Source organism: Serratia sp. X3, assembly GCF_014982455.1.
GTDB classification, from domain to species: domain Bacteria; phylum Pseudomonadota; class Gammaproteobacteria; order Enterobacterales; family Enterobacteriaceae; genus Serratia; species Serratia ureilytica.
Genome location: NZ_JADCNB010000001.1, coordinates 282,786 through 1,203,189, shown reverse-complemented (window position 1 = coordinate 1,203,189; position 920,404 = coordinate 282,786). Strand labels below are relative to the sequence as shown.

Here is a 920,404-nt window from a genome sequence, read left to right as displayed (position 1 = left end):
GGGGAGGCGCGGTCGCCGCGCACCAGGTTGAAGGCGGTTGGGATCGAGGCGGCAAAGGGCCAAGCATCGCCGACGTGCTGTCCGGCGGTTCGCACGGCGTGGATCGCGTGATGACCGACGGCGTGCTCGACGGCTATCGTTATCCCAACCACGAAGCGGTGGACTTCTACGGCCGCTACAAGCAGGACGTGGCGCTGTTCGCCGAGATGGGCTTCAAGTGTTTTCGCACCTCGATCGCCTGGACGCGCATTTTCCCGAACGGCGACGAAGCAACGCCGAACGAAGCCGGCCTGCAGTTTTACGACGACCTGTTCGACGAATTGCTGAAATACGGCATCCAGCCGGTGATCACCCTGTCCCACTTCGAAATGCCTTACCATTTGGTAAAAGCCTACGGCGGCTGGAAAAATCGCCGGGTGGTGGAGTTCTTCGTGCGCTTTAGCGAAGTGGTGATGCACCGCTACCGCGAAAAAGTGAAGTACTGGATGACCTTCAACGAAATCAATAACCAGAGCAACTACCGCTACCCGCTGTTCGGCTACTGCTGTTCCGGCGTGGACTACACCCAGGAAGACAACCCCGAGCAGACGTTGTACCAGGTGTTGCACCACCAGTTCGTCGCCAGCGCGCAGGTGGTCAAACTCGGCCATCAGATCAACCCGGAATTCAAGATCGGCTGCATGCTGGCCTGCGTGCCGTTCTACCCTTATTCCTGCAAACCGGACGACGTGATGTACGCCGTGGAAGCGATGCACCAACGCTATCTGTATACCGACGTGCAAATGCGCGGCTACTACCCCAGCTACCTGCTGCGTGACTGGGAACGCAAAGGGCTGAAGATCGAGATGCAGCCGCAGGACGCGCAGATCCTGCGCGAGGGCTGCACCGATTACATCGGCTTCAGCTATTACATGAGCAATGCGCTGCAGGCCAACGCGGTGGACGGCAGCGACGGCATGTTCGGCTTCCCGGGCAACGTGCCGAATCCGCACGTCAAAGCCTCCGACTGGGGTTGGCAGATCGATCCGGTCGGGCTGCGCTATTCGCTGAACGTGCTGTATGAACGTTACCAGAAGCCGCTGTTTATCGTGGAAAACGGCTTCGGCGCCTTCGACAAGGTGGAAGCAGATGGCCAGATCAACGATGACTATCGCATCGACTATCTGCGCGCCCATATCGAAGAGATGAAAAAGGCAGTGATTGAAGACGGCGTAGATCTGATCGGCTATACGCCGTGGGGCTGCATCGACTGCGTGTCGTTCACTACCGGCGAGTACAGCAAGCGCTACGGTTTCATCTACGTCGATAAACACGACGACGGCACCGGCACGCTGGAACGGTCGCGCAAGAAAAGCTTCGACTGGTATCGTCGGGTGATCGCCAGCAACGGCGAACAGCTGTAACCGCCGCAGCTCAGAGGCGGTGACGCCCCTTCTCGCCCATGCCGAACGGCATGGGCGTTTTCGCTTATATCGCCGGGAATGGCGCCCCGACATAATTTTCCGCCAGCATCGTCATAGCGCTGCGCGATTTCACCGTGTACTGCAGCTCTGAGAGTTGCAGCCGGTGTTCGAAAGGCGTGTCTTCCCGCCGGGTATGCAGCATGTGGGTCATCCACCAGGAAAAATGCTCGGCGCGCCAGACCCGCTGCAAGGCGGTGTCGCTGTAATCGTCCAGTCGTTGCCAGTCGCCTCGCCGGTAAAACGTCTCCAGCGCCTGGGACAACAGGCAAACATCGGCCATGGCCAGGTTCAACCCTTTGGCCCCGGTCGGCGGCACGATATGCGCCGCGTCGCCCGCCAACAGCAGGCGCCGGTAGCGCATCGGTTCGGTAACGAAGCTGCGCATGCCGACCACGTTTTTCTGAAATATGCGGCCCTTTTTCAGCGTCCAGCCTTCATGGTTTTCCAGCCGCTGCTCCAACTCGCGCCAGATACGATCGTCCGACCATTGATCGACCTGTTCCGCAGGATCGCACTGAAAATACATGCGCTGCACGCCGGGCGAACGGGTGCTGATCAACGCAAAACCGCGCGGATGGCAGGCGTAGATCAGCTCTTCGCTGGACGGCGGCGCTTCGACCAGAATGCCGAACCAGCCGAACGGATAGGTGCGGGTGTAATCCTGCCGCAGCCCGCCGGGCATCGCCGCGCGGCTGATGCCGTGGAATCCGTCGCAGCCGATGACAAAGTCGCCGCGGAGCCGGCGCGGCTGGTCGCCATGACGGTAGTGAACCTCGGGCTGCGCGTTGTCCAGCGCCTTCAATTCAACCTGCTCCACCTCGAAAAACAGATGGCCCTGCGCCGCCAGACGCGCGGCGATCAGGTCTTTCAAGACTTCATGCTGGGCATAAACGGTGACGGCGCGCTCGGTCAATCCGGCCAGATCGATGCGGTGCTGCCGGCCGCCGAACGCCAAGCGGATCCCCTGATGCCGCGCCCCTTCCCGCCGCATCCGCTCCCCCAATCCGGTCTGCTCGAGCAGATCGACGGTCCCCTGTTCGAGCACCCCGGCGCGAATGGTCGATTCCACCGCCTCCCGGCTGCGCGTTTCCAACACCACCGATTCCACACCTTGCAGGTGCAGCAGATGGGACAACATCAAGCCGGCCGGACCGGCGCCGATGATCACAACCTGTGTGCGCATAGCATGACTCCCTCATAGCATTTTGTTGAGCGGCGCCGGCAGCGCCGGGTAGCCGCCGGAAAGGTGTTTGGCGAGCAGCGCCAGCGCCGCGATCAGCGCCGGGATGGCCAACAGCGTGAAAATGGTGCTGAACGACAGCTGCATCTGCATCAGCACGCCACCGCTCATCGCCCCCAGAATGCCGCCAAAACGCCCGAGACCGAGCATCCAGGCTACGCCGGTCGCCCGGCTCTGGGTGGGATAGAACCCGGCCGCCAGGGCCGGCATGGATGACTGGGCGCCGTTCATGCAGGTGCCGGCGATGAACACCGTGAGCGCCATCAGCAGCGGAGAGATATAGACATAGCCGATGATGCCGACGAACAAACCGGTCAGCAAATAGCCGACGGCCACCACCTTGTGCGGGTTCATGCGATCCATCAACCAACCGATAATCAATACGCCGAGCCCCCCGCCGAGCGGAAACAGCGCGGTGATCAGCGAAGCCTGCGTAACGGAGGCGCCGGTTTCACGGATCAGCAGCGGCAGCCAACTGGTCAGCAGATAGAAGATCATCAATCCCATGAAGTAAGTCAGACACAGCATCAACGTGCCCAGCAGATAGCGACGCGAAAAGATCATGCCCAGCGGCGACGCTGCCTTTACCTGCCCCTCTTCCTGCAACATGAAGCGCGGCGGCGGCGTCATGCGGATCGGTGCAATGCGTTTCAGCACCCTGGCGATGCGCTCTGCGGCATAGCCGCGCGCGACCATGAAGCGCACGGATTCAGGCAAGGCGCCGATCAGGACCAGCGCCAGCAGCAACGGCATAACGCCGCCCAGCACCATCACGCTCTGCCAGCCGAAATGCGGGATCAGCCAGGCGGAAGAAAAACCGCCCAGCGACGAACCGAGAGGGAAACCGCAAAACATCAGATTCACCATCAGGGCTCGGCAGCGCTGAGGCGCATATTCCGACATCAGCGTGGCGGCGTTCGGCATGGCCGCCCCTAACCCCAGCCCGGTCAGAAAGCGCAGCAGCGTCAGCGTCGAAAGCGAGCCGGCGAAGGCAGTCAGCAGGCTGAAGCCGCCGAACAGCAGCAGCGAAATCACCAGCACTTTCTTGCGGCCGATGCGATCCGCCAACGGGCCGGCGGCCAACGCGCCTACCGCCAGACCGACCAGCGCGGCGCTCATTACCGGCCCCAGCGCGGTTTTGTCTATTCCCCACTCCTGCACCAGCGACGTGGCGATGAAGCCGATAATGGCGGTATCGAAACCGTCCAGCGCGACCGCCAAAAAACACAAAACCAGTATCAACCACTGGTAGCGAGAAAATGGCTGGTTATCGATAAACCCTCGAATTTCTACGTTGTTATCATGCGGCATGGCGTGCTCCTCAGAGAGTGCGGCAAACCTCACCGCACGGAACAGCCGGCTGCGAGCCGGCGAGAGGGTTAATTTGTGCGATTATCGGAATATAGTTCGTTAATCGACAATCAAATCAAACCACCCCACGGCGAATGCTTCAATATTGTTAAAAAAATAAGCGTGCGATAAACGAACATCAGAAAACGGTAAATAAAATAATCTTATTTACTATTAATTGGATATGGAGATTTAAGCCGTGACTGGGGCGTGGGGAGTTGTGATTTTGTTAACATTTTAAAAACATCATGAGCGCCCGGTCTGACGTTGACCCTGGGCCGGAGGGAACCGGCGCTTGTCAAACCGCGCTCGCCGCCTAAAAACAGGAAGCGAGCGCAAGCCTCGGCGCTATTGGCTCACGGCGCCGTTTGCGCGGCCGCGAGGTATTTCGCCATTTCTGCCGTCGGCACCATGCCGCCGCCGGTCGCCCATACCAGATGCGTCGCCTGGGCCAGGTGCTCGGCGCTTATGCCCTGCTCGCTGAGCTCTCCCGCATGGGCGGCAACGCGCCACGGCCCGGCCATGCCCGCCAGGGCGGAGGGTTCCAGCTGGATATGCTCGTGCCTGTCCAACAACCCGAGCAACGCGAACATCTCTTCGTCGCTCAGGGTGTAAAACGCGCTCAGCAGGCGCTCCATCGCCCGGCCGACAAAGCCGGAGGCGCGCCCCACCGCCAACCCGTCCGCCGCCGTGCGGTTGTCGATGCCGAGATCTTGCACCGCAATGCCGTCATGCAACCCGCTGTAGACGCCGAGCAACATGCAAGGGGAATGGGTCGGTTCGGCAAAAATGCAGTGAACATGATCGCCGAACGCCAGCTTGAGGCCAAAGGCGACGCCGCCCGGCCCGCCGCCGACGCCGCACGGCAGATAAACGAACAGCGGATGCTGCGCGTCCACCACGATGCCCTGTTCGGCAAACTGCCGCTTCAGGCGGCCGCCGGCCACCGCGTAGCCGAGGAACAGGGTTTGCGAGTTTTCATCATCGATAAAGAAGCAACTCGGATCGTTCGCCGCCTGTTTGCGCCCTTGTTCGACCGCCACGCCGTAATCGTCGGCGTACTCCACCACCGTCACGCCATTGTCGCGCAGCTTCTGTTTTTTCCACGCCCGCGCGTCCGCCGACATGTGCACGCTGACGTCAAACCCCAACCGGGCGCTGATGATGCCGATGGATAATCCCAGATTGCCGGTCGAACCGACGGCGATGCGGTACTGGCTGAAGAATTGACGGAACTCATCGGAAAACAGCCGGGCGTAGTCGTCGCCGGTGTGCAGCAGCCCCGCTTCCAGCGCCAGCTTTTCAGCGTGCGTCAGCACCTCATAGATACCGCCGCGCGCCTTGATTGAGCCGGAAATCGGCAGATGGCTGTCCTTTTTCAACAGCAGGCGTCCGCCCAATGTCTGCCCATAGCGCCGATCCAACGCAAGCTGCATGGCCGGGATCGCCACCAGCTCGGATTCGATGATCCCCTTTGTCGGTTGGGTTTCCGGGAAGGCCGCAGCGAGATAAGGCGCGAAACGCGCCAGGCGCTGCTCCGCGTCGGCGACGTCGGCGGCGGTCAAACCGACGTGGGGCAAGCCAGCGGCCAGCGTTGTCGCGCGCGGATTGAACCAGGTGATCGGCTCTAGCGCGACCATGCGTTGCAACAGCGGATGCTGGGCGACCCACGATAGGATCTGTGATTTCTGCATAAGTGTCCCTGACTGATGTTGGCGTTGCCGTCACCTTGCCGCGAACGCCGGCGGCTGACAAATGATAAATTCTGAGCTTGAGGTGCAATAGATTGATGCAAGCGCGACGTTAGCCGGCCGTCACGCCAAACAGCAGGCCGACGCCGGAAGAAACCGCCATCGCCAGTGCGCTCCAGATGAGGATGCGCGCCACGCCCGGCAAGATCGGCGCGCCGCCGGTTTTCGCGGCGATGCCGCCGAGAACGCCGAGGGAAATCAGCGCCGACGCCACCAGCGCCGGCCGCGTCCAGGCGACCGGCACCCACATCGCCACCAGCAGCGGCAACAGCGCGCCGAGGGAGAAACTCAGGGCCGACGCCAACGCAGCCTGCAGCGGCCGGGCGCGGGTGGTGGAGGAAATGCCCAGTTCGTCGCGCGCATGCGCCTCCAGCGCATCATGCGCCATCAGCTTTTCCGCCACCTGCCGGGCCAGCGCCGGATCCAGACCGCGATGCACGTAGATTGACGTCAGTTCGCGAAACTCCCCCGGATAGTCTTCAAGCAGCTCCGCCTGCTCTTCCGCCAGCGCGGCCTTTTCGGTATCCGCCTGCGACGAGACCGACACATACTCGCCGGTGGCCATCGACATCGCGCCGGCCACCCACCCGGCGACGCCGGCGATCATCAGCGCGGAATGCGAGGCGCTGGCCGCCGCGACGCCCAGCAGCAGGCTGGCCGTTGAAACGATGCCGTCGTTGGCGCCGAGCACCGCCGCCCGCAGCCAGCCGATGCGTTCAATACTGTGCCGTTCTCGGTGCATCCGTTTTCTCCCTCTGTGACTGTTGCGCTACTCGCGCGCCGCCGCTTCCAGCCCGGCGATGTCGATTTTGCCCATCAGCAGCATCGCTTCCGTTACCCGCCGCACGCGGGCGGCGTCGGGATCGTTCATCAACTCCGTCAGGCGCCGCGGCACAATTTGCCAGCACAGCCCCCAGCGATCGCGCAGCCAGCCGCACTGCTCCGCCTCGCCGCCCTCGCTCAACGCATCCCACAGCCTGTCGACTTCCGCCTGATCGTCACATTCCACCATCACGGAGAAACTGTGATTGAACGGATCCAGCGGCCCGGCTTCGATCGCCGCGTAGCGCTGGTCCCCCAGCGTGAAGGCGGCCAGCTTCACGCTGCCGGCCGGGCCGCTCGGCGTATCCGCCGGCAGGTCGGAAAACCAGTTCACGGACGATCCGGGGATCAGCGAGACATAGCAATTCAGCGCCGCTTCCATGTCTTTTTCAAACCACAGATGTTGCGTAATTCTGGCCATCTGCGCCTCCTTTACGCATCGAGGATCGGCGCGAAACCGCCGAAGATCATGCGTTTGCCGTCGAACGGCATCTCGCCCAGCGCTTTCATGCGCGGATCGTTCATCATTTTCTCATTGGCGGCGTCGCGCACCGCTTTGGAGGGGTACTCTATCCAGCTGAACACCACCACTTCGTCTTCCTGGGCTTTCACCGCGCCGCGAAAGTCGGTGAGCTTGCCATCGGGCACGTCATCGCCCCAGCACTCCACGATGCGCGTGGCGCCAAACTCTTTGAACAGCGGCGCTGCCGCCGCCGCCAACCGGTGATAAGCCTCCTTATTGGCGGCCGGCACCGCCACCACAAACCCGTCTACGTATTTCATTCTGGCATCCTCTTGTCTGATTAAGGACAGTCGGTTCGGCGCAGGCGGAAATGCCCGCGTCCCTTACCAGTTTAGACCGCCGGCACGCAGCGCGGATCGGAAGTTCAGCGGCCGTGACAGGCCGGCGGAGACGATTCCGGTGTGGCGACCCGGTTGCGGCCGGCGTTTTTCGCTTTGTACACCGCCAGATCCGCCAGCTTCAGCAGATCCGCCAGGCTTTGGCCGGAACCGCCCGGGCAGGTCACCATGCCGATGCTGACGGTGATCTGCAGCGGATGCCCGGCCGGCATCAGGATAGACTCCGTTTCGATGCGTTGCCGCAGGCGTTCGGCCAATTGCCATCCCTGCTGCGGCTGGCCGAGCGTCGAAACGATGGCGAACTCTTCGCCCCCCATGCGGCCGAACAGGTCACCGACGCTCAGATCGGCGGCGATCGCGCGGGTAAAGGCCATCAGCGCCTGATCGCCGCCGGCATGGCCGAAACGGTCATTAATCGATTTGAAATAGTCGATATCAAGCATCATGACGCACATCAGCTCGCCCTTTTGGTCTATCAATCGTTCGCCGCGCTGCATAAACGCATTGCGCGTCAGTACGTGCGTCAACGCATCGTGATTCGCCACGTGCTCCAGCGTGCGCAGCAGCGCATTGCGCGCATAGTTCATGCTGGCCACGGCGATGGGGCCCAGCGCCAGCAGCGCGATGCCCAAACGCATCGATACTGCGTTTTGCAACACCTTCATGTCGAGCGTCGAACTCAACAGCCCGAAATCGATAGCCAGATGGCACCAAAGCACATAGATCAGCACCGCAATCATGGTGCAGAACAGTGAGAAGGACATCGCCAGCCACAGCAGCACCGGCATGGGAAAGATCACCGCCCCGGGGCCGCCGATCAGCACGCTGCACACCGCCGCCAGCAACAGCAGCGCCAACACCGTGAGTTTTCGCCCCGCCCGCGGCCATTGGCTGCGCTGGGTGAACATGGCGCCGGCCGCCGCAAGGCGACGTCGCCAATCGCCGGGAAACGCCAGAATAAACGGCATCAGCGTGACGTAATTGGTGAACTCGGACGAGAACCACAGCGCCAGCGAGGTCAGATAGGGTCTGCCGAACAGCCACTGCGAAGTTGCGGCGCCCACCGCGCCGGTCGCGGCGGCGGCGGCCAGGCAGATGCCGAACAGGTACATGCTGGACGTGCCGCGTTGCAACATGCGCGCCGGCGGCGACAGCCGCATGAACAACAGATACCCCACCACGACGCCGGTCAGATTGGCGACGTTCAGCAGCAGCGTCTTTTGCAGCGAACTGCCGGTCAACAGATCCGCCGCCAGATAGCCCAGCACCGCCATGCCCCAGCCGGCCCGCGTAGCCCACTGTGGCCGACGCACCAAAACGGCCAGCAGTACGGCGTTCACCGGCCAGAATATCGCCAGAAAGCTGCCGGGACGACTCACGATGCCCAGCAGACACAGGGTGAACACCAACAAAAAAATGATGAGCGCGGGCCAGATTTTCCGGGTATCAGACAACGAGGTGATTTGCATCTTGGATCCAGAGACTTCCGCTAGCATAAAGTGACAGTCTGTTCGCGTCACAACCGTCGGCGGTGAGGCGAAGATAAACGGCCGACCCGCCTATTATTGCCAGTTTTGCCTGCCTGGACACCTGTTTATTCATCAAGGGAAAATATATTTGTGTATCAATATATTGACAGGAATCACCCTTCCGGCGAACAAACTGCCGCGCCCCTCCCGTCACTGCTATCGTTATTGCCATTCATCCGACTTTTTGCCGGCAAAATCGCCGTCTTTTTCCCTAATGACAAAATTAAATCGTGCAATTAAGGGATACCGGCATTCCCCTCTATTCAAAACCAATAAATGATAATTATAATGATAATCGTTACTATTTATTATTTTTTCATGGAATTATATGCACCAGTCAGTTCTTCGCCACCCCACTAAAAGAAATAAAAATCACGTTCTTCGCACGCTGCCCCTGATTGCCGGTTTGTTCCCCGCGCTGGCGATCGCCGCCACACCCGGCGCAAAAACGGAGGAATCCATTACGGTGACCGCCGCGGCCCAGCCTTCCGGCAGCTATAGCGCCGACACCGCCTCGACCGCCGGCAAGACCGCCGCGCCGATCGCCGAGGTGCCGCAATCGGTCAGCGTCGTCACCTCTCAGGTCATTGACGACTTCCAGGTCAAAAGCGTCAATGATGCGATGATGTTCGTCAGCGGCGTCACCCAGGGCAACACGCTCGGCGGCACGGAGGATGGCTTCGTCAAACGCGGGTTCGGGGTTAACTCCGACGGCTCGGTCTTCATCGACGGCGTGCGCAGCAACCAAGGGCTGAGCATGGACGCCACCACCGATCGCGTCGAGGTCCTGAAAGGTTCCGCTTCGCTGCTGTATGGCATCCTCAGCCCCGGCGGCGTCATCAATCTGATCAGCAAAAAACCGCAGTATGACTGGAACACCCGCATCAGCGGCGCCACCAACAGTTTTGGCGGCGGCAGCGGCAGCGTCGATGTGACCGGCCCGCTGGGCGGCGGCTTCGCCTTTCGCCTGATCGCCGAACGCCAGCACACAGATTACTGGCGCAATTTCGGCAGCGACGAACACACGCTGATCGCCCCCTCACTCAGTTGGTTCGGCGACCAGGCTTCCTTTAACATCGCCTACAGCGAATACAAGTACGACATTCCTTACGATCGCGGCACCGCCTTTATCGACGGCAAACCGGTCGATGTGCCCTATGACCGCCGCTTGGATGACTACGCGAACCATGCCTGGGGCAAGAACAAACGTCTGAACGCCCATTATGAGTACGCGCTCGATCCTGTCTGGACGACCCGCTTCAACTACGCCTGGCTGCAACGCCGTTACGACAGCAACGAAGTGCGCGCCACCGCGGTCGACACCACGACCGGCATCGTCTCGCGCCGCGCCGACGCCAACCGCGGTTTCAATCATCAAACCCACTATTACTCCTGGGATCTGACCGGTTCGCCGCAGCTGTTCGGCATGCAGCACGACCTGCTGCTGGGCGTGGACTACGAGAAAAATCAGACCTACAAGGCCTATTCCTACCGCGGCAAGGTCTCGAAGACCTTCAACATGTACGACCCGGTGTATGGCGAAACGCCGATCACCGACAGCACCACCTACAGCGACGCGTCAAGCAACCTGCGCGCCACGCTGTTCAGCCGTTCCCTGTACGCCAAGGACAGCATTCATCTCACCGATCAATGGATCGCGGTGCTGGGCGCGCGCTATCAGTCGTATTACCAGAACAACAGCAACGGTTTCCAGAAACCGAAAAATACGCTCAATGACAAAGACGACCAGTTTTTGCCACAGGCGGGGTTGGTGTATAAGCTGACGCCGAGCCTGTCGCTGTACGGCAATTACAGCCGTTCGTTCACGCCGTCCACCGCCATCGACGACAATGGCGACGTCGCCACGCCGGAAACCGGCACCACCTATGAGGTGGGCGGAAAATGGCAGATCACCCCGGCGTTTGACGCCACGCTGGCGCTCTATCGCATTGATGAAAGCAACATGTCGATCTTTATTAACGGCGTGACCCGCAGCATCCCCAAAGCGCGCTCCACCGGCGTCGAACTGGAGTTGAACGGGGAAGTGGCGCGCAACTGGGATCTCACCGCCAACTACAGCTACGACAAGACCGAAATTGTCGAAGACAACCTCAACCCGGATAACGTCGGCAATCGGCTGGTCAACGCCCCAACCAACATGGGCGGCCTGTACCTCAGCCGCCGCATGACATTGCCGGTGGTGCCCGGCGAGGTGCGCATTGGCGGCGGCGCGCGCTACGTCGGTCGCCGCGCCGGCGATCCGGAGAACAGTTTCACCATGCCGGCCTATACCGTGGCGGATGCCTTTGTCGCCTGGGACAGCAAGCTGCTTGGGAAACATACCCAGCTGAAACTGAATGTGAAAAACCTGTTCAACCGCGAGTACTATGCCTCCAGCGCCGGTAATTTACGCGTGATTGAGGGTGAACCGCGCAGCCTGAGCCTGCAGGCGACGGTCGATTTCTAACCTGTCATGCCTTGGGCGCCGTTTGGCGCCCGTTTTCTTTGCGCCGGCTGCGGCACATCACATCGGCGAGGAAATCCAGCAGCGCGCTATAGATCGCACTGGCGGGCGGTAGCGTTCGCTTTCCCGACATATACTTAAAGGAGGAATCGCAATGGAGGACGGAGAGATGAAAAAGATAACGCTGGTGCTTTTGACGTTGTTGCTGAGCGGCTGTATCGGCGGCGGCGGTCCGTCGAATGTGCCGCCGGCGTCGCCGAATGAGCCCTACACCTGCAGCAACTCCGGCGCCAACAGCGACTGTTCGCAGTCCGTGGAGCCGTCGATGTACTAGCCGCGTTCGGCGGGCCGTTGATAAACGACCCGCCGCCTCATGGCAGAACTAGGAAGAGTGTTCCTCTTCGTTAGCCTGATATCGCGTCGCCTGCTGCTTCATGAACACCACCTCCTGCGGGCTGGACAGGCTCACTTCCTGAGCGCGCAATAGCTTGAGGATGTTAAACAGCAGTTCACTCTTGGTGGCGCCGACCATGCGCGGGCTCGGCACATAGCCGGTCACGCTCAGGATAATGCCGTCCGGCCCCAACTGGCTGAAGCGCACATAAGGCGCCGGCGTCTCCAGAATGGTTTCGTACTCGTTGTAAGCGCTCAGCAGGATATTGCGCACCTGCTCGGGATCGATCGAGGTCGGGAACGTCAGCGCAATGGTCACCACGCCTTGCGCGTTGCCCATGGTGGCGTTACGCACGTTCTGTGAGATCAGCTGCGAGTTCGGTACGATCATGGTGGAGCGGTCGCTGAGCTGAATTTCGGTGGCGCGTACGTTGATGCGCCGCACGTCGCCTTCCACGCCGCCGATGCCGATCATATCCCCGACCTTCACCGGGCGTTCAGTCAGCAGGATCAGGCCGGAAATAAAGTTCTTCACGATCTCCTGTAAGCCGAAACCGATACCGACCGACAGAGCGCTGACAATCCACGCCAGGTTGCTCCACTGGATGCCCAGCGCCGCCAGGGTGATCAGAATGACCAGCACATAGCCGATATTGCTGAACAGCGTCACCAGCGAGGCGCGAATGCCGACGTCCGAAATGGTCTTCGGCAGCAGCTCAGACCCCAGCCAGCGCCGCACCGCGCGCAGGATGTAGATGCCGATCGCCAGGCAGATCACGGCGTTGAGCAGGTTGCCGGGCACGATGTTGAAGCGCTGCAAGCCTTCGCCGGTCAGGATCGAGACGATTTTCTCCATCAGCGATCCCGGCGTGGTGCTGCCAAACGAGCCGTTGAACAACGCGATAATCATCAACAGCAACAGTGAACATTTGGCCAGCGCGGTGGTGATGATCGCCACCTGCTCCAGGTGGCGGTCCTTGAAGCTGAGCGTTTTCTTCAGCATCTTGCCGCTGACGGTCTGCGGCGAAAACAACGCGGCGCACAGGTCAGTGGCGAACAGCACCATGAAGTAGAACGCCATCAGCACCAGCACCACCCAGATCAGCTGGTAGGTCAGGAAGCGGGCGAAAGCGATATAGCCCACGAGCAGTGAAAGCAGGATCACCACCGAACACACCAGGGTGACGATATGCACCAGCCCGCCGACCAGCGTGCGTTTTTCCAGGTGCGCGCCCTGCTGCTCCAGACGGCGACGAATGCGCTGGCCGCGCAGCGGCGCCGCCAGCAGCACCATGCCGATCAGCCCCGCCACCAGGCCGTTGCCGAAGATGGTGGTGGCCAATGAGGCGCTGACGACGTTGTTGATCAGCTCCACAGTGCCGAACGCCAGCGCCAGGCCGGCCAGCAGCGGCGAGAAGTAACGCAGCCCGGCGGCCACGTCATTGTCCAGCGAAGCCAAACGCCAGGACGGGCGATTCAGCGACAGCGCCGCACGCCCCAGCCCGGCGATCAGCGCGCAGAAAATCCCCAGACGGTTAAAGCCTTCGGCAAAGTCTTCCAGCATGACCGGCAGCGGCTGCACGCGGATAAAGACGTAATACAGCAGGTTCAGCGCGATCGAGGTGGTGATCACCGTCACCGCCACGGTGATGATGGCCATAAAGCTGCGGCGCAGGCGCCCGTCCGGCAGGAAGCGAATGCTGACCCAGGCGAGGAAACGCTCGGACAAATAGCGCCCCCAGGACCAGACGATCACCGCCAGCGCCAGCAACGCCAGCGTGCCGTACCGCCATTCGTCCTGCCAACTGGCGTCCCAGGCCGCTTTCATCTCGGCGTTGAACTGGTCCAGCCGCTGCACGTCATCCGCTGACGGCTGCACGACCGGCGTCCAGAATTTGACGCCCAAAATGCTGCCGGTGTTCAGCGCCAGCTGGGTTTTGAACGCCACCCGGCGCAGATCGCTGATCTGCTGGCCCAGGTCGAAGGCGCTGGTCTTGATGGCCTGCGCGCGTTTTACCGCATCGTCCAACTGCTTCTTGCTGCTGTTCAGCGCATTGCGCTGCTGGGCGACGGCCGGGGTTTCCGGCAGCGCACCGGCCGCCGGGGCCGGCCCCAGCACGTCCAGCTGCGCCTGCAGTTTTTCCTGCACCGGCTGCAGATCGGCGGACAATTTATCCATGCTGGCGACCAGATCGTCCGTCGCCAACCGCAGCTTGCTGAGCTGGGTGTCGGTCGTCGCTTTGGAAACCAGCTGCTTCATGCTGTCCAACTGCTTTTGCGCGGCTTTCAACTGCGTAGCGGGATCGGGCGCGCTTTCGGCGGCGGGATCATCCTGGGTGGCGGCGACGGCGCCGAACGGCGTCAGTTGCATACCCAACAGCAATAATAACAACAGCAGGAACGGGCGAGGCTTTAACATAAATTCAGTGCTCAGCATCATTATCTGATAGACAGACGAACAGGCGGCGGATGAACCGTCGCTTAACCATAAACGCTAATTATAATAGCTGCTTAATGTCGGCCGAAATACAGTAATTATTCCCATTGTGCGCCACGCGCCCGCGCTTTCCTTAGCTTGCTGATTATTCAGGCGCTTTTACACTGGCGATACGGCATGAAGCGCTCTATAATCCAGCCACCGATTAACCTGCAACCAATAAAAGGAGACTTACTATGCTGACGTGTGAATTGGTTTTTCACTCACACTTCTTTGGTAATCGTCGCCGCTCAAGCATTACCGGTATCGCGCTGCGATAACCCAGCTTGAGCGAAGCTTACTAAAATCCAGGATCTTCCCTCCGGCTTACCGGGTTATCGTCAGCAATGTTTGACGATAGGCATTGTCATGCCTGTAACTCTTGAGTAAGCAATGAGCACATTACTGTCTGCACAATCTGTCGGTTACGACAACGCGTTCGGCGTCCTGCTGAGCGAGATTTCCTTCAGCCTGAAGAAAGGCGACCGCATCGGTTTGATCGGCGATAACGGCTGCGGCAAAAGCACCCTGCTGCAAATTCTCAGCGGCGACCTGCCTGCGCACACCGGAACGGTGACATTGTCACATCAATGTCTGATGGCGCGCATCGAGCAGCACCTGCCGCCGGAACTGCACACCAGCACCCTGCTGGATGCGGTTCTGGCGCGGCTGCCTGCGGGCCAACACCTCAGCGAACGCTGGCGCTGCGAAGCGCTACTGGCCGAGCTGGGGTTTGAACCGGCGAGCTGGACGCTGACCGCCGGCACCCTCAGCGGCGGCCAGCATACGCGGCTGCTGTTGGCGCGCGCGCTGATCCGCCAACCCGATCTGCTGCTGCTCGACGAACCCAGCAACCACCTGGACCTGCCCACGCTGCTGTGGCTGGAACAGTTCTTGCGTAACTGGAACGGCAGTTTCGTGCTGGTGTCGCACGATCGCTACCTGCTCGACCAGGTAACCAACTGCACCTGGATCCTGCGCGACAAAACGCTGCAGTTCTTCCGTTTGCCCTGCTCTGTAGCGCGCACCGCGCTGGCGGAACAGGACGCCGCGGACGAACAGCGGCGACAGGCCGAGCAAAAGGAAATCGACCGGGTGGAAAAAAGCGCCAAGCGCCTGGCGACCTGGGGCAAGGTCTACGACAACGAAGATCTGGCGCGCAAGGCCAAGCAAATGGAGAAGCGCGTCGATCGGTTGAAGGAAGAACAGACCACTCTGACCACCGGCAGTCCATGGCGGCTGCGGCTGCAGGGAGAAGCGCTGGACGCCGATCGCCTGCTGGCGCTGCCGCACTGGGCGGTGCGCCCGGCGCCGGATGCGCCGGTGCTGTTCAGCCTGGAACATCTGCGCGTGAAAAGCGGCGATCGCATCGCCATCGTCGGGCGCAACGGCTGCGGAAAATCGTCGCTGTTGCGCCTGCTGTGGCGCGAATATCAGCAACAAACGCAGCGCCCGGCGCTGTTCCATCCGCGCGTGCGCATCGGCTATTACGATCAGAGCCTGCAACAGCTGCGCGATGAAGACACGTTGAGCGATGCGCTGGCGCAGTTTGCGCCGCTGACCGAGGAACAGCGGAAAATGGCGCTGATCGGCGCCGGGTTCCCTTACCTGCGCCACCATCAGCAGATCCGTTCGCTGAGCGGCGGCGAGCGTTCACGGTTGCTGTTTGTCGGCCTGACGCTGGCCAACCATTCGTTGCTGCTGCTGGACGAGCCCACCAACCACCTGGATATGGCCGGCAAAGAGGAGCTGGCGGAAACGCTGTGTCAGTTCCCCGGCGCCGTCATGCTGGTCACCCACGATCGGATGCTGATCGAACAGAGCTGCAACCGCTTTTGGCTGATAGACCAACAAAAACTGGAGGAGTGGCACGATCTGGCGCCGGTGTACCAGCGTCTGGCGGGTGAAACGCCGGCGCTGGCGACGGCGCACGAGGCCAACGCAGACGCCCCGACGCCAAACCCGCAGTTGGAAGGCGAAGAGGCGTTGCTGACCGCCCTGTTTGCCCTCGAAAACAAACTGGAGGCCGACCTGGCGCGTAAACCGAAGCATCAAAAACCGGAGCTTCAGGCGCGCTGGCGCCGCGAGATTGCCGACATCACCGCCCGGTTGAGTCTGGGCTAACCTTGACAGGCCGCCATCCGGCGGCCTGTTTTTTGACGGAGTGCGACATGGCATTTTCCCTTGAGCAAGCCTCACTCGCGCAGCGCCCGCTGCTGGCGGCCATGCTGTCCGATTGTCTTCGCGAGCTGGGCGTCGATGGGGATTACCCCTATTTGCCGCTCTACTGGCGCGAGGCCGGCCGCTACCCCTATTTGATGTTGAGCGATCGGCAAACGGCCGGGTTCGCGTTGGTCAGGCGTCTCGATAGCGCCACCGTCGAAATGGCGGAGTTCTACATCAAGCCCGAATGGCGACGCAACGGGCTGGGACAACAGGCTGTCCGCGCCTTGTTCGCGCAGCATCCCGGCGGTTGGTCGCTGTCGGTCAGCCAGGATAATCCGCGCGGGCTGGCGTTTTGGCGGGCGGCGATACCAGCCGAGGCTCTACATATGCAACAAAGCACCAGGCTCACGTTCTCTTTCGTTATTCGGTAATGGCAGACGGCGAATATTGCCAGGCCAAAAGAAACGCGGTGATAGCCGCTTCGGTCATGTGTTGCAATTGTTCCGGCGTCGGCCACTGGTCGGATAGCAAAACCGCGGGCAACGGATACCCCATAACCGCGCCCAGAAATGCCATCGCCTGCGGCTGCGCATGGACAAATTGGATTTGCCCATGCTGCCGCGCCTGTTCCAATATCCTCGCTAACGCCTGAAGCACTCGCCCGGCATTGCGTTCGCGCAACGTGGCGTACAACTCAGGTTTCTGCAACAGCAGTTGCACCAGCAACCGCTGAAAATGCACGTTCTCAACGCTGAAAAAATGCGCCTGAACCACCGAGGCGAAACGTGCCAACACCTGCGGTAAATCCACACTCTCCTGTGTCAGAATGGTGGCAATTGGCGGCTGCATCTTTTCGATAAGATGGTTGAACGTCTCCAACACCAAGGCATCCTTGCTCGGGAAATGATTATATAAGGTTTGACGGGTGGTTCCCGCCTCGTTGGCTATCTCGTCCAAAGAGATGTCCAAGCCCTGCTGCAAAAACAGAACGCTGGCGGTTTCCAGTATCCGTGGCCTGGCCTTCATCGGCCTTCCCGGTTGACGGTTAATCATATTATCTCCCCTGCCCAGAGGCTCATTTTCGCGCTTTAAGTCGTGCCAACCCTTGTTTAGTCAGAACAAAAAACAGCGGTACGAACAATAATGTCAGCAGTGTGCCAGAAATCATGCCGCCTATCACAGCAATACCGATTTCGCGCCGGCTGGCGGCCCCGGCACCGACAGAAAGCGCCAGCGGGATTACACCAGCGACAAACGCCAATGAAGTCATCACGATGGGCCGCAGACGCAATCGCGCCCCTTCCAATGTCGCCTGCAACAAAGCGGATCCCGTTTTTAGCTGTGTTTCAACAAACTCGACGATCAGGATCGCGTTTTTCGCCGCCAGACCAATCGTCGTCAACATTCCCACCTGGAAGTAAATATTGTTTTCATACCCCGCAAGGCGTGCGGCAACAACGGCTCCGATAATCCCGAGGGGAATGATCAGCATCACAGACAACGGAATAGACCAACTCTCATACAGCGCGGCAAGACAGAGGAAAATGAACAACACCGAAGCTAGATACACCACCAGTGTTTGCCCGGCGGCCAATTGCTCCTGATATGAGAGCCCACTCCACTCAAGGCGGTAGCCGTCTATATCGCCGATGATACTCTGCATACGCGCCATCGCGGTGCCGGAGCTTTCTCCCCCGGCTGCCGCCCCCTGTAACTGCGTGGCCGACAGCCCGTTAAAGCGCTGAAGCATTTGTGGGCCTGAGAGCCAACGCGTAGTCGCGAAGCTGGCAAAGGACGCCATGCTGCCGCTTTCACCACGTACAAACCAACTATCGATATCATCCGGCGCCGAGCGCCAGGCCGCATCCCCCTGCATGTAGACCCGCTTCACGCGGCCGCGATCGATAAAATCGTTAATATAAGCGCCTCCCCATGCGGCAGAAAGCGTGTTGGTGATGTCAGCCTGCTGCAGCCCTTGTGCGCTAGCTTTTTGCTGGTCGATATCGACCTGCAATTGCGCTTTATCTTCGAGGCCGTTTATGCGCACCGCCGTTAACAACGGATCTTCGGTAGCGGCAGCGAGCACCTGCCTCTGAGCAGCTTGCAGCGCGTCATGCCCGACGCCGTTTTGATCTTGTAACCACAATTCAAATCCACTGGACTGCCCCAACCCGCGCACCGCCGGCGGCGACAACACATTGATCTGCGCGTCACGATAGCTTTTGAAATGGCGATTGGCGCGGCTAATAATCGCCTGCGCGTTATTTTCATCACCGCTGCGTAGCGACCAATGTTTCAGTTCGGCAAACGCCATACCGACATTCTGACCACTGCCGGCGTTATTGCGCCCGACAACCATGAAGATTACATTCAGGTTGTCCCGCTCGGCGGTCATGAAATAGTCGGCGATAGCGTCAGCAGTCTGTTGCGTTCTGGCCATCGGGGCACCTGGCGGCAGAGAAAACTGGACCATTACCGAGCCCTGATCCTCAACCGGGAGAAAACCGGTAGGCATACGCAGATATTGCCAGATCATGAAACTAACCAGCAGCAGCGCCAACAGGCAAAAACGCCCCTTGCGCGCCATCACATGGTTCAATCCCAGTCCATAACGCCGCTGCCCGTATTCCACCAGGCGGTTAAAGCCGCGAAAAAAACGGCTGCGCGGTCGGTGCACCGGCGGTTTCAGCAAACCGGCACACAGTGCCGGCGTCAAGGTCAACGCAACTAAAACCGACAGCACCATAGCCGCGACCAGCGTGATGGAAAACTGTCGGTAGATCATCCCGGTTGAACCGCCGAAAAATGCCATTGGAATAAATACCGCCGAAAGTACCAGCGCGATGCCGATCAGAGCGCCATTGATCTCCCGCATCGAAAGCAACGTCGCCTCGCGCGGTGGCAATTGCGCTTCCTCCATCACGCGCTCAACATTTTCAACCACCACAATCGCGTCATCTACCAACAGGCCGATCGCGAGCACCATGGCGAACAGTGTCAAGGTGTTTACGCTGTAACCCAACAGCGCCAAAACACCGAAAGTGCCGAGCAACACTACGGGTACCGTAATGGTGGGGATCAACGTGGCGCGCCAATTTTGCAAAAACAGATACATCACCACAATCACTAGCGCGATCGCTTCCAACAGCGTTTGTACGACGCCTTCAATGGAAACCAGTACGAACGGCGTGCTGTCTCGTGGATAAGCCACCTGCAACCCCGGTGGAAACTGCGGGGCCCTGCGATTCACTTCGGCCCGTACCCGCTCTGCCACCTCCAGCGCATTGGCGCCGGAAGCCAACTGAATCGAAATACCCGCCGCCGGGTGACCATTGAGGCGCGTTTGGTTTTGATAGTTTTCCGCCCCGATCTCAACACGAGCAACATCGCGCAAATACACCGCCGAACCGTCGGTATTGGTACGCAGAATAATATCCTCAAACTGTTCCGGCGTTTCCAGCCGCGATTGTGCGGTCACGGTCGCGTTCAACGACTGGCCTTCTATCGTAGGCAAGGCTCCGATCTCACCGCTGGTGACCTGGGCATTTTGCGCTTCTATGGCGACCTGCACGTCAGACGGCATCAAACCATAGCCGCTCAGTTTGATCGGATTGAGCCAAATGCGCATAGCATATTGGGCACCAAACACCGTCGTCTCCCCGACGCCATCCACCCGGCTCAGCGGATCTTGCAGCGAACTGACCAGAAAATCATTGATATCAACGCTGTCCATACGGCCTTGCGTGTCGTACAAGGCAACCACCATTAGGCTATCACCCTGCGATTTAGTCACAGTGATGCCTTGCTGCTGCACTTCTTGCGGCAATCGCGACGTTGCTTGATTGACCGCATTTTGCACTTGAACCTGAGCAATGTCCGGATCGGTTTGTTGTTCGAAGCTAAGGCTGATGCGAGCCTGGCCCGCCGAACTGCTGGTTGATGAGAAATACAACAGGCCATCGATGCCTTTAATTTGTTGTTCGATAATCTGAGTCACGCTGTCCTCTACCGTTTTGGCCGAAGCACCGGGGTAATTGGCTGTCACCGTGACACCAGGCGGCGCGATGTCGGGATATTGCTCAATCGGCAATGTCCAGAGCGCCAGAGCACCCGCTGCCATAATGCAGATGGCCAGCACGGCCGCAAACACCGGTCGAAAGATGAAAAAATGCGCTAGCATGCCTGATCCCTCTGATTATCTTGCTGACGGATGCTTTGATGGTACGTTTAATAATTAAATTTACTTTACAGTAAAGTAAATAAAATCAAGCCTGAAATCAAGCAGGAATAGACACCGTATTGTCATCTGACTATGGCACCCTGCACACTAAACTTTGTTTGGAATACTGCCTGCCATGACGTTACTTTCCCCACGGGACATCGAGGCGCGCTACCGCTTCGCGCGTGAGATCGCCCGCGCCGCCGCCGATCTCGCCTTCAGCTTTTATCAACGCCGGTAGAGTCTGGCCGTCGAGTTTAAACAGGGCCTGCAGGACGTGGTCAGCGAAGCCGATCGCCGCGTCGAGGCACTGATCCGCCGTATGATCAACCGCCGATTTCCCCAGGACGGGTTTCTCGGCGAAGAGAGCGGCAGCAGCGGCGATAACACCGCCTGCGTTTGGGTGGTCGATCCGATTGACGGCACCGCCTGCTTCCTGAACGGGTTACATACCTGGTGTATCGCGATAGGCGTGGTGATCGACGGTGAACCGACGATCGGCGTGGTCTACGATCCCAATCACCGCGAGATGTTCCGCGCCTGCCGCGGCCAAGGCGCCTTCCTCAACGGGGAACCGATCGGCGTGCATGCCGGGCGCAGCGTCGCGGATGGCGTGATGGGCGTCGGGATTTCACCGCGCGCTTCGGCGGCGAAATTCAGCGGTTTTCTCTGTCGCCTGCTGCAGGCGGGAGGAATGTTTGTGCGCAGCGGATCCGGCGCGTTGATGACCGCCCAGGTGGCCGCCGGTCGGCTGCTGGGCTATTACGAACCGCACATGAATGCCTGGGACAGCCTGCCTGGACTGGTGCTGACGCGCGAAGCCGGCGGCGTGGCGAATGACTTTATGCACAATGACGGGCTGCGACGCGGCAACCCGCTGCTGCTGGCCAACGCGGCGCTCTATCCGCAATTGGCCGAGCTGATTCAAACGCCGGGCTTGATCGGCTCGACGTGCCCTATCGCGCGTGAGATGGCCGGATAAAGCGCGCGCAGCCGCCGCTCGACCCGATCGACCGCATCGTGCGCGGCGGCGATGGTTACCGCCGGCGACACCCGGCAGTGGAAGTTGACGATGATGCCGCCGTCGGTTCTGCGCGCCCGGATGTTGTGCACGTCTTGCACCTTATCCCCCTGCTCCAGCGCCGACTGCAAAATCAGCCGGATATCGGCCAGCTCGGCGGCGGAAACATCCTCGCTGGCCAGCCAGTGCGGCGTCTGAGGCTCCAGATGGGTCTCTATCTCGGTGTCCTCGCCGATCGCCTGACGCAGGATCCCTTCTATCTCCGTGGCGATATCATGCGCCTGCGCCACGCTGGCGTTGGCCGGCACCGCCAGATCCATGCCGATCGCCATGTGCGTCGGCAACTGCTGCAAGGTGACGTTCTGCACCTGCGCGCCGTGATTGGCGGCGATCGCCCGAATGCGCGTCGCCATGTCTTCGTCGCTGCGGGTTTGCGGCACCGCGATGACGGTAAACTCCGCCTTGGCATACTGCTGCCGCAGCCGTTCGACGATTTCTCGCTTCAACGCATCGATGCGCTCCAGCGGCAAGGTGCGGCACACCGCCACCGTGATCTCGACAAACAGTACGGCGCCGGCGTTGCGAATACGCACGCTGTCGCAGGCCAGCACCGCCGGGAAGCTGTCCAGCGTGGCGCGAATCGCCTCGGTGGCCCCGGCGGGCGCGGCATCCATCAGCGAGTCGAAGGAACGTTTCCCCAGTTTGATTGCCGCGACAAAGATAAAACCGGCGACGATCAGCGCGGCGATGGCGTCCGCACGGCCAAACCCCAACAGCACAAACACCATGCCCAGCAGTACCACGCCGGACGAAAGCATGTCGGAGAAGAAATGCAGCGCATCCGCCTCCAGCGCCGCGCTGTCGGTCGCCTTGGCAACGCGGTTGAGCGCCCGCACGCGGAAAAAATCGACGCAGATGGAAATCAGCAGCACCGCGATCACCGCCGGTGCAGCGACTATCTCATGCGGTTGTCCGAGCAGGCTGCTGCCCGCCTCGTAGACGATCCAACCGGCGGCGCCGAGCAACAGCAATACCTCGAACAGCGCCGCCAGGTTTTCCACCTTGCCGTGGCCGAAGTGGTGATCGTCATCGGCGGGTTTATCGCTGATGCGCACCGCCAGCCAGGTGATGCTGGTGGCGATAAAATCGGTGAAAGAGTGGATCCCTTCGGATATCAGGCCAATACTGCCGGTAAAAATGCCGGCGACGAATTTGCCCGTGGCCAGCAACCCGCTGGCGATCATCGAGTTTCTGGCCACGGCCTGTTTTTCATTTTGCATTATGCTGCTCACATTCGGACGGTGATTTATTTTTTTACTTTAGAGGATAATTGCCAGACAAAGGCGATCAACAGCATACTGCCAGAGAAAGTCAGCATGAGGCTAGTAAGAAAATTGGATTTTCCGGTGGAATAAAAATAAATCTCATTCACCCCCACCGAAATCATTAAAATGGCGTAGAGCAATCCTAGAATAAGAATCGTCATTATTATCAACTCCCGTATCAGGCCACGCGTTCAGCGCGCCGCTAAATCCTCCCCATAATAAATAGCGGTTACGGGGAGGACGCATCTAGGCGGATCTTTAGCGTTCATCAATCATCCCATTTGGTGCTCATATAGGCCGCCAACAGGCCCAGTGAGCTGATCATTGCCAGGAATCCCATAAAAATAGTCATGTTTCCCATTGTTTTGTCCTCAGGTTAAATGTTATCGATAAAATCCCCTTGCGTTAAATATCGGGGTTGGTCGGTATCCATGGTTTTTTAACGTCCTCCTCTTTTTTGCAACATTCCCGCGCTTTCAAGCGCGGGACCCGTTTAAATTCCCAGGACGTGCTGGGCAATTTTGAAATAGATAATCAGGCCGGTGCCGTCGATAAAGGTGGCGATAAACGGCGCCGACACCACCGCCGGATCGATACCGAGCCGTTTGAGCAGCATCGGGATGATCGACGAAACAATGGCGCTCCACACGGTGATCGCCACCAGCGACAGGCTGACCACCAGCGTCACCTCCATGCCGACGCCCATGATCCAGGCGCGCACCCAGGCCGCCAGACCAATGGTGACGGCGATCAGCAGCGAGGTCGTGACCTCTTTGCGGATCACCGCGCCCAGATTGCGCAGGCTGACTTCGCCCAGCGCCATGGCGCGCACCAGCGTCGAGGTGATCTGGGTGCCGCTGTTGCCGCCGGTGCCGATCAGCAGCGGGATGAAGAACGCCAGCGCAATCGCCGCTTCGAGCTGATCTTCAAACGCTTTCAGCACGTTGCCGGTGTAAGCTTCGGCCACGAACAGCATCAGCAGCCACACCGAGCGTTTGCGCCACAGCGCCCACGGGCTGGTCTCCAGATAAGGCTTGTCCAGCGGCAAGCTCGCGCCCTGACGCTGCGCGTCTTCGGTGTTTTCATCTTCGACCAACCGAGCGATCTCGCGCTCGCCCAGCACGCCGACCAGCGTGTTGTTCGCCACGACCGGCACCACGTCCAAACCGCCTTTGCCCAGCAGATGCGCCACGTCGTTGCGATCGTCGTCGGGTGACACCTGGAAATAGCTGTAATCCATCATTACGCCGACCGCTTTATCCTGTTCTTCGCACTGCAGCAGTTTTTTCACCGACAGCGTGCCGCGCAAATGATAATCGTCCGCGGTAATAAAGACCCGGGTGGGAATTTCGTCCGTTTTTAGCTGTGAAAGTAAATATTCCCGGGCATGCGTGACCGTCATCGTCGCGGGAACGGTAATAAAATCGGCGTTCATATAACCGGCGACCGAAGTTTCATCGAGAGTTTCAGTCGCGCGCAGCGCCGGAGAAGAAGAGTATTGATGTGACTTGATCATTTTGTCAGTCCCTATTTCTGTTGTGAACTTCAACAGCGAATCGCATAGGGGCGTAACCACAGAGGGAGTGCAGACTGCCTATCTCCGCGTCCAGGTTTTAGCACTATACAACGTATCCGAATTGTTGCTCGGAAGTTACTTTGGGCTGAACCTTAATCCGATAAAGCCTGTCTTAACCTTGGGCATCTCTCGATGTCGTCAGATCAGTAACCTGTGTTTGTATAGGAGCCTCGCCAAACGAGATACTGCATATAAACTACCGGCGCAGTATAGGCGTTGTTTTATCCGGCGGGAAGAAAAGATTGCCCGTCGTTTATGGAGTATTTAGGATATTTTTATTAAACGTGAATCTATAAAAACGGCTGATATAAATCAGCCGTTTTTTTATTTATCAGTGCGCGAGAATGTAGACGTTTTTATCGTATAGGGCGCCCTGTCGGGTGAAGTCGATCCCCTTGACGTAGGGTTTGATGAGCGTGGCGTTGGCTTCGTAGTACACCGGCGCGACCGGCGTATCTACGGCCAGCACCGCCTCGGCCTGCTGGAAATACTGCTGCACCTGCTGCGGTGTCGGCGCCGCCGTCGCCTGATGCAGAATGCGATCGTATTCCGGGTTGCGGTATTTGGGGCTGTTCTCGCTGCTGTCGGCGCGGAACACATTCAGGAAGGTAGAAGGATCGTCGTAATCCGCCAGCCAGCGGGTAAAGGCTACGCTGTACTGGCCGCGGTTGATATTATCCAGCGTCACTTTGCGCTCCTGGCTTTGCAAGCCGGCCTCCACCCCGAGGTTCTTTTTCCACATGGCGGCGGCGGCGATGACGATCTTCTTGATGGTGGCGTCATTGCTGTACAACACGGTAAAGCGCAGCGGATTCTCGGCGTTGAAACCGGCCTCCGCCAACAACTTTTTCGCCTGGGCGTGGCGTTGTTCCGGCGTCAAACCGGCCGCTGCGCCGGCCTGCAGGCGATAGCCGCCCGCCCCCGTTGGGGTAAAGGTCCAGGCCGGCTGCTGGCCGTATCCCAACACCTTGCCGGCGATAATCTCTTTGTCCAGCGCCAGGTTCAGCGCCTGGCGCACCCGCACGTCGTTAAACGGCGTCTGCCGGTTATTGAAGGCGAAATAGCTGGTGGAGAGCAGCGGATAGGTCACCAGCTGTTGATCCCCGAGCGTTTTTTTCAGCTGCTGATACAGTTCCGGCGGCGTGGTATAGCCCAACTCCACCTCGCCGGCGCGGAAACGCGCCACCTCCGGGAACCCCTGGATCGGCAGGAAGGTCACCTTGTTGAGCACGGTGTTGGCGTTATCCCAATACAGCGGATTGCGTTCCACCACCACTTTTTCGTTCACCACCCACTCGCTGAGGCGAAACGCGCCGTTGCCAACAAAATGCGCCGGTTGAGTCCAGTTTTTGCCGTATTGCTCAACCACCTTGCGGTTGACCGGCAGAACCGGAAAATGCACCAGTTGTTTAAGCAGGTAGGCGTTGGGCTCAGACAGCGTCACCTGCAAGGTGTGCGCGTCCAGCGCTTTAACGCCCAGCTCGCTCGGCGGTTTGCTGCCGGCGTTGATCGCCGCCGCATTCAGCACATAGGCCGAGGCCAGATAGCTGCCGTAAGGCGACGCGGTTTTCGGATCGGTGAGGCGCCGCCAGCTGTAAACGAAATCGTCGGCGGTCACCGGATCGCCGTTCGACCATTTGGCCTGCGGCCGCAGATGGAAAGTCCAGACGTTGCCCTGGTGCTCCCATTTCTGCGCCAGCGCTGGGATCACTTCGCCCTCTTTTCCGACTCGCAGCAGACCTTCGAAGAGATCGTTGAAGATGTAGAACTCCACATTGCTCTCGGCCAGGTTCGGATCCAGAGTCGCCGGTTCATACCCGTTGGCGCGCACCAATTCCTGTACCGGCGCCAGTTTAGCGCCCGCCGGCACCTCCGCCGCCTGAGCGATCGTAGCGTTTAAAGCCAGGAAGATTAAACCAGCCAGTTTCTTGCCATTGAATGAATATTTCACGTCGATATCCCTGATGAGTGTTTTATCGCGTTCAATATGCAATGTGGCAGTGGAATAAATTAAATCATTAATTGCTATGAGTCATAACCAAAAACGGTGTTGAATTTCTTTCATTATCAAAGAAGTACTGGATAAAGGATGGCGATAAACAACAGAGCGGGCGCAAGGGCCGGCATGGCCGAACCAACATCTTGAAAGCAGGGAGAGAAATAATGCGGGCAATCATTCCAGATTATTCCAGCCGAAGCTTAACGTATCCTTAGGGCAATTCATTTTGTGAGCGATCGTCAAAAATAATTTAATACGAATCGTTTTCACTATCATTATGGATGTTCTTGGCTAAAATCGGGCTGCTTGCGCTTGCCAGGCGATATTCGTTTTCCTCATTCGAACGCTAAAAAGGATAACTGCATGAAGCTGCGTATTTCATCTCTCGGCCCGGTGGCCCTGCTCGCCTCCTCGATGATGCTGGCCTTCGGCGCTCAGGCGGCCTCCGCCGACCAGGGCATCGTTATTTACAACGCCCAGCACGAAAATCTGGTGAAATCCTGGGTCGACGGTTTCACCAAAGACACCGGCATCAAAGTCACGCTGCGCAACGGCGGCGACAGCGAGCTGGGCAATCAGCTGGTGCAGGAAGGCAGCGCCTCGCCTGCCGACGTGTTCCTGACGGAAAACTCCCCGGCGATGGTGTTGGTGGATAACGCCAAGCTGTTCGCCCCGCTCGACGCCGCCACGCTGGCCCAGGTAGAGCCGCAATATCGCCCAAGCCACGGCCGGTGGATCGGCATCGCCGCCCGCTCTACCGTATTCGTCTATAACCCGGCCAAGCTGACCGACGCGCAGTTGCCGAAGTCGCTGCTGGATCTGGCCAAGCCGGAATGGAAAGGCCGCTGGGCCGCTTCGCCATCGGGCGCCGATTTCCAGGCGATCGTCAGCGCGCTGCTGGCGCTGAAAGGCGAGAAAGCAACGCTGGACTGGCTGAAAGCGATGAAAACCAACTTTACCGCCTATAAAGGCAACAGCACGGTGATGAAAGCGGTCAATGCCGGCCAGATCGACAGCGGCGTGATCTATCATTACTACCCGTTCGTCGACGGCGCTAAAACCGGCGAGAACAGCAAAAACATCAAGCTGTATTACTTCAAACATCAGGATCCGGGCGCATTCGTCAGCATCTCCGGCGGCGGCGTGCTGGCTTCCAGCAAGCATCAGCAGCAGGCGCAGGCGTTCATCAAGTGGATCACCGGCAAACAGGGCCAGGAGATCCTGCGCACCAACAACGCCTTCGAATACGCCGTCGGCGTCGGTGCGGCCTCCAACCCGAAACTGGTGCCGTTGAAAGATCTGGACGCGCCAAAGGTAGACGCCGCGCAGTTGAACAGTAAGAAAGTTGTCGAACTGATGACCGAGGCCGGCCTGCTGTAAGGTCCGCCGGCAAACCGAGAGTTTTTGATCGTTATGTCAAACCTGAGTACCCACGCCGCGCAGACCGCGCGGCGTTATTCCGCTATTCCTCGTCACCCGCGGCCGGGGCCGATCGTGGTGGCCTGCGCCGTGTTGCTGTCGTTGCTGGCGCTGCTGCCGCTGGGATTCGTTATCGGCGTGGCGTTTGAAACCGGCTGGCAAACGGTCAAAGCCCTGGTTTTCCGCCCGCGCGTGGCGGAACTGCTGTTGAATACCCTGCTGTTGGTGGTGCTGACGCTGCCGATCTGCGCCGTGCTGGGGGTGGCCCTGGCCTGGTTGACCGAACGCACCACGCTGCCGGGCCGCCGTCTCTGGGCGGTATTGGCGACCGCGCCGCTGGCGGTGCCGGCCTTTGTGCAAAGCTATGCCTGGATCAGTCTGGTGCCGTCGATGCACGGCCTGGGCGCCGGCGTTTTCATCTCGGTGCTCGCCTATTTTCCATTTATCTACCTGCCGGCCGCCGCGGTCTTGCGCCGTCTGGATCCCGGTATCGAAGACGTCGCCACCTCGCTCGGCTCCCGGCCGCCGGCGGTGTTTTTCCGCGTGGTGTTGCCGCAGCTGAAGCTGGCGGTCTGGGGCGGTTCGCTGCTGATCGCGCTGCACCTGCTGGCGGAGTACGGCCTGTACGCCATGATCCGTTTCGATACCTTCACCACCGCGATCTTCGATCAGTTCCAGTCAACCTTCAACGGCCCGGCGGCGAACATGCTGGCCGGCGTATTGGTGCTGTGCTGCCTGGGGCTGCTGTTGCTTGAGGCGATAAGCCGCGGCCGCGCGCGCTATGCCCGCGTCGGTTCCGGCAGCGCCCGCAGCCAAACGCCGCGTCGCCTGTCAGCGCCGCTCGCCGCGCTGGCGCTGCTGCTGCCGATCGCGCTGACCGCGCTGGCGCTGGGCGTGCCTTTCATCACTCTGGTCCGCTGGCTGTGGCTGGGTGGCCTCGACGTCTGGCGCAACGCCGATCTGTGGCCCGCGCTGTGGCAAACGCTGTCGCTGTCCGCCTCTGGCGCGCTGCTGATTACGCTGTGCGCCATTCCGATGGCCTGGCTGTCGGTGCGCTATCCGGCCCGCCTGTACCGGGTGCTGGAAGGCTGCAACTACGTGACCAGTTCGCTGCCCGGCATCGTGGTGGCGCTGGCGCTGGTGACCATCACCATTCACAGCTTCCGGCCGATTTACCAAACCGAGATCACCCTGCTGCTGGCGTATCTGCTGATGTTTATGCCGCGGGCGTTGATCAACCTGCGCGCCGGCATCGCGCAGGCGCCGGTGGAATTGGAAAACGTGGCGCGCAGCCTGGGCAAATCGCCGGCGCAGGCGCTGTGGAGCACCACGTTGCGGCTGGCGGCGCCGGGCGCCGCCGCGGGCGCCGCGCTGGTGTTCCTGGCGATCGCCAATGAGTTGACCGCCACGCTGCTATTGGCGCCGAACGGCACCCGTACGCTGGCCACCGGTTTCTGGGCGCTGACCAGCGAGATAGACTATGTCGCCGCCGCGCCTTATGCGCTGATTATGGTGGCGCTGTCGCTGCCGCTCACCTGGCTTCTTTACTCTCAATCTAAACGTACGGCGGGACTATGAGCACGCTCGAACTGCACGGTATCGGAAAATCTTACAATGCCATTAGGGTGCTGGAACACATCGACCTGCAGGTTGCCGCCGGCAGCCGCACGGCGATCGTCGGCCCTTCCGGCTCCGGCAAAACCACCCTGCTGCGCATTATCGCCGGTTTTGAAATCCCCGACGGCGGACAAATTCTGCTGCAGGGGCAAGCGATGGGCAACGGCGGCGGCTGGGTACCGGCGCACCTGCGCGGCATCGGCTTCGTCCCGCAGGATGGCGCGCTGTTCCCGCACTTTACCGTCGCCGGCAACATCGGTTTTGGCCTCAAAGGCAGCAAGCGCGAGAAACAGCGTCGCATCGAGGCGCTGATGGAGATGGTGGCGCTGGATCGTCGCCTGGCCGCCCTGTGGCCGCACGAGCTGTCCGGCGGACAGCAACAGCGGGTCGCATTGGCGCGCGCCTTGTCACAGCAACCGCGGCTGATGTTGCTGGATGAGCCGTTCTCGGCGCTGGATACCGGCCTGCGCGCCGCCACCCGCAAAGCGGTGGCCGAACTCCTGACGGAGGCCAAAGTCGCGTCGATCCTGGTCACCCACGATCAGAGCGAGGCGCTGTCGTTCGCCGATCAGGTGGCGGTCATGCGCAACGGTCGGCTGGCGCAGGTGGGCGCGCCGCAGGATCTTTATCTGCGCCCGGTCGATGAACCGACCGCCAGTTTCCTTGGCGAAACGCTGGTGCTGACCGCCGAGCTGGCGCACGGCTGGGCCGACTGCGCATTGGGGCGCATCGCCGTCGACGATCGCCAACGCAGCGGTTCGGCGCGCATCATGCTGCGTCCGGAGCAGATTCAAATCGGTTTGTCCGATCCGACGCAGCGCGGTCAGGCGGTGATCACCGGCATCGATTTCGCCGGCTTCGTCTCCACCCTCAATCTGCAAATGGCCGCCGACGGCGCGCAGCTCGAGATCAAAACCGTCAGCCGCGAAGGCCTGCGGCCCGGGGCGCAGGTCAGTCTCAACGTGATGGGGCAAGCGCATATTTTCACCGGCTGAGAGTGTGGGGAGCGAGGCTTGAAGGCCGGGCCAACGCCCGGCTTCCTCAGCGGCAAACCTTGTCGCGGCGCGGCTTTTTCGGCGCCAGCAGATACTCCACCACGCTTTCGTCGACGCAGCTGTCGATGCCGTTCAGCGCCAACGTATGTCCGTCGCGTTCGCGGGTGATCAGCGGGCTTTTAAAGGCCGAGGCCATCACCTGAGCATTACGGTACGGCGTGGTTGGATCGTAGCGCTGGGCGACGAACAGCAGCGGCGGCAGCGCGGCGGACGCCACCGGCATGTGCGGCCGATCTTTGCCGCGGTACGGCCACAGATCGCACATTTCCAGCGGATACTCGTGCAGCGGCAGATAGTGGGCATATAAAGCGGCGGTATTGATCTCCTGCCGCTGCCTGCGCAACAGCTGCGGATCGGCCGTTGGGTTGGCGACGTCGGCGCAGGTGATGACGTTCAGGGCATCATCGGCATCCGGAGAATAGCTTTCGTCGATCAGATCGGCAACCTGTTGCCCGGCGATGCCGGCATCGAGCTGGCGCAGTAAGGTGGCCAGTTCATGCCAGCGCTCCGGCCACAACAGCAGCGAACGCGTCACCGTCAGCACATCGTCGGCGGAGATTTCATAGCCCGCCGCAGTGACGAACGGCTGCTCATGCAGCTTGCGCAGCAAAGCGTGATAACGCTGAAGCGCCTGATTGGCGCCGCCGCCAAGCTGGCAGCTGTCGGTTTTTCCGCAATAGGCGGCGAAACGCAGGAAACTTTGCTGGAAGCCTCGCTCCTGATTCATGCGCTGGGTGAAATCGTCCTCCGCCAGATCCACCACCCCGTCCAGCACCAGCGCGCGCGTTTTCTTCGGAAAACGTTCGGCATACAGCGCCGCCACCTTGGTACCGTAAGAGTACGCCACCGCCGTCAGCCCCGGTTCGCCCAGCGCGTGGCGGATCGCGTTCAGATCGTTGACCGCCTCGTCGGTGCCGATGTGTTGTAGCACGTCCGCGCCGGTCTGTTTGATGCAGGCGGCGATCAGGGTGCGCGTCTGGTTCTCCGCGCCGGCCACGTCGTTGTCGTCCGGCGTCGGGGTTTCGTCACCTTCGGCCAGCTGGCAGGAAATTTTTGGCGTCGATTGACCTACGCCGCGCGGATCGTAACCGATGATGTCGTAGGATTTACGCAGTTTGGCGACGTGGGCGTCGTTGCCGAGATAAGGATTGATCCCCGGCAGGCCCGGCCCGCCGCTGATCACCACGACGCTGCCCTTTTTCGGCCCGGTCGCGGGCAGCAGGGTCAGCGCCAGACGCACGGTCGGCTCCCCCGCCTGCGCCGAATGGGCGGGAGGCGTGGCGTAAGCCAACGGCACGTCGAGGTAGCCGCAGCGCAGCCCCGCCGGCGGCGCTTCATCGAACCAACGCTGAAAGCCGCTGTTGAGACAAGATTGCCAACGAACGCCGTTCTCGGGCGCCGCGCCGTGAGCCGCAGGTTTGGCCTGGGCGGGCAACGCGGCGGCGGTCGCGGCGAGCAGCGCCAGAATACGCAGTACTGACATGGGGAGTCCTTTCAACTCAACGAATCGGTCAAAGGGTAACGATATTCGGTTAAACCGCTAGCCAATAGAACATAAAAAAACGCGCGGGTGAAGCCGACGCCGGGCGTATGGAAAGACTTTTCTTTGCTCGGATTGATCTTATAACGCACAGAATGCTGCAAAAAACGCCGTTCACCTGCTAGGCTTAGAGTTCGTTAACCCACAAGGAACAGGAGAGCAGCATGTTTGGTAAAGCGGAAGACAAAGCCAATGAAGCCGCAGGCGCGGTAGAAGAAGCGTTCGGTAAAGCCGTCGATTCGCCGGAGCATCAGGTGCGCGGCGCGGCGCGCAAGTACGCCTCCCAGGCCAGCTATGCCGCCCGTGACGCAGCGGACAGCGTAAGAACGCAGGTGGAAGCCAACCCGCTGGCCGGCGTGGCCGTTGCGGCGGCGGTCGGCATCGTTTTCGGCTTCCTGCTGGGACGCAAATAAGCGGCGAATGCGCCCTACGACAATAGGCCCGTTACGGGCCTTTTTTTCGCCCTTTTCTGCGCCGGCGCCGTTGTGCGTGCAAATTTTCATCTATCATAACCATCGCTTAAAAAAACCAACGCCTTCAACTACGATTAGTTTGTGACCAGAGCAAGGCTCTGCGATCCGGCGGATAACCCTATGAGGATTATCATCATTATCCATGCTGTTTAAGCCGCTCTCTTTCACGCGGCTAAGAAAGGTTGATTATGGCTCGCACCACCCCTATCGAACGTTACCGCAATATCGGCATCTCCGCGCATATCGATGCCGGCAAGACCACCACCACCGAGCGGATTCTGTTTTACACCGGGGTCAGCCACAAGCTGGGCGAAGTGCATGACGGCGCGGCGACCATGGACTGGATGGCGCAGGAACAAGAGCGCGGCATCACCATCACCTCGGCGGCCACCACCTGCTTCTGGAACGGCATGCAGCATAATTATCCGCAGCACCGCATCAATATCATCGACACTCCCGGGCACGTCGATTTCACCATTGAAGTGGAGCGATCGATGCGCGTGCTGGACGGCGCCGTCATGGTCTATGACTCGGTGGGCGGCGTGCAGCCGCAGTCGGAAACCGTCTGGCGCCAGGCCAACAAATACAAAGTGCCGCGGCTGGCGTTCGTCAACAAGATGGACCGCATCGGCGCGGATTTTTTCCGCGTGCGCAAAATGATGATCGAGCGCCTCAAAGCCAACCCGGTGCCGATCGTTATTCCTATCGGCGCCGAAGACCGCTTCAGCGGCGTGGTGGATCTGGTGCGGATGAAAGCCATTCTGTGGGACGAAGCCTCGCAGGGCATGAACTTCAGTTTCGAAGAAATCCCGGCCGACCTGCGCGAATCGGCGCAGGAGTGGCGTGAAAACATGATTGAGGCGGCCGCCGAAGCGTCGGAAGAACTGATGGAGAAATACCTCAATCAGGTACCGCTGAGCGAAGAGGAGATCGTTCACGGGCTGCGGGTGCGCACCGTCGCCGGCGAAATCCAGCCGATGCTGTGCGGATCGGCGTTCCGCAACAAAGGCGTGCAGCGCATGCTGGACGCGGTGATCGAGCTGATGCCCTCGCCGCTCGACGTGCCGCCGATGGAGGGCCACGGCGAACACGATGAAATCATCACTCGCAAAGCCGACGACAACGAAAAATTCTCGGCGCTGGCGTTTAAGCTGATGACCGACCCGTTCGTCGGCCAACTCACCTTCGTGCGCGTCTATTCCGGGGTGCTGGCCAAAGGCAGCAGCGTTTATAACCCAATCAAGGGCAAAAAGGAGCGCATCGGCCGCATCGTGCAAATGCATGCCAACGATCGTAAGGACATCGACGAGCTGCACGCCGGCGACATCGCCGCCTGCGTCGGCCTGAAGGATGTCACCACCGGCGATACGCTGTGCGATCCCGGCGCCATCATCACGCTGGAGCGCATGACCTTCCCCGAGCCGGTGATCGCCCAGGCGATCGAGCCTAAAACCAAGGGCGACCAGGAGAAAATGGGCATCGCGCTGCAGCGCCTCTCTTCGGAAGATCCGTCGTTCCGGGTGCGCACCGATGAAGAATCCGGCCAGACCATTATCTACGGCATGGGCGAGCTGCACCTGGAGATTATCGTCGATCGCATGCGCCGTGAGTTCGGGGTGGAGACCACCACCGGCAAGCCGCAGGTGTCGTACCGCGAAACCATCCGCAAACGGGTGGCCGACGTGGAAGGCAAGTTCGTGCGCCAGTCCGGCGGTAAAGGGCAATACGGCCACGTGGTGCTGACCGTCGAGCCGAACGAACCCGGCAAAGGCTTCGAATTCTTCGATGAGATCAAGGGCGGCGTCATTCCCGGCGAGTTTATCCCGGCGGTGAAAAAAGGCGTGCTCGAGGCGCTGAATAACGGCGTGCTGGCCGGTTATCAGGTGGTGGACGTCAAGGTGCACCTGACCTTCGGGTCTTACCATGACGTCGACTCGTCGGAACAGGCGTTCCGCATGGCGGCGATCTTCGGCTTCAAGGACGCTTGCCGCCTGGCGGATCCGGTGATCCTTGAGCCGATCATGTCGGTGGAAGTGGAAACGCCGGAGGATTACGCCGGCAACGTGATGGGCGATCTCTCCTCACGTCGCGGTCTGGTGCAGGGCATGGAAGAGATCCCGGGCGGCGGCGGCAAGGAAATTCGCGCCAAGGTGCCGCTGTCCGAGATGTTCGGCTACTCGACCACCCTGCGTTCGATGTCGCAGGGCCGTGCCACCTACACCATGGAATTCAGCCACTACGCCGAAGCGCCGCGCAACGTGGCTGAAGAAATCATTCACCACAGCAAGCGTTAACCCTCACGCCCGCCGCCACGGCGGGCGTCACCCCTGCTTTTCCTCCAGCGCCACCACCACGGGCTGCGGTTTGATGCGCATGGCGTACACCACGCCGGCGATCAGACAGACGATGCCCGCCAGCGTCAGCAGCGGCGGCCAGGTCTGGCGCAACAGAAAGGTATACGCCAGCCCCGCCAGAATTTCGAACACGATGAGCGGCCCCACCAACACCGTCGGCAGCCGCTGGCTGGCTTCGTTCCAGCACAGCGCCCCCAGCCAGGAACAGAACACGCCGATGATCAGCATCAGCGGGATAAACACCTCAGGGCGCGGGCCGAACGGCAAGGCGAACGCCGGCTCGCTCAGCGCCAACTGACCGCAGACCGCCAGATAGCCCAGCAGCGCCAGCGGCAGCGTCACCAGCCCTTGGGCCGTGGCCCAGGTGGCCGGACGCTGCGTCGGATTCTCCCGCAGCCAGCGTGAATTGCGCAGCGGGAACCAGGTCCAGCACGCCACCGCCAACACGGCCAGCCCAAGACCGCTGAGATAGTGCCAGCCGTCGATCGGCACCGCATTGCCGCGCAGCTCGGCGACGTTCACGCACGCCAATCCACCGACGATCAACAGCAGCGCCGGCGCCAGTTTGCCCCAGGCCAGGCGCCCGTCGTGCCGGCCGTAAAACAGATTGGCGCAAATGGCGATCACTACCGGCAAGGTGCCGATGATCATGGTCGACACCGGCGCACCGGTGCGCTGAATGGCGCTGGCCAGGCACAGGTAGTACAGCAGATTGCCGATAGCCGTCAGCTTGAGCGCTTCCCACCAATCCTGGCGCCGCAGCTTGCGCAGGCGGCGGCGATCGAACCACGCCAGCGGCAAGGCGATCAGCCCGAAGGCCAGATAGCGCCCGGTGGACTGCAGCGCAGCGGGATAGTCCGGTACCAGCAACGGACCGACGAAAATCAATCCCCACATCAGCCCGGCGGCCAGGGCAAACACAACGCCAATGAACATAACGACTCCGACAAACGGCCGGTGCGGCCAACCCGCCCGACAAGACAGCGGCAGAGTAACGAAAACGCGGGGAGGAATTATTGTAGCAGGTTGCTGTTTTAGCCCAATTTCACCTGTTTCTGGAAACGCACTGGCGTGACGCCGTAACGGTTGGCGAAGGCGCGCGTCAGGTGCGCCTGATCGGTCAGCCCCGCCGCCGCCGCCACCTGTGCGGCGGGCATGCCGCGCTCCAGCATGCGTTTGGCCTGCGACAGCCGGATCGCCATCAGCATCTGCTGCGGCGAGACGTGATATTCGGCCTTAAACTTGCGCAGGAAATGGTACGGGCTGAGCGATACCAGCTCGGCCAGTTGGTTGAGCGTTATGGCCTCGGCGAAGTTATCGTGCAGGTAGCTTTTCACCACCTCGAAACGGTGCGCCGCCTCGGCTTTCTCCCGGCGCCCTGTGCGGATGTGCGGTTGCAGCAACGCCACCGCTTCCAACAGCAGGCCGTCGAGCGTAAGCGGATCGTCGGTTTGCCACAGCGCGGCGAGAATGGCGGACAGGCGCTGCGCCGCCCGCGGATCGTGGCGCACCGCATCGGTGAACCACTGGCTCCGATCGCCGGACAGCTGCTCCAGCGCCTCGGGGGCCAGATAGAGCATGCGATAACACCAACCGCCCGGCGTTTCGGCTTCGCCGGTATGCAGCTCGTCAGGATTCATCAGCACCAGCGCGCCCGGCGCCGCCAGGTGCTGCGCCCCGCGATAGCGAAAACGCTCGGCCCCGGTGTCCACGGTACCGATGGCGAAGGCGTCGTGGGTATGCGGCTCGAAGGCATAGCGTTCGATATGCGCCTGATAGAGTTCGACGCCGGGCAGATGCGACAAATGCCGGAACTGCGCGCAGTCCTTCTCGAACGGAAACTGTTGTGGAACCCCTTGCACCCGACCTCCTCATCCGTGCTGACAATCTGCTCAGCATAGCCAAAACATCGCCGGTTGAGTAGCCGCCCTGGTCCTTTCGTGCCCCTCGCCTGGACGATCGGCGCCATTCGGCGTAGGGTTAAGGTCCCTGTCCCTTTCAGACGGGCCGCATCGCGAAGCTCATCGGCCCCTGACACTCCGCAAACAAGAGGCAACAATGTATCCGGATACTCAACTGTATATCGATGGACAATGGCGCAGCGCGCTGGCCGGAAAAACCCTGCCGGTCTCCAACCCCGCTACCGACGAGATCATCGGTCAAGTGGCGCACGCCGCCGCAGAGGATCTCGATCTGGCGCTGGCCGCCACCGAACGCGGGTTTAACGTTTGGCGAAACACCGCCGCACACCAGCGCGCCAACCTGATGCGCAAAGCCGCTGCGCTGCTGCGCGAACGCGCCGACGCCATCGCCGCCATCATGACGCAGGAACAGGGTAAGCCGGTGGCGCAGGCCAAAATCGAAATTCTCAACGCCGCCGACGTGATCGACTGGTTCGCCGGCGAAGCCACCCGCACCTACGGGCAGATTATTCCGTCCCGCGCTCGCGACGTGCAGCAGCAAACCCTGAAACTGCCGGTCGGCCCGGTGGCCGCCTTCACGCCGTGGAACTTCCCGATCAACCAGATCGTGCGCAAGCTGTCCGCCGCGCTGGCGGCGGGTTGTTCAATCATCGTCAAAGGTCCGGAAGAAACGCCGGCCTCACCGGCTGAGCTGATCAAAGCCTTCGCCGACGCCGGCATTCCGGCCGGGGTGATCGCGCTGGTGTACGGCACCCCGGCGGAAATCTCGGAATACCTGATCCCGCATCCGACCATTCGCAAGATCTCCTTCACCGGCTCCACCCGCGTGGGCAAGCATCTGGCTGCGCTGGCCGGCCAGCATATGAAAAAGGCCACCATGGAGCTGGGCGGCCACGCGCCGGTGCTGATCTTCGACGACGCCGATCTCGACGCGGCGGCCAAAGAGCTGGCGCAATCCAAGTTCCGCAACGCCGGCCAGGTCTGTATCGCCCCGACCCGCTTCCTGATCCAGCAAGGCGTTTATGAAGCCTTCGTGGAGAAATTCACCGCCGCGGTGCGTGAACTCAAGCTCGGCAACGGGCTGGAAGACGGCGTGACGATGGGGCCGATGGTGCTGGGCCGCAGCGTCGACAATATCGAGGCGCTGGTGCAGGACGCTATCGCCCACGGGGCGAAGGCCAGCACCGGCGGCAAACGCGTGGCGGGCAAAGGCAACTTCTTCGAGCCGACGGTGCTGCGCGACGTGCCGCTGAGCGCGCGCGCCATGTCGGAAGAGCCGTTTGGCCCGGTCGCCCTGCTGCGCCCGTTCGCCACCTACGACGAGGCGATCGCCGAAGCCAACCGCCTGCCGTACGGGCTGGCCGCGTACGCCTACAGCCGCAACATCGCCACCGTCAATGCGCTGGGGCGCGACGTGGAGAGCGGCATGCTGAGCATCAACCACATCGGTTTCGGCCTGCCGGAAACGCCGTTTGGCGGCGTGAAGGACTCCGGCCACGGCACCGAAGGCGGCAGCGAAGCGATCGAATCCTACCTGGAAACGCGCTTTGTCACCGTCGCCGGCCGTTAATCGCACCTCGGATGAATAGCCAGAAGCCCCGCAATGCGGGGCTTTTTTTTTACTCACCGGCCAGCTCGAACAGGCGCCGCGCCGCCGGGGTCAGCCCCAACATGTGAATGCAGGCATGCACCATGCCCGGCAACCGTTCACAGCGTACCGACACGCCCGCCTCGCGCAGCCGCTGCGCATACTCCTCGGCCTCATCGCGCAGCGGATCATATTCGCAGCTCAGAATGGTGGCCGGCGGTAACCCGCGCAGCGTGGCGGCGTGCAGCGGTTCGCCGTAGGGTTCGCGCCGCTGAGCCAGATACTGCTGCCAACAAAATACCATCGCGTCGCGCGTCAGAAAGTGCCCCTCGGCAAACTCGCGATAGCTCCTCGTCGCCATTTCGCGGCTGAGCGCCGGATACAGCAGCAGCTGACGCTCGATATGCGGGCCGCCGCGATCCCGCGCCAGCAGCGCGACCGCCGCCGCCAGATTGCCCCCGGCGCTGTCGCCCCCCACCGCCAAGCGCTGCGCGTCGATCCCCAACTGCGGCGCCTGTTGCACCACCCAGCAGAGCGCCTGATAGACATCTTCCAGCGGCTGCGGAAACGGATACTCTGGCGCCAGACGATAGTCGACCGACAGGATCACCCGGCCGGTTGCGTTAGCCAGCGCCTGGCAGGGCTGGTCATACAGCGACAGCGAACCGAGGCACCAGCCGCCGCCGTGGGCGAACAGCATCGCCGGTTGTGCGGCAGCGCGCCTTTCCCCCGCCGGTAGATAAGCGCGCAGCGCAATCCGGTGCCCATCGGCGGCGACCAGCGTAAAATCCCTGACGCCGCCGCTCGGTGCCGCTTCGCCCTGCAGCAGACGCAAACCGCTTTCCGTGGCCGTGCGCATTTCCGCCAGCGACGCGGGTGGCAGTGCGTCGACCGATGCCGTCAAAAAGGCGGCGATGCGTTCATCAAGCGGCATGTTGTTCTCCCGCCAAGAACGGCGTAATCAGTGCGATAAACGCCTCATGACACTCCTCGGTGATGAAATGGCCGCAGCCGGCGACCGTTTCGCCCCGCAGATCGCGCGCATTGCCCCGTAGCGTCGTCAGCGGCGCGTCGCCGGTGGCGTGCTCCGCTCCCACCGTCAACACCGGCATCGTCAACGGCGTGGCGGCGCGCAGCCGGTTCTGGCGAACGGTCTCCGGGATCGCCCGGTAATAGTCGAATCCGGCGCGCAGGCCGCCCGGCGCCGAATAGGCGGCGATATAGACCTCAGCCGCCACCCGATCGCGCCGATAAGACCAGCGGTTGAAGATATAGCCAAGATACTCCCGCTCGCGCCCCTGGGTCAGGGTCTCCGGCAAATCCGCCAATTGGTTGAACATGAAATGCCACAGGAAGATATTCTCCTCCGGCGCGACGAAAATCGGCGGCGGCGGCGCCAGCCCGGGGATCACCGCCTCCGTCAGCACCAGACGCTCCACCGCCTGCGGGAAATCGCTCGCCATGGCATAACCGATCCACATGCCGATGTCGTGGCCGACCAGTTGGTAACGTTCGTGGCCCAGTTGCGCCATCATCGCGTGCAACGCCGCGCCGACGCTGCCGGTGTCATAGCCGCCAGCGGACTTGTCAGAGTCGCCGATGCCCGGCGGATCGACGGCGATCGCCTGAAAACCGGCCGCCGCCAAGGCGCGCATCACATGGCGCCAGGTGTACCAGGTTTGCGGCCAGCCGGGGATCAGCAACACCGGCCGCCCTTCACCGGCTATCACGCAGTGGATACGTTGGCCATTGACCTGGGTATAGACGTGTTCCGCCCCGAGATCCTGCAACAGGATCTCGTTTTGACTGTGTTTCATGGGGTTAACTCCCTGTGGGGTCAGGCTCAGCGAATGCCGAGCAACGCATTGATCTGCTGTGGGTTGACCGGCGCACCGGCGAAGTCATCAAACACTTTGTCGGTGACACGGATAATGCGATCGCGAATGAAGGCCGCGCCTTCGCGCGCGCCGTCCTGCGGGTTTTTCAGGCAGCACTCCCACTCCAGCGTCGCCCACCCCTGATAGCCATACTGCGTCAGCCGGGAAAATATACCGTTGAAATCGACCTGGCCGTCGCCCAGCGAGCGGAAGCGGCCGGCGCGATCGGTCCAGGATTGATAGCCGCCGTAAATGCCCTGCCGACCGGTCGGATTGAACTCGGCGTCCTTAACGTGGAACATGCCGATAACGTCCTTATAAATATCGATAAACTCCAGATAGTTCAGCTGTTGCAACACCATGTGGCTCGGATCGAACAGCACCCGGCAACGTGGGTGGTGGCCGACGCGTTCCAGAAACATCTCGTAGGTCACGCCGTCATGCAGATCTTCACTCGGGTGAATTTCGTAGCACAGGTTGATGCCCTGCTCGTCGCAGGCGTTGAGCACCGGCAGCCAGCGTTTGGCCAGCTCGCCGAACGCGGTGTCGATCAGCCCGGCCGGGCGCTGCGGGAACGGGAACAGATAGGGCCAGGCCAGCGAACCGGAAAAGGTGCCCAGTTCGCTGAGCCCCAGCCGCGCCGACGCCTTCACCGCCAAAAGCATTTGCTGCAGCGCCCACTCGCTGCGGGCCTTGGGATCGCCCTGCAGCGCCGGCGGCGCAAAGCTGTCGCACAGCGCATCGTAAGCCGGGTGCACCGCCATCAGCTGGCCGAAGATATGGCTGGTCAGTTCGCTGACCACCAACCCCTGCTCCGCCAACATGCCGGTCAAATCGTCGCAGTAAGTTTGGCTTTCCGCAGCGGTGGCCACGTCGAATAAACGCCGATCCCAGGCCGGGATCTGCAAGGCGGTAAAACCAGTTCGCGCCGCCCACTCGGCAATGGCGGGCAAGCTGTTGAACGGCGCCGCGTCATCGCTGAATTGTGCGAGATGCAGGCTTGGACCTTTGAGGGTTTTCATTGTAAACTCCTATTGATTGTCGATTGACAAACAATAGGAGCAAAGCGCGGCGACCGCAAGCGAAATTTATAAAGGCATTGGTATTCCCGTCGATTTAAGCGATCCTATGTCGCTGAATGGCAGGTAAATTGGAGCAGCGAATGGCAGGCAGACCGCGCGAGTTCGATCGCGAACAGGCGCTATTGAAGGCGCGAAACTTATTCTGGCGGCAAGGTTACGAAGGCACTTCGATGTCGGATCTGGTGGCGGAGTTGGGCATCGCTTCCGCACGCATCTACAAAGCGTTCGGCTCCAAAGAGCAGCTGTTCCGCGAGGCGATCGCCAGTTACGAAACCGCAGAAGGCGGCTTTGCCGATCGCGCCTTCGCGCAGGAAAGCGGCATTCGGCCGGCGATCAAACGCCTGCTGGAAGACGCCGTACGGCTCTATAGTCGGCCCGATCTGCCGCAAGGCTGCATGGTGGTCTCCGCCGCCGCCAGCGTCAGCGCAGAAAACGACGGGCTAAAAGCCTGGCTGGCAGAGCATCGGCTGCAGCGCACGCAGCAGATCGTCGAACGGCTGCGGCAGGCGGTGCAAACCGGCGAATTGCCGGCCGACACCGACGCCGACAGCCTGGGTGACTATTTCGCCGTCTTCCTGCACGGCCTGTCGATTCAGGCGCGTGACGGCGTCACGCAAGCGCGGTTGTTGGCCGCGGTCACGGTGGCGCTTACGGCTTTGGATAGCCGTGTTTGATCGATCCTCAGGCGCGCCTTCTATGTGGGCACGAATGGCGGTGAAGGAACCGCGTTTGTGACAAAATCTGCGACGTGAGGATTAGTATTTTCCGGCTTATGAATCAAAGCAACCTGATACGGGATCTGTTCTCCACTAAGCCGACAAAAAGAAACGTTTGCCCAGCCGCTTTTTTGCATGAATTCAGGGACCAGGCTAACTCCTAATCCCGAAGCAACAAGGCCGACTATCGTTTCCATCTGCACGGCTCGCTGAACAACCTCAGGAGCAAATCCTGCCTTTTCGCAGGCCTCAATGATAGCGCGATAGAGACCTGGCCCTTCTTGCTCAGGAAACAATACCCACGGCTCCCTGGCCAGGGCAGAAAGCGAAAGAACGCCGCTTGTTCCGGCAGGATGTTTACTCGGCAAAACGGCAATCAGCGGGCAGCTAAAAAATGGATGGCAAGACAGTTTCGGTATGGCGTATTCAGGAACAGGTAAAACCGCAATGCCAATATCAAGCGTGTCTTCCAAAAGGCTCACAACCTGTCGCGCCGTCGTCATTTCTTTCAATTCAAGAACAACCTGCGGACAGGAAAAGTGAAAACGAGCGACCATTTCGGGAAGCAGATGTCTGACGGCGGAAGCGACAAAACCGATGCGCAACCCCCCCGTCATTCCCTGGCCGGCGCGTCGTGTCAGTAACATCGACCGTTCCATCTGCATGAGCGTCGTAACCGCTTCCTTCTGCAACACTGCCCCTGCGGGAGTCAATGCCGTTATTCGATTGGTTCGCTCAAAAAGCCGGGTGCCCAAAACCTCTTCCATTTGACGGATCGCTTTTGTCAGCGGGGGTTGAGCCATATGCAAACGCTCGGCCGCTTTCCGGACATTCATTGTTTCCGCAACCACAAGAAATTGGCGGAGCTGACGCAGAGTAAGCATATCGTGATACCTTAAATGTATTAAGAAAGCGCCACAATAGTATTAGACACATCAAGGGGAGCACATGAAGATGCTTCCTGTATATATTCGTGGAGCAGAAATAACAATGAACATACTCAGATCGTTGTCACTGACTTATCGAAATCTAAATACGTTGCTAGCCCTCCTTATCATGTCAGCGTCGTCAACGCTGGCTGCATCAAAAGAAAATGAAATCCCCACACCGGTAAATCGAACAGACAGATACATTTTGCTTGCGGGCGGAGAGCAACTGCACGTCAGGGAAGTCAGCCTGAAATCTGAGGGCAAACCTGTACTGCTGATTCATGGCGCACGGGTTCCCGGCCTGGCCTCTTTTGATTTGCCCGTCAAGGGCGGCTCTTTGGCGGCAGATCTGGCATTAGCCGGTTTTCGGGTATATATCCTCGATCTGCGGGGATACGGGTTATCCAGCCGGCCGGCCGCGATGGACAGCCCTCCTAACCAGTCAGCGCCGTTGATCCGCACTGCGGACGCCATAACCGATATCGATCGCGCCGTGCAGGCTATTCAGGCATGGAGTCGAGCGCCCCGCATTAATATCCTGGGATGGGCGACGGGAGGACACTGGGCGGGCGCTTATGCAGCCCAATATCCACAGAATGTGGAACGGCTGGTGCTCTATAACACGCTTTATGGCGGAACCGCTCACCACCCGCTGCTGGGCCAGGGATCGCCGCTGGACGATCCTCAAAATCCCGGGCACTTCAACGCCGCCAAATTTGGCGGCTGGAGCCTCAACACGCGAGACAGTCTGTTTGTCGCCTGGGATAACAGCATTCCCGTGGCGGATAAAACACAGTGGCGTGATGAAACAGTTAAACGCGCTTACGGTGATGCCGCACTGGCATCGGACAACACCTCGCAGCGCAGAACGCCACACAGCTTCCGCGCACCGACCGGTGCAATGGCTGACAGCTTTGAACTGGCGATGGGCAGAAAACAGTGGTCGGCAACCGCCTTAACCACCGTTCCCGTATTGGTTGTTCGCTCGGAGCGGGATTTCTGGAGCCGGCCCGAGGATGTTGACGCCATCATGAAAGATGCCCCTTCAGCCGAAAAGCTGGTCATTCCTGAAGCGACACATTTTGTCCATCTCGATAGAGATAACGCCGGCAGACAACGCTTTCTCCAGGGCGTTGTCAGATTTCTGGCGCAGCCTCAGCCCAACGACGGCACTTGATCTTCCGGCAAATCGACAATCACCAGCGTGCCTTCGCTGCCCGGCAACACGCGGTGCGGCACGCCGGCCGCGGCCTGATACAGCTGACCAGCCCGCACCACCACTTCTTCCCCCGCCACCTGCAGCCGCAGGTGGCCGCTGATCACCAGCAACCCTTCGCTGTAATCATGCACTTCATCCGCAATGCTGCGCGCGTCCATACGCAGCACTTTGATATTGGCCGCACTGACGCGGCCCAGCACGGCAGAGCGCCAGGCCTCAGGCAGTTCGGCCGCCTGCTGGTTTAAATCGAACAGCATCAGAATCCCCCAGGTGCATGAAAAAACGCACTCTAGCCTGATTCTGCGCCGCAGGGAAAGACGCTTTGGTTGCAGGTTATGACCGTTGGTTCTGAGGCGCGACGCGCCGGATGAACGCTTAAGGCAGCAGCGCCGCGGCCTCCCGATCGGCGATAATCAACAGGTCCGGATGCAGCATCAAAATGCTGGCGGGCACCCCGCTCTCCACCGGCCCGCTGACAATGCGCCGCAAAATGTCCGCTTTGTGCGAACCGTTGACGAGCAGCACCAGCTTTTTGGCGGCCATCACGCTTGCAGGCCCCAGGGTGACGTAATGATCGGGCAGCCATTCAGTGCGGCCGCCCACCTCTTTGAGCAAAATGTCCGCCATATCCGGCCTGGCGGAAACCGGCACCCGACAGGTGCGGTCTTCGAAGGCGGTGGTGCCCGGCAGATTGCCGCAGAAATGCCCGTCCGCCCCGACGCCCATCACGATCGCATCCAGCCCGCCATCCTCGGCGATACGCCGATCGTGCTGCAGGTAGTTGTCCGAATTCAAGACGTGCAGTTGCCGCTCGGGGATCGCCGCCGGGCCGAAGAACATACGGTGCAGATTCTCCATGGTGACGCCATAGCCCGATCGGCCGGCGTAAGGAATTTCATCGAAATTATAGTAATGCGCGTTGGCGAATTCCGCGTGGCCCTTGACGCGCGGAGCCAACAACTCATACATCCGTTTAGGCGTCGAGCCGGCGGTGATAGCCAGATTGACGCGCTGCGGGCGCAGCATGTAACTCAACAACAGGCTGGCGGCCAGCTCACTCATTTCCTGGTAGTCATTAGCGACGACAAGTTTCATTCCCTTCTCCTTTTTGCAAAAAAAAACCTAACCGCCCATCCGGCCATGTTCGATGCCGGGAGAGAAGTTAGGTTTTGCCTGATCGCGTCAGTAACAATCCGTTTCTTGTCAGGTTATGGCGGCCAGCAATGAAATGCAAACCGCGTTGTGTGATGCAAGCCGCAATTGCGGCGATGCCTTTTCGCGCCCTACACCGGCACGCGGCGGCTAATCTCCACTACCTGATCGCTGGGCAGGTAGTAATAATCCGTGACGTGCATGCCGTTGCGCACCATCAGCGCGAACAGGTTGCGCTGCCAGGATGGCAACCGGTCGTTCGCTTCGCGGCGCACCACGGTCTCGTGGCCGAGATAGTAGGTCGCCTCGTCGAAGTTCAGACCGGATTTCTGCGCCTCGACGTGCTGCAACAGCTGCGGGATGTTAGGCCGCTCCATAAAGCCATAGCTGGCCACGCCGCACCAAAAGCCCGGCGACAGCTCGCGCATCACCAACCGTTCAGCATTCGAGACCCGCGGCTCATTGACGATGGCAATGGTGAGCGCCAGCACGTTGGCGTGCAGCGAACCGTTACGCTTGACCTGCCATTTCATCACCGGCGGCGTCCCCTGCAGGCTGCGAGTCAGGAATACCGCGGTGCCCGGCACGCGCGGCACGGATTCGCGGCGGATTTTCTCCAGGAAATCCGCTACCGGCACTGTCGTTTCACCGAGGGTGCGCGCGGCCGCCAGCACCCCGCGATGCCAGACCAGCATCACGGTATAGACCGCGGCGGCCAACAGCAGCGGGATATAACCGCCCTGCAGCACTTTAGTCATGTTGGCCGTCAGGAAGCTCAAATCGACCACGAAGAAACCGCCCGCCACCAACAGGCTGGCGATCGGCCCCCAGCGCCACACCTCGCGCATGGCGACGAACAGCAGGCCGGTGGTCATGATCATGGTCAACGAGACGGCGATGCCGTAGGCGGCGGCCAGATTGTCCGACGATTTAAAGAACACGGTCAGGAACAGCGTCACTACCATCAGCAGCCAGTTGATGGCGCCAATGTAGATCTGCCCGTAACTTTCCTCGGTGGTTTGCTTGACCCGCAGCCGCGGCAGCCACCCCAGTTGGATCGCCTGTCGGGTCATGGAAAACGCACCGCTGATGATCGCCTGGCTGGCGATAATCGTCGCCAGCGTGGCCAGGATCACCAGCGGGATCAGCAGCGCCGGCGGGCATAAACGGAAGAAGATGTTCTGCGTGACATCGGCGCCGCTCAGGATCAGCGCGGCCTGACCGGCGTAGTTAAGCAACAGGCTGGGAAAAACGATGCCGAACCAGGCCAGCCAAATCGGCCGTTTGCCGAAATGCCCCATGTCGGCATACAGCGCTTCGGCGCCGGTGACGCACAAAAACACGCCGCCCAGCACCAGGAAGCTGGTCAGTCCGTTGGAGAACAGAAAGTGAATGCCGTAGAGCGGGTTCAGCGCCAGCAAAACCGCCGGATGCTGGATGATACCCCACACGCCCAACGCAGCGATCGACAGGAACCACAGCGCCATGATCGGCCCGAACACGCGGCCGATGCGCGCGGTACCCAGCGGCTGAATGGCGAACAGACTGAGCAAAATCACCGCCGCCGCAGGCAGAATATAGGGCTGCGACGCCGGCAGCACGATGTTCAGCCCTTCGAGGGCCGAGAGCACCGAGATGGCCGGCGTGATGGCGCCGTCGCCGTAAATGAGCGCGGCGCCGAACAGGCCGGCGAACAGCACCAGCGGCCGGGATTTTCGCTTGCTGACCAGCAGCGACATCAGCGCCATGATGCCGCCCTCGCCGCGGTTGCCGATGCGCATGGCGAACATGGCGTATTTGAGAGACGTGACGATCACCAGCGTCCAGAAGATGAGCGACAGCAGGCCCAGGATCACCGGCGCCGAAGGCGCGTCGCCGGAGAGAAACAGCACGGTTTTCAGGGTGTACAGCGGGCTGGTGCCGATATCGCCGAACACCACGCCCAATGCGCCCAACGCCAGCGGCGCCAGCCCCGTCTTATTCACGGTTTCCGTATCATTGCCGACAGACATCTGCTCGCTCCTTGACGTTGCGCTGAGAGTGGGAATTATTGTCACTTTATGGCCGTCGCGCCACGTGATCGGCAAGTTAAGCATAGCCGCCATCTTCGCCAGTGACAGTATCGCGCGTTGAAGCTTCAGCAATCATCGCCGGTGAGCAACGGTTTAAAAACGCCCCCCGAAGGGTCTATCACTTTCCTGTTGGCGTGGCGCGCGTCGCGGGAAAAATGAACGTCCGGCTCCCCCTGTTTCCACCCGGCGTTACGCGAGCCTGCTCTCATCGGCTTCGCGGCGCAGCCACTGCCGCAGATTTTCGCCTTCCTGCGACAGTTCGCTATCCAGTCGAGCGCACAGGTAATAATCGCGGCCGTCGTCGATCGGCAGATCGAACATTTTGATCAACTCACCGCTTTCAAGGTACTGGGCGATTAACGGTTCACGCATCAACGCGCACCCTAGCCCCGCCTGCACCGCCGCCAACGTCAACAATCCGTCCTCAAACATCGGGCCGATACTGCGCAGCGGGCGCTTGACGCCGGCCTGCTGAAACCATTGCATCCAGGTATTGCGCTCCTCGTCGTGCAGCAGCGGCAGCGTCGCCAGCTGCTCCGGCGTATCGAGCAAACCATGCAGTTTACTGAATGCCCGGCTGCACACCGGCACCATTTTGCCGGACATCAGCTTCTCGCTGCGATAGCCGGTCCACTGCCCGACCCCGAAGCGGATCGACAGATCGGCGGCGTCGCTCAGGTAATTGCGGTGGTTGGCGTAGACCACATTGATGTCGATATCCGGATTTTCGCGCAGAAAACCGCGCAGCCGCGGAATGAACCAACCCATGCCGAACAGCGGGATCAGGCTGATGGTCACCTGCCGCGACGCGGATTGCTCGCGCACGTGTTCGGTCGCCTGGCGCAGCACGTTGAACGCCGAGCGAATCGAACGGTAATACTCCCGCCCCTCGCTGCGCAGCACCAGGTTACGCCCCTGCCGTTCGGTCAACGGCATCTGCAAAAATGCCTCCAGCGTTTTGAGTTGATGACTGACCGCCGAAGGCGAAATCATCAGCTCGTTAGCCGCCGCGCTGATGCCACCCAGGCGCGCGATGGCTTCGAACGCCCGCACGGCGCGCAGCGGCGGATCGTTCGGCAGCATCGGCAATGGCTCATCGTACTGTTCTGTTTTTTTCATATATTGACTGTTTTTGGGAAATCGACGCTGAAGGAATGGATTCAATATACATAAAAATCAACGTATTAAAATCACTCGTTTTTTGTATAAGAAAGTATTTTTCCGTATTTTACAATTTTTTTAAATTCTCTACTGTGACCCTCCTGACTCATTATCTCCGGACTCTCTCTATGGATACGCTGGTACAGCAAACCGTCAACGGTTTGATGCTCGGCAGCATCTATGCGCTGATCGCGCTCGGTTACACCATGGTGTACGGCATCCTGCGCATCATCAATTTCGCGCACGGCGACGTGCTGATGGTCGGTGCGCTGAGCGCGCTGTCGGCGATAAGCCTGTTGCAACACCACTTTCCCGCGTTACCGCCGTATGCCACGCTGCTGCTGGCGGCCCTGTTCGCCATGGCGGTCTGCGCCATCACCTCGATGGCGATCGAGCGTCTTGCCTACCGCCGGTTGCGCAATGCACCGCGCCTGGCCCCGCTGATCAGCGGTATCGGCGTCTCGCTGCTGCTGCAAACCCTGGCGATGCTGATCTGGTCACGCAATCCCCTGATGTTTCCGCAGCTGCTGCCAATGACCCCCATCACCCTGACCGCAGGCAGCGGCGGGCATGCGCCGGCGGTGATCACCGGCACGGCGATCGTCACGCTGGCGGTGGCCGTCGCGGTCATGGCCGGCTTATGGCTGCTGGTCGAACACAGCCGTTTCGGCCGCGCCATGCGCGCCACGGCGGAAAACCCGCAGGTCGCCGGCCTGATGGGCATCAGTCCTGACCGCATCATCGTTCTGACCTTCGCGCTCGGCGGCGCGCTGGCGGCGGTGGCCGGCATCATGATGGCCAGCAACTACGGCAACGCCGGTTTCTCGATGGGCTTTCTGCCGGGCATCAAGGCGTTTACCGCCGCCGTGCTCGGCGGCATCGGCAACCTGCGCGGCGCGATGCTCGGCGGATTGCTGCTGGGCCTGTTCGAATCGCTGGGCACCGGCTATCTCGGCGAACTGACCGGCGGCGTGTTCGGCAGTAACTACCAGGACGTGTTCGCGTTTCTGGTGCTGATCGCCGTGCTGGTCTTCCGCCCCTCCGGGCTCTTGGGCGAACGCATCGCCACGCGCGCATAAGGACATCACCATGACCGTTTTGACTCCCCCCGTTCCTCTGGCCACGCCGCGTCGCGCCAGGCTGGGGCTGACGCTGTTCATTCTCGCGCTGCTGCTGGCACCCTGGGTGGCGGGCGCCGCCGGCGGCAACTACTGGGTGCGGGTCGTCGACTTCGCCCTGCTGTACCTGATGCTGGCGCTCGGGCTGAACATCGTGGTGGGCATGACCGGGTTGCTGGACATGGGCTTTATCGCCTTTTACGCCGTCGGCGCCTATTTGGCCGCGCTGCTGTCGTCACCGCATCTGACACAGCAATTCCCGCTGCTGCTGCAGTGGTTTCCCGACGGACTGCACCTGTCGATGCTGGGTCTGATCCCGCTGGCGGCGCTGCTGGCGGCGGCGTGCGGCATCCTGCTCGGCGCGCCGACGCTGCGGCTGCGCGGCGATTATCTGGCGATCGTCACGCTCGGTTTCGGCGAAATCGTGCGCATTCTGATGCGCAATCTGGATCGCCCGGTCAACCTCACCAACGGCCCCAAAGGCATTTCCGGCATTGACCCGGTCAGCCTGTTCGGCCTGAAGTTTTCCGGCATGCATGAATGGTTCGGCGTGCGTTTTTCCGGCCTGTACCTGTATTACTACCTGTTCGCCGCCCTGCTGCTGGCGATCCTGTTTATCAGCCTGCGGCTGCAAAACTCGCGCATCGGCCGCGCGTGGACGGCGATCCGCGAAGACGAGGATGCCGCGCGGGCGATGGGCATCAACACCCGCAACTTCAAGCTGCTGGCCTTCGCCATCGGCGCCACCTTTGGCGGCGTGGCCGGCGCGCTGTTCGCCGCGTTCCAGGGCTTCGTGTCGCCGGAATCGTTCACCCTGCAAGAGTCGATCGCCGTATTGGCGATGGTGGTACTCGGCGGCATGGGGCACATCCCCGGCGTGATCCTGGGCGCGCTGCTGCTGGCCGCTCTGCCGGAGCTGCTGCGCAGCAGCATGGGGCCGCTGCAGCAGGCGCTGTTCGGCCAGGTGCTGATCGACCCGGAAATCATCCGCCAACTGTTTTACGGCCTGGCGCTGATCCTGGTGATGCTGTATCGCCCGGCGGGCCTGTGGCCGGCCCGCCACGCACGGGGGAACGCCGCATGACGCCGCTGCTCGCTTTACACCATATCAGCAAACGCTTCGGCGGCCTGACGGCGGTGGATGACGTCAGCATGAGCATCCGCCAGGGGGAAATCTACGGCCTGATCGGGCCGAACGGCGCCGGTAAGACCACCTGCTTCAACCTGATCACCGGCCTGTATCGCGCCGACGCGGGCGAGTTCCGCCTGGCGGGCCAGCGCTATAAGCCCGAGGCGATCGACAAAGTGGCGCAGGCCGGCATTGCCCGCACCTTCCAAAACCTGCGGTTGTTCAATGAAATGAGCGTGCTGGAAAACGTGATGGTCGGCTGCCACGTGCGCACCCGCAACGGCCTGTGGGCGGCGATCGCCCGCCACCGGCGCGCGAAAGAGGAGGAACAGGCGGTGCGCGATAAATCTCATGCGCTGCTGGAGTACGTCGGCATCAGCCAATTCGCCCATTACCTCGCCGGCGATCTCGCCTACGGCCATCAGCGGCGGCTGGAGATTGCCCGCGCGCTGGCGACCGAGCCCCGGTTGCTGGCGCTGGACGAACCGGCGGCCGGCATGAACGCCGGAGAAAAAGTGGCGCTGCGCGAACTGCTGCTGCGCATCCGCGACAGCGGCAAAACGCTGCTGCTGATCGAACACGACGTCAAGCTGGTGATGGGCCTGTGCGATCGGCTGACGGTGCTGGATTACGGCAAAGCGATCGCCGAAGGCGAACCGGCTCAGGTGCGGCGCGAACCGGCGGTCATTCAAGCCTATCTGGGAGGCGGCGCGCATGTCTGAAGCCCTGCTGAGCGTTAAACGACTCAAAGTGTCTTATGGCGGCATTCATGCGGTCAAAGGCATCGATTTCTCGGTGAACGCCGGCGAACAGGTGACGCTGATCGGCGCCAATGGCGCGGGCAAAACCTCGAGCCTGCGGGCGCTGACCGGCCTGCAGCCGTTTGAGGGCGACATCCTGTTCGACGGCCGTTCGATTCGCGGCATGCCGCCGCACCGCTTGCTGCAACAAGGGCTGGTGATGGTGCCGGAGGGACGCGGCATTTTCACCCGCCTGACGGTGCGAGAAAACCTGCAGCTGGGCGCCTATGCGCGGCGTGACGCATCGGCGGTGCGGCAAGATTTCGAACGCGTGTGCGCCACCTTCCCACGGCTGAGCGAGCGCCTGCATCAACCGGCCGGGCTGCTTTCCGGCGGTGAACAACAGATGGTAGCGATGGGCCGCGCGCTGCTCAGCCGCCCGCGGCTGCTGATATTGGACGAACCGTCGATGGGGCTGGCGCCGATTGTGGTGGAGGCCATTTTCTCGGTCATCAAGCAGCTAGCCCGTGACGGCGTCACGCTGCTGTTGGTCGAGCAGAACGCCCGCCTGGCGCTGGCGTCCACCGATCGCGCCTACGTATTGGACAGCGGCAGCCTGAGCCACAGCGGCCGCTCCGCCGACATGCTGGACGATGAAAAAATCAAACGGATCTATTTGGGTGAATAACCGTTGTTACCTTTAACCGCACCAGGAGTATGACATGCAGCAGAACATTCGCATCAAGCCGTTGGCGCTGGCCGCCATGACGATGATCCTGAGCCTCCCGGCGCTGGCGGACGACACCGTGTTGATCGGTCTTGCCGGGCCGCTGACCGGCCCTTCCGCGCGCATCGGCAAAGATCTTGAAAACGGCGCACGGCTGGCGATCGCCGACGCTAACGCACAGAAACCGACGCTGAACGGCAAACCGGTCACCTTCAAGCTGGTGTCCGAGGACGATCAGTCCGACCCGCGCACCGCCGTGGCCGTGGCGCAGCGTTTGGTCGACGAAGGCGTCGCCGGCGTGGTCGGCCACTGGAACACCGGCACCAGCATCCCGGCGGCGCGCATTTATCACGACGCCGGCATCGCTCAGGTGGCACCGGTGGCGACCGGTCACGGCTACACGCAGCAAGGTTTTGACACCAGCTTTCGCGTGATGGGCCACGACGACGACGGCGGCAACTACGCCGGGCAATATGCGGTGAAGACGCTGAAAGCCAAGCGCATCGCAGTGATAGACGATCGCACCGCTTTCGGCCAGGGGCTGGCGGACGAGTTTATCAAATCGCTGCAGGCCCAGGGCGTGCAGCCGGTCACCCGCGAGTATGTGGATGACAAGACCGTCGATTTCAGCGCCGTGCTGACCACCGTGCGCAGTAAAAACGCCGATCTGATCTTCTTCGGCGGCGTGGATTCGCAGGCGGCGCCGCTGGCGCGCAAACTGAAACAGCTGGGCATGAACGCGCAGCTGATGGGCGCCGGCGGCTTCGTCAGCCAAACCTTCCTGACGCTGGCGCAGCGGGAAGGCGAAGGCGTCGTCGCGCTGGAGCCGGGGCTGCCGCTGGAACAGATGCCGGGCGGCAAGGCATTTGAACAAGCCTACCGCGATCGTTATCACACCCACATCGAACTGCATGCGCCCTTCGCCTACGACGCCACCCGGGTGCTGATCGCCGCCATTGAGCAAGCCGATTCGGCCAATCCGGCCGATTATCTGCCGAAACTGCGCGCCATACATTACCAGGGCGTCACCGGCGACATCGCCTTCGATGCGCAAGGCAACCTGCAACAGCCGAGCTTCACCCTGTACCGGGTGGTTGACGGCAAATGGCAGCCGCAAACCGTGTTGGGCGGCGCCAAATCACAATAAATCAAGAGGAGCAAGGCGATGAGCTGTGCAAAAAACGAATTGGGCATTTTGGCCCGCAGAAAGATCGAGGCGGAGATCATCAAGCCGATCTACCAGATTCTGGTGCGTGAAATCGGCAAGGCGCGCGCTCAGGCGGTGATCGGCGAAGCCATCGAGAATGCCGCCATCGAGGCGGGCAAACAGTTCGCCGCCCAGGAACCGAACGGCGCGGATCTGCGCAGCTTCGCCGCCTTGCAGTACCTGTGGGAAAAAGACGATGCGCTGCGCGTCGAAGTGATCAATCAGGACGCGCAGCACTTCGACTATAACGTCACCCGCTGCCGCTACGCCGAGATGTATCACGAGATGGGGCTGGGGGAGATCGGCCACCTGCTCTCCTGCGCTCGCGACAGTCAGTTTATCGTTGGCTATGCCCCTGACGTCGACCTGCAGCGCAGCCAGACCATCATGTCCGGCGCCCCCTGCTGCGATTTCCGCTACACCGCTAAAACGCCGGGAGAACATCAATGACGTATCGAGTCAACGGCGAGCGCCTGTGGCAAAGCCTGCAGACGATGGCGCAGTTCGGCGCCATTGCCAATAACGGCGTCACCCGGCTGGCGCTGAGTGAAGAAGATCGGCAAGCGCGCGATCAGCTGCGCGCCTGGGCGCTGGAGGCGGGTTGCACCGTACGCGTCGACAAAATGGGCAACATGTTCCTGCGGCGTGAAGGCGCTCGCCCCGAGCTGGCGCCGGTCGTCACCGGCTCGCACGGTGATTCGCAGCCCCGCGGCGGCCGTTTCGACGGCATCTACGGCGTGCTGGCCGGATTAGAAGTTATTCGTACCCTTAACGATCGGCAGATCGTCACCGAACGCGCGATCGAAGTGATCAACTGGACCAACGAAGAAGGCGCGCGCTTCGCGCCGGCGATGATCGCCTCGGGCGTGTTCGCCGGGGTATTCGACCTGGAATACGGCCTGACGCGCCGCGACGAGCACGGCGTCAGCCTCGGCGACGCGCTGGAGCGCATCGGCTACGCCGGCGAATATCCGGTGGGCGGCACGCCGATCCACGCCGCCTTCGAGTTGCACATCGAACAGGGGCCGATTCTGGAAGCGGAGCATCTCGACATCGGCGTAGTCACTGCCGCACAAGGGCAGCGCTGGTATGAACTGGAGGTCATCGGCTTCAGCGCCCATGCCGGCACCACGCCGATGGATCGGCGCCGCGACGCCCTGCTCGGCTTTGCGGCGCTGGTCACGGCGGTCAACCGCATCGGTTGGGATTTCGCGCCCGACGCGCGCGCCACGGTGGGCATGGCGCAAATCACCCCCAATTCGCGTAACGTGGTGCCGGGGCGCGTCTTTTTCAGCGTCGAATTCCGCCATCCGCAAGAGGCTATTCTGGCGCAGATGGAGCAGCGCCTGCTGACAGCGGTAAACGAGGTCAACGGCGGCGGCCTGGCCGCCCGGGCCGAGCGCATCTTCCAGTATCCCCCGATCGCCTTCGATTCGGGGTGTATTGGCAGCGTGCGTCACGCCGCGCAGGCATTGGGCTATCGCCATCGCGACATGATTTCCGGCGCCGGCCACGACGCCTGTTACCTTAACCGCGTCGCCCCGACCGCCATGATTTTCATTCCCTGCGTGGACGGCATCAGCCACAACGAGCGGGAAGATATCACCCCCGCCTGGGCCGCCGCCGGCGCCGACGTGTTGCTCAACGCCCTGCTGGCGCACGCCGACGCCTGATCCTCGCCCCGGTTTGGCGCCGGGGCAAAAAATATTCAACAAAACGGTTGAATATTAGCCCGCCTGATCTATATTCAACCATATGGTTGAATTATCTTCCTCACAGCTGGACGCCATTTTTCATGCGCTGGCCGACCCGACCCGCCGCTCGATGTTACGCGCGCTGGCCGGCGGTGAGCGCAGCATCGGCGAACTGGCCGCGCCGTTGCAGATGTCGTTCGCCGGCGCCTCCAAGCACGTGAAAGCACTGGAACATGCGGGCCTGGTGCAACGCACCGTGCAAGGAAGAAACCATATCTGCCGGCTCGAACCCGAGCCTATGGCGCAGGCCATGCACTGGCTGCAAACCTATGAACATTTCTGGACTGAACGGCTGGATGCGCTCGAACAGGCGCTGCTGCAGCCCGAACAGCTTCTTCCCAAGGAGTGAACCATGAATGATTACGGCATGATTATCGAACCCGGCACGCTGCGTATCCAGCGGCTGCTGCCCGGCCCCATCGAGCGGGTGTGGGCTTACCTGACCGAATCCGACAAGCGCGCCACCTGGCTGGCGGCCGGCGCCATGAAGTTGGAAAACGGCGCGGCGCTGGAGCTGGAGTTTCGCAACTCCGATCTGGCGGGCGAGCACGAACCGCCGCCGGCCAAATACAAACAGCATGGCGGCTGCGTCAGCAACCGCGGCCACATCACCTGCCTGTTCCCGCCGCGCCTGCTGAGCTTTACCTGGGCCGAACAGGATCAGGGCCGCCCTTCCGAGGTGACATTCGAATTGACGGAACAGGGAAATGCGGTGCTGCTGACGGTCACCCACCGGCGCCTGGCTAACCGCGACGAGATGCTCAGCGTCGCCGGCGGCTGGCATACTCATCTGGATATTCTGCTGGATCGCCTGCACGATCGTGCTCCGCAGCCGTTCTGGAGCACCCATGCCCGGCGGGAAGAAGAGTACCGCGCCCGCTTGTAATTACGACTCGTCCCTGCGCCTGAACGCCAGATAACCGGCGATCAGCGTGAAACTGCCGACCAGCAACACCAGCAGGATAAAACCGTGGTGATTGCTGGCCAGCGGTATCCCTCCGACGTTCATGCCGAAAAAACCGGCGACGATGTTGATCGGCAACGCCAGCACGGTGATCACCGTCAGGGTGTAAAGCGTGCGGTTATTCTGCTCCATCAGCTTGGCGCCCAGCTCTTCCTGCAGCAGCCGAATGCGTTCGGTCAGGCTGGCGAGATCGTTCAACACTACGGTGAACTCTTCGGTAAACTGCCGCAGATCCTGCACCACCTCACGGCTCAGCCAGCTCGGCGGCCGGTTCAACAGGCGAAACAGCGCGGCCGGCTCCGGCGCCAACAGGCGCTGAAAGCGCAACAGCATGCGGCGCATGCGCCCCAGCTCGGCGCGGTTGCGTTTGACGCGGCGGGTCAGCAGGCGATCCTCGATGGTATCGACATACTGGTTGGCCTGCCGCACCACCTGTTCCAGCACCTCCTCCTGCTCTTCCAGCAGGTGCGCCAGCAGTTCGGTGGACGACGCCAGCTGCAGCGCCGTCAGGCGGCCCAGCAGCCGCTCGATCAGCCGCACCGGTTTATGGCGCACGGTCACCACCAGCCCACGGCGGCAATACAGCCACAGCGTCGCCGTTTCCGGGTTGTTGTCTTCAGGGTGGAAGATCACGTCGTTGAGCACGGCGAACAGATCGTCGCCCTGCCGCTCGATGCGCGTAGTGTGGGAACCGTGGCGAATTTCGTGAAAGAAAAAATCGGAAATGGCGAAATGGTTTTTCAGCCACTTCTCCGCCGCCGCGTGGTTGAGATTGAGGTGCAGCCAGATAAAACCGTCGCCGGGCGACAACGTTTGGTAAGCCTGGCAAACCTGCTGCGAGTTCAGGCGCGCCGGCGGCTCGCCGGAGCGAAATGCATGGCCGTAGATCAGCCCGGTCACTTCATCATCAAAATCCAGCTTGTGCATCTTTTCCGCTGCCCTTTGCACCATAACGCCTTATCCTGCCTATGGCCGTTAGCCCAGATCGTCCACGCTGTTATAACAATCTTTATCGCTCGGCGTTAATGATTTTCAACGCTCTTGCTCATTAATATTTTCGTCATAAAAACGTCATTTCATTTTAAAAGTTTTCATCCCCAGCCCGTTCAGCAACCGCACAAACGTGGCCGCATTCGCGGTCGCTTTATCAGCTAAAGAATGGGCTATTCAATAAATCCCAGTTTGAACTGCGCCTTGCCCGCCAGCGACATCAGGCTCGCATCTTCAGGATAGGTCTCCAGCAGCGGGAAAAAGACTGCGCCGCCGATAATGCTGCGGCGCTTTGAATCTGCCGGGCGCAGCCCCCAGATATTCTGGTACGTCATCGGTACAACCTGGCCGTCAACGAGCGCATTGCCGATATACAGCATGATATGGCCCGGAATGTAAACCAGCGTGGTGAAGGGTTTGCCGTGATCTTTGAGATAGCGTAGCCGTTCACGGGTGTTCGCTTGAGCAAGATCAACCACCCGGGTGGCCGCCTGTATCTGCGCGGCGGAATTTCTGGGAAGAAAGAGGCCAAAAGGCATCAACAGACTGCGCAGTTCGGCGGAGCAGTCATTATTGAAGTTATAGTTCCCCCAGCCATAAGGCCTGCCGCTCATTGACCGCATCAGTACGGCAAAATGTTCGGGCGTCATTTTCCACGGCATGGCGGCAAATTCCCCCATCTTGACAACGACCCGGCGCATCTGTGCGCGGCCATCCTCTCGGCGTACCGGCACGGCGACCACAAAAAGACCCTGTCGGTGACGGTAAAATGGCAGGATCGTGCCGTGGCGCGCCGTAAAATAAAATTGGCCGCCGGCTTGCACCGAGACCGGCTGTTTAATGAATGCCCCCAGATTTTTCTCCGCCAGCGCCAGCCATTCGGTGACAAACTGCCGATCCACCGCCGCGATGTCTTCGCTATGCACCCATCCGATCACCGTTGGCGACGCGACGTAGTTCCAGCGTTTATCGCGGCTTTGCGTAATAACGTATACAGGCGTACCGGGACGGATAGATGAATCCTGTAAATTATCAAACGGATAACCCTGTCCAGCCAGGCGAGGATCGTCATAAGCCGGATCGGCCGTCGGCAGGATCCTGACCAGCGTTTCCCTGACTGCAATGCCCCTGCCCGCAGGATGGAACGCCTTATCCATGTCGGTCGACGCGTTATCTCTGACTTGCTGTTTCCAGCGGTCAGTGTGAGTCCTGAAGTTTTCCCCCCAGGAGACACTTTCACTTCCCAGGTATTTATCCATTGCGGCATCACGGCGGCTTTGCGCTTCACGGTTCAGGACGGAAGCGATGTAATGCGGATTCCAGGGGGATTGATCATTCGGCCCCATGCCCAAATAGTGGGATTTGAGGGCGGAGAAATGGCGCTGCTGCGCGGCGGCATCCATCACGGGCACCCGCCGTTGCGGGCCATAGGGGATCCATTTATCGACAGATTGCGAGTAGTTACCCAGCGGGAATAGCGATTTGGTCGCATCGATAGGGGTTGTCGCTACGGCGTCTTGAGGTGGCTCTCTGACCGGCGCACTATGGCAGGCCGACAGCAACAGAAGCATCATCAATACAAAGGGTTTTATTCCATTAGGCATTTTTTATCATCTCCGTGACAGGTGAAAATTTCTTCTTCATCCTGACCAGAAGTGATTGCAAATGATACTCAATAACACTATCGATTGACGCCCGGTTGAGGAACAAAACGCAAAAGCAAGCCCGCCCGCTTGCTCCTGCGCCCTCACATTCTCACCACGCCAACAGACGTTCCAGCGCCGCCGCCGGCCCTTTACGGCCGATAAGCGCCGCCCGATGCCAGATAGAGCCGCTGTCGCTCACCCACTGCTCGCTTACCCACTGGCGCCGGGCCAGGCTGCGCAGTGCCTGGATGCTGTCGACGGTGTTATACACCAGCCAGGCGCCGAACAATACGCCGGCCAAGGCGATCCACAGATTGACCGTTGCCGCCAGCTGCGCGATCAACAACAGCAACAGCGCCATCTGCAGTAAGGTTTTAGCGGTGAAAGCGCACAGAAAGAAGGTCCGCATTCGGTTTTCCAGCGCAAAACAGGGGTTGGTTAACACCTGGCGGGTTTCCTGTACCGGAATGCCTTGCACATAGACCATCCATTGCGAAGCCCGTCGGGGATTCATCGCCACGCCCTTTTCCGCCAGCTGGTGTAACCGCATCGAAACGGCGACCGGCCAGACGAGCGCGAGCAGCAGGCAATAGAAGAACGCCGCACTGACGCCGCACACGCCCAATCCGATCGCGGCCAGCACCGCCAGCAGAGCCTTGCCGGAGTAAAACCAAAACGGCACCACTTGGTAATTCATAAAGTTCCCTTTTAAGTCCATTAACCAGTCCGATAGATTACTCCCTTATCAAGGCGTTAAACGCGAGGGAACAAAAAATTTTTGCTGTTACGCAGAACGCGATCGGCCCCTCTATCCTGCGCCGCCAAACCTGCTAACCTGCGCATTTTGATTTTTGACAGGAGTCCTTCATGCGCCAACGCATCATTGTCTGCCCGCTGATTGAAAACGATAACGCCTTCCTGCTGTGCAAAATGGCCGCGCACAAGGGCGTATTTCCCGGCCAGTGGGCGCTGTCCGGCGGCGGCGTCGAGCCGGGTGAGCAGATAGAGCAAGCGCTGCGGCGCGAAGTGCGCGAAGAGCTGGGCCCCGCGCTGATCCTCGAGCGCATCACGCCCTGGACCTTCCGCGACGACGTGCGCGTCAAAACTTACGCCGACGGCAGCCAGGAGCAAATCTACATGATTTACCTGATTTTCGACTGCCATGCCGCCAACCGCGACGTGACGATCAACGACGAGTTCGATGACTACGCCTGGGTGCCGCGCGAGCGCCTCGCGGACTACGATTTGAACGAGGCCACCCGCTTCACCCTGCGGCAAAAGGGATTGTTGTAACAGTTTGAGCGATTATCGCCCTATTTCCTTCACATTTGCCGGGCAGACTCTTTTGATATTTTTTAATCACTTAGGGTCACTATTGCCGCCGTTATGCTTTTATCTCACGCTTTTCTCCGTCTGCCTGTCCGGCGCTTCGGCGCCGCCCTGCTGTTCAGCCTGCTGTTCGTTTTGGCGCCCGTGCATGCCGCTGCACCGCCGCTGGTGCTGAATGCCAAATCGGTGCTGGTCGTCAATCAACGCACCGGAAAGACCCTTTATCAGAAGCAGCCGAACCGCGTGCTGCCGATCGCCTCGCTCACCAAACTGATGACCGCCATGGTCGCCCTGGACAGCAAACGCCCGATGGGCAGCAAGCTCAAAGTCACCGCCGCCGATCGCGATCTGCTGAAGAAAACCCATTCGCGGCTGACTATCGGCTCGGTGCTCAGCCGCCGCGACATGCTGCACATCGCCCTGATGTCTTCGGAGAACCGCGCCGCCGCCGCGCTGAGCCGCAGTTATCCCGGCGGGCGCAAGGCCTTCGTGGCGAAAATGAATCAGAAAGCGCGCGCCATCGGCATGAAACGCGCCCGCTTCTACGATCCGACCGGGCTGACGCCGCGCAATGTGGCGACCGCCAACGATCTGCTGAAGATGGTCAATCACGCCTATCGCTATCAGTCGATTCGCCGCTTCAGCACCGACAAGCAGCAGATCGTGCGCCCCGGCCGCGGCCAGTTGGTCTACCGCAGCTCCAACGGCCTGATCAACAACCCCGCCTGGAAGATCCAGCTGCAAAAAACCGGCTTTACCGACGAGGCCGGTCACTGCCTGGTGATGCGCACCACCATCAAAGGGCAGCCGGTGGTGATGATCCTGCTCGGCGCGCAGCCGCGCTACGGCCACTACCATGACGCCATTCGTCTGAAGGCCTGGCTCGAGCGGTAACATCGCGGCGCTTTACCGTTCTGCGCATATCCAAATCCGTTTTGGATCAATGGAATATCCTATCGCCAATCAGTATTAAGCCGTGCGCCGCCCGCATGGTATTTGTCAGGCATATCTGATGAGGAAAGGAGCGGGAAAAATGGCTTATGCCTTGAGCATATTGGAAAAAAGTCCGATCGCCGACGGGGAAAGCGCCGCGCAGGCGCTGGCGCGCACGCTGCAGCTGGCGCAACGGGCGGAACGCTGGGGGTATCGGCGTTTCTGGCTGGCCGAGCACCACAATACGCCGCAGCTCGCCTGCCCGTCGCCGGAAGTGCTGATCGGCTATCTGCTCGGCCAAACGTCGCGCATTCGCATCGGCTCCGGCGGCGTGATGCTGCAGCACTACAGCGCCTACAAGGTGGCCGAAAACTTCAACCTGCTGGCGGCGCTGGCGCCAGGGCGCGTCGATCTCGGGGTGGGCAAAGCGCCCGGCGGGCTGCCGCTCGCAACCCAGGCGCTGCAGGCCGCCCACGATCGGCAACGCAAGCCGGACTTTCCTCAGCAGCTGTCGCAGTTGACCGCCTATCTGAACGACGACGCCGAGCCCGGCCTGAGCGCCACACCGCTGCCGCCGCAGGGCGCGCAGCGTTTTCTGCTCGGTGCCAGTAAAGAAAGCGCGACGCTGGCGGCCGAGTCCGGCTGGGCCTTCGTGTTCGCCGCGCATTTGAATGGTAATCCACAGGATATCCGCGACGCGCTGGAGCACTACGCCGCACACAGCGGCGGCCGCAAGGCGCTGCTGGCAGTGGCGGCGATCGTGGCCCCCAGCGAGGAACAGGCCGCGGCATTGGCGGCCGACATTCGGCAATACCGCGTGCACGTTGCCGGTGAGCAGAGTGTGACCGTCGGCAGCCTGGCGCAGGCCGAGAGCTTCGTGCAGCAGGCCAGCGCCACCGACTACCGCATCGAGCCGCGGGAAAGCCATATTCTGCTAGGCACCGCGCAGCAGGTGCATCAGCAACTGGCGCAGCTGCAGCAACAGTACGGCGTGGAAGAGTTCATCATCGACACGCCAATCGCCGAACCGGCCGCCCGGTTAGCCTCGCTGCAGTTACTGGCAAAGGAGAGTTTGACGCCGGCTTAGTTGATCGCCGCCGCCGTCCGCATGGCTTCGGACAGATCCTGCGCCAGCGGCGCCAACTGCGCCGGCGTGACGTTCGCCAGGCTGACGCGGAGCGCCGGACCGCACTTCAGGCGGAAAGGTTCACCGCCCTGCACCAGCCATCCCCGCTGCGCCATCAGCTGCGCGGCGGCGGTTTCCGAGCGCACCGGCAACCACAGATGCAGCCCTTCACCTACCGCCAGCGCCGTGTGATTCAACGCATTGAGCCGCTGGACCAGCTCGTCCCGCCTGGCCTGATACGCCTGTTGCGCCCGCTGCAATTGCCCTTCCTGCAAGGCTTGTTCCCACAGTCTGGCGGCGATCTGCTGCAAGATATGGCTGACCCAGCGTTCGCTGATGTACTGATCGGCGCGCATCGCCTGCAGCAAGGTCGGGCTGCCGCAGGCCAACGCGATGCGCAGATCCGGGCTGAGAAACTTGCTGAGCGACAGCACGTACAGGCCGCGATCGCCGTCGAACGGCAGATGCAGCGGCTGTTGCGACAACGGCCCCCAGAAATCGTCGACGATCGCCAGACACTGCGGATGGCCGCGCAGAAAACCTCGCCACTGCTGCGCACGTTGCGCTGAAAGCGAAGCGCCGGTCGGATTATGGGCGCGCGGCGTCAGGATCACCGCGTCAGCCGCGCCGCTCTCCGGCAGCCGACAGCCCTGTTCATCCACCGCCAGCGGCAGCGGCCGCAGGCGCAGGTGACGCAGCAGCGTCAATAGCGGCGGCCAGCAGGGATCTTCCACCCACACCGCCGCCCCAGGCTGCGCATGGCAGCGCAGCGCCTTTTCCATCGCGTCCAACGCGCCGGAAAACACCGCCGGTTCCCCCAGGGCCACGCCCTGGCGCCCGAGCCACTCACGCCCGAGACCGGTCAATACCGGCAGGTCGCCGCTGATGTCATAGCCGTTTTGCTGCGGGAACACCTCCGCCGCGCCAAGCCTCAGCGCCGGCAGCAAAGCGGCATCCAGGTTGCCGCTGGCCAGATCGCACATCCCCGCCGGCACCTGGCGCGGCGCATAGGCCTCACTCACCGCCGCCAGCGGCGGATCCAGCACCACCGTGCCCGCTCGTCCGCGCGTCGCCACCAGGCCGGCATCGCGCAATCTGGCGTATGCGCTGGCCACGGTATTCGGATTGACCTCCAGCTCCGCCGCCAGCTGTCGTACCGGCGGCAACAGCTCGCCCGGCCGCAGCACGCCGTTTTTGATGCGTGCGGCGATCTGCTCGGCAATCTGGACAGCGCCGCCGCCTTTTGCATACAATGAAGTCATACATAAATCCTTTTGTACTAGTTCAAAAAAGATTAGCAGCTTCTGCGGCCAAAAGTAAGGGGTTCCATGGATAAACATTACGTGCTCGACATTCAGTATGCAGGAAAAGCCTTTGCCCGCCTGCAGCTGTTCACCCCGTGGGCAGCCGATCAGCTGGAGCAGGCCTGCGCGCTGTTCCCGGCCGCACGGGGTTATCAGGTGCAGCTCAGCCAGGTCAGCGAACGCCGCATCGTCTACCAGAGCGGCGCGCAGGGCATCACGGTGCTGGGCGAGTCGCTGGCGCTGATCCCCTTCACTCACGCTAGCGAGGTTAAACAATGAAAAAAGCCGTCGCCATTCGGCACGTCAACTTTGAGAACCTGGGTATTCTCGGTTCCCTGCTCTCGCTGCGCGGCTATCAGATCGATTATTACGATGCCGGCCGCGATGATATTCGTGCTATCAATAATGAAGAGACCGATCTGTTGGTGGTGCTCGGCGGGCCGATCAGCGCCGCTCAGCACTTTTCCGGCGAGCAGCGCTATGATTTTCTCGACCATGAATTCGCGCTGGTCAAACAGCGCCTGGCGCAGCGGCGGCCAACCCTCGGGGTTTGCCTCGGCGCGCAAGTGATCGCCCAGGCGCTGGGCGCTGAGGTTATTTCGCTCGGCGTGAAAGAGATAGGCTTCGCCCCGCTGACCACGCCGCCGGCGGAAGAGGAGTCGGTGCTGGCGCCGCTGGCCGACACGCCGGTACTGCACTGGCACGGGGATATGTTCACTATCCCGGACGGCGCCCGCTGCCTGGCCGGCACGGCGGTATGCCCGCATCAGGCCTTCGACTATCAGGGGTTTGCGCTCGGCCTGCAGTTCCACTTGGAGGCGGATCATCGCGATATCGAACGCTGGCTGATTGGCCATGCCTGCGAGCTGGAACTGGCCGGCATCGCGCCCCAGACCCTGCGCGACCAGGCCGCACGCCACGGCGCGCAGCTGGAACAGCGCGCGCGGCAGGTGTTCGCGCGCTGGCTGGATAACAACGAACCAAGGAAGTAACTCATGCAACAGGCTTCACCTTTGCGGTCACCGTCCATCGACGTGATCAGCATTCAATCTCAGGTGGTCTACGGCAGCGTCGGCAACGGCATCGCCTACCGCGCTCTGCTGAAAAAGGGACTGGAGGCGCTGCAGGTGCCCAGCGTGCTGTTCGGCTGCCCGCCCTATTACGGCAAACCGCACGGCGGCGTCATCTCCGGCGATTGGTTCGGCGGTTTTCTCGACGACCTGATCGCCCGCGGCGTCATGAAGCGCGCGCGGGCGGTGATCGTCGGCTATCTGGGCGACGTGATGCAGTGCCATATTCTGGCCAACTGGCTGCAGCGGGTGCGCTCGCTCAATCCGCAGATAAAAATCTATATCGATCCGGTGATGGGCGATTACGGTGAAGGGATCTACGTGGATGAGCGCATCGTCAACTGCTATCGCTCGCCGTTCCTGCGGCTGGCCAACGGCCTGACGCCGAACGGTTTCGAACTGGAGCAGCTGTGCGGCCGGCAACTGAGCAGCCGCGAGCAGACGCAACACGCCGCGCAGGCGCTGTTGAACGACACCACCGAATGGGTGTTGGTCACCAGCGCACCGGGCGTAGCGCAACACGAAGACGAAGTGGGATTGATGCTGGTCACCCGGCAGGAAACGCAGTGCTTTACTCATCCGAAGGTCAAATCGGCGGTCAAAGGCACCGGTGATCTGTTCACCGCGTTGCTGGTCAGCCATCTGCTGCAGGGCGCTGCGCTCGACGCGGCAGTGGTTGCCGCCGGCGATGAAGTGTGCGGCGTACTGGCCGAAGCGGCGCATTTCGGTTGGGAAGAGATCGGCAGCCTGCGGGCGTTAACCTAAACCCTGACCTGGGGCAGCCTGCTGCCCCGCCTCTCCCGCCTTGATTGTTTACCGTGGCAATCATTCCGCTGTGAATTTTATTTATTACTCCGTCAATGATGCGCACAGTAATGATAAATTAATTCACTATATATAAAAGATTAAACAACTAATGATTAGAGCTATTTAAAACCATAACCACACTCAACACATTGATTTATTAAAATTAAAGCCAATAAGAAAATAGAAACCGCAAAAAACATTCTGTTTTTTTGATTTCTTAAACTATTCCTCTTCTTTTACAACGCCGTGATTTTATTGATTATCTGTTATGCAAGAATAAACACTTAATTTATTTTTATGTATGTGTTGCTTTTTCAAGCGCCATTGCTATTGTTGAATGTGAGTAAAACGCGGCGACAAAGCGATTCACCACCTCATTTTTATACCATCATGCGTATAAGGATCTGACTATGCCTATTAAAAAGTATGTCATTCTTGATAGCGCGCCCAAAGCTGTCGGTAATTCTGATTTTATTCTATTAGGGTTAAAGAGCGAAGGTTTTGCCAGAGGTTGTCCGATGTTATTTGGCGGCACCGCCGACGCTAAAGATGGCCCGGTCGATGGAAAAAACTTTGCGTTGAATGTAATAAAAAGAGAAACATGGGAAGAAACCAATCAGAATATCGGCGTGGAACAGGTGGTAAGATATCAGGTTTACCCCAATGACATCAGCGTTTATACCAGTAAAGACTTCACTTTCACCGGAAAAGTGGCCATTGGCGGTGAGTTTGCCTGGATTCGAAAAGTGAGCAAGGGAAAAATAAAAACTTATTTTAAAAACAAACCCACTGCCACTAAAGACATGTTTGCTCAAGAGCTTTACGCAATGACGCTGGATGTCGATATTGAACCCACTGATGCGGAGTTCGAACAGTATTTATCTTCAGATTGCCTGAGCGCCATTTACGCTTACTGTAAAGAAACCTGCAAATAACGTCTGTTAAAACGATGGGCACGCCATGATGATGGCGTGCATCTCTGGCAATGCCATTAATTTATTGGTGCCGATATTATGCTCGCAAAAGATTATACGTCAGATGAGAAACGCATCGTAAAAAACGTTATCGATCGATACGAGAACAGCGGCGTATTTCTTATCGAGCCAGACGATCCGGTTTTAACCGAATTTTATGATATTCAATTAAAACTGGCCGGCGTCACCGCAGCCGCCGCACCGCAATTCAGCCAACTTTGGCAGCAGACGAAACGCGTCAAACGGGTCGCGGGCCGGATGAGCGAGGCCAACACCAGCGGCGCTCAGCCGGTGTACAGCATCGTCAGGCTGGATTCCACCGACGGTAAACGTTATCAAACCGACGCCATCGGCTCTCTGCCGGTTCAGGCGACCAATGTGACGCAAACCCTCGGCCTGTTCGACGGCGGCGCCGATAACGTCGGCAAGGTGGAATACAAAAGCGACTACGTTTACACGGCGGACTGCACCATCGGTGCCAGCGGTGACTATCCGCAAAGCCAGACCGGCGGCAGCTTTCCGGTTACGGTGATCTATACCTTCGCGCAAACGGTCGGCCAGCAAACCGTTTACGGCGCCGAAATCGTCACGACGCAAAGCTACCCGAAAGAAATGATCAATGATTCCCCCAGGAATCTGTATAACCAGCGCATGATCAAGATTTGCCTGACGCGTGACGATGGCGACTGTGATTATCGCACCGGCTACGATCAGGACGGCACGGTTAAAGTGCCGATAAAAGGCAATATCACCTATTTTGGCAATATTGATCTCAGCAATGGCAAGCCGGTCAACGCCAGCAATACCATTTATCTTATCCGCACTCGCGCCGGCGGCGATCCGATCACTCCTTACGGCGGCTATAATATTTTTAATTCTAGCGCAACCCGAATCAGCGGGAATAACATCACCTGGGATCTTGACTGGCTGAAATTCAACCGCGTCGATTTTGAATCCGGCGAGATGGTTTATTACGTTTTTAAAATTACGCTTGATGTCGAAGGCCGCAGTATCGCCGCCTTTATTACTAACGCCCCCAAAGAAAGCGATCCGGATCGCCGTCTGCTCAATACCGTACAAATCAAACCGATGCAGATTATTTATGGCTGCCTGGCAGAGGGTACGTTGATTTTAATGCAGGATGGGACAGAAAAGCCGATCAATGCTCTCACGGCGGATGAATTCGTTATTTGCGGCAATAACCACCCCAGACGCATTGAGAATATCACTACGGGGCAGGAGCAGCATTACATTGACATTACCGCCCGCGACCTGGCGGCACGTGAATATCGTATAAAAGCCAGCCTGGGGCACCCTTTCGTCACCGCAAACGGTATTTTTCTCGCCCGTGAATTGACCTCAGGCATGTGTCTTAAAACCCGGCACGGTGAGTGCGAGATTACCGCCCTCTCTCTCCAGTCCGGTGAATTAACCGTTTATAACCTGCAACTCAGCGCTGACTCTCCGCTGCAAAAAAACCAATGTGCCCTCAGTACTTTTTATGCTAACGGCGTGTTGGTCGGTGACGCGCTGATTCAACACCTCTATGAAGACGAATATCACCAACGCCCAAAAAACGTGCTGAAAACGCTACCCGCCGAGTGGCACCAGGATTACCACAATATGATCAAGGCAGCGGACGAATAATATCATGTATGAAGGCTATCCCGACTTCCAGCGCATTATTATCTGCGATGATCAACGTTTCGTCGCCGCATATCGGCAAAACGACGCCTATTATTTATATCCGCAGGCGCTCAGCATTCTGGCGGCCGACCCTTTGGCTTTCTCGCTGGATATCGTGCGTAGCTACAGTACCGAAAGCCTCTACGGCTGGCTGAATTTCACCACGCAATTGCAGTTCGCCGGTGAACAAAGCCTGCAAGTATTTAAGCAACAGTATCCGGATTGCGCGGTGAAGGCGCTGCCGGTCTTGCCGGACAGCCTGGGATTCGACGTGCCCATCGATTACCACAGCGATCTGTACGGCCGGCACTACGACACCACCTGGTATTCAGCACAGTGCAGTCAATTCATCATTCTGCTCAATGCGACAAGCACTCAGTTGATCGAGCGCACCCTGCTCGATGAGACGATAGGCTTCAACGCGCGTCTTGACGGTTTCGTCGAAGGCGTATCACCGCGTCTGGCCTACCGGATGGAATTTGATGCCCGTGCGCTGATCCTGGCCCTGGCCGCCGGCGTGGAGGGCGCCCATGCCGTGGGCGATAGCGGGATTGTCTTTCCCTACGACGGGCTGACCCTCTACCTCAGCCGCAACCTCACCCGCTTGCCGCTCGACATCGACCCACCGCCGCCGGCGAACGATCCGGCCGGCGATCTGCTGCTCAGTCAGGCTTTACTCGATCGGCTATACAACCTGTACGGTGCGCCATCTGTCGGTCCCGCCGCCGGCAATATGGCACAGATCCTTCTGACGCCGCCCCCGCATGCGGGCCGGACCCGGTGCGATCTGGCCAATGTCGCGCTGACTCAGCGGCCGCTTTGCTTCACGCTGGATCCGTTCGCCGCCGCGCAGCAGATCGCCAAAGTTTCGCCCGATACCATTATCCATCGCAGCACCGCACCGCCGCTGCCGGCGGGAGAGCGAGAGATCAACGTCTTTTACGCCTACCCGCTGGGGTTGCAATCCGGTGTTTCGATCGATATTCAGCTGACAGTACCGCCCGGCAATATCTACCCGATCGAGCAAACGCAAACGCTGGCGCTGCGACCCGACCGCTCCTGGTTAACCTTCAAGTTTCATAACAGTGCGCTGGATGCACAGCCGTTTTTCTACCAGATCCGCGTGAATTACCCGCAAGACGGCGTTTACCGCACGTTGCCAGGCGAACAACGTCGCTACGACGAGGATAACCTGGTACTGGATTACGCCGCGCTGCCTTGCCGATTCCTGACTCTATATCTCGACCCAACGTTCGCCCAACAAAGCCGACTTGGCGGCCTCTATCACTCCGCCGACTGGCGCCAAACGTGGGCGCTCAGCGCATCGGTGCCCTATTTCAGCGCACCGATCTTGGGCGATCCTACTTTTGCCGAAGCGACCGCCTACTCACTTTCCGGCGGCGGCGCCGTACCGTTACCCGCCCCGATCGTGCAAAACGCCACCATCGGCGCCTACAGTTTTCCGCAGTTCGGCGCACAACAGGCGACGATCACCGTTCGGCTGCCGCCGCAGTTGCTCAGCGCCGTATTGAGTTTTCAGCCGCAGGACAGCGAGCGCACCAGCGAGCGCACTTTTACGCATTCGCAGCCGAGCTTCGTCTACAAATGGAACGTCACCTCCATTTTCGCCGCCGGCTTCCGCTACAAGACTCCCACTGGCCCCTGGTCGCCTTATGTCACCGGCGACCAAACGATCGATATCAAGGGTGATACACCATGACCGACGAATTGGATCCACAACGTACGTTGCAAAACTTCTTTCTTCTTGATCGCGCGCTGGCGTTTCACGACCAAACGCGCCCCAGCGGCTGTTACACCTACGGCAGCTATACGCCGCAGGTGGTGCAGGAAACGCCGGCCGGCAAGATCAGCTCGTTGCATTTGCTGACCAGCCCCGGCGGTGGCCTGGCGACCTTCATTGCACCGAAGCTGCCGGTCGACAGGACTGCGATCGAGGACTATATCCGCCGCCATTTCGTTCCCGCTCCGGAAACCATCACCCTGGAGCAGGAGGAGATCCAGCAATCGCTGTGGCTGCACTTCGCGCAACGGCCGGCGACTGCCGCCTACAGCGTCGAATTTGAACAGTCCAAAATGGCGTTGACCCATGAGGAGTCTGGCCGGCTGGCGGGCGCGATCCAGGGAACAAAAGACCAGGTCTATTTTCTCACTCGCAACCGATTCAGCGTCGACAGCCGCGTCAATGCCCGTTTGCAGGCCGATTGGGTCGCGTTTGTCACCCTGGTCTTCAACGAGCAGGCACGGCAACCGGAAGCGATCGCCAGGCTGCTGAACCAACAAATCGACGCCGGCGTCGTCATTGTGCAAGCGCAGTTCGACAATGCGCCTTCAGAGCAGACGAAAGCTCGCGTTCGCCAGGCGTTGGTAAACACCGCCTCACTGCTGATCGCCAACACGCTACGCAACATCTCGTCGCCAGAACAAATCCCCAACAAGCTGAATTACCAAATCGAATACGACGACACCGTGCCCCAGCGCTATCTGCTGGAGCAGCAACGTGACATTGCCGAACTGCTCAATCGGCTGCCGGCCGACGGCATCATCTCCTTTACCGCGACGCCCCTGCCGGAACCCAGCAGGCCGGATAAGCCGATCGAGCCTCAACGCTGCACCGTCAGCCTGGGATTTGATCCAAAAGGCTTCAATATCATGGCGATAGAGCTGCACTGGGCAGATCAACAGATGCCGATGGCGTGGCCCAGCTTCCCGCCAGTGACGCTGGAAACGACAGCGGCGGTGAGCGATATCGCACTCAAGGTGACCTTCGCCGATTACACCCGCTTCGAGAGCCGGCTGGCGTGGCAGAACGCCATCGCGCTGACGCCGCAGGATGTGGGTTTCTATAGCCTGCTGTTCGACGCCGAGTCTCTGAAGGCCGAATTCAAAACGATCTCCGGCAGCGCCAGCTATCTCCCGGCGGGCCAGGGCAAGAAACAAAGCTTCACCTTCGCCTTTTCCGCCGCGCAGTGGCAGGCCACCTGGTGGATCAACGCCCATGCCGCCGGCCTCAACGGCCGGGTGGACTATCGCTGGCAAGGGAAAACGGCGGCGCTATTCCCCAAAAACTACGACTCCGGCCCCCTGCAGGCCACCACCGGCCCCATCAAACTGCAATACCACAAGTGACATAAACAAGAGGACCGCCCTATGTTAACCACCGCTTTGCAGCAATCGATAAAAATCGACGTCAACGAGTATTTGGGCGTCAAGGAATACGCGTATACCTGCTACGGCGACAGCGACAGCAAGGATACCTTCTATGTGGTGCCGGAGATCCCGGTGTTTGCCAAACGGGATACCAATACGCCGAGCTTCATGTTTTACAAATACCGCAGCGAAGATACGCAAGGCGGCTACGCGCAATTCACCGTGCAGCTGCCGCAGCCGAATGCGGAAATGAAAGACCGCATCCGCCTGCAGCTGTATAACGGCCTTGGCAGAAAAGGCGGCCCTCTGGATAAAAAATCCAAACTCATTGTCGACTACATCAAGGCGAAACAGGCCTATGAGGCGGACCCGGAAAACAACACCAAGAAGACCGCGATGGACCAGGCGCAGAAGAATACCGGCCTGAGCGATGAACAGCTCAACCGGTTTGTCGCGCTCTACGACGGCAACAAGGGCGACGACCAATTCCTCAGCGAACTGATGCCGGCGGACGCTGCGAAAATCGAACTGATGCAACCGCGCTACACCTCGGCGCAGGCCATGCTGATCCTCGACGGCAACGATAAGTTCTATCGCCAGATCCCAACGCCGCTGTCCCCCTCCGGTCTCGGCGACAACAATACCGTGTTCAGTCTGTCGCTGACCGGGGAAGGCGCCACGCTGTTTGAACAGGTACTGAAAGGCACCGATAAAAACGCCAGCGTCGGCGTGCGCTTCGATCTCTCCCTGGATGCCTCCATGTCGGCGGCCAAAGTGATCGTCACCTACAACAGCGAGCAGGCCAAGTCCGTAGCGCAAACCATCAACTACCACACCTGGTCGGCCGACGAGAAAAAGATCGAGCAGGAGTTTTACGCCAAGGAAGCGATCAAGGTGGACGTGCGGATCGGGTTGACGGCGCAAGAGATGGGCATGGAACCCGGCGCCTATGATAAATGGAAGGAAAGTCTGCGGAACTGGGGACAACAGCAGGTCGAGCAGATCCTGAGCAGCCAAACCGGCATCGATATGAGTCTCAATTTGCTGAACGACGCCGGCAGCTTTGAAAAATTCCAGTCCAAAATCTCGCAAACTCAGAGCTTCACCCGCGAATATGAAGAGAACGCCGTGGTGTCCTCCACCATTTACCCGCAAACTCAGCTGCCGTCGATACGCTCAATCGTCGGCGAAGCCGAGTTGGATCAGTACTTCAAAGAGTACGATCTCCACGACCCGTTCTATCAGTACATCCAGCCGGAGTTCTTCGTCACCGAAGACATGGCCAAGTATGATATCGCCAATATCGTGGTCACCGCAGTGTACGACGACAATCTCAAGAGCACGCTGACCTTTACGCCGAAGGATCCGGGGCCGAAGAAAACCGACAAGTGGTTTATCAAACCCGAGCTCGGCCGCGCCTACCGTTATCACTACACCGTCAACTTCACCGGCATGCAGGCCAAGCCTTACCTGTCTGGGGACATCCAGGTCAAAGACGATCTGGTGGTCACTATCAACGCGGCGCAAAGCGGCATCGTTTATGCGGATATCGCCACCCTGCTCAATCCGCTAGGCTGGGAGGTTTTCAGTCAGGTCGTGGTCACGACCCTGTACGAAGACAAAGAACATCACGTGTCGCCCAAGCAACACACCCAGGTGATTAGAGTCGATAACCCGCCGGTGCCGTTTATTTATCCGATCGGCACCAACGTGGAAAAGCCGCTTTATTATTCGGCCGACTACTATGCGCTGGACGGCGACAGCCTGACCTACCTCCCGCCGGGCGTGGAAAGCAACCCTCAACTGCCCGGCTATGGCGAAACGCGCGGCAATCAGATCCTGATCGCCAACGCCCTGCCGAAGCAGCAGAAATACACCATCATCTTCAAACCATCGCAAAAAGACGTTTCGTTGATCACCTTCGAGATGACGGTGAACTACCCGAAATGGGACTTCTCGCAAACGCAACCCATTGCGTTAACCGAGTTCGACACCAAGTCGCTCACGCAGTACCTGACATTCAACCTGATGCAGCAAGAGAAAGGCAACGAGCCGCAGATCAGCTACACCGCCACGGTCTATTACGGCGATAACCAGGAGAAAACCGTCACCAAGCCGATCACGGGCACCAGCACCATCGTGGTCGTGACCTTCTGACGGCCGGTCTCCGCCGGAGCAAGCACACCTTGCTCCGGCTCCCTCTCCGATGACGTGGGGTTGCCGCTATGCGCGATCAGGTAATCATGCAAGACATCTGTTTTATTCGAGCGGACCCGGATCGGCCCGTGTATTACTACTGTGCCGCCGCGCCGAGCGTGCAGGTCGCCGCAGGCAATCAACCCGATGTCCAACTGCAAATTTTCAGAAACCTCAACCAACCGGACGATCTTTACTACGCCACGCTGTCGTTGCAGACCCAGCTGGCCAGTTCGCCCGAAGCGGCACAACGCGCCGCCGCCGCCAGCCCGGACATACCGCGCGGTGCGATCTTATTGCCGCTGCAGGCGATCGCCTGCAGCGCGACGCTGAATATCCCCGATCTTATCCCCGGGCAGACCAGCAAAACCTCGCTGAGCGACCAGCAATATTGCTACCTGTCCGCCAAACTGGACGATGACGACGATATCCTGCTGCTGGCGAGCCTGATGCGCACGCCGGCCTCGACGCCTATCGCCGTCAGTTACAAAATCGACTACCTGCAGCAGCTGCCGCCAGCCACCTTCGAGCTGGAAGCCAACTGGGACCAGGTTTACCGTTACCTGCAGCGCTCGATAGGCTTTAACCTGCTGATCTTTAGCGTCGGTATCGAGCAGACATCCGCCCAGTTGATCAGCGAGAAAATCGTCACCGTCAAAGTCAGGGACACCGACCCCGACGGCCATATGGCGCAGGCGGCCGCCGAACTGACGCAGATCCTCACCAGCCAGTTCTTCACACCGGTTATCGCCAACGAACCGCAGCAGACAAGCCCCAAAGCCGGCTTTTATCTGCAACAGGTCTCGGTTGAAAACATCGACCAGCGTCGCCTGAGCGGCAAGATCAGCGAAACCACCGTCGTGCAGCGTTCGCTCTATCCGCAGGCCCTGTTCGCCCAGTTGGTCAACGGCACGGACTATCAGGCCGATCGCGCGATCGTCAAACGCGATCTGCAGGATGACTTTTTCGCCTATCGCGAGGTGCGAGTCAGCCTGCTGTCGGATGCGCTTGACGCCAATATCCTGCTGGTGACGGCCCGGTTGCGCTATGGCTCAAACAGCCGACAGCTGAAATTCACCCGCGACGACTTCGGGCCCAAACCGTTTAAGGAACCCAGCCTGATCGACCCGAAAACGGGAAAAATGCTGTGGCCGGTCGAGTATGACTTCACCGTGTACTTCAACCAGTCGATAGGCGGCGTAACTTCGGTCAGCTCCGGTAGCCTGCAAACGGAGATGAGCGAGGTCTTTCTGGACGTCGAGTCGCTCTACGGCCGCTATGATTTCGCGATCGAAGCGGCGCAACAGTTTGACTGGCAGCGCTATCAATCCGTGCTGGTCACGCTACGCTATCGCCACCGGCAACAGCCGAACAGCAGCGTGTCGCGCAGCTTCCAAATTGACCAGGCCAGCCCGCGGGCCCACTACCCGGTCATGCTGCCGGAGCCGGACGAATACCAATTCGACGTCAACAAAACCTACAGCGCCGCCGTCAACTCACCGCATATTTCCGCCGAGCAGCAAGAACCGACCGGCCAAGACGTCTACCTGTTCTCGACCCTGTATCGTCAGCGCGTGCTGACGCTGTCGGCCGACATGGACTGGCGCCGGGTGGAAATGGTCATCGTTTCCGCCAGCTACGCCTGCACGCCGGCGGAAACGCTGCAGCAGGTGTTTCAATTCACCGAATCCGACGCCGCCCCGCGCTGTTTCAGCGCCGATCAGCTTGATCCGGAGCAGATGACCATCGATCTGGATATCTGGTTTACCTATCAACCCGGAGAAGGCGGCGATCGGCCCGAAAACGTGCAGTGCTCGACCGACGCCAACGCTCTCGATCTCGCCACCCTCAGTTAACTAAGGAAACGCCATGTTATTACTCAGAGCCAAAACCGCCACCATCAACAACATCACCTTCTTCGCCGACGATTCAGACGATAATCAGTTCTGGTATCTGCCCGGCGATATCCACATTGCGCAAAAGTCGGGCGAACCGGTGTTTTCGTTGATCAAATACACCGGCGACGCCAGCGACCCACAAGGGGGATACATCAACTTCGAGGTCAATACGGCGATCGACGAAGCGGTGTTGAACCGTGCCTTCAACGACTATCTGCGCAAACTGAACGTTGATCCCAAGAACGCCCGCAAGGCCCAGGTACCGTATGATAAAGGCACGGTGAACTTCTTCGTGCTCGACGCGGGCGCCACCAACGGTGAGCTGATCAGCGCCCCTTGCCCAAGCCTGTTCGGCAACAACAGCGCCATTTTCAGCGCCAAGCTGACGCCGTCCCAGGCGGTGATCCTCGAAGCCGCGTTCACCCAGGCCAAGGCGCCGGCCGCCGTCGCCTATAATCTCAGCTTCACCGGCATCACGCCGGCGCTGAAGGTCGAAGTGACCGCACAGTTCGAAAGCATCTACAAAGAGTTCGATCTGAAATTCGGCGCCAACATTCCCATCCCGGTTGAGACGCCGGCCAGCTTCTGGCTGGGCTTCGACAGCGTCATCAAAAAACTGCAGCAGGATCAGAAACTGGTGATCAAGGTCACCGAAAGCATGCCGGGCGATGAAGAGGCCAAAGAGAAAGAGTGGGCGCTGCAGTTCGTCAAGGAAGAGATCCTGAAAAGCTTTTTCAGCGCCACGCTCAAACCTAACGACGACAGCAACCCGCAGGCGAAATCCGCCAGCGACGCCATTCTGGATTCGCTGATCGCCAGCGACAAGAAAGAAGGCGAAGAAGCCGGCAAAGGCGGCCTGTTCCCCAGCGCTTCGCTGGAGATCAAGCTGGTGCGGATCGAGGAAACCAAAAGCCTGAACTTCAACTACACCTCTTCGAAGGCCCTCAGCCAGTCCGCCGTGCCGCAAAACTTCATCGGCAGCGATATTCTGCATGCTCAGAAAACTGCGCCCTACTTTATTCAGGTCAACGTCAACGATCCGTTCTTCCAGCAGCTGGATTTGACCGTGCTCGGGCCGGACAGCTTCGAAGAGTATGGGATCAAGGCCGCCAGCTTCAACATCCGTTACAACAACCAGGTTTATACCGGCGCGCCTTTCACCAACGATGACGGTACCTGGACCAAGCGCATCGCCCGCAGCAGCGATAAGAACGAGCTGTTCCATATCACCAGCGAATTCGCTTTCAAATCCGCAGCCTCCTCGGGCTGGGAAGGCAGCAGCAACTATCAGTCGCTGTCCGAATCGGCCTCGACGCTGCTGAACATGGATCCCGGCTCAGTGCTGTCGTTCAACGAGATCAGTATCTTCCTCGATCGCAAATTCTCGTGGGAAAACTGTAACCAGGTCATGGTGGAGCTGAGCTATCAGGATGACAAAGGAAGCCGCAAGATCAAGAAATATACCTTTAACCAAGACGCGCACGAGAGCCAAACGTTCAAATACCGCTGTCTGACGGAGAAGCCCTGGGCGGTCAATTACACACTGATCTACTTCTTGGTAGGCGGGGAAACCGTCGAACGCAGCGGCAGCGAAAACCCGCCGGCGATCGTTATCCCCAATCTGGTTTAGGTGTGCGCCATGACCGATCGCAACGCAGTGTTACCCGCGGCATGGAACGCCCTGGTCAGCGCCCTGTGCAGGGAAGCGCCCCATTTGCAAAACACGCTGGCCCCGGACGTCGCCCGTTTCAGCCGTACGAAAGCGACGCCCGGCGGTTTGTCCGCCGCGTTTACCACCAGCCTGCTCGGTTATAACGGCAGCCCGTTGGAGTTCAGCGTCTCGTCGGCCAAACCGCAGGGGCTCGCCTGCACGCTGGATCCCTTTTTGCCGCGCTATGCGCAGCGGCGCAGCGCCGGCGCCTTTGCCCGACACTGTCAGGCGATCACCGCGGCCCCGCTCGCCGATCCCGCCAACAGCCTGGAGGCGGTGCGACGCATGCAATGTGCAAGCGTTCAGCCGTTGCGATTCGGCGTCTGGCTGGGGCGAAAATACGGCCCGGACGCGATCAAAACCAAGGTCTACATTGAAACCCCCGCTGACATGGCGGCCGCGCCCGATGAATTGCAAGGGCCGCTCGCCGCCGAGGCCCGCCGCGCGGCGGGATTGACGCTGCTGATGGTGGGGTATTACCCGGAGTCTGCCGACTCTCCGCGCGAATATTACTACCAGTGGCACAGTGCGCGGATCACGCGTGACGATATCCTCGCCGTCATGCGGCTGTTCGAGGGAGAAAGCCGTTTTTCCGCCCTAATGCCGCTGCTGGACCGCGCGCTGCAGCAGCAGGACAGACGGGACTTCCCCCCGACCACCTACGGGTTCAGTCTGGGATACGCGCCGGACGGCAATTTGGAGAGTTTTACGCTGTTCGCCATGGCGGCAAGTTTTTTCGGCGACAACCGCCGCGTTTTTGACAGCATCACCGCGTTGCTGGCGCCTGATGGCCAAACCCTGCCGCTGCTTAACCGCGCGGTGAGCGAGCAGGTTCCGTTGCAGTACAACGTCGTCGGTTTTTCCTGCGATCGCCAGGGCAATCACAGCGTCAGCTGCACGTTCAGCCCGCAAAACGCGCATTTCGAAATCCTGCCATGCAAAGCGCGCGCAACGGCACCGCTTGTGCCATTGCCGTTGGCGGAGCTGCTGGCGCAGCAGTGTGCCAGCGGCGCCTTTCCCTCTCATGTCAGAACGCCGGATGGCCGCTGGCACAAGGATGAAAATGCTTTTGTCACCGCCCAGGTGCTCCGTACGCTGGATTATAGCGCCCAGACCGCGCCCCATATCGAGCTGGCGCTCGACTTCTTGCTCGGTTGCGAGAGCCGCCCGCACCACTTCCATTTTTGGCCTGCCGGCAAGCACCCCACCTGGATGGCGGGCCAGCGGATCGACGCTGACATCGACGATACCGCCATTATCACTGAGCTCTTGTATCGATTTCATCGGCGCTCGTTGGCCCAAGCCAGACAGACGCTGGCGCACATGCAGGCCTACCAGGTACAGCGCGTCGAACGGCGGTTAACGACGACGCAGCACCAATGGGCGGAGTGTTACGCCTTTCACACCTGGATGAAAGACGACGGTGATATCACGCAGCTGGACTGCTGCGTGAATACCAACGCGCTGATTTTAATCCATGCGTTGACCTCCGCTCACGGCAGCCCGCCGCCGGCCTATTCGCGCATTATCCAAATGCTGAATCAGGCGGTGAGCTGGAGCGACGGCGATTACAACCGCCTCAACGCGTTAACGCCCTATTATGCCCACCCGCATGAGTGGCTGAGTACGCTGGAATACGCCAGGCGGCAAGGGGTGCCGCAGCTTTCACCGGCGATCGATGCGCTGGCCGCCTGGCGCTTGCCGGCGACCAATGACGAAAGCCCGCTCTATCGCCGTCACGACGGTCATTTTCTTTGGACTTCCGCCTGCCTGAACCAGTTCAGACATCTGGCACGCCTTTCTTCTCTGGAGGATCGCTATGAACATCTTTCTCAATGATCTGGTGACGCTGAACAAGGTCATTTTGGACAACGCGCGCGAACAGTTTCCCGACGCCGAAGCCCCCCGTCTGCGCTACCGCGCCGCGCCCGCGCAGGTGGCCGACGAACTGCAGGCCGATGTTTGTACCGAAGTCGTCTCGGGAGAGACGCGCTATCGCATCGCTACCACCAGTGACGGTACACGCTGGCATATGACGGTGGATTTTGCGCTCAGCCGCGCCGTTCAGCAGGTGCCCTACGTGGTGCTGACCTTCAGCACGTTCGACAAGGTTGAAGAAATGATCTTCGAACAGGTTTTGCTGGACGCCCCGCCGACCCGCTACCGCGCCCAGCTCGACCTGGACCGCCTGGAACAGCGTGACGCGCTGCTGCGAGCGCTGTCGGATTATGACTCGCAAACTACGCTGGTGGTCGCCATCGTCACCGATAACGGGCTCCTCAACACCATCACCTCGCCGAAAGTCTTCTACTTCGCCGAGAACTACTATCCCTATATCTATCAGGGCATCCTGCCGCCGCCGCCGCGCCTGCAGCTGATCCTCACGCCGCTGGCCTTCGGGCATCTGTGGTACAACTACTATCAGGACTATGTACGAAAAAACTATCTTTATTACCTGCCGGATACTTTCCTGCTCGCGACCAACGCCGCCGAGGACGACAAACCGATGCTGTCTATCTCGTTTTCTGCAGCGCCGCACGCGACCTCGCTCAACGATGTCGAAGTGACGTTCGACTATTTCCTGTCGCCCAAGGTCAATCAGGCGCGCATCGGCGACGCCACCGCACAGTTCACGCAGATGCAACCGGACGGCAAGCTGGCACCGTTCGCCAACGCGGACACCCTGACGCTGCAGCTGGGGCTGCCGGACGGAAAAACGGAGGAAAAAAACGCGCTGATCAATCTGCAGAGCGGCATCGTGGATTCATTCACGCTGCCCGCCAGCCAATTTGGATTGATTTGGGACGCCTTCTTCGATCGGTCTGCGCAAAACCTGCTGCTCAAGGGGTATCTGGCGGTGCAGTTCACCGGCTTCAACCCGGATAATCTGCCCGTAGCGCTGGCGCTGGACGCCAAATACCAGAACAGGCTGCCGGATTTCATCAAGCAATCCGCACCGGCGGACATCAATAAGACCGTGGAATTCCGCAGCGACGCCGGCGCCTACGATCCTGCCGGACCGCGACCAATCAAGCGCATGCTGGTCAGCATCGACAACCAAACCATTGAGCTGGACAAGGAACACCCCGTTCAATCGGTTAACGTGAAGATTTCCGTGCTGGAACTTATCCTGCATCCGGACAAGAAGCTGGTGTATCACTACGATTTGCAGATTATCTACGTCGACGGCGGCAAAAAGTCCTCCTACGACAATACGTCCAGCTTCGAGATTATTTACGTCCCCTGAACGGGGAAAGAATGGCGGCGCGGCCAGGCTGCATCGAGCCCGGCGCGCCGGAACAGAGGATCAACGTTTTTTCTTTTTGTTAAAATCCAGCTCGAAGGCGAACACGGCGCTCTGAATTTTGCGCTCCATCGCCAGCCCAAGCTTAAGAAAGCGGCATGACAGGCGCGAGAAGTGCACCACCTGGTCGTTATCGTCGGTTTCCTGATCGTCGTTGACCACCACCAGCTCCATATTGACCTTGAAGCTGCCGTAGCTGCCCAGATCCAGCTCCGCTTTCTTGAACTGCAAGCCTGGCTGGAAGAAATCCGGCAGCGGGCCGTCGAAGCGTAAACCGACGCCGCCGGCGGAGAGATCGTGGATCCGCAGCTCGTACGGCGTTCCGTCCGGGTATTCGCCGGTACAAAAGAATTGGCGCCAGTGCGGCGTAGTGATGCGGAATTGACGGCGACGCTGGATATAGACCAGCTCCTGCGGCAGCCGGGTCGAACAGGCCTGTACGCCCTGATGTTCGGTCAGCTCCGCCTGGGGGACGGAAAACTCGATTTTGGCGTCGTTGCTTTCAATCACGATGGTGCAAGCACCGTCAATGGCGCTCGAGGCTTCCTCACCGCTAAACACGATATTGTCCGGCCCGACGCTCAATAACAGACTTTGAAACCGGTGCTGCTGATTTTCTACGCGCAGCGGCGTGCGTTGTTTGCAAATTTCTCGCAGAATCGCCAGAACTTCAAAACGCTCCCGTTTGATAAACAGTCCGTTATCGCTGTGCTCCACACGTGTCTCCTGACTTTTTTCTAATGACGTCTTACGTATTCCTTACGGTTATCATCTCTGGGAATATTCCTAAAGTCAAATTTGCCAGCGTTGCCAGGCCTGCGGCAGCAGGCGTGCGAAACGTTTCGCCCATGCCTGTTGCCCGCGTTCGTCAGCGACCAAATCCTGGCGAATTTCGATGCCGACGTAAGGCAAACCGCGGCGCTCCGCGTGTACCGGCAACGTGTAATCGGTGGCGTCCGTCATCGCATAAGGTTCGTTAATACCCACCTGCAGATCCCCCTCTTCACGCAGCAGTTCAGCCAACAGCAGCGCAAATTCCGGGTAGCGGTTAAACAGCAGCCCCACCTGCCAGGGGCGCGATTGGCCCTTGAACACCGGCGTGAAGCTGTGCATGGCGATCACCGCCGTCGGCAGTTCGCGCAGTTGGCGTTGCCCCAGATGCTCGTCGATGGCGTGGTGATACGGTAAAAATACCTCGCGCTCACGCGCCAGCGCGTGTTCGGCGTTGATGCCGATATTGCCGGGGATGGGCGTCAGTTCAGACAAATGCGGGATCGAACTGGCGATGCCGGGCGCCCGGTTGCAGTCGATCACCAACCGTGAGTAACGCTGATGAATCAGCGTGGCGTCAAGTTGGCGGCTCAGATGGCGCGATACGCCCAGCGCGCCGATATCCCAGCCGATGTGGCGCTCGATCTCCCCCGGCGGTAAGCCGAGATCACCGAGGGATTGCGGTATCGCCTTGCCGGCGTGATCGCACAGCAGCAAAAATGGCGCTTTGCCGCGCGGGGTTTCAACGACGGCGGCGGGCGGTTCATCGGCGGACAATAACGGCGGGATAAACGAATGAGGCATGAAAGGCTCCGGCGGTGGAAAGCAAAACGTTTATCGTAGCGCTATCCCGTCGCCGGCCCCAAGGTCGTGCTTAGATCAAAAAGGCATGAGTCAGACGCCGATCATGCCGTCTCGGCTTCCTGCGGCTGATGCACCGCAATATAACGTTGATAACGCGACGGCTTGAGCCGCGAGGTATCCACCAGCACCAGGCCGTCGATGCAGTTGTTGAAGGCAGGATCGGTGCCAAAGTCGATAAACTGCACCCCGCCCGGTTCGCACAGCTCGGTGTACTGTTTGTACAGCGTCGGGATCGAGCAGCCGATGTTGCTGAGCAGGCTCTTCAGCCGCACCAGATCTTCCTGGTAGTTATCCCCGGCAAACTGCGCCAGCACCTGCGGCAACGACGCTGGATAAGGACGACGCGACTGCGCGAAGGCGTGATCCGGCGAGAAATAGAGCCGATAGAAGGCGATCAACAGATCGCGCGCCGCCAGCGGCATGCCGCCGGAAATGGATACCGGGCCGAACAGATAGCGATACTGCGGGTATTTCGACAGATAGGCGCCGATGCCCAGCCACAAATAGTCCAGCCCGCGCTTGCCCCAATAAGCCGGCTGAATGAAGCTGCGCCCCAGTTCGATGCCCTGCGCCAGGATCGGTTCCATATCGCGGTCATAGTGGAACAGGCTGTTGCTGTAGATGCTCTCCAGGCCCTTACGCGCGATTTGTTCGGCGGTGGGGATAAAACGATAGGCGCCGACGATCTCCAGCTCCTCTTCATCCCACAGCACCAGGTGATAATAATCGTCGTCGTAGCTGTCCAGATCGCGGCGGCGGCCGGATCCTTCCCCCACAGCGCGGAAAGCGATCTCGCGCAGGCGCCCCAACTCGCGCAGGATCGGCGTGCGCGCTTCATCGTGACGGCGATAGAGGTAGATGGTTTTGCCGTCCGGCGTCACCCCCAGTCGTTCGCAGTTCGCCAGCGCCTTTTTCAGCTCCAGACGATCTTCCGGCAGCGCGATCGGCGATTCGCTGGCGAACAGCCCCGGCTTGCCCTGGCCCAGGCGATACACGTGGCGGCGAAAACGCTCCGCCAGATCCTTGGCGCTGGTGTGGCCGTCGTGCCAGTTGGCGAACGGCACGCGGCCGCCGATGCGGATCCTGATGCGCCCGCCCCGCTGCTGGAACATTTCACGCACCAGCAGCAGCGTCGACAGCGGACGGTAGACCAGAGAGGTAAAGTAGAACAGGTTGCTGTTGCGCGCGCTGATATGAATCGGCACGATCGGCGCGCGCGCCTTGGCGGCCAAGCGCAAAAAACCGGTATGCCAGTGGCCGTCGCGGATGCCTTTTGGGCTCATGCGCGACACTTCGCCGGCCGGGAAAAGGATCAGCGCGCCCTGATTGTCCAACTGCTGCTGCATGCCTTCAATCTGTTTGCGACTGGTTTTATAAGCGACGTTATCCACCGGCACGAACAGGTTGCGCAGCGGTTCGATGTAGGTCAGCAGCTGGCTGGCCACCACTTTCACATCCGGACGCACCGCCGCAACGGCGCGCAGCAGCACCAGGCCGTCGAGCGAGCCGATCGGATGGTTGGCTACGAGCACCACCGGCCCCTGACTGGGGATGTTTTCCAGATCGCCGTCCACCAGCTCGCAGCTGAGGTTAAAGTAGTCCACCACCTGCTCGATCAGATCGAGCCCTTTCAGGTGGGGATAGTCGGCGGCGAACTGTTTGAATTCTTTTTCGAAGAGAAGGGTTCTTAGCAGGCTGCGCTGCCAGGCAGGGGTATTGCGGTGTGGAAATGCATCTTGCAACAGAGAATCCAGGCTGAACATCGCGTTATCTCCTGACGTAGTCGCTGCAAACTTAAGCCAGAGCCATGACTCTGACATGTCAGTCACATGACAATAAAATGAATCCATCGACTATCAGGTATAGCAAAGTAATGGCGATTTGGGAGCGAAAGACGCATTTTCGCCCCACTTCCCCTCACATCGGCGCCAGCAACGCTTCAATGCGGCGGTTCACCGCTTCACGCAGGCGCAGCAGCGGCCCCGCCTGATGCGGATAACGCTTGAAGGTGATGCGCATGCCCAGCTCGCGTTCGATCAGCGCCTCCACCGCCGCCCGATCGCTCAAACTCTCCAACAGCTGCAGCGCGCGCATGTCCTGCAGCCCCTGATGCAGCACCCGCAGGCGCAGCGACTCCACCGGCTGCAGATCGTCGCCCGGATACACCACGAACGGGTCGCCGGAAGGAAACGCATGGCCGCTGTCGGTCACCGCGTACGGATTGATGCGCTCGCGCGAATGGGCGCTGTTATAGAAGTTGAATCCCCAGTGCAGGAAGCCGGCGATGCGGTACAGATACAGCTGCACGCCCAATATGCGGTTGCGCGCCGAAGGCTGAGCGAAGAAGCGATTGGCGACCTCGGTCTTCTGCACGCAGCAATAATAGGCCCACAGCCCGGGCACCCGGTGTTCGATAAAGGGTTCGATATGGTCGGTCGCCGCCACCGGGGTCTCCACCAGGCCTTGCTGATAGAACGCGAAATCCGACAGCGCGTCGAAGGTGCGAAAACCGCCCAGCAACGGCCGCAGCGCGGCGCTGGCACGCTGGTAGGCCGCCAGGTTGTCCAGCGTCGGTTCATCGGAAATGTGGAACCACACCTGCCGTTCCAGCCCCCGTTCGCGAAACCAGGCGGTTAACGCCGGCAGCAGCGCGTGCAGGAAACGCTGATACGCTTCGCCCTGCGCATCGGTGTGCCAGCCGAACAGCGGCAGCATCTCGCCCTGATCTTCTACCACTATCTTCGGCGCATGCGCCGCGCCCCATTGGGTAAACAGCGGCGCGATCTCGAAATGCTCGATGCCCTCTTCCTGTGCCAGCGCCACCCATTGCGCCAGACGGCTGAAATCGAAGCCGAACCCCTGCGCCGAACGCGTCACTTTCACCAGCTGCACCGTGGTGCGTTCACCGCCGACGGCGGTATCCAGCGGCGGCGTAAACAGCGGCGTCAGCAGCATATTGACGCCGGCCTGCACCGCACAGCGCACAAAGTTGCGCACCGCGCGCCAGTACGCCGGGCTGAACACCGCCAGACGGTAGTAATCCGCCAGACAGTCGGTGTGCAGCCACTCGGTATGCAACAGGGTTTGCGGCGGCAACGCCGCCGGCACCAAGTGCAGCGTCAGTGCGGCTTCGGCCAGCGTCTCGCCGCTTTGCGCATCCAGCAGGCGCAGGGTCAACGGGACATCGCCGGCCAGTGTCATGGCGGCCGGCGGCGTCAGGGTGAGCCATAAGCTGCCGTAATAACCGCAGGCGGCGAAAAAACGCCGTTGCGGCAGCGGCATCAGCGGATCGGGAAATAATCCCGGTTCGGTGGTCAGGTAATTTTCATCGCTCTCGCGATAACAGGGAAATCCGCTCGGCACCGATCGCACCTGACGCACGCTGATATAATCCGCCAGCGGCCCGTCAAGTTGATAACACAGCTCATGGCGGGTCTCGTTACCGGGCGTTTGCAAACAGTATACCGCCTGCCAGGAAAGCACCTCGTTATTCAGCCCGCTCAGCCGATTTTCTACGGAAATGGATGGCATGCTGCGGCGATGAAATACTTTTTCCAGACTATGGGTAAATACCAGAGACAGGCGCATAATAATCAGCCCTCTTTATTTCTCATGAATAATCGGTGTAAAAATCAGGCTAGCGTCTTTTATCGCCACAAACAATAGTCAGTAATAAAAAACGTTCCAGCCATCTCTTCTGACGGCGGTGGGAAGATTTTTTTGTTTATTTGCATCACAAAAATGAAAGAAGCTGGAGCTTGCACAATAAAAATGTTTTTAATCCCCATTGTGGTGCAAGGGTTATCAGTTATTCCTATGCCTGCGAAGACCGCTAAATGCCGCACTACCGGGGAAAAACCCCGCCACGAGGTTAATGAAATGTGAACGGATCGACCTTTCACTTAGTCGTAAAAGCCTTTCGATTTTAACAACAATGAAACATACATGCCCCATTTTTGGGCGTTCGGGGGTGTATTGACACATTGAAAGTTAAGGGATAGAAAGAATTTACGTTGCGAAAAACGTTATTCGTCGCTCACCGAGGGGAAAGCAATGTCACCGATAAAAAATACCGGCCGCCTGCTGGCGCACTCCATTCTTGCCAGCGCATTATTATTACCCACCCTGCTCCATGCAGCAGATAAAATAACATTACGCTATGCCGTTTGGGACAGGAATCAATTACCCGCCGAACAGGAGATCGCCAAGCGATTTGAACAGGCCAATCCGGATATAAAAATAGAAATAGAATTAACCCCTTCGGCGCAATATTTCGTTAAATTAGATTCCGCTGCCGCCGGCGGCGTAGCGCCGGATATATTCTGGATTAATATGCCTTATTTTGTGCAGTACGCCAAAAACGGCATTATGGAGCCGCTGGCGCCTTATATTAAGGAGAGCGGCCTTAAGCTGGACGACGTGGTCGCCAGCTCGGTGAAAGCCTACCAGTACGACGGTCAACAGATGGCCATCCCGCGCGACGTCGATTCCATCGCCGTGTGGTACAACAAAAAACTGTTCGATCAGGCCGGCGTCAGCTACCCCACCAACGACTGGAGCTGGGACGATCTGAAGAGCAAGGCCGCCGCCCTGAAAAACGGGTTGAAAGGCGCCGCCTTCCCGCTGGTAATGGACCTCAGCATCGACGGCCAGGACAGCTACATGAACCTGCTGTTCCAAAACGGCAATCACATCGTGCCCAAGGATGGCCAGCCTACCGACATCGCCAACGACAAGTCCATCTGGGTCTATCAGCAACTGCAGGGCATGATGAAAGACGGCCTGATGCCGAGCGCCCAGCAGATGAGCGAAGTCAAAACCGAGAACATCTTCCAGTCCAACCGCGCCGCGATGGTCTATGCCGGCTCCTGGCTGGCGGCGCCGTTCGCCAATAACCCGCTGATCAACGATCACATCGGCGTGGTGATGATGCCGAAAATTGAACGTCAGTCCGGCGTGGCACACAGCCTGGCCTTCGCCATGTCGGCCAAAAGCGCCCACAAACAGGCCGCCTGGAAATATATCGCCTTCATGAGCAGCGAAGCCTCGCAGGCGGAGCTGGCCAAGGTGGTGATCCCGGCCAACAAGACGGCGGCCAAAGTTTGGGCGCAGCAGATCCAAAAGGTCGACGTCACGCCTTACATCCAGACCCTGGAAGTGACCCAGGCTTATCCCACCGCCGGCACCAATACGCCGAAATGGCAGAACATGTGGATCGCCAGCCTGAAGAAGATCTTTATGGGCGCGGACGCCAAACAGGAAATGGACAAATCGGTCAAGAAGATCGCGCGCGTCATGGAGCAGTAATCGCCCCGCCGCGGCGCGCTGCCCCGAGCGCGCGCCGCGGTGGACCCACGCTGAACGTCATAGGTGAGGAATGGCAACATGTCGCTGGCAGAAACGGCTACGGTCACCCTGAAACCATCCCGGCGCACCGCCCGCCCCGCGCTCAATCGGCTCGAACGCGCCGAACGCTTCTGGGGCTGGGTGATGATCCTGCCGCTGCTGATGGGGGTGACGGTGTTTTACCTGATCCCCTTTTTGCAAAACATCTTTTACAGCTTTACCGATCTCAACCAATTCATGCGCTGGAGCAGCATCAGCGTCGATAACTATCTCAACCTGTTCGAAGACGACGACTTTTACACCGCCGCCGCCAACACCCTGTTTTACGTGGTGGTCTGCGTGCCGATCAGCCTGAGTCTGTCGTTGCTGCTGGCGATTGGCCTCAACCAGAATATCCGCGGCAAAGGCCTGCTGCGCACCCTGCTGTTCCTGCCGGCGGTTACCATGCCCGCGGCGGTGGCCATGGTGTGGCAATGGCTGTTCAATAAGGATTTCGGTCTGATCAACCAGGCGCTGAGCCTGTTGCACATCGCGCCGGTCGCCTGGCTGTCCGATCCGGACGTGGTGCGCATCAGCGTGTCCATCATCATCATCTGGTCGTCGCTGGCGCTGAAGATCATCATTTTGCTGGCCGGGCTGCAAAGCATTCCGCGCCAGCTATACGAAGCGGCGGATCTCGACGGTATCGGCACCCTGCGCCGCTTCTTCTGCATCACGCTGCCGATGATGGTGCCGACGCTGTTCTTCGTGTCGGTGATGAGCTTTATCGAGATCCTGCAAATCTTTGACGTGGTGTTCCTGATGTTCGACCGCGCACTGGTGGAGAACGACGTGATGACCGTCACCAACCTGTTCTACAAGTACGCGTTTTACCTGCAGGAAAAAGGTTACGCCTCCGCCATCACCGTGGTGCTGTTCGCCGTCACGCTGGTGATCACCCTGATTCAAATGGCGATCGGCAAGCGCCTGAAAGTCAGCTGAGGAGCTGCACATGAACGCAAGCAAGAAAACGCTGGTGTACCTGTTTATGGGGCTGGCGGCGCTGGCCTCGGTGGTGCCTTTTATCTGGATGCTGGTGACCTCGCTGAAAACCCAGGCCGAGAGCATTCAGATCCCGCTGACGCTGCTGCCGGCGCATCCCAGCCTGCAGGCCTACGGTCGGGTGATGCACGAAATCCCGTTCGCCGGCTTTTATCTCAACTCGCTGCTGGCGACCTTCTTCACCGTCACCTTGCAGATGGCGATCGCCACCATGGCCGCCTACGGCTTCTCACGCCTGCATTTTCGCGGCCGGGATGCGGTGTTTCTGGTGTGCGTATCGGTCCTGATGGTGCCTGGTCAGGCGTTTCTGATCCCGCAATTCCTGGTGGTGCAGAAGCTGGGGTTGGTCAACAGCATCACCGGGTTGGTGCTGCCGGGCATTTTCAGCGTTTACGCCACCTTTCTGCTGCGCCAGTTCTTTCTGGCGGTGCCGAAGGAAATGGAAGAAGCGGCCTTGATCGACGGTTACAGCTACTTCGCCATCTTCTGGCGCATCATGCTGCCGCTGATCCGGCCGGGCATTATCGCCTGCATCATCATCAACGGCCTGTGGAGCTGGAACAACCTGATGTGGCCGCTGATCGTCAATACCACCACCGAGAAGCTGACGCTGCCGGTTGGGCTGGCCTCGCTCTCCAGCCGCGCCGGGGTGGAATATCCATTGCTGATGGCCGGGGCGCTGATGGCGGTGATTCCGATGCTGATGCTGTTCATTATTTTCCAACGCTATTTCATCCAGGGCATCGCCAGCGCCGGGGTGAAAGGCTAACGCGCAGACAAGGTAAACGACATGGCCGGAATTCAGTTAAACAGCGTTAAAAAAGTCTATCCCAACGGTTTCCACGCGCTGCACGGCGTCGATTTGGACATCGAGGACGGGGAATTTATGGTGTTCGTCGGCCCGTCAGGCTGCGCCAAATCCACCCTGCTACGGATGATCGCCGGGCTGGAGAGCGTCAGCGAGGGGCAGATCTTGATCCACGATCGCTGCGTCAACGACAGCATGCCGAAGGATCGCGGCATCGCCATGGTGTTCCAGAACTATGCGCTGTACCCGCACATGACGGTGTACAAGAACATGGCGTTCGGCCTGATCGGCAAAGAAAGCAAGGCCGAGATCGACCGCCGGGTGCGCGACGCGGCGGAAAAACTGGAGATCACCAACCTGCTGCAGCGCAAGCCAGGCCAGCTCTCTGGCGGCCAATGTCAGCGGGTGGCGGTCGGCCGCGCCATCGTGCGTAAACCCAAGGTGTTTCTGTTTGACGAGCCGCTGTCCAACCTCGACGCCAAGCTGCGGGTGTCGATGCGCGTGCAACTGATCGAACTGCACAATCAACTGAAGCAGGAAGGTGCCGCTGCCACCATGGTGTACGTCACCCACGATCAGGTCGAAGCGATGACCATGGGCGATCGCATTTGCGTGATGAACCGCGGCGCCATCATGCAGGTGGATAAACCGATCAACCTGTATCACCACCCCGCCAACCGTTTCGTCGCCGAGTTTATCGGCAGCCCGTCGATGAACCTGCACGATCTGGCGATCGTGCGCGACGGCCAAACGGTGCGGCTGCGCATCGGCCTGCAGCATCAGCTCGATCTGCCGCCCGCGCTGCAACGGCAATTGGCGGACTACCCGCATGCGCGGGTGTGCCTCGGCATCCGGCCGGAGTCCCTGCGGCTGTGCGCGCCCGGCAGCGCAAACTGTTTCCCGGCGCAGATCGTCACTATCGAGCGCATGGGCAACGAAGAGCTGTTGCACTGCGAACTGGCCGACCTGCGCTTCGTGCTGCGCATGGCGTCGCTGCCGGATTGGGAACCGCGCCTCGGCGAAAATATTCATCTGGCATTCGATCTGACGCGCGCGCATTTGTTCGACGAGCTCAGCGGCCAAAACCTCAAATAACAACAGCGGAGTATCCAGCAATGTCGTCAACACAACCCAACAGCTTTGCCCATCGCCCGGTGCGGGTGCTGGTGGTCGGCGCCGGGGCGCGCGGCGAAATCTACTCGCGCTATGCGCTGGCGCATCCCGATTTGATGCAGGTGGTGGCGGTAGCGGAACCGCGTGACGCCTACCGCGAGCAGCTCGTGGCGCAGCATGCCATCGCGCCGGAAAACGTCTTCACCGACTGGCGCCTGGCCGCCGACGCCGGCAAGCTGGCCGACGCGGTGCTGATCTGCACCCAGGATCAGATGCATCTGGAGCCGGCGCTGGCCTTCGCACGCCAGGGCTACGCCATGCTGCTGGAAAAACCGCTGTCGCCGGACGCCGACGAGTGCCGCGCCATCGTCGCCGAGGTGGTACGCCAAAAGCTGATCTTCTCGGTCGGCCACGTGCTGCGCTATACCCGCTATACCCAAAAGCTCAAGCAGCTGCTGCGCGACGGCGCGATCGGCGATATCGTCAGCCTGCAGCACTTGGAACCGGTCGGCTACTGGCACCAGGCGCACTCTTTCGTGCGCGGCAACTGGCGCAACGATCAACAGGCCGCTTTTATGCTGCTGCAGAAATCCTGCCACGATATCGACTGGATCCGCTACGTGATGGAGCAACCCTGTGAGCTGGTCAGCTCCTTCGGCAACCTGCGCCATTTCCGCCGGGAAAACCAACCGGCCGGCGCGGCGGACAACTGCCTGGATTGCGCGGTAGAGGCGTCCTGCCCCTATTCCGCCAAGCGGATCTATCTGGGCGACGACCACAAGGCTACACCCGGTTTTCTGCGGGTGCTGACGCCGGAACCCGACCAGACGACGCTGCGGGCGGCGCTGCGCGACGGTCCTTACGGCCGCTGCGTCTACCGCTGCGACAATAATGTGGTCGACCATCAGGTGGTCAACATGCAGTTCGCCGGCGGCCGCACCGCGTCGTTCACCATGACAGCCTTTACCCGCCACGAAGATCGCCATACCCGCATCTTCGGTAGCCGTGGCTGCCTGGAGGGCGACGGCCGCCATATTCGCATCACCTCGTTCCTCGACGACGGCGAAACGCATTACGACACCGACGCCGGCCAGGATCTGCACGCCATGGCCGGGCACGGCGGCGGCGACTACTACCTGATGCAGCACTTTATCGCGGCCATTCGCGCCAACGATCCGAGCCAGGTGCTGGCCGGCCCGACGGAAGCGCTGGAGAGCCATCTGATGGTGTTCGCCGCCGAACGCGCGCGCCGCGAAGCGGCGGTGATCGCCCTGAACGGAGCCTGAAGCATGGCGTTGAGAGAGATGCATTACGGCTTCGACATCGGCGGCACCAAGATCGAAATGGCCGCCTACGATCGCCGGCTCAATCAGGTGATGATCCAACGGGTGCGCACCCCAACCGGCGATTACGGCGAGTTCGTGGCCTGTATCGCCGGGCTGGTTGACCAGGCGGATCGCGAGCTGCATACGCGCGGCAGCATCGGCATCGGTTTACCGGGGATCACCGATCCCGTCAGCCGCCGCCAGTTAGCGGTCAACGTGCCCTGCCTGACCGGCAATTGCCTGGCGGATGACCTGACGCAGGCGTTGGCGCGACCTATCGCCATCGAGAACGACTGCCGCTGCTTCGCGCTGTCGGAAGCCAGCACGCCGCAAACCGCGCACCTGCCGTTGGTGTTCGGCGCCATCATCGGCACCGGCGCTGGCGGCGGCCTGGTGGTGAACCGGCAACTGCACAAAGGGCGTAACGGCGTGGCGGGCGAATGGGGCCATATGCCGATATCGGCCCAGCTGGCGCAACGTTACGATCTGCCGCTGTTCAGCTGCAACTGCGGGCTGACCGGCTGCTTTGAACGCTACGTCTCCGGCAACGGGCTGCTGGCGCTGAGCCGCCATTTTGCCCATCCGGCCGCCGACGTGCCGTCGCTGGTCGCCAGCTACCGCGCCGGTGATCCGCTCGCGCAGCGGCTGATGGCCCTCTACGTCGATATTCTGGCCAGCGCGCTGGCCGGCTTACAGCTGCTGTTGGACGTCGATGCCTTCGTGCTTGGCGGCGGGCTGTCGAACGTCGGTGAGCTGTACCGGCTACTGCCGCCGGCGATGCGGTGCTGGCTGCTGCCGGGCGTGGAACCCGCGGCGGTGTTCCCGCCGGTGCACGGTGACAGCAGCGGCGTGCGCGGCGCGGCGCTTTTGCACGCTGCAGCATAAAAAAACAGTGAAAGCCCGGCGGCTGCCGAACGATCGCTGCGGCTTTCGTCATCGGCGGAGCGAATGAATAACCGCCGGGAATTGTCGACTGAAAAATAACGAATTTGCCGTTTTCACTTTGCGTTAACCCCGCTTTCGGTTAGTGCTCAATCGAAAGCAAAATAAAATATAACCAACTGATAGATATAGATATTTTAAAATTAATCGATTGCATTTCAGTGTTTCGTTTGCTGTAATTCGCCACGAACAACTGAAAGCGCTCCGGTCGGCATCGCTGCGGCTTATTAAGCCGCGGACGGGCACGGCTACAGGTAAATCAGGAGTCTGCGTTAATGATCAATACCGCAAAACGCCGGGAATTAATTATCGACCAGCTGTGCCGCGAGGGCTCGGTGCGTGTGGAGCAGCTCAGCCAGCAGTTTTCGGTGTCCAGCGTCACCATCCGCAGCGATCTGCGTCAGCTGGAACAGCACGGCTGTGCGGTGCGCGCCTACGGCGGCGCCATGTTGAACAAACAGTTCGCCTTCGACCGCCCGCTGCAGGACAAGGGCCGCATCAACCGCGACGTGAAACACGCCATCGCCTGCGCGGCGGCGGCGCTGATCGAAGACGGCGACGCCGTCATCCTCGACTCCGGCTCCACCACCAGCCAGATGGCGCCACAGCTGGCGGGGAAAAAGGATCTGGTGGTGATGACCAACGCGCTGAATATCGCCTTCGAACTGGCCAACAACGAGCAGATCGATCTGATGGTGGTCGGCGGCAGCGTACGCCGCAAAGCCTGGTCGTTGTACGGCCCCGCCGCCGAACAGCAGCTGCGCCAGTACCGCTTCGACAAACTGTTTCTCGGCGTCGACGGTTTCGATCTGGCGGGCGGCATCACTACACCGGATCCGGGCGAAGCGCAGCTCAACCGGGTGATGTGTGAAGTGGCGCGCGAAGTGATCGCCATCGCCGACGCCAGCAAATTCGGCCGCACCAGCTTTTGCATGATCCGCGAAGTCGGCCAGATCCACCGCCTGGTCACCGACAGCCGTATTCCGGCGCACTACCTGCAGGCGCTGCACCATTTAGGGATCGACGTGATTATCGCCGACCGTTAACCGAGGCTTTTAAGGAGTTGTCATCATGAATGCGTATTTCTCTTACGAGGCGGATTGGCTGAAGCAGCGCAACGCCTGGCACACCGCCGCAGAGATTTGGCAGCAGCCGGACCTGTGGGCGGCGCTGCACCGGCAGCTGCAGGATCAACAGGCACAGTGGCAGCCGTTCCTCGCGCCGCTGTTGGCCAATCCTCGGCTGCAAATCGTGCTGTGCGGCGCCGGCAGTTCGGCGTTCGCCGGCCGGGCTCTGGCGCCCTGGCTGCGCGAACGCACCGGCCGCGACGTAGTGGCCTACGGCACCACCGATATCGTCGCCAACCCGCTGCAGTTCCTCGACCCTGAACGGCCGACGCTGCTGGTGTCCTTCGCCCGCTCGGGCAACAGCCCGGAAAGCGTGGCGACGGTGGAACTGGCCGATCAGCTGCTGCCGGAAAGCTATCACCTGATGCTGGTGTGCAACCCGGACAGCCGGCTGGCGCAGTATGCTCATCAGCGCGATAACGTCTGTTCGCTGGTGATGCCACTGGGCGCCAACGATCAGAGCTTCGCCATGACCTCCAGCTTCAGCTGCATGATGCTGAGCGCCGCGCTGCTGCTCGGCCCAATGTCGCTTGAGGCCGCCCAGGCGCCGCTGCACGCCATGGTGCAGCGCTGCCGTGAACTGCGCGAAATGCTGCAGCCGCAGGTAAAGGCACTGGCCGCCAGCGGCTTCCGCCGCTACATCACCCTCGGCGGCAGCTGTTTCACCGGCCTGGCCGAAGAGGCCTCGCTCAAGATGCTGGAGCTCACCGCCGGGCGAATCGTGACACGCTACGACTCACCGCTCGGTCTGCGCCACGGCCCTAAATTTATGGTCGACGGCCAGACATTGGTGGTGCTGATGTTCTCCCACGACGACTACGCCCGTCAGTATGACCGCGACCTGTGGAACGAACTGCAGCGCGACGGGCTGGCGATGCAGTTGGTCGGCTTGACCGGCGAGCGCCATCCCCTCACCGATGCCCTGCTGCATATGCACAACGCGGCAGACGATATCTGGCTGCTGTTCCCGTATCTGCTGTTCACCCAGATGCTGGCCTTCGAGAGTTCGCTGGCGTTGGGGTTCACCCCGGACAACCCGTGCCCGACCGGTGAAGTCAACCGGGTGGTGAAAGGCGTGACGATTTACCGTTTTCCCTCCCCTGAGCTGTAAGGAGATCCCATGTATCTGATAGCCAACCGAGAAATGCTGCTCAAGGCGCAGCGCCAGGGTTACGCCGTGCCGGCGTTTAACGTCCACAATCTGGAAACCGTGCAGGTGGTGGCGGAGACCGCCGCCGAACTGCGCTCGCCGGTAATCATGGCCGGCACGCCCGGCACCTTCAGCTATGCCGGCACCGACTACCTGATCGGCATCTGCCAATCGGCCGCGCACCGCTACGATCTGCCGCTGGCGCTGCATCTGGATCATCATGAAGAGCTGGACGACATTGAGCACAAGGTAAAAAGCGGCATTCGCTCGGTGATGATCGACGGCTCCCACTTGCCGTTCGAACAGAACATCGCCAAGGTAGCCGCCGCAGTGGCCCTGTGCCATCGCTACGGCGCCAGCGTGGAGGCGGAGCTGGGCCGCCTGGGCGGGCAAGAGGACGATTTGATCGTCGATACGGCGGACAGCTTCTATACCGATCCGGCCGCCGCGCGCGAGTTTGTCGCCGCCACCGGCATCGATTCGCTGGCGGTGGCGATCGGTTCCGCCCACGGCCTGTATCACGGCGAACCGAAGCTGGACTTCGAACGCCTGGCGCTGATCCGCGAACAGGTGGACGTGCCGTTGGTGCTGCACGGCGCCTCCGGCATTCCGGAAGCGATGGTCAAGCGCGCGATCTCGCTCGGCGTTTGCAAGGTCAACGTCGCCACCGAACTGAAAATCGCCTTCGCCGATGCTGTGAAAAGCTACTTTTCACAGCACCCGGATGCCAACGATCCGCGCAAATACATCGTCCCTGGCAAACTGGCGATGAAAGAAGTGGTGGCGGAAAAGATCCGCATCTGCGGCAGCAGCGGCATGCTGTAACCCCGCTCTCGCCCCCGTTGCTGCAGCCGCGCAACGGGGACGAAAACGGCCCGCCCTTGCCCGACTTTCCTGAGAGAACGATCACAGCCTGTTATCCCGCCGGCGCCGGAAATCATTAACCGGTCTTCACTATGATCCAAATCATGGTTTTACTCATCCTGCCTCCCTATTATCAAATTCATTGAATGCGGGTAGTAGGATTTTTGCCCATTCGTTTTTATTTCGCCAGGCGAAATAGCTTATTTGATGAAAACAAGCGCGCTTGTTTTTTAATTGGCAGTGTTTTTACTCTGAAAGGAACAGCGTATGAACCATTACTTAGCCGTATTAAGCGCATTGGTCATTCTGCCCTTCGCTCTGCAAGCAAAACCGCTTTCCGGCAGCCAGGTCGCCTCTGGCGTCGTCCGCTTCACCGGCGCCATTACCACGCCGGCATGCACCGTCAAACATCAGGATGAAAAGCTTATCTCCAGCTGCTTCGGTAAAGTGACGGAATATCAGAACGCGTATATATCCTCTTCGTTAAAAGAGATGCCAAAAGAATTAGTTTCTGCCGTCAGCAGTGAGATGGTGAATAACGATCCCCATTTAAAGCGCGTGACCATCAGCTATAAGTAACCACAAAGCGTTACTGCCTGCTGAAATAATAAACAAGACACAACTTGTCTTGATGAATTATAAATTTATTTTATAAATTTATCGCACAATAACTCCCCGCCTTACCGTAAGCCGGCTATTCGGGCGACCCTGCGGTCGCCCATCAACATGTCCGAAATCCGCCATCGCTCCCTTGCGTTTCATGCGATAATCGCCCTACCAAACCGAGGAGTGATCCAGATGCAGACTTTTTTGATTGATCGTACCGCCACGCCGGTGGGAGAACTGGTGCTGATTGCCGATGAACAGGGGCGCCTGCGGGCGATTGACTGGACCGATCACGAAGCGCGCCTGATGAAGCTGCTGAATACCCACTACCGCGCCGATCGGTTCACCCTGCGCGAACAGCGCGATCCCAGCGGGCTGACCGACGCCATGCAGCGCTATTTCGCCGGTGAACTGAGCATTATCGATCGGCTGCCGGTGATGACCGCCGGCACCGAGTTCCAACGCACCGTGTGGCAACAGCTGCGCCAAATCCCCTGCGGCGAGATACTGACCTACGGCCAGCTCGCGCAACGTATCGGCCGTCCGACCGCTTCGCGCGCGGTCGGCATGGCCAACGGTTCCAATCCGATCAGCATCGTCGTGCCCTGCCACCGAGTGATCGGTTCGCAAGGCGCGCTGACCGGCTATGCCGGCGGTGTACAGCGCAAACAGTGGCTGCTGCAGCACGAAGGCTACCTGCCTAAAAGCCTGCTGTAGCCGCGCCAGGCGATTATCCGGCGCCATTGTTTGGCGCCGCTTAATAAAGCCCATTGCTCAACGCCACGCTCGCAGGCCGCTGGGCCCTATGAATAACTTGTGTGAATAAAACGCATAAGTCACAAATAATACTCATAACTTCAGTCCGATACAGAATAATCGGCGGTATGTGTGCGCAAAATTCGCACACAATACCCCTATTCATGCTAATGCCACCCTTATCAGCTGCAGCAAAAGATGTTAAAATTGACTCATATCAATTATTGAATGAGCGTAATCTATGATCCCGGAAAAACGCGTGATTCGTCGTATCCAGTCTGGTGGTTGTGCGATCCATTGCCAGGACTGCAGCATCAGCCAGCTGTGCATTCCTTTCACCCTCAATGCTCACGAGCTGGACCAGCTCGACAACATTATCGAGAGGAAGAAGCCCATCCAGAAAGGCCAGACCTTGTTCAAGGCCGGCGACGAGCTGAAATCGCTGTACGCGATCCGTTCCGGGACCATCAAAAGCTACACCATCACCGAGCAAGGTGATGAGCAGATCACCGGCTTCCACCTGGCGGGCGACCTGGTAGGCTTCGACGCCATCGGCGGCCTGAAGCACCCGAGCTTCGCTCAGGCGCTGGAAACCTCGATGGTGTGCGAGATCCCGTTCGAGACCCTCGACGATCTGTCCGGCAAAATGCCGAACCTACGTCAGCAAATCATGCGGTTGATGAGCGGCGAGATCAAAGGCGACCAGGACATGATCCTGCTGCTGTCGAAGAAAAACGCCGAAGAGCGCCTGGCGGCGTTCGTTTACAACCTGTCGCGCCGCTTTGCGGAGCGCGGCTTCTCACCGCGTGAGTTCCGGTTGACCATGACCCGCGGCGACATCGGCAACTACCTTGGGCTGACGGTGGAAACCATCAGCCGCCTGCTGGGCCGCTTCCAGAAAAGCGAAATCCTCAGCGTGAAAGGCAAATACATCACCATCGAAAACGCCGACGCGCTGTCGGTGCTGGCCGGTACGCCGCGCATCAACGTGACCGTCAACGCCTGATCCCCCCGCCGGATCAACATTTCACCGAAATTGTTGATCCGGCACGCTTCCGTTGTTGTTCTGTTTTTCAATGTTGGGTTACTCTGTAAATTAACAGACTGTTGATTTCAGCTGTAAGGAGGCCCTATGGCGAAGTATCAGAATCTTCTGGTGGCTATTGACCCCAATCAGGACGATCAGCCGGCATTGCGCCGCGCCGTGTACCTGGTAAAACGGAACGGCGGGCGCATTAAGGCCTTCCTGCCCATCTATGACTTCTCTTACGAAATGACGACCCTGCTCTCCCCGGATGAAAGAACGGCGATGCGGCAAGGTGTGATCAGCCAACGCGCCGCCTGGATCAACGAGCAGTGCCGCTTCTATCTCAACGACGGCGTGCCGATCGAAATCAAAGTGGTCTGGCATAACCGCCCCTTCGAAGCCATCATTCAGGAAGTGCTTTCCGGTCAACATGACCTGCTGCTGAAAATGGCGCACCAACACGACCGGTTGGAGTCAGTGATCTTTACCCCCACCGACTGGCACCTGCTGCGCAAATGCCCTTGCCCGGTGTGGATGGTGAAAGACCAGCCCTGGCCGGAAGGCGGCAAGGCGCTGGTGGCGGTCAATCTGGCCAGCGAAGAACCCTATCACGACCCGCTCAATATCAAACTGGTGCAAGAAACCGTCGAACTGGCGCAAAATGTCAACCAGACCGAGGTTCACCTGGTCGGCGCCTATCCCGTTACCCCGATCAACATCGCCATAGAATTGCCCGACTTCGACCCGAGCGTCTACAACGACGCCATCCGCGGCCAGCATCTGATCGCCATGAAGGCGCTGCGGCAAAAATTCTGCATTAAGGAAGAGTTCACCCACGTGGAAAAAGGCCTGCCGGAAGAGGTGATCCCCGATCTGGCCGAACATCTGCAGGCCGGCGTGGTGGTGCTGGGCACCCTGGGCCGCACCGGCATTTCAGCCGCCTTTATCGGCAACACCGCGGAACATGTGATCGATCATCTGAAATGCGACCTGCTGGTGATTAAACCGGAAAACTTCAACTGCCCGATCGAGGCGGATGAAGACGACGAACACGACGACGAAGATTAAGCTTCGCGCATAAAGAAACGGGCCGCTGAAAAGCGGCCCGTTTTTCTTTGGTTGCCCAATTTTACTTCTGCAACGCCCGCAAAATCGCTTCCACGCTGTCTTTGGCGTCGCCAAACAGCATTTGGGTGTTCTCCTTGAAGAACAGCGGATTCTGCACGCCGGCGTAGCCGGTGTTCATCGATCGTTTGAACGCGATCACGTTCTGCGCTTTCCACACTTCCAATACCGGCATGCCGGCGATCGGGCTGCGTGGATCTTCCAGCGCCGCCGGGTTCACCGTATCGTTGGCGCCGATCACCAGCACGGTGTCGGTATCCGGGAAATCGTCGTTGATTTCATCCATCTCCAACACCACGTCGTACGGCACCTTCGCTTCCGCCAGCAGCACGTTCATGTGCCCCGGCAAGCGCCCCGCGACCGGGTGAATGCCGAAGCGCACCTTCACGCCGCGCGCCCGCAGTTTTTCGGTGATTTCCGCCACCGGATACTGCGCCTGCGCCACCGCCATGCCGTAGCCCGGGGTGATGATCACCGAGGTGGAGTTCTTCAACTGCTCGGCCACCTCTTCCGCCGTGGTTTCACGGTATTCGCCCATCTCTTCGGCATCGCCGGTGGACGAACCGTCGCTGCCGAAACCGCCGGCGATCACGCTGATAAACGAGCGGTTCATCGCCTTACACATGATGTAAGACAGGATCGCACCCGAAGAGCCCACCAGCGCGCCGGTGACGATCAGCAGATCGTTGCTCAGCATGAAGCCCGCTGCGGCCGCCGCCCACCCCGAGTAGGAGTTGAGCATCGACACCACCACCGGCATGTCAGCACCGCCGATCGAGGCGACCAGATGCCAGCCGAACGCCAGCGCGATCGCCGTCATCAGCAGCAGCGTCACCACCTGCCAGCCCACGCTGTCGGTGCGCACGAACGCCACCAGCAGCAGGAACGAGACCGCCAGCGCCGCCAGGTTTAGCTTATGGCGATTCGGCAGCATCAACGGCTTGGAAGAAATGATGCCGCGCAGCTTGCCGAAGGCGACGATCGACCCGGTGAAGGTCACCGCGCCGATAAAGATGCCGAGGAACACTTCGGTCAGATGGATATTCGCCATCACCGGCTCCATCGGCGCACCGTGATCCAGATAACTGTTGAAACCGACCAGCACCGCGGCCAAGCCAACGAAGCTGTGCAGCACCGCCACCAGTTCCGGCATTTCGGTCATCTCGACCTTCTTCGCCAGATAGACGCCGATCGAGCCGCCGATGATCATGGCGATGATGATCCAACCGACGTTGCCGGAATCCGGCCCCAGAATGGTCGCGATCAGCGCGATCGCCATGCCGGCGACGCCGAACAGGTTGCCCTGCTTCGACGTTTCGTGGCGCGACAGGCCCGCCAGGCTGAAAATAAACAAAATAGCGGCAACAATGTATGCAGCTGTAACCAATCCTCCAGACATTTGTTACCCCTTAGTTCTTGCGGAACATCTTCAGCATGCGCTGAGTGACGGTGAACCCACCGAAAATATTGATGCTGGCGATCAGCACGGCGATAAAGGAGAGGAAACTCACCCAGCCGCCGTGGCCAATTTGCAGCAGCGCACCGACCACGATAATCCCCGAGATCGCGTTGGTGACCGACATCAGCGGGGTATGCAACGCATGGCTGACGTTCCAGACCACGTAGTAACCGACCACGCAGGCCAGCGCAAACACGGTAAAGTGCGACAGGAACTCTTTCGGGGCTGCGTCCGCCAGCCAGCCGAACAACAGGATCGCCAGAGCCATCAGGCCGTACTTCAGCCACGGCGAGGTCGGCTTGGCTTCAGGTTTAGCGACCGGCGCGGCGGCGGGCGCCGCTTTCGGCTGGGCGGAAACCTGGATCGGCGGCGCCGGCCAGGTGATTTCACCGCTGCGCACCACGGTAACGCCGCGGATCACCGTATCGTCGAAATCGATGTCGATCTCGCCGTTCTTCTCTTTCGACAGCAGCTTAAGCAGGTTGACCAGGTTGGTGCCGTACAGCTGCGAAGATTGTGTCGGCAAGCGGCTCGGCAGATCGGTATAGCCGATGATTTTCACGCCGTTGTCGGTCACGGTAATGGTATCGGCCACGGTCAGTTCGCAGTTGCCGCCGGTTTGCGCCGCCAGATCGACGATCACGCTGCCCGGCTTCATCGACGCCACCATCTCTTTGGTGATCAGCTTCGGCGCCGGTTTGCCCGGGATCAGCGCGGTGGTCACGATGATGTCAACCTCCGCCGCCTGTGCGGCGAACAGCGCCATCTCGGCCTTGATAAAGGCTTCGGACATCACTTTGGCGTAACCGTCGCCGCTGCCCGCTTCCTCTTCAAAATCCAGCTCGAGGAATTCCGCGCCCATGCTCTGCACCTGCTCTTTCACTTCCGGGCGGGTGTCGAAGGCTCGCACGATGGCGCCGAGGCTGCCCGCAGCGCCGATCGCCGCCAGGCCGGCCACGCCGGCGCCGATGATCATCACCTTGGCCGGCGGCACTTTGCCGGCGGCGGTGATCTGGCCGGTGAAGAAGCGGCCGAATTCATGCGCCGCTTCGACGATGGCGCGGTAGCCGGCGATGTTGGCCATCGAGCTCAGCGCATCCATCGACTGGGCGCGCGAGATGCGCGGCACCGAGTCCATCGCCAGCGCGGTGACGTTGCGCGCCGCCAGCTTGGCCATCAGCTCGGGGTTTTGCGCCGGCCAGATAAAGCTGACCAGCGTGCTGCCTTCGCGCATCAAGGCGATCTCGTCGTCTTGCGGCGCGTTGACTTTCAGGATCAGATCCGACTGCCACACTTCGTTTTCGTCGACCAGCGCCGCGCCGGCGGCTTCGTAGGCGACGTCGTCAAAACTGGCCAGTTTGCCCGCCCCGCGTTCAATCGCGACGGTAAAACCCAGCTTCAGCAGTTGTTCCACCGTTTTCGGCGTGGCTGCGACCCGGGCTTCATTGGCCAACCGCTCTCTTGGTACACCAATACGCATAATGTTCCCTTCTCACCTATCTTGGATGATGTTTATTATTTTCCTGCCCATAGAACGGCGCCACCGGCGAGCGTTGCGTCAACTTGCCCGCACTGATTTCAGACGCCAACTATAACCTACTGAAAATAAGGTCGATGATCCATAATTGCTTACGCATTCAGCCCTGTTTTTACATAAAAACGCCGGGCGCGATATGACAAATCGCAATTTACAGTGAAAAAATGCATACAGAACAGCACATTCTGCATGGTTAGAGGTTTTCGCCCGGCGTAACGATTTATCGCCATGCGGGACGGATAAGCATAAAAGTTATCATTTTGTGAATAATTAACACTAATGACACCAAAGCCTTTATTATGGAAACTTATGGCGGCGGCGCCATCCGTGCGACCCGCGTCACCGTCGGCGATTTGTCGCACGGGATAACATAAAATGCTGAGACAGTTTTCAGAATTACATGTAATAATCGACGGCTGAATTACACTTAAACAGTTCAGTACGTTATAAACGTTAATGCGCTAGGCGAAAGGATTTTTTATGAAGCTGAAGACCACGATCATCGCGTCAGCCTTGTTATCACTCACCGCGCTGTCTGCTCAAGCTGCGCAAGAGTTAACTCCTGAGAAAGCAGCGGCGCTGAAGCCGTTTGATCGCATCACGATTACCGGCCGCTTCAATGCGATCAATGAAGCCGTCGACGCCGTATCCCGCCGTGCAGACAAACTGGGTGCCGATTCCTTCTATATCCAGGACAGCAACAACAGCAACAACGGCGGCAACTGGCGCGTCACCGCAGACCTTTATCATAAAGATGCGCCAGAAGTGAGCAAAACACCAAAATACCGCGTATTTAACGGCGTGAATGAACTGCCTAAAGAGGAAGCCTACCTGCTGGAGCCTTACGATACCGTGAGCGTCAGCGGTTTCTACCGCAGCCAGCCGGACATTAACGACGCCATCTCCAAAGAAGCGCAGAAAAAAGGCGCCGCCTCGTTCTTCATCGTGCGCCAGGTTGACGCCAACTCCGGCGGCAACCAGTTCGTCACCGCCTACATCTATAAGGCCGATGCGCCGAAACGCCGCGTGCAGAGCCCGGACGCCATCCCGGCCGATTCTGACGCCGGCCGCGCCGCGCTGGCCGCCGGCGGCGCCGCAGCCGCGAAAGTCGAAATTCCTGGCGTCGCGTCTTCCGGTTCACCAAGCCGCGAAGTGGGCCGTTTCTTCGAAACCCAGTCCTCTACCGGCCAACGCTATACCGTCACGCTGCCTAACGGCACCAAGATTCAGGAAGTGAACAACGTGACCGCCGCGCAGATGGTGCCGTTCGATTCCGTCACCTTCACCGGCCACTTCAACAGCATGACCGACGTGTCCACCGAAGTGGCGAAACGCGCGGCCGAGAAAGGCGCCAAGTACTACCACGTCACTCGCCAGTGGCAGAACAAGAGCGGCGGCAACCTGACCGTCAGCGCCGATCTGTTCAAATAAAACCCGCTTTTCGGTTTACCATCGGGCAGCCCTTGAGCTGCCCGTTTTTATTGCCGCTCTTTTCGCCGCTCGTTGAATAGTTTTTTGTAAATTCCGCATATTCAATCATTGCATCTCTAATCATCCCTCCGTAGAATTTGCGCCAATTTTTAGGGCTATTGTCTATTAGCGCAGTGGTTGTTAACACATTGTTGCCGCCAAGCAGTTCCCTTCCAGTTGTTTATTCTGCGTTCAGGATCCGTCATTGGAAAAAAAACTCGGTCTTACCGCGCTAACCGCTTTGGTGCTCAGCTCAATGCTGGGCGCCGGCGTGTTCAGTCTGCCGCAAAACATGGCGCAGGTCGCCAGCCCCGCCGCGCTGCTGCTGGGTTGGGGGATCACCGGCGTCGGCATTCTGTTTTTGGCGTTCGCTATGCTGTTGCTTACGCGTCTGCGCCCGGATCTGGACGGCGGCATCTTCACCTACGCCAAAGAGGGATTCGGCGAGCTGATGGGCTTCTGCTCCGCCTGGGGTTACTGGCTGTGCGCCGTGATCGCCAACGTCTCGTATCTGGTGATCGTGTTCGCGGCGTTGAGCATTTTCACCGATCGCGGCGGCAACGTTATTCTCGGTGACGGCAATACCTGGCAGGCGCTGATCGCCGAATCCGCCCTGCTGTGGATCGTGCACGCGCTGGTGCTGCGCGGCGTGCAAACCGCCGCCAGCATCAATCTTGCGGCCACCCTCGCCAAGCTGCTGCCGCTGGGGATGTTCGCCGTTCTGGCGGCGATCGCCTTTAAAATGGACGTGTTCACGCTGGACTTCCAGGGGATCGCCCTCGGCAAGCCGGTGTGGGAACAGGTCAAGGACACCATGCTGATCACCCTGTGGGTGTTTATCGGCGTGGAAGGCGCCGTGGTGGTTTCCGCGCGCGCGCGCAATAAGAAGGACGTGGGCCGCGCGACCATGTTGGCGGTGCTGTCGGCGCTGGCGGTGTATCTGATGGTCACCTTGCTGTCGCTGGGGGTGGTGCCGCGCAGTGAACTGGCCGACATGCGCAACCCGTCGATGGCAGTGCTGATGGTGGAACTGATTGGCCCGTGGGGAGACGTGATCATCGCCGCCGGTCTTATCATTTCCGTGTGCGGCGCCTACCTCAGCTGGACCATCATGGCGGCGGAAGTCCCCCTGCTGGCCGCACAGCACGGCGCATTTCCACGCGTGTTCGGCAAACAGAACCGCCATCACGCCCCATCGTCTTCGCTGTGGCTGACCAACATCGCGGTGCAGCTGGCGTTGGTGCTGATCTGGTTGACCGGCAGCAACTACAACTCGCTGTTGACCATCGCGTCGGAAATGATCCTGGTGCCTTACTTCCTGGTCGGCGCATTTCTGTTCAAGGTGGCTTACCGCCGCCGCGACAAGCGCCTGATCTTCGCCGCCACCGGCGCCTGCGTTTATGGTTTATGGCTGCTGTACGCTTCCGGGTTAATGCACCTGCTGATGTCGGTGCTGCTTTATGCGCCGGGCCTGTTGGTGTTCATGTACGCCCGCCGCGGCCATCAGGATATCAATCTGCTGAATCGCCTGGAAAAAGGCAGCATCTTACTGCTGCTGGTGGCCACGCTGCCCGCCGGCTGGTTTATGCTGCACTAACGTGTCCCGTCAATGCGGCTGCCCGTCAGCCGCATTTTGCTTTCTCTTTTTCCCCTGCTACCGCGTTTTCCCTCTTTGTACAGTCAGCCATCCGCCACGCTTGCGATCTCAAATGCAATTAATTATCATTATCATTTATTGGTTAGTGGTAAGACGCGAGTGCCCCTGGCGAGAGGCGTCAGGCGGCGGATGAAGACAGGCTGAAAATGGAAGACATTTCATGGCTGAGAAACTGCTGCACGCATTACCTTTGTTTACCGCCTGGGAGGCGCTGATCGCCGAGGGCAACACGGCGTTTAATCAGCGGAACGATCGCCGGGCGATGGCGCGCTATCAACAGGCGCTGGAGGGGGCTCAGGCGATCATCGCCGAGAAGCCCTGGCTGAATGCGGACTATACCGCCAGATTTGAAGCGCTGAATATTTTCGAGTCTGCCCTTGCCGCGCTGATCGTCACGTTCAACAACATTACCCATCTGCGCCTGCGGCAGAAGCCTCTGCGCGGCGTCGAGCTGCATGTTCATCAGGCCCGAGTCGCTATCGAGCAACTCTTGGCCGATTCGTCGCTGTGCGAACAGATGCAGCAGATCGCCGAACGGCACCTGCTGCGTTTCAGGATTGAAACCCTGCACTTGCTGCGCGAACACCGGCTGCCGGAAACCAGCGTCTGCGCGCCGGCGGCCAACGCTTCCGCTACCTTGCATTAAAAGTGACACACCAATCTGAGGGTCATCTGTAATGAATGAATTGAATGACGAGATGAAGAAGATGCTGGCTAAACAGCTGCCTGTGCAGGCGACCAGCAGCCCGAACGGCGTTCCCGATATCGGCCCCAAGCGATCTTTGCGCCTCTATGATGACCGTACGCTGATTTATAACGAAAATACCGGAGGCCAAACGCTGAAAAACATCAAGGCCGGCTCGAAAATGGCCGTTGTGGTCATCGATCGCGAGGCGCTGGACGGTTACCGCTTCGTTGGCACGCCCGAACTGTTTCTGGCGGGCAAGCCGTTTGACGATGCGTTTACGTTTGCGGAAAAAAACGGGATGAAGCCGCCGAAGTACGCGGTGTTAATTCATATAGACAGTATTTATACCCTGCGCTCCGGCCCGAATGCCGGGACCCAGCTCTAGACGCCGGCCGTCATGCGGCGTGAGACATCACGTTCAGGGTTAGGCCATCGCGACGAGTCAATTGCCTAACCATGAACGGGCGGCCGGGTTGACACCCGGTCAGCTTTTGGGAGGGATCGCGACGGTCATGCGTTCACCCACCAGAGTAATCGCAATGCCTTCCGCACACTCTTTCTGAATGGCCGCCAGTTGTTGAGCCTCCAGCGCATAAGGCAACTGAATATCAAACACCGCCAGGCCCTGCTGCTGCGCCAGGTCTATCAGGCGCACGATGTTGGTTTCATCGCTGACCTGCGTCGACACCACCTGCAGCGCCAACTCTTTTAACTGCTCTTTGCGCGTTTGCGACGTGGTCACGCGCGATTTCAACACCATGCCGAAGATCGGCATCACACCATAAATAGCATCAACAAAGCGCCAGTGCTTCCTGCACGATGCGGACAGAAAATCCATATAGTCGAAACAGATTTTCTCACTGCGCGCGATGGATGCAAGGTGATTGCTGTTCATCCCCTCATTCCTCTCATGGCCAGTGTTAACCCGTGGTCTTTCAAGCCGCCGCCGGGGGCAACCTGAAATGCATTGGGGATCTTATATCCAGAAATGGATAATCATGCGAAGCTTTAACGACTTTCCGCCGTATGATGGCATAATTCCCCTATTGTTTGCCAGTCTGTCCAGGAGCTTTAATCAATGGAACACCACAACTCCGCCCCGGTGCTGATTACCGGCGGCGCACGGCGCATAGGGCTGGCGCTCGCCAGAGCGTTTCTCCAGCGCGGCGTTCCGGTCATCATCGCCTACCGCAGCGAATATCCGGCGATGGCCGAGTTGAAAGCCTTGGGCGCCTGCTGCATTCAGGGCGATTTTTCCACCCATGAAGGCATTTATCGTTTCGCCGATCAGGTGCGGCAGGCCGCGCCCAAGCTGCGTGCGGTGATCCACAACGCCAGCGCCTGGCAGGCGGAGTCGCCGGAGGTGCCGCCGGAGCAGGTCATGGCGGCGATGCTGCAAATTCACGTCTACACGCCCTATTTGCTCAATCAACTGCTCGAGTCCTGCCTGACCGGCCAGGGCCAGGCCGGCGCCGACATTATCCACCTGACCGACTATGTGGTGGAAAAAGGCAGCGACAAGCATATCGCCTACGCCGCCAGCAAAGCCGCGCTGGACAACATGACCCGGTCGTTCGCCCGCAAGCTGGCGCCCGAAGTCAAAGTCAACGCGATCGCGCCGGCGCTGATCATCTTCAATCCGGGCGATGATGAAGCTTATCGCCGGCAGGCGCTGGCGAAGTCGCTGATGAAGGTCGCGCCGGGCGAGAGCGAAGTGGTCAATCTGGTGAACTACCTGCTGGAGAGCCGCTACGTCACCGGCCGCACCCACGGCGTCGACGGCGGGCGGCCGCTGCGCTGACGCAAAGATCCGCTTGGCGCAACCTCGCGAGCCGCGCTATGCTGAAATCCGCTTTTCTTATTAAAACACGGGCATATGCATAAAATTGTTTTTGTGGAAGACGATCCTGAAGTCGGCAAACTGATCGCCGCCTATTTGGGCAAACACGACATCGAGGTGCTGATCGAACCGCGCGGCGACAGCGCGCAGGCACGCATCGAGCGCGAGCAACCCGATCTGGTGCTGCTGGATATCATGTTGCCCGGCAAAGACGGCATGACGCTGTGCCGCGATCTGCGCCCCACCTTCCCCGGCCCGATCGTGCTGCTGACCTCGCTCGACAGCGACATGAACCATATCTTGTCGCTGGAGATGGGCGCCAACGACTATATCCTGAAAACCACGCCGCCGGCGGTGTTGCTGGCGCGCCTGCGTTTGCATCTGCGTCAACACAGCCAGCAGCCGAAGGAAGAGTCGGTTCAGCCGCTTACCCAGCATAACGCGCTGCATTTCGGGCTGCTGTGCATCGATCCGGTCAACCGTCAGGTTACGCTGGGCGAGGAAACCATCACCCTGTCCACCTCGGATTTCGATCTGCTGTGGGAGCTGGCGACCCACGCCGGGCAGATCATGGATCGCGAGGCGCTGCTGCAAAACCTGCGCGGCGTGAGCTACGACGGCATGGACCGCAGCATCGACGTGGCGATCTCCCGCCTGCGCCGCAAACTGTACGACAACGCGCTGGAGCCTTTCCGTATCAAGACGGTGCGCAACAAGGGCTATCTGTTCGCCCCTAACGCCTGGGCATCGGTGCAACAATGAGAAAACTTTTCGTCCAGTTCTTCCTGTTGCTGTTCGTCTGTTTTCTGGTGATGGCGATGCTGGTCGGCCTGGTGTACAAGGTGACCGCCGAGCGCGCCGGCCGCCAGTCGATGGACGATTTGATGAAAAGCTCGCTGTACCTGATGCGCAGCGAGCTGCGCGAAATCCCGCTGAAGGACTGGAACAAAACCATCGCCACGCTGGATCTCAATCTGTCGTTCAAGCTTCATATCGAACCGCTCGGCAAACAGGAGCTGAGCGAGGATCTGAAAAAGCGGCTGCGGCTGGGGGAGATCATCGCCCTCGACGATCAGTACACCTTTATGCAACGCATTCCGCGCAGCCACTATGTCTTGGTGGTCGGCCCCATTCCTTATCTGTTCTATCTGCACCAGATGCGTCTGCTGGATCTGGTGTTGCTGGTGTTTATCGGCATGTCGCTGGCGCTGCCGGTGTTTCTGTGGATGCGGCCGCACTGGCAAGACCTGCTCAAACTGGAAAACGCCGCCCAGCGGCTCGGCGCCGGGCATCTGGATGAACGCACCCACTTCGATCCCACTTCCAGCCTGAGCCGGCTCGGCGTGGCGTTCAACCAAATGGCCGACAACGTCAACACCCTGATCGCCAGCAAGAAACAGCTGATCGATGGCATCGCCCACGAGCTGCGCACGCCGCTGGTGCGCCTGCGCTATCGGCTCGAGATGAGCGATAACCTGTCCGAAGGCGAGCAGCAAGCGCTGAACCGCGATATCGGCCAACTGGAGTCGCTGATCGACGAGCTGCTGACCTATGCCCGCCTGGATCGGCCGCAGGTTGCGTTAAACATTGAACCCATCGATCTGCCAAAGTGGCTGGAGGACAAGGTCGATGATATCCGCCTTATCCATCAGGAACGCGACATCCAGCTCGACATCCCGCACGTCGGCGACTTCGGCGGCGTCGATCTGCGCCTGATGGAGCGCGTGCTCGATAACCTGGTCAACAACGCGCTGCGCTATTCCGAGCAGCGCCTGCGCGTTGGGCTGTGGTTCGACGGCGATCTCGCCTGTTTGCAGGTCGAAGATGACGGGCCGGGTATCCCGCCGGAAGAGCGTGAGCGGGTGTTCGAGCCTTTCGTTCGCCTCGATCCCAGCCGCGATCGCGCCACCGGCGGCTGCGGGCTGGGACTGGCCATCGTTCATTCCATCGCCGTCGCCTACCAGGGACAGGTGTTCGTCGAAGGCAGTTCGCTCGGCGGCGCCAGCTTCCGTTTCTGCTGGCCGGTGAAGCCGACATTCAATTTAAAAGCCGATCTGGCGTAACACCGCCGGACCCTTCTCATTGGAGCCGAATAATAATGACATCTGCACATTCCAACACGTCTGCTTACGATCACCTGCGCGCGCTTTTTAGCCGGCTGTCGCGTTTCGGCCATCTGTCCGCCATCGCCGGTTGGGACATGCAAACCATGATGCCGCCGGGCGGCAGCAAGGCGCGCTCCGAAGCCCTGGCCGAATTGAGCGTGCTGCAGCACCAGCTTTTAACGGCACAAAGCACCGGCGTGCTGTTGGATCGCGCGCAGCAAGAGACGCTGGACGAGCTCGACCGCGCCAACCTGCGCGAAATGCGCCGCCAGTATGAAGACGCGGTGCTGCTGCCGGCGTCGCTGGTCGAAGCCAAATCTCTGGCCGGCGCCCGCTGTGAACATGCCTGGCGCGCCCAACGCCCGGCCAACGACTGGGATGGCTTCGCGGAGAATCTGCGCGACGTGGTCAAACTCAGCCGGGAAGAGGCGCAGATCCGCGCGCAGGCGGCCGGCACCAGCCGTTACGATGCCCTGCTCAACCTGTATGAGCCGGGCATGCGCAGCAGCGATCTCGATCGCATCTTCGGCGATTTGAAAACCTGGCTGCCGGATTTGCTGCAGCGCGTGGTGGCCAAACAGGCCAATGAACCCTGCCTGGCGCCGCAGGGCCCGTTCAATGTGGACACCCAGCGCCAGCTAAGCCTGAGCGTGATGAAGCTGCTCGGTTTCAACTTCGACAACGGCCGCGTCGACGTCAGCGCCCACCCGTTCTGCGGCGGCGTGCCGGAAGATGTCCGCATCACCACGCGTTACAACGAGAAAGAGTTTCTGACCGCGCTGCTCGGGATCGTACACGAGACTGGCCACGCCCGTTACGAACAGAACCTGCCGCGCGATCTGCTCGGCCAACCGGTCGCCCTGGCCCGCTCCACCGCCATCCACGAATCGCAGAGCCTGCTGTTCGAAATGCAGCTGGCGCGCGGTAATGAATTCCTGAAAATCTTGCGTCCGCTGGTTACCGCGCAGTTTGGCGAACAGCCGGCGCTGGAAGAAGCCAACTTCATTCGCCTCAACCAGCGGGTGAAACCGGGCCTGATCCGCGTCGACGCCGACGAGGTGAGCTATCCTGCTCACGTCATCCTGCGCTACGAAATTGAAAAAGCGCTGATCGAAGGCGAGATCGAAGTGGAAGACATTCCGGCGCTGTGGAATGAAAAGATGCACGCTTACCTGGGCCTCGATACCATCGGCAACTACCGCAACGGCTGCATGCAGGATATCCACTGGACCGACGGCGCCTTCGGCTACTTCCCGACTTATACCCTTGGCGCGATGTACGCCGCGCAGCTGTTCCACAGCGTGCGTCAGGCCCTGCCTTCGCTGAACGAGGACATCGCCGCCGGCAATCTGCAGCCGTTGTTCCACTGGTTGCAGCATAATATCTGGCGCCACGGCAGCCGTTACCCGACCGAGACGCTGATCGCCAACGCGACCGGCGAAGCGCTCAACCCGCGCTACTTCCGTCAGCATTTGGAAAACCGCTACCTCTAATCTCTCCCCGGGCGCGGCCGTGGCCGCGCCCTTTTTTCCCTGCTTGACCTAATAATGTTACATAGCGCGCTTTCCTTGCCGGCAACGCCTTGGCTACAGGGTGGCGGGTTGCTACCAACCAATAGTATGTTGTAACTAAAATCATAAACAACAGCGCCCCTATCAGCCTCTTATCCCAGCGCATGACGGGCGATCATCGCCGCCAGTTGTGGTCTCAACGCGGCGGGCAGGTCATGCCCCATGCCCGGCATAATCTGCAATCTGGCGTTGGCGACGGCCCGAGCGATCGCCACCCCGCCGGCCTTGCGCACCAGCCGATCGCGATCGCCGTGAATCACCAGCGTCGGCGCGGCGATGCGCCGACTGTAACGCCGCAGATCGCCGCTGCCGAGCAGCGCGGAAAGTTGCCGCTGCATGCCCTCCGGATCCACGCCCCGCTTCAGCAACCGCTTCACCAGGGCATCCAGCTCCGCCTCCTCCGGCGGATAAGTCGCGGTGCCAAGCGCGCGCAGAAAGGCCTTCATCCCTTCCTGGCGCTGCTGCAGCGTCATATCGGCGGCAGGTCGGCGCACCAGCAACCACAGCAGCGAAGGCGCCGGCGGCGGCAACAGCGGTTGATTGGTGCTGGAAAACAAGATGCATAACGAGGCGACGCGCTGCGGATATTCGGCGGCCAACACCTGGGCGATCATCCCCCCCATCGAGGCGCCAAGGACATGAGCCTGAGGAATGCGTAAATGATCGAGCAGATGCGCCGCGTCCGTCGCCATATCCGCCAGGGTATAAGGCACCGGCGTTTGCCAGCCGAGCTGGGCACGCAACATCAACAGCCACAGCGGCGTCTTGCGCTGCGCCCGCGTTTTACCGGAAAGGCCGACGTCGCGGTTGTCGTAGCGGATCACCCGAAATCCCTTGGCGACCAGAGCGCGGCAGAAATCGTCTGGCCACAGCAAAAGCTGCGCGCCGATGCCCATGATTAACAACAGCGGCGGATGCGTCTCATCGCCCCAGTCTTCATAGGCCAGCGGCACCTCGCCCTGTTCGGTCACGCCACAACGAACCGTTATCTCGTTCATTTTAAATCCCTTTTATCGAGCCTGACGGTCATTATAGCAGCAATCCCTTCTGCCGCCGCCGCCCTGTACATTAGGTTACAAGCCGAAACCAATCACTCACGGAAAGCCGGACGCCGTTTGCCTACTATCATCTCAACGGCCCCGCAGTGGGGTTGATACCCAAAAGTCATGTTGAGGATTCTGCGATGAAAAAAGTATTAGCTCTGGTTGTTGCCGCTGCAATGGGTCTGTCTTCCGTGGCTTTCGCTGCCGAGGCTGCCACCACTACCGCACCTGCGGCTACCGCAACCACCGCCACCGCTGCGCCGGCTAAAGCTCAGGTGAAACACCACGGCAAGAAAGCCCCGGTACAGAAAGCTCAGGCGGCCAAAAAGCATCACAAGAAAGCCGGCAAAAAAGCCCCGGCGCAAAAAGCCCAGGCGGCTAAAAAGCACCACAAGAAAGCCAGCCACAAAAAAGCGTAATGACGTGAGGGTCCCCTCATCGCTTCAGGTTTGACGTGTACGACACCCGGTTCGCCGGGTGTTTTTTCATCGGGGGGTTCTCATTGATGCTGCGCCGCTACCTGTTCGAGATCATTCTGACCGCCCTGATCCTTTGTGGACTGATCGCCGTCTTTTTTTATCTGTAGCCTGTCGCCTCGCGGCGGGAAATTATTGAAAAATCAGTTATTGCCCATCCACATGGCTGCTAAATCAGTCTATAGTTAGCATTCAGTGTGTTTATGGATGATCCGTATTTGTCAGGCAAGAGATCTATGCGCATATCCGTTTTACTGTTGCTGTGCTCACTCCCGTTCGTTGCCTCTCAGGCGGCACGCGCCGACGGCCCGTCCAAGGCCGAGCAAACGCGCCTGTTTTTCGGCAAAGATGAACGAATCAAGGTCACGGATACCGCCGCCCAGCCGTGGCAGGCCATCGGCCAGGTCGAAACCGCCAGCGGCAATCTGTGTACCGCCACGCTGATCTCCCCACACCTGGCGCTGACCGCCGGCCATTGCGTGCTGGTGCCGCCGGGACAATTGGATAAAGCCGTCGCCCTGCGCTTCGTGGCAGGCGATAAATCATGGCAGTATCAAACCGACAATATTGAAACCCTGGTCGACAGCAAACTGGGCAAAAAGCTGAAACCGGACGGCGACGGCTGGATCGTGCCGCCCGCCGCCGCCGCTTATGACTTTGCGCTGATCCGGCTGAAAGACAAAACGCCGCTGCCGATCGCCCCGCTGCCGCTGTGGCAAGGCGACAGCAAAGCGCTGACCCAGGCGCTGAAACAGGCCAAACGGCTGATCACCCAGGCAGGCTACCCGGAAGATCATCTGGATGATCTCTACAGCCACCAAAACTGCAAGGTGACCGGCTGGGCCCAGCAAGGCGTGCTGTCGCACCAGTGCGATACCCTGCCGGGCGACAGCGGCTCACCGCTGCTGCTGAAAACCGCCGACGGCTGGCAACTTATCGCCATCCAGAGTTCGGCGCCGGCGGCGAAAGATCGCTACCGCGCCGATAACCGCGCTCTGGCGGTGCCCGGCATCCGCGAGGCGCTGGACGCCCTGGCGGCAGGCAAGTAGCTCTCGCAACGGCGCATCAAGCGCCGTTGCTGTTTCTCTGTTCCCTGAATTTCAACTTGCGCTGCGCCGGCCGTTTGCCGGCCGGCCGCGCCTGAGCTTAGCCCGAAAGCTGTTCGATGGTTTGCAGAATGCGCTTGTCGGAGATCGGGTAAGGTGTGCCCAGCTGCTGCGCGAACAGGCTGACGCGCAGCTCTTCAATCATCCAGCGCACCGCTTTCACCTCTTCCTCCTGCTGTCGCTTCGGCGGCAGCTTGTTCAGCCACTGCTGCCACGCCTGCTGCACCTGCTCCACCCGCAGCATCTGCGCGCGATCGCGGTGCGGATCGATAGCCAGTTTCTCCAGCCGGCGCTCGATCGCCTGCAGGTAGCGCAGCGTGTCCGGCAGGCGTTTCCATCCGTTGCCGGTGACGAAGCCACGGTAGACCAGCCCGCCGAGCTGGGTCTTGATGTCCGACAGCGCCAGCGCCAACGACATGTCCACCCGGCCTTTCAGCCGTTTGTTGATGTTGAAGACCGCCGTCAGGATCTGTTCAACCTGCTTGGCCACCTCGACCACCGTGTCGTTCAGCTCGGCGCGGATCTGCTCCTGTAACCGTGCAAAGTCTTCCTCCTGCCAAACCGGGCCGCCGTGTTCGGCGATCAGTTTGTCAATGCCGCACGAAATGCAGTCGTCGATCAGCTCCAGTACCTTGCCGTACGGGTTGAAATAAAGCCCCAGCTTGGCCTTGTTCGGCAGCTTTTCATGCAGATATTTGATCGGCGAAGGAATATTCAACAACAGCAGGCGGCGCGTGCCCTGCCACATCGCCTGTTGCTGTTCGCTTTCGCTGTCGAACAGGCGGATCGCCACGCTGTCCTTTTCATCCACCAGCGCCGGATAGGCCTTCATCGAATAGCCGCCGCGCTTCTGCTCGTAGAACGCCGGCAATTGGCCAAAGCTCCAGACATGCAGGTTGCTCTGCTCCAGTCCGTCATCGGCCACCGCCGACAGCGTCTCCTGCACCTTCTCTTTCAACTGCAGGCGCAGGGCGGCCAAATCTTTGCCTTCACGCAGCGTCTGGTTTTTCTCGCCCACCACGCGGAAAGTCATTTTCAGGTGATCGGGCACCTGATCCCACTGCCAGTCATCACGTGACACGGTCATGCCAGTCATGCGCCGCAGCTCGCGCTCCAGCGCGTCCAGCAGCGGCAATTCGAGCGCCGTTACGCGGCCAAGGAACGCTTCGGCGTAGTTCGGCGCCGGCACGAAGTTGCGACGCACCGGTTTCGGCAACGATTTGATCAGCGCGATCACCAGTTCACGGCGGATGCCGGGGATCTGCCATTCGAAACCCTGCTCCTCCACCTGATTGAGGATCGGCAGCGGGATGTGCACCGTCACGCCGTCGGCGTCGGTGCCGGGTTCGAACTGGTAGCTCAACCGCAGCTTGAGGTTGCCCTGATGCCAGAAGTTCGGGTAATCCAGCGCGCTGATCTTGTTGGCGCCATCCTTGATCAGCATCTCTTTTTCGAAGTTCAGCAGATCCGGCTGCTGTTTGGCGGCGGTCTTCCACCAGCTGTCGAAATGACGGCCGGACACCACGTCGTTGGGGAGACGGCGATCGTAGAAGCCGAACAGCGTTTCGTCGTCCACCAGAATGTCGCGGCGACGCGATTTATGCTCCAGCTCTTCCACTTCGGCGCGCAGCTTTTGGTTTTCGCGGAAGAAAGCATGGCGCGTCTGCCAGTCGCCCTCCACCAACGCATGGCGGATAAACAGCTCGCGGCACAGCAGCGGATCGATGGCGCCGTAATTGACCTGGCGCGCCGCGACGATCGGCAGACCGAACAACGTGACCTTTTCGCTGGCCATTACCGCCCCCTGCGACTTCGACCAGTGCGGTTCGCTGTAGCTGTGTTTCACCAGGTGCTGAGCCAGCGGCTCGATCCATTCCGGTTCGATGCGCGCGGCGATGCGCCCCCACAGGCGGCTGGTTTCCACCAGTTCGGCCACCATGGTCCACTTCGGCGGCTTCTTGAACAGGCCGGAGCCGGGGAAGATCGAGAAGCGGGCGTTGCGCGCGCCGGTGTATTCCTGCTTGTCCGCATCCTTCTGGCCGATGTGCGACAGCAGGCCGGTCAGCAGCGCGGTGTGGACGCTGCGGTAGTCGGAAGGCGTGCTGTTGATCGGCAGCCCCAGCTCTTTCACCACCTGGCGCAGCTGGGTATAGATATCCTGCCACTCGCGCACCCGCAGGTAGTTGAGAAAATCGTTGCGGCACAGCCGGCGGAACTGGCTGGAGGAGTTCGCCTTTTGCTGCTCCTGCAGATAATCCCACAGGTTGACGAACGCCAGGAAGTCCGAGTCTTTGTCGGCGAAGCGGCGGTGTTTTTCATCCGAGGTCTGCTGCTTGTCCATCGGGCGCTCACGCGGATCCTGAATCGACAGCGCGGCGGTGATGATCATCACCTCGCGTACGCTGCCGCTCTTCTGCGCTTCCAGCACCATGCGCGCCAGACGCGGGTCGATCGGCAACTGCGCCAACTGCCGGCCCTGCGGCGTCAGCTGATAGTGGCCGTTATCGGCGGTGGTGATCGCCCCCAGCTCTTCCAGCAGGCGCACGCCATCTTGAATGTTGCGCTTGTCCGGCGCCTCGACGAACGGAAACGCGGCGATGTCGCCCAGCCCCAGCGAGGTCATCTGCAAAATGACCGACGCCAGGTTGGTGCGCAGAATTTCCGGATCGGTAAACGCCGGCCGCGAGAGGAAATCCTGTTCGGAGTACAGACGGATGCACACCCCCTCCGACACGCGGCCGCAGCGCCCTTTACGCTGATTGGCGGAGGCCTGTGACACCGGCTCGATCGGCAGGCGCTGCACCTTGGTGCGGAAGCTGTAGCGGCTGATGCGCGCGGTGCCCGGATCGATGACGTATTTGATGCCCGGCACCGTCAGTGAGGTTTCCGCCACGTTGGTGGCCAGCACGATGCGGCGGCCGTGGTGCGACTGGAACACCCGGTTCTGCTCGCTGTTCGACAGGCGCGCATACAGCGGCAACACCTCGGTGTGCGGCAAATTGAGGCGGTTCAAAGCGTCGGCGGTATCGCGGATCTCGCGCTCGCCGCTCATGAAGATCAGAATGTCGCCCGGCCCTTCGCGCCCAAGCTCATCTACCGCATCGAAAATCGCCTGTAGCTGGTCGCGATCGGTATCGTCGCCGTCGTCGACCACCGGGCGGTAGCGCACCTCCACCGGGTAGGTGCGGCCGGAAACCTCGATGATCGGCGCATTGTTGAAGTGGCGCGAGAAACGCTGCGGATCGATGGTCGCCGAGGTGATGATCACCTTGAGATCCGGCCGTTTCGGCAGCAGTTCGCGCAGGTAACCGAGAATAAAGTCGATATTCAGGCTACGCTCGTGCGCTTCATCGATGATCAACGTGTCGTACTGCATCAGCAGGCGATCCTGCTGAATCTCCGCCAGCAAAATGCCGTCGGTCATCAGCTTGACCAGGGTGTTTTCCCCCACCTGATCGTTGAAGCGCACCTTGTAGCCCACGCTGCCGCCGAGCGGGGTTTCCAGCTCGTCGGCAATGCGGTTGGCGACGGTGCGCGCCGCCAGGCGGCGCGGCTGGGTATGGCCGATCAGCCCTTTCACCCCACGCCCCAGCTCCAGACAGATCTTCGGCAACTGGGTGGTTTTCCCCGAGCCGGTCTCCCCGGCGACGATCACCACCTGGTGGTCGCGGACAGCGTTTAAGATGTCCTGCTTTTTCTGGCTGACCGGCAGGCTTTCCGGATAGGTAATGCGCGGGCAAGACGCGGCGCGCGCCTGCACTTTCTGCCGCGCCGCCGCGATGTCGCTTTCGACTTCAGCGGCGACCGCCAGCTGGGCATCGGGATTTTTGATTTTTCGTGCGCCCTGCAGGCGACGACGCAGGCGTTGTTGATCGCGGAGCATCAGCTCGCCCAGTTGGGCCGGCAGTGCCTCGAGCGGAGATTTCACGTTCGGTGTTCCTTGTTTCATCGCGGCCAAGACCAGGCTTAGCAACGGTTTAATGTTTTTTTAGCGATTTTTTTGCTTTAGCCGCACAGCCTATCACAAACGGCTTTTCCGCCCTACTTCCGCGAACAAAGCCGCGGCATGTCATTCAATAAAATCGAACGAAGATCTCGAAATATTGCGCTATCACTGTCGGAGGAATGTGAATAGCATGTACTCCATGCAAGGGACGCTGAGTCCTGATGTCACTGTCACAACGTAAGGAATTATCGATGAGCAACGTATTGGTTCTGAAATCAAGCATCCTGGCGACCTACTCTCAGTCTAACCAACTGGCCGATTTCTTCGTAGAGCAATGGAGCAACGCCCACAGCGGCGACACCATCACCGTGCGCGATCTGGCCGCACAGCCAATCCCGGTGCTGGACGGCGAGCTGGTTGGCGCGCTGCGTCCTTCCGATGCTCCGTTGACTCCGCGTCAACAAGAAGCGCTGGCCCTGTCGGACGAACTGATCGCCGAGCTGCAGGCCAATGACGTCATCGTGATTGCCGCACCGATGTACAACTTCAACATCCCGACCCAGCTGAAAAACTATTTCGATCTGGTTGCCCGCGCCGGCGTGACCTTCCGCTACACCGAGAACGGTCCGGAAGGCCTGGTGAAAAACAAACGCGCCGTGATCCTGACCAGCCGTGGCGGCATCCATAAAGGCACCCCAACCGACCTGGTAGAACCTTACCTGCGTCTGTTCCTGGGCTTCATCGGCATCACCGACGTGGAGTTCGTCTTCGCGGAAGGCATCGCCTACGGCCCGGAAGTGGCCACCAAAGCACAGGAAGACGCCAAAGCGGCCCTGTCTCAGGTGATTGCCGCCTAAGCCCCCGCGCAGGGGCGCCATGCCCCTGCCGGACAAGACGTCAGTCCTGTCAAACCTGCACTACCCTCATAATAATCATCTATCCGTATCATTCAGCGCGCCAGACGGCGCGCTTTTTTTATTTCTTCAGCCACTGGCCGTTGATGCCGCGCACATACTCGCCGCTCTGCGCGCGCGTCACCAGCTTCTGCCCGGCCATGCGCGCCACTTCGTCGACGGCGATATGGTTGCCATCCGCCACTTCCTGATACTTCTCGGCGCGGCCGGCGTTGATGCGCTTCACCAGCGCCAAAGTTTCGGCGTCCTGCTGCACCGGCGCAATATAGCCGCTCAGGGTTTCGCCCACCCGCCCTTGCTGCTTCGCCTCATCCAGCGTCAGCGCCATCGCCAGGCCGCTGAACAGCCAGGCGGCGCCGGCCAGCCACACATAACGTTTTTTCATGTCGGCTCCTAGAACAGACCGCTTTGGGTTTTCAGCAGGTTTTCGACGTCCTTATCCACCTTGATATGAATCTCATGCTCGATCTTGACGTTCATATTGATGGTGATCGGATCCTTCGGCGTCGCCACCTCGATGCGCGGCACGCAGCCGCTCAGCAGCGAAACGCACAGCACCGCTGCCAGCGCCGACACACTCATGATTTTCATTGTTGCTCCCCAGGTTGTGAGAGGGCCTGCTCCAGCCACTCCTGTAAATTGTCGCCGAAGCGCAAACTGCGCCACAGCTGAAACACGTTTTCCTGATGGCGATAGTTCAGGATCACCTCGCGCTTGGCGCTTTTCTGCGGGTTGATGCCGTCGATGCGCGCGCTCAGCGTCAGCTCGCCCAGGTTGTCGAGATCGACCCTGGCGTGCGAACGATTGATTTCCATGTAGCGCAGCCAGTCGATCGCCGCGCCGGTCGCCAGATTGTTGCTGCCGATGGCGTCGGCCATGTCTTTGTCCAGGCGCAGCGTCAACGTGCCGGCGTTAGCGATCCAGCCGTTTTGCACCAGCCACTTCGGATGGTTCAGGAACAGCGGCAACTCGCCGTCGACGCGGCCGGACATGGCGAACTGCTTCGGTTTCAGGGCGGTAAACAGCGCGCTAAGATCGACCTTGTCCAGCTTCAGCACCGCGGCGTCATGCTGCGGCAACCGCAGCGCCGACAGGCTGATATGCCCGTTGAGCATGTCCACGCCGACGTTGCTCAACGTCAGCGGCTGTCCTTCGCTATAAGGATAGGTGCCCTGCAAATCGGCGGAAATGTTCTGCATCTCGAACAGGTTGGTGAAAGACTTGATGCGCAGCGATACCGGCTGTTTAGCTCCCAATTGCCAGTGATGCTGCTTGAACCGGTACGACAGGATGAAATCCAGGCCGCTCATCTCCCCGTCCTTCAGCCACATGCCGCCGTTTTTCACCACCCAGTGGCCACCGGCCTCGAACCCTTGTTCGCGGGCGGCGGAAAACGCCGACTGCGCGTAAAACTCGCCGTCGCGCAGCGTGAGATTGAGATCCGGCGACAGCAGCGGTTGGAAGACCTTCAGCGACTGTTTCGGCCACCAGCCTTCGCCCCGCAGACGTTCGCCGTCCCAACGGCCGCGCAGCGCGATCGGCCCGATCTGTTGCGCCTGCAGCTTGCCCTGCATCTGGAAGCTGTCCGGCGAACGGCCGTTCACCTGCAGCGCCAGCACCGGCGCCGGCAGATAGCCGCCATCGCTGAAGCTGACCTTATTCGCCGCCAGCTGCAGCTCACCGTTGAACTGCGGGCTTTGTTCATCACGCCGCCAGCGCAGCGGCTGGTTGAGGCTCAAGCGCGGCGCGGCGACCGTCACCAGGCCGTACTTCAACTTATCGAAGCCGGTGGAGAGTTTATCGAGCACCAACTCGCTGTCGCGCCAGCTGCCGCTGCCGGCCACGTCCCAGGCGGCCTGCAGCGGCGGCAAACGGCCATTGCCCCAGTAACGCCATTGCCAGTCGCCCTTGTCCGGCCAGAAATCCTGCGCCTGGCCATCCAGGTGCAGCTTGAAACGCCCCCAATAACTGTCGCTGGCGCTCAAAATCGCCTGCAGGCGGCCGGTAATACCGGCGGCGGTCACTTTCACCCCCGCCAGCGGCAACCGCGCCTCGTCCAGCTTCATTTCCGGGGACACTTTGCCCCACAGACGCAGCAGCGAGCCCGGCTGCAGCACCAGCGTCGGGTTGAGAATGCTGCCGCCGATCACACCCGGGATCGACGCTGTGGTGGAGAAGTCGGCCAGATTGGCCTGGCCGGTCAGTTGGAAACGCAGATCGCTGTCAGTCAAGCCTACCTTGCCCGGCCCGAGGGTCAGCACCGCATTGCCCTTGCCGTTGTGGCCGGCGGTGATCACGTTCAGCCGCGCGCTGATCTCCGTTTCATCAAGCCCTTTGCTCCAGTCGTGCAGCGCGATGCTGAGGCCGCCGTTCAACGGTTGTCCGCTGTACGGCCAACGCCACTCGCCCTGCTTGATGCTAACCCGCTGCGGGGTCACTTCCCACGGCAGCACCGCCAGCGGCCGATCGTCGCCTTTCTCGCTCACCGTCAACACGCCCTGCTGCTGTTGCCAGCGCATGTCCAGCAACACCGGTTTTTCCAGATAGGCCGTCTGCATTTCACCCTGCAGCGCGCCCTGCGTCGGCAGGCTGGCCAGATCCAGCGGGATGGTTATCTTGCCCGCGAGGCGCAGCGGTTGCGCGCTGTTGGGCGGAATGACGGTCAGGCTGTGCAACGTCAGCTGCTGTTTTTCATCCAGCTGCGCCTCGGCGCTGAGATTCGGCCCCCGATAATGCAGGCGTTGCCCGTCAGAGCCGGAGGAAAGCTGCAGCTTCCCGGCATAACGCTGCCAGGGAATGAGCGTGAGATCATGAATGGTGAGATCCAGCGGCGGCAGCTGCCGCTGCAGTTGGTCGAGCGCAAGCGGCGGGCTGTTGGCGTCGCCGCCCGGCAGTTTTGACAAACAGGCGCTGTCGACGCTGACCTTATCGCTCGACAGCTGCCAGCGGTCTTGCCAATAGGCCAGCCGCGTCGGCCCGACGCTGGCCAGCAGACAATCTTGCGCGGTGAAACGCGCCCCCGCCAACGTCAGGCCGCCCTGGCGCCAATGTAATTTGCCCTGCAACTCCAGTCGGCTTCCCGCCGGCAACCAATGCGATAACACCCCCGGCAGCCAGCGCGGCAAGGTTTGCCACAACGCCAGCACCAGGATTGCGCAGCCTGCCACCGTCCCTATGAATACTTTCAATCGCCTGGTCATTAAATGATTGCTTCGTTCCTGTGTTAGGCATTGGTTAAGTCTATGCCTGAATTGACAATAATGATGGCACGAATTTGACATAGGGTGAAGCTGAGCGCGGTCGCAGAGGCGATTTGCACCCTTTTGGCGCAGGCGTGCGCGGAGTTGTAGATTTTCGTTACATATACATCACATAAATAGGACAGTTTTCAGACTTTTGTTATTGTTGTTACCATTGATGATTAATAGTCTTGCAAGCATTCTAATAAAAGTTTAGCTGCTAGCTAACTGTGTACTAGAGAAGCCATTCCCCACACCCCCGTGGGGATTTTTTTGTCGCTCGCCTCACCGTCGCCTTCCCTTCACCGTCGCCAACCCACAGCAGCCCTGCAGCGTGGCTAACCAATTGTCGAATTTACTAAAATCTGTTAAATTGATCACAAAATCACGGTGGAGAAACCACGATGAAATTGGCGATATACAGCACTAAACAGTATGACCGTAAATATCTCGAACTGGTGAATCAGCAGTTTGGCTATGAGCTGGAATTCTTCGACTTTTTACTCAGTAAAAAAACCGCCAAAACCGCCGCCGGTTGCAAGGCGGTGTGTATCTTCGTCAACGACGACGGTAGCCGTGAAGTGCTCGAAGAACTGGCGGCGCTGGGCGTCGAAATTCTCGCCCTGCGCTGCGCCGGTTTTAATAACGTCGATCTGGACGCCGCCAAAGCGCTGGGCATCAAGGTGGTGCGCGTGCCGGCCTACTCGCCGGAAGCCGTGGCGGAACACGCGGTAGGCATGATGATGTGCCTGAACCGCCGTATTCACCGCGCATATCAACGCACCCGCGACGCCAATTTCTCTCTCGAAGGGCTGATCGGCTTTAACATGCACAATCGCACTGCCGGCGTGATCGGTACCGGTAAAATCGGCGTGGCGACGATGCGTATTCTCAAAGGCTTCGGCATGAAGCTGCTGGCTTACGATCCGTTCCCCAGCGAACAGGCGCTGGAACTGGGCGCAGAGTATGTCGACCTGAAAACGCTGTACGCGCAATCCGACGTAATCACCCTGCACTGCCCGCTGACGCCGGAAAACCACCATCTGCTGAATGCCGACGCCTTCTCGATGATGAAAAACGGCGTAATGGTGATCAACACCAGCCGCGGCGCGCTGATCGACTCTACCGCCGCCATTGACGCGTTGAAGCAGCAAAAAATCGGCGCGCTCGGGATGGACGTCTACGAGAACGAACGGGATCTGTTCTTTGAAGACAAGTCTAACGACGTGATTCAGGATGACGTATTCCGCCGCCTGTCGGCCTGCCACAACGTGCTGTTCACCGGCCATCAGGCTTTCCTGACCGAAGAGGCGCTGACCAGCATTTCGCAAACCACGCTGCAGAACATCAGCCAATTGGATCGCGGCGAAGCCTGCCCGAACCAGTTGAACGCGTGAACGGCATCTCGGGGCGCCCCTTGCGGCGCCCTGTTTATTTAGGAGCGCGACGATGAGAACAACGATGGTCGCCCTGGCGGGGCTGGTCTTGGGGGGATGCAGCATGAAACCACACGCGACCGTTACGCCCGGCGATCTGATGCATCATAATTTCGTGTTGCAGAGCGTCGATGGCGAAGCGGCAAAAGCCCCAACGGGCAGCGGCCTGCTCAATCTGGAGTTCGGCGAGAACCTGCATGTGTCCGGCGCGATGTGCAACCGCTTTTTCGGCCAGGGGCAATTACGTGACGGCGTACTGACGGTAAAACCGTTGGCCTCGACGCGCAGGCTGTGCCCTGATGAGCAGCGCAATCGCTGGGATCGGGTGATCGGCACCGTGCTGGAAAACGGCGCCGAAGTGACGCTGAGCGCGCAGCAGCTGACGCTCAACGGCAGCGGCCACACGCTGGTTTATGCCCTGCGCGACTGGGTATATTGATTCTGGACGCCAGGCCTGGCGCCGTGGGCTTACCCGGCGCAGCTGCCCAGGCCCAGCGTGCGTTCCTCACACTGTTTGCCGTTCGGCATCTGGCACATGCGCAGCGCTTCACCGTTCAAGTTGTGCGCGATGGTGGTGACGCCGCCGACCGCCGCGCAACCGGCGCTGGTCTGCAACGTGTTGATTCTGGCACTGTTGCCCTGCTGTACTGGCTCTTCGTTGTTGCTGCTGCAGGCGGCTAAAAGCAGCACGGCGCTGGCAAGCAGCCATTTTGATGTCGTCATTATCCCACTCCTGAACCCGGAACTGCGCTGTGTAAAATCGCCATTGCCGATAACGCGCGTCACTTGGCGGACACGTTTCGCTATCTTTGATGCAAACTTGTTTAATCTAGCTCGATATATAAATAATGAAAATATATTCCGGCCATTATTTGTGGTTTTTTTGCGCCGGCCGGACATTTATTTTGTTTGCAGAATATTTCCGCCCCCATTGCGGGAGGTTAAACGTGACAGCGGCACCCACCGCCCGCCCCGGCCGCAGAGAGAAAGTGATAACGTCACCGTTGCCGGCGACGGGGTTTCTTCGCATGATATCGATATTAATTAACCCCGCGTGCTTTCGGCGTGACGGCGCATTTTTTGCTACCGGAGAGGATGATATTTGCGTCTATGCTGACGGCGCTAACTAATTAGCATTCCACTATTTTCAGTGAATGATGGCTGAATTCTTCAACCGGCGCGACTTGCTGTCACGCCGGCTTTTTTTACATCAAAATAACATTCAGTGCACCGAGGCTTTCGACAGTAAATTAATTACCAGCACGCCGGCAATAATTAATCCCATGCCGACAATCGCCGGCCAATCCAATTTTTGCTGATAAACGAATACCGCCGCGACCGACACCAGCACGATCCCCATGCCCGACCAAATCGCATACACAATGCCCAGCGGCATGCTCTTGACCACCATCGACAGCCCCCAAAACGCCACGCCGTAGCCCAGCACCACCAGCAGCGACGGCCACAGACGGGTAAAGCCCTCGGAGGCTTTCAACATGGTGGTGGCGATCACTTCCGCGACTATCGCCATCGTCAAATACATAAATCCGCTCATGGTTTTCTTCTGTCAGTTTACCGATGCGTAATTATGACGCGCCGGAAATAAATTGTCTTTAAACGGCGAAAACAATTTATTGAAGGACCTCAACCGGCAATGCAAATAGCGATGCCCGATACGCTTGCCGATTTATCGCCCGCCACACAAACGCGATAAAGCCGCGTTCAAACCCCTGTTAGACTTTTTTCCATTACTGCGAAAGTGCGCTTTCGCGGCTTTGTGAGCAATGAAAAGGTAATGTCGATGATAACTACAGATGGTAATAATGCAGTCGCTTCCGTGGCCTATCGCACCAACGAAGTGATTGCCATCTACCCTATCACGCCAAGTTCAACCATGGCGGAGCAGGCGGACGCCTGGTCCGGCGATGGCCGGCAAAACATCTGGGGTGATATCCCGCGAGTGGTGGAAATGCAGTCGGAGGGCGGCGCGATCGCTACCGTGCACGGCGCCTTGCAGACCGGCGCGCTGTCCACCTCGTTCACCTCATCGCAGGGTCTGCTGCTGATGATCCCGACGCTGTACAAACTGGCCGGCGAGCTGACGCCGTTTGTGCTGCATGTCGCCGCGCGCACCGTGGCCACGCACGCGCTGTCAATTTTCGGCGATCACTCTGACGTGATGGCGGTGCGCCAGACCGGCTGCGCCATGCTGTGCGCCAGCAGCGTGCAGGAAGCGCAGGACTTCGCATTGATCTCGCAGACCGCCACCCTCAACGCGCGCGTGCCGTTTATTCATTTCTTCGATGGGTTCCGCACCTCGCACGAAATCAACAAGATCGTGCCGCTGAGCGACGATACGCTGCGGCACATGCTGCCGCAGGAAGCGATCGACGCTCACCGCCGCCGGGCGCTGTCGCCGGATCATCCGGTGGTGCGCGGCACTTCCGCCAACCCTGACACCTATTTCCAGTCGCGCGAGGCCACCAACCCTTGGTATGACGCCACCGACCAGCACGTGATCGACGCCATGGAGGCCTTCGCCGCCCTCACTGGCCGCCACTACCGGCCGTTCGACTATTACGGCCACCCGCAGGCCGAACGCGTGGTGGTGGTGATGGGCTCCGCCGCCGGCACCTGCGAAGAAGTGATCGACACCCTGCTGACCCGCGGCGAAAAAGTCGGCGTGCTGAAAGTGCGACTGTTCCGGCCGTTCTCCGCCAAACACCTGCTCGGCGCGCTGCCGGACAGCGTGCGCAGCGTCGCGGTGCTCGATCGCACCAAAGAGCCGGGCGCGCTGGCCGAGCCGCTGTATCTGGACGTGATGACCGCGCTGGCGGAAGCCTACAGCCGGGGCGAGCGCGCCACGCTGCCGCGAGTGATCGGCGGCCGTTACGGCCTGTCGTCGAAGGAGTTCGGCCCGGACTGCGCGCTGGCGGTGTTTCGCGAGCTGGCCCAGCCGCAACCGCGCCCGCGCTTCACCGTCGGCATCTTCGATGACGTCACCGGCCTTTCGCTGCCGCTGAGCGACGAAATCCTGCCGCAGCGCGCCTCGCTGGAAGCGCTATTCTACGGTTTGGGCAGCGACGGCTCGGTCTCGGCCACCAAGAACAACATCAAAATCATCGGCAACGCCACGCCGCTGTATGCGCAGGGCTATTTCGTCTACGACTCCAAAAAGGCCGGCGGCCTGACGGTCTCGCATCTGCGCGTCAGCGAGCAGCCGATCAATTCGGCCTATCTGGTCAGCCAGGCGGATTTCGTCGGCTGCCACCAGCTGCAGTTTATCGATAAGTACCAGATGGTTGAGCGCCTCAAACCCGGCGGCACCTTCCTGCTCAATACCCCTTACGGCGCCGACGAAGTCTGGTCGCGCCTGCCGCAGGAAGTTCAGGCGCTGCTGCACCAACGCCAGGCGCGTTTCTATATCATCAACGCCGCCAAGCTGGCGCGTGAATGCCGGCTCGGCGCACGCATCAACACCGTGATGCAGATGGCGTTTTTCCATCTGACGCAGATCCTGCCGAGCGACGTGGCGCTGCAACAGCTGCAGGACGCCATCGCCCGCAGCTACAGCAGCAAAGGCCAGGAGATCGTCGAGCGCAACTGGCAGGCGCTGGGCGCCACCCGCGGCGCGCTGATTGAAATCCCGCTGCAGCCGGTCGACGACAGCAGCCCGATGCGCCCGCCGGTGGTCTCGGACGCCGCGCCGGACTTCGTCAAAACCGTTACCGCGGCGATGCTGGCCGGACTGGGCGATGCGCTGCCGGTTTCCGCCTTCCCGCCGGACGGCACCTGGCCGGTGGGCACCACCCAGTGGGAAAAACGCAACATCGCCGAAGCGATCCCGGTCTGGCAGCCCGACCTGTGCACCCAGTGCAACCATTGCGTCGCCGCCTGTCCGCACTCCGCCATTCGCGCCAAGGTCGTGCAGCCGGTGGAGATGGAACACGCCCCCGCCTCCCTGCAGTCGCTGGATGTCAAAGCGCGCGATATGCGCGGGCAGAAATACGTGCTGCAAGTGGCGCCGGAGGATTGCACCGGCTGTAACCTGTGCGTCGAGGTCTGCCCGGCGAAAGATCGCCAGAACCCAGAGATCAAGGCCATCAATATGGCCTCACGCCTCGATAATCTGACGGCGGAAAAAGACAACTACGATTTCTTCCTGCAGCTGCCGGAAATCGATACGGCGCAGCTGGAACGCATCGACATTCGCACCTCGCAGCTGATCACGCCGCTGTTCGAGTACTCCGGCGCCTGCTCCGGCTGCGGAGAAACGCCGTACATCAAGCTGTTGACCCAGCTCTATGGCGACCGTTTGCTGATCGCCAACGCCACCGGCTGTTCGTCGATCTACGGCGGCAACCTGCCGACCACGCCGTACACCACCAACGCCGAAGGGCGCGGGCCGGCATGGGCAAACTCGCTGTTCGAAGACAACGCCGAATTCGGCCTGGGCTTCCGTTTGACGGTCGATCAACATCGCGCGCGGGTGCTGCGCCTGCTGAATTCGCTGGCGCCGCAGTTGCCTGAGCAATTGGTCAATGCCCTGCAGATGGAAGACGTGGCGCCGGAGCCGCGCCGCAAGCAAATCGCCGAACTGCGCGCGCTGCTGGCGAGTATAGAGGGTGAAGATGCGCGCCAGCTGGCGACCGACGCCGACTATCTGGTGGATAAATCCATCTGGCTGATCGGCGGTGACGGCTGGGCCTACGACATCGGCTTCGGCGGTTTGGATCACGTTCTCAGCCTGACGGAGAACGTCAACGTGCTGGTGCTCGACACCCAGTGCTATTCCAACACCGGCGGCCAGCAGTCGAAGGCCACGCCGCTCGGCGCGGTGACCAAGTTCGGCGAGCACGGCAAGCGCAAGGCGCGCAAGGATCTGGGCGTCAGCATGATGATGTACGGCCATGTTTACGTTGCGCAGATCTCGCTGGGGGCGCAGCTCAACCAGACGGTGAAGGCAATTCAGGAGGCCGAGGCCTATCCGGGGCCGTCGCTGATCATCGCCTACAGCCCGTGCGAAGAGCACGGCTACGATCTGGCGCTCAGCCACGATCAGATGAAACAGCTGACCGCCACCGGCTTCTGGCCGCTGTACCGCTTCGATCCGCGCCGCAGCGCCGAGGGCAAGGCCGCATTGGCGTTGGATTCGCGGCCGCCGAACAGCAACCTGTCGGAAACGCTGCTGAAAGAACAGCGTTTCCGCCGCCTGAACGCGCAGCAGCCGGAGGTGGCCAGCGCGCTGTATCAGGCCGCCGAGAAAGAGCTGAAGGAGAAATACGATTTCCTCAGCCTGCTGGCCGGCAAGGCGGAAAAGTCCGCCGCAGAGTAACCTCCCTCAGGGCGCGAGCGATCCGCGCCCTGATCTTTTATCGTTGACGTAAGGCGTAGCAATAAAACCTGCTGGCATTCCTGCGCGCAATCCGTACCATACAGGCCTCGCGTCGGGCGCGTGGAAGCTGGATGATGAATAATGATCAAAATCGGCCGGTTGAATGGTAAACTCGCGGTCTACAACGCCATGCCCCTAGTGCCCCCCATTGAGAATGAGCACGATTTAAATGTCAGAAAAGCAATCCGTTAGCCAAAAAGAGCAGTACAACCTGAACAAATTGCAAAAGCGCCTGCGCCGCAACGTGGGCGAAGCGATCGCCGATTTCAATATGATTGAAGAAGGCGACCGCATCATGGTCTGTCTGTCCGGCGGCAAAGACAGCTACACCATGCTGGAGATCCTGCGCAATCTGCAGCAGAGCGCGCCGGTCAACTTCTCGCTGGTGGCGGTGAACCTCGACCAGAAACAGCCCGGCTTCCCGGAGCATATTCTGCCCGCCTATCTGGAAAGCCTGGGGGTGGAGTACAAGATCGTCGAAGAAAACACCTACAGCATCGTTAAAGACAAGATCCCGGAAGGCAAAACCACCTGTTCACTGTGCTCGCGCCTGCGCCGCGGCATTCTGTATCGCACCGCCACCGAACTGGGCGCCACCAAGATCGCGCTGGGCCACCACCGCGACGATATTCTGCAGACGCTGTTCCTCAACATGTTCTACGGCGGCAAGATGAAAGGCATGCCGCCCAAACTGATGAGTGACGACGGTAAGCACGTGGTCATTCGTCCGCTGGCCTATTGCCGCGAGAAAGACATCGAGCGTTTCTCGATCGCCAAAGCGTTCCCGATCATTCCATGCAATCTGTGCGGCTCTCAGCCTAATCTGCAGCGCCAGGTGATCGGCGACATGCTGCGCGACTGGGACAAACGTTACCCAGGCCGGCTGGAAACCATGTTCAGCGCCATGCAAAACGTGGTGCCTTCGCACCTGAGCGATATCAATCTGTTCGATTTCAAAGGCATTCACCACGGCAGCGCGGTGGTGGACGGCGGCGATTTGGCCTTCGATCGCGAAGACATTCCGATGCAGCCGGTCGGCTGGCAGCCGGAAGATTCGGACGACGCGGCGCCTGCGCCGGCGCGTTTGGACGTGCTGGAAATCAAATAAGCCCCCTCGCCGCTTGCCACCCTGCGAGCGGCGACCTTTTCCCTCTCTCGACGATCTCGATCCTGTTCACAGTTTGCGCAAAATTTGCTGGGCGATGCCGTTTATATCTTATACTGTTCATTTATACAGTCATATGGAGATCGCGCAATGAATATCACCCCCTGCCTGTCCCACGTCTCGCTGGGCTCGAACGATTTCGTCGCCGCCGCGGCCTTTTACGATCGCACGCTGGCCGCCTTGGGCTGCCGACGGGTGCTGGAACATCCCGGCGCGATCGGTTATGGCCGCGACTACCCGGAGTTCTGGCTGCAGGTGCCGATCGACGGCCAGCCCGCTTCACCCGGCAACGGCACGCACGTCGGTTTTTTCGCGACCAGCAAGCAACAGGTGGATGAATTCCATCGCCAGGCGCTGCTGGCCGGCGCCGTCGATGAAGGCGCGCCCGGTTCGCGGCCGCACTACGGTGAGGCTTACTACGGCTGCTTTGTCCGTGATTTGGATGGGCACAAGATTGAAGCCAGCTTCTGGGATGAAAGTGCGGCCTGAGGAAGAGAGAAATCGAATAAAAAAATGCCGGTGATTAAACCGGCATTGTACGAATCAAATGTGCTATGCAGTAATTCAAAAATAAGAAAGTAAGACAATTATGGAGCGCAACGCCCATCGCTTGACGTTGCATTCACCTGCGAGAGAGATCATGCCCCATTTCCCCCGGCTAAATGTTGATTTTGCTCAATGTTAACCGGGTTTTCGTCATTTTCGCCTACAGCCAGCGGCTGCGCTTCAGCCACCAGGCGACGCCAAGCACCAACCCGACCAGCATCAGGCAAAATGCCGCGAAACCGAAGGGGTTGCCGCCGCCCGGTATGCCGCCAAGGTTGACGCCAAACAGCCCGGTCAGGAAGGTGGTCGGCAGAAATACCATCGCCAACAATGACATGGTATAAGTGCGGCGGTTCATCGCGTCGGCCATCACCGTGGTAATTTCGTCGGACAAGATGGCGGTACGCGCGATGCTGCCGTCCAGATCGTCCAACCCGCGCCCCAGGCGATCCGCGATGTCCTGCATGCGGCGGCGATCGTCGTCGCTCATCCACGGCAGGCGATCGCTGGCCAGCCGTGCGAAAACGTCACGCTGCGGCGCCATATAACGGCGCAGTACGATAAGCTGTTTACGGATCAACGCCAGCTGGCCACGCTCCGGCACCTGCTGTTCCAGCAAGGCGTCCTCCAGATCGATAATCTTGTCGTGCAGATCCTCAATGAATTCGCTGGTGTGATCGGTCAACGCATCGGAAATCTCCACCAGCCAGTTGCCGCTGTTGGTCGGCCCGGCGCCGCTTTGCAAATCGTTCACCACCTGATCGATGGAATACACCTTGCGGTGCCGCGTGGAGATAATCAGTTTATCGGTGATGTACACGCGAATGGTGACCAACTGGTCTGGCCGTGAGTTGGCGTTAAAGTTGATGCTGCGCAGCGTGATCATGGTGCCTTCGCCCTGGCGGCTGACGCGCGGCCGTGAGCTTTCGCCGGAGAGCGCTTCGCGCACCGAGTCCGGCAGCAGCGGCGTGGTGCTCAGCCATTCGGCGCTGGCCGGGTGCGCGTAATCAAGATGCAGCCAGCAAGGCGCGTCGCAGGTGATCTTGTCATCCCGCTCGATCGGCGTGACGCCGCCCTTGCCATCCAGCTGGTAGGCGTAAACCGCGTCGGCGACCTGCAGCTCGCTCCCCTCAATCACATCCATTCATTTATCCCCTCAGTCTTGCTTATGTTGCTGAGTCTAGCGTTAACGCCTTGGAGATCAAAGACCAAGCTGTAACGCCAGTTTTCATGTTGTCCCATAAGCGTGGTCTATACTTCTGCTGCCAGGAACGCAAGACAGCCCGAGAGGAAACTCGCATGTTACAAATCAGCACCGCAGATATCTTGAAAATCGTCCTACCGACCGTCATTACGCTGTTTATCGCCGTGGTCAAAACGCCTTTTCGCATCCGGCGGGAAAACCACGATAAGCTGTTAAACCTGCTCGAATCCGTCGAGAAGCCCCAAAGCGCCCCCATACGTCTGTTGCGGTTTCGCGACTATATCGGCAACCGCAGCGCCGGCCTTGTTGCGCTGCAGCTGCTGCTGGCATTGCCGGATAGCGTAGCGGCGCTGGAACGCTATCGTTTCACCGGTGGCCGTCAGCAAATCTTGCGTGCCACGCCCGCAGGCTTCGTTTTGCGGCCAAGCGCCAATAACGCGTTCAAGCGTTTCTTGCTTTCCTGTCGCTATTTCTTGCTGTATTTGGTGTTCGTTACGTTGCTGGTGCTGTTCCCTGCGTTGACTCAATGGGGACTGCAGCAGTTAGGGGTCTTGATTACGCCCTATTCACTCCACTATCTGCCTAATGCGCGCATCACCGACGGCTGGCAGCTGCTGTTCCCCGGTTTATTATTTATTATCATTATGTTCAGCCTGGCATACCTGACCTTCAGGCAGCTGGCACGCGCGGGCAACCTCAGTTCGGAACGCGCCTTTTATCGCTACTATCAACGCGCGCGTGAGGAACAACGATGCCGGGAAGTCCTGAGACAACTGCGCGCTACGCTGCGCCGAACCTGACGAGAATGCGCCGCCTGCGCTGCATCGCAATGGCCGCCCTGCTGCTGTTCGGCCAATCGGCTCGTGCAGAGCCGGTGTTAGAACGCCTCGCCACGCCCTATCACGCGCCGACGGCGGCGGGTTCACTGCCTTATTTTGTCGCTCACGCTCACTCCCGCCAACCGCGCACCGCGCTGGTGGTGATGCACGGCCACCCGCGCGATGTCGCCAAGACATTGCAAGCGGCGATCGACGCCGCGCAGGGAGCGGGGGACAACAGCTTGCTGGTCGCCCCGCTGTTCCAGGTGCCGGAGACGCTCGCCGCACGCTGCCGTTCCGCAGGGCTACCGGCGCCGCAAGAGGGTGACGCCCTGTGGCGCTGCGACTCCTGGATCGAAGGCGGTTTGGATAATGGCGAGAAAACCGGCTCGTTCAACGCCATGGATAACCTGCTGGCCGATCTGAAACGGCGCTGGCCGTCGTTGCAGTCGATCACCGTCGCCGGTTTCTCCGCCGGTGCCCAATTCGTGCAGCATTATGTCGGCTTCGCCAACCCGCCGGACGGAGTGCGTCTGCGCTATGTCGTCGCCGATCCGGGCAGCTGGCTCTATTATGACAACCTGCGTCCCCAGCCCCTTCACCCGGAGCGCTGTGGCAGTGAAAAAACCTGTCGCTTCCGCTGGCAAACGCTGGACGCCGGCCAGTGCCCGCAGGCTAACCAGTGGAAATATGGTCCGGAAGCGCTTCCCGCTCATCTGCAGCGCACCGCCGACACAGCCCGCCGGCGCTATGCGGCGGCGGATATCTCCTATCTGGCCGCAGACGGTGATACCGGCACCGCGCCGGGCGCCTACTATCGGATACTCGACAAATCCTGCGCCGCCCAGCTGCAGGGCCCCTACCGGTTGCAGCGCGCCCTGGCCTATGCCGACTATGACCGGCGCTATCTGGCGCCGGAGAAGCCGCATCGGTTAACCCTCGTTCCCGGCTGTGGACACAACGTCGCCTGCGTCTTTCCCGCGCCGGCGGCCAGGCAAGCGCTGTTCCCCATTAATGCAGACTAATAATAACGGCATTGAAATAAACCATTGCCGATAAATCAGACAATATCGCCGATAAAGCGCTGGCAATGCCGTTATTATTATGACTTAACATATTGCTATCAATTTTAATTCAAAATGATAATAATAAATCAACACAAAGCTGTTTCAGCGCAAATTTTAGGGGCATATACTTTTCTCACTACGAGGAGGTAGTTATGTTACGCGACCATTTAAAAATAAACGCCAGCGATACGCTGGAAAAAATCAGCAATATCCATTTGCAAAACCAGGGCCAAGAAGAGATCAGTGAGTTTGTGGTGAAAAACGCCGCCGGCCTGCAGATTGGCAAGGTCTCTGTCCACGATCGTTTCAGTACCCGTCGTTCTTATCCCACCAGCTACCGCATTACTCAGACCGATATGAGCGGCCGCGTAGTGGTGGACGCCATGCGGGACTGTCTGTAAGCGTAACCGCTCTCTGAAATAGACAATATTAATGTGATGATGGCAACCCTGTTTATTATTAAACGGGGTTTATCGCGTGGGAAAATTAATTAGCCTCGCGGTTTCACCGCCGAGAAAAAATAACGCCCCCGCATTGCGCGGGGGCGATAAATAAGCCCACTCAGTGTTTGATGATATACATCGTTTGGCTATAGGCCACGTCTTCCGGATTGGTGATCGGGTAGCCTTTTACCCACGGCTTGATCAGGCGGCCGTTGGTGTATTGGTATATCGGCGCGATCGGCGCCTGGTCGGCAATGATCTGTTCCATCTTGTTGTAATCGGCGGTCACCGCCGCCGGGTTGGTTTCCCGCCCCGCCTGCGCCAGCAGCTTGTCGTAGTCCGCGTTCTTGAACTTGGCGATATTGCCGCTGTGGGTGGAGGTGAGCAGCGACAGGAAGGTCGACGCCTCGTTATAGTCACCCACCCAGGAGGCGCGGATCACATCGAAATTGCCGGTATTGCGGCTGTCGATGTAGGTTTTCCACTCCTGGTTTTGCAACTTGACGTCAATCCCCAGCTTTTTCTTCCACATCGAGGCCACGGCGATGGCGATCTTCTGGTGGCTCTCCGAGGTGTTATACAGCAGCGTCAGCTTCAGCGGGTTGTTCGGGCCGTAACCGGCCGCCTGCAGCAATGCCTTGGCCTGCGCGTCCAGCTCCGCCTGCGGCTGCTGTTGCAGCAAACTCGCCTCGGGTTTGAACCCGGCGGTGACGTCCGGCGTGAAGTGATAAGCCGGTTTTTCACCGGTGCCCAACACTTTCTCCGCGATAATCTTGCGATCGATGGCGTAGGACAAGGCCTGACGCACCCGCACGTCGTTGGTCGGCGCACGCTGGGTGTTGAACGCGTAATAATAGGTGCCGAGCTGATCCGGAGTGTACACCTGCCCCGGAATGTCTTTCAGCAGCTTCTGATACATGTTTTTCGGGAAGGATTCGGTAATATCGATGTCACCCGCCAGGTAACGCTTGGTGGCGTTGGATTCCTGGTTGATCGGCACGAAGGTCACTTTGGTCAGCACGGTATGCGCATGATCCCAGTAATGGTCGTTAGGCGTCAGCACCAGCTTCTCGTTCACCACCCGCTCCTGCAGTTTGAACGCGCCGTTGCCCACCAGATTGCCGACCTTGGTCCAGTCGTTGCCGTATTTTTCCACCACCGCCTTGTTCACCGGGAACAGGCTGAAGTTGGCCGTCAGGCTGACGAAGTACGGCACCGGCTTGTCCAACTGCACCTTGAGTGTGTAGTCATCCGGCGCCGATACGCCCAAGCGATCGGCCGGCAGTTTGCCGCTGATGATCTGCTCGGCGTTCTGGATCCCCGCCAGCTGCGCGAACCAGGCGAAAGGCGACAGATTTTTCGGTTCTACCAGCCGCTGCCAGCTGTAGACGAAGTCTTTTGCCGTGACAGGGTCACCGTTTGACCAACGCGCGTCTTTACGCAGATGGAAAATATAAGTCTGGTTGTCGCTGGTCTGCCAACGGGTGGCGACGCCGGGGATCACCTTGCCGTTGGCGTCCTGATTGACCAGCCCTTCGAACAGATCGCGCGCCAGCTGAGCCTCCGGCAAGCCAACCGCTTTGATCGGATCGAGCGAGGCCGGTTCGTCTTTAATGTGACGCACGATTTCCTGTTTGTCCGCCAGCGCGGTGCCCGGGGGAACCTGCGCCGCCATGGCGCTGCTCATACAGGCGCCGATCGCCGCCGCGCAGAGCGCCAAACGAAAACCCCGTTGCATTTTTTTTCCCGTCATTATGATTTGCCCCCGTTAACCATCTGAATTTTTTATCATATAGCACAAGATCCATCCGGCCTAGAGCCCGCGGGCAAGAAGTTGCAAAAAGTGCGATTCAGGCGATAAAAAACCCGTGCGGCGCAGGGCGGCACGGGTGGGATTGCGGCAGCGACCGTCAGTCGTACAGGTGGATGCTGTTGATGCGATAGCTGAACTCTTCACCCTCTTCTTCATCGAACACGGTGAAGAAGCCTTTCTCAGCCAGCGGACGAGCCGAGATATCGGTTTTTTGCAGCTGACGCGCATCCGCGTCGTCGTAGCCGTAGTCGAGATAGAAGGCATCTTTCTGGTAATCGATATGCAGGGTGAACGGATAGTTCGATTCGTCCCCGCGCCCGTCGTCATTTTTCACCACGCCGAACCATTCCCCCTGACGGATCTGGTTTTCAGCGTCTACGCCGCACAGCAGCGTGATGGTGTCATTTTCATTTTCGCTATAGCTGGCGATGATTCTGGCTACTGGCATGTTAAATCCTCTTGCGGGTGATTGGCTTAACTCTGCCGTTAGTATAACAATAGCCTCAGGTCAGGTGCGGTTTAATTGGCGTTTTCGCCGCTACCGCATCACAGATCGCGCAAACGCCGCACAATTGCGATGGGAAAGAAGTCTTAAAGCGTAATACACTGAATAAAATGACAATGACTCTCGGCCTTTAACTCAGGGACAACACCATGACCGAACATCGACCGCGCAGTGAACGTGGCCAGTTGGCCGTCGCAGGAGAGAACTACGGCAGCTCGCTGCTGGGCGCGCCGCTGCTCTATTTCCCGGCGGCGGTCAGCGGCCCGGAAACCGGGCTGATCATCGCCGGCACCCACGGCGATGAGAGCGCCGCCATCGTAACCCTGTCCTGCGCGCTGCGCAGCATCGCCCCCGAACAGTTGCGCCACCACGTGGTGCTGGCGGTCAACCCCGACGGCTGTCAGCTGGGGCTGCGCGCCAATGCCAACGGCGTCGATCTGAACCGCAACTTCCCGGCCGCCAACTGGCGCTCCGGCGACACCGTCTATCGCTGGAACAGCGCGGCGCCGGTGCGCGACGTCAGGCTCTCCACCGGCGGGCGCCCCGGCTCCGAACCGGAAACCCAGGCGCTGTGTCATCTGATCCATCGCCTGAAGCCGCATTGGGTGGTGTCGTTCCATGAGCCGCTGGCCTGCATCGAAGATCCCGCCAGCTCGCGGCTCGGCGTTTGGCTGTCGCACAAGTTCGAACTCCCGCTGGTGACCAGCGTCGGCTATGAAACGCCCGGTTCGTTCGGCAGTTGGTGCGCGGATCTGTCGCTGCCGTGCATCACCGCCGAATTCCCGCCGATCTCCGCCGATGCCGCCAGTGAGCGTTACATCGACGCCATGACCGAACTGCTGACCTACCCGAATTAATCCCTACGGGGCGAGATCGACGATCGCCCCGCATTCGAACGCCAGACCCGGTTCGACGTCCCGCGCCAGCCAGGTCGGGCCGTCCAGATCGACGAAGCGCGCCGCCGGCGCCAGCGGCAAGGCGGCGGATATCGCCCGCGACGTGCACAACATGCAGCCGAGCATGATGGTGAATCCCTGTTCGCGCGCGGCCTGCGCCAGCGCCAGCGCCTCGGTCAAGCCGCCGGTTTTGTCCAGTTTGATGTTGACCATCTGATAGCGTTGCGCCAGCCGCGGCAGATCGGCGCGGGTGTGGCAGCTCTCATCGGCGCAGATCGGCAGCGGATGAATAAAGTGTTCCAATGCGGCGTCGTCACCGGCCGGCAGCGGCTGCTCCAGCATCGCCACGCCGAGATCGGCCAACAGCTGGCAGCGCGCCGCCAGCCCTTCCGCCTGCCAGGATTCATTGGCGTCGACAATCAGCGTCGCCTGCGGCACCGCGGCGCGGATCGCCACCAGCCGCTCGCTGATATAGTGATCGTCGAGTTTGATCTTCAGCAGCGTAGCGCCCTGCCGCTCCAGCTCACGCGCGGCGAAGGCCATCGCTTCCGGCGTACCGATGCTGACGGTCTGCGCCATGCGGATCTGCGCCGGCGCCGTCACGCCGCTGCGCTGCCACAGGGTCTGCCCGTGCAGACGACACTCCAGATCCCACAGCGCCGAGTCCAGCGCGTTGCGGGCCGCGCCCGCCGGCATCTGCGTCAGTAGCTGCTCGCGGGTGATGCCCTGCGCGATCGCCGGCGCCATCTCAGCCAGCTGCGCCATCACCGATTCCTCGCTCTCGCCATAGCGCGGATACGGCGTGCATTCGCCGACGCCGCGCATGCCCTGCTGTTCGATTTCGACCACCACCACCCGGGCTTCGGTGCGGCTGCCGCGCGCGATCACGAAGGCGGTGTGCAGCGGCCAGGCTTCCGGGTAAAAACGCATGTCTCTCATAACGGCTCCTGAGCGAAAACTGCGCATCCAGGCAGGCTGATGCGCCGGTGATGTTTTATAGAACAGCCTAATATATACAACTATTTAGCAAACTTTGATATCCAATCCGCCCCGCTTGTCATAAACTGGCGTCAGGGTGTGAACCTGATGTTAACAGCCGTCGCCGGCGCGCCGTTCCATCAGGTTCATACCCTTTGTATAAACACCTGTAAAAGGAATCTAGCAATGACTCAGACAGTACATTTTCAAGGCAATCCGGTCAGCGTAGCGGGCAAACTGCCACAGCAGGGCGAACAGGCCAAGGCCTTCTCGCTGGTTGCCAAAGACCTGTCAGACGTAGCGCTGAGCAGCTTCGCGGGTAAACGCAAAGTCCTGAACATCTTCCCAAGCATCGATACCGGCGTCTGCGCGACGTCGGTGCGTAAATTCAACCAATTGGCCAGCGGCCTGGATAACACCGTGGTGCTGTGCATCTCCGCCGATCTGCCGTTCGCCCAGTCTCGTTTCTGCGGCGCGGAAGGCCTGAGCAACGTGGTCACGCTGTCCACCCTGCGCGGCGCCGAGTTCAAACAGGCGTACGGCGTTGAAATCGCCGAAGGTCCATTGGCGGGCCTGACCGCGCGTGCGGTCGTGGTGCTGGATGGCCAGGACAACGTGCTGTACAGCGAGCTGGTGAACGAAATCACCACCGAGCCGGATTACGACGCGGCGCTGGCAGCGCTGAAATAATAAAGCCGGCGAACGCCGGCTTTAGATACACGGGAAGGCGCCGCAAGGCGCCTTTTTTATTCTTCGCCCTCAGCGCCGCCTTTGCGGCTGCTCAGGCCATACTCGCGCAGCTTGTTGGCGATGGCGGTATGGGAAACGCCCAACCGCTTCGCCAGCTTGCGGGTGCTGGGATAGGTGCGATACAGGCGCGTCAGCACCGAGCGCTCGAAACGCTTGCTGATGTCGTCCAGCGAACCGTCCAGCACCTCGTCGCCCAGCGACATCTCCACCTCGAACTCCGGCAACACGATATCCTGCGGCCGCAGTTCGTAGCCTTCGGTTTGCGTCAGCGCGCGGTAGATGGCGTTTTTCAGCTGGCGCACGTTGCCCGGCCAGCCGTATTTGCTGAGGAAACCGCCCAGATCGTTCGCCAGCTTGGGCCGCGCCACGCCCTGCTCATCGGCGAAGCGCGCCACGAACAGCTCGGTCAGCGGCATGATGTCCTGCGGACGTTCGCGCAGCGGCGGAATGGTGATGGTCAGCACGTTGAGGCGATAATAGAGGTCTTCGCGGAATTCGCCGCGCTGCACCAGCTCGGTCAGGTTCTTCTGGGTGGCGCAGATCACGCGCACGTCAACGTGCACCTCATGCTCTTCGCCGACCCGGCGGAACGTGCCGTCATTGAGAAAGCGCAACAGTTTGGTCTGCATGCGCGGCGACATTTCGCCAATCTCATCCAGCAGCACCGAACCGCCGTTGGCCTGCTCGAAGAAGCCCTTTTTACCTTCCAGCGCGTTAGGATAAGCGCCCGGCGCATGGCCGAACAGCTCGCTCTCCACCACGTCATCCGGCAGCGCGGCGCAGTTCAGCGCCAGGAACGGCTGTTTGCCGCGCGGGCTGCGCAGGTGGCAGGCGCGAGCCAGAATATCCTTGCCGGTGCCGGTATCGCCCACGATCAGCAGCGGCGCATCGAGCATCGCCAGTTTGCGCGCCTGCTCCAGCACGTGACGCATCTTGGCGCTCACCGCGACGATGTGATCGAATTCGGTATCGTCGTTCACCGACAGATTTTGCAGTTGGCGGCCCATGCGCGCGGTGGACTTCAACATCACCACCGCGCCGACCGCAGCCGGCTGTTGCTGTTCGTCCTCCAGATAGATAGGCGTAATGTCCATCAGGAAGTCCTGGCTGCGGATCACCACCCGTTCTGAGTGCGGCGCCGTATGCTCACTCTCCAGCCAGCGGCTGAAGTTATAGCCGCCGATCAGCGCCCCGGCGGTCTGGTTGCGGATCTTGTCTTCGTTCAGGCTGAACAACGCCAGCGCCGCCGGATTGGCCAGCTCGACCTTGCCCTTCATGTCGATAGAGAACACCGGCTCCGGCATCGACTCCAGCAGCGCACGCAGCGCGCGATGCTCGCGTTCGGAAGGCATAAAGCTGACGGTGCGCACGTCGGTCACGCCGGCGATGCGGCGGATCTCCGCCATCAGCGCGCGGAAAGTATCGAAGTCCAGCTGGGAGAAATTGAGGTAAATGCGGCCGATGGGATCGATCTCGATGCCACGTAAGTCAATGCTGCGCGATACCAAAAGATCGAGTAATTCTCGAGTGAGACCGAGGCGGTCTTCGCAAAATACTTCCAAACGCATCAGTGTTGGCCTTATCTCTGCAGGTGCGGGGATCGTTAGCGATGATGATACTCCCTCGCACCGGGCGGTAGAAGCGATCTGTCAGCAAAAGTTGACAGAACTCTGATTTATTGCCGTGGTTGCTGATTTTAAACGCAAGCGAATAACAGCATCGGCGTCATTTTAGCCCACAAACAGAGAGTTATCACAAACAGAATTAATTTCGCAGATATTTATCACGCAAGCATAGGGGGATCGACTATCGTCAAGTCTCGATTACGTCCGGCGTTGGCGCCGGTGAAATAACGGCGCTGCCAGGAGCGCCGTCGCGGGGTTATTTGGCCTTGCCGTCGCTCTTTTTCAGCGTGTCTTTCAACTGGCCGATCAGCTGGCTGCGGAAATCGCCAAGCTTCGGTTTCTCCCCTTCCAGCCACGGCAGCGGGCGACACAGTTCCATCGCCTTGATGCCCAGCCGCGCGGTCAACAACCCGGCGCCGATGCCCTGCGCCGCGCGCGCCGACAGCCGCGCCGCCAGATCCTGCGACATCCAATCCATGCCCACTTCGCGCACCAGTTCGGAGGCGCCGGCGAAGGCGATGTTGAGCAGCACCAGCCGGAACAAACGAATGCGGCTGAAGTAGCCCAGTTCAATGCCGTACAGCGCGGCGATGCGGTTAATCAAACGGATGTTGCGCCAGGCGATAAACGCCATATCCACCAGCGCCAACGGGCTGACGGCAATCATCAGCGTCGATTCGGCGGCGGAGCGGCTGATTTCGCGCCGCGCCTGATTGTCGAGCACCGGCTGCACCAGTTTGGCGTACAGCTCCACCACTTCACGATCATTTTGGGTTTCATGCAGCGAGGCCTGCCAACGCTGCAGCGCCGGATGCCCCTGATCCAGCCCGGCCTGGCGCGCCAGCTTCTCGCAGAATTCGCGCCCTTGCCCCAGTCCGTGGCTGTGCAACAGTTCGCGCGCCACGTCGCGCTCTTCCGCGCGCTGGCGCAGCCGATACAAACGCCGCCACTCGGTGACCACCGAACCGACGCCGGCAAACACGATCAGGCCGCCGGCCACCCCGCCGCCCATAGCGATCCAGTCCTGCTGCACCCAGGCGGTATGCACCCACTGCACGCCCTGCGCCACCACGCTGACGCCGAACAGCGCCAGCCCGGCGGTGACCATTTTGCGCCACAGGCTGCGTTTTGGCTTCAGCGCAGCGTTGATGATGCCCTCGGCGCGCCCTTCTTCCTCCTCCTGCTGCAGCTCCGGCGCCGCCGGAAAGAAGCTCTCCGCCTGCTCGGCGTCGAAAGCGACGCCGGCGCGCAACGTCGGTTCCTGCGGCGGCTGCAACGGCTCGTCAAAATCGATACGCGGTTTGATCGGCTCGCTCATCGCAATTTGTCTCCCAGTAAAAATTCCATCACCGCATCCAGACGGATATGCGGCAACGGGCTGTCCACGCTCATGGCGCGCGGGCGAAACTCATCGAAGTGGAATCCCTGGCTCTGCCAGAACGCCGGCCCCGGCAAACGGGCCGGCACTTCGCCGGGGAACACCGTCAGCGGCGCGCCGTCGCTGAGGCGATTGCCCTTCAGCGCCGGAATACGCTGCCCCTGATGATCGACAATGCCGCTCTCGGTCGCCTGCACCGAGGCCAGGCCAACGCAATCCATGCTGATGCCTTCGAACGCCGCGTTCTGCCACGCCTCTTGCACCAGCTGCTGCAGCAACGACACCAGATTGGCGTGCTGATCGGCGGTGATGTGATCCGCCTTGGTGGCAGCGAACATCAGTTTGTCGATGGTCGGCGAAAACAAGCGGCGAAACAGCGTGCGCTTGCCGTAATGGAAGCTCTGCATCAGTTGGGTCAGCGCCAGGCGCATGTCGTTGAACGCCTGCGGGCCGCTGTTGAGCGGCTGCAGGCAGTCGACCAGCACGATTTGCCGATCGAAACGGACGAAATGCTCTTTATAGAAGTTTTTGACGATCGACTGGCAGTAATAATTGAAGCGAGCGCGCAGCATGCCGATATTGGTGTGTTTGTCGGCCTGCGCCAGTTTCGATTCGCCCACCGCGGCAACATCGGGCCACGGGAAAAACTGCAGCGCCGGCGCGCCGGCCATGTCGCCCGGCAGCACGAAACGGCCCGGCTGAATGAAGTGCAGACCTTCGCTTTTGCAGCGCAACAGATAATCGGTGTAGGCCTGGGCGATCGCCGCCAGGCGATTTTCGTCGGCCGGGGCCAGCGGATCGCAGGTTTTACACAGCTCAAGCCAGGGCTTGGCCCATTCGGCGCGTTCACCCTGCAGCAGCCCGGTCATCTGCCGCGACCAGGCCAGGTAATCCTGCTCGAGCATCGGCAGATCCAGCAACCATTCGCCCGGATAATCGACGATCTCCAGGTACAGCGTCGAGGTGTCTTTGAAGTGGCGCAGCAGCGAGTCGTTGGAGCGGTAACGCAGCGCCAGACGAATTTCGCTGACGCCGCGCGTCGGCGTCGGCCAGGACGGCGGCGCGCCGTACAGCTGCGCCAGCCCTTCGTCGTAGGTGAAACGTTGGATGCCGAGATCGCGCTGCGGGATGCGCTTGACGCCCAGCAGGCGTTCTTCGCGCACAGGTGAAAACAGTGGCATGCGCGCGCCGCTGTGCACATGCAGCAGTTGATTGACGAAGGCGGTAATAAAGGCGGTTTTGCCGCTGCGGCTCAGGCCGGTCACCGCCAGGCGCAGATGGCGATCCATTCCGCGGTTGACCAGCGAGGTTAACTCATTTTGCAGTCGTTTCATTGCTCTCCTTGACGTAACGCCCGAATGCCTTGTTCAGGCCTTTACGGAACAGCGGTTCCAGCACCAGCGCCAGCACGAAGCGCACCGGTTTGCGGCCGACGGTCTTCAACAGCCAGCCGGCGGCGCCCGCCGGGCCATAGTTCAATAACGCTATGATGATGACTTTAGCCAATGTCTTCAACATTGCCGCCGCTCCTCGTTTAAATCCACCCGTTCTGGCGGTGTTCGCGACATCGATTTTATTCATGACAATGCCCTCCGGCACAAGACGATTAAGGTTATATTCAACGGGATGACGGCGGCGAAGATACCCGGCCTGCACAGGCCGGATATCGCAAGAAGAGTTACAGCTTGCGGAAGCGGCTCTGAACGCCGAAGGTGTCGGACGTTACGTAACGCTCGACCTGACGCAGCTGCTGTTCACCGCTGCCCAGCTCATATTCCAGCTGATCGAGCAACTGGCGCGGCGTCTTCTGATGCTCGCCCTCGAAACGGCTGGCCGGCGCTTCGTCCAACACGAACACCAGCGCGATATAGGCCACCAGCGTGAAGAAGAACAGCCCAAAGAACAGCGACAGCACCACCATCACGCGGATCAGGCGCACCGGCACGTCGAAATAGTGGGCCAAACCGGCGCAGACGCCTTTTACCATGCCTTCTTCGGGTACGCGATAAAGCTTTTTACTGCCCAGCGTCATGCTCATCAGGACTGTCTCCAGTTCGGGTGTTCCGCATCGAGGATCTCTTCCAGCGCCTGAATGCGTTCACGCATGCGTTTGGCGTCTTCCGCCAGCTGCGCCAGGCGCTGCATTTCTTGCTGACTCAGCTGGATGCCGGTCTGTTGCCGATTGCTGTAATGCAGCCAAAGCCAAATCGGCGCGACAAACAGCACGAAAATTGTCAGCGGAATGGCAAGTAATAAAGCACTCATTGTTATTCCTTCTTATCGGATCCTGGATAGGCGGCCACCTCCGGCGTGTGGCCGCGGTTCGCCTTACTCGGAGCGGTTCATCTTGGCTTTCAGCGCCGCCAGTTGCTCACTGATGGCGTCGTCGGCTTTCAGCTCGGCAAACTCCTGGTCCAGCGACTTCTTTTTACCGATGCTGATGCTTTCCGCTTCGGCTTCCATATGGTCGATGCGACGTTCGAACTGTTCGAAACGCGCCATCGCCTCATCCAGCTTGCCGCTGTCGAGCTGACGGCGCACCTCGCGCGAGGAAGATGCGGCCTGATGACGCAGCGCCAGGGCCTGCTGCCGCGCGCGGGTTTCGGTCAGCTTGTTTTCCAGCTCACCGATTTCGCTCTTCATGCGCGCCAGCGTTTCTTCTACGGTCGCCACTTCCTGCGTCAGCGTGGCGATCAGGTCGGCAACCTTTTGTTTTTCGATCAGCGCCGCGCGGGCCAAGTCTTCTTTATCTTTGCGCAGTGCCAGCTCGGCTTTTTCCTGCCAGTCGCTTACCTGGCTTTCACCCTGCTCGATGCGACGCAGCAACTGCTTTTTCTCCGCCAGCGCGCGCGCCGACGTAGAACGGACTTCAACCAGCGTGTCCTCCATCTCTTGGATCATCAACCGCACCAGCTTCTGCGGATCTTCCGCCTTGTCCAGCAGGGTGTTGATGTTGGCGTTCACGATGTCGGCAAAACGAGAAAAAATACCCATAATTCACTTCCTCTTGGTTCTGATGGCGTCTGAAGCGCCGCGTTAAGTCGTACAGCTTGCCCAAAGAGATAATCAAAACCCGTGCCAACTTTTATCCAATTGAAAAACAACAACTCTTTATTTTTGACTCTCTGCGCGCTTGCTGTAGAGTGATTATTTTCACCAAACATTGGCGAATTTCATCATGAACGAACAGCCAGAGAATTTGTTGGGCGAAGCAAACGCCTTTGTCGAAGTATTGGAGCAAGTCTCCCAGGTGGCAAAGCTAAACAAACCGGTGCTGGTGATCGGCGAGCGCGGCACCGGCAAAGAGCTGATCGCCCATCGTCTGCACTACCTCTCCAACCGTTGGCAAGGGCCGTTCATCTCGCTCAACTGTGCGGCGCTGAATGAAAACCTGCTGGACTCCGAGCTGTTCGGCCACGAGGCTGGCGCCTTTACCGGTGCGCAGAAACGTCATCTGGGCCGCTTCGAGCGCGCCGACGGCGGCACGCTGTTCCTCGATGAGCTGGCGACCGCGCCAATGCTGGTGCAGGAGAAATTGCTGCGGGTGATCGAATACGGCCAACTGGAACGCGTGGGCGGCAGCCAGCCGCTGCGGGTAGATGTGCGCCTGGTGTGCGCCACCAACGACGATCTGCCGGCGCTGGCGGCGGCGGGCAAGTTCCGCGCCGATCTGCTGGATCGGCTGGCGTTCGACGTGGTGCAGCTGCCGCCGCTGCGCCAACGCCGGCCCGACATCATGCTGCTGGCCGAGCACTTCGCCATTCAAATGTGCCGTGAGCTGGCGCTGCCGCTGTTTCCCGGCTTTACCGAACACGCCAGGCAGACGTTGCTCAACTACGGCTGGCCGGGCAACGTGCGCGAACTGAAAAACGTGGTGGAACGTTCGGTCTATCGTCACGGCGACAGCGACAACCCGCTGGATGAGATCGTCATCAACCCGTTTGCGCCACGCGAGGCCACGCCGCTTACGCCTGCCCCTGAAGGCGCCGGCGCGTTGCCGGCGCTGCCGCTCGAGCTGAAAAACTGGCAGTTGGAGCAAGAGAAGGCGCTGATCGAAGCAGCGCTGCAGCAAGGCCGGTTCAACCAGCGCAAGGCGGCGCAGCTGCTGGGGCTCACCTACCATCAGCTACGCGGTATGCTGAAAAAGCATGCGCTGCTGCAAAACGGCGAGCAAGACGAGGAATAACAGACAAAAAAAAAGCCAGCACCCGAGCTGGCTTAAAAAACACTGGAAGCAATGTGAGCAATGTCGTGCCTTCCACATCAGAGCCGCAAACTGTGGCCTTCCGTGAACTGCCAGGCGATGATAATAGTTATCAGTATCGTCTGTAAAGCACTTTGTTGAGAATTTTTCTCATTACCACACGAAGATTGCGCAATTACCACTCAGGGAACGGGTCTGCCATCTCCAGCCAATAGTCCACGCCGGCGGCCATTTCGTCGTCGCTCAGCAGGCAGTCGTCCAGCAGACGCACGATCGCCGCCTGTTGCAAGTGCTGGCCGATAAACACCAGCTCCTGGCGCATGTCGCCGAACGGCTCCATCCATTTCTCCTGTATATGCGCCCGCGTTTGCGGATCTTGCGGCCAATTGTCTTGCGGGATCGCGCGCCAAAAGGTGCCCGCCAGGCCGTAATGGGCGATGCCGCCGGCCTGGCTCCACTGCCCGGCCTGCCGCGGCCGCGTCGCCAGCCAGAAGAAGCCTTTCGAACGCAACAGCTTGCCGCCGCCCCAGTCGCCGTTGATCACGCGGTAGAACTTGTCCGGCGCAAACGGCCGCCGCGCCTGATAGACAAAGCTGCTGATGCCGTAGCTTTCCGTTTCCGGCACGTGTTCGCCGCGCAGCTCTTTCAACCAGCCGGGCGCCTGCTGGGCCTTTTCGAAACTGAAACTGCCGGTATTCAGCACCGCCTCCAGCGGCAGTTTGCCCGGCGCGATCGGCACAATGCGGGCGTCGGGATTCAGGCTGGCCAGCAGCGCCATCACTTCGCCCTGTTGCGTTGGCGTCAACAGATCGGTCTTGCTGACCAGGATCACGTCGCAGAATTCAATTTGCTCAATCAACAGGTCCGCCACGCTGCGCAGATCGTCCTCGCCCAGGCTTTGGCCGGCCTCCTGCAGGCTTTGCGCCTGTTGATACTGCTGGATAAAATTCACCCCGTCGACCACCGTCACCAGGGTATCCAGCCGGGCGAACTGCGACAGGCTTTCCCCTTGTTCATCCTCAAAGGTAAAGGTTTCCGCCACCGGCAGCGGTTCGGAGATGCCGCTCGATTCGATCAACAGATAATCGAAGCGCCCGTCCTGCGCCAGCTCGCGCACCGACACCAGCAGGTCTTCGCGCAGCGTGCAGCAGATGCAGCCGTTGCTCATCTCCACCAGCTTCTCCTGCTGGCGATCGAGGCGCACTTCATTCTCCACCAGCGCGGCGTCGATATTCACCTCGCTCATGTCGTTGACGATCACCGCCACGCGCATGCCCTGCCGGTTGTTCAGAATATGGTTCAGCACCGTGGTCTTGCCGGCGCCGAGAAAGCCGGAAAGCACGGTCACGGGAAGTTGTTTCATGGGGACCTCATTAAAATTCATTGCGTAATGCCTGGTAACCGCGCACCAGTTCGACGTTGGTGGCGGCCACTTCTTCCGAAAACTGCAGCGCGCCGCGATCGACCTGGCGATAGCGCGACAAATCGCTGTCCGGCCCCACGCGTTCGGTCGACGGGATATAGCGGTTTTCCGGCAGCGTTACGCCGTCCACGACCGCGTTGTATCGCACCACGCAGCCGGACTGAACGTGGCAGTTGAACAGCACGCTGTTGAACCCGATAAACACCCGATCGTCGATGCGGCACGGGCCGTGCACAATGGCGCGGTGGGCGATCGAGCTGTAACGGCCAATTGTCACCGCCGCCCCGCTCTTGGAATGGATCACCACGCCGTCCTGAATATTGGAGTGCGAGCCGATGACGATCGGCTCCATGTCGCCGACGGCGTTCAACTCGTCGGCGCGAATTACCGCATAAGGGCCGACGTAAACGAAATCTTCAACGATCACCCGGCCGCAAATAATGGCGGTGGGATCGATGTAGGCCAGCGGCGAGACCTGCGGCAGATGGCCGCTGGGATTTTTACGCAGCATGGTGTTCTCCCCGCCAGCTCAGCTCCGCCACCGCATTGTGGGCATGCAGGCTCTCCTGATGCTCGACGCGCAGCGAAAAAGCGCGGTAGTCGCACTGGCTGCGCAGCATGCGATACAGACGGCGCGCCGCGTCCTCGCAAAACATCAGGTTCTGACCGTTGGCCAATGCGAAGGCCTGTTCGTCGCTGCGTTTCACCAGCGTTTGCACCGGCGTGCCCAGCGCGTGTTCGATGCGGTCAATCAGTTTCACCGGCTCAAACGCCCGTTCATTCCCGGGCGTCACGGTGATCCAGGCCCAGCTGCGCTGGCTGTGGGGGGTGGCCGGCATCCCTTGCTCCAGCAGCCATTCGCTCACCTGCCGTTGGCTCACCCGCTCCTCCGCCTGTTCAAAATCAAACTGAAACTGTTGCTGCGCCAGCTGACGGCTGAGCGCCGCCGAACTCGGGCAGGTGGAGGAATAAGGCACGCCGACGGTCAGCGCCAGCGTCAGCGTATCCGTCAGGGTGGCCTCGATGCGCAGCGGATAGGCTTTCCAGCCGCGCTGCGGCGACAGCAGCGCCGGGCGTGACAGCAACAGCTCGCCGCCGATCGACAAGCTGGCGCGATCGCTGTGTTCCGGCTGCGAAGCCAAAAAGGCCTGCAACGTTCGGCCGATGCGCTGCGGCGTCAGCTCGCCCTGCGTCAACTCGTCCAGCGCCAGATACAGCCGCGACATGTGAATGCCGCGCTCGCCCGCCGCTTCGGCGCGCAGGTTGATACCGGCGTCGACCTTCGCCATCAATGGCTTGCCGGCCAGCTCCAGCGGCAGCGCGATCCCTTGCATCCCGACCCAATCGAGCCCGACATCACTCATTTCGCCGCGCCATGCCTGAGCATCCGGCAGCGAACGGCGTGGTGGAAGTGCAACTTCGTTCATACATCCCCTTGCGTTATTGTGACTTTGCCGGGGAACGGTAACATGATTTTGTTATATTATAACATAACATGAAAAACTTTTTTCTTGCCGCTGAACGGGCTGAGCAATCAAGTCGCAGAAAACTCAGCGATTTTGCTCAATGGATTGGGCTGCTGGTCAGAGTGCGATACACTAACGCTATTGCTGATTAACCCATGAGCCTCTATGCGTGGTTTACCCTTTTGGATACTGTCGTTGTGCCTGACGGGCTCTGCCCTGGCCGCGACAACACCGCCCGCGCCCAGCGCGGCGCCGCTGCCGGACATTCGCCAGAGCGGCTTTGTTTATTGCGTCAGCGGCATACTGAATACTTTCAACCCGCAAATGGCCAGCAGCGGCCTGACGGTGGATACCCTGGCCGCCCAGCTGTACGATCGCCTGCTGGACGTCGACCCCTACACCTATCGCCTGATCCCCGAGCTGGCGCAGAGCTGGGAGGTGCTGGACAACGGCGCCACCTACCGCTTCCATCTGCGCAAGGACGTGCCGTTTCAGACCACCGCCTGGTTCACGCCCACCCGCAAGATGAACGCCGACGACGTGGTATTCAGTTTCGCCCGCGTATTCGATCAGAAACACCCGTATCACGACGTGAACGGCGGCGAATACCCCTATTTCGACAGCCTGCAGTTCGGCGATTCGGTGCAGAGCGTGAGAAAGCTCGACGACTATAAGGTGGAGATTCGCCTGCAGTCGCCGGACGCCTCGTTCCTGTGGCACCTGGCGACCCACTACGCGCCGGTGCTGTCCGCCGAGTACGCCGATCTGCTGACGCGTGAGGGCCATCAGGAGCTGATCGACCGCGAGCCGGTCGGCAGCGGCCCGTTCCTGCTCAACGAATACCGCTCGGGGCAATATATTCGCCTGGCGCGCAACGCCGCCTACTGGAAAGGGCTGCCGCGCATGCCGCAGGTGGTGATCGATCTGGGCGCCGGCGGCACCGGCCGCCTCTCCAAACTGCTGACCGGCGAATGCGACGTGCTGGCTTATCCGGCGGCCAGCCAGCTGTCTATCCTGCGCGACGATCCACGCCTGCGCCTGACGCTGCGTCCGGGGATGAACATCGCCTATCTGGCGTTCAACACCCGCAAACCGCCGCTCGACAACCTCAATGTGCGCCAGGCGATCTCGCTGGCGATCAACAACCAGCGGTTGATGCAGTCGATCTATTACGGCACGGCGGAAACCGCCGCCTCGATCTTGCCGCGCGCCTCCTGGGCCTATGACAACGACGCGCACGTCACCGAGTACGATCCGGCCAAATCTCGCGAGATGCTGCGGCAGGCCGGCGTCGGCCAGTTGAACCTGAAGCTGTGGGTGCCGACCGCCTCGCAGTCTTACAACCCGAGCCCGCTGAAAACCGCCGAGCTGATCCAGGCCGACCTCGGCCAGGTAGGCATCAACGTCACCATCGTGCCGGTGGAGGGCCGCTTCCAGGAAGCGCGCCTGATGGAGATGAACCACGATCTGACCCTGACCGGCTGGGCCACCGACAGCAACGATCCGGACAGCTTCTTCCGGCCGCTGCTGAGCTGCGCGGCAATCCGTTCGCAAACCAACTATGCTCACTGGTGTGACCCGAGCTTCGACGAAGTGCTGCAGAACGCGCTGCTGTCGCAGCAGCTGTCTCAGCGCATCGACAACTACCGCAAGGCGCAGAAAATCCTCGAGCAGCAGTTGCCGGTGCTGCCGCTGGCGTCTTCCCTGCGCCTGCAGGCCTATCGTTACGACATCAAGGGATTGGTGCTGAGCCCATTCGGCAACGCTTCGTTCGCCGGGGTGTACCGTGAATCCGCGCCGGAGGTGAAAAAGTGATTATCTTTACCCTGCGCCGCATTCTGCTGCTGCTGATCACGCTGTTCTTCCTGACGCTGGTCAGCTTCAGCCTGAGCTATTTCACGCCGCGCGCGCCGCTGAACGGCGCCGCCCTGCTGGACGCCTATCAGTTCTACTTCGTCAGCCTGCTGCACTGGGACTTCGGCGTCTCCAGCATCAACGGCCAGGCGATCAGCGAACAGCTGCGCGAAGTGTTCCCGGCCACCATGGAACTGTGCCTGCTGGCCTTCGCCCTGGCGCTGTTTATCGGCATTCCGCTGGGCATCATCGCCGGCGTGCTGCGCGGCAAGTGGCAGGACACCGCCATCAGCACCTTCGCGCTGCTGGGCTTTTCGATGCCGGTGTTCTGGCTGGCGCTGCTGCTGATGCTGTTCTTCTCGCTGCATCTCGGCTGGCTGCCGGTTTCCGGCCGTTTCGATCTGCTGTATCAGGTGAAACCCATCACCGGTTTCGCGCTGATCGACGCCTGGCTGTCGGACTCGCCGTATCGCGCCGAGATGATCGGCAGCGCCCTGCGCCACATGATCCTGCCGATCGCCGCGCTGGCGGTGGCGCCCACCACCGAAGTGGTGCGGCTGATGCGCATCAGTACCGATGACGTGCTGAGCCAAAACTACATCAAGGCCGCCGCCACCCGCGGCCTGTCGCGCTTTACCATTATTCGTCGCCACGTGTTGCACAACGCGCTGCCGCCGATCGTGCCCAAACTCGGGCTGCAGTTCTCCACCATGCTCACGCTGGCAATGATCACCGAAGTGGTGTTCAGCTGGCCGGGTCTCGGCCGCTGGCTGATCAACGCCATTCGCCAACAGGACTATGCGGCGATCTCCGCCGGCGTGATGGTGGTCGGCACGCTGGTGATCACCATTAACGTGCTGGCCGACATTCTGGGTGCGGCAACCAACCCGCTGAAACATAAGGAATGGTATGCCCTTCGATAACGTATACCGCGAGAAAAAGATGCCGAGCCCGCTGCGCTACACCTGGCGGATTTTCTACGGCGACGCGCTGGCGATGATCGGTTTTTACGGCGTGATCGCCCTGCTGCTGCTGTCGCTGTTCGGCAGCCTGCTGGCGCCCTACGCGCTGGATCAGCAGTTCCTCGGCTATCAACTGCTGCCGCCGTCCTGGTCGCGCTACGGCAACGTGTCGTTCTTCCTAGGCACCGACGATCTCGGGCGCGACATCCTCAGCCGCCTGTTAACCGGCACCGCCGCCACCTTCGGTTCCGCGCTGGCGGTGACGCTGGCCGCGGCGTTCTGCGGGGTGATCCTCGGCGTGTTCGCTGGCGTCACCCACGGGCTGCGCTCGGCGGTGCTCAACCACATCCTCGATACCCTGCTGTCGATTCCGTCGCTGCTGCTGGCGATCGTGGTGGTGGCGTTTATCGGCCCCAAACTTGAACACGCCATGCTGGCGGTGTGGCTCGCCTTGTTGCCGCGCATGGTGCGCACCATCTACAGCGCGGTGCACGACGAACTGGAGAAAGAGTACGTGGTGGCGGCCCGGCTTGACGGCGCCTCCACGCTGCAGATCCTGTGGTACGCGGTCATGCCGAACATCGCGGCGGTGCTGGTGACCGAGTTCACCCGCGCGCTGTCGATGGCCATTTTGGATATCGCCGCACTCGGCTTCCTCGATCTCGGCGCGCAGTTGCCTTCGCCGGAATGGGGAGCGATGCTCGGCGATTCGCTTGAGCTGGTGTACGTCGCGCCCTGGACGGTGATGCTGCCCGGCGCGGCCATTCTCGTCAGCGTGCTGCTGGTTAACCTGTTAGGCGACGGTATGCGCCGCGCAATCAATGCCGGGGTGGAATAATGCCGTTACTCGATATCCGCAATTTGACGATTGAATTTATGACCGCCGAAGGGCCGGTCAAGGCGGTCGATCGCGTCAGCATGACGCTGACCGAGGGCGAGGTGCGCGGACTGGTGGGCGAATCGGGCTCCGGCAAGAGCCTGATCGCCAAGGCCATCTGCGGCGTAACCAAAGATAACTGGCGCGTCACCGCCGATCGCTTTCGTTTCGACGACATCGATCTGCTGCAGCTGAGCCCGCGCGAGCGGCGCAGGCTGGTGGGCCACAACGTCTCAATGATCTTCCAGGAGCCGCAGTCCTGTCTCGACCCTTCCGAAAGCATCGGCCGCCAGCTGGCGCAGGCCATCCCGGGCTGGACCTACAAGGGCCACTGGTGGCAGCGCTTCAACTGGCGCAAACGCCGCGCCATCGAATTGCTGCACCGCGTCGGCATCAAGGATCATGACGACATCATGGGCAGCTTCCCGTACGAGCTGACGGAAGGCGAGTGCCAGAAAGTGATGATCGCCATCGCGCTGGCCAACCAACCGCGCCTGCTGATCGCCGATGAGCCGACCAACGCCATGGAACCGACCACGCAGGCGCAGATTTTCCGTCTGTTGGCGCGCCTCAACCAGAACAACAACACCACCATTCTGCTGATCAGCCACGACCTGCAGATGATGAGCAAGTGGGCCGATCGGGTGAACGTGCTGTACTGCGGGCAAACGGTGGAGAGCGCCCAGTGCGAAGAGTTGCTGGCGGCGCCGCACCACCCGTACACCCAGGCGCTGATCCGCGCCATGCCAGACTTCGGCCGCTCGCTGCCGCACAAAAGCCGGTTGAATACGCTGCCGGGCGCCATTCCTTCGCTGGAACACCTGCCGATCGGCTGCCGTCTGGGGCCGCGTTGCCCTTACGCGCAGAAGAAGTGCATCGAAACGCCGCGCCTGCGCCCGGTCAAGAACCACTTCTTCGCCTGCCACTTCCCGCTGAACATGGAGGAGCAATAACATGGAAACGCTGTTGGAAGTGCGCAACCTGAGCAAAACCTACCGCTACCGCACCGGGCTGTTCCGCCGCCAGCACGTCGAGGCGGTGAAATCGGTCAGCTTTACCCTGCGCGAAGGCCAGACGCTGGCGGTGATCGGCGAGAACGGCTCCGGCAAATCCACGCTGGCGAAGATGCTCTCCGGCATGGTGGAACCCACCGCCGGCGAGCTGCTGATCGACGATCATCCGCTGGCATTCGGCGATTATCGTTACCGCAGCCAGCGCATTCGCATGATTTTTCAGGATCCGAGCACCTCGCTCAACCCGCGCCAGCGCATCGGCCAGCTGCTGGATGCGCCGCTGCGGCTGAACACCGATCTTGAGCCCGCCGAACGCGAACAGCGCATCAACCAAACGCTGCGCCAGGTCGGCATGCTGCCGGATCACGCCTATTACTATCCGCACATGCTGGCCTCCGGGCAAAAACAGCGCGTCGCGCTGGCCCGTGCGCTGATCCTGCAACCGAAAGTGATCGTCGCCGATGAGGCGCTGGCGTCGCTGGACATGTCGATGCGCTCGCAAATCATCAATCTGATGCTGGAACTGCAGGAAAAACACGGCATTTCCTATATCTACGTCACCCAGCACCTCGGCATGATGAAACATATCAGCGACCAGGTGCTGGTGATGCACGAAGGGGAAATCGTCGAACGCGGCAGCACCGCCGAGGTGTTGGCGGCGCCGCTGCACGAATTGACCAAACGCCTTATCGCCAGCCACTTCGGCGAAGCGCTGACCGCCGATGCCTGGCGGCGCGACGGCGGCCGCTTCTGAGTCACGCCTTCACCTCCAAACCCGCTGCGGCGGGTTTTTTATCGCCTTGCGCGCCTGCCGCTTAGCAAGAAAGCGCACATGCAAATTACATTCTTGTTATATATCCTTATATTTTATTCCTTTCAGTTATTGATTAGTCCGTAACATTATTTTATCTCGCCAGGGCGATCGGTGAGGATATCCCCTACGTTGCACTTCTCATACGACAGGATATCGCACTGATGAACAGCATTCGCCATCGCCGCCTTACGCAGTTTCTGCTCACGCTGGCAGCCGGTTTTTCTGTTTACGGCCACGCCCTCTGCTGTGATGAGCTGCGCTAAAACCGCCTTTCGCCCCGCCTGCGGGCATGTTGCCTCTTTGTCCAGCCGACGCTGCCGCGCGCAGCGGCGGCTGTTGATCATGATTAAGGATTGACCCTATGGAACGACTCCGTCGACAACATAATGCCCAGTGGTATCACGAAACCCAAAGCAGCGTGCGGGGCGATGCGCCGCTGGAACCCCAGGCGGCCACCCTTCGCGATCGCTTTCTGCTGGGGCTGGGCGCCTTCGCCGATGAAGCCTTAAACAATGCGCTCAGCGCTCGCGCCGGCGTGTTCAGCGCCTCGTTGGCCGGTTACCACGCGCTGTTTCCCGACCAGGTGCCGCTGTCACGATACGTGACATTGTCACCCTACGATCGCCTCAGCACCGCGTTGACCGTCGCTCAGGTGACGGGCGTGCAATCGCTTTGTAGCCACTACGCCGCCCGCCTCGCCCCGCTGCACAGCCCGGACGCCTCCCGGGAAAGCAATATCCGCCTTGCTCAGATCACCCAATATGCCCGCCAGCTTGCCAGCCAGCCCACGCTGATTTGCCGCAAGGCGCTGCAACAGCTCGCCGAAGTCGGGCTGAGCCCGGCGGATATTGTCACCTTTTCGCAGGTGATCGGTTTTGTCAGCTATCAGGCGCGCGTGGTCGCCGGCGTCGCGGCATTGGCCGGCCGGCCGGCGGTGGTGGTGCCCGGCTTTCCTAACGTCGAAGACGCCGATGGCATCGCTTTCAGCGCCGACGAACTGAATTGGTCCGCCCGCCTGCCGCCGATCGACGCGGAAACCGCCGCCGCCGAACAGCTTGATGTGTTGGATCAAAGTCACCCGCAGGCGCGCGCCGAATCTTATTATTTGCTGTTGGCCCACGACGCCGCCACCCTGCGCGAGCGCAACGGGGTGTTCAACGGCATCAATGCCGAAGGATATGGGTTATCGAGTCGCCTCAAGGCGTTGGCGACGCTGACGGTCTCGCGCATCAACGGCAGCCGTTACTGCGCGGCCACCGTCGCGCAAGAATTGCAGGATGAGGGATTGGTTCAGGCGCTGTTCGCCGGGCTGCCTCAGGGGCTGGCGTATACCGAAGATTCGGTAAAACTCGCGGTGATGCGCACCGCCGCCGAGCTGACTCGCGCACCTGAGAAGTTCACCCCGCAGAGCGTGCAGCCGCTGTTCAACAGCGGCCTGGATCAGGCGCAGGCGCTGGAGGTGCTCCTCACCGTCGCGCTCTACGCCTGGGAAAACCGCCTGCGCCAAACGCTGGGCGATGCGGAATCTTTCAGCGCTACCGACTGAATACCACTACGCGGCTAATTACTGGCAGCAATACATTCTTCCTTCAGATATTTTGCCGCCGCAGCCACTCGCTGGCGGCGTCGAAGAATTTTTGCGCCAACGGCGTGGCGCGCTCCGACATATCGACCACCACCGCCGCATGACGCGGCATGGCGGCGATGGCCACCGGACGCCGCTGCAATGCCGGCATCAGCGGCGATTGCAGTTGGCCGCGCGGGAACAACCCGCAGCCCAACCCGACGAAAATCCCCTCCAGCAGTTGGAAGATAGAGGTAGTTTCCAGCCGCGGGTGCAGCGTCAATCCAGCGTCGCGGAAATGCTGATCGAGATAGCGGCGGAAATAACGCGTCGGCTCGGCCAGACACAGCGGCAAGGCGGCCACTGCCTCCAGCGGCAACGGTGTGTCGCCCACCAGCTTAGGGAAGTGTTGCGGATGAAATACCAGCTCAACGCCGGTTTCCACCAGCGGCTGCGATTGGAAATGCAGTTCTTTCAAGGTCGACAGCTCGAAAAAGCCGATGCCGATATCTACGGTGTGCGCCGTCAGCGCCTCCAGCAGCTGATCGGCGCTCAGCACCGCCAACCGATAATCAAGATGGGGATAACGCTCGCTGACCGCCTTGAGCATTTCCGCCACCGAGATGCTGCACTGCGGCACCACACCGAGGCGCAACGTGCCGTGCAAGCCGTGCTTGAGCGACTCCACCTCCAGTTTCAGCCCTTGGTAGACCGAGACGATCTCGCGCGCCCACGCCAACACCCGTTCGCCCTCGGCGGTAAAGCCGCCGAAATGGTTGCCGCGGTTAATCAGCGAAACGCCCAGTTCTTTTTCCAGATTTTTCAATCGCATGGACAGCGTCGGCTGGCTAACGAAGCTGGCTTCCGCCGCCCGGCCGAAGTGGCGCTCCCGTTCTAAATTACACAGATAAATCAGTTGTTTAATATCCATAGCGCGGCTCAGTGATCGGCATTCGCACCAGTATACCACCGGGCGCCGTCGCCCGCCCGATGAGTCAGAGTTTGAGCTTCACGTAATCCGCCAGGCGGGAGAACACGCCTCCTTGCGGCACCGCCTGCAGCGCCACCAGCGGCAGGGTTTTCACCACCTGGCCATTGTCGCTGATGCGGATCTCGCCAACGGTTTGTCCTTTGTTGACCGGCGCTTCCAGCCGCGCAACGTTGAGCACGTACTGCGCCTTCAGCTTGTCCGCCTCGCTTTTCGGCAGGCTGAGCGACTGGTCCTGCGCGCTGCCGACCGGCAAACGGTGGCTTGCACCATACCAGACCGGCTCTTCCCCCAGGCTCTGGCCGGCGCTGAACAGGTGTACCGTGCTAAAGTCGCGCAGCCCCCAGCTCAGTAGCTTACGCGCCTGTTCCTCGCGGCCTTTGGAACTTTTGCCGCCCATCACCACGGCGATCAGGCGGCGATCTCCTTCGGTGGCGGAAGCGATGATGTTGAAGCCGGCCGAGGCGGTGTGTCCGGTTTTCAGGCCGTCGACGTGCAGGGTCTTATCCCACAGCAGGCCGTTGCGGTTCTGCTGCGTGATGCCGTTCCAGGTCAGCGATTTCTCGCTGTACATATGGTATTCCGCCGGCTCGCTCATGATGATGGCGCGCGCAATCACCGCCAGATCGCCGGCGGTGGTGAACTGGCCCGGCGCATCCAGCCCGTGCACCGTTTCAAAATGGGTGTTTTGCAGGCCCAGCTGGGCGCTCTTCTCGTTCATCAGCTTGACGAAGTTGACCTGGCTGCCCGCCACATAGTCCGCCATCGCCACGCAGGCGTCGTTGCCGGAATCGATGATGATGCCGCGGCTGAGATCGCGTACCGTGACCCTGTCACCAGGCTTCAGGAACATCAGCGAGGATCCTTTGAACACCGGGTTGCCCTGCGCCCAGGCGTCCTTACCCACCGTAACGACATCATCGAGGCCAATCTTATGCTCATCGAGCGCATGATCGATCACCAAACCGGTCATCAGTTTGGTCAGGCTGGCCGGATTGCGCCGCTCGTCGGCATTGCCGGCAGCCAGCACCTGGCCGGTGGTGGAATCCATCAATACGTAAGAGGCGGCGTCTATCGCCGGCGGGGTCATGGTGGGAAAATGGGACGCCGTTTCCGCCGCCTGCGCCGCTAAAGGCAGTAAGATACAGCCGATCACCACTGATACTGAACGCTTCACGCTGTGTTCCTCAGGCCCGCAGGCTAAATAAAATGCCAATATAATCCGCGAGATAGACTGCATGAATTCACTTTCAGGCGAAACCATTACTCTTTTGCAGCGGGTGTCTTTATGCAACCATTTGTTTAGGTCAGCGTCCGCCTGCGATAGATATGCTCTATGCCGCCATTGCCCCATTCGATTAGACGCCTGCCTGCCGCGCCCCTAAACTTGTGACATAAATACGCAAGACGCATAAAAAAGCGTTTACTTTTTAGCTACAACCACCTGCGAAGTGTCACCATGAAATTCAAACCGTCAATCAAGCCTTATACCGGCCCAGCGGGCGGCTGGGGTTCGCTTGAAGCCACCACCCGCTTTGTCCTCGACAGTAAACAAACCCTAAAAAACATGCGCAACCTGATGCGCGTCAACAAGGCGCGCGGCTTCGACTGCCCCGGTTGCGCCTGGGGCGACGACAACCACAGCACCTTCAGCTTCTGTGAAAACGGCGCCAAGGCGGTCAGTTGGGAAGCGACGCGCAGCGCCGTCGAGCCTGAGTTCTTCGCCGCGCACAGCGTCAGCACCCTGCAGCAGCAGAGCGACTATTTCCTCGAATATCAGGGGCGCCTCACGCATCCGATGCGCTACAACGCCGAAACCGACCACTATGAGCCTATTCATTGGCCGGACGCGCTGGCGCTGATCGCCAGGCACATCAACGCAATGGACAACCCGAACCAAATCGAGCTGTATACCTCGGGCCGCGCCAGCAACGAAGCGTCGTACCTTTATCAACTGTTCGGCCGCATGCTCGGCACCAGCAATTTCCCCGACTGCTCCAACATGTGTCACGAGGCGAGCGGCGTCGGGCTGAAGCAAAGCATCGGCGTCGGCAAAGGCACCATCCGCATCGATGACTTCGAAAAAGCCGACGCCATCTTCGTGTTCGGTCAAAACCCCGGCACCAACCACCCGCGCATGCTGCACAGCCTGAAAAACGCCGCCCGACGCGGCGCGCGCATCGTCAGTTTCAACACCCTGCGCGAGCGCGGGCTGGAAAGATTCGCCGATCCGCAGGATCCGGTGCAGATGCTGACGCCAAAATCCTCGCCGATCAGTTCCTCCTATTACCAACCGAATCTGGGCGGCGATATGGCGGCGGTGCGCGGCATGGTGAAAGCCCTGCTGGAAACCCACCGTCAGCGCCTCGCCGCCGGTGAGCCCCCCCTGTTTGACCTGGCGTTTATCGAACGGCACAGCGTCGGCGTGGAGGCTTATCTGGCGCAGGTGGACGCCACCGAGTGGCAGACCATCACCGCACAATCGGGCCTGAGCGAAGCGCAATTGCGTCAGGCGGCGGCCACCTACCAGGGTGCTGAACGGGTGATCTGCACCTGGGCGATGGGCGTGACTCAGCATAAGCACTCGATTGCGACGGTGCGTGAAATCACCAACCTGCAGCTGTTGTTCGGGCAACTGGGCAAACCAGGCGCCGGTCTGTGTCCGGTGCGCGGCCACAGCAACGTTCAGGGCAACCGCACCATGGGGATCGATGAGAAGTCGCCGAAGGCGCTGCTCGACAGCCTGGAACGTCACTTTAACTTCACCGCCAATCGCGCGGTGGGCCACAACACGGTGGAAGCGATCGAAGCGATGTTGCGCGGCGAAGTGAAAGTGCTGATCGCGCTGGGCGGCAATCTGGCCGCCGCGGCGCCGGACACCGAGCGCACCGCCCGCGCCCTGCGCAACTGCGATTTGACGGTGCACATCAGCACCAAACTTAACCGCAGCCACCTGGTGACCGGCAAAGACGCGCTGATCCTGCCGACGCTGGGCCGCACCGAACTGGACATGCAGGCCAGCGGCTCGCAGTACATCACGGTCGAAGATTCTTTCAGCATGGTTCACGCTTCGGAAGGCATCGGCAAACCGTTGGCGGATACGCAACGTTCGGAAACGGCGATCGTCTGCGGCATCGCCGACGCGGTGCTGGGCACGCAGCAGCTGGACTGGTTGGAGTTAGCCGACGACTACTCGCTGATCCGCGATCATATCGCCGCCACCATTCCCGGCTTCGAGGATTTCAACCGGCGCTGCGACCAGCCCGGCGGGTTCTACCTGGGCAACGCCGCCGCCGAACTGCGCTTCGCCACGCCGAGCGGCAAGGCGGAATTCAGCGCCGCCGCGCTGCCGGCGAACCTGTTCCCGCAGCTGGGCGACGAGCAAGCGCCGTTTACCCTGCAAACCCTGCGTTCGCACGATCAGTACAACACCACCATCTATGGCCTGGATGACCGTTACCGCGGCGTATACGGCCAACGCGAAGTGTTGTTCATTCATCCGGAAGATCTGGCGGCGCTGGGCCTGCAGGATGGCGAACGGGTAGAGATAGAGACCCTGTGGAACGACGGCGTGGTGCGCAAGGTGGACGGCTTCAAGCTGGTGAGTTACGACATTCCGCGTGGCAACCTGGCGGCCTACTACCCGGAAACCAACCCGCTGGTGCCGCTGGCCAGCTTCGGCGACGGCACCGGCACCCCGACGTCGAAGTCGATCCCGGTGGCGATTCGCCGCAGCGAACAGCAACCCTCGCTGCGCATTGCCTGAAAACGCGCGCCCGGTTCACGCCGGGCGCTTCAATATCGCCAGGATGGTCTGTAATTCGTCGGACAGCTGGTGCCGTCGCCAGACGAAGTACAGATCGCTCGCGCCCTCCTCACCCATTTCCACCACCTTCAGCCCCGGAGCGGGCAAAATCTGCGGCAGCAAAGAACCCGGCACGCAGGCGACGCCGCAACCTGCCTGCACGCAGGCCGCCATCGCGGCATAAGACTCCATTTCCAGCGTCATGCGCGGTTTCAGCCCGCGTGAGGCCAGCCAGTGATCCACCTTCAGGCGGAACGAGCATTCTCGGCTGAAGGTGTAAAACTCCAGCGCCGCCAGCGTGGCGGCCTCGGGCTGCCCGGCATCGGCCGGCATCAGCATCACCAGCCGTTCGTCAAACGCCTTTTGGCTGGCCAGCAACGGATGTTCAATTGGGCCGTCGGTAATCGCCAGATCGAGGTCGCTGTCGATCAGCATGCGCTCCAGCACCAATGAATCGCGGCTGAGCACGTTGATCTGCAGATGGGGTTGTAAGCGGCGCAGCCGGGCGATACGCGCCGGCAAATGGCTGACCAGCGAGAAATCCAGCGCCCCGAGGTTCAGCAGCCCATGCTGGTGCTCGTCGGCAAACAGCTGCTTGCTGCGCTCCGCCTGCGCCACGATGTCGCGCGCCTGCTGGTAGAACAACCGGCCTTTGGGATTGACGTACAGCCGGTTCTTGTCGCGAAAAAACAGTTCGCCGCCCAACGACTCCTCCAGCTCGCGCAGCCGCAGCGTGACGTTGGACGGCACGCAGTGCAGCTCACGGGCGGCGGCGGCGATGGTTTTGTGTTCCACCACGGTGCAGAAAAACTTCAGTTGGCTCAGCTTCATGTTTCATTCACTTTTAGTAAGTGTTTTAGTTAAAAACAATCACTTTAGATTAGCATCGATTTCACCTACAGTCTGTCGACACCCTGAGGAGGATCACTGATGCCACTGAATGATTTACTGTCGCTGCCCGGCGTGGCGGCCCAACCGGACGCGGTAACCGACGGTTACGTGTTCAACCACACCATGATCCGCGTGAAAGACCTGACCAAAGCGCTGGATTTCTACACTCGCGTACTGGGTTTTACCCCGGTCTATCTGGAAGAGTTCAAAGAGGCCGCCTTCACCATCTGCTACCTGACGCGCAGCCCGCGCGAGCAGATCCCGCAGGATGACGACGAACGCAAACGCTGGGCGCTGAGCCAACCGGGCATTCTCGAGCTGACCCATAACCACGGCACCGAAAATCAGGCGGATTTCCATTACCACAACGGCAACGGCGAGCCGCGCGGCTTTGGCCACCTGTGCGTCACGGTGCCGGACGTGCGCGCCGCCTGCGAACGTTTTGAGCGCCTGGGCGTCACCTTCCAGAAACGCCTGCATGAAGGCCGCATGAACTACGTCGCGTTCATTCGCGATCCGGACGATTACTGGATTGAAATCCTGCAGCCGACGCCGCTGCAGGACTGATTGCCCCCTCCTTCACCCCGGCCTGCGCGCCGGGATTTTTCTTCGTTCGCCCTTCGATTGACCAATCTTGCGCAAAATCGCGCGGCAACGCGGGGTTCCGTGACGTTAGGCTTGCTCGCAGCGGGTGATTCGCGTAAAACTGTCAGCCGCAAATCTTGCCACTCACAACCCATTCACTGGACGATATGTTTCAAGATAACCCGCTGCTGGCGCAGCTAAAACAGCAACTTCACTCTCAGACCCCGCGCGTTGAAGGCGTCGTAAAAGGGACTGAGAAAGGCTTTGGCTTTCTTGAAGTAGACGGTCAAAAAAGCTACTTCATTCCGCCGCCGTACATGAAGAAAGTCATGCACGGGGATCGCATTATCGCCACCCTGCACACCGAGAAAGAGCGCGAAATCGCCGAGCCGGAAACCCTGGTCGAGCCGTTCCTGTCGCGCTTTGTCGGCCGCGTGCAAAAGCGCGACGATCGCCTGTCCATCGTGCCCGATCATCCGTTGCTGAAAGACGCGATTCCGTGCCGCCCGGTGCGTGAACTGACCCACAATTTCCAGGCCGGCGACTGGGCGGTGGCGGAAATGCGCCGCCATCCGCTGAAAGGCGATCGCGGCTTCAACGCCGACCTGACCCAGTTTATCACCGACGGTGAAGACCATTTCGCCCCGTGGTGGGTGACGCTGGCGCGTCACAACCTGGAAAAAGAGGCGCCGGAGATGCAGGCCCTCAGCGAGCCGGACGCGGCGCTGGTGCGTGAAGATCTGACCGCGCTCGAATTCGTCACCATCGACAGCGCCAGCACCGAAGACATGGACGATGCGCTGTACGTGACCGACAACGGTGACGGTTCGCTGCAGTTGACCATTGCCATCGCCGATCCTACTGCCTACGTAGAACAAGGCAGCAAGCTGGACGATATCGCCCGCGTGCGCGCCTTCACCAACTATCTGCCGGGCTTCAACATCCCGATGCTGCCGCGCGATCTGTCGGACAACCTGTGCTCGCTGCGCCCTAACGAGCGCCGTCAGGTGCTGGCTTGCCGCGTGACCATCGCCGCCGACGGCGCGCTGGGCGACGATATTCAGTTCTTCGCCGCCGAGATCGAATCCAAAGCCAAACTGGTGTACGACGAAGTCTCCGACTGGCTGGAAGGCATTGCCGGCTGGCAGCCGCCGAGCGACGCCATCGCGCAACAGATCACCCTGCTGAAACGCGTTTGTGACGCGCGCAACGCCTGGCGCCACCAGCATGCGCTGGTATTCAAAGATCGCCCGGACTACCGCTTCGTGCTGGGTGAAAAAGGCGACGTGCTGGAGATCGTCACCGAGCAGCGCCGCAGCGCCAACCGCATCGTTGAAGAATGCATGATCGCCGCCAACGTCTGCGCCGCCATCGTGCTGCGCGATCGCCTGGGCTTCGGCGTGTACAACGTGCACACCGGTTTCGATCCTGCGCTGGTCGAGCAAGCGGTCACCGTGCTGCAGGCTAACGGCGTGGAAGCCGAAGCCGAGAAGCTGCTGACCCTCGACGGTTTCTGCGAACTGCGCCGCCATCTGGATGCGCAGCCGACCCAGTTCCTCGACAGCCGCATCCGCCGCTTCCAGACCTTCGCCGAGATCAGCACTACGCCGGGGCCACACTTCGGTCTGGGGCTGGAGGCTTACGCCACCTGGACATCGCCGATCCGTAAATACGGCGATATGGTCAACCATCGCCTGCTGAAGGCGATCATCAACCAGCAGCCGGCGGAAAAACCGCAGGATGACGTGACGGTGCAGCTGGCGGAACGCCGCCGCCTGAACCGCATGGCGGAACGCGACGTCGGCGATTGGCTGTACGCGCGCTTCCTGCAGGACAAGGCCGGTACCGATACCCGCTTCAACGCCGAGATTATCGACGTGACACGCGGCGGCCTGCGCGTGCGCCTGCTGGACAACGGCGCGGTTGCCTTCATCCCAGCGCCGTTCATTCATGCGGTGCGTGACGAGATGCAATGCAGCCAGGAAACCGGCACCGTGCAGATCAAAGGTGAAGTGGTTTACCGCCAGAGCGACACCTTGCAGGTCACCATCGCCGAAGTGCGCATGGAAACCCGCAGCGTGATCGCCCGCCCTGCGGTCTGACGGTAGGATAGCGTGCGGTAACAAGCGTCAAGCGCCGGCGGTGAAAACCGCCGGCGCTTTTTTGCCCCGCGTCTGCTAGCGCAGCGGATCGCCGCCGGTTTCACGCAACAGCGGCAACGCGGCCAGCGAGATCAGCGTCGCCAGCATCAGATAGCCGGCGGGCGCTAACAATGAACCGCTGAGCACGATCGACTGTGAAGCGATGTATTGGGCAAAACCACCGAAAATTGCGACGCCGAGGCTATAAACCAGCGCAAACCCCAGCGCGCGCACCCGCTGCGGAAACAGCTCGGAAATCATCAACAACGTCGGAACAGAACCTAACGTTGTCAGCGCAACCATCAACGCCACCACGCTCAGCAACACCGCCGGATGCGGCGCCACCGTCAACAGCCAGAAAACCGGCAACGCCAGCAACAAAATGGCGATCCGCGCCCAGCGGATCAGCGGCAGACGGCCATAACGATCGCACCAATGCCCGACCAGCAGGCTGCCGACGAAGGTGATAATCCCGGCCAGCAGCATCGCCGCATACCCGTAGGTCTGCGCCATCCCCAGGTACTTAACCGCAAAGGTGCCCAGATAGTACATCGAGATATAGGTCGCGACGGTGGCGCCGATGGTCAACATCACGCCGAGCATCACCGCCCGGGAATGTTTGCGCAGCGGTACAGGCGCCTCATGGGTACGCTCCGCCGGCGGCCGGTCGCTTTCCAGCCCGAGACGCAGCCAGCAACCGAGCGGCGCCAGCGCCACGCCGATAAAGAAAGGAATGCGCCAGCCCCATTCAGCCATCGCGTTCGGTTCGCCCGAAAGCAGCGGCAGCGCGGCGCTCAACCCCAGCGCTGTCACACCGCCAATCACGCTGGCAATGCCCTGCGTCGCCAGTGACCAGCTGGAATAGAAGCCGCGCCGATTGGGCGGCGCCGACTCCACCAGCAACGACATTGACGCCCCCACCTCTCCGCCCGCCGCCACGCCCTGGATCAGGCGCGCCACCACCAGCGTGATGGTCCCCCAATAGCCGGCGCTGGCGTAGGTCGGCGCAAAACCGATCATCGCCGTACCCAGGCTCATCAGTGAAATCGTCAGGATCATCGCCGGTTTGCGTCCGCGGCGATCGGCATAAGCGCCGATCAAAATACCGCCCAAAGGCCGCATAATAAAACTGACGCCGAACGTGGCGAACGCCAGCAGCAACGCCAGATTAGGATCGCTCGACGGCGGAAAGAACAGCACACTAATATAAATGACGAAGAAGTTATAAATGCCGAAGTCGAAAAATTCCAGTGCATTACCGAAGGAGGCGGCAAATATCACTTTCTTGCCACCCGTCTTCGACGGCGCATTTATTTCTGATTGCGTCACCGCCGTATTTTCACTCATTATGACCTTCCCTGTTATTATTCTTTTAGTTTATTTTAAATAGGCTTCCACCAGCGCTCCCCAATAATGGCTGCCCGCCGCCAGGCATTCATCGTTAAAGTCATATCCCGGGTTATGCACCATACAGCTTCCTTCACCGTCGCCATTACCGATCAGCAGATAACAACCCTGCGGCTGCGCCTCGAGCATGAAGGTGAAATCTTCACTGCCCATCAGCGGCTTGGCGCCGTAGTGCGCGCGCGCGGCGCCGAACTGCTGCTGCGCCACCTGATGCGCGAAGCGCGTCATGGCCTCATCGTTAACCAATACCGGAGCGCCGTTGATGTGGTTCACGATTGCCGTGGCACCGAAGCTTTGCGCCTGCGCCTGAATCAGCGCAGGAATGCGCGTTAACAGCTCGGTTCGCCACTCGCGCCCCAGCGATCGCACGCTAAGCCGCATTTCCGCGCTGTCCGGGATAACATTGGCCGCCTCACCGGCCTTAATGCTGCCGACGGTGATCACCGCCGCCTCCAGCGGATCGGTATTACGCGAGACGATGCTTTGCAGCGCGACGACGATATGCGAGGCCACCAGCACCGGATCGACGGTCAGATGCGGCATAGCGCCGTGCCCACCGCAGCCTTGCACGGTAACGACGAATTGGTCCGTCGAAGCCATAAAGGCGCCGTGACGGAAGAAAAACTCGCCCACCGGCAGACCCGGCATGTTGTGCATGGCGAAGATGGCGTCACAGGGAAAGCGTTCGAATAACCCTTGCTCCACCATCAACGCGCCGCCGCCCAGCGTCTCTTCCGCCGGCTGAAAAATCAGATGCAGCGTGCCATTGAAGCGGCGGGTTTGCGCCAGGTAACGCGCAGCGCCGAGCAACATGGTGGTATGGCCGTCGTGGCCGCAACCGTGCATGCGGTTGGGCACGCTGCTGCTCCAGGATTTGCCGTTGTTTTCTTCGATCGGCAGCGCATCCATATCGGCGCGCAGCCCGAGACGCTTCGCACCGGCGCCCGCTCGCAGCGTACCGACGACGCCGGTGCCCGCCAATCCGCGGTGCACCTCATACCCCCACGAACTCAGATAATCCGCCACCAAATCGCTGGTACGAAACTCCTCGAAGCCAAGCTCCGGGTGCTGATGAATATCATGACGAATGGCCGTTAGCTGCGGTAAATAACCTGCAATGACTTTATCTATCATTATTAATTCCTTTTATTGACTTTATTATTTGTGAAATAAATGAATGGCGCTTCGAGCGCGAGCCAAGATATATCACGCAAAACGTTTATTAGTACCCCTTGTGTCGGCAATACAGAAAAATAATGCCAAAGGGATCGCGCAAGCGATGGGTTTAGATATTATCCGCCAGATAAAAATTAAAAATGCAGCAGGAAACGCTGCCGGGCCACATTGCGACGACAGCCTGCACCAATGGGGTTTCATCACGTTGTTTTTACACTAAAACCCCACTTGCTTCACATTTCTCATCCGACCTGCCACGGTTCAGCGGCAAAACTTCTACTGTTAAAACGTCATCCCTAATAACAACGTCAATTTCTACCTCTGTACGCCAAGGAGTTGTTTCATGAAAAACATCAGGTCCGGACTTATCTGGCTGCTGGTGGCGTTGGTCGGCGCTTTCGCCTTCGCCATGCTGGCGCTCAGCCGCGGCGAGCACGTCAACGCCGTCTGGCTGGTGGTCGCCGCCGTCGCCTGCTACAGCATCGCCTACCGCTTCTACAGCCGGTTCATCGCCGACAAGGTCTTTGAACTGGATGACCGCCGTCTGACCCCGGCCGAACGCCACAACGACGGCCTGGACTATGTGCCCACCAACAAATGGGTGCTGTTCGGCCACCACTTCGCCGCCATCGCCGGCGCCGGGCCGCTGGTGGGGCCGATCCTGGCCGCGCAGATGGGCTTCCTGCCGGGAACCATCTGGATCCTGGTCGGCGTTATGTTGGCCGGCGCAGTGCAGGATTTTCTGGTGCTGTTCATCTCCACCCGCCGCGACGGACGTTCGCTGGGGGAGATGGCCAAGCAAGAGCTGGGGGCGTTCGCCGGGGTGATCACCATGCTCGGCGCGCTGGGGGTGATGATCATCATCCTGTCGGCGCTGGCGCTGGTGGTGGTGAAGGCGCTGGCCGACAGCCCGTGGGGGCTGTTCACCATCGCCGCCACCATCCCGATCGCCCTGTTCATGGGCGTCTACATGCGTTTTATTCGCCCAGGTAAGATCGCTGAAATCTCGGTAATCGGCTTCGTGCTGATGCTGCTGGCGATCGTTTACGGCGGCAACGTGGCGCAAGATCCGTACTGGGGGCCGTTCTTCACGCTGCACGGCACCACCCTGACCTGGGTGCTGGTGATCTACGGCTTCGTCGCCTCGGTGCTGCCGGTGTGGCTACTGCTGGCGCCGCGCGATTACCTTTCGACCTTTATGAAGATCGGCGTCATCATCGGTCTGGCCATCGGCATCGTCTTCGCCATGCCGGAGATGAAAATGCCGGCGGTTTCGCGCTTTATCGACGGCAGCGGCCCGGTGTTCGCTGGCGCCCTGTTCCCATTCCTGTTCATCACCATCGCCTGCGGCGCCATTTCCGGCTTCCACGCGCTGGTTTCCAGCGGCACCACGCCCAAACTGGTGGAGCGCGAAAGCCACATTCGCTTTATCGGTTACGGCGCCATGCTGATGGAGTCTTTCGTCGCCATCATGGCGCTGATCTGCGCCTCGGTGCTGGATCCGGGCGTTTACTTCGCCATGAACTCGCCGGCGGCGCTGATCGGCACCACGGTGGAAAATGCTTCGCAGGTCATTAACAGCTGGGGCTTTATCGTCACGCCGGAGACGCTGGCGCTGATCGCCAAAGAGGTGGGCGAGAACTCCATCCTGTCGCGCGCCGGCGGCGCCCCGACCTTCGCCGTGGGCATGGCGCACATCATCAGTGAGGTGTTCAACAGCCGGGCGATGATGGCGTTCTGGTACCACTTCGCCATTCTGTTCGAAGCGCTGTTCATCCTGACCGCCGTCGACGCCGGCACCCGCGCCTGCCGCTTTATGGTGCAGGATCTGGTGGGCGTGGCGGTGCCGCAGCTGGCCAACAACCGCTCCTGGCTCGGCAACCTGGCGGGCACCACGGTGGCGGTGGCCGGTTGGGGCTTCTTCGTGTATCAGGGGGTGGTCGATCCGCTCGGCGGCATCAATACCCTGTGGCCGCTGTTCGGCATCGGCAACCAGATGCTGGCATCGATGGCGCTAATCCTCGGCACCGTGGTGCTGTTCAAGATGAAGAAGCAGCGCTACGCCTGGGTGACTATTCTGCCGACCGCCTGGCTGTTCGTCACCTCCATGACCGCCGGCTGGCAGAAGATCTTCCACGAAAAACCGAGCATCGGCTTCCTGGCGCAGGCGAAGAAGTTCTCCACCGGCATCGAGCAAGGTACGATCATTGCGCCGGCCAAGTCGTTAAAAGACATGGAGACCATCGTGTTCAGCAACCAAATCAACGCCGCGCTGTGCGGGTTCTTTATGCTGGTGGCGGTGACCATGCTGATCGCCGCTTTCTTCGCCATCCGCCGGGCGCTGCGTTCCGAACAACCGACGGCGCACGAGGTCAGCGCCGCACTGCGAGAGGAGATCGGCCGCGGCTAAGTCCGAGGTCAAGATAAACGGCCGGCCTCTCGAGCAATGCGCTGCTCGAGGGGTTGGGTCGTTACCGCGCCGGTGGGCAATATTGCGTTTACGGCGGCATCCGCCTCCGCCTCACCGATCTACGGACTGCTGCAGCTGTTTTATTTCTTGCCTGCCTAGGCTATTTCTATTTTTTGCTTTCGCTCAGTTGCGTATGGCACGACTGGCACCCGGCCATGCCGTTCGCCTGACGCTAGACCACAACGTGCAGTAAAGACACGAGATAGGAGATAGGAGATAGGAGATAGGAGATAGGAGATAGGAGATAGGAGATAGGAGATAGGAGATTTTCAGCGACTACTCGGGAACATACATACCAGAAGCTTCGGTGCAATGGGCATTTACCGAAGTGCAAAGAAACTGAAGTATCACAAGGGTATCATTGCTGATCTTCCATTATCGTTATGTTATATTTCAGATTGTTTTAAAACGTAACATAAGGAAATGATTATGAAAAAGAGACATATGGCATGCTTGCTCTATATATTGATGGGAATTGCAGAATACGCAAACGCTAACTCAACAATTCAAGCACTCGCAAACTGCGATGCATCATTTTTTAAAGAAATACAGAATGATGGGAATTTAAAGTCGCTCATCCCTTCGTTAGATATATCCATGTTAAAAACCACCGGAAAATTATCGTCCCCGACCACATTTACATCCCCGGAAGGCATTGAGGTTAATAGTTTTATTGTTACTTATACCGACTTTGATAAATACAAAGAAATTAGCACATTTGATGTGAAAGGCCAATTCTACTATTGGGGGTTTGAGTCCCTTCAATCCTTTAATGAGATTGTGAAAATTCTATCCCAGAAAATCAACCTAGTTAAAATTGGAAATATTTACACCTACAACCCAATGATACGAAACACCGTTGATGGCCAATGGATGGCTAATAACTCAGCCGTTGACGGTGTAGCACCAGAAGAGAACTCAGCAGAAAAATTGTTTATAATAGAAGACAATAAAGAGAAAGGTGTTGTGAGTATCATGTGTACATTACAAGGGAAAATTACTGACAAAGACTTATATCTTACTGGGTTATTGAAAAAATGAAAAAATACAACCAATTGATCATCACACTCTTAGGTTTCGCACTCATATCAGGTTGTAGCAGCGAAAAATCAAAAGACACATCTCCACCACCAGGGTATACCAAATTATTCCAGGGAAGCGACTCGATTACCTACCTGAAGAAAATGGACTCGTGGCATTACCAGGGCAATAGCGACATTATTCAATTTGAGATGATTATTTCATTCTTTAAAGAGGATACGGTAGTTGGTAAAAAGTTTCAATCCATAAAAGAAAAAATACTTTATGATTGCAATACCGAAAATAAGTACACAAAACTCCCCATTGGCTTCTTCTCTGACAAATATGCAACGGGAAAAGCGATTGTTCCCTACCCACTCAGTTCGAGCAGGTGGCTTATCGCAGAAAATAACAGTCTTGACGCTATGGGATGGCAAAATTATTGCGTGAAATATAAGAAGGCCATCGACGCACAAAGTTGACAATCCACTTTAATAAAAGAGGCTTATTTCGAGCCTCTTTTATGACATATATCAAACACACTAATCCTTCTCCTTGTTGAATATCGGGCTGATGCTGCCGTCGTTGGCATGTTCGGTATCCCGGTTTAGCTGCGCCACATCCTGCTGCTGTTTGTCGGTGTCACGGACTATCAGCGTTCCCTCACTGACCCCGGCTTTTGTCGTGCCCTCGGCGTGCCCGCTGTGGTTAGCGCCCGACAGCATGCCGCCGGCCGTGTTGGTCAACAGCTCCTTGCCCACCGGCCCGCCGGTGCTGAAGCTGCCGCCGCTGTGCGTCGCGCTGTAGTCCGCCTGGTTGTGGATGTCCTTCCAACCCAGCGTGCCGGTATCGAGGCGGTTGTTCTCTTTGTCTGCCGTGCTGGCTATCACCGCGCCGTCGAGCTGGGTATGCTCTTTGACCTTGACGTCATACCCGCCTTTGCCGGCAAACAGCCCGGTCTGTTCTTTTACCGAGTCGAAGTTGCTGTGCAGCTTGTCCTTGCTGGCACTTACGTTGGCGGAGCCGGTCATCGAACCGAAGGTGAAACTGCCGCCCACGCTGGCGTTTTGCTGTTTGGCATCATAGCGGTCGCTATCCTGTTCACTTTGCAGCGTCAGGTCACGGCCCACGTCGACGGTAACCTTTTCGCCGCTGGCCTGCGCGCCAGTAAGCGTGGTGTCGCGGCCGCTGGTCAGGCTGAGATGGCTGCCCGCATCCAGGGTGGTTTCGGTATGGGTCAGGCCGTTGCCGCTCTCATGCCCCTCGCCGGCATTGACGCCGGCCGAGACGATTCAGCATCCCACACTCAAGATCACTGTCGTCACTAACGAAGCCAGCCAGGAAAAACTCTGCGAGACCAGCCAAGATAGGCAGGATTTAGTAGCCTATTGGGCGCGGGAGAACGGCGAACTAATTATCGGCGATGACTGGCTCACCGAGTCCGACATTACCGATGCGGAACAACTGGAAGTCACCGCTGCGCCTGGTGTGCTCCGGTTACAGCGGCAGGAAGTGGACGTTTTTAGGGTATAAAAGCTAAAATCCCGGCCAACCGGCCGGGATTTATAAGACTATCGTTAACCACTTTGTAAAAGTAAAGCTAATTGGATCTGTTGTTTTTTTTCCTAACTTGGTGTTCTTGTATCTTGATTTTAATCCAAATAGCCGTCCCCAAGACGCCCCCTCCTATGTATCCTGTCTGCAAGAATGAGGAAAAAATATCTTTCCAGTTGAACAAGAAAACTCCCGTTTTAAAATAAACCAACAACGACGCGAGCAGTACAGAAGCGGCATCAAAGAAAAAAAATAAAACAAGACACATTAGTACGAGACTAACTAGCCGAAAAAAGTCATTTTTTAACATTGTTTTTATCTATTTCCTCAAGTGTATCTTTTACCAAGTTTCCAGTTTTTTCACTGATATAACTTCCCCCTACTGCACCAGTCAGGTCAGATATACTTTCTTTAGCAACCGTTGAAGTTGAACCTTTTATTATCGCTCCTCCGACACTACCAAGAACAGAACCAACTCCTGCACCAATTGTAGAATTAGTAGGGTCCTCACCTTTTACAGCACTACCCAAAGCTGCTCCGCCCATATTGATTCCAGCAGATACACCTATGCCTTTACCTGTAGTAGCTGCGGCAGTAACACCGGCAAGTATCGCATCAACGTAGTTAAAGGGATCTTTACCACCAAGTTGAACGGCTGTATTAACACCAACGCCTATCGCCGCATTGCCTAGCATCCCTGCCTTGATTGAGTTCCCCAGCGGCCCCAGACCATACAGAACCACAGGGTCCCCAATACTCGCATTGGATTTATGGTAGCCCCAGGTATTCATGATGGTTTGCGCTTTTTGCTGGGCTTCAGTCTGCGGGGCTGATTTCAGATAATCCTGCCCTGTCAGCATTCCAGTAATGAGTTCTTTAGTGACTGCCTCACCGTACTGAGCCTGCATTTCGGCAGCGTAGACCATCAGATAACTGGTCAACTCAGCGCGTTCTCCCGATGTCATCCCTGTCGGATCTTTGTTGAATTTGGCGACCAGTGCATCACTACGTTGATCGGCATTTTCCAACTGTAAAAACTCTTTTGCGGTTTGCAGTGTTTTATCACCTTGCAGCACTTTCTCTGCCAACTCATCCCGTTTCGTTGAAGATGTCGTACTGAGGAAGTTATTCTCCACCGCCGTCTTCCCTGCCTGCCCGCCAGTCACCGCTCCCGCAGTATCCCCCGTCGCCAGGCCGCCTGCAAGCCCTGCAGCCAACTGGCTCAGCGCGCTGACCTGTTGTTTCTCGCTTTCGCTCAGCTGCTGCGCCGTTTTGCCCGGGTACAGCTGGCCGGCAATGTAGCGCGCCGCCAGTTCCCCGCCACCCGCGCCCAGTCCTCCTGCTGCGGCTGACTGGTTGTTCAGCTGCGCCGTCACCGCACCAAGCACTGCGTGTGCCATCGCGTTGGCGGCGATATTATCCTCACCGACCCGTTTCTTGATTTCCGTCGCCAGGTACGGCGAAGCACCGCTCGCCAGTGCGCCCGCCAGGTTATTGCCCGCCAGCGCCGTCAGCGCTCCCGTCACCGCCTGCGCCGCCTTCTGCAGATCGCTGCCGGTACCGTATTGCCGCATTGCGTTGTCGTACGCCTGCTTCATCACCGCCGCATCGTTCGTCGGTTTGCCGCTCTTCTCAAGCTGCTCCCTGGCCTGCGCCAGCGCCGCCGGGTCTTTCTGTGCCTTCAGCCCGGCAATCTCGCCCTGCGTGCGGATGACGTCCATCGTCTGGCCGCCAATCTCGCCGATAAGCTGCGCCTGCTTCAGCCGGTTCTGCTCCTTCTCCTTGTTGAATATCGGGCTGATGCTGCCGTCGTTGGCATGTTCGGTATCCCGGTTTAGCTGCGCCACATCCTGTTGCTGTTTGTCGGTGTCACGGACTATCAGCGTTCCCTCACTGACCCCGGCTTTTGTCGTGCCCTCGGCGTGCCCGCTGTTGTTGGCGCCCGACAGCATGCCGCCGGCCGTGTTGGTCAACAGCTCTTTGCCCACCGGCCCGCCGGTGCTGAAGCTGCCGCCGCTGTGCGTCGCGCTGTAGTCCGCCTGGTTGTGAATGTCCTTCCAACCCAGCGTGCCGGTATTGAGGCGGTTGTTCTCTTTGTCTGCCGTGCTGGCTATCACCGCGCCGTCGAGCTGGGTATGCTCTTTGACCTTGACGTCATACCCGCCTTTGCCGGCAAACAGCCCGGTCTGTTCTTTTACCGAGTCGAAGTTGCTGTGCAGCTTGTCCTTGCTGGCACTTACGTTGGCGGAGCCGGTCATCGAACCGAAGGTGAGACTGCCGCCCACGCTGGCGTTTTGCTGTTTGGCATCATAGCGGTCGCTATCCTGTTCACTTTGCAGCGTCAGGTCACGGCCCACGTCGACGGTAACCTTTTCGCCGCTGGCCTGCGCGCCTTTCAATTTGGTGTCGCGGCCGCTGGTCAGGCTGAGATGGCTGCCCGCATCCAGGGTAGTTTCGGTATGGGTCAGGCCGTTGCCGCTCTCATGCCCCTTGCCGGCATTGACGCCGGCCGAGACGCTGATGCCATAACCACCCGAGCCGGCGCCGATACCGACGCCAACGTTGCCGCCTTTGCTGCTGTTCTTGCCAACGGTGCTTTCGCTGTTCTGCGCAGACTGCAGGCTGATGTCCCGCGCCGCATCGAGCGACAGGTCTTTGCCCGCTTTCAGCTGGCTGCCGGCGATGGCGATATCGCCACTCTGTGCGCTGTGGTTATTGCCCTGCGCCGTTATCGACAGGTTTTGCCCGGCGGTGAGCGTGCTGCCTTGCGACTGGCGGCTGTCGGTGCGGGTTTCGCTCTTCGACGACTGACTGCCGTAGGAGGCGCTGATGCCCACCGTGTTGGTGGCGCCTTTCCCTGCATCTGTATTGAGTTTGTCGAGCTCAACGGCTTGCGCCGCCTGCACGCCGGACAGCGCCGCCTTGGTGTTTTGCAGCGCGTTCAGGCGCCCATCGCCTTCCTTTCTCGCCTGCTGCGCAGTGCTGACGGCGGTGTTGAGCGCGCCGCCCACGGTGCCCGACAGCGCCACGCTCAGGCCGCTCTGCTTTTGCTCGAAGGTTTCTTTGCGCGTGCGTTGATCGTAGCCGGGATCGATAGTCACGCTGTCGCCGGTCAGGGCCAGATCCTTGCCCGCCACCAGGTCGGCACCGCCAATGTGCAGTTGGTTGCCCGCCGAGATATTGACGCTGCCCTGGCTGCTGCCGACGGTACTGACGCTTTGGCTCTGGGTGGTGGCTTTCTCGTCGATTTCGTGTTTGCTCGACTGCTTGCCTATCGTGAAGCCGATGCCGCCGCTACCCAGCAGGCCGCTCTTTTTCTTCTCTTCCAGCAGGTAATGCGTGTCGGTCTCGGTGGCCGCACCGATATCGACATTACGGCCGGCCTGCAGGTTCACGTCCCGGTCGGCGGCAATGGCCGAGCCGGTGACCGTCAGATCATTACCGGCGCTGACGCTGACGCTGTCGCCGCTCAGCAGCGTGCCTTTCTCACGCGTGGTGGCATCGCGCGCTACGCTGTGGCTGCTGCTTTTTTTGAGGAAGCCTTTTTTCTCCGAACGCTCCTCACTGTAGCGCGACTCTCGCTCGGTAGCCGTATTGAGGGTGACATCGTTTTTCGCCTGCAGGGCGATGGCGCCCTGGTCGCTGTGCAGGGTGCTGCCGGTAATGGTGACGTCGCCCTCTCGCCCGACTACCGTCACGCCGTCGCGCCCGCTGAAGGTGCTGCCGGTGCTGATTTCGCGCTCGGTTTGTTCGATGCGATGGCTTTTGGTTTTGCCCTCACGTTTGTTTTCGCTGTCCAGATCTTGCGTGCGGCTGCGCGCGTCTTTAATGGTCACGTCCTGCGCGCTGATGCCGATACGCCCTTCTTTACTGTCAACCTGCGCGCCTTCGGCCAGCAGTTGGTTGCCCGCCACCAGGGTGACGCCCTGGTCGCCGCCGAGTGCACTTAATGTCAGGCGCTCTTCCTGGCGATCGTTGCTGACTGATGACGTACGGCTGTTGGCGGCCAGATGCGTGGTATTGGTGGTGTTCTCGGCCCTGATAGCGATATCGCCGCCGGCCTGTACGCGGGTGCTGCCGCCGGCCTTGGCCTGGCTGCCAGCGAACGTAACGTCCCGGCCGGCCGAAAGGTTAAGGTTGCCGCCGGCGTTAAGCTCACTCCCCTGTGTTTGCTGCCATTCGCCGTTCACGCGCGCCATCCGGGAGCCTGCCGCTTCCGTGCCGCCACGGGTGCGGTTACCCATTGCCCCCGAGATAACCTCAAGGTCGGCGATATGGCTGCTTTTGGCGGTTGTGATGGTCAGGTCGTTGCGCGCGCTCAGGCTGAGCGTGTCGGTCGCATCGAGTTTCGCCCCCGAGAGGGTGATATCGGCGCCGCTGAGACGAATATCGCCGGCGTTCATCGTCGCCTGGCGCAGCGCCTCCTGCAGATTAGTGCTCAGGGTCAGACTGTCGGCCCGCACGTCAATGCTGCCGGCCTTGATATCACCGCCCTGGTGCAGGAACTGCCCGGCATCAACGGTTAGCGCCTTATCGGCAAACAGATTGCCGGCATTGGTGACACTGCTTGCCGAGAGCTGCAGGCTACCGCCGCCAATCACCGCACCATCGCCGGTCAGGCGCAACGTGGTCTGCGCCAGATACACCTTCGGCACCCACACCGTTTGCGGGCCTTCGGCGGTTTGCACCGTCTCGCTCACCAGCCAGACAATATCCTGCTGCAGCGCCGCAATCTGTTCCGGCGTCAAAGCCACGCCCGGCACCAGATGGAAGTCCTGCGCCACCTTCGCCCCGTTGTTCATCAGTTGCTGGTACTGCGCCATCGCATCTTCACCTCTGATAGACGGCTTGCCAGTCAGCGCCAGCACCTGCTCGCGCACCAGCCGCTGTTCGTAAAAACCGTCTCCAAGGCGTTTATGAACCTGCGCAGGATCATAGCCCACACGCTCAAGCATATAGTCGCTGCTGATGAAGTTCTCGCGGCGGGTAAAGCGTTCGTCGGTCACCACCAGGAACGGGCTGCCGGCCGCCGTAGGTTGGCTGAACAGCGCGTTATTGGGGATCGCGGTAGCCACATTGCCCAGATGCTGTAACTGCGTTAGCGCCAGCTCAGACGGCAACAGCGGACGCCCCAGCGGCGAAGACGGCATGGCGCCCGGTCTTGTCATTTGCTCGCCCGGAGCAAGCGCCGTGTCACCATTCTGGATACCAGCGCCCTCTACCGCAAAGCCCAGCGGATTGCGCTCCAGTTCGGCGCGTTCGGCATCCACGGCGTTTAATGCCGCTTCAAGTTGGCTGATTTGCGCCTGATTGACCGTGGTGTTAGTGATGCGAGCCCCATTGATGGTGACCGTGCCACTGCCGGTGATCACGCCGTCAACGGTCGCCAGCGCCGTGGTCTCGTCTCGGTTGAACGTCGGATACCAGTGATGCGTGTCCTTGTCATAGTGGTCGACGATAACCGCCTGGCGCCGTTCGTTAACCGAGTAACCGCGGTTGTCCAGGCTGCCGCCGCCGTCCTGCGTCAGGTTGCCGTTGGCGGTAATGACGCTGGCGTCATTAAGCAGTTGCCCGGTGATGCGCAGCACCATATTGCCGCCCGCCAGAATACGCGCGCCGATGCCCTCGGAGACCAGCCTGTCGCGCGTCAGCGTGCCGGTCTCGGTACGTTCGCGGAAGTTGTTGTAATCGGTGACGAACGGCGCACTGTCAATATCGACATGCTTCTCGGGATCCCACGTCATCACCTGCGTCCAGTCATGCTCCCAATGGAAGCCGTTTTGATAAGGCGTCGGGATGGTTGCCAGCTGATTTCCCCCACGCGTTTCGTAGAACGTCATGGCATAGCTGCCGTCGGCATTCGGCTTGAGCGCCAGGTAGTTAACCCACAGGTCGGTAAGTGTGCCCTTATTGTCCTTGACCCGCACCTGTGCGCGTTTGCCCGCCGCATCAATAGCCAGCAGGGTGCCGTAGCGATTGTTCTGGGCCGCCACGTCATCCTGGAAGCTCAGCTGTTGGGTGGTTGGCGCCATGGTGCTTTTATCGGGGTTGACCGCCGAACCATAGGAGCGCCAGTAGTAGTTGTAGCGATGCCATTTGTAATCGCTCTTCTCGGCGTCACGCTCAATCACCAGCCCTTCGCGCAGGTTATCAAGACGCCGAGCCTCGACGGTGGCATCACCGTCAGCTTCGATAAAGCTCGCCCGGTTTTCAATCAGGTCATCACTGTGCAGCTGCAGACGGTCTGCACTGTAGATCAGTGCCCCATCCCGGTTAGTCAGGCGTTCACCGGCCTGCACCGTCAGGCTTTGGGTCGCCGCCATCACCGCAGGTTGACCGTGGTTGTCGATGACACACCCACGCACGGTGATAGCGTCCCCCATCAGCGCCGCGGCGTTGTCCAGGGTATCGACGTTCAGCGTCATGCTGTCAGCCTCAATACGCCCGGTGTTTTGCAACGCCCCGGCCGTCAGCTGTAGCGTCTTGCCCACCAGCGATGCCGGATTGGCGATGCTGGCCGCATTGAGCACCAGATTGCCCGGCAGCAACCAGTCCACCAGGTTGATAAAGGCGCCGTTCAGGGAGAACGTCACCGTGCCGTTACTGCTGATGTTTTCGCCGGCCTGGCGGGTGTAGTCCTGCTGCGCAGACAGGTTCAGCGCCTGCAATCCCACCAAGTTGCCGTGTTGATTATCCAGCGTGCGCGCATGCAGGGTAAGTTGGCCGGCGCTCTCCAGCCGCCCGCCCTGGTTAAGCAATACCAGCGGCGAATCGGCCGGCGACAGGCCGGCGTTAATGCCAAGATCGCCGTTGGCGAGGAGTTGCCCCTGGCGGTTGTCCAGCGAGGCCACGTTCGTGAGCGTGAGCGGACCGACGCTCTGAAGCCGCCCAGCCGTGTTGTCGATGTCGCGCGCGGCGATGTCGGTCTGGGCAGAGCCGAGGATCAGGCCGCCGTCGCGGTTGTTCAGGCGCTCAGCCTGCACCTCCAACGCCGCCTGGCTGCTCAGCGCCCCTTGAGCGCTGTTGTCTATCTCTGCAGCTCTGAGCGTCAACCGCTGGGTCGAAACCAGCTGCCCACCCTGATTATTCACCTGGGCGCCGTCGAGCGTGAGCGCCCCACCGCTGTGCACCTTGCCCTGTTGGTTGTTGAGCGTACCGATGCGGTAGGCGCCCGTTCCCTGGCTGATGAGCGTGCCGCCGGTATTGTCCAGCCGCGCCGTGGCCAGATCAAGGCCGCTCCGGCTGCTGAATATGCCCTGACGGTTCACAATGCCAGCCGCCGACACCTGCTGTTCACCATTGCTGCGCACCGCGCCGCCGGTATTATCAAACATGCCGAGAATACGCAGCGCCACCTGTTGCTGGCCCTCGATCTGACCGCCGACATTGTTCAGCGTTTGCGCGTCGAGTTGAAGCGCCTCGCCACTTTGCATTTTCCCATCGCGGTTGTTCAGCGCGTCGCTCAGCGCAAGGCGTTGTTGTTTCTGGCTGTAGAGCAGCCCGCCCTGCGTATTGTCGAGTGCACGGGCGGCGATACTCAGCCCCTCGCCAGCCAGCCACTGACCACCTGCGTTATTGATGGCGCCGGCGTGTTCGCCGTCTTTGGCCCCCATAACAGCAAGCGCCCCCTGCGCCGAGACCTTACCGCCACGGTTATCGACATCCTGCGCAACGCGCAGCACCAAATCCGCCGCCGACTGCAGCCCCCCTTTGGCATTGTTCAGCCAGCCCGCCGACAGCTGCGCATCCAGCTGGCTTTGTACGCTGCCTTGCGCGTTGTCAAAACCGCCGCTGACGGCGTGCCAGCCGCCCTGGCTGCCCATCCAGCCCTCGGCGTTGTACATGTCCTGCGCCGTGAGGGCCTGGGATAACGTGCTGAAAATCCTGCCCCGGCGGTTATCCAGCGCGCCGGTGAATTGCATATCCAGGCTGTCCAGCGCATTGATCGCCCCCTGGGCATTGTTCAGGCCGGCGGCGCGTACCTCGGTGCGCCCATTGCCGGTAAACGTGCCCCCCTGGTTATCCCAGCCGCCGGCCAGGTTAAGGGCAAGCCCTTGCTCGCTGAAGACCACCCCCGCAGCGCGGTTGGTCAACTGGCCACCCTGCAGCGACAGATCGCCGCCGCTTTGCAACGACCCGCCGTCGTTGTCAAACAGGCTGGCGGCGCCGCCATTAACCGCCAACGATCGCTGTGCGGTCAGCTTACCGGTTTGATTGCGGACATCGCCTGCGGCATCCAAACGGAGATCGCCGCCGGACTGCAGGCTGCCGCCGGTATTGTCGAGAGTGCGCACCGAGGCAGCAACCTGCCGGCCGCCTTGCGCGCCGCCGCCGCGGTTATCCCAGTCACCGCCGGCCTGCACGACGAGGGCGTTGCCGGCCTCAAGCCAGCCGGCCGCGTTGTTCAGTTCCCGTTGCGTCGTCAGTTCCAGCCCCTGACGAGCCACCACTTTGCCCTGGCCGTTATCCACCTGCTGTGCCGCCAGCGTGAGCGATTCCCCGCTGATTTCGCCCTCGCGGTTCACCAACTCTGCCGCACTGTTCAGCACCAGTTGTTGCCCGCCCAGCACCTTTCCGGCCTCGTTGTGCACACTCCCAGCCGCTATGTGGGTTTGCCCGTGCCCCGAGATCGTGCCGTGGCGGTTATTCAGCGCGCCATCGGTGCGCACGGTCAATGTCTGGCCGGCACCCAGCAGCCCCTGGGCATTGTCCAATCCCTGGCGAGCGTGCAGCTCAAGCCGCTGCAAGCCAATCACCTTGCCCTGCGTATTATCGAGCCGGCCGGTGCTCACCGTCAGCCCCGCGCCACTGATTTCACCCGCGCGGTTAGTCGCCGGCCCCATGGTGTTCAGAATTAACGCTTGGCCGGACAGCAGCTTGCCACCGTCGTTGCTGAGGGTAGTTGCCGTTGCCGTAACGGCCGTTTCACCTTGCACCGTACCGCCGCGGTTGTCCCAGTCACCGGCGTGAAGATCCAGTTTCTCTCCTGCGCCGATAAGACCGCCCCGGTTGCCCACGCGGCCGGCGGTCAGATCGAGATTGCGCTGGCTGACGAGCTTGCCTTGCGCGTTATTCAGATGCTGCGCCGTCAGCCGCACCCGGCTGCCTTCCACCGTTCCGGACTGGTTGTTCAGTTCGCCGCCCGCTTCGAGCTCCAGAGCCTGGCCGGCGAACAGGCCGCCGCCGGCGTTGTTGATCGCACCGCCCGCCTGAACCACCAACTGACCCGGCGTTGTTATCTTGCCGCCCTGGTTATCAAGCCTGCCGGCATCCAGCCGCAGATCGCCGTTGCCGCCCAATTCACCGTCGCTGTTGTCGAGCAGGCCGCCGATCCGCCAGTGCTGCGCCGCGTCGCCCAGCGCCACCAGACGGCCGCGCTGGTTGATCAACGCCGCCGCCTTGAGATCAAGCTGGCGGCTCTCAATGGTGCCGTCGCTATTATTCAGCTCACCGCCCAGGCTGAAACGACTTTCGCCACCGCCGGTTTGGGACCAGACGGCCCCCTGGCCAAACACATTGTTGGCATCAACCTGCCAGCGCCCGGTTTTGATCTGAGCCTGCCGGGCGTCCACATCACCCGGGGTGTTCACGGTAAACTCACCGCTATCGACGGTCGATTGGCGCAACGCCACGCCGCCCTGCCGGGCCGCCAGCGAGGCATGGGCCGCCGCCACCTGCGCACCGCTGAGATCAACGCGGCGCCCGCTGGCGCTAACCGCCTTTTTGCTCAGTAAGCTGCCGCTGGCACGAATGTCGCCCTGGCTGTCAAGGCGCAGGCTCGCGTCGCGCACAATCCGGCTGTCGACATCGCTGCCCGCCAGCAGATGGCCGCTGCTTTGAATGCCGTGCGCGGCGTCAAGCCGCACATCCCCGGCCGCCGCCAGCGTGCCGGACTGCGTCAGCGTCCCCTCCCGGCTCTGCACGGCCAGCTGACCGCCGCTGTGCAATTTGCCGCGATACTCGATGTCGCCTTTCGCCGCCAGTTTGGTGTCGCCGCCGGACTGCGTGGCGGCATCCGGTGCATCAGACCGCCAACTGAGCTTGCCTTCGCTGCTGACGGTGAGCGTTTTACCTGCCTGCACTTGCCCATTCTGGTTGCGCACGCCGACGCCAGCCTCGGTGCCGATCATGCGAATGCTGCCGCTGTACATGCCCCCCATCTGACCCATGTCTATTGCCAGCGCCGGTCTGGCGCCGCCGTCATCCGCCAGCGCCGTCACCGTTTTGCCGTCTGCGCTCACCCGGTTGCGGCCGCCCACCACCGACACGCTCTCCTTGGCCCACACGCCGGCGTTGATCTCGACCGCGCGTGCCATAATGTCTACATATTCGGTATCGTGACGGGCATCGCCGTTGAGGCCGCCGCCCTCAACGCGCACTACGCCGCGTTCGATCTGATAACCTGCCATGCTGCCGTCGGCGTTCATCTGCGGTTTGCCGGTCGTCAGCGTCATGCGCCCGGCGTTGATCGTACCGCAACCGTTGCACACGATCCCCGCCGGGTTAGCCACGATCACCTGCGCCTTGCCGCCGGCCACTTCCAAAAAGCCGCGCAGCTGGCTGGGGTTATTGCTATTGACTTCGTTGAGGATCACTCTGGCCGGCGCGGCGTTGGGGGTGAGGTTCGGGTTGCCCTGGATCATCCCGGCCACCTGGGTCGATGTCATCACCGCCGAGTTATTGAGGATGGCGCCTTTGGCGTCAACATCGAACTGTTGATATTGGTTATGTGATATCCCTGCCTGATTGGGGGCCGTGATATTGACCTGCGACAGCCCATTTTGCGTGGCGATAATCTCCGGCCGCAGGGAAGGATTGGCGGCACCGTCCGCCACAATGCCGTCAGCCATCGCCGGCCCGGCGAACAAGGCCAGCCCCAGCATCCACACTGAGCGCCGCACCGTCACCCACAGGCGGGGAGCGCCCGCACTGCGGCTTTGCCCCGATTCGGTGCTGCAGCTGCGGGCCAGTTCGGAAACCACCCGCAGTTCCCCGTGAGTGCGACTGAAAATAAGGCGATAGCAATGTTTATTCATGGGTCACATCCGTGATCAATATCAATCCGTTACGGTCAACGTCAGGCAAGCCGCCACTAATGCTTGGCCCGCGTTCAGATTTCCAGGTTAACGCTGAAGCCGGCCGTGGCATCCGAGGTGTGGAAACCCGCAGGCTTGTACAAAGGAATGCCGGCAAACAGGTCATAGCTGAGTCGCCCCCATAAGGCGCCGCGCACCCCAAGCGCGCTGCCCGCCAATTGCCGCCCCGGCAAGCCTCGCGTATTCGGGCCGTCCACCCGCCCGTAGTCGGCGGCCAGATAGAGTTCGTGACCGCGGGCAAACACATTCCAGGCGATATCGTTACGCCAGACCAGGCCTTTTTCGCCAGACAGCATCTGCTCGCCGTCAAAACCGCGCACCGTGTAGCGCCCGGCAATGGCCATCCGCTCCTGCGGCGTCAGCGCGTTCGAGCTCCACTGGCCGCGCACGCTGGTATACAGCCGCCACGGCTGCTCGCCCCAGGAGAACGGTATGTTGAACCCCGCATCCCCGAGCAGGATGCCGGTACGCGCCGAACCGTTGTGATTGGCTTCCTCCGGCGCGCGCAGCGCTCCCAGGGCGCCGGTGCCGCGCCGCCAAGCTAGCGACGCATCCAGCGTATTGCGCCCGAGGTAACTGCGCTGGTTCAGTCCAATCTCCCAGCCCGCTGTCCGCCTCTTTTGCTGGGCCATTTCGATGTCTTCCACATAGTTGGTCGAGTGCTTGCGATAGCCGCGCAGGTTGAGCGTGGTCTTGTGCGATTGGTCGCGGTACAGCAACCGGGAAACGGTCAACTGAAAGTTGTCGCTCTTGCCGCTGTAGCGCAGCACCTCATTGGCGTTGGGGATGTTCTGATGGTAGGTGTAGTCGTTATAGTTGGCCGAGAAGGCCCAATATCCCACCGGGAAGAAATAGTTCAGCGTATGCGAACGGTTGCCGAACGGCCCGTGTTGGAATAAATCCTTGCCGATGTTGGCGTAGAACAGGTCATTTTGCGCAAACGGGGCATCAATAGCCAGGGTGGCCGAGCCAAGATAGCGCCCGGTGCTTTTGGAGCCGCTGTCGTCCAATCCCAGACTGAGCCGCACCGGGCGCCCCTCGTGCCAGTTGACCTGCAGATCGCTGGTGCCCTCCTGGGCGCCGGGCACGATTTTAATATCGGCATTGGCGCTGGGCACCCGCCTGAAGTTCTCCAGCCCCTGTTCGATATCGCGCAGGTTAAGAAGATCGCCGCGCGAGGCCGGAACGGCGTTCCACAGCCGTCCACGCCAGGAAACCGGCTCATCAAAGCGGACGGCGCCAATGCGCCCGGGTTGCAACGTAAGTGTCAACGTGCCCTGAGTCAGATCCTGCTCCTGCGCCATCACCCGAGTTGTGACGTAGCCTTTGGCCAAAATGGCATTTTGCACCTTGTTGATAGCGAGCACGATCCCCCGCCCGCCCAGGCAACGGCCTTTGGCATCGTTGGCGGCCGCAAGCGCCCACTGAACGCGTTCGGCCGACTCGCCGACGAGTACCAACCGGTTGATGGTAAAACAGGGTTTTTCGTGAGGAGGGTAATCGGGCAGCACCCGCTCAGGGGCAGCCACGCGCGCATCGGCCTGAGGGGTGTTTTGGTTCTGCAGGGCGCGTTCTCGCTCTTGCTGACGCAGCTGTTCACGGGCATCAATAGCCGCCGCGCCCTGGCTGAAAGCCTCAGCCGCAGAGGCGGAGGCGGAAAAAAACGGCACGGCGCCGAGTAACAATCCCGACAGACCATAGCGAATAAAACAAGGCACAGCACGAACGTAATTTGAGCGCATCCTTGGCTCTCCATCATTATTATTTCAATAAATTTATGAGTGCAATATTATAAATAATTTAAATAATTGTAATGACACTGCTTTATTGACGAATTATGAGCCTATAAGGGCGAAAATCAATCGATTTTTCCCGAAAGAGAGATCGTGCGAAAAATAAATAGTTCAGCGGCAATGAAGTGAAAGGAAAGCCGATAATGGATAATGAAAGGAGGATGGCGCGTAGCCGCCATCCTTTAGCGATAATATAGTGTGAGCACCGAGGAATAGACGCAGGCCATCAGTTCAGCAGGCTGCTGCCGAACGCCCCCTGCCAATCCTGCTCGAACTTCTCGACCGCGGCCTGTACGGCCGGCGCATTCAGAAACTGCTCCGCCACGTCCACCGGCAGCGTGATGGCCTGACAGCCCGCGAGCAGGCACTCCAGCGCCTGGCGCGCCGTTTTGAAGCTGGCGGCCAGCACCTGCGCCGAGGGCGCATGCAGGCTCAACAGCTGCTGCAGCTCGTGCACCATTTCGATGCCGTCGCCGCCCTGCGCATCCACGCGGTTGATATAAGGCGCCACATATTCCGCCCCTGCCAAGGCCGCCAACAGCCCCTGCCCGGCGCCGTACACCGCAGTGCCCAGCGTCGGGATGGACATCGTTTTGAGTTTCTTGATCGCCGCCAGCCCTTCGGCGGTCGCCGGGATCTTCACCACCAGCCCCGGTACCCGCTGGCTGAGCAGCGCCGCCTCCGCCACCATACGTTCCGCATCGGTCGCCATCACCTGCGCGAACAGCTTGCCGGTGCCGCCGAGGGCGTCGCGCAGCGCGGGCAGCACTTCCCAGATCGGCTTGCCTTCCTTCGCCACGATGCTCGGGTTGGTGGTGACGCCGTGCAGCGGCAGAATGCGCGCCAGGCGTTTTACCGCGGTCACATCGGCGGTATCGAGATAAAGCTCCATCACGGACTCCTGTGTCATGTTCTGTGGGCGGATTCAAACTCTGATCATCATAGGGCAAAAACCGCGCTAACTTTTGATCAAAATCAACTCAACTTTCATTCGAAACACCTTTAATGGCGAAAGATACAGCAACGCCAAACGGGTGACTCATGATCTTCAATCTGCAGCGCTACTCGACCCATGACGGCCCAGGCATCCGCAGCGTGGTCTTTTTAAAAGGCTGCCCGCTGAGCTGCAGGTGGTGTCAGAACCCGGAAAGCCGCTCGCGCCAAGCAGACCTGCTGTTTGACGAACGCCTGTGCCTGAGCGGCTGCACGCTGTGCGCCGAGCGTTGTCCGCAAGGGCTGCAACGCACCGACGGGCCGCTGACGCTGCAACGCGAGCTGATTAGCGCAGACGATTATGCCGCCCTGGCCGCCGTCTGCCCGACCGGCGCGCTCAGCCTGTGCGGCAGCTCGATCAACCCCGACGATATCATGGCCGAGGTGTTGCGGGATAAGCCTTTCTACCTGCGCAGCGGCGGCGGTTTAACGCTGTCCGGCGGCGAACCCTTTATGCAGCCGGACATCGCGGCGGACCTGCTGCGGCGCGGTCGCGAGGCCGGCATCCACACCGCCGTCGAGTCCTGCCTGCACGTTCCATGGCGTTATATCGCCCCTTCGCTGCCGTGGCTGGATCTGCTGCTGGCCGATCTCAAACACACCGACGAAGCGCGCTTCAGAGCCTGGACCGGCGGTTCCGCCCGCCGGGTGATGAGCAATTTTCGTCGGCTGGCAGCGCACGGCGTGCAGATGACCGTACGCGTGCCGCTGATCCCCGATTTCAACGCCGATCGCCGCTCTGTCCGTGCGATCGTCGACTTCGCCGCCGACGAGATCGGCGTGTCGGAGATCCACTTTCTGCCGTACCACACGCTCGGCATCAACAAGTACCACCTGCTCGGCGAACCCTACCGTGCCGCCCGCACGCCACTGGACGCTCCCGACCTGCTGGCCTTCGCCGAAGGCTATGCCGGCGCCAAGGGCCTGACCGCCATTTTGCGAGGATAACACCATGACCACGTTGGATTTGACCACCCTAAGCGCCCGCATCCAGGCGCACAAGAACGCGCTGATTCACATCGTCAAACCGCCGGTGTGCACCGAGCGTGCGCAGCACTATACCGAAGCCTATCAACAGCATCAGGATCGGCCACTGCCGGTGCGTCGCGCGCTGGCGCTGGCCAACCATCTGGCGAAACGCACCATCTGGATCGCCAACGACGAGCTGATCGTCGGCAACCAGGCCAGCGAGCTGCGCGCCGCACCGATCTTCCCCGAATACACCGTCGGCTGGATAGAAAGCGAAATAGACCAGCTAGCCGACCGGCCGGGCGCCGGTTTTTCGGTCAGCGAAGAGAACAAGGCGATTTTGCATCGCCTGTGCCCCTGGTGGCGCGGCCAAACGGTGCAGGATCGCTGCTACGGCATGTTCACCGACGAACAAAAGGCGCTGCTGGCCACCGGCATCATCAAGGCCGAGGGCAATATGACCTCTGGCGACGCCCATCTGGCGGTTAACTTCCCGCTGCTGCTGGAGAAAGGTCTCGACGGCCTGCGTGAAAAAGTGAACGCGCGCCGCAGCCGCCTGCACCTGACCGAGTGGGAAGATTTGCACAAAGCGCAGTTTCTCAACGCCATCGACATCGTGCTGGCAGCGCTGAGCGAGCACATCCTGCGCTTCGCCCGCCTGGCGCGCGACATGGCGCAAAACGAAGCCCGCGACTGGCGGCGCGCCGAGCTGCTGACCCTCGCGGACAACTGCGACCGGATCGCCCATCGCCCGCCGCAAACCTTCTGGCAGGCACTGCAGCTGTGCTATTTCATCCAACTGACGCTGCAGATCGAATCTAACGGCCATTCGGTTTCCTTCGGCCGCCTCGATCAATACCTCTACCCCTGGTATCGGCGTGACGTGGAGCTGGAGCAAAAGCTGGCGCGGGAAGACGCCATCGAGCTGTTGCACAGCTGCTGGCTGAAGCTGCTGGAGGTCAACAAGATCCGCTCCGGCTCGCATTCCAAGGCTTCCGCCGGCAGCCCGCTGTACCAGAACGTCACCATCGGCGGGCAAAAACTGATCGACGGCCGGCCGTGCGATGCGGTCAACCCGCTGTCCTATGCCATTCTCGAATCCTGCGGCCGCCTGCGTTCCACCCAGCCTAACCTCAGCGTGCGTTACCACGCCGGGATGAGCGCCGACTTCCTCGACGCCTGCGTGCAGGTGATCCGTTGCGGTTTCGGCATGCCGGCATTCAATAACGACGAAATCGTCATTCCTGAATTCATCAAGTTGGGGGTCGAACCGCAAGACGCTTACGACTACGCCGCCATCGGCTGTATCGAGACCGCCGTCGGCGGAAAATGGGGCTATCGCTGCACCGGCATGAGCTTCATCAACTTCGCCCGCGTGCTGCTGGCGGCGCTGGAGCAGGGCCGCGACGCCACGTCCGGGCAGATCTTCCTGCCACAGGAACAGGCGCTGTCCAAAGGAAACTTCGCCGATTTCGAGCAGGTATTAACCGCCTGGGATCGGCAAATCCGCTACTACACCCGCAAGTCGATCGAGATCGAGTGCGTGGTGGACAGCGTGCTGGAGGAGAACGCCCACGATATCCTCTGCTCCGCGCTGGTGGATGACTGCATTGAACGCGGCAAAAGCATCAAACAAGGCGGCGCCAAATACGATTGGGTTTCCGGCCTGCAGGTCGGCATCGCCAACCTGGGCAACAGCCTCGCGGCGGTGCGCAAACTGGTGTTCGACCAAGGGGCGATCGGCCAGCAGCAGTTGGCGACGGCGCTGGCCGACGACTTCGCCGGGCTGGATGGCGAGCAGCTGCGTCAGCGGCTGCTTAACGCTGCGCCCAAATACGGCAACGATGTGGACGAGGTCGATCGGCTGCTGGTGCGCGCCTACCAAACCTACATCGAAGAACTGAAGCAGTATCGCAACACCCGCTTCGGCCGTGGGCCGATCGGCGGCGGCTATTACGCCGGCACCTCGTCGATCTCGGCCAACGTGCCCTTCGGCGCGGCCACCCTGGCCACGCCGGATGGCCGCAAGGCGCACGCCCCCCTTGCGGAAGGCGCCAGCCCGGCGTCCGGCACCGACCACCTGGGGCCGACGGCGGTGTTCAATTCGCTCGCCAAGTTGCCGACCGAGGCGATCCTCGGCGGCGTGCTGCTCAACCAAAAGCTGAACCCGGCGACGCTGGACAACCCGCGCGATCGGGAAAAGCTGATGCTGATGTTGCGCACCTTCTTCGAGAGCTACCGCGGCTGGCATGTGCAGTACAACATCGTGTCGCGCGAAACGCTGCTGGCGGCGAAGCAACACCCTGACCAATATCGTGATTTAGTGGTTCGCGTAGCTGGCTATTCCGCCTTCTTTACCGCATTATCCCCTGAGGCGCAGGATGATATTATTGCGCGCACAGAACATACTCTTTAAACCTTTGACTCTTAGCGGCCGCGCCTTGGCGGCCGCATCATCAGGCCGATATGAATTTACGACAACAGACCATATTGCAGTTGGTTAACGATCGCCGCCGGATCAGCGTCAATGAGCTGGCGCGCGCCTCGGGCGTCTCGGAAGTCACCATCCGGCAGGATCTCAACCTGCTGGAAAAGCGCAGTTATCTGAAGCGGGTGCACGGCTCCGCCGTGGCGTTGGAAAGCGACGACGTCGACGCCCGCATGATGTCCAATTTCACCCTCAAGCAGCGGTTGGCGCAGTACGCCGCCGCGCAGGTCAATGACGGCGAGACGATCTTTATCGAGAGCGGCAGCGCCAATGCCCTGCTGGCGCGCTACATCGCCGAACGCAAGCGCATTACGCTTATCACCGTCAGCCATTACATCGCCAACCTGCTCAAAGAAACCGACTGCGACGTCATCGTGCTGGGCGGCATGTATCAGAAGAAAAGCGAGACCGTGGTCGGCCCGCTCACGCGGCTGTGCATTCAGCAGGTGCATTTCAACAAAGCGTTTATCGGCATTGACGGCTTTCAGGCCGAAACCGGCTTTACCGGCCGCGACATGATGCGCGCCGATGTGGTCAGCGCAGTGCTGGCCAAGGGCGTAGAGAATATCGTGCTGACGGATTCCAGCAAATTCGGCCAGATCCAGCCTAACCCGCTGGCGCAGCCGCGGCAAATCAGCCGGGTGATCACCGATTCACGTTTGGCGCTGGAGTATCAGCATCAGCTGAAACGTCAGGGCGTACAGGTGGAGCTGGTCAACGAATAACGCGCCGCGCGGGCCACGCCGCCCGCCGTTTCCCTTGCGCAGCGGGATTTTAAGACTATTTACCTGTTTATCCTTCCCGAGAAACCTATACTCAGCTTCGGTAACTTTTGGGCCGTAACCCGCTAATTATTCGGCCGTTAACAAAAAATGCCATTTTTTATATCGATACCGTATGGGAATCAACAGCAGGCCTGATTTATGGTTAACGCCTATACTTATAGGGCACTTCCATATAGCCAATGCTAAGGAGAAGTCATTATGATGATTATCAATAAACGTTTCGCTACCGCCGCTCTGGCTCTGACTCTGGCGTTTTCACTGAGCGCCTGTTCCAACATGTCCAAACGCGATCGCAACACCGCTATCGGCGCCGGCGCCGGTGCAGTCGGCGGCGCAGTGCTGACCAACGGCAGCGCTTTGGGCACGCTGGGTGGGGCAGCGGTGGGCGGCATCATCGGTCACCAGGTTGGCAAATAACCTGCCCGATGTTCCTCCGCCGACAGGCGGGCAAAAGCGCCTTGGCGCTTTGACGTATTAACCAATAACGATGATTTCAGGTCTGTTTTACTTTAAGTCTATGGTTCTTTCGCCGTTAACGGGTTAACCCCCGGCAGCAACAACCTCTAGCCATGCCGCAGCATTGCACTGCGGCATGGCGATTCGCCTCAACCGCCCGCCAGTTTGACCTTCATGCCTTTGGCTTCCAGCAGCTGTTTGAGCAGATCGCGTTTATCGCCCTGGATCTCGATGACTCCCTCTTTCACCGAGCCGCCGCAGCCGCATTTCTTTTTCAGTTCGGCCGCCAGTTTGTCGAGCGCGGCATCATCCAGATCGACGCCGGTAATCAGGCACACGCCCTTCCCCTTGCGGCCGCTGGTCTGGCGCTGGATGCGCACGACTCCATCGCCCTTGGCGCGTTGCGGTTTAACCTCTTCCTGCTTGATGCGACCGGTGTCCGTGGAATACACCAGACGGCTGTTATCGTCATTCATCATCGCTTCCTCAGGCCAAAGAGGCGCGGATCGCGCGCAGCGTCGCGGCCGGATCCGCAGATTGGGTGATCGGACGCCCAATCACCATATAGTCCACACCGGCGGCCTGTGCCTGCACCGGCGTCATAATACGACGCTGATCGCCCGCCGCGCTGCCTTCAGGGCGGATCCCCGGCGTCACCAGTTGGAAAGCCTGCCCGCAGGCGGCCTTCAGGCGCTGCGCTTCGTGTGCCGAACACACCACACCGTCCAGCCCGCAGTCGCGGGTCAGGCGCGCCAGGCGCTCGGCGTGTTCTGCCGGACTCGCCTCGATGCCGATGCCGCGAAGGTCTTCCGCTTCCATGCTGGTCAGCACCGTGACGGCGATCAGCAGCGGCGCATCCGCCCCGTATGACACCAGCGCTTCTTTAGCGGCGGTCATCATGCGCGCGCCGCCGCTGGCATGCACATTGACCATCCAAACGCCCAGCTCGGCCGCTGCGGCTACCGCATGCGCCGTGGTATTGGGAATATCGTGGAATTTCAGGTCAAGAAATACGTCGAAGCCGCGCCCGTGCAGATCGCGCACCAGCTGCGGCCCAAACAGCGTGAACATTTCCTTGCCCACTTTCAGCCGGCAGTCTTGCGGATCGATACGGTCGGCGAACGCCAGCGCAGCGTTCTTATCGGCGTAATCCAACGCCACAACGATTGGAGATGATTTTAAGTCATTGTTATTAGTTTTATTTTCAGACTTCATTTCTTCTACCTTCTGTAAAATGGAGATAATCAGGGACTCACCCGCGAAACTGACCGCCGCATTCTACATGCCAGGGGCCAGAAATCCCAGCCGCAGCGCGCACCGGCGCTCTGTCATGTTACCTTGCGTCTTTGTCATGGCGCGTCAACGTAAGCGCGTCAGCAATAAACCACGCAGCGTAAAACGCCGTAAAGATGCGTAAATTATCAATCAAATATTTTGAACTACTTGCTCAGCATTATCAGATTTTCAATCGGCCCAGATGCTTTATTATTCACCACATCGGAAGCGAATGGCTTCCTTCCTAAATAAACAGACTGGAGTCACCCATGAAAACCATCAAATATTTTGCAGCCGCTGCCGCTATCGCACTGACCTCTTTCGCCACTTTGGCCGCTGAGCCGATTAACAGCCAGCAGGCCGATAGCCTGACCGCGGCCGGCGTCGTTTCCGCAGGTCACGCAACGACCCTCAGCAGCCTGGAGAAAAAACTGGCCGCTAAAGCCGATGCCCAGGGCGCCAGCAGCTACCGCATCATCTCCGCCGGCGGTAACAACATGTTGAGCGGCACCGCGATCATCTACAAATAATGTTTCCGGTACAGGGCCCGAACGTTCGGGCCCTGCCTCTGTTTGCCGCCTGAAAAAACCGCATTTTCCTCGCCCCGCTTTGTTACAGAAATATTAAATTTTTATTACACACTAGACACCCGATCGTCAGTGGCTTAGCTTGAAGGCATCTTCCTGCAGAAAGGCTTTCAAAATGAGCGAGATATCGACACTTACCATTAAAATTCCTCTGGCACTGAAGGAAAAAATCCGCGCCGCCGCCGCTGAAAACGAATTTTCGTTGAGCGTAGAAGTGTGCCAACGCCTGGAAAGCAGCTTCAGCGCGCCCGCCGCCAAGGCTGAAAAAACCACCAAGAAAGCGGATGAGCTGCACCACGGCGAGATCGACAATCAAAGCACCGAAGAAGAGATTGAACAGCCGCTGAGCCAGAAAGAGCTGAAGAAACTGCGTCAGCTGTTGAAAACCGGCGCCAAAGGCGGCAAGAAAAAATAAGCGATGAACATAGAAAAACGGGGCGATCAATCGCCCCGTTTTATTTTTATTGTCCGTCCAGACCGCGGATCGGCTTAACCGATGACCAGGCGCGACACGACGGACAATGCCAATAGAGCGAGTGCGCGGTGAAGCCACATTTGTGGCAGCGGTAACGTGGCTTGGTGCGAATTTGCTCGCCGACCATGTCGCGCAACAGCAGCAGACTCTCTTTCGCACGGCCGTCTTCGGCGTCCGCCAGGTGGTAATCCATCAGCCGATAGAACACCCGCATGGTGGGATGGCGCTGCAGCTGACGGTTGATATAGACCTGCACCACGTCGCGCCCTTCGTGCTGCTCGATGATTTCGGCCAGCATCAGATCGGCGGTGGCGCCGGTGTTCTCTTCTACGCAGCGCTTAAGGAAATCCGCCCAGTTGTGCTGCTGTTCCGGCAGATGCGTGTAGCATTCCTGCAGCATCGGCAGCGTCTCGCTGACCAGCTCTTTATCCTGGCTCAATACGCGCTGCAGCGATTCCGCCGCTTTGGCGTAGTCGTTTTGCGCCATGTAAATGCGCCCGAACATGATGGACACGCGCGCGCACTGTTTATCGGCCGCGTCCGCACGCTTGAGCAGGCTCATCGCCCGATCGAGATCGTCGCTGCCCATCGCCTGCAGCGCCAGTTCACAATAAAAGTGCGCGATCTCGACGCGTTGTTTCTCTTTGCCCAGCTTGACCAACTTTTCCGCCACGTCGATCGCTTTCTGCCAGTCGCTGGTCGCCTGATGGATCACCAGCAGTTGCTGCAGCGCCGAGACGCGAAAATCCGCTTCGTCAGTCAACTGGCTGAACATGTCTTCCGCGCGGTCGTAAAGCCCGGCGGCCATATAGTCACGGCCCAGCTGCTGCACCGCCAATAGGCGCTGCTCAAAGGTCAGGGAAGCGCTTTCCATCAAGGCCTGATGGATACGGATAGCGCGGTCGACTTCGCCGCGCGAGCGGAACAGGTTGCCCAACGTCAGGTGGGCTTCAACGGTGTTGCTGTCCTCTTTCAACATGTCGAGGAACAGATCGACCGCCTTATCCTGCTGGTTTGAAAGCAGAAAGTTCACCCCTGCCACGTATTCACGCGACAGGCGGTTGGCTTCTTGCTGTTTATCCTGCTGAGCGCTTCTGCGCCCCATGTACCAACCGTACGCGGCAGCCACGGGCAGCAACAGAAACAGCAGTTCTAACATAGAGGGTTATTCCTTGCTGACAACGGCCTGAGCCGCCGGTTCAGCGGGCTGCTCAAGCTGCAGCTCCAGCCTTTTGATCTTGCGCTCGGCGCGGCCCAGCGCAATGCGCGTACGCAGATAGAACAAACCGCAAATGATCCAGCCGAGAATGAAACCGGCGCCAAACAGCGTGGCTAACAGGGTCGATACGCGATAATCGCCCTGCGCAACCAGATAGTTAAAATTGACCACCTGATCGTTATGCGCACCCAAGGTGACGGAAATCACGAAGATCACCAGAACCAACAAAAAAATCAGCAAATATTTCACATTCTTTCCCGCGATGCCGAGTGAATCGGATGAACGATGCCAAAACGTGGCGTCCCTAACCCTTAAGTTAGCATTTCCCGTTGCGGCAGGGAAACCCTGCGGCACGATAAAACCACATATCTGCTGGCATATTCGGCAGTAAACGGCTTTAACGAACAAATTGATGAGAAAGCTTCTCAAAACGTCGAATTTATAAGGATATGGGGGCGACGGCGCGGATTGCAATGGCGGGAAAATGTAAGCGGTTAATGCGGCGCCGATCTGGCGCCGCTTTGTTTGTGACATTGTCACGTTATGACATGATTAACCCGCCATCCACATTGATGGTTTGGCCGGTGATATAATCGGCATCGTCCGAAGCAAGGAAGGCCACAAGACCCGCCACATCCTCGGGTTGACCGGCACGCTTGAGCGGAATGCCCGCCACCCACTCGGCCATCAACTCCCCTTTGCCGTAAGTTTTTTCCGGACCGCTGAGAATTTCTCCCCAAACGCGGTCGTTATATTCCCACATCTCGCTTTCAATGATGCCGGGGCAGAATGCATTGACCGTGATGCCATGTGGCGCCAGCTCAAGCGCTAAACTCTGCGTAATGCCGATCACCCCCATTTTGCTGGCGGCGTAATGCGGCGTATAAATAAACCCGTTACGTCCCTGACCGGAAGAGGTGTTGATCAGGCGCCCCTTGCGCTGGCCGACCATATATTTAGCTGCCTCCAGGCAGCAGAGCCAGACCGCCGTGGTATTTACCGCCAGCACTTTCTCAAAATCGCTTTTGGGCATCTGGTCAAAACGATCGATAGTGATCACCCCGGCGTTCTGAATGGAAACGTCGATCGCGCCAAATCGCTCCCAGACCTGACGATAAAAATCAACCACTTGTGCTTCATCGGTGACGTCGAGGATGACCGGCAGCACCTCACCCCGATAACGCTGGCGCAGCGTTTCCGCCGTGGTCAGAATGCGCTCCGCATTCGACGCAATCACCAAATTGGCGCCCAAACTGGCGAAACGCTCGGCGATACCGGCCCCAATGCCGCGGCATGCGCCGGTAATCACCACGGTTTTCCCCGTGAAGTCACGATTCATGATTGTTCTCCTGTCATCAATGAGGCCGTCTGCGGCCGCCATAAGGTGCGCTGTACCGCCTGCCGCCACGCGCTGTAGTTTTCCTGCAGCTGCCGGTGGCGCTGCATATCGGGTTTAAACTCATCATGTTGAGGCAACAGTGCCGCCAGTTGCCGATCGGTAGCTCCCCACAGGCTGCGCATCGCCATCAACGCCGCCCCCAGGGCCGACAGTTCCGCCGTGTCACTGCGCCACACCGGGCAACCCAGCAGATCGGCCTGAAACTGCATCAGCCAGTCATTGCGGCTGGGGCCGCCGTCTGCCATCAGCCCCTGCAGCGCAAAACCCGGTTGTTGCCGCAGTACGCCGATCACATCGGCGATTTGATAAGCCACCGATTCAAAAGCGGCCCGCACCAAATGTTCTCGCCGCGTGCCGCGGCTGAGCCCGCAAATCACGCCGCGCGCTTGCTCATCCCACCAGGGTGCGCCGGCACCGGTCAGCGCCGGTACAAAATAGACGCCACAGCTGTCGGGCACGCGAACAGGCAGTTCACTCAACGGCGCTTCGCCCTCCGACGGTATGGCGGCGATATCCAGCATCCAGGCGATAGCGTCGCCGGTGTGGGGAATATTGCCCTCCAGTGCGTACTGCATGCGCCCACCGTCATGCCAGGCGATGGTCGTTGCCAGAGCGCTCGTGTCGCATTGCGCGTCGGCGATTGGCGCCATCACCGATGATCCGGTGCCATAGGTGGCTTTGACCTGCCCAGCCTGACCCAGCGCATGGCCATAAAGCGCCGCATGGGAATCCCCTACCATCGCAGCAATTGGAATGCCGTCGGCAATGCCCTCCAATCCCAACGTCGTGCCGAACAGATGGCTGGAGGAATGGATCGTCGGCAGCGCCTGACGGGGAATATTGAACAGCGCCAGCATCTGTTCGTCCCACTCCCCGGAAGCGAGATTCAGCAGTTGAGTTCGGGCGGCATTGGAGACATCACAACCGAATGCTCGCCCCCCGCTCAACTGCCACAACAGCCAGGCATCGATGGTGCCCAGGCACAGTTCGCCGTTCTCCGCCAACCGCTGTCCCTCTTCGCAGTGATCGAGCAACCAGCGCATTTTCGACGCCGAGAACAACGGTGAAAGCGGCAAACCGGTGGCGCGGCGCACCGCTTCCTCCTGCCGATCGCGCCGCAGCCGTTCGCAGAAATCGGTGGAACGCGCGCATTGCCAGGTCAGAGCCGGGCCGATCGGTTGGCCGTCAGCGCGACGCCAGCCGATGGCGGTTTCACGCTGGTTGCTGATGGCGATACCGGCAATGCGGGATGCGCCAGCCAACGCAATAGCCTCCCGCAATACCGCCAGAGAGGCCGCCAGCAAGGTCTCGCCCCGTTGCTCCACCCAACCGGGCTGCGGCGTCTGCAATGTCAGTGGCCTGCTGGCCCTGGCGACGATCGTACCCTGCGCATCCACCACCACGGCCTTGGCGTTGCTGGTGCCCTCGTCCAACGCGACAATGCAATCCGCTTTAACCATGGCTCACCTCAGCCAGCGGCTGCACCGCTTTTTTTTCCTGGCGCTGCATCAGAATAACCTTGCTCTGCAAACGCTGCTGGAACTGGTCAATCACCACGGCGGTGACGATCACCAGCCCTTTAATCACCATTTGCCAGAACTCGCTGACGCCCATCATCACCAAGCCGTCCGCCAGAAAAACGATCACAAAGGCGCCGATGATCGAACCGAATACCCTGCCGCGACCACCGCTCAGCGCCGTACCGCCCAGCACCGTCGCGCCGATGGCGTCCATTTCGAACATATTGCCGGTCATCGGGTGCGCGGTTTGCAATTGAGAAGCGATGACCAGCCCCACCAGCGCCGCACACAGCCCGGAAAACGCATAGACGAACATTTTCACTTTGACAATCGGCACCCCCGACAGCCGCGCCGCCGGCTCATTGCCGCCAATGGCATAGATATAACGGCCCAGCGGCGTTTTCTTGGTGAGATAGATCCCCAACAACACGATGGCCAGCATCAGCCAAATCGGGTTGTAAATTCCCAGGAAGGTGCCGGACCCCAGGGCCGTGAAACCGGTGTTGCCCAGCGCTTCCATGCCCACCAGATTAGGGTAGGTTTTGCCGTCCGCCGTCAGCAACGCCGCCCCACGCGCCACGTACATCGCTCCCAGGGTGCAGATGAATGGCGCAACGCCGAGCCGCGTGATCAGCGTGCCGTTGATCAAACCCAACAACACGCCCACCAGCGCCACCGCGCCGATCACTTCAAAAACGTTGAGAAACAGCCGATTGCCATCCCACAGCGGGATACCGACGGTCAATAGCGCACCGGCAATCATCCCGCACAAGCCCGCCACCGCGCCGACCGACAAGTCGATGCCGCCGGTGAGGATCACCAGCGTCATGCCAACCGCCAGCAGCCCGGTAATCGCCACGTGCTGCGTCATGATCAGCAGATTAGAGACGGTCAGAAAATTCGGCACCATGCTGCTGAAGAACAGCACCACCAGCAACAGGGCGATGAACGTACGCGCCTGCAACAAATACATATACAACCGATACTTGGTTTGCATTGCCTTATCCTTATGCATGAGGGGTTGAGGCGCGGATCAGCGTTTCGCGATCGGCCCGTTCGCGCGGCAGATCGGCTGTCAGCTGCCCGTCCGCCATCACCATCACCCGGTCGGCCAGCGAGACCACCTCATCCAGCTCCGACGAAGAGAACATCACCGCCAGCCCCTGACGTGCCATCGCGCCAATCAGGTGGTAAACGTCCGTTTTGGCACCGACGTCAATTCCGCGCGTCGGCTCATCAAGAAACACCACCTGCGGCCCGGTCAGCAGCGCCTTGCCCAACACCACTTTCTGCTGATTGCCGCCGCTCAGGCTGGTGATTGGCAGCTCCCGGTCACTGACCTTGATCGCCAGTTTTTCGATCATGCCATCGACCAACGTACACTCCCCGGCCGACGCCAACGGCCGTAGCGCATTACGTCCCAGGCTGGCCAGGGTCATGTTGGCCTTGATCGACATCATCTGCACCAACCCCTCCGCCTGCCTGTCTTCCGGCACCAACGCCATGCCCAACGCCATGCGTTGACGGAATCCCAGCCGCTCCACGCTTTTCCCGTTGAGCAAAATGCGACCTGCCGTCTGGCGCATCACGCCGTTGAGCACTTTGAACAGTTCGGTACGGCCGGCCCCCAACAGGCCATAAATGCCGATCACTTCCCCTTTGCGCAGTGAAAAACTGACGTCGTTAAGGCAATAGCCGCCGTTTTCACGCGGCAGCGTCAGCTGTTCGACCTTCAGCACTTCATCCCCTTGTTCTGCCGCGCAATAATCAAAGTGCTTGCTCTTTTCACCCACCATCTTTTCGATGATCCACGGAATGCTGACGTTACTGACCGGTTCGGCGGCAACAAAACGCCCGTCGCGAAACACCGTGATGCGATCGCCAATCTCCATCAGCTCCTCCAGTCGGTGAGAAATGTAGATGATGGTGACACCGCGTTTTTTCAGATCGGCGATCACCCGAAACAGCGTGCGCACTTCGGCCTGACTCAGCGCCGACGTCGGCTCATCCATGATCAGCACCCGGGTGTCCTTCGCCAGGGCACGGGCAATTTCAACCAGTTGCTGATGACCGATACCGAGGCTGCCCAACGGCGTATGCGGATCGATATCCAACTCCAGCCGCTGCAGCAAGGATTTGGCCAACTGATACTGATAGTCCACATTGATACGGCCGCGCTGGAAGAACTCGTTGGCCATAAAAATGTTGTCCATGACCGACATGTTGGGGAACAGGTTCAGCTCCTGAAAAATAATGCTGATCCCGAGCCGCTCCGCCTGCTGCGTAGAGGTTAACGTCACCGCTTTCCCCTCCAGCTCGATGGTGCCGGAGGACGGGGTTTCCACCCCCGCCAACAGCTTCATCATGGTCGACTTGCCGGCGCCGTTTTCACCAATCAGTACGTTGACCTGGTTGCGAAACACTTGATAGCTCACGCTATCCAACGCGGTGACGCCCGGATAGAGACGCGAAACGTTGCGCGTTTGAATAATGATCGGATCGCTCATCACGCCCCCTTAAGGTTGAATGCGCACCGGCGTGATCAACAGCGGCTCGGCGGGCGCCTGCCAGCTGCTGAATACGCCATACACGGTAATGTGGTCACCCACCTTGGGCTGGGATCCGGCCAGTTCGTCGATCGAAGCCTGGTTAATCGCCCTGGCAAAATCGCCGAACAGCGCTTGGTCATTGAAATCGCTGTAGCTCAGGCCGCGATAGCTGTCGCGTAACGCTGTCCCGCGGTAGACCGGCCCGATCTGCACCTCCACGCTGCTGAGCGGCGCATCGGTCAGTTTGAGCGTTAATTTTCTGCTGCGTGAACGGGTGTTGACCGCCGCGACTTCACCGCTGACCTTAACGTTGAAGTAACAAGGAAACTCCGGTTGAGCACGGTACCCAAGCAGGCCGCAAGCGCTGTTGAAATCCTTGGCCTGGTCGATCCGAGCGATCAGCTCGCCCAGCGGCTGCGCCGTTTTGACCGCTTGCGGGGCGATTTGACTGCGGTAAATCTCCGCCGCCTGCGCCACATGCGCATTCACCGGGGAGCGAAGCTCCGCCAGCTTTTTCTCCGAGACGATACGGCAACCGCTCAACGCCAGGACGACGATGACGGTCAACGCAATACGCATCGACATAACAACACCTCCGATCGCCCCCCGCCGCCAGGACGGGGTGGTGAAAGACGCCGCTCAGCGCGGATTACGGTTTAAAGTTGAAGTCATTGACTCGCTGCGCATTGTCTTTGCCGATCAGGATGCCGCGGAACATCACGCGCTCCTTGCCGGTATAGCTGCCGGATTGGAAGTAGCCATCCAGGATCTCGACGCCCTGCGCGGCAATCGCCTGCGCCTGCAGCATCACGCTGGCGTAGAGGCTGCCGTTGAGAATGGCATCGCGCTCATCATTGCTGCCGTCGATGCCCACCACGGTGACATCCTTTCTGCCGGCGGCCTTCAGCGCCGCCACTGCGCCCAGCGCGACCGGACCATTGCCGCAGATCACGCCTTTGATGTCCGGATGCGCCTGCAGGATGCTGTCCATAATGCGCTTCCCTTCCAGCAGATTGCCCTTGGCGTCTTGGCGCGCCACGCTGACCATCTCCGGGTATTGGTCAATCACGTTATGGAACGATTGCGAACGTGTGACGCAGTTATTGTCCGCCAGGTTGCAGGTCAGTTCGGCGTATTTACCGGTCTCCCCCATTTTTTCCACAAACTGATTGGCGACGTCCGATCCGGCCTGGAAGTTGTTATGGGTGATCTGCGCCAGCGCTACGCCATCGACCGGGATTTCACGGTTGATCAGCACCACCGGAATGCCGGCGTTTTTCGCCTGCTGCACGGCGGCGACGCTGGCCTGGGAATCGGCGTTATCCAAAATGATGCCCTGAACCTTGCGGCCGATAACCAGGCTGATGAGCTCCCCCTGGCGTTTGACGTCTTCGCCGTGCGACAGCACCAGCGTCTGGTAGCCGAGAGACTTGGCTTTGGCCTCGGCTCCCTTGGCTTCCGCGGAGTAATAAGGGTTGTCCAGCGAGTTGACGAGAATGGCGATTGTGCCCTTTTCCGCCGCCATGGCAGTGGCGCAGGCAAAACCGGTAAGCAGAGTGAGGTAAGTGGCTATTTTTTTCATGATGGTGTTCTCTTATCGTTGTGTTGAACATCGTCTGGTGTTGGCGATCGCCGCGGTTGCCGCTTACCAAATGGTAAAACCGCCGTCGATCATCAGGTCCGCGCCGGTAATCATGTCGCTGCCATTGCTGGCAAAAAACAGGATCGCCGCCGCGATTTCATCGGTATAAGCAAAACGCCCCAGTGGGATCAGCTTTTTCATCGCCTCGCCCTTTTCGCCTCGCCAGGCTATCTCTCCCATAGGCGTCAGCACCACGGTGGGCGATAACGTGTTGACCGTAATGCCATGCGGCGCCCATTCTTTGGCCATCACCTTGGTCATGCCCAGCAGCCCCGCCTTGGCGGAGGTATAGGCACAGTGTTCGTCAATGGCGATAGAGGCCGCCTGCGACGCGATGTTGATGATTTTCCCGCCGTGACCGGCGGCTATCGCGCGACGCGCCAACGCCTGCGAGCATAGAAAAGGTCCGGTGAGGTTGACCGCCAAATGACGCTGCCACTCCTCGAGCGTGACCTCCGTCGCCGGCTGCAGATTGACGTAGCCAGCGCAGTTGACCAAAATATCGAGGCGGCCAAAGCGCCGTTGAGCCGCAGTGAAAGCGGTGGCCACCGAGTCAGGATCCGTCACGTCGCAAACCTGGCAAAGTACCTGCTCTTCACCTAATTCCCGCAGCGCCGCCGCAGCCTTGTCTTGTTCAAAAGCCGGGTACATCAACACCAAACGCGCGCCTTTTTCCAACAGCAAGCGATTGGCGGCCATCGCGATGCCGCCCAAACCGCCGGTAATCACCGCAACCTTCCCCGTCAGCGACAGTCCGCTATCTACTCCGTAGCGTAAATTAACGTCATACTCGTTCCGCTCCATCGCTTCCCCCTATTGAGTTAACTGAGCATGCAATCCTGCCGCGTCGATGGCATATTGCCGCCGCAGCGCCGCCCGGCTGCTGCTGTGGGTAAATTCGTAAGCCGGCACGCCCAGCGCGGTAAACGGCCGCGGCAGCTGATGCCGCAGCAACAGTTCACCGATGATGGTGCCTAAACCGCCGCTGAGCGCATGCTCCTCCATAGTCAGCACCCGACGGTGCGAGCGCATCAACGCCACCACCGCCTCCTCATTGAGCGGCCAGAGCGAAGGGAGAGAGACAATGGTCGGGTTACCGCCCAATGCCAGTACCTTCATCGCCTCATGAGCCACCGTGCCCAAACAGAACACCAGGCTATCTTCCCCTTGGTGCAACACCTCCGGCTCTCCGGGACGGAATTGGTAATCCGCGTTCAATACCGGCAGCTTGTCGCTGTCCATGCGAATATAGGCCGGGCCGGGTTGCGCGATGACATGACGGACAATCTCTGCCGCTTGCCGCGCATCCGCCGGCGCATAGACGCTGAGATTGCCCAGCGTACGGGCGATGGCGATATCGTTCATGCAGTGGTGCGTCGCCCCCAGTGGCCCGTAACCAAATCCGGCATTCAGGCCGAGCATTTTCACGTTGGTCTCCGTGTAGCAAACATCGTTTTTCATCTGTTCGTTTGAACGAGCGAACAGGAAAGGTGCCGCGTTGGCGGTAAAGACCGTACGGCCGCTGAGCGCCATGCCGGCAGCCATGCCGACCATGTTCTGTTCGGCGATACCGACGTTCACTACCCGCTCCGGATAAGCCTGCTCAAAGGGCGCGATTTTTGACGTGGACGTGGAATCCGCCACCATCACGCTCAGATCTGCACCCGCCCGTTGCTGTTCGATCAACGCCGTCACCACCGCATCGCGTAAATCCTGCATGTTTACCCCTCCAGTTCCACCAGCGCCTGCGCCAGCTGTTGTTCGTCCGGTACCGCGTGATGCCAGGCGGCAACGTTAGCCATAAACGACACGCCGTGCCCCTTTTCGGTATTGGCCAAAATCACTCGCGGCTTGTCCTGGCTCGGAAGTTGGATCGCCGCCACCAACGCCGCCGGATCGTGCCCGTCACACTCGACGGTTTCGAAACCGAACGCGCGCCATTTTTCCGCCAGCGGTTCCAGCGGCATGATCTCCTCCGTCTTGCCCGCCAGCTGCAGCCGGTTACGATCGACGATGGCGATCAGGTTATCCAGCTTGAATTTGCTGGCCGCCATTGCCGCCTCCCAGTTGGATCCCTCCGCCAGCTCACCGTCGCCCAGCAGGACGAAAGCGCGGCGATGCCCACGCCCTGCCAGCTTATTGCCCAGCGCCAACCCCACGGCGATCGGCAGCCCATGCCCCAAACCGCCGGAATTAATCTCCACCAGCTCCGGCAACTTCTGCCGCACCGGATGCCCGGCCAACAAGGTGTCGTCGCCCATGAACTGATCGAGCACCGCCGGATCGAGCAAGCCCATCGCCGCACAGCTGCAGTAAAAACCGCCGGCGCCGTGCCCTTTAGACAAAATGAACCGATCCTGATCGGGCCGGGCATTGCTGCGATCCATCACTGCCATATACAAAGTGCAGATGATGTCGATTTCCGACAGATCGGCGCCGGTATGACCCTTGCCTGCCTTATGGTTCATGGTCACCACATGTCGGCGCGCCTGGCGTGCCGTGTTTTTAATCGCCTGAAAGTCCATCGTCACCTCTGCTTAAGCGCCTTGATTATCGTTATCGCATCAAAACGATCCGTTAACTCACCATTGATTTTCGAATGGAAATCATATGCAGCAAAAACGATAATTAATGTGGGCAAGATCAAATTTCAAACAAAAGCGCTTACCCGACAACACCCACACCGAAAAAAACCAATAAATAACAACATGATGAAAATCACCCGGCTGCTTTAATTGAGTTTTTTATCGTTGATTTCATCGGATGCCAATGATTTTCGAATAAAAATCAATGCTACTTAACCGGGTTTATCCGTGGCTTTATCAATAATCGCGAGCTAAAATTCAGCGCATCAATATGGAGTGGCCGTGGCAAACCGCGCGGCGGGAACTGACAGGTGCAGGAGTCTTTCGATTGAAAAGCAAAAGCGAACAGTTGGCGGAAATGCAGCAACGGCGCGAAAAGATCCTCGACATGATCCGCGAAGACGGCTCGGCGACGGTCAAAATGCTTACCGATACCTTCAAGCTGACCGAGGCGACCATTCGCACCGATCTGCGCGTCCTGCAGCAGCAAGGCTATGTGCAGCGCTTCCACGGCGGTGCAACCCTGGTTGATGGCAAGCAAAATACGCATGCCATGCTGCTGGAACGCCAGGTTAACCTGACCGCCAAAGATCGCATCGGCAAACTCGCCGCCGGTTTTATCGAACCCGGCGACACCATCATTCTTGATTCGGGCACCACCACCACGGCTATCGCCAATCACCTGAATCACATAAAGAAACTGTCCGTTATCACCACCGGCGTCAATATTGCGCTGCAGCTGGGCGGCGAACCGGGCGTGAATATTTTGCTGACCGGGGGCTCATTCAAATTTCCGACGCTCTCCACCTCCGGGGACAAAGCCGCCAATTTCTTCGAAAACGTGCTGGCGCAAAAACTGTTCCTCGCGACGGCCTGCATCTCGCCCCGCCACGGGCTCAGTTTCCCAAGCGAAACCGACATCAAACTGAAAATGGCAATGATCAATGCAGCCAACACGGTGTATGTGGTGGCCGACTCCAGCAAGATCGATAAAGTTTCAATGTTTGCGCTGCCTTGTGACTGGCAGCATATCGACTATTTGATTACCGACAACGGAATTGGCGATGCCGCCATGCAGGCATTTGAAAAGGTTGGCGTTAAGGTCTTGGTGGCAGGCGCCTGAACGGCGCCTATGAAAGAAGTGATTATTCCGGCTTGCGCGCCGCGATTTCCTGTTGCTCTTGCGGCGGCGGCGTCAGAGGACCGAACCAGCGCTGCGCCAGCCAGCAGGTGACCACCACCAGCAGCCAGCTGATCAACGTGGCCATCGCCAGATCGCGCGGCCAGTGCATGCCCAGCAGCAAGCGGCTGCCCATTACCCCAGCCGCCCACACCATCAGGATCGCAACGGTTTTGTAATGGCGGCGCGGCCACAGCAGCCCTACGCCCAATAGCGCCCAGGTGGCGGCGAACATGGTGTGCCCCGACGGAAAAGCAAAGCCGGTTTCAAACTGCCAGTGCTTGCGCAGCCAGCTCGGCACCAGCGTCTGGTCTTGCAGTTGCTCGCGCACCAGCGCGCTGCGCTCTTTGCGCTGCAGCGAGTAGAAATACTTGCCGTCCACGCCGTGGGTTTGCTCCAACCACACCACGAAAGGACGCGGCTCTTGCACCCGATCCTTGATCAACGACTTCACGCCCTGCCCAATCAACAGTGCGGCGAAAAGCAGCATCGCCAGACCGATGGCCGGCTTCAGCCGAAAGCGCAGGCACCACAAAAACCAACCGCAGAGGATCGCGCTGGTCAGAATGCCCCACGGCGAGGTCACGGTTTCGGTCACCCAGTACAGCGCTTTCAGCAGCCGGTCATTGCCGCCGGGTTGCCAGTGCCAGCCGGATACCCAGACCGCCAGCGGCATCAACAGCAGCAGCAACGCGCCGCCCGCCGTGCGTTTTGCTATCTCATACATTCCCGTTTTCCTCTGCGTGAATCAGGCTGCAGTGTAACAAGAGTGCAATCTTGATAACACGCGAAAAATTAAACAGATAGACAACCTATCGCAATAATAGGTGGCCAGAAAACGCCATCTGCTGGTTTGCTGAGCACCGCCCGGCAAGAAGTTGTGGCAAAATAGCCGATAATTAACGAAATAGAGATCGGCGTAGCACGTTTTAGTCTTGGTCAATGCACTGACCGGACTTAGGATGCGCGACAATGATTGAATCGTAGGTTTTTGTGGAGAGTGACATGCAGCTTAAACGGGTGGCAGAGGCTAAACTGCCGACACCTTGGGGCGATTTCCTGATGGTAGGATTCGAAGAACTGGCGACCGGACACGATCATCTGGCGCTGGTATTCGGTGATATTTCCGGTGAAGCGCCGGTGCTCGCACGCGTGCATTCCGAATGTCTGACCGGCGACGCGTTGTTCAGCCTGCGCTGCGACTGCGGTTTTCAGCTGGAAGCCGCACTGGAGCAGATCGCCGAAGAAGGCCGCGGCATCCTGCTTTATCATCGCCAGGAGGGCCGCAATATCGGCCTGTTGAACAAGATCCGCGCCTATGCCCTGCAGGATAAGGGCGCAGACACCGTGGAAGCCAACCATCAGCTCGGCTTCGCCGCCGACGAACGCGACTTCACCCTGTGCGCCGACATGTTCAAACTGCTGGGCGTCGACGCGGTGCGTTTGCTGACCAACAACCCGAAAAAGGTCGAGATTCTGACCGAAGCCGGTATCAATATCAGCGAGCGCGTGCCGCTGATCGTCGGCCGCAATCCGAAGAACGAACACTATCTGGCCACCAAGGCCGCCAAAATGGGCCATTTGCTCGACCAGAAGTGACCGCCACCACGGTGAAAACAATCAGGGCGCCTTGCGGCGCCCTTTTTATTGATTAATTACAGCATTTTCCTGATTACGTAGTGCAGGATGCCGTCGTTTTCGTAGTAGGTCAGCTCATTGCCGGTATCGATGCGGCAACGGGTGTCAATCACCTCCTTGCGCCCGTCGGCATAGGTGATATGTACCGGCACCGTCTGGCCCGGCTGCAGCTGTTGCAGGCCGCCGACGCTGATCTGCTCGTCCCCGGTCAGCCCCAGCGTTTTGCGCGTCACGCCCTGCGGGAACTCCAGCGGCAAAATGCCCATACCGATCAGGTTGGAGCGGTGAATGCGCTCGAAGGATTCGGCGATCACCACCCGCACGCCCAGCAGGCGCGGCCCTTTCGCCGCCCAGTCGCGGCTGGAGCCGGAACCGTACTCTTTACCGGCGATCACCGCCAGCGGCACTTTCTCCTGCTGGTACTGCATGGCGGCGTCGTAGATAGACAGTTGCTGCTGCGACGGAATATGGCGGGTATAGCCCCCCTCCACGCCCGGCACCATTTCGTTGCGGATGCGGATGTTGGCAAAGGTGCCGCGCATCATCACTTCATGGTTTCCGCGGCGCGAACCGTAGGAGTTAAAATCCTGCGGCGCCACGCCGTGCTCGCTCAGGTAACGCCCCGCCGGGCTGTCGCGCTTGATATTCCCCGCCGGCGAGATGTGGTCGGTGGTCACCGAATCGGCCAGAATCGCCAGAATGCGCGCATCCTTGATGTCTTGCACCGGATCCGGCTTCACCTTCATGGTGCTGAAGAACGGCGGATGGCGGATATAGGTCGAGTCTTCCTGCCACTGATAGGTCGCCGAACCGGTCACCTGGATCGCCTGCCAGTTGGCGTCGCCGTCGAACACTTCGCCGTATTCCTTGTGGAACATCTCGGTGCGCACCTCTTCCACCGCCTGAGCGATGTCCTGGCTGCTCGGCCAGATGTCCTTCAGGTAGACCGGTTGACCGTCATTGCCCTCGCCCAGCGGCTCTTTGGTCAGATCGATCTTCATGCTGCCCGCCAGCGCATACGCCACAACCAGCGGCGGTGAGGCCAGCCAGTTGGTTTTCACCAGCGGGTGGATGCGCCCTTCGAAGTTACGGTTGCCCGACAGCACCGCGCCCACGGTCAGATCGCCCTCTTTGATCGCCTGCTCGATAGGATCCGGCAGCGGCCCGGAGTTGCCGATACAGGTGGTACAGCCATATCCCACCAGGTTGAACCCCAGTTCTTCCAGATAAGCGGTAAGTTTGGCGCTGTCGAAGTAGTCGGTCACCACTTTGGAACCCGGCGCCAGCGAGGTTTTTACCCAGGGTTTGCTACGCAGCCCTTTCTTGACGGCGTTTTTCGCCAGCAGGCCGGCCGCCATCATCACGCTCGGGTTGGAGGTGTTGGTGCAGGAGGTGATCGCCGCGATCACCACCGCGCCGTCGTGCAGCTCGTGCTGCTGCCCATCCAGCGTAAAGGATTTGCTGTCTGCCTTGGTCTTGTGGCCGCCGATATCCAACTCGGTAGCGGCCCTGAACGCCTGCGGCACATTCGGCAGCGCGACGCGATCCTGCGGGCGTTTCGGCCCGGCGAGGCTGGCCTCGACCGTCGACATATCCAGCGCCAGCGTGCTGGTGAATACCGGCTCATCCCCCGGGTTGCGCCACATGCCCTGCGCCTTGGCGTAAGCTTCCACCAGCGCGATTTGTTCGGCGCTGCGGCCGCTGAGTTTCATGTAGCCGAGCGTGACGTCATCTACCGGGAAGAAACCGCAGGTGGCGCCGAACTCCGGCGACATGTTGGCGATGGTCGCCCGGTCCGCCAACGGCAGATCGGCCAGGCCGTCGCCGTAAAACTCGACGAACTTGCCAACAACGCCGTGCTTACGCAGCATTTGGGTGACGGTCAGCACCAGGTCGGTGGCGGTAATGCCCTCGCGGAGCTTGCCGGTCAGCTTAAAGCCGACGACGTCCGGGATCAGCATCGATACCGGCTGGCCCAGCATCGCCGCTTCCGCTTCGATACCGCCGACGCCCCAGCCGAGAATGCCCAGGCCGTTGATCATGGTGGTGTGAGAATCGGTGCCCACCAGCGTATCCGGATAGGCCACGCGGCGACCGCTTTCGTCGCTGTGCCACACCGTTTGGCCGAGGTATTCGAGGTTGACCTGGTGGCAGATGCCGGTGCCCGGCGGCACCACGCGGAAACGGTTGAAGGCTTTCTGCCCCCAGCGCAGGAAGGTGTAGCGCTCGTGGTTGCGCTGCATTTCGATACGCACGTTGTCTTCGAAGGCGTTGTCATCGCCGAATTCATCGACGGTAACCGAGTGGTCAATCACCAGATCCACCGGTGACAGCGGGTTCACCTGGTCGACATTGCCGCCCAGCCGCCGCACCGCTTCACGCATCGCCGCCAGATCCACCACCGCCGGAACGCCGGTAAAATCCTGCATCAGCACGCGCGCCGGACGGTAGGCTATCTCACGGTCAGCATGGCCGGTTTGCAACCAGGCGACGATGGCCTTGAGGTCGTCAACCTGCACGGTATCGCCATCCACATGGCGCAGCAGGTTCTCCAACAGCACTTTCATTGATTTCGGCAACCGGTCGATATCACCCAGCTGCTTCGCCGCCAGCGGCAGACTGTAGTAGTAATATTCGCTATTTAGCGCAACCAGCTTATCCAGACTTGTTTCACGAAGATCGGACGACATAGCTCCTCCATTTCTTATTGTGATTAAAACAGGGTAATCAGTGAGGTCTTGTTTAAAGATACCACAAAGATAAGTTAACGTTTTGATAACAACACGATTTGATCACAGCGATAGGTGAGAACAATCAAGAAGAAGGAAGTGCGAGCGCAGCCAAGGGGTTAGGCCACGCGTCAACGAAAACGCCGCAACGAGGCGGCGTTTTGGCAGGGAAAATCTCGCGGTTTTAGCGGGGTTTGCGCACCAGGCGACGACATACTGTGAGCACAACTGCCGCAATGATGGCAGAGACACCCAATTTAATGGCAATGACAGCCGAGTCGAAATTATTCATCCCTATTTCACCATCACCGCTAATTTCTATGTTGTTGGAAAAGAAGCTGTCGAAAGGACGACGGCTTTTCAGGATGATCCTGAGAAACAAGGAAGGTACGGGTTTCCGGGCTAAAAAAACCCGGTTTGACAGGCGCCTAACCGGGTTTGATTTGATATCGTCAACGATTACTTGATCGGCAGCTTGATGTCCTTGAACATCGCTTCAATCTCTTCGTTGGAGCGCAGCGCCACAGCGCTGTCGACCACGTCGCGCGTCAGGTGCGGCGCGAAGCGCTGAATGAAGTCGTACATGTAACTGCGCAGGAAAGTGCTGCGGCGGAAGCCGATCTTGGTGGTGCTGTAGGTGAAGATATCGCGCGCATCCACCGTCACCAGATCCGGATCCTGCACCGGATCCACCGCCATGCTGGCGATCACCCCTACCCCCAATCCCAAACGCACATAGGTTTTAATCACGTCGGCGTCAGTGGCGGTAAAGACGATGCGCGGCGTCAGGCCGGCGCGGTTGAAGGCGGTGTCCAGCTCCGAGCGGCCGGTGAAGCCGAAGGTGTAAGTGACGATCGGGTAAGCCGCCAGTTCTTCAATGCTGATGCTGCTTTTGCCCGCCAAAGGATGATCGGGCTTCACCACCACCGCACGGTTCCAGTGGTAGCACGGCAGCATGATAAGATCGTCATACAGGTGCAGCGCTTCGGTGGCGATGGCGAAATCGGCGGTGCCTTTGGAGACCGCTTCGGCGATCTGCGTCGGCGAGCCCTGATGCATGTGCAGCGAGACACGCGGGTAACGCTCGATAAAGCCCTTGATCACGTTGGGCAAGGCGTAGCGAGCCTGGGTATGCGTGGTGGCGACGTACAGCGAGCCTTTGTCCGGGTAGGTGTGTTCACCGGCGACGGCCTTGATGGCGTCTACCTTGGACAGCACTTCACGCGCGATGCGAATGATTTCCTGGCCGGCCGGGGTGACCTGGGTCAGGTGCTTGCCGCTGCGGGCGAAAATCTGGATGCCCAGCTCATCTTCGAGCATGCGCACCTGTTTGCTGATGCCGGGTTGAGAGGTATAGAGCCCTTCTGCCGTCGAGGAGACATTCAGGTTGTGGTTAACCACTTCCACAATGTAACGAAGCTGCTGCAATTTCATATCTTATACCATCCTAGGTTAAACACTGCGGCTTACCCGCAGCCAGGTATATCGGTGTCGCCCCGGTATGCTGAAACTCACAAGCCATAAACCCCGTGTTCTACCCTGATGGTGAAGAAAGCGCCGTTGTTAATAAGCTTTAATAATAAAAAAACTTTTTATATAACCACTATACCACGATGCAGCTTCAAGTATAGATCCGCGTCACACTATGATAACGATTATTTTGCATGGGTATCAACGTGAAACGGCGGTGTCAGAGGGATAAAAACAGCAAAGGATAGATCCGTTTGCCCCTTTTCACCAATAAAAAAACCAGCCACCAGGGCTGGTTTTTCATCTTGCGGGCAGGACATCGGCCTTACTTCTTGCCTTCGACCCACTTGCCGTCCACGTAGAACGCGGACCAACCGGTCGCCTTGCCGTCTTTTTCAGAGGAGACGTACTGCTGCTTGGTTTTACGGCTGAAACGCACCAGGGTTTTGTTGCCTTCGGCATCCGCCACCGGCGCATCGGCCAGGTAGCGCAGTTTCTCCGGCAGACGATCCTTGAAGCGAGCCAGTTCTTCCACCAACGGCGCGCGGGTCTCGCGCGATTTAGGGAAGGTGTTGGCCGCCAGGAACACGCCGGCAGCGCCGTCACGCAGCACGAAATAGGCGTCGGACTTCTCGCACGGCAGCTCCGGCAACGGCACCGGATCTTCCTTCGGCGGCGCGACATCGCCGTTACGCAGGATCTTGCGGGTGTTTTTGCAGTTCTCGTTGGTGCAGCCCATGTACTTGCCGAAACGCCCCATTTTCAGGTGCATTTCCGAGCCGCACTTGTCGCACTCCACCACCGGGCCATCATAGCCTTTCAGACGGAACTCGCCCTCTTCGATCTCATAGCCGTCACACGCCGGGTTGTTACCGCAGACGTGCAGCTTGCGCTGGTTGTCGATCAGATAGCTGTCCATCGCCGTACCGCATTTCTGGCAGCGGCGGCGGGCGCGCAGCGCGTTGGTTTCCGCGTCGTCGCCTTCGAGGATGTTGAGCACTTCCGCTTCCGGCACCAGGTTGATGGTGGTTTTGCAACGTTCCTTCGGCGGCAGCGCGTAGCCGGAACAGCCGAGGAAGACCCCGGTGCTGGCGGTACGGATACCCATCTTGCGGCCGCAGGTCGGACAGTCGATGCTGGTCATCACCATCTGGTTAGGCCGCATGCCGCCTTCTTCCGGGTCCTTCTCCGCCGTTTCCAGCTGCTCGCTGAAATCGACGAAGAATTCGTCCAGCACCGCTTTCCACTCGGCCTGGTTGTTGGCGACCTCATCGAGGCCGTCTTCCATGCGAGCAGTGAAATCATAGTTCATCAGCTCGCGGAAGTTCTCTTCCAGACGATCGGTGACGATCTCACCCATTTTCTCGGCATAGAAGCGGCGGCTTTCCACCCGCACGTAACCGCGATCCTGAATGGTCGAGATGATGGAGGCGTAGGTGGACGGGCGGCCGATGCCGCGTTTTTCCAGCTCTTTCACCAGCGAGGCTTCGCTGTAGCGCGCCGGCGGCTTGGTGAAGTGCTGGCTTGGGATCAGTTTCTGCAGATCCAGCTCGCTGCCTATTTCGACGAACGGCAACGTGCGATCTTCATCGCCTTTGCGCAGGGCCGGCATTACCTTGGTCCAGCCGTCAAAGCGCAGCGTACGGCCCTTGGCGCGCAGCTGATAATCGCCGGCTTTCACCGTCAGCGTGGTGGAATCGTATTGCGCCGGCGTCATCTGACAGGCGACGAACTGACGCCAGATCAGCTGGTACAGCTTCTGCGCGTCCGCTTCCATGTCTTTGAGCTGCTCGGCGAGCACGTTCACGTCCGAAGGACGGATCGCTTCGTGCGCTTCCTGCGAATTCTCTTTGCTGCTGTACTGATTCGGCGCCTTAGGCAGGTATTTATCGCCGAAGTTGTCGCCGATGTAGCCACGCACCATGTTGAGCGCATCCTGGCTCAGGTTGGTGGAGTCGGTACGCATATAGGTGATGTGACCGGCTTCATACAGCCGTTGCGCCATCATCATGGTTTTCTTCACGCCGAAGCTCAGGCGGGTGCTGGCGGCCTGTTGCAGCGTGGAGGTAATGAAAGGCGCGCCCGGCTTGCTGCTGGTCGGTTTGTCTTCGCGATCCAGCACCGTGTAGCGGGCTTTTTCCAGCAGCTTGACCGCGGCGTGCGTCTGCTCGCGGCTGACCGGCTTGAACGGTTTGTCGTGTGCGTGGGTCACTTCCATCTGCAGCGCGGTTTCACCCTTCGCCAGCAGATCGGCATGCAGCTCCCAGTACTCTTCCGGCACGAACGCCTTGATGTCGCGTTCGCGTTCTACCACCAGACGCACCGCCACCGACTGCACGCGGCCGGCGGACAGGCCGCGGGCGATTTTCTTCCACAGCAGCGGCGAGACCATATAGCCCACCACACGGTCCATAAACCGGCGCGCCTGCTGCGCGTTGACGCGGTCAATGTTCAGCTCGCCCGGCTGTTTGAACGCCTGTTGGATCGCGTTTTTGGTGATTTCGTTAAACACCACGCGGCTAAAGCGTTTGTCATCCCCACCGATCACTTCCCGCAGGTGCCAGGCGATGGCTTCCCCTTCGCGGTCAAGGTCGGTTGCGAGATAAATGTGGTCGGCATTTTCCGCCAACGATTTTAACTCGGCGACCACTTTTTCTTTACCCGGCAGGATTTCATAATGCGCTTTCCAGCCGTGGTAAGGGTCGACGCCCATGCGATTTACCAGCGCCGCCTTCTCATCTTTTTTAACTTTTTTCTTGGCTTTGTCTTCGGTTGAGTCAGCGCTCTTTTTGCTGGCTGAGCCACTGGTCGGCAAATCACGGATATGACCGACGCTGGACTTCACCACGTAGTCACTTCCTAAATATTTATTAATAGTTTTGGCTTTTGCCGGGGACTCAACTATTACGAGAGCTTTACCCATATTTACCTTTACCTAATTTATTTCTTCTAAAAAGAAGTCTTTTATCTCGCCGTGCCGCGGCAATTCGTGTCTCTTTTTTTATATTGCGGCAGTCTGGCAAGAGATCAACAGATTTTTTTCTTTTGGTTGCCCAACTGCTCAACCTGAACGCAAGTTGTTGATCCTGCCTGCTATTCACCCATGCCCCAGAAGTATGGCTGCGTGATTTTTATTCATGGCGTAAACAAAACCTTCCACCCGACGCCGCAAAATCCCACACTGTACCTGATAAAAAGCGTCACGCAACCTAATTAGCACGGAAAGGCAGATTTCGCCAACCGGCCGCCGCCCATGGCCATCCAGACGGCAAATAAACCTTAGTCGGTTTGCGGATAAAAGCGAACCGGCGTTAGAATATGCGCAGCGTTTTTTGTTTGGAGTCTAATAAATGCACAAGAATACTGCACCTATCGGCCGCGAGGCCCTGCTGGCGGAAGCAAATAACATCATCCGCCAACACGAAGATTATCTGCACGGCATGATCGCCACCGACGTTGAACAAAAAAGCGGCGTTTTAGTTTTTCGCGGCGAATACTTTTTAGATGCCGATGGATTGCCCACCGCCAAAACCACCGCCGTATTTAATATGTTTAAACATTTGGCTCACCTGCTTTCGGAAAAATACCATTTGGTCGATTGAGAAAACAAAACGGGGGCGCCAGGCCCCCGTTGATTCCTGCTCTTCTCGTCTTACAACAACGGCTTTTCCCCGCGCTGCCACCAGCGCAACAGCAAACGATCGACGCTTTCCGCCGCGCTGCCGGTGAAACGATCCATCAAACGTTTACGACGTGCATAGCGCACGGCGATCACTTCATGGTTATCCAACTCGGCGATCAACAAATCGTCGCTGGTGCCGATGGCGTCGATAAGGCCTTTCTCTTTAGCCTGGGTCCCGAACCAGTGCTCACCGGTGGCGACGCTATCGATGTCCAGCGACGGGCGCTGCTCGTGCACGAAGCGTTTGAACAGCTCGTGCGTTTCGTTCAGATCTTCGCGGAACTTCTCGCGCCCCTGCTCGGTGTTTTCACCGAACAGCGTCAGCGTACGTTTAAACTGCCCGGCGGTATGCAGCTCCACGTCGATGTCGTTCTTCTTCAGCAGGCGGTGGAAATTCGGGATCTGCGCCACCACGCCGATGGAACCGATGATGGCGAACGGCGCCGCCACGATGCGATCCGCGACGCAGGCCATCATGTAGCCGCCGCTGGCCGCCACTTTATCCACCGCCACCGTCAGGCGGATGCCGCCTTTGCGCAAACGCTCCAGCTGCGAAGCCGCCAGGCCGTAGCCGTGCACCACCCCGCCCGGGCTTTCCAGACGCAGCAGGACTTCATCCTGCGCCGAGGCCACCGCCAGCACCGCGGAGATCTCTTCGCGCAGCGACGTCACCTCGTGCGCATCCATGCTGCCCTTGAAGTCCAACACGTACAGGCACGGCTTGGTCACTTCCACCGCGCCGGATTTGGCGCGCTGCTTCTTCAATTTGTCATCAGATTTGGTCTGCTTCTTGAACTGTTTCAGCCAAACCTTTTGCTCGGCAGTATCCATACGCGCCAGGCGCATATCGCGCTGCATCTCGCGATACTGTTCACCGAGATCGGTCAGCTGCAGCTCCCCTTTCTGGCGGCTCTTGCGTTGCCCCAGACTGACCGCCAGTATGGCCAACGCGGCGATGGCGAGCACCACCGTGGCGACCTTGGCCAGAAACAGGCCATAAACAGATATAAACTCCACAGATTCCGCCTTTATTTACAGGTTGTTAGTATGACTCTTTCCATTTTAGCCAACCGCAGCGCCTGCTGTCGCGGCTAAATGAAAATTCATTGCGTTCTGCACGTCACTATGGGGACGATTCAAGGCCGAACCAAGCCGCCGCCGCGCCGCTTTCGTGACAAAAGAATGCCATTTCAGCCTGCTACGCATTGAAAATGCGTACGGATTAAGGCATATAACACCCATTATTCATCAATATGATGAGACAGATTCGCTGCGCGGCCCGCAGAAGGTCGAGCTCTCGCTCCCGCCCTGGCCGCGCGTTTCACCCTTGCTCCCCACGATACGCGGGAGAACAGCCACCCAGGCGAGGATTTATCGTGCATTACCAACCCAAACAAGATCTGCTCGAACAACGCATTATTTTGGTCACCGGCGCCGGAGACGGCATCGGCCGCGAAGCGGCGCTGACCTACGCTCGCTTCGGCGCCCAGTTAGTGCTGCTGGGACGCACCGAGAGCAAACTGCTGGCGGTACAGCAAGAGATCGCGGCCCAGGGCGGCGCCCCGGCCCTGGTGGTCACGCTCGACTTGCTGCACGCCACGCCGGAGCAATGCCGGCAGATAGCCGACGATCTGGCGCGCCAAATCCCGCGCCTGGACGGCGTGCTGCACAACGCCGGCCTGCTGGGCGACATTGCGCCGATGGCCGACCTGTCGATAACCATGTGGCAAGAGGTGATGCAGGTTAACGTCAACGCCACCTTTATGCTGACTCAGGCGCTGCTGCCGCTGCTGCTGAAATCCCACGCCGGGTCACTGGTGTTCACCAGTTCCAGCGTCGGGCGCACCGGCCGCGCCGACTGGGGCGCTTATGCGGTGTCGAAGTTCGCCACCGAAGGCATGATGCAGGTATTGGCCGATGAATACAAAAATCGTAATTTGCGGGTAAACTGCATCAATCCGGGCGGAACTCGCACCAAAATGCGCGCATCCGCCTTCCCGCACGAAGACAAAAACAAGCTGAAAACCCCGGCTGACATCATGCCGCTGTACCTGTATCTGATGGGCGAGGACAGCCGGCGCAAAACCGGCATGAGCTTCGACGCCCAGCCGAACCGCAAACCCGGCGCGGCCGAATAATAAGGAGCGTTTCATGGCGGAAGATCGTCATCAACAGCGCCAGCAGCGCCTGAAAGAACAGGTCGATGCACGCATCGCCGCGGCGCAGGACACCCGCGGCCTGCTGCTGGTGTTTACCGGCAACGGCAAAGGCAAAACCACCGCCGCCTTCGGCACCGTCACCCGCGCGGTCGGTCACGGCATGCGCGCCGGGGTGATCCAGTTCATCAAGGGCGAGTGGCCCAATGGCGAAAAGAATATGCTGCAGCAACATGGCGTTGAATTTCAGGTGATGGCCACCGGCTTTACCTGGGAGACGCAGAACAAGGCCAGCGACACCGCCGCCTGCCAGGCAGTGTGGCAGCACGGCAAACGCATGCTGGCCGACAGCAGTCTGGATCTGGTACTGCTGGACGAAGTGACCTACATGTTGACCTACGGCTATCTGGAGCTGGAAGAGCTCAAAGAAGCGCTGCGGCAGCGCCCTGCGCACCAAACGGTGATACTGACCGGGCGCGGTTGCCATCGCGATCTGCTGGAAATGGCGGATACGGTTACGGAGATGCGGCCGGTGAAACACGCGTTCGACGCGGGCATCAAGGCGCAACAGGGGATCGATTGGTAACAAAACGTTCTGGCCCCGAACGGGGCCAGAATGGCGGGATCAGCTGCGTTTGCTCGGTTTGCCCGATTTACTCGGTTTGCTGCCCGGCGCACTGCGACGGCCGCTGCCGGCCACCTGCGAGTGACGCTTAACCGCGCGACGGATCTGGTTAGCCTTCACGCGGCGGCGCTCACGCTCCACCGGCATCTTGCTGACCGTTTCCGGTTTCAATTCAACCAACTCGCGCAGGTAGTTGATCGCCGGCAGATCCAGTTCGGCCCAACCGCCGCGCGGCAGGCCTTTCGGCAGATCGATATCGCCGTAACGCACGCGGATCAGGCGGCTCACCTGCACGCCCACCGCTTCCCACAGGCGACGCACTTCACGGTTGCGGCCTTCGGTCAGGGTCACGTTGTACCACTGGTTGAGGCCTTCACCGCCCTGGAAGCTGATAGTGCGGAACGCGGCCGGGCCGTCTTCCAATTGCACGCCTTTGCTCAGCTGCTTCACTTTCGCATCGTCAACCTGGCCGAACACACGCACCGCGTACTCGCGTTCCACTTCACGGCTTGGGTGCATCAGACGGTTGGCCAGTTCACCATCGGTGGTGAACAGCAGCAGACCAGAAGTGTTGACGTCCAGTCGCCCTACCGCCACCCAGCGCGAACCGCGCAGCTTCGGTAAGCGATCGAACACCGTCGGGCGGCCTTCAGGATCGCTGCGGGTACACAGCTCACCTTCCGGTTTGTAGTAAGCCAGCACGCGGCAGACCACGTCTTCGGACTCTTTGATCGACAAGACATGACCATCCAGGCGAATTTTCATCGCCGGGGTCACTTCAACGCGATCGCCCAGCTTGGCGACCTTGCCGTCGACGCTGACGCGCCCGGCTTCAATCATGGTTTCGATTTCACGACGCGAGCCGTGCCCGGCGCGCGCTAATACTTTCTGTAACTTTTCGCTCATTGAGCAACCTCTAATGTCGCCTTCACAGGCGTCGGGGGGATAACCGCCGCGGCCAATCGCCGCAACGGTAATAATACGTTTATCAGGATCGAACCGCGCATTATACAGGCTTTCTAAGGTGTTGAAACCCACTTTATCGGCGGTGACCCTAAGCGGCGTTCACGGCGCCAAGAAGTCATCCACCGCCCTCAGCACCGCGTCGGGCCGTTCCAGAATGCCGAGGTGAGTGCGGGCTTCTTCTAAACGCGCCACGGAGAAAAACGGCCGCTCGGCGGCAAATGCCTGCTGCTGCCGCAGATAGTCATCGCGGCGATCCAGCGAGTAAATATGCCGGCACGGCGGCGGCGCGCTCATCCCCGCCAGGCGTTGCAGCGGCGAACCGAATTGCCGGTAGGCCTGTTCGATGGCCACGCCGGCGGCGCGCCAGAGCCGGTCATCCTCCTGCGCCATCTCGACCTCCAGATGACGTTTGACCCGACCGTGGCGGATGCCGCCCTGCCAGAAGTCGAACAAGGCGTCGCGCGCCGCCAGCCACTGCTGCGGCCGTTGCATGCGGCTCACCGCCGCAAAGAACGCCGGCTCCGGCTGCGTCATGATCCAATCGAGAAACACTATGCCCCGCACCTGCTGCGGCAACGCCTCGGCCAACGCCACCGCTAACCAGCTGGCGTGCGCCACCGACAGGGTGATCACGTTGTCCAAACGCAGCGCCGTCAGCAGTTGGCGCACATCCTCCAGCAAATCGTCCGCCGTCAGCGACATCTCCGCCGCTTTTGACGACAGGCCGTGGCCGCGCCAATCGATGCTGATCGTCCGATAACGGTCGGCCGCCAGCGCGATGAACGGCTCAAACACGGTTTTCGGTTCGCACCAGCCGGGCAGCAACACCAACGTGAGCGGCCCTGAGCCGATATCCTGATAATCGAGCGTCATGTTGGCACTGTGAAATGCGGTCATATTACCTCCTGCGCGTCTCTCCCCGACCCGTTCGGGAAATACCGACGGGGATAAGGTGACAGCGCAGCAGGCATTGATCTATTGAAGTTCGTGCGGAAAAGACCCGAGCGCACCTTATGAAAAAATGCGCACTAATTGGAATGGGAACTTAATGGCGCACGCAGGGATAGGCGGCGCTTAACGCCAGCATGATCACCGACGGTGCGGAATAATGCAGTTGCTCAGGGTGCTCGTTCAAATACTGCATCACCGCGTCGGCGGCTACGCCGATGCTCATTCCGGCCTCTGGGCAGATATTGCGATTGCCCTGCATGGAATAAGTATCGAATACGCCGGCGACGTATCCCATAAACATGCCGCCATTCAGCGCTTCGGCCACGGTAGCCTCACCGCTTTTATTTTTTACGTAACCGCCGGATTCCGCCAGCAAACCGCTGCCCGAATAAAAACCCGCATTTGCCATTGAGGAAAATAATAAGGCCGCTAAAAAAGAAACCTGTTTAATCATTGCTGCGCATCCTGCCCATTATCAATTCTGAAGTCTTCAGAATAGCGGCTTTCACGCGAAATAGCGTCGCTTCAGCCGTTTTTCAGACAATAGGCAAGGTGGCAATATTTTACATCAGCGGAAAGGCGCCGCGTCACCGGCGCCTTCGCGCACCACTTCCGGCGAGGATTCGGTCAGATCGATCACCGTGGTCGGCTGTTGGCCGAGGAAGCCGCCGTGGATCACCAGATCGACCACTTTGCCCAAATGATCGCTGATCTCTTCCGGATCGGACTCGGCGAAATCATTGCCCGGCAGCATCAGCGTGGTGGACATCATCGGTTCGTTCAACGCCTCCAACAGCGCCAGCGCGATCGGGTTCGACGGCACGCGCAGGCCGATGGTTTTGCGCTTTTCGTTCATCAGGCGGCGCGGCACTTCTTTGGTCGCTTTCAGAATGAACGTGTAGTTGCCCGGCGTATTGTTTTTGATCAGACGGAACGCCGTATTATCGACGTGAGCATAGGTCGACAACTCGGACAGATCGCGGCACATCAGGGTAAAGTTGTGGTTGCCGTCCAGCTGACGGATGCGGCAAATGCGCTCCATCGCCGCCTTCTCTTCCAGCATGCAGCCCAGCGCGTAGCCGGAATCGGTGGGATAGACGATCACCCCCCCTTTGCGCAGCACCTCTACCGCCTGGTTGATCAGGCGCGGCTGCGGGTTGTCCGGGTGAATATAAAAAAGCTGACTCATGACTTGCTCCTAAAATAATGCCCGCGCGCGTTGCCACGCGCGTAAAATCAGACCGCCTGGCCCGGCTGCGGCCAATCGCGCCACACCGGCTCGACACCGCCCGGCAGCCACAGCTTGCGCCCCAGTTCGATCCACGAGCAAGGTTGATGGAAATCAGAGCCTTGCGAGGCCAACAGGCGGTAGTCTTGCGCGTATTTCGCCAGCTGAGTGCGCTCATGCGGCGCCTGCTGACACTGCGCCACCTCCATGGCGTCGCCGCCGTGTTCGGCGAAATGCGCCAGCAAGCGTTTCAGCCATTTCGCGGTCAAATCGTAACGGCCCGGGTGCGCCATCACCGCCTGGCCGCCCGATTGATGAATCGCATCAATGGCTTGTTCTATTGTACACCACTGCGGCGGTACATAGCCGGTTTTCCCCTTGGCCAGGTATTTCTTGAACACCTGAGCCATATTGTCCGCCACGCCGATCTCCACCAGGTAACGGGCGAAATGGCCGCGGGTCACCGCGCCGGCTCCGGCCAGGCGCTGGGCGCCGGCATAGGCGTCGGGAATACGCGCCTTGCCCAGCCGCACGCCGATCTCCTGCGCCCGCCGGTTGCGGCGTTCGGTTTGTTCCGCCAACAGCGCCACCAGCGCCGGATGCGCGACGTCCATGCCCAACCCAACAATATGGATTTCATGATTTTCCCACAGCGTCGAGATTTCCACGCCATTGACCAACCGCAACGGCAACGCCTGCTCCGCGATGGCGGCGGCGGCCTCGGCCAGCCCGGCGGTCGTGTCGTGATCGGTGATCGCCAACACCCCCACGCGCATCTCTACCGCCCGCTGCACCAGCTGCGTCGGCGTCAGGTAGCCGTCGGAGGCGGTCGTATGGCTGTGGAGATCGTACAGGGTAAAAGCGGTGGATTGAGGGTTACTGTCTGTCAAAACGGCTATCCGGCAATGGCTTGGTTTTCTATCATACCTGCGATCGGCGGCCGGACGGAAATCTATTCTGCCCCGGCTGGGAGCGCGGGCGGGATGATGAACAGAATTCACGCTGACCGCTAAAACATTGTACAAAAAGGGGGTTGACTTTGCCCTCGCGAACCAGTTAACTAGTACACAAGTTCACGGCAACGGCCGTGTCGGATGAGAGTTAACAAAGCGAGTCTGCAAATGAACACATACATTTCTCTTCACGGTTGGTGGCATACCTCCCTCTTGCGGGCGGTGTAATCGCGCATAGCTGTCATCTGACAATGCAGATTTCCTGAGCCCGCACCTGATGCGGGCTTTTTTATGGACAGAATTCACTGGAACCACCGATGATGAACATCAAACCACAATTGACATTACTGAAGGCGCAGGCCAGTTACCGGGGCGATCCCACCACCCTTTTCCACCAGCTGTGCGGCGCCCGGCCGGCCACCCTGCTGCTGGAATCGGCGGAAATCAACAGCAAACAGAATCTGCAGAGCCTGCTGGTGATCGACAGCGCGCTGCGCATCACCGCGCTGGGTCACACCGTCAGCGTGCAGGCGCTCACCGCCAATGGCGCGGCGCTGCTGCCGCTGCTGGACGAAGCGCTGCCGCCCGAGGTCAGCATTCAGGCGCGCCCAAACGGCCGCGAGCTGACCTTCCCGGCGATCGACGAGGTGCAGGACGAAGACGCGCGCCTGCGCTCCCTGTCGGTGTTCGACGCACTACGCACGCTGCTGACTCTGGTCGACTCCCCGGCGGACGAGCGTGAAGCCGTGATGCTGGGCGGCCTGTTCGCCTACGATCTGGTCGCCGGTTTCGAAAACCTGCCGGCGCTGCGCCAGGATCAACGTTGCCCGGACTTCTGCTTCTATCTGGCAGAAACCCTGCTGGTGCTGGATCACCAACGCGGTTCCGCCCGATTGCAGGCCAGCGTCTTCAGCGAGCAAGCGAGTGAAATACAACGCCTGCAGCAGCGTCTGGCACAATTGCAGACCGAATTGAAACAAACCCCGCAGCCGATCCCGCACCAAAAGCTGGAGAACATGCAGTTGAGCTGCAACCAGAGCGACGAAGAGTACGGCGCGGTGGTCAGCGGGCTGCAGGAAGCGATCCGTCACGGCGAGATTTTCCAGGTGGTGCCGTCGCGCCGCTTCTCCTTGCCGTGCCCAGCGCCGCTGGCGGCCTACCAGACGTTGAAAGATAACAACCCCAGCCCGTACATGTTCTTCATGCAAGATGACGAGTTCACCCTGTTCGGCGCTTCGCCGGAGAGCGCGTTAAAATACGACGCGGGCAATCGCCAAATTGAAATCTACCCGATCGCCGGCACCCGCCCGCGCGGCCGCCGAGCCGATGGTTCACTGGATCTGGATCTCGACAGCCGCATCGAGCTGGAAATGCGCACCGACCACAAAGAGCTGGCCGAGCACCTGATGCTGGTCGATCTGGCGCGCAACGATCTGGCGCGCATCTGCCAGGCCGGCAGCCGCTACGTGGCCGACCTGACCAAGGTGGATCGCTATTCGTTCGTCATGCACCTGGTTTCCCGCGTGGTGGGCACCCTGCGCGCCGATCTCGACGTGCTGCACGCCTACCAGGCCTGCATGAATATGGGCACCCTGAGCGGCGCGCCAAAAGTGCGGGCGATGCAGCTGATCGCCGCCTCCGAAGGCACGCGCCGCGGCAGCTACGGCGGCGCGGTAGGCTACTTTACCGCCACCGGCGATCTGGATACCTGCATCGTCATTCGCTCCGCCTACGTCGAAGACGGCATCGCCACCGTGCAGGCCGGCGCCGGCGTGGTGCTGGACTCCATCCCGCAGGCGGAAGCCGACGAAACCCGTAATAAAGCCCGTGCCGTGCTGCGCGCCATCGCCACTGCGCACCATGCCAAGGAGGTGTTCTGATGGCCGATATCCTGCTGCTCGACAACGTCGACTCCTTTACCTACAACCTGGTCGATCAGCTGCGCGCCAGCGGCCACCAGGTGGTGATTTACCGTAACCAGATCGCCGCAGAGGTGATCATCGAGCGTCTGGCGCAGATGGAACAGCCGGTGCTGATGCTGTCGCCCGGCCCCGGCGCCCCTTCCGAAGCGGGCTGCATGCCGGAACTACTGCAACGCCTGCGCGGCCGGCTGCCGATCATCGGCATCTGCCTCGGCCACCAGGCGATCGTCGAAGCCTATGGCGGCCAGGTCGGCCAGGCGGGGGAAATCCTGCACGGCAAAGCCTCGGCGATCGTTCACGACGGTGAAGGCATGTTCGCCGGCATGGCCAACCCGCTGCCGGTGGCGCGTTACCACTCGCTGGTCGGCAGCAACATCCCGGCCGATCTGACCGTCAACGCCCGGTTCGGCGAGATGGTGATGGCGGTACGCGACGATCGCCGCCGCGTATGCGGCTTCCAGTTCCACCCGGAATCGATTCTGACCACCCATGGCGCGCGCCTGCTTGAGCAGACCCTGGCCTGGGCGCTGGCGAAGTCATAAAAGGAACACGACGATGCAACCTATCCTTGAGAAACTGTACCGCGCTGAATCGATGAGCCAGCAGGAAAGCCAACAGCTGTTCAGCGCCATCGTGCGCGGCGAACTGGAGCCGAGCCAGCTGGCTGCGGCGCTGATCAGCATGAAAGTCCGCGGCGAGCGCCCGGAAGAGATCGCCGGCGCCGCCAAAGCGCTGCTGGAAGATGCTCAACCGTTCCCGCGCCCTGACTACCCGTTCGCCGATATCGTCGGCACCGGCGGCGACGGCACCAACAGCATCAATATTTCGACCGCCAGCGCCTTTGTAGCGGCGGCGTGCGGCGCGAAAATCGCCAAACACGGCAACCGCAGCGTCTCCAGCCGCTCCGGCTCTTCGGATCTGCTGGCGGCGTTCGGCATCCGCCTGGATCTGCCGGCGGAAGAAGCGCGCAAGGCGCTGGACGATCTTGGCGTGTGCTTCCTGTTCGCGCCGCAGTACCACACCGGCTTCCGTCACGCCATGCCGGTGCGCCAGCAGTTGAAGACCCGCACGCTGTTCAACGTGCTGGGCCCGCTGATCAACCCGGCGCGTCCGCCGCTGGCGCTGATCGGCGTTTACAGCCCGGAACTGGTGCTGCCGATCGCCGAAACCCTGCGCGTGCTGGGCTATCAGCGCGCGGCGGTGGTTCACGGCGGCGGCATGGACGAGGTGGCGATCCACGCCCCGACGCACGTGGCGGAATTGACCAACGGCGAAATCTGCAGTTATCAGCTCACGCCGCAGTCCTTCGGATTGGAAACCTATCCGCTGGAGGCCTTGCTGGGCGGTACGCCGGAAGAAAACCGTGACATTTTGGCGCGGCTGTTACAAGGTAAAGGCGAGCTGGCGCACGCTGCGGCGGTCGCGGCCAACGTCGCGTTGCTTCTGAAGTTATTCGGACATGAAGACCTGCGCCAAAATGCGCGGCAGGCACTGGATATGATCAACAGCGGGCAGGCCTATGAGCGTGTCATCGCACTGGCGGCAAGAGGATAAATGATGCAGGAAACCGTGCTACACAAGATTGTCCGCGACAAAGCGCAATGGATCGCGGCGCGACAACAGCAACAGCCCCTGGCCGGCTTTCAGAATGACATCGTACCGAGCGAACGCAGCTTCTACCACGCGCTGCAGGGCACCCGTACGGCTTTCATTCTCGAATGCAAGAAGGCCTCGCCTTCCAAGGGGCTGATTCGCGAGAACTTTGATCCGGTGGAGATCGCCACGGTCTATAAAGATTTCGCCTCGGCGATCTCGGTGCTGACCGACGAGAAATACTTCCAGGGCAGCTTTGATTTCCTGCCGCTGGTGAGCAAAACCGTCAGCCAACCGGTGTTGTGCAAAGACTTTATCATCGACCCGTATCAGATTTACCTGGCGCGCTACTATCAGGCCGACGCTATCCTGCTGATGCTGTCGGTGTTGACCGACGAGCAGTACCGCCAGCTGGCGGCGGTGGCTCACAGCCTGAACATGGGCGTGCTGACCGAAGTGATCAGTGAAGAAGAGCTGCAGCGGGCGATCGCGCTGGAAGCCCGCGTGGTCGGCATCAATAACCGCGATCTGCGCGATCTGAGCATCGACCTGAACCGCACCCGTGAGCTGGCGCCGCGCGTGCCGCATGGGGTGACGGTGATCAGCGAGTCGGGCATCAACAACTACGGGCAGATCCGCGAGCTCAGCCACTACGCCAACGGTTTCCTTATCGGCAGCGCGCTGATGTCGGAACCCGATCTGCGCGCCGCCGTGCGCCGCGTGATCCTGGGCGACAATAAAGTGTGCGGCCTGACTCGCCCGCAGGACGCCGCCGCCGCGTATCAGGCCGGCGCCATCTACGGCGGATTGATTTTCGTCGGCCGCTCGCCGCGCTATGTGGATATCGTCCGCGCCCACGAAGTCATTTCCGGCGCGCCGCTGAAGTACGTCGGCGTCTTCTGCGACGCCCAGCTCGATACTGTGGCATTGACCGTGGAGCGCCTCGGTCTGCAGGCGGTGCAACTGCACGGCGCGGAGGACCAGGCCTATATCAGCGCCCTGCGCGCCCGCTTGCCGGCCGATTGCCGCATCTGGAAAGCGCTGAGCGTGAAAGAACGGGTGCCGGCGCGCGATCTGCAGCATGTCGATCGCTATCTGCTGGACAACGGCGCAGGCGGCACCGGCCAACGCTTCGACTGGTCGGTATTGCAAGGCGAAGATCTGACCAACGTCATGCTGGCGGGCGGTCTGCGCGCCGACAACTGCGTCGAAGCGGCCAAGCTCGGCTGCGCCGGTCTGGACTTCAATTCCGGCGTGGAAAGCGAACCGGGCATCAAGGATCCCGCGCGCCTGGCCTCGGTCTTCCAAACCCTGCGCGCTTACTGAATACGGCTCTACATTAATAACGGATAATGACGGGAACTCTCATGACGCTGCTTAACCCCTACTTCGGCGAATTTGGTGGTCAATACGTGCCGCAAATTCTGATGCCGGCCCTGAAACAACTCGAAGAAGCCTTTGTCAGCGCTCAGCGCGATCCGGCGTTTCAGGCGGAATTCATCGATCTGTTGAAGAACTACGCGGGCCGCCCGACGGCGCTGACGCTGTGCAAAAATCTCACCGCCGGCAGCAACACCAAGCTCTATCTGAAGCGGGAAGATCTGCTGCACGGCGGCGCGCACAAGACCAACCAGGTGCTGGGCCAGGCCCTGCTGGCCAAGCGCATGGGCAAAACCGAGATCATCGCGGAAACCGGCGCCGGCCAACACGGCGTCGCTTCGGCGCTGGCCTGCGCGCTGCTCGGCCTGAAATGCCGTATCTATATGGGCGCCAAAGACGTTGAGCGCCAGTCGCCGAATGTGTTCCGCATGCGGCTGATGGGCGCGGAAGTGATCCCGGTGCACAGCGGCTCCGCCACCCTGAAAGACGCCTGCAACGAAGCGTTGCGCGACTGGTCCGGCAGTTATGAAACCGCGCACTATATGCTCGGCACCGCGGCCGGCCCGCACCCGTACCCCACCATCGTGCGTGAATTCCAGCGCATGATCGGCGAAGAGACCAAAGCGCAGGTGCTGGAGCGCGAAGGCCGCCTGCCGGATGCGGTCATCGCCTGCGTCGGCGGCGGCTCCAACGCCATCGGCATGTTCGCCGATTTTATCGATGACGCCGACGTTGGGCTGATCGGCGTGGAACCCGCCGGTCTGGGCATCGAAACCGGTCAGCACGGCGCGCCGCTCAAGCATGGCCACGTCGGCATCTATTTCGGCATGAAGGCGCCGATGATGCAGACCGCCGAAGGCCAGATTGAAGAATCCTATTCGATCTCCGCCGGGCTGGACTTCCCGTCCGTCGGGCCGCAGCACGCCTACCTGAACAGCACCGGCCGCGCCGAATACGTGTCGATCACCGACGACGAAGCGCTGGAGGCGTTCAAGGCGCTGTCGCGCCATGAAGGCATCATCCCGGCGCTGGAATCTTCACACGCCCTGGCGCACGCGCTGAAAATGATCCGTGAAACGCCGCAGAAAGAGCAAATCCTGGTGGTCAACCTGTCCGGCCGCGGCGACAAAGACATATTTACCGTTCACGACATTTTGAAAGCACGGGGAGAAATCTGATGGAACGTTATCAGCAACTGTTCACGCGTCTGGAAAGCAGCAAGGAAGGCGCCTTCGTCCCGTTCGTGACGCTGGGCGATCCTAATCCGGCGCTGTCGCTGCAGATTATCGACACCCTGATCGAAGCCGGTGCGGACGCGCTGGAGCTGGGCATCCCCTTCTCCGACCCGTTGGCGGATGGCCCAACCATCCAGAGCGCGACGCTGCGCGCCTTCGCCGCCGGCGTCACGCCGACGCAGTGTTTCGAGCTGCTGGCGGCCATTCGTCAGAAGCACCCGACCATTCCCATCGGCCTGCTGATGTACGCCAATTTGGTGTTCCATAAGGGCATCGATGCCTTTTACCAACGCTGTGCGGAAGTGGGCGTGGATTCGGTGCTGGTCGCCGACGTGCCGTTTGAAGAATCGGCGCCGTTCCGCGCCGCGGCCGTGCGCCACGGTATCGCGCCCATCTTCATTTGCCCACCGAACGCCGACGACGATCTGCTGCGTGAGATCGCTTCACACGGTCGCGGCTACACCTACCTGCTGTCGCGTTCCGGCGTCACCGGCACCGAAAGCCGGGCGCAGTTGCCGCTGCATCACCTGGTGAACAAGCTGCGCGAGTATCACGCCGCGCCGCCGCTGCAGGGCTTCGGCATCTCCGAGCCCGAGCAGGTGAAGGCTGCGCTGCAGGCCGGCGCCGCCGGCGCCATCTCCGGCTCGGCAATCGTCAAAATCATCGAACGGCACCATGCCAACCCGGCGGAAATGCTGACCAAGCTGGCGACCTTCGTCAGTGCGATGAAGCACGCGACCCGCGCGTGATCCCCTTCGGCGAGCGCCCTTCCGGCGCTCGCTTTAACAGCTTGTTTCCCCTCAAAGTTTGTTCTATTTATTTACAGCAAAAATTTGAACAAACCCACGTCTTGTCTCACAATAAACATTGTTCGCTATGCATTTCTTCGTTTGATTTGGGGAATGCGCTCGCTGCGGCGAAAAAACCGTATCGAATTTCAACCATAACATTGCATGGAGAGTAATTTATGAAGCTGTTTAAAACCCTTTCGGCCTTGTGCATGGCAGCCGTTGTGGCGGTCGCGGTGAGCGCTTGCGCACCGACGGCGAAATCAGAGGGAACAGGCGGTTATATCGATGACACCGTAATTACCACCAAAGTGAAATCGGCGCTGCTGGCGGATAAAAACATCAAGTCGCGCGAAATCAGCGTGGAAACCTTTAAAGGACGCGTGCAGTTGAGCGGCTTCGTGACGTCAAGCGATGACGCCAACCGTGCGGTGCAGGTCACACGCGGCGTGGCCGGCGTGAAATCTGTTGAGAACGTCATGCAGGTTAAATAATACCGACACAGGGAGGCGCAATGCCTCCCTGTTTGCGGCCTTCATCAGAAGCGGTAACCCGCCCCAAACATAAACACCCACGGATCCAATCGCGTATCGAAGCTGTGGTGCCCACCGTTCGCGTCGTTGAAACGCGTTTTGGTTTCGATGTTCATCCACCACACCGACATGTTCAGCATCCAGTGCTCATCCAGGTTGTAATCCAGACCGGCCTGCGCCGCCACGCCCCAGGAGTCTTTCAGATCGAGATTGCTCAACCCGGCGCTTTTGCCGTAGTCGTTGAACTTCTCGTCGAAGAAAGTGGTGTAGTTAACGCCGACGCCCAGATAAGGACGCAGTTTGTCCTGCTTGTCGCCGAAGTAGTATTGCGCCATCAGCGTAGGCGGCAGTTGATGAACGGTCGCCAGATCGGTGCCGCCCAGGGTAACCTTGTGGCGGAACGGTGTCGCGGCCAACAACTCAACGCCGATGTTGTCCGTCACCATATAACCGAAGGTCAAACCGAGCTGGGTATTGTTTTTCGCATCCAGCGATCCCAAACCCAATACGTTGTCCGAGCCCGCATTTGGACGCACCGTCGCGGTGCCCGCACGGAACAGGAAATCACCGGCCTGATGCGCACTTGCCAACATAGGCGCCATCATCGTCGCCAATACCACCAGAGTTGTCTTTTTCATTATCCATTCCATTTGTGTGGTTAATCTCTCGAGGGGGAATATACCTACTTTCGGGTATTTGTGATCCCATCGAGATCACATCTTATGTGTAAAATTTTAAAATCCCACCAAAAACAAGGTTACCTAACCGCTTAATAAATCGAGGATTGATCTGCATCAAAAAAACGATTTTGTTGCAAATTATCTACATGTTCAAATTTCAGTTGCGGAAAAAAATGCGGCTGAGGTAATTTCATCTTCCGTGTTGGTTTTGGTTGGTGCCGTGAGGAGTCGGCGGGCAATCAAGATGAGCGAAATCCTTAATCCCTGTGTCAGCTGCGGCGCATGCTGCGGTTATTTTCGAGTGTCATTCTATTGGGCCGAAGCCGAAGACGGCGGCGGCACCGTTCCCCTTTCCCTGACGGAGCCTCTGACCCCGTTCCTGCGCTGCATGCAGGGGACCAACAGCAAGTCTCCGCGCTGCACCGCGCTGGACGGCGAGATTGGCAAAGCCGTGTCGTGCTCGATTTATCTCAATCGGCCCAGCCCGTGCAGAGAGTTCGATCAGTCCGGTGAAAACGGCCTGCGCAACGAAGCCTGCGATCGCGCTCGCGAACGCTACGGCCTGCCCCCCTTGCCGGTGCCCTTGCCGCTGTCGTTGCCTGAGACGACGATCGTTGAAGAAATAGACGTAGTGCAATTCGCGGGGTGCCACAGCGGCGTGGAACAGGGTACAATCACCCACTGATTTATCTCTGTTTTCTCGACGCCAAGGAGTCTGCATGCCTATCACGGCCAACGCTTTGTACCGTGACAGTTTTAACTTTTTACGCAATCAACTGGCCAGCATCCTGATGCTGGCGCTGTTGACGGCGTTTATCTCGGTGCTGCTGAACCAAGCTTTCAGCCCCGATGCCGAACAGTTGGCGACGCTGGCCGCCTCCACCAGCGATTTCGCGTCGTCGACCGGCATGGGCATTCAGGACGTGATCCAGCAGATGACGCCGGAACAGCAGATGGTGTTGCTGAAAGTGTCGGCCGCCGCCACGTTCTCCGCTCTGGTCGGCAACGTGCTGCTGGTCGGAGGGATGCTGACGTTGATCCGCTTGGTGTCTCAGGGGCAACGCACCAGCGCCCTGCGCGCGCTCGGCGCCTCGGCGCCCGATCTGCCGCGCCTGCTGCTGCTGCTGTTTATCTGCACCTTGCTGATCCAGCTCGGCCTGACGCTGTTCGTGGTGCCGGGCGTGATCATGGCTATCGCCTTCGCGTTGGCGCCGGTGATCGCCTCCGTCGACAAGAAAGGCGTCTTCGCTTCGCTCAAGCTGAGCAGCAAATTGGCCTTCGCCAATGCGCGCGTGATTGTGCCGGCGATGATGCTGTGGTTGGCGGCCAAGCTGCTGGTGCTGTTTTTAGTGAGCCATCTGTCGGTGCTGACGCCGAACGTGGCCAGCGTCGTGCTGACCGCGTTAAGCAACCTGGTCTCCGCCCTGCTGCTGATCTATCTGTTCCGTTTGTATATGCTGCTGCGCGGCTGACGCCGGCGCAACAAATGCCCAGGGGCACGCTTCGGCGCGCCCCTTTTTGTTTACCCCACCGCGGCGGCTTCCGCCTGTTCCTTACTCTGAATCAGCTTCAGCGCCAAATAGAGATCCGGCACCAAAATCAGCTCCTTGTCCCGCCCCAACCGATTGATGCGGAACCAGCGCGTCAGTTCAGTGCGGCGCCCGGCCAGCACCAGTTTGACGTTACGCTGCAACAGATCGCGTTTCAGTTCGTCGATGGCCGCCAGCACGCTGATATCGGCATGGGTAAAGCTGGCCACCGCGTCCACCACCACCCAGCGCGGCTGGAATGGCGTACTGTCGACCAAATTGAGAATGCGGCGTTTGAAGTAGGCCACGTTGAAGTAGGTCAGCGGCGAATTGAAGCGATACATCATGACGCCGGGCACCGCCTTCACCCCATTGTTGTTGCCCATGGAATGGATCATGCCTTCGTCGTTAACGCCCAGCAGCTGTTCCGTCGGCCGAAAGACGGTGTGCAGAAACTGCATCAGCCCCAGCAACACCGCCAGCCCGATACCGCTGATCACCCCGACCAACAAGACGCTGAGGAAGGTAAACAGCGCCAGGCGGAAAGCCTGCGCGTTGCGGCGGCGCAAGATCCAGATGCCGCGAAAATCCAGCAGCGACCAGGCCGCATACATCAGCACCACGCCCAATCCCGCCACCGGAATAAACTGCAGCGGCGCCATCAGGAACAGCAAGACGAAAGCGATCACCGCGGCGGCGATGATCGACACGAGCTGGCTCTTGCCGCCGTTGGCGTCATTCACCGCGGTGCGCGAATCCGCCCCGCTGATGGCGAAGCCTTGCGACAATGCGGAGACGATATTCACCATCCCCAGCGCGCGAAACTCAGCGTCAGCGTTGACCTCATAGCCGTTTTTGGCCGCGAAACTGCGGGCGGTCAGCATCATGCTGACAAAGCTCACAACCGCCAGGTTGAGCGCCGGGATCACCATGTCGCGCAGCAGCCCGGGCTGAAAGTCCGGCCACTGGACGATCGGCAGCACGCCGCTGAAACCGCCCACCGTCACCACGCCATACTGCTGCAATCCGCCTGCCCAGGTGACGAACGCCGCCAGCACGATGGCGAACAGCGGCGCCGGCCAGTTAGGCCGCCATTTTTTAAATCCGAGCAGCGTCACCAGCGTCAACAAGGACACCGCCATCGTCAGCCAGTCGCTGTGCAACAGGTTGGCCGGCAGCGCGTAGATGCGCTCGATCAGCTGCGCCGGGCGCACCGTGAACCCCAACACCTTGCCGATCTGATCGACGATGATGGTCAGCGCCACCCCGTTCAGCAGCCCGCTGAGGATCGGCCGCGACAGCAGATCCGCCAGCGCCCCCAGCTTGAACCGGCTGGCCAACAGGCACCAGCCGCCCATCATCGCGGTCATCATGATGGTCAACTGCCAATGGCGTTCCATATTGCCCGCCGCCAGCGGCGTCACCACCGCGGCGATCACCGCACAGGTGGCGGCATCGGGGCCGACGATCAGCTGGCGTGACGAACCGAACAGCGCATAGGCCACCATCGGCAAAATACAGGAATAAAGCCCCACCACCGGGCTAACCCCGGCCAGTTCGGCGTAGGCGATGGCCACCGGCAAGGCGACGGCGGCGACGGAAAGACCGGCGCGCAAATCCGGTTTGAGCCAACTGCGTTGATAGCCCAATAAATGCGTCAAACCAGGCGTCAGGGCCTGGAGAGATTTCCACTGCATGCTGTTTTCCGCGGTAAATTATCTGGTTATTATGGCACTTACTATGCGATCTGCGGCCAGCGCTGGCAATGCGCCCGTGCTTTCTTGCGTAAGTTTATGCAAATTCCTGCTTTCGCGGCAGAAATCCGCCGGCCAAACGCCGATAATCGGCAGCGCCCGGCGGTACACAGAACTCGCCGAATCCGGTATAGTCGGCCGATGAACAGATGATGGATTGATTTATGAAGCAGTTTCTTGATTTCCTCCCGTTAATTGTCTTTTTCGCTTTTTACAAGCTGTACGACATTTACGTCGCTTCCGGCGCATTGATCGTCGCCACCGCGCTGGCGCTGGTGTTCACCTGGGTGAAATACCGCAAGGTCGAGAAGATGACGCTGATCACCTTCCTGATGGTGCTGGTGTTCGGCACCCTGACGCTGGTGTTCCACAACGATTTATTCATCAAGTGGAAAGTGACGGTGATTTACGCGCTGTTCGCGCTGGCGCTGCTGATCAGCCAGTGGGTGCTCAAAAAGCCGCTGGTTCAGCGCATGCTGGGCAAAGAGCTGACGCTGCCGGACAAAGTGTGGAGCAACCTCAACCTGGCCTGGGCGTTCTTCTTCCTGGCCTGCGGCCTGGCGAACATCTATGTCGCCTTCTGGCTGCCGCAAAGCGTCTGGGTCAATTTCAAAGTCTTTGGCCTGACGGTGCTGACGCTGGTATTCACCCTGCTCAGCGGCATCTATATTTACCGGCACATGCCGGCAGAACAGAAAAAATAGTTACAAATTTGTTAATGCCTGCGGCGCTTGCCGCAGGCAGTATGATGTGATTCCCTCCTTTTAAAAGCAGACTGCTATGACACAACAACGACCTTTACCCAGCGGCGAGCTGGTGCTGCGCACGCTGGCGATGCCGGCCGATACCAATGCCAACGGCGATATTTTCGGCGGCTGGCTGATGTCGCAAATGGACATCGGCGGCGCCATCCAGGCAAAAGAGATCGCCGAGGGGCGCGTAGTAACGGTACGCGTAGACGGCATGACCTTCCTGAAACCGGTGGCGGTAGGCGACGTGGTTTGCTGCTATGCGCACTGCATCCGCACCGGGCGCAGCTCGATCACCATCAATATCGAAGTGTGGGTAAAGAAAGTCTCCTCCGCCCCAATCGGCCAGCGCTACCGGGCGACCGAAGCGGTGTTCACCTACGTGGCGGTCGATGCGGAAGGCAACTCGCGCGCGCTGCCTGAGGGTAAAATGAATTTCCGCGTCGGCTTCGAAGAGTAAGCCCGCGGCTGCGCCGCAAATGCAAAAAGGGTCGCCGAAGCGACCCTTTTTTTCTTGGCGCAAACCGAAATCAGTTCATTTCGGTGGTGCCGTTCAGCTTGAAACGAATATTGACGATAAGATCCTTCGCTTCTTTGGCTTGATACCGCCATTTGCGCAGCGCCTGTTTCACTTCACGCTCGAACATGTTGCGCGGCTCAGCCGACAAGATGCGCACGTTGGTCACGCGGCCATCGCTGTCGACATCGAACTGCACCCGCACGTTGCCTTCGATCTGCAAGGCTCTGGCGCGCGGCGGATAAATCGGTTCCGCACGGCTGATCGGTTTTGGCCCGACCTCGCGCGAGTTGCCCTGTACCGGCGCGGCGGGCGCTTGTTTCACCGGCGCTTTTTCGATCGGTTTGGCCGGCGAGTCGTTATTGAACGGCGAAGGCTCGCGCGGCTCGACCTTCTTCGGCTCCGGTTTCACCGGTTTTTCTACCTTCGGCTTTGGCTTGGGCTTCGGTTTCGGCTTAACCGGCTCCGGTTTCACAATCGCCTTCGGCGGCGGCTCCACAATAGGTTCTGGTTCAGGTTCCGGCTCAGGTTCCACCTGCGGCGGCTCCGGTTCTGCCGGAGCAGGCGGCGGCGGTTCAGCCATCGCGGCGGTGTTGACCATCATGACGCTGATCGGCGCCTCTTCAGGCTTTGGCAGCTCAACCACTTCTTTTACCGAAGCGTAAAGCAGTCCCGCCACCAGGGCGCTGTGTAGGCCTACGGACAAGACGAAAGGCACGGATATACGGCGATTAAGGAACATCTTTTTTAGCGGCATAATGATTCTGTTTCCTCTGGTTCGCCAAGTTTAAATGCAAATAGCAATCATATTCAATAACGAAAGGCAAACTATCGCTTTAATCGTCAGTCTCCGCGGCGAAAACCAGCAAACTCATAAGGATATTAACCTGAACGTTGCTTTTTTACCGCCGAATCAACACGCTTCGTTAACGTTCAGACGGCGCTAAAAAATAAAAAACCCGCCGTAGCGGGTGGATTGCGGTGATTAAGCGTTATTCTTCATCACCATAGTAGAGCACGCCCAGTTTGATCAGCGGCCGCCCTTGCGCTTTGCGGTGCAGGTTGGTGTCGCGCAGCGAATAGACGCAGCCGCAGTATTCCTGCTGATAGAAGCGTTCGCGCTTGCTGATCTCTATCATGCGGGCCGCGCCGCCCTTCTTGCGCCAGTTGTAATCCCAATACACCAGATCGGGATACTTTTCCGCCGCCCGAATGCCGCAGTCGGTAATCTGCTGCATGTTCTTCCAGCGCGAGATGCCGAGCGAGCTGGAGATGGTGTCGTAACCGTGCTCATGCGCATACAGCGCCGTGCGCTCAAAACGCATGTCGAAGCACATGGTGCAACGAATGCCGCGCTCCGGCTCATGCTCCATGCCCTTGGCACGTTCGAACCAGTTGTCGGTGTCATAATCGGCATCGATGATCGGCACCCCGTGCTTTTCGGCGAAACGGATGTTCTCTTCCTTACGCAGCAAATACTCTTTTTGCGGGTGAATGTTGGGGTTATAGAAGAAAATAGCGTACTCGATGCCGGACGCCTGGATCGCTTCCATCACCTCGCCGGAACAGGGCGCACAGCAAGAATGCAGCAGCAGTTTGCTTTTGCCCGCAGGCAAATCGAGTTTTTCCCTTACCAGTTCCGTCATGTCCTCACCTCAATGGCATATCTGTTTAAGCGCGCCGCACTATACGAATAAAAAGTAGCGGCTTCAAGGCATAAGCGCCAATCCCCCCCATAAATTCACCGCGCGCCGTTCCCCTGCCGCGCCTTTTGCGCTACCTTGGGAGCACCGTTTTATAACCATGATTTTACAGGTGAAATATGCTTTATCTGATCTACGCGCAAGACGTCCCCAACTCACTGGAAAACCGTCTGGCGGTGCGCCCGGCACATCTGGCGCGCCTGCAGGCACTGCGTGACGCCGGCCGTCTGGTGGTCGCCGGCCCCAACCCGGCCATCGACAGCAACGATCCCGGCGCCGCCGGCTTCACCGGTTCTACGGTGATCGCCGAGTTCGCCTCACTGGCGGAAGCTCAGGCCTGGGCGCAGCAAGATCCGTACGTCGCCGCCGGCGTCTACGCCAACGTGACGGTGAAGCCGTTCAAGCAGGTGTTCTGATCCGCGACAGGTTTCAATCCCGGGAACGCCCCGCTATACAGCGTTTCCGGCGCTAGCCACACCTCTGCTTGACCGTCGCGCTCGGGTCGTCTTCCCCGCGCGGTCGATATTCATGTTCCGCCCCGGAAATACTCACCGATAACGCTTTCCAGCATCGCCACCGCCAATTGACCGGCGGCAGTGGCAGAGCGCAGCAGTTGCACTTCGTGCGGAGCGACCGACGGCAATTCCTCGAGGATCCGCATCGCCGCAGTCACGCGTGCGCGGTCGAGCAGCGTGACGGCCAATCCTGCCTCGACGGCGGCGGCCACCACGCTGGCCGAAGGGCTGCTCACAACCACTCGCCAATGCCTTCCCGCCCCGCTCAATGCATCGATCATAGCCTCTCGGTAAGGGCAATCGGCGGCATGCAACGCTAATGGTATCGGTTGAGCCATATCCAGCGCCAACCGGCGGCCGCCAACCCAAACCGGCGCAGTCACCGCAAGCGGCATCTGGCGCAGTCCCCCCATCGGCAACACCGCCAACGCCAGCTGTAGCCGATTGCGTCCAATCTGTTCAACCAACGCCTGGCTGGCGGCCGTAGAAACCTCCAGCATCACCGCAGGAAAACGGGTGGCAAACGCCGGCAGCACATCGCGCATGACATGTGATGCGTATTCATCAGGCACTCCCAGCTTGATATGCCCACTCAGCGGTGCGCCCTGCAGCTCACGCAGAATATCGTCGTGGGCATTCAACAGCCCGAGCGTCGAGGCCAGCAGTTTGTCGCCTAAGGGGGTCAACACGACGGACTGATTGTCGCGCTCCAGCAAACGGCCGCCCACGACCTGTTCCAGACGCTGAATATGAACGCTCACCGCGGCTGGGCTGCGATGAACAAAGGCCGCCGCCGCACGAAATTGCCCCAAACGGGCAATGGCGTGAAAAGTGCGCAAAAGATTAATGTCCAGGGTTGGCCGCATGGTTTAACTCTATTAAACAACTGAACGAAAATTATTCGATTTATTAAATTATAGCGGCTCACTACCCTTGGTGAAAAAGGAGAAGATCACCATGCCCCTGTCAGAATTTCGTCCACCTTCCTGCTGCGATAAGGTGGGCGATAAGGTGGGCGACAAAGCCGCCATCTGGTTGCCGGCCGCGGAAGTCCTGCTGATCGTCGCCTGGAGCTCGGGCTTTGTCGGCATCCGTTTCGCCGCCGATTACGCGCCGGTGTTGCTGGTAGCGTTCTGGCGCTGTGTCGTGGTCGCTTTACTGCTGATGCCGTTTAGCCTTCGCGCCATCAGGCGCGCCTCGCCGCAGTCGGTAGCCGCTCACGCCGGGATCGGCCTGCTCGCCATGACCGGATACCTGACCGGCGTCAGTAAAGGCATCGAGTACGGCGTGCCGACCGGCTTGGCCGCGCTCATCGCCGATTTGCTCCCTCTCGGCACCGCACTCTTGAACATGCTGTTTCAACGCCGGCTGCCCGATGGCCGCGTCTGGCTCGGCCTGGCATTAGGCTCTCTCGGGGTGATATTGGCGACGGGCGGCGCTATTTCCTGGGGAAGTGCGCCATTGTGGAGCTACCTGTTGCCGCTGGCGGGGATGCTGTCACTGGCACTGGCCACACTGTGGCAGCAACGGCTGCCGCAGGCGCAAGCGGTGAGCCTGCCTGCCAGGTTGGGGATACAAAGCGCGATTGCAGCGCTGGCTTTTGCCCCACTGGCAGGCGCAGAAAGCCCGCTGCTGCCAACCATGACGACAGGGTTGGTTATCGGCGTGCTTTGGACCGCGCTTTTGGCCACCCTGGCCGATTACGGTTTGTATTGGTTCTGCCTAAGGCATACCTCTGCATTGCGTGTGACGAGCCTGCTGTTCCTCAGCCCCTTCGTCACCTTCTGCTGGGCATGGTTAATGTTCGATGAGCCCCTTTCCTGGCCCATGCTGCTGGGCGCAGTAACGGCAGGGAGCGGCTTGTGGCTGCTTATCCGCCCCCCGATGAGGGGCCGGATTGAACGCGCTGAAATGAATAATGGCAGATAAGGTTAACGGAGATGTCGGCTACACGTTGCCGGCGCCGTTACGCGACGAGTTTTCCCCGCACCACCACCTTGCCCGGTTTTATCTCGGGATCGGCAATACGGCGGATCGCCAGATTCAACGCTTGCCAGGCGATCTCTTGCAAGTCGTGTGACACGCAGGGGAAATGGAAACCGTAGATCTCGGCATGTGAAACCTCATCAATGCTGAACAGCGACACGTCCTGCATCAACGGCAGCCGATGTTCGATACAGGCCTTGATGATGCCCAGCGAGATCTGGTTATTGCAGCCGACGAAAAAATCGGGGACGGGGTTATTGGCCAGCCAGCGGCTCGTCTCTTGCCAGGCGACATCCATAAAGAAATCGGCATACCGCACGTCGAGCGAAGCCACCTTCCCTTGCAATGCCGCCTGCAAGCCAGTGACCCTGTCACGCGCAACGTTGGAATTCTCCGGCCCGGAGATCACCACCACCCGCTGCGCCTGCTGTTCCAGAAGCCAACGCCCCGCCTGGAGGCCGCAATCCAGATTATCAATATACACCCCGCTGCAGTGGTGACTCTCCAATTCCCGATCGATCAACACCACCGGTATATTGAGCGTTTCCAGACGCTTGAGGTAGGAAGGCCGGTACAGATGATCGTTGGAAATGACCGAGAGAATGATCGCATCGACGTTGTAGCCAATGAGTTTGTCGATGATCCTGTCTTCGCTTTCCTGAGACTCATAGGAGTCGAACACCAGCGTGTCGTACCCCATCTTTTGCGCTTCAAGCGTCATCAGGCGCGTCAGGCCGCCAAAGAATGGGTTGGCCATGTCAGGGTTGACGATGCCAATGGTTCTGCTGCTTTTCGCCCGCAGATTGCGCGCCGCGGCATTGACCACGTAACCGAGTTCGGCGGCGGTCTCCCGAATTCTCCTCAACGTTTCCGGATGGACCTTGTCCGGCTGTGAAAATGCCCGCGAAGCGGTTATTTTGCTGACGTTCGCCTGTGCGGCGACGCTAGCCAACGTCGCTTTCCGTCCTCGACCCACGGCCAAATGCAGCTCCTTAGCTTGAAGATATCATTTTGTATCATTCCCGGCATCATGACAGAACTTTGTTCGTGGCGCTAATGGTTTACGCCGGCAAGACGGTTAATTCGCGGATCGGTAAAAATATCCAGCTCATCACGGCTCTCGGAAGAGAACTCGGACACCACCGCGCCCTGCTTCCCCGCCTGAAACCAGTGACGGGTATTGGGCGCAATGGTGTATTGTTCCCCCGGCCGCAAGAGGATATAGCGATGACAGGTATACCACTGCTCCGCGCCCTCCGGCACCCGGCATACCGGTTCGCCGCCGCGATCGTTGGGCGTCAGGTTTTCATCATCGACAAACAAAAACACCTCTCCCCAACGGCAACGGAACGTCTCTTGCTTGCCGGGCGTGCCGGCAAAGGGAGGGTGTAAATGTTCCGGGCAAGTCTGCCCAGGAAACAGCACCAGCTCTTTCGCGCAATACCGAGGTGAGTTGACGTAGGTCAGCAGCTGCAACCCGGACGCGGGATAGTCGGCCAGACCAAACGTCGCAATTTCAATGCGTTGCTGTTCTTCTTCGGTCAAGATAATGTCCGCCTGGCGCAAATACTCCAGCGTAGCGGCTCTGGCGCTTTGTTGTTTGTTCATCATTCCCCCGGCAAAGTAACGGTATCGATATCAACAGGCCGATATTAAAACCGTCATTGCCACGCTGATTTTGTGACCACCGTCGCTATATTGAATAACAACCAACCAGCAAAATTAACTCTCGTCGAGTAATTCCAACATTGATCACAGTTTAACCACCCGCATTGGCTCACTATCGCCGCATTGAAATGATACCGTTACCATAAAAATGATTCACCAGGAGGCAATATGAGAGCATTAGTGCTGGCCAAAGCGGGGGAAATCGCTATCGAGGACGTCCAACTGGCCGAAACGCTGGGGCCCGACGATGTACAGATAAAAATTCATTCCGTGGGCATCTGCGGCAGCGATGTGCACTATTACCAGCATGGCCGCATTGGCCCGTTTGTGGTCAAAGCCCCGATGGTGCTCGGCCATGAGGCCGCCGGCGTGGTGCTCGCGACAGGTGAAAACGTCACTCACCTCAGCGTCGGCGATCGCGTTTGCATGGAACCCGGCATTCCCGATCTCAACTCGGCGCAGACGCGCGCCGGGATTTACAACCTGGACCCCGCCGTTCGCTTCTGGGCGACGCCGCCGGTGCACGGCTGTTTGCGCGAAACCGTCATCCACCCCGCCGCATTCACGTTCAAACTGCCGGACAACGTCAGTTTCGCTGAAGGCGCCATGGTTGAACCCCTGGCCATCGGCATGCAAGCGGCCACCAAAGCCGGGATCAAACCCGGCGATATCGCGCTGGTGATCGGCGCTGGGCCGATCGGCGTGGTCACCGCCCTCGCGGCGCTGGCGGGCGGCTGCTCGGACGTCATTATCTGCGACCTGTTTGACGAGAAACTCGCCGTGGCGGCCAGCTATGAAGGGCTGCACGCCGTCAATATCAAAACCGGCGACCTGGCGGGGAAAGTGGCCGCGCTCACCAGCGGCAATGGCGTCGATATCGTGTTTGAATGCAGCGGTGCAAAACCGGCTATCGCTACGTTGGCCGAACATGCGGCGCCAGGGGCGACCGCCGTGCTGGTCGGCATGCCGATCGACGCTGCGCCGATGGATATCGTCGCCGCGCAGGCCAAGGAAATCACCTTCAAGACCATTTTCCGCTACGCCAACATGTACCCGCGCACGCTGCGGCTGTTGAGCAGCGGCAAATTGCGCGTCCAGCCGTTGATAAGCCAAACCTACAAGTTCTCCGACAGCGTGGCCGCCTTCGAGCGCGCGGCGGCGGGACATGCCTCGGACATCAAAATCATGCTGGAAATGGAGTGATTTTATGGCGCTCTATGCTGGCATAGACTGCGGTACGCAAGGCACGAAAGTCGTGATTGTCGACAGCTCGCAGGGCGTGATCCTCGGTGAGGGCAGCGCCCCTCACCGCCTCATCAGCCAAGCCAATGGCCGACGAGAACAAGAGGCCGACTGGTGGATTGAGGCGTTGGTCACCGCGTTTCGCCAAGCCGTGACTAACGCAGGTATTGATGCCGGGGAAATTAACGCTCTGGGGGTCTCGGGCCAACAGCATGGATTTGTGCCGCTGGACGCAGACGGCAACGTGCTGCACAGCGTCAAGCTGTGGTGCGATACCGAAACCGCGGAGGAAAACGAACTGTTGCTGCAGCGGCTCGGCGGCGCCAAGGGGTCGCTGGACAAGCTCGGCCTGCGGATCGCCACCGGTTATACCGCGTCAAAAATCCTTTGGTTCAAGACGCACCATCCGGCGCTCTGGGCAAAACTGCACACCGTGCTGCTGCCGCATGATTATTTGAACTTCTGGCTGACCGGGGAGCGTGTAGCGGAATATGGCGACGCTTCCGGCACCGGGCTGTTCGATGTGCGCGCCCGCCGCTGGAGCCAAGCCGCCGTCAATCTTATCGATGACAGCGGCCGTTTATGGCATGCCCTGCCGCCGCTCAAAAGCGCGGAATGCTGCATCGGCACGGTGCGCCCCTTCGCGGCGGAAAAGCTCGGCCTCGGCCCGGCAGTTCGGGTCTCGACCGGCGGCGGCGACAACATGATGGCGGCCATCGGTTCCGGCAACATCGAGGCCGGCACCGTTACCCTAAGCCTGGGCACCTCCGGCACGCTATTCGCCTGGTCCGCCGCGCCCGTCGTGGCGGAATCCGACATGATTGCCGGTTTCTGCTCCAGCACCAACGGGTGGCTGCCCTTGATATGCACCATGAATGTCACCTCGGCCACCACGGCCATGCAGACGCTGCTGGACGAAGATCTTGACGGCTTTAACCGCTTATTGGCGCAGGCGGCGCCGGGTGCCGGCGGCGTCGAGATGCTGCCGTTCTTCAACGGCGAACGCGTTCCCCCGCTGCCCCACGCGCGCGCCAGTCTGCATAACCTCGATAGCGACAATTTTACTCGCGCCAATCTCTGCCTGGCGGTGGTTGAAAGCGCCACCTACGGCCTGCGCTATGGCATTGAGCTCTTTCGCCGCCAGGGCATCGAAACGCGCGAAATCCGCCTCACCGGCGGCGGCGCCCGCAGCGCCGCCTGGCGACAAATCGTCGCGGACGTGATGGGGTGCCCGGTGGTCTGCCTGAACGTCAAAGAGACCGCCGCGCTGGGCGGCGCCATTCAAGCGATGTGGGCGACGTCGTTGGCCGATCGCCCGCGCCAGAACGCCGCCGGGCTCTTGGCTGAACTGTGCCAACGCTTCGTTTCACTGGATGAAGCCACGCGCACGACGCCAAACGCCGACAGGCAAACGCAATACGAGACGCTTTATCAACGGTACCTGCAGCGTTTGCAGCGGACATACCCGGAGGTTCAATCGTGACGCGAGATCCCCATACGCAAGCCCCTGCCTACCTGCTGGAAGTCAGCGGCGTCAGGAAAGCCTTTGGCCCGGTCGTGGCGCTCAAGAACGCCGAGTTTTGCCTGCGGCGCGGATCCATCCATGCCCTGTGCGGCGGCAACGGCGCGGGGAAATCCACCTTTCTCAGCATTCTGATGGGCTTTATTCAACCCGATGGCGGCGACATTTTTATCAATGGCCAACGCTGTGAATTTCATCATCCCCGGGAAGCCCTCAATGCCGGCATCGCCATCGTGCAGCAGGAGCTGAGCGCGATCCCGGACCTGACGGTAGCCGAAAACATTTGGCTGGGCCGCGAGCCGAGACGCCTGGGTTTCGTCGACTTTGCGACGCTCAACCAACGCACCACCCGTCTGCTCAAGGAACTTGATTTCAAGATCGACGCCCGAGAAAAAATGCGCAACCTGAGCGTCGCCGAGCAGCAGCTGGTCGAGATCGCCAAGGCGCTGTCGCACGCCAATGCCGACATTATCATCATGGATGAACCCACCTCGGCGATTGGCGAAGAAGATGCGCAGAAAATCTTTCAGACGCTTCAGCAACTGGCGGCGAAAGGCAAAGGCATTATCTACGTCTCCCACCGCTTGTCCGAGATATTCCAAATCGCGGACAGCTACACCATTTTCCGCGACGGCGCCTATATCCATGAAGGCTATATCGCCGACATTACCCGTGAGCAGTTGATCGAACACATTATCGGCGGCGAGTACGACAGCGAGTTCGCCAAGTTCAATCAACCCGGTGAAGAGGTCTTGCTGGAGGTCAACGGCCTGTGTTGGCGCAGCAAGATAAAGGATATCAGCCTGCAGCTTAAGCACGGCGAGATCCTGGGCATCTACGGCCTGGTGGGATCGGGCCGCAGCGAGTTTCTCGATCTTATCTTCGGCATTCAGCATGCCGACGCCGGCACGATTCGCTTGGGCGACAAGACGCTGAACCGCCATTCCCCGCGAGAGGCCATCGATAGCGGCATTGCCTACGTGACGGAAGATCGCAAGGAAACCGGCCTGGTGCTGTGCCGTTCCGTCAGTGAGAACATCAATATCGCCTCTTTTGCCGGCATCAGCCGCATGGGGTTCGTCAGCGAGAAACGGGAGCAGGCGCGAACCCGCGACATGATCCAGCGCTTTAACGTTAAAACCCACGATGGCGAACAGCCCGTGGGCAACCTGAGCGGCGGCAACCAGCAAAAAGTGGTGCTGGGCCGCTGGGCGCTGTTGGATCCGGAGGTTTTGCTGCTCGACGAGCCGACGCGCGGTATCGACGTCGGCGCCAAGAAAGAGATCTATCGATTTATGTCGGAGTTCGCCTTGCAAAACAAAGGGATCATCATGGTTTCTTCCGAACTTTCGGAAATTATCGGCATGAGCGATCGCATCCTGGTGTTTCGTGACGGGCAGTTGGCCGGCGAGCTTTCGGCAGCCCATGCGACTCAGGCAGCACTGATGAAACTTGCGGTTTAACAGAGAGAGAAAAACAAATGAGCAGCGCCCACTCCTTATCACCAGGAATGTCATTTTTCACCCGCAATAAGCGCCGTATGCACAAATACGGCATTATCATCGCCTTTTTCGCGCTGTGCCTGATCGTGGCGCTGATTGGCGAATATCAGGTCGCCCAGGGGTCCTGGAGCAGCAATTATTTTCTCAGCAATGAAAACACCCTGATCGTCCTGCGCCAGGTCTCGATCAACGGCATTCTGGCGATAGGCATGACCTTCGTCATCATCACCGCAGGCGTCGATCTCTCCGTCGGCTCGGTGCTGGCGTTAAGCGGCATCGTCGCCGCCCGCTTCGCCACCAACAATAGCGGATTGGCTATCGGCGATACCGCGACCGCCGTCATGGCGCCGCTGATCGTGGCGCTGGGGATCGGCATCGTCTGCGGCCTGGTGAACGGCACCGTGTTGGCTCGCTACCGGCTGCAGCCGTTTATCGTCACCATGGGCATGCTCTCCGCGGCGCGCGGGTTAACCATGTTGACCACCAACGGCAATCCGGTATCGCAATTGAACAGCGATTTCCGCTGGTTAGGCAATGGCTACCTCGGCGGCGTTCCGGTGCCGGTCATCATCTTCATCGTGCTGTTCGCCCTCGCCTGGCTGGTGCTGAATAAAACCCTCTTCGGGCGCTACATCTACGCCGTCGGCGGCAACCCGAAAAGCGCGCGCACCTCGGGGATTAACGTCACGCGCATCAAAATACTGGTGTATACGCTGTGCGGCGCGCTGGCCGGCATCGCCGGCCTGATCCTCACCGCACGCACCGGTTCGGCGCAAACCAACGCCGGCGCAGGCTATGAGCTGGACGCCATCGCGGCGGTGGTGATCGGCGGCACCAGCATGGCCGGCGGCGTCGGTACGCTGGTCGGCACCTTCTTCGGCGTGCTGATTATCGGGGTGATGAATAACGGCCTCGATCTGCTCGGCGTGCAATCGTACTACCAACAAATTATCAAAGGCGCATTGATCGTTCTTGCCGTCTTGCTCGACCCATCGCGTAAGCAACAGCGCGATTAATAACATCAGACCCAACTCTACCAGGAGAAAACCATGAATAAGACCAAGATAGCGTTGTTTGCCTCTGCCATGCTGTTCGGCAGCCTGTCGGCTGCTCAGGCCGCCCCGGTTAAAATCGCGGTATTGATGTACGGCAACAAAGCCGAGTTCGTGCAATTGATGGAACGGTTCGGGAAAGAACACCCGGCGGTGAAAAGCGGCGAAGCCGTGCTGACCTTCTACGATGGGCGTTATGATGCCTCAGTGCAAAACGATCAGGCCGCCACCGCTATCCAGACGCGCGCCGATGCCATTATCGTCAACCCAATGGATTTTGAGGCCAATATCGATATCGTCACCCATGCCAACGAAGCCAAAATCCCGGTGGTGGTCACCAACGCGCGCCTGAACACGGACGCGATGACGTCTGAAGTGGTGTCTAATGACGAGCTGGGCGGGTATCTGGAAGCCAAAGCCGTACTGGACAAACTCGACTGCAAGAACCAGAAGGTGAACGTGGTGATTATCGAAGGCCCGAAAGGCGGCAGCGGCGAGATCCAGCGCGGCAAGGGCAATGACAAAGCGATTGCCGAGTGCGGCGCCGGCCAGGTGACCGTGCTTGAACGTAAAACGGCCAACTGGTCACGCGCTGAAGCGCAGCCGCTGATGGAAAACTGGCTGCAGAAACACCGGGGCAAAATCAACGGCGTGATTGGCCAGAACGACGAGATGGCGCTGGGCGCTATCGAGGCGATCAAAGGCGCCGGTCTGAACGTGAAAGACTTTGCCATTGCGGGCGTCGACGGCGTTTCCGACGCGATTCATGCGGTGCAGGCCGGTGAAATGGTCTCTATCCTGCAAGACGCCAAAGGCCAGATGCAGGGTTCCATCGACGTCGCGCTGCGCGCCGTGAAAGGGGAAAGTTATCAACCGCAGTCGGATATCTGGAAACAGTACGCCAAGGATCTGAAATGGGAAGGCGGCACGCAGAAGCATTACTACATTCCGTGGACCATCGTCACCGCAGAGAATGCCCAGCAACTGTTGGACGCGCGCAAGTAATGTCCGGCGCCCCCTGTACTCAGGGGGCCTTTGCTCCGAAGCTTGCCGCAGGCAAAAAAAAGCCAGCACGGAGGGGCTGGCTAAAAAGTTCTTCGAGGGAATATCTTGTGCGATAAACATACGCCTTTCGCCGCACGCTTTACTAGCTATCAGTGCGATAGGCGCTGCCCGTTAAAATCAACGCCTGCATATCGGCGAACATCGTTTCCCATTCCGCCTGGCCGATATCCATCAAACCGAAATAACGCAGCATAAAGGCGCCTTCGGTGGCCAGAAACGCCAGCCGCGCGCGCTTGCCCTCTTCAGTAGTCAAATCCAGCCCGGCGATGCGGCTGCGGTACCATTCGCGCGTGCTCGCCAGATGCTCCGGCGTTTGAATCAGCGTCGCCATCAATCCGGCGGCCTTGGCGCTGGCGGTCTGATCCGAACTTTGGGTAGCCAACATATGTGCCCGCACGCCGGTCTGCGGCGAAGGATCGTCGCCGGCGATCTCCGCGAACAGCGTTTCATAGGCGCTGCCCCAGCGATCGAACATGGCGTCGATCAGGGCGTCTTTGCTGCCGAAGCAATACTGCACCCCGCCCTTGGAGATCCCCATCGCTTTGGCGACGGCGTCGATGGTCAAACCGGCGGCGCCCTGGGTGGCGACGATCTCTTCGGCGGTGTCCAAAACCTTGTCGCGATCGATGCTGCGTTGACGTCCCATTAAGAAACCCTTCTTTTCAATACGAACGTATGGATATATATTATCAACCAGTATACCACCCGGCGCCGCCGGAGGGTTACCGCAATGGCGGCGCCTTCGCGCCGCCCACGTAAACTGGATTATGACTTATGTACGCCAAGAACCGCTGGTTGATCCTGACGATGGTCGCCAGCGCCCTTTTCCTGATTGTTATCGACATGACGGTGCTCTATACCGCGCTGCCACGTTTAACCCAGGCGCTGGACGCCAGCGCCTCGCAGAAACTGTGGATCGTCAACGCCTACCCGCTGGTGGTCGCCGGGCTGCTGCCCGGCGCCGGCATGCTGAGCGACCGCGTCGGCCATAAGCGGCTGTTTCTCACCGGGCTGCCGGTGTTTGCCGTCGCTTCGCTGTGCGCCGCCTTTTCGCCCACCGCCGAATGGCTGATCGCCGCACGGGTGTTCCTCGCCGTTGGCGCGGCAATGATGATGCCCGCCACGCTGTCCATCGTGCGCCACGTCTTTACCGACGAACGCGAACGCGCGCTGGCGATCGGCATCTGGGCCTCGGTGGCCTCGGGCGGCGCGGCCATCGGCCCGGTGGTCGGCGGCCTGCTGCTGGAGTATTTCTGGTGGGGATCGGTGTTCCTGATCAACGTACCGGTGGTGTTGCTGGTCTGGCCGCTGGCGTGGAAACTGATCCCCCGCTGCGGCGGCGATAACCCGCGCCCCGCCGATATCGTCGGCTCGGTGCAGATCATGATCGGTCTGGTCGGCGCTATCTATGCGCTGAAGGAACTGAGTAAGCCGGCGCCTGACGTCAGCGCGTTGCTCGCAGCGGCCCTGATCGGCATCCTGTTCCTGGTGCTGTTCGTGCGTCGCCAGCAGCGCAGCGCCCACCCGATGATCGATTTCTCCCTGTTCCGCAACCGGCTGTTCGCCGGCGGCATCGGCGTGGCGCTGCTGTCGATGGTGGCCCTGATCGGCGTCGAGCTGGTGCTCAGCCAACGCCTGCAGCTGGTGCTCGGCCTCAGCCCGCTGCAGGCGGCGCTGTTCATCTTGCCGATCCCGCTGGCCTCGGCGCTGGCGGGGCCGATGGCCGGTTTACTGTTGCCGCGCTATGGCGAACGCAGCATCATCCTCGGCGGTTTCGCCCTGACCGCCTTCGGCATCGCCGCCCTCGCCCTGCTGTATCAGAGCGGCATAGCGCTGCAGCTGGTGAGCCTGGCGCTGGTGGGCTTCGGCCTCGGCGGCGTGATTACCGCGGCCTCTACCGCCATCATGCTGAACGCGCCGGAGGAGAAGTCCGGCATGGCGGCGTCGATCGAGGACGTTTCCTACGAACTGGGCGGCGTACTGGGCGTGACGTTGCTCGGCGGGCTGATGACGGCGGTCTACAGCCATAGTCTGGCGCTGCCGGCGGAGCTGCCGGTCAGCGAGTTGGCCTACGACAGCATCGACGAGGCGTTGCGCCTGGCGGCCGGGATGGCGGCCGATCGCGCACAGCAGTTGACGCAGTTGGCGCGTTTGGCCTTCGATCGCGCGTTTATCATGGTGCTGACCGCCGCCGCGCTGTTAATGGCGCTGGGCGCCGGCGTGGTAAAACTGGCGCTGCGCAAGTAACCGATAAAAGCGGCTTTTTTCGCCTGCGGATCCTGCGTAAACTGATTCGGCAATTTGCTCGACGGATTTATCGTCATCGGTTTGAGCGATGACAATGATGCCTGTTATCGTGTTTAACCCTGCGATAAATCCGGTTACTGTAACAGCTATGGAAATTGATTCTGTCTACCCTTGGAACGAATAATCAGGAGAAGATTATTATGGCAACGGCGAAGAAAGCAGCGAAAACCCATATCGGCCTCGACAGTAAACAATCGGCAAAACTCGCCGAAGCGCTAAACGCGCTGTTGGCGAATTATCAGGTGCTGTATATGAACGTGCGCGGCTATCACTGGAATATTACCGGCCCGCAATTCTTTGAGCTGCACGCGAAATTCGAAGAAACTTACAACGATCTGCTGACCAAGGTGGATGAGCTGGCGGAACGTATTCTGACGCTGGGCTCGCAGCCGCGCCACGCTTACAGCGACTATCTGAAAACCGCCGATATCAAGGAACACACCAATGTGACCGATGATAAGGGCACGCTGCGCGGCCTGTTGGAAGGGTATTCAATCTTGCTGCAACAGCAGCGTGAACTGCTGACGGTCGCGGCGGACGCCGGCGACGAAGGCACCGCGTCGCTGATGAGCGATTACATCAAAGAGCAGGAAAAACAGGTCTGGATGCTCAACGCCTACCTCGGCAAATAAACCCAGGCGCCATAACAAAACAGTCCCTCACGGGACTGTTTTCGTTTTACCACTCGCAGGATACCGCAAACAGCAGCGCGCGCCGATGCTGATCGTCCAGGCGACGGCGCACCCGGATAATATGGCGATTGCTGCAAGACTGGCGCTCCAGCCAACGATGCCGACGGCGTTGGCTCTGCCGCAACATTCGCCAACGGCCCACTTCATTTCTACTGCGTCTCATAATTCCGTCACTCGTTCGTCTAATGCCAACCGCGGGCATTATAGCCCTTTCAGCCCGCGATCCAAGTCGCCGTTATCGGCGACATCGCAGGCGCCGCGCCGCTAAAAGCCGCCCTTTCGATTTCGGCAAGTGCCTTAACTTCATCATATTTATGTAACATAAGCGCCGATAAAAGGTTTCGCCTTGACCGATCTGTGCGTACACTCATCATTGGTGGTTTGCGAACGGGATTTTTCGCCTTTATGACAACATTTTATACCGTAATCAGTTGGCTCATGGTGTTCGGCTACTGGCTGCTGATCGCCGGCGTGACGATGCGCATTTTAATGAAACGCCGTGCGGTTCCCTCTGCCATGGCCTGGTTGCTGGTTATCTATATTCTGCCGCTGTTCGGCATCGTCGCCTATTTATCGTTCGGCGAGCTGCATCTGGGCAAGCGCCGGGCCGAGCGCGCCAAGGCCATGTGGCCGTCGACCGCGCGCTGGCTGAAAGAGCTGAAAGAGAGCCGCCGCATCTTCGCCACCGAATACAGTAAAGTCGCCGAACCCCTGTTCCAGCTGTGCAACCGCCGCCAGGGCATCGATGGCGTCAAGGGCAACCAACTGCAGCTGCTCACCACCACCGACGACACGCTGAAAGCGCTGATCCGCGACATCGAGTTGGCGCGCCACAACATCGAAATGGTGTTCTATATCTGGCAGCCCGGCGGCCTGGTCGATCAGGTGGCCGAATCGCTGATGGCCGCCGCGCGGCGCGGCGTACACTGCCGTCTGATGCTGGACTCCGCCGGCAGTCTGCAATTTTTCCGCAGCCCCTACCCGGCGATGATGCGCAACGCCGGCATCGAAGTGGTCGAAGCGCTGAAGGTCAACCTGCTGCGCGTATTCCTGCGCCGCATGGATCTGCGTCAGCACCGCAAGGTGGTGCTGATCGACAACTACATCGCCTATACCGGCAGCATGAACATGGTCGATCCACGCTATTTCAAACAGGATGCGGGCGTCGGTCAATGGATCGATCTGATGGCGCGCATGGAAGGCCCGGTGGCCACCACCATGGGCATCGTCTACGCCTGCGACTGGGAAATTGAAACCGGCAAGCGCATTCTGCCGCCGCCGCCGGACGTCAACATCATGCCGTTCGAGCAGGAAAGCGGCCACACCATTCAGGTGATCGCCTCCGGCCCCGGCTTCCCCGAGGAAATGATCCACCAGGCGCTGCTGACCGCGGTTTATTCCGCGCGCGAACAGCTGATCATGACCACGCCGTACTTCGTGCCGAGCGACGATCTGCTGCACGCCATCTGCACCGCCGCTCTGCGCGGCGTCGAGGTCAGCATCATCGTGCCGCGCGACAACGATTCGATGATGGTGCGCTGGGCCAGCCGGGCGTTCTTCTCCGAGCTGCTGGAAGCCGGCGTGAAAATCTATCAGTTCGAAGGCGGCCTGCTGCACACCAAGAGCGTGCTGGTCGACGGCCAGCTCAGCCTGGTCGGCACCGTCAATCTGGATATGCGCAGCCTGTGGCTGAATTTCGAAATCACCCTGGTGATCGACGATGACGGCTTCGGCAGCGATCTGGCCTGCGTGCAGGAAGATTACATCGCTCGCTCCAAGCTGCTGAACGCCAAAGAGTGGCTGAAGCGGCCGTTCTGGCACCGCCTGGTCGAGCGCCTGTTCTACTTTTTCAGCCCGTTGCTGTAAAAGCCGCGGCGAGCGTGCTTTAATAGCGCCAAATCATTTGTTATCAGGATTTTTTTATGGATTTGAATAACCGCCTTACCGAAGACGAAACGCTGGAACAGGCCTACGACATCTTCCTCGAATTGGCCGGCGACAATCTGGATCCGGCGGATATTCTGCTGTTCAATCTGCAGTTTGAAGAGCGCGGCGGCGCAGAACTGTACGATCCCTCCGAAGACTGGAGCGAGCACGTGGATTACGACCTGAACCCGGACTTCTTCGCCGAAGTGGTGATCGGTCTGGCGGACAGCGACGGCGAGCCGATCAATGACGTGTTCGCCCGCGTGCTGATCTGCCGCGAGAAAGACCACAAGCTGTGCCACATTCTGTGGAAAGAGTGATTCGCCGCTGGCGTCTCGGATAAAAAAAGCCCCGCTCAGTCAGCGGGGCTTTTTGTTGCCGGCTTAGCGGCGCATTACAGCGGATCGACCTTCAGGCAGGAAACCGCGTGGCGGAAACTGCCCTCCAGCAGCGGACGCGTTTTGGCGCACTCCGGCCCGGCGATCGGGCAGCGGGTACGGAACACGCAGCCGGACGGCGGGTTGATCGGCGAAGGCAGCTCCCCTTCCAACAGCTGGATCTGCTTTTCCTTCTCCTTGTCCGGATCCGGAATCGGCACCGCCGACATCAGCGCCTTGGTGTAAGGGTGCTGCGGATTGTGGTACACCTCGTCATAGGTGCCCAGCTCCACCGCATGGCCCAGATACATCACCAGCACGCGATCGGAAATGTGCTTCACCACCGCCAAATCGTGGGCGATAAAGATCAATGACAGCCCCATTTCGCGCTGCAGCTGCTGCAGCAAGTTCACCACCTGCGCCTGAATCGACACGTCCAACGCGGAGACCGGCTCGTCGCAGATCACCAGCTTCGGTTCGAGGATCAGCGCGCGCGCGATGCCGATACGCTGGCACTGGCCGCCGGAGAACTCGTGCGGATAACGGTTGATCAGATTAGGCAGCAGGCCAACCTTCAGCATCATCGCCTTGACCTTGTCCTTCACTTCCTGACGCGGCATTTTCGGGTAGTAGGTGCGCAGCGGCTCGGCGATGATTTCGCCGATGGTCATGCGCGGGTTGAGTGAAGCCAGCGGATCCTGGAAGATCATCTGGATATCGCTGCGAGTTTTGCGCCAGTCGGCGTCGCTCATGCCCAGCAGATCTTTACCCAGCCAGGCGACGCGCCCGCTGGTGGCCTTCACCAGGCCGATGATGGCGCGCGCGAAGGTGGATTTGCCGCAGCCGGATTCGCCGACCACGCCCAGGGTTTCCCCTTCGAACAGCCGCAGCGTAACGCCGTCGACCGCCTTCAGGGTTTTCGGCGGCTGCCAGAACCACTGCTTGTCGTCATGAATGTCGAAGTGCACTTTCAGATCGGCCACTTCGAGCAGCACTTTCTTGTCGGTTACCGCTGTCATACCAACGCCTCCACCGGTTTAAAGCAGGCGCGCAGGCGCCCTTCCCCAAATTGCTCCAACGGCGGAGCGCTCGCGCACTGTTCCATGGCGTACGGGCAGCGCGGCTGGAACGGGCAGCCTTTCGGCAACCGCAGCAGGTTCGGCGGGTTGCCGGGAATGGTCAGCAACGCCTCGCCTTCGGCGTCGAGACGCGGCACCGCGTTCAACAGACCGATGGAATACGGGTGGCTCGGCTGGTAGAACACCTCGCGCGCGCTGCCGTATTCCATGGTGCGGCCGGCGTACATCACCAGCACCTTGTTGCAGATGCCGGCCACCACGCCCAGATCGTGGGTGATCATGATGATGGCGGTGTTGAACTCGCGTTTCAGCTCGTTGAGCAACGTCATGATCTGCGCCTGGACGGTCACGTCCAGCGCGGTGGTCGGCTCATCGGCGATCAGCAGCTTCGGCCGGCACAGCAGCGCCATGGCGATCATCACGCGCTGGCGCATGCCGCCGGAAAACTCGTGCGGGTACATGCGCATGCGCTTGCGCGCTTCCGGCATTTTCACCGCGTCGAGCATGCGTACCGACTCGTCGAAGGCTTCGCTTTTACTCATTTTCTTATGCAGCATCAGCACTTCCATCAGCTGTTCGCCAACGCGCATATAAGGGTTCAGCGAGGTCATCGGGTCCTGGAAGATCATCGAGATTTCCTCGGCCCGCAGCTTGTTGAGCTGATTTTCCGGCAGGTTGAGGATTTCACGGCCGTTGAATTTGGCCGAGCCGCCGATGCGGCCATTGCTGGCCAGCAGCCCCATCAGGGCGAACGCGGTCTGCGATTTGCCGGAGCCTGATTCACCGACGATGCCCAGCGTTTCACCGGCGCGCAGATCGAAGTTCAGATCGTTCACCGCCGTCACGTCGCCGTCCGGAGTGGAAAACGTGACGCGCAGGTCTTTCACGTCCAGCAGCGGCGACGCTTTGACGCCGGCGGCGGTTTGCAGCTCAGGATGTTCAATGGTGCTCATGGTTGCACTCCTTAACGATCTTTCGGGTCGAGGGCGTCACGCAGGCCATCGCCGATAAAGTTGAAACAGAACAGAGTGACCACCAGGAAACCCGCCGGGAACAGCAGCAACCACGGTGAAACTTCCATTGAGTTGGCGCCGTCGCTGAGCAATGCGCCCCAGCTGCTCAACGGTTCCTGCGTGCCCAGCCCCAGGAAGCTGAGGAAGGATTCGAACAGGATCATGCTCGGCACCAGCAGCGAGGCATACACCACCACCACGCCGAGCACGTTAGGCACGATATGCCGCAGCACGATGTTGCGCGTGGAGACGCCGCACACCAGCGCCGCTTCAATGAACTCCTTGCGCTTCAGGCCAAGGGTTTGCCCGCGCACGATACGCGCCATATCCAGCCACGACACCATGCCGATCGCCACGAAGATCAGCAGGATATTCTGACCAAAGAAGGTCACCAGCAGGATAACGAAGAACATGAACGGGAAGGAGTTGAGGATCTCCAGCAGGCGCATCATCACCGAGTCGACCTTACCGCCCAGATAGCCGGACATCGCGCCATACAGGGTACCCACCACTACCGCCACCAGCGCGGCGGCTACGCCGACCATCAGCGAGATGCGCCCGCCGATCGCCACGCGCACCAGCAGATCACGCCCGGAGGAGTCGGTGCCGAAGTAGTGCCCCGATTCCATGCTCGGCGCGGCGGACATCATCGCCCAATCCGTATCGTCGTAAGCAAATTGCGACAGCATCGGCGCCAGCACCACAAACAGCGTGATCAGCGCCAGAATAAACAGGCTGCCGACCGCCGCGCGGTTGTGCATAAAGCGCCGACGCGCGTCTTGCCACAGGCTGCGCCCTTCCACTTCCAGCTTCTCGCTGAAGTGCTCCAGAGCTTCGCTGTTCTTTTTAGTCAACATCATTCGCGTGCTCCAGATTAATAACGGATTTTCGGATCGATGACCGCATACAGCACATCGACTATCGCGTTGAACAGAATGGTCAGAGCGCCCACCAGAATGGTCAGGCTCAACACCAGGGAGTAGTCGCGGTTCAGCGCGCCGTTAACGAACAGCTGGCCGATCCCCGGCAGACCGTAGATGGTTTCGATCACCATCGAGCCGGTGATGATCCCGACGAACGCCGGGCCCATGTAGGACAGTACCGGCAGCAGCGCCGGCTTCAGCGCGTGGCGGAAAATGATGCGGCGCATCGGCAAACCTTTGGCGCGCGCGGTGCGAATGAAGTTGGAGTGCAGCACTTCAATCATCGAGCCGCGCGTGATACGGGCGATGCTGGCGATATAGGCCAGCGACAGCGCCACCATCGGCAAGATGATGAACTTAGGCGCGCCGCCGTTCCAGCCGCCGCCCGGCAGCCATTTCAACGTAATCGCGAAGATCAGCACCAACAGCGGCGCCACCACGAAACTGGGTATCACCACCCCGGTCATGGCGAACCCCATGACCGTATAGTCCCATTTGGTGTTTTGATTCAACGCCGCGATCACGCCGGCGCTAACGCCCAGCACCACCGCCAACAGAAACGCGGCCAGGCCGAGCTTGGCGGACACCGGGAAAGAACTGGCCACCAAATCGTTGACCGAATAGTCCTTGTATTTAAAGGACGGGCCGAAGTCTCCCTGCGCAAGCTGCGCCAGATAATGACCGTACTGTTTCCAGATCGGGTCGTTCAAATGGTATTTGGCTTCGATATTCGCCATGACTTCCGGCGGCAATGCGCGTTCCCCGGTAAATGGACTGCCGGGCGCGAGGCGCATCATGAAGAATGAGATGGTAATAAGGATAAATAGTGTCGGGATCGCTTCCAACAAGCGACGAAGTATAAATTTCAGCATTGCCCTAACCCTGTGCGACAGCCTGATGACGGCTTATTATTCTCAACATGGGCCGGCGGCTGCGCCGCCGGCTCTTACCGTATCAATGCTTGATGATGTACAGGTTTTTGTCGTACACGTTATCAAGCGGGTCTTTGCCGGTGTAGCCACCGACGTAAGGTTTCACCAAACGGGCGTTCACATAGTAATACAGCGGAACGATGGCGGAATCTTTATCCAGCTGCACTTCCGCTTTCTGATACAGATCGGCGCGCTCGTCTTTGGTCTTCGCGGTCAACACGTTGGCCATCAGCTTGTCGAACTCGGCGCTCTTGTAGTGCGGGGTGTTACTGCTGCTGTCGGACAGCATCATGTTCAGGAACGAGCTCGGCTCGTTGTAATCGGCACACCAGCCGGCGCGCGCCACGTCATAGGTCCCCTGATGGCGGGTATCCAGGAAGGTTTTCCACTCCTGGTTCACCAGCTTCACGTCCACGCCCAGGTTTTTCTTCCAGATGGAGGCGGCGGCGATCGCCAGCTTCTTGTGCAAGTCGGAGGTGTTGTACAGCAGGGAGAAGGTCAGCGGTTTACCCGGGCCGTAGCCGGCGTCCGCCAGCAGTTTCTTCGCCACTTCGTTGCGTTTTTCCTGCGTCCAGCCGAACCATTCCGGCGGGGTCAGCTTGGCGCCGTCGGTGTATGGCGGCGTAAAGCTGTAGGCCGGCAGATCGCCCTGGTTTTTCACCTTGTTGACGATAATGTCGCGGTCCATGCCCAGCTTCAGCGCTTCACGCACGCGCGCATCGGTGAACGGCGCCTTCTGGTTGTTGATTTCGTAGTAGTAGGTGCACAGATAAGGATCGACGTGCACCTCTTTCGGGATCTCTTTCTTCAACTTCTGGAACAGTTCGATCGGCATGTTGTTGTAGGTCATGTCGATTTCACCGGTGCGGTAGCGGTTAACGTCGGTCACTTCCGACGAAATAGGCAGGAACGTCACTTTATTGATGATGGTTTTGGCGTTATCCCAATATTCCGGGTTACGTTCCAGTACGATACGTTCGTTGACAATCCAGTCTTTCAGTTTGTAAGCGCCGTTGCTGACATAGTTGGCCGGCAGCGTCCACTTCTCGCCAAACTTCTCTACCGCGTCCTTATAGACCGGTTTCATGGCGTAGTGCGGGGTCATTTCAACCAGATAAGGCACCGGCTCGCTCAGGGTCACCTGGAAGGTGTGGTCGTCGATAGCCTTCACGCCCAGCGTCGACTTGTCTTTTTTACCGGCGATGATGTCATCGACGTTTTCTACGTGGGCGTACTGCAGGTAGCTGGCGTAAGGCGACGCGGTTTTCGGATCCACCACGCGCTGCCAACTGTATACGAAATCTTGCGCCGTCACCGGCTTGCCGTTGGACCATTTGGCGTCTTTACGCAGGTGGAAGGTCCAGACTTTGAAATCCTTGTTATCCCAGCTTTCCGCGACGCCCGGCACGATGGAACCGTCCGGGCTGTTGTTCGCCAGGCCTTCCATCAGATCGCGGGTCACGTTGTTTTCCGGCACGCCCTCGATTTTATGCGGGTCAAGCGACTGCACTTCGGAACCGTTGTTTTTGACGATTTCTTGCTTGTCGGCCAGTTGCACGCCTGCAGGAACGTCGGCCGCGAAGGCGGAGGTGGTTGCTGTGATGCCGAGTGCGGCGATGACGCCGGCGGCAATGAGGGTTTTCTTCGTGATGTTGGTCATACTTATCGACTCCAGTTTTTTATTATCACAGGCTCTTCGTGGAACCTGCGTTGCCCGTAAGCGGACTCTGTTTTCCCGCCGCTGCGGAACGAATGCGGCGGCGGGCCTTCCCCATATTCCCCTGCGGTTCAGCGTGAGGAATACCCCTTTTACTGCTTGATGATGTACAGATTTTTAACGTCGGTATAGTCCAGCGGATCTTTGCCGGTGAACCCGCCTACCGTCGGTTTGATCAAACGCGCACTGACGCGGTAATACACCGGAATCAATGCGGAGTCTTTGTCCAACTGCGTTTCCGCCTGTTGGTAGAGCGCGGCGCGCGCGGCTTCATCCGGCGCCTTCAGCGTGGCGGCCATGATGGCGTCGAACGCCGGGCTCTTGTAAAACACGGTGTTGATGCTGCTGTTGGACAGCACCAGGTTCAGGAAGGCGCTCGGCTCGTTGTAATCCCCGCACCAGGTGGCGCGCGCCACGTCGTACTGCCCCTGATGGCGGCTTTCCAGCGAGGTCTTCCACTCCTGGTTGCGCAGCGTGACGTCGGCGCCGAGGTTCTTCTTCCACATCGATGCGGCGGCGATCGCCTGCTGTTTGTTTTGATCGGAGGTGTTGTACAGCAGCGAGAACTTCAGCGGCTTGGCGGCGCTGTACCCCGCTTCCGCCAGCAGTTTTTTGGCTTCGGCGTTGCGCTGTTCCTGGCTCCAGCCGGCCCACGCGGGCTGCGTGAAGTTGGCGCCTTCGGTGAAGGTCGGCGTGAAGCTGTAGGCCGGGATCTGCCCCTGGCCCATGATTTTGTTGGCGATAATGTCGCGATCCAGCGTCATCTTCACCGCCGCACGCACCCGCGGATCGGTGAACGGCGCCCGCTGGTTATTGAGTTCGTAATAGAAAGTGCACAGATAAGGGTTAACGTGCAGTTGATCGGGCACTTCGCGCTTCATTTTGACGTACAGGTACGGCGGAATGGCGCTGTTGGTGATATCGATCTCGCCGCTGCGGAAGCGATTGACGTCGCTGACTTCAGAAGCGATCGGCAGGAAGGTCGCCTGGTTGATCACCGTCTGCTTGTTATTCCAGTAGCTCGGGCTGCGCTCCAGCACAATGCGCTCGTTCACCACCCACTCTTTCAGGCGGTAAGCGCCGTTGCCGACATAGTTAGCGGGCAGCGTCCATTTGTCGCCGAATTTCTCCACCACCGCGCGTTTGACCGGTTTGAGCGACGTGTGGCTCAGCATGCTGATGAAATACGGCACCGGTTCGCTCAGGGTCACCTGCAGCGTTTGATCGTCCAGCGCCTTGACGCCGAGCGTTTGCGGGCTCTTTTTGCCGGTCAGGATGTCGTCGATATTCTCGACTTTGGTGTACTGCAGGTAACTGGCGTAGGGCGAAGCGATTTTCGGATCGGCCAGGCGCTGCCAACTGTAGACGAAGTCTTGCGCGGTGACCGGGCTGCCGTCGCTCCACACCGCGCCGGGGCGCAGGTGGAAGGTCCACTGCCGATAATCCTGGTTTTCCCAGCTCGCCGCCGCCGCCGGTACCACATGCCCGTTGGCGTCGGTGCTCACCAGCCCTTCCAGCAGGTTAAGAATGATATTGCTTTCGGGTACGCCCTCGACCTTATGCGGATCCAATGAAGCCACTTCGCTGCCGTTGTTGATGACAATATTCTGCTGCTGCGCCAATTGGACGCCGGCCGGAACCTCCGCCGCCAAACTGCTATTTACGGCAATGACGCTCAACGCGCCGCTAATCAACAAGGTCAAAGAAGTGCGCTTCAGGGTTTGCTGCATAATCGAGGCTCCTTTTCACCGACAAGCATCGCTTATCGAAGTTTGTGAAGTGTTTATAAGAATTCTAAATAAACGGATACCAGCAAAAATCATTCCCGTTTTTATGGCGCATTTCAGTTAATTGACCACGGGAAAGTTGCTCGGAAATTAGCAGAAGCCAAATTCCATAGCCAATAAATTTTACAAAAATGTTAAGCAATTCTCTTTTATCGCACCAATCCCGATCCAGCCCTTGTGATGAAGGGCAAGGGAAAACATAAAAATAACCTTGATTTTAAAGGAGAAAACTCAAAATTAGTTTCATTTGAAACTGTCGACGCAATCCCATTGCCGCACAAAGAAACATTCAGTTAACAAACCAGCCATTCAAAGAACAAACACCTGCCTACAGGCGGTTAATCACTAATAACACCTGGATGAAAGTGAGACAAGCCCCACAGAATGATGTGATTAATTTAACAACAGCTTTACCGTTTAACGAGGAGAAAACGCGCGGAAATGGGGAAAGAAAAGTGTCTGAAATAACGCTTAGCGTTTTTTTTAAGCAGCAACATGAGATTTATGCAACATAAGAGTGCAATGGCATAAATTTTATTCATCTTGTGCACTATAATAATGCGAACCAATAAATAATTTAACTTTTAAAATTAATTTTAGCCGCGCTCAAGGACAGAGGCGCGGCCAAGCGAGAGCGATTACAACAGGCCGGGGAATATCGCCTTAATGCCGGTAACGATAAATTCGATCCCGAGCGCCATCAGCAACAGGCCCATGATACGGGTGATGACGTTGATGCCGGTCTGCCCAAGCAAACGCACCAACAGCGGCGCGGCGCGGAACAATAACCAGCAGCAAAAAGCGAATAAGGCGATCGCCACCGTAAAGCCGAGCAGGCTTTGCCAATTGTGATAACGGGAACTCCACACGATGGTGGAACTGATCGCCCCCGGCCCCGCCATCAACGGCAGCGCTAACGGCACCACGCCGATGCTTTCGCGGATCGCGCTCTCCGATTTCTCCTGTTTGTTCTGCTTATCTTCACCCAGCTTGCCGCTGATCATCGACATGGCGATGGTCACCACCAAAATACCGCCAGCGATGCGGAACGAATCGATGGAGATGCCGAACATCCGCAAGATCCCTTCACCCAGGAACAGCGATGTCCATAGAATGATGGCAACCGACAGGTTGGCGGTCAGGTTGGTTTTATTGCGCCCCGCTTCCGCCTGGTAACTGGTCATGCTGATAAACACCGGCAAGATGCCCACCGGGTTGACCAGCGCAAACAGACCGACAAAGAACTTGATAAAGCCGGAAAGATCCAACAGAGATTGGCCCACAGATGGCTCCGCGTTAATTGCTGTAAAGGTGTGCTTACTACGCGCGCTAATGTAATGGAATTGCCGCAGGTAATCCATCCGGCCAGAGCAGCATTTTTGACTACCAGCAAGTTAGGCAACAAAACAAATGCCCTTTGTTAAAGTGATGTATGGCCTTTTGATTTTTTATGTTGAAAAAAGAGTCACCGATCACAGTTATTGAGAATCACTCTCAAAAACACCAAGCTGAAAGGTGTCAGCTTGCACTTTTCATGATTTAGATCACAAATCAACTACTCAACAGTGGGTAAGCTCTTAGTCGTAGTCAGGGAGTAGAACAAAGTAGGCTGCAGCATCGCCGGTTCCGTTCTCCTCACTGCCTGCCCCTCCGGTTGGCGTAGGGTAAAGCTCTTTAAGCAAATCAGCAGCATGCGAAGAAATAACGCGGGAAGACCCCGGTATTCTCATCACCGCTTATCCCCGTTACGACTATACTAGTGGCTCGCACGGCTTATTTACTGAAAGAGTTTAACATTATCAGGAGAGCATTATGGCTGTAACGAATGTCGCTGAACTGAACGAGCTTGTCGCACGTGTCAAAAAAGCCCAGCGCGAATATGCCAACTTCACTCAAGAGCAAGTGGATAAAATCTTCCGCGCTGCCGCCCTCGCCGCTGCTGATGCCCGTATCCCGTTGGCCAAAATGGCCGTCGAAGAATCCGGAATGGGTATCGTCGAAGACAAAGTGATCAAAAACCACTTCGCTTCCGAGTACATCTACAACGCCTATAAAGATGAAAAAACCTGTGGCATCCTGTCTGAAGATGACACTTTCGGTACCATCACCATCGCCGAACCTATCGGCCTGATTTGCGGTATCGTTCCTACCACCAACCCAACTTCTACCGCGATCTTCAAAGCGCTGATCAGCCTGAAAACCCGCAACGGCATCATCTTCTCGCCGCACCCGCGTGCGAAGAATGCCACCAACAAAGCCGCCGACATCGTGCTGCAAGCCGCTATCGCCGCCGGCGCGCCGAAAGACATCATCGGTTGGATCGACCAACCTACCGTCGAGCTGTCCAACCAGCTGATGCACCACCCTGACATCAACCTGATCCTGGCCACCGGTGGCCCGGGCATGGTGAAAGCCGCCTACAGCTCCGGCAAACCGGCAATCGGCGTAGGCGCCGGTAACACGCCGGTCGTGGTGGACGAGACCGCAGACATCAAACGCGTGGTCGCCTCTATCCTGATGTCCAAAACCTTCGACAGCGGCGTTATCTGCGCTTCCGAACAGTCGGTCATCGTCGTTGACGCTATCTATGATGCGGTACGCGAGCGCTTCGCTTCCCACGGCGGCTATCTGCTGCAGGGCAAAGAACTGAAGGCGGTGCAGGACATCATCCTGAAAAACGGCGGCCTGAACGCGGCCATCGTCGGGCAATCCGCGCCGAAAATCGCCGAGATGGCGGGCATTAAAGTGCCGGCCAACACCAAAGTGCTGATCGGCGAAGTGAAGCTGGTCGACGAGTCCGAACCTTTCGCCCATGAAAAACTGTCGCCAACGCTGGCGATGTACCGCGCCAAAGACTTCGAAGACGCCGTCGCCAAAGCCGAAAAACTGGTCGCCATGGGCGGTATCGGCCATACCTCCTGCCTGTACACCGACCAGGATAACCAAACGGCTCGCATCGCCTACTTCGGCGATAAAATGAAAACGGCTCGCATCCTGATCAACACCCCGGCGTCTCAGGGCGGTATCGGCGACCTGTACAACTTTAAACTCGCGCCTTCGCTGACGCTGGGTTGCGGTTCCTGGGGTGGTAACTCCATCTCTGAAAACGTCGGACCTAAGCACCTGATCAACAAGAAAACTGTAGCGAAGCGAGCAGAAAACATGTTGTGGCATAAACTTCCGAAATCGATCTACTTCCGCCGTGGCTCGCTGCCAATCGCGCTGGAAGAAGTGGCGACCGACGGGGCGAAACGCGCCTTCATCGTGACCGACCGTTTCCTGTTCAACAACGGCTATGCTGACCAGATCACCAAGGTTCTCAAGTCGCACGGCATCGAAACCGAAGTGTTCTTCGAAGTGGAAGCCGATCCGACGCTGAGCATCGTGCGTAAAGGCGCCGAGCAGATGAACTCCTTCAAACCGGACGTCATCATCGCGCTGGGCGGCGGTTCGCCGATGGACGCCGCGAAAATCATGTGGGTGCTGTACGAACATCCTGAAACCCACTTCGAGGATCTGGCGCTGCGCTTCATGGACATCCGCAAGCGTATCTACAAATTCCCGAAAATGGGCGTGAAAGCGAAGATGATCGCTATCACCACGACGTCAGGCACCGGTTCGGAAGTCACACCATTCGCCGTCGTGACCGACGACGCCACCGGGCAGAAATACCCGCTGGCCGACTATGCGCTGACCCCGGACATGGCGATTGTCGACGCCAACCTGGTGATGAACATGCCGAAATCCCTGTGCGCCTTCGGCGGCCTGGATGCGGTGACCCACGCGCTGGAAGCCTACGTGTCGGTGCTGGCGAACGAATACTCTGACGGCCAGGCGCTACAAGCGTTGAAACTGTTGAAAGAGTATCTGCCGGCCAGCTATAAAGAAGGCGCGAAGAACCCGGTTGCCCGTGAACGCGTGCACAACGCCGCCACCATCGCCGGTATCGCTTTCGCCAACGCCTTCCTCGGGGTTTGTCACTCTATGGCACACAAACTGGGTTCGGAGTTCCACATTCCGCACGGCCTGGCTAACGCGATGCTGATTTCCAACGTCATTCGTTACAACGCGAACGACAACCCGACCAAGCAGACGGCCTTCAGCCAGTACGACCGCCCTCAGGCGCGCCGCCGCTACGCTGAAATCGCCGACCACCTCGGCCTGAGCGCGCCGGGCGACCGCACCGCGCAGAAGATTGAGAAGTTGCTGGCCTGGCTGGACGAGCTGAAAACCGAGTTGGGCATCCCAGCCTCCATCCGTGAGGCGGGTGTGCAGGAAGCCGACTTCCTGGCGAAAGTCGACAAGCTGTCGGAAGACGCTTTCGACGACCAATGCACCGGCGCCAACCCACGCTATCCGCTGATTGCCGAACTCAAGCAAATCATGCTGGATACCTTCTATGGCCGCGAATTCAGCGAAACGGTGGAAGAGGAAGCAGCTGCACCGGTCGCAGCCAAAACCGCGGTAAAGAAGTCCAAGAAATAACGGTTCCGTGAACCGATGAAAAAACCCGCCGAATGGCGGGTTTTTTATTGCGCCTGGCGCGCGTTTTTTCTTATCCCGCCGCCAAAACGCCTCAGCGGGCGCTGGCGGCATTTTCGCCCCTACTCCAGGGAGTGAATCGCCTCTTTATAATGCTTGCGACAGACGGAGACATAGCTCTCGTTACCGCCAATCACCACCTGCTCGCCAGCGTGCATCGCCTTGCCATTCTCATCCAACCGCAACACCATGTTGGCTTTACGCCCGCAGTGACAGATGGTTTTCAATTCCACCAGCTTATCGGCCCAGGCCAGCAAATATTGGCTGCCGGTAAACAACTCGCCGAGAAAATCGGTACGCAAGCCGTAACACAATACGGGAATGTCCAGTTGGTCCACCACATCGCATAATTGCTCAACCTGCGCTTTGGTCAGGAATTGGCTTTCATCCAGCAGCACACAATGCACCGGTTGCTGTTGATGCTCTTGCTGGATCATGGCGTACAGCATCGAGTCGTTGTTATAGAGCTGGGCCTGCGAGGATAAACCAATGCGCGAACTGACTTTGCCTACGCCAAAGCGGTGATCAATCTCCGCGGTGAACACCAGCGTGCGCATACCGCGCTCTTGATAGTTATATGAAGACTGTAGCAGCGCGGTGGACTTGCCGGCATTCATCGCAGAGTAATAAAAATAAAGTTGAGCCATGGCCCCGCAACTCCGATGGTATAAGAAATATTCAAAATGTTGATTAGGACGGTAAGTGTACCATAACCCGCCCCCCGGCTCAGCCCAAAGCGAACGAATATTGCGTTCGCCGTAATAATGCGCTTTCAAGCGAAACATATCGTTCTGTCGGCCCGTTCTTTTTACAGCTATTTACAGGATAATGTATGCCTGTCATCACTATTAATTCTTGCTAATGGTTAAGCCCGGTGATTTGCCCATTAATGCCGACTTGCCCATTCCCTGTCGCTGGCGCTGCAGCCGCGGCGGAGCCCCCGTCTATTATACACGAGCCCAATTCCGGGCATTTAATCACCTGCGCCGACGCGCCAAGGTTAACTGACGCAATCTTTACCTATATACCCCTATTGTTTACAATGTCTGACCTGCCGTGGCGTGATTAAGCCCACAGAACTCATTGTAATATTGATATAAATTACTACGATAACTTATCGATGAAAGCCTTGTGATACGCGCCTTTTAAAGCCTTTCTGCTGAAATTTTGACTTAAGCGTGCCAAGGGTAATAGTTAACAGCCCTTCCTATTATTAGTCGGACTGATCCGATTAACGGTTTTTTTAAAGGTAAATTTGAGTATTCAAGCCAATTTGGCTATTGCAGAAAAGAAAAGAGCACTCTATTATTATCGAGACGCCCCCCACCAATATAATTTGAGACTAGGACAATGAGCGAAGCATTAAAGATTTTGAACAACATCCGCACTCTGCGCGCCCAGGCAAGAGAATGCACACTGGAAACGCTGGAAGAAATGCTCGAGAAACTGGAAGTTGTTGTGAACGAACGTCGCGAAGAAGACAGCCAGGCTCAAGCAGAAATCGAAGAACGCACTCGTAAACTGCAGCAATACCGCGAAATGCTGATTGCTGACGGTATCGATCCAAATGAACTGCTGCAAACCATGGCTGCCAACAAGGCTGCCGGCAAAGCAAAACGTGCAGCACGTCCAGCTAAATACCAATATAAAGACGAAAACGGCGAACTGAAAACCTGGACCGGCCAAGGCCGTACTCCTGCGGTGATTAAGAAAGCAATCGAAGAGCAAGGTAAATCTCTGGATGATTTCCTGCTGTAATAGCGATTCAGTCCGTATCTGAAAGGCCCCCTGCGGGGGGCCTTTTCATTTTTAGAGCGTATAACCCTGCTCCCGTCATTCCTCTCTCCTTTTAGTAAATATCCTAATTCGTTTTTGCGCCGTACATGAGATCGCAGCGAAAAAAAGGGACCCAAAGGCCCCTTCTATCGCATTTATCCGCGTTCAATTATTGAACCTGATAGAATGCCTTATACCAGTCAACAAAGCGCTTCACGCCCTCTTCAACGCTGGTTTCCGGTTTAAAGCCAATGTCACGATAAAGCTCTTCCGTATCCGCGCTGGTATCCATCACATCGCCCGGTTGCATCGGCAGCATATTCTTACGGGCCGTCACCCCCAATGCCTGCTCCAGAGCGCTGATATATTCCATCAGTTTAACGGGGGTGTTATTGCCGATATTATAAACGTGATACGGCGCTGAACTGGTTGCCGGCGATCCTTGTTCAACGGTCCATGACGGATCCGCCTGCGGAATAACCGCCTGCAACCGCACTATCGCCTCGGCGATGTCATCGATGTAAGTAAAATCTCGGTGCATTTCACCGTGGTTATATACGTCGATGCTCTCCCCGGCCAATATGGCTTTGGTAAACTTGAACAGCGCCATATCCGGGCGCCCCCAGGGACCATATACCGTAAAGAACCGCAGTCCGGTCGTCGGGAGACCGTATAAATGGGAATAGCTGTGTGACATCAGCTCGTTGGCTTTTTTAGTCGCCGCATACAGTGACACCGGATGATCGACAGAATCTTCGGTGGCGAACGGCAGCTTGCGATTCAGGCCATATACCGAGCTGGAGGAGGCGTAAAGTAAATGCTCAACCTTATTATGGCGGCAGCCTTCCAAAACGTTTAAATGACCGATCAGGTTGGCATCTGCATAAGCCAACGGATTGACCAGCGAATAACGTACGCCGGCTTGAGCCCCCAAATGAATGACTCGTTGGAACTGATGCTCGGCAAACAATGCCGCCATGCCTTCACGATCGGCCAAATCCAGCTTGATAAAGCGGAATCCCGGCTTATCCGCCAGTCGATCCAGACGGGCCATTTTCAGGCCCACGTCATAATAATCATTCAGGTTATCAATGCCGACAACCTGATGACCGGCGGTCAACAAACGCTCTGCAACGTGATAGCCAATAAACCCTGCGGCGCCTGTAACCAGGAATTTCATGCTCACTCCTTAAATAACCGGTTTAATCGAGGCGCCGCGGCCAATTGCGTAATAGGTAAAGCCGCGATTTTCCAAACGCTCCGGATCGTACAGGTTACGGCCATCGAAGATCACCGGCTGCTTCAACGCGCCCTTGATCACATCGAAGTCCGGCGCGCGGAAGTTCTGCCATTCGGTGCAGATCACCAACGCATCGGCGCCGTGCAATGCAGCCTCTTTGGTGCCCACCAGCTTCAAATCGTCACGCTGTCCATAGATGCGCTGAACTTCGTTCATCGCCTCCGGATCGTAGGCTTGAACGGTGGCGCCGGCGGCCCACAGCTGTTCCATCAGCACGCGGCTGGAAGCTTCACGCATGTCATCGGTATTCGGCTTGAACGCCAGTCCCCACAGCGCGAAGGTTTTGCCCTTCAGATCGCCGCCGAAGTAGTCGTTGATAAAGCTGTTCAGCTTGTCTTTCTGCTGATAGTTGACCTGCTCTACCGCCTGCAACAGCTTCGGTTGGTAACCGATCTGCTCCGCCGTACGGATCAGCGCCTGGACATCTTTCGGGAAGCAAGAGCCGCCGTAGCCGCAACCCGGGTAGATGAAGTGATAGCCGATGCGTGAGTCGGAACCGATGCCCTGACGTACTTTCTCAATGTCCGCGCCCAGCATTTCCGCCAGGTTGGACATTTCGTTCATAAAGCTGATCTTGGTCGCCAGCATGCAGTTAGCGGCATATTTGGTCAGCTCCGCGCTGCGGATATCCATCATGATCATACGATCGTGATTGCGGTTAAACGGTTCGTACAGCTCGCGAATAGGCTCGATCACATCTTTATTGTCGGTACCGATCACGATGCGCTCAGGACGCATGCAGTCTGCCACCGCCGCGCCTTCCTTCAGGAATTCCGGATTGGATACCACGTCAAACGGCACGTTGCTGCCGCGTTTCGCCAGCGTTTCAGCCATCACCTGACGCACCTTGTCCGCCGTACCGACCGGTACGGTGGATTTGTCGATCACCACTTTGCGATCGGTCATGTGCTCGGCGATAGTGCGCGCCACCGCGGTGACATACTTCAGGTCGGCGGAACCGTCTTCATCCGGCGGCGTGCCGACGGCAATGAACTGGATAGTCCCGTGCGCCACGCCCGCTTTGGCATCGGTGGTGAAATGCAGACGGCCGGCCTCATAGTTTTGCTGCACCAGCGGCGTCAGACCCGGTTCGAAAATCGGGATATTCCCTTTTTTCAGGTTTTCGACTTTTCGCTCATCGACGTCAATACACATAACGTCATGGCCTACTTCAGCCAGTACGGCGGCCTGCACCAGCCCCACATAACCAATACCAAAAACTGTTACTTTCATGTGAAAATCCTAGTTTTTCAAATTAAGACGAAAGATCACTCAATCACTTCTTGTCAGCGGCAACAACCTGTTGCAGCCACTGAGAAAATTCTTTGCCCAGGCTGGCATGGCGCATACCGTATTCCACGAAGGCCTGCATGTAACCCAGTTTGTTACCGCAGTCATGGCTCACGCCTTTCAGGTGATACGCTTCCACCGTTTCCTGCTGCATCAGCATTTCGATGCTGTCAGTCAGCTGAATTTCGTCGCCGGCGCCCGGAGGCGTTTTCGCCAACAGCGGCCAGATATCGGCGGACAGCACATAACGACCGACAATCGCCAGGTTGGAAGGCGCTTTCTCCGGCGACGGCTTCTCGACCACGCTGACCATCGGCGCGCTTTCGCCCGGATGCAATTCGACGCCCTTACAGTCGGCTACGCCGTAGTTGCCAACATCTTTATGCGGCACAGGTTCAACCATGATCTGGCTGATGCCGGTGGTTTCGAAGCGCTGCAGCATGTCGTGCAAGTTGTCTTTTTTCGGATCGGCGCTGTATTCGTCAAGGATCACATCCGGCAACACCACCGCGACCGGCTCATCACCCACCATCGGGTAGGCGCACATAATCGCGTGCCCCAAGCCTTTGGCATTCCCCTGGCGGACTTGCATCACGGTAACGCCCTTCGGGCAGATTGACTGCACTTCATCGAGCAGTTGACGCTTGACGCGTTTTTCCAGCATCGCTTCCAGTTCGAAACTGGTATCAAAATGGTTTTCGATCGAGTTCTTGGAGGAGTGGGTGACCAGCACAATCTCGTTAATCCCTGCCGCAATGCACTCATTGACGACGTATTGGATCAGCGGTTTATCAACCAGCGGCAACATTTCTTTCGGAATGGCTTTGGTGGCCGGCAACATCCGCGTACCCAAGCCTGCAACCGGGATCACGGCTTTTCTGACTTTGCGATTTACAGCAGGCATTATTTCCTCTCTTAAAGCTGAAGCGCTCATTTTATGAGCTTGGGATCGATATAAAAAAAACCTTCGGAGTATACCAGCTTATGCGCGCCTGGCATTAACCAGAACACAAATAGAAAACATTTAGGACTATTACCCGTTCTGATAATCGGGAGAAAAAATAAACGGTTTAATTACCGATAAGTGAATAGCTTAAGATATCGCCGATCAACGTCCATTATTCGGCGCTGAGCATCAGCCGCAATCGGCCGCCGCTGCCCCATACCTGACATTGCCAGGCCGTACAGCGTTGACTGATCTGGTTCATGTAGGTGGCGCCCAGCGTGCCCAACGGCACGCCGTTGCTCAGCTGAATTTGATTGTCGCCGGTATTGACGTTGGCATGCAGCCCGGCGGAAACCAGAATCAGGTTTTTATTTTCGGCATGATAATATCCCAGCAACAGCGGGAATTGGCCGTCTAATTTCCCCTGCCGCAATAATTGATTAACCTGCTTTAACAATGCCGACATTTGCGGCAGGCGATGTTGTTGATTAGCCAGATGGTCTTGCAGCAACCCATTAAATAATGCGCGCAACAGCAGCGCCGCCAATACGCCATTATCACCGGCGCGCGTGACGTCCAGGCAATAGAACGCCAGGTCTTTTTCTGACAATGCCGCGATATCCAGCACCAGCCCGGGATTTTCGCCCGTGGTTAACTGGCGATAGTTGATCCGGCAATGCGCAATGGTTTGCTGCACCGGCGGCTGCAATTGCTTAAGCAGTTTGACGGCTTCGGAAGGATTCTTGCTCAGCGCGTCCCAATCCTGAAACAGCTCAACCTCTTCAATCGCCTGGGAGGTGAACATATTGGGGTATAAACACGCCAGCACCGCCTCACGCAGGCGATTGAGATCGGTCAGCGGCTTCAGCAGCACATCCTGTACGCCCAAACGCAGCACCTTGGCGATGTCCGCCATCTTGTCGGTAGCCGAGATCACCAGCACCGGGATCTGCAGCCCCTGCAGACGCAGGTGTTCAACGAATTCGATGCCGCCCATTTCCGGCATTGCGAGATCGCACAGAATCAGATCCGGCTTGAAGTCATCGACGGCACTCAGCGCCTGTAAACCGTTGGTCGCCTCGCCGGTTTCAGCGCCCAGCGAGGTCAGATAACCGACCAGCACGGAACGAAAAACCTGTTCGTCCTCAACGATCAAGATACGCTTGTGAGTGAGTGGTAATGCCATCAGCCGAGCCTCGTCCCTTTCCATAGTGTAATAGTGGCTCAAAAAGGTCACTTATGCTCGTCTGAAACAGACCAACCGCGCATTGCCAACCAAGAACCGAGAATTATCTATTTTTTATCAACGGCAACAACCGATCCAGTTGTTTTTCAACCGCCAGCAACCCCGCCGCGATCGCTTCATCGGCGCGGTGGAAATCCAGCGTTGAGATTTGCGGGCAAAAAGGCTGGATCAAAACGTCCGGCGGATCGCTCGCCATCCGGTTGCGCTTCAGGCGATTTTCCAGCATTTGAATCGATGCGCTCATAATCTCCATCGCCGTCGGCGCCGTCGTCGGTTTGCGCTTGCGCATTCTGCCGACACGCTCCCGCAGGCGCCCGCGCCAGGTCTCCGCAGGCGTATCGTCCAGGCTTTCGTCCTCGCCGCGTATCGAGAACAGATCCTGCTGCATCAGATGCGCGTCATGCTGCAGATCGACCGCAATGACAATATCGGCGCCCAGGGCCCGGCAGAGCGACACCGGTACCGGATTGACCACCGCGCCGTCCACCAGCCAATAGCCGTCGGCCCACACTGGCGCCAATAGGCCTGGCATGCTGCAAGAAGCGCGCACCGCCTGATGAATATCGCCTTCGGTCAGCCACAGTTCGCGGCCGGTGCTGAGATTGGTCGTCACGGCGCCGAACTTCAGCGCACATTCGGCAATATCATTGATCTTCAACAGTTGCCCGACGGCATTGAACACCCGATCGCCGCGCAACAAACCGCCGCGCTGCCAGGAAAAATCCATCAGACGAATGACGTCCCAATAGCTGAACGACCGCACCCACTGCTCCATCACCGGCAAACGGTGACTGGCGAATGCCGCCCCCACCAACGCGCCGACAGAGCAGCCGGCAACGATATCGACCTCAATCCCCAGTTTCTTTAACGCATTGATCACGCCGATGTGCGCCCAGCCTTTAGCCGAGCCCGCTCCCAGCGCCAGTCCGATCTTGATTTGCCGCATAGCGCCATCCTCTCGGTAAAAGGTGTTCTCTGCTTTCAGGGTAGATTGTCACTGACGAATATTGTTAGGTAACATATGCGCTAAATTCATTTTCAGCCTCGTTTTCTCAGGAGTTATTTTGCCCGAATCATGCCCATGCGGCAGCGGACTGGCGTATAACGCGTGCTGCGCCCCTTTTATCAGCGGCAGTCAGCCGGCGCCGACGCCCGGCCAACTGATGCGTTCACGCTTCACCGCCTACGTGAATCATAACGTCGACTATCTGATCGCCACCTGGCACCCCGACTGCGGCGCCGAAGCATGGCGCACTGCGATCGTCGACAGTTTCAAAAACACCGAATGGCTGGGCTTGACGATCGTCGAGGAGCAAACCGGCCATGAGCCGGACGAAGGCTTCGTCGAATTCATCGCCCGCTTCACCGATGGCGAAAGCGGCGAGCCCCAGGCGATGCATGAGCGCTCACGCTTCCTTCGTCGCGATCAACGTTGGTATTATATCGACGGCAGCAAACCCCAGCCCGGCCGAAATGCGATATGTCCCTGCGGCTCCGGGAAAAAATATAAGAAGTGCTGCGGGCGCTAACCGGCCGCGCTTCACGTTAACGCCTGCGCAGACAGGCCGTTCAGTATCAGACAGGATCCTCAAACCCATGCCACACCAAAATGTACAACGAAAAGTGTTACGCACCATCTGCCCGGACGCCAAAGGGCTGATCGCCAAGATCACCAACATCTGTTACAAGCACGAGCTCAATATCGTCCAGAATAATGAGTTCGTCGATCACCGCACCGGGCGTTTCTTCATGCGCACCGAGCTGGAAGGCATTTTCAACGACAACACGCTGCTGGCCGATCTGGACAGCGCCCTGCCGGAAGGTTCGCTGCGTGAACTGCACAGCACCGGGCGCCGTCGCATCGTGGTGCTGGTCACCAAAGAGGCGCACTGCCTGGGCGATCTGTTGATGAAAAGCGCCTATGGCGGCCTCGACGTTGAGATCGCCGCCGTAATCGGCAACCACGACACGCTGCAAACGCTGGTGGAGCGTTTCGATATTCCTTTCCATCTGGTGAGCCACGAAGGATTGACGCGCGAACAGCACGACCGCGAAATGACGGCCAAGATCGATCAATATCAGCCGGATTACGTGGTGTTGGCCAAATATATGCGCGTGCTGACGCCGGCCTTCGTGCAACATTATCCGAATCAGGTGATCAACATTCACCATTCGTTCCTGCCGGCGTTTATCGGTGCGCGGCCTTATCACCAGGCCTACGAACGCGGAGTGAAAATCATCGGCGCCACGGCTCACTACGTTAACGACAATCTCGACGAAGGCCCGATCATCATGCAGGACGTGATCCACGTCGATCACACCTATTCCGCCGAGGATATGATGCGCGCCGGCCGCGATGTAGAGAAAAACGTGCTCAGCCGAGCCCTGTATCAGGTGTTGGCGCAGCGCGTCTTCGTCTACGGCAATCGCACCGTTATTCTGTAATCGTTCAATAAATCGGTGCATTTCGTTCAGGGATGCACCGCCAAGAATAAAAAAACGGCAAACGATTCATTTTCTGCATTTCAATGCTTTACACATCCGCTTCATTTGATATGATGCGCCCCGCTTACCGAGACAGCGCTCTCGCAAGCAAGGCCAGTTAAATAGCCATGTATATGGTGGGGTTCCCGAGCGGCCAAAGGGAGCAGACTGTAAATCTGCCGTCACTGACTTCGAAGGTTCGAATCCTTCCCCCACCACCATCTTCTCTCTGTTGATGAACTTGAAGCGAAAGCTGAAATATCATTAGACGCCGAGGGGGAGGATGAGAAGCTTCGACAAGGTTCGAGCCGAGCGCAGCGAGACAACGCGCTTTAGCGCGGTAATCCTTAGAAGCGCACAATAGGAATTTAGCCCTTTCCTTAAAAAATCAGAAAACCCATGAATACCATGGTGGGGTTCCCGAGCGGCCAAAGGGAGCAGACTGTAAATCTGCCGTCACTGACTTCGAAGGTTCGAATCCTTCCCCCACCACCATCTCTTGCAGAAAATCCCAAAACTGAGTTAAAAGCACATCGCCTCCTTAATGCTCCGCACAGGGGAAGGATGAGAAGCTTCGACAAGGTTCGAGTCTCACGCAGTGAGACAACGCGCTTCAGCGCGGCCCGCAGGGTGAGTCGCGCAGCGACGAATCATCCTTCCCCCACCACCATCTCTTGCAGAAAATCCCAAAACTGAGTTAAAAGCACATCGCCTCCATAATGCTCCGCACAGGGGAAGGATGAGAAGCTTCGACAAGGTTCGAGTCTCACGCAGTGAGACAACGCGCTTCAGCGCGGCCCGCAGGGTGAGTCGCGCAGCGACGAATCATCCTTCCCCCACCACCATCCCTTGCAGAAAAATCCAAACCCTACTTAAAACACGTTGTATCCAATGTTCTCGTATCAATAAATCAAGTTATCTCCCCTTATTAACCGCTTTCATCCAGACGTTTTATTTCTCTCCTACGCCCGTAACTTGAACTCCGGCCGACAATTCGCTATACCACTGGCTTCTTTAGTGCAGTAAGGAACAGGTGGATGCGAAACAATATTTGCGTTTTTTGTGGCGCCAGCGAAGGTGTCAATCCCGCTTATGCCGAGCAGGCTCGCCAACTGGGGCAATTGCTGGCCGCACAGGGGCGCCGTTTAATCTACGGCGGCGGCAAAAAAGGACTGATGGGGATTGTGGCGGACGCGGTGTTGGCGGCGGGCGGTGAAGCTGTCGGCATTATCCCCGAGCGCCTGGTTGAAGCGGAAACGGCGCATCGCGGCCTGACTGAATTGGAAGTGGTGCCAGACATGCATACGCGCAAAGCCCGTATGGCGGCGCTGGCGGACAGTTTTATCGCCCTGCCCGGCGGCATCGGCACGCTGGAAGAGCTGTTTGAAATCTGGACCTGGGGGCAAATCGGGTATCACAACAAACCGGTCGGCCTGCTGAACGTCAACGGTTTCTACCGCCCACTGAGCCAGTTCCTCGAACACGTCGCCGATCAGGGCTTCATGCGCCACGACTATCTCGGTACGCTGCACATCAGCGAATCGGCGCAAACGCTGCTGCAACAGTTTGACGACTATCAACCCAAAAATTACGACCGCTGGGCGAAATAAGGCCGGCTGCGCAGTCAGCGGGCTCGCCGCTGTCTGCGTTACATTTCCCGCCAAACTCTGCTACTATCACAGCACATTTTTCTCGTGAAAACGGCACCGCTCATGAAGTTTGTCTCTTTTAATATCAATGGACTGCGCGCGCGTCCGCATCAGCTGGCGGCAATTATCGAACAGCACCAGCCCGACGTGATCGGTCTGCAGGAAACCAAAGTTCACGATGACATGTTCCCATTGGAAGAAGTCAGCCAGCACGGCTATCACGTGTTCTATCACGGGCAAAAAGGCCATTACGGCGTGGCGCTGCTGACCAAAGCGGAGCCCCTGGCCGTGCGCCGCGGTTTCCCGACCGATGAAGAAGACGCGCAGCGTCGCATCATCATGGCCGATCTGGCTACGCCGCAGGGCACGCTGACGGTGATCAACGGCTACTTCCCGCAAGGTGAAAGCCGCGACCACCCGATCAAATTCCCGGCTAAAACACGCTTTTATCAGGATCTGCAAAACTACCTGGAGCAGCAGCTATCGGCGGAATCCCCGGTGCTGATCATGGGCGACATGAATATCAGCCCCAGCGATTACGATATCGGCATCGGCGAAGAGAACCGCAAACGCTGGCTGCGCACCGGTAAATGCTCCTTCCTGCCGGAAGAGCGTGAATGGATGGACCGCCTGCTGAACTGGGGCCTGGTCGATACCTACCGCCACGCCAACCCGGGGCGCAACGACGAGTTCTCATGGTTCGACTACCGTTCCAAAGGGTTCGACGACAACCGCGGCCTGCGTATCGATCTGCTGCTGGCCAGCACCCCACTGGCTTCGCGCTGCATCGCCACCGGCATCGATTACCAAACCCGCGGCATGGAGAAACCTTCCGACCATGCGCCGGTCTGGGCGGAATTTACGCTGTAATCCCATCCCCCCGGCGCCCGCCGGGGTTTTACTCAGTGAAGCCAATGAAAATTATCGACGTGGTAGCCGCCATTCTGGAACAAAATGGGCGTATTTTGCTGGCCCAGCGTGGCGCAGGCAGCGATCAGGCCGGTCTGTGGGAGTTTCCCGGCGGCAAAGTTGAGCCGGGTGAAAGCCAACCGCAGGCGCTGGCACGCGAACTGGATGAAGAATTGGGGATTTGCGCCCGTATCGGCGACTATGTGGGCAGCAATCAGTGGCAGCAAGGCGAACGCCTCATCCGGCTGCACGCCTGGCGAGTCGCAAAGTTCTCCGGTGAACTGCAACAGCGCTTTCACTCAGCGCTGGTGTGGGTCACGCCGCAACAGGCGCAGGAATATACCCTGGCCCCGGCCGACATTCCACTGCTGGCCGACTATATCGCCGCGCTAGGCGATGCGCGCTGAGCGCGGCGATAGTTACATAGTCACTTCTTCAATCGCACCCAAATCAAGGGGTTGGTGCCGATAGTGTTAGGCTCACGCACGCACTGCAGCACTTCTCCTTCGACTTTGAGCACCGCGCCTTCGGAATAGTTTTGATTCTGGTAGACGCAACAGCGGTTGCAGGGTTGCGGCGAATTGGCGCCGCTTTTGGCCGTCCCCCAGATCTCCGGCGAAACCGGCAACACCACGTCCACATCGCCCCGGTTGGCGGCCGCCAGGCCGCAGTAAGCCAGGGCAGCGGCAGCCAGCACCCCATTGAGTCCACGCTTCATTCACTCTTCTCCTGCGCCTTGCCGGCGCTTTTCCTGCGTTTTTTGCCTCCGCTGGAAGGCGGCGGCGGCAACCCACGAAACGCCATGCTCGCCCGGCTCTGCTTGGCCTGATAAATCAGCTCTTGCAGCGTGCCGACCAACGGCTGCATAAAGTCCTGATAACGGCAGGATTTCTCGCTGATTTGCGTCAGCGTTGCCTCCCAGTTGGCCGTCATATCAGGACGCGCAGCAAGATCCGGCAGCGAGTGAATCAACGCGCGCCCGGTTTCGCTGGAGTGAATATAGCGTCCCTTCTTGTACAGAAACGCCCGTTTGAACAGCAATTCGATGATCCCCGCTCGCGTCGCTTCCGTACCTAAACCATCGGTCGCCCGCAGGATTTTCTTTAGCGCTTTATCTTGTACGAAGCGCGCGATGCCGGTCATAGCCGACAACAGACTGGCGTCGGTAAACGGCCTCGGGGGCTGCGTCTGGCGCTCCACCACCTCACCACGCTCACACAGCAGCTCATCATCTTTAGCCACCACCGGCAGCGGTGCGCCTTCGTTTTCCTCGTCGCGCTCCTTGCTGCCCAGCAGCGTACGCCAACCGGCTTCCGCCAGGAAACGCGCCTTGGCGATAAATTTGCCGCCGGCGATATCCAGCTCAATCACGCATTTGCGGAATACCGCATCCGGACAAAACTGCATCAGATACTGGCGCGCCACCAGCCCATACACGTTCCGCTCATCCTGCGTCAGGTTGACCTTGCCAGCACGGGCGGTGGGAATAATGGCGTGGTGCGCATCGACTTTTTTATCGTCCCAGCAGCGGTTGCGGCGATCGCTGTCGATCACCGGCTGCGGATACAACTCAGGCTGGTGCACGCTGATGGCGTTCAGCACCGCGTGACGGCCGGCGAAATGCTCTTCCGGCAGATAGCGACAGTCGGAACGCGGATAGGTGATCAATTTATGGGTTTCGTACAACCGCTGGCAAACGTCCAGCACCTGTTGGGCGCTGAGGTTATAACGCCGGGCCGCTTCGATCTGCAGCGTGGAGAGCGAAAACGGCAGCGGCGCGGTATCTGATTCCCGTTTATCGTTATAAGACGTGACCAGCGCCGGCTGGCCTTCGATGCGCTTGACCACATGCTCCGCCAACGGCCGGTGCAGCAAACGCCCCTCTTCGTCCTGATAAGGCTCGCACGACTCGCTGGGCTGCCACAGCGCCACGAAACGCTCTTCTTTCGGCGTGACGATGTGCGCCTTGACCTCAAAGAAGTCTTTCGGCACGAAGTTTTCGATCTCTTCATCGCGCCGCACCACCAACCCCAGCACCGGCGTCTGCACCCTGCCCACCGACAACACGCCGTCATAACCGGCGTTGCGGCCCAGCAGCGTATAAGCGCGGGTCATATTGATGCCGTACAGCCAGTCGGCGCGTGAGCGCGCAAGGGCGGACACGCACAATGGGATGAAGTCACGGTTGTCGCGCAGGCGTTCAACCGCGCGCTCCACCGCCTGCGGGTTGAGGTCGTTGATCAGACAGCGGCGCACGTTCTGGCGTTTTTCCGGTGTCAGATCCAGGTAGTCCAGCACCTCATCCACCAGCAACTGCCCTTCGCGATCCGGGTCGCCGGCGTGAACCACTTCATCGGCTTCAAGCAGCAACTTTTTAATCGCGTTGAGCTGTTTACTGACCGAAGGCCGCGGCTGCAACCGCCATTTTTCGGGAATGATCGGCAGATCCGCCAACGACCAGCGCGCATAGCGGCTGTCATAAGCGTCAGGCTGAGCCTGCTCCAGCAGGTGGCCGACGCACCAGGTCACCACATCATTGTTGCCGCAGGCGATATACCCGTCGCCGCGGCGATGCGGCTTGGGCAAGACGTCGGCAATGGCGCGCGCCAAACTCGGTTTCTCGGCTATGAACAGTCGCATTATTCACCGTTTTTCTGGCTGAACGTCATCAAGAATTCTCTTACTTCTGCATAGTTCCCACGGAAGACAATCCGCTGGGCTTTCTTTTCCAACTGATAGCAATACATCGGATCGTAGTACTGCTGCAACAGGGGCGCCAGCCACTCGCGGTGCGCCTCGCCCTGGCCGCTGAGCCGCTGTGCCCGCAGCGCCGCTTCCAGCCGCTGCGTCAGCTGCTGGAAGCGTTCCAACCCCAGGCGGCGGCGTATGGCGAACAGGCCGTGGTGCAGATAGTCGTCGTACTGTCGCCAGCCCTCTTCCATACCATAGGCCTGTTCGAACTGTGCGCGCATGCCGTCGATATATTCCGCCTGCAAACGCGCCAGGCGAATGTCGAACGGATCGTCGATCACCGCCACCGGCGCCTGCTGCATCCCATTGAACAACGGCAACGGCAGATTGTTGCTGCCGATGATCCGCCCTTCGTCTTCCAGCACCCAACGGCGGCTGCCACCATGCTGTTTTTTCAGCAATAACACAGCCAGACGATTCTCAAAATCGATCTGCGAGCTCTGGCCCGCCAGCGTTCGACCAAAAGATGAACCGCGATGGCGCGCCGCGCCTTCTAGATCGACGCCGTCGGCCAGTTCGTTGACCAGCAACGTCTTGCCGCTGCCGGTATTGCCGCCCACCAGGGCCATCGGCAATGCCGCGCTTTGCGCCAGCACGCCAAGCAAATAATTGCGCAGCGCCTTATAACCGCCAATGATACGCGGGTACTCGACGCCGGCCTCATGCAGCCATTGCTGCACCAGCTGTGAGCGCAGACCGCCGCGGAAGCAATAGAGATAGCCTTCGGGCCGCTGCGCACAGGCCGCCAGCCAGGCGGCGGTGCGCTGTTCGCGCAGTTTGCCGTTCACCAGACTGTGGCCGAGCGCGATCGCCGCTTGCTGCCCATGCTGTTTATAGCAAGTGCCCACCGCCTGCCGCTCGCTGTCGATCATCAGCGGCAGGTTCAGCGCCTGAGCGAAGGCGCCCTGCTGAAACTCGATCGGCGCGCGCACGTCAATCAGCGGCACGTCCTGCAGGAAAATGCGTTGGTAATCGTCGCTGTCCGGCCTTCCTTGCATGTTGGACACTACACGACCTCGATCAGCGGCTTATCGGCCGATGCCACATGCAGCTCGCCGATGGCGTTGAGCGTAATGCCATGCTGTTCGGCAATCGCCAGCACCTGCGCTTCCGCCTCCGGCAATACCGCCAACAGCAAACCGCCGGAGGTCTGAGGATCGCACAGCAACTGGCGCTGCAGATCGCTCATCTCGCCCACCAGATGGCCATAGCTGTCGAAGTTGCGCCCGGTACCGCCCGGCACGCAGCCCTCGGCAATATACGCCTCAACGTGCGGCAGCTTCGGCACCCGATCGAACCAGACCGTCGCCTGCAGGCCGGAGCCCTGGCATACCTCGCTCAGGTGGCCCAGCAGGCCAAAGCCGGTGATGTCGGTCATCGCCGTGACGCCCGCCACCTCGGCAAAGTCGGCGCCCGGTTTGTTCAGGCGGCACATCACGTCCGTCGCCAGCCCCTGATGCTCGGGGCGCAGCTTGCTTTGCTTCTCGGCGGTCGTCAGCACGCCGATGCCCAGCGGCTTGGTCAGATAGAGTTTAGCCCCGGCCCGCGCGGCGCTGTTCTTCTTCACCCGCTCGGTATTGACCACGCCGGTGACCGCCAGGCCGAAGATAGGTTCAGGCGCATCGATGGAGTGGCCGCCGGCCAGCGCGATCCCCGCCTGCTGGCAGGCGAAACGCCCACCGTCGATCACCTGCTGCGCCACCTCCGGCGGCAGTTTGGCGATCGGCCAGCCGAGAATGGCGATCGCCATGATCGGTTTGCCGCCCATGGCGTACACGTCGCTGATGGCGTTGGCGGCGGCGATGCGGCCGAAATCGAACGGATCGTCGACGATCGGCATGAAGAAGTCGGTGGTGCTGATAATGCCGACGCCGTTGCCGATGTCATATACCGCCGCGTCGTCGCGGGTTTCATTGCCGACCAGCAGACGCGGATCGACAAATTTCTCCCGCTCGCTGTGCAGGATGGTTTCGAGAACTTTCGGTGAGATTTTGCAGCCGCAGCCAGCGCCATGGCTGTACTGGGTTAAACGGATCGCTGGCGATGTCATAGTCCACTCCCTTCGATAACGGCACTCAAGATAACATAGGGTAGCGCTTGCCGAGGGGATTGATAAGAGCATGCCGCCGATAAGCGAACGGCCTGCTCAGAAACCATGCAATTTTGCGGGGTTTGGCGCATTTTCGCCGCGCCCCGTCGGATAATACTTAGAAATAGCTGACGAAAGGCGTGCTGTCCGGTGGCGTCACTTTAGTGGCGGCCTTCAGCTGCGGCGTGCCCAGATAGAGGAAACCGACGATCTCGTCCTGCTCGCGGCAACCGAAGGCTTCACGCACCAGCGCATGCTCGGTCCAGGCGCCGGTGCGCCAGATGCCGTTAAAGCCCTGCGCCAGCGCCGCCATCTGCATCGCCTGCACGGCGCAACCGGCGGAAACTACCTGCTCCCAGCGCGGCACCTTGGTCTCTTCAGTGCAATGCGCGATGACGGTGATGATCAGCGGTGCGCGGAACGGCGCCTTGGTGGCTTTTTCGATCGCCGCCTCATCCAACTGATCCTGCTTCGCCGCCGCCTGCAGCAGCTGACTGAAGCGCTCCAGGCCCTGATTCTCGATCATCACGAAACGCCACGGCTGCAGCGCGCCGTGATCGGGCGCACGCAGGCCCGCGTTGATGATGTTTTGGCGCACTTCCCCCGCCGGCGCCGGTTCCGCCAGGCGCGAAGCCGAGCGACGATTCAATAAAAGATCCAGAGCATCCATCGTAAACTCCTGATAACAATTTTCATTCCGGCCACGTTAACATAGCTAAACGGCGAGTTACAGCCTCGGCGATAGCGTCTGTGTGCCACGATTTAAAGCTGACATTTACCCGGCCGCTCATTAGGATAGCGGAACATTCTCGACTCTTGTTGGAGAGCACATGCGCACATTGTGGCAAATTATTGCCGGCATTTTCCGGTGGACATGGCGTCTGCTGAATTTTATCAGGGAACTGATCCTTAACCTGTTCCTGGTCCTGCTGATCCTGGTTGGGGTCGGCATCTATCTGTCCTTCCAAAGTTCCTCCACCTCGACGGCCCCGGCGCGCGGCGCGCTGTTGGTCGATTTAAGCGGCGTGGTAGTCGATCAGCCTTCGGTAAACAACCGGGTGCGGCAATGGGGGCGTGAACTGTTGGGCGCCTCCAGCAGCCGCCTGCAGGAGAACTCGCTGTTCGACGTGGTGGACAGCATCCGCAAGGCCAAAGACGACAAAAACATTACCGGCATGGTGTTGCAGCTGAATGACTTCGCCGGCGCCGATCAGCCCTCGCTGCGCTATATCGGCAAAGCGCTGCGCGAGTTCCGCGACAGCGGCAAACCGATCTTCGCCATCGGCGACAGTTACAATCAAACGCAATACTACCTGGCCAGCTACGCCAACAAGGTCTACCTGTCGCCGCAGGGCGCGGTCGATCTGCACGGTTTCGCCACCAACAACCTGTATTACAAGTCGTTGCTGGACATGCTCAAGGTCACCACCAATATCTTCCGCGTCGGCACCTATAAATCGGCGGTCGAACCGCTGATCCGCGACGACATGTCACCGGCGGCGCGCGAAGCGGACAGCCGCTGGATTGGCGGTCTGTGGCAGAACTATCTGGAAACCGTGGCGGCCAACCGGCAGCTGACGCCGCAGCAGCTATTCCCCGGCGCCGCCGGCGTGCTGAGCGGCCTGCAGGCGGCAGGCGGCGACACCGCCCGCTATGCGCTGGACAATAAGCTGGTGGACGAGCTGGCGTCGCGCACCGCGATCGAAAATCAGCTGGTCAAAACCTTCGGCTGGGACAAACAGGCGAACGATTTCAACGCCATCAGCATCTACGACTACCAGCCGAAGCCGGACGCCAACCAGGGCGGCAAGATCGCCGTGGTGTTCGCCAACGGCGCCATCATGGACGGCCCGCAGACGCCGGGCAACGTCGGGGGCGACACCACCGCCGCCGAGCTGCGTCAGGCCCGTCTGGATCCGGCCGTCAAAGCCGTGGTGTTCCGCGTCAACAGCCCTGGCGGCAGCGTCAGCGCGTCCGAAGTGATCCGCTCCGAGCTGGCCGCCGTGCGCGCCGCCGGCAAACCGGTGGTGGTGTCGATGGGCGGCATGGCCGCGTCGGGTGGCTATTGGGTCTCGACGCCGGCCGATTACATCATCGCCAGCCCGAGCACGCTCACCGGCTCCATCGGCATTTTCGGCATCATCAATACCTACGAGAAAACCCTGGATACGCTGGGCGTACACACCGACGGCGTGGCGACATCGCCACTGGCCGATATCGCGGTCACCAAGGCGTTGCCGCAGGAGTTCTCGCAGATGATGCAGTTGAATATCGAAAACGGGTATAAGAACTTCCTCGATCTGGTCGCCAAATCACGCAAAATGACTCCGCAGCAGGTTGACCAAATCGCGCAGGGCCACGTGTGGCTCGGCAGCGATGCCAAGGCCAACGGCCTGGTCGATCAGTTGGGCGATTTCGACGATGCGGTGAAGAAAGCCGCTGAGCTGGCGAAACTGCAACAATGGCAGCTCGACTGGTTCGTCGACACCCCGAGCCTGAGCGATATGGTGCTCAGCCAGTTCGGCGTTTCCATTCACGCCATGCTGCCGGCGGCGATTCAGGCCATGCTGCCTGCCCCGCTGGCCTCGGTCGCCAATGCGGTGAAAGAGCAGCCGGGCTTGTTCAATAACCTGAACGATCCGCAGAACCGTTACGCGATCTGTCTGACCTGCGGAGAAGTCCGCTAACAAATAATTCTGCAGCCCGGCCTCCGCCGGGCTTTTTTTCTGCCGCCATGTCCCTATAATTCAGCCCATCTTATCTTTGTTAAAATCATAACCATGCAAAAGAAATCCATTTACGTCGCCTACACCGGCGGCACCATCGGCATGCAGCGTTCCGAGCACGGCTATATTCCGGTTTCCGGCCACCTGCAGCGTCAGCTGGCGCTGATGCCGGAATTCCATCGGCCGGAGATGCCGGATTTCACCATTCATGAATACGCGCCGCTCATCGATTCCTCGGATATGACGCCGGAAGACTGGCAGCACATCGCCGACGACATCAAGCAGAACTACGATCGCTACGACGGCTTCGTGATCCTGCACGGCACCGATACCATGGCGTTCACCGCCTCGGCGCTCTCCTTCATGCTGGAGAATCTGGCCAAACCGGTGATCGTCACCGGCTCGCAGATTCCGCTGGCGGAGCTGCGCTCCGATGGCCAAACCAATCTGCTGAATGCACTGTACCTGGCGGCCAACCATCCGGTGAACGAAGTCAGCCTGTTCTTCAACAACAAGCTGTTCCGCGGCAACCGCACCACCAAAGCGCACGCCGACGGCTTCGACGCTTTCGCTTCACCCAACCTGCCGCCGCTGCTGGAAGCCGGTATCCACATTCGTCGCCAGCACGGCATCGACAGCCCGGTTTGCAACGGCGCGCTGCAGGTACATGACATCACGCCGCAACCGATCGGCGTCGTCACCATCTATCCGGGCATTTCCGGCGCGGTGGTGCGCAACTTCCTGCTGCAGCCGGTCAAGGCGCTGATCTTACGCTCCTACGGCGTCGGCAACGCACCTCAGAAGGCCGAGCTGATCGACGAGTTGCGCGCGGCTTCCGAACGCGGCATCGTAGTGGTCAACCTGACGCAGTGCATCTCCGGGCGCGTCAATATGGAAGGCTACGCCACCGGCAACGCGCTGGCGCACGCCGGGGTGATCAGCGGTTTCGACATGACGGTGGAAGCCGCTCTGACCAAGCTGCACTATCTGTTGAGCCAGCCGCTGACGCCGGAACAAATCCGCGCCCTGATGCAGCAAGATCTGCGCGGCGAGCTGAGCATCAACGGTTAACCTACCGATCTTTGGAGCGGCGATGAAAAAGGCCCTGTTGTTGATCGATCTGCAAAATGATTTCTGCCCCGGCGGCGCGCTGGCGGTCACGGAGGGCGACGCCGTCATCCCGGTCGCCAATCAGGCGATCGCCGCCTGCCTGGCGCGCGGCGAACCGGTGGTGGCCAGCCAGGACTGGCATCCCGCCAATCACCGCAGCTTTGCGGTGAACTCCGATGCGCAAGTCGGCACCTTCGGTGAGCTGGAAGGCTTGCCGCAGGTGTGGTGGCCGGTGCACTGCGTGCAAGGGAGCCTCGGCGCCGATTTTCATCCTCAACTGCAGCGGCAACACATCAATGCCGTCTTTCGCAAAGGGCAGGATACGGACATCGACAGCTATAGCGCGTTCTTCGATAACGGCCACCGGGCACAGACCGAACTGCACGGCTGGCTGCAATCGCAGGGCATTCAGCAGCTGGCGATCATGGGCCTGGCGACCGACTATTGCGTGAAGTTCAGCGTGCTGGATGCGCTGGCTGCCGGCTATCCGACGCAGGTGATCGTCGACGGCTGCCGCGGCGTGAATCTGCAGCCGGACGACAGTGAGCGGGCGCTGCAGGAGATGGCGCGCGCCGGCGCCCAACTGGTTACCCTGTCACAATTTCTCGCCAATTAACTCCTGACGGGCGCTATCGGCGCCTTCTTTGGGCGGCGGCGAAAACATCAAAAGCCAGGGATTGGGCGGTGCGATGTTCTGGGAATACGGCGCAGATGACAACAACCGGCTGGCGCAGCAGCTGGCGGAATCGCTGGGCATAAAGGGCGAGAAACGTTGAATCGACGGGGCGATGGCGACATCGCCCCGCTTTAGGGGTGGAGCCTTACTGTGGCTTGAGTTTCACCAGCGGCTCGGCAACGAACTGCTGCTTCAGCTCTTGTTTGCTCTTCATCACGATCTGCCCGTCGGTGCCGATGCTCATATGCTGCGGATCGACGTTGTTCATCGACTGCCACAGCATCACCGCCTGCAGGCTGTTTTCCTTTTGCTCCGGCGTCAGCGCCACGCCATCCGGCCATTTGCCCAGTTCAACCGCCTGCACCAGGCGTTGGTATATCTCGGGCGTCATCGCCGCAATCAGATCTTTCACGTCCATCAGGGCCCTTCTCGCTTACGGAAGAATAATTAGCTGAATCGATTTTGTTGGTTAAATTACCACTTAACCGGCCGTTTGATCGCCATTTTCGCCATCGGTGAAACTCAGCGAGGCGGAATTGACGCAGTAACGGTCACCGGTCGGCTGCGGGCCATCGGGGAATACATGCCCCAGGTGCGCGTCGCAGTGGCCGCAGCGGATTTCAACACGATGCATATTATGTGAATTATCATCAAGATAACGGATTGCATCGGCGGAAACCGGCTCGTAAAAGCTGGGCCAGCCGCAGCCGGAATCGTATTTGGTTTCGGAATAAAACAGCGGCTGATTACAGCACAGACAATGGTACACGCCCTCACGCTTGTTGTGCAGCAATTTGCCGCTAAACGGCGCTTCGGTGCCACGCTGTTGCGTGACATAACGTTGGATTTCATTCAGTTCCGTGACCGGATGAGCGGGGGTTGTCTCTTTAGCCATTTGTGCTTATCTCTGAATGTGGATAATGTCAACGAAAACAATGATTAATAATAACAAAAAATTAACACCGCTGCAGGGGTTTTTGGCCTAAACTGTAGCCCATAAAGGCCACGTCACGATGATATGTGATAGCGATCACACATCTTGCGTATGCTGACTTTATACTTGGCGGCTTGTCCCCATATAACGGATGAGGCCGAGCGCAAATGGACTGTGCAATAAGCGTGCAAAACCACCCTTCCGGTTTGACTTGCCGCAAGTATTGACACGATTCCGCTTGACGCTGGGTAAGGTTTTTGTAATTTTACAACCAACCTTTTATTCACTAACAAATAGCTGGTGGAATATATGACTATCAAAGTAGGTATCAACGGTTTTGGCCGTATCGGTCGCATTGTTTTCCGTGCTGCTCAAGAGCGTTCTGACATCGAGATCGTTGCAATCAACGACCTGTTGGACGCAGAGTACATGGCTTACATGCTGAAGTATGACTCTACTCACGGCCGTTTCAACGGTACGGTAGAAGTTAAAGACGGCCACCTGGTTGTTAACGGCAAAACCATCCGTGTTACCGCAGAGAAAGACCCGGCTAACCTGAAGTGGAACGAAGTGGGCGTTGACGTGGTTGCTGAAGCGACCGGTATCTTCCTGACCGACGAAACCGCACGTAAACACATCACCGCTGGCGCTAAGAAAGTCGTTCTGACTGGCCCATCCAAAGATGCGACCCCAATGTTCGTGCGCGGCGCTAACTTTGACAAATATGCCGGCCAGGACATCGTGTCCAACGCCTCCTGCACCACCAACTGCCTGGCGCCGTTGGCTAAAGTCATCAACGACAACTTCGGTATCGTTGAAGGCCTGATGACCACCGTTCACGCGACCACCGCTACTCAGAAAACCGTTGATGGCCCGTCCCACAAAGACTGGCGCGGCGGCCGCGGCGCATCCCAGAACATCATCCCTTCTTCTACCGGCGCAGCGAAAGCGGTTGGCGTGGTTCTGCCAGAGCTGAAAGGCAAACTGACCGGTATGGCGTTCCGCGTACCAACTCCTAACGTATCCGTTGTTGACCTGACCGTGCGTCTGGAAAAAGCGGCTACCTACGAAGAAATCAAGAAAGCCATCAAAGACGCCGCTGAAGGCTCGATGAAAGGCGTTCTGGGCTATGTTGAAGACGACGTGGTTTCCACCGACTTCAACGGCGAAGTGCTGACTTCCGTATTCGATGCCAAAGCCGGTATCGCACTGAACGACAACTTCGTGAAACTGGTTTCCTGGTACGACAACGAAACCGGTTATTCCAACAAGGTTCTGGATCTGATCGCTCACATCTCCAAGTAATGGCATGATGTTAAGCTGATAATAAGGGCGACATTTTTGTCGCCCTTTTTTATTTGTCTCTCCGGCAAACAATAAGGTAATGAAATGAACGAGAAAATTTTCACCCTGCCCGTTTCCGAACAGATTTCTCCTTATATCAGCCAGCGCCAACTCGATGAGCTGGGCGTGGTGGTCGTGTCGCACCCGAAAGTGCGCGCGGCGGTCGCGCTGCAGGGCGCGCATTTGCTGGCCTGGCAGCCTAGCGGTGAGCAGCCGGTGATTTGGCTCAGCAACAACACGCCTTTCGCCAAAGGCAAGGCCATCCGCGGCGGCGTGCCGATCTGTTGGCCCTGGTTCGGCCCGGTGGCGCAGCCCTCCCACGGCTTTGCCCGCAACCAGCCCTGGAGCCTGACGGCGCACGATGAAGATGACAACGGCGTCATCCTGACCTTTACGCTGAAAGACAATGAGCAGACCCGCAAACTGTGGCCGCACGCCTTCACGCTGATCGCTCGCTTCAAGCTGGGTGAAGAGTGCGAGATCGAACTGGAGTCGCACGGCGATTATCAAGCCACGGCGGCGCTGCACAGCTACTTCCAGGTTGGCGATATCGATCGGGTCAGCGTAGCGGGCTTGGGCGAGCCGTATATCGATAAGGTGGCGGGCGGCGCCGAAGCGCGTCAGACCGGCGAAGTGACCTTCGTCGGCCAAACCGACCGCGTCTATACCTGCCCCGAGGCCTTCAGCCTGATCCGCGATCCGGCGCTCGCTCGCACCATCGAGGTTCACCACCACCATATGAGCGACGTTATCGCCTGGAACCCCGGCGTAGAGCTCTCTTGCAGCATGGGGGACATGCCGAACGACGGTTACAAGACCATGGTTTGCGTAGAGACCGGGCGCGTCAGCAAACCGCTGATCGCCGCCGGCGAACAACCTGCTCGATTGGGCGTCACCTTCCGCAGCCGCAAGAAGGCCTAATACACTGAGCGCGGCGGCGCACTACAGATGTGCAAAAGGGGCGCCAGCGCCCCTTTTTGATGCACGCCATGCACGATAATCGTGCAATGCGTGATTAGAAGGTGTAGCTCACGCCCGTCATCAACAAACCGGTGTAAGATTTATCCACCATCGGGCTGTCTTTCACTTCATCCGACAACTTCACATAGCGGCCGACGAAGAAGGCGTTCCAGCTCTTGTTGATCTGGTAATTGGCGCTCAGCTCGAGGTACGGCGCCCAGCTATCGCCCGGGGTGTAGCTGTCAAGGCCGCTGCGACGCGATTCATTGGCGCTGACGCCGTAGTAATATTTGTTCTGGTTCTTGCTGTTCCACATCACGCCTACGCCCGGTACCAGCGTCAGCGCGTCCAGATCAAACTTGTACAGATAGGCCACGTCGCCCACCAGCCCGTTGCTGTTGTTCAGCGTGTCGCCGGTAAAGGTAGTGCGAATGGTGCCCCACTCGGCGTTGTGTGAATAGGCCAGGCCGGCCATCAGCGTGCCACGGCGCTTGTCGAGACGCTTCATGCGATCGTCGTCGCTGTCGCCCGGACGGTAACCCCATGGCGTGTAGTAGCCCATGATGCTCAGCTGGTTTTCCTGATCTTTCCACAGGTAGTAACCGGCGGTCAGAGTACGGAAGTAGAAGTCGTCACCTTCATAGTCGATGACGGGCACCGGATAAACGCGGTCCTGATAACCACGATACGCGTCCGGGCTAACCAGCGCGGCAGCGCCGAGTGACCAGGTTCCCGCCTGAGCACTTTGCGCACAAACCATTGCGGAAGCGATAATTGCTAGCGTTTTGAGTTTTGAAATCTTCACTGGTTCTTTTTCCATAAATTACAGGGTTAATAGCCGCAATAGTTTATGTGAAAATTTAGTTACGCGCCTAATCTTTACAATAGAAAACGACCAAGATCGAATAACTTATAGCGGAATTATGAATTAATCATGGCGGAACGATGACGATTCATGCCGCAGGCCGCGCCAGACAAGGCATTTGGTTATCCCGGCAATAACTGAGTCATTGATATGACTTAAAAAAAGCTTTTTCTACGGCAGGAAATTTTCCGGCAAGCAAACTAAGCTTAAATCAGAAGGTGAATTTATCCTGAGCCCAGTGGCATACAGCGCAACTCGCGATAATAAGCGCACCAAGTTGGCATACGGGTTGCTGTACTTAGGCGTATTCTCATCTTTCGGGAGCCAGAACACTATCACACGCTCTCTTTAACCTGTGCTAATAACGAAAGGACGGGCATCATGAACATATTTGACCACTATCGCCAGCGCTACGAAGCTGCCAAGGACGAAGAGTTCACACTGCAGGAATTTCTTACCATTTGCCGGCAAGATCGCAGTGCCTATGCCAACGCGGCCGAACGTCTGCTGATGGCTATCGGTGAACCTGTGATGGTCGACACTGCGCTGGAATCACGCCTGTCGCGCCTGTTCTCCAACCGCGTGATCGCACGCTATCCGGCCTTCGAAGAGTTCTACGGCATGGAAGAGGCCATCGAACAGATCGTCTCTTACCTGAAACACGCCGCTCAAGGCCTGGAAGAGAAGAAACAGATCCTTTACCTGCTGGGCCCGGTGGGCGGCGGCAAGTCCTCGCTGGCGGAACGTCTGAAAGCGCTGATGCAACGCGTGCCCATCTACACCCTCAGCGCCAACGGCGAACGCAGCCCGGTCAACGATCATCCGCTGTGCCTGTTCAATCCGCAGGAAGATGCCACGATCCTGGAAAAAGAGTTCAATATACCAAGTCGCTATCTCGGCACCATCATGTCGCCGTGGGCGGCGAAGCGCCTGCATGAGTTCGGTGGCGATATCACCAAGTTTAAAGTGGTGAAAGTGCGCCCTTCCATTCTGGAACAGATCGCCATCGCCAAAACTGAGCCGGGCGATGAGAACAACCAGGACATCTCGGCGCTGGTCGGTAAAGTGGACATCCGTAAACTGGAGAACCACGCGCAGAACGACCCGGACGCCTACGGCTATTCCGGCGCCCTGTGCCGCGCCAACCAGGGGATTATGGAATTCGTCGAGATGTTCAAAGCGCCGATCAAAGTGCTGCATCCGCTGCTGACCGCAACCCAGGAAGGCAACTACAACGGCACCGAAGGCATCTCCGCCCTGCCGTTCAGCGGCATTATTCTGGCGCACTCCAACGAATCCGAGTGGGTGACCTTCCGTAACAACAAGAACAACGAAGCGTTCCTCGACCGCGTGTATATCGTCAAGGTGCCTTACTGCCTGCGCGTGTCGGAAGAGATCAAAATTTACGACAAGCTTCTGGATCACAGTGAGCTGACCCATGCGCCATGCGCGCCGGGCACGCTGGAAACGCTGGCGCGCTTTAGCGTGCTGTCGCGGCTGAAAGAGCCCGAAAACTCGAGCATCTACTCGAAGATGCGCGTGTATGACGGCGAAAGCCTCAAAGATACCGACCCGAAAGCCAAGTCCTATCAGGAATACCGCGACTACGCCGGGGTTGACGAAGGCATGAACGGTCTCTCCACCCGTTTCGCCTTTAAAATCCTCTCGCGGGTATTCAACTTCGATCACGCCGAGGTGGCAGCCAACCCGGTGCACCTGTTCTATGTGCTGGAACAGCAGATCGAGCGCGAACAGTTCCCGCAGGATTTGGCGGAGAAATACCTGGAGCACCTGAAAGGCTATCTGATCCCGAAATACGCCGAGTTTATCGGCAAAGAGATCCAGACCGCCTATCTGGAATCCTACTCGGAATACGGACAGAACATTTTTGACCGCTACGTCACCTATGCCGACTTCTGGATCCAGGATCAGGAGTATCGCGATCCCGACACCGGCCAGCTGTTCGACCGCGAGTCCCTGAACGCCGAACTGGAGAAAATTGAAAAACCGGCCGGCATCAGCAACCCGAAAGATTTCCGCAACGAAATCGTGAACTTCGTGCTGCGCGCCCGCGCTAACAACAACGGCCGCAACCCGAACTGGACCAGCTACGAGAAGCTGCGCACCGTGATTGAGAAAAAGATGTTCTCCAATACCGAAGAACTGTTGCCGGTGATTTCGTTCAACGCCAAAACATCGACGGACGAGCAGAAAAAACACGACGACTTCGTCGATCGCATGATGGAGAAAGGCTATACCCGCAAGCAGGTGCGCCTGCTGTGTGAATGGTATCTGCGGGTCAGAAAATCCTCATAACGCCTCAGGTAAGCGGCATTATCAGGGCCATGTCCACAGTCATGGACGTTGCAGCGCAGCCCACGGAGGGGCTGGCACCTTGCGCTGCCGCGGCCGGGACATGAAGAGTTGGCAACGTCGTTTGGGGGAAGTATGGCCTATTTCATTGACCGGCGGCTGAACGGCAAAAACAAGAGCACGGTGAACCGCCAGCGCTTCTTGCGCCGTTACAAGTCGCAAATCAAACAGTCGATTGCCGAAGCCATCAACAAGCGTTCGGTCACCGACGTAGACAGCGGGGAGTCAGTCTCTATCCCCACTGACGATATCAACGAACCGATGTTCCATCAGGGGCGCGGCGGCACGCGCCATCGCGTTCACCCGGGCAATGACCACTTCGTGCAGAACGATCGCGTCGAACGGCCTCAAGGCGGCGCAGGCGGTGGCGGCGGCCAGGGCAACGCCAGCCAGGACGGTGAAGGCCAGGATGAGTTCGTCTTCCAGATATCCAAAGACGAGTACCTCGATCTTTTGTTCGAGGATCTCGCCCTGCCCAACCTGAAAAAGAATCAGTACAAGCAGCTGACCGAGTTCAAAACCCACCGCGCCGGCTATACCGCCAACGGCGTGCCGGCCAACATCAGCGTCGTGCGTTCGCTGCAAAACTCGCTGGCGCGGCGTACTGCCATGACCGCCGGTAAAAGGCGCGCGTTGCACGAACTGGAAGACGCGCTGACCCAGTTGGAAAACACCGAGCCGGTGCAACTGCTGGAAGAAGAGCGGCTGCGCAAAGAGATTGCTGAACTGCGCAAGAAGATCGAAAGCGTGCCGTTTATCGACACCTTCGATCTGCGTTACAAAAACTACGAGCGCCGGCCGGAGCCCTCCAGCCAGGCGGTGATGTTCTGCCTGATGGACGTATCCGGTTCGATGGATCAGGCCACCAAAGACATGGCCAAACGTTTTTACATTCTGCTTTATCTGTTCCTGAGCCGAACCTACAAAAACGTCGAGGTAGTCTATATTCGCCATCACACCCAGGCGAAAGAGGTGGACGAGCAGGAGTTCTTCTATTCGCAGGAAACCGGCGGCACCATCGTCTCCAGCGCATTGAAACTGATGAACGACGTGGTCGAAGAGCGTTACGATCCGGCGCAGTGGAATATCTACGCCGCGCAGGCGTCTGACGGGGACAACTGGGCAGACGATTCACCGCTGTGCCATGAGCTGTTGGCGAAGAAGCTCCTGCCGATGGTGCGTTACTACAGCTACATCGAAATCACTCGCCGCGCTCACCAAACGCTGTGGCGCGAATACGAAGATCTGCAAGCGAAATTCGACAACTTCGCCATGCAGCATATCCGCGAACCGGACGATATCTATCCGGTATTCCGCGAACTGTTCCGCAAACAGACCGCATAATCATAAAAACGGCCGGAGAATATCTGCCCGGCCGTTTTTATTCTCAACGAATTCAAATGCTATTTCTGCGGGATGCATCCGCATCCGGCGTCAATCATAGAACCAACTCACCTGAATACAACACGGGGCCGGTCGGTTGCATGCTCGGTGAGCCGCCTAATGGCTCCAGGCTAATGGCAATCGTTGTTCCTTTAACTAAATCTGCATCTGCCAAATAAAACTGGCTCACGCCTTTCACGTTCACGAGTCCAATTGAAACGGGCTTATGCCCAACGGGAATCAGCCACAGCTCAAGACTTTTCCCATCCGGAATAGCGGCCAAGCCTAAGGGGGTTATACGTACAATTTTTCTTTGACCGTCTGAACTAACGACCCACGTCCCTTGATGCGTTCCGTTCAGGACCACTAACGGTTTCAGCTCTGGCGCACGCCAATAAAACCACGAGCTCAGGCTCAATGCGCCCAATCCCGCAGCAAGCCCCCATGCAATATAGTTTCGCACGCGCCGTCGGGGCGAAGCGTATTGAGGCAGATTTAATTCAATTTTTTTCCAAACGCTTTCAGGGGGCGGTATTGGCGTTATATCGATATCCAACCCCGACAACATATTTTGCCACTTTCCAACCTGGGTCGCCAAAATGTTGTCCGTTTTCAGACGGCGCTCAAAATGCAGCCGAGCATTCCCTCTGAGCGTGCCAAGAGCATATTCTGCAGCCAACATGTCATCACTTTCGCGTCTGTTCATAGGCCCAGGCAATCCTTTAGATGTGCTAGCGCCCTGCGGACCCAGCTTTTTACCGTACCAAGCGGTTGCTGCAACCAATCAGCGATATCCGCGTGCGACATCCCTTGATAATATGCCAAAGCAATACTTTGCCGTTGTTCAGACGTCAGATGCTTCAAACAGTCATTTAACTTTTTAGCCAGCTCCCCCTCATCACCCTGGCTTTCATTTTCCGACTGAGGGATTTGATCGCTATATTCTTCTTCCAGTCCGATATGGCGTCCGTGCCGGCTACGCAATCCATCTATACATCGGTTCCTTATAATGTGAGTAAGCCATGTCATAGGCGAACTCAAGGTCGGATCATAATCTCCGGCACGCTGCCACACGGTAAGAAAGCCGTCGACCAGAACCTCTTCCGCCCACTGGCGATTACGTAACATGCGTAGCGCAATGGCGAATAAACTTGCGGATGTCGATCTGTACAAGCGTTCAAATGCTCGGCGATCGCCATTAGCGATCGCCTTTAAGCACATTACCTGGTTTTCTTTCAACGAGTGATCCATACCATCCCTAAAGCGGTTAAGCTTTGCCCATTCCGAGTATAGGCCTTACTTGGGCATTAGCACGGTATCAATAACGTCGATTACACCGTTTTGCTGCCGCACATCATAGGTGCTGATGTTGGCGACGTCGCCTTTAGCATCTTTGATCTGAATATTATGCGGGCCATTATTCATAAACCATAGCGACTGACCGTTGACGGTTTTGAGTTCCGCCCGTCCGCCGCCCTGCTCAATTTTTCTTTCCAGCGCCCGCATGTCGTAGTTGCCAGCCACAACGTGGTAGGTTAATACACTGCTTAACAGCGCTTTATTTTCGGGTTTTAACAGATTTTCAACGGTGCCGGCCGGTAATTTGGCGAATGCGGCATTCGTGGGCGCAAAAACAGTATAAGGACCTTTGCCTTGTAAAGTATCCACCAAGCCGGCGGCCTTAACGGCCGCGACCAGCGTTGTGTGATCTTTTGAGTTCAGCGCATTTTGCACAATGTTTTTTGAGGGGTACATCGCCGCGCCGCCAACCATTACGGATGACGTGTCCCCACTCGCCGCGTAAGTGGCGACGCCGAAAAGTAATGAGCCGGTAACCAGAGTAACGATAAGTGTTTTCATGATGAAGTCCTCTCCGTAAGCTGAGCGTAAGTGTTGCTCATTCCTGATATACGTATGAGGTTCTCCAAGTGGATGCACGGGTCGAAAAAAATAATGTAGAGAGAACGAACGCTTTGACAGACAAATAAGAACGCCGTGATGGCCGCCCGTTTCCGCTCTTTCTTCTGAGGTTATTCCTAAACCTTCATATCCTCCCTCATGCGTCTTGATGGGAATATTCCCATTCAGTTATCGTTAACACACGCATCGGGTTCTACCCTAAGCGAAATTTGACTCATTTTATTTTCTATGGCTTCTCAGCCCGCTTCGGCGGGCAATTTACCTGTCAGCAGGTTAGACACCATGATCGATTACACCCTCTATGGCCTCAACAAGAATGATGTTGATGAATACCATAAGCAAATCTGCTGTCTGCTCGGCAAAAGCGTGCTGCTGGTGCTCATCGCCAACAAACCGATCACCAAACAGAATCTGCTGGCCAGTCTTATTCAGGAAGTTGAACAACAGCACGACGAGTATTTTCAAAAATTGCATCGCGCGGCAATAGAAATGATCGGCGTTAACGGGCGCTAGATCGATATGCGCAAGGCGGAAATCTACGCCATTATTGCCGCCGTCGTGGTGTTGATTATGCTGTTAATAATAAACTCCGGCAGCGATATCAGCGCTTATCCCTAATGTGAAGCGAAGCACTCCGTTGCCGCAAAGTGCCTCTTTTTTGGCCCGAAGCGCGTTTCTGCCCGGGTTTTATTTTGAACCGGCCGCTTCGTCAATCAATCCCGCCACGTCATCGGCATGGGAAACCAGCGAGGCATGACTGGCCTTCAGCACCATCACTTTCTTAGCCTGCAGCCGCTGCGCCATACGCCGTTGGTTCTCCGGCGCTATCATGCGGTCGTCGCTGGAGAGTTGATACCACGACGGTTTATGTTTCCAGGCGGGCTCACCGAGGGGATTGCCGAAGGTATCGGCCAATGGCGCCTTCTGCGTCGCCGCCATCACCAGAGCCTCGTCGGCGGTAAGATCCTGGCAAAAGCTTTCGTGAAACTTGTCATTCTTAATCCACAGATAACCGTCGCTGTCCGGAATCAGATTCGCGACTGCCGCAGGAGGATGCGCTTGCGTAATGCCACCGGGGCTTTCACCGGCATCCGGCGCAAACGCGGCAATGTAGACCAGGCCGACCACGTTAGGCTGGTTGCCCATTTCCGTGATCACCGCGCCACCGTAAGAGTGCCCCACCAACAATACCGGTCCCGCTTGCTGCGCGACCATCTTGCGCGCCCGTTCCGCATCCTCAGCCAGTGAGGTCAGCGGCATTTCCACCGCGTGAATCGCCGAATAGCCCCTGCGCGACAACTCGATAATCACCTTACTCCAGTGCGCGGCGCCGCCCCAGAATCCGTGCACCAGCACGATGGTTGGTTTTGTGCTCATTGCCGACCTCTTAATCTCATTTGGAGGCGCTGTAGACAGATCAACAGCCGCCCAACAGGGACGCGCCTTGCAGCCGGCGACGTCGCGCGATCTCCATTTATATAGTTAGCACTGCGGCATTCGGCAATAGCTACGACGGGTTAAGGCACTCGATTTACAGGCGTCGTCATGACTTGCCGAGGCGGCGTACGCCGTAGCGGCAGTGCAAAAAACGGGATTAAAACTAGGATTTTTACCTATACCGATCTAAAATCCCACGCAAAAACAAAGACAAGTAAATTTGGTTCACCGGGAAAAGGAATGAAGTTGTGAAGGAAATGATCTCCATCGTATTGATGACATGCCTGCTGGCGCTGCTGTTTTCGTGGCTGTTCGTCTACGGTCTTAACATTCATTAAACCTACAGCAACACCATCCCCCCTTCCTGGCTGACCGGCAGCGCATCCGGACGATGCGCTAAAAACCCCTCTCCCCGCATGTTTCTATCCCATCATTCGCCCGCCGACAGCTAAAAAGAACCCAAAGCTCGCCGTCGCAACGCGATCTCGCCTTCGTCTGCTCGCCCACTAAAACATCAATAAACTTTATGAGTTATAACCTCATCGCGTTTCCGGACGCTTGAATGACTATTTTCCTTCTTCACACCGTTCCCGCCTGAAATCAGGCTGACAATCTTAAAATGTTACCGGTAACTATGTTGTTGATTTCTTTTCGTAATAAACATAAAGCCGTTAATAACCTTACATTCTTTATAGAAATAAATTATGCATTCTTATGGATAAAGGCATGAATTAACGGCCTTCGGTCATTGATTATCGCCCGCCAAGCTCCTAAAATTCGCGCGTAAAAATACAACTGGGATCGAGTTTCATGTCGTCGCTGTGGGTTGCAACGCAATACTGTTATTTTATTGGTCTGTTAGTTTCAATGATTTTCACCTACCTGGTAAGCAGGGACACCGTCAAAATTCGTTGCATCAGCGCGCTGACCATCGGGTTAACCTGGCCGTTGAGTCTGCCGGTCGTCTTGCTGTTTTCGCTGTTCTAACGCCCTAACAGGCTGTGCCGCCACGGATGCTTTTAAACAGCCGTGCTAATGGAATGGGTCAGCCGACGACGCTGCCCCCTCACCGGCGAAACAAGTGACGATACGGCGCATTGTTAAATGAAAGGCCATTTCTCCGCGTAACGTTTTACTTGGGGTGGACTATTCGCCGCGCAGCGATCGCCAACGGCGGTACAGCCGCCCCGCGCCCCATACCATCAGCCACAGTAAAATATTCCCCCCCAACCAAAGCATCAGCAGGTAGAGGAAAGTCTGATAACCGGGTATGCCCCGATCGGCGAAGAACGGATTAAAGTGCAAGAATTTGACGATCGCGAAGGGATTAAGATTGAAACGGGTGAAGACGCAGGCGGTCAGCACAGGCGGCAACAGGATGTAAAACGCCAGGGTGAATATCATCAGCAGCCTGGTGCCATGCGTGTTTTTATAATCTTTCATATCAGCGTATTGCTTGCTTCATCTCAGTGCGAGAATCGCCTGGCGATCGCTCGCCAATCGACCCTGCGGGCCAAAAATAGTTCCGCGCAAACGCGGGAATAAAGCCGGTTCAGCGTTTAATTCTCATTTAGCGCTCGGGTGATATATACCCTGTGGATTATAAATTACGATGCCGACGCACCGCCTTCAACTGCAGCGTTTGCGTGGCGTCATCAGGAGGCACTAATGAAACCGGACGCACTCTCCCAGCCGCCGAGCGCCAAAAAACTCAAAGTGATCTACGGCTGGTATATTTACGTGATCTATATCCTGCTGGTTTTCAACATTTACATGGCGGTCTACAACGTCTGCGTTCGGCATCCGATCGAAGCCCCGCTGCTATCGCTGTTTCACAGCCTGTTTCTCGCGCTGATGTTGCAACAGGTGCTCAAGAAAAACGTCGTTTTCGCCTGGATCTTGTTGGGCTATTTTATTCTGATGCGCCTGTATTACGCCAATGTGCTGCACATTGAGTTCACGCTGGTGAGCCGTGGCCTGGTGCTGCTGATTCTGACGCTGCTGCTGACCGGCACCGTGGCCGTCGGGCAGCTGGCCACGCCGCCACAGCGGCATGACTGGCTGGCTCGCCTAGGCTGGCGGCAATGGACGACGTTCGCGGCGCTGGCGGCGATCCTGACCCCGCTGATCACCACCGATTACCTCGGCTAAACGCGGTGCTATCTGGGGATATGGGGCTCTGAAATGTCTACGATGCGGCATATTTTGGTGTAGTTGCCCGCCTTCTCACAGATCTTGTCCGTGACGAACACGCTAAGGTAGCCCAGCAGCAGCAAGTAGCCAACCATGCACAAAATAAAGATAAGCGTTCTCACCGATAGCGACCAACCTGACAAGAGTATCTCCAGCATCATAACCTGAACGAGGCGCTTTAAAAGGATTTCATGTGCGCACTGGCCGCATCGGCGCACGTTCTGTAGTAACATTAAGCCACCACGCCAACCACCGGAAACGCCGATGCACCATCTGATGTTAGACATTGAAACCCTGGATATAAAACCCAGCGCCGTGATTTTGGTGGTCGCGGCGGTGTTTTTCGATCCCCGCACCGGGGAACTTGGCGCCGAATTCGAGGCCGCCGTCAGCAGCCAGAAAGATCAGCCGGGGCGAACCATAAGCCTGGACACGGTTGCCTGGTGGGCGAAACAATCCGATGAAGCGCGCAAGCTCGCCTTCGGCGGCACAGAGAGCCTCAAGCGCGTGCTGAGCAGTCTCAGCCGTTTTATCCATATGAACAGCACCGATACGGTAAAGGTCTGGGGCAACGGTAAAGAGTTCGACTGCGCGATCCTCGAACACGCCTTCCAGCAGTTGGAGATGCCCTGTCCGTGGAAATTTTGGGATACCCAGGATGTGCGCACGGTGATCACGCTGGCGGAACTGCACGGCTTTAACCCGAAAAAGACCCGTCCGTTCGAAGGCATGCCGCATCGCGCGTTGGATGATGCTCGCCATCAGGCCCGTTATGTGGCCGATACCGTCTCGGCGCTTTATCTCCGCCCGGGAGCGCAGCGCTGACCCGCTTTGCCCCTTTTCATTTGCCGCCAGAATCTCTACTCTAGCCCTCTTTGTCACTCGGACGTGCCTTTCCTGCTATGCAAAAGTTCCTGTTTCTGCTTCTCAGCCTGGTGCTGCTCGGCCCATTGGGCATCGATCTCTATCTGCCCACCATTCCCGCCATCGCCGTCGGCCTGGGCAGCAGTGAAGCGCTGATCCAATCCACCATTTCGCTGTTTATTCTGGTGCTCGGCCTCGGTCAAATCATCGCCGGTCCGTTGGTGGATAACTATGGCCGCAAACCGGTGGCGCTGGCCGGCATTATTCTCTACACGATCGGCGCGGCAATGGCAGCGCTGGCCACCAGCCCGACGGTCTTCATCGCGTCGCGCCTGTTGCAAGGGGTTGCGGTCTGTTGCACCGCCGTCGTCGCCTTCAGCGGCGTGCGCGATCGGCTGAATGGCGACGACGCCGCCCGCGCCTTCGGCTTTCTCAACGGCACGCTGAACATCATCCCGGCATTGGCGCCGCTGCTCGGCGGCCTGCTCGCCGAAGCCTTCGGCTGGCGCGCGCCCTTTTGGTTCCTGGCCAGTTACGCGCTGCTGGTGTTGGTGCTCATCGCGCTGCGTCTGCCGGAAACTCGCCCCGCCGACACCGTGCCAGTCAAAGGGCTGCCGGTGCGCCAATACGCGCGCATCCTCAGCGAACGGCGTTTCCTCGCTTTTGCGGTGGTGAACTCCGGGGCGATGGGCATGGCGCTGACCTACGTTTCTCTGGCGCCTAACGTGCTGATGGGCACCGCGGGCCTGACTCCGCTGCAATTCTCGTTGGTGTTCGGCGCCAACGGCTTCTGGATCATGTTGGTCAGCTTCTTCGCTAACCGCATCATCCACAAGGTCGGCCGCCCGGTTTGTCTGGCGACCGGCGGCATTTTGATGGGGCTGGGTTGCCTGGGCCTGCTGCTGGGCGTCATGTGGCTTCCCGCGGCGGCGCAAGCGCACTGGCTGGCGTATATGCTGCCGGTCGCCAGCGCCTGCGCCGGGTTGGCGTTCGTGATGGGCCCGGCCACCAGCTATGCGCTGGAACCGTACTCCAATGAAGCCGGGGTCGCGTCCGCGCTGGTCGGTTTCGTACAGATGGCCGGCGGCGCCGCGCTGGGACTGCTGGCGATGGCGTTGCCGCTGCAACCGAAGCTGTCGCTGGCCTTGGTCATGCTGGCGGGCTGCCTGCTGGCGCTGCACGCGCGGCGGCTCAGCAAGCAGATTAAAGGACAGATCAGAAAAGTCGCCTGAGCCGCGGCTCAGGCTTCGGTAACGACCGGCACCCGTGCCGCCAATGCCGACAACAGTTCATAGCCTAACGTCCCTGCCGCCGTGGCCACCTCGTCCACCGGCAGGCGTTTTCCCCACAGCTCCACCTCGGCGCCCAGTTCAACGTGCGGACAGGGCGTCAAATCCACCGCCAGCATATCCATCGATACCGTTCCCAGGGTGCGCGTCAACACGCCATCGACCCATACCGGCGTTCCGGTCGGCGCATGACGCGGATAGCCGTCGGCATAACCGCAGGCCACCACGCCGATACGCTGCGCGCCGGCGGCGCTATAACGGCCACCGTAGCCCACGCGATCGCCAGACTTCAGCTGCTGAATGCCGATGATCTCGCTGCTCAGCGTCATCGCCGGCTGCAACCCCGTCGATGCGATATCGTTCCAGCACCCGCTCGGCGAAGCGCCATAGAGAATGATCCCAGGGCGCACCCAGCTGCCGTGGGTCGCAGGATGCCACAGCGTAGCGGCCGAGTTAGCCAGGCAACGCGGCAGCGGTACATCGGCAGCCGCCGCCTCGATGGTGGCCATCTGTTGAGTTACGCCTTCCGGCCCGTCGGCGGTGGCGAAGTGACTCATCAGCGTAAGCTCGGCAATATTGGCGACAGCCTGCGCCCTGCGCCACACCTCATGCAGGCGCTCGGGCGCAAACCCCAGCCGATTCATGCCGCTGTTCACTTTCAGATAGACATCAAGCGGCGCACTCAGCTTCGCGTCGGCGATCGCCGCCAGTTGCCAGTCGCTGTGCACCGCCGTCGTCAGGCGATAACGATCGAGCAAGGCCAGATCCTGCCGCTGGAAAAAGCCTTCCAACAACAGGATCGGCCCCTGCCAACCGGACTCGCGCAGCAACACCGCTTCGGCCAGATCCAGCATGGCGAAGCCGTCGGTTTGCGCCATGCTGCGCCAAACGTGTTTGATGCCGTGGCCATAGGCGTTGGCCTTGACCACCGCCCAGACTTTGGCGCCGGGGGCGAAACGGCGCACCACCTGCAGGTTGTTTTCAATTGCGCCGAGATGCATCGTGGCGGTTATCGGACGGGGCATCGCTTCTCCTTGGGGCAACGTACAGCGGCCACGCGCGCCTGCGCGTGGCCGAAAAAGTCTATGACAGCGTCGACGATTAACGTGCGGGATGCACGTCGTTCAGCGGAACCGCGTGTTGCTGGCGAAATCCGGCGCTGTAACGCGCCACCGCCAGGTCATCGGAAGGGATCGCCGGCGTAATGCCGGACATCAGATCGGACAACAACTGCCCGGAACCGCAGGCCATGGTCCAGCCGAGCGTGCCATGCCCGGTGTTGAGGTACAGGTTTTTCAACGAGGTGCGGCCGACGATCGGCGTGCCGTCCGGCGTCATCGGGCGCAGCCCGGTCCAGAACGTCGCGTCTTCCACTCTGCCGCCGTTCGGGTAGAGATCGCGTACCACCATCTCCAGCGTTTCTCGCCGCTTTTGCTCCAGCTGAGTATTGAAACCGACGATCTCCGCCATGCCGCCGACGCGAATGCGCTGGTCGAAGCGCGTGATGGCGATTTTATACGTCTCATCCAGTACCGTAGAGAATGGCGCCGCCGCCTCATCGACGATAGGGATCGTCAGCGAATAGCCCTTCAGCGGGTAAACCGGAATAGACACCAGGCCGCGCAGCAGCGCCGTGGAGTACGAACCGAACGCCACCACGTAGCTATCGGCCTTGAACACTTCATCGCCGCACTGTACGCCGGCGATCTTGTCCCCCTCCACCAACAGACGGTCGACGCTGCGGTTGAACAGGAAGGTCACGCCCGCCTGCTCAGCCATCTTCGCCAACTGTTGCGTAAACAGTTGGCAATCGCCGGTTTCGTCGTTCGGCAACTGCAGGCCGCCGGTCAGCTTGTGCGCCACCTGCGCCAGCGCCGGCTCAACGCTGCCGAGTTGGCCGGCCTCCAGCAATCGATAAGGCACCCCGGCATCTTCCAATACCGCAATATCTTTCGCAGCGTTTTCGAACTGTTGTTGGGTGCGGAACAGCTGCAGCGTGCCGCCCTGACGGCCTTCGTACTGGATGCCGGTTTCCTGCCGCAGCGCCTTAATGCAGTCGCGGCTGTATTCCGCCAGGCGCACCATGCGGCCTTTGTTGGTCATGTAGTGTTCGGTGTTGCAGTTTTTCAGCATCTGCCACATCCAGTTCAGCTGGAAGCTGCTGCCGTCGAGACGGATCGCCAGCGGCGCATGGCGCTGGAACATCCATTTGATGGCCTTCAGCGGCACGCCCGGCGCCGCCCAGGGAGCGGCATAGCCCGGTGAAATCTGCCCGGCGTTCGCCGCGCTGGTTTCCAGTGCCGGGCCGGGCTGACGATCGATCACCGTCACCTCATGCCCCGCTTTCGCCAAATACCAGGCACTGGCTACGCCCACCACTCCACTACCTAAAATTACCACTCGCATCGCTGACTCCAGCCCAAGGCTTCACAAAGCACAATCTTCTGCTAACAGGAAATTAACTCAGTGAAAAAATCCGTCCAACAACTTCGTCATCAAACGTGACAATATTCACAATTAATTTATCGTCGATGGCCCGCGCATTTGCAATAGCCGCCAGAAAATAGCGATAAGATACGGTTTAAGGGGGTTTATGGTGCGAGGTCACCTCTGATTCGCTAGCATTGCCATCATTGATAGCATGGAAAATTGGCGTGATAAGCAACATAGGTTTAACAGAATATAAAAATATCAGCCAACCCATAAATAGAATAAAAAACCACAAAATCAAAAAATACCAAAACAACTGACAAATAACGGCGCCACCCGCTGCAGCAGAAAAATCGCGTAAATTTTCAGCCCTTAATAGCCTTGTTTTTACTGCTGGAATAAAGCGACGCTCACTGTAGCGCCAGCTTGTTTTCGCTGCAGCACGATATGAACGTTCAAGCCCTCAGCCGCACCCAGAGTTCATACTGTCGCTATTCAGGAGAACCTCGCATGTTCATCGCTCTCTATCAGTTCTCAGTCAAAACCGAACACGAACACGCTTTTCGCCAGGCCTGGCTTGAATTGACACAGGGCATCTATCAGCAACGCGGCAGCCTGGGCTCGCGCCTGCATCGGGAGATGAACGGCAAATATATCGGCTATGCGCAGTGGCCAAGCCGCTCGGCATGGGAAAACGCCGGTGATATTCAGTTGGATGAACGGTACCGAGCGGCTCGGGATCGCATGCGCGCCACTTTATTGGCGGATGAAACGCTATTTGAAATGGACGTCACGGACGATTGCCTGCAAAGCAGTCCGTTCGACTGACCACAAGCCCACGCGTGCGGGCTTGTGGTTGCAGAAGGGAGAAGCATCAATGATGCAGCATCTCGTCCACGACTTCTTTGGTCTGCAGCTGGAACGGGTAGTAGGTCGGCCAGTTATCCATCTCTTTCAGCAACGCCTCCTGCGACGTGTTGCCCATAAAGATATGGAAATGCGCCGATTTGCGCGGCCCGATAATGTGATCGCTGAACTGTACGAATTTCGGCGCCTGGCTGTCGGCATCCTGGCACTCGAACAGATAACGCACGCCTTTCTTACCGGAGACATACGTCAGGATCTTATGCCCGGCGTACTTGTACTGACAGGCGCTGGATTGGTCGCCACGGTGAAATTCCATGACACCGTTCTCAATGCCAATGGTATCCACATCGGTGGCGTAACCTTTGCGGTAATACGCCTTCACCTCTGCGAAGGTTTTGCTCTTATCCTGTGCCGCTTTCTTCTTGAACACCGGGTCAAGATCCCCATTGATCAGATACGGATACACGGATTGCCATACGCCCTCCCAATCAGCCAGGTCGCGATCTTTGACGTCCTTATCGTCGAACACGCCTCCCTCCGCCTTTTTTTCCACTTCCGTCAGCGGCTTGCCATGTGAATGATGCCCGTGAGCCAACGTTTGCCCACTGATGAACAACGCCGCCAGCGCCACTGCCAATTTGCCCAAATGCCTCGTCAAAACGCGCTCCTTGTCCGTTATTGAGAAAAATGAAAAGTTACAATATAACATAACAATTATCAATCCCTGTCGCACAGCAGGCAATGTGTTGCACGCCCCTGCCGCAGGGCTATACTCGGAGAAGATGCGCGGTGTTGCACCGCCTTCTGCCGGGACGGGCGCCGGATCGACCGCCGTTCGCCCCTTTGCGTACCGGCATTTTTATTTCACTGATTTGCAATGGTTAATTATGACTTGAACTATGCTTGTTACAGGGCCTGCCGTTTGAGCAAGGCCCGTGAATAATGAGGGTGCGCTGATGACTACTTCAACACATGACAAGGTTAAGGATGATAAACGTCTGAGCGATGGACCGGACTGGACGTTCGAACTGCTGCAGGTGTATTTGGAGCAGATCGATCGCATCGCCAAGCATTACCGGCTCGACACCTACCCCCATCAGATCGAGGTGATCACCTCAGAACAGATGATGGACGCCTATTCGAGCGTCGGCATGCCAATCAACTATACCCATTGGTCCTTCGGCAAAAAATTCATCGAAACCGAGCAGCGCTACAAACAGGGCCAGCAAGGGCTGGCGTATGAAATCGTCATCAACTCCAATCCCTGCATCGCCTACCTGATGGAGGAGAACACCATCACCATGCAGGCGCTGGTGATGGCGCACGCCTGCTATGGCCACAACTCGTTCTTCAAGAATAACTACCTGTTCCGCAGTTGGACCGACGCCAGCTCCATCGTCGATTACCTGCTGTTTGCTCGCCACTACATCAGCCAGTGCGAAGAACGCTATGGCGTCGAAGAAGTGGAACGGCTACTGGACTCCTGCCATGCACTGATGAACTACGGGGTCGACAGGTACAAACGCCCGCAAAAAATCTCTTTGGTGGAAGAAAAAGCGCGCCAGAAAAGCCGCGAAGAGTATCTGCAAAGCCAGGTGAATACGCTGTGGAAGACCCTGCCACGCGTCGAGCGCGAAGAGTCGCCTGAACAGGCGCGCCGATATCCGAGCGAACCGCAGGAAAATATCCTCTATTTTATCGAGAAGAATGCACCGCTGCTGGAACCGTGGCAGCGCGAGGTGCTGCGCATCGTGCGCAAAATCAGTCAATATTTCTACCCGCAAAAACAGACCCAGGTAATGAACGAGGGGTGGGCGACCTTCTGGCACTACACCATCCTTAACCATCTTTACGACGAAGGCCGGGTGACCGAGCGGTTCATGCTGGAGTTTTTGCACAGCCACACCAACGTGGTTTATCAGCCGCCGTACAACAGCCCGTACTATAACGGCATCAACCCGTACGCGCTGGGCTTCGCCATGTTCCAGGACATCAAGCGCATCTGCCAATCGCCGACCGAGGAAGATCGCTACTGGTTCCCGGACATCGCCGGTAAAGACTGGTTGGACACGTTGCACTTCGCCATGCGCGACTTTAAGGATGAGAGCTTTATCAGCCAGTTCCTGTCGCCCAAAGTGATGCGCGACTTCCGCTTGTTTACCGTGCTGGACGACGATCGCAACAACTACCTGGAAATTGCCGCGATCCATAACGAAGCGGGCTACCGGGCAATCCGCCAGGAGCTGTCGGCTCAATACAATCTGAGCAACCACGAGCCGAACATTCAGATCTGGAACGTAGACCTGCGCGGCGACCGTTCGCTGACGCTGCGCTACATCCCGCAGGAGCGCGCGCCGCTTGATAAGAGCCGCCGCGACGTGTTGAAGCACCTGCATCGCCTATGGGGCTTCGACGTGATCCTCGAGCAGCAAAACGAAGACGGCAGCGTGGAATTGCTCGACCGCTGCCCGCCGCGGCCTACACCGCTGTAACCGCCATAACGACAAAGGGCGCCAACACGGCGCCCTTACTATATCATTCGCACGGCATCAGCGGCGCGCTTCGGTCAGATCGCTCGGCATGGTGCCCTGCATGCTCTGCCAAATCGCCCCGCTCTCTTTACCGTAGTTGCGCACGGTGTCCATCACCTGGTCGTACAGCTTCTCATGGCAAAGCGTAGACAGCTTGCTGTAGAAGGTCAGCGCCAGCTTGCGCGCTTCCGGGTTGGAGAAGTAGTAACGGCCCACGCGGGTGTACAGCCCTTTCAGGCCGTTGAAAATCAGGCCATAGATCGGGTTGCCGGAAGCGAACGCCAGACCACGGAAGATCTCATAGTCCAGGACATTGAAGGCATCCGCCTGATCTTCCACCTCGGCGGCTTTCGCCAGCACTTCCTGCGCCTGATCAGGATGATTGCGCACCGCAGCGCGAATAAAGATCGACGCGATATTGGTACGCACGGACAACAGGTTATCGATCAGCTGCGGGACGCTTTTGTGATCGAGACGAGCCACGGTCTCAAGGATATTGAGGCCGGACGTTTCCCAGAAATTGTTCACTTTGGTCGGTTTACCATGCTGAATGGTCAACCAGCCATCGCGGGCAAGACGTTGCAACACTTCACGTAACGTGGTGCGCGTGACGCCAATCAACTCCGAAAGCTCACGCTCCGCGGGCAAAATAGAGCCAGGGGGGAAGCGATTATTCCAAATACTCTCAATAATGTACTCTTCCGCGAAACCGGCAGGACTCTGCGCCTTTATGACCATGTGTTTGACGTTCCGTTGCGACGATAAAATCAGTAAAAGTAATCAGCTCATCATACCAGATCACACAGACATGACATAGCGTGAGCGAAAAACAATAAACGAAAGTGTGCATAAAGTGGCAAAAAACGCGCAAAAACACCGGCCCTGAGAAATTTGCCGCCGTAAAACAAGCTCCGGTTGCGCCCGCCCCCGCCGCATTGTTAGGGTACGTGCTACGACTGATTTAAGGATGCATAAAGGACAATGGAAACAACCCTGCGCAGCGCCCTGCTCAAAAACTTCCTGGGGCAATCTCCCGACTGGTACAAACTGACCATTCTCATTTTCCTGGCGATCAACCCGCTGGTGTTCTTTTTCGCCAGCCCGTTTCTCGCGGGTTGGCTGTTGGTGATCGAGTTCATCTTTACTTTGGCGATGGCGTTGAAGTGCTACCCGTTGCTGCCGGGCGGCCTGCTGGCGTTGGAGGCCGTGGCCATCGGCATGACCAGCCCGACGCAGGTTTCGCAGGAAATCGAACATAATCTGGAAGTGCTGCTTTTGCTGGTCTTTATGGTGGCCGGCATCTATTTTATGAAGCAACTGCTGCTGTTCGTGTTCACCAAGCTGCTGCTCAATATCCGCTCGAAAACGCTGCTGTCGCTGGCGTTCTGCCTGGCGGCCGCCTTCCTTTCCGCCTTCCTCGATGCGCTGACGGTCGTGGCGGTGGTGATCAGCGTCGCCACGGGGTTCTATTCCATCTATCACAATGTGACGTCGAACCGCTCCGACGGCGACATCGGCGATGACAGCGATTTCACCGGCGAAGAGCGCAAGCAAACGCTGGAGCAATTCCGCGCCTTTCTGCGCAGCCTGCTGATGCACGCCGGCGTCGGTACCGCGCTCGGCGGAGTCATGACCATGGTGGGCGAGCCGCAGAACCTGATCATCGCCAAAAGCGCGGACTGGGGCTTTATCGACTTCTTCCTGCGGATGGCGCCGGTCACTTTGCCGGTGCTGGCATGCGGCCTGCTGGTCTGCTGGCTGGTAGAGCGTTTTCGCTTGTTTGGCTACGGCACGCCACTGCCGGAAGCGGTGCGTGGGGTGCTAAAAGAGTATGATCGCAAGGCCACCGCAGGCCGCAGCAAGCAAGAACGCCTCAAGCTGGTGATGCAGGCGCTGATCGGCGTTTGGCTGGTGCTGGCGCTGGCCTTCCACCTGGCGGAAGTTGGGCTGATCGGCCTGTCGGTCATCATTCTCGCCACATCGCTGTGCGGCGTGAACGACGAACACGCCATCGGCAAAGCGTTCCAGGAGGCGCTGCCGTTCACCGCCCTGCTGACGGTATTTTTCACCGTGGTGGCCGTGATCATCGAACAGCACCTGTTCAGCCCGGTGATCCAGTTTGTACTGCGCGCCGAGCCCGCTTCTCAGCTTTCGCTGTTCTACCTGTTCAACGGTCTGCTGTCGTCGGTTTCCGACAACGTATTCGTCGGCACGGTTTACATCAACGAAGCGCGCACCGCGCTGGAAACCGGCGCCATTGCGCTGAAACAGTTCGAACTGCTGGCGGTCGCCATCAATACCGGCACCAACCTGCCTTCGGTCGCCACCCCTAACGGCCAGGCGGCGTTCCTGTTCCTTTTGACGTCGGCCTTGGCGCCGCTGGTGCGTCTGTCGTATGGCCGCATGGTGTGGATGGCACTGCCTTATACGATCGTCTTGACCGTGGTCGGCCTGCTGTGCGTACAGTTCACGCTGGAACCGGCGACCGAACTGTTGACACAGTGGCACTGGCTGACGCTACCGCCTGTCGACGCCATCGGCCACTGATGCGGCGCCGGCAGGGTAAACCGACTATTTTTACGCTGAAACCGGCCCAGGTGGCTGGCAGCGAGGGGGAATTGGTTTACACTGCCGGTTCAATTGCTTACTGCATGGAAGAATCTAGATATGTTGCAATTCTTTAACCGCTGTTCACAAGGACGCGGCGCCTGGCTGCTGATGGCCCTGACAGCGTTGGTGTTGGAACTGGTCGCGCTCTATTTCCAGCACGTCATGCTGCTGCAGCCCTGCGTCATGTGCATTTACGAGCGTTGCGCGCTGTTCGGCATCCTCGGCGCCTCGCTGGTGGGCGCTATCGCGCCGAAAACCCCGCTGCGCTACGCGGCGATCTTGCTGTGGATCTACAGCGCCTGGGAAGGCGTACAGCTGGCGTGGAAGCACACCATGATCCAACTGCACCCCTCGCCGTTCAATACCTGCGATTTCTTCGTCAGCTTCCCGTCCTGGCTGCCGCTGGATAAATGGCTGCCGGCGGTGTTCCACGCTTCCGGTGACTGTTCCGTGCGTCAATGGCAGTTCCTGACCCTGGAAATGCCACAGTGGCTGGTGGGCATCTTCGGCGCCTATCTGCTGGTGGCGCTGATTGTGCTGATCGCGCAATTTGTTCGCCCACGCCGCCGCGATTTGTTCGGCCGCTGATAGGCCAACAAACAAAAAACGGCGCCTCAGGGCGCCGTTTTTTTAGGGTATTACTGTCAAATTCAGAGATGACCCCATTTCAGGTATGTGTAAGGAAGTAAACGAGCACGATCAGTGCCCCAGCTACGGCAAACAGACGGACCATTTTCATTGTTATGCTCTCGAACTTGCGGGAGAGCGGCCAAATTACCCAACTTATCGTTTAAAAAGAAGCATCCTGGCTCGATTACGCGCGTAATTTACATAACATTAAACTTCTGTGATACCGGCAGGCAAAAACAGGCGATGTCGGCGCAATCCTCTCGGCTTTCGGGCGACAATAAATTACCGTTATTTATGAACGACTGCGCCTTTGTCACATTCAGAGCACAATATTTTGGTGAACTTTGCCCATAAAATCCTTATAGTATCGGCAAAGTGAGTACTACCGATTTCCCTGGTGTTGTTGTGTGTCTTGCCCCTCATCTTTGCAGGGGCTTTTTTCCTTCCCCCCCAACCGTCTGCCCCCGCTGCCTTTAAATAAATCATTCAAATTTAACTCTGCACGGTATCACTCATCGGCCACCGTTCGCGCACTAATGATTAAAATCTTTCGTGATTCTTTCCTTATGCTGAATGCAGTAGGCCAATGACATCAAGGACACGATTTATGCCGGATAGCACCTTTCCCACCACGTCTCAGCGCCCGTTCCTGCGGCGCATGCTGCTCAAAGCAGGGAAAAAATTCCTGCGCTGGAACGGCGAATTTCAGACTCGCCATTCGCTCATCTCCACCACGCCGCGGATCGGTAATCATGAATTTAATTGGGTGACGGCGCTGGAAGCCCGTTGGCCAGCCATTCGCCAGGAGTTGGATCGGTTACTGGAGCACCCGGAGGACATCCCCGCGTTCCACCAAATATCACCGGATCAGAAACGCATCTCCAAAGGGGATAATTGGAAAACCTTCGGACTATTTGTCTACGGGCAGCGCGTTGATGAGAACTGCGCCATTTGCCCGCACACCGCACAGGCGGTCAGCGAGATCCCCGGCATGCGCACCGCCATGTTTTCGATCCTTAAGCCGCACTATCACATCGTCCCCCACAAAGGCCCGACTCGTGCCGTGGTGCGCGCGCATTTGGGATTGATCGTGCCAAAGGATCGGGAAAAGCTCTGGATCCGCGTCGACGATCAGATCCTGCATTGGGATGAAGGCAAGGTCATTTTGTTTGATGACTCTTATGAACACGAGGTGCGCAATGATACCGACGAACTGCGTGCGGTGCTGTTTCTCGATATCGACCGGCCGATGGACAAAGTGGGAACGGCGGTAAATAAACTGCTGTTCAGCCTGATTAAAGCCAGCCCTTACGTGAAGCAGCCGCTGAAAAATCTGGCCAACTGGCGCCGCCGTGACAAAAAAGAGTGAAGTGACGGCTTATGCCATAACCTCACGCCTGTCGGTTAGCGCAATTGCAGAGGACGGCCTGTCCTGACACGCCGCCCTCTTGCATGAAAACGCGTCTTGCTGCGCAAGGGTCCGGCGTTATCTGGCCCAGTCCGGCTTGTTGAGGATATGGTCCTGCCAGTCCACCACTTCGCTCTCGCGCACCGCGATATGCCGCACCGTGATGCGTTCACCGTGCATCGCCGCCTTGGAGCCGCTCAGCAACGGATGCCAAGGGAACAGCGGCTTGCCCTCACCGATCAGACGATAGGCGCAGGTTGGCGGCAACCAATCGAAGGTGGTGAGGTTTTCACGCGTCAATTTGATGCAGTCCTCTTCCAGCTCGAAGCGCCGCTCGTAGTTACGGCATTGGCAGGATTTGATGTTGAGCTGGTTGCAGGCTACGTTGGTAAAATAAATCTCGTCGGTATCTTCGTCGATCAGCTTATTCAAACAGCATTGCCCGCACCCGTCGCACAGCGATTCCCACTCTTGTTCTGACATTTCCGCCAGCGTTTTCTGTTGCCAAAAAGCGAGTTGTGACATGTTAGCGTCCGGTTTCGGTAAATGGATAACTCACCTGCGCACAGGTTCGAGGGGGGACTATATAGACATTTTAGCCGCGAGATGCAAGTTTTGCCGCCGACGATGCCGGCGGCGAACAGCGATCAGATCACCCGGGTGCTGAGCGCTTTACCGTTCAGACTGATTTTCAGCATGTCGCCGGAGGCCATCGGGCCCACGCCCTGCGGCGTGCCGGTCAGGATAATGTCGCCGGCGCGCAGCGTGAAGAAACGGCTCATGTAGCTGATAAGCGGCAGGATCGGCGTGATCATGTCGCGCGTATTGCCCTGCTGGCGCAGCTGGTCGTTAACGGTCAACGACAGCTCGGCGTTTTGCGGATCGCCGAATTCCGCCACCGGGATAAACCCCGACATCGGGCAAGAACCGTCGAAGGCCTTGGCCTTTTCCCACGGCTGACCGGCCTTTTTAAAACCGGCTTGCAGATCGCGCAGCGTCAGATCGAGCGCCACGCCGTAACCGGCGATCGCCCGCGCCACACGGTCTTCGTTGGCCTGTTTCAGCGGCGTGCCGATCAGTACCGCCAGCTCGACCTCATGGTGTACTGAACCAAACTCTTTAGGGATGGCCACCGGCTGGCGGATATCGCACAGCGCCGTTTCCGGTTTGATAAACACCACCGGCTCGACGGACACCGCGCTGCCCATTTCCTTGATGTGATCGGCGTAGTTGCTGCCGACGCAGACCACCTTGTTCACCGGGAAATCGAGCAACGAACCCTGCCAGTCTCTATGTTGATACATACCGCTTCTCCCAAACTGTAGAGGCTTGGCGCGCCAAGCCGATTATTGGTGCCGAATCAATGTCCGATCGCGTCCGCCATCATACCCACGGCGATAGCGAAATAGTAAGAGCGATTCCAGTGCATCAGGGTGCGGAAATTATCATAGACCAGGAACGTCCGCCCCTGCAGATCATCCGGCGCGATGATCCAGCCGCGCTGCACGGCGTGCGGCAACGCGCGGCCATCCGCACGGCGCACGCCGCGTTTCTGCCAGTCGTTGACGCTGCGCGCCTGCACGTCTTTCAGACCCAGTTCGGCCCGATTGAAGCCGGCGGGCAGTTTGACCTCGCGCCCCCAACCGATGCCGGGCTGCCAGCCCTCTTTGGACAGGTAGCTGGCCGTGGACGCGAAAACATCGTCAATGTTATTCCAGATATCGATGCGCCCGTCACCGTCACCATCCGCCGCATAACGCAGGAACGAGCTTGGCATAAACTGACATTGCCCCATTGCGCCGGCCCAGGACCCTTTGAGCGGCGTATCGCCAACGTGCCCCTGTTCGACTATCTGCAACGCCGCCAGCAGCTCCTGACTGAAAAAGGCCTCGCGGCGCCCTTCGAACGCCAGCGTCGCCAGCGCGGACACCACGTCCTCCCGTCCCTGGATCTTGCCATAGGCGCTCTCCATGCCCCACAGCGCGATGATATAGCGCCCCGGCACCCGATAGCGTTCGCTGGCCCGCAGCCATTGCGCATGGCGCAGCCGGTACAGTTCACGCCCCTGCCGCACCTTGGCGGGCGACATCACCCGCCGCAGGTAATCGTCCAGGGTTACCTTCTGCTCCGGCTGATTGCGATCGGCCTTGATCACCCGATCGACGAAGTGGATTTGCGCAAAAGCCCGGTCAAGGGTGGCCTGACTGATGCCCTGTTCCCGCGCCCGGCGCTTCAGTTGCTCGACATACGCCGGGAACTGCGCCGGATCGCGCCCGCTGGTCGCCAGCGTCGTCTCCTGCGCCGCCTGCGGTGCGCCCGGCACCATCGCCCCGCCCAGCGCCAGCCAAACGGCCAACGCGGTACTTCTCGCCGAACGTGTCATCATGCCTCCCCTGACCGTGGCGGCGGTCTCAGGCCTTGTCGCCCGCCAAATGCTGATTGAGCAGGTTTTCCACCGGCGGCGGGAACTGCAGGTAATAACCTTCGTCTTTCAGCGCCTGTTTCACCTTTTCGATATCCGCCGAGGCCAATTTCTTGCGTTCATCGAGTGAAAGCATCATGGCGAATTGCGGCACGCCGAAACTTTTCATCAGTTCTTCCGGCACACGAGAGAAATCGTCTTTTTTTTCGACATAAAGATAAGTTTGATCGCGTTTCGGGCTTCTATAGATCACACAAAGCATTTTTTTAACTCTATTTAATTGAGGGAGCGTCTTGCCTGGATATAACTCTGACTATAACATGCTTATAGTACATCGGAATATCGCACCCCGAGTGGTATTCCGGGGATTTAAAGTTGCTGAGACTGAGTCAGGATAGATGTCACAATCGCCAATTGAGCTAAAAGGCAGCAGTTTTACCCTATCGGTTGTTCATTTGCATAATTCGCAGCCCGAGGTAATACGCCAGGCGTTACAGGAAAAAGTTGAGCAAGCGCCCGCTTTTTTGAAAAACGCCCCTGTTGTTATCAACGTCGCAACGCTGGATGGCGATGCGAACTGGAAAGAACTTCAACAGGCTGTCGCGGCAGCAGGTCTGCGCGTTGTGGGTATCAGCGGTTGCAGAGATGAGCGTCAAAAGCGCGCGATAGCCCGTGCCGGGCTGCCGTTGCTGAGCGAAGGCAGAGGCCAGAAAATGGCGGCGCCGGAGCCTGCACCTGCGCCCGTGGTGGCGGATAACGCCCCCGCCAAAACGCGTATCATCAGCACCCCTGTCCGTTCCGGCCAACAGATTTACGCCCGCAACTGCGATCTTATCGTGACCAGCAGCGTCAGCGCCGGCGCCGAACTGATTGCCGACGGCAACATTCATGTCTACGGCATGATGCGCGGTCGCGCGCTGGCAGGCGCGTCAGGCGACACGCAATGTCAGATTTTTTGCACCCACCTGGCGGCTGAGCTAGTCTCTATCGCAGGGCAGTACTGGTTGAGCGACCAAATCCCGTCCGATTACGTCGGGCAGGCCGTACGACTCAGCCTGTTGGATAACGCTTTAACCATACAACCTTTAAATTAAGCCCTTTTGACAAGGAATCCATTTCATGGCACGCATTATTGTTGTTACATCGGGTAAAGGGGGCGTTGGCAAGACCACTTCGAGCGCGGCCATCGCTACCGGCCTGGCCCAGAAAGGCAAGAAAACCGTCGTGATCGATTTCGATATCGGCCTGCGTAATCTTGACCTGATCATGGGCTGCGAACGTCGGGTAGTTTATGATTTCGTGAACGTGATTCAGGGCGACGCCACGCTGAATCAGGCGTTGATCAAAGACAAACGCACTGAAAACCTCTATATCCTGCCGGCTTCGCAGACACGCGACAAAGACGCGTTAACCCGTGAAGGCGTTGAAAAAGTCCTCAACGATCTCGGCGAGATGGATTTTGACTTCGTGGTGTGCGACTCACCGGCCGGTATCGAAACCGGTGCGCTGATGGCGCTGTATTTCGCCGACGAAGCTATCATCACCACCAACCCGGAAGTCTCTTCGGTACGCGACTCCGACCGTATCCTGGGCATCCTTTCCTCCAAATCGCGCCGCGCCGAGAAAGGCGAATCGCCTATCAAGGAACACCTGCTGCTGACCCGTTACAACCCGGGCCGCGTCAGCCGTGGCGACATGCTGAGCATGGAAGACGTGCTGGAAATCCTGCGCATCCCACTGGTGGGTGTGATCCCGGAAGATCAGTCCGTACTGCGTGCTTCCAACCAGGGTGAGCCTGTCATTCTGGATGCCGAGTCAGACGCCGGTAAGGCGTATGACGATACCGTTTGCCGCTTGTTGGGGGAAGAACGCCCATTCCGCTTCATTGAAGAAGAGAAGAAGGGTTTCCTGAAACGCCTTTTTGGGGGATAAACCATGGCCTTATTAGACTTCTTTCTGTCCCGCAAAAAACAGACAGCCAATATAGCCAAGGAACGGCTGCAGATTATCGTCGCAGAGCGTCGTCGCGGGGACAGTGAGCCCCCGTATCTACCTGATTTGAAACGCGATATTCTGGCGGTTATTTGCAAATACATTCAGATCGATCCTGAAATGCTGCATGTGCAGTTCGAGCAGAAAGGGGACGATATTTCGGTACTTGAACTTAACGTGACATTACCGGAATCGGAAGAAGCAGCTAAATGATTGCGACGCATTAATTACCCCCTGTATATTTTATGCAGGGGGTAACTGTATGTGCATCCAGTTATTAAGCATTATCGGCAGCAAAAAATCGATTTTTCCCTTTGGGACAATTCCCAATTAACTTTGCCGCCACCTCGTTTAAAGTAAATTCTGGCCAGATTTACCTTCAACGCATTATTTCCTGCCTATATTCACCCGAGCAGAGTTTCCCTACCCTGCCCTGGTGATAACCAGCGATTAATAATCTTTCAGGATCTCCTGCAACGGCGCCATTAATAAATCGCCGCGCCAGCCGCTGATTAATTCAGGGCGACTCTCGCCGTCCTTCAGTTTCCAATGCCAGTTCAACAATTGGTTAATTTGGCGACGGGATGCCAGCAGCTCGCTGCTCAACCCGCTTTGCTCGCTGACGGTGGCGATAGCGGCCTTGATGTCCTTAAACACCTTCTTGTAGCCCGGCTGATCGATAAGGTTAGCCAACGGCGCCGGCAACTCGGACTCCTCCAGCGCTTCGGCTTCGGCCACCAGCGCCAACAGCGTTTTGCCGTGATAACGGATCTCCGGCCCGCTCAGGCCCAGCGAATCCAGTTCTCCCAGCGAAGACGGCATAAAGCGCGCCACCTGCCACAGGTTCTCCTCGCGAACCACGAAGTTCACCGCCAGATCGCGCTCGCGCGCCTGGCGCAGCCGCCATTCCGCCAGCTTCTGCAGACACCCCAGCTGGCGCGGTCGCAGCTGCCAGGCATTGCTGATTTCGCGATAGGCCACTTCCGGCGCCAGCGCCTCGCTACGGCGTTGGCACAGCAGCAAGCACTCGTTATTGGCCGCAGCGGTCCAGCCGGCCTCTTCGGTCTCCTGCACCAGCTGTTTGGCCATCGGCAGCAGGTAGAACACGTCGGCGGCCGCATACACGCACTGTCTTTCGGTCAGCGGGCGCGCCAGCCAGTCGGTGCGCGACTCGCTTTTGTCCAGCTCAACCTTCATGTACTCCGCCACCAGCGTCGCAAAGCCGCAGGAGAGCGGCCGGCCGGTAAAGGCCGCCAGGATCTGGGTGTCGATCATCGGCGTCGGCAGCGTTTTAAAGGCGTTGAGAAACACTTCAAGATCTTCGCTGCCGGCATGCAGGAATTTCACCACGGCGGTGTCGGCCAGCAGGTCGACAAACGGCTGCCAGTGCTTGATCGGCAAAGGATCGATAAGGGAGAGTTGTTCACCGTCGTAGAGCTGGATCAGGCCCAGCTGCGGATAGTAGGTGCGCGTTCTGACAAACTCGGTGTCCAGCGCTATCTGGGCATGCTTTCTCGCCTGCTCGCAGACCTGCTGCAATCCGGCATCGGTAGTGATCAACTGATAATTCAAAACATCATTCTCTTGTAGGATTCAAACACAACAACGCCGGCATTCACCGGCGTTGTTGATAGGCTGACGCGAGAGCGAAACCTAAGCGGCATCGGCCGGCTTAGGTGCTTTTTGCTCATCGCGCAATTCTCGCCGCAAAATCTTGCCGACGTTCGACTTCGGCAGTTCATCGCGGAACTCAACAATTTTAGGCACTTTATACCCGGTCAGGTGGCGTCGGCAATGGGTCAACAGCTCTTCCTTGGTCAGCGAGGCGTCTTTCTTCACCACGCAGATCTTCACCGTTTCGCCGGAGGCCTCGCTGGGCACGCCGATTGCCGCACATTCCAGCACTTTCGGGTGCTGGCTGACCACATCTTCAATCTCGTTCGGATACACGTTGAAACCCGAGACCAGGATCATGTCTTTCTTGCGGTCGACGATGCGCACAAATCCCTGATCGTCCACGGTCACCACATCACCGGTCGCCAGCCAGCCGTCTTTCAGCACTTCGTCGGTGGCATCCGGGCGCTGCCAATAGCCTAACATAACTTGCGGCCCTTTGACCCATAGTTCGCCCGGCTCGCCCGGCGGCACGTCATGGCCGTTGTCGTCCACCAACCGAATGTCCGTCGACGGCACCGGCAGACCGATGCTGCCGCTGTAGTGTTTAAGATCGTAAGGGTTGCCGGCCACCAGTGGCGCGCACTCCGTCAGGCCGTAACCTTCCAGCAGGTGTTTGCCGGTGGTTTTCTCCCACTTCTCGGCCACCGATTTTTGCACCGACATGCCGCCGCCGACCGAGAAACGCAGCGTAGAGAAATCGAGCTTGTGGAAGTCTTCGTTGTTCAGCAATGCATTGAACAGCGTATTCACCCCGCTCATGGCGGTGAACGGGTATTTGCCCAATTCTTTCACCAACCCCGGAATGTCACGCGGGTTGGTGATCAGCAAATTGCGCCCGCCCAGATCGATAAACAGCAGGCAGTTCACCGTCAGCGCGAAAATGTGATACAGCGGCAGCGCCGTCACCACCAGCTCCTGCCCTTCACGGAACAGCGGCGAATAGGCGGCCTTGGCCTGCTCAAGGTTGGCCTGCATGTTGCGGTGCGTCAGCATCGCCCCCTTCGCCACCCCGGTGGTGCCGCCGGTGTATTGCAGGAAAGCCAGATCGGCATTAATGATGTCCGGTTTTACATATTGCAAACGGCGGCCGCGCTGCAGCGCGCTGCGGAAGGAAATGGCGTCCGGCAGGTTGTATTTTGGCACCAGACGCTTAACGTATTTGACCACGAAGTTGACCAACGTGCCCTTGGCGGCCGACAGCTGATCGCCCATGCGCGTCAGGATCACGTGTTTGACCTGGGTGTTGAACACCACTTTTTCCAGCGTATGGGCAAAGTTGGAGACGATGACGATGGCACTGGCGCCGCTGTCATTCAACTGGTGCTCCAGCTCGCGCGGGGTATACAGCGGGTTGACGTTGACCACCACCATACCGGCGCGCAGAATGCCGAACAGGGCAATGGGGTATTGCAACAGGTTAGGCATCATCAGCGCGACGCGGTCGCCCTTCTTCAGGCCCAGCTCATTTTGCAGGTAAGCCGCGAAAGCCCGGCTGCGTTCTTCCAGTTTGCGGAAGGTCATCACCTCGCCCATATTGATAAAGGCGGGCTGATCGGCATAGCGCTGCACGGCATGCTCAAACATTTCGATCAACGACGAATAGCGATCGGCATCAATCTCTGCGGGCACATCTGCCGGATACCGTTTTAACCAGACCTTATCCAAGGTATTACTCCTGAAATCATTACTAATTATCATCGCAGCCCTCAAACTCGCAGCCTAACCATAACAATATTTTAACTCAGCAGACCAGTTCGGGTTTTAAACATTACTCAGGTTGCGATGTACGTCACTAATTGTCGGATATTCCTTATCCCAAAAAACAAAAGGGCGGCCTGAGCCGCCCTGTCAAATTTGTTCACATCAAGCGTATGTTACTCGGTTACGATGGTTTGCACCTGTGCCGGGCCGGGGTTGTACCAGCCATAGCCTGCGCCCCAGCCGGGTCCCCACGGGCCACCGCGCCAGCCCCAAGGGCCCATCGGCGCAGGCGGCATCACCACCTGCTGTACCAGATGCCAGCGCTTGAAACCGGTCACGTTCATCGTTACGAAGCGATATGGCGTCATGCCGATCCGCCCCTCTTTCAGGCCGGTGATAGGGCCGACGACGGTCACCAGTTGGCCTTTGAAATCGACCGGTTCGAGGAAGCCATTCACCGTGGCCAGCAAGCGGCCGTTCGACGGTTCACCCAGTATCGGCCGCGCACCGCTGTCGAGCGGCACCGCCGCGATCTCCAGCAGCGTGCGCCCTTGTTCGTTGGCGACGTTCACCACGGTGCCGCCGAAGCGGGCTTCCGCGCCGGTAAACAGGTTCGGTGCATTTTGTACCGAGGAAAGCTGAGTCACCGGCGAAGGGCTGGAGCCTTTGATCGCATCCGGTACGGTGACGCACCCGGTCAGAACCAGCGCGCCGCAGGCGACGGCCAGCAGCGACAGCTTTTTACTTGCAGTGCGGATTAACATGGTCGCAATCTCCTGAAATGCCTGTAACTTTGACCGCGTTTCAGCGTTCAAGTTGCAGGCCTTCATCGCCCGGCATCAACATCAGCACAATAACGCCCGATTACTCGCGGCCCGGCAGTTTTTTCCAGGTCACTTCATTGCGCAGGTAGGTCGGCTCGGCGTTTTCCACCGCCACCGCCAGCCCCTGTTGCCAGGCGTGCAGCGCCAGCGGCAGCATGTCTTCCGCCTGCGGCAACAGCATCTGGCCGTCGCGCACGCTCAGCGTGGAACCGTTGGCCAGATCGGGGTAGGTTTGCCAGCCGGTGCCGACGTGGGCCCACTCGCCCTGCAGGCGCTGTGCGCGCTCGAGCGCCTGCGCCGGCGACAGCACCGCCTCGCCTTCGCTTTCCAACCAACGGCCGTCGGCCTGACGTTCGAACTGCCCCCAGTAGACCTCGCCCATGCGCGCATCGATCGCCGCCAGCACACGCTCCGCGCCGCTGACGCGCCAGGCGCCCTGCGCCATGGTTTGCAGCGTGGAGACGCCAATCATCGGCAGATCGGCGCCCAGCGCCAGGCCCTGAGCGATGCCGATGCCGATGCGCACCCCGGTAAAACTGCCGGGGCCGCGGCCGAAGGCCAGCGCATCGAGCTGGTTGAGCGCCAGGCCAGATTCCGCCAGCACCTGCTGCACCATAGGTAAAATACGTTGCGTATGCTCGCGTGGGCACAGCTCAAACAGGGCGTGGATTTCGCCTTGATTCCAGACGGCGACGGAACAGGCTTCCGTCGCGGTATCGATCGCTAAAATTCGCGTGGACATGCCAACCTCTGGCGGGAATAAAACTGGGTTTTTCATACAGGGCGCGCATTGTAGCACAGCCCCGTAAGCCCTTCATCTTTCACGTGGCCGACGTATCAGCGGCCTGCAGGAAGGCGATCGCCTGCTTCAGATCGCGGGTGCGCGGCGTGGGCGGCAGGCTGTTGAGGAACACCTCGCCATAAGGACGCATCACCAGACGGTTATCGCAGATCACCAGCACGCCGCGATCGTCGGTATCGCGGATCAAACGGCCCACCCCCTGTTTCAGGGTGATGACCGCATCCGGCAACTGCACGTCATTGAACGGATCGCCGCCGCGCAGGCGACAATCTTCAATGCGCGCCTTCAGCAGCGGATCGTCCGGTGAGGTAAACGGCAGCTTATCGATGATCACGCACGACAGCGCATCGCCACGCACGTCCACCCCTTCCCAGAAGCTGCTGGTCGCCACCAACAGCGCGTTACCGGCGGCGACGAACTGCGCCAGCAGTTGCCCTTTGCTGGTTTCCCCTTGCAATAAGACCGGCAGCGTCATCGTGGCGCGGAACTCTTCCGCCAGCTCGCGCATCATCTGGTGCGACGTGCACAAGAAGAAGCAGCGGCCGTTGTTGGCTTCAATTAATGGGCGCAGCATGCGCGCCAGCTGGCGCGCCCCGCCGGGCTGATTCGGCGAAGGCAAAAAGCGCGGCACGCACAGCAACGCCTGTTTGGCATAGTCGAACGGGCTCGGCAACAGCAGCGTTTTGGCCTTGGTCAGCCCCAGCCGTTCTGTGAAGTGACCCAACTGATCGTTGACCGACAGCGTGGCCGAGGTAAAGATCCAACTGCCCGGCTTCTCGTCCAGCATTTCGCGGAAACGGTCGGCCACCGTCAGCGGCGTCAACGCCAACACGAAGTGGCGCGAATTGCACTCATACCAATAGCTGTAGCCCGGTTCCGTCACCGCCTTGAGGCGTTTGAGACGCGCGCGGTACAGCGTGGCGCGCTCAAAGGCGGCATCCAGCAGCGCCGAACGCCCCAGCGACAATTTCATGACGTCATAACACAGCTCCAGCGCGTCATCGAGCAGCAACAAAGCGCGCTGCACGTTCGGTTCGCCGAGCACATCCCGCAGGTTGCCGCGAAAACCCGGCTCCCCCAGATTCAGACGGAAATCTTGCGTGCTCAGGCTGAGACGGTCGGCGCTTTTTTGCAGTTGGGCGGCATCGCGCACCTCGGTGCGGTAGGCGATGGTGATGTCCTTCGCCAGATCCAGCAGTTGGCGGCTGGTGAGCTGCTGGCCGAAATACTGGCTGGCGATGTCGGGAATTTGGTGCGCCTCATCGAAAATCATCACCTCGGCTTCCGGGATCAACTCGGCGAAACCGCCCTCTTTCACCACCATATCCGCCAGGAACAGGTGATGGTTCACCACCACCACATCCGCATCCATCGCGCGGCGGCGCGCTTTGACCACGAAGCAATCCTGATACAGCGGGCAGTCGCTGCCGAGACAGTTATCATTGGTGCTGGTCACCAATGGCCAGACGAAGCTGTCTTCCGCCACTTCGCTGCAGGTGCTGATATCGCCCTCTTTGGTCTGCGACGACCACTTGCGCAGTTGCACCAGATCGATCAACGTCTGCCCCGCCAGCTCCCCGCCGGCCATCGACTGTTGCTCAAGACGCTCCAGACACAGGTAGTTGGAGCGCCCCTTCAGCAGCGCCAGCTTGCCTTTGTACTTTAGCGCCTTGGCGACGGTGGGCAGATCGCGCGCATACAGCTGATCCTGCAGCGCTTTCGAACCGGTGGAGATGATCACTTTGCGATCGGCACGCAGCGCCGGCGCCAGATAAGCGAAGGTTTTGCCGGTGCCGGTGCCGGCTTCCACCACCAGTTCCTGCTTGAAATTGATCGCTTCGGTAACGGCTTGCGCCATCTGCCGCTGCGGCTCACGCGGTTTGAATCCCTTGATAGCCTGCGCCAATGCGCCGTCTGTTGCAAAATCGTCTGTCACGCTGTCTCTCTGCCGGTGTCATTCAGCGGTGATTATGCCAAGCCTGCCGCCCGGCTACCACCCACTTTATCGCCGCGCTTTTTCATCACCGGCTGTGCTACCCTTAGCGGGACTATGATATGGAGATAAGCAAATGAATATCGAAAGAATTGATCCCGATCAGCGCTGGTCCGAAGCCGTGGTGCACAACGAGACCGTTTACTACACCAGCGTGCCGGAAAATCTGGACGATGACGCGACCGCACAGACCGCCAACGCCCTTGCCGCCATCGACGTGCTGCTGGAACGCGTAGGATCGGATAAGAGCCGTATTCTGGATGCCACCATCTTCCTGGCCAATACCGCCGACTTCGCCGCGATGAACGCCGCCTGGGACGCCTGGGTGGTCGCCGGCAGCGCGCCGGTGCGCTGCACCGTGCAGGCTCAGCTGATGAATCCGAAGTACAAGGTGGAAATCAAAATCATCGCCGCGCTGTAAGCCACGCGCAGACGAAAAAAAACCGCAGACGGCAACGCCTGCGGTTTTTTATTGCCCGCTATCAGGACAGTTTGAGGATCACCATCCCCGTCAACAGCAGCGCCAGACCAATCCAGCCTTTGGCGTTCAACCGCTGGCCGAACATGATCCAGCCTGCGGCGATGGTGGCGGCGATACCGAAACCGCCCCATAACGCGTAAGCGATTGACAGATCGATGCCCTTCACCGCTTGCGCCAGGGCGCTGAACGCACCGAGTACCGACAGCAGCGACAGCAATCCCAGCCAAATTTTACGGAAACCGTCCGACATCTTCAGGAAGATGTTGGCGATGATTTCCAGCACGATGGCCAATCCCAGGAACCCAATGTGGTACAACTCAAACTGTTGCATGGTTGTCACCTCGCGGGCTGACCTGTTTTCGCTCTTTGCGGGTACCGGATTTCACCAGCATGATACCGGCGATCAGCGTAGCCAGACCCAGTACCTTCAGCGCGGAAATGGGCTCGTCGAACCACAGCACGCTGAACAGGGTAATGAACAGAATGCCGATACCTTCCCACAGCGCATAGGCCACGCCCAACGCCACGCGTTTTACCGCGACTGACAGCAACACATAAGACGCGGTGATCATCACGTACATCACGATATGCCCAATCATGCCGCCATTGACGCTGGCGTATTTCATCGACAAGGTGCCGATGATTTCGGTCATGATGGCCAAACCTAAAAAGATCCAATAAATCATAATTTTTCTCCCAAACGGCGAATAACGCGCGCCAAGGCATATTTATCCCGATTTATCTCGTCGAACGGCCGCAGCACGGCGCGCAAGACGCAGAGATCCCTGGGGATAAACTGACCCAAACGCAAAAAGAATGTTTGTCCGGCTGAACGGTAGAGCGAAGGCGCAAGCCCGCTACCAGCACCGGTTAAGGGAGAAAGACGCTATAGCTCGCTGCACCAGTGATGCTCACTGGCAAGGATCGCAGACAGGAAGAGTTGGCACGTAGAGGTTCTGAGGGTAGTTCCGTTAATAGTCATCATAATAGTTCTCTATTATCAGCCGCACACCGTGCGATTTGCCCAATATCCTCATAAAAGTAAAATTTTCAACTGAGATATTTTTACCACAGCCAAAATAAGAAAGCAAACTGCCGTTTTCATAAAAAAGCAGAAAAAAACGGGTTAAAAATAAGAAAGTTAATCGCAATAAAAATTAAAAAAGGCCCAACAATGCGTTGAGCCTTGCGATATCCGCGGGTGAGCAAATAAGCGCCAACCCCAGGCTTGGCGCGGGTTACAACGCGGCGCCGCTGACGGCGCTGCGCGCCAGTTCAGTGATGCGCGCGTAGTCGCCGCTTTCGAGCGCATCGGCCGGCACCAGCCAGGAGCCGCCGATGCACAGCACGCTTTTTAGCGCCAGATAATCGCGGTAATTGTTCGGCGTAATGCCGCCGGTCGGGCAAAAGCGCACCTGCGGGAACGGGCCGCCGATCGCCTGCAGCGCCTTCACGCCGCCGTTGGCTTCCGCCGGGAAGAATTTAAATTCGCGCAGGCCGTAATCCATGCCCAGCATCAGTTCAGATACGGTGCTGATGCCCGGAATAAGCGGGATTGAGCCCGCCGTCGCCGCCTGCAGCAAAGCGTCGGTCAGCCCCGGGCTGATGGCGAACTGCGCCCCGGCCTCGGTCACCTCCCGCAGCTGCTGTGGATTGATCACCGTACCGGCGCCGATGATCGCCTCCGGCACCTCTTTGGCGATAGCGCGGATAGCCTCCAGCGCACAGGCGGTGCGCAGCGTCACCTCCAGTACCCGCACACCGCCGGCAACCAACGCTTTCGCCAGCGGCACCGCCTGTTCCAGCGTGTTGATCACGATAACAGGCACCACCGGCCCCGCCGTCAGGATCTGTTCAGCGCTGGTTTTCCAGTTTTTCATCATTCTTTCTCCATTACTCGCGGTTAACAATGGCACGCCCCTGCCACAGGGCTCCGCGCAAACGCGCGAACGTCCGGCCGTACCGTAAGTGATGTGGCCCACGCGCAGATCGCAGGCAAAAAAAAGCCGGCAGACGGGCTGCCGGCATTGCGCATTACTCGAACTCGTTCCAGGAACGGCCGTCGCGGGTGATCATCGCCACCGAGGCCACCGGCCCCCAGGTGCCCGCCTGATAAGGCTTAGGCGCTTCGTTGTCGGCTTTCCACGCGTCCATGATGGAGTCGACCCACTTCCAGGCCTCTTCCACTTCGTCACGGCGCACGAACAGCGCCTGAATGCCGCGCATGGTCTCCAGCAACAGGCGCTCATAGGCGTCCGCCACGTGCTCCTGATTGAAGGTTTCCGAGAAGCTCAGATCCAGCTTGGTAGTCTGCAGGCGGTGCTTGTGATCCAGCCCCGGCACCTTGTTCAATACCTGAATTTCGATGCCTTCGTCCGGTTGCAAACGAATGGTCAGCTTGTTTTGCGGCAGCTGCTGATAAGAATCGCTGAACAGGTTAAGCGGCGGATTCTTGAAGTACACCACCACTTCCGAGCATTTGGTCGGCAGACGTTTACCGGTACGCAGATAGAACGGCACCCCGGCCCATTGCCAGTTGTCGATGTCCACGCGGATGGAAACGAAGGTCTCGGTGCTGCTGCTCTTGTTCGCCCCCTCTTCTTCCAGATACCCCGGCACTTTCTTGCCCTGAACGAAACCGGCGGTGTACTGACCGCGCACGGTGGTTTCCCGTACATTGGTCTGATCGATGCGGCGCAGCGAACGCAGCACCTTCACCTTCTCATCGCGGATGCGGTCGGTGGTCAGATCCGCCGGCGGCGACATGGCGATCATGGTCAGGATCTGCAGCAGGTGGTTCTGGATCATGTCGCGCATTTGGCCGGCCTGATCGAAGTAGCCCCAGCGCCCTTCGATGCCCACCTCTTCCGCCACGGTGATCTGCACCGAATCGATGGTGCGGTTGTCCCAGTTGGACGCGAACAGCGAGTTGGCGAAACGAAGCGCCAACAGGTTCAACACCGTCTCTTTGCCGAGGTAGTGGTCGATGCGATAGACCTGGGACTCGTTGAAGAACTCCGCCACCTGATCGTTGATCACGCGGGAAGACGCCAGATCGGTGCCCAACGGTTTCTCCATCACCACGCGCGCCGGCTCATGGTTCAGCTTGGCTTCGCCCAACCCTTTGCAGATGGCGCCGAAGGTGCTTGGCGGCATGGCGAAGTAGTTGATGGTGGTGCGGTGCTTCTGATCCAGCATTTTACCCAGTTTGGTAAAGTTCTTACTGTCGTTGACGTCCAGGTTGCAAAAGTCCAGGCGCGCGCTCAACGTGGCCCAGAGTTCGTCATCCAGTTTTTCCTTCATGAAGGTGCCAAGCGCTTCCTTGACCACTTCGGTATAGGCTTTTTTATCCCACTCCGCGCGGCCGACGCCGATGATCCGCGTATCCGGGTGGATGTGTCCGGCTTTCTCTAACTGGTACAGGGAAGGCAGCAGCTTACGGCGCGCCAAATCACCTTTCGCGCCGAAAATAACCAGGTCACACGCCTGGGCTGTAGAGGTTACCGCCATGTTCATCTCCTCGTTGCAGGATATTTGTAATTTTCTTACATTACTAATGTACTCTGTTTGACTACGGCCAGCAAACCCAGCGCAGAAGCAGAAAAAAGACGTTAAGATCTCAGTGGTAGCGCCACTGCGCGCCGGCGCCCTCACAGGCGGGCAAAACTGTAATTTTTCGTCTTTTTTGACGCTCTGTTACCATTATGAAAGTTAGACACAGGTCATATTCTGGTGAAAAAAGCCTGCATACGCCCTGTCGAGACTGCCAACGGTTACCAGCACGTAGTATATTTTCACTAAACCGGCATTGATTTCTCCTTTGTTTGCAATCGACATACCCTATCGATTTCAGGTTACAGCCGCTCGTTTGGCGTCTGCTTGCACGGCGAACACGGGCGAAATTCGGCGCTGTTGCTTGAAAGCCACAGGGATAAAACCATGAGTGACTCTCGTTATATGAATACGCTGGACAAAATCCAGAGCCATCTGGAGCTCCTGAGCAAATCTGAAAGGAAAGTCGCCGAGGTGATCCTGGCCTCCCCGCAGACCGCCATTCACTCCAGCATCGCCACGCTGGCGCGCATGGCCGACGTCAGCGAACCCACCGTTAACCGTTTTTGCCGTCGCCTTGATACCAAAGGCTTTCCCGACTTCAAACTGCATCTCGCCCAAAGCCTGGCTAACGGCACGCCCTACGTGAACCGCAACGTCGAGGAAGATGACAGCGTCGATTCCTACACCAGCAAGATCTTCGAATCGGTGATGGCCAGCCTGGATACAGTAAAGGCAAATTTGGATATTGCCGCAATCAATCGTGCGGTTGACCTGCTCACCCAGGCAAAAAAGATCTCTTTCTTCGGTCTGGGCGCCTCCGCCGCCGTGGCCCACGACGCGATGAACAAATTTTTCCGCTTCAATATTCCGGTGGTCTACTTCGATGACATCGTCATGCAGCGCATGAGCTGCATGAACTCCGGCGAGGGCGACGTAGTGGTGTTGATCTCTCACACCGGCCGCACCAAGAACCTGGTGGAGATGGCCCACCTGGCGCGAGAAAACGACGCCACGGTACTGGCTGTCACCTCGCGCGATACCCCGCTCGCCCAAGCGGCAAGCCTCGCGTTGCTGCTCGACGTGCCTGAAGACACCGACGTTTACATGCCGATGGTGTCGCGGATCGCGCAATTAACGCTCATTGACGTGCTCGCCACCGGATTTACCTTGCGCAGAGGGGCTAAATTCAGAGATAACTTGAAGCGGGTCAAAGAAGCGCTCAAAGAATCGCGCTTTGATAAAGGCGTAGTCATTCCCAACAGTTTTGACTCGTAACCCGACGAAGAAAAAAGTCGCCGTTCAACAGACATTTGAATGGCGACATCAGAGGCTGTACCCTGTTAATACGCTCATGCGGGTAACCCGGGTGAAATATCAGTGTTGTAAAATTACATTTCACGCCTGGTTTCGTTATCCGACGTTATCGCGACACCAATATTTGCTTCACCAGTCAACGGAGTAATACATGTCCAGACGGCTCAGAAGAACCAAAATCGTTACCACCCTGGGTCCGGCTACAGACCGCGACAATAATCTGGAAAAGATCATTGCCGCCGGCGCCAACGTAGTTCGGCTTAACTTCTCCCACGGCAGCCCGGAAGATCACCAGGCTCGCGCAGACAAAGTTCGCGAAATCGCCGCTAAACTGGGACGTCACGTCGCTATCCTCGGCGATCTGCAAGGGCCGAAAATCCGCGTTTCCACCTTCAAGGAAGGCAAAATCTTCCTCAACGTGGGCGATAAATTCCTGCTGGACGCCAACCTGTCAAAAGGCGAAGGCGATAAAGAAAAAGTCGGTATCGACTATAAAGGCCTGCCTGCCGACGTCGTGCCGGGCGACGTCTTGCTGCTCGACGACGGCCGCGTTCAGCTGAAAGTGCTCGAAGTTCAGGGCATGAAAGTGTTTACCGAAGTCACCGTTGGCGGCCCGTTGTCCAACAACAAGGGCATCAACAAACTCGGCGGCGGCCTGTCGGCCGAAGCGCTGACCGAAAAAGACAAGGCGGACATCGTCACCGCCGCCAAGATCGGCGTCGACTACCTGGCGGTCTCCTTCCCGCGCACCGGTGAAGACCTGAACTATGCTCGCCGCCTGGCACGCGACGCAGGCTGCAACGCCAAGATCGTGTCCAAGGTTGAGCGCGCCGAAGCGGTCTGCAGCGACGAAGCGATGGACGACATCATTCTCGCCTCCGACGTGGTGATGGTCGCCCGTGGCGATCTGGGCGTCGAAATCGGCGATCCGGAGCTGGTCGGGATCCAGAAGAAACTGATCCGCCGCGCCCGTACTCTGAACCGCGCGGTGATCACCGCGACTCAGATGATGGAGTCGATGATCACCAACCCGATGCCGACCCGCGCCGAAGTCATGGACGTGGCCAACGCCGTGCTGGACGGCACCGACGCCGTCATGCTGTCGGCGGAAACCGCTGCCGGCCAATACCCGGCGGAAACCGTGGCGGCGATGGCGCGCGTTTGTCTGGGCGCCGAGAAGATCCCGAGCATCAACGTTTCCAAACACCGTCTGGACGTGCAGTTCGACAATATCGAAGAGGCGATCGCCATGTCTTCGATGTATGCGGCCAACCACCTGAAAGGCGTCACCGCGCTGATCGCCATGACCGAGTCCGGCCGCACCGCGCTGATGATGTCACGCATCAGCTCCGGCCTGCCGATCTTCGCCATGTCGCGGCATGAGCACACGCTTAACCTGACCGCACTGTATCGCGGCGTGACGCCGGTGTATTTCGACAGCCATAAAGATGGCGTGATCGCCGCCAACGAAGCCGTCAATCGCCTGCGCGACAAAGGCTTCCTGGTCTCCGGCGATCTGGTGATCGTCACCCAGGGCGACGTGATGGAAACCGTCGGCACCACCAATACCAGCCGTATCCTGCGCGTCGAGTAATTCACGCCGCAGACGAAATGCCGGCCGGCCCACACAGGCCGGCATTTTTTTTGCTCTGACACTGCCATTACGACGGAGAACGCCATGCTCCACCAGCACAATCCCGCCTCGACCTGCGATGAGCTCGAGCTCGATGGACGCGGCCTGACGCAGCTCGACGAATCGCTGTTTGCCGGCCACGCGCTGCGCAAGGTAAGCCTGTACGACAATCGGCTGACGGTCTTCCCTACTTCCCTATTCCGGCATCGCAACCTGCAGGTGCTGAACATCTCTTGCAATCAGCTCGAGCATCTGCCCCCGGAGATAGGTCAGTTGCAACAGCTCGAGATGTTCGATTTTGGTCACAACCGCGCGAGCGAACTGCCCGAAACGTTGGGGCAACTGCACCGGCTGAAATACCTCTATCTGAGCGATAACGGCTTTAGCGACCTGCCGCGTGCGCTGGCGCAGCTGCAGCAGTTGGTTTACCTCAACGCGACCGATAACCGGCTGACCGCCTTGCCGCAGGCAATACCGAGGCTGGCGGCATTGCAGGAGCTGCGTTTATACAACAATCGCATCCGCAGCCTGCCGGCCGAAATCGGGCAGCTGCGCGCGCTGCGCGAGTTGCATATCATGAAAAATGCCCTGACCACGCTGCCGGCGGAAATGGCTCTGCTCGGCGAGCTTGAGATACTCGATGCGGCCAACAATGCCATCACCGAACTGCCGGCAGCCTTCTGCCGCCTGCCGCGATTGAGCGAGCTGAACCTGCGTTTTAATCAGCTGACGCGCCTGCCGGAAAATATCGGTGAGCTCACGGCGCTGAGAAGTCTGGATCTGCGCGCCAACCGACTGAGCGATCTGCCGGAAAGCCTCGGCGAACTGAGCCGGCTGCGCAAGCTGGATCTGCGCTGGAATGATTTCACCCACACGCCCAACGTCATTGACATCCTGCGGGCGCGCGGCTGTATGGTGCACATCTGAAGTGACGCCGGTCGGGTGAGACCCGGCCGGCGTTAGCGGTAGATAGGATTAGCGATACAGATCGTCGCGCGAGTAGGGTTCAATCTCCCCTTCCTTGCGCGTCTTCAACAGTTTGAGGATCCAGGTGTACTGCTCCGGGTTCGGGCCCACCAGATTCTCCACCTCTTCGTTCATGCGGCGGGCAATGCGCGGATCGTCCGCTTCGGCCAGATCGTCCATCGGCTCGCGAATATAAATATCCAGCATGCTGGTTTTGCCGTCGTACACCGGGAACAACGGCACGATCGCCGCACGACACACTTTCATCAACCGCCCGACCGCCGGCAACGTCGCCTTATAGGTGGCGAAGAAGTCGACAAACTCACTGTGCTCAGCGCCGTGATCCTGGTCGGGCAGATAGTAACCCCAATATCCCTGGCGAACCGAACTGATAAACGGTTTGATGCCATCATTGCGCGCGTGCATGCGACCGCCGAATTTACGACGCACGGCATTCCACAGGTAGTCGATCAGCTGATTGCGCTGATTGTGGAACATCGCCGCCATCGGTTGACCGCGCGCGGCCATCAACATCGCCGGCACATCCACCGCCCAGCCATGTGGCACCAGGAAAATCACGTTGCGCCCTTCCGCGCGGATCTTGTCCAACACCTCTTCACCGTGCCAACGCACGCGCTTGAGCACTTTTTCCGGTTTGGTGCAGGCCAGTTCCGCCATCAGCACCATCGACTGCGGCGCACAGGCGAACATCTGGTCGATAATGTGCTCACGCTCGCTTTCCGGCAGTTCCGGCAAGCAATACAGCAGGTTGATGCGGGCACGACGACGCGCCCCTTTCGCCAGCTTGCCGGCCAGTGTGCCGATCGCTCCCAGCACCGGATCGCGCAGGCGCGCAGGCACCAGCGAAACGCCGGCCATCAGGCCGGTTCCCAGCCACACGCCCCAGTAGCGCGGGTATAAAAAGGCTTTTTGAAACTGCGGGATGAACTCTACGTTCGATTTCTTCTCGTTTTGCATGCACATGCTCTTCGCTTAGCAATTCGGCTAATCATAATTGCCATCACCAATTTTGCAATTAACAACCGCGAACCGCCCAGATAAAACAGCATCGGCCCGCAATCAGGCCGATGAAATTAACGGCGCCGGAGCGCCGGAATAAGGGGGACGTTAATCCAGTTGCAGCTGAGGAACCACTTCCTTCACCTGCGCCAGATAATCGCTGCGGTCTTTGCCGCTCAGGCCTTCGGAACGCGGCAGCTTGGCCGTCAGCGGGTTCACCGCCTGTTGACCGGTCCACAGTTCAAAGTGCAGGTGCGGCCCGGTGGAACGGCCGGTGTTGCCGGAGAGCGCTATGCGATCGCCACGCTTCACCTTCTGGCCCGGTTTCACCAGCAGCTTTTTCAGGTGCATGTAGCGCGTGGTGTATTGGCGACCGTGGCGGATCGCCACATAGTTGCCCGCTGCGCCGCTGCGCTTGGCGATCACCACCTCGCCGTCGCCGACCGCCAGCACCGGCGTGCCGACCGGCATGGCGAAATCGACGCCCTTGTGCGGCGCCACGCGGCCGGTCACCGGGTTAACCCGGCGCGGGTTGAAGTTGGAGGAGATGCGGAACTGTTTCATGGTTGGGAAACGCATGAAGCCGCGCGCCAGGCCAGAGCCCTGGCGATCGTAGAACTTGCCGTCCTCGGCGCGGATCGCATAGTAATCTTTGCCGCCCGTGCGCAGACGCACGCCCAACAGTTGGCTTTGCGATTTCTTGCCGTCGAAATGTTCGCGCGACATCAGCACGGAGAACTGGTCGCCCTTGCGCAGCTTGCGGAAATCGAGCTGCCATTGCAGCGCCTTGATCACCGCATTGATTTCGTTACGGCTCAACCCGGCGTCGCCGGCGCTGCTGACGAAGCTGCCGTTAACGCGGCCGCTGATCACGTTGTTGCGCCATTCGCCCTGCTGCGCCTCTTTCGACTCTTTGAAGCTGTTGCCGACGCGATCGTAGGTGCGGGTTTCGCGACGAGAAACCTCCCAGGTCAACTGCTGCAGATCGCCCGCTTCATTTACGGTCCACGACAGCTGTTGGCCGATCTTCAGGTTGCGCAGATCGCGGTTTTGCGAAGCCAGCAGCGTGACATCCGACATATCGATGCCGTACTGCGTCAGAATGCTGCCGAGGGTATCGCCGGTGGAAACCACATATTCATGCACGCCATCATCGCCGGCATCCTTCTGATCCAGCTCATCCTGCGGGATTTCGTCATCGGGGGTGGGTTGGTCGGCATCTATCGGTTCACTGGCTTCGGGGAGCAATGACCGCATCTGGCTGGATTCTAACTCGACGCTCTTGGCGATGGGATTGTGTTCTGGGTGGTAAACAAAAGGCCGCCAAACAGCGACGGCCAATGTGACGACTGTCAGCGACCCCAGCATGACGCGGTGGGGCCGTGGCAGGTTGTTATACGCCAGAGCGATAGTTCGGACTATCTGCTGCACTCGATATTATCCTCATAAGCTTACTTCAGGCAGCTCACGTACTGGCTTGACAGCTGTGTCAGGAATTTCCCGTAGCTGTCCTTCCCCAGCGCGATGCCGATGCCCAGCGGGTCCAGCGTTCCGGAACGCACAGTGGTACCCTTGGCGACGGCATTGATTACGGCCGGCCTGAATTGTGGCTCAGCAAAAACGCATACCGCTTTCTGCTCAACCAACTGTGTTCGAATTTGGTGTAGGCGCTGTGCTCCAGGCTGAATTTCGGGATTGACGGTGAAATGGCCCAGCGGACTCAAACCGTAGTGTTTCTCAAAGTAGCCGTAAGCATCATGAAAAACAAAATAACCCTTACCTTGCACAGGCGTAAGCATGTTACCAACATTTTTGTCAGTTTGCGTCAGCAGATTCTCGAACTGGCGCAGGTTCGCGTCTAATTTGTCCTTATTTTGCGGCATAAGTTCCAACAATCTGTCGTGAATCGCGATCGCGGTCACTTTTGCCACCTCCGGCGACAGCCAAACGTGCATATTGTACTCGCCGTGATGATGCCCATGATCGTCATCAGCATGGTTATGCGCCTCGCCTGCATGATCATGATCGTCGTCATCTTCGCCTTTCATCAGCAGCGGCTTCACCGCGGGCAGTTCGCTGATGGCGAGTTTGCGGGTTGCCGAGATAGGCACCAGCGCCTTGGTCAGGAACGCTTCCATGTCCGGTCCGACCCACAGCACCAGGTCGGCAGAACGCAAACGCTGAATATCGGAAGGCCGCAGCGCGAAGTCGTGCGGCGAAGCGCCATCCGGCAGCAGCACCTCGGTCGGCGTCACGCCGTCGGCGATAGCCGAAGCGATAAAGCCCAGCGGACGAATCGTCGTCACCACCGCCGCGGAAGCGCTGCTCAGCGGACCGGCCATCAAGAATGCGCTGGCCAGCAGCGTGCGCTGCAGCCATTTATTTTTCTGTGCCATCATCAGTAATCCCATCGTTTTCATCAACAAGGCGTGATATTATAACATTCGCTTCGTTCTGCAACCTGTAATCTCGAGATGTCTACACTGATAACGCTAAAAAATATCTCCGTCGCCTTCGGCAGCCGCAAGGTGCTGTCGAATATTTCCCTCAGCCTGCAGCCCGGCCGTATTCTCACCCTGCTGGGCCCGAACGGCGCGGGTAAATCCACGCTGGTGCGCGTTGTGCTGGGGTTGGTAAAACCGACCGCCGGCACGCTGGAGCGTGAGCCCGATCTGCGCATCGGCTACGTGCCGCAAAAGCTGCACCTCGACGCTACCCTGCCATTGACCGTCAGCCGCTTTATGCGCCTGAAGCCGGGCGTAAAGAAAGCCGATATTCTGCCGGCGCTCAAACGCGTGCACGCCGCCCACCTGCTCGACCAGCCCATGCAAAAACTCTCCGGCGGTGAAAACCAACGCGTGCTGCTGGCGCGAGCGCTGCTGAATAAACCGCAACTGCTGGTGCTGGACGAACCCACGCAAGGGGTGGACGTCAATGGCCAACTGGCGCTGTACGATCTTATCGATCAGCTGCGCAAGGAGCTGGGGTGCGCCGTGCTGATGGTCTCGCACGATCTGCATCTGGTGATGGCGAAAACCGACGAGGTGTTGTGCCTCAATCAGCACATCTGCTGCTCCGGCGCGCCGGAGGTGGTCTCGATGCATCCCGAATTCATCGCCATGTTCGGCAACCGCGGCGCAGAGCAGCTGGCCGTGTATCGCCACCATCACAACCACCGTCACGACCTGCAGGGAAGGATTGTCTTGAAGAAAACCGGGAGCCGCGAAGCATGATTGAACTGTTACTTCCCGGCTGGCTGGCCGGGGTGTTGTTGGCCGGCGCCGCCGGGCCGCTGGGCTCTTTTGTGGTCTGGCGCCGGATGTCCTACTTCGGCGATACCCTGGCGCACGCCTCGCTACTCGGCGTCGCCTTCGGTCTGCTGCTGGACATCAATCCTTTCTATGCGGTGATCGCCATTACGCTGCTGCTGGCCCTGGCCCTGGTGTGGCTGGAGCGCCGCCCGCAGCTCTCGGTGGATACGCTGCTCGGCATTCTGGCCCACAGCGCGCTGTCGCTGGGGCTGGTGGTGGTGGCGCTGATGTCCAACGTGCGGGTCGATCTGATGGCCTACCTGTTCGGCGATCTGCTGTCGGTCACGCTGAGCGACATCGTGATGATCGCCGGCGGCGTCGCCGTGGTGCTGTTGGTGCTGTGGTGGCAGTGGCGCGATCTGCTGTCGATGACCATCAGCCCTGAGCTGGCGCACGTCGACGGCGTCAATCTGGCGCGGGCGCGCACCGTGCTGATGCTGGTCACCGCCTTGACCATCGGTCTGGCGATGAAATTCGTCGGCGCGCTGATCATCACCTCGCTGCTGATCATTCCGGCGGCCACCGCTCGCCGCTTCGCGCGCACGCCGGAGCAGATGGCGGGCATTGCGGTGCTGCTCGGGATGGTGGCGGTTACCGGTGGCCTGACCTTCTCGGCGTTTTACGATACGCCGGCCGGCCCTTCGGTGGTGCTCTGCGCCGCCGTGCTGTTCACGCTGAGCCTGTTTAAAAAACAGCAGGCTTGATTAAAGCCGGGATATGACAAGGGCCGCATCTGCGGCCCTTTCTTATTGGCGGATTAAAAACTTACTCTTCGCGTTCGAGACCAAAGTGCCGGTAGGCGTGCTGCGTCGCCAAACGGCCGCGCGGCGTGCGCTGGATAAAGCCTTGCTGGATCAGGAACGGTTCGATCACGTCTTCGATGGTCTCGCGCTCCTCGCCGATCGCCGCAGCCAGGTTATCCAACCCGACCGGGCCGCCGGTAAACTTGTCGATAATCGCCAACAGCAGTTTGCGATCCATATAGTCGAAGCCTTCGGCATCGACGTTGAGCATATCGAGCGCCTGCGCCGCCACCGCGCCGCTGATCACGCCGTTGGCGCGCACTTCGGCGAAGTCGCGCACACGGCGCAACAGACGGTTGGCGATGCGCGGCGTGCCGCGCGCGCGACGAGCCACCTCATGGGCCCCCTCGTCGGACAGCTCCAGCCCCAGACAGCCGGCGCTGCGCGAGACGATGTGCTGCAGATCGGCCACCTGATAAAACTCCAGCCGCTGGACAATGCCAAAGCGATCGCGCAGCGGTGACGTCAGCGAACCGGCGCGGGTGGTTGCCCCCACCAAGGTAAACGGCGGCAGATCGAGCTTAATCGAACGCGCCGCCGGCCCTTCGCCGATCATGATATCCAGCTGATAGTCTTCCATCGCCGGATACAGCACCTCTTCCACCACCGGTGACAGACGGTGAATCTCATCGATGAACAACACGTCATGCGGTTCAAGGTTGGTCAGCATCGCCGCCAGATCGCCGGCCTTCTCCAGCACCGGGCCGGAGGTGGTACGCAAATTCACGCCCATTTCGTTGGCCACGATGTTGGCCAGGGTGGTTTTCCCCAGCCCCGGCGGACCGAAGATCAGCAGGTGGTCGAGCGCGTCGCCGCGCTGCTTGGCCGCCTGGATGAAAATCTCCATCTGCTCGCGTACGTGCGGCTGGCCCACGTATTCGGTCAACAGCTTGGGACGAATGGCGCGATCGAGGACGTCTTCCTCGTTGAGCGGTTCGGCGGAGATCAGGCGATCGGCTTCAATCATTATCTACCTCTTAGCGGCCTTACAAAGCAGCGCGCAACGCGTCGCGGATCAGGGTCTCGCAGTCGGCACCCGGTTTGGCAATTTTGCTGACCATGCGGCTGGCTTCCTGCGGCTTATAGCCCAGCGCCACCAATGCCGAGACCGCTTCGGCCTCCGCATCCGCCTCAGGCGCTTTCTCAGCGGCGGACGGCAAGCTGATCTCGCTGCTGTTGAACAGATCGCCGTTGAGCCCTTTGAAGCGGTCTTTCATCTCTACCACCAGGCGTTCGGCGGTTTTCTTGCCCACCCCCGGCAGCTTGACCAGCGCGGTGATCTCTTCACGCTCCACCGCGCTGACGAACTGCTGCGCGGACATGCCGGACAGGATGGCGAGCGCCAGTTTCGGCCCGACGCCGTTGACCTTGATCAGCTCGCGGAACAGCGCGCGCTCTTGCTTATCGTTGAAACCGTACAGCAGCTGCGCGTCTTCGCGCACCACGAAGTGGGTAAACACGATGGCCTCTTGCCCCAGTTCCGGCAGCTCGTAAAAGCAGGTCATCGGCATGTGCACTTCATAGCCCACGCCGTTCGCCTCCAATAACACCAGCGGCGGCTGCTTTTCCAGAATATTTCCTCTGAGACGACCTATCATTTACCCTCCTGCAAAATGACCGGGCATGGCGCCCTGCCATGCCGTTGCTGGTAAAGCTTATAACATAAAAAAGGCTGGATGAATATCCAGCCTGAGCAATCATCGCTTCGCGTCAGCGCAAACGCCCGCGCGCCAGGTTAAGCCGCCCTTCGCTCATCCGCAGCACGTTCTGGCTGAGGTGGCAGTGGGTGATGGCGATGGCCAGGGCGTCGGCGGCGTCCGCCTGCGGATTGGCCGAGAGTTTGAGCAGCGAGCGCACCATGTGCTGCACCTGCGCCTTTTCGGCTGCGCCGGTGCCGACCACGGTTTGTTTGACCTGCCGCGCCGCATACTCGAACACTTCCAGATTCTGATTCACCGCCGCGACGATCGCGACACCGCGCGCCTGGCCGAGCTTGAGCGCCGAATCCGGGTTCTTGGCCATAAACACCTGTTCGATGGCGAAGAAGTCGGGCTGAAACTGGGTGATGATCTCGCTGACGCCGGCGTAAATCAGCTTCAGCCGCGTCGGCATGTCGTCCACCACCGTGCGGATGCAGCCGCTGGCGATATAGCTCAACTGGCGCCCCTGCTGGCGGATAAGGCCATAGCCGGTGACGCGTGAGCCGGGATCGATACCGAGTATGATCGCCATATCTACATCCACCTTGCATGCACGGCGCCGCCTGACGGCGGCGCCCGTTTTACCGGATTACAGCGTCGCCGCCACTTCGTCGGAGATCTCACCGTTATGGTAAACTTCCTGCACGTCGTCGCAGTCTTCCAGCATATCGATCAGGCGCAGCAGCTTAGGCGCGGTTTCCGCATCCATGTCGGCCTTGGTCGATGGGATCATCGACACTTCCGCCGCTTCGGCTTCGAAGCCCGCCGCGGTCAGCGCGTCTTTCACCGCGCCCAGACTTTCCCAGGCGGTGAACACGTCGATGGCGCCATCGTCATAGGTCACGATGTCTTCCGCACCGGCTTCCAGCGCCGCTTCCATCACGCTGTCTTCATCCAGGCCCGGTGCGTAAGTGATCACGCCCTTCTTGGTGAACAGGTAAGCCACGGAACCGTCGGTACCCAGATTGCCGCCGCATTTGGTGAAGGCGTGACGCACTTCCGCCACGGTGCGGTTACGGTTGTCGCTCAGGCATTCGATCATGACGGCGGTGCCACCAGGGCCGTAGCCTTCGTAGATGATGGTTTCCATGTTGGTATCATCATCGCCGCCCACGCCGCGCGCGATCGCCCGGTTCATGGTGTCGCGCGTCATGTTGTTCGACAGCGCCTTGTCCATCGCCGCGCGCAGACGCGGGTTGGAATCCGGATCGCCGCCGCCCAGCTTCGCGGCGGTGACCAGCTCACGAATAATCTTGGTGAAAATTTTACCGCGCTTGGCGTCCTGCGCCGCTTTACGGTGCTTTGTGTTGGCCCACTTACTATGACCTGCCATAAAAAATCTCCGAAAAAAACTACTGGACTGAATTGATCACGAACTCTTCAATCGCCTGCTGATTGCTCCACGACTTGGTCAACTTCACGGCCTCGGCCGCCTCAAGCCATTGGTAAGCGTGATGCTCGGTAATCACCGGATCGCGCTCCTCGGGCAACGCCAGACAGAACCAGTGCTCTTTATTGCGCGTGGTTCCCGGCGCATAGCGATGTCGCAAATGGACAAAGAGTTCAAACTCCACGCAGCGTTGGCAATCGAACAACGGCAGGTGCTCTGCTTCGATATCGATGCCGACTTCTTCCATGACCTCACGCCGCGCGGCATGCGGCGGCGACTCATCCTGCTCCAGACTGCCGGTGACCGACTGCCAGAACTCGGTATCGTCGCGCCGCTGTAACATCAGCACCCGACCACTGGATTTCGCGTAAATCACTACCAGGATAGATTCAGGGCGCTTATAACTCATCACTCGCTCTCTTGTTCCGCACCGGCTTTCTTTACCACGCTGATCGCCAGCTCCTGCAGCGACGCCGGGTTGGCGAAGCTCGGGGCGTCGGTCATCAGACAGGCCGCCGCGGTGGTTTTCGGGAAGGCAATCACGTCGCGGATATTGTCGGTGCCGGTCAGCAGCATCACCAGACGGTCCAGGCCGAAGGCCAGGCCGGCGTGCGGCGGCGTGCCGTACTTCAGCGCGTCCAGCAGGAAGCCGAACTTCTCGCGCTGTTCGTGTTCGTCGATGCCCAGAATGCTGAATACCGTCTGCTGCATTTCGCTGCGGTGAATACGCACCGAACCGCCGCCCACTTCGTAACCGTTGATGACCATGTCATAAGCGTTGGCGATAGCGTTGACCGGCGCTGCGGCCAGCTCTTCCGGGCTCATGTCGCGCGGCGAGGTGAACGGGTGGTGCATCGCCGCCAGGCCGCCCTCTTCGTCTTCTTCGAACATCGGGAAGTCGACCACCCACAGCGGCGCCCAGCTGTCGAGTTGGGTCAGCCCCAGATCGCGCCCCAGCTTCAGGCGCAGCGCGCCCATCGCATCGGTGACAATCTTGAAGCTGTCTGCGCCGAAGAACAGGATGTCGCCGGTCTGCGCGTCGGTACGCGCCAGAACAGCTTCCAGCACTTCCGCGCTGAGGAATTTGGCGATCGGGCTCTGCACGCCTTCCATGCCGGCGGCGCGGTCGTTGACCTTCAGCCAGGCCAGGCCTTTCGCGCCGTAGATGTTGACGAAAGCGCCGTACTCATCGATCTGCTTGCGGGTCAGCTGTGCGCCGCCTGGTACGCGGATCGCCGCCACGCGGCCTTTGACGTCGTTGGCCGGGCCGGAGAATACTTTGAACTCGACGTCCTTGACCAGGTCAGCCACGTCCACCAGCTCCAGCGGGTTACGCAGGTCCGGCTTATCGGAACCAAAGCGACGCATCGCTTCGGCGAAGGTCATGACCGGGAAATCGCCCAGATCCACGCCCTTCACGTCCAGCCACAGTTCACGCGCCAGTTTCTCCATCACTTCACGCACCTGGTCGGCGGTCATGAAGGAAGTTTCGACGTCGATCTGGGTAAATTCAGGCTGACGGTCCGCACGCAGGTCTTCGTCACGGAAGCATTTGACGATCTGATAGTAACGATCGAAGCCGGACATCATCAGCAGCTGTTTAAACAGCTGCGGAGACTGCGGCAGCGCGTAGAATTTGCCCTTGTGCACGCGGCTCGGCACCAGGTAATCGCGGGCGCCTTCCGGCGTCGCTTTGGTCAGCATCGGCGTTTCGATGTCGAGGAAGCCGTGGCTGTCCATGAAGCGGCGCACGAAGCTGGTGATTTTGGCGCGGGTCTTCAGACGCTCGGCCATTTCCGGGCGACGCAGATCCAGGTAGCGGTATTTCAGGCGCGCTTCTTCGCTGTTGACCTGATTGGAGTCCAGCGGCAGCGGCTCGGAGCGGTTGATGATCTCGAGCGCGTGGGCAAACACTTCCACTTCGCCGGTGGCCATATCTTTATTGATCTGGCTGTCCGGACGCGCACGCACGGTGCCGACGATCTGGATGCAGAACTCATTGCGCAGGTCGTAGGCCTTGTCGAACGCCACTTTCTCGTCCGGATCGAAGAACACCTGCACGATGCCTTCGCGGTCGCGCATATCAATAAAGATCAGGCCGCCGAGATCGCGACGACGATTGACCCAACCACACAGAGTGACTTCCTGGCCCACGTGGGACAGATTCAACTGCCCGCAATATTCAGTACGCATACGCTATCCTTTTACACAGCCGATGCCGCGCCGGGCTAGTGCGCCCCTGTCGCGCGGCTGTTATCTGATAAATTCTACTTGTTACCCGGTTTAAAATCCGTCGCATACCAGCCGGTGCCCTTAAGCTGGAAACCGGAAGATGAAATCAACTTGGTCAACGCGGGCTGCCCACACGCCGGGCAGTCTGCCAGCGGCGCATCGGAAAATTTTTGCAATTTCTCTAACCGATGGTTGCAAGCACCACATGCATATTCATAAATCGGCATAGGTCGTTGGATTAAAGAGTGTTGAAAAAAGGGAGTCATTATAAAGGAAATTCATCCGCCCGATAAGTGCGAACACAGCATTGTTACTGCACTAAATGGCGCGTTTTTGTTCGAATCAACACATCGGTTAACAAATTTCCCATTAACCTGCGACAGTTTTTTCACGTAGCCTGATTCTCCCCCGGTTTTGCGCCGAACGCAGCTCGCCCGACGCGCCGAACAGTTTTTATCCACTTCGCAACGAGATGAAATCCATGCTGAAACTTGACGCCCAAACCACCGCTCTGGTGCTGATCGATTTGCAAAACGGCATTCTGCCCTACGCCGGCGGCCCGCACGGCGCCGACCAGGTGGTGGCGAACGCCGCCCTGCTGGCCGCGCGTTTTCGCATGCTGAGCGCGCCGGTGCTGTTGGTGCGCGTCGGTTGGTCAGACTCCTTCGCCGAGGCGCTGAAACAACCGGTGGATAAACCGGCTCCCGCGCCCGCCGGCGGTTTGCCGGCCACCTGGTGGGAGTTCCCCGCGCCGCTGGCGGTCTGCGACAGCGATATTCTGATCACCAAGCGCCAATGGGGCGCCTTCTACGGCACCGATCTGGACTTGCAGCTGCGCCGTCGCGGCATCAAATCCGTAGTCTTGGGCGGCATATCCACCAATATCGGCGTGGAATCCACCGCCCGCGCCGCCTGGGAACACGGCTATGAGCTGGTGATCGCCGAAGACGTCTGCAGCGCGCAGAACGCAGAAATGCACCGTTTCGCGTTCGAACACATCTTCCCGCGTTTGGCGCGGGTGCGCGACACCGGCGAAATTCTTGCCGCGCTCGACCGGTAACGTTAAGTTGTAGCCTGATAAGCCAAGCACAAGTAAAGGAAGACGATGCCGTGATCTACATCGGATTGCCACAGTGGCAACATGCAGCCTGGAACCGAATCGGGCTGCGCGACTTGGCGGATTACAGCCGCTATTTCAACTGCGTGGAGGGCAACACCACCTTCTATGCGCTGCCGAAGCTGGAAATCGTGCAGCGCTGGCGCGACATGACCGGCGACGATTTTCGCTTTTGCTTCAAATTCCCGTCGGACATCAGCCACAAAGCCGCCCTGCGCAACTGCGCCGCCGAGCTGCAGGCGTTTTACCACTGCCTGAGCCCGGTGCATCAACGCATCGGGCAATTGTGGCTGCAGTTGCCCGCCGCCTTCGGCCCCGATGAGCTGCCGCGCATGTGGCAGTTCTTCGAAAGCCTGCCGCAGGAGTTCACTTACGGCGTCGAAGTGCGTCATCCGGCATTTTTCGCCAAAGGCGAAGAAGAGCGCGCGTTGAATCAGGGGCTGCATCAGCGCGGCATCAATCGGGTGCTCCTCGACAGTCGCCCGGTGCATCACGCCGCCCCCAATACCGCCGCCGTGCGCGATGCCCAGCAGAAAAAACCGAAGCTGCCGGTGCACGCGCTGATCACCGCCGGCCAACCGCTGGTGCGCTTTATCGGCGGCGACCAATTGGCCGACAACCTGCGGTGGTTCGAAGCCTGGCAGCAAAAACTGCCGCTGTGGCAGCAACAGCATCAACCGTATCTGTTTATTCATACGCCGGACAACGGCGATTCGCCCCAGCAAGCGCAAAAAATTTGGCAGCAGCTGCGCCTGGCGATCCCCGATTTGCCTGCGCCGCCAGACTGGCCGGAACAGGATGCACTGTTTTGACCTATTAATCTGACCAATAACATCAAATATTTCCCCGCGACAGTGAATACAATGACGGCTATGATGCTGGCTGCCAGTTTTGGTTAGGGAACGGAGTGAAAAATGGTAAGCGCGCTTTATGTGGTGCTCGGCGCATTGTTGTTGATCAAACTCTCTTATGACGTAGTCAGATTAAGGATGCAGTACCGCGTAGCCTACGGCGACGGCGGTTTTTACGAATTACAGACCGCCATCCGCGTACATGGCAACGCCGTTGAATACATTCCTATCGCTGCCGTATTGCTGGTGATTATGGAGATGAACGGCGCGGAAATCTGGATGATTCACCTCTGCGGCCTGATGCTGATGGCCGGGCGTCTGGTGCATTACTACGGTTTGCGCAACCGCGAGGTTCGCTGGCGCCGTTCGGGCATGGCCGCGACCTATATCTCTTTGTTGTTGATGGTGCTGGCAAATATCTTCTATCTGCCCTGGGATCTGATTTTCAGCCTGCATTGATCCCGTTTTATCATCAGGCGGCCGCGCCGCCTGCTTCCGCTCCGCTTTTTTGCGCTTTTCTGTTAGACTACGCAGCTTCGAATTCTGAACTGATTTGCCGCTATGCCAAACCGCGATACTCTTTTCTCCGCCCCCATCGCCAAATTGGGCGACTGGACCTTTGACGAACGCGTCGCCGAAGTGTTCCCCGACATGATCCAACGCTCCGTTCCCGGCTATTCCAACATCATCTCGATGATCGGCATGCTGGCCGAACGTTTTGTGCAACCCGACAGCCGGGTGTATGACCTGGGCTGCTCGCTGGGCGCGGCGACGCTGTCGATGCGGCGGAATATCAGAGTGCCCGGCTGCACTATCGTCGCCGTCGACAATTCGCCGGCGATGGTGGAACGCTGCCGCCGCCATATTGACGCCTTCCGCGCCGACACGCCGGTTGACGTCATCGAAGCCGATATTCGCGACATCGATATCGAAAACGCCTCGATGGTGGTGCTGAACTTTACGCTGCAGTTCCTCGAACCGGCCGATCGCCTGCGCCTGTTGGAGAAAATCTATCGCGGCCTGCGCCCGGGCGGTGCGCTGGTGTTGTCGGAAAAATTCAGCTTTGAAGACGCCGAAGTCGGCGAACTGCTGTTCAACATGCACCACGATTTCAAACGCGCCAATGGATACAGCGAGCTGGAGATCAGCCAAAAACGCAGCATGCTGGAAAACGTGATGCTGACCGACTCGGTGGAGGTGCACAAGGCGCGTCTGCAACAGGCTGGGTTCGAGCATGCCGAAGTGTGGTTCCAGTGCTTCAACTTCGGTTCGCTGATCGCCCTGAAAGCGGGGGATGCGCAATGATCGAGTTTGGTGACTTCTATCAGCGCATTGCCAAGAGCCCCCTCAGCCATTGGCTGGATACGCTGCCCGCTCAGCTGAGCGCCTGGCAGCGCGAATCGCTGCACGGCAAATTCAAGCAGTGGTTCAACTCGGTAGAGCATTTGCCGACGCTGACTCCCACCCGTCTCGATCTGCTGCACGGCGTGCGCGCCGAGATGGAGCCGGGGCTGTCGCCGGGCCAGCTTGAAGGCATCGAGAAAATGCTGCGCACCCTGATGCCGTGGCGCAAAGGGCCCTTCTCGCTGTATGGCATCGATATCGATACCGAATGGCATTCTGATTGGAAATGGGATCGCGTACTGCCGCACATTTCTCCGCTGGCCGGCCGCACCATTCTCGACGTCGGCTGCGGCAGCGGCTATCACCTGTGGCGCATGATCGGCGCCGGCGCACACTTCGCCGTAGGCATCGATCCGATGCAGCTGTTCCTGTGCCAGTTTGAAGCGGTGCGCAAACTGTTGGGCGGCGATCAGCGCGCCCATCTGCTGCCGCTCGGTATTGAGCAGTTGCCGGATCTGGCGGCGTTCGACACCGTGTTCTCGATGGGGGTGCTGTATCATCGCCGCTCGCCGCTCGATCACCTGTACCAACTGAAAAATCAGCTGGTGCCTGAAGGTGAGCTGGTGCTGGAAACGCTGGTGGTGGAAGGCGACCGTCACCAGGTGCTGGTGCCGGGCGATCGTTATGCACAGATGCGCAACGTGTATTTCATCCCTTCCGCCGAAGCGCTGAAATGCTGGCTGGAGAAGTGTGGCTTCATCGACGTGAAGATCGCCGATATGTGCGTCACCAGCCTCGAAGAGCAGCGCCGCACCGACTGGATGACCAGCGAGTCGTTGGCCGAATTCCTCGATCCGAACGATCGCAGCAAAACGATCGAAGGCTATCCGGCGCCGCTGCGCGCTGTGCTGACCGCCAAAAAACCCTAGCGCTCGCTAATCGGGCCGGCCTGTGCCGGCCCCAATTTAGCCGTTGCTGACATCGACAATCCGCAGCTCATACACCATCGTCGCGTTCGGTGGGATCTGCGGCGCATACCCTGTTTCACCGTACGCCAACGCCGGCGGCACCACCATCGTCAGCGAACCGTGATTTTTCAGATGCCCGATCGCCTCACGGAACAGCGGCGGATAAGCGGAGAGCGGCTGGGACATCACCTTCCCACTGCGATCCATATCCTGAATCACGCGACCGTCGGTTAAACTTTCTTTCACCACGATATCCACCCGCGCGTTTTCCGTAATGGCTTCATCACCCGCATAATCGATGCGATACCAGAAACCGGAAGGCGACTTCCGCGTGCCCTTCTTCTTTTTAAACTCGGCGACGAACGCCTCACCCTTGCTGGTCTGCGTCTTCGCAGCCTGGCTTCTAGCCTCGTTCACCGCTTTTTCCGACTCCTCCAGTGCGCTGGTCAACTGCGCATCGCTCAACTGGTAATGGCCGTTGAAGGTATCGATCACGCCCGCCAGCAGCACGGTTTTATCAGGTGTGATGCCCCAATTTTTACGCTCCGCCAGCATCGTTTGAATATCGCGCCCCAAAGCGACACCGGCGGCGTAGCTCTGTTGCTCCGGTTTTTTCTTCAGCGCTTGCCTATCCGGCAGCCATTTGGCCCGCGCTCTCAGCCCGTCCAGTTCCTCACGCAAGGCTTGCTGCGCCTGATGCGCGGCCGCCAGCTCCATCGCCGCTTTATCAGCCTGTTGCGACGCGGTATCCCGTTGCTGCACTGCCTGCGCGCTTTCCGCCGTCAGCGCCGCCAGACGCTGTTCCAGCGCCTTAGCCTGCTCGGTTTGCGTTTTGTTTTTTTCCTGCAGCGTTGCCAACTGCCGCTGAAGCTCGCCCGTCGCTTTGGCGGCGTCTATCGCCTGCTTTGCCAACGCCGCCTGCAGGCTTTTCTCTTGTTGTTCGGCCTGTTGGCGTTGGTCATCACGCTCTTTTTGCAGCGCTGCCAGCTGCTGCTGAAGCTCGCCCGTCGCTTTAGCGGCCTCGGTCTTTTGCTGCTCCAGCGCCATCTTCAGGTTTTTCTCTTGCTGCCCGGCCTGTTGGCGTTGGCTTTCACGCTCTTTTTGCAGCGCTGCCAGCTGCTGCTGAAGTTCCCCCGTCGCTTTGGCGGCCGCGGTCTTTTGCTGCTCCAGCGCCATCTTCAGTTTTTTCTCTTGCTGCTCGGCCTGCTGGCGTTGGCTTTCACGCTCTTTTTGCAGCGTTGCCAGCTGCTGCTGAAGTTCCTCTGTCGCTTTGGCGGCCTCGGTCTTTTGCTGCTCCAGCGCCGTCTTCAGGCTTTTCTCCTGTTGCCCACCCTGCTGCCGTTTGCTTTCCTGCTCTTTTTGCAACTGCGCCAGCTGCTGTTGCAGCGCCCCGAGCGCCTTGGCGGCTTCAGCCTTCTGCTGTTCCAGTTCAGCGGCGGCCGCTTTTTTGTCCTGCTCATAACGCTGGCGCGCTTTATCGTTGGCGGCCTGCGCCGCCGCCAGTTTCTCCTGCCAGATCTGTTGCCGCGCGTTATCGCCCTGTTTTGGCAATGCCGCCAGCCGTTGCTCCAGCAAGGCGATGCGCCGATCTCGCTCCTCGGTTTGCTGTTTTTGCCGCGCTAACGCCGCTTGCGCCTCGGCGATTTGTGCCTGAACCTTACGCTCTTGCGGCGTCAGGTTGAGCGCCTGCCGCACGCCGCTGGCAAAGTCGCTCAACGCGCTCAGATCGGGCGCCGGCACCGGTTTATCGGCAGCCGCCAGGGAGGACGCAACGCGCAACGCGGTCAGTTCCCGCTGCAGTGATTGAATGGAAGCCTGCTGTTGCTCCAGTCGGGCATCTTTCTCGCGCAGCGCCTTTTGCCACTGCGCCAGCTGCTTCTTCTGCGCCGTCGCCTCACGCGTTTGAACCGGCCGGGATGCCGACTTCTGGGGAGCCTGGGGTTGCGTGACGGCGGCATCAGCCTCCGCTGCCGGTGCATCCTGCCGCTGGTAGCGCTCGGCAAACTGCAATAACGCCGGCACATCGTCATCCGCAGCGGCCACCGCCGGCGCAAACGCCAACGGTATCATCAGGCTCAGTAACGCCTTTCTCGCACGCGGGGTCATTGGGTGCGCTCTCCACGCTCAGCCAGACCGGTCATCATGGCAGAACTGATGTCTGCGCACAGACGGCTGGTGCGATAACGATACAGGGCGTCAACGGTTTCCTGCGTTCCCGTGTTGACCCGTTGGCGTACCCCGGCATATTGCGCGGCGCCGCCCATCAAGGTATCGAATTCGCGTTTGAATTTTTGGTATTTTTCGTTATCCATGCCGCGCATGGCATCCAGCTCGCGCTGGCACTGCTGCATGCGTTCGGCCTCACGTTGCCGTTTGTCTTGCTCCGCAATTTCTTCTGCGCTGGGGGGCTTACTTAAGGTAGAAACAGGCCGCTTGGTGGTCTGGCAGCCGGTCAGGGCCAAGGTCAGCAAAAGCGCAGCGGTCAAACAGTGTGCCGTTCGGGTCATTATCGTTATCTCCTTGTAAAGTCCGCCGTCGACGTGCTCTGTGGCTGCGCCGACGGCTCTCCTCATTGGTGCTGTGATGTTCCGGCCATCAGCCAGGCTGTGTTCGGACATGAAAACGCAGACGCAGCGTTGAGAGGCATGACGCCAATAATTCACCGCATCAATACATACAAAAAAAATCATTTAATATTATGATATTTAAAGGATTTTAACTCACAAACTTATCAGCAGGGCATGACGAGCGCAAGAAGAGATGGGGCCTGTTCGGCTGCAAAACGTCGTTGAAACCGGCAGGGGGTCTTTGCAAGACACAAAAAAACTTCCGCTCTTAAGATATGCTCAAGGTTGCGAACACGCTTGCATCGCCGGGCACCTGCGTTATCGGTTGCACTGAACGGTCATGAGACGCGGTAACGCATATCAGGACGCCGACACGCCATCTTCGATGTACTTTTAAGAGCGCAGAATCCACACAACAGTGCTATTGCAATTACTTTCACTGGAATCTCACGGTCATAAACCCAAAGCGCAACCACGTCACACCGCCGAGATTCACAACCAGACAAGGGCTACAGTCTCGAATGGAAGCCTGGCTGCTTCTGCTTCCTCCGAGTGACGACTTTCGCGTCTCGTACCCGCTTAGATCAGAGGCAACTACTTCAAAGGAAGCATTTCACTCTTTGCCAACCTTTGGGCGAGTGGAGTCTCTGCCGTGCAAAAATGCCAAAGAGGCACCGTTGGCAGGTTCGGGCTGAGGTTGGCAGCCATTCTTTGGCAGATTTCCTGTCGGCGACCACCACGCATCAGCAGGCGATCCAACACATACCGCCACCCCCGGACTCCGGTCACCACGACGAGTACATACCGGCTGAATCCACCGTCGATACGCGACTGCTTTTTGACCAGCCATTTCTGCTCGGCGTAGTGGGAAATGGCTCTCAGATCCCGTTCTACCTGACGAATGCGGTACAAGGGCAGCCCATGGTGCGCGAGATCATCGCCTTCATAAACCGTGCCAAACTCCGTGTCGATGTCCTTCTGGAGCCTGGCGGCGGCATCGGCGCGCAGGCGATGCCGTGCTGCGGTCAGCATGTCGCCACGCGCCAGGCTCAGGCGCGTCAACGCGCGCGAGCAGCGCAGCGTTTCCATCGGATCCTGCTCAATCGCCTGCTGCAGATATTCAGCGGCCACCTCAAGCCGGCCCTGTTCCTGACGCGCCAGGCCGATAGCATAGAGCACATCGGGATTGTCGGGCGCCAGCGCATGCGCCTGTTGCAACTCTTCCACCCAAGAGTGAGCACCCAACCGTCTGCTCTTGTCCGACATGGCCAGCCAGTCCCTGGCCGACAAGCGCTGGGTTGTGGCCCGTAAGCGCAGGGATTCATACGCAGCAACAGTTTCTTTCCAGTCTTGGTGGTGGTGTGCCCAGTCCGGCTCCGCATTCTTCAACCATTGCGCATCCATCTTCGCCGCCGCATCCTGTAGGAATGGCTCGGAAAACAACTGATGAGGAACGCCACCAATAAGAGAGCAGCCTCTCAAGGTTCTAGTATTTGCGCCCAGTCGGGACACTCGATCGTGCAACGACGGATGCGTATCTTCCTCGCCGGTGGGCGCACGCAAGGCGTGATAAATCCATTCCGTGGCCTGTTCCGGCCCCAAGTCGCCGATGCCTTTCCCCGAGGTGAGTTGAGAAAAAGGGGCTCCGCATGGCATGGACGAGTATCTGGCTTCGGCCCATAGAAGAGGCCAAAATTCCTGGTGCAGATAGCATCCGGCTAACTCCAGCGAATATAGCGCCTGAATGATGGTCCGCCCGCCACGCCAACGGGTAGCCACCTGATCGGCCACATACTCGCCTGCCCGCTGGACGGCGAATGACCTGGCGTCGAGGCGAGGAACATACCAACGCAGAAATAGATGCAGGCAAGAACAGGAAACTCGATGAAACCAACGCCAATAGAGCGATGAAGACTCGCCGAACTCAGCAAGATTTTCCTCAAGTCGGATCAGTAGCTGACGCAAGTCTTGAATGCGCTTATTGAGCAATCCATGTTTTCCCATCAGATGGCCGAACTCATGAGCGATGATCGCGCCGACCTGCCCGACAGGCAGCAGACACAACAGAGGCAGCCCGATTTCCATCGTCTGCTGAGTCTTACCTAACCAAGGAAAAGACGCGCGCTGCGAGATACTCGCGTTCAATCGTTTGGACAGGATTACCCTGCTCAGCTTCGGGCCGCCAATACAATCGCGAACCGAATCTATCAGGGCATACAACCCAGGAGCATCCTGTTTTCGCAGCGCCAGCGCTTCTTCTAAGCCATATTCAGCGGGCCGCTGCAGCGCCCGAAAGAACGCGATGCCATAGAAAATGACCACCAAGATCAATAGCGCCATTGCAGCCCCTTGCAACCATGGGAACACGTACAGGGCCAATCCCAGCAAAGCCAGGATGGGAAGCAGCGCCAGTCCAGCAATGGCTACATATCCGATGGCCAACCAACACCAAACGCGCAAGCGCTCTCGCCAATGTGTCAATTCAAGCGATTTGGTAAGCGACGGCGAGCTATCTGCGCCATTCCCCAGGGACTTATCAGGCAAAATCAAGCTCTCCTCTGCCGAAGGTCAAATGACGTACACGGTCATCGATGCGCCCACGATCCCTGCGAAAATCGAGTGCAGCCCGCCAGGCGCCGAGGAAAGTGCCGCGCCGATAGATATTGTCCGCCAGGCTGAGATAGCGCTCATCATCGGGAGAAATCGCCAAGGCGCGATCAATCCAGATTTTCGCCAGGTATCGATTCGGTGCACAGCCCCTGCCCTCCAAAAAAGCAATTGCATAGCTGTGCGCAGCTACACGCTGGTCGTGCTCATCGTCTTCAGCCCACATCCAGGCAAGGACCTTATCCAGACTAGCACGGCGATCCTCTTCGATATCGCCATACATCATCAACCTGGCAAGGTTCACCGCCGCCGCAGATTCAAGCCGGGAGCCCCGCGCAGAGTTCTCCCAGACATCTTCAATCCATTCTTTGCACTGCGCATACTGCGCAGCGTTCAATGGTTGGTCATCGGCGGTAAGCTTATACACCAGATTGCAGCGGGCGATGTGATGCCCCGCCTCGGCGGCCTGACGCAACCACTGGAATGAGAGTGCTTCGTCGATGGGAGTGAATGCAGGGTCTATCTTGCCGGCATACAGCTCGCTCATGCCCATGTAACCATCGCCATTACCACGCGCGATACACTCCTGCCACAGGAACATCACGGCTTCTTGAGGAACATAATCCCAAAGATTAGAGCCGAGTTGGGTGATGTTGATCATCGACTCTGTTGACGCCAACGCCCGATCGATAAGCTCGGTATGGTCATAAGCACCCGGCTCGATACCGAAAAGCCCGAACCGACTGCCGATGGCGGCGAGCAGTTGGGCCTCGCAGTCGTTGCCCCAGCGAACGGCACGATCCAGGACTTGCCTCAAAAGGTCCTGAGTATCGGGCATGCGGTTGAACCATAGGCAGGCCTGCAGGATATACAGCGTGTTCGGGTAGGCCGCCTCGGTGAGGTCAACTGCGGCGGGAACGGATGCCATGGCCTCGGTGAGCAGGTCGTAGGCACGTTGCAGCCGGGCTCGATCCCAAGACACCTCACCGCCATCTTCGCTGCGAGCCAGCGAGCAATGAAAATCAGCATACTTACACAGCGCTCGCCCCCGGCTCAACGGCGAAAGATCAAGTTGTATGCAGCGCTCGAACTCCTCGGCGAATGCGTTGAGACGCTCGGTGTCGTCTGTATCCGGGTACGCCCGGGAGCCGAGATAGTCTAACGCCTGGTCGAAACGCAACTCGTCGCGCTCCCGCTCGCTCAAACTGGCGCAGACAGGACCTTCGATAAAGGCGTCCATTTCGGCATGGCTTCCCCCCCAACGCGGGTAGAGAAAGTACAGATAATCTCCCAACACATCGCTGTCGCCGGGGCGAGCCGCCAGCGCAAGGCGAAGCCAGTAAGTCTTGCCGTCCTCCAGTTCCCCCGGCGCACGCGGCGGCAAGCCTGGCGGAAGCGCTTCTGGAATGTCCGCCAGGCCGTCACCATACTCTCTGAACAGTGCCAGGCCATCTTCCCAGGTTTTTGGATGCCATTGCGCCTGAAACGCGGCATGGCCAATCGGAACCAAGCCTTGCGCGAGGTCGAGAAGCCATCTCGGCTCTCCCAGATAGGCGCACAAACGCATCATGCGATGCAGTGCCATGGCCGGTCTTGGATGCAGGGCGATGGCCCGTAGGTAGGCCGCCAGCCCGTGGTCGCGCGCCATCTGCGCGCCAGCCCATTGGGCCTGCTCCACATAGTCTGCACAATATGTCGTACGTATCTTTTCGGCCGCACACTCCCAGGCTTGGCCGTAGAGCAGGTGCGCATGATATGACGCCGGCGAACTCTCGCACCATGCCTGCAACTGAGCCAGCATATCCGGCAACGGCAACGGCAACGACAACGGCCCCTCGATAAAGCGCGTCATATACCAGCCGTAACCATAGGCGCGACGCGGGGTATCCAGCCACTCAGCAGCGGCATCGTCGAAAAATGCCTCCAGCGGGCTAAATTGTCCTGTCGCCAGCTGCTGGCGCAGGGTTTTAAACTGCATATGCAGTGATTCGATAGAAAGAGAGTTGGAAAGCATGTTTAGATATCCATATTTGCACAAATTTACCAGATTCAGAAACCCAACTTATCGCAGAAAGCAATGTATCGCCTTCCCGTCCCGGGAGGCGTTCATCTTGTCGCCGGTTTTATATGGAGCTACAAAGATTTCAGAAATACTATTTTTGACTTACCCAATACTGAGTGAGGAAGCACTTATTAATTTTAATGCCTCGAACGCCCGGCGCGTTTATTCAAAATCTAATTACCCCAATGAAAAAACACAAGCGCAAACGATGGTTTTTAGCAATTATTTTGCACGCAATCAAAATTATGTAAAACGCCAAACCCACATAAACCTGCAACATGAAGTTTTCATTCGGCTATAGGTGTGCCTATGGAATCTATCAGATGTTTTTTCTAAAAATAGCAAGCTCATTGGGTTTATTGACTAATTTATTGGATTGAATTCACAGATAAACAGATTCTAATGCTGATATACGCTTCTATATACTTTATACAGGAAAATTAATGTTTACTTAATATTATGGGCTTTTCATACTCCGAACGCACCTGACAGAACACTTCATCGATGGTTGTGGTGATGAGTACGTTTATCTGGGGGAAAAAGCCCGTGAAATATCTATACCCTTACGAATCAGCCCTGGTTCAGTCTGAGACGAACATCTCTTCATCGCCCATAAAACCATTTAGCTGACACCGCAATTAATATTAACAATTGATTTTACGAATGAACCAATGCCGTCTTGAATACAGATAATCTTGAGTATTTCGATGAGTTCCTGGCCCGTATTCGAAAACATCACCCTTCCACCGACACCGCAGGCGAATTCAAGTTTCACGAGACCAAAGCAGCGCGGATTATCATCACGGCGCAAATATTTCCCTTACAATGCGTTTTCCGAACGCCGTATGAGAACATACACGAAATGAAGCAGAGTCATATTTCGTAATGCACGGTACATGATGAATTAACCTAATCAATTCATAAACAAATCGTATAGACTCTTTACGTAATGCGCGAACTACCGTCTGGCATCAGTGTGAAATAAAAAAAGCCCCGGCAAAACGCCGGGGCCTGGTACTTGCGTGATCGCCGAAGGCTCAGCGACACGCAAAGGGGTCTTACGGCCCGGAAACCGGTTATCAAACGCGGTTAGCTGCGTGTTTATGCGCTTTGCGCCAAGGGGTCAACCAAGGCCAGCGCGTTTTTCATCGCCTCCACCATTTCGCCATCCACGCAATAATGGCTAAATTCATCAAACTCATTATCGGAACACATGGTGACCCCCGCCTTGCGGTAACGCATGGTCGATGGCACCAGATGGCCGGAAGAGCTGTGCAATTCATCCAGGCCGATATCGACAAACTTGTGCAAATTGCTCAGACGCACGCCAGCGCCCGCCATGATCACCGGGCCCTGGCTGGCCTGACGCAAATCACGCAGCAGCGGCAGGCCCAGTTCCGCGCTCTGCTGTTGACCGGAAGTCAGAATGCGCGCCACGCCCAGGTCGGTCAGTTGCTCCAGCGCCACCATCGGGTTTTGGCACATGTCGAATGCGCGATGGAAAGTGACGGCCATCCCCTCGCACAACGTCATTACCTCGCGCATGCGCGGCAGATCGATATGCCCTTCTTCGTCCAGCATGCCGACGACCACGCCGGGGAATCCCAACTCGCGGATCTGGCGGATATCCTGCTTGATCACTTCGAAATCCACCGCGCCATAACAGAAATCACCACCGCGAGGGCGTACGATCGGATGAACCGGAATCGAAACCCGTTCCCGCGCCAAACGCAGCGTGCCATAACTCGGCGTCAATCCGCCCTCGCTCTGGCTGGCGCATAACTCGATACGATCGGCGCCCGCCCGTTCGGCCGTTAGCGCGCAGTCGACGCTAAAGCAACAAACTTCCAGTTTTATCATTGTCACCCCCAGATAACGGCCAACATACGGCGGCAATTGTTCATTTCTTCATTTCTCACGTAGGCTCATGCTTAGGCATAAACCGGCTCAGGGTTGTAACTATGGCATTCAATTTTGATCAATGGGTAGACCGCAGTCACAGTGACAGCGTTAAGTGGGATAAATATCGCGACCGCGACATCATTCCGCTGTGGGTCGCCGACAGCGACTTCGCCTCCCCGCCGGCGGTCATCGAAGCCTTGCAGCGGCGCGTGGCGCACGGCGTGTTCGGCTACACGCACCCATCCCCCGATCTTCTTGAGGTTTTTACCCGCCGCATGGTAGAGCGCTACCGCTGGCACATCAAGCCTGAATGGATCCTTTTCCTGCCCGGCCTGGTGTGCGGCTTGAACCTGTGCGTACGCGCCTTCACCGAACAACATCAGAGCACGCTCGCGCCCAGCCCCATTTATCCGCCATTTCGCAAAGCGGCCAAATTCGCCGGGCGCAAGCACCTCTCGGTACCGCTGGCGGCAACAGGCCAACGTTGGGTGCTGGATTTTTCCGCGCTGCATGGGCAGCTCAGCGGCAATGAGAAGCTCCTGCTGCTGTGCAACCCGCAAAATCCCGGTGGCACCGTTTATCGTCGAGAAGAGCTGTCGCAGCACCATCAGTTCGCCCGCGAGCACGATTTAATCGTCTGTTCGGATGAAGTCCACTGCGAATTGCTGCTTGAACCCGGCGCACGGCATATTCCTTTCGCCACTCTGAACGAAGACGCGGCCCAGCGCAGCGTGACGCTGATGTCGCCGTCAAAGGCGTTTAATCTCGCCGGGCTGGGCGCCTCGATGGCGATCGTCCCTAATGAGGCGCTGCGACAAAAGCTGAAACGCGCGCGCAGCGGCATCGTGCCGGAGGTCAATCTGCTGGCGCTGGTTGCTGCCCAAGCGGCCTATCAATACGGGCAACCCTGGCTGGACGAGCAGTTGATTTATCTGCGCGCCAATCGCGATCGGGTGACAGAGCGCATCAACGCCATGCCGGGATTGAAGTTGTTGCCGATTGAAGCCACCTATTTGGCCTGGATCGACTGCGGCGCATTGCCGGTAGACAATCCGCATCAGTTCTTCGAACGCGCGGGCGTTGGATTAAGCGCCGGTTTGGATTTCGGCGATCGGCGCTTTGTACGACTGAACTTCGGTTGCCGGCGGGCGCTGCTCGATGAAGCGCTCGATCGCATGGCGCGGGCCTGCGCCACGCTGTTCGACTAGCCTTGCTCGCTGGCGACAATGTCCCGAATGGAGTAAGGATGAAACTTGATCGTGACCGTTCCATCGGTGATGGCCAGCGTCGGGTTCGGCAACCGCTCGCCCTCGCCTTTTGGCGAGCTTTGCTTCAGTTTGATCCCCGGCGCCAGCAACGCTTCATCAGCAAGATGGCTCAACGCGCGGGCGTGCAACGTCTGCGGATCGCCGCTCAGCACTAGCTCGACATGTTCCCACCCTTCATGCGGATACCGTTTCTCCCCGGGATACGGCAGCTCGACGCAATCTATCCGCCACGGCCCCACGGCCAGCGGCTGCTGTAAATCAAACAGGCAGATAGGCCGCCCGTTGATCATCGATTCGGACAATAGTGTCCCGCACTGCATCAATCCCTGGCGCCAGCGTTCGGCGGTAGCGTTCTGGTGACAGCGCAGGGAAATGTGATCGGCGGTAAACGAGGACAGGTCAAGCTGCAGTCTGGCGGCGAATTGTTGCAACGCCTGCTCGAAACGCGGCAGGTCGAGCCTCAGATCGTCAAGCTCGGCAATGGCCTGCAAGGGATTGGTCATAGAAACCTCAAAACAACGAGCGCAAAGTTAAACGCCGTAATTTACACGGTGGCGACGGCGCTCGCCAGAGTGGCGAGCTTTTTCAGCGGCAGTACAGCATAATTTTCGGTTCTGGATGGAGGACGAAAAAACCAGCGCTTATTAAGATGGCAGCTCATTAATTCGGCAACCAAGTAAAAATAGGATTTTTCGCAGACCATCATATCATTTCCTTATGACAGTAAGATTTAAGTTATTTTGCACAAAGCCCTCCTCTACCTGCGGGCTAAGTCGATTGATTTTTTTCGCTTAATCAAACCTCGCCCACTTATATAAATCACACAAAGCCAGAAGCTTAACCAATTGTAAACAAAGAGAATTCCGTACAAAAAACGATGAAAAAGTAAGGATTATCTTAATTTAATGCCGGGCAATTGATTCACCCACTCAACTCGGCTACTTTGGAGGAAATTTAAATTAGAGATGAACATTATGTTATTGCTGACGATATCCTTGGTGTTGATAATTATCGCCGTATACGCCATCTACCGTCATTTTAAATCTCGCAGCACCAATACGCTGGATTCCGGTCGCCGCAATAAAAAACGCTAGCCCCTCATTTTTTCCACCGTATATCTTCTCTCGGCTGTCCATCTTTTACCCCCACGGCAATAACGCGCGCCTCCGCAACTGTTTCATCGCTGCGGTCGCGCCAACTGCTGACGGGCTCCCTCAGATCGGTTACAATTGCAGGCTGTTTTGTGGAGGTCGCCGCCGCCCGCGCGCCGTTGGCCACCACCGTTGAATCCCTCGGGGGCTGGTTTCGGCCCCTCGTTCGTCATTAAGGTAACCCGGTGAATATTCAGGTTCTTCTTTCAGATAAAGTCAGCCAGGCGCTGATCGCCGCTGGCGCGCCAGCCGATTGCGAAGCGCAGGTCCGCCCATCCGCCAAGGCGCAGTTTGGTGATTACCAGGCCAACGGCGTGATGTCAGTCGCCAAAAAGCTGGGCATGCCGCCCCGTCAGCTGGCGGAAAAAGTGGTGCAACTGCTGGATCTCGGCGACGTCGCCAGTAAAGTGGAAATCGCCGGCCCCGGCTTTATCAATATCTTCCTGAACAGCGACTGGGTCGCCCGCCAGGCCGACCAGGTGCTGAACGCACCGAAATTGGGCATTGCGCCGGTTGAACCGCAAACCATCGTTATCGACTATTCCGCGCCGAACGTGGCGAAAGAAATGCACGTCGGCCACCTGCGCTCCACCATCATCGGCGACGCCGCCGCGCGTACTCAGGAGTTTCTGGGCCATAAAGTGATCCGCGCCAACCACGTCGGCGACTGGGGCACCCAGTTCGGCATGCTGATTGCCTACCTGGAAAAAATGCAGAATGAAAACGCCAGCGATATGGGCTTGTCCGATCTCGAGCAGTTCTACCGCGAAGCCAAGAAGCATTACGATGAAAACGCCGAGTTCGCCGAGCGCGCACGCGCTTACGTCGTGAAGCTGCAGGGCGGCGATCAATACTGCCTGAAAATGTGGCGCAAGCTGGTCGACATCACCATGGCGCAAAACCAGCTGACCTATAACCGCCTGAACGTCACGCTGACCGAAGACGACGTGATGGGCGAAAGCCTGTATAACGCGATGCTGCCGGGCATCGTCGCCGATCTGAAAGCCAAAGGGCTGGCGGTGGAAAGCGAAGGCGCCACCGTGGTGTTCCTCGACGAATACCAGAACAAGGACGGCGACCCGATGGGCGTCATCATCCAGAAAAAGGATGGCGGCTACCTCTACACCACCACCGATATCGCCTGCGCCAAGTATCGCTACGAGACCCTGGGTGCCAATCGCGTGCTGTATTACATCGATTCCCGCCAGCATCAGCACCTGATGCAGGCCTGGACCATCGTGCGCAAAGCCGGTTATGTGCCGGAGTCCGTCTCGCTGGAACATCACATGTTCGGCATGATGCTGGGCAAAGACGGCAAGCCGTTCAAAACCCGCTCAGGCGGCACCGTGAAGCTCTCCGATCTGCTGGATGAAGCCATCGAACGCGCCGAACAGCTGATCGCCGGCAAAAATCCGGACATGCCGGAAGACGAAATGAAGGCCATCGCTCGCGTGGTCGGTATCGGCGCGGTGAAATACGCCGATCTGTCGAAAAGCCGCACCACCGACTATGTTTTCGACTGGGATAACATGCTGGCCTTCGAAGGCAATACCGCGCCTTATATGCAATACGCCTATACCCGTGTGGCCTCGGTATTCAAACGCGCCGGAATTGACGAAAGCAGCCTGACGCTGCCGCTGACCCTGACCGAAGAGCGTGAAATTGCGCTGGCCACTCGCCTGCTGCAGTTCGAAGAGGTGCTCACCGCCGTCGCGCGTGAAGGCACGCCGCACGTCATGTGCAGCTACCTGTACGATCTGGCCGGCTTGTTCTCCGGCTTCTACGAGCACTGCCAGATCCTCAACGCCGACAGCGAAGAAGCCCGTCAGAGCCGCCTGAAGCTGGCGCTGCTGACCGCCAAAACGCTGAAAACCGGCCTGGATACGCTGGGCATCGAAACCGTCGAGCGCATGTAAACCGCGCCGCGCGGAAAAGCAAAAAGGTCGCCGTGGCGACCTTTTTTTTACGCTTTCACTCGGCTCAGACGACCCGGCGCGCGAAATCACGCGGGCGGAAACCCAACCCGGCCAGCACGCCGAAGTAGGCTACCACACCGGCCACCACCACCGCCGCCAGGCGCAGCAAACGCTCCAGCATGTTGCCCTGATCCCAGGCCGGCATCAGCCACATCGCGCCAATCAATACCGCCGACATCACCAGCACCGCGATGACCAGCTTGGTGAGGAACAGCGCCCAACCCGGCTGTGGCTGGAAGATTTTCTGCTTGCGCAGCTGCCAATACAGCAGCGCGGCGTTCAGGCAGGCCGCCAAACCGATCGACAGCGCCAGGCCGGCATGCTTCAGCGGACCGATAAACGCCAGGTTCATCACCTGCGTCATGATCAGCGTAATGATGGCGATCTTGACCGGCGTTTTGATGTCCTGGCGCGAATAAAAGCCCGGCGCCAGCACCTTAACCACGATAAGCCCCATCAGCCCCACCGAGTAAGCCACCAGCGCGCGTTGCGTCATCGCCGCGTCAAAGGCGCTGAACTTGCCGTACTGGAACAGCGAGACGGTCAACGGTTTGGCCAAAATACCCAGCGCGATGGCGCTCGGCAGCGCCAGCAGAAAGCACAGGCGCAGCCCCCAATCCATCAGGCGCGAATATTCGTCGTGGTTGCCGCTCGAGAAGCTTTTGGCCAGCGACGGCAGCAGGATGGTGCCCAATGCCACGCCCAGCACGCCGGAAGGAAACTCCATCAGGCGGTCGGCATAGTACATCCAGGACACCGAGCCGGACACCAGGAACGATGCGAAGATCGTGTTGATGATCAGCGAGATTTGGCTGACCGACACCCCAAGGATCGCCGGCCCCATCTGGCGCATCACCCGCCAGACCCCGGCGTCGCCCAATTTGATGCGCGGCAGCACCAGCATGCCGATCTTGCGCAGGTGCGGCAGCTGATAGCCCAGTTGCAGCACGCCGCCGACCACCACCGCCCACGCCAGCGCCAGCACCGGCGGGTGGAAATACGGCGCGGCGAACAGCGCGAAGCCAATCATGCTGACGTTAAGCAGCGTTGGCGCAAAGGCCGGGATCGAGAAACGGTTCCAGGTATTGAGGATCGCCCCCACCAGCGAGGCCAGCGAAATCAATAGAATATAGGGGAAGGTAATGCGCAGCAGCGCCGACGTCAGCGCAAACTTGTCGGGCGTATCGGTAAAGCCCGGCGCAGTGATATAGATCACCCAGGGCGCGGCCAGCATCCCCAGCACCGTCACCACCGCCAGCACCAACGTCAACAGCCCGGAGACATAGGCGATAAAGGTGCGCGTCGCTTCCTCGCCCTGCTGGCTCTTATATTCCGCCAGGATCGGCACGAAAGCCTGCGAAAATGCGCCTTCGGCAAAGATACGACGCAGCAGGTTAGGAAGTTTGAACGCCACGAAGAAGGCGTCCGTTGCCATGCCGGCCCCGAACACGCGCGCGACGATCGCATCGCGGGCAAAGCCCAACACCCGCGAAAACATCGTCATCGAGCTGACAGCAGCCAAGGATTTGAGTAGGTTCATGTGGTTGTCTGATAGGTACCGTAAATATCAACGCCTGCAACAGCAGGCGTCAGTGAAACAATCGGCTCAGTTTACGCATCCGGAAAAGAATAGCTACCGCCATATGTTACATAGAGTTATCGCGTAATAAACGCTCGACCAACCGCTGGGCCACCAGCGCCTGCTCGCCGCCGGTTTCCGGCGCGCTCTGATTGGCGACGGCGCTGAGGAAATGCCGCACCGCCCCGTCGAAACCGCGTTGCACCAGCGTGCTTTGCCACCCCGGCACCGGCTGCTCCAGCTCGCCCTGCACATCTTCACGCAGCCAGTGACGCATATCTGTCAACTGATACAACGCGCCGTCGGTCACCGCCTGCACGCTTTCGCGCTGGCTGCCGCCGCGGCGATGCATGCTGGTCGTCACCTGCGTGTCTCCGCAGGCGAAGTGGTGTTCGGCATACAGCATTTCGCCTGCGGCGTTAACGCGCAAGCTGCCGCTCAGCAGTTGCTCACGCCCGCCAGCCAGCCACAGAGCAGTATCCACCACATGCAGGTAATCATCCAACAGGGTAAAACGCAGGTCTTGAGGGCCGACGCTGTCCGCCCGGTGTTTATCCATGCGAATGGAAGCAGGATGGTTCATTTGCTGCTTGAGCTGCTGATAAAGCGGCGCGAAACGGCGGTTGAATCCCACCATCAGCGTTTTGCCCCGCCGCTCGGCCAGCTCGAGCAACTGCTCGCCCTGCTCCAGCGTTTCCGCCAACGGTTTATCGACGTAAACATGCACGCCACGGTTGAGCAGCTCGCCAATCACCGAAAAATGGCTGGCGGTGCTGCTGTGGACAAAGACCGCGTCGCACTGTTCGGCCAGGCTGTCCAGACGAGGGAAACAGGCCATGCGATAGCTGTCACATATCGGCTGCGCCTTTTGTTGATTGGGAGAAAAGCCGCCCACCAGCGTCCAGTCCGCCGCCTGCCCAAGGATCGGCAGATACGCTTTCTGCGCGATGCCGCCCAATCCCACTACACCCACACGCAATTTAGTCATTCGTCTCTCTCGCCAACAGTTGCTGCATTTGCCGTTTCAACTCCGCCACTTCAGTTTCCAGCGCGCTGACCCTGGCGCTCAATTCGTCGTCGGCCTCCGGCTCGAGCGCCGGCGGCGCCTCATCAACCTGACCGCTGAACAGATGCATGAAGCGACTTTCGCGCTTGCCGGGCTCACGCGCCAGGCGCACCACAAACGGGCCATCTTCCCGGGTGGCCAGCTGCTGCAGCACCTGTTCAACCTCGCTGACATCGCTAAACTCGTGCATTCGGTTGGTGCGCGTGCGCAACTCGCCCGGCGTTTGCGCGCCGCGCAGCAGTAAGGTGGCGATCACCGCCAGTTCGGCGGGAGAGAGCTTCAGCTGGCCAAATTCGGAATTGCAAAACCGCTGCTCGTATTTCACAACCCGATTGCCGAACCCGCTGAGGGTGCGCAGGAAATGTTTGCGCAGCAACAGATCGAGGAGTTGCTGCACCTCGCTTTCGCTCAGATCCATCACCGGCTCGCGGTTGGTCTTTTGATTACAGGCCAGGGTAATGGCGTTAAGCGAAAGCGGGTATTGGTCCGGCGTCGTCACCTGTTTTTCCAACAGGCAGCCGATGACCCGGGCCTCTTTGGCGTTCAATTCATATTTCATCGTTGGGCCTCAACGTGGGGGTAGCCACTCTTTATTGGTGTATGCCGTCAAAACGTGGTCTTGCCACTTGCCGTCGATCAACAGGTAATCTTTGGCGTAACCTTCGCGTTCGAATCCCAGACGCGTCAGCAATGCGCCGCTGCGCTGGTTATGCGGCATATAGTTGGCCATGATGCGGTGCATGCGCTGTTGGCGCAGCATATAGCGGATGGCGGACTGCAAGGCTTCGAACATCAACCCCTGCCCCTGCCATTTCTCCCCCAGCGAATAACCGAGGAAACAGGCGTGAAACGAACCGCGCAACACGTTGCTGAAGTTCGCCACGCCGCGGACTTCCTGCTCTTCCGGATCGAGCAGGATAAAATAGTAGGCGCTGCCCTGCTTTTGCATTTCAGCGATCATCCCCAGGCGCGCCTGCCAGCCGGACGGATAACAATGGCTTTCATCGCGCACCGGCTCCCAGGGTTTGAGAAAGGTCCGGTTCTCGGCATAATAGTCCGCCAGACGATAGGCGTCCCGTTCATGCACTAAACGGACCACCATCCGGTCGGTAGTAAGACGTACTTTTGGCGATGCAGAGCGGTAGCCGAACATCATTTCCCCCGCGGTCAAAACGGTTCGATAAGAAGTATTTATTAGGAAGCGTCGTGGATAATTATCCGACGCCGATCTGAGGCCATGACTTTATGTTGCCAATAGCGCCTCAGAACCGCGCTCCCTTGCATTCAATATAACCGTAGGCCGCCCCCGAGGTAAAATACCGGCCGCTCAGTAAATCGCCGAATACGCGTTTTACCGCGTTTTTCCGCCAATTTTGCAGTTCAGGTAACACCTTGACGATAAAAAAATATTATCTACTCCGCCCCTGTCGCCGTCCGGCAATTGGGTAGAGAATGGTGGGGTTGCCTTCCCCCTCTCTCTTAATTGCTCATGGTGATGCATGTCTCTGGTGTCGCAAGCGCGCAGCTTGGGTAAATATTTTCTGTTGCTCGACAACCTGCTGGTGGTTTTAGGCTTCTTTGTCGTGTTCCCGCTTATTTCGATCCGCTTCGTCGATCAGCTGGGATGGGCGGCGTTGATCGTCGGCATCGCGCTGGGTTTGCGTCAGTTGCTGCAACAAGGGCTCGGCATCTTTGGCGGCGCGATCGCCGATCGCTTTGGCGCCAAGCCGATGATCGTCACCGGCATGCTGCTGCGCGCCGCCGGTTTCGCCACCATGGCGATGGCCGATGCGCCGTGGATCCTGTGGTTCTCCTGCGCGCTGTCCGCCCTCGGCGGCACGCTGTTCGATCCGCCGCGCACCGCTTTGGTGATCAAACTGACCCGTCCGCACGAACGCGGCCGCTTTTTCTCGCTGTTGATGATGCAGGACAGCGCCGGCGCGGTAGTCGGCGCGCTGATCGGCAGTTGGCTGCTGCAATACGATTTCCACTTTGTCTGCTGGGTCGGGGCGGCGATCTTCGTGCTGGCCGCCGGCTGGAACGCCTGGTTACTGCCGGCTTATCGCATCTCCACCGTGCGCGTGCCGATGAAAGAAGGCATGTTGCGGGTCATGCGCGATCGCCGCTTCCTCACCTATGTCCTGACGCTGACCGGCTACTATATGCTGGCGGTACAGGTGATGCTGATGCTGCCGATCGTGGTCAATGAAATTGCCGGCTCACCGGCGGCGGTGAAATGGATGTACGCGATCGAAGCGGCGCTGTCGCTGTCGCTGCTCTATCCGCTGGCGCGTTGGGGTGAAAAACATTTTCGGCTTGAACAACGCCTGATGGCGGGCCTGCTGCTGATGACGCTCAGCCTGCTGCCGATCGGCCTTGCCAGCAGCCTGCAAGGCGTGTTCACGCTGATCTGCTGTTTCTATCTGGGTTCGATCATCGCCGAGCCGGCGCGCGAAACGCTCAGCGCGTCGCTGGCCGATCCGCGGGCGCGCGGCAGCTACATGGGCTTCAGCCGCCTCGGGCTGGCGTTGGGCGGTGCGTTGGGATATACCGGCGGCGGTTGGATGTACGATACCGGGCGGATGATGAACATGCCGGAGCTGCCCTGGCTGCTGCTCGGCGCCGTCGGCTTCGCCACGCTGCTGGCGCTGTACTGGCAATTCAGCCCGCGGCGCAACGCGTCGGTGATACTGCGCGGCGGCTAACGCCATAGAAATCCGGCCGAATCGGCAACAGCTGCTATCCTGTTAGTAAAAACACCCACAGGAGCCCGTCGGCATGAGCGAAGAAGCCAAATTACCGCAACTACTCGAACATATGATACTGAACTTGCGCATGATTTATGCGCGCTCCACCCTGGTGGAAAAGGCGCTGGCGCATATCCTCGCCAGCGACGCCGGCCTGAAAAACGATATTATCAAACAGCTGCAGGTCGTCACCGCTGCCAACGAACGCGATCAGATCGATTTGGAACAAGCCCGCATTCACCTGATCGATGTGCTCAACTCGGTACCGGTCAAGAAATAGCCCCCTCGCCCGCGCCTGTTGCGCGGGCAATATCGCAATAACGCACCATCCAACACACGCGTTTCAAGACAGCCTCGATAAGCTGTGGTAACTATTGCTGTTAAAACCTGACAACCCGGAGCAAGCATGAAACTGTTCATTTACGATCATTGCCCATTCTGCGTTAAAGCCCGCATGATTTTCGGCCTGAAACATCTGCCGATTCGCCTGGTCACGCTGCTCAACGACGATGAGACGACCCCGTTCAATCTGATCGGCAAAAAAATGGTGCCGATCCTGATCAAAGACGACGGCGAAGCGATGCCGGAAAGCCTGGATATCGTGCGCTATGTCGATGGCCTGGACGGCAAACCGGTGCTGACCGGCCGCACCAACCCGGCCATCGCCGAGTGGTTGCGCCGGGTCGACAGTTACGCGGCCAAATTGCTGTTGCCGCGTATTGCGCATGCCGATTTCGAAGAATTTGCCACCGAAAGCGCCCGCCGTTACTTTATCGATAAAAAGCAGGCGTCAATCGGTGATTTCGCCGAGCATCTCGCCAACAGCGCCGATCTGATCGCCGAACTGGAGGCCGACCTGCAAACGCTGTCATCGCTGATCGTCTCCGCCGACGCCGTGAACGGCGAGCTTTCTGAGGACGATATTCATCTGTTCCCGCTGCTGCGCTCATTGTCGATCGTCGCCGGGGTTGCCCTGCCGGACAACGTGGAAGCCTACCGCAACCGCATGGCGCTGCGCTGCGAAGTGCCGTTGCTGCTGGATATGGAACAATAACGTTCGACTGTCACAAAAAGGATATGGCGTACTGATGCTGAAAATGGTGCTCGCCACCGCTCGCGATCGGGCGCGGCTGAAGGAAATTACTTCCGTTCTAATTCGTTATGGTTTGCAAGACGTTCTGCGCCTGCTGGGCCTGGGGGCGTTGCTGCGTGGCGCCCGCGGTGAGCCCGCTCGGCAGGACGCGCAGCCCCTTCCTCAGCGGCTGCGCGAAGCGCTCGAGGCGCTCGGCCCAACCTTCGTCAAATTCGGCCAGATCCTGGCCACGCGTTCTGACCTGTTGGATCCGGCCTGGACCGACGAACTGGATCGCCTGCACAGCCAGGCGGCGGTGTTGCCATGGGAAATGCTGGCGCCGCAGATCGTTGCCGATCTCGGCGCTGATCCCGAGCAGCTGTTTGCCGAATTCGATCGCACACCGCTGGCCGCGGCGTCGATGGCGCAAATTTACCGCGCACGCCTGCACAGCGGCGAACAGGTGGTGGTGAAAGTGCTGCGCCCCGGCCTGGCAAAAACCATTCACGCCGATCTGCGGCTGCTGGCCTCGCTGGCGGAAACCGTGGAGCAGCAGAGTCAGGCGCTGGCGCGCTATCGACCACGGCAGATGGTCAGAGCGCTGGCGACGGCGCTCAATCATGAACTGGATTTGACCCATGAAGGGCATAACTGCGATCGCGTCGCCGGCATGTTTGCGCATGAACCTGACGTGGTCGTGCCGAAAATCTATTGGCAATGGTCTTCCCCGCGTCTGTTAGTGCAGGAATACTTGCCCGGCACCGCGCCGGAGAACCCCCGGCAGTTGGCGGAAGCGGGATTTGACGGCCCGCTGCTGGCGCGGCGCGGCGCCCGCGCCTTTATGAGCATGGTGCTGGAGCACCGGCTGTATCACGCCGATCCGCACCCCGGCAACGTGATGGCGCTGAGCGGCGATCGCGTCGGCTTCATCGACTTCGGCATGGTGGGTCAGTTGTCCGAACGGCGGCGCAACCAGTTGCTCCTGCTGCTGCAGGCCATCGCCGATCGTCAGTCCGAAGGCATCGTCAACACGCTGATCGCCTGGTCGGACAGCGAACCGCTGGATCTGATGGACCTGGAGCTGGCGGCGCAAAACTTTCTCGACAAACAGGCCGCCGCCACCCTGACGCTCGGCAAAGCCCTCACTGACCTGTTGGTGATGGCGCGTGAGCACCAGCTGGCGCTGCCGCCGGATCTGGTGCTGCTGTTCAAGGCCTTAATCACCGCCGACGGCGTGCTGCACCGGCTGGATCCGGCCTTTGACATCGTCGCCACGCTCAAACCGATGCTGCAACAAACGGTGCTGCAACGTTATGCCCCTGACGCCGTGCGCCAACGGCTCTTGGCCCTGGGCGGGGAAGCGCTCGACGCCGGAGAGGAGCTGCCGCAAACCCTGCGGCTGTTGGTGCGCCGCCTGAAACGCGGGCAGCTCAATGCCGACATTAACGTCAAGAACCTCGGTCAGTTGAGCAAAGCGCTGGAGCGCAGCGCCGTCACCCTGGCCATCGCCATCGTCACCGCCGCTTTTGCCCTGGGGTTGGCGCCTTATCTGATGCATTCGTCGCTGCGGCTGTGGGGCATTCCGCTGTTCCCGCTGTTGGGAGGCGCAGCCTGCCTGGCCGGCGTGATCCTCTTGGCGCTGCGATTACGGCGCTGACGCTTTCGGCGTTATCCGATAGGTCTCGCCCTGTTTTACGCGCACTATTCCCGCCATACCGCCGCCTGCCGTTTTCACGCGCAGGCGGAGCGTTTATAATGATTAATCAATTATCTGCAGCACTTTTCGCCAGCAGTCGCAATGAGGCATTAATGAAGAAGATCCTGATGGGCGCAGCCGCCCTGCTGTTCGCCGGCGTATTGGCCGGTTGCAATCAACTGACCCAGTACACCCTGAGCGAGCAGGAAGTGAATGATTACCTGCAGAAACATAACGACTATCAGAAGCAGATCGGCGTGCCCGGCCTGCTGGACGCCAACATCGTGCTGACTCAGTTGCAAAGCCAGATCGGCCGCAGCGAACCGGGTAAAGTCACCCTTTCCGGCGACGCCAAGGTCAACATCACGTCGATTCTCGGCCCGCAGACCGCGGATCTGAAGCTGACGCTGAAGGCGCAGCCGGTTTATGACCGGGCGCAGGGCGCCATTTTCCTGAAGGACATGGAGCTGACCGATTACAGCGTGCAGCCGGAAAAAATGCAGACGGTGATGAAAGCGCTGACGCCGTATCTGAACCAGTCGCTGAAATCCTACTTCGACCAAAAGCCGGCTTATGTGCTGAATCCTGACAACAGCAAAACCGAAGCGCTGGCGAAAAAACTGGCGAAAGGGTTGGAAGTGAAACCGGGTGAATTGGTGATCCCGTTCAGCGACTGACGCCGCCTGAGAACATCAAGCCCGCCGCTCGGCGGGCTTTTTACTGCCGGGAAAGCCTTACTGCGGGGCGCTGTAGGCGATTTCGCCGGTGTTGCAGTTGAGCGTCACGTTGTAGGTTTTATCTGCCTTGGTGCCACGCACCGTCAACGGCACCTGCCATACCTGATCCTTGCCGCTGATGGCATCCGGGCTAACCCAGGCAATCGGCGTTGCGGTACCCAGCAGCTTTTTGTCCGACTCCCAGCGCGTAATGCGGTTCTGCAAGAAGTCGCGCTTGACCTGGGCGGCGATATCCGCCGGCTGCAGGCCCGCACACTGCCCCACCTTGGCGGCGCGCTGTTCGTGATCCTGCGCCCACAACGCCGTCGATGCTCCCATCATGGCCAACAAGGCGATAGCCAAACCCGTTTTTTTCATATGTCCTCCCGTTGTGATTAGCGCTATCCGGGCGCCCATCCCTGGCTCACAACAGGGCTTCGGCAAAGGGTTACCGTTTGACGAACTCAATGACAAACAGCGCATCCAGGCCCGGATAGATTTCCTTGATCACCTGCTTCAGTTCGCCGAGCGACATGTTCTCCTGCTGTGCGTGGCGTTCGGTCAGCGCATCCAGGCGCACCGGCGTTACCGACAGCACTTCGATAAAGCAGAAAAATACGCCGTCCTCATTGCGGCTGACGCGCAATACCTCGCCCGGTTCAAAATGCGATTCACTGGCATCCCGAATGGTGATGGTTTTACGCCCGGCCAGAATGTCTTGCTCAAAGCGGCTGAAGAAAGTTATTTCACGGCTCATTTTAGATCCTTTTTCATCACAACACCGCAACATAAGTCATTATGCCGCCTGCTTTTCTGACGCAGATCCCTCTTTTGGGGTAGAGGCCGCTTTTTTCGCTTTGCTTTCCGCCGGTTTCTTGAGGGTTTCCGCCGGCGATGCGCCGCGCAGAATCAGACCCAGCGCATCCTTGTTTTCCGCCAGGAAGAAGCTCAGCCCTTCGCGCTGTTCGTCATCCAGGTTCAGCGGCGCCTGCTGCAGCCACTCCCCAAGGTTGTCCGCCAGATCCAGCATTTTGTCGTAGGCGTCGGCTTCTTTCTTGCTCGCGAAAGTCATTTTTTCCTCACCGTTTCTCACCACCACATATTTAACTTCAACCGCCATGCGTGCGTCCTCAAATACTCAAATTACTGTTATTATATACAGTATAAATAGATCGTGGCGGGAAGGCAAACCGCCGCCCGCCTGCGGCTTATTTCAGCAGCCGCACCTTGCAGCTTTTGCCTTTGATTTTGCCCTGCTGCAACTGTTGCAGCGCCTTGCGCGCGCTGGCTTTGCGGATCGCGACATAGGCATGCACCGGGAACATATCGATCTTGCCCACTTCCGCCGCCGTCAGCCCGGCATCACCGGTCAGCGCCCCGAGAATATCGCCGGGACGGATCTTCGCCTTGCGGCCGCCGTCGATACACAGCGTCACCATTTCCGCCTCCAGCGAGCCGTTGGCCGCCCCGCTCAGCTCGGACACCGGCGACCAGTCGACGCTCATCTGCAGATAGTCTTCAATCGCGTGCGCACGCGCCATTTCCTGCGGCGTGCACAGGCTGATCGCCAACCCGCTCATGCCGGCGCGGCCGGTACGGCCAATACGGTGCACATGCACTTCGGGATCGAACGCCAGCTCGTAGTTGACCACCAGCTCCAGCTCTTTAATATCCAGCCCGCGTGCAGCGACGTCGGTCGCCACCAATACCCGGCAACTTCGGTTGGCGAAACGCACCAACACCTGGTCGCGGTCGCGCTGTTCCAGATCGCCATGCAGCGCCAGCGCGCTGATGCCGCGGGCTTCCAGGGCCTCAAGCACCGTCTGACAGTCGCGTTTGGTATTGCAAAACACCACGCAGGACGCGGGTTGATGATAGCGAATGGCCGACACCAGCAGCGCCGGGCGCTGATCGCGCGTGGTCTCATAAAAGCGTTGTTCGATGGAGGTCTGCGCTTCGCCATCGTCCACCTCGACGCTCAGCGGCTGGCGTTGCACGCGCGCGCTGATGCGCTCGATGCCTGCCGGGTACGTGGCGGAAAACAGCAGCGTCTGACGTTGCGGCGGCGTATAGCTGATCACATCGTCGATGTCGTCGGCGAACCCCATGTCCAGCATGCGATCGGCCTCATCCAGCACCAGCACCTTCAGCTCGTCCAGCTGCAGCGTTTTCTTGCGCAGGTGTTCCTGGATACGGCCCGGCGTCCCCACCACGATGTGCGGCGCATGCACCAGCGAATCGAGCTGCGGCCCCATCGGCTGGCCGCCGCACAGCGTCAGGATCTTGATGTTTTGCGTAAAACGCGCCAGGCGACGCAGCTCTTTGCTCACCTGATCGGCCAGCTCACGGGTGGGACAGAGCACCAGCGCCTGCGTGGCGACCTGACCGACGACGATACGGTTTAGCAGACCAATGCCGAAGGCCGCCGTTTTACCGCTGCCGGTTTTCGCCTTGGCGCGCACGTCTCGCCCTTGCAGGATGGCGGGCAATGCGGCGGCCTGTACCGGCGTCATTTCGGCGTACCCCAGTTCGTTGAGGTTGGCCAACTGTTCGGCTGGCAGCGGCAGGGAAGAAAAAGAAACTGTGCTCACGGCGATAACTCTTATATGACGAATGGAATGGCGGCGCGCCCGCAGGTAAGCGCCGAATCAGCGGTAAATGATAACAGAGATGGGCGGCGTTACGGGGTGCGGGCATAAAAAAACCCGCCGGCGGCGGGTTTCTTGGCAACGCAGTCGTTAAATCGCAACGACGTTGGCTGCGGCTGGGCCACGTTGGCTGTCCTGGATGGAGAACTCAACCTGCTGGCCTTCAGCCAGGGTCTTGAAACCATCGCTGACGATAGCGGAGAAATGAACGAAAACGTCTTTAGAGCCGTCGGCAGGGGTAATAAAGCCGAAGCCTTTGCTTTCGTTGAACCATTTAACGTGACCAGTAATCTTGCTCATTTGTGTTTCCTTTACTTGATAAACCTGCCTTGACGGCACGAGACGCGAAAACCTTTCAATAAGTAGGCCTTCTTTCGCCGTCGGTTATTAACGCACAATCGCTCATACAGGGCAAATATTTCTGTTTGTTATAAAAACAGCCAGTTAGCAACAAAACCGGCGCGGCGGCTGCGCGCGCAATCGTTTTCGTATATACTGCCCGCCGATCATCAATCCGCTTACTTTCACCGATCCAGGTACGAAACTATGTTAACGATTGGAACCGCCCTGCGCCCTTCCGCCACCCGCGTCATGTTGCTCGGCTCCGGCGAGCTGGGTAAAGAAGTCGCCATTGAATGCCAGCGCCTCGGTCTGGAGGTGATCGCCGTCGATCGCTACGCCGATGCGCCGGCCATGCATGTGGCGCACCGCAGCCACGTCATCAATATGCTGGACGGTGACGCGTTGAAAGCCGTCATCGAACACGAGCGGCCGGACTATATCGTTCCCGAAATCGAAGCGATCGCCACCGCCATGCTGGTCGAGCTTGAACGCCAGGGCCACCGCGTAGTGCCCTGCGCCGAAGCCACACGTCTGACCATGAACCGTGAAGGCATCCGCCGTCTGGCGGCGGAAGAGCTCGGTCTTCCTACCTCCAGCTACCGCTTTGCCGACAGTGAAATCGCCTTCCGCCAGGCGGTTGAGCATATCGGCTACCCGTGCATCGTCAAACCGGTGATGAGTTCTTCCGGCAAAGGCCAGAGCCTGATCCGCACGCCCGAACAGCTGCAAAGCGCCTGGAATTACGCCCAACAGGGCGGCCGTGCCGGCGGTGGCCGGGTGATCGTCGAAGGGCTGGTAAGATTTGATTTTGAAATTACGCTGCTGACCATCAGCGCCGTGGATGGCGTGCATTTCTGCGAGCCGATCGGGCACCGTCAGGAGGATGGGGATTACCGCGAATCCTGGCAGCCGCAACGCATGTCGGCTACGGCGCGGAGCCGGGCCCAGGCTATCGCCGAGAAAGTGGTGAAGGCCCTGAGGGGCTTCGGGCTGTTCGGCGTGGAGCTGTTCGTCTGTGGCGACGACGTGATCTTCAGCGAAGTGTCGCCACGCCCGCACGATACCGGCATGGTCACGTTGATTTCACAGGATCAGTCTGAGTTCGCCCTGCACGTGCGCGCGTTTCTCGGTTTGCCGATCGGCGCTATCCGCCAGTTCGGCCCTTCCGCTTCGGCGGTGATCCTGCCACAGCTCACCAGCACCGATGTGCGCTTCAGCGGATTGGAAAACGCGCTGCGCGGGCACAACCAGCTGCGTCTGTTCGGCAAGCCGGAAATCGACGGCCAGCGCCGCCTGGGTGTAGCGCTGGCGACGGCGGACACCACGGAACTCGCGGTGGAACTGGCGAAACAGGCCGCCGCCGCCGTGGCGGTCAACCGCTAAAACTGACGGGGCCGCTTGCGCGGCCCCGATAACATCAATAGTCTTCGTCTTCTTCAGCATCGTCATCCCGCGACGCCTCCGGCGCGGCATCTTGCTGCTCGTCTTCGTCATCGAACAGCACCGCGACATGAGCGCCCTGATGCTTCTCACGAATTTCCTGCGCAACGCGAGCAATGGCTTCACCGCTGCTCATGCCCTGTTCCATCAGCTGATGGATGCGATCCGCCGCTTCCTGCTGCTCCGCGTGGCTCAGTAATGGCATACCTGCATGCATGTGTCGTTCTCTCCGGCAAAAGGGAGAAGGAGTATACGCGCTAACGCGGCGGATCCCAACGTCTTGTGCCTCAGGCCGGCTGTGAACAGCCGTTATCGTTGCGCCACTGCTTTAAACGGTGCCGCCACAGCATGACATGCCACCCCTGCTTCACGCCGCGCGCATTGGCGAGCATCGCTCTGTCGATGCCGCGTTGATAGAACTCTTCGGTAATCTGATTCTGAGCGGCCGGATCCGGCTCACGGCGAATGCTGTGGCAAATCCCCAGCGCTTCACGGGTGATCTGCCAATGAAACGCCGGCCGAATGGCGATGGTGCTCGCATAGCGCAGGTTGAGCCGCTCCAGCATTTCGACGATTTTCATATAGTGGCGCTGATAATCCACGTTAGCCTTGCCGGTGCGGCGGCGATTGCTGATCGACTTGTCGTGCACCCGTTGGCGATACAGCGGCGTGCTTAAATATTTGACCCGCTTGGCATTAAACATGACCTCCGTCGTCCAGGGAATATCCTGATGATGTAAGCCCGGTTCAAAATAGAGCCGATGCTGGCGGATAAAATCGAGACGATATATTGCCAACCACACAACGTGAATAAACTTTCGCGATTTCAACGCGCGTTCGAACCATTGAACGCCAGTGATAACATCAGTGGTGCGTAAACGCTCCTGAGGAAAAATCGGCTGCAATTCGTCCTGGCTGGCAAAATAGCGTTCGCCATTGCATTGCATCACGTCTAATTGGTGCCGTTCGGCCTGCTCCAGCAGCGTGGAATACATTTCCGGCGCCAACAGATCGTCAGCGTCGGGAAACGCCACGTATTTTCCTCGGGCAACGGCGAGCCCGGCATTACGCGCATTGGAAACGCCGGCGTTCGCCTGATCGATAACCCGAATATGCGGATGCGCCGCCGCATAGCGGTGGGCGACCTCCCCCGAGCCGTCGGTGGAACCATCGTTAACGATGATCACCTCCAGCCGCTGTTCTCGTTGGGCAAGCAACGAAGCCAGGAAAGGCTCTAACAGTTCTCCCGCATTGTGCATCGGGACGATGACGCTCAGCATTAACGACATAGGCAGCTCTTCAATAATAATGTAACAAAATGATAATTTTATTTTTTTAAAAAATAGAAATCGCTTCAGCGGCCGAGCGAAATATGACGCGAACATTCACATTTTCGCCGCAGGCTAAATAAGATTCATCTTGTTTGTCTTTTCATGCTTTCGGCAAGAAAAGCGTTCCATAACAAGGAATAGCTTTCACAAGACGGCCACCTTAAAAAACACAGGCAAAACCGTTTCGCATCGCCCGCTTAATAACGGCGAGCAACAATAAAAGTGTGAAATTAACGAGTTGTCTTTATATTTCTCGGGTCTTGCGCCCTCGATGAAAAATGCTTCCAGTTATTTTGACGTTAAATTTTTAACATAGAGAAGTAAGATGAATGGCGCAAAAAATGCCTTATTTCAGGTTTATTGAACTGCCGTTTATGTGAGGTGTGCTGCATGTCTCGCATGGCAAAACATGCATGCCATGCCCGTCTATGGCACACTAGCCGCCAGATATTGCCGTCTTCACAGCCAGGTTTATTGACGTTCATGAGCGTAACCGCCCCAAACATAAAGTCTTTGCCCTACCATCGCAGCGCCCTGATGACGCTTTTTGCCCCGCTTTCATCGCAGCCTTGGGCGATGCTGTTGCATTCGGGCTTTGCCGACCATTCGCACAACCGCTTCGATATTCTGGTCGCGCAGCCGCGCATTACTCTCACGACTCATGGCGCCACCACGGAAGTCATAAGTGACGACGTAACAATACGCTCGCAACAAGATCCGTTTGAGTTGCTGCAACAGCAGATGGTGGCGCAAGATTGGCAACCGGCCTTTAATCCGGATCTGCCGTTTCAGGGCGGCGCCCTGGGGCTGTTCGGCTACGATCTTGGGCGGCGGGTGGAAAGCTTGCCGCAGTTGGCCGAAGCCGACCTCGCCTTGCCGGACATGGCGGTGGGCATTTATGACTGGGCGCTGATCGCCGACCACCGGCTGCAAACGCTGACGCTGCTCAGCTATGGCGACGTGGAACAGCGCTGGCGCTGGCTCAATAGCCAAACCGCGCCTGCAGCACGCCCTTTCACGCTGCTGAGCGACTGGCGCGCCAATATGAGCCGGCAGCAGTACGGCGAGAAGTTCCAACGCATTCAGCACTACCTGCGCAGCGGCGACTGCTACCAAATCAATCTGGCGCAGCGATTCTCCGCAGACTATCAGGGAGATGAATGGCAGGCGTTTTGCCGATTGAGCGCCAGCAACCGCGCGCCGTTCTCCGCGTTCTTGCGTCTGCCGCACAACAGCGTGTTGAGCGTTTCTCCCGAGCGCTTCCTGTGGCTGGAGCAGCAGCGCATCCAAACCCGCCCGATCAAGGGCACGCTGCCGCGGCTGGCGGACGCGGAACAAGACGCCGCACAGGCTCGTCGTTTGGCCGAGTCGCCCAAAGATCGCGCTGAGAATCTGATGATTGTCGATCTGCTGCGCAACGATATCGGCCGCGTCGCCCAGCCCGGCAGCGTGCGCGTGCCGGAGCTGTTCGTCGTGGAGCCGTTCCCGGCGGTGCACCACCTGGTGAGCACCATCACCGCAACCCTGCCGGACACCGCCTCGGCGACCGAACTGCTGCGCGCCTGCTTCCCCGGCGGCTCGATCACCGGCGCGCCCAAGGTGCGGGCGATGGAAATCATCGAAGAACTGGAGCCGCAGCGTCGCAACGCCTATTGCGGCAGCATCGGTTACCTGAGCGCCTGCGGCACCATGGACACCAACATCACTATTCGCACGCTCGTCACCGAAAACGGCCGCATCTATTGCTCCGCCGGCGGCGGCATCGTGGCGGACAGCCAGGAACAGGCGGAATATCAGGAGACCTTCGACAAGGTTGGCCGCATTCTGCCGCAGCTCGGGGAGTGCGCCCAGTCGTGATCCCACCAAATGCACCGGCCTCACTGCACGCCTTTATCAGCCGTTTCCAACTGCAGCTGCCGCAGGCGGCGCAGATCTCGCACAATGTGCGCCCGGCCGCGGTGCTGATCCCGATCGTCTGCCGCGCCGAGCCGACGCTGCTGTTGACCCGCCGCGCCGACTCGCTGCGCAAACATGCCGGCCAGGTGGCCTTCCCCGGCGGCAAAACCGACGCCGAAGACGGGTCGGCGATCGTGACGGCGCTGCGAGAAGCGCAGGAAGAAGTGGCGATACCGCCGCAGGCGGTTACCATACTCGGCCAAATGGCGCCGCTCGACAGCAGCACCGGATTTCAGGTCACGCCTATCGTCGGCCTGGTCTCGCCGGACGTGCAGTTCCGCGCCAACGAAGGCGAAGTGGCTGACGTGTTTGAAATGCCTTTGCGGGAGGCGCTGACCCTGTCGCGTTACTACCCGCTGGACATTCATCGCGCCGGCCATACGCACCGGATTTACCTTTCCTGGTACCACAGCCAGTTTATCTGGGGGCTGACCGCCGCCATCATTCGCCGTCTGGCGCAGCAAGTCAGTATTTAGCCGGCATTGCGTGATCTGACTCGTAATATGGCACGGTTACCGGCCTCCGCTGCGGGTAAAGCGATCGAAATCACTTCATTTGATCGCTTTTTCAACTACCGTTCCGGTTGAATGGTTTTAAAAAAACTGTAAATCCTCTCTTAAACCTTACGAAATACCTGTAAAATACCACCGTCCGAGATAAACCACTGTAGAAACAGGGATTAAGCCGGCGGCGTTCAGCAAGGAAAGCTGGCGCGATTACCGTTAATGGAGCTTGGGCGAAAGCGGATACCCCGCACAAGGGTTCGCCCCGGGTAATCAGTAAAAAAAGCGACACCACGGATTATTTAATTTCATGCGAAAAAGGCAGCCGAACCCGCGCGGCCCTTTTACAATATCGCTGTTCCCTGCGCGGTTTTTAACCGCCGCAGCCATAACAATACGTCTCTTTAAGGAGTTTTAGCGTGATTAGCGTTTTCGACATGTTTAAGATCGGCATCGGCCCGTCCAGCTCTCATACGGTTGGACCGATGAAAGCCGGCAAACAGTTTGTCGACGATCTGGTAAATAAAGGCCTGATGCCTTCTATCACGCGTGTTGCCGTAGACGTTTACGGCTCACTCTCATTGACCGGCAAAGGTCACCATACCGATATCGCTATCATTCTCGGCCTGGCCGGCAACATGCCGGACACCGTCGATATCGATAGCATTCCGGGTTTTATTCGCGATGTAGAACAACGTCAACGCCTGATGCTGGCCAACGGCCTGCATGAAGTCGATTTCCCGCGCGACGGCGGCATGGTCTTCCGCAGCGACAACCTGCCGCTGCACGAAAACGGCATGCAGGTCCACGCCTTCGCCGGCGATAAAGAAGTGTACAGCAAGACCTATTACTCTATCGGCGGCGGCTTCATCGTCGATGAAGAGAACTTCGGCAAGGCCGCCGAGCAAGAACTGCAAATGCCTTATCCGTTCAATTCCGCGCGCGAAATGCTCGACCACTGTCGCGATACCGGGCTGTCGCTGTCCGGCATGGTGATGCAGAACGAACTGGCGCTGCACAGCAAGCAAGAGATCGACACCTACTTCGGTAACGTCTGGCAAACCATGCGCGCCTGTATCGATCGCGGTCTGAACACCGAAGGCGTGCTGCCGGGCCCGCTGCGCGTGCCGCGCCGTGCCTCCGCGCTGCGCCGCATGCTGGTGGCGTCGGACAAGCTGTCCAACGATCCGATGAACGTGATCGACTGGGTCAACATGTTCGCGCTGGCGGTTAACGAAGAAAACGCCGCCGGCGGCCGCGTCGTCACCGCGCCGACCAACGGCGCCTGCGGCATCGTGCCTGCCGTGCTGGCTTACTACGATCACTTCATCGAGTCCGTCAGCCCGGACATCTATATCCGCTACTTTATGGCGGCGGGCGCCATCGGCGCGCTGTACAAGATGAACGCCTCCATTTCCGGCGCCGAAGTCGGCTGTCAGGGTGAAGTCGGCGTTGCCTGCTCCATGGCGGCGGCCGGCCTGGCCGAACTGCTGGGCGGCAGCCCTGAGCAGGTATGCGTGGCGGCGGAAATCGGCATGGAACACAACCTGGGTCTGACCTGCGATCCGGTCGCCGGCCAGGTACAGGTGCCGTGCATCGAGCGCAACGCCATCGCCTCGGTCAAGGCGATCAATGCCGCACGCATGGCTCTGCGCCGCACCAGCGAACCGCGCGTTTCGCTGGATAAGGTGATCGAGACCATGTATGAAACCGGCAAAGACATGAACGCCAAGTATCGAGAAACATCACGCGGCGGCCTGGCTATCAAGGTGCAATGCGACTGACCGACAACCCCGCCATCCGGCGGGGTTTTTTATGGGTAATCAATTCATTGAACGTTTTTGTGACAATGTCACCAGAAAAAATCCTGCATTTTTCTCATCGATCCGGCGGTTAGCCTGCAAATTGACCTTCTGTTTTGCCAAATCGAAATAATTTACTGAGTTACCATCAATCTTGTATAACCTCAGGCTAGAATTAGCCGAGCGCAACTTAAGGATCTATAGCCTGACCGTGACTCGGAGCTGGATTACCGAACAAGGATTTACCGGATGTTGATGACCCACCTCGCCGCGTCCCAATATCGTTACTACCGTTGGCTGCTGGCCGGAGCGGTGGGCGTGGCTATTCTGTTGGTATCGCTGTATACCCGTTACTATCAAGAGGTCAAAAGCATCGAGCAGAGCCAGCAAACGTTGGCCACCCGCACCGTCGGCAAGATTGACCAACTGCTGTCCCCCGCGCAGCTGCAGGCGGAACGCAGTATGGACATGCTGGAACAACCCTGCGAGAACGTCTCATCGACCCTGCGCTTTCGCGCCGCGCAAAATCAGGCGCTGCGCGCCATGCTGCTGGTAAAAAATGGCATCATCTACTGCTCCAGCCTGTTTGGCGCCCGTCATTATCAGTTGGCCGCCGTGCTGCCGATTTTCGTCAACAGCAACGTCAAGCTGGCGCTGCGCCCTTCGTTGGCGGTGAGCAAAGGACTGCCCACGTTGGTGATGTGGACACCCTCCCCCGGCGATAGAACCAGCGGCGTGCTGCATGTCTTCAATATCGAGCTGTTATCGAACTTTTTACTCGAACCGCAGGAGCCTTATGTTCAGCGAATGGTGCTGAACGTAGCCGACAGCAGCCTGGAATACGGACGCCGTGAAATCCTGCGCCGTGACACCCTGACCAACGATCTGCGTTACACCGCCGGTTCCGAGCGATACCCGTTCTCGATTTCGCTGTTCGGCCCGCAGGTCGGCATGCTGGCGTTTTCCGCACTGCCGCGCCATATTCCTCTGGCGCTGTTGATCAGCCTGCTGGCGGCCTATGTGGTCTACCTGCTCACCGCTAACCGCATGAGCCTGTCTTATCACATCGGTCATGCCATTACCCACCGGGAGTTCCGCGTTTACTGCCAACCGATCATTCACAGCGATACCGGCCGCTGCGCCGGCGTCGAGATGCTGCTGCGTTGGAAAAAGAAACGGCAGGGGTGGATTTCGCCCGACGTGTTTATCCCGCTGGCCGAGCAGCATGAGCTGATCATTCCGCTGACCCGCTATCTGATGAACACCGTGACGGAAAATCTGCAGCTGTTCCCGCCGCGGCCGTCGTTCTACATCAGCATCAACGTCGCGGCCGAACATTTTAAAACGCTCAACATCATCGACGATATCCGCCAGATTTGGCTGCCGGCGCACCCGATGCCGTCACTGATGCTGGAGCTGACCGAACGCACCGCGCTGTCGGCCATCCAGCATGACCAGATCCGGACGCTGAAAGACATGGGTATCATGCTGGCCATCGACGATTTCGGCACCGGCCACAGTTCGCTGAGCTACCTGAAAAACCTCAGCCCGGACGTGTTGAAGATCGACCGCGGGTTTACCGCAGCCATCGGCACCGACGCGGTAAACGCCACGGTGACCGACACCATCATTACGCTGGCGCAGCGGCTGAAGCTGAAGTTGGTGGCTGAAGGGGTAGAAACGGCGGAACAGGCTGACTACCTGCGCTCACGCGAGGTCAATGCCCTGCAGGGGTATTATTTCGCCAAACCGATGCCGATCCACGTTTTCCCGTTGTGGTTGCAGCAGTACGAATCACGCGTCAGGCATGCACAAGAGGATCCGCCGGAGGCCTGAGCCTCCGGCGAACGGGTTACGACTGCGTCGGCTCGTCAACGACGACGCGGGTGACACGCACCAGTTCGATGCGGTATTCGGAGACGTCGACGATATCGAAACGCAGGTGGTTCAGCTCGATAGTATCCCCCACCACCGGCATCTGGCCGTAGTGGGCCAACAGCAGCCCCGCCAGGGTGGCGTAGTCCGCGGTTGGGCTCACCAGGTCATCGCAGGCCAGCGCCTGTTCCAGCGAGTGCAGGTCGGTCCCGCCCTTCACCAGCCAGCCGTCGCCTTCCGCCACGATGTCCGGGGTTTCATCTTCGTCCGGGAATTCACCGGCAATCGCTTCCAGCACGTCCAGCGGCGTCACCAGCCCCTGCACGACGCCGAACTCGTTGGTGACCACCACCAGACGCCCTTTGGCGCGACGCAGCACCGCCAACAGCTTGATGACGTCCATGGTTTCCGGCACCACGATCGGCGGCGTGCGGGCGGCGAACTCGGCGATATCTTCACCCTGCTCCAGCGCCACCAGCAGATCCTTGGCGCGCACCACGCCGACAATCTCATCCACCGAATCGCGGCACACCGGGAACAGACTGTGCGGCGTGTCCAGCAACTGTTCGCGCACCTCTTCGCGAGAGCGCTCGCAATCGACCCAGGAAATCTCGGTGCGCGGCGTCATCACGCTGCGCAATGAGCGCGAGGCCAGCGTCAGCACGCCGCTGATCATATAACGCTCTTCCTCCGCAAAGGTTTCATCCCGCGGCAAGGCGACCGCATCGTCCGTCTGCTGCGCGCGCTGCTGCCCCATCAGGCGCATGATCGCTTCCGCGGTGCGCTCGCGCATCGGGCGACGCGCCTGATGCTTGATGAAGTTGCGACGCGCGATCTGGTTGAACAATTCAATCAGGATCGAGAAGCCGATCGCGGCGTACAGATAGCCTTTAGGAATATGCAAGCCGAAGCCTTCGGCGATCAGGCTCAGGCCGATCATCAGCAGGAAGCTCAGGCACAGCACCACAATGGTCGGATGCGCGTTAACGAAGTTAGTCAACGGTTTGGACGCCAACAGCATCACCGCCATCGCGATCACCACCGCCGCCATCATCACCGGCAGATCGTTCACCATGCCCACGGCGGTAATCACCGCATCGAGCGAGAACACCGCGTCGAGGATGACGATCTGCACCACCACCGCCCAGAACTTGGCGTAACCGCGGTTGGCGCCGTCCTGGTGCGTCTGCCCTTCCAGCCGTTCATGCAGCTCCATGGTGGCTTTGAACAACAGGAACACCCCGCCGAACAGCAGGATAAGATCGCGGCCCGAGAAGCTGAAATCGCCGACGCTGAACAGCGGCGTGGTCAGCGTCACCATCCAGGAGATCACCGACAACAGGCCCAAACGCATCAGCAGTGCCAGCGACAGGCCGATGATGCGCGCTTTATCACGCTGCTTCGGCGGCAGCTTGTCGGCCAAAATGGCAATGAACACCAGGTTGTCGATGCCCAGCACGATTTCCAGCACTACCAGCGTAAGCAACCCCGCCCAAATAGAGGGGTCCATTAAAAATTCCATATCAGACTCCAGAGAAAAGTGGGAATGAGCGCAGGAGGCTCAGACGTGACGATGCCGCCGCTGCATGGGCGCAGTCGACAATAGCAAGGTGACGGGATGGGATTACCGGGTGGTGGCCGAGCGGCCGAACAGCATATGTAACGCCAGCAGGTGGCGGGTGAAACCTGGAAAAACAGTAACTTCGGTGACAGTCCATAGGGAGGGCTGAGGCCCTTCACTCCTTAGTGATGAAAGAGGAAATTACTGTATCAGGATTTTTCTGGCGGACAAAGCGGCTTTTTCAACGGCGGTTTAAGGTTGCGCCCTGTCATCTCGCCCACGACCGTTAAGATTTATCCGAGCATTCAATAGCGGAGCAGCGTCACAAAAAATATTTTTTCACTCACTAAAATAAATGACGCGTTCGTGAAGTATCGCGCACAGGCATTTGAAACTGCGTGAGAAATGTTAGGCGTGCGTTTCTTTTTTTCTACCATAATGTATCTGAACCGCGGAAGTGACTGCCAAGACGGCACGGAAGAACGATACACACCGTGCCTGGAGTTCAACGAGGAGGTAGCGAGTGGCAATAGCTATTATCATCGGCACACACGGGGCTGCAGCGGAACAACTGCTGAAAACGGCGGAGATGCTATTGGGCGAGCAGGACAACGTCGCCTTTATAGACTTCGTTCCCGGTGAGAATGCCGAAACGTTAATCGTCAAGTACAACGAAAAAATCAGTGGATTGGATACCAGCGGCGGCGTGCTGTTCCTGGTGGATACCTGGGGCGGCAGCCCGTTCAACGCCGCCAGCCGCATTGCGGTCGATAAAGACAACTATGAGGTCGTCACCGGGGTCAACATTCCGATGCTGGTGGAAACCTTCATGGCGCGGGACGATAACCCCGCTTTCGATGAACTGGTGGCGCTGGCGTTGGAAACCGGCCGTGAAGGCGTGAAAGCGCTGAAAAAACCGCAAGAAGAACCCGCAAAACCCGCAGCACCCGCCCCGAAAGCCGCTGCTCCTCAGGCGCCGTTGGGGCCGAACGATCACATGAAAATCGGCCTGGCGCGTATCGACGATCGCTTAATCCACGGCCAGGTCGCCACCCGCTGGACCAAAGAGACCAACGTCAGCCGCATCATCGTCGTCAGCGATGAGGTCGCCGCCGACCATGTGCGCAAGACCTTGTTGACCCAGGTTGCCCCGCCGGGCGTCACCGCTCACGTGGTGGACGTGGCGAAGGCCATCCGCGTCTGGAACAACCCGAAATACGCCAACGATCGCGTGATGCTGTTATTCACCAACCCGACCGACGTTTGGCGTCTGGTGGAAGGCGGCGTGGAGATTAAATCCGTCAATATCGGCGGCATGGCGTTCCGTCAGGGAAAAACCCAGGTGAACAACGCCGTTTCCGTCGATGAAAAAGATATCGAAGCGTTTAAGAAGCTGAACGACCGCGGTATCGAGCTGGAGGTGCGTAAGGTCTCGTCCGACAGCCGGCTAAAAATGATGGACCTGATTAACAAACTCAATTAGTGGCGCCAGCCGCTGATTATTTTACTCAGAGCTTTTTTGGTCATAGGAGAAGTGCAATGGAGATCACCACTCTTCAGATTGTGCTGATATTTATCGTTGCCTGTATCGCCGGGATGGGTTCCGTCCTCGACGAGTTCCAGTTCCACCGCCCGCTGGTCGCCTGTACCCTTATCGGCTTCATCCTCGGCGACATGAAAACCGGCATCATCATCGGCGGTACGCTGGAAATGATCGCCCTCGGCTGGATGAACATCGGTGCGGCGGTCGCGCCGGATGCTGCCCTGGCGTCCATCATCTCGACCATTTTGGTCATCGCCGGTGGGCAGAGCGTCGGCGCCGGTATCGCGCTGGCCATTCCGCTGGCGGCGGCCGGCCAGGTGCTGACCATCATCGTGCGCACCCTCACCGTGGCCTTCCAGCACGCGGCGGACAGCGCGGCGGAGCGCGGCAGCCTGCGCGCCATCACCTGGATCCATATCGGCGCCCTGCTGCTGCAGGCGATGCGTATCGCCATCCCTGCGGTCATCGTCGCCATTTCGGTCGGCACCGCCGGGGTACACGCCCTGCTCAACTCGATCCCGGAAGTGGTCACCAGCGGCCTGAACATCGCCGGCGGCATGATCGTCGTGGTCGGTTACGCAATGGTGATTAACATGATGCGCGCCGGCTACCTGATGCCGTTCTTCTATCTCGGTTTCGTTACCGCCGCCTTCACCAACTTCAACCTGGTGGCGCTCGGCGTCATCGGCGTGGTGATGGCCGTGCTGTATATCCAGCTCAGCCCGAAATACAACAAATCTCAGGTTGTCCAGGCCGGCCCGGCTAACGCGAACGATCTCGATAACGAACTCGACTAGGAATAGGTGAGAGAAATGGTTGATACAACTGCTCAAAAGAAACTCACGCCGGCCGACATTCGCGGCGTATTCCTGCGCTCTAACCTGTTCCAGGGGTCATGGAACTTCGAACGCATGCAGGCGCTGGGTTTTTGCTTCTCGATGGTGCCGGTGATCCGTCGCCTGTATCCGGAAAACAATGACGATCGCAAACAGGCGATCAAACGCCATCTCGAGTTCTTCAACACGCACCCTTACGTGGCGGCGCCGGTACTCGGCGTGACCATGGCGATGGAAGAGCAACGCGCCAACGGCGCACCGATCGACGACGGCGCGATCAACGGCATCAAGGTCGGTTTGATGGGGCCGCTGGCAGGCGTCGGTGACCCGATCTTCTGGGGCACCGTGCGGCCGGTGTTCGCCGCGCTCGGCGCCGGCATCGCCATGAGCGGCAGCCTGCTCGGACCGATCCTGTTCTTCGTGCTGTTCAACCTGGTGCGCCTACTGACCCGCTACTACGGCGTGGCCTACGGTTACCGTAAAGGGGTGGATATCGTCAACGACATGGGCGGCGGCTTCCTGCAAAAACTGACGGAAGGAGCGTCCATTCTCGGCCTGTTTGTGATGGGGGCGCTGGTCAACAAGTGGACGCACGTGAATATCCCGCTGGTGGTGTCCAAGATAACCGACCAGACCGGGCATACCAACGTCACCACGGTGCAGACTATCCTCGACCAGCTGATGCCGGGCCTGGTGCCGCTGCTGTTGACCTTCGCCTGCATGTGGCTGCTGCGCAAGAAAGTCAACGCGCTGTGGATCATCATCGGCTTCTTCGTCATCGGTATCTTTGGCTATTGGATTGGCCTGCTGGGCCTGTAATCGTTCGGAACGGCCGGGGGGCAACCCCCGGTTTTTTTATGTGTGGAGCAAGAGATGTCACTGACCGACGGCGTACTGATGCTGTTCATCGCCCTGCTGTTGCTGTATTCGCTGTACGACGAATTCGGCATGGATCTGCTGAAAGGCAAAACGCGGCTCAAAGTGCCGCTTAAACGCCGAAACCGGCTCGACAGCCTGATTTTCGTCGGCCTGATCGCCATTCTGATTTACCGCAACGTCACCACCAACGGCGCGGCATTAACCACTTACCTGCTTATTTCTTTGGCGCTGCTCGCCATCTATATCGCTTATATTCGCTCGCCCAAGATGGTGTTTAAAGCGCACGGTTTTTTCTTCGCCAATGTGTTTGTCGAATATAACCGCATTAAAGCCATGAATTTATCGGAGGATGGCATTCTGGCCATCGACCTGGAACAGCGCCGGCTGTTGGTTCAGGTAACTCACCTGGACGACCTGGAGAGGATTTATCACTTTTTCGTTGATAATCAATGAATAAAAAATAAACCCATTCCGTTATCGCTCAAACCCCGCGCTGCTTATGGACAATTAATCGGCAGCGCCAATTCCTTTCTGACTATTATTTCCGCAACATTGTTACCCCCGGCTACATTATATTCCCGCATGAACTCAGATTAATGAAAACAAGTCTCAATTAAGAACCGATATTGGCAAAAAATAAGGTTGTCGATGGCTGAAATAATATGGTATGGTTGCGCCGTCATTGGGGAGTAGCCGGTTTCTGGAGAATAAATACCAGGAACGCCCGTATCAACATACTCGTTTCGCCGTATGAAACGTGGTGCGGGCAGCCAGGTAAGGTTGGCGAGACCATAGACACGTAACTCCGTCGTTTGGTTGGGGGTGGGTTACGTGTATATGGAGCCACCCGGCCGAGGCTATTTCACATGAACCTTTCAGCAACGCTTATTCTCGCTTTCGGCATGTCCATGGATGCTTTCGCCGCTTCGATCGGCAAAGGCGCCAGCCTGCATCAACCCCGTTTTCGCGAAGCGATCCGCACCGGCCTGATCTTCGGCGTGGTGGAAGCGATCACCCCGCTCATCGGGTGGGCCATCGGCCTGTTCGCCAGCCAATACATCATGGAATGGGACCACTGGGTCGCCTTCTCGCTGCTGTTGATTCTCGGCATGCGCATGATCGTCGAAGGGGTGCGCAACAGGCCCGACGAAGAAGAGAAGGTCAAACGCCATGGTTTCTGGTTATTGGTCGCCACCGCCATCGCCACCAGCCTCGACGCCATGGCGATCGGCGTCGGCCTGGCCTTCCTGCAGGTGAATATCGTGCACACCGCGATGGCCATCGGCTGCGCCACCATGATCATGGCGACGCTGGGCATGATGATCGGCCGCTTTATCGGCCCGCTGCTCGGCAAACGCGCCGAGATCCTCGGCGGCGTGGTGCTGATAGGTATCGGCGTCAACATCCTGCTGGAACACCTCGGCTACCTGGCCTGAGGCGACCGAACTGCAAAAAAACCTGCCGCGGCAGGTTTTTTTGTTTCTGGACGCCGCGCTTTTTAAGCGCGACGTCGGTACAGCGCCAGGACGAAATCCGTCTCGCACACAAACTCCCCGCCCTCGACCAACCGCTGTTGCACCTCCGGCGTGGCGCGCCAGGCGAACGGCGTCATCTGCAGCAGGTTGGCGGCCTGCGCGCCCGGCAAGGTCATCGTATAGGCCAGCGCCTCTTTGCGCTCGCAGTCGAACCCATCGAACTGTTCGTCCTGTTCGGCATGCAGCTGCACCTGCTGGTACACCCGCTCTTTCAGCTGGTACAGATGACGCGGGCCCGGCGAAACCGTCACCACCACGCCGCCCGGCTTCACCACCCGCGCCAGCTCCTGCGCCTTGCAAGGGGCGTAGATGCGCAAGACCGCATCCAGCGCCCCGTCGGCGAACGGCAAACGGTGGCTGGAGGCGACGCAGAACGAGACCGCCGGATAACGTTTGGCGGCATAGCGGATCGCCACCTTCGCGACGTCCAGCCCGTAGACCGCCATATTGCGCCCCTGGGCCAGCCGTGAGGCCACGGCGGCGGTGTAATACCCTTCCCCACAGCCTATGTCCAATAACGCGCCAGCATCGGCCGCCAGCGCCACATCCAGCCACTCGGCCACCTGCGCTTGCAGCGGCTGATAATACCCACCGTCGAGAAACGCGCGCCGCGCCTGCATCATTTCCGCGCTGTCTCCCGGCTGTTTCGATCGCTTGTGCTGTACCGGCAGCAGATTGACGTAGCCCTCTTTGGCCTGATCGAACTGATGATTGCTGTCGCAACGCCATTGTTGAGATGAAAAATGCAGCGGCTGATGACACAGGGGACATTGATAAGACATGAATGGGCTTCCAGAGAGACAGGGCGCGGCTAGTCTAAAGAAGGCGCCGGTTTGATGCAAGGCGCATCCCCGCTCGCTTTCATCGCCAACAACACCTGGCCAAGCGGGGAAAAAGCTGGCTACACTGAGAGTCTGTTTTCTCACGCAGGTGAAAATAATTTATGAGCGATCGTTCCGCGCTGCTCGATGCGGTGCCCCACATTCAGCACGGCTTCGGCAGTAAACTCGCGCTGCTGCCAGGGCATCTGCTGCCCTACAGCGCCACATTGCCGGAAAAGAAGCAGGTGCATGGCACCCGCATCGTCGATGTGCTGCAACCGGCTCAGGCGTGCGGTGAAGCCGATGGCTTCTACACGCGCCAGCCCGGCATTCTGCTCAGCGTGCTGACGGCGGATTGCCTGCCGGTGCTGTTCAGCCGTCGTGACGGCGGCGCCATCGCGGCGGTACACGCCGGCTGGCGCGGGTTGCTGGACGGTATTCTGGAACAGATGGCGGCCCGCATTCGCCAGGACGGCGACACCGCCGATTGGGTGGCCTCCATCGGCCCCGCCGCCGGCCCGTGCTGTTACGAAGTTGACGAAGCGCTGGTGGAAAACTTTAAACAGCTTCTGCCGCTGCCCGCTACGCTGATCAGCCCGCACTATCGGCATCTGGATCTGGCCGCGATCGCCGAATACAAGCTGACGACGCTCGGCTTCGCCGCCGTTGACCGCTCAGGCAGTTGCACTATCTGCACGCCGGACGTCGATCCGCAGCGGCCGCAGCGCTTCAAATACACCAGCTATCGCCGCAACAGCCATCGGCGCGCACAGGATCCGACGCATCCGGGCATTAAAGGCCGCAACCAGTACGCCGGCATCGTCATCGTCGCCGAATGACGGAAACGAAAAAGCCCGCGCGAAGGCGGGCTTTTTGTACAGCTGACGCTGATTAGATAGCAGTAACGTTTACTGCAGATGGGCCTTTCTGGCCATCTTGGATTTCGAACTCAACGTTCTGGCCTTCAGCCAGGGTTTTGAAGCCGTTACCCTGGATTGCAGAGAAGTGTACGAACACGTCTTTGCTGCCGTCAGCCGGGGTGATGAAACCGAAACCTTTAGACTCGTTGAACCACTTAACTTGACCTTTGATCTTTGCCATCTTGAGTATTTCCTTTGGATTGTTTAAACCGCCCGTAGGCGTTACATAGACAAACTAGAGTCGTTACTGCTTGAGGCACTAAGATAAGGATCGGCAGAGAAGCGGTATTCAACGCTAACGTCTTTACTCAGAACTTCTTTACTGAAAATGCCACACATATACAGAACTGTACCTCGTTTTACCCAGATGCGTTATCACATACTCTGTATGCGATGGCAAGCCATTTTTAATCACTGAACGACATGTCGCACATATTTGAAACGGTCGAGAGCCACATTTGCTTAAATAGGCCAAAAGATGTTGAAGCATCGGCTATTTTCTGCTTGCCGAAATCACTGCGCCAGACCCCGCATTCTGCTGGCATTTTAACAAAACTTTCATCGTATTGACGCCTATCTGTCTCGTCATTTCCGCTTTTTTGCCGCTTATAGCGTTAAAAAATTTGAATCTTTATGGAATTTGATATGCAACATTTGAATATCGATGAACGGGGGCCAATTTATTCATCGCTCCTCCGACCATTTACCGCCGGAAAGCCCATTCATCATCGGCTTTCAGCCCTGCCGCCAAACGGCGCGGGCGAGCACGGCGCACGGGCCAGCGGTGACGCATCCGCTCTGCACAACGGATGCATAAACATGCAAAGCGCCGGCACCTCTCCCGCTTGCCGGTGGGTTCATCATAAATAATCCGAATATCATTAACCTCAATAGCCGGAATAGTCTTATCAATAACGAAAGTTCAACGTTGAATTAAATCCTGAAAACAAGGGGGTTATTTGAATCACCACCCGCGCTTATCAATTCGGCTAATTACAGCCGCGCTTTCAAACCGTTGGTTTTATTCATCCCGCAGCGCCGCCGGATGATGAGGTAACGCAGACGGTGAGTCCTGCAACGCGATGCGCTCGCCAATCTTCAGCGGATGGAATTGATGCTGCTCCAGCCCCGCCTCACTCAACGCCAGGTTCAACTGCTGCGGCGGCTCGTCCAGCGATTCATCCGCCAATTCGAACACCCCCCAATGAATGGGAATGGCGCGCGGCTGATTCAGTTGACGGTACAGCGTCACCGACTGCTGCGGATCCATATGCTGCTCCTGCATAAACCAGCGCGGCGCATAGGCGCCGATGGGCAGCGCCGCCACGTCGAACGGCCCCAGCCGTTGACCGATCTCCGCCAGCCGTTCCGAATAGCCGCTGTCGCCGGAAAAATAAAACCGCAGCGCCGGATGGTGGATCACCCAGCCGCACCACAGCGAGCGATTGCGATCCCACAGCGTGCGCATGCTCCAGTGCCGCGCCGGCGTGGCGTAGACCGTCAGCTCGCCCAACGGCAGACTCTGCCACCAGTCCAGCTCATGCACCTTCAGCCGATAACGGCGGAACCAGCGCTTCAAGCCGAGCGGCACGATGAACTCGGCCTGAGGGAAACGCCGCGCCAATTGCCGCACCGTGCGCCTGTCAAGGTGGTCATAATGGTTATGGGAGATCAGCACCGCATCCACCGCCGGCAGTTGCTCCACCGTCAGCGGCGGCGGCGTTCTGCGCTTCGGGCCGTAAAAGCTCAGCGGCGATGCGCGTTCGGACAACGCCGGATCGATCAGAATATAGCGCCCGCTCAACCGCAGCAGCATCGAGGCATGCCCCAACCACCAGACGCTGTCGCCACTGCCGCTGAGATCGGCCGGCTGCCACCAGCGTTCGGTAAATTGCGCGTAGCCCTGCTGCGGCGGCTTGGGCAACCCCTGGCGCTTGCGCTCATCTTGCCAACGTTGAAGATCCCCCTCCTGACGCCGCGAAGGTTCCGGGTTGCGAAATCCCTCCGGCGTGTGATGCGCCTTGGCCGCGTCGTAATAACGGTTGATTCTTTTCATCCAGCGTCTTCTCCCGACCCTCAGCGCCCTGCACGGGCATGACTTTCAGTGTAACAAACCCGATGAAGCTCGCACTTCGTCAGCCGTGCGCTGCATTGAGGGAGCTTTTGCCGTATGCTGTTGTCTCACTTCGGTGAGACAGCCAGGGCCGCCAAGAGCCCGTTAAGACTCTCTTAAGAACTTTGTGATTGACTTGTAGGGCATACAGAAAAGGAGAAGTTATGAGTCGTTCGACATCCCGCAAATCAGGCGCAGGCCTGGGGCGCCGTATTCGCAGCGCGCTGCTGGCGCAGAAGCAATACTGGAAAATGTATTTCGCCATGAAGCTGCGCCGCGTGCGCGTGCCTGCACCGCTGGTGCTGCTTGGCGGTTCGCTGCTCGGGTTCTTCATGCTGACCCTGCTGATGCTCAGCGTGGTGACCATCGACGTCATCAGCACCCTGCTGCTGCTGTGCCGGAAACTGCTGGGACGGGGTGACGGTGAGGGGCGCGCCTTTATGCCGCGCAGCTGACGAGAAGAGCGCGGAGGCGCAATACGCCTCCGCGCGCAGATTAACGCTTGGCGCCTTTGCGGCGCGTCAGCATGAACCCGCCCCACAGCACTGCAACCCACACCGGCATCAGCAACACCGAAATGCGGATCCCTTCGCTGAAATACATAATCACCAAAATCAGGCCGAGGAACGCCAGGCACAGATAGTTGCCGAACGGATACCACAGCGCCTTAAAGCTTGGAATGACGCCCTGACGGTTCTTCGCCGCACGGAATTTCAGGTGCGCCAGGCAGATCATTACCCAGTTGATCACCAGGGTGGACACCACCAGCGCCATCAGCAGCTCAAACGCCTTGCCGGGCATCAGATAGTTGATCAGCACGCCGATCGAGGTAATCAGCGCCGACAGTGCGATGGACAGCACCGGCACGCCGCGCTTGTTGACGCGCGTCAGCGCTTTCGGCGCATTGCCCTGGCTGGCCAGCCCGAACAACATGCGGCTGTTGGCGTAAACGCCGCTGTTGTAGACCGACAATGCGGCGGTCAGCACCACCACGTTGAGCACCGTCGCCACCAGATTGCTGTTCAGCGCATGGAAGATCAGCACGAACGGGCTACCGCCCTCCACCACTTGCCCCCACGGATAAAGCGAGAGCAGTACGGTCAGCGAACCGATATAGAAAATCAGAATACGGTACACCACCTGATTGGTCGCTTTAGGAATGCTGCGACGCGGATCGGCGGCTTCCGCCGCGGTGATGCCCACCATCTCCAGCCCGCCGAACGAGAACATGATCACCGCCATCGCCATCACCAGCCCCGAGAAGCCGTGCGGCATAAAGCCGCCCTGCTGCCACAGGTTGGTGATGCTGGCCTGCGGCCCGCCGTTGCCGCTGGCCAACAGCCAGGCGCCAAACACGATCATGCCGACAATCGCCACCACCTTGATGATGGCGAACCAAAACTCGGTTTCGCCGTACAGGCGCACGTTCACCAGGTTGATCAGATTGATCAACACAAAGAACAGCGCGGCGGACGCCCAGGTGGGGATCTCTGGCCACCAGTACTGAATGTAGATGCCGACGGCGGTCAATTCCGCCATGCCGACCAGAATGAACATCGCCCAGTAGTTCCAGCCGGAAAGGAAGCCGGCGAAATCACCCCAATATTTATAGGCAAAGTGACTGAAAGATCCGGCGACCGGCTCCTCCACCACCATTTCGCCCAGCTGGCGCATGATCAAAAACGCGATAAAACCGCCGATGGCGTAGCCCAACAGCACGGCGGGGCCGGCCATTTTAATGGTTTGCGCAATGCCGAGAAATAAACCGGTGCCGATGGCGCCCCCGAGGGCAATAAGCTGTATGTGTCTGTTTTTTAATCCGCGTTTTAGCGGGGTATCCTGATGCTGACCGCCCATCTTATCCTCATATGGCGTACCTCCTTGCCGTTATCGGCCAAGATTTCACCAATCAATAAATGTATCTGCGGGCGGCTTTTTAACACTTAACCCCGTGAGCATCAAGGAATAGCGCCCCGAGACGGCAGACCGGAGCGCGATTTTTTACTGCGCGGGAGCGGGTAACGGCGGCGTTCAGCCAGGCATACCGCACAGTTTGGTCAGGTTGCGCGCGCCGATCATCAGCGTGGCGACATAAGATTGGCGACGCGTAACCACTTCCACCGCCACGCGATCGTTTTGATATTTTATCAGATAGGTCGAGGGCCAGCCCTGACGGCGCTGGCCGAAGCTTTCGGCATGACGATCGATCGCCGCATGGGCAATCACCAGATGAGACAAGTTTTTATCACCTTTGATAATGCGCTTCATAAACAGCCTCCGCCAACGACAGCTCTGTTATTAGAAAAAGGAGAAACTCTTACCAATCACCGGTATTTTTGCGAATCAGTTAGCCTGTCGGCTCATCAGAAAACAGATCATCGCCGCGCGCAGCGGGCTGGCGCTGTCGGCCTGCCATTCACCGCCCTGGGTGCTCATGCGCGCCTGCCACTGTGGGCTGTCGCTGTGGTTGTCGGGGTTCAGACTGATTTTGTTGGCGCAAATGATCGGCCAGGCGTCGGAGGGATTCTTGCAGTAATCTTTACCTTTTACGCCGCCGTAGGGATACCACTTGTCCGGGTTCTCCCCGGTCAGCAGCGCAATGCTGCGGTTCACTTCGGCATCGCTTTCTTCGTACCATTTAATCATCGGCTTTATCCATCTTTTGTAAGGTTCGCGCTACATTACGATGTCTGTAAGACAGTTTTATGACAGCGTCGCCGGTTTTCACATTATCTGCACTAATGTTTCGCCCCCTTTAACTTTTCTCCCCTTCTGCGTACACTTTTCGTCTGTTTAGCGCCCAGGAAACGCACGCATGTTGACCGGCCTCAACCACCTGACGCTCGCCGTCAGCGATCTCGATCGCAGCTTCGATTTTTACCGCCATCTGTTGGGGTTCACCCCTCACGCCCGCTGGCAAGGCGGCGCCTATCTGTCGTTGGGGGCGTTGTGGCTGTGCCTGTCGTTGGATGAGGCGCGCACGCCACCACGGGCGCGTGATTACACCCATTACGCCTTCAGCGTCGCGCCGGAACACATTGAACGGGTCAGCGAGCGGCTGCGCCAGAGCGGCGCAGAAGAGTGGAAAAGCAATCGCAGCGAGGGCGAGTCGCTCTATTTTCTCGATCCTGATGGGCATCAGTTGGAGATCCATGCCGGCGATCTGGCCAGCCGCCTGGCGGCATGCCGGGAAAAACCGTATCAGGGCATGGTGTTTTACTGAAGCGCCCCGGCGGCGCAGCGCCGGCCGGGGCATAGTGTTCAACGTTCGGGGATAAAACCTTTGAAATCCAGCGCGGGGCTGAGATCGTCGTCATCAGCCTCGCCGCCGTCGGCGCGAGCGCTGTGCGCCAAACGCTTCAACAGCGCCGTTTGTTGCCGTTGCTGCTCGGCAATTTCCTGCAGCAGGCGAATCTGCTCGTTGGCGCGCACGCTGGCGCGGTTCACCAGGAACCAAACCCAGAGCCCCACCAGCAACGCCACGGCGGCGAGAGCCAACGACAACAGGCCGTTCTGGCCAAAACCTAAATCGTACATGGACAACCCTATCTACTGCGAAATTCAGGCCGCCATCTTAACACTCGCAGCGGCCGGGCGAACATCCCCGCCAAAAATTGCTTACCAGGGTACGAAGCGCGTCACCGAACAGATGCCCAGCGCAAAATTTCCACCATCGTCGCAATAGCTGTCCAGCGCCAACAGGTAGAAAAACAGGCAGGCAGCGACGGCCGTCATTATCACGAGGATTTTTTTTCGCAACAAATTTAGCAGCCTCATTGTTATCAGGATGGTCTATCGCGCATGTTATCACAGCAAAGTTAAACGAAGTTTAACTTGTCGTTTAGATTTCTGGCTATCGCCCGGTTTTCAGACTGTTACCCTTGCCCTCGCGCTGGCGCCGTGGCTAGATGAACCCTCAGGGATAACGAGGAAACGCAATGAGCAGACTGATTAAGTGGGTACTGGTATTGGCGGTCATTTACGGCGGCTTTTTGATCTCGGGCTACGGCGTGCTGATCGGCAGCAATAAGAACGTCGGCGGATTGGGATTGCAGTGCAAATACCTGACGGCGCGCAACGTGGCGATCGCCCAGTACGTCAATGGCGACAACGGTTTCATCGGCGTGGCCGACTGCCCGCTGTTCAAGAAAATCGAAACGGTGGTGGATTAACCGCCACCGCCCGACGCCGTCGCTCTGCGGCGGCTCCGCCTCAATTGCGGGTAAACTTCAACTCGATCAGTGCAATCGCCTTGTCAATCGCTCTGCGGGTCACCGGATCGGCGCCGGCGGGATGCGTGGAGAAATCGATGCTTTTGAGCTGGCCCGCCATCTTGTCGCGCACTTCGGTCGGCGCAATCACGTCGATAACGTCCAGAATCTGTTTAATGACCAGTTGGCAAGCGACCAGATCGGAAGCCAATTCCTGCTCGTTGCTCAGCATGTCAGACATAATAACTTTCCCTTTTGATTCAAACGCCGCACAGAATAGCATGCCGCCTGCGCCATTGCCCGCCCTCCCCGCCTTTTTCCCCGTTCTGCGCACCGCCGGGCAAAAGCCCGCGGCAGATTAGCCTATACTTGCAGCATGACGGTGATAAAAACATCCGTAACCTAAGCCACAACCAACAGGAGATAGTTATGGCGAATCACAATGTGAAATCCTGGGCAACAGTGCGTGAAACTTCGGTGGAAATTGCCGAAGCTATTTTTGAACTGGCAGGCAACGATGAAGTGTTGGCGCAGAAGATCTGGGAAGAAGGCAGCGATGAAGCGCTGGAAATGGCTTTTGCCAAAACCACCGCCGACCAGCTTTATTGGGGAGAGGAAACCGTCGAGCGTAAAAACGTTTAAGCCGCCAGGCAACAAAAAGCCCGGGTTTCTGGCCCAGGCTTTCCCGATTAGCGCTCACCCCGCTCTGCGGCGTGCATCTCTGCTTGCTCTCACGGTTCTTCACCTCCCACACCTTCCGCATTTTTCATGCTCATCACCGGCGTCGCCATAAAAGCGCCGACGCCCACGATTACAACCAGAGTAATAATCACTGTCATTAACATGCGATCACCCCATCAACGTTGAGTTGTTACGGCTGACTCTGTTTTGGCGGTTCTTGCTGCGGTCTTCTCCGCGTCACCCACCGCGGCGGCGACAGTCTCAGATTAGCCGTTTTTCCTTTCGGCTGACAAGCGGCGGTTCAACGGTTTTTCCGAATCATGCCCCGTCATCGGCGGCGTTTTTTGTCCGCGGCGGCAAGTTGTGTATACTTCACCGCTATGTAGATCTCACACTGACGCACTGATGATACAAGAACACCATCTCTCATTGGTCTGCGCCCTCAGCAAATGGGTCGAAACTCACCTCGGACGAGTGATCCATCTCGAAGAGCTGGCCGAGTACTCCGGCTACTCGCTGTGGCATATGCAGAAGCTGTTCAAAGAAGCGACAGGGATTTCGCTGGGCAAATACATTCGTGAACGCCGTCTGGCCGGCGCGGTCTATCAACTGCGCAGCAGTGAAGCGTCGATTTTCGATATCGCCCTGGACTTTGGCTTCGGCTCACAGTCCCACTTCACCTACATGTTCAGAAAGCGTTTTAATATCACGCCTTACGATTTCCGCCAGGATCTGAGCGTCGATCTGCACATCGATCCGCCGCTGCACGTCATTCACCAAAAATCCGCCTGATTTTCGCCCGCCGTCAACCGGCGGGTTAACGCGCGCCCCAGACCGCCAGCAGCGCTATCGCGGCCGGCAACGCCTGCACCCACAGGATCTTGCGGCTGGCGGTCAGCCCGCCGAACACGCCGGCCGCCAGCACGCAGCCGAGAAAGAACAGCTGCAGCGCCACATCCTCACGCCAATAGCCCCATACCAGGCCCAGCGCCAGAAAACCGTTGTACAGCCCCTGGTTGGCGGCCAAGACCCGCGTGGCCGCGGCGAACTCCGCCGTCGTCCCGAATGCTCGCCTGCCGATCGGCGCGCGCCACAGGAACATTTCCAATACCAGGATATAAAGGTGGAGCGCCGCGATAAGCAGCAGAACAATGTCGGCAAAGAGCTTCATGATTATCCAAATAGCGAAATGGGAATGCCGTCAAGTATAAGTGATGGATGAATATCGCTCAGCATCTAAGATAAAAAAACCCGCCGAAGCGGGTTTATGCAGGAGTCATTTTTTGAGGTTAGTGTAATACGGCAACCAACAATGCCGCGACAGAGACCCAAAACAGCGCCGTGGCAACCACGACATGGGACAGTCTTGCACGATAAAGAACTTGGCTCATAATGACCTCACTGACATCAGACTAACGGGAGACAACCTGACTTCCTGAGGATTATCCTAATCTTCTTCCGTTTATCATTATATGCGTCAGATCACTATTTCGTTGAGAAACTTTATATTGTCGTGAAGCTGGAGCCGCGATCACATTTATTGCGCGTTATTAGAGCGAAATAAGTCGAATAATCTCGGCGATTATATCCTAACGCTATCAAACTTCGCTCCACGGCAGGCGTGGCGCGGCCATGCGCTCACCGGAATAACCGCTGACCGCCGGAAAACGATCCGTTTCCTGCTCCCAATCGCGCTGAGCCTGAATAATTTCCGCTTTGGTATGGCCAACGAAGTTCCACCAGATAAGGATCTCTTCATTTAACGGCGCTCCACCGATTAATAATCCCCGGCCGCCCTTCTCTGCATTTAACTCAATAGAGTTATTACCCATGCCTAAATAGGCGAATGCGTCAGGTGAAAATGTTTCACCATTAAGTTCAAATGCACCAATTAGGGGCAAAAAGCCGATTTCATAATCAGCGCGCAGCGGCAATTGCGCCGTCGCCGCCTCTTGCCATTCCATATCAATGGCGATTAATGGCGAAAGAGTAAACACCGGTGAACGATAAGCGCCAAATTCCCCGACCAGTAAACGGTGATTCACGCCGTTATTCCGCCACTGCGGCAAATCGGGATAATGATCGAATCGCGGCGCCATGTCGGCATATTCAGCCGGCAACGCAATCCACAATTGTGCGGCGTGCAGACGTCGTTCCTCGCCTACCGACTGTTCCGTATGCGCGATGCCGCGCCCTGCGGTCATCAGATTGACCTGCCCCGGACGGATCAACTGTTCGCTGCCGAGGCTATCGCGGTGCAGCACCTCACCCTCGATCATCCAGGTAAAGGTTTGCAGACCGGTGTGCGGATGCGGCCCTACGTCCATGCCGGGCGCGGTGCCGTTGAATACCGTCGGGCCGGCGTGATCGAGAAAACACCAGGCGCCGACGGTGCGCCGTTCCCGGGTTGGCAACGCACGGTTGATAGGAATGCCGCCCACTTCGGCATTGCGCACGGCAATGCGCTGGATCTGGCGCGCGCCGTCAACGACAGGGCACTCGCGTGAGGGTGAAAAGCGCGTAGGACGGGACTGACTCATCGCAAAGACCTCCTGAATGGCGCCGATTCGCCAAGGATAATCGCCCCAGCTTAGCACAGGACAACGCCCCCTGGAGAGCGACGACGCTCAGCCGCGCTCACGCGGATTAAGGTGTTTTGATGTAGCAGCTTTTAATATCGATATCGTCGTGGGCATGCCTGAGATCGGAGAAATAAGTCACTCCGAAGAGAATCGACACGACCAGCAGTACAGAAACCAACAGGCCGATAATCGCCAACAGTTTGGTTTCATCGTGGAGATTGGGCTCCATTTTCTCTCCCCTAGTTAATGACGTCAGGTCAGCCACAGCGTGACCGCCAACGTAAAAATGATCAGTGAGCAGGACGCAATCGCCAAAACGACGATCGCAAATTGCGCATCACCCAAGGTTTCTCTGTAGTTTTTATCCGTCAAGGCGTTACGCTGCTGTTTCACTAAATCGGCTTTCACTCGTTCAACTGCTGCATTGCTGTTTGATGGGGCAAGACACCCCCTCAGAATGGAGGAGCGAAATCCCCCTTCGGCTGCTCAGTCCGCAACCGGGCCATGACGCTACCAACTTTCCCCCCCAGGGTCAACACCGCCGCCGCGGGCCGGCGAGCGCAGGCACACGGTATGTGTAACTTTTATTTAGAGGGAAGGGAAATAAGAGATGCTTATAGCGGAGGCAAAAAAAAGCCCGGCACATCGCCGGGCCAGGGGAGACAGAGGCGTTATTGCGGGATACGCAGCACCTGTCCCGGATAGATCTTGTCCGGGCTCGACAGCATCGGCTTGTTGGCTTCGAAAATTTTGTTGTAGAGATTGGCGTTACCGTACATCTCTTTGGAGATTGCGCTCAGCGTATCGCCCTTCTTCACGGTATAGAAGCGGCTCTCGGCGTCGGATTGCGCTACCGCCACCTTGTCTTCCACACCGCTGATGCCCGCTACGTTGCCAATCGCCACCAGAATCTTCTCTTTCAGCTCCTGGCTGACGGCATCGCCGGTCACCACCGCTTTCCCATCGACCACCTGCACATCGACTTTGTCGGTGCCCGGCAGGCCGCTCTTATCGAGATGCTCCTTGAGTTTGGCGCTTTGATCTTCGGCGGAGGCATTGCCGGTGACTGTGTCCCACAGTTTTTCGCCCGCTTCTTTGACAAAGTTAAACAAGCCCATATTCACTCCTTTTGATGGTTGCACTAATGCGTTGATGTAAGGCTTGTTAAGCTTAGCATCGTCAAAAGGATCTGCCATCCGCTCTCGCCCCCAGAAACGGCTGGAGAATTCCGAAAGTGCCGTCTGCGGCGCCTCATTGGCGTTTTATCGCGCAATGATGCTGAAAAATCGCGCTTTTTTACCTACACTGTTGCAGACAAGGCGGCTCGACGAAGGAGGCTGCAAGATGTACGCATTGGTGATGTTTGTCTGTTATCTGGATGGCGGCTGCAGTGAAATGGTGGTGGACATATTGCGCGACGAACCGCAATGCCTGGTGGCAATGAAGGAACAGAACCTGCGTCACGCCGGCTGTTATCCCATGGAAGAATTTATTGACGGTTTCTGGTTGCCGGCCAGCGAATACTCGGATTTTTGATCCCCCCGCCTGATGCTGAGGAATTTCTGATTTCATCGGAAACGGCGTCTTCCTCCAAGGCATAAGGCCGCTGTTTTGTTAAATTGCGGCTCCCGAAGAAGAAAGACAGAGAAAGGTCATGTCAGCATCGGCTCATTCCAACGAGCAATATGAAATTCTGCTGCGCAACGTCAGCCTGGCGTTAGGCGACGCAGTGTTGCAGTTAATCAAAAACCATAAAAAGGTATCCGGCGGCAATATTCTTTCGCAGCTGGTGACAGAGATAGAGCGAGAGCAGGATCAGCAGCGGTTTGCCGCGTTGCGTTCAGCCATCGAGCTGGTGGGGTTGGCGCCAAAAGGCTGAGCGCGCGATACAAACGAAGGCAGGGCTTGCGCCCTGCCTGATTACCGATCCCGACACAGGATGAGGGTAATGGAATTGCAGCTTAGAAGCGGTAGGTCAGGTTGACGGCAACGATGTCGTCGGTGTTCAGCTTCAGTTTGTTGTCGTCGTTCAACTGGTTGATCTTGTAGTCGACGTAAGTGTACATGTTCTTGTTGAAGTAGTAAGTCGCGCCCACTTCTACGTATTTCACCAGATCGACGTCGCCAATCCCTTCAATATCCTTGCCTTTCGACTGCACGTAGGCCAGAGACGGACGCAGACCGTTTTCGAACTGGTACTGGGCCACAACTTCGAAGTTCTGCGTTTTGTTGGCGAAGCCGGAAGTGCCATTGACGCTGATCGGCGTCATGTTGCGGGTATCGGCATACATGGCCGCCAGATAGACCTGGTTGGCGTCATATTTGATTGCGGTGGTCCAGGCGGTGGCCTTGTCGCCTTTACCGTACTGCAACGCTTTCTGATCGCCGGTGCGGCTGGAGTCGGAGAACGCCGCCGCAACGCCGATGCCGGTGCCGCCGATGTCCTGATAGTCCAGAGACATGCCGTAACCGTCGCCGTTTTGCTTGGTTACGCTGCGCTTGTCTTCGTTGTTTTTGCCCTGATACTGCAACGCCAGGTTCAGGCCTTCCACCAAACCGAAGAAGTCACGGTTGCGGTAGGTCGCCAGGCCGTTGGAGCGCGCAGTCATGAAGTTGTCGGTATAGCTGTAGGAGTCGCCGCCGAATTCCGGCAGCATGTCAGTATAAGCTTCAGCGTCGTACACCACACCGTAGTTACGGCCGTAGTCGAACGAGCCATAGTTGGCGAACTTCAGGCCGGCGAAGCCCAGACGGGTTTTGGTGCCGGTGGTGCCCTGCGCTTCATCGTGGTTGGCCTGAACGTTGTATTCCCACTGGCCGTAACCGGTCAACTGATCGTTGATCTGGGTTTCGCCTTTAAAGCCCAGACGAACATACGTTTTATCTCCGTCTTCACTTTTATCTTTACTGAAAACGTGTTTGGCCGAAACGCGGCCGTACAGGTCGAGTTTATTGCCATCTTTATTGTAGATTTCAGCCGCGTTGGCGAAGGAGGTGACCGCCCCGAGGGCGACAGCTAAGGCTAATACACTGCGTTTCATCATTTATTTTCCTAGATATTATAATTAGAACCCTGCCCGTCACGCCCAATTTATAATTTGGGCTATGATTTTATCTTTTGGTATTTTATGAGCACCCCTAATGCTGGGGTGATGTGACATTAGCATCATGAATCAAAACTTAAAATCAAAAAGTTCATGAAACAACGAGGAGAAAGCATGTTTATTTGTAACAATATATTTCAAAAAAGAGAATACATAACCCATTGAATATAAGAATTTTTTATCACATAACTTATAACCAAAACGGTGCAATGCACCAATTTAGTGCATTTTGGTTTCGTTTTGCGTGCTTTCTGCACGATTCAAAAGTAACAACAAGATTAGCATGGTTATTAAAAACGTTACTTATTTCACATTTTTATCTTAACAAAGTCACCAGGCAATTAAGGCTTTCCGATAACGGCTGAATACGGCCTTTATTCATTCACGTAAAGAAATCCCTATGGGACGAATAAAATTCGATGTATGGCCATTTAAATAGCGGGAAATAGCAGATTAAAATAATGAAAGGAATAAACGGCAGCGCGCTGACGGCGCCGCCGAGGATAAATCAATACAACGTAGAACGGGAAACTTCGCTTAACAGCATGCCAGCGCGCAGGCCCAGCGCCACAGTGGGGTTAGGAAACAGTATCCACGCACCCTCTTGGCCAACGCGATACTCCTCCTGCGGCTGCTCGCACAGCAACATCCCCGGTTTCAACTCGGTGAAGTTGGCGGTGTCATCATCCAGATGCAGCTTGAAATCCTCGCTGTGTTTGATCAACGAGTGCATCACACGGAATACCCGGATCGCCTCGCCCGCGCGCTGCGGCAACGGCCCCTCGCTGACCGCCGCCCGCAGAGCGCGATCGATGGCGGCGAACTGCTGCAGATCGTTGCTGCCGAACGGCCGCGCCTTGCCCAGCTCGAGCGTACAGCTCGCCGCATTGAGATGCTCGCTGGAATAGTGGCTGAAAGTCCCGCCCGGCGCGCTGTGTACCACCAGCGCATCCAGATCGGCGGCATCCAGCAGCTTTAGCATCGGTTCACTGTACGGATGCTTCTGGAAGGGCAAAATGCCAAAGCGCGGCAAATGCGACTCGCGAATGGCGGTGTGCAGATCGTAATGGAAACGCGCCGCCTGTTCGCCATCAAAAAAGGCGGCGAGCGTGCGCTCCAACTGCTGGGCGCGCGCGGTTTCCCCGCTGGCGGCGAAGTTGCGGTAGCGGCCGCCGAACATACGGTTCATGTCGCTGTGCAGATAGCGCTTGCCCGCCCGCATCGCCGCCGGGTTGCCCAGTACCACCAACAGCCGCACCGCCAGCGGCAAGCGGCCGCTCAACAGATCGGCGATTAACTGATTGAGCAGTTCAATCGGCGCGGTTTCGTTGCCGTGTACGCCCGCCGACACCACCAACGCCTGGCGATAACGCTGCCGCGGCGTGAGCTCCAACACCCCTTCCCCCAGCCAACGCCAGCGCAGCTGCGGCGTTTCGCCCTGCCATTCGGCGGGTTCTTTCCCCTCCAGCGTCAGGGGCAGTAGATCGATCATGCAGCCTCCCTTAACGTTGGAACGGATAGATGGACCCGAGACCGAGGATCGACGTCAGCGAATCCAACGCCTCGCGCCCTTCGCGCAGCAGCAGTGGATCGGCCAGGTCATCCTGCGTCAGGCGATCGCGGTAATGACGATCCACCCACTCGTTCAACGTCGCGAACAGCCGATCGTTCATCATGACGCGCGGGTTCACCGCCCGCAGCTCTTGATCGTTGAGCGCCACCCGCAACCTCAGGCAGGCCGGGCCGCCGCCGTTGCGCATGCTTTCGCGCAGATCGAACACGCGGATTTCATCGATCGGGCCGCCGCTGCCGACCATCTCGTTCAGATAACGCCACACGCCGGCATGCTGGCGCGACTCTTCCGGCACCACGATCATCATCTTGCCGTTCGGCTTGGTGAGAATTTGGCTGTTGAACAGATAAGTCGCCACCGCGTCCGCCACCGAGACGCGCTCCGTCGGCACTTCGATCGCCACCAGCTCGCTGTCCAGCGTCGCCATCTTGCGGCGCACTTCATCCAGCGCCTGTTGCTGGCGGTAAAACGCCTGCTGGTGGTGGAACAGCACGTTCTGGTTGCTGACCGCAATCACGTCGTTATGGAACACGCCCTGGTCGATCACCGCCGGGTTTTGCTGCACGAAGACCGTATGCTGCTCGTCCAATTGGTGCAGGCGAGCGATCGCCTCACCGGCTTCGCGCGTCTGGCGCGCAGGATAACGCGCCGGCGCCGTTTCGCCGCCAAACTCCTGGCGACCGTAAACGAACACCTGCACGCTGCGCCTGGCATAATCGCCGCCCAGCCGGTTATGGTTGGCCGCCCCTTCGTCTCCGAACAACGCCACCTGCGGCAGCGCTTCATGGTGGGCGAAATGCCGGTCGTCGTTAAACATCGCCCGCAAAACGTCGGTGGTCGTTTCCGCTTCAATGGCGCGGTGGAATTTATTGTTCAGGTTGGCGGCGGTGAAATGCACCTTGCCGTCTGCGCTGTCCGCCGAGGGGGACACCGTGGCCGCATTGGCGGTCCACATGCAGGACGCCGAGCTGAGCGCTGACAGCAATCGCGGCGATTGACGCATCGCCTGCGCCAGCACCGCCTCATCACTGCCGCTGAAACCCAGGCGACGCAGCATCGGCAAATGTGGCCGCTCCTGCGGCGGCAATACCCCTTGCTGGAAACCGAGATCGGCCAGCGCCTTCATTTTCAGCAGACCCTGCTTCGCCGCCAGCTGCGGGTTCGATACGCTGTTTTGATGCTGCGTAGAGGCCTCGTTACCGAACGACAGCCCGGCATAGTGGTGCGTCGGCCCCACCAAACCGTCGAAATTGACTTCATATCCTGACATGGCTATCCCCTGGGGATGGCCTGCGGCGACGCCATAACGCCGCCGCAGACGATTAACGGAACGACAAGCCCGGCGAGAGCGTCGCCGGCAGCGACAGGCTTTCGCTTTCCAGCGACGCCATCGGCCAGGCGCAATAGTCCGCCGCATAGAAGGCGCTTGGGCGATGGTTGCCGGAAGCCCCCACGCCGCCGAACGGCGCCGCGCTGGACGCTCCGGTCAACGGCTTGTTCCAGTTGACGATGCCGGCACGCGCTTCCAACAGCAACCTCTCGAACAGCTCGCGCTGCGGCGAGACCAATCCCACCGACAGGCCGTAGCGCGTCTGGTTGGCGAGCCGCAGGGCCTCGTCGAAATCGCGGTAACGCACGATCGTGGTCAACGGCCCGAAATACTCTTCGTCCGGCACGCCGGCCACGCCGGTCAGCTCGATGATGCCCGGGCTGAGCAGCGAACTGCCCGGCTCCAGCAGACGCATGGCCAGCAGCGATTTTCCGCCCAGCGCCAGCAAGCGCTGCTGCGCTTTCAGCATGTTTTCCGCCGCGGCCGCCGACACTACGCCGCCCATGAACGGCTGCGGTTCGGCATCCCAACGGCCGACGCGCAGCTCGCCCGCCACCTGAACCAAACGCGCGATAAAGGCGTCGCCTTCCGCCCCCTGCTTCACCAAAATGCGGCGTGAACAGGTGCAGCGTTGGCCGGCGGAGATAAACGCCGACTGGATAGCCAGGTTGACCGCCGCGTCGAGATCCTCGAAACCATCGACGATCAGCGCGTTGTTGCCGCCCATCTCCAGCGCCAGGATCTTCTCCGGCTGCCCCGCCAATTGGCGATGCAGGTGGTAACCGGTGCCGGCGCTGCCGGTGAACAACAGGCCGTCGATATCCGCACTGGCGGCCAGCGCCTCGCCGGTTTCCCGGCCGCCCTGCACCAGATTGATCACCCCGTCCGGCAGACCGGCCTTCAGCCACAGCTTCAGGGTCTCCTCGGCGGTCAGCGGCGTCAGTTCGCTCGGCTTGAACACCACGCAGTTTCCGGCCAGCAGCGCCGGCACGATATGGCCGTTCGGCAGATGGCCGGGGAAGTTGTAAGGCCCAAACACCGCCAGCACGCCGTGCGGGCGATGGCGCAGCACCGAAGCGCCGTCGGCCATCGCCGTCTGGCTAAAACCGGTGCGCGCCTGATAGGCCTGCAGTGAAATGCCCACCTTGCCGATCATCGCCTGAATTTCGGTCAGGGTTTCCCAGCGCGGTTTGCCGGTCTCGCGGCTGATGGTTTCCGCCAGCGACTGTTTATGTTCTTCCAGCAAAGCGGCGAAGCGTTTCACCAACTGTTCACGCTGCTCGAACGGCGTACGCGCCCAGCCGGTGAATGCGGCGCGCGCGGCTTCGCAGGCGGCGGCGACGTCATCGGCGTCGGCGGCGTTGGCGCGCCACAGCGGCTGATTGCCGACCGGATCGGCCTTGCCGAACTCCGCGCCGCGGCCCTGCCGCCAGACGCCGTTAATCAACAGTGCAGGATGGGACATCATGCTTTCTCCTGTGCAATAAGGGGGAGTACCCGCACCGGGCTGCCCTGCTCGACGCCCAGCGCCGCCGCGGTGGCGGCGTTGATATGCAGGCGATCGTCATACAGATCGGCATTGACCAACAGTGCGCGATAATTCTGATAGTTGTCGTTGGCGACCAGATGGACCGGCGCATCGGCGCGCATCGGCGTGTCATCCAGCACCACTTTGACCAGGCGGCTCTGCTTCACCGCACGGATGTGGTCGATCTCGGCTTCCAGCGTCGGGCCACCGTCGAAGATATCGACGTAGCCCTGATAGCTCAGGCCTTCCGCCTCCAGCAGGCGGCGCGCCGGCAGGGTTTGCGGGTGCACTTCACCGATCACCTTCTGCGCGTCTTCGGCCAGGAAATCGACATACAGCGGATGTTTCGGCATCAGTTCGGCGATAAACGCCTTTTGTCCGGTGCCGCTCAGGTAGTCCGCCTTGGCGAACTCGATGGAGAAGAAACGGTGGCCGACGCTCTCCCAGAACGGCGAACGGCCGTTTTCATCGGAGAAACCGCGCATCTCGGCGATCAGACGGCGGGAGAAGCGTTCACGGAACGCGGCGATAAACAGGAAACGCACCTTCGACAGCAGCTTGCCGTTCTCGCCGTGACGATAGTCCGGATCGAGGAACAGCGTGCACAGTTCCGAATGCCCGGTATGGTCGTTGCTGAGGAACAGCGTCGGCACCGATTTATAGACGTTCAGCTGTTTGGACGCGTGCACCTGCGTGCCGACGCGGAAGCTGTACCAGGGTTCCGCCAGGCCGACGGCCACTTCGATCGCGCAGACCCCCACCGCCTGCCGGCGCTCGCTGTCTTCCAATACGAACAAATAACACTGGTCACTTTGCGGAAGTTCGCCTTGCCAGGTTTTTAACGCCCGCTCAATGCGTGCCGACAGGGTATCTTCATTTTGCGGCAGCGACGTGAGACCGATACCGGATTTGCCGGCAAGCGTCAGCAAATCCGCCAAATCGCGGCGCTCTATAGGGCGAATAATCATCATAATGCGAACCTCTTCTGAATCAGGCTGCGCCGATGAAGGCGCAGCCCGCTGATTAGCTGCAAATGCGCGCCACGGCGCGCGCGAATCGCGCCAGCCCCTCTTTCACATCCTGCTCAGGGATGATCAGCGACGGCGTGAAACGCACCACGTCCGGGCCGGCGATCAGCGCGATAACACCTTCTTCGTTGGCCAATTGGGTGATCTGCTTCGCTTTGCCGGCATAGTCTTTCTTCAGTTGGCAGCCGATCAGCAAACCGCCGCCGCGAATCTCGGCGAAGATCGGATACTGACGGTTGATGTCGTTCAACCCGTCGATGAACCACTGGTGGCGCTGTTTGACGCCTTCCAGCACTTCCGGGGTATTGATGATGGAGAACACTTCCCCCGCCACCGCCGTCGCCAGCGGGTTGCCGCCGTAGGTGGTGCCGTGAGTGCCGACGCCCAGCGTTTTCGCCAGCGCATCGGTGGTCAGCATGGCGCCGATCGGGAAGCCGCCGCCCAGCGCTTTGGCGGTGGTCAGCACGTCCGGCACCACGCCGTACTGCATATAGGCATACAGGTGGCCGGTGCGGCCGACGCCGGTCTGCACTTCGTCGAAGATCAGCAGCGCGTTATGGCGATCGCACAGTTCACGCAGCCCCTGCAGGAAACTGGCTTCCGCCGGCAGCACACCGCCTTCGCCCTGGATAGGCTCGACGATCACCGCGCAGGTGCGATCGTTGATAAGCTCGGCCGCCGCGGCCAGATCGTTATACGGCGTATGGGTGATGCCGCCCGGCAGCGGCGCAAAGTCCTGCGAATATTTTGGCTGGCCGCCGGCGGACACGGTAAACAGCGTACGGCCGTGGAACGCGTTGTTGAACGCCACAATCTGATCTTTACCGGCGCCGTGCTGGTCGTGCGCATGTTTGCGCGCCAGTTTCAGCGCCGCTTCGTTGGCTTCTGCGCCCGAGTTACAGAAAAACACCTTGTCGGCGAACGTGGCGTCGATCAGTTTTTTGGCCAGGCGCAGCACCGGTTCGTTGGTATAGCCATTGCCCAGATGCCACAGTTTGCCCGCCTGCTCCACCAGCGCCGCCTTGACCGCCGGGTGCGCATGGCCCAACGCGTTAACCGCGATGCCGCCGGCAAAATCGATGTAAGACTTACCCTGTTGATCCCACACCTGCGATCCTTCCCCCCGCACCAGAATAAAATCGGCAGGGGCATAAACCGGGACCATCCAGTCATCGAAAGACTGGCGGGTAACTGCGATTGGCTGTTCCATAGTGACCTCATAATCTCAGCAAAGGCTGAATTTTGACTGTAAGGACCGCGCAAGCCCGGCTAGGCCGCCACAATGCAAAAAAACCGCTGTTCAAAACCGACTTTCCCGGCGGAGAAAATGCTGTCTCTCACCGCTGATTTAGAAACAAATCTGTTACATAAAATCGGTTTTTCACTATTTATGGCGCTTATCCGGTCCCTGAGCGGGGAGTAAATGTTAACGAGCAGTTAAAATACATGTCGTTTGATAAAGAGTGTAGAGCAGCTATCGTGCCAAAACGGGATTTTTGCCGGATTTTGCTATTTTTTACGTTAAAACAACGGCTTATAATGCATATTTATTCATTTTATATGCATTTGCAATGCATAAATTAAAAAATAAGGCCTAAAATCATCATTGCTCGCGAAATCCTATTCAATTGCGAAAAACTTCAGGATTTCTGATCGCGCTCGCAAAAATAATTTCATCCGATTTGCTCGCCATCACACTTTTTGCCCCAATGCGGTGCAGCGCTGCGCCAGGATCGGGCAATGCGGCGACGAAGCGCCGATTCCATCGGCAGCGCCCCGGAAAACAAACCGCGCCGATCGCCGCCGGCCGCGGCTCCCGCTTTATGCGCCAACGACTACACTGTGATCCTGACCGCCCCTTCTCTTCTACGCACAAGGAGCCACCATGCCCAAGAAAACCGTCGATCTCAGCCAGCCGCACGCCCAACACGACATCCGCGCGTTTCTCGAGACGCTGAATGCCGCCGGCGGTAAACCCATGGAGCAGATGAAGCCCAAAGAGGCGCGCAGAGTTTTGGAAGCGGCGCAGCGCAGCGTAGACGTGCCGCTGCGCGAGGTGGAGATCAGCGAGAAAACCATTCACGTAGAAGGCCAGGATATTCTGCTGCAGCTGGTGCGACCGCCCAGGGTTAAGGAGACATTGCCGGTATTCATGTTCTTTCACGGCGGCGGCTGGGTGCTGGGCGATTTTCCCACCCATGAACGGCTGGTGCGCGATCTGGTTTACAGCTCCGGCGCGGCGGCGGTGTTCGTCAACTACCCCCGCTCACCGGAAGCGCACTATCCGCAGGCGATCAATCTGGCTTACGCCGCCACGGAATGGGTGGCCGAATATGGCGAAAAAATCAACGTCGACGGTTCACGGCTGGCGGTGGTCGGCAACAGCGTCGGCGGCAATATGGCGGCGGTGGTCAGCCTGATGGCCAAAGAGAAAGGCCTACCGGCATTGCGTTGCCAGATCCTGCTGTGGCCCGTTACGCACGCCCATTTTGATACCGATTCCTATCATCAATTCGCCGAAGGCCATTTCCTGACCCGCAATATGATGAAGTGGTTTTGGGACAGCTATGCGCCCGATAAGGCGCAGCGCAAAGACATCTACGCCTCGCCGCTCAACGCTACGCCGGAACAGCTGCGGGGCTTGCCGCCGGCGCTGGTGCAGACCGCCGAGCTGGACGTGCTGCGCGATGAGGGCGAAGCCTACGCGCGTCTGCTCGACGCCGCCGGCGTCGAGGTCACCACTACCCGCTACAACGGGCTAATCCACGACTACGGCCTGTTGAACCCGCTCACCCACGTCCCGGCGGTGCATTCGGCGATCCACCAGGCCGGGCGCGCGTTGAAACACTACCTGTCCTGACGCTAACCGACCAGGTGGCAAGCCACCTGATGACCGGGCGCCACGCTGCGCAGCTGCGGCGCCTGTTCGCGGCACTGCGCCGTGGCCAGCGGGCAGCGAGGATGGAAACGGCAGCCGCGCGGCGGGTTAGCGGGGTTCGGTGGCTCGCCGCCGGCCACCCACGCCGGCGCGCGTTGCGCATCCAGCGTCGGCACCGCCGCCAACAAGGCCTGCGTGTAGGGATGCAGCGGTTGGCGGAACAGCGCATCGCGATCGGCGCTCTCAACGATCTGCCCCAAATACATCACCGCCACATCCTGGCACAGATGCTCCACCACGCCGAGATCGTGCGAGATAAACAGCAGCGTCACCCCCTGCCGCTCCTGTAAATCGGAAAACAGATTGATGATCTGCGCCTGAATCGACACGTCGAGCGCCGATATCGGCTCATCGGCGACGATAAATTCCGGTTGCAGGATCAACGCGCGCGCAATGCCGATACGCTGCCGCTGGCCGCCGGAAAACTCATGCGGAAACCGCCCGTAATGCTGTGAGGACAACCCGCAGATCGCCAGGGTATCGAGCACCCGTTCGCGCAGTTCCGCCTTGCTCGCCAGGCCGTGTTGCAACAGCGCTTCCCCAATGGCGTCGCCCACGCGCAGACGCGGATTCAGCGAGCTGTAAGGATCCTGAAACACCAGCTGCATTTTCGGCCGCAGGGCGCGCAACTCGTCCTTGCTCAGGCCGTCCAACGCCTGACCTTTGAACAGCACCTCGCCGGCGGTTTTGTCGTGCAGGCCGAGCAGCGTGCGGCCAACGGTGGTTTTGCCGCTGCCGGACTCGCCCACCAGCCCGAAAATGCGGCCCTTGCGAATGCTGAAGCTGACATCATCCACCGCCTTCAGTTGGCCGGTGGTGCGCCCGAACAACCCGTCGCGCAGCGGGAAATATTTCTTTAACCCCTTCACCTCCACCAAAGGTTCAGTCGACATACGGATGCCCTCCGGCATTGAGAAAACAGGCGGACTGACGCTGACGGGAGCCGTACAGCGGCGGAATGCCGTCGCGGCAGCGCGCGGTAGCCTGCGCGCAGCGCTCGGCGAAAGCACAATGCTCCGGCAGCCGCGCCAGATCCGGCACCTGACCGGGAATGGAGTACAAGCGGCGTCGCCGCTGCCCCGACACCGGCCGCGAGGCGATCAGCCCCTGCGTATAGGGATGCCTCGGCTCGTCCAGCACTTCCCGGGTCATTCCCTGCTCGACGACGCGCCCGGCGTACATCACCGCCAGCCGATCGGCCATCTGGGCGATCACCCCGAGATCGTGGGTGATCAAGATCATCGCCATGTTGTGTCGCCGGCTCTGCTCGCGCAGCAACGCCAGGATCTGCGCCTGCACCGTAACGTCGAGCGCCGTAGTCGGTTCGTCGGCGATCAGCAGCGCCGGCCGGCATCCGATCGCCATGGCGATCATCACGCGCTGCAGCATACCGCCGGAAAGCTGATGCGGGTAGCAGCGCATCAGCGCCTCCGCGCGCGCCAACCCCACTTCCGTCAAGCTTTGAATTGCCTGACGCCAGGCCGCTTTCGGCGACAGAAGCAAGTGCCTGATCAGCGGCTCCACCAGCTGTTCGCCGAGGGTCAACACCGGATTCAGCGCGCTCATCGGCTCTTGAAAGATCATCGCCAGCCGGTTGCCGCGCAGATCCGCCATCTTGGATGCCCGCAGCGACAGCAGGTTTTGCCCTTCAAAGCGAATCTCACCGCCGTCTACCTGCGCCAGCGGCTGCGGCAACAGCCCCATCAGCGCCATGGCGGTCACGCTTTTGCCGCAGCCCGATTCGCCGACGATCCCCAGCGTTTGCCCGGCCTGCAGTTCAAGGCTGACCTGCTGCACCGCCCGCACCGGCCCCTGCTCGCCATGAAACGACACCGACAGTCGGTCGAACGCCACCAGCGGTTGACTCATCGTTTTACCCCGCTCATTTTCGGATCGAGCGCATCCCGCAGGCCGTCGCCCAAGATATTGATCGCCACCACGGTGACGAAGATCGCCAGCCCCGGCGGCATCCACAGCCAGGGGCGGCGCTGAAAGTCGATCAGGCTATTGGCGGCGTCCATCATGTTGCCCCACGACGGCGTCGGCGGCACCACGCCCAGCCCGAGGTAGCTCAACGCCGACTCGCTGAGGATGGCGTTGGCCACCGCCATGGTGGCGACCACCACCAAAATCGGCACGGTATTAGGCAACAGATGGCCGAAGAGGCGCCGCCGAATGGAGAGCCCCAGCACTTCGGTGGCCAGCATGAAATCCCGCTCGCGCAGCGACAGGATCTGGCCGCGCACCAGCCGCGCCAGCGACGGCCAGCCCAGCAGGCTCAGCATGATCATCACCATGTAGATACGGTAGTCCGGCGACACGTCGAGTTCGGTCAGCATCGCCCCCATGACGATCAGTAGCGGCAGGCCGGGAATGGTCATCAACAGATCGGCGAAACGCATGATCAGCCGATCCGCCACGCCCCCCAGATAACCGGCGAACGCCCCCAGCACGTAGCCCAGCGCCACCGACAGCAGCATCGACACCAGGCCGATGGTCAGCGATATTCGCCCCGCCAGCAGCAGCCGGGTGCAAATATCGCGGCCGAGAAAGTCGGTGCCCAACCAGTGCGCGCCGCTCGGCGCCTGATTGATATTCAGCATATCGCCGGCGTCGTCGCGCCACGGCGACAGCGCCGGCCCAATCAGGCACAGCAACGCCAGCAGCACCAGCAACGCCAGCGAGATCATCGCCGGCCGGTGGCGGCGCAGACGGCGCCAGGCCTGCGCGGCGGGCGGCGGCGACAGCTGCGCCAGCGCCGGCAGCTGCGCCTCGCGCCAGCGGCGACGGCGGCCGAAAAACAGCGTAACCCACATCGTATTACCTCAAGCGAATGCGTGGATCGGCATAGGCGTACAGAATGTCCGCCAGCAGATTGCCGAGAATGGTCAGCGCCGCCAGAAACAGCGTGAACCCCATCAATACCGGATAATCGCGCGCCGCCAGCGAATCGATATGGATATGCCCGGCGCCCGGCCAGTTGAAGATTTTTTCGGTGATCAGCGCGCCGGAGAACAATCCCGGCAGCTCGAACCCCAGCAGGGTGATGATCGGCAACAGCGCATTGCGCAGCGCGTGTTTGAAGATCACCGTTTTTTCCCTGAGCCCTTTGGCGCGCGCGGTGCGGATATAGTCCATGCGGATCACCTCCAGCATGCTGGCGCGAAAATAGCGCGTCAGGCTGCCGGCCTGCAGCATCACCAGCGCCAGCACCGGCAGCAGCAGGTGCGCCGCCACCTCCAGCGCCCAGGCCAACCCGCTCGCCTCACTGCCGGTGCGCAGCATGCCGCCCGCCGGCAACCAGTGCAGATCGACGGCGAACCATTTGATCAGCAACAGGCAAAGGAAAAACGTGGGAAACGACATGGCGGCGAACACCGCCACGGTGATCAGATGATCGAACAGCGAATAGGGTTTCATCGCCGAGATCACCCCCACCGCCAGCGCGATGCCCCAATACAGCACCATCGCCACCGCCGCCAGCAGGAACGAGTTCCAGATGTATTGGTTCAGCAGCGTGCTGACCGGGATCTGATACTGCAGCGAGAAGCCGAGATCGCCCTGCAACAGCCGGCAAAGCCAATGCAGATAACGGCTGAACAAGGGCTGATCCAACCCGTACAGCGCCCGCAGCTCGGCGGCGCGTTGCGCGGTCAGGTTGATATTGCCGTCGATAAAGTCGCCGGGCGCCAGGGCGAAGATGCAAAAAATCAGCAATGAAGCCAGCAACAGCATCGGGATCGTCTGCAACAAACGGCGCAGGATAAAATTTCTCATCGCGAATTCCATCGCCGCCGCCCGGAATGGTGCGGCGGCATCGGGGCGTTACGGCGCCGGTTTGACGTTCGGCAGGCTGCCGACCAGTCCGTTGTAGATATCCGGTTTAAAGCCGGTGACGCGCGCGCTGCTGGCGCTCAAGATTTCGCGGTTGCCGAGCAGGATCACCGGCGGATCGTCCGCCAGCACCTGATACAGCTGATGGTACAGCGGCTTACGCTGCGCGATATCCAGCGTGGCATTGGCTTTGGCGATTAGCGCATCCACCTGCGGGTTGTGATAGCCGGTCTCGCTCTCGCGGCTGATGAAGTCGCGTACGCCGTCGTGCGGATCGTTCAGCGTGCTGGTGCTGAGAGACGCCAGGTCGTAATTGCCCGCCTTGCGCTGCGCCAGCAGCGCGTTGAAATCCAATACCTGCGGTTTCAGCACCACGCCGAGCTGGCGGTAGTTATCCTTGGCGATCGGCACCAGCGCGTCGTTGATCAGTTTTTTGGTCACCAGCAGCGTCAGCTCCAGCTTTTTACCGTCTTTCTGCCGGATGCCGTCAGCGCCCACCTGCCAGCCCGCCTCGTCCAACAGCTTTTTGGCCTTATCGAGATCGTAAGCGTAAGGATTGATGCCGTTGGCGTCGTAAGCCCAGGAGATCGGCGAAATCGGCTGGTTGGCGACCTTGCCGTACCCCTGGTACACCACGGCGATCAGTTTTTGTCGATCGAGGCCGTAGATCAGCGCCTGACGCACCCGCTTGTCCTGCAGCGCCGGGCGTCTGAGGTTGAAATCAACCCGGCTGTAATCACTCGAGCTGTAAAGGTTGATATTGGCGAAGCCGAGCAGCTTGAGCTGTTCGATATCGTCCGGCTTGGCGGTAAAGGCGTCGTAGTCGGTCTCACCGGTCTGGAACAGCTGGAAGTTGGTGGCCGGGTTGGTGACGCGATAGATAAAGCGCGCCATCGGCGGCGGGCCGAGGTAGAAGTTCGGGTTGGCGTGGAAGCGGATTTCCTGCCCCGGCACGTACTTGTCGTAAATGTAGGGGCCGTTGCCGAGCGGCTTGCCGTTCAAGGCGCGCACGCCGTCGAGCTTGCCGCGCTGATAGTCTTTGCCGTAGTAAGCCCGCGACAATACCGGCCCGCCAATCAGTTGCAACGTAGTCGCGCCCGGTTGGGTGGTGACGATCTGAATGGTGCGATCGTCGATCACCTTCAGCCCGCTGATGCCGGCCGCGGTGCCGTTTTTATACTCGGCGCCGCCCTGAATGTGCGCCGGCGTGATATCGGTATCGCCGTCATAGGCCGGGTCGTGCAGCAGCGTCAGGGTAAAGGCGATATCGTCGGCCTTCAGCGGCGAGCCGTCGCTGTAGACCAGATTCGGCCGCAGCTTGATGGTGTAGGTCAGATTATCGGGGCTGACCTGCCAGGACTCCGCCAGGCGCCCTTCCGGTTTGCCCTGGCTGTCCAGGCCGATCAGCCGGCTGAAGATCACGTCGGTCACGTTCTCGTCCCAGCCGTTGGTGAACAGATATGGGTTGAAAATTCCCTGCGGCTCCGAGATGCCCGCCACGACGGTATCTTTGCGCAGTTTGGCGGCGGCCGGCACCCGAGCGGCATCGCTGGCCGGCGTAATGCCTTCGGCCAGCGTTTCCGCCTGCGCGGCGGCGCTCAATCCCAGCGCGCAGACCAACGCCAGCGGCGTCAGCCGATAGCGCAACAGTTTGTTTAGCTTATTTTTTATTCCACTCACCCACAGCCCCTCGTCTACCCGTTGATAAAAATGTGACAAAATTTATCGCAGAGTAATGGGCGGCTGGAGGGCTGTCTAACAACGAAACCGGCATTCCATTGCCGAAAAAAGCATTATGAATTTTTCTGGGGCGAAGCGTTGAACAAAGTGCGGTTCAGCCTGCCGATGTCAGCCCCCGGATAAGTTTGGCTAAGGTTTTTATCGCCTCTTCAAAGCGGTCATTCCATTCAAACGAGGCGTTGAGACGGAAGCAGTGGTTGAAATGGTCGCCGGTGGTGAACATGCGCCCCGGCGCGATGCTGATGCCCCGTGCGAGTGCGCGCCGGTACAGCTCCATCGACGACAGCGCCGGATCGAGTTCCAGCCACAGGAAATACCCACCGTCAGGCTGACTGACTTTCACCGTCGGCGGGAAATGGTGGGCGATCGCCTGACGCATTGCGCTTTGGCGCTGGGCCAGCAGGCGGCGCAGGCGCCGCAGATGGGTGTCGTAGCCGCCGTGCAACAGATAATCCGCCAGCGCCATCTGGGTCGGCACGCTGGTGGAAACGGTGCTCATCAGCTGCAAACGCTGGATCTGTTGCGCATAACGCCCCGCCGCCACCCAGCCGACGCGAAAGCCCGGCGCCAGACATTTGGAAAATGACGAGCAGTGCAGGATCTGGCCGCCGCTGTCGAGTGCCTTCGCCGGCAGCGGCCGTTCGGCGCTGAAGTACAGCTCGCCGTAGACGTCGTCTTCGATCAGCGAGATCTGCCGTTCGCGCAGCAGCGCCACCAGACGCTGCTTGTTGGCCTCCGGCAGGGTGGCGCCCTGCGGGTTCTGGAAGTGGGTCATCAGCCAGCAGGCTTTGATCGGATACTGCTCCACCGCCTGCTGCAACGCGTCCAGATCGATGCCGTCCTGCGGATGCGTGGCGATCGCCACCGCCTTCAGCCGCAGCCGTTCCAGCGCCTGCAGCGCGCCGTAAAACGCCGGCGACTCGATCGCCACATAGTCGCCCGGTTGGGTCACCGCCTGCAGGCTGAGGCTGAGCGACTCCATCGCCCCGGCGGTGATGACGATCTCGTCCGGCGCGACCTGCATGCCGCTCAGCGCATAACGTTGGGCAATGTGCCGCCGCAGCGCGTCGTTGCCCGGCGGCAAGTTGACCAGCGAACTGTGCGGCGTGAACTTGCGCGCTACGCTGCTCAGCGCCCGCGCCAGCTTCGGCTGGGCGAACAGCGTGGCGTCGGGAAATGCCGAACCGAAAGGCACGATGTCCGGATCCTTGCAGGCCTGCAGCACGTCGAAAATAAAGGCGTTGATGTCCACCTGCTCGCTCAGCAGCAGTTTCTCGCCGCGCGAAGGCTGCGGCAGCGGCTGCGGACGCGCCGCCACATAGTAGCCCGACTGCGGCCGGGCGACGATCCACCCCTGGCTCTCCAGCAGTTGATAAGACTGCACCACCGTCATCAGGCTCAATCCGGCGCGTTTGCCGCTCTCGCGCAGCGAAGGCAGCTTGTCGCCCGCCCGCCACACCCGGTTCTGGATCTGTTCTCTAATCTGCTGCGCAAGCTGCTCGTATCGGGTCATAACCATTAACTGTTATATGAAAAAGTAAAATAACTGTCACTATTATAGGTACTGTACTCCGTGCTTAACTTAACGCCAAGTATTTCACATAAAAATGACAGCTATACTCAAGAGGTTAATTTATGTTCAACCCTAGGAGGCGCCATGCTGGGTCTTGATGCACTGGAACTCGCCAGAATACAGTTCGCCTTCACCGTGTCTTTCCATATCATTTTCCCCGCCATCACCATCGGTTTAGCCAGCTACCTGGCGGTGCTGGAAGGATTATGGTTGAAAACGCACAATGAAGCCTATCGTGAGCTTTATCATTTCTGGTCAAAGATTTTCGCCGTTAACTTCGGCATGGGCGTGGTATCCGGGCTGGTGATGGCTTACCAGTTCGGCACCAACTGGAGCTTCTTCTCCGAGTTCGCCGGCAGCATTACCGGGCCGCTGCTGACTTATGAAGTGCTGACCGCCTTCTTCCTCGAAGCCGGTTTCCTCGGCGTGATGCTGTTCGGCTGGAACCGCGTCGGCCCAGGGCTGCACTTCTTCGCCACCTGCATGGTGGCGCTCGGCACGCTGATCTCCACCTTCTGGATCCTGGCCTCCAACAGCTGGATGCAGACGCCGCAGGGGCATGAAATCATCAATGGCCAGGTGGTGCCGGTCGACTGGCTGAAGGTGATCTTCAACCCGTCCTTCCCGTACCGCCTGTTGCACATGTCCACCGCCGCCTTCCTCTCCTCGGCGTTCTTCGTCGGCGCGTCCGCCGCCTGGCACTTGCTGCGCGGCCGCGATACGCCGGCGATGCGCAAGATGCTGTCGATGGCGATGTGGATGGCGCTGATCGTCGCGCCGGTGCAGGCGCTGATCGGCGATGCGCACGGCCTGAATACGCTAAAACATCAGCCGGCGAAGATCGCCGCCATCGAAGGCCACTGGGAAAACCCGCCGGGCGAAGCCACGCCGCTGATCCTGGTCGGTTGGCCGGACATGCAGCGTGAAGAGACCCGCTTCAAGCTGGAGGTGCCCTACCTCGGCAGCCTGATCCTGACGCACAGCCTGACCGAGCAGGTGCCGGCGCTCAAATCGTTCCCGCCGGAAGATCGCCCCAACTCCACCGTGGTGTTCTGGTCGTTCCGCATCATGGTCGGGCTGGGCATGCTGATGATCCTGGCCGGGGTCTGGAGCCTGTGGCTGCGCTGGCGCGGCGGGCTCTATCAGTCGCGTCCGTTCCTGTACTTCATCCTGTGGATGGGTCCTTCCGGGCTGCTGGCGCTGCTGGCGGGCTGGTTCACCACCGAGATCGGCCGCCAGCCGTGGGTGGTGTACGGCCTGCTGCGCACCAAGGATGCGGTATCCGCGCATGGCGATCTGCACATGAGCATCAGCCTGCTGGCGTTTATCATCGTCTACTGCTCGGTGTTCGGCGTGGGCTACTCCTACATGATGCGCCTGATCCGCAAAGGGCCGCAGCCGCATGAACACCAAGAAGACAATACCGAGGGCCGCCCGGCGCGTCCGCTGTCCGCGGTCAACGACACTCTGGACGACAGGAGCTGAACATGGGCATCGATCTTCCGCTGATTTGGTTTGTCATCATCGTGTTCAGCACCATGATGTACGTGGTGATGGACGGTTTCGATTTGGGCATCGGCATCCTGTTTCCGTGGGTGAAAGCAAGCGACGACCGCGATCTGATGATGAACACCGTCGCCCCGGTGTGGGACGGCAATGAGACCTGGCTGGTGCTGGGCGGCGCGGCGCTGTTTGGCGCCTTCCCGCTGGCCTACTCGGTGATCCTCGACGCGCTGGCGATCCCGCTGACGTTGATGCTGATCGGGCTGATTTTCCGCGGCGTGGCCTTCGAGTTTCGCTTCAAGGCCACGCCGGAGAAGCGCCATATCTGGGACAAGGCGTTCATCTGGGGCTCTCTCTTCGCCACCTTCAGCCAGGGTGTGGTGGTGGGCGCCGTGATCAACGGCTTCCCGGTCGAAGGCCGCACCTACGCCGGCGGCGCACTGGACTGGCTGACGCCGTTCGCGCTGTTCTGCGGGCTGGGGCTGGTGGTGACCTACGCCCTGCTCGGCTGTACCTGGCTGGTGATGAAAACCGCCGGTGACCTGCAGGCGCGCATGTATCACCTGGCGACGCCGCTGCTGGCCATCCTGCTGCTGGTGCTGGCTGCGGTCAGCATCTGGACGCCGATCGCGCACCCCGAAATCGCCGCGCGCTGGTTTACGCTGCCGAACCTGTTCTGGCTGCTGCCGGTGCCGGTGCTGGTGCTGCTCAGCGCCTGGGGGATCCGGCGCGGGGTGAAACGCGGCGCGCACTACTCGCCGTTCATGCTGACGCTGCTGCTGGTGTTCCTCGGCCTGAGCGGGCTCGGCATCAGCATCTGGCCGCACCTGATCCCGCCGGCCATCAGCCTGTGGGACGCCGCCGCGCCGCCGCAGAGCCTCGGCTTTATGCTGGTCGGCGCGCTGTTCATCATCCCAATCATTCTGGTCTACACCTTCTGGAGCTACTACGTGTTCCGCGGCAAGATCAGCCATGAACACGGCTATCACTGAGGAAGGAGGACGCTATGCAAGATAAAACGGCAGCCGCCGCTCCGGCGCCCTGGTGGAAACGCATCGGTTGGCTGGTGATCATCTGGAGCGCCAGCGTGCTGGGGCTGTTCGTGGTTGCCTCGCTGTTCCGCCTGCTGATGACCGCGGCGGGCATGAAGTCACATTGACGTGACGCCTTATCTGGACGCGCTGTTGGGAAAGTAAAAAGAGACCACCAGCGTGGCCAGCGGCAAGGCGCCGATCTTCACCAGCTCGAACACTTGACCGAGCGCTTCGTTTTTGTCCCAATACGCGTGGGCGGCGAATACGCCCACGCTGACCGCGAATATCCCGCACAGTACCTGGCGCGCCAGGCGCAACCGCTCCATTTCGTCGAAGACCAACGACGGATCCAAATACAACCTTTCAGCATCGAGCTGCGGGCGCTCATTTTGCGGCTTCATGGAAAGATCCCCACCACCACGGCGACCGCCTCCAGCCCCTCGTCGCTTTCACGCACGATACCGAGGCGGGAACCATCCTGTTTCATCCACTCACGGTCGGCAATCGTCATTAAAGCAAACGCCAGGCGTATGACGTCGGTTTTGGCCATCCCGTGACGCCGGGCGATATCGTTCAGACTGTCGTCGATTTCATTGGATAACCGAATAGGTAAACTCCGCATGCTCCACCTCCTGTGGTCGTTGATTCACCGAGGGAAAGTCTACTGGAACGCCAAATGTCGTTCAATTAGTGAACTGCGTAACGCCTCGCACAATTCGCATGCAACGCTAGTGCGGCTTGCGGCCCATCGCGCTGAGGAAGCGTTGCTGCAGACGCAACAGCTCCTCCAGCTCCAGCAGGCGATAGTCGATGCCGAAACGCGGCGCCACCTCGCCGATAATGCGGCTCAACGCCGGGTAATGGCGGTGGCTCCAGTGCGGAAACAGATGATGCGTCAAATGCAGATTCGCCCCGCCCAGCCAATAACCCAGCCAGCGCGGCCGAGTCTGCCAGTCGAACGTGGTGGCGAACACGTGGTGATACCAACCGTGCGGCATCGCGCCCTGCGCCGGTGCCTGATAAAAGTTGGCCTTGGCCCAGTGGGTGCCGATGATCAACATCACGAACAGCAATGAAGAAAGCATCTGGCTCAGTAAATAGACCAGCAGAATTTGCCCGATGCCGATCGCCGGCGGCAACAGCCAACATGGGATCGCCAGCGCCAGCAGCAGGTGCGCCGCCTTCCCCGCCAGAAACCCGATCCAGCCGCGTACGCCCTGCTGCGCCATGCGCGCCGCCACGCGGGTGCGGCCCGCCCTGTCCAACCAATCGAACAGCCAGATGTAGTACGGAAAAGTCAGCGCCGCCACCAACGGCCAATAGTAACGCTGCGCGCGCATAAAGGGCCGCCAGCGCTGGAACGGCGTTTGCCGCAGCACGCCGTTGGCGTCTATATCGGGATCGTAATGTTCGATGTTGTTATGGGCATGGTGGAACAACACATGCCGCACGCGCCAACAGTCGGGATCCAGCCCCAGCGGCACGCTCACCAGTGCGTTCAGCCAGCGGTTGGCCCAGGGGCGGCGGAAAAACGCGTTGTGCGAGGCGTCGTGCACCACGTTCACCGTCAGGAACATGCCGATAAAGATAAAACCGAAGTAGCAGGCGAAAAACGCCCAGCCGTTATGCTGCTGCAGGCTCAGCCCGTAACACAGGCCGCACAGCGCCAGCAGCAGCGCGACCTTCGCCAGCATGCCGCCGTCGGCGAAACGGTGATCGCCGTGGGTCGCCAGATAATGCTGGGCGGCCTGCATCAGCGCGCGATGCAACCCGCTGTCGTCGCGCCGATAGGCTAACGGACGCAGCGGTTTCATGGCTGTCCCATCCGGCGCAAGAAGCGCTGTTGTTGCGCCAGCAGTTCGCGATAGCCGATGCAGCGGTACGCCATGCCGTGCCGCTGCGCCACTTCCGCCACCGCGGCGGCCAGCGCTGGGTAATGCCGGTGATTCCAGCCGGGAAACAGGTGATGCGTCAGGTGATAGTTCAGCCCGCCGGTCAGATGCTCCAGCCAGCGCGGTTCGGGCTGCCAGTCGCAGGCGGTGGCGAAGTTGTGCCGATACCAGCCGTGCGGCATGCTGTCGCCCGTCGGCGCCGGGTAAAACTCGGCCTGCGCCCAATGGGTGCCCAACAGCAAAAACACCACCAGCAGCGAGGCGCACATCTGGCTGAGCGCGTAAGCCAGCAACACCCAGCCCCAGCCGATGCCGTGCAAGTGGCCCACGACCAGCGGCACCACCAGCACCAGCGCCAGATGCGCGAGCTTGCACAGCACGAACAGCGCCCAACCGCCGCGCCCCGCCAGCACGCGTTTTTCCCGCAGCGGCGTTTTATCGAGCCGATCGGACCAATCGAAAATCCAGGCGATATAGGGCAGCGAGAGCGCGGCGATCAGCGGCCAGTACAGATGCTGATAGCGCATATGGGGCCGCCAGCGCTGAAACGGCGTCTGGCGGAAAAAGCCGTTCTCTTCGGTATCCAGATCGTAGTGTTCGACGTTGGCGTAAACGTGGTGGTAATCCACATGCCGCGTGCGCCAGTAGTCCGGATCGACGCCCAGCGGCAGCGTCACCAACCGCCCCACCAGCCGATTGGCCCAGGGCGCACGCAGGAAAGCGTTATGCGAAGCATCGTGGTTGACGTTGACATTGAGCAGCATGCCCATGGTCACGAACAGGAAATAGCAGAGGAAAAACGCCCAGGGCTGATGCTGCAGCAGGCTCAGCGCGTAAAACCCGACGCACAACGCCAGCAACAGCGCGGCCTTGGCCAATCGCGCGGCATCGGCATAGCGATGATCGCCCGCCAGACAGGCGTGGGCCGCGCGCTTAAGATCGCGGTGGAAGGCCTGTTCGCCATCGGCGGGAAAACGCAGCGGCGGCAATGATTCAGCCATGCGGTTCCTCCACGGCGGCCGGTGCGGCTACTCTTCCCCAGCCCAACGCGACGCACAGGGCATGCAACGCCACGGCGGCCATGGCGATATGCCAATAGCGCTGCGGCCAACCGAGATAGCCGATAAACAGCAGCGGCATGCCCAGCGCGATCAGCAGCCAAACGGCACTCGCCCACCGCCGCCCTTCCGTCATGCCGCCCAGCGCCACCGATCCCAACGCCAGCAGCGCCAACAGCGCCATTTGCGGCCAGCTGATGTCGCTATAGCCGTAACCGTATTGATAGACGTAACCGACCACCAGCGAGAACAACAGCATGGCGCCGCTGAAGACGCTGAGCGCCGAACGGCGCTCGCGTGGCCGGCCCGGCGCCGGGCGCCATGCCAGGCGCAAATAGCGCAGGAACGGCAGATTGCTCGCCCAGAACGGGTTGGCGGACGGCCTGTCGCCGCCGACGCCATAGCTGAACGGCGTGCTCGGCAATGCCGGGCAAAAGGTGCCGAACAGCTTGTCCCAGAAGATAAAGCTGCCGCCGAAGTTCTTATTGGAATACGCCATGTCCTTGACGTGATGCACCCGATGATGCGCCGGCGTGACCAGGATTTTTTCCAGCACGCCGAGCTTCGGCGTCAGCGCATTGTGGTTAAACAGCTGAATGCTGTAATGAAAAATAGAGACCACAACGAACACCGACAGCGGTACCCCCGCCAGCGCCAGCAGCAAAAAGAACGGGATCGACGTCAGCGACGAATACCAGGAGTTGCGCACCCCCAGCGACAGATTAAAGTGCTCGCCCTGATGGTGCACCACGTGCACCGCCCACAGCAGGCGGAAACGATGGTGCAGACGGTGCAGCCAGTAGAAACCGAAGTCCCACGCCAGCAGGGCGAACAGCCACATCAGCAGCGGCGGCCAGGCATCCAGCAACCCCAGGCTGAAATGCGCGGCCACGTAGCCGTAGCAGGTGATCTCCAACCCGCGGAACAACCACAGCATGATATGGCCGGAATTCAGGTTGAACACCAGATCGTGCCAGTTGACCGGCTCGCGACGCCCCCACTGCAGCGCCACCGCCTCGGCCACCACGATGAACAGCATGAACACTATCGGCAATGCCAGATCGCTCATCCCATTTCTCCTTTAACGACGCGCCGGCGCAGGGTTTTCATGCGCAGGGCCAGCCAGCCGGCGAACAGCGCCAGCAGCGCGCCGCCGGCCAAATCGATAAACAAATGCCGACGCAGTTGCAGAATCGAGAACGCGATCGCCACGCCCCACAGCATCCACAGCGCCGTGCGCACTTTGCATTCGCCGTCGCTCAGCGCCCACACCGCCAGCACCGTCAGCGCCATATGCAACGAAGGCAGGCAGTTTTGCGGTGAGTCCACCCGGGTTAACGCCGCCAGCAGTTGCGCGCTGATCCCGACGCCATCGTTCTGCGGATAGGCCATGGTGGTCGGCCACAGCAGATAAACCGCCCCGGCGCCCAGCGCGGTAAGCTGCATCGCCAGCGTCAGCCATTTGATGCGCGGCAGCGGCGCCAGCAGATAGCCCGCCGGGACGATGAGGAAGAACGACAGATAGAGCCAGATGGCCGTGGGGCTGAACGGGATCGCCCGATCAAGCGCCGACGGCGGCAACAGGGTACCCGCCCCCTGCAGGCGATCGGTCAGGCTATACACCACGCCGACCGTGCCCCACCCCAGCAGCATGTGCCATAGCCTGAACAGTGCGCTTTTCATGACTCCTCCGCCCGGCGCACGATGCGCCGCCGCTTGCGATCGAACTGCGGCAGCACCGCTTGCGCCGTCAACCGCCATTCGAGGCGATCGGTGGCGATGCCCTGACGAGCGAACAGCGCCATCAGCTGCGCCTGACAGTGCGCCAACGCCGCCGGGCTGCAATCGGCAATCAGCTCCAACCGCCGTTCGCCATGCTGGATCAGGCGGTAATCGCTGGTCAGCGGCAACGCATTGGCGATCGTTCGGCTGCAGGCATCGGCGAACACCGCCTGCGGTTGCCGCTGCGCATCGGGCAGCATCAGCTGATCGTCGCGCCGCCCCTCGATACGGGCGATCGCCCGCGTCGGTTGCCCGCATGGGCAGGGTTCCTTGCGCAGCACCAATACATCGTCCAGCCGATAGCGCACGATCGGCTGCGTACTGCGGGTGAAGTCGGTGATCAGCGGCGTGAAGCGCAGTTCGTCGATCCACTGCGGCTCGATATGCAAAAACTCCTCGTTCAGGTGCAAGGTGCCGTGCGCGCAGGTGGCGGCGAGGAACCCCTCGGTAGCCTGATACACTTCGCCGACCGCCGGAAACACCTGCAGCAGCAGGCGGCGATCCTGTTCTTCAAGCACCTCGGCGACCGAGATCACTTTTTTGACCGGCAGCGTCACCTGCCCGGCCAGCACCGCCAACGCCAATGCGCGCAGCACCTGCGCCGGGGCCACGATGATGCTGGGCGCCTGCCGTTCCAATGCCGGCAAGTGGCCGCTGAACGGCGCCAGCAGATCGTAAAACGCCAGGCTCAGCCAACGGTTGTTCACGCTGTGATAGAGATTATTATCCGCGCGCAGAAACAGCGCGACGCGCTCGCCCGCCGACAGCCCGTCCGGCAGCATTTTCGCCAGCATGCCGCCGGCCCACACCTGCTGTTCGCGCGGGCTGACGACAAACACGCCGCGCTGCCCGGAAGTGCCGGACGACAATCCGACGCTGTAGCGCCCGATCTTCGGCGTGAAATCGCGATCCGCCTCGCTGCGCTGCGCGCAGGCCAGCACCGCATCGCGCCGCAGCCCGGCGGTGTTCATGCGGTCGAACTGCGCCATCATCAGCGCCTTGTCCATCTGCGGCCATTCGGCGAACGGCCGGCGGCTGAAGCCTTGAAAATAGGGACTCTTGCTCAGCACCCGGCGGGCAAAACCCTCAAGCTGTCGGGCCTGATGCGCCTCCAGCGCCGCACGATCGCCAAAGCGCAGGCGCCGGGCGCGGAAATAGTGCCAAAGGGTCATGAAGGGGATCACAGGTCCCCCTCATGGCACAGCAAAATGTTGACCTGGCCGCCCGCCCACAGCTGGTTGAGCCGCTCCAGGGTGCGGGTGTAAGCCGTCGCGTCGTCCATCACCAGATTGGCCAGGCGCGAAGGCCCGCGCAGCGTCTGATAACTCTGCGGCGACCAGGCGGCGTCGCTGGCCAGCAGCGTCCAGCCTGCGTCGGTGAGGATAAAGGCACCTATATGGCCGGCCGCATGCCCCGGCAACGGCACCAGCACGATCTGCCCTTCACTGCCCGGCAGCGCGTAACCGCGATCGAACGGCGCCAACAGCGCGGGCAACGCCACCGCAGGAAAAGACTCCATAAACTGCAGACGGCTCTCGAAATCCGCCGGGATCAGGCCGGGAATAAAGGCGCGCTTCAGCGCCGCGAAACCGCGCAGCCCACGGGTTTGCTGCCAGCCCTCGCCGGAGCAAATAAAGTCGAGTTGGCTGAAATCCTGCAGCCCGGCGATGTGATCGGCGTGAAAATGCGAGACGATCAGCGCCTGAATATCCCCCTCGGCGTAACCGGCTTCGCGCAGTTGATGCGCCAACGACTCGGTCGGATCGAAATAGACCGGCGTCATGCGGCGGTAAAGGCTGAACAGCCCCGACTGCGTGTGCTGCTGAAAATAACGCGCGTAGCCGGTATCCCACAGCCAGCGGCGCTCCCCCACCTCCAGCAGATAGGCGCGCGCCGGGAATTTGCACACCCGGAATCCGGCGCCGCGCAGCGCCATGCAGCCGATATGCGTACAATAGCCCACTTCAAAAACGGTGACCTTAGCCATGCTGCCCGCCTCCTTGCCGCCGCAGCCACTCGCCGGTCAGACGAATGCCCTCTTCCATCGAATAACGCGGCCGGTAACCCAACTCTTCGATCGCACGGGTCTGGCTCAGCGTCATGTCAAAATGCACCGCCGCCACACTGTAGCGCGTCAACAGCGGTTCCTTGCCGCTCAGCGCCGCCCACAGCTCCATGCCGCCGGCCAGCGTATGCAGCAGCGGATAGGACACGGCCTGCAGCCGGTAACTCAGCCCCAGTTCCTGACGCAGCAACGCATCCAGCATCTCCACCAGCCGCTGCGGTTGGTGGTTGGTGATGTTGTACACGGCACCGGACGGCAATCCGCGTTGCCGGCTGGCCAGATCCATCGCATGCACCACGTTGGGGGCGAAGGTCAGATCCAGCAGCGCCTGTCCGCCGCCGGGCAAACGCAATACCCCGCGGTCGCGTTCGAGCTGCTGTAATAGCCGCGGCACGATCACCCGATCGTGCGGGCCAAACAGGCCGCGCGGCCGCAGCATAATGTAGGTGGTTTGCGGATAGATCTTCGCCTGCGCCAACAGGCGCTGCTCGGCCGCATACTTGCTGGCGGCATAGTGATTGGCGAAGCGCCGGGCGCGGTAACTCTCGTCAAGATCGTAATGCGGCTGAAAATCGAAGTAGATTGCCGGTGTGGAGATATGCACGAAGCGCCGCACGCCGCAGCGCCCGGCCGCCTCCGCCAGCTTCTCCGTCGCCGCGGCGTTGATGTGGTGAAACTCCGCTTTGCCGCCCCAGGGCGAAGACTTGGCCGCGCAGTGCCAGACCCACTCGCAGTCGGTCACCAGCTCCCGACACTGCTGCGGCGTGGCCTGCGCCAGATCGAGCGCGCAAAACTCGGCGCCCAGCTGACGCAGCGTTGCGCCGGCCCGTTCATCACGGCCGGTGGCGCGCACCTGATGTCCGGCCTCCAGCAACCACTGCGCCGCGTTGCGGCCCAGCCCGCTGGTCGCCCCGGTGACCAGCACCCTCATGGCAGCAACACCATGCCGGCCAGCGCCAGCCCGGCGGCGGTGCCGATCAGCATCACCGGCTGACCGGGATTGATGCGCCCGGTGGTCACGGCGGCATGCAGCGCCGTCGGGATAGACGCCGCCACCTGATTGCCATGATGGCGGTAGATATCGACCAGCGCCTCGCTGGAGACGTGCAGCCGTTTGCGCATATGTTCGAGCGACAGATGGCTAGCCTGATGCGGCACCACGGTGGCGATCTGCGCCAGGGTCAGGCCGCTGGCGCTCAACAGCCGATCGAGGTAACCCTCAATCAGCGCCGAGGCCTGGCGAAACAGCGGCTTGCCCTGCATATGAAACAGGAAGTCTTGCTCACACATGCCGGCGCGCGGGTTGCGACGCGTGCCGCCGGCGCGGATCTCGCACAGTTCGCTGCCGGCGGGGTAGGTTTCCACCAGGCTGGCGAGGATGCCGCTGGCGCCGTCGCCGCGCTCCACGATGGCGCAGGCCGCGCCGTCGCCGAAGATCAGCGACGACTCTTCGTGCTGCCAGTCGATGCCGCGTGAAGCGAGATCCGCCGAGACGATGGCGATGCGTCGATACGTTCCGGCGTTCAGCAGCCCCGCCGCCACCTGCAGCGCAGAGATAAAGCTGACGCAGCTGCTGTTGATGTCGAAGCCCGGCGTGCCCGGCGCCAGCCCCGCCACCTTGAGAATGTGCGCGGCAGTGCACGGCAGCGCCTGCACCGAAATCGCCGAGGCGGAGATCAGCAGATCGATCGAGTCCGCCGGAATGGCGCGGCGAGCCAGCGCATCTTGCAGCGCGGCAGCGGCGAGTTCAGCCTGGCTGGCATCGTCGGCGGCGTGATAGCGGTAAACGATGCCCGAGCGTTTTTCAACGTAGCCGGCCGGTTTCCCCAGCCGAGCGTCGAGCGCAGAGGACGCCACGCGGTTAGGCGGCAACGCGGCCCCGGTGGCGATGATTTTCAGAGGCAGCAGCTCGGGTGAGCGTAATTGTGTGGTCATTATTGTTATTGATTAACCTGACTATCCATAAAGCGATTCTCCCGTACGGCGCGAAGGCCACACGGATCATCCCCGGTTTTTATGTCCCAAAATGCCTTTCATCAAGGCGGTATCTCTTGTTATCGGCTACCACAGGCCGACGTCCGTCGGCGGAAGCATAAACGTAACATAACTGAGATAGTGAGTTTACGACAAGGCGACGAGAATGGGCAGACGGCGGGGGAATTATCGGAATAGCGCCGCCGCTGGCGATCGGCGGCGGCGGGGTCAGGCTCAGCGGCGGTTGCGCACCAGCTGGTAACGGCGGGTCAGGTACTCTACCGGCGCACTCCAGATATGCACCAGGCGGCAGAACGGAAACAGCACGAACAGCGTCATGCCCAGCACCATATGCAGCTTGAAGATCAGCGCCACGCCTTCCAGGTGCGCAGAAGCGCCGGCGTGGAAGGTCACGACCGCCTGCGCCCAGGCCACCAGCTTCATCATTTCGCTGCCGTCCATATGCTGGGCGGAGAACGGAATGGTCAGCAACCCCAGGCACACCTGCACCACCAGCAATGTCAGGATCAGGATGTCGGCGACGCTGCTGGTGGCGCGCACCCGCGGGTTGGTCAACCGGCGCTTCAGCAGCAGCGCGCCGCCGATCAGCGTCATCAGGCCGCAGGTGCCGCCGGCGATCATCGCCAGCTTCTGCTTCACGTCGATCGGCAGGAAGGCCTCATACATCCAGTGCGGCGTCAGCATGCCGAGGAAGTGGCCCGCGAAGATGCCGATAATGCCGATGTGGAACAGGTTGGACGCCAGCCGCATGCCCTTTTTATCCAGCATCTGGCTGGAGCCGGCGCGCCAGCTGTACTGCCCGTAGTCGTAGCGCAGCCAGCTGCCGATCAGGAACACCGCGCCGGCCAGATAAGGGTAGATGTCGAAGAAGAACTGATTCAAAAATTGCATGATTAGCGTCCTTTGGTTCCGGTTAACGCATCCGTCAGGTCCAGATACTGTGGCGCCACCGCGCCGGCGAAGCGCCGCTGGTGCGCCGTCTGCTGGGCGGAGGCACAGCCCTGCTCGCCGAGAAACTTGACCTGCTCCTCTTCCCACACCGCATCCAGCGCCTGCGGCGTATCGTCGCGCGCCTCTTGCGCCACCTGCGTCTTCAGCGCCTGCGCCTGCGCATCGCTGCCGGACAGCGCCAACAGCAGATCGAACAGCACCGCATACGGGCTTTCGCGCTGCTGCAAGCGCGCGCCCAACAGCGCCAGGATCGGCGCAATGTCCTGCAGCCCTTCCCGCGCCTGCGCCGCGCTGCGGCTGGCCAGATACTCCAGATACAGCGGCAGGAAATCCGGCAGCTCGCGGCTGGCGATCTCCAGCCCGGCGGCGCGGTACTGCGCCATCAGGTCAACCATCGCCTGGCCGCGATCGCGCGACTCGCCGTGCACGTGCTCAAACAGCAGCAGCGAGGTGGCGCGGCCGCGATCGAACAGCTCGCAATAGTCGGCCTGCGCGTCCAGCAACGGGCGCGCGCACAGGCGACGGATAAACAGAATCAGCAGCGCGCTGTGGTGCAGATCCAGCTCGCTGGCCGGTTCCAGCGCTTCAATCAGCGCCTGCTGATGGCCAAACAGCGCCTGCTCCGGGTAATCCAGCAGGCGGGCGATCACTTTCAGACTGATCATGAGGCATCCTCCGGCCGCGCAGTTTTCGCGGTCACGTCAATGGCATCGATACGACGGCTGTTGAACAGATTGAACTTGCCGTCGCTGCCGTGGCAGCCGTCGCCGAAGCTGAAACCGCAGCCTTTGCTTTCCGGGAAGGCTTCGCGCGCCAGTTCGCGGTGGCTCGACGGCACCACAAAGCGATCTTCATAGTTGGCGATCGCCAGGTAGCGATACATCTCCTGCGCCTGCGCTTCGCTCAGACCGACCTGCTCCAGCGCGCTGATGTCCACCACGCCGTCGACGGTTTCCGCCCGTTTGTAGTGGCGCATCGCCAGCATGCGTTTCAGCGCCAGCAGCACCGGCTCGGTATCGCCGGCGGTCAGCAGGTTCGCCAGATACTGCACCGGAATGCGCAGGCTCTCGACGTCCGGCAATACGCCGCTGTGCGCCAGCTCGCCGGCGTCGGCGGCCGACTGAATCGGCGACAACGGCGGCACGTACCACACCATCGGCAGCGTGCGGTATTCCGGGTGCAGCGGCAGCGCCAGTTTCCAGTCCATCGCCATTTTGTACACCGGCGACTGCTGAGCGGCTTCAATGACGCCCTGCGGCACGCCGTCCGCCAGCGCCTGAGCAATCACCTTCGGGTCATGCGGATCGAGGAAAATATCGAGCTGGCTCTGGTACAGATCCTTGTCGTTTTCCACCGCCGCCGCCTGCTCGATGCGATCGGCGTCGTACAACAGCACGCCGAGATAGCGGATGCGGCCGACGCAGGTTTCCGAACAGACGGTCGGCTGCCCGGCTTCGATGCGCGGGTAGCAGAAGATGCACTTCTCGGACTTGCCGCTCTTCCAGTTGAAGTAGATTTTCTTGTACGGGCAGCCGGTCAGACACATGCGCCAACCGCGACACTTGTCCTGATCGATCAGCACGATGCCGTCTTCGCCGCGCTTGTAGATCGCCCCGCTCGGGCAGGTGGCGACGCAGGCCGGGTTGAGGCAGTGCTCGCACAGGCGCGGCAAATACATCATGAAGGTGTTTTCGAACTGGCCGTACATCGCCTTCTGCAGGTTATCGAAGTTCTTGTCCTGCGAGCGCTTTTCAAATTCCCCGCCGAGGATCTCTTCCCAGTTCGGGCCGCTTTCGATCTTGTTCATGCGCTGGCCGGTGATCACCGAGCGCGGGCGCGCCACCGGCTGGTGTTTGCCCTGTTTGGCGGTGTGCAGATGCTGGTAGTCGTAATCGAACGGCTCGTAGTAGTCGTCCAGCGCCGGCACATCCGGGTTGGCGAAGATTTTCGCCAGCACGCCGACGCGGCTGCCCATACGCGGCTCCAGCTTACCGTTGATTTTACGGATCCAACCGCCCTTCCACTTCTCCTGATCTTCCCAGGCGTGCGGATAGCCGACGCCGGGTTTGCTTTCCACGTTGTTGAACCAGGCGTATTCCATGCCTTCGCGGCTGGTCCAGACGTTCTTGCAGGTGACCGAACAGGTGTGGCAACCGATGCACTTGTCCAGATTCAGCACCATGCCGACTTGCGAACGAATTTTCATTTGTTGTTCTCCTGCTGACTGCCCTGCGCGTAGTCGTTGCCTTCATCGTCCAACCAATCAATACGGTTCATCTTGCGCACCACCACGAACTCGTCGCGGTTGGAGCCGACGGTGCCGTAGTAGTTGAAGCCGTAGGCCAGCTGCGCATAGCCGCCGATCATGTGGGTCGGCTTCGGACAGGCGCGGGTCACCGAGTTGTGGATGCCGCCGCGTTGGCTGGTGATCTCCGAGCCAGGCAGATTCACGATGCGCTCCTGCGCGTGGTACATCATGGTCATCCCCGCCGGGATACGCTGGCTGACCACCGCGCGCGCCGTCAGCGCGCCGTTGGCGTTGAAGGCCTCGATCCAGTCGTTGTCCGCGATGCCCAGATCTTTGGCGTCGTCTTCGCTCAGCCAGACGATCGGGCCGCCGCGCGACAGCGTCAGCATCAGCAGGTTGTCGCTGTAGGTGGAGTGGATGCCCCACTTCTGGTGCGGCGTCAGGAAGTTCAGCGCCTTCTCCTTGTTGCCGTTCGGTTTGCTGTTGAGCAGCGGCTGCGCGGCGCGGGTGTCGATCGGCGGCCTGTACGCCAGCAGGCTTTCGCCGAAGGCGCGCATCCACTCGTGATCCTGATACAGCTGCTGACGGCCGCTGAGAGTGCGCCACGGGATCAGCTCGTGCACGTTGGTGTAGCAGGCGTTATAGGAGACATGTTCGTCTTCCAGGCCGGACCAGGTTGGGCTGGAGATGATTTTGCGCGGCTGCGCCTGAATGTCGCGGAAACGAATTTTCTCGTCTTCCTTGTTCAGCGCCAGATGCCGATGATCGCGGCCGGTGACGTTGCTCAGCGCTTCCCAGGCTTTCACCGCCACCTGGCCGTTGGTTTCCGGCGCCAGCGACAGGATCACTTCCGCCGCGTCTATCGCGCTCTCGATCTTCGGCCGCCCCGCCGCCGGGCCGTCGGCCTTGACGTAGTTAAGCTGCTTGAGGAAATCGACCTCGGTCTGGGTGTTCCAGCTGATGCCTTTGCCGCCGTTGCCCAGTTTGTCCATCAACGGCCCCAGGGAGGTAAAGCGCTCGTAGGTGGCCGGATAATCGCGCTCCACCGCGATGATGTGCGGCGCGGTTTTGCCGGGGATCAGTTCGCACTCGCCTTTCTTCCAGTCCTGCACGCCGTAAGGCTGCGCCAGCTCGGCGGCGGAGTCGTGCTGAATAGGCAAGGTCACCACGTCGGTTTCCTGGCCCAGATGGCCGACGCACACCTCGGAGAAGGCTTTGGCGATGCCCTTGTAGATTTCCCAGTCGCTCTTCGAATCCCAGGCCGGATCGACCGCCGCCGACAGCGGATGAATGAACGGGTGCATGTCGGAGGTGTTCATGTCGTCTTTTTCGTACCAGGTGGCGGTCGGCAGCACCACGTCGGAATACAGGCAGGTGCTCGACATGCGGAAATCGAGCGTCACCACCAGATCCAGTTTGCCTTCGCCGCCCTGTTCGCGCCATTCCACTTCCTGCGGCTTCACGCCGCCCTGCTGGCCGAGATCTTTCCCCTGGATACCGTTCTCGGTGCCCAACAGGTATTTGAGCATGTATTCATGGCCCTTGCCGGAAGAGCCCAGCAGGTTGGAGCGCCAGACGAACAGGTTGCGCGGGAAATTCTGCGGATTGTCCGGCTGCTCGGCGGCAAAGCCCAGCGCGCCGCTCTTCAGGCTGTCAACGGTGAACTCGACCGGCGACTGGCCGGCGGCACGGGCCTGCTCCGCCAGGCGCAGCGGGTTAGCGCCCAGCTGCGGCGCCGACGGCAGCCAGCCCATGCGCTCCGCGCGCACGTTGAAGTCGATCAGGCTGCCGCCGAAGCGCGATTTGTCCGCCAGCGGCGACAGCAGCTCATCGGTGCTGACGGTTTCATAGCGCCATTGGCTGGAATGGTTGTAGAAGAACGAGGTGCTGTTCATGTGGCGCGGCGGCCGTTGCCAGTCAAGGCCGAACGCCAGCGGCAGCCAGCCGGTTTGCGGCCGCAGTTTTTCCTGGCCGACGTAGTGCGCCCAGCCGCCGCCGCTCTGGCCGACGCAACCGCAGAAGATCAGCATATTGATCAGGCCGCGGTAGGTCATGTCCATGTGATACCAGTGGTTGACGCCGGCGCCGACGATGATCATCGAACGGCCGTGGGTCTTCTCGGCGTTTTGCGCGAACTCGCGGGCAATGCGGATGATGTTGTGGCGCGACACGCCGGTGATCTGCTCGGCCCAGGCCGGGCTGTAAGCCTTGACCTCGTCATAGTCGGCGGCGCAGTTGGCGTCGCCCAGCCCGCGCTCGAGGCCGTAGTTGGCAAGCAGCAGGTCATACACGCTGGTCACCAATGCTTCGCTGCCGTCCGCCAGCCGCAGGCGTTTCACCGGCAGCTTGTGCAGCAGGATCTCGTCCAGCGCCACGCTGTTGAAATGCTCGCTGTCGGCGCCGCCGAAGTACGGGAAGCCCACCTCGGCAACCTCGTCATGCATGCCCAACAGGCTGAGCTGCAGCTCGACTTCCTGTTGCGACTTGCCTTCGCGCTGCTCCAGGTTCCACTTGCCCTTCTCGCCCCAGCGGAAACCGATGGAGCCCTGCGGCGCCACCAGATCGCCGCTGCGGCCGTCGATAGCAACGGTTTTCCACTCGGGATTGTTTTCCTGGCCCAATCCGTCCACCAGATCGGCGGCGCGCAGCAGGCGACCGGCGGCGTAATGGCCGCCTTCACGCGGTTCCAGCAGCACCAGCATCGGCATGTCGGTATAGCGGCGCACGTAGTCGCGGAAGTAGCCGACTTCGCGATCGAGATGGAACTCTTTCAGCATCACGTGGCCCATCGCCAGCGCCATCGCGCTGTCGGTGCCCTGCTTAGGATTCAGCCAATGGTCGCACAGCTTGGCGACTTCGGCGTAGTCCGGCGTCACCGCCACGGTTTTGGTGCCCTTGTAGCGCACTTCGGTAAAGAAGTGCGCGTCCGGGGTGCGCGTCTGCGGCACGTTGGAGCCCCAGGCGATGATGTAGGAGGAGTTATACCAGTCGGCGGACTCCGGCACGTCGGTCTGCTCGCCCCAGGTCATCGGCGAAGCCGGCGGCAAATCGCAATACCAGTCGTAGAAGCTCAGGCAGGCGCCGCCGATCAGCGACAGGTAACGGGCGCCGGCGGCGTAGGACACCATCGACATCGCCGGGATCGGCGAGAAGCCGATGATACGGTCCGGGCCGAAGGTTTTGGCGGTATAGACGTTGGCGGCGGCGATCAGTTCATTGACCTCTTGCCAGCTGGAGCGGACGAAGCCGCCGCGGCCGCGCGCCACCTTGTAGCTTTTGGCTTTTTCCGCATCGCCGACGATCGATCCCCAGGCCGCGACCGGATCGCTGTGCTGCGCTTTCGCCTCGCGCCACAGTTTGAGCAGCCGCTTGCGCATCAGCGGGTATTTCAGCCGGTTGGCGCTGTACAGATACCAGGAGTAGCTGGCGCCGCGCGGGCAGCCGCGCGGTTCATGGTTGGGCAGATCGGGGCGGGTGCGCGGATAGTCGGTTTGCTGGGTTTCCCAGGTCACCAGACCATTCTTCACGTAGATCTTCCAACTGCAGGAACCGGTACAGTTCACGCCGTGGGTGGAACGCACCACTTTGTCATGCTGCCAACGGCTGCGGTAGCCGTCTTCCCAGTCGCGGTTGGTGTTCAAGGTCTGGCCGTGATCGCCAGAAAAAGGCTCCGCCAACTGCTTGAAATAGCGGAAACGGTCTAAAAATTTGCTCATCCGGAATGCTCCTGAAGGCTCTTGTCGTTATAAGAAGACATGCTCAATCTGCCGCCAGCCTACTGACGGCCAACCGACGGCAAATTGATTGCGATCAAGAGAAAGCGGGCGGCGACGCGCGCGCCGGGCGGGAAATACCACCAAAGTATAGGGGTGAGAAATAGGATTAATTGATTGAATTAAAACGAATAAATCAGAATTTCAAGATAAAGGCGAACGGGCGGGAGGCAAGACGGGGTATTTGGGGGTAGGACGCGGGGGAAAACCCCGCGTCAGGTTTCAGAAAGGGACGCCGCGGAAGAAGACGTTGCGCAGAATATTCTTCATGTAAACGCCGGCCATCACCCCGCTGTTGACGTAGATGATGCCCTTCATGCCGTGCAGCACGCCGCCGAGACGGCTTCGGCTGTCGGTGATGATGCGCGACGTGATGCAGGTGTGGCGCAGCCGCATCACCTTGCGCGCCCGCGGCGAAATCTGCGGCATCAACCGGCGCTCGAACTGCATTTTGTTGTGATAGCCGATGATGCCTTTCGGGCTGGAGGTAATACGCGCACCGTCGTGATCGTTATGCACCGCCAGGCGCTCGTGCAACGTGCCGATGCGCATGCCCGCCGCCAGCAGGCGATAAATGAATATATGATCCTGATAACGCGGGGTATTGAAGAACCCGCGCACCGCGATCGCCGCCTCGCGGCGCAGCATGATCATCGGCGTGTAAGCGACGCCGGCCAGCATGAAGTCCTCCAGGCCGTCGCAGCGGGCGCGGTAATAGCGCTCGGCGCTGATTTGGCCGTCCTGCAGAATATCCATATCGCACAGGCTGACGGGGTAATCGCCGCGCTGCATAAAGGCCAGCTGACGGGCGATCTTCTCCGGGTGGTAGTAATCGTCGTCGTCCAGAAAAGTGAGGTATTCCCCGGTGGCGCGCAGGATGCCGCTGTTGCGCGCCCGCGCCCCGCCGCCGTTGCGCGCGCGCGGGCAATAGACGATCTGCCCGGCGGCAATATAGCCGGCCAGCCGTTCGCGGGTGGCCTGGCGCTGCGGATGGTCCGGCGGATTATCGTCCACCACCACGATCTCTACCGGCTGATGGGTTTGCGCCAGGACGCTGTCGATGGCGCGCGCCAGCAGTTCGCTGCGGCCATAGGTCGGAATAATGACGCTGACTTTGATACTCATAATGGGTTTCCACGCGGGTTTATCGTCGTTCGGGCACGGTCAGATTCACCCGAAACGGTTGTAGAGACTGGCCATCAGGTAGTAGACCAGCGGACTGCGGTAGAACAGGCGGTTCTTGCGGCTGAGCATTTGCCGCTCCTCCGCCCGCAGCCGGGCATAACGCCGTTTCAGCTCGGCGGTTTCCCGCAGCGCGTCGCGCAGGCCGAAGAAATCCAGCCCGACCAGCAGGCGCGCCTTCAGCGTGGTGACGAACAGCACCGAGTGGAATCCCTTCCCCCCCTCGCGGCGACGCCCGCTGTCAGCGCGCTCGATGGCGTAATCGAGATCGTCCAAATCCCGCCGCTTCGGCGCGCGCGTGATGCCGTTGGGGTTAGCGCGGTATCCTATCAACGGCGTGTCGCACACCACGATGCGGTTCGCTTTCAGATACAGCTGCGGGATCAGCTGGATATCCTCGAAGTTGCGCCCCGCCGGAAACGCGGCGTCGTTGAACAGCGAACGGTGATAAATCCGCGCCCAGGCGTACCACAGGCTGCGGTTAAAACTGTCCGCCAGCAGCGCCATATGCGGCTCGCGCTCCTGTGGCGCGGCGTTGCCGGGCACGATCGCCATCAGGCCATCCGGTTCTATCTTGCCGTTTTTCAGCCGCGAGAAGCGCTGGGCGTTGAACGCCACGATCTCCACCTGCGGGTTATCCGCCAGCAGGCGCCCCAAAATGCTGAAATAGCCCGGCAACAGCACGTCGTCGGAGTCAAGAAAACCGAGATATTCGCCTTCGGCATGGGCGATCCCGGCGTTGCGCGCGGCGCTCAACCCCTGGTTATCCTGGCGCAGGATGCTAACCTGCGTTTTCAACGCCGGATAACGGCACAGCACCTCTTGCGCGACGGCGATGGAGCCGTCCGGGCTGCCGTCATCGACGAGGATCACTTCCGCCCAGTCGGGCAATTGACTCAGCACCGAATCCAGGCACGCTTCGATGTAGGCTTCCACCTTATACACCGGGACGATCAGGCTTAGCGTGATAGTCATGAACGGGTATCCTTATTGATTAGTGTCTCGTTGCACCCACAGCGCGCTGCTGCCCACCGCGGGCAATTTGGCGTCGATCTGCGGCTGCCCCTGCCAGCGCCAGCCGGGCGGCAGGTCAAAACGGGCGGCCATCGGCCGATAGTACGGGTTGGCGATCAGCACCAGGCCGCGCTCGCCGTCGATAAACAGCCGCGCCGGTACGGCGGTGTTGTTGCCGGACAACGTCGCGCTTTCGCCCGAGAGCAGGTACGGCGTGAAGCTGTCGATCTGTTGCGCCACGCGGGCAACCCCTTGCCAGATACCGTCGAATTCCTGTTGGTTGAAATCGCCGCTGCGGCGCTTGTAGAACAGGTCGGTATAGGAGTAGAACAGCAGCCCTTTGACGCCGCCGATCAGCCCCAGCCAGGCCTGGTTGCGGATCTCCGCTTCGCTCGGCTGGCGCGGTTTGCGGTGCGGCTCATAGGCGGCGTGATCCATGATCTGCATCACCAGCCAGGCGCCCTTCGCCTGACGCGCCACCTGCACCGTCAGGCGTGAGTATTCCAGCGTGCGCGTCATATCGGCATCGCGTCCGACCGGATAAGGATCGCTGGCCAACACGTCGGAACTGTTGAAATAGGCGTTGAGCGCGCCGGTCTGATTCAGCGCCTGAAAGGTCAGATGGTCAGGGTCTTGTTGCTTCACCTGCAGATGCATCTGCTCTATCTGCGGCGCGTACTTCGGCGCCAGCTCATCGTTGATGTACCAGGCGAGCAGGTTCGGCTGAGTTTTAAACTTCTCCACATAAGACGCCGTCAGCTGCGGGTAGCTCAGGCGCGTTTTCGGCGCAGAGTCGAGGCCGGGGTAGAAATCCTTCAGCGAGAAAATCACCTGCAGCCCGTACTGCTGCGTTTTGCGGAAATAGGCGTACGGGTCGCGCCCTGCGCCGTAGTTGTAATTCAGCACGGTGTTGAAACCGGCGTCGCGGATGCGCGCCAGATGTTCATCGGTCGCCATGTTGCCGTACATGTAGATGCCCAGCGGAAAGAAGCGCTTGCCCTGCCGCAGCGTATAGCCCTGCTCGTCCAGCGCCACTTTCGGCGGCGCCTCGCCGATGCTGACCGGCATTTCGCTGCTCCGGCTGTGCTTCGACGCCACGTCCGTCACCTGCTGCTGCAGGCGGTACTCGCCGGCGGCCAGGTTGGCCGGCAGCGAGAACTCTACGCGCTGACGCTCGGCGACATGGTAGCGGCGGCTCTCCTGCCGCACGGCGGTGCGTTGGCTATCGAGCAGCGTACTTTCCACCTGCACTTCCTGAGGCTGCTGCACTTCGATCAGGCTGGAGGCCGATTGCCCACCGGCGCGCATCTGATACAACGCCGGCGCCGTCGGCTGGCTGCAGACGTAAGCATCGTCGAACCAGGCGTTGCCGGCAGTGCCCTTGCGCATATACAGCCCCAGTACGGTGGTGGTGGCCTCTGCCGGCACGGTGAAGCTGCCCTCCACCGGCTGCCAACCGCTGCTGCCCAGCAGGCCTTGCGGGTAGCTGCCGGCCAGGTGGCGCCCCTTGGCGTCATAGCTTTCGACGTACACCCCGGCGCCCGGTTGATCGCCTTTGCCGCGCAGGTTATCGCCGCGCACCCACACGCCGAACGCGATCGTCTGCCCTGCTTTCACCTGCAGCGTTTGCAGCATCTGGTGATACTCCGCCGGGTCAGGATTGCTGTAGTACAGGCTGGCGCGGCCGCTGCGGCCGCCGGGGACCACCTTGGCCGGCGGCAGCGACCAGCCCGTCTGTCCCTGCTCAAAGCCGGGGTTGGTCAGCAGATTGGTCTCGCAGCCCGCCGCCCCGGCCTGAGCCGCCAGCCCGCATCCGATCAGCACGCAGGCTGCGTTCAAGATTTTGCTGGTCATTGTCTTTTCATCACCGCGCTGTACAGGTAGGAGAAGAACAGGTAGCAGGATTTTTGATAAGAGAGCCCCAGATGACGACGGTAGATCTGCCACTGCCAGTCCGCCGCGCGGATCTTGTTGCCGGACAGCGAATTGGCGGACAGCCGGTAAAACGCCAGCGGCTCCGGAATGCAGTACGCCAGGCGATTGCGCGCGCGCTCCAGAATAGACAGCCACATCACGTAGTCTTCATGCCCGACCTTGCGCTGGTAGACCTTGCCGACCCGGCGCTGGTTGTACATGCCGGTCAGGTTGCCGATCCAGTTGCTTTTCAACATGTCGCGGTAGGCGATGATCTCCCCGGCGCCGCGGTAATTTTTCACCTGCGCCAGGTCATTCTCAAAGGTGTAATAGTGCGAGCAGACCACGTCGTAACGCTGGGTTTTAAGGATGCCGACCTGGCGGGCCAGCTTATTCGGGTGCCAAACATCGTCGCTGTCGCAAAACGCGATGTAGTCGCCGCGCGCCGCCTCAATGGCGATGTTGCGCGTTTCGGCCACCCCCTGATTGACGTTGTTGCGGATGTAGGTCAGCCGATCGTGAATGAACGGCTTGACCACCTCGGCGGTGTTGTCGGTGGAGGCGTCGTCAATCACATACAGGTGGTAGTCCTGATAAGTTTGATTCAATACGCCAAGGATCGACTCGCGGATAAAACCGGCGGCGTTATAAGCCGGCATAATGACGGACACTTTTTCCATGATGATTACCTCAGACGATAAGCTCTTGCCACTGGGGGTAAATACGTTCAGGCACAAACCGCTGCGCCTTTTCCAACGCACGGTGGGAGAAGCGGCGACGCAGTTCGCCGTCGCCGATCAGCGCCAGGACGCGCTGACTGAAGGTGTCGACGTCGCCGTCCGCCACCAGATAACCGTTTTCGCGATCGTCGATCAGCTCCGCCGGGCCGGTCAGACAGTCGAAAGCCACCAGCGGCAGGCCGAAGCTCATGGCTTCGATCAGCACCATCGGCAGGCCTTCGTAGCGAGAGGTCATCAGCAACAGGCTCGCCTGCCGGTAATGCCCGGCGATATCGGCGGTGGCCGGCAGCAGCTGCACCCGATCGTCGAGCCCGTAATCGGCGATCTGCCGTTGCAATGCCGCCCGATCCGGGCCATCGCCGACGATGTGCAGCCGCCACTCCGGCGCCTGCTGCGCCACCTGTCGCCAGGCGGCGATCAGCCGGTCGAAGCCTTTCTGGTGGCACAGTCGGCCGACCGCCAGCGCCACCGGCCGTTGCTGTTCCGGATGCGGCGCCCGCAGCGGAAACGGCGACACGTTCTCAATCACCCGACATTTGCGGGCGGGCACCCAGCGGCCGATATTCGCCAGATCTTTTTGCGTCAGCAGCACGGTGCGATCGCCCAGCCGGTAGATCAGCACCTTCAGCCACTTCATCGGCCACGGATACTGGTGGAAACTGACATGTTCACTCAGCACCAACCGGCTGCCGGGACATAACAGCCGCAGGTAAGGCACCATGATCACCGAGAGTTTCCCCATCGAGACGGTGATGATGGCGTCATAGCGGCCGCGGCGTAAGGACAGCGCCAGGCGCCACGGCCAGAGCAGCGTCTTGCCGCGCATGAAGCGCAGCGTCACCGCCGTCTCCAGCGGATAGAACGCCCGATCCCCGCAGATGGATATCAGTTCGACCTGGTGGCCGAAGCGGGTGGTCAGCGCATTGGCCAGGCTGCTGGCCACCCGTTCGGTGCCGCCTTTGCCGCCGATGTCTTCGATTACAATTGCGATTTTCCGCGGTTGCATGTCACCTCCGTAATCCCTCGCGGGCCGTGCGCAGCAGCCTCCCCCCCAATGGAAACAGTCCCAGCCTGGCCAGACAGTCGCCATACAGCTTGATCGCCTTGAATTTGCCGCTCAGGGTGTGGCGCTCCATGCGCGATGAGTAGTAGTTGAAAGCCTGCAGATCTTCGCTGTACAGCGAAGCCAGCAGGTGTTTACTGGCAAAGCCGCTGATATAGCGGCCGCTGGCCTGCAGATAGGTGTCGATAAAGCGTTCGCTGGCGTCGATGTTCAATCGGCAGCGGTTCAGATCCTCATCGCCGCAGCGGATGAACACCCCACCGCCCTGATCGTGAACCACCCGTGCGCCCAGGTTGGTGGCGTTGACCAAAAACCCCCAGTCCTGGTAACGGGCCAGAAACTCCGGAAATAAAAAACGCCGGTCTTGTTTCTTGCGTACGCTGATGGTCGAGGTGCGAATATCTCCCATCTCGATAAATAAGAAATCTTCCCCGGCCACGCCCTCTTGATAATTAAACACGTAGCTGCGCACGTTCTTGTCGTTGACCGTGGTGTAATTGCCGAACACGATATCGATCCGCGTGTCCTCATGCCGTCTCAAGCGCCGGATGATATAATTGGTGCCAAACATATCTTCCGGTTCCAGAAAAAAAACCACCTCAGAACGCGCCAGGCGAAAACCGATATTGCAGGCGATGGCGATATTGCCGCGCACCCGGCTTTCATGCAGCCGGGCGCGATGATTCGCCGCCAACAGTCCGTGTATCTTTTCCGACTCACCGGCTTCCGATGAATAATCGACCACGATGATTTCATAATCAAAACCGGCGCAATAATGGGTCATGCGCGCCAGCGTGGCGGCGAGATGATTTGAATTATTAAAAGCGGGAATAACAATTGATAAGTCCATTTAATACCTCAAAAGCTATTATCAACTGGCGAGTACAGCCTGATGCCAGAGAAAAAGTTTGTTATCGCAGCATATCCCTGCCCGGTTATCCCCCCGCCTCGGGTCGAGTACGCGCAGCCAACGGCCTGTTTCAGCTACGTATGAAAATACCCTCCCCATTCTTGTTCAATTGTTTCTGGCATCAGCCGTTGTAATCCGGCCCCCGGGGTGAAAGTCAGCTCGCCAAAATAAATGCGATCCTGCACCTGATAAAAATCGACGCGTACGTACGAGAATTGTTCCGCCACCTGGCGCGCCAGCCGCAGCATCTCCTTGAGCCCGCTGGGGCGCGGCATCGGCACGTCGCTGTTCGGCACGCCCATGCGGATCTCGGTGCGGTTCCAGTCCGCATCAAAGAAATCGCGGCGATGATCGATAAAGCGCTGATAATCGATCTGAATAAAGAAGCGCACCTCACCGTCAAGATTAAAACAGTGGATCTTGATGTCGTTCGGTATTTGCCCTTCGTCGATCAGCATTCTTTCCACCATGATGCAAGGTGGAATATCTTTATAATGCCGCTCGCGATAAACCTGATAAAAACTTTGCCGCAGCCAACTGTTGGTCAACACCCGCAGTTCGTTATAACCGGTTTGGCTTTTATCAAATACCAACTTGTTATACCCACTGCCATGGTTGGCTTTAATCACAAACGACTCGGGCAACTGCTGATACATCTCTTCCGTAAACTCTTTGCCGTGCGCGTAAAGATCGATCAAATACTCTTTACCCCATAGCTGTTCGATATACTCTCTCACCCGATATTTATCGGATAGCTGCGTATATATCGCCAGTGGATAAACTTTCCTACGCATCAGTTTTTCGCTGTACCCAACCGGATGAGCCAGATGCGGCACCTTGCGGAAAAACATTGCGTATTTTAACTGATGATATATTGCATCGGGCATACGTCGGTATAACCCTTTCACCAGATTATTTAACATATATTTCTCGTACCTTCCCTATTAATTGCGGAAAACACCGATAGCAAGTCACCTGCAAACGCGTAATTTTTCCTCCTCTGAAAAAACTGTTGAGCACAAAGAATGAAATAAACTCCGTGATCAGCGTCGATATCGCCGCGCCCATGATCCCGTAACGCGGGATCAGGATGAAATTCATCACCACGTTGGCCAACGCCGCCAGCGGCATTTTGATGGCGATGAACCGATAGCCGCTGAACAGCACGATGGCGCGGTAAGACACCGTTCCCATCACCGAGAACAGCGATGTCACCGAGCACAGCGCCAAAATGGTCGCCGTTTGCCGGTAACTTTCGCCGAACATCAGCGCGACTATCTGCTGCGGAAACAGCGACAGTACCGCGATCACTGGCATCGAAAGCACCAGCACCATCAGATACAGCTGGCGAATGCGCGCCTCTTGTTCCTGCTCCGAACCGGCATTCGCCACGCCTGGCATCATCGACATGATCAGCGCGATGGGCACGAATACCCACCCCTGGCTCAGCGTGATGGCAGCGCTGTAAAGCCCGACGCTGTGTTCTCCCAAATAGTTGCCCAGCATGATCTGATCGATGCGCGTATAAATGACGATCGACAGGCTGGAGATCGCCAGCGGCAAGCCGACGCTGAACAGGTAGCGGCCGTAGCGCCGTTTGTGTCTGCCGCTGATCGCCGGCATCTGCGCCTGCTCGCGACGGAACAGCACCCAGCGCACCGCATAAGGCAGCAGGCTGCTCAGCACATAGGGCAGCGCAAACCACACCAGCGGCAATTGCGCGTACACCAGGCCGAGCCGCATCACGATCGACAGCAACAGCGCGACGTTGTTGATCAACGTGTTCAACTTCGACTTCAGCAGCGCGTCGTAATAGATTTTGTAGACGTCCTGCACGGAGAAATACGCGCTGATCAACATCAGCAGCATCATGATTTGGTTGGTGCGATCCTGCGTCAACAGCGTCCAGGCCATCAGCGGCAGCGCGATCAGCGCAAACAGCTGGCGGCGGATGCGCATCGAAGCCAGCATCAGCCGCATGCCGCTCCGGCGCCGTTTGGCGACGCGGTTGAACAGCACCGCGTCCGCCCCCAGCTGCACCAGCGGCACGGCGATGGCGATCACCGACAGCAAGTAGTTAATCAAACCGTATTGCGCCGGCCCGAGATAGCGCGCGACGTACACCGAAACGAAAATCCCCGACAGACTCAGCGATACCCGCTCCAGCATTAACCACAAAGAGTTCATCAGCATCGCTTTCATGCGCTTACGGCACCTTTTCTTCCTGATGGCTCGGATAGGCGAAGGCGTAGTAACCCGCATCAGCGGCGGATTTTTTCACCATGCCGTTGAGAATCACGCCTTTGATCGCCACCCCATTCTGTTCGAAACGGCGCATGCTGGTTTCGATCTGCTTGACGGTGTTCACTTCAAAACGCACCACCAGCAGCGAGGTGCCGGCGTGATGACCGACGATCGCCGCATCCGTCACCGCCAGAATCGGCGGCGTATCGATCAGCACCAGATCGTAGTTTTGCCCGGCCCAGCGCAGGAAGTCGGCGAAGCGGCGATGCATCAGCAGTTCGGACGGATTCGGCGGCACCTGGCCGCGCGGCACGAAGTCCAGGTTGGCGATGGCGGTTTTTCGCACCGCCTGTTCCGCCATCACGTCGCCCACCAGCATGTCGGACAAACCGCGATGTCCATCCTCGGCCAGCCAGCGATGCAGAAAGCCTTTGCGCATATCCGCGTCGATCAGCAACACCCGCTGCCCGGCCTGCGCCACTACCACCGCCAGGTTGGTACTGGTGAAGCTCTTGCCGCTTTCCGGGCTGGCGCCGGAGACCATCAGAATATTGTTTTTGGCTTCCAGCATGGCGAAATGCAGGCTGGTGCGCAGGCTGCGGATTGCCTCCACCGACAGATCCGTCGGCTCGGCCACCGCCAGGATCGGCAGGCGCCGGCCGCCGGATTTGGGCAACAGATGACGCTGCTCGCGGTTGCGCTTCACCTGCCACGGCGACAGCGGCACGGTGGCGTAGACGTTGATGCCCCGCTTCTCCAGCGTATCGATATCATTGATGCCGCGGTGGAAGGCCGCACGCAACAGCACCACCGCGGCGGCGCCCCCGGCGCCCAGCAGCAGCGCCAACAGCACGATCAGCATCTTTTGCGGCTGGATCGGCCGAATGGCGGTTTCCGCTTCATCGATGATGCGCACGTTGCCTACCGTACCGGCCTTGCTAATGCTCAGCTCCTGCTGCTTGTTCATCAGCTGCATGTAAACCTGCTGATCCACCTGCACATCTCGGGTGAGACGCAGGATCTCCTGCTGCATTTTCGGCAGCGTCTGCACCTGTTTGCCCAGCCGCGCCTTTTCCGCTTCCAGCGTGGCGCGCTTTTCCAGCAGCGCCCGGTAAGCCGGGTGCGCACGGGTATAGAGTTTGGAGATCTCCGCTTCCTTGAAGGTCAGTTCATTGAGCTGCGCTTCGAGCTGCACCTGCGTGTCCAACACCGATTTGGCTTCCAGCGACAGATCCACCGAGTCGTTTTGCTGACGGAACTGATTGAGCTGGGTTTCGGCGTTGTTAAGCGAGGTTTGCGTTTGCGGCAGTTGCTCTTGCAGGAACGCCAGCATTCGCTGCGCCTCTTCCGTTTTGCGATCCACGTTCTGCTGCAGGTAGTTGTCGGTGATGTTCTTTAGCACCGCCTCGGCGCGCAGCGGATCTTCGCTCGGCAGCGTAAAGGTCATGATGCCGCTGTCTTTACCGCCCGGCACCACGTCAAGGTTTTTGCGCAGATCGTCTACCGCTTTTTGACGCGCGACTTTGACCACCGTGAAGCTGGCGCCCGGCGCCGCGTCCAGCGCCGAGACGGCCATGTTCCATCCGCCCTGCGCCACCGGCTGCCCGACCGCGCCGCTGAACAATTTGGCGCCGTCATGGCTCAGCTCGTAATGCTGCCCATCGCGCACCGTCAGCGTCAGCGCTTCGCCCTCCATTTCCGGCGGCGTCGTCAACGTGGTGATGTCCAGCACCGGCGCCTTTTCGCCGCTCAGTCGGGCAAAACCTTTACCGAATACCGGGAAATAGTCCGGCTCGACGCGCACCGTCAGACCAAGGGCATCCACCGTTTTACCGAGCACGTAGCGCGACTTGGCCAGCGTCACTTCATCCTGCGTCGCCGAATTCTGCCCCATAGAGCTGTCCAGCGTTTCGCGCAGCAGCGAGTCGCCGGACAGCTGTTTCTCCACCTGCACCACCGCCGTGGCCTGATACACCGGGGTCGCCAACAGGGCATAGGCGACACCCAGCGCGCCGGCCACGCCGGTCACGACGGCGATCCGCCAGCGGTTATCCCAAAGCGGCCCTACCAGACGCTCCCACTCCAGCTTTTCATCTTGTTCGGCCACCATCACGGACAGCGCATTGTTCTTCATCTTCTGTTCCTTATTCATCCTGCGGATTTACCAGTTGCGCACGCGCAAGGTAGCCTCGCTGAGATCGTTAAAGCTGCTGATGGTCGGCACCAGCTGGCTGATCAAACGGTTCCAGCGCGCGACCGGCGCCGCAGTGACGTACACGACGTCGTAAGGTTGCAGCTGAAATTCAGCGCCCATCGCCAGCGCGCTGGCGTCGGAAAGATCGAACTGATACAGCGTCGCCAGCCGCTGCGGCGTTTTGCCGCCGCTCGGCCGGATCACGAATACCCCGGTCGCATCCGCGACCGTCTGGCTGATCCCTTCGGAAGAGCCGAGGGCCTCGGTCAACGTCATGCCGCTGCGATCCATCTTCAGCGTCGCTTGCTTGCCCACTTCGCCCATCACGAACACTTTCAGTTCGTCATTGCGCGGGACGTAAAGGATGTCACCCGGCTGCAGCAACGCGTTCTGACTGATGTCGCCGCGCTGCATCAGCGCCTGCAGCGAGATAGCCCGATCCTTGCCCTGATGGGTCAACACCACGTTGCGCCAGTCGGCGTTCTCCGTCAGGCCGCCGGCGGCGTTGATCGCATCCAGAATGGTCAGCGGCACGTTGGTGATCGCCTGCTGGCCGGAGGTTTTCACCTCACCGGTCACATAAGCCTTCTGCGAACGGAAAGCGGCGATGCTGACATCCACCTGCGGACTTTCCACATACTGCGCCAGACGGCCGGCGATCAGGCTGCGCACTTCGGTGACGGTTTTGCCCACCACCGCCACTCGCCCGATATAGGGATAAAAAATCGTGCCATCGGCATGGACCCAGTTACCGGTGTCGCTGGCGCTGCGGTACTGCCCGGCCGGCGTAGTCAGCTCAGGGTGATCCCAGACGGTGACGTTCAACACGTCGCCGACGCCGATACGGTATTGATAGTTCTGCAGCCGCTGATCCAGCGCCGGGTTCGGCCGGGCGACCGGTTCTACGCGCCGCATTTTCTGCAGCAACATCGGCGACATGCGGTAGACCTGTACCTGATTATTCAAATCGAAACCGTCGTCTTGCTGCACGACGACGGCTTTTCCGCTGGTAGGTAAATGTGAGCCGGGAATCACCGTACACCCGCTCAACAGCACGGAGGTAAAGGCCAACGGCATCAAAAGAGGCAAATGAAAATTCATGGAAGTACCGTGATAAACGGGCTGCCGCCGCAGCCCGTAAGGGGATTAACGGCCGACGGTCGGATTATCGCTGAACACCGTCGCCTGACGGGGCTCGCGCAACAGGGCAAAATAGCCGCAAAAACAGAGCAGAAACGCCACCAGCATCAAACTCTCTTGCAGTTTCAGCACTTCGCTGCAGATGCCGATGCAGGCCAGCGTCACCGCCAGCATGGTGCTCATCGCCAGCGCCTGGCGCGCATTCAGTCCGCGACGCATCAGAATATGGTGCAAATGATCGCGCCCCGCTTTGAATGGGCTTTGGCGGCGCAGCAGGCGGCGCACCATCACCGTCACCATGTCCATCAGAGGAATGGCGATCAGCCACAGCGCGGTAACCGGGCGCATCACCGCCTGCGGTCCCTGGGTCGCCAGCAACACCAGCCACAGCACGCTGAAGCCGATCACCATGCTGCCGGCGTCCCCCATAAAGATCTTGCTGCGCGCACCGAACAGACTCAGGTTGAACAGCAGATAAGCCGCCAGAGCGGCGATCAGGCCCAGACACCACAGCGCCAGGTCTTCCCGGCCGCCCAGCCCGAACACGATGGCCAGCGCGACGAAGGTGACGCAGGACAAAGCGCCCAACTGCCCGTCGATGCCATCCACCATGTTGTAGGCATTGATCGCTCCCCATACCGCCAGCGGCGTGAGCAGCAACGCACCATAGCCGAGCATCACTTCCTGATGCCCCCAGACATAACCCAGCGAGGAGAGTTGCATCCCTGCCGCCAGCATCATCGCCAGCGCGATCCCTCCCTGCACCATGACGCGCGGCGCCACGGGCAGATCAAAGCGGTCATCCAGCACGCCCAACACCACCAGCGCCGTTATGCACAGCAGGTAGATCGTGCTTTCGGGCAGCCAGGCGGGTTGCCACAGCGTCATCAGCATCAGCGTCAGGTACACGGCGATGCCGCCGACCAGCGGAATATGCCCCAGATGTTGCTTGCGCGCATTGGGCTTATCCACTAACCCCACCACCAAGGCGGCGCGGCGGGCAATAAGCACCCACGCCACCGCCAGCACAAATATCACGCTCAGTTGATATAACATCGTTCCTCCAGCGAATAAGCACGCTACCGCCCTTGAGTTACAGCTCCCAATGCGCTATTAACAAAAACAAAATTGATCCGGCCAGGATATAAGTCAGCATGCACTAATCCTGAAAATGCAGATTTATCCGCTTGTCAGCGAAAATATCGAAATAACGTCAGCGTGCGATTAAGTTATCTATCAGAAAACTCATGTTTAATGGTTCTTTCGATTGCCAAATCAAGTTCGACCGGCGCCACGAAATTATTCTGCACATTGCTTTTAAATTGCGTTCTGGCGCAGAATTTCTGCACTCTGACGCGACTGATTGGGAATTTCTTGCGACTTATTTTACTCACGACATCCAATGCGGTTGCGCCGCATATTCCCAAGGCGTAAGGAATGCGAATCGTCTTATTTTCTCTGCCCAATGAAGAGGAAATAACGTCGACCAGCTGATTCATCGTAAAGTCCGGTTTATCGACATAGTTGCTGACCTGATAACTGGACTGCTGATCCAACGCATGCTCCAGCCGTGCAGCAATATTCTCGACGTAAGCCATCGACTTCATATTATTGCCGCTGCCAATCATCACGAAACGGCCGCTGGCGATCTGGCGGAACAGGTTATACACGTTGCCGCGGTTGCCTTCGCCGAACACCACCGTCGGACGGATGATGGTCAATTTATTTGCGGCGTCTGCCTTGCGCCAGGCCTCATAAACATATTCCGCCTCGAGCTTGGACTTGCCGTAATGGTTGAAAGGTTCGAAACGCCCTTCTTCGCCGGTTTCCTGCTTGACGAACCCGTAAACGGCGACCGAGGAGGTGAAAATGATTTGGCGGATATTCAATGCAGAGGCGGTCATGCAGACATGACGTGCGCCTTCGACATTGACCTGATAATAGAGCGAAATGGGATCGACATTGTCCTGATGCTCCGCCGCCAGATTAATGATGGCGTCACAACCCGCCAGCGGTCCTTGCAACGTCTGGGGTTGAGTCACATCGCCATACTGATAAAGGGATGGAAAATGTGCACTGGGTTGCTTATCGACGATGACCAATGTCAGATCATCGCGCTTACTGAGACGTTTCGCCAGGCGTGTTCCGATAAAACCGGAACCCCCGATAATAGCTACTTTACGCTTATCCATAATTTGTCACTCAGCAGGTTCTCATTATTCCCGTCACCCGATTGGGACAGGCGCTAATACGCGTTAGGTAATGAGTTCCAGACTGGACAAATCGAACCTGGCTTTCAAATAACAAATAATGAAATAAAAGATTTCATCAAATGTAAAATTATCGCTATAGATAAAACCTCATTCAGCGCTAATTTTTAACATCGTAAGCAACTTGATATTGCAAGGTTTTATTCGGCAATATGAGATTAATCCGACCTTTACCGGTGGAGGAAGAGGTCTCATATTTTACCGGCAATTTCAGCTGGCCTTGCTTAGGATCGACACATTCGATGGTGGCCTGATCCATGTTCTCTCCCTGGTACAGACAGAACAAAGTTTGCGGGCTGTTGGTATGGGGATTATTCAGCGTCAGCGTCAACACCACGCGCGTGTTGTTCTGAATATCATTGATCACCGGCGGACGGGTTTGGTTGCCCAGGACATATGAAAAATGTGAAATAACCAGTAACGAGGCGAACACCGTCAGGTATTTCACCACGCGACTGGCAGGCACGCTGAAAAAGCGGCGCACGGATACCGACTTCTTTTCATGTGCCGGATCTTGAGAGGAATCCATCGCCGCAACAGGCGCAGAAACGAGGGTCGATTTGCGCGGCTTAACTATTTTCTCGTCGTTGGCTACAGGCGATTCATTTTCACTTTCAGAAAGTTCCGCTTGAATATCAACGTCAATATCATCGTTTCCGTTTAATATATCATCATCGGCGTAGTCTTCATCTTCAGATATAAAGTGAAAAGCCGCTTGATTTTCCACCTTGTAACCCAAGCGTGGAATGGTTCTGATAAGCGTGTGTTCCGAATCGCTAATTTTCTGACGAATGGATTTAATTGTTTGATTTATCGTCGAATCTGAACAATAGGTTCCTTTCCAGATATTTTCTATAATTTCCGTTCGGGTAACCAGCTCGGGGGATCTGGCGACAAGCAGCGAAAGAATTTGATACTCCTTCCAACGCAGACGGAATTTCTCCCCGGCAGGAGTCAGAACATCGAGATTCCTAATCTTTATTCTTTTATCAAGATTCACTTTTAATTTCCTTAGCGTGCCTGTCCTGCACACTTTGTATAGAAATATCAAAAAATGTTCAAGAAATTAAATGTAAACTCAACAGGTTGCATTCATCGGATATTGGCTTTTATAAAAATTTTCTGATTTCATTTTTTACATTAAGCCTTATTCAGGATGTTCCGTTTATCCAAACGACTCTATTTCCCTGTTGGCAACATGGATTTCTTTCCTGGCTACCGTAAAATTCAAACTAGCACCTCTTTGATTTAGAAAGAAAAAACTAACGGCGTTGCTTGATTGTTAATCGAATGAAATTGTGAAATTTCATTCCGCGCCCTGAATTCATTCTGTTTTTCCACCTAATCTGAACGTCAGATAGACTACAAAAAGACGGAAAAAACAGAATGAGAGTTATCTGATTTAACTCCGGCTTTCATTCCATCCAACGGGCGCAGCATCTAAGACAAAACCCTATTGCTGATTTTATAATACGCACATCAATTAGGTATTCTCCTAAGCAATTTCATTTAAACGCTGGAAAAAGCATTAATTGTTTAATAGTAAGAACACGCTCAACAAAACGAAAAAACCGCGTGAATAATATAAACCTTTTGTGAGAAAGGATTCATACATTGAGAGATATAACTATAAAAAAAGAAAAAAACGGCAAGCGGGGGTGAGAATTTTACCTAAAGGCAGAAAATTTCACTGAGGAGGAGAAGAGAGAACTTTCGGTATGAACGAAATATCCCTCCCCTGTCGGGAGGGATAGAGAAAGTCGTTTGACACTCAGGCTTTTTTCTTGCGGCCATACACCGCCCAGGTGATCACGACGCACAAAATGTAAAACACCAGGAACACTTTCATCGCGCCCGCAGGTGAACCGGTCAGCGCCAGTGAGGTGCCAAAGGCCTGCGGAATGAAGAAGCCGCCGGCGGCGCCAATCGCCGAGATAAAGCCCAACGCGGCGGCGGAATCGGTTACCGCCTCACGCTGCGCGCTTTCATCGCTGCCGCCGGCCGCTTTAACGCGATCGACGGTAATTTTGCGGAAAATAACGGCGATCATTTGGAAAGTCGATCCGCTACCCAGCCCCGCAGTGAGGAACAGCACCATAAAGATACCGTAGAAGGCGATGAACGACCCGCCCTCGCCCGCACTCGGCAAGGTCAGGAACAACAGCGCGGCAAAAACGGCCATGACCACAAAGTTGATCAACGTTACCCGCACACCGCCGAAACGGTCAGACAACGCGCCGCCGACCGGCCGCGCCAGCGCCCCCAGGAACGGCCCGAAAAACGCGTAATGCAGGATCACCACGTCGGGGAATTGCGTCTTCGACAGCATGGCGAAGCCGGCGGAGAAACCGATGAAAGATCCAAAGGTCGCGAGATACAGCAGGCTCAGCATCCACAGATGCCCACGCTTGAGCACCGGCAGTTGCTGACGCAGCGATGCCTTGGCCGCCGCCAGATCGTTCATGCCGAACCAGGCCGCCAACGTGCCGACCAGCAGGAACGGCACCCAGATCCAGGCAGCGTTTTCCAGCCACAGCTGGCCCCCCTCCACCTGGTTTTGCGCCGTGCCGCCAAACAGGCCGAACAGGCTGAAGGAAATCGCCAGCGGCGCGACCAGCTGCATGACGCTGACGCCCAGATTGCCCAACCCGCCGTTGAGCCCCAACGCCCCGCCCTGACGCGCTTTCGGGAAGAAGAAGCTGATGTTGGCCATGCTGGAGGCAAAGTTGGCGCCGGCGAAACCGCACAGCAGGGAAATAATGACGAACACGCTGTACGGCGTACTGCTGTCCTGCACCGCAAACCCGAGCCACAGGCAGGGCACCAGCAGGAAACAGGTGCTGATGGCGGTCCAGCGACGGCCGCCAAACAGCGGGATCACGAAGGAATACGGTACGCGCAAAATGGCGCCCGAGACCGACGGCAGCGCCGTCAGAAGAAACAGCTGGTCGGTGGTAAAATTGAAGCCGACCTTGTTCAGGTTAACCGCAACGGCGCTGAACAGCATCCAGACGCAGAAGGCCAGCAGCAGACAGGGAATGGAAATCCACAGGTTGCGGGTGGCGATGCGCTGGCCACGCTGCTGCCAAAAAGCGCTGTCTTCAGGGCGCCAGTCCTGAATCAGCGTACCGGTTTTCTTTGATGAAGGCGTTGCAAGTTGCGACATAAAAACCTCAGACACGGGGGATCATTCCGCACACCCTAGGGGGCGGCCCCGACGGCAAAGTTGATGTATATCAACCCGCATGCAAGTAGTTGGCGGCGGAAATGGCGCCCTCATCCCCTTAGGGGTACGCCCTAACCAAAAATTAAATCTATTTAAATCAACAAACTAATCACTATCACTTTTGTTTTCTTGCCGTCTCAACGCCCCCCTGGAAACTAATGGGTACTTCATTCGAGGTATGGGGTTATGCGCAGGGATAATCAAAAATACGGCTGAATCGTGACTTGTTTAGCCCCATCGCCGCCTTCGCCCCTGAGCTTCAGCGGCGCCAAACGCCAGGAATCCGCACTTATGAAACGCCTGTTGGCCCCGCTTTCGATCGTGAATCAGGTCGCCCTGCTGATGTTGCTGTCGGGCATGCTGGGCGTGGCCGGCATGGGGATTTCCGCCTGGATGTCGCAAAGCATTCAGGGCAACGCGCACGCCATCAACAAGGCCGGCTCGCTGCGCATGCAAAGCTACCGGCTGCTGGCGCAGGTGCCGCTGGATGAACGGCACGAAGCGCTGATCCGGGAACTGGAGCGCGACGAAAACAGCCCCGACCTGCAGCGTTCGGTGGAGCAGGAAGGGTTGACGCAGCCTTTCAACGCCCTGCGCGACTATTGGCAACAGACGCTGCAACCTCGCCTGCGCAGCGCGCAGCAGCCGGCCGACGCCTCGCCCCAGGTCGCGCACTTCGTGCGGTTGTTGGATAAGCTGGTGTCGGATATCGACAGGCAAACCGAACGCCGCCTGCTGATGGTGACGCTGGTGCAGGCCGGTTTTATCGCGCTGACGCTGCTGCTGTTGATCGGCACCACCTACTACCTGCGGCGCCGGTTGCTGCATCCCTGGCGGCAACTGGTGGAGATGGCCTTGGCGGTAGGCCGCGGCGATTTTAGCCGCCGCTTTGCGCAGCGCGGCCATCAGGATGAAATGGCGTCGCTCGGCGGCGCGTTGAACACCATGTCCGACGAGCTGTCGGCCACCTACAGCGGGCTGGAGCAGCGCGTGGCCGAGAAGACCGCCGACCTGCAGCAGAAAAATCAGGTGCTGAGCTTCCTCTATCGCGCCAGCCGCCAGCTGCACGCCAACGAGCCGCTGTGCAGTCGCCTGACGCCGCTGCTCAACCAATTGCAAACCCTGACGCCGCTGCGCGCCATTCAGGTACGGCTGTATGAAAACGACAGCCGGGAACCGCTGCTGCAGCTGAGCGGCAACCAACCGCTAAGGCCGGAGCATTGCCATAACCCGGTGTGCAGCGCCTGCCTGAACGACAGTGACCGCCAGCATCCCAACAATCCGTCGCTGAGCTGGAGCCTGAGCGACAAGCTCGGCGACTACGGCGTGATCGTAGCGCAACATGCGCCGCAGCAACCGCTGAACGATGAACATCGCCAACTGATCAATACCCTGGTGGAACAGCTGACCAGCGTGCTGGCCATCGAACGTCAGGTCGACCACCAGCAGCAGCTGATGCTGATGGAGGAGCGGGCGGCGATCGCCCGCGAGCTGCACGACTCCATCGCCCAATCGCTCTCGTGCCTGAAAATGCAGATCGCCTGTCTGCAGATGCAGGGGGAAACGCTCTCTTCCGCCAGCCAGGCGCTGGTGCAACAGATGCGTGAAGAGCTGAACGGCGCTTATCGCCAACTGCGCGAACTGCTGACCACCTTCCGGCTGCAGTTGACCGAACCGGGTCTGCTGGCGGCGCTGCAATCGACGGTGGCGGAGTTCAACCCCAAACTGGGCCTGACCATCAGCCTCGATTATCAGCTGGGGCCGCGCACGGTGCCGGCCTATCAGGCCATACACCTGCTGCAGATCGCCCGCGAGGCGCTCAGCAACATCCTTAAGCATGCCGCTGCCAGCGAGGTAAGCATTCAGGTCATCAATAAACGCGGCGAAGTGACCCTGAGCGTATGCGACAACGGACGCGGCCTGCCGGCCGAGACCTCTCGCCCCGACCATTACGGCTTGATCATCATGCGCGATCGCGCCAAGAGCCTGCACGGCCGCTGCGACATTTTACCGCGCAGCGGCGGCGGCACCGAGGTGCGGGTCAGCTTCACGCCGGATAACCACGCCATCGACTAACGGAGACATCATGACGACAGAAACCGCCGCCACCATCTTACTGATTGACGACCACCCCATGCTGCGCAACGGCGTAAAACAGCTGATCGGCATGGACGCTCGCCTGCAGGTCATCGCCGAGGCCAGCAACGGTGAACAAGGGGTCGCGCTGGCGGAGCAGCACGATCCGGATCTGATCCTGCTCGACCTGAACATGCCCGGCATCAACGGGCTGGAAACGCTGGATCGCCTGCGCCAGACCGACCTGTCGGGGCGCATCGTGGTATTCAGCGTATCCAACCATGAAGACGACGTCGTCAGCGCGCTCAAGCGCGGCGCCGACGGCTATCTGCTGAAAGACATGGAGCCGGAGGATCTGCTGAAGGCGCTGCATCAGGCGGCGGCCGGACAGATGGTGCTCAGCGAAACGCTGACGCCGATCCTCGCCGCCAGCCTGCGGGAAAACCGCCCAAGCGCCGAGCGCGATATTCAGCAACTGACGCCGCGCGAACGGGATATCCTGAAGCTGATCGCCCAGGGGCTGCCGAACAAGCTTATCGCCCGCCGCCTGACCATCACTGAAAGCACCGTCAAGGTACACGTCAAACACCTGCTGAAAAAGATGAAGCTTAAATCCCGCGTCGAGGCCGCCGTGTGGGTGCTGCAGGGTAAAAACGGTTAATCGTCGCCGTACAGCGGCCCGGTTTGCGCCGGGATCGGCGGCGGCGTCAGGGTTTGGATCGGCAGCTGATCCGCTTCATCACCGGCGGTCGCCGTCAGCGGCGGCGCCACTTTCAGTTCTATCCAGTTGGACGTCACGCGCTGCTGTTTGTCGTCCTCCAGCGTGACCGACAGCCGATAGCTGTTGGCGGCGCCCGGGGTGTCATCCCACGGCGGCACGATCGCCGTCCAGCCCTGCGGGTCGTTGGCATTGTGCGGCGGCGTCAGGCTCAGCGCCTGCGTATCCCCCTGCCAGCTGACGTGAGAAATCCCGTGCAACGCCTTGATTTCCAACACCAGCGGCACGGTTTCCCCCGCCTGCAGGCTCCACGGCGGTGTGGCCAGGAACACCTGCAGCGTCTTGCGCTGGCGGAACTCCAGCACCGGCACGTTTTTACGTTCGACAGGATCGTAGCGGCTGCCGCGCAGCGACTTGGCCTGCGCCACATACTCCGGCGAAATCTGCTTGACCAGCGGCACCCCGAGCCGGTAGCTCAGCGCCAATTCCACCTGATCCTGGCTCTGCCCGCCCGCACCAATCTTATGCAACGCCTTCATCGTCACCAGCGGCACCGGGGTATAGTTGAGCCCCAGCTGCATCGCGCGCGGATCGTTCTGTTTTTTGCCGCTGCCGAACAGATCGACATTCTCGCCCAGGTACTGTTCATAGCTGAGCGAACCGCCGATTTGGCGATAGAACGGCAAATAGCCCTGCGTCGTGATGTCGTAACCGCGCGCCGGACGGCTGAAAAATACGCCATCGCCGGGCTGTTGCGACAGCGCCGACAGCGGATAGTAATAGTTGGTGGAGAAACGCAGGTAGTCCCCCCAGGCTTCCGCCCCCACGCTGCCGCGATTGCGTTGCCGGGCGAAATCGCTGTCGAGCGCCGTGTTGTAACCCAGCAGCCAGTCACCGGCGATCCAGCGTTGCCCCAGTGCGACATTGCCGAGCGCCCCAGCGCTTTGCTGCAGCCAGCCGATTTGGCTGTAGGTCAACAACCCGTCGACGTCGTACAACGGACTGAAGAGCTGGCCGTTGCTGCCGGTAAAATCGCCCTCACCGTTCATCTTCAGCGACAGCCGGGCGGTTCCCAACGGAGACAACAGTTCTTGCGCCTGTTGCTGCAGCGCGTCGGTCGCCTGGCCCAGCAAATAATCTTCAGCGCGGCTGCGCATCTGCTGACGTGAAACGTTGTTCAGATCTTTTTCGCCGAGCTGTTTGGCCATCTCGGCCCACTGCTTCTCGCGTGCGGCGTCGTCGGGCGCACCGCCCAGTTCGGGCAAGTTCGCCGCCGGATCTGCGCCGGCCTGTTCGGAAGAGATAACGCTGTCCGGCGCCGGTGGGGATTCGGCACACGCGGGCGCCGCGCCGGCCAGCCACACCAGCGGCCCGGCCAGCCACGCCGTCTGGCGTCGGCGCCAGGATCGTTTTTTAGTCTTGATGAGTACTGCCTGAATGACGTCTTTCATGACACCGTTGGCTTCCCTCCTTCCTGGAGCACGCCAACCCACTGCTTTGCCGCCGCCATTCCCGCGACAGCGCTGAAAAACCTCACGCCCCCAGCCCGGCGGGGGCGCCTATATCCTCATAGCCTAACGGCTTGACGAGCAGAAACAATAGGATAAACCCCAATCACGCCTGAGTGACGCCGTCACCGAATGCCGTTTACTGCCCCATTCCGGTCGCCCGCTGAATTCACGCCATTTTAGCGCCGATTTTGCCGATAAAAAGCGCAGCGGCCACTGCTGCGCGCCACCGCGCAGGGCATTGTATACCCCTGCAATACGCAGCTTGGCGATGCGAACGCCTGCGCATTCCTCACAACCAACTGCGTTTTCTCCTGATGAAATCAGCATTTTGCCGTTATTTTAGCCGTCTGTTTTACGCCTGACGGAGTCTGGATGTTGCTTTCTTTACTGTGGCACGCGCTGTTTTTCACCGCGCTGCTGTCGGCGGGCCTGATTGCCTTCGCGCTCATCACGTGGCTGGAACGCGTGGAGGGCGTCAACGGCCGCCCGCAGAGGTTGCGCCTTCAGGGGCCCCTGCTGACGGCCCTGGGGCTGGCGTTGACGACGCTGCCCCTGAGCCTGGCGGCAGCGCCTCGATGGGGGTTAGCGCCGGCCACAGCGATCCTGATCGCCCTGGCCTGGCTGGACTGGCGCCACCGGTGGCTGCCGGATCGACTGACTCAGCCGCTGCTGTGGGGCGGGCTGCTGTGCAATCTTGACGCTCGCTGGGCGCCGCTGGAAGACGCCGTGCTGGGTGCCATCGCCGGTTACGGCGCGTTATGGCTGCTCAATGCGCTCTACCGGCTGACGCGGCGGCGTAACGGCATCGGCCAGGGCGATTTCAAACTGCTGGCGGCGCTGGGCGCCTGGCTCGGCTGGACGATGTTGCCGCTGCTGGTCTTTCTGGCGGCGGCGTTCGGATTGGGCGTCGCGTTGGCACGTGGCCTGCACAACCGCCGTGCCTGGCGAACGCCGCAACCGTTCGGTATCGGGTTAGCGGCGGCCGGCTGGCTATGCCTGCTGACCGGTCCCGGTTCACCTGGCCCGCAGTGGAATTTCATTTATTTCACAGCATCAACCCCATATGAAATCGAGGCAGAACGCGGTTCTGCGCGTTTCGCACCGTTTTTACCCAGCCTCGCCGACGGCCATTTTTCCGCTGCCGGCAAGGGATGATAACCCGGTGAAATTTTGCCTATTTCACCAAAACTCACTGTGTCCCTTTAGACCCCGGTGTTATGTTCCCCAGCTGGATCACGCCATGGAGCATCCCATGCAAAACCCGGTCAGGCCACTCGCCGCCCTTCCCGACAGCGAACAGGCGCATTCTTCCGTGCAATGGCTGCTGCTGGGCGCCGTCGCCATCACAGGCGTTTGGTTCGCCCCCTATTTATCGTTGGTGATTTGCAGCGGCTTGATCGCCGCCTTTATGCTGCTGCGCCAGCAACCCGATCGCGTGCTGAGTCTCACCGCCTTCCTGCTGCTGACCGTGATATCCGCGGTGCCGCTGGCGACGAAGAACCTCGAGCCGGTGATGAACGACAAGGTGAACTACTACCTTGAGATGCAGCAGTACAGCGGCTACGGCCTGATGGACTGGCTGGCGCAGTTTTCCGGCACCGACTTTGTCTCGCACCTGTTGTTTAAACTGACTGCCATCTGGTTTGGCGTCGGTAATGGCGCATTCGCCGCCTTCTTCCTTATCAGCTTTTCGCTGCTGGCGCTGGGCGTTTACCGCCTGTCGCGCACTTACTTTGCCGTGATCCTGTTTTTGTTCTGCTGCCAGTACAATTTCCAGGGGCTGTACGGCAACCTGTTGCGGCAGGGGCTGGCGCTCTCTTTCCTGGTGCTGGCCGTGTCGGAACAGCACCGCGGCCGCATGCTGCTCTGGATCGTGATGGCGTCCTTCAGCCATTTTTCCGCTTTCCTGTTTCTGCCCTATCTGCTGCTGCCCGCGCGCTGGCGCACCGTGGGCACCCTGCCGGTGCTGGCGCTGTTCGCCGCCTGTTACCTCGGCGGCGCGGTGCTGATGCCTAAACTGATCGCCGTCGTCGGCAACGACTTTGTGGCCTCGCGCGCCGAAGCCTACGTCAGCGGCGACTTCGGTAATAACCCGGTGCGCAAAATCCAAATCACGCTGCTGTACGTCGGCGTGGTGGAGGCGCTGTATCAATTCGCCCGCTACAAGTTCCGCACGCCATCGCCTCAGTTTGTACAAGCCGCCTATGCCGTGCGCCTGATGTTCCTTTATAACTGCGCGGTGTTCTTCGCCACCATCAGCTTTGAAGAGGTGGCCAACCGCTATTCATTCAACATGATGATCTTCGTGCTGATCTTTATGGTGATGGTATGCGGCAATCTGAAAGACGCGGTAAGCCGGGTGCTGCTAACGTTGCTATGCTTCTCGCTGGGCATCGCGTCCTATCTGTATATCAACCAGGTCGGCGTGCAGCAGTTTTGGTACGGCGATCTGCAGGCGCTGGTGACCGACAGCCTGCCGACAATCCTCAATAAGCTGAATCTCGCCGGCACGCCGTGGTGAGCTCGCCGCGTTAACACCGGCCAGGCCCCCTCTTCTCTCGGCGGCGAGGGGGCATTTTTCGTTCACGGCTGCGTTTTATTCACCCGATCCAGATACAGCATGCTGTTGGCGATATCCACCCGGGCATCTTCAACATTGTCCCGTAATGCCACCAGCGTTTGCCCCTGCAGCGCCAGCACATAAGGCGAACTAGCCTGCAGTTGCCGTTGCAGCGCGGCGTAACGTGCGCTGCGCGCTGCGCTGTCGCCTTCCGCAGCCGCCGCACGCGTTTCCGCGCTGATGGCGGGAATGCTCCACTGGGTGCGCCAGGCCAGGGTCTTCGGCCCGCCCGGCACATTGTAGGCAAAGGCGCTGGCGTTGGTGTTCGGATCCAGATAGTCGGCGCCCCAATAGGTGAAGATCGCCTGGAAATCGCGGCCGCGCATCTTGCCCCACAGGTCGCTCTCCACCACCGGATGAATGTCCAGCCGCAGCCCAGCCTGCGCAAAGCTGGCCTGCAGCGCCTGCGCGATGTCGGTATACGGCGGCTGGTTGATGACGATCAGGCTGATGCTTGTGCCCTCAGCGATGCCGGCATCGCGCAGGATCTGTTTGGCCTTGTCCACATCGAGCTTAAACGGCCGCTCGTTGAGCGCACCGTCCAATCCCTGCGGCAAGAAGGCCTGATGCACGCGATATTGCCCTTTCAGCAACCGTTCGGCGATGCTCTGATAATCCACCAGCCAGCGCGCCGCCTGCCACAGCGCCGGATTGCCCAGCGCCGGGTTGTCTTTGCTGCCGGTATTGAAACCGAGGTAATACACCTTGGGCGCATCGGCTTGCTCAATGTGCACGCCCGGCGCCTTGCGCAGCGAGTCGAACTGGTCGGCGCCCAGATCGTAGGCCACGTCGGCATCCCCCTTCAGCAACAGTAAACGGCGGGTGCCGGCGTCGCTGACGTTCTTGAATAACACCGTTTTCAACCGGGCCGGCGACGGCGCGTAGTCGTTGCGGCCAAACAGCAGCGCCTCATGCGGCACATAGTTATTCACCCGATACGGGCCGCCGCCGGCCGAATGGTTGCGCAACCAGGCGTTCCCAAAGTCCCCCTGCTGCGCGTGTTCGCTCAACAGCTTCTCATCCACGATCGAAGCCACGTTCGCCGTCAGCAGCCGCAGCGCCAGCTCGCTGCCGATGTTGGCCGACCAACTGAGCTGCACCTGGTTATCCCCGATCTTCTTCAGCTGCTGCTCGACGTTATCCGGCGTCCAGCCAAACTCGGCGAGAATAAAGGACGGCGCCTTGTTCAGCTTCACCGCACGCACCAGTGAGTAAATCACGTCCTCGGGACGCAGCGGATTGCCGGAGGCGAAACGTTGTTGCGGCTTCAGGGTAAAGGTCAGACTGCGCCCATCGGCGCCCGTTTGCCAACGGGCGGCGGCGTCCGGCGCCAACTTTTGCGGCGCACCGCGATCCGGCGCCACCAGGCGCTGATAGAGATTGACCAGATTGGCCGAGCTGACGGTTTCAAAGCTCTCCGCCGGATCGAGGCTGATGATGCCCTCCAGCGAACTGACCACCACCAGGGTATCCGGCGGGGTGGCGGCCTGGGCGCCGAAAGCGGTCGCCAGCGCGCCATACAATAAGGTTGGGATTAACCGTTTCATCGATACACTCTCCACAATCACGCGGTTGCGTTGTTTTGCGAGTGTAGGGGGTAAGAATTAACAGAAGAACGACGATAAATTGCTTTATTTATTACCAAGATGGATATGCCCGCCGCGTTGGCGGGCACAGGTTTAAATGATGATACGGCCGTGCGCCATCGCTACCGCGCGATCGCACATGTGATCGATGACGTCCGCATCGTGGCTGACCAGCACCAGAGTCAGATCGCCCGCCTGCTTCAGCTCGTTGAGCAGGTTGAGGATCTCCGCCTGTACCGACATATCCAACGCCGAGGTCGGCTCATCCAGCAGCAGCAGCTTCGGCCGCAACAGCAAGGCGCGCACGATCGCCACGCGCTGCCGTTGGCCGCCCGACAGTTGGTGCGGATAGCGATCCAGCAGGCGCGGATCCAATCCTACCTGGCGAAAGCCCGCGCTGATTTTGCGTTCGATGTCGCTTTCCTGCAGCAGGTTGAGCGGTTCCGACAACGTGCGCAACAGCCGGTGCTTGGGGTGAAGCGAAGCATAAGGATCCTGAAACACCATCTGCACTTCACGCCGCAGTTCGCCGGTAAACGCCTGCCCCGGCTGCAGCCGCCGCCCGAGCAGTTCAAAACCGCCGCGCCAGCTGTCGTTCAGCCCGGCCAATACCCACAGCAGCGAGGACTTGCCGCAGCCGGAAGGCCCCACCAGGCCGAAGCACTCGCCCGGTTCGATACGCAGGTTAACGTCGTGCACCACGGTGCGCTGTTCATAGCCCTGGCGATGGCTGACGCTGAGGTTCTCCAGTGCAATCACGCTCATTTCAATGTCTCCAGCAACGCGCGATCCAGCACCGGCAGCGGCTTGCCGCGCGTCTCGCGGCTCGGCCGACACGCCCACAGCGTGCGGGTATAGGGGTGCGTGGCCTGCGCCAGCTCTGCTGCCGGCAGCTGATCCAACAGCTCGCCTTTGTACATCACCAGTACCCGCTCGCAGTGGTGCGCCACCTGCTGCAGATCGTGGCTGATCAGGATCAGCCCCATATTACGTTGCGCCACCAGATTTTCTATCAGCTGCAGCACCTGATCGCGCATCTGGTGATCCAGCGCCGAGGTGGGTTCGTCGGCAATCAGCAGCTGCGGATCGTTGATCAGGGCGATGGCCAGCATCACCCGCTGCCCCATCCCGCCGGAGAGCTGATGCGGATAGCGGCGACACAGCGCCACCGGATCGGGCAAGCCCACCGCCGCCAGCATCTCCAGCACTTTCTCACGCCGCTCGGCGCGGCTCAGCTTGGCATGCAACACCAGCGGCTCCTCCACCTGACGGCCTATCGGCTGATTGGGATTCAACGCATGCTTGGGATCTTGCATCACCATCGCCACCCGGTCGCCGCGCAGGCGGCTCCACTGGCGCTCGCTCAGGCGCGTCAAGTCTTCGTCGCCCAGCGTCAGGCGCTGCGCCCGCAGCTGCAACGGCAGCGGCAATAGCCCCATCAACGCACGCGCGGTCAACGATTTGCCGGAGCCGGACTCACCGACCAGCGCCAACCGCTCCCGCCCCATGCAGAACGAAATATTCTTCACCAGCGCCGCCGGCTGCGGCCCCGGCACGCCGATCGCCAAACGTTCAACGGTCAATAAGGTGTTATCAGTGCCCATGACGAGGATCCATTTTATCGCGCAGGCCATCGCCCAGCAGGTTAAAAGCCAGGCTGGCGAACAGGATCGCCCCGCCCGGTGCGGCGGCGACCCACCATTGATCGAAAATCACTTTACTGCCTTCGGCCACCATCGAGCCCCATTCGGCGGTCGGCGGCGCGACGCCCATGCCGAGAAACCCGAGGCCGGCGGCGGACAGGATGATGCCACCCAGGCTCAGCGCCGCGCGCACCACCGCGCTTGGCAGGCATAAAGGTAAAATGTGGCCGACCATCAGCCGCAGCCCGTTGATGCCCTGCATGCGCGCCGCCGCCAGATAATCGCTGCGGCGCAGCGCCAGCGTTTCGGCCCGCGCCTGGCGGGCAAAGGCCGGCCAGCTGGTCAGTGCCAGCGCCAGCGCGCCGTTCATCAGCCCCGGCCCCATCACCGCCACGAACGCCAGCGCGATCACCAGGCTCGGCAACGACAGGAAAATATCGGTCAGACGCATCAAAATGCGTTCTGCCCAGCCGCCGAGATAACCGGCGCAGATGCCCACCAGCAGACCGATAGGAATGGTCAGCACCAGAATCAGCGACACCAGAATCAGCGTCGGCCGCGCGCCGTAAATCACGCGGGAGAGCAAGTCGCGGCCGAAACCGTCGGTGCCCAACCAATGCGTGGCGGAAGGCGGCAGCAGCCGCAGCTCGATATGCTGCAAATTGGGATCGAAAGGCGCCAGCCACGGGGCCAGCAGTGCGGTGACGATCAGGATCGCCACCAGCGCCGCGCCGAGCGTCAGCGTGGTCAGCCGCTGACCGGTGCGATAGCCGACGGCCGGCTCGCTTTGCGGTTCGTGTTCAGAGAGATATTGGCTCATCGGGTTCGCGGATCCACTAGATAGGTCAAGGCATCGGCCAGGGTATTCAACAGCACGAAACAGGTGCCGATCAGCAGCGTGGCGCCGAGGATCGCCGGGGTGTCGGCGGCAAACAGCGCCGAGGTCAGATAGCGCCCGACGCCGGGCCAGGCGAACACCGTTTCGGTCAATACCGCGCCCTCCAGCAGGCTGGCATAGGAGAGAGACAGTACGGTGATCAGCGTCCCCAGCACGTTGGGAAACACGTGGCGCAGCAGAATGCGCAGGCGGCCGGCGCCTTTGGAGCGCGCCAGCGTCACGTATTCCTTGTTGCACTCTTCCAGCATCGCCGCGCGCAGCAGCCGGGTGATGCCCGCCATCGACAGCAGCGCCAGCGCCACGACCGGCAGCCACAGGTGGCTGATGGCGTTGTAGAACATCTCGCGATCGCCGGACAGCCAGCTGTCAATCAACACGAAACCCGTACGCGGCTCCATGCTGTACAAGTAAATGTCATCCAGGCGCCCCGGCCCCGCCGACCAGTGCAGCGTGGCGTAGAACAGCAGCAGCCCCAGCAGGCTCAACCAGAAAATCGGCACCGAATAACCCACCAGCGACAGCAACCGCGCCGCATTATCCAGCCAGCTCCCCGGTTTGAGCACCGCCAGAAACGCCAGCGTAATGCCGCCTAACGCGCCGAGAATAATGGCGCAGGTGGCCAGTTCCACCGTCGCCGGGAAGGTACGCAACAGATCGCTCAGCACCGGCTGGGCGGTAATGCGCGAAATGCCCAGATCGCCGTGCGCCAGGTGCACCAGATAGCGCCAAAATTGCACCGGCAGCGGCTGATCCAGCCCCAGGTCATGACGCACCTGCGCATAGGTGGCTTCGCTGGCGTGATCGCCCGCCACCTGCAGCGCCGGATCGATCGGCGCCAGGTGCGACAGCATAAAGGTGAACAGCAGCAGGCCGAGCAGCGTTAACGCCAGCGACAGCACGCCGCCGAGCAGCCGCCCGCCCCAGCGCCAATACCGCCGGGCTAGCCCGGCGGAGGCGGAGAGTTCAGCGGCCATTACTTGCTGACCTTGCTGTAGAACACCATGTCAGGGTTGATGCCCTGCACATAGCCCTTGAGGTTGTCACGCACCGCGATCAGGCTGCGCGCCTGCAGGCCGATGACAAACGGCGAGCTTTGCTGCACCTGTTTTTGCAGTTGCTGATAGTCGGCCACCCGTTTGGCGGTGTCGTTTTCCGCTGTGGCGGCCAGCGTCAACTTGCTCAGCGCCGGGATCTGCCAGTTGGCTCGCCAGGCCAGCGTCTTGCTGCCGTCCTCCGGGTTGTAGGCAAAGGCGGCCGCGTTGGTGTTGGGATCGAAGTAATCCGGCCCCCAGGAGGTCAGCGTCGCATCGTAGTTAAGCGCTTTCACCTTGGTGGAGACCTGCGAGCTGATGCCCGGCACCAGTTCGACCTTCACGCCGCCCTGAGCAAAACTGGCCTGCAGCGCCTGGGCGATATCCAGGTACGGCGGCTGGTTGTTGACGTCCAGACGGAAACTGACGTTGCTCAGCCCCGCCTTGGCCAGTATTTCTTTGGCTTTCTGCGGATTGAAGCTGTATGGCTGCTCCTTGAGCGCCCCCAGATAACCGTCCGGCAGGAATGCCTGATGGCTCTGGAACTGCCCTTTCAGCAGATCGTCGGCGATGCCTTGGTAATCGAACAGCCAGCGCGCCGCCTCCCAAAACGCCGGGTTGCCGAGCGCCGGCGACGCCTTGGCGTTGAACTGCAGGAAATAAAGCGAGGCGTAAGGAATGGCCAACGGTTTGACGCCCGCCTTGCCCTTCAGGGCCGCCATCTGGTCCGCCCCCAGGTTGCGGGCGATATCGGCATCGCCCTGCTCGATCAGCAAACGGCGCGCGGCCGGATCGGGCACGTTTTTGATCAGGATGGTTTTCAACGTCGGCGCCCCTTCCGGCGAGCCGGGGTTCGCGTCCAACACCACCACTTCGTGCGGCACGTAGGTGCGGATTTTGTAAGGGCCGCTGCCGGCGGAGTGGCTGTTCAGCCATTGGTGCCCCAGATCGTCGCCCTGCTGGTGCGCCAGCGCCTCTTTGGCGTCGACGATCGAGGATACCGGTGCCGACAGCAGGCTGAGCACGAAGGCCGGGCTGACGTTTTCATCCCAGCTGATTTTTACCGTATGGTCATCCACCTTGGTCAGGTGTTGATCCACGTTCTTCGCGTTCCAGCCCAGCTGCGTCAGGATAAACGACGGTTCGAGATTGAGTTTCACCACCCGTGAAAGCGAAAAGATCACGTCCTCCGGCCGCAGCGGGTTGCCGCTGGCGAATTTGGCGTCCGGGCGCAGGCTGAAGGTCAGGCTGCGGTTATCGGCGCCGGCCTGCCAACGGCTGGCCAGGGTCGGTTTGAGATCGACGGGATTGTGCGGATCGGGCTGGATCAGACGTTGATACAGGCTGTTGAACGACTGCACCGTGGTTAACTCAAATCCCTGAGCCGGGTCAAAGCTGACCACGTCATCGATAGACTGCGCGATCACCAACGTGTTGGCCGGCGTCGCCGCCTGTACGTCAACGCTGGCCGCCACGGCCAAAAACAGCAAAGAAGGAACGAGCGCTTTCATCTGAAACTCTCCAAGCGGATGGAATTTATAATAATTTCGCGAGTGTATGCGAGCGCGATCGGCAGCTGAAGGTACTTAAATCACTATAGATATTCTTTTTATGTATATAGATGGGGTTTTGATTATTAGAGCGAGGATTGCGCGGCCGATCGCACTCTCTCGGCACCTCACAGCAATTGCCCATTGTCTTTGCGGCGCGATTCGCAGCGATGAAAGTCGAGGTTTGAGTCTGTTTCATCGGGTGATTAACGTGAGCTCGGTCACCCAAAGGACGGGCAAATGGAAAACCATCCATCAGAAAATGGCTTCTCACTCCGACATGAGAGAGCGATAGAGCAAACATTGGCAGATATGAACAGCGTGCTGCTTGAGTCGGATCTCTTTATGACTCGTCTGACGGTACAAGACCGGCGCTGGCAAAAAGGCAGAAAAAACGGCCATACGTTAAATTGGCGCTCTCTCTTTAAATATCATGCTCAAATGCCCATAAGTTTCGCTTTTGTCTACCGGCGAATAACCAGCCCGCTGAGCCGTGCAGGCTTTTGTCTGTGCCGTTATCTCCAGGCGGAGAACGTTATCGAACTTGTCGCGCTGGAGAATTTCTCCTTGCGCGAAACGCAACATCCACTGAAAGGCAATATGCTGCGCAACTGCTTGCAGGCTCTGTATCTGTATGGCCTGAACCTGCAAGAGCAGGGGCTGACGCCGGCGTCTCCGCCGGACATGCTGATCAGCCACGCCATTAATCACCGCGTGTTGGCGCTGTATACCCGTCAGGCAGCCTTTGAAGTGATACCCGGTACCATGACATGTAAAACCAGCTTCAACGCACTAAAAAAGTACATACAATCGCTGGAAAAATACGCTGCCAAATGTGATAAGGTGCGTACAAATAACGAGCAAAAAGGAAGCGAAAATGAAAAATAAGGATCTGACCGACCCGACGCTCTCCATTCAAGAGCAAAAACGCATCGCCATAGAGATTTTACGTCAGTACCATCGCTGGGAGATGGCCAACCCTCGTCCACCCGAAGAACTACCGGAATGGGAAGCCATCGGCCCGTTCAGAAAAAGTAAACGTCATCTGATCGAACGTACCGACGACTGATCCCGCATTAGCTCAAAAACAATCCGAGCCGGCAGAGCAATGACGCGCTGTTAGATCTGGTAATCAATCACCGCGTCCAGCTGCGACGAGAAGACCTTGTCTTTTATTTCGGTCAGCGACAGCGTCGGGTTGCACAGTTGGATAAAGCGCCAGGCATAGTTGCGCTGTAGCTGGCTGCGTTTCAGGCCCAGCCATACCGTATTAGGCTCAAACAAATGCTCGGCGTTGAGACTGACCAACCCGCGATCGCGCTCTTTTTCATACGACATGTCCGCCAGCACGCCCACGCCTAACCCCAGCTCGACGTAGGTTTTAATCACGTCGGAGTCCTGCGCGCTGAGCGCGATGTCCGGCGTCAGGCCCGCCGCTTTGAACGCCGCATCCAGCTTCGCGCGCCCGGTAATGCCCTGGCGGTAAGTGATCAGCGGCAAGGTGCTGAGCATCTCCAGCGTCACCTGCGGCTGACGCGTCAACTCGTGCCCTTCCGGCACCAGAATGGTGTGATGCCAGCGGTAGTAAGGGAACGCCGCCAGCGATTCGTCACTCATCAGCCGTTCGCTGGCGATGCCGATATCGGCTTCTCCGGCGGCCAACATCGAGACGATCTCCTCAGGGCTGCCCTGATTGAGCACCACCCGCACCCGCGGATAAAGCGCGCGAAACTCTTTGATCACTCCCGGCAGACTGTAACGCGCCTGAGTGTGCGTCGTTGCGATATGCAGCTGCCCCGAGTCGTTGCTGCTGAAAACGTCCGCCAGGCGACGGATGTTGTTGGCGTCGTTGAGAATGCGCTCCGCCACCACCAGCAGCTCTTTGCCGGGTTCGGTCATGCCCAGCAGCCGTTTGCCGCGGCGAATGAATATTTCGATGCCCAGCTCTTCTTCCAGCTCGCGAATATGCCGACTGACGCCGGACTGCGAAGTAAATAACGTATTGGCGACCTCAGTCAGGTTGTAGTTGCAGCGCGCCGATTCACGAATAATTTTTAATTGTTGAAAGTTCATCCCCGTCTCCCTGTTTCTTCCAGTAGCGTTAGCCATATTGATACGGAGTCCGACGGGTCTGAACAAATAAGAAATAACCTTTACTTATGCAATTTAATACTAAGTCGATCATTCCGCTTCGCAGGTGAGGTGGGTAACTGACAAAAAACGGCTAATGACTTTAAAAATAACGAGATAGATAACCACAATAAAAACATGCCTTCAATCGCTGTGGAAATTAAAGTTATTAAATATAGGCATTAGATATAAAAAAGGGCTCAGCATGCTGAGCCCCTCACCGTTCGCATTCCCGCAGCAGCCTCAGGCGGTGGCCTCACTGCCGATGCCGCCGGTGCGGTTCTGCTGCAGCCATTGCTGTACGCAGCGCACCAGATCGCCGATGCAATCATCCTGCATGCCGTGATGTTTCAACTCGTTATCCAGCGCAAACAGATATTGCGCGTTGGTGCCCAGCGGGCCGCTGGCGCTGGCGATCAATGGCGCGATCACCTGGTAGCTGGTGTCTTCTTCAAACAGCGGATGCTGCGGGTTCATCACGAACACCAACGCAGTAACCTTCTCACCGCCATCCAACTGCAGCTCGCACCAGGTGGGCACGTAACAATCGGTCACCATTTCGCGCTTCCAAAGCAGCTCCAACTCTTCACGCAGCTTGCTTTCCGGCAAACGAAACGCCAGCCCCGTGGTGTGGCCGCCGGCTTTCAACGCCAGCATGCGCCCCGGCTGATGCAGCGTGCCGCGCCCGGCGGTCAAGCGCATGCAGAACGCCCGGTGCCAGCCCTGCAGCGTGGCCGGCCGCACTTCTTCCGATTCGAAAACCGGGTTCCACATCAGCGAACCGTAACCGAATATCCATACGGGGCTGTGATCCGGCCGGCGCGATAAGGTGCAATCCAACGAGGCTGCACGCTGTTCAGGCGTCAGCAACAACGACTCCTCAATAGCGCCGAATGCAGTTTTGCAATCCGCTTTTTGCAGAAAATCTCGCGTTAACACTGATATTACCTCCCGGGAATACGATTTCTCGCCTTCCCTCGCCACTGCTGAACCTTTGATGTTTTATTTTCGGCTGCGGATTTTTATTAATTCAATCACCGCGCCTTATAAGAATGACCTTATTCTTTTCCTGACGTGCAATCAAGTTACAAAGCGGCGTTAAAGTGAAAAAGTATTTGTACTGAGCAGCAATAATATTAATTGCCGGGCTCCACATAATGTCTGCGCGATTTTACTGCGTGATAATTCGTTACTTTTTATGCCAGCGTTCGTCGTCGCCCTTGCGATAGCTTTGCTTGACCGCCGCCCAGGCCACCTTATGCGCCGTCTCTTCCCGGCTGTCATCACCGCGCCGCTCATCGGGATCCCGGTATTGTTGCCAGGCGCTGTTGAACGCTTCTTTATAGATCGCCTGTGCATGTTCCGGCAACACATGCTTAACGTTGTCCGGCAAGTCGTTCGTGCTGTGATAGGGCATACGGCCTCCCCTTTCAGGATGAGTGAACCTTAAGCCTAGCCCACATGCGGTTTCGTCTCAATTAGCAAACAATTCTCATTATCAAACGACATGTTATACTCACCGCCAAACGAACTATAAGGAGAATCCCGTGACTACCGAAGCCCCTCGCTCACGCGCCCCCTACCTGATCGCCGTCAGCCGCGTACAGGACATTACGCCGCACCTGCGCCGCATTACCTTTAGCGCTCCCGATCTGCGCTACTACCCGGCCAATGCCGCCGCTGCACACATCAAAGTCTTTTTGCCGCTCGCCGGCCAGACGCAGCCGGACCTGCCGACGCTGACTGAAAACGGCCCGCGTTGGGCTGCGGACGCCGTGCGCCCGATCGTGCGCACCTATTCCATCCGCGCCGTGCGCCCGGAACTGGCGGAAGTAGACATCGAGTTCGCCATTCATGACCATCAGGGCCCGGCGGTGGACTTTGCACGCCAGGCGAAGGCCGGCGATAAAATCGGCATCAGCAACCCGGGCGGCCCCAAGCCGATGCTGCCGGTCGCCGACTTCTACGGCCTGGCGGGCGATCCTTCCTCACTGCCTGCGCTGGCCGCACTGCTGGAAAACCTGCCGCCACACAGCGCCGGACGCGCTTTCATCCGCGTCGACAGCAACGCTGACGTCATTGACCTGAAGAAACCCGTCGACGTTGAGGTCAATTGGGTCGTCGGCGGCACGGAGAAGACCGACGAGTTGGTCGCTCGGTTCCGCGCGCAGTCCCTGCCGCAGGGCGAAACCCACTTCTGGCTCGCCGGTGAAGATCGCCTGGTGGTGGAGCTGCGCCGCTACCTGCGTCGCGAACGTCAATGCGATCGTAATCGTCTTTATGCCGTGCCTTACTGGCGTGAGGGGCTAAATGAAGAGGGTTACCACAATAAACGGCATGAAATCATGGATAACATTGACGACTGACGGTCTCATTTTCCTTGATTAACCACGTACTAAATAAGTAAACACGACTTTTCTCAAATCTAACGCTAAAAATTGGCGTTATTGCGTAAAAGTAAGTAAATAAAACCGCACCCCGTGCGGTTTTTTTGCTACCCTGATCACATAAGCAAGCAATTGCTTTCTCAGATAAAACAACATCACACCGGCGCCGCGGGTGTATCCTAATATAAAATACCTACTGGAAACGCAACGTTGCCGTATCACGGCGACCGGCGCTGACGGGCTACGCTGTTTGAGAAGGAGTGCCACCCTCATGAAGTCGCAACACGATCCTGGCCGATCCACCAAATCTCGCCACACCGAATACTCGCTGATCTTCCCTATCGCCGCGCTGGTGGTGTTAAATCTATGGGGCAGCACCGATAACTTTCCGCTGATCGTCGGCATCAATATTCTCGCGCTGGTGGGGATCCTCAGCAGCGCCTTCAGCGTGGTGCGCCACGCCGACGTGCTGGCTCACCGATTGGGCGAACCCTACGGCTCGCTGATCCTCAGTTTGTCCGTCGTGATCCTCGAAGTCAGCCTGATTTCCGCACTGATGGCCACCGGCGACGCCGCGCCGGCGCTGATGCGCGACACGCTGTACTCCATCATCATGATCGTTTCCGCCGGCCTGGTCGGCTTTGCGCTGCTGCTCGGCGGGCGCAAGTTCGCCACCCAGTACGTCAACCTGGGCGGCATCAAACAGTATCTGATGGCGATTTTCCCGCTGGCGGTGATCGTGCTGGTGTTCCCGAGCGCGCTGCCAGGCGGCAACTTCAGCACCGGGCAAGCGCTGCTGGTGGCGTTGATCTCCGCCGCCATGTATGGCGTGTTCCTGGTGATCCAGACCAAAACCCACCAGAGCCTGTTCGTGTACGAGCATGAAGACGACGATGGCGACCCGCACCACGGCAAGCCCTCTTCGCACAGCAGCGCCTGGCACGCCGCCTGGCTCATCGTGCACCTGATCGCGGTTATCGCCGTCACCAAGTTCAACGCCAATCCGCTGGAAGGCCTGCTGACCAAGATGAATGCACCGGCGCAGTTCACCGGTTTCCTGGTGGCGCTGTTGATCCTGTCGCCGGAAGGGTTGGGCGCGCTGCGCGCCGTGTTGAACAATCAGGTGCAACGCGCCATGAACCTGTTCTTCGGTTCGGTGCTGGCGACCATCTCCCTGACGGTGCCGGCGGTGACCATCATCGCTACCCTGACCGGGCAGACGCTGATCTTCGGCCTGCAAACGCCGCATATCGTGGTGATGTTGACGGTGTTGCTGCTGTGCCAGCTGTCGTTCTCGACCGGCCGCACCAACGTGCTGAACGGCACCGCCCACCTGGCGCTGTTCGCCGCCTACATGATGACTATCTTCGCCTGATCAAAAAGGGGCGCACTCTGTGCGCCCCTGCCTTCGTTATACCGAGAAGAATATCGCCGCGGCGATCCCCCCGAACAAAATCCACTTGATGATGTAATAACCGGTGCGGTTCCAGGCCTTCAGGCGTTTCCCCACCCGGCGTATCGCATAGATGTATTTGAACATCTTGTTGACGCCGCCGGTGCGATCGCCCTCTTCATTCGGCGCGGTGGCGGCGCTCATCAGGTTGCGCCCCAGCCAGTGATTCACCGCCTGTGCCCAGCGGTAGCGCATCGGCCGTTCGATGTCGCAGAACAGGATCAGACGATTCTGCCCGCTCTGGTTTTCCGCGTAGTGCAGATAGGTTTCATCGAACATCACCCCTTCACCGTCGCGCCAGCTGTAGCGCTCACCGTCCACCTCAATGAAGCAGCGGTCATCGTTGGGGGTAATCAACCCCAGGTGATAACGCAGCGAACCGGCGTAAGGGTCGCGGTGACGCGGCAAACGGCTGCCGTCCGGCAGTTCGGCGAACATCGCCGCCTTGACCGAAGGCAGGCTGCGCAGCAGTTCCGTGGTCTGCGGGCACAGGGTCATGGCGGAAGGATGGCTGTCTTCATACCATTTCAGATAAAAGCGTTTCCAACCGGTCTTGAAGAACGAGTTGAAACCGGCATCGTTGAATTGATCGGACGCTTTGATCTGCTGGATCTCCATCAGCTTCTGTCCTTCGTCGCGGATGGTTTCCCAGTTCTCCCGCAGTACCGCCAGCTCAGGGAACTGCTCCGGCTTCAGGTACGGCGTAGTCGGCACGCGAGAAAACAGATACATGAAGACGTTCAGCGGTGCGGTAAAGGTGGAATGGTCAGACAGCTGCCGCCACACGTTGTAGCGCACCCGCCCGCGGTAATGCACATAGACGACGCATAAAATAAGCAAAATCAGAATGATATATTTCATGTTTGAATCGCAGCAAGGAACCCACACTCAATGCGCCACGCGGCGCACACCCCAGAAAATGTCCTTTTGGCGGCGCACGCAAACTGCGCGCCAATCTGGAACCCATTAATCATTAACGCTAACTCAACGAAAATCTATACAGAAAACCACAATAATTTACACAAAGGTTAAACGAGAGGGGAAATGGGGGGCGATAAAAAAGGCCGCCGAAGCGGCCTTTCCATTAGCGGATAGGTTAACTGTAAGCGTTGAGCGTGCGCTGGCACAAAGCGGAGCGTACGCAGTCCTGTTTTTCAAAGCGGATGACGCCGATCATCTCGTCCTCTTCGAAGCGCTCCAGGGCATCGCTGAGGCCGGATTTTACGCCGCGCGGCAGGTCGCACTGGGTCACGTCGCCATTAACGATAACCGTCACGTTTTCTCCCAGGCGGGTCAGGAACATTTTCATCTGGCTGGCGGTCACGTTCTGGGCTTCATCCAGGATAACGACCGCATTTTCGAAGGTGCGTCCGCGCATATAAGCGAACGGCGCAATCTCTACCTTGCCGATTTCCGGCCGCAGGCAGTACTGCATAAAGGAAGAGCCCAAACGGCGCACCAGAATGTCATACACCGGGCGGAAATAAGGGGCGAACTTCTCGGAGATATCCCCCGGCAAGAAACCGAGGTCTTCATCCGCCTGCAAAACAGGACGGGTAACGATAATCCGATCCACCTCTTTATGGATCAGCGCCTCCGCCGCCTTGGCGGCGCTGATAAATGTTTTGCCGCAGCCGGCTTCGCCGGTGGCGAAGATCAGCTGCTTATTCTCTATGGCTGATAAGTAATGACCCTGAGCTTCGGTTCTAGCCTCGATGGGTGAGCTATCGCGCTTGTCTCGCGCCATGCCGATAGACTCGACTCCCCCCATTTGCACCAGCGAGGTCACAGACTCTTCTTCCAGCTGGCGATGACTACGAGCGTCACGACGAATAACGCGTTTCGCTTCACGACGTGCTTTGATCACTGCTTTCTGTCTACCCATAGTGGCACCTTACAGTTTGTTTCACCTACCGCAACGGCCAGGCCGCGCGATTATGTTTCACACACGTATTAGGTTTTGGCCTCCTCCGAGCCAATAAGAGCCAAGGGACAATGTGAATTGACGGCAACGTTTAAGCGCCGTTGCTTCACGGGACAACGCGGACTGCATCAATAAACGTGGAGTAAAAAGTGGTGAGATTCGGTAGCGATAAGAGTGCGGAGTTGCCGGTAAAAGAGAGTCGGAGAGAGAACCCTCGTTACAACGAGAAATCAGGGGAGATGTGTTATTTTTTCTTTCCAGCCCAACCAAGGACTTTACCATTAGCGATCCCCGCAGTGATATTTACAGCTTCAAGCTGTGCACCGTGTGAAAACTACCGCCAGATGATTACAGTATAATGACATTCAATCCTGTCGCGTTACTAAAATGTAAAAAAATTTTATATGTTTTGTTTTTAGTTATCGCTAAAACACTATATCACGTGCGACACGTCATTCCATAAAAAATTTTAACATATAAATTTCAATGAGTTACAATTAAAAACCGCGAATGACACTTTGGTTTCCTGATTAAATTTTGCACAACCCAAAATCGCGGGCGGTACGCACTTTTTAATCCATAGGCCAGGTGTCGAATTGACTTTTGACGCTCAATCTTCCGTACGGCAGGCAAAACAAAGTAAAACGAGGCAGGCGAACCTGCCTCGTCATTTCGGGTTCAGGCCTTGAGCAAGCCGCTGGCCAAATAATCGCCGCGTTCTTTCACGCCCGGCAGCACGAAGAAATACCCGCCGCCAATCGGCTTGATGTATTCCTCCAGCGCTTCGCCGTTCAGTCTTTTTTGTACCGTCAGGAAGCCTTTCTCCAGATCGGCCTGATAGCAGACGAACAGCAGCCCCATTTCCAGCTGGCCGGCATTGGAGACGCCAAGCGAATAGCTGTAGCCGCGTCGCAGCATCAGATTGCTTTGGCTTTCCGGCGTGCGTGGGTTAGCCAAGCGAATGTGCGCGTCCATCGGGATCACCTTGCCGTCGGGATCGTTCGCGTAATTCGGCTCGTCATGTTCATGCTTCATGCCCAGCGGCGCCCCGCTGTGCTTCTCGCGGCCGAAAATGGTTTCCTGCTCCTGCAGCGGCGTGCGATCCCAAAACTCGACGCGGAAACGAATAATGCGCGCGGCCTGATAGCTGCCGCCCGCCGTCCACGCCGGCTCGCCGACGTTGTCACCGACCCATACCACCTTATCCATCAGCGGCTTGTCGTCGGTTTTCGGGTTAGCGGTGCCGTCTTTGAAGCCCAACAGGTTAATCGGCGTCTCTTTGCCTTTGCTGCGCGCCGCATGCGCGGAGATAAACCCTTCCCGTTTCCAGCGCACGCTGAGCAGATCCGGCGAATGCTTGATGACGTCGCGCAGTGCGTGAATCACCGTTTCATTGGTGTTGGCGCAGATCTGCAGCAGCAGATCACCATGGCACAGCCCGGCGTCCAACGCATCGTTGGGGAAGCGTGTCATCTTCTGCAACCGCAGCGGCTTGTGCGCCTGCAGGCCAAAGCGCTCGTCGAACAGCGAGGCACCGACCGAGACGGTGACGGTCAGATTGTCCGGGTAAATCTCCGGCCCCATGATGCCGGAATCGAGCGGCGGTAGCTTGGCATCCACCTCCGGCGCCTTGCCGCCATGGGTCAGGAAAGCGATGCGATCGGTCAGCAGCCTAAACAGACGCTCCAGATCCGCTTTGCTGGTCGCCAGCACGTCGAACGCCACCAGCATCATCGCCGCCTGTTGCGGGGTCAGCACCCCAGCCTGATGGCGGCCATAAAACGGCTGTTTCTGCCAGCGCTCATCCTGCGGCATCGCCAACGGCTCCGCCGCGTTACCCGCCGCCTGCGCCAGGCGGCTGCCGCCCAGTGCCAGCGCGCCCAGCCCCAACCCTTGCAGCAAACGGCGCCGCGAAGGCGATGCCGCCCCCTGCGATTGCGGATGCGGCCCGTTATTCGGGCCTGCCTTGTTGCTCATAACCGTATGCCTCAGTCCAGACCCAATACGCCACGCAGTTGGGAAAGATCTTCCGCCAGCGTGGTGATCGGCCCTTTCAACGCATTGCGATCGGCATCGGTCAGCTTCTCATAGGACTCATAACCCTCTTTGGTTTGGTACTTCGCCAAAATGGTGTCCACGGTTTTGAAGTTGGCGTCAATTTTGTCCAACAGCGGTTTATTGGCCTTAACCAGCAGCGGGCGCAGCAGATTGACTATCTTTTGCGCGCCGTCGACGTTGGCCTGGAAGTCCCACAAATCGGTGCGGCTGTAACGGTCTTCTTCACCGCTGATCTTGCTGGCCGCCACCTCTTCGATCAGCCCAGCTGCGCCACCCACCACCTTGCTCGGCGGGAAGGTCAGTTCACTCACGCGCTTTTGCAGCTCTACGGTATCGTGGTACAGGCGATCGGCGTAGGCACCCATGTCTTTGGTGGAATTGTCGGCAAACAGCGCCTTCTCCAGACGGTGGAAGCCGGTGAAGTTCGGATCCGCCGATTTCTTCTCGTAGTCGTCTTCGCGGGCGTCGATGCTGCCGTCCAGATCGGAGAACAGCTCGGCGATCGGCTCGATGCGCTCATAGTGCTGGCGGGTCGGCGCATACAGCTTGCGCGCTTGTTCCACGTTGCCGGCCTTCACCGCGTCGGTGAACAGCTTGGTCTGTTTCACCAACCCATCGACCTCTTTGGTGACGTAGACCTTGTATTCGGCGATCGGGCCGACCAGGTCCAGCGCGTTCGGCTTGCCGTCGGTGGCGCCGCCGGCCGCTGCGGTGACAGTCAGTTTGCCTTTCGGATTGCTCAGCAGCCCGCAGGTCATGTCATATTCGCCCGCTTCCAGCGTGGCGGTCATTTTCTGGGTAAAGCCCGGCGCGATGTTCTCGCGCTCTTCCACCACCATCACCCCTTTCAGGATTTCCCATTCGACGTTTTTCTGGCTGGTGTTGTGCACCACAAACTGCGTTTTGCCGGCCGGCACCGTCAGCTGCATCGGTTCGCACTGCTTGTCGTTGACCGTGACCTTGACCTGCGGCACCTCCGCCGCCAAGGCGTCGATGCTCAGCGCAAACGCCGGGATAGCCAGTAATGCTGCGTGCAACGCCTTGCGGCGAAATAACGGAGTAGACATACGAGATTCCCTATTAAACATTAATGATTGATTTTACGTTGCGCCGGGGCCGCTGCCGGCGCCGCGCGCTGCGGCAGAAAGAAGAAAATCAGCGCCGGGATCAAATACAGGAAGTAGACCGCCACTTCGCTGACCGTCGGCGCTTCCTGATAACCGAGAATGCCTTCCAGCAGGGTGCCGAACAGCGAATGGGTCGACAGGGTGCTGCTGAAATCGAAGGCGATGTCCTGAAAGTGGTTCCACAGACCGGCTTCGTGGAAGGCGCGGATCGCCCCGGCGGCCAGCCCGGCGGCGACGAACAGAATGAACAGGCTGGTCCATTTGAAGAATTTGGCCAGATGCAGCTTCACCCCGCCCCAGTAAATCATCATGCCCAGCACAATGGCGGCGACCAGGCCAAGCACCGCGCCGATCGGCGCTGCGGCGCCCACGTCTTGCTGAAACGCCGCCAGCAGGAAGAACACCGACTCCAGCCCTTCGCGCGCCACGGCGAAGAACACCATCGCCACCAGCGCCCAACCCTGTCCTTTACCGGCGCTGAGCGCCTGATCGATCGCCCCTTCCAGATGCACCTTGACCGACCTGGAGACTTTGCGCATCCAGAACACCATATAGGTGAGGATCAGCACCGCCACCCCCGCCACGATGCCTTCGAACAGCTCCTGCTGTTTCTGCGGGAACTCGCCGGTGGTCTCATTGATGAAGATGCCGAGCGCCAGACACAGCGCCGCCGCGACAATCACGCCGATCCACACCGCGCCCAACCATTGGCTGCGCTGCGTGCGCTTTAGGTAGCTGGCGATCAGGCTGACGATCAGCGCGGCCTCCAGCCCCTCACGGAACATGATAAGAAAGGGAACGAACATGAATAATCACCCCTGAAAAGACCGCGGCGACAGAGAAAACCGGCTCACAATGAGCCGCCGCGAGTATGTAAAGAAACGTAAAATACAACGAGAGTGATTATCATTCTGCCAAGAAGAAATACAAGAGGCGCAAGCGTGATTTTTTCTAATCAAATGTCGCCAGGTGTTACAGCTGAATGACAGTGACGAACAGGCAAAAAGAAGGGGCGCTCTGCGCGCCCCTTGCTGACTGACATTGAACGGCGTTATACCGTTTTGTACTCGGCTTCCGCCTGATCGAAACGTTCGGTCATGGTGGCGGAAGGCTGACGACCCATCAGGCTCACCACCACGATGGCCAGACAGCCCAGGATGAAGCCCGGGATGATTTCGTACAGGCCCAGCCATGCGTACTGTTTCCAGACGATAACCGTCACCGCGCCGACCAACATGCCGGCCAGCGCGCCGTTGCGGGTCATGCGCGACCACATCACCGAGATCAGCACTACCGGGCCGAAGGCGGCGCCGAAACCGGCCCAGGCGTAGCTCACCAGGCCCAGCACGCGGTTCTCCGGGTTGGCCGCCAGCGCGATGGCGACCAACGCCACCACCAGCACCATGACGCGGCCGACCCACACCAGTTCACGCTGGCTGGCGCCTTTGCGCAGGAACGCTTTATACAGATCTTCGGTGATTGCGCTGGAACAGACCAGCAGCTGGCAGCTCAGGGTACTCATAACCGCCGCCAAAATCGCCGACAGCAGCACGCCCGCCACCCATGGGTTGAACAGCAGCATCGCCAGCTCGATGAATACGCGCTCGCCGTTCTGCGACACGTTGCCGGCCTGATCCGGGTTATTGGCAAAGTAAGCGATACCGAAGAAACCGACGGCGATGGTGCCGGCCAGGCACAGGATCATCCAGGTCATGCTGATGCGGCGCGCGCTGCGGATGGTGCGGTGAGAATCCGCCGCCATGAAACGCGCCAGGATGTGCGGCTGGCCGAAGTAGCCCAGGCCCCAACCCAGCAGCGACAGGATGGCGACGAAGTTCAGCCCCTTCAGCATGTCGAGATTGGCCGGGTTCTGCGCCTGGATCACCAGCATCGAGGTATCGATGCCGCCGACGGCGAAGATCACGATCACCGGGGTCAGGATCAGCGCGAAAATCATCAGGCTGGCCTGCACGGTGTCGGTCCAGCTCACCGCCAGGAAACCGCCGATGAAGGTATACAGGATGGTCGCCGCGGCGCCGGCCCACAGGGCAGTTTCGTAGCTCATGCCGAAGGTGCTTTCGAACAGACGCGCGCCGGCCACGATGCCGGAGGCGCAGTAAATGGTGAAGAACACCAGGATGACGATGGCCGAGATCACCCGCAGCAGCTTGCTGTTGTCTTCAAAACGGCTGGTGAAATAATCCGGCAGCGTCAGGGCATTGTTGTTGGCTTCGGTATGCACGCGCAGCCTTCCTGCTACCAGCTTCCAGTTCAGGTAAGCGCCGACGGTCAGGCCGATGGCGATCCAGCTTTCGGAGATGCCGGAGAGGAAGATGGCGCCCGGCAGGCCCATCAGCAGCCAGCCGCTCATGTCGGAAGCGCCGGCGGACAGCGCGGTCACCACGCTGCCCAGACTGCGGCCGCCGAGAATATAGTCATCAAAGTTATTGGTTGCCCGGTAGGCAAGCAGGCCGATCAGCACCATCCCGAAAATGTATACCAGGAAGGTCACCAGCATAGGTGTGCTCATTGTCATTTAATTCTCCACTTTCATTATTATTCGCGTTTCGCTCCGGCCAAGCCGGCGCCGGTAAACCCACGCGCAATGCATTTCACTGGCCGCCGCGCCGGAACGTGGCGCAGCCTGCGAGCAAGTGCAGGTAAAATAGTTTCTGCCCGTAATTGTTGACCGTCGGTTATCCTAGATGAGCCTTTCATCAACCAACAAGATATTTAACAACAAAGTTACACAAAGTTTACCCTGCGTCACATTTACCGGGCTCAAAGGTTGCACTCACGACAAGCAAAATGAGTTGCACCCTGCCATTACCCTTATATACCGCAAGGTAAAGCGTCTGCGGCATCATTAACCCCGCCGCGTTCGCTCAATAACGCAACATTCGTGCCAACTGCCCGTGTTAAAAAATCGATGAAACTCACACTTCGCTCATCCGCCTGATTTAACAAGGTTGCACAAAGTTGCAACATGCAGGATATTGTCTGCATTCTTAACACCACACATCTCACGAACCTATCCCAACAGGCTTTCCGGCCTGCTGTTTGTCTAGCCTGATGGGATAGGTTCTAAACACAGGAGTTGGACAGGCATGGGCACTACCACAATGGGCGTGAAACTCGACGAGGCAACACGCGACCGGATCAAGAGCGCCGCGCAGCGCATCGATCGCACGCCGCACTGGCTCATCAAGCAGGCCATCTTTAATTACCTCGAGCGTCTCGAGAGCGGTACCGATATTCCTGAAATTCCAGCGCTGGCCGCAGCGAGCCAGCCTGAAGCGGACGACATTATGCCGCAAGCGCAGGAAGAGTCACACCAGCCATTCCTCGATTTCGCCGAACAAATTCTGCCGCAGTCGGTGACCCGCGCCGCCATCACCGCCGCGTATCGCCGCCCGGAGACCGAAGCGGTGCCGATGTTGCTCGAACAGGCGCGATTACCCGCCGATCTTGCACAGGCTACTCACAAAATGGCCTATGGCATTGCCGAGAAGTTGCGTAACCAAAAAAGTGCAAACGGCCGCGCCGGCATGGTGCAAGGCCTGCTGCAAGAGTTCTCCCTCTCCTCGCAGGAAGGCGTGGCGCTGATGTGCCTGGCGGAAGCGCTGCTGCGCATTCCGGACAAACCGACCCGCGATGCCCTGATCCGCGACAAGATCAGCAACGGCAACTGGCACTCGCACCTGGGGCGCAGCCCGTCGCTGTTCGTCAACGCCGCCACCTGGGGCCTGCTGTTCACCGGCAAGCTGGTGTCGACCCATAACGAAGCCAATCTGTCCCGCTCGCTGAACCGCATTATCAGCAAGAGCGGCGAGCCGCTGATCCGCAAAGGCGTGGACATGGCGATGCGCCTGATGGGCGAACAGTTCGTGACCGGCGAAACCATCGCCGAGGCGCTGGCCAACGCGCGCAAGCTGGAAGAAAAAGGCTTCCGCTACTCCTACGACATGCTGGGGGAAGCCGCCCTGACCGAAGCCGACGCCCAGGCCTACCTGGTTTCCTATCAGCAGGCGATCCACGCCATCGGCAAAGCCTCCAACGGCCGCGGCATCTATGAAGGCCCCGGCATCTCCATCAAGCTATCCGCCCTGCACCCGCGCTACAGCCGCGCGCAGTACGAACGCGTGATGGAAGAGCTTTACCCGCGCCTGCTGTCGCTGACCCTGCAGGCACGCCAGTACGATATCGGCATCAATATCGACGCCGAAGAGGCCGACCGTCTGGAGATCTCGCTCGATCTGCTCGAGAAGCTGTGCTTCGAACCGCAGTTGGCCGGCTGGAACGGTATCGGCTTCGTGATTCAGGCCTACCAGAAACGTTGTCCGTTCGCCATCGACGCAGTGATCGACATGGCGCAACGCAGCCGCCGTCGCCTGATGATACGTCTGGTGAAAGGCGCCTACTGGGACAGCGAAATCAAACGCGCCCAGATGGACGGCCTGGAAGGCTACCCGGTATACACCCGCAAGGTGTACACCGACGTTTCCTATCTGGCCTGCGCCCGCAAGCTGCTGTCGGTGCCGAACCTGATCTATCCGCAGTTCGCGACCCACAACGCCCATACGCTGAGCGCCATTTATCACCTGGCCGGCAACAACTACTACCCTGGTCAGTATGAGTTCCAGTGCCTGCACGGCATGGGTGAACCGCTGTACGAACAGGTGGTGGGCAAAGTGGCCGACGGCAAACTGAACCGCCCTTGCCGCATCTACGCGCCGGTCGGCACCCATGAAACGCTGCTGGCTTACCTGGTGCGCCGCCTGTTGGAAAACGGCGCCAATACCTCGTTCGTCAACCGCATCGCCGACGCCACCCTGCCACTCGACGAGCTGGTGGCCGATCCGGTCAGCGCCGTGGAAGCGCTGGCGGCCAGCGAAGGTCAAATTGGCCTGCCGCATCCGCGCATCCCGCTGCCGCGCGAGCTGTACGGCGAGAAGCGCACCAACTCCAGCGGTCTGGATCTGTCCAACGAACAGCGTCTGGCTTCGCTGTCCAGCGCCCTGCTCACCAGCGCCAGCCATCCATGGCGCGCGGAACCGATCATCGACGCCGAGTTGGATCAGGGCGTCGAACAGCCGGTGATTAACCCGGCCGAGCCGGGCGATGTGGTCGGCTACGTGCGTGAAGCCACCGAAGGCGAAGTCAGCCGCGCGCTCGACGCCGCCGCGGCCGCCGGCCCAATCTGGTTCGCGACACCGCCGACGGAGCGCGCCGCGATCCTCGAACGCGCCGCCGAGCTAATGGAAAGCCAGCTGCAAAGCCTGCTGGGCATTCTGGTGCGCGAAGCGGGTAAAACCTTCAACAACGCCATCGCCGAAGTGCGTGAAGCGGTCGATTTCCTGCACTACTACGCCGGCCAGGTGCGCGACGATTTCGCCAACGACAGCCACCGCCCGCTGGGCCCGGTGGTCTGCATCAGCCCGTGGAACTTCCCGCTGGCGATCTTCACCGGCCAAATCGCCGCCGCGCTGGCGGCGGGCAACAGCGTGCTGGCCAAACCGGCTGAGCAAACGCCGCTGGTGGCCGCGCAGGCGGTGCGTATCCTGCTGGAAGCCGGCATTCCACAAGGCGTGCTGCAGCTGCTGCCGGGCCAGGGTGAAACCGTCGGCTCAACGCTGGTTAACGACGCCCGCGTCCGCGGCGTGATGTTTACCGGCTCCACCGACGTCGCCGGCATTCTGCAGCGCAGCATCGCCGGCCGTCTGGATCCGCAAGGCCGTCCGACGCCACTGATCGCCGAAACCGGCGGCCTGAACGCCATGATCGTCGACTCCTCCGCCCTGACCGAACAGGTGGTGACCGACGTGGTGGCCTCCGCCTTCGACAGCGCCGGGCAGCGTTGCTCCGCGCTGCGTATCCTGTGCATTCAGGAAGACGTGGCCGAGCACACGCTGCAAATGCTCCGCGGCGCGATGGCCGAATGCCGCATGGGCAACCCGGAACGCCTGTCCACCGACGTGGGCCCGGTGATCGACGCCGAAGCTAAAACCGGCATCGAACGCCACATCCAGGCGATGCGCGCCAAAGGCCGCAAGGTGTACCAGGCCGCCAAAGGCAGCGCGCAGGATGAAAAAGAGTGGGCGCGCGGCACCTTCATCAAGCCGACGCTGATCGAGCTCGACAGCTTCGACGAGCTGCAGAAAGAGATCTTCGGCCCGGTGCTGCACGTGGTGCGCTTCCAGCGCAACAATCTGGACGCGCTGGTCGATCAGATCAACGCCGCCGGTTATGGCCTGACGCTGGGCATTCACACCCGTATCGATGAAACCATCGCCCGGGTGACCGAACGCGCCAAGGTCGGCAACCTGTACGTCAACCGCAACATGGTCGGCGCAGTGGTCGGCGTACAGCCGTTCGGCGGCGAAGGCCTGTCGGGCACCGGCCCGAAAGCCGGCGGCCCGCTGTACCTGTACCGTCTGCTGGCCAACCGTCCGGACGACGCGCTGCAACGTACGCTGCACCGTCAGGACGAAGAGCGCCCGATGGAAGCCACCGCGCGGCCGCAGCTGCTGGGCGCGCTGCAATCGCTGGAGAAGTGGGCGGTCACCAGCCAACAAGGCGAACTGGCGGCATTGGCGCAACGCTATGCGGAACTGGGCCAGGGCGGCACCGTACGTCCGCTGCCGGGCCCGACCGGCGAGCGCAATACCTATGCCCTGCTGCCGCGTGAACGCGTGCTGTGCCTGGCGGATAACGAAACCGACGCGCTGATCCAACTGGCCGCCGTGCTGGCGGTTGGCAGCTGCGCGCTGTGGCCGGAAGCGGAACTGCAACGTAATCTGTTCCGCCGCTTGCCGAACGATGTGCAGGCGCGCATCGCCTTCAGCAAAGACTGGCAGCAGGACAAGGTCGAGTTCGACGCCGCCATCTACCACGGCGATGCCGACCAGCTGCGCACCCTGTGCGAGCAGATCGCCCAGCGCGGCGGCGCCATCGTCTCGGTACAGGGCTTCGCCCACGGTGAAACCAACATCTTGTTGGAACGCCTGCTGATCGAACGTTCCCTGAGCGTCAACACCGCCGCCGCCGGCGGTAACGCCAGCCTGATGACCATCGGTTAACGCATCCTCAAGGCTGCACGCGTTGCAGCCTGATAGGCTTACCGCTACGCAAACCCTGCACGAGTGCAGGGTTTTTTATTGTCCGCAGCCCGCTCAACCGGTAGCGTCTTGTTATCCTTGCATAAGGATGTGTCGCCTCATGGACGATAACAACACAGACGGATTACTCTGCTTGAAGGCCGCATCAAAGCGCTACGAGACGCATTGACTCTCGGGTTCGGCACTATCCGGGATACGGCAGCCGCAGCGGATTTCTCGCCGCCGCAGCGCGAAACGAATGGTTGAAAGCGGAGTGAATGCGGTCGGGGGAAACGCCCCCGCCGCCTTATTGATTCCGGAACTTGTCGAGGAATTGCTGGGTACGCTGATGCTGCGGATTGGCGAACAGCGCTTTGGCCGGGCCCTGTTCGACGATGCGGCCGTGATCCATAAAGATAACTCGATCGGCCACGTCGCGAGCGAAGCTCATCTCATGGGTGACGATCACCATGGTGCGTTTCTCTTCCGCCAGTGAGCGCATGGTATTGAGCACTTCCCCCACCAGCTCGGGATCGAGCGCCGACGTAGGCTCGTCGAACAAAATCACCTCCGGCTGCATCGCCAGCGCGCGCGCGATAGCCACCCGCTGCTGCTGCCCGCCGGACAGCCGACGCGGATAAGCCGCCTCTTTGCCGCTCAGGCCCACTTTGGCCAGCAACGCGCGAGCGCGCTGTTCGGCGCTGGCTTTCGCCTCGCCTTTAACGATAACCGGCCCTTCAATGATGTTTTCCAGCACCGAACGGTGTGGGAACAGGTTGAAATTCTGGAACACGAAGCCGACCTGCTGACGCAGCGCGCGCACCTGATTCTTCTGTTTGCTCAGCGGCTTGCTGCCGTCGATCAGGATATCGCCGACGCGGATGGTGCCGGAATCCGGCTCCTCCAGCAGGTTGATGCAGCGCAACAAGGTGGTTTTCCCCGAACCGCTCGGCCCGATGATCGCCACCACTTCGCCGGCGTCCACCGCCAGATCGATTCCATGCAGCACCGTCTGACCCTTGAACTGCTTGGTCAATTGTTTAACTTCAATGGCACTCATGCGCTACTCCTGATCCTGGCGATTAACGTGGGCTTCCAGACGGTTTTGCAGTGCGGAAAGCAGGGTCGCCATCACCCAGTAAATCAGCGATGCCGCCAGGTACATGGTGAACACTTCCAGCGTGCGCGAGGTGATCAGCTGCGCCTGGCGGAACAATTCCGGCACCTGAATGGTGGCGGCCAGCGAAGTGTCTTTCACCAGGCCGATAAAACTGTTGCCCAGCGGCGGCAAGGCGGTGCGCGCCGCCTGCGGCAAGATCACCCGGCGCAGGGTTTGCCAACGGGTCATGCCGATGCTGGCGGCGGCTTCCCACTGACCTTTATCGATCGACGAAATCGCCGCGCGCAGCGTTTCTGAGGTGTAAGCGGCGGTATTGAGCGACAGGCCAATCAGCGCCGCCGGGAAAGGATCGAATTCAACGCCGAACTGCGGCAGACCGTAATAGATCATAAACAGCTGGGCGATCAGCGGCGTGCCGCGGAACAGCGATACGTAAATGCGCGACAGCCACGACAGCGGCCAAAGCGGCGAAAGACGCATCAGCGCCAGCAGAAAACCCAGCAACAGGCCGAACGCCATACCGCCCAGGCTGAGCTGGAGCGTCAATATTGCGCCCTTCAATAAAAATGGCGCTGAATCCAGCGCCAGTTGAATACTTTCGTGCATTATTTAGTTACGTCCGCGCCAAACCATTTCTCGGAGATCTTCGCCAGCGTGCCGTCTTTTTGCATCTCGGCGATCGCCTGGTCAATCGCGGCCAGCAGCTCTGGGTTATTCTTGCGCAGCGCCACGCCGGACTCCTGGCGGGAGAATGCCGGGCCGGCCACCGCCAGCGTATCGCCGGTTTTCTTCACCAGATCCAGCGCCGCCAGGCGGTCCACCAGAATGGCGTTGATACGGCCGACGCGCAGATCCTGATACTTGGTCGGATCATCGTCGTAAGTGCGCACGTCTACACCCTGCACGTTCGCACGCAGCCATTGCTCATAGTTGGTGCCCAGGCCAACGCCGACCTTCTTGCCCTTCAGGTCTTCCGGCTTGGTGATCGTGCCTTCGTTGCCCTTTTTCACCAGCGCCTGAATGCCGGAAACGGTATAAGGGGTGGAGAAGTCATATTTCTTCTTGCGCTCATCGGAGATTGTCACCTGGTTGATCACCACGTCGATGCGTTTTGACTCCAGCGACGCCAGCATGCCGTCCCACTTGGTCGGGTTCAGCTTGGCTTTCACGCCCAGATGTTGCGCCAACGCGTTGGCGAAATCCACTTCGAAACCGGTCAATTTGCCGTCTTCACCCTGGAAGCTGAACGGCGGATAGGTGCCTTCCAGCCCAACGATCAGCGTGCCGCGCTGTTTCACCTGCTGCAGCAGGTTATCGGCGGCGTAGGTTTGCGTCGTCACACCGGCGGCCAACGCAATACCCACCACGCCCAACAACCATTGACGACGAACTTTCGCAAACATCATAAACACCCCTGTATGTTATTTATCTTTTTTGATATCAGCACTTTAACAGTGCGACCGCCCGCATAAAGGAATATAACTTTATAAATATAGTTCAAAATGGAATAACAAGCGGCATTTACACCTGCGGATGGTAGGCGAACAGCGCCGGCGCACCGCCGGTGTGAACGAACAGGATGGGCCCTTCGTCGCGGAAACGCCGCTGGGCGATGCCGTCGATCAAACCGGCCATCGCTTTGCCGGTATATACCGGATCCAGCAATACCCCCTCTTGCTGCGCCAGCAGCTGCACCGCCGCCATGCCTTCTTCATTCGGCATGCCGTACTGCGGTGCGAAGTAATCGTCCCACAGCGCGATCGGCGCCAGTTCGTCGATATTCAGCGAACAGGCCAGGGCTTTCTGGATTTGTTCCACCTTCGGCAACTGATCGATCACGGTGCGTGAGACCGTCACGCCGATCAACTCGGTGTCGGGCAGCAGCTGTTGCAGCCCCACCGCCAGCCCGGCGTGGGTGCCTGCGCTGCCGGATGCCACCACCACCGAACTGAACGCCACGTTGCTACGTTGGCTCTGTTCGGCGATTTCCAATGCGCACTGTACGTATCCCAGCGCGCCCAGCGCATTGGAGCCGCCCACCGGCACCACGTAAGGCCGGAAGCCCTGCGCCTCAAGGCGCGTCGCCAGCTCCGCCAGCTGCTGCTGCGGATCGTGCAGCGCTTCGCACATCACCACTTCGGCGTTGAACAAGCCGAGCAACAGGCGGTTGCCGTTGGTCAGGTAGTTTTCCGCGCGGGTATCGATAGGGTTTTCCAGCAGCGCGACACAGTGCAGGCCCAGTTTCGCCGCCACCGCCGCCGTCTGGCGCACGTGGTTGGATTGAATGGCGCCGGCGGTAACCAGCGTATCGGCGCCTTGCCTCAGCGCATCGGCAGCCAGAAACTCAAGCTTTCTCAGCTTGTTGCCGCCCATGGCCATAGGGGTGACATCGTCACGTTTAAGGTAGATTTCACGGCCGAGATAATCGGAGAGACGGGACAGTTTTTCCAGCGGCGTGGCGACGCCAACCAGATCCAGACGCGGAAATTGCGCCAGTTGTTGTTGCAGGTTCACTACTTCCCCCCAGGGAATCGAGTATCAACATCTGATAACCGATAGATTTAGCAGATGTGAACTGAATAATCATCCTTTATCACGGGGGGATCCGCAGACCCCGGCCCAGCGGCCGGGGAAAATCTCAGTAGCTGCGCTGCCAGGCGAGATACTGATCGTATTTGCGCAGCGCAATGCGGTAGTTGTTGTGCGCCGCGGTAGGCAGATCGTCGATAATGCGCTGATGGCTGGCGCAGTTGGCGAACTTGTCCGCCGGGTAATTACGCGCCACCAGCATTTCGTCCAGCCGGCGCAGCCGCACCACATACTCGCGAATGGTGCTGTGGCTCATCTCGGTCTGTTCGAACAGATACTGCTTGAACGCCATGATGTCGAAATAGCTCGGGTGGCTGTTGCAGGAAATCTCGCTGCAAAAGCGGCACAGCGCGGTCAGCTCATGCTGCACGTTTTGCCAGACCGCATCGTCGATCGGCTGATCCATGCGCGCGATGGCTTCTTTATTAATTATCTTGCCGCGAAACACCAGCGCCATGCGGTCCAACAATTTACCGCACTGGGAGCAATGGGTCTGGCTGTGCTTGTAATCTTTCAGGTAACGGCTAAGCGGCCGTTTCTTCAACAGTATTCCTGGCATAAGGGGCAGTCCGATTGTCGCATGAGTCTTCGAGTTGAGGGGCGGCGAGCCGCCGTCAGGTATCGTTCGCCAGCCGCGCGCGCAGCCGTTTGATCGCCTGACTGTGCAGTTGACTGACGCGGGATTCCCCGACGTCCAGCACGGCGCCGATCTCCTTGAGGTTCAACTCTTCCTGGTAATACAGCGTCAGCACCATTTTTTCGCGCTCCGGCAACGCCTCGATGGCGTCGATCACTCGCTGGCGCAGGCTGCCTTCCAACAGGTGATGCAGCGGGTTGGCCTCTTCATGCCCTTCCAGCATCGGTTCCGCGTTCTCGCCATGCTCCTCGCGCCATTCGTCGTAGGAGAAAAGCTGGCTGTTATTGGTGTCCAACAGAATTTGACGGTACTCATCCAGCGAGATATTCAGCGTCTGCGCCACTTCCGTCTCGCTCGCCGGCCGGCCATAACGCTGTTCCAGTTGCCGCATCACCTGCGCGACCTCGCGTGCATGGCGCCGCACGCTGCGCGGCACCCAGTCACGGCTGCGCAGCTCGTCGAGCATAGCGCCGCGAATGCGCTGCACCGCATAGGTGGTAAAGGCGGTTCCCTGTAGGGCGTCATAACGCTCAACGGCGTTCAATAACCCGATTCCCCCAGCCTGCAGCAAATCGTCGAGCTCCACGCTGGCGGGCAACCTGACCTGCAGGCGCAGCGCCTCGTGGCGCACTAACGGGACGTAGCGCAGCCAGAGAGAATTTTTGTCCATCACGCCTTCGGCGGTATACAGATCGCTCACTATGTCTTAAACCTGCGGATAAGAGAGTCAGCGCTATTATGCTTAGGGGGCGAAATGCCAATCGGCTGAACAGTCGCACAAAACAGGCTTTATTTGCGCCATGTAATAACCGCGCGGTGCGCGAGCATAAAAAAACCCCGCCGAAGCGGGGTTTCTTTGCGACAGTTAATCGGGAGAGACGATTAACGCAGCAGGGACAGAACGTTCTGAGTAGACTGGTTAGCCTGTGCCAGAACAGAGGTGCCAGCCTGTTGCAGGATGTTGGCACGGCTCATGTTGGACACTTCGGTCGCGTAGTCAGCATCCTGAATACGGGACTGAGAAGCGGCCAGGTTGTTCACGGTGCTGTTCAGGTTGTTGATAACAGAATCGAAACGGTTCTGTACCGCACCCAGAGAAGAACGCAGGCCGTCAACCTGTGCCAGCGCTTTGTCCAGGGTATCCAGTGGGTTTTTGATGGTAACGTCAGCGCCTTCGGTCACTTTACCGTCATCGGCGATTTTTGCTTCTTTGTAGGTTTTAGCGCCGTCAGCAGCGGTAGTCTGCACGTAGTTTACTGCTTTACCGTCTTTATCTTTACCGGTAACCAGCTCTTTGCCTGCAGCCAGAGTGGATTTAGCTGGGTCATAAGTCACGTCCGCGCCGCTGTCAGCTTTAATTACGGTGCCGTTAGCGACTGCTGCGCCAACAGATGGACCTTTGTCGGTCACGTTGAAGGTGTCCAGACCCAGTTGCTTAGCGTCGATTTTTTTCAGGTCGATATCGATAGTTTCACCGTCGTTAGCGCCAACCTGGATGGTCAGTTTCTGATCGCTGCTCAGCACTTTCACGCCGTTGAAGTCAGTCTGCTCGGAGATACGGTTGATTTCAGACAGACGCTGAGTGATTTCGTCCTGGATGGATTTCAGGTCGCTGGTGGAGTTGGAACCGTTCTGCGCCTGTACGGTCAGACGACGGATGTTCTGCAGGTTGTCGTTAACTTCGTTCAGTGCGCCTTCAGTGGTCTGCGCCAGAGAGATACCGTCGTTGGCGTTACGAGAAGCCTGAGTCAGGCCTTTGATGTTAGCGGTGAAACGGTTGGAGATAGCCTGACCCGCAGCATCGTCTTTCGCGCTGTTGATACGCAGACCGGAAGACAGACGCTCAATCGCAGTGCCCAGAGAAGACTGAGATTTGTTCAGGTTGTTCTGCGCCATCAGAGACAGGCTGTTAGTGTTGATTACTTGTGCCATTGTTTGCTTTCCTTACGAGTCAGTTGCGTTCTTCGCAACACGGTTAAAAGGTTCGGGCTTGTTTGCCCACGGCGTCAACCACCGTCCCCTCAGGTATCGGCCCTCCCCTAACAACCTTTAGCAATTTTTTAAAATTTTTTGCGCCCGTTGCAATGGCGGAAATAACGCGCTTTTTCCCTCCTCTATTGCGCCATCGTTTTTTTGTTTTTTTCGGTAAACTTTTTCACCACTGGGCCGATAACGCGTAAAGCGAATAAAGTCATAATCAAGGAGAATTACTCATGGCAACGATCAGTTCATTAGGTCTCGGCTCAGGACTCGACCTCAATGGCTTGCTGGATAAGCTGACCAAAGCGGAACAACAGCGTCTGACCCCTTACACCACCAAGCAATCCAGCTACAACGCCCAGCTGACCGGTTACGGTACGCTGAAGGGCGCGCTGGAAAAATTCGACAATCTCAGCAAAGAGATGGCGAAAGAGGACTTCTTCAAGGCCACCACCGCCACCGAACACGACGCCTTCAAGATCACCACCAACGCCAAGGCGGTGCCGGGCAACTACGTGGTGGAAGTGAACAAACTGGCGCAGGCGCAAACCCTGACCACGCAGGCGAAAGTCAGCGACCAGGGCGCTAAGTTAGGCGCTGAAGGCGTGTCAGACCGCTCCCTGACCATCACCGCCGGCAACCCGCCGAAAGCCACCAAAATCCCGCTGAGCGACGATCAAACCTCGCTGGTTGAGCTGCGCGACGCCATCAACGGCGCCAAAGCCGGCGTCACCGCCAGCATCATGCGCGTCGGCGACAACGACTACCAGCTGGCGATCAGCTCTTCCACCACCGGCGAAAACAACAAGATCTCCCTCCAGGTCGACAATGACGACCAACTGGGGGATATCCTGAACTACAACGCCACCCGCGGCACCACCACCGCCATGAAGCAGACGGTCGCGCCGCAGGATGCGGAGCTGATGGTGAACGGCACGGCCATCAAACGCAGCACCAACTCGATCAGCGATGCTCTGCAGGGCGTCACCATCGATCTGAAAACCAAAACCAAAACCGATGAACCGCAACACCTGGTGATCAGCACCAACACCGCCGGCACCACCGACAAGATCAAAGAGTGGGTCGACAGCTATAACTCGCTGCTGGACACCTTCAACGCATTGTCCAAGTTCACCCCGGTGAAAACCGGCGAAGCGCCAAACCCAACCAACGGCCCGCTGCTGGGCGACAACACCCTGCGCGGCATTCAGTCGTCGATCAAAAGCGCGCTGAGCGCCGCCCAGGACAATCCGGAATTAAAAGGTCTGGGCAACCTCGGCATCTCTACCAACACCAAAACCGGCAAGCTGGAAATCGACAGCGCCAAGCTGAAGAAAGCGATGGATGAAAAGCCGGATCAGGTCAGCAACTTCTTCGTCGGTAACGGCAAAGACACCGGCATGGCCACCGAGATCCACAACGAGATCCAGAGCTACATCAAATCCGGCGGCATCATCGAGAACTCGACCAAAAGCATCAACACTAACCTCGATCGCCTGAACAGCCAGATCACCACGGTCACGGCCAGCATTCAAAACACCATCGATCGTTATAAACAACAGTTCGTTCAGCTGGATACCATGATGTCGAAAATGAACGGCACCAGTAACTATTTGGCTCAACAGTTCAAATAACCCTTTAACAAGGCAAAGAAAACAGCATGTATAACCGTAGCGGCACTCAGGCCTATGCACAGGTCAGTCTGGAAAGCGGCGCCATGAGCGCCAGCCCGCACCAGTTAATCGTGATGTTGTTCGACGGGGCGCTCAGCGCCCTGCTTCGCGCACGCATCCTGATGAACCAGGGCGATATCGCCGGCAAGGGCATGGCGCTGTCCAAAGCCATCAACATCATCGACAACGGCCTGAAAAGCGGCCTCGATCCTCAGCAGGGCGGCGAGATCGCCGAAAATCTGGCGGCGTTATACGACTATATGAAGCGTCGCCTGATGCAGGCCAATCTGCACAACGACGAAGCGGCGATTGCCGAGGTGGTCAAACTGCTGGAAAACATCGCCGACGCCTGGCGCCAGATCGGCCCTAACTACCAACCTTCGCAGGACGCCGTGTAATGGAACGTCAACAGCAGCTGTTAGCCGCTTATCAACAAATTTACACCCTGAGCAGCCAGATGATCGCGCTGGCGCAAACCGGGCGCTGGGAAGAGCTCGTCGAGCTTGAATTCGCCTACGTGACGGCGGTGGAAAAAACCGCCGCCTTTACCGGGCAAGCCGGCCCGTCCATGGCGTTGCAGGAGATGTTGCGCAATAAGCTGCAACAGATCCTCGACAACGAAACCGAGCTCAAACGTCTGTTGCAGCAACGGATGGATGAGCTGAAAACGCTTATTGAACAGTCAACGCGCCAAAACGTGGTCAACAACACCTACGGCCAGTTTCATGACCGCGCGCTGCTGCTGGGAGAGCCACAGGTCCGATAAGATCGACAATACTGACGAAAATGGATTAAATAGCACTATGCGCTATTACCCTCGGGTTACGTTAGGATATTAATCTATGGCATTTGAATTATTCAGTTTATGGGTAATTGGTAAAATGCGCGCTTCGAGCCTGGCTCTCACTTTAATGGATAAACATCATCCCGACACGGACGTTTTCTGTTCATCAGGAAATTGATTTTTGATAGATAAAACTCGCCGCTGTGTTTCACGGCCCATGGAAAAATGTTGCTCCAGCGCGGATCAAAGCGTAAAGATATTCCCAGATAATGGCTGCGAAATGAATATCGATGGAACGTACAATTAATCTCTGTCCTGGAATTGGCGCCTCAGCGCACATCATTCAGTATACTGAATTATTATTCCCTTCAGTCTATTTTGAGCAACCACATCTGTATCTGATACAACAAGGCCATAAGCGCGTACGCTGGCAACAACACGAAGTGGTCGCTCATCCCGGCGAGCTGTTGATTATCGACGGCGGGCAAACGGTGGACATTATTAACGGCCCGTCCGAAGACGGCGTATTCAGTTGCCAACTGCTGACCTGCGATCCCCTGTTGCTCACCGTCCAACCTCCGGCCGAGGAAACGCCGGCGGCGATGCCGTTCGATGCCGTCCTGGCGCTGCGCAACCTGCCCTGCGCCCTAAAGCACAGTTTTGAAACCACCGGCCTGGCGCTGACGCTGCGGCAACGCTTTCCCACCATCATCGTGCGGCACAAAATGCTGGAAATTCTGCTGTGGCTGGCCCAATTCGGCATTCGCTTTATTCACAACGAAGCCAAGGATCTGACGCAACGCGTGCGTCGCTGCCTGGCGACCGATCCGCACAGCATTTGGACGGCGGCCAAAGTCGCGGAGAGCCTGTCGATGAGTGAAGTGATGTTGCGCCGCAAGCTGTCGATGGAAAACACCGCGTTGCGCAACCTGATGATCGACGTCCGGATGAGCAGCGCGCTGGCCCTGCTGCAATCGACCGACTGGCCGATTTCCGCCATCGCGCAGCATGTGGGTTATGAAAGCGCGTCGCGTTTCGCCGAACGTTTTCGCAAACGCTTCGGTTTTGCGCCTACCGCCATTCGCGGCCACCAAAGGATTATGGAACCCGGCTCTCAGGGCGTTGAGACGATGGTCGCCGGAGAAACATAAATAGACGCGCAACAAAATGGCTTTATTTAACACAAGTCCATAACGGTTGTAACAACGCTGAGATACGCTAAGCCACGTCCATCCGCCGAAAGCGAATTAAACGATGCGCAATGAAAAGCGATTATTTTCTCTGGCAATAATGTTGTTGGGGCTGTGGCTGCTAGCCTTACTGTATGAAGAAGACATGATGCGTTTACTGGCCGCACAATAAAACGGCCAGGTTTTTTATCGCCTGGTCAGACTTCAATCCAGTTTGACCAACACGCCAATTAACGTGGCTAAAACCACCAGCATTAAAATACTGATCAGACGCCATCTGGATTCGCTTTTACTGCTCATTGACCTGCCTCGAATAATAACCCTACTAATAAGGCCATAATAAACGCTCACCGGCACATTCAATAAGCCTGACAGCACAATGTTCGCCCCTCTATTCGGAACATTGCTCCCATTTCCTGTCGGTTGCGACGCGGCGATTACCGCTGCGATAACGGCGGTGGCACAAGCGCCAATTTTGCGGGCAGCTCAGCCACCAGTTTGTCCACCGCCAGCCGCACCTTGAGCGGCTGGTAAGGCATATAGGGCCACACCACGTTGACCGGGAAACTGAGGTTGGACTCACCGCGCATGATCTCCACCAACGTTCCCGCCATCAGCCGCTCGCGCACCAGCCACTCCGGCAGCCAGGCAATGCCGGCGCCGGCGGATATCGCATCGACGATCCCCTGCATATCATCCATCATCATCTTGGTCGGGGGGCTGAACGATTGCAGCTCACCGTTTTCGCCACGCAGCTGCCACGGCAGCACGGCGCCGGCGTGCAGATACCCCACCGCCTGATGCCGGCTTAACGCTTCCGCCGTGCTCGGCTCGCCGCAGCGCCGCACGTAGTCGGGCGACGCGCACAGGAGCATGCCATGTTCGCCCAAACGTCGGGCAACCAAACTGCCGCTGTCCGCCAGTTCGCCGATGCGCACCGCCAGATCGAATCCCTCGTCGACGAGATCGATCCTGCGGTCGCTGAATGAGATTTCCAGCGTCAATAACGGATGCTCATTCGCCAGCGCCGTCAACAAGGGCGCAATGCACAGGTGGCCGAACAGCACCGGCACCGAGACTCTGAGCCGGCCGCTGACCTGCATCTTGCCGCTGTCGAGCTGGTTTTCCGCCGCCTGAACGTTCGCCAATGCCTGTCGACAGTGTTCATAGTACAGCGCGCCTTCGTCCGTCAGGCTCAGGCTGCGCGTGGTGCGCATAAACAGCATCACGCCCAGCCGCGCCTCCAGACGCGACACGATTTTGCTGACCGCAGAACGCGTCAGATGCAGTTTCTCTGCGGCGGCGGCGAAACTGCCGCCTTCCGCTACGGCAACAAAGGCCGGCAGCGCACTCAGATCGCTTTTCATCTTAATGTTGCCAATATGGAATCAATTAGGTGAAAACCTATCACCACTGGTGAACCTTAAGCAATGATAACCTGCAGTCATTCCGGAGTCCCCGGTGAAAACCACAGATTACCGTCAGAGGACAACAGCATGAAAAAAATACTGGCACTCAAATCCAGCATTATGGGAAATGACTCGCAGACCAATAACCTGATTGACCGCTATCTGGCGGCGCGCAAAGCGAAAGGATACGACGATCGGATCGTCGAACACGATCTGACGGCGCTGGATCTGCCGGTGTTGGACGGCGAGCTGTTCAGCGCGCTGCGCGGCGCGGAAAATGTCAGCCCGCGCGCCAAAGCCACGGTAGCGCTCTCCGATCAACTGATTGCCGAACTGAAAGAGAGCGACCTGTTACTGATCGGGGCGCCGATGTACAACCTCAACGTGCCGACTCAGCTGAAAAACTGGTTCGATCTGGTGGCCCGCGCCCGGATGACCTTCAACTATACCGCCACCTACCCGGTGGGGCTGATGGAAGGCGTCAATGCGGTGGTCTTCAGTTCACGCGGCGGTATGCACGCCGGGCATCCGACCGACGCCGTAACGCCCTACCTGCGCTCGGTGCTGGGGCTGATGGGGATCGGCGACGTGCAATTCATCTATGCCGAAGGGCTGGACATGAAACCGCACGGCCGCGACCAGGGGCTGGCAAGCGCCCACCAGCGCATCGTGGCGTTAGCGGGCTGAGGCAAACGCACGGCAGCATTGATTTGTTATAACATAACAAATATGATGTTCGCGTTGACGCACCTCGAACGTGCGTCGGCGCTCCTACATCACATAAATGTTTTATCGCACCTTCAGCCAGCTATTTCGATAGCTGGCTTTTTTTGTCCATCGACTGGCGTCACGGCTTCAGTATTGCCGGGCGGCGCGTTTCATTTCACGCTCACAGGGCGACTGTGTCTTCACCGACAGCGGCGCGACAAACGCCTTCCACTCTTTGCCGGCATCCTGATGAGGCGCCGTTTTTTGCGCCGAAGAATAGTCATCATTCTGGCCGGCGCATCCAGACAACGCCATCATGGCCAGAGCAAGGCACAGCGATTTACACATTATCCTATCCCTCCTATAACCATCGCCATAGGCTAACAGCGCCGAGCGAAATTTCACTGAAAAATGGACGGTACGTTCATCACACCGGCATATTCATGATGTCCTGGTAGGCCGCCACCAGCTTGTTGCGCACCTGGACGCCCAGTTGCAAAGACACCGACGATTTCTGCAGATCGACCATCACATCGTTCAGGCTGATGCCCGGCACGCCCAGCTCAAAGTCCTGCGCCTGTTTGCGCGCCGTCTGCTGGGTATCGCTGATCTTGCCGAGCGCCGCAGTCAGTTCGCTGGCGAAGCTGACGCCCTGCGGCGCCACATTTTGCCCCATCTTGCCGGCCTGAACCGCCATGGTCTGCATCTGCTGCAGAACCCCTTCAATGCCCTGAATCGCCATCTGGTCCTCAATCCTCTCGTCTCGCCGGGTGACGTTTTCACCCTGTACTTCTCCAATGATGCACACCCTAGCACAGCGTTTTCGGACCTAAAGCGGTTAATTAACTGCAAAAAACCCGGCTTATCGGGCAATCGGAATTGTCTGATAAGGCGAATAATGGCCTGCCCAGAAATGGGAGCGCCGCTATTTAGAAGATATGTGTATCAGGGAGTCTGTTTTGTCACACAACGCTAACCATACCGTTCATCAGCCTGGCAGGGAGCTGCTCAGCGGCCCGTACGGGATCGTGAGCGCCATTGAAGGACGAGACCTAAAATGAGTGCTTCGATAACCGCCGGCGAAAGCCGCGACAACGGCCTGCAGGCCATCTGGAACCGTCTGCGCGCCAACCCGAAAATTCCGTTGCTGGTCGCCGCTTCCGCCGCGATCGCGATCGTCGTCGCACTGCTGTTGTGGGTGAAAAGCCCCGACTACCGCGTGCTGTACAGCAATCTGAACGACCGCGACGGTGGCGCCATCGTCACCCAGCTGACGCAGATGAATATCCCTTATCGCTTCGCCGAGAATGGCGCAGCGCTGCTGATCCCGGCGGAAAAGGTGCATGAAACCCGTTTGCGCCTCGCGCAGCAGGGGCTGCCGAAAGGCGGTGCCGTCGGCTTCGAACTGCTGGATCAGGAAAAATTCGGCATCAGCCAGTTCAGCGAGCAGATTAACTATCAGCGCGCCCTCGAGGGCGAGCTGTCGCGCACTATCGAGTCGTTGGGGCCGGTGCAAAACGCCCGCGTTCACCTGGCGCTGCCTAAACCTTCACTGTTCGTGCGCGAACAAAAATCCCCTTCCGCCTCGGTAACGCTGACCCTGCAACCCGGCCGTGCGCTGGACGACGGCCAGATCAACGCCATCGTTTATATGGTGTCGAGCAGCGTCGCCGGTCTGCCGCCGGGCAACGTGACCGTGGTCGATCAGGCTGGCCGCCTGCTGACCCAGTCCGACGGCACCGGGCGCGATCTCAACGCTTCGCAGCTGAAATACGCCAACGAAGTCGAAAACGGCTTCCAGCGCCGCATCGAAGCGATCCTCGCCCCGGTGGTCGGCAGCGCCAACGTGCGTGCGCAGGTCACGGCGCAGATCGACTTCGCCACGCGCGAACAAACCGATGAACAGTACCAACCTAACCAGCAGCCGGATAAAGCCGCCATCCGCTCACAGCAAACCAGCCTGAGCGAGCAGATCGGCGGGCCGCAGGTCGGCGGCGTGCCGGGCGCGCTGTCCAACCAACCGAGCGCTCCGCCTACGGCGCCGATTGAAACCGCCAAGCCGGCGGCGGGCAATAACGCCAACGCCACCGCGCAAAACGCCGCGACCACCCGCAGCGCGGCGGCCAGCGGCGTGCCGCAAAATACCCGTCGCGACGCGACCACCAACTACGAGCTCGATCGCACCATCCGTCATACCCAGCAAAAAGCCGGCACCGTGCAGCGTCTGTCGGTCGCCGTGGTGGTCAACTACCTCGGCGCGGATAAAGACGGCAAACCGCAGCCGATGAGCAAAGAACAGCTGGCGCAGATCGAAGCGCTGGTGCGTGAAGCGATGGGCTACTCCAGCAGCCGTGGCGATACCCTGAACGTGGTCAACACGCCGTTCACCGACACTCAGGTGACCGGTGGCGAACTGCCGTTCTGGCAAAGCCAGTCGTTTATCGATCGCCTGATCGACGCCGGCCGTTATCTGCTGGTGCTGCTGGTTGCCTGGCTGCTGTGGCGCAAACTGGTGCGGCCGCAGCTGCAACAGCGCCAGGCGGCGCAACAGGCCGCCATCGCCGCCGCCAACGCGCCTGCCGCCAAAGCGGTCGACAGCAGCAAACCGAGCAACGAGGAGCTGGCGCAGCGTCGTAAATCGCAGCAGCGCGTCAGCGCAGAAGTCCAGAGCCAACGGATCCGCGATCTGGCTGACAAAGACCCGCGCGTGGTCGCTCTGGTAATCCGCCAATGGATGAGTAACGAGATATGAGCCTGACCGGAACCGACAAAAGCGCCATCTTGCTGATGACGCTGGGTGAAGATCGCGCGGCGGAGGTGTTCAAACACCTCTCCTCGCGCGAAGTACAGCTGCTGAGCGGCACCATGGCAGGCATGAGCCAGGTGTCGCACAAACAGCTCGGCGAAATACTGACCGAGTTTGAAGACGACGCCGAGCAATACGCGGCGCTGAGCGTCAACGCCAGCGACTATCTGCGTTCGGTGCTGGTCAAGGCGCTGGGCGAAGAGCGCGCCGCCAGCCTGTTGGAAGACATTCTCGAATCGCGCGAGACCACCACCGGCATGGAAACGCTCAACTTTATGGAGCCGCAGAGCGCCGCCGATCTGATCCGCGACGAACACCCGCAGATCATCGCCACCATTCTGGTGCACCTCAAACGCGGCCAGGCGGCGGATATTCTGGCCCTGTTCGACGAACGCCTGCGCAACGACGTGATGCTGCGTATCGCCACCTTCGGCGGCGTGCAGCCGGCGGCGTTGGCGGAGCTGACCGAGGTGCTGAACAACCTGCTCGACGGCCAGAACCTCAAACGCAGCAAAATGGGCGGGGTGCGCACCGCCGCCGAGATCATCAACCTGATGAAAACCCAGCAGGAAGAAGCGGTCATCGATGCGATGCGCGAATACGACGGCGAGCTGGCGCAGAAGATCATCGACGAGATGTTCCTGTTCGAAAACCTGGTGGAAGTCGACGATCGCAGCATCCAGCGCCTGCTGCAGGAAGTGGAAGGCGAGTCGCTGCTGATCGCGCTGAAAGGCGCCGAACAGCCGCTGCGCGAGAAGTTCCTCAAGAACATGTCGCAACGTGCCGCCGACATCCTGCGCGACGATCTGGCCAACCGTGGCCCGGTGCGCATGTCGCAGGTGGAGAACGAGCAGAAAGCCATCCTGTTGGTGGTGAGACGCCTGGCGGAAACCGGCGAAATGATCATCGGCGGCGGCGAGGACACCTATGTCTGATCGCATTAACACCCTGCCCTGGCAGCCCTGGTCGCTCAACGATTTGGGCGAACAGAAACCGGCGTTCGAACTGCCGCCGCTGCCGGATCTCGAACACAGCGATCCGTCGCCGGACGCGCAGGCCGAATTGCAACAGCAGTTGGCGACGCTGCGGCTGCAGGCCGAGCAACAGGGCCAGCAGCTGGGCTATGCCGACGGCCAGCAAAAAGGCTATGAGGCCGGTTTTCAGTCCGGTCTGGAAGAAGGCCGTCAACAAGGGCTGCTGGAAGCGCAGCAGCAGCAACAGCCGCTGACCGCCCACTGGCAGCAGTTGGTCACCGAATTCCAGCACACGTTGGACGCGCTCGACAGCGTGATCGCTTCGCGGCTGATGCAGCTGGCGTTGACCGCCGCCAAACAGGTGCTGGGCCAGCCGCCGGTGTGCGACGGCACCGCCCTGCTCGCGCAGATCCAACAGCTGATTCAGCAGGAGCCGATGTTCAACGGCAAGCCGCAGCTGCGGGTCCACCCGGACGACTACCAACGCGTCGAGCAGCAGCTGGGGGTCACCCTCAGTCTGCACGGCTGGCGCCTGCTGGCGGACGGCGAACTGCACCCGGGCGGCTGCAAGGTCAGCGCCGAAGAAGGCGATCTCGACGCCAGCCTGGCGACGCGCTGGCATGAACTGTGTCGCCTGGCGGCACCGGGAGAAGTCTGATGACCGCGCGTCTCGGCCGCTGGCTGAGCTCTCTGGATACGCTGGAAAAGCGCATCGCCCGCGCGCCGACGGTACGCCGCTACGGCCGCCTGACCCGTGCCACCGGGCTGGTGCTGGAAGCCACCGGGCTGCAGTTGCCGCTCGGCGCGACCTGCCTCATCGAACGGCACGACGCCGGTGAGGTGCAGGAAGTGGAAAGCGAAGTGGTCGGTTTCAACGGCCAGCGGCTGTTCCTGATGCCGTTGGAAGAAGTGGAAGGCATCGTGCCGGGCGCGCGGGTTTACGCCCGCATTGCGCCGGAAGGCCAAAGCGCCGGCAAACAGCTGCCGCTCGGCCCGGCGCTGCTGGGGCGCGTGCTGGACGGCAGCGCCAAACCGCTCGACGGCCTGCCCTCCCCGGAAACCGGTTACCGCGCGCCGCTGATCACCGCGCCGTTCAACCCCTTGCAGCGCACGCCGATCGAGCAGGTGCTGGACGTGGGAGTGCGCACCATCAACGGTCTGCTGACCGTCGGTCGCGGCCAGCGCATGGGCCTGTTCGCCGGTTCCGGCGTCGGCAAGAGCGTGCTGCTCGGCATGATGGCCCGTTACACCCAGGCGGATGTGATCGTCGTTGGCCTGATCGGCGAACGTGGTCGCGAGGTCAAAGACTTTATCGAGAACATTCTCGGCGCCGAAGGCCGGGCGCGCTCGGTGGTGATCGCCGCGCCGGCGGACGTATCGCCGCTGCTGCGCATGCAGGGGGCGGCCTACGCCACCCGCATCGCCGAAGATTTCCGCGATCGCGGGCAGCACGTGTTGCTGATCATGGATTCCCTCACCCGCTACGCCATGGCGCAGCGTGAGATAGCCCTGGCCATCGGCGAACCGCCGGCGACCAAAGGTTATCCGCCTTCGGTCTTCGCCAAACTGCCTGCGCTGGTGGAACGCGCGGGCAACGGCATCAGCGGCGGCGGTTCCATCACCGCCTTCTACACCGTGTTGACCGAGGGGGACGATCAGCAAGACCCGATCGCCGACTCGGCGCGCGCCATCCTCGATGGCCACGTGGTGCTGTCCCGACGCCTGGCGGAGGCCGGCCACTACCCGGCTATCGACATCGAAGCGTCAATCAGCCGCGCCATGACGTCGCTGATCGACGAAGAGCATTATCGCCGGGTTCGCACCTTCAAACAGATGCTGGCCAGCTATCAGCGCAACCGCGATCTGATCAGCGTCGGCGCCTACGCGGCCGGCAGCGATCCGTTGCTGGACAAAGCGATGACGCTGTACCCGCAGATGGAGGCGTACCTGCAACAGGGCATCTTTGAACGCAGCGGCTATGATGAAGCCTGTCAACAGCTGCAGCAGTTGATTGTTTAACGTCACAGAGGCGCAGAGCGATGAAATCACAGTCACCCCTGATTACCCTGCGCGATCTGGCGCAGGACGCGGTGGAACAAGCCGCGCAACAGCTGGGCCAGGTTCGGCAGGCGCAGCAGGCGGCGGAGCAACAGCTGTCGATGCTGCTCAACTATCAGGACGAATACCGCCAGAAGCTGAATCATACGCTCTGCGACGGCATGGACAGCTCACGCTGGCAAAATTACCAGCAGTTTATCGGCACGCTGGAACAGGCCATCGACCAGCACCGCCAGCAGCTGCTGCAGTGGGGGCAGAAAGTGGATCATGCGGTGAAGCAATGGCAAGACAAACAACAGCGGCTGAACGCCTTCGAGACCCTGCATACCCGCGCCTTAAATGCGGAGCAGCAGCAGGAGAATAAACGGGATCAAAAACTGATGGATGAGTTCGCTCAACGCAGTGCACAAAGGAATATCAACCCATGAATCTGAACGCCCTGCCCGGCCTGACCTTACCCGGCGATGCCGGCGGCCTGGCCGAACTGACGTCGGCGCTGGATGAGAGCCAACTGTCGACGGCATTCGCTCAGCTGCTCGGCGCGCGTTTCGCGCCCGCAGCCGATGGCAAACAGCCGCCGGTCGCACTGAGCGCGGACGATGAACGCGCCCCGGCCCTGAGCCGCAACCAGCTCAATCAACTGCTGGCCGCCTTCGGCGAGCGCGGCGGCCTGCTGCAGAACCCGGCAATCTCAGCCGATGCGCTTTCATCTGAACGCCCCGAGGCCGACGCGCCCGTCCCCGTCGCCGGCGATAAACCGGCGCAGCCGCCGATCGCCGCGGCCAAAGAGCTGGATGCCGCGACGCTGCAGGCGCTGTACGCCATGCTGCCGGCCGCGATCGTCGCCCAGACTCTACCGGCCGACGGCCAGCGGCCGCTGCCGGTGGAAAACGCTGACGATGCGACTGCGCTGCAGCACGGCAACGGCCTGCTGAACATCGCGGCAGCCGGCGATAAAACCGCCGCGCGCTCGTCGGCGTCAGCCGCCACGACGGTGACCAACGCTAAAACCCCGGCTCCGGACGGCGATACCGCCACGGCGGCGCTCCCGCAGCCGACCGGCGGCGAGCGCGCCAGTGCCGCTCAACCGCTGCCGGCGAGCGATACGCAGCAACCGACGACGCTCAATCACGCCGTCGCCCTGGCCGCCGCCAGCCCAACGCAAACGGCCGCCCCGGCCGGCGCGCTGGTGACAGCGCCGCCCGCGCCGCAGCTCAACGCGCAGCTGGGCAGCCCGGAATGGCAGCAGGCGTTGAACCAACAGGTGCTGATGTTCCACCGCAACGGCCAGCAAAGCGCCGAGCTGCGCCTGCACCCGCAGGAGCTGGGCGCTTTGCAGATCACGTTGAAACTGGACGATCAGCAGGCGCAATTGCACATTGCCTCCGCCCACGGTCAGGTGCGCGCGGCGGTGGAAGCGGCGATGCCGCAGCTGCGTCACGCGCTGGCCGAGAGCGGCATCAACCTGGGGCAGAGCAGCGTGGGGGGCGAGTCCACCCCGCAATGGCAACAGGCGCAGCAGCAGGCTTCCAATGGCCAGGGGCGTTCCAGCTATGCTGAACATCATGGCGGCGAGGCTGCGGCCGCCGACGGCGTCAGCGCGCCGGTGGCGTTGCAGCGCATGGCCAGCGCGGTCAACGGCGTCGATATTTTCGCCTGAGCCGCTGCAAACGCCCAAGCTGGCACCCATTTGCGCGTTTATTCAGGCTATTGCACGCCGTAATAGACGCGATAATACCTTTACATGTCATGCGTGCGGCTTTGCCGCGCGCTATGCCCGCCGCCTCGCAGGCCTCGGGTGGAACAACAGGAATTAGATTTGGCTATGTCTCAGAACTCCCTTCCGGCAGCACCGAAACGCCCCCTTCTGGTCATCCTGCTGGTATTGATCAGCATCGTCGCCTGTGGCGCCGCGGGTTACAGCTGGTGGCTGCTGCAACAGCATAAAAACGGCGCCGAACCGGCCGCCGTCAAAGAACAACCGCCGGCGGCGCCGGTGTTCATGCCGCTCGACACCTTTACCGTCAATCTGGTGACGCCGGACAACAATCCGGATCGCGTGCTGTACATCGGCCTCACGCTGCGTCTGCCGGACGAAAGTACCCGCCGTCAGCTGAACGATTTTCTGCCGGAAGTGCGCAGCCGTCTGCTGATGCTGCTTTCCCGCCAGGAAGCGAGCCAGCTGGCCAATGAACAAGGGAAGCAACAGTTGGTGGCGCAGATTAAGGATGTGCTCAGCCCGCCGCTGGTTAAGGGACAACCGAAGCAGGTGGTCAGCGACGTGCTGTTCACCGCCTTCATACTGCGGTAATCACTATGGGCGATAGCATTCTTTCACAGGCAGAGATCGACGCCTTGCTCAACGGCGACAGCGCGGGTGACGAACCCGAAGCGGTGGTCGGCAAAGAGAGCGAGGTCAAGCCTTACGATCCGAACACCCAGCGCCGCGTGGTGCGCGAGCGTCTGCACGCGCTGGAAATCATCAACGAACGTTTTGCCCGGCAGTTCCGCATGGGGTTGTTCAACCTGCTGCGCCGCAGCCCGGACATTACCGTCGGCCCGATCAAAATCCAGCCGTATCACGAGTTCGCCCGCAACCTGCCGGTGCCGACCAACCTGAACCTGGTGCATCTGAACCCGCTGCGCGGCACCGCCCTATTCGTGTTCGCGCCGAGCCTGGTGTTCATCGCCGTCGACAACCTGTTCGGCGGCGACGGCCGCTTCCCGACCAAGGTCGAAGGCCGCGAGTTCACTCCGACCGAACAGCGGGTGATCAAGCGCATGCTGCGCCTGGCGCTGGACGCCTACGGCGACGCCTGGAGCGCCATCTACAAGATCGACGTGGAGTACGTGCGCGCAGAAATGCAGGTGAAGTTCACCAACATCACCACCTCGCCGAACGACATCGTGGTCACCACGCCGTTCCAGGTGGAGATCGGCGCGCTGACCGGCGAGTTCAACATCTGCATTCCATTCGCGATGATCGAACCGCTGCGCGAGCTGTTGACCAACCCGCCGCTGGAAAATTCGCGGCAGGAAGACAGCCACTGGCGCGAAACGCTGGTGAAGCAGGTGCAGCACTCCGAACTGGAGCTGATCGCCAACTTCGTCGATATCCCGATGCGACTGTCGAAAGTCCTGAAGCTGCAACCGGGCGATGTATTACCGATAGACAAGCCGGAACGCCTGATCGCCCATGTGGACGGCGTACCGGTTCTGACCAGCCAATACGGCACGTTAAACGGGCAATACGCCCTGCGTGTTGAACATTTGATTAACCCTATTTTGAATGCTCTGAGTGAGGAACAGCCCAATGAGTGATCCTAAGCAACCGTCTGGCGAAGGAAAGGAATCCGTAGACGATCTGTGGGCTGATGCGTTTAACGAGCAGCAGTCTTCAGAGAAATCCGGCGCGAGCACCGAAGGGGTGTTCAAGTCGCTGGAAGCTCAGGATGCGCTCGGCAGCCTGCAGGATATCGACCTGATCCTGGATATTCCGGTCAAGCTGACCGTGGAACTGGGGCGCACCAAGATGACCATCAAAGAGCTGCTGCGCCTGTCGCAAGGCTCGGTGGTGGCGCTGGACGGCCTGGCCGGCGAACCGCTGGATATCCTGATCAACGGTTACCTGATCGCGCAAGGTGAAGTGGTGGTGGTGGCCGACAAGTTCGGCGTGCGCATCACCGACATCATCACCCCATCCGAACGCATGCGTCGACTGAGCCGCTGATGACCGCCGCGGCGCCCGTTACCGTCCAAAGCACCCAACCGCCCGCCGCGCCGGCCCTGCCGGCCGGTTCGGTGTTGATGCAGGTCAGCAGCGCGCTCGGCGGCATTCTGCTGCTGATCCTGCTGGCCGGTTGGCTGTTCCGTCGGCTGGGTTTCGCCCCGCAGGCGCGCAACAACAAACTGCTTAACCTGCGCGCCAGTTGCCAGGTCGGACAGCGCGAGCGCGTGGTGGTGGTGGAAGTCGACGACACCCTGCTGGTATTGGGCGTCACCGCCCAGCAGATCACCCCGCTGCACACCCTGCCCGCTCCGCCGAAAGACGCAGGCGAAGCCGACGCGGCGACGCCGGCGGACTTCCGCCAACTGATGCAAAAAGTTCTGAAACGCCCGGAAAAATCGGCATGACCTCGACTCTTCATACCCTCGTCCGCCGCCCGGCGGTTTGGCTCCCTGCCGCCCTGCTGTTCATCAGCCCGGCGGCTTTCGCGCAACTGCCGGGGCTGATCAGCCAGCCGCTGGCCAACGGCGGCCAGAGCTGGTCGCTGCCGGTGCAGACGCTGGTGCTGTTGACCTCGCTGACCTTCCTGCCGGCCATGCTGCTGATGATGACCAGCTTCACCCGCATCATCATCGTGCTCGGCCTGCTGCGCAACGCGCTGGGCACGCCGTCGGCGCCGCCGAACCAGGTGATGCTGGGGCTGGCGCTGTTCCTGACCTTCTTCATCATGTCGCCGGTGTTCGACAAGGTTTATCAGGATGCCTATCTGCCGTTCAGCCAGGACAAAATCGGGCTGGAAGTCGCGCTGGATAAAGGCGCGCAGCCGCTGCGCGAATTCATGCTGCGGCAAACGCGCGAAACCGATCTCGCGCTGTACGCCAGACTGGCCAATCAGCCGCCGCTGGCCGGCCCGGAAGCGGTGCCGATGCGCATCCTGCTGCCCGCCTACGTCACCAGCGAACTGAAAACCGCCTTCCAGATCGGCTTTACGGTGTTCATTCCGTTCCTGATTATCGACCTGGTGGTCGCCAGCGTGCTGATGGCGCTGGGGATGATGATGGTGCCGCCCGCCACCATCTCGCTGCCGTTCAAGCTGATGCTGTTCGTGCTGGTCGATGGCTGGCAGCTGCTGCTCGGCTCGCTGGCGCAGAGCTTCTATTCGTAACCCCTGACCGGAGAAAGCGAGATGACACCTGAATCGGTTATGGCGCTCGGCACCGAAGCGATGAAAGTCGCGCTGGCGCTGGCCGCCCCGCTGCTGCTGGCGGCGCTGATCAGCGGCCTGGTCGTCAGCCTGCTGCAGGCCGCCACCCAGATCAACGAAATGACGCTGTCGTTCATCCCTAAAATTCTGGCGGTGGTGGCCACCATCATCATCGCCGGTCCCTGGATGTTGAATCTGTTGCTGGACTATATGCGCACCCTGTTCAGCAACCTGCCTACCCTGATCGGCTGACCGTGCTCACCTTCGACAGCGCCCAGCTCACCGTCTGGCTCAGCCACTACTTTTGGCCGCTGCTGCGCATTCTGGCGCTGATCAGCACCGCGCCGATATTCAGCGAAAAGCAAATCAGCAAAAAGGTCAAAATCGGCCTTGGCGGGCTGATCGTCATCCTGATTGCGCCGACGCTGCCCGCCAGCAATATCCCCATCTTCTCCGCCGCCGGCCTGTGGCTGGCGATTCAGCAGATTCTGATCGGCGTGGCGCTGGGGTTAACCATGCAGTTCGCCTTCGCGGCGGTGCGCCTGGCGGGGGAAGTGATCGGCATGCAGATGGGACTGTCGTTCGCCACCTTCTTCGATCCCAGCGGCGGCCCGAACATGCCAGTGCTGGCGCGCCTGCTCAACCTGCTGGCGATGTTGCTGTTCCTCAGCTTTGACGGCCATCTGTGGCTGATTTCGCTGCTGGCGGACAGCTTCCACACCCTGCCTATCCAAACGCAGCCGCTGAACGGCAACGGCTTCCTGGTGTTGACTCAGGTCGGCTCGCTGATCTTCATCAATGGCATGATGCTGGCGCTGCCGCTGATCTGCCTGCTGTTAACGCTCAACATGGCGCTCGGCCTGCTCAACCGCATGACGCCGCAGCTGTCGGTCTTCGTGATCGGTTTCCCGGTCACCATGACCTTCGGCATCATGACGCTGGGCATGATGATGCCGATGTTGGCGCCATTCTGTGAGCACCTGTTCGGTGAGATATTCGATCGTCTGGCGGCGGTGATCGGCGGCATGACCTTCTGAGCCCCTGTGCGGCCCCTTCCTTCCCCCCTCTTCCGCCTGAGACAAAATGGCAATAAAACCGTTTTATTGGGACAAAAGCCTGAGAAACGCCTTTTATCCGGATTAAGGTTCAAATGTCTCCGGCGGCTTGAATAAATAAAACCCCGACCTAAAATAGACCCGGTAGAAAAAATATCGCCAGCACCCCGTCAGTCACCCATGGCGATAATATAAACTTATTGATTAGAGAAAAATAAAATAACGCAGCCACGCAGAGTCAAATGCGCGGCAGATAACTTACACCCTGAATAAATGCGTCCGGCAGCCTGCCGGCTGCAGGGCGCAGCATCGACCTTTGCTAACTACAGGAGCGACATCATGATTAAAGCAAAAAGCAACCGCAAGGCACGCCGATTATTCGGTTTGACCCACTGGAAAAGCAACAAGTTTAGAGTTTCCTTCACCGAGACCAGCGATGGCGGAAAATGGAAAGTGGTGAAGAAAAAGAAATAATCGCGCAGGACCTGTAGCAAAAATTCCGGGTTGCCCCCTATCCGGCTTCTGCAACGTCATTCGACGCGGCGCCGCATCGGCAGCCCGGGACCCACACTCATCACTCGCCGGCAAACCGTGCCGGTGTACTTTATTCTTAGGAAGGAAATAACGCGCCACATCACCCTGACTGCCGCGTTAAATTTAAAAACAATGTATTAATGATTTAATTTACTCACACCCCTTATTTATTCACTGACAAGAAAAATCGATTTCTCACCTTACTCCCCCAGCGTTATATTGGAAGAAACCTTGCAGACAGCACGCTGCAAGCCTCGCTCAAATATAATCGGTGTAAATATGAAGATAAAATTCCAGCTGAGTGATTTATTCATCAGCGGCATCGCCCTTTTGATCATGAGCACTATTTTAAATACGCTGGGCTTTTCCTGGGGATTATTTGTTCTTCCGCCTGGCGTCGATAGTTTCGTCATCATCCCGTTTACTTTATTTGGCTCATGGAAGTTGGCCGAGTGCCTCTATACGCCAATACGGTGGCTGTTCAATGAGAGCCGCAAGCCTCAAATCGAAAACAACAGCCCTAAAAATAACGCCAAGTCGCGTTAACAGGAGATCGACCTATGTTGAGAGAACTGGCCAGAGCAGAAATGCAACGGATGAGCGGCGCCGGCCTCAGCCTTCGTCAACATAGGCAGTCAATGCACTAAAGGGTCCGGCAACGATCGCGGCGTGCCTTTCCGCTAAGGCTTAAGGTGAATGGGGAACACGCAGACAAAAAAAGGCGCGTCACTCAGTCAGTAGTGGGAGAACGAGCGACGCGCCAAACGAGTGCGCCCGGTTTCAAGAAGCCTCCCTCCCCGCGGGGCGGAGAAGGCGTTTTCTAAGCGCACTAAAGGGAAACCCGTCGCGGTCAGGCAACGGGGTATTGCTCTTAACGATTCATCTGGAACAGCGACATGCCCTGCATATCGCTGAAGGTTTTATACGACGCCTGCAGCGCCGCCTGCTGCATGAAGTAGGACGAGATAGACTCGGCCAGATCGGCATCCGTCAGCGCGCTCATCTGGATCTGATTGGTCATGTCACGCTCTTTACCGATGCTGTCCAACTGATCCATCTCCTGCAGCTGGCTGCCCAGCTCGGCGCGCACACTCAGCACGTTGTTGTAGGAGTTGTCCAGACCGCGGTTGGCTTTCGCCAGCGCATCGTTCACCTGCTGCTTGGTGGCCTCGTCGGCGCCCTGCAGCGGGGTTTTCAGCGCGTTCAGCGCAATATCGATGCTCTCGAATATGTTGCTGACCGGCGCGCTGCCGTCCGGCTCGGGCTTCGGATTGCTGGTCAACGACATGAACACCGCGTTGCCGGTATGGCCGATGGTCATGGTGCGGTTAGCGTCCACTTTCTGCTCAACCGTCTTGTCGCCGCCCTGGTAACTGACGGTGCCGCCATTGTCGACGAACGGCGCCTTGTCGTTCACATACCCGCCGAACATATAGCGGCCGTTGCCGTCGGTGCTGTTGGCCTGGTTCAGCAGCTGATCTTTCAACCCCTGCAGCTGGGTGGCCAGCGACTGGCGATCGTTATCGCTTTCGGTGCCGCCGGCGTTGACGATCAACGCCTTCATGTCCGCGATGGTGGAGGTCGCGCCGGCCAATACCGTTTCTTCCATCGACACGTTCTGACGGGCGAAGGTGCGCGCCAGCGTGTATTGACTGTTTTCCGCCTGCGACTGCGACAGCATCACCGCGCGCGACGCCGCCAAGGGATCGTCGGACGGGTTGATCACTCGCTTGCCGGAGGAAAGCTGCTCGGCGGCCTTCATGAACAGCGACTGGTTGCCCGTGATGCCGTTCATGTTTTGTTGGTACATCATGCCGGTACTCATGCGCATGCTGTGGGTTCCTTACTCTGAGCGACCGGCGCCGTTATCGGCGCCGATTAACAATGAAATCAACGAATGTTCAGCAGCGCGTCGAACAGCGAGCTGGCGGTCTGAATCACCTGCGCGTTGGCCATGTAGTACTGCTGGAAACGCAGCAGTTCACCGTACTCTTCGTCAAGGTTGACGCCGGACATCGACTGCTGTTGCGCGCCCAGTTGGGTGACGATTTTGGCCTGCGACGTGGCGATGGCCTTGGCGGCGGCGGTCTGGTTGCCGACGCCGCTGACGATGCCGGCGTAAGCGCCGCTCAGGGTCGCTTTGCCGTCCACCAGGTTTTTGGTTTGCAGATCCAGCAGTTTCTTGGCGTTCTCGTTATCGCCGCGGCCGCTGTCGTCTTTACCGGCGGCGGCGATCTTGGACGAATCGGTGATGGCCACTTTCAGGTTGCCCGCCACGTCGCTGACCGGTTTCACGGTGAAGCTGTCTTTGGCCTGCGCATTGCCGTCAATGCTCACTTCCAACCCGTCGAAGTTCAGCGTCGGTTTACCGTCGGCGCTGGTGCCCGGCGTCGCGTTGACTTTCACGTTGTCCGGCAGACGGCTGACCTGCCAGTTGCTGCCGTCGAACTCGACGCGATAATCGTTGGCCTTCACCTTGCCGGTATCGGTGTAAGAGACCGACAGCGACGCGTCGCCGGTGTTGCGGGTGTTATCCACCACCCGGCCGCCGCTGAAGCTGAAGAAGTCGCCGCCCGCGTCACCGTTCAGATCGAAGCCGGCGCGATGCTGTTGGTTAAAGCTGTCCGCCATCGCCAGCGCCAACTGGCCCAGCTGATTGCGCACGCCGTCCAGCGTTTCGCTGCGGAATTTCAGCACGCCGCTCAGCGTGCCGCTGGTGATCTGGCCTTCCGGCACTTCGCTGGCGCCGTTGCCGCGGTTATAGCCGATGGTCAGACGGGAAGGATCGCTGCTGGAAGGCACGGCTTCCACCTGATACGTATTGCTGCCTTGCACCAGGGTCAACCCGTTGGCGAAGGAAACGGTATAGGCGTCGCCGTCCTGTTGCGTGACCTGTACGCCCACCAGCTGGTTCAATTCGGTGACCAGCTGATCGCGCTGATCCAGCAACGCATTCGGTTCGCCGCCGGCGCTGCCGCGCAAACGGGTGATCTCGTCGTTCAGCTTGGCGATCTGTTGGCCGTAGCTGTTGATCTGCTGCGCCGTATCGCTGATCTGCTGATTGACGCCGTTGTCCATGTCGCGCAGGAATTTGTCGGTGTTGTTGAACTGGTTCACCAGGCCGTTGGCCTTGCCCAGCACCGTCTGGCGCGCGGCGTCGTCACCGGCGTTGCTCACCAGGTTCTGCAGGTTGGTGAAGAAATCCTGCATGTTGGTCGACAGCGGGTTGGTCTTGCTCGCCAACAGGTTGTCGATCTGCGAAATCTTCTCGTAATAGGCGTTTTGCGCCCCGAACGCGCTTTGCGCGCCGCGCAGCTGGTTGGTGATGAACTGGTTGTATTCGCGGTTGACGCTGGTGACGGTCACGCCGTTGCCGATAAAGCCGCTCATGGTGGCCATGCCGCCGTTCTGCGCCAGGATCGCGGTCTGACGGTTGTAGCCCGCCACGTTGTAGTTGGAGATGTTGTTGCTGACGGTACTGAGCGCCACCTGAGCCGCATTCAGCCCGCTCATCGCGGTATTGATTAAGCTATTGGACATCGGAATTCCTTATGCTGCGGCGCCGGTGGCCCACAGGGTTCTTAATTGAGCTGCTGAGCCTGTTCGCTCAGCCTGTTTCGGTTATCGGCAAAAATGAGAAGAACTTGAGGAAAAAAAGCGGTAACGCGGTCAGCATCCAGCGAGCCTTCATTACCGCCTATCCCCTAAATAATTGGCGCCGCAGCGGCGTCAAGAATGACGGGGATTTAGAACAAATCTTTCAGATCGTGGGTGTAAGCTTTCACCGCCTGCTCCCCCGCGCTCTTCATCTGCTGAATCACGCTGACCAACTTGCTGGCGTACTGGGGATCGGTGGCGTACCCGGCGCGCTGCAGCGCATGCGCCGCCTGCTCCGGGCTGCGCGCGGCGGCCACGTCGGCGTAGCGCGGGTTGTTGGTCAGCAGTTTGACGTAATCGGCGATCGCTTCGACGTACGAGCCGTAGACGCGGAACTTCGCCTTCACCTTCTTCGCCGCGCCCTGTTCGAACTCGGTGGTGGTGATCTCCGTCACCGGCCCGCTCCAGCTGCCGCCGGCCTTGATGCCGAACAGGTTGTAGCTCGGCGTGCCGTCTGAGGTTGGGATCTCGCGCTGCCCCCAGCCGGATTCCAGCGCCGCCTGCGCGACGATCAGCTGATGCGGAATGCCGCTCTGCTGGCTGGCGACCTTCGCCGGTATCGACAGACGAGCGACGAAGTTGCCGTTGTTGAGCGACAGCGGCGCGGCGGCCGGCGGGGCTTTCGGCATCGCCCGGCGCACCATCTGCTCCAGCGCCTGGTTCGGCAGCGTTTGCAGCACCTCGTTGTCCAGCGCCATCGGCGACAAGCCCGCGGTTTCGCTCGGCACCGTATTGGCGTTGCTCATCTGCTTGACCATCATGTCGGCCAGCCCCAGCCCTTTTTGCGACATCTGCTGGGCGATTTGCTGATCGTACATCGAGGTATAGAGCCGCGTTTGATCGCTGCTCAACACCCCGTCCTGCGGCAAGGCGGAACGCATGCTTTTCAGCATCATCTGCACGAACATGCCTTCCACCTGCTGCGCCACCTGCTTGAGGTTGCCCTGCGGGTCGGCCGCCGCGTCGCGCTTCAGGCCGTTCAGCGCCTGGGCGTCATAGGCCGCGCCCGACATCGCCATCAGATCGCCCGCCATCAGATGATTTCCAGCTTGGCGCGCAGGCAGCCGGCGCTCTGCATCGCCTGCAGGATCGACATCAGATCGATCGGCGTGGCGCCCAGCGCGTTCAACGCGCGAATGACGTTGTTCAGGTTGGCGCTGGCGTTCACCTTCTGCAGCGACCCGCCCTGCTGTTGCACCGAGATCTGGGTGTTTGGCGTCACCACCGTCTGGCCGCCGCCGAACGGCGTCGTCGGTTGGCTGACGGTGTTCTGCCGATCGACCACCACCGACAGGTTGCCCTGGGCGACGGCGCAGGAATCGAGGATCACATCGCGGTTCATCACCACCGACCCGGTGCGCGAGTTGATGATCACCTTGGCGTCCATCGCGCCGACGTTGACGGTGATGTTCTGAATCTCCGCCAGGAAACGCACCTGAGAGCTGTTGCCCTGCGGCACCAGCACCTGAATGGTGCGGGCGTCGAGCGGCGTCGCGGTGCCGCCGCCGCGTTGGCGGTTGATGGCGTCGCTGATCTGCTGCGCCAGCGTGAAGTCTTCGTCGTTCAGCTGCAGGTTGAGTACGCCGCCGCTGCCGAAGGTGGTCGGCAGCTCGCGCTCGATGGTGGCGCCGTTGCTGATGCGCCCCCCCGCCAACTGGTTGACCTGCACGCTGCTGCCGCCGGCCGCCGCGCCCGCGCCGCCGACCAGCACGTTGCCCTGCGCCAGCGCATAGACCTGGTTATCCACGCCTTTCAGCGGCGTCATCAGCAAGGTGCCGCCGCGCAGGCTCTTGGCGTTGCCCATTGATGAGACCACCACGTCGATGTTCTGCCCGGCGCGCGAGAACGGCGGCAGTTTGGCGGTCACCATCACCGCCGCCACGTTTTTCAGCTGCATGTTGGTGCCCGGCGGCACGGTGATGCCCAGCTGCGACAGCATATTGCTCAGGCTTTGGGTGGTGAACGGCGTCTGCATGGTCTGGTCGCCGGAGCCATCCAGCCCTACCACCAGGCCGTAGCCGATCAGGGCGTTGTCTCGCACGCCCTGCACCGTCACCAGATCGCGGATGCGCTCCGCCGCCGCCGGCAAGCACACCAGCCCGACGCACAGCGCGATAAACCATTTTTTCAGCATCAGTCAATCCTTAGAACGGTGAAACATTTAAGAAGAAGCGCTGCAGCCAGCCCATGGTCTGCGCCTCGTTGATATAGCCATTGCCGACGTATTCGATCCGCGCGTCCGCCACCTGCGTTGAGGTGACCGAGTTGTTGCCGCTGATGGTGCGCGGGTTGACGACGCCGGAGAAACGAATGAATTCGGTGCCCTGGTTGATGGCGATCTGCTTTTCCCCCACCACGTGCAGGTTGCCGTTGGCCAGCACCTGGTTGACCGTCACCGTAATGGTGCCGTTGAAGGTGTTGTTGGCGTTGGCGCCGCCCTTGCCGCCGAAGGTGCTGTCGCCGGAAATGTCCATATCGGCGCGCGCATTGCCCAACAGGCCGTCAAGGTAACGCGGCGAGGTGGCGACGCCGAACTTGCTGGCGCCGTTGCGGCTGGCATTGGCGGAGGAGCTCTTGCTGGCGCTGACGTTTTCCTGCAGCACGATGGTCAGGGTGTCGCCGACGTTGCGCGGACGGCGGTCTTCGAACAGCGGCTGATAGCCGTAGTTCATCGGCTGCACCGTCTGGAAGATCGAGCCGTTCGGCATCGGCGCGCTGGCCGGCGCGGGCTGCGCCGTGGTCGCACCGTCCACCAGCGGTTTATGCGGAATATAAGCGCAGCCGCTCAGCGTCAGCATCACCATTCCCGCCAGCCAGCGTTGTCCCTGCCGCGGCAGGATTGCCATCGAATATGTGGTTACCACGGGTATCGCCTTTGTTTCACGAAAGAGAATGACGGGCGCGGCAAGCCGGGCCCGTCAATGACAGATTACAGTTGCGTCAGCTTTTGCAGCATCTGATCGGAAGTCGATACCGCTTTGCTGTTGATCTCGTAAGCGCGCTGAGTCTGGATCATGTTGACCAGCTCTTCCGCCACGTTAACGTTGGAGGTCTCCACGTAGCCCTGATACAGCAGACCGGCGCCGTTCAGCCCCGGCGTGCTCTCGTTCGGCGCGCCCGAGCTTTCGGTTTCCTGATACAGGTTCTCGCCCACGCTCTCCAGACCGCTGTCGTTGACAAAGGTCGTCAGCGTCAGTTGCCCCACCTGCTGGGCGGCGGTTTGCCCTTGCTGGGTGACGCTGACGATGCCGTCGCGGCCGACGGTAATGGACAGCGCGTTAGCCGGGATGGTGATCGCCGGCTGCACCTGGAAACCGCTGGAGGTGACCAGCTGGCCGTTCTGATCGATCTGGAACGAGCCGTCGCGCGTGTAGGCTTGGGTGCCGTCCGGCAGCATCACCTGGAAGAACCCCTGTCCCTTGATGGCGACGTCTTTGCTGTTGTTGGTCTGCGACAGGTTGCCCTGGCTGTGCAGACGTTCGGTCGCCACCGGACGCACGCCGGTGCCGATCTGCAGACCGGAAGGCAGCGTGGTTTGCTCGGAGGACTGCGCCCCCGGCTGACGCATGGTCTGGTACAGGAGATCTTCAAATACCGCACGCTGGCGTTTGAAGCCGTTGGTGCTGACGTTCGCCAGGTTGTTGGCGATCACGTCCATGTTGGTCTGCTGCGCGTCCAGACCGGTTTTGGCAATCCATAAGGATGGAATCATCGGTTATTTCCTTGCTGCTTAGCTCACTGAGAGCAGTGAGTTGGCACGCTGTTCGTTTTCATCCACGCTGTGGATGACCTTCATTTGCATTTCAAAACGGCGGGCGTTGGCGATCATGTCGACCATGGTCTCCATCGGCTTGACGTTGCTGCCTTCCAGCACCCCGGGCATCACCCGCACCTGCGGATCGTTTTGCAACTGATTGCCGCGCAGCTGTTGGGTTTCCGGCGTCAGGCGGAACAGCCCGTCGTCACCGCGCATCACTTCGCGCGCGTCGGCTTTCACCAGCTTCAGGCGGCCGATCTGCGCGATGGTGTTCGGCGGATCGCCGGCATTCAGCGCCGAAATGGTGCCGTCGGCGGCGATGGTGATCTCCGCCGACGGCGGCACCTCGATCGGCCCCCCGTCGCCCATCACCGGCAGCCCCTGCACCGTCAACTGCCCGGTGGAGGAGATCTGGATGTTGCCGTTGCGGGTATAGGCTTCACCACCGCCCGGCAGGCTCACCGCCAGGAAACCGTCCTGCTGCAGCGCCACGTCCAGCGGGCGCGCCGTATAGTTCAGCGCCCCCTGGCTCATGTCAGCGCCCGGCGTCGAGGCAGTCACCAACGTGCGCGTCGCCAGGCTCGGGCCGTCAACCGGCACCGCGCGCAGCGCGGCGAGCTGGGCGCGAAAGCCCGGCGTCGACGCGTTGGCCAGGTTGTTGGCGGTAATGGACTGCTGCTCCAGCGTTTGGCGCGCCGCGCCCATCGCGGTATAAATCGCGTGATCCATAACTCGACCCTATTAGCGCAGGCTAACCAACGTCTGCAAAATGGAGTCCTGCGTCTTGATGGTCTGGGCGTTGGACTGGTAGTTACGCTGTGCGACGATCATGTTCACCAGCTCCTGGCTCAGATCGACGTTGGAAGATTCCAGCGCGCCGCTGGTCAGCTTGCCGAAGCCGCCGCCGCCCGACAGACCGACGCGCGGCTGGCCGGACGCGCCGGTTTCCTGCCAAACGTTATCACCCTGCGACGCCAGCCCTTCCGGGTTGGAGAAGTTGGCCATGACGATCTGGCCCAGCACCTGGGTCTGCTGGTTGGAGTAGATCCCAACGACGGTGCCGTCGTTGTTGATTTGGAAGTTGGTGTATTCACCGGCGGCATAGCCGTCCTGCGCCACCTTGCTCACCGAGTCGCTGCCCACGTTCTGCTGCATGCTGCCGGCGAAGCTCAGGGTGAAGTTTTGCGCCGGCGCGCCGTCTTTGGCGGTCATCGGGATCACCATGCTGAACTCGCCCGGCGCGCCGTTGGTGCTGGTGGTTTTCACCAGGTTGCCGCTGGTGCTGAACTCCATGGTGCCGGCGTCAACCGGCGCGGCGCTGCCGTCCTGGGTGTAGACCTGCCACTTGTTGTCTTCGGTCTTCACAAAGTAAGCATTGATGTTGTGCGCGTTACCCAGCGAGTCGTAGGCGGTGATGGTGTTGACGTAGTTGTAGCTGTCCTGCTTGGTCGGATCGAACGTCTTGTTTTCCGGCACTTTATGGGTCGACTTCAGGTTAGTCACCATCTCGCCGGAGGTGGACGCCTTGGCGTTCATCATGCCTTCAGGAATACTCAGCGGCACCGGATTGGCGCCCTGCTGAATGGTCGGCGGGGAGCCGGCCGCCGGGTAGCCGGTCAGCTGCAGACCCTGCATGTTGGTCAGGTTGCGGTTCTCGTCCAGTTTGAACTGGCCGTTGCGGGTATAGAATATGCCGCCATCTTTATCCTGCATGCGGAAGAAACCGTTGCCGTTGATGGCGATATCCAGCGCGCGGCTGGTGCTGGTGGTGGTGCCGCCCTTGAAGTTCTGGGTGATGCCGGACACCTTAACGCCCAGACCGACCTGTGAACCGGCGAACATGTCGGCAAAGGAGACGCTGCCGGATTTGAAGCCCGCGGTCGCGGAGTTGGCGATGTTGTTACCGATCACGTCCAGGTTGGTTGCTGCCGCGTTCAAGCCGCTGACTGCCTGAGAAAAAGCCATGTTATTCTCCGAATAGTGGTCAGGCTATCGTCCGATTGAGCCTGATGCTTAGGGTTATAAGATCTGTCGCACGTCTTCCAGGGTGGCGTTGCCCGCCAGACCGAGATCCAGCTTGGCGCCGTTGCCATCGCGGATCACGCCGTTCACCAGGCCGAAGTGCAGGCTGCGCGCCACCAACTGCTCGCCGTTGCCTTTGGCGTTAATCGCCACTTTGTAGGCGCCGTCGGGGGCGGTGGAGCCGTCATCCAGCGAACCGTCCCAGGTGAAGGCATGTACGCCGGCGGTCAGACCGCCGATTTCGATGGTGCGCACCACCTGCCCACTGGCGTTGGTGATGGTGGCGGTCACCTGATCGGCGGCGCGCTCCAGTTCCACGCCGAACGGCGTGGTGCTGACTTTGCCGTCTTTGCTGCCGACCAGAATGTTGCTGCCCGGCACCATCACGCCGTGGCCGATCAGCGCGGTGGCCTGCAGCGACTGATTGCTGTTGATCTGGCCGGAGATCGACCCCAGCGTGGTGTTGAGTTTTTCGATGCCCTGAACGGTGTTGATCTGCGCCAGCTGCGAGGTCAGTTCGTTGTTCTGCATCGGATTGGTCGGATCCTGGTTTTTCAACTGCGCCACCAGCAGCGTCAGGAAGCTGTTGTGCAGATCCTGGCTGTTGGTATTTTTGCTGTTGTTACCGATGACGGTGTTGTCCAACGACTCGTTCGTGGTTGCGGCGATAGCCATGGGAACCTCCGGTTACTGACCCAGCGTCAGGGTTTTCATCATCATCGACTTGGTGGTATTGAGCACCTCGACGTTGGCCTGATAGCTGCGGGAAGCGGAGATGGTGTTGACCATTTCCCCCACTACGTCGACGTTCGGCATGCGCACATACCCCTTGGCGTCCGCCAGCGGGTTGCCCGGCTGATACACCAGGCGCTCGGGCGCCGGATCGTCCACCACCTGGGCGACGCGCACACCGCCGGTCGGCTGTCCCGGCGCCGCCGCGACCTGGAATACCACCTGCTTGGCGCGGTAAGGTTCACCGTCCGGGCCGGTCACGCTGTCGGCGTTGGCCATGTTGCTGGCGCTGACGTTCATGCGCTGAGACTGCGCCGATAACGCCGAGCCGGAGATATCAAAAATATTCAGTAAAGACATGCGCCTTATCCTTGTTGCAGTACGGACATCATCCCTTTGATCTGACCGTTGAGCAGCGTCAGGTCGGTCTGATATTTCAGGCTGTTATCGGCAAAGTTGGTGCGTTCGCGATCCATGTCCACCGTGTTGCCGTCCATCGACGGCTGATCCGGCACCCGGAACAGCAGATCGAGCTGCGGCGGCTGCAGGGTCTGCGCCGGGATATGGCGCGCCGCCGTCAGGTTGAGCGCCATGCCGTTACCGCTGACGCGCCCCTGCTCCATCACTTTGTTCAATTGGCTGGCGAAATCGATATCCCGCGCCTGATAACCCGGTGTGTCTGCGTTGGCGATGTTGGCGGCCAGAATTTCCTGCCGCTGGGCGCGCAAGTTCAGCGCCTCTTGGCCAAAGCGCAGAGCCGCGTCCAGTTTGTCGAGCATGCTCCCTCCGCGAGGTTAGAATTTGGAGTCGACAGCATAAACGCCCTCCGCGCTACCCTATCGCGGGAATAAACGCAAAATGGGGCGCTATTTATCTGCTTAGCCTGCGCGCGCTGCGGGTACACTTACGCGTATCCCGATGAAGCTTGAGAAGATGACGATGAAAGGTAAAATGCTGCTGCTTATCGGCCTGCTGTGCAGTCTGAACGCGCGCGCCGGCGATCTGGTGACGCAAATCGAAAGCTTCATCCAAGGCAAGTTCAGCGGCGAACCGGTACAGGTAAAAGTGCGGGTGCGCACGCCGCCGAACCAATGGCCCGCTTGCGAACTGCCGCAGCTGTCGCTGCCGCCCAACGCGCGGATCGGCGGCAACGTCAGCATTTCGGCGCGCTGTGGCCAGGAGCGGCGCTTTATCCAGACGCAGGTGCAGGTGTTCGGCCGCTATCTCGTTTCGGCGCGCGGCATCAACGCCGGCAGCCGGTTGACGGCGGCGGACCTGACGTTGAAAGAAGGTCGGCTCGATACCCTGCCGCCGCGCGCGCTGACCGAAGCGGGCAAAGCGTTAGGCGCCGTCAGCCTGCGCAACATCAGCCCCGGCCAGCCGCTGACCCTCGCCATGCTGCGCCGGGCTTGGATTATCAAGGCCGGGCAATCGGTGCAGGTCAATGCACAGGGCGAAGGATTCAGCATCAGCGGCGCGGGTAAGGCGATGAACAACGCCGCCGCCGAAGACAGCGTGCGCGTGCGCATGGCGTCCGGGCAAATCGTCAGCGGCGTGGTCGGAAACGACGGCGCGATTCGCATTACGTTATAAAAAAGTAAAGGTTCCGCAAACCTTGCCGATAAGACAAATCAAGCAGCATTTTATTGGCCACCAGGGCCGCAACACTTTCATTGCAGCGTCGTCGCCGAGAGCGGTCACGGCGTAAACGGAGATGGACCATGAGTATCGATCGCACCCAGCGGTTACAGCCGGTTTCCACTGTGCAACCGCGTGAAACCCCGGCCGACAACCCGCTCCAGCCGCGTAAGGCCGCCGTGGCCGAAACCGCCGTCAGCGGCACGCAGGTCAAACTGAGCGAGGCGCAGGCGCGCCTGATGCAGCCAGGCACCCAGGATATCGATATGGGCCGGGTCGAGGCCATCAAACAGGCGATCCGCAACGGTGAACTGAAGATGGACGCCGGCAAAATCGCCGACGCACTGCTGCAAGACGCGCAGAGCGATGTTCAATGGATCGCCGGACGCGACTGACAACGCGGCGGCGGGTAGCGGTAAAGGATAAGTCATCACTATGGAAAAGCTGGCACAACTGCTGGACAAACTGTTGGAAACGCTGCAGACGCTCAATGGCGTGCTGGAAGAAGAGCACGATCTGTTATGCTCCGGCCAGCTGCCGGGCGTGGCCTTGCAGCGCGTAACCGATGCCAAAAGCCAACTGCTGGCGACGGTCGCCTACCTCGAGCAACAGCGCCTGGGGCAGGAAAAAAACTGCGGGCAACGCGCGCCCTATGCCAGCCACACCCCTCTGGCCGATCGTTGGCAGCGCGTTCAATTGCTAAGCCAAACGCTGCGCGAAAAGAACCAGCACAACGGCCTGCTGCTCAATCAGCAGATCGACCATAACGCTCAGGCGCTGGCCATCCTCAGCAAAAACAACAAATCGCTGTATGGCCCGGACGGCCAGTCGCACGCCGGCAGCCTGCTCGGCAGAAAAATCGGCGTTTGACCTGACTCATTTCGCCCGGTGAGCCTATCACCGGGCATGCGTTAACCGGCTTCTGCGCATCCCGTCGCATTTTATCCCTATCACACTTTGAATTCACTTAAGGCTTTGCGCCAGGCTGCGCATGGCGTGAATTTGGCTGTTTCTTTCCCTTTGGCCGCTTGTCACCCTGTGGTTATTTTTAAATCACTTGAAATATACCCTTAGAGGGTATAGATTCGCAGGGAGAGCGAATGGCCGACATTTATCTCACCAAAACCTTTCAAGGTTTTGCCGCACGCGAGCGCATTAGCGACGCCACGATAGTGAAAGCTGCGCGAGAGATGCAACATCAGCTGTACGACGCCAATCTTGGCGGTTGCGTATACAAAAAGCGCATCGCTCGGGCTGGTGCGGGCAAACGTGGCGGCTATCGGGTACTGATCGTTTTTCGCGATGAAGACCGCCTGTTTTTTATGCGCGGCTTTGCCAAAAGTGAGAGAGAAAACATCAGTACGGATGAGTTACGGGGATTGAAACATCTGGCTGCGCTGTATCTGGATTATTCGCCATTCAGACTCTACCAGCTGGTCAACAACAGGGAGTTACGGAGGCTAAGCGATGAGTAAAATTCTTGCCGAGATCCACCAGGAAGTTCAGGGCCTGCATCACGCCGGTTTCGTCGATGACGTGACCATGCGCACCTTCGACATGCTGTGCCTGCGGCCGGTGAAGCAGTTCGGGCCGGCCGAGATCCGCGCGCTGCGCGAACGGGAAAACGTCAGTCAGCCGGTGTTTGCGCTGTATCTCAACGTCAGCAAAAAGGCGGTGCAGAAATGGGAGCGCGGCGAAGCACAACCGAACTCCGCCGCGATGAAACTGCTGACGCTGGTGGAACGCAACGGCCTGCAAATTCTGGCCTGATCTTACTGATAATTGACGATCACCTGATTGCCAATCACCCGCAGCGGCGGATTCAGCCCGCCTTGCGACTGCACGTAATAGACAAAGCGCAATTCCGCATTGGCCGGCTCGCCCTGCAGACCGATGCTGCTGCCGCTGCCGCCGCCGAGCGGAATGCAGCGGTTTACCGTGCAAAGCTGGGCCTGCAGCCCCACGGGCTCCGGCCCCAGCAAACGGTAGCGCCAGCTGACGCTGGTGATACGCGCATTGGCATCCGGCAGCGCGTTCGGCGGCCGCAAACCGGCGGATTCATCGCGCATCCCGCCCTGTTCCAGCGTGACCCCCGCCCCTTCAGCCACCCAGGAGCCGGACACCGCGCCGGCGGCTAGCGGCGCCAGCAAACACAACAAGGACAGACAGCGTTTCATCAGGCGGCTCCAATGGTCGAGGTCATGCGAATCTGGCGATCGTCGTTGATCTCCAGGTTGGACAGCACCACGAGCTGCGGCAGGCTGCGACGCAGGAAGCGCGCCAGTAAAGGACGCAGCGCATGGTTAACCAACAGTACCGGCGGCGCGCTGAGCATCTCTTGCCGTTGCAGCGCCTGACGCGCCTGCTCCAGCAGACGGTCAGCCAGCCCCGGCTCCAGACCGCCGCCGCCCTGCAACGCCTGCAGCAACAGGCGCTCCAGCTGGGTATCTAGCCCGATAACCTGAATCTCGCCGTTGCCCGGGAACCACTGCTGCGTGATCGCCCGGCCCAGCGCCACCCGCACCACGGTGGTCAATTCATAAGGATCGCTCTGCGCCGGGGCATGTTCCGCCAGCGTTTCGACGATGGTGCGCATATCGCGAATGGACACGCGCTCGGCCAGCAGATTTTGCAACACCTTGTGCAACGTCGTCAGTGACACCACGCCCGGCACGAAGTCTTCGGTCAGCTTCGGCATTTCCTGCGACACGCGATCCAACAGCTGTTGGGTCTCCTGGCGGCCAAACAGCTCGCTGGCGAACTGGCCTATCAGGTGATTGAGGTGCGTCGCCACCACGGTGCTGGCTTCCACCACGGTAAAGCCCTGGATTTGCGCCTGCTCGCGCAAGGCGCTGTCGATCCACACCGCTTCCAGCCCGAAGGCGGGATCGACGGTTTTGTCTCCCGCCAGCTCGCCCACGGCATTGCCGGGGTTGATCGCCAGCCAGCGGCCCGGCTGCGCTTCACCGCTGCCGATCTCGACGCCTTTCATCAGGATGCGGTAGCTGGCAGGCGGCAGTTCCAGGTTGTCGCGAATGTGCACCACCGGCGGCAGATAACCCATGTCCTGGGCGAATTTCTTGCGGATGCCGCGAATACGCCCAAGCAGCTCGCCGTTCTGTTGAAAGTCAACCATCGGAATCAACCGGTAGCCCACTTCCATGCCCAGCGGATCTTCCAACTGCACGTCGGCCCAGCTGGCTTCGGCGGCCTGCGGATTCTCCGGCATCACCGGCGCCTCTACCGTCTTCGGCGCCTGTTGTTCACGGCCGCGCAGCCACCAGGCCAGGCCCAGCAAAGCGGCGGTAAACAGCAGGAACACCAGGTTCGGCATGCCCGGCACCAGGCCCAACAGTCCCAGCACCCCGGCGCTCAGCAACATCACGCGCGGATTGTTGAACAGCTGGCCCACCATCTGCTCGCCGACGTCCTGATCGGTCGCGACGCGGGTGACGATAACGCCGGCGGCGGTGGAGATCACCAACGCCGGGATCTGCGCCACCAGGCCGTCACCGATGGTCAGCAGCGTATAGCTTTCCGCCGCCGCCCCCAGCTCCATGCCGTGTTGCACCACGCCGACCAACAGGCCGCCGACCACGTTCAGTACCATGATCATCAGGCCGGCGATGGCGTCGCCGCGCACGAATTTACTGGCGCCGTCCATCGAGCCGTAAAAATCGGCCTCCTGGGTCACTTCGGCGCGGCGTTTCTTCGCTTCGTCTTCGCCAATCAATCCGGCGTTCAAATCGGCGTCAATCGCCATCTGTTTACCCGGCATGCCGTCCAGCACGAAGCGCGCGCCCACTTCGGCGATACGCCCTGCACCTTTGGTGATGACCATAAAGTTGATCAGCACCAGGATGATGAACACCACGATGCCGATGGCGAAGTTGCCGCCCACCAGGAAGTGGCCGAAGGCTTCCACCACGCGCCCGGCGGCGGCGGAACCGGTATGGCCTTCCAGCAAGATGATGCGCGTCGAGGCGACGTTGAGCGACAAACGCAGCAATGTGGAAAACAGCAGGATGGTCGGGAAAGCGGCGAACTCGAGCGTGCGCTGGGTGAACATCGCCACCAGCAACACCATGATCGACAGCGCGATGTTGAAGGTAAACAGCAGGTCGAGGATAAACGCCGGCAGCGGCAACACCATCATCGACAAAATCAGCAGGATCAGCACCGGGCCGGCCAGCACCTGCCACTGCGTATCTTTAAAATTGCCCGGCAAACGAAGCAGGGAGGCCAAATTAGCCATCAGAGTCACTCTCTCTCGCAAAATCCAGTGCTTCCGGCACCGGTAAACGTTCAGGTTTTTTCGGGATCAGGCCGCCCTCGCGCCGCCAGCGGCGCAGTTGGTACACCCAGGCCAGCACTTCGGCGACCGCGGCATACAGGGTGGCCGGAATATGTTGTCCGATCTCGCTGTGCCGATACAGCGCGCGCGCCAGCGGCGGCGCCTCCAGCATCGGGATGCGGTGTTCCGCACCGAGTTCGCGAATGCGCAAGGCGATTTCGCCGGCCCCTTTGGCCAGCACTTTCGGCGCGCTCATTTTTTTGTCGTTGTACTGCAACGCGACGGCGTAGTGCGTCGGGTTGGTGACGATCACGTCCGCCTTGGGCACATCGGCCATCATGCGGCGCCGGGCGATCGCCCGCTGCTGCTGACGAATGCGCCCCTTCACATGCGGGTCCCCTTCCTGGTCTTTGAACTCGTCGCGAATATCCTGCTTGGTCATCTTCAGCTTTTTGAAGTGGCTCCACAGCTGATAAAACACGTCGAACGCCACCATCGGCGTCAATCCCAGCACCACCAGAAAGCCGCAGAACAGAATCATCTGCAGCGCGTTGCCCAGCGCATCGAGCGGCTGCTGAGTCATCAGATGCAGCATCGCCGCCCAGTTGTGCCACAGATAGAGGCCGGTCACCCAACCGACCAGCGTCGCTTTCAGGATCCCTTTCAGCAGCTCGGCCAGCACCTGGGTAGAAAAGATGCGCTTCAACCCGGATAGCGGGTTCAGCCGCTTCATATCGAACTTGATCGACTTGCCGCTGAACAAAATGCCCCCCAGCAACATCGGTGCGGCGAGCGCCACCAGCACCAGCCCCGCCATGATCGGCAGCAGCGCCAGCACCGCCTGGCGCAGCAACATGCCCAATTGGCGCAGCATCTGTTTATCGTTGCTGACCATGCCGTGATCGAAGTTCAGACCTTGCGTGAGCATCGCCGCCAGCTGTTGCGCCATGTTGCTGCCGGACATCAGGATAATCGCGAGGCCCGAGAGCAGCATCAGTACCGAGGTCAGCTCGCGCGAGCGCGGGATCTGGCCGTCTTCACGCGCCTTCTCCAGCCTGTGGGGCGTGGGGGCCTCGCTTTTTTCCAGATCGCTGTCTTCAGCCACGAAACGCCGTTCCTGTGTCGGGAGGGTAAAGAATGGCGGTCAGCATGCCAAAAAATTGGCGATGTCATTGGGGGAACAACGGGGAAAAAGGCGGGTTATTTAGGGGATGAGACCATCAGGGAGACGTTACAACCAATTTTCCAGCCGCAACCCCTCAACGCGCTCAAATTCGCGTCGATTATTGGTCACCAGGATCAATCCTTCGCTGCGCGCATGCCCGGCGATATGCAGATCGTTTACGCCAATAGGCGTTCCCTGGCGTTCCAGCGCAGCCCGAATGTTGCCGTAGTGCGAAGCCGCTTTGGCGCCGTAATCGAGAATGTCCAATCGGGAGACAAAATCCTCAACCACTCTGGCGTTCACCGCCGGACGCGAGCTTTTCTCCACTCCGTGAACCAATTCGCCATAGGTGACCGACGAAATGACCATTTTGCCCGCATAGCAATTGAACACCTCCAGCACTTCCAGAGGCCGGCGCTTGATGACATAGATAACAATATTGGTGTCCAGCATATGGCTGAACATCAAAACGCTTCCCGCTCACGCTGGTGTTGCCCGGCACGTTCATTGAGGAAGTCATCGCTCACCTCATTTTCCGCGCAGAAGAAACTGTCCCAGGTATTCTCCACCGGCGCAAGAATGCGCTCTTTGCCCACCACGCGGACGGTCACTTTAGAAACGGTATCGGGGAAACGCACCTCTGCAGGCAAGCGCACGGCCTGCGTCCGATTATTGGTAAAGACAGAACCTAACGTCATGGCGACCTCCTTTAACTGGAGTACAAATTATAATCGCCACAGTGTATATAGCAACGCTATATACTCAAATCTTTGCGCGACGCTGCGCAACTTTCGGGGCGCGCCGTCGCGCGCCCCGAAAGGCCTCAGAAACCGAGGCTGTCGAGCAGATCGTCGACCTGCGCCTGATTGGCGATCACGCCGACGCCGTTCTGGTCGAGCTGCGGGCCGTTCAGCAGGCTGTCGTTCGGCCGTTTTTCCTTCACCGGCTGCTCCGGCATGTTTTCCATCAGTACCATCAGCAGCTGCTTTTCGATCTCCTGCACCACGTCCATCATGCGCTTGATTACCTGACCGGTCAGATCCTGGAAATCTTGCGCCATCATGATCTCCAGCAGCTGGGCGTTGGTGAAGGCCGTATGACCCGGCACCTGATCCAGATACTGGCGCGTGTCGTTGACCAGAGAACGCGCGTCGTCCAGTTCGATGGGATTGGCGAACCACTCGTCCCAGCGCCCTTTCAACGCGTTGGCGCCGGATTCCAGCTCCGCCTGGCGCGGTTGCGCCGCCTCCACGCAGTTCAACGCCCGTTCCGCCGCCTGCGCCGTCATGGTTACGACATAGTCAAGACGGTCGCGCGCATCCGGGATCGCCTCTGCCGCCTGGGCGATCGCCTGATCGAGCCCCAGTTCGCGCATGCTGTCGCGCAGCATTCGGGTCAGTTGGCCGATGCGGGAGATGATCTCTCCCGCGGTCGCTGCATCGCTGGCAGGCATTGGAATGTCTCTCATCGCCCTCTCCTTACATGCCCAATTTTTCAAAAATCTTGTTGAGCTTTTCTTCCAGCGTCGCCGCCGTAAATGGTTTCACTACATAACCGCTGGCGCCGGCCTGCGCCGCCGCGATGATATTTTCTTTCTTGGCTTCCGCCGTCACCATCAGTACCGGCATCGCGGCCAGCGCGCTGTCGGCGCGGATGGTTTGCAACAGCTCAAGCCCGTCCATGTTCGGCATGTTCCAGTCGGACACCACGAAGTCGAAACCGCCGGCGCGCAGCTTGTTCAGCGCATCCGCACCGTCTTCAGCTTCTTCGACGTTGTTGAAGCCCAGCTCTTTCAGCAAATTTCTGACGATGCGACGCATGGTGGAGAAGTCGTCCACAACCAGAAATCTGAGGTTCTTGTCTGCCATTGTTACTCCTGAAATAGTTAACCGTTTAATGATGCAAAACCGCAGGCCGCCGCGCGGCGGCCGTGGGTCATATCGCCGCCGGGTAACCCCGGCGGACTAAAATCAAATACGCAATGCCTGGCCGCCGGCAATCTGCGCCAGCATGCGCTGGCTCATTCTGTCCAGCTCGACCACTTCGCTGACGCCGCCGCTGGCGATCGCCTCGCGCGGCATGCCGAACACCACGCAGCTCGCCTCGTTCTGCGCCAGGGTATAGGCCCCGGCGCGGTGCATCTCCAGCATCCCCGCCGCCCCGTCGTTGCCCATGCCGGTGAGGATCACCCCCACCGCATTGCGGCCGGCGTATTGCGCCACCGAGCGGAACAGCACGTCGACCGACGGTCGATGGCGGTTGACCGCCGGGCCGTCATGCAGCTTCACCTGATAGTTGGCGCCGCTGCGCGCCAGCTCCAGATGGCGGTCCCCCGGGGCGATGTAGGCGTGGCCCGGCAGCACGCGCTCGCCGTCCTCCGCTTCTTTCACCGTGATCTGACACAGTTTGTTCAGCCGTTCGGCGAACGAACGGGTGAATCCCGGCGGCATGTGCTGGGTGATCAGCAGCGCCGGACTGGTGGCCGGCAGCGGCTGCAACACCTGGCGGATCGCTTCGGTGCCGCCGGTGGAGGCGCCGATGGCGATCAGTTTTTCACTGCTCAACAGCGGCGCATGGCTGAGGATCGCCGGCGCAGGGCTGCTGGATCGCTGCGGCAGGCGCGCTCTGGCGGCGGTGCGGATCTTCTCGGCAATCAGTTCGCTGTAGGCCAACATGCCCTCGCGAATGCCGAGCTGCGGTTTGGTGACGAAATCCACCGCGCCCAGCTCCAGCGCACGCAGCGTGATCTCCGAGCCTTTACCGGTCAGCGAAGAGACCATCACTACCGGCATCGGCCGCAGGCGCATCAACTTCTCGAGGAAATCCAGCCCGTCCATGCGCGGCATCTCGACGTCCAGCGTCAGCACCTGAGGATTAAATTTTTTGATCAGATCGCGCGCCACCAGCGGATCCGGCGCGGTCGCCACCATTTCCATATCGGGATGGCCGTTCACGATTTCCGTCATCAGCTGGCGCATCAGTGCCGAATCGTCTACGCATAACACTCTGATTTTACTCATTACCTCTCCTTGGTCAGCCCATACACGGTCTGCCCACGCAAGTAGAAATCCCGGCTGATCTGGCTGAAATTCTCGGAGTGGCCGGCGAACATCAGCCCCCCCGGCTTAAGCAAGGGAACGAAGCGGCGCAGGATGCGCTCCTGCGTCGCCTTATCGAAATAGATCATGACGTTGCGGCAAAAAATGGCGTCAAATTGCCCCGGCAGCGCCCATTCCGGCGCCAGCAGGTTCAACGGCTGGAAGTTCACCCGCGCCGCCAGTTCCGGCCGCACGCGCACCAGCCCCTGATGCGGCCCGGTGCCGCGCAGAAAATAGCGCTGCATTTGGGTCGGCGTCAGGGTGCGCAGATCTTCCTGGCGGTAAACGCCCGCTTCCGCTTTTTCCAACACCTGCGTGTCGATGTCGCTGGCCCAGACCTGGCAACTGCCGGCCCGCTGCCCCAGGGCATCGCTCAGCGTGATGGCGATCGAATATGGCTCTTCGCCGGTCGAGGCCGCGGTGCTCCAGACGCTGTAGCCGTTCGGCCGCGAGCGCGCATGCTCCGCCAGGATCGGGAAGTGATGCGCCTCGCGGAAAAATGCCGTCAGGTTGGTGGTCAATGCGTTGATGAACGCCTGCCACTCCGCGCTGTTCGGATCGCTTTCCAGCAGCGCCAGGTAGGCGCCGAAATCGTGCAATCCCAGCAGCCGCAACCGGCGCACCAGGCGGTTGTAAACCATCTCGCGCTTATGCTCCGCCAGCACGATGCCGGCGCGTTGATATATCAACTGGCTGATACGGCGAAAATGCACGTCCGACAGCGGCAGGCGCTGCACCATTTGCGTCAACATCGACGCAGTATCCCGGTTAGAAGTTGACGGCGCCTGTTTCATGCCGCCTCACCGGAGAAAAACGTGCTGTTTATGCGGGTTAACAATCTTGGGCTTCCTTTACCACGGGTGAAACTGCATTGTTGCTGTTACCTGGCGCGACAAAGTTATCGTCCGCCAGACGGAATACCGCGACCGCGTCGGCCAGGGTAATGGCCTGCTCTTCCAGCGCGGTGGCGGCAGAGGCGGACTCTTCCACCAGCGCGGCGTTCTGCTGGGTAACCTGGTCCATCTGGGTCACCGCCTGCGTCACCTGCTCGATGCCACGGCTCTGTTCATCCGAAGCCGACGCGATCTCGCCCATGATGTCAGTCACGCGAGTCACCGAACGCACAATGTCCTGCATGGTGGCGCCGGAATTCTCCACCAGCACCGAGCCGTGTTTGACGCGGCTGACCGATTCGTCGATCAGCACCTTGATCTCTTTCGCGGCCTGCGCGCTGCGGCTCGCCAGATTGCGCACTTCACCGGCGACCACGGCGAAACCGCGCCCTTGTTCGCCGGCGCGCGCCGCTTCCACCGCCGCATTGAGCGCCAGAATGTTGGTCTGGAAGGCGATGCCGTCGATCACGCTGGTGATGGCGCCGATTTTCTGTGAACTGTTGGCGATATCGTGCATGGTGGTCACCACGTCGCCGGCCAGTTCGCCGCCCTTGGCCGCGGTGGCCGAAGCGTCGCGCGCCAGTTGCGACGCCTGTCGCGCATTGTCGGCGTTCTGCTTCACCGTCGCGGTCAGCTGTTCCATGCTGGCGGCGGTTTCTTCCAGCGACGCGGCCTGCTGCTCGGTGCGGGAAGAGAGATCGTTGTTGCCTTCGGCGATCTCCTGCAGGCCGATCAGAATCGACTCCGCCCCGTCGCGCACCGCACCGACGGTGCCGATCAGCGACTGCTGCGTGCGTTGCAGGCTGGCGAACAGCATGCTGATTTCATTGCGGCCGTACACCTGAATCGGCGTCGCCAGATCGCCGGCGGCGATGCGTTCGAAGTGGCCGCGGATTTGGTTCAGCGGCTGTATCAGCATGGTGCGCAACCACCACATGGCGCTGCCGGTCACCACGATCAGCATCAATACCGCCCCCGCCAGCATCAGGCCCGCCAGCGTGAAGGAAAACTGATTGGCGTCTCTGGCCTCGCTGATGTCACCATTGACCAACTGCAGGTACTGCACGAAGTCGGCCTCGAACAGATCCTGGGTTTTCTGCGTCGGCTGATCCATAAACGCCTGCAGCTCGCCCTTTTCCAGGAAACCGATCAGCTCGCGCAGCGCGCCGCGCAGCCGCTCGTAGCTGGCCTTGGTAGTGGCCGTCTGCTGGTTCTGCTGTTCACTGCTGCGTTCAACCGCCATAAACTGATTGAAATAGAGATCGGCCTTCTGCAGCGAACTGCGGGCGTTGCTCATCAGCTCGTTCACCTGCTCCTGCGGCAGCTTCAGCGCCGCGCGGGTGCCGGCGCGGTTCAGCGTATTGCGCGCCTGCAACAGCGACACCCAGCTCAAGCTGAGCGAATCGCGCTGCTGGCTGCCGAGGGTGATAATGTCGAGGTTGTGGTTATCGGAGCGAAACGCGGAATACGACAGGCCGCTGCTGGCCAACTGCAGAACGCAGAAGGTCATCAACAACAGGAATAAGCTGGTAGAGATACGGATTCGGTTAAACACTTGAACCTCCTTGCAGCCGGCCGGCGACCGGCCTACGTAGGGAAAAGGGCCTCTGCGAGAGAGGCCCGATACCGGTCAGAACGTTTCCCAGTTATCCTGCAGATCGCTGGCGTTCATTTTCTTATGATTGATTACCGGTGTTACCTGCGCCTTGCTGGTGACAGGCGCTTTAAACTCTTCCTGGCCTTCCGACCTCAGGCGGAATACCGCCACCGACTGGGTCAGCATGCTGGCCTGTTCTTCCAGCGCCGCCGCCGCCGAGGCGGACTCTTCCACCAACGAGGCGTTCTGCTGGGTGACGCGGTCCATTTCCGCCACCGCCTGGCCAACCTGATCGATGCCGCGGCTCTGCTCGTCCGACGCCGAGGCGATTTCGCCCATGATGTCGGTCACGCGAGTGACGGCGTTGACGATGTCGCCCATGGTTTCGCCGGCGCTCTCGACCAAGACGGAACCCATATCGACGCGGCTGACCGAGTCTTCAATCAGGCCTTTGATCTCTTTCGCCGCCTGCGCGCTGCGCTGCGCCAGGTTGCGCACTTCACCGGCCACCACCGCAAAGCCGCGGCCCTGTTCGCCGGCGCGCGCCGCTTCCACCGCGGCGTTCAACGCCAGGATGTTGGTCTGGAAAGCGATGCCGTCGATCACGCCGGTAATATCGGCGATCTTCTGTGAGCTGCCGGCGATGTCGTGCATGGTCTGCACCACGTTAGCCACGACCTTGCCGCCTTTCTGCGCGGTTTCTGAGGCGCTCAGCGCCAGCTGAGATGCCTGACGGGCGTTTTCGGCGTTCTGTTTCACCGTCGCGGTCAACTGCTCCATGCTGGCGGCGGTCTCTTCCAGCGAAGCGGCCTGCTGCTCGGTGCGGGAGGAGAGATCGTTGTTGCCTGCGGCGATTTCAGACGCGCCGCTGTAGATGGCGTCTGCGCCCTGACGCACGCCGCTGACGGTTTCGATCAGCTCGCTTTGCATGTGTTTCAGGCTGGCCGCCAGCACGCCCATTTCGTTGCGGCTGGTGACGACGATCTGTTGAGTCAGGTCGCCGGCGGCGATCTGTTTGATGTGATCAATCATGCGATTCAGCGGGCGCACCAGGATGTGATGGATACCGGTCCAGGCCAGTACGATCACTGCCAGCACCACCACCAGCACCACGATCAGCGTCCAAATGGCCGAGTTGTAGGAGCTGTTGCTGCCGTCGACCGCGATTTGGTACAGCTTGCCGTTTTGCTCCAGGTAAGTGTTGTAGCTCTGCTCAAAGTTGTCCTGGTAGCTCTGCGTAGGCTGATCGAAGAAGGCGTTGATCTTGCCTTCGCCCAGCAGTTGGATCAGTTCGGAAAGCGCACCGTACAGAATGTCGTATTGCTGCTTAACGCGCTCTGCCGACTGAGGATCCTGGCGCGGATCCTGAGGGATTTTCTCGTACGCGGCGTAGTGTCTTTCCGCCTCGGCCAGCTCTTCTTTCGCCTTGGCCAGCAGTTCATCAATGGTGGCGCCGCTGCCGATCTTATTGGTATCCATCATGTAACGAATACCGGCGCGGTTCAGCGAGTTGCGCGCCTGCAGCAGGTCAACGCGGCTTTCACTCAGCTGCAACTGCTGCTGACGGATAGTTTGCAGGACGGTAAAGTTTTCCTTATCGCTTTTCAGCGAGGAGAAAAAGAGTCCGCCCGAAATCAACTGCAAGGCGCCAAACAGCACCAACACCAGCAACAGGCTGGTGACCACCTTCATACGATTTAACATGATTTCCCTTGTTGAAGCCCGCGCAGACAGGCTTTGATGACGTTGAATGTGTGAGTTATCGGCGCAGCGCGGCAAAACTTTATGCGGGAAAGTAACTATTTTTAGTGGGGGTTCAGGACACGGCCTACGACGTTGCGGCAAGTCATGGAAAGTGAAGGTTATAGGGGGCAGCACCCTGCCCCCTTCGGTCTTGAATTAGACGCTTTTCGCCACGCTGTCGACCAGCGACATCTCTTCACTGCTCAGCAGCTTTTCGATATCCACCAGGATCAGCATGCGCTCGCCCAGCGAACCGAGGCCGGTGAGGTATTCAGTCGCCAGCGTCACCGCAAACTCCGGCGCCGGGCGGATCTGATCGGCGGTCAGCGACAGCACGTCGGAAACGCCGTCGACCACGATGCCCACCACGCGCTGGCCAAAGTTCAGCACGATCACCACGGTGTTCTCATCGTAAGAAACGCTCTGCTGCGAGAACTTCACCCGCAGATCGATGATCGGCACGATCACGCCGCGCAAGTTAGTGACGCCCTTGATGAACGCCGGGGTGTTGGCGATGCGGGTCACCTGATCGTAGCCGCGAATTTCCTGCACCTTGAGGATATCGATGCCGTACTCCTCGTTGCCCAGGGTAAAAATCAGAAACTCTTGCCCTACCGTTTCGCCAGCCAATTTGCTGACGGCTGCCAATCCTGCCATATCATTCACCTTTTAAATCAATAAACTCATTATTATGCGGCGGCGTCCGTCAGACGCTTTTCACGGTTCAAGGTTTGCAACGCCGAGACATCAACGATCAAGGCCACGCTGCCGTCGCCCAAAATGGTCGCGGCGGAAATGCCCGGCACTTTGCGGTAGTTGCTTTCCAGATTCTTCACCACCACCTGATGCTGGCCAATCAGCTGATCCACCAGCAACGCATAGCGGCGGCCGGCGCTTTGCAAGATCACCACAATGCCCTGAGTGGCGTCGGTTTTGGCGCCTTCCACTTCAAATACCCGATACAGTTCCACCAGCGGCAGGTACTCGCCGCGCACCTGCAGCACGCGCTCGCCGCCGGCCAACGGATGCAAATCCTCCACCTGCGGCTGCAGCGATTCCATCACCGCGTTCAACGGCAGAATAAAGACTTCGTCGTTCACCTTGACCGACATGCCGTCGAGGATCGCCAGCGTCAACGGCAGCAGAATGCGGATGGTGGTGCCTTTACCGGCCTGCGAACGGATCTCGACGTGGCCGCCCATCTCCTGAATATTCCGTTTCACCACGTCCATGCCGACGCCGCGGCCGGAAACGTCGGTCACCTGCTCGGCGGTGGAGAAGCCCGGCGCGAAGATCAGCATGCCGACCTCTTCGTCGCTCATGCTGTCGCTCACCGCCAACCCTTGCGAAGCGGCCTTGGCGAGAATTTTTTCGCGGTTCAGCCCGGCGCCGTCGTCGATGACCTCAATGCAGATGTTGCCGCCCTGATGTTCGGCCGACAGCACCAGATTGCCCACCGCCGACTTGCCGGCGGCGATGCGGGTGGCCGGCTCTTCGATGCCGTGATCGAGGCTGTTGCGCACCAGGTGCGTCAACGGGTCGATAATGCGTTCGATCAGGCTCTTGTCCAGTTCGGTCGAGCTGCCCTGCAGCGTCAGCTCCACCTGTTTGTTCAGCTTGCCGGCCAGATCGCGCACCAGACGCGGGTAGCGGCTGAAGACGTATTCCATCGGCATCATGCGGATCGACATCACCGACTCCTGGAGATCGCGTGCGTTACGCTCCAGCTGGCTCATGCTGTTCAGCAGATCGCCGTGGTTCACCGGATCCAGCGTGCCGGAGCGTTGCGCCAGCATCGACTGGGTGATCACCAGCTCGCCCACCAGGTTGATCAGCTGATCCACCTTTTCCACCGCTACGCGAATGCTGGTGGATTCGCTCGCCTTGGCGCGCGCTTTCGGCGCTTCCGCCGCTGCGGCCGCCGGTTTGGCGGCAGGCGGCGCAGCGCTGGCGATCGGCGCTGGCGCCGGTTCCGGCGCAGCGACCGTCTCCGGCAAGTTCGCCTCCGCGACGGCCGGCGCGCTTTGCGTCGGCGTCGAGAAGCTGATTTGTTCCGGTTCCAGCACAAAGCACAGCACGGCGCTGATGTCGTCTTCGCTGGCGGAGGTGAGCAACGTCACGTCCAGGCTGTGTTCCGTCTGATGCGGGTCTTTAACTTCGCCGAGGTTGCCCAGCTCTTCCAACATCAACGGGATTTCACTGGCTTTCAGCCCGTTCAGGCTGATGCGCATGCCGCCTTCGATCGCCGCCGGCGCGGCCGATGGCTGAGCGACCGGCTGCTGAACGGCGGGTTGAGCCGCAGGCGCCTCCTGCTGCTGTTGCGCTTCCAACGCCAGCTGACGCAGCGCCTGGCAAATGTATTCAAAGCTTTCAGCGTCAGGCTGTTGCGAGGTTTTATAGGCGTCCAGTTGCTCCTGCATAATGTCTTTGGTTTCCAGAAACAGGTTGATAATCTCGGTGCTCAGGCTCATTTCCTGGCGTCTTGCACCGTCCAGCAGGTTCTCCAGCAGGTGGGTGGTTTCCTGCAGCACCGAAAAACCAAAGGTCGCCGCGCCGCCCTTGATCGAATGCGCCGCGCGGAAGATGGCGTTCAACGGCTCGATATCGGGGGCCAACGGATCCAGCTCCAGCAGGTGTTGCTCCATGTCGGCCAGCAACTCGTCCGCCTCATCAAAGAAGGTCTGATAAAAATCGCTAATGTCCATGCTCACGGGGTCACCTCTGGCTGTGAGTCGCGGTTAGTCGGTGCGGGTGCGGCCGCCGGTGGTTCCGACGCCTGGTCGGCCGGGGCTATCGCCGGGGACGCCTGCGGTGGAGCGTTCGGCGTTGGCGCCGCGGGTTCCGGGGCTGTCGTCGAAGATTCCGGCGTTTGGCTGGCCGGCGCGGTCGCCGACGGCGCCAGCTGCTTTAGGCTGTCCGGCTGGGCAATATCCAGCGCGTTGCTTTCGGCATTTTCGTGCTCGATGCCCTCTTGCGTTTGCTTGTTCAACACCAGTACGGTGATGCGGCGGTTAATCGCATCATCGGCGCCATGCTGTTTCAGGCTCATGGTGGCCGCCATGCCTACCACCCGCAGCACTTTGCCTTCCGCCAGGCCGCCGGCGATCAGCTCGCGTCGCGACGCGTTGGCGCGATCGGCCGACAGTTCCCAGTTGCTGTAGCCGCGTTCGCCGGTGGCGTAAGGGATGTCATCGGTGTGGCCGGACAGGCTGATTTTGTTCGGCAAGTCGTTAAGGATCGGCGCTATCGCCCGCAGAATATCGCGCATGTAGCTCTCGACCTGCGCGCTGCCGGTTTTGAACATCGGCCGGTTCTGGCTATCGATAATCTGGATGCGCAGCCCTTCGTCCATCATGTTGATCAACAGATGCGGACGCAGCGCCTTCAGGCGCGGATCGGACTCAATCAACTCATCCAGCTTTTCGCGCAGCTTGTTCAGGCGCAGCTCTTCGGCGCGCGAGTCCGGCGAATCGACCTGTTTTTTCACCAGGCCATGCTGTTGCGTTGGATCGTCGCCGCCGCCAGGAATGGGGCTGCTTTCGGAACTGCTCTTGTCGCCGCTGGTCAGGGCAACCTTGAGCGGCGTGCGGAAGTATTCGGCGATTTGCGTCAGCTCCTGCGGGCTGGCGATCGCCAGCAGCCACATCACCAGGAAGAACGCCATCATCGCCGTCATAAAGTCGGCATAAGCGATCTTCCAGGAGCCGCCGTGATGGGCGGCATGATGCGACTTGCGCTTTCTGACCAAAACGACCGGATGATTCTGTTTCATGCTTCTTCTTCTTCCGTCGCCTGCTGCGCCGGCGCTTTCACGCGGCGCACGTGTTCTTCCAGCTCAACGAAAGAAGGACGTTCGGTGGTATACAGCGTTTTACGGCCGAACTCGACCGCGATCTGCGGCGCGTAACCGTTCAGGCTCGACAACAGCGTGACTTTGATGCACTGCATCATCTTGACGTTTTCGGCACTCTTCTGACGCAGCAACGTCGCCAGCGGCGAGATGAAGCCGTAGGCCAGCAAAATGCCGAGGAAAGTACCGACCATGGCGTTAGCGATCAACGCGCCCAGTTCAGCGGCCGGACGGTCAGCCGAAGCCAGGGCGTGCACCACCCCCATCACCGCCGCGACGATGCCGAACGCCGGCAAGGAGTCGCCCACCATCGCCAGACTGCCGGCGGGCACTTCGCTTTCCTGCTCGTAGGTTTCGATCTCTTCGTCCATCAGCGCTTCGATCTCGAACGCATTCATATTGCCGCTCACCATCAGCCGTAAATAGTCGGTAATGAACTCCACCAGGGTGTTATCGGCAAGGATGCGCGGATAATTAGAGAAAATTTCACTTTCTTGCGGATTATCGATATCGAACTCGAGCGACAGCATGCCCTGCTGACGCGATTTGGCCAGCAGACGGAACAGCAACGCCATCAGATCCATATACAGATCTTTGTTGTATTTGGAGCGCCGCATCAGGCGTGGCAGGGCGCGCAGCGTCGCTTTGATCGCCTTGCCGTTGTTGCCGACGATGAAAGCGCCGACCCCCGCCCCGCCGATAATCAGAAACTCCGCCGGCTGATAGAGCGCACCGAGATGACCGCCCACGATCAGGTAGCCGCCAAACACCGCACCCAATACCACGAGATAACCCAAAATAACTAGCACACGCATTCCTTAAATTAACAATGTGGATGGAAGGTGGGGCAAACGCGCCCTGGCGCGACAGACCAGGCTGCATGTCTGGGGGCGGCATGCCGCCCCTGCGTATCACACGTCGGTATTCATTGCCGAGAGCCGGCAACGTGGCGGCTCAAATGGCGCGTTTGACCTGCTCGTCCAGCAGTTGAGGAATAATATCGGCCAGTTGCGGCGAAAGTTTACGTCTTTTTACAGCGCGGGATGGGGGTTGGCATAAACTGCAGATGAAACCGTTCAGCGGCTGGTGCGCGTGGGTGATAAATGCGCCGCCGCAGCAGCTGCAGGCGGAGAGCTGCAACATGCCGCTGTCGACGAAGCGCACCAGCGTCCAGGCGCGGGTCAACGCCAGCAACGGCGCCTCGCCGGCCTGCTGCGGGCACTGCTCCAGGTAGAGGCGATAGGCTTTGATCACCGCTTCCACCCCGCTGCACTGTCCGCTTTTCATCAGGAACAGGTAGGCGTTATAAAACATCGAGGAATGAATATTCTGTTCCCAGGTCATAAACCAGTCGGTTGAGAACGGCAACATTCCTTTTGGCGGCGGGCTGCCGCGCAACTCCTTGTAAAGTTTAATCAAGCGCCCGCGGCTGAGCTGGGTTTCACTCTCCAGCATCTGCAAACGGGCCCCCAGCGAAATCAGCTCCATGGCGAGCTGAATGTCCTTGGCTTCTTGAACAATGCTTTTCTCAACCATCATCAGGCTCTTTTCTTCGTCGGGCTAGCGTCTTTACTCGATAGCTCTTGCAGTAAATGGCTTGATAGCAAAATGCCGGTATGGATTTGTTGCAGATCGTCGACGCGCGACTCTTTTGTCAGGCGTTCGATGGTCTGGCTTTCGTTAAAGCGGAAGTGGCAAACCAGCTGGTTGGTCTCGGCCAGTTTGACCATTTGCGGCAAAGTCAGCTGCGCCAACGCATCGGCCATGGTCTCATCAATACCAAGGCGGAACATCGCGGACGCTTTTTCATCGTTGATCAAACGCTGTGCTAAAAGTAAATATGACAAATTGATGTCATAAATATGCTTAAGTAATTCAGACGTACCCATATTCCCCATCCCGACAGACTATGTTTAAAAACATACGCTGGGTGATAAATTTTATCGCCCGTGACCTGGGTTGTTTCCCAAAGTTGGCAAATTAATCTCTCAAAAACGACTGCTATAATTTTCGCCAATCGCTAAATTCGACCACTGTTCAGTATTTGCTACGAGCGTAAACCAACGTGTATGGATGTACAGCATTCTGCTTCGATAGTGTTTAGTCACCATGAAACTATTTTTACAAATTTAATAAGATTATTCCTAAAGCAGCGCAACTCTACCCCCGAACCATTAGCACACACAATGTAAGTGAGAGGCAATTTTAAATACAATGTGACATAGATCACAAAAATAAAAAATAATTAAGCCAAATACCCCTAAATTCGCACATTTTATGACCCGCATTTTGCTCACAAAATCGCCTTAGGTAAAAAAACGTCTTAAAAACAATGTTTATCAGCCAAAAAATTATCTTTTTTAGATCAATTCGAACAAAACCATCACCAAACCAAAATAACAGAACAAAAATCTGCATATAGGCAACAATCTCAGTATAAATAACCATTTGAGCCGCTAAAAAATATCCGAGGTGAAAAATAACCTATGTAAACTATAAGGTTATTAGCTATCGGATTTGACTTAAACCCTCCGCAGAGGGTTGTTCTAATTTTCAACATCAGGTGATTATGGCTTATCAATGATTCGCTGGCGTAGTGAACAAGCCAATAGACGTAACGATATGTTTCCGTATTAGCGCGGCGCAAGAATGGTTTTTTAACGTTAAATTGACCCAAAACGACATATCGGCAGCACATCCTAAAGCTTTAGCATTTTTTTATTTCTTTTTTGCCGGCGCATTAATTACCACGCCGTTCCAGACGTTATTAAAATTCCCGCGCCCCATCGTTTCATTGCAATAAAATAAAACGCAGTTTTGTTTTACTTGCCATAATCGCGCAGGCCAAACAGGCGCAGTTTCAATGCCGACAGCGGCAACATACATCGCTTCGTGCTGCGACCGCCCTCCGGGCAGGTGAAAAAAACGCCGCCAAAGGGGAGCGAGCGCGGCTTCGCGCGCTTGCACGCAGCGGAAACGTCGACGCTTAAGCTTCTCGTTCGTGACGCATCGCCCTGAGACTTTCCCTATTTCTTCATTTATCAGCAGGATGAGATTGCTGATGCCGCACTTGCATATTATGATTTATCCCAGCGCCGCCACGGGCGGCGTCACATTATTACCCAGTGCAATTTATTCACTTGAAATGATTTTTGTCAGGTCGTACATCGCTGCCTCGACGGCGTCGCCGTGAGCCACTATGTGTTATTCACCCGGCTTTAACTATTAACAGGCTATATTTTAATCATGACCGATACGCTCGAATATCTGCTGACATTCCGTAAATGCTCCTCTTTGGACAGCCTGGAGAAGGTGTACGACAAACTGAACTATTCCATTGAAAACGATACAGAAATGAGCAATATGTACCGCGCTGCCGACCACCGTCGCGCCGAGCTGGTTGCCGGTAAATTGTTCGATCTGGGCAAGGTGCCGAAAACGCTGTGGGCGCAGGTGCTTTAATTCAGTGAAATTACGTGCGGCAACGGTTTTATCTTTTATTGCTATATAACCGGAGCAAACTCAGCTTTTATTGCCGCGCGTGATACGAAACACATTTATTCCCCCCGCCAGGTTCTACCCTTTATCCGAGCGCAGCATTTCATCAAAGGCCCCGACGCGGCAGCCTGAAACACGACGGATGCAACAAGGAGTGGAATATGGGATATCAAAACGTTCTGGTTACCGTCGCCGTTGCGCCTGACAGCCATCGCCTGGTGGCAAAGGCCGTCTCTATCGTCCGCCCCTACGGCGGCAACATCACCCTGTTAAGCACTCTCGCCAATCCGGAAATGTACAATAATTTCGCCGGGCCGATGCTGGCCGATTTGCGCACGCTGATGGAAGAGGAAACCCGGCTGTTTATGGAGGAACTGCGCCAACGCGCCGGCTATCCGATCGCCGATACCCTTATCGTGCATGGCGAGCTTGGCGACAGCCTGGAATTCGCCAGCCGCCGTCAGCCGTTCGACCTGCTGCTCTGCGGCAATCACCGCGACAGCATGATGAACAAAGTATCCTGTTCCGCCGCCCGCTTCATCAACATCAGCCATATCGACGTGCTGATCGTTCCGCTCTGAGGCTAAGCACATTCGGTAACGTTGCCTTGGCGCCCCTGGACTAGGCTTAACGAACCTTGTTTGTCGCAACACAAAGGAGCTTTCGATGTCCCCTTCTCAACAGAACCGCCGCTTTCTGCTGGCCTCGCGTCCGCACGGCGAACCGACGGCGGCGAATTTCCGCCTCGACACGGTCGCCGTGCCACAACCCGAGGCCGGCCAGCTGCTGCTGCGCACCGTATATCTGTCGTTGGATCCTTATATGCGCGGACGCATGAGCGATGCTCCCTCCTACGCGCCGCCGGTGGAGATCGGTCAGGTCATGGTAGGCGGAACGGTATCTCGCGTGGCGGCCTCACAGCATCCCGATTTCAACGTCGGCGATTGGGTATTGGGCTATGACGGTTGGCAGGATTACGCGCTGTCCGACGGCAGCGGCCTGCGCAATCTCGGCCCACACTTGCCGCACCCTTCCCGCCTGCTCGGCGTGCTGGGCATGCCCGGTTTTACCGCTTACATGGGGTTGCTCGATATCGGCCAACCGCAGGCGGGTGAAACGCTGGTGGTCGCCGCCGCCAGCGGCGCAGTCGGTTCAGTGGTCGGCCAAATCGGCAAACTGAAAGGCTGCCGCGTCGTCGGCGTTGCCGGCGGTGCGGACAAATGCCGCTATGTGGTGGAAGAGTTGGGTTTCGATGCCTGTATCGATCACCGCGCCCCCGACTTTGCCGAACAGCTGGCCGCCGCCTGCCCGCAGGGCATCGACATCTATTATGAGAACGTCGGCGGCGTCGTATTTGACGCCGTGTTGCCGCTGTTGAACGCTAAAGCGCGCATTCCGGTCTGCGGCATCATCGCCCATTACAATGCCACCGGGTTACCCGCCGGGCCGGATCGCTTACCGTTGCTGGAAGGGCTGATCTTGCGTAAACGTATCCGCATGCAGGGCTTTATCATCTTCGACGATTACGGTTCACGCTTTGATGAATTCCTGCAACAGATGAGCAGCTGGGTCGAGCAAGGAAAGATCAAGTTCCGCGAGGACATCGTCGATGGGCTGGAGCAGGCGCCACAGGCCTTTATCGGCCTGCTGCAGGGCAAAAACTTCGGCAAACTGGTGATCCGCGTCGCTGACGAATAACGCGCATCAGGGCGTGGCGCGCCACGCCCTGCTTGTCAATGCACGGCACCGTCGCCAAATTGCACATCCTCCTCTACCGTGAGCGTCACCTGTACGAGAGTGCGCACCGCTTCCACCATCGTCGCCAGCGCCATACTCGGCTTGCCCGGATGCGCCGCCGCCAGTTCATGGCTGTACGGAATGTGCACGAATCCGCCCCTGGCCCGCGAATGCCGCGTCTCCAGATAGTGACGCAGACCATAAAAAATATGGTTGCAGTTATAGGTGCCCGCCGTGTAAGAAACGCCCGCCGGGATCCCCTGCCGGCGCAGTTGCTGCACCGCGGCCTTGACGGGTAGCGTACTGAAATAGCCCACCGGCCCGCCGGCAACCACCGGCACGTCAATCGGCTGTTTACCGGCATTGTCGGGAATGCGGGCATCGATCAAATTGATGGCTACCCGTTCCAGGGATATTTCGGCCCGGCCGCCGGCCAGCCCCAGACAGATCACCGCCAGCGGCTGCAATGCCTCAATCGCCACGATCAACTGCTGGTTGGCCACGCCCAATACGCACGGCAACTCGAGCACCGCGATCTCCGCGCCGGCGATACGCTCTCCGGCCAATGCCTGCGCGACCTGCCAGGAAGGGTTCACCGCGTCACCGTCGAACGGCTCAATGCCGGTGATTAACACTTTGTTCATCATTTCCCCTGATTGAAGGCTAAATTCGTGTGCTACCAGCCTAGGGAACGCTGTAAGATTCTGGAAATGGATTATCTGTATATAGAGTATTCATAAAATGAATTTAGCCAACGTCGATCTCAATTTACTGGTGGTGTTTGAAGCGCTGTATCAGACGCGTAACGTCACCGCCGCAGGCCAGCGTCTTAACCGCGCGCAACCTTCCGTCAGCAATGCATTGGCGCGACTGCGCATTCTGCTCAACGATCCGCTGTTTGTCCGCAGCGGCGGCGGCATGGCGCCCACGCCGCGCGCCCACCAGCTTATGCCGCAGATACAGCGGGTGCTTGAGCAAATCCATCTGGCGTTAGCCCCGCCGACCCGTTTCGATCCGGCCACCGCCGGGCAACGGCGTTTTACGCTGGCCGCCGGCGACTATGCCGATATCTTGCTGCTGCCCGCCATCATCAGCCGTTTGCGCCAGGCGGCACCCGGCATCGATATTCGCGTTTCGCGTCTGGATCGCCGCAATATTTACCGTCAGTTGGATAGCGGGGAGGTGGATGTCGCGCTGGGAGGGCATCTTTCCGGGGCGGAAAGCCACTATGTGCGCACGTTGTTTGAAGAGCATCTGGTCTGTATCGCCAGCCGTTCACACCCGCAATTGGCGGATGGCCGCTGGGATCTGGCCCGCTACCTCAGCCTGCCGCACGGGCTGTACGCGCCGGCTGACGACGGCTCCGCCAGAGGCTTGGTCGACCGCCGCCTGGCGGAAATCGGCGGCCAGCGGCGCGTCGCCGTGACCTTTTCACACATTGTCGCCCTGCCGGCGGTGGTCGCCGACAGCGATCTGATCGCCACCCTGGCCGCCAGCGTGGCCCGGCGTTTTTCCGATCCGCAACGCGTACGCATTCTCCCGCTGCCTGAGGAGTTGGCCATCGCGCCTTTCCCCATTGAGCTGATCGCCGGCCGACAGGCGCAACGCGACCCGGCCTTAACCTGGCTCTGTGACCTGATAAGCCGACTTTCCCTCGATCCCCTTCCGCGCTAACCGCATCAATTGCTGCTTTATCAACCATTCAGACTCACCGTCGGAGGCCCGCACCGCGGGCTTTTCACGCCCGCCAAATAGGAATCATCCGAATTAACATTCGTTAAATTTATATATTTGATCATCTTTAACTAACGAATGGTAAGGATAAAAAATACTCAGTGACTTTTTTCACGGAAAAAAAGAGTTGTTTTATAAACACGTTGACTTAAGTGTTACAGATTTATTATTTGGTATTACCATTTTCCCAATAATTTGGGATAAAAAAAGATCTGCTCGTATCTATATGTTTTAGATAATAAAAAAGCAGATCGTGAGCGAGTTAACGAATTGAGCATTGATCCACAAGGCTATTTTGCAAATGCAGAGCTCTATTGTAGACTGCACAAATCGTGCCTTTGTGTAAACTTTGTTAAATCTTTCGTCAGCCCCTGTCTCAATTCGTGACAGATACGCCATCGGGATCGCGCGTCAAATCTCGTGCGGTAGCTATGCCTAAACCGGGGATATAGTATGGATCGCCTTATCATTGCGCACACGCCTTTGCCCGCCCATCAGCTGTTGTTCAGAAGCCTTTCCGGTGAGGAAAGACTGGCCGGGCTGTTCGAGTTCGACGTCGAGCTGCTCAGCCCTGACAATCGCCTCGATCTGAAATCGCTGCTGGGACAAAAAATCACGCTGGAGCTGCGGGGCAACCCGATGGCCCCGCGTTATCTCAACGGCAATATCACGCGTATGACCCTCTCCGGACGAGAAGCCGGCGGCAACCGCTACTATATCTACCGCGCCGTGCTGCGCCCCACGCTGTGGTACCTGACGCAAAACCGCGATTTTCGCATCTATCAGGAAAAGACCGTTCCCGACATCCTGACCCAGGTGCTGGGGCAGTATCAGGTGAAGATCGATAACCGTCTGAGTTACGACTACCGCATCTGGGGGTACTGCGTGCAGTACCAGGAGAGCGATTTCGATTTCATCAGTCGTCTGATGGAACATGAGGGCATCTATTACTATTTCACGCACCAGCAGGACGGCCATACGCTGGTGCTGGCCGACGCGCCGGCGGCGCATCAGGAACTCGCCGGCTATGCCAGCATCCCCTATCAGCTCGCGGAAGGCGGCCTGGTGGAAAACAAGGACAGCATCAACAGCTGGAGCGTCTCGGACGCCATCACGCCCAGCCTGTATAGCCTGGATGACTACGATTTTCGTAAACCGCGCGCACGGTTGCTGGAGGCCCGGCAGAATCCTGCCTCGTTCGCACAGGACAAAGCCGAAGTGTTCGACTGGCCCGGGCGTTATACCGATCACGCCCACGGCCAGTTTTACGTCAAGGTGCGCCAACAGGAGTTCGAAGCGCAGCATGAGCAGATGAGCGGCGAAGGCAGTTCGCAGGGCATTGCGCCCGGCTACCGTTTTCAGCTGATCCAGGCGCCGCGCATGGAAGACAACCGCGCCTATCTGGTGGTCAGCGCGCGTTACTTCATGCAGGAAAACAGCTACGCCAGCAACGATAACGACGTTGGCGAGCAACATACCGAATTTCAGGTGGTGCCGGCGGACATCAACTGGCGCCCGGCGCGCACCACACCCTGGCCGAAAACCCATGGCCCGCAGACCGCCGAAGTGGTTGGCCCGGAAGGCGAAAGCATCTGGACCGATAAATATGGCCGGGTGAAACTCAAGTTCCGTTGGGATCGCCACGGCAGCGGCAATGAAACCAGCTCCTGCTGGGTGCGCGTCTCCAGCGCCTGGGCCGGCTGGAAATACGGCGGGATCCAAATCCCGCGCGTGGGTGAGGAGGTGGTGGTCGACTTTATCAACGGCGATCCGGATCGCCCCATCATCACCGGCCGCGTTTACAACGAAGACAGCATGCCGCCTTGGGATCTGCCCGGCGACGCCACCAAAATGGGCTTTATGAGCCGCAGCAAAGGCGGCGGCGTCGACAACGCCAGCTTCCTGTTCCTGGAAGACTCGCCCGGCAACGAATCTTTCGACATGCACGCCGAACGCAACATGAACATGACGGTGGAAAACGACAAGAACGTCAATATTGACGGCAGTCGCACCACCACCATCGGTCGCCAGCAGAACGATACCGTCACCGGCGACGCCACGTTCCTGTACAAAGCGAAACGCACCACCACCGTCGATGGGCTGGAAACCGCCAACCTGAACGCTCACCAGACGGTGAACATCAAAGGCGGCCGCGCCCTGACGATTATCGACGGCGGCGATAAGATCGACATCACCGGCAATCAGTCCTTCAAGCTTGACGGCGCGCAGACGCAAAACATTACGCAAACCCAGCATGTCACGGTGAAGGGCGACCAGACCCTCGACATTACCGAGGGGCAACAGACCAACACCATCAACAAGGGGCAGACGGTCAACATCACCTCCGGCGGGCAGCACACCACCATCACCGCCGGCGGGCAAACCACTACCGTCACCGCAGGCGGTCAGACGCTGACGGTGGAGGCCGGCGGCCAGACCACCGACATCACGGGGAATGTCAAAGAAACCTACAAAAACGATCAGCAAACGACCATTAGCGGTTCGCTGACCATCACGGCAAAAACCATCAGCATTACCAGCGAGGACGGCGTGTCTATTTCGGCGCCCACCTGGAAAGATAACTGCCACGGCTATAAGTGGACCGCGATAGGCGCCAACCTTGCCTTAACGGGGCTGAGCGTCAAGCACACGATGTTCGATGTTTCCCATAACCCGCTTTCGATCAGCAAAACCAATTTCAAGCTAAGCAACGATCCCATGACGTTCACGCAGCTTGGGGCCTTAATAACCAACGGTTCTTTGCGATTGAGCAGCAAGGCGCTGGCGATCTTTTTATAAGTAGGGATGCCCATGTCCAAAGCCAAAAATATCTTCACCGTAATCGGTTTGATTTTATTGGCCCCTATTCTCAGCCTGGTGGGTTTTTTCAAATTCATCACGGTCGATATCTGGGGCTATTTCAAACACATCGGTTCTTCTCTCAGCGTGATGGAGAACGGAGTTTCCGCCTCCGGGCAAATCGTCAGCATCCGCCAGACCAACCTGTGGGACGGGAATCGGCCGGTCTGCGAAGTGGAAGTCAAGTACATCGCCCAAGACGGAAAAAACCATACGGCCGTAGCGAAAGGCCCGATCAGCGTCGTTGATCTGCCGCGTTATCAGCCGGGTCATTTCACCGCGATAAAGTACGATCCCAAGAACCCCAAAAAAGCGGTGATCGAAGAGTTATCCCGACTTTGAGCGAAAAGAACCTTTTCAATCAACGCGATCCGATTTCAACGTTGTGAAAACGACTTGTCGTCCATCAGTTCGCTAAATCACCTTGCATAAGGAAGTGTCACGATGGGCGCGTTTATTGCCTTTTCGACGCAGGACAGCCTCTGGGGACAAATCCTGTTTACCTTCTTAGGCATCCTGGTTGGCGGCGTATTGATCGCCGCTATTTGCAAGACCGTCTTACCCGCGGGCAGAACGGCGGCATTGTCCGTCCGGTTGCTGATCTTTGTCGCACTGATGCTAGCAATCTTGAAGTACAACCAGCAGGTGATGTCTGCGGTGAACGCGCCCGCGGAGCTGATCGGGTTCCTGATTTTGCCCGGTTTTTTGATGGGTTATCTGGGTGCGGCGGCCCCCGGCAGACTGGCGCTGGCGATAGAACTGTGCTGTTTTGCCCCGCTCGCCGCGCTGCTGATTCTGGGCACCGCCGGCGTCGGCTTTTTTGCCCCCTATCATCTGGAGAGTGCAGGCCAATTTACCGCCAAGGCGATCGCCGCGGCATTGTCCGTCGCCGTCGTACTGCTGGCTCGTAAAATAAGCGGGAAGGACAACGCACTGTCCTCTTGATAATCCCTTTGACGCGAGGAAACGCTCCCCGCATTCGCGATCGGCTCTGGACGCCGCATCGTTTTCTTCATCTGTTGTGACATAGCCTGATATCTATTAAACCGAAAAACGGATTGTTTTTGAGCAAGCAGCCTGGCTGCCGGCTGATATCCACAGGAAGCTTTACACACACAATGAAAGTCGTAAAACCTCTGCGCCTCAGCGCGCTTCATCGCCCCTTCTCTTGGCAAGGGCAAAATCATCTGGGCGTTTCCATTTTGGCCTTGGCCGACATGGGGGCTTCCCCGCGCCTGCGCCCCGAACCGGAGCTGTGGCAATTGGCCGCCGACGAACTTACGCTGAGCGGCGGCGTGCTCGATTTGGCTATTCCGAAAGCCTGTGCGGAGTTTCTCGCCACCGGCAACGCCTACACCCACCATCAACAAGACAAAACCGCCTGCGCCGTGAAGATCCAGCTTGATTCGCTGGAGAAAACGCTGGTGGTTTTCGGCGATCGTCATTGGATCAACGATCGCCCCTCCTCTCCTCTCCCTTTTGCAGAAATGCGTCTGGACTGGCGCCGGGCTTACGGCGGGGCTCAGTTCGCCGATAATCCGCACGGCATCGGCGCCACTCCAGAAACATTTCCGCAGGGCCGCATTCATCGCCTACCCAATGTTGAACCGCTGCAGGAGCGCCTCGCGTCTCCTCGGCAAAGCGCGCAGCCGGCAAGCTTTGACGCGTTGGATATCACCTGGCCGCGCCGCTTCTCACGTATCGGTAAAAACTACGACGCCGACTGGTTGAAACACGGTTTTCCCGGCTTTGCCAACGATATCGACTGGCGCCTGTTCAACATGGCGGAAAGCGATCAGCAGTTTCCCCAACGCGACAGCTTGCCGCTTCAGGCCGCCTACCGGATATGGAACATGCACCCTTCAGAGCCGGTTCAGCAAGGCCGTTTGCCGCCGTGGCGCGCACGCTGCTTCATTAACCGGCTGCGCGGCGGCGAAGCGCATTTCGGGGAAGTCGCGATGCGCCACACCACCGTGTGGTTCTTTCCTCATCGCGAACAAATGCTGTTGATCTACCAGGGCAGCCTTCCCATCAATGAAGACGATGCCGCAGACGTCATGCAGCTCATGCCGGCGCTGGAAATTGAGGGTAAAAGCCGCACCGTCGCGCATTATCGGCAGGTGCTCGATCGGCGGCTTGATAAAGAGCATGGCGCTCTACACGCTTTTCGTGAAAAAGATTTGCTGCCGGAGTGCTGTATTGGCCCCTGGCTCGATACGGAAACGCCAACGCAGCAAAGCCCGATGGTGGAAAACATCGCCGCCTACGAGCATCACCAACGCGAACAACACCGCCAACGTCTGCAGCGCGAAGGCCGAGACATCGACGACATGTTTGCCGCGCCGCCAGCTGAACCGATGCCCTCTTTGGATCAGCTGGCCGAGTTTGTCGACGGCATGGAACAGCGCGCTGAAGCGCATTATCGTGAAATCCGCGATGACGCGCAGGCAAACGGCATTGATATTGACGGCCCTGGCCCCGCCGACCTTTCCGGCGCGGAAAGCTACCAACAGCAGCGCGACCAGCTGTTTCAACAGGCGCGTCAACGCCCCGACGCGTTTAGCGACAAGCAGTTGGGGGAAAGCGAGCGCGCGCTGCACCAAATGTATTTAATGTCGGCACAGGCGCAAAGCCCGGCGCTGCGCTTAAGCGGCGATCTGGCACAGATCATTCGCCAACGCGTCACCGCGGCCATGCAGCGCGATAAAGATCTCAGCGGCCTGGACCTCACCGGCGCCGATCTGTCCGGCATGGACCTCAGCCATGCCACCTTGCGCGGCACGTTGCTGGAAAACGCCAATCTGCGCCAAGCCCGGTTGGTGGGCTGTGACCTTCGCGAGGCGATGTTGGCGCGCACCGATCTCTGCGGTGCCGTCTTGCAGCAGGCGGATCTGAGCCACGCCTCTTTGGCCCTGGCGAAATGCGAAGCGACGGATTTCGGCGGCGCGCAGCTGCATGAAACCAATATTCAACAAACGTTGTTTCAACGCTGCGACTTCACGATGGCGTCTTTACGCGATTTGCTGGGGTACGAAACCTTGCTCGGACAGTGTGATTTCAGCCGCGCCACGTTGGCCAACATTACGCTGATGGAGCTGCAGCTGGAGCAACTGACATTCAGTCACGCCCGGCTCGACAAAGTCAGCTTCATCAAATGCCGGCTGCTGGCGGTGAAATTCGAGCAGGCACGGCTGGAAAGCTGCGCCTGGGTTGATACCGAAACGCAAAACCTTAGCTTCCGCGCCGCGCGCCTGACGGCCTGTGCCTTTGCGGCAAAGACGCTGTTGCCCCAGGTGGATTTCAGCGACGCGACGCTGAACCAGTGCAATTTGCGTCAGATGCCGTTGCAGCGGGCGAGTTTCAGCCGCGCGCGCCTCAACAATTGCGATCTGTCGGAAACGCGGCTGAACGAGGCCGACTTCAATCAGGCCAACGGCAGCGGCAGCCTGTTCATTCGCAGCGATCTGACGCGCGCCAACCTGCGCGACGCCAACTTTATTGCGGCGATCCTGCAAAAGTGCGTGCTGTCAGGCGCCGACCTGCAGGGCGCCAATCTGTTCCGGGCCGATCTGTCGCAGTCGAAAGTGGACAAGGCGACCCGGCTCGACGATGCCTATACCGCCAGAGTGAAAACATTGCCTCGCCACAACGGGAAAGAAGTATGACCTCAACGCCAGAGCAGATACGCCAGCGTGTAAAACGCGGCGAACCGATTTCCGGTGAGGATTTGCACGGCCTGTCATTCGCGGGTATGGATTTGGCCGGCGCGATGTTCAACGCGCTGAACCTGAACGGCGTGGACTTCTCCGATTGCGATCTGCGCGACAGCGTATTCAGCGATTGCCGGCTCGAGCACGCTCTGTTTACTCAGGCTAACCTCAAGCAAACGGCCTTCAATCAGTGCGCCATGTCGGCCAGCCGCTTCAGCGAGAGTCATATCGAGCTGACGATGTTCAACGATTGCCGGCTTGAACAGGGTGATTTCAGCCGTCTGCCGCTCACCCAAAGCCACTGGATGTCATGCCAATTGGCCGGTGCGAACTTTTCCGCCACTCAGCACGATCGCACCACGTTTTACGAAAGCCCGCTCGACGGCGCCACGTTGGAGCATGCGCGACTTTCTCTTGTCACGTTTTTTCGCTTAACCCTCTGTAACACAGAATTTGCAGGGGCAGATTTCGACCGCGTCACGTTTTTCGAATGCGACCACCGCGGCAAAAGTTACGCCGGGCAGCGCCTGATCGCCTGCCAGTTTACCGATAACCAATTGGACGACGTCGACTTCAGCCAGGCGACGCTGCGCCAAAGCAATTTCAAGGGCGCTTCGCTGCGGCGCGCCAACCTGACGGGCGTGCAGGCGCAGCAGTCGCTGTGGATGGAGGCCAACCTGACTCAGGCGCAGTGCCGCGGCGGGCAGTTCGATCAGGCGATTTTCAGCGAAGCGACGCTGGACGCCGCCAACTTCAACCAGGCGCGTCTGTATCAGGGCGTGTTCCAGCACAGCCGCGCAGCGCGCTGTGATTTCAGCGACAGCGACCTGACCTACGCCGATTTTTGTTATGCCGACATCGGCGCCGCCGATTTCCGGCATGCGCGCTTCATGCGCACCCGCATGCACCGCGCCCACCAGCAGCAAACGCGCTGGGGCGACCGCAGCGGCATTCTCGAGCGCGACGAAGAGCTGTACGCCGCCGAAATCTGGAGCGCACAGCGCCAGAGCCGCATTTGAACGTATTGACCACTTCACGAGGGGATCACCATGAGCGTTGTCAACACTACTCGCGCCGTCAACATCGCGCCGCCCCAGCAGGCCGCCGGCCAGGTCGTCAACCTGTTGCCGGACGGCAGCCTGGTGGTGGAATGTGAAGGCCGCGGCTGGCATTGCCGCCGTGCGGCCAGCTGCCTGCTGACGCCGGCCCTCGGCGATAGCGTACTGGTCGCCGGTTGCGGCCACCAGCTGTGGGCGATCGCCGTCCTCGAGCGCGTGGAACCGCAAAATGCGGCGCGGCTGAGCGTCGAAGGCGATCTGCACATTGAAACGCTGCACGGCTCGCTGTCGCTGCACGGCGCGCAGGCGCTGAACCTGAGCGGCGACGCCATGACCCTGCAAGCGAACAGCGGCGACTGCCACGTCGACAAGATGAAATACAGCGGCGAAGAACTCTCGGCTTTCGTCAGCATCAGCCGTCTGGTCGGCAAACGCTGCGAGTCACTGTGGCATTCGGTCAGCCAGATCAGCCACTCGCTGTTTCGCAAAGTGCGCCAGACCGAGCACGTGCGCGCCGGTCAGCTGGATTATCAGGCGGAAGATTACGCCCGTATTCATGCTCGCAACACGCTGATTACCTCGAAAGACATCACCAAGCTGGATTCGGAACAGATCCACGTCGGATAACCTTGCGGAGGCCTTTTATGTTTGCCAACAGCCAAATGATCGGCGTAGACCTGGCGTTTCCCGACGTCTGTCTGACGCCAAGCCCGGCGCCGGTGCCCATTCCCTACCCGGATATCGCCCTGGCGCCGACCGCCATCCCGAACGCGTTCAACATTCTGTTCGTCGGCACCCCGGCGCACAACATGGCGACGGTGACGCCCCTGACCAATGGCGACAACCCCGGCGTGGCCACCGGCGTCGCTTCCGGCACGGTGATGGGGCCGTCCCGCCACCTGACCGGCGCCTTTACCGTGCTGCTCAAAGGCACCCCGGCCACCCGGCTGACCAGCCTCAGCCTGCAGAACTCCACCAACGCGCTCGGCATGCGCATCGTGCCGAGCCAATTAAAAGTGTTGCTGCTTGCGCCCTGATGACGGCGCCTTATTACACAGCCATTCAATCAAGAAAAAGAGGACATTGTGAAAACACGGATTACCCTGACGCTGTTGACCGCCCTGACGCTTGCCGGTTGCTCCACCCCACCGCCACCGCCGCCGGCGCTCAATAACGACGCCATCGTCAGCAGTGAAGTCAACGGCGTCACGCTAAAACACCGCGCCGCGGTGAGCGCGCCGAAACAGTTCAAACCGATCGGTGAGGAGTACCGCAGCCTGTACGCCGCCAGCATCATGAGCAGCCCGAATTATACCGGCACCGCCGTCGGCAGCCTGGACAACGCCGCCGCGTTCTACGCGCTGGGCGAAGTGGAAAACAACTGGCTGGCGATCTCCGCCATCCGCGGCGGCGATCTGGTGGGGTATATCCAGGCCAACGCCGGCGTGCCGGAAGCACGCTACAAAGCGACGCTGCGCAAAGATCTGCCGCGCCGCGCGCGCGCCGCCAAGCAGGACTGCGTTAAAGTCGGCGGCGACAGCAAGGCGTGCAAAAACGCCGGCTCAGCCACCTGGATCCTCCAGTAGTCAGCACGCCTGCGGGCGACGAGATTCCCATGACGACGACCCCTATCGCTTCCCGCTGGTGCGGGATGCTGTTTCTGCTGCTGGGCGCGCTGGCGCTCGGCGGCTGCATGTCTTCCGCGAAAAGCGTGCCGGCGCGTTACAGCCTGGTCTTCGACGCTGACCGCCAGGTCAACGCCGCCGCCGGCGCTCAACCGGCGCCGATCAAAATTCGCGTGCTGCTGCTGCGCTCGGATGCGGAATTCATGGAAGCCGACTTTTTCAGTCTGCAAAACGACGCCAAAAGCGTGCTCGGCAACAGCCTGCTGGACAGCGATCAGTTCTTCCTGACGCCGGGCCAGACCGGCAAAAAGCTCGGTGGGCAAAGCACATTGGACGCACGTTATATCGGCGTGATCGCCGAATATCAAAATCTGGACGGCAAGACCTGGCGCATTTCACTGCCGCTGCCGGAACCCACCGAAACCAATTTCTACAAGGTATGGCAATTCTCGCCGGATGAGCTGGAAGCGCATATCGTCGCGGGCGTGAGTGGCCTGCGCCCCGTAAAAAAGGTCGACTGACCTACCGCTGCGCTGAAGCGAAGTAACTATAGGTGTGATGATGAAAGATGCTCATAAGGTTGTCTGGACTGAGGGAATGTTTTTGCGCCCTCACCATTTCCAGCAGGCGGAAAACTATCTCGAAGGCTATATGCGCAACTGGGGCCAGGCCCACAGCGGCTGTTTCTGGGGATTTCTCACCCTGGATCTGGACCAAACGCTGCTGCGCCAGGGCAAGATCGCGCTCAACGCCGCCAGCGGCATCATGCCCGACGGCACGCCGTTTCGCTTCTCCGGCGCCCAGCAGGCGCCCGCGCCGCTGGCCATCGCCGACAACAAGACCGGTGAAAACGTGGTGCTGGCTCTGCCGACCTATCGCGCGGGGCGTGAAGACGTGATCTTTCAGGAAAGCCCGGAAGCGCTGGCGCGCTATCTGGCTTACGAGACCGAAGTCGACGATCTCAACGCCGTCTCGGTGGGCAGCGCGGCGCTGCAATTCGGTCGCCTGCGCCTGCGGCTGATGCTGGAGAGCGAGCTGAACGCCGAATGGACGGCGCTCGGCGTGACCCGCGTGCTGGAAAAGCGCGGCGACAACAGCCTGCGTCTCGATACGGCGCAAATCCCGCCGATGCTGAACTGTCAGGGCAACCCGGTACTGAAGACCTTCATCAACGATCTGCAGGGTCTGCTGCAACAGCGCAGCCAGCAGATGAGTCAACGCCTGCTGCAACCGGGCCGCGGCGGCAGTTCCGAAATGGTCGATTTCATGCTGCTGCAGCTGATCAACCGCCATCTCGGTCAGGTGAGCCATGCCTACCACCTCGACCATCTGCACCCGGAGCGCCTGTTCGCCGATTGGCTGCAGTTCGCCACCGAACTCGCCAGCTTCTCGGCGCAGCGCACCCCGGAAGGCCGCCTGCCGGTGTATGACCACGACAACCTGGCGCTGTGCTTCGGCAAGCTGATGCTGTTGCTGCGGCAAGGGCTGTCGGTGGTGCTGGAGGACAACGCCATTCAGCTGACGCTGGTCGAGCGCTCCCACGGCCTGAACGTCGCCACCGTGCAAGACGCCAAAATGATGCGCGACTTCGGCTTCGTCTTGGCAGTGCGCGCCGACGTGGCCGCCGAGGTATTGCTGACCCACTTCCCGGCGCAGATGAAGATCGCCCCGGTCACGCGCATCCGCGATCTGGTGCAGCTGCAGCTGCCAGGCATCGGTCTGCGCACCATGCCCGTTGCGCCGCGTCAGATCCCTTATCACGCCGGCTACACCTATTTCGAGCTGGAAAAAGGCGGCGACCTGTGGAAACAGATGGAAAAATCCAGCGCCTTCGCCCTGCACCTGGCCGGCGAATTCCCGGGGCTGGACATGGAATTTTGGGCGATTCGCAGCCATACGGACCGGTAACCTATGACTCAGGAAAATAGCATGGCGCCGGCGGCCAACCCGCTGGTGGACGCCGCCAACCCGCTGCTGAACGCCATTTCGCAGATCCGCCAATCGGCCACGCACGCCAACCCGGCGCAGCTGCGCCAACAGCTGATCGACGAAATGCGCCGCTTCGAGATCCGCGGCCAACGCGCCAACCTGCCGTACGAAGTGATCATCGGCGCGCGTTATTGTCTGTGCACCGCGCTGGATGAAGCGGCGGCGCTAACCCCGTGGGGCAGCAACAGCGTGTGGTCCGGCAGCGGGCTGCTGGTGACCTTCCATAACGAAACCTGGGGCGGCGAGAAGTTCTTCCAGCTGCTGGCCAAGCTGTCGCAGAGCCCGCGCGAGCACATCAATCTGCTGGAACTGATCAATTATTGCCTGCTGCTGGGCTTTGAAGGCCGCTACCGGGTGATGGAAAACGGCCGCTCGCAGTTGGAAACCATGAAGCAGCGCCTGCTGCAGCTGATTCGGTCGGTGCGCGGCGGCTACGCCCCACCCCTGTCGCCTCATGCGTTGGATCTGCCGGTACAACAGAAACTGTGGCGTCCGCTGGTGCCGCTGTGGGCCTGCGTGGCGCTGACCGGCTTCCTGGCTTCGCTGCTGTTTATCGCCCTCAACTGGCGGCTGGGTGACAACACCAGCCCGGTGCTGGCGGCGATTTACCAAACCAATCTGCCGCAGGTGGCGATCGGTAACCCGGCGCCGGCCGCGCCACCGACGCTGAGCCTGAAAAGTTTCCTGCGCAAGGAGATCGCCGAAGGATTGGTGGTGGTGCGCGACGAAGCGCAGCAAAGCGTGGTGATCCTCAAAGGCGACGGGCTGTTCGACTCCGCCGCCACCACGGTGCGCGCCAACTATATCCCGGTCATCGACCGCATCGCCGCCGCCATGAACGGCGTCAGCGGCAAAATCCTGGTCACCGGCTACAGCGACAACCTGCCGATCCGCAGCGCCCGCTTCGCCTCCAACTGGGAGCTGTCGCTGGCGCGCGCCGAAGCGGTCAGCGCCCGCTTGCAAAAACACCTCGCCAACCCGCAGCGGGTCAAGGCCGAGGGCCGCGGCGAGAGCAACCCCGTCGCGCCGAACGATAACAAAGTGAACCGCGCGTTGAACCGCCGGGTAGAAATTACGCTGTTGGTCGCCCCGGAAAACACCCAGGCGGAAATCAACGGCTTGCCGCAAGGAACCGGAAAGTAATGCTCAGTACGTTATTCTCCATCATCACCAGCCGCCTGCTATGGGGCTTTGTCGGCATCACCGCGCTGGCGTTCATCATCTGGACGATCGGCCCGCTGGTCGCCATCGGTGACTATCGCCCGCTGGAGCCGGAACTCAACCGCCAGATCGCCATCGGCGCTATCTACCTGATTTGGTTCCTGTGCCGCCTGATCCCGCGCCTCTACAGTGCCTGGTTCAACAGCCGCCTGCTGAGCAACCTGCGCACCGCCGAAGCCGTGCCGGCGGAAGACGGCAAGCCCGAGATCAAACCAGACGATCCGCTGGCCCAGCGTTTCGACGAAGCGGCGCAGCTGTTAAAAAAGGCGCGCTTCGCCCCGGGCCAGGGCGATGGCAAACATCGCTGGATGACCCGCTTCAGCCGCCAATATCTGTATCAGCTGCCGTGGTATGTGATCATCGGCGCGCCCGGCGCCGGTAAAACCACCGCGCTGGTCAACTCCGGCCTGCATTTTCCGCTGGCGGATCGCTTCGGCAAGTCCGCGCTGCGCGGCGTGGGCGGCACCCGCAACTGCGACTGGTGGTTTACCAACGACGCGGTGCTGCTCGACACCGCCGGCCGCTACACCACCCAGGAAAGCCAGCGTGAAGAAGACGCCGGCGAATGGCAAAGCTTCGTCGCGCTGCTGAAAAAATATCGCACCCGCCAGCCGATCAACGGCGTGATGGTCACCATCAGCGTCGCCGATCTGCTGAGCGACAGTGCGGAAGCGCGCGCCGCGCAGGCCAGCGCGCTGCGCAAACGCCTGATAGAACTGCACGAACAGCTGGGCATTCACTTCCCGGTCTATGTGCTGGTGACCAAAACCGACCTGCTCAACGGCTTTATGGCCTATTTCGGCAGCTTCGACAAAGCCCAGCGCGACCAGATCTGGGGATTCACCTTCCCTTACGAGCGCTCGCGGCAGCCGGACTTCAACCTGAACGCCGCCTTCGAACAACAATACGCCCTGCTGCAACAACGGCTGGATGCGGCGCTGCCGGATACGCTGCTGATGGAGCACGACGCGCGCCAACGCGCCGAAAGCTATCTATTCCCGCAGGAATTCGCCGCGCTGCGCCCGCTGCTCGGCCACTATCTGGAACAGGTGTTCGCCACCTCCAGTTTTGAAACCCGCTTTACCCCGCGCGGCATCTACTTCACCAGCGGCACTCAGGAAGGTCTGCCGTTTGACCGGGTGATGGGCGAACTGAACCGCTATCTGCAGCTGCCGACGGCCAGCTCAGGGGCGCAGGCCAACGCGGCCTGGGACAGCGTGGGCCAGGAAACGCCGATCCCGGCAGCCAAAGGCCAGAGCTTCTTCCTGAAAGAGACGCTGGAATCGGTGATCTTCCAGGAGTCCGGGCTGGCGGGCAGCAACCGCTGGTGGGAATACCGCAACCGCGCCCTGCACTGGGCAGGGTACATCGCGCTGGCGGTGATCCTGGCGGTGCTGGCGATGTTGTGGTTCACCAGCTACGGCAACAACAAGGCCTATCTGGCGGAAGTGGCCGCCAAGGTGCCCGGCGTCGAGCGCCAGGGGCAAAGCCTGACCCAGTTGGGCAACGGCGATATGTTCTCGCTGCTGCCGTTCCTCAACAGCCTGCTGCATCTGCCGGACAGCCAGAACTTTTCGCTGGACGATCCGCCGTTCACCTATCGCATGGGATTGTTCCGCGGCGATCAGGTCGGCGACGCCGGCAATGCCCTGTACCAAAAAGCGCTGAAAGAACTTCTGCTGCCGCAGGTGGCGCAACAGATCGCCGCCACGCTGCGCAACGATAACCACGGCGACGCGGACTTCAGCTATGAAGCGCTGAAAGCCTACCAGATGCTGTATCTGCCGAAGCAGTACGACGGCAAATTCCTGCGCGCCTGGGTGATGCTCAACCTGCAACGCAGCCTGCCGCAGGGCAGCACCCAAAAACAGCTGCAGCAGATCGAATGGCACCTGAGCCAACTGCTGGATACGCAGATCCAGGCCTCGCCTTACGCCAAAGACGAGCCGTTGGTGGCGCAGGCGCAGGCCGCGCTCAATCGGGCACCGCTGTCGCAACGCGTCTACGGCCGCCTTAAGCGTCTGCTGCTGAAACAGACCGACATCAAGCCGGTCAGCCTGGTCGATTTGGCCGGTCCGCAGACCGAACTGGCGTTCAGCCGCAAAAGCGGCAAACCGGTGACCGACGGCGTGCCGGGCCTGTTCACCTCGCAGGGGTATTGGAAAGCGTTCAACGACAACATCGATCCGGTGACCGATACCCTGCGCCAGGAAGACGTCTGGGTGTTGAACAGCCAGACGCCGGAGCAGAAAAGCGCCGATCTGACCAAGACCATCCGCCAGCTGTACATGCAGGACTTTATCAGCGCCTGGGATGAGCTGCTGGGCGATATCCAACTGGCCAACATCGGCAACCTGACCCAGCGCATCAGCAGCGCGCGCCTGCTGTCCGGCAATCCGTCGCCGATGCGCAATCTGCTGGTTAACGTCAGCAAAAACGTCACCCTGCGCGACGAGAAAAGCGACGCCGATTCCCGCTCGCTGCTGGCCAAAACCGAAGACAAGCTGAATCAAAACGCCAACCGCACGCTGGAGGCGCTGTTCACCAACCGGCCGGCCAACGCCGACGGCGACGTGTCGGCCCAGCCGGAACAGCTGGTGATGGCGCACTTCGCGCCGCTGCTTGAACTGGCGCAAAGCCAGGGCGAAGGCAATAAGGCGATCCCTTTCGACAGCGTGCTGAAACAGGTCGATGAGCTGTACAGCTACCTGACCGCGGTGCAAGGCGCGGCCAACAGCGGCATGTCGGCGCCGCCGAGCGACATCATCCCGCGCCTGCAGGCCGAATCCGGCCGCTTGCCGGTGCCGTTCAAACAGATGCTGCTGTCGCTGGCGATCGGCGCCAGCAGCGACACCCAGCGCAAAGAGATGGAGAACGTGAAAAAGCGCATCAGCTTCGAGGTCGGCAGCTTCTGCCGCCAGGCGATCGCCGGGCGTTATCCGTTGGTGGCCCGGGCGCGCCAGGAAGTGACGCCGGATGATTTGGCGCGCATGTTCGCGCCGAACAGCGGGCTGATGGACAGCTTCTTCCGCGACAACCTGCAGGGCAAGGTCGATACCACCCGCGCCAACTGGCGTTTCACGCCCGGCGTGGACGGCAAGACGCTGCCCGGCGGTGAAGGCATCCTGCGGTCGTTCCAGCAGGCGCAGCGCATCCGCGACGCCTTTTTCGCCAACGGCACGGCGACGCCCTCTTACCGCGTGACCGTGCGGCCGGTGCGGATGGATAACGACATCCTCAACCTGACGCTGGATATCGACGGGCAGCTGTTCAAATACAGCCACGGCCCGCAGGTGCCGCTGGTGGTCAGCTGGCCGGGCACCCGCAATACCAACCAGGTGCATCTGCAGCTGGCGCTGGCCAACGGCACCACCGCCAGTTTGGTGACCAGCGGGCCGTGGGCGTTGAACCGCCTGGTGGATATGGCGCAGTCTTCGGGCACCGGCGGCCTCGGCCGTCAGGCGACGTTCAATCTCGACGGCCACCGCGTCACGCTGGAGTTCACGCCCAACAGCATTCGCAATCCGTTCCAACTGCCGGCCTTCTCGTGCCCGTAGCCCCGAAAGGACATGACCATGAGCACTGATTCAAGCGCCCCGACGAGCATCGGCTGGTACGGCAAACTTCCTTCCGCCGGTGATTTCCTGCAACGCCGTTTGCCTGACCCGGTGGTCAACAACTGGGCCCACTGGTTCCATAACGGGCTGGTGAATTTGCAGCGCGACGCGCAGGGGCCAAACGATCACCCGTTCAGCAACGCGCCGGTGTGGAACTTCGTGATCCCCGCCACGCTCGGCAGCCAGTACGTGCAGATGGGCTGCCTGTTGCCGGCGCGCGACCGCGTCGGGCGGCGTTACCCCATCTGCGCGCTGCGCCTGTTCAGCCAACAGGATTGGCGCCCGCAACAGCTGAACATGGCGGCGAGCTGGTACCAACAGCTCGGCCATACCCTGCTGAACGGCGTGCGCAACGGCTTCTCCGCCGAACAGATCGACCGCACGCTGCAGGCGATCCCGGCGCTGCCCAGCCCGCCGGCGGAAGCGGACTCCGAGATATTGTCGATTATCGGTTTCCAGCATCCGGGCGTACCTGGCCTCGGCTGGCAGCAGGCCGCCGACTGTTTCGATCCGGCGCAGTACACCAGCTTTTGGTGGACCAATCAGGCCGATGGGCACCCGCTCTATACCCACGTGCACAGCGGCAACCTCACCGTGCAGCTGTTTTCATTGCTGTTCGAACCCAACGGCTGGGCGCGCCCCGGCCGCGGCGGCCAGTACCCGCAAATGTTTGATTAACATCGCTCGTTGAAGGAAATCTTATGGCTATCGACACCGATACCCTGCTGGCCCCGGTTGACGCGGATACGCCCTGCGGCGACAACCTGGAATACGACGCCGACTTTCTGGCCATGGCGCGCGCCGCCACCGGCAAAGCCGAACAGCAATTCGGCAGCACCATCATTCCGGAAGAAGCGCCGGATTGGGTGCAGGTCGAGCGTCTCGCAAGCTCGCTGCTGGCGCGCACCAAAGACCTGCGCGTCATGCTGTATCTCACCCGCGCCTGGACCCAGCTGCGCGGATTGCCGGGCTATGCCGACGGGCTGACGCTGATCCACCAGGCGATACTCCGCTACTGGGACGCCCTGCAGCCGCCGCTGGAGTTCGACGGCGAGGCCGACCCGCTGTTTCGCATCAACGCGCTGGCCGACCTTGGCGACAAGGCCGCGCTGGCCGCCAGCGTGCGCGCCGCGCCGCTGCTGAAAAGCGCCGCCGGTGAAATCTCGCTGCGCGATGCCGGCGCCCTGCTCGACGGCAGCAAGCAAGAGTGCCCCAACTTTCCCGGCGGCCGCGCACGGCTGCAGGATGAGCTGGCGCAACAGGATCGCCCCGAAGGCGCGCTGGTGATGCACATCGCCAACACCCTGGCCGCCATACGCAGCGAAGTCACCCGCCATCTGGGTGAAAGCGCGCTGCCGGAAATGAGCGCGCTGACCAAGGTCTTTTCGCTGGTGGCGCTTGCCGGCCAGAGCGAGGCCCCGGCCGCCACCGAAGCGGACGCCACACAGGAAACCGCCGCTGAGCAACCACCGGCCGCCGTGCAGAGCGCCTCTGCCCCACTCAACTGGCGCAGCGCGCAGATCCAGTCGCGCGACGACGCCCAGCTGATGCTGGACAAGGTGAAAAACTATTTTCGTCTTCATGAGCCAAGCCACCCGGCGCCACTGATGATCGATCGAGTACAGCGACTGATTACGCTGGACTTTATGCAAATCGTCCGCGATTTGGCGCCCGATGGGCTTAACCAACTGGAGACCATTCTCGGTCGCCCCGACAACGAGGAGAACAGCTAGCCGCCGACTTTTGTTCTCTTGACGACACCCGATACCGTCTGCCCCTGCGCAGACCCGAATCAGAACCTGACTCTCCCAGCCGGACGAGGCGCGTTCCCAATCGCCATTAGATGGAGTAAATCATGTCAAACTCGAAATCCCGCAGCGGGCAGAAATTCATCGCCCGCAACCGCGCGCCGCGCGTACAGATTGAATACGATGTCGAAATTTATGGCGCAGAGCGCAAAATCCAGCTGCCGTTCGTGATGGGCGTGATGGCGGATCTGGTGGGGAAAACAGTCGATCCGCAAGCCAGCGTGGAGGAGCGCAAGTTCATGGAAATCGACGTCGACAACTTCGACGAGCGCATGAAATCGCTGAAACCGCGCGTCGCTTATCAGGTTGACAATACCCTGACCGGCGAAGGCAAGCTGAACATCGATCTGACCTTCGAAAGCATGGAAGACTTCTCCCCCGCCGCTATCGCCCGCAAGGTCGACGCGCTGGACAATCTGCTGGACGCCCGCACCCAGCTTTCCAACCTGCTGTCCTACATGGACGGTAAAAACGGCGCCGAGGAGCTGATCTCCAAGATCCTGCAAAACCCCGCGCTGCTGAAATCCCTGACCGACGCGCCGAAGCCGGCGGTTAACGATGACAACAACGAGCGTGAGGATTAATCGATGAGCAACTCGCCTCAGCAACAGAATGCGTTGCAAACCACCGAGACTTTTTCCAGCGATGAGTTCAGCGCGCTGTTGAACAAAGAGTTCCGGCCGAAGACCGATCAGGCCAAAGAAGCGGTCGAGAACGCGGTGAAAACTCTGGCGCAGCAGGCGCTGGAAAATACCGTCACCGTCTCTTCCGACGCCTACCGCACCATCCAGGCGCTGATCGCGGAAATCGACGAAAAGCTGTCGCAGCAGATCAACCAGATCATTCACCACGACGATTTCCAGAAGCTGGAAGGCGCGTGGCACGGCCTGCACTACCTGGTCAACAACTCTGAAACCGACGAGATGCTGAAGATCCGTTTCATGAGCATTTCCAAGCAGGAGCTGGGCCGCACGCTGAAGCGTTATAAAGGCGTGGGCTGGGATCAGAGCCCGATCTTCAAGAAAATCTACGAAGAAGAGTATGGCCAGTTCGGCGGCGAGCCGTTCGGCTGCCTGGTGGGCGACTACTACTTCGATCACAGCCCGCAGGACGTGGAGCTGCTGGGCGAAATGGCCAAGATCGGCGCCGCCTCGCACTGCCCGTTCATCGCCGGCACCGCGCCAAGCGTGATGCAGATGGAGTCCTGGCAGGAGCTCTCCAACCCGCGCGATCTGACCAAGATTTTCCAGAACACCGAATACGCCGCCTGGCGCAGCCTGCGCGAATCGGAAGATGCGCGCTACCTGGGCCTGGTGATGCCGCGCTTCCTGGCGCGCCTGCCGTATGGCATCCGCACCAATCCGGTGGACGAGTTTGACTTCGAAGAAGATACCGACGGCGCGACCCACGGCAACTACACCTGGACCAACGCCGCCTACGCCATGGCCGCCAACATCAACCGTTCGTTCAAAGAGTTCGGTTGGTGCACCGCCATTCGCGGGGTGGAATCCGGCGGCGCGGTGGAGAACCTGCCGTGCCATACCTTCCCGAGCGACGACGGCGGCGTGGACATGAAATGCCCGACCGAGATCGCCATCAGCGATCGTCGCGAAGCCGAGCTGGCCAAAAACGGCTTTATGCCGCTGGTGCACCGCAAAAACTCCGACTTCGCCGCCTTTATCGGCGCGCAGTCGCTGCAGAAGCCGGCGGAATACTACGACGCCGACGCCTCCGCCAACGCCCAGCTTTCCGCGCGCCTGCCATACCTGTTCGCCTGCTGCCGCTTCGCGCACTATCTGAAGTGCATCGTGCGCGACAAAATTGGCTCCTTCCGCGAGCGCGACGACATGGAGCGCTGGCTGAACGACTGGATCATGAACTACGTGGACGGCGATCCGGCCAACTCATCGCAGGAAACCAAGTCGCGCAAACCGCTGGCCGCGGCGGAAGTGCAGGTGGAAGAGATCGAAGACAACCCGGGCTACTACAGCGCCAAGTTCTTCCTGCGCCCGCACTACCAGCTGGAAGGCCTGACCGTCTCCCTGCGCCTGGTGTCGAAGCTGCCTTCGCTGAAACAAAACGACGCGTCCTGATGGACTGAAGTCAGGCCGCGATCGCGCGGCCTGGCTGATGTATTAACCTCATCGTCAGCCTATCGCAGAAAACCCGGATCGCATGTGGAACCAAGATAACGCGAAATAATTAAGCATTGAGCCATTAGCACTTAATAGTGGCTCGGTAACCCGTACCGATAGTTTTCGGTATTTAAGAAGGTGCATGGCACAAGGATATAAATTGGTAATGCATTACCACACTTGCAATTCCTGCTGCTATTACCTGAGTTTTTCAACGTAACGTTAATACTACTGTTAACCCTTAATAAAGAGTGAAGAAACTATGGCTATTGATATGTTCCTGAAAGTTGAAGGTGCCAGCGGCGAATCCAAAGATTCGAATCACAAAGGCTGGACCGACATTACTTCTTTCTCCTGGGGCGCCTCTCAACCAGGCAATATGGGCGTTGGCGGCGGCGGTGGCGCCGGCAAAGTGTGCTTCAACGATCTGCACGTCAACGCGCTGATCGACAAGTCAACCCCGGCCTTGCTGAAACACTGCTCAAGCGGCAAACACCTGACCAAGATTGAGCTGTCGGTTTGCAAGGCGGGCGGCACCCAGGTTGAATACGCAAAAATCACCCTGGAAGACGTGCTGGTCACCGCCGTGCAGTACACCGGTGCAGGCGGCGAAGACACCGTGGGCGTCACCTACTCCTTCCAGGCGGCGAAAGTGAAACAGCAGTACTGGGAGCAGAGCGATAAAGGCGGCAAAGGCGCCGAAAGCAGCGCAGGTTGGAACATCAAGGAAAACCGCGAAGCTTAATTTGTCTGCCCCCGGCTACGGCCGGGGGTTCATAACATGGATACAATGGAGAGTCAGGATGAAAAAACCTCTATTTGGACCCGCATGGATTCGTTTTTCTGAAGTCAATATCAATGTAAAAAAAGTGGGTGCATTGATTGGTGGAAAAGTAGAAAGCAATATTGAAAACGGTATTTTTGAAAATGCTTGTCCTATACGAATGAGTTATGTACTCAACTATACAGGCATACCAATTCCCTCTAACTCCGGTTATGCGACTGTGTCTGGTAAAGATAAAAAAATGGTATCTTTATCGTGTTAACGATATGATTCTCTTTTTAGAAAAGAACTTCGGCAAGCCTGATATCACGGTGAAATCCCCTACCCCAGCTAAATTCTCAGGTAAAAAAGGGATAATGGTTATACAAGGAAATGGCTGGCGAAATGCCAGAGGACATGTCACATTATGGAACGGTGACATTTGCTCTGACTCTTGTCATTTCATGGGGGATCCTGAGAATGGATCTTTTGTTCCTGAAGTCGCATCACTTTGGATATTAAAATGAAGACTACCCACATCGCCCTTGCTCTTCTTCTCGTTTCTCCTATGTTGCTGGCGGAAGATATAAAAATAGAAAACTTACCTCAAAGCGAAATTTATGAAAATTGGCTGATTAGCCGCTGTATTGGGAAATCTACTGACTCAGAAAAAACCAAGCAAGATGCCTTCCGTTCCGCTTCCGCCTATTTAGAATTCAGTAAACTCCCCATGGATGCATTCGAACAAGGCGAAAAACTGGCTGAACAGTACGCAAATAAAAATAGTCAAGGCTCAGTTAAAGGAAGTTATCATACTTTAGATTGTCTTTCGCTGCAGAGTTCCAGTGAGGCTAAAGCCATCTTCGAACGTTACTCTAATTAATAATTAATATTGTAAGTTGCAATTTTATAAAACCATCAACTTAAGAAAATTAGAGTTTTATTAATTATTTTTACTGGGTATTCGCCATCAAGCATTGAGATACTCATGCGCTGGTTATGTATTACTCTGCACAAACCATACGGATTTTGGAGTGTTGAGATGAAAAAAATCCTTATCTCCTTTTTTTGTCTATATGCCACTTGTGCTATAGCGCAGAAAAATCAAGAAGAGTCGATTGAAAATTGGCCGCCGCAAGCGGCATACAGAAGCTATTTGCAAAACTACAAGGATATTGCTCTAACCTACTGCATTTCCGTCGCTTATAAGACATCACCAGAGGCTAGCAAAGATGCAATTGCCTCATCGAATGGTATCGATGCTTGGTCATACTATGCAATTCGTGATGAAGAATCCCCTATCATCAAGCTGACAAAGCAGTATTTGCAAAAGAATTACAATGCTAAGGATGGGAAAAGCCGCTTAGACTTAATGAAGTGCATGGATATGTACCATAGTGAAGAGCTTGATAAACTTGCGAAAGATTATGTACAGCGCCCTAATGATAATTGGGTGAAAGACAATCCGGACAGAGTAAATGAAAATCCTCCTCGGAAATAATCAGTGAAAAAAATCTCACTGACTGTGGCCATCGCCGCAACGTTGAACGTCAATGCAGCGACAGAAATTGACTATTCCCCTGCCGAGTACCTCAAAAACTACGCGCTTAGCGTTTGTATCGCCGAGGGGTACTCAGCCAAAGAAGTCAAAAACGATGCCGCCGCCGCCGCTCGGGGTTACATGGAGTTCGGCGATTATTCTCTGGAGGCGCATACCGCCGTCAGGGCGCTGGCAAAAGAATTTCTGGCAAAGCCCTATGACAGCATGTCTGGGGAGCCGATGACGATGGCCAAGTACATCGATCTTGTACATAGCCAAGCGTTACAAGCCATCATCAAGAAGTACCAAGGGAAAGACGACAACTGATAATAAATACGCATCCTTACATATAATAAATGTTAGTTTAGAAAATAGGAAAGGAATCCTGATGCAATACAAAACAAAAGCAGATCTGGATAGATCTGTCGATGAACTCAAAAAACTATCAAGAACGTTTTCACGACAGTATCTATACACCAACGAATCAAGAGCTAATTTCTCACTGGAAATAGACCAACTTATTCAGTTTGCACAAAGGGATATCAGTATACACTGCACATCCTACTCTGGAGCAATCAGTATAATTGAAGAGGAAATCAACAACCTCAAACAACAAGAATTCAACATTAATACAGGTAAAGCCAAGCTCTTTGTCGCAATAAAAAAAGAAAAAAGAGAAAGATTTTCAAACCTGGTGATGAAACAAGTTGGTTTTGTCAGCGGCGGCTCTCAGATATTTGCCGGAATCGGAACCTGTGCACTTTCTGCAGGCATGGCCTGCGGGGGCGTTGGCGTACCGTTAATGGCTCAAGGAGCAAATAATGTTTACGAAAGTGGCTATTATTTACTTTTCAGAAAAGATAAGATTGGCAGTATAAGAGAGGCATACCACTACGCGGCTAACTATCTAGGTTATAATAAAAATGAAGCTGACATCGTTTATAGTTCCGTTGACATCTCACTATCCGGGTACGGTATATTTAGCAAGTCATTAAGACCTGACTCTTGGCGGTTGTTTAAACACATAAATAGCGATTATATTATTGGATGGAAAAAGCTTGGCACGTTTCCATTAGGCGCAGAGGTTTTTTCCAATGCCATAACTGGCTATGGGATTTACAAATTAATCGATGAGGAAACAAAACAGTGATCGATGACGTCACGCTTTCCACCTACTCTTACTCATTTGTGTTTTTATACTTTTTCCTGTCAGTCTTAGTATTTGTCGGGCTTTATCACCTAAAACAAAAAACCAACAATAAAAAATCCTATTCCCTTTTTGTAATGGCTACCATAGTAAATTTATTTGCAAGCATCATCCAAGGTTTAGTATTTAACTATGGTTCTGAGATACTAGATCCAATTCTCAATATAAAATTTCAAGACTATGATGAGGTGTGGTACGCCAGTATTATATTCGCCCTTACTTACCTGTCTCAATTACCAACTAACCTCTATTACAAAAGAAAGACTAAGAATAATGCAAATAATAGCAAAGACATCACCTGACATATACAGCCTCACGTTATTACATTGAAGTTTTCGATCATATAATGCGTTAACCCCAAAAATTAGTCACTCACATTCAAAGATCTCTCTTAGGAAAGAAATTAAGTCAAACTCATCCAGTTATCTAGTTCCACTGTCTGGCCATAAGATCTAATCAGCAGGAATGCCTTATGCGATTTTCCATTGTAAAAAATAAAAGCGGCCAGGTTCCGCCGCAGAGCAGTTGCGATTTTCTGCCGCCGGGCGGCACCATCGGCCGCAGCGTGGACAACAACCTGGTGCTGCCGGACGAAGAGCGCGCCATTTCCCGCCTGCAGGCTATCGTGCACATTTCCTCTGACGGCGAATGCCGCATCACCAATCGCGGCAACGTCACCCGCGTGCTGCTTAACGATATTCCGCTGGAACGAGGCCGCCAGGTTGAACTGCAGGATGGCGACGTGCTCGGCATCGACGATTACCAGATTGAAGTCAGCGCGCTGCAACAGCACGCCGCGCCGCAGGCTCAACCGGTGGCCAAGGCCGTTGCCGCTGCTGCGGCCCCTGCAGCCGCCGCCAAAGAAAAATCCGCCGCGCCGATCCCCAACGAAATCTGGGACAGCCTGGTGGAAGAATTTACGCCGAACGCGCCGGCCGCCGTCACACCGCCGCCGATCGCCAATCCGGACAATCATCCGCTGCTGGATACCCCCGCTCGCGAGCTGAACCCGGCCGATCCGCTGGCGCAGCTGGCGGGCGATGTCGATCTGCGCCAATTGCAGCAACAGCAAACCGATCCGGCCGCCTTATTCAACACCGACTCCACTTTTGAGCGTGAGCATATCCTGGCCGATACCACCCCCAGCGCGCTGCTGGCGGAGCAGGCTGCGCCGCCGCGCCCGGCCCCCGCCGTCCAGAATGCGCAGCAACCGGAACAAGAGCTGGATCCGCTGGCGCTGTTCGGCGGCTCATCCGCGCCCGCTTCGCCAGAGACGCTGAACAGCAACGATCCGCTGGGGCTGTTGATGGGCGGCGCCGTGCCGCTGGCTCAGCCGGAAGAATCGCCACAACCGCCGTCCCCACCACCGGCGCCGATCGCCGCGCAACCGCAAGCGCCGCGCCCTCAACCGACGCCGCCGCCCGAGCAGAGACCCGAGCCGCAACCCCAACCCGCGCCGCAGTTCAGCCAGCAGGAACCGCCTGCGCAACCTCCGCGTCCGCGCCAGGGCAACCGCCTGGGCATCGATCCGGTCGCCTACCAGTCTGCCCAGCGGCAGCACGCCGCCGCGCCGAATGGCGACACCTTGGAGGGGCCGCTGCTGACGGCGCTGTTGCAAGGCATCGGTCTCGACGATCTGCAGCCGCAGCCGCATTTCGACGAACAACAGATCCGCCAGGCCGGCCGCCTGCTGAGCCTGTTCTCGCAGGGCACCGTCGCCCTGCTTTCATCCCGCTCGATCCTCAAGCGCGGCGTGAAGGCGGAGATGACCATGATCCTCGACGAGGCCAACAACCCGTTCAAGCTGCTGCCTTCGGGCAAAACGGTGCTGATGCAGATGTTCGGCAGCCAGATGCCGGGCTTTATGCCGCCGGAGCAGGCGGTGCGCGACGCGCTGATAGACCTACAGGCGCACCAACTGGGGATGATCGCCGGCATTCGCGCCATCATCGCCGCCATGCTGCAATCCTTCAACCCGGAGCGCCTCGAAGAGGAAGCGCGCAAGGAAGGCGTGGCGCCGCGTCTGTCGCTGCCCGCCAACCGCAAGGCCGCGCTGTGGGACTACTTTGTGAAGAACTATCAGCAAACCTCCGGCGAGATCGAGGACGATTTCCACACCCTGTTCGGCGAAGCCTTCCTGCACGCCTATGACGTTGAAGTGAATCAATACAAAGACTCACAGACCAAACCGGACGCGTAATGAATATCACCATAGCCTCTACCTCCAATCAGGGCGGCCGCGCCTCCAACCAGGATCAGACCGGCGAGGTGCTCGGCAACCGCGCCGCCTGCTTCGTGGTGTGCGACGGCATCGCCGGTTTTCCGGGCGGCGATATCGCCGCCAAACTGGCGCGCGACACCATTTTGCAAAACTTCGACGGCGAAAAGCACCTGAACGCCCAGAGCATTCGTCAGCACATTACGCGCGCCAATGCCGCCATCCACCAGCAGCAGCGGCAGTCGGACGAATACAGCAAGATGGGCACCACGCTGGTCAGTCTGTTTATCGATCGCGATTACCAGCTGGCCTATTGGGCGCACGCCGGCGACAGCCGCCTGTACCTGTTCCGCCGCGGCTACCTGCATGCCGTCACCACCGACCACAGCCTGATCCAACAGATGCAGGACGCCGGCTATCAGACCAACGGCATCAACAGCAACCTGCTGTATTTCGCGCTGGGGCTCAACGAAGAGCGCGACGCCACCTACAGCGACGTGCTGCAGTTGGAAGACGGCGACGTTTTCCTGCTGTGCACCGACGGCTTCTGGCACAGCTTCAGCCAGGCCGAACTGGAACAGTCGCTGCACATGGTCAACTCCCCCAGCGAGTGGATCGCCCTGATGCAGCAGGCATGGAAGAAAAACAATAACAGCGATAACTACAGCGCTATCGCCGTCTGGATTGGCTCACCGCAGGAAACCACCCTGCTGCATTCGCTGGCGGATGCGGAACGGTTTCTCATCCGCGACTGAGTCGGCGCACATTCACAGCAAGGTTCACTATGAAATACTGGATGCCGGGGCTCGTCGCCCTGATGGCGGTACCGACCGCGCAGGCGATGAACTATCGCCTGGTTTACTCCCCCAGCCAGAAGCTGGAAGTGTTTATCGATGACGTCAAGAACAGCAATCCGGAAAGCTGGTGCGGCAAAAGCATCCCACTGCGCATCGTCTCGGCGCAAGGCAAAGATCCGGCCGTGTTGAACGACTTCCTGCCCCGCGTCGGCAATCTGCTGGAAAAGCAGTGCCCAAAAGCCGGTCATCTGCCCTGGACGCTGACCGACAAGCGCGGTGAGAAGCTGGCGACCGGCGAAGCCGCCAAAGCGCGCGGCTGGAAACCGGTGGTCAAGCAAGAGACCGCCGAGCAGCCGCAAACCCCGCCGCCGCCGACCATTCCTGCGGCGGTGGCCGTCACCTCTGCGCAGGCGGACACCGCGCCGCCACAGCGTTTCAGCCTGCCGCAGGGCTGCCACTTCCGCACCTTCTGGGGTGACGACGCCACCGGCGGCGCGCTGTTCATTCCCGCCGGCGAGGCGCTGCGCTGCGGCGAGGACGGCTGGCTGCAAGGCAGCGGCGCGGTCACGCTGCAACACGGCGGGCAAACCCTCTCGCCGACGCTGTGGTTCCTGCAAGGTTACCCGCTGGCGAAGATCAACGGCGGCGATCGTGCGCTGACCGTCGTCAGCGCCAACGCCCAACGGCTCATTTTGGGCGGCAACCCGCAGGCGCCGGGCAGCTTCCTGCTGCTGACCTTCGAACCGCAGTTGCACGCCTGGGCGTTCAACGGTGAAGCGATCGTTGAAATGCCGCGTGTCGACGCCGCCGACGAGACCAAGATCACACAGCGCGTGCAGCAGGCGCAAACCGCCTGGCAGCCGCTGCTGAGCGCCTCCGCCCCGCTGACCTTCAAGCTGGTGGAACAGTTGGCCGCAGACCGGGTCGATCCCGCCAGCGGCAGCTACCTGTCGGTCAACGGCGCCACTCACTGATTATAAGGAAAGCCTGTGAAATCATTAGCAAGCATGCTGCAAGGCCAGTCGATCGCCGCGGCCATCACCGCCGTCGAAAACGATATCAAGGCGAAACCGGCGGATGCCGACCTGCGCGCCGCGCTGGTGCAACTGCTGTGTCTGAGCGGCAACTGGACGCGCGCCAACGCGCAGTTGAAATCCTGGCAGGCGCTGAAACCGATCGCCCAACCAACCACCTTGCTGCTGATGCAGTCGGTCAACGCCGAGTTGCAACGCCAGGCGGTATTTGCCGGCACGGCCGCGCCGACGCTGCTGCGGCAGGCGCATCCCTGGCTGAAACTGATGGTGCAGGCGCTGCATCAGGATGCGCAAGGGGCAGCCGAGCAGGCCCAGACGCTGCGCGATGAGGCGCTGGAGGCCGCCCCGGCCGGCGCCGGGCGGTTAATGCTGGCCGAAGGCGACCAAGAGCGGCAACTGAGTTTCGACTGGCTGACCGACGGTGACGGCCGCCTCGGGCCGGTGTGCGAGCTGGCGCTCAACGGCGTTTACTACTGGGTGCCGTTTGCCGACATCGCCGCGATCCAGTTCCAGGCGCCGCAGAGCGCCATCGATCTGGTGTGGAGCCATGCGCTGGTGCGCCTGACCGACGGCCGCGAACAGGTATGCCAACTGCCCGCCCGTTACCCGCTGCCCGAAGACAGCGACGACGCGCTGCTGCTCGGCAAACGCACCGAATGGCAACCGCTGGGCGACGGCGCCCACTATGCGGGGCTGGGCCTGAAGACCTGGCTCAGCGAAAGCGACGAATTCCCGCTGCACAGCCTGCGGCAGTTGAGCTTCGACACGAGCGCCTGACCATGAACGACAAGCGCCCACCCCACTATGACGGCGGCGATCTGCGCCGCCAGGGCTATCGCTATCGTCAGGACAGCGATAGCCTGACTTCACGCGACAAAATGCAGCCGGTGCTGCTCGACATGCTGACCGACGACGAACCGCAGAAAAAGCAGGAGGCGCAGGTGCGCAACCTGGTGTCGCACAGCGAGCTGCGCCGCCGGGTATTGCGCGATTTGCAGTGGCTGTTCAACTGCGTCAACAGCGAATCCAATCTGGATCTCGGCGATTTTCCGCAGGTGCGGCGTTCCACCCTGAATTACGGCATCGCCTCGCTGGCGGGCAAGCGCATGTCGGACATCGAATGGCTCGACATTCAGCGCGCGCTGACCGATTCCATCCTCCATTTCGAGCCGCGCATTCTGCCCGACGGGCTGCAGGTGCGCTGCATTTCGGACACCGGCTCGCTGGAGCTGCACAACGTGCTGTCGATCGAAATCAAGGGCCGCCTGTGGTGCGTGCCCTATCCGCTGGAGTTTCTGTTCCGTACCGACGTGGATCTGGAAAACGGCCACTTCGATCTGAAAGACATAGGGTAAGGCGATGGACAGTAAACTGTTAGATTATTACAACCGCGAGCTGGCCTATCTGCGTGAGATGGGCGCCGAGTTCGCCGAACAGTACCCGAAGGTCGCGGGCCGTCTCGGCATGCGCGGCATCGACGTAGCGGACCCTTATATCGAGCGTCTGATGGAGGGCTTCGCCTTCCTCACCTCGCGTGTGCAGCTGAAAATGGACGCCGAGTTCCCGCGCTTTTCTCAGCGCTTGCTGGAGATCATCTACCCCAACTACCTGTCGCCGACGCCGTCGATGGCGATCGCCGAGCTGCAGCCGGACAGCAGTAAAGGCGATATCAGCAACGGCTTCGTGGTGCCGCGCGGCACCATGATGGACAGCCAGACGCTGAAGAAAAGCGGCATCACCTGCAGTTACACCACGGCGCATGACGTCACGCTGCAGCCGGTGCGCATCGCCGGCGTCGAGCTGGGCGGCATTCCGGCCGATATTCCGCTGGCCTCGCTGGGGCTGCAGCACAGCGGCTGCGTCAGCGCGCTGCGCATTCGGCTCGAGTGCTACGAAAGCGTGACGCTCAACAACCTGCAGCTGGACCAATTGATGTTTTACCTGGCCGGGCCGGACATGCAGGCGCAGCAGCTGCTGGAGTTGCTGATGCAGCACAGCGTCGGGCTTGTCTGCCAAACGGTGGAAGCGCAGCCGCAGCGGCGGGCGCTGGCGTTGGACGGGCTGCGACAGGAAGGCTTCGCCGCCGATCAGGCGCTGCTGCCCAACGACCTGCGCAACTTCGAAGGCTACCGGCTGCTGCAAGAATATTTCGCCTTCCCGGCGCGCTTCCAGTTCTTCAGCGTCAACGGCCTGCGCCCGCTGCTGCAAAGCGTGCGCGAAGGGAAAAAGGCGCTGCGCCAGTTCGAAATCGTGGTGCTGCTCGATAGGCACGATGCCGCGCTGGAACGAGTGGTCGACGTTGCCCATTTGGCGCTGCACTGCACGCCGGTGATCAACCTGTTCCCGAAAGTGGCCGAACGCATCGCGATCAACGAAAAGAACCACGAATACCATCTGGTGGTCGATAATATCCGGCCGCTGGATTACGAAGTGTTTTCGGTGCAGCGGCTCGGCGGCAGCGCCAGCGAAAAACGCTACGAGCAAGAGTTTCGGCCGTTTTACAGCACCCTGAGCGCGGACGACGGCAACTATGGCGCCTACTTCTCGCTGCGGCGCGAACAGCGCACCCTGTCGGAACACGCCCGCCGCTACGGCACCCGCACCGGCTATGCCGGTTCGGAAGTGTTCGTATCGCTGGTGGACGAACGGCAGTCGCCGTGGCACAGCGATCTGAAATACCTCACCGCCGACGTGCTGTGCACCAGCCGCGACCTGCCGTTGATGCTGTTGCAGCAGGATCAGGGCAATTTTGTGATGCCCGATTCAATCCCGATCAAGCAGGTCTCGCTGCGCAAAGGCCCTACGCCGCCGCGTCCGGCGCTGGCCGAAGGCATGATCACCTGGCGGTTGATCAGTCAGCTGCAGCTGAATTACCTCAGCATGATGGACGGCGATCCGGAACAGGGCGCCGCCAGCCTGCGCCAGCTGCTGGGGCTGTACGGCAACCTGAGCGAGCCGGCGATCGCCAAACAGATCCAGGGCGTGCGCCACTGCAACCTGCGGCCGGTCTATCGGCGAGTGCCTGAACCCGGCCCCATCGTGTTCGCGCGCGGCATCGCCATCGATCTGACGGTCGATGAGCAGGCGTTCTCCGGCAACAGCCCTTACCTGCTCGGCAGCGTGCTGGAGCGCCTGTTCTCGCGCCTGGTGGCGATGAACACCTTCACCGAGATGACGCTCTCCAGCCAGCAGCGCGGCGAGATCGCCCACTGGCAGGCGCGCATGGGCAAAAGGACGCTGATATGAACGCGGAGATGATCGCCACCGAACTGGCGCCGCCGCAGATCAACGCGCTGTATCGCCTGCCGGACGACTTCTGGCCGCGGCTGCGCAGCGCGCCTTACAAGCACGATCTGTTTCAACTGCTGCGGCGCATCGACGCCCAGGGCGGCCAACCCTACCTGCTGGGGCGCGCGCCGCTGCCGCGCCACGAGATGCTGCGCCTGGGCCAGGAACCTTCGCTGTCGTTCGCGCCGTCCACGCTGGCGCAGGTGACGCCGCGCGCCAACAGCCCGCTGCACGACGTTTCGATCTTCAGTTTCGGCCTGTTCGGCCCCAACGGGCCGCTACCGCTGCACCTGACCGAATACGTGCGCGAACGGGTGTATCACCATCAGGACACCACCCTGCTGGCGTTCACCAATCTGTTCCATCACCGGCTGACGCTGCTGTTTTACCGCGCCTGGGCCGACGCGCAACCGACGGTATCGCTGGATCGCCCGGACAACCGGCGCTTCGACGAGTACCTGTCGAGCCTGATCGGCCTCGGCCAGCCGGCGCAGCAAGAGCGCGACAGCATCAACGCCCACGCCAAGCATTTTATGGCCGGTCATCTGATTCGCCACAGCCGCGATCCGGAAGGCCTGAGCAAGATTTTGCAGCAGTATTTCAAGGTGCCGGTGCGCATCGTCGAAAACGTGCCGCACTGGCTGCGGGTGGATCCGCGCGAACAGGCGCGGCTCAAGGCCGGGCGCGGTGCGCCGCGGCTCGGCGAGTCGGCCTTTCTCGGCATCGCGGTGCGGGATATCCAGCACAAGTTCCGCATCGAGCTGGGGCCGATGCCGCAGCAGGACTATGACCGCTTCCTGCCCGGCGCCGAGCTGTGCCGGCAACTGCGCGACTGGGTGCGCCAATACCTGGGCATCGAGTTCGTCTGGGAAGTGCGCCTGATCCTGGCGAAGGAACAGGCGCACGGCATCCAGCTCGGCGGCACGCAGCGCTTGGGCCTGAGCAGTTGGCTGGCCGACTATCGGCGACAGCGCGATCTCGACGATCTGATCTTCAGCCCTGAACCGCTGGAAAACCCGTTCTGACCCTATTTCGGCCGACGCCCGGCGGCGTCAGGCCACTCTGAGACCTGAGGAAAACCATGTCTGAAATCAGCCGCTCGGTATTATTCGGCAAACTGGATAGCCTGTTATTCACCTCTCTGGAAAGTGCGACGGCGTTTTGCAAGCTGCGCGGTAACCCCTACGTCGAATTGGCGCACTGGCTGCATCAGCTGATGCAATCGCCGGACGGCGATCTGCAGCAGATCGTTCGCCACTTCGCGCTGGACGAGGCGCAGCTGGCGCGCGACATCGTCGAGGCGCTCGATCGCCTGCCGCGCGGCGCCAGCGCCATCTCCGATCTGTCCGAGCACATCGACAGCGCGGTAGAACGCGCCTGGGTCTATGGCTCATTGAAGTTCGGCGCGTCGCGCATCCGCGGCGGCCACCTGCTGCTCGGCATTCTGAAAACCTACAGCCTGCGCCACCTGCTGAAGGCCATTTCTCCGCAGTTCGAGCGCATCAACGCCGATCTGCTGATGGAACAGTTCGCCGCCATTACCGCTCACTCGGCGGAAAACGCCCAGGACGCGGCGGCACAAAGCAGCGCCGAGCCCCTGCCCGGCGCGGCGCGCAGCGGTGAAAGCGTGCTGGCGCAGTATGCCCAGGATCTGACCGCCAGAGCGCGTAACGGCGAGATCGATCCGGTGGCCGGCCGCGATGAAGAGATCCGGCAAATCGTCGATATTCTGATGCGCCGCCGCCAGAACAACCCGCTGCTGACCGGCGAGGCCGGCGTCGGCAAAACCGCCGTGGTGGAAGGCCTGGCGCTGCGCATCGTGGCCGGCGACGTGCCGCCGCAGCTGCGCGACGTGAAACTGTGCCTGCTGGACATCGGCATGCTGCAGGCCGGCGCCGGCGTCAAGGGCGAGTTTGAAAAACGGCTGCAGGCGGTGATCGACGAAGTGCAATCCAGCCCGACGCCGATCATCCTGTTTATCGACGAAATTCACACCCTGATCGGCGCCGGCGGCGCCCAGGGCACCGGCGACGCCGCCAACCTGCTGAAACCGGCATTGGCGCGCGGCCAACTGCGCACCATCGGCGCCACCACCTGGGCGGAATACAAGAAATACATCGAGAAGGATCCCGCGCTCACCCGCCGTTTCCAGGTGGTGCAGGTGCACGAACCGAGCGAAGACAAAGCGCTGCTGATGCTGCGCAGCACCGTCAGCCCGCTGGAGCAACACCACCGCGTGCTGCTGCTGGATGAAGCGGTGGACGCCGCGGTGCGGCTGTCCCATCGCTATATTCCGGCCCGCCAGTTGCCGGACAAGGCGGTGGCGCTGCTGGATACCGCCTGCGCGCGCGTGGCGGTCAGCCAACATGCCGAGCCCGCCCAGGTCGAAGACTGCCGCCACCGCATCGATGCGCTGCAGATAGAGTTGGATATCGCCTGCCGCGAGGCCAAGGTCGGCATCGGCGATCCCCTGCGCCCGCAGGAGATTGAGGCCCAATTGACCGCGCTGCGCCAGGAACTCGAGCAGTTGACCGAACGTTGGCAGCAGGAGCTGGCGCTGATCCAGCAGATCATCACACTGCGCGCCCAACTGCACGCCCAAGAAGAGGCGAGCACCGACGAAGAGACGCAAACGCGCCCTGATGCCGACGCGCTGCGCGCCCAACTGGGCGAACTGCAGCAGCAGCTGAGCGCGCTGCAGGGCGAAGCGCCGCTGATCTTCGCCGCCGTCGACGCCAACATCGTGGCGGCGGTGGTGGCCGACTGGACCGGCATCCCGCTGGGCCGCATGGTGAAAAACGAGATTGAAGCGGTGCTGCAGCTCTCCGACACCCTGAACCAGCGCGTCATCGGCCAACGCCATGCGCTGGATCTGATCGCCCGCCGGGTGCGCACCTCACGGGCGCGGCTGGACGATCCGAACAAACCGGTCGGGGTATTCCTGCTGGCCGGGCCCTCCGGCGTCGGCAAAACCGAAACCGCACTGGCGCTGGCGGAAACCCTGTACGGCGGCGAGCAGAACGTCATCACCATCAACATGAGCGAATTCCAGGAGTCGCACACCGTTTCGACGCTGAAAGGCGCGCCACCCGGCTATGTCGGCTACGGCGAGGGCGGCGTGTTGACCGAGGCGGTGCGCCGCCGTCCTTACAGCGTGGTGCTGTTGGACGAGATCGAAAAGGCGCACCCGGACGTCCATGAAATCTTCTTCCAGGTGTTCGACAAGGGCTGGATGGAGGACGGCGAAGGCCGTCATATCGATTTCCGCAACACCATCATCATCCTGACCTCCAACGTCGGCACCGATCTGATCGCCGGGTTGTGCAGCGATCCGGAGCTGCTGCCGGAGCCGGAGGCGCTGAGCGGCGCGCTGCGCCAACCGCTGCTGTCGGTGTTCCCGGCCGCCTTGCTCGGCCGCCTGCTGGTGGTGCCGTATTACCCGCTGACCGACGCCACGCTGGGCAACATCGTGCGCCTGCAATTGGGCCGCATTCAGCGTCGCCTGGCGGAGAATCACGACATCGTCTGCACCTTCGACGACGCGGTCATCGAGCAGATCGTCAGCCGCTGCACCGAGGTGGAGTCCGGCGGCCGCATGGTCGACGCCATCCTGACCAACACCCTGCTGCCGCAGATCAGTCACACCCTGCTGACCGGCAGCGCCAACGACCAGCGCTATCGCCAGCTGCATATCGCGCTGCAGAACAACGAATTCATTTGTCAATTTCAGGCATAACGCCGCGGCCGCCGAGACGGCGGCCCTTTGAACACAGAGAGTCATCACTATGTCGGGAACCGGGATAACCAAACCGAATTCGAACAGCCTGCCGAGCGGCTATCGATTCAATGAATTCGAGATCCAGGAAGCGATCGGCGAAGGCGGCTTCGGCATCGTCTACCGCGCCTACGATCACCAACTGGAACGCACCATCGCCATCAAGGAGTACATGCCAACCTCGCTGGCGAAACGCAACGACGATCTCAGCATCGGGCTGCGCGGCGAACGCTTCGGCAAAACTTTCCAGGCCGGGCTGAACAGCTTTATTCAGGAGGCGCGTCTGCTGGCGCGCTTCTCGCATCCCGGTCTGCTGCACGTGTTGCGCTTCTGGGAAGAGAACGGCACCGCCTATATGGGCACCCAGTTTTACAGCGGCACCACGCTGAAAAACCTGCAGGCGCAGCAGCCGGAGAAGATCGACGAGGCGTGGATCCGTCGGCTGCTGCCGCCGCTGTTCAGCGCCATCAACACCATCCATCAGGAAGGCTATCTGCACCGCGACATTTCGCTGGATAACATCCAGATCCAGGAGAGCCAGCTGCCGGTACTGCTGGACTTCGGGTCGGCGCGCAAAGAGATCGGCAACCTGTCGGACGAAACGGAGATCATGCTCAAACCGGGCTTCGCGCCGATCGAGCAGTACACCGAGAACAGCGACGGCGAACAAGGGCCGTGGACCGATATCTACGCGCTCGGCGCCGTGCTGCACACGCTGATCGTCGGTTCGCCGCCGCCGGTCAGCGTAGTGCGCAGCATCGAAGACAGCTACCAGCCGCTGACCGAGCGCCGCCCCGCCGGCTACTCGCCGGAGCTGCTGCGCACCGTCGATCGCGCGCTGGCGCTGAAGCCGGAAGACCGCCCGCAGACCATCGACGAAATGGCAGAGCTATTGCACCTGCCGATCGCCGATGAAAACGAAATCATCAGCACCCCGGCCGCCGCGCCGGAGAACTTGCTGGTCGCCGCCAACCCGGCCGCCGCTGCGGCCGCAGCCGGCACCGTTACCGCGCGCGGCACCCAATTCTCGCGCCCGATGATGGCCGGCGCCGGGGTCGCCGCGCTGCTGGTGATCGGCGCGATCGCCTGGCTGAGCGGCGGCAAGGACGATGCCCAGGCCGTCGCTCAAAACAGCGAAGCGTCACCGGCGCAGAAAACCCTGACGCAGCAGCCGAGCGCACCGCAAACCGCGCAGCCTGCGGCGGCGGAACCTGAAAAAGCGGCGCCGCCGGCGCAACCGGTGGCGTTGGTGTACTTTAAACTGCAACCGGGTGAGCAGGTCAGCCTCGACGGCAAGCCGCAGCAGGTGACGCCGGGCGAAAACGGCTTTGCCAGCCTGAACCTGGCGCCGGGCCGCTATCAGCTGGAGATCCGTCACAACGATCGGCTCCGCCGCCAGCAGCTCAGCATCGACACCGCCGGCACCTGGCTGGTCAACCCGGCCACTGCCGGCTAATCCCGTTCTGAAACTCCGCCTCGGCGGGGTTTCCCCTATTTCATGAGACTGACGAGCAACTGCCCCCTCATTGGCCGCGCGGCAAGGCCGCTGCAACGCCGGAGTATGCAGGGCATGACGTCAATCACAGAGGACGTTCTCATGTTGGATCGCATTATTGCGCACACGCCGCTGGGCCAGGAGCAACTGCTGTTTCGCTCGCTGGACGGTATCGAAGCGCTTTCCACTCCTTTCGACTTCTCTATTGAATTGCTGAGCACCGACGCGCGCCTCGATCGCAAAGCGCTGCTCGGCCAACCGCTGACGCTGGAAATTCCGACCCAGGGCTTTCTCAGCGCCCCGCGTTACCTGAACGGTAAGATCACCGCCATCGCCGTCAGCAGCGAAGAGATCGGCGGCACGCGCTACGCGGTGTACAACCTGCACGTGCAGCCGGATCTGTGGCCGATGACCAAAGACCGCAATTTCCGCATCTTCCAGGAACAGACGGTGCCGCAGATCGTCAAGACCCTGCTGGCGGAGCACAACGTGCAGCTGGAAGATCAGCTGACCGGCGACTATCGCCTGTGGGGCTACTGCGTGCAGTACAACGAAAGCAGCTTCAACTTCATCAGCCGCCTGATGGAGCAGGAGGGCATCTATTACTATTTCAAACACGAAATGGGCAAACATACGCTGGTGCTCGGGGACGCCCCCCACCATCACCAGCCCTATCCCGGCTATGAGATGATCCCCTACCACCTGACGCCGTCGGGCGGCAGCACCAGCGAGGAAGGCATCAGCCAGTGGACGTTGTCCGATCGCGTCACGCCGGGCATCTACAGCCTGGACGACTACGATTTCCGCAAACCGAACGCCTGGCTGTTCCAGGCGCGGCAAAACCCGGTCTCGCCGACGCCGGGGCAAATCGACGTTTACGACTGGCCAGGCCGCTATACCGAGCATCAGCAGGGGGAGTTCTACGCCCGCGTGCGCCAGGAAGCCTGGCAGGCCGAACATCAGCAGATCCGAGGCACCGCCACCGCCATGGGCATCGCTCCCGGCAGTACCTTCACGCTGTATAACGCCCCGCATGCCGACGACAATCGCGAATATCTGACGCTGCAGGCCAGCTACCATCTGAAAGAGAATCGCTACGCCAGCGGCGACGATCAGAGCAGCGAACACCGCATCGACTTCATCGTCCTGCCGGCGGACGTGCCCTGGCACCCGCCGCAGCAGGCAACCTGGCCGAAAACCCACGGTCCGCAGACCGCCCGGGTGGTCGGCCCGGCCGGCGAATCGATTTGGACCGACAAATATGGCCGCATCAAGGTGAAGTTCCACTGGGATCGCTTCGGGCCGAAAGACGACGGCAGCTCCTGCTGGGTGCGCGTCTCCAGCGCCTGGGCCGGCCAGGGCTACGGCGGCGTGCAGATCCCGCGCGTGAACGACGAAGTGGTGGTGGACTTTATCAACGGCGATCCGGATCGGCCGATCGTCACCGGGCGCGTCTATAACGAAGCCAGCATGCCGCCGTGGGCGCTGCCGGCCGCCGCCACCCAGATGGGCTTTATGAGCCGTTCCAAAAATGGTACACCTGATAATGCCAACGCTCTTAGGTTTGAGGATAAAATGGGCAAAGAGCAGGTTTGGATTCAGGCAGAACGCAATCTAGATGTTAATGTCAAGAACGATGCCAGTCGAACCATTGCAAACAATCATACTCACTATGTCGGTGCTGACGAGTTGTACCGTGTTGAAACAAATCGAGTTCAAGGAACCAAAAGTGAAGAGCATTTATTGACCGGTAAAGGAAAAAGTGACTCTGTCGTTGAGGACTATATTATTGCTTCAGGGACCCGCTTGCGCCTCGAATGTGGAGAAAGCGCTATTGAACTTACTGCCGATGGACAAATTAATATTGTCGGTAAAAATTTTAACTTCCATGTAGAAAGTGATGGTTTTATCAACACGGGCGGTAAGCTTAACCTTAACGATGGAACGGGTGCCGCGATCGTCGCTCCTGGTTCGGGTCATAAAGAAGATATTAACAAAGCGGTAATCGAGCTGTTTCCCCCGAAAGAAGAGGGAAATTCAGCTTTGCCCCCGAGAGGGCCAAATGTGACTAAGTCAAACTCTTCTACAGCAACACCAGAAAAAACACCTTTGTTAAATTCAAACAGAGAAAAACCAGATAAAGCTACATTTGTCAAAGAGGTTCATGAAGCCGCAAAAATTGAGGAGCAAAAGACAGGTGTCCCTGCCGCCGTCACAACTGCGCAGGCAATACTAGAAACGGGCTATGGTAAATCCGTTCCCACTGATGTCAACTCAGGAAAATATAGTCATAATCTCTTTGGCATAAAGGCTCATGGCAATCCTAATTATGTTGAAGTTTGGACACATGAAAATTTGAATGGTAAAAGAGTAAAGATCCTCGACAAGTTCGCTTCATATGACTCTTTCGAAGATAGTATTGCTGGCAGAACAGAGTTTCTGACAAAAAACAAAAGATATCGTGATCTATTTAAGAGCACAGACCCTAAGGAATGGGCTCAAGGGTTGCAGGATAAAGGTTACGCAACGGATCCTGACTACGCTAAGAAACTTATTAGCATAATGAACTCACAAGGACTTCTTTAATGAAAAAATTATCAGTTCTACTTTTCCTGCTATCATTCAGCTCAATCGCCGATGTTAATTGTGATATTCTGGGCAAAAAAGCCCAAGACAATGCAGTACGTTTTGAAAATTCAAATAATGGCTTTTCTGTTATCGGCAAAGGGCGTTTATATTTTCACTCCGCTCCCGACTTAAGATGTAAAGAAAGCAAAGTCTTTATTATACCTAACGATAAGGTCAATGCTTACCTCGACTACCACGGTTACTATTACGTCATGTACTTCAATAATAAAGGAGAACAAGTTGAAGGATGGGTAGATAGCAACCGACTAAAGGAAAACAATACAGGTATAGGTCCGATAGAAAAATAAATTTACACTCTCGCTCGTCTGCTCACAACGCTTAAACCAAGCGGAATGACAATCACAGGCTGAATCGGCACATACTATCGATTCAGCCTTCTTTATCATTTCCCCTTCACCACTTCTTCACCGTCTGGTAAATCTCGAGGTCGAAATAGCCGTCGGCCTCGCAGTCGTTGAGATAGTGTTCATAGCTCACCCCCTCAACCGGCTGATAGCCGCTGGCCGGCAGCAGCTTCTGGTAAAACTCGCCCCATACCCGTTCAAAATCGCCATCGCTGATGCGTACGCGGTAGACCGCGTACTGCCCGGCGGGCAGCGTCTGCACGGTCACGCCCTCGCTGCCCGTCGGCAGCGCGAAATCGTCCGCCACGCTCATCACCACGTCGGCGCGCAGCTTTTCCGGCACCACTTCCGCCGGATCGTCCCAGTACAACACCAGCCATTTGCCGAACGGCACGTCGTGACGCTGCCGCCATGCCAGCAGTTGCTGCGAGCCCTGCGGGATGGTCTGCGGATACGGCCCCACCACTCTTACCCCCACCACCTTCTCCGCCGCCTTATCGATAATCCTCACGCTCATCGCCCTTCCCCCTCATATTGTCTCAGGCACCGATTTCGGTACGCACGTCCAGCAGTTCGGGGAAAAAGGTCAGGTCCAACGCCTTTTTCAGGAAACTGACGCCGCTGGAACCGCCGGTGCCCGACTTAAAGCCGATGATCCGCTCCACCGTTTTCATATGGCGGAAGCGCCACAGATGGAAACTCTCTTCGATATCCACCAGCTTCTCCGCCATTTCATACGCTTCCCAATAGGTCTGCGGGTTGTCGTAGATCACTTTGAACGCCGGCAGCAGATCCGGGTTGCGCTGATAGGGTTGCGTCCAGTCGCGCTTGAGGCACTCCGGCGGGATCGGCAAACCGTGGCGCGCCAGGTACAGCAAGTATTCGTCGTACAGGCTCGGCGCTTCGAGGATCGCCTTCAGCGCCGCGTGTTTTTCCGCATCGCTGCTGAACACCGCCAGCATGGCGGCATTCTTGTTGCCGAGCAGAAACTCGATCGACCGGTACTGATGCGACTGGAAACCCGAGGAACTGCCCAACACATCGCGAAACTCGACGTATTCCGACGGCGTCAGCGTTTCCAGCACCGCCCACTGTTCGAACAGTAACCGCTGGATCTGTTTGACGCGCGCGAGGATTTTGAAACAGTGGCTGAGTTTGTCCTGCTGCACCAGCCGCAGCGCCGCCTGCAGCTCGTGAAGCATCAGTTTCATCCACAGTTCGGAGGTTTGGTGCTGTATCACGAACAGCATTTCGTCATGATGCGGCGGATTGGAGAGCGGGTGCTGGCAGTCCAGCAGTTGGTCCAGGCACAGGTAGTCGCCATAGCTCATGCGTTTGGAAAAATCGGTGACAATCGCGCTTTCTAATTCCCGTTTGTTCATCTGTGATCTCCGTTGCGCCCAGCGCCCCATCGGCCTGGAACGTGCCGCAAAGAGAAAACAATAGTACAGAACCCGCCGCCCCGAAGGGCGATAAACGAGAGATGCTTCGCAGTTCTCACTCATCCGCGTCACCCCATGGCCGCCGCCCTTAGCTGTTTAGTAAACAACCGGCCCTGCGCCTGACGACTCTCACAAATGCGCGATCCCGTGCGGGTTTCGCCCCGGTTGCGGCTTGCCTGCGCCCGCCTTCCCTTATAGATTGCAGGCTAACGGCAGGCAGCAAGGGATCGGCAAATGGCAAATATACGAGATGTCGCGCGGTTGGCCGGCGTGTCCATCAGCAGCGTGTCGAACCTGCTGAATAATCGCAGCCACCAGATGAGCGCACAGACCCGTCAGCGCATCGAACAGGCGATGGACACCCTGGGCTATCGTCCGGCGCGCACCGCAGTGAACCTCGCGCCACAGGCGAAGATCATCGGCCTGCTGCTGCCGTCGATCGTTAACCCGAGTTTTTCGGCGCTGGCGCACGCCGTCGACAGCGCGGCGCGCGCTCACCGCTACCGCGTCTTGCTCGGCAACGCCTACCGGCAGGAGCAGGAGGAAGCCGCGTTTATCGACGATATGTTTCTGCATGGCGTGCGCGGCATCATCGTGGCGGCGAGCGACATCCGCCAGACCCATTTTGTCCGAGCGGCCGAGCGGGGCATGAAGATCGTCAGCTATGACAGCCCGTTCGCCGAGCCGATGGCCGCCGACAGCCGGTTGTTCGACAGCGTGTCGATGGACAATCTCGCCGCCGGGCGTCTGGCCGCGCAGCACCTGCTCGAACGCGGCTGCCGACATATCGTGTTCGCCACCGAAGCGGCGCTGACCGTGGGGCGCAGCCACAAGATCGACGGTTTTCTGAGTGCGCTGGGGCACAACTTGAGCGAACGCCAACGGGTGATCGAAGGCAAAGCCACCAGCGCCTACGGCGACACGGAGATGTTCGAATTGGGGCTGACGCTGGCATCCCGCATCCTCGCGCTGACGCCGCGCCCGGACGGCATCGTGGCGATTAACGATGCGCTGGGCATCGGGCTGATGGTGGGGCTGCGCGCCGCCGGCGTCCAGGTGCCAGCAGAGATTTCGGTGGTCGGCATCGACAATATCGCGCTTGCCGGCCTGGCCGAACCGGGGTTGACATCGATCGGCCCGCCGCTGGCCGAGATGGCGCAGCTGATGGTCGAACGCCTGATCGGCCGCATCAACCATGATTCGCAACCGCCCGGCGAGTTTCTCTTCCCGCCGACGGTCATCAGCCGGCGCTCCGTCAAAACCGCCGGTTAATACGGTAAAAACGGCTTACCCAGACGATGCGCAGCCGGCATCGTCCGGATCGGCGCAGCCAAAATCAGATAAAACAGCGTCGTCGCACTAAATAAACGGCGCGACACTTTATGCACGCAACGTCGTTATTCAGCACGCCGCTCATGACTTTGGGCCGGGCCGCTATTATTCCGATTAACCACATGGGGAAAAACCATGATGAAAAAAACAATGCCAAAGGATATTGAACGCAGCGCCATCAGGAAATTGACGCTGCATATTGTCCCCCTCATGATCTTGTTGTATTTCCTGGCCTTTCTCGACCGCAACAATATGGCCTACGCCGCCAAAGCGTTGGAAGATAATCTGGGATTGACCGCCTCGGCTTTCGGCTTCGCTTCCGGAATTTTCTTTATCGGCTATTTCCTGTTTGAAATACCCAGCAACGCCGGCACCATTAAATTCGGCCCGCGCATCTGGTTCGCCAGAATATTAATTTCCTGGGCATCTTCGCGACCCTGCTCGGTTTTGTGCGCACGCCGCTGGAGCTCTATATTTGCCGTTTTATGCTGGGCGTGTGCGAAGCCGGTTTCTTTCCCTCGGTGGTGTATTACTTCACGGTCTTCTTCCCGGAAAAATACCGCACCAAAATTCTCGGCATGTTCATCATCGTCCAACCGCTGTCCAACGCGGTCGGCTCGCCGATTTCCGGCTTTATTCTCAATATTCAGCATGACTGGTTCGGCTTCGCCCCCTGGCAGCTGCTGTTCATCCTCGAAGGGCTGCCGCCGATCGTCATCGGCCTGCTGATCCCCTTCCTGATCAAGAACTCGCCCAAGGACGTCGGTTATCTGAACGTGGAGGAAAAAGCCTGGCTGATGAGCAACGCCGGCCGCTCCAAATCCGGCTCAAAAATCACGCTGGGCGACTTCCTCAAGGGCATTAAAAACAGAAAGTACCTGCTCTACGCGCTGCTCAACTTCGGCATGGTATGCGGCATTTACGGCTTCGGCACCTGGCTGCCGTCGATCATCAGCGCCATTTCCGGCAGCGATATCTTTCGCGTCAGCCTGCTGGCGCTCATTCCCTACGGCCTGGCCGCGCTGCTGGTCTATCCGTGGAGCCTGTGGGCCAGCAAAACCAAAAAGCTCGGCGTGTTCGCCGGCCTCAGCATGGTGATCGCCGCCATCGGCCTGATGGGCGCGGTGACGTTTTTTAAATACGACCCGTTCGTCGCGCTGTCGTTCCTGTGCATCGCCGCCATCGGCATCTATACCGCCGTGCCGCCGTTCTTATCCATGCCCGCCAATATCTCCACCGGCGCGGCCGCGGCCGCCGGGCTGGCGGTGGTGAGCTGCATCGGCAATATCGGCGGTTTCGTCGCCCCCTATGCGGTGGGCGTGCTGAACGATCTGACCGGCAGCAGCGCGCCGGGGCTGTTTTTCCTGGCCTCGTGCCTGCTGGCGACCGGTTTGATCTGCATTTTCTACTGCGCCAAACAGCGTGAAGGCGTCATCAATTCTTAACGAACCAATAAGGAGTCAATCATGGGCGATCTTGCGGGCAAAAAGGTCTTTATCACCGGGGCGGAACAGGGCATCGGCCGCGCCACCGCAGAGCGGCTGATCAAGGCCGGGTGCGACATCTATTTTCACTACCACAGCGACGAAAGCGGCCCCAAGGCGCTGGTGGCGCTGGCCCATTCACTCGGACAAAAGGCCGCCTACGGCTACGCCGATCTCATCGACACCGACGAAACGCTGCGCTGCGTCTCGGCCGGCGCCGAGTTTCTCGGCGGCATCGATATTCTGATCAATAACGTCGGCGGCATCGTCGGGCGCAAATGGCTGGGCGAGATCGATCGCGCCTTCTGGCAAACCGTGATCGACGTAAACATGACCACCATGCTGAACGTAACCCAGAGCGCGCTGCCGCACCTGAAGGCGGCGCCGAACGGCGCCAGCATCATCAACCTGGCCTCGCTGGCCGGCCGCGCCGGCGGGCACGCCGGCTCGCTGGTCTATTCCGCCACCAAGGGGGCGGTGCTCACCTGGACGCGCTCGCTGGCGGCGGAGCTGGGCGAGCACGGCATCCGGGTGAACGCGGTGGCGCCCGGCCTGATCCTCGGCACCCGCTTTCATAATCGCCACACCACCCAGGCATCGGCGGAGGAAACCGTTCGCGCCATCCCGCTGGGCCGCGCAGGCACGCCGGACGACGTGGCCCGCGCCATCGCCTTCCTGGCGGCGGAATACGACGGCTTCATCTCCGGCGCCACTCTCGACATCAACGGCGGCATCTTCCGCATGTAGTTCAGCTGCGGGCGGCACGGCCGCCCCCCTATTCAGGAATCGCTTTATGATCAAATCCGCCATCACTCACCCGCCGCTGCTCGCCGCGCTGGCGCAATGCGGGCATAAAACCCAGGTGCTGATCGCCGACGGCAATTACGCCTGCGTGACGCACGCGCCGAAAGACGCCACCGTGGTCTATCTGAACCTGGCGCCCGGCACGCTCGCCGCCCCGCCAATCCTGGAAAAACTGCTGGCCTGCATCAACGTGGAAAGCGCGGCGCTGATGGCCTGCCCGCCGGACTTCACCAACACTGTCGAAGCCGAATACCGGCAACTGCTGCCAGAACATTGCCCGCTCGAGCACCTGCCGCGCGAGGCTTTTTACGCCGCGGTCAAATCGGATCGGACGCTGCTGGTGATCGCCTCCGGCGAACGGCGCCGCTTCGCCAATCTGCTGCTGACGGTAGCGCCGGTGGTGTGAAAGAGGTAGAGGGTGTGAGGGGTAAAATGAGGGGGCTAGCCCCCTCATGCCGTTACAGGTCAGCGACCCACTTCTCCAGCTCCCCCGCACGTTCCGCATCGATATAGCTGGTGGCCCAACCAAACAGGTAAGCGAAGGCGAAAATGCCCACCGTCGACGACACCAGCGTCGGCGCGAAAAACGCGGCGATAGCGGAAAGCGTATACCCTGCGCCGATCGACAACCCGAGCGCTTCGAGCTGGTTGCGGAACGCTTTCCAGTTGCCGGTTGAGAAACCTTCAATCGCGGCGTTTACCAGATCCGCGCCCTTGATCGCCCAATCCACCCCGGTGAAGACCTTGCCCAATACCCGCGCATTGCGGGCATACTGTTCCGCATCGATCATTTTCAGCCAGGCGACAATCGCCGCTTTGTCCTGCGCCTTGAGCTTTTTGTTCAGGCCCTTCGTCAATTGCTCGTAGGTTTTCTCCGCATCTTGCACGTTGCGGATATATTTTCCTTGAATTCCCGCCTCCAAATCCTTGGCGAGTTTGGCGTATTTCGCGCCGATCTTTTCCGCGATATCTTTATTGATACCTGCGGCCAGGCTGACGCCATCCTTGATGGCTTTTAATTCCGCATTTTGATATTCGACGAATTCCTTAACGACCGTTTTTACCGAGCCAGGCGATTTTACCGGCTTGCCGTTGGCATATTTCACCTCCATGGCATTCAGGTTATCCCCTCTCACCACGGCGATAAACGCGGGCCGGTTCTTATTGGCCTTATAGTAGAGGCTGTAGGTCGCCACTCCGTCTTGCTTTTCCACCTTCAAATGATGAAAACCGTAGTAACTCCCGGTCGTGCGGGTCGTCGAGAATTCGCCGGTTTTGCCGTTGCCATGCCAGCCGCTGACGGGCCGGTCGCGATGCGAGTCTGTCACGAAATTGCCTAACGAAGAGGCGCCGATCTGCCCGGCATTCAGGCCATTGTTGCCGCCTTTGCCTGGGGGGGAGGGCTTGCGCGCATGGCCGGTTTCGATATCCCCGATCGCCACTGTCACCCCCTTGGCGTTGATCCCCATCACCAGCCCCCCCAGGCCAATGTGCTTCGCCTGATCGGCCGTCAAACCGGTGGCGGAAAGGCTCAGCGTGCCGGATGGGCTGACGCTTTCAATATGCAATTTCGCATCCGGATTAATTCTGCGCGCCGCCTTAATCACCGCCTCCAGCTTCATGCGCAGCGCCGGATCGTTTTGGATCGCCGCTATCTGTTGCTGTTCCGGGCTGTTGCCAACGCCGGCGCCGCCGCGATCGCGATCGCCGGAATGGCCTTTATCACCGCCCCCCGGCTCAGGGCCCGTACCGCGTTCAGAACTCCAGTTAGTTCCATCTCCTTTACCACCATAATTAAATCCAGGCATATGCTTTCATCCTTATTTCGTTTTATTTTTAAGATGCCGATATTCTCGTTTAACGCGGATTGACACGCGCATTATCCCTATCGGCAAACCGTTTTTAGCTGCCCGTCATTTATAAAAAACCGCAGAAATAAGGACAACGGATGGCGGCTGTCTGGTCGGTGAAACAATCAACGAGCCAACGCATGCGCGCCCTTTGCAATACAGGCGTTAGAGACTGAAATATCCAAGGAACCTATGTGATCAGATGGCGCAAAACGGTGAATGGCGAATAAAGAGAGGTCATAAGCGCCCTGCCGCCAGGCAGCCAGCGACGCATCCGGGTTCTGAACTCGGGGGGGGGGGGGGGGGGGGGGGACCCGGTGAAGATCGTTGGCGCCCAGATCATGCCATGCTTACCCTGCCTTATTATCGCCTATTCCCTTAGGTCTCGACGGATTGGGCCGCACAGCAGCCCGTGGGGCATCACGCGGCTCCCGCTCCCCTAGCCGCACCAGCGGGATATCCGCCAGCCGGGTGGTGTAAGCCGGCGACAACATTTCGCGCTTCATTTGCCACGGTTTGACGATCCCCTGCCCGGCGAACCATACGCGCCCGCGCCCTTCCTGATTCAGGCGATCGAGGGTCGCCATCAGGCGCTCGCTGTTGCGGCGCGGCGGGCAGTCGTCGAACAGGTCGATCTGCGCCATGGCGGCGGCGCTGAAATCCCCCAGCATCACGCCGCCCTTCAGATAACGCCGCCCCTCCTGCCAAATGCTCTCCAGCGCGCGCACCGCCATGGCGATGATGTCGCGGCTGTCGTTGCTCGGCGTTTGCAGCCGGGCGGTACCCATATTGCTGTAATAGCCTTCGCCCGCCGAATGCGGGCTGGTTTTGATAAACACCGACACGTTGCGGCAATAGCGCTTTTCCTGTCGCAGCTTTTCGGCGGCGCGTTCGGCATAGCTGCAGATCGCCTCGCGCATGTGCGGGTAGTGCGTCAACCGCTGGCCGAACGAGCGGGAACAGATGATCTGCTCTTTCGCCGCCGCCTCATCCTCCCATTGCAGGCATGACTCGCCGCGCAGCTCACGTATCGTGCGCTCCAGCACCACGCTGAAGGTTTTACGCGCCAGTCGGGTATCGCAGTCCGCCAGCTGCAGCGCGGTGTGAATGCCCATCGCCTGCAGCTGGCGCGTCAGGCGGCGGCCCACGCCCCACACTTCTTCCACCGGGAGCAACGCCAGCAGTTTGCGCTGGCGCGCCGGATCGGATAAATCCACCACGCCGCCGGTGCCGCGCCATTTCTTGGCCGCGAAGTTGGCCAGCTTGGCCAGCGTTTTGCTCGGCGCAATGCCGACCCCGACGGTCAAATGCAGCTCGCGCCGGATGCGATCGCGCACCCGCTGGCCGAACGGTTCCAGCGCCTCGCAGCGCGCCACGCCGTCCAGCCGCAGAAAGGCTTCGTCCAGTGAATAGACCTCCACCGCCGGCGCCATCTCCTCCAGCGTGTCCATCACCCGGCGGGACATATCGGCGTACAGCGCGTAGTTGGAGGAGAACACCGCGACGTTGCGACGGCGCATCTCCTCTTTGATCTTGAAATAAGGCGCGCCCATCGGCACGCCCAGCGCCTTCGCCTCGGCGCTGCGGGCGATCACGCAGCCGTCGTTGTTGGACAACACAATCACCGGCCGCCCCCGCAGGTCGGGCCGGAAGATGGTCTCGCAGGAAGCGTAGAAGCTGTTGACGTCTACCAGGGCGAACATGGTTACAGCGCCGCGTAGACGATAAAGGTCACCACGCCGAAGATCTCCAGCTGCGCTTCGTCGTCGAACACGATGGGCGCGTAGGCGGGATTCATCGGCAACAGCCGCACGTCGGGGTGGCGCTGCAGCTTTTTGACGGTGAATTCACCGTCCACCGCAGCGATCACGATATTGCCGTGCTCCGGCGTCAGGGCGCTGTCGACAATCAACAGATCGCCATCCTGAATATTGCCGTCGATCATCGACTCGCCGCTGGCGCGCACGAAGTAGGTGGCGTTGGGGTGCCGCACCAGCAGTTTGCCGATATCCAGCCGGCTCTCGACATAGTCCTGCGCCGGGGAGGGAAAACCGCAGGCCACGCGATCGGCAAACAGCGGTAACGTCAGGGGCTCACCTGGTGAAAAAGCATACAACCTTAAAGTACTCAGCATAATCATAACCAAACTGTATATTTATACAGTAAAGCATAAACAAAACGCGAACGCGTGCAACCCCCTACCCCCCGACGGATCGCGCTTTGCCGCGTAATATAATAATTTTCTGAGCGATTTTTTTTACGCCTGCTAACGGTTTCACGCTGCCTTGCGCACACGTTATCCACCAAAACTGTGGATAATGCGACACTCAGACCGTTGGCGTATCGATGGGCAGGATGAGTGAGGGATTGTCATTGCGAACGGCGCCGACGGCGGGCGACATCGGTTGCCAGACGAAATCCTCTGCCTGCAGGCTGTACACGTCAGCCTGCATTTGACCATAGGGCGGGACTAAGCGGGTGTCGAGCCAGTCGCGCGCGGCCGTCGGTCTCTGCTGCGTACAGCGCCGCAAAGAACAGCGGCAGGCCTTGCCTCAGCAAGAGCCCACGGGAGGAACGGCGGACGGCCTTACAAAATGACGCCAATAAAGTTGCGACTGGCAATGGCATCAATGGGACGGCCAGAGACGAAAGTCAGTACGTTATGCCAGGAGCTTGGGATAACCCGACAAACGCTGTACCGCCACATTTCCCCTGATGGTCCACTGCGAGCTGACGGTATAAAGCTGCTCAACCGGGGATAATTTTAGCGGACGGAAAAATCTGGGGTTCCGGCGTAGCCCCCCGAATAAGGAATAATCCTTAATTCATTTCAGGATTATTAATTCCATCTAAAACCTCTCGGCAATATTCTTTTTTATAGGCTTCATCATTACTTAATGACTTAACCAAAAAATCAGCATTTTTCCAACCATTATCCCAATGCGTATCGAATCCTGACTGTTCATACTTTAATGTTCTAGTTAATGAGTCTTTTATTTGTTTTTTATATTTATCAATTTTCTCATTGGTTGCCCCACAAACATCATGTGCAACACGAGCATTTGAGCCAGAAAAACCTATTGCTGAAATTGCCATCGCTTCATTTGATTTGTCGAAATCATTCGCATATGCCACAGCATTAGATAAAGCGAATATGACAAGAGCAGATATGGTTTTTTTGTATGAAATCATCTTTCACCTCTCACTCATTGATTGTTCATGGGGTCAGTTTGGATATCGAAAATTATTGTACATTAAGGCTGCTTTTTAATCAGTCTCAACTTCTTTATAGAAGGCCTGCGCACGAAATAAGTGGCATTAGGATGCCGCACCAACAACTTGCCGATATCCAGCCGACTCTCGACATAGTCCTGCGCCGGGGAGGGAAAACCGCAGGCCACGCGATCGGCAAACAGCGGTAACGTCAGGGGCTCGCCTGGTGAAAAAGCATACAACCTTAAAGTACTCAGCATAATCATAAGCAAACTGTATATTTATACAGTAAAGCATAAACAAAACGCGAACGCGTGCAACCCCCTATTCCCCGACGGATCGCGCTTTGCCGCGTAATATAATAATTTTCTGAGCGATTTTTTTTTACGCCTGCTAACGGTTTCACGCTGCCTTGCACACACGTTATCCACTAAAACTGTGGATAACCTGCAGGGCGTGATTCCCTACGCGAGCGGGATCAGAATCCTGTATAATCCCCACACCTGCTCAATAAGCATTCATCCCCGTCGGCGCCTCGTCACCGACGGTCACGAGAACGTTATGAACAAGCACCTACTCCTCGCAGAAACCGACGACATCGAACAGGCCTGCCTGTCTCGCCATGCGGTCTGGCAGCGCACCGATCTGGCTCAGGCGCAGCCGGATTGGCTGGCGGAAGAAGTGCCGGTCGCCCTGGTGTACAACGGCATTTCCCACGTGGTGATGATGGCGACGCCAAAAGATCTGGCGGCCTTCGCCATCGGTTTTTCGCTGTCCGAAGGCATCATCGCCTCCCCCGACGATATCTACGACATCCGTCAACAACCGGCCTGCAACGGCATTGAAGTGCATGTAGAGCTCTCGAGCCGCCGCTTTATGCAGCTGAAAGAGAAGCGCCGCAGCCTGGCCGGCCGCACCGGCTGCGGCGTCTGCGGGGTCGAGCAGCTGCAGGAGGTTGCTCAACCCATCGCGCCGCTGCCCTTCACCCAACGTTTCGATTTGGCCCAGCTCGACCGGGCATTGGCTCAACTGCAGGAAGTGCAAACGGTGGGAAAACTGACCGGCTGCACCCATGCGGCGGCCTGGATCCAACCGGACGGCGCGCTCAGCGGCGGATGTGAAGACGTTGGCCGCCATGTGGCGCTCGACAAACTGCTGGGTTACCGCAGCCAACAGGCCTGGTCGCAAGGGGCGGCGCTGGTCTCGAGCCGCGCCAGCTATGAAATGGTGCAAAAGTCCGCCATGTGCGGCGTCGAGATCCTGTTCGCCGTCTCCGCCGCCACCCGTCTGGCGGTGGAAGTGGCCGAGCGCAGCAACCTGACGCTGGTGGGCTTCAGCAAACCGGGGCGCGCCACCGTCTATACGCACCCGCAACGGCTCTGGCAATCGACAACGGTGGCATAGCGCCGCCGGATAAGAATCGACTATTCTCAATAGCAGGACACCTGGAAGCACCCACGTTATGATAATTCGCCCGCACCAGAACTGGTTTTTTCGCCTGTTCGCCTGGCACGGTTCCGTGCTGTCAAAAATTACCTTTCGCCTGTCACTGAACGTGCTGATGTCGATAGTGGCGGTGATCAGCTACCAATGGTACGAACAGCTCGGCGTGCATTTGACCATCGCGCCGTTCAGCCTGCTGGGCATCGCCATCGCCATTTTTCTCGGCTTTCGCAATAACGCCGGCTACAGCCGCTTTGTCGAAGCGCGCAACCTGTGGGGCTCGCTGCTGATTACCGAACGCACCCTGCTGCGCCAGATAAAAAGCCTGCTGCCGGACGAACCGGCGGTGCAGCAAAAGGTCGCCAAGCTGCTGATCGCCTTTAGCTGGAGCCTGAAGCATCAGCTGCGCGGCACCGACCCCACCGCCGATCTGTACCACAATCTCACCGGCAACGAGCTGGCAGAGGTGATCGCCAGCCCGATGCCGACCAACCGCATCCTGCTGATGCTGGGCCAGGAAATCGGCAAATTGCGCCGTCAGGGCCTGCTGAGCGACATCACCTTCGGGCTGATCGACGATAAGCTGAGCGAACTGTCTCACACCCTCGGCGGCTGCGAACGGCTCGCCAGCACCCCGGTGCCGTTCGCCTATACCCTGATCCTGCAGCGCACCGTTTACCTGTTCTGCAGCCTGTTGCCTTTTGCCCTGGTGACCGATCTGCATTACATGACACCGTTTGTTTCGGTGTTCATTTCCTATACCTTCTTATCCTGGGACTCACTGGCCGAAGAGCTGGAGGATCCGTTCGGCGTGTCGGCCAACCATCTGCCGTTAAACGCCATTTGCAACACCATCGAGCGCAACCTGCTGGAAATGAACGACCAAAGCCCGCTGCCACCGCCGATGAAACCCGACGAGCACTTTAATTTGATCTGATCTATTTCACCCGAACACACTGGAGCCGAATGCAATGAATGCAAATAACACCCCGCCGCAAGCCGTATTCACGCCGGTGACGCGCCATGCCATTTTCATCGTCGCCACCCTGTCGCCCGTTCCCGCCCATCTGGCGGCGGTGCGCGCCTGGTGCGGCGATATCGCCGCCGTGGTGCGTTCGGTCGGCAAACGCGCGCCGGCGGGCAATCTCACCTGCGTCTGCGGCTTCGGCTCCGAGGCCTGGGATACGCTGTTCGGCGCGCCGCGCCCTCGCCAGCTGCATCCGTTCAGCCCGATCGGCAGCGGGGAGCGCGTTGCGGTCGCCACGCCCGGCGATATCCTGCTGCATATCCGCGCCGATGAAATGGATCTGTGTTTTGAACTGGCCTCTCAGTTGACCGCCAAGCTCGGCGACGCCGTGACGGTGATCGAGGAGGTGCACGGCTTCCGTTATTTCGATCAGCGCGCCATGATCGGCTTCGTCGACGGTACGGAGAACCCGGAGGGGCACGAAGCCTTCGACTACACGGTGATCGGCGACGAAGACGCGGCGTTCAGCGGCGGCAGCTATGTGCTGGTGCAGAAATACCTGCACGACATGCAGGGCTGGAATTCGCTCAGCGTGGAAACGCAGGAGAAGATCATCGGCCGCCACAAACAGTCCAATATCGAGCTGGATGAAGCGGTCAAGCCATCGTCATCACACAGTTCGCTGACTACCATCACCGACGAACAAGGCAACGAGGTGAAAATTCTGCGCGACAACATGCCGTTCGGCCGCCCCGGCCTGCGCGAGTTCGGCACCTACTTTATCGGCTATGCGCGCTCCCCGCAGCCGATCGAGCAGATGCTGGAAAACATGTTTATCGGCCGCCCGGCCGGCAACTACGATCGGCTGCTCGATTTTAGCCACGCGGTGACCGGCACCCTGTTCTTCGTGCCTTCCGCCCCGCTGCTGGAAGCGCTGGCCGATCGCAGCGGCGCCGAACTGCACTGATTGGATGAAATGCGGGGCCGCAGCGATTAGCCGTTGGTTATCCTGTGGCCCTGCGCATCAATCACCGGCTCCCCGTCCTCTTTGCTGAAGGCGCCGCGCTGCGGATCCGGCAGAATCTCCAACACCGCCTCCGACGGACGGCACAAACGCGTGCCGAGCGGGGTCACCACAATGGGGCGGTTGATCAGGATCGGCTGTTGCAGCATGAAGTCGATCAGTTGATCATCGCGCCAGCCGGCTTCGTCCAGTTTCAGCTCGGCGTAAGGCTCGACGTTTTTGCGCAGCAATGCGCGCGGCGTCATGCCCATTTCGGCCAGCAACGCAATCAATCGTTCGCGGCTTGGCGGCGTTTCCAGATACAAAATCACCTCCGGCTCAACGCCGCTGTTGCGGATCAACGCCAACGTATTGCGCGACGTGCCGCAGGCCGGGTTATGGTAAATCTTGATGTCGCTCATGACGGTTTCTCCGGTCAGGACAAAACGGACAGCCGCAATGCCAGCGCGGCCAGGGTGACAAACAAAATCGGCAACGTCATCACCAGCCCCACGCGGAAATAATAGCCCCAGGTAATGACGATGTTCTTTTGTGCCAACACATGCAGCCACAGTAACGTCGCCAGGCTGCCAATCGGGGTAATTTTGGGGCCGAGATCGCTGCCGATAACGTTAGCGTAAATCATCGCCTGTTTGATGACGCCTTCCGCACTGCTGCCGTCGATAGACAACGCCCCCACCAATACCGTCGGCATGTTATTCATGATGGAAGAGAGAAATGCGCTCAGGAAACCGGTGCCGAACGTCGCCGCCCACAGCCCCTGCCGTGCCAACGCGTCCAGCACACCGGAAAGCCAATCGGTCAAACCGGCGTTGCGCAGCCCGTAGATCACCAGATACATGCCCAATGAGAAAATGACGATCTGCCAGGGCGCCCCGCGCAACACTTTACCGGTATCGATCGCTCGCCCGCGTTTCGCCACCGCCAGCAAAACCAGGGCGCCGCAAGCGGCGACCAAACTGACGGGCACGCCGAGCGGCTCCAGGGCGAAAAAACCCATCAACAGCAGCGCCAATACGGCCCAGCCGGTCCGAAACGTCGCGCGATCGCGAATCGCTTCCCGCGGCACCGGTAAACGCGTCAATGCATAGCGCTGCGGAATATCCTTGCGGAAGAACAGATGCAACATCACCAGCGTCGCCGCGACGGCGGCAAGGTTGACCGGCACCATCACCGCCGCATACTCGGTAAAGCCCAGACGGAAGAAATCCGCTGAAACGATATTTACCAGGTTGGACACCACCAGCGGCAGACTGGCAGTATCGGCGATAAAGCCCGCCGCCATGACGAACGCCAGCACGGCAGCAGGACGAAAACCGAGCGCCGACAGCATGGCGATCACGATCGGCGTCAGAATCAACGCAGCGCCGTCGTTCGCGAACAGCGCCGCCACTACGGCTCCCAGCAGCAACATGTAGGTAAACAACCATCGACCTTTGCCGTTGCCCCAACGTGCGACATGCAAGGCGGCCCAGGTGAAGAAGCCGCTTTCATCCAACAGCAGGCTAATGATAATGACGGCGATGAAGGTCGCGGTCGCATTCCAGACTATCTGCCACACCACGGGAATATCACCGACATGCACCACGCCGCTCACTAATGCCAATCCCGCCCCGATCGACGCACTCCAACCGATGCCCAGCCCTTTCGGTTGCCAAATCACCAAAATCAACGTCAGAATAAAGATTGTTCCTGCCACTATCATCGCCGCCTCGCTGCTTCTTCAGGTTTACATATATGTATTTTCGAATGTGTTTGGGCAAATTTTTTTATCGTTACGGGCAACCTTTCGCCGCACGTTGCGCCAATTCCGTCATCTGTTCTGATCGGCACTGATAAGCCTGCTCAATAATAGCCGCCGCCCAGGCCGGCATATGCGGCGACAGGCGATAATGTATCCACTTGCCATCGCGCCGATCGAGCAACAGCCCGCTTTCACGCAGCATCGCCAGATGTCTTGATATTTTGGGCTGCGGCAGCGCCAGTGCGCCCGACAGCTCACATACGCACAGCTCGCCGGCGTGGCGCAGCACCAGCACCAGCGTCAGACGCGTCTCGTCCGACAAGTTTTTAAACAGCTTCAGCGGCGTCAATGACGTCATGTCGCACTCCCGTTAACCTTTATCTGCTCCACAAATCGGTCGTGAAAATACCATCTTCATATTCGAAAAATCAAATATAAAACGCAAGGCGTTATCCCCTGCCCAACAACTTATACTTATCTTACGCTGTTTTTATGGGAAGGAGGCGCCATGCCGCTCACATTCAAACCGTCGGAAAGACTCTCCATCGGCACCGAAATAGAGCTGCAGCTGGTCGATGACGAGCACTACGATCTTACGGATCGGGCTGACCGGGTGGTCAGCGCGGTCGGCGACCGCCGGCGCGTCAAACATGAGCTCACCAAGTCAATGGTGGAACTGAACAGCTCGGTGCACCGCGATCTCGATGTGCTGCACGCCGAGCTGCGCGCCCTGACCGATACCGTCCGGCGCAGCGCACGGCGCCTGGGCTGTGACGTCTGCGGCGGCGGCCGCCACCTGAGCAACGACTGGCGCAAGCAGGTCATCAGCGACAACGCGCGCTACAGGCAGCTGGCCAGCCGCTTTGGCTATCTCTCCAAGCTGGCCTGCGTATTCGGCCAACACATCCACCTCGGCGTCAACGACGGAGACGAGGCGATGTACCTGTGCCATGCGCTGACGCCCTATTTTCCGCAGCTGATCGCGCTCAGCGCTTCGTCACCGCTGTACCAGGGCGTCGATACGCGCTTTGCCAGCTCCCGTTTCAGCGCACAGAATTCTTTCCCCAATTACGGCTGCCTGGAACACATCTACAGCTGGCGCGAATTCAACGCCTACTATGACCGGCTGCATGCCGCCGGCGTCATCGACAGCGTCAAGGATATTTACTGGGATGCGCGGCCGAAACCGGAGCTGGGCACGGTAGAGATTCGCATCTGCGATACGCCGCTGCGCCTCGCGCACGCCACGCTGCTGGTCGGCTACTGCCGTCTGCTGGCCGATTTTCTGTTGCAACACCGCACGCCGATCGCGCCGGAGTACGATGCCTTCACCAACTACAACAAGATCAACGCCTATCGCAGCGGTTTCGCCGCCGAATACGTCGATCCCGTCACGCTGCGCCGCTGCAGCCTGACCGCACATATCCTGCACACCCTCGACACGCTGAGCGGCTTCGCCGAGCGGCAGGTGGATCGGGCCGTGCTGCAGGCGGTCGAGCGCCATGTACGCCGGGGCATCAGCGATTCGGAGCATATCCGCCAGATGTTGCACAACGGCCTGCCGCAAAACCAGGTCATCAAACGCCTGTGCGATGAGCTGTTGCAACCGGCAAGTTAAGTTTCGGCTATCGATTCCATACGCCAAAGCGGCTGTTCATTATGTGCTCTTTCGCTACAATCGTGAGCACTGACATTCACCGTATCGAGGACGCTATGTACAATTTCTCCCGCTATCAGGCAAAAGAACTGGCGCTGGCTTACATGAGCGGCAAAAAGCACGATCTGTCGCCGCAAGAGTTTTTGCAGCAGCTGAAAAGCAGCGAAAGATCGTTTGAGCACCTGCTGAAACACGGCAGTGAAATGCCGCGTGACGTGCTGGTCAAAAGCTTCTGAACGGCCGGTCGCCGGCCTCTTTCCGTCTACGCCGCCGGTGGCGGGCCTGACAGGTCCGCGCATTCCCGGCCGTCTCTTCCTTTCTCTTCGCCCCCGACGTTTCACCTCCACCGACCAACACCCGGAAAATTCGCCTTTAGAGACGAATTATTGACATATTCGTATTCAGGTGCGAATTTATAGTCATCCCCCATCCACAACGGATCACGCCATGCCGACGCCAATCAGCGTAATCAGCGGCGATCTGGTCGATTCTCGCCGGTCAGACACCGTCAACTACCTCAACGGGCTGCACAGCCTGCTCGATCGGCTGCAGCGCGACGGGCGGCTGCGCCAGGTGGAAATTTTTCGCGGCGATGCCTTCCAGGCGCAGGCCGCGCCGGAGGACGGGCTGTTGCTGGCGGTGTATATTCGCACTGCGCTGCGGGCGATGGGCGCCGCGCACTGGGATGCGCGCATCGCCGTCGGGCTGGGTAGCCAACGGCCGGACGCCGCCGGTTACGGCAGTGCCTTTATCAACTCCGGCAGCGCGCTGGACGCCATGACGAAAAATTGCCGCCTGGCTCTGAAAACCGACAACGATCGGACAAACGCCATTGTCAGCGATCTGCTGCCGATGTTAGATCATGTCATTGGCCGCCTGTCGCAGACCGAAGCGCGCATCGTCCAGGCGAGAATGTTCGCCGACAGCGGCGCGGCGGTAGCCGAGCAGCTGCAAAAAGCCGCTTCCACGGTCTCCGCCACGCTCAAACGCGCGGCCTATGAGGAGATCATGCGGTTTATTCACGCCATTAACAGGATCGTCTGACTATGGATCTGACCTATGCGCCTTTACTGGCCTGGCTGTTGATCGTCCATCTGCTGGCGGATTTTCCGCTGCAGCCGCTGAGTTGGGTGGAAGATAAAATCCAACATCGCGCACGTTCGCGTTTTCTGCTGTTGCACGCGTTGCTGCACGGGGTGCTGGCCGCCTGGGTGGTGGCCGGTTTCGGCCTGCTGCATGGCGGACTGTCTTCACTGCAGGTACTGGTCAGCCTGCTGGTTATCGCCGTCAGCCACTACCTGATCGATTTGCTGAAAGTCACCGCCATGATCCGCCTGAGCCCGGCCCGCAGCTTTCTGCTCGATCAGGGATTTCATCTGGCGGTGATCGCCTTGCTGTGGCTGGGGCTGACGCCGAATGCCGGTGAACTGCTCGCGGCGTTGGGACGGCAACTGGGGAGTTGGCAAACCGGCCTGGTGCTGGTGGCCTACAGCCTGATTTATCTGCCGATGAGCCTGCTGATTGGGCAACTGCTGGCGCGCTGGACGCCGCAAATGCCGCCTTCGGCCAAGGCCGACAACGATTCGCTGCTGCGCGCGGGCAAACAGATTGGCTATCTGGAAAGAACGCTGATCCTGACCTTTGTGCTGCTGGGGCAAATTCCGGCGATCGGTTTTTTGCTGGCGGCCAAATCTATCTTCCGTTTCGGCGATCTGCGCCAAAGTGACGATAAGATGCGTACCGAGTATGTGCTGCTCGGCACGCTGTTTTCCTTCACGCTGACCATCATGCTCGGCCTGCTGGTCAACAAACTGCTGTAGCGGTGCGGGGGCGACGAATTTCGCCCCCGAAGTGAACGCCGAGGCGGCTTAGAGCCACTCGCCGAAGCGGCGGATATAGAAACGCTTCATCAACTGTGCGACCACGCAGTAGCTGACCAGCGTTGCGGCCAACCACGGGAAGTATTCCCACGGCAGCGGCTGCAGGCCAACCAGGGCGCCGAGCGGCGAGAACGGAATGTAGATGCCGAGCGCCATCACCAACCCGGTGGTCAGCAAGACCGGCAACGCCGCCGTGCTCTGAATGAACGGGATCTTCTGGGTGCGCAGCATATGCACCACCAGCGTTTGCGACAGCAGCCCCTCAATGAACCAGCCGGACTGGAACAGCGCCTGGTGTTCCACGCTGTTGGCGGCGAACACGTACCACATCAGCGCATACGTCGTGATATCGAAGATTGACGAGGTCGGCCCAATCCACAGCATAAAGCGCCCGATGTTTTTGGAGTCCCACTTGCGCGGTTTGCGCAGAAACTCTTTGTCCATCTTGTCCCACGGCAGAGACAGCTGAGAAATGTCGTACATCAGGTTCTGAATCAACAGGTGGATCGCCAGCATCGGCAGGAACGGGATGAAGGCGCTGGCCACCAGCACCGAGAACACGTTGCCGAAGTTGGAGCTGGCGGTCATGTTCAGGTACTTGATGATATTGCCGAAGGTCTCGCGCCCTTTGATCACCCCCTCTTCCAGCACCATCAGGTTCTTTTCCAACAGGATGATGTCCGCCGACTCCTTGGCGATATCGGTACCGGTGTCGACCGAGATGCCGACGTCGGCGTCGCGCAGCGCAGGCGCATCGTTGATGCCGTCGCCGAGGAAGCCGACGGTATGGCCGTTGGCCTGCAGCATTTTCAGCACCCGCGATTTTTGCAGCGGCGTCAGCTTGGTGAAGACCGTGCGCTGTTCCACTTCGCGCGCCAGTTCTTCGTCATCCATCTGTTCAATCCGCAGCCCGGAGAGCGGCTCGCCCGGCTCCAGCCCGACGTCCCGGCAAATTTTGCAGGTGATCACCGGGTTGTCGCCGGTCAGCACCTTCACCGTCACGCCATTTTCCTGCAGCGCGGCGATCGCCTGCTGAGCGCTCTCCTTCGGCGGATCGAGGAAGGTCAGCAGCCCTTGCACCACCATATCGCGTTCGTCGGCCACGCTCAGCGGTTCGGCCGGACGCTGCGCATCCAGCTCGCGCGTCGCCAGCACCAGCACGCGGAAACCGTCTTCGTTATATTCTCGGGCCAGCGCCTGCAACGCCGCACGGCGCGCGTCGTCCAGCACCAGCGTCTGATCGCCTTCGCGCACGTGGGTGGCGATCTCCAGCATCTCCTCCACCGCGCCCTTACAGATCAGCTGCTGGCGGCCATTCTCATCCGCCACCACGATCGACAAACGGCGGCGCACGAAATCGAACGGCAGCTCATCCACCTTGCTGAAACGCCCCAGGGCTTCAATCCCCGGTTTGCCGCGGCCAAAGCGGATCACCGCCTGATCCATCAGGTTCTTCATGCCGCTCTGATGGAAGCTGTTCAACCAGGCCAGGTGCAGCACCTCGTTATCTCTGGCACCGTTGACGTCGATGTGGTGCTCGAGAATGATGCGGTCCTGGGTCAGCGTGCCGGTCTTGTCGGTGCAAAGCACGTCCATGGCGCCGAAGTTCTGAATGGCGTTCAGACGCTTCACCACCACCTTGCGACGCGACATGGCGATCGCCCCTTTCGCCAGGTTGGAGCTGACGATCATCGGCAGCATTTCCGGCGTCAGGCCGACCGCCACCGCCAGCGCGAACAGCGCCGCTTCGCTCCAGTCGCCTTTGGTGAAGCCGTTGATCAGCAACACCACCGGCACCATCACCAGCATGAAGCGAATCAACAGCCAGCTGACGCTGTTCACCCCGCGATCGAACGCAGTCTGCGCCCGTGTCCCGACGATCGACTTGGCGAGCGAGCCGAAGTAGGTGCGCCCGCCGGTCGCCACCACCACCGCCGTAGCGGTACCGCTGGCGACGTTGGTGCCCATCAGGCAGATGTTGGACAGCTCAAGCAGCGCGTTCTCGCTGGACACTTCCCCTTCGCTCGACTTCTGCGCCACGTTGCCCATCGCATCGTATTTCTCGATAGGGATTGCCTCGCCGGTCAAAATCGCCTGGCTGATGAACAGATCGCGCGAGGCGATAAGACGCACGTCGGCCGGCACCATGTCACCGGCGGAGAGCTGGATGATATCCCCCGGCACCAGTTCGCGGATCGGCACTTCCAGCGTCAGCGGATGCGCGCTGTAGCTGCTGCGGCGCAGCACCGTGGCGGTAGTGCGCACCATCGATTTCAGCGCTTCCGCCGCTTTGTTGGTGCGGTATTCCTGCCAGAAACGCAGCAGCCCGCTCAGCGTGACCATGGTCAGGATGATAATGACGCCGGTGAGTTCAGTTTCTTCACCGCTCTGGAGCGGCAGCCAATAATCGGTAAAGAAACTGATCGCAGCCAGCACCATCAGCACGAAGATAAACGGGTTGTTGAAGGCCTTGATCAGCTGGATCAGGGCATGCGGCGCCTTGTCATGGGCGACCTGGTTGGCGCCGAACTGCTCCAGCCGCTCATCGGCGTCGTCCTGGGTCAAGCCGTTGCGGTTGCACTTCAGGTTCGCCAGCGTTTGAGCGATGCTGTTGGTGGCCTCTTGCGCAATGGCGTAGGTCACCGCGTCTTTATCACGGCGACGCGTTCTTTCATTAATCTGAGTCATAACGCTATTCTCTTATTTTAGTTCTGCGCACAGCGAAGCCCCGCCCGATAAACAGGTGACTATGCGCAGCTTGGAATTTTTTATTAGCGTGACTAAATGGCTGAATTACCCTGTCAGCCACGCTGGAATCATTTTCCTTCCGGGGTCATCGTCCATAACGCCTCCTTAATGCTCAGCGTTATTCAAGGCGTGCATGAATAAACCTGAACATATAATCAAGTTAATCAATATTTATATCATTAATCAGACCGGTAATTCGGACGCGACGCGCCAGCGAACGGCACTCACGCTTTTTTCCAGACTGACGCGGCAGACAATACCTTCGATTTCTTTTTGCGCGGCCGGCGTAGCGGTAATTTCCGCGCACACTTCCAATTGCCCCGGGCTGGAAATATCGGCGCTGCGCAAGGATTGCAGCCGCAAGGCGACGCCGTTCAGCGCCTGCAGGATCAGGGTGCGCACCAGAATTTCGTCCTGTTCGCCGCAGGTCACCTGAATGCGATAGCACAGTTCCAGATCGGTCGCCTGCTGTTGCGGCTGCAGATTGATGCGCTGCGCGGCTTCGCGCAGCAGGATATTAGCGCACAGGATCACCAGCGTAGCGACCACCGCATCCCAATGCTGGCCCAGGCCGCACAGTACGCCGATCCCCGCCGAACACCACAGCGTGGCGGCGGTGTTGAGGCCACGAATATTAAGCCCTTCACGCATGATCACGCCGGCGCCGAGGAAGCCGATACCGGATACGATCTGCGCCGCCACGCGGCCGGCGCTGGCCGGATCGGTGGACATGGAGCTGAGAATAAAGACCGCCGCGCCGGTCGCCACCAGCGCATTGGTGCGCAGGCCGGCCATGCGTTGGCGCCACTGGCGTTCGGCGCCAATGACCGCGCCCAGGCACATCGCCAGCAATAAATTCAAAACGAAAGGAGTCATAGCCATGACTGTCCCCTTAATTAACCGCAGGAGATAAAATCATGTGCTGTTTAGCACACGCGAAATCGCGCTGAAAATAAATCAGCGAATCAGCGTGTCGCGCCTGGAGGGAAAAGGCTGTGGCTGCAGAATACCATAATAACGTCCAACTCAATTCACCTGAAACCGTCAGGCATCAGGAAACGTTTCTTATTCGGGTATGCACAGCTCAGAAATAACTGGAGAGGGGTGCTGCCCGCCGATAACGGCAAGCAACAAATCAGAAGAGAATTGGTCAGCTTGCCTTATTTGTTTGATTACAACTACAACTGTCCAATTGGGTTTCTCCACTGAAATTTTGGCTGAGTATAGTGACGTCGGGTAATGAAGTAAAGGCTAATTTATTAAACGAAAAATAAACTGGAATACGGCGTTTATATTTCGATGTCACAAATAGAAGATGGCGACATTGGGCGACAGTGCGCTTATCGGTAAACTGCCCTCTTTCATCTTCCAAGGACGCCCCGATGAAACAACGGCTTTCCGCGCTCGCGCTGGCGCTGCTCATCAGTTTTCCCGCCGATGCCTTACTGCTGCAGCAAGGCGACGTGCAATTTGAACTCGACCCTGCCACGCTGCATATCGCCGCAGGCCCGGTGCCGATCAATCTGGCGCAGCCTGCGCAGCAGGTAACGGATCTTACCGCAACGCCACGACGCGCCAGCTGGCGATGGCCGCAACGCGCAATCAACGTCAGCGCCCGTCTGGAAGGCGGCGATCTGCGCCTGAGCTTCAGCAGCGATCGGCCGCAAACCCTGAACTGGTATCGTATGCCACAGGGGGAAACGTTGCTGTTGCCGATCGGCGAAGGCAGCCGCATCCCGCTGGACAACGCGGTCTGGCGTCATTACCTGACGACGGAAATGACGCCGCTGGATACCAACTGGGATCTGAAACTGCCGCTGTGGAGCCTGCAACACCAGGGTAAGGTCTACAGCTGGCTGATGTTGACGCCGTTCAGTAACCAGATAGCCTTCGCCGCCGCGCAGGAAAAGCTGGCGATGCGCGCCAGCCACCAATTCAATCGCTTCAATCAACAACAGGCATTCGAGGTGCTGCTGCACGTCGGCAACGCCCCGCTGTCCGGCGCCCGCCGTTACCGCGACTATCTGCAACAAAACGGCCGGTTCAGCAGCCTGCGCGAGAAGATCAAGCAGGCGCCCGAAGGCGAAAAACTGATCGGCGCTACCCATATCTATCTGTGGGGCGACCAATTGCTGGCGGCGGAAGATGTCAAGGATTGGCCGGGATTACTGCACTACCTCGCCTCTCCCGCCGCCGAAGCGCTGCGGCAGAAGATGGACGCCGAGAGCAGAAGCTTGCTGCTGCGGCTGGCGGGAAAAACGCCGGAGGGCTGGCAACAACAACCCCTGATGGACGGCATCAACCGGGCGTTGACGGCGCAGTTCGCGCTAGGCGCAACGCCGGATGACGCCGACTTTCTGCAGGCGCAGCAGCGCCAGGCCGCCGCAGTGCGGGCGCTGGCGCAACGGGAGCTGGGACGCTGGTTAACCCCAGCGGACGGTTGGGGGCAAGGGTTGGCCAAACCGGTGATCGACGCGCTGCGCCAGGCCGGTTTGCCGCGCCTGTGGTTGGGCACCGATAACTGGACCGCCGCCTTCCTGCACCCGCAAGCGGTAGCCGCCGCCAAAGCGGCCGGTTATCTGATCGCCAGCTACGACTCCTACGATACCGCCATCGCGCGCGGCGTCAACGACAGCTGGCTCACCGCGCAGTTGCCGACGACGCTCCGGGAATCCTGCGCCATCGTGCGCGCAGACGGCAGCAGGAAACCCGGCTTCGGTAAACAGGGTTATTACCTCAATCCAGGCTGTGTCCTGCCCTATTCTCAACAGCGCATGCGCGAACTGGTGCAATTGGCCGGATTGAATAGCCTGTTTCTCGATGTGGACGGCACCGGCATGGTGTCCGACGACTATCAGCCCGACCACCCAACCGGCGCGGCGCAGATGGCCGAAGCCCGCAACGCCCGGCTCGCCTGGTTCAGCGCCACCCTTAAGTTGCCGCTGGGCTCAGAGGATGGCAACGCAGTGACCGCGCGCAGCCTGATGTTCGCCCACGGCATGGAAACCTGGGGATTCGGCTGGGGAGATAAACAGATGAATCAGGATAAATCCTCGCCCTATTATCTCGGCGCTTGGTGGCCCAACGCCCAACCGGCGTTTTTCTTCCGCCCCGCCAAAGTGAAACAGCCCTACCGTACCGTCGAATTCGATCCGCGTTACCGCCTGCCGCTGTACCAGGCCGTTTTCCACGATGCTATCGTCAGCAGCCACCACTGGAATTACGACAATCTGAAGTTCAGCGACGTTCAGACCACCCGCAGCCTGCTCAGCCAGCTGTACAACACCGCACCGATGTTCCACCTGAGCCGCGCCACTCTGGCGGCGCGCTTACCGGCGATAAAACGCGCCGACGCCGCCTTCCGGCCGCTGCATCAGGCCTTGTGGGACAAAGCGTTAACCGACTTCCGCTGGCTCGATCGGGACGGCTGGGTGCAACAGACGACGTTCAGCGACGGATCGACCCTGACCGCCAATTTCAGCGCGCAGCCTTTCGGCGGCGTGGCGCCCCACAGCGTACGCGCCAAACTGGCCGACGGTCGCACTCTCGATATCGCACCTTAGCAAGGCCGCCGGCAGTGGGCTACGCTAGGCTATATTTTCGTTTACCCACAAGGAGCGGCCGATGACTCCCCTGATCCACACTCTGCTCGACGAGATTTGGCAAAGCCTCGGGCAATGCCCCGCCCCCGCCGATCGCCTCACCGTAAGCGGCACCGGCGCATTGCCTTCGGCTTTTCCCGTGACCGAATTAGCCACCGCAGCCTGGAGCGCCGCAGGTTTAGCCTGCGCCGAGCTGCTGCGGCGCGAGGGCGCCGCCGCGCAGCAGGTTTGGGTCGATCAACGCCTGGCCTCGCTTTGGTTCGGCTGGACGCTGCGCCCGCTGGGTTGGACGCTGCCCGCAGCCTGGGACGCGCTGGCCGGCGATTACGCCACGGCGGACGGCTGGATACGCCTGCATACCAATGCGCCGCACCATCGGCGAGCGGTGGAACAGGTTCTGGGCCCGGCATCGAAGAAAGGCGCGCTGGCGGAACGTGTGCTGGCCTGGAAAAAAAGCGAGCTGGAGGAAGCGGTGATCGCGGCCGGCGGCTGCGCAGCCCAAATGCGTTCGGCGGCCGCGTGGCGGCAACATATTCAGGGTAAAAGCGTGGCGCTCGAACCGCTGATCCACACCGCATTGCAGCCGGAAGCGCCATCGCCCGGCTGGACGCTGCCCGTCGCCCGGCCGCTGCACGGCGTGCGGGTGCTGGACCTGACGCGCATTCTCGCCGGGCCGATCGCCACCCGTTTTCTCGCCGGCTTGGGCGCCGACGTGCTGCGTATCGATCCTTACGGGTGGGATGAGCCCGGGGTCGAACACGAAGTGATGTTGGGCAAGCGCAGCGCGCGCCTCAATCTGACCAATGCGCGCGATCGCCATACGTTTGAGCACTTGCTGAGAAACGCCGACGTCATCGTGCACGGCTACCGCGCCGGCGCGCTGGAGAAACTGGGCTATGGCGCGGAGGAAAGGCACGCGCTGGCGCCGGGCCTGATCGACGTCTGCCTGAATGCCTACGGCTGGAGCGGGCCGTGGCGCACCCGGCGCGGTTTCGACAGTCTGGTGCAGATGAGCTGCGGGCTGGCGGAGGCGGGCATGGTTTGGCGCAGCGCCAGTTTGCCGGTGCCGCTGCCGGTACAGGCGCTGGATCATGCCACCGGCTATTTGATGGCGGCGGCGGTGTTGACCGGTATGACGCAGCGTCTGAGCCGCGGCACCGGCTATCGCGCGCGCTTGTCGCTGGCGCGGACGGCGCAGCTGCTGCTGGCGCATCCCTACCCGACGCATTATCGGCCGGAACCGCTGACACCGGCCGGAAGCGCCGACGAGAACCCTGAAACGGAACTGACTTACTGGGGGGCCGCGCAACGCCTGCGCGCGCCGTTGAGTCTGCAGGGCACGGCGCTGCAATGGGCGCTGCCGGCGACCACGCTCGGCACCTCGCAACCGGAATGGCTACGCCGCTAAATCGCCGCCAACTGCTGCTGAAGCCACTGCAGCAAGCGGGTGACCGCCGGCGTCAACCCGGCGGTCTGCGGCCATGCCAGATAAACGTCGTCATCACTCAGGCGACAGGGCGCGGCCAAGGCCACCAGCCTCCCCGCGTCGAGGGCATCCTGCACCAGCAGCTTTTTCGCCAACGCGATGCCAAACCCTTGCTCCGCTGCGCGAATCAATAATCCGGCATCGTTGAACAACGCCTGTTGCCGCCCGCATAACGGGCGCCCCTGCGCGTTGAACCAGTCGCGCCAGGGACTGACGTCGTGCTCGAGCAACGGAATATCGCCACCGTTCTCGAAAGCCGCCCCCCATTCTCGCGCCATATCCGGCGAAGCGACAGGCAACACGTCCCCCGAGGCGATGCGCTGCGCCTGCAGCCCCGCCCATTGACCGCTGCCGATGCGGATCGCCGCATCGAACCCCCGCTGCGACAGATCCTGCAGCGCCAACGACGCATCGATATCCAGCGCAATATCGGCGCAGGCCTCATGAAAAGCCGACAGACGCGGCAGCAGCCAGTAATGGGCAAAAGACGGCAACACGCTGATGCGCAGCGTCTGGCTTGCCGCCGCTCGCCGGGCGCGGGCGACGCCCTGCTGCAGCGCCTGCAGCGCCGGCTCTACCGCCGCCAGCAACTCTCGCCCGGCGGCATTCAGGCGCACGCCGCGCCCGCGCCGTTCAAACAGCGGATAGCCGACCGCCTGCTCCAGCAGTTGAATTTGCTGGCTGACCGCGCCGTGCGTCAAATGCACCTGTTGCGCCGCAGCGCGCAAATTTTCCAACCTGGCGGCGATCGCAAAGGTCGGCAAGACATGCAAGGGAATGCGTTCACTCATCATTGGTTAACCAGGCTATCCAAAAAGGTTATTTTTCATCGATTTTGACCGGCAGGCAAATGTTCTATGTTTACCCCATCATCCCTGACGCTTTCGGAGCCGCCATGCACCCACGTTTACAACAGGACCTCGCACAGTTTCCGCAGATCCTCGATCGCACCCGCCAACTGGCGGAAGATTTCCTGGCTGGGCTGCAGCAACGCTCGGTCTGCCCACCGCTCGAGCATCAGCAGCTGCAACCGGGCGACGATCGGCTCGACGAAAACGGCGAAGGCGCCCTGGCGGCGCTGGAGCGCTTTTGGCAACGTTATCAGGCCGGCATTTCCGCCAGCGCCGGCCCGCGTTATTTCGGCTTCGTCACCGGCGGCGGCACCCCGGCGGCGGTCGCAGCGGACTGGCTGGTTAGCGTGACAGACCAAAATAGCCTGCTCAGCCATGATACCATCGCAGCCACGATCGAGCTGGCGGCCGTGACGCAGTTGAAATCCCTGTTGGGCCTGCCGGAAACGTTCAGCGGCAGCCTGGTCAGCGGCGCGACCATGGCCAATTTCACCGGGCTGGCCATTGGTCGCCAATGGCTGGGGCAACAGCGCGGCGTGGATATCGCCCAACAAGGCCTGGCGGCGCTGGGCCCGATCCGGATTCTGGGAGCCAATCCGCATTCCAGCAGCGTGAAGGCGCTCAGCATGCTCGGTATCGGCCGCGAGGCGTTGACGATCGTCGCCAGCCTGCCGGAGTCTGAAGCCATGGATATGGCGGCGCTGGAGCGGCAGCTCGCCGCCGGCGCTGGCCAGCCAACGTTGGTACTGGCCAGTGCCGGCACGGTCAATACCGTCGCTTTCGACGACCTGCCGCAACTGCTGGCGCTGCGAGAGCGTTATCCATTTTGGCTGCATGTCGATGCGGCATTCGGCGGCGTGGCGGCCTGCTCGCCGCTCTACGCCCCAAGGCTCGAGGGCTGGCAGCATGCCGATTCCATCACCGTCGATGCGCACAAATGGCTGAACGTGCCTTATGACAGCGCGATCCAATTTACCCGCCATCTGGATCTGCAGATGCAGGTATTTCAGAACCATTCGGCCTACCTGGAAGCACCGACGCTGCGACCAGACAACTATCTGCATCTGACGCCGGAAAATTCGCGCCGCTTCCGCGCCCTGCCGCTTTGGCTGACGCTGGAAGCCTATGGCCGCAGCGGCATACGAGATATCGTCGAGCGCAATGTCGAACTGGCGCAGGCGCTGGGAGCGGCGTTAGCGGCCGAGGACGGTTTCCATCTGTTGGCGCCCGTGAATCTGAACGTGGTGTGCTTTGCCCTCAGTCATCCACAGGGCGACAGCGAAGCGGCGCGCGATCGCTTTCTCGAACGCCTTAGCCGGCATGGGGTGGTGCGTTGCACCCCTACGCGTTATAACGGCCAGCCGGGGATCCGCGCCGCGCTGGTCAACTGGATGACGGAGGAACAGGACATTCACCTGACGCTGGACTCGCTGCGCCATTGCCTGGCGGAGACGGCCTAAACGCCTGGCGCGTCACCCGGGCTGAAAGGCCTGCAAACGCCGTTCTTGCCGCCCGTCGTCGCCGATGTTATCCGGCGACAGCCAGGCGGCAAACGCCGAGCGCAGCGCCGGCCATTCTCCATCGATGATCGACAGCCAGTCGGTGTCGCGCGTGCGTCCTTTGACGACGACCGCCTGACGGAAGGTGCCCTCATAGCGAAAACCAAAACGCTCGGCGGCCTGACGCGAAGGCAGATTGAGGCTATCGCATTTCCATTCGCAGCGCCGGTAACCCAGATCGTCAAACAAATGGCGCAGCATCAGGAAAATGGCCTCGCTGCCGAGCGCACTGCGCTTCATCAGCGGGGACCAGTTGATGGTGCCCAGTTCAGCCGCACCGTTGGCGGGATCGATGCGCAAAAAAGCGCAGGTTCCTACCGCGCGCCCGTTCGCCTGATCGATCACCACCATCGTGCGCCTGTCGGCGCCGGACGCCAGGGCCTGCAGGTAATGCTGAAAATCCTCGCGCGTCTGCGGCCGCGCGCAAAACAGATAGGTCCAGTCGCGGTCGTCCTCGGCGGTTTGATAAGCCCGATAAAGCTCGTCGCCCCAGCGTTCGAGGTTCAGCGGTTCCAGGCGGCAAAACCGCCCTGACAGTAACGCTTGCCCGGGCATGCCTGCCGGCTGCCAATGAGGGAGGGCATCGCCTATCGGCTGCCCATATTGATTTTGTCTCACCGCGACATCCTGTTTTTGAAAGGTGCAAAAGCAAATTAAAACCGGCGCGGGTCAGAAACAACTGCGACCTGCCGCCGCCCCTGCCGACCGGCTGGCAAGACGATAGTTTAGAAAAATCACTCAATCACCGATAAACATTCACACAAATGATTTCATGTGAAATAAATATCCACATAACCTATTGTAAAATGGTGATTTATAGCAACAATTAAGCTACACATTCCAGCAATAATGTTAACTTTTGTTTGTTGTTATGATAAAAACAGAAGCGCTTATCATTAGCGAAAGGTGCCAAGACAATCATAAGGCAATGATTTTTATGATTAAAAACAAAAGAACCCAGGGGTGAGCACTTTTTGAACATTTAAAAAGCACGCTAAAAGACTTCAAAAAAACGACACATGAATTTTTTTTAAGACTTTTCCTAGCAAACTAAAATTTTTTTTCGTGACATGATGAACAGATTATCAGCAGACAATGCCGGCAGGCGCGGGCGCCAAGCGCGAATCAGGCCCATCATGCCGACGCCGGGCGGGTAGCGGATCGCTCTGACTTAAGCCAAACTTATAGATTCATGCGATTAATAAGTTTAGTATGAAAATATCATTGAGTGCCGTCGTGTTTATTGATAGAACACTCGCTACACTGAATTATTGTTCCATTTTGCCTTTCGGCTTTTTAGGCTTTTTCTCATATTACCGCAGTAAAACGGATTTAAGTGGGGGTGCGATATGCCAACGATTATCATGGATTCATGTAGCTATACCAGATTGGGGTTAACCGACTATCTGACTTCGCATGGCGTGAAGAAGCGCCATATTAATGCCATCGAGGACATTGACAGCCTGCATGAAAAATGCAGTAAGTTGAATCCTAGCCTGGTGTTTATTAACGAGGACTGCTTCATCCATGAAGCAAACGCCACGGAGCGAATAAAACGGGTGATTTCACTGCACCCGGATACGTTATTCTTCATCTTCATGGCTATTACCAATGTACATTTCGACGATTATTTATATGTTCGCAAGAACGTCATCATATCGTCAAAATCCATCAAACCAGAGACTATGAATCAGCTACTTAGTCATTATCTCGAGAAAAAATCCCTACGGGTGGAGAAATCTTCTCTGGATCAAACGCCGGTGACGCTGAGCCAAACTGAATCGAACATGTTACGCATGTGGATGTCCGGGCAAGGCACCATCCAGATATCAGACCAGATGCAAATAAAGGCCAAAACGGTCTCTTCCCACAAGGGAAACATCAAGCGGAAAATAAAAACGCACAACAAGCAGATCATTTACCACGTTGTCCGTTTGACCGACACATTGACTAGTGGAATATTCGTCAATAGCCGCTGAACCGTAGAGAACGCCCCCACTTTGTTTACCCATCGTTAAATATCCGGTGATAACGTAATCCGGTTCTCAAACGCTGGGATAACCAAAAGAATACCTGCTGCGTTATCCCCCGCTAGCGCAACGGGTATTTTTATGTCGTCGATAAAAAAATTCTTACCGCATTGAAATAATCTCAAAATAGACAGTTTCGTTAGCAAATTAATGAGATTGTTCGAAGTTACTGCCCGGGCGCGCGGCAAGGCTCCACAAAAGTGCCGTCACGGCTGTCGATTTCATTAAAAAACCACACGCCCGCCGGGTAGTCCTCAAGAGACACCAGATACATGGTACCTTCGTTGAAGACCTCTACGGCCAGAATGACGCCTTCGCGCCGTGGGCCGCCATCTGTTTTTACCGTCACTCGATCGTTAACCTGCATACCCTTCCCCATTCTTTGCGATTGGCATCAGTGTATTACAAAACCCCGGGTGAAGGACACCGCCCCAGCCCTGCCGGTCTCTGCTATCAGCGTAGCAGCCGCCTGGATTTTCACTTTCTTAACGGTTTGACCGCAGAATCTTAAGCCGGCCTCGCGTAACCTGTCTTCAGGCGTTTCCCCCCCAGAGAAGCGCTTGCAAATGAAGAAGTAACAAGGAACTTTTGCCCGCAGACTTGCGGGCTTTTTTTTATGCGCCGTCAAATTGCAGGCATAAAAAAACCCGCCTCGGCGGGTTTTATTCAATCAGCGGTAGACGCCAATTAGATAGCGGTAACGTTAGCCGCAGATGGACCTTTCGCGCCGTTCTCGATAGAGAACTGTACGTTCTGGCCTTCAGCCAGGGTCTTGAAGCCTTGATCCTGGATAGCAGAGAAGTGTACGAATACGTCTTTGCTGCCGTCTGCTGGGGTGATGAAACCAAAACCTTTAGCTTCGTTGAACCACTTCACTTGACCTTTGATCATGTTGGACATGTCTAATTTCCTTCAATAATAATGTTAGCCGCCATGGGCGAGATAGCCGGTCATCAGTTACTTATGGAGGCACTGGAAAGGAAATTCGTCAGAGAAGGGCTATCCGGGATAACGCTTTAAATTTGAACTACTTTACTCAAAATGTCGTGCATAAATAGGTCTGTACCACAGGCCGACATCATTAACTCACGAGCGAGCGGCAATAGCAACCTTTTTCGCCGTGCAGGGGCGTTAATCTCGGCTAAACGCACAGGATTTGACCCCGTCTGCCTACGGGATCGCCAGCTGAATCCCCATTACGCCGCAGGCAAATGATAGTAATTCTCGTTTTACTGTTTTATAGTTGCCCGGCGTAATCATCCAGGGAGATCCACCATGCCGAGATGGCTCACATTACCGGCCGCCAGCGCCGCCGCCCTGCTGGCCTTTGCCGCTTACAGCGCCCCGCTTGGCGCGCTGGAGCTGAATTATCAAGCCCCCGATCCCAGCGTCGCCCCCGCGCCCAAGCCGCCGGCGTCGCCTGGGCCCGCGCCCAAGGCCGAGAAACCACCGATCACTTGGGCAGAGGCGCGAGATAAAAACGGTTTTCGCGTCGACATCGAGTGCGATCATCCGGGCTGCAGCAAGCCACGCACCAAACCTTATCCCGCGTATGACGGCCCGGTGAAGAAAACCGATCGCCGCCGCCAATCCGATCCTTATTCCACCAACCAGGATCCCGATTACAACATTCAGTTAGGCTATGAGTGGTAATGACGCTTTCGGAGTAATGCCTATACCTCCCGCAATCACGGCCGCTTAGAATGGCGTCAGTTCACCACTCCTCCTGGTGTTGAACATGACAAGCTGTGTTGCAAATCTTTATGCGCCTCCCTATAGGCGCTTTTTTTTGCCCTTCTCGCATCACGCCCTTCCGATTACAGATTGGTCTCATTGCCCTGCAAAGTGATGAATGTCACAAATACGCCTCCTTGCCATTCTTATTCGGAGGTGATGTTCATGGCCACAGGATCTCTTGCCCTCCTGGCCGTCTTGGCCGGCATTGCGGGCTATGCGCTCTATAAACACTTCAAATCTCAGAAGAAAAGCGCATTCGTCCGCCCGCACGATCGGTAACCGACAACGCATTTTCACCGCAAAGGCGCGGCACGCCGCACGCCGCGCCTGCGGTTACCGTCATCCTTTCATCACAAAACTGTCACAATATGGCCATATGATGATTAGCGATTATCCGTTCTGGCTTAACACCAAGGATTTCGCCCATGACCATAATTAAAGCTGCAAACCACCAGGAAGCAGAAAAGCTCATCCGCGCCGGCACAGCCAAGAAAATCGAACTGGCTTACGACATCGGCAGCGACGATTTCTTCCAGCTTGCCAGCCTGTGGTGCGATAAAGGCGCCAAGATCTCCAAAGGAAAAGAACACTTTATCGTTTCATTGAAAGGGTTCCGCATCCCCCCTAACGATTGATGCCCAGCCGCCCATCGCGGCGGCGTCTCCTCCTCTTCCTCGCAAAACCGCTCTATTCGACCACGCGCACCTCATTCGATTTCGCTAAGCTAACAGCAGACTTTATTGTGGACGCGCCACCTGATAACCGCGTCCGCCACGATGAGGAGAGTAACCATGTCAACGAATGCACCGCTGCCCGACACGATGAAAGCGATTGAGATCAGCCAACCCGGCGCCCCCGAGGTTCTGGTCGTCGCCGAACGTCCGGTGCCGGTTCCGCAAGCGGGCCAACTTCTGGTGAAAATCGCCGCCGCCGGCGTTAACCGCCCCGACGTGCTGCAACGTCAGGGGAACTATGCGCCACCGCCCGGCGCCTCGGATATTCCCGGCCTCGAAATTGCCGGCGAAGTGGTGGCCATCGGTGAAGGCGTGACCCGCTTCGCGATCGGCGATCGGGTTTGCGCCCTCATCGCCGGCGGTGGCTATGCGCAATACTGCGCCGTGCATGAAAGCAATGCGCTGCCGGTTCCGGCGGGCCTGAGCCTGACCGAGGCCGCCGCGCTGCCGGAAACCTTCTTTACCGTCTGGGTCAACGTGTTCCAGCGCGGTCACCTCAAAGCCGGCGAGACCGTGTTGATCCACGGCGGTACCTCGGGTATCGGCACGGTCGCCACCATGCTGGCGAAAGCCTTCTGCGCCCAGGTGATCACCACCGTCGGTTCAGAAGAGAAGCGTCAGGCGAGCCTGGCGCTGGGCGCCGACGTGGCGATTAATTACCGCAACGAAGACTTTGTCGCCCGCACCAAAGACGCCACAAACGGCAAAGGCGCCGACGTGATCGTCGATCTGATCGCCGGCGACTATGTGGCCAAGAACTATCAGGCCGCAGCGATGGAAGGCCGTATCGTGCAAATCGGCACGCAAAACGGCGTGGTAAAAGAGCTCAACCTGATGCCGCTGCTCTTGAAACGCTTGACCCATACCGGTTCGACGCTGCGTTCGCGCAGCGTCGCGGACAAAGCGCAGATTGCCGCCGAGTTGCACGAGAAAGTTTGGCCGCTGCTGGAGCGCGGCGTGCTGAAACCGCAAATCTTTAAAACCTTCCCGCTTGAGCAGGCGGCCGCCGCGCATGCGCTGATGGAATCCAGCGAGCACATCGGCAAAATCATGCTGACGTTCTGAGACCTTTCCCCGCAGCGGGGCTGCGGGGAAATTTATGCCGCATTCAGGGAATGATGCGGCGACGGCGGAATGCATCGAACAGCGAGAAAAACATGGCTTCGGTTTCGACAAACTGATGGAAACCGAAACGCCGCGCCTTGCTGCCGTCCGCGAACATGTCGTAGTCCCAGGAAAAGACGAAATCGGCGAAACGCCAGCCGGCCACCGCCCGATAATCGGGCTCGGTCAAGGAGTGCCGTTGCGCCAGCTCGCGCCACAGCGGCGCTTTGTCCGCCATCATGTTTTCCAGCGTCATCGGCAACGGCGGCGCACATTCCAGCCCGAAGTACGCGGCGATTTTCGGCCACATTTCGCTCCAGCGAAACAGATCGCCGTTGTTGATGTTAAACGCCTGATTGGCTGCCGCAGGTTCGGTCGCCGCCCAGAGCGTGGCGCGCGCCAGCAGTCCGGCGTCGGTCATTTCCAAAAGGCTGTGGTAAGCGCCCGGCTTCCCGGGAAAGCGCAGCGGCAGCCCGAGCGCTTTACTGATCGAGGCGTAAACCGCGATGCTTAACGCCAGATTCATCGGGTTGCCGAGCGAGAAGCCCCCCACGACGCTCGGGCGAATGGCGCTCCAACGCCAGCGCTTGCCTGTTTGGCGCTGCTCCAGATACTGCTGCTGCGCCACGTTAAACTCCGGCGGCATATGCCCGGCATCGCTTTCACGCGCCGGCGTTTTAAACGGCCCCAAATGCGCGCCATAAACTTTATAGCCCTGCATCAGGCTGATATGTTCCAACGCCGGCGCAATCGGCTCCAGCCCTTCGACAACGTGTTGCAACATTTGCAGGTTCGGCGCCACCAGCCCCGCCCAATCCGGAGCATCCTGATAGGCGGCATAGAAAACGTGGCTAATCGCGCTCAGCGGCCGCAGCGCGTCCCGCGTCGTCGCCGCATCCAGCAGGTCAACCTGCAGGTGGCGCACCCCTGACGCCGGTTCGCCGCCCCGGCGCGAGACGCCCACCACTTGCCAACCTTGGTCAATCAGCTCCTCAATCAATCGGCGCCCAATCACGCCATTGGCGCCGATCACTAGCGCCTGTCGCTTTGCGTTCATTTTGTCACCCCTCGGATTATCGATACCCTGAGTGTTATTGATTAGCGATACTTGCGGTAGATGAGGGTTTCCACTAACACTAATAAGAAATATCTATAGGCAAAATCGACATGGATAAGCTGAACGCAATGAAAACCTTTATGCGGGTGGCGGAGCTGGGCAGCCTGTCGGCCGCCGCGCGCGATCTGCGTTTGACGCAGCCGGCGGTCAGTCAGCAAATCGCCGGTCTGGAACAGCATTTGGGGGCGCAGCTGCTGTTTCGCAGCACGCGGGCGGTCACCCTGACGGAGGCCGGCAATGATTACTATCAGCGCCTCAAACCGATTATGGCGGCGGTCGACGAAGCGGAAGAGGCGTTGCACGGCCAGCACCACCAGCTGCAGGGCAATTTGCGCCTGCATGCGCCGACCGGATTCGGGCAACGGCATATCACCCCTTTGGCCATCGCGTTCCAAAAGCGTCACCCGGATCTCACCATCGAGCTGCTGCTGGACGATCGCCGCGCCGACGTCATCGGCGAAGGTATCGACGTGGCGCTGCGCTTCGGTGAATTGCACGCGCCCGGCATGGTGGCGAAACGGTTGGGTGAGCTGCAACGCCTGCTGGTCGCGTCGCCGGCCTATCTGACCAGGCATGGCGCCCCTCGTTCGCCGGCGGATCTGGTGAAACATGCGCACATTCGCTACAGCGGCCTAAACGATGGCGATACGCTCACCCTGCTCGGCCCCCACGGCGCCGAGATGGTCGCGCTGCGGCCCACGTTTCGCGCCAATAATACCTTATCGCTGCTGGCGGCCATCGAGGCCGGAGCCGGCATCGGTGGCGCGCAGCGGCCGTTGATCGGCGAACAGCTGGCGACGGGGGCGCTGGTTCCCGTCTTGCCGGAATACCGCTACCCGCCCATGGCGCTGCATGCGGTCTATCCCGCTTTACGTTTTATTCCGCAGAAAGTGCGCGCCTGGGTGGCGCATTTGCAACAGGCGTTGACGGCGATCGAGGGAATTAGCGGAGTGAATGCCCCCGGCCAGACGCCGGGAGCATAATCATTATTTGAACAGTTTGCCGACCATGTCGCCCAGTTCATTGCTGTCTTGCTGCACTTCACCGTTTGGCGAAGCGGCATCCGCTACCGTCGGCAAGAACTGTGCAATGGTGCTGGACGCCTGGGCCGGATCGACGCCCAGCTTTTCAGCCAGTTGATTGATCGCATCGCTGCCCAACGCCTGCTGCACGTGATCGCCGGTAATCGGCTGGTTTTCGCCATTGCCGAGCCAGGAACCGACGATGTCGCCGAACTGCCCCTGGCGGAACTTGTCCAAAATAGCCTGCAGGCCGCCTTGTTGCTCGACCCACTGCATAATGGCGATGTAGTCGATGCCTTTGCCGTTGGCGCCGCCGCCCAGAATGTTACCCAATACGCTATCGAACAGACCCATGATATTCCCCTTTCAGCCGCTGCGGCCCGCGCCGCACAGCCGGATTGATTTCACGAAAAAGGGCCGCCGCGGCGACCCTGTTGAGCAACGGCTGCTTAGCCTTTGATCTTCCTGTAGACAAAAAGCACCACCAGGGCACCGATGACCGCCACCACGAAGCTGCCCAGGTTAAAACCATCAACGCGCCCCATACCGAAGAAGGTGCTGATATAGCCGCCGACCACGGCGCCCACGACCCCCAGTACCACGGTCATAATAAATCCGCCGCCGTCTTTGCCCGGCATAATCCATTTAGCCAGGATACCGGCGATTAAACCAAAAATGATCCAGGAAATGATGCCCATCTTTACTCTCCCTCTTACCTTTTGCCTAACAGAAACCCTATTACCAGGCCCACGACGGCGCCGGCGCCTACCCCTGCCCAAGGGTTATCCTTGATGCAGGCACATGATTGCTCGAGCGCTGCCTTTACGCCGCTGCGCACTTCGCAGGCGGTGGTTTTAACGTAGTCGCTCGGTTGCTCAACACCGCTTAGATCGTCATTTTCATATGACATGTCAAATCCTTACAGACCCGCCCTCTGAGAACTTCGTCACCTGTTTCACGTCCGGCGCCGCCCGTTCCGCGATCTTGCTCGGGACACTCTGCCCACAGCCGTTCAAGACGCAGCGTGCGGCGACAAACGCACAACATCACACTATGACTATAGTAAAAAATCAGCGGTTTACCCATTTCCGTCCGTCTGAATTTCACCGCTTCAAAAGCGATCGCATTTCATCCCATTGTCATCTGGGCAGACTAAACTTTAAACACAGCCTCCTGGAGGAAACGCCGATGTTCAATGCCCCTTTTGTCCTGATTCTCGCGCTGCTGTATGCGCTGGCTGCCGTTTGGGACGGTTCCGCCGCGTTGCTGTTTCACTAAGGTTACATAGCAGTTGTCACTTTTGCGATGCGCTGAATTGTGTCCTTATTTTTCAATATCGCCAGCCGGTTGAAATAGCGGTGAATATCCGCACTTCCCTCGGTAAAAATCTCATTTCGTTCCGTTTTCCGTCTGCGCTTAAATAAAGCGTAAAAAAAAGCATGAATGGAAAACCCGGCCTCACAAAAAATGCTCTATCATTTCGCACATAACAATTTGGGTTAAGGTCCCATTGCGAAACTAAAGGAAGAACAGAAAAAATGATTTCAAACCAACGCTTTGAGCGCGAATTCTTGCGCCCTCGTTATTGGTTGCTGTGGATAGGGCTAGGAATACTCTATCTATTGGTGTTATTGCCCTACCCGCTCATTTATCGGCTTGGACACGGCCTTGGCAGAATCGCCATGCCCCTGATGAAACGCCGGGTAAAAATAGCGCGCCGTAATTTACAACTCTGTTTCCCTGAGATGCCCGCCGCCGAACGAGAGGCGCTGATTGTCAAAAATTTTGAGTCCGTCGGCATGGGCCTGTTCGAAGTCGGCATGGCCTGGTTCTGGCCTGACTGGCGCATCGCCCGTTGGTTTAAGGTGAGCGGCATGGAAAACATGCAGTTGGCGCGTCAGGACGGGAAAGGCGTGCTGCTGATCGGCCTGCATTTCCTCACTCTGGAGCTGGGCGCGCGCATCTTCGGCATGCAAAACCCCGGCATCGGCGTACACCGCCCGCACAATAACAAGCTGATGGAATGGGTGCAGACCTGGGGCCGGCTGCGCTCGAATAAATTCATGATCGATCGTAAAGATATCAAAGGCATGATCCGCAACCTGAAGCAGGGTGAAATCCTGTGGTACGCGCCGGACCACGATTACGGCCCGCAAAGCAGCGTGTTCGCGCCGTTCTTCGCCGTGGAAAACGCCGCCACGACGACCGGCACCTATATCCTGGCGCGCATGGGGCGGCCGTCGATCGTGCCATTCGTGCCGCGCCGCCTGCCGAATGCCCGCGGCTACGAGCTGATCGTGCAGCCGCCGCTGACGGACTTCCCGCTGGACGATGAAACGCGCGCGGCGGCCATGATGAACCGCGTGGTGGAAGAACAGGTGCTGCTGGCGCCCGATCAATACATGTGGCTACACCGCCGCTTTAAAACCCGCCCACCCGGCGAACCTTCGCTGTATTAATCGCCTTCGCGCCTTCGCCCGCCCTGCCGGCGGCGAAGGCGCTCACCTCGCACGAGCATTCTACGTCAGGGGGACTACACTAATAAGTCACCGACGGCAATTATTGCCGCCAGCAATCATTTCTTCCCGCCCGAGGGCCGGTCGTTGCCTGTCGGGCCACAACCGAGGTCAATGTCATGCTGGTACAACCCTATTTGTTCTTCAGCGGTAACTGTGAGCAAGCGATTAACTTCTATGTACAGCAGTTGAATGCCAAAATTGAAATGGTCATGCGCTTCAAAGACATGCCCGAAGAAGCCCGCCAAGGCGGGCCGCAGGACGTCAATCCTGAAGCGATCATGCATGCGCGTCTGCTGATTGGCGACGGCGTGCTGATGGCCTCCGACGGCTGTCCGCAGGATGACAGCGGCGGCGCTTCCCACAAAGGCTTCTCGCTGTCGCTGAACCCCAGCGACGCGGAACAAGGACGCAAACTGTTCGATAATCTGGTGCAGGGCGGCCAGGTGACGATGCCTTATCAAGCCACCTTCTGGGCCAAAGGCTTCGGCATGCTGACCGACAAATTCGGCGTCAACTGGATGATCAACGTCGAATAACCCCGCATGGCGCCGCTAGCTGTAGCGGTGCCAGTCATACGCCGCTTTGGCGAACAGCGCGAACAACACCGTCAACAGCGCCAGCCCCAACCGCCAGTAAGGCGACCGGCGCCGCCGCCAGGCGAAGAACATCATCACCGCCAGCGCCCCCAGCGTGAGGGGGTAATACACCGCCAGCGTCAGTAAAGCGATAATGATGTAATCCGACATGGCTCCGTTACTCCTTCGCGCTCACGCCGCCGCAAAGGCGGGGTGTGATGCGCCTTTCTCCCTCTCACCACGTTAAGGGCTAGAGGTCTGGCGCATTTATGCATAAAATATAAGATTGCTCTTAACTCAAATTGAATAGTAATCAAACCACAAGGGTGACATGACTCAGCAGCAACCCATACAGGATGCCGTGCCGCCGCGCAGCGTTAAAAGCTCCCCATTATTATTTCAGGCCGGCGTGTTTGTCATCATCGTTGCCGCCACGCTGATCCTCTTTAACAGCTGGCAAATCTGGAACGCGCACCAGCGCGATCTGCGCAGCGCCGAGCATGAATCCGCCAACCTCGCCCGTTCGCTGGCGCAGCATGCCGACGATACCTTCATGCAGGTAGACGGCAATCTGCTCGATCTGACCGAACGTCTCCAGAATGACGGACTGGGGCCCTCGCAATTGACCCGGCTGCAACGGGTGATGCAAACGCAAGTCGGCAACCTGCCGCAGCTGCATGGGATGTTTATCTACGATGCGAGCGGCCGCTGGCTGGCGACGTCCTCGGGCAAATTCATCAAGAACGCCAACAACGCCGATCGCGATTACTTCAAATATCACCAAAACCGCGATGGCGGCGGTCTGTACATCGGCGAGGTGATCCGCAGCCGCACCACCGGCGATCTGATCATCCCCGTTTCGCGGCGCTTCAACAACCCGGACGGCAGCTTTGGCGGCGTGGTGCTGGCGACGCTGTACGTCGATTATTTTCGCCAGTTTTACGACAGTTTCGCCCTCAACACCGACGCCTCGCTAAATCTGCTGCTGGCGGACGGCACCATCCTCTACCGCCGCCCTTACTCGGCGGCCTCGATCGGTAAAAATATCGCCAAAGGCGTGTTGTTCAGCGAAATATTGCCGCATTCGGAATTCGGCAACGCCACCATCACCTCGCTGTACGACAAAGTGGAGCGCATCTACGGCTATTCGCGGGTCAACCGCTTTCCGCTGGTGATCGCCGCCGGGCTGTCGAAACGCGACGCGCTGGCGGACTGGCGCACCGACGCCGGCCTGTTCGCCGCCGGCGGCCTCTCTCTGCTGATGATCCTGCTGGCGATGGGCGCGGTGCTGCTGCGGCAAATCAAACACAGCATGCAAACCGAAGCCGAGCTGATGCGCACCCGCGATCAGCTGACCAGCATCAACCAAATGCTGGAAGAACTGGCGCTGCTGGACAGCCTGACCGGCCTGGCCAACCGCCGCCAGTTTGATATCGCGCTGAAGAACGAGCTGGCGCGCGCCTCGCGCAACTACCGCAGCGTAGCGCTGCTGATGCTGGATATCGACTACTTCAAGCAGTACAACGACAGCTACGGCCACGTCGCCGGCGACCAGTGCCTGCAGCAGATCGGCCAGACGCTGAAAGGGTTGGCGTGCCGCAGCAACGATATTCTGGCGCGCTACGGCGGCGAAGAGATGGGGATTATCCTGCCGGATACCGACGTGCAGGGCGCGCTGATTTTCGCCGAACGCGTCATCCAGGCGGTGCGCGATCTGAAGATCCCGCATCAGGGCAACCCGCACGGCATCGTCACCATCAGCATCGGCATCTGCGCCAAAGTGCCGCATATGTATAACGATACGCCGATCAGCTTTATCAATGAGGCGGACAGCGCGCTGTATCAGGCCAAGAAAAAAGGCAAAAACTGCATTTACGGCGCTTAATCACTCATCGGGCCACCAAAATTGGGCGGCCCGATTTATTCCCACGACAAAAATGAAATAATTTCCCGCCGAAACATTATTTCCCCAATTTGCCCCGCTCTCGGAATGAAATAACGCCAATAAATAAGCAGCATATTTATTTCTATTACAATTCAATAAGATAAAAAATGCGCTATTCAGCGGACAATTCGTGCCATTTTTGATTATTCGTGCCTACGCCGAGCCTCGTTTAGCCTCCGTTTACTTTTCATTGGCATTGCCGGTGATACCCTTATCAGGACTATTCTCTATATCAGGAAGCCATCGCACGCTTCGGCGCACTGCGCCCTGCTGATACATCCATAATAGAACCCATAAATTTCACGTTGCATTTGGGCGACCGACGCAAAGACTTTTGGCGTCGCTCCAGCCAGCCACGGCGCAAGCCAGTGCAGCCAACCACGCGGCAACCTGAAAGGCGGGAATAAAGCGATATAGATTTGCGAGGAGATCTCATGCCTACTGGCGATATTATGCGTGAACAGGCCGTCCTGACGCTGCCGTTGCGACAATGGGCGGCAGCGGAAGCATCCAGCGCGGTCAGCGAGCTGGAACAGGGCAAGGTGCTGTTTCTGCCCGAACTGGCCTTCACCCTGTCTGAGCAGGAAATGCCGCTGCTGGATCCGGCGCTGGTCGATCCGAAGCGCAAAAACATCAGCTATCAACCGCTGTCCGGCAAGCTGACCGGCGTCGCCGTCGCGGAGCGCCGGCAGCAGGTTCAGCAACTGCTGGAACGTTATTACCAATCTTGCCGCCAGCTGATCGCCGGGCTGTTGCCCGAGTATCAGGAGGCGCTGCACCATCCGACCGGCAGCCTGCGTTTGCATCCGGTTTCGGCCTGGCGCGCAAGCAGCTCCTGGCGCAAAGACGACAGCCGGCTGCACGTCGACGCTTTCCCGTCGCGCCCGAACTACGGCGAACGCATTCTGCGCATTTTCACCAACATCAATCCGCACGGTGAACATCGCCAATGGCGCGTCGGCGAACCGTTCCCTGAGCTGGCGCAACGCTTCATGCCGCGTCTGGCGCGCTACTCCGCCTTCAGCAGCTGGCTGCAGCACCGGGTACGCATCACCAAAACCCGCCGCAGCCATTATGACCACCTGATGCTGCAGTTGCATGACGCCATGAAGGCCGACGGCGATTATCAACAACAGGGGCCGCAGCTGGCGCTGGCGTTTCCGCCGGGCAGCAGCTGGATTTGCTTCTCGGATCAAACGCCGCACGCCGCGATGGGCGGCCAGTTTATGCTGGAACAGACCTTCTTGCTGCCGGTGAACAAGATGCAGGATCCGCAGCGCTCGCCGCTGAAAGTGCTGGAACAGCTGCGCGGTCAGCCGCTGATCTGAATAGATTGCCGCCGCCGGCAGCTCCGGCGGCGGCAAGCGCGCATCACGCCTCGAAGTCCCCCTGTTGGCGCGCCACCAACGTCAGGATGCTGTACAGCGCCACCGGCTGCTGTTCCTGATTCAATACTTGCACATCCCACACCACCACGCCGTGCGGCCGATCTTCGGCGGTTTTCTGCGGCTTGCGGATCTTCTTCTTGCAGGTCAACCGCACCTGAATGGTGTCGCCGATCTTCACCGGTTCGATAAAGCGCAGATTCTCCATGCCGTAGTTGGCGATCACCGGCCCGACGGCGGCATCGACAAACAGCCCGGCCGCGGCGGACACCACAAAGTAACCGTGCGCCACCCGCTCGCCGAACAGCGAATCGGCGGCGCCGATCTTGTCCATGTGCGCGTAGAAATGATCGCCGCTCAGGCAGGCGAAGTTGACGATATCCGCTTCGGTCACGGTACGGCGCGCGGTCAACAGGCTGTCGCCCAGCTGCAGCTGCTCGAAGTATTTCCGGAACGGATGTACCGGGTGCTCGGCGACCGGCGCGCCGCGCACCCATTCGCCGCCGATGGCCGCCAGCATCGCCGGGCTGCCCTGGATCGCCGTGCGCTGCATGTAGTGCTTCACCGCACGCAATCCGCCCAGCTCTTCCCCGCCGCCCGCGCGCCCCGGGCCGCCGTGCACCAACATCGGCAGCGGCGAACCGTGGCCGGTAGATTCTGCCGCCGCCTGCTCATCCAGAATCAACATGCGGCCGTGGGCGCAGGCAGCCGCGCGAATGAAGCGCTTGGCCAGCGCCGGGTCGGCGGTCACCAGCGATCCCGCCAGGCTGCCCTGCCCCAGCAACGCCAGCGCGATCGCCTGCTCGGTATCCGCATACGGCATCAGCGTCGCCACAGGGCCGAAGGCCTCAGTGCCGTGCACCGCCTGATGGGTGAACGGATCGGCGCAATACAGCAAGGTCGGCGGATAAAACGCCCCGCCGCGCGCGCCGTCGCCCAGGATTTCCAGCGTATCCAGCGCCGCGCCGCACAGCGGCTCGCAGCCGTTGCGCAGCAGGAACTCCACCTTGCTTTGCACATCATCACGCTGCTCGTGGCTGACCAACGCCCCCATGCGCACCTGCTCCAGCTGCGGGTCGCCTACCGTCACCCCAGCCAGGCGCTGCAACAAGGCCTGACGCACCGCAATCACCTGCGCCGCCGGCACGATGATGCGGCGGATCGCCGTGCATTTCTGCCCCGCCTTGGCGGTCATTTCACGGCACACCTCTTTGATAAACAGCGCAAACTCCGGCATCTCCGGCGTTACGTCTTCCGCCAGCACGCAGCAGTTGAGCGAATCCGCCTCCATGGTGAAGGCGATCGATTTCTCCAACAGCCGCGGGTGCGCGCGCAGCCGCTGCCCGGTCTGCGCCGAACCGGTGAACGTCACTGCATCCTGATAATCCAGGTGCGCAAACATGTCGCCGACGCCACCGCATACCAACTGCAGCGCCCCTTCCGGCACCAGCCCGCTGTCGACGATCAGCCTGACCATCGCCTGCGTCAGCTGCGCGGTGGCGGTGGCCGGCTTGATGATAGCCGGCATGCCCGCCAGCCAGGTCGGCGCCAGTTTTTCCAGCATGCCCCAGCAAGGGAAGTTGAAGGCGTTAATATGCAGCGCCACGCCCGGGCGCGAGGTCAATACGTGGCGAGCGGCGAACTGCGCCTGTTTCGACAACGGGATCAGCTCATCCTCCGGCCACAGGGTATCATCCGGCAGATCGCGGCCGGCCATGCCGGCATAGGCGAACAGCGTGGCGATGCCGCCTTCGATATCGACCCAGCCGTCGCTGCGCGTCGCCCCGGTTTGATAGGAAATCTGATACAGCGCCTCTTTGTGCGCCAGCAGGTGTTTCGCCACCGCTTTGAGCATCTGGGCGCGCTGCTGGAACGTCATTTGCGCCAGCGCCGGGCCGCCGTGGCGGCGGGCATAGCTCAGGCTCGCCGCTAACGGCAGGCCGTCGGAGCAGACCTGGTACAGCGCCTCGCCGGTCACGGCGTGGCGGATCTCGCGGCCCTCTCCCTGCCCATACACCCAGGCGCCAGAAAGATAACTGTGTAACTGCTGCATGTGCCCTCCAAAATTCATAAATTTTCACCATACAGCTTAATTACGTATCATATAAATGCCAGTTTACGCCAAGCCAAATTTTAACAAAAAGAGAACAAAACGCACCACCAAGCCACTCACCTTGCCATTAATGCGGAGTTGAACGCTTTAATTATTAAATTAAATCAATAAATTAACTGCACACCCTGTGATTGAGCTCGCAAAACCACATAAATCTCATTTGATCTTTTTGTTATCAGTTTGTAGCCTTATGGTTGGTTAAAGTGATTCACATTTTTATATTCAATGTGAAAAATACGAATCACCAAGAGGCAAGCATGACAACTGAAGCACAGTATCAGCAGCATTTCGACGCCAAGATCGCGGCGGATATCGCTATCGAAGCCAAAGACTGGATGCCGGACGCTTACCGTCAGAACCTGATTCGGCAGATCGGCCAACACGCCCATTCGGAAGTCATCGGCATGCTGCCGGAAGCCAACTGGTTGACGCGCGCCCCCACGCTGCGCCGCAAGGCGGTGCTGCTGGCCAAAGTGCAGGATGAGGCCGGCCACGGCCTTTACCTCTACAGCGCCGCCGAAACCCTCGGCTGTTCGCGCCAGGACATCTACCAAAAGATGCTCGACGGCAAAATGAAGTACTCCTCAATCTTCAATTACCCCACGCTCAACTGGGCGGATATCGGCGTGATCGGCTGGCTGGTCGACGGCGCCGCCATCGTCAACCAGGTGGCGCTGTGCCGCGCGTCCTACGGCCCCTACGCGCGGGCGATGGTGAAGATCTGCAAAGAGGAAAGCTTCCACCAGCGCCAGGGCTACGAGGCGGTGATGGCGATGGCCCACGGCAGCGATGCGCAGCGCGCAATGTTGCAGGACGCCATCGATCGCTTCTGGTGGCCGGTGCTGATGATGTTCGGCCCGAGCGACGCCGACTCCCCTCACAGCGCCCAGAGCATGGCGTGGAAAATCAAACGCCACAGCAACGATGAACTGCGGCAAAAGTTCGTCGACAACACCGTGCCGCAGCTTGAGGCGCTGGGCATGACGGCGCCGGACCCGAGTCTTACCTGGGACGAGGCCGCCGGCCACTATCGCTTCGGCGAGATCGACTGGAGCGAACTGCATGAAGTGATCAAAGGACGCGGCCAATGCAACCACGAACGCCTGCAGGCCAAACGCCGCGCCTGGGAAGACGGCGCCTGGGTGCGCGACGGCGCCATGGCCCACGCCGCGAAAAACGCCGCTTCCGCCGCATAGCCAACATAAGGAACCGAGATCATGAGCCACGTTGAATGGCCGCTGTATGAAGTGTTTATCCGCAGCAAACAAGGGCTGGCGCATCGCCACGTCGGCAGCCTGCACGCCGCCGACGACCAAATGGCGCTGGAAAATGCCCGCGACGCCTATACGCGCCGCAACGAAGGCTGCTCGATTTGGGTGGTGCAATCCCGCCATCTGATCGCCTCGCAGCCGGAAGATCGCGGCGCGTTCTTCGATCCGTCCGAAGACAAGATCTACCGTCATCCGACGTTTTACACCATCCCCGACGGCATCAAGAACATGTAGAGGCGACCATGACGGTTAACGATCCGCGCATCAGCTATTTGCTTCGCCAGGGCGACACGCCTTTGATCCTCGCCCAGCGCCTGTGCGCCTGGTGCGGCCACGCGCCCGAGCTGGAAATCGATCTGGCGTTGGCCAACATCGGTCTCGATCTGCTCGGCCAGGCGCGCCACTTCCTGGGCTACGCCGCCGAACTGGCCGGCCCGTCCTGCAGCGAAGACAGCCTGGCCTTTGGCCGCGACGAGCGCCAGTTCCATAACCTGCTGCTGGCGGAACAGCCGAACGGCGGTTTCAACGACACGCTGGTGCGCCAGTTTCTGCTCGATGCCTACCACGTGCAGTTGCACCAGGCGCTAAGCCGCAGCCGCGATGCGCAGATCGCCGCCATCGCCGCCAAATCGTTGAAGGAGGCCGATTACCACCTGCGATTCAGCCGCGGCTGGATGATCCGCCTCGGTGACGGCAACGATATCAGCCACCGCAAGATCCAGCAGTCACTGGATAACCTGTGGCGTTTCACCGCCGAACTGTTCCATGCCGACGCGCTGGAGCTGACGTTGGCAGAACAAGGCATCGCCGTCGATCCGCGCGAGCTGCAGGCCCCCTGGCAGACGCTGGTGGAAGAAACGCTGCGCCAGGCGACGTTGACGCTGCCTGCCGAGCAGGCGTTCCGTCACGGCGGCAAGCAAGGTCAGCACAGCGAACACCTCGGCCCGCTGCTGGCGGAGATGCAGTTCCTGCAGCGCGCCTATCCAAACAGTCAGTGGTAGGAGGCCGCGATGAACGTCACTCGTTTGCAACCCGCCGAAATCCCGCAGATTTGGCACTGCCTGCAGCAAATCAGCGATCCCGAGCTGCCGGTGCTGTCGATCACCGATTTGGGCATGGTGCGCGACGTGGTGCGCGACGGCAGCGGCTGGCGCGTGACCTTCACCCCAACCTATTCCGGCTGCCCGGCCACCGAATTTTTGCTCAACGCCATCGAGCAGCGGCTGACGGCCGCCGGCTTCAGCCCGGTGCGGGTGGACATTCGCCTCAGCCCAGCCTGGACCACCGACTGGATGAACGCCGACGCCCGCGAACGGCTGCGGCAATACGGCGTAGCGCCCCCGCAGGGCCACACCTGCGATCGGCCGCACGCCCACGGCCCGGTCGCCTGCCCGCGCTGCGGCAGCACCCACAGCGAGAAGATCAGCGAGTTCGGCTCCACCGCCTGTAAAGCGCTGTACCGCTGCTGCGACTGCCGGGAACCGTTCGACTACTTCAAATGCATATAGGAGCGCTGACACCATGACGGTCTTTCATCGCCTGAACGTCGCCGCCATCGAGCGCGAAACACCGGACGCCGTAGCCATCACCCTGCGGGTGCCCGAAGAGCTGCAAAACCAATACCGCTACACCCCCGGCCAGCACCTGACGCTCAAAGCGCGGGTCAACGGCGAAGAGCTGCGGCGTTGCTACTCCATCTGCAGTTCACCGCAGGAAGGCCTGCTGCAGATCGGCGTAAAAGCGATTGATCAGGGCCGTTTCTCCGGCTTCGTCAACCGCATGCTGAAAGTCGGCGATGCGCTGGAAGTGATGGTGCCGCAGGGGCGCTTCGGCTATCAGCCGCAGGCGGAGCGCCACGGCAACTACCTGGCGATCGCCGCCGGCTCCGGCATCACGCCGATGCTGTCGATCATCAAGGCGACGCTGCAGCTCGAACCGGGCAGCAGTTTTACCCTGATCTACGGCAACCGCAACAGCCGTTCGATGATGTTCAAAGAAGCGCTGTCGGATCTGAAAAACCGCTACCCGCAGCGTTTTCAGCCGCTGTACCTGTTCAGCCAGGAGAGCCTCGACAGCCCGCTGCTCAGCGGCCGCATCGATCGTGAACGCCTGACGGCGATCGGCGGCGCGCTGCTGGATTTCCGCGACTATGACCACGCCTTCATCTGCGGGCCGGAATCGATGATGGACGACGCGCAGACCGTGCTGGAACAGGCCGGCGTCCCGGCCAACCGCATCCACAGCGAACGCTTCAACACCAGCGGCCTGGTCGCCCGCCCGCGCCACAGCGGCGATCGCAACGCCGCCAGGGTGACAATCCTGCTCGACGGCCGCCAATTGGATATCGAGCTCGGCGAACAGGACGACAGCATTCTCGACGCGGCGCTGCGCCAGGGCGCCGACCTGCCCTACGCCTGCAAAGGCGGCGTATGCGCCACCTGCAAATGCCGTCTGAAGGCCGGCCAGGTGGAGATGGGCGTCAACTACAGCCTGGAGCCGGATCAGTTGGCGGCGGGCTATGTATTGAGCTGCCAGTCGTGGCCGAAAGGCGACGGCGTGGTATTGGACTTCGACGTCTAGGAGCCGCGATGGATACCCCCTTTATTTTACGCCAGCAGCAGCACCGCGTGGTCACGCTGACGCTGCACCGCCCGGAGGCGCGCAACGCCCTGAGCACCCCTTGCCTGGAACAGCTGGTGTTTCTGCTGGAGCAGGCCGATGCCGACAGCGGCGTGGGCGCCGTGGTGATCGCCGGCGCGGCGCGTTTCTTTGCCGCCGGGGCCGATCTGCACGAGCTGCAACGGCAGGATCTGCCGGCCGCGCTGGCGGACAGCCGTCCGCAGCTGTGGCAGCGGCTGGCGCAGTTCAGCAAGCCGCTGCTGGCGGCTGTGAACGGCTATGCCCTGGGCGCCGGCTGCGAGTTGGCGCTGGCCTGCGACATCGTTATCGGCGGCGAAAGCGCCCGCTTCGGCCTGCCGGAGATCACCCTCGGCCTGATGCCGGGGGCCGGAGGCACCCAGCGCCTGATCCGCTGCGTCGGCAAGTCTCGCGCCAGCCAGATGGTGCTGACCGGCGAAGCCATCGACGCCCGCACCGCGCTGCAGGCTGGCCTTATCAGCGAAGTGTGCGTCGATGCCCTGACGCTGGAGCGCACGCAGCAGATTGCCGATCGCATCAGCCGTCAGGCGCCGCTGGCGCTGCGCGCCGCCAAGCAGGCGCTGAAACAGGCCGAGGAAACCGGCCTTAGCCAGGGGCTGGCGATGGAGCGTCAGCAGTTCGTCACCCTGGCCGCCACCGACGATCGCCGCGAAGGCATCGCCGCCTTTTTCGAAAAACGTACGCCAAACTATCAGGGGCGCTGATTTATGGATAACGCATTGATTCTCAGTCATCTCGACGCCGGCGTGTTGACGCTGACCCTCAACCGGCCGGATCGGCTCAACAGCTTTAACGACGAGATGCATCGCCAACTGAGCGAAGCGCTGACGCAAGCCGAACGCGACGACAACGTGCGCTGCCTGCTGATCGCCGGCGCCGGGCGCGGTTTCTGCGCCGGGCAGGATCTCAACGATCGCAACGTCAGCGCCGATCAACAGGCGCCGGACCTCGGCTTGTCGGTCGAACGTTTCTACAACCCCCTGATCCGTCGCCTGACCGCCCTGCCCAAACCGGTGGTGTGCGCGGTCAACGGCGTGGCGGCCGGCGCCGGCGCCGCGCTGGCTCTGGCGTGCGACATCGTCATCGCCGCCGACAACGCCGGCTTTATTCAGTCGTTCTGCCGCCTGGGGCTGGTGCCGGATTCCGGCGGCAGCTGGTTCCTGCCGCGGCTGGCCGGCCACGCCCGCGCGATGGGCATGGCCATGCTGGGCGACAAAATCAGCGCCCAACAGGCGCTGGAGTGGGGCATGATCTGGCAGGTGGTGCCGGCAGATGAATTGGCCGACCGCACGCAAACGCTGGCGCGCCATCTGGCCACCCAGCCGACTTACGGTTTGGGGCTAATCAAGAAAGCCATCTACAGCTCGGCCACCAACAGCCTCGATCAACAACTCGATCTGGAGCGCGATCTGCAGCGATTGGGCGGCCGCAGCGACGACTACCGCGAAGGCGTCAGCGCGTTCTTCGCCAAACGCACGCCAAACTTCAGCGGGAAATAGCCATGAACGCGTCCCTTCTTAACGGCCAGGTGGCGGTGATCGGTGCCGGCACCATGGGCATCGGCATTGCGCAGGTGGCCGCCGCCGCCGGTCACCCGGTGCGGCTGTTCGATATCGCCCCCGCCGCCGCCCAGCGCGCGATCGACGAACTCGCTCGCCGCCTGCGGCAACGGGTCGACGGCGGCAAGGCCGACGCAAACGCCACCGAGGCGCTGCTGGCGCGTCTCGAACGCGCCGATTCGCTCGAGCAACTGGCCGACAGCGCGCTGGTGATTGAAGCGGTGGCGGAAAATCTGGCGATCAAGCAGAGCCTGTTCCGCGATCTGGAAGCGGTCTGCTCGCCCACGGCGCTGTTCGCCAGCAATACTTCTTCGCTGTCGATCACCGCCATCGCCGGCGCCTTGCAACACCCGCAGCGCATGGCCGGGCTGCACTTCTTCAACCCGGCGCCGTTGATGAAGCTGGTGGAGATCGTCAGCGGTCTGGAGACCGGGGCCGAGACCCTCGCCGCGCTGCAAGCCCTGGCGCAGCGCTGGGGTAAGCAGAGCGTCGTGTGCCGTTCGACGCCGGGATTCATCGTCAACCGCGTGGCGCGGCCGTTCTACGCCGAAACCCTGCGCGCGCTGGAAGAACGGGTGGCCGACGCCGCCACCCTGGATGCGGTAATGCGCGACGCCGGCGGTTTCGCCATGGGCCCGCTGCAGTTGACCGATCTGATCGGCCAGGACGTCAATTACGCCGTGACCGACTCGGTGTATCAGGCCTTCTACCAGGATCCGCGCTTCACCCCCTCGCTGGTGCAGCAGGAGCTGGTGGCCGCCGGGCGCCTCGGCCGCAAATCCGGCCGCGGCTTCTACCGCTACGACGCGCAGCACCCCGCCGAGATCGCCTTTGCGCCACCGGCGCAGGCCGCGCTGCCGCAGCGCGTTACGCTGCACGGTGACTGGTCTTCGCTGGCCGATTTGGCGCAGCTGTTAAGCGAAAATGCGGGGGCGATCAAACAACCTGGCCAGACCAGCCCGCACGTCACGATCGACGACGTTACACTGATGTTAACCAATGGTAAAACCGCCGGCCAACTGGCCGACGAACGTGGAACGCCCGTGGTGCTGTTCGATCTCTGTGCCGACTATGCGCATGCCTCCGCCATCGCCATCAGCTGCGCGGCGCAAAACGGCGCGCAACACAATGCCAAAGCGATCCGTCTGCTGCAGTCCCTCGGCAAACGCGTCATCCCGTTGCCGGATTACCCCGGCCTGCTGACGATGCGCACCCTGGCCATGCTGGCCAACGAAGCGCTCGACGTGGTGAACAAAGGCGTCGCCAGCGCCGAGGATACCGATCTGGCGATGCTGCGCGGCGTCAACTATCCGCGCGGCCCGCTCGCCTGGGGCGCCACGCTCGGCTGGCGCCATATTCTGGCGACGCTGGAAAACCTGCAACGCTATTACGGCGAGGCCCGCTATCGCCCGATGCCGCTGCTGCGCCGCTACGCTTCCCCCGCCGCTTTCCCAGGAGACGAACAATGAACGCCAATACGCCGCGCGCGCTGGCTCAGCGCTGCGCCGAACAGATGTTCCAGCAAGATACCTGCGCTCAGGCGATGGGGATGCACATCGATGCCGTCGACGTCGGGTACGCGCAGGTCAGCATGACCGTCGGCCCGCAGATGCTCAATGGCCACCAGACTTGCCATGGCGGCCAGCTGTTCAGCCTGGCGGATACCGCCTTCGCCTACGCCTGCAACAGCCAGGGGCTGGCGGCGGTGGCTTCCGGCTGCAGCATCGACTTCATCCGCCCGGCGCTGGCCGGCGATCGCCTCACCGCCAGCGCGCAGATGCGCCATCAGGGCAAAGCCACCGGGCTGTATGACGTCGAAATCGTCAATCAACAGGGCAAAACCGTCGCCTGGTTTCGCGGCCGCGCGCACCGCCTCGGCCACAGCATTTTAGGAGATCGGGCATGAATCAGGCATTTATCTGCGACGGCGTGCGCACCCCGATCGGCCGCTATGGCGGCGCGCTGGCCCAGGTGAGGGCCGACGATCTCGCCGCCCTGCCGCTGCGCGTGCTGCTGGAGCGCCATCCCCAGGTGGACTGGGCACAGCTGGACGACGTGATCCTCGGCTGCGCCAACCAGGCCGGGGAAGACAACCGCAACCTGGCGCGCATGGCGCTGCTGCTGGCCGGGCTGCCGGTCGGCGTTTCCGGCACCACGGTGAACCGCCTGTGCGGTTCGGGCCTGGACGCGCTGGCGATGGCGGCGCGCAGCATCAAAGCCGGCGACGCCGGGCTGATGCTGGCCGGCGGCGCGGAATCGATGACCCGAGCGCCGCTGGTGATGGGCAAGGCCGACAGCGCCTTCAGCCGCCAGGCGCAGCTGTACGACACCACCCTCGGCTGGCGCTTCGTCAACCCGCGCATGCAGGCCGAATTCGGCACCGATTCGATGCCGGAGACCGCCGAAAACGTCGCGGCGCAGTTCAACATCAGCCGCGCCGATCAGGACGCCTTTGCGCTGCGCAGCCAGCAGCGCGCCGCCCGGGCGCAGGCGCTGGGATACCTGGCGCAGGAGATAGCGCCGGTCAGCCTCACCGGCAAAAAAGGTGCAGTCACCCTGTTCAGCCAGGATGAACACCCGCGCGCCGACACCACCTTCGATCAGCTGCAGGCTCTGAAAACCCCGTTCCGTCAGCCCGGCAGCGTCACCGCCGGCAACGCCTCGGGGCTTAACGACGGCGCGGCCGCGCTGATCGTCGCCTCCGAAGCGATGGCGGCGCGCCAGGGCCTGACGCCGCGCGCGCGCATCCTTGCCACCGCCACCTGCGGCGTGGAGCCGCGGCTGATGGGCATCGGCCCGCTGCCAGCCACCCGCAAGGTGCTGGAGATCGCCGGGCTGAGCCTGGCGCAGATGGACGTCATCGAACTGAACGAAGCGTTCGCCGCCCAGGCGTTGGCGGTAATGCGCCAGCTTGGCCTGCCGGACGATGCCCCGCAGGTCAACCCTAACGGCGGCGCGATCGCTCTGGGGCATCCGTTGGGCATGAGCGGCGCGCGCCTGGCGCTGGCCGCCCTGTTTGAACTGGAACGGCGAGCCGGCCGCTACGCTCTGTGCACCATGTGCATCGGCGTGGGCCAAGGCATCGCCATGATCATTGAGCGTGTCTGACCCCTGAGGCTAACCATGACAATAAATCCACAGCCCCTCGAAACGATCGAATTCGCCTCGCGCGATGAGATTGAAGCGTTGCAGTTGGCGCGTTTGAAGTGGACGCTGCACCACGCCTACGACAATGTGCCGATGTACAAGCGCAAGTTCGATCAGGCGGGCGTACACCCCGACGATCTTAAGCAGCTGAGCGATCTGGCGCGCTTCCCCTACACCACCAAGCAGGATCTGCGCGACAACTACCCGTTCGACACCTTCGCGGTGCCGATGGAACAGGTGGTGCGCATCCACGCCTCCTCGGGCACCACCGGCCGCCCGACGGTGGTGGGCTACACCCAGCGCGACATCGATAACTGGGCCGATATCGTCGCCCGCTGCCTGCGCGCCGGCGGCGCCACCGCCAAAGACAAGGTGCACGTCGCCTACGGTTACGGCCTGTTCACCGGCGGCCTGGGGGCGCACTACGGCGCGGAGCGACTCGGCGCGACGGTGATCCCGATGTCCGGCGGGCAGACGGAACGCCAGGCGCAGCTGATCCTCGATTTCAAACCCGACATCATCATGGTGACGCCGTCCTATTGCCTGACGCTGATCGACGAACTGGAGCGCAAAATGGGCGGCGACGCGCGCGGCTGCTCGCTGCGGCTCGGCGTGTTCGGCGCCGAACCCTGGACCGAAGCCCTGCGCCACGAAATCGAAACCCGCATGGGCATCAAGGCGCTGGATATTTACGGCCTGTCGGAGGTGATGGGGCCGGGCGTGGCGATGGAATGTCTGGAAAGCGGCGGCGGCCCCACCATTTGGGAAGACCACTTCCTGCCGGAGATCATCTGCCCGGAGACCGGCGTCGCTCTGCCGGACGGCGAGCACGGCGAACTGGTGTTCACCACCCTGACCAAAGAGGCGCTGCCGGTGATCCGCTACCGCACGCGCGATCTTACCCGGCTGCTGCCGGGCGACGCGCGCCAGATGCGCCGCATGGGCAAGATCACCGGCCGCTCCGACGACATGCTGATCATCCGCGGCGTCAACGTCTTCCCGTCGCAGGTGGAAGAACAGATCATGCAGTTCGAGCAGCTGTCGCCGCACTATCAACTGCAGGTCAGCCGCAGCGGGCATCTGGACACGCTGGCGGTGCGCGTCGAGCTGAAAGAATCGGCGCTTAGCCTCAGCCATCAGCAGCGTTGCGATATCTGCCACCAGCTGCGCCACCACATCAAATCGATCGTGGGCGTCAGCACCGACGTCAGCATCGCCAACTGCGGCGATATTCCGCGCTCGGAAGGCAAAGCGCAGCGCGTGGTCGATCTGCGGCCGCGCTGAGGCGCACGGCGTCACGGATGACGCCGCCCTAAATTATGGTAATGTTGTGGCTCATCGAAGGCTAACCCATGGAAAAATATGGAACATAAACTGGATGAGTTCATTCGCCATGCCGTCGACGCCCAGCCGATCAGCGGCACGTCGCTGATCATTTCGCTGTACGGCGACGCGCTCAGCCACCGCGGCGGCGAAGTGTGGCTCGGCAGCCTGAGCGCGCTGCTGGAGGCCTTCGGTTTCGGCGATCGTTTCGTGCGCACCTCGGTGTTCCGCCTGCAGAAAGAGGGGTGGCTGGCGGTGGAGAGAATCGGCCGCCGCAGCTTCTACCGCGTGACCGAGCAGGGAATGCGCCAGTTCCGCCACGCCGAATCGAAGATCTATCTGCGCGAGCAGCCCGCCTGGGACGGCAAATGGGAGCTGTTGCTGTTGGAATGCGCCGAAAAAAACGCGCGCGCGCGGCTGAAAAAAGAGCTGGGCTGGCTCGGGTTCGGGCAGATCGCCAACAACCTGATGGCCGCCCCCACCCATGCGCAAACCGACGTGACGGCGCTGCTCGGCGAATTGAACGCCAGCGAGCAGGTGATCTACTTCCGCGCCGATTACCCCTACAACCGCTCCGAGCAAACGCTGCAGAAACTGGTGGCCGACTGCTGGTCATTGAGCGAGGTGGCGGCCGGTTATCATGAGTTTATCGTCTCTTTCCGGCCGCTGATGGCGCTGCTGCGCGAAGTCGACCCGGCGGCGCTGACGCCGCTGCGCTGTTTCCAGATTAAGCTATTATTGATTCACTTCTTCCGTCGCGTGGTGTTGAAAGATCCGCTGCTGCCGGATGCGCTGTTGCCCGCCCAGTGGGAGGGCCAGATCGCCCGCAATCTGTGCATCAATCTCTATCAGCAGGTCGATCGCGCCGCGACGGAGTACGTCAGCGCGTTGGCGGAGACCACCATCGGCGCCCTGCCCGCGCCGGCCGCCGGCTACTATCGGCGCTTCGGCGGCCTGCCGCGCGACCCTACATATTAAGGAACTCACGCTATGCCTGTGTATCAGATTGACGGCCTGACGCCGGTCGTTGACCCCAGCAGTTACGTGCACCCGACGGCGGTGCTGATCGGCGACGTGATCGTCGGCAAACACGTGTATATCGGCCCGAACGCCAGCCTGCGCGGCGATTTTGGCCGCCTGGTGATCTGCGACGGCGCCAACATTCAGGACAACTGCGTGATGCACGGCTTCCCGCAGCAGGACACGGTGGTGGAAGAAGACGGCCATATCGGCCACGGCGCCATCCTGCACGGCTGCCGCATTCGCCGCAACGCGATGGTGGGCATGAACGCGGTGGTGATGGACGGTGCGGAGATCGGCGAGAACACCATCGTCGGCGCGATGGCGTTCGTCAAAGCCGCGGCGGTGATCGAAGGCAACAAACTGGTGGTCGGCAGCCCGGCGCGCGTGCTGCGCGATCTGACCGAACAGGAGCTGGCCTGGAAGATCGCCGGCACCCGCGAGTATCAGGATTTGGTGCAGCGCTGCAAATCCTCGCTGCACGAAGTGGCGCCGCTAACCGAAATCGAACCGGGCCGCCGGCGCCTGAGCTTCGGCGACCACCTGATCCCGAAAAGCCAGCTTTAGTCTCAGGGGCTGAAGGCGCGCTTCAGTCCCCTCTCATTACTCCACTTCCGGCGCCTTGAGTGGCGACGACGCAACCGCGCGGCGGCTCTGGAAGTGATAAGCCGCCACCAGCAGCAAAGTGAACGGAATACCGAACCACAGCGTCATGCGGAAGAATTCGGTAAACGCCGTCGAGATCATCAACGCCGTCATCAGCCCGGCGCCGAGCAAGGTGGTATAGGGAAAGCCCCACATGCGAAATTTCAGGTGGGTCTGCCGATGCCGGCGGCGGAAGAACAGGTGGGTGACGAAAATCATCAGCCAGGTAAAGCAGGCGCCATACACCGAGATAGACATCATGGCGGCGAACGAGGTTTCCGGCGCCACCAGGCTCAGCACGATAGACACCACGATACCGATGCACGACATCGCCAGCGCATTGACCGGAATGCCGCGCCGGCTGACGCGCCCCAACGCCGCCGGCGCCTGCCCGGCGCGCGACAGCGAGAACATCATGCGAGTGGTGATATACAGCTGACTGTTCATTGCCGACAGCGCCGCCACCAGCACGATAAAGTTGAAAATACCGGGGGCGGCGGGCAGATGGATCACGTTCATCGCCATCAGGAACGGGCTTTCGCCGGTGCCGGACTGGCGCCAGGGCACGATGGCCAGCATCAGGGCGATCGACAGCATGTAGAAGATGAACAGCCGCACGATGGTGCCCTTGAACGCCGCCTTCACCGCAATCACCGGATTCTTCGCCTCGCCGGCGGCCACCGCGATCATTTCAATGCTCAGGTAGCTGAAGATGGACACGATCACCGCGAACCACATGCCCTTGACGCCAAACGGCATAAAGCCGCCGGCGGTCAGGTTGCGCAGACCATAGGCCGGGTTGCCCGAGAACGCCAGCATGCCGATGCCGATCAGAATAAACGCCACGATCGCCGTTACTTTGACGGTGGACAGCGCGTATTCCACCTGGCCGAACGATTTCACGCCGATCACGTTAACGACGATCACCGCCGCCGAGAACAGCAGCACCCACGGCCAGGTCGGCGTCGCCGGGAACCAGAACTGCATGTACATGCCGATGGCGGTGACTTCGGTGCCCACCGCCAGCACCACGCAAGACCAGTAAGAGTAACGCACCAGAAAACCGAACAGCGGGCCGAGGTAGAATTCGGCGTAGTCGCCGAACGAGCCGGGCGTCGGGTGTTCGGAGGTCATTTCCGCCAGGCTGCCCATCAGCAGCAGCGCAATGACGCCACCGATCAGGTAGCTCAGCAATACCGACGGCCCCGCCATCTGAATGGCGTAGGCGCTGCCGAGAAACAGCCCGGTGCCGATGGCGCCGCCGATCGCCAGCATCGACATCTGCCCGGCGGTAAGATGCTTGTTCAACCCGCCCTGGCGGCGGGCGATATGCTCAAAATCATTCATCTGTGGCATGGCTGGGTTCCCGAGCGGAGTTAGGCGGTGCGAGTGACGTCGAGGATCGCGGCGGTCACATAGTCGATGTTGCCGGGGTTAAGCCCCGGCAGACACATGCGGCCGGGCGAGACCAGATAGATGGCGTAGCGCTGCCGCAGGGTCTGCAACTGTGCTTCGTTCAGGCCGGTATAGCTGAACATGCCGCGCTGCTCGCGAATGCGCCGATAATCCAGCGAAGAACCGCCCCGCGCCAGGCCGGCGGCCAGCTGTTCACGCATCTGCTTGATACGCAAGCGCATTTCCGCCAGCTCATTGCGCCAAAGCTCGCCGAGTTCGGCATCGCCGAGCAGGGTTTCCACGATCTGGCTGCCGTGCGTCGGCGGGCAGGAGTAGCTGCGGCGGATCAGCGTTTTTAACGCCCCTTTGACGTTGGCGGCATTTTCCGCGTCGGCGCAGCGCACCGACAGCGCGCCCAGACGCTGGCCGTACAGCGCGACGTTTTTGGAAAACGAATTGCAGACCAAAAACGGCAGATCGGTTTTCAGCGCTTCGCGCAATGCAAAGCAGTCCTCCTCCAGCCCGTCGCCGAAGCCCTGATAGGCGATGTCGAACAGCGGCAGCAGGTTGCGTCGCTGCAGTACGGCGAGCGTGGCGCGCCATTGCTCCGGCGTCAGATCGGTGCCGGTCGGGTTGTGACAACAAGGGTGCAGCAAGACCACGCTGCCCGGCGGCAGGCTGTCCAGCGCATCGAGCATGGCGGCGAAACGCAGGCCGCCCGCCGCTTCGTCAAAGTAGGGATAGGTTTTCACCCGCAGCCCCGCCCCTTCGAAAATCGCCCAATGATTGGCCCAGGTGGGATCGGACACCCAGATTTCGCCGCGCGTCAGAAAGTGGCGCAGAAAATCCGCCGCCAGCTTCAACGCGCCGGAACCGCCGACGGTCTGCACCGTGGCGATCTCGGCCGCCTGCCGCTCACCGAACAGCAGCGTCTGCACCTGGCGAGCGAACTGCGGCGCCCCCTCGATCGGCGGATAGCCATGTGGGCGACGCAGCGCCAACAACCGCTGCTCGGCCGCCTCAACCGCGCGCATCAGCGGAATATTCCCCTGCCGATCGTAATACAGCCCAATGCCTAAATTCACTTTTTGCGGATTGGGATCCTGCAAATAGGCTTCCATCAGCGACATAATAGGATCGGCGGCGGAAGGTGCAATCTGTTTAAACATGACGCATCCTTAACTCGTTATTGAATTAATATGAAGACAGGCTTAAGGAGAAATTAAATCAGGCGATAGCGCTGACGGTAATTTCTATTTTCATTCCGGGCACCACCAATTTCTCGACGATGACCGTGGAGCGATTGGGATAAGGATAATTAAAGTATTTCCGGTAAATATCATCGAGCCATTTAACGTCGTTAACGTCGGTAAGATACACGATCACCTGCAGCACCTTATCGCTGTGGCTGCCCGCCGCCTTCAGCGTCTGCGCCAGGTTATCGAAGGTCAGCGCAATCTGTCGCTCCGGCGCGCCGGTGTCGATGCTGCCGTCCGCCCGCACCGGGCCATGGGCGGTAAACAGCATGCCGCCGCCCCGGGTGGCCCAGGAAAAAGGCTGGCCGATATCCGGCAGCCCGGTCTCTACAATCTCGCGCATGTCAGTGGTTCCCGTGGTGGTCAAGTTGGCGAAGCAGCGCGCCATCGGCGGCGAACAACGCATCCAGGATGGTGAAATGGTTGGCGCCTGGCACCGCGACCAGTTCAGCCGGCAGCCCGCGTTGGCGCAGCGCCGCATGATAGTGTTGCGACTGACCTCTCAGTTCCGGCAGCTCCAATGCGCCGTAATACAGCGTAAGCGGCTTGCCGCGCGTCGGCAGGCGGCGCGCCGGGCTGAGCGTTTCAATTTGCCGCGTGGTCAACTGCAGCGCCCGATTGACATAGCTTTGTTGCAGCGGCGCCAGCTCGAACAGGCCGCTGATGGGAAAGACGGCATCCACCAACGCATGCTGCTGCCAGAGCGCCGCCAACTGCCCGCCGGCGGAATGGCCGCACAGATAAACCGGATGGGCGTAGTGCGGCGGCAGGCGGCGCTGAATGGCATCCAGCGCCATTCCGACCTGTCGGCATATTTCGTCGAGATCCACCGCCGGCGCGAGCGCATATTCCACCAACACCACGTCAAAACCCAACGCCAGCGGCCCGGCGGCGATAAAGGCAAAATCCGCCTTATCGCAGAATTGCCAATAGCCGCCGTGAATAAAAATTAACGTCCCCTGATGCGGCTTTGCAGAATAGAGCCAATCAAATGTTTCGCGTTCGCCGTTGCCATAAGCAATATTACTCTCATGGCGCGTCTGTTTATAAACAGCCGCGCTGCGAGTTTGAAATGAAGTCAAAATAGCCGCTTCATTATCCACCGTAGCGCCGTTATCATAACTCCCCGCAAGTGGTTTCATATATTAAACTTCGTTTATTATTTAAAATGTAAATTAACTATTAGCACCGGCAAAATTATTGTCAAGACGGGCGCATCAGCAATGCGCGCCCGGTAAAATAAAACCTGATGAATAATGAAAAAGTTTAACCCATGAAACTTTTTGCGCTTATTTCCCCCGCCCGTCCGGCTGAATTTGCGGCAAGGCGCTGAGCCGTTCAAATGCATAATCCCAAAAGGCGCGCACCTTCAGCGGCATGTGCTGCGCCTGCTGCGCCACCAGCTGTACCGGCATCGGCAACGGCTCATGATCCGTCAGCAGCCGCACCAGCGTACCGGCGGCCAAATCGTCCGCCACCTGATACGAGAGCAACCGGGCGACGCCCTTGCCGGCGCGCACCGCCAGCAGTTGCGCTTCCACGTCGTTGAGCAACAGCCGGGGAGCCAATCGCACGCGCTCGCCGTTTTCCTGCGGGCCGAAGCGCCATTCGCGCAGCGACGGCCGCTGGGTGCCGACGATGGTGGCGTGCTCCGCCAGCTGCGCCGGCGATCGCGGTTCACCGCAGCGCGCCAGGTAATCCGGGCTGGCGACCGTCACCCGGCTGACCTGCCCCAGGCGCCGCGCCACGCGGGAAGAGTCCTGCAGATGACCGATGCGCACCGCGATATCCAACCCTTCGTCAATCAGATCGAGATTGCGATCGTTCAATACCATTTCGATCTGCATCTGCGGGTAATCATCGAGAAATGCCATCACCACCGGCGCCACGTACCGGCGGCCGAACTGCACCGGCGAGGTAACGCGCAGCAAGCCGCTCAGCTGCGCTTCGGCGGTATCCTGCACCACCGCCTGATAATCCTGCAGCAGCTGTTGCGCGCGCTCCAACAGCCGCGCACCCGCTTCGGTAGGCGCCAGCCGCCGGGTCGTGCGCTCCACCAATCGGGTGCCGAAACGCTGTTCCAGCGCGGCGATGGCCCGGGTGATCGCCGGCGCCGAACGCCGCAGTTTGCGCCCGGCCGCCGCCAGGCTGCCTTGCTGCACCACCGCCACGAAAATCGCCAACTCGTCTAACCGATCCATAGATTCTTCCGAAAAGTGAAATTATCAATTTCCACATTGCCGGATTTCGCTCGTTCAACGCAAGAGTATGCTGACAAAAAGCACTGAGGAGAAACGCCATGTCCACCATCACACTCTACGGCACCCCGCTTTCCGGCCACGTTCATCGCGTGGCGTTGCTGCTGCGCATGCTGGCGCTGCCCTATGTATGGGTCGAAGCCTCGGCGGACGTACGGCAGAGCGCAGCCTTCCGCCGGCTCAACCCGTTCGGCCAGATCCCGGTCTTGCAGGATGGCGATCTGACGCTGGCCGACAGCAACGCCATTCTGGTCTATCTGGTGAAGCGCTATGCGCCGGACAGCCACTGGCTGCCGGAACAGCCGGCCGCGGCGGCGCGAGTGCAGGCCTGGCTTTCCAAAGCCGCCGGTGAAGTCCGCTACGGCCCGGCGGCCTGCCGACTGATCGCCCAATTCGCCGTGCCGGAGGACTATCAGGCGGCGCGGTCGGTCAGCGATCGTTTCCTGCCACAGATGGAACAGCACCTGAGCGAGCGGGACTACCTGGCCACCGAACACCCCACCATCGCCGATCTGGCCTGCCACAGCTACGTAGCGGTCGCGGCTGAGGGCGGCATTTCGCTGTCGCCTTACCCTGCGATACGTCGCTGGGCGGCGCGCATCGCTGCACTGCCCGGCTTCTTTGCCATGCCGGCCCTGCCGGAACCGGCGGGGAGCTGACGCCATGATCCCGCAACTGTTCCATCCCGATGAGCTGCGCGCACAGACGCTGGCCGGGTTTGGCGGCGTAGGCGGCGGCATCTACCCTGCGATGCCGGATCAGCACCGCGCGTTTTTCGCCGCGCTGCCCTACCTGTTCGTCGCCACGCTGGATGAACAAGGCTGGCCCATCGCCACCCTGTTCACCGGCCCGCCCGGATTTTTACGCACGCCGGACGACACGCACCTGCGTATCAGCGCATCGCGTCGCAGCGACGATCCCGCCCAGGCGCTGTTGCTGCCCGGAAAGCCGATCGGCGCGCTCGGGCTGGATTTCAGCAACCGGCGGCGCAACCGCGCCAACGGCACCGTCGGCCGCACTGACAAAAACCGGGTGGAGATCGTCGTTCAGCAAAGCTTCGGCAACTGCCCGCAGTACATTCAACGCCGCGAACTCTACCCGGTGGACAGCCGGCCGCAGCCGGTTGAGCATTTGGTCGTGCTGGATGCGGCGGCGCAGGCGCTGATCCGCGCCGCGGACACCTGCTTCGTCGCCAGCTGCGCGCATCTGGCGCTGGCGCAGGGCGGCGTCGATATTTCCCATCGCGGCGGCCGCCCCGGCTTTATCCATCTGGAAGACGACACGCTGTGGATGCCGGACTTTCGCGGCAATCGCTACATGAACACGTTGGGCAATCTGCTCGCCGAACCGCGGGCGGCCCTGCTGTTCATCGATTTTGAACGCGGTGACGTGCTGCATCTGCAGGGGGAAACGCAAATCCTCTGGCAGGCTGACGGCCATCCCGGCGTCGAAGGGGCGGAACGCTATTGGCGGTTTGACGTGCGCCGCGCCTGGCGTTTTGCGGCGGCGCTGCCGTGGCGAGGGCGCAATCTGGAGTATTCGCCGGCGACGCTGGCGACCGGGGTGTGGCGCCGCTGAGCTGAAATGAAAAGCCCCGCGGCGGCGGGGCTGGATCGGAAATTACAGGCTGTGTTCGGCCGCCGATGCGGCCTGATAAAGCTGACGAAAATAATTCAACCGCGCAAAGAACAGGCGGCTTTGCTGCTCCGACATATTGCCGGCCACCTGCCCGGCGTCAATCTGCCGCCCTTGCCATTCCATCAGGGCGATGCTCGACGCCAAAAAATCCATTTCGCTGCCGTAGGCCGCGAGATGTCTGTCCACTGATTTCATCATTCGCACACTCCTTTTAATCACATCGAAAAGGGTCATATGCCTGCTCTTTCAGTATCGACCCGACGGCGGATATTTTTTGTACAGAAGATGCGCAGTGAGAAAACGGCCATCTTGTCGTCGCGTCGGCAAACGGCGGCGGCAAAGTTTGCTAGGGTAAAGGGTAGCCGTATGGAATAGACCACTCCGTTGAACTCAGCAAAGGAAGAGACTCATGAGCATCAGTATCCGCGCCACCCTCAAGGATCCCACGCTGTTCCGCGAGGCCAATTACATCGACGGGCAATGGTTGCCGGCCCAGGAAGGCCGCACGATCGCCATTCATAACCCCGCCAACGGCGAGCTGGTCGGCCACGTGCCGGCCTTCGGCGCCGAAGAAACCGCTCGCGCCATCGCCGCCGCAAAGAAAGCGCTGCCCGCCTGGCGCGCGCTGACCGCCAAAGAGCGCGCCGGCAAGCTGCGGCGGCTATTTGAGCTGATGATGGAAAATCAGGAGGATCTGGCGCGCATCATGACGGCGGAACAGGGTAAACCGCTGGCCGAAAGCCGCGGTGAGATCGCCTATGCCGCCTCCTTTATCGAATGGTTCGCCGAGGAAGGCAAGCGGGTGTATGGCGACACCATTCCACAGCCGCAGGCCGGTCGCCGCATCATCGTGCAAAAAGAGCCGATCGGCGTGTTCGCCGCCATCACCCCATGGAACTTCCCGGCGGCGATGATCACCCGTAAAGCCGGCCCCGGCTGGGCCGCCGGCTGCACCGGGGTGATCCGCCCCGCCAGCCAAACGCCGTTCTCGGCGCTGGCGATCGCCGTGCTGGCGGAGCGCGCCGGGTTGCCCGCCGGGGTGTGCAACGTGATAACAGGCCCCAGCAAAGGCATCGGCGGCGAACTTACCGCCAACCCGGACGTGCGTAAACTCTCCTTCACCGGCAGCACCGAAGTGGGGGCGCAGCTGCTGGCCCAGTGTGCGCCCACCATCAAGAAAACCAGCATGGAGCTGGGCGGCAACGCGCCGTTTATCGTGTTTGACGACGCCGATCTGGACGCCGCCGTGGCCGGCGCGGTCGCTTCGAAATACCGCAACGCCGGCCAGACCTGCGTCTGCACCAACCGTTTTCTGGTGCAAGACGGCGTATACGATGCCTTCGCCGCCAAACTGAAAGCCGCCGTCGCCAAGCTGAAAGTCGGCAACGGCCTGGATGACGGCGTCACCATCGGCCCGTTGATTAACCCGGACGCGGTGGAGAAAGTGCGCGAGCATATCGCCGACGCGGTCGAGCACGGCGCCTCGGTGCTGCTGGGCGGCAAGCCCGACGCGCTGGGCGGCAATTTCTTCAGCCCGACCATCCTGACCGACGTGCCGCGCACGGCGAAAATCTTCCGCGAGGAGACGTTCGGCCCGGTGGCGCCCCTGATCCGCTTCAGCCAGGAAGCCGACGCCGTCGAACTGGCCAACGACACGCCGTTCGGCCTGGCCGCTTACTTCTACAGCCGCGACATCGGCCGGGTGATGCGCGTGGCCGAAGCGCTGGAGTACGGCATTGTCGGCATCAACGAAGGGCTGATCTCCACCGAGGTGGCGCCGTTCGGCGGCATGAAACACTCCGGTTTGGGCCGTGAAGGCTCAAAATACGGCATCGAAGACTATCTCGAGATCAAATACCTGTGCCTCGGCGGGCTGGGCGCTTGATGCGGTCGCTATTCATATCGGCTGCCGCTGACGCGCGCAGAGGAAAGCGACCGCGTTAGTCCTCGCCTTCCTCGGCCCCTGCGCCGCAATGCCTGGCTTGCCGGCTCCGCCTGCCTGTACGGAGCCGGTGAGCCAATCAGGCGTCCTGATTGAGTGCGTTGCCGATCGCCTCCTCACACTGCAAGATATTATGGTGGTGACAAGCCAGCGGGATAATCTTGAGCTGCGCGCAAACCGCGCCCAGCCCATTATCTTCCAGCGCCAGCAGCGGCGCCGTTATCGCCTCCGGCAACTGCGGATTACCCTCCGTCGCCTTAAACAGCGTCACTTTCGTGGTCTGCAATCGGCGGCTCAGCCTTCCCTCTGACAGCCGCCGCTCCGCCTGCCCGGCGGCCATGGCGCGTGTCGCCGCCTCCCCCTCGATGCCCAGCGCAGGCAGCAGTCGCTCCAGCGGCAGCTCCGCCGTGGTCTGCCGATAGAAGCTGTCCAGCAGATACAGCTGCACGTTACAGCAGCCGCGCACCTCCAGGCGAGCGGCGATCTCCAGTGCGATGATGCCCCCCAGCGACCACCCGAGAATGCGCACCGGCCCGGCGTCTTGCAGCAGGCCGGCGGCAATCATGTCGTTCAGATACCGTTCGGCCAGCTCGCCGAGCGAGTCGATGGTCGGTTGATGGTAAAGATTGTGGTTATCGACGCCATAGCAATTGAGTCGCCCTTGCAACGGCTGAGCGAAAGCATGAAACGCCTCCGCGCCTACCAGCGCCGGGTGGATCATCCACACCGCGGGCACGCCGTCTGTCCGGCGGTTAAGCGGCATGACCAAACGGCGCTCGTTGGCGGCCAGCAGATTTTTCAGGGTGCGGCTTTGCAACAGCTGCACCACCGGCACCGGCGCGCCCATCAGCGCCCCCATGCCGACGCACAGGGAGATCGCCTTGATCGAGGTGCCGCCCAGCAGGAAGAAATCGTCCGTCATGCCGACCTGCTCGCACTGCAGCGCCTCCTGCCACAATCCACACAACTGCTGCTCCAGCGCGTTCGCGGGAGCGACATAGGCCTGCGGCGCATTCGCCGTCGGCGCCGGCAACGCCTTGCGATCCAGCTTGCCGCTGGAGTTGTACGGCAACGCTTCCAGCCGCACCAGCGCCGCAGGCAGCATGTATAGCGGCAATTGCCCGCTCATAAAGGCCAGCAGCGCCGACTCCTCCAACGGCGCCTCACTGACGTAATACAGCGCCAGAAGCTGCCGATGCGCCTCTGACAGCACCACGGCGCAGCAGGATTTGATCGCGCCGAACGCCAGCGCACATTGCTCGACCTCCCCCAGCTCGACGCGGTAGCCATTGATTTTCACCTGAAAATCCATACGGCCGAGAAACTCCAGATTGCCGTCCGGCAAATAGCGCCCGGCATCGCCGGTGCGATAAAGCCGCTCCCCCAATTCCGGATGGTAGATGAATTTTTCCTCGGTCAGCGACGGATTGCGGTAATAGCCGCGCGCTACGCCGGCCCCACCGATGTACTGCTCCCCCGGTAAGCAGGGCGGCAACACGCGCAGATGGCGATCCAGCACATAGAAACGCTGATGAGCCATCGCCCGGCCATAAGGCACGCTGGGCGCCAGGATCGGCGTTTGCGGAATATCGTACAAAATCGACCAAATGGAGCTTTCGGTCGCGCCCCCGGCGCTGACTACCCGGCACCCTGGCCGCCATTGGCGAATGCGCGCCGGCAGTGAACGCGAGATCACCTCGCCCACCAGCACCACGTTGCGCAGATGCGGCCACTGCGCCTGCGACGCGGCGGACTCCAGCTGCTCCACCAGCAGCGCCATCACCGAAGGCGCGGAATTCCAGAAGGTCACCCCCTGAGTCATCAACAACCGATGCCACGCCTCCGGCTGATAGCGTTCGGTTTCGGACGGCATCACGATGGCGCCGCCCACCGACAGCAGGCCGAAAATATCGAACACTGAAATGTCGAAGCTCAGCGCGCTGAGCGCCAACCCGCGATCGTCCGCGCCGAGTTCCAGCTGGTGCAAGGTATCGATGATGCTGTTCACCGCGCCGCGATGTTCTATCGCCACCCCTTTCGGCGTGCCGGTAGAACCGGAAGTGAAGATCACATAGGCCAGCGCGGAAGGCGCCGGCAAGACCGGCTCACCCGGCGCCGCCGGCGGTAACGCGTTGACCGCACCTTGCGGATCGATCGTCAACAGTCTGGCGTCACCGTGGGCCGCCCACGCCCGGCTGCTGAGGATAATCCGGGTCTGCGACTGCGCGACGATATCCAGACGGCGGCGTTCCGGCCAGGCGCCGTCCAGCGGCAAATAGGCCTTGCCGGCCATCAGGATCGCCAGCACCGCAATGATTTGCGCCCGCCCTTTGTCCACCATCACCGCGATGGTGTCGGCGCGCATATCCGCATGCTCGCGCAGCTGCAACGACAGCGCCAACGCACGCCGATACAGCTCACCGTAGTTCAGCTCACCCCATTCATCGACGATCGCTACCCGCTGCGGATGGCGCTCGGCCTGACGGATAAAATCATGATGGATGGCGCGTTCGAAATCGTAGGCCGGCGGACAGGATTGACGGAAGGCGCGCTGCCGCGCCGTTTCACTCGCCGATACCAGCGCCAACTGACTGACGCGCTGCTCGCCGTGATTGACGATCTGCGTGAGGATCGTCAGATAATACTCACCCAACAGCGCCAGCGTGGCCGGTGCAAACAGGGCGGTGGCATAGTTGAAGATCGCCCTGCCGCCTTGCGGCGCCGACTGGATGCTCAGCGTCAAATCGAATTTGGCCGCCTGATAGTGTGTCAACAGATCCTGCGGCACCAGCCAGGCCGGCGCTTCACCCGCCTCTTCCAGCGCGAACAGCGTCTGAAACAGCGGATGGCGCGACAGATCGCGCGGCACCTGCAGCAGTTCAATCAACTGATCCAACGGTAAATTCTGATGCCGCTGCGCCTGCAGCACGCCGTCAAAGACCCGATGCACATAATCGTTCAGCGACGCCGCATCGTCTATTTGCGAGCGCAACGGCAGCGTATTGACGAAGAATCCGATCGCCGAGCGGGTCTCAACCACCGGCCGGTTAGCGACCGGCGTGCCGACCAGAATGTCTTGCTGGCCGCTGAAGTAACCGAGCAGCAGCTTAAAGGCCGCAAGATACAGCGCAAACGGCGTGACACCTTGCCGCCGGGCGAACTGCGTCGCCTGCATCGTCAGGACCTCCGGCAGCGCGATGACGTGATTGGCGCCGCGATGATCGAAGCGCGCCGGCCGCACGAAATCGAGCGGCATCTCCAGCGCCTGCCACCCATCCAGCGCTTGTCGCCAATACGCTTTCGCCTCATCCGCCAGCGCGGAGTCCAACCAGCGCTGCTGCCAGACGGCATAGTCGCCATACTGCAGCGGCAACGCCGCCAGCTCAGCCTCCCGCCCTTGCCGCTGCGCCTGATACAGCGCATCCAACTCCTGCAGCAGCACCGGCTGCGACCAGCCGTCAAACGCCAGGTGGTGCACCAGGATCAGGCTGTAAGTCACCCGCCCGCCATCAGGCTGCGCCACCTGGTAAACGCTCGCCCTGATCGGCAACTCCGCCTCCAGGGCAAACGGCCGATCGATATCCTGCCGCAGTCTGTCCGGCCAGCTCGCCGCCTCCAGCGCCACGCGCTCCAGCGAAAGCGTTTGTTCACAGGCACGGGCGACGGCGAGTTGGGACGGCTTCTGGGCAATCAGGCTGTGCAACACCTGATGCCGGGCGACGATCGCCTGCAGACTGCGCTCGTAAGCCGTCAGACAGACCTCCTCGCCGAGACGGAACAGCATCGGCACATGATAAAGATTGCCGCCGCCGTTCAGGTTCTCGATAAACCACAGCTGCAGCTGTGAAGCGGAGAGCGGATACTCGCGTTGCCGCAGCGGCGGGATCGACATCGGCGCGGCGCCCTGCCCCTGCCCCTGCCGCAGCAACGCACGGCACAATGAACGGATCGTCGGGAACCGACCCAGCTCGCTCAACGTCACCTCGCCCCCCAACCGCTGACCGATCTGGTAACAGGCCTGGATCGCCAGAAGGGAATTGCCGCCCAGCGAGAAGAAATTGTCCTCCACGCCGATATCCTGCCGCTGCAACAGATCGCGCCACACTGCCAGGCAAGCGTTCTCCCGCTCGTTCTGCGCCGCGACGAACTCGCGCGCTGCTCTTTTCGGCGCCGGCAACGCCTGTCGGGCTATCTTGCCGTTTTCGGTCAGCGGCAGCTGTGCCAGCTGCATCAGCGCCTGCGGCACCATGTAAGGAGGCAGTTGGCTGCTCAAATGCTGCGCCAAATCCTGCGGGGCGATCGCCTCATCGGCAACGAAGTAAGCGGCCAGACAGGGCTGAGGGTCGGTGATGAGCACGCAACAACAGGCGGTCACCCCCGGATAACCGAGCGCGGCATGCTCTATTTCACCCAGCTCGATGCGGTAGCCGTTCAGCTTGACCTGCTGATCGAGACGCCCCAGGAACTCCACATTGCCGTCCTCAAGCCACCGACCCGCGTCGCCGGTGCGATACACCCGCTCCTGCAGCTCCTCATGCCAGAAGAAACTCTCGGCGGTGCGTTGCGGATCGCCGTAATACCCGCGCGCCAACCCTTCACCGGCCAGATAGATCTCCCCGCGCACGCCCGGCGCCGCGAGCCGTCGTTCGGCATCCAGAATGTAGCAGCGCTGGTGCGGCAACGGTTTGCCGTAAGGAATGCTGACCGAGCGAATTTTCTCGCCTCGCGGCACCTCATACAGCATGGTGAAGATCGCCGCCTCCGTCGCGCCGCCGGCGCTGCAGAAGCGGACGTGTGGCGCCCAGGCCAGGCAGCGTTCCGGCAGCGAGGTGGCGATCCAGTCGCCCCCCACCATCACCGCCCGCAGCGCCGGCGCAGGCCCGGCCGCCAGCCCCGCGCCGTTTACATAGTCCAACAACAGCTCCATCAGGGCCGGTGCGCTCAACCATTGCGTCACTCGATGTGTCATCATCAGCTGATACCAGGCTTGCGGATTGACCCGATCTCGCTCGGCCGGCATCACAACCGCGCCGCCCGCGCTCAACGGGCTGAAAATATCGAAGATCGCCAGATCGAAGCTCAACGCGCTGAGCGCCAGGCTGCGATCCCGCTCGTTGAACCCAAAATACCGCCGAACGCCTTCCAGCATGTTCACCGCGCTGCGATGTTCGATCGCCACGCCCTTGGGCGTGCCGGTCGAGCCCGAAGTGAAAATGATATAGGCCAGGCTGTCAGCACCGGCCTCCACCGCCGGCAGACGCCTCTCCGGCAGCGGCAACTGCGCCGCCAGCCCGCCGGCATTCAGTTCGACCAGGTTGATCTCGTCGCAGGCCCAGGGCGCATCGCTGAGCAACGTATTGATGCCGGCCTGCGCCATCACCTTCAGCCGCCGCTGCGGCGGCCATGTCGCCTCCATCGGCAAAAACGCCTTGCCGCACATCAGCGCCGCCAACAGGGCGATCGGCTGCCGGCGCCCCTTGTCGGCGACGACGGCGATGGCGTCGCCGGTCATCTTGCCCTGCACACGCAGTTGAGTGGCCAGCGTTAACGCCGCCTCGTGCAGTTCGCCGTACGTCATTTCCCCCTGCGCGTCGATCACCGCGACGGCCCGCGGATTGCGCTGCGCATGCCGCACGAAATCCTGTTGCAGGCAGCGTTCAAACGCATAGCTAAAGGCCGGCGCCGCAGGCAGCGCCGGGCTCTGCGGCTGCAGACGAATATTTTCCAGCGGCCAGTCATCGTGGCGCGCCATCTGTTGCAATAGGGCGAGATAGTAGCCGGCCAACCGATCCATCGACGCTTTGCTGAACAGCGCCGACGCGAAGTTGAAGCGCGCGCGCATCTGCTCCCCCTGCGGCGTCAGCGTGAGCGTCAGATCGAACTTGGCGGTGCGCTCATCAGCGCTCAGATCGACCACCGACAGCCAGTCCGGACGCGCCGGTGCGCCGCTTTCGCCCTCCAGCGCGAACATGACCTGGAACAGCGGATGCCGCGAAAAGTCGCGCGGCAGCGCCAGAGCGTCCACCAGCGCCTCCAGCGACAGCGTCTGATGCTGCTGCGCCCGCAGCGTCGTGGCCGCAACCTCTCGCACAAACTCGGCAACGCCCTGACGCGGGTCGATCTGCCGGCGTAAAGGCAGCGTATTGACAAAGAATCCGATCAGATTCTCCAGCTCAGGGCGATTGCGGTTCGCCAGCGGCGTGCCCACCATCACATCGTTCTGGCCGCTGTAGCGGGCAAGCAACAGCATGAACCCCGCCAGCATCACGGCATGCAGCGTCACGCCCTCCTGGCGCGCCAACGCCTCCAGCGCCTTCACCAGCGCCGCCGGCAGCGACACTTCGCTGTTGTCGCCGCGTACGTCGAAGACCGCCGGCCGCAAAAAATCCACCGGCAGCGAGAGCGGCTGCCAGCCCGCCAGCTCTCGTTGCCAAAAGGCCAATTCGTCGGCCCGGCGCTGCACATTTTCCGGCGCGTGTTGCCAGCAGGCATAGTCGAGGTATTGCAACGCGGGCTCCCGCGGCGCAGGCGGCGCGCCCCGATAGCGCGCGTCCAGCTCCTGCAGCAGCACCTCAAGCGACCAACCGTCAAAGACGATGTGATGGAACACCAACAGACAAACGGCCGTTTCCCCGCCCGCCGCACCGCGGTAACGGTAGCGCGTGGCGCGCAGCGGCAGCTCGCGCGTCAAATCCATCGGCCGGCTGCAGGCCTGCGCCAGCGCCATGTCAAACTCAGCGCCGCTCACCGTCAGCAAAGGCACCGGCAGCACGGCGTCGCTGACCCACTGGCTGGCTTCGCCCCGCTCATTCTGGCGAATCAGGCTACGCAGGATCTGGTGGCGCTCGACGATCGCCTGCAGACAGTCCGCAAAACGTTGGTCATCGATGTCCGGCGCCAGCCGCAGCAGCACCGGCGATAGATAGTGCGTGGCGTCCGCCGACAGTTGCTGAACAAACCACAATCGCGACTGCTGAAGCGACAGCGGCCCCTCCCGCAGCTCGCTGGCGAGGATGGGCGGCTCATCCGACGGCGCCTGCCGTTGAGCGGCGATATGCTCGCTCAGCGCGGCCACCGTCGGATGCTGATTCAACGTCAGTACCGAGATCTTCGCCCCCGGCAGTTTATTCACTTCGTGACACAGCCTGATGGCCATAATGGAGTTGCCACCGAGGCGGAAGAAGTTGTCGTCCATGCCGACATGGCCGCCCAGCAGCCGATTGAACAGCGCAAAAAGCTGAGTCTCCAGCGGCGTTCCCGGTTGGCGAAACGCCGTTTGCCGCTCGATCGGCAGCGGTTCCGGCAATGCCCGGTAATCGACCTTGCGGCTCACCGTCAGCGGCAGCGCCGACAGCGCCGACAGCGCCGACGGCAACATATAATGCGGCAGCTGCGCCGCCAGGCGTTGCAAGATGTCGCCGGCCTGCGGCGTCGCGCCGGGCTTCGGCACATACCAGGCCGCCAGTTGGTCCGTCGTGCCGGGGCGCAGGGTCACCACCGCCTCGGCCACCTCGGGCAGCGCGCGCAGCTGCATTTCGATCTCGCCCAACTCGATGCGATAGCCGTTGATCTTGATCTGCTGGTCGTGTCGTCCGAGATAGTCCAGGCTGCCGTCGGCCAAGCGCCGTACCCGGTCGCCGGTGCGATACAGGCGCCGGTAAGGCTCACGCAGTTCAAAAGGATTGGCGACGAATGCGGCTGCCGTCAGCGCCGGCAGCTTCAGGTATCCGCGCGCCAGGCCGACGCCGGCCAGACACAGCTCGCCCTCCGCCCCCAGCGGCATTAGATTGTCATGCTCGTCAACCACATAACAACGCATATTGGCGATGGCGTGGCCGATATTGCGCGCGCCGTTGCGGCGATAAATATTCAGACTGGCGCTGACCGAAGCCTCGGTCGGGCCGTACAGATTGGCAACCTGCATGCCGCAGGCCAGGTAATGGTCGAGCGCCTCCTGCGCGGTCGCCTCGCCGCCGGTCGCGAGATAGCGCACCGAAGCCGGCAAGTCAGGCAAGGTGCCAAGCAGCGCCGGCGGCAGGAAACAGGCTTCGATGCCCCAGGCCGCCATTTGCCCGCACAACAGCGCCGGATCGCGCCGCTGCGCCTCGCCCGCGATAAACAGCCGGTGGCCGTTGCTCAGGGCCATGAACACTTCAAACACGTGCGCGTCAAAGGCCAGCGACGCGAACTGCAGGCAGTTGAGCGCGCCCGATTCATTGCGCAGCAAACGCTGCGTATGGCCCCGCACCATGTTGGCCGCGCCCCGGTGTTCGCACAGCGTGCCCTTCGGCCGCCCGCTGGTGCCGGAGGTATAAATCACGTAGGCCAATTGCCGGGCTTCGACATTCGGCAGGCTCGCGGCATCCGCATCGGCAAGCGATTCATCCGCCGCCAGGCAAACGCCGCCCGGCGCCAGTCGCTGCGCCGCCCCTTGCAATGCGCTTTCCGTCAGGACGATGGGGCTGTTCACCTCTTGCAAAATATATTCCAGGCGCTGCGCCGGCGCCGCGGGATCCAGCGGCACATAGGCGCCGCCCGCCTTCATGATGGCCAGCATCGCCACAACCGCTTCCGCGCTGCGCTGCAGATACAGCGGGATCAGCGTCTCTGACGGCATGGCGGCGCCGCGCAACCGGCGATATTCTTCCCGCAGCCGTAACGCCAGGCGATCGCTGCGCTGCGCCAGTTGGCGGTAGCTGAGCGAACCGTTGGCTTCGGTTACGGCGATGCGCTCCGGATGATGGCGCGCCTGGCGGCTTACGCCGTCGAGCAGTGTTGCCCCTGGATCGGCCGTGTCCGGCTCGCTATCCCAGGCGTCGCGGCAGCGTAAAACCTGCTGCGCCGTGAGCTGCGGCCACGCGGCTATCGGCGCGTCCGGTTCGGTTAGCGCACGCTGCAATAGCCCGAGATACTGCTCCGCCATCTCCGCCATTTGCGTGGCATCGAACAGATCGGGCCGATAACGCAGGCGAAACTCAAAGGCCTGCTCGGTCGGCTGATACTCCAGCAGCAGTTCCGAACCGGCCAGATCGACGTTGTAACGGTGATTGACGCCGATGCGGCAACCGTCAAGCGCCAGCGGCGCATCTTTCAGGTAAGCCTGAGTGAAATTGACGTTCAGCTCGCGCACCGGGCTGAGGTTCAGCATGTCATAAACCGGCAATTGGCTGTGCCGCAGCTTGCCCGTCGCCTTGAGCGCTTTGCTGTAGGCCAGCGTCGCGCGGTACAGCTGGTTGAACGTGGCTCCCGGGGCGAGCGTTAAGGGAAACACCGCGGTGTTGACCTGGGCGCCGAAGAACAGCGGCTCGCCGCCGTCCGGCGCGACGGGATAACCGATATGCACCGTGTCCTGCGCGGATTGCCGGGCGATCAGCAACGCCCACAGCGTTTTGAATATCAGGAATGGGTTGGCATACCTGACGCCGGACTTCAGCGCCTGCCACTCGGCGAACGGCAACGTAAAGCGCACTTCGCCGGCGCCGGGGGCTTCGGGGGCTTCGCCGGGGAGATAAGGCAACGCTACGCGCGGGGCGCATTCGGCCAACCGGTCGCCCCAGAATGACGCGGAAGCGAAGTCCTGCTTCAACGCCGCGATATCCGCCTCATAGCGCCGGTACAATCGACAAATGTCCGTTTCATCCGCCTGCGGCGGCGCCACGGCCGCCCCGCGATTGTAATAGGCGGAAACGGCGTTGTAGAACTCCTGGCCGGACAGGCCGTCGATCAGGATATGATGAACGACAATGATCAAATTATAGCGCTGCGGCGCCAGCTCAATCAGGTAGAAGCGGCACAGCGGCCCCTCCCGGAGATCGAACGGCGTATTGATTAATTTGCCGACATCGCAATCGGCATCAAGCGTTTCCAACGCAATTTTCTTCTCCGTCTTTACCCAGCGTAATTGCGGCGAGCTGTCGTCGAGGACATGGTGAAACAGAATATAGTCCCGGCACACCCCGTCGATCGCCGCGCGCAGTCGATCGACGTCCAGCGCCCCCTCAATGGTCTGATCCAGCACCAGGTTGTACTCACAGGAGTGTGGATTGAGGACGTATTCATTCCAAAACGTGTGGGTATAGGGTGAAGCGATGATCGCGCCCATGAATCAATTCCCTTTTAATATATTCCAATAATATATGAATAGATATTTATGCATGGCACAAATACCGTGATGGTTATGCGATTGAGCTGTTAGGCGAAAACTTAAAAAACATAATAGCGAATATTATTTTATTTTTATGAAAAATAAAGCCACAAAAACACAAATAAACAAAAACCATCAAAAAACAATGACATAAAAAATAACTTATCATTTCAAAATAATTCTTTATTTTTCATTCACAAATAAAATAACTATTGCAAATAAATTAAAAACAAAGATAGGAATATATTTAATATAAATAAATTTAATTTAAAGGCATCGCAGGAAAAGCGATAAAAAAGAGAATCTTCTTAAATGAAAACACGCATCTTTCAGTTGCGCTATTCCAAAGCGTACGGTGTCGGAATATCCTATACTCGTTGCAGGATGCAGTTTCCCTCCCATTGAATGCCAGTACAGGGAGTCACAAATGGCTATTTTCGCCCACTTGCGGGCAATTTTTTCAGCATTATTGGCAGAATTATCTGATGAATAAAAAACGTCCCGTCTTGACCCCGGCAACCCTGTTATTGCTGCAGCCGGTCTGCATCGGTTCGGCCCTGGCAGCGGATCAGAAAGACAGCGATACGCTGGTGGTAATGGCGCAACCCATCGGATTGACCGAGCTGGGATCGCCGGTGTCCGTCAGCGTGATCGACGGCCAGGACCTGCGCAACGCCGCACCGCAGATTAACCTGTCGGAAAACCTTGGCAGCGTGCCGGGGCTGCAGCTTCAAAACCGGCAAAACTATGCGCAGGATCTGCAGTTGTCGATACGCGGATTCGGCAGCCGATCGATGTTCGGCGTGCGCGGGGTGCGCATGTACGTCGACGGCATCCCCGCCACCATGCCCGACGGCCAGGGACAAACCTCCAACATCGACATCAACTCCGTCGAGCGCATCGAGGTGCTGCGCGGCCCCTATTCCGCGCTGTACGGCAACGCTTCGGGCGGGGTGATCAACGTTGACACCCAGACCGGCGCCCAGCCGCCAACGCTGGAGGCCAGCAGCTATTTCGGCAGCGACAACACCTGGCGCTACGGGGTGAAAGCGACCGGCGCCACCGGCGACGGCACCCAGGCCGGCGACGTCAACTACGCCATCTCGGGCACCCGCTTCACCACTCAGGGCTATCGCGATCACAGCGCCGCGCGGAAAAACCTCGGCAACGGCAAGCTCGGCGTGCGGTTGGACGACGTCAGTACCCTGACACTGATGTTCAACAGCGTCTCCATTGACGCCGGCGATCCGGGCGGCCTGACCGAAGCGGAATGGAAGGAAAATCCGCGCCAGGCGCCGCGCGCGGATCAATACAACACCCGCAAGTCGCTCGATCAGACCCAGGCCGGCCTGCGCTATCAGCGCCAGATGAGCGAGCGCGACGAACTGACGCTGACCGCCTACCACGGCGAGCGCCACACCACGCAGTACCAATCCATTCCACGCGGGCCGCAGCTCAACCCTACCCACGCCGGCGGGGTGATCGTGCTGGAAAGAAAATATCAGGGCATTGACACTCGCTGGAAGCATGAGGATACTCTCGCCTCGTTACCGGTAACACTGATCGGCGGTCTGGATTATGAAACCATGACCGAACGCCGGCAGGGGTTTGAAAACTTTATTCTGCGAGACGGCACAGTGGACTACGGCGAGAAAGGCGACCAGCGGCGCAACGAGAAAAACCGCATCTGGAACCTGGATCCTTACCTGCAAACCTCTTGGCAACTGACGCCGCACTGGACGCTGGACGCCGGCCTGCGCTACAGCACGGTCAGCTTCGACTCGACCGACTACTACATCACGCCGCGCAACGGCGACGACAGCGGCAGCAAACGCTACCACCAGTGGCTGCCGATGGGCTCGCTCAACTATAAAATCAATCCGGCGTGGAACGTTTATCTCTCAGCCGGCCGCGGCTTTGAAACCCCGACCATCAACGAACTCTCCTACCGCCCCGACGGCCAGGCCGGCCTGAACATCGGTCTGCAGCCGTCCACCAGCGACACCGTCGAACTGGGCAGCAAACTGCGCCTCGGCAACGGCCTGGTAAGCGCCGCCCTGTTCCAGACCGATACCGACAACGAGCTGGTGGTGGCGGAAAGCAGCGGTGGGCGCACCAGCTACGCCAACGCCGGTAAAACCCGGCGGCGCGGCCTGGAACTGGCTCTGGATCAAGAGTTTGCGCTGGACTGGCGCCTGCATATGGCCTGGACGCTACTGGACGCCACCTACCGCAGCGAAATGTGCGGCAAAGCCGTTTGTACCCCGGCCCAAACCATTCCCGCCGGCAATCGCCTGCCGGGCATCGCCCGCAACATGGGCTACGCCTCGCTGGCCTATGCCCCGCCGGAAGGCTGGCACGCCGGCGCGGAGCTGCGCTACATGAGCGACATTCAGGCCAATGACGCCAACAGCGCGCAGGCACCCTCTTACACCGTGGCCGGCGTAAACGCCGGTTATCGCTTTACCTGGAACCGCTGGGCGCTGGACGTGTTCAGCCGGGTGGACAATGTTTTCGATCGCCGATACGTCGGTTCGGTGATCGTCAACGAAGGCAACGGCCGCTACTTCGAGCCGGCGCCGGGGCGCAACTGGGGTGGCGGCGCCACCTTGTCTTATCGCTTTGAATAAGGCAAAGCACCTTAAGGTTAAAAAACGGGATGGGTTTTACGTCACCCTAGCGGCTTCTCGCTGAAATAATAGGGAGAAACCGCGTGTTTTTTCCGATTTGGCTTAATCTCTAAATCGGGGACTTTCATTTTTGGTAAGGGTATTGCTATGCAAAATAAAGCGTCACTATCGCCGCTTATCGTCATAACGGCGCTGTTTGCCGCGCTGAGCGGGCTTTATCTGCTCGGCGGCGGCATCTGGCTGGCCAAGTTGGGCGGTTCGCTGTATTACATCATCGCCGGGCTGGTGCTGCTGGCGACTTCCTGGCTGCTGTTCCGCCGCCGCGCCACCGCGCTGCTGCTGTACGCGGTATTCCTGCTGGGCACCACGATTTGGGCCCTGTGGGAAGTGGGCCCGGACTTCTGGGCGCTGACGCCGCGCCTGGACGTCACCTTCTTCTTCGGCCTGTGGCTGGTGTTGCCGTTTATCTACCGCAAGCTGGTGGCCAACGGCAAATTCGCCTACGGCGCGCTGAGCGCGGCGCTGGCGATCACCGTCATCGCGCTGGCCTATGCCGTGTTCAACGATCCGCAAGAGATTAACGGCACCCTCGACGCCGCCCAGGTACAACCGAAAGACGCCACCGGCGCCGACTGGCCGGCCTATGGCCGCACCCAGGAAGGCACCCGTTACTCGCCGCTGAGCCAGATCAACGACAAAAACGTTGGCCAGCTGCAAGAGGTTTGGCGTTTCCAGACCGGCGATCTGAAGACCGCCAACGATCCGGGTGAGATCACCAACGAAGTCACGCCGATCAAGATCCGCGATACCCTTTACATGTGTACGCCGCACCAGAAGCTGTTCGCGCTGGATGCCGCCACCGGTAAAGAAAAATGGAAGTTTGATCCGCAGCTGAAATACAACCCAACCTTCCAGCACATCACCTGTCGCGGCGTGTCTTATCACGAAACCGCCGCAGCCGCAGGCGCCGCCGGCGACGCCGCTCCGGCGATGTGCGCACGCCGCATCATTCTGCCGGTCAACGACGGCCGTCTGTTCGCGCTGGACGCCGAAACCGGCAAACCCTGCCCGGACTTCGCCAACAACGGTGAGCTGAACCTGCAGAGCAATATGCCGTATGCGACGCCGGGCCACTACGAGCCGACCTCGCCGCCGGTGATCACCGATAAAGTGATCGTCGTCGCCGGCGCCGTGACCGACAACTACTCCAACCGCGAGCCTTCCGGCGTGATCCGCGGCTTCGACGTCAACAGCGGCAAGCTGCTGTGGGCCTTCGATCCGGGCGCGAAAGATCCGAACGCCATCCCGGCGGACGAGCACCACTTCGTGCCGAACTCGCCGAACTCCTGGGCGCCTGCCGCCTATGACGCCAAGCTGGATATCGTTTACCTGCCGATGGGCGTTTCCACTCCGGACATCTGGGGCGGCGATCGCACCCCGGAAATGGAACGCTACGCCAGCGGCCTGTTGGCGCTGAACGCCTCCACCGGCAAACTGGCCTGGTTCTATCAGACGGTCCACCATGACCTGTGGGATATGGACGTGCCGGCGCAGCCGACCCTGGCGGACATTACCGACAAGAGCGGTAAAAAAGTGCCGGTTATCTATGTGCCGACCAAAACCGGCAACATCTTCGTGCTGAACCGCACCAACGGCGAACTGGTGGTGCCGGCGCCGGAGAAACCGGTACCGCAGGGCCCGGCCAAGGGCGATCGCCTGTCACCGACCCAGCCGTTCTCCGAGTTGACCTTCCGTCCTGAAAAGAAACTGACCGGCGCCGACATGTGGGGCGCGACCATCTATGATCAGCTGGTCTGCCGCGTGATGTTCCACAGCCTGCGTTATGAAGGCACCTTCACCCCGCCTTCCGAGCAGGGCACGCTGGTGTTCCCGGGTAACCTGGGCATGTTCGAATGGGGCGGCCTGGCCGTCGATACCGATCGCGAAATCGCCATCGCCAACCCGATCGCGCTGCCGTTCGTCTCCAAACTGATCCCGCGCGGCCCAGGCAACCCGATTGAGCCGCCGGAAGGCGACAAAGGCGGCAGCGGCACCGAGTCCGGCGTACAGCCGCAGTATGGCGTGCCGTTCGGCGTCACCCTGAACCCGTTCCTGTCGCCGTTCGGCCTGCCGTGCAAACAGCCGGCCTGGGGTTACATTTCCGCCGTGGATCTGAAAACCAACGACATCGTCTGGAAAAAACGCATCGGCACCGTGCGCGACAGCTCACCGTTGCCGCTGCCGTTCAAAATGGGCATGCCGATGCTGGGCGGCCCGGTGACCACCGCCGGTAACGTGTTCTTCATCGGCGCCACCGCTGACAACTACCTGCGCGCCTTCAGCGTGACCAACGGTGAAAAACTGTGGGAAGCGCGCTTGCCGGCCGGCGGCCAGGCGACGCCGATGACCTATGAGGTCAACGGCAAGCAGTACGTGCTGATCTACGCCGGCGGCCACGGTTCCTTCGGCACCAAGCTGGGCGACTACGTGGTCGCTTACGCCCTGCCCGATCAGAAGTAACCGCCGCCGTTAGTACCCCGCAAAGCACGCCGCAAGGCGTGCTTTTTCTTTTCCCGCCCCGCCGGCTGTCCCCTCGCAATACCCTTAATTTTTTCACTCTCATTATTGATAATGGTTATCATTCGCAATATTATACCTCTGCGGCCCCGGCAGCGGCTGCGATCCTCTCCAGCTTAATGGGCAATACAACGATCGGCCGCCTTCGGGCGGCCCTATTCGGAGGCGCATGGTCGACCATACTCGGAAGCATCGAAAGAAGATTCTGCAAGCGGCGGTGAAAACGCGACGCGCCGGCCTGACGTTCGCGCCGGCGTCACCAGCCACGTCGCCCTTTATCGGCCAGCACCGCCAGACGCAAGCCGTGCTGATACACCTGATCGGCCATGATGACGCCCAGGAGGAACATGAATGAACCTGCAGCCCTTTACCGCCATGCTGATGTTCGCCTATGTGCTGCTGATGGTGCCGCTGCTCTACGTCATCGACAGCCGCCTGAGCGCCAGCAGGCTGGTGCGCAAAGCCACGCAAAACCTCATCATCATCGCCTTGACGCTGTTGTTCTTCAGCGCGATGACGCTGCTGTATTGACCTTGCCGCGGCTGTCGGCGGCGGATCGTCACCCGGCGTCCGGCCGCTTTGCCCGCGGATATTTCCACAGCCAGCGCCCGCTGACCATGCGCCAGTAGAATAAGGCGCCACGCACCGCCCAATCGAGGAACATCCCCAACCAGACGCCCACCACGCCCATGCCCAGTTCGATGCCCAGCGCGTAGCCGGCCACCACGCGGCACCCCCACATGCCGAGCATCGTCACCCACATGGCGAAACGGGCGTCGCGCGCGCCTTTCAACCCGGCGGGCAAGACCCAGGAAGCGGCCCAGATCGGCATAAAGGCGGCGTTGAGCCAGATCAGGGTTTTCACCACCGTTTTCACATCATCCTGCGAGGTGTAAAACGCGGCGAACACCCCGGCCAGCGGCGCGGTGCCCCAGGCGATGGCGGTCAGCCCAAGGGTCGACAGCCAGAAAATATGGCGCAGCTGCCGCTCCGCCTGGCCGATCTCGCCTTTGCCGAGCCGCCGGCCGACGATAATGGTCGAGGCCGATCCCAACGCGTTGCCCGGCAGGTTGATCAACGAAGCGATGGAGAAAGCGATAAAGTTACCGGCGATCACGTTGGTGCCCATGCCGGCGACAAACATCTGCGTCAACAGCTTGCCGCCGTTAAACAGTACCGACTCCACGCTGGCGGGAATGCCGATCCCCAACACTTCCCACAGGATGCTCATCTTGAGCGGCGTGAAATAGCTTTTCAACGTGATGTGCAGCGCCGGATTAAAGCCGATCGCCAGCACGTAGAGGATGGCGATGGCGCCGATATAGCGGGAAATCGTCAGCCCCAGCCCGGCGCCGACGAACCCCAGGCCATGCCAGCCCAGCATGCCGTAAATCAGGATGCTGCTGATGATGATATTGAGGATATTCATGCCGCCATTGATAAGCAGCGGGATCTTGGTGTTGCCCGCGCCGCGCAGGGCGCCGCTGCCGATCAGCGCAATCGCCGCCGCCGGATAGCTCCACACCGTGGTTTGCAGGTAAGAGAGCGCCAGCGCTTTCACCTCCGGTGAGGCCGCGCCGGCAATCACATCAATGATAGGCTCGCCCGCCAGGTGAATGCCCGCCGCCAACAGCAGCGCCACGCCGGTCATCAGCACCAGCGACTGACGCGCCGCCGCCCGCGCCCGCCGGCGATCGCGCTTGCCGAGGCTGAAGGCCACCACCACGGTGGTGCCGAGATCCACCGCGGCGAAAAAGGCGATGATCACCATGTTGAAACTGTCCGCCAGCCCCACCCCGGCCATCGCCTCTTTGCCGAGCCAACTCACCAGAAAGGTGCTCAGCACCCCCATCAACAGAACGCAGGCGTTCTCCAGAAAGATGGGCACCGCCAGTGGCGTGATCTCGCGCCAGAACAGCACGCGGTAGCTTTTCCGTTTGGCGTACCAGCGCGTATTTTCCACGCGCTGACGCAGTGCGGCATACAGGTTCAAGATGGGCTCGATGGGTAAAAGTGAAACATCATTTCAAATGATGATCGATAAATCGTTATCCTGCAAAGAATTTTGGGGCGCCCGTGGCGAGCGCCCGACAGGCGCAGCGTAGCGCTACTCCATGTAGTCTTCCTGATCGGCCTGCGCCGCCGCGATAAAGCGGGCGGTGCTGCGGCTGAGCGCAGCGCATTTTTCCGTCAGCAGCTGATTGCCCTGTTGCAGGGTCAGGTAACGCGCCTGGGTAAGCGCCGGCAACTGCCGATACCCGGCCGCCTGCGTGTCCCAGCCGCGGCGCTGCGCCGCGCGCATTGCGGTGCGCTGCAGCTTCACGTCGTCCGGTATCTCGCTGCGCCCGCAGTCCACGCGCAGGAAGTGTCCGCCGGCCAGCATCGAAGCGATGTGATCCAGCTGCGCCTGCAGCGGCGGCGCCGGTTTATGCGCCGTCTGCTGACAACCGACGAGTAGCAGCAATGCCACCGCGCCGCAAAGAGACGTGCGAAACAGAGTAGACATGGGGGCTCCGGGAAAACCTGTGGGTGATGAGATGATCTTAGGTGAGCGGACGTCGGGCGGCAAGGCGAGCAGCACGCACGGCCCGCTTAACGTCGGCCGCTGCTGACCTTGGTGGCGCGGGCGGGGTTGCCGGCGACGAATTCCAGCGTGGGGGAATAGTAAAACGGCAGCCAGGCGTTATAGCCGCTCTCCCACTCCCATTTGACCGGGCAAGGCCACAGCATGTCTTCATGCAGGATGTAATAGATCCACCGCCCGGGCGGGCGGCGCGGTTTGCGCGTTTTCATAGCGGGTTCGACGGCCTGATGGAATGCGATAGGGTCAACTGCTGTATTTTACCGCGATTTTCACCGTGGGGACAGCCTGCATTGCCGGCTTCATCCCCGGCGCCGGCTAGCGCCCTTTATTCACCGCCGCCTGCCGGCGCGCCGCTCTCGGCCCCCAGCACCACCACCCTGTCGGCCGAGTCGATGGTCGACTTTCTGTGGGCGACGATCACGCGCGTAATATTCAGCGAAGATATCGCCCGGTTGATCGCCGACTCATTCTCAACGTCCAGATGGCTGGTCGCTTCATCCATAAACAGCACGCTCGGGCGGCGATAGAGGGCGCGCGCGATAAACAGACGTTGCTTTTGCCCGCCGGAGATGCCGTTGCCCAACTCGCCGATCAGGGTTTCGTAGCCCATCGGCATCTGCATGATTTCATCGTGGATATTGCTGTGTATCGCGCAGGCCATGATCAGTTCTTTATTGGCATTGACCTCAAACCCGCTGATGTTTTCCGCAATGGACCCGGAGAACAGCCGGTCGTCCTGCAGCACGCAGGCGATCGCGTTACGGTAGTTATTCACCCCGACTTTATGGATATCCATCGCGTCGGCCAAAACCTGGCCGGAAGTGGGGCTGAGCAAACCGCACATCACCTTCAGCAAGGTGGTCTTACCCGCGCCGGAGGCGCCCACGACGGCCACGCTTTCGCCGGCCGCAATGCGCATGTTCAGATCTTTGAAGATCGGCCGCGACAGCGCGTCATATTGATACGTAAGATTTTTTACCTCAATGGCAATCCCCGTGCCCGAGGGGAAAACCTGTCGCGGCGCGGACTCCGTCTCCGCATCGGTAAAGACGATGTCGGATATCCTCTCATTGTGCAGCGACAGCATGCGCAAGCCGATCGCCAGGTCGATCAGGCTCGAGGCCCGCTGAGAGAACTGGCCGCGATAGGCATTGAATGCCATGAACATGCCGAGCGTCATGGAGTTGTCGATGACCATCATGGCGCCAAGCCACAGGATCGCCACCTGATCGAGCGTCGTGATAAAGGTATTGATCCCACCGAACATCATATTGAATCGGGTGATTTTGATATTGGTATTGGCGGCGTCGACGTTCAGATTGAGCCAATAGCTGGAGCGCGTTTCCTTGATGCCCAGCGCCTTGACGGTCGAGATGCCGTACAGCGTCTCCATGAAATGCGAGTTGGCCTTGGCCGCCTTGACGATCTGCTCCTCCGAGAATTGACGGTAGGTTCTGTAAGTCATCATCCTGATGAGGATGTAGATCAGAGTGAAGCCCGCCACGACCCAGACCAGCCAGCCGCCGTAGACCATCATCATCGCGAACAGCCCGACCGTCATGATGCCGTCGATGATCCCGCTGACGATATTATTGGTAAAGGTGGTTCTGATCGCATCCAGCGAGGAAAAGCGCGATTGAATGTCCCCCAGGTGCCGTTTTTCGAAAAAATCCAGCGGCAGCTTCATCAGGTGTTCAAACAGCGTCGTCTTCCACTGAATATCGGTCAGCGTCCCGAGCACGATGGAGATCCAGGCCCTGGCGATGCTGACCACCGCGCGGAACAAGGTGAAGAAGATCAGCCCCAAACAGATGACCGTCAGCAGGCTGTAGTCATGCGCCTGAATGACATGGTCGGTCACCAGTTGGGTTCCCACCGGCAGCAGCAGGTTGACCGACTCGATGACTATCGATAACGCAAAGATCTTGAGCAGCGTCCCCGGCAGACCCTCGATGTTTTTCATCAAATCCAGCAGGCGCAAACGGGTCTTGAGGGTCTCTTTTTGAAAGGCCCTGTCGGGCCACAGCTCCAACGCGATGCCGGTAAAATGATTCGACATCTCCTGCAGCCCGATCACTCTGCGCCCGAAGGCCGGATCGTGAATGACAAAACCAGCGCGCTGCACCTTAACCAACACCACGAAGTGATTCATATTCCAGTGCAGTATGCAGGGCGTTTTCAGCTGATTGATTTCGTCGATGTCCAAGGACAAGGCGCGCGTCTTCAGCTGGATTTGCGACGCGATTTGAGAGATCGTCCCCAGGGTCGCACCCTGGGTGGAAATGCCGAATCGCTGCCGCAGGCTCAGCATGTCCACATTAAACCCGTAATAGGAGGCGATCATGGCGAGGCACGCCAGGCCGCACTCCGATGACTCCGACTGCAAGATGCTCGGCACCCGCTTGCGCAGTGAGAATGTTAACTTCTCGTTGATCCGTTCAAAGAGATTATTGTCCTTCATCGACTCGCCCCACAACGCTGTTTTTTATGTCATACAAAGGCGCGACCGCCCACTGATAAAGCGGTTTCTTATCCAGGAAGACGATGACCCTGGCCTGCAGCCCGCTGCTGATTTCGAGATATTTGCCTTTATCGCTGAATTGCGTGTCGCTGATGGACGCCAGCACTTTGTAGTAGGCGTTCCTCTCCCTTTTATTTCCGCTGCTGTATTCCGACATTTCCTGCGGGGAGGCGGGGACCGACGAGATGGATTCTATTTTTCCCGGAAACTGACCGAATTTATCCGACGGGAAGGCTTCATAGCGAATGTTGATGCCATCGCCGATTTTCACGTAGGGCAAACTGTTATTCGGCAGCCATAAAACCAGATAATATTTGATGTTATCAATCGGCTTGATTTGCGCCAGACTGCTGCCGCTCTCGACCACCTGCCCGGCGGTCACGCTCAGCGACTCGATTTTCCCCTTGAGCGGCGCTTTGATAATGACTTGGCCGCCGGCATTGGACTCCGCCAGCTGGCGTTGTAAATCACTGCGTTGCGATTCGCTTTGCGATATCTGATTGTCGTAATCGGCGGCGCGAATCAGCAAATCGCTGCGCAACTGCGACAGTTGAATATTTTGCTGGATCTTTTGGCTGTAGAGCGCCTGATACGAGCTTTGCTGTTGTTGAAAGAGCGAGCGCTGATAATTTAACTGATCTTTGGTGATCAGGCCTTTCGTCAAATAGTGCTCGTAATTTTTCAGGCTATCGCGCATTTTATCCATCCCCTCTTTGGCGCTGAGGTTCAGTTTCTCGGTTTCTTTATAGGCGTTTTCATAGCTATTAATCTGTTTGCGCAAATTATCCAGCATGGCGGTTTTATTTTTATTCAGCTTGCTGATTATCGAATCCAGATTGCTAATCTGTTTGCTTATTTCGCTGGCCGCGATATGGCTGACATTGCCGGACGTGGTGCTTCTCGAGACATCAATCACATACAGCGGCTCGTCCTTTTCCACGACGTCACCGGCTTTATGGAATGCCTGGCTCACGTAACCGTATTGGGAGGAAAACACATTGGTGGAATGCGGGATGCTGATCACCTCGCCTTCAACATCGACCCGGCGCGTGTACTCGCAAAAATAGAGCGCGCCCGCCAGGATCAGAATAAAAGTGAAACAGGTGGCGGCAATCACATGGCTCGACGCGCCGGAAATTAACAGCGCCCTGCCGGTCCATCTTTGACGTTGATAATTGACCGCCTCCTGGCGGAAAATATTCCTGCTCTTATTATCACTCATAGGAAGAACCTGCGCTTGCCTGACCGGGAGACAGCCGCAGCGAGAACGCTGCGGCTTTGTACCGCGTATGGATTTAGCTGATGGTGCCGTTAATCAGCCCATCGAGGCCTTTTTTGGAGTATTCCAGCGTGGTGTCCCAGCCAATAACGGCTGCGGCCACGCCGCTGGCTACGCCGCCCAAGATGCCGCCGGCGACCATGCCGACGCCCTGGCCAATCGAGCCGACGCCCAGCAGACCGCCGCCGTCGCCGCCGTGCTTACCGCCGATGACGGCGCCCGCCATGCTGCCCACGGAGGCGCCCAGAGCGATGGATGAAACGGCTTCCGCGGCATTGGAGACGGCACTGCCAATCAGCCCCGACAGTCCATTGCTCATATCCCAGGAATAAGCGCCTGACACTTCATTCATTTCGATAACAGACAGTTCTTTCATTGGTTAATCTCCATATTTAAACGGACAAACACTGCCATACATGCGTGTTGTCATTGCATTGGCATCGGCCTGCAGCGCCTGATGCCACCAATAATGTCGCGCGAACAGACGACATTATATTTTTAATGGGGGTCTCTTTAATTCTGCGTAATGGTGAATGTCATCACCGCGTCGGCCTGTCCGGGGCTAATGGCTCCCGTTTGCTTATAGCGCGCCATCAAGGGGATCCTGATCTCTTTTTCAGCCGCGGTGTGGTAATTGATCGGTCTGGAAAACGTTAATGGATTACGGTTCTCATCCAACACTTCCACGGCGACGCCCTTCGCCGCATCGGCACCGTCGGCGATATCAATCATTCCCACGCCTGGCGAATTTCCGGCCGCCTCGAACGTGACCTGAACCGGAATATTGTCCTCCTGACATTGCAGAACCACGGAAAAATTGCGTTCGGAAGACGCCGCCGTGCTGCCGACGCCGTTAAACTCGCTGCGTTTAGGGCTGCCCAGATTTACCGTTTGATTTTTATAGTTCAAATCAACCAGGCAACTTTTCTGAATGACCTTCATGCCGGAAATACTGATATCCAAAATGGAGGTCGAATCCAGATAATATCTGGCGATAATTTTCCCGCCCATATCGCCGCCGGTTTTGATCGGGCCGGTTTTAATAAACGTCAGCCGAACATCGTTTCGATTGATCCACGGCGTCAGCAAGTTGGGCGAAATCGCCGTGTTGACGGGCACGTTCTTATTGCTCTGCCATAAGTCTGAAATCGTCACCCCCACGCCCTCAATGCCCGTTTCAAATACGCCGGGCAGCGCGCTCGGCGTCAGCGGCGACATGGAGCGATAGGCGACCGAACCGGAACAAAGAAAAGAAAACGTCGTGCCGTTAATACTGTTCTCGGTTCGAACAGCCAACTGCTCGCCGACTTCAATGCGCGGATCCACGGCCAGCGTCAGCAACCCCATACGGGCGGTTTTCGCGTTGGTGGTACAGGTGCCGGCATAAACCGCCGTCGTGAGCGTCGCCAGCCACACCAGGGCGCCGTAACCGAATATCCTGAGAAAAACGTTCATTTTCACTCTCACTTAAAAGTCATGATGGAGATAGAGCGAGATCTATTGGCAAACGCCGTTTAGGGTTTGGAGACCCGCTGACGGCGGCTCCGCCGGCAACTGATAACGGATGCGGCATTGGTTCTCGCCATTCCTGCCCCACTGCGCGATGAGCAGGCCCTTTTCCGCCATGCCGCTCAGATAGACCACGCCGTCGCCACCGACCAGGAACGGCTGAGTCGCCCCCTCGGCAAGACGCAGGCTGGCGCCCAGCGGCAGGGGCACCCCCTGCGAGTCCGTCACCTTCATCAAAATCCGTCTGCCGACGTTGGCTTTGAAATTCGCCCGGCTCACCGCGCCGCGAGTCGGCGTGACCGACTGGTTTGTCAACTCGAGATCGACATCATCCGGCAAGCTGTCGACATCGAGGCGAATCGAATTGTTGCGATAAGGTGTGGCGTAAGGAACGATCGCGTAGCCGCGCCAGTCGGTTTTCACCCCGACCTGATTGCCGACCGCCACATCGCTCGCGCCGGCCGCCTGTACCAGGGCGACGGTTTCGCCGAACGGTTGACCGAAGGTCACGCCGTCTTCATGGGCGATCACCCCGCCCTTCACCCCGTAGTTGACGCGCTGTTGACTGCGATCGTAGGCGTAGCCCGCCGTGAGTTCGCCGTACGTCGCGCGCCAGTCGGCGTTGGCGTTGCCGCTGTTACCCTGGCCCTGGCTGCCATACCCTTCCTGTACGCTCCAACTGAGGTTGCCGCCGGCCAGCGCCGTGCCGTTGAGGCCCGCCGTATGGCTGGTATTGCCTTTTTTGCTGGTGTTGAGGTTGTAGGTGGCGTAGGTGTTGCTCAGCCATTTCTCTAATGGCACGCTGATGTTGAACGCGAAGATCTGATCGCGATCGTAAATGCGCCCGCGGTTCGAATCGCCGTAAATAGCCTGTGAATTGCGGCTGTAGCTGTAGTTAAAACCGTAGCTGATGCCATTCCAGCTATTGTTGTAACCCGCGCTCAGCGACTGCATATTGCGCTCGGAGCCCCAATAGTCTTCGGAGACCGCGCTGAGTGAAAGTGACCCCGCCCCTTCCCATAAATTCTGGTTCAGCGTGATTTCGCCGCGATTCTTGCGGCGGTCTATCGGGGCGTAACGGTTGCCGCTGCGATAGGTGTCCAGCACTTCCTGCAGCCCATAGTAGCCGCTGGTCGAATAGCGGTAGCCGGCGATGGCGAAGTTCGTCCCCGTCTCGACGATATTTTTGCTGTACCGCACGCGCCATGACTGACCATCGCTTTTCGGTTGATGCTCCTGCTTTGCCCACGCCTGGGTGACGTCGGCCGACAGGGCGCCGAACTCGCCCAGGTTCTTGCCCAGACCCAATGCCAGCGATTGATACGGCCCGGCGAATTGGCCGCCGCCATACAGGGTGAAACCGGCGGGCAAGCCATAAATCAGGCTGGCCTGCGAGAAGATCTTTTTATCCACGCTGTGATCGTACGTGCGGTATTGCCCCGAGGTCAGCGCATATTTCAGCCGCCCTTCGCGTTGCAGCACCGGCAGACTGGCGAAGGGAACGGTCAGGTGCTGTTCGCTGCCGTCCGCCTCCTTGATAGTCACCTCCAAATCGCCGCTGCCGCCGGTCGGGTACATGTCCGAAATTTCAAACGCGCCCGGCGCAACGTAACTCTGGTAGATGACATAGCCGTTTTGGCGAATGACCACTTGCGCATTGCTGCGCGCGATGCCGCGCACCACCGGCGCATAACCACGCAGGCTTTCCGGCAACATGTCGTCATCGGAAGCCAGCTGCGCGCCGCGAAACGACACGCTGTCAAACACATCGGACGGGCTGCTGCTTTCGCCGAGCGTCAGCAAGCTTTTCAGGCGGATGATATTGCGCTGGGCGTAGGTATAGACGGAGTCCCAACGATCCTCCGACGCTCGCCCGCCGCCGCCGCTGTTGTAGCTCCAGGTGGTGTAGTTCCGCACTCGCCAGGCGCCCAGGTTGAAGCCCGGCCGCAGGTTGAGGTAATAACTGCTTGCGCTCTGGGTGAATCGATCACGCCCCTTGCTGTTGCTGCCGGTGAAGCCATAGTTCAGCAGCATCGCCGGCAGGCCTTCATCCCATTGTTCCGGCGGAACGTATCCGCGCACCTTATTTTCCAACGCCGCCTGGGGGATACTCAGCATCAGGCGTTGGCGGTTAAATTGAAATTGCGCCGAGGCCTGCGGGATCGCGGCCAAATTCGCGCAGCGATCGGCACCGGCCAAACCGGGAAACAGCTCAACTTTCACCCCAAGCCGTTTCAGATCTTCCCGCGTCAGACAAGGCTGCAGATCGGCCTTCTCGTCGCTGCCGGCCCGCAGAGCGAACGACACCTCGCGCGTTTCCAGCAGCATGTCGTTCACCCAAATATCGACCCGATACGTGCCGGGAACCTGCTGGCCATTTTCAAAAATCGACAGATCGACGTGCTGCTGACCTGAGCGCCCGGTTTCCAGCAACGCCGGATTAAAATAGTCACGAGAGAAGGCGGGATTAACCATGTTGCCGCATACCGCCGTTGTTGCCGTGAATAAGGCTATGCGTTTCAGCCAAGCATCCCGCTTCGCTAATATACGCTTTTGAGTTATCATTCATTAGCTCCATTATTGAAATGTTTTATCCCTCTGCCTGCCTTCCCTTACAGATTAAATACCTGACTGATGTTCTTTCCCTGTGCCGCCATAATCATTAATTAATTTCCAGCTTACCGACGTTGCGCCCGCCACGGGCAATGCAAACATTTCACTGCTCATCGGCGCGATATACGCCACCTCTTTCATTTCTCGCCCCCCGATGCGGACATAATGAAAGTTCATATAATAAGGCGTTGGATTGGTGAGTTTTAATTCTGAACCGACACGCTGCCATTTCAGCTGCTGCGTCACTTCTTCGGGCACCTGGCGGAGCAGCGGCGCTGGCCGATAAATCAATTTAATGCGGGTCTTGACCGCTATTTGCAGCGTATTCGATTTACCCGCCTGGGTTGTTGAAGGAATGGATTTGATATTCATCCAATACAAGCTTTCTTTATCTTTCGGTAAGTCATCGCCCACTTTCACGATGCGCAGCATATTTTCCTGGTTGCCGTCCAGCCGAAATAAAGGCGGCGTAACGATAAACGCGATTTTATCCACTCCGCTTTGTTGATTCTCCAGCCAGGACTGAATCAAATACGGTTCTTTATCCGGATTCTCCACGCTGATTGACGCTTCTTTTTTTTCGCCGTTGAATATCACCCGCGTCCCGCCAATCACCACGCCGGCGTGAACCGTAGACGCAAACAATAAAATAATGAAAGCCGCTAAGGCGCCGTAGCGATTAAAACGCATAATATTATCTCCGAGGCAATACAGCCCGCTGTGAACCAGCGGGCAAGAAAATATTATCAGTTATAATTCAGCGTAAAGGTGGCGACGCTATTGGCTTTACCGGCGGTAACATCTGCCTGCGTGGAAATATAGCGGGCGGTAAAATCGAGGTTATTTTTCACGCCGCTGCCGGAAGCCAACGGATAAGCCGTCGACGCCGTGTAAAGCGGCAGAACACTGTTAGAAATATCAGATAGTTGGATACCGACGCCGGTAGCGACATCCGTTTCCTGGGTCAGCTGCAATACATTGCTGTCGCCGTTATCGGCCGCGCCGTCAAACTTAACGGTGGCGCTTTTTACCGTATCCGGACAATCGGTGACTTCCAGCGTGAATTTTGTCGCGCTGGACGTTGATCCCTTGCCACCCGCAAATGCCGTTCGGGCCACATCACCCAAAACAACATTTAATGGATTACTCAAGTCATTCGTGACCTTGCACGCAGCATCGACAATATTCCCGGTAAAATTAACCTGACCATCTGCTGCCAGAGCAGGTAAAGCGCTTGAACACGCTGCCGCGACAAATGCCAACATAATCACTTTTTTTTCCATCATGGGTACTTCTCCTTTTGATTAGACAGACTTCAAAATATCCCCACCACGGAGAACCCGGACAGGGAGAATAGGAGCTCCGCTCCTTTCACAGTTAATTATGCTTAGCTTTCCCCCTTTAGCAATACATAAAATCAATGTAAAGATGAGAAAAGATAATTACCCCAAATAGAATTAGCATCATTCTTAATTTTATTTTGAAAAAACCGCCAAATCGGCGTTTCTTGATTCATTCATCTGGCAGTAAGAGAATTTATTATCGCGCTATCCGAAGGCGCTTTCGCCAGATCCTCCTCATTTCCCCCTCAGGCGAAAAATCGGACGACATCGCCGTAAAATGAAAGCCGGGCGATAAAACTCGCCCTGAAATAAATGACATTTATATTACGAAAGGCATCACAACGCGGCGGCAGCGCGAGAGGAGCAGAAGAAGAGGAGAAGCATGGCGATAACGGTTTATCGAACGGGAGGGGGAATAAGGCATTCGCCGTTCAAGAAACCGGCGTAGTGATATAACAACGCGAAAATGGCGTTACGCAGAAATATTCTGTCTGGCGCCGTTCACTATTTCGAAAACAAGCCGGCAATGCGCTCTGTCGCGCAGAATAACGCATTGTCGCCTTATTGTTTTTCGGCGCCGCTAATTAATCGTCATGGCGATAATCTTCACCCAACCCTCTGCCAGGTAGGGTTTCACACGCCAGACCATCGCCCGCGGGAACGGCGGACGGATAGTTATCGTCAGGCGTGATAAAGACCGGCGTGGTCGCGATAAACCCATCGTTGAACACCGCCTCGATAAAGGTGGCCTCCCAGCCTTGCGCCGGGGCGGCCAGACGAAACTCGCCGCGATCGGCCTCCGCTGCGGCCAACGGCTCCGGGGTAAAGCGTACGCCGCACGAATAACGAAAATCTCGGGCCGTGCGGTTGTGCGCGCTCCAACGCCGCACGGTGGCCGGCGGTTCGGAAAAACGCAGCGTGCGCACCGCAGCATCCGCGGCGCTGCCTTGCACCTCGATCGTCGGCAACGCGATATCGCGCTGGCGGCGCTTGATCATCGCCAGTATGGCGCGTTCGGCGGCCGGCCGGCTTGCCGCGCGATCCCCGTCGGCAATCGCACGCAGCGAAGCCTCTCCCGGTGAGGCGCTGAAATAGAATCGCGTGCTGTCCGGCGGATAACGTTCGTCGCCGCTGGCGATGATGACATATTTCGCCGCCGCTGGCCGCTCTCCCGCCGTCGGCGGTGGATAAGCGGTGGGATCCGCTATTTGCATCAGTTTGTCGAACGCCGGCGTCTCTATGCGCCGATCGATGCCGAGTTGGTAATAAGGATGAAACGCCAACGGCCAACGGCCGCCATACGTACGATAGGTATGCTTCAAGACCTGCCGCGCCGCGACCCCATCCGGGAACATGGCGACGACGGCATCGATGCGCTCATCCGACAATGACGCCAGCCACGCCGCGGTTGCGCCGCTCGCCGCTCCCGCCACGATGAATTTATCTATCCCCCATCGGCTCAATTCGCGCTGCGCCAGCGTCATGGTTTGCGACAAGGCCGCCGTCATGGGGATCGCCAGCGGCATCATCAAGTATTCATCCGCATCGTCCAGGAACAATCGCCAGCCTCGGGCCTGGCTGTCCTCCCCCGCACGACGCCGCCCCTCATTTTGGTATTCCAGGTACGGATAAGGCAGCCGGTTGACGACAATCACGATGGTGTGACTTTCCGCCGCCAAGGCCGCCGGCGTAGCGACGGAAAACGCCGCATTTTGCTTGCCTGGCCCGCTCGCCCCTGCGGCGGCGCAAGCGCAGTCATCGCTCATCAGCACCAACGCTTTACGGGCAAGCGCCCCGTTGGGGATATAAATATCCACATCGTGCCACCATTGCGTCGGCCGGATGGCGTCTTGCGGCGACCAGGATTGCGACATCAACCGATAATGGCGTATCGACACGTCATGGCCGTTATCCACGCCCTTTAACGAATATGACAGAGGCAATATGGCCAACTGATTGTTATAACAAGGAATAACGGTGTGCAAGGCGGGATGTTCGTCCGCAAAGCAGCGATCTTCCTCTGCCGCCATGGCCTGCCGGCCGCCGATTAAGGTCAGGCAAATCAGCGCGATGTATCCGATGCGTTTTAGCATTTTTTCCTCCCCCCTTTGTCCGTGGCAAATCCCTTGTACGCCGCCTGGCGGCAGGAAACCTTCCGCGCGCCTAGAGCACCTGATGAAAGCGTATCGGATAGCCAAGGCTGTCCTTTTCGAACGCCACGTCTCTGTCGTTCTCGCCCAGCAATAGGCTGTAAACGCCGTTTTCCTCATAACGGCTCATGGCGATATACAGCACGACCTCCCGATGGTCAGCGATCGTAAACTGTTTGCGCCTGGCGTTGATTTCCAAGGTAAACGCCACCACCGGATTGTTGTTCAGAAATACCGAGGTCTGCTGCATGGAGACGATCCTGCCCTGCGCTTTCTCGGTCACCTGAAAGGGCGTGGCGTCATTGGGGGCGCGTATATCCACCTTCTTTTGGATATAGATAAAGTTAAACACCGCCAACGCCACCGCCACGAACAGATTGATGACCATGATCAAGATGATTTTATTCGCCATGAACTCTCCCTTTGCCGTTCTTCCGGCTCCCGACATGAGCGAGGTAAAAGTGCCCTTGCGGGCACTTTTCATTAAGGGCCGGGCTTATGACGATTTACGGCCAAACAGCTGCGAGAAGGCGCTAATCCCGGCATCGATGACGGCACCAATGCCCTCACCGAGTTTGGCGCCGGCCCCCGCCGCATCCGCGTGGATCCCGAATAGACCGGTACCGGCATCTACGATGGCGCCAATGCCATTGCCCAGGATTTTGCCGGCATCGGAAGCGATGCCTGCGCCGGAAACCGCCAGGACTTCTGCTTCAGTCAGTTCTTTCATACTGTCTCCTTTGTATTTATCGACATGTTTAGTAATGAAAAAATGAAACCCTCACTGTTTGTTCACCTCCTTGTTATCTGCCCACGAAAAACCCTGTTGCCAATGCGTTCACCCGCGCGGCGGTGACAATGTCAGAACAGGCCGAACTCACGGCAGAGATAATCGGCGACGCCATTGCGGCTGTTGGGCAACGCAATCGGGTTAAACGGCAGCGCGCGCTTCAATTCGCCCATGGCATTGCCCATCACCACCCCCGTTCCAGCCCAGCGCAGCATGTCCAAATCGTTCATCGCATCGCCGAAAGAGAGGCAATCGCGCATCGCTATCTGTTTGGCGCTCAGATAGTCGGCCACGCTTCTGGCCTTGGAAATATGCTTATCCATGATGTCTATCGTTTCCGCTGAAGACTTACAGATGGACAGCGTTTTTCCAAAAGCCTGACTGACCTCGTCGTAAAACCGCTCGATCAGCGCCGCTTCACCCTGCAGCAGCACTTTCAGGATCGGTTGCCGTTTCATCGCCTCCGGCTCGACATAGCGGCAAGCGACGCCCGAGGTTTTGATATAGTCGGCAAAATGCGGATTCTCTTCGGCCATCATCCAGCCTTCCTGGGTGAACAACGTCACGTGGAGCGGACAGGCGAAGAGGTAATCCATCAACATCATTTGGCTGTCGCGTGGCATGAAATAGCGTTTATCCGCCACCGGCCGCCCCTCGATGTTAACCATCGCGCCATTGCAGGAGACGATCGCCGGCGAGAACCCCAAGCCATCCACAATCCCGCGCGCATCCGCATCGCAACGGCCTGTCGCGATGACGATTTCCAGCCCGCGGGCATGCAGGATATTGAGCGTTTCCACCGTCAGATCAGACAGATTCCCGGCAGGATCCAGCAAGGTTCCGTCAAGATCGCTCACGATCGCCCGGTATTTTATTTTGCCGTCGATAGCAAGCCACATATCACGCCTCCTCCGTCTGGATAATCCCGTCTTCGGCGCGGATTTCGCTGTCGGGCGGAAGGTGGGCGATCGCGAGCGCAATGGCCTGAAAACGGCGTCCTACCGCAACGATGGTCTCCTGAGCTATCTCGTGAGAATCATAAAACAGTGAAATGGCGAGCCGTTCCGCTTCGGGGAACAAGCACAGCACCGTCTGGTGGTTGCTGCCGCTGACGATATCCGTCACCCGGAACGTAAACGGCAAGCGCGGATCCTTCTGCGGTTGCGGCATGTTTTCAAACACAAACAGGCTGCCGAACGGCGAAGTGGGCACCCATTGTTCGTCGTAGCGGTTCAGTTCGGAAAAGGCATACTTTTGCCTCAGCGTCTGGGAATCCGCGATATCGGCCAGCAACGCATAAATGGGCCGGCGGCGAATCGCCTGCAGGCGCAGCACCGGGCTGGCGACACACAGGCCAAACAGCGTCTGCACCTGCTCAATATCCGCCGGGCGCTCGCTCATGGTCGTGCCGATCGCGATGTCGTCACAGGCCAGCGCTTCGGCCAGCGCCAGCATCCAGGCCAGCTGCGTCAGTTGATTGACCGTGATCCCCTGGCGCCGGCAAAACGCGGTGAGGCTTGCCACCTGTTCCGCGCTGAATTCCGCGCCATATTGCCGCATACGTCGCCCCAGCGGCGCGGCATCCGGCGCAGCGCTCAACGGCAAACGTTGGTTGACCGGCGCTCCGCACAAATAGTCCGCCCAGAACGCCTGCGCTTCGGGATCGTCGCCGTGCGCGCGCACATAAGCGGCGAACGGCTCAAATCGGTTAATTTCCAGCGCCGGCGCGCCCCCTTCCAGCAAGGTGAGGTAGTCGTTGAACCAGTGTTCGAACAGAACGCCGAGGGACCAACCGTCGAACAAGATATGGTTAAAGGTCTGCACCAGATAGTGCTCATCGGCGTTCAACTTGATCAGGCGCCAGCGGATCAACGGCGGCGCATCCAGCTCAAACGAGGTTTCTCGTTCCCGGGCCAACAGCGCTTCCATCCTTTCTTCCAGCGAGGAAGGCGGCGCATCGGTCCAATCCTCGATCGCGATCGGCGCCTGCAGCGTCTCGCAGATGAAGACGTTGGGCCGCCCACGGCGGGTTTGATCGCCAAACCCGGCGCGCAGCATTTCAAATCGCTGCAGCGCCAGCGACCAGGCCTGGTTCAACACCTCCGGCTGCAGCGGGCCGGCCACCTCATAAACGGCCTGATCGATCTGATACTCGCGGTTAAGCCGGTTGAAATACATCAGTTCCCGCTGCGTGACCGTAGCCTCGAAAACGGCGGCGATGCGATGACGTTGCTGCCAGCGGTCCAACTCGGCGAGGCTGACGTCGGCATGGGGGAAGTCCCCCGGGCTCGCGAGGCGAACGCCCTGGCTCACCTCGTGGCAACAGTGTTCGACCAGCGCCGACACGCTCTCCTTATAATGCGAACCGATCCGGGCCAGCGTCGCCTGCGGCAATAAGCCCGACATCACGATGCTCAGCCGGTCGCCGTGCACGTAGAGCACCAGATCCAGCACATTGTCGCTCGCCGGCAGCGCGCCGTTTTCCAGATCCGCCGTTTGGTCGATCAAGGCCCACAAGGCGTCGTCAGTCTGTTCGTTAAAGACCCCGAGATAGTTGAATGAAATGGCCGGCAAGCGGTGGCGTCGCAGACAGGCTATCGCTTCGTCGTCCGACGCTGAACCGTATTTCAGCGCCGAATAGCCGATGCCGTGATCCGGCATCTTTCTTAATGCGTCCTTGATGGCGCGCAGCGTCTGTTTTTTGCTCTGATGCGCGGTGATGCGCAAAGGCAGTAAGGCGGTGAACCAGCCGACGGTGTCATCGAGCTGAATTTTATCGTCATTGATATCGCGGCCATGGTGTTCGAGCGTCAGGTAACTGTCCGCACGGCCATGCCAGGCCTGCAGCACCGGCGCCAGCGCCGCCAGCAATACATCACGAATCGAGGTGCCGTAAGCCTGATGACAGGCGTCCATCAACAGCGTCGTCAACGCCGCGTCGCACTCGAAGCGGCAAAACGCCGGACTCTGCGCCCCCTCGCTGAGCGTGGCGTAATCGGGTTGCCCGGCGATCATCGCCAACCAGTAAGCGCATTGGTCATGCTGGCTCGCCGCGTAGTGCCTTAACGTCTCGCCCCACTGCCGGTAGCTGGTGCCTTTCGCCGACAGCGATTCCCCCTGATACAATCGTCGCATGTCTCTGACGATGATGCGCCAGGACACCACGTCGATGATCAGATGATGGAATGCGCAGAACATCAACGCGTAGCCGGGCGCGCTGCTGTCGAAAATGTAGACGAAGCGGCACAGCGGCCCTTCTACCGGATCAAACCCCGATTGCCATTGATGCAGAAGTTCGGCGCGGCTTTGGCGACAAAGCGCCAGGTCATAGTATCCCCATGAAGGGCCGCCGTCGGCCACCGACAGATAGCGCTGCGCGACCAGCGCGCCGGCGGCGTCGGCGCTAAACCGCGCGCGCAGCATGTCATGGCGCGACGCCAGCCCGTTCACCAGGTCGGCTACGCGCTCGGCGGACATCGGCGGCACCCGCACCAAAAAAGTCTGGTTGAAGAAGGCGCGATGTTGCGGCGGCTGCTCGTTATACCAGCGCTGAATCGGCAGCAATTCGAATTCGCCCTGCAGCTCGCCCTGTTCGTTGAGCGGCGCAATCACGTCCTGTTGCTGCAAAATACGCTTGGCCAGCGCCCGCGCATTCCGGGTTTCGAACACCGCACGCGAGTTGCTGTGATAGCCCGACTTGCTTAATTCGCTGGTGAACACGATGCTTTGGATCGAATCGCCGCCCAGACGAAAGAAGTCGTCATCCACCCCAACCCGTTCAACGCCGAGGATCTCCGCCCACAGGGCGCAAATCAACGCCTCCAGCGCATTCTGCGGCGCGGCATATCGCTCGCTCTGCGCGAATTGCGGCGCGGGCAGCGCCGTGCGATCCAGCTTGCCGTTCACCGTCAGCGGTATCTCGTCGAGCGCGACATAGCTGGACGGCACCATGTAATCCGGCAGGATCCGCTCCAGCCGGGCGCGCAAATCGGCAGGATCCAGCGGCTCGCCCCGCGTCATCAGCACATACGCGGCAAGGCGCTTGCTATCGCGATGGACGACATCCACCACGACGCATTTCTCGACGCCCTCCAGCGCATTGATCGTATTTTCTATTTCGCTGAGTTCAATTCTGAAACCGCGGATTTTTACCTGGCAATCGTTTCTGCCGAGATACTCCAGATTGCCGTCGCGCAACGCTCGCACCCGATCGCCGCTTTTATACAAGCGTCGCCCGTTCAGCGTAATGAAACGCTCTTGCGTCTGCTGCGGCTGGTTGAGATAGCCGCGTGCCAACGCGTCTCCGCCGATATACAGCTCGCCGGCCAGCCCTGGCGGCAACGGCTGCAGCCAGCGATCCAGCACATGAAGTTCGCGCCCCGGTATGGCTCGCCCAATCGGGATGCTGCTGCGGGTTTCGTCCGCCGCGATGGCGTACATCGTGGTGAACGTGGTGCATTCCGTCGGGCCATAGCCATTGATGACCTGCTGCGGGCGGTTGGCTTGCCGCACCAGGCGCTGCATCAGCGTAGCGGTCAGCGCCTCCCCGCCCACCAGCAGACAGCGCAGCCCGGCGAACAGGTCGGGGTGACTGAGATAAAGATGATCGAACAGGCTGCGCGTCGCCCACAGAATCGATACCTGCTGCCGACGCAGCAAGGCTTCCAGCTGCGGCACATCGCCGGCGATATCCTCCGTGTCGCGCACGACGACCAATTTGGCGCCGTTGAGCAATGCGCCCCACACCTCGAACGTCGCCGCATCGAACGCCGGGCTCGAGAGGAAGAGCAACACGTCATCGGGCGTGACAGCGATGCCGGACGCGGTCGCCAACCCGCACATCGCGTGTTGCTCGAGCATCACGCCTTTCGGGGTCCCCGTCGATCCCGAGGTATAGATCACCGCGCCGAGCCGGTCGGCGCCGGTGACGAGCGGCAGATTCTGCCGCTCGTGCGGCAGGCGGTTCAGATCGCCCAGCGTGAGGACGGACACGGCGTGCGGCATCATCGCCGCCAGCGCCTCGGCGGCCGACTGCAGGCTTTCCCCGGCGATGAGCACCGGCGCGCGCGTTTCTTCGAGAATATGCCGAATGCGCGCCTGAGGATAATTGCAGGAGAGCGGCACATAGGCCGCACCGGTTTTGAGCACCGCCAGCAGCGCCACCACCATTTCCAGGCTTTTCTCGCTGTACAGCGCAATCAGCGTGTCCGCCTGGGGGGCGACCCCGGTCAGCGCTTGGCAGCGGAGCGTAATTTCGCGCGCCAGGCTATTCGCCATGCCGTTCAGCTCACGGTAGCTGACATGCAGCCCCTCAAACTCCAGCGCAATCTTATCCGGATAACGCAGCTCGATCGCCTCAAACCGGGCGCTGAGGGTTTCTCTCGGCAACGCCGGGGCCGCGTCGTCATCCGGCGGCATGTCGGCGGCGGGATAAAAGGCGAGGTGGCGTAAAGGCGCGTCAGGCGCGCGCATCGCCGCTTGCATCAAGCGCATGAAATGTTCCGCGCAGTCGCGCATGTCTTCTTCGTCAAACATGTCCTGACGAAAACGCAGCCGGAACTGCAAGGCATCGCTGTCGGCCCGATCCTCATATTCCAGGGAAAGCGATGCGCTGGCCATATCGTGGTTGGCTTCAAACAACGGTGAAGTGGCGCAATCGGCCAGCGCCAATGCCGCATCGCGCAGGTTGGTTTGGGCAAAGGAAATCGGCATCGCGCGGATCCCCAGCGCCTGCACCACCTGTTGCGTGGGCAGTTGGTTAAACCGTTGGCGCGAGTGCGGCGCCGCGGCGGTAATAAACGCCAGCGCGCGTTGATAAACGGCGGCGAAGCCTTCGCCGTCACGCAGCGAGAGGGGCATCACGCTGGTGTTGACATGCCCGCCAAGCGCAAACCTTTGCCCCTTTTTTATCGACACCGGATAGCTGATATAGACCGTTTCCTGATTGCCGCTGCGCGCCATCAAGATGCCCCACAGCACCAGCAACGCCAGAAAGTCATTCATTCGCCGTATTCCCGCGCCCTGCTTCAGCGCTTTCCATTGCGCTTTGGGCACCTGGAAACGCAGCTCGGCCGCCTCATCGTTTCGCACGGCGCCGCTTTTCTCAAAGGGCACGTCTATCGCGCCCAACTTTGCCGCTTCGGCCCGCCAGTGCGCCAGCGCTCCATCGGCGGCCAGTTGTTCCACCTCGCGCTGCAGCTGCCGGTTGATGGCGGCAATCTCGGCCGCCTCGAGTCGGGTCGATAGCCGCTGTTGACCATAGTACTGGCTCACCAATGAGAAAAACTCGTCGGAAGACGCGCCGTCGATCACCAGATGATGGCCCACCAACGCCAGGGTATAGCGCCCCGGCCCCTCGGCGAAAAGCGCCCAACGATAAAGCGGCCCGCGGTAAATGTCGAAGGGCTGGCGAATCACTTGGGTCAGCAACGTGCGGTCCGTGTAATGCTGCAAAGGATGGATTGCGTCATTGCGACGCCAATACAGCTCGCCATTTCGTTCATGAATATGGCTGTTCAGCAGGACATGATCTTGCACCAGCGCATTCAGCGCAGCTTGTAATCTGATGGGATCCAGCGCGCCCTCAATACGCTGCAGCACCAATACGTTGTAATTACAGCCCTCTGGATGGCGGTCATATTCATCGATAAAAACTTTTGAATAGGGTGATACAGGAATCTCTTCCATGACAAACACTCCATTTAGAATACACGTGCCCTGCTTAACGGCGATCCATGCGGCATACCCAAACCTCTTTCGGCATCAGCTCGCTTATCTTTTCTGAGTAATAACCGATCAGCATGTTGATGCGCTTTTCTGCAATGACCTCCGCCGCCTGAGCGCAAATCGACTTGTAAAAACCAATAGGGATCATCACTTTGCAACGGCTATGCAGGTGCCGACAAACGCCGATGGCCCAGGAAAAACACTCCCTGGAAGGATTGGAAATATCCAAAAGTTCGGCACACTCACTGGAACAGCCAATCACAGCGTAGAGATTGCCTTTATTGATATAATGAATTTTATGATACAGAGGATGTTTTTCAATATATTCAAATGCGCGATGATCTTTTTCTCGCCCCAGATTATTGATAAAGCTGGCCTGCCGCGCTTGGCCGCCCTCGGCAAAACGAAAGGCCATAAACTTATCAGGCTTTAAGGTTAATTCGACGAAGGGATAGATTTGCGTATTGGTCGTTAAATACTTTCTAAAAATCTTTTCATAAACCCTGATCTTCCTGTCATCGGAAAAGCAGATATCCGCCGCCACATCCGAACGCCTGGCCTGCAGGAAAAAATCTTTCAAGACGGTGGAAGATTTGACCTGACGGTGGATCCCAAGATCGCCAAGCATATTGACATTAAAAGACAAATCATTGATTTTAAATGCATAAAAACTGGACACAAACATCCCGAGATAACGTTCTTGATCCTTGTAAAATATGCCCGTTTTTTCCATCGGCGCCCCACAATGCGGATCGAGCAAATGCTTCCAGTGCAGGAAACGCTCTCCGCCCAAATCTCTGCCATAAAGCTCCTGCAATAATTTGAAATGATTATGAGAAACCGCTTCTCTCACAAAGACAGCCATGTTTTATCTCCCTATAAAACCGATTCCATGCCGAGCGAAAATCAATAAAAGATGACCGCTCAGCGCCGCTGATAATACGGCGCCGGACCGTTCGCTTCCTTTCCCTGATTAACAAGAGTCGCTGTGCATTTTTAACCAGCGCAAGAATTCAATATTATTATCGATGTTCAGTTTTCTCATGGCCGAACGTTTATGAATACTCACCGTTTTCGGGCTGATGCCGAGCAACATCGCCGTTTGGTTTTGTGAATAGCCCAGATGGATTAAACGGCACACTTTCCCCTCGCTAAAGGTCAACTGGGTACGACAACGCGGGCAATAGCTTGAAACCAAACTATTTTTCTTGCGATAGCAGAACATGACCTTGTCCACGATCGCCGCCACGCTATCTTTGCGCGTAATACTTCCGGCTTCCAAATTGCAATGAATTTTAGGGAATGTCTTTTTATGCTCCAATATTGAAAAATAGAGCGGAATAGAAGAAAAGTTGCCCTGCAAAAGCTGAGTATGACAAAAATTTATGGACACCCGCTTGTCCGGCGCCCTGAATATGATGTTGGCACGTTCTTCTCCCGTGATCTTGGCCTTAATGCCATTCGTGAGAAAACCTTCCTGCAAGGCAAGACTCAACCCCAGCTTGAAGAATTGATTTTTATCCACAATAGCGATATTGACGCGCTCCATTACCAAACCTCCCTTTTGACTACGCTTGCTCACTCTCCTTACTGCAATATCATTGCTGTGATTATTTTTTGTTTTAACGTGCTTTTTAATAAAAAAGCGTTATAGGCGAAGCAAAAAAGACCTTGCCTCGCAAAAGTGCATTTTATATAGGGTTATATAACTCATCTGCCCTGGAGAGCATACAAAAGCAAGACGCGGTAAGCTGCCGCGCTTCGCAAGGGAAATTGTTATCGTAAGATATATTTATAAGGCATCATTGCCATCAGCATCACGGTGCTAAGATTTTTCTCTGATACGTTAATTTTACTCCAAGAGCGCAATATATCCAGATAAATATCGAAAAAACACATAATATAGAACATAACATTGCGCGACATTGATTGTTAAGAGAATCCGTTTATGCATTAGGAATTTACTTATGATAAAGGCAGGATAATGCTTTTTTCGCACGAGGCGGCGGGGTCATCGCAGACCCTATTAAACAGAGTATAACCATATTCATTTTATTGTAAAAAAATTGCATAAAAAAAAGCTACACTTTATGGCAGTAAGTGATTCCCGTTCTTTCATGTAGACGGCAACAAAAAAGAAGAAGGCGAACCCATCGGCCGCCCGCGCAAGAAATGCCTGGTAGGAGTAAAGATTTTTCAGGAGTGATGCGCAGCGCAGAAAGATAACGCGGCATCGTTGACGAACGGGATGAATTATATTTTTTTTATCCTCATCAATTTTTTAGCCTCCAGGCAGGAAACCAACCCGAGGTGATCTTTTTTTAGCTGCTTGTCGCTCCCAAGAGGAAGAATGACTTTGAACGTTTGCAACTTACCGTGATTATTATAGATATCAAAGACTATCACCGGCGGGCCATAACCCAGGATCATACAGTCTAAAAACCGCAGAACGGCGCACCCCAAGCGGCTCCTGGCCTCCCGGATGATTTTATCCGCAAGCTCATCATACCGGAAAGGTCTTTCCGGCGTCGTCAATACCTTCATAAGGTCTCCCTTCTGGTATATATCATTCCGATTTAAAATAATAACCTCATAAAACCGCCGCCGTTCAAGGCGAGTGAGATATAAAAACCCAGGCTTCGGCAATATATAATCTAACGATGCAAAATCAATCTAACAAAAAACACAATAGTATAAAAAACAGCGCGAGTTTTATTGAAAAAAAGACCTGATTTGCAATAATGAAATTGCCTGAAGTAAAGGGCTAACTGAAAAAGGAGTTTCAATCATGAAAGAACTATCCGCAGTAGAAATTGAACAAGTTAACGGTGCTGGTTTTTTTGGTGACGTAGGCACACTGATTGGCAGTGCGGTAGGTACAGGTATTGATACCATTTCCGCGATTGCCGGTGTTAACCCGGATGCCAAAACCGTTGTCGGCACCATCGGTAAAGGTATTGGTCTGGCCGTCGATGCGCTGATTTCCAGCGGATTGCAGATCATCTCTAAACTGTAATAACAACTCATAATCATCCCTTCCTATTTTTTAATTCGCTTCATTTTAAGCACCTTTGCGGGTGCTTTTTTTTACATCAAAGAATCAAAAAATAGATAAGGTCAGAAAAACCAATATCCAAAAAAACAGGCTGGGTATCACCATGATAAAAAAACCCATGCGTTTATTGGCGTTTTTGAGCATCCAGTCATAGATCATCGCAACACTCCTTGTGAATACCAGGAGGCATTTCCGCCTCCCGGTATTTTATCCATCGAGTTTTTGATTACAGTTTCGGCACTTTGGAAAAGAAGTCCGCCATTTCGTGCGGGAACCCTTTCGCAATCGCCGGACGAAGATCGTCCATGGAAACATTAAAATCTTTCGGCTGCTCGCTCGTTTGCATTTTTTGGTGTGCGTTCACATTCGATTGCAGACCATTAAAAATGCCCTTCATATTGCCGAACATATCATCGCAAGATTTTGTCACATTACTCATGACCGACTTGGCCGCATCCGGCCCCGACATTTGAATATTGCTGACGCCTTGCATAAACGGTTGACTCAGCGACGATTGGGAGTTGGTGCCCAAATTGCCGCCGGCCTTCATGGTTTCTAAAATTTTGGCTGGATCTAACATGTTTATCACCTCTTTACGGTTGTGTTTACATCGCTTTCGGGCACGAGAATCCTCGCAACGCCCGTGACCAAAGTGGGAAATCTTTCATCGTCGAGCGCAATTCCAGTTTGAGCACGCCCACCACCGACGACATCGACATCGTCAGCTCTCGCCTGTCGCTGGCGAGCGGCACGGGATTGCTGGCGTCGAACATCCGGAACAAGGCCCAGGGCCCGTCGAAACTGGCGACCTGGATCTGGCCGGTGCCGGTGCGGAAGGTGAGTCGAACATAGCTGCCGCCTTTCGGACCCGGCCAATCGATACGGGTAGGCTGGCTGAAACCATGGCTGTAGTTAATCACCTGCCCGTCGATATCCAGGGTCGCTTCCGTAATGGTCGGCGTCAGGGACAACGGCCTGATGAACATCGAGAAGGACAGCTTGTCGCCGGCGGTGAAGAAGGTATCGCGGATCAGCCGGGCATTTTCAAACGCGCCCAGCGTGCTGGCATTGACGATCCCCTCTGAACCCGGTTTGGCATTCCATTTCTGCGCGTTGACGTCCACATAAGGGGCCAGGTTCTCATCGAAGAACTGCTGCATCGCGCCGCTTTGGCCAAACATGCGCGAGAAGTCCTCGATGCCGACCTCCGCTCTGGCGTTGCGCGAGAACGGATAACGCCCGCTGATGCTGCTCTTGCACAAGCCGGAGGCCAGCGACGAAGCGCCTTTGCTCAGGTTCTTCTGGCTCTGCTGAATCGTCTGGCTGTCCCCGACCTGCAACAGATCCATCATCACGCTGCGCACCGGTTCCGGCTGGCGCGCCGCATCCAACTGCAGACGCTTCAGCGTGCCTCCGGCGGGCACCACCTGGCCGCCGCGCAGCGAGGTGGACAAGGTGGTCAACTGGCTGTACAGCGCTTCGAAACTGCGGCTCAGCGGATCGTTGCTGGCGTTGGTGGTCTGCAACAGCTGATAGCCCAGACGGCGCAGCAGCTCGAAACGATCTTCCACCGCGCGTTCCGGCGTGAGACGAAAACGCGCGCGCTCGCCGGAAATCTCGCCGAGGATGTCGCGCCGCTGCTGCTCGATGCGGTTGCGCTGGCGATCGAACCAGCTTGCCGCATCGCCCTGGTTGGTGCCGGTCATGCTGGTTTCGCGCGCGGCGAAGCGCACCAGATTGGCCAGCGGAGAAGAAGGATCGGACAGTTGACGCGCCAGGATCGCCGCATCCTCAAGCCCGTTGACCGGCCGGGCGCGCACGTCGCGCATGAACGCATCCCATTTGTCGGCATACTCGATGAGGTAAAGCTTCCTCGCCTCGTCGGCCAGCTTCTGCGCCGAGGCCAGCGAGTTCACCGCGTTTTTCCCTTCCCCACTGTCGCGCAGCACCCAGGACTCTTCTTCGATCATGTCCTTGGCGGCATCATCGAGCTGCGCCAGGAAAACGTCGCGATAGCTGGCGCGGGTATAGAACCCCGGCACGGCGGTATCGGTGACCGTCGCCTGGCTCTTGCGGCGCAGCATCAAGGAGACGTTCGGCCCGGCGGCGTCGGCCAACGAAATATCGTTGATCGCCGCCGGCAGCGGTTTCTCTTCGATGCGGCGCACTACCCGCACCTGCATCGGAATGTTCATCGCTTTCACCCGCGCCAGGCGCAGCAGGTCGCCGTTCATCTTCATGACCGGCGCGTCCGGCAAAGAGAACATCTCCCGCAGATGGTAAGCGAAGATGCCTTTGTTCATATCGGTGTACCCCTGCGGCATAAAGGTTTCCCAGCGCGCCATGAACCAGTCGACCAAGGCTTCGGCGGAGCGGTGCGAGGGTTCCCCCATCATCAGGTACACTTTCAGGGTGCCGTAGACGTCCTTGTTGGACGCCGAGACGTCATTCTTGAGTTCGTCAGCGATATAGTTTTCCACCGCCGGCCAGAAGATCTGCAGCAAATGGCGTTGGTAGGTTTTTTGCGCCGCGCTGTTGATCAGCTTGTGCTCGAAATAGGGATTCGGCACCGGCGACACTTCGCCGCCCAATTGCGCGTTCATGTACCCCAACTGCTCATAGGCGGAAATGACATCGTCGCTGACGCGGTTGGTCACCGGAATTTCACGCACGATGCGCTTTGTCTCATCGAAGCGCGCCGCAATGTAGGAGATGTAATCGCTCTCCCACAGGTAACGCATCGCCAGCAGGTTAAACGAGACCGCCAACAGAATGAGCACCAGCACATAGCGGCCCAGGGAGCTCATGCGGCTGCCGAGCGGCCTGACGTGCGAAGACTGCTGCATCACCCCGCGTTCTTGCCGGGCGTAATCCAGCTCCGGGTGATAAATGCGCCCGGTCGGGCGAGCTTCATAGATATCTGCCGCTTCCGCGTTGTAGATCGCCCCCTGCGGCGGCAAGGCGATGGTGCTGCCCAGCCACACCTGCTGCAGATGGCAGGCGTAGCCCACCGGCGTTTGCGGGAAGATCTGCTCTAACAGGGAATACAGCGGGTTGCCCAGCGACCCCAGCGATTCGGTGAAGAACAGCAGCTGTTGGCGGTTTTGGCCGTCCGGCGCATCGTGCAACAGTTCGAGCACGTGATGGCTGACGCGCGCCACCATCTCCCGGTAGAGGGTTTCATACTGCTCGAAGGGGGTTTCTCCCTGTTCGGCGCGGTTCAGGCTGAAGCCCATGCCTTTTTGCAACAGATCGTCGCCCAGCATGGACAGGAAGGTCTCGCCGCCGACCAGTTGATCGAGGTGGCTGATGGTGAGATAGACCGGCAGCTCGCTGCGGAACCACGAGGCCATCTCCAGCAGGCGCACGCGCAGCGCGTCGGCGACCGACTTTCTCTCCGTCAGCGAGGCGTGCAGCAACCAACGCGCATCCAGACACAGCATGATGCCGTCGATGCCCGGATGGCGGCGATGGCGGCGGATCAGTTTGAACAGGGTGTCGCGCGCCCTGGCGCCCTCTTCTCCCAGGCCGTTCAACTGCAGCCATTCGCCGGAGGTGTCGACATACACCGAATTCTCCGCCAGCCACCAGTTGCAATCCTGGGTCGGCCCGACGTCCACCGTCTGCTGCAGGCCATAGTGCTCGGCCAGCAAGAAGCGTTCGCCGCTTTCGCCGATCAGCGAGGTTTTGCCGCTGCCCGGCGGCCCGATGACCAGAAACCACGGTTTTTCGCTGACGTAACGGCGCGTCAGGCGGTATTTGAAGCGCTGCCAAGGGGTGCGCTGCTTCGCCGTGCCGACATACTGCAAGGTGCGCAAGGCGTCGTAAAAGCGCGAGGTCACGCGATCTCGCTGGGCGGTCTTGCGTTTGGCCGGGGCCGGCGCTCGCGCGTGGCGGAACACCCAGGATAAGAACGTCGCCACGAACGGCCACAGCGCCCAGCACAGGATCAGCGCGATGATGATGCCCCTGACCCAGACCGACAGCAGCGGCCGATAGGTGCCGATGGCGATCAATGGCCCAATCCACCACACCACCGCACACAGCAGCAAGGCAATCACCAATATGAATGATCTACGTATCATATAATTTCCTTATTATCTCTACGCCGGCGGATGTCTTAGTTATCCTCGGGGACCTCGGCGGCTACCCCTGCCTGATTTAACGTTGCAGACGGTGAAGCCATCTCCCTCTCGCCGATTTTCCAAAGGATGTCCACGCGGCGGTTGCGGCGGCGCCCTTCTTCCGTCGCGTTGTCGTCCAGCGGCTCCTGATCGCCCTTGCCGACCGATGTCACGGTGCGGTTGTATTTACTGTTGGCCAAGGATTCGCGCAGCTTGTCGGCCACCGTCTGCGCACGCGCCTCGGACAGTTTCAGGTTGGAGTTGTTGGAGGTGTTGCGATACGGTTTGTTGTCGGTATGCCCGATGACCTCCAGATCGCCCGGCCACGGCGCCAGCGCCTCCCCCAAACGCTCGATGTTGCGTTTCTTTTTAAACTCTTCCGACAGCTTCGACTGCCCGGTGGCGAATGCGCCGTCAGAGGTGAAGATCAACAGCCAGCCGCGCGGATCGGCGCGCACCTCCAGCCACCCTTCGCTGAGGATTTGCGGCAGCGGCTGCGGCAGCGTCTCCATGATGTTGATTTTGCGCGGCTGCGGCGGCGTCCAGGCCAAAATGGCGTTGCGCAGCGCGCGGGACTGATCGTGCAGATACCAGGCGGCCGAGGCATACGCCAGCAGCGCGATGGCCAGGCCGTAGCACAGCAGCTTCAGCGGCGTGATGCGGGTCGCCTTGCGCACCACTTTGCTCGGCTCGGCATCGGCCAGCGTCTGCGTCGGGTTCTGGCTGTACAGATAGCCGTCAAGACGGTTGCGCACATCGGCCAACAACACCGCGCCGCGTTCCATCACGTGATATTGCCCTTCGAAGCCCAGCGACAGGATCAGATCGTAAAACGCCAGGATCTCCTTGTTGCGCGGCGAGGCGGCCAGATAGGCCTGCAGGTGCTCGAAGCACTTTTCCCCGCCCCAGGCGTCACGATAAAACTCCACCAGCAGACTGAGATTCAGTTCGCCGGATTCGAGCGTGCTCATGCAGCACTCATCCACGTAGGAGCACAGCAGATAGGCCAGCTTGTCCACATCGCTCGGCGCGATGTGATCCGCCAGCAGCGTCTGCTGAAATTGTTGGATCTCGCGCACGATCTGCGCGCGCACCGCGCCCGGGTTCAACTGTTTCTGATCGCGCACCCGCTCCACCTGCAGCAGAACCGGGATGGCGGCGGCGATCAACGGGTTGTCCCAATGCCCCATCATCACACCGGGCTTGCTCAGCGCGGCGCGGCCGAACAGCCCGCTCGAGGTCGGCGCCGCCTCGGCCGGGCGCTCGCCCGGCGCGGGCTCGCTGCTTTCCGGCGCAACGCTTTCCGCTTCATAAGGCTTGGGTTCGGGAGTCGTCGCCACCCCGGCGCTTCCCGGCCGCAGCTTGGCGGCCAGCGCCCGCGCGCCGAAGGACAGCGCGGCGATCTCCGCCGTCGTTTTGCCCACCGAGCCGGACGCGGGAAGGCGCGGCGTCGCGTTGTTGCGCGTTACCGCCATCGCCTCGCGTATTTTTCTCTCGAATTCGTTCATCCCACCCTCCCTTGCCTTAATCCCCAGACGTCAAAACGCAGGTCGGGGAAATCACCCACGATGCTGAGCGCCATCGCCGAGCCGGCCATCATTTCCTTATAAATCGGGTCGGCATGATCAACCTCGAAATAGATGCTGTTCGGGTAATACGGTATGTGCCGCGGCGGCGAAGCCATCGGCAACAAGCGAGCGCCCGGTAATTGCAGATCGATCAGCTGAATGATTTTCTCGACCGGCCCCAGTTTGACCTGCGCGGGGAAATACGAGCGCAGATGCTCGATGGACAAACCGCAGCTGACGGCGAACACCAGTTTTTCCAGGCGCAGCTGCGAGTCGTTCGGGCACAGATAAATGCTGTCGCCGCGATCGGTAAACGGCAACGCCACCGCCGGCGCTTCGATCACCAGCGACAGCGCGCGGCGAATCGAGGCGAACAGCTGGAAGTAGCAGTTGTGCGGTTCATCGTGCAGATACACCAAATCGGCCCGATCCCAGAGGCGTTCGCCGCCAGGAATGATGCTGAGCCGCCCCAGCAGGCTCAGCAACGTGTCGAACAGGGTTTCAGGATGCACCTGCGGGCTGGCCAGCAGTTGGCTGATGCGCAAATTGAACTCGCTCAAGGTTTGCAGCAACAGCAGTTCCAGCAGCTCGGAAAGCCCGCCGATCGTCATATGCACGTCCGGGCGGAAAACCGACTCCAGACGCTGGCTGATCAGCCCAAGCAATTCGGTGGTGAAAGCGGGCAGCCAGCCGATGGCGCGGAAATCCAGCATCGGCGGCAAGGCGCGCTCATCCAGCAGCACCCGACGATCGCTGGTCAGCTCGCGCACGAAACCGACCGGCAACACGCTTTCCGCGCTGCTGACCGCGTCCTCCAGGCTTAGCCGCGTCACCAGGCTGCCCAGTTGCATCGTGCACACGCGCGGGGTCCCTTCCAGGCTGACGCCGTGGTTGCGATCCGGCACCTCGGCGTCCATGGTGCGAAAACGGCTGCTTTTTCGCGCATCCTGGATAAGATCGATCTGGGCGTTGCCGGCGATGTCCATCAGCACGGACAGGCACACCACTTTCCCCTGGCAGCCTTCTCCCAGCAGCAGCGGCGGCGGCAGCGGAATATCCTCAGGCATGCTGAACGCCGTGCCGTCGGGGAAAACGCCCTTGGCTTTCTTCAGCGCAAACTTGCCCTGTTCCAATAGCCCGTTGTCGATCTCCAGCGTCAGGAACCCCCAGGTGAAGGTTTCGACGCTGCGCAAGCGCGCTTCAATCAAGTGCTCGAAAAAACGTTCCTGCTGCTGGAAATGCTGCGGTTCCATCAACATGCCTTCTACCCAGGCGACGCGTTGTTTAGGTAACATGTCATTCATCCATTTTGTCGTTAGTCACTATGCTGAGTGACGTCATCCCCACCATCACCTTCATTTGCGAATCAGCCTGCGCAGGGGACTTTTGCTCGGCGAGCGGCAACACGCCGCTGATTTGCTGAAACTCCGCCCCGACGACGACCCATCGCTCTTGCCCCGCCGGCACCTCGAAGCGATAACGCAACGTCTCCCTCGGTTGCAAAATGCTCTGGTGCCGGCTCAGCGCCCCTTCCGACGGCGCCGTCTCGCGGCAAGGAGCGCCGTCGCCAATCCCCTCGGGCATCCACCCCGAGCGATTGGTTTCTATCACGCATACCTTAACCGGTTGCGCCTCGCCGGCCGCATTCGGGTTCACGTTGTCGTTGGCGGTCACTTCGACGTCGATAAACCGCAACCGACGCCCCGCGTCCGCTGCCTCGTCGTGAGAAAACCAGCTGCATCCGCCGAGCATCCCCACCGCCAACAATCCCCCTGCCGCGACTCCCCGAAGCGTCTTCACCATGTTGAACTCCTATGCATTAACGAAACATTTGGTCTGGCTCGGCGCGACCTGAGTGGCGACCATGTTGTTATTGTTCGTTGTGCTGGAATCGCCTAGCCGCGTGACCGGCATGCCGCCGGTGAAATACTTGCCCGATCCCTGCACCGGCTGCATCTGGGCCGAATGCGTCCCGGAGGCGGCGCCGATCACCCCGCCCGAATCGACGGTGGCCGCGCGAATGCTGCCGAGATTCTGTTCATTGCCGCCGCAAAGGAAATAGTTAGGCACGTTCGGTATGCCGGTGTTGTTGGGCGCGGTGTTCGGGCCCGGCGCCGGTATCATCGGGTCACAGCCGGCAAAGCTGATCCCGGCCATGTTGTTATTAGCTGCAGTCATGGTGGTTTACCCCATATGTATCTGGCCGCCGTCGATCTTCAGCACCGCCGAAGACTTCAGGGAACCAATTTCACTGTTGATGACGAGGGATTGCCGCGCATCCTGAATGATGTGCTTCGCCAGCATCTCGTCGGTTTCCTCCACCCGCCGGCTCGCGTGCTTGCTGCGCACAAACAGGCGTTGAGAGATTTGGTGCAGCGTTTCGGCCACCCAACGGCTGCTGCGCGTCAGCAGCGTGAAGTGCGGGCTGCGCAGCGTCAGCCGCTTGCCGCCCTGCAGCTCGATCTCCGGCGCCACGATGCGCAAGTTGGCGCAGCGGCTGTCCAGCGTCATGACGGCGTTCGCCTGTTGCCGCGACAAGATCTCGGTGATGACCAACTTATCGCCGTCGGCGATGACGCAAACGCGATCGCCCGCCAGCGGCTGAACCAGACAGCTGGTGGCGACCGCCAGACAATGGGCGCGCATGCCGTCGACATACAGACTGCCGTTGGCGTCGGCCGCCAACGTCACCACCTTGCGCCCCCCTTGTTCGGGAAGCGGAGCGCTGCGCACCAACTGCAAAGGCGTCACCCTGGCGTTGGCATAGACCTTCTGATGCTCTCTTCTGGATTTATACATATCTGCTTACTCCTGTTGGCCGTTGATACGACGGTTGCCGCGGCCCCGGTTGTTGATGCGCATACCAGGCGTCGATCGCACTCAAGAACGGATCGGCGGTCAGCGGCACGTTTTCGGCGCGATGACGCTGCGCGCCATGCAGGCGAGCACTCTGTTGCTGAGCGGCGGTCAGCGGCTGTTCGATCAGGTTCGCTTCCCGCAGTTCGGCCTGCTCAAGATTGGCTAACGCCAGATCGCACGCCCTGAATTCCGCTTGCGGCAAGATGGCACGCCCCCAGTTGGCGCCGCCCATCGCGCATTCGCTGAACCGGGCCTTCTGCCCCTGCGCCAGGGTCAGCGTCGCGCGTTCGAAATCGCAGCGCAGCGCCTGCGCTTCAGCGAAGATCGCCGAGGTCAGATCGCTGTCGGCGAACGAACACCCCTCCAGCTCGCTGCGGTGAAAACTGGCGCCCTGCAGCTGTAGCTGCGCCAAAGTGCAGCCCGACAGGCGACAGGTGAACCAGATGCGCGCCTGCCCCGCGATCGTCTGCCAGCTGCACGTCTCCAGCCGGCAGCTCCCCATGATGTGGCGCTCGAGGGTCGACGCCTGCCACAGGCACTGCGTAAGTTGGCAGGCGTACCAGTTGGCGTCCTGTATCACGTCCTGGTGAAACATCAGGTTGGTCAGGGTGCTGGACTGCACCGCCAGATGCCCCAGGCTGCTGCGTTCAATTTCCGCGCCGTTGACCTCGCACCGGATCAAACCGCAGTCATCCAGCAGACAATCGCCGACGTAACACCCCTGCAGCGCGGTGTCGTTGCACGCCAAATTGCACAGCAGCCCCTGTTGCAGCGTCAGGTTGTCAAACCGGCATTCGTTGAACGACAGGCTCATCAGGCTGCCGCCGACCACGTTGACCTGCTGCAGGGTGCAGCCCTCAAAGCGCACCGCCCGCAAATCACAGCCTTCAAACGTGACGCGTTCGAAATGACAGTCGATGAAAAAGCAGTCGCTCAGCGTCAACCCTTTCAGCTCGCGATCGTGGAACCGGCGTTTCTTGAAGATCCTCGGCATGGGCGGCGTCTGCGCCACCGCCTGGGCGACCTCCAGTTCGATCGCCTCTCGGTCAGGCAGCGCCTGTTGAATCACGCGGCTTTCAGTTTTCATGCGCATAGTCCCCATGAATGATTCTGCGCGGCACCCAACACGCGCGCTCCAGCAGACAGCCGCTGAACCGCGTGCCGGCGTCCTGCCAGGTCATCGCCAGATGCGCCGCCGCCAGATTGCACTGGTCAAATTCCGCATCGCGCAGATCGGCGTTATAAAACAGGCCTTGCTGAGCGCTGCTGTTTTGCCAACGTGAGTGCGTCAACAGGCTGTCTTTAAACCGCACGCCGGCCAGATCGCAGCCGGCGATCGCGCAGGCCGTCAGATCGGCCTCGTCAAAGTTGCATTCAGTGAAAACGCTGTACAGCAGTTGGCACCTCTCCATGCGCGCCGCTTTCAATCCCACTTTGGTGAAACAGCTATCGCTGAACACGGCGTGGGAAAAGTTCGCCTGCATGCCCGCCGTCAGGCTCTCGACGCGGCAGCGTTCGAACCGCACGCCGCGCCAGTTGCCGCCAAGGAACGAGTTTTTGGTGAGCGTCATCTCCAGCGCAACCGCCTCTTCGGCGAGGCAGCGGTTAAACACGCACGCGTCCAGCTCGCCTTGCAGAAACTGCGCGCGGATCAGTGTCGCGCCATTAAACATGCCGTTGCCGATCGCCGCGTGTTCAAAGCGGCTCGCGGTGAAATCGCCCCGCTCGAAAACGCAGTTATCCAGCTTCACGTGGTCGGCGCGCAGGCCTTGCCCCTGAGGCTCCGCCAGCGTCACCCGCTCGAAGACCGCCTCTTGCCACACGCTTTCCGCCAGCAACGGCTTTTGCAGCGTGCACGAGATCAGGCGGATCTGGCGCAGCGACGCCTGCGTCAAATCGACCGCATCAAAAACGCAGTTTTCGAAGGTGCAGCCGTCGAGGGAAGCCTGCGAGAAATCGCAGCGCTCAAAGCGGCACTGCAGAAAATGCCGGCCCGACAGCGCCTCGCAGCGCAAACCGGTGAAAGTCTTCCCTTCCACGGTCGCGCTATCGGGGAAAAACGCGTCATTGCCATCTTCGGCAGGAAGATCCGGTAAATCGGGCAACGTCACGGAGGCGGGCTCCGCCGCCGCTTGTTGCTGGTGCAAGGCGATCGCCTCGCGAATGCGTTGATAGAACACGGCGGAATCGCCCAGAGAGGTGGGCGACGGATCGTAACGCAAATCGCTGGGGTGATCCGACACCGCCTGGATGACGTTCAACCCCATCTCCGCCGGCATCAGATCCGGATCGAACAGAAACTCAAAGGGCGAGGCGTCATCGTCGCTGCGCTTGCGGAATACCTGTTGGAAATAGTCGAACGAGCGCGGCGCATCGCAGCGATCCAACGCCAGCATGACGGACTCGATGGACTCGTCCAGCAGATGCGTCAACGGCGCATTGCCGGTGAAGATAAGCAAAGCGATGTCGCTGTCGGGCAGGAACCACAGCGTTTTGCGCTGCAGCTCGATTTCCTCGAGGCTGTCGCTATCGTGACGGCGGATGAACGCCCGTCCGCACACCGCCGGCAGCTCGCCGCGAATCGCCTCGCTTTGGGCGCCGACGCCCTGCAGCTCGAAGGGCACCCGATCCGGCCACGCCGCTTCCGGCAACCACTGCGCCGGCGGCGCCATCTGGAAATAACGCCGATCGATATTGGCCGGCAGCCCGGGGAATACCGTCTCGAGATAGGCTTTGCCGGCGATCTGGCCCGCCACCTTATCGATGTGCGCCTTGCGCAGCGCAAACTCGTGCGGCACCGGCGCCGGCGCCGCCAGCGGAGAGCGCTCCTGCGCGGTGCCCTCGGCGGACAGCGTCATCAGCAGCGGCCGCAGCCCGTCATTGCAGCCGCGGCCAAACGGGTTCTCCTTGTTGTCTTTGCCGCCCCAGGCGGAGGTGTGATCCAGCGGCACGCTGAGGAAGGGTTCCACCTCCATCGCGCCGCGCCGTCCCTCGCCCTCGACCCGCCAACGGCGCTTCAGCCCGCCGATGTCGGCGCTGACATTCAGCGTTTTCACCGGCTGACCGATACCGGCATGGCCGGCGATCAGGTATTCGGCGAACGGCTTCGGCTCGGCAACATCCAATATCGGCAGGCTGAGCGGCACGCGCTTCCACGCCTCCCAGATTTCGGCTTCGTTCACGAAGTGTTCAGGCCGGGACAGGTAGCATCCGGCCACGACGCTGATGCCGAGCCGGCTGTCTGTCCCGATCTGGTAACTTCCTTTAATCGCCACCAATTGCTGTGGCCGTATGATTCTCATTGCCGCGCCTCGTTAGTTTTTGCTTTGCATCCCGACTTTTTTCAAATCGACGCCGGTCTCGGACAGTGACGCGCCGGTATAGCTGATCGACACCCCTGTCGTGCTGGTGCTGCTGCCGGTATTGCTGACGCTGCTACCGGTATTGCTGACGCTGCTGCCGGTGCTGCTGACGCTGCTGCCGGTGGTGCCGACGCTGCTGCCGGTGGTGCTCACACTGCTGCCGGTGGTGCTGATGCTGCAGCCGGTGGTGCTGGTCGACGATCCGGTGGTGCTGATGCTGCAGCCGGTGGTGCTGGTCGACGATCCGGTGGTGCTGACGCTGACGCCGGTAAAGCTGGTGCTGCTGCCGGTCTGGCTGGTGCTGACCGTGGTGTAGCTGTTGCTTTCGCCGGTCATGCTGTTGCTGATGCTGGTGAAGGAGTTGCTTTCGCCGGTCATCGAGTTTGATACGCCGGTGCAGCTGGTGCTCTGCCCGGTGAACGAGGTGCTCAGCCCGGTGAACGAAGTGCTGACACCGGTAAATGACGTGCTCACGCCGGTGAACGAGGTGCTGACGCCGGTGAACGAGGTGCTCACGCCGGTGGCGGTGAGGCTGACGCCGGTCATCGACGCGCTGACGCCTTTAATCGAGGCGTCAAACCCGGTAATGCTGAAGACGTAATCCTTGTAAGAGACGTGGTTGGTGAACCAGTCGGTAAAGGTGCGGCGGATGATGTCAAACTTGTCCATTCCCACCTCGGTGGCCTGGTTGCGCTCCACCGTGGTTTGCAGATCGCGTTCGGCATGCAGCATGACGCGTTCGTTGTTGCGGTTGTCATCGAAGGTCAACTGGCTGGCATGCTGCGGCTTGCCGAAACGCAGCGAACGCGACACCATGCCCGAGTAGTTGATGTATTCAGGTAACTGATAAGGCGGCGGGTTGTCGCCGTTATACACAATCCCGGTCACCATCGGACGATCGAGATCGCCGTCGACATAGGTCACCAGCACTTCCTGGCCGACGCGCGGCATGGCGATCACGCCCCAGCCTTTCCCCGCCCAGGCCTGCACCACGCGGATCCAGCAAGAGCTGTCTTCCTCGGTGGTTTTGTAGCGATCCCAGTGGAAATGCACGCGGATGCGCGCAAATTTGTCGGTATGCACTTCGGAGTTGGGCGCGCCGACCACGGTGGCGCTCTGGATGCCCGGCATCTGCGGCTTTGGCGTTTCGCGCAGCGGGCGGAACGGCACGTCGTCGTTCAACGCATTGAAACGGCAGGTGACGTTGCGGCCGTCGCTGCTGCTGTCCGGGCCGTCTTGCACGAACACATAGTCGCAGCGAGTCAGCTTGAAACGGCGGTTGCGGTTGGCGTCCGGATGCAAAATCAAGGAGAAATCCTTGCCGGCCATCAGCCCGACGGCGTTGCTCTCGCCAAACAGCAGGTGACCATCGCTTTGCATTTCTTCCAGGCGCAGCCGCGCCAGGTTTTCACCGCGTTCGGTATCCACATAACCCGCCGCGTAGTCGTACCACTCCAACGGGGTGTTCTGCAGGCCGAGGCGGCTCTCTTCCACCTTGGTTTGCAGGTTCTTGCGCGGGTTCTGGAAGTCAAAGTCGCGCAGCACGATTTCATTCGGGCGCACTTTGCGTGAACGCTGGATGCGCTGGATCCCTTCGCGGATGGCGCGGTTTTCTTCGCTGTCCGGCATGAACGGCAACACGGCGTAACCGAAATCCAGATCGTCGAAATTCTGCCGGTCGGTGATCACCAGCGTGTGTTTATCCTCGGCGTGATCGAAGTAATACCAGATGCCTTCGTCTTCAAGCAGGCGGCTGATAAACGCGAAATCCGTTTCGGAAAACTGCACGCAATATTCACGCGTCGGATAAGTGCCTTGAATATCCAGACGGTAGTCGGCGAAACCGTAGCGCGAGAAGATTTGCTCGATGATGTCGAGCACGTTCAAATCCTGGAAAATGCGGCTGTTGCGGTTTTGCATCAAAAACCACAGCCAGGTGCTCAGCTCCAGCTTATAAACGAACTTATCCTGATGCTGCCCCGAATCGGAGGCGCCGATCACGTAAGCGTAAAACGGCCGCGCGCCGAAATCCGGCCTTTCTATTTGAATGCTGATCCCTTGACCCAGCAGAGATTCATAATCAACGTCCGCCTGTTCACATTCGAATTCGAGCGTATATTGCGAGTTGCTCGACAACCCTTCTTTGGTGGTGAAGCTGAGTGGAAACGCATTTAATTCGGCTAACACCGGGTTATCAATTTCGATTAAAGGCATAACAACCTCTCTGATCCGATATCGAACCCCGCCCCGCATTTGCGGGCCGGCGGCAAATTAAAAATCAGTCGAAATAAACACTTAAACTATCGTTCTCGACCATGAGTTGGATATTCTGCAGTTCCTGTCCCGTCCGTTTGCGCTGCAGCACTTCATTGCTGATGGGCGGCAAAATCGCCTGCTGCAGCAGCGACTCGACCGCTCTGCCGCGCGAAGGATGGGCGCTGATGCGTTTGGCTATCCAGCCTGGAATGTCGCCTTCCAGCACCAGCGACACGCCCACTTCTTTGTGCAAACGCTGTTGTAAACGCGAAATCTGTTTGGTGGCGATATGGGTTATCGCTTCGGTAGAAAGCGGCACGTAGGGAATGACGTTCATGCGCGCCAACAGCGCCGCCGGGAAGAAGCGCGCCAGCACGTCGTGCAGCATCGGCCGCAGCGCTTCGGTTTTCAGATCCGGCGTTTCCGCCAGCGTCGCTTCTATTTCGCCGGCGCCGATATTGCTCGTCATTAAAATGAAACACTGGCGGAAGCTGATCATGCGGCCCTCACCGTCTTCCATCACGCCCTTGTCGAAGACTTGATAAAACGCCTCGTGGATATCGGGATGCGCCTTGTCGAATTCGTCGAGCAAGACGATGGAATAAGGTTTGCGGCGCACCGCCTCCGTCAACTTGCCGCCCTTGCCGTAGCCGACATAGCCCGGCGGCGCCCCTTTCAGGGTGGAAACGGTATGCGATTCCTGAAACTCGCTCATATTGAAGACGATCAGGTTATGCGCGCCGCCGTACATCGCCTCCGCCAGCGCAAACGCGGTCTCCGTTTTGCCAACGCCGCTCGGGCCGGACAGCATGAAAACGCCCAATGGCCGATCGTGCGCCTGAATGCCGGCGCGGGAGATGCGCACCGCCTGCGCGATTTCATCGATCGCCGTCTGCTGGCCGAATATCTGGCGACTCAGCAGTTGATTGAGATTAAGCGCATTGTCCAGATCGCTTTGCAGCATGCGGCCGGTGGGGATGCCGGTCCAATCCGACAACACCTCCGCCACGACGCGATCATCCACCCACGGATACACCAACGGCAGGCCTCCGTCTTGCAAGGCTCCCAGCTCGGAGGCCAACTGCGGCAAGCGCTCCGGCGACTGCCGCTCCGCGTCGAGCAAGGTGGTGACCGCTTGTTGCTCCTGCGCCTGCCGCTGACGCAGCGCAGCCAGTTCGCCTTCCATGTCGCTGAGGGTCTGCTGCAATTCAGTGATGCGGGTAAGCGCCAGATCGTCGAATTTGCTTTCCTCCTGCAGGCCGTTCATTTCGGTGCGCTTCACCGCCAACCCGGCCTCGAGCGACTCGATTTTTTCAGGCAGCGCATGCTGGCTCAGCGCCACCCGCGCGCAGGCGGTGTCCAGCAAGCTGATGGCTTTGTCCGGCAGTTGCCGCGACGGCAGATGGCGCAGCGACAAATGCACCGCCGCCTGCAGCGCCGACTCGCGGATCTTGACGCTGTGGTGCTGCGCAAAATGCGGGGCGATGGCGCGCATCATGTTCACCGCATTCTCTTCGTCGGGTTCAGAAACCAACACGTACTGGAAACGGCGCGTCAGCGCGGCGTCCGGCTCGATGAACTGTTTGTATTCCGACCAGGTCGTCGCCGCCACCATGCGCAGCGCCCCCCTGGCCAGCATCGGTTTCAACAGGTTGACGGCGTCGCCGGTACCGGCCTGCCCGCCGGCGCCCACCAGCGTATGCGCCTCGTCGCAAAACAGGATCACCGGCACCGCCGAATGCGCGATGGCGTCGATCAGCGCTTTCAGGCGCGATTCGAATTCGCCCCTCATACTCGCCCCGGCCTGCATGCGCCCCAGATCCAAAGATAGCAGCCGGGCGCCCTGCAGCAGCGGCGGCACCTGCCCCTGGGCTATCTTGCAGGCCAGCGCTTCCGCCACCGCCGTTTTGCCGACCCCGGCTTCGCCCACCAAAATCGGGTTGTTCTGCCGGCGACGCAGCAAGATGTCGATCACCTGGCGCAGCTCCGCTTCGCGGCCAATCACCGGGTCGATTTCACCGTCGCGTGCCTGGCGGGTCAGATCGGCGCACCATTTATCGAGAATATCGACCGTCTCGGACGCCTCAGGCGCATCGCCGTGGGCGCTGTAGACCTCTTCTTCCTCTTCCTCATGCTCGACGGACTCCGCCAGAATCGCCGGATAATCGTCGAACAGTTGCGGGATCGGCAGTTTTTTGAACTCGTCGCTCAGCCGGTACAGGCTGCGCTGCAACGTGGGATCCTGCAGAATGCCGACCAGGATATGAATGGTGCGCACCCCGCCGGACGGCGTTTCGGCGAGCTGGCTCATCAGCAGCCCTCTTTCCACCACCGTTTCCAGTTGCGTCGACAGATCCACCACCGCATTCGTCCGGTTAGGCAAGGTATGAAGAATGCGATCCAACGCATCGCTGATGCGCTGACTGTTGATGGCGTAGTGCGCCAGGATCATCGGCAAGTCGCCGCGTTCCTTGTCCACCAGGACTTTCAGCCAGTGTTCCAGCTCCACGTATTCGTGCCTGAAGGTTCGGCACAGCTTGGTCGCTTCGACGAACGACTGATAGGCAAAGTGGCCCAATCGCGAAAAAAGACGTTCTCGTTGATACACCTTAAATTTCCTTATATTAAGTTGTTGATTGATAAACCAGCTGCCTAAACGTCCCTGTCTTAGGTTTCAGCCAGCTGTCTTTACTCAGCGACTTGCCGCCCAGCTGCGCCGCCATGCCCGGCTCCGTGGCAATCAGCAGGCTGACATCCAGCATCAGCTGATGGCTCGTAAAGTCATGACAGATGCTCACCAGCGCCTGCAGCCGCCGGCTGCCGCGCTGATACTGCTGATACTGCGGGGCCCCCAGCGGGCCGATCTGAATATGCGCGCCGTACTGGGCATCGAAAAAGCGGCTGCCGATGCGCGTGCTGCCCAACTTGCCCAGCTTTTGGCTGCCGCTTTGCTTGCCGTCGTCGATCCACTTGGCGTAGCGCGGCGTAATCGTGATGGGAACGGCGAAATAGGCCGCCAACATCTTGTTGAGCTGCCGCAGCGAGCGGCGACCGGGCAGATAAGTGCCGGGGTACGCCTCGCGCAGGCGCTGGATATGCGGGTTCACCGTCAGCGCCGTATCGACGCCCACCGTCTGGCGCAAATGGCGCAAGAACGGGTTTTTGTCATCGTCATGCTCATGGCCGATCATCGCCTTCAGCTGCGCCCAGGCCCGGTAGTGCAATACGGCGAAGCGCTGGCTGACGATGCCGACGAACTGCTGGAACGCCTGGTTGCGTCTGGCGATGACTTCGGTGCGCGCGTGCTCGGTCACATGGATCGGCAGCGGGCCGTAGGGGGCGAACATGCCGAAATGCCGCGCCTGGATCAGCACTTGCTTAGGGCGCTGCACGATAGAGGCGATTTCACGCGAAGCGAACGCCATATCCGCCGGCTGGGTAATGCAGAGCCTTTCGCGGCTGCGATCGTTGGAGACGCCGAGCCGCGGCGCATCCGGCTGCGCGCGTTCGATACGCCGCAGCAGCTCGAAAAAATCCTGTCGATTGGACAGCCCGCGGATTTCGGCCTGGCCCGCGCTTTCGCTTTGCGCCCCTGGCGTCGGCGCCTGTTCCAACGAGAGCGCCGTTTCACGCATCAACGACATATCAGCCATAGTAGAGCGCCCCCCAGTCGGCGTGGGTTTCCCCATCCAGCAACAGCTTCATGCTTAACGTTTGGTTCAGGTCGCCGTATTGGCTCAACGCGTGGTGCAATATTTTGCCGAACAGATAGGCGCCGTGGTCGGCATGATGGTTGGCACTTAAGTTGACGGCGATCTCGGCTCCGCGGATCCAGGCCAGCGGCCCCGGCCCCTGATTGCGTTCGAAGTGGTGCTCCACCCAGGCGTTTTTGATGCTGGCGATGCGCTTGCGCTGGCTGGAGTCATCCTGATGGCAGAACAACGACAGCCAGTCGCGCAACAGCGCTGAACAATCCTGAACGTCGGGGCGCGCATGGCGTAGAGGATTGGAGGCCAGCATCTGAATCGCCTGCCACGCCTGGCTGATGTTCGGTACCGCGACCGGGTTGCTCGGGTAGCGGACGATCTCCACCTGGTGGATCGGCATCGCCGTTTCCAGCTGGAAATGCGGCTGCTGAAGGTGCGCCGGCACCAGATGCCGTTCGCATACCAGCGCCTCGACGCTGAGCGACGTGATGTCGTCGATGTCGATGCCGCTTTTGCCCGGCGAGATGGCGATGAAGGTATCTTCGTTGGGCAGGTGCGGATTGTTGTACTTGGAGGGCGACGGCTCCCGGCGACGGTGCAACGTATAACCGGCCGGCTCCCGCTCGCAGTCGTACTGCACGTCGGCCTGCAGCGAAGAGAAAATCACCGGGTTGCCGTCGGGCAGCATGCCTTTCACTTGTTTTACGCTGTGTATCTCATACAGCGAGGTGTTCAAACGATCGACCACCAGCTGGTGCTCCGTGCGCTCGTCCGTCAGCAGCACCGGCGAGCAATGGCGGCGATACAGGTTGATGACCGGGGTCGCGAAAAGATGAAAATCCCTGGCGTTGACGCGACCGATCAGAGTGAGTGGGCGTTGCTCCAGCGCGAACAAGATCTCGAACTCGTGAACGCGTTCACATTGGCGCAGAAAATCCTGCACGCCATGCAGCTCCAGGCTGAAGAAGCGGCTTGGCGCGGCGAAGTATTCACGCATCAGCCGGTTGCCGGGCAGTTCCCCCACCACGGTGGGCAACAAGGCTTCTTCATCGCTGACGCCGCCCAGGCGCAAGCTGTCCGGCGGCAAGACTTTGACGATTGGCCGGTCGTCGCTTTTCGCCCATAGCACGATGCGCAAGGTGCGATTAAGCAACGCGGCCAGCAGTTGATTGGCCCGCACCGTATCTTCCGCCAGCGTCAGGTGCAACGGCTCGAGATCCAGCTCCGAGACGGGAAGCACGCCGTGCGTCGTCAGGCATATCCTGACGTAGGCCGAGCAATCCTGCATGTGTCGGGCGGCGCCGTCAGGCAAATGGTGCGGCGGCAAAATCTCGCATTCCGCCAGTGAAATCTCAACGGGCTGCACTTTAATATGCCGCGCCGTGGTGAACGTGGCGGGTTTGTTGTTCAGCGAGATATCGTTGAGGGTCATGCGGCTCCCGCGCGGCAGGTCAACCTGGCTGTGCCACTGGGGAAAAGAGAGATCGGGCTTAATCGCGACGGTGGCGATCGCGGGAACCGGCGTATACCACAGCGGCGCCAGGCGTGAGAGCATTTGCAGGGCAAATTCCGGCTGCTCATTGTTCAGCTTTTCCTGGATGCGGGTGCAAAGGAACGCGGAGCCCTCCAACAGACGCTCAACGAAAGGATCCAGCACGCCGTCGATATGCATGCCTAAATGCTGGGCGACCTGGGGATGAGAAGAGGCGAACTGACGACCGGCCTCGCGAAAATAACGCAGCTCATCATTATATAATTGGAGAAAGCGCTCACTGAACATAGTCACCCCTATTAATCAAATACGTGTACGGCGCCACAGGAATAATCAAGAGCGATGCGCAAATTAACCAGCATTTCGTCACCCGGTAATGAGCAGGTGCCATAAATATCGAATAAAATCGCCAGCACATACGATTGACGTTCATTCACTACAGGCACCACACGAATCGTTTTCGGATCCAGACGCGGCTCAAACGAAGTAATGATTCTTTGTATATGTCTCGCCAGCGTTAACGGATCGGTATTAATCGGTATGCGTTGGCTCAGCGACGGCAGGCCATAATTCAATACCGAACTTTCGCTGTGCGCATAATCATGAAGTTTCAAATCAGCGCTGCGCGATGCGTCATTCAGTAAAAATTCGATATCACGCACCAAAACACGCCGCCAATTATCGGCGCTGGCGCTTTGATGTCTCACGCTGAGCTTATCGAATAGCATGGGCAATGACGCTTTCATTTAACACCTCGCGATAAGGCTTATGTCTGCCCGCAATCGCTGCGGGCAGACAGCCTGCAATTAGTGTTGTGACATCAATGATCAGATACGGGCATTAAGCTTGAGGTCATACCCCGTCTTAATTACCGCACCCATGGAGCCATCATTGTTTTGCTCTTTGTACTCAACTTCGATACGTGCGAAATTCAGCTTGATAACGTCGGTTGGCAGCACGGTATCGATTTCAGTACCGATGGTGGAATTCAGCGGCATATTACCCACGGTCTTGAATGAAGAAACCAGGCAGTTGCTGAAGGTCACGGCAATGAAGTCTTGCTGACCCTGGCCTGATTTACGGCAAACAAGTTTTGCCTGAGGAATATGCTCGCCGGTGGCGCACATCAGGAACAGTTTCGGCGAAGCCTTGTTGCTCACCATGCGAAACTCAAAGTCTTTCATCTCGACTTTGCCTGAACCGCCGCCGCTCCCGAACCCCCAACGGCCGGCGTTTTCTTCCGCCCATTGCCAGGCTTGCAGCTGAATCCAGCCAGGGTAGGTTTGGTCGGGTGATTCACCATCAACACCCTCAATTTTCAAAAAATAGTCTACTAAAGCTTTCGTGCTCATTTTTTGTCTCCTTGACTGATAGGTCTACTTCGTTAATTGAAAAGTCTATTCAGATAAGTCGTTATATTGCCTACGCGATCATTGAAATAGCGACAATGAGAACCCATTAGCCATTAATAAATAGCAATAGCGTAAAAAACAGCGCCACTAAATTTCAATGAAATATCAATTCCCACCAACGCCATTTAATAATTAACGTCGACAATATCCAAACCAATGACCAGCCGTAACTTATCTGCTCCCATCTTTTTTGGCTGACGGAAGTTTTGATACAAGTCGCAAGGACACGGTCATGCCTTCCAACTGGTAATGCGGGCGCAAATAGAAATGCGCGCGGTAATAACCCGGATCGTCTTCCACATCCTCAACGCGCACCTCGGCGGCGGCTAATGGACGACGCGCCTTGGTCGCCTCGGTCGATACGGAAGGATCGCCATCGACGTAGTTCATCAGCCAGTCATTCAGCCACAGCTGCATATCGTCCCTGGACCGAAAAGAACCGATTTTGTCGCGCACGATGCATTTCAAATAGTGCGCGAATCGGCACGTGGCGAAAATATAAGGCAAGCGCGAAGACAGCTTGGCGTTGGCCGTCGCGTCGGGATCCTCGTATTTCGCCGGCGCGTGCATGGTGCAAGAACCGATAAAAGCGGCGAAATCGGAATGCTTGCGATAGACCAGGGGCAAGAACCCGGCGTCGGAAAGCTCTTGCTCGCGCCGATCGGAAATGGCCACTTCCGTCGGGCACGTCAGTTCATATCCGCCCTCATCGGATGGAAACGCGTAGGCGGGCAGTTCTTCCACCGAGCCGCCGGATTCGATGCCGCGAATCTTCGAACACCAGCCGTACTCATGGAACGCGCGGTTGATGTTGACGCCCATCGCATACGCCGAGTTGGCCCAGGAAAAATCATCATCCACATCCGGCCTGACGGACTCCTCGAAAGCGAACTCTTCGATCGGGTTGGTTTTCGCCCCATAAGGCAAACGCGACAGGAAACGCGGCATCGTCAACACCAGGTAACGCGAGTCGTTGCTTTCGCGCAGGCGGCGCCAGGACGCATATTCCGGCGTGGTGAAAATCTTGCCGATATCCCGCGGGTTGCCCAGTTCGTTCCACTTGCTCATCTGCAGCAGCGACGGCGACGCGGCGGAAATGAACGGACAGTGCGACGCCGCGGAAATTTTCGCCAACTCGGTCAGCAGCGTGACGCTCATCGGGCTGTGATCGAATTCAAAATCGCCGATGATGCAACCGAACGGCTCGCCGCCGAACTGACCATATTCCTGTTCGTAAATCTGTTTGAACACCGGGCTTTGATCCCAGGCGGAGCCCCGATAGCGGCGCAAATTGCGCGTCAGCTCATCCTGACTGATGTTCAACACCCGGATCTTGAGCGTTTCGCTGACGTTGGTGTTATCGACCAGATAACTCAGACCTTGCCAGGCGGACTCCAGCTTCTGGAACTCCTTGTGGTGCAAGATATTGTTCATCTGTTGCGAAAGCTGTTCGTCGATCTGGGCAATCAACGATTCAATGGTCAATACAACATCCTGACTGACCTTGACCTTGCCTTTATTGGCATATTCGGACAGCGTGCCGATAGCCCGACGAACCGCTTCCGAAGCCTCGTTCGTTCTGGGCCGGAATGAACGCTTGAGCAAACCGTCAAGCTCATTTTCCGTTTCCTGCGTTTCAACTTCAGCGACTGCCGTAGCCTGCTGCTTAGCCGAATAGCGTCGTTGCCTCGCTCTCATTCCTCATCTCCTTTATTGCCGGAATCCTGCACATCCTGTTCCGCATCCGCGACCGTTTTACGCGCATCCGTCACCAAACGATGCAGAAAATCGGGTTTCTCCAGCAGATTCTTCACCACTTCTTCCGCGCTGGATTTACCATCCATATAGGTGATCAGCTCCGTGAGATGCTCCCGGGCTTCAAGCAGGCGTTGCATCTGCGGAACCCGTTTGGCGATGGCGCCAGGCGTGAAGTCATCCATCGATTCAAACTCCAATTCCACGTCCAGCAACGCATCGTCTTCGCTCAGGGTGTTCTCTACGTAAAATTGCAGACGAGGCTTGATGGCGCGCATGCGATCGTTGAAGTTGTCCTGATCAAAGGTCAGGAATTTCCGCTCTTCGATCGGCAGCAAAGGCTTTTTCCGATGCCCAGAGAGATCGGACATGACCCCCGTAACAAAGGGCAACTCCACTTTCTTTTGTGAACCGTAAAGCTCTACGTCATATTCAATTTGCACGCGCGGCGCGTTATTTTTACCGATAAATTTCTGAGAGCTTGAGTCCTTAGCCATTGGAAAACTCCTTTGTGATAAAAATTACTTCCCGGACAATTGATTTAACGAGGCCAGAGATTCCGGCAAAAGCTCCTCAACAATCGTCGCGAAGTCCATACCGATCATTTTTTGTGAACGTCGAATAAGAATGGGGGCCGGATGGCTGGGCTCATAGTTTTGGAAATAGTCCAAAACCTGATCCAACAGCAAGATGACATCCTGCCGGGAACGGATATATTTGCCGGGCATGGCGACAGGTGCGTCAGCATCCGGCGAGTCAATCTCCGCGTCATCCCGTTCAGCCGGCAATTCCTGCTGTTCCAGTGAAGCCAGCTGGCGGTTGAACTGTTTCAAATAGTCGCGCACCTGCCGGCAGTCCAAACGATAATCTTCGGCCTGCAGATTGGCGTAATTCTCGACGCGCTCCAGCGCATCGATTTCCAGCGCCAATTGTTCTTTCAGCGAAGGCAGATTTCTGCCGGCAAAATAACTGTCGGCTTGCCCCAGCACCTTTACCACCTCTGAAAAATGCAGGCTTTTGCCTTCCTGCTCGTCAAGCCGCATATTCAGCAGCTCGTCGGTGGTTAACGGCGTGTCGGGAAAAATCTTGCTGTTCTTGATTTCGTGCAGACAGGAGGATGTGGCGAGCCACCCTAATGCGGCCGCATGAAAGCTGTCCGATGAGGGTTCCATATCCGCCTGAGGGAAAATAGTGGCGCCCTCCTCGGCATATTTGGCGTCAATATCCTTAATGCCCTGATAGAAGGCCGAAAAACCGTCGATATGAAGATTGGCGCGCATAAACCACAGCACGACATGTAAATCGAAGCACTGTTCCAGCAACGCGGCAGACTGCTCGCGAATGGCGTGCCAATTGATATCACGCGCATTGTCTACGGCATTAAGCGGATCGGTTTGGCTGTCATATTCCGAAAGCGTGAATTCAATTTCACTGTATCGTGGATCAAATTCGACGCCATTCACTTCCGTTGAGATGACTTCATTCATGGCCTGATATCCTTTTCAATCAGCACTAGAAACATAAAGCCTAATAAAGCGGGCTTTTACGTTCGCCAGTCTTTCCCAGAGTCCTTTTAGCGTAAGTTAGTCGTCATCAAGCTCGCAAATTGTTTAGATGTATTAATATTAACAACAATAATAGATTGAGCCTATCAATAGAATCACAGTGATCGGTTTAAACTATTTTACATTTACATATTTATTTTTTCCTTTTAAAATCAATAAATTGCAAACAATAATTATGCAAGCTAAGAATAGGAAAAAAATCAAAAACTGCCATAAAAACAACGTTTCATCCTTGGTAGGATAATTCCAGTAATACCACTGGATACAAATAATTTAATTAGCAAATGATAACCATAGTAAATAGTGAAACTTTTTCATAAAACCATGACAACCAGTCGTTTCTTGCAAGCGGGTAGCACGCAATGATCAATAGAAGACGATGGCAGTGTGACTTTCATTTCCAGCACTCAGTACTTACACATGCGAAACCTGGTGTGAAAATAAACAATTTGGCGAGAGTTTTGATTATTAATTTTAAAGCTAAAGCACAGATTAACATTCCGCCGTGGTGCACCGAATACCTATTGGTACACAAACAGCCTGGTGGATAAAGCATCGTTCTTTTATAGTTAACTCAGGGTAATGATCAGAATAATTTAAGATTCAATTCCCCTTCATGTGTGTTCTCATACGGCTTACCGCGGCAAAAGCACCACTGCGGTAAAGAGTCTCGCAGACTAAAGTGGCATTAGAGATATCATTTACTATAACCGCGAAATAACCACGTAAGCGCTGCAACGACAGTAACCGTGTTAAGACCAGCGATCTGTTCCATATACAAGAAATGTTTCCCTAACTGATAAGACCACTAATTTGATACTAGCAAAGGCAAACCCAATATCAAGAAAAAATATTATTTTTTTAATAAAAAAATAACAAATCAATATACATAAAACAAACAATTCAATAACTTAAAACAGCGCTGAATCGATTACTTTTACACCAGGAAAAATAGTTCATGGAAATTTACACCCACTCATAACCCCCTCAGTCAATCTCACTCATTCTCTTCGGCATTGAATTGTCATCAAAAAATAAGAAAATCTATAAAAATAAAACCCGCCACTGGCCGTGCGTCCCGCAGGATCAACTTTCGCAAGGCAAAATAAGCAAGATAATTCCCAATAAAAAGGCCGAAAAAAAGCGTTAATGATTTAGCGGTTCAAAATAAAAATAAAGGTAACTCTATTGGGTTATTAAAGCGAAAACGCGCACCTTTTCATTGCAGCAAAAAAACCTTATGAATCTTTACGTTGCCTGTCCTTTGACAATCATTGATGAAAACGCAAATCCGGTAGCCAACATATACAGAAAAGAGATGGGCTACGCGGCGGGCCAACCCTGCCGATGACTTTTCTCATCCCCGGTTCGGCCCGTGCGCACAGGTTATTCCGCCTAAAAATCAGGCCGCATCGCCGGCCTCGTCCGGCGATTTAGCGCCAAGCCCGCCGTTTTCCTGATCCAGAACAGCTTTCGCATTCATCCGACTGATATATTGATTGAAAATCATTCCTATTCAGGAGAAAAAGCCATGGTTAAGTCACTCAATGCGGCATTCACTCGCTTTTTTGACCACCCGGACGCAGGCAAATTGGCGCTCAGGCTAACCTTCGGCGGGCTGATGCTGTTTCATGGCGTCGCGAAAATTCAGCATGGCGTCGGCTGGATCGCCGATGCGTTACAACAACAGGGGCTGCCCGCCTTCATCGCCTATGGCGTATATGTTGGGGAGATCCTGGCGCCGATACTGATCGTTTTGGGGCTGTTCACCCGCCCCGCCGCAGGGGTTTACGCCCTCACGCTGGTGGTGGCGTTTTTGATGGTGGGCACCGGCAAGGTCTTCACCGTCACCGACGTTGGCGCCTGGGGCATTGAAAACGAACTGGTGTTCTTTATGGGAGGGGTCGTCATACTGCTGCTGGGCAGCGGGAAGTATGCCATCGCGCGCAATGAAGCCTATCGATAAACCGCGCTATCAATAAGGAGGTTCCCATCGAACCTCCTTTTAGGCTTTAAGGCTTGCCGAGCAACGTGTTAGCCATGAAAGACAATAAGGCGGTCGATTGAGGGTAAGCCGCACGATTCTCGGTGACCTCGCGATCAAACCGCCAGTTCATGATGTAAACCACGGGCGCATTGGGATATTGGTTAATAAAATCCCAATACAATTGAATTTGCGCATGCAACTGCTGGTCATTCATTCCTAACGATGCCGTCGAAGGCGGCACCAACACCCACTTTTGCCCGGCAGAGCTCATCGGCGCCAGACGATTGTATGTACTCCACATATCCGCCACCGACCAGTTGTAGTTGTCCACGCCAACCCAGTCGAGCGTGCTTTTTACATTGCTCGGACACGCGGTCGCGGGCGCGCCCTGCTGCATTTCACGGATCAATTCGGCGCTATTGGCATGCCGGTAGGACAAAATGGTGTAAATGGGGATCGCGATCCCATACTGCTGCATAGCCTGACGCAGGGTGCAAACATAGCTGGAATATTGGTAAGCGTCATATTTTCCCGCCGTCTGTAAGGCCGGAACATCGAACGGCTCATCGATAAAATAAATAGCGCCGGGTTTATATTTAGCGGCGGCGATCTTCTTCACCACCGTCCAGATCGCATTCCAGGAACCTGCGGCCTGACAGCTGCTGTTCGAGTCCGCGCCAGAGCAGATATCGATAAACGGCGATCCCGAGAGCGCCCCCGAGCCGGCCTGTATGTTCACGGCGCATGTTCCCTCGGCGCAAACGGGCAGATTGAGGCTTTCCAGGGTGTGCACCACGTTCAGATTGGTCATACTGAAACCGGTGCCGGAAATGGCCTTGAGCGCCTCTGTAGCGCTGAAAGACGGCGTGGCGGTTTCATAAAAATCCAGCCAGTCATAGCCGTAATGCTTGATATTGGCGTTGGGGCCGGCCGCCAGCGCATGGGCACCGAACAGGCACCCGCATAGCAACGCAAAACGTTTCAACATGTTCTTCTCCTTCAAATCTTCATCGTTGTAAGCCAACGGAGGACAGCAAACGGTGCCATCAACCGGAGACGCTATCGTGACACCCGCCATCGACGACGGCCCGCCGTTTGCGTTGTGCTGCAGACGATCGAACGGTGAGGAGGGTTTGAGAAGAAATCGCGCCTATTTTCTTATCGAGCGTCGAGGAAATGAGGGTAGAAAAAGAGGAAGCCACCGCGGGGTCAGACTGTCCCCGCCGGAAATCAAGTTTAAACCAGCATAATGAATCGCCAGTCATCGGCCATTAACGGTCGGCCAGCCGGTAAACCGGTACCTTGCGCGTCGTGCCGGTCAGGGTGTCGAAAATCTCCGTTTCCGCCGTCACGATCGTCATGCCGTTTTTTCTTAGCCTGCGCACTTCGGCGGCGATGCGTTGTATGCCGAACCAGAACAGTCCGTCCAGCGCCGTGACGCGCAGCCCCTGCTCCAGCGCCAGCTTGAGCCGCTCACGCGGCGCCTTGAGCGCCTTGGCGATTTCCCGGTAAGGCAGCGCATCCACGCCCGACGCCGATGTTCGGTGAATGCGGGTAGACAGACCGTATTGGAAGGCCTCGGGCACGTCGCTTAAATCGCTCTTCAGGCTGTAAACGCAACCAAAGCGCTTGCCGTTGAACACCACATTTTTTTGACTGATCGACAGCTCATCGCGCAGGCCGGCAATCAGCTGCGGCGCCCGCACCAGCAATAAGCGAAACGGCAATTCGAAACTGGTCACATAGTCCACGTTGAGCAACGCAATGCGCAGGCGCTCTTCCGCGCCCGCCTGCGTCTGGCGACACTCGTTCAACACCTCGCTCCACTGGCGCGCAAGCCGTGGGGCTTCATCCAGCGGCGCGAAATGGTATTTCTCGATGTGGTAGTCGATTCTTTCGTTCATGTCCGTTGGCCCCCGCGTCAGTCATCATGCCCTCAGCAAATTACCTTACCCGCGCCCCACAATACAACACCGCATCGCGCCGCAAGATGCGGAAAAAATCGGGCGCATACGCCCCCTGCGCGCTCAAGGTGAGTCGTGCAACAGCAGCGATATCTCTTCGGCGGCCGAGCGCAACAAAGGCAGGTGGTGCTGATGCAAACGCTCTGCGGAAACCTGGCTGGCATGCACGCCGACGTTCAACGCCGCGGCGATGCGTCCGTCCGGCGTGGTGAGCGGCACCGCCAGTGAACGCAGGCCAATCTCCAGTTCCTGATCGTTGATGGCATATCCCTGCTGACGCACGCGCGCCAGCTCTTCCCGCAATGCGCTGACGCTCACCAGGGTATGGCTGGTGTAACGCAGTTGAGTCAATCGCGCCAAATAGTCATTCAACGTCTCACTGGCGAGCCCGCTGAGCAGCACCCGCCCCATCGACGTCGTGCTGGCGGGTAAGCGACTGCCGACGTGCAAATCGATGGTCATGATCCGCGAAGTCGATGCGCGGGCGATATAAAGAATGTCATCGCCGTCCAATATGGCCATGGAACAGGACTCATTGAGCGTCTGGCTGAGTTGCCTCAACACCGGCTGCGCGGCGTTGGCCAACGGCGAAGCCCCCAGCCAGTTGTGCCCCAGCGACAAGACGCGCGGGCGCAGCTCATAATTCTTACCGTCTTCTGCGTACACAAAGCCCAGCTTACTCAGGGTGTAAAGGCAGCGGCGCACCGCCGCGCGCGGAATGCCGGTACGCTGGCTAATCTGCGACACCGACATCAGCCGCCGCTGCGGCGTAAAAGCCTGCAGGACCTCCAATCCTCGCGCCAAAGAGGCCATAAAGTCGGGATCCCCCTTCCAGGGATCGGTGCTGCTGCGCGTAATTTCCTGTTCTTTTTCCATTCTCGTTACCCCGCTGTCTGCCTGAAATATCGGTGTGCCGACGATCACAACCTGCGAATGCCTCTCAAAGAATAGCCGATAATCGCACACTTTTTCGATAATCGGTATTGTTTGCCTGAAAGGGACGATCTACTTTTCCCATTGACGATAAACACTCCCTCAGCGGGCGCCGAATGAAAGGAACAACAGATGATCGATAAAAGTGTGGCCACCCTGGAAGACGCCGTGTCCATCATTCCGGACGGCGCGAGCATCATGATTGGCGGTTTTGGCCCCGCGGGACAACCGCTGGAACTGATCGATGCGCTGATTGAACGCGGTGCCCGCGAGCTGACGGTAATCAGCAATAACGCCGGCAACGGCGACAGCGGCCTCGCGGCGCTGCTCAAGACCGGCCGTGTGCGAAAGATGATTTGTTCCTTCCCGCGCCAGGCCGATTCGTGGGTCTTTGACGACCTTTATCGCCGCGGCGCGATCGAACTGGAACTGGTGCCTCAGGGCAACCTTGCCGCCCGCATGCAGGCCGCCGGCAGCGGGTTGGGCGGCATTTTCACCCCAACCGCCTTTGGCACGCCGCTGGCGCAAGGCAAAGAAACGCGTGAAATCGACGGACGGCATTACGTATTTGAAACGCCCTTAAAGGCGGATTTCGCCTTGATAAAGGCCCATCGGGGTGACCGCTGGGGCAATCTGGTTTACCGCAAAGCGGCGCGTAATTTTGGCCCGGTGATGGCGATGGCCGCCGCCACGACGATAGCGCAGGTCGCTGAATTGGTGCCGCTGGGCGCACTGGATCCGGAAAACGTGATAACGCCGGGCATCTTCGTCCAGCGCCTGGTGGCGGTGGCGCGCCCCGCGACCTTTTCCCTCTCTGCCTGAGGAGTCATAACATGCAAAAATTAACCCGCGACCAATTAGCCCAACGGGTAGCGCGCGATATTCCGGAAGGCGCCTACGTCAACCTCGGGATTGGGCTGCCGACCCGCATCGCTAACTACCTGCCCGCCGACAAAGAGGTGATTCTGCACAGCGAAAACGGCCTGCTCGGCATGGGGCCGTCACCCGCGCCGGGCGAAGAAGATCCGGAACTCATCAACGCCGGTAAAGAACTGGTGACCTTGCTGCCCGGCGGCAGTTATTTCCATCACGCCGACTCTTTTACCATGATGCGCGGCGGCCACCTCGATATCTGCGTGATGGGGGCGTATCAGGTCTCGGCTGCCGGCGATCTGGCCAACTGGAGCACCGGCGCCGAAGACGCGATCCCGGCGGTGGGCGGCGCCATGGATCTGGCCATCGGCGCGCGCAAAGTCTATGTGATGATGGACTACCTGACCAAGACCGGCGAATGCAAGCTGGTGGAGCAGTGCAGCTACCCGTTGACCGGATTGGCCTGCGTCAGCCGCATTTATTCGGATATGGCAATCATTGATATCACCTCGGACGGCCCGCAGGTGCGGGAGCTGTGCCCGGGGCTCACCTTTGACGCGCTGCAAGCGTTAACCCCGATACGTTTACTGCAATCTGACTTGATCCCCGCTTGAGGAAATCGCCATGCAACAGGCTTTTATCTGCGATGCCGTTCGTACGCCATTCGGCCGTTACGGCGGCGCATTATCCGCGCTGCGCGCCGACGATTTGGCCGCTCTGCCCCTGAAGGCGCTGCTTGCCCGACTGCCGCAGTTGGATCCCCACGCCATTGATGACGTTATTCTGGGGTGCGCCAACCAGGCCGGTGAAGACAACCGCAACGTGGCGCGAATGGCGCTGCTGTTGGCCGGATTGCCCCACACCGTGCCGGGCACCACCCTCAATCGCCTGTGCGGTTCGGGATTGGACGCGGTAGGCATGGCGGCGCGCGCCATTAAATGCGGCGAAGCGGAGGTCATCATCGCGGGCGGCGTGGAAAGCATGTCGCGCGCGCCCTTTGTCACCGGCAAAGCGGACAGCGCCTTCAGCCGCTCGCTGAAAATGGAAGATACGACGATGGGATGGCGCTTTATCAACCCGCAGATGCGCGCGCGGTTCGGTGTCGAAACCATGCCTGAAACCGCCGAAAATGTGGCTCGCGATTTCGCCGTCAGCCGCGCCGATCAAGACGCCTTTGCCTTGCGCAGCCAACAGCGCGCCGCCCGCGCTCAGGAGCTGGGCCTGTTTGATGAGGAACTGATCGCCGTCAGCATTCCGCAACGCAAAGGCGAGCCGCTCAGCCTGGTTCGCGACGAACATCCCCGCAGCACCTCTTTGGCCGCGCTGTCCGCCCTGAAAGGCGTCGTGCGCCCCGAAGGGAGCGTCACCGCCGGCAACGCCTCGGGCATCAACGACGGGGCCAGCGCCCTGCTCATTGCCAGCGAGCGCGCGGCGGTGCAGTATGGACTCGCGCCGCTGGCGCGTGTGGTCGGCATGTCCGCCTGCGGCGTAGAGCCGCGCATCATGGGTTACGGGCCGGTTCCCGCGGTCCGCAAAGTGCTGGCGCAAACCGGTTTGAGCCTGGCGCAAATGGACGTCATCGAGTTGAATGAAGCCTTTGCCGCCCAGGCGCTGGCCGTGACGCGCGCCCTGGGGCTGCCGGATGACGCGGAACAGGTCAACCCTAACGGCGGCGCTATCGCGCTGGGGCATCCCCTGGGGGCATCCGGCGGCAGGTTGGCCATGACCGCCGCTTATCAACTGCGGCGCACCGGCGGACGCTTTGCCCTGTGCACCATGTGCGTCGGTGTCGGGCAAGGCGTCGCCTTGATTCTGGAACGGATATAACGAATGTCTCTCTATAGCGCAATGTTTATGGCTTCGCCATTAACGCCCTGCTTCAGCGACACGGCGCTGCTGCAGGGCATGCTTGATTTCGAAGCCGGTCTGGCGCAGGCCCTGGCGTCTGCAGGGATTACCGATGACGCGTCCGCGCGGATCATACGCAGCCACTGCCAGGCGGAAAAGCTCGACGCCGCCGCGCTGACGCAATCCGCCGGATTGGCGGGCAATTTAGCCATTCCCCTCGTCAAACAATTGACGGCGTTGGTGGCGCAAACCTCACCGGAAGCGGCGCGTTTCGTTCACTGGGGGGCGACCAGTCAGGATGCGATTGACAGCGGGCTGGTGCTGCAACTGCGCAGCGCGCTCGATAAAACCGACGCGCTGCTCAATCAGCTGATTGCGGCGCTGACGGCGCAATGCCGGCGCCATAGCGCAACGTTGATGGTGGGCCGCACCTGGCTGCAACACGCTTTGCCAACGACGCTGGGGCTGAAGCTGGCCGGCACGCTAGACGCCTTGCTGCGCTATCGGGCGCGTCTGGCTGAAATGCGGCCACGCGTGCTCGCGTTGCAATTCGGCGGCGCGGCCGGCACGCTCGCCTCGCTCGGCGAACAGGGCGAGCGCGTTGAGCGGGCGTTGGCGCAAGCGTTGGCCCTGCCGCGCAGCGCCACGCCCTGGCATACCCAACGCGATCGGTTGTTGGAGCTGGCGAGTTGGTATGCCGGCCTGACGGGGTCGCTCGGCAAGCTGGCGCGCGACATGTCTTTGTTGATGCAGACCGAAGTCGCTGAAATCAGCGAACCGTCGGCCCCCGGACGCGGCGGCTCCTCCACGATGCCGCACAAACGCAATCCAGTGCTCTGCGCCGCCATCCTCAGCGCAGCCAACCGTCTGCCTGCGTTGATGTCCGGATTGTATGCCGGCCTGGTGCAGGAGCACGAACGCGCGCTGGGGGGCTGGCAGGCCGAGTGGCAAAGCCTGCCGCAGCTCCTGGTGCTGAGCGGGGCAGCATTGGCGCAAAGCCTGGATCTCATTAACGGTCTGGAGGTGCATGAAGCGGCGATGCGGCGCAATCTGGCGCTGACGCAGGGGCTGATCATGGCTGAATCGGTTACCCTGGCCTTGGCCCCCACCCTCGGACGTCAACAGGCGCACCATCATATAGAACGGTGCTGCCGGCAAGCCCTGGCCACCCAGCAACCCCTGTTAACCCTCCTGTGCGCCGATGCGGAAGTCTCTTCCCGACTCAGCCGGGAAACCCTGGAAACCTTGCTCGATCCGGCCAATGCCACCGGCAGCACGCAGCGTTTCATTCAACAAGTCCTGGCGATGGCCGAGAGGGAGCAATCATGTTGAATTATGTCCTTGAGGGGCCTGAAAACGCCCCGGTTATTCTGTTTGGCAACTCGCTGGGCACCTCATTGGCAATGTGGCAGCCGCAGCGCGACGCGTTCATCGCCCACTATCGCATTCTGCGCTACGACGTTGCCGGCCACGGCGACTCTGCGCCCGATGAACAGCCCGGCTCGCTGGCGCGACTGGGTGAACAGGTGCTGTCCCTGCTGGACACTCTGGCAATCGATCGCGTGCATTTCTGCGGCATCTCCATGGGGGGGCTGACGGGGTTATGGCTGGCGCGCTTTCATGCCGATCGCTTGCTGACGCTGACGATCGCCAATAGCGCCGCGAAAATCGGGGTGACGGAGCATTGGCGAGAACGCGCCGCGCAGGTGCGCCAGTGCGGCATGTCCGCCGTCAGCGATAGCGCGGCAGCGCGCTGGTTCACCCCGGCATTTTGCCAATCCGCCCCCGTCAGGGTGCAAACCGTCTTGCAACAGCTCACCGCCTGCGATCCCGAGGGCTATGCCGCTTGCTGCGACGCGCTGGCGACCGCCGATTTACGCGCCGAACTGGCAGGCATCCGCGTGCCGACGCTGGTTATCGCCGGACATGAGGATGCGGTAACGACCGTCGACGATGCAAAAGCCCTGGCGGCAGGCATTCCCGACGCGCAATGCGTCATCCTGCCCGCCGCCCATCTGTCCAGCATCGAAGCCTGGCGGGCATTTAACCGCGCGTTCAGGGCCTTTTTGGATGAGCAGCTCACGCAGAGACAGCGCTATCAGCAAGGCCTGACGGTGCGCAGAGCCGTGTTGGGCGATGAGCATGTCGATAATACCCTCGCGGCGCTGTCGCCGCTCAACGAGGAGTTTCAGCATTTCATCACCCGCTACGCCTGGGGGGAAATATGGACGCGTCCGGGCTTGTCGCGCCATACCCGCAGCCTGATCACCATCGCGATGCTGATCGCCTTGAATCGCGAAGCTGAGCTGAAAATGCATATCCGGGCCGCCTTCAATAACGGCGTCACACGTGAAGAGATCAAAGAAGTTCTGATGCATGCGGCGCTTTACTGCGGCTTACCCGCCTCGAACGCCGCTTTTCATCTGGCGCAGTCCGTCTTTGCCGAATACGACGCCGGGCGGCGATCGGACGACTAGAAGACGCGGTTATACCGGCACATCCAGCACCCTTTGGCGCAGCGCAGCAACCAGGCGCTGCTGCTCAGGGGACGAGAGCGCCTCTTGCCGGGTAATGATGCCCAGCGGCTCGGCCATGCCCTGGGTAGGCAACGGCAGCGCACGCAGGTGATTGCTGAACAAGTCGTCACGCACCGCGCCGTAAGGCACCAGCCACACATAGCCATACTGCAGCGTCAGGCAGCGCGCCAACGTGACCGACAACGTCTCGACGCACCCTTCCGGTACCGCCAGCCCGTGGCTGACAATGAGCGCCTCCGCATTCTGACGCGGCACCGTACCTCGCGGGGAGAGCACCAATGGCCAGCTCAACGCCTCCGCCAGCGAGACATCCGAATGCAACAGCGGATGATGAGGAGCAACCACCAGCCGCAGCGTTTCATGGTACAGCAGCTCGAAGTTGAGCCCCTCCATGCGGGAGGGGTCTGACATGCGCCCGATGCCTAACGTTAATTGCCCCGATCTCACCGCCATCATCAGCGCATCGTTGGCCAGCGTCGTAACCTGCATGCGCCAGCCGGGGGATTGCTGCTGCAACCCCACCACGACCGGCGCGACCAGGCTCACCAGCGTGGTGGGCAGCGCGCCGATATGCAGCGGCGCCGGCAGCGCCTCGCTGTCCGAGGTAAGCGTGCGCCCCAACACATTCAGCGCATCCAAAACGCGGCTGGCATCCTGCAGGAAACGCGTTCCGGCGGCGGTCAGTTCCGCCCCCTGCCGATTGCGCGAAAAAAGGCGCTCGCCGGCCAGGCTTTCCAGTTCGTTGAGCGTTTTAGAGAGCGCGGGCTGCGTGATGCCCAATTGCTGTGCGGCGCGCACCAACGTCCCCTGTTGCGCGGTAGCGACAAAGGCGTGCAGATGACGAAGGCGGATGCGTTGGCTAAAGCGAGAAGTCATGTTCATGATTTATAGTATTAACTTGCCGCCGGCGCGGCAAGCTCATTGTCAGGGCGAACGGAGGATCAAATATCAAAAAAAACGGTTTCGTTCTCGCCCTGTAACCAGATGTCGAAATGGTACACCGTCTGATCCCCGCGCTGCCGCCTTTGCGCCAATAACGTGCTGCGCCGTTTTTCCCACTCGATGAGATTCAACACCGGATCTTCGGCATTGGCCGCCTGTTCGTCGGCAAAGTAGAGACGCGTGTTCAACCCGATGTTGATGCCGCGGGCCACTATCCACAGATTGAGATGGGGCGCCATCAACCGGCCGTCGCGCCCCGTCACGCGCCCCGGTTTAATCGTCTCGAATTGCCACAGGCCGCTGGTGAAATCCGAACAGGTTCGCCCCCAGCCGCGAAACGCCGGATCGTCGGGTTTATCCAACTGACCGTCGGCGGGGTGCTGATATCGCCCGGCGGCGTTGGCCTGCCAGACTTCGACCAGCGCGTCTCGCACCGGCGTGCCGGAGCCGTCATAGACATGCCCTTCCACCACGATGCGCTCCCCGCGCGTCTCCGGTTGCGTCAATACATGGGTGAAATTACGCTCGAAAATATCAAAGCCGGCGGCATGCGGCGCCAAACCGATGTGCACATAAGGCCCGGCGGTTTGCGAGGCCGTTTCAGACAAATACTTTTTCATCACGCGGCTCCCTGTGTACGGTTCTCAAACCACGTGGCTCGATGGCCCCGCAGCACCAGATCGAAGCGGTAAGCCAGACTGTCCAGCGGCACGGCGGCGTGCATATCCAGCTCGGCAATCAGTGTGCGCATCGCATCGTCACTGCCTACCGACTGCAAGATGGGGCAGCGAACGAGCAACGGATCGCCTTCGAAATACATCTGCGTGATCAAGCGCTGAGCGAACGCTTCGCCGGAGAGCGAGAAGTGAATATGCGCCGGACGCCAGTCGCTGACCTGATTGCGCCAGGGATACGGGCCCGGCTTGATGGTACGAAAACAGTAATACCCGTTGTCGTCGGTCAGCATCCTGCCGCAGCCGCCAAAGTTGGGATCGATAGGCGCCAGATACTGATCTTTCTTGTGACGATAGCGCCCTCCCGCATTGGCCTGCCATACCTCGACCAGTGCGTTGCGCACCGGCGCCCCGAAGGCATCCCGCACAAATCCATGCACGATGATCCGCTCGCCGATCGGTAAGCCGTCTTTGGCGTAATTCAGAATCAGATCGTGATCCAGCGGGCCGATATCCGTTGGCGTGAAGACAGGGGCGGTCAGTTCAGACAGCGAGTTTTGCAATGAAATTAATGCATTGCGCGGCGATCGCAGCACGCTGGTTTTATACAGCGGCGCCAGCGCCGGCGGGTGATGGCTGTAATCGCGATGCACCAGTTCTCGCGCCATCCAATCACTTTTCATCCCGGTATCCTTATTATTTGAGGGTACATGTCGACAGAGTGTAGGAAGCGCAATATGTAAAAGTAAAGTGAGAAAACCGATCGCTTTATATAACCAAAGGTAATGGAATGTTCTGAATTGACGAAACATTTCATTTGGTCCATAACATGATTCAATTCCCGTCGGTGGTCCGCCTCGCTGCTGAATGGTCGCTTTCAGGTCATCCATGACCGCTTAACTGGAGGCAATGATGAAACGTTCTATCGCGACGGTCTCGGTATCGGGTTCGCTGCCGGAAAAACTGCGGGCTATCGCCGCCGCAGGCTTTGATGGCGTCGAAATTTTCGATAACGATCTGGTCTACTACCCCGGTTCACCGGCGGAAATCCGTGAGTTGTGCACCGAACTGAGCCTGGAAATTTTACTGTTCCAGCCGTTTCGGGACTTCGAAGGAGGCCCGCGCGAAACGCTGGCGCAGAACCTTTCCCGCGCGGCGCGCAAGTTCGAAGTCATGCAGCAACTGGGCTGTTCTCGCATGCTGCTCTGCAGCAATGTCTCGCCCGACAGCAGCGAAGACATGGCCACGCAAGTGAGCGATTTGCGCGCGTTGGCGGAGTTGGCCGCCGAGTATGATATTACTGTCGGTTATGAAGCGCTGGCATGGGGACGTCACGTGAATATGTGGCGCGACGCCTGGGCGCGCGTGAAGGCCGTAGATCATCCGGCGTTGGGGATCATTCTCGATAGTTTTCATATCCTGTCGCGCGGCGATAACCTCGATGGCCTCGATGACGTGCCGCCCGAAAAAATCGTGTTTGTCCAACTGGCGGACGCCCCGCTGTTGAAGATGGATGTGCTCGCCTGGAGTCGCCATTTCCGCTGCTTCCCCAGCCAAGGGGAGCTGAATCTGACCCAGTTCATGACCCAACTTTCCGCGCATGGCTATCGCGGCGCCTGGTCACTGGAGATATTCAACGATGGTTTCCGCGCCTCGCCGGTGCTCCCCACAGCTCAGGACGGGTTTCGATCGTTGTTGTGGCTGGAGGAGCAAACCTATGACTGGTTGGCCAAACAGCCTCTGCTGCCCAACGCCATGGCCTCGCTCATGGAGCGTTCCTTATTCCATTCGCAGCCGCATCCGCCCTTGCTGGCGCTGGAGTTTATCGAATTTGCCGTCTCGCACAACGACGGGTTGGCGATGGGCCAATGGTTGACGCAGCTGGGATTGGTTCACGCTGGCCAGCACCGCTCCAAAAGCGTCGCCCTCTATCGCAACGGCAAAGTGAATGTCATTCTGAATGCCCAGCCGGAAAGTCAGGCCAGCGGCTATTATCACCTGCACGGCATTTCCCTGTGCGCCGTGGCGTGGCGGGTGCGCGGCGTAGCGCGTTTACTGCAACGGGCGCAAGACTACGGGTACGCCATCTGGCAAGGCGAAACCGGCCCCAACGAGCGGCAAATCCCCGCGCTGTGCGCACCGGACGGCAGCCTGATTTATCTGGTGGAAGCGGACGAAGATCCCAAGAACGATATTTATCACGCCGATTTTCATCTGACTCATCGCAGCGCGCCGCCGCCCGCGCTGCAGAGCATCGATCACCTGGCGATTGCGCTGGCGGATGAATCGAGCGGCAATTGGATCATGTTCCTGCGCAGCGTGCCGGGTTTTGTGCAAGACAACGAGTGGGAATTGCCCGATCCGCTGGGTTTGGTTCGCAGCCGCGTCTTGCGCAGCCCCAACGACACCATCCGGCTGCCGCTGAATATGTCGGTGAGCCGGGAAACGCAAATCGCCCAGGCGTTAACCGCCTATCAGGGCGCAGGGTTGCAGCACGTCGCCTTTGGCTGCGAGGATCTGTTCAGTATGGTGAAAGCGGCGCAGGCGCGCGGATTAAAAACGCTGCGTATTCCCGATAACTACTATCACGATCTCAGAGCGCGTTTCGATCTGGACCCCGCTTTCCTCTCACAGCTGCAAGCGGGCAATGTGCTCTACGATCGAGACGATCAGGGCGGAGAATTGCTGCATGTCTACACCGTGCCCTATGAAAAAGGCCGCTTCTTCTTCGAACTTCTGGAGCGCCGAGGCGGCTACCGCGGCTTTGGGGCCGCCAACGCCCCGGTTCGGCTCACCGCCATGCGTTAATCGCGCGGGCCATCAAGGCCCGCCTGTTCTTCCATCTTGCTGAAAAGGTTAATGATCGCGCTCACACTCTCAGTGGCCTCCAGCGCCGCCATTCTCACGGCAATCCCTTTTCATAACATAAAGTTAACACTGCCTCGTCACTCACCGCTGGCTCAATTGTCCGATAAACGCACATTTTTTCGATTATCGCCGTTTAACGTCCGCCCTGGGGCTGCTTATAGTGATGGCACTTAACTACTGCACCGGGAGCCCCCCATGTCGGGAAACAACGCAATCAATGTTCGGGCGCTGATCGACGACCGCCCGTTAGGCAAATGGCAAAAGATGATCGTGCTGCTCGGCTTTTGCATCATTGCTCTGGATGGATTCGATATCGTTATCATGGGATTTATTGCGCCAGAGCTTAAGGCGGATTGGCAAATCACTAACCGCGAACTGGGGCTGGTGATCAGCGCGGCGCTGATTGGCCTGTCGCTGGGCGCGATGCTATCCGGGCCATTGTCAGACAGATTCGGCCGCAAAGTCGTCATCATCAACAGCGTGTTCTTTTTTGGCGTTTGGACGCTGGTGACGGCGTTTTCTCAAAATATGGAGCAGATGATGTTATTTCGCCTGCTCACCGGATTGGGGCTCGGCGCCGCCATGCCGAATGTCGGCACCCTGGTGGCGGAGTTCTCGCCCGCCCGACGCCGCGCTTTCTTGATTACCGTGGTTTTCTGCGGCTTCACCTTTGGCGCCGCCTTGGGCGGATTCGCCGCGTCCTGGCTGATGCCGCGCTTCGGCTGGCATGCCGTGCTGCTGCTCGGCGGGATCTTGCCCCTGCTGTTCGCGCCCGTGCTGATGGCGGCGTTACCCGAATCAGTGTGTTTCCTGGTGGCGAAACGGGCAGATCAGGGCGGCATTCAGCGCATTCTGGCGAAACTGGCGCCCGATCGCGATTTTCGACATTCTACCGTCGTTCTGCCCCCGCCGGGCCAGGTCTGCACGCATCCGGTTAAACTGGTAGTGAACGCGCGGTACCGCTTCGGCAGTTTAATGCTGTGGGGCGCGTATTTTAGCGCGCTGTTTCTGTACTACACCTTAGGCAGTTGGCTGCCGCTGCTGATTAAAGACAGCGGTTTCAACATCGCGCAAGCGGCGGTCATCACCGCGCTGTTTCAGGCGGGCGGGACATTAGGGTCGCTATTTTCCGGATGGTTGATGGACAGATCCGAACCGCATCGCGCGTTGGCGTCGATTTATGGGTTGGGGGCGCTGTTCACTCTGCTGATGGGGATGGCGATGGGCTACCCCATCCTGATGGGCGGCTGCGCGATGGCCATCGGGTTCTGCATCGGGGGCGCCAACACCGGCATGAACGCGTTGTCGGCCAGCTTTTACCCCACCGAAGCGCGAGCCACCGGTTCCAGCTGGATGCACGGCATCGGCCGTTTGGGCGCTATCTTAAGCGCGCTGGCCGGGGCTGAAATGCTGGCGCTCGGTTGGAGCTTCAGCACCATTTTCGCCGTCCTGGCGCTTCCCGCCCTGCTGACGGTGGCGATGATCGTCGCCAAACGGCGTCATCAGGCGCGTCAAGCGACAGAGCATCACTATGCCGCCTATCTGGATGCGCGTTCGAATGATGTTTGATTACGTCGGGAAATAATCGAGAACAAAGGGAAAGGCGTGTCGGCCTGCTGGGCCGGGGCGCTTTAACTGTGATGGGGATCGTTGAAAGATTTTTTCGTAAGTGATTGAATAATGGCGGAGAGAGGGGGATTTGAACCCCCGGTAGAGTTGCCCCTACTCCAGTTTTCGAGACTGGTCCGTTCAGCCGCTCCGGCATCTCTCCTGACAACGCTTGCTATCATGCCCGCTTTTACGGCATTTTTACAGCATTAGCATACCGCTGAACGTTCAAGTGACGACTTTACGAGCAACCTGATGATTAAATGGCCGTGGAAAGCGACTCAACCTTCTCAACCCGAGGCGGATACCCAGGCACAGTGGCGGGACGCGCTGGCGATCCCGCTGCTCTCGCCGCTGAATGAGCAAGAGCGGCAGCGGCTGGTGACCGTCGCCGGGCAGATTTTGCAGCAAAAGCGCATCGTGCCGCTGCAGGGGCTGCAGCTCACCTCGCAGATGCAGGCGCGCATCGCCCTGCTGTTCGCCTTGCCGGTGCTGGAGCTGGGCGCGGAGTGTCTCGACGGCTTCAACGAAATTCTGCTCTACCCCACCCCATTCGTGGTGGAAGACGAATGGCAGGACGAGATCGGTCTGGTGCACTCGGGGCCGGTGGTGCAGTCCGGCCAAAGCTGGGAACAAGGGCCGATCGTGCTCAACTGGCAAGACGTGCAGGACTCTTTCGACCTTTCCGGTTTCAATCTGGTGATCCACGAAGCGGTGCACAAGCTGGATATGCGCAACGGCGGCGTCGCCACCGGCGTGCCGCCGATCCCGCTGCGCGAGGTGGCTGCCTGGGAACATGATCTGCACGCCGCGATGGAAAGCCTGCAGGACGAGATCGACATGGTCGGCGAAGAGGCCGCCAGCATGGATGCCTACGCCGCCACCGATGCGGCCGAGTGCTTCGCCGTGCTGTCGGAGTACTTCTTCAGCGCCCCCGAGCTGCTGGCCGAACGCTTTCCGGCGCTGTATCAGCACTTTTGCCGCTTCTACCGCCAGGATCCGCTGGCGCGCCTGCTGCGCGCCTAGGCGGAAAACGACGCGCAATGGGCTGATTGACAGGCTTATTGCTCAGATACCGAGCAGTCGCACCGCCTGGAGCAATTTAGCGTTGACACACCTGGGGCAGCTGGATATGATGCGCCCCGTTCACACGATTCCTCTGTAGTTCAGTCGGTAGAACGGCGGACTGTTAATCCGTATGTCACTGGTTCGAGTCCAGTCAGAGGAGCCAAATTCTCGTTTCATGCCTATTTGTGAATCCTTATCTAATTTAGGTTCAATAAGTTAGTAAAAAAACACTCCCGATACGTTTTTAGTTTTGTCTCTGCATTGGTAGAATTTGTTGGTCAGATTTGGGAACACGTTGGTTCGATGACAGAGCCCCTACCCAAACCATCCCTGAACGAATTAAAAATCCTCAGTTTAGCGCCATCCCCCCTTTAAAATTTCTAACTCCCACAGCGTATACCTTTAGTCATGAAGCACGGGAATTTACGAAGCGCAGGCTGACTGAATAGAACAGCATGTAGCCTTATGAATTACTGAACAATCTGATGTTAGAAGAGTACCGACTGATGGCTGAAAAACCGGAACACTCAAAAAGTAGGTGGAACTAAAACGGGTGTGCTTACACGGCCATCACGTCAGACGTTGGTCCTCGCCACGGTGAAGACGCATGACCCGGTTTCTGCACCGCCATGCATGGCGCCACATCACTCGCGCGTGTTAACCCAAGATCGCTCGTTTTTGCATGCATCGATGTTTGAGATAAGAAAACCACGTCGTCAGGGCGATGTGGCGACAGGAATTTCGCTTTTTCCCACGTTGCCCACGATGGGTAACGGTTAAGAAAAGCAAAAAGGGCAGCGCCTAATGGCCCTGCCCTTTACATTATCAGGCACCAGGCCCTGGTTCCTGAACCGGTACCGGCACGCCTTCTTGCGGCGAGTCTGGATTCGGCGCCGGGAGATTCATCAGCTTCGTCAGAATGCTGGCAAGCTTGAAGCGCATTTCCGGACGGCGAACAATCATGTCGATCGCCCCTTTTTCAAGCAGGAATTCACTGCGCTGGAAACCTGACGGCAATTTTTCACGCACGGTCTGCTCAATAACACGAGGCCCGGCGAAACCGATCAGCGCTTTCGGTTCGGCGATGTTGAGATCGCCAAGCATCCCAAGGCTTGCGGACACACCGCCCAAGGTCGGGTCAGTCAGCACTGAGATGTACGGCAGACCTCGCTCCTGCATCTTCGCCAACGCAGCAGAGGTTTTCGCCATCTGCATCAGTGACATCAGCGCCTCCTGCATGCGCGCGCCGCCAGATGTGGCAAAGCACACCAGCGGGCAGTTATCTTGCAGCGCCTGCTCAACGGCACGGACAAAACGCGCGCCGACCACAGACCCCATTGAACCTGCCATAAAGGAGAACTCAAATGCCGCCGCGACCACAGGCATGCCGTACAGCGTGCCTTTCATCACGACCAGCGCATCCTTCTCGTTGGTCTCTTTCTGCGCAGCGGTCAGACGGTCTTTGTATTTCTTAGCGTCACGAAACTTCAGCGCGTCTTTCGGCTCAAGTTCGCTCCCCAGTTCCACCAGCGAGCCTTCGTCCAACAATCTATGCAGGCGGTCGCGCGCTGCTATGCGCATGTGGTGATCGCACTTCGGGCAAACCGACAGGTTGCGCTCCAGCTCCGCACGGTACAACACCTGTTCGCAGCTGCTGCACTTGGTCCATACCCCTTCAGGAATACTTGCCTTGCGGGTGGAAATTATGTTGCTTTTAATTCGTTCAATCCAGCTCATTGATAACCTTTTTTCCTGAACCTAGTCGATGCTAGTTTTACCATAAGCAGCCAATAATGCTATTTTTCCCGCTTACAGGCCATGAAATGTTGCACATTAAAACATAAGAAACAGAAACATGGGAAAGAAAAGTGGTCTCCCCCCTCTCAGTCCCCTGCCTTACTACGCTCGTGACACTATTTCGCCTCTTGTGCCACTGCGCGCTTATTACGGATTCTTTCTATATTCCCGGCAAAACCGACAGAACAATAATCGCAATGACCCGCAGTTTTAGGTTTTCCTGCCCGATGGGCTGATCGCCAAACACCCACGGCAGCGCCTCCCACCACGTATAGACGGCAAGATGGCGACAAGACATATGTCCTTCAGCTCGCTCGAAGGAAATGTGCATTAAAGTCGCTTACGCAAGACGCCGGTTTGAGACCGGTGTCTTGCGATGATCCAATTTGTACCTACTGCGCTTAGATCTCAAATAGTTGCTCCTCTTTCCTGAAGACGCTTTTTCTCACCACCGTTCTCGGTTGGCATCGGATAAGATTGGATTCGTCATAAGCAATCACACAACCTGGTGTGGCGCTCATTTCATCTGCAATTTCATCCAGATATTGAAACAGATCTTCACTGAGATGGTCAGACTGGTACGGGGTCAGCACGTAGTCATAAACCGATAATACGAGATTGTTTATGATTGCCAGGTCATTCACAAATATCCGAGCCACTTCTTCCAATACCTGTTTTTTTTCTTGTTTGTCATGGATACCACGATACATCGTGAAATCCAGCTGTCCTTTCCTTAAGTGACGCCAAACCCAGTGGATCGGCTGAGAAAGTGTAGTATCCACGTCACAAAAGTCCATGTTTACCGAAATTTCATTATGATCAAGCACTTCTTGGTTCATCGAGGGGTCCCCCAATAACCATGCGTTTCTGTCCTCACACCAGTATTCAATCAGGATTTGTTCAGGGTAAATATCCTGACTGAAGTAAGTACAATAGGCGTAGCGTAATCGTGAAGGGATGTTTTTGTATCTCATCATGTCGAGCGCCATGATAGAAATAGTCAAACAATGCCCGACGAGCTTATGTTCAAAGGGGATCGAGTCAGTAATGGACCTCACCCCAGAGTTAGACAATCTACCCAGTATGATTTCAGGCTGATTGATATCAATATCATTGTACCTTTCCGGGCTTATTTTATATTTATTAACACCTTTATAATGCTCTACAATATTTCTTGCTATTTTAAATATCTCACACACAGAGCAAGGAATGTCACGATAATAATCGTCATACTTTGTCGGTTTACGTTCAGTATACAAAGAATGAATGTTTTCAGAGTTCAAAATTATTTCCTATCTTTTTTGGGTGTAACCTCCCCTGGCGTCATGTTTAAACACGCATAAAAGAGAGGCATAGTCGATATCAGAAAAAATAACAGCAGTTCATTTTTAACATCATTCAAATATAACGGAGGGCCGCTGCGTATAACTTTTCATGGAAAGATATGACCGCATCCTGAAGATCCCTTTCCCTCGCTATTTCTGAAAGCAGCACATTCTGCGTGGAAAGGCGCGCTCAGTTTACTTGTCGCAACCATCAGCAATCACCGTGACGACGCTCTGATTAACAAACTGGAACCCCCCGGTAAAACGAGTGCCTGTGCGATAGCCTCCACTCCAGTCACAAGCCAGTTCAATCTGAAACTGTGCCGATTTTTCACATATCCATGTCAGCTTGGCAGCACTGAAGTCCTGAAACAATAAAGTGTGAGGATAGAGCGCCTTATACAAGGCTTCTTTGGCTGAAAAAATCAGAGTAACCAGTTGCGGTTGAGCAAGAGTCCAACCCCCTCGAATGACACTATTCCATTCGGCTTCAGACACGATGGCTCTCGTTAACTTGGTACATTGATCGGCCGTGAACATCGTTTCGGTGTCAATACCCACAGCCCGATAGCGATCGTGCTGGCAGACAGCCGACACCGCTAATGCGCGCGTGTGGGAAATGGACCCACGGTAACCCGCAGGCCACTGAGGAAGCCGATGCTCCCCTATTGGAAGCGCGAATGTTTTGCACCCAAGAAATTGGAGTGCGCGCCTGGCGGCCAGCCTGCCTGCAAAGTACTCTGCTTTTCTTTTGGGCCCCGCTCTTGTTAAAAGAACGGGGCATTCCACACCGAAATCCGAGAACAGTGAATCATCGAACCATTTGAAATCAAAGGCGTTGTACCATAAGACCAAATGCCTGAACAGAGGAACTTCCCCCCTCTGACTGGTGAGCAAAAATGGAGGCATACGCCAATTCCTTAACCCGATAAGTGGCACACATTGAGAAATGCCTGAGTCGTGCCGAGCAATCAGGCATGGCTGGAGGCAGCTATTGATGTTTGAGCAATCGCTGCAAGACCAGTGGCTGCACGAGCGTGAGGGCTAACGCACAGGTGGCCAATATCTCAAGGTTGTGTAGCTGTTGCTGCTCTTCTACCAGGATGCAGGACGAAAGGATTGCAGCCAAACCACTAAACACATGCTGGCAGATGCTTTGCAAAGACATAAAAGCCGCTCTTACGTTAGGCGCAGGGACAGTGGTATTGACGGTGGTTGCGGCAATCGTCCGCGTTGCCGTCAACGCCATAAAGGCGGTAAAAATAACCAAAGGAGGCAAGAGCGAAGCATGCATAAAACCATCGAAAATCACCACAAAGATGCCGACTGCGAGGCCCGTCACGACGGAGAGCGCCCCCATTTTGTCAATCATGCGACCAAAAATCTGCAGCACGATCACGCTGACCACGCCCCCGATCAGGTAATACATGCTTAAATCATCCCGAGCAACGCCGGCGTTAAGTTGCAGCCAAACGGCCAGATTCGGCAACAGAAGAAACGTACTTAATACGGCCAAACCTAGCGAGGAAATCGCCAGTAAAACCCGGCGGTTGGCCATCAATGCAAGCAGAGACACATCAGGCGGCCTGGACGTCGTTCCCTGAAGATGCCCCTTGAGGCTTGGCAGCAATACCACCACCATGGCGGCCACCAGCATTCCTGAGGCACCGACCACGTAAAAAGGCATGGACCACTGATACCAACTTGACAGCTTGAGGCCCAAAGGCACGCCAGCAATCGCGGCAATGGAAAAAGCCCCCATCACGGTGGCCATGGCCCGGCCACGGCGCTCGACAGGGACACAATCCGTCATAATGGCGAGAGAGATGGCGACTAATGGGCCGGCAAAAGAGCCTGCAACGATGCGGGCAAACATTAGGCTTGTCATATTCCAGGCCTGCGCGCACATCAAGGTGGCCGCAGACAGCCCAAACAACATAACTAACACTACCCGTTTGCGATCGAACCTATCGATGTACTTCGCCACCAGCAGGGAAGAGACGGCAGCAGCCAAGGTGTAACCTCCCCCAAGATAACCGATATTTGCCGCCGACATAGGTAACGCACGGGCAAAATCCGCCCCGAGAGGCATAACGATCATAAAATCCACAGCATTAATAAATTGAATAAGCGCCATCAACCAGATGACCTTCTTCTCAAGCACGTGAGAGTCGTTCATGTTGTCTCCACTGTTCAGACTTATTGGCCGATCGGACATGCCGATAAGTCTGAAAAGACTCAGATTAAAATTATATGCATTCCAGTTCGTTTATCAGCTGATTAAAAGATGGCCGATCAAAGATTTCGTGTAGTTCCATGTTGGGATACAACTCAAGCATATCGATATGAAGAGAGATAGCTTGCATCGACGTTAACCCCAGCTCAAAGAAGTTATCGTCTTTTGACATCCGGGTGATATCCACATACTGGCCCAGAATTTTACCCACAGGGTGGGATGCCAGCGCCGATGGTTCGCCCATTGATTCTGAGACACTTGCCCCAGGAGCCCTACTCAAAAGCTGGAGACTCATTTCTTCAAGCCGGTTTACGTCGATTTTACCGCTCAACGTATAAGGCAATGCCGAGATAGTGAAAATATGATGCGGAACCAAATAATGACTCAACTTTGACTCAAGAAACGCCCTGATCGTCGCCTCAGTCACCCCTGAGCACTCCACCCAGCCTATCAGTTTTGCAGAATCCGTCAGATCGTCATGAAGGGGAATGACCGCAGAACCTGACACACCCTCTATCGCTTCAAACGTATCCGTGATTTCTGCAGGTTCAACCCGATACCCATTGATTTTGACAAACCCGCCTTCTCTGTGAAGAAAATTGACGATGCCCTCGTCATCCACATAACCAATATCATTGGTATCATACATCCGTCGATTGACACCTTCGATGCACACCTCGGTGAATTTGCTCGCCGTCAACTCAGGGTTATTAAAGTAGCCCAAAGCGAGGCCATCCCCGGAGATATAGATACGCCCCGGCTCACCTTGCGCGCACTCTTGCTGCTGTTCGTTCAATATCCAGAGTTGTGTGTGGCGTATTGGTCGCCCAATGCGAGTGTCTCCTCTTTGCCGAATAACATGCGCACTAGACCAAACGGTGGTTTCTGTGGGTCCATACACGTTGCACAACCAGTCACTCCGTTCAAACAGTGATGAAGACAGTTGTGGAGAAAGAGATTCCCCCCCCACCAACACTTTTTGGAAATGCCGCCCCTTATCCATATAGACTAAGAGTCCCTTGAATAGCGAAGGCGTCGCCTGGTAGACGGAAGGTGACCAACGCATGACTTGCCTTGCGACCTGTTGCGGCGAGTAGATCTCTTGATCTGTCAACAATATTAAGGTTCCCCCGCTCGACAAGGGCACTGCGTATTCGAGGAAGAAAATATCAAAGGCGACCGATGTTGATGATAGCCACGTTTGTTGGGGCTTGAATGCCAATAAAGAGCAAAAGTGAGCAATTAAATTAGCGCATCCAATATGGCTGACCATGACCGCTTTGGGGGCGCCGGTTGAGCCAGAGGTATATATTCGATAGGCCTCTTGAGACGTGCACGACACGCTTTCGTGCTCAAACGGAGCACTAGCCTGTGACAGCCTGTTGACGTCAACTGCTTTTTGGCATTGGCTTGTCTTTGCATTGCTGATGTACAAATAGCGCGCTTGAGAAAGAATATGATCGATCTTCTCACTTGAGGTCCTTGGATCGACGGGAATATATGGAATCCCCAGATAATGACACGCTAATATCGTGCTGATAAGCGATTCATCCCTCTGCAAACACAGCACCACGCCTTCCATGTTATCATCAATTTCGGCCTGGATACCGACAGCAATCCGCTTTGCCTTTTGTTGCAGTTGAGCATAATTAATTTCATTATCACCAACAATAAGTGCAATATTCGTTGGGAATACTTCCGCGATAGATTCAAACTTTTCGATAAATGTAGCAGTCATTATTTTTTCATCTCGTGGAGGTTTTGTAGGTTGAACAAGACGCTATCTATATTGGACACCAACATCGACATAAGGCTTGCCACCGTTTCCCTGGCGTAGACAGCTTGATTGAACATCATCTCGATCGCGATCCCTTCATGCTCAGGCACAAGATTGACGGTCAAATTGCCATACACGGGTTGGTAGCGCGTCAAATATTCAGGCAGCGTAAACTGGCGATACTTTAGAACATTGCCTTTGTTTTGGTTCTGATACATAAAAAGAATGTCATACACTCCTTGACCGTTTCTCCCTGCGAGTGACGAAATTCTGTCTAAAGGCACGTGGGCATGAAACAAACTGTTCTTCAGTGAGTTGTCCGTCTCATTCAAAATCTCGTAGAACTGCCCCGATCCACAATTGACGACAACAGGAATATTATTCATTCGACAGTCAATCACTGCCCTATCGGACTCCGAGCGATTGGCCAGCGTCATCCCAGTGCAAACAACGGCGGTATCGAGGAATTCTGACAAGGTGGCATTGAATAGCGCATAGAGCACGACAAAGAGGGGTTTCTTATGGGCTCTGGCTATATTTTGAACCTTTGAAACCTGTTCTGTTGTAAGGCGCGAGACCACCGTCCCGGGGATCACTGTCTTCGCATTTAAAGAGTGGGCAGGATCGAGCGGCAATGACGTCTGCTCAACGCCACTCAGCGAGTTCTGCCAGAACGCAAGGCTGGCGTTGGAAATACCAGGCTCCGTGAGCTGAGGAATACGGACGCTGTTTAGCGGTTCGTTTTCTTCCCCCGTCTCGGACAAGACTTCCAATAAGTTGTGCAAACCCGTCCCATCGATCGCGATGTGATGAAAATTCAGCACCAGCAGCCTGTTAACGCCATGTCGAAGCGCCGTTACCCGGCAAAGCGGCCCTCTCTCGAGATCAAACCGTTGCTCATACACGGCCTGTAATGACACCGGCAGCGAAACCTCTAGGGGCACCTTCACCGAGACCGTTTCAACGATCTGTGAACGTTTGGCCGCCAGTGCAAGGCCTTCTTTGGTTACCTTGTATTGGTGACTAAATTGAGGGAGCTGCGCAAGAATTTTATCCAAAGATTGCGTGAAGGCTTCTAGCGGAAACGCCGGCGGAATCTCGACACAGAGCGGCACATTATATTGACTACCCTCGCCTCGCTGCAGTTTCTCTAATAAATAAAAACGCTGTTGATAAGGCGACAACAAGCTGTGTGGGTGGACCTGGCCCCTCATCGGTTGGCGATCCGGTACAGGCTGGGCGACAGAAGACGGCTCGCTGGCAATCGCATTCGCTAACGCCTCGGGCGTCGAGTGCTTATAGATGGTATCTGTCGTAACATCGATGCCTAGTTCTGATTTGAATAATGCGAGGAGTTCAACAGCCGTCACAGAATCTCCATACAGATCGAAGTAGTCACTGTCTGGGTAAACCTCATCCTCTCCTAGCACTCGTTGGTAGAAAGACAAGATCTGAGGCAGTAAGGAGGACGGCGTAACCCGTGTCGGTTCTACAGAGGGTGCGTGCCTGCTGGCCGCCTTCTCACCGCAGGCTTCTTTTATTATTGCCATTTGAGAGAAGAATGAATACACACTGCCCTGCGTCTCCTTGCGGGTCAGTTTCTTTGGTGCGTGGGGGCGTGATTCACCGTAACCTTCAATCACGATGTGGGCGTTGGTCCCCCCTACGCCCATCGAGCTGATAGCCGCCAGGGAGGGCTTGCCAGGATCCAACGGAATATTTTCCGCCGTAAACAATAAATGCTGTTTCTCCGTCTCCCGGAGTAAATCATTGAGCTGAGACAGATTGGACGTTCCGGGGTAAACACCTTTTTTAAGCGCCAGCACGGATTTGATCAAGGAAGCGATGCCCGACGCCCAGAAAAGATGGCCGATGTTTCCTTTGACCGACCCCACGACTACTGGGGATAACGTGTCATCCGCAGGGTAACTATCCATCAATTGGCTGAGGGCCTGAACTTCCATGGGATCGCCCACGACGGTTCCTGTTGCATGACATTCGATGAACTGCAGCTGGCGGGGGTTGATGGCCGAATGGCGATAGATTTGAGACAACAGCTGCCACTGACCGTTGACCGAAGGGGCGGCAAAACTGGGTTTATTCTTGCCATCGTTATTACTCAACGCATTCGCAATCACGGCATGGATATTATCCCCATTCTCTTCGGCATCCTGAAGCCGTCGGAGAATGACCACGCCCCCGCCATCTGAGGGAACTGTGCCATCAGCACGATGGTCAAAAGGTCGGCAAATGCCCGTTTGGGAATAAATGGACCCAGGTTCATACTTATAGCCCATCTCCAACGGATAAGAGATATGTACCCCACCGCAAATCACGGTATCGCAACGCTTTGTTTGCAGCATCCAGCAGGCTTCAACAATCGCGGTCAATGACGAAGAACAGGCGGATTGCAGATTGAAACACGGCCCCTGAAAGTTAAATATATGGGCGACGCGGGTAGCCATAAAATCGGTACCCTTATTGAGGTTGAGGAGTAGCGCATTAGGCGCTTCAACCTGACCTTCTGCGACGCTTTTTTGCAGTTGATCATGGTAGGTCTGATTGCTGCCCTGCGTCGCTATCACGGCAACCGTCCCCAGGGTGGCTGGGTCGTGATATTCGCCATCGAGTAGCGCCAAGTCGACAAGTTCGATGAACTTTCTCAGCTGCGGATCCATGACCAACGCTTCCTTCTCAGAAAGACGATAGCGCTGCGCATCAAAGGTTTCGGGGTCCGGGCACAGCCCCTTCGATCTGATGTGTCCATCTTGATCGGTATATGACTGGTAGGACACCCGCCCATGACACAGGTTGTCCCAGAATTCATGATAGTCGTTGGCTTCTGGAAACAGTCCGGACATGCCTGTCACTGCGATTTTATCTTTCATCTCTCTTCCTCGATCATATCGAAGACAATTGCCTCTGAAATAGCAGAATTCAATGCTTCATTAATAAAAGCTTGATGGTGATGATTGGTCTGATAGGCGTCTCTGTCTTGTTTCGAGCTAAATTCCATAACGAATGCAAACTCAAAACCTGAATGGTTTAAATTATCATCATCATTCATTCCATAGCTGTATTTTTTGATAGACGGTATTCTATTTTTCAATTCACCCAGCTGATGAAGTAATTCCAGTGCATTCGTTGCAGAAACAAACTCTTTGAATTTAAACAAGATGATGTGTTTATACATTCTTTTCTAAAAACTCCTGAATGAATGCTGAAACTTTATCAATATTTGATTCAGCCACTAATCCAACATGATCGGTGTTGATCTCCCTAACCACCATTAAGTCGTTTACTGGCCAGTTATTGTTGGCCTTTTTCAACGACTCAAATACATTGGAGAGCATATTATTTTTAATCTGTACAAGAGGAGATATCGCCACGACATTGAGCAGGGGGATGTTGATCCTGGGATCTTCAAACGCTTTAACCATACTTCTCTCTATGTCAAATAGAGATTTGAGATTCTCTCTTGCTCTTTCATCTCCGCCAACCGAATTCGAAAAGTAGCTAAGATCCATGAAGTAGGAGAGATAGTCATCCGTAAAGAGCACAGAATTCTCAGGAGAATATAGAATCGAATCCAATAATATATTGCCTTTCACAGCGACTTTTTCTTCTAAAATTTCCGTTATTTTTCTGGCCAATAACCCACCCAGTGACCAGCCGCCAATGAAAATTGGAGTATCGCTATCTTTCACATTTGCAAAAATATCATCCGCATACATTTCAGCGAGTTTATCTATTGAGCATATTTTATTTTCATTATAGAGATTGTATGAGTCAACTCCGAGCACCTGGATGTCATTGGCAATACTTTTCGATAGTTTCCTGTATATTTCCACACCAGAAATAGAAGCATGAATAAATATAAGCGTTGCGCGTATGTCACCGGACGGCACAAAAAGCGGTTTTATCAGCGAAGGCGCTGTTTTCGTTTTGACCAGTCTATTCAGTTCTTTCAGCTGGGTACTGAAAACATCGAATTTTTCAACCCAGTCCATCGTCAACGTAAGATCAAACGCGGTATTGATATCGGTGACGAGTGACAGAGCGAGGATAGAATGCCCCCCCAGGTCGACAAAGCTATCTTCCTCGTTTATCGCGTCCAGCATAAAATTCTCGAGCCAAATATTACGCAGAGCCTCTTCGCAAATAACCGCGCTGGCTCTTTTCTCTTCTCGCGTAGCTTCGTCCACTTTGGTTTGCGGTTTAGGGGTAGACTCGAGCACAACGACACGTTTGGCATCGATTTCGCTCGCGTTGATCGCGATCGCTTTCCCCGTATACTCCTTTAGACAAACGTCCAGCGGATGACCGACAACGCTTGAACGCAACCTGACGGCAATTTGCTCTTGAAGCTCGTTAAGTGAAGCGACGGCGAACGCCGCAATGCATCCCTTCCCCACAGAACGTCTTGTCATGGTATACGCCACATCTTCCAACGAATAAGATGCGTTCTTTAATTCTTCCTGGAGCTGACCTAGCAGGTGCTGCAGGCGTCCCTCATTGTCTGCACCAATCATAACGACAACGGTCTGCGACGCATCTACCTCGGCTAATGCAGAATGCGCTTCGCCACGAATGATTAGCGCGCAGTTGGTTCCGCCGATCCCTAAAGAGTTTATCAGGCCCGTTAAATTTTCCTTTCGACGGCTTTCTCTGGGGACATAGAAAGCCGTCCGTTCCAATTGTAAATTAGGATTTAGCGATGAAAAATTGGCAGCGGGGTATAACTTTTGGTTCCACACTTGCAGCACAGACTTTAATAAGCCGGCATGACCGGCAACGACATCCAGGTGGCCAATATTGGCTTTAATGGACGACAGGGCCGTGTGATGGGTTGCCCGTTCCTGGCTCATAAAGGCTTTAGTCAGCGCCGCGACTTCCAATATATCCCCAATTTTGGTCCCCGACCCGTGGCCTTCGACAAAGTCGATGTCCTTCGCCGTCAACGCCGATTTCGCGAGCACATTCTGGATGTTTCTTGCGATACCACGGGTTGAGGGCGCGGTATAACCAGATTTCGCTCTTCCATCGTTGTTGATACTGCTCGCGGTAAGCACACCATACACAGTATCGTTATCGCTGCGGGCTTGTTTGAGGGATTTTAGTACAAACACGACGCAGCCAAACCCTGGCACCATACCATCTGCGGAGTGAGAATAAGAGGCTAAAACACCGCTTTCCGACAGGTTCATGCCCGGTTGATACTGATACCCGGAATGAAGAGGGTAAGGCAGACAGGCTCCGCCTGCGATGGCCATATCACAGTCTCCCATGGCGATACCTTGCATCGCCATATGGACAGAAAGTAAGCCGCTCGAGCATGCCGACTGTATCCCTACGGCCGGACCTTGCAGATCAAACAAGTACGCGCATCGCAACGACTGTTGTTCTTTGTTCGATCCAATCTCTATCTCGAAAGGATCGTACTTATCCAAGGCCAATTGGCTCTCGGCAAGAAAAGAGGGGTAATGGCTATCGGAAGATGAAGAGTAGACACCGACTTTCAATGCACAGCGGGTCGGGTTGTAGCCAGCCTGTTCCAATGCACGCCAGGCACATTGAATGAACATACGTTGTTGAGGTTCAATAATGTAACTGTCCCGCAGTGATATCCCAAATAAGTCGTAGTCAAACTGCTCTGCCCCCTGCACGTAACCCGCCCGGCTGACCCAGCCTTCGCGACGGTTGCCGGAGGAGAGAGGGTCGGTCAGTGCATCCTGACCAGACTCCAACAACGCATCCAGCTCTGCCATATTGCTTGCACCAGGCAAGAGAAAAGAGAAGCCAATGATCGCTATATCCATTTTATGCTACCTGTTGTTATAGGCATAGAATGTCTATCCTATGCCCAGGTTATCGGATTATGCTGACTGTTGTTTTAGCCAAATTTCGCTGTACATCTCGTCATCGACCATGAACCATAGCTCTGCGACTTTCCCATCAACAAATCGTTTTTCTACCATGATTTCAATATCACGGGGCTGGCTATCACCTTTCAACGTAGCCTGCCGATTAAGACGAGCATAGGTACGGTCACCGACAGCAAAGATTGATTCAATCGACGTTGAGATCGCCACGTGTTTTTCAACAAACTCAGCCATTCCCCCCTTCATCTGTTCAACCTGCAGAGTTTTGCCTTTTAGATGGCACTTCGCCCCCTTATGGTAATAGTCGTTGACAACCGGGCAATTGCCTGTATCAAAAACATCGGTGTACAGTGATTTTACAATTTCAATGTTCTTCAGTTCCGTTTCATTATATTCACTCATAACACAGCTCCATTTATATAACGCCCAATATTGGCGAGATTTCCGGTTGATAAAACAGCAGAAGTAAATTTATCGCCGGATGATTAACAATCCAGAAGATAATGCCTGTGATTAAAATTTAAAACGCATTTATCCCAACAAAACCTTAAAACAGCCAATAAACTAACCGCGAAGCGTGGCATAAAAACATGCTTCACACGCTCATTTTAGTGGCAACTAAGTTATCCACACCTTGCAATGTTCCTGCGGTATAAAGGTCAAGAACATTTATTTTAATAGCAAAATGTTCATTCAGTTTATGACTAAATGTGAGCATAGATAAGGAATCAAAGCCAAGATCAAATAAACCGATATCCAGCTGTTCAACAGACTTATCTAACACCTGTTCAGCGACACGCTTAACCGAGAGCCCGGCGGAATCGCTTTGACGCATTTCCAGATTTTTTATCGTGTTGTTGACCAAGTATTGAGTGTCTATTTTGTCATTCTTGTTAAGTGGCCACTGTGTGTTTTCGATAAAAAAATCAGGAAAAGAGAAAGGGCTCAAATGAGAGCGCAGCCGGGTAATGATCGCCTCAAGGCCAGCCGTGTTATCCTGTATTTCGATCAAAGACACAAGGTGATTCTTCCATAAAAAGCACAGTGCTTTTACCACAGACTTATCACTTTCTATGGTTTTTTCAATGTCATCTAATTCGACTCGGTGCCCATTCAGTTTAACTTGACGGTCCTGGCGACCCAGAAAATAAAATTCTTGATCCAGCGCACACTCAACGATATCACCGGTGTCGTAATAGCGGGTGCCGTCAACCATCCTAAACACCTTCCCGGTTTCCACGGGGTTATCGTGATACCCCGCGGACAGCCCTTTCCCCGTCACATGGAGTCTACCAATACCGGATTTGCGATATTTTCCAGTGAGTTCATCGAAGAGAAGGTAATCCCCGCCCTCAACCAGTTTTCCTATCGAAATCCGTTTCTCACGTTTCAATTTTTCCAGGTCTAACTTCGCAACGGTGGTGAAAACGGTGTTTTCAGTCGGCCCATAACCGTTGTATAGCTGCGTACCGGGTGAACGTTCCAAAAATGACACCGCAGCGTGAAAATCCACTTTATCTCCACCGACGATCAGATGCCTGAGACGTGCCAATGCGCGGCAATCACCGGACAACATGTGACTTCGGAAGAGGCCGGCCGTCATCCACATACAGGATATTTTATATTGCTCAATGGCATGAAGAAGACGCGCTTCATCCAACACCACCATTTTATCCAACAGCACCAGCGTGCCACCGGAAAGCAAAGGGGTAAAAATTTCGAAGGTGGACGCATCAAAAGACAGCGACGAATAAGACGCCACTACGTCTTCACGACTTAAAGCAATGAAAGAGGGACGATGCAGCAAATTGAGCACAGAACTCGCCCTGACCTGTACGCCTTTAGGTTCCCCCGTGGAGCCTGATGTATACATGATTGACATCACGCCGCGAGGAAGTGTCTGCCCTCGCTCATAATGCGTCAGGATGTGTGAGTCAATCTGTCCTGTATCGAAACACACGTCGTTAATCACGCGAACCTGAGGGAACTTCGCCGCGATTTTAGTCAAAAACGAACGAGGTCGATCACCATCAATCGGTATAAATGTAACGCCACAGTCTATGGCAGATAGCATTAATATGATGGCTTTCAGCTTATCTTTGACATTGATAATGACCGCTATATCGCTATGTGCAATGGCTTGATTGCAGATTTCAATTCGCTGATCTAACTCCTTATAAGAATATGCCACCTCATTAAATACAATCGCGTTTTTATGTTCATAGTGCGATCTTACCGTACGCAGTAAACTACTCAAGTCAGCATCTTTCATCGATTTCCCCTCCCTACTTTTTGACCGTTTGTAATGCGTAAAGTCTTTACATCTTCTGAATGAAGGCTCAGCCGAACAAAGCTGGATTTATTTAATATGTAATGAAATAATTTTTTTATCGACCAAGCACGCCTTCGAACGGACGAACTCTGAGTTCACGGAGTCTTTGACTTTCTTCCTGTCTAACTTTGAGTTTCTCAACTTAGGCAGTGAATCGAATATGGCGAAAACATTGGGGATCATATATTTTGGCAGTTGCCCCCTTAATAAGGAAATACATTCCTCAGGATTAAGTGGCGATGTACTCTCGTATGAAAGAACCAAATAGTCCTTGTTATTATCCGTGTGCTTATGGAGAAAAATATCGCCAATGCTGAGTGTTTTTTTAATGTTCTCCGCAACATCCTGAAGATGAACTCTAAATCCATTCAGTTTCACTTCATCATCCGAACGCCCAAGGAAGTAGAAAACACCGTCGTCATCTACCTTAACAACATCATTGGTACAATAGTATTGAATATCATCGACAAAAATAAATGGGTCATCAACCTGTGATTGATTAATATACCCTTTCATCACTTGTTTTCCAGATATCAATAGTTTCCCTTCTCCGGAAGTTGAAAAGCCAGAGCGGGTATCGAGCAGGTATTTGGTACCATCAAATGGCTTACCGATACTGATATCGTCACCCAAGCTATCGAGAGTAATCTCAGAGGAAAAGCAGCACATGGTCCCTTCTGTCGGACCGTATGCATTAATTACTTTCAGTTCAGGAATGTTTGCCAGTAATTTCTTTATGGACTGCCCGTTGGGTTTTTCAGCGCCAAACAGGATAAGGTTCAGAGTGTGAAGCGGCTCAAACCCCGTCGCTTCGTTAAGCTGAGGCAACAATATTTCCAGTACCGAAGGAACACAGCTCAACCTGGTAATCTGATATTTTTCAATGATGCCAGAGAAAATTGCCGGAATGAAAGGCGGCTTATACAAGTAGACCGAGTGCCCATACAAAGGAGGTACAATACTGTCGAGTATGGTCATATCGAAATACAATGGACCAATTGACAGATAGTTTTCTGATTGTTCACTGACGTATCGGGGATACAACGCGCCTAAGAAAAAATTTAGATTTTCGTGCGTGATTTGCACCCCTTTAGGCTTGCCCGTCGACCCGGAAGTAAAGATGATGTACGCAACGGTATCTGAATCAACCTCTGCTGCATTGCCTTCATCGTGCGTATTACCGTCGATTAATGCGCTGACGTTCCCATCAGACACGATACATCCATGCGGAATTGACAATTTTTGCCTAAAGGCGTTCTCTTCGCCTATATAGGAATCCTCCGCGATGACCATATCAGGTTGAAGATCTGACATGATCATCGCCAAACGATTGGCAGGCAAGCTTTTATCTAATGGACAAAAAGCGACGCCTTGCAATAAACACGCATAGAAAAGCGCATACTCTGAAAATGATTTATCCAAAAAAGAGACAACTTTTTTACCTTGAGTCATGCCCCTTGATTCAAGGTAATTCTTTATCATTGTCATTTCCAGATACAGTTCTGAAAAAGACATCTTTCTTTCAAAATCGTAATAAGCAATATTGTCATTGCCCTTAAACCGCCGAATCATCGACAATAGATTATTGTTTGTCATCTTCGGCCTTTTGATTGATTGCAGAGTGCACCCAGGAGACCACTTTATCTAACGTGGTTAGATGCTGTTCATCGCCAATATTATTGCCAAATGAAAGTCCGTATTCTTTATTTATCCCGAAGACAAACTGAAGAATATCCACCGAATCGAGAACGTCTTTTAAATTAACCTCTCCGGCAATTTCTACGCTATCGTCGTAATGGTTTATTACTCTGATTTGATTTTTGAGTACTTGTTCAATCTCGTACTTTTCCATATTCGTCTATCCAGTATCATTCGTTCTGTGATCCGCCACCGCGGATCACCAAAGCCAGCAACGCGCTCAGCCTTGAGGGCTGAGTCACGATTCGTCCCGCACCATCGCTAAATATCGCGATTTTTTGTTAACACGATTTGAGCAATAGACTCGATGTAATCCGTAATGGTTTTATCTTCTGCCGAATAAGGCACAAGCGAGCGGGTTTGCTCGTAGAGCGCACGCGTTCGTTTCGATAAGCCAGCACTCCCGCGTATATCGACAGCCTGGCAAGCACACAGTAATTCGAACGAAAGCACATATTTAAGATTCTTTAACTGTTCTCTTACGCGGCGTGCGGCAACTAATCCAAAAGAGACAATATCTTGAAAGTCTCCGGTGGTGCTCAGCGACTGTATTGACATCGGCATACAGGAAGCTCTGGATTCAGCGGTGATCGACGCCGTCATGAATTGGCCTCCCATCAATCCCAAACGTAATCCCGCATTTTCTGCGCACAGAAATGGAGGTAAACCGTTGCTGTTGGATTTATCCATAAATCGATCGATGCGACGGTTGGCAAGGTTCATTATCGTCACCAGCGCAATATTCAGGTGATCCATGGCCATTGATACGTATTGACCATGGAAGTGGCCATTATGGAATACCTCTTCCGTAGTTTGATCAATCAACGGGTTGTCGTTGGAAGAGTTCAGCTCGTTAACCAACGTCTGTTTAATATTCTTGAGGCTATCCGCGACGGGTCCAAGAATTTGAGGTGTGCAACGAACCGAATACGCATCCTCGATCTGATGGCTACTTGCTTTGACTAAGCCATCCATTTCCTCGGCAATCATCTTTTCGACTTCATGTTCATTCACGGCCAGAGAAGAGTCAGCCAATGTTTCCCATATGGTCGTGGCTACTTCAAGCTGACCTGGATGCGGCTTCATTCGGTGTACGGCGGGTTCGAACGGTTTCATTTTCCCGTGCAGCCCTTCAATCGACAGCGAGGTCACAGTCAGGTAGGTGTCGAAAAGCTGTTTCGCTTCGTCATACAGTAATACGCCTAAGCCCACCATGGCAGACGTGCCATTGATCAGGGCCAGGCCTTCTTTAAAGCTGAGCTCCATCGGCGAGATCCCCGCTTTTTGGAGCGCTTCCAACCCACTCATCTGCTCGCCTTGATAACGCGCTTTCCACTGGCCTGTGCAAACCAGCGCAATGGCGGCCAGCGGCCCCAGATCGCCACTTGTCCCTAGCGAACCTTTTTCAGGGATGCAGGGGACTACCCCCTGGTTGTAAATATCGATTAACTTTTTGAAGTTAGTAATCGAAATGGCCGAGTTGCCACGAGATAATGAAACGATTCGCGCCAACATGGCAGCCCGGACCGTCGTATCGTCGAAATATCGCCCCACATTGGTTGCGACGGCATTGATTAAGTTGTTCTGTAGCTCATTGGCTTTAGCAATAGGGACGATATAGTTGACGAATCCCCCCATACTCGTATTGACGCCGTAAATCACTCGGTCGTCAGACACCATCTTCTCCAGGATGTCACGTGATTTTGTCACTCTATTGATGACGCCCTCATCGACGGTGACAGGTTGATGATGTCTCGCCGCGTAGGCGATCTCTTCCAAGGCAACATCTTTACCCGATGAAATGTGGAAGCTTGTCATCTCAACCTGAGGCAAGTTTCTTTCACAGGAAATAACAGATTTATTATAGCTTTCGTTTGCAATACTCATTTTTCCACCAATTATTTTCCATCAGCATTAGCCCATCCACATTTAAACATAAATGTAGTTCGGGTGACTTTTCATTTTAATATCGACGCTTTAAAACCTGAGGGCCCGTCACCTGAAATATCATCAGGCATGCGGTTATTACTTTATTAACTTTTAAATTAAATTCAATTTTTTCTGACAACATGATGAGAATGCAATTCGCATCGAGTTGGAATACCTATGTTACTGGAATATCCCATAAGGGAGTCTGCTTCAATCTGAATTTGATAGTAGAATGTGACATGAGAGGATCGAGTGGTTGGTGTTGGTGAACGCTTCGCAATGATATAAATATTTCTTATCAAGACGGCTGACCATTTTTGTGACTAAGCGGTAGTCAGACATAATATCTCCGGAATGCTGAACATGTAGATCATCCAAACCGACTAAATAGCCATTGTAATTAGGATCCAGCCGATTTTTTATATGAATACCAGCTGCCTGAGCTAATGACTCGACAATGAGAGGCCATGCGTTATGGCAACACTGCTTGTATGTCTTCTCTTCAGAGAAATCCGCCCTGGCTGTCATTTCATGCTCTGACATATCCTCAACGGTTCCGATAAAAGAAAAAGGTTGAGCATGCGCCCCCTTCACAAAATCTAGCATTACTTATAATCTCTTTGATAAGGATGGAAGTTAATGAACCCTTCAAACTCAAGATTAATGCTGTTCATCTCTTTTCGACTTTCATCGATATTTTCGATGATCTCGTCTACCAATTGAGGTTCATTCACATACCGCTTAAAATCGAAGTAGTCCCAATAAAACAGTTCCACTTTATGTAACGCCAAAACGTCCTGCAGTGTCCTCCACACAAATCGTTCCAGCCCAAGGATCTTTCGGTAAGAGTGGTGATGAATGGTATCGAGGTCTAAATCACCACATCGATACTTTTTCCATAGATCGGTAAAGAGATTGGACTTATTTCTCGGAATGTTATCAAATTCAAAATCGACAAAGGCTTGAGTTTGGTTTTTTTCAATAATCTCGTGCGTGACTGTTGGGTCCAGGATCTGCCATTTGTGATTTGAAGCACTCCAGTACTCAAGGACGATGTGTTCCGCATAGGAATTGGGCTCAAAATATTCACACAGGCAAAATCGATAGCGTGCCGGGATCGACAGCTCACGCATGATGCCAAGACATAGCAATGAAATGGTTTGGCAATTGCCAATTATTTTATTTTCAAAAGGGTTCTCGATTCTTAAGTCCAGCCTTCGTCTCTTCGCTTCTTGCAGGACTTCCGTGACCGTTCGCAGTTCGTAGTCTTTGTGCCGGGACAAAGGGATCTTGTGAGCATTGATACCGCTTTGATGCTCGACAAGGTTCCGACAACTTTTAGCGATACTCAGGAGAGAGTCTCCGTTCACGTCAAGATGAGGCGTCGCATCGCCCAAAGCCGTAATATCTGATTGAGTTGAATAATCGATCATATTATTGCGCTTTTATATAGCTGACTTTGAGTACTTTGCCTGTGTCTTTTTTGACGGTGCAAACTACTTTACCCGGCAGCTCATTGATTTTAACGATAATTTTTTCGTTAGGTAGAACGGTACTGTAAAACCTCGCATTATCAATACCCACTATATTCGACGCACCTTTTTTTAACAGATTTTCATATATGGTATCTAACAGCAGCACCCCCGGAACAACCGGATTGTCAGGGAAATGTCCTTCAAAAAAAAGACAGTCGCTGTTAAATAGCATAGAGAATGTTCCATTAGCGAAAGTGTCAACAATAGCCCCATGCGTATTTTTGTAGCTCATAATGCCCCCGAGGACTTTATAATACTTAATCTAAAAAAAGATATAAAAGGACAGGCGACAAACGTTTCACTCTCTATAATGAAATCAAAACACTGCCTATCCTTTTCATCAACAATAACTATCTCATCAGACAGTCTTTGCTTGAAATAATACATGCCCCCACATTAGAAGACAGATCAATGGATATCACCAACACATTGCTCTTGACACCCATCGAAATCATCTCAGTTGCGTCAACGATATGAGTCATAAAGTCGGAGGAGAGTCTCTTATCATTCTTACTCTCTACAACAAGATGGGGATGATATTGAGTCAACAAATGTTTAACCCCATCGACGATGCTGTTGTCCACCAACGCATTTGATACGAGACAATGCTCAAGTTCAGTAAAGCTAATGCAGGCTTCCTCACAAGATTCGAGGATGAGTCGTTCCAGTAGGCGGTGGAACTTTTCATCATTCCTGAGCATCAATCCGTTGTAGGTCGAATGAAGCATGCTTCGAATCCATGCTACAGGCGCATGATCACATTTGGAAAGTTGCTCCCGGCTCGAAAGAAGCAGCGCCGCACTTCCTTTAGCCATCGAATAGTCTGGCTTGGCAACAAACTGATGAACAAGATTTTCTTGAACCGGTGTCACATCGTCACTTGAACAGGCAATCATAAAGTCTTGCGTATCACTTCTCAGAAGATCCACGGTATATTCGAACGCCGCCGTCGGACTGCACAGCACCGTTGAGTGGCCGATAATCTTGTGCGCGATAGACACCTGACCGCAAGTTGCACTGACAATATGTCCTGGAAAGTGGCGCGCACTTGCATACTTGGGATCACCCTCATAGATCGATGCCAGGAAGCTTTCCAGACATCGCTGTGGGCGTTGTGAGTTGCCAGTAATCACCCCTGCTCTGGCATTACTTTGTAAGAGCTGTTCAAAACCATTCACCACATCGCCTACTGATTCGATGCAATATTTGATTTCCGGAGAGTCGCGTTTGAACCGCTTGTTTTGCAAATGGATCTTACATTCTTCCTTGATAACCCCCATTTTGGTGTCAATAACCGTTTTTGCTACCCCGTCATTCGCGCTTGCTTTCACGATAGGTATTGCTGACTTAGTGTATTTAGCTTCTCGTTCATTCGTTCGCTTAGTCACAATAACGGCACTGTTACTGCCACCAAATCCAAAACTGCTTGCCAGGACGGTGCGGACTTTATCGCTAGGGTAACCCCTGTAGTTGAGGTTTATGGGGCTGCACCCTTCTCGCAGTTCTCTCAGGTTGTTGTTTTCCGGCGTGATACCCACATCCAGCAGGGATAAGACACTAATCAGTTCTACGATGCCAGATGCCCCCAAGGTATGGCCGTAAAATGGCTTCATGACGCTGACCGGCACATCGAGACCAAATAATTTCTCGTATGCTTTTGACTCTGGGATATCGTTTGCTCCCGTGCCGGTCGCATGCGCTGAAATCAAATCAACGTCATTTCTGCCCAGGCCTGCGGCCGATAATGCCGCATCGATTGCTTGAATAGCACCAACGCCATTCGGCTCTGGGGAGGTTTCATGATACGCATCGCTAGAAGCCCCGTAGCCGGTAATTAACCACTTGTTATGAGCGTTATCCTTGTCTTTGGTGAGTATGAGTATGCCCGCCCCCTCTCCTAAGTTGATTCCTGCAGGTTTAGAAAACGGCGAGCATCGGCCTTCATTCAACGCGCTTAGACTGTTGAAACCGGCCACCACAGGAAGATCAACACAATCAGAACCCCCACAGATCACCACATCCGCTTTATCGGAGTGAAGCAGATCCGTCGCTATCCCTACGGCAGTTAAGCTCGAAGAGCAAGCGGAAGAGACGACAATTTTCTTCCCTTGGATATTGTAACGAGCGGCAATGGCGTTCCCACAGTGGGATAACATTGAAGACATCAGTTCGCTGTACGATACCGAGTCATGCTCATTGTTCAGCACCTTGTTAAACATTTTCACATAGCTGTCGGTGCCGGAATTGTAGCTGCCTAATACGACCGATATTCGACGCGCATCGTATTCTGCCAGGTTTATTCCCGAGTTTTTGATAGCGGCTTCCGCGGCTCTTAGGGCAAAAATGGAGGCATTATTCACCCAACCTTGTTTTCCAAAGGGCTCCGTATGATTTTTATCGAAGACGGACACGGTTGCATTGTTAATTCCCAACTCATTATATTCATGGTTGTTAATTAATCGATGATGGTCTGTAGAAAAACGTGTTAATTCGTTTAATTCAGTAACAGGTGGGGTATATAGCCCCATACCAGAAATTACGATTGAACCGTTCATTACTCTACCTCATTAAATCTCTAGCAAAACTTCCCGCCATCAATATGGAGCACTTGACCAGTCATGTAATTACAGTGATCGCCACACAGCAATTGCACAATTGAGCTCACGTCTTTCACTCGGCCTGTCTGCTTTATCGCTGACACCTGTAACACATGGGAGTATGTACTTTCAGGAAGAAAGTGGGTCATATCGGTATCGATGTAACCCGGCGCAACGGCATTCACAAATATATTTTGACTGGCAAGCGTTCTTGCACACAAGCGAGTGAAACCATTCACTCCAGCTTTCGTCACGCTGTAAGCGACTTGGCCGGCATTTCCGCATAGCGAGGTGTTAGATGAAATGTTAACAATTCGCCCTATCTCGTTATTCCTGGCGGACTTTTTCAAGGAGGGTACCGTCGCCAGCGTCATGTTTATCACGCCTTGAAGGTTGGTCGATAACACGGCTTGGTTTTCCGCGTCATCGCAACTTACGAATTGTTTACTAAGCGTTACCCCAGCATTGTTCACCAGAACATTAATGGTTCCGTACTCGCGTTCAACCGCTTCGACGACTGACTGACACATGTGAAAGTCTTGGACATCCAGCTGATGTACGGAACAAGATACATTGTTTTCTTCCAGCGTCTGTCTGACCTGTTCTGCGCTATGGGCATCGCGTGTATACGTCAAAGCCACATGGGTTTTCTCAGAAACAAACTCCATACAGATCGCCCTTCCTATCCCTCTTCCTCCCCCCGTGACGAGTACTACTTTCTTAGACATAGTCAACCACTCCATTTCCTAACCGTATCGTCGCCCCATTAATCGGGAAATTATTCTCAATCATCGAAAAAATAAAATTAGAAACATCCAAGTAGCTATTTGACTTGTATTTCAAGGCAAAATTTTTTAAAAGCTCTTTGCTCTGTCTATTGAGATTTAGCTCTTTTAATTCAGGCTGAATAATCAGCGAATTGAAATACATGTTGTAGCGGGAATATTCTTTCGCCAGGGATTTCGACATTGATATTACGGCTTCGTTGTAAGTGGGCGAGCTGTCATTGCTATCCAAATAGCCAAACGAGTCGTCTTTTAACAAAAAGAAAAACTTGCAGTTGTCTAACTTCATGTTAGCCAAAACCACTCGCTTTATTATCTTCATTAAATAATGTATATCATCAACTAACCTGCTTGAAAAAACACCATTATCACCATGGGTAACATCGCCATTAAATATTGACCTCAGGCATTCCTCTTCGTTATACCTTGCGTCTATAATGACATTATCGTATGTCTGTCCGTCCACTTCCAACTTCTTTATCCAGCCTTCTTTCACATCATCGGTATCATTCAATGAAAGCAAGTCGATGCTGTCCTCAGTCAGATTATCCTCTAAGCAATCAACGATTGCCGATTGATAATTTTTTATAATGAGTATTTTCATGTTATCTAATACTACCTACGGGTTGAAAAATCAGCCCCCAAGACGGTTAGGGTGTTGAATAAAACTCAATTTCAGCCGACGTTAATCGCGATCTACAGGATTGCTCTCAGCGAGCGCCACATTTATCGATAACCAATTCAGTTAAGGTTAAAGGAGATTGACAATGTTTTTCCATTATTTCCTTCGTAATCGCTCCCAAGTCAATGCCATATTCTTTTTGGATTCCAACAAAAATATCCAGAACATCGACAGAGTCTAATGCTAAGCCTTCCTCAGACAATAAAAGCGTATCATCTTTGATGTCTGACAATTCATGTCCCCACTCACTGAGCTCGAGATCTTCAAAGATAATTTTTTCTTTTATATTGGTGATAATTTCATGTCTGTTCATAATTTACCTACTTATCCTTCGTTTATTGAATAAAACTTAATCCTTAGAAAGGAATTAAATGATTAGTTAATGCCATCAATCATATTGATGGGTTGTGTTGGTCGTCATCAGCTCGATATCATTCTGCCAGCACATAATATCTCTGAACCTTCACAGAGTAAGAAATTCGATCGACTCAAGATTTTTCACAGGCGGTTAACTGTCTATCTGCACGACGCAGACGTAGTCGCCTCCCGATGGGAATACACGCGATCACCTAAAAACTGGCATGAGGAAGAAATACGCTTTATATACTAACAGATGCAAAACGAACGGCTTCTTTTCGGCGGACGAACTGGGTCCAGTTATCTTCGGTTAACGACCTGTTATTCTGCTTTCGACGTTCTTTTTTGAGTTTCCTGAATAAATTTCGGTTAGCGACATCACGTAGATCCGCACCGGAATGGTTCACTATTGGAGAGTACAATTTACTGAACAAAATTTTCTTTTCCGCAACGACTTTACTCTCAGGGATATTCCAACTGTGATAAGAAGATCGATCAGTACATTGAACCAAGGCAGCATACAGAAACTTGTTGCCTTCGGATCCAAAATATTTCAGGCGAAGAATGCGTGAAGATGTAGAAATTTTATTACCGAGCTGAACGGGAATATCAGAGGTAATTGATGTTAAATAGACAATTCGTAGAACCATACTATAGCACTCCTTATTGTGTATTTTGTATACGTAACATCTAAAGAGCACCTGACGGTGCCTATGCCGTTTCTTTGGTTTAAGATCTCGAAACGGTCGCTGCTCCTATATTGCTGTTTGCTTCGCCAGTGACAGAGCGGAGATTAATATAAACTCGCGAGCGGCGCCCCCACCACCAAATTTAAGGGCTTACTCGTGGAGTTCAGGGGATACTGCTTGCGGGGTTTTATTGTGTGTTGACGATAGTGTTGTCATGTGAGTTCCCTCTGACTGAGAGTTGACTCACGTAGTCGCGTGCCCACTATTGCGCTGCAGGATCACGCGACCAATATATACCGTTTATTCCCGTCCCTTGTCGGTAACGGTCTGCGCTTTCGGTTATAGCGCCGTATTTAGTTAGGGCATGTTTAACGTCCCCCCTGCGCCCCTCTCGGCGCTTTAGGACTACGACTCACGATACTTAACGCGTATTAACTCAGGTTGTCATTCATTTTTTAAATGACTTCAGATGCTATTCTATTTGGGGTTAACTACATAGACAACATCTCCCTATGATGCTAACCACCTAGTAAGCTGTATATACAGACTTACATACAGGAACATGAGGAAAACAACATTCATGCATGGGCGCATGTTCAACGGAGAATCCGCTTTCCCACATTTCATTCCCTGCTGTGGTGCGCCGCTGTCGGCAAACGGCGCCACACGGCAGTAACTCGACTACCTGCTGCCGGCAAAATTGGCCGCCATCTCCGGCTGATGACTACGTTCCAGTAGGTATGTCTCATTATCGCTTTTAATTAATGCCCGGACGGTTGCCAAGCCAGTCACGTCGTCGCCGATAGTCACAATGCATTTTATCATCACCTGATATAAGCGCAGATACATTCGTGGCGCTTATATGAAAACATTTAGACTAGAGAAACAATTGACTTTTCTTTTCCAGGGTATAACTCCAGGTTAACCTCTCTGAGCTTGCTACGTAGCCGTTTGCAAAGGAAATCGACAAATTTTTGTGTGACCGGGCTGAGCGTGGCATCAGCGCGACGCAGCAGATAGAGGTCAATCTTCATCGGCGGTGAAATCTGATGGATCATCTCCGGGGGCAAACTATGACGGGCAGAGAAAATGTCGGTGATGCTACATCCCACTCCACGTTTCACAAATTCCATCGCCATGTAACAGGTCTCCACGTTCAGCCGGGGGGAGGAAAAAACCCGGCGCGTGGCAATGGCAGTTGAAAGCGAGTGTAAACCAGGGGAAATCCAGCGCTGCTGGTCAACATTATCAATCTCGACGGCACCCTGCCGATAATCCTTGTCCACATACACCAATGGCACTTCGGCTATCAGCGTGGCCATAATTTCGCCCTGCTCAACGGGCTGCATCGTCAGAGCAAGATCAATTTCGCGCAGATCCAATTTTTTGACCAACGTCTCAGTGTGCTCGGTGGTTAACGTCATCTCCAGATTGCTGTTCTGTTGATAGAAATCGGTGGCGATTTCCGGTACCAGGCTCAAACCCAAGCACGGTAAGCAGCCTAAGGTGAATTTTGCGCGAGGATCGCGAGCCAGATTGTCAGCCAGTAAACGCAAGTTAGACAGATCCTGATAGATGCCCTGGGCTTTTTCAAAAAGCTCGAGCGCTTCGCGGCTCGGCAATAGCTTGCCACGGACCCGCTGAAAGAGCTTAAAGCCGAGCTTCAGCTCCGCGTTTTTCAGCGATTTACTGGCGGCTGGCTGAGAGATATTAAGTGATTCCGCCGCACGTGAAAGCGAACCGCATGTCATCACGGTGTAGAAAATTTCCAGATGGCGAAGTTTCATAGACTGTTCATCCAGGTTTATGGGTGACGAAAAAAATTTACTTAATGACAACAATAAATCATCATAAATTCAACCACTGAAGAGCGCTAAACTTATTTTTTTGCGCCAACTAAACATCAGACTTGGTTCACAATGGAAGCGGCTTATATCGAAACGTTCGAAGATCTGAAAGGTGAGAATCGCCGGCTCAAACGCTTGTAAGCCGATCTGAGTATCGAAAAGCGTGCACGGAATGTCTTCATCAGAAAAAGCCTTCAAAACCAGTGACAAAGCATAATTTCCTCAGCGTTCTGACCGCGCAATTTGCGATGAATCAACGCCAGAGATGCAGGATGTTATCGCTGAGCAGCGACGGTATTTCATGACCCGTTCGATATACAACGTGATGAACCGGTGATCCAAGTGCTGACTGAAACGACTGAACGCTATTCTATTCACGGTACGGGTTTAAGCCGCTTTTTTCAGATAATCCGCAGACAGGCCATGCTTGGAATCATAAATGTGTGCACCGGTTTTACTGCCCGCTAAAACTTATTTTCGTTGTAAGAAAAAGCAACGTTTCCCTTGCACGGGACGCAATATTAACTATTACTACTGGGCTCAAAGAATTTTAACTATTTTTTGTAACCCGCCTCTATTGCTGGTCATTCTTGTGGTCTTGACAGGAGGGGAAATCTGATTTGGCTAACTAATTAGGCAGTTATTGGCAAAAGCGATCCCAGGCAGAGAACCCTATTTAGAAAAGCCCGCTTAAGGCAACTTAAGCGAGCTTTTTGCTGTTGGGCGTTTACAGCCCGCGCTTTTCCATCAGCAGCGCCAGATCGACCAACCGATTGGAGAAGCCCCACTCGTTGTCATACCAGGCGAGCACCTTCACCAGATTGCCGCCGATCACCAGCGTGGACAAGCCGTCGATAATAGACGAGCGCGCATCGCCCCGGTAGTCGCTCGACACCAGCGGCTCATCGCTGTATCCCAGGATCCCTTTCAGCGGGCCGGACGCCGCCGCCGCGCGGAACGCCGCGTTGATCTCCTCCGCCGTCGCCGGGCGTTTCAGCGTCACCGTCAGATCGACAATGGAAACCACCGGCACCGGCACCCGCAGCGAATAACCGGTCAGGCGGCCGTCCAGTTCGGGGATCACCTTGCCGAGCGCCTTGGCCGCGCCGCTGGAGTAAGGCACGATAGACTCCGCCGCTGCCCGCGCGCCGCGCAGATCTTTTTCCGGCTGATCGTGCAGCGCCTGGCTATTGGTATAGGCATGCGTAGTGTTCATCAACCCGTATTCGATGCCGAACGCCTGATGCAGCACCTGTGCGGCGGGCGCCAGCCCGTTGGTGGTGCAGCTGCCGTTGCTGACTACCTTATGCAGCGCCGGATCGTAGAGGTGATCGTTAACCCCCATCACCAGCGTGATGTCATCGTTCTTGGCCGGCGCCGAGATAATCACCCGCTTGGCGCCGCCGTGCGTGATGTGCACTTCCGCCTTGGCCTTGTCGGTAAAGAAGCCCGTCGCTTCGATCACCACGTCCACGCCCACGCTGTGCCAGGGGATCTCGGCGGGATCGCGCTGCGAAAACACCTGAATCGGCCGGCCGTCCAGCAGCAGCTGGTTGTCGCCGGCTTCGACCCTGGCCGCCAGCGTGCCGGAAAGCGTGTCGTATTTCAGCAGGTGCGCCAGCGTCTTGCTGTCGGTCAGATCGTTGATCGCCACCACTTCAAAATCGCTGCGCCCCAGCGCTGCGCGCAGCACGTTGCGTCCGATCCTGCCGAATCCATTAATGCCTACTCTCACCATGATGCACTCCTCGTTATGGGCTTTGCCTCAACTCTAGCCCTGCCCCGAAGCGGCGTAAATGACACTTACCAATCAATTTACGCCAAATTGCGCGCATGAAAGCGTTCGCGGTATTCGCTCGGGGTCAGCTGCAGTTTTCGCTCAAACACCCGCCGCAGGTTAAGGCCGTTGCCAAAGCCAGTAGCCAGGGCGATCTGCTCGATGCCTTGCGCACTCTGCTCCAGGCGCTGTCTGGCGGTATGCAACCGCCCTTCTTCGACGAATTTGGCGGGAGAAATGCCCGTCTCGCGGGTGAACACGCGGGTAAAGTTGCGCGGGCTCATCGCCACGCGTTCGGCCAACCGTTCGACGCTGAGATCGTCGGCGAGATTCTCCAGGATCCAGGACTGCAGGTCGCGGATCGGGCCCGGCGATTTGGCCTGGTTGAGCGGGTAGCGGCTGAACTGCGCCTGCCCGCCGGGGCGGCGCAGAAACATCACCAGATCCTGCGCCACTTCACGCGCCTGCACGAAGCCATAGTCGTCCTCCACCAGCGCCAGCGTCAGGTCGAAGCCGGAGCTGACGCCGCCGGAGGTCCAAATCGGCCCATCCTGCACGTAGATTGGGCCGTTTTCGACCTGCACCCGCGGGAAGCGCGCCTGCAGCGTTTCCGCAAGACGCCAGTGGGTGGTCGCCCGCCGTCCGTCCAGCAACCCGGCCTCGGCCAGCAACAGCGCGCCGCCGCAAACGGAGGCGATACGGCGCGTCTGCGGCGCCGCGCGGCGCAGCCAATCTGCCACCAGAACGCCCTCTTCTTCGCTCGCCCCTTTGCCGGCGACGATCACGGTATCGCGCGGCAGGAGCGGATCGAGATCCGCCAGGCGATGGTCGGCCAGCAGGCTCAGGCCTGACAGGCCGTGCACCACCCGATGAGACTGCGTGGTGGCGACCGCGATCTGATACAGCGGCGTCTCGGCAGCACTCAGGCGATTAGCCTGCATCAGGATATCGGCGATGCCCGCCGCTTCGAACAGCATGCCCCCTTCAGGGACGATAATCAGGAATGTGTGCATGGCGATAATAGAGAGAACGGTCAAAACAGGTCAGGAAACCACTGTATAAGAAAAGCGCCGCCGGTTCACCCTGCGGGCATAAAAAAGCCCGCCGATAACCCCGACGGGCCTGGAAGGAATAGCCATTTAAGCCTGCGGCAAGCTCACCCCGCCGGCGCGCGCCAATTGCGCCAGCAGCGCAGTTTGAAACGCCTCGTCGTGTACCGCGGCGTGAGGCTCGAACCGCTGCTGATGATGCCAATAGCCGCCGGACGCCAGGGCCTGCGGTTCATCGCTGCTCACCAGCCACGCCTGCGTCACATGCCCCAGCGCCAGATCGTCGGGCGCGTCCGCGCCGCCCATTTTGGTCGGCACCCAACCGGGATCGACCGCGCTGCTGATGACGTCGGGCCACAGGCGCGCCACGGCGGCGGCCAGCGTGGTGACGAACAGCTTGCTGTCCGAATAAGAGCCGGCGGCGCCGCCAAGCCAGTCTACGCCGCTCAGCTCCGCCACGCCGTCAAAGTGCATACTGCTGCTCAGGTAGACGATACGCTTGGGACGTTCGATCAGGGCCGTCAGCAGGTAAGGCGCCATCACGTTCACCGGCATCACCTGCGGGCCGGTGAACATGCCGGCGTTGTGGATCACCGCGTCCGGGCGGCCGAGGCGATTCACCTGCTCGGCGAGCTGACGGATCTGCTGCACATCAGACAAATCGCCAATCGCCGCCTGCGCACCGCGATCCAGCAGATCGCGCACCGCGTCCAGACGGCCAGGCTCACGCGCATGCAAAATCACCTGATGCCCTTCGTCCAACAGCGTTTGCGCGGCGGCGCGGCCCAGCCCGTCTACCGAACCGGTAATGAAAATGCGTGACATGCCATCCTCCGTTTAGCGCCAGCCGAGCGCCGGCGCGACATGGGTTAAAATCGATTCGATGACGTGGGCGTTGTAATCCACGCCCAGCTGGTTAGGCACGGTCAGCAGCAACGTATCCGCTTCGGCGATGGCCTCGTCCTGCGCCAGCTGTTCGATCAGCGCGTCAGGTTCTGCGGCGTAACTGCGGCCAAAGATCGCCCGGGTTTGCGCATCGATATACCCCAGTTGGTCGCCTTCCTTACCGCTGCCGCCGAAGTAGTTGCGATCCCGCTGATCCACCAGCGCGAAGATGCTGCGGCTGACGGAAACCCGCGGCTCGCGCGCATGGCCCGCCTCTTGCCAGGCCGCGCGATAGGCGCGGATCTGCTTAGCCTGCTGGATATGGAAGGGTTCGCCGGTTTCGTCGTTCTTGAGCGTCGAGCTTTGCAGGTTCATGCCCAGCTTCGCCGCCCAGACGGCGGTAGCGTTCGAACCGGCGCCCCACCAGATGCGATCGCGCAGCCCGGCGGAAAACGGCTCCGGCCGCAGCAACCCGGGCGGATTCGGGAACATCGGCTGCGGATTGGGTTCGGCGAACCCTTCGCCGCGCAGCGCTTCCAGGAACACTTCGGTATGGCGGCGGGCCATGTCCGCGTCGGTTTCGCCGTCGGCCGGGGCATAGCCGAAATAGCGCCAGCCGTCGATGACCTGCTCCGGCGAGCCGCGGCTGATGCCGAGCTGCAGCCGCCCGCCGGCGATCAGATCCGCCGCGCCGGCGTCTTCCACCATGTACAGCGGATTTTCATAGCGCATGTCGATCACGCCGGTGCCGATCTCGATGCGTTGCGTTTTGGCGCCGATGGCGGCCAGCAGCGGGAACGGCGATCCCAGCTGACGCGCGAAGTGGTGAACGCGAAAATAGGCGCCGTCCGCGCCCAGATCTTCGGCGGCGACCGCCAGATCGATGGACTGCAGCAGCGCATCCGCTGCGGAACGGGTGCCAGACTGGGCGGAAGGCGTCCAGTGGCCAAACGAGAGAAAACCAATCTTTTTCATCGGGCATCGTCCTCAAAGGCAAAACATGGGCCTACAGTGACAAAAATCGCGCACTTTGCGCCAGCAAAATCGCCCCCGATCGCACTAAACGAACCGATTGCCGCCGCGCCGACCGGCGATTGTAATCAAAAAACAAATGTCGTATAACAGGCAGCTCCGAGGGGTGTCCTGTTACGGGCTGAGATGGCGCAAGCCGAACCCTTTGAACCTGATCTGGGTCATGCCAGCGAAGGGACGGTTAGGCAACAACGCTCTCACCCGTTGCCTGTTCATACCTCAGCGTGCCCGGATCTCCACTGACTCAAGGAGGTCCCATGTCCATCACCACCCTGTTCGAAAGCGGTCTTTACGGCCGGCTGCGCCAACAGGCCGGCAGCCACTGGCAAAATTACGTCGATCACCCGTTTCTGCAGCAGTTAGCCGCCGGCACCTTGCCTGAACGCGCTTTTCGCCGTTACCTGACCCAAGACTACCTGTTCCTGCTGCACTTCGCCCGCGCCTACGCGCTGCTGGTCAGCAAGCTGCGCACCCTGCCGGAAATGCGCGCCGCCACCGCCTCGCTCAACGGCATCGTCGCCGAGCTGCCGCTGCACGTGGCCTACTGCGCCGAATGGGGGCTGAGCGAAGCGCAGATCGCCGCCCAGCCGGAGGCGGCGGAAACCATGAACTATACCCGCTACGTGCTGGACATCGGCCATGCCGGCGACGCCCTCGATCTGCTGGCCGGCCTGCTGCCCTGCGTGGCCGGCTATGCCGAAATCGGCCTGCGGCTGCTGCACGATCCCGCCACCCAAATGGAGGGCAATCCTTACGCCTCCTGGATCCGCAACTACGGCGACGAGGGCTATCTGGCCGGCGTGCGCGCCGCCATCGAACTGCTGGAAACCGTCGGCCACCAGCGCGGCGCACAAAGCCGCTTTACCGAGCTGGCGCAGATTTTCACCACCGCCACCCAGCTGGAAGCGGCATTTTGGCAAATGGGGCTGAACGCCTCATGATCTCCCCGCGCCTCCCGCCCGGCATCCAGGTGCGGGATCTCACTCTGCGCTTCGGTCAACAGACGATCTTTGAGCGGCTGAGCTTCGACATCGCCGGCGGCAGCTTCGTCTCCCTGCTCGGCGCCAGCGGCGCCGGCAAAACCAGCCTGCTGAAGATCATCGCCGGGCTGGCGCAGGCCAGCTCGGGTACGGTGAGCGGCAGCGACGGCCTGCCGATCGCCGGGCGCATCGCCTACATGGGGCAAAAAGACCTGCTCTACCCGTGGCTGAGCGTCGAAGACAATGTCGCCCTCGGCTCGCGGCTGCGCGGCGAAGCGCCGGATCGGGCATGGACCGCGCACCTGCTCGAGCGCGTAGGCCTGGCCGCGCATAGCCGCAGCCTGCCCGCCGCGCTGTCCGGCGGCATGCGCCAGCGCGCCGCCATCGCCCGCACGCTCTACGAACGCCAGCCGATCGTGCTGATGGACGAACCCTTTTCCGCGCTGGACGCCATTACTCGCGCCGAGATCCAGAGCCTGGCCGCCGAGCTGCTGGCGCAAAACACCGTGCTGCTGATCACTCACGACCCGATGGAGGCTTGCCGCCTGAGCCACCGGCTGCTGGTGCTGTCGCCCTGGCCGCTGGGCCTCGACGATACCCACCGCATCAGCGGGCAACCGCCGCGCGCGCCGGATGACGCCGACCTGCTGAAAAGCCAGGCCGAGTTGCTGCTGCAAATGGTGAGGGCGGCGCAATGAATATCGCCAAAGAGCGCGGCTTCACCCGTCTGCGGCGTGGGTTGACGGTCTTCATCGGCCTGCTGCTGCTGTGGTGGCTGGCGGCGCAAAGCGGCATTCCGGCCTTTCTGCTGCCCACGCCGGGCGCGGTGGCGCAGGCGCTGTGGGACGGACGCGGCTATCTCGCCTGGCACACGCTGGTCACGGCTTCGGAGATCGTCAGCGGGCTGGCGCTCGGCGTGTTGCTCGGCGCGGCGCTGGCGCTGTGCATGATCTTCTCGCCGCGCCTGCAGCGCTGGCTGATGCCGCTGGTGCTCACCAGCCAGGCGATACCGGTGTTCGCCCTGGCCCCATTGCTGGTGCTGTGGTTCGGCTTCGGCATGAGCGCCAAAGTGGCGATGGCGGTGCTGGTGATCTTCTTCCCGGTGGTGTCGGCCTTTTTCGACGGGCTGCGCCGGGTCAACAACGACTATCTCGATCTGGCGCGCACGATGCGCGCTTCGCGCTGGGCGCAGCTGCGGCACGTGCGGCTGATGGCGGCGCTGCCGGCCTTCGGCTCCGGTCTGCGCATGGCCGCCGCCGTCGCGCCCATCGGCGCCATTATCGGCGAATGGGTCGGCTCGGCCGAGGGGCTGGGCTACGTGATGCTGAACGCCAACGCGCGCATGCAGACCGACGTCTGCTTCGCTGCGCTGTTTATTTTGGTGCTGATGACCGTGCTGCTGTGGGCCGCGGTGGATGCGCTGCTGCGGCGCCTGATCGCCTGGGCGCCGGAAAACGACTGATGATTGCAACCATAACCAGGGATAAAGGAACGACCATGATCAAACAAACCGTTTGCGGGCTGCTGCTCGGCGCCGCCCTCACCGGCCAGGCCGGCGCGGCCGACAAGCTGACGCTGGTGCTCGACTGGTACATCAACCCCGATCACGCGCCGATTATGGTGGCCGAGCAGATCGGCGCCTTCAAGGCCGCAGGGCTGGACGTCAAGATCGTGCCGCCGTCCGATCCGGCGCTGCCGCCGCGGCTGGTGGCCGCTAAACAGGCCGATCTCGCCATCACCTATCAGCCGCAGCTGCACTTCTTCGCCGATCAGGGCCTGCCACTGATGCGCGTCGGCACGCTGATCAACACGCCGCTGAATACGGTGATCGCGCTGGACAAGAACATCGCCTCGCCGGCGGATCTCAAGGGCAAAACGGTCGGCTACTCGGTCAGCGGCATCGAACAGGCGACGCTGGCCACCATGGTCGAGCACGAGCACCTCAAGCCGCAGGACATCAAGCTCATCAACGTCAACTTCCAGCTGACCAGCGCCCTGCTGGCGGGCCAGGTCGATGCGGTGATCGGCGGCTACCGCAATATCGAAGCGCTGGAGCTGAAGCTGCAGGGCAAAAAGCCGGTGGTGTTCAACGTCGAAGACTACGGCGTGCCGGCCTACGACGAGCTGATCATCGTCGCCAACCGCGATGCGGTGAACGAGCCGAAAATCCGCAAATTCCTCGCCGCGCTGAAGCAAGGCAGCGACTACCTGCGTGCACACCCGCAGGACACCTGGCTGGCATTCGCCAAGGCGCACCCGGAGCTGAATACCGAGCTGAACAAACAGGCGTGGCAAGCCAGCCTGCCGCTGTTCGCGCGCGATCCGGCCAAGTTGGATCGGGCCCGCTATGAGGCTTACGAACAGTTCCTGTTCGACAATAAGCTGATCAAGAAAATCACCCCGGTAGACCAGTATGCGGTAGAGCTGAATTGATCACGCCGAGGCGGCGCATTCCGGTATAGGTTGCCCCACAACGCCCGATGAGCCTCACCGGGCGTTGTGGCAAATGCAACGAGTCACGCATCTGCAAGGCATGACGCTTATTCCCTCTTGCTCTGAGAAGCAGAATCGAATGCGGTTTTGCTTTATTCGAATTTCGATAACAGGGTTCATGACCTACTGTTGCTCACCCGAATAGCGCGTGATATGGCGTTCAACAGTTCTGGAACATCCATTTTGGGCAACACAACCTCGATAAAGGCTAATTGCGGGCTGTCTGCCACTGCGCTCATGGCCTGCTGCAACTGCGCCGCTTCGGTAACACGCATCACCTGCACCGAATGTTCGCCCGCGAATGCCTGCAGCAAAAGCGTCCAATTCCACTGGGCAATATCATGGTAACGCTGCTCAGGCCTATGGATTGCCCGCTCAACGGTGTACCCCTCGTTATTCAATAAGAAGATGATGGGGTTCAAACCGTCACGCACCATCGCCCCCAACTCTTGCGCAGTAAACTGGGCGGAACCGTCGCCGATCAGCACCACCACTCGACGCCCAGGCTCAGCGGTTTGCACGCCCAAAGCGGCCGCCAGCGTATAACCCACCGATGCCCACAGAGATTGGACAATAAATTTGCTCCCCTGAGGCAATCTCAACGTCGCGGCGCCAAAACAGGCCGTTCCTTGATCTGCGAAGACAATATCTCCAGGCCGCAAGAAGCCCTGAATTTGTCGCCAAAAGACATTCTGATCGAGACGCTCCTGTTCAATACTCGGCGGCATCGGGCGGTTCATTCTGGGTGATTGCCACTGTTTCGCCAGCGGTAAACTCAGTCGGCGTAGTGCGCTAACGGCGACAGGCATGGGAATCTGGCTGAAAACTTGTTGCCCGACGCGCGCTTCAAACGGGTGAATACTGATGCATTTCTCCACGGGAAGGGAGTGACTAAACCCCGCCGTGACGATATCAGTGAACAGCACGCCGACGTTGATCACGATGTCCGCCTCTTCTACCCACTGTTTGACCTGCGGAGGGCTAGCCTCGCCGGCATAGGTGCCGATGAACTCGATGTGGGTTTCATCCGCCACACCTTTGCCTGACAATAGGACAGCATGCGGCACCTTAACCTCATCCATCCACAGCCTCAACGTTTCCGCGGCGTTGAAGCGTTCAGTCATCCCCCCCGCCAATACCGAAACCCGGCGCGCTGCTTGCAGTTTGTCGCCCGCCGCCGCAATAAACCCCTGTAATGAGGCTTCCGACAACTCGGCCTGACGCAATACCAGCGACAATGGCCGTGAGGCTAACGGTGTTTCCGCTACGTCACAGGGAAGCACCAGGTGCACCGGGCGGCGTTCAAACAACGCCGTCGTCAACAAACGATCGATTTCAGCTTCGGCATTGTCGGCAGTGAGACAGGCCTGCGCCACGGTCACTTCCTTTGCCATGCGGACAAAATGCCCGAAGTCGCCATCCCCCAGCGAATGATGAAGCAAGCAGCCAGCTTGCTGAACGCGCAGAGCCGGCGCACCGACCACATGGATCACCGGCATATATTCGGCATAGCTGCCGGCAATGCCGTTGACAGCGCTGAGCTCACCTACGCCGAAGGTTGTCAGCAATGCAGCCGCCGGCTTGCAGCGCGCGTAACCATCGGCAGCATAAGCCGCATTCAACTCGTTGGCGCAGCCTACCCAAGAGATCTGTCGATGAGCGCTCACATGATCGAGAAACTGCAAATTGTAATCACCCGGTACTCCAAATACATGGCGGATGCCGATCTGGGCCAAGCGATCGAGAAGGTAATCAGCTACGGTATAATTTTCAGCCATGGCAAGAACCTGCTTAAAAGTGAAAAGCGCTGAACGAGACCACAGTCAAAAGACTTCTTGTGTCGGGCGCAGAACGATTTCATTGATGTCCACATCGGCAGGTTGCTCAATCGCATAGGCAATGGCCCTTGCCACGGAATCAGCCGGGATAGCCTGCTGATAAAACGCCTGTATAAAATGGGCGCTCTCTGCGTCCGAGCTGCCGAACTTCAATTCTGAATCCACCGCGCCCGGACAAAGGGTTGTGGTTCGAATATGCGCACCGGCTTCATGACGCAGCCCCTCCGAAATCGCACGTACGGCAAATTTCGTCCCGCTATAAACGGTGCCGCCGGGGCTGAAAAGTTTTATCCCGGCAACCGAAGCGATATTAATGAAATGCCCCTCATTTTGTTTTTCGAAAATCGGTAGCGCTGCGGCAATGCCGTACAACACCCCTTTAATATTGATGTCGATCATCCGCTCCCATTCATCAACTTTTGTCATATTCATCGGTGCGATAGCCATCAGCCCGGCATTGTTAATCAAGACGTCAATACGGCCAAATTGCATGACAGCTGTAGACATCAGGGCGCTCACCTCATCGCGTTGTGTAACATCGACCTGTAACGCCAAGGCTTTGCCCCCTGCGGCAATGCATTCACTGGCCAACAGATCGAGACGTTCCTTACGGCGCGCCGCCAACACCACCGTCGCACCAAGAGAGGCCAGATGGCGGGCGGTGGCAGCCCCCAACCCACTACTGGCTCCCGTAATAACAACCACCTTGCCAGAAACGTTCCCCATTTTTTCTCCTCATCGCCAAGCGATGAATGAATTTATCCATCATTTGTTGACTTCCACACCGTCTCAATAACCGGCACGGCAATACGCGCCAGATTAATGACAGGCGGGAAGTCAGCGTGATTATTAAACAGCGTCAGAGCAAAAAATGTTTATCGCTATAAAACTGTCAACCCCAGATACAATTAATCGATGACAGCTTCGACGATAGAGACATAACAACCAGTATTGATGATACGATTCAGTTTTAAATCGGCGCCAGCCAGCAAGGCGCGCAACTTCTCTTCAGAGCGGGTTTGCCCGCCGTCAAAACTTGCCAGCAACAATAAATCAATTTCATTCCCCCCATGCCAGGCATTACCTTTCGGGATCACGGGTTCCATAATCAGCAGTTTTGAATTTTCGTGCATGGCATTACGACAAGAACGTAATATCGTCATCGCCTGCTCATCAGGCCAGTCCATGGTGATGTATTTCAACAAATAAAAATCGGCCGTAGGGCAAGACTCAAAGAAACTGCCTGCCTGAGTTTGCCAGCGTGAATCATCGCCCAACTCCCACAGGCGGTTTCGCGCCAAGACTTCGGGCCGATCAAAAAGAATGCCGTGCAGCGTGGGATTATGGCGTAAAACGTTCAGTAAAAGCCCGCCCATCCCCCCGGCAATATCCACCACCGTTGTATGTTCAGGGAAATTATAACCATTTATCAAGAATAGGTTTTCCACCGAAGACATCGAGGACATACCGGTATGAAAATCATACCCTTCTCTTTTATTTTTATCATTTGACCAATATTCATAGAAAGACATGCCGTATGCATTTTTAAAGGCAGAGTCGCTGCGCAGGCTGTCAACAAGATTACCCAACGGTGACCAAAATGTTTCATCAGTCAGCATAAGCACCGCTGAACGCAGCGATTGAGGGGCATCCGAACAAAGAAACTCTGCAGCCGGCGTCAGTGAAAAACGCCCCCCTTCCACTTCTTCAAAGATTTGTCTCGATGCGAGCATGCGCATGATGCGGTACAGCTTCTGCCCATCGACATTAACTTCTCGACCGAGTTCATTTGCCGATCTGGCGCCCGCCTTGAGATAATCCGCGATACCTAAAACCGTCGCGGCCCGCAACGCGGCCTGGTAGGTCATCCCCATTGATTGCTCCAGAAGGTGGACTGCCGCCGCATCACGCTCGGAAATACCATTACGATTATTTTCCATGAAATCATTTCCTCTTGTCATTTATCCACTAAAAAATCCAGAACGAAGCCATTAAAAAACCGAATTAATTACCATTTGAAAAATAAATTAAACACACCTGCAGCGTGGCCGATAGATAAAGCATGCCACGGCAGCACATTACCTTAATTAACAATAACCACTGGATAAAACAGCCATCCTCCCCGTCTGAAAACGAGACAGGCATGGTAAAAAATTATTCCTTTAGCTATACAGTTAGCATTTCACTTTTAGATTATCGCACCTCTTAAAATCATCAATAAAATAAAAACCCATTCATTACATTTTAAATAATTCAATTTAAAATAACCACACCAATAAAAAGGTCTTTAGTTTCAGATCAAATTCTGGTCGCTTTAAATAGAAAGTCAAGGCTATTTATTTTTCTCAACACAACCAATTGATAAGCATAATTAAATAAAACACCAAAATACTATAAGCGCGAAGAGTATTCAGGCTGGCATGTTATTTGTATTGATGTCATTAGTGGGGGCCTTGCCTCTGACAGCCACTACGGCTGGCCCCCTCAGTTTCGCTTTTGGTCGGTAAAAATACTCCGCCGCGCGGCGATTACGGTTTGCATCGCGACCGCTTTTTGAGCGAGCCATCATTCAATCGCTCACGGACACAAGCCGCTGCTGCTTAGGTCACCCGATCACGCCGAGGCGGCCGGCGGCGCCACCGTCACCTCGCCCTGGCCGCTGCGCTGCAAGGCCGCCTTCACCAGCCCGTTGGCCTTGCAGCGTTCGATAAACGCGTTTACGTAGGCGGCGCCCTGCGTTTTTTGCCGCGGCACCGCCATCGCCTGGCGAATGGCGGTGAAATGCCCCTCCAGCACTCGGTAGCCGGGATGGGCGGCCGCGGCGGCCAGCAGCGGTTGACGCACGCCGGCCGCCGCCTCCAGCCCGCGTTCGAAAAACAGCGCGATCGCCTCGGCGGAAGTAGCCGCCCGCACCAGTTGCGCCTGCCGCAGCGTACGCGACAAAAACAGATCGTACGCAGCGCCCTGGCCGACCGCGATGCGCACCTCCGGCCTGTCGAGCTGCGCCACCTCAAAGTAAGGCGCGTCGTTCGCCACCAGGTAAGTCCCCTCAATGATCACGTAGGGTTCGCTGAAGGCAATTTGCGCCGCGCGCACCGGCTCGATGGCCATAAACGCCAGGTTCCAGGCGCCGCTGTCCAGGTCGGCGAACACCTTGCCGGCCGCGTCATAGGTCACCAGCTCCAGCGCCACGTCCAGTTCGCGAGCCAGCGCGGCGGCCAGCTCCACCGAAGCGCCTTGCGGTTTACCGCCGGGCCCGGCCTGCGCCAGCACCGGATTGCCGAGATTGATCGCCGCGCGCAACACGCCTTGCGGGGCCAGATCGTCGAGTACCGCTGCGGAAATCGTCTGCATACTTCCTCCTGAATGGCTGATGGACGCGCCGTCGTGGCGCTCATTAAGCGTAGAGCGAAACCTCCGACCAGCAAGATTTCGCCGCCGCGGCCGCTGCCGACGTGATTAACGTCACACTATTGTCATAAAAATGTACAATAGCCGCCGACCGTCGGCCGGAGCGGGACATCGCGCGTTGTTCCGCCGCCGACAATAGGCTATACCCTTCACTTTTCGCGCCGCGGCACGGTCGGCGGCGCAGACCAGGGCAGCAACGTTTTTTTCCAATCAGACAAGGTTTGGCGGATGGTTCTCGCAGTCGTTTCGTTTGTTCTTTTTTTGGCGTCGATCTTGATTTATCGCACCCGGGCCGCCGCCAACCGCTGGTGGTTCGCCATTCTGCTGACGCTGCTCGGCAGCTATCTGGTGCTGAACGTCATTCTGATCGCCAGCAACTACTTCACCGGCGACGGCATCACCGATGCGGTGATCTACACCGTCACCAGCAGTCTCAAAGGCGCGGGCATTAGCAAATACGTGCTGCCGTTCATCGGCCTGCTGGCGGCGCTGGGGCTTATCTTCGCGGTGCTGGCCCGCAGCCTGCTGCGCCGCAAGGCCAAAGGCAGCAGCGTGGCCTACAGCCTCGTCGCCGTGCTGCTGGCGCTGTTCTCGGTCGGCACCACCCCGGCGTTTCAGGACATTTCGCTGCTGGTCAAGAGCCAGATCGTCGGCGATACCGCCGATTTCACCACCTACTACAAGGCGCCGAAAAAGACCGTGCAGGGCAAGCGGCCGAACCTGGTGTACATCTATGCCGAGAGCCTGGAGCGCACCTACTTCGATACCGAGCTGTTTCCCGGCCTGGCCGACGAGCTGAACGCCCTGCGCGCAGACAGCATCGATTTCAGCAACACCCAGCAGCTGCCGGGCACCGGTTACACCATCGCCGGCATGGTCGCCTCGCAGTGCGGCATTCCGCTGTTCGCACCTTTCGACGGCAACGCCTCCAGCGCGGTCTCCACCTTCTACCCGGAGAACGTCTGCCTGGGCGACGTGCTGAAGGCCGCCGGCTACAGCAACTATTTCTATCAGGGCGCCGAGCTGGCGTTCGCCGGTAAAGACACCTTCCTGAAATCCCACGGCTTCGACCACGTTTACGGTTTCAAAGAGCTGCGCGAACAGCTCGCCGATCCGAGCTACAAAAACGATTGGGGCTGGTACGACGACAGCGTGCTGGACGTGGTGTACGGCAAGTTCGTCGAGCTGTCCAAACAGCGCCAGCCGTTCTCGCTGTTTACCCTGACCGTCGATACCCATCACCCGGACGGTTTTATCTCCGCCGGGTGCAGCAAGCAAAGCTACGCCTGGCAGAACAAGGAAAACCGCTCGCTGAGCGCGGTAGCCTGCAGCCAGCAACACATCGCCGCGCTGATCGACAAAATCAAACGCTCGCCCTATTTCAGCAACACCGTGATCGTGGTGTCCTCCGATCATCTGGCGATGAACAACACCGCCTACGACATTCTGACCAAACAGAAGCGCCGCAACCTGTTCTTTATCATCGACGGCACCCGGCCGCAGGCGGAGCAGCGCAACGAGAAGCGCAGCACGCTGGACAACGGCGCCACGGTGCTGGACGTGATGGGCGGTGACAACTATATCGGCCTCGGCCGCAGCAGCCTGTCGGCGCCGTCGCTGTCGACGGTGTTCCTGAACATCGAAGAGAAGATCAACGGCTGGAAACCGGCGGTGATCAACCAATGGGGCCTGCCGAACCGCATCAGCGACTACAGCGTGGACACGCGCCAGCGCAGCTTCAGCTTCTCCGGCGTTACCTACAAGGTGCCGTTCATCCTACGGGTGGGCGACAACCGCATCGAACCGATGTTCAACGTCTACCTCTCCACCCCGCTGCGCAAGCAGCTGGCCGGGCTGGGGGCGGGGGAGAAATTCGTCTGGGTCGATAAATGCTACGAGATCGGCCGGGTCTGGGCGCCGCAGCTGGCGCTGAGCACCGACATCTGCGTGGCCTCCGGCACCCTGGCCTCGCCGCCGCAGATCGTGCAGGCCAGCGGCGAACGCTTCCGCGGCAAGGTGAACTTTACCGCCCCGGCGGCGGACAGCGTCGCCGATTACCAAAACGCCGTCGCCCGCCTGCAGGTGGACGATGCGGCGATGAAATACCGGGCAGACGCCATCGAGTTCATGTTGCCCGGCATGCCGGAACAGGTGAAAGCCATTACCGGCGTCTCCGCCGTCGAGGAGTGGGGCCGCTGGTCCGACGCCAACCTGGCGCCGGCGGTCGACATCGATTATGTCGATCCGCTGCCGAAAACCTTCGATCTGGTGCTGCGCGCCCGCGCTTACGGCAACAACGTCGGCGAACCGATTTCGGTACGCGTCGGCGACGAAGAGCGCTTCGTGTCGCTCGGCGAGCAGGACAGCACCGTCACCCTGCGCTTCGACAACCCGCGCGGCGTGCAGAAGATCAGCATTACTCCGCCGGCGCCGACCGAGCCAAAAGAGAGCGCCAGCGGCGGCTTCACGCCGAAGAAGCTGGGCATCGGCCTGGTGTCGCTGAAGGTCGAAGCGGCCGCTCCCGCCTCCTGATCCCCCGCCTTCACGGGCGCGATATTTTCTTTGCCGCGCCCGTCATTTCGACCAAGCTTTTACGCCCTTCTTCGGCTAACCTGTGACGGTAAAACGCCGCAACCCCGCCACAGAGCCGGGACATCCAAGGAGAAAGTATGAGCTATGCCCCACCTCGCAGCGGCCTCAGCGCCGATCAGGCACTCGATCAACTGGAAGCCCTGTATGACGCCGCGGTAGACGCGCTGCGGCAGGCGGTCAGTGACTTTATCAGCCACGGCACGCTGCCGGACCCGCAGGCGCGCGCCGCGGGACTGTTCGTGTATCCCGAGCTGCGCGTCAGCTGGGACGGGCAGCAATCCGGCCCGAACAAAACCCGCGCCTTCGGCCGCTTTACCCATCCCGGCAGCTACAGCACCACCGTGACCCGGCCGCAGCTGTTCCGCCACTATCTGGCCGAGCAGCTGGCGATGCTGGAACACGACTACGCCGCCCATATCGAAGTGGCGCCGTCGCAGCAGGAGATCCCGTTCCCTTATGTGATCGACGGCTCCAGCCTGGCGCTCGATCGCTCAATGAGCGCCGGTATCGCGCAGCATTTCCCCACCACCGAGCTGGCGCAGATCGGTGACGAGACCGCCGACGGCCTGTATCACACCACCGACAACCATTTCCCGCTGTCGCATTTCGATGCGCTGCGCGCGGATTTCTCGCTGGCGCGTCTGCGGCACTACACCGGCACCCCGGTGGAGCATTTCCAGCCGTTCGTGCTGTTCACCAACTACACCCGTTATGTGGACGAGTTCGTGCGCTGGGCCTGCGCGCAGATCGCCGATCCGGCCAGCCCGTACATCGCGCTCTCCAGCGCCGGCGGTACCTACATTACGCCGGAAACCAGCGCGCCCGAACAGGCGGTGTCCGATCTGGCGTGGAAAAACCACCAGATGCCGGCCTATCACCTGATCTCGCGCACCGGCCAGGGCATCACGCTGATCAACATCGGCGTCGGCCCGTCCAACGCCAAAACCATCTGCGATCACCTGGCGGTGCTGCGCCCGAGCGCCTGGCTGATGATCGGCCACTGCGGCGGCCTGCGCGAAAGCCAGAAGATCGGCGATTACGTGCTGGCCCACGCCTATCTGCGCGACGATCACGTGCTGGATGCGGTGCTGCCGCCGGATATCCCGATCCCGAGCATCGCCGAGGTGCAGCGCGCCCTGTACGACGCCACCAAGATGGTCAGCGGCATGCCCGGTGAAGAGGTCAAACAGCGTTTGCGCACCGGCACCGTAGTCACCACCGACGATCGCAACTGGGAGCTGCGCTATTCCGCTTCGGCGCGGCGCTTCAACCTCAGCCGCGCGGTGGCGGTCGACATGGAGAGCGCCACCATCGCCGCTCAGGGTTACCGCTTCCGGGTGCCGTACGGCACGCTGCTGTGCGTCTCCGACAAACCGCTGCACGGTGAAATAAAACTGCCGGGCCAGGCCAACCGCTTCTATGAAGGAGCAATCTCCGAGCACCTGCAGATCGGCATCTGCGCCATCGATCTGTTGCGCGCCGAGGGCGATCGCCTGCACTCGCGCAAGCTGCGCACCTTCAATGAACCGCCGTTCCGATAACGGTGCCCAGGCCCGCTGCGGCGGGCCGTTTTTTCCTCAACGCACCAGCGCCAGCGCGCGCTTCTCCTGGCTGCGGCCGCCGGCGATCGACAGCAACAGGTCTTTCACCAGCAGCGCCGGGGCGGACAGCGACTGTTGGCCCGACATGCACAGCGACAGCGGCACCGACATCGTCGGCGCATTGATGCGCGCCATCCAGGCCTTGGCCGGGCCGATCATCGCGCGCGCCACCGACTCCGGCAATACGGTCGCCCCCAACCCGCCGGCGATCGCAGCGCTCAGCGCGCCCGAGGATTCGATCTCCCCCACCACGTTGATAGCCAGCTTGCGCAGCGCCATCGCCTCCTCCAGCTGGTTGCGCACCGCATCCCCGTCACGCGGCAGGAACAGGTTCAGCCGCGCCACGTCCAGCAGCTCGACGCTGTTGCCGGGATGCGGCACCGCGCGCGTCGCCACCAGATAGAGATCCTCTCGCATCAGCGCGACGGTGTGCAGACCGGCGGGCATTTTGGCGCCGTAGACCATCGCCATGTCCAGCGTCTGGTTGGCCACCTGTCCGGCCAGCGCCGCGCCGCTGTTTTCATGCAGGCTGAGCAAAATGCCCGGCTGCTGATCGCGCAGGGTTTGCAGCAGCGGCAGCGCCAGCTGCGCCGCGGTGCTCCCCGACGCCAACCCGAGAGACACCTGGCCGCTCATCGCCTGCCCGGCGCTGTTGACCGCGCTCTGCGCCTGCTCGCACTGGCGCAAAATGGTTTGCGCGTGGGCATACAGAATGTTGCCGGCCTCGGTCGGCTGCACCCCGCGCTTGGTGCGGATCAGCAGCTGTTGCTTCAGCTCCCCCTCCAGCGTCGCCAACTGCTGGCTGAGCGCCGGCTGGGCGATATGCAACACCTCCGCCGCCTGGGTCAGGCTGCCGACATCGACGATTTTCACGAAGTACTTCAGACGTCTGAGATTCATAGTGCCTCCAGCGAGCCGCTAAATTGAGAATGCCGAAATCCGGTCATGCAACCGCAGCAAGATCCAGGCCAGAGTCGTCAAAGGGCCAAAAACGGCGGCTAAACGGCGGCTAAACGGCGGCAAATGGCCGATTATCGGGTGAGACGCGCCACAACGCAGGGCACGCGTTGCACCACCGGCAGGCAACGGCGCCGCCTCAGCGGGCAATCCGGCGGCGCTGCGCGTGAGGTAAGCGATAAAAGCGAGAAAATGCAGCAGGTTGGGCAATCTTGCAGCAAACGCGCGCGCCGGGCGTTTTCGCGCTTTACAAGCCGCAACCGCCCCGCTATTATTCGCCCCGTTCCAACGATTCCTCTGTAGTTCAGTCGGTAGAACGGCGGACTGTTAATCCGTATGTCACTGGTTCGAGTCCAGTCAGAGGAGCCATATTTAGAGAAGCCCGCTTAAGGAAACTTAAGCGGGCTTTTTGTTTTTCAGCCGCCGTCAAAAGCTGCGTTTCGCCACCAGATAGGCGCCCGCTACCAACAATAAGGCGCCGAACAGCGCCGGCAGATTCTCGCGCAGCGCCGCCGGGCCGGCGCGGTAGACGTCCACCAACAGCCCCATGCACAGCTGGCTGGCGACCAGGATCGAGATAGTCGCTGCCGCCCCCAGTTTTTGGTAGCCCAGGATGCCAGCGAACACGAACAGCGATCCCAGCAGCCCCGGCAACAGCATCCACCACCTGGCGGCGCCGGTCACTTCCGCCACCGCGCCGAGGCCGTTTTTGGCCAGCAACAACCCCACCAGCAGCAGCAAACCGACGCTGGAGTTGATCACCAGCGTGATAAGGATGGTCGAGACGCTTTCGGTGATGCGCACCATCAGCAGATTCTGCACCACCAGCCCCATTCCGGCCGCGATCAGCAGCAACAGCATATTCATCGCTCTGTCTCCCGGGATCAGCGCGCGGGCGGCGTCGCCCGTTCGTCGAGCCTCAGTTGCAGGAACGTCAGATCCAGCCATTGGCCGAATTTGGCGCCCACCTGCTCCATGCGCCCCACGTCGAGGAACCCCAGCGCCAGATGCAGCTTAATCGAGGCCTGGTTGCCAGATTCGATGCCGGCCACCATCACATGTTTGCCGATTTCCCGCGCCCGTGCGATCAGCGCCAGCAGCAGCGCCTTGCCAATCCCTGCGCCGCGATGCGCCTGATGGACATACACCGAATGTTCCACGGTATGGCGATAACCGTCCCAGGCGCGCCAGTCACCGAACGACGCATAGCCGATCGCTTCGTCCTCGGCGTTCACCGCCACCAGCACCGGGTAACCCGCCGCCTGCCGTTCGCCGATCCACGCCGCGCGGTTGGCCGCATCCACGGTTTGTTCATTCCAGATGGCGGTGCTGTTCAACACCGCGTCGTTATAGATAGCGGCAATCGCCGCGCTATCGTTGAACGTCGCATTTCGTATAATCATGGTTTACCCCGGCCAATTGTCCACTATAATACTACGATATGAACATTAAATTAGACAATCTAAATCAGCTGATCGGCGCACGCATTCGCATTGAACGCGAAGCGCGCCACTGGTCGCTGTCCGATTTGGCCGAACGGGCGGGCGTATCACGGGCGATGGTTCATAAGATCGAACGCGGCGAGAGCAGCCCGACGGCGATGCTGTTGGGCAGACTGGCGGGCGCGTTCGGCCTCAGCATGTCCAAGCTGATCGCCCGAGCGGAAACGCAGGAAGGCCGGCTGCTGCGCCGGGAAGATCAACCGGTCTGGGTCGATCCCGAGAGCGGTTACGTGCGGTGCCACGTGTCGCCGCGCACCGATTTGCCGCTCGATCTGGTGCGCATCGAACTGCCGGCCGGCGCGGCGATCCCGATGCCGGCTTCGGTGTACGCGTTCAAACGTCAGCTGATCTGGGTCTTATCCGGCGTACTGGTCTTTATCGAGGGTGACGCGCGCCATGAGATGGCCGAGGGAGACTGCCTGGAGCTCGGCCCACCGGCGGACTGCCGATTTGAAAATCAGAGCGACCAACCGTGCGTGTATATGGTGGCGGTACTGAGCGCCGCCTGACGACCGTCTGCCCTAACCCTGCGCCGGGCGTTGATAGCCGGCGCGGAAAAACTTCTCCGCCAACCGGCTGTCGCCACCGGAGAAGAACTCGCTCATCGGCTCGCGGCCGAGCCCATAGGCGCGGCTGAGCTGCCCGGCCTCGAACGCCGCCCGGTTCTCGTCGCCGCAGCGCTGCGCCAAATGGTGCGCATAGCCGAGCACGAAACCGCGCTTGTAGTCGGTGCAAAAGCGCGACAGCTCCGCCTCCGGTTGCAGATTCTCCGCCTTTAATCCCGCCAACAGCCCTTTGCCAAAATGATCCCCCATCGGTTCCTCCTCATCACGCAATCGCTATATAATAAAATATACAGCGAATAGGCGAGCGAGAATATACTCCCAAAGTTTTACTCGCCGCATAAAAAAGGCCCGCCAGGCGGGCCTCGGCGAGAACGCGCGATCACAGCGTGAAGTTCAGACCTTCGCTGACGGTCTTGCCGATCGGCAGACGGCTCGACGGCGTTTCTTTTTCCTGCAGAAAATCCGGCAGGCGGGATTTGTCGCCCGGTTTGCCGATCGCCACCATGGCGTGCACCGCATAGTCGTCCGGCAGCTGCAGCGCCGCTTTGATCTTGTCGTGGTGAATGCCGCTCATGCAGTGGGTCAGCCAACCTTTCAGGTGTGCCTGATGCGCCAGGTTGGCCCAGGCGGCGCCGGTGTCGAACGCGTGGGTCGGGTTGTCCACCAGCCGCTCGCCGTTCAGGCTGGTGGTTTTGGAGACGATCACCACCAGCGCCGAAGCGTGTTGCGCCCAGCCGCGGTTGAAGTCGATCAGGAACTCCAGGTAGTTCTCCCAGCTGTCGGAGCCGTGCTTGCTGTAGGCAAAGCGCCATGGCTGAATGTTGTAGGCCGAAGGCGACCAGCGCGCCGCTTCAAAGAAGCTCAGCAGCGTTTGATCGTCGATGGCGTCGTTGGTCATCGCACGCGGCGACCAGCGCTCGATAAATTGTGCGTCAATCGGGTAATCGGAGATTCTTGGCTGGCTCATGATAGGTTCTCGCAGTGAAGTAAAAACAAAAGTTCGCTGATATTCCCACAGCTTAGGACGGTAAAACTTTTATTTCGTGCCATTGTCCTGCGGCAATTCCTGCTGCAGCCAGGCCAGAAACGCCCTGACCGGCGGATGCCGCTCGCGTCCCGGCGCGCACAGCACGCTGTATGCGGCGCCCGGTACGCGCACCTCCGGCCGGTACGCCGCCAGCAGGCCGTTGTCCACCATTTCGGACACCATCACCGAGCTGGCGAGCACCCACCCTTGCCCGGCCACCGCCGCCTGCAGGGCGTAATGCTCCTCGTGATAGCTGCGCATCGCCGCATGGCGCCGCCACCAATCGACCCCGGCGGCCCGGCACCAGTCACGCCAGCCGCTGTCGTACAGCGCCGAATCCCCCCACTTGACGGTGATCAGCACCGGATTTTCCGGCTCGGCGGCGACCAGCCCCGGCGCGGCATAGACGCCAAAGCTTTCCTCCAGCCGCGCCGCCTGATGCAGCGCGGGATAGTGCGCGCGGCTGTAGCGCACCGCCACGTCCACGCTGGCGTCCTGCTGCAGATCGATCACCTCGGCGCAGGCCTCCAGGCGTACCAGATAGTGCGGATACGCCTGATAGAAGCGCCCCAAACGCGGCACCAGCCACAGCGCCGCGAACGAGTGCGTCACCGAAACGCACAGCGATCCTGCGCTGGGCTTCGGCCGCAGGCCTTCGAGCGTGGCGGCGACGTCCAGCAGCGCGCCGTGCACCCCGGCAAACAGCGTTTCCCCCTTCGGTGTCAGCCGCACGCCGCGCGGCACCCGCTCGAACAGCGCAAACCCCAACTGCTGTTCCAGCGCTTTGATCTGGTGTGATATCGCCGTCGGCGTCACCGCCAGCTCGGCCGCCGCCAGCTTGAAGCTGCGCAGGCGAGCGGCGGATTCGAAGGTGCGTAATGCGTTGACGGGCAGCGTGGCGAACATGGCGAAGCCTCTCCAGGTGAGTTGAACTCATCCTGGCAGAAAAGCCGTCATTTGTCGCCCGCCGGGGTTTATTTCTAGAGTAAGGCTGAATTCATTTCACACAGAGGAATATGACATGAATGCAACTCATCAACCCAAGCGTTTGGCAGTGCTGGTCGGCAGCCCGCGCCGCGACGGCAACAGCGCCACGCTGGCGCAGGCGATCATGGCGGGCGCCGCCGAAGCCGGCACCGTCGCCAGCCTGCATTTTCTCGACGATTACCTGAGCGGTTTTCTCAGCGATGAACGCCATACGCCGGCGCCGGCCGATCGCTACGCCGAGCTGTTCCTGGAGCACTTCCTGCCGGCCGACGGCGCGGTGTTTTGCACGCCGATATACTGGTACGGCATGTCGGCGCAAACCAAGGCCTTTTTCGATCGCTCATTCAGCTTCTATTCCAATGCCTACCCTCAGGCGGCGGACGTGCAGCAACGCATGAGCGGCAAACGCATCGGGCTGGCGGTGGCGTCGGAAGAGACCTACCCCGGCGCGGCGCTGGGCATCGTGCATCAGATCCAGGAGTTCAGCCGCTACACCCATTCCGCCTTCGTCGGGCTGGTGCACGGCGCCGGCAACCAGCGCGGCGAGATCGCCCGCGATCCGCGCAACCCGCTGCGGGCCGCCCGCGAGTTGGGGCGCGAGTTCTTCACTCGCCCCTATTCGGATTATCAGATGGACAGCCCGCGCAGCACGCAGGTGTGGGCGGACTAACGCTTGAGTCTGCCGGCAAACCGCGCCATCACCCTCCGGCGGCGATCGCCGCCAGCAGATGACGCGCGACGCTTTGGGCGTGTTCCGCCACCTGCGGCAGCCCCATCAGTTCGCCGAAGCGGCCGCGCGCCGCCGGGCCGGCCACCAGCAGGCGCGGGTTGGCCAGGCCGTCGCCGCCGATCGCCTGGCTGTCGGCATTGACCCACAGCCCCAGCCCCAGCGGATCGGCGCGCAGCGCCCCCTGCCCCGCCAGTGAATGGAGCAAGGGGCTGGCGGCGATCAGGCCGGCATGGGCCGGGCCCGTGGTGATCAGCAGCCGCTGCGCCTGCAGCGCCCGCTCTGCGCCTTGACGCGGCAGAATCGTCAACCTTACGCCCTGCGGCGTTCGCTCCGCCCGCCGCAAACGAGCGGCCAATATCTGCAGCGTGCCCGCCGCCTGTTGCTCCGCCAGCAGCGTGCTCACCTGCGGCGCAAGGCGATAGCGATGCACGTCCCAATAGGCGCGCAAATGCCGCATAAAACGCTGCTGTTCGGCCGGCGTCAATGCTTGCCACAGGCGCTGCCCCTGGGCGCGCACTGCGTCCAACACCGCCTGCCACGGCACCCGTTGCCGAGCGGCGCGCGCCACCTCAAGGCGCATCTGCCGCACCCCATCGCGCAGTCCGGCGGGCGGGGCAAACGACCATGTCGGGTACTCCCCTTCAGCATTGGAGCGCGGCAGCAGGCCGTGACGAGAGAAGGCGGTAATCGGCCCGCGATGCCCGCGGCGGTGTAACGCCGCCACCGTATCGGCCATCGTCAGCCCAGTGCCGACGATCGCCAATGCCTCACCGGGTTCAACTTCGTCCAGCGCCTCCGCCGCCCAGGGATTGGCGATCAGACGCGCATCGCGCGCCAGCTCCGGGGCTATCTGCCGCGGCAGCGCGGGCGGCGGATGGCTGGTCGCCAACACCACATAGTCGCCCCACAGCCGTTCGCCGCCGGCGGTGATAACGGTCGCGCCCTGCGCCTGCGGCTGCAGGTGCAGCGCCCGATCGCGCAGGTGCCGCAAGCGGGCCCGGCCCGACTGCGCCGCCTGATGGAAACGTTCCTCGACATAGCGGCCGAAGGCGCCGCGCTGAGGATAGGCTTTACCGTCGCGCCACAACGCCTGCGGATCGGCCACCAATCCGCCGCCCAGGCGATACCAGCGGTCAAAATCCCCCGCCGGTTCATCCGCCAGCTGCATCCGATCGGCCGGGACGTTGATGCGATGGGTCGGTTCGGTGGTCGAGTAGGCCACGCCATAGCCCGGCGCGGCGCGCGGTTCGATCACCGTGACATCCACCGCTCCGCGCGCCAGCTGGATCGCCAGCGCCGCGCCGGTGAAACCGCCGCCGATAACGATAATATGGGCACGCTTCGCCATCAGCCCTCCCGCTGCGCCGGGCTGGGACGACGATCGCCGCCGATGGTTTCGCCGAACGGGCCGGTATTGATCGTGCGGGCCGTCTGATGGGCCGGCTGCGCCAGCGGCAACAGCGGCATCACCAGTTCGGCGAAGCGGTGGGCCTCTTCCAGATGCGGATAACCGGAAAGGATGAAATTGTCGATGCCCAGCGCCTGATACTCGCGTATGCGCGCCGCCACCTGCTGCGGATTGCCCACCAACGCGGTGCCGGCGCCGCCGCGCACCAGGCCGACGCCGGCCCACAGGTTGGGGCCGATGCGCAGACTCTCGCGCGAGCCGCCATGCAGCTCGCTCATGCGGCGCTGGCCGGTGGAGTCCATGCGCGCAAAGATCTGCTGCGCCGCCGCGATGGTGTCGTCATCCAGATGCGCGATCAGTCGCTCGGCCGCCGCCCAGGCTTCGTCTTCGGTTTCGCGCACGATAACGTGCAGGCGAATGCCGTAGCTGAGTTTACGTCCCTGCCGCTCGGCGCGCTGGCGCACCGCCGCCAGCTTTTCCGCCACCTGAGCCAGCGGCTCGCCCCAGGTCAGGTAGGTGTCGATCTGCCTGGCGGCGATGTCGATCGCTTCCGGCGAGGAGCCGCCGAAATAGAGCGGCGGGCCGTTTTCCTGTACCGGCGGGAACAGCAATTCGGCGCCTTCGACGCGAATATGCTTACCGCTGAAATCCACCTTCTCCCCTTGCAGCAGCCGTTGATACACCGTGAGAAATTCCTGTGTCACCTCGTAGCGTTCGGCATGGCTGAGGAAGATGCCATCCCCTTTGTTTTCCACCGGATCGCCGCCGGTCACCACGTTGATCAGCAGGCGCCCGTCCGACAACCGGTCCAGCGTCGCGGCCATGCGCGCCGCCAGGCTCGGCGGCTGCAGGCCGGGGCGCACCGCCACCAGATAGCGCAACCGACGGGTGATCGGCGCCAGCGCCGCCGCCACCAGCCAGGAATCCTCGCAGCTTTTACCGGTTGGGATCAGCACGCCGTAATAGCCGAGGTTATCGGCGGCCAGCGCCACCTGCTGCAAATAAGGCAGGTCTACCGGGCGCCCGCCCTGCGCCGTGCCCAGATAGCGGCCATCGCCGTGGGTCGGCAGAAACCAGAAAACGTTGATGCGTTCTTTCGCTGACTCAGTCATTTATGCTTTTCCTATATAACTATTCTCAATATTTATCGATAGAAAAATCTTGCTTGGTTATAAAACGAAAAGCAGGATGCATGCCACAGTGGCGGACTTTAAAAATCAATATATATCAATACGTTGAAAATATATCACCGCCCAAACGCTGCTGCATTGGCAGCAAGCGGCGGCGAAAAGCTGTTGCCAATGCAGCACCGTGCGCCTTTTCCCCTCTCGCGGCCGCTCATGGGCTGGGATAAGATTTTTTTCCCCCTTCGCCGTCAGCTAGGAGACGCCCATGTACGATCCCCAACCGTTCGCCGCCGACAAACCGGTGCTGATCGACCCGGCGTCGCTCGCTCTGCAAAGCGTGCTCGATCGGCTGGCCCCCACCGACGCCACCGTACTGATCGTCGGTGAAACCGGCACCGGCAAAGAGGTGGTGGCGCGCTATCTGCACCACCACAGCGCGCGCCGCCATCGCCCTTTTTTGGCGGTCAACTGCGGCGCGCTGACGGAAAGCCTGGCGGAAGCCGAATTATTCGGCCATGAGAAAGGCGCCTTCACCGGCGCCGTCGGCACCCATCAGGGCTGGTTCGAAGCGGCGGAAGGCGGCACCCTGCTGCTGGATGAGATCGGCGAACTCAACCTGTCGCTGCAGGTCAAGCTGCTGCGCGTGTTGCAGGAACGAGAAATCACCCGTGTCGGTTCGCGCAAGCCGCTGAAGATCGATGTGCGGGTCATCGCCGCCACCCACGTCGATCTGGCCGGCGCAATCCGCCAACGGCGCTTCCGCGAAGATCTCTATTACCGGCTGAACGTCGCGGCGGTGGCCTTACCCCCGTTGCGCCAGCGGCCGGAGGACATTCCGGCGCTGACCAGACATTTTCTTGCGCTGTACGCCCGCCGGCTGGGACGGCCGCCGCTGCAGTTGACGGCAGAGGCACAGCAGGCGCTGCTGGACTACCCCTGGCCCGGCAACGTGCGCGAACTGGAGAACACGCTGCATAATGCGGTCTTACTGAGCCAGGGGGGGCCGATCGCCCCGCAGCAACTGCGGCTCACGCAACGCCTGACGGATCACGGCGGCGGCGGTGACGACGCCATCGATCGCTTCGTGCAGCAGCAGTTGCAAGGCGACGCTACCCAGCTCTACCAACGGGTGCTGGATGCGCTGGTGCGCAACGCCTTCGAACGCAGCGGCGGCAACCAGCTGCAGGCCTCGGCCTTGCTCGGCGTCAGCCGCAATACCCTGCGCACCCATTTGGCGCATCTTGGCCTGATCAAACCGCGCCGCCGCAGCGTCGGCGCGCCCGCACATTCGCCGGCCATCAGCGCAGCGCCGCTGCCCGAACGCGAACTGCGCATCGGCTATCAAAAATTTGGCAACCTCGGCGTGCTCAAGGCGCGGCAAAGCCTGGAACAGCACTTCGCCGCACAGCGCATCAGCGTACTGTGGAGCGAGTTTCCCGCCGGGCCGCAGCTGCTGCACGCACTCGACGGCGATGAAATAGACTTCGGCACCACCGGCGAAGTGCCGCCGATCTTCGCCCAGGCGCAGGGCAACGCGCTGGTGTATGTCGGGTTTGAGCCGCCGGCGCCGCAAAGCGTGGCGATGGTGGTGCCGCAAGACAGCCCGATACGCAGCGCCGCCGATCTGCGTGGCAAACGCATCGCGCTCAACAAAGGCTCCAACGTGCACTATTTATTGCTGCAGATGTTGGACGAACAGGGACTGACGTTGAACGATGTGCGCATCGTCTATGCGCCGCCGAAGTATCCGCTGTCGGCGACCGACCTGCAGGCGGTGGACGCCTGGATGATGTGGGATCCGCTGCTCAGCGACGCGCAGCGCAGCGGGGAACTGCGCGTGATCGCCGACGGCACCCAACGGGTGCTCAATCAGCAATTCTATCTGGCGCGCCGCGAGTTCGCCGAGCGCTCGGGCGATCTGTTGCAGCCGCTGATGCAAGCATTGCAGCACACCGGCCGCTACATTGCCGCGCAGCCGAGAGAAGCCGCTCGTCACCTTTCCGACGAACTGGGGCTGGCGAGCGCCTCGCTGGAACTCGCGCTGTCGCGCCGCAGCCACGAGATCCGCGCCATGGATGTGCAGGTGATCCGCCAGCAGCAAAGCATCGCCGACCGCTTCTACGCCCTGGGGCTGTTGCCCAAAGCGATCGCCGTGCGCGAGGCGGTTTGGCCGCTGGGATCTTAGCCTGGCTTCGGAGGGCACAGTATCGGCCGCCCTTTCTCCTCTGCGCACAAACTCATTCCGCCGTCGGAGCCGGGCGGTAATGCCAATGCCGCAAAGACATTTTTAGGTAAAATATACCGCCGATGTCAGTGCTATGATTAATTCGCTATCATTTTATGTGCACTTTCAATTAACGTTACCCTGTTATTTTCGCATTCGCCGGTCGTCACGACCGGCTTTTTTATTTCCCCGCCTCCCCTGCCAAAAATATCGCTTTTTGGTAAAAAAAAGCGCACCAGGCAGGGTTACATAGCAACTGCATGGCCTTATTTCCCGTGTAGGGCCGTGCATCTCAGAGAGATTGTCGATGTTTCATTGGCCGGCGTTAATCGCCGGCTTTTTTTATCTTCATTTCATGACGCCTGCGCGTCGCAGGCCCCACGTCTTATTGGCAAAGAGGATGCGCGCATGCCGAGTCCATTGTTCCGTGAGATAACACTTTTCGGTAAAGACAAAACCCCAACGCGCGCTATTATTTAATTGTAGTGTTGTCATACCTATTGAATACCCCATGCTTACCGACCCTCGCGGTCGGTTTTTTTCTTCCTCGCCAACCGTTCCGTTGGTTGAAACAGGCTTATGGGGAGGGCGCCATCAAAATATCGATGGCATAACCCAAGCTTTCCGTTGTGATCAGGCAACCTTCTGCCGCGCGCGATAAACAAAGCTCATTTTATCGGGATGAAATACCACATGCTGACGTTTTCCTTTTCACCTGGGCAGTGATCGTGAATTTTAAAGATTACGCTTTGCGTGATGAAGATATCCAGGGAAGCCAACACCCCCTCATAGAGCGATAGGATGAACTCGTTTTCGCTCATCTTTTTTTCATTGCGTCTGATCGCAATGTACTTTGCCGATGCGTTGTACAGGCTACAGGTTATTGGATTCTTTACGTTTACCTTCATCTGCCCCCGGCTGATTACCGGCGAAAGCAGTTGCACGATCCTTTTTTTCTCGTAATACTCATGCAAATTCAAGTACACGATGCTGCTGGGGAAAGGCTCTTTATCGAAGCCAATAATCGGTTGATAATTGAGAAAAGGCCAATCGCGCAGGGTTCTGAATGTTCTCGGCGGGCAACCGAATTGATTTGAAAATGCACGGCTAAATGATTGCTGAGAACTAAATCCGGAGAGCAACGCGATTTCATAGATCTTCATATCGGTACATTTCAGCAATAACGTCGCGCGGCTTAGTCTGCGCTTTCTGATATAGGTCCCTATCTTCATCCCTTCATACAAATAGAACATCCGCTGTAAATGCCCGATGGAATACCCTGACTTAATGGATAGCGCCCTTATTGATACATGGCTTTGTGTATCAATGGCTTTTTCAATGATAGCGATTATCTCATCTAAAATATTGCGTCTGAACTTGTTAGAACAATCCATAGTAAAGCCTGTCATCTTGCTATTTTTATTATTGAATGCATCTCTCTTCTTGCGGAACCAAAATCTGTCCGGCTTGCTTTTTTTCGAAGAATGGCATTCCCATATCCGTTCAAATATATCCACGCATCACGTTGCACAAAAATCATTTCCAGGGCGAAAGATGCCGATTCACCTCTCGCACAAGATGAGATTCACAAAGAAGTCGTGTGGAAAAACGCTGATAAACCACGGACGCCAAGACAGAACAACGCTCAGCGTTTATTCTGCCTCAAAAAACGCAGGCCACAGCCAGAAGATAAATAGCAAACGCTATTTTTCGTGAAAATACCCCCTCATACTCCTCCCTGAATGTCATTATCCTTGATACCCCCTTGGATTAACCATTATTTAATTGCGCAATCCCCTGCCTGGCCTATTTGCCGTTTAACCACCCACTCTTAAACATAGAATAGTTAATTATTTCGATTCGAAAAGATGTTACTGTCAATAAATTGACAGCCATATAGAGTTTTTATCTATCAATGAGCAAAAAATGTGCTCCACCCACCTTAACCCACTCACACAACCTCATAAAAATCAATAAATTAACACACTCAAAATGTATCCCTGCACTTTCTCCTTCTTCGCCATACGCTGCTATTTGGTAAATGACACTTTTAAGTACATTTTTTTTAATTCACCGCGTTAATATTGCAAGCGTTCTATACTCAGGATATTGCCTAAAAGATCGGATGAATTGGGGGCTTATCGCTGAATATCGATAACGCGTTATTTTACCCAACGCAACCATTAGGCAGATAACTAAAAGGGAGCTCCTGCATGTTTATAACCAAAGTCATTGAGGAGCTGCTCGCCTGGGTGGAAGAAAGTGGGTTCAATGAGAAGCTCACCGTTGAGATGCTGTCAGAAAAAAGCGGATATTCACGCGGGCATATCCAAAAAGCGTTTAAAGATGAAACAGGGATGACTTTCGGGAGCTATGTGAGGGGCAGAAAACTCATTCGCGCCGCATTTATGTTGAAAGCGACGAACCTCTCTATTTCCGATATCGTTAAAGCGCTGAACTTTCAGTCATATCAATCCTTTGAACGGGCGTTTCGCAAGCAATTCAGAACCTCGCCGATGCAGTATCGCAAAAGTAAATCGTGGGACGTGTCCTCCGCCATCCCATTGCTGTTTCTCGACGGCATTCCCGAGCATCGCTATGTACACCTGCCAAAATTTTTCGACGATTCAGGGGATGGCGTTGATGCAGAGATAGATCACTTCCATCCTGCGGTTTCCGCGCTGCGATTGGCGGCAATTGATAACATGAAAAAAACGGATAGCGGCGTGATTAACTTCTTCAATTTTGGCGCGAGCATCAAGAAAGAGAATTACGTCAGCATCTATTTGAAGACCCTCTATATTTCTGAAGAAGACTGTCTTGGCAGCGTGCTTGCCTCTCTGGCCGACGCCCAGGGAAAAAAAGACATGCAACTTTATGCAGAGTTCTGTTTTGACGGCGCAAGCGATGAGGCGCAAAAATTCACGCAAAGTATCTACACCAAATCATTCCCGATAAATAAAGTTGGCATGATCGATCGCTTTCTCATTGAAATTATCACCCCCAAAGGCGGCGACACAATAGAGATGAAGACCTATATCCCCATTGTCTTCCCTATCAAGCACAGAGAGAAAGAGGTAGCGCCAGGGCCAGCGCGGTAACCCTGTCATTATCGGCGTAGCAATTTATTAAAAAGGGTAATCATTTATATTAAACAATAAAGAGTTATGATGAATTCACACTCAAAACCACTCATTACCCACTCGCCGCAAAGCGCCAATTTTAAGACTTATCTAATTGGAAAATACGTCAACATCTCCCTGAAGATCGCGCCAAGATGAGATTTTCTCGCCCCCACAAGGAATCACCGCTTATCCGTTAAGCGTCCTCTTCGATATGACTTACGTACCAAAACCTTACATATCAATACGTTACCCAAATTTGCTTTTTGTGCGACCGATTGTATAACTTATTGTTTTTATTATGTTTGCGCTAAATACCCCGCCTAAGCGCAACCGGCATTTTTCACTTTATCCCGCCCGCACGCTTGTAGACATCCCCAGGTAGTGACGATATTTTATTTCCACGAGACTTATTTTTACGGGTGCTATCAATATGCCTTAAACAAGAATAAAGCGCGTCAGGAAAATAGAATTATGAGTATTCAAGTATGGTCTAAAAACCTAAAAAAACACTATCCCAATGTGAATGTTGAAAAAGTCACCGTCGGCGAACGCGGGAAAGGTTATATTGTCTATGTCGATGGGGAAAGAATGGCATTGAATCATTTTTTTCGCCGCTTCTATCGACACCGGCTTGATAAAGAATGACGTTTCACCCTGAACTCAACGCAGGGTAAACCTCTACGCAACCTCGTGATTAAAAGCAATTCCGCATTCATCATCACTCTAAATAATTAGTCCAGAGAGGCTCTTTCATTCAATGCGCTTATCACTGCAATAAAATATCGGATTGCCCAGCGCAACAAAAACCGTCTCTCTGCGAGACGGTTACAACCCGGTATTAAATAAAAATCCTGCAGAAAAACCGTTTGATAACGGTGAGAAAAATTAAATCCACAAAAGGTTCGCGATGGAAACATTCTTCACCATATTGATCTTATTGCTCACCGTCTCGTTGTCCGGCGTCGTGACGCGCATCTTGCCCTTCCAGATCCCGCTTCCGCTGATGCAAATCATCGTTGGCGCCGTGTTGGCCTGGCCGCAGTTTGGGTTGCATATCGACTTCAATCCCGAGCTTTTCCTGATGCTGTTTATTCCCCCGTTGCTGTTCGCCGACGGTTGGAAAACGCCGGCGCAAGAGTTCATCCATTACGGCAGAGAAATCCTTTGTCTGGCCCTGGTGCTGGTGATCATCACGGTCGTCGGGGTGGGTTATCTGATTCACTTCCTGCTCCCGTCAATCCCCCTCGCCGCCGCGTTTGCCCTGGCCGCCGTTCTGTCGCCAACGGACGCCGTGGCGCTGTCCGGCATCGTCGGTAAAGGACGCATGCCCAAACCCGTGATGAGCGTGATCGAAGGGGAGGCGCTAATGAACGACGCCTCCGGATTAGTTTCCCTCAACTTCTCCATCGCTGTCGCGCTCGGCGCGATGGCGTTTACCCTAGAGAGCGCCTTTCTGACCTTTCTTCAGGTCTCGATTGGCGGGGTGCTGTGCGGCATCATTATTGTCTTTCTCTATAATCAAATGGTTAAGTTCATCCATAAATGGATGTATAACGATTCCGCCACCCAGATTATTTTCTCGCTGTTACTGCCCTTTTCCTGCTATCTGATTGCGGAAAGAATCGGCGTATCCGGCATCCTGGCCGCCGTCAGCGCCGGCATGATGATTGGCCAATCCAAAGTGAATCGCAGCATGCCGCTGGTGCGTTTACGTACCAATAATATTTGGGAAATGCTCGAGTTCGTGTTTAACGGCATGGTGTTTATTCTGCTTGGGCTGCAGCTGCCGGGCATCTTGAACTTCACCGTGGCGCAAACCGGTATCGATCATTCCATCAGCCTGGAGACGCTGCTGGCTTACGTGGTGATCATCTATTTTAGTTTGATCGCCGTGCGTTTGATTTGGCTGTGGCTGATGAAAGTCAGCAGCGCGACCCTGATGCGCAAAGATCCGCTGTTCTTTTCGAAATTCAGCACGCGCGATCTGTTCGTCGCCGCCTTTGCCGGGGTGCGAGGGGCGGTGACCCTGGCGGGCGTGCTGTCAATTCCGCTGTTTCTATTGGATGGCTCGCCATTCCCGGGGCGGTATCAGCTGGTGTTTATCGCCTCGGGAGTCATCTTGCTGTCGATCGTCGTCGGCATCGTCACGCTGCCCTTCCTGTTGCGCGGCAATCTGCCGCCGGAAGAAGATCAGGAAGAGGCTTTCTCCGTTTCAGAAGCCTTGGCGAGCGCGGCGACCAAAGCCGTCAACGAAACCAAGGAAAAGCTGCTCGTCGCCCCGCCGGACGACGCCACGCCGGAACTGATTGAAGAAACGACGCGGCGGATGCTGGACGTGCTGCAACGTAAAATTCTGACCAAAGAAGACATTAAGAATATCGTGGCGCTGAAGCGGCTGGAAAAGCAGCTGTACTTAGCCTCGTTGCACGCGGAAAGAGAAGAGCTGTACCGGCTGCGCCGCATGAAGAAAATCAGCCATGAGAAACAGAGAAAGCTGCTGCATCGCATTGATATTACTGAGGTGCTGATCGCTGAAGACAGCGTTTAAACGAGGAGATGAAGGCGGTTCGCCCCTCGCCTTCGGCGCGCGGTTGCCGGCCCAACGCCGCAATCGCGCGCCGCAATCGAACGGGAGCTCACGCCACGCCCGCCGTTCGGCTATCTGTGGTACCACGCCTTGAAATACTTCAAAAAGCTGTAGGACACCGCGTAAACGCCGGTCACGGCCCCGACCCGGCCCGCTTTCCAGGCGCCGCTGAAAATGTACCACTTGAAAAATGCGCCGATGGCGCTAATCACCCCTCGGAGAATCGATGGCCTTATCGCCTTGTATTTCACCACGCGCGCCGTATAGCTGTTCAGCTTGGCAAACACTTCCTCGATTGAGAAAAAAGTGTCGTGTTTAACGTGCCCGGCCAGTATCAAGGTGGATACGCCCCCTTCCGCCGCATCATCTACCGGCGCATCATTGAACTTCACCACCTGGCGATGAAAAAAGCGAATGGGGAAATCCGGTGACGAGACGGGATAAAGCGTTCTGACCGCCTGTCCCAACACAAACCAATCGCGACGAATGCGATAGGCGTTATTTTTGTCGGGGCCTGGGGTGCGCTTGAAAAGCCGCATCGCATCGACCGCTTCATCATCCATGATCTCATCGCTGTCCAGGCACAAAACCCAGTCATGTCGCGCGCGGGATATGGCGAAATTCATTTGCCGGCCATGGGTTTCAAACGGGTGATAAAGAGGCTTGATATTGAAGTCGTCGCAAATGGCCAACGTGCCGTCAGTACTGCCCGAATCCACCACGATGATTTCATCGGCGAACGCCGCCACAGGTTGCAACACGTCACGCAGTAGGCGCGATGAATTAAACGTCAATAAACACACGGAAATCCGGTTACAAAAATCCATTTTACAATCCACGACACTGAGAAAATGCAGTCCATGCCAAAAACGGCGGGCGCGCCGTGCAAAAGCGCGCGCCCAAAGCGCTTCTCCTGCCCCGAGCGCCTCTTCAATTAAGTATTTAGAATATTGGCTGCCCTGTCATGCCCTGGATGATGGCATCTGACTATTTCATCAATTTCAATAAAATCAACGAGTAATACGAATTTAGCTCAGGCGTTCACCGCACCGGCTCACGCGCCGGCGGGTGCCGAACGCGAGAGCGGCGCTTGGCGGCGCTTTGGTTTTGTTATAACGTATCAAAAAAAGCAAAGGGAAGACGACGATGAAAATCCAGCTGTCGCTGCTGTTTCTCAGCCTGTTGGCCGGCAAGGCTGCGGCGTTTCAGTCAAAAGTGCCCGAGCCGCGCACCGAACAGGCGCGTGCGGCGGAACAGAACATCGAAAATCTGTTTTACGGCTTTCACGCTATGGATGCCCAGCCGGTGAATATCGGCCGCTGTGAGGCGGTACCGGTGGCGGGATGCCAGTGCGCCTTCTGCGCCCAGCTGCGGCAGGCCGGACGCTGACGCTTTTATTCCAGCGCATACTGCACGATCAGCTGCCCTTTCTTCATCTTTACGCCGGTAATCGCGATCGCGCCCACCTCGCCCAGCGTGGCGACATGCGTGCCGCCGCAGCCGTAGGCGGGCAGATCGCCGAAACCGATCTGGCGCATCCCGTCCACCGCCTGTTGGCGACGCGGCAAATCGGCGGCGATCAGGCGCGCCAGCTCCGCGTGTAAAAACGCCGCCTCCAGCGTCTGTACGTCCGGCCCCGGCGTGAACGTGATGCGCCCTTCTCCCGGCCAATGATGCGCTTTCACCGGCCGCCAACCGCGGGTTTCCCCCAGCCAGCCGATCAGATGGCCGCCGGAGTGCCAGCGGGCGTGCAGCCGGCGTTGCGCTTCGTCGACCTGCATATTGACCGGCCCGATCGGCAGCGGCGCCGCGGTATAGTGCAACACCCTATCCCCCTGCTGCTGCACCCGCAGCACGGCGACGCCGTTCAACGCTCCCACGTCGGCCGGCTGCCCGCCGCCCTGCGGGTGAAACAGCGTGGCGTCCAGTTCCACGGCGTAAGCGCCCGCCTCGGCCGGCTCACAGCTCAATACCTGCGCCTGGCCCTGTAAATCGTCGCTGTAGTAATAACGTCGCTCGGTCATCATTTTTCTCCTCGGTTCGAAGCGCCATTATATTCATGTCATAATCGAAGCATAATCCGTCGCCATCACAATGGACCTTTGCGTCATGAGCACAAATCTTTCTTACGCGCTGTTAGCCGAAATGGCCGTTTTCGTCCAGGTCGTGGAGAGCGGCAGCTTTTCCGCCGCCGCCCGCAAACTGGGCGCTTCACCTTCCGCCGTCAGCCGCAGCGTGGCGAAGCTCGAACAGGCGCTGGCGCTGCAGCTGCTGCATCGCACCACCCGTAAACTGCGGCTGAGCGAAAGCGGCGAAGAGGCGTTTGCACACTGCCGCACCCTGCTGGCGGCGGCCGACGCGGTGATGGCGCTCGGCGGGCGCGGCGCCGCGGAGCCCGAAGGACTGGTCAGCGTCAGCGTGCCCAAGGCGGTAGGCCGTTTCGTGCTGCATCCGCACATGCCGGAGTTTCTGCGGCGTTACCCGAAGGTGGACGTGCGGCTGCGGCTGGAAGATCGTTATATGGATCTGATCGACGACCGCGTCGATCTGGCGCTGCGCATTACCGATCGCCCGTCACCGGGCTTGATCGGCCGTCAGCTGATGCGAATAGACCACCTGCTGTGCGCCACGCCGCACTATCTGGCGCAGCACGGCACGCCGCAGCATCCGCACGATCTGGCGGCGCACAGCTGCATCTATCTGGGAGAAACGCCGAGCGACGCGCAATGGAAATTCCGCCGCAGCGGCAAAACGGTGACGGTCAACGTGCGCGGCCGCTACGCCGCCAACCACACCGGCGTGCGGCTGGACGCGGTGAAACGGCATATCGGCATCGGCAGCCTGCCGTATTTTACCGCCCGCCAGGCGCTCGACGAGGGCGAGATCGTGCAGGTGTTGCCGGAATGGGATTTCCTCAGCAGCTATCACGGCGGCCTGTGGCTGCTTTACGCGCCCAACCAGTATCTGCCGCCCAAACTGCGGGTGTTTATCGACTATCTCGTCGCCTGCCTGGCGCAGGAGCCGCAGCTAAAGCGCCTTGCGTAGCGTGATGTTGATGCGGTGCGGCCCCACCAGCGAGTGGTAGCCTTCCTTGACCGGCAGGATGCCGTGGAAACAGAGCCGCGACGGGCCGCCCCACACCACAACGTCGCCGTGCGCCAGCGGGATGCGCCGCGCCCGATCGCTGCGCTGCAGGCCGCCGAACTGAAACACCGCCGGCAGCCCAAGCGACACCGAGACGATCGGCGCGCCGAAGTCGTGCTCGTCTTTATCCTGATGCAGCGACAGCTTGCTGCCCGGATCGTAACGGTTCATCAAACAGGAATCCGGCACGAAGGGGCCAAAGCCCGCCTGCTGCGCGGCTTCGTCCGCCAACGCCATCAGAATAGGCGGGATCGGCGGCCAGCGTTTGCCGCTGCGCGCGTCGCGTTCCGAATAGCGGTAGCCGCGGCTGTCGCTGGTCCAGCCGTTGCCGCACCAGCTCATCGCCACCGACATCACGTGCCCGCCGGGGGTGGTCAAATGCTGCCACGGCACCTGCGCCACCACGCCCTGCACCGCCGCCAGCAGTGCCGGCCCGTGATCGCGCACAAAGCCGTGCATCACCACCGCGCCGGGGGCGATCTCTTCACGCCACGGCGGCGGCAGCGCGTCTTCAAAAAGATCGATTGTCATCGCCAAAACCTGTATGAATACACAGTACTCATTGTAACCCGCCGCTGCCGATTGTCCAGCGCCCGGCTGCGCCATTGTCGTTGGCGGCAAATTTCTCTACAGTAGCCGCCATAAAATCAATCACTCACCAGGAATGCGTGTGATTAAGGGCATCACTCTTTCGGTCGTCGCCTCCATCTTGTTCGGCGCGATGTATTACTTCACCTCTACCCTCACCCCGCTGAACGGCGAACAGGTCTACGGCTGGCGCACGCTGCTGACGCTGCCGTTCCTGACGCTGTTCATGGCGCTGTCCGGCGATTGGCGCAAGGTGAGCGACACGCTGGTCGGGATCGGCCAACGGCCGCCGCGTCTGCTGGGCCTGCTGCTCACCTCGGCGCTGCTGGGAGTGCAGCTGTGGCTGTTCCTGTGGGCGCCGCTGCACGGCAAGGCGCTCGACGTGTCGCTCGGCTATTTTCTGCTGCCGCTGACCATGGTGCTGGCGGGCCGTTTGATCTACCGCGATCGGCTGTCGCTGCTGCAAAAACTGGCGGTGGCGTGCGCCGTGGCGGGGGTGAGCAATGAGCTGTATCAGGCGGGCGGCGTATCGTGGCCGACACTGGTGGTAGCGCTGGGGTATCCGCTCTACTTTATTTTGCGGCGGCGTTTCGGCACCGACAATCTCGGCGGCCTGTGGTGCGAGCTGACGCTGATGCTGCCGGCGGCGGCCTGGTTCGCCTTCGGCGACGGCGGCGCGGCGGCGCTGCAGATCAATGCCGAGCTGTATTGGCGCATTCCGCTGCTCGGCATCATCAGCGCCGTGGCGCTGGTGTGTTACATCCTCGCCAGCCGCATGCTGCCGTTCAGCCTGTTCGGCCTGCTGAGCTATGTGGAACCGGTGCTGCTGGTGCTCGTCGCGCTGCTGCTCGGCGAGAGCATCAGCCAAAGCGAATGGCCAACCTATCTGGCGATCTGGCTGGCGGTGCTGCTGCTGGCGGCGGAGGGCGCGCGGCACCTGCTGCGCCGCCAGCGGGTCTGACTCAGGCGGCCAGCGTGGCGCCGCCGTCGATCACGATGTCCTGCATGGTGATGTGGCTGGCCAAATCCGAGGCCAGGAACAGCACCGCGTTGGCGATTTCGTCCGGACGCGCGATTTTACCCAGCGGGATCCCCAGCTTGAACATCTCGGGGAAGCCGGCGATGGTGCGTTGCTGCGCATCGTCGGTCTGCCACATGCCGCGCTGCATCGGCGTGTCGGTCGAGCCCGGCGACACCAGATTGCACCGCACGCCGAACGGCGCCATCTCCAACCCCACGCAGTGGTTCAGGCTGGTCAGCGCCGCCTTGGAGGCGCAGTAGGCCGCCATCTGCGCGCGCGGCACGTGCGCGGCGTTGGAGCCGATGCTGACAATCGCCCCGCTGCGCTGCGCCTTGAAGTGCGGCAGCACGGCGCGGAACAGGTAAAACGCCCCCGAGGCGTTGACGTTGATGCACTGGTGCCAGTCATCCACGCTCAGATCTTCGGTATTGCCCATGCGCAGAATGCCGGCGGCGTTGACCAACACGTCCAGTCGCGGGTTCTCCGCCAGCTGTTGGCGGCACACCGCCTCTACCTGCTCCGGCCGACTGATGTCCAACGTCACGCAGGGGTAAGGCAGATCCGGATTGGCGAATTCTCGGTCAAACCCCACCACTTCGGCGCCCTGGGTTAAAAAGTGGCGGGCGATCTGCTCGCCGATGCCGCGCGCCGCGCCGGTCACCCACACGCGTTTGCCGGTGAAATCCATCTGAATGCTCATGCGCGCACCGCCATCCGGGCGCACCGCCGGGTCATGTTGTTGTTCATCGTTATCTCCTGCGAAAGGCTATGACGCGGCGCGGACTGCGCCGCAAAGAGGCCTACAGCGCGCCGCTGTTCAGGCCGAAAGCGTTGAGCATGGTGCCCAGTTTGGCAGTGGTTTCCATCCATTCGGACTGCGGCGTCGAGGCGGCGACGATGCCCGCGCCGGCGAACAGCCGCACCCGGTTGCCGCGCAGCAGCCCGCTGCGGATGACGATCGCCCACTCGCCGTCGCCGTTGGCGTCGCACCAGCCGACGATGCCGCTGAACAAGCCGCGATCGTGCGGTTCCAGAGCGGCGATCAGCTGGCGGGCGCTTTCGGTCGGGAAGCCGCACAGCGCCGGCGTCGGATGCAGCAGACAGGCCAGCTGCATCACGTTGAGATCCGGATTCAGCAACTCGCCGCGAATGCGGGTGGACAGGTGCCACATGGTGCCGGTGCTGAGCAGCGACGGGCCGCTGGGCACGCTCAGGGTGGCGCACAGCGGCGCCAGATGCCGACGAATGTCGTCGATCACCAGCTTGTGTTCGTATTTGTCTTTGGTCGAGCGCATCAGGCGCTCGCTGCCGAGGCGATCCTGCTGCGGATCGTCCTGCCGGCGCGCCGAGCCCGCCAGCGGATTGGTGTGGATCTCGCCGCCCTGCTTGCGGATCAGCAGTTCAGGGCTGGCGCCGATCAACACGCTGCCATCGGCCAGCGGCAGAGAGAAGTGGTAACCGGTCGGGTTCTGCACCATCAGGTTATTGAGGATCCGGTGGCCGGCCACCGGCTGTTCCAGCTCGATATCAAGGATGCGCGACAGCACCGCCTTGTCCAGCTTGCCTTGTTTAAAGCGGCTGACCGCTTCCGCGACCGCGTGTTTGAATCGCGGCTCGTCCGGAATACTGGTGCAGGCGACCAGGCGATGCGGCTGTTGCAGCATCGGGCGCGCGGCGCGGATAAAGCTGTCGTTGGCGACGAATCGGCTTTCTTCTGGTATATACAGGCAGGAAGGCCGGCGCGTGTCGAACGGAATGGCGCCCACCACCACCGGGGCCGCCTGGCCGGCGGCTTTGGCGCGCGCCAGCGCCTGGCGAATATGCTGCGCCAGCGCGCTGCCTTCCTGCTCGCCGCCGAACGCCGGCGTCTCGATACGCTCAAACACGCCGTGGGCGGAGAGGGAACGGAATTCTGACCGGTACAAAAAGGTCGATTGTTCGGCGTACTCAAACCCGGAGAAGGTTTGGTTTTCTGTCGTCAGTGTCGCCACAAGACCACTCCTTTGTTGCGCCTCACCAATGATAATGTTTATGCGAATAATTATCATTAGCTGTAAAGGGTGGGTAAATTACACCGGATCCCCACCGTCGGTCAATCTCCGATGAATGAATCTTGCCGCACGCCGCGGCAAATTCGCGTTACGCCCCAACAAGAAATAACACACTGTTATTATTGTGTTTTAGCAAAAAATAAAAGTCGTGACATCGTCACCTTCGCGCCAAAACCGCCCGGCGAAACGCCGTCCGGCGCAGCAATGCGGCGTCAACGTGGTGAGCAGCGCCAATTCGAACGTCTGCCGCTGCGCATCCACCGCCACCATCCGCGCATCAAGAAAATCGAAATATCGGCGCACCTGCGGGTAAAGCGCTTTGAACAGGCTCTCTTTGGCGGAAAACGTCAGCGTCAGCAGCTCGTTGAACGGCAGCGTTTCGCCCAGCAACGTCTCGCGCTCCGCCGGTGAAACGATCGCGCTCCACAGCTCCTCCGCTCGCGCCACGGACAGCAGCGTCTCCACATCCAGCCCAACGCCGCCCAGCCCGCTCTCTCGGTGTACGACGCACAGCGCGGTATGCGAATTATGGCTCAGCGCCCCGGCGATGCCCGGCGGCCACTGCGGCGCGCGATCTTCGCCGCGCGCCAGGGTGAAGTCGGCGAAACCGAGCGGCGCCAGCAGCTGCCGCGCCAGCACACGCCCGGCCAGATACTCCGCACGGCGTTTCGGCACCGCGCGCGCCAGGTGGTCCGGCAGCGCAAAGCCCGCCTCGGGAAAACTGTCGTCGCGATACTCCGCCAGCGCAAACTGGCAGCGCGCCACCTGGCCCGGATAGCCGTCCGGCGTGAAAAATTCGATATTGCGGATAAAAGTGGGGATCCGGCAGGAATCAGAGTCACTGCCCAAAGAAAGCTTAATCACCGTCGTTTAACTTCTCAGCATCCTGGCGTACCGCCACCAGCTGTGTAAGCAGTTCCGGCAACGCCGTTTGCACCGTCGCCCAGACCACTTCAAGGTTGATATCAAAATAACCGTGCGCAATGCGATTACGCATGCCGCGCATGTTTCGCCAAGGGATTTCAGGATGGCGTTGCGTAAACGCGGGGCTGCCATCCATGATTTTCGTCACGGCTTCACCGATAATAATCAGGCTCATAATGACCGCCTGCTGAGTGCGTTTATCTTCGATAAAATCTACCACCGCCAAGCCATCAACGAAATCGCAGGCATCCTGCGCCGCCTGTTGCATGTGGCTCAGATAATCGACCAACCGCGCATCTTTCATACCGGCTGGGCCTCCGCCAAAACCTGCTGGCGAAAGGCCGGCGGCAAATCGAGCGGCGTCAGCAGATCCACCTGTATGCCCAGCAGCGCTTCCAGTTCCGACTGCAGCCCCCCCAGATCAAACAACGTGGCGCCCGGCAACGCATCGACCAACAGATCCAAATCACTGCCCTCCCGATCGGTGCCATGCAGCACCGAGCCGAAAATACGCGGATTGACCGCAGGGAACAGCCCAACCGTTTTTCGGATCGCCTGGCGATGTTCTGCAAGAACAATGGATGGTCGCATGGTTTTATCTCCCCGTTACACCTAACGAAATGCTAGGTGATCGGTTGAGGGGATTCAAGCACAATCCCCCGGCAGCCGCGCCTATGCCTCTCCCCCGCATTCGGGAGAGAGGCCGGGCATTACAAGATGCCTTTCATGGTCTTCTCGAAATCGCTCCAGGCGCAGAAGCCGTCTTTATCGATCGGGCAGCCTTTCAGCGCCAGCGTCACGTGCTGCGGCGGGGTTTGCAGCGTCAGCGGCGTCGCCTTGCGCAGCTGTTCGGTGGACTGATAGACGTACTCGATCTTCAGCAATTCACGGTCGTTCTGCGCGTCGCGCCAGCGCTGGAATACCAGTTTGCCGCCGATCGGCGTTTTCTCGTATTGCTGCGGCAGCTGATACGGCTGGAACTGCATGGCCGACAGCAGCGAGGCGATATTGGAGTCGTGGCCCACCAGCACCGTCAGCTTCGGCGCGTCAGGCTTGCGCTCGCCCAGCAGCGCGTTGTTGATGTAGGTCAGCAGCGGCTTGGCGACGTTCTGCGCCACCACCGGCGAGGTGAACAGCGAATCCTGATAGCCGTCTTTCAGCTGCGCCAGCTGCTGCCACTGGTGCGGGGTGGCGATTTTGCCCCAGGCCACCTCTTTCATCGGGAAACCTTCGTAATACTGCAGCATAAAGGCGTCCACCAGCGAGTTGCCCACCCGCAGCGGGCCGGAGACGCCCGGCTCTTTGCCCGGCACCGCGCTCATCACGCTGGCTTCTTTGGTCAGGTCGCAGTGTTTGTCGGTCTTGCAGGCGGCGGAATCCTTGTAGTCGATGATCTTCGCCAACTGCTGATAAGAGGCGTCCAGCTTCAGCGATCCCAGCGCGGCGTTCATCGCCGCCAGCGCCTGCTGGTTGAAGGCTTCGCTGGTGTCGGTGATGATCGGGTTGAAGGTCGGATCCATCTCGCCCATCTTGTCCTGATGGTGCACGCTGACGTCGCAGCCAGGGAATGCGCCGTTGCTGAAGAACTGCGCGGTGGCCACCGTGCGCTGCAGGCTGTTGGCGTAGACGTACACGCTGCCGGCGGTCGGGCAGCCTTCTTGCGGCAACAGGCCGGTCTGCTTCAGCCAGGCGTTGAAATAGTGCCCCATATACACTTCCAGCACCCCGCCCTTGGTGGTCAGCTGGCCACCCGGCGTTTCCCAGGCCGGCCAGGCCTTCGGCGTGGACTGCGCCAGCACGCTGCCGTTGTTGGCCAGCGGCGCGCGCAGGTTATGGCGGCTCATCACCAGCACCTGTTCCAGTTGATAACCGCCGGCGTCCGCCAGCGCGTTCCCGGTGAATAACAAAGGCAGGCACAGCAATAACGTTTTTTTTCTCATCCGCAGAGGCTCCCGGAAAATGATTATTTTTAAGGTGTTAGCGTTTGCCTGCGTATGATGGCGGGGTTAGTGTGACAAGTGTGTGACAGGGTTCACGGGAAAAGATCGTACCAGCGGCCACCGGGCGGCGGCCGCTGTGCGTCAACTCAGTACCACAGGCTCATGATTGGCCAGCCGATCAGCAGCAGCGCGGCGATGTACACCACGCCGAGAATGCCGCCCAGGCGCCAGTAGTCTTTCGACTTCACATAGCCGCAGCCGTAGATAATCACCCCCGGCCCGGTGGCGTACGGCGTCAGCACGCCCATGATGCCGATCGACAGCACCAGCAGCATCGACAGCTGCTCCATCGGCACGCCCGGCAAGCCTTTGCCGACCGCCAGGATCACCGGCAGCATGGTGGCGGTGTGCGCCGACAGGCTGGCGAACAGGTAGTGGGCGAAGTAGAACACCAGCACCAGCGCCACCACCGTCATGTTCGGCGAGAAGCCGTCCAGGTGAGTGCTCATGGTCTGGGCGAACCAGTCGATAAAGCCGGAGCGCGTCAGGCCGTTGGCCATCACCACCAGCGTCGCCAGGTTAACCAGCGTATTCCAGGCGCTGGAGTATTTGGTAATGTCTTTCCACGACACCACGTGCAGCGCCAGCATCAGCGACACCGCCAACAGGCACACCGCGGTGGCGTCCAGCACCTTGCCGCCGAACACCCACAGGCACAGGCTGAGCAGCACCAGGCCGATCAGGGTGTACTCCTTGCGCGTCAGCTTGCCCATTTCCCCCAGCGCGGTATTCGCCCAGGCGGCCACTTCGCTGCTGTGGGTCACGCCCGGCTTGTAGAGGTAGTAGGAGAGCAGCGGCGCGATGATCAGCAGCAGCAGGCCGACCGGCAGGAACGCCAGGAACCACTGCATCCAGCTGATGTGCACCCCGGCTATCTTGCCGACGAACTCGATGCCCAGCACGTTCGGCGCGGCGCCGGTGACGAACATCGAGGAGCTGATGCTGGTGCCGACCACCATCATCCACATCAGGTAGCCGCCGATGCGGCGCGAAGAGGGATCGTTAGGGAAGGAATCGAACAGCGGCGGCAGGTTTTTCACCACCGGGAACACCGTGCCGCCGGTGCGCGCGGTGTTGGACGGCGTGAACGGCGCCAGCAGGATATCGATGATCACCACCGCATAGCCCAGCGTCAGCGTGCGCTTGCCCATGAATTTCACCAGGAACAGCGCGATGCGCCGCCCCAGCCCGGTGGCCTCGTAGCCCAGCGCGAAGATAAAGGCGCCGAACACCAGCCAGACGGTGGTGCTGGAGAAGCCCGCCAGCCCCCATTTCAGCGCCTCTTTACCGGCCTTGAAACCCGGCTCCGCCAATTCTTGCGCGCCGAACAGCACCCAGTTGGCGCTCAGCACGCTGACGGTCACCGCGATAAAACTGATGGCGGTGGCCGGGATCGGCTCCAGAATCATGCCGACGATCATCGCCACAAAGATGGCGAAATAGTGCCACGCCTGCGGCGGCATGCCGTCGGGCACCGGTATCAATAACAGGATCGCGAGCACCGCCAGCGGCGCTATCGCTTTCCAGATCTTTTCCTGGGTTTGGGACATAGGGACTCTCCTGAAGGCTTGGTTATTATTCTTGGGCACCCAGCTGCGCCAGCAGCCAGGTCACTATCAACAAGTCGGCGCTGCCGCCGGGGCTGAGGTTGCGGGCAATGCAGTCGGCATCGAAGCGCCGCAGGCGCGCCAGGCCCGCTTCCCCCGCCGAGCCGCCCTGCGCCAACAGCAAGGCCGCCCGGCGCCGCAGCCAGCGCAGCCCGCGCAGGCCGCCGCGCGAGGCGACGTTGGTGTCATCGTTGTGGGCCATCAGCCACAGCAGGCTGTCCAGCAGCGCCCGCTGTTCGTCGCCGCCGGCGGCCAGCCGTTGCCGATACAGCGGCAGCGCGCCGTCAAGCACCAACCGAAAACCGGATTCCGCCTCGCCGCGCGCGCCGCTGAGGCCATACGCAGCGAACAAGCGCTGGCCGGCGGTCTGCCCGGCGTTGTTGCATCGCAGTTCGCTGTCCACCAGCCCTCGGCACATCGCCGCCACTTCGGCGCATAACGATGCGGCGCTGATGGCCCGGCCCTGCTGCTGCAGGCGGCCGAAGGCGGCGCACAGCAAACCGAGTGAGAACACGCTGCCCTTGTGGGTGTTAATGCCGCCGGTGGCGCGAAACATCTGGTTTTCGCAGGCCAGGCCGAGCGGCCGCAGCCGCGCCAACTGCCGCTCCGCCGGCCGGCAGGCGTCTTCGCGGCCGCGCTGGATAAAACGCGGCAGCCACACGCCGATGGCGCGGGCGCTGCGGTAGAAATGCCCAAGATCCATGTCGCGATGGGCGCCGGTGTTATGGCGATCCACCAGCCCCGGTTTGGGCGTGAGGTTGACCTCCACCAACAGCGCGCGGAAAGCGGCGCGGGCGAAGTCGCAGGCCGGCTCGGCTCGGCGGGCGGGTGGATTAATCGGCAGAGATCGCATCGTTGAACATCCTTTCCATTTCTTGCAGCAGCTGCTCGCTGCCATGCCGCCGCTGGCGGGCGCAAATCTTGGCCGGTTGGCCGCACAGCAGGCAGCGCCGCGCCGGCAGGCCGATGTCGCGGCGCGACAGGATTCGCCCCTGCGCATCCAGCACGTCGATATCCCACAGCCGGCCGATCGGGCGGCTCACCTCCAGCTGCATAGCGCAATCTTTCACCCGTTGGGCGTCGGCGCGCAGCGCCACGAATCCTTCGCAGCCGGTGGCGAGCGCCAGCGCCTCGGCCTGCGGGCTCGGCCAGCCCTGTTCGGCGCACAGCCGCAGCAGCGCCGTCCACCCGAGGTTGAAGATGCCGCGCGTCAGCGCGCTGTCTTTCACCGGGCCGGGCACCACCAGCGTCAGCACCAGCAGCGTGCACTCGTGCTGTGCCAGCCACGCCTGCTGGCGCGCCTGACGGCATTCGCGGCTGGTGAGCAGCTCCGGCAGGCTGACCGCGCGTTCGGCGGCCAGTTGGGGATCGACGGCGGCCATCGGTTACTCCGCCACCTGATGCACCACGTCGATCACCGAGCCGTCGCGGTAGCGCACTACCGCCACCACTTTGTCGGTAAAGGCGATCGGCTGCGGTTCGCCGGTCAGCTGCAGCGCGCGGGCGCGCAGCCAGTCAATGCTCACCACCTCGAGCCCGGCCTCCCGCAGGCGCTGCGCCAGCTCCGGCCGCGCCGGGTTGACGGCGATGCCGTGGTCGGTCACCAGAATGTCGATGCTGGAGCCCGGCGTGACACAGGTGGTCACCTGCTCCACCAGCGTCGGGATGCGCCCGCGCACCAACGGCGCGACGATGATCGCCAGCCGCGCGGCGGCGGCGGTGTCGCAGTGGCCGCCGGACGCGCCGCGCAGCACGCCGTCGGAGCCGGTCAGCACGTTAACGTTGAAACCGGTGTCGATCTCGAGCGCGCTCAGCACCACCACGTCGAGCCGATCGACCGACGCGCCCTTGGAGCTGAAGTTGGCGTACTGGTTGGCGCTGATTTCGATATGGCACGGGTTGCGCGCCAGCGAGGTCGCCGCCGCCCGATCGAAGCTCTGCACGTCCAGCAGCTTGCCGATCAGCCCTTTCTCGTGCAGATCCACCATGGTCGAGGTGATGCCGCCGAGGGCGAACGCGGCGCGAATGCCGCGGGCGCGCATCTTGTCCTCCAGGAACCGGGTCACCGCCAGCGAGGCGCCGCCGGTGCCGGTTTGCAGCGAGAACCCTTCGGTGAAGTAGCCGGAACCGGCGATCACCTCGGCGGCGCGGCGGGCGATCAGCAGCTCGCGCGGGTTCGAAGTCATGCGCGTGGCGTCGGCGCCGATCTTGTCGGCGTCGCCCACCCGCTCCAGCTGCACGATCAGATCCACCCGATCCTGCGCCAGGCTGGCGGGATGATGCGGATACGGCACCAGCTGTTCGGTCAGCAGCACCACGGTGCCCGCCGCCTCGGCGTCCACCCGCGCATAGCCGAGCGAGCCGCAGCAGGCTTCACCGCTGTAGCCGTTGGCGTTGCCGAACTCATCGCAGGCCGGCACGCCGAGGAAGGCCACATCTATCTTCAGCTCGCCGGATTCGATCAGGTTGACCCGGCCGCCATGCGAGTGAATTTGCACCGGCTCCGCCAGCAGGCCGCGCGAAACGGCGTCCGCCAGCGGGCCGCGCAGCCCGGAGGTGTAAATGCGGCTCACCACGCCGTGGCGGATATGCTCAACCAACGGCGCATGGCAGTCGGTCAGCGAGCTGGAGGCCAGCGTCAGGTTGCGGAACCCCATCGCCGCCAGCGTCTCCATCACCTGATTGAGCGCCAGATCGCCGCCGCGAAACGCATGGTGGAAGGAGATGGTCATGCCGTCCTGCAGCCCGCTGCGGCGCACCGCTTCCTGCAAGGAGTCGCACAGCTTGAGATCGCGCGGTTTACGCGCCTGCAGATTGGCCTTGGAAATGTCCTGATAGCCCGGCAGATCCGCCGGGTTGGCGAAGGTCATCAATCGTTGTTGGCGGTTCATCATGCTTCCTCCCCGTACTGCGCCGGTTCTTCCCGTAAGCCGGACAGCGCGGCGCGCTCCAGCACCAGCCGGGCGCGTTCAATCACCGGGCTGTCGACCATTTTTCCGTTGAGCGACACCACGCCGCGCCCTTCCCGCTCCGCCGCTTCGGCGGCGTCCACCACCCGCTGCGCGTGCGCCACCTCTTTGGCGGTCGGCGCGTACAGGTTGTGCAGCAGCTCAATCTGGCGCGGGTTGATCAGCGATTTGCCGTCGAAGCCGAGCTGTTTGATCAGCGCCGCTTCCTGCAGGAAGCCGGCCTCGTTGTTGGCGTCGGAATACACGGTGTCGAACGCCTGAATGCCGGCGGCGCGCGCCGCCTGCAGCAGCGAGCAGCGGGCGAACAGCAGCTCGATGCCCTCCGGCGAGCGTTCGGTGCGCAGGTTGCGCACATAGTCTTCCGCCCCCAGCGCGATGCCGATAAGACGCGGCGAAGCGTGCGCGATCGCCACCGCGTTGGTGATGCCCTGCGCCGATTCGATCGCCGCCAGCAGCCCGGTGCTGCCGACCGGCCGGCCGCAGGCCGCCTCGATGGCGGCGATCTCGCGCTCCATGTCGACAACGTCCTGCGCGCTATCGGTCTTCGGCAGGCGCACGATGTCCGCGCCGCCGCGCACCACCGCCTGCAGGTCCGCCAGGCCGTAGGCGGAATCGAGCGCATTGACGCGCACGATGGTTTCCACCTCCTGGTACAGCGGATGCTGCAGCGCGTGGTACACCAATCGGCGCGCCGCGTCTTTTTCACGCAGGATCACCGAGTCTTCCAGATCGAACATCAGCGCGTCGGCCTGGTAGATAAAGGCGTTGCTGACCATCGCCGCGTTGGCGCCGGGAACGAACAGCATGCTGCGGCGCAGCCGGGTTTTATTCAGCGTTTTCATCTTTCGCCTCCCACGGCAGTTGGCCGCCCTCGCAGGCGCGCATCAGCGCGGTTTCCAGCCGGGCGCGCAGCACGCAGTCCAGCGCCCCTTTGTCGTCGACGATCACCTGCACCGGTTCCACCTCATAACGCTGCAGCACTTCCAGCAGGGTGTGGCGGATCGCCGCGCCGAACTGCTTTTCCACGCTGCTGGCGATCAGCAGATCGTGCTGCGGCCCCTCGGCGGGCGCGATGCGCACCATGACATCGCTGGATTCCAGCGTGCCGGCCATTGCTTCTCGGATAATTTTCATCATTCACCTGATTGTGCGGACTCAAAAGGATGCGGGGCCGTCTTGGCCCGGCGCTGCGTTTGCAGATCCTGCAGGTAGTACAGGGTGTCCGGCGGCACCAGCGGCGCGGCGGCGTGGAAGTCCCCCGCCGCCAGCAGCTTGCGCACCCAGGAGGCGGAGATCGCCGTGCCCTGATATTGCAAACGCTCGATTTCCACCAGCGCGATCGGCGGGCTGGGCAGCGCCGGCGTTTCCAGCCAGTAGCGCATGTCGCGGTTGTACTTCGCGGTCACCGCGCAGAACGGCTCGTTGCCGACGAAGCGGTGGGTGATGCCCAGCGCGGGCGCCAGATACTGGCGGAAGATCTTCAGATCGATTTCGGTGTAACAGTCGTCGGCCACGCCCTGGTCCTTGATGAAGTAACAAGGGAAAGTGGCGCGCGAGATCACGTACTGCGAGCCTTCGTGTACCGTGAGGTTGGGGATGTCGGCGGTGCCGGCCAGCACCAGCCGGCGCCGGTCTTCATAGCTGAAGCGCGAGGTGTTTTCCTTCACCAGAAACAGGTGCAGCCAGTCGCAGCGCTTGGCCGCCTGACGCACCAGATACTGGTGTCCACGGGTAAAGGGGTTGGCGTTCATCACGATGCTGCCGATGGTGTCGCCCGGCCGACGTTGGCTCGCCAGCTGGGCGGCGTAGCGCTTCAGGCGGCACGGGCTGTTTTCCATCAGCACCACGATGCCCGGCACGGTGGCGATCGGGTAGAAACCGCACTGGCGGAACAGCGGCTCGTTCTGCACCTTGGTGTAGATAAACAGCTGGGTGTGATGGCGCTCGTAGGCCAGGTTCACCAGCTCGGTCGCCAGCGCCAGCGCCAACCCTTCGCCGCGCATCAGCGGGCTGATGGCGACGCATTTGATAATATTGTCGGCGATGCCGCCGCAGGCGACCAATTTATCGTGCTGGGTAACGGTAATAAATATTTCAACCGTGGTATCGATATTCAGATCGTTACTGCGCAAGAAGGCGCTTATTTCCGAAATCGCTTTATGATCCGATCGCTTTACCCGATTAAATACGGCATCGCCTAACATAACACGCTCTCTGGGTTAACTGACAAACAACAAATGAAATACAAAAAGGCATTTTAATTAACATCAGAAATGGCAATTAAAACCTTAAAAACCATGAAGATAAAATCATCCTCTCGTTCAATAAACCCATGGTAAGCAGAAAAAAAACGCGGATTATTGACCTATTTCACAAACCGATCCCGGTTAATAAGTTATTTAATGTTCTTTATTTGCTTAATTAATCTTATGGTGTTTATTATTGAGATAATCTTTATTTGGCGCCGCAATTCACTTACATTCATTTAGCATCTTGATTGCAATAGTAGGTTTCATTATGGAATGGCTGAACATCCTGATCGTTGAAGACGAAACGCCGCTGGCGGAGATGCACGCGGAGTTTATCCGCCAGAACGGCGGCTGCCGCCAGATTTGGCTGGCCGGCACGCTGGCGCAGGCGCGCGCCATGACCGAACGCTTCAAGCCGGATCTGATCCTGCTGGACAACTTTCTGCCGGACGGCCAGGGCATCACCCTGCTGCGCGAACTGACGCTGAGCGGCTATCGCGGCGGCATCGTGTTCATCACCGCCGCCAGCGACATGGCCACCGTAGCCGAGGCGTTGCGCTACGGCGTGTTCGACTACCTGATCAAACCGCTGGCCTATGACCGGCTGAGCCAGACGCTGCAGCGCTTCAGCCAGCGCCGCGAAGCGTTGAAGGACAAAGCGCGCCTCAACCAGCGCCGCATCGACGAGATGTTCAACACCTACGCCCGCGGCGAGCAGCAGGCGGCGCTGCCCGCCGGCATCGACGAGCTGACGCTGGGCAAGGTCCGCGCGCTGTTCGCCGAACCCGCCGCGCGGCATACCGCTGAAAGCGTTGCGCAAAAAATGGGGCTCAGCCGCACCACCGCGCGCCGTTATCTGGAGTTTTGCACCGCCGCGCAGCAGCTGCGCGCCGAGATCATTTACGGCAAGGTGGGCCGCCCACAGCGGATCTATCGCGCCGGCGAGCCGCATTAACGGTTATTTGATCGCCCTTGCAAGGTTGCGTGTAACCGCTTTACTTTTTATGCGCCGGTCAGCATCTTGGTGAGCATCACCTAGCCGACTGGACGATCGCCGATGCCTGCTGCCCCCCTAGTTTCCCTGACCGAGATCCTCGCCCGCCGTGACTGGCAAAACCCCGCCTGCACCCACTACCGCCGGCTGGACGCCCACCCGCCGTTCGCCAGCTGGCGCACGGTGGAAGACGCGCGCGACGACGCCCCCAGCGCCAGCCGCCGCTCACTGAACGGTGAGTGGCGCTTCAGCTATTTCCCGCGCCCAGAGGCGGCGCCGGAAGGCTGGCTGCAGCAGGATCTGCCGGACGCCGCCCCGCTGGCGGTGCCGGGCAACTGGCAGCTCGCCGGCTACGACGCGCCGATTTACACCAACGTGCGCTACCCGTTCCCGGTCGATCCGCCGCGCGTGCCGGAAGACAACCCGACCGGCTGCTACTCGCGCGCCTTCAGCGTCGATCCTGCCTGGCTGGCCGCCGGCCAGACGCGCGTCATCTTCGACGGCGTCAACTCGGCGTTCTATTTATGGTGCAACGGCTACTGGGTGGGCTATTCGCAGGACAGCCGCCTGCCGGCGGAGTTCGATCTCAGCCCGTGGCTGCAGCCGGGTGAAAACCGGCTGGCGGTGATGGTGCTGCGCTGGTGCGACGGCAGCTACCTGGAAGATCAGGACATGTGGCGCATGAGCGGCATCTTCCGCGACGTCAGCCTGCTGCACAAACCCGCCGCCCACCTGAGCGATGTGCACATCACCACGCCGTTGCATGACAGCTTTACCCGCGGTGAACTGGTGGTAACGGCGCGCGCCAACCGGCCCGGCCCGCTGCAGGTGCAGGTGCAGGTTCAACTGTGGCGCGACGGGGCGCGGGTGGCCGAACGCACCCAGCCGCTCGGCAGCGAGATCGTGGACGAGCGCGGCGCCTATGCCGATCGCGTCACGCTGCGGCTGCCGGTGGAGCGCCCGGCGCTGTGGAGCGCCGAAACGCCCGCGCTGTATCGCGCCACCGTCGCCCTGCTCTCACCCGAGGGGGAGATTATCGAGGTGGAGGCCTATGACGTCGGCTTCCGCCAGGTGGAAATCAGCGGCGGGCTGTTGAAGCTCAACGGGAAGCCGCTGCTGATCCGCGGCGTTAACCGCCACGAGCATCACCCGCGCCACGGCCAGGTGATGGACGAGGCGACGATGCGCCACGACATCCTGCTGATGAAACAGCACAACTTCAACGCGGTGCGCTGCTCGCATTACCCCAACCACCCGCTGTGGTATCGGCTTTGCGATCGCTACGGGCTGTACGTGGTGGATGAAGCCAATATCGAGACCCACGGCATGCAGCCGATGAACCGCCTGGCTGACGATCCGCTGTGGCTGCCGGCGATGAGCGAGCGCGTCACCCGCATGGTGCAACGCGATCGCAACCACCCTTGCATCATTATCTGGTCGCTGGGCAACGAGTCCGGCCACGGCGCGAACCACGACGCGCTGTACCGCTGGGTGAAAAGCCAGGATCCGACCCGCCCGGTGCAATATGAAGGCGGCGGCGCCGACACCGCCGCCACCGACATCATCTGCCCGATGTATGCGCGAGTGGATCAGGATCAGCCGTTCCCGGCAGTGCCCAAATGGGCGATCGGCAAGTGGATCGGCCTGCCGGAGGAGCAGCGTCCGTTGATCCTGTGCGAATACGCCCACGCGATGGGCAACAGTTTCGGCGGTTTCGAGCGCTACTGGCGCGCGTTCCATGCACATCCGCGCCTGCAGGGCGGCTTTGTCTGGGACTGGGTCGATCAGGCGCTGATCAAACGCGACGATCGCGGCGAAGAGTTCTGGGCCTACGGCGGCGACTTCGGCGACACCCCCAACGATCGCCAGTTCTGCCTGAACGGGCTGGTGTTCGCGGATCGCACCCCGCACCCGGCGCTGTTCGAAGCGCAGCGGGCGCAGCAGCTGTTCCGCTTCGCCTTCGACGCCGCCTCGCTGACGCTGACCGTCACCAGCGATTACCTGTTCCGCCACACCGACAACGAACAGCTCAACTGGCGGCTGGAGCTGGACGGCGTGGAGCGCGCCAGCGGCAGCTTCGATCTGGCGCTGCCGCCGCAGGGCAGCACTCGCTTCACCCTGCTCGACCGGCTGCCGATGCTGCATCAGCCCGGCGAACTGTGGCTGAACGTGGAAGTGGTGCAGCCGCAGGCCACCGACTGGTCCGAAGCGCACCACCGCTGCGCCTGGGATCAGTGGCGGGTGCCGCGCGCGCTGCATCCCGCGCCGCCGCCGGCGCAGGGCGTGCCGCCAATGCTGATTGAAGACGATCAGGGGCTGACGCTCACCCACGGCGACCAGCGTTGGCGCTTCGAGCGCAGCAGCGGCCACCTGACGCAGTGGTGGCAGAATGAGCAGCCGCAGTTGCTGACGCCGCTGCGCGACGGCTTTGCGCGCGCGCCGATCGATAACGATATCGGCGTCAGCGAAGCGGGCCATATCGATCCCAACGCCTGGGTCGAATGCTGGAAGCTGGCGGGCCTGTACCGGCTGGAGGAGCGCTGCACGCAGTTGCAGGCCGATGCGCTGCAAAACGGCGTGCGGGTGGTGAGCGAACACCAGTTCGGCATGGACGGGCAGATTTTGCTGATTAGCCGCAAGCAGTGGCTGTTCGACGCGCTGGGCGCGGTGAGCGTGAACGTGGAGGTCGAGGTGGCCGACGCCCTGCCGCCGCCAGCGCGCATCGGCCTGAACTGCCAACTGGCGACGGTGCAGCCGCAGGCGGAATGGCTGGGCCTGGGCCCGCACGAGAACTACCCGGATCGCCGCCTGGCCGCGCAGCACGGGCGCTGGCGCCTGCCGCTGACGGATCTGCACACGCCATATATTTTCCCCGGCGAGAATGGCCTGCGCTGCGACACCCGCAGCCTGCGCTACGGCGGCTGGCGCATCGACGGCCGCTTCCACTTCTCGCTCAGCCGCTACGGCCTGCAACAGCTGATGGCCTGCAGCCACCAGCATCTGCTGCAGCCGGAAGCAGGCACCTGGCTGCATCTGGACGGCTACCACATGGGGGTGGGCGGCGACGACTCCTGGAGCCCGAGCGTGCACCGGGATTACCTGCTCACCGCTGGCGTTTACCGCTATCAGCTGCGCCTGCAGCGAGCGCCAGAGGGCTAAATCTGCCAAAAAACTCAACGGGTTGCGCATTCTGTAAGCAAACAGTCACAGAATGTGTAATCCGCCTTTGACATGCCTGCGGCGCCTCGCTATTATTCGCCCCGTTCACACGATTCCTCTGTAGTTCAGTCGGTAGAACGGCGGACTGTTAATCCGTATGTCACTGGTTCGAGTCCAGTCAGAGGAGCCATATTTAGAGAAGCCCGCTTAAGGAAACTTAAGCGGGCTTTTTGCTTTTAAGCTGCCAGTTGCATGAAATAAGCAATGAGCGAAACGTGAACGTTAAAAGAGCGATCGCGACATCAACCATCACGCCACCGGGTTCCCGGTAGCAGGCACGATCACTGAATTGTCAGCCGTAACGCTAAAGCTTGCGGGTATGGATCAAAGTAATTCTGCGTCAGCAAATAGGCATCCTGATATTCCGCCAGATAATGTTTCAGAAGCGTCATCGGGGCCAATATGGGCAACAACCCTGCACGATAATTGAGGATTACCTCTCGCAGCTCTCCGCGCTGGCGCATCGTTAGCTGGTTACGGAAGTACCCCTGGATGTGCATCAGCACGTTAGTGTGGTTTTTGCGCGAGGCAGGTTTCTTCAGGATCGTCATTAACTTATCGCGGTAGACCGCAAAGAAGGCATCCAAGTCCTCCCACTCATGCAGCGTCGCAACGAACGGACCAATCTCCCGATACCCTGCCTGATGGTGCGCCAACAGCTGCAGTTTATAGCGGCTATGAAAATCCAGTATCGCCCGCCGCGTTAGGCCCGTTTTGCGCAAGGTATTAAGCGCATGCAACGCAAAAACTCGTTCGACAAAGTTTTCGCGCAGAACCGGATCGTGCAACCGACCATCCTCCTCCACCGGCAGCCACGGATATTTTTCCATCAGCGCGGCGGTAAACAGCCCCACCCCCTCCTTGCGCCCACGATTCCCTTTCTCGTCATAGAGGCGCACGCGCTCCATGCCACAGCTGGGTGATTTCGCGCAGACGATAAAACCAGACAGTTCACCCAACCCGGTCAGATATTCCTCGCAAAAATCGGCCATTTTAACGGTCACATCTTCGTGGGGCGCATGGCTAAGGCGCATGCGAATCTGTCCAACGGAGGTTTGCACCAAACGCAGCGCCGGTCGGGGCACCGGCAGGCCAATCGCCATCTCCGGGCAGACGGGCCGAAACGTCACCCACTGAGCCAGTCTATCCATGACAAACTCCGTCCGCTTATGCCCGCCATCAAAGCGGACGGCAGCCCCCGTTAAACAGCCGCTGATCCCAATGACGGGTTGCGTTTTCATGACATTCTCCTCGCTATTGTGCTTTACGGGAGAAGAAGAGCGTCACCGTGCCAACGGAGAAGCCAAATTTCTTCATCTCGGTTTTATTGAACAGATGATGACCGTCCTGCAGATACATCCAGTCATCAAAATTGAGCAGCCAGGTTCTGCCTCTGGATGTCACATTCATGCTGTAATGCCAGTTGAACGCGTTGCCCGCTGCCTGTCCCTTCGCGACGCCTTGAATGTCGCCGGCCGTGCCCTCGTAACGATCGGCGCTAACTTTTCGGATATGCCATACCCTCTGCTGTTTCTCGCCATCGTCATACACAAATCGCTCGTTGAGGGTCAGCGTGTCCCCTACGACATCACCGTTTATATCGACATGGAAGCGACGAAGCTGTGTGCCGTTGCGGTCCTGGACCATCCCCCACGCCTGCGTGTCCCCCTGAAAATACTGAAAGATATCCAGCGTCGGCTGCTGCCGGCGATAGTCTGCAATTTCAGCGCTACAGCCGGCGAGCTGCATCAACAAGGGCAGGATTAGGATCAATAAACGTTTCACTCATCACCTCCGGTGAGCTGCTGCCGCAACTCGGGATATTGGGTGCGGGGACCCAGCCAGATCGCGAGAAAGTTTTCACTGAACGCCGCCGATTGTGGTGGGCCTAGCGGGATAAAATGCCTTTGTGTTGCAGACATGCGATACCAGAACTGCCCCCGCCTTGCTTTTTGCACAAACGCCAACTGCATTCCCGGCACGACATCTGGCCATATGTTTCCCAACGTACGCAGCCATGACTCACTCAGCGCTTCCCGCGCCAGAATGCCCTGCGCCCGCCACTGTTCACGCGTGGCATCCACCAGTTCCTGACGTTCAATCGTGTGCTGATAGGAGATAATCAGCGCTTGATCTTCCCCCAACCCACGATATCGCCCCTCCGGCGTGCGCAATTGCGAGGTATAAATCGTAAACGGCCCCCAGGTGAGCGTCGCGTCGCCGACTTTTTGCCAACTTAACCAGTCTGCCGCGCCCGCAAACGGCGCAATCGCCATTAATCCCAGCAGCATCAGTAAGGCAGGTTTCATTGTCGTGGCCTCATGAGAATATGGAAAAACAGTATCAGCGCCAGCCAGCCCGCCGCCAACAAACCAACGACGATAGCGGTCGGTTTCAGAAAGGCAATCGCGCCCAGACGTTCCCCCAACAGGTAGGCAGCCGGCCCTCCGCCAGTAGCCATCAGCGCCAGCTGCCAACCCGGCAAGGCGGTCGAGCAGACCAGGTGCGTCCACAGGGCGGCGAACATCAGCCAGAGCGCAACCATCCATAGCGGCAGCAGCGCCTCTGCGTGAAAATCAACCAGCCCCGCCAGCGCCCACAGCGCGTCGAGCCCACTGCCCGCCGCCGCCAGCGCCAGCGCATGCACGCGCTGCGTTGGCGGGAGCAAGAAGCAGGCTAACATCGCCAGCGCAAGCCACAACACCACGCCGCGCTCGCGAAATAACACCACCATGAGCCAGTAAAGGTCGAAGCCGACGGCGAGGATAAAGGCCTTCAGATGGCGACTCATACTCGCTCCGCCGTCAGCTGTACCACGCTGATGGTTCGGGCGTTAAAACCGGCTTCACAGTAGCCGAAGTAGTACAGCCACATGCGGCGAAAATGCTCATCAAAACCCAGTTTTTCAATCTCCTGCCAGGCATGAACAAATCGTTGCCGCCAGTGGGCCAGCGTCCGGGCATAGTCGGGTCCCATATCGAACAGATTGCGAACCACAAAGTCGGTATGCTTTGTCATCAAACCGCTCATCGCGGTGATACTTGGTAAAAAGCCCCCCGGAAAGATATAGCGCTGAATAAAATCGACGTTTTTGCAGTAATCGAGATAGCGCTGATCCTGAATGGTAATGGCCTGAATCGCCATTTTGCCTCCAGGGCGCAAGCGCGCCTGACAGGTACGGAAAAACGCAGGCAGAAAGCGCTGCCCGACCGCCTCGATCATTTCAACCGACACCAGTTTGTCGAATTCCCCAGTCAGATCGCGGTAGTCGCACAGCAGCACTTTGACTCTCTCTTGTAAACCTGCGCGGGTAATACGCGCGGTCGCCCAGGCAAACTGTTCCTGAGACAGTGTCGTGGTGGTCACGCGGCATCCGTAATGACGCGCGGCATATTCCGCCATCGCCCCCCAACCGGTGCCTATCTCCAGCAGATGATCATCCTCAGTCAGCGCCAACTGTTCGCACAGTCGGGCCATCTTGGCCTGTTGAGCCTGCGCTAACGACTGTTCCGGGCAGGTGAACAATGCGCAGGAATAGAGTAAATCCTCATCAAGAAAGTGCGCGTAAAACGTATTGCCAAGATCGTAATGCGCGGCGATGTTTTCCCTCGCTTGTTGCCGATGGTTACGACGAGTCCAGTGACGCAAGCGCTCTACGGGCCTGCCCAGCACACGAAAACCGCTTTCCAGCCGCCCCAACAAGGCGCTGTTGAGTGCGAATATCTGGAGTAATGGCGTGAGCTGCTGTGTTTCCCATTCACCGTCCATCCAGGCTTCTGCCGCCGCAAGACTGCCGCCTGTCAACACCCGCCAGTACACCGCGGGCGATAGAATCTGCAGGTCAGCGCGCAATTCTGCCGAGGCATCGCCAAAATGAAAGGTCTGCGCCCCTTCCCGCACCGTGAGTGAACCTTTGCGAAGGCCGCTCAGCACACGAAAAAGGAGCCAACGCGCAAAGCGCAGATTGCGCGGAATATCAGGTTCAAGCGCAAAGGCGGGTTCGATCATGATCGCTCACTCCTGCTTGCAGGGTGGTTGTAAAGAGGGACTCGCTTGAGCCACAGCCGCAACGCCTGCCAGTAAATTGCAAACACCGTTTTCAGCGTCATGAACGGCAGGCGCAACAACAGTGAACGCAGACTCGCCTGCGTCAACGGCTCGCGTTTAAGCATCAGGGTGGCATCAAAAATCTTCGAGGCCTGATGGTTCTCGATATGCATATGCAGCGTTTTGCCCGGCGTATTAAATCGCCAGTGATAGACCATCTCCATCGGGTTAAACGGCGATACGTGAAAGGCTTTTGCCAACGGGCGCTTTTTCTGCGCGTCTACGGCGTAGTAATGGCGCTCATTCCAGGGCGTATTGCGAACCTCCGCCAGCACCCAGCGCAGGAGGTTCGCGCGGTCATAACAGTAGTAAAAATTGACCGGGTTAAAATGAAAACCGAAATAACGCAGCTGCGTCAGAAGCATCACGCGCCCCTCGGGACGTTCGCCCGTCAGGGCGGCAAGCTGATTCAGCGCGTTGTCTTTTAACGGGGTTCCCAGTGGGTAATCCGCATCATGAAAAGCCGCTGCGGCGAAGCGATTACGCCGCACGCCCACGCTCGGAAGTTGCGCCAGCTCATCGAGATCGATCCACGCCATAAACACCCGATAGCTAAAACGGTGCGTTGTCGGCTGGAGGCGCTGGTGCCGCAATACGCCGTGGTACAAGCAACTGTTCATTTAGCCCCCCGCTCCTGCAGCAATACCGTGCACCACATCCAGCGCGCTGCGCACGCCATCCTCGTGAAAGCCGTTGTACCAGTAAGCCCCGCAGAACCAGCTTCGACGCTGGCCGTTAATCTCTGCCCGACGAGCCTGCGCCCGCCAGCTTTGGGGATTAAACAGCGGATGCTCATAGACGAAACGTCGCCAGACGAATCGCTCTTCAATCGAGCTGTCCGGATTAAGGGTCACGCAGAACAGTGGGCTTCCTTCAGGTAATCCCTGGAGAATATTCATGTTATAGGTAACGCAAGCGCTCGCTTGTTCCTGCCCACTAAGGCGATAATTCCAGCTTGCCCACGCGCGCTCGCGAACCGGCAACCAGCGCCGATCGCCGTGCAGAACCACCTCGTTACGCTGCCAGCCAATGCCCCCCAGCACATCGTGTTCTGCGGGGCTCGCATCCTTAAGCAGGCGCAACGCCTGCGAAGAATGACAGGCAAAGATCACCTGATCGAAGGTATGGGTAGAGGCCACCAGCTGGATTCTGATTTCGCTGTCGGAACGAATCACCTGTTGCACAGGCGTATTGAGATACAGCGTCAGACGTTCGCTCAACTGCGTCAGCATCTCGCGAACGTACTCCCGCGAGCCTCCCGGCACCACGTACCACTGCGGGCGATGCCGGATATCCAGCAGGCCATGATGCTCAAAGAAGCGTAAGAACAGCGGCAGTGGAAAGCGGCGCATCTCCTGAAGCGAAGATGACCAGATGGCCGCGCCCATGGGCAGAATGTAATGGCGGGCAAAAAACGCGCTGAAGTGATGCCGGTCGAGGAATGTCTGTAGGGTCGCGTTCGCATCAACCTCATTTAATGCCTGCTTCGCCAGACGATTAAAACGGACAATCTCCTTCAACATGGTCAAAAATGCAGGATTGACCAGGTTTTCACGCTGGGCGAAAAGGGAAGCCAGCGTATGGCCGCTGTACTCCAGGCCGCTTTGCGGATTGTGCACCGAAAAGCTCATCTGCGTTTTTTGTCCCTGGATGCCCAGTTCGCTCAGCAAGCCCATAAAACGCGGATAGGTTCGGTCGTTATAGACAATAAACCCGCTATCAATCGCGAAACTCCCCTGCGGGGTAGCCACATCCACCGTGGCGGTATGGCCGCCAGGGGTCGGCGCCGCTTCAAAAAGCGTCACCTGGTGGTGCCCTGCAAGACGCCACGCGCAGGTTAATCCGGCAATGCCGCTGCCAATGATAGCAATTTTCATGAACGCACCATCCTGCGCAGCAGAGCGCGCTGGAGCCCCTCAGGCAGTCCGGCCAGCAGACGCAGCAGCAGGCCAAAGCCGGCAGGAAAAACAATATTGTTTTTTCCTTTCGCCAGGCCACGGCGAATCGCTTTCACCGCATACTCCACGCTGACCTGAAACGGCATAGGAAAATCGTTTTTACGGGTAAGCGGTGTATCGACAAATCCCGGCGATACGACGGTCACGGCAATGCCTTTCGGCTCCCACTCCAGACGCAGACTGTTGGCAAACCAGGTTAACGCGGCTTTAGAAGCGCCGTAGGCTTCAGCCCGGGGGAACGGCAGCCAGTGCGCCATCGAACTGACCAATACCACACGATTACCGGAGGTTAACTGTGATTGAAGCGCGGCCAGGCAATTGATGGGGCCCAGGTAATTTGTTGCCATGACGCGTTCGATCCGTTCTGCGTCTACCCAGCCGTGGTCGAGATATTCACAGGTACCGGCGCAGAGAATGACAAGATCGGGCGTGCAGTCCGCCAACGCCAGGCAACAGGCATCTCTGTCTGTCATATCGAACAGACGTATTGTGAGGTTGGGATGAGATTGGCGCAGCTGTTCCAGCCGTATAGGATCGCGACCGCAGGCAATCACGTGGCAACCGTCATCAGCCCATGACTTTGCGAGCCCGGCGCCGATCCCGGAGCTTGCGCCGGTAATGAGAACAGTCATCATGCGCACACCCTCCGTTTCACTCCGCGAACGACCCAACCCAAAAGCGGCAGATGCTCATAAAGCATTTCGCCCGCGTCGTAGTAATCACGCTGGCGAATAATCTTCTCCCCCTGGAACTCCACCATCGAGCATCCCGGCAATGAACGCATTTCACCGCCGGCGATACGCGGATGCGACCAATGCATGTTCCACGTCACGGCAAATTGCCCGGCTCCACGCAGAGGAGGATCAATGGCGAATCGGCAGGTGTTCACATTCGCCAGCAGATGCGTGAAATAGCGCTTGATGGCCAACAGCCCATTGTGTTCTCCGAAGGGATCGACCAGGACGGCGTGCACGTCGTACAACCCAGCAAGCGCCATGACGGTCTGGCGATCCAAACCGGCGTAATAATCAACAAACCTGTCGATGACGAACGGCTGCGCGCGCATAAATTCTGCCTTGAGGGTGAACACCATCACGTGGAAGCATAATTAAAACTTACACAATCACTTTGATTTGTCCAAGTTTTACGAAAAAATATTTTAAACTTTATGTAATTCAATTGGTTGAAATGTTTTTTTGGGCAGCGCAATTCCTAACCACTGAAAAAGTGGTCAGTCCGCACCCGCATGAAGGGGAATGACAGAAGGATTAAAGTGAGATCACATCGAGGGAGCTGACCTGCTGCTGCCAGAGCTCTATCTGTTTTTTACGGGCCACGGTGAGCTTGCCGGAAGTGACCAACAACCATTTACGATCGGGAAAGATGTTGGGGGCCAGGGTTGCGGGCGGTAAGGGAAGCACATCAATACGATGCCCCTGCCCAGTGCGACAAAGCGCTTCAAGCCAAATCTCGCAAGGATCTGTGAGATGCCAGCCGGTAATCAGGTAATTATCGCCCGGCGCACGCTTATCCCCTTCCAGACAGAACGAGGTGTAGGAGATGATAATACCGTCGAGGATTTCACGCAGCGTCATCATAGCCGGCACATTGGCCGAGACTTTACTGCGCAATGGACGCAATACTTCGCTAACCAACTCGGGACGGGGATACTCGCGCCCCGCGTCGTATACCAGCTGGCGCAGGGATTCAATTTTTCCTTCTTTCAGGCGCTGCAGCATGTTCTCTTGCAGGGTGAACCAGTTATTCGTTCGCCGTGCGCCAGGACGGGCCAGCAACGGTTTTACCTGGCTAACCGGGACGCCTTTTTTGACCCAGTCGAGAATTTTAAGCGCCTGTTGGATATCGTCATCGTTATACAGCCGGTGCCCGCCATCCGTACGCTGCGGCTTGAGAAGCCCATAACGACGCTGCCAGGCGCGCAATGTCGTCGCGGTTATTCCACAAAGCCGCGCAAATTCGCCAATGGAGTAAGACATACAGAACACCCGATAACAAAGAAGAATCTCAATATACTACGAACTGCGTGGATAGGATAAAGTGAAAACGGCTTACCCTATCACTCAAACATCCTGACTTGCCTCACGTTTAGAGACCACCGCCAGTGAGTCATGACGGGTGTTTTGCCTTCATAACGCCAACGCTCCCCCTAGCGAAACCCACTCTTTTATCTAAGAAGATTCCTAACCGAGCTGACGAAAATGCCTTCCTGACGCCAATACGCGGATTTACCCGCCGATTTACAACAATAATTCTGTAAAAACAATCGATAAGCCAATCTCTCTCGCTCAGCAAGTTGCGTCTATCCTTTCGCTATGGGTGCCTGCTGCCCATCGTTCGCTGCAGATCGCGGCATGCGCGTTTCTGGCTGTTCGGGTTTCGGTTTATTCCATCGCGCGCTTCCATTCATCATGTTGAATTTCAAAGTAATCTCTCAGCAACAAGGAGTGTTTATATGGCTTACGTCATTACCGACCGAGAAAAACTGCAAGCGATTTGGGAGGCCGCCAAAGCCGGCGACTGGCCTGCGGTATATGCCGCATCCGTCGATGCGCTCACCGATCCCAACCATGCCAACCAACCCATTGAGGGCGTGGATATCGCGGTGTATACCTGGATCAAAGGCGCCTATGGCGTGAACTCGAATCAGGGGGCGTTTGCCCATTACATTCGCGACCAAACCAAGCTGCAGTATGAGTTGCGCACCGGGCATGTGCCCGATGACTGGGAGGCGCGCATTCAAAATGCCTCCGACAACATCGCCAAAAACTTCGCCAAAACGCTGTTTGGCGTCGATCTGAGCAGCGATCCCAACGCGCCGTTGCCGGATGCCCCACCCACCAGCGCCAAAGTGCCGGACATTCACGAGGTCGGCCTGATCGACGCCGGCGCAGCGGCGTCCGAAGTGTTCACCGACGCCTCCTCGACCGGCGCCCCCAACTATTCCCCCTGGGCCGGCACCACGCTGTTCTCTTATTTAGGCGATACCTCGTTCTTTACCGAATGGGTGGCGACCAACGACACCTCGGCCTTTAAGGTGGAAGGCGGGACTTACGATCTGATTGCCGCGGCGCAGGTCTCCATGCAAATGAAAAACCTCAGTTACGTGGTTGAAACGCTGCTGGCGGGCGAAGTGCCCACCTATTTGACCACCCTGGGCATTGGCCACGAGACCATCCGCCTCGCCGCCGAAGCGGCGCGTGATTTCTACACCGAATCCTACGGCAGCAGCGTGACCGGCGGCGGCAGCCTCATTCCCGGCAAGCTGGATATCGGCTCGGCGATTTTCAACGACATTGCCGACGTGCTGTCCACGCCGAATCTGTACCGCGTCGGTACGCTGCATGACGACGATTTCACCCTGGCGTTCGGCAATATCGCCGTTAACACCGGCAGCGGCGACGACACCATCAGCGTGCCGCGCGGCTGGCAAAACAACGTCGGCAACTACGGCTGGACGGTGATCGACGGCGGCAGCGGCCACGATACGGTCGATTATTCCAGCCTGTCGCACGGGGTAAACCTGAAGTTTGACGCCCAGGGCAGCTACGGCGGACGCGGGGTGATCGAGAAAAACGGCATCGGGCTGTATGGCTTTAAGGACGGGCTGTACAACATCGAAGCGGTGAAACTGACCGACTTTAAGGACAACGTCACCTTTAACGATCGGGTGCTGACGCCGGCCAACGGCCTGGAGGTCAACCTGGGCAAAGGCTCCAGCGAGATTCGTTTCGAGCACGGTTATACCACTGCGCCGGGAGGGAGCGCGCCGCAGGATTATCTCGGCGTGAACCTGAGCATGCTGTCCAACGATGTGCCCTTCCCCAACAGCCTGCTGAACATTCCCGTGAAGCAGACCCACAATATCTACATCGACGACAGCTTCGAGCTGGGCTTTTTACAGGCCTCCTCCCTGTCTATCGACAACCACCTGCTGGCCTTCGGCGCCGAAGGTTCAAACAGCAGCTTCTCACTGAACTACAACGCGCAAACCCATACGCAGGATCTGTCGATATTCATGCAGGGTGAAAGCGCGCTCAATCAGCACGTCGTCAATATCTACAATTGGGATCAAGGATACTTTGGCATCAATCTGGAGCAGCCGGCCATTCAGCTTGTCGGTTTGCAAACCGTTACGCCGCAAGAGCTGGCGGCCGCCTAAGCGAAGCCCGCCGGTTTACCGGCGGGTTGTTTACCTGCGGCGCGACGGCTCAGGCCCCATCCCGCTCCGCCACCCGCGCCAGCAACGCCCCCAGCAACGCCAGATCGACCAGCAACGCCAGCGCGAAACCGCTCCCCCTCACGCCCGGCGCGGCGTAGGTTTGCACCAGCGAAGCGGCAATCACTACGGCCACGATAGTCACCACCGTCGTCAGCCTGCACGCCACGGCGAACGCCGCTTTCTCCCCCACCGCCGTGCGGTAGGCGACGCCCTGCCCCAGGCCGCCGAGGGCGAGACCCGCCAGCAGAGCCGGCCAGTCATGGCCGCCGAACAGCATCAGCAGCGTCAATAGCCATCCCGCCGCCGCCAGCAAAAAGCCGTGGCGGAGAATCACCAGCGCTGGCCGGTTCCGCAGCGGCTGCCAGCGAGCCAGTGCGGCGCCGCCGAGAAACGCCAGCGCCAATGCCGTCAGCAGCATCAGGGTCGCGCCGATGCCCGGCAGGCTCTCCGCCTCCAGCAGCAAAGCGCCCGCGGCGACCGGCACACTGAGCGCCAGGGCGCTCGCCGCCGTTCCCGTGTGTGTCATGGCGCCCAGGGCGCCGTTGTTGATAGAAAGGCTCATCGTTCTCTCCCGATAGGGTGGAAATGATGAAATAAATTCATTTCCCTGTTCACATGTCAGTAGCCTATCTCTTGTATAATAGGTCAGACAAACTCATAGTTTTCAGCCTTAGATGAGAATAACTCAGCCATGAGAAAACCCCGTTTGCCGCCGCTGGGCGCGCTGCGCGCTTTCCACGCCGTGGCCGGCTGCCGCAGCTTCAAACTGGCCGCCGAGGCGCTGGGCGTGAGCGCGACGGCGGTCAGCCACCAGATCAAGCTGCTGGAGTCGGTGCTGGAATGCCGGGTGTGCGAGCGCAGCGCGCAGGGCGTCAGCCTGACCGAGACCGGCGAGATCCTGTATGCCGGCACCCAGCGCGCCTTTGCCGCGCTAGAACAGTCCGTCGCCCAAATCACCCGCGCCCGGCAGCCGCCGGCGCTGACCGTCACCACCACCTCCAATTTTCTCACCCACTGGCTGGTGCCGCGCCTGGCGGATTTCAAGGCGGAGTTTCCCGCCATCGATCTGCGCCTGCACACCAGCGTCGAGCGGGTCGATCTCAGCCAGCGCACCGTGGACGTCGCCATCCGCTACCGTGAAACGCCAGAAACCGATCTGCACTGCACCCTGCTGCATGAGGATCGCTTTATCGTGGTCGCCAGCCCGGCGCTGGCGCTGGCGCGCATCGAGGATTTACAGCGGGTGACGCTGTTTCACGTGGCGCATCGGCAGGTGCCCGCCGACTCGCCGACCTGGGAGAACTGGCGACGGCGCTACGGGCCGGAAGGGTTGAACGTGGAAGCCGGGCTGACCTTCAGCGACGAAACGCATGCGCTGCAGGCGGCGGTGGCCGGCCAGGGGGTGGTGATCGCCAGCCGGCTGCTGGCGCGCGATTTGTTGCAGCGCGGCGTGCTGGCCGCGCCGTTCGAGATGGCGTTACCCGGCGCCAACTACTATCTGATGACCACCGAGGAGACCGCGCAGCGCCCCGATATCATTGCGCTGCGCGAGTGGCTGCTGCGGCAAATGGCGGCAGGCTAACGGCTCTCGGGGGCAATTTCGCCCAGGCGGATCGCCACGCTGATCGCCTGCGCGGTGGTGGCGGCGCCAAGGCGCCGGCGAATGCGGCGCAGGTGGTTTTCCACCGTGCGTTCAGACAGGCCGAGCATCGCGGCGATATCCGCCTGTCGTCGGCCGATGGCGGTCCAGCTCAGCACCTCGCGCTCGCGCGCCGACAGCCGGCCTTCTTCTTTGCCGGCCGCCGGTTCAAACAGCCGCCGCGCCGCCAAAAAGGCCGCCGTGCCCACGAGCGACAGCGCCAACCGCACCGGCGGCGAGGCGTCGATGCGCTCGCCTCCCAGGCTGACGGCGCCCTCCAGGCCGGCGGGGCCGAACACCGGGATTTGCACGCCGTGCAGGCCCGCGCCGCGCGGCGTGCGCACAATCCGGTAGCGCTCTCCCTGCTGCGCCCGGGTCTTGGTCCAGAAGAACGGCTCGCTGGCCCGCAGCATGTGGCGAGTCACCGGGCAGTGCCGCACGTAGGTCAGCGCATCGACCGCCTCCCCCTCGCCGAACCAGTCGCCTTCGACCCAATAGATATGCTCGATCCCCGCCTCCGCCGTGGCGGAAGCGGAAAACAGCACAAAGCGATCGAAGCCGAACGGCGCGGCGAAGGCGCGAACCCGCCCCCGAATGGCGGACAAGGTTCGCTCGTGGTCCATCGCCAACGCCGTCTGGAAAGCGCGCTGCGCGATCTCATCGCTCATCGCGCAGCGACGTCGGTCAGCAGCGTCTCCGCCGCCAGTTTGCCGAGGTTGTTGGAAGCCAGCGGGCTGTCGCCGGTCAGCAGGCGCCGATCTTTATGCACCTTGCCGGTGATGTCGGCATTGACGATCTTCACGCCCAGCTCACGCAGGCGTTCGCCCACCAGCCAGGGCATCGGGCCGGGGATATAGCCGATGTCGATGTTGGCGCCGGTATCGAGAGCATCCGGGAACACGCACATCTCATAGCCGCGATAGAGGAAATCGTCTTTGCTCTCGCCAATGCCCGCCGCCAGCAAACCGGCCGGCCCGTGGCACAGCGAGATCACATAGCGATCGTTGTCATGGGCCCAGTGCAGCGTCTTTTTCACCTCTTCACTGAACGGGATATCATTGAGCACGCCGTGGCCGCCGGGAATGAAAACGCCGAGGTAGTTGCCGCCATCCAGATCCTTCACGACTTCCGTCAGCTTTTTCGGCTGCTTGAGTTGGCTGCGGTACTTCTCATAGGTGGCCTTGACCGCTGGGTCTTCATGCGGGAACGCCCACATCTCCAGCTTCACCGGATCGCCGGACGGCGTGGCGATGTCGATCTCGAAACCGGCCAGATCCAGGTGATGCATCGGCAGCAGCATCTCGACCGGATGGTTGCCGGTGGAGAAGAACTTGCCGTTTTGCATCAGCAGGTAACGCTCCTGCGAGGCGATCATCAGCACCTTCCACTTGCCGCCGCGATAGGCGTTCGGGTAGTTGGCGCCCGTGAAGTCGGTTTTGGACGAGGTGTACTGGCTGAGGGAGTAAGGTGATGGGAAGAACGCGTTGTCTTCCGCCACATCCGGGGTGGGATTACGATCGTTGGATACTGAATCAGTCATGATTATCTCCATATTCACCGTTGCATTTCTCTTTCAGCTTAAATAACCGCCGGCGGGGCCGCAATGAGGGATATCCCTCAATCACCCTCGCACTGGCAACGCTCAAGTGGGGTGCCGTAGCGCGACAATGAACGTTTCTTCGCTGACGCCGGCATATTCGTACCGGCACTTTCTCACCGGCACCTGGAAGTAACGCTCCAGGATATCCTCTTGCAGCAAGGCGTTTTTATCGCCAAACATGCACTGTCGCTTATTCATCAGCAGGCACTTGTCGGAGATGCGATCGGCGTAATGCAGAAAATGCGTATTCAGCACGATCGTCATCTGCCGCTCTTTGGCGAGGCGCCAGAGCATCTCGATCATTTTAGCCTGATTGTAAAAATCCAGGTTCGACTCCGGTTCGTCGAGGATCATGACGTCGGGGTCCGCCGCCAGCGCCTTGGCGAAATAACACATCTGCAATTCCCCGCCGCTGATCTGATTGATGTTTTTCTGCGCCAGCGGCGCGATCTCCAGCGCGTGCAACACCGCCTGCGCCTTGGCGAAATCTTGCCGTCGCGGCCCGGCGAACCACCCCGCCTGGCGAGCGCAGCCGAAAGTGACAAAATCGAGCACGCCATACGCGAAATGCGGCGTTTTCGCCTGCGGCACATAGGCCAGTCGGGCGGGCCGATTGTCGATGCGGCCGATCTGGCACACGCCTGACAGGGGCCGACACAGGCCCGCGACATGTCTCAGCAGAGTGGTTTTACCGGCGCCGTTCGGCCCGAGCACGCTGAGGATCTCACCGCGTTTCAGATGAAAACTGACGTTGTCGAGAATGGGCTCGCACCCTTTGAACCCCAGGGTCAACTGGCTAACGGTGATCATGTTTGCTGCTCATAATAAAAAGGAGGGCGAAAAGCGGCGCGCCGATCAGCGCGGTCAGGATGCCGATCGGGATTTCAGCGTAGGTGGCGCCTCTGGCGATATTGTCGATCACCAGTAAAAACAGCGCCCCGCTCAGCGCCGAAGCCGGGATCAGGCGACCGTGGTTATACCCCAATACGCTTCGCACCAAATGCGGGATCACCAAGCCGACCCACCCCACCACGCCGGCCAAGCTCACCGAAGCGGAAACCAGCAGAGAGGCGGCGATCAGCAACAGGATCTTCAGTCGAGGCGGATTCAGACCGGCGATGCGCGCCTCGTCGTCCCCAAGAGAGAGAATGTTCATATTCCACCTGAGCCGGTAGATAGTCAGGTAACACGCCGCAAACAGCGGGATCAGCCAATAAACCTGCGCTTTCGCTACCGAAGCGAAGCTGCCCATCAGCCAGAAGACGATCGCCGGCAAGGTATCCTGCGGATCGGCGACATATTTTATGACCGAGACAAACGCGATAAACAGCGACGCGATAATCATGCCGGACAAAAGCGTGGTGAGCGCATCCTGCCGGCGTTTGAGGCGGCAGATACCGAGCACCAGCAACAGGCTCACCACGCCGAAAAGAAACGACAGCAGCGAACTCAGGGCAAAAGGCAAACTCAATAGAATGCCCAGCGCAGCGCCAAAGGCGGAGGCGGAAGACGTGCCCAGCACGTCCGGGCTGGCCAATGCGTTTTTCAGCACCGCCTGAAAGGTCGCGCCGGCGACCGCCAACCCGCCGCCCACCAGCATCACCGCCACTACCCGCGGCGCGCGCAGGTTAAAAATCACCGAATAGCGGGCCTCGTTTTCCCCCGGCATGTTCCCCTGCCATAAAATCTGCGCCACATCATGGGCCGACAAGGCGTAGCGGCCGGCAAACAGCGATGCGAAGGCGACTGCACACAGCGAAATGAACAATCCCGCCATGATCGCCGCATATTTTCCTCTGCCCGGCATCCCCAAGCTCCTCCATTGGATTAACGCTATTCAACCGTGGCGCTAGCGTTGCGCCAGCACCTCATCCAGCAACCGGTCAGGGATCGCGTAGGAGAACATCGTCTGATAATAACGACGCGTCTCCTGCCGCAGCGTCTTGTCGCTAATGTCTTCGGGCGCGTATCGGTTGATCATGAACAGCGGCAACAGTGACGTTTCCGCCGACAGGCCTCCCCAGTTGTGAATGCCCACCGGCGTCGAGAAAACCTTGCCGTTTTTCACCGCCCTGAGCGTCTCCCACGCCTGGCCGGGGATCCCCCCATGCAGCAGCGCTTTTGCGCTGCCGAACACCACGAAAATCACATCCGGATCCCAGGCCATGATCTGCTCCATCGACACGTTGATGTACCTGCCGGCATCGCCCTTCACCGGCAAATCCCCGGCGACGTTATCCATGCCGGCCATTTTCAGATAGGTGTCGCCGTAGGTGTGCGGGCCGCTCACCTTCAGCTGCCTGCCGTCGCTTTCTTCCAGATACAACGCCCTGACGTGCTGCGCGCGGATGGCTGCGGCATAGGGGCGGATCTGCTTCAGGGTCCTTTCCCAGGCGTCTTTGAATTTATGCGTGCGCGGCAGGCCGAGGGTGTCGGCGAAGGTATTTTCCCAATACACCTGGGTGACCATCGGCTGGTATTTGGTCTTCCCGCCGGCGTCCAGATCGACCGTCATCACGCCCGCCCTTTCCAGCCGATCGTCCTGGCTTTTGCCGTAGTAATAAATGATGTCGGGCCGCAGATTCATTAACGACTCCATGTTGACCCGATAGTCCTTATTGATGAAATCGGACGTGATCCTGCCGATGTCAGGCTTCATGTCTTTCAACACATGCATATCGGCATGCATGAATGCCCAGGGGCCGACGCCGACGACGTGCCGATAGGCCGCCTCGTTGGCCAGGAGCACGCCGAAGGGGCAGTTGCCGGTGATGACGATCCGCGGGTAGCTGCCGGGCAGCGTTTGCGCCGCCGCGCTCTGCGGCAGCGCGGTCGCTTGCGGCTGGCTGGCACCGGCGCAAGCCAGCATCGGCAAAGCGGCTATCGCCAGCAAGGCGGTGGCGATGAATGTCAGTTTTACGGCCATGAGGCCTCCTGCGCGCACGCGCAATGGCGCGCGTTGATGAGCGGTGTCAGGCCGAGGCGGCGATGCCGGCGGCCATGATGGTGATCCCGGCAACGAAAACGATCGCCGCGGTGGCGACCGCACCGCCGCCGACCAACGCGGCGGTTTTTCCTTCGGAAATCTCTTTTCGCTGCAGGAAAGAGAGTTGCGACAGGGGAATGATTTTTCCGCTGTCGGCAACGATGTCTTTCGGTTCAACCTTCGCTACCGTCAGCTCGCCGCCGCTGCCGTCCTTCAGGCCGTATTTCAGCCGATCGCCGACATACACCGGCGGCTGCAACAGATAATACGGGCTATTGAGCCCCGCCTCTTTTTGTTGCAGCGCCACGTCGTGGTAGGTCGAGCAGCCGCTGAGGGAAAACGCCGCCATCCCGATAATGAGCGGCACTAGATGGGTGAATCGCATGGGAAACCTCGAACGTGCTTATTTGCTGGTTTTTAACGTAACGGCGGACTTGAAGCGCATATAGCTCACGGCCAGAGAGAGAAACGAGAACGCCGCCCCCGCCATTAAGCTGATAGTCGTCGCTTGCGCGCCGCGCATATTGAAGAAAATCGCCACTAACGCCGAACCGACGATTTGCCCGATCAACCGGGAACTGCCCAACAGACCGCTAGCGATGCTGCTGTTTTCATGAGAGACCGAGGTCATGATCAGCAGGTTGTTCGGTGATTGAAACAGGCCGAAACCGATGCCGCACAGCGCCACGCGCCATACGATCGCCCCATTCGACGGATCGGCCGGCAGGTTGGCCATCAGCAGCATGCCGGCCAACAAGCAGGCGAGGCCTGACAGGGCGACGAGATTGGGATCGTATTTCTTGGTCAAATCGCCGGAAATCAACGACGACACCATGGTGGCCAGCGGCCAGGCGGTCAGCAGCAGGCCGATTTCCACCACGTTTCTTTGCAGGACATTGTGGAAATAAAAAGGCAGCGATACAAAAGCCAAAAGCTGGGTGCTGTAAGACAGCATCGACATCAGCAAAGACAATGACAGCGTCGGGTTATGCAGCATCGCGATCGGGATCAGCGCGGCGTTGGCCTTTCTTTTCTGATTGATGTACAGCCACCCGGCCAGTCCGGCGAATACCGCAAAGCTCAGCGCCGCCGCCGGCAGATGGCGGGTGGTCATGCTCATCGTGCTGAGCGAGAAAGCGATAAACAGCACAAACACCAACAGGGCGCCCCCGCTGTCGAAGCCAACGCTGCGCCGCTCGCGGGAGCCCAGAAATATCACGCTCAGCAGCAGCGACAGGCAGGCGATGGGAACATTGATGGTGAACAGCCAGTTCCAGCTCGTTTGAGAAAGTATCGCCGAGGCGATGGACGGCCCGGCGGCGGCGGAAACCGACACCACCATCACGTTAATCCCCAGGCCGCGCCCCAGCAGCCTTGCCGGGTAGATCTCCTTAATCAGCGCCGCATTGACGCTGAGCACCGCCGCCGCGCCGAAGCCCTGTATCACTCGGAACGCCGTCAGCATCGCCAGCGTGTCGGAAAGCGCGCAGCCCAACGAGGAGAAAGCAAACAGCACCACCCCGGCCATAAAGATTTTTTTATTGCCCACCGTTCTGCCCAGCGCCGCAAAGGGCATCAACGACGCGACGACGGCAAACTGGTAGGCATTGATAATCATGATGGAGGCCGATTCGGAAACGGCGAAATCTTTCGCGATCACCGGCAGCGCTACGTTAGCGATGGTGCTGTCGAGCATGGCGATGACCGTGCTTAACGAGACGGCGAGAACCGCGAATAGATTTAGCGTCTCTTTTTCCTGGTGTTTAAAAGTCATGTTAACGCTCCAAAAACGTGGGTGTCTTTATGCCGGCATGCCGGCGGCAAAGACGCCGTTTTTATCAATTTTTGTAATTACGTTATAACATATCATTATTGGATGGTAATAAATCTCATTTGAAATATTGGGTTGCATAGTGTTTCAAAATAAGAATTAACAAATGAAATACAAATAAATCACAATATAAACATTCAATCAAATAACCATACTCAGCATAAAAAACCGGTTTATTTATAGAATGACATTAAAAGTAACAGGCGCTAACAGACGACGATGATGCCGGCACAAATTGTTATGTTATAACAATCAAACCTTCCCTTTATGCGGGTTAACCTTATGGCTAAGAAGGACCTTTTGAACACGCGCTTGTCCCGCCGCAGAATGATGCTGGCCGGGCTGGCGGCTCTGGCGCTCAATAGCGCCGTTTCTCCGCTGGCTAGCGCCCACGGCTTGCCACGCCCCAAAAAACAGGCGGGCCCTCAGGGTGCGCAAAAACGATTCCTGGTCATGTTGGATCCCGGCCATGGCGGCATCGACTCCGGCGCCATTGGCCACACCGGTTCGCTGGAAAAACATGTCGTTCTGGCGATCGCCAGAAACGTGCGGGCGCAGCTCGATCGACACGGCATCGATGCCCGCCTGACGCGCGACAGCGACGTTTTTATTCCGCTGTACGATCGGGTGGAGATCGCGCACCGGCATGGCGCGGATCTTTTCATGTCGATTCACGCCGACGGCTTTACCTGCCCCAGCGCCTGCGGCGCTTCGGTCTTTGCGCTTTCCACTAAGGGCGCCAGCAGCGCGATGGCGAAATACTTATCGAACAGTGAAAACGCGGCGGACGATCTCGCCGGCCCCCACGTCATCAAGAAAGATCGCTATTTGCAGAAGATACTGTTTGATTTGGAACAAACGGAAACCATCAAAGAAAGCCTGACGCTGGGCTCGCACCTGATCCAACATATTGCGCCCATCCATCATTTGCATGCCAAAAATACCGAACAGGCGGCCTTCGTGGTGTTGAAATCCCCATACATTCCTTCGGTATTGGTGGAAACCTCGTTCATCACCAACCCCGAGGAAGAAAGGCTGCTGGGCACCCCTGCATTCCGAAATAAAATCGCCACCGCCATCACGCAGGGGATCGTCAGCTACTTTAAACACGTCACGCACGCTTAAGCTTCACCAGGACGGCAAGCCGGCCGGCTTGCCGCGCACAGGGACGGCGTCATCATGATAAAATGCAATCCTCGCGCTTTTTCGGCGAGCCTGTGGCTCCCGCTGCTGGCCCTGTTGCCGCGCAGCGCCTTCGCCGTGCCGCTGACGGTATCGCAACACAGCAGCCTGAATTTCTACGGCACGATTATCGCCAGACGCTACAGCGGTCAAAGCGAACGCGACGACGGCGACCGCAGCTATCTCTATTTCGGCCTGATCGGCAAAAAAAAGATCGCGCCGCGCTGGCGGGCCTACGCCCATTGGGAATATACCGTCAGCTTCGCCGACGCCACCCGAAACAGCACCCGGCTCGCCTACCTCGGCGTGCAGAACGCCGCCCTGGGCAGCCTCGATATCGGCCGCAACTGGGGCGTGCTCTATGATGTGACCGCCCTGACCGATCGCTCCCCGCTGTTCAGAGAAATGGCCTACAACTACATCGACAACTTTATGCGCGGTCGGGCGCACAACCTGCTCACTTACCGCAAACCTTTCAGCCTGTTTCAGCGGCACGCCGCCCTCGCGCTGCAGTATCAGTTCAAAGACGGCGACGATCGACAGGCGCTGGGCAAACAAAACGGCAACGGGTTCGGCGCCTCCTTCCGCTATGCGCTGACGCCGACGCTCAGCCTCATCGCCGCCGCTTCGGCGTCTCAAACCACGCAGCGCCAGCAACGCACCGCCGGCTATCGTCGGCGCATCGATACGCTGGCCGAGGGGGTTCTCTATGCGTCGAAAAAAATCTATCTCGCGGCCGTGTTCACCCAAAGCGACAACGCCATCAGCCCGCAACAAACCGCTAACCGCGGCTCGGCGTCCAGTTATGAAGCGCTCGCCAAATATCGGCTGACGGACCGCATCCAACCCAACATCGGCTATACCCGTTTGATACAGGCCCGGGCAGGCCGCAACACCGACTTATTGAACTACGAGGAGTTGGGCGTGACCTGGTTGCTCAATAGCAACATGCAGGTGTTTATTAACTATGAATTCAATAACCTTTCCCAGCACGCCCCCGGCGTCGATGCGTCGGACAAACTCGATATGGGCATCAGCTATCACTGGTGACGCGCTGCCGCAGCCAATAAAAAGCCCCGCCCGGTGAGGGGCGAGGCTCGCTCGCGCCGATCGAGACGGTGCGAGAGGATCATGAGGGCAGAGTGATGACAGGGTGCCGAATGCGCCTGCTTATGGCGTGACGGACGCCTCAGCGCGGCGCTTGCGCGTTTTTCCACTCCCGCCAAATCGTTTCCAGCCCGGCGCGATACGTCGTGACGGCGAAGTCGGGAAAACGCTGTTTGAACTTGGTCGAGTCGAACAGGTTATCGTGCTCGTAGCGCGGCAGCAGCTCGCGCATCTCACGTGCCCCGGACGAAACCAACCCTGCGGCGATCAACGCCCATTTGCCGATAACGGAATATGAAATGTCCTTCCCAAACACCTCGCAGGCCAACGCGGCGAACTGCGCATAGGTGAGCCGCTCGTCGCAGCACGGGAGATGCCACGTCTGGCCGAACGCGTCGGGCGTATTGCCGAGCCGGGCTAACCCACGGCTGGCGTCGGGCGTCCAGATCAGCGTGCGCAGCCTGTCGTCGCGAACCGGCACGCGCGGTTTTTTCCCCGCTTTCAGCCTGTCGACGATCAGCGCATTGGTGAAGCTCTGCGTTTTTCCCGGCCCATAAAACTCGGGCGCACGGCCGATCAGCACGGGGATCTGCTTGCGCTCCATCTCGTTGAGCACCTTCTCGGTCATCAGGGCACGCACCCGTCCCTTGCGCCCCCGAGGCGCGAACGGCGTCGATTCCGTCTGCGGCTCGCCGCTCTGCGGATACATATAGGTATTGTCGAAATAAACAAAGGGCACGCTCGCGGTACGGCTGGCGTCCAACGCATTCTGCAGCATGGTCGGAAATTGCCGCTCCCACAGCGCCGAATCCGGCGGCAGGCCGGCGGCGAAATACACCACGTCGCTGCCCTTCACCGCCGCCAGGGTCTGCTGTGCATCGAGCAGGTCGGCCGCGACCAGCGTATCGCTGTCGTTGACCTTCCTCGGGTTGCGGCTGACCAATCTTAAATCATCGGTGTACGCGCGCTTCAGTTCACGCGCTAGCTCTTGGGCGATCTGGCCACTGGCGCCCAGGATCGTTTGCATTGGCGTTCCTTATCGCAATGAAAAAAACTCCGCCCACGCAGGGCGGAGCAAAAGTGCTTGTTCGCGCTTAACTGTTCACGAACGCCAGCAGATCGGCGTTGACCTGATCGGCATGGGTGGTCGGGATGCCGTGCGGCGCGCCCTTATAGGTATGCAGCGTGCCGTTTTGCACCAGCTTGGCCGACAGCACGCCGGAATCCTGATAAGGCACCACCTGGTCGTCGTCACCGTGGATCACCAGCACCGGAATGGCAATCTTCTTGAGATCTTCGGTGAAATCGGTCTGCGAGAAGGCGACGATGCCGTCATAGTGCGCCTTGGCGCCGCCCATCATGCCCTGGCGCCACCAGTTCCAGATAATGGCCTCCGACGGTTTGGCACCCGGACGGTTATAGCCGTAGAACGGGCCGGCGGGCACGTCGTAATAGAATTGCGCCCGGTTGGCGGCCAGCTGCGCCTGGAAATCATCGAATACCGATTTTGGGGTGCCCTGCGGGTTACTGTCCGTTTTCACCATCAGCGGCGGCACCGCGCTGATCAGCACCGCTTTGGACACCTTGTCCTCGCCGTGGCGCACGATGTAGCGCACCACCTCGCCGCCGCCGGTCGAGTGGCCAACGTGCATGGCGCCCTGTACGCCGAGATGTTTTACCACCGCGGCGACATCATCGGCGTAATGATCCATGTCGTGCCCTTCCCACACCTGGCTGGAGCGGCCGTGGCCGCGGCGATCGTGCGCAACCACGCGGAACCCTTTGTTCACGAAGAACAGCATCTGGGCATCCCAGTCATCGCTGGACAGCGGCCAGCCGTGGTGGAAGTAGATAACCTTGCCGTTTTTTGGGCCCCAATCCTTGTAGAAAATCTCGACGCCATCGCTGGTCGTTACATAACCCATGTCGTTTCTCCCATTTACCTATGGTTAAAAAAGAAGGTTTATACTGCGCACGGCACCGGGATCTCTGGCTCCCTCATCCCGGTTGGCCGACGATCTTGCGTTGATCGTTTAACGAGTATAGGTTTAAAGTTCACTTTAAGGTCAAACACAATTCGGCAAACCGCATTCCCGCTTTCACTCGGCATCAGGAGAATTCAAGTGCAGGGAGATGACATCCTCATGACGATGGAGCCGCGGCTTGCCGCCCAGCGCCACGCCTTCCTGCGCGACGGCGCGCCGACGATGCAACAGCGCAAGGCCGCCTTGCGCCGCCTGCGAAGCGCCATTCTGGCCCAGCGCGCCGCGCTGGCGGCGGCCGTCAGCGCGGACTTCGGCCACCGTTCGCCTTACGAAACCGACATTCTGGAGATTCTGGTCACCGTTCAGGCGATCGATTACCTGCTGCGCAACCTGAAACGCTTCATGAAGCCGGAGCGCCGCCACGTCGCCCTGCCGTATCAGGCCGCACGCGCCTATGTGCAATATCAGCCCAAGGGCGTGATTGGCATCATGGCGCCGTGGAACTATCCCTTCTCGTTGACCTTCATCCCGCTGGCCACCGCCCTGGCCGCCGGCAACCGTGTGATGCTGAAACCTTCGGAGCTCGCGCCGCATACCAGCCGCCTCATCGAAACGATGCTGACGGCGCTGTTTCCCGCCGATGAGGTCACCGTCGTGACCGGCGGGCCGGACGTCGGGGCCAGATTCAGCGAGCTGGCGTTCGACCATCTGGTGTTCACCGGCAGCACGGCGATCGGCCGTCAGGTCATGCAGGCGGCCGGCAAACATCTGGTGCCGTTAACGCTCGAACTGGGCGGTAAAAGCCCTGCCGTCATGGCGCGCGGCGCGGTTAACGCCAGAAACGTCAAGAGCGTGGCATTCGGCAAGCTGTCGAACGCGGGTCAGACCTGTATCGCGCCCGATTACCTGCTGGTTCATCAGGACGATCTGGCAAGCTTCATGGCGCTCTATGACGCGGCGGTTAAAAGCTTTTATCCCGACGGGCCAACCGGCGACGACTACGGCGCCATCATCAACGACAGGCACTATCGCCGCCTGCAAGCGCTGCTTGCCGACGCACAGGCGCGCGGCGCGCAACTCCATCCGGTCGGCCACCGCCCGGACTCGGCGTCTGAACGGCCGAACACGCTGGCCCCTACGCTTATCGTCGGCGCCCCCGATGACAGCGCGATCATGCAAGAAGAGATCTTCGGGCCGCTGCTGCCGGTGCGCACCTACGCCACCTTTGATGAAACGATCGACGTTATCAACGCCGCGCCGCGCCCGCTCGCGCTCTACTACTTCGGCCCGCCGGGCGAGGATCGGGACCGGCTGCTGGCGCGCACCGCCTCCGGCAACGCCAGCATCAACGCCACCCTGCTGCACTTCGCCCAGGACGATCTGCCGTTCGGCGGCATCGGCCCCAGCGGCATGGGGGCCTGTCACGGCATCGAAGGATTTCGGGCGCTGAGCCACGCCAAGGGCGTTTTCATCCAGAACCGCTGGCGCTTTACCGACCTGCTGCGCGCGCCGTTCGGCAAGCTGGCGGACGCGGTGCTCGCGTTCATGTTGCGGCGCCGATAACGCGGCGTGTTGACTATCAATAGCACATCCATAAATCGCCGCAAGCTATCACAATATTCACTCATTCCTATTTTATCTCTCCGCCGCCGCTGACTAAGCTTAGCCATGAGTCACCCTTTGCCCGTTGGCGGCGGGGGTGACGTAAATCGATTGAGTTCAGTTATTTAGCGCAACACCCGACGCAAGCCTTACCCGCATGCCTTGTTAACCGCTCCACGCCCGGCGGCTGGAGCATCTTTACGGAAGCAGAGAGCGCATTATGACAACTGAAAGCAAATGCCCGTTTTCGGGCGGCAAGCAGCCCGCACCGCAGAACGGCCCCACCAATCAGGATTGGTGGCCTAATCAGCTCAGCCTGAAACCGCTGCACCAGCACTCCCCCCTGTCCGATCCGATGGATAAAGACTTCAACTACGCCGATGCCTTCAACAGCCTCGATCTGGCGGCGGTCAAACAGGATCTGCACGCCCTGATGACCGACTCGCAGGAATGGTGGCCGGCGGACTTCGGCCACTACGGCGGCCTGTTCATCCGCATGGCCTGGCACAGCGCCGGCACCTACCGCATCGGCGACGGCCGCGGCGGCGCAGGCGAAGGCCAGCAGCGCTTCGCCCCGCTCAACAGCTGGCCGGACAACGTCAGCCTCGACAAGGCGCGTCGTTTGCTGTGGCCTATCAAGCAGAAATACGGCCGCAACATCTCCTGGGCCGACCTGATTATCCTGACCGGCAACGTGGCGCTGGAATCGATGGGCTTCAAAACCTTCGGCTACGCCGGCGGCCGCGCCGACACCTGGGAGCCGGACGACGTCTACTGGGGCTCTGAGAAGATCTGGCTGGAACTGAGCGGCGGGCCGAACAGCCGCTACTCGGGCGACCGCGATCTGGAAAACCCGCTGGCGGCGGTACAGATGGGCCTGATTTACGTCAACCCGGAAGGCCCGGACGGCAATCCCGATCCGGTGGCCGCCGCGCGCGACATCCGTGAAACCTTCGCCCGCATGGCGATGAACGACGAAGAAACCGTGGCGCTGATCGCCGGCGGCCACACCTTCGGCAAGACCCACGGCGCCGGCCCGGCGTCTCACGTCGGCGCCGATCCGGAAGCCGCCGGGCTGGAACAGCAAGGCCTCGGCTGGCATAGCACCTTCGGCACCGGCGTCGGCAAAGACGCCATCACCAGCGGCCTGGAAGTCACCTGGACCACCACCCCGACCCAGTGGAACCACGACTTCTTCCGCCACCTGTTCGAATACGAATGGGAGCTGAGCCAAAGCCCGGCCGGCGCGCACCAGTGGGTGGCGAAAGACATCGGTGAAACCATTCCCGACGCCTTCGATCCGAACAAGAAACGCCGCCCGACCATGCTGACCACCGACCTGTCGCTGCGCTTCGATCCGGCCTACGAGAAGATTTCGCGCCGCTTCTATGAGCACCCGGAGGAGCTGGCTGACGCCTTCGCCCGCGCCTGGTTCAAGCTGACCCACCGCGACATGGGGCCGCGCGCGCGCTACCTCGGCCCGGAAGTGCCGCAGGAAGCGTTGATTTGGCAGGATCCGATCCCGGCGGTCGATCATCCGCTGATCGATGAGCAGGACATCGCCGCGCTGAAAAACGCCGTGCTGGCTTCCGGCCTGTCGGTGTCGGCGCTGGTCTCCACCGCCTGGGCTTCCGCGTCCAGCTTCCGCGGCTCAGACAAGCGCGGCGGCGCCAACGGCGCGCGCATTCGCCTGGCGCCGCAAAAGGACTGGGCGGTCAACCAACCTGCGCAGCTTGCCGCGACGCTGGCCAAGCTGGAGAGCATCCAACGCGCCTTCAACGATGCGCAGACCGGCGGCAAGCGCGTCTCGCTGGCGGATCTGATCGTGCTGGCCGGCGCGGCGGGCGTGGAACAGGCGGCGAAGAACGCCGGTTTCACCCTGACGGTGCCGTTCGCCCCGGGCCGCATGGACGCTTCGCAGGAACAGACCGACGTGGACTCCTTCGAGGCGATGGAGCCACTCGCCGACGGTTTCCGCAACTTCCTGAAGGGCAAATACCGCGTGCCGGCCGAAACGCTGCTGGTCGACAAGGCACAGCTGTTGACCCTGACCGCACCGGAAATGACGGTGCTGGTCGGCGGGCTGCGCGTGCTCGGCGCCAACGTCGGCGGCACGCAGCACGGCGTGTTCACCCATCGCCCGCAGGCGCTGACCAACGACTTCTTCGTCAACCTGCTCGACATGGGCACCACCTGGCATCCGGCGAGTGAGGACGGCCTGTTCGAAGGCCGCGATCGCCGCAGCGGCGCGGTCAAATGGACCGGCACCCGCGTCGATCTGGTGTTCGGTTCGCACGCGCAGCTGCGCGCGCTGGCCGAAGTCTACGGCAGCGCCGACGGGCAAGAGAAGTTCGCCCACGACTTCGTCGCCGCCTGGAACAAAGTGATGAACCTCGATCGTTTCGATCTGGCGTAACTTAGCGACAGCACAAAGCCCGCCACGGTAAGTCGGCGGGCTTTTTTATTTGAGGGTAAAAACCGACGACACAACACATAAAAATGACTAACTGATTGATAAAATTTATAACCCCATGATAGTTTAGGCGATTAAATGCATACAAAGACAATTTAAAAATATTAAAAATCAATTAAATAGGAGTAATCATGGACGATATTAATGTTTACGGAGAAACAGGAATATTTATCATTAAAGAACAAATTTTCAGCAAAAATGGACTCCCGTCCATAGGACACTTCTCTCCTTCTGCTGTACAAATCCAGCGCTACGTCTACCAATTGCGTAAGGAACAAGAGGTTTTTTGGGAGGGGCGAAAGATCGACTATACACAGCTCGGCATTTGGGAAAAATTTAAGATACTGATGGGCAACGACTTGGTCAGTAGAGACAAACAAGGGGGCAGCACGCTCTATTCACTGGAGTTCGCCGGATTTGAAACAAGAGTAACGCCTCTGGATGGAGCAAAAGCCCCCCTCCCCGACTTTTTGGGGAAATCCTATAAGATTAACGTACCCACACCTTACATTTATGGCCAAGATCCTATCCCAGAGATGAAGCTCTATGGCAGGAAAGACGTCTCATTCATTATGAGCAACGGTGGACAATCAGCCCCTACTGCAATGGCAAAATACAACAAGACGACCAAGAATCTGATAATGATTCGTACTGAACTAGAAATGAAAAATTTGATGTTATCCTTGAGCAGCGCCAAGGAGCTAAAAAAATGAAGAAAACGATGCTGTTCATTAGTCTGATAGTCATTTATGGTTTTATTGGTTATTTTCTGCACCACCCAATGGCAAAGCTCTACTTTGCCGGGAAAACATTGTTTGTTTCTGACGTTGCAGCAACGGTCGTTACCCAGTTTAAGGCCGCCGGGATTTTCATTTTGTGCGGTGTCATCATCCTGACGCAGATCGTACTGACAAAAAAATCAAAATCCCTTAGACGATATGCCGTTATCTATAGCACTTGGGTGGGTATCCACTTCGTCTACCTTCTCGTCATCTTGATACTTAAGAGCAAGTTCCTAGAACCTCTCAACAAAATCCCGATGGATGCAATTGCTATTGAACAGTTTAACCTTGCTGGCCCAGCGCTTATTTCTCTGGTTTTAACCTGTTCGTCGCTATGGCTCGTCAACAAGTCAGGACAATCAGCACGCAATGTCTAAACACCCGAGAATCCTGAATAGTCTACTCAACTGTTACAAAAAGACCTTCACCTACTCAGGTCGCGAAAGCCGTGGGCCTTATTCAATGCTGCTTTTGTGCCAGCACGTTTGGTTTCTGCTTTATCTCGCTGTTATCGCCAGCAAGATGAATGAGATTTCCATTTTCGCGCTTGCAGCGTTTTTGCTGCCTATGCTAGCGGCCAATGTGCGCCGTTTGCACGATGCGGGTTACTCCGGTGGTTGGTGCCTGACCTGGTTCTGCTTCACACCCTATGTGATGCTGATCTTCGCGCTGTTCCTTCCCGCAAAGAACCTCAACAATCCTTACGACGATCGCCCAAACCTGGCGTAAGCCCCCTCAACGGCCTGCTTCGGCGAGCCATGGCTGGCGCCGCGATATTCTCTTTTCCCGCTTATTCGTATTTACTCAACAAGTCATATAAAAATTTGATGGGCGGCAATTCTTCTAATGCTGTATTTATATTTAGAGGGCAATGAAGAACGTAAATTCAGCGCGCTAATACGATATATCCCAGCAAGGAGAAGACCGTTATGGATTATCCTCGATACACCTCAACACGCGACGAGGCGGGCCTCATTATCAGCACCGTCCCTTAGCGGCAGCGGGTTTGGCCGGCAAAGGCGCCCCATCGTTTTAGGCCATAAAAATAGATGATCTGCACCTGCGCGATATTCGCCCAGGCGTCTGACGTTCGCCCTTCGTTAATGTTTCACGGCGCGCATTGCGCTTTTCGTTTTTATTTTCAGCCGACGGGAAAGCTCATGGAAAATTACGCTTCACTCAGGAAAATAACCGCTACCTGGAGGTCAACATGCAACATATTATCGGCATTTCTTCTCGTCGGCTGAGGATATCAGCCCTTGCGCTGCTGCTCCCGGCGATGTCATGGGCGTCCGATACGGCGTCTGTCGCCGTGGGGCCGCAGTATGACACCACCCATGTCTACGTCGAACGCGGCAAAATGGATGCCTTTGTCGACAGCATCCTGAAAACCTTCGGCGGCACCAGCACCGAACGCGTGCTGGTCAACGTCACGCCCACGCCCAGCGAAACCTACTCCCAGCTGATACTGACGCCGGCCGGCAGCTTCTCGGTGTTCGATTTCAAAACGCCGATCCCGCATCCGTTTGGCGCCGAGCGCAACGGTTTTCTGGTCAGGGATATGGACGCCGCCATCCGGCAAGCCAAGGCCGCCGGCGCCGATGTGCAGGTCGAACCCTTCGACGATCCGATTGGCCGCGACGCGGTGATCCAGTGGCCCGGCGGCGTCAACATGCAGCTTTATTGGCACACCAAAGCGCCCAACTACAAGCCGCTGCTGAGCGTGCCGGAAAACCGCCTGTATCTCTCCGCCTACCGCGTCGATGACTTCCTGAAAAGCTATCAGGCGTTCTCGCACGCCAAGGTGGCGAGCGACGCGCAAGTCAGCGATGCGGCGATCGGCCGTAACGGCAACGGCAAGATCCGCCAGATCGAACTGGACTCCCGCTTCGGCAAAACGCGCATTTTCGTCACCGACGGGCATCTGCCTTATCCGTTCGGCCATGAGCGCACCGGCTATGGCGTCGACGATCTGTCGGCCACGCTGGCCAAAGCGACGGCCAGCGGCGCGCAGGTGCTGTGGCATTCGACGGCGGCGGAACGCCGCGCCTCGGCGCTGGTGAGTTTCCCCGGCGGCTATATCGCCGAAATTCACCAGACGGCTAAATAAACCCAAGGCGCGCTGCGGCGCGCTTTTTTCTTCGGATATCCATGATGAAACGCACGCTACCTGCACTGTTGCTGTTCTCCACGCTCCCCGCGCTGGCGGCGGAGCCCGCCGCTTCCCCCTGGAAAAACATCCCGTTGGGCGATGCGGCCACGTTGTCTTTCGACGGTTCACTGCGCGAGCGCTATGAATGGACGGATCAGCGGGATCTGAACGGCGGACGCGACGACACCTTCATGCAGCGCTTGCTGGTTGGCGCGCGCCTCGACTACGGCGACTATGTCGGCGCCTATGTGCAGGTGGGATCGTCGCTGGCCACGCCGCGCGACCGCGGGCGCAAGCCGACCGACGAAGATCATGCCTACCTCGGCCAGGGCTATGTGGATATGAAACTGCCCACCGCCTACGGCCTCGGCACCCTGCGGATCGGTCGCCAGGAGATTGCGCTGGGTTCGCTGCACCTGCTGGGCACCCGCGACGGTCCCAACGTACGCCGCGCCTTCGACGCTATCCGCGCCAGCTGGGTCAAGGACAAAAACCGCCTCGACGCCTTTATCGGCCACCCCATTACGCTCAAGACCGGCAGTTTCGACGACGATACCGACAACAGCCAAAAGGTGTGGGGGCTGTACGGCACCACGCCGCTGACGCCGCTGGCTTCCTCGCTCGATCTTTATACCTTCGGCTTTGAAGATAACGACGCCCACTACGCGCAGCTCAGCGGGCAAGAGCGGCGCTACACCGTCGGCGCGCGCATTTTCGGCGCGGCGCAGGGCTTCGACTGGGACAATGAGGCCGCCTGGCAGTTCGGCAGCGCGGAACAGCGCGACATCCGCGCCTGGTCAGCGTCGGCGCACGCCGGCTATACGGTGAACGACTGGCGCTGGCGGCCGCGCTTTGGCGGCAAAATCGGCATCGCCAGCGGCGACAAAAACGGTCACGACGGGCAGCTCAATACCTTTAACGCCATGTACCCCAAGCTGCCCTACCTGACCGAGAACGGGCTGGTGGCGCCGGCGAACCTGATCGCCATCCATCCTTCGGTCACGATCACGCCGTGGCAAACTCTGTCCATCGACTTCAGCTGGGACGCGCTATGGCGGCAACGCCGCGAGGATGCCTTCTACCTCGGCCCGATGCGTCCGGTGAAAGGCAGCGCGCAGGGCTCGCGCTTTATCGGCAACCAGTACCAGGTCGAAACCACCTGGACGCCGCGCAGCGATCTCCAGTTCAAGGTGGCCTATGTCTACTTCGACGTCGGCCACAGCCTGCAGCAACATGCCGGGCTGAAAAACATGAACTTCGTGCTGGCGCAGGGCACCTACAGTTTTTAACGCCAAGCCAAGAAAAAAGGCGCCGAACAGGGCGCCTCGTCTGTCTTACACCGCTTCCAGCTCCGCCGCCAGGGTGGCGACCAGCTCCGCCGCCGGCATCGGCCGCGCCAGGCCCACGCCCTGCCCGGCCCACAGCGACATAAACTCCGCGCGTCCGGCCTTGGCCGCCGCCTGGCGAATATCGCCGGTGAGCGCGTTCTGCACCGGATAAGGCAGGATCTGCGCCTCTTCCGCGCGCATCTGCCGCATGAAATCATTGACGATGCCGCGCGCCGGGCGGCCGCTGAAGGCGCGCGTCAGGCTCGTGCTGTCATCGCCGGCGTTGCGCAGCGCCGCTCGCCAGGCGTCGGCGATGCCCGACTCCGGGCTGCACAGGAATGCGGTGCCCAGCTGCGCCGCCTGCGCGCCCAGCAATTGCACCGCCGCGATGCCGCGCCCGTTCATGATGCCGCCTGCGGCGATCGCCGGGATCTTCACCGCCGCCACCACCTGCGGCAGCAGGGCCATCAGGCCAACGCAGGACTGTTCGATATCGCCGAGGAAGGTCGGGCGATGACCGCCCGCCTCCGCGCCCGAAACGCAGACGAAGTCGGCGCCCGCCTCTTCCCAGGCGCGGGCTTCCGCCACCGTGGTGGCGGTGCCAATCACCCGACAACCGGCCTTCTTGAACTGCGTGACCGTCGCGCGCGGCAGCACGCCGAAGGTGAAGCTGACCACCGGCGGCGCAGCCTCCAGCAGGGCCGCGATCTGGTCGCGGTTGTTTTCGGCGAATTGGGTTGGGATCGGCGGCTCGCTCAGCCCCAGCGCTTCGCGGAACGGCCGCAGCTGATGCTGGGCGCGCTTGAGCTCGGCGAGATCCGGGTGCTGCTCATCGAGCAGAAACAGATTGATGTTGAACGGCGCGGCGGTCTGCGCGCGGATCTGCTGCACGCGCTCGAGGATCACCGCCGGGGAAAACAGCGCCGCCGCGCACGATCCCAGCGCCCCGGCGTTGCTCACCGCCACCGCCAGCGCCGGCGGCGACGCGCCGTTCATCGGCCCCTGAACGATCGGATAGCGCAGCCCAAGCTCGCGGGCAAAAGCAGAAGGTGCCGTCATCAATATGTCTCCCTGTGCTGACTACATTCGTCTTACGGCGGCCGCGCCGCCGAACCGACCAAAAGCATAGCACCTTCTCACCGCCTGGCCGTGCAGTTAATGCTTCACCTGACGCCGGTCGAGCGACAGGAAGTGATGCACCACCGGTTTCTCAGGGCCGATATGGAAGCGCAGCGCCTCCTGCTGCAGATCGGCGTCGGCGTGCGATACCCGCTGGTGCTGCCGCAGATGCTCCGCCCAGGACTCCACCAGGAACCACTCCATGATGCATTCCGGATCGCCGGTGTGCTCAGTGATGCCCCAGGCGTAAGCGCCATCGCGGCGACGCGCCCGCTCCAGCATCAGCAACGTACGCAAGAATTGCGGCCGATCCTGCTCGCGAATGCGGTACTCCACCTGAATCATCACCGGGCCGCGATCGTTCTCGACCGGCGTGTTAACCAACGGCTCAGGCCAATGGTTCGATGGCTGCAGATCGGCCTCGCCGGTCGGCAGACGCAGGCGGTGGAATAGCAGCCCCGCCGCCAACAGGCCGACGCCGCCGACCAGCAGCGTGGCGGCCACGCCCAGCTCCTGCGCCACCAGCCCCCACAACAGGCTGCCCGCCGCCATCGCGCCGTTGAACACCATCAGATAGATGGCCAGGCCGCGGCCGCGCACCCAGTTAGGCAGCACGCCCTGCGCCGCGCCGTTGAGCGTGGTCAGCGCAATGATCCAGCCGGCGCCCAGCACCAACAGCAGCACCACCGCCAGCCACTGCGGCGGCGCCAGCGACAGGGCCGCCATTACCGCCGCCGTCAGCACCGCCGCCAGCAACACCAGCCCGTCGGCGTTCAGCCGCTGGCGCAGGCGCGGCAGCACGATCGCCCCGAGGATCGCCCCGGCGCCCACCGCCCCCAGCAGAACGCCGTAAAAACCGGCGCTGCCGCCCAGCATGCGGCGCGCCACCAGCGGCAGCAACGCCCAGACCGAGCTGGAGAAGGCGAAGAACACCGCCGCCCGCAGCAGCACCACGTGCAACTCGCGGCTGGAACGGGCATAGCGCAGCCCGGCGCGGAAGGCGCCGAAGAAGTGTTCCGACAGGCCGCTGTCCTCAACCTTCGGCCGCTTCCACCACAGCAGCGCCGCGATCACCAGCACATAGCTCATCACGTCCGCGCCGTAAGCCGCGCCGGCGCCGAAGCTGGCCAGCAGCAAACCGCCGGCCGCCGGGCCGATGGAGCGGGCGATGTTGATACCCAGCGAGTTCAGCGCCACGGCGTTTTTCAGCTCGGCGCGCGGCACCAGCTCCGGCACGATCGCCTGCCAGGTCGGCCCCATCAGCGCCGCGCCGATACCGCCGACGAAGGTCAGCGCCAGCAGGTATTCCACCGTCAGCGCGCCGGTCTGCGACAGCAGCAACAGGCTGCCGCTGACGCAGGCCAGCAGAATTTGCACGAAGATCAAAAAGCGTCGCCGATCGAGAATGTCCGACAGCACCCCGGCCGGGATAGCCAGCAGGAACACCGGCAGCGTGGCGGCGGTTTGCATCAGCGCCACCGCCGAAGGGTTGCTCGACAGATCGGTGATCAGCCATGAGCTGGCGACGTCGCGCATAAAACTGCCGACGTTGCCAAGCACCGTAGCGCCCCACAGCACCGCAAATAATGGAATTTTCAGCGGCGCGAAGCCGCCCGCCGTCGCCTTGTTTTCCGTCTGTTCAGCCATCCGTTCGCTCCTTCAAATCGTTAAATGCCACCAGCAACAGCGCGCCGGCCAGCCCGAGGTGTTCAAAAAATCCGTTCATCATCTGACCGCGCTCCGCCCCGTCGAACTGCCAGAACGGATTGGCCATCAGCGTCGCCATCAGGGTAAAACCGGCCAGCGCCAACGCGCCGAGCCAGCGATAAAAACCGCTCAGGATCAGCGCCGACGCCGCCAGTTCCAGCAGCGTCACCAGCACGGCGAACAGCACCGCCGGCTGCAGGCCGAAGTGGGTCATCTCGGCGATGGCGCCCTCAACGTTCAGCGCCTTGACCAGCCCGCCCTGAATGTAGGCGGCGCAGATCGCGAGCAGCAGCACCCAGCGCACCGCAGGCGCGTGCAGCCGCTGCGCGCAGCGGGCAGCGATAACAGTCAGGTTCATCGCGCCCCCTTAAAATGGCGAATTCTGGATGAAGGCCAGCAGATCGGCGTTGAAGCGATCGGGATCGACCTGCGCCAAACCGTGAGGGCCGCCGGCGTAAACATTCAGCTCCGCCTGTTGCATAAGCTTAGCGGCTTTCAGCGCCGAGGCGCCGATCGGCACGATCTGATCGGCGTCGCCGTGCACCAGCAGCGTCGGCTTGTCGATCGCCAACAGATCGGCGGTGTAATCCACTTCGGAGAACGCACGCACGCAGTCGTACTGCCCTTTCACGCCGCCCTGCATGCCCATCAGCCAGAAGCTGTCGATCAGCCCCGCGTTGCTCTCCACCTCGTCGCAGTGTAAGCCGTAGAACGGCACCGCCAGCTCTTTGAAGAACTGCGAGCGGTTGCCCGCCACGCCGCTGCGAATGCCGTCGAACGCCGCCATCGGCGTGCCCTCTGGGTTGACCGGCGTCTGCAGCATCAGCGGCGGCACGGCGCCGACCAGCACTACCTTCGCCACCCGATCGCTGCCGTGACGGCCGATGTAGCGCGCCACTTCGCCGCCGCCGGTGGAATGGCCGACCAGGATCAGATCGCGCAGATCCAGCGTTTCGATCAGCAGGGCCAGATCGTCGGCGTATTGGTTGATGTCGTTGCCGTGCCAGGTTTGATCAGAACGGCCGTGGCCGCGGCGATCGTGGGCGAGCACGCGGAACCCGCTCTGGCCGAAAAACAGCATCTGGTTGTCCCAGGCATCGGCGGACAGCGGCCAACCGTGCGAGAACAGGATCGGCTGGCCGCGGCCCCAATCCTTATAGAAAATGCGTGCGCCATCGGGCGCGGTAAGAGTGCTCATGACGTGTTCCCCGCTCGGTATCGAATTGGATTTTGGACGGGTTAACAGTACGGCAGGCGCAAAGGCAGTGATAACGGAATAATTTTCGCATGATCGCGAGTTTTTTTGCTGAAGAGGCCGGCGCAGCCGCCGGCTCAGGAAGACAGGGAAACGAGGCCGCTTAACGGCTGTGGTGGTGCTGCAGCCGTTCGCTGCGGTAGGCGCTCAGCAAACACCCGCCGAGGGCGATCAGCGCCAGCGGCGCGGCGACGAAGCCGATGTTGCCCATGCCCAGATGCAGGCTCACCTGGTTGCCCAGCAGCGCGCCGCTGCCGATGCCGAAGTTGTACAGGCCGGAGAAGATCGCCATCGCCACGTCGGTGGCGTCCGGCGCCAGGCTCAAGACCCTGGCCTGCATCGACAGGCCGATCGCCATGATCGCCATGCCCCAGAAGAGGCACAGCACCGTCAGATGGCTTTCGCTGCCGGCGGCTGGCAACAGCAGCAGCAGACTCAGGGCCAGCAGCGTAATGGCGCCGATAAAGAAGCCGGAAGGAAAACGCTCGCTGTAGCGGCTGAACAGCAGGCTGCCGACGATGCCGGCGGCGCCGAACAGCAACAGCATCAGCGTGGTGAAGTTCTCCGACAGCCCGGCCACGGTCTGGATAAACGGCTCGATGTAGCTGTAGGCGGTGAAGTGCGCCGTCACCACAATGATGGTCAGCATGTAAAGCGCCACCAGCGCCGGACGCTTGAACAGCAGCGGCACGCTGGCCAGCGAACCGGAGTGCTCGCTTTTCAGCACCGGCAGCAGGCGCCACAGCAGCACCAGCGCCAGGGTGGCGCACACCGCGATGCCGATAAAGGTCATGCGCCAGCCGAGCAGTTGCCCGACCACGCGCCCGAGCGGCAACCCGAGCACCATCGCCAGCGCGGTGCCGCCCGCCAGCAGGCTCAGCGCCTGGGCTTTCTTGCCCGGCGGCGCCACGCGGATTGCCAGCGAGGCGGTGATCGACCAGAACACCGAGTGCGCCAGCGCCACGCCGGCGCGCGAGATAACCAGCGTGGTAAAGTTCCAGGCCACGGCGGTCAGTATGTGGCTGGCGATAAACAGCATGAACACGCCGATCAACAGTTTGCGGCGCTCAATTTTGCTGGTCAGCAGCATGCACGCCAGCGAGGCGGCGGCGACGATCCAGGCGTAAATGGTAATGATCAAGCCGACCTGTTCGGTTTGCATCGAAAAGCTGGCGGCGATATCGCTCAGCAGACCGACCGGAATAAACTCGGTGGTGTTGAAAATAAAGGCCGAGACGGCGAGGATGACCACGCGCAACCAGGCGGTTGAGCGGGAAACGGGAGCGTGTTCCATGGTAAAAAAAATCCGGACAGGTGCGGGCAAGTCGCGATATTTTAACCAACCGGCCCGCTAAATGCGATACGCGTCACATTTTAATTGTGTGGTTTTTTTCACCGCCCGGCGACACGCTCACCGACGCACGGTTGCCAAAATGCTGTGCTAATCTATTGAAGCGTACCAATTTTTCCTGCCGCTCTTCCCCGGCTGCCCACGCGCCGCGCCGAAGACCCGCGCAGTGTCCCTTTGGCGTTTCCTGAGGCGAGGTCATTATGATGTCCGCGATTTATGATTGGTCCGTACTTGCCCTGCGCAATGTTTACGATCGCCGCATCCAGGGCCAGCCGGTGCTCGACAGCGCGACCCTCTTCCCCGACGCCGAACGCTTCACCGCCCAATGGCGGCAAATCCGCGAAGAGGCGCTGACGGTCGCCCACGATCTGCACAATATCCCGCGCTTCCACGAGATCATGAGCCAGCAGGCGTCCATCTCCGCCAACGACGCGCGCGACTGGCGCATGTTCATCATGAAGGCCTATGGCCAGCCCATCCCGCGCAACCTGGCGCGCTGCCCGACGCTGGCGGCGCTGATCGCCTCCTCGCCGGACGTGCTGTCCGCGTCGCTCTCCTTCCTGGCGCCCGGCAAACAGGTGCCGCCCCATCGCGGCCCGTTCCGCGGCATTCTGCGCGGCTATCTGGTGCTGGACATGCCCAAACGCGCCGACGGCGCGCCGGCGGCGGTGCTGAAGGTGGATGGCCGCGAATACCGGCTGCGCGAAGGGGAGTTCATGCTGTGGGACGATACCTTCGAACACGAGGTATGGAACGACAGCCCGCAGGTGCGCACCGTGCTGCTACTGGACATCCGCCGCCGCGACATGCCCGGCGGGCTGCGGCTGCTCTCCGGCGCCATCATCGCGCTGGTGCGGCTGAACGTGCGCTGGATGCAGCGCCAGTTTTGACTGCGGCGCACAGGCGATTAACCGCCCTGAGAAGCCAGCCACTGGCCGGCGGTGGTGACGGCCATGCCCTGGCGCGCATTGAAGGTGTTCGCCTTATCCCAGGCCACTCCGTCGGGCCGGGCGAAAGCCAACCGGTATTTCGCGCCGACGTCATGCGGATGATTCCGCACCTCCGCCTGCAGCCGCTCTTTGTCCAACAGGACTCTGTTGACCTCCACGCCCCAGTGCGCCTGCATAAGATCGGCAAGCTCACGGTAGGTCAGCGTGTCCCCGGCGATATAGACCACCTGGTTGCGAAACGCGGGCCGATGGAAAAAAATCGCGGCCGTCAGCCGACCAATGTCCTCGGGAGTGGTCAGCGTCACCGCGTAGCGCCAGTCGCCCAGCGCGCGCACGGTTTTACGTTCCGCATCCACCACGCCAAACCCCGAGTCAAACAGGTAGCTGGTGAAAATGCCCGTGGAAACAATCACCCACTCCGTTGCGCTCTGCGCGCGCAGCAGGTGACGCACCTCGAGCTGTTCATCCCACACCGGCTGCCCGCTGCCTTTACCGACGACATCGTAGTCCACGCCGAACTGCCACGGGAAGTAGCGCGCCACGCCGGCCTGAAAAACGGCCTGGGTGATCTTTATCTGTGTGCCCGCCCCGCCGACAAAGCCGCTGCAGTTGATCACCGCGTCGAAGGAACGGAATAGCGCGCTCAGCGCCTCCACGCCGTTTCGCTGCAGATCGCCTTCCACCACGGCGATGCCGAGCCGCGCCAGCTCATCCCGCCGCGCCCGGAGCGGGCCGCTCACGGCGCGGGCGGCCTCCGGCCGGAGCAGTACGCTGATTTTTAAAGATGGAGATAACCGAGCCTGCCGGCTCATCGCCCGCAATACCGGCAGCCCCAGTTCGCCGGCGCCGAGTATGAGCACGGTATTGATGGATGGATTGGTGGATTTCATGCTTGCCTCCTGTCTTGACACTGCGTCATCCTGACAGCTGACAAAAACGGGTTCAATTAGGTACACGCGTGATACCGGGGAGGAATATGACGAGCGATCGGGAAGCGCTGCTGCAATTTTCGCAGGCGTTCTGTGAAGAACTGAGCAACGACGATGAAGGGTTGAAGCGCGAGATCCTCGCGCATGCGGGCAACCGTTGGTCGCTGGGGGTATTGCATCTCCTGGGCACCCACGGGCCGCTGCGCCACGGCGAACTAGGCCGCCAATTAGCGGGCGTGACGCAGAGAATGCTGACGCGGACGCTGCGCCATCTCGAGCGGGACGGGTTGATATCGCGCTGCGATTATCAGGAAAAACTGCCCCGCGTGGTGTATACCATCACCGAGGCGGGGGAAGAGATGCTGCTCAACATGCTGCCGCTCTGGTCGTGGATTATCTCCTCCGCCGACGCCTTCAGGGCAGCCCGCTCGCACTACGATGGCCAAGAGCGCGACGCCGAAAAATGAACGCGGGCTTCCCTGCCCGCAGGCGGCTATCAGCCGCCGCCCAGATAGGCCTTTCTCACCTGCGGATCGTTCAACAGTTCTTCCCCGCTGCCGGTGAGGCGGATCTGGCCGTTGACCATCACATAGCCGCGATCGGACAGTTTCAGCGCATGGTTGGCGTTCTGCTCCACCAGAAACAGCGTCATGCCGCTGCGGGTCAGTTCGCGCAGCACCCCGAAGATCTGCCGCACCACGATCGGCGCCAGCCCCAGGCTCGGCTCGTCCAGCAGCAACAGCTTCGGCCGGCTCATCAGCGCGCGGGCGATCGCCAGCATTTGCTGTTCGCCGCCGGACATGGTCATCGCCCGCTGGTTGCGCCGCTCTTTCAGGCGCGGAAACAGTTCGAACATGCGCGGCAAATCCTCTTCCAGGTAGCGATTGCCGACGGTGATGGTGCCCATCAGCAGGTTCTCCTCCACGCTCATGTCCGGAAAGATGCGCCGCCCCTCCGGCGCCTGCGCGATGCCGCTGCTGGCAACAAAGTGCGTGGAGCGGCGGCTGATGTCCTCGCCGCGAAACAGGATCTGCCCGCCGGCGATGCGCGGCTGACCGAAGATCGACATCAACAGCGTGGACTTGCCCGCGCCGTTGGCGCCGATCAGCGCCACCGTCTCCCCGGCGTTCACCTGCAGCGACACCTGGCGCAGCGCCTGGATCGGCCCGTAAAACACATCGACCTCGCGAAATTCCAACATCGCTTCGCTCATCCCGCCAGCTCCTCTTCGTCCGCGCCCAGGTAAGCGGCGATCACCGCCTCGTTGTGCTGAATCTCCTGCGGCGTGCCGCGGGCGATCACATCGCCGTGATCGAGCACGATCACCCGATCGGAGATCTCCATGACCATGCCCATGTCATGCTCGATCAGCAGCACCGTGATGCCGTGATCCCGGCGCAGGAAGCGGATGATGCGGCTCAGCGCGGCCGTCTCCACCGGGTTCAGCCCGGCGGCCGGTTCGTCGAGGCAGATCATCTCCGGCGCGGTGCACATGGCGCGCGCGATCTCCAGCCGCCGCTGCTGGCCGTAGGACATCTCCCCCGCCAGCCGGTTGGCGCAGTCCGCCAGATCCACCACCTCCAGCCAGTAGAAGGCGTGATCGAGCGCGGCGTTTTCCGCCCGGCGGTAGCCCGGCGTATTCAGCACCCCAGCGATCAGATTGCGGTTGCTCTGCATGTGCTGCGCCACCAGCAGGTTCTCCACCACCGACATTTCACGGAACAGGCGGATATTCTGGAAGGTGCGCGCCAGCCCGGCGCGGTTGACCAGGTGGGTGCCGCCGAACATCTTGTAATAGAGGCGCGAACCGAGCCGCTTCGGGCGTATCCAGTCGCCGGCGCGGAACTTCTGCCCCAGCACCTGGATCACATCGGTCGGCCGCTTGTGGGTATTGAGCAGGATCGCGCCGCCGGTGGCGCGATAGAAACCGGTCAGGCAGTTGAACACCGTGGTCTTACCCGCGCCGTTGGGGCCGATCAGGGCGGTGATGGAACCACGCTCCACCTCCAGATTGACGTCGTTCAGCGCCTTGATGCCGCCAAAGCGCATCATCAGGTGTTCCACCCGCAAAATGGCGTCGCTCATGGCGCCACCCCCTTGCGTTCGGCGAAGCTGGCGCGGCTGATACGCACCAGCCCGCGCGGCCGCCAGATCATCATCGCCACCATCAGCACGCCAAACAGCAGCACCCGGTATTCGGCGAAACTGCGCAGCAGCTCCGGCGCCACCGTCAGCACAAAGGCCGCCAGCACCACACCGAGGGTGGAGCCCATGCCGCCCAGCACCACGATCGCCAGGATCAGCGCCGACTCGAAGAAGGTGAACGAAGTCGGGTTGACGAACCCCTGATAAGTGGCGAAAAACACCCCCGCCAGTCCGGCGGTGGAGGCGCCCAGCATAAACGCCGACAGCTTCACCAGCACGTGGTTCAGTCCGAGGGAGCGGCAGGCGATCTCGTCCTCGCGCAGCGCCTCCCAGGCGCGGCCGATCGGCATGCGCGTCAGCCGGTGCTTGATGTACAGCACCAGCAGCACCACCAAAAACAGCATCGCGTAGATGAAGATGAACTTGAGATTGGGATTGTAATCGATGCCGAGAAACTCGTGGATCGGCACCCCGCCGTCTTTAGCGCGCCGGCCGAACTCCAGGCCGAACACCGTCGGCGCCGGCACCGAAATGCCGTTCGGCCCGCCGGTGAGCGACATCCAGTTGTTCAGCACCAGCCGGATGATCTCGCCGAACCCCAGCGTAACGATGGCGAGATAGTCGCCGTGCATGCGCAGCACCGGAAAGCCCAGCAGCGCGCCCGCCAACGCCGCCATCAGCGCCCCGAGCGGCAGCATCGCCCAAAAGCCGAGCCCGAGATACTGGTAGCCCAACGCCAGCCCGTAGGCGCCGATGGCGTAAAACGCCACGTACCCCAGATCGAGCAGCCCCGCCAACCCGACCACAATGTTCAGCCCCAGGCCGAGCAGCACGTAGATCAGGCCGAGGATCGCCACCGTCAGCAGGTATTTGGTGGCGACGAACGGGAACAGCAGCGCGATCGCCGCCATCAGCGGCAGGAACCAGCGCAGATTGGATTTATAGCCCAGCGGACGCACGTAAACGCCGTCGTTGCCGCCGTCGAAGCGCGCCAGCACCTTGCGGCCCGGCGCGGTTTGCAGGAACAGGCTTAGCAGCAGCCGCCCGGCCATCACCGCGACGATGATCCACACCAGCCGGTGCGGCTCGAAGTTAAAGCTGTAGCCGTTCAGCACGATGCCGACGATCGGCCCGAACACGATCAGGGCGATCAGCCCGGCCAAAACGGCATCCAGCAGGCTGCGTTTGACGTTCAGCCCGCCGTTGATTGCGGATTGCGACATGGCGTTCTCCTTAAACCTTGGCGACCAGCGGCCGGCCGAGCAGGCCCTGCGGGCGGAAGATCAGGATCGCCACCAGCAACCCGAAGGAGAACACGTCCTTGTAATCCGAATTCACCATGCCGGCGAACTGCGCCTCCGCCACGCCGAGCAGCAGCCCGCCCAGCATCGCGCCCGGCAGCGAGCCGATGCCGCCCAACACCGCGGCGGTGAAGGCCTTGATGCCGATGATAAAGCCGACGTAAAAATCGAAGGTGCCGTAGTTCATGGTGATCAGCACCCCGGCCAGCCCGGCCATGGCGGCGCCGATCACGAACACCAGCGAGATCACCCGATCGGTATTGATGCCGAGAATCGAGGCCATTTTGCGATCCTGCTGGGTGGCGCGGCAGATGCGCCCCAGCCGGGTGCGCTGAATGATGTAAGTGAGGATCGCCATGCCGAGCAGCGACGCCACCAGAATGAACACCTTGGTGTAGGTGATCTGCACCACGCCGCCGTCGAATTCCAGGCGGAACACGCCGCTCAGCAGCGTCGGGATGCCCTGCTGGCGCGGCCCCTGGCTTATCTGCGCATAGTTTTGCAGGATTAACGACATGCCGATGGCGGAGATCAGCGGCGCCAGGCGGGTGGAGTTGCGCAGCGGCCTGTAGGCGATACGCTCGATCACCCAGCCGTACACCCCGGTGATGACGATGGTGAATACCAGCGTGCCGAGGATCAGCAGCGGGAACGAGTGCAGCCCGAAGAACGACAGCAGCGCCAAACCGATGGCGCACAGGTAGGCGGAGATCATGTACACCTCGCCGTGGGCGAAGTTGATCATGCCGATGATGCCGTAAACCATGGTGTAGCCGATGGCGATCAGGCCATACACCGCGCCGAGGGTCAGGCCGTTGATCAGCTGTTGCAGAAAGAATACATCCATAATGAGCAGTCTCGCCTGGTAAGGCCGCCAACGCAGTCCGACGCGGCCCAAAGGTCATCGCGGAACGGGCGCGCCAAGGCGGCGGCCCGTCGGTCATAGGGTCACACCCTCAATGTTCGGCCGTTTACAGTTGGTGATATTTGCCCTTGTCATCCCATTGATAGACCACGTAATCCGAGACCTTCAGATCGCCCTTCTGATCCCAGGCTTTTTTACCCATCACGGTGTCCACATCGTGCGACTTCAGCCATTCGGCGGCCTTGGCGCTGTCTTTGCCGCCGGTGGCGTTAAAGGCGGCGGCGATCGCCTGGATCGAAGCGTAGGAGTAAAGGGTGTACCCTTCCGGCTCAAAACCGCTGGCGCGGAACTTGGCGATCACCGCCTTGCCTTCCGCGATCTGGCGCGGATCGTTGCCGAAGGTCATCAGCACGCCGTTGGTGTACTGTGGCCCGCCGGCGGCGGTCACCAGCTCTTCGGTCACCACGCAGTCGCCGGAGAAGAACCTGGCGGTCACGCCCTGCTCGCGCATCTGGCGCACCAGCGGCCCGGCTTCGGGATGGCAGCCGCCGAAGTAGACCACGTCCGGCTTGACCGAGGCGATCTTGGTCACCAGGGCGTTGAAGTCTTTCTCGCCGCGCGACAGCCCCTCATACAGCACCTCTTTAACCCCGCGCTTGTTCATCGCCGCCTTGGCGGCGTCCGCCAGCCCCTGGCCGTAGGTGTCTTTATCGTGGATCACCGCGATGCGTTTGGCCTTCAGGGTATCCAGCATGTAGTTGGTGGCGATGACGCCCTGCTGATCGTCGCGCCCGCACATGCGGAACATGGTCTTCATGCCGCGCTCGGTGATCTGCGGGTTGGTGGAGCCGGGGGTAATGGCGATGATGCCGGCCTCGTCATACACCTCGGAGGCGGGCATGGTGGATGAGGAACAGAAGTGGCCGACCACCGCCGACACCTTGTCCTGATCCACCAGCCGGTTGGCGACCGCGACCGCCTGTTTCGGTTCACAGGCGTCATCCCCCTGCACCAGTTTGATTTTTTCCCCTTTGATGCCGCCGGCGGCGTTGATGTCCGCCGCCGCCTGCGAAGCCCCGCGCCAATACTGATCGCCATAGGTGGCGTTCGGCCCGGAGAACGGCCCGGCGACGCCGATGACGATATCGGCCTGCGCGGAAAAAGCCGTGCCTAAACAACCGATGAGCAAAGCAGCGAGCGGACTTTTTATCAATTTCGATGACATTGTTATCTTCCTCAGCACTGTTGTAGCGAAACGCCCTGGGGCGCGGATCAGTCACTTTATGTGTAGACGGGGAAAATAATTTTCTTGAGAGCGCAGTCGCATTCCCCAAAAATGGGTAAGCAAAAATCCAGCCATTGTGACGACGAATACATATTGTTTGCTTATTCATCCTACATATCAGTTGCGGCGCGGCGTGTGGCGGCGATAACCAGGGTCTGGCCAATACGGTTAGCGCGAGTGGAAGTATGGGAGGGAGAACGGCCCTGCACCATCGCCGTGCAAAGGCGTGTGCAAGCGACGTCAAAACGATTGGGGATGCAAAAATCAACGCATAGCGATGAAAAATGCCGAAAAACAGCGCAAGGTGCTCATTCCCTCAGCAAACGCGCTTTTTTTGCAGTTTAGCGCTTTGACAAACCCCGGATGCCCCGCTATTATTCGCCCCGTTCACACGATTCCTCTGTAGTTCAGTCGGTAGAACGGCGGACTGTTAATCCGTATGTCACTGGTTCGAGTCCAGTCAGAGGAGCCATATTTAGAGAAGCCCGCTTAAGGAAACTTAAGCGGGCTTTTTGCTTTAACGCTGAATGCATGGACAGGCAGCGTTACTCCTTGGCTATCGGCGCGTCATTCTCTTCAATTTTTACCTTGCCCTGAATATCCGCAATCTTCTTCTCCAGATCCGCCACCTGCGCTTTGCTGTGCAGCAAGGTATAGGTCAGATCAAACTGCGCACTGGCGCCAGGCTGCAGCTGCTTAACGCGTTTTTGTTCGCGCTCAATAGTGACCGGGTAGGCATAGCTGGTGCCCGGCTCAATCCCCGTCACATACCCCTGTTTTAACGTATCGGTATTCTTCCACAGCGTCAGAACGGGCAGCTGGCGGGTATCGAACTGAATCGCCACCCCTTTGTCGCCCGCGTTATTGACCAGCGCCGCCAGCGTTTGATGATTCGAATCTGATAACGGCTTAATGTTAAAGACCATTTCATCGAATCCTTTGGTTGGTCCGGCATAGGTTCCCCAGGTCTTCAGCCCGGCTTTGGCATAGTCGTTAAACGGGCTGATGTTGGCCATCGGCGCCAGGAAGCGGGCGCCATTTTCCAGAATCGGCGCGCCGAAATTGCTGTGATAAATAATCTGGTAGTCATGGGGATAATCCGCCCGGTTGGTTAACACATCATGCAGGCTGAAACTGTTGCTGCCGGGCACGTAGCGCAATTCGGTCAGGGTTTGCAGATCGGCTTTTTTGAATGTGCTCTCTTTGATCAGGCCGCGAATACGAATTTCATACGGCGCCGCATCCGCTACCTCAACCTCAACTCGCGAGGCCGGCGTATTGCCCGCTTTGCCGTGCAACGTGTAAATTTGCCCTGCGTCGGTCACCGGATGCCCGGTCCACTCATAGCCACAACGCACCATCATCTCATTGAAACCTTCCAGCCAGCCGAGCCCATTGCGGCTTTCCAGGTTGATAAAGGCGGGGTTGACCACCTCTTTGACCGGGGAATCCCATCCCATTTTCGCGCCAAAGCCTTCTGCCCGCAGGAGGTTCATGCCGCGGGTGGGGCTCAGCGTGATGGTCAGGCCATCCTCGCTGCGGATAATCACGACTTTGCTGCCTTCTTGCTTGCCGCCGTGCAACACTTTCTGCTCAATGCTGAACGTTTTATCCTTCACCTTCAGCGCCTCGCTCGAAATCTTCCAGTTTCCTTTCTCCACGCCATCTTCAGCGCTGGTCAGCACCCAACTCTGCGCCGCCGCCTGCCCTGAAATCAGGGCCGAAAACACCGCCATAACCCATGTCTTTTTCATTTCCCTTCCCCTTTAGCTGAATCGATTTTTTTCTAAGCAAGGAAAATCTACTGTTAAGCAGGTTAAAGAAATGTGATGAGCTTCACCGGGTGAGTATTTGAAGAAATAGCGCGATAAAAATACGAATTTCATCGCAGTTTTAATGAAAGACGTTGAGTTTTTGCACATGAAACGAGCTACTTATCAACATAATTTGTATCGTTTCAGCTAAGGAGCAAGGAGACAGTTACGGGCAAGCAAGACATCGCGAAGGGAGTGCGGGTGGCTTGTTTAACGCTATCCGGCCCAAACGAAAGCGCTCAGACAGCCTGCCCGTCTTGAGCCTCGTTGCTTTCACGGCCGCCTGCTTGTGTCAAAGCACAAAGCCCGCACCGGGGAATCTGAGCGGGCTTTGTGCCTTTCTGCCGTTAGCGCTTACAGCACAAACTCGTAGTGAGAGCCGTCCGGCAGTTCAATGTCCAGGCGCAGTTTGCCGCCGGCCGCCTCAACATAGCGTTTAAGCGAAGACAGTTTCAGATCGCGGCCCGGTTTTTCCATCACGGCAACGGTCGGCTGCCTGATCCCCAGCGCCTGCGCCATTTCAACCTGCGTTTTCTGTACTTTTTCACGCAGCTCGGCAAGGTGAATGTTCAGCATGATGTCCGCCGCCAGCGCCTGCGCTTTGGCCACGACCTCGGGCTTTTCATCCGCAATAAGCTGTTCCAACGTTCTGCCCATCGCGTCACTCCTTCTCGTTTAATGTGTTCAGCCAGTTCGTGAATTCCCGATCGGCAACCTGGATCATCCGATCGTAAAAACGCTTTTCATTACCGGCTTTATTGCCCGCGCAAAGCACCATGCCAATACGGTACGGATCGAAAGCGAAGAATGCCCGCAACGGTTCGCCTCGGCACTGAATGCGCAACTCTTTCATATTGCTGTAACGTGAGCCTTTAACCGTATCGGCATAGGGTCTGGGCAGCCCCGGCCCCTTTTCCCGCAGGACCATCAATGCGGCAAGTACGCCGGCCCGATCGGCATCGCTGAGTGATCTGAACCAATGATCAAATGCATCCGTTGTTTTAATTTCCCACACGGGCCCCCTAAAATATAGATCAGTAACTATATAGATGTAAAGCTATAGCAGAGAGGCGCTGGGATAGCATGCAAAGGCATGCGTGGATACTGCAAGGCTGAACGTACATCCACGTATCTTGCAAACGCAGTGCGAGGCATTCACCTTTTTACGCGCGGTATCGAACAATCGTTCAGAGGCACGGGGCGCTTCCCCGCCGCCCCTTTATGAACCCTGTCACAAAAAGCGCATAACGTTTTCGGCGTTCTGCGCCGCGGGCGATGAGCGGCAAACTTGTTAACGCCACGTTACATCGGGTTAGGCAACATTGTTAACGCCGATTGATGCGTCAAACGCATCGCGCCATGAGTTTATTGCGCTTATTTACTTTATTTTCCTGAGCGAGTCTTCAGCAACAGGCGCGGCGTCAAGCGCCAATAACAAACTGGAGATAAAGATGCATTCCTCTACCTCACCCATGACCACCCGGGCCAGAACCGGCGCGATACTGCGCGTCACCTCCGGCAACTTTTTAGAGCAGTTCGATTTTTTCCTGTTCGGCTTTTACGCTACCTACATCGCACACACCTTTTTCCCGGCCAGCAGCGAGTTCGCCTCGCTGATGATGACCTTCGCGGTATTCGGCGCAGGTTTTCTGATGCGCCCGATCGGCGCCATCGTGCTGGGCGCTTACATCGATAAAGTCGGCCGCCGCAAAGGGTTGATCGTGACCCTGTCGATCATGGCCGCGGGCACCTTCCTGATCGTGCTGATCCCCTCTTACCAAAGCATCGGGCTTTGGGCGCCGCTGCTGGTGCTGTGCGGGCGTCTGTTGCAAGGCTTCTCGGCCGGCGCGGAGCTGGGCGGCGTGTCCGTCTATCTGGCCGAAATCGCCACGCCGGGCCGTAAAGGCTTCTACACCAGCTGGCAGTCCGGCAGCCAGCAGGTGGCTATCATGGTGGCGGCGGCCATGGGCTTCGCGCTCAATGCGGCGCTGGAAGAAAGCGCCATTCGCGAATGGGGCTGGCGCCTGCCTTTCCTGTTCGGCTGCCTGATCGTTCCCTTCATCTTCTTCCTGCGCCGCAAGCTGGAAGAGACGCAGGAATTTACCGCTCGCCGTCACCACCTGGCGATGCGCGACGTGTTTAAAACCCTGCTGAAAAACTGGCCGGTGGTGATCGCCGGCATGCTGATGGTCGCCATGACCACCACCGCGTTTTACCTGATCACCGTCTATGCGCCGACCTTCGGCAAAAAGGTACTGCTGCTCAGCGCTTCCGACAGCTTGCTGGTCACCCTGCTGGTGGCGATCTCCAACTTCATCTGGCTGCCCATCGGCGGCGCGCTGTCGGACCGTTTCGGCCGCAAACCGGTGCTGGTCGCCATGACGCTGCTGACGTTGGCCACCGCCTACCCGGCGCTGAGCCTGCTCGCCGCCGCCCCCAGCTTCAGCATGATGCTGGCCGTGCTGCTGTGGCTGTCCTTCATTTACGGCCTCTACAACGGCGCCATGATCCCGGCCTTGACGGAGATCATGCCAACGGAAGTGCGGGTGGCCGGGTTCTCGCTGGCCTACAGCCTGGCGACGGCGGTGTTCGGCGGCTTTACGCCGGTCGTCTCCACCGCGTTGATCGAATACACCGGCGACAAGGCTTCACCGGGCTACTGGATGAGCTTCGCCGCGCTGTGCGCCCTGCTGGCGACGCTGTATATGTATCGCCGCATCGCCATGCCGCTGCAAACCGCGCGCTAAGCCGCCATCTCAAAAGGAATGATGCCATGCAAAAACTCACTCGTTCGATCCTCGCCGCGCTGGTGTGCGCCTCCTGCAGTACGGCGGCGCTGGCCAAAGACGTGACCGTCATGATCTCCGGCGGCTTCAAAGCCGCGCTGGAGAAGCTGGCCCCGGAGTATGAAGCCCAAAGCGGCGACAAAATCATTCTGGTGTCCGGCCCCTCGATGGGCAAAACGCCGCAGGCGATCCCCGCGCGGCTGGCGCGCGGAGAGCAAGCCGATGTGCTGATCATGGTGGGCGACGCGCTCACCCAACTGGAAAAAGAGCGCTGGACCCAGCCGGGTTCACGCGTGGAGCTGGCCGATTCGCCGATCGGCATGGTGGTCAAACAGGGCGCGCCCAAACCGGAGATAAAAACGGATGCCGACCTGCGCAATGTCTTGCTGCAGGCGGACTCTTTCGCCTATTCCGACAGCGCCAGCGGCCGCTATGTCAGCGGCCAACTGTTCAAAAAGCTGGGCATCGAGGAACAGGTGAAAGGGAAAGCGCATAAGATTGAGCGCATTCCGGTGGCCTCTGAAGTGGCGCAGGGGAAATACGCGCTGGGCTTCCAGCAGGTCAGCGAATTGCTGCCCGTGGCGGGCGTGACCTTTATCGGCGAGCTGCCTGAAAACGTGCAGTACATCACCCGCTTCGCGGGCGCGGTAACCGCCAAGGCGGAGCACCGCCGCGAAGGCAAAGCGCTGCTGGACTTCCTCGCCTCCCCTCAGGCGCAGCCGACCATTCGCGCGACCGGCATGCGAACCGTGCCGGCGCCGCAGCCGGTCAAGCAGAGTGATACTGTTCAGTAATCAGCTTTTCCAGCTCGGCGGCGACGAAAGACTGCATGCGGCCGCCGCGTCTGATTAGACCCACGGTGCGTTTCACCACCGGATCGACCAGCGGCACCGACGTCAACACCGAGTGCTCTGAAGCGGGCATCGACATGGCGGGCACGGCGGCAATGCCGATGCCCGCCTCAACCATGCCCAGCATGGTCGTCACATGGCGAGTTTCACACACGCTGGGGCGTTCCGGCACGAGGTGTTCCAGGCGCTGATCGAGCAGATTGCGATTGCCGGAGGTTTTATCCAGCGACACGTAATCCTGCTGATAAAACTCCCGCCAGGTGAGGCTCTTTTTACCGGCGAGCGGATGGTCGCGCCGGCAGGCGGCCACGTAGACGTCCCCCACCAACGGCACAAACTCAAGATTAGGCTGCAGCCGCCCGGCGAAACAGATGCCGAAATCGGCCTGGCCGCCGGTGACCGCCTCGATGACATTGCCTGCGCTGCCGTCGATCAGCTTAACGCGCACGCGCGGATAGCGAAGCCGGAAACGGCGTATCACGTCGGGCATGAAATAGTAGGCCGCCGACGGCACCGTGGCGACGGTGACCAGTCCCACCCGCTCCTGGCTGACCTTATCGATATCGGCCATCACCGCTTCGACGTTCATCAGCAGCTGCTCCGAACGTTCGGCGAAGGCCTGCCCGTACAGCGTCAAGGTCACGCGCCGGGTGGTGCGATCGAACAGTTTGATGCCCAGCGCGTTTTCCAGCTTCTCAATCCTGCGGCTCAATGCCGACTGCGACAGGCAGATGGACTCTGCGGCCAGCCGAAAATTGCCGTACTCCACCAGCGCGCGAAACGCATAAAGATCGTTGAGATCAAAATTCACGGGCATAACGGCAACCTATCCTTACCATGGCGCCAAAGGCGTAAAGCAACGATAATAGCCGCTTATTTAGCCGCAGCAACCGGTTTAACGCCGGAGCGCGCCTCGCCGTTATCCTCCCAGCAGCACCGTCCCCCAAATAATGATGGTCATTATCACCGCCACCAGCTGCGCTGCGCCGCCCAGATCTTTGGCGCGTTTGGATAACGGATGCAACGCCAGCGAAATGCGATCGACCACGGTTTCAATCGCCGTATTAAGCAGCTCAACCACCAGCAGCAGGAAACTGCAGGCGATTAATAACAGCCGCTCCATTTTTGTAATATCCAGAGTAAATGTAACAACCAGTAAAATGGCGTTAATAACCAATAATTCACGAAACGCATTTTCGGTCAGCACGGCACCAATAAAGCCGGCCCAGGAGTTCCTTATGCTGTAGGTTAATCGGCTTATTCCCTTTTTCTTTTCCACAGGCATGCATTCTGCTCTCTTCAGCATCACGGCGATCGCGGTTCAATCAATCACGCGCCGTGAATTTATCTCGGGTTTATTAATTAACGGCCTTAACCGTTCCACTCAGGGGTCAATGCTTTCACTCACGCTCAGTCCCCCAAAACGAACGGCGCCGCACGCAATGCGCTTATTATCCTGATGGCGTTAAAAGGCGATGCGATATCAGTCGATTAAAGCGTCTTTTCGTACAACCGGTAGCGCTTATAAGGCACCGCGCCGATACGTTCTAAAATCGTCCGCATGCCGGTATTGGTTTCCAGGATCCACGACATTTCCAGCGCGTCGATATTGCGCTTGGCGAACGGCTCGCGCAGCGCCTCAATCAACAGCAATGCAATAATCGGCCCGATGCGGCTGAATTGATATTCCTGGCGAACGCCCATCAGCGGCACGCGCGCGGTGCGAACGCCGCTGACTTTCAGCCGCCACAATAACTTCGCCCAACCGAACGGCAATAACCGCCCCTGCAGATCGGCAATCGCCTCATTAATGTTCGGCAACCCGACAATAAAGGCGCAGGGCGCGCCATCCACCTCGGCGATATGGATCATATCGTCGGGCACCAGGAACTTCAGCTGATCCCCCATGGTGGCGAACTCATGCTCGGTGAACGGAACAAACCCCCAGTTATGCTGCCACCCCGAGTTGAACACCTCGCGCAGCACCTGCATCTCCTCGCGAAAGCGCTTGCGGTTGAGGCGGCGAACGGTCACCTTTTGGCGCACCTGATCCATCATCCGGGTCAGCGACGGCGAAAAATGCAGGTCGGTTCTTTTCATCCAATAAGCAAGCAAATCAATCCCTTCGTTATACCCTTGCTGCGCTATCTGGGCCGCGTAGTAAGGTTTGGCATGGGTCATCAGGGCCGACGGCGGCGTGTCGAACCCTTCGACCAGCAGGCCGCTTTCCTGATTGATATTGAGGCTGAACGGCCCGGTGATTTTCCGCGTGCCCTTGGACCGCAACCACTCCTCCGCCGCCGTGAATAACGCGCTGAACACGGCGGGATCGTCAACGGCGTCGATCATGCCGAAGTGACCGGTATCTTCTCCGTGCAGCGCCCGGTGCAGGGAATCGATTTGCGCGGTGATGCGCCCGACGACCTTCCCCTGCTTTTTCGCCACCCACGCCTGCCATTCGATATGATCGGTGCCGGGATTCTTCTTTGACAGGTGCTCTTCGCGCTCTAAATACAGCGGCTCAATCCAGTTCGGGTCATCACGAAACAGTAACGAAGGGAAAGCAATAAATTCTTTAAGTTCGCGTTTATCCAGAACTTTCTCAATACGGATCATAAATAGCCTTACGTTTTAATAAAATAATTAAATATGAGCGCGACAACGCCTTTAGCATTTTTTATGCTGTTCTCTTTTATTGGATTGTGTATTGCCTCCGGTTCAACGATAAGAAAAACCGAATATTTCCCCCTGTGAACCAGCGCATTATTTGCCTATCACGCGCACTGAGGCGGCGTGATTAAACAAAAAAAGGAAAGCCCAAAGCGGCGCTGACATGCTACGCTATGCGTGCTCTTTTATTATTTAGTGCTATTTTGGCGAAAGAAACCCGCCGATTTAAGTGTACCGACTTTAATCAGGAGGCGCGCCGCCATTTTTACCACTTAATGCTCTTTTTAAGAATCAACTTAAATGAGGCATTCACTTTTTGATTTCTTGCGGCATACTGTTTAGGAAGTGTTTAAGTTCGAAGATAGCCATGCATGAGGTCATAACCTATGAGCAGACAGGTATTTCCTGCCCGACAGATGCAGACTAAAGAACGGCGAACCTCGGGTATTACAATCACCTCTCGTATATCTCCAGGTCGCCGCTCAAGGCTGATAATGCAGGCCGCTCACGCGCTACCGGGTTAATAACCGGCGTGCCGCTCAAGTACGGCAATATACGCTATTCGCGGAATGAAGATGGTTGAATAACAAACTTATTCAAAACCTATTCATAGTAAAACATCAATTACCTCGCCAAGAGTGATTTAACTCTTTTGGTGATTTTTAATCTATGGCTAAGTTTGTCTATGTCTGAAACAAGTTCCGTTCATTCTCTTCCCATGCGCTATGCGGACTTCCCCACTTTAGTGGACGCGTTGGATTACGCGGCGCTCGGTAATACGGGAATGAATTTTTACGATCGGCGCAATCAACTCGTGACCGTTCTCGATTATCGCACGCTGCAGCAAAAAGCGATCTCGGGCGCGCGGCGTTTATTGTCCCTGAAGCTCAAGAAAGGCGATCGCGTGGCGCTTATCGCCGAAACCAGCGCGGGGTTCGTCGAAGCCTTTTTCGCTTGCCAATATGCCGGCCTGGTGGCGGTGCCATTGGCGATCCCGATGGGCGTGGGCCAGCGCGACTCCTACACCGCCAAACTGAAGGGGCTGATCGCCAGCTGCAACCCGGCGGCTATCATCAGCAGCGAAGAGTGGACGCCGCTCATCGCCTCCGCCACGGAAAACGCGTCAGCGATGCACATCCTCAGCGACGCGGATTTCAACGCATTGCCCGAGCCGGAGATCGCGCTGCCGGCGCCTTCGCCCGACGATATCGCCTATCTCCAATACACCTCGGGCAGCACCCGCTTCCCGCGCGGCGTGATCATCACCCAGCGGGCGGCGATGGCGAACCTGAATGCGATCAGTCGCGACGGGATCAAGCTGCGCGCGGGCGATCGCTGCGTGTCGTGGCTGCCCTTCTATCACGATATGGGCCTGGTCGGTTTCCTGCTGACGCCGGTGGCGACCCAGCTGTCCGTCGATTATCTGCGCACGCAAGATTTCGCCATGCGCCCGATGCAGTGGCTGAAACTGATCGCCAAGAATCGCGGCACGGTGTCCGTCGCCCCGCCGTTCGGCTACGATCTGTGTCTGCGCCGCAGCAACGCCAAAGAGCTGGCCGATCTGGATCTCTCCAGTTGGCGGGTCGCCGGCGTGGGCGCCGAGCCGATCCCGGCCGAGCTGCTCAGCCAGTTTGGCGAACACTTCAGCAGCATCAACTTCGACAGCAAAGCCTTCATGCCGTGCTACGGGCTGGCCGAGAACACCCTGGCGGTGAGCTTTTCCGATCCTTGCTCCGGCCCGCAAACCAACGCGGTCGACCGCGATATTTTGGAGTACGAGGGTAAAGCGGTCGCGCCGGGCAAAAAAACCCGCGCCGTTTCGACCTTCGTCAACTGCGGCCGTGCGCTGCCCGGCCACCGCATCGAGATCCGCAGCGAAACCGGGCAACCACTGCCGGAGCGCCAGGTCGGCCATATCACGATTTCCGGCCCCAGCCTGATGAACGGCTATTTTTGCGATACTGAGTCCCAGCAGCAAATTCAGGTGACCGGCTGGATGGATACCGGCGATCTGGGCTACCTGCTGGACGGCTATCTGTACGTCACCGGCCGCAAGAAGGATTTGATCATCATTCGCGGCCGCAATATCTGGCCGCAGGATATCGAGTACGTCGCGGAATCCGAACCGGAAATCCGTTCCGGCGATGCGATCGCCTTCGTGACCGAAGAACACGACGAAGCGGCCAGGATCATTTTGCAGATCCAATGCCGAGTCAGTTCGGAAGAGCGCCGGGAGCAGATCGTGCATTCGCTGAGCGCGCGCATTCAAAGCGAATTCGGCATCGCGGTGGACATCGAGCTGCTGCCGCCGCACAGCATTCCCCGCACGTCGTCGGGCAAACCCGCCCGCGCCGAAGCCAAGAAACGCTGGCTGAGCGCTTCGCTCTACCCGCAAATGCCGCAGTTGGCCGGTTTCGCGCAATGAGCGGCACCGTGGCGGTGACGGGCGCGACCGGCTTTATCGGCCGGCATATCGTCCGGGAACTGCTGGCGCAAGGGTTTAGCGTGCGCGCCCTGACGCGGCAAGCCGACAAAGCCGCCGCGGACAACCTGCAGTGGATCCCCGGCGCGCTGGAAGATCGGCCTTCGCTCACCGAACTGGTGCGCGGCGCCGAGTGCGTCGTGCACTGTGCAGGCCAGGTGCGCGGGCATGCGGAAGCGGTGTTCACCCGCTGCAACGTGACCGGCAGCCTGAACCTGATGCAGGCGGCCAGGCAAAACGGCCGCTGCAATCGTTTCTTGTTCATGTCGTCGCTGGCGGCGCGCCATCCGGCGCTGTCGTGGTACGCCCATTCAAAACAGGCCGCCGAGCAGCAATTGATCGCCGCCTCGGGCGAGATCGCGCTGGGGATTTTCCGCCCGACGGCGGTTTACGGGCCGGGCGATAAAGAGCTGAAACCGCTGTTCAACGGCCTGCTGCGCGGCGTGCTGCCCCGGCTGGGCGCGCCTGACGCCAGACTCTCTTTTCTGCACGTGAGCGATTTGGCGAAGGCGGTCGGCCAATGGTTATTGGCGCAGCCCGCGCAGCCGAATATTTACGAACTGTGCGACGGCGTGGCCGAAGGCTATGATTGGCTGCGCCTGCGGGACATCGGCGCCGCCGTGCGTCACGGGCCGGTGCGGCTGGTGGGCATTCCGCTGCCGCTGCTGAAAGCCCTGGCGGATATCAGCGTGGTGTGGAACCGCCTGATAAAACAGGAGCCGATGCTGACGCGCAGCAAAATACGCGAATTAACCCATCAAGACTGGTCCGCCAACAATCAGGCGCTGTCGCAACAGATTAATTGGTTTCCACAGGTGAGTTTGGAACGCGCGCTGCGTGAAGGGCTGTTTTAATTATTCCAAGTAGAGGTGTGTCAACGTTCTTATGCTAAATCGCGATGCTGTAATGGATTATATCCTGACGTGTTTGCAAGGTATCGTCGAAGGCGGAGTGGAAATAAAACCTGATAGCGATCTCGTCAATGATCTTGGCCTGGAATCCATCAGAGTCTTGGATCTACTGATGATGCTGGAAGATGAATTAGATATCTCCATTCCGATCAATATATTGCTTGATGTCAGAACGCCTGAGCAACTGCTTGACGCGCTGCGCCCTTATCTGGAGAAAAACCATGGGACTGTATGACAAGTTTGCGCGGCTCGCGGGCGATCGCGAACAGTTTCAAACCTCCGGCCTGAATCCGTTCGGCACCTGCATCGACGAAGTCTATTCCGCCACTCAGGGGCGCATCGGCGATCAAAAGATTGTCCTCGCCGGCACCAATAACTACCTTGGCCTGACGTTCGATGCGCAGGCGATCGCCGCTGGCCAATCTGCCCTGGCCGCGCTCGGCACCGGCACCACCGGCTCGCGCATGGCGAACGGCAGCTACGGATCGCACCTGGCGCTCGAACGGGAGCTGGCGGCATTCTTCGATCGCCCGAGCGCCATCGTGTTCTCCACCGGCTACACCGCCAACCTGGGCGTCATCAGCACGCTGGCGGGGCCGGGATCCGTGGTGTTGATCGACGCGGACAGCCACGCGAGCATTTACGACGCCTGCGCCCTCGGCGGCGCGGAGATTATTCGCTTTCGCCACAATGACGCCGCCGATCTGGAGCGTCGCATGGTGCGCCTGGGCGAGCGCGCCCGCGAGGCGCTCATTATCGTGGAAGGCATCTACAGCATGCTGGGCGACGTCGCCCCGCTGGTGGAAATCGTCGATATCAAGCGGCGGCTGGGCGGGTATCTGCTGGTCGACGAAGCGCATTCCTTCGGCGTAATGGGCGAACACGGCCGCGGCCTGGCCGAAGCGCTGGGCGTCGAGCAAGACGTGGATATCATCATGGGCACCTTCAGCAAAAGCCTGGCTTCGATCGGCGGTTTCGCCGTCGGCGGCAAGGGGATGGACGTGCTGCGCTACAGCAGCCGGCCGTATATCTTTACCGCTTCGCCGTCGCCGTCCAGCATCGCGTCGGTGCGCATGGCGCTGCAAAAAATCGCGCGCCATCCCGAGCTGCGGGAAAAACTGTGGAACAACGCGCACCGCCTGTATCACGGCCTCGCCGAGCTGGGCTATACCCTGGGGCCGCGCATCAGCCCGGTGGTGCCGGTGATGATCGGTTCGAAGGAGGACGGCCTGCGTTTCTGGCGCGAGCTGATCGCCCACGGCGTGTATGTGAATCTGGTGCTGCCGCCGGCCGCGCCGGCGGGCGTCACCCTGCTGCGCTGCAGCGTCAATGCCGCGCACAGCGATGAAGAAATAGACACCATCGTGCGCGCCTTTGCGGCGCTGAAAAAATAAAACCTTTCCCTCTCGGCCGCGGCGGCGGCGAAAACGCCATCGCCGCCCTGCCGAATCGCTGCGCCTCAGCGCGCAGCCGGTGATGCCCCATCTGCCGAATAGCGATACCCCTGCGCCGCCATAAATTCCGCGATGGCTTTTTCCGCCGCCGAAAGCACCTCCTCGATCGGCCGATCGGCATCGAGATCCACGATGTCGGCGCCTTCAAAGGTCAATAACGGCGTGACGGCGATCTTTTTCTCCAGCGCCGCCTTGCGGTGATCGGGTTTACGGGCGCAGGCCACGTCCAGACTGACATTCAGCTTGAGCACCAGATCCGGTTTTTGCTTCGCCATCCACTGGAACGCCGCCCGCTCCCGCGCCGCCAGCCAACGGACGAAACGGCTGCCTTCGACATCGACGGGAAATACCGTGCCGTCATACGCGCCGGGGATTTGCGCCTGCGGAAAACGGTCGGTCAGCACGATATACCCCTGCCGCCGAAACGCCAGCATGCGGCGAAACCGCAACAGCCGCCGCCCCACGAAGGCGATGATCACCGCCGACGGCAACAGGCCGATGCGGGATTTTTTCGTTTTGACTTTTTTGGTATTGCTTTCGATAGCCTTGCCCACCGAGCGCCCGAGCAGCGGCAGTTTCGCCGCCGCGCGCCCGACGTTGCCCGCCTGTTTGCCCAGATGCACCTGCACCGCCGGGCCATAATGTTTCACATATTCGATCAGATGTTCACAAACGGTGGACTTACCCGATCCGTCGCTGCCGATAACCGCAATCAGCGGCGGAAATTTTGCATTCATAATCAGACTCTCTTTCAATACACCAGAAATGGCATGCCCTATTTGCAACGAAATATCGCTCACGGCCGCGACGGCAGCGCGAAGATAATTGCCATAACGCCGCGCCAAACCGCACAAAAGATTAAGCGAAAATGGAAAACCTCTGCTCTTTTTTCGCCGTGAGCCAAGCCGAAAGTTAACATAAAAAGCGAAACCGGCTCACGCCCGGCCAATTAGCACAAAATAACAAGAACGAATGCCAGAAATATCAATTCAAATAACACACAGGAATACCGAACTCATTATTTTATCGCGACAAAGCACAATAAATATCTTGAACCCAAGGCGTATTGGAATACAATAGTTTTTTTCGCATTGGATTAATTATTGTGAGTCAGCAGATAAGACCTTCATCTGATCGCTCGCCCGTGCGCGTAATAGCGATAACCGGCTGTGACGGCTCGGGAAAATCCACTCTGGCCGCCAGTCTGGTCGATGCCTTATCGGCGCAAGAACCTGCCGAATTGCTTTATCTCGGCCAGTCTTCCGGGCGTATCGGCGAATGGATCAGTTCGCTGCCGATTATTGGCGCGCCCTTCGGGCGTTATTTGCTGAAGAAATCGCAGCGCGTGCACGATCGCCCGGCTACGCCGCCGGATAATGCCACGGCGCTGGTGATCTTTTTACTTTCCTATTGGCGCGTTTTTAAATTCCGCCGCATGCTGAAGAAAAGTCGCCGCGGCGCATTGCTGATTACCGATCGTTATCCGCAGGCCGAAGTGGCGGGATTTCGTTTCGATGGCCCGCAGCTGGCGAAAACCGCCGGCGGCAATCGCTGGATACGCTGGCTGAGAAAACGCGAACAACGTCTGTACCACTGGATGGCGTCTTATCAGCCGTTATTATTAATTCGGTTGGATATTGACGAGCAAACGGCCTATTCACGCAAACCCGATCACTCGTTGGCGGCGTTGCGTGAAAAGATCGCCGTCATCCCGCACCTGACGTTTAACGGCGCTAACATATTGGATTTGGACGGCCGCGAGCCGGCCAAGCATATTTTCGATGCTTCGCTGCGCGCCGTTAAAATATCGCTGAGGGCCGCCAATGCCTAGCCGCCAAATAACCTTTTCGTAGCGAAACAGATGAAAAAAAATAAACTCACTGCCGCGCAGGATACCTCTCCCGCCTGCATCACCGGGCTGATTGCCGTGGTGGGCAGCGACGGCACGGGCAAATCTACGCTGACCGCCGATCTGGTGAAAAACCTGCAGCAGCATCGCCCCACGCAGCGCCGCTATTTGGGGCTGATCTCCGGCGAAGACGGCGACAAAATCAAGAAATTGCCGTTCATCGGCGTGTGGCTGGAGCGGCGCCTGGCGGCCAAATCCGATAAAACCCAGCGCATGAGCAACAGGCCGCCGGCGCTGTGGGCGGCGCTGATCATGTACGGCTTTTCGCTGTGGCGCGCTTCCAACCTGCGCAAGGTACGGCGGCTGGCGCAGAGCGGCGTGCTGGTGATCAGCGATCGCTACCCGCAGGCGGAAATTTCCGGTTTTTACTACGATGGGCCCGGTATCGGCGTGGAACGCGCAAAAGGCCGGCTATTGCGCCGCCTGGCGGCGCGTGAACGCCGTTTATATCAACACATGGCCGTCTATCGGCCGGAGCTGATCATTCGCCTGGATATCGACGTCGATACGGCGTTTTCCCGCAAGCCCGATCACAGCTATGAAGAGCTGAAAGACAAGATTTCCGCCATGGTGCGCCTGCAGTACAACGGCGCGCGCATCATCGAGCTGGACGCCAGAGCCCCTTACGACGAGGTATTGAGCAACGCGCTCAACGCCATTTCCGCCGTGGTGAACCCCGCGAAGCGCCCGCAGAGCGACATCGGGCAACCCGGCGAAAACGCCGGCAAAGAAACTCAGGTTTATTAAAAAGAGACAGGGCAAGCGCATGAGTGCGGAACACAAGATGCACAAAAATAACGATGATGGCTGGTTTAGGTTATGAAACGATGGTTTTCCGATGGCGCGTTTCGCTCCATTCTACGTAATGCCGCCTATTTAGGCTCCGGCAGCGTGGCCAGCGCGCTGCTTGGCCTGCTGGCGCTCTCCTGCGCCGGTAAAGGCATGTCGCCTGAAATGTTCGGCGTGCTGGTGGTGATCCAGGCCTATACCAAAGCGGTCAGCGATTTCATCAAATTCCAGACCTGGCAGTTTGTGGTGCAATTCGGCACCCCGGCGCTGGAGCATCAAAATACCGGGCGCTTCCGCGACGTCGTCGCGTTCTCCTTCGGCCTGGATATCGCCAGCGGCGTCATCGCCGTGCTGGGCGGCATGATCATGCTGCCGTTCCTGTCACACGCCCTGGGGCTGGACAGCGAAAGCTTCTGGCTCGCCATGCTGTACTGCACCCTGATCCCGTCGATGACCTCGTCCACGCCGACCGGCGTGCTGCGCGCCTTCAACCGCTTCGATCTCATCGCCATCCAGCAGGCGATCAAGCCGTTCCTGCAGGCGGTGGGCAGCGTCATCTCCTATTATTTCGATCTGGGGTTCCCCGGCTTTATCGTCACCTGGTACGCCTCTAACCTGATCGGCGGCACGCTGTTCTGGTGGTTCACCGCGCGCGAGCTGCGCCGCCGCGATATCCACGGCGCGCTGCGGCCGCGCCTGTTCAACGTCGCGCGCCGCATCGAGGGCGCCTGGAACTTCGTCTGGACCACCAACATCGCCCATACCATCTGGGCCGCGCGCAACTCCTGCACCACCGTGCTGGTGGGCGTGGTGCTCGGGCCGGCCGCCGCCGGGCTGTTCAAGATCGCCATGACCTTCTTCGATGCGACGGGCACCCCGGCCAAGCTGCTGGAGAAAAGCTTCTATCCCGAGATCATGCGCCTGGATCCGCGCACCAAGACCCCGTGGCTGCTGGGCCTGCGCTCTTCGCTGCTGGCCGGCGGCATCGGCCTGGCCGTCGCGGTGTTGATGCTGCTGGTGGGCAAGCCGCTCATTTCCGCGGTGTTCGGGCAGCAATACCTGGAAGCCTATGACCTGATTCAAATCATGCTGGGCGCGATCATCGTCTCGATGATGGGCTTCCCGCAGGAATCCTTGCTGTTTATGGCGGGCAAGCAGCGCGCCTTCCTGATCGCGCAGGCGACGGCCTCGGCGGCCTATATCGCGCTGCTGGTGTCGATGGCGTACGCCTTCGGCGTGCAGGGCGCCGCTTTCGCTTATTTACTGGGGCAATGTTTAGACGTGCTGTTATCCCTGATACCGACGATCGGCGCCTACCGCAATCGCTTTATGTTGGGGCTGAATGTGCCCAAAGAGAGTAATCAATGACCGCTAACACGAATTGGAAGAAGTTTTCCGCCGAAACCACCCAGGCGCTGTTTGTCGCCGTGGAAGAGGATGACCTGGTCGAGGCGAATATCAGCCTGCCGCAGCAGATCGATCTGGAATGCTCCCCCGAGAGCATCCGGGACAACTACGCGCTGTGCCTGCAGTTTTGGGAAGACGGCTTTTCCCGCCGCGAGCTGCTGCAACTGGTGAACGGTTTCCTGCAAGACCCGCAGTTGGCGGCGGCCACCCGCATGCGCTACAAATATATCCGCGCCCGCTATAAGCACCTGCGCTTCGCCCAGCAGCTGTACGGCGCGCCCCACCGCGCCAACCGCCTGTTCCACACCACCACCGTGGTGCTCGGCCATTTTCAGGACGCGTTTCGCAACGGCAACCAGAAGAACCTGACGCTGTACGGCAACCTGCTGCGGCTGCTGCTCAGCAAGCCGGTATGGTCTTACGTGCGCTATGCGCTGCGCCACACCCGCCTGGAAAGCGCACAGGGCTTTATCGCCTACCGCCAGGCGCAGATGCGCCAGCTGCAGACGCTGATCGCCGGCCCGGCGCTGACCGGGCATCAGTTCCACGACGTGCGCAAAATCGTCAGCCGCCAGGTGTCGTTTTACGACACGCTGAGATCGATCGATCCGGACAACCGCGAGGCCCGGCAGATCTCGCGCTTCCTGGCGGCGATTAACGGCCTGATGGGCGACCGGCACGACGTGATGGTGGCGGACAAGCTGGCCGGCGGCGATATCTATGACCGGCCGGCGACGCTGGACATCGACATCCGCCAGCGCCTGGAGCTGCTGCTGGCGCGTTTTCCGCTGTCGTTTTCCCCGTCGGCCGTCGCGGCCGGCAGATAAGCGCGTTGCCCGTAGCCATGATGACGTTACCTCGCTTGCTGGCCCTTGCGCTGCTGCTGTCGCCGCTGGCGGCGCCAGCGCATAACTTCGTGCAGGGCCGGCCGGTGGCGCCGATCGCCATCGCCGATCGCGGCGAGCTGCTGCTGCGCAACGGCGATTTCAGCTACCGGCCGTGGAACAGCGCAAAACTGGCGGGCAAGGTGCGGGTGATCCAGTACATCGCCGGGCGCACCTCCGCCAAAAAGAAGAACTCGCTGCTGATCAACGCCGTTAAGGACGCGAACCTGCCGGGCGACCGCTTCCAGCCGACCACCATCGTTAATACCGACGATGCGATACCGGGCTCCGGCTTCTTCGTGCGCGGCAAGATCGAGAAAAACAAGCGGCATTACCCCTGGGCGCAGTTCATCATCGACAGCGACGGGCTGGGGCGCATGGCCTGGCGGCTGCCGGAGGAGAGCTCAACCATCGTAGTGCTGGACAAGGCCGGGCGCGTACAGTGGGCGAAGGACGGCGCACTCACCCCGCAGGAAGTTGACCAGGTGATCGCCCTGCTGCGCGCGCTGATCGCGCAGGAGACGCCATGACGCGCACGCCGCCGGGAGCCGATGACGCATGCCTTTGATTGAACGCTATATCACGGTTGAGATCCGCCGCCTGGTGATGATGATCGCCGGGTTTCTGATCTTCATGTTCGCCAGCTACTCCGCCCAGCGCTACCTGACCGACGCCGCCAACGGCACGCTGGCGCTGCGGGTGGTGGCCGACGTGGTTTTCTATAAATCGCTGATCGCGCTGGAGATGATATTGCCCGTCGCGCTGTATGTCTCGGTGGCGGTCGCGCTGAGCCAGATGTACAGCGATGCGGAGATCACCGCCATGCTGGCCGCCGGCGCCAGCCCGCTGCGGCTGTACAAGGCGGTGCTGCTGCTCGCCGTGCCGCTGGCGATAGCGGTCACGCTGCTGTCGCTGTATGGCAGGCCCTGGGCGTACGCCAATATTTATCAGCTGCAACAACAGTCGCAGTCGGTGCTGGACGTGAGCCACCTGCAAGCCGACAAATTCAACGTCAGCGGCAACGGCCGCATGATCCTCGCCAATCACGTCGACAAAACGGCCAACCACCTGACGGACGCCCTGATTTATGTGCGCGGCGGCCATCACACCAACCTGTACCGCGCGCAGTCGGTGGAGGTGCTCGACGCCTCCCCTGCCAGCCCCGCCGTGCGGCTGAAAACCGGCACCGCCTATGTGCTGGATCGTGAGGGCGCCGACGACAACGGGCAGAACTACGACAACTTCGACATCGCGCTCAAACCGTTCGTGCCCAGCGCCGAGAGCCGGCACAAGTCGGCCTCGCCGGCGGAGCTGGCGCGCTCCGCCGATCCGGGCGACGCTGCCGAACTGCAATGGCGCGAGAGCCGCGGGCTGACCACCGTGCTGATGGTGCTGCTGGCGATCCCCTTTAGCCGCATCAAGCCGCGACAGGGACGCTACGCCGCGCTGCTGCCCCTGACGGTGCTGTTTACCGTGATTTTCTATGGCGGCAACATTTGCCGCACGCTGGTGGCCAACGGCTCTCTGCCAACGATCCCCGGCGTTTGGCTGGTGCCGATAGCCATGGCTGTCGGCATCGCCCTGCTGCTGGCGCGCGACCTATCTCTGCTGCGGAAACCCTCCCGATGACTATTTTTAGCCGCTACCTAATGCGCAACGTGTTCATCGGCTTCGCCGCCGCGGCCGGGCTGCTCATCCCGCTGTTCACCACCTTCACGCTGATCAACGAGCTGGAGGACGTGACCCCGGGCGGCTACCGCTGGCAGCAGGCGCTGCTGGTGACCGTGATGACCCTGCCGCGCAGCATGGTCGATCTGGGGCCGTTTATCGCGCTGCTCGGCGGCATCGTTGGGCTGGGCCAGCTGTCTAAAACCCTGGAGCTGACGGCGATCCGCTCCGCCGGGATGTCGATATTCCGCATTGCGCTGGTGATGCTCGCCGCCGGGCTGTTGATGAACCTCTCGCTCGGCGCTCTCGATGAATGGGCGGCCTCGCCGCTGCAGCAGCGCGCGCTGCAGATGAAGAACAACGCGCTGGCGCAGTCGAACGATAACGACGTGACCGTGAACCCGCTATGGGCGCGGCGCGGCAACGAATTTGTGACGGTAAAAACCGTCGATGAGAACGACCAGCCCCACGGCATTGAGATCTTCCGTTATCAGGCCAACCGCGCGCTGGAATCTTACATTTACGCCGACAGCGCCAGCACCGCCGCCGACGGCAGCTGGCTGCTGCACAACGTGATGCAGAAAAGCTGGCAAGGCAGAAAGGAAACGATTGAGCGGCAAAGCAGCCTGCCGTGGCGCTCGCTGTTCGCCGTGCCGAGCCTGAAAGAGCTGACCCTGCCGGCGGGCAGCTTCTCGCTCCAACAGCTGGATCGCTATATCGATTATCTGCAGGGTTCTGGGCAACCCAGCACCGAATACCGCCTGGCGTTGTGGAAAAAACTCGGCCAGCCCCTGCTGGTGCTGGCGATGATTCTGCTGGCCATCCCATTTACCTTCACCGCCCCGCGCGCCCCCGGCATGGGCAGCCGATTAGCGCTCGGCGTCATCATCGGGCTGCTGACCTACATCGCTTACCAGATCGTCCTCAACCTGGGGTTGCTGTTCGCTCTCAACGCGCCTTTCACCGCCCTCGCCCCGCCGCTTTTGATCCTGGCGTTGGCGCTGGCGCTGGTTTATCGGTTTGATCGGGGTTAGGGAGCCTGGAGGCTAGATAAAGCGATCTGAGCGGACGTTAAGCAGGGCGGCTGGTTGAAAACAATGCAACTACATGAGGTTAAGAAATCTGAAACAGAAGCACACCAAGTATGAGACGATGGCAGAAATTCATGAGTAGACAGGGAAATTGCAGCACATGAGTAGACGCTTAAACAGAGATTACCGCACAAAAATAAGAAACATTCCCCGCCGCATAAAGGGACTTCAGCGTTGGTCCGAAACCTTCCATGACCCAGCACGAGCAGACTTTTCTGAAGACAGACATTACTGGAATTACAAAATACCTGTAGAAATCAACCTGGTTGAAGGAAAGCACAGTAACAAAAAAATTAAGGCTGACTGTGCGCAGGCCTTGATTAATGCCTGTGCTAATTTGATGCTCGCAACAGCAAATTGCGATGACAGCCCGCGAATTACTGCCGTCATCTGCCTCCCGGACATGTTTACCAGCGAAATTTGTTTGTACCATTCAGATGAATATTTTCAGGGTTTTGTTTCAGAAGGCAGTTCTGACAATGGCTCATCGATAATTTTAAAAGAACGCAGCCTTGCTAAGGAATGGGGACTTATTCTTCCAGCTGGCGTGCAAGAGTTAGGCGTTGCAATTGAATATCATGGCGGAGATAACCCTGATGAGTGGTTTACTGGCGAACGCTGGCATTATGGTCAACTACAATAATTCAGGCATTCACTCTCCCCTGTTTTAAGAAATGAGTCAGGGATATGTTTAGTTTAAAGTTTTGATCGGTGGAGCTAAAGAATAAGCAAAACTGAGTGATGGCCAGCAGCATTCAGATAAGCCCATCTGCAAAGATGGGCTTATCGACATTAACGCAACTCCTTCGCTATCGCGCTAAACATCAGCGATGCCTCCAGCGGTTGGGCGCTGAAGGACGGCTCCGCCTGCGGCCAGGTGGACCACTGGACGATCACCAGATTCTCCGCCTGATTGACCATAATCATCTGGCCGAAGATCCCCAGCGCCCACAGGGAATGCTTGAGGGACGCCTGCGGAGTGGGTTCTACGTTAGCCGCATTCGCCGGCACTTCGTTGTTCCACCACTGGTAGCCGTAGATGCCGTCAGGATGCGCCGCCGACACCGAGCCCGCCGCCCGCGTCCAGTTGGCCGACTGAGCTACCCAATCTTCCGGCAGGATCTGTTTGCCGTTCGGCAACCTCCCGTTATGCAGAATGAACTCACCGAAGCGCCCCCAGTCTTCCAACGTGGCGTTAAAGCCGTGCGCGCCCACGTCGTGCTGGCCTTTGGCGTAGGCATGCCACACCCCGTCGCTCGCCATGCCGTACGGCTGCCAGATACTTTGCTCCAGATAGGCCGCCAGCGGCATGCCGGTGGCGCGCTCCAGCACATCGCCCAGCAGCCAAGCGCCACCGGAGGAGTAAGACCAGTTCTGCCCGGCCGGATGCGTACGCTGCAGACCGGCCACCAGCTTGCGCACGCAGGCGTAGGTGCCGGGCCTGGCTTCACACTCGGTCAGCTGCGCGAAGTCCGATTTCGGGTTGGTATAATCCTCATTCCACGCCACGCCGGAGGTATGAGTGATCAGTTGCCTAAGGGTTACACCGTCCCACGCGGTGCCTTTCAGATCGGGTTCGTATTGCGTGATGAGATCGTCGAGCGAGCGGATCTTGCCCTGTTTAATCGCCACGCCCACCAGTGTGGCAACCACCGATTTGCCCACCGAGCGCGACGTCCACAGCGTGGCGTCGGTATTGCCCTGCCCCAGATATTTCCAGGCAATTTTGCCGTCTTTCAATACCAGCATGCCGCTGACGTTCTGGCGCTGCAAATAATCCTGCAGGTGGTAGGTTTTGCCGTTCACCCGATAGCTGGCGTCCGCTAGCGGTTTAGCGGCAGCCGGCAGCGGCGCGGCGTTGCCGTGGTGAAACACATCCCCGGCATAGTTGCGGTAGTCATTACGAAAACCGATCACCCGGTCACTCTGGCTCCAGGTGAGCATCTTGTGCGTGTCTGGCAATTGCGCATCGAAAGGCGCCGGACAGGCGCTAAGTTCGGTTCCCGCACAGGCGGCCAGCGCGGCGGGCGCCAACAGGCCGCTGCAGAGACTGATGACGACTCCCGCCAATAGGCTGCGGTTAAACACTTTGCTTTTCATATTATTTCTCGCATAGCTCAGGAAGGCGTTCAGCTTAAAAAAACGCGGCCTATAATAAAAAACGCCTGATGGGGGAAAATCCCCCGAAAAATCGACGGGAGAACCGCGTGCCGAGCCTGATTTATTCCTTTGCCCAACTGGAAGCCTTCACCGCCGTGGCCGAGCACGGCAGCCTGGCGAAAGCCGCGCTCAAGCTGGGCAAAGACCGCACGACGCTGCGCGATTTGATTGATTTTCTCGAGGATGGCTTGGGCTATGCGCTGTTCCTGCGCGAGGGGCGCAGCCTGCACCTGACGCCAGAGGGCGAACAGCTGCAGCGCCAGGCGCACCTGCTGATGCGCCAGGTGAAAGCGTTTGAGGCGTTCGCCAAAGACGTGCCGAAGAGCGCGGCGCAGGAAATCTCGCTGGTTTACGATCCCTTTACCCCCCGCGCGTTGCTGCAGGCGCTGATTGCCGCTATGGCCCAGCGCAACACGCGCCTGAGCCTGATTAACGCCTCGCGCGACGAAGCGGAAAGGCTGCTGGCAAACGGCCAGGCCGATCTGGGCATCTGCCAGGCGCGCAACCGCAGCGTGGGCGACACCATGGAGTGGCGCGCCCTAGGGGCGATAGAGATGGATTTTTACGCGTCTAAAGCGCTTTTCCCCGGCGCGGAACAGCCGCTTTCGCTGCTGGAACTCTCGCTCGCGCCGCAGGTGATCATGCACCCGGATTCAGACGAACCCGTGGCGCGCCGCCTGCAAATTTCCGGGCATACAATATTTACCAACGAATTGGAGATGCTGCGCGCCCTGCTCGAACAGAGCTGCGGCTGGGGATTCCTGCCGACGCATATGCATGCCGAACAGTGGAAAAACGTCAACACGCTGCGCACCGAAGTGGGCAGCCAGGGAATAAGTCAAACCATGGTGACCATCTGGAAGCCGGGCAATGACCGGCGGACGCTGATTGATGAGACGCTGGCGCTGTTGCCGGGGTTGTGGCGGGAGAGTGGTGGGTGAAAAGTCGCTGTTAGATTAGCGGTGTTGTTATCGGAAGTCGATCGTGGGATTCATCACCTGCGTTGATTATCCGAACGTTCTTAAGCGGCTCGCTGCTTTTACCCAATGAGCCCCCCATCACCTACACTCCAGCGCTGCTGGCGCCGGTTTATTGATTTGATACGCGGCATTTGAGGGGCAGCTTTGAGCGAGGAGCAGACCTAACTGGATACGTAGCCCATTAATGCCCCTCACTAATTACTAAAACGCATGGGGGAGGTAAAAGGAAATGTCGTTCTTATCGACATGAGAACAGGCTATAAAATCTTTCTCTCTATGGTGTTTGTAATGGTCAATGCGTCATCAGGGATATTTCGTTTCCCCTCGATACGTACTGTGAATACAAACAGAATGATTGCTGATTTCACAATTTTCATAAGTTGCAACAGATGCTGCTCAAACTCTTCTTTTTTAATAAATTTTACTTCATCAAAAAAATCATAGGAATTATACAAGTCCGTAAGCATTCCTTCTTCGTGAATAACTAATAATTTATGTTCTAAATCATTCCTCCAGTCTCTAAAAAAAGCAAGCTCACCATTTTTATCATTTAAATCCATAGCAATACTAAACAAACCGAACAAGCCTTTGTTATTTATTTTGTTTATTTTATCCTTTCTTTTTTCATCACGAACCTGCCAGAAGCTATGAAAGTATATATGACCTCTATCTGGTTTTAAATCAAACAACGTACATAGTGCAACTGCTATTTTATCTAAAACACCAAAGCACGATCTGAATGCTACTCTTAACTTCTCAACATTTTCATATAATATCTCACCGTTATACAACTCAGAATAGCAAACTTCAGAGTCCTCATAAAAAATCTCACTACCAACCTTATATTCGAAGAACATTTTCCTTGCTAATGAGTACTCAGCTTTAAGCCTGTTCAACACCATTTCCATTGGTACAATAAAACTCCCAAAAACGCCTTCTTCGGTGGTCGCAATAGTTATATTATCTTTAGATGAAGCATAACAACTGCAATATAGAGAATGATCAGATAACATTAGGTTATTATCAATGCAGAATTTCTGATACTGTGATAAAGCATCATACTCCTCTCTCGTGAGTTTTTCATCTGTACCGATATCCTCAATGGTATCTATACAACATGCCTCCAGTATATCTTCGTTGTACTTTATTTTTCGTTGGTAAGTAGCAATCCATGAAGAAATACACTTTTCTGTATTTATTGCACATTCATAACCTCGAATAACTTCCTTAACCATTTTATAGGTATATGTGGTAGATAATTCATTAAGTAGTTCTAATGTCTCAGATCTGTTGACCCATGCCTGAGGTATTGAATCATCAATAGAAATAGCTTGTTCATAATAATCCATTGATTCAGATATACGATACTGCCTTTTTAATGCATTAGCTAGATTGATCATCAACTCAGGATGAACTTCACCTTCTTCTCTAGAAAATTTATACGCTTTCCAGTAGTTATTTTTAACCTCATTCAGTTTAATAAAACCATCAATATCTGCATCGTCACGAGGATTAAAATCAAGAACCGCACTCATGCCGTTTGCTACATTATAATAATATGATGATTTATTTGTTATAGTCAGAATATCATCTCTATTATTTGTAAGTAGAGCCAAACCTTCTTCTGCTATACTTCTGTTGTTACTGAAGCTTCCGATATCAATAAGATTACCTGCTAAGTTAGACAATGTGATTATTCTATTTTCATTGATTGTGTTTAAATCGTCTATACCTTTTAATATCTTCTTTACATTTTTGTAGGCAGACTCAAATGCCCCTGAATCTATGAGATCATTTATATATCTCATTTTCGAAACAACATAGTTGATATCCATTAAAACCTCTGAAAACTCAGCTAATGATGCCTATCATTATATGAGTGTAGCCAATAGAAAACATATTATTTCTGACTAAAAATTTTCCATGATGAAAGAAATCGCAGAACTTTGTTCCTGGCTTGCTCGCCCTAATTAATGCAGTGCAGACTTAGCTACGTCCGCTACTGGCACAAAGCAGCCTTCCATACCAGCTTTCTCCCGTGGAACACGGTTTACCGAGCTTCTCGCAATAATTCAGCCATACGGAATATTCCCGCCTTCCGCAAACCAACTCCCCCCTAGCACCGCCCCCGCCCTTTCCCTACAATAAGGGATCTGTTGAGGCATAACGCAAGGAAAGACGGTGTCGAAAGCCAATCCCAATGCCACTATCGTGGATATCGCCCGCCGCGCCAGGGTGACCAATATCACCGTTTCCCGCGCCTTCAATAAGCCCGAGCTGGTCAAGCCGGAAACCCGCGAGCGCATTCACGCCATCGCCAAAGAGCTGAACTATGTGCCCAACGCCTTCGCGCAGGGGCTGAAAAGCAGCAGCAGCCAGATTATCGGCATCGTCACCAGCAGCATGTATAACCCGTTCTATTCCGGCCTGATCAAGACCGTGTCGCGCATTGCGCGCCAACAGGGCTACCAGATCATGCTGTTCGACACCGACGGCAGCGAAGAGGCGGAAATGCGCGCCATTCAGGCGCTGTTCGGTTACAAGGCGCGCGGCATCCTGCTCTCGGCGGTGCGCGACGACAAGCGCTACCGCCCCGCCTATCTCGAGCTGGCCGAGGTGTACGGCGTGCCGCTGATCCTTATCGACCGCGATCTCTACGATCAGCAGCTGAGCGGCGTGTTCCTCGATAACCGCGAGATTGGCGTGCTGGCCGGGCGTTATCTGGCGGAGCAGCCGGAGCAGAAGCTGCTGATTATCGGCGGCCCGGCGGATTCGGAAATTACCTTAACGCGCACCGCCGGCATCGTCGCGGCCTTGCAGGGCAGCGGCCGTGAGATTCATATCATCAACGGCGACTATGATTTCACCTCGCAAGAGAGCGAGGTGCGCGCTTATCTGGCACAGCCGGAGAACCGCCCGGATTACATCATCGGCCTGAACGGCATCATCACGCTGGGCGCCATCGCCATCTGCCACGAGATGGGGCTCTATCAGCAGGTGAAGTTCTTTTCGATAGACGAGCCGCCGCGCGCCGGCGCTTACGGCCTGCACATTCCGGGGGTGTATCACGATACGCAGAAACTGGGGGAGATCGCCGCGGAGCTGCTGTTCAGCGCCATTAATAGCCCGCGCGGCGAGTTGCCGGTGCGCAGAGAGTTCTTCACCGGCTCGCTGTTGAATCGCTGACGGGCGCTATTGCCCGTAGTAGGCGTGTTTGCCGTGCTTGCGCAGGAAATGTTTGTCCAATAGCTCCGGCTGCATCGGGGCGATAGCCGGCGCCAGCTGGCGCGTCGCCATCGCCATGATCGCCACCTCTTCCAGCACCACCGCGTTGTGCACCGCATCCGCCGCGTCCTTGCCCCAGGCGAACGGGCCGTGGGAGTAAACCAATACCCCCGGCACCTGCTGCGGATCGCGCCCCGCCTGCTTGAAGGTCTCGATAATCACCTTGCCGGTTTCCCCCTCGTAATCGCCGGCGATCTCCGCCTCGCTCATCGGCCGGGTGCAGGGAATGTCGCCGTAAAAGTAGTCGGCGTGGGTGGTGCCCAGCGCCGGGATCGGCTGCCCGGCCTGCGCCCAGATGGTGGCGTTGCGGCTGTGGGTGTGCACCACGCCGCCGATATCGGCGAAGGCGCGGTACAGCGCCAGGTGGGTGGCGGTGTCGGATGAGGGCTTGCGGTGCCCTTCGCGCACCTGGCCCTCCAGATCCACCACCACCAGATCCTCCAGCGTCATCGCCTCGTAGGCGATGCCCGAAGGCTTGATCACCACCAGCCCGCTTTGGCGATCGATCGCCGAGACATTGCCCCAGGTAAAGGTCACCAGCCCGTATGCCGGCAGGCTGAGGTTGGCGGCCAGCACCTGCCGCTTGAGTTCGTTCAGCATGCGATGCCTCCCTCATTCATCTGTTGTTCGAGCCAGGCCTTGGCCTGGGCGATGCGTTGCTTGTCCTGCCCGTCTTCGCGCGCCCACATCTCCAGCAGGTAGGGGCCGCGATAGCCGAGCGCGTTGAGCACGGAAAAAGCGTGGGCGAAATCCACGCAGCCTTCGCCGAACGACACGTCGCGGAACTGCCCGGCGCTGCCCGGCCCCACCGCCACGGTGTCTTTGAGGTGTATGGCGGTGATGCTGCCGATGCCCAGCGCCAGCTCGGCGGCGACGTCGTTGCCCCAGGCGCTGAGGTTGCCGAGATCGGGATACACCGTGAACCACGGGCTGTTGACGTGGCGGGCGATGTCGCGCCATTTGCTGATGCTGTTGATGAACGGCGTATCCATCACCTCCACCGACAGCATCACCTGCGCCCTGGCGGCCTGCGCCGCCGCCCACTGCATGCCCTCGATAAAGCGCTCGCGGCTGTGGCGATCGGCGGGTTCGTAATAGACGTCATAGCCCGCCAGCTGGATGTTGCGGATGCCGAGATCCGTCGCCAGTTCCAGCGCCTTGCTCATCAGCACCCGCGCCCGTTCGCGGGTGGCAGCGTCGGCGCTGCCGAACGGATCGCGCCGGTGCGCCGACAGGCACAGGCTCGGCACCGTCACCCCGCTGTCGAGCCGCGCCTGGATAAACGCCAGCCGCTGGCGGCGATCCCAGTCCAGCCGCTGTTGACGCGCCGGCTGTTCGTCGATCGACATCTCCACAAATTCAAAGCCCAGTTCGGCGGCGGTGGCCAGCCGCTGCGGCCAGCTCAGATCGGCGGGCAGCGCCTTTTCATACAGCCCCAGACAGGCGGCGTTAGTCGTTTGCATCAGTCACCTCACTCAAAGCCTGGGCGACCGCCAGATAGCGCGCCTGCTGGGCGCGCAGGCGCCGGTGGGCGGCGGTCGCGGGATAATAACAGCGCAATTTGGGCGGCGCGGCGGCGATCGCTTCGGCGAACCCGGCGTACTCTCCGGCGCCGACGGCGGCGCACAGGGCGGCGGCGCGGCAACCACTTTGGCGCGTTGCCACCACCTCAAGCGGCAGGTTGCCGGCGTCGGCGTACATCTGCATCCAGACCTCAGACTGCGTCGGCCCACCGGTCATGCGCACCCTTTCGATACGCGGGTTCAGCTGCACCATGCGCTCCTGATGGATCAGGTGCGAGAACACGATGCCCTGGTAGATCGCCTGCACCACGTCCGCCATCTCGTGGTGGGCGCTCAGGCCGATCAGCCCGCCCGGCGTGTTGCCGCCGAGGTTGGAGCCGTACAGATAAGGCAGGAACAGCAGCCCGCTCGGTTGCTCGCGGCGCTCGGCCACCCAGGCGTTGAACTGGGCATAGCGCTGCCGGTCGTCGGCGCAGAACTGGCGCAGGAACCAGGCCAGGTTGCCGGCCGAGGTCGGGCTGCCTTCGTGCACGAAATAGCGGCCGTCGATGCAGTAGCGCCCCCAGGCGTAGGGGTAATCGGCGGGAATAATGCGCTCGGTCACGCAGGTGGCGATCGACCAGGTGCCCGCCACCGCGCTGAGCGTGCGATCGTCGGCCACGCCGGAGCTGAGCGCCGCGCCCACCACGTCGAACAGGCCGCCGTACACCGCGGTGCCCGTTCGCAGGCCGCACTGCGCCGCCGCCGTGGCCGTCACCCGCCCGGCCAGCTGCGCCGAACCGATCGTTGGCGCGGTCTTCTCCTGCGCCTCTTCGATGCCGAAGGCGGCCATCAGCGCCGGATCGTAAGCGCCGCTGCGCTGGTTAAACAGGTTGCTGCCGGAGATGTTGGTCACTTCGGCCGCCGCCTCGCCGGTGAGGCGAAAGCGCAGGTAGTCGTGCGCCATCAGGATGCGATCGACGGCGGCGTACTGCGCCGGTTGCCGCTGCTTCAGCCAGCGCAGCAGCAGCGCCGGGTGGCTGGGCCACAGCGGCTGCAGGCTGCGCGGGTAGGTCTGCGCGTCCACCCCGGCGCGGCGCAGCTCAGCCACCGTGGCCGCCGCGCGGTTGTCCGAAGAGAGGATGCCGTTGCCGACCGGTTTGCCGTGGCGGTCGATGGCGTACAGCCCTTTGCCGTGCGCCGAAAAGCTGACGCCGCACACCTGCCCGGCCGACAGCCCCGCCGCGTGCAGCGTCTGGCGGATCGCCGCGCAGACGTCATTCCACAGCGCGTCCATATTGCGTTCGCTAAAGCCCGGCTGGGCGGCAATCGCCGCGCCGTCGCGCTCGGCGATCGCCAGCTCTTCGCCGCTTGCCCGGTACAGCCCGGCCTTGATCACCGTGCCGCCGACGTCTATGCCAAGAAAGACTGACATCGCGCCTCCTATTTGCGCCGCACGGAGCTGAGGTAGATGGCGGCCAGGATAATGCCGCCCTTCACCACGTTCTGGATATACGGCGATACGTTCATCAGATTGAGGCCGTTGTTAAGCACCCCGAGCATCATCGCCCCCACCAGCGTGCCGACGATGGCGCCGCGCCCGCCGGAGATCGCCGCCCCGCCCAGCACTACGGCGGCGATGGCGTCCAGCTCGAAGCCTTCGCCGGCGTTGGGCTGCCCGCTCATCAGGCGCGAGGTCAGCACCAGCCCGGCCAGCGCGGCGGTCAGGCCGCTGATCACGTACACCAGCATCTTGTAGCGCGGCACGCGGATGCCGCTCAGGCGCGCCGCCTCTTCGTTACCGCCCATCGCGTAGACGTAGCGGCCGAACGGCAGCTGGTTGAGCATCAGCCAGGCCAGCAGGTACACGCCGAGCATGATCAGGATCGGCACCTGGATGCCCAGCAGCGTGCCGCGGCCAAAGAACGAGAAGACGTCGGGCAGGCCGGAGATCGGGTAGCCGCCGGTATAAAGCAGCGCCAGGCCGCGGGCGATGCCCATCGACGCCAGGGTGACGATGATCGGCGGCATGCGCAGGTAGGCGATGCAGGCGCCGTTGGCCAGGCCGAACAGCGCGCCGAGCGCCAGCGCGGCCACCATCGCCAGCGGGATCGGCACCGCCGCCAGCATCAGCCCGGCGGCGACCGAACCGGCCAGCGCCATCACCGGCCCCACCGAGAGATCGATGCCGCCGGTCAGGATGGCGCAGGTCATGCCCACCGCGATGATGGCATTGATAGACACCTGGCGCGCCACGTTGGTCAGGTTGTTGACGCTGAGGAAGCTGTCGTTCAGCAGGCTCATCAGCACGAACAGGACAGCGAAGCCGATAAACGGCAAAACCGCCGGGTGATGCAGCAGTTTTTCCCAGCGCTTGCCGAGGCTGGGGCCGGCGGCGCGGCGCGCCACGGCGGGTTGTTCAATTCCGATCATAAGGCACTCCCGGTCGCGTGAAGCATGATGTGGTTGGATTCGATCTCGTCGCCGGTCAGCTCGGCGACGATGTGGCCGCCGCGAAACACCAGCACGCGGTCGCACACGCCGATGATCTCCGGCAGTTCGGAGGAAATCATGATGATGGAGATGCCCTGCTGGGTCAGTTGCTGCATCAGCTGGTAGATCTCGGCCTTGGCGCCCACGTCGATGCCGCGCGTCGGCTCGTCGAAGATCAGGATGTTGCAGTCGTTGTTGAGCCAGCGGGCGATCACCACCTTCTGCTGGTTGCCGCCGCTCAGGGTGCTGACGGCGGTCTCGGCGTCCGGAGTTTTCACCCCCACGGCGCGGATCAGCCGCTGCACCACGTCGCGATCCTTGCGGGCGCTGACGAAGATCTTGCCGCGCCGGTGGTGCCGGTTGAGGGTGATGTTCTGCGCCACCGAGAACGGCAGCACCAGGCCCTCGGTTTTGCGGCTCTCCGGCAGCAGGCCGATGCCCTGCGCCAACGCCTGCGCCGGGGAGCGCAGCGCCGCCGGTTGGCCGCCGAGACGAACGCGTTTGCGGTGGCAGCGGCTGGCGCCGATCAGCGCCGAAACGGTCTCGGTGCGCCCGGAGCCCACCAGCCCGGCGAAGCCAAGGATCTCGCCCTTGTGCAGGTGGAAGCGGTCGGTCGCGCCATGCTTCTCGCGCTGGATCTCCGCCTCCAGCAGCACCGTCGCGGTATCGACCGGGTGCTGTTTCACCGGGAAGGCGTTCTCGATTTTGCGCCCTACCATCAGCCGCACCAGCTCTTCCACGTTGGTGTCGCCGGTGGCCAGCGTTTCGATGTAGGCGCCGTCGCGCAGCACGGTGATGCGATCGCAGATGGTGAAAATCTCGTCCAGGTGGTGCGAGATGAACACCATGCCGACGCCCAGCAGCCGCAGATCGTTCATCACGCTGAACAGGTGTTCGGCCTCGCCCGGCGTCAACGTGGCGGTCGGTTCGTCCAGCACCAGCACCCGCGCCTCCAGCGACAGCGCCTTGGCGATCTCCACAAACTGCTGCTGCGCCACGCTCAGCTGCTCCACCGGGCAATCGAGATCGATAGCCACCGTCAGCCGCTTGAAGATCGCCTCGGCCTTGCGCCGCATTGCCCGCCGATCCAGCAGGCCCCAGCGGTTCCTGATCTCCCGGTTGAGGAAGATGTTGTCGATGGCGCTCATGTAGGGAATCAACGAGAATTCCTGAAAAATAATGCCGACCCCAGCCTCGATCGCCTGGCGATAGTTGTTAAAGCGGCGCTGCTCGCCGTCGATAAAAATGTCGCCCTCGTCCGGCTGATGGATGCCGCACATGATTTTCACCAGCGTCGATTTGCCGGCGCCGTTTTCGCCCAGCAGGGCGTGCACCTCGCCGCGTTGAATGGCCAGATCGATGCCGTCCAGCGCCTTCACGCCGGGAAAGCTCTTTTTTATTCGCTTCAGTTCCAGTAAAGGTGTCACCGCATTGCCCTCCGCGCCGAACGCCCCGCCGCAGCGGGGCGAACCTACCGCTGTTACCAGCTAAAGCCGGCCGCATTGCTGCGGTCGATCAGCTTCACTTTGACCGGCACGGTTTTCGGCACCGTGGCACCCCAGTAGCGGGCCAGTGCAATGCCGAGCGCGATGCGCAGCTGGTCGCGCGGGAACTGCGCCGAGGTGGCGATAAACGGCGAATTCGGCTTGAGGATCTCTTTGATCGCTTCCGGCTGGCCGTCGACGCTCACCAGCTTGACCTTGGCGCCGTTGCTTTCGATCGCCGCCAGGGCGCCGAGCGCGCCGACGTCGTTGACGCTGAAGATGCCCGCCAGATCCGGCGCCGACTGCAGCATGTTTTCGGTCACGGTCAGCGCGGTGTCGCGCTCCTGCTTGCCGTTTTGCTTGGTGACGATCTTGATGTCGGGGTATTTTTTCATCGCCGCCTCAAAGCCGCGCACGCGCTCCAGGATCGGCACCACCGGGATACCGTCGAGGATCGCCACCTTGCCTTTGCCGCCCAGCGCTTTCGCCAGGTATTCGCCCGCCTGGAAGCCGGCGTCGTAGTTTTCCGATCCGACGAACGAGTCCAGCGGCCCTTCCGCCTGCGCGTCGATCGCCACCACCACCGCGCCGGCCTTATGGGCGGAGATCACCGCCGACTGCACCCCCACCGAATCGGTCGGGTTGATTAGCAGGATATCCACCTTCTTCTGCAGCATGTCCTCCACATCGCCGATCTGTTTGGCGACGTCATGGCGCGCATCGGCCACGTACACCTTGGCGCCGATATCCGCCGCCGCCTGATCCAGCGCCTGCTTCATGGTGACGAAGTAGTCGTTGTTCATTTCCTGGAACGACATACCGATCGTGATTTGCTTGGCCAGCGCCACCTGGCTGGCCGCCAACATTCCACCGGCGACGATAAAAGGCAGGGTCTTTTTGAATAATGAAAACATAGCCAATTCTCCTGTAGGGAAGCTTCTTGTTGTGGTTATCAGAGCAACAGCATGTCTTTACGTTTGGCCGACCGGCCGGCCCCTCCGTTGCGGAACGGGCCAGCGATCGTGACTGCAACAGCGGTACGGCGGGAGGGTCAGGGAACCAGGATCACCTTGATGGAGTCGGTCGAGTCCGCCAGGGCGAAGGCTTCGTCCCAGTCGTTCAATGAATAGCTGTGGGTGACCACGCCGTTGGACGTCACCAGCCCGCGTTCGAACAGATCGATGGCGATTTCGTAGCTGTAGGGCGCCAGGTGCGCGCCGCGAATGTCCAGCTCCTTGCGATCGCCGATGATGGACCAGTCGACGGTGGTTTCCTTGCCGAACACGCTGAACTCCACGAAGCGACCCAGCTTGCGGATCATCTGCAGCCCCTGGGTGACGCCGATCGGCGCGCCGGTGGCCTCAATGTAGACGTCGCAGCCGTAGCCGCCGGTCAGCGATTTGACGATCTGGTCAGCGTCTTCCTTCAGCGGGTTGATCACCACGTCGGCGCCGAATTCCTTCGCCAGCGCCAGCCGCTCGTCGATGGCGTCGATCACGATCAGTTTCTTTGGCGTCTTCAGGCGCGCCACCTGCACCATGCACAGCCCGAGCGGCCCGGCGCCGGCCAACACCACCACGTCGTCCAGCTGGATGTCGCCGCGCGCCACGGTGTGGATGGCGCAGGCCATCGGTTCGATCAGTACCGCGTCTTCATGGCTTAGGCTTTCCGGGATCTTGTGGACGATGGCGTTTTCGGAAAAGCGCATGTACTCCGCCATGCCGCCCTCCGCCACGTCTTTTTGGAAGCCGTAAATGTTATGCGTCTCACACATCCAGTAGCTGCCGGATTTGCAGTAACGGCACTCCCAGCACGGCACGATCTGCTCCGCAATCACCCGCTCGCCGATCCGGTATTTGCCTTCCGCGCCCTCGCCCAGCGCGGCGATGCGGCCGTAGAACTCGTGCCCCGGCACCACCGGCGGTTTGACCCACGGATTTTCTCCCCAAAACATCTGCGCGCCGTTCTTGCATTTGCAGTCGCCGGCGCAAATGCCGCAGCCTTCCACCTTGATCACCAGCTCGCGCGCCTTCGGCAGCGGCGTAGGCACCTGTTCGAAACGATAATCCTGCGGGCCATGGCAAACGACCGCGCGCATTTTTTCCGGCAACTGGCTCATCTCTTCCTCCAATACACTCGTTAAACGCTTGAAAATTCTAAATGTTGACGTTGTCATTTTTATTCAACAAAAAATGAATAACGACACAACATGTTAAATTTCAATGAATTAATCATCACACATCCCGAAAACTCAAAATGACAACGTGAACATTGATCGACATATAACCAAAGCTGCAAAAAGAATTGTTTGAGCAAAATCACAGTTCGTTAACATTGCGGCTAAAAATGCTACAAATGCGGATGGCGATCCCATTTACAGGATCGATGAGGATCGGGAGATGATCGAAACGGCGGGAAGAAAATGATTGGCAGGAATGCGGGCCAGGCATCGCGCCCGGCCCGATAAAACGGGTTACTTCACTTCGCCCATCGCTTTCAGCTTTTTGGACAGCTCGCGGCGCTCTTTGGACAGATCGGCATTTTTGATGATGTAGTCATCAACGCGATCTTCGTAGTCGCTGCGCATGTTGGCGATGATGCCCTGAATGTCTTCAATGCTCATGCCGGGCTTGATGTACTCACTCAGGTTGTCGAGCAGCAGCACGCGCTTCTGGTTATCACGAATTTTCTTTTCGTTGTCGACGATCTCGCGTTGCAGTTTGTTTTTGCGGCGGAACATACGCACAAACTCCAGCACGTCCTGGAAACTCGGCTTATTTGCATTATCCATCTTTATACCCTTGCTTTAGTAATACACAGATTCATTTGCTTACGGCCACATGGCACCAAGATACAGGTTTGTGGCGGTCCGGCACAACAGTGATTGGCTTATCTTACCCACTTTGCCCCGGCGGCCAAAACCCAAAGCGCCGCCTTCATGATCTGACCCCTTATTCGCGCCCGGCGGCGGTGCAAACCTGGAGCAAATCCCCCAGCTCTTCCAGCTGCTGCGCCAGCTCCATGCTGAGCCAAACGTAGCCGTAAATCGGCGCTTCGCCGTGTTGGCCGACGCTGACTTCCTGCATCAGCGTTTTCAGCTCGCCGGCGATTTCCGCCAGCTGCCCCGCCGCCGCCTGGCGCTGCGCCTGCGGCCCTTCGCGCATCAGCACCGCCAGCGACTCCAGCGAGCTCAGCGTCAGCAGCTGGGTGCTGCGCAGCGTGCGGGCGTTCAACATGATGAAGTGCGTTTCGCGCGAGGCCCAGTAAGCATCGGCCATCAGTTCCAGCGTGCACACCAGATTGCGGCTGAGGGTTTGCACCGCTTCGAACACCGCTTTGGGGATGCGGGTTTCCTTGCTGGCGGGCACGATCAGGCTGCGCAGCTTCACCACCTGATTCAACAGATCCTTGAGCTGCGGCTCCAGCCGCGGCCGCTCGATAACGTTCGGCGAAAAATACGCGCCGTAGAGGCGGGCGGCGGTTTGCAGGCAGTCCGCCATTTGCATGCGCCACAGAATGTAGGCGCGCTGCGGGTAGATGCTGGTGAACAGCAGCGCCAACAGCGAGCCGAAGATCACGTCGCCGCTGCGCCACAGCGCGGTGTGCATGTCGCCGGCGCCCGCGCCGCACACTACCGCCAGCGTGATCCCCACCAGCAGCGCCATATACGGCCGTTTGCCGAGCGTCAGGTAACCGCAGACGAACATCACCACGCCGCACCAAACCAGCATCAGCGGCAGCGAATAGAGTTCCAGATACAGGGCGATCAGGCCGGAGGCGGCGCCGAACACCGTGCCGGCGATGCGTTGCAGCGCGCGCTGCAGCACGTTGCCCCAAAACGAGATCGGCCCCATCACCACCACCAGGGTGATCAGCGGCCAGGTGCCTTCGGGCACCGCCAGCAGGCGGATCAGCAGAAAGGTCAGGATAAACGCCAACCCGATGCGCACGCCGTGTACGATGCGGTAGTGGCGATAGGTCAGCAGTTCAAGGGAAGAGATTTTTCGATCGAGGCGCACAGTGCCTCCGATAAAGACCAGCCAGGCCGCTATTTTAGCGAAGGAAGCCCGGCGAGGAAAAGGCGAATGAGGCGTCCCCCATTCACCTTCAGGCTCAGGCGACGTACTTGTCGACCAGCGCGCGCAGAACGGCGGCGGTTTCAACATCCATCACGCCGTCATACTTCTGCTGACGGAAGTGCAGCTGGAACGCGCGCACCAGCTGGCGATAGCCTTCTGCGGTGTTCGCCGCCGAGGTGTCGTAGCCGTATTGGGCGAACAGTTTCAGCAGATCGGCCTGCGCCGGCAGGCCCTGGCTGCAGTATTCCTGCTGGCGCTGCTGCTTGGTCGCTTCGTCATACCAGGCGCCGACGCCGGCCTGATACAGCTGCTGCCACGGGAACTGCGGGCCCGGATCGCTCTTGCGGCCCGGCGCGATATCGGAGTGCGCCACCACGTTCACCGGCGAGATGTCCGGATAACGCTGCAGGATGTTCTGCGCCAGCTGGGTGACAGCCTCGATCTGCTGCGGATTGAACGGCGGGAAGGTGATGTTTCCACCGTCGCCACTCGCCAGGTTGACAATCTCGATGCCGATCGAGGTGTCGTTGATATTGCTGCGGGTGCCCCATTGGCTGGTGCCGGCATGCCAGGCGCGCTCATTCTCGTCCACCAGGTTGAAGATGCGCACGCCGCTGAAGCCGGCGGCCTGATAGGTCGCCTCGGTCGGATCCGGCACCAGATAGTGCGCGCTGACCGATTTTCCGGTCAACGACTTCACCGAGTCGGCGAAGTTTTGCGCCGTGTAGTGCAGCACCAGAAAGCGCACGCGGCGGCCGAAGCTGGCGACCGATCGGTAGCTATTGTAATCAATCTTGTACATCGTAAAGTCCCTCTCTCGTTTGATTTCACTGAGCGGCCCCTCATCATGACAGACCGCCCCGCACGGGTGAACCCTTGGCTCACCCTTTTTGTTTTAGCTAATTGCTAAATCATGCGCAAGTGTTTTTTAGCAAAATCGTTATTTACCTTTTTGCTAAAGAGTGCGATCATTGCACGATGGAAACTAAAGAAATCAGGCGCAACAATCTGCGCGAATTGATGGCCCGCTACGCCCGGCAAGGCGTCAACCAGAATGAATTCGCCACGCTGGTTGAGTCTTCCGCGCCGACGCTGAGCCAAATCATCGGGGAGAAATCCTCCCGCAATCTTGGCGACAATCTGGCCAGGCGGATCGAGGCCAGGCTGAATTTGCCCAAGGGCTGGTTCGACGTGTTTCATGAAAAGCAGCTGGTGCGCCCGTTTGACAACGTGGCGGCGGAGTCGGACTTCCAACCCGCCCGCTTGAAACCGGTGGTATGGGAAGATACCGAACAAGACAAGGAAGAGTTTGTGGAGATCCCGCTGCTGGATATCGATTTTTCCGCCGGCGACGGCTGCTACGAAATCGTCGATCGCGAGGAGTTTTCGCTGATCTTTCGCCGTTACTATCTGCACAAGATGGGGGTGGCGGTCAACGCCGCGCGCATTATCCGCATCTCCGGCTCCAGCATGGAGCCGCGCCTGCAGGACGGCGACGTGGTCGGCATCAACACCGACGACACGCGCATCCGCGAGGGCAAGACCTACGCCATCCGCCACGGCAATTTGCTGCGGGTGAAGGTGCTTATCGAGCAGCCGGACGGCGGCGTCATCATCCGCTCCCTCAACCGGGAAGAGTACCAGGACGAGCATCTCAGCTATCAGCAGCGCAAAGAGCAACTGGTGGTGCTCGGCCGCGTCTTCTGGTCATCTTCGTCCTGGTAACGGACCACTGCGTCGGGCGCCCAGGGCGCCCGGCGGTTATTTGAAGTCCACCACCATCTGCTGCTGAATGGACAGCCCGCGGGTCGACTGCACGCAGCCGGCGATGTAGTCGGTGAAGCGCGGCGGTTTCGGCATGCCCAGCTTGAGGATTTTCTCGTTGCTGAAACGCACGTTGAGCATGGCGAACGATCCATACAGGCGCATCGCTTTGAGCATCAGCCGCTCGTTGCACGGGCCGAAAATGTCTTTCAACTGACGGCGCATTTTCACCAGCGCGTCATACGTCACCTGCGCATACTCATCGCCCACCGGCGCCTTTTCCAGCGCCGCCGCCATGGCGCGGTCGATTTCGGCAAAGCTGACGCTGCTCTCCTCACCGGCGGAGATATGATAAACGTCGTTCTCGAGCGTTTCGCTGTTCATCAACATCACCAACGCATCCGCACAGTAGTCCGCCGGGATCACATCGATATTGTCCTGCAGCGAACACATGAACTTGCGCAGCATCAGCGCCATGCCGAACACCCAGAAAATGCTGCTGGAAGGCTGGCAGCCCAGGCGAGTGTGGCCAACGACGATCGACGGACGGGCGATGGTCAGCGGCATGTGCGGGCAGCGCTGGCGCATCAGCTGTTCGATGGTGGATTTGGAACGCGTATATTCCACCAGGTGCTCGGCGTCTTCCTCAAACTCGCCGCTCTCCGACACCAGCGAACCCGGCTCCGGCGAACAGGACATGGCGGTACCGACGTGCAGGAAGCGTTTTAATCCCGGCACCTGCGCCATTCTTTCGGCAAAGGCCAGTGTGCCTTCTACGTTTACCTTCCAAATGAGCGGGTTATTACCGAAAGAAGCAACGGCCGCGCAATTAATAACATGCGTGACTTTGTTAATGCGTGCGTCAGTTAAAAAGTTGGCCGGCTCGGAAAGGTCGCCCAACAATATATTTTCTATCGTAATTTTAGACAGCAGATTCGCGTCGATATTAAACTTTTCCATATTCGCGCGAATACGGGCCAGCCCTTGCTGCGCATCGTCGGCGCGCACCAGCAAAAGATAATTAATGGACTGATTTTCAATCAATAATTTTTCAAGAACCGCACCACCGAGAAAGCCGGTAGCGCCGGTCAACAGCAGCGTTTTCATAATTGTCACCCACATTGGCATTGAATGTGGAAGATTGTATCTGCGGATAATTAAACAATTATTAAATAGAATTACGGCGCCCTTAAACACTTTTCTTAATATTATCTTAAGGAATCTTTTGAAACATCCATCATGGGTTTAGTAACAAAAGAGTCGGGACAAGATTACGATTAATCCCTACTGTTTAAATACCATTGATGTAACCCCTGATTTAATTTAATGGTCAATGTTATTTCTCTTAGCGTCCGTGGAGGACTTATGACCTATAACCAAAAAATCTGGTTGGGGGTTTTGCTGCTATGCACCCTGTTTTGGGTGGCGGTGATCGGCGGTGCCTGTTCGCTGTACCAACGCGTGGATCGCTTCCAGGCACATCACGCAGAGAGCGAGTTCGCCGCCCGCCACAGCCAGGCGCCTTGCGCGCAACCCGGCGCTCAGGCGTCGACTGCCCCTCGGAATGGGTAGGGACAATATCCGCTAACGATCCTATTATGCCCTAAGGTTAACAGGGAGATAACGATGGCTCGAAAGCTGGATAGCTTACCGCAGGCGCAACGCGAGAAAATAGAAACCGATTTGCTGGCCATCAGCGTGATCTACAATGAACGCTACGGCATCGCCTCCACTCAGGCGGAAACAGAACAACAGGTCCCCGACCACTTGCTCCCCTACTTTCATCAACGGCTGAATTATTATCGCCGTGCGTAATTGCGCGCATTTCGCTAACCGCCGCTTGGCATCGCTCCCCACGCCGTTACAATAGAGGCATATTGTATCCGCCACTGAAGAGACGCGATTTTGAGCAGCAAGGCAACGGCCACATTTTATATTCACGATTACGAGACCTTCGGCAAGAGCCCGTCGCTGGACCGCCCGGCGCAGTTCGCCGGCGTGCGCACCGATATGGATTTCAACATTATCGAAGAGCCGCTGGTCATCTACTGCGCCCCGGCCGACGATTACCTGCCGGAACCGGAGGCGGTGATGATCACCGGCATCACGCCGCAGGTGGCGCGCGCCAAAGGCGTTAACGAAGCCGAATTCACCCGCCAAATCCATCAGGCCTTCAGCGTGGCCGGCACCTGCATTCTCGGTTACAACAACATCCGCTTCGATGACGAAGTGAGCCGCAATATCTTCTATCGCAACTTCTACGATCCCTACGCCTACAGCTGGCAAAACGGCAACTCGCGCTGGGATCTGCTGGATGTGATGCGCGCCTGCTACGCTCTGCGCCCGGACGGCATCGTTTGGCCGGAAAACGAAGACGGTTTCCCCAGCTTCCGCCTGGAACACCTGACGCGCGCCAACGGCGTCGAGCACACGCAGGCTCACGATGCGATGTCGGACGTTTACGCCACCATCGCCATGGCCAAGCTGGTCAAGCAGGCGCAGCCGCGGCTGTTCGATTTCCTGTTGCAGCACCGCAATAAACACAAGCTGAACGCCCTGATCGACGTCGCTGACATGACGCCGCTGGTGCACGTCTCCGGCATGTTCGGCGCGGCGCGCGGCAATACCAGCTGGGTATCGCCGCTGGCCTGGCACCCGGACAACAAGAACGCGGTGATCATGTGCGATCTGGCCGGCGACATGACGCCGCTGTTGACGCTGAGCGCCGAGCAGCTGCGTGAACGGCTGTACACCCGCCGCGACGATCTGGCGCCGGATCAGGCGCCGGTGCCGATCAAGCTGGTGCATATCAACAAATGCCCGGTGCTGGCCCCGGCCAAAACCTTGCTGCCGGAGAACGCCGAGCGGCTGGGCATCGATCGTCAGGCGTGCCTGCAAAATCTGCAGCTGCTAAAACAGCATCCGGAAGTGCGCGAGAAAGTGGTCGCGCTGTTCGCCGAAGCCGAGCCGTTCAAAGGTTCCGAGGACGTCGACGCCCGCTTGTACGACGGTTTCTTCAGCGATGCCGACAAGGCGGCGATGAGGATTATCCAGCAGACCAAGCCGCAGAACCTGCCGGCGCTGGATCTGGCCTTCAGCGACGGCCGCATGAAAGAGCTGCTGTTCCGCTTCCGCGCGCGCAACTACCCGAATACGCTGGACGACGCCGAGCAGCGCCGCTGGCTGCAACATCGTCAGGAAGCCTTGAGCGCGGAGCGCGTGCAGAGCTATCTGCTGCAGCTCGAGTCGCTGTATAACCTGCACGAAGGCGACAAAGAGAAAACCGCCCTGCTGAAAGCGCTGTTCGATTACGGCAAAGAGTTGGTGGGATAAAACCCGCCGCAGCAGAAAAGGAAAAGGCCGCGAAAGCGGCCTTTTTGTGGCTGAGGAGACGGCTCGCGCTTAGGCGGCGTCTTCGCTCGCTTGCGGCACCGGCAGGCGGAAGCTGCGGGTGACGAAGGCCAGGTAGATCAGGCCGATGGCCGCCCAAACCAGGCCCAGCGTCATCGAGCTGGCTTCCAGGTTGATCCACAGCGCGCCGACGGTCAGTGCGCCCATCACCGGCAGGATCAGGTAGTTGAACGTGTCCTTCACGGTGCGGTTCATCTTGTCGCGAATATAGAACTGCGAGATCACCGACAGGTTAACGAAGGTGAAGGCCACCAGCGCACCGAAGTTGATCAGCGCGGTCGCGGTCACCAGGTCAAACGACACCGCGGACAGCGCGATGGCGCCTACCAGCAGCACGTTCAGCGCCGGGGTACGCCACTTCGGATGCACATAGCCGAAGAAGCGAGTCGGGAACACGCCGTCGCGGCCCATCACGTACATCAGACGCGAAACGCCCGCGTGCGCCGCCATGCCCGACGCCAATACCGTCACGCAGGAGAACACCAGGATCACCGACTGGAAGAATTTACCCGCTACGTACAGCATGATTTCAGGCTGCGAAGCGTCCGGATCCTTGAAGCGCGAAATGTCCGGGAAGTACAGCTGCACGAAGTAAGACACCACGATAAAGATGATGCCGCCGATCAGCGCCGTCAGGAAGATGGCTTTCGGGATCACTTTTTCCGCATCTTTGGTCTCTTCGGACAGGGAGCTGATGCCGTCAAAGCCCAGGAACGAGAAGCACAGGATGGTCGCGCCGGTAATCATCGGCACCACGTGAGCGTTATCGGACCAGAACGGGCGGCTGCTGACCAGCGTACCGGCGCCTTCGCCGTGGTAAATGCCGTTGATCACCAGGCCGAGGAACACGATCATGATCGCCACCTGCACCACCACGATGATGGAGTTCAGGTTAGCCACCAGCTTGATGCCGCGCAGGTTGAAAATCGTCATCAAGCCGACCAGCACCGCCACGAAGATCCAGGACGGTACGCCCGGGAAGATCGCTTCCAGGTAAATCTTGGCCAGCAAAATGTTGATCATCGGCATGAACAGGTAGTCCAGCAGCGATGACCAGCCCACCATAAAGCCGACGTGCGGGCTGATGGCTTTCTGGGCGTAGGTGTAGGCGGAACCGGCGGAAGGGAACTTCTTCACCAGCTTGCCGTAGCTCAGGGCGGTAAACAGGATCGCCAGCAGAGCGAAGGCGTACGCGGTCGCGACGTGACCATCGGTCAGGCCGGATACGATGCCGAAGGTATCGAAAATGGTCATTGGCTGCAGGTAAGCCAAGCCCATCATCACTACCGGAACTAAAGTCAGGGTTTTACGCAGCTGAGTGCGCTGAGCCGGAGCGGCGTTGATGGTGTTATCGGACATTGTTCAGCCCCCCCTTACCTTGAGCCTTGCGGATAGCGGACACGCCAAGACTTAAGGTTGCGGGGAAACTTCGCAACGAGCGACTTAATTCTAAAAGAAGGGGGTTGTAAGCTGGATAACGGGTCGAGGAAACCTCGGCTGCTCCATAGTCGCTGCGGCCACAGCGGAAACCGGCGGGCACCGGCGCTAAAGTGAAAAATTGCCCCATCTTTCTAATCCTCATGAGTCACGACCATAAAGTTTTGTTTGATCGTGCACGAAACTATTTATCTATCCGGATCGGTGTCCGGCCTCGCTTGGTGTATGAAACGCTACGTTGGTAAAACATAATGCAAAAAAAAATAACCGACGCTTTCAAAACGTCGGCTATCTGCATTTGAGATATTTTGCACCAGAATGCCTCCGAATGACAAGATCCGGAAACCCTCAAATACAAATTCTTTTTGTCGATCGCACGGAAAACCAGCCTGGCAGGCGAATTAATCCGCTGCCGGCAGGCCAGTCGCCCGCACATACCTCTTACTTTATACGCCTATTCAGGCATTTTTCAACATCCAGTCGATCTCGGTTTCCGTCACTCGCCGTTCAAACTGCAGCAGTTCGTCGGTCTTGCAGGCGTGATAAACGCGGGTGAAACGCTCGCCGAGATAGTGCGTCAGCGCGTGCTGATGTTCAAACTCGTACAGCGCGTCGCTCTGGCGGATCGGCAGCGGCAGCCCCTCTTGCTCCAGCCCGTTGCCGGTCACCGGCTCAGGCAGCGGCAGTAGGTTGTCCAGCCCGTACAGCATGCCGGCCAGGATCGCCGCCATTACCAGATACGGATTGGCGTCGGCGCCGGCCACGCGGTACTCCACCCGACGGTTCTCCGGTTCGCCGCAGGGAATGCGCAGCGCCACGGTGCGGTTATTGTGGCCCCAGGCGGCCTGGATCGGCACATACATCCCCGGCTGGAAACGCCGATAGGCATTGACGTTCGGCGCCAACAGCGCCATCGACGCCGGCATCAGGGTGATCATCCCGGCCAGCGCCTGTTTCAAGAGCGGCGAATCCTCGCCTTCGGCGTCGGCGAACAGGTTGTTGCCCGCGCCGTCCTGCATGCTGACGTGCACGTGCATGCCGCTGCCGGCGTAATCCTCATAGGGCTTGGCCATAAAGGTGGCGTGCATGCCGTGGTTCTCGGCCACCAGCCGCACCAGCCGTTTCAACGCCAGCGCGTGGTCGCAGGCCAGCAAGATATCGTCGGTATGACGCAGGTTGACCTCGAATTGCCCCGGCGAGGCCTCCGCCACCGCGCCGTCCGCCGGCAGCCCCTGCAGCTTCGCCAGCGCGTCGATATCGTTCAGCACCTCGGCGAAATGGTTCAGGTTATCGACGGAGTACACCTGGCTTTGGGTGTTGCGCTCCTGCGTGCCGGGCGCACACGGCGGTTGCAAATCGCCTTCCGCGTCGCGCTGCCGATCGATGAGATAAAACTCCAGCTCTACCGCTGCCACCGGGAACAAGCCGCGCTGTCGCAGCGCCTGCCACACGCGGTTCAGCACATTGCGGGGTTCAACGTCAAAGGGAGTGCCATCTTCATCCAGCATGGTGAGCAGCACCTGGCCGATGTGCTGCGGATCGGCCGCCGACGGAGTCAGCGAACCGGGCACCGGCAGGCATACGCGATCCGGTTCGCCGAGTTCCTGCCCAAGGCCGGCCTCCTCCACCACGTTGCCGAGGATGTCCATAGCGAACACCGACGCGGGGAAGTAGCTGCCTTTTTCCAGTTTTTTCAACCCTGAGACGGGTATGCGTTTGCCGCGGAAGGAACCATTGAGATCGGTGAGAAGGATATCGATATACTGCGTGGCGGGATGGCGTTCCAAATAATGAGCGACCTCATTTTGGAACGCGCTACTTCGCCTCTCTTCATGATGCTGTGCAAAATGTTCAACTGCTGCGCTATTGGTTTGCATACGTCACCCGCCATTATGCTCTTAAGGCGCATTGGCGCCCGTCCGCCGTTCGATTCAACACATGATTGGATTTCTCGCCAGGTCGCGCCGCTGCGGGCGCTCAAAATAACATCCACAACATGAAACATAGTCTTAACAGAATGGGTTTGCAAATGTTACAATCCTGTTTGATTATTCGCCACCGGCTGCTAAATTGATAAAATATTGACCGAAAAGGCCTTGCCGCCATTTTCACGTCAACTATTTTGTCCACCGCGCCGACGGTGAGCATGGGCAATATATTTTCCAAACCTACCCTAACTACCGATATCATGCAGCATCGTTATCGACCAGGCAGGCGCCCGATACCGATCGTCATTTCTGCCTGTCGCCCTTACCAGAAGGAAGTACCGCTATGAGCGAAGCCAGCTTGGCACCGGGCAAACGCCTGTCGCAGATCCGCCAGCAATTGGGTTTGTCGCAGCGCCGGGTCGCCGAACTGTCCGGGTTAACCCACAGTGCGATCAGCACCATCGAACAGGACAAAGTCAGCCCGGCCATCAGCACGCTGCAAAAATTGCTTAAGGTGTATGGCCTGTCGCTGTCGGAATTCTTTGCCGAACCGGAGGCCGTCGACGAGCCGCGCGTGGTGATCGACGCCGAGGATCTGATTGAGATCGGCAGCCAGGGGGTATCGATGAAGCTGGTGCACAACGGCAGCCCGACGCGCAACCTGGCGATGATGCTGGAAACCTACCAGCCCGGCACCACCACCGGCGAAAAGATCAAGCATCAGGGCGAAGAGATAGGCACCCTGCTGGAGGGCGAGATCGTGCTGACCATCAACGGTCAGAGTTACTGCCTGACCGCCGGTCAGAGCTACGCCATCAACACCGGCATTCCGCACAGCTTCAGCAATACCTCGGCGCGCATCTGCCGCATCGTCAGCGCACACACCCCCACCACCTTCTGACCGTTTATCGCTCCGGCGCAGCCTGACGCGGGTTGCGCCCCTGCCCGCCCACGCTTTCATCGCCGTTATGCCATTTTGTTGGTTGCCAACGGCGCAATCTGTGTTACAACAGAGCAAAACAGCCATCTAAACATCTAAACGGCCTTACTACGCAATGTCAACCGCAACACCTTCGCGCCTCGAGATGCGCAATATCTCGATCGCCTTCGCCGGCTTCAACGCGCTGCAGGACGTGGACTTCACGCTGCACGGCGGCTCAATCCACGCGCTGGTCGGCGCCAACGGCGCGGGCAAGTCGACGCTGATGGCGATCCTCTCCGGCGCCCACGATCACTACCGCGGCGAGATCCTGATCGACGGCCGGGCAGTGGAAATTCATTCCCCGCTGCAGGCGCGCCGCCACGGCATCCACGTGGTGCAGCAAGAAGTCGATGTCGCGCTGATCCCCACGCTGTCGGTGGCGGAAAACATCATGCTGGACTGGCTGAACGAGCCGGGCCATTGGCTGAACTGGGCGGAGCTGCACCGCCGCGCCGCACAGCTGCTGCAGCAATGGGCGCTGCCGCTCAACCCGCGCAGACGCCTGTCGGACTGCACGCTGGCGGAAAAACAGCAGGTGCTGCTGGCGCGCGCGCTGTCGCACCGCTGCCGTTTTCTGGTGCTCGATGAACCGACCGCGCCGCTCGATCGCGCCGAGAGCGAGCGCCTGTTCAACGTGGTGCGCCGCCTGCAATCCGAAGGCATCGGCATCGTGTTCATTTCTCACCGCATCCACGAACTGAGCGACATTTGCGATCGGCTAACGGTGCTGCGCGACGGCCGCCGCGTCAGCGAAGACGCCATGCGCGGCCTCGGCGGCGAACAGATCGTCGAGAAAATGCTCGGCCACCGGCTGGACGACATTTTCCCGCCGCCGCGCCCACCGCACGCTGGGCGTACGCTGCTGCAGGTGGAGGGCTTGCGCGATCGCCATAAGCTGCGCGACGTTTCGCTGCGGCTGCATGAAGGCGAGATCCTCGGCATCGCCGGGCTGGCCGGTGCGGGGAAAAGCGAGCTGTGCAAGGCATTGTTCGGCGCTGGCGCCGCGCAGCTGGAACGCGGCGAACTGCGCGGGCAGCCCTGGGCGCCGCGCGCGCCGCATCTGTCGGTCGAACAGGGATTAGCGCTGGTGCCGGAAGAGCGCCGCAAAGAAGGCATTTTTATCGATGAGGCGATCCCGATGAACCTGAGCGTCAGCGCCGATGACAGCTTCTCGCGCTGGAGCCTGTTCAGCCGGCGACAAGAGCTGCGCTGGGCGCGCGAGATCATGCAGCGTCTGAACATTCGCGCCTCCGGCCCGCAACAGCGGCTGGCGCGCCTGTCCGGCGGCAATCAGCAAAAAGTGGCGATCGGCAAGTGGCTGCGCGGCGACGCCGACGTGCTGATCTTCAATGAGCCGACCAAGGGCGTGGACATCAAGGCCAAACAGGAGCTGTTCAGCCTGATCGACGGCCTGGCCCGCGCCGGCAAAGGCGTGATTTACGCCTCCGGCGAGTTCGCCGAGCTGATTGGCCTGTGCGATCGCATCTGCGTGCTGTGGGATGGCCGCATCGTGGCGGAGCTGAACGCCGCCGATACCGACGAAGAAACCTTATTGCTCTATTCCACCGGAGGAACCCCTGCGTGAGTAAAGAATTTGCCTTGCGGCCTGCGCTGCCCTGGCGCCAACAGCTGTTTGATTTCCTCTACAAGTGGGGCATGCTGCTGACCGTCGCGGCGCTGGTCGCCCTGTTTGGCCTGGCGTCGGACAACTTTCTCGATGCCAACAACATCATCAATATCCTGCGCTCGATCGCCATCGTGACGGTGATCGCCATCGGCGTCTCTATCTCGCTGTCGGTCGGCGGTTTCGATCTGTCGGTCGGCTCGACCGCCTCGCTGGCCAACGCGCTGGTGATTTCCCTGTTCGTCTGGCACGGGTTCGGCACCGCCGGCGCCATCGTGGTGACGCTGTTGCTGTGCACGCTGGTCGGCCTGTTCAACGCCCTGCTGATCGTGGTGCTCAAAATCCCCGATATGCTGGCGACGCTGGCCAGCCTGTTCGTGATCCAGGGCGTGGCGATGACCTACAGCTACGGCGGCTCCATCACCCAAAACATGGTGCTGCCGAATGGCGACATGGCGGAAGGCCTGATCCCGGAAGTGTTTTCCGCCCTCGGCCAGGTGCCGGTGATCGTGCTGATCATGCTGGCGGTCACCGTGGCGGTACAGCTGTTCCTGTCGTTGACCAAGCACGGCCGCCGCATGTACGCCATCGGCGGTAACCCCGAGGCGGCGCGCCTGTCGGGCATTCGCACCGTGCGTTACAGGGTTGCCGCTTACGTCATTTCCTCTTGGCTGGCGGCGCTTGGCGGCATCCTGCTGGCGTCACGTATCGGCTCTTCGCAGGTCAACGCCGGCGGCGGCTATCTGATGGATGCGGTGGCGGCGGCCTATATCGGTTTCTCGCTGGCCGGCTCCGGCAAACCCAATGCGCTCGGCACCCTGATCGGCGCGGTGATCCTCGGCGTGCTGCAAAACGGCCTGGTGATGCTGTCAGTGCCCTACTACGCCATGGACATTATCAAAGGCCTGGTGCTGGCGCTGGCGCTGGCCATCACTTACATCCAGAAACGCTGATCCTCCCCGGCGCACATCCGCTGCGCCGGTTTTCCCTTTAATTCATCCGGTTACTCTTTCCAGCAAGAATAACAAGCATACAAATGATATGAATTATCATTAGCGTTTACATTAAGTAAAAAATCCTTACAATACCCTCACGCAACGCTGACGAAGCACCGGATTTCTCAGCGAACGATGAATAATTTCATCAGAAATTCAATTGGTTAATTACTTTCACATCAATCCAGGAAAGGTTTGCCTCATGGAAACGCCACGTTACAGCAAGCTCGCCGCTCTGGTGATCGCCTCCCTCAGCGCCACCGCCGCGCTGGCCGCACCGCAGACTGACGCCCAAGACACCATGGTCGTCACCGCCTCCGGCTTTCAGCAAAAAATTCAGGACTCCGCCGCCTCCATCTCGGTGATCCCGCGCCAGCAAATTGAAGATAAAGCCTATCGCGATGTGACCGATGCGCTGAAAGACGTGCCGGGCGTGGTCGTCACCGGCGGCGCCAGCAGCAGCGATATCAGCATTCGCGGCATGTCCTCCAAGTACACGCTGATTCTGGTGGACGGCAAGCGCGTCGATACCCGCGGCACCCGGCCGAACAGCGATAACGCCGGCATCGAACAGGGCTGGCTGCCGCCGATGGAAGCCATCGAACGTATCGAAGTGGTGCGCGGGCCGATGTCTTCGCTGTACGGTTCCGACGCCATGGGCGGCGTGATCAACGTCATCACCCGCAAGACCTCCCGCACCGAGTGGAAAGGCTCGCTGCACGGCGACGCCACCCTTCAGGAAAACCGCGATTCTGGCGATCTGTTCCAGACCAACGCCTACGCGTCTGGTCCGCTGATTGAAGGCCTGCTCGGCGTGCGGGTCAACGGCCTGCTGTCGCGCCGCGCGGAAGATAAAATCGTCAACGGTTACAACGAACAGCGCATGCGCAGCGGCACCGCGGTGTTCACCCTGACCCCGGACGAGAAAAACGAATTCGACTTTGAAATCGGCCGCTCGCTGCAGGATCGCAACAGCACGCCGGGCAAATCGGTGGCGGCGGAGCGCTGCAGCAGAGGCAAGTGCAAACCGTCCTCACGCAGCGAAGACCTCTACACCCGCACCAACTACTCGCTGGCCCACAACGGTTATTACGACTTCGGTAACTCCACCAGCTACGTTCAGCGCGAAGAGACCAATAACCCGGGCCGCAAGATGAAGATGTACAACACCATCTTCAATACCCAGAACCAGTTCGAACTGGGTGCCCACATGCTGAACCTCGGCGGCCAATACCGCTATGAGAAACTGGGCGACAGCGGCAACCAGCTGAGCTCGGCGCAAGACGTCAATCAGCTGACGCGCTGGAGCTGGGCGCTGTTCGCCGAAGACGAATGGGCGCTGACCAACGACTTCAGCCTGACCAGCGGCATCCGTATGGATCGCGATCAGAACTTCGGCAGCCATTGGTCGCCGCGCATGTACGGCGTGTGGCACCTGACCGAACAGTGGACGATGAAAGGCGGCGTCTCCGCCGGCTACCGTTCGCCGGATCTGCGCCAATCCTCCGCCAGCTGGGGCCAGGCGACGGGCGGCGGCGTGCGTAAAGGCATCATCGTCGGCAACCCGGATCTGCAGCCGGAGAAGAGCCTGAGCGAAGAGATCGGTCTGATGTGGGATAGCCTGAAAGGCGTCAATGCCGGGGTGACGGTCTTCAACACCGACTTCAAGAACAAGATCACCGAAGTGCGCCGCTGCGAAGACACGCCGGATTGCACCATTGGCGGTACGCCCTACGACTTTATCAGCGATCGCGTCAACGTCGACAAAGCCAATATGCGCGGCGTAGAAGCCACCTTCGGCTGGCAGATCAATAAAGACTGGAAGTGGAACGCCAACTACACCTACACCGCTTCCGAGCAGAAGAGCGGCGAGTTCCAGGGCAAGGCGCTGAACCAGATGCCGAAGCATATGCTCAACACCGTGCTGGACTGGCAGGCCACGCAAGACCTCAGCCTGTGGTCGCGCGTTAACTTCCGCAGCCGCACCTCAGACTACCTGAGCCGCACGTCGATGGAGACCAGCACCCCGTCCTACACCTTCGTCGATGCGGGCCTGAGCTACCAGGCGGCGAAAAACCTGCAGCTGACCGGCGGGGTCTACAACATTCTCGACAAGACCGTGGATTACGATCACTACCGCACCACGCTGGACGGCCGCCGTTACACCGTCGGCATGACCTACAACTTCTGATGCCCCCGGGCGCGCGCTGCGCGCCCTTTTCATTCCATCACCGAGAGGAAGCCCCATGAGATTACGCCGCTCCCCCCTGATGATCGCCCTGCTGGCCGCGATGGCGCTGGCGGGTTGCCACAGCAAAACCGACGCGCCGGCGGCCTCGGCCACCGTCAACGTCCAGCACCTGAACGGCAGCACCGAGGTGAAGAAGCACCCGCAGCGCATCGTGGTGCTGGATTACGCCTCGCTGGAAACGCTGCAGCTGCTGGGCGTCGAGCCGCTGGCGCTGCCCGGCAACCGTAAGAACTTGCCGGATAGCCTGAAGCGCTATCAGGACGAGAAATACCTCAATGCCGGCACCCTGTTCGAGCCGGATATGGCCGTGCTGCGCGCCGCCAAACCGGATCTGATCCTGATCGCCGGCCGGGCGTCCAAAGCCTATGACGAATTGAATGCGCTGGCGCCGACCTTGAACATGTCCGTCGATCAGCAGGATCAGTTGGGCAGCCTGAAACAGCGCACCCGCCAGTTGGGCGAGCTGTTCGATAAGCAGCAACAGGCGCAGGCGGCGATCGATAAGCTGGATGCGCAGATCGCGGCGGTCAAACCACAGGCCGCCCAGGCCGGACGCGGGCTGGTGGTGCTGTTCTCCGGCGGCAAGATCAGCGCTTATGCCCCCAAGAGCCGTTTCAGCTTCGTCTATGACGCCCTCGGCTTCTCGTCCGCGCTGCAGTCCGATGACAAAGACGTGCGCGGCAATAAGCTGACGCCTGAGCAGGTCGCCAAACTGAACCCGGACTGGCTGTTCGTCATCGACAGAGACGCTGCGACCGGTCGGCCGAACGCGGTGGCGCCGCAGAAAATCCTTACCGGCACCGCGCTGAAGAAAACCACGGCGGTGAAAAAAGGCCAGGTGGTTTATCTGCCGGCGGCCGAGGTCTATCTGTCCGGCGGCATCGTCACCGCCCAGCACGTCGTCGAACGCGTGAGCGAAGCACTGAACCGCGCTGCACGATAAAAAAAGCCCGGCGATGCCGGGCTTTTTCCTGGATTATATCGTCGGCTGATTCACCAGACCGTCTATCAGCACCTGCGGCGTGCCCTGCGAGCAACGTTCGATGCGCCCGCGCACGCCATAGACCCGCGCCAGGCTCTGCGGCGTAATCACCTGCTCCGGCGCGCCGTCGGCGATCAGATCGCCATCCTGCAGCATCAGCACGTGGTCGCCGTGACGCAGCGCAATGTTGATGTCATGCACCACCACCACCGTCACGATATCGCGCTTGCGGGTTTCGCGGCGCACCAAATCCATCACGTGGAACTGGTAGTTGAGATCGAGCGCGCTCAGCGGCTCATCCAGCAGCAGCAGCGACGGCTGACGGATCAGCGACTGCGCCAACCCCACCAGCTGTTTCTGGCCGCCGGACAGCTGATCGAGATAACTCAGCGCCAGGTGGGCGATGCCCAGCTGTTCCAGCAAAGCCATCACTTCAGCTTCGCTGCCGGCGTTGCTGCGGCCGCCCGAGGCGCGCTGCGCCACGATGATCGACTCCAGCACGTGCAGATGCACCCCGGCGGGCAGTGACTGCGGCAGGTACACCACTTTCTCCGCCCGACGGGCGAACGGCATCTGCATCAAATCGCCGTCGTCCAGCCACAGCTTGCCCTGCGCCGGATTCAGCCCGGCCAGCGAGCGCAGCAGCGTCGATTTGCCGCTGCCGTTCGGCCCCAGCAACACGGTGATTTGCCCGCGCGGCAGCATCGGCACCGACAGATTGTCGATCACCTGGCGTTTCGGGTAACCCGCCGAGAAGTTTTCTATCCGTAAACCCTGGCTCATACGTTCCCCCGGTGGCGCAGAATAATGCTCAGGAAGAACGGCACCCCGACCAGCGACGTCACGATCCCCACCGGGATGATTACCCCAGGCACCAGGTTTTTCGACGCCACCGAGGCCATCGACAGCACCAGCGCGCCAATCAGCGCACTGGCCGGCAGGTAGAAACGGTGATCCTCGCCGAAAATCATGCGGGCGATGTGCGGCGCCACCAGACCGATAAAGCCGATCGGCCCGACGAAAGCCACCGCCAGCGCCGAGAGCATGCTGATGCGCAGCAGCGTGGTCAAACGCAGCCGACGCACGTCGATGCCGAAGCTCACCGCCCGGTCTTCACCCAGACGCAGCGCGGTCAGTTTCCACGAGCTCATCATCGACAGCGGCAGCAGCACGGCGAACACCCCGAACAGAATGCCCAGTTTGTCCCACGAGGCGCGCGCCAGGCTGCCCATGGTCCAGAACACCAGCCCCTGCAGCGTGTCCTCGCTGGCGATGAACTGCATCATCGAGACCAGCGCGTTGAAGGTAAACACCAGCGCGATGCCGAACAGCACCACGCCGGAGGTGGCGACCCGCGTCCAGCGCGTGATGCCGTCCAGCATCAGCGCGGCGAACAGCGCGAAGATAAAGGCGTTGGCGGAGATGAACCACTGATCGGGAATGCCCGGAATGCCGATGCCGAGCACGATCGCCAGCGCAGCGCCAAAGGCCGCGGCGGAAGACACTCCGAGGGTGAAGGGGCTGGCCAGCGGGTTATTCAGGATGGTCTGCATTTCTGCCCCGGCCAGGCCGAGCGCAAAGCCCACCACCACCGCCATCAGCGCATAGGGCAAGCGGATGTCCCAGACGATCACCCGCGTGCCGGCATCGGCCGCGGCGGGATCAAGCAGCGTTTGCCATAAGGACGACAACGACAGGCCGGACGGCCCCATGGTGAAATCCAGCAGCAGCGAGCCCAGGATCGCCAATGCCAATACGCCCATCATCAACAGGCGATGGCGAAGAATATGCTGATAACGCCCCATCACGCCGGCGTCGGGTTGCCCCTTGGCTTCAGTCATGGGATCGGTGGATACGCTCATTAGTTAAGATACCTGTTGCAACCATCATGACAGCGGCGCGAAAGCGGCCGCCGTGAACCGAAAAGTGTGCGGCAGCAGCCTGCTGCACAGCCGTTAACAATAAAACAAACGATAATACTTATCAATCATATCAATAGGTGAAAACGGCGTTGTCGAAATGTAATAATTTGTTTTTTATCGCCATTTTTCAAACCGCCACGCTTTCCCCCGCCAACGGCCAGTAGGTTAATTATTCTGAAAATTCTTCCTGATCCGACCAGACTCTGACAAATAACGGCAAAACCACATAGAATCCAAAATCACAGCACCGCGCGTGCAAAAAAACTTCAGGCCGCCGCAAGAGCGGCCTTATTGATTGACGAGGCTGTAAATGAGAAGTCCATCTCCGGCGGTAACGCCCAAACGCCCGGCGCTGCTGAACTGGCTGTTATACAGCCCGCTGCACGCCGATGACGAGCCGTTTCAACGCCAGCTGCGTCTCACGCTGACGCCCTCTCCTCTCACGCCCTGGCTGAATGCCGCAGGGCCGGCCGCGCTGCTGGCGGGGTACGCCTGGCTGGTCCAGCGGCCGCTCGGCATCGGTTTGCTGCTGCTGCTGCTGTTGTTGACCGCCGGGCGAGCCTGGCTGGCGCGCCGGCGTCAACCGGCCTGGCCGAACGCCATGCTGGTGACGGTGCTACTGTGGGCGCTGCTGGTCGGCGCCAGCGCCGCTCTGGCGATGCTCTCAGGCCGCTTCGTCTTAATGCTGTTCGCCGGCCTGACGATCACCACCCTGGCCTGCTGGCTGATGCAGCGCCACGCCGCCGCCCCGCGCTTCGCGCTGCTTGAGGTGATCGCGCTGACGCTGCCTTATCTGCTGGCGGCGCCGCTGTCGCGCGTGCAAAACCTGTTTGTCCTGGCGGACCTCGCGCCGCTGTGGCTGGTGCTGGCCCACGGTATGATCGCGCGCTACCACCGCCAGCTGGTGCAGCATGTCACGCTGGCGTGGGAGAAGCAGCAGGCGTCGCACCGCGATCGCCTGACCGGCTTTCTCAACCGCGCAGGCGGCGAGGCGGTGATGCGCAGCATCTGCCGTCCCGGAACGACGCAGCCGATCTCCCACCTGTTCATTCTTGAATTCGGCCCGCTGGCGGCGCTCTACCAAAGCCACGGCGTCCAGATCGGCGACGACGTGCTGCGCACCGTCGGCGAGCGCCTCAAGACGCTGATCCGCCCCAGCGACTATATCTGCCGCTATACCGGCGGCCAGTTTCTGATTCTGGTGCACGATCTGCCCTACGGCGCGGAAAGCGAGTTCCTGGCGCGCATTGTGCCGCCGCTGGAGGCGCCCTACGATTTTGGCGCGTTCGGCGAGGTGAACATGCAGCTTAACGCCGGCATTGTGGCGCTGACGCAGGATTACGCGACGGTAGAGAGTTTGATGAGCTCGGCGCAGCAGGCACTGGCGGAAGCCAAAGGCGGGAAAAAGTAAAACAAAACGCGGCGGGAGCCCCCGCCGCGTATCACTCACCGAAAATTACTTCACGTCCATCTTCGGGAATTCCATCTCGCTGTACTTCACGACACGGGTGCCTTGCGACAGCTTGTAACCAAACCAAATCAGCAGGAACAGCGGAATACCGATGTAGGTCGCGGTCACACCGTACCAGTCGATCTTGTCTTGCAGGAAGGCCTGGTAGTTCTGCCCCAGGGTGATGATCAGACACAGTACGAAGGCGAAGATAGGCCCCAGCGGGAAGAAACCGGAACGGTATGGCAAATCGTTCAGATCGCGCCCCTGCAGCATGTAGCCGCGACGGAAACGGTAGTGGCTGATGGCGATGCCCAACCAGGCGATGAAACCGGTCATGCCCGAGGTATTCAGCAGCCACAGGTAAACCGACTGGTTACCGAACATCGACGTCAGGAAGCACAGGCCGGCCACCACGCAGGTCGCGTACAGCGCGTTGCGCGGCACGCCGCCTTTCGACAGCTTGGCGAAGATCCGCGGCGCCTTGCCTTCCGAAGCCAGGGTGTACAGCATGCGGGTCGACGCATACATGCCCGAGTTACCGGCCGACAGCACCGCCGTCAGGATCACCGCGTTCATCACCGCCGCCGCCGACAGCAGACCGGCATGTTGGAACACCAGGGTGAACGGGCTGACGCTGATGTCTTTCACGTCGTTGCGCAGCAGGCTCGGATCGGTGTACGGAATGATCAGGCTGATGATCAGAATGGCGAAGATATAGAACAGCAGGATACGCCAAAACACCTGACGCACCGCGCGCGGGATGTTTTTACCCGGGTTTTCCGATTCGCCGGCCGCGATGCCGATAAGTTCGGTGCCCTGGAACGAGAAGCCGACGATCATGGCCACGCCGATCATCGCCGAGAAGCCACCGGCAAACGGCGCGTCTCCTATCGTCCAGTTCTGCCAGCCGGCATGCTCGCCGCCCTTCAGAATGCCGACGATCATCATCACGCCGACGGCGATGAAGATAATCACGGTGCTGACCTTGATCAGCGCGAACCAGTATTCCGCCTCGCCGAACCCTTTCACCGAAATGTAGTTCAGCAGGAACATCAGGCCGAGGAACAGCGCGCTCCAGATCCAACCCGGGGTGTCCGGGAACCAGTAACTCATCACCAACTGCGAGGCCACCAGGTCAACGGCGATGGTCACCGCCCAGTTGTACCAGTAGTTCCAGCCCAGCGCGAAGCCGAAGCCTTCTTCTACGTATTTGGCGCCGTAGGTGGAGAATGAACCGGAGACCGGCATAAAGGCCGCCAGTTCGCCCAGGCTGGTCATCAGGAAGTACACCATCAAACCGATCAGAGCGTAAGACAGCAGCGCCCCGCCGGGGCCTGCCTGAGAAACCGTGGCGCCCGAGGCGACGAAGAGGCCGGTGCCGATGGAGCCGCCGATGGCGATCATGGTCAAATGCCGAGCTTTCAATTCACGGCGCAATCCGGGTGCTTGCTGCCCCGATGTTTTTATATCCTGCTGAGCCATTCGTTCCCTATCTATCTGCTCTTCGAAAAATGAGGGCGGATTGTAACAAATACCCGCCGGTGAACTAGCAACATTGCACCGATATAAGATAGCTTCATAATTCAGAGGCAATTATTAGCTGCGGCCCTTATAGCCTTACTTACTCTCATTAATGTGAGCGCGCGCAGGTTTTTATGCTTTTCCCGGCCTGCGCGGCAGCAGAGGGCTTGACGTGCCGCCGGTTACAGCACGCAATAGCTGAGAAAACGTTGCAACGCGTTGGAGACGTGCTTTTGCCGATGGCGGATCAGGTACAGGGTGCGGCGCAGCGGCGGCAACGGCACCGGCAGTTCCACCAGCGCGCCGCTGGCCAGCTGTTCCGCCACCACCCGCCGCGACAGGCAGCTGATGCCGATGCCGTGCCGCACCGCATGCTTGATCGCCTCCGAGTTGCCCAGCTCCATCACTAGCTGGAAGTGCGGCAGATGCGCCAACAGCAGATGGTCCAACACCTCACGGGTGCCAGAACCGCGCTCGCGCAAGATCCACGGCGCATTGGCCAGCGCCTCCAGCGTCGGCGGTTGACGGGTCAGCGGGTTATCCGGCGCGGCGAACACCACCAGCTCGTCCTCCAGCCACGGCTGCGTCACCAGCTCCGGCATATGGCAAGGCCCTTCGATCAGCCCCAGATCGACGCGAAAATCCGCCACCGCCACGATCACGTCCTGGCTGTTGCCGACGTTCAGCTCCAGCGGCGTGGCGGGAAAATCCCGGCGGTAGCGGGCGATCATCTCCGGCAGCATGTAGTTGCCGATGGTGCTGCTGGCGGCGATGCGCAACGCCCCGCCATCATGGCGAAACAGCTGCTCTATCTCCCCCGCCTGTTCCAACAGCGCCAGCGCCTTGGGATACAGCAACCGGCCGTGCTCGTTGATCACCAGCCGTTTGCCGACGCGATCGAACAGCTGCACGCCCAGCTGCCCCTCCAGATCCGCCAGCGCCGCGCTGACCGCCGACTGCGACAGCGCCAGCACCACCGAGGCCTGCGTGGTCGAACCGGTTTTCAGCACTTCGGTAAAGACTTCCAGTTGACGCAACGTGATATGCATAGCTGTCCCGGTATTGAAAGAAGGTTCTGCCAGAGAACCCAACATGGTGTGATGGGCAGCCCGGCCAGGCTACCCTGTTTGCGGCCAGATCGGCGCGCTATTTGCCCAACGCGACCAGCTGCGCCGCCGCGGCCAGCACCGGCTCTCGCGGCGTGCCGGTTTCGTCCCGCAGTATCAATTGCAGCATCGTCGCGAGATGGTCGCGGTCGATCGCCTTGTTTTCTTCAATCAACCGCCGCACCGCGCGGCCCACTTCCTGATCTACCTGCTCTCTGCGTTGATCGTCGGTATCCATCGCCTGCTCCTGTTAGTTGGAAAATTGACGGCGGGCTCGCCGCTCCTCCACACCCTAGCCGCAATGCGGCGTTATGCCAATGGCTGACCCCATACCACTTATTCAGATAGGTTATAAATATATAATCAATTTCTCTTTTATTCAGCCCAAACGTACTCTTGACCGCAAGAAACAGACTGAAGGACTGACTTTATATGGCGACTGATACCACTCACACTTACCCCGAGCGACGCTTCCCGCTGTTCGGCCTGCCGCGGCTGGTGCCGGGGCTGGCGCTGACCGGCGCGCTCACCGCGCTGGCCGTCTGGGCCGGCGACATTCCCTGGGTGGCGGAGCTGGGGCTGGGGGCGCTAACGCTGGCGATCCTGCTCGGCATTCTGGTGGGCAACACGCTGTACCCCCGCTGGCAAACCGTTTGTCACAGCGGCGTACAGCTGGCCAAACAGCGCCTGCTGCGTCTGGGCATTATCCTTTACGGCTTCCGGCTGACCTTTCAGCAGATCGCCGACGTGGGCGCCAGCGGCATCATCATCGATGCGCTGACCCTGATCACCACTTTCCTGCTGGCCTGCTGGCTCGGCAAGAAAGTGTTCGGCATCGACAGCCAAACCGCGATACTGATCGGCGCCGGCAGCAGCATTTGCGGCGCGGCGGCGGTGATGGCCACCGAGCCGGTGCTGAAGGCCGACTCCAGCAAAGTGGCGGTGGCGGTTTCGACCGTGGTGGTGTTCGGCACCCTGGCGATCTTCGCCTATCCGTGGCTGTATCAGCTGAATGAACACTTCCAGTGGCTGCCGTTCAGCCAGGAAACCTTCGGCATCTACGCCGGCTCCACCATCCACGAAGTGGCTCAGGTGGTCGCCGCCGGGCACGCCATCGGGCCTGACGCCGAAAATGCGGCGGTGATCGCCAAGATGATCCGCGTGATGATGCTGGCGCCGTTCCTGCTGCTGCTGTCGGGCTACATCAGCCGCGGCAGCGCAGGCAAGGCGGAAAAATCCGCCATCACCATTCCGTGGTTCGCCGTGCTGTTTATCGCCGTCGCCGGGCTGAACTCCTTTAACCTGCTGCCGGCGACGCTGGTGCGGCACCTGATCACCGCCGACACCTGGATGCTGGCGATGGCGATGGCGGCGCTGGGGCTGACCACCCACATCAGCGCCGTGCGCCAGGCCGGAATGAAACCGATTCTGCTGGCGACGCTGCTGTTCGTCTGGCTGCTGGTCGGCGGCGGCGCGATAAACCAACTGGTGCAACACCTGCTGTAATCTCCCTCGGCGGTCCGCTTCGGCGGGCCGCCGCTTTTCGCCATTCAATCCGCCCGCCATCAATGCCATAATGTCACCGATAACACAGGAGAATGAAGATGAAGTTTGTCGGTGCACATGTCAGCGCGTCAGGCGGCGTGGATCAGGCGGTTATCCGCGCGCACGAATTGGAGGCGACCGCGTTCGCCCTGTTCACCAAAAATCAGCGTCAATGGAAGGCCGCCCCGCTGGCCGCCGACGTGATCGATAAGTTCAAGAGCGCCTGCGCCCAGTACGGTTACGGGCCGGGGCAAATCCTGCCGCACGACAGCTACCTGATCAATCTGGGGCACCCGGTAGCCGACGCGTTGGAAAAATCGCGCGAGGCGTTTATCGACGAGCTGCAGCGCTGCGAACAGCTGGGGCTGACGCTGCTGAACTTCCACCCCGGCAGCCACCTGCTGCAAATCGACGAAGATAAGTGCCTGGCGCGCATCGCCGAATCGATCAACATCGCGCTGGATCAAACCGCCGGCGTGACGGCCGTGATCGAGAACACCGCCGGCCAGGGCAGCAATCTGGGCTTCAAATTCGAGCACCTGGCGGCGATCATCGACGGCGTCGAAGACAAAAGCCGCGTCGGCGTTTGCATCGACACCTGCCACGCCTTCGCCGCCGGCTACGATCTGCGCACCGAAGAAGAGTGCGAGCGCACCTTCAAGCAGTTGGGCGACATCGTCGGTTTCAACTACCTGCGCGGCATGCACCTGAACGACGCCAAGAGCGAGTTCAACAGCCGCGTCGACCGCCATCACAGCCTGGGGGAAGGCAACATCGGCAAAACGGTGTTCAGCTACATCATGCGCGATCCGCGTTTCGACAATATCCCGTTGATTCTGGAAACGGTAAATCCGGATATCTGGGCCGAAGAGATCGCCTGGCTGAAGGCGCAGCAGTAACGCGGCGCCCAAACGACAAAACCGGAGCCTGGGCTCCGGTTTTTTTATGGCTGGATCGCCGTTACGCCACGCTGGCCGCCGGTACTTCAGCACGTTTCAGCAGGGCATAAGCCACCCCGGCCAACAGCGTGCCGGCGGCGATCGCCACCAGGTACAGCAGCACCGGCGAAATCGCGCCCGGGATCAGCAGCACGAACAAGCCGCCGTGCGGCGCCATCAGCTTGGCGCCGAAGGCCATCGACAGCGCGCCGGTCAGCGCCCCGCCGGCGATGCAGCACGGCAACACGCGCATCGGATCGCGGGCGGCGAACGGAATCGCCCCTTCGGTGATGAAGCACAGCCCCAGCACCAACGCCGCCTTGCCGCCTTCCTGTTCGGATTTCGGGAACTTGCGGCGCGCCAGCAGCGTCGCCAGGCCCATCGCCAGCGGTGGCACCATGCCCGCCGCCATGATGGCCGCCATCGGCGCATACACCGAGGAGCTGAGCAGCGCCACGCCGAACGCGTAGGCCGCTTTGTTCACCGGGCCACCCATGTCGGTACACATCATGCCGCCCAGGATCGCCCCCAGCAGCACGGCGTTGGCGGTGCCCAGAGACTGCAGCCAATGGGTCAGGCCTTCCATGATTTTCGCCACCGGCGTGCCAACCACGTAAATCATGATGAGGCCGGTGATCAGGCTGGCCACCAGCGGAATGATCAAGATGGGCTTCAGCGCTTCCATACTTTGCGGCAGGCGCAGCTTGCTGCTGATCGCCCTGGCGACATAACCTGCCAGGAAACCGGCGATGATGCCGCCAAGGAACCCGGCGCCGGTGCTCACCGCCAGCATGCCGCCGATCAGGCCCGGCGTCAGGCCCGGACGATCCGCGATGGAGAAGGCGATGAAACCGGCCAACACCGGCACCATCAGCGCGAAGGCGGAGCCGCCGCCGATCTGCATCAGCGCCGCCGCCAGGGTGCCCTTGACCTCAAACGCCTTGATGCCGAACACGAAAGACAGCGCGATGCACAAACCGCCCGCCACCACCATCGGCAGCATGTAGGACACGCCGGTCAGCAGGTGGCGATACGGGCCGTTGCCCTCTTTCTTCTTCGCCGTCGGCGCCGCGCCGCCGCGCTGCTGTGGCTGGAATACTTCGGCTTCGGCCAGCGCTTTATCCAGTTCCTGCGCGGTTTTCTTCAATGCCAGACCGGTGGAAGTACGATACATCGGCTTACCGGCAAACTTGTCCAGATCCACTTCGATGTCCGCCGCGACGATCACCAGATCCGCCGCCGCCACTTCTTCCGGGGTGATGGCGTTGCCGGCGCCGACGGAGCCGCGCGTTTCCACTTTCACCCACCAGCCGCGCTTCTTCGCTTCGCTTTCAATGGCTTCGGCCGCCATAAAGGTGTGCGCCACGCCGGTTGGGCAAGCGGTGATCGCCACGATGCGTTTTTGTCCATCGGCTTTCACCGCAGCCGTCGCCTGCGGCGCCTGATAGGTTTCAGCTTCGGCCTGGGCGCGCGCCAGAAACGCGTCCGGTTCACGCACCGCCTGTTCTACCTCGCCCACATAGATCAATTTGCCGTTCAGTGCGGCGTCAGCAGGCGCAGCCTGCCCCGCCACCACCACCAGTTCGGCGTCCTGCAGCGACTCGACCAGCGTCAGGCCGGCTTTGGCCGCGGCGGCCTCCAGCATGCGTTTCGCCAGGTGGCCACGGGCCTGTCCCTGCGAACTGTCTACCATCAGCAGCGTTTTCATTCTGCCTCCTGCTATTGATTGAAAGGTTTCAGATCGACGCGCGCCATCATCGCGGCCAACTGGGGACGATCGGTCACGCCGACGTTGCTCTGGCTGACCGCCAGCGCCGCTACCGCCGTAGCCAGACGCAGGGTGTGTTCGCTGGATTCGCGCATCAGCAGGCCATAAATCAGGCCGCCGACCATCGAATCGCCGGCGCCCACGGTGCTGACCACCTCACAGGACGGCGGTTTGGCGATCCAGGCGCCGGATGCGTTAACCCACAGCGCGCCTTCCGCGCCGAGGGAGATGACCACGTGGGCGATGCCCTGTTCGCGCAGCGCATGCGCGGCCTCGACCACGTCCGCCAGCGTCGGCAGCGGTCGACCGGCCCAGATTTCCAGCTCGCGGCGGTTCGGTTTGACCAGCCACGGCGAGGCCTTCAGCCCGGCGACCAGCGCTTCGCGGCTGCTGTCGAAAATGATGCACGGGCACTTGGCGCGCAGTTGGGTCATCCAGTCGGTGAACGCGTCGGGATCGACGCCGGCCGGCAGGCTGCCGCTCACCGCCACCATGTCAAACTGGCCCAGCCAGCTCAGCGAGTCGCTGACGAAGCGATCCCAGTCCTGCGGCGTCACTTCGAAGCCGGAGAAGTTGAAATCGGTCACTTCGCCGTCTTTTTCCGTCAGCTTGACGTTGATGCGGGTGCGCCCCGGCACCACCTGAAAGCGGTTGGCGATCCCCAGATCGCTGAACAGCAGCTGGAAACCGTCCTGATTATCTTTGCCCAGGAAGCCGCCGACGGTGACGTCGATGCCTAAATCTTTCAACACCTTGGCGACGTTGATGCCCTTACCGGCGGCGTGCAGGCCGGCGGTTTTTACCCGGTTGACTTCCCCGCGTTCAATCTGCGGGCAGAAACCCACCAGATCGTACGCCGGGTTCAGGGTGATTGTTGCTACTCTTCTGCTCATGCTGCGCCCTCGCCCAGTCCTTCATTAATCGCTTCGCCAATCGCCTTCAGCGCGGCTTCAGCATCTTCTCCATTGGCGGTAAAGCGCAGGTGATGCCCTTTCTTCACGCCCAACGCCACCACCTTCATCAGGCTGCGCCCGTTGGCCGGCTTGCCGCTGCCGTCCAGGTTGGTGACGGTGATGTCACTGTTGAAACTTTTGATCACGTTGACCAGCGCCGTGCCCGGCCGCGCGTGCAGACCGTGCTCGTTGCGGATCACGAATTCGGCGCTCAGCACGCTGCTCTCTTCCGCCACGTCGCTGGTCAGCAGCGCCAGCACGCCGGTGGCATCCGCCTTCAGCAAGCGTTCAGCTTTGTTGGCCAGCAGCAGATCGCTGAGGTAGTTGAGTACCGCCAGCGGCTGCGCGTCGGCGACCGACACCGTCAGCAGCAGCGCCACCGGCTCGCCGTCTTCCACGAAAGCCTGCGCCGGGCGGCTGACGGTGGCCGCGCTGGCCAGGTTGCCTTCAACGCTGTCGCTCAGCCAAATGCCTTGCCCCAGATTCAGCGGCTTGCGGGTGATAGCATCGCTGACGAACTGCGCGTTGACCGCCCCGATTTTTTGCAGACGGCCGGCGTTCAGCGCCTGCAGCGTCATCAGGCTGTCGGCGGCGACGTCGAGCGCAATCAGCGAAACGTCGAACTGGAATTCGGCGCTCTGCCGTTCGCCCATCAACAGGCTGCGCAGCTCTTCCGCGGAGGTGGTTTTCGCCAGCCGCTCCGCCACGCTGTCATCGCTCAGCACGTGGGTGAGCTGACGCAGCAGCGCCAAATGCTCGTCGGAACGGGCGGCGATGCCGATCGCCACATAGGCGGTCTGGCCCTCCCCCCACGCGATGCCCTGCGGGAACTGGAACACCTGCACGCCGGTTTTCAACACCAGATCGCGGGTATCGGTGGTGCCGTGCGGAATGGCGATGCCGTTGCCCAGGTAGGTGGACGTCTGCAGTTCGCGCTGCAGCATGCCGTCCACGTAACCGGCGCTGACGCAGCCGGCTTCGGTCAGCGCGGCGGCCACCTGACGGATGGCCTGCTGCTTATCGGCGGCAGCGGCGCCCAGATGAATGTCTTGCGGTGACAACTGGAACATGATTCTCCTCTCCTGCTGAATTGAATCGTTTCAGCTTCATTGAGAAAAAGGAGCGTTACCCGCTGCCCACAAGCGGTCGGATAACGCTGAAACGTTTCAAGGAGTGTGTAAGCAGCGC

At 59.1% G+C, this 920,404-nt stretch carries 836 protein-coding genes, 7 tRNA genes, 2 other RNA genes, 12 pseudogenes, 3 riboswitches and 1 other annotated feature (1 of these 861 running past the window's edge); of the genes and pseudogenes, 381 read left to right on the top strand and 476 right to left on the bottom strand.

Features of this window, described 5'->3' with window-relative positions; translation table 11 throughout:
- Positions 1-1,403, top strand: the 3' portion of a protein-coding gene (locus IMX17_RS05630; RefSeq protein ID WP_152665244.1) for a 6-phospho-beta-glucosidase. It extends 34 nt beyond the left edge of the window; only the last 1,403 of its 1,437 coding nucleotides appear in the window; its start codon lies off the left edge, out of view; the stop codon is at positions 1,401-1,403.
- Positions 1,404-1,467: 64 nt separating this feature from the next.
- Here the strand turns inward: IMX17_RS05630 and IMX17_RS05625 are convergent, their stop codons facing one another.
- The 7 genes from IMX17_RS05625 to IMX17_RS05595 form a co-directional block, all read right to left on the bottom strand.
- Positions 1,468-2,646, bottom strand: a complete 1,179-nt coding sequence (locus tag IMX17_RS05625) for a 4-hydroxybenzoate 3-monooxygenase (RefSeq protein ID WP_193549428.1) — start codon at positions 2,644-2,646, stop codon at positions 1,468-1,470.
- Between the two features lie 12 nt (positions 2,647-2,658).
- Complete coding sequence (locus IMX17_RS05620; protein ID WP_193549427.1) at positions 2,659-4,014, bottom strand: MFS transporter; 1,356 nt, start codon at positions 4,012-4,014, stop codon at positions 2,659-2,661.
- Positions 4,015-4,409: 395 nt separating this feature from the next.
- Complete coding sequence (locus IMX17_RS05615; RefSeq protein ID WP_193549426.1) at positions 4,410-5,747, bottom strand: D-serine ammonia-lyase; 1,338 nt, start codon at positions 5,745-5,747, stop codon at positions 4,410-4,412.
- A gap of 109 nt (positions 5,748-5,856) precedes the next feature.
- Positions 5,857-6,546 carry a VIT family protein gene (locus IMX17_RS05610; RefSeq protein ID WP_033650345.1) on the bottom strand — a complete coding sequence of 230 codons (690 nt, stop codon included), beginning with the start codon at positions 6,544-6,546 and terminating at the stop codon, positions 5,857-5,859.
- 27 nt (positions 6,547-6,573) lie between these two features.
- Entirely contained in the window at positions 6,574-7,047 is a 474-nt protein-coding gene (locus IMX17_RS05605; RefSeq protein ID WP_046898303.1) for a VOC family protein, read from the bottom strand.
- A gap of 11 nt (positions 7,048-7,058) precedes the next feature.
- Entirely contained in the window at positions 7,059-7,409 is a 351-nt protein-coding gene (locus tag IMX17_RS05600; protein WP_025302905.1) for a DUF1428 domain-containing protein, read from the bottom strand.
- A gap of 104 nt (positions 7,410-7,513) precedes the next feature.
- Positions 7,514-8,956, bottom strand: coding sequence for a diguanylate cyclase (locus IMX17_RS05595; protein ID WP_046898302.1), 1,443 nt, complete (start codon positions 8,954-8,956; stop codon positions 7,514-7,516).
- Between the two features lie 388 nt (positions 8,957-9,344).
- Between IMX17_RS05595 and IMX17_RS05590 the strand changes: the two genes are divergently transcribed.
- A complete protein-coding gene (locus tag IMX17_RS05590) occupies positions 9,345-11,483 on the top strand; it encodes a TonB-dependent siderophore receptor (protein WP_370570934.1) in 2,139 nt (712 codons plus the stop codon).
- A 166-nt stretch (positions 11,484-11,649) separates the two neighbouring features.
- Entirely contained in the window at positions 11,650-11,814 is a 165-nt protein-coding gene (locus IMX17_RS05585; protein WP_227414462.1) for a hypothetical protein, read from the top strand.
- A 48-nt stretch (positions 11,815-11,862) separates the two neighbouring features.
- Here IMX17_RS05585 and IMX17_RS05580 read toward each other — a convergent pair whose 3' ends face one another.
- Positions 11,863-14,292 (bottom strand): DUF3772 domain-containing protein, encoded by a 2,430-nt coding sequence (locus IMX17_RS05580; protein WP_193549424.1) that lies wholly within the window; start codon positions 14,290-14,292, stop codon positions 11,863-11,865.
- A gap of 450 nt (positions 14,293-14,742) precedes the next feature.
- On the opposite strand from IMX17_RS05580, the gene IMX17_RS05575 reads away from it, so the two are divergent.
- Both IMX17_RS05575 and IMX17_RS05570 read left to right on the top strand, forming a co-directional pair.
- The gene (locus IMX17_RS05575; protein ID WP_193549423.1) at positions 14,743-16,473 is read left to right on the top strand and encodes an ABC-F family ATP-binding cassette domain-containing protein; all 1,731 of its coding nucleotides are present in this window, start codon (positions 14,743-14,745) and stop codon (positions 16,471-16,473) included.
- 47 nt (positions 16,474-16,520) lie between these two features.
- Complete coding sequence (locus IMX17_RS05570) at positions 16,521-16,946, top strand: GNAT family N-acetyltransferase (protein ID WP_046898298.1); 426 nt, start codon at positions 16,521-16,523, stop codon at positions 16,944-16,946.
- On the opposite strand, the gene IMX17_RS05565 is transcribed toward IMX17_RS05570, so the two are convergent.
- Positions 16,936-17,568 carry a TetR/AcrR family transcriptional regulator gene (locus IMX17_RS05565; RefSeq protein ID WP_227414461.1) on the bottom strand — a complete coding sequence of 211 codons (633 nt, stop codon included), beginning with the start codon at positions 17,566-17,568 and terminating at the stop codon, positions 16,936-16,938. The two genes, IMX17_RS05570 and IMX17_RS05565, sit on opposite strands and share 11 nt — an antisense overlap.
- A gap of 22 nt (positions 17,569-17,590) precedes the next feature.
- A complete protein-coding gene (locus IMX17_RS05560) occupies positions 17,591-20,695 on the bottom strand; it encodes an efflux RND transporter permease subunit (protein WP_046898296.1) in 3,105 nt (1,034 codons plus the stop codon).
- A gap of 175 nt (positions 20,696-20,870) precedes the next feature.
- Between IMX17_RS05560 and IMX17_RS05555 the strand changes: the two are divergent.
- Positions 20,871-21,716 (top strand): annotated as a pseudogene (locus tag IMX17_RS05555) (inositol monophosphatase).
- On the opposite strand, the gene IMX17_RS05550 reads toward IMX17_RS05555, so the two are convergent.
- From IMX17_RS05550 to IMX17_RS05530, 5 genes are all read right to left on the bottom strand, one after another.
- Entirely contained in the window at positions 21,659-23,035 is a 1,377-nt protein-coding gene (locus IMX17_RS05550) for a cation diffusion facilitator family transporter (protein ID WP_182264419.1), read from the bottom strand. The pseudogene IMX17_RS05555 and the gene IMX17_RS05550 sit on opposite strands and share 58 nt — an antisense overlap.
- Positions 23,036-23,061: 26 nt before the next feature.
- Positions 23,062-23,241 (bottom strand): hypothetical protein, encoded by a 180-nt coding sequence (locus IMX17_RS05545; RefSeq protein ID WP_004938106.1) that lies wholly within the window; start codon positions 23,239-23,241, stop codon positions 23,062-23,064.
- A gap of 107 nt (positions 23,242-23,348) precedes the next feature.
- Positions 23,349-23,432, bottom strand: a complete 84-nt coding sequence (mgtS, locus tag IMX17_RS05540) for a protein MgtS (RefSeq protein ID WP_369803928.1) — start codon at positions 23,430-23,432, stop codon at positions 23,349-23,351.
- Positions 23,433-23,573: 141 nt separating this feature from the next.
- Entirely contained in the window at positions 23,574-24,596 is a 1,023-nt protein-coding gene (locus tag IMX17_RS05535) for a magnesium transporter (RefSeq protein WP_033643160.1), read from the bottom strand.
- Positions 24,597-24,671: 75 nt separating this feature from the next.
- Positions 24,672-24,845: riboswitch (M-box (ykoK) riboswitch) on the bottom strand.
- 142 nt (positions 24,846-24,987) lie between these two features.
- Positions 24,988-26,607, bottom strand: a complete 1,620-nt coding sequence (locus tag IMX17_RS05530; protein ID WP_257713150.1) for an ABC transporter substrate-binding protein — start codon at positions 26,605-26,607, stop codon at positions 24,988-24,990.
- A gap of 411 nt (positions 26,608-27,018) precedes the next feature.
- Between IMX17_RS05530 and IMX17_RS05525 the strand changes: the two genes are divergently transcribed.
- Genes IMX17_RS05525 through IMX17_RS05515 form a run of 3 tightly spaced genes read left to right on the top strand, consistent with a single transcriptional unit; the run spans position 27,019 to position 30,686 of the window.
- Positions 27,019-28,035 (top strand): iron ABC transporter substrate-binding protein, encoded by a 1,017-nt coding sequence (locus IMX17_RS05525; protein WP_089197089.1) that lies wholly within the window; start codon positions 27,019-27,021, stop codon positions 28,033-28,035.
- A 33-nt stretch (positions 28,036-28,068) separates the two neighbouring features.
- On the top strand, positions 28,069-29,652 hold the full coding sequence (locus IMX17_RS05520; RefSeq protein WP_047575116.1) for an iron ABC transporter permease: 1,584 nt from the start codon (positions 28,069-28,071) through the stop codon (positions 29,650-29,652).
- The gene (locus IMX17_RS05515) at positions 29,649-30,686 is read left to right on the top strand and encodes an ABC transporter ATP-binding protein (RefSeq protein ID WP_047026070.1); all 1,038 of its coding nucleotides are present in this window, start codon (positions 29,649-29,651) and stop codon (positions 30,684-30,686) included. Before IMX17_RS05520 ends, IMX17_RS05515 begins: the two co-directional genes overlap by 4 nt.
- A gap of 46 nt (positions 30,687-30,732) precedes the next feature.
- Here the strand turns inward: IMX17_RS05515 and IMX17_RS05510 are convergent, their stop codons facing one another.
- A complete protein-coding gene (locus tag IMX17_RS05510) occupies positions 30,733-32,229 on the bottom strand; it encodes an alpha/beta hydrolase (RefSeq protein ID WP_182264416.1) in 1,497 nt (498 codons plus the stop codon).
- Between the two features lie 221 nt (positions 32,230-32,450).
- On the opposite strand from IMX17_RS05510, the gene IMX17_RS05505 reads away from it, so the two are divergent.
- Positions 32,451-32,699 carry a DUF883 family protein gene (locus IMX17_RS05505; protein ID WP_004938127.1) on the top strand — a complete coding sequence of 83 codons (249 nt, stop codon included), beginning with the start codon at positions 32,451-32,453 and terminating at the stop codon, positions 32,697-32,699.
- 248 nt (positions 32,700-32,947) lie between these two features.
- Complete coding sequence (fusA, locus tag IMX17_RS05500; protein ID WP_033650331.1) at positions 32,948-35,053, top strand: elongation factor G; 2,106 nt, start codon at positions 32,948-32,950, stop codon at positions 35,051-35,053.
- Between the two features lie 27 nt (positions 35,054-35,080).
- Here the strand turns inward: fusA and IMX17_RS05495 are convergent, their stop codons facing one another.
- Both IMX17_RS05495 and IMX17_RS05490 read right to left on the bottom strand, forming a co-directional pair.
- Complete coding sequence (locus IMX17_RS05495; protein ID WP_193549421.1) at positions 35,081-36,049, bottom strand: DMT family transporter; 969 nt, start codon at positions 36,047-36,049, stop codon at positions 35,081-35,083.
- Between the two features lie 98 nt (positions 36,050-36,147).
- The gene (locus tag IMX17_RS05490; protein ID WP_046898287.1) at positions 36,148-36,975 is read right to left on the bottom strand and encodes an AraC family transcriptional regulator; all 828 of its coding nucleotides are present in this window, start codon (positions 36,973-36,975) and stop codon (positions 36,148-36,150) included.
- A 196-nt stretch (positions 36,976-37,171) separates the two neighbouring features.
- On the opposite strand from IMX17_RS05490, the gene IMX17_RS05485 reads away from it, so the two are divergent.
- Positions 37,172-38,605, top strand: a complete 1,434-nt coding sequence (locus tag IMX17_RS05485; RefSeq protein WP_042784596.1) for an NAD-dependent succinate-semialdehyde dehydrogenase — start codon at positions 37,172-37,174, stop codon at positions 38,603-38,605.
- A 49-nt stretch (positions 38,606-38,654) separates the two neighbouring features.
- Here the strand turns inward: IMX17_RS05485 and IMX17_RS05480 are convergent, their stop codons facing one another.
- From IMX17_RS05480 to IMX17_RS05470, 3 genes are read right to left on the bottom strand one after another with little or no spacing between them, the layout of a single operon-like run.
- The gene (locus tag IMX17_RS05480; RefSeq protein ID WP_193549420.1) at positions 38,655-39,557 is read right to left on the bottom strand and encodes an alpha/beta hydrolase; all 903 of its coding nucleotides are present in this window, start codon (positions 39,555-39,557) and stop codon (positions 38,655-38,657) included.
- Complete coding sequence (locus IMX17_RS05475; protein WP_193549419.1) at positions 39,547-40,440, bottom strand: alpha/beta fold hydrolase; 894 nt, start codon at positions 40,438-40,440, stop codon at positions 39,547-39,549. The genes IMX17_RS05480 and IMX17_RS05475 overlap by 11 nt, the downstream gene beginning before the upstream one ends.
- A gap of 26 nt (positions 40,441-40,466) precedes the next feature.
- On the bottom strand, positions 40,467-41,522 hold the full coding sequence (locus tag IMX17_RS05470) for a sugar phosphate isomerase/epimerase (protein ID WP_193549418.1): 1,056 nt from the start codon (positions 41,520-41,522) through the stop codon (positions 40,467-40,469).
- A gap of 140 nt (positions 41,523-41,662) precedes the next feature.
- Here IMX17_RS05470 and IMX17_RS05465 point away from each other — a divergent pair, with 140 nt between their 5' ends.
- Positions 41,663-42,256 (top strand): TetR/AcrR family transcriptional regulator, encoded by a 594-nt coding sequence (locus IMX17_RS05465; protein ID WP_046898283.1) that lies wholly within the window; start codon positions 41,663-41,665, stop codon positions 42,254-42,256.
- A gap of 20 nt (positions 42,257-42,276) precedes the next feature.
- Here the strand turns inward: IMX17_RS05465 and IMX17_RS05460 are convergent, their stop codons facing one another.
- Positions 42,277-43,182 carry a LysR family transcriptional regulator gene (locus IMX17_RS05460; RefSeq protein WP_046898282.1) on the bottom strand — a complete coding sequence of 302 codons (906 nt, stop codon included), beginning with the start codon at positions 43,180-43,182 and terminating at the stop codon, positions 42,277-42,279.
- A 64-nt stretch (positions 43,183-43,246) separates the two neighbouring features.
- Here IMX17_RS05460 and IMX17_RS05455 point away from each other — a divergent pair, with 64 nt between their 5' ends.
- Positions 43,247-44,404 (top strand): alpha/beta fold hydrolase, encoded by a 1,158-nt coding sequence (locus IMX17_RS05455; RefSeq protein WP_197665059.1) that lies wholly within the window; start codon positions 43,247-43,249, stop codon positions 44,402-44,404.
- Here the strand turns inward: IMX17_RS05455 and IMX17_RS05450 are convergent.
- From IMX17_RS05450 to IMX17_RS05435, 4 genes are all read right to left on the bottom strand, one after another.
- Positions 44,383-44,703, bottom strand: a complete 321-nt coding sequence (locus IMX17_RS05450) for a cupin domain-containing protein (protein WP_193549417.1) — start codon at positions 44,701-44,703, stop codon at positions 44,383-44,385. The two genes, IMX17_RS05455 and IMX17_RS05450, sit on opposite strands and share 22 nt — an antisense overlap.
- A gap of 118 nt (positions 44,704-44,821) precedes the next feature.
- Complete coding sequence (locus IMX17_RS05445; RefSeq protein WP_021503752.1) at positions 44,822-45,541, bottom strand: glucosamine-6-phosphate deaminase; 720 nt, start codon at positions 45,539-45,541, stop codon at positions 44,822-44,824.
- 188 nt (positions 45,542-45,729) lie between these two features.
- Positions 45,730-47,610, bottom strand: coding sequence for a potassium transporter Kup (locus tag IMX17_RS05440; RefSeq protein ID WP_193549416.1), 1,881 nt, complete (start codon positions 47,608-47,610; stop codon positions 45,730-45,732).
- Between the two features lie 249 nt (positions 47,611-47,859).
- Complete coding sequence (locus IMX17_RS05435; protein ID WP_033643182.1) at positions 47,860-48,789, bottom strand: LysR substrate-binding domain-containing protein; 930 nt, start codon at positions 48,787-48,789, stop codon at positions 47,860-47,862.
- Between the two features lie 170 nt (positions 48,790-48,959).
- Here IMX17_RS05435 and IMX17_RS05430 point away from each other — a divergent pair, with 170 nt between their 5' ends.
- From IMX17_RS05430 to IMX17_RS05390, 9 genes are all read left to right on the top strand, one after another.
- Positions 48,960-49,910 (top strand): branched-chain amino acid ABC transporter permease, encoded by a 951-nt coding sequence (locus IMX17_RS05430; protein ID WP_122003860.1) that lies wholly within the window; start codon positions 48,960-48,962, stop codon positions 49,908-49,910.
- A 10-nt stretch (positions 49,911-49,920) separates the two neighbouring features.
- Entirely contained in the window at positions 49,921-51,033 is a 1,113-nt protein-coding gene (locus tag IMX17_RS05425; protein WP_033643184.1) for an ABC transporter ATP-binding protein, read from the top strand.
- Positions 51,030-51,800, top strand: coding sequence for an ABC transporter ATP-binding protein (locus IMX17_RS05420; protein ID WP_193549415.1), 771 nt, complete (start codon positions 51,030-51,032; stop codon positions 51,798-51,800). The genes IMX17_RS05425 and IMX17_RS05420 overlap by 4 nt, the downstream gene beginning before the upstream one ends.
- Positions 51,793-52,506, top strand: coding sequence for an ABC transporter ATP-binding protein (locus tag IMX17_RS05415; protein ID WP_193549414.1), 714 nt, complete (start codon positions 51,793-51,795; stop codon positions 52,504-52,506). The genes IMX17_RS05420 and IMX17_RS05415 overlap by 8 nt, the downstream gene beginning before the upstream one ends.
- Positions 52,507-52,582: 76 nt before the next feature.
- Positions 52,583-53,692 (top strand): branched-chain amino acid ABC transporter substrate-binding protein, encoded by a 1,110-nt coding sequence (locus tag IMX17_RS05410; RefSeq protein ID WP_346405209.1) that lies wholly within the window; start codon positions 52,583-52,585, stop codon positions 53,690-53,692.
- A gap of 18 nt (positions 53,693-53,710) precedes the next feature.
- The gene (locus tag IMX17_RS05405; protein ID WP_193549413.1) at positions 53,711-54,202 is read left to right on the top strand and encodes an L-2-amino-thiazoline-4-carboxylic acid hydrolase; all 492 of its coding nucleotides are present in this window, start codon (positions 53,711-53,713) and stop codon (positions 54,200-54,202) included.
- The gene (locus IMX17_RS05400) at positions 54,199-55,425 is read left to right on the top strand and encodes a Zn-dependent hydrolase (protein WP_193549412.1); all 1,227 of its coding nucleotides are present in this window, start codon (positions 54,199-54,201) and stop codon (positions 55,423-55,425) included. Before IMX17_RS05405 ends, IMX17_RS05400 begins: the two co-directional genes overlap by 4 nt.
- A gap of 82 nt (positions 55,426-55,507) precedes the next feature.
- Positions 55,508-55,855 (top strand): helix-turn-helix transcriptional regulator, encoded by a 348-nt coding sequence (locus IMX17_RS05395; protein WP_193549411.1) that lies wholly within the window; start codon positions 55,508-55,510, stop codon positions 55,853-55,855.
- A 3-nt stretch (positions 55,856-55,858) separates the two neighbouring features.
- On the top strand, positions 55,859-56,392 hold the full coding sequence (locus IMX17_RS05390) for an SRPBCC family protein (RefSeq protein WP_046898272.1): 534 nt from the start codon (positions 55,859-55,861) through the stop codon (positions 56,390-56,392).
- On the opposite strand, the gene IMX17_RS05385 is transcribed toward IMX17_RS05390, so the two are convergent.
- The 3 genes from IMX17_RS05385 to IMX17_RS05375 form a co-directional block, all read right to left on the bottom strand.
- Positions 56,393-57,421, bottom strand: coding sequence for a transporter (locus IMX17_RS05385; RefSeq protein ID WP_193549410.1), 1,029 nt, complete (start codon positions 57,419-57,421; stop codon positions 56,393-56,395).
- Between the two features lie 212 nt (positions 57,422-57,633).
- Entirely contained in the window at positions 57,634-59,064 is a 1,431-nt protein-coding gene (locus IMX17_RS05380; protein WP_193549409.1) for an SH3 domain-containing C40 family peptidase, read from the bottom strand.
- A gap of 151 nt (positions 59,065-59,215) precedes the next feature.
- Positions 59,216-59,803 (bottom strand): hypothetical protein, encoded by a 588-nt coding sequence (locus tag IMX17_RS05375; protein WP_046898269.1) that lies wholly within the window; start codon positions 59,801-59,803, stop codon positions 59,216-59,218.
- Positions 59,804-59,973: 170 nt separating this feature from the next.
- Here IMX17_RS05375 and nudI point away from each other — a divergent pair, with 170 nt between their 5' ends.
- The 3 genes from nudI to IMX17_RS05360 all read left to right on the top strand — a co-directional run bounded on the left by nudI (position 59,974) and on the right by IMX17_RS05360 (position 62,455).
- On the top strand, positions 59,974-60,399 hold the full coding sequence (gene nudI, locus IMX17_RS05370; protein ID WP_193549408.1) for a nucleoside triphosphatase NudI: 426 nt from the start codon (positions 59,974-59,976) through the stop codon (positions 60,397-60,399).
- 93 nt (positions 60,400-60,492) lie between these two features.
- Positions 60,493-61,329, top strand: a complete 837-nt coding sequence (gene pbpG, locus IMX17_RS05365) for a D-alanyl-D-alanine endopeptidase (protein WP_193549407.1) — start codon at positions 60,493-60,495, stop codon at positions 61,327-61,329.
- A 139-nt stretch (positions 61,330-61,468) separates the two neighbouring features.
- Positions 61,469-62,455 carry an MsnO8 family LLM class oxidoreductase gene (locus IMX17_RS05360; RefSeq protein ID WP_193549406.1) on the top strand — a complete coding sequence of 329 codons (987 nt, stop codon included), beginning with the start codon at positions 61,469-61,471 and terminating at the stop codon, positions 62,453-62,455.
- Here the strand turns inward: IMX17_RS05360 and IMX17_RS05355 are convergent.
- Positions 62,452-63,756, bottom strand: coding sequence for an aminotransferase class I/II-fold pyridoxal phosphate-dependent enzyme (locus IMX17_RS05355; protein WP_193549405.1), 1,305 nt, complete (start codon positions 63,754-63,756; stop codon positions 62,452-62,454). The genes IMX17_RS05360 and IMX17_RS05355 overlap by 4 nt on opposite strands.
- 66 nt (positions 63,757-63,822) lie before the next feature.
- On the opposite strand from IMX17_RS05355, the gene IMX17_RS05350 reads away from it, so the two are divergent.
- The 12 genes from IMX17_RS05350 to IMX17_RS05295 all read left to right on the top strand — a co-directional run bounded on the left by IMX17_RS05350 (position 63,823) and on the right by IMX17_RS05295 (position 80,555).
- Entirely contained in the window at positions 63,823-64,077 is a 255-nt protein-coding gene (locus tag IMX17_RS05350) for a hypothetical protein (protein ID WP_193549404.1), read from the top strand.
- Positions 64,074-64,790, top strand: coding sequence for a glutamine amidotransferase (locus tag IMX17_RS05345; protein ID WP_182264401.1), 717 nt, complete (start codon positions 64,074-64,076; stop codon positions 64,788-64,790). The genes IMX17_RS05350 and IMX17_RS05345 overlap by 4 nt, the downstream gene beginning before the upstream one ends.
- Before the next feature lie 3 nt (positions 64,791-64,793).
- Positions 64,794-65,633, top strand: a complete 840-nt coding sequence (gene pdxY, locus IMX17_RS05340) for a pyridoxal kinase (protein ID WP_046898262.1) — start codon at positions 64,794-64,796, stop codon at positions 65,631-65,633.
- Positions 65,634-66,085: 452 nt separating this feature from the next.
- Entirely contained in the window at positions 66,086-66,610 is a 525-nt protein-coding gene (locus tag IMX17_RS05335) for a hypothetical protein (protein WP_046898261.1), read from the top strand.
- Between the two features lie 78 nt (positions 66,611-66,688).
- Positions 66,689-68,296, top strand: coding sequence for a hypothetical protein (locus IMX17_RS05330; RefSeq protein WP_182264399.1), 1,608 nt, complete (start codon positions 66,689-66,691; stop codon positions 68,294-68,296).
- A 4-nt stretch (positions 68,297-68,300) separates the two neighbouring features.
- On the top strand, positions 68,301-70,055 hold the full coding sequence (locus IMX17_RS05325) for a hypothetical protein (protein ID WP_182264398.1): 1,755 nt from the start codon (positions 68,301-68,303) through the stop codon (positions 70,053-70,055).
- On the top strand, positions 70,052-71,482 hold the full coding sequence (locus tag IMX17_RS05320) for a hypothetical protein (protein ID WP_193549403.1): 1,431 nt from the start codon (positions 70,052-70,054) through the stop codon (positions 71,480-71,482). Before IMX17_RS05325 ends, IMX17_RS05320 begins: the two co-directional genes overlap by 4 nt.
- A 21-nt stretch (positions 71,483-71,503) precedes the next feature.
- Entirely contained in the window at positions 71,504-73,660 is a 2,157-nt protein-coding gene (locus tag IMX17_RS05315; RefSeq protein WP_046898257.1) for a hypothetical protein, read from the top strand.
- Between the two features lie 128 nt (positions 73,661-73,788).
- Positions 73,789-75,555: a hypothetical protein gene (locus IMX17_RS05310; protein ID WP_370570924.1), complete on the top strand. Its 1,767-nt coding sequence runs from the start codon at positions 73,789-73,791 to the stop codon at positions 75,553-75,555.
- Positions 75,556-75,568: 13 nt separating this feature from the next.
- Complete coding sequence (locus IMX17_RS05305; RefSeq protein ID WP_046898255.1) at positions 75,569-77,227, top strand: hypothetical protein; 1,659 nt, start codon at positions 75,569-75,571, stop codon at positions 77,225-77,227.
- A gap of 9 nt (positions 77,228-77,236) precedes the next feature.
- Positions 77,237-79,147, top strand: coding sequence for a hypothetical protein (locus tag IMX17_RS05300; protein WP_193549401.1), 1,911 nt, complete (start codon positions 77,237-77,239; stop codon positions 79,145-79,147).
- Complete coding sequence (locus IMX17_RS05295) at positions 79,128-80,555, top strand: hypothetical protein (protein WP_193549400.1); 1,428 nt, start codon at positions 79,128-79,130, stop codon at positions 80,553-80,555. Before IMX17_RS05300 ends, IMX17_RS05295 begins: the two co-directional genes overlap by 20 nt.
- A 60-nt stretch (positions 80,556-80,615) precedes the next feature.
- Here the strand turns inward: IMX17_RS05295 and IMX17_RS05290 are convergent, their stop codons facing one another.
- The 4 genes from IMX17_RS05290 to IMX17_RS05275 all read right to left on the bottom strand — a co-directional run bounded on the left by IMX17_RS05290 (position 80,616) and on the right by IMX17_RS05275 (position 85,835).
- Entirely contained in the window at positions 80,616-81,329 is a 714-nt protein-coding gene (locus IMX17_RS05290) for a flagellar brake protein (protein WP_033643201.1), read from the bottom strand.
- Between the two features lie 75 nt (positions 81,330-81,404).
- Positions 81,405-82,187: an N-formylglutamate amidohydrolase gene (locus tag IMX17_RS05285; protein WP_182264392.1), complete on the bottom strand. Its 783-nt coding sequence runs from the start codon at positions 82,185-82,187 to the stop codon at positions 81,405-81,407.
- A 101-nt stretch (positions 82,188-82,288) separates the two neighbouring features.
- A complete protein-coding gene (locus tag IMX17_RS05280) occupies positions 82,289-84,010 on the bottom strand; it encodes a lysophospholipid acyltransferase family protein (RefSeq protein ID WP_019452617.1) in 1,722 nt (573 codons plus the stop codon).
- A gap of 154 nt (positions 84,011-84,164) precedes the next feature.
- Complete coding sequence (locus IMX17_RS05275; protein ID WP_046898251.1) at positions 84,165-85,835, bottom strand: DUF4091 domain-containing protein; 1,671 nt, start codon at positions 85,833-85,835, stop codon at positions 84,165-84,167.
- A 465-nt stretch (positions 85,836-86,300) separates the two neighbouring features.
- Here IMX17_RS05275 and IMX17_RS05270 point away from each other — a divergent pair, with 465 nt between their 5' ends.
- The 13 genes from IMX17_RS05270 to uspE all read left to right on the top strand — a co-directional run bounded on the left by IMX17_RS05270 (position 86,301) and on the right by uspE (position 99,420).
- Complete coding sequence (locus tag IMX17_RS05270) at positions 86,301-87,554, top strand: sugar ABC transporter substrate-binding protein (protein WP_046898250.1); 1,254 nt, start codon at positions 86,301-86,303, stop codon at positions 87,552-87,554.
- Positions 87,555-87,632: 78 nt separating this feature from the next.
- Positions 87,633-88,574, top strand: a complete 942-nt coding sequence (locus IMX17_RS05265) for a carbohydrate ABC transporter permease (RefSeq protein WP_019452620.1) — start codon at positions 87,633-87,635, stop codon at positions 88,572-88,574.
- Between the two features lie 10 nt (positions 88,575-88,584).
- On the top strand, positions 88,585-89,403 hold the full coding sequence (locus tag IMX17_RS05260) for a carbohydrate ABC transporter permease (RefSeq protein WP_019452621.1): 819 nt from the start codon (positions 88,585-88,587) through the stop codon (positions 89,401-89,403).
- A gap of 21 nt (positions 89,404-89,424) precedes the next feature.
- A complete protein-coding gene (locus IMX17_RS05255; protein WP_046898248.1) occupies positions 89,425-90,537 on the top strand; it encodes an ABC transporter ATP-binding protein in 1,113 nt (370 codons plus the stop codon).
- A 20-nt stretch (positions 90,538-90,557) separates the two neighbouring features.
- Positions 90,558-91,841, top strand: a complete 1,284-nt coding sequence (locus IMX17_RS05250) for a Gfo/Idh/MocA family protein (protein ID WP_193549399.1) — start codon at positions 90,558-90,560, stop codon at positions 91,839-91,841.
- A gap of 18 nt (positions 91,842-91,859) precedes the next feature.
- A complete protein-coding gene (locus IMX17_RS05245) occupies positions 91,860-92,765 on the top strand; it encodes an ROK family protein (RefSeq protein ID WP_193549727.1) in 906 nt (301 codons plus the stop codon).
- A gap of 332 nt (positions 92,766-93,097) precedes the next feature.
- Positions 93,098-93,868, top strand: coding sequence for a transcriptional repressor AgaR (gene agaR, locus IMX17_RS05240; RefSeq protein ID WP_019452625.1), 771 nt, complete (start codon positions 93,098-93,100; stop codon positions 93,866-93,868).
- A 25-nt stretch (positions 93,869-93,893) separates the two neighbouring features.
- On the top strand, positions 93,894-95,060 hold the full coding sequence (locus IMX17_RS05235) for an SIS domain-containing protein (protein WP_193549398.1): 1,167 nt from the start codon (positions 93,894-93,896) through the stop codon (positions 95,058-95,060).
- 9 nt (positions 95,061-95,069) lie between these two features.
- Positions 95,070-95,924, top strand: coding sequence for a tagatose bisphosphate family class II aldolase (locus IMX17_RS05230; RefSeq protein ID WP_182264385.1), 855 nt, complete (start codon positions 95,070-95,072; stop codon positions 95,922-95,924).
- Between the two features lie 306 nt (positions 95,925-96,230).
- Complete coding sequence (locus tag IMX17_RS05225) at positions 96,231-96,542, top strand: hypothetical protein (protein WP_182264384.1); 312 nt, start codon at positions 96,231-96,233, stop codon at positions 96,540-96,542.
- A gap of 219 nt (positions 96,543-96,761) precedes the next feature.
- Positions 96,762-97,286, top strand: a complete 525-nt coding sequence (ogt, locus tag IMX17_RS05220) for a methylated-DNA--[protein]-cysteine S-methyltransferase (protein WP_004938274.1) — start codon at positions 96,762-96,764, stop codon at positions 97,284-97,286.
- A gap of 280 nt (positions 97,287-97,566) precedes the next feature.
- The gene (locus IMX17_RS05215) at positions 97,567-98,331 is read left to right on the top strand and encodes an FNR family transcription factor (protein ID WP_004938278.1); all 765 of its coding nucleotides are present in this window, start codon (positions 97,567-97,569) and stop codon (positions 98,329-98,331) included.
- Between the two features lie 126 nt (positions 98,332-98,457).
- The gene (gene uspE, locus IMX17_RS05210; RefSeq protein ID WP_004938281.1) at positions 98,458-99,420 is read left to right on the top strand and encodes a universal stress protein UspE; all 963 of its coding nucleotides are present in this window, start codon (positions 98,458-98,460) and stop codon (positions 99,418-99,420) included.
- Positions 99,421-99,481: 61 nt separating this feature from the next.
- Here the strand turns inward: uspE and pntB are convergent, their stop codons facing one another.
- Together pntB and pntA are read right to left on the bottom strand one after the other, a co-directional pair.
- Positions 99,482-100,876 carry a Re/Si-specific NAD(P)(+) transhydrogenase subunit beta gene (gene pntB, locus IMX17_RS05205; protein ID WP_046898244.1) on the bottom strand — a complete coding sequence of 465 codons (1,395 nt, stop codon included), beginning with the start codon at positions 100,874-100,876 and terminating at the stop codon, positions 99,482-99,484.
- A gap of 10 nt (positions 100,877-100,886) precedes the next feature.
- A complete protein-coding gene (pntA, locus tag IMX17_RS05200) occupies positions 100,887-102,416 on the bottom strand; it encodes a Re/Si-specific NAD(P)(+) transhydrogenase subunit alpha (RefSeq protein WP_042784620.1) in 1,530 nt (509 codons plus the stop codon).
- Positions 102,417-102,953: 537 nt separating this feature from the next.
- On the opposite strand from pntA, the gene ydgH reads away from it, so the two are divergent.
- On the top strand, positions 102,954-103,904 hold the full coding sequence (gene ydgH, locus IMX17_RS05195) for a DUF1471 family protein YdgH (RefSeq protein ID WP_046898243.1): 951 nt from the start codon (positions 102,954-102,956) through the stop codon (positions 103,902-103,904).
- Here ydgH and IMX17_RS25165 read toward each other — a convergent pair.
- Positions 103,897-104,091 (bottom strand): hypothetical protein, encoded by a 195-nt coding sequence (locus tag IMX17_RS25165; RefSeq protein WP_227414460.1) that lies wholly within the window; start codon positions 104,089-104,091, stop codon positions 103,897-103,899. The genes ydgH and IMX17_RS25165 overlap by 8 nt on opposite strands.
- A gap of 57 nt (positions 104,092-104,148) precedes the next feature.
- Here IMX17_RS25165 and IMX17_RS05190 point away from each other — a divergent pair, with 57 nt between their 5' ends.
- From IMX17_RS05190 to IMX17_RS05180, 3 genes are all read left to right on the top strand, one after another.
- Entirely contained in the window at positions 104,149-105,540 is a 1,392-nt protein-coding gene (locus tag IMX17_RS05190) for an amino acid permease (protein ID WP_033643208.1), read from the top strand.
- A gap of 220 nt (positions 105,541-105,760) precedes the next feature.
- Entirely contained in the window at positions 105,761-106,246 is a 486-nt protein-coding gene (locus IMX17_RS05185; protein ID WP_193549397.1) for a hypothetical protein, read from the top strand.
- A 31-nt stretch (positions 106,247-106,277) separates the two neighbouring features.
- On the top strand, positions 106,278-106,673 hold the full coding sequence (locus IMX17_RS05180) for a pyridoxamine 5'-phosphate oxidase family protein (protein ID WP_193549396.1): 396 nt from the start codon (positions 106,278-106,280) through the stop codon (positions 106,671-106,673).
- 99 nt (positions 106,674-106,772) lie between these two features.
- On the opposite strand, the gene IMX17_RS05175 is transcribed toward IMX17_RS05180, so the two are convergent.
- On the bottom strand, positions 106,773-107,183 hold the full coding sequence (locus tag IMX17_RS05175) for a hypothetical protein (protein ID WP_033643211.1): 411 nt from the start codon (positions 107,181-107,183) through the stop codon (positions 106,773-106,775).
- A gap of 183 nt (positions 107,184-107,366) precedes the next feature.
- Between IMX17_RS05175 and folM the strand changes: the two genes are divergently transcribed.
- From folM to IMX17_RS05155, 4 genes are all read left to right on the top strand, one after another.
- Positions 107,367-108,089, top strand: coding sequence for a dihydromonapterin reductase (gene folM, locus IMX17_RS05170; protein WP_033643212.1), 723 nt, complete (start codon positions 107,367-107,369; stop codon positions 108,087-108,089).
- 75 nt (positions 108,090-108,164) lie between these two features.
- Complete coding sequence (rstA, locus tag IMX17_RS05165) at positions 108,165-108,890, top strand: two-component system response regulator RstA (RefSeq protein WP_004938307.1); 726 nt, start codon at positions 108,165-108,167, stop codon at positions 108,888-108,890.
- Positions 108,887-110,191: a two-component system sensor histidine kinase RstB gene (gene rstB, locus IMX17_RS05160; RefSeq protein ID WP_046898240.1), complete on the top strand. Its 1,305-nt coding sequence runs from the start codon at positions 108,887-108,889 to the stop codon at positions 110,189-110,191. The genes rstA and rstB overlap by 4 nt, the downstream gene beginning before the upstream one ends.
- Positions 110,192-110,226: 35 nt before the next feature.
- Positions 110,227-111,726: a carboxypeptidase M32 gene (locus tag IMX17_RS05155; protein WP_046898239.1), complete on the top strand. Its 1,500-nt coding sequence runs from the start codon at positions 110,227-110,229 to the stop codon at positions 111,724-111,726.
- Between the two features lie 170 nt (positions 111,727-111,896).
- Here the strand turns inward: IMX17_RS05155 and IMX17_RS05150 are convergent, their stop codons facing one another.
- Positions 111,897-112,802, bottom strand: coding sequence for an alpha/beta fold hydrolase (locus IMX17_RS05150; RefSeq protein WP_046898238.1), 906 nt, complete (start codon positions 112,800-112,802; stop codon positions 111,897-111,899).
- A gap of 185 nt (positions 112,803-112,987) precedes the next feature.
- Between IMX17_RS05150 and asr the strand changes: the two genes are divergently transcribed.
- Both asr and IMX17_RS05140 read left to right on the top strand, forming a co-directional pair.
- Positions 112,988-113,266 (top strand): acid resistance repetitive basic protein Asr, encoded by a 279-nt coding sequence (asr, locus tag IMX17_RS05145; protein ID WP_033643216.1) that lies wholly within the window; start codon positions 112,988-112,990, stop codon positions 113,264-113,266.
- 293 nt (positions 113,267-113,559) lie between these two features.
- Positions 113,560-114,372, top strand: coding sequence for a serine protease (locus IMX17_RS05140; protein WP_193549395.1), 813 nt, complete (start codon positions 113,560-113,562; stop codon positions 114,370-114,372).
- Positions 114,373-114,469: 97 nt separating this feature from the next.
- On the opposite strand, the gene hrpA is transcribed toward IMX17_RS05140, so the two are convergent.
- Positions 114,470-118,357 (bottom strand): ATP-dependent RNA helicase HrpA, encoded by a 3,888-nt coding sequence (gene hrpA / locus IMX17_RS05135; RefSeq protein WP_193549394.1) that lies wholly within the window; start codon positions 118,355-118,357, stop codon positions 114,470-114,472.
- A 269-nt stretch (positions 118,358-118,626) separates the two neighbouring features.
- On the opposite strand from hrpA, the gene azoR reads away from it, so the two are divergent.
- Positions 118,627-119,232 (top strand): FMN-dependent NADH-azoreductase, encoded by a 606-nt coding sequence (gene azoR, locus IMX17_RS05130; protein WP_182264379.1) that lies wholly within the window; start codon positions 118,627-118,629, stop codon positions 119,230-119,232.
- Positions 119,233-119,350: 118 nt separating this feature from the next.
- Here azoR and IMX17_RS25320 read toward each other — a convergent pair whose 3' ends face one another.
- The 3 genes from IMX17_RS25320 to IMX17_RS05115 are packed head-to-tail and all read right to left on the bottom strand — an operon-like array spanning position 119,351 to position 122,489.
- Positions 119,351-119,674 carry a YdbL family protein gene (locus IMX17_RS25320; protein WP_182264378.1) on the bottom strand — a complete coding sequence of 108 codons (324 nt, stop codon included), beginning with the start codon at positions 119,672-119,674 and terminating at the stop codon, positions 119,351-119,353.
- 8 nt (positions 119,675-119,682) lie between these two features.
- Positions 119,683-119,880 (bottom strand): YnbE family lipoprotein, encoded by a 198-nt coding sequence (locus tag IMX17_RS05120; protein ID WP_004930472.1) that lies wholly within the window; start codon positions 119,878-119,880, stop codon positions 119,683-119,685.
- Positions 119,877-122,489 carry a YdbH family protein gene (locus IMX17_RS05115; RefSeq protein WP_193549393.1) on the bottom strand — a complete coding sequence of 871 codons (2,613 nt, stop codon included), beginning with the start codon at positions 122,487-122,489 and terminating at the stop codon, positions 119,877-119,879. The genes IMX17_RS05120 and IMX17_RS05115 overlap by 4 nt, the downstream gene beginning before the upstream one ends.
- 443 nt (positions 122,490-122,932) lie before the next feature.
- Here IMX17_RS05115 and IMX17_RS05110 point away from each other — a divergent pair, with 443 nt between their 5' ends.
- Both IMX17_RS05110 and hslJ read left to right on the top strand, forming a co-directional pair.
- Positions 122,933-123,925, top strand: a complete 993-nt coding sequence (locus IMX17_RS05110; RefSeq protein ID WP_193549392.1) for a 2-hydroxyacid dehydrogenase — start codon at positions 122,933-122,935, stop codon at positions 123,923-123,925.
- Between the two features lie 52 nt (positions 123,926-123,977).
- Positions 123,978-124,403, top strand: coding sequence for a heat shock protein HslJ (gene hslJ / locus IMX17_RS05105; protein ID WP_193549391.1), 426 nt, complete (start codon positions 123,978-123,980; stop codon positions 124,401-124,403).
- A gap of 29 nt (positions 124,404-124,432) precedes the next feature.
- On the opposite strand, the gene IMX17_RS05100 is transcribed toward hslJ, so the two are convergent.
- Together IMX17_RS05100 and ssmE are read right to left on the bottom strand one after the other, a co-directional pair.
- The gene (locus IMX17_RS05100) at positions 124,433-124,687 is read right to left on the bottom strand and encodes a DUF333 domain-containing protein (protein WP_015377999.1); all 255 of its coding nucleotides are present in this window, start codon (positions 124,685-124,687) and stop codon (positions 124,433-124,435) included.
- A 499-nt stretch (positions 124,688-125,186) separates the two neighbouring features.
- Positions 125,187-125,519, bottom strand: coding sequence for a multidrug efflux SMR transporter SsmE (ssmE, locus tag IMX17_RS05095; RefSeq protein ID WP_033632935.1), 333 nt, complete (start codon positions 125,517-125,519; stop codon positions 125,187-125,189).
- Positions 125,520-125,765: 246 nt separating this feature from the next.
- Between ssmE and nifJ the strand changes: the two genes are divergently transcribed.
- The 3 genes from nifJ (at position 125,766) to IMX17_RS05080 (ending at position 131,013) form a co-directional block, all read left to right on the top strand.
- The gene (nifJ, locus tag IMX17_RS05090) at positions 125,766-129,299 is read left to right on the top strand and encodes a pyruvate:ferredoxin (flavodoxin) oxidoreductase (RefSeq protein WP_182264376.1); all 3,534 of its coding nucleotides are present in this window, start codon (positions 125,766-125,768) and stop codon (positions 129,297-129,299) included.
- 229 nt (positions 129,300-129,528) lie between these two features.
- Complete coding sequence (gene ttcA / locus IMX17_RS05085) at positions 129,529-130,467, top strand: tRNA 2-thiocytidine(32) synthetase TtcA (protein ID WP_182264375.1); 939 nt, start codon at positions 129,529-129,531, stop codon at positions 130,465-130,467.
- A 147-nt stretch (positions 130,468-130,614) separates the two neighbouring features.
- Complete coding sequence (locus IMX17_RS05080; RefSeq protein ID WP_033643223.1) at positions 130,615-131,013, top strand: VOC family protein; 399 nt, start codon at positions 130,615-130,617, stop codon at positions 131,011-131,013.
- A gap of 217 nt (positions 131,014-131,230) precedes the next feature.
- Here IMX17_RS05080 and zntB read toward each other — a convergent pair whose 3' ends face one another.
- Entirely contained in the window at positions 131,231-132,214 is a 984-nt protein-coding gene (gene zntB / locus IMX17_RS05075) for a zinc transporter ZntB (protein ID WP_033643224.1), read from the bottom strand.
- Between the two features lie 50 nt (positions 132,215-132,264).
- On the opposite strand from zntB, the gene IMX17_RS05070 reads away from it, so the two are divergent.
- From IMX17_RS05070 to IMX17_RS05060, 3 genes are all read left to right on the top strand, one after another.
- Positions 132,265-133,074 (top strand): hypothetical protein, encoded by an 810-nt coding sequence (locus IMX17_RS05070; RefSeq protein ID WP_227414458.1) that lies wholly within the window; start codon positions 132,265-132,267, stop codon positions 133,072-133,074.
- Positions 133,026-134,117 carry a hypothetical protein gene (locus IMX17_RS05065; protein ID WP_182264374.1) on the top strand — a complete coding sequence of 364 codons (1,092 nt, stop codon included), beginning with the start codon at positions 133,026-133,028 and terminating at the stop codon, positions 134,115-134,117. Before IMX17_RS05070 ends, IMX17_RS05065 begins: the two co-directional genes overlap by 49 nt.
- Positions 134,118-134,311: 194 nt before the next feature.
- Positions 134,312-134,560: a hypothetical protein gene (locus IMX17_RS05060; RefSeq protein WP_004930507.1), complete on the top strand. Its 249-nt coding sequence runs from the start codon at positions 134,312-134,314 to the stop codon at positions 134,558-134,560.
- A 160-nt stretch (positions 134,561-134,720) separates the two neighbouring features.
- On the opposite strand, the gene IMX17_RS05055 is transcribed toward IMX17_RS05060, so the two are convergent.
- Positions 134,721-136,355 carry an ABC transporter substrate-binding protein gene (locus IMX17_RS05055; protein WP_046898226.1) on the bottom strand — a complete coding sequence of 545 codons (1,635 nt, stop codon included), beginning with the start codon at positions 136,353-136,355 and terminating at the stop codon, positions 134,721-134,723.
- 157 nt (positions 136,356-136,512) lie between these two features.
- On the bottom strand, positions 136,513-136,863 hold the full coding sequence (locus tag IMX17_RS05050; RefSeq protein WP_015378006.1) for a hypothetical protein: 351 nt from the start codon (positions 136,861-136,863) through the stop codon (positions 136,513-136,515).
- A gap of 206 nt (positions 136,864-137,069) precedes the next feature.
- Here IMX17_RS05050 and mpaA point away from each other — a divergent pair, with 206 nt between their 5' ends.
- Positions 137,070-137,777, top strand: coding sequence for a murein tripeptide amidase MpaA (gene mpaA / locus IMX17_RS05045; RefSeq protein WP_033643228.1), 708 nt, complete (start codon positions 137,070-137,072; stop codon positions 137,775-137,777).
- A 3-nt stretch (positions 137,778-137,780) separates the two neighbouring features.
- On the opposite strand, the gene ycjG is transcribed toward mpaA, so the two are convergent.
- Positions 137,781-138,755: an L-Ala-D/L-Glu epimerase gene (gene ycjG, locus IMX17_RS05040; RefSeq protein WP_193549390.1), complete on the bottom strand. Its 975-nt coding sequence runs from the start codon at positions 138,753-138,755 to the stop codon at positions 137,781-137,783.
- A 225-nt stretch (positions 138,756-138,980) separates the two neighbouring features.
- Here ycjG and tpx point away from each other — a divergent pair, with 225 nt between their 5' ends.
- A complete protein-coding gene (gene tpx / locus IMX17_RS05035; RefSeq protein WP_004930536.1) occupies positions 138,981-139,484 on the top strand; it encodes a thiol peroxidase in 504 nt (167 codons plus the stop codon).
- Positions 139,485-139,540: 56 nt separating this feature from the next.
- Here tpx and tyrR read toward each other — a convergent pair whose 3' ends face one another.
- The 7 genes from tyrR to pspA all read right to left on the bottom strand — a co-directional run bounded on the left by tyrR (position 139,541) and on the right by pspA (position 145,541).
- The gene (gene tyrR / locus IMX17_RS05030) at positions 139,541-141,112 is read right to left on the bottom strand and encodes a transcriptional regulator TyrR (protein ID WP_046898224.1); all 1,572 of its coding nucleotides are present in this window, start codon (positions 141,110-141,112) and stop codon (positions 139,541-139,543) included.
- Between the two features lie 313 nt (positions 141,113-141,425).
- Positions 141,426-142,487 carry a YcjF family protein gene (locus IMX17_RS05025; protein ID WP_033650280.1) on the bottom strand — a complete coding sequence of 354 codons (1,062 nt, stop codon included), beginning with the start codon at positions 142,485-142,487 and terminating at the stop codon, positions 141,426-141,428.
- Entirely contained in the window at positions 142,484-143,881 is a 1,398-nt protein-coding gene (locus IMX17_RS05020; protein ID WP_046898222.1) for a YcjX family protein, read from the bottom strand. Before IMX17_RS05020 ends, IMX17_RS05025 begins: the two co-directional genes overlap by 4 nt.
- Positions 143,862-144,128 carry a phage shock protein PspD gene (pspD, locus tag IMX17_RS05015; protein WP_031299672.1) on the bottom strand — a complete coding sequence of 89 codons (267 nt, stop codon included), beginning with the start codon at positions 144,126-144,128 and terminating at the stop codon, positions 143,862-143,864. Before pspD ends, IMX17_RS05020 begins: the two co-directional genes overlap by 20 nt.
- Before the next feature lie 97 nt (positions 144,129-144,225).
- On the bottom strand, positions 144,226-144,585 hold the full coding sequence (gene pspC / locus IMX17_RS05010) for an envelope stress response membrane protein PspC (protein WP_033643233.1): 360 nt from the start codon (positions 144,583-144,585) through the stop codon (positions 144,226-144,228).
- Entirely contained in the window at positions 144,585-144,812 is a 228-nt protein-coding gene (gene pspB, locus IMX17_RS05005; RefSeq protein ID WP_004930553.1) for an envelope stress response membrane protein PspB, read from the bottom strand. Before pspB ends, pspC begins: the two co-directional genes overlap by 1 nt.
- Before the next feature lie 63 nt (positions 144,813-144,875).
- The gene (gene pspA, locus IMX17_RS05000) at positions 144,876-145,541 is read right to left on the bottom strand and encodes a phage shock protein PspA (protein WP_004930555.1); all 666 of its coding nucleotides are present in this window, start codon (positions 145,539-145,541) and stop codon (positions 144,876-144,878) included.
- Between the two features lie 184 nt (positions 145,542-145,725).
- On the opposite strand from pspA, the gene pspF reads away from it, so the two are divergent.
- The gene (gene pspF / locus IMX17_RS04995; protein ID WP_046898220.1) at positions 145,726-146,733 is read left to right on the top strand and encodes a phage shock protein operon transcriptional activator; all 1,008 of its coding nucleotides are present in this window, start codon (positions 145,726-145,728) and stop codon (positions 146,731-146,733) included.
- 193 nt (positions 146,734-146,926) lie between these two features.
- Here the strand turns inward: pspF and zigA are convergent, their stop codons facing one another.
- Genes zigA through folE2 form a run of 3 tightly spaced genes read right to left on the bottom strand, consistent with a single transcriptional unit; the run spans position 146,927 to position 149,601 of the window.
- Positions 146,927-148,114 carry a zinc metallochaperone GTPase ZigA gene (gene zigA, locus IMX17_RS04990; RefSeq protein WP_193549389.1) on the bottom strand — a complete coding sequence of 396 codons (1,188 nt, stop codon included), beginning with the start codon at positions 148,112-148,114 and terminating at the stop codon, positions 146,927-146,929.
- A 10-nt stretch (positions 148,115-148,124) separates the two neighbouring features.
- Positions 148,125-148,685 (bottom strand): carbonate dehydratase, encoded by a 561-nt coding sequence (locus IMX17_RS04985; RefSeq protein WP_033643236.1) that lies wholly within the window; start codon positions 148,683-148,685, stop codon positions 148,125-148,127.
- On the bottom strand, positions 148,675-149,601 hold the full coding sequence (gene folE2 / locus IMX17_RS04980; RefSeq protein WP_193549388.1) for a GTP cyclohydrolase FolE2: 927 nt from the start codon (positions 149,599-149,601) through the stop codon (positions 148,675-148,677). The genes IMX17_RS04985 and folE2 overlap by 11 nt, the downstream gene beginning before the upstream one ends.
- 204 nt (positions 149,602-149,805) lie before the next feature.
- Between folE2 and sapA the strand changes: the two genes are divergently transcribed.
- The 5 genes from sapA to sapF are packed head-to-tail and all read left to right on the top strand — an operon-like array spanning position 149,806 to position 155,100.
- Positions 149,806-151,455: an ABC transporter substrate-binding protein SapA gene (sapA, locus tag IMX17_RS04975; protein ID WP_193549387.1), complete on the top strand. Its 1,650-nt coding sequence runs from the start codon at positions 149,806-149,808 to the stop codon at positions 151,453-151,455.
- Positions 151,452-152,417: a putrescine export ABC transporter permease SapB gene (gene sapB / locus IMX17_RS04970; RefSeq protein WP_004930575.1), complete on the top strand. Its 966-nt coding sequence runs from the start codon at positions 151,452-151,454 to the stop codon at positions 152,415-152,417. Before sapA ends, sapB begins: the two co-directional genes overlap by 4 nt.
- Positions 152,404-153,294: a putrescine export ABC transporter permease SapC gene (gene sapC, locus IMX17_RS04965; RefSeq protein WP_004930580.1), complete on the top strand. Its 891-nt coding sequence runs from the start codon at positions 152,404-152,406 to the stop codon at positions 153,292-153,294. The genes sapB and sapC overlap by 14 nt, the downstream gene beginning before the upstream one ends.
- Positions 153,294-154,286, top strand: coding sequence for a putrescine export ABC transporter ATP-binding protein SapD (gene sapD, locus IMX17_RS04960; RefSeq protein ID WP_004930587.1), 993 nt, complete (start codon positions 153,294-153,296; stop codon positions 154,284-154,286). The genes sapC and sapD overlap by 1 nt, the downstream gene beginning before the upstream one ends.
- 1 nt (position 154,287) lies before the next feature.
- Positions 154,288-155,100 carry a putrescine export ABC transporter ATP-binding protein SapF gene (gene sapF / locus IMX17_RS04955; RefSeq protein WP_016927550.1) on the top strand — a complete coding sequence of 271 codons (813 nt, stop codon included), beginning with the start codon at positions 154,288-154,290 and terminating at the stop codon, positions 155,098-155,100.
- 146 nt (positions 155,101-155,246) lie between these two features.
- On the opposite strand, the gene IMX17_RS04950 is transcribed toward sapF, so the two are convergent.
- A complete protein-coding gene (locus IMX17_RS04950; protein WP_004930590.1) occupies positions 155,247-155,504 on the bottom strand; it encodes a hypothetical protein in 258 nt (85 codons plus the stop codon).
- Between the two features lie 17 nt (positions 155,505-155,521).
- On the opposite strand from IMX17_RS04950, the gene IMX17_RS04945 reads away from it, so the two are divergent.
- Positions 155,522-156,706 (top strand): peroxidase, encoded by a 1,185-nt coding sequence (locus IMX17_RS04945; protein WP_193549386.1) that lies wholly within the window; start codon positions 155,522-155,524, stop codon positions 156,704-156,706.
- 43 nt (positions 156,707-156,749) lie between these two features.
- Here IMX17_RS04945 and IMX17_RS04940 read toward each other — a convergent pair whose 3' ends face one another.
- Positions 156,750-157,655, bottom strand: a complete 906-nt coding sequence (locus tag IMX17_RS04940) for a LysR family transcriptional regulator (RefSeq protein WP_193549385.1) — start codon at positions 157,653-157,655, stop codon at positions 156,750-156,752.
- Positions 157,656-157,719: 64 nt separating this feature from the next.
- Positions 157,720-158,889, bottom strand: coding sequence for a serine-type D-Ala-D-Ala carboxypeptidase DacD (dacD, locus tag IMX17_RS04935; protein ID WP_193549384.1), 1,170 nt, complete (start codon positions 158,887-158,889; stop codon positions 157,720-157,722).
- Between the two features lie 282 nt (positions 158,890-159,171).
- Between dacD and IMX17_RS04930 the strand changes: the two genes are divergently transcribed.
- Positions 159,172-161,478, top strand: coding sequence for an FdhF/YdeP family oxidoreductase (locus IMX17_RS04930; protein ID WP_193549383.1), 2,307 nt, complete (start codon positions 159,172-159,174; stop codon positions 161,476-161,478).
- A gap of 15 nt (positions 161,479-161,493) precedes the next feature.
- Here IMX17_RS04930 and IMX17_RS04925 read toward each other — a convergent pair whose 3' ends face one another.
- Positions 161,494-162,348: a LysR family transcriptional regulator gene (locus IMX17_RS04925; RefSeq protein WP_193549382.1), complete on the bottom strand. Its 855-nt coding sequence runs from the start codon at positions 162,346-162,348 to the stop codon at positions 161,494-161,496.
- 99 nt (positions 162,349-162,447) lie between these two features.
- Between IMX17_RS04925 and gloA the strand changes: the two genes are divergently transcribed.
- Entirely contained in the window at positions 162,448-162,975 is a 528-nt protein-coding gene (gloA, locus tag IMX17_RS04920) for a lactoylglutathione lyase (protein WP_193549381.1), read from the top strand.
- 185 nt (positions 162,976-163,160) lie between these two features.
- Positions 163,161-165,095, top strand: coding sequence for an exoribonuclease II (locus IMX17_RS04915; RefSeq protein ID WP_193549380.1), 1,935 nt, complete (start codon positions 163,161-163,163; stop codon positions 165,093-165,095).
- Between the two features lie 75 nt (positions 165,096-165,170).
- Here the strand turns inward: IMX17_RS04915 and IMX17_RS04910 are convergent, their stop codons facing one another.
- Positions 165,171-166,481: an MFS transporter gene (locus IMX17_RS04910; RefSeq protein WP_193549379.1), complete on the bottom strand. Its 1,311-nt coding sequence runs from the start codon at positions 166,479-166,481 to the stop codon at positions 165,171-165,173.
- Between the two features lie 30 nt (positions 166,482-166,511).
- Positions 166,512-167,675 carry a M20 aminoacylase family protein gene (locus IMX17_RS04905; RefSeq protein ID WP_182264359.1) on the bottom strand — a complete coding sequence of 388 codons (1,164 nt, stop codon included), beginning with the start codon at positions 167,673-167,675 and terminating at the stop codon, positions 166,512-166,514.
- Between the two features lie 43 nt (positions 167,676-167,718).
- On the opposite strand from IMX17_RS04905, the gene IMX17_RS04900 reads away from it, so the two are divergent.
- From IMX17_RS04900 to IMX17_RS04885, 4 genes are all read left to right on the top strand, one after another.
- Positions 167,719-167,937 (top strand): hypothetical protein, encoded by a 219-nt coding sequence (locus IMX17_RS04900; protein WP_164094896.1) that lies wholly within the window; start codon positions 167,719-167,721, stop codon positions 167,935-167,937.
- A gap of 123 nt (positions 167,938-168,060) precedes the next feature.
- Entirely contained in the window at positions 168,061-170,127 is a 2,067-nt protein-coding gene (locus IMX17_RS04895) for a carbon starvation CstA family protein (protein WP_193549378.1), read from the top strand.
- Between the two features lie 489 nt (positions 170,128-170,616).
- Positions 170,617-171,228: a hypothetical protein gene (locus IMX17_RS04890; RefSeq protein ID WP_046898208.1), complete on the top strand. Its 612-nt coding sequence runs from the start codon at positions 170,617-170,619 to the stop codon at positions 171,226-171,228.
- On the top strand, positions 171,225-171,689 hold the full coding sequence (locus IMX17_RS04885; protein ID WP_052759949.1) for a surface-adhesin E family protein: 465 nt from the start codon (positions 171,225-171,227) through the stop codon (positions 171,687-171,689). Before IMX17_RS04890 ends, IMX17_RS04885 begins: the two co-directional genes overlap by 4 nt.
- 63 nt (positions 171,690-171,752) lie before the next feature.
- On the opposite strand, the pseudogene IMX17_RS04880 reads toward IMX17_RS04885, so the two are convergent.
- Positions 171,753-172,496 (bottom strand): annotated as a pseudogene (locus IMX17_RS04880) (hemagglutinin repeat-containing protein); the annotation flags it as partial.
- On the opposite strand from IMX17_RS04880, the gene IMX17_RS04875 reads away from it, so the two are divergent.
- Positions 172,429-172,740 carry a hypothetical protein gene (locus IMX17_RS04875; RefSeq protein ID WP_370570916.1) on the top strand — a complete coding sequence of 104 codons (312 nt, stop codon included), beginning with the start codon at positions 172,429-172,431 and terminating at the stop codon, positions 172,738-172,740. The pseudogene IMX17_RS04880 and the gene IMX17_RS04875 overlap by 68 nt on opposite strands.
- A 317-nt stretch (positions 172,741-173,057) precedes the next feature.
- Here IMX17_RS04875 and IMX17_RS04870 read toward each other — a convergent pair whose 3' ends face one another.
- The 3 genes from IMX17_RS04870 to fsa form a co-directional block, all read right to left on the bottom strand.
- Entirely contained in the window at positions 173,058-183,797 is a 10,740-nt protein-coding gene (locus IMX17_RS04870; protein ID WP_227414456.1) for a hemagglutinin repeat-containing protein, read from the bottom strand.
- 74 nt (positions 183,798-183,871) lie between these two features.
- Positions 183,872-185,599: a ShlB/FhaC/HecB family hemolysin secretion/activation protein gene (locus IMX17_RS04865; protein WP_193549377.1), complete on the bottom strand. Its 1,728-nt coding sequence runs from the start codon at positions 185,597-185,599 to the stop codon at positions 183,872-183,874.
- Positions 185,600-185,876: 277 nt separating this feature from the next.
- Positions 185,877-186,542, bottom strand: coding sequence for a fructose-6-phosphate aldolase (gene fsa, locus IMX17_RS04860; protein ID WP_046898961.1), 666 nt, complete (start codon positions 186,540-186,542; stop codon positions 185,877-185,879).
- Positions 186,543-186,691: 149 nt separating this feature from the next.
- On the opposite strand from fsa, the gene IMX17_RS04855 reads away from it, so the two are divergent.
- From IMX17_RS04855 to osmB, 4 genes are all read left to right on the top strand, one after another.
- Complete coding sequence (locus IMX17_RS04855) at positions 186,692-187,591, top strand: glycyl-radical enzyme activating protein (protein WP_046898960.1); 900 nt, start codon at positions 186,692-186,694, stop codon at positions 187,589-187,591.
- Positions 187,592-187,595: 4 nt separating this feature from the next.
- Positions 187,596-190,028 carry a formate C-acetyltransferase/glycerol dehydratase family glycyl radical enzyme gene (locus tag IMX17_RS04850; RefSeq protein ID WP_193549376.1) on the top strand — a complete coding sequence of 811 codons (2,433 nt, stop codon included), beginning with the start codon at positions 187,596-187,598 and terminating at the stop codon, positions 190,026-190,028.
- Between the two features lie 50 nt (positions 190,029-190,078).
- On the top strand, positions 190,079-190,825 hold the full coding sequence (locus tag IMX17_RS04845; RefSeq protein WP_099982304.1) for a DNA-binding transcriptional regulator YciT: 747 nt from the start codon (positions 190,079-190,081) through the stop codon (positions 190,823-190,825).
- A 258-nt stretch (positions 190,826-191,083) separates the two neighbouring features.
- On the top strand, positions 191,084-191,302 hold the full coding sequence (gene osmB, locus IMX17_RS04840; protein ID WP_004930634.1) for an osmotically-inducible lipoprotein OsmB: 219 nt from the start codon (positions 191,084-191,086) through the stop codon (positions 191,300-191,302).
- A 188-nt stretch (positions 191,303-191,490) separates the two neighbouring features.
- Here the strand turns inward: osmB and yciH are convergent, their stop codons facing one another.
- Complete coding sequence (gene yciH / locus IMX17_RS04835) at positions 191,491-191,817, bottom strand: stress response translation initiation inhibitor YciH (RefSeq protein ID WP_004930637.1); 327 nt, start codon at positions 191,815-191,817, stop codon at positions 191,491-191,493.
- Positions 191,818-191,827: 10 nt separating this feature from the next.
- Positions 191,828-192,556, bottom strand: a complete 729-nt coding sequence (gene pyrF / locus IMX17_RS04830; protein WP_193549375.1) for an orotidine-5'-phosphate decarboxylase — start codon at positions 192,554-192,556, stop codon at positions 191,828-191,830.
- 329 nt (positions 192,557-192,885) lie between these two features.
- Between pyrF and IMX17_RS04825 the strand changes: the two genes are divergently transcribed.
- Together IMX17_RS04825 and IMX17_RS04820 are read left to right on the top strand one after the other, a co-directional pair.
- Positions 192,886-193,146, top strand: coding sequence for a YdgH/BhsA/McbA-like domain containing protein (locus IMX17_RS04825; RefSeq protein ID WP_046898956.1), 261 nt, complete (start codon positions 192,886-192,888; stop codon positions 193,144-193,146).
- Between the two features lie 172 nt (positions 193,147-193,318).
- A complete protein-coding gene (locus IMX17_RS04820) occupies positions 193,319-193,618 on the top strand; it encodes an Arc family DNA-binding protein (RefSeq protein ID WP_046898955.1) in 300 nt (99 codons plus the stop codon).
- A 46-nt stretch (positions 193,619-193,664) separates the two neighbouring features.
- Here IMX17_RS04820 and lapB read toward each other — a convergent pair whose 3' ends face one another.
- The 11 genes from lapB to IMX17_RS04765 form a co-directional block, all read right to left on the bottom strand.
- Positions 193,665-194,837, bottom strand: coding sequence for a lipopolysaccharide assembly protein LapB (gene lapB / locus IMX17_RS04815; RefSeq protein WP_015378034.1), 1,173 nt, complete (start codon positions 194,835-194,837; stop codon positions 193,665-193,667).
- A 6-nt stretch (positions 194,838-194,843) separates the two neighbouring features.
- Positions 194,844-195,146: a LapA family protein gene (locus IMX17_RS04810; RefSeq protein WP_033643257.1), complete on the bottom strand. Its 303-nt coding sequence runs from the start codon at positions 195,144-195,146 to the stop codon at positions 194,844-194,846.
- A gap of 292 nt (positions 195,147-195,438) precedes the next feature.
- On the bottom strand, positions 195,439-196,236 hold the full coding sequence (locus IMX17_RS04805) for an SDR family oxidoreductase (RefSeq protein ID WP_193549374.1): 798 nt from the start codon (positions 196,234-196,236) through the stop codon (positions 195,439-195,441).
- Positions 196,233-197,756 carry an FGGY family carbohydrate kinase gene (locus IMX17_RS04800; protein WP_046898953.1) on the bottom strand — a complete coding sequence of 508 codons (1,524 nt, stop codon included), beginning with the start codon at positions 197,754-197,756 and terminating at the stop codon, positions 196,233-196,235. Before IMX17_RS04800 ends, IMX17_RS04805 begins: the two co-directional genes overlap by 4 nt.
- A complete protein-coding gene (locus tag IMX17_RS04795; protein ID WP_046898952.1) occupies positions 197,749-198,813 on the bottom strand; it encodes an ABC transporter permease in 1,065 nt (354 codons plus the stop codon). The genes IMX17_RS04800 and IMX17_RS04795 overlap by 8 nt, the downstream gene beginning before the upstream one ends.
- 10 nt (positions 198,814-198,823) lie before the next feature.
- The gene (locus tag IMX17_RS04790) at positions 198,824-200,323 is read right to left on the bottom strand and encodes a sugar ABC transporter ATP-binding protein (RefSeq protein WP_046898951.1); all 1,500 of its coding nucleotides are present in this window, start codon (positions 200,321-200,323) and stop codon (positions 198,824-198,826) included.
- A gap of 9 nt (positions 200,324-200,332) precedes the next feature.
- The gene (locus IMX17_RS04785) at positions 200,333-200,950 is read right to left on the bottom strand and encodes a DUF2291 family protein (RefSeq protein ID WP_182264348.1); all 618 of its coding nucleotides are present in this window, start codon (positions 200,948-200,950) and stop codon (positions 200,333-200,335) included.
- A 64-nt stretch (positions 200,951-201,014) separates the two neighbouring features.
- Entirely contained in the window at positions 201,015-201,947 is a 933-nt protein-coding gene (locus tag IMX17_RS04780; protein ID WP_075684660.1) for a D-ribose ABC transporter substrate-binding protein, read from the bottom strand.
- A 63-nt stretch (positions 201,948-202,010) separates the two neighbouring features.
- A complete protein-coding gene (locus tag IMX17_RS04775; RefSeq protein ID WP_193549373.1) occupies positions 202,011-202,811 on the bottom strand; it encodes a GolD/DthD family dehydrogenase in 801 nt (266 codons plus the stop codon).
- A gap of 9 nt (positions 202,812-202,820) precedes the next feature.
- Positions 202,821-203,726: a transketolase family protein gene (locus IMX17_RS04770; RefSeq protein WP_182264347.1), complete on the bottom strand. Its 906-nt coding sequence runs from the start codon at positions 203,724-203,726 to the stop codon at positions 202,821-202,823.
- A gap of 2 nt (positions 203,727-203,728) precedes the next feature.
- Complete coding sequence (locus tag IMX17_RS04765; RefSeq protein ID WP_046898947.1) at positions 203,729-204,532, bottom strand: transketolase; 804 nt, start codon at positions 204,530-204,532, stop codon at positions 203,729-203,731.
- Positions 204,533-204,920: 388 nt separating this feature from the next.
- Here IMX17_RS04765 and IMX17_RS04760 point away from each other — a divergent pair, with 388 nt between their 5' ends.
- On the top strand, positions 204,921-205,715 hold the full coding sequence (locus IMX17_RS04760; RefSeq protein WP_033650247.1) for a DeoR/GlpR family DNA-binding transcription regulator: 795 nt from the start codon (positions 204,921-204,923) through the stop codon (positions 205,713-205,715).
- Positions 205,716-205,737: 22 nt separating this feature from the next.
- Here IMX17_RS04760 and pgpB read toward each other — a convergent pair whose 3' ends face one another.
- Complete coding sequence (gene pgpB / locus IMX17_RS04755; protein ID WP_046898946.1) at positions 205,738-206,499, bottom strand: phosphatidylglycerophosphatase B; 762 nt, start codon at positions 206,497-206,499, stop codon at positions 205,738-205,740.
- 278 nt (positions 206,500-206,777) lie between these two features.
- Between pgpB and ribA the strand changes: the two genes are divergently transcribed.
- Positions 206,778-207,371 carry a GTP cyclohydrolase II gene (gene ribA / locus IMX17_RS04750; protein ID WP_019452695.1) on the top strand — a complete coding sequence of 198 codons (594 nt, stop codon included), beginning with the start codon at positions 206,778-206,780 and terminating at the stop codon, positions 207,369-207,371.
- A 56-nt stretch (positions 207,372-207,427) separates the two neighbouring features.
- Here ribA and acnA read toward each other — a convergent pair whose 3' ends face one another.
- The 4 genes from acnA to topA form a co-directional block, all read right to left on the bottom strand.
- A complete protein-coding gene (gene acnA / locus IMX17_RS04745; RefSeq protein WP_193549372.1) occupies positions 207,428-210,100 on the bottom strand; it encodes an aconitate hydratase AcnA in 2,673 nt (890 codons plus the stop codon).
- Positions 210,101-210,598: 498 nt separating this feature from the next.
- Positions 210,599-211,573: an HTH-type transcriptional regulator CysB gene (gene cysB / locus IMX17_RS04740; protein ID WP_004930690.1), complete on the bottom strand. Its 975-nt coding sequence runs from the start codon at positions 211,571-211,573 to the stop codon at positions 210,599-210,601.
- Positions 211,574-211,794: 221 nt separating this feature from the next.
- Complete coding sequence (locus IMX17_RS25315) at positions 211,795-211,929, bottom strand: hypothetical protein (RefSeq protein ID WP_255511555.1); 135 nt, start codon at positions 211,927-211,929, stop codon at positions 211,795-211,797.
- Positions 211,930-211,934: 5 nt separating this feature from the next.
- Positions 211,935-214,532 (bottom strand): type I DNA topoisomerase, encoded by a 2,598-nt coding sequence (topA, locus tag IMX17_RS04735; RefSeq protein ID WP_193549371.1) that lies wholly within the window; start codon positions 214,530-214,532, stop codon positions 211,935-211,937.
- Between the two features lie 427 nt (positions 214,533-214,959).
- Between topA and IMX17_RS04730 the strand changes: the two genes are divergently transcribed.
- On the top strand, positions 214,960-215,211 hold the full coding sequence (locus tag IMX17_RS04730; protein WP_033650243.1) for a YciN family protein: 252 nt from the start codon (positions 214,960-214,962) through the stop codon (positions 215,209-215,211).
- 50 nt (positions 215,212-215,261) lie between these two features.
- Here the strand turns inward: IMX17_RS04730 and sohB are convergent, their stop codons facing one another.
- The gene (gene sohB, locus IMX17_RS04725; protein ID WP_182264345.1) at positions 215,262-216,308 is read right to left on the bottom strand and encodes a protease SohB; all 1,047 of its coding nucleotides are present in this window, start codon (positions 216,306-216,308) and stop codon (positions 215,262-215,264) included.
- Between the two features lie 359 nt (positions 216,309-216,667).
- Between sohB and IMX17_RS04720 the strand changes: the two genes are divergently transcribed.
- Positions 216,668-217,429 carry a YciK family oxidoreductase gene (locus IMX17_RS04720; RefSeq protein ID WP_033643264.1) on the top strand — a complete coding sequence of 254 codons (762 nt, stop codon included), beginning with the start codon at positions 216,668-216,670 and terminating at the stop codon, positions 217,427-217,429.
- A 13-nt stretch (positions 217,430-217,442) separates the two neighbouring features.
- Positions 217,443-218,033, top strand: a complete 591-nt coding sequence (gene cobO, locus IMX17_RS04715; RefSeq protein ID WP_193549370.1) for a cob(I)yrinic acid a,c-diamide adenosyltransferase — start codon at positions 217,443-217,445, stop codon at positions 218,031-218,033.
- Between the two features lie 39 nt (positions 218,034-218,072).
- Here cobO and rluB read toward each other — a convergent pair whose 3' ends face one another.
- The 5 genes from rluB to IMX17_RS04690 all read right to left on the bottom strand — a co-directional run bounded on the left by rluB (position 218,073) and on the right by IMX17_RS04690 (position 222,107).
- A complete protein-coding gene (gene rluB, locus IMX17_RS04710) occupies positions 218,073-218,978 on the bottom strand; it encodes a 23S rRNA pseudouridine(2605) synthase RluB (protein ID WP_046898941.1) in 906 nt (301 codons plus the stop codon).
- A 159-nt stretch (positions 218,979-219,137) separates the two neighbouring features.
- The gene (locus IMX17_RS04705; protein WP_193549369.1) at positions 219,138-219,935 is read right to left on the bottom strand and encodes an alpha/beta fold hydrolase; all 798 of its coding nucleotides are present in this window, start codon (positions 219,933-219,935) and stop codon (positions 219,138-219,140) included.
- 148 nt (positions 219,936-220,083) lie between these two features.
- Positions 220,084-220,443: a Rap1a/Tai family immunity protein gene (locus IMX17_RS04700; RefSeq protein ID WP_016927523.1), complete on the bottom strand. Its 360-nt coding sequence runs from the start codon at positions 220,441-220,443 to the stop codon at positions 220,084-220,086.
- Positions 220,444-220,557: 114 nt separating this feature from the next.
- Entirely contained in the window at positions 220,558-221,178 is a 621-nt protein-coding gene (locus tag IMX17_RS04695) for an L-threonylcarbamoyladenylate synthase (RefSeq protein ID WP_033643268.1), read from the bottom strand.
- 47 nt (positions 221,179-221,225) lie between these two features.
- Positions 221,226-222,107, bottom strand: a complete 882-nt coding sequence (locus IMX17_RS04690) for a PHP domain-containing protein (RefSeq protein WP_042784676.1) — start codon at positions 222,105-222,107, stop codon at positions 221,226-221,228.
- Positions 222,108-222,311: 204 nt separating this feature from the next.
- Between IMX17_RS04690 and trpL the strand changes: the two genes are divergently transcribed.
- The 7 genes and pseudogenes from trpL (at position 222,312) to IMX17_RS04650 (ending at position 229,582) form a co-directional block, all read left to right on the top strand.
- A complete protein-coding gene (gene trpL, locus IMX17_RS25430) occupies positions 222,312-222,398 on the top strand; it encodes a trp operon leader peptide (RefSeq protein ID WP_182265092.1) in 87 nt (28 codons plus the stop codon).
- Positions 222,360-222,463, top strand: a sequence feature (Trp leader region). Its footprint overlaps the gene before it by 39 nt.
- 24 nt (positions 222,464-222,487) lie before the next feature.
- Positions 222,488-224,050: an anthranilate synthase component 1 gene (locus IMX17_RS04680; protein ID WP_042784677.1), complete on the top strand. Its 1,563-nt coding sequence runs from the start codon at positions 222,488-222,490 to the stop codon at positions 224,048-224,050.
- A pseudogene (gene trpD / locus IMX17_RS25150) lies at positions 224,050-225,646 on the top strand (bifunctional anthranilate synthase glutamate amidotransferase component TrpG/anthranilate phosphoribosyltransferase TrpD). The gene IMX17_RS04680 and the pseudogene trpD overlap by 1 nt, the downstream one beginning before the upstream one ends.
- Before the next feature lie 3 nt (positions 225,647-225,649).
- Positions 225,650-227,011 (top strand): bifunctional indole-3-glycerol-phosphate synthase TrpC/phosphoribosylanthranilate isomerase TrpF, encoded by a 1,362-nt coding sequence (gene trpCF, locus IMX17_RS04665; RefSeq protein WP_193549725.1) that lies wholly within the window; start codon positions 225,650-225,652, stop codon positions 227,009-227,011.
- 26 nt (positions 227,012-227,037) lie between these two features.
- Entirely contained in the window at positions 227,038-228,243 is a 1,206-nt protein-coding gene (gene trpB / locus IMX17_RS04660; RefSeq protein WP_170852993.1) for a tryptophan synthase subunit beta, read from the top strand.
- On the top strand, positions 228,243-229,049 hold the full coding sequence (gene trpA, locus IMX17_RS04655; protein WP_046898935.1) for a tryptophan synthase subunit alpha: 807 nt from the start codon (positions 228,243-228,245) through the stop codon (positions 229,047-229,049). Before trpB ends, trpA begins: the two co-directional genes overlap by 1 nt.
- A gap of 218 nt (positions 229,050-229,267) precedes the next feature.
- A complete protein-coding gene (locus IMX17_RS04650) occupies positions 229,268-229,582 on the top strand; it encodes a BON domain-containing protein (RefSeq protein WP_046898934.1) in 315 nt (104 codons plus the stop codon).
- A gap of 44 nt (positions 229,583-229,626) precedes the next feature.
- Here the strand turns inward: IMX17_RS04650 and ompW are convergent, their stop codons facing one another.
- Positions 229,627-230,259 carry an outer membrane protein OmpW gene (gene ompW, locus IMX17_RS04645; RefSeq protein WP_019452715.1) on the bottom strand — a complete coding sequence of 211 codons (633 nt, stop codon included), beginning with the start codon at positions 230,257-230,259 and terminating at the stop codon, positions 229,627-229,629.
- Between the two features lie 286 nt (positions 230,260-230,545).
- On the opposite strand from ompW, the gene IMX17_RS04640 reads away from it, so the two are divergent.
- Both IMX17_RS04640 and IMX17_RS04635 read left to right on the top strand, forming a co-directional pair.
- Entirely contained in the window at positions 230,546-230,986 is a 441-nt protein-coding gene (locus IMX17_RS04640; protein ID WP_033643277.1) for a YkgJ family cysteine cluster protein, read from the top strand.
- Positions 230,987-231,020: 34 nt separating this feature from the next.
- Entirely contained in the window at positions 231,021-231,773 is a 753-nt protein-coding gene (locus IMX17_RS04635) for a YciC family protein (protein ID WP_033643278.1), read from the top strand.
- Positions 231,774-231,823: 50 nt separating this feature from the next.
- Here IMX17_RS04635 and IMX17_RS04630 read toward each other — a convergent pair whose 3' ends face one another.
- Positions 231,824-233,527 carry a SulP family inorganic anion transporter gene (locus tag IMX17_RS04630; protein ID WP_182264341.1) on the bottom strand — a complete coding sequence of 568 codons (1,704 nt, stop codon included), beginning with the start codon at positions 233,525-233,527 and terminating at the stop codon, positions 231,824-231,826.
- 221 nt (positions 233,528-233,748) lie between these two features.
- Here IMX17_RS04630 and IMX17_RS04625 point away from each other — a divergent pair, with 221 nt between their 5' ends.
- Together IMX17_RS04625 and yciA are read left to right on the top strand one after the other, a co-directional pair.
- Entirely contained in the window at positions 233,749-234,288 is a 540-nt protein-coding gene (locus tag IMX17_RS04625) for a septation protein A (protein ID WP_046898932.1), read from the top strand.
- Positions 234,289-234,364: 76 nt separating this feature from the next.
- A complete protein-coding gene (gene yciA / locus IMX17_RS04620; protein ID WP_004932085.1) occupies positions 234,365-234,793 on the top strand; it encodes an acyl-CoA thioester hydrolase YciA in 429 nt (142 codons plus the stop codon).
- A gap of 70 nt (positions 234,794-234,863) precedes the next feature.
- Here the strand turns inward: yciA and tonB are convergent, their stop codons facing one another.
- Together tonB and IMX17_RS04610 are read right to left on the bottom strand one after the other, a co-directional pair.
- Positions 234,864-235,607, bottom strand: coding sequence for a TonB system transport protein TonB (gene tonB / locus IMX17_RS04615; protein ID WP_094142695.1), 744 nt, complete (start codon positions 235,605-235,607; stop codon positions 234,864-234,866).
- Between the two features lie 235 nt (positions 235,608-235,842).
- Positions 235,843-236,496, bottom strand: coding sequence for an epoxyqueuosine reductase QueH (locus IMX17_RS04610; RefSeq protein WP_033643282.1), 654 nt, complete (start codon positions 236,494-236,496; stop codon positions 235,843-235,845).
- Between the two features lie 176 nt (positions 236,497-236,672).
- Here IMX17_RS04610 and IMX17_RS04605 point away from each other — a divergent pair, with 176 nt between their 5' ends.
- Positions 236,673-236,969 (top strand): YciI family protein, encoded by a 297-nt coding sequence (locus IMX17_RS04605; protein WP_046898930.1) that lies wholly within the window; start codon positions 236,673-236,675, stop codon positions 236,967-236,969.
- Between the two features lie 110 nt (positions 236,970-237,079).
- Here IMX17_RS04605 and IMX17_RS04600 read toward each other — a convergent pair whose 3' ends face one another.
- A complete protein-coding gene (locus tag IMX17_RS04600; RefSeq protein ID WP_046898929.1) occupies positions 237,080-237,934 on the bottom strand; it encodes a LysR family transcriptional regulator in 855 nt (284 codons plus the stop codon).
- Positions 237,935-238,025: 91 nt separating this feature from the next.
- Here IMX17_RS04600 and IMX17_RS04595 point away from each other — a divergent pair, with 91 nt between their 5' ends.
- On the top strand, positions 238,026-238,997 hold the full coding sequence (locus tag IMX17_RS04595) for a DMT family transporter (RefSeq protein ID WP_193549368.1): 972 nt from the start codon (positions 238,026-238,028) through the stop codon (positions 238,995-238,997).
- Between the two features lie 37 nt (positions 238,998-239,034).
- On the opposite strand, the gene IMX17_RS04590 is transcribed toward IMX17_RS04595, so the two are convergent.
- Together IMX17_RS04590 and IMX17_RS04585 are read right to left on the bottom strand one after the other, a co-directional pair.
- Complete coding sequence (locus tag IMX17_RS04590) at positions 239,035-240,036, bottom strand: LacI family DNA-binding transcriptional regulator (RefSeq protein WP_182264338.1); 1,002 nt, start codon at positions 240,034-240,036, stop codon at positions 239,035-239,037.
- Positions 240,037-240,107: 71 nt separating this feature from the next.
- On the bottom strand, positions 240,108-240,662 hold the full coding sequence (locus IMX17_RS04585) for a D-lyxose/D-mannose family sugar isomerase (RefSeq protein WP_046898926.1): 555 nt from the start codon (positions 240,660-240,662) through the stop codon (positions 240,108-240,110).
- A gap of 228 nt (positions 240,663-240,890) precedes the next feature.
- On the opposite strand from IMX17_RS04585, the gene IMX17_RS04580 reads away from it, so the two are divergent.
- From IMX17_RS04580 to IMX17_RS04560, 5 genes are read left to right on the top strand one after another with little or no spacing between them, the layout of a single operon-like run.
- Positions 240,891-241,925, top strand: a complete 1,035-nt coding sequence (locus IMX17_RS04580) for an NAD(P)-dependent alcohol dehydrogenase (RefSeq protein ID WP_046898925.1) — start codon at positions 240,891-240,893, stop codon at positions 241,923-241,925.
- A gap of 4 nt (positions 241,926-241,929) precedes the next feature.
- Complete coding sequence (gene xylB / locus IMX17_RS04575) at positions 241,930-243,447, top strand: xylulokinase (RefSeq protein ID WP_046898924.1); 1,518 nt, start codon at positions 241,930-241,932, stop codon at positions 243,445-243,447.
- Positions 243,441-244,949 carry a sugar ABC transporter ATP-binding protein gene (locus tag IMX17_RS04570; protein ID WP_370571126.1) on the top strand — a complete coding sequence of 503 codons (1,509 nt, stop codon included), beginning with the start codon at positions 243,441-243,443 and terminating at the stop codon, positions 244,947-244,949. Before xylB ends, IMX17_RS04570 begins: the two co-directional genes overlap by 7 nt.
- A 17-nt stretch (positions 244,950-244,966) precedes the next feature.
- The gene (locus IMX17_RS04565) at positions 244,967-246,004 is read left to right on the top strand and encodes an ABC transporter permease (RefSeq protein ID WP_193549366.1); all 1,038 of its coding nucleotides are present in this window, start codon (positions 244,967-244,969) and stop codon (positions 246,002-246,004) included.
- 33 nt (positions 246,005-246,037) lie between these two features.
- The gene (locus tag IMX17_RS04560) at positions 246,038-247,045 is read left to right on the top strand and encodes a substrate-binding domain-containing protein (RefSeq protein ID WP_193549365.1); all 1,008 of its coding nucleotides are present in this window, start codon (positions 246,038-246,040) and stop codon (positions 247,043-247,045) included.
- 142 nt (positions 247,046-247,187) lie between these two features.
- On the opposite strand, the gene IMX17_RS04555 is transcribed toward IMX17_RS04560, so the two are convergent.
- Positions 247,188-247,751: a TetR/AcrR family transcriptional regulator gene (locus IMX17_RS04555; protein WP_042784698.1), complete on the bottom strand. Its 564-nt coding sequence runs from the start codon at positions 247,749-247,751 to the stop codon at positions 247,188-247,190.
- Between the two features lie 128 nt (positions 247,752-247,879).
- Here IMX17_RS04555 and smfY point away from each other — a divergent pair, with 128 nt between their 5' ends.
- Positions 247,880-249,352: a multidrug efflux MFS transporter SmfY gene (gene smfY / locus IMX17_RS04550; protein ID WP_046898920.1), complete on the top strand. Its 1,473-nt coding sequence runs from the start codon at positions 247,880-247,882 to the stop codon at positions 249,350-249,352.
- 200 nt (positions 249,353-249,552) lie between these two features.
- The gene (locus tag IMX17_RS04545; RefSeq protein WP_019452735.1) at positions 249,553-250,044 is read left to right on the top strand and encodes a Dps family protein; all 492 of its coding nucleotides are present in this window, start codon (positions 249,553-249,555) and stop codon (positions 250,042-250,044) included.
- Between the two features lie 46 nt (positions 250,045-250,090).
- Here the strand turns inward: IMX17_RS04545 and IMX17_RS04540 are convergent, their stop codons facing one another.
- Positions 250,091-250,267, bottom strand: coding sequence for a YciY family protein (locus tag IMX17_RS04540; protein ID WP_025159792.1), 177 nt, complete (start codon positions 250,265-250,267; stop codon positions 250,091-250,093).
- A gap of 242 nt (positions 250,268-250,509) precedes the next feature.
- Between IMX17_RS04540 and cls the strand changes: the two genes are divergently transcribed.
- Complete coding sequence (cls, locus tag IMX17_RS04535; protein WP_033643295.1) at positions 250,510-251,970, top strand: cardiolipin synthase; 1,461 nt, start codon at positions 250,510-250,512, stop codon at positions 251,968-251,970.
- Between the two features lie 56 nt (positions 251,971-252,026).
- The gene (locus IMX17_RS04530; RefSeq protein ID WP_004932139.1) at positions 252,027-252,350 is read left to right on the top strand and encodes an HI1450 family dsDNA-mimic protein; all 324 of its coding nucleotides are present in this window, start codon (positions 252,027-252,029) and stop codon (positions 252,348-252,350) included.
- A 74-nt stretch (positions 252,351-252,424) separates the two neighbouring features.
- Here IMX17_RS04530 and oppF read toward each other — a convergent pair whose 3' ends face one another.
- The 7 genes from oppF to IMX17_RS04495 all read right to left on the bottom strand — a co-directional run bounded on the left by oppF (position 252,425) and on the right by IMX17_RS04495 (position 261,141).
- On the bottom strand, positions 252,425-253,426 hold the full coding sequence (gene oppF, locus IMX17_RS04525; RefSeq protein ID WP_019452737.1) for a murein tripeptide/oligopeptide ABC transporter ATP binding protein OppF: 1,002 nt from the start codon (positions 253,424-253,426) through the stop codon (positions 252,425-252,427).
- Positions 253,423-254,439, bottom strand: a complete 1,017-nt coding sequence (locus IMX17_RS04520) for an ABC transporter ATP-binding protein (RefSeq protein WP_182264332.1) — start codon at positions 254,437-254,439, stop codon at positions 253,423-253,425. Before IMX17_RS04520 ends, oppF begins: the two co-directional genes overlap by 4 nt.
- An 11-nt stretch (positions 254,440-254,450) precedes the next feature.
- On the bottom strand, positions 254,451-255,359 hold the full coding sequence (gene oppC / locus IMX17_RS04515) for an oligopeptide ABC transporter permease OppC (RefSeq protein ID WP_033643297.1): 909 nt from the start codon (positions 255,357-255,359) through the stop codon (positions 254,451-254,453).
- 14 nt (positions 255,360-255,373) lie between these two features.
- Entirely contained in the window at positions 255,374-256,294 is a 921-nt protein-coding gene (gene oppB, locus IMX17_RS04510; protein WP_004932150.1) for an oligopeptide ABC transporter permease OppB, read from the bottom strand.
- Positions 256,295-256,376: 82 nt separating this feature from the next.
- Complete coding sequence (gene oppA, locus IMX17_RS04505; protein WP_046898918.1) at positions 256,377-258,014, bottom strand: oligopeptide ABC transporter substrate-binding protein OppA; 1,638 nt, start codon at positions 258,012-258,014, stop codon at positions 256,377-256,379.
- Positions 258,015-258,163: 149 nt separating this feature from the next.
- Positions 258,164-259,801: an ABC transporter substrate-binding protein gene (locus IMX17_RS04500; RefSeq protein WP_046898917.1), complete on the bottom strand. Its 1,638-nt coding sequence runs from the start codon at positions 259,799-259,801 to the stop codon at positions 258,164-258,166.
- A gap of 695 nt (positions 259,802-260,496) precedes the next feature.
- The gene (locus IMX17_RS04495; RefSeq protein WP_015378089.1) at positions 260,497-261,141 is read right to left on the bottom strand and encodes a YchE family NAAT transporter; all 645 of its coding nucleotides are present in this window, start codon (positions 261,139-261,141) and stop codon (positions 260,497-260,499) included.
- 529 nt (positions 261,142-261,670) lie between these two features.
- Here IMX17_RS04495 and adhE point away from each other — a divergent pair.
- On the top strand, positions 261,671-264,343 hold the full coding sequence (gene adhE, locus IMX17_RS04490) for a bifunctional acetaldehyde-CoA/alcohol dehydrogenase (RefSeq protein WP_046898916.1): 2,673 nt from the start codon (positions 261,671-261,673) through the stop codon (positions 264,341-264,343).
- Positions 264,344-264,462: 119 nt separating this feature from the next.
- Here adhE and IMX17_RS04485 read toward each other — a convergent pair whose 3' ends face one another.
- Complete coding sequence (locus IMX17_RS04485) at positions 264,463-265,047, bottom strand: thymidine kinase (protein WP_033650224.1); 585 nt, start codon at positions 265,045-265,047, stop codon at positions 264,463-264,465.
- Positions 265,048-265,750: 703 nt separating this feature from the next.
- Between IMX17_RS04485 and hns the strand changes: the two genes are divergently transcribed.
- On the top strand, positions 265,751-266,158 hold the full coding sequence (hns, locus tag IMX17_RS04480; RefSeq protein WP_004932170.1) for a histone-like nucleoid-structuring protein H-NS: 408 nt from the start codon (positions 265,751-265,753) through the stop codon (positions 266,156-266,158).
- Positions 266,159-266,345: 187 nt separating this feature from the next.
- Here the strand turns inward: hns and IMX17_RS04475 are convergent, their stop codons facing one another.
- The 5 genes from IMX17_RS04475 to rssA form a co-directional block, all read right to left on the bottom strand.
- Entirely contained in the window at positions 266,346-267,356 is a 1,011-nt protein-coding gene (locus tag IMX17_RS04475; protein WP_182264331.1) for an NAD-dependent epimerase, read from the bottom strand.
- 9 nt (positions 267,357-267,365) lie between these two features.
- Positions 267,366-268,709: a UDP-glucose/GDP-mannose dehydrogenase family protein gene (locus tag IMX17_RS04470; protein WP_042784706.1), complete on the bottom strand. Its 1,344-nt coding sequence runs from the start codon at positions 268,707-268,709 to the stop codon at positions 267,366-267,368.
- A 43-nt stretch (positions 268,710-268,752) separates the two neighbouring features.
- Entirely contained in the window at positions 268,753-269,670 is a 918-nt protein-coding gene (gene galU, locus IMX17_RS04465) for a UTP--glucose-1-phosphate uridylyltransferase GalU (RefSeq protein WP_033650221.1), read from the bottom strand.
- A gap of 214 nt (positions 269,671-269,884) precedes the next feature.
- Positions 269,885-270,898, bottom strand: coding sequence for a two-component system response regulator RssB (gene rssB, locus IMX17_RS04460; RefSeq protein WP_004932178.1), 1,014 nt, complete (start codon positions 270,896-270,898; stop codon positions 269,885-269,887).
- A 103-nt stretch (positions 270,899-271,001) separates the two neighbouring features.
- The gene (gene rssA, locus IMX17_RS04455; protein WP_046898912.1) at positions 271,002-271,904 is read right to left on the bottom strand and encodes a patatin-like phospholipase RssA; all 903 of its coding nucleotides are present in this window, start codon (positions 271,902-271,904) and stop codon (positions 271,002-271,004) included.
- 118 nt (positions 271,905-272,022) lie between these two features.
- Between rssA and IMX17_RS04450 the strand changes: the two genes are divergently transcribed.
- The 9 genes from IMX17_RS04450 (at position 272,023) to IMX17_RS04410 (ending at position 276,407) form a co-directional block, all read left to right on the top strand.
- Positions 272,023-272,487 carry a YchJ family protein gene (locus IMX17_RS04450; RefSeq protein ID WP_046898911.1) on the top strand — a complete coding sequence of 155 codons (465 nt, stop codon included), beginning with the start codon at positions 272,023-272,025 and terminating at the stop codon, positions 272,485-272,487.
- A gap of 67 nt (positions 272,488-272,554) precedes the next feature.
- Positions 272,555-273,403, top strand: coding sequence for a formyltetrahydrofolate deformylase (gene purU, locus IMX17_RS04445; RefSeq protein WP_004932187.1), 849 nt, complete (start codon positions 272,555-272,557; stop codon positions 273,401-273,403).
- A 175-nt stretch (positions 273,404-273,578) separates the two neighbouring features.
- A tRNA-Tyr gene (locus tag IMX17_RS04440) sits at positions 273,579-273,663 on the top strand.
- Positions 273,664-273,852: 189 nt separating this feature from the next.
- Positions 273,853-273,937: transfer RNA gene (locus IMX17_RS04435), tRNA-Tyr, on the top strand.
- A 48-nt stretch (positions 273,938-273,985) separates the two neighbouring features.
- Positions 273,986-274,112, top strand: a non-coding RNA gene (locus IMX17_RS04430) — RtT sRNA.
- A 48-nt stretch (positions 274,113-274,160) separates the two neighbouring features.
- A non-coding RNA gene (locus IMX17_RS04425) (RtT sRNA) lies at positions 274,161-274,287 on the top strand.
- 192 nt (positions 274,288-274,479) lie between these two features.
- Positions 274,480-275,052, top strand: a complete 573-nt coding sequence (locus IMX17_RS04420) for a TIGR00730 family Rossman fold protein (protein WP_004932190.1) — start codon at positions 274,480-274,482, stop codon at positions 275,050-275,052.
- Positions 275,053-275,154: 102 nt separating this feature from the next.
- On the top strand, positions 275,155-275,961 hold the full coding sequence (gene xthA, locus IMX17_RS04415) for an exodeoxyribonuclease III (RefSeq protein ID WP_046898910.1): 807 nt from the start codon (positions 275,155-275,157) through the stop codon (positions 275,959-275,961).
- A 44-nt stretch (positions 275,962-276,005) separates the two neighbouring features.
- Positions 276,006-276,407, top strand: coding sequence for a pyrimidine (deoxy)nucleoside triphosphate diphosphatase (locus IMX17_RS04410; protein ID WP_182265091.1), 402 nt, complete (start codon positions 276,006-276,008; stop codon positions 276,405-276,407).
- 20 nt (positions 276,408-276,427) lie between these two features.
- Here IMX17_RS04410 and IMX17_RS04405 read toward each other — a convergent pair whose 3' ends face one another.
- The 5 genes from IMX17_RS04405 to IMX17_RS04385 all read right to left on the bottom strand — a co-directional run bounded on the left by IMX17_RS04405 (position 276,428) and on the right by IMX17_RS04385 (position 281,510).
- The gene (locus IMX17_RS04405; protein WP_046898908.1) at positions 276,428-276,718 is read right to left on the bottom strand and encodes a DUF1496 domain-containing protein; all 291 of its coding nucleotides are present in this window, start codon (positions 276,716-276,718) and stop codon (positions 276,428-276,430) included.
- Entirely contained in the window at positions 276,715-278,640 is a 1,926-nt protein-coding gene (locus tag IMX17_RS04400) for a DNA topoisomerase III (protein ID WP_046898907.1), read from the bottom strand. The genes IMX17_RS04405 and IMX17_RS04400 overlap by 4 nt, the downstream gene beginning before the upstream one ends.
- Positions 278,640-279,749 (bottom strand): tRNA 2-selenouridine(34) synthase MnmH, encoded by a 1,110-nt coding sequence (mnmH, locus tag IMX17_RS04395; protein WP_182264330.1) that lies wholly within the window; start codon positions 279,747-279,749, stop codon positions 278,640-278,642. Before mnmH ends, IMX17_RS04400 begins: the two co-directional genes overlap by 1 nt.
- A gap of 8 nt (positions 279,750-279,757) precedes the next feature.
- A complete protein-coding gene (gene selD / locus IMX17_RS04390; protein WP_046898905.1) occupies positions 279,758-280,801 on the bottom strand; it encodes a selenide, water dikinase SelD in 1,044 nt (347 codons plus the stop codon).
- Between the two features lie 157 nt (positions 280,802-280,958).
- The gene (locus IMX17_RS04385) at positions 280,959-281,510 is read right to left on the bottom strand and encodes an NAD(P)H nitroreductase (protein WP_004932204.1); all 552 of its coding nucleotides are present in this window, start codon (positions 281,508-281,510) and stop codon (positions 280,959-280,961) included.
- 160 nt (positions 281,511-281,670) lie between these two features.
- Between IMX17_RS04385 and sppA the strand changes: the two genes are divergently transcribed.
- The 4 genes from sppA (at position 281,671) to IMX17_RS25310 (ending at position 285,452) form a co-directional block, all read left to right on the top strand.
- Positions 281,671-283,527, top strand: a complete 1,857-nt coding sequence (gene sppA, locus IMX17_RS04380) for a signal peptide peptidase SppA (protein WP_033643311.1) — start codon at positions 281,671-281,673, stop codon at positions 283,525-283,527.
- Positions 283,528-283,620: 93 nt separating this feature from the next.
- Complete coding sequence (ansA, locus tag IMX17_RS04375) at positions 283,621-284,637, top strand: asparaginase (RefSeq protein ID WP_033643312.1); 1,017 nt, start codon at positions 283,621-283,623, stop codon at positions 284,635-284,637.
- A 22-nt stretch (positions 284,638-284,659) separates the two neighbouring features.
- Positions 284,660-285,292, top strand: coding sequence for a bifunctional nicotinamidase/pyrazinamidase (pncA, locus tag IMX17_RS04370; protein WP_193549364.1), 633 nt, complete (start codon positions 284,660-284,662; stop codon positions 285,290-285,292).
- A 28-nt stretch (positions 285,293-285,320) separates the two neighbouring features.
- Complete coding sequence (locus IMX17_RS25310) at positions 285,321-285,452, top strand: hypothetical protein (RefSeq protein ID WP_255511577.1); 132 nt, start codon at positions 285,321-285,323, stop codon at positions 285,450-285,452.
- Positions 285,453-285,497: 45 nt separating this feature from the next.
- On the opposite strand, the gene IMX17_RS04365 is transcribed toward IMX17_RS25310, so the two are convergent.
- The gene (locus tag IMX17_RS04365; protein WP_004932218.1) at positions 285,498-285,770 is read right to left on the bottom strand and encodes a YeaC family protein; all 273 of its coding nucleotides are present in this window, start codon (positions 285,768-285,770) and stop codon (positions 285,498-285,500) included.
- A gap of 63 nt (positions 285,771-285,833) precedes the next feature.
- Entirely contained in the window at positions 285,834-286,247 is a 414-nt protein-coding gene (gene msrB, locus IMX17_RS04360) for a peptide-methionine (R)-S-oxide reductase MsrB (protein ID WP_033643315.1), read from the bottom strand.
- A gap of 348 nt (positions 286,248-286,595) precedes the next feature.
- On the opposite strand from msrB, the gene gapA reads away from it, so the two are divergent.
- Together gapA and IMX17_RS04350 are read left to right on the top strand one after the other, a co-directional pair.
- Entirely contained in the window at positions 286,596-287,591 is a 996-nt protein-coding gene (gene gapA / locus IMX17_RS04355) for a glyceraldehyde-3-phosphate dehydrogenase (protein WP_004932222.1), read from the top strand.
- A gap of 84 nt (positions 287,592-287,675) precedes the next feature.
- Positions 287,676-288,551: a D-hexose-6-phosphate mutarotase gene (locus IMX17_RS04350; RefSeq protein ID WP_046898902.1), complete on the top strand. Its 876-nt coding sequence runs from the start codon at positions 287,676-287,678 to the stop codon at positions 288,549-288,551.
- A gap of 94 nt (positions 288,552-288,645) precedes the next feature.
- On the opposite strand, the gene IMX17_RS04345 is transcribed toward IMX17_RS04350, so the two are convergent.
- Positions 288,646-289,410: a MipA/OmpV family protein gene (locus tag IMX17_RS04345; protein ID WP_025303095.1), complete on the bottom strand. Its 765-nt coding sequence runs from the start codon at positions 289,408-289,410 to the stop codon at positions 288,646-288,648.
- 426 nt (positions 289,411-289,836) lie between these two features.
- Here IMX17_RS04345 and yeaG point away from each other — a divergent pair, with 426 nt between their 5' ends.
- Together yeaG and IMX17_RS04335 are read left to right on the top strand one after the other, a co-directional pair.
- Positions 289,837-291,771, top strand: coding sequence for a protein kinase YeaG (yeaG, locus tag IMX17_RS04340; RefSeq protein ID WP_016927472.1), 1,935 nt, complete (start codon positions 289,837-289,839; stop codon positions 291,769-291,771).
- Positions 291,772-291,903: 132 nt separating this feature from the next.
- Entirely contained in the window at positions 291,904-293,172 is a 1,269-nt protein-coding gene (locus IMX17_RS04335) for a YeaH/YhbH family protein (RefSeq protein WP_046898900.1), read from the top strand.
- A gap of 94 nt (positions 293,173-293,266) precedes the next feature.
- Here the strand turns inward: IMX17_RS04335 and IMX17_RS04330 are convergent, their stop codons facing one another.
- The 3 genes from IMX17_RS04330 to IMX17_RS04320 are packed head-to-tail and all read right to left on the bottom strand — an operon-like array spanning position 293,267 to position 295,071.
- Positions 293,267-293,917 carry an anti-sigma factor domain-containing protein gene (locus IMX17_RS04330; RefSeq protein WP_193549363.1) on the bottom strand — a complete coding sequence of 217 codons (651 nt, stop codon included), beginning with the start codon at positions 293,915-293,917 and terminating at the stop codon, positions 293,267-293,269.
- Complete coding sequence (locus tag IMX17_RS04325) at positions 293,914-294,462, bottom strand: RNA polymerase sigma factor (protein ID WP_046898898.1); 549 nt, start codon at positions 294,460-294,462, stop codon at positions 293,914-293,916. Before IMX17_RS04325 ends, IMX17_RS04330 begins: the two co-directional genes overlap by 4 nt.
- 45 nt (positions 294,463-294,507) lie before the next feature.
- The gene (locus IMX17_RS04320) at positions 294,508-295,071 is read right to left on the bottom strand and encodes a fasciclin domain-containing protein (protein WP_033650960.1); all 564 of its coding nucleotides are present in this window, start codon (positions 295,069-295,071) and stop codon (positions 294,508-294,510) included.
- A 342-nt stretch (positions 295,072-295,413) separates the two neighbouring features.
- Here IMX17_RS04320 and IMX17_RS04315 point away from each other — a divergent pair, with 342 nt between their 5' ends.
- Positions 295,414-295,644, top strand: a complete 231-nt coding sequence (locus IMX17_RS04315; RefSeq protein WP_033643319.1) for a hypothetical protein — start codon at positions 295,414-295,416, stop codon at positions 295,642-295,644.
- Between the two features lie 174 nt (positions 295,645-295,818).
- Here the strand turns inward: IMX17_RS04315 and IMX17_RS04310 are convergent, their stop codons facing one another.
- A complete protein-coding gene (locus IMX17_RS04310; protein WP_033643320.1) occupies positions 295,819-296,508 on the bottom strand; it encodes an alpha/beta hydrolase in 690 nt (229 codons plus the stop codon).
- Between the two features lie 870 nt (positions 296,509-297,378).
- Between IMX17_RS04310 and IMX17_RS04305 the strand changes: the two genes are divergently transcribed.
- Positions 297,379-297,555: a GhoT/OrtT family toxin gene (locus tag IMX17_RS04305; RefSeq protein ID WP_033634815.1), complete on the top strand. Its 177-nt coding sequence runs from the start codon at positions 297,379-297,381 to the stop codon at positions 297,553-297,555.
- A 159-nt stretch (positions 297,556-297,714) separates the two neighbouring features.
- Here IMX17_RS04305 and IMX17_RS04300 read toward each other — a convergent pair whose 3' ends face one another.
- Positions 297,715-298,011 (bottom strand): hypothetical protein, encoded by a 297-nt coding sequence (locus IMX17_RS04300; protein ID WP_193549362.1) that lies wholly within the window; start codon positions 298,009-298,011, stop codon positions 297,715-297,717.
- A 225-nt stretch (positions 298,012-298,236) separates the two neighbouring features.
- Here IMX17_RS04300 and IMX17_RS04295 point away from each other — a divergent pair, with 225 nt between their 5' ends.
- The 3 genes from IMX17_RS04295 (at position 298,237) to IMX17_RS04285 (ending at position 300,857) form a co-directional block, all read left to right on the top strand.
- The gene (locus IMX17_RS04295; RefSeq protein WP_193549361.1) at positions 298,237-298,719 is read left to right on the top strand and encodes a hypothetical protein; all 483 of its coding nucleotides are present in this window, start codon (positions 298,237-298,239) and stop codon (positions 298,717-298,719) included.
- Positions 298,720-299,025: 306 nt separating this feature from the next.
- Positions 299,026-299,586 (top strand): 3'-5' exonuclease, encoded by a 561-nt coding sequence (locus IMX17_RS04290; RefSeq protein WP_033643325.1) that lies wholly within the window; start codon positions 299,026-299,028, stop codon positions 299,584-299,586.
- 77 nt (positions 299,587-299,663) lie between these two features.
- A complete protein-coding gene (locus IMX17_RS04285; RefSeq protein WP_193549360.1) occupies positions 299,664-300,857 on the top strand; it encodes a Bcr/CflA family efflux MFS transporter in 1,194 nt (397 codons plus the stop codon).
- 8 nt (positions 300,858-300,865) lie between these two features.
- On the opposite strand, the gene dadX is transcribed toward IMX17_RS04285, so the two are convergent.
- Both dadX and IMX17_RS04275 read right to left on the bottom strand, forming a co-directional pair.
- Positions 300,866-301,939: a catabolic alanine racemase DadX gene (dadX, locus tag IMX17_RS04280; RefSeq protein ID WP_099785867.1), complete on the bottom strand. Its 1,074-nt coding sequence runs from the start codon at positions 301,937-301,939 to the stop codon at positions 300,866-300,868.
- Between the two features lie 76 nt (positions 301,940-302,015).
- Positions 302,016-303,320 carry a D-amino acid dehydrogenase gene (locus IMX17_RS04275; RefSeq protein WP_193549359.1) on the bottom strand — a complete coding sequence of 435 codons (1,305 nt, stop codon included), beginning with the start codon at positions 303,318-303,320 and terminating at the stop codon, positions 302,016-302,018.
- Positions 303,321-303,854: 534 nt separating this feature from the next.
- Here IMX17_RS04275 and IMX17_RS04270 point away from each other — a divergent pair.
- The gene (locus IMX17_RS04270; protein WP_182264323.1) at positions 303,855-304,172 is read left to right on the top strand and encodes an antibiotic biosynthesis monooxygenase; all 318 of its coding nucleotides are present in this window, start codon (positions 303,855-303,857) and stop codon (positions 304,170-304,172) included.
- A gap of 46 nt (positions 304,173-304,218) precedes the next feature.
- Here the strand turns inward: IMX17_RS04270 and zinT are convergent, their stop codons facing one another.
- Positions 304,219-304,869 (bottom strand): metal-binding protein ZinT, encoded by a 651-nt coding sequence (zinT, locus tag IMX17_RS04265; protein ID WP_033650955.1) that lies wholly within the window; start codon positions 304,867-304,869, stop codon positions 304,219-304,221.
- A 298-nt stretch (positions 304,870-305,167) separates the two neighbouring features.
- Between zinT and IMX17_RS04260 the strand changes: the two genes are divergently transcribed.
- Complete coding sequence (locus IMX17_RS04260) at positions 305,168-306,703, top strand: SpoVR family protein (protein WP_182264322.1); 1,536 nt, start codon at positions 305,168-305,170, stop codon at positions 306,701-306,703.
- A 57-nt stretch (positions 306,704-306,760) separates the two neighbouring features.
- Here the strand turns inward: IMX17_RS04260 and fadR are convergent, their stop codons facing one another.
- Positions 306,761-307,480, bottom strand: coding sequence for a fatty acid metabolism transcriptional regulator FadR (gene fadR / locus IMX17_RS04255; protein WP_182264321.1), 720 nt, complete (start codon positions 307,478-307,480; stop codon positions 306,761-306,763).
- 243 nt (positions 307,481-307,723) lie between these two features.
- On the opposite strand from fadR, the gene nhaB reads away from it, so the two are divergent.
- The 3 genes from nhaB to IMX17_RS04240 all read left to right on the top strand — a co-directional run bounded on the left by nhaB (position 307,724) and on the right by IMX17_RS04240 (position 311,351).
- Positions 307,724-309,289 (top strand): sodium/proton antiporter NhaB, encoded by a 1,566-nt coding sequence (gene nhaB / locus IMX17_RS04250; RefSeq protein ID WP_046896696.1) that lies wholly within the window; start codon positions 307,724-307,726, stop codon positions 309,287-309,289.
- Between the two features lie 120 nt (positions 309,290-309,409).
- Positions 309,410-309,940 (top strand): disulfide bond formation protein DsbB, encoded by a 531-nt coding sequence (dsbB, locus tag IMX17_RS04245; protein WP_004932277.1) that lies wholly within the window; start codon positions 309,410-309,412, stop codon positions 309,938-309,940.
- A gap of 649 nt (positions 309,941-310,589) precedes the next feature.
- Positions 310,590-311,351: an aspartyl/asparaginyl beta-hydroxylase domain-containing protein gene (locus IMX17_RS04240; protein ID WP_193549358.1), complete on the top strand. Its 762-nt coding sequence runs from the start codon at positions 310,590-310,592 to the stop codon at positions 311,349-311,351.
- Between the two features lie 117 nt (positions 311,352-311,468).
- On the opposite strand, the gene IMX17_RS04235 is transcribed toward IMX17_RS04240, so the two are convergent.
- The 4 genes from IMX17_RS04235 to IMX17_RS04220 form a co-directional block, all read right to left on the bottom strand.
- Entirely contained in the window at positions 311,469-311,915 is a 447-nt protein-coding gene (locus tag IMX17_RS04235; RefSeq protein ID WP_025159803.1) for a YcgN family cysteine cluster protein, read from the bottom strand.
- Between the two features lie 122 nt (positions 311,916-312,037).
- A complete protein-coding gene (locus IMX17_RS04230) occupies positions 312,038-312,694 on the bottom strand; it encodes a fumarylacetoacetate hydrolase family protein (protein WP_046896694.1) in 657 nt (218 codons plus the stop codon).
- Between the two features lie 56 nt (positions 312,695-312,750).
- Positions 312,751-313,773: a lytic transglycosylase domain-containing protein gene (locus tag IMX17_RS04225; protein WP_193549724.1), complete on the bottom strand. Its 1,023-nt coding sequence runs from the start codon at positions 313,771-313,773 to the stop codon at positions 312,751-312,753.
- Between the two features lie 28 nt (positions 313,774-313,801).
- Complete coding sequence (locus IMX17_RS04220; RefSeq protein WP_004932294.1) at positions 313,802-314,074, bottom strand: YcgL domain-containing protein; 273 nt, start codon at positions 314,072-314,074, stop codon at positions 313,802-313,804.
- Between the two features lie 136 nt (positions 314,075-314,210).
- Between IMX17_RS04220 and minC the strand changes: the two genes are divergently transcribed.
- From minC to minE, 3 genes are read left to right on the top strand one after another with little or no spacing between them, the layout of a single operon-like run.
- On the top strand, positions 314,211-314,906 hold the full coding sequence (minC, locus tag IMX17_RS04215; protein ID WP_033650952.1) for a septum site-determining protein MinC: 696 nt from the start codon (positions 314,211-314,213) through the stop codon (positions 314,904-314,906).
- 25 nt (positions 314,907-314,931) lie between these two features.
- On the top strand, positions 314,932-315,744 hold the full coding sequence (minD, locus tag IMX17_RS04210) for a septum site-determining protein MinD (protein ID WP_004932300.1): 813 nt from the start codon (positions 314,932-314,934) through the stop codon (positions 315,742-315,744).
- Between the two features lie 3 nt (positions 315,745-315,747).
- Complete coding sequence (gene minE, locus IMX17_RS04205) at positions 315,748-316,017, top strand: cell division topological specificity factor MinE (RefSeq protein ID WP_004932303.1); 270 nt, start codon at positions 315,748-315,750, stop codon at positions 316,015-316,017.
- A gap of 237 nt (positions 316,018-316,254) precedes the next feature.
- Here the strand turns inward: minE and rnd are convergent, their stop codons facing one another.
- From rnd to IMX17_RS04180, 5 genes are all read right to left on the bottom strand, one after another.
- Positions 316,255-317,376: a ribonuclease D gene (rnd, locus tag IMX17_RS04200; protein WP_193549357.1), complete on the bottom strand. Its 1,122-nt coding sequence runs from the start codon at positions 317,374-317,376 to the stop codon at positions 316,255-316,257.
- A gap of 81 nt (positions 317,377-317,457) precedes the next feature.
- Complete coding sequence (fadD, locus tag IMX17_RS04195; RefSeq protein WP_033643344.1) at positions 317,458-319,146, bottom strand: long-chain-fatty-acid--CoA ligase FadD; 1,689 nt, start codon at positions 319,144-319,146, stop codon at positions 317,458-317,460.
- Positions 319,147-319,355: 209 nt separating this feature from the next.
- Positions 319,356-319,946, bottom strand: coding sequence for a Slp family lipoprotein (locus IMX17_RS04190; protein ID WP_021503867.1), 591 nt, complete (start codon positions 319,944-319,946; stop codon positions 319,356-319,358).
- Between the two features lie 100 nt (positions 319,947-320,046).
- Complete coding sequence (tsaB, locus tag IMX17_RS04185; protein WP_193549356.1) at positions 320,047-320,748, bottom strand: tRNA (adenosine(37)-N6)-threonylcarbamoyltransferase complex dimerization subunit type 1 TsaB; 702 nt, start codon at positions 320,746-320,748, stop codon at positions 320,047-320,049.
- Positions 320,749-320,827: 79 nt separating this feature from the next.
- Positions 320,828-322,744, bottom strand: coding sequence for an ATP-dependent DNA helicase (locus IMX17_RS04180; RefSeq protein WP_004932318.1), 1,917 nt, complete (start codon positions 322,742-322,744; stop codon positions 320,828-320,830).
- A gap of 133 nt (positions 322,745-322,877) precedes the next feature.
- On the opposite strand from IMX17_RS04180, the gene IMX17_RS04175 reads away from it, so the two are divergent.
- Entirely contained in the window at positions 322,878-323,222 is a 345-nt protein-coding gene (locus tag IMX17_RS04175) for a RidA family protein (protein ID WP_004932322.1), read from the top strand.
- 61 nt (positions 323,223-323,283) lie between these two features.
- Here the strand turns inward: IMX17_RS04175 and mdtI are convergent, their stop codons facing one another.
- The 4 genes from mdtI to zwf all read right to left on the bottom strand — a co-directional run bounded on the left by mdtI (position 323,284) and on the right by zwf (position 326,792).
- Entirely contained in the window at positions 323,284-323,613 is a 330-nt protein-coding gene (mdtI, locus tag IMX17_RS04170) for a multidrug/spermidine efflux SMR transporter subunit MdtI (protein WP_016927446.1), read from the bottom strand.
- Entirely contained in the window at positions 323,600-323,968 is a 369-nt protein-coding gene (mdtJ, locus tag IMX17_RS04165; RefSeq protein ID WP_004932327.1) for a multidrug/spermidine efflux SMR transporter subunit MdtJ, read from the bottom strand. The genes mdtI and mdtJ overlap by 14 nt, the downstream gene beginning before the upstream one ends.
- Before the next feature lie 552 nt (positions 323,969-324,520).
- Positions 324,521-325,162 (bottom strand): bifunctional 4-hydroxy-2-oxoglutarate aldolase/2-dehydro-3-deoxy-phosphogluconate aldolase, encoded by a 642-nt coding sequence (locus IMX17_RS04160; RefSeq protein WP_046896732.1) that lies wholly within the window; start codon positions 325,160-325,162, stop codon positions 324,521-324,523.
- 154 nt (positions 325,163-325,316) lie between these two features.
- Positions 325,317-326,792 (bottom strand): glucose-6-phosphate dehydrogenase, encoded by a 1,476-nt coding sequence (gene zwf, locus IMX17_RS04155; RefSeq protein ID WP_033643346.1) that lies wholly within the window; start codon positions 326,790-326,792, stop codon positions 325,317-325,319.
- Between the two features lie 447 nt (positions 326,793-327,239).
- Between zwf and IMX17_RS04150 the strand changes: the two genes are divergently transcribed.
- From IMX17_RS04150 to IMX17_RS04140, 3 genes are all read left to right on the top strand, one after another.
- Positions 327,240-328,112 (top strand): MurR/RpiR family transcriptional regulator, encoded by an 873-nt coding sequence (locus tag IMX17_RS04150; protein WP_046896690.1) that lies wholly within the window; start codon positions 327,240-327,242, stop codon positions 328,110-328,112.
- Between the two features lie 190 nt (positions 328,113-328,302).
- A complete protein-coding gene (pyk, locus tag IMX17_RS04145) occupies positions 328,303-329,745 on the top strand; it encodes a pyruvate kinase (protein ID WP_019452801.1) in 1,443 nt (480 codons plus the stop codon).
- Positions 329,746-329,829: 84 nt separating this feature from the next.
- Complete coding sequence (locus IMX17_RS04140) at positions 329,830-330,711, top strand: leucine-rich repeat domain-containing protein (RefSeq protein WP_182264316.1); 882 nt, start codon at positions 329,830-329,832, stop codon at positions 330,709-330,711.
- Positions 330,712-330,759: 48 nt separating this feature from the next.
- Here the strand turns inward: IMX17_RS04140 and lpxM are convergent, their stop codons facing one another.
- The 3 genes from lpxM to znuA form a co-directional block, all read right to left on the bottom strand.
- On the bottom strand, positions 330,760-331,728 hold the full coding sequence (lpxM, locus tag IMX17_RS04135) for a lauroyl-Kdo(2)-lipid IV(A) myristoyltransferase (protein WP_042785718.1): 969 nt from the start codon (positions 331,726-331,728) through the stop codon (positions 330,760-330,762).
- 150 nt (positions 331,729-331,878) lie between these two features.
- Entirely contained in the window at positions 331,879-333,201 is a 1,323-nt protein-coding gene (gene mepM / locus IMX17_RS04130; protein ID WP_046896687.1) for a murein DD-endopeptidase MepM, read from the bottom strand.
- 20 nt (positions 333,202-333,221) lie between these two features.
- Positions 333,222-334,166, bottom strand: coding sequence for a zinc ABC transporter substrate-binding protein ZnuA (gene znuA, locus IMX17_RS04125; RefSeq protein ID WP_193549723.1), 945 nt, complete (start codon positions 334,164-334,166; stop codon positions 333,222-333,224).
- Positions 334,167-334,244: 78 nt separating this feature from the next.
- On the opposite strand from znuA, the gene znuC reads away from it, so the two are divergent.
- A complete protein-coding gene (gene znuC, locus IMX17_RS04120; RefSeq protein ID WP_004932357.1) occupies positions 334,245-335,003 on the top strand; it encodes a zinc ABC transporter ATP-binding protein ZnuC in 759 nt (252 codons plus the stop codon).
- Positions 335,000-335,785: a zinc ABC transporter permease subunit ZnuB gene (gene znuB / locus IMX17_RS04115; protein ID WP_033643351.1), complete on the top strand. Its 786-nt coding sequence runs from the start codon at positions 335,000-335,002 to the stop codon at positions 335,783-335,785. The genes znuC and znuB overlap by 4 nt, the downstream gene beginning before the upstream one ends.
- 61 nt (positions 335,786-335,846) lie before the next feature.
- Here the strand turns inward: znuB and ruvB are convergent, their stop codons facing one another.
- The 7 genes from ruvB to IMX17_RS04080 form a co-directional block, all read right to left on the bottom strand.
- On the bottom strand, positions 335,847-336,851 hold the full coding sequence (gene ruvB, locus IMX17_RS04110) for a Holliday junction branch migration DNA helicase RuvB (RefSeq protein WP_046896686.1): 1,005 nt from the start codon (positions 336,849-336,851) through the stop codon (positions 335,847-335,849).
- Positions 336,852-336,870: 19 nt separating this feature from the next.
- On the bottom strand, positions 336,871-337,482 hold the full coding sequence (gene ruvA / locus IMX17_RS04105; RefSeq protein ID WP_033643353.1) for a Holliday junction branch migration protein RuvA: 612 nt from the start codon (positions 337,480-337,482) through the stop codon (positions 336,871-336,873).
- 112 nt (positions 337,483-337,594) lie between these two features.
- A complete protein-coding gene (gene ruvC, locus IMX17_RS04100) occupies positions 337,595-338,116 on the bottom strand; it encodes a crossover junction endodeoxyribonuclease RuvC (RefSeq protein ID WP_004932367.1) in 522 nt (173 codons plus the stop codon).
- A 57-nt stretch (positions 338,117-338,173) separates the two neighbouring features.
- Positions 338,174-338,917, bottom strand: a complete 744-nt coding sequence (locus tag IMX17_RS04095) for a YebC/PmpR family DNA-binding transcriptional regulator (protein ID WP_004932370.1) — start codon at positions 338,915-338,917, stop codon at positions 338,174-338,176.
- A 19-nt stretch (positions 338,918-338,936) separates the two neighbouring features.
- The gene (gene nudB, locus IMX17_RS04090; RefSeq protein ID WP_004932373.1) at positions 338,937-339,383 is read right to left on the bottom strand and encodes a dihydroneopterin triphosphate diphosphatase; all 447 of its coding nucleotides are present in this window, start codon (positions 339,381-339,383) and stop codon (positions 338,937-338,939) included.
- Positions 339,383-341,167, bottom strand: a complete 1,785-nt coding sequence (gene aspS, locus IMX17_RS04085) for an aspartate--tRNA ligase (protein WP_193549355.1) — start codon at positions 341,165-341,167, stop codon at positions 339,383-339,385. The genes nudB and aspS overlap by 1 nt, the downstream gene beginning before the upstream one ends.
- Positions 341,168-341,241: 74 nt before the next feature.
- Entirely contained in the window at positions 341,242-341,433 is a 192-nt protein-coding gene (locus IMX17_RS04080; RefSeq protein ID WP_033632845.1) for an FmdB family zinc ribbon protein, read from the bottom strand.
- Between the two features lie 254 nt (positions 341,434-341,687).
- On the opposite strand from IMX17_RS04080, the gene IMX17_RS04075 reads away from it, so the two are divergent.
- From IMX17_RS04075 to cmoB, 5 genes are all read left to right on the top strand, one after another.
- The gene (locus IMX17_RS04075; protein WP_193549354.1) at positions 341,688-342,266 is read left to right on the top strand and encodes a hydrolase; all 579 of its coding nucleotides are present in this window, start codon (positions 341,688-341,690) and stop codon (positions 342,264-342,266) included.
- A gap of 53 nt (positions 342,267-342,319) precedes the next feature.
- On the top strand, positions 342,320-343,135 hold the full coding sequence (locus IMX17_RS04070; protein ID WP_193549722.1) for a DUF72 domain-containing protein: 816 nt from the start codon (positions 342,320-342,322) through the stop codon (positions 343,133-343,135).
- Positions 343,136-343,237: 102 nt separating this feature from the next.
- Positions 343,238-343,633 carry an MAPEG family protein gene (locus tag IMX17_RS04065; protein ID WP_004932387.1) on the top strand — a complete coding sequence of 132 codons (396 nt, stop codon included), beginning with the start codon at positions 343,238-343,240 and terminating at the stop codon, positions 343,631-343,633.
- A gap of 102 nt (positions 343,634-343,735) precedes the next feature.
- Positions 343,736-344,479: a carboxy-S-adenosyl-L-methionine synthase CmoA gene (gene cmoA / locus IMX17_RS04060; RefSeq protein ID WP_193549353.1), complete on the top strand. Its 744-nt coding sequence runs from the start codon at positions 343,736-343,738 to the stop codon at positions 344,477-344,479.
- Positions 344,476-345,447, top strand: coding sequence for a tRNA 5-methoxyuridine(34)/uridine 5-oxyacetic acid(34) synthase CmoB (gene cmoB / locus IMX17_RS04055; protein WP_182264314.1), 972 nt, complete (start codon positions 344,476-344,478; stop codon positions 345,445-345,447). The genes cmoA and cmoB overlap by 4 nt, the downstream gene beginning before the upstream one ends.
- 36 nt (positions 345,448-345,483) lie before the next feature.
- Here the strand turns inward: cmoB and IMX17_RS04050 are convergent, their stop codons facing one another.
- The 5 genes from IMX17_RS04050 to cutC form a co-directional block, all read right to left on the bottom strand.
- On the bottom strand, positions 345,484-347,592 hold the full coding sequence (locus tag IMX17_RS04050; RefSeq protein WP_227414455.1) for an FKBP-type peptidyl-prolyl cis-trans isomerase N-terminal domain-containing protein: 2,109 nt from the start codon (positions 347,590-347,592) through the stop codon (positions 345,484-345,486).
- Positions 347,589-347,993 carry a hypothetical protein gene (locus IMX17_RS04045; RefSeq protein ID WP_046896678.1) on the bottom strand — a complete coding sequence of 135 codons (405 nt, stop codon included), beginning with the start codon at positions 347,991-347,993 and terminating at the stop codon, positions 347,589-347,591. Before IMX17_RS04045 ends, IMX17_RS04050 begins: the two co-directional genes overlap by 4 nt.
- A 654-nt stretch (positions 347,994-348,647) precedes the next feature.
- Entirely contained in the window at positions 348,648-350,597 is a 1,950-nt protein-coding gene (locus IMX17_RS04040) for a M48 family metallopeptidase (protein ID WP_182264313.1), read from the bottom strand.
- Positions 350,590-352,674 carry a DUF4034 domain-containing protein gene (locus IMX17_RS04035; protein ID WP_182264312.1) on the bottom strand — a complete coding sequence of 695 codons (2,085 nt, stop codon included), beginning with the start codon at positions 352,672-352,674 and terminating at the stop codon, positions 350,590-350,592. The genes IMX17_RS04040 and IMX17_RS04035 overlap by 8 nt, the downstream gene beginning before the upstream one ends.
- Before the next feature lie 1,149 nt (positions 352,675-353,823).
- Positions 353,824-354,582, bottom strand: coding sequence for a copper homeostasis protein CutC (cutC, locus tag IMX17_RS04030; protein ID WP_182264311.1), 759 nt, complete (start codon positions 354,580-354,582; stop codon positions 353,824-353,826).
- A 101-nt stretch (positions 354,583-354,683) separates the two neighbouring features.
- Between cutC and IMX17_RS04025 the strand changes: the two genes are divergently transcribed.
- Positions 354,684-355,832: a MalY/PatB family protein gene (locus tag IMX17_RS04025; RefSeq protein WP_182264310.1), complete on the top strand. Its 1,149-nt coding sequence runs from the start codon at positions 354,684-354,686 to the stop codon at positions 355,830-355,832.
- Here IMX17_RS04025 and IMX17_RS04020 read toward each other — a convergent pair.
- The 3 genes from IMX17_RS04020 to IMX17_RS04010 form a co-directional block, all read right to left on the bottom strand.
- Complete coding sequence (locus IMX17_RS04020) at positions 355,829-356,395, bottom strand: VOC family protein (protein ID WP_033643364.1); 567 nt, start codon at positions 356,393-356,395, stop codon at positions 355,829-355,831. The genes IMX17_RS04025 and IMX17_RS04020 overlap by 4 nt on opposite strands.
- A 41-nt stretch (positions 356,396-356,436) precedes the next feature.
- On the bottom strand, positions 356,437-356,598 hold the full coding sequence (locus IMX17_RS04015) for a hypothetical protein (protein WP_161796296.1): 162 nt from the start codon (positions 356,596-356,598) through the stop codon (positions 356,437-356,439).
- 271 nt (positions 356,599-356,869) lie between these two features.
- Entirely contained in the window at positions 356,870-357,028 is a 159-nt protein-coding gene (locus IMX17_RS04010; protein ID WP_182264309.1) for a hypothetical protein, read from the bottom strand.
- 200 nt (positions 357,029-357,228) lie between these two features.
- On the opposite strand from IMX17_RS04010, the gene argS reads away from it, so the two are divergent.
- Entirely contained in the window at positions 357,229-358,959 is a 1,731-nt protein-coding gene (gene argS / locus IMX17_RS04005) for an arginine--tRNA ligase (protein ID WP_182264308.1), read from the top strand.
- A 64-nt stretch (positions 358,960-359,023) separates the two neighbouring features.
- Here the strand turns inward: argS and murJ are convergent, their stop codons facing one another.
- The 4 genes from murJ to rimJ all read right to left on the bottom strand — a co-directional run bounded on the left by murJ (position 359,024) and on the right by rimJ (position 362,817).
- A complete protein-coding gene (gene murJ / locus IMX17_RS04000; protein WP_182264307.1) occupies positions 359,024-360,559 on the bottom strand; it encodes a murein biosynthesis integral membrane protein MurJ in 1,536 nt (511 codons plus the stop codon).
- 106 nt (positions 360,560-360,665) lie between these two features.
- On the bottom strand, positions 360,666-361,586 hold the full coding sequence (locus IMX17_RS03995) for a Gfo/Idh/MocA family protein (protein WP_182264306.1): 921 nt from the start codon (positions 361,584-361,586) through the stop codon (positions 360,666-360,668).
- Positions 361,579-362,223 carry a YceH family protein gene (locus IMX17_RS03990; RefSeq protein WP_094142743.1) on the bottom strand — a complete coding sequence of 215 codons (645 nt, stop codon included), beginning with the start codon at positions 362,221-362,223 and terminating at the stop codon, positions 361,579-361,581. Before IMX17_RS03990 ends, IMX17_RS03995 begins: the two co-directional genes overlap by 8 nt.
- A gap of 9 nt (positions 362,224-362,232) precedes the next feature.
- Entirely contained in the window at positions 362,233-362,817 is a 585-nt protein-coding gene (gene rimJ / locus IMX17_RS03985) for a ribosomal protein S5-alanine N-acetyltransferase (protein ID WP_033644290.1), read from the bottom strand.
- Positions 362,818-363,163: 346 nt separating this feature from the next.
- Between rimJ and mdtH the strand changes: the two genes are divergently transcribed.
- From mdtH to IMX17_RS03960, 5 genes are all read left to right on the top strand, one after another.
- Positions 363,164-364,369: a multidrug efflux MFS transporter MdtH gene (mdtH, locus tag IMX17_RS03980; protein ID WP_094142744.1), complete on the top strand. Its 1,206-nt coding sequence runs from the start codon at positions 363,164-363,166 to the stop codon at positions 364,367-364,369.
- Between the two features lie 73 nt (positions 364,370-364,442).
- Complete coding sequence (locus IMX17_RS03975) at positions 364,443-364,691, top strand: hypothetical protein (protein WP_033643371.1); 249 nt, start codon at positions 364,443-364,445, stop codon at positions 364,689-364,691.
- A gap of 126 nt (positions 364,692-364,817) precedes the next feature.
- The gene (gene grxB, locus IMX17_RS03970; protein ID WP_182264305.1) at positions 364,818-365,465 is read left to right on the top strand and encodes a glutaredoxin 2; all 648 of its coding nucleotides are present in this window, start codon (positions 364,818-364,820) and stop codon (positions 365,463-365,465) included.
- A 34-nt stretch (positions 365,466-365,499) separates the two neighbouring features.
- Positions 365,500-367,140, top strand: coding sequence for an AarF/ABC1/UbiB kinase family protein (locus IMX17_RS03965; protein ID WP_182264304.1), 1,641 nt, complete (start codon positions 365,500-365,502; stop codon positions 367,138-367,140).
- 152 nt (positions 367,141-367,292) lie between these two features.
- Positions 367,293-367,856 (top strand): lipoprotein, encoded by a 564-nt coding sequence (locus tag IMX17_RS03960; RefSeq protein WP_016927416.1) that lies wholly within the window; start codon positions 367,293-367,295, stop codon positions 367,854-367,856.
- A 57-nt stretch (positions 367,857-367,913) separates the two neighbouring features.
- On the opposite strand, the gene yebF is transcribed toward IMX17_RS03960, so the two are convergent.
- The 5 genes from yebF to cspC all read right to left on the bottom strand — a co-directional run bounded on the left by yebF (position 367,914) and on the right by cspC (position 370,843).
- Entirely contained in the window at positions 367,914-368,273 is a 360-nt protein-coding gene (gene yebF / locus IMX17_RS03955) for a protein YebF (RefSeq protein ID WP_182264303.1), read from the bottom strand.
- Positions 368,274-368,343: 70 nt separating this feature from the next.
- Positions 368,344-368,652 (bottom strand): N(4)-acetylcytidine aminohydrolase, encoded by a 309-nt coding sequence (yqfB, locus tag IMX17_RS03950; RefSeq protein ID WP_004927562.1) that lies wholly within the window; start codon positions 368,650-368,652, stop codon positions 368,344-368,346.
- A 39-nt stretch (positions 368,653-368,691) separates the two neighbouring features.
- Complete coding sequence (locus IMX17_RS03945) at positions 368,692-369,015, bottom strand: YebG family protein (RefSeq protein WP_033643375.1); 324 nt, start codon at positions 369,013-369,015, stop codon at positions 368,692-368,694.
- Between the two features lie 88 nt (positions 369,016-369,103).
- The gene (dbpA, locus tag IMX17_RS03940) at positions 369,104-370,486 is read right to left on the bottom strand and encodes an ATP-dependent RNA helicase DbpA (protein ID WP_182264301.1); all 1,383 of its coding nucleotides are present in this window, start codon (positions 370,484-370,486) and stop codon (positions 369,104-369,106) included.
- 147 nt (positions 370,487-370,633) lie between these two features.
- Complete coding sequence (cspC, locus tag IMX17_RS03935; RefSeq protein ID WP_004927572.1) at positions 370,634-370,843, bottom strand: cold shock-like protein CspC; 210 nt, start codon at positions 370,841-370,843, stop codon at positions 370,634-370,636.
- A 246-nt stretch (positions 370,844-371,089) separates the two neighbouring features.
- Between cspC and purT the strand changes: the two genes are divergently transcribed.
- Complete coding sequence (gene purT, locus IMX17_RS03930; RefSeq protein ID WP_193549352.1) at positions 371,090-372,268, top strand: formate-dependent phosphoribosylglycinamide formyltransferase; 1,179 nt, start codon at positions 371,090-371,092, stop codon at positions 372,266-372,268.
- 34 nt (positions 372,269-372,302) lie between these two features.
- Here the strand turns inward: purT and IMX17_RS03925 are convergent, their stop codons facing one another.
- Positions 372,303-372,542 (bottom strand): YoaH family protein, encoded by a 240-nt coding sequence (locus IMX17_RS03925; RefSeq protein WP_033643378.1) that lies wholly within the window; start codon positions 372,540-372,542, stop codon positions 372,303-372,305.
- Positions 372,543-372,612: 70 nt separating this feature from the next.
- A complete protein-coding gene (locus tag IMX17_RS03920; RefSeq protein WP_033643379.1) occupies positions 372,613-373,614 on the bottom strand; it encodes a glycosyltransferase in 1,002 nt (333 codons plus the stop codon).
- 525 nt (positions 373,615-374,139) lie between these two features.
- Here IMX17_RS03920 and pabB point away from each other — a divergent pair.
- The 4 genes from pabB (at position 374,140) to IMX17_RS03900 (ending at position 379,753) form a co-directional block, all read left to right on the top strand.
- Positions 374,140-375,513 carry an aminodeoxychorismate synthase component 1 gene (gene pabB / locus IMX17_RS03915; RefSeq protein WP_046896730.1) on the top strand — a complete coding sequence of 458 codons (1,374 nt, stop codon included), beginning with the start codon at positions 374,140-374,142 and terminating at the stop codon, positions 375,511-375,513.
- Entirely contained in the window at positions 375,510-376,088 is a 579-nt protein-coding gene (locus IMX17_RS03910; protein WP_033644292.1) for a CoA pyrophosphatase, read from the top strand. The genes pabB and IMX17_RS03910 overlap by 4 nt, the downstream gene beginning before the upstream one ends.
- A 446-nt stretch (positions 376,089-376,534) precedes the next feature.
- Entirely contained in the window at positions 376,535-377,899 is a 1,365-nt protein-coding gene (gene sdaA, locus IMX17_RS03905; RefSeq protein WP_033650934.1) for an L-serine ammonia-lyase, read from the top strand.
- 267 nt (positions 377,900-378,166) lie between these two features.
- Positions 378,167-379,753: an EAL domain-containing protein gene (locus IMX17_RS03900; RefSeq protein WP_046896664.1), complete on the top strand. Its 1,587-nt coding sequence runs from the start codon at positions 378,167-378,169 to the stop codon at positions 379,751-379,753.
- 16 nt (positions 379,754-379,769) lie between these two features.
- Here the strand turns inward: IMX17_RS03900 and IMX17_RS03895 are convergent, their stop codons facing one another.
- A complete protein-coding gene (locus tag IMX17_RS03895; protein ID WP_046896663.1) occupies positions 379,770-381,314 on the bottom strand; it encodes a TerC family protein in 1,545 nt (514 codons plus the stop codon).
- Between the two features lie 562 nt (positions 381,315-381,876).
- On the opposite strand from IMX17_RS03895, the gene manX reads away from it, so the two are divergent.
- The 5 genes from manX to mntP all read left to right on the top strand — a co-directional run bounded on the left by manX (position 381,877) and on the right by mntP (position 386,047).
- On the top strand, positions 381,877-382,836 hold the full coding sequence (gene manX / locus IMX17_RS03890; protein WP_089194865.1) for a PTS mannose transporter subunit IIAB: 960 nt from the start codon (positions 381,877-381,879) through the stop codon (positions 382,834-382,836).
- 56 nt (positions 382,837-382,892) lie between these two features.
- Entirely contained in the window at positions 382,893-383,693 is an 801-nt protein-coding gene (locus IMX17_RS03885; protein ID WP_033634888.1) for a PTS mannose/fructose/sorbose transporter subunit IIC, read from the top strand.
- A gap of 15 nt (positions 383,694-383,708) precedes the next feature.
- Positions 383,709-384,551: a PTS mannose transporter subunit IID gene (locus tag IMX17_RS03880; protein WP_033634889.1), complete on the top strand. Its 843-nt coding sequence runs from the start codon at positions 383,709-383,711 to the stop codon at positions 384,549-384,551.
- A gap of 54 nt (positions 384,552-384,605) precedes the next feature.
- A complete protein-coding gene (locus IMX17_RS03875; RefSeq protein ID WP_182264298.1) occupies positions 384,606-385,064 on the top strand; it encodes a DUF986 family protein in 459 nt (152 codons plus the stop codon).
- Between the two features lie 219 nt (positions 385,065-385,283).
- A riboswitch (yybP-ykoY riboswitch) is annotated at positions 385,284-385,470 on the top strand.
- 7 nt (positions 385,471-385,477) lie between these two features.
- Positions 385,478-386,047, top strand: coding sequence for a manganese efflux pump MntP (mntP, locus tag IMX17_RS03870; protein WP_193549351.1), 570 nt, complete (start codon positions 385,478-385,480; stop codon positions 386,045-386,047).
- A gap of 62 nt (positions 386,048-386,109) precedes the next feature.
- Here the strand turns inward: mntP and rlmA are convergent, their stop codons facing one another.
- Complete coding sequence (gene rlmA / locus IMX17_RS03865; protein ID WP_182264297.1) at positions 386,110-386,928, bottom strand: 23S rRNA (guanine(745)-N(1))-methyltransferase; 819 nt, start codon at positions 386,926-386,928, stop codon at positions 386,110-386,112.
- Positions 386,929-387,089: 161 nt separating this feature from the next.
- Here rlmA and pgeF point away from each other — a divergent pair, with 161 nt between their 5' ends.
- A complete protein-coding gene (pgeF, locus tag IMX17_RS03860) occupies positions 387,090-387,806 on the top strand; it encodes a peptidoglycan editing factor PgeF (RefSeq protein WP_182264296.1) in 717 nt (238 codons plus the stop codon).
- Between the two features lie 52 nt (positions 387,807-387,858).
- Here the strand turns inward: pgeF and cspE (IMX17_RS03855) are convergent, their stop codons facing one another.
- From cspE (IMX17_RS03855) to IMX17_RS03845, 3 genes are all read right to left on the bottom strand, one after another.
- Positions 387,859-388,068 carry a transcription antiterminator/RNA stability regulator CspE gene (gene cspE, locus IMX17_RS03855; protein WP_002221949.1) on the bottom strand — a complete coding sequence of 70 codons (210 nt, stop codon included), beginning with the start codon at positions 388,066-388,068 and terminating at the stop codon, positions 387,859-387,861.
- A gap of 41 nt (positions 388,069-388,109) precedes the next feature.
- Positions 388,110-388,226, bottom strand: a complete 117-nt coding sequence (locus IMX17_RS03850; protein WP_002211058.1) for a DUF2627 domain-containing protein — start codon at positions 388,224-388,226, stop codon at positions 388,110-388,112.
- Positions 388,227-388,908: 682 nt separating this feature from the next.
- Positions 388,909-389,943 carry an MBL fold metallo-hydrolase gene (locus tag IMX17_RS03845; protein WP_046896659.1) on the bottom strand — a complete coding sequence of 345 codons (1,035 nt, stop codon included), beginning with the start codon at positions 389,941-389,943 and terminating at the stop codon, positions 388,909-388,911.
- Between the two features lie 221 nt (positions 389,944-390,164).
- Here IMX17_RS03845 and IMX17_RS03840 point away from each other — a divergent pair, with 221 nt between their 5' ends.
- Complete coding sequence (locus tag IMX17_RS03840; protein ID WP_033643389.1) at positions 390,165-390,455, top strand: hypothetical protein; 291 nt, start codon at positions 390,165-390,167, stop codon at positions 390,453-390,455.
- A gap of 40 nt (positions 390,456-390,495) precedes the next feature.
- Here IMX17_RS03840 and IMX17_RS03835 read toward each other — a convergent pair whose 3' ends face one another.
- From IMX17_RS03835 to IMX17_RS03825, 3 genes are all read right to left on the bottom strand, one after another.
- On the bottom strand, positions 390,496-391,857 hold the full coding sequence (locus tag IMX17_RS03835; RefSeq protein ID WP_033643390.1) for an amino acid permease: 1,362 nt from the start codon (positions 391,855-391,857) through the stop codon (positions 390,496-390,498).
- A gap of 174 nt (positions 391,858-392,031) precedes the next feature.
- Positions 392,032-392,268, bottom strand: coding sequence for a DUF4060 family protein (locus IMX17_RS03830; protein WP_025303167.1), 237 nt, complete (start codon positions 392,266-392,268; stop codon positions 392,032-392,034).
- 75 nt (positions 392,269-392,343) lie between these two features.
- Entirely contained in the window at positions 392,344-392,646 is a 303-nt protein-coding gene (locus tag IMX17_RS03825) for a phage protein NinX family protein (protein WP_033643391.1), read from the bottom strand.
- Between the two features lie 169 nt (positions 392,647-392,815).
- Here IMX17_RS03825 and fos point away from each other — a divergent pair, with 169 nt between their 5' ends.
- Complete coding sequence (gene fos / locus IMX17_RS03820) at positions 392,816-393,223, top strand: fosfomycin resistance glutathione transferase (protein ID WP_046896657.1); 408 nt, start codon at positions 392,816-392,818, stop codon at positions 393,221-393,223.
- A gap of 38 nt (positions 393,224-393,261) precedes the next feature.
- On the opposite strand, the gene IMX17_RS03815 is transcribed toward fos, so the two are convergent.
- Together IMX17_RS03815 and IMX17_RS03810 are read right to left on the bottom strand one after the other, a co-directional pair.
- On the bottom strand, positions 393,262-393,537 hold the full coding sequence (locus tag IMX17_RS03815) for a YebO family protein (RefSeq protein WP_046896656.1): 276 nt from the start codon (positions 393,535-393,537) through the stop codon (positions 393,262-393,264).
- Between the two features lie 81 nt (positions 393,538-393,618).
- Complete coding sequence (locus tag IMX17_RS03810) at positions 393,619-393,777, bottom strand: PhoP/PhoQ regulator MgrB (RefSeq protein ID WP_004927688.1); 159 nt, start codon at positions 393,775-393,777, stop codon at positions 393,619-393,621.
- Positions 393,778-393,938: 161 nt separating this feature from the next.
- Between IMX17_RS03810 and IMX17_RS03805 the strand changes: the two genes are divergently transcribed.
- Complete coding sequence (locus IMX17_RS03805) at positions 393,939-394,172, top strand: YobH family protein (protein WP_038877047.1); 234 nt, start codon at positions 393,939-393,941, stop codon at positions 394,170-394,172.
- Between the two features lie 40 nt (positions 394,173-394,212).
- Here IMX17_RS03805 and IMX17_RS03800 read toward each other — a convergent pair whose 3' ends face one another.
- Entirely contained in the window at positions 394,213-394,452 is a 240-nt protein-coding gene (locus IMX17_RS03800) for a DUF2766 family protein (RefSeq protein ID WP_046896655.1), read from the bottom strand.
- A gap of 188 nt (positions 394,453-394,640) precedes the next feature.
- Here IMX17_RS03800 and IMX17_RS03795 point away from each other — a divergent pair, with 188 nt between their 5' ends.
- On the top strand, positions 394,641-394,853 hold the full coding sequence (locus IMX17_RS03795; protein ID WP_046896654.1) for a YccJ family protein: 213 nt from the start codon (positions 394,641-394,643) through the stop codon (positions 394,851-394,853).
- A gap of 444 nt (positions 394,854-395,297) precedes the next feature.
- Positions 395,298-395,684 (top strand): helix-turn-helix domain-containing protein, encoded by a 387-nt coding sequence (locus IMX17_RS03790; RefSeq protein WP_004927697.1) that lies wholly within the window; start codon positions 395,298-395,300, stop codon positions 395,682-395,684.
- 25 nt (positions 395,685-395,709) lie between these two features.
- Here the strand turns inward: IMX17_RS03790 and IMX17_RS03785 are convergent, their stop codons facing one another.
- The 5 genes from IMX17_RS03785 to lysM form a co-directional block, all read right to left on the bottom strand.
- Positions 395,710-396,063 carry a DUF1304 domain-containing protein gene (locus IMX17_RS03785; RefSeq protein WP_042784760.1) on the bottom strand — a complete coding sequence of 118 codons (354 nt, stop codon included), beginning with the start codon at positions 396,061-396,063 and terminating at the stop codon, positions 395,710-395,712.
- 427 nt (positions 396,064-396,490) lie between these two features.
- Positions 396,491-397,432 (bottom strand): pirin family protein, encoded by a 942-nt coding sequence (locus IMX17_RS03780; protein ID WP_193549721.1) that lies wholly within the window; start codon positions 397,430-397,432, stop codon positions 396,491-396,493.
- 106 nt (positions 397,433-397,538) lie between these two features.
- A complete protein-coding gene (locus IMX17_RS03775; protein WP_162837199.1) occupies positions 397,539-397,703 on the bottom strand; it encodes a hypothetical protein in 165 nt (54 codons plus the stop codon).
- Positions 397,704-397,726: 23 nt separating this feature from the next.
- The gene (locus IMX17_RS03770) at positions 397,727-397,882 is read right to left on the bottom strand and encodes a hypothetical protein (protein ID WP_162882310.1); all 156 of its coding nucleotides are present in this window, start codon (positions 397,880-397,882) and stop codon (positions 397,727-397,729) included.
- 263 nt (positions 397,883-398,145) lie between these two features.
- Positions 398,146-398,592 carry a peptidoglycan-binding protein LysM gene (gene lysM, locus IMX17_RS03765; protein WP_016927389.1) on the bottom strand — a complete coding sequence of 149 codons (447 nt, stop codon included), beginning with the start codon at positions 398,590-398,592 and terminating at the stop codon, positions 398,146-398,148.
- 226 nt (positions 398,593-398,818) lie between these two features.
- Here lysM and IMX17_RS03760 point away from each other — a divergent pair, with 226 nt between their 5' ends.
- Together IMX17_RS03760 and IMX17_RS03755 are read left to right on the top strand one after the other, a co-directional pair.
- The gene (locus tag IMX17_RS03760; RefSeq protein ID WP_004934567.1) at positions 398,819-399,010 is read left to right on the top strand and encodes a YebW family protein; all 192 of its coding nucleotides are present in this window, start codon (positions 398,819-398,821) and stop codon (positions 399,008-399,010) included.
- Between the two features lie 118 nt (positions 399,011-399,128).
- A complete protein-coding gene (locus tag IMX17_RS03755) occupies positions 399,129-399,353 on the top strand; it encodes a biofilm development regulator YmgB/AriR family protein (protein WP_033643403.1) in 225 nt (74 codons plus the stop codon).
- 82 nt (positions 399,354-399,435) lie between these two features.
- Here IMX17_RS03755 and ompC read toward each other — a convergent pair whose 3' ends face one another.
- The 6 genes from ompC to IMX17_RS03725 all read right to left on the bottom strand — a co-directional run bounded on the left by ompC (position 399,436) and on the right by IMX17_RS03725 (position 407,247).
- A complete protein-coding gene (gene ompC, locus IMX17_RS03750) occupies positions 399,436-400,518 on the bottom strand; it encodes a porin OmpC (protein ID WP_304621610.1) in 1,083 nt (360 codons plus the stop codon).
- Positions 400,519-401,086: 568 nt separating this feature from the next.
- Positions 401,087-402,070, bottom strand: a complete 984-nt coding sequence (astE, locus tag IMX17_RS03745) for a succinylglutamate desuccinylase (protein WP_046896650.1) — start codon at positions 402,068-402,070, stop codon at positions 401,087-401,089.
- Positions 402,071-402,080: 10 nt separating this feature from the next.
- Positions 402,081-403,421: an N-succinylarginine dihydrolase gene (astB, locus tag IMX17_RS03740; RefSeq protein WP_033643406.1), complete on the bottom strand. Its 1,341-nt coding sequence runs from the start codon at positions 403,419-403,421 to the stop codon at positions 402,081-402,083.
- Positions 403,422-403,473: 52 nt separating this feature from the next.
- Positions 403,474-404,946 (bottom strand): succinylglutamate-semialdehyde dehydrogenase, encoded by a 1,473-nt coding sequence (gene astD / locus IMX17_RS03735; RefSeq protein WP_193549719.1) that lies wholly within the window; start codon positions 404,944-404,946, stop codon positions 403,474-403,476.
- Positions 404,946-405,980 (bottom strand): arginine N-succinyltransferase, encoded by a 1,035-nt coding sequence (gene astA / locus IMX17_RS03730; RefSeq protein WP_004934585.1) that lies wholly within the window; start codon positions 405,978-405,980, stop codon positions 404,946-404,948. The genes astD and astA overlap by 1 nt, the downstream gene beginning before the upstream one ends.
- Positions 405,981-406,032: 52 nt before the next feature.
- Positions 406,033-407,247 (bottom strand): aspartate aminotransferase family protein, encoded by a 1,215-nt coding sequence (locus tag IMX17_RS03725; RefSeq protein ID WP_015378175.1) that lies wholly within the window; start codon positions 407,245-407,247, stop codon positions 406,033-406,035.
- A 675-nt stretch (positions 407,248-407,922) separates the two neighbouring features.
- Between IMX17_RS03725 and IMX17_RS03720 the strand changes: the two genes are divergently transcribed.
- The gene (locus tag IMX17_RS03720; RefSeq protein ID WP_193549350.1) at positions 407,923-408,897 is read left to right on the top strand and encodes an alpha/beta hydrolase; all 975 of its coding nucleotides are present in this window, start codon (positions 407,923-407,925) and stop codon (positions 408,895-408,897) included.
- A 2-nt stretch (positions 408,898-408,899) separates the two neighbouring features.
- On the opposite strand, the gene IMX17_RS03715 is transcribed toward IMX17_RS03720, so the two are convergent.
- The 6 genes from IMX17_RS03715 to IMX17_RS03690 form a co-directional block, all read right to left on the bottom strand.
- Positions 408,900-409,868 carry an ABC transporter ATP-binding protein gene (locus tag IMX17_RS03715; protein WP_193549349.1) on the bottom strand — a complete coding sequence of 323 codons (969 nt, stop codon included), beginning with the start codon at positions 409,866-409,868 and terminating at the stop codon, positions 408,900-408,902.
- Positions 409,858-410,844, bottom strand: coding sequence for an ABC transporter ATP-binding protein (locus IMX17_RS03710; RefSeq protein WP_193549348.1), 987 nt, complete (start codon positions 410,842-410,844; stop codon positions 409,858-409,860). Before IMX17_RS03710 ends, IMX17_RS03715 begins: the two co-directional genes overlap by 11 nt.
- Positions 410,841-411,791, bottom strand: coding sequence for an oligopeptide ABC transporter permease (gene opp4C, locus IMX17_RS03705; RefSeq protein WP_193549347.1), 951 nt, complete (start codon positions 411,789-411,791; stop codon positions 410,841-410,843). Before opp4C ends, IMX17_RS03710 begins: the two co-directional genes overlap by 4 nt.
- Positions 411,792-411,795: 4 nt before the next feature.
- Positions 411,796-412,752, bottom strand: a complete 957-nt coding sequence (locus tag IMX17_RS03700; RefSeq protein WP_193549346.1) for an ABC transporter permease — start codon at positions 412,750-412,752, stop codon at positions 411,796-411,798.
- 48 nt (positions 412,753-412,800) lie between these two features.
- Positions 412,801-414,489: an ABC transporter substrate-binding protein gene (locus IMX17_RS03695; RefSeq protein WP_193549345.1), complete on the bottom strand. Its 1,689-nt coding sequence runs from the start codon at positions 414,487-414,489 to the stop codon at positions 412,801-412,803.
- A gap of 154 nt (positions 414,490-414,643) precedes the next feature.
- Positions 414,644-416,062 (bottom strand): PLP-dependent aminotransferase family protein, encoded by a 1,419-nt coding sequence (locus tag IMX17_RS03690; protein WP_046896643.1) that lies wholly within the window; start codon positions 416,060-416,062, stop codon positions 414,644-414,646.
- A 144-nt stretch (positions 416,063-416,206) separates the two neighbouring features.
- Here IMX17_RS03690 and IMX17_RS03685 point away from each other — a divergent pair, with 144 nt between their 5' ends.
- The 3 genes from IMX17_RS03685 to IMX17_RS03675 are packed head-to-tail and all read left to right on the top strand — an operon-like array spanning position 416,207 to position 418,784.
- Positions 416,207-417,607 (top strand): cytochrome ubiquinol oxidase subunit I, encoded by a 1,401-nt coding sequence (locus IMX17_RS03685; RefSeq protein WP_004934615.1) that lies wholly within the window; start codon positions 416,207-416,209, stop codon positions 417,605-417,607.
- Positions 417,608-417,609: 2 nt separating this feature from the next.
- Entirely contained in the window at positions 417,610-418,617 is a 1,008-nt protein-coding gene (gene cydB, locus IMX17_RS03680) for a cytochrome d ubiquinol oxidase subunit II (RefSeq protein WP_046896642.1), read from the top strand.
- Positions 418,618-418,631: 14 nt separating this feature from the next.
- On the top strand, positions 418,632-418,784 hold the full coding sequence (locus IMX17_RS03675; protein ID WP_004934619.1) for a DUF2474 domain-containing protein: 153 nt from the start codon (positions 418,632-418,634) through the stop codon (positions 418,782-418,784).
- A gap of 9 nt (positions 418,785-418,793) precedes the next feature.
- Here the strand turns inward: IMX17_RS03675 and IMX17_RS03670 are convergent, their stop codons facing one another.
- The 28 genes from IMX17_RS03670 to IMX17_RS03535 form a co-directional block, all read right to left on the bottom strand.
- The gene (locus tag IMX17_RS03670) at positions 418,794-419,060 is read right to left on the bottom strand and encodes a hypothetical protein (protein WP_193549344.1); all 267 of its coding nucleotides are present in this window, start codon (positions 419,058-419,060) and stop codon (positions 418,794-418,796) included.
- Complete coding sequence (locus IMX17_RS03665; RefSeq protein ID WP_004934623.1) at positions 419,057-419,281, bottom strand: hypothetical protein; 225 nt, start codon at positions 419,279-419,281, stop codon at positions 419,057-419,059. Before IMX17_RS03665 ends, IMX17_RS03670 begins: the two co-directional genes overlap by 4 nt.
- A gap of 106 nt (positions 419,282-419,387) precedes the next feature.
- Positions 419,388-420,473: an acyl-CoA desaturase gene (locus tag IMX17_RS03660; protein ID WP_193549343.1), complete on the bottom strand. Its 1,086-nt coding sequence runs from the start codon at positions 420,471-420,473 to the stop codon at positions 419,388-419,390.
- The gene (locus IMX17_RS03655) at positions 420,470-421,552 is read right to left on the bottom strand and encodes an acyl-CoA desaturase (protein WP_193549342.1); all 1,083 of its coding nucleotides are present in this window, start codon (positions 421,550-421,552) and stop codon (positions 420,470-420,472) included. Before IMX17_RS03655 ends, IMX17_RS03660 begins: the two co-directional genes overlap by 4 nt.
- Positions 421,545-422,678 carry a sterol desaturase family protein gene (locus tag IMX17_RS03650; RefSeq protein WP_182264294.1) on the bottom strand — a complete coding sequence of 378 codons (1,134 nt, stop codon included), beginning with the start codon at positions 422,676-422,678 and terminating at the stop codon, positions 421,545-421,547. Before IMX17_RS03650 ends, IMX17_RS03655 begins: the two co-directional genes overlap by 8 nt.
- Entirely contained in the window at positions 422,675-423,292 is a 618-nt protein-coding gene (locus tag IMX17_RS03645; RefSeq protein ID WP_182264293.1) for a phosphatase PAP2 family protein, read from the bottom strand. The genes IMX17_RS03650 and IMX17_RS03645 overlap by 4 nt, the downstream gene beginning before the upstream one ends.
- Positions 423,289-424,575 carry a F390 synthetase-related protein gene (locus tag IMX17_RS03640; protein ID WP_182264292.1) on the bottom strand — a complete coding sequence of 429 codons (1,287 nt, stop codon included), beginning with the start codon at positions 424,573-424,575 and terminating at the stop codon, positions 423,289-423,291. Before IMX17_RS03640 ends, IMX17_RS03645 begins: the two co-directional genes overlap by 4 nt.
- Positions 424,572-425,378, bottom strand: coding sequence for an MBL fold metallo-hydrolase (locus tag IMX17_RS03635; RefSeq protein WP_182264291.1), 807 nt, complete (start codon positions 425,376-425,378; stop codon positions 424,572-424,574). Before IMX17_RS03635 ends, IMX17_RS03640 begins: the two co-directional genes overlap by 4 nt.
- A complete protein-coding gene (locus tag IMX17_RS03630; RefSeq protein WP_193549341.1) occupies positions 425,371-426,387 on the bottom strand; it encodes an NAD(P)-dependent oxidoreductase in 1,017 nt (338 codons plus the stop codon). The genes IMX17_RS03635 and IMX17_RS03630 overlap by 8 nt, the downstream gene beginning before the upstream one ends.
- The gene (locus IMX17_RS03625; RefSeq protein WP_193549340.1) at positions 426,384-427,391 is read right to left on the bottom strand and encodes a 3-oxoacyl-[acyl-carrier-protein] synthase III C-terminal domain-containing protein; all 1,008 of its coding nucleotides are present in this window, start codon (positions 427,389-427,391) and stop codon (positions 426,384-426,386) included. The genes IMX17_RS03630 and IMX17_RS03625 overlap by 4 nt, the downstream gene beginning before the upstream one ends.
- Positions 427,392-427,664: 273 nt before the next feature.
- Complete coding sequence (gene narI / locus IMX17_RS03620) at positions 427,665-428,342, bottom strand: respiratory nitrate reductase subunit gamma (protein WP_193549339.1); 678 nt, start codon at positions 428,340-428,342, stop codon at positions 427,665-427,667.
- Between the two features lie 2 nt (positions 428,343-428,344).
- The gene (gene narJ / locus IMX17_RS03615; protein ID WP_046896634.1) at positions 428,345-429,067 is read right to left on the bottom strand and encodes a nitrate reductase molybdenum cofactor assembly chaperone; all 723 of its coding nucleotides are present in this window, start codon (positions 429,065-429,067) and stop codon (positions 428,345-428,347) included.
- Positions 429,064-430,608, bottom strand: coding sequence for a nitrate reductase subunit beta (gene narH / locus IMX17_RS03610; protein WP_046896633.1), 1,545 nt, complete (start codon positions 430,606-430,608; stop codon positions 429,064-429,066). Before narH ends, narJ begins: the two co-directional genes overlap by 4 nt.
- Positions 430,605-434,366 carry a nitrate reductase subunit alpha gene (locus IMX17_RS03605; RefSeq protein ID WP_193549338.1) on the bottom strand — a complete coding sequence of 1,254 codons (3,762 nt, stop codon included), beginning with the start codon at positions 434,364-434,366 and terminating at the stop codon, positions 430,605-430,607. The genes narH and IMX17_RS03605 overlap by 4 nt, the downstream gene beginning before the upstream one ends.
- A 279-nt stretch (positions 434,367-434,645) precedes the next feature.
- The gene (locus tag IMX17_RS03600) at positions 434,646-435,548 is read right to left on the bottom strand and encodes a glycosyltransferase family 2 protein (protein ID WP_046896631.1); all 903 of its coding nucleotides are present in this window, start codon (positions 435,546-435,548) and stop codon (positions 434,646-434,648) included.
- A 45-nt stretch (positions 435,549-435,593) separates the two neighbouring features.
- The gene (locus tag IMX17_RS03595) at positions 435,594-436,580 is read right to left on the bottom strand and encodes a glycosyltransferase family 2 protein (RefSeq protein WP_147880028.1); all 987 of its coding nucleotides are present in this window, start codon (positions 436,578-436,580) and stop codon (positions 435,594-435,596) included.
- Between the two features lie 12 nt (positions 436,581-436,592).
- A complete protein-coding gene (locus IMX17_RS03590; protein ID WP_193549337.1) occupies positions 436,593-438,473 on the bottom strand; it encodes a carbohydrate-binding protein CenC in 1,881 nt (626 codons plus the stop codon).
- Positions 438,470-439,213, bottom strand: a complete 744-nt coding sequence (locus IMX17_RS03585; RefSeq protein WP_046896628.1) for a glycosyltransferase family 2 protein — start codon at positions 439,211-439,213, stop codon at positions 438,470-438,472. The genes IMX17_RS03590 and IMX17_RS03585 overlap by 4 nt, the downstream gene beginning before the upstream one ends.
- A gap of 10 nt (positions 439,214-439,223) precedes the next feature.
- Positions 439,224-440,279: a glycosyltransferase family 4 protein gene (locus tag IMX17_RS03580; protein ID WP_182264284.1), complete on the bottom strand. Its 1,056-nt coding sequence runs from the start codon at positions 440,277-440,279 to the stop codon at positions 439,224-439,226.
- 1 nt (position 440,280) lies between these two features.
- Entirely contained in the window at positions 440,281-441,186 is a 906-nt protein-coding gene (locus tag IMX17_RS03575) for a glycosyltransferase family 2 protein (protein WP_046896626.1), read from the bottom strand.
- Between the two features lie 134 nt (positions 441,187-441,320).
- Positions 441,321-442,169: an ATP-grasp fold amidoligase family protein gene (locus tag IMX17_RS03570; protein WP_046896727.1), complete on the bottom strand. Its 849-nt coding sequence runs from the start codon at positions 442,167-442,169 to the stop codon at positions 441,321-441,323.
- Complete coding sequence (locus tag IMX17_RS03565) at positions 442,159-443,448, bottom strand: flippase (protein WP_033643437.1); 1,290 nt, start codon at positions 443,446-443,448, stop codon at positions 442,159-442,161. Before IMX17_RS03565 ends, IMX17_RS03570 begins: the two co-directional genes overlap by 11 nt.
- Positions 443,449-443,452: 4 nt before the next feature.
- Entirely contained in the window at positions 443,453-445,624 is a 2,172-nt protein-coding gene (locus IMX17_RS03560; RefSeq protein WP_046896625.1) for a polysaccharide biosynthesis tyrosine autokinase, read from the bottom strand.
- A 27-nt stretch (positions 445,625-445,651) separates the two neighbouring features.
- Positions 445,652-446,785, bottom strand: coding sequence for a polysaccharide export protein (locus tag IMX17_RS03555; protein WP_089191921.1), 1,134 nt, complete (start codon positions 446,783-446,785; stop codon positions 445,652-445,654).
- 45 nt (positions 446,786-446,830) lie between these two features.
- The gene (wecA, locus tag IMX17_RS03550; protein WP_033643441.1) at positions 446,831-447,880 is read right to left on the bottom strand and encodes a UDP-N-acetylglucosamine--undecaprenyl-phosphate N-acetylglucosaminephosphotransferase; all 1,050 of its coding nucleotides are present in this window, start codon (positions 447,878-447,880) and stop codon (positions 446,831-446,833) included.
- A 173-nt stretch (positions 447,881-448,053) separates the two neighbouring features.
- The gene (locus IMX17_RS03545) at positions 448,054-449,016 is read right to left on the bottom strand and encodes an NAD(P)-dependent oxidoreductase (RefSeq protein WP_046896623.1); all 963 of its coding nucleotides are present in this window, start codon (positions 449,014-449,016) and stop codon (positions 448,054-448,056) included.
- Positions 449,017-449,194: 178 nt separating this feature from the next.
- Complete coding sequence (locus IMX17_RS03540) at positions 449,195-450,094, bottom strand: transcriptional regulator (RefSeq protein ID WP_046896622.1); 900 nt, start codon at positions 450,092-450,094, stop codon at positions 449,195-449,197.
- Between the two features lie 771 nt (positions 450,095-450,865).
- Positions 450,866-452,260, bottom strand: coding sequence for a NarK family nitrate/nitrite MFS transporter (locus IMX17_RS03535; RefSeq protein WP_182264281.1), 1,395 nt, complete (start codon positions 452,258-452,260; stop codon positions 450,866-450,868).
- A gap of 351 nt (positions 452,261-452,611) precedes the next feature.
- Here IMX17_RS03535 and narX point away from each other — a divergent pair, with 351 nt between their 5' ends.
- Complete coding sequence (gene narX, locus IMX17_RS03530) at positions 452,612-454,396, top strand: nitrate/nitrite two-component system sensor histidine kinase NarX (RefSeq protein WP_046896620.1); 1,785 nt, start codon at positions 452,612-452,614, stop codon at positions 454,394-454,396.
- Positions 454,397-454,406: 10 nt separating this feature from the next.
- Positions 454,407-455,057, top strand: a complete 651-nt coding sequence (narL, locus tag IMX17_RS03525; protein ID WP_033643446.1) for a two-component system response regulator NarL — start codon at positions 454,407-454,409, stop codon at positions 455,055-455,057.
- Here narL and IMX17_RS03520 read toward each other — a convergent pair.
- Entirely contained in the window at positions 455,054-456,565 is a 1,512-nt protein-coding gene (locus IMX17_RS03520; protein WP_193549336.1) for a YchO/YchP family invasin, read from the bottom strand. The genes narL and IMX17_RS03520 overlap by 4 nt on opposite strands.
- Before the next feature lie 432 nt (positions 456,566-456,997).
- On the opposite strand from IMX17_RS03520, the gene IMX17_RS03515 reads away from it, so the two are divergent.
- Together IMX17_RS03515 and IMX17_RS03510 are read left to right on the top strand one after the other, a co-directional pair.
- The gene (locus IMX17_RS03515; RefSeq protein ID WP_193549335.1) at positions 456,998-457,780 is read left to right on the top strand and encodes an A24 family peptidase; all 783 of its coding nucleotides are present in this window, start codon (positions 456,998-457,000) and stop codon (positions 457,778-457,780) included.
- A gap of 97 nt (positions 457,781-457,877) precedes the next feature.
- Positions 457,878-459,146 (top strand): EpsG family protein, encoded by a 1,269-nt coding sequence (locus tag IMX17_RS03510; RefSeq protein WP_193549334.1) that lies wholly within the window; start codon positions 457,878-457,880, stop codon positions 459,144-459,146.
- Between the two features lie 62 nt (positions 459,147-459,208).
- Here IMX17_RS03510 and IMX17_RS03505 read toward each other — a convergent pair whose 3' ends face one another.
- The 6 genes from IMX17_RS03505 to IMX17_RS03480 all read right to left on the bottom strand — a co-directional run bounded on the left by IMX17_RS03505 (position 459,209) and on the right by IMX17_RS03480 (position 465,914).
- The gene (locus IMX17_RS03505) at positions 459,209-460,792 is read right to left on the bottom strand and encodes an ABC transporter substrate-binding protein (RefSeq protein WP_193549333.1); all 1,584 of its coding nucleotides are present in this window, start codon (positions 460,790-460,792) and stop codon (positions 459,209-459,211) included.
- Positions 460,793-460,924: 132 nt separating this feature from the next.
- Positions 460,925-461,596, bottom strand: a complete 672-nt coding sequence (locus IMX17_RS03500; protein WP_046896616.1) for an ABC transporter ATP-binding protein — start codon at positions 461,594-461,596, stop codon at positions 460,925-460,927.
- Entirely contained in the window at positions 461,593-462,435 is an 843-nt protein-coding gene (locus tag IMX17_RS03495; protein WP_193549332.1) for an ABC transporter ATP-binding protein, read from the bottom strand. Before IMX17_RS03495 ends, IMX17_RS03500 begins: the two co-directional genes overlap by 4 nt.
- Positions 462,425-463,294 (bottom strand): ABC transporter permease, encoded by an 870-nt coding sequence (locus tag IMX17_RS03490; protein ID WP_046687287.1) that lies wholly within the window; start codon positions 463,292-463,294, stop codon positions 462,425-462,427. Before IMX17_RS03490 ends, IMX17_RS03495 begins: the two co-directional genes overlap by 11 nt.
- On the bottom strand, positions 463,291-464,346 hold the full coding sequence (locus IMX17_RS03485; protein ID WP_033650886.1) for an ABC transporter permease: 1,056 nt from the start codon (positions 464,344-464,346) through the stop codon (positions 463,291-463,293). Before IMX17_RS03485 ends, IMX17_RS03490 begins: the two co-directional genes overlap by 4 nt.
- Complete coding sequence (locus IMX17_RS03480; RefSeq protein WP_193549331.1) at positions 464,346-465,914, bottom strand: ABC transporter substrate-binding protein; 1,569 nt, start codon at positions 465,912-465,914, stop codon at positions 464,346-464,348. Before IMX17_RS03480 ends, IMX17_RS03485 begins: the two co-directional genes overlap by 1 nt.
- Positions 465,915-466,193: 279 nt before the next feature.
- Here IMX17_RS03480 and IMX17_RS03475 point away from each other — a divergent pair, with 279 nt between their 5' ends.
- Complete coding sequence (locus IMX17_RS03475) at positions 466,194-466,841, top strand: hypothetical protein (protein ID WP_182264275.1); 648 nt, start codon at positions 466,194-466,196, stop codon at positions 466,839-466,841.
- Positions 466,831-467,022, top strand: coding sequence for a hypothetical protein (locus IMX17_RS03470; RefSeq protein ID WP_033643456.1), 192 nt, complete (start codon positions 466,831-466,833; stop codon positions 467,020-467,022). Before IMX17_RS03475 ends, IMX17_RS03470 begins: the two co-directional genes overlap by 11 nt.
- Positions 467,023-467,072: 50 nt before the next feature.
- On the opposite strand, the gene cbl is transcribed toward IMX17_RS03470, so the two are convergent.
- The 3 genes from cbl to chaB all read right to left on the bottom strand — a co-directional run bounded on the left by cbl (position 467,073) and on the right by chaB (position 469,500).
- On the bottom strand, positions 467,073-468,026 hold the full coding sequence (cbl, locus tag IMX17_RS03465; RefSeq protein ID WP_033634950.1) for an HTH-type transcriptional regulator Cbl: 954 nt from the start codon (positions 468,024-468,026) through the stop codon (positions 467,073-467,075).
- Positions 468,027-468,326: 300 nt separating this feature from the next.
- The gene (locus IMX17_RS03460; protein WP_033643457.1) at positions 468,327-469,022 is read right to left on the bottom strand and encodes a gamma-glutamylcyclotransferase; all 696 of its coding nucleotides are present in this window, start codon (positions 469,020-469,022) and stop codon (positions 468,327-468,329) included.
- 250 nt (positions 469,023-469,272) lie between these two features.
- Positions 469,273-469,500: a putative cation transport regulator ChaB gene (gene chaB, locus IMX17_RS03455; protein ID WP_033643458.1), complete on the bottom strand. Its 228-nt coding sequence runs from the start codon at positions 469,498-469,500 to the stop codon at positions 469,273-469,275.
- 130 nt (positions 469,501-469,630) lie between these two features.
- On the opposite strand from chaB, the gene IMX17_RS03450 reads away from it, so the two are divergent.
- Together IMX17_RS03450 and chaA are read left to right on the top strand one after the other, a co-directional pair.
- Complete coding sequence (locus IMX17_RS03450) at positions 469,631-470,449, top strand: siderophore-interacting protein (protein ID WP_193549330.1); 819 nt, start codon at positions 469,631-469,633, stop codon at positions 470,447-470,449.
- Positions 470,450-470,741: 292 nt separating this feature from the next.
- A complete protein-coding gene (chaA, locus tag IMX17_RS03445) occupies positions 470,742-471,845 on the top strand; it encodes a sodium-potassium/proton antiporter ChaA (RefSeq protein WP_025303229.1) in 1,104 nt (367 codons plus the stop codon).
- A gap of 36 nt (positions 471,846-471,881) precedes the next feature.
- Here chaA and lpxO read toward each other — a convergent pair whose 3' ends face one another.
- The 6 genes from lpxO to putP form a co-directional block, all read right to left on the bottom strand.
- On the bottom strand, positions 471,882-472,784 hold the full coding sequence (gene lpxO, locus IMX17_RS03440; protein ID WP_025303230.1) for a lipid A hydroxylase LpxO: 903 nt from the start codon (positions 472,782-472,784) through the stop codon (positions 471,882-471,884).
- Positions 472,785-473,019: 235 nt separating this feature from the next.
- Positions 473,020-473,808, bottom strand: coding sequence for a phosphate starvation-inducible protein PhoH (gene phoH / locus IMX17_RS03435; protein ID WP_015378226.1), 789 nt, complete (start codon positions 473,806-473,808; stop codon positions 473,020-473,022).
- 717 nt (positions 473,809-474,525) lie between these two features.
- A complete protein-coding gene (gene efeB, locus IMX17_RS03430; protein ID WP_182264273.1) occupies positions 474,526-475,824 on the bottom strand; it encodes an iron uptake transporter deferrochelatase/peroxidase subunit in 1,299 nt (432 codons plus the stop codon).
- An 11-nt stretch (positions 475,825-475,835) separates the two neighbouring features.
- Positions 475,836-476,972, bottom strand: a complete 1,137-nt coding sequence (gene efeO, locus IMX17_RS03425; RefSeq protein WP_182264272.1) for an iron uptake system protein EfeO — start codon at positions 476,970-476,972, stop codon at positions 475,836-475,838.
- Between the two features lie 20 nt (positions 476,973-476,992).
- Positions 476,993-477,838, bottom strand: coding sequence for an iron uptake transporter permease EfeU (gene efeU, locus IMX17_RS03420; protein WP_094142794.1), 846 nt, complete (start codon positions 477,836-477,838; stop codon positions 476,993-476,995).
- Positions 477,839-478,083: 245 nt separating this feature from the next.
- Positions 478,084-479,568 (bottom strand): sodium/proline symporter PutP, encoded by a 1,485-nt coding sequence (gene putP / locus IMX17_RS03415; RefSeq protein WP_193549329.1) that lies wholly within the window; start codon positions 479,566-479,568, stop codon positions 478,084-478,086.
- Between the two features lie 571 nt (positions 479,569-480,139).
- On the opposite strand from putP, the gene putA reads away from it, so the two are divergent.
- Both putA and IMX17_RS25425 read left to right on the top strand, forming a co-directional pair.
- Positions 480,140-484,111 carry a trifunctional transcriptional regulator/proline dehydrogenase/L-glutamate gamma-semialdehyde dehydrogenase gene (gene putA, locus IMX17_RS03410; protein WP_147880015.1) on the top strand — a complete coding sequence of 1,324 codons (3,972 nt, stop codon included), beginning with the start codon at positions 480,140-480,142 and terminating at the stop codon, positions 484,109-484,111.
- Between the two features lie 197 nt (positions 484,112-484,308).
- Positions 484,309-484,407, top strand: a pseudogene (locus tag IMX17_RS25425) (type II toxin-antitoxin system HicB family antitoxin); the annotation flags it as partial.
- 29 nt (positions 484,408-484,436) lie between these two features.
- Here IMX17_RS25425 and tcyN read toward each other — a convergent pair.
- From tcyN to IMX17_RS03375, 7 genes are all read right to left on the bottom strand, one after another.
- A complete protein-coding gene (gene tcyN / locus IMX17_RS03405) occupies positions 484,437-485,189 on the bottom strand; it encodes an L-cystine ABC transporter ATP-binding protein TcyN (RefSeq protein ID WP_015378232.1) in 753 nt (250 codons plus the stop codon).
- A gap of 3 nt (positions 485,190-485,192) precedes the next feature.
- Positions 485,193-485,855 carry a cystine ABC transporter permease gene (gene tcyL / locus IMX17_RS03400; protein WP_033643498.1) on the bottom strand — a complete coding sequence of 221 codons (663 nt, stop codon included), beginning with the start codon at positions 485,853-485,855 and terminating at the stop codon, positions 485,193-485,195.
- Positions 485,855-486,655, bottom strand: coding sequence for a cystine ABC transporter substrate-binding protein (gene tcyJ / locus IMX17_RS03395; protein WP_033650878.1), 801 nt, complete (start codon positions 486,653-486,655; stop codon positions 485,855-485,857). The genes tcyL and tcyJ overlap by 1 nt, the downstream gene beginning before the upstream one ends.
- A gap of 115 nt (positions 486,656-486,770) precedes the next feature.
- A complete protein-coding gene (locus tag IMX17_RS03390) occupies positions 486,771-487,763 on the bottom strand; it encodes a D-cysteine desulfhydrase (protein WP_094142797.1) in 993 nt (330 codons plus the stop codon).
- A 124-nt stretch (positions 487,764-487,887) separates the two neighbouring features.
- On the bottom strand, positions 487,888-488,397 hold the full coding sequence (fliZ, locus tag IMX17_RS03385; RefSeq protein ID WP_033643501.1) for a flagella biosynthesis regulatory protein FliZ: 510 nt from the start codon (positions 488,395-488,397) through the stop codon (positions 487,888-487,890).
- A 55-nt stretch (positions 488,398-488,452) separates the two neighbouring features.
- The gene (locus IMX17_RS03380; protein ID WP_004934752.1) at positions 488,453-489,175 is read right to left on the bottom strand and encodes an RNA polymerase sigma factor FliA; all 723 of its coding nucleotides are present in this window, start codon (positions 489,173-489,175) and stop codon (positions 488,453-488,455) included.
- A gap of 182 nt (positions 489,176-489,357) precedes the next feature.
- Positions 489,358-490,407 carry a flagellin FliC gene (locus IMX17_RS03375; RefSeq protein ID WP_046896607.1) on the bottom strand — a complete coding sequence of 350 codons (1,050 nt, stop codon included), beginning with the start codon at positions 490,405-490,407 and terminating at the stop codon, positions 489,358-489,360.
- A 281-nt stretch (positions 490,408-490,688) separates the two neighbouring features.
- Between IMX17_RS03375 and fliD the strand changes: the two genes are divergently transcribed.
- The 4 genes from fliD (at position 490,689) to IMX17_RS03355 (ending at position 494,063) form a co-directional block, all read left to right on the top strand.
- Positions 490,689-492,089: a flagellar filament capping protein FliD gene (fliD, locus tag IMX17_RS03370; protein ID WP_182264269.1), complete on the top strand. Its 1,401-nt coding sequence runs from the start codon at positions 490,689-490,691 to the stop codon at positions 492,087-492,089.
- A gap of 26 nt (positions 492,090-492,115) precedes the next feature.
- Positions 492,116-492,526, top strand: coding sequence for a flagellar export chaperone FliS (gene fliS / locus IMX17_RS03365; protein ID WP_004934758.1), 411 nt, complete (start codon positions 492,116-492,118; stop codon positions 492,524-492,526).
- Positions 492,526-492,894 (top strand): flagella biosynthesis regulatory protein FliT, encoded by a 369-nt coding sequence (gene fliT / locus IMX17_RS03360; protein WP_033643504.1) that lies wholly within the window; start codon positions 492,526-492,528, stop codon positions 492,892-492,894. The genes fliS and fliT overlap by 1 nt, the downstream gene beginning before the upstream one ends.
- A 308-nt stretch (positions 492,895-493,202) precedes the next feature.
- Positions 493,203-494,063, top strand: coding sequence for an AraC family transcriptional regulator (locus IMX17_RS03355; RefSeq protein ID WP_046896605.1), 861 nt, complete (start codon positions 493,203-493,205; stop codon positions 494,061-494,063).
- A gap of 476 nt (positions 494,064-494,539) precedes the next feature.
- Here IMX17_RS03355 and IMX17_RS03350 read toward each other — a convergent pair whose 3' ends face one another.
- Positions 494,540-495,469 (bottom strand): LysR family transcriptional regulator, encoded by a 930-nt coding sequence (locus IMX17_RS03350; protein ID WP_046896604.1) that lies wholly within the window; start codon positions 495,467-495,469, stop codon positions 494,540-494,542.
- Between the two features lie 129 nt (positions 495,470-495,598).
- On the opposite strand from IMX17_RS03350, the gene IMX17_RS03345 reads away from it, so the two are divergent.
- Positions 495,599-496,198 carry an FMN-dependent NADH-azoreductase gene (locus tag IMX17_RS03345; protein ID WP_193549328.1) on the top strand — a complete coding sequence of 200 codons (600 nt, stop codon included), beginning with the start codon at positions 495,599-495,601 and terminating at the stop codon, positions 496,196-496,198.
- Between the two features lie 168 nt (positions 496,199-496,366).
- Here the strand turns inward: IMX17_RS03345 and IMX17_RS03340 are convergent, their stop codons facing one another.
- Together IMX17_RS03340 and fliE are read right to left on the bottom strand one after the other, a co-directional pair.
- Entirely contained in the window at positions 496,367-496,567 is a 201-nt protein-coding gene (locus IMX17_RS03340) for a hypothetical protein (RefSeq protein WP_193549327.1), read from the bottom strand.
- A gap of 79 nt (positions 496,568-496,646) precedes the next feature.
- The gene (gene fliE, locus IMX17_RS03335) at positions 496,647-496,961 is read right to left on the bottom strand and encodes a flagellar hook-basal body complex protein FliE (protein WP_046896601.1); all 315 of its coding nucleotides are present in this window, start codon (positions 496,959-496,961) and stop codon (positions 496,647-496,649) included.
- Positions 496,962-497,276: 315 nt separating this feature from the next.
- On the opposite strand from fliE, the gene fliF reads away from it, so the two are divergent.
- The 15 genes from fliF (at position 497,277) to IMX17_RS03260 (ending at position 509,123) form a co-directional block, all read left to right on the top strand.
- Positions 497,277-498,971 carry a flagellar basal-body MS-ring/collar protein FliF gene (gene fliF, locus IMX17_RS03330; RefSeq protein WP_193549326.1) on the top strand — a complete coding sequence of 565 codons (1,695 nt, stop codon included), beginning with the start codon at positions 497,277-497,279 and terminating at the stop codon, positions 498,969-498,971.
- Positions 498,968-499,960: a flagellar motor switch protein FliG gene (fliG, locus tag IMX17_RS03325; RefSeq protein ID WP_004934775.1), complete on the top strand. Its 993-nt coding sequence runs from the start codon at positions 498,968-498,970 to the stop codon at positions 499,958-499,960. Before fliF ends, fliG begins: the two co-directional genes overlap by 4 nt.
- Positions 499,953-500,657, top strand: a complete 705-nt coding sequence (gene fliH / locus IMX17_RS03320; protein ID WP_046896599.1) for a flagellar assembly protein FliH — start codon at positions 499,953-499,955, stop codon at positions 500,655-500,657. The genes fliG and fliH overlap by 8 nt, the downstream gene beginning before the upstream one ends.
- Positions 500,657-502,018 (top strand): flagellar protein export ATPase FliI, encoded by a 1,362-nt coding sequence (fliI, locus tag IMX17_RS03315; protein ID WP_004934781.1) that lies wholly within the window; start codon positions 500,657-500,659, stop codon positions 502,016-502,018. Before fliH ends, fliI begins: the two co-directional genes overlap by 1 nt.
- A 20-nt stretch (positions 502,019-502,038) precedes the next feature.
- A complete protein-coding gene (fliJ, locus tag IMX17_RS03310; protein WP_033643513.1) occupies positions 502,039-502,485 on the top strand; it encodes a flagellar export protein FliJ in 447 nt (148 codons plus the stop codon).
- The gene (locus IMX17_RS03305; RefSeq protein ID WP_046896598.1) at positions 502,482-503,717 is read left to right on the top strand and encodes a flagellar hook-length control protein FliK; all 1,236 of its coding nucleotides are present in this window, start codon (positions 502,482-502,484) and stop codon (positions 503,715-503,717) included. The genes fliJ and IMX17_RS03305 overlap by 4 nt, the downstream gene beginning before the upstream one ends.
- A gap of 165 nt (positions 503,718-503,882) precedes the next feature.
- Positions 503,883-504,368 carry a flagellar basal body-associated protein FliL gene (gene fliL, locus IMX17_RS03300; RefSeq protein WP_182264266.1) on the top strand — a complete coding sequence of 162 codons (486 nt, stop codon included), beginning with the start codon at positions 503,883-503,885 and terminating at the stop codon, positions 504,366-504,368.
- Between the two features lie 5 nt (positions 504,369-504,373).
- Positions 504,374-505,378: a flagellar motor switch protein FliM gene (gene fliM / locus IMX17_RS03295; RefSeq protein ID WP_004934798.1), complete on the top strand. Its 1,005-nt coding sequence runs from the start codon at positions 504,374-504,376 to the stop codon at positions 505,376-505,378.
- Positions 505,371-505,787 (top strand): flagellar motor switch protein FliN, encoded by a 417-nt coding sequence (gene fliN / locus IMX17_RS03290; RefSeq protein ID WP_004934799.1) that lies wholly within the window; start codon positions 505,371-505,373, stop codon positions 505,785-505,787. Before fliM ends, fliN begins: the two co-directional genes overlap by 8 nt.
- Positions 505,787-506,191: a flagellar biosynthetic protein FliO gene (fliO, locus tag IMX17_RS03285; protein ID WP_033650868.1), complete on the top strand. Its 405-nt coding sequence runs from the start codon at positions 505,787-505,789 to the stop codon at positions 506,189-506,191. The genes fliN and fliO overlap by 1 nt, the downstream gene beginning before the upstream one ends.
- Complete coding sequence (gene fliP / locus IMX17_RS03280) at positions 506,188-506,949, top strand: flagellar type III secretion system pore protein FliP (RefSeq protein ID WP_033632755.1); 762 nt, start codon at positions 506,188-506,190, stop codon at positions 506,947-506,949. Before fliO ends, fliP begins: the two co-directional genes overlap by 4 nt.
- Positions 506,950-506,970: 21 nt before the next feature.
- Positions 506,971-507,240 (top strand): flagellar biosynthesis protein FliQ, encoded by a 270-nt coding sequence (gene fliQ / locus IMX17_RS03275; RefSeq protein WP_004934803.1) that lies wholly within the window; start codon positions 506,971-506,973, stop codon positions 507,238-507,240.
- Positions 507,241-507,242: 2 nt separating this feature from the next.
- Positions 507,243-508,025, top strand: coding sequence for a flagellar biosynthetic protein FliR (gene fliR / locus IMX17_RS03270; RefSeq protein WP_033632754.1), 783 nt, complete (start codon positions 507,243-507,245; stop codon positions 508,023-508,025).
- A 357-nt stretch (positions 508,026-508,382) separates the two neighbouring features.
- Entirely contained in the window at positions 508,383-508,517 is a 135-nt protein-coding gene (sra, locus tag IMX17_RS03265) for a stationary-phase-induced ribosome-associated protein (protein WP_013813483.1), read from the top strand.
- Between the two features lie 339 nt (positions 508,518-508,856).
- The gene (locus tag IMX17_RS03260) at positions 508,857-509,123 is read left to right on the top strand and encodes a hypothetical protein (RefSeq protein WP_182264265.1); all 267 of its coding nucleotides are present in this window, start codon (positions 508,857-508,859) and stop codon (positions 509,121-509,123) included.
- A 325-nt stretch (positions 509,124-509,448) separates the two neighbouring features.
- Here the strand turns inward: IMX17_RS03260 and flgL are convergent, their stop codons facing one another.
- The 11 genes from flgL to flgB form a co-directional block, all read right to left on the bottom strand.
- On the bottom strand, positions 509,449-510,408 hold the full coding sequence (gene flgL / locus IMX17_RS03255; RefSeq protein WP_182264264.1) for a flagellar hook-associated protein FlgL: 960 nt from the start codon (positions 510,406-510,408) through the stop codon (positions 509,449-509,451).
- A gap of 59 nt (positions 510,409-510,467) precedes the next feature.
- Complete coding sequence (gene flgK / locus IMX17_RS03250; RefSeq protein WP_033643519.1) at positions 510,468-512,117, bottom strand: flagellar hook-associated protein FlgK; 1,650 nt, start codon at positions 512,115-512,117, stop codon at positions 510,468-510,470.
- A 206-nt stretch (positions 512,118-512,323) separates the two neighbouring features.
- Positions 512,324-513,268 (bottom strand): flagellar assembly peptidoglycan hydrolase FlgJ, encoded by a 945-nt coding sequence (gene flgJ / locus IMX17_RS03245; RefSeq protein WP_033632749.1) that lies wholly within the window; start codon positions 513,266-513,268, stop codon positions 512,324-512,326.
- Complete coding sequence (locus tag IMX17_RS03240; protein ID WP_004934816.1) at positions 513,268-514,368, bottom strand: flagellar basal body P-ring protein FlgI; 1,101 nt, start codon at positions 514,366-514,368, stop codon at positions 513,268-513,270. Before IMX17_RS03240 ends, flgJ begins: the two co-directional genes overlap by 1 nt.
- Positions 514,369-514,378: 10 nt before the next feature.
- Positions 514,379-515,080 carry a flagellar basal body L-ring protein FlgH gene (gene flgH / locus IMX17_RS03235; protein ID WP_004934817.1) on the bottom strand — a complete coding sequence of 234 codons (702 nt, stop codon included), beginning with the start codon at positions 515,078-515,080 and terminating at the stop codon, positions 514,379-514,381.
- An 83-nt stretch (positions 515,081-515,163) separates the two neighbouring features.
- Positions 515,164-515,946 carry a flagellar basal-body rod protein FlgG gene (gene flgG / locus IMX17_RS03230; RefSeq protein WP_004934819.1) on the bottom strand — a complete coding sequence of 261 codons (783 nt, stop codon included), beginning with the start codon at positions 515,944-515,946 and terminating at the stop codon, positions 515,164-515,166.
- An 18-nt stretch (positions 515,947-515,964) separates the two neighbouring features.
- A complete protein-coding gene (locus IMX17_RS03225) occupies positions 515,965-516,720 on the bottom strand; it encodes a flagellar basal body rod protein FlgF (RefSeq protein ID WP_046896596.1) in 756 nt (251 codons plus the stop codon).
- 12 nt (positions 516,721-516,732) lie between these two features.
- Entirely contained in the window at positions 516,733-517,956 is a 1,224-nt protein-coding gene (gene flgE / locus IMX17_RS03220; RefSeq protein ID WP_046896595.1) for a flagellar hook protein FlgE, read from the bottom strand.
- Positions 517,957-518,010: 54 nt separating this feature from the next.
- Positions 518,011-518,688, bottom strand: a complete 678-nt coding sequence (gene flgD, locus IMX17_RS03215) for a flagellar hook assembly protein FlgD (protein ID WP_046896594.1) — start codon at positions 518,686-518,688, stop codon at positions 518,011-518,013.
- Between the two features lie 12 nt (positions 518,689-518,700).
- The gene (flgC, locus tag IMX17_RS03210) at positions 518,701-519,105 is read right to left on the bottom strand and encodes a flagellar basal body rod protein FlgC (RefSeq protein WP_004934826.1); all 405 of its coding nucleotides are present in this window, start codon (positions 519,103-519,105) and stop codon (positions 518,701-518,703) included.
- Between the two features lie 5 nt (positions 519,106-519,110).
- A complete protein-coding gene (gene flgB, locus IMX17_RS03205) occupies positions 519,111-519,524 on the bottom strand; it encodes a flagellar basal body rod protein FlgB (protein ID WP_033643526.1) in 414 nt (137 codons plus the stop codon).
- A 160-nt stretch (positions 519,525-519,684) separates the two neighbouring features.
- Between flgB and flgA the strand changes: the two genes are divergently transcribed.
- The 5 genes from flgA to IMX17_RS03180 all read left to right on the top strand — a co-directional run bounded on the left by flgA (position 519,685) and on the right by IMX17_RS03180 (position 522,153).
- Positions 519,685-520,338: a flagellar basal body P-ring formation chaperone FlgA gene (gene flgA, locus IMX17_RS03200; RefSeq protein ID WP_182264262.1), complete on the top strand. Its 654-nt coding sequence runs from the start codon at positions 519,685-519,687 to the stop codon at positions 520,336-520,338.
- 128 nt (positions 520,339-520,466) lie between these two features.
- Entirely contained in the window at positions 520,467-520,778 is a 312-nt protein-coding gene (gene flgM / locus IMX17_RS03195; protein ID WP_004934832.1) for a flagellar biosynthesis anti-sigma factor FlgM, read from the top strand.
- A 40-nt stretch (positions 520,779-520,818) separates the two neighbouring features.
- Positions 520,819-521,253 (top strand): flagella synthesis protein FlgN, encoded by a 435-nt coding sequence (locus IMX17_RS03190; protein WP_046896592.1) that lies wholly within the window; start codon positions 520,819-520,821, stop codon positions 521,251-521,253.
- A gap of 230 nt (positions 521,254-521,483) precedes the next feature.
- Positions 521,484-521,858, top strand: coding sequence for a type II toxin-antitoxin system RelE/ParE family toxin (locus tag IMX17_RS03185; RefSeq protein WP_182264261.1), 375 nt, complete (start codon positions 521,484-521,486; stop codon positions 521,856-521,858).
- Positions 521,851-522,153, top strand: coding sequence for a DNA-binding transcriptional regulator (locus IMX17_RS03180; protein WP_182264260.1), 303 nt, complete (start codon positions 521,851-521,853; stop codon positions 522,151-522,153). The genes IMX17_RS03185 and IMX17_RS03180 overlap by 8 nt, the downstream gene beginning before the upstream one ends.
- A 2-nt stretch (positions 522,154-522,155) precedes the next feature.
- Here IMX17_RS03180 and IMX17_RS03175 read toward each other — a convergent pair whose 3' ends face one another.
- The 18 genes from IMX17_RS03175 to IMX17_RS03090 all read right to left on the bottom strand — a co-directional run bounded on the left by IMX17_RS03175 (position 522,156) and on the right by IMX17_RS03090 (position 539,990).
- On the bottom strand, positions 522,156-522,560 hold the full coding sequence (locus IMX17_RS03175) for a flagellar protein FlhE (RefSeq protein WP_033643530.1): 405 nt from the start codon (positions 522,558-522,560) through the stop codon (positions 522,156-522,158).
- Positions 522,560-524,638, bottom strand: coding sequence for a flagellar biosynthesis protein FlhA (flhA, locus tag IMX17_RS03170; protein WP_103085412.1), 2,079 nt, complete (start codon positions 524,636-524,638; stop codon positions 522,560-522,562). The genes IMX17_RS03175 and flhA overlap by 1 nt, the downstream gene beginning before the upstream one ends.
- A complete protein-coding gene (flhB, locus tag IMX17_RS03165) occupies positions 524,631-525,782 on the bottom strand; it encodes a flagellar biosynthesis protein FlhB (protein WP_004934847.1) in 1,152 nt (383 codons plus the stop codon). Before flhB ends, flhA begins: the two co-directional genes overlap by 8 nt.
- Before the next feature lie 126 nt (positions 525,783-525,908).
- Entirely contained in the window at positions 525,909-526,307 is a 399-nt protein-coding gene (locus tag IMX17_RS03160; protein WP_193549325.1) for a type II toxin-antitoxin system VapC family toxin, read from the bottom strand.
- Positions 526,307-526,540, bottom strand: coding sequence for a type II toxin-antitoxin system VapB family antitoxin (vapB, locus tag IMX17_RS03155; protein ID WP_046896588.1), 234 nt, complete (start codon positions 526,538-526,540; stop codon positions 526,307-526,309). The genes IMX17_RS03160 and vapB overlap by 1 nt, the downstream gene beginning before the upstream one ends.
- A 125-nt stretch (positions 526,541-526,665) precedes the next feature.
- Positions 526,666-527,310 carry a protein phosphatase CheZ gene (gene cheZ / locus IMX17_RS03150; protein ID WP_004934858.1) on the bottom strand — a complete coding sequence of 215 codons (645 nt, stop codon included), beginning with the start codon at positions 527,308-527,310 and terminating at the stop codon, positions 526,666-526,668.
- A gap of 10 nt (positions 527,311-527,320) precedes the next feature.
- Complete coding sequence (gene cheY / locus IMX17_RS03145) at positions 527,321-527,710, bottom strand: chemotaxis response regulator CheY (RefSeq protein ID WP_004934862.1); 390 nt, start codon at positions 527,708-527,710, stop codon at positions 527,321-527,323.
- 102 nt (positions 527,711-527,812) lie between these two features.
- Positions 527,813-528,862 carry a chemotaxis response regulator protein-glutamate methylesterase gene (locus tag IMX17_RS03140; protein WP_046896587.1) on the bottom strand — a complete coding sequence of 350 codons (1,050 nt, stop codon included), beginning with the start codon at positions 528,860-528,862 and terminating at the stop codon, positions 527,813-527,815.
- A complete protein-coding gene (gene cheR, locus IMX17_RS03135; RefSeq protein ID WP_046896586.1) occupies positions 528,862-529,734 on the bottom strand; it encodes a protein-glutamate O-methyltransferase CheR in 873 nt (290 codons plus the stop codon). The genes IMX17_RS03140 and cheR overlap by 1 nt, the downstream gene beginning before the upstream one ends.
- A 37-nt stretch (positions 529,735-529,771) precedes the next feature.
- Positions 529,772-531,388: a methyl-accepting chemotaxis protein gene (locus IMX17_RS03130; protein WP_046896585.1), complete on the bottom strand. Its 1,617-nt coding sequence runs from the start codon at positions 531,386-531,388 to the stop codon at positions 529,772-529,774.
- Between the two features lie 75 nt (positions 531,389-531,463).
- Positions 531,464-533,134: a methyl-accepting chemotaxis protein gene (locus tag IMX17_RS03125; RefSeq protein WP_046896584.1), complete on the bottom strand. Its 1,671-nt coding sequence runs from the start codon at positions 533,132-533,134 to the stop codon at positions 531,464-531,466.
- Positions 533,135-533,329: 195 nt separating this feature from the next.
- Positions 533,330-533,830, bottom strand: a complete 501-nt coding sequence (cheW, locus tag IMX17_RS03120; protein ID WP_004934876.1) for a chemotaxis protein CheW — start codon at positions 533,828-533,830, stop codon at positions 533,330-533,332.
- Between the two features lie 32 nt (positions 533,831-533,862).
- Entirely contained in the window at positions 533,863-535,884 is a 2,022-nt protein-coding gene (gene cheA / locus IMX17_RS03115) for a chemotaxis protein CheA (RefSeq protein ID WP_193549324.1), read from the bottom strand.
- Positions 535,881-536,945 carry a flagellar motor protein MotB gene (gene motB / locus IMX17_RS03110; protein WP_164106754.1) on the bottom strand — a complete coding sequence of 355 codons (1,065 nt, stop codon included), beginning with the start codon at positions 536,943-536,945 and terminating at the stop codon, positions 535,881-535,883. Before motB ends, cheA begins: the two co-directional genes overlap by 4 nt.
- Complete coding sequence (gene motA / locus IMX17_RS03105) at positions 536,942-537,832, bottom strand: flagellar motor stator protein MotA (RefSeq protein ID WP_015378266.1); 891 nt, start codon at positions 537,830-537,832, stop codon at positions 536,942-536,944. The genes motB and motA overlap by 4 nt, the downstream gene beginning before the upstream one ends.
- 145 nt (positions 537,833-537,977) lie before the next feature.
- Complete coding sequence (gene flhC / locus IMX17_RS03100; RefSeq protein WP_016927281.1) at positions 537,978-538,562, bottom strand: flagellar transcriptional regulator FlhC; 585 nt, start codon at positions 538,560-538,562, stop codon at positions 537,978-537,980.
- Positions 538,562-538,912, bottom strand: a complete 351-nt coding sequence (gene flhD, locus IMX17_RS03095) for a flagellar transcriptional regulator FlhD (protein WP_004934891.1) — start codon at positions 538,910-538,912, stop codon at positions 538,562-538,564. The genes flhC and flhD overlap by 1 nt, the downstream gene beginning before the upstream one ends.
- Positions 538,913-539,741: 829 nt before the next feature.
- Positions 539,742-539,990: a hypothetical protein gene (locus IMX17_RS03090; RefSeq protein WP_152665174.1), complete on the bottom strand. Its 249-nt coding sequence runs from the start codon at positions 539,988-539,990 to the stop codon at positions 539,742-539,744.
- Between the two features lie 279 nt (positions 539,991-540,269).
- On the opposite strand from IMX17_RS03090, the gene ydgT reads away from it, so the two are divergent.
- The 3 genes from ydgT (at position 540,270) to IMX17_RS03075 (ending at position 542,219) form a co-directional block, all read left to right on the top strand.
- Positions 540,270-540,485 carry a transcription modulator YdgT gene (gene ydgT, locus IMX17_RS03085; protein WP_004934895.1) on the top strand — a complete coding sequence of 72 codons (216 nt, stop codon included), beginning with the start codon at positions 540,270-540,272 and terminating at the stop codon, positions 540,483-540,485.
- Between the two features lie 197 nt (positions 540,486-540,682).
- Positions 540,683-541,102, top strand: a complete 420-nt coding sequence (gene uspC, locus IMX17_RS03080; RefSeq protein WP_046896581.1) for a universal stress protein UspC — start codon at positions 540,683-540,685, stop codon at positions 541,100-541,102.
- Positions 541,103-541,187: 85 nt separating this feature from the next.
- On the top strand, positions 541,188-542,219 hold the full coding sequence (locus IMX17_RS03075) for an NADP-dependent oxidoreductase (RefSeq protein WP_193549323.1): 1,032 nt from the start codon (positions 541,188-541,190) through the stop codon (positions 542,217-542,219).
- A gap of 35 nt (positions 542,220-542,254) precedes the next feature.
- Here IMX17_RS03075 and pcp read toward each other — a convergent pair whose 3' ends face one another.
- On the bottom strand, positions 542,255-542,902 hold the full coding sequence (gene pcp, locus IMX17_RS03070) for a pyroglutamyl-peptidase I (protein ID WP_193549322.1): 648 nt from the start codon (positions 542,900-542,902) through the stop codon (positions 542,255-542,257).
- A 97-nt stretch (positions 542,903-542,999) separates the two neighbouring features.
- On the opposite strand from pcp, the gene IMX17_RS03065 reads away from it, so the two are divergent.
- The 34 genes and pseudogenes from IMX17_RS03065 (at position 543,000) to IMX17_RS02900 (ending at position 583,067) form a co-directional block, all read left to right on the top strand.
- A complete protein-coding gene (locus tag IMX17_RS03065; RefSeq protein ID WP_046896579.1) occupies positions 543,000-543,932 on the top strand; it encodes a LysR family transcriptional regulator in 933 nt (310 codons plus the stop codon).
- 513 nt (positions 543,933-544,445) lie between these two features.
- The gene (locus tag IMX17_RS03060) at positions 544,446-546,791 is read left to right on the top strand and encodes a type VI secretion system Vgr family protein (protein WP_046687340.1); all 2,346 of its coding nucleotides are present in this window, start codon (positions 544,446-544,448) and stop codon (positions 546,789-546,791) included.
- A gap of 12 nt (positions 546,792-546,803) precedes the next feature.
- Positions 546,804-547,193 (top strand): DUF3592 domain-containing protein, encoded by a 390-nt coding sequence (locus IMX17_RS03055; protein WP_033643543.1) that lies wholly within the window; start codon positions 546,804-546,806, stop codon positions 547,191-547,193.
- 102 nt (positions 547,194-547,295) lie between these two features.
- On the top strand, positions 547,296-547,796 hold the full coding sequence (locus IMX17_RS03050; protein ID WP_117187363.1) for a hypothetical protein: 501 nt from the start codon (positions 547,296-547,298) through the stop codon (positions 547,794-547,796).
- A gap of 173 nt (positions 547,797-547,969) precedes the next feature.
- On the top strand, positions 547,970-550,516 hold the full coding sequence (locus IMX17_RS03045; RefSeq protein ID WP_046896577.1) for a DUF2169 domain-containing protein: 2,547 nt from the start codon (positions 547,970-547,972) through the stop codon (positions 550,514-550,516).
- A complete protein-coding gene (locus tag IMX17_RS03040; protein WP_182264258.1) occupies positions 550,513-551,580 on the top strand; it encodes a pentapeptide repeat-containing protein in 1,068 nt (355 codons plus the stop codon). Before IMX17_RS03045 ends, IMX17_RS03040 begins: the two co-directional genes overlap by 4 nt.
- A gap of 30 nt (positions 551,581-551,610) precedes the next feature.
- Positions 551,611-552,246, top strand: a complete 636-nt coding sequence (locus tag IMX17_RS03035) for a DUF3540 domain-containing protein (protein WP_046896575.1) — start codon at positions 551,611-551,613, stop codon at positions 552,244-552,246.
- A gap of 17 nt (positions 552,247-552,263) precedes the next feature.
- On the top strand, positions 552,264-552,656 hold the full coding sequence (locus IMX17_RS03030; RefSeq protein WP_033643549.1) for a DUF4150 domain-containing protein: 393 nt from the start codon (positions 552,264-552,266) through the stop codon (positions 552,654-552,656).
- 48 nt (positions 552,657-552,704) lie between these two features.
- Positions 552,705-553,205 carry a type VI secretion system accessory protein TagV gene (tagV, locus tag IMX17_RS03025; protein WP_033643550.1) on the top strand — a complete coding sequence of 167 codons (501 nt, stop codon included), beginning with the start codon at positions 552,705-552,707 and terminating at the stop codon, positions 553,203-553,205.
- A gap of 29 nt (positions 553,206-553,234) precedes the next feature.
- Complete coding sequence (gene tssJ / locus IMX17_RS03020; RefSeq protein WP_033643551.1) at positions 553,235-553,765, top strand: type VI secretion system lipoprotein TssJ; 531 nt, start codon at positions 553,235-553,237, stop codon at positions 553,763-553,765.
- 40 nt (positions 553,766-553,805) lie between these two features.
- Positions 553,806-555,152 carry a type VI secretion system baseplate subunit TssK gene (tssK, locus tag IMX17_RS03015; protein WP_033644304.1) on the top strand — a complete coding sequence of 449 codons (1,347 nt, stop codon included), beginning with the start codon at positions 553,806-553,808 and terminating at the stop codon, positions 555,150-555,152.
- A gap of 21 nt (positions 555,153-555,173) precedes the next feature.
- The gene (locus IMX17_RS03010; RefSeq protein ID WP_080350155.1) at positions 555,174-556,376 is read left to right on the top strand and encodes a DotU family type VI secretion system protein; all 1,203 of its coding nucleotides are present in this window, start codon (positions 555,174-555,176) and stop codon (positions 556,374-556,376) included.
- On the top strand, positions 556,376-560,011 hold the full coding sequence (tssM, locus tag IMX17_RS03005) for a type VI secretion system membrane subunit TssM (protein WP_193549321.1): 3,636 nt from the start codon (positions 556,376-556,378) through the stop codon (positions 560,009-560,011). The genes IMX17_RS03010 and tssM (IMX17_RS03005) overlap by 1 nt, the downstream gene beginning before the upstream one ends.
- Positions 560,012-560,029: 18 nt before the next feature.
- Positions 560,030-560,749, top strand: coding sequence for a type VI secretion system-associated protein TagF (tagF, locus tag IMX17_RS03000; protein WP_046896571.1), 720 nt, complete (start codon positions 560,030-560,032; stop codon positions 560,747-560,749).
- Positions 560,750-560,772: 23 nt separating this feature from the next.
- Positions 560,773-561,804 carry a type VI secretion system protein TssA gene (tssA, locus tag IMX17_RS02995; protein WP_033643554.1) on the top strand — a complete coding sequence of 344 codons (1,032 nt, stop codon included), beginning with the start codon at positions 560,773-560,775 and terminating at the stop codon, positions 561,802-561,804.
- 122 nt (positions 561,805-561,926) lie between these two features.
- Entirely contained in the window at positions 561,927-562,463 is a 537-nt protein-coding gene (tssB, locus tag IMX17_RS02990) for a type VI secretion system contractile sheath small subunit (RefSeq protein ID WP_046896570.1), read from the top strand.
- A gap of 3 nt (positions 562,464-562,466) precedes the next feature.
- Positions 562,467-563,972 carry a type VI secretion system contractile sheath large subunit gene (gene tssC / locus IMX17_RS02985; protein ID WP_004934958.1) on the top strand — a complete coding sequence of 502 codons (1,506 nt, stop codon included), beginning with the start codon at positions 562,467-562,469 and terminating at the stop codon, positions 563,970-563,972.
- 304 nt (positions 563,973-564,276) lie between these two features.
- Positions 564,277-564,759 carry a type VI secretion system tube protein Hcp gene (locus IMX17_RS02980; protein WP_004934962.1) on the top strand — a complete coding sequence of 161 codons (483 nt, stop codon included), beginning with the start codon at positions 564,277-564,279 and terminating at the stop codon, positions 564,757-564,759.
- 58 nt (positions 564,760-564,817) lie between these two features.
- A pseudogene (locus tag IMX17_RS02975) lies at positions 564,818-565,304 on the top strand (type VI secretion system amidase effector protein Tae4).
- Positions 565,301-565,660 carry a T6SS amidase immunity protein Tai4 family protein gene (locus IMX17_RS02970; protein WP_033643555.1) on the top strand — a complete coding sequence of 120 codons (360 nt, stop codon included), beginning with the start codon at positions 565,301-565,303 and terminating at the stop codon, positions 565,658-565,660. Before IMX17_RS02975 ends, IMX17_RS02970 begins: the two are co-directional and overlap by 4 nt.
- Positions 565,661-565,819: 159 nt before the next feature.
- Complete coding sequence (locus IMX17_RS02965) at positions 565,820-566,278, top strand: T6SS amidase immunity protein Tai4 family protein (RefSeq protein WP_031299756.1); 459 nt, start codon at positions 565,820-565,822, stop codon at positions 566,276-566,278.
- A gap of 12 nt (positions 566,279-566,290) precedes the next feature.
- The gene (locus IMX17_RS02960; protein WP_046896722.1) at positions 566,291-566,644 is read left to right on the top strand and encodes a T6SS amidase immunity protein Tai4 family protein; all 354 of its coding nucleotides are present in this window, start codon (positions 566,291-566,293) and stop codon (positions 566,642-566,644) included.
- 61 nt (positions 566,645-566,705) lie between these two features.
- Positions 566,706-567,467, top strand: coding sequence for a DUF4225 domain-containing protein (locus IMX17_RS02955; protein ID WP_182264255.1), 762 nt, complete (start codon positions 566,706-566,708; stop codon positions 567,465-567,467).
- Positions 567,468-567,996: 529 nt separating this feature from the next.
- Entirely contained in the window at positions 567,997-569,724 is a 1,728-nt protein-coding gene (gene tagH, locus IMX17_RS02950) for a type VI secretion system-associated FHA domain protein TagH (RefSeq protein WP_182264254.1), read from the top strand.
- Positions 569,724-570,497: a PP2C family serine/threonine-protein phosphatase gene (locus tag IMX17_RS02945; protein ID WP_033643559.1), complete on the top strand. Its 774-nt coding sequence runs from the start codon at positions 569,724-569,726 to the stop codon at positions 570,495-570,497. Before tagH ends, IMX17_RS02945 begins: the two co-directional genes overlap by 1 nt.
- Positions 570,498-570,526: 29 nt before the next feature.
- Positions 570,527-571,513 (top strand): type VI secretion system-associated protein, encoded by a 987-nt coding sequence (locus IMX17_RS02940; RefSeq protein WP_193549320.1) that lies wholly within the window; start codon positions 570,527-570,529, stop codon positions 571,511-571,513.
- Positions 571,514-571,528: 15 nt separating this feature from the next.
- Positions 571,529-572,350 carry a type VI secretion system accessory protein TagJ gene (locus tag IMX17_RS02935; protein ID WP_342157657.1) on the top strand — a complete coding sequence of 274 codons (822 nt, stop codon included), beginning with the start codon at positions 571,529-571,531 and terminating at the stop codon, positions 572,348-572,350.
- A gap of 2 nt (positions 572,351-572,352) precedes the next feature.
- Complete coding sequence (locus tag IMX17_RS02930) at positions 572,353-572,928, top strand: type VI secretion system baseplate subunit TssE (RefSeq protein WP_046896565.1); 576 nt, start codon at positions 572,353-572,355, stop codon at positions 572,926-572,928.
- Positions 572,929-572,932: 4 nt separating this feature from the next.
- The gene (gene tssF, locus IMX17_RS02925) at positions 572,933-574,819 is read left to right on the top strand and encodes a type VI secretion system baseplate subunit TssF (protein ID WP_033643563.1); all 1,887 of its coding nucleotides are present in this window, start codon (positions 572,933-572,935) and stop codon (positions 574,817-574,819) included.
- Complete coding sequence (tssG, locus tag IMX17_RS02920; protein WP_046896563.1) at positions 574,816-575,886, top strand: type VI secretion system baseplate subunit TssG; 1,071 nt, start codon at positions 574,816-574,818, stop codon at positions 575,884-575,886. The genes tssF (IMX17_RS02925) and tssG (IMX17_RS02920) overlap by 4 nt, the downstream gene beginning before the upstream one ends.
- 56 nt (positions 575,887-575,942) lie before the next feature.
- Positions 575,943-578,597 carry a type VI secretion system ATPase TssH gene (tssH, locus tag IMX17_RS02915; RefSeq protein WP_193549319.1) on the top strand — a complete coding sequence of 885 codons (2,655 nt, stop codon included), beginning with the start codon at positions 575,943-575,945 and terminating at the stop codon, positions 578,595-578,597.
- A 49-nt stretch (positions 578,598-578,646) separates the two neighbouring features.
- Positions 578,647-580,092, top strand: coding sequence for a serine/threonine-protein kinase (locus IMX17_RS02910; protein ID WP_033643565.1), 1,446 nt, complete (start codon positions 578,647-578,649; stop codon positions 580,090-580,092).
- A gap of 141 nt (positions 580,093-580,233) precedes the next feature.
- Entirely contained in the window at positions 580,234-582,717 is a 2,484-nt protein-coding gene (gene tssI / locus IMX17_RS02905; RefSeq protein WP_193549318.1) for a type VI secretion system tip protein TssI/VgrG, read from the top strand.
- On the top strand, positions 582,717-583,067 hold the full coding sequence (locus IMX17_RS02900; protein ID WP_227414452.1) for a hypothetical protein: 351 nt from the start codon (positions 582,717-582,719) through the stop codon (positions 583,065-583,067). Before tssI ends, IMX17_RS02900 begins: the two co-directional genes overlap by 1 nt.
- A 106-nt stretch (positions 583,068-583,173) precedes the next feature.
- Here IMX17_RS02900 and sbmC read toward each other — a convergent pair whose 3' ends face one another.
- Both sbmC and kynA read right to left on the bottom strand, forming a co-directional pair.
- Positions 583,174-583,641: a DNA gyrase inhibitor SbmC gene (gene sbmC, locus IMX17_RS02895; protein ID WP_193549317.1), complete on the bottom strand. Its 468-nt coding sequence runs from the start codon at positions 583,639-583,641 to the stop codon at positions 583,174-583,176.
- A 22-nt stretch (positions 583,642-583,663) separates the two neighbouring features.
- The gene (gene kynA, locus IMX17_RS02890) at positions 583,664-584,506 is read right to left on the bottom strand and encodes a tryptophan 2,3-dioxygenase (protein WP_046896558.1); all 843 of its coding nucleotides are present in this window, start codon (positions 584,504-584,506) and stop codon (positions 583,664-583,666) included.
- 294 nt (positions 584,507-584,800) lie between these two features.
- Between kynA and IMX17_RS02885 the strand changes: the two genes are divergently transcribed.
- From IMX17_RS02885 to IMX17_RS02870, 4 genes and pseudogenes are all read left to right on the top strand, one after another.
- Entirely contained in the window at positions 584,801-585,838 is a 1,038-nt protein-coding gene (locus IMX17_RS02885; RefSeq protein ID WP_046896557.1) for a LacI family DNA-binding transcriptional regulator, read from the top strand.
- Between the two features lie 270 nt (positions 585,839-586,108).
- Positions 586,109-587,343: pseudogene (locus tag IMX17_RS02880) on the top strand (MFS transporter).
- Positions 587,344-587,364: 21 nt separating this feature from the next.
- Positions 587,365-588,129, top strand: a complete 765-nt coding sequence (locus IMX17_RS02875) for an SDR family NAD(P)-dependent oxidoreductase (protein ID WP_042784898.1) — start codon at positions 587,365-587,367, stop codon at positions 588,127-588,129.
- Positions 588,130-588,175: 46 nt separating this feature from the next.
- Complete coding sequence (locus IMX17_RS02870) at positions 588,176-588,592, top strand: RbsD/FucU domain-containing protein (protein ID WP_046896556.1); 417 nt, start codon at positions 588,176-588,178, stop codon at positions 588,590-588,592.
- A gap of 52 nt (positions 588,593-588,644) precedes the next feature.
- Here IMX17_RS02870 and IMX17_RS25390 read toward each other — a convergent pair whose 3' ends face one another.
- From IMX17_RS25390 to IMX17_RS25420, 4 genes and pseudogenes are all read right to left on the bottom strand, one after another.
- The gene (locus IMX17_RS25390) at positions 588,645-589,994 is read right to left on the bottom strand and encodes a colicin-like pore-forming protein (RefSeq protein ID WP_193549316.1); all 1,350 of its coding nucleotides are present in this window, start codon (positions 589,992-589,994) and stop codon (positions 588,645-588,647) included.
- Between the two features lie 392 nt (positions 589,995-590,386).
- Positions 590,387-591,739: a translesion error-prone DNA polymerase V subunit UmuC gene (umuC, locus tag IMX17_RS02860; protein WP_227414451.1), complete on the bottom strand. Its 1,353-nt coding sequence runs from the start codon at positions 591,737-591,739 to the stop codon at positions 590,387-590,389.
- Positions 591,740-591,741: 2 nt separating this feature from the next.
- Positions 591,742-592,176 carry a translesion error-prone DNA polymerase V autoproteolytic subunit gene (umuD, locus tag IMX17_RS02855; RefSeq protein WP_080350153.1) on the bottom strand — a complete coding sequence of 145 codons (435 nt, stop codon included), beginning with the start codon at positions 592,174-592,176 and terminating at the stop codon, positions 591,742-591,744.
- A 187-nt stretch (positions 592,177-592,363) separates the two neighbouring features.
- Positions 592,364-592,543, bottom strand: a pseudogene (locus IMX17_RS25420) (hypothetical protein); the annotation flags it as partial.
- 21 nt (positions 592,544-592,564) lie between these two features.
- Between IMX17_RS25420 and IMX17_RS25135 the strand changes: the two are divergent.
- A pseudogene (locus IMX17_RS25135) lies at positions 592,565-592,798 on the top strand (resolvase); the annotation flags it as partial.
- A 58-nt stretch (positions 592,799-592,856) separates the two neighbouring features.
- Here IMX17_RS25135 and IMX17_RS02850 read toward each other — a convergent pair.
- Both IMX17_RS02850 and IMX17_RS25130 read right to left on the bottom strand, forming a co-directional pair.
- Positions 592,857-593,228, bottom strand: a complete 372-nt coding sequence (locus tag IMX17_RS02850) for a hypothetical protein (protein ID WP_152665173.1) — start codon at positions 593,226-593,228, stop codon at positions 592,857-592,859.
- A 107-nt stretch (positions 593,229-593,335) separates the two neighbouring features.
- Positions 593,336-593,515: pseudogene (locus IMX17_RS25130) on the bottom strand (DNA polymerase V); the annotation flags it as partial.
- Positions 593,516-593,810: 295 nt separating this feature from the next.
- Here IMX17_RS25130 and fdhD point away from each other — a divergent pair.
- From fdhD to IMX17_RS02835, 3 genes are read left to right on the top strand one after another with little or no spacing between them, the layout of a single operon-like run.
- The gene (gene fdhD, locus IMX17_RS02845) at positions 593,811-594,653 is read left to right on the top strand and encodes a formate dehydrogenase accessory sulfurtransferase FdhD (RefSeq protein WP_046896554.1); all 843 of its coding nucleotides are present in this window, start codon (positions 593,811-593,813) and stop codon (positions 594,651-594,653) included.
- A gap of 58 nt (positions 594,654-594,711) precedes the next feature.
- Positions 594,712-595,629 (top strand): bestrophin family protein, encoded by a 918-nt coding sequence (locus tag IMX17_RS02840; RefSeq protein ID WP_033643582.1) that lies wholly within the window; start codon positions 594,712-594,714, stop codon positions 595,627-595,629.
- A gap of 34 nt (positions 595,630-595,663) precedes the next feature.
- Positions 595,664-596,626, top strand: coding sequence for a Dyp-type peroxidase (locus IMX17_RS02835; RefSeq protein ID WP_033643584.1), 963 nt, complete (start codon positions 595,664-595,666; stop codon positions 596,624-596,626).
- Between the two features lie 26 nt (positions 596,627-596,652).
- Here the strand turns inward: IMX17_RS02835 and arsC are convergent, their stop codons facing one another.
- The 3 genes from arsC to IMX17_RS02820 form a co-directional block, all read right to left on the bottom strand.
- Complete coding sequence (gene arsC / locus IMX17_RS02830; protein WP_046896553.1) at positions 596,653-597,084, bottom strand: glutaredoxin-dependent arsenate reductase; 432 nt, start codon at positions 597,082-597,084, stop codon at positions 596,653-596,655.
- A gap of 14 nt (positions 597,085-597,098) precedes the next feature.
- Positions 597,099-598,388 (bottom strand): arsenic transporter, encoded by a 1,290-nt coding sequence (locus IMX17_RS02825; RefSeq protein WP_193549315.1) that lies wholly within the window; start codon positions 598,386-598,388, stop codon positions 597,099-597,101.
- Between the two features lie 70 nt (positions 598,389-598,458).
- Positions 598,459-598,785, bottom strand: a complete 327-nt coding sequence (locus IMX17_RS02820) for a metalloregulator ArsR/SmtB family transcription factor (protein WP_046896551.1) — start codon at positions 598,783-598,785, stop codon at positions 598,459-598,461.
- A gap of 150 nt (positions 598,786-598,935) precedes the next feature.
- Between IMX17_RS02820 and IMX17_RS02815 the strand changes: the two genes are divergently transcribed.
- The 4 genes from IMX17_RS02815 to IMX17_RS02800 all read left to right on the top strand — a co-directional run bounded on the left by IMX17_RS02815 (position 598,936) and on the right by IMX17_RS02800 (position 601,904).
- Positions 598,936-600,045, top strand: a complete 1,110-nt coding sequence (locus IMX17_RS02815; protein ID WP_193549314.1) for a YbdK family carboxylate-amine ligase — start codon at positions 598,936-598,938, stop codon at positions 600,043-600,045.
- 95 nt (positions 600,046-600,140) lie between these two features.
- Positions 600,141-600,320 (top strand): hypothetical protein, encoded by a 180-nt coding sequence (locus IMX17_RS02810; RefSeq protein ID WP_004935085.1) that lies wholly within the window; start codon positions 600,141-600,143, stop codon positions 600,318-600,320.
- A gap of 211 nt (positions 600,321-600,531) precedes the next feature.
- Positions 600,532-601,128 carry a hypothetical protein gene (locus tag IMX17_RS02805; protein ID WP_046687361.1) on the top strand — a complete coding sequence of 199 codons (597 nt, stop codon included), beginning with the start codon at positions 600,532-600,534 and terminating at the stop codon, positions 601,126-601,128.
- 2 nt (positions 601,129-601,130) lie between these two features.
- Complete coding sequence (locus tag IMX17_RS02800; protein ID WP_046896548.1) at positions 601,131-601,904, top strand: DUF3307 domain-containing protein; 774 nt, start codon at positions 601,131-601,133, stop codon at positions 601,902-601,904.
- Between the two features lie 48 nt (positions 601,905-601,952).
- Here the strand turns inward: IMX17_RS02800 and mgtA are convergent, their stop codons facing one another.
- Together mgtA and IMX17_RS02790 are read right to left on the bottom strand one after the other, a co-directional pair.
- The gene (gene mgtA, locus IMX17_RS02795) at positions 601,953-604,652 is read right to left on the bottom strand and encodes a magnesium-translocating P-type ATPase (RefSeq protein WP_033643589.1); all 2,700 of its coding nucleotides are present in this window, start codon (positions 604,650-604,652) and stop codon (positions 601,953-601,955) included.
- Positions 604,653-604,895: 243 nt separating this feature from the next.
- Positions 604,896-605,594 carry an MgtC family protein gene (locus tag IMX17_RS02790; protein WP_046896547.1) on the bottom strand — a complete coding sequence of 233 codons (699 nt, stop codon included), beginning with the start codon at positions 605,592-605,594 and terminating at the stop codon, positions 604,896-604,898.
- Between the two features lie 500 nt (positions 605,595-606,094).
- Between IMX17_RS02790 and IMX17_RS02785 the strand changes: the two genes are divergently transcribed.
- Positions 606,095-608,275, top strand: coding sequence for a glycoside hydrolase (locus tag IMX17_RS02785; protein WP_046896546.1), 2,181 nt, complete (start codon positions 606,095-606,097; stop codon positions 608,273-608,275).
- 61 nt (positions 608,276-608,336) lie between these two features.
- The gene (locus tag IMX17_RS02780) at positions 608,337-609,722 is read left to right on the top strand and encodes a CoA transferase (RefSeq protein WP_108681026.1); all 1,386 of its coding nucleotides are present in this window, start codon (positions 608,337-608,339) and stop codon (positions 609,720-609,722) included.
- Here the strand turns inward: IMX17_RS02780 and IMX17_RS02775 are convergent.
- Positions 609,719-610,594: a LysR substrate-binding domain-containing protein gene (locus IMX17_RS02775; protein WP_033650819.1), complete on the bottom strand. Its 876-nt coding sequence runs from the start codon at positions 610,592-610,594 to the stop codon at positions 609,719-609,721. The two genes, IMX17_RS02780 and IMX17_RS02775, sit on opposite strands and share 4 nt — an antisense overlap.
- Positions 610,595-610,695: 101 nt before the next feature.
- Between IMX17_RS02775 and IMX17_RS02770 the strand changes: the two genes are divergently transcribed.
- Positions 610,696-612,111: a pyridoxal-dependent decarboxylase gene (locus IMX17_RS02770; protein ID WP_046896717.1), complete on the top strand. Its 1,416-nt coding sequence runs from the start codon at positions 610,696-610,698 to the stop codon at positions 612,109-612,111.
- Positions 612,112-612,123: 12 nt separating this feature from the next.
- On the opposite strand, the gene IMX17_RS02765 is transcribed toward IMX17_RS02770, so the two are convergent.
- A complete protein-coding gene (locus IMX17_RS02765) occupies positions 612,124-612,765 on the bottom strand; it encodes a GNAT family N-acetyltransferase (RefSeq protein ID WP_046896543.1) in 642 nt (213 codons plus the stop codon).
- A gap of 794 nt (positions 612,766-613,559) precedes the next feature.
- Between IMX17_RS02765 and rcsA the strand changes: the two genes are divergently transcribed.
- Complete coding sequence (rcsA, locus tag IMX17_RS02760; protein ID WP_019453510.1) at positions 613,560-614,189, top strand: transcriptional regulator RcsA; 630 nt, start codon at positions 613,560-613,562, stop codon at positions 614,187-614,189.
- Positions 614,190-614,406: 217 nt separating this feature from the next.
- Here the strand turns inward: rcsA and dsrB are convergent, their stop codons facing one another.
- Entirely contained in the window at positions 614,407-614,607 is a 201-nt protein-coding gene (gene dsrB / locus IMX17_RS02755) for a protein DsrB (protein WP_046896542.1), read from the bottom strand.
- 320 nt (positions 614,608-614,927) lie between these two features.
- On the bottom strand, positions 614,928-615,140 hold the full coding sequence (gene cspE / locus IMX17_RS02750; RefSeq protein ID WP_004935122.1) for a transcription antiterminator/RNA stability regulator CspE: 213 nt from the start codon (positions 615,138-615,140) through the stop codon (positions 614,928-614,930).
- 375 nt (positions 615,141-615,515) lie between these two features.
- On the opposite strand from cspE (IMX17_RS02750), the gene IMX17_RS02745 reads away from it, so the two are divergent.
- The 3 genes from IMX17_RS02745 (at position 615,516) to IMX17_RS02735 (ending at position 617,776) form a co-directional block, all read left to right on the top strand.
- On the top strand, positions 615,516-615,893 hold the full coding sequence (locus IMX17_RS02745; RefSeq protein ID WP_116286298.1) for a hypothetical protein: 378 nt from the start codon (positions 615,516-615,518) through the stop codon (positions 615,891-615,893).
- Positions 615,894-616,402: 509 nt separating this feature from the next.
- Positions 616,403-616,612: a hypothetical protein gene (locus IMX17_RS02740; RefSeq protein ID WP_004935132.1), complete on the top strand. Its 210-nt coding sequence runs from the start codon at positions 616,403-616,405 to the stop codon at positions 616,610-616,612.
- A 156-nt stretch (positions 616,613-616,768) separates the two neighbouring features.
- The gene (locus IMX17_RS02735) at positions 616,769-617,776 is read left to right on the top strand and encodes an NAD(P)H-quinone oxidoreductase (RefSeq protein ID WP_046687366.1); all 1,008 of its coding nucleotides are present in this window, start codon (positions 616,769-616,771) and stop codon (positions 617,774-617,776) included.
- Positions 617,777-617,819: 43 nt separating this feature from the next.
- Here IMX17_RS02735 and IMX17_RS02730 read toward each other — a convergent pair whose 3' ends face one another.
- Positions 617,820-618,872, bottom strand: a complete 1,053-nt coding sequence (locus tag IMX17_RS02730; RefSeq protein WP_046896540.1) for an SDR family oxidoreductase — start codon at positions 618,870-618,872, stop codon at positions 617,820-617,822.
- A gap of 110 nt (positions 618,873-618,982) precedes the next feature.
- Here IMX17_RS02730 and IMX17_RS02725 point away from each other — a divergent pair, with 110 nt between their 5' ends.
- Positions 618,983-619,915, top strand: coding sequence for a LysR family transcriptional regulator (locus tag IMX17_RS02725; protein WP_046896539.1), 933 nt, complete (start codon positions 618,983-618,985; stop codon positions 619,913-619,915).
- Positions 619,916-619,918: 3 nt separating this feature from the next.
- Here the strand turns inward: IMX17_RS02725 and IMX17_RS02720 are convergent, their stop codons facing one another.
- The 3 genes from IMX17_RS02720 to IMX17_RS02710 all read right to left on the bottom strand — a co-directional run bounded on the left by IMX17_RS02720 (position 619,919) and on the right by IMX17_RS02710 (position 620,864).
- The gene (locus tag IMX17_RS02720; RefSeq protein ID WP_019453502.1) at positions 619,919-620,308 is read right to left on the bottom strand and encodes a YidB family protein; all 390 of its coding nucleotides are present in this window, start codon (positions 620,306-620,308) and stop codon (positions 619,919-619,921) included.
- Between the two features lie 95 nt (positions 620,309-620,403).
- Entirely contained in the window at positions 620,404-620,652 is a 249-nt protein-coding gene (locus IMX17_RS02715; protein WP_019453501.1) for a GlsB/YeaQ/YmgE family stress response membrane protein, read from the bottom strand.
- A 14-nt stretch (positions 620,653-620,666) separates the two neighbouring features.
- Positions 620,667-620,864: a DUF883 family protein gene (locus tag IMX17_RS02710; RefSeq protein WP_046896538.1), complete on the bottom strand. Its 198-nt coding sequence runs from the start codon at positions 620,862-620,864 to the stop codon at positions 620,667-620,669.
- 628 nt (positions 620,865-621,492) lie between these two features.
- Between IMX17_RS02710 and IMX17_RS02705 the strand changes: the two genes are divergently transcribed.
- Together IMX17_RS02705 and IMX17_RS02700 are read left to right on the top strand one after the other, a co-directional pair.
- Positions 621,493-622,413 (top strand): Kdo(2)-lipid IV(A) acyltransferase, encoded by a 921-nt coding sequence (locus IMX17_RS02705; RefSeq protein ID WP_046896537.1) that lies wholly within the window; start codon positions 621,493-621,495, stop codon positions 622,411-622,413.
- A 176-nt stretch (positions 622,414-622,589) separates the two neighbouring features.
- Complete coding sequence (locus tag IMX17_RS02700) at positions 622,590-623,009, top strand: VOC family protein (protein WP_193549313.1); 420 nt, start codon at positions 622,590-622,592, stop codon at positions 623,007-623,009.
- Between the two features lie 15 nt (positions 623,010-623,024).
- Here IMX17_RS02700 and IMX17_RS02695 read toward each other — a convergent pair whose 3' ends face one another.
- Positions 623,025-623,219 carry a hypothetical protein gene (locus tag IMX17_RS02695; RefSeq protein WP_033643602.1) on the bottom strand — a complete coding sequence of 65 codons (195 nt, stop codon included), beginning with the start codon at positions 623,217-623,219 and terminating at the stop codon, positions 623,025-623,027.
- A 160-nt stretch (positions 623,220-623,379) separates the two neighbouring features.
- Here IMX17_RS02695 and IMX17_RS02690 point away from each other — a divergent pair, with 160 nt between their 5' ends.
- Both IMX17_RS02690 and IMX17_RS02685 read left to right on the top strand, forming a co-directional pair.
- Positions 623,380-624,933, top strand: coding sequence for a sensor domain-containing diguanylate cyclase (locus IMX17_RS02690; protein WP_033650812.1), 1,554 nt, complete (start codon positions 623,380-623,382; stop codon positions 624,931-624,933).
- A gap of 494 nt (positions 624,934-625,427) precedes the next feature.
- Positions 625,428-626,321, top strand: coding sequence for a Kdo hydroxylase family protein (locus IMX17_RS02685; protein WP_033650811.1), 894 nt, complete (start codon positions 625,428-625,430; stop codon positions 626,319-626,321).
- A gap of 43 nt (positions 626,322-626,364) precedes the next feature.
- Here the strand turns inward: IMX17_RS02685 and paaZ are convergent, their stop codons facing one another.
- Complete coding sequence (paaZ, locus tag IMX17_RS02680; RefSeq protein WP_193549312.1) at positions 626,365-628,431, bottom strand: phenylacetic acid degradation bifunctional protein PaaZ; 2,067 nt, start codon at positions 628,429-628,431, stop codon at positions 626,365-626,367.
- A gap of 317 nt (positions 628,432-628,748) precedes the next feature.
- On the opposite strand from paaZ, the gene paaA reads away from it, so the two are divergent.
- From paaA to paaY, 13 genes are all read left to right on the top strand, one after another.
- Positions 628,749-629,687, top strand: coding sequence for a 1,2-phenylacetyl-CoA epoxidase subunit PaaA (paaA, locus tag IMX17_RS02675; RefSeq protein ID WP_046896534.1), 939 nt, complete (start codon positions 628,749-628,751; stop codon positions 629,685-629,687).
- 21 nt (positions 629,688-629,708) lie between these two features.
- The gene (gene paaB, locus IMX17_RS02670) at positions 629,709-629,996 is read left to right on the top strand and encodes a 1,2-phenylacetyl-CoA epoxidase subunit PaaB (protein ID WP_004935173.1); all 288 of its coding nucleotides are present in this window, start codon (positions 629,709-629,711) and stop codon (positions 629,994-629,996) included.
- 8 nt (positions 629,997-630,004) lie between these two features.
- The gene (gene paaC, locus IMX17_RS02665; RefSeq protein WP_046896533.1) at positions 630,005-630,763 is read left to right on the top strand and encodes a 1,2-phenylacetyl-CoA epoxidase subunit PaaC; all 759 of its coding nucleotides are present in this window, start codon (positions 630,005-630,007) and stop codon (positions 630,761-630,763) included.
- A gap of 9 nt (positions 630,764-630,772) precedes the next feature.
- Positions 630,773-631,270 (top strand): 1,2-phenylacetyl-CoA epoxidase subunit PaaD, encoded by a 498-nt coding sequence (gene paaD / locus IMX17_RS02660; protein WP_033643609.1) that lies wholly within the window; start codon positions 630,773-630,775, stop codon positions 631,268-631,270.
- A 13-nt stretch (positions 631,271-631,283) separates the two neighbouring features.
- Complete coding sequence (gene paaE, locus IMX17_RS02655) at positions 631,284-632,342, top strand: 1,2-phenylacetyl-CoA epoxidase subunit PaaE (RefSeq protein ID WP_182264235.1); 1,059 nt, start codon at positions 631,284-631,286, stop codon at positions 632,340-632,342.
- Positions 632,343-632,350: 8 nt separating this feature from the next.
- Positions 632,351-633,124 (top strand): 2,3-dehydroadipyl-CoA hydratase PaaF, encoded by a 774-nt coding sequence (gene paaF / locus IMX17_RS02650; protein WP_046896531.1) that lies wholly within the window; start codon positions 632,351-632,353, stop codon positions 633,122-633,124.
- A gap of 3 nt (positions 633,125-633,127) precedes the next feature.
- Positions 633,128-633,919: a 2-(1,2-epoxy-1,2-dihydrophenyl)acetyl-CoA isomerase PaaG gene (gene paaG / locus IMX17_RS02645; RefSeq protein ID WP_033643612.1), complete on the top strand. Its 792-nt coding sequence runs from the start codon at positions 633,128-633,130 to the stop codon at positions 633,917-633,919.
- 2 nt (positions 633,920-633,921) lie between these two features.
- A complete protein-coding gene (locus IMX17_RS02640) occupies positions 633,922-635,448 on the top strand; it encodes a 3-hydroxyacyl-CoA dehydrogenase (protein WP_193549311.1) in 1,527 nt (508 codons plus the stop codon).
- Positions 635,445-635,885: a hydroxyphenylacetyl-CoA thioesterase PaaI gene (gene paaI / locus IMX17_RS02635; RefSeq protein WP_046896529.1), complete on the top strand. Its 441-nt coding sequence runs from the start codon at positions 635,445-635,447 to the stop codon at positions 635,883-635,885. The genes IMX17_RS02640 and paaI overlap by 4 nt, the downstream gene beginning before the upstream one ends.
- Complete coding sequence (gene pcaF / locus IMX17_RS02630; RefSeq protein ID WP_033650802.1) at positions 635,882-637,087, top strand: 3-oxoadipyl-CoA thiolase; 1,206 nt, start codon at positions 635,882-635,884, stop codon at positions 637,085-637,087. The genes paaI and pcaF (IMX17_RS02630) overlap by 4 nt, the downstream gene beginning before the upstream one ends.
- Positions 637,088-637,102: 15 nt before the next feature.
- On the top strand, positions 637,103-638,410 hold the full coding sequence (paaK, locus tag IMX17_RS02625) for a phenylacetate--CoA ligase PaaK (RefSeq protein ID WP_033635108.1): 1,308 nt from the start codon (positions 637,103-637,105) through the stop codon (positions 638,408-638,410).
- A gap of 78 nt (positions 638,411-638,488) precedes the next feature.
- Positions 638,489-639,427, top strand: coding sequence for a phenylacetic acid degradation operon negative regulatory protein PaaX (paaX, locus tag IMX17_RS02620; protein WP_193549310.1), 939 nt, complete (start codon positions 638,489-638,491; stop codon positions 639,425-639,427).
- Between the two features lie 12 nt (positions 639,428-639,439).
- Complete coding sequence (paaY, locus tag IMX17_RS02615; RefSeq protein ID WP_046896526.1) at positions 639,440-640,036, top strand: phenylacetic acid degradation protein PaaY; 597 nt, start codon at positions 639,440-639,442, stop codon at positions 640,034-640,036.
- Positions 640,037-640,072: 36 nt separating this feature from the next.
- On the opposite strand, the gene IMX17_RS02610 is transcribed toward paaY, so the two are convergent.
- The 5 genes from IMX17_RS02610 to IMX17_RS02590 form a co-directional block, all read right to left on the bottom strand.
- Positions 640,073-641,470: an amino acid permease gene (locus IMX17_RS02610; RefSeq protein ID WP_193549309.1), complete on the bottom strand. Its 1,398-nt coding sequence runs from the start codon at positions 641,468-641,470 to the stop codon at positions 640,073-640,075.
- 20 nt (positions 641,471-641,490) lie between these two features.
- Positions 641,491-642,678, bottom strand: coding sequence for an amino acid aminotransferase (locus IMX17_RS02605; RefSeq protein WP_193549308.1), 1,188 nt, complete (start codon positions 642,676-642,678; stop codon positions 641,491-641,493).
- A 58-nt stretch (positions 642,679-642,736) separates the two neighbouring features.
- Positions 642,737-643,108, bottom strand: coding sequence for a RidA family protein (locus tag IMX17_RS02600; RefSeq protein ID WP_033643621.1), 372 nt, complete (start codon positions 643,106-643,108; stop codon positions 642,737-642,739).
- A 1-nt stretch (position 643,109) separates the two neighbouring features.
- Complete coding sequence (locus IMX17_RS02595; protein ID WP_193549307.1) at positions 643,110-643,907, bottom strand: alpha/beta hydrolase; 798 nt, start codon at positions 643,905-643,907, stop codon at positions 643,110-643,112.
- Positions 643,908-644,054: 147 nt separating this feature from the next.
- A complete protein-coding gene (locus tag IMX17_RS02590; protein ID WP_033632680.1) occupies positions 644,055-644,966 on the bottom strand; it encodes a LysR family transcriptional regulator in 912 nt (303 codons plus the stop codon).
- A 98-nt stretch (positions 644,967-645,064) separates the two neighbouring features.
- Here IMX17_RS02590 and IMX17_RS02585 point away from each other — a divergent pair, with 98 nt between their 5' ends.
- Both IMX17_RS02585 and IMX17_RS02580 read left to right on the top strand, forming a co-directional pair.
- Positions 645,065-645,682 carry a glutathione S-transferase family protein gene (locus IMX17_RS02585; protein WP_193549306.1) on the top strand — a complete coding sequence of 206 codons (618 nt, stop codon included), beginning with the start codon at positions 645,065-645,067 and terminating at the stop codon, positions 645,680-645,682.
- A 4-nt stretch (positions 645,683-645,686) separates the two neighbouring features.
- On the top strand, positions 645,687-646,601 hold the full coding sequence (locus IMX17_RS02580; protein WP_193549305.1) for a pyridoxamine 5'-phosphate oxidase family protein: 915 nt from the start codon (positions 645,687-645,689) through the stop codon (positions 646,599-646,601).
- A gap of 42 nt (positions 646,602-646,643) precedes the next feature.
- Here IMX17_RS02580 and IMX17_RS02575 read toward each other — a convergent pair whose 3' ends face one another.
- Complete coding sequence (locus IMX17_RS02575; protein WP_004935234.1) at positions 646,644-646,859, bottom strand: glycogen synthase; 216 nt, start codon at positions 646,857-646,859, stop codon at positions 646,644-646,646.
- Positions 646,860-647,070: 211 nt separating this feature from the next.
- Here IMX17_RS02575 and gabD point away from each other — a divergent pair, with 211 nt between their 5' ends.
- Positions 647,071-648,546 (top strand): NADP-dependent succinate-semialdehyde dehydrogenase, encoded by a 1,476-nt coding sequence (gene gabD, locus IMX17_RS02570; RefSeq protein ID WP_193549304.1) that lies wholly within the window; start codon positions 647,071-647,073, stop codon positions 648,544-648,546.
- A 136-nt stretch (positions 648,547-648,682) separates the two neighbouring features.
- Here gabD and IMX17_RS02565 read toward each other — a convergent pair whose 3' ends face one another.
- On the bottom strand, positions 648,683-658,705 hold the full coding sequence (locus IMX17_RS02565) for a non-ribosomal peptide synthetase (RefSeq protein WP_193549303.1): 10,023 nt from the start codon (positions 658,703-658,705) through the stop codon (positions 648,683-648,685).
- A 527-nt stretch (positions 658,706-659,232) separates the two neighbouring features.
- Between IMX17_RS02565 and pqqU the strand changes: the two genes are divergently transcribed.
- The 3 genes from pqqU (at position 659,233) to IMX17_RS02550 (ending at position 664,485) form a co-directional block, all read left to right on the top strand.
- Positions 659,233-661,377, top strand: a complete 2,145-nt coding sequence (pqqU, locus tag IMX17_RS02560; protein ID WP_370570830.1) for a TonB-dependent receptor PqqU — start codon at positions 659,233-659,235, stop codon at positions 661,375-661,377.
- 147 nt (positions 661,378-661,524) lie between these two features.
- Positions 661,525-663,897: a glucose/quinate/shikimate family membrane-bound PQQ-dependent dehydrogenase gene (locus IMX17_RS02555; protein WP_033650791.1), complete on the top strand. Its 2,373-nt coding sequence runs from the start codon at positions 661,525-661,527 to the stop codon at positions 663,895-663,897.
- A gap of 408 nt (positions 663,898-664,305) precedes the next feature.
- A complete protein-coding gene (locus IMX17_RS02550; RefSeq protein ID WP_182264227.1) occupies positions 664,306-664,485 on the top strand; it encodes a hypothetical protein in 180 nt (59 codons plus the stop codon).
- Between the two features lie 28 nt (positions 664,486-664,513).
- Here IMX17_RS02550 and IMX17_RS02545 read toward each other — a convergent pair whose 3' ends face one another.
- The 18 genes from IMX17_RS02545 to IMX17_RS02460 form a co-directional block, all read right to left on the bottom strand.
- Positions 664,514-665,947, bottom strand: coding sequence for an EmmdR/YeeO family multidrug/toxin efflux MATE transporter (locus IMX17_RS02545; RefSeq protein WP_182264226.1), 1,434 nt, complete (start codon positions 665,945-665,947; stop codon positions 664,514-664,516).
- A gap of 114 nt (positions 665,948-666,061) precedes the next feature.
- Positions 666,062-666,460: a type II secretion system pilot lipoprotein GspS gene (gspS, locus tag IMX17_RS02540; RefSeq protein WP_046896516.1), complete on the bottom strand. Its 399-nt coding sequence runs from the start codon at positions 666,458-666,460 to the stop codon at positions 666,062-666,064.
- Positions 666,461-666,546: 86 nt separating this feature from the next.
- Positions 666,547-666,747: a hypothetical protein gene (locus IMX17_RS02535; protein ID WP_015378375.1), complete on the bottom strand. Its 201-nt coding sequence runs from the start codon at positions 666,745-666,747 to the stop codon at positions 666,547-666,549.
- A 116-nt stretch (positions 666,748-666,863) separates the two neighbouring features.
- Positions 666,864-668,999, bottom strand: a complete 2,136-nt coding sequence (locus IMX17_RS02530) for a peptidase domain-containing ABC transporter (protein WP_004935271.1) — start codon at positions 668,997-668,999, stop codon at positions 666,864-666,866.
- Positions 668,986-670,281 carry an HlyD family secretion protein gene (locus IMX17_RS02525; protein ID WP_015378377.1) on the bottom strand — a complete coding sequence of 432 codons (1,296 nt, stop codon included), beginning with the start codon at positions 670,279-670,281 and terminating at the stop codon, positions 668,986-668,988. The genes IMX17_RS02530 and IMX17_RS02525 overlap by 14 nt, the downstream gene beginning before the upstream one ends.
- Positions 670,282-670,354: 73 nt before the next feature.
- On the bottom strand, positions 670,355-670,714 hold the full coding sequence (locus IMX17_RS02520; protein ID WP_004935280.1) for a hypothetical protein: 360 nt from the start codon (positions 670,712-670,714) through the stop codon (positions 670,355-670,357).
- A gap of 137 nt (positions 670,715-670,851) precedes the next feature.
- The gene (locus IMX17_RS02515; RefSeq protein WP_033643645.1) at positions 670,852-671,793 is read right to left on the bottom strand and encodes a fimbrial protein; all 942 of its coding nucleotides are present in this window, start codon (positions 671,791-671,793) and stop codon (positions 670,852-670,854) included.
- Between the two features lie 42 nt (positions 671,794-671,835).
- Complete coding sequence (locus IMX17_RS02510) at positions 671,836-674,412, bottom strand: fimbria/pilus outer membrane usher protein (protein ID WP_182264224.1); 2,577 nt, start codon at positions 674,410-674,412, stop codon at positions 671,836-671,838.
- 54 nt (positions 674,413-674,466) lie between these two features.
- Complete coding sequence (locus IMX17_RS02505; protein WP_033632666.1) at positions 674,467-675,150, bottom strand: molecular chaperone; 684 nt, start codon at positions 675,148-675,150, stop codon at positions 674,467-674,469.
- 56 nt (positions 675,151-675,206) lie between these two features.
- Positions 675,207-675,746 carry a fimbrial protein gene (locus tag IMX17_RS02500; RefSeq protein ID WP_004935293.1) on the bottom strand — a complete coding sequence of 180 codons (540 nt, stop codon included), beginning with the start codon at positions 675,744-675,746 and terminating at the stop codon, positions 675,207-675,209.
- 641 nt (positions 675,747-676,387) lie between these two features.
- On the bottom strand, positions 676,388-677,896 hold the full coding sequence (locus tag IMX17_RS02495; RefSeq protein ID WP_046896511.1) for a PhoPQ-activated protein PqaA family protein: 1,509 nt from the start codon (positions 677,894-677,896) through the stop codon (positions 676,388-676,390).
- 70 nt (positions 677,897-677,966) lie between these two features.
- A complete protein-coding gene (locus IMX17_RS02490; protein ID WP_046896510.1) occupies positions 677,967-678,365 on the bottom strand; it encodes a hypothetical protein in 399 nt (132 codons plus the stop codon).
- An 84-nt stretch (positions 678,366-678,449) separates the two neighbouring features.
- Entirely contained in the window at positions 678,450-678,683 is a 234-nt protein-coding gene (locus tag IMX17_RS02485; protein ID WP_046896509.1) for a hypothetical protein, read from the bottom strand.
- Positions 678,684-678,814: 131 nt separating this feature from the next.
- Positions 678,815-679,642 (bottom strand): Cof-type HAD-IIB family hydrolase, encoded by an 828-nt coding sequence (locus IMX17_RS02480; RefSeq protein ID WP_046896508.1) that lies wholly within the window; start codon positions 679,640-679,642, stop codon positions 678,815-678,817.
- Position 679,643: 1 nt separating this feature from the next.
- Positions 679,644-685,430, bottom strand: a complete 5,787-nt coding sequence (locus IMX17_RS02475) for a non-ribosomal peptide synthetase (protein WP_193549302.1) — start codon at positions 685,428-685,430, stop codon at positions 679,644-679,646.
- Between the two features lie 34 nt (positions 685,431-685,464).
- Positions 685,465-686,334, bottom strand: coding sequence for a hypothetical protein (locus IMX17_RS02470; protein ID WP_193549301.1), 870 nt, complete (start codon positions 686,332-686,334; stop codon positions 685,465-685,467).
- Between the two features lie 108 nt (positions 686,335-686,442).
- Positions 686,443-687,018, bottom strand: coding sequence for a LuxR family transcriptional regulator (locus IMX17_RS02465; RefSeq protein WP_004935315.1), 576 nt, complete (start codon positions 687,016-687,018; stop codon positions 686,443-686,445).
- Between the two features lie 704 nt (positions 687,019-687,722).
- The gene (locus tag IMX17_RS02460; RefSeq protein WP_004935318.1) at positions 687,723-688,013 is read right to left on the bottom strand and encodes a hypothetical protein; all 291 of its coding nucleotides are present in this window, start codon (positions 688,011-688,013) and stop codon (positions 687,723-687,725) included.
- A gap of 244 nt (positions 688,014-688,257) precedes the next feature.
- Here IMX17_RS02460 and IMX17_RS02455 point away from each other — a divergent pair, with 244 nt between their 5' ends.
- Positions 688,258-688,485 carry a hypothetical protein gene (locus IMX17_RS02455; RefSeq protein WP_004935320.1) on the top strand — a complete coding sequence of 76 codons (228 nt, stop codon included), beginning with the start codon at positions 688,258-688,260 and terminating at the stop codon, positions 688,483-688,485.
- Positions 688,486-688,750: 265 nt separating this feature from the next.
- On the opposite strand, the gene IMX17_RS02450 is transcribed toward IMX17_RS02455, so the two are convergent.
- From IMX17_RS02450 to IMX17_RS02365, 18 genes are all read right to left on the bottom strand, one after another.
- On the bottom strand, positions 688,751-689,104 hold the full coding sequence (locus IMX17_RS02450; protein ID WP_033632662.1) for a DUF6277 family protein: 354 nt from the start codon (positions 689,102-689,104) through the stop codon (positions 688,751-688,753).
- A gap of 25 nt (positions 689,105-689,129) precedes the next feature.
- Positions 689,130-692,609, bottom strand: a complete 3,480-nt coding sequence (tssM, locus tag IMX17_RS02445) for a type VI secretion system membrane subunit TssM (protein WP_046896504.1) — start codon at positions 692,607-692,609, stop codon at positions 689,130-689,132.
- 35 nt (positions 692,610-692,644) lie between these two features.
- Entirely contained in the window at positions 692,645-694,156 is a 1,512-nt protein-coding gene (gene icmH / locus IMX17_RS02440; protein WP_046896503.1) for a type IVB secretion system protein IcmH/DotU, read from the bottom strand.
- Positions 694,153-695,511 carry a type VI secretion system baseplate subunit TssK gene (gene tssK / locus IMX17_RS02435; RefSeq protein WP_193549300.1) on the bottom strand — a complete coding sequence of 453 codons (1,359 nt, stop codon included), beginning with the start codon at positions 695,509-695,511 and terminating at the stop codon, positions 694,153-694,155. Before tssK (IMX17_RS02435) ends, icmH begins: the two co-directional genes overlap by 4 nt.
- A 1-nt stretch (position 695,512) precedes the next feature.
- Positions 695,513-696,019, bottom strand: coding sequence for a type VI secretion lipoprotein TssJ (locus tag IMX17_RS02430; RefSeq protein ID WP_004935335.1), 507 nt, complete (start codon positions 696,017-696,019; stop codon positions 695,513-695,515).
- A 9-nt stretch (positions 696,020-696,028) separates the two neighbouring features.
- Complete coding sequence (locus IMX17_RS02425) at positions 696,029-696,394, bottom strand: PAAR-like domain-containing protein (RefSeq protein ID WP_046896502.1); 366 nt, start codon at positions 696,392-696,394, stop codon at positions 696,029-696,031.
- A gap of 6 nt (positions 696,395-696,400) precedes the next feature.
- Positions 696,401-697,015 (bottom strand): DUF3540 domain-containing protein, encoded by a 615-nt coding sequence (locus IMX17_RS02420; RefSeq protein ID WP_193549299.1) that lies wholly within the window; start codon positions 697,013-697,015, stop codon positions 696,401-696,403.
- Positions 697,008-698,162: a pentapeptide repeat-containing protein gene (locus IMX17_RS02415; RefSeq protein WP_227414449.1), complete on the bottom strand. Its 1,155-nt coding sequence runs from the start codon at positions 698,160-698,162 to the stop codon at positions 697,008-697,010. The genes IMX17_RS02420 and IMX17_RS02415 overlap by 8 nt, the downstream gene beginning before the upstream one ends.
- Positions 698,152-700,377 (bottom strand): DUF2169 domain-containing protein, encoded by a 2,226-nt coding sequence (locus IMX17_RS02410; protein ID WP_182264220.1) that lies wholly within the window; start codon positions 700,375-700,377, stop codon positions 698,152-698,154. Before IMX17_RS02410 ends, IMX17_RS02415 begins: the two co-directional genes overlap by 11 nt.
- A 12-nt stretch (positions 700,378-700,389) precedes the next feature.
- Positions 700,390-702,651, bottom strand: coding sequence for a type VI secretion system tip protein VgrG (gene vgrG / locus IMX17_RS02405; protein ID WP_004935351.1), 2,262 nt, complete (start codon positions 702,649-702,651; stop codon positions 700,390-700,392).
- A gap of 64 nt (positions 702,652-702,715) precedes the next feature.
- Positions 702,716-705,301: a type VI secretion system ATPase TssH gene (gene tssH, locus IMX17_RS02400; RefSeq protein WP_046896500.1), complete on the bottom strand. Its 2,586-nt coding sequence runs from the start codon at positions 705,299-705,301 to the stop codon at positions 702,716-702,718.
- A 16-nt stretch (positions 705,302-705,317) separates the two neighbouring features.
- A complete protein-coding gene (gene tssG / locus IMX17_RS02395; protein ID WP_004935359.1) occupies positions 705,318-706,346 on the bottom strand; it encodes a type VI secretion system baseplate subunit TssG in 1,029 nt (342 codons plus the stop codon).
- A complete protein-coding gene (gene tssF / locus IMX17_RS02390) occupies positions 706,339-708,180 on the bottom strand; it encodes a type VI secretion system baseplate subunit TssF (protein WP_004935363.1) in 1,842 nt (613 codons plus the stop codon). The genes tssG (IMX17_RS02395) and tssF (IMX17_RS02390) overlap by 8 nt, the downstream gene beginning before the upstream one ends.
- An 11-nt stretch (positions 708,181-708,191) precedes the next feature.
- On the bottom strand, positions 708,192-708,638 hold the full coding sequence (locus IMX17_RS02385; RefSeq protein WP_015378391.1) for a type VI secretion system baseplate subunit TssE: 447 nt from the start codon (positions 708,636-708,638) through the stop codon (positions 708,192-708,194).
- 81 nt (positions 708,639-708,719) lie between these two features.
- Positions 708,720-709,244, bottom strand: coding sequence for an Hcp family type VI secretion system effector (locus tag IMX17_RS02380; RefSeq protein ID WP_004935369.1), 525 nt, complete (start codon positions 709,242-709,244; stop codon positions 708,720-708,722).
- 231 nt (positions 709,245-709,475) lie between these two features.
- On the bottom strand, positions 709,476-711,002 hold the full coding sequence (tssC, locus tag IMX17_RS02375; protein ID WP_033643662.1) for a type VI secretion system contractile sheath large subunit: 1,527 nt from the start codon (positions 711,000-711,002) through the stop codon (positions 709,476-709,478).
- On the bottom strand, positions 710,999-711,556 hold the full coding sequence (tssB, locus tag IMX17_RS02370; RefSeq protein ID WP_033643663.1) for a type VI secretion system contractile sheath small subunit: 558 nt from the start codon (positions 711,554-711,556) through the stop codon (positions 710,999-711,001). The genes tssC (IMX17_RS02375) and tssB (IMX17_RS02370) overlap by 4 nt, the downstream gene beginning before the upstream one ends.
- A 24-nt stretch (positions 711,557-711,580) precedes the next feature.
- Positions 711,581-712,546 carry an ImpA family type VI secretion system protein gene (locus IMX17_RS02365; protein ID WP_033643664.1) on the bottom strand — a complete coding sequence of 322 codons (966 nt, stop codon included), beginning with the start codon at positions 712,544-712,546 and terminating at the stop codon, positions 711,581-711,583.
- Positions 712,547-714,155: 1,609 nt separating this feature from the next.
- Between IMX17_RS02365 and IMX17_RS02360 the strand changes: the two genes are divergently transcribed.
- Positions 714,156-714,590, top strand: a complete 435-nt coding sequence (locus IMX17_RS02360) for a DoxX family protein (protein ID WP_046896498.1) — start codon at positions 714,156-714,158, stop codon at positions 714,588-714,590.
- Positions 714,591-714,636: 46 nt separating this feature from the next.
- Here IMX17_RS02360 and IMX17_RS02355 read toward each other — a convergent pair whose 3' ends face one another.
- From IMX17_RS02355 to IMX17_RS02345, 3 genes are all read right to left on the bottom strand, one after another.
- Positions 714,637-715,599 carry a hypothetical protein gene (locus IMX17_RS02355; protein ID WP_182264219.1) on the bottom strand — a complete coding sequence of 321 codons (963 nt, stop codon included), beginning with the start codon at positions 715,597-715,599 and terminating at the stop codon, positions 714,637-714,639.
- A 283-nt stretch (positions 715,600-715,882) separates the two neighbouring features.
- Complete coding sequence (locus tag IMX17_RS02350; protein WP_182264218.1) at positions 715,883-716,515, bottom strand: helix-turn-helix domain-containing protein; 633 nt, start codon at positions 716,513-716,515, stop codon at positions 715,883-715,885.
- Between the two features lie 123 nt (positions 716,516-716,638).
- Complete coding sequence (locus IMX17_RS02345; protein ID WP_046896497.1) at positions 716,639-717,451, bottom strand: IclR family transcriptional regulator C-terminal domain-containing protein; 813 nt, start codon at positions 717,449-717,451, stop codon at positions 716,639-716,641.
- A 189-nt stretch (positions 717,452-717,640) separates the two neighbouring features.
- Here IMX17_RS02345 and IMX17_RS02340 point away from each other — a divergent pair, with 189 nt between their 5' ends.
- The 6 genes and pseudogenes from IMX17_RS02340 to pcaC all read left to right on the top strand — a co-directional run bounded on the left by IMX17_RS02340 (position 717,641) and on the right by pcaC (position 722,706).
- Positions 717,641-718,330: a 3-oxoacid CoA-transferase subunit A gene (locus tag IMX17_RS02340; protein WP_046896496.1), complete on the top strand. Its 690-nt coding sequence runs from the start codon at positions 717,641-717,643 to the stop codon at positions 718,328-718,330.
- A gap of 11 nt (positions 718,331-718,341) precedes the next feature.
- Positions 718,342-718,995 carry a 3-oxoacid CoA-transferase subunit B gene (locus IMX17_RS02335; RefSeq protein WP_193549298.1) on the top strand — a complete coding sequence of 218 codons (654 nt, stop codon included), beginning with the start codon at positions 718,342-718,344 and terminating at the stop codon, positions 718,993-718,995.
- Positions 718,996-719,005: 10 nt separating this feature from the next.
- Positions 719,006-720,208, top strand: coding sequence for a 3-oxoadipyl-CoA thiolase (pcaF, locus tag IMX17_RS02330; RefSeq protein WP_182264216.1), 1,203 nt, complete (start codon positions 719,006-719,008; stop codon positions 720,206-720,208).
- A gap of 3 nt (positions 720,209-720,211) precedes the next feature.
- Positions 720,212-721,561, top strand: a complete 1,350-nt coding sequence (locus tag IMX17_RS02325) for a 3-carboxy-cis,cis-muconate cycloisomerase (protein WP_028128139.1) — start codon at positions 720,212-720,214, stop codon at positions 721,559-721,561.
- Positions 721,552-722,295 (top strand): annotated as a pseudogene (gene pcaD / locus IMX17_RS25125) (3-oxoadipate enol-lactonase); the annotation flags it as partial. The gene IMX17_RS02325 and the pseudogene pcaD, both read left to right, overlap by 10 nt.
- Complete coding sequence (gene pcaC / locus IMX17_RS25120; RefSeq protein ID WP_208060768.1) at positions 722,296-722,706, top strand: 4-carboxymuconolactone decarboxylase; 411 nt, start codon at positions 722,296-722,298, stop codon at positions 722,704-722,706. It abuts the pseudogene before it with no gap.
- A gap of 9 nt (positions 722,707-722,715) precedes the next feature.
- Here the strand turns inward: pcaC and IMX17_RS02315 are convergent, their stop codons facing one another.
- From IMX17_RS02315 to pcaH, 3 genes are read right to left on the bottom strand one after another with little or no spacing between them, the layout of a single operon-like run.
- A complete protein-coding gene (locus IMX17_RS02315) occupies positions 722,716-723,648 on the bottom strand; it encodes a LysR substrate-binding domain-containing protein (protein WP_193549297.1) in 933 nt (310 codons plus the stop codon).
- 59 nt (positions 723,649-723,707) lie between these two features.
- Entirely contained in the window at positions 723,708-724,328 is a 621-nt protein-coding gene (pcaG, locus tag IMX17_RS02310; protein ID WP_016927159.1) for a protocatechuate 3,4-dioxygenase subunit alpha, read from the bottom strand.
- Positions 724,328-725,065 carry a protocatechuate 3,4-dioxygenase subunit beta gene (gene pcaH, locus IMX17_RS02305; protein ID WP_016927158.1) on the bottom strand — a complete coding sequence of 246 codons (738 nt, stop codon included), beginning with the start codon at positions 725,063-725,065 and terminating at the stop codon, positions 724,328-724,330. Before pcaH ends, pcaG begins: the two co-directional genes overlap by 1 nt.
- A 229-nt stretch (positions 725,066-725,294) precedes the next feature.
- Here pcaH and IMX17_RS02300 point away from each other — a divergent pair, with 229 nt between their 5' ends.
- On the top strand, positions 725,295-727,190 hold the full coding sequence (locus IMX17_RS02300) for a bifunctional sugar phosphate isomerase/epimerase/4-hydroxyphenylpyruvate dioxygenase family protein (protein WP_193549715.1): 1,896 nt from the start codon (positions 725,295-725,297) through the stop codon (positions 727,188-727,190).
- 255 nt (positions 727,191-727,445) lie between these two features.
- Positions 727,446-728,819, top strand: a complete 1,374-nt coding sequence (locus IMX17_RS02295; RefSeq protein WP_046896491.1) for an aromatic acid/H+ symport family MFS transporter — start codon at positions 727,446-727,448, stop codon at positions 728,817-728,819.
- 112 nt (positions 728,820-728,931) lie between these two features.
- Here IMX17_RS02295 and IMX17_RS02290 read toward each other — a convergent pair.
- A tRNA-Ser gene (locus tag IMX17_RS02290) sits at positions 728,932-729,021 on the bottom strand.
- Positions 729,022-729,113: 92 nt separating this feature from the next.
- On the opposite strand from IMX17_RS02290, the gene mtfA reads away from it, so the two are divergent.
- From mtfA to IMX17_RS25415, 3 genes and pseudogenes are all read left to right on the top strand, one after another.
- The gene (gene mtfA, locus IMX17_RS02285) at positions 729,114-729,884 is read left to right on the top strand and encodes a DgsA anti-repressor MtfA (protein WP_193549296.1); all 771 of its coding nucleotides are present in this window, start codon (positions 729,114-729,116) and stop codon (positions 729,882-729,884) included.
- 129 nt (positions 729,885-730,013) lie between these two features.
- Positions 730,014-730,089: transfer RNA gene (locus IMX17_RS02280), tRNA-Asn, on the top strand.
- 298 nt (positions 730,090-730,387) lie between these two features.
- Positions 730,388-730,474, top strand: a pseudogene (locus IMX17_RS25415) (integrase); the annotation flags it as partial.
- Between the two features lie 277 nt (positions 730,475-730,751).
- On the opposite strand, the gene accD reads toward IMX17_RS25415, so the two are convergent.
- The 27 genes and pseudogenes from accD to IMX17_RS02150 form a co-directional block, all read right to left on the bottom strand.
- Positions 730,752-731,663, bottom strand: a complete 912-nt coding sequence (accD, locus tag IMX17_RS02275) for an acetyl-CoA carboxylase, carboxyltransferase subunit beta (protein WP_046896489.1) — start codon at positions 731,661-731,663, stop codon at positions 730,752-730,754.
- A gap of 176 nt (positions 731,664-731,839) precedes the next feature.
- A pseudogene (locus tag IMX17_RS25410) lies at positions 731,840-732,042 on the bottom strand (hypothetical protein); the annotation flags it as partial.
- An 82-nt stretch (positions 732,043-732,124) separates the two neighbouring features.
- The gene (locus tag IMX17_RS02270) at positions 732,125-733,006 is read right to left on the bottom strand and encodes a hypothetical protein (RefSeq protein ID WP_046896488.1); all 882 of its coding nucleotides are present in this window, start codon (positions 733,004-733,006) and stop codon (positions 732,125-732,127) included.
- A 237-nt stretch (positions 733,007-733,243) separates the two neighbouring features.
- Positions 733,244-733,957: a 4'-phosphopantetheinyl transferase gene (locus tag IMX17_RS02265; protein WP_052759894.1), complete on the bottom strand. Its 714-nt coding sequence runs from the start codon at positions 733,955-733,957 to the stop codon at positions 733,244-733,246.
- An 82-nt stretch (positions 733,958-734,039) separates the two neighbouring features.
- Positions 734,040-735,227, bottom strand: a complete 1,188-nt coding sequence (locus tag IMX17_RS02260) for an MFS transporter (protein WP_046896487.1) — start codon at positions 735,225-735,227, stop codon at positions 734,040-734,042.
- Positions 735,228-735,297: 70 nt separating this feature from the next.
- Positions 735,298-737,022 (bottom strand): non-ribosomal peptide synthetase, encoded by a 1,725-nt coding sequence (locus IMX17_RS02255; RefSeq protein ID WP_193549295.1) that lies wholly within the window; start codon positions 737,020-737,022, stop codon positions 735,298-735,300.
- Positions 737,022-739,949 (bottom strand): beta-ketoacyl synthase N-terminal-like domain-containing protein, encoded by a 2,928-nt coding sequence (locus tag IMX17_RS02250; protein ID WP_193549294.1) that lies wholly within the window; start codon positions 739,947-739,949, stop codon positions 737,022-737,024. The genes IMX17_RS02255 and IMX17_RS02250 overlap by 1 nt, the downstream gene beginning before the upstream one ends.
- A complete protein-coding gene (locus tag IMX17_RS02245) occupies positions 739,946-740,254 on the bottom strand; it encodes a Dabb family protein (protein ID WP_046896484.1) in 309 nt (102 codons plus the stop codon). The genes IMX17_RS02250 and IMX17_RS02245 overlap by 4 nt, the downstream gene beginning before the upstream one ends.
- Complete coding sequence (locus IMX17_RS02240; RefSeq protein ID WP_193549293.1) at positions 740,247-742,880, bottom strand: polyketide synthase; 2,634 nt, start codon at positions 742,878-742,880, stop codon at positions 740,247-740,249. The genes IMX17_RS02245 and IMX17_RS02240 overlap by 8 nt, the downstream gene beginning before the upstream one ends.
- Before the next feature lie 57 nt (positions 742,881-742,937).
- Entirely contained in the window at positions 742,938-743,345 is a 408-nt protein-coding gene (locus tag IMX17_RS02235) for an ester cyclase (RefSeq protein ID WP_046896482.1), read from the bottom strand.
- Positions 743,346-743,538: 193 nt separating this feature from the next.
- A complete protein-coding gene (locus IMX17_RS02230; RefSeq protein ID WP_046896481.1) occupies positions 743,539-745,215 on the bottom strand; it encodes a non-ribosomal peptide synthetase in 1,677 nt (558 codons plus the stop codon).
- Between the two features lie 87 nt (positions 745,216-745,302).
- Entirely contained in the window at positions 745,303-746,871 is a 1,569-nt protein-coding gene (locus tag IMX17_RS02225; RefSeq protein ID WP_193549292.1) for an AMP-binding protein, read from the bottom strand.
- Positions 746,858-747,127, bottom strand: coding sequence for a hypothetical protein (locus IMX17_RS02220; protein WP_046896479.1), 270 nt, complete (start codon positions 747,125-747,127; stop codon positions 746,858-746,860). Before IMX17_RS02220 ends, IMX17_RS02225 begins: the two co-directional genes overlap by 14 nt.
- Before the next feature lie 107 nt (positions 747,128-747,234).
- Complete coding sequence (locus IMX17_RS02215) at positions 747,235-748,860, bottom strand: phenylalanine aminomutase (D-beta-phenylalanine forming) (protein WP_152665172.1); 1,626 nt, start codon at positions 748,858-748,860, stop codon at positions 747,235-747,237.
- A gap of 252 nt (positions 748,861-749,112) precedes the next feature.
- Positions 749,113-749,508, bottom strand: a complete 396-nt coding sequence (locus IMX17_RS02210; protein ID WP_046896478.1) for a hypothetical protein — start codon at positions 749,506-749,508, stop codon at positions 749,113-749,115.
- Positions 749,508-750,335, bottom strand: coding sequence for a transglutaminase domain-containing protein (locus IMX17_RS02205; RefSeq protein ID WP_046896477.1), 828 nt, complete (start codon positions 750,333-750,335; stop codon positions 749,508-749,510). Before IMX17_RS02205 ends, IMX17_RS02210 begins: the two co-directional genes overlap by 1 nt.
- A 1-nt stretch (position 750,336) precedes the next feature.
- Positions 750,337-750,669: a hypothetical protein gene (locus tag IMX17_RS02200; protein ID WP_080350150.1), complete on the bottom strand. Its 333-nt coding sequence runs from the start codon at positions 750,667-750,669 to the stop codon at positions 750,337-750,339.
- Between the two features lie 118 nt (positions 750,670-750,787).
- A complete protein-coding gene (locus IMX17_RS02195; RefSeq protein WP_080350149.1) occupies positions 750,788-752,992 on the bottom strand; it encodes a beta-ketoacyl-[acyl-carrier-protein] synthase family protein in 2,205 nt (734 codons plus the stop codon).
- A 20-nt stretch (positions 752,993-753,012) separates the two neighbouring features.
- Positions 753,013-753,762, bottom strand: coding sequence for an SDR family NAD(P)-dependent oxidoreductase (locus IMX17_RS02190; protein WP_046896474.1), 750 nt, complete (start codon positions 753,760-753,762; stop codon positions 753,013-753,015).
- On the bottom strand, positions 753,755-754,423 hold the full coding sequence (locus IMX17_RS02185; RefSeq protein WP_046896473.1) for a hypothetical protein: 669 nt from the start codon (positions 754,421-754,423) through the stop codon (positions 753,755-753,757). Before IMX17_RS02185 ends, IMX17_RS02190 begins: the two co-directional genes overlap by 8 nt.
- 106 nt (positions 754,424-754,529) lie before the next feature.
- The gene (locus IMX17_RS02180; RefSeq protein ID WP_046896472.1) at positions 754,530-754,814 is read right to left on the bottom strand and encodes a hypothetical protein; all 285 of its coding nucleotides are present in this window, start codon (positions 754,812-754,814) and stop codon (positions 754,530-754,532) included.
- A gap of 286 nt (positions 754,815-755,100) precedes the next feature.
- The gene (locus IMX17_RS02175) at positions 755,101-755,508 is read right to left on the bottom strand and encodes a hypothetical protein (protein WP_182264210.1); all 408 of its coding nucleotides are present in this window, start codon (positions 755,506-755,508) and stop codon (positions 755,101-755,103) included.
- A gap of 911 nt (positions 755,509-756,419) precedes the next feature.
- Positions 756,420-757,334, bottom strand: a complete 915-nt coding sequence (locus IMX17_RS02170; protein ID WP_046896471.1) for a LysR family transcriptional regulator — start codon at positions 757,332-757,334, stop codon at positions 756,420-756,422.
- Between the two features lie 787 nt (positions 757,335-758,121).
- Positions 758,122-759,132: a type I glyceraldehyde-3-phosphate dehydrogenase gene (gene gap, locus IMX17_RS02165; protein WP_046896470.1), complete on the bottom strand. Its 1,011-nt coding sequence runs from the start codon at positions 759,130-759,132 to the stop codon at positions 758,122-758,124.
- A gap of 77 nt (positions 759,133-759,209) precedes the next feature.
- A complete protein-coding gene (locus tag IMX17_RS02160; protein ID WP_046896712.1) occupies positions 759,210-760,184 on the bottom strand; it encodes a GlxA family transcriptional regulator in 975 nt (324 codons plus the stop codon).
- A gap of 126 nt (positions 760,185-760,310) precedes the next feature.
- Positions 760,311-761,045: an SDR family NAD(P)-dependent oxidoreductase gene (locus tag IMX17_RS02155; protein ID WP_046896469.1), complete on the bottom strand. Its 735-nt coding sequence runs from the start codon at positions 761,043-761,045 to the stop codon at positions 760,311-760,313.
- A gap of 12 nt (positions 761,046-761,057) precedes the next feature.
- Positions 761,058-762,080: an LLM class flavin-dependent oxidoreductase gene (locus IMX17_RS02150; RefSeq protein ID WP_042784962.1), complete on the bottom strand. Its 1,023-nt coding sequence runs from the start codon at positions 762,078-762,080 to the stop codon at positions 761,058-761,060.
- A gap of 149 nt (positions 762,081-762,229) precedes the next feature.
- Positions 762,230-762,332: riboswitch (TPP riboswitch) on the top strand.
- Between the two features lie 62 nt (positions 762,333-762,394).
- Here IMX17_RS02150 and IMX17_RS02145 point away from each other — a divergent pair.
- Genes IMX17_RS02145 through IMX17_RS02130 form a run of 4 tightly spaced genes read left to right on the top strand, consistent with a single transcriptional unit; the run spans position 762,395 to position 765,550 of the window.
- The gene (locus IMX17_RS02145) at positions 762,395-763,078 is read left to right on the top strand and encodes a TenA family protein (protein WP_099782194.1); all 684 of its coding nucleotides are present in this window, start codon (positions 762,395-762,397) and stop codon (positions 763,076-763,078) included.
- A complete protein-coding gene (locus IMX17_RS02140) occupies positions 763,075-763,815 on the top strand; it encodes an ABC transporter ATP-binding protein (RefSeq protein ID WP_046896467.1) in 741 nt (246 codons plus the stop codon). Before IMX17_RS02145 ends, IMX17_RS02140 begins: the two co-directional genes overlap by 4 nt.
- Positions 763,812-764,579 carry an ABC transporter permease gene (locus IMX17_RS02135; protein ID WP_042784966.1) on the top strand — a complete coding sequence of 256 codons (768 nt, stop codon included), beginning with the start codon at positions 763,812-763,814 and terminating at the stop codon, positions 764,577-764,579. The genes IMX17_RS02140 and IMX17_RS02135 overlap by 4 nt, the downstream gene beginning before the upstream one ends.
- 35 nt (positions 764,580-764,614) lie before the next feature.
- A complete protein-coding gene (locus tag IMX17_RS02130) occupies positions 764,615-765,550 on the top strand; it encodes an ABC transporter substrate-binding protein (protein ID WP_193549291.1) in 936 nt (311 codons plus the stop codon).
- A 176-nt stretch (positions 765,551-765,726) separates the two neighbouring features.
- Here IMX17_RS02130 and IMX17_RS02125 read toward each other — a convergent pair whose 3' ends face one another.
- The 4 genes from IMX17_RS02125 to IMX17_RS02110 all read right to left on the bottom strand — a co-directional run bounded on the left by IMX17_RS02125 (position 765,727) and on the right by IMX17_RS02110 (position 770,802).
- On the bottom strand, positions 765,727-767,388 hold the full coding sequence (locus IMX17_RS02125; protein ID WP_193549290.1) for an alpha-keto acid decarboxylase family protein: 1,662 nt from the start codon (positions 767,386-767,388) through the stop codon (positions 765,727-765,729).
- A 45-nt stretch (positions 767,389-767,433) separates the two neighbouring features.
- On the bottom strand, positions 767,434-768,174 hold the full coding sequence (locus tag IMX17_RS02120; RefSeq protein ID WP_046896464.1) for an SDR family oxidoreductase: 741 nt from the start codon (positions 768,172-768,174) through the stop codon (positions 767,434-767,436).
- 182 nt (positions 768,175-768,356) lie between these two features.
- The gene (locus IMX17_RS02115; protein ID WP_046896463.1) at positions 768,357-769,388 is read right to left on the bottom strand and encodes a methyltransferase; all 1,032 of its coding nucleotides are present in this window, start codon (positions 769,386-769,388) and stop codon (positions 768,357-768,359) included.
- Positions 769,389-770,061: 673 nt separating this feature from the next.
- On the bottom strand, positions 770,062-770,802 hold the full coding sequence (locus IMX17_RS02110) for a transporter substrate-binding domain-containing protein (protein WP_193549289.1): 741 nt from the start codon (positions 770,800-770,802) through the stop codon (positions 770,062-770,064).
- Positions 770,803-771,087: 285 nt separating this feature from the next.
- On the opposite strand from IMX17_RS02110, the gene opgB reads away from it, so the two are divergent.
- Both opgB and IMX17_RS02100 read left to right on the top strand, forming a co-directional pair.
- Positions 771,088-773,391, top strand: coding sequence for a phosphatidylglycerol--membrane-oligosaccharide glycerophosphotransferase (gene opgB / locus IMX17_RS02105; RefSeq protein ID WP_193549288.1), 2,304 nt, complete (start codon positions 771,088-771,090; stop codon positions 773,389-773,391).
- 137 nt (positions 773,392-773,528) lie between these two features.
- A complete protein-coding gene (locus IMX17_RS02100) occupies positions 773,529-774,992 on the top strand; it encodes an AMP nucleosidase (RefSeq protein ID WP_033643685.1) in 1,464 nt (487 codons plus the stop codon).
- Positions 774,993-775,028: 36 nt separating this feature from the next.
- On the opposite strand, the gene nac is transcribed toward IMX17_RS02100, so the two are convergent.
- Entirely contained in the window at positions 775,029-775,952 is a 924-nt protein-coding gene (nac, locus tag IMX17_RS02095) for a nitrogen assimilation transcriptional regulator NAC (protein WP_193549287.1), read from the bottom strand.
- A 350-nt stretch (positions 775,953-776,302) separates the two neighbouring features.
- On the opposite strand from nac, the gene IMX17_RS02090 reads away from it, so the two are divergent.
- Positions 776,303-776,378 (top strand) — tRNA-Asn (locus IMX17_RS02090).
- A gap of 57 nt (positions 776,379-776,435) precedes the next feature.
- Here the strand turns inward: IMX17_RS02090 and IMX17_RS02085 are convergent.
- Together IMX17_RS02085 and IMX17_RS02080 are read right to left on the bottom strand one after the other, a co-directional pair.
- The gene (locus IMX17_RS02085; protein WP_043143187.1) at positions 776,436-776,876 is read right to left on the bottom strand and encodes a DMT family transporter; all 441 of its coding nucleotides are present in this window, start codon (positions 776,874-776,876) and stop codon (positions 776,436-776,438) included.
- Positions 776,877-776,893: 17 nt separating this feature from the next.
- Positions 776,894-777,412 carry a GNAT family N-acetyltransferase gene (locus IMX17_RS02080; protein WP_182264200.1) on the bottom strand — a complete coding sequence of 173 codons (519 nt, stop codon included), beginning with the start codon at positions 777,410-777,412 and terminating at the stop codon, positions 776,894-776,896.
- A 38-nt stretch (positions 777,413-777,450) separates the two neighbouring features.
- On the opposite strand from IMX17_RS02080, the gene IMX17_RS02075 reads away from it, so the two are divergent.
- The gene (locus IMX17_RS02075) at positions 777,451-778,020 is read left to right on the top strand and encodes an XRE family transcriptional regulator (RefSeq protein ID WP_193549286.1); all 570 of its coding nucleotides are present in this window, start codon (positions 777,451-777,453) and stop codon (positions 778,018-778,020) included.
- A gap of 12 nt (positions 778,021-778,032) precedes the next feature.
- Here the strand turns inward: IMX17_RS02075 and IMX17_RS02070 are convergent, their stop codons facing one another.
- The 3 genes from IMX17_RS02070 to IMX17_RS02060 all read right to left on the bottom strand — a co-directional run bounded on the left by IMX17_RS02070 (position 778,033) and on the right by IMX17_RS02060 (position 780,010).
- Entirely contained in the window at positions 778,033-778,326 is a 294-nt protein-coding gene (locus IMX17_RS02070; RefSeq protein WP_046896457.1) for a DUF2623 family protein, read from the bottom strand.
- Positions 778,327-778,456: 130 nt separating this feature from the next.
- Entirely contained in the window at positions 778,457-779,044 is a 588-nt protein-coding gene (locus tag IMX17_RS02065) for a nitroreductase family protein (RefSeq protein ID WP_182264199.1), read from the bottom strand.
- Positions 779,045-779,113: 69 nt separating this feature from the next.
- On the bottom strand, positions 779,114-780,010 hold the full coding sequence (locus tag IMX17_RS02060) for a LysR substrate-binding domain-containing protein (RefSeq protein WP_193549285.1): 897 nt from the start codon (positions 780,008-780,010) through the stop codon (positions 779,114-779,116).
- A 115-nt stretch (positions 780,011-780,125) separates the two neighbouring features.
- On the opposite strand from IMX17_RS02060, the gene IMX17_RS02055 reads away from it, so the two are divergent.
- Positions 780,126-780,761: a flavodoxin family protein gene (locus IMX17_RS02055; protein ID WP_193549284.1), complete on the top strand. Its 636-nt coding sequence runs from the start codon at positions 780,126-780,128 to the stop codon at positions 780,759-780,761.
- Positions 780,762-780,789: 28 nt separating this feature from the next.
- On the opposite strand, the gene IMX17_RS02050 is transcribed toward IMX17_RS02055, so the two are convergent.
- Positions 780,790-782,169, bottom strand: a complete 1,380-nt coding sequence (locus IMX17_RS02050) for an FAD/NAD(P)-binding protein (RefSeq protein ID WP_193549283.1) — start codon at positions 782,167-782,169, stop codon at positions 780,790-780,792.
- The gene (gene ssuD / locus IMX17_RS02045) at positions 782,169-783,341 is read right to left on the bottom strand and encodes an FMNH2-dependent alkanesulfonate monooxygenase (RefSeq protein WP_193549282.1); all 1,173 of its coding nucleotides are present in this window, start codon (positions 783,339-783,341) and stop codon (positions 782,169-782,171) included. Before ssuD ends, IMX17_RS02050 begins: the two co-directional genes overlap by 1 nt.
- A gap of 280 nt (positions 783,342-783,621) precedes the next feature.
- On the opposite strand from ssuD, the gene IMX17_RS02040 reads away from it, so the two are divergent.
- Positions 783,622-785,541, top strand: coding sequence for a sigma-54-dependent Fis family transcriptional regulator (locus IMX17_RS02040; protein WP_182264196.1), 1,920 nt, complete (start codon positions 783,622-783,624; stop codon positions 785,539-785,541).
- Between the two features lie 707 nt (positions 785,542-786,248).
- Here IMX17_RS02040 and IMX17_RS02035 read toward each other — a convergent pair.
- Entirely contained in the window at positions 786,249-787,097 is an 849-nt protein-coding gene (locus IMX17_RS02035) for a helix-turn-helix domain-containing protein (RefSeq protein WP_342157634.1), read from the bottom strand.
- Between the two features lie 696 nt (positions 787,098-787,793).
- Between IMX17_RS02035 and IMX17_RS02030 the strand changes: the two genes are divergently transcribed.
- The 3 genes from IMX17_RS02030 to IMX17_RS02020 all read left to right on the top strand — a co-directional run bounded on the left by IMX17_RS02030 (position 787,794) and on the right by IMX17_RS02020 (position 791,253).
- Positions 787,794-788,681 (top strand): helix-turn-helix domain-containing protein, encoded by an 888-nt coding sequence (locus tag IMX17_RS02030; protein WP_193549281.1) that lies wholly within the window; start codon positions 787,794-787,796, stop codon positions 788,679-788,681.
- 495 nt (positions 788,682-789,176) lie between these two features.
- Positions 789,177-789,350, top strand: coding sequence for a hypothetical protein (locus IMX17_RS02025; RefSeq protein WP_154219870.1), 174 nt, complete (start codon positions 789,177-789,179; stop codon positions 789,348-789,350).
- 262 nt (positions 789,351-789,612) lie between these two features.
- On the top strand, positions 789,613-791,253 hold the full coding sequence (locus IMX17_RS02020) for a Na+/H+ antiporter (RefSeq protein ID WP_193549280.1): 1,641 nt from the start codon (positions 789,613-789,615) through the stop codon (positions 791,251-791,253).
- 110 nt (positions 791,254-791,363) lie between these two features.
- Here the strand turns inward: IMX17_RS02020 and IMX17_RS02015 are convergent, their stop codons facing one another.
- Positions 791,364-792,119, bottom strand: a complete 756-nt coding sequence (locus IMX17_RS02015) for a glycosyltransferase family 2 protein (protein ID WP_046896448.1) — start codon at positions 792,117-792,119, stop codon at positions 791,364-791,366.
- A 319-nt stretch (positions 792,120-792,438) separates the two neighbouring features.
- Here IMX17_RS02015 and IMX17_RS02010 point away from each other — a divergent pair, with 319 nt between their 5' ends.
- Positions 792,439-792,681, top strand: coding sequence for a hypothetical protein (locus tag IMX17_RS02010; RefSeq protein WP_046896447.1), 243 nt, complete (start codon positions 792,439-792,441; stop codon positions 792,679-792,681).
- 5 nt (positions 792,682-792,686) lie between these two features.
- Here IMX17_RS02010 and IMX17_RS02005 read toward each other — a convergent pair whose 3' ends face one another.
- Complete coding sequence (locus IMX17_RS02005) at positions 792,687-793,316, bottom strand: hypothetical protein (protein WP_060660523.1); 630 nt, start codon at positions 793,314-793,316, stop codon at positions 792,687-792,689.
- 85 nt (positions 793,317-793,401) lie between these two features.
- Here IMX17_RS02005 and IMX17_RS02000 point away from each other — a divergent pair, with 85 nt between their 5' ends.
- Complete coding sequence (locus IMX17_RS02000; RefSeq protein ID WP_046896445.1) at positions 793,402-794,337, top strand: LysR family transcriptional regulator; 936 nt, start codon at positions 793,402-793,404, stop codon at positions 794,335-794,337.
- Here the strand turns inward: IMX17_RS02000 and alkB are convergent.
- On the bottom strand, positions 794,320-794,967 hold the full coding sequence (gene alkB / locus IMX17_RS01995; RefSeq protein ID WP_033643703.1) for a DNA oxidative demethylase AlkB: 648 nt from the start codon (positions 794,965-794,967) through the stop codon (positions 794,320-794,322). The genes IMX17_RS02000 and alkB overlap by 18 nt on opposite strands.
- A gap of 139 nt (positions 794,968-795,106) precedes the next feature.
- On the opposite strand from alkB, the gene rarD reads away from it, so the two are divergent.
- The gene (gene rarD, locus IMX17_RS01990) at positions 795,107-795,985 is read left to right on the top strand and encodes an EamA family transporter RarD (RefSeq protein ID WP_046896444.1); all 879 of its coding nucleotides are present in this window, start codon (positions 795,107-795,109) and stop codon (positions 795,983-795,985) included.
- A 1-nt stretch (position 795,986) separates the two neighbouring features.
- Here the strand turns inward: rarD and dhbA are convergent, their stop codons facing one another.
- The 13 genes from dhbA to citC all read right to left on the bottom strand — a co-directional run bounded on the left by dhbA (position 795,987) and on the right by citC (position 807,800).
- A complete protein-coding gene (gene dhbA / locus IMX17_RS01985; protein WP_039565253.1) occupies positions 795,987-796,745 on the bottom strand; it encodes a 2,3-dihydro-2,3-dihydroxybenzoate dehydrogenase in 759 nt (252 codons plus the stop codon).
- Positions 796,746-796,845: 100 nt separating this feature from the next.
- Positions 796,846-798,036, bottom strand: a complete 1,191-nt coding sequence (locus IMX17_RS01980) for an isochorismate synthase MenF (protein ID WP_046896443.1) — start codon at positions 798,034-798,036, stop codon at positions 796,846-796,848.
- 189 nt (positions 798,037-798,225) lie between these two features.
- The gene (locus tag IMX17_RS01975; RefSeq protein WP_193549713.1) at positions 798,226-798,918 is read right to left on the bottom strand and encodes a 4'-phosphopantetheinyl transferase superfamily protein; all 693 of its coding nucleotides are present in this window, start codon (positions 798,916-798,918) and stop codon (positions 798,226-798,228) included.
- A 34-nt stretch (positions 798,919-798,952) separates the two neighbouring features.
- A complete protein-coding gene (locus IMX17_RS01970) occupies positions 798,953-799,324 on the bottom strand; it encodes a DUF86 domain-containing protein (protein WP_182264192.1) in 372 nt (123 codons plus the stop codon).
- Positions 799,321-799,611: a nucleotidyltransferase family protein gene (locus IMX17_RS01965; RefSeq protein ID WP_182264191.1), complete on the bottom strand. Its 291-nt coding sequence runs from the start codon at positions 799,609-799,611 to the stop codon at positions 799,321-799,323. The genes IMX17_RS01970 and IMX17_RS01965 overlap by 4 nt, the downstream gene beginning before the upstream one ends.
- Before the next feature lie 119 nt (positions 799,612-799,730).
- Complete coding sequence (agp, locus tag IMX17_RS01960) at positions 799,731-800,960, bottom strand: bifunctional glucose-1-phosphatase/inositol phosphatase (protein WP_193549279.1); 1,230 nt, start codon at positions 800,958-800,960, stop codon at positions 799,731-799,733.
- 146 nt (positions 800,961-801,106) lie between these two features.
- A complete protein-coding gene (locus IMX17_RS01955) occupies positions 801,107-802,570 on the bottom strand; it encodes an anion permease (RefSeq protein WP_193549278.1) in 1,464 nt (487 codons plus the stop codon).
- A gap of 25 nt (positions 802,571-802,595) precedes the next feature.
- Entirely contained in the window at positions 802,596-803,480 is an 885-nt protein-coding gene (citG, locus tag IMX17_RS01950; RefSeq protein WP_033651844.1) for a triphosphoribosyl-dephospho-CoA synthase CitG, read from the bottom strand.
- Positions 803,461-804,009 carry a citrate lyase holo-[acyl-carrier protein] synthase gene (gene citX / locus IMX17_RS01945; RefSeq protein WP_182264189.1) on the bottom strand — a complete coding sequence of 183 codons (549 nt, stop codon included), beginning with the start codon at positions 804,007-804,009 and terminating at the stop codon, positions 803,461-803,463. The genes citG and citX overlap by 20 nt, the downstream gene beginning before the upstream one ends.
- Before the next feature lie 3 nt (positions 804,010-804,012).
- Positions 804,013-805,518, bottom strand: a complete 1,506-nt coding sequence (gene citF / locus IMX17_RS01940; RefSeq protein ID WP_147838526.1) for a citrate lyase subunit alpha — start codon at positions 805,516-805,518, stop codon at positions 804,013-804,015.
- A complete protein-coding gene (citE, locus tag IMX17_RS01935; protein WP_193549277.1) occupies positions 805,518-806,438 on the bottom strand; it encodes a citrate (pro-3S)-lyase subunit beta in 921 nt (306 codons plus the stop codon). Before citE ends, citF begins: the two co-directional genes overlap by 1 nt.
- Positions 806,422-806,730, bottom strand: a complete 309-nt coding sequence (gene citD / locus IMX17_RS01930) for a citrate lyase acyl carrier protein (protein WP_019452464.1) — start codon at positions 806,728-806,730, stop codon at positions 806,422-806,424. The genes citE and citD overlap by 17 nt, the downstream gene beginning before the upstream one ends.
- On the bottom strand, positions 806,730-807,800 hold the full coding sequence (citC, locus tag IMX17_RS01925; protein ID WP_046896435.1) for a [citrate (pro-3S)-lyase] ligase: 1,071 nt from the start codon (positions 807,798-807,800) through the stop codon (positions 806,730-806,732). The genes citD and citC overlap by 1 nt, the downstream gene beginning before the upstream one ends.
- Before the next feature lie 313 nt (positions 807,801-808,113).
- Here citC and dpiA point away from each other — a divergent pair, with 313 nt between their 5' ends.
- The 3 genes from dpiA (at position 808,114) to IMX17_RS01910 (ending at position 812,188) form a co-directional block, all read left to right on the top strand.
- Positions 808,114-808,800: a two-component response regulator DpiA gene (gene dpiA, locus IMX17_RS01920; protein ID WP_021505854.1), complete on the top strand. Its 687-nt coding sequence runs from the start codon at positions 808,114-808,116 to the stop codon at positions 808,798-808,800.
- Positions 808,801-808,902: 102 nt separating this feature from the next.
- Positions 808,903-811,998, top strand: coding sequence for a beta-galactosidase (locus IMX17_RS01915; RefSeq protein ID WP_193549276.1), 3,096 nt, complete (start codon positions 808,903-808,905; stop codon positions 811,996-811,998).
- A gap of 114 nt (positions 811,999-812,112) precedes the next feature.
- Positions 812,113-812,188: transfer RNA gene (locus IMX17_RS01910), tRNA-Asn, on the top strand.
- A 151-nt stretch (positions 812,189-812,339) separates the two neighbouring features.
- Here the strand turns inward: IMX17_RS01910 and IMX17_RS01905 are convergent.
- From IMX17_RS01905 to IMX17_RS01860, 10 genes are all read right to left on the bottom strand, one after another.
- Positions 812,340-813,299, bottom strand: coding sequence for a DUF523 and DUF1722 domain-containing protein (locus IMX17_RS01905; RefSeq protein WP_046896433.1), 960 nt, complete (start codon positions 813,297-813,299; stop codon positions 812,340-812,342).
- Between the two features lie 13 nt (positions 813,300-813,312).
- On the bottom strand, positions 813,313-813,843 hold the full coding sequence (locus tag IMX17_RS01900) for a DUF3833 domain-containing protein (protein ID WP_046896432.1): 531 nt from the start codon (positions 813,841-813,843) through the stop codon (positions 813,313-813,315).
- Entirely contained in the window at positions 813,840-814,367 is a 528-nt protein-coding gene (locus IMX17_RS01895) for a hypothetical protein (protein ID WP_046896431.1), read from the bottom strand. Before IMX17_RS01895 ends, IMX17_RS01900 begins: the two co-directional genes overlap by 4 nt.
- Positions 814,364-814,849 carry a DUF2878 domain-containing protein gene (locus IMX17_RS01890; RefSeq protein ID WP_182264186.1) on the bottom strand — a complete coding sequence of 162 codons (486 nt, stop codon included), beginning with the start codon at positions 814,847-814,849 and terminating at the stop codon, positions 814,364-814,366. Before IMX17_RS01890 ends, IMX17_RS01895 begins: the two co-directional genes overlap by 4 nt.
- Positions 814,846-816,066: a cyclopropane-fatty-acyl-phospholipid synthase family protein gene (locus IMX17_RS01885; RefSeq protein ID WP_193549275.1), complete on the bottom strand. Its 1,221-nt coding sequence runs from the start codon at positions 816,064-816,066 to the stop codon at positions 814,846-814,848. Before IMX17_RS01885 ends, IMX17_RS01890 begins: the two co-directional genes overlap by 4 nt.
- Positions 816,063-816,785: a DUF1365 domain-containing protein gene (locus IMX17_RS01880; RefSeq protein ID WP_046896428.1), complete on the bottom strand. Its 723-nt coding sequence runs from the start codon at positions 816,783-816,785 to the stop codon at positions 816,063-816,065. Before IMX17_RS01880 ends, IMX17_RS01885 begins: the two co-directional genes overlap by 4 nt.
- The gene (locus IMX17_RS01875) at positions 816,786-818,042 is read right to left on the bottom strand and encodes an NAD(P)/FAD-dependent oxidoreductase (RefSeq protein ID WP_182264185.1); all 1,257 of its coding nucleotides are present in this window, start codon (positions 818,040-818,042) and stop codon (positions 816,786-816,788) included. It abuts the gene before it with no gap.
- Positions 818,039-818,758, bottom strand: coding sequence for an SDR family NAD(P)-dependent oxidoreductase (locus IMX17_RS01870; RefSeq protein ID WP_046896426.1), 720 nt, complete (start codon positions 818,756-818,758; stop codon positions 818,039-818,041). The genes IMX17_RS01875 and IMX17_RS01870 overlap by 4 nt, the downstream gene beginning before the upstream one ends.
- Entirely contained in the window at positions 818,755-819,189 is a 435-nt protein-coding gene (locus tag IMX17_RS01865) for a nuclear transport factor 2 family protein (protein WP_046896425.1), read from the bottom strand. The genes IMX17_RS01870 and IMX17_RS01865 overlap by 4 nt, the downstream gene beginning before the upstream one ends.
- Positions 819,190-819,391: 202 nt before the next feature.
- On the bottom strand, positions 819,392-820,120 hold the full coding sequence (locus tag IMX17_RS01860; protein WP_046896424.1) for a MerR family transcriptional regulator: 729 nt from the start codon (positions 820,118-820,120) through the stop codon (positions 819,392-819,394).
- 476 nt (positions 820,121-820,596) lie between these two features.
- Here IMX17_RS01860 and IMX17_RS01855 point away from each other — a divergent pair, with 476 nt between their 5' ends.
- Entirely contained in the window at positions 820,597-822,303 is a 1,707-nt protein-coding gene (locus IMX17_RS01855; RefSeq protein ID WP_193549274.1) for a hemolysin, read from the top strand.
- 49 nt (positions 822,304-822,352) lie between these two features.
- Here IMX17_RS01855 and IMX17_RS01850 read toward each other — a convergent pair whose 3' ends face one another.
- The gene (locus tag IMX17_RS01850; RefSeq protein ID WP_052759893.1) at positions 822,353-822,925 is read right to left on the bottom strand and encodes a hypothetical protein; all 573 of its coding nucleotides are present in this window, start codon (positions 822,923-822,925) and stop codon (positions 822,353-822,355) included.
- A 129-nt stretch (positions 822,926-823,054) separates the two neighbouring features.
- On the opposite strand from IMX17_RS01850, the gene IMX17_RS01845 reads away from it, so the two are divergent.
- Positions 823,055-823,945, top strand: coding sequence for a LysR substrate-binding domain-containing protein (locus tag IMX17_RS01845; protein ID WP_099782243.1), 891 nt, complete (start codon positions 823,055-823,057; stop codon positions 823,943-823,945).
- Here IMX17_RS01845 and IMX17_RS01840 read toward each other — a convergent pair.
- From IMX17_RS01840 to IMX17_RS01810, 7 genes are all read right to left on the bottom strand, one after another.
- Positions 823,942-824,670, bottom strand: a complete 729-nt coding sequence (locus tag IMX17_RS01840; protein ID WP_193549273.1) for a PA1136 family autoinducer-binding transcriptional regulator — start codon at positions 824,668-824,670, stop codon at positions 823,942-823,944. The two genes, IMX17_RS01845 and IMX17_RS01840, sit on opposite strands and share 4 nt — an antisense overlap.
- Complete coding sequence (gene hchA / locus IMX17_RS01835) at positions 824,667-825,542, bottom strand: glyoxalase III HchA (RefSeq protein ID WP_193549272.1); 876 nt, start codon at positions 825,540-825,542, stop codon at positions 824,667-824,669. Before hchA ends, IMX17_RS01840 begins: the two co-directional genes overlap by 4 nt.
- A gap of 102 nt (positions 825,543-825,644) precedes the next feature.
- Positions 825,645-826,412 (bottom strand): ABC transporter ATP-binding protein, encoded by a 768-nt coding sequence (locus IMX17_RS01830; protein ID WP_182264181.1) that lies wholly within the window; start codon positions 826,410-826,412, stop codon positions 825,645-825,647.
- Entirely contained in the window at positions 826,399-827,409 is a 1,011-nt protein-coding gene (locus IMX17_RS01825; RefSeq protein ID WP_046896419.1) for an iron ABC transporter permease, read from the bottom strand. Before IMX17_RS01825 ends, IMX17_RS01830 begins: the two co-directional genes overlap by 14 nt.
- Before the next feature lie 42 nt (positions 827,410-827,451).
- Positions 827,452-828,528, bottom strand: coding sequence for an ABC transporter substrate-binding protein (locus IMX17_RS01820; protein WP_227414445.1), 1,077 nt, complete (start codon positions 828,526-828,528; stop codon positions 827,452-827,454).
- A 46-nt stretch (positions 828,529-828,574) separates the two neighbouring features.
- Positions 828,575-828,973: a hypothetical protein gene (locus tag IMX17_RS01815; protein ID WP_227414444.1), complete on the bottom strand. Its 399-nt coding sequence runs from the start codon at positions 828,971-828,973 to the stop codon at positions 828,575-828,577.
- 18 nt (positions 828,974-828,991) lie between these two features.
- Entirely contained in the window at positions 828,992-830,362 is a 1,371-nt protein-coding gene (locus tag IMX17_RS01810; protein WP_046896417.1) for an MFS transporter, read from the bottom strand.
- Positions 830,363-830,701: 339 nt separating this feature from the next.
- Here IMX17_RS01810 and amiA point away from each other — a divergent pair, with 339 nt between their 5' ends.
- Both amiA and IMX17_RS01800 read left to right on the top strand, forming a co-directional pair.
- On the top strand, positions 830,702-831,544 hold the full coding sequence (amiA, locus tag IMX17_RS01805) for an N-acetylmuramoyl-L-alanine amidase AmiA (RefSeq protein WP_046896416.1): 843 nt from the start codon (positions 830,702-830,704) through the stop codon (positions 831,542-831,544).
- 54 nt (positions 831,545-831,598) lie between these two features.
- Positions 831,599-832,651, top strand: a complete 1,053-nt coding sequence (locus IMX17_RS01800; protein WP_182264180.1) for a porin — start codon at positions 831,599-831,601, stop codon at positions 832,649-832,651.
- Positions 832,652-832,790: 139 nt separating this feature from the next.
- Here IMX17_RS01800 and IMX17_RS01795 read toward each other — a convergent pair whose 3' ends face one another.
- Positions 832,791-833,735 (bottom strand): NAD-dependent epimerase/dehydratase family protein, encoded by a 945-nt coding sequence (locus tag IMX17_RS01795; protein WP_193549271.1) that lies wholly within the window; start codon positions 833,733-833,735, stop codon positions 832,791-832,793.
- Positions 833,736-833,802: 67 nt separating this feature from the next.
- The gene (locus IMX17_RS01790; RefSeq protein WP_046896414.1) at positions 833,803-834,633 is read right to left on the bottom strand and encodes an alpha/beta fold hydrolase; all 831 of its coding nucleotides are present in this window, start codon (positions 834,631-834,633) and stop codon (positions 833,803-833,805) included.
- A gap of 219 nt (positions 834,634-834,852) precedes the next feature.
- Here IMX17_RS01790 and IMX17_RS01785 point away from each other — a divergent pair, with 219 nt between their 5' ends.
- The 7 genes from IMX17_RS01785 (at position 834,853) to IMX17_RS01755 (ending at position 842,991) form a co-directional block, all read left to right on the top strand.
- Entirely contained in the window at positions 834,853-836,256 is a 1,404-nt protein-coding gene (locus tag IMX17_RS01785; RefSeq protein WP_193549270.1) for a coniferyl aldehyde dehydrogenase, read from the top strand.
- A 259-nt stretch (positions 836,257-836,515) separates the two neighbouring features.
- Complete coding sequence (gene katG, locus IMX17_RS01780) at positions 836,516-838,711, top strand: catalase/peroxidase HPI (RefSeq protein ID WP_046896412.1); 2,196 nt, start codon at positions 836,516-836,518, stop codon at positions 838,709-838,711.
- Between the two features lie 188 nt (positions 838,712-838,899).
- Positions 838,900-839,481, top strand: coding sequence for a hypothetical protein (locus IMX17_RS01775; protein ID WP_016927058.1), 582 nt, complete (start codon positions 838,900-838,902; stop codon positions 839,479-839,481).
- Positions 839,478-839,927: a hypothetical protein gene (locus IMX17_RS01770; protein ID WP_046896411.1), complete on the top strand. Its 450-nt coding sequence runs from the start codon at positions 839,478-839,480 to the stop codon at positions 839,925-839,927. The genes IMX17_RS01775 and IMX17_RS01770 overlap by 4 nt, the downstream gene beginning before the upstream one ends.
- Complete coding sequence (locus tag IMX17_RS01765) at positions 839,920-840,279, top strand: DUF805 domain-containing protein (protein ID WP_193549269.1); 360 nt, start codon at positions 839,920-839,922, stop codon at positions 840,277-840,279. Before IMX17_RS01770 ends, IMX17_RS01765 begins: the two co-directional genes overlap by 8 nt.
- Before the next feature lie 481 nt (positions 840,280-840,760).
- Entirely contained in the window at positions 840,761-841,660 is a 900-nt protein-coding gene (locus IMX17_RS01760; RefSeq protein WP_046896409.1) for a VOC family protein, read from the top strand.
- A 41-nt stretch (positions 841,661-841,701) separates the two neighbouring features.
- Positions 841,702-842,991 carry an alginate export family protein gene (locus IMX17_RS01755; RefSeq protein WP_046896408.1) on the top strand — a complete coding sequence of 430 codons (1,290 nt, stop codon included), beginning with the start codon at positions 841,702-841,704 and terminating at the stop codon, positions 842,989-842,991.
- A 45-nt stretch (positions 842,992-843,036) separates the two neighbouring features.
- Here IMX17_RS01755 and IMX17_RS01750 read toward each other — a convergent pair whose 3' ends face one another.
- From IMX17_RS01750 to IMX17_RS01730, 5 genes are all read right to left on the bottom strand, one after another.
- Positions 843,037-844,089, bottom strand: coding sequence for a nitronate monooxygenase family protein (locus IMX17_RS01750; protein WP_046896407.1), 1,053 nt, complete (start codon positions 844,087-844,089; stop codon positions 843,037-843,039).
- Between the two features lie 96 nt (positions 844,090-844,185).
- On the bottom strand, positions 844,186-845,796 hold the full coding sequence (locus IMX17_RS01745) for an MFS transporter (RefSeq protein ID WP_099784436.1): 1,611 nt from the start codon (positions 845,794-845,796) through the stop codon (positions 844,186-844,188).
- Positions 845,789-846,214: a DoxX family protein gene (locus IMX17_RS01740; RefSeq protein ID WP_193549268.1), complete on the bottom strand. Its 426-nt coding sequence runs from the start codon at positions 846,212-846,214 to the stop codon at positions 845,789-845,791. Before IMX17_RS01740 ends, IMX17_RS01745 begins: the two co-directional genes overlap by 8 nt.
- 9 nt (positions 846,215-846,223) lie before the next feature.
- A complete protein-coding gene (locus IMX17_RS01735) occupies positions 846,224-847,054 on the bottom strand; it encodes an alpha/beta fold hydrolase (RefSeq protein ID WP_193549267.1) in 831 nt (276 codons plus the stop codon).
- Positions 847,055-847,214: 160 nt separating this feature from the next.
- Positions 847,215-848,405: a sugar transporter gene (locus IMX17_RS01730; protein ID WP_193549266.1), complete on the bottom strand. Its 1,191-nt coding sequence runs from the start codon at positions 848,403-848,405 to the stop codon at positions 847,215-847,217.
- A 260-nt stretch (positions 848,406-848,665) separates the two neighbouring features.
- Here IMX17_RS01730 and IMX17_RS01725 point away from each other — a divergent pair, with 260 nt between their 5' ends.
- Positions 848,666-849,352: an aspartyl/asparaginyl beta-hydroxylase domain-containing protein gene (locus tag IMX17_RS01725; RefSeq protein WP_193549711.1), complete on the top strand. Its 687-nt coding sequence runs from the start codon at positions 848,666-848,668 to the stop codon at positions 849,350-849,352.
- 17 nt (positions 849,353-849,369) lie between these two features.
- Here IMX17_RS01725 and IMX17_RS01720 read toward each other — a convergent pair whose 3' ends face one another.
- A complete protein-coding gene (locus IMX17_RS01720) occupies positions 849,370-850,302 on the bottom strand; it encodes an aromatic alcohol reductase (RefSeq protein ID WP_193549265.1) in 933 nt (310 codons plus the stop codon).
- Positions 850,303-850,388: 86 nt separating this feature from the next.
- Between IMX17_RS01720 and IMX17_RS01715 the strand changes: the two genes are divergently transcribed.
- Positions 850,389-850,808 carry a helix-turn-helix domain-containing protein gene (locus tag IMX17_RS01715; RefSeq protein WP_164106609.1) on the top strand — a complete coding sequence of 140 codons (420 nt, stop codon included), beginning with the start codon at positions 850,389-850,391 and terminating at the stop codon, positions 850,806-850,808.
- Positions 850,809-850,837: 29 nt separating this feature from the next.
- Here IMX17_RS01715 and IMX17_RS01710 read toward each other — a convergent pair whose 3' ends face one another.
- The 5 genes from IMX17_RS01710 to IMX17_RS01690 form a co-directional block, all read right to left on the bottom strand.
- Positions 850,838-851,554: an ABC transporter ATP-binding protein gene (locus tag IMX17_RS01710; protein WP_033651872.1), complete on the bottom strand. Its 717-nt coding sequence runs from the start codon at positions 851,552-851,554 to the stop codon at positions 850,838-850,840.
- Positions 851,551-852,426: an ABC transporter ATP-binding protein gene (locus tag IMX17_RS01705; RefSeq protein ID WP_193549264.1), complete on the bottom strand. Its 876-nt coding sequence runs from the start codon at positions 852,424-852,426 to the stop codon at positions 851,551-851,553. Before IMX17_RS01705 ends, IMX17_RS01710 begins: the two co-directional genes overlap by 4 nt.
- Positions 852,423-853,709 carry a high-affinity branched-chain amino acid ABC transporter permease LivM gene (gene livM, locus IMX17_RS01700; protein WP_042785016.1) on the bottom strand — a complete coding sequence of 429 codons (1,287 nt, stop codon included), beginning with the start codon at positions 853,707-853,709 and terminating at the stop codon, positions 852,423-852,425. The genes IMX17_RS01705 and livM overlap by 4 nt, the downstream gene beginning before the upstream one ends.
- Before the next feature lie 10 nt (positions 853,710-853,719).
- Positions 853,720-854,634, bottom strand: a complete 915-nt coding sequence (locus IMX17_RS01695) for a branched-chain amino acid ABC transporter permease (protein ID WP_016927041.1) — start codon at positions 854,632-854,634, stop codon at positions 853,720-853,722.
- A 124-nt stretch (positions 854,635-854,758) separates the two neighbouring features.
- Positions 854,759-855,877 (bottom strand): branched-chain amino acid ABC transporter substrate-binding protein, encoded by a 1,119-nt coding sequence (locus IMX17_RS01690; RefSeq protein WP_094143511.1) that lies wholly within the window; start codon positions 855,875-855,877, stop codon positions 854,759-854,761.
- A gap of 456 nt (positions 855,878-856,333) precedes the next feature.
- Here IMX17_RS01690 and IMX17_RS01685 point away from each other — a divergent pair.
- A tRNA-Asn gene (locus IMX17_RS01685) sits at positions 856,334-856,409 on the top strand.
- A gap of 73 nt (positions 856,410-856,482) precedes the next feature.
- Here the strand turns inward: IMX17_RS01685 and IMX17_RS01680 are convergent.
- The 3 genes from IMX17_RS01680 to IMX17_RS01670 all read right to left on the bottom strand — a co-directional run bounded on the left by IMX17_RS01680 (position 856,483) and on the right by IMX17_RS01670 (position 858,766).
- Entirely contained in the window at positions 856,483-857,691 is a 1,209-nt protein-coding gene (locus IMX17_RS01680; RefSeq protein WP_046896399.1) for an aldose 1-epimerase family protein, read from the bottom strand.
- 414 nt (positions 857,692-858,105) lie between these two features.
- Positions 858,106-858,408 (bottom strand): XRE family transcriptional regulator, encoded by a 303-nt coding sequence (locus IMX17_RS01675; protein ID WP_016927038.1) that lies wholly within the window; start codon positions 858,406-858,408, stop codon positions 858,106-858,108.
- A 4-nt stretch (positions 858,409-858,412) separates the two neighbouring features.
- On the bottom strand, positions 858,413-858,766 hold the full coding sequence (locus IMX17_RS01670) for a type II toxin-antitoxin system RelE/ParE family toxin (protein WP_193549263.1): 354 nt from the start codon (positions 858,764-858,766) through the stop codon (positions 858,413-858,415).
- Between the two features lie 436 nt (positions 858,767-859,202).
- Here IMX17_RS01670 and IMX17_RS01665 point away from each other — a divergent pair, with 436 nt between their 5' ends.
- Both IMX17_RS01665 and IMX17_RS01660 read left to right on the top strand, forming a co-directional pair.
- A complete protein-coding gene (locus IMX17_RS01665) occupies positions 859,203-860,498 on the top strand; it encodes an MFS transporter (protein WP_033643756.1) in 1,296 nt (431 codons plus the stop codon).
- A 26-nt stretch (positions 860,499-860,524) separates the two neighbouring features.
- Positions 860,525-861,331, top strand: coding sequence for a substrate-binding domain-containing protein (locus tag IMX17_RS01660; protein ID WP_046896396.1), 807 nt, complete (start codon positions 860,525-860,527; stop codon positions 861,329-861,331).
- On the opposite strand, the gene IMX17_RS01655 is transcribed toward IMX17_RS01660, so the two are convergent.
- From IMX17_RS01655 to IMX17_RS01645, 3 genes are all read right to left on the bottom strand, one after another.
- On the bottom strand, positions 861,306-862,205 hold the full coding sequence (locus IMX17_RS01655; protein WP_046896395.1) for a LysR family transcriptional regulator: 900 nt from the start codon (positions 862,203-862,205) through the stop codon (positions 861,306-861,308). The genes IMX17_RS01660 and IMX17_RS01655 overlap by 26 nt on opposite strands.
- Before the next feature lie 102 nt (positions 862,206-862,307).
- On the bottom strand, positions 862,308-862,694 hold the full coding sequence (locus IMX17_RS01650; RefSeq protein WP_227414442.1) for a diacylglycerol kinase: 387 nt from the start codon (positions 862,692-862,694) through the stop codon (positions 862,308-862,310).
- Positions 862,695-862,879: 185 nt separating this feature from the next.
- Positions 862,880-864,004 carry a DNA-binding protein gene (locus IMX17_RS01645; protein WP_046896393.1) on the bottom strand — a complete coding sequence of 375 codons (1,125 nt, stop codon included), beginning with the start codon at positions 864,002-864,004 and terminating at the stop codon, positions 862,880-862,882.
- Positions 864,005-864,743: 739 nt separating this feature from the next.
- On the opposite strand from IMX17_RS01645, the gene IMX17_RS01640 reads away from it, so the two are divergent.
- Genes IMX17_RS01640 through IMX17_RS01625 form a run of 4 tightly spaced genes read left to right on the top strand, consistent with a single transcriptional unit; the run spans position 864,744 to position 868,845 of the window.
- On the top strand, positions 864,744-866,483 hold the full coding sequence (locus IMX17_RS01640; RefSeq protein ID WP_117187287.1) for a fatty acyl-AMP ligase: 1,740 nt from the start codon (positions 864,744-864,746) through the stop codon (positions 866,481-866,483).
- On the top strand, positions 866,480-867,394 hold the full coding sequence (locus IMX17_RS01635) for an NAD(P)-dependent oxidoreductase (protein ID WP_033651881.1): 915 nt from the start codon (positions 866,480-866,482) through the stop codon (positions 867,392-867,394). Before IMX17_RS01640 ends, IMX17_RS01635 begins: the two co-directional genes overlap by 4 nt.
- A 31-nt stretch (positions 867,395-867,425) precedes the next feature.
- The gene (locus tag IMX17_RS01630) at positions 867,426-867,686 is read left to right on the top strand and encodes an acyl carrier protein (RefSeq protein WP_015378483.1); all 261 of its coding nucleotides are present in this window, start codon (positions 867,426-867,428) and stop codon (positions 867,684-867,686) included.
- Positions 867,673-868,845 carry an aminotransferase class I/II-fold pyridoxal phosphate-dependent enzyme gene (locus IMX17_RS01625; RefSeq protein ID WP_046896391.1) on the top strand — a complete coding sequence of 391 codons (1,173 nt, stop codon included), beginning with the start codon at positions 867,673-867,675 and terminating at the stop codon, positions 868,843-868,845. Before IMX17_RS01630 ends, IMX17_RS01625 begins: the two co-directional genes overlap by 14 nt.
- A gap of 65 nt (positions 868,846-868,910) precedes the next feature.
- Here IMX17_RS01625 and IMX17_RS01620 read toward each other — a convergent pair whose 3' ends face one another.
- Positions 868,911-869,642: an ATP-binding protein gene (locus IMX17_RS01620; protein WP_046896390.1), complete on the bottom strand. Its 732-nt coding sequence runs from the start codon at positions 869,640-869,642 to the stop codon at positions 868,911-868,913.
- Between the two features lie 368 nt (positions 869,643-870,010).
- On the opposite strand from IMX17_RS01620, the gene IMX17_RS01615 reads away from it, so the two are divergent.
- The 8 genes from IMX17_RS01615 (at position 870,011) to IMX17_RS01580 (ending at position 877,296) form a co-directional block, all read left to right on the top strand.
- Positions 870,011-870,736, top strand: a complete 726-nt coding sequence (locus IMX17_RS01615) for a hypothetical protein (RefSeq protein WP_144236209.1) — start codon at positions 870,011-870,013, stop codon at positions 870,734-870,736.
- Between the two features lie 30 nt (positions 870,737-870,766).
- On the top strand, positions 870,767-871,561 hold the full coding sequence (locus IMX17_RS01610) for a hypothetical protein (protein WP_046896388.1): 795 nt from the start codon (positions 870,767-870,769) through the stop codon (positions 871,559-871,561).
- Positions 871,562-871,633: 72 nt separating this feature from the next.
- Positions 871,634-872,971 carry a lipopolysaccharide biosynthesis protein gene (locus IMX17_RS01605; protein WP_004935553.1) on the top strand — a complete coding sequence of 446 codons (1,338 nt, stop codon included), beginning with the start codon at positions 871,634-871,636 and terminating at the stop codon, positions 872,969-872,971.
- Complete coding sequence (locus IMX17_RS01600; RefSeq protein WP_182264161.1) at positions 872,968-873,837, top strand: hypothetical protein; 870 nt, start codon at positions 872,968-872,970, stop codon at positions 873,835-873,837. The genes IMX17_RS01605 and IMX17_RS01600 overlap by 4 nt, the downstream gene beginning before the upstream one ends.
- A gap of 20 nt (positions 873,838-873,857) precedes the next feature.
- The gene (locus IMX17_RS01595; protein ID WP_182265081.1) at positions 873,858-874,424 is read left to right on the top strand and encodes a YtfJ family protein; all 567 of its coding nucleotides are present in this window, start codon (positions 873,858-873,860) and stop codon (positions 874,422-874,424) included.
- 28 nt (positions 874,425-874,452) lie between these two features.
- Entirely contained in the window at positions 874,453-875,523 is a 1,071-nt protein-coding gene (gene lptF / locus IMX17_RS01590; protein ID WP_099784456.1) for an LPS export ABC transporter permease LptF, read from the top strand.
- On the top strand, positions 875,520-876,596 hold the full coding sequence (lptG, locus tag IMX17_RS01585) for an LPS export ABC transporter permease LptG (RefSeq protein WP_193549262.1): 1,077 nt from the start codon (positions 875,520-875,522) through the stop codon (positions 876,594-876,596). Before lptF ends, lptG begins: the two co-directional genes overlap by 4 nt.
- A 157-nt stretch (positions 876,597-876,753) precedes the next feature.
- Positions 876,754-877,296 (top strand): DUF3916 domain-containing protein, encoded by a 543-nt coding sequence (locus IMX17_RS01580; protein ID WP_072056001.1) that lies wholly within the window; start codon positions 876,754-876,756, stop codon positions 877,294-877,296.
- Positions 877,297-877,445: 149 nt separating this feature from the next.
- Here IMX17_RS01580 and IMX17_RS01575 read toward each other — a convergent pair whose 3' ends face one another.
- Complete coding sequence (locus IMX17_RS01575) at positions 877,446-878,753, bottom strand: serine hydrolase (protein WP_193549261.1); 1,308 nt, start codon at positions 878,751-878,753, stop codon at positions 877,446-877,448.
- A gap of 107 nt (positions 878,754-878,860) precedes the next feature.
- On the opposite strand from IMX17_RS01575, the gene IMX17_RS01570 reads away from it, so the two are divergent.
- The gene (locus IMX17_RS01570; protein WP_193549260.1) at positions 878,861-879,754 is read left to right on the top strand and encodes a LysR family transcriptional regulator; all 894 of its coding nucleotides are present in this window, start codon (positions 878,861-878,863) and stop codon (positions 879,752-879,754) included.
- Positions 879,755-880,050: 296 nt separating this feature from the next.
- Here IMX17_RS01570 and IMX17_RS01565 read toward each other — a convergent pair whose 3' ends face one another.
- Positions 880,051-881,628, bottom strand: coding sequence for an LA2681 family HEPN domain-containing protein (locus tag IMX17_RS01565; RefSeq protein ID WP_046896382.1), 1,578 nt, complete (start codon positions 881,626-881,628; stop codon positions 880,051-880,053).
- A 346-nt stretch (positions 881,629-881,974) separates the two neighbouring features.
- On the opposite strand from IMX17_RS01565, the gene IMX17_RS01560 reads away from it, so the two are divergent.
- Positions 881,975-882,979 carry a LacI family DNA-binding transcriptional regulator gene (locus IMX17_RS01560; RefSeq protein WP_004935582.1) on the top strand — a complete coding sequence of 335 codons (1,005 nt, stop codon included), beginning with the start codon at positions 881,975-881,977 and terminating at the stop codon, positions 882,977-882,979.
- A gap of 6 nt (positions 882,980-882,985) precedes the next feature.
- On the opposite strand, the gene araD is transcribed toward IMX17_RS01560, so the two are convergent.
- The 10 genes from araD to IMX17_RS01510 all read right to left on the bottom strand — a co-directional run bounded on the left by araD (position 882,986) and on the right by IMX17_RS01510 (position 893,438).
- On the bottom strand, positions 882,986-883,678 hold the full coding sequence (araD, locus tag IMX17_RS01555) for an L-ribulose-5-phosphate 4-epimerase (RefSeq protein ID WP_046896381.1): 693 nt from the start codon (positions 883,676-883,678) through the stop codon (positions 882,986-882,988).
- On the bottom strand, positions 883,672-884,541 hold the full coding sequence (locus tag IMX17_RS01550; RefSeq protein ID WP_193549259.1) for an L-ribulose-5-phosphate 3-epimerase: 870 nt from the start codon (positions 884,539-884,541) through the stop codon (positions 883,672-883,674). Before IMX17_RS01550 ends, araD begins: the two co-directional genes overlap by 7 nt.
- Complete coding sequence (locus IMX17_RS01545; RefSeq protein ID WP_193549258.1) at positions 884,528-886,015, bottom strand: FGGY-family carbohydrate kinase; 1,488 nt, start codon at positions 886,013-886,015, stop codon at positions 884,528-884,530. The genes IMX17_RS01550 and IMX17_RS01545 overlap by 14 nt, the downstream gene beginning before the upstream one ends.
- A gap of 8 nt (positions 886,016-886,023) precedes the next feature.
- The gene (locus tag IMX17_RS01540) at positions 886,024-887,013 is read right to left on the bottom strand and encodes an ABC transporter permease (RefSeq protein WP_193549257.1); all 990 of its coding nucleotides are present in this window, start codon (positions 887,011-887,013) and stop codon (positions 886,024-886,026) included.
- Positions 887,010-888,500: a sugar ABC transporter ATP-binding protein gene (locus IMX17_RS01535; protein ID WP_193549256.1), complete on the bottom strand. Its 1,491-nt coding sequence runs from the start codon at positions 888,498-888,500 to the stop codon at positions 887,010-887,012. Before IMX17_RS01535 ends, IMX17_RS01540 begins: the two co-directional genes overlap by 4 nt.
- A 53-nt stretch (positions 888,501-888,553) precedes the next feature.
- The gene (locus IMX17_RS01530; protein ID WP_016927010.1) at positions 888,554-889,471 is read right to left on the bottom strand and encodes an ABC transporter substrate-binding protein; all 918 of its coding nucleotides are present in this window, start codon (positions 889,469-889,471) and stop codon (positions 888,554-888,556) included.
- Positions 889,472-889,608: 137 nt separating this feature from the next.
- On the bottom strand, positions 889,609-890,676 hold the full coding sequence (locus IMX17_RS01525; protein WP_016927009.1) for an erythritol/L-threitol dehydrogenase: 1,068 nt from the start codon (positions 890,674-890,676) through the stop codon (positions 889,609-889,611).
- A gap of 354 nt (positions 890,677-891,030) precedes the next feature.
- Positions 891,031-891,348: a PTS system regulator TmaR gene (tmaR, locus tag IMX17_RS01520; protein ID WP_004935612.1), complete on the bottom strand. Its 318-nt coding sequence runs from the start codon at positions 891,346-891,348 to the stop codon at positions 891,031-891,033.
- A gap of 160 nt (positions 891,349-891,508) precedes the next feature.
- Positions 891,509-892,576, bottom strand: a complete 1,068-nt coding sequence (locus IMX17_RS01515; RefSeq protein ID WP_033643781.1) for an FUSC family protein — start codon at positions 892,574-892,576, stop codon at positions 891,509-891,511.
- A gap of 94 nt (positions 892,577-892,670) precedes the next feature.
- The gene (locus IMX17_RS01510; RefSeq protein WP_193549255.1) at positions 892,671-893,438 is read right to left on the bottom strand and encodes an N-acetylmuramoyl-L-alanine amidase; all 768 of its coding nucleotides are present in this window, start codon (positions 893,436-893,438) and stop codon (positions 892,671-892,673) included.
- Positions 893,439-893,614: 176 nt separating this feature from the next.
- On the opposite strand from IMX17_RS01510, the gene IMX17_RS01505 reads away from it, so the two are divergent.
- Positions 893,615-894,361 carry a helix-turn-helix transcriptional regulator gene (locus IMX17_RS01505; RefSeq protein ID WP_019453597.1) on the top strand — a complete coding sequence of 249 codons (747 nt, stop codon included), beginning with the start codon at positions 893,615-893,617 and terminating at the stop codon, positions 894,359-894,361.
- A 36-nt stretch (positions 894,362-894,397) separates the two neighbouring features.
- Here the strand turns inward: IMX17_RS01505 and IMX17_RS01500 are convergent, their stop codons facing one another.
- Positions 894,398-895,507, bottom strand: coding sequence for an SDR family oxidoreductase (locus IMX17_RS01500; protein ID WP_046896707.1), 1,110 nt, complete (start codon positions 895,505-895,507; stop codon positions 894,398-894,400).
- A 258-nt stretch (positions 895,508-895,765) separates the two neighbouring features.
- Here IMX17_RS01500 and IMX17_RS01495 point away from each other — a divergent pair, with 258 nt between their 5' ends.
- From IMX17_RS01495 to sbcB, 3 genes are all read left to right on the top strand, one after another.
- Positions 895,766-895,972: a hypothetical protein gene (locus IMX17_RS01495; RefSeq protein ID WP_046896373.1), complete on the top strand. Its 207-nt coding sequence runs from the start codon at positions 895,766-895,768 to the stop codon at positions 895,970-895,972.
- Positions 895,973-896,026: 54 nt separating this feature from the next.
- The gene (locus tag IMX17_RS01490; protein WP_033643787.1) at positions 896,027-896,215 is read left to right on the top strand and encodes a DNA polymerase III subunit theta; all 189 of its coding nucleotides are present in this window, start codon (positions 896,027-896,029) and stop codon (positions 896,213-896,215) included.
- A gap of 90 nt (positions 896,216-896,305) precedes the next feature.
- Positions 896,306-897,733: an exodeoxyribonuclease I gene (gene sbcB, locus IMX17_RS01485; RefSeq protein ID WP_033643788.1), complete on the top strand. Its 1,428-nt coding sequence runs from the start codon at positions 896,306-896,308 to the stop codon at positions 897,731-897,733.
- 69 nt (positions 897,734-897,802) lie between these two features.
- Here sbcB and IMX17_RS01480 read toward each other — a convergent pair whose 3' ends face one another.
- Positions 897,803-899,170: an APC family permease gene (locus IMX17_RS01480; RefSeq protein ID WP_025303526.1), complete on the bottom strand. Its 1,368-nt coding sequence runs from the start codon at positions 899,168-899,170 to the stop codon at positions 897,803-897,805.
- A gap of 536 nt (positions 899,171-899,706) precedes the next feature.
- On the bottom strand, positions 899,707-901,125 hold the full coding sequence (locus tag IMX17_RS01475) for a glutamine synthetase family protein (RefSeq protein WP_046896372.1): 1,419 nt from the start codon (positions 901,123-901,125) through the stop codon (positions 899,707-899,709).
- Between the two features lie 394 nt (positions 901,126-901,519).
- Here IMX17_RS01475 and puuR point away from each other — a divergent pair, with 394 nt between their 5' ends.
- The 5 genes from puuR to IMX17_RS01450 all read left to right on the top strand — a co-directional run bounded on the left by puuR (position 901,520) and on the right by IMX17_RS01450 (position 907,971).
- Positions 901,520-902,077: an HTH-type transcriptional regulator PuuR gene (gene puuR, locus IMX17_RS01470; RefSeq protein WP_016927000.1), complete on the top strand. Its 558-nt coding sequence runs from the start codon at positions 901,520-901,522 to the stop codon at positions 902,075-902,077.
- 154 nt (positions 902,078-902,231) lie between these two features.
- Positions 902,232-903,743, top strand: coding sequence for a sugar ABC transporter ATP-binding protein (locus IMX17_RS01465; protein ID WP_193549254.1), 1,512 nt, complete (start codon positions 902,232-902,234; stop codon positions 903,741-903,743).
- A complete protein-coding gene (locus IMX17_RS01460) occupies positions 903,740-904,735 on the top strand; it encodes an ABC transporter permease (RefSeq protein WP_042785047.1) in 996 nt (331 codons plus the stop codon). The genes IMX17_RS01465 and IMX17_RS01460 overlap by 4 nt, the downstream gene beginning before the upstream one ends.
- Before the next feature lie 244 nt (positions 904,736-904,979).
- Entirely contained in the window at positions 904,980-906,968 is a 1,989-nt protein-coding gene (locus IMX17_RS01455; RefSeq protein ID WP_193549253.1) for a ligand-gated channel protein, read from the top strand.
- 55 nt (positions 906,969-907,023) lie between these two features.
- A complete protein-coding gene (locus IMX17_RS01450) occupies positions 907,024-907,971 on the top strand; it encodes a siderophore ABC transporter substrate-binding protein (RefSeq protein WP_046896369.1) in 948 nt (315 codons plus the stop codon).
- Between the two features lie 33 nt (positions 907,972-908,004).
- Here the strand turns inward: IMX17_RS01450 and IMX17_RS01445 are convergent, their stop codons facing one another.
- Both IMX17_RS01445 and IMX17_RS01440 read right to left on the bottom strand, forming a co-directional pair.
- Positions 908,005-908,793 (bottom strand): ABC transporter ATP-binding protein, encoded by a 789-nt coding sequence (locus IMX17_RS01445; RefSeq protein WP_193549252.1) that lies wholly within the window; start codon positions 908,791-908,793, stop codon positions 908,005-908,007.
- A complete protein-coding gene (locus IMX17_RS01440) occupies positions 908,790-909,872 on the bottom strand; it encodes an iron ABC transporter permease (protein ID WP_033643796.1) in 1,083 nt (360 codons plus the stop codon). Before IMX17_RS01440 ends, IMX17_RS01445 begins: the two co-directional genes overlap by 4 nt.
- 370 nt (positions 909,873-910,242) lie before the next feature.
- Between IMX17_RS01440 and IMX17_RS01435 the strand changes: the two genes are divergently transcribed.
- The gene (locus IMX17_RS01435; RefSeq protein WP_046896367.1) at positions 910,243-911,343 is read left to right on the top strand and encodes a GGDEF domain-containing protein; all 1,101 of its coding nucleotides are present in this window, start codon (positions 910,243-910,245) and stop codon (positions 911,341-911,343) included.
- A gap of 45 nt (positions 911,344-911,388) precedes the next feature.
- Here the strand turns inward: IMX17_RS01435 and IMX17_RS01430 are convergent, their stop codons facing one another.
- The 3 genes from IMX17_RS01430 to IMX17_RS01420 all read right to left on the bottom strand — a co-directional run bounded on the left by IMX17_RS01430 (position 911,389) and on the right by IMX17_RS01420 (position 914,250).
- Positions 911,389-912,867, bottom strand: coding sequence for an amino acid permease (locus IMX17_RS01430; protein WP_033643798.1), 1,479 nt, complete (start codon positions 912,865-912,867; stop codon positions 911,389-911,391).
- A gap of 221 nt (positions 912,868-913,088) precedes the next feature.
- Positions 913,089-913,955 carry a DNA-binding transcriptional regulator YeiE gene (gene yieE / locus IMX17_RS01425; protein ID WP_193549251.1) on the bottom strand — a complete coding sequence of 289 codons (867 nt, stop codon included), beginning with the start codon at positions 913,953-913,955 and terminating at the stop codon, positions 913,089-913,091.
- A 97-nt stretch (positions 913,956-914,052) separates the two neighbouring features.
- Complete coding sequence (locus IMX17_RS01420) at positions 914,053-914,250, bottom strand: hypothetical protein (RefSeq protein ID WP_046896366.1); 198 nt, start codon at positions 914,248-914,250, stop codon at positions 914,053-914,055.
- 194 nt (positions 914,251-914,444) lie between these two features.
- Between IMX17_RS01420 and IMX17_RS01415 the strand changes: the two genes are divergently transcribed.
- A complete protein-coding gene (locus tag IMX17_RS01415) occupies positions 914,445-915,518 on the top strand; it encodes a YeiH family putative sulfate export transporter (protein WP_033652542.1) in 1,074 nt (357 codons plus the stop codon).
- A gap of 98 nt (positions 915,519-915,616) precedes the next feature.
- Entirely contained in the window at positions 915,617-916,456 is an 840-nt protein-coding gene (gene nfo / locus IMX17_RS01410) for a deoxyribonuclease IV (protein WP_046896365.1), read from the top strand.
- Between the two features lie 61 nt (positions 916,457-916,517).
- Here the strand turns inward: nfo and fruA are convergent, their stop codons facing one another.
- From fruA to fruB, 3 genes are read right to left on the bottom strand one after another with little or no spacing between them, the layout of a single operon-like run.
- The gene (fruA, locus tag IMX17_RS01405) at positions 916,518-918,203 is read right to left on the bottom strand and encodes a PTS fructose transporter subunit IIBC (RefSeq protein ID WP_182264143.1); all 1,686 of its coding nucleotides are present in this window, start codon (positions 918,201-918,203) and stop codon (positions 916,518-916,520) included.
- Positions 918,204-918,214: 11 nt separating this feature from the next.
- A complete protein-coding gene (gene fruK, locus IMX17_RS01400) occupies positions 918,215-919,156 on the bottom strand; it encodes a 1-phosphofructokinase (RefSeq protein WP_015378523.1) in 942 nt (313 codons plus the stop codon).
- Positions 919,153-920,286, bottom strand: coding sequence for a fused PTS fructose transporter subunit IIA/HPr protein (fruB, locus tag IMX17_RS01395; protein WP_193549250.1), 1,134 nt, complete (start codon positions 920,284-920,286; stop codon positions 919,153-919,155). Before fruB ends, fruK begins: the two co-directional genes overlap by 4 nt.
- Positions 920,287-920,404 lie beyond the last annotated feature (118 nt).

Bases quoted from the DNA above. Each gene is read 5' to 3' on its own strand.
- IMX17_RS05625 (WP_193549428.1), bottom strand. From the start codon at position 2,646: ATGCGCACACAGGTTGTGATCATCGGCGCCGGTCCGGCCGGCTTGATG.
- IMX17_RS05620 (WP_193549427.1), bottom strand. From the start codon at position 4,014: ATGCCGCATGATAACAACGTAGAAATTCGAGGGTTTATCGATAACCAG.
- IMX17_RS05615 (WP_193549426.1), bottom strand. From the start codon at position 5,747: ATGCAGAAATCACAGATCCTATCGTGGGTCGCCCAGCATCCGCTGTTG.
- IMX17_RS05610 (WP_033650345.1), bottom strand. From the start codon at position 6,546: ATGCACCGAGAACGGCACAGTATTGAACGCATCGGCTGGCTGCGGGCG.
- IMX17_RS05605 (WP_046898303.1), bottom strand. From the start codon at position 7,047: ATGGCCAGAATTACGCAACATCTGTGGTTTGAAAAAGACATGGAAGCG.
- IMX17_RS05600 (WP_025302905.1), bottom strand. From the start codon at position 7,409: ATGAAATACGTAGACGGGTTTGTGGTGGCGGTGCCGGCCGCCAATAAG.
- IMX17_RS05595 (WP_046898302.1), bottom strand. From the start codon at position 8,956: ATGCAAATCACCTCGTTGTCTGATACCCGGAAAATCTGGCCCGCGCTC.
- IMX17_RS05590 (WP_370570934.1), top strand. From the start codon at position 9,345: ATGCACCAGTCAGTTCTTCGCCACCCCACTAAAAGAAATAAAAATCAC.
- IMX17_RS05585 (WP_227414462.1), top strand. From the start codon at position 11,650: ATGAAAAAGATAACGCTGGTGCTTTTGACGTTGTTGCTGAGCGGCTGT.
- IMX17_RS05580 (WP_193549424.1), bottom strand. From the start codon at position 14,292: ATGTTAAAGCCTCGCCCGTTCCTGCTGTTGTTATTATTGCTGTTGGGT.
- IMX17_RS05575 (WP_193549423.1), top strand. From the start codon at position 14,743: ATGAGCACATTACTGTCTGCACAATCTGTCGGTTACGACAACGCGTTC.
- IMX17_RS05570 (WP_046898298.1), top strand. From the start codon at position 16,521: ATGGCATTTTCCCTTGAGCAAGCCTCACTCGCGCAGCGCCCGCTGCTG.
- IMX17_RS05565 (WP_227414461.1), bottom strand. From the start codon at position 17,568: ATGATTAACCGTCAACCGGGAAGGCCGATGAAGGCCAGGCCACGGATA.
- IMX17_RS05560 (WP_046898296.1), bottom strand. From the start codon at position 20,695: ATGCTAGCGCATTTTTTCATCTTTCGACCGGTGTTTGCGGCCGTGCTG.
- IMX17_RS05550 (WP_182264419.1), bottom strand. From the start codon at position 23,035: ATGCAAAATGAAAAACAGGCCGTGGCCAGAAACTCGATGATCGCCAGC.
- IMX17_RS05545 (WP_004938106.1), bottom strand. From the start codon at position 23,241: ATGACGATTCTTATTCTAGGATTGCTCTACGCCATTTTAATGATTTCG.
- mgtS (WP_369803928.1), bottom strand. From the start codon at position 23,432: ATGACTATTTTTATGGGATTCCTGGCAATGATCAGCTCACTGGGCCTG.
- IMX17_RS05535 (WP_033643160.1), bottom strand. From the start codon at position 24,596: ATGATCAAGTCACATCAATACTCTTCTTCTCCGGCGCTGCGCGCGACT.
- IMX17_RS05525 (WP_089197089.1), top strand. From the start codon at position 27,019: ATGAAGCTGCGTATTTCATCTCTCGGCCCGGTGGCCCTGCTCGCCTCC.
- IMX17_RS05520 (WP_047575116.1), top strand. From the start codon at position 28,069: ATGTCAAACCTGAGTACCCACGCCGCGCAGACCGCGCGGCGTTATTCC.
- IMX17_RS05515 (WP_047026070.1), top strand. From the start codon at position 29,649: ATGAGCACGCTCGAACTGCACGGTATCGGAAAATCTTACAATGCCATT.
- IMX17_RS05510 (WP_182264416.1), bottom strand. From the start codon at position 32,229: ATGTCAGTACTGCGTATTCTGGCGCTGCTCGCCGCGACCGCCGCCGCG.
- IMX17_RS05505 (WP_004938127.1), top strand. From the start codon at position 32,451: ATGTTTGGTAAAGCGGAAGACAAAGCCAATGAAGCCGCAGGCGCGGTA.
- fusA (WP_033650331.1), top strand. From the start codon at position 32,948: ATGGCTCGCACCACCCCTATCGAACGTTACCGCAATATCGGCATCTCC.
- IMX17_RS05495 (WP_193549421.1), bottom strand. From the start codon at position 36,049: ATGTTCATTGGCGTTGTGTTTGCCCTGGCCGCCGGGCTGATGTGGGGA.
- IMX17_RS05485 (WP_042784596.1), top strand. From the start codon at position 37,172: ATGTATCCGGATACTCAACTGTATATCGATGGACAATGGCGCAGCGCG.
- IMX17_RS05480 (WP_193549420.1), bottom strand. From the start codon at position 39,557: ATGCCGCTTGATGAACGCATCGCCGCCTTTTTGACGGCATCGGTCGAC.
- IMX17_RS05475 (WP_193549419.1), bottom strand. From the start codon at position 40,440: ATGAAACACAGTCAAAACGAGATCCTGTTGCAGGATCTCGGGGCGGAA.
- IMX17_RS05470 (WP_193549418.1), bottom strand. From the start codon at position 41,522: ATGAAAACCCTCAAAGGTCCAAGCCTGCATCTCGCACAATTCAGCGAT.
- IMX17_RS05465 (WP_046898283.1), top strand. From the start codon at position 41,663: ATGGCAGGCAGACCGCGCGAGTTCGATCGCGAACAGGCGCTATTGAAG.
- IMX17_RS05460 (WP_046898282.1), bottom strand. From the start codon at position 43,182: ATGCTTACTCTGCGTCAGCTCCGCCAATTTCTTGTGGTTGCGGAAACA.
- IMX17_RS05455 (WP_197665059.1), top strand. From the start codon at position 43,247: ATGAAGATGCTTCCTGTATATATTCGTGGAGCAGAAATAACAATGAAC.
- IMX17_RS05450 (WP_193549417.1), bottom strand. From the start codon at position 44,703: ATGCTGTTCGATTTAAACCAGCAGGCGGCCGAACTGCCTGAGGCCTGG.
- IMX17_RS05445 (WP_021503752.1), bottom strand. From the start codon at position 45,541: ATGAAACTTGTCGTCGCTAATGACTACCAGGAAATGAGTGAGCTGGCC.
- IMX17_RS05440 (WP_193549416.1), bottom strand. From the start codon at position 47,610: ATGTCTGTCGGCAATGATACGGAAACCGTGAATAAGACGGGGCTGGCG.
- IMX17_RS05435 (WP_033643182.1), bottom strand. From the start codon at position 48,789: ATGAAAAAAACAGAACAGTACGATGAGCCATTGCCGATGCTGCCGAAC.
- IMX17_RS05430 (WP_122003860.1), top strand. From the start codon at position 48,960: ATGGATACGCTGGTACAGCAAACCGTCAACGGTTTGATGCTCGGCAGC.
- IMX17_RS05425 (WP_033643184.1), top strand. From the start codon at position 49,921: ATGACCGTTTTGACTCCCCCCGTTCCTCTGGCCACGCCGCGTCGCGCC.
- IMX17_RS05420 (WP_193549415.1), top strand. From the start codon at position 51,030: ATGACGCCGCTGCTCGCTTTACACCATATCAGCAAACGCTTCGGCGGC.
- IMX17_RS05415 (WP_193549414.1), top strand. From the start codon at position 51,793: ATGTCTGAAGCCCTGCTGAGCGTTAAACGACTCAAAGTGTCTTATGGC.
- IMX17_RS05410 (WP_346405209.1), top strand. From the start codon at position 52,583: ATGACGATGATCCTGAGCCTCCCGGCGCTGGCGGACGACACCGTGTTG.
- IMX17_RS05405 (WP_193549413.1), top strand. From the start codon at position 53,711: ATGAGCTGTGCAAAAAACGAATTGGGCATTTTGGCCCGCAGAAAGATC.
- IMX17_RS05400 (WP_193549412.1), top strand. From the start codon at position 54,199: ATGACGTATCGAGTCAACGGCGAGCGCCTGTGGCAAAGCCTGCAGACG.
- IMX17_RS05395 (WP_193549411.1), top strand. From the start codon at position 55,508: ATGGTTGAATTATCTTCCTCACAGCTGGACGCCATTTTTCATGCGCTG.
- IMX17_RS05390 (WP_046898272.1), top strand. From the start codon at position 55,859: ATGAATGATTACGGCATGATTATCGAACCCGGCACGCTGCGTATCCAG.
- IMX17_RS05385 (WP_193549410.1), bottom strand. From the start codon at position 57,421: ATGGTGCAAAGGGCAGCGGAAAAGATGCACAAGCTGGATTTTGATGAT.
- IMX17_RS05380 (WP_193549409.1), bottom strand. From the start codon at position 59,064: ATGCCTAATGGAATAAAACCCTTTGTATTGATGATGCTTCTGTTGCTG.
- IMX17_RS05375 (WP_046898269.1), bottom strand. From the start codon at position 59,803: ATGAATTACCAAGTGGTGCCGTTTTGGTTTTACTCCGGCAAGGCTCTG.
- nudI (WP_193549408.1), top strand. From the start codon at position 59,974: ATGCGCCAACGCATCATTGTCTGCCCGCTGATTGAAAACGATAACGCC.
- pbpG (WP_193549407.1), top strand. From the start codon at position 60,493: ATGCTTTTATCTCACGCTTTTCTCCGTCTGCCTGTCCGGCGCTTCGGC.
- IMX17_RS05360 (WP_193549406.1), top strand. From the start codon at position 61,469: ATGGCTTATGCCTTGAGCATATTGGAAAAAAGTCCGATCGCCGACGGG.
- IMX17_RS05355 (WP_193549405.1), bottom strand. From the start codon at position 63,756: ATGACTTCATTGTATGCAAAAGGCGGCGGCGCTGTCCAGATTGCCGAG.
- IMX17_RS05350 (WP_193549404.1), top strand. From the start codon at position 63,823: ATGGATAAACATTACGTGCTCGACATTCAGTATGCAGGAAAAGCCTTT.
- IMX17_RS05345 (WP_182264401.1), top strand. From the start codon at position 64,074: ATGAAAAAAGCCGTCGCCATTCGGCACGTCAACTTTGAGAACCTGGGT.
- pdxY (WP_046898262.1), top strand. From the start codon at position 64,794: ATGCAACAGGCTTCACCTTTGCGGTCACCGTCCATCGACGTGATCAGC.
- IMX17_RS05335 (WP_046898261.1), top strand. From the start codon at position 66,086: ATGCCTATTAAAAAGTATGTCATTCTTGATAGCGCGCCCAAAGCTGTC.
- IMX17_RS05330 (WP_182264399.1), top strand. From the start codon at position 66,689: ATGCTCGCAAAAGATTATACGTCAGATGAGAAACGCATCGTAAAAAAC.
- IMX17_RS05325 (WP_182264398.1), top strand. From the start codon at position 68,301: ATGTATGAAGGCTATCCCGACTTCCAGCGCATTATTATCTGCGATGAT.
- IMX17_RS05320 (WP_193549403.1), top strand. From the start codon at position 70,052: ATGACCGACGAATTGGATCCACAACGTACGTTGCAAAACTTCTTTCTT.
- IMX17_RS05315 (WP_046898257.1), top strand. From the start codon at position 71,504: ATGTTAACCACCGCTTTGCAGCAATCGATAAAAATCGACGTCAACGAG.
- IMX17_RS05305 (WP_046898255.1), top strand. From the start codon at position 75,569: ATGTTATTACTCAGAGCCAAAACCGCCACCATCAACAACATCACCTTC.
- IMX17_RS05300 (WP_193549401.1), top strand. From the start codon at position 77,237: ATGACCGATCGCAACGCAGTGTTACCCGCGGCATGGAACGCCCTGGTC.
- IMX17_RS05295 (WP_193549400.1), top strand. From the start codon at position 79,128: ATGAACATCTTTCTCAATGATCTGGTGACGCTGAACAAGGTCATTTTG.
- IMX17_RS05285 (WP_182264392.1), bottom strand. From the start codon at position 82,187: ATGCCTCATTCGTTTATCCCGCCGTTATTGTCCGCCGATGAACCGCCC.
- IMX17_RS05280 (WP_019452617.1), bottom strand. From the start codon at position 84,010: ATGTTCAGCCTGGATTCTCTGTTGCAAGATGCATTTCCACACCGCAAT.
- IMX17_RS05275 (WP_046898251.1), bottom strand. From the start codon at position 85,835: ATGCGCCTGTCTCTGGTATTTACCCATAGTCTGGAAAAAGTATTTCAT.
- IMX17_RS05270 (WP_046898250.1), top strand. From the start codon at position 86,301: ATGTCACCGATAAAAAATACCGGCCGCCTGCTGGCGCACTCCATTCTT.
- IMX17_RS05265 (WP_019452620.1), top strand. From the start codon at position 87,633: ATGTCGCTGGCAGAAACGGCTACGGTCACCCTGAAACCATCCCGGCGC.
- IMX17_RS05260 (WP_019452621.1), top strand. From the start codon at position 88,585: ATGAACGCAAGCAAGAAAACGCTGGTGTACCTGTTTATGGGGCTGGCG.
- IMX17_RS05255 (WP_046898248.1), top strand. From the start codon at position 89,425: ATGGCCGGAATTCAGTTAAACAGCGTTAAAAAAGTCTATCCCAACGGT.
- IMX17_RS05250 (WP_193549399.1), top strand. From the start codon at position 90,558: ATGTCGTCAACACAACCCAACAGCTTTGCCCATCGCCCGGTGCGGGTG.
- IMX17_RS05245 (WP_193549727.1), top strand. From the start codon at position 91,860: ATGCATTACGGCTTCGACATCGGCGGCACCAAGATCGAAATGGCCGCC.
- agaR (WP_019452625.1), top strand. From the start codon at position 93,098: ATGATCAATACCGCAAAACGCCGGGAATTAATTATCGACCAGCTGTGC.
- IMX17_RS05235 (WP_193549398.1), top strand. From the start codon at position 93,894: ATGAATGCGTATTTCTCTTACGAGGCGGATTGGCTGAAGCAGCGCAAC.
- IMX17_RS05230 (WP_182264385.1), top strand. From the start codon at position 95,070: ATGTATCTGATAGCCAACCGAGAAATGCTGCTCAAGGCGCAGCGCCAG.
- IMX17_RS05225 (WP_182264384.1), top strand. From the start codon at position 96,231: ATGAACCATTACTTAGCCGTATTAAGCGCATTGGTCATTCTGCCCTTC.
- ogt (WP_004938274.1), top strand. From the start codon at position 96,762: ATGCAGACTTTTTTGATTGATCGTACCGCCACGCCGGTGGGAGAACTG.
- IMX17_RS05215 (WP_004938278.1), top strand. From the start codon at position 97,567: ATGATCCCGGAAAAACGCGTGATTCGTCGTATCCAGTCTGGTGGTTGT.
- uspE (WP_004938281.1), top strand. From the start codon at position 98,458: ATGGCGAAGTATCAGAATCTTCTGGTGGCTATTGACCCCAATCAGGAC.
- pntB (WP_046898244.1), bottom strand. From the start codon at position 100,876: ATGTCTGGAGGATTGGTTACAGCTGCATACATTGTTGCCGCTATTTTG.
- pntA (WP_042784620.1), bottom strand. From the start codon at position 102,416: ATGCGTATTGGTGTACCAAGAGAGCGGTTGGCCAATGAAGCCCGGGTC.
- ydgH (WP_046898243.1), top strand. From the start codon at position 102,954: ATGAAGCTGAAGACCACGATCATCGCGTCAGCCTTGTTATCACTCACC.
- IMX17_RS05185 (WP_193549397.1), top strand. From the start codon at position 105,761: ATGGCTGAGAAACTGCTGCACGCATTACCTTTGTTTACCGCCTGGGAG.
- IMX17_RS05180 (WP_193549396.1), top strand. From the start codon at position 106,278: ATGAATGAATTGAATGACGAGATGAAGAAGATGCTGGCTAAACAGCTG.
- IMX17_RS05175 (WP_033643211.1), bottom strand. From the start codon at position 107,183: ATGAACAGCAATCACCTTGCATCCATCGCGCGCAGTGAGAAAATCTGT.
- folM (WP_033643212.1), top strand. From the start codon at position 107,367: ATGGAACACCACAACTCCGCCCCGGTGCTGATTACCGGCGGCGCACGG.
- rstA (WP_004938307.1), top strand. From the start codon at position 108,165: ATGCATAAAATTGTTTTTGTGGAAGACGATCCTGAAGTCGGCAAACTG.
- rstB (WP_046898240.1), top strand. From the start codon at position 108,887: ATGAGAAAACTTTTCGTCCAGTTCTTCCTGTTGCTGTTCGTCTGTTTT.
- IMX17_RS05155 (WP_046898239.1), top strand. From the start codon at position 110,227: ATGACATCTGCACATTCCAACACGTCTGCTTACGATCACCTGCGCGCG.
- IMX17_RS05150 (WP_046898238.1), bottom strand. From the start codon at position 112,802: ATGAACGAGATAACGGTTCGTTGTGGCGTGACCGAACAGGGCGAGGTG.
- asr (WP_033643216.1), top strand. From the start codon at position 112,988: ATGAAAAAAGTATTAGCTCTGGTTGTTGCCGCTGCAATGGGTCTGTCT.
- IMX17_RS05140 (WP_193549395.1), top strand. From the start codon at position 113,560: ATGCGCATATCCGTTTTACTGTTGCTGTGCTCACTCCCGTTCGTTGCC.
- azoR (WP_182264379.1), top strand. From the start codon at position 118,627: ATGAGCAACGTATTGGTTCTGAAATCAAGCATCCTGGCGACCTACTCT.
- IMX17_RS25320 (WP_182264378.1), bottom strand. From the start codon at position 119,674: ATGAAAAAACGTTATGTGTGGCTGGCCGGCGCCGCCTGGCTGTTCAGC.
- IMX17_RS05120 (WP_004930472.1), bottom strand. From the start codon at position 119,880: ATGAAAATCATGAGTGTGTCGGCGCTGGCAGCGGTGCTGTGCGTTTCG.
- IMX17_RS05115 (WP_193549393.1), bottom strand. From the start codon at position 122,489: ATGACCAGGCGATTGAAAGTATTCATAGGGACGGTGGCAGGCTGCGCA.
- IMX17_RS05110 (WP_193549392.1), top strand. From the start codon at position 122,933: ATGAAATTGGCGATATACAGCACTAAACAGTATGACCGTAAATATCTC.
- hslJ (WP_193549391.1), top strand. From the start codon at position 123,978: ATGAGAACAACGATGGTCGCCCTGGCGGGGCTGGTCTTGGGGGGATGC.
- IMX17_RS05100 (WP_015377999.1), bottom strand. From the start codon at position 124,687: ATGACGACATCAAAATGGCTGCTTGCCAGCGCCGTGCTGCTTTTAGCC.
- ssmE (WP_033632935.1), bottom strand. From the start codon at position 125,519: ATGAGCGGATTTATGTATTTGACGATGGCGATAGTCGCGGAAGTGATC.
- nifJ (WP_182264376.1), top strand. From the start codon at position 125,766: ATGATAACTACAGATGGTAATAATGCAGTCGCTTCCGTGGCCTATCGC.
- ttcA (WP_182264375.1), top strand. From the start codon at position 129,529: ATGTCAGAAAAGCAATCCGTTAGCCAAAAAGAGCAGTACAACCTGAAC.
- IMX17_RS05080 (WP_033643223.1), top strand. From the start codon at position 130,615: ATGAATATCACCCCCTGCCTGTCCCACGTCTCGCTGGGCTCGAACGAT.
- zntB (WP_033643224.1), bottom strand. From the start codon at position 132,214: ATGGATGTGATTGAGGGGAGCGAGCTGCAGGTCGCCGACGCGGTTTAC.
- IMX17_RS05065 (WP_182264374.1), top strand. From the start codon at position 133,026: ATGCCGGGAAGTCCTGAGACAACTGCGCGCTACGCTGCGCCGAACCTG.
- IMX17_RS05060 (WP_004930507.1), top strand. From the start codon at position 134,312: ATGTTACGCGACCATTTAAAAATAAACGCCAGCGATACGCTGGAAAAA.
- IMX17_RS05055 (WP_046898226.1), bottom strand. From the start codon at position 136,355: ATGACGGGAAAAAAAATGCAACGGGGTTTTCGTTTGGCGCTCTGCGCG.
- IMX17_RS05050 (WP_015378006.1), bottom strand. From the start codon at position 136,863: ATGCCAGTAGCCAGAATCATCGCCAGCTATAGCGAAAATGAAAATGAC.
- mpaA (WP_033643228.1), top strand. From the start codon at position 137,070: ATGACCGAACATCGACCGCGCAGTGAACGTGGCCAGTTGGCCGTCGCA.
- ycjG (WP_193549390.1), bottom strand. From the start codon at position 138,755: ATGAGAGACATGCGTTTTTACCCGGAAGCCTGGCCGCTGCACACCGCC.
- tpx (WP_004930536.1), top strand. From the start codon at position 138,981: ATGACTCAGACAGTACATTTTCAAGGCAATCCGGTCAGCGTAGCGGGC.
- tyrR (WP_046898224.1), bottom strand. From the start codon at position 141,112: ATGCGTTTGGAAGTATTTTGCGAAGACCGCCTCGGTCTCACTCGAGAA.
- IMX17_RS05025 (WP_033650280.1), bottom strand. From the start codon at position 142,487: ATGAGCGAGCCGATCAAACCGCGTATCGATTTTGACGAGCCGTTGCAG.
- IMX17_RS05020 (WP_046898222.1), bottom strand. From the start codon at position 143,881: ATGAAACGACTGCAAAATGAGTTAACCTCGCTGGTCAACCGCGGAATG.
- pspD (WP_031299672.1), bottom strand. From the start codon at position 144,128: ATGAATAAAATCGATGTCGCGAACACCGCCAGAACGGGTGGATTTAAA.
- pspC (WP_033643233.1), bottom strand. From the start codon at position 144,585: ATGAGCATGACGCTGGGCAGTAAAAAGCTTTATCGCGTACCCGAAGAA.
- pspB (WP_004930553.1), bottom strand. From the start codon at position 144,812: ATGAGTGCTTTATTACTTGCCATTCCGCTGACAATTTTCGTGCTGTTT.
- pspA (WP_004930555.1), bottom strand. From the start codon at position 145,541: ATGGGTATTTTTTCTCGTTTTGCCGACATCGTGAACGCCAACATCAAC.
- pspF (WP_046898220.1), top strand. From the start codon at position 145,726: ATGAACGAACAGCCAGAGAATTTGTTGGGCGAAGCAAACGCCTTTGTC.
- zigA (WP_193549389.1), bottom strand. From the start codon at position 148,114: ATGAAACAACTTCCCGTGACCGTGCTTTCCGGCTTTCTCGGCGCCGGC.
- IMX17_RS04985 (WP_033643236.1), bottom strand. From the start codon at position 148,685: ATGCTGCGTAAAAATCCCAGCGGCCATCTGCCGCAGGTCTCGCCGCTG.
- folE2 (WP_193549388.1), bottom strand. From the start codon at position 149,601: ATGAACGAAGTTGCACTTCCACCACGCCGTTCGCTGCCGGATGCTCAG.
- sapA (WP_193549387.1), top strand. From the start codon at position 149,806: ATGCGTGGTTTACCCTTTTGGATACTGTCGTTGTGCCTGACGGGCTCT.
- sapC (WP_004930580.1), top strand. From the start codon at position 152,404: ATGCCCTTCGATAACGTATACCGCGAGAAAAAGATGCCGAGCCCGCTG.
- sapD (WP_004930587.1), top strand. From the start codon at position 153,294: ATGCCGTTACTCGATATCCGCAATTTGACGATTGAATTTATGACCGCC.
- sapF (WP_016927550.1), top strand. From the start codon at position 154,288: ATGGAAACGCTGTTGGAAGTGCGCAACCTGAGCAAAACCTACCGCTAC.
- IMX17_RS04950 (WP_004930590.1), bottom strand. From the start codon at position 155,504: ATGATCAACAGCCGCCGCTGCGCGCGGCAGCGTCGGCTGGACAAAGAG.
- IMX17_RS04945 (WP_193549386.1), top strand. From the start codon at position 155,522: ATGGAACGACTCCGTCGACAACATAATGCCCAGTGGTATCACGAAACC.
- IMX17_RS04940 (WP_193549385.1), bottom strand. From the start codon at position 157,655: ATGGATATTAAACAACTGATTTATCTGTGTAATTTAGAACGGGAGCGC.
- IMX17_RS04930 (WP_193549383.1), top strand. From the start codon at position 159,172: ATGAAATTCAAACCGTCAATCAAGCCTTATACCGGCCCAGCGGGCGGC.
- IMX17_RS04925 (WP_193549382.1), bottom strand. From the start codon at position 162,348: ATGAAGCTGAGCCAACTGAAGTTTTTCTGCACCGTGGTGGAACACAAA.
- gloA (WP_193549381.1), top strand. From the start codon at position 162,448: ATGCCACTGAATGATTTACTGTCGCTGCCCGGCGTGGCGGCCCAACCG.
- IMX17_RS04915 (WP_193549380.1), top strand. From the start codon at position 163,161: ATGTTTCAAGATAACCCGCTGCTGGCGCAGCTAAAACAGCAACTTCAC.
- IMX17_RS04910 (WP_193549379.1), bottom strand. From the start codon at position 166,481: ATGAGTGAAAATACGGCGGTGACGCAATCAGAAATAAATGCGCCGTCG.
- IMX17_RS04905 (WP_182264359.1), bottom strand. From the start codon at position 167,675: ATGATAGATAAAGTCATTGCAGGTTATTTACCGCAGCTAACGGCCATT.
- IMX17_RS04900 (WP_164094896.1), top strand. From the start codon at position 167,719: ATGGCGCTTCGAGCGCGAGCCAAGATATATCACGCAAAACGTTTATTA.
- IMX17_RS04895 (WP_193549378.1), top strand. From the start codon at position 168,061: ATGAAAAACATCAGGTCCGGACTTATCTGGCTGCTGGTGGCGTTGGTC.
- IMX17_RS04890 (WP_046898208.1), top strand. From the start codon at position 170,617: ATGAAAAAGAGACATATGGCATGCTTGCTCTATATATTGATGGGAATT.
- IMX17_RS04885 (WP_052759949.1), top strand. From the start codon at position 171,225: ATGAAAAAATACAACCAATTGATCATCACACTCTTAGGTTTCGCACTC.
- IMX17_RS04870 (WP_227414456.1), bottom strand. From the start codon at position 183,797: ATGAATAAACATTGCTATCGCCTTATTTTCAGTCGCACTCACGGGGAA.
- IMX17_RS04865 (WP_193549377.1), bottom strand. From the start codon at position 185,599: ATGCGCTCAAATTACGTTCGTGCTGTGCCTTGTTTTATTCGCTATGGT.
- fsa (WP_046898961.1), bottom strand. From the start codon at position 186,542: ATGGAGCTTTATCTCGATACCGCCGATGTGACCGCGGTAAAACGCCTG.
- IMX17_RS04855 (WP_046898960.1), top strand. From the start codon at position 186,692: ATGATCTTCAATCTGCAGCGCTACTCGACCCATGACGGCCCAGGCATC.
- IMX17_RS04850 (WP_193549376.1), top strand. From the start codon at position 187,596: ATGACCACGTTGGATTTGACCACCCTAAGCGCCCGCATCCAGGCGCAC.
- IMX17_RS04845 (WP_099982304.1), top strand. From the start codon at position 190,079: ATGAATTTACGACAACAGACCATATTGCAGTTGGTTAACGATCGCCGC.
- osmB (WP_004930634.1), top strand. From the start codon at position 191,084: ATGATGATTATCAATAAACGTTTCGCTACCGCCGCTCTGGCTCTGACT.
- yciH (WP_004930637.1), bottom strand. From the start codon at position 191,817: ATGAATGACGATAACAGCCGTCTGGTGTATTCCACGGACACCGGTCGC.
- pyrF (WP_193549375.1), bottom strand. From the start codon at position 192,556: ATGAAGTCTGAAAATAAAACTAATAACAATGACTTAAAATCATCTCCA.
- IMX17_RS04825 (WP_046898956.1), top strand. From the start codon at position 192,886: ATGAAAACCATCAAATATTTTGCAGCCGCTGCCGCTATCGCACTGACC.
- IMX17_RS04820 (WP_046898955.1), top strand. From the start codon at position 193,319: ATGAGCGAGATATCGACACTTACCATTAAAATTCCTCTGGCACTGAAG.
- lapB (WP_015378034.1), bottom strand. From the start codon at position 194,837: ATGTTAGAACTGCTGTTTCTGTTGCTGCCCGTGGCTGCCGCGTACGGT.
- IMX17_RS04805 (WP_193549374.1), bottom strand. From the start codon at position 196,236: ATGAATCGTGACTTCACGGGGAAAACCGTGGTGATTACCGGCGCATGC.
- IMX17_RS04800 (WP_046898953.1), bottom strand. From the start codon at position 197,756: ATGGTTAAAGCGGATTGCATTGTCGCGTTGGACGAGGGCACCAGCAAC.
- IMX17_RS04795 (WP_046898952.1), bottom strand. From the start codon at position 198,813: ATGCAAACCAAGTATCGGTTGTATATGTATTTGTTGCAGGCGCGTACG.
- IMX17_RS04790 (WP_046898951.1), bottom strand. From the start codon at position 200,323: ATGAGCGATCCGATCATTATTCAAACGCGCAACGTTTCGCGTCTCTAT.
- IMX17_RS04785 (WP_182264348.1), bottom strand. From the start codon at position 200,950: ATGTCGATGCGTATTGCGTTGACCGTCATCGTCGTCCTGGCGTTGAGC.
- IMX17_RS04780 (WP_075684660.1), bottom strand. From the start codon at position 201,947: ATGAAAAAAATAGCCACTTACCTCACTCTGCTTACCGGTTTTGCCTGC.
- IMX17_RS04775 (WP_193549373.1), bottom strand. From the start codon at position 202,811: ATGGAGCGGAACGAGTATGACGTTAATTTACGCTACGGAGTAGATAGC.
- IMX17_RS04770 (WP_182264347.1), bottom strand. From the start codon at position 203,726: ATGCAGGATTTACGCGATGCGGTGGTGACGGCGTTGATCGAACAGCAA.
- IMX17_RS04765 (WP_046898947.1), bottom strand. From the start codon at position 204,532: ATGGACTTTCAGGCGATTAAAAACACGGCACGCCAGGCGCGCCGACAT.
- pgpB (WP_046898946.1), bottom strand. From the start codon at position 206,499: ATGTATGAGATAGCAAAACGCACGGCGGGCGGCGCGTTGCTGCTGCTG.
- ribA (WP_019452695.1), top strand. From the start codon at position 206,778: ATGCAGCTTAAACGGGTGGCAGAGGCTAAACTGCCGACACCTTGGGGC.
- acnA (WP_193549372.1), bottom strand. From the start codon at position 210,100: ATGTCGTCCGATCTTCGTGAAACAAGTCTGGATAAGCTGGTTGCGCTA.
- cysB (WP_004930690.1), bottom strand. From the start codon at position 211,573: ATGAAATTGCAGCAGCTTCGTTACATTGTGGAAGTGGTTAACCACAAC.
- IMX17_RS25315 (WP_255511555.1), bottom strand. From the start codon at position 211,929: ATGTCCTGCCCGCAAGATGAAAAACCAGCCCTGGTGGCTGGTTTTTTT.
- topA (WP_193549371.1), bottom strand. From the start codon at position 214,532: ATGGGTAAAGCTCTCGTAATAGTTGAGTCCCCGGCAAAAGCCAAAACT.
- IMX17_RS04730 (WP_033650243.1), top strand. From the start codon at position 214,960: ATGCACAAGAATACTGCACCTATCGGCCGCGAGGCCCTGCTGGCGGAA.
- cobO (WP_193549370.1), top strand. From the start codon at position 217,443: ATGGCGGAAGATCGTCATCAACAGCGCCAGCAGCGCCTGAAAGAACAG.
- rluB (WP_046898941.1), bottom strand. From the start codon at position 218,978: ATGAGCGAAAAGTTACAGAAAGTATTAGCGCGCGCCGGGCACGGCTCG.
- IMX17_RS04705 (WP_193549369.1), bottom strand. From the start codon at position 219,935: ATGACCGCATTTCACAGTGCCAACATGACGCTCGATTATCAGGATATC.
- IMX17_RS04700 (WP_016927523.1), bottom strand. From the start codon at position 220,443: ATGATTAAACAGGTTTCTTTTTTAGCGGCCTTATTATTTTCCTCAATG.
- IMX17_RS04695 (WP_033643268.1), bottom strand. From the start codon at position 221,178: ATGAGTCAGCTTTTTTATATTCACCCGGACAACCCGCAGCCGCGCCTG.
- trpL (WP_182265092.1), top strand. From the start codon at position 222,312: ATGAGAGTTAACAAAGCGAGTCTGCAAATGAACACATACATTTCTCTT.
- IMX17_RS04680 (WP_042784677.1), top strand. From the start codon at position 222,488: ATGATGAACATCAAACCACAATTGACATTACTGAAGGCGCAGGCCAGT.
- trpCF (WP_193549725.1), top strand. From the start codon at position 225,650: ATGCAGGAAACCGTGCTACACAAGATTGTCCGCGACAAAGCGCAATGG.
- trpB (WP_170852993.1), top strand. From the start codon at position 227,038: ATGACGGGAACTCTCATGACGCTGCTTAACCCCTACTTCGGCGAATTT.
- trpA (WP_046898935.1), top strand. From the start codon at position 228,243: ATGGAACGTTATCAGCAACTGTTCACGCGTCTGGAAAGCAGCAAGGAA.
- IMX17_RS04650 (WP_046898934.1), top strand. From the start codon at position 229,268: ATGAAGCTGTTTAAAACCCTTTCGGCCTTGTGCATGGCAGCCGTTGTG.
- ompW (WP_019452715.1), bottom strand. From the start codon at position 230,259: ATGAAAAAGACAACTCTGGTGGTATTGGCGACGATGATGGCGCCTATG.
- IMX17_RS04640 (WP_033643277.1), top strand. From the start codon at position 230,546: ATGAGCGAAATCCTTAATCCCTGTGTCAGCTGCGGCGCATGCTGCGGT.
- IMX17_RS04635 (WP_033643278.1), top strand. From the start codon at position 231,021: ATGCCTATCACGGCCAACGCTTTGTACCGTGACAGTTTTAACTTTTTA.
- IMX17_RS04630 (WP_182264341.1), bottom strand. From the start codon at position 233,527: ATGCAGTGGAAATCTCTCCAGGCCCTGACGCCTGGTTTGACGCATTTA.
- IMX17_RS04625 (WP_046898932.1), top strand. From the start codon at position 233,749: ATGAAGCAGTTTCTTGATTTCCTCCCGTTAATTGTCTTTTTCGCTTTT.
- yciA (WP_004932085.1), top strand. From the start codon at position 234,365: ATGACACAACAACGACCTTTACCCAGCGGCGAGCTGGTGCTGCGCACG.
- tonB (WP_094142695.1), bottom strand. From the start codon at position 235,607: ATGCCGCTAAAAAAGATGTTCCTTAATCGCCGTATATCCGTGCCTTTC.
- IMX17_RS04610 (WP_033643282.1), bottom strand. From the start codon at position 236,496: ATGACGGAACTGGTAAGGGAAAAACTCGATTTGCCTGCGGGCAAAAGC.
- IMX17_RS04605 (WP_046898930.1), top strand. From the start codon at position 236,673: ATGCTTTATCTGATCTACGCGCAAGACGTCCCCAACTCACTGGAAAAC.
- IMX17_RS04600 (WP_046898929.1), bottom strand. From the start codon at position 237,934: ATGCGGCCAACCCTGGACATTAATCTTTTGCGCACTTTTCACGCCATT.
- IMX17_RS04595 (WP_193549368.1), top strand. From the start codon at position 238,026: ATGCCCCTGTCAGAATTTCGTCCACCTTCCTGCTGCGATAAGGTGGGC.
- IMX17_RS04585 (WP_046898926.1), bottom strand. From the start codon at position 240,662: ATGAACAAACAACAAAGCGCCAGAGCCGCTACGCTGGAGTATTTGCGC.
- IMX17_RS04580 (WP_046898925.1), top strand. From the start codon at position 240,891: ATGAGAGCATTAGTGCTGGCCAAAGCGGGGGAAATCGCTATCGAGGAC.
- xylB (WP_046898924.1), top strand. From the start codon at position 241,930: ATGGCGCTCTATGCTGGCATAGACTGCGGTACGCAAGGCACGAAAGTC.
- IMX17_RS04565 (WP_193549366.1), top strand. From the start codon at position 244,967: ATGAGCAGCGCCCACTCCTTATCACCAGGAATGTCATTTTTCACCCGC.
- IMX17_RS04560 (WP_193549365.1), top strand. From the start codon at position 246,038: ATGAATAAGACCAAGATAGCGTTGTTTGCCTCTGCCATGCTGTTCGGC.
- IMX17_RS04555 (WP_042784698.1), bottom strand. From the start codon at position 247,751: ATGGGACGTCAACGCAGCATCGATCGCGACAAGGTTTTGGACACCGCC.
- smfY (WP_046898920.1), top strand. From the start codon at position 247,880: ATGTACGCCAAGAACCGCTGGTTGATCCTGACGATGGTCGCCAGCGCC.
- IMX17_RS04545 (WP_019452735.1), top strand. From the start codon at position 249,553: ATGGCAACGGCGAAGAAAGCAGCGAAAACCCATATCGGCCTCGACAGT.
- IMX17_RS04540 (WP_025159792.1), bottom strand. From the start codon at position 250,267: ATGAGACGCAGTAGAAATGAAGTGGGCCGTTGGCGAATGTTGCGGCAG.
- cls (WP_033643295.1), top strand. From the start codon at position 250,510: ATGACAACATTTTATACCGTAATCAGTTGGCTCATGGTGTTCGGCTAC.
- IMX17_RS04530 (WP_004932139.1), top strand. From the start codon at position 252,027: ATGGATTTGAATAACCGCCTTACCGAAGACGAAACGCTGGAACAGGCC.
- oppF (WP_019452737.1), bottom strand. From the start codon at position 253,426: ATGACAGCGGTAACCGACAAGAAAGTGCTGCTCGAAGTGGCCGATCTG.
- IMX17_RS04520 (WP_182264332.1), bottom strand. From the start codon at position 254,439: ATGAGCACCATTGAACATCCTGAGCTGCAAACCGCCGCCGGCGTCAAA.
- oppC (WP_033643297.1), bottom strand. From the start codon at position 255,359: ATGATGTTGACTAAAAAGAACAGCGAAGCTCTGGAGCACTTCAGCGAG.
- oppB (WP_004932150.1), bottom strand. From the start codon at position 256,294: ATGCTGAAATTTATACTTCGTCGCTTGTTGGAAGCGATCCCGACACTA.
- oppA (WP_046898918.1), bottom strand. From the start codon at position 258,014: ATGACCAACATCACGAAGAAAACCCTCATTGCCGCCGGCGTCATCGCC.
- IMX17_RS04500 (WP_046898917.1), bottom strand. From the start codon at position 259,801: ATGCAGCAAACCCTGAAGCGCACTTCTTTGACCTTGTTGATTAGCGGC.
- adhE (WP_046898916.1), top strand. From the start codon at position 261,671: ATGGCTGTAACGAATGTCGCTGAACTGAACGAGCTTGTCGCACGTGTC.
- IMX17_RS04485 (WP_033650224.1), bottom strand. From the start codon at position 265,047: ATGGCTCAACTTTATTTTTATTACTCTGCGATGAATGCCGGCAAGTCC.
- hns (WP_004932170.1), top strand. From the start codon at position 265,751: ATGAGCGAAGCATTAAAGATTTTGAACAACATCCGCACTCTGCGCGCC.
- IMX17_RS04475 (WP_182264331.1), bottom strand. From the start codon at position 267,356: ATGAAATTCCTGGTTACAGGCGCCGCAGGGTTTATTGGCTATCACGTT.
- IMX17_RS04470 (WP_042784706.1), bottom strand. From the start codon at position 268,709: ATGAAAGTAACAGTTTTTGGTATTGGTTATGTGGGGCTGGTGCAGGCC.
- galU (WP_033650221.1), bottom strand. From the start codon at position 269,670: ATGCCTGCTGTAAATCGCAAAGTCAGAAAAGCCGTGATCCCGGTTGCA.
- rssB (WP_004932178.1), bottom strand. From the start codon at position 270,898: ATGGCATTACCACTCACTCACAAGCGTATCTTGATCGTTGAGGACGAA.
- rssA (WP_046898912.1), bottom strand. From the start codon at position 271,904: ATGCGGCAAATCAAGATCGGACTGGCGCTGGGAGCGGGCTCGGCTAAA.
- purU (WP_004932187.1), top strand. From the start codon at position 272,555: ATGCCACACCAAAATGTACAACGAAAAGTGTTACGCACCATCTGCCCG.
- IMX17_RS04420 (WP_004932190.1), top strand. From the start codon at position 274,480: ATGCGAAACAATATTTGCGTTTTTTGTGGCGCCAGCGAAGGTGTCAAT.
- xthA (WP_046898910.1), top strand. From the start codon at position 275,155: ATGAAGTTTGTCTCTTTTAATATCAATGGACTGCGCGCGCGTCCGCAT.
- IMX17_RS04410 (WP_182265091.1), top strand. From the start codon at position 276,006: ATGAAAATTATCGACGTGGTAGCCGCCATTCTGGAACAAAATGGGCGT.
- IMX17_RS04405 (WP_046898908.1), bottom strand. From the start codon at position 276,718: ATGAAGCGTGGACTCAATGGGGTGCTGGCTGCCGCTGCCCTGGCTTAC.
- IMX17_RS04400 (WP_046898907.1), bottom strand. From the start codon at position 278,640: ATGCGACTGTTCATAGCCGAGAAACCGAGTTTGGCGCGCGCCATTGCC.
- mnmH (WP_182264330.1), bottom strand. From the start codon at position 279,749: ATGCAAGGAAGGCCGGACAGCGACGATTACCAACGCATTTTCCTGCAG.
- selD (WP_046898905.1), bottom strand. From the start codon at position 280,801: ATGACATCGCCAGCGATCCGTTTAACCCAGTACAGCCATGGCGCTGGC.
- IMX17_RS04385 (WP_004932204.1), bottom strand. From the start codon at position 281,510: ATGGATGCTCTGGATCTTTTATTGAATCGTCGCTCGGCTTCGCGCCTG.
- sppA (WP_033643311.1), top strand. From the start codon at position 281,671: ATGCGCACATTGTGGCAAATTATTGCCGGCATTTTCCGGTGGACATGG.
- ansA (WP_033643312.1), top strand. From the start codon at position 283,621: ATGCAAAAGAAATCCATTTACGTCGCCTACACCGGCGGCACCATCGGC.
- pncA (WP_193549364.1), top strand. From the start codon at position 284,660: ATGAAAAAGGCCCTGTTGTTGATCGATCTGCAAAATGATTTCTGCCCC.
- IMX17_RS04365 (WP_004932218.1), bottom strand. From the start codon at position 285,770: ATGGACGTGAAAGATCTGATTGCGGCGATGACGCCCGAGATATACCAA.
- msrB (WP_033643315.1), bottom strand. From the start codon at position 286,247: ATGGCTAAAGAGACAACCCCCGCTCATCCGGTCACGGAACTGAATGAA.
- gapA (WP_004932222.1), top strand. From the start codon at position 286,596: ATGACTATCAAAGTAGGTATCAACGGTTTTGGCCGTATCGGTCGCATT.
- IMX17_RS04350 (WP_046898902.1), top strand. From the start codon at position 287,676: ATGAACGAGAAAATTTTCACCCTGCCCGTTTCCGAACAGATTTCTCCT.
- IMX17_RS04345 (WP_025303095.1), bottom strand. From the start codon at position 289,410: ATGGAAAAAGAACCAGTGAAGATTTCAAAACTCAAAACGCTAGCAATT.
- yeaG (WP_016927472.1), top strand. From the start codon at position 289,837: ATGAACATATTTGACCACTATCGCCAGCGCTACGAAGCTGCCAAGGAC.
- IMX17_RS04335 (WP_046898900.1), top strand. From the start codon at position 291,904: ATGGCCTATTTCATTGACCGGCGGCTGAACGGCAAAAACAAGAGCACG.
- IMX17_RS04330 (WP_193549363.1), bottom strand. From the start codon at position 293,917: ATGAACAGACGCGAAAGTGATGACATGTTGGCTGCAGAATATGCTCTT.
- IMX17_RS04325 (WP_046898898.1), bottom strand. From the start codon at position 294,462: ATGGATCACTCGTTGAAAGAAAACCAGGTAATGTGCTTAAAGGCGATC.
- IMX17_RS04320 (WP_033650960.1), bottom strand. From the start codon at position 295,071: ATGAAAACACTTATCGTTACTCTGGTTACCGGCTCATTACTTTTCGGC.
- IMX17_RS04315 (WP_033643319.1), top strand. From the start codon at position 295,414: ATGATCGATTACACCCTCTATGGCCTCAACAAGAATGATGTTGATGAA.
- IMX17_RS04310 (WP_033643320.1), bottom strand. From the start codon at position 296,508: ATGAGCACAAAACCAACCATCGTGCTGGTGCACGGATTCTGGGGCGGC.
- IMX17_RS04305 (WP_033634815.1), top strand. From the start codon at position 297,379: ATGTCGTCGCTGTGGGTTGCAACGCAATACTGTTATTTTATTGGTCTG.
- IMX17_RS04300 (WP_193549362.1), bottom strand. From the start codon at position 298,011: ATGAAAGATTATAAAAACACGCATGGCACCAGGCTGCTGATGATATTC.
- IMX17_RS04295 (WP_193549361.1), top strand. From the start codon at position 298,237: ATGAAACCGGACGCACTCTCCCAGCCGCCGAGCGCCAAAAAACTCAAA.
- IMX17_RS04290 (WP_033643325.1), top strand. From the start codon at position 299,026: ATGCACCATCTGATGTTAGACATTGAAACCCTGGATATAAAACCCAGC.
- IMX17_RS04285 (WP_193549360.1), top strand. From the start codon at position 299,664: ATGCAAAAGTTCCTGTTTCTGCTTCTCAGCCTGGTGCTGCTCGGCCCA.
- dadX (WP_099785867.1), bottom strand. From the start codon at position 301,939: ATGCCCCGTCCGATAACCGCCACGATGCATCTCGGCGCAATTGAAAAC.
- IMX17_RS04275 (WP_193549359.1), bottom strand. From the start codon at position 303,320: ATGCGAGTGGTAATTTTAGGTAGTGGAGTGGTGGGCGTAGCCAGTGCC.
- IMX17_RS04270 (WP_182264323.1), top strand. From the start codon at position 303,855: ATGTTCATCGCTCTCTATCAGTTCTCAGTCAAAACCGAACACGAACAC.
- IMX17_RS04260 (WP_182264322.1), top strand. From the start codon at position 305,168: ATGACTACTTCAACACATGACAAGGTTAAGGATGATAAACGTCTGAGC.
- fadR (WP_182264321.1), bottom strand. From the start codon at position 307,480: ATGGTCATAAAGGCGCAGAGTCCTGCCGGTTTCGCGGAAGAGTACATT.
- nhaB (WP_046896696.1), top strand. From the start codon at position 307,724: ATGGAAACAACCCTGCGCAGCGCCCTGCTCAAAAACTTCCTGGGGCAA.
- dsbB (WP_004932277.1), top strand. From the start codon at position 309,410: ATGTTGCAATTCTTTAACCGCTGTTCACAAGGACGCGGCGCCTGGCTG.
- IMX17_RS04240 (WP_193549358.1), top strand. From the start codon at position 310,590: ATGCCGGATAGCACCTTTCCCACCACGTCTCAGCGCCCGTTCCTGCGG.
- IMX17_RS04235 (WP_025159803.1), bottom strand. From the start codon at position 311,915: ATGTCACAACTCGCTTTTTGGCAACAGAAAACGCTGGCGGAAATGTCA.
- IMX17_RS04230 (WP_046896694.1), bottom strand. From the start codon at position 312,694: ATGTATCAACATAGAGACTGGCAGGGTTCGTTGCTCGATTTCCCGGTG.
- IMX17_RS04225 (WP_193549724.1), bottom strand. From the start codon at position 313,773: ATGACACGTTCGGCGAGAAGTACCGCGTTGGCCGTTTGGCTGGCGCTG.
- IMX17_RS04220 (WP_004932294.1), bottom strand. From the start codon at position 314,074: ATGCTTTGTGTGATCTATAGAAGCCCGAAACGCGATCAAACTTATCTT.
- minC (WP_033650952.1), top strand. From the start codon at position 314,211: ATGTCACAATCGCCAATTGAGCTAAAAGGCAGCAGTTTTACCCTATCG.
- minD (WP_004932300.1), top strand. From the start codon at position 314,932: ATGGCACGCATTATTGTTGTTACATCGGGTAAAGGGGGCGTTGGCAAG.
- minE (WP_004932303.1), top strand. From the start codon at position 315,748: ATGGCCTTATTAGACTTCTTTCTGTCCCGCAAAAAACAGACAGCCAAT.
- IMX17_RS04190 (WP_021503867.1), bottom strand. From the start codon at position 319,946: ATGTTAATCCGCACTGCAAGTAAAAAGCTGTCGCTGCTGGCCGTCGCC.
- tsaB (WP_193549356.1), bottom strand. From the start codon at position 320,748: ATGTCCACGCGAATTTTAGCGATCGATACCGCGACGGAAGCCTGTTCC.
- IMX17_RS04175 (WP_004932322.1), top strand. From the start codon at position 322,878: ATGAATATCGAAAGAATTGATCCCGATCAGCGCTGGTCCGAAGCCGTG.
- mdtI (WP_016927446.1), bottom strand. From the start codon at position 323,613: ATGCAACAGTTTGAGTTGTACCACATTGGGTTCCTGGGATTGGCCATC.
- mdtJ (WP_004932327.1), bottom strand. From the start codon at position 323,968: ATGATTTATTGGATCTTTTTAGGTTTGGCCATCATGACCGAAATCATC.
- IMX17_RS04160 (WP_046896732.1), bottom strand. From the start codon at position 325,162: ATGAAAAACTGGAAAACCAGCGCTGAACAGATCCTGACGGCGGGGCCG.
- zwf (WP_033643346.1), bottom strand. From the start codon at position 326,792: ATGGCGGTAACCTCTACAGCCCAGGCGTGTGACCTGGTTATTTTCGGC.
- IMX17_RS04150 (WP_046896690.1), top strand. From the start codon at position 327,240: ATGAATACGCTGGACAAAATCCAGAGCCATCTGGAGCTCCTGAGCAAA.
- pyk (WP_019452801.1), top strand. From the start codon at position 328,303: ATGTCCAGACGGCTCAGAAGAACCAAAATCGTTACCACCCTGGGTCCG.
- IMX17_RS04140 (WP_182264316.1), top strand. From the start codon at position 329,830: ATGCTCCACCAGCACAATCCCGCCTCGACCTGCGATGAGCTCGAGCTC.
- lpxM (WP_042785718.1), bottom strand. From the start codon at position 331,728: ATGCAAAACGAGAAGAAATCGAACGTAGAGTTCATCCCGCAGTTTCAA.
- znuA (WP_193549723.1), bottom strand. From the start codon at position 334,166: ATGGCACAGAAAAATAAATGGCTGCAGCGCACGCTGCTGGCCAGCGCA.
- znuC (WP_004932357.1), top strand. From the start codon at position 334,245: ATGTCTACACTGATAACGCTAAAAAATATCTCCGTCGCCTTCGGCAGC.
- znuB (WP_033643351.1), top strand. From the start codon at position 335,000: ATGATTGAACTGTTACTTCCCGGCTGGCTGGCCGGGGTGTTGTTGGCC.
- ruvB (WP_046896686.1), bottom strand. From the start codon at position 336,851: ATGATTGAAGCCGATCGCCTGATCTCCGCCGAACCGCTCAACGAGGAA.
- ruvA (WP_033643353.1), bottom strand. From the start codon at position 337,482: ATGATAGGTCGTCTCAGAGGAAATATTCTGGAAAAGCAGCCGCCGCTG.
- ruvC (WP_004932367.1), bottom strand. From the start codon at position 338,116: ATGGCGATCATACTCGGTATCGATCCCGGCTCACGCGTCACCGGCTAT.
- IMX17_RS04095 (WP_004932370.1), bottom strand. From the start codon at position 338,917: ATGGCAGGTCATAGTAAGTGGGCCAACACAAAGCACCGTAAAGCGGCG.
- nudB (WP_004932373.1), bottom strand. From the start codon at position 339,383: ATGAGTTATAAGCGCCCTGAATCTATCCTGGTAGTGATTTACGCGAAA.
- aspS (WP_193549355.1), bottom strand. From the start codon at position 341,167: ATGCGTACTGAATATTGCGGGCAGTTGAATCTGTCCCACGTGGGCCAG.
- IMX17_RS04080 (WP_033632845.1), bottom strand. From the start codon at position 341,433: ATGCCGATTTATGAATATGCATGTGGTGCTTGCAACCATCGGTTAGAG.
- IMX17_RS04075 (WP_193549354.1), top strand. From the start codon at position 341,688: ATGCTGAAACTTGACGCCCAAACCACCGCTCTGGTGCTGATCGATTTG.
- IMX17_RS04065 (WP_004932387.1), top strand. From the start codon at position 343,238: ATGGTAAGCGCGCTTTATGTGGTGCTCGGCGCATTGTTGTTGATCAAA.
- cmoA (WP_193549353.1), top strand. From the start codon at position 343,736: ATGCCAAACCGCGATACTCTTTTCTCCGCCCCCATCGCCAAATTGGGC.
- cmoB (WP_182264314.1), top strand. From the start codon at position 344,476: ATGATCGAGTTTGGTGACTTCTATCAGCGCATTGCCAAGAGCCCCCTC.
- IMX17_RS04050 (WP_227414455.1), bottom strand. From the start codon at position 347,592: ATGACCCCGCGTGCGAGAAAGGCGTTACTGAGCCTGATGATACCGTTG.
- IMX17_RS04045 (WP_046896678.1), bottom strand. From the start codon at position 347,993: ATGACCCGAACGGCACACTGTTTGACCGCTGCGCTTTTGCTGACCTTG.
- IMX17_RS04035 (WP_182264312.1), bottom strand. From the start codon at position 352,674: ATGCTTTCCAACTCTCTTTCTATCGAATCACTGCATATGCAGTTTAAA.
- cutC (WP_182264311.1), bottom strand. From the start codon at position 354,582: ATGATAAAACTGGAAGTTTGTTGCTTTAGCGTCGACTGCGCGCTAACG.
- IMX17_RS04025 (WP_182264310.1), top strand. From the start codon at position 354,684: ATGGCATTCAATTTTGATCAATGGGTAGACCGCAGTCACAGTGACAGC.
- IMX17_RS04020 (WP_033643364.1), bottom strand. From the start codon at position 356,395: ATGACCAATCCCTTGCAGGCCATTGCCGAGCTTGACGATCTGAGGCTC.
- IMX17_RS04015 (WP_161796296.1), bottom strand. From the start codon at position 356,598: ATGATGGTCTGCGAAAAATCCTATTTTTACTTGGTTGCCGAATTAATG.
- IMX17_RS04010 (WP_182264309.1), bottom strand. From the start codon at position 357,028: ATGGACAGCCGAGAGAAGATATACGGTGGAAAAAATGAGGGGCTAGCG.
- murJ (WP_182264307.1), bottom strand. From the start codon at position 360,559: ATGAACCTACTCAAATCCTTGGCTGCTGTCAGCTCGATGACGATGTTT.
- IMX17_RS03995 (WP_182264306.1), bottom strand. From the start codon at position 361,586: ATGACTAAATTGCGTGTGGGTGTAGTGGGATTGGGCGGCATCGCGCAG.
- IMX17_RS03990 (WP_094142743.1), bottom strand. From the start codon at position 362,223: ATGAAATATGAATTGAACGCCAAAGAGGCCCGGGTCATCGGCTGCCTG.
- rimJ (WP_033644290.1), bottom strand. From the start codon at position 362,817: ATGTTCGGCTACCGCTCTGCATCGCCAAAAGTACGTCTTACTACCGAC.
- mdtH (WP_094142744.1), top strand. From the start codon at position 363,164: ATGTCTCTGGTGTCGCAAGCGCGCAGCTTGGGTAAATATTTTCTGTTG.
- IMX17_RS03975 (WP_033643371.1), top strand. From the start codon at position 364,443: ATGAGCGAAGAAGCCAAATTACCGCAACTACTCGAACATATGATACTG.
- grxB (WP_182264305.1), top strand. From the start codon at position 364,818: ATGAAACTGTTCATTTACGATCATTGCCCATTCTGCGTTAAAGCCCGC.
- IMX17_RS03965 (WP_182264304.1), top strand. From the start codon at position 365,500: ATGCTGAAAATGGTGCTCGCCACCGCTCGCGATCGGGCGCGGCTGAAG.
- IMX17_RS03960 (WP_016927416.1), top strand. From the start codon at position 367,293: ATGAAGAAGATCCTGATGGGCGCAGCCGCCCTGCTGTTCGCCGGCGTA.
- yebF (WP_182264303.1), bottom strand. From the start codon at position 368,273: ATGAAAAAAACGGGTTTGGCTATCGCCTTGTTGGCCATGATGGGAGCA.
- yqfB (WP_004927562.1), bottom strand. From the start codon at position 368,652: ATGAGCCGTGAAATAACTTTCTTCAGCCGCTTTGAGCAAGACATTCTG.
- IMX17_RS03945 (WP_033643375.1), bottom strand. From the start codon at position 369,015: ATGGCGGTTGAAGTTAAATATGTGGTGGTGAGAAACGGTGAGGAAAAA.
- cspC (WP_004927572.1), bottom strand. From the start codon at position 370,843: ATGAGCAAGATTACTGGTCACGTTAAATGGTTCAACGAAAGCAAAGGC.
- purT (WP_193549352.1), top strand. From the start codon at position 371,090: ATGTTAACGATTGGAACCGCCCTGCGCCCTTCCGCCACCCGCGTCATG.
- IMX17_RS03925 (WP_033643378.1), bottom strand. From the start codon at position 372,542: ATGCATGCAGGTATGCCATTACTGAGCCACGCGGAGCAGCAGGAAGCG.
- IMX17_RS03920 (WP_033643379.1), bottom strand. From the start codon at position 373,614: ATGTCGTTAATGCTGAGCGTCATCGTCCCGATGCACAATGCGGGAGAA.
- pabB (WP_046896730.1), top strand. From the start codon at position 374,140: ATGAGCGTAACCGCCCCAAACATAAAGTCTTTGCCCTACCATCGCAGC.
- IMX17_RS03900 (WP_046896664.1), top strand. From the start codon at position 378,167: ATGTTGATGACCCACCTCGCCGCGTCCCAATATCGTTACTACCGTTGG.
- IMX17_RS03895 (WP_046896663.1), bottom strand. From the start codon at position 381,314: ATGGAATTTTTAATGGACCCCTCTATTTGGGCGGGGTTGCTTACGCTG.
- IMX17_RS03885 (WP_033634888.1), top strand. From the start codon at position 382,893: ATGGAGATCACCACTCTTCAGATTGTGCTGATATTTATCGTTGCCTGT.
- IMX17_RS03880 (WP_033634889.1), top strand. From the start codon at position 383,709: ATGGTTGATACAACTGCTCAAAAGAAACTCACGCCGGCCGACATTCGC.
- IMX17_RS03875 (WP_182264298.1), top strand. From the start codon at position 384,606: ATGTCACTGACCGACGGCGTACTGATGCTGTTCATCGCCCTGCTGTTG.
- mntP (WP_193549351.1), top strand. From the start codon at position 385,478: ATGAACCTTTCAGCAACGCTTATTCTCGCTTTCGGCATGTCCATGGAT.
- rlmA (WP_182264297.1), bottom strand. From the start codon at position 386,928: ATGTCTTATCAATGTCCCCTGTGTCATCAGCCGCTGCATTTTTCATCT.
- pgeF (WP_182264296.1), top strand. From the start codon at position 387,090: ATGAGCGATCGTTCCGCGCTGCTCGATGCGGTGCCCCACATTCAGCAC.
- cspE (WP_002221949.1), bottom strand. From the start codon at position 388,068: ATGGCAAAGATCAAAGGTCAAGTTAAGTGGTTCAACGAGTCTAAAGGT.
- IMX17_RS03850 (WP_002211058.1), bottom strand. From the start codon at position 388,226: ATGTGTGGCATTTTCAGTAAAGAAGTTCTGAGTAAAGACGTTAGCGTT.
- IMX17_RS03845 (WP_046896659.1), bottom strand. From the start codon at position 389,943: ATGAAAAGAATCAACCGTTATTACGACGCGGCCAAGGCGCATCACACG.
- IMX17_RS03840 (WP_033643389.1), top strand. From the start codon at position 390,165: ATGAGTCGTTCGACATCCCGCAAATCAGGCGCAGGCCTGGGGCGCCGT.
- IMX17_RS03835 (WP_033643390.1), bottom strand. From the start codon at position 391,857: ATGGGCGGTCAGCATCAGGATACCCCGCTAAAACGCGGATTAAAAAAC.
- IMX17_RS03830 (WP_025303167.1), bottom strand. From the start codon at position 392,268: ATGAAGCGCATTATCAAAGGTGATAAAAACTTGTCTCATCTGGTGATT.
- IMX17_RS03825 (WP_033643391.1), bottom strand. From the start codon at position 392,646: ATGATTAAATGGTACGAAGAAAGCGATGCCGAAGTGAACCGCAGCATT.
- fos (WP_046896657.1), top strand. From the start codon at position 392,816: ATGTTGACCGGCCTCAACCACCTGACGCTCGCCGTCAGCGATCTCGAT.
- IMX17_RS03815 (WP_046896656.1), bottom strand. From the start codon at position 393,537: ATGTACGATTTAGGTTTTGGCCAGAACGGCCTGTTGTCGTTGGCTCTC.
- IMX17_RS03810 (WP_004927688.1), bottom strand. From the start codon at position 393,777: ATGAGGCTGCTAAATTTGTTGCGAAAAAAAATCCTCGTGATAATGACG.
- IMX17_RS03805 (WP_038877047.1), top strand. From the start codon at position 393,939: ATGAGCAGACTGATTAAGTGGGTACTGGTATTGGCGGTCATTTACGGC.
- IMX17_RS03800 (WP_046896655.1), bottom strand. From the start codon at position 394,452: ATGTCTGACATGCTGAGCAACGAGCAGGAATTGGCTTCCGATCTGGTC.
- IMX17_RS03795 (WP_046896654.1), top strand. From the start codon at position 394,641: ATGGCGAATCACAATGTGAAATCCTGGGCAACAGTGCGTGAAACTTCG.
- IMX17_RS03790 (WP_004927697.1), top strand. From the start codon at position 395,298: ATGATACAAGAACACCATCTCTCATTGGTCTGCGCCCTCAGCAAATGG.
- IMX17_RS03785 (WP_042784760.1), bottom strand. From the start codon at position 396,063: ATGAAGCTCTTTGCCGACATTGTTCTGCTGCTTATCGCGGCGCTCCAC.
- IMX17_RS03780 (WP_193549721.1), bottom strand. From the start codon at position 397,432: ATGAGTCAGTCCCGTCCTACGCGCTTTTCACCCTCACGCGAGTGCCCT.
- IMX17_RS03775 (WP_162837199.1), bottom strand. From the start codon at position 397,703: ATGGAGCCCAATCTCCACGATGAAACCAAACTGTTGGCGATTATCGGC.
- lysM (WP_016927389.1), bottom strand. From the start codon at position 398,592: ATGGGCTTGTTTAACTTTGTCAAAGAAGCGGGCGAAAAACTGTGGGAC.
- IMX17_RS03760 (WP_004934567.1), top strand. From the start codon at position 398,819: ATGTACGCATTGGTGATGTTTGTCTGTTATCTGGATGGCGGCTGCAGT.
- IMX17_RS03755 (WP_033643403.1), top strand. From the start codon at position 399,129: ATGTCAGCATCGGCTCATTCCAACGAGCAATATGAAATTCTGCTGCGC.
- ompC (WP_304621610.1), bottom strand. From the start codon at position 400,518: ATGATGAAACGCAGTGTATTAGCCTTAGCTGTCGCCCTCGGGGCGGTC.
- astE (WP_046896650.1), bottom strand. From the start codon at position 402,070: ATGATCGATCTACTGCCCCTGACGCTGGAGGGGAAAGAACCCGCCGAA.
- astB (WP_033643406.1), bottom strand. From the start codon at position 403,421: ATGTCAGGATATGAAGTCAATTTCGACGGTTTGGTGGGGCCGACGCAC.
- astD (WP_193549719.1), bottom strand. From the start codon at position 404,946: ATGTCCCATCCTGCACTGTTGATTAACGGCGTCTGGCGGCAGGGCCGC.
- astA (WP_004934585.1), bottom strand. From the start codon at position 405,980: ATGATGATTATTCGCCCTATAGAGCGCCGCGATTTGGCGGATTTGCTG.
- IMX17_RS03725 (WP_015378175.1), bottom strand. From the start codon at position 407,247: ATGGAACAGCCAATCGCAGTTACCCGCCAGTCTTTCGATGACTGGATG.
- IMX17_RS03720 (WP_193549350.1), top strand. From the start codon at position 407,923: ATGCCCAAGAAAACCGTCGATCTCAGCCAGCCGCACGCCCAACACGAC.
- IMX17_RS03715 (WP_193549349.1), bottom strand. From the start codon at position 409,868: ATGTCGACTGAACCTTTGGTGGAGGTGAAGGGGTTAAAGAAATATTTC.
- IMX17_RS03710 (WP_193549348.1), bottom strand. From the start codon at position 410,844: ATGAGTCAACCGCTGGTGGCGTTCGACCGACTGTCGGTGTCGTTTCAT.
- opp4C (WP_193549347.1), bottom strand. From the start codon at position 411,791: ATGTGGGTTACGCTGTTTTTCGGCCGCCGTCGCCGCTGGCGCGAGGCG.
- IMX17_RS03700 (WP_193549346.1), bottom strand. From the start codon at position 412,752: ATGAGAAATTTTATCCTGCGCCGTTTGTTGCAGACGATCCCGATGCTG.
- IMX17_RS03690 (WP_046896643.1), bottom strand. From the start codon at position 416,062: ATGACCCGATACGAGCAGCTTGCGCAGCAGATTAGAGAACAGATCCAG.
- IMX17_RS03685 (WP_004934615.1), top strand. From the start codon at position 416,207: ATGCTGGGTCTTGATGCACTGGAACTCGCCAGAATACAGTTCGCCTTC.
- cydB (WP_046896642.1), top strand. From the start codon at position 417,610: ATGGGCATCGATCTTCCGCTGATTTGGTTTGTCATCATCGTGTTCAGC.
- IMX17_RS03675 (WP_004934619.1), top strand. From the start codon at position 418,632: ATGCAAGATAAAACGGCAGCCGCCGCTCCGGCGCCCTGGTGGAAACGC.
- IMX17_RS03670 (WP_193549344.1), bottom strand. From the start codon at position 419,060: ATGAAGCCGCAAAATGAGCGCCCGCAGCTCGATGCTGAAAGGTTGTAT.
- IMX17_RS03665 (WP_004934623.1), bottom strand. From the start codon at position 419,281: ATGCGGAGTTTACCTATTCGGTTATCCAATGAAATCGACGACAGTCTG.
- IMX17_RS03660 (WP_193549343.1), bottom strand. From the start codon at position 420,473: ATGAAACCGCTGCGTCCGTTAGCCTATCGGCGCGACGACAGCGGGTTG.
- IMX17_RS03655 (WP_193549342.1), bottom strand. From the start codon at position 421,552: ATGGCTGAATCATTGCCGCCGCTGCGTTTTCCCGCCGATGGCGAACAG.
- IMX17_RS03650 (WP_182264294.1), bottom strand. From the start codon at position 422,678: ATGAGCGATCTGGCATTGCCGATAGTGTTCATGCTGTTCATCGTGGTG.
- IMX17_RS03645 (WP_182264293.1), bottom strand. From the start codon at position 423,292: ATGAAAAGCGCACTGTTCAGGCTATGGCACATGCTGCTGGGGTGGGGC.
- IMX17_RS03635 (WP_182264291.1), bottom strand. From the start codon at position 425,378: ATGGCTAAGGTCACCGTTTTTGAAGTGGGCTATTGTACGCATATCGGC.
- IMX17_RS03630 (WP_193549341.1), bottom strand. From the start codon at position 426,387: ATGAGGGTGCTGGTCACCGGGGCGACCAGCGGGCTGGGCCGCAACGCG.
- IMX17_RS03625 (WP_193549340.1), bottom strand. From the start codon at position 427,391: ATGACCACACAATTACGCTCACCCGAGCTGCTGCCTCTGAAAATCATC.
- narI (WP_193549339.1), bottom strand. From the start codon at position 428,342: ATGCAATTTTTGAATCAGTTCTTCTTCGACATCTACCCTTATCTGGCC.
- narJ (WP_046896634.1), bottom strand. From the start codon at position 429,067: ATGATCAGTCTGAAAGTGATCGCCCGCCTGCTGGATTACCCGGAGCAG.
- narH (WP_046896633.1), bottom strand. From the start codon at position 430,608: ATGAAAATTCGTTCGCAAGTCGGCATGGTGCTGAATCTGGACAAGTGC.
- IMX17_RS03605 (WP_193549338.1), bottom strand. From the start codon at position 434,366: ATGAGCAAATTTTTAGACCGTTTCCGCTATTTCAAGCAGTTGGCGGAG.
- IMX17_RS03600 (WP_046896631.1), bottom strand. From the start codon at position 435,548: ATGAGTATCAAAGTCAGCGTCATTATTCCGACCTATGGCCGCAGCGAA.
- IMX17_RS03595 (WP_147880028.1), bottom strand. From the start codon at position 436,580: ATGACTATCACGCTAAGCCTGATCGTCCCGGTGTATAAGGTGGAAGCC.
- IMX17_RS03590 (WP_193549337.1), bottom strand. From the start codon at position 438,473: ATGACCAGCAAAATCTTGAACGCAGCCTGCGTGCTGATCGGATGCGGG.
- IMX17_RS03585 (WP_046896628.1), bottom strand. From the start codon at position 439,213: ATGGAAAAAGTGTCCGTCATTATGCCGGCTTATAACGCCGCCGGTTTT.
- IMX17_RS03580 (WP_182264284.1), bottom strand. From the start codon at position 440,279: ATGCAACCGCGGAAAATCGCAATTGTAATCGAAGACATCGGCGGCAAA.
- IMX17_RS03575 (WP_046896626.1), bottom strand. From the start codon at position 441,186: ATGGACTTATCAATTGTTATTCCCGCTTTTAATAATTCAAATCATCTC.
- IMX17_RS03570 (WP_046896727.1), bottom strand. From the start codon at position 442,169: ATGTTAAATAATCTGGTGAAAGGGTTATACCGACGTATGCCCGATGCA.
- IMX17_RS03565 (WP_033643437.1), bottom strand. From the start codon at position 443,448: ATGAAAGCGATGCTGATGAACTCTTTGTGGTTAATGCTGGAGCGGGTA.
- IMX17_RS03560 (WP_046896625.1), bottom strand. From the start codon at position 445,624: ATGAAGAACAATGCGCTGTCCGTGATGGTGGCCGAACAAGATGAAAAG.
- IMX17_RS03555 (WP_089191921.1), bottom strand. From the start codon at position 446,785: ATGAATTTTCATTTGCCTCTTTTGATGCCGTTGGCCTTTACCTCCGTG.
- wecA (WP_033643441.1), bottom strand. From the start codon at position 447,880: ATGTTATATCAACTGAGCGTGATATTTGTGCTGGCGGTGGCGTGGGTG.
- IMX17_RS03545 (WP_046896623.1), bottom strand. From the start codon at position 449,016: ATGGATAAGCGTAAAGTAGCTATTATCGGGGGTTCCGGTTTTATCGGA.
- IMX17_RS03535 (WP_182264281.1), bottom strand. From the start codon at position 452,260: ATGTCGCAACTTGCAACGCCTTCATCAAAGAAAACCGGTACGCTGATT.
- narX (WP_046896620.1), top strand. From the start codon at position 452,612: ATGAAACGCCTGTTGGCCCCGCTTTCGATCGTGAATCAGGTCGCCCTG.
- narL (WP_033643446.1), top strand. From the start codon at position 454,407: ATGACGACAGAAACCGCCGCCACCATCTTACTGATTGACGACCACCCC.
- IMX17_RS03520 (WP_193549336.1), bottom strand. From the start codon at position 456,565: ATGAAAGACGTCATTCAGGCAGTACTCATCAAGACTAAAAAACGATCC.
- IMX17_RS03515 (WP_193549335.1), top strand. From the start codon at position 456,998: ATGTTGCTTTCTTTACTGTGGCACGCGCTGTTTTTCACCGCGCTGCTG.
- IMX17_RS03510 (WP_193549334.1), top strand. From the start codon at position 457,878: ATGCAAAACCCGGTCAGGCCACTCGCCGCCCTTCCCGACAGCGAACAG.
- IMX17_RS03505 (WP_193549333.1), bottom strand. From the start codon at position 460,792: ATGAAACGGTTAATCCCAACCTTATTGTATGGCGCGCTGGCGACCGCT.
- IMX17_RS03500 (WP_046896616.1), bottom strand. From the start codon at position 461,596: ATGAGCGTGATTGCACTGGAGAACCTCAGCGTCAGCCATCGCCAGGGC.
- IMX17_RS03495 (WP_193549332.1), bottom strand. From the start codon at position 462,435: ATGGGCACTGATAACACCTTATTGACCGTTGAACGTTTGGCGATCGGC.
- IMX17_RS03490 (WP_046687287.1), bottom strand. From the start codon at position 463,294: ATGAGCCAATATCTCTCTGAACACGAACCGCAAAGCGAGCCGGCCGTC.
- IMX17_RS03485 (WP_033650886.1), bottom strand. From the start codon at position 464,346: ATGGCCGCTGAACTCTCCGCCTCCGCCGGGCTAGCCCGGCGGTATTGG.
- IMX17_RS03480 (WP_193549331.1), bottom strand. From the start codon at position 465,914: ATGAAAGCGCTCGTTCCTTCTTTGCTGTTTTTGGCCGTGGCGGCCAGC.
- IMX17_RS03475 (WP_182264275.1), top strand. From the start codon at position 466,194: ATGGAAAACCATCCATCAGAAAATGGCTTCTCACTCCGACATGAGAGA.
- IMX17_RS03470 (WP_033643456.1), top strand. From the start codon at position 466,831: ATGAAAAATAAGGATCTGACCGACCCGACGCTCTCCATTCAAGAGCAA.
- cbl (WP_033634950.1), bottom strand. From the start codon at position 468,026: ATGAACTTTCAACAATTAAAAATTATTCGTGAATCGGCGCGCTGCAAC.
- chaB (WP_033643458.1), bottom strand. From the start codon at position 469,500: ATGCCCTATCACAGCACGAACGACTTGCCGGACAACGTTAAGCATGTG.
- chaA (WP_025303229.1), top strand. From the start codon at position 470,742: ATGAAGTCGCAACACGATCCTGGCCGATCCACCAAATCTCGCCACACC.
- lpxO (WP_025303230.1), bottom strand. From the start codon at position 472,784: ATGAAATATATCATTCTGATTTTGCTTATTTTATGCGTCGTCTATGTG.
- phoH (WP_015378226.1), bottom strand. From the start codon at position 473,808: ATGGGTAGACAGAAAGCAGTGATCAAAGCACGTCGTGAAGCGAAACGC.
- efeB (WP_182264273.1), bottom strand. From the start codon at position 475,824: ATGAGCAACAAGGCAGGCCCGAATAACGGGCCGCATCCGCAATCGCAG.
- efeO (WP_182264272.1), bottom strand. From the start codon at position 476,972: ATGTCTACTCCGTTATTTCGCCGCAAGGCGTTGCACGCAGCATTACTG.
- efeU (WP_094142794.1), bottom strand. From the start codon at position 477,838: ATGTTCGTTCCCTTTCTTATCATGTTCCGTGAGGGGCTGGAGGCCGCG.
- putP (WP_193549329.1), bottom strand. From the start codon at position 479,568: ATGACAATGAGCACACCTATGCTGGTGACCTTCCTGGTATACATTTTC.
- putA (WP_147880015.1), top strand. From the start codon at position 480,140: ATGGGCACTACCACAATGGGCGTGAAACTCGACGAGGCAACACGCGAC.
- tcyN (WP_015378232.1), bottom strand. From the start codon at position 485,189: ATGAGTGCCATTGAAGTTAAACAATTGACCAAGCAGTTCAAGGGTCAG.
- tcyL (WP_033643498.1), bottom strand. From the start codon at position 485,855: ATGCACGAAAGTATTCAACTGGCGCTGGATTCAGCGCCATTTTTATTG.
- tcyJ (WP_033650878.1), bottom strand. From the start codon at position 486,655: ATGATGTTTGCGAAAGTTCGTCGTCAATGGTTGTTGGGCGTGGTGGGT.
- fliZ (WP_033643501.1), bottom strand. From the start codon at position 488,397: ATGCCAGGAATACTGTTGAAGAAACGGCCGCTTAGCCGTTACCTGAAA.
- IMX17_RS03375 (WP_046896607.1), bottom strand. From the start codon at position 490,407: ATGGCACAAGTAATCAACACTAACAGCCTGTCTCTGATGGCGCAGAAC.
- fliD (WP_182264269.1), top strand. From the start codon at position 490,689: ATGGCAACGATCAGTTCATTAGGTCTCGGCTCAGGACTCGACCTCAAT.
- fliS (WP_004934758.1), top strand. From the start codon at position 492,116: ATGTATAACCGTAGCGGCACTCAGGCCTATGCACAGGTCAGTCTGGAA.
- fliT (WP_033643504.1), top strand. From the start codon at position 492,526: ATGGAACGTCAACAGCAGCTGTTAGCCGCTTATCAACAAATTTACACC.
- IMX17_RS03355 (WP_046896605.1), top strand. From the start codon at position 493,203: ATGGAACGTACAATTAATCTCTGTCCTGGAATTGGCGCCTCAGCGCAC.
- IMX17_RS03350 (WP_046896604.1), bottom strand. From the start codon at position 495,469: ATGAAAAGCGATCTGAGTGCGCTGCCGGCCTTTGTTGCCGTAGCGGAA.
- IMX17_RS03345 (WP_193549328.1), top strand. From the start codon at position 495,599: ATGAAAAAAATACTGGCACTCAAATCCAGCATTATGGGAAATGACTCG.
- IMX17_RS03340 (WP_193549327.1), bottom strand. From the start codon at position 496,567: ATGTGTAAATCGCTGTGCCTTGCTCTGGCCATGATGGCGTTGTCTGGA.
- fliE (WP_046896601.1), bottom strand. From the start codon at position 496,961: ATGGCGATTCAGGGCATTGAAGGGGTTCTGCAGCAGATGCAGACCATG.
- fliF (WP_193549326.1), top strand. From the start codon at position 497,277: ATGAGTGCTTCGATAACCGCCGGCGAAAGCCGCGACAACGGCCTGCAG.
- fliG (WP_004934775.1), top strand. From the start codon at position 498,968: ATGAGCCTGACCGGAACCGACAAAAGCGCCATCTTGCTGATGACGCTG.
- fliH (WP_046896599.1), top strand. From the start codon at position 499,953: ATGTCTGATCGCATTAACACCCTGCCCTGGCAGCCCTGGTCGCTCAAC.
- fliI (WP_004934781.1), top strand. From the start codon at position 500,657: ATGACCGCGCGTCTCGGCCGCTGGCTGAGCTCTCTGGATACGCTGGAA.
- fliJ (WP_033643513.1), top strand. From the start codon at position 502,039: ATGAAATCACAGTCACCCCTGATTACCCTGCGCGATCTGGCGCAGGAC.
- IMX17_RS03305 (WP_046896598.1), top strand. From the start codon at position 502,482: ATGAATCTGAACGCCCTGCCCGGCCTGACCTTACCCGGCGATGCCGGC.
- fliL (WP_182264266.1), top strand. From the start codon at position 503,883: ATGTCTCAGAACTCCCTTCCGGCAGCACCGAAACGCCCCCTTCTGGTC.
- fliM (WP_004934798.1), top strand. From the start codon at position 504,374: ATGGGCGATAGCATTCTTTCACAGGCAGAGATCGACGCCTTGCTCAAC.
- fliN (WP_004934799.1), top strand. From the start codon at position 505,371: ATGAGTGATCCTAAGCAACCGTCTGGCGAAGGAAAGGAATCCGTAGAC.
- fliO (WP_033650868.1), top strand. From the start codon at position 505,787: ATGACCGCCGCGGCGCCCGTTACCGTCCAAAGCACCCAACCGCCCGCC.
- fliP (WP_033632755.1), top strand. From the start codon at position 506,188: ATGACCTCGACTCTTCATACCCTCGTCCGCCGCCCGGCGGTTTGGCTC.
- fliQ (WP_004934803.1), top strand. From the start codon at position 506,971: ATGACACCTGAATCGGTTATGGCGCTCGGCACCGAAGCGATGAAAGTC.
- sra (WP_013813483.1), top strand. From the start codon at position 508,383: ATGATTAAAGCAAAAAGCAACCGCAAGGCACGCCGATTATTCGGTTTG.
- IMX17_RS03260 (WP_182264265.1), top strand. From the start codon at position 508,857: ATGAAGATAAAATTCCAGCTGAGTGATTTATTCATCAGCGGCATCGCC.
- flgL (WP_182264264.1), bottom strand. From the start codon at position 510,408: ATGCGCATGAGTACCGGCATGATGTACCAACAAAACATGAACGGCATC.
- flgK (WP_033643519.1), bottom strand. From the start codon at position 512,117: ATGTCCAATAGCTTAATCAATACCGCGATGAGCGGGCTGAATGCGGCT.
- flgJ (WP_033632749.1), bottom strand. From the start codon at position 513,268: ATGGCGGGCGATCTGATGGCGATGTCGGGCGCGGCCTATGACGCCCAG.
- IMX17_RS03240 (WP_004934816.1), bottom strand. From the start codon at position 514,368: ATGCTGAAAAAATGGTTTATCGCGCTGTGCGTCGGGCTGGTGTGCTTG.
- flgH (WP_004934817.1), bottom strand. From the start codon at position 515,080: ATGGCAATCCTGCCGCGGCAGGGACAACGCTGGCTGGCGGGAATGGTG.
- flgG (WP_004934819.1), bottom strand. From the start codon at position 515,946: ATGATTCCATCCTTATGGATTGCCAAAACCGGTCTGGACGCGCAGCAG.
- IMX17_RS03225 (WP_046896596.1), bottom strand. From the start codon at position 516,720: ATGGATCACGCGATTTATACCGCGATGGGCGCGGCGCGCCAAACGCTG.
- flgE (WP_046896595.1), bottom strand. From the start codon at position 517,956: ATGGCTTTTTCTCAGGCAGTCAGCGGCTTGAACGCGGCAGCAACCAAC.
- flgD (WP_046896594.1), bottom strand. From the start codon at position 518,688: ATGGCTATCGCCGCAACCACGAACGAGTCGTTGGACAACACCGTCATC.
- flgC (WP_004934826.1), bottom strand. From the start codon at position 519,105: ATGTCTTTACTGAATATTTTTGATATCTCCGGCTCGGCGTTATCGGCG.
- flgB (WP_033643526.1), bottom strand. From the start codon at position 519,524: ATGCTCGACAAACTGGACGCGGCTCTGCGCTTTGGCCAAGAGGCGCTG.
- flgA (WP_182264262.1), top strand. From the start codon at position 519,685: ATGAAAGGTAAAATGCTGCTGCTTATCGGCCTGCTGTGCAGTCTGAAC.
- flgM (WP_004934832.1), top strand. From the start codon at position 520,467: ATGAGTATCGATCGCACCCAGCGGTTACAGCCGGTTTCCACTGTGCAA.
- IMX17_RS03190 (WP_046896592.1), top strand. From the start codon at position 520,819: ATGGAAAAGCTGGCACAACTGCTGGACAAACTGTTGGAAACGCTGCAG.
- IMX17_RS03185 (WP_182264261.1), top strand. From the start codon at position 521,484: ATGGCCGACATTTATCTCACCAAAACCTTTCAAGGTTTTGCCGCACGC.
- IMX17_RS03180 (WP_182264260.1), top strand. From the start codon at position 521,851: ATGAGTAAAATTCTTGCCGAGATCCACCAGGAAGTTCAGGGCCTGCAT.
- IMX17_RS03175 (WP_033643530.1), bottom strand. From the start codon at position 522,560: ATGAAACGCTGTCTGTCCTTGTTGTGTTTGCTGGCGCCGCTAGCCGCC.
- flhA (WP_103085412.1), bottom strand. From the start codon at position 524,638: ATGGCTAATTTGGCCTCCCTGCTTCGTTTGCCGGGCAATTTTAAAGAT.
- IMX17_RS03160 (WP_193549325.1), bottom strand. From the start codon at position 526,307: ATGTTCAGCCATATGCTGGACACCAATATTGTTATCTATGTCATCAAG.
- vapB (WP_046896588.1), bottom strand. From the start codon at position 526,540: ATGACGTTAGGTTCTGTCTTTACCAATAATCGGACGCAGGCCGTGCGC.
- cheZ (WP_004934858.1), bottom strand. From the start codon at position 527,310: ATGAGAGACATTCCAATGCCTGCCAGCGATGCAGCGACCGCGGGAGAG.
- cheY (WP_004934862.1), bottom strand. From the start codon at position 527,710: ATGGCAGACAAGAACCTCAGATTTCTGGTTGTGGACGACTTCTCCACC.
- IMX17_RS03140 (WP_046896587.1), bottom strand. From the start codon at position 528,862: ATGAGTAAAATCAGAGTGTTATGCGTAGACGATTCGGCACTGATGCGC.
- cheR (WP_046896586.1), bottom strand. From the start codon at position 529,734: ATGAAACAGGCGCCGTCAACTTCTAACCGGGATACTGCGTCGATGTTG.
- IMX17_RS03125 (WP_046896584.1), bottom strand. From the start codon at position 533,134: ATGTTAAATCGTATGAAGGTGGTCACCAGCCTGTTGCTGGTGTTGGTG.
- cheW (WP_004934876.1), bottom strand. From the start codon at position 533,830: ATGGCAGGATTGGCAGCCGTCAGCAAATTGGCTGGCGAAACGGTAGGG.
- motB (WP_164106754.1), bottom strand. From the start codon at position 536,945: ATGAAACAGAATCATCCGGTCGTTTTGGTCAGAAAGCGCAAGTCGCAT.
- flhC (WP_016927281.1), bottom strand. From the start codon at position 538,562: ATGATGGTTGAGAAAAGCATTGTTCAAGAAGCCAAGGACATTCAGCTC.
- flhD (WP_004934891.1), bottom strand. From the start codon at position 538,912: ATGGGTACGTCTGAATTACTTAAGCATATTTATGACATCAATTTGTCA.
- ydgT (WP_004934895.1), top strand. From the start codon at position 540,270: ATGACCGATACGCTCGAATATCTGCTGACATTCCGTAAATGCTCCTCT.
- uspC (WP_046896581.1), top strand. From the start codon at position 540,683: ATGGGATATCAAAACGTTCTGGTTACCGTCGCCGTTGCGCCTGACAGC.
- IMX17_RS03075 (WP_193549323.1), top strand. From the start codon at position 541,188: ATGTCCCCTTCTCAACAGAACCGCCGCTTTCTGCTGGCCTCGCGTCCG.
- pcp (WP_193549322.1), bottom strand. From the start codon at position 542,902: ATGAACAAAGTGTTAATCACCGGCATTGAGCCGTTCGACGGTGACGCG.
- IMX17_RS03065 (WP_046896579.1), top strand. From the start codon at position 543,000: ATGAATTTAGCCAACGTCGATCTCAATTTACTGGTGGTGTTTGAAGCG.
- IMX17_RS03060 (WP_046687340.1), top strand. From the start codon at position 544,446: ATGGATCGCCTTATCATTGCGCACACGCCTTTGCCCGCCCATCAGCTG.
- IMX17_RS03055 (WP_033643543.1), top strand. From the start codon at position 546,804: ATGTCCAAAGCCAAAAATATCTTCACCGTAATCGGTTTGATTTTATTG.
- IMX17_RS03050 (WP_117187363.1), top strand. From the start codon at position 547,296: ATGGGCGCGTTTATTGCCTTTTCGACGCAGGACAGCCTCTGGGGACAA.
- IMX17_RS03045 (WP_046896577.1), top strand. From the start codon at position 547,970: ATGAAAGTCGTAAAACCTCTGCGCCTCAGCGCGCTTCATCGCCCCTTC.
- IMX17_RS03040 (WP_182264258.1), top strand. From the start codon at position 550,513: ATGACCTCAACGCCAGAGCAGATACGCCAGCGTGTAAAACGCGGCGAA.
- IMX17_RS03035 (WP_046896575.1), top strand. From the start codon at position 551,611: ATGAGCGTTGTCAACACTACTCGCGCCGTCAACATCGCGCCGCCCCAG.
- IMX17_RS03030 (WP_033643549.1), top strand. From the start codon at position 552,264: ATGTTTGCCAACAGCCAAATGATCGGCGTAGACCTGGCGTTTCCCGAC.
- tssJ (WP_033643551.1), top strand. From the start codon at position 553,235: ATGACGACGACCCCTATCGCTTCCCGCTGGTGCGGGATGCTGTTTCTG.
- tssK (WP_033644304.1), top strand. From the start codon at position 553,806: ATGAAAGATGCTCATAAGGTTGTCTGGACTGAGGGAATGTTTTTGCGC.
- IMX17_RS03010 (WP_080350155.1), top strand. From the start codon at position 555,174: ATGGCGCCGGCGGCCAACCCGCTGGTGGACGCCGCCAACCCGCTGCTG.
- tssM (WP_193549321.1), top strand. From the start codon at position 556,376: ATGCTCAGTACGTTATTCTCCATCATCACCAGCCGCCTGCTATGGGGC.
- tagF (WP_046896571.1), top strand. From the start codon at position 560,030: ATGAGCACTGATTCAAGCGCCCCGACGAGCATCGGCTGGTACGGCAAA.
- tssA (WP_033643554.1), top strand. From the start codon at position 560,773: ATGGCTATCGACACCGATACCCTGCTGGCCCCGGTTGACGCGGATACG.
- tssB (WP_046896570.1), top strand. From the start codon at position 561,927: ATGTCAAACTCGAAATCCCGCAGCGGGCAGAAATTCATCGCCCGCAAC.
- tssC (WP_004934958.1), top strand. From the start codon at position 562,467: ATGAGCAACTCGCCTCAGCAACAGAATGCGTTGCAAACCACCGAGACT.
- IMX17_RS02980 (WP_004934962.1), top strand. From the start codon at position 564,277: ATGGCTATTGATATGTTCCTGAAAGTTGAAGGTGCCAGCGGCGAATCC.
- IMX17_RS02970 (WP_033643555.1), top strand. From the start codon at position 565,301: ATGAAGACTACCCACATCGCCCTTGCTCTTCTTCTCGTTTCTCCTATG.
- IMX17_RS02965 (WP_031299756.1), top strand. From the start codon at position 565,820: ATGAAAAAAATCCTTATCTCCTTTTTTTGTCTATATGCCACTTGTGCT.
- IMX17_RS02955 (WP_182264255.1), top strand. From the start codon at position 566,706: ATGCAATACAAAACAAAAGCAGATCTGGATAGATCTGTCGATGAACTC.
- tagH (WP_182264254.1), top strand. From the start codon at position 567,997: ATGCGATTTTCCATTGTAAAAAATAAAAGCGGCCAGGTTCCGCCGCAG.
- IMX17_RS02945 (WP_033643559.1), top strand. From the start codon at position 569,724: ATGAATATCACCATAGCCTCTACCTCCAATCAGGGCGGCCGCGCCTCC.
- IMX17_RS02940 (WP_193549320.1), top strand. From the start codon at position 570,527: ATGAAATACTGGATGCCGGGGCTCGTCGCCCTGATGGCGGTACCGACC.
- IMX17_RS02930 (WP_046896565.1), top strand. From the start codon at position 572,353: ATGAACGACAAGCGCCCACCCCACTATGACGGCGGCGATCTGCGCCGC.
- tssF (WP_033643563.1), top strand. From the start codon at position 572,933: ATGGACAGTAAACTGTTAGATTATTACAACCGCGAGCTGGCCTATCTG.
- tssG (WP_046896563.1), top strand. From the start codon at position 574,816: ATGAACGCGGAGATGATCGCCACCGAACTGGCGCCGCCGCAGATCAAC.
- tssH (WP_193549319.1), top strand. From the start codon at position 575,943: ATGTCTGAAATCAGCCGCTCGGTATTATTCGGCAAACTGGATAGCCTG.
- IMX17_RS02910 (WP_033643565.1), top strand. From the start codon at position 578,647: ATGTCGGGAACCGGGATAACCAAACCGAATTCGAACAGCCTGCCGAGC.
- tssI (WP_193549318.1), top strand. From the start codon at position 580,234: ATGTTGGATCGCATTATTGCGCACACGCCGCTGGGCCAGGAGCAACTG.
- IMX17_RS02900 (WP_227414452.1), top strand. From the start codon at position 582,717: ATGAAAAAATTATCAGTTCTACTTTTCCTGCTATCATTCAGCTCAATC.
- sbmC (WP_193549317.1), bottom strand. From the start codon at position 583,641: ATGAGCGTGAGGATTATCGATAAGGCGGCGGAGAAGGTGGTGGGGGTA.
- kynA (WP_046896558.1), bottom strand. From the start codon at position 584,506: ATGAACAAACGGGAATTAGAAAGCGCGATTGTCACCGATTTTTCCAAA.
- IMX17_RS02885 (WP_046896557.1), top strand. From the start codon at position 584,801: ATGGCAAATATACGAGATGTCGCGCGGTTGGCCGGCGTGTCCATCAGC.
- IMX17_RS02875 (WP_042784898.1), top strand. From the start codon at position 587,365: ATGGGCGATCTTGCGGGCAAAAAGGTCTTTATCACCGGGGCGGAACAG.
- IMX17_RS02870 (WP_046896556.1), top strand. From the start codon at position 588,176: ATGATCAAATCCGCCATCACTCACCCGCCGCTGCTCGCCGCGCTGGCG.
- IMX17_RS25390 (WP_193549316.1), bottom strand. From the start codon at position 589,994: ATGCCTGGATTTAATTATGGTGGTAAAGGAGATGGAACTAACTGGAGT.
- umuC (WP_227414451.1), bottom strand. From the start codon at position 591,739: ATGTTCGCCCTGGTAGACGTCAACAGCTTCTACGCTTCCTGCGAGACC.
- umuD (WP_080350153.1), bottom strand. From the start codon at position 592,176: ATGATTATGCTGAGTACTTTAAGGTTGTATGCTTTTTCACCAGGTGAG.
- IMX17_RS02850 (WP_152665173.1), bottom strand. From the start codon at position 593,228: ATGATTTCATACAAAAAAACCATATCTGCTCTTGTCATATTCGCTTTA.
- fdhD (WP_046896554.1), top strand. From the start codon at position 593,811: ATGAACAAGCACCTACTCCTCGCAGAAACCGACGACATCGAACAGGCC.
- IMX17_RS02840 (WP_033643582.1), top strand. From the start codon at position 594,712: ATGATAATTCGCCCGCACCAGAACTGGTTTTTTCGCCTGTTCGCCTGG.
- IMX17_RS02835 (WP_033643584.1), top strand. From the start codon at position 595,664: ATGAATGCAAATAACACCCCGCCGCAAGCCGTATTCACGCCGGTGACG.
- arsC (WP_046896553.1), bottom strand. From the start codon at position 597,084: ATGAGCGACATCAAGATTTACCATAACCCGGCCTGCGGCACGTCGCGC.
- IMX17_RS02825 (WP_193549315.1), bottom strand. From the start codon at position 598,388: ATGATAGTGGCAGGAACAATCTTTATTCTGACGTTGATTTTGGTGATT.
- IMX17_RS02820 (WP_046896551.1), bottom strand. From the start codon at position 598,785: ATGACGTCATTGACGCCGCTGAAGCTGTTTAAAAACTTGTCGGACGAG.
- IMX17_RS02815 (WP_193549314.1), top strand. From the start codon at position 598,936: ATGCCGCTCACATTCAAACCGTCGGAAAGACTCTCCATCGGCACCGAA.
- IMX17_RS02810 (WP_004935085.1), top strand. From the start codon at position 600,141: ATGTACAATTTCTCCCGCTATCAGGCAAAAGAACTGGCGCTGGCTTAC.
- IMX17_RS02805 (WP_046687361.1), top strand. From the start codon at position 600,532: ATGCCGACGCCAATCAGCGTAATCAGCGGCGATCTGGTCGATTCTCGC.
- IMX17_RS02800 (WP_046896548.1), top strand. From the start codon at position 601,131: ATGGATCTGACCTATGCGCCTTTACTGGCCTGGCTGTTGATCGTCCAT.
- mgtA (WP_033643589.1), bottom strand. From the start codon at position 604,652: ATGACTCAGATTAATGAAAGAACGCGTCGCCGTGATAAAGACGCGGTG.
- IMX17_RS02790 (WP_046896547.1), bottom strand. From the start codon at position 605,594: ATGGCTATGACTCCTTTCGTTTTGAATTTATTGCTGGCGATGTGCCTG.
- IMX17_RS02785 (WP_046896546.1), top strand. From the start codon at position 606,095: ATGAAACAACGGCTTTCCGCGCTCGCGCTGGCGCTGCTCATCAGTTTT.
- IMX17_RS02780 (WP_108681026.1), top strand. From the start codon at position 608,337: ATGACTCCCCTGATCCACACTCTGCTCGACGAGATTTGGCAAAGCCTC.
- IMX17_RS02775 (WP_033650819.1), bottom strand. From the start codon at position 610,594: ATGATGAGTGAACGCATTCCCTTGCATGTCTTGCCGACCTTTGCGATC.
- IMX17_RS02770 (WP_046896717.1), top strand. From the start codon at position 610,696: ATGCACCCACGTTTACAACAGGACCTCGCACAGTTTCCGCAGATCCTC.
- IMX17_RS02765 (WP_046896543.1), bottom strand. From the start codon at position 612,765: ATGCCCGGGCAAGCGTTACTGTCAGGGCGGTTTTGCCGCCTGGAACCG.
- rcsA (WP_019453510.1), top strand. From the start codon at position 613,560: ATGCCAACGATTATCATGGATTCATGTAGCTATACCAGATTGGGGTTA.
- dsrB (WP_046896542.1), bottom strand. From the start codon at position 614,607: ATGCAGGTTAACGATCGAGTGACGGTAAAAACAGATGGCGGCCCACGG.
- cspE (WP_004935122.1), bottom strand. From the start codon at position 615,140: ATGTCCAACATGATCAAAGGTCAAGTGAAGTGGTTCAACGAAGCTAAA.
- IMX17_RS02745 (WP_116286298.1), top strand. From the start codon at position 615,516: ATGCCGAGATGGCTCACATTACCGGCCGCCAGCGCCGCCGCCCTGCTG.
- IMX17_RS02740 (WP_004935132.1), top strand. From the start codon at position 616,403: ATGACCATAATTAAAGCTGCAAACCACCAGGAAGCAGAAAAGCTCATC.
- IMX17_RS02735 (WP_046687366.1), top strand. From the start codon at position 616,769: ATGTCAACGAATGCACCGCTGCCCGACACGATGAAAGCGATTGAGATC.
- IMX17_RS02730 (WP_046896540.1), bottom strand. From the start codon at position 618,872: ATGAACGCAAAGCGACAGGCGCTAGTGATCGGCGCCAATGGCGTGATT.
- IMX17_RS02725 (WP_046896539.1), top strand. From the start codon at position 618,983: ATGGATAAGCTGAACGCAATGAAAACCTTTATGCGGGTGGCGGAGCTG.
- IMX17_RS02720 (WP_019453502.1), bottom strand. From the start codon at position 620,308: ATGGGTCTGTTCGATAGCGTATTGGGTAACATTCTGGGCGGCGGCGCC.
- IMX17_RS02715 (WP_019453501.1), bottom strand. From the start codon at position 620,652: ATGGGCATCATTTCCTGGATCATTTTTGGTTTAATCGCCGGTATCCTG.
- IMX17_RS02710 (WP_046896538.1), bottom strand. From the start codon at position 620,864: ATGTCATATGAAAATGACGATCTAAGCGGTGTTGAGCAACCGAGCGAC.
- IMX17_RS02705 (WP_046896537.1), top strand. From the start codon at position 621,493: ATGATTTCAAACCAACGCTTTGAGCGCGAATTCTTGCGCCCTCGTTAT.
- IMX17_RS02700 (WP_193549313.1), top strand. From the start codon at position 622,590: ATGCTGGTACAACCCTATTTGTTCTTCAGCGGTAACTGTGAGCAAGCG.
- IMX17_RS02695 (WP_033643602.1), bottom strand. From the start codon at position 623,219: ATGTCGGATTACATCATTATCGCTTTACTGACGCTGGCGGTGTATTAC.
- IMX17_RS02690 (WP_033650812.1), top strand. From the start codon at position 623,380: ATGACTCAGCAGCAACCCATACAGGATGCCGTGCCGCCGCGCAGCGTT.
- IMX17_RS02685 (WP_033650811.1), top strand. From the start codon at position 625,428: ATGCCTACTGGCGATATTATGCGTGAACAGGCCGTCCTGACGCTGCCG.
- paaZ (WP_193549312.1), bottom strand. From the start codon at position 628,431: ATGCAGCAGTTACACAGTTATCTTTCTGGCGCCTGGGTGTATGGGCAG.
- paaA (WP_046896534.1), top strand. From the start codon at position 628,749: ATGACAACTGAAGCACAGTATCAGCAGCATTTCGACGCCAAGATCGCG.
- paaB (WP_004935173.1), top strand. From the start codon at position 629,709: ATGAGCCACGTTGAATGGCCGCTGTATGAAGTGTTTATCCGCAGCAAA.
- paaC (WP_046896533.1), top strand. From the start codon at position 630,005: ATGACGGTTAACGATCCGCGCATCAGCTATTTGCTTCGCCAGGGCGAC.
- paaD (WP_033643609.1), top strand. From the start codon at position 630,773: ATGAACGTCACTCGTTTGCAACCCGCCGAAATCCCGCAGATTTGGCAC.
- paaE (WP_182264235.1), top strand. From the start codon at position 631,284: ATGACGGTCTTTCATCGCCTGAACGTCGCCGCCATCGAGCGCGAAACA.
- paaF (WP_046896531.1), top strand. From the start codon at position 632,351: ATGGATACCCCCTTTATTTTACGCCAGCAGCAGCACCGCGTGGTCACG.
- paaG (WP_033643612.1), top strand. From the start codon at position 633,128: ATGGATAACGCATTGATTCTCAGTCATCTCGACGCCGGCGTGTTGACG.
- IMX17_RS02640 (WP_193549311.1), top strand. From the start codon at position 633,922: ATGAACGCGTCCCTTCTTAACGGCCAGGTGGCGGTGATCGGTGCCGGC.
- paaI (WP_046896529.1), top strand. From the start codon at position 635,445: ATGAACGCCAATACGCCGCGCGCGCTGGCTCAGCGCTGCGCCGAACAG.
- pcaF (WP_033650802.1), top strand. From the start codon at position 635,882: ATGAATCAGGCATTTATCTGCGACGGCGTGCGCACCCCGATCGGCCGC.
- paaK (WP_033635108.1), top strand. From the start codon at position 637,103: ATGACAATAAATCCACAGCCCCTCGAAACGATCGAATTCGCCTCGCGC.
- paaX (WP_193549310.1), top strand. From the start codon at position 638,489: ATGGAACATAAACTGGATGAGTTCATTCGCCATGCCGTCGACGCCCAG.
- paaY (WP_046896526.1), top strand. From the start codon at position 639,440: ATGCCTGTGTATCAGATTGACGGCCTGACGCCGGTCGTTGACCCCAGC.
- IMX17_RS02610 (WP_193549309.1), bottom strand. From the start codon at position 641,470: ATGCCACAGATGAATGATTTTGAGCATATCGCCCGCCGCCAGGGCGGG.
- IMX17_RS02605 (WP_193549308.1), bottom strand. From the start codon at position 642,678: ATGTTTAAACAGATTGCACCTTCCGCCGCCGATCCTATTATGTCGCTG.
- IMX17_RS02600 (WP_033643621.1), bottom strand. From the start codon at position 643,108: ATGCGCGAGATTGTAGAGACCGGGCTGCCGGATATCGGCCAGCCTTTT.
- IMX17_RS02595 (WP_193549307.1), bottom strand. From the start codon at position 643,907: ATGAAACCACTTGCGGGGAGTTATGATAACGGCGCTACGGTGGATAAT.
- IMX17_RS02590 (WP_033632680.1), bottom strand. From the start codon at position 644,966: ATGGATCGGTTAGACGAGTTGGCGATTTTCGTGGCGGTGGTGCAGCAA.
- IMX17_RS02585 (WP_193549306.1), top strand. From the start codon at position 645,065: ATGTCCACCATCACACTCTACGGCACCCCGCTTTCCGGCCACGTTCAT.
- IMX17_RS02580 (WP_193549305.1), top strand. From the start codon at position 645,687: ATGATCCCGCAACTGTTCCATCCCGATGAGCTGCGCGCACAGACGCTG.
- IMX17_RS02575 (WP_004935234.1), bottom strand. From the start codon at position 646,859: ATGATGAAATCAGTGGACAGACATCTCGCGGCCTACGGCAGCGAAATG.
- gabD (WP_193549304.1), top strand. From the start codon at position 647,071: ATGAGCATCAGTATCCGCGCCACCCTCAAGGATCCCACGCTGTTCCGC.
- IMX17_RS02565 (WP_193549303.1), bottom strand. From the start codon at position 658,705: ATGGGCGCGATCATCGCTTCACCCTATACCCACACGTTTTGGAATGAA.
- pqqU (WP_370570830.1), top strand. From the start codon at position 659,233: ATGAATAAAAAACGTCCCGTCTTGACCCCGGCAACCCTGTTATTGCTG.
- IMX17_RS02555 (WP_033650791.1), top strand. From the start codon at position 661,525: ATGCAAAATAAAGCGTCACTATCGCCGCTTATCGTCATAACGGCGCTG.
- IMX17_RS02550 (WP_182264227.1), top strand. From the start codon at position 664,306: ATGAACCTGCAGCCCTTTACCGCCATGCTGATGTTCGCCTATGTGCTG.
- gspS (WP_046896516.1), bottom strand. From the start codon at position 666,460: ATGTCTACTCTGTTTCGCACGTCTCTTTGCGGCGCGGTGGCATTGCTG.
- IMX17_RS02535 (WP_015378375.1), bottom strand. From the start codon at position 666,747: ATGAAAACGCGCAAACCGCGCCGCCCGCCCGGGCGGTGGATCTATTAC.
- IMX17_RS02530 (WP_004935271.1), bottom strand. From the start codon at position 668,999: ATGAAGGACAATAATCTCTTTGAACGGATCAACGAGAAGTTAACATTC.
- IMX17_RS02525 (WP_015378377.1), bottom strand. From the start codon at position 670,281: ATGAGTGATAATAAGAGCAGGAATATTTTCCGCCAGGAGGCGGTCAAT.
- IMX17_RS02520 (WP_004935280.1), bottom strand. From the start codon at position 670,714: ATGAAAGAACTGTCTGTTATCGAAATGAATGAAGTGTCAGGCGCTTAT.
- IMX17_RS02515 (WP_033643645.1), bottom strand. From the start codon at position 671,793: ATGAACGTTTTTCTCAGGATATTCGGTTACGGCGCCCTGGTGTGGCTG.
- IMX17_RS02510 (WP_182264224.1), bottom strand. From the start codon at position 674,412: ATGATAACTCAAAAGCGTATATTAGCGAAGCGGGATGCTTGGCTGAAA.
- IMX17_RS02505 (WP_033632666.1), bottom strand. From the start codon at position 675,150: ATGCGTTTTAATCGCTACGGCGCCTTAGCGGCTTTCATTATTTTATTG.
- IMX17_RS02500 (WP_004935293.1), bottom strand. From the start codon at position 675,746: ATGATGGAAAAAAAAGTGATTATGTTGGCATTTGTCGCGGCAGCGTGT.
- IMX17_RS02495 (WP_046896511.1), bottom strand. From the start codon at position 677,896: ATGCTAAAACGCATCGGATACATCGCGCTGATTTGCCTGACCTTAATC.
- IMX17_RS02490 (WP_046896510.1), bottom strand. From the start codon at position 678,365: ATGGCGAATAAAATCATCTTGATCATGGTCATCAATCTGTTCGTGGCG.
- IMX17_RS02485 (WP_046896509.1), bottom strand. From the start codon at position 678,683: ATGAAAGAACTGACTGAAGCAGAAGTCCTGGCGGTTTCCGGCGCAGGC.
- IMX17_RS02480 (WP_046896508.1), bottom strand. From the start codon at position 679,642: ATGTGGCTTGCTATCGACGGCAAAATAAAATACCGGGCGATCGTGAGC.
- IMX17_RS02475 (WP_193549302.1), bottom strand. From the start codon at position 685,430: ATGGAAGAGATTCCTGTATCACCCTATTCAAAAGTTTTTATCGATGAA.
- IMX17_RS02470 (WP_193549301.1), bottom strand. From the start codon at position 686,334: ATGGCTGTCTTTGTGAGAGAAGCGGTTTCTCATAATCATTTCAAATTA.
- IMX17_RS02465 (WP_004935315.1), bottom strand. From the start codon at position 687,018: ATGGAGCGCGTCAATATCGCTATTGTGGATAAAAATCAATTCTTCAAG.
- IMX17_RS02460 (WP_004935318.1), bottom strand. From the start codon at position 688,013: ATGAAGGTATTGACGACGCCGGAAAGACCTTTCCGGTATGATGAGCTT.
- IMX17_RS02455 (WP_004935320.1), top strand. From the start codon at position 688,258: ATGAAAGAACTATCCGCAGTAGAAATTGAACAAGTTAACGGTGCTGGT.
- IMX17_RS02450 (WP_033632662.1), bottom strand. From the start codon at position 689,104: ATGTTAGATCCAGCCAAAATTTTAGAAACCATGAAGGCCGGCGGCAAT.
- tssM (WP_046896504.1), bottom strand. From the start codon at position 692,609: ATGATACGTAGATCATTCATATTGGTGATTGCCTTGCTGCTGTGTGCG.
- icmH (WP_046896503.1), bottom strand. From the start codon at position 694,156: ATGAACGAATTCGAGAGAAAAATACGCGAGGCGATGGCGGTAACGCGC.
- tssK (WP_193549300.1), bottom strand. From the start codon at position 695,511: ATGTTACCTAAACAACGCGTCGCCTGGGTAGAAGGCATGTTGATGGAA.
- IMX17_RS02430 (WP_004935335.1), bottom strand. From the start codon at position 696,019: ATGGTGAAGACGCTTCGGGGAGTCGCGGCAGGGGGATTGTTGGCGGTG.
- IMX17_RS02425 (WP_046896502.1), bottom strand. From the start codon at position 696,394: ATGACTGCAGCTAATAACAACATGGCCGGGATCAGCTTTGCCGGCTGT.
- IMX17_RS02420 (WP_193549299.1), bottom strand. From the start codon at position 697,015: ATGTATAAATCCAGAAGAGAGCATCAGAAGGTCTATGCCAACGCCAGG.
- IMX17_RS02415 (WP_227414449.1), bottom strand. From the start codon at position 698,162: ATGAAAACTGAAAGCCGCGTGATTCAACAGGCGCTGCCTGACCGAGAG.
- IMX17_RS02410 (WP_182264220.1), bottom strand. From the start codon at position 700,377: ATGAGAATCATACGGCCACAGCAATTGGTGGCGATTAAAGGAAGTTAC.
- vgrG (WP_004935351.1), bottom strand. From the start codon at position 702,651: ATGCCTTTAATCGAAATTGATAACCCGGTGTTAGCCGAATTAAATGCG.
- tssG (WP_004935359.1), bottom strand. From the start codon at position 706,346: ATGGCTGATATGTCGTTGATGCGTGAAACGGCGCTCTCGTTGGAACAG.
- tssF (WP_004935363.1), bottom strand. From the start codon at position 708,180: ATGTTCAGTGAGCGCTTTCTCCAATTATATAATGATGAGCTGCGTTAT.
- IMX17_RS02385 (WP_015378391.1), bottom strand. From the start codon at position 708,638: ATGAAAGCGTCATTGCCCATGCTATTCGATAAGCTCAGCGTGAGACAT.
- IMX17_RS02380 (WP_004935369.1), bottom strand. From the start codon at position 709,244: ATGAGCACGAAAGCTTTAGTAGACTATTTTTTGAAAATTGAGGGTGTT.
- tssC (WP_033643662.1), bottom strand. From the start codon at position 711,002: ATGAGAGCGAGGCAACGACGCTATTCGGCTAAGCAGCAGGCTACGGCA.
- tssB (WP_033643663.1), bottom strand. From the start codon at position 711,556: ATGGCTAAGGACTCAAGCTCTCAGAAATTTATCGGTAAAAATAACGCG.
- IMX17_RS02365 (WP_033643664.1), bottom strand. From the start codon at position 712,546: ATGAATGAAGTCATCTCAACGGAAGTGAATGGCGTCGAATTTGATCCA.
- IMX17_RS02360 (WP_046896498.1), top strand. From the start codon at position 714,156: ATGGTTAAGTCACTCAATGCGGCATTCACTCGCTTTTTTGACCACCCG.
- IMX17_RS02355 (WP_182264219.1), bottom strand. From the start codon at position 715,599: ATGTTGAAACGTTTTGCGTTGCTATGCGGGTGCCTGTTCGGTGCCCAT.
- IMX17_RS02350 (WP_182264218.1), bottom strand. From the start codon at position 716,515: ATGAACGAAAGAATCGACTACCACATCGAGAAATACCATTTCGCGCCG.
- IMX17_RS02345 (WP_046896497.1), bottom strand. From the start codon at position 717,451: ATGGAAAAAGAACAGGAAATTACGCGCAGCAGCACCGATCCCTGGAAG.
- IMX17_RS02340 (WP_046896496.1), top strand. From the start codon at position 717,641: ATGATCGATAAAAGTGTGGCCACCCTGGAAGACGCCGTGTCCATCATT.
- IMX17_RS02335 (WP_193549298.1), top strand. From the start codon at position 718,342: ATGCAAAAATTAACCCGCGACCAATTAGCCCAACGGGTAGCGCGCGAT.
- pcaF (WP_182264216.1), top strand. From the start codon at position 719,006: ATGCAACAGGCTTTTATCTGCGATGCCGTTCGTACGCCATTCGGCCGT.
- IMX17_RS02325 (WP_028128139.1), top strand. From the start codon at position 720,212: ATGTCTCTCTATAGCGCAATGTTTATGGCTTCGCCATTAACGCCCTGC.
- IMX17_RS02315 (WP_193549297.1), bottom strand. From the start codon at position 723,648: ATGAACATGACTTCTCGCTTTAGCCAACGCATCCGCCTTCGTCATCTG.
- pcaG (WP_016927159.1), bottom strand. From the start codon at position 724,328: ATGAAAAAGTATTTGTCTGAAACGGCCTCGCAAACCGCCGGGCCTTAT.
- pcaH (WP_016927158.1), bottom strand. From the start codon at position 725,065: ATGAAAAGTGATTGGATGGCGCGAGAACTGGTGCATCGCGATTACAGC.
- IMX17_RS02300 (WP_193549715.1), top strand. From the start codon at position 725,295: ATGAAACGTTCTATCGCGACGGTCTCGGTATCGGGTTCGCTGCCGGAA.
- IMX17_RS02295 (WP_046896491.1), top strand. From the start codon at position 727,446: ATGTCGGGAAACAACGCAATCAATGTTCGGGCGCTGATCGACGACCGC.
- mtfA (WP_193549296.1), top strand. From the start codon at position 729,114: ATGATTAAATGGCCGTGGAAAGCGACTCAACCTTCTCAACCCGAGGCG.
- accD (WP_046896489.1), bottom strand. From the start codon at position 731,663: ATGAGCTGGATTGAACGAATTAAAAGCAACATAATTTCCACCCGCAAG.
- IMX17_RS02265 (WP_052759894.1), bottom strand. From the start codon at position 733,957: ATGCCTCCATTTTTGCTCACCAGTCAGAGGGGGGAAGTTCCTCTGTTC.
- IMX17_RS02260 (WP_046896487.1), bottom strand. From the start codon at position 735,227: ATGAACGACTCTCACGTGCTTGAGAAGAAGGTCATCTGGTTGATGGCG.
- IMX17_RS02255 (WP_193549295.1), bottom strand. From the start codon at position 737,022: ATGACTGCTACATTTATCGAAAAGTTTGAATCTATCGCGGAAGTATTC.
- IMX17_RS02250 (WP_193549294.1), bottom strand. From the start codon at position 739,949: ATGAAAGATAAAATCGCAGTGACAGGCATGTCCGGACTGTTTCCAGAA.
- IMX17_RS02245 (WP_046896484.1), bottom strand. From the start codon at position 740,254: ATGTATAAACACATCATCTTGTTTAAATTCAAAGAGTTTGTTTCTGCA.
- IMX17_RS02240 (WP_193549293.1), bottom strand. From the start codon at position 742,880: ATGGATATAGCGATCATTGGCTTCTCTTTTCTCTTGCCTGGTGCAAGC.
- IMX17_RS02235 (WP_046896482.1), bottom strand. From the start codon at position 743,345: ATGAGTGAATATAATGAAACGGAACTGAAGAACATTGAAATTGTAAAA.
- IMX17_RS02230 (WP_046896481.1), bottom strand. From the start codon at position 745,215: ATGAAAGATGCTGACTTGAGTAGTTTACTGCGTACGGTAAGATCGCAC.
- IMX17_RS02225 (WP_193549292.1), bottom strand. From the start codon at position 746,871: ATGACAAACAATAATCTATTGTCGATGATTCGGCGGTTTAAGGGCAAT.
- IMX17_RS02220 (WP_046896479.1), bottom strand. From the start codon at position 747,127: ATGGAAAAGTACGAGATTGAACAAGTACTCAAAAATCAAATCAGAGTA.
- IMX17_RS02215 (WP_152665172.1), bottom strand. From the start codon at position 748,860: ATGAGTATTGCAAACGAAAGCTATAATAAATCTGTTATTTCCTGTGAA.
- IMX17_RS02210 (WP_046896478.1), bottom strand. From the start codon at position 749,508: ATGCTAGATTTTGTGAAGGGGGCGCATGCTCAACCTTTTTCTTTTATC.
- IMX17_RS02205 (WP_046896477.1), bottom strand. From the start codon at position 750,335: ATGATCGATTATTCAACTCAATCAGATATTACGGCTTTGGGCGATGCG.
- IMX17_RS02200 (WP_080350150.1), bottom strand. From the start codon at position 750,669: ATGAGCTACAAAAATACGCATGGGGCTATTGTTGACACTTTCGCTAAT.
- IMX17_RS02195 (WP_080350149.1), bottom strand. From the start codon at position 752,992: ATGAACGGTTCAATCGTAATTTCTGGTATGGGGCTATATACCCCACCT.
- IMX17_RS02190 (WP_046896474.1), bottom strand. From the start codon at position 753,762: ATGTCTAAGAAAGTAGTACTCGTCACGGGGGGAGGAAGAGGGATAGGA.
- IMX17_RS02185 (WP_046896473.1), bottom strand. From the start codon at position 754,423: ATGAAAATACTCATTATAAAAAATTATCAATCGGCAATCGTTGATTGC.
- IMX17_RS02180 (WP_046896472.1), bottom strand. From the start codon at position 754,814: ATGAACAGACATGAAATTATCACCAATATAAAAGAAAAAATTATCTTT.
- IMX17_RS02175 (WP_182264210.1), bottom strand. From the start codon at position 755,508: ATGGTTCTACGAATTGTCTATTTAACATCAATTACCTCTGATATTCCC.
- IMX17_RS02170 (WP_046896471.1), bottom strand. From the start codon at position 757,334: ATGAAACTTCGCCATCTGGAAATTTTCTACACCGTGATGACATGCGGT.
- gap (WP_046896470.1), bottom strand. From the start codon at position 759,132: ATGGTGAGAGTAGGCATTAATGGATTCGGCAGGATCGGACGCAACGTG.
- IMX17_RS02160 (WP_046896712.1), bottom strand. From the start codon at position 760,184: ATGCACACATTCCTGATTATCGTCCCTGAAGGGGGCATGCTGTTCGAA.
- IMX17_RS02155 (WP_046896469.1), bottom strand. From the start codon at position 761,045: ATGTCACGCATTTTCATTACCGGTTCGGTAGACGGGCTGGGCCGCGCC.
- IMX17_RS02150 (WP_042784962.1), bottom strand. From the start codon at position 762,080: ATGAAAAAGATTGGTTTTCTCTCGTTTGGCCACTGGACGCCTTCCGCC.
- IMX17_RS02145 (WP_099782194.1), top strand. From the start codon at position 762,395: ATGTCCATCACCACCCTGTTCGAAAGCGGTCTTTACGGCCGGCTGCGC.
- IMX17_RS02140 (WP_046896467.1), top strand. From the start codon at position 763,075: ATGATCTCCCCGCGCCTCCCGCCCGGCATCCAGGTGCGGGATCTCACT.
- IMX17_RS02135 (WP_042784966.1), top strand. From the start codon at position 763,812: ATGAATATCGCCAAAGAGCGCGGCTTCACCCGTCTGCGGCGTGGGTTG.
- IMX17_RS02130 (WP_193549291.1), top strand. From the start codon at position 764,615: ATGATCAAACAAACCGTTTGCGGGCTGCTGCTCGGCGCCGCCCTCACC.
- IMX17_RS02125 (WP_193549290.1), bottom strand. From the start codon at position 767,388: ATGGCTGAAAATTATACCGTAGCTGATTACCTTCTCGATCGCTTGGCC.
- IMX17_RS02120 (WP_046896464.1), bottom strand. From the start codon at position 768,174: ATGGGGAACGTTTCTGGCAAGGTGGTTGTTATTACGGGAGCCAGTAGT.
- IMX17_RS02115 (WP_046896463.1), bottom strand. From the start codon at position 769,388: ATGGAAAATAATCGTAATGGTATTTCCGAGCGTGATGCGGCGGCAGTC.
- IMX17_RS02110 (WP_193549289.1), bottom strand. From the start codon at position 770,802: ATGCAGACGATTTCCGCAGCGGTACTCGACGATCTGGCCCCGCAAGGC.
- opgB (WP_193549288.1), top strand. From the start codon at position 771,088: ATGGTTCTCGCAGTCGTTTCGTTTGTTCTTTTTTTGGCGTCGATCTTG.
- IMX17_RS02100 (WP_033643685.1), top strand. From the start codon at position 773,529: ATGAGCTATGCCCCACCTCGCAGCGGCCTCAGCGCCGATCAGGCACTC.
- nac (WP_193549287.1), bottom strand. From the start codon at position 775,952: ATGAATCTCAGACGTCTGAAGTACTTCGTGAAAATCGTCGATGTCGGC.
- IMX17_RS02085 (WP_043143187.1), bottom strand. From the start codon at position 776,876: ATGAATATGCTGTTGCTGCTGATCGCGGCCGGAATGGGGCTGGTGGTG.
- IMX17_RS02080 (WP_182264200.1), bottom strand. From the start codon at position 777,412: ATGATTATACGAAATGCGACGTTCAACGATAGCGCGGCGATTGCCGCT.
- IMX17_RS02075 (WP_193549286.1), top strand. From the start codon at position 777,451: ATGAACATTAAATTAGACAATCTAAATCAGCTGATCGGCGCACGCATT.
- IMX17_RS02070 (WP_046896457.1), bottom strand. From the start codon at position 778,326: ATGGGGGATCATTTTGGCAAAGGGCTGTTGGCGGGATTAAAGGCGGAG.
- IMX17_RS02065 (WP_182264199.1), bottom strand. From the start codon at position 779,044: ATGAGCCAGCCAAGAATCTCCGATTACCCGATTGACGCACAATTTATC.
- IMX17_RS02060 (WP_193549285.1), bottom strand. From the start codon at position 780,010: ATGTTCGCCACGCTGCCCGTCAACGCATTACGCACCTTCGAATCCGCC.
- IMX17_RS02055 (WP_193549284.1), top strand. From the start codon at position 780,126: ATGAATGCAACTCATCAACCCAAGCGTTTGGCAGTGCTGGTCGGCAGC.
- IMX17_RS02050 (WP_193549283.1), bottom strand. From the start codon at position 782,169: ATGGCGAAGCGTGCCCATATTATCGTTATCGGCGGCGGTTTCACCGGC.
- ssuD (WP_193549282.1), bottom strand. From the start codon at position 783,341: ATGACTGAGTCAGCGAAAGAACGCATCAACGTTTTCTGGTTTCTGCCG.
- IMX17_RS02040 (WP_182264196.1), top strand. From the start codon at position 783,622: ATGTACGATCCCCAACCGTTCGCCGCCGACAAACCGGTGCTGATCGAC.
- IMX17_RS02030 (WP_193549281.1), top strand. From the start codon at position 787,794: ATGTTTATAACCAAAGTCATTGAGGAGCTGCTCGCCTGGGTGGAAGAA.
- IMX17_RS02025 (WP_154219870.1), top strand. From the start codon at position 789,177: ATGAGTATTCAAGTATGGTCTAAAAACCTAAAAAAACACTATCCCAAT.
- IMX17_RS02020 (WP_193549280.1), top strand. From the start codon at position 789,613: ATGGAAACATTCTTCACCATATTGATCTTATTGCTCACCGTCTCGTTG.
- IMX17_RS02015 (WP_046896448.1), bottom strand. From the start codon at position 792,119: ATGGATTTTTGTAACCGGATTTCCGTGTGTTTATTGACGTTTAATTCA.
- IMX17_RS02010 (WP_046896447.1), top strand. From the start codon at position 792,439: ATGAAAATCCAGCTGTCGCTGCTGTTTCTCAGCCTGTTGGCCGGCAAG.
- IMX17_RS02005 (WP_060660523.1), bottom strand. From the start codon at position 793,316: ATGACCGAGCGACGTTATTACTACAGCGACGATTTACAGGGCCAGGCG.
- IMX17_RS02000 (WP_046896445.1), top strand. From the start codon at position 793,402: ATGAGCACAAATCTTTCTTACGCGCTGTTAGCCGAAATGGCCGTTTTC.
- alkB (WP_033643703.1), bottom strand. From the start codon at position 794,967: ATGACAATCGATCTTTTTGAAGACGCGCTGCCGCCGCCGTGGCGTGAA.
- dhbA (WP_039565253.1), bottom strand. From the start codon at position 796,745: ATGAGCATTCAGATGGATTTCACCGGCAAACGCGTGTGGGTGACCGGC.
- IMX17_RS01970 (WP_182264192.1), bottom strand. From the start codon at position 799,324: ATGAAAGATGCGCGGTTGGTCGATTATCTGAGCCACATGCAACAGGCG.
- IMX17_RS01965 (WP_182264191.1), bottom strand. From the start codon at position 799,611: ATGCGACCATCCATTGTTCTTGCAGAACATCGCCAGGCGATCCGAAAA.
- agp (WP_193549279.1), bottom strand. From the start codon at position 800,960: ATGAGAAAAAAAACGTTATTGCTGTGCCTGCCTTTGTTATTCACCGGG.
- IMX17_RS01955 (WP_193549278.1), bottom strand. From the start codon at position 802,570: ATGTCCCAAACCCAGGAAAAGATCTGGAAAGCGATAGCGCCGCTGGCG.
- citG (WP_033651844.1), bottom strand. From the start codon at position 803,480: ATGCGATCTCTGCCGATTAATCCACCCGCCCGCCGAGCCGAGCCGGCC.
- citX (WP_182264189.1), bottom strand. From the start codon at position 804,009: ATGGCCGCCGTCGATCCCCAACTGGCCGCCGAACGCGCGGTCAGCCTG.
- citF (WP_147838526.1), bottom strand. From the start codon at position 805,518: ATGAACCGCCAACAACGATTGATGACCTTCGCCAACCCGGCGGATCTG.
- citE (WP_193549277.1), bottom strand. From the start codon at position 806,438: ATGAAAACGCTGAATAAAACCCGGCTGCGCCGCAGCATGCTGTTCGTT.
- citD (WP_019452464.1), bottom strand. From the start codon at position 806,730: ATGAAAATTATCCGAGAAGCAATGGCCGGCACGCTGGAATCCAGCGAT.
- citC (WP_046896435.1), bottom strand. From the start codon at position 807,800: ATGTTAGGCGATGCCGTATTTAATCGGGTAAAGCGATCGGATCATAAA.
- dpiA (WP_021505854.1), top strand. From the start codon at position 808,114: ATGGAATGGCTGAACATCCTGATCGTTGAAGACGAAACGCCGCTGGCG.
- IMX17_RS01915 (WP_193549276.1), top strand. From the start codon at position 808,903: ATGCCTGCTGCCCCCCTAGTTTCCCTGACCGAGATCCTCGCCCGCCGT.
- IMX17_RS01905 (WP_046896433.1), bottom strand. From the start codon at position 813,299: ATGAAAACGCAACCCGTCATTGGGATCAGCGGCTGTTTAACGGGGGCT.
- IMX17_RS01895 (WP_046896431.1), bottom strand. From the start codon at position 814,367: ATGAAACCTGCCTTACTGATGCTGCTGGGATTAATGGCGATTGCGCCG.
- IMX17_RS01890 (WP_182264186.1), bottom strand. From the start codon at position 814,849: ATGAGTCGCCATCTGAAGGCCTTTATCCTCGCCGTCGGCTTCGACCTT.
- IMX17_RS01885 (WP_193549275.1), bottom strand. From the start codon at position 816,066: ATGATCGAACCCGCCTTTGCGCTTGAACCTGATATTCCGCGCAATCTG.
- IMX17_RS01880 (WP_046896428.1), bottom strand. From the start codon at position 816,785: ATGAACAGTTGCTTGTACCACGGCGTATTGCGGCACCAGCGCCTCCAG.
- IMX17_RS01875 (WP_182264185.1), bottom strand. From the start codon at position 818,042: ATGAAAATTGCTATCATTGGCAGCGGCATTGCCGGATTAACCTGCGCG.
- IMX17_RS01870 (WP_046896426.1), bottom strand. From the start codon at position 818,758: ATGATGACTGTTCTCATTACCGGCGCAAGCTCCGGGATCGGCGCCGGG.
- IMX17_RS01865 (WP_046896425.1), bottom strand. From the start codon at position 819,189: ATGCGCGCGCAGCCGTTCGTCATCGACAGGTTTGTTGATTATTACGCC.
- IMX17_RS01860 (WP_046896424.1), bottom strand. From the start codon at position 820,120: ATGTCTTACTCCATTGGCGAATTTGCGCGGCTTTGTGGAATAACCGCG.
- IMX17_RS01855 (WP_193549274.1), top strand. From the start codon at position 820,597: ATGGCTTACGTCATTACCGACCGAGAAAAACTGCAAGCGATTTGGGAG.
- IMX17_RS01850 (WP_052759893.1), bottom strand. From the start codon at position 822,925: ATGAGCCTTTCTATCAACAACGGCGCCCTGGGCGCCATGACACACACG.
- IMX17_RS01845 (WP_099782243.1), top strand. From the start codon at position 823,055: ATGAGAAAACCCCGTTTGCCGCCGCTGGGCGCGCTGCGCGCTTTCCAC.
- IMX17_RS01840 (WP_193549273.1), bottom strand. From the start codon at position 824,670: ATGAGCGATGAGATCGCGCAGCGCGCTTTCCAGACGGCGTTGGCGATG.
- hchA (WP_193549272.1), bottom strand. From the start codon at position 825,542: ATGACTGATTCAGTATCCAACGATCGTAATCCCACCCCGGATGTGGCG.
- IMX17_RS01830 (WP_182264181.1), bottom strand. From the start codon at position 826,412: ATGATCACCGTTAGCCAGTTGACCCTGGGGTTCAAAGGGTGCGAGCCC.
- IMX17_RS01825 (WP_046896419.1), bottom strand. From the start codon at position 827,409: ATGCCGGGCAGAGGAAAATATGCGGCGATCATGGCGGGATTGTTCATT.
- IMX17_RS01820 (WP_227414445.1), bottom strand. From the start codon at position 828,528: ATGGCCGTAAAACTGACATTCATCGCCACCGCCTTGCTGGCGATAGCC.
- IMX17_RS01815 (WP_227414444.1), bottom strand. From the start codon at position 828,973: ATGCGATTCACCCATCTAGTGCCGCTCATTATCGGGATGGCGGCGTTT.
- IMX17_RS01810 (WP_046896417.1), bottom strand. From the start codon at position 830,362: ATGACTTTTAAACACCAGGAAAAAGAGACGCTAAATCTATTCGCGGTT.
- amiA (WP_046896416.1), top strand. From the start codon at position 830,702: ATGGCTAAGAAGGACCTTTTGAACACGCGCTTGTCCCGCCGCAGAATG.
- IMX17_RS01800 (WP_182264180.1), top strand. From the start codon at position 831,599: ATGATAAAATGCAATCCTCGCGCTTTTTCGGCGAGCCTGTGGCTCCCG.
- IMX17_RS01795 (WP_193549271.1), bottom strand. From the start codon at position 833,735: ATGCAAACGATCCTGGGCGCCAGTGGCCAGATCGCCCAAGAGCTAGCG.
- IMX17_RS01790 (WP_046896414.1), bottom strand. From the start codon at position 834,633: ATGGGTTATGTAACGACCAGCGATGGCGTCGAGATTTTCTACAAGGAT.
- IMX17_RS01785 (WP_193549270.1), top strand. From the start codon at position 834,853: ATGACGATGGAGCCGCGGCTTGCCGCCCAGCGCCACGCCTTCCTGCGC.
- katG (WP_046896412.1), top strand. From the start codon at position 836,516: ATGACAACTGAAAGCAAATGCCCGTTTTCGGGCGGCAAGCAGCCCGCA.
- IMX17_RS01775 (WP_016927058.1), top strand. From the start codon at position 838,900: ATGGACGATATTAATGTTTACGGAGAAACAGGAATATTTATCATTAAA.
- IMX17_RS01770 (WP_046896411.1), top strand. From the start codon at position 839,478: ATGAAGAAAACGATGCTGTTCATTAGTCTGATAGTCATTTATGGTTTT.
- IMX17_RS01765 (WP_193549269.1), top strand. From the start codon at position 839,920: ATGTCTAAACACCCGAGAATCCTGAATAGTCTACTCAACTGTTACAAA.
- IMX17_RS01760 (WP_046896409.1), top strand. From the start codon at position 840,761: ATGCAACATATTATCGGCATTTCTTCTCGTCGGCTGAGGATATCAGCC.
- IMX17_RS01755 (WP_046896408.1), top strand. From the start codon at position 841,702: ATGATGAAACGCACGCTACCTGCACTGTTGCTGTTCTCCACGCTCCCC.
- IMX17_RS01750 (WP_046896407.1), bottom strand. From the start codon at position 844,089: ATGACGGCACCTTCTGCTTTTGCCCGCGAGCTTGGGCTGCGCTATCCG.
- IMX17_RS01745 (WP_099784436.1), bottom strand. From the start codon at position 845,796: ATGGCTGAACAGACGGAAAACAAGGCGACGGCGGGCGGCTTCGCGCCG.
- IMX17_RS01740 (WP_193549268.1), bottom strand. From the start codon at position 846,214: ATGAACCTGACTGTTATCGCTGCCCGCTGCGCGCAGCGGCTGCACGCG.
- IMX17_RS01735 (WP_193549267.1), bottom strand. From the start codon at position 847,054: ATGAGCACTCTTACCGCGCCCGATGGCGCACGCATTTTCTATAAGGAT.
- IMX17_RS01730 (WP_193549266.1), bottom strand. From the start codon at position 848,405: ATGGAACACGCTCCCGTTTCCCGCTCAACCGCCTGGTTGCGCGTGGTC.
- IMX17_RS01725 (WP_193549711.1), top strand. From the start codon at position 848,666: ATGTCCGCGATTTATGATTGGTCCGTACTTGCCCTGCGCAATGTTTAC.
- IMX17_RS01720 (WP_193549265.1), bottom strand. From the start codon at position 850,302: ATGAAATCCACCAATCCATCCATCAATACCGTGCTCATACTCGGCGCC.
- IMX17_RS01715 (WP_164106609.1), top strand. From the start codon at position 850,389: ATGACGAGCGATCGGGAAGCGCTGCTGCAATTTTCGCAGGCGTTCTGT.
- IMX17_RS01710 (WP_033651872.1), bottom strand. From the start codon at position 851,554: ATGAGCGAAGCGATGTTGGAATTTCGCGAGGTCGATGTGTTTTACGGG.
- IMX17_RS01705 (WP_193549264.1), bottom strand. From the start codon at position 852,426: ATGAGCGACGCCATTTTGCGGGTGGAACACCTGATGATGCGCTTTGGC.
- livM (WP_042785016.1), bottom strand. From the start codon at position 853,709: ATGTCGCAATCCGCAATCAACGGCGGGCTGAACGTCAAACGCAGCCTG.
- IMX17_RS01695 (WP_016927041.1), bottom strand. From the start codon at position 854,634: ATGGATGTATTCTTTCTGCAACAGCTGATCAACGGCCTGACCCTCGGC.
- IMX17_RS01690 (WP_094143511.1), bottom strand. From the start codon at position 855,877: ATGTCATCGAAATTGATAAAAAGTCCGCTCGCTGCTTTGCTCATCGGT.
- IMX17_RS01680 (WP_046896399.1), bottom strand. From the start codon at position 857,691: ATGAAAAAGACATGGGTTATGGCGGTGTTTTCGGCCCTGATTTCAGGG.
- IMX17_RS01675 (WP_016927038.1), bottom strand. From the start codon at position 858,408: ATGGGCAGAACGTTGGAACAGCTTATTGCGGATGAAAAGCCCGAGGTC.
- IMX17_RS01665 (WP_033643756.1), top strand. From the start codon at position 859,203: ATGCATTCCTCTACCTCACCCATGACCACCCGGGCCAGAACCGGCGCG.
- IMX17_RS01660 (WP_046896396.1), top strand. From the start codon at position 860,525: ATGCAAAAACTCACTCGTTCGATCCTCGCCGCGCTGGTGTGCGCCTCC.
- IMX17_RS01655 (WP_046896395.1), bottom strand. From the start codon at position 862,205: ATGCCCGTGAATTTTGATCTCAACGATCTTTATGCGTTTCGCGCGCTG.
- IMX17_RS01650 (WP_227414442.1), bottom strand. From the start codon at position 862,694: ATGCTGAAGAGAGCAGAATGCATGCCTGTGGAAAAGAAAAAGGGAATA.
- IMX17_RS01645 (WP_046896393.1), bottom strand. From the start codon at position 864,004: ATGATCCGTATTGAGAAAGTTCTGGATAAACGCGAACTTAAAGAATTT.
- IMX17_RS01640 (WP_117187287.1), top strand. From the start codon at position 864,744: ATGTCTGAAACAAGTTCCGTTCATTCTCTTCCCATGCGCTATGCGGAC.
- IMX17_RS01635 (WP_033651881.1), top strand. From the start codon at position 866,480: ATGAGCGGCACCGTGGCGGTGACGGGCGCGACCGGCTTTATCGGCCGG.
- IMX17_RS01630 (WP_015378483.1), top strand. From the start codon at position 867,426: ATGCTAAATCGCGATGCTGTAATGGATTATATCCTGACGTGTTTGCAA.
- IMX17_RS01625 (WP_046896391.1), top strand. From the start codon at position 867,673: ATGGGACTGTATGACAAGTTTGCGCGGCTCGCGGGCGATCGCGAACAG.
- IMX17_RS01620 (WP_046896390.1), bottom strand. From the start codon at position 869,642: ATGAATGCAAAATTTCCGCCGCTGATTGCGGTTATCGGCAGCGACGGA.
- IMX17_RS01610 (WP_046896388.1), top strand. From the start codon at position 870,767: ATGAAAAAAAATAAACTCACTGCCGCGCAGGATACCTCTCCCGCCTGC.
- IMX17_RS01605 (WP_004935553.1), top strand. From the start codon at position 871,634: ATGAAACGATGGTTTTCCGATGGCGCGTTTCGCTCCATTCTACGTAAT.
- IMX17_RS01600 (WP_182264161.1), top strand. From the start codon at position 872,968: ATGACCGCTAACACGAATTGGAAGAAGTTTTCCGCCGAAACCACCCAG.
- IMX17_RS01595 (WP_182265081.1), top strand. From the start codon at position 873,858: ATGACGTTACCTCGCTTGCTGGCCCTTGCGCTGCTGCTGTCGCCGCTG.
- lptF (WP_099784456.1), top strand. From the start codon at position 874,453: ATGCCTTTGATTGAACGCTATATCACGGTTGAGATCCGCCGCCTGGTG.
- lptG (WP_193549262.1), top strand. From the start codon at position 875,520: ATGACTATTTTTAGCCGCTACCTAATGCGCAACGTGTTCATCGGCTTC.
- IMX17_RS01580 (WP_072056001.1), top strand. From the start codon at position 876,754: ATGAGTAGACGCTTAAACAGAGATTACCGCACAAAAATAAGAAACATT.
- IMX17_RS01575 (WP_193549261.1), bottom strand. From the start codon at position 878,753: ATGAAAAGCAAAGTGTTTAACCGCAGCCTATTGGCGGGAGTCGTCATC.
- IMX17_RS01565 (WP_046896382.1), bottom strand. From the start codon at position 881,628: ATGGATATCAACTATGTTGTTTCGAAAATGAGATATATAAATGATCTC.
- araD (WP_046896381.1), bottom strand. From the start codon at position 883,678: ATGCTGAACGAACTCAAGCGGCAGGTGCTGGCCGCCAACCTCAGCCTG.
- IMX17_RS01550 (WP_193549259.1), bottom strand. From the start codon at position 884,541: ATGCAAACGACTAACGCCGCCTGTCTGGGGCTGTATGAAAAGGCGCTG.
- IMX17_RS01545 (WP_193549258.1), bottom strand. From the start codon at position 886,015: ATGTCAGTCTTTCTTGGCATAGACGTCGGCGGCACGGTGATCAAGGCC.
- IMX17_RS01540 (WP_193549257.1), bottom strand. From the start codon at position 887,013: ATGATCGGAATTGAACAACCCGCCGTGGCGCGCCGCGCCGCCGGCCCC.
- IMX17_RS01530 (WP_016927010.1), bottom strand. From the start codon at position 889,471: ATGTTTTCATTATTCAAAAAGACCCTGCCTTTTATCGTCGCCGGTGGA.
- IMX17_RS01525 (WP_016927009.1), bottom strand. From the start codon at position 890,676: ATGAGCCAGTTGCCGGAAAAAATGCGCGCGGTCGTTTGCCATGGCCCG.
- tmaR (WP_004935612.1), bottom strand. From the start codon at position 891,348: ATGGATAATGCAAATAAGCCGAGTTTCCAGGACGTGCTGGAGTTTGTG.
- IMX17_RS01510 (WP_193549255.1), bottom strand. From the start codon at position 893,438: ATGTACAAGATTGATTACAATAGCTACCGATCGGTCGCCAGCTTCGGC.
- IMX17_RS01505 (WP_019453597.1), top strand. From the start codon at position 893,615: ATGGAAACTAAAGAAATCAGGCGCAACAATCTGCGCGAATTGATGGCC.
- IMX17_RS01500 (WP_046896707.1), bottom strand. From the start codon at position 895,507: ATGAAAACGCTGCTGTTGACCGGCGCTACCGGCTTTCTCGGTGGTGCG.
- IMX17_RS01495 (WP_046896373.1), top strand. From the start codon at position 895,766: ATGACCTATAACCAAAAAATCTGGTTGGGGGTTTTGCTGCTATGCACC.
- IMX17_RS01490 (WP_033643787.1), top strand. From the start codon at position 896,027: ATGGCTCGAAAGCTGGATAGCTTACCGCAGGCGCAACGCGAGAAAATA.
- IMX17_RS01480 (WP_025303526.1), bottom strand. From the start codon at position 899,170: ATGTCCGATAACACCATCAACGCCGCTCCGGCTCAGCGCACTCAGCTG.
- IMX17_RS01475 (WP_046896372.1), bottom strand. From the start codon at position 901,125: ATGCAAACCAATAGCGCAGCAGTTGAACATTTTGCACAGCATCATGAA.
- puuR (WP_016927000.1), top strand. From the start codon at position 901,520: ATGAGCGAAGCCAGCTTGGCACCGGGCAAACGCCTGTCGCAGATCCGC.
- IMX17_RS01465 (WP_193549254.1), top strand. From the start codon at position 902,232: ATGTCAACCGCAACACCTTCGCGCCTCGAGATGCGCAATATCTCGATC.
- IMX17_RS01455 (WP_193549253.1), top strand. From the start codon at position 904,980: ATGGAAACGCCACGTTACAGCAAGCTCGCCGCTCTGGTGATCGCCTCC.
- IMX17_RS01450 (WP_046896369.1), top strand. From the start codon at position 907,024: ATGAGATTACGCCGCTCCCCCCTGATGATCGCCCTGCTGGCCGCGATG.
- IMX17_RS01445 (WP_193549252.1), bottom strand. From the start codon at position 908,793: ATGAGCCAGGGTTTACGGATAGAAAACTTCTCGGCGGGTTACCCGAAA.
- IMX17_RS01440 (WP_033643796.1), bottom strand. From the start codon at position 909,872: ATGAGCGTATCCACCGATCCCATGACTGAAGCCAAGGGGCAACCCGAC.
- IMX17_RS01435 (WP_046896367.1), top strand. From the start codon at position 910,243: ATGAGAAGTCCATCTCCGGCGGTAACGCCCAAACGCCCGGCGCTGCTG.
- IMX17_RS01430 (WP_033643798.1), bottom strand. From the start codon at position 912,867: ATGGCTCAGCAGGATATAAAAACATCGGGGCAGCAAGCACCCGGATTG.
- yieE (WP_193549251.1), bottom strand. From the start codon at position 913,955: ATGCATATCACGTTGCGTCAACTGGAAGTCTTTACCGAAGTGCTGAAA.
- IMX17_RS01420 (WP_046896366.1), bottom strand. From the start codon at position 914,250: ATGGATACCGACGATCAACGCAGAGAGCAGGTAGATCAGGAAGTGGGC.
- IMX17_RS01415 (WP_033652542.1), top strand. From the start codon at position 914,445: ATGGCGACTGATACCACTCACACTTACCCCGAGCGACGCTTCCCGCTG.
- nfo (WP_046896365.1), top strand. From the start codon at position 915,617: ATGAAGTTTGTCGGTGCACATGTCAGCGCGTCAGGCGGCGTGGATCAG.
- fruA (WP_182264143.1), bottom strand. From the start codon at position 918,203: ATGAAAACGCTGCTGATGGTAGACAGTTCGCAGGGACAGGCCCGTGGC.
- fruK (WP_015378523.1), bottom strand. From the start codon at position 919,156: ATGAGCAGAAGAGTAGCAACAATCACCCTGAACCCGGCGTACGATCTG.
- fruB (WP_193549250.1), bottom strand. From the start codon at position 920,286: ATGTTCCAGTTGTCACCGCAAGACATTCATCTGGGCGCCGCTGCCGCC.